The organism is Chryseolinea serpens (genome assembly GCF_900129725.1).
Taxonomy (GTDB): Bacteria; Bacteroidota; Bacteroidia; order Cytophagales; family Cyclobacteriaceae; genus Chryseolinea; species Chryseolinea serpens.
In genome coordinates this window covers 173,015-1,095,760 of the sequence record NZ_FQWQ01000002.1, presented here as the reverse complement: position 1 = coordinate 1,095,760, position 922,746 = coordinate 173,015, and the positions used below count along the sequence as shown (strand labels likewise).

The following is a 922,746-nucleotide window of genomic DNA, read 5'->3' as shown; positions in this document are numbered from 1 at the left end:
AACCGGGCGTTGTCCCAGCAGAGAATGTGATTGCCTTCCGGGTTTCGGTAGGTGTATGTGTCCAGGACTTGCTGGTAGAGCGGGTCCATGGCCCGGACTTGTGCCGGTGTGAAAATTCTGTCGAGTTTGTCGAGCGCCCAGGTGATGGTGCCTTTGGGGATGAACTTGGTGGCGACAACTCCGTAACCTATTTTGTCGCTGATGAACCTGAGTTCGGTATGAGGATGGATCATGATTGCTGGACGTTAGCGTAACATAAACTCAAAGTAAAAAGAAGTTTATGTTACTATCAAGTTATTCGCCAACATATAAAAAAAAGAAGCCGGACATTTCTGCCCGACTTCAAACTACAACCAGACGCCCTGAAAATTTTAAGTATTAGTGTCCGTTCACCGTGGCGTATTCGGGAACCGTTTTGACTGTCTTGATGATGCGCGCCGCCACCTTGTAGGGATCGGCCGCGGAGTTGGGACGGCGGTCTTCCAACCAACCCTTCCAGTTGTTCTCCACCGTGGCGATCGGGATTCGGATGGACGCTCCGCGATCGGAAACCCCGTAGGAGAATCTGTCGATCGACTGGGTCTCGTGTTTCCCGGTGAGACGCAGGTGGTTATCAGCACCGTACACGGCGATGTGTTCCTTCACGTAAGGAGCAAAAGCCTGGCATGCGGTGTCGTATACATCCTTGGAGCCGGCGGTTCTCAGCAGCTCGTTGGAGAAGTTGGCGTGCATGCCCGAGCCGTTCCAGTCGGTGGCGCCCAGCGGCTTGCAGTGCCAGTTGATGGCGATGCCATATTTCTCGGCCGTTCTTTCCAGCAAGTAACGAGCCACCCAAACCTGGTCGCCGGCAGCTTTCGCGCCCTTGGCAAAGATCTGGAACTCCCACTGGCCGGTGGCCACTTCCGAGTTGATACCCTCCACGTTGATGCCCGCGTCGAGGCAAAGGTCAAGATGTTCTTCCACGATCTCGCGGCCGAAAGCATTCTTGGCGCCCACCGAGCAATAGTACGGTCCCTGGGGGCCGGGGTAGCCACTGGCGGGGAAGCCGAGGGGCTTGTCGGTCTCGGGATTCCACAGGAAATATTCCTGCTCGAAGCCAAACCAGAAGTCGTTGTCGTCGTCTTCGATGGTGGCGCGTCCGTTGGAAGAGTGCGGCGTACCATCGGGGCTCAGCACTTCACACATCACGAGGAAGGCATTCTTACGCGCGGGATCGGGAAACAAGGCTACCGGTTGGAGGAGACAGTCGGACGAGTGTCCGTCGGCTTGCTCCGTAGAGCTGCCGTCGAAGGACCATCCGGGACAGCCGTCCAGGGTGCCGTCGAAGTTTCTCACGATCTTGGTTTTGCTACGCAGGCTCTGAGTAGGCTTGTATCCATCGAGCCAGATGTATTCAAGTTTAGTTTTTGACATAAGGTTGCAATTTTTTTGGTTAAGGAATTAGAATTTATAAACTGCTGCGAAGGTGGCGGAGACCATAGAGTCTTTCGCATCGCCATCGCTGTTGACAAAGCTGTTTTCAGATGTCTTGTCGAAGCGGAGTTCAGGGATCAACGTCAGCGGTCCAACCTTGGCGTTTCCGGAAAGGGTGAACTCGATCACGTTGCCTTTGTTGTCGCCGTCCAGCCCGATGGGAGAGGCGAGCGGGTGAGCGCGGTAGCTGGCGAAGTTGCCAACGGTACCACCTTTCACACCGAAGTACTCAGCACGCAAGGCCAGCGCGAAATTGTCTGACACGGTAACTTTCGGATACAAGGCCACACCATAGAAGGAGGTGGATTTGCGCGTGCCGTCGATGACATCGCCAGCGGCGTTATACTCCTGACCTTTTGCAATGGTTTGGTAAGTAGCGTTAGCGCCAAGGAAAAAAGCGTCGCTCAACGTCCATCCGGTCGTGAGGTCGACTTGGAACAGATCGCCGTAAGATGCAGCGGGCTCTCCGGCGAAGTCGGCCTTCTTGAGCTTTCCGTCCTGGTCACCATACAACACGTTGAACCAGATGCCGCCTGCGTCGGTGGTCTTACCGATCTGACCTCCCAGCGTATACGTGTTCACTTTGTTGAATTCCAAAATGTCCGTCGGGTTCATCACAGCCAGTTTGGCTACCAATCCGCCTTCGGTGGCAAAGTCTACGCGCAAGCCTGTGTGATTGAAGGGACCGTTGGAGAACATGTAAGAAGTGGAGTAGTTGGCGTTCAGGGTGGGAGAGATCACTTCATATCCCACGAAAGTGTTGAACTGACCAAGGTTCACCGTTACGACATCCGACAATTTGATGTAGGTATACAATTGGTTCACGATTTGACCGCTACCGGCGGCGGCCACGTTGCGATATCCACCCGAGTTGAATACGGCATCCGAACCACGGGGACCGAATACGAGGTCTGCAACAAACCCTACTTTCTGACCTTGATAGGATGCGATCAGGTTGGCCATGCCGAGTGAAAATCCTTTCAGGTTACCGAAAGAAGTGGTCGGTGCGGCGGTTCCAAACGCGGTGTTCTTCATGCCGAGTGCGGTGTGTGCATAGACGTCGATGGAACCCGATAAGGTGAAGGTTCGCGTCGAATCCTGGCTCATCGCCGAGAAGGCCAATCCTATAAAAGCTAGAGAAAGTAAAAGTCTTCGTCTTTGAAATTTCATAATTTTGTTGTGTGTTTTAGTAAACAATAAGCTAGAGTAATCCCGGGGGAGTATCTCACACTCCCTGGGATGCTTTAGTGAATGACGAGGAGATCAATAGGCTAATAACAATCTCTTCGTTCATCGGCTGCTTTGCATTTCCCAGACAAAGCACTCCTGAAAAATTACAGCCAGTGTTGTTTAGAAATGGTGTGGGTGAGGACTTGTAGACTTCGTCATGGATCGTGGGGGTTTGGGGTTAAGGGAAAAAATTTAGGTTTAGGTTTAGGTTAGGGTAAAGGTTCGGTCAGTATATTTTTTAAGAAGTCCCGGCGCTGGTACTGCCGGGACTTCTTTTTGTATTAGGCCATTTCTTCTTTCAGTGAGCTGAAGTCGGCAGGGTAAAGATTCTCGCCGTGCTGGCTGAAATCGGAACCCAGTTTCTTTTCTTCGGCCGATACTTTCAGCGGAGAGATGAGGTCGGTCAGTTTCAACAGGATCAACGAACCGAGGAAGGTGTAAGCGATCACAATCACCAGGGCGATCATGTGCACTTGGAAGAGGTGGAACTCGCCAAAGAACAGACCGTTGCCGGTGGTGTTCAGGCCGTTCACGGCAGTGTTGGCCAGCAAGCCGGTCATCACCATGCCTACTGCTCCACCCACACCGTGGCAAGGGAACACGTCGAGTGTATCTTCCAGGGAAGTTTTTGCTTTCCAATGTACTACGATGTTACTGATGATGGCAGCGAACGTACCGATGAACAAGCTCGAAGGGATCGTTACGAAACCAGCGGCAGGTGTGATGGCCACCAGACCAACCACGGCACCGATACAGAAGCCAAGGGCAGAAGGTTTTTTGCCGCGGGCAGCATCAAACAAGATCCAGGCAAGACCAGCAGCAGCCGAAGCGGTGTTGGTAGTAGCAAAAGCAGAAGCGGCAAGTGCACCGGCGGTCAATGCGCTACCGGCGTTGAAACCAAACCAGCCGAACCACAGCAAGCCTGTGCCCAACAATACAAAAGGAATGTTGGCAGGAGCGATCGATTTTTTCTCTTCACCCTTTGTTCTCAGGTAAATCGAAGCAGCCAAAGCAGCGAAACCGGCCGACATGTGTACTACGGTTCCACCGGCAAAGTCAAGGACACCCATTTTAAAGAGGAAGCCGTCAGCATGCCATGTCCAGTGCGCCAGGGGAGCATAGATCAACAAGGAGAACAACACCAGGAAGAGGATGTAAGACTTGAAACGGATACGTTCAGCAAAAGTACCGGTAATAAGAGCGGGTGTGATGATGGCAAACTTCAATTGGAAGAAGGCAAACAACACCAGCGGAATGGTACCCCACAGCGGAGCATCCAATACGTTGCCGAACATGAAGTACGTAGACGGGTTGCCTACAAATCCCCCAATATCTTCGCCAAAGGCGAGGCTAAATCCTACAACGATCCACAATACCGAGATCACGCCCATGGCGATGAAGCTCTGGAGCATGGTGGTGATAATGTTTTTGGTGTCAATCATCCCGCCATAGAAATACGCCAGGCCGGGAGTCATGAGCAATACTAAAGCGGAAGCCGCCAGCATCCAGGCCACATCACCCGAATTCATGCCCTCGGTGTTGATGGTCGTAGGAACGGCCGGCATAATGACTGCTAGAATGCTTATCGCAATCAGCAGCACGAGAAAGACGATTGATTTTTTCATTTGTTTGTAGTTTTAGGATATAGGGGTAAAATTTTACTGGTTGTTATTAATAACTGGACGAATATTTTAACAATAGGGTAATAAATGAACCACTTTTGAAAAAAAATTCACGGAAACGTTGTAGGTAGGGTCTGTTTCTAACCGAAAACGGGTAAAAATTATAAAATTTTTAATAGACAGGGTCCGCCAAAACCTTATTGGGAAATGGAGTGAATTTCATCGATTTTATTCTGAGAAAAGGTCTCGGAAGAGTTGAATTAAATGGTCAGTAAGCTCTTGTAAGAGAGGATTTTAGACCCCCGGACCCAGGGATAGCCCGGTCGTTGAGAAAATGTGAACCCACGCGCATGGGCGGCCGGGACCTGCCCGCTAAACCCTCTTTTTGCGCTTTTTGCCCGCAAACACCTTGCGTTCCAGGCCAATTGAAGCCTTACCGGTGCCCTTTAGGATGACCTGTATGTTTTTTCGGGTAATCACCAGTTGCTGCGGGATCAAATCCAGCCGGTCCACAAAAACATTGATCTTTTCGCCCGACTTCCCCTTCTCGATGCCGTTTTCAATGAGATCCGGCACCTGGTCAATCAGCGGTTGAACATCGATTGTGAGCTTTTCCTGGACAAAGCCCAGGGCATTGTCGTGCAGCATCCAGTCGGCCGTAGTGATCAAGGCGTTTTCCGAATCCACATCAAACCGGAAGTCCTTTACCGAGAACACGGCTTTTGTCGTGTCATAATAAGGAGTACCCCGCAGATAGATATTGCCCACCACGTCGCCCTTCACCTGTATTTTCAAGGCCAGGCCTTCGTCGGTGCCATAGGCTGATATATTTTTCACCGTCGCGGAGTAACCTTCGGCGGCAATGGTCTTTCCTTTTAGTTCTTTTTCCAGGATGGCGTTGACCTTTTCAAAGGGCAACGTGGCCAGCACGAAGATCTTCAGACTGTCGGCGGCCGATGTCTTGGGTTTGTAGGCGGGGAGTGTGGTGTTGGAAGGGGGAATGTCTTCGTCTTCCAGGATGGTTTGTATCGTAGCCTCCAGTTCCACTTCCAGCACCATGAACGGACCGCTCTGGGAGAGTTTTGCTTTCAGGTCGTGGGCATAGGGCTTGAGCCACACCGGCATGCTCTTCTTATTGATGCGAATGGGTTTTTGCAGATCGTTCCAGATTTTGACAATGACCTTTCGTGTGTTCAGCTTATCGCGTAACGCGTCGTCCATCTTGCCGACGAGATCCTCCTGGTGGAGGGCGATGGCCTCTTCCACTTTTTTGCGCAGGTTCACTTTCACCATGGCCACCTTCAGCATCGGATCTTTCACCCAGCGAATGTGTTTCAGCTTCGAGTCCAGTGTCAGGTTCCAGTCTTTGCCAATGCTCACCTGCGTGACCAGGTTCAGGACAACCTCCATTTCCACGGGTTCTGAATTTCTGATAGTGATCGCGCCCAGGTGTTTGATGAACTTGCCCGAGACCAGTAAGGGGAACGAGCAGGTAAGTGCATGCTTCTCCCACGCAATGTCGATCCGCCCGGTGCGGGTCATCTCCAGGTAGAGGCTGTCGCCCTTTTCATTCAACACCATCCATTTCTTCAAAAAGGTGCCCTTCACTTTATTATTGATGGTGGCTTCCAGGCTGTCGACGTGATAGTATACCGGTATCACTACCGTGGACATTGGCGGTGTCAGTTCCGTTTCCAGGAGGGTGGGTTTGGGAGGCTCGGGTTTCACGCGCCCGCATTGAAAAAGGAGCGCTGCGGCCGCAAGACTACAAAATGTGACGATAGCTCCTAACTTCATTTTCATTTCCCTTATACTTGTGTAGATTCACTATCAACACTTAAGATATGAAGAAGTTATTACCCGCCCTGCTCATTCTCGTCACGTTTTCCATCTCTGCACAGGATAAAGTCGAAAAGGCACCGCTCGTAAAAGAAGGCGATGGGCCTTACCCTCAACTCATTATCCGTGGTGTGATGCTCATCGATGGCACCGGTGCGCCGCCCATTGGGCCCACCGATATTGTGGTGAAACAAAATAAGATCGTCTCTATCCAGACCGTGGGCTATCCCGGCGTGGCCTTCACCAGCGATCGCCGGCCCAAGTTGGAACCGGGAGGGAAGGAGCTGAACGCCGAGGGCATGTACCTCATGCCCGGTTTCATCGACATGCACGGTCATATCGGTGGCTCACAAGCCCCCAGCGCTGAATATGTTTTCAAACTGTGGATGGGGCATGGCATTACGACCATACGCGAACCTTCGGCGGGCAACGGGCTGGATTGGGTGTTGGAAGAAAAACGACTGAGTGCCGAGAACCGCATCACCGCGCCGCGCATCTGGGCGTATACGGTTTTTGGTCAGGGCAGCAAAGATCCCATCAGCACACCGCAGCAAGCCATCGACTGGGTGATCTTAAATAAGAGCAAGGGCGCCGACGGCATCAAATTTTTTGGTGCCCGTCCCGAGATCATGGATGCTGCCCTTCGAAAGAACAAAGAGCTGGGGCTGCGCTCGGCATGTCACCACGCCCAGGTGGACGTGGCCCGCTGGAACGTGGTGAACTCCGCGAAAGCGGGATTGACGTCGATGGAACATTGGTACGGTTTGCCCGAAGCGCTCTTCACCACGCGCACCATCCAGGACTATCCCCTGGACTACAACTATCAAAATGAACAACACCGTTTCGCCGAAGCCGGCAAACTCTGGAAACAAGCTGCACCACCCTACAGCGAGCATTGGAACGAAGTGATGAACGAATTGCTCTCGCTTGACTTCACCCTCGACCCCACCTTCAACATCTATGAAGCCAGCCGCGACCTGCACCGCGCCCGTCGCGCCGAATGGCACGAGGAGTACACGCTGCCGTCGCTGTGGGCATTTTATCAACCCAGCAAAATTTCGCACGGCTCCTACTGGCACGAATGGGGCACCGAACAAGAAGTGAACTGGCGCGAAAACTATCAGCTCTGGATGACGTTCGTGAACGAATATAAAAACCGCGGAGGACGTGTGACCACCGGATCCGATTCAGGTTTCATTTTTCAACTCTATGGTTTTGCCTACATCCGCGAACTGGAGTTGCTGCGCGAAGCAGGATTCCACCCGCTAGAGATCATTCGCTCCGCTACACTTTATGGAGCCCAAGCCCTTGGAAAAGACAAGGAGGTTGGCTCGGTCGAAGTAGGCAAACTGGCAGACTTTGTTATCGTAGAAGAAAACCCCTTGAAGAATCTGCAAGTGCTCTATGGCACGGGAGCCATAAAGCTCACCGACGATAATAAAGTTGTCCGCGTAGGAGGTGTCAAATACACCATCAAGGACGGTATTATCTACGACGCCAAAAAACTCCTGGCCGATGTACGCAAGATGGTCGCCGACGAAAAGCAGAAGAGCGGGTTTGTCTTGAAACAGCCGGGCACCAACTAGTATTTTCCTTTGCGTTGCCTTTGCGGGCTTGCTTGCCCGCTTTGCCCGCCGAAGCTTTAGCGAAGGAGGGCCCAAGCTTTAGCGAAGGAGGGCCGAAGCTTTAGCGAAGTTTCAAAGTGATTTAAAGCTCACTTACATTTGGTGAGCGCCACTTTGCTATCCGTGAATGTCACTTTCTTCTTGTCGGCATAGAGCGACGTATCGTTCCGCTCAATGTGTTCGCCAATGCCCTCGACCAAAGAATTGTCAACCCATTGAAAGATGACTTCACGCACACTGGTCTTTCCTTCTGACGAGAACGTATAGTAGGCGTCCACCGTATTTCCCTTCACGGTACCCTTGATGGTGCCGGTGTTCTTGTCTTTTTCTGCCAGCGAATAGAGCAGACTGCCGGACACAGCATCGCCCGTCACCTCCAGTTGAAGTTCAATGCTCGACCCCCCTTCATGAAACGCGTAGCACCCCGGTTGCGGCCCGCCTTCGGAGCTGGTTTCGGATGATTGTTCTTTGCCGCCGTGACAGGCTGCGAGCAGAGCGACTACAACGACAAACGATAATTTTGATTTCATGATCCGGGGGTTTGATAGTACTAACAATGCGAACGACCTAAGGTTTAACCCTCATTCATGCGCCAACCTCAATCAACTTATTTTTTTTGGAGCCGATCCCAAACGGCTTAAGATATCCTGGTAATATGCCTCGCCGTCTTTGTTGATCTTTTCAACGTTCACGCCCGTGGCTTCGAGGAGATCCAGCTTATGTTTGGAACCGGCCACGAATTTCTGAGGCGTGTAGTATGTGATCGTGTTGGGCACAAGTTTGGGTTTCTTGATCTTGATGCGGGCGCGGTAGGTCAACAGCCACCAGAGGTCAGTTTCCACAAACCCGAGCGTGAGCCCGATGATGTGGATGTCGGTCGTAAAAAAAAGATCCAGCCACGAGCTGCCATCGAGGAAGCCGGTCTCCAGGCGTTTGATGAGGGGGAGTTGATATTTTTTGGAGGCATACTTTGTTCCCGTAGCCACGTAGTTACGGATGTTCTGCAACTGGCCGCTATAATGTTCAAAACCCAGGTTCACGGAATTGGGATGAAGCCGGTCGCCATGCACGTGCCACACGCGCTTGTTGCCGGCGCGATAGTGCCGGAAAACGCTGTAGAGCATCTCTTTGACAATGCCCTCGTTTTTTTTGGGCTCGAATCCCTCGACAGAGAAATCGTAGTTGGTGGTGATGATGTCGTCCGTTGGCAGGGCGCGGAGAACATCGTAGAGTGGGTGCTTTTTGATTTGCGACACGTTGTCGCAGATCGATTTTTTGAGTTGGGTTTCGGAAACCCCTTTTCGCTTTAGGTTGGCACCGGTGAGAAAGATCTCTTCATACAAGAGTGGGAATTGTTTTTTCTTTTCTTCGTCGATCGTAAACCCGATGTCGGCGGCGAGTCGCTGCAGGAGGTTGTCCCAGCTGTTGTCGGCATCGAGGTTATTGATGCCGTTGCCGAGCAGGATGGAAAATTTTTTCATGGAGAGGGTGCTTTGTTATTTCAAAATTTAGTTAAAACGGTAGCGTGAAGTTAGTGGATTGAACGAAGATCTTATGGGTTGGGGTTTCGCCGGCCGTAAAATGAAAAACGCCAGTTGCGGCACTGGCGTTTTTAAAACCCTGTAAATGTGATTATTGTACTTTCCTGGAAAAATATACCTGAACGCCGAAACTCAGGGCGACGGCGGGGAGTTTGGAATGGACCACCGCGGGATCAACTTCGTGTTCATAGTCAAAAGAATTCCTAACCGATTGATAGTAGACTTTGCCCTCCAGTCCAACGCTTTTGTTGAGAAAATAAACACCACCAACACCGCCATGGAAAATGCGCGTCGTTTCGGTAGTAGAGTAGTAATGGGTTGTGGGAGGGGTATACGGAAAGTCGGTGAAGTCCACATAAGGACCACGACTCCACGTCCATCCATAGCTATAGCTTGCTTCCGGGAAAATGGCCCAGCGACTTCCCAATAGAAAATAATACCGTACAACGGGTCCGATGGAATAGGAATTTGAGTGCTCGTTCGTATCGCCTCGTTTCGTCCGGGTGTAGCTATAGGGTGTGATCAATCCAACGGCCAAACGATCGGCCACGAAGTAGGAGACGTTTGGATCGATGCTGATACTGATTTGCTTGTATTCGTAAGTAGAGGTGGAGTAGGTCGTAGTGGTGGCGCTCGACGTCTTGTTCTTTGTTTTAGAACTGGAAAATTTCAGTGTGCTGCCCAGGAGGAGCGTGCCTTTTTCGGTTTGTCCGTAACTGGCAGTGACCAGGAAACAGAGAAACACGCCGGTCAGAAAAGTATGAGAAGTTTTCATAATGCAAGAGGGTTGTGTAAACGCTATTCGGATCGTGTGAATAAGGAAGAGATTTACTGCGCGCTTCTACCGAGGTAAATCTGTACGCCGGCACTGAAGTTAAGAGACGTGATGTCCGTGCTGCCATTTTCGAGGAAAGATACCTGGCGGGCGCTATAGTCGCTGTGCGAAGCATCGTAGTAGAATTTTCCTTCCAGGCCAATGCTTTTGTTGAGAAAATACACCCCTCCGATGCCGCCCTGGAACTCGTGCGTGTTGCCGTTGGATTTGAAAGTCTGGTTGTTCGAGTCGGTCAGCAGGAGGGGGTTCTTCATCCATCCATACGTGTAGCTGGCCTCCGGGAAAATAGCCCAATGGTTCCCCAATAGAAAATAATACCGTGCGATGGGGCCAACGGCATAGGTGTGACCGGTTGCGTGCTGGTCGTTCGCAGTGATGCGTGTATACGTGTAGGGTGTGATCACGCCAACGGCCAGCCGCTTGATGACAAAATATGAGATGCTGGGACTGAGCCGGATGTTCACTTGTTTTGAATCCGTGGGAAAGGTGGTTCCTCCATTCGCAAAAGTGGTTGTGTTGTCGCTATGCGAAAAGGTCAACGAACCGCCTAGCAGCACGGTGCCTTTTTCGGTTTGTCCATAGCCGGACAGTGCAGCAACGCAAAGCGCTGACACCAGGATAGATTTGAGTTTCATGGTCGAGGGATGGATAGACAATTAATGTTTACAATAGCTGACAGGGGGTAACGAAAAATACGAAATGAAACGACAGCTAGTATAACCGTTAATAAAAAAATGACTGGAAGGCCAACGGTGGTGAGAGTCATAAGGAGGCACAACGGGTAAGTGCCTCCTTATGGCACACTTTACTTTTTATTCCTGGCAAAGTATATCTGTACGCCCAGGCCAAAATTAAAAGAAGGTTCGTCGATACTCTTTATGCCGTAGGAAGCCTCTACGTACCGGGTATGTTGCGCTTGATAGAACGCCCTTCCTTCCACGCCGACACTTTTGGTAAGGAAATAGACCAACCCCACACCACCCTGGAAACTGCTCATCTTTTCCGTCGTTTTGGTATAGACCACCGAATAAGGATTCTGCGAAATGATGTTCGGATACTTGTTCCAGGTCCACCCATAGCTGTAGCTTACTTCCGGGAAAATGGCCCATTGACTTCCCAACGGAAAATAGTAACGCACCGTTGGGCCAACGGAATAGGTTTTGCCGGTCGAGATCATCTCGGTGTTCAAGTCGGATGTGGAATTTGATCTTGTATAGCTGTAGGGCGTGATCAGCCCAACGGCCAGCCGATCGATGATAAAATACGAAATGCTGGGCTGCGCGGCGATCGAGAACCACTTGCTTTCTGAAATGATGTTGGAATTGCTTGTGCCGTAAGTAGTGTTGGCATTGCGGGTGAACCCGATGGAGCCACCCAGCAAGAAGCTCCCTTTGTCGGTTTGGCCATAGCCTGCGATGGCGATGAAACAAAAATATAACAGGAGTTGAAACGTAACGTTGATTTTCATAATGCGAAAAATAAGAATGGCGATTGGAGTGTTGACTATTGTGTATTTCTGGAGAGGTATACTTGCAACCCTATCGTGAAATCAAAGGCGTTGTTATCAGAGTGGTCCAGCCCGACGTCGGTGCGATTGTAGGTATCACGCATGGATTGATAGCGGAATTTTCCTTCCACGCCAATGTTGGGGTTAAGAAAATAGACCAATCCCAGGCCACCTTGCAAATTTCGTGTGTTGCCGCGATACGTAACGGGGACCCTGTCGCCACCACTGAGATAGGAGTAGCCCCTGGTCACTGTCCAGCCGTAGCTATAACTTGCTTCCGGGAAAATGGCCCACTGGCTTCCCAGGGGAAAATAATACCGGATCAGTGGCCCGACAGAATAGGAGGTGTACGTTGTTTTTTGATCGGCGCCATCTAGTTTAGACCACATATACGTCAATGGGGTCACCAGGCCAACGCTCAGGTGGTCGATCACAAAATAGGAAACGTTGGGATCGATGCCGATCGTTGATTGCTTTTCCTTGCGGGAAGTGGCGGAGTAATTATAGGCTGTGTTCGTGTGTCCGCTGGAAAATCCCAGGGCTCCGCCTAATAGAAAAGTGCCTTTTGAAGTTTGAGCGAAACTCGAAGAAACGGCCAGGCAAAGCCATAGCGCCGCCAGGGAAGTAAATAGGTTTTTCATGGTAAAGGAAACTGCTGTTGAATGATGGTTACTTATAACTGTTTGAGAGAGACCGTAAAAATAGGAATCTACATGAGGATTTTCAATACAACGTTGTCGCTGGATAATATTATATCCGCCCGAATAAATTTTTGCTCTACACCTTTCGCGCAAAGTACATTTGTACCCCGACTGTGAAGTTAAGTGACGATTTGCCCTCGCGACTCACGATGGGATCGGTCAGATCGTCGCGCCTAAAGGAATCGTTGTTGGATCATGTTCGGGGGAATAGGTATCTGATAACGGTGAGATGTGGCGATCTGGTGTGAGGGAATAATAATTTATAAATGCCTGGTGATCGACGGATAAGAAGTGGTAAGGAGGCCGGGGAGGTTCCTCCTTACCGCTTCGGTTATTTTGCGTTTCGGGCAAAGTAGATCTGCAAGCCTACGTTAAAATTGAAGGACGTTAGGTCGTTGCCGGTCTGAATGGTGCCCGTGCGTTTGCCACGGTCATAAGAATCCGTTGAGCTCTGATAGTAAACTTTTCCCTCTATGCCAATGCTCGGGTTCAGGAAGTACACCAACCCGACGCCGCCTTGAAAAATGTGGGTGGTCCCGTTTACCTGGAGATTTTCGATACTGCCCGAGGTGGGAATAAAATAGGGACTCTTGGTCCAATTCCATCCGTAGGTGTAGGCCACTTCCGGGAAAACGGCCCACTGATCCCCTAACGGAAAATAGTAGCGTACCACGGGACCGATGGAGTAGGTAGTGCTGGTCGATTGCTGGTCTTCTACTTTTATTTTGGTGTAGCTCAGGGGCGTGATCACGCCAACGGACAGATGGTCGATCACGAAATAAGAAATGCTGGGGCGGAATGAAAACGTGGTGCTTTTGCTTTCATAGTTAAAGGCGCTGCTGGAATAGCTGACCTTGTCCTTGTCGCTGGAGAATCCTAGGGAGCCTCCCAGCAGGAAGCTTCCTTTTGTGGTTTGGGCATGGACTGCAGGGCCGAGAAGACATAGGCATAACGCGGCCAGGGAAATAAATCTGACTTTCATGATTTGAGGGGTTAAGATAAATTACGATTACTGTTGCGATAACCAGTTAGGTAGGACCTTACGAAAATAACGAAAGCGATCGACAATTCCACTCCGTCGAACGGTCGGAACGGGCAGAATAAAAATGTCCACGACCGGTCTAGCGCGCTTTGCGGTAGGTTTAGGATGGTGTTCGACATTTCGTATCTTTATCCCATCAAGAAGTGCTAAGAACCATCCGCCTGTCCAATCCGCTGCGTTTACCGTAGGCTTGGACATGATCACAGCATCCAGGATCACAGGATGCTGAAATTCATTTATCTATTTTATTCTCATCACATGAAGTCAAAACATGTTCTTGCCGTGGGGCTATGCGCATTCGCTTGCCGGGCCACATGTGCACAAACCACAAACGATCACACCATGGAAACTCCTATGTCAAATAAAGAACTCGTACTCGATTTTTGGAAACGCGCCATTGGCCAGGGTAACCTGGAAGTAGCGGAACAACGCATCGCCGAAAACTACATCCAACACAGTGCTTCGGGCAAGCCGGGAAAGGCAGCACTACTGGAGGCCTTGACGATGCTCAAACAAGTGCCAAAACCTGAAAACCCACCGAAGCCGTTCATGCGCGTCATCGCCGATGGCGACTACGTTGTGCTTCACATGCTGATTTCCTTCGGCGGCCAGACCATGATCGTGCTCGACATGGTACGCTTGCAGCAGGCTCAGTTTGTCGAACATTGGGATGCGATCCAGCCCATGACCGAGGCCACAGCCAAAACCGCCATCGAAGGCCCAACCCAGATCGATGATCCCGGGCAAACCGCATCCAACAAGCAGCGGATAGCGGACTTTGCTCAAGTGGTATTGAAGGAAGGGCGATGGGAGCGCGCGGCAGATTTTGTGTCTCCGGCGATCATCGCTCATGACCCTGAGTCCCGGCCCGGGGTGTCCGGCTGGAGAGAGATGCTTCAACGCTACACCCTGGAGAAGACCTATCGCATCGTTGGAGAAGGAAACTTTGTCATGACACAATCCCGTGTCCTTCAAAACGAAACGCCTTACGTCTGCTATGATTTCTATCGCCTGGACAACGCCAGGATTGTCGAGCATTGGCGCGTAAAGCAACCGATACCGGCAACACTTCCTCATAACAATGGTATGTTCTGATCCTTGCCAAATGTTTTTTTTTCGTGGCGACGGGCCGGGACAATGCAGGGTAAATTATTTTATCTTCGTCCCGGTCCAAAGCCCGAAAGATCCCATGAAACAAAACCTGGTTCAGCTCGCCCTGGTGGTTGCCGACTACGATGAGGCCATTGCCTTTTATGTCGATAAACTAAAATTCACCCTGTTAGAAGATACCACGCTTAGCGAAACAAAACGCTGGGTTAGGGTGGCGCCGCCGGGTTCGGAGGGATGTTGCCTGTTGTTGGCCAAGGCGGCCAGCGATGAACAAAAAAGCCGCGTGGGCAATCAAACCGGTGGCAGGGTTTTCTTATTCCTGCATACCGACAACATCCGGAGAGATCACGAAAACCTCAAAGCACAAGGCGTCACCATTGTCAGACCGCCACAGACTGAGTCCTATGGCACGGTGCTGGTGTTTGCCGACTTGTATGGAAACCTGTGGGATCTCATTGAACCGCCGACCGTATAAATACGAAGCACTTTCGTCGTCGCACAAGGGTTATTGTTTTTTCTTTGGCTCCGGAAGCCAGCCGAGGTGTGTGTGCTTGAAATGATCCGGATATTTCAATCCATAACCGAGGATCCTGTCGAGGGCGCTGTGTCCGAACAAAAGCAATCCCGTAAAGGCCACCCAAGGCATTTGAAAATAAACGCCAGCCACGTATAACGCGATGGCTAGTCCCTTGTGATGCGCCAGGTTGTAGCAAGCTGCGCCAATCCGTGTGTTGACCAGATATCCGAGCATGCTCAGGTCGGGCGCAAGAAAAAGAACGGCGTATAGCCATCCCGCCTGGGGAAGGGATTGCAAGAGAAAAATAGCGAGAAAGAATTCCAATGCTTCTTCTAACCGGAGCAGATTTTTCATAGGGATATGGGATGTTCGGGAATGTTTTATCTTTCCTGTAAAGATAATGTTTTGAGCGAGCGAACAACGCCCATACCCGCCTACTGCTCCAACGCCACCCGAATGGCCGAGATGACCGCCGTGGTGCTCACGGGTCTTGGTAAATTCTTGTTGGTAGATTGGCTCCATTTGAAATTCTGGTATGTCACGATAGCATGCCTGTTGTGGATCGCCTACATTTTTTATCGCATCAAAACCAATCCGGGTGCTCCGGCGTATTGGGGTTTCGGGAAGGAAGGCTTCCGAAGCAGCTTGCGCTGGATTGGGCCGGTGTCGCTCACCGCGCTCGGGAGTTCGATCGCCTTTGGCATCGTGCGGGGAACGCTGGTTTTCAATTGGCATATTCTTCCCATCATGATCCTTTACCCATTGTGGGGAACGATCCAGCAATTTCTCATCATCGGGTTGATCGCGCGGAATATGGAGGACTGGGAGGGACGCCGAGCGGGAAAAGCTCTTATCGTTGTGGTTAGTTCATTGGTGTTTTCAATCGTTCATTTCCCATCGATACCTTTGGTGGTGGCCACCGCCCTGTTGGCGATCGGTTATACGATCCTTTACCTGCAGTATAGAAATCTTTGGATACTGGGACTCTTCCATGGATGGCTGGGATGTTTCTTTTATTTCTTTGTTTTGGGAAGAGACCCGTGGCTGGAATTTGTGAGCGCGGTGAAATGACGGGATATTATGACTTCTTTACCGTCATATATTTTCGCCACCACCATTGAAACACGATCAGTCCCCAAATCCGCGCATGCACATCGCCGGGGTTGGATGAAAAAAGTTGACGTTTCAGCGCAGCGATCGCGGCATAATCAAAGATCCCTTGTTCCGACACAAATTTCTCCGACAACAACTCCTCTTCAATGAGCGACCGCATCTCTCCCCTAAACCATTTTAGCAACGGCACTTCAAAGCCTTTCTTTGGCCGGTTATAAAGCTCCTCCGGGAGAACATCGCGAAAGGCATCCTGTACGATGCGTTTCCGCATGCCGGGGTTGATCTTATATTCCACGGGTAGGCTGAACGCAAAATTCACCACCTCATAATCCAGGAAAGGCACGCGTACTTCAAGACCATTCGCCATGCTCATCAGGTCGACCTTCGTGAGCATGTCATCCGGAAGCACGAGGTGCATGTCGGTGAGCAAAATGTCGTTGATGTTTTCTTTTTCGGGAAGATCACGGAGAATGTTCTGTTGGCGCGACGCGAAGTTATCGAGTTCTACGTTGGCGCGTACTTCAGGTTGCAGCATGTTCAGGGCCTCGTCTTTGCCCGCATAACCGGCCCACTGCCAGTAGCGGTCGCGCGACGAGAGCTTCATGCCTTCGCTGAACCGTGCGAGCTGGCGTATTTTATTCGTAAGCGCACCGCTGCGGGATTTGGGCAGGACTTTCCAAAGCGAACCGAGCGCGCCCACCAGATTTTCCTTCCAGCCTTTGTCGGTGATCTGCCGGAACGCAGCGTGCTTATTGTAACCGGCAAACATTTCATCCGCTCCATCGCCGGAGAGCGCTACCGTGGCGTGTTTCCGCGTTTCCTTGCTGAGGATATATACCGCAATGGCCGACGAGTCGGCAAAGGGCTCGTCGATATAGTTTAGGATGGATTGCACATGGGTATACAGGTCATTGTTCGTGAGCGAAAAAACCGTGTGTTCCGTTTTGATCTGCTTGGCGACCAGCCGCGCATAATGGGTTTCGTCAAAGAACTTTTCATCGCGATACCCGATCGAGAAGGTGTGCAGATCGGGTTTGTGTTTGCTGGCCAACGCCGCAACAATAGACGAGTCGATGCCACCACTGAGAAAAGACCCCAACGGCACATCGGCTACTAACCGGCGTTGCACGGAAGCCTCCAGCAAGCGCTTGAATTCTTCTTTGGCGGCATCGTAGGATAGTGGACTGTTTTCGGCTTTCTCGCGATCGTAGGGGATCTCGTAATAACGTGCCATTTCTATTTTCTGGCGGCTGATCTTCAGGTAATGTCCGGGCAACAATTTTTTCACATTGCTGAAGATCGTGTCGGGGGCGGGAATATAGTTGAGCTGCAGGTAGGTGTACAGCGAGGTGTGATCCAGGTTGCGTTCGATGCCAAACTGCAGCACGGATTTCATTTCGGATGCGAAAATGAACTTGTCTTCATCAAAAAGATAAAGCAGGGGCTTGATGCCAAAACGGTCGCGGGCCACAAAAAAGGTTTGGGCCTGTCGGTCGTAGATGCAAAAGGAAAAAAAGCCGTTTAGTTTGGGAAGACAGTTTTCTTTTTGCTGGATGTAGAGCTTGAGCAACACCTCCGTGTCGGATTGCGTGAAGAAGGTCACTCCTTTGGCTTCGAGTTCTGCGCGCAGTTCGCGGTAGTTGAAGATCTCGCCGTTGAACACGATGCAGTAGCGTTTTTCGTCGTCCCACATCGGTTGGTTGGCGACGTCGCGGGTGTCGATGATGGAGAGGCGGCGGTGACCCAAGCCAACCCATTCATCGATGTAGATGTCCTGGAAATCGGGGCCGCGTTTTTCCAGGGCCATGGTGGCATTGGTAATGTGGATCTTGTTGAATTTGCCGACAAGGTTGAAGGCGAAAATACCGGTGATGCCGCACATGCTGGTAGAGCGATTGAATTTGGGGGAAAGTTAGAAAAGTTTGGGGATTGCTTGTGTGGGTTGAGGGTGATCCCCCATAAGGTTTTTAACCGCCCGCCTTCGCTAAAGCTCCGGCGGGCAAGCAAAGAAGTGGCAAAGGGGGGTTAAAACAAATCGGCGTTTTGGGCATTATACAGATAACCGAAAAGACATGAGCCCGATTGATCACATCCGCGTCCAAAGGAAAATGAAGGCACGACAAAAAAAGCGACTTGAATTTAAACAGAACGCCGAGGCGCTTACCCTTGGGGTGGAGCTTGAATTGCAGGTTTTGGATGGGGAAAGCCTCCTGTTGACGCCGCGCGCGGCGGATGTGCTGGAGCGTGGCGAGGACGAGAAGTTGAAGCCCGAATTTTTCCAGAGCACGCTGGAAGTGATCACCGACGTTTGTCATACCCTTCACGCAGTGGAATCCGACCTGAAGCATTCGCTGCAGTTGGTGTCGGCCAAAGCGCACACGCTGAATTTAAAGATCGCCTCCACGGGCACACATCCGTTGGCGGACTATCGCGAGCGGCTCATCACGCCCTCTAAACGCTATGAAGAACTGATCGACCGGAACCAATGGATCATCCGCCGCATGGCGGTGTATGGCATGCATGTGCACATTGGGATGCCTTCCGGCGATGCCTGCATCCGCTACAATTATTTCTTTATGCATTTTCTCCCGCACATCCTGGCGCTGTCGGGCAGTTCACCGTTCTGGCAGGGAAAATATACTGGGTTGTCGTCCTGCCGCCCCACGACTTACGAAGCGTTGCCCACTGCCGGCATGCCCTACCTGGTGCGGAACTGGGATGAGTTTCAGAAGTTGTATCGTTTCCTCATCCGAACCCAAGCTATCGAAAGCATGAAAGACCTTTGGTGGGATTTGCGCCCGAGTCCGCACTATGGCACGCTCGAGTTGCGCTTCTGCGACGAACCGGCCACCCTGTATGAGATCATGGCCATCGTCACGTTCATCCAACTCCTGGCCCACTGGTTTCGCGACCACGAAGAAGAATGGACAAAATCATTTACCTACCTGCATCGCTGGATCTTCCGCGAAAACAAATGGCGCGCCATTCGCCACGGCCTCGACGCCGACGTAGTGCCCACACGCCGCGGAAGCCCCAAACATATGCGCGACGACATCCAAGAATGGATCCTGAAACTGGAACCCTATGCTCGCGCGCTAAACTGCACGGAATATCTGGCCCGCGTCACCGAGATCGCCACCAAAGGCAACAGCTCCCAACGCCAAACCCGCGTCTTCCAAGCCACCAACGACCTCGACGCCGTCATCCGCCACAACGTCGCCGAATTCGACAAGGGCATGCCGATCTGGTGAGTGTTTCTTAGTATTCAATCTTATTTCGGCGGTGCCACCATCATATCCTCCAAGATCTTCTTCATCTCCGCCGTGCTTTTCTTTGCAATCAAATAATGCCGGTTCCCCTTAGAAACCACCCAACTATTCTTCCCATCCTCTGCGATCTGGGGAAATCCTGTCCCCAGCGTCCAATAGTCACGCACCCCTCTCACGGCATACAGCACCGCCGTCTGATCCCAACTATGGCGGTTCTTTTTCGCGTCCACCTGCGGATTGGTCTCAAACGCAAGACGCACCGGACTGTTTTCAGGTGTCTCGGTAATTAATCGCTCCCCCGTCATAATGGCTTTGCCGATCTCAAACCCGGAATACACCACCGGCGTTGGCCAATGCTCTTCCACATACTGCGCCGCATCCGGACAAATGCGAATGTTCCACTCATTGCCCTTCGGATATTCCGTTCCCATCGACACCAATTGCACCACCTTTTTCTTCACCAGCGCGGTGCCGTCCAGGGGGCTGAGCGAATCTCCTTTAGATTGGAGTAGGTCGGCTAATAATCGCTGGGGGCCCACCACCACGATGGTCACGCTGCGATCGGGTTGGGTGGAAAGTATTTTGCGATACAATGCCACAGCGTCCGGTGCATTCTTGCCCGATTGCAAATCGTTGGGCAACGCCGCCAGCTTGCTATTATAGAAATCGTTGTGCTTGCCTTTGTATTCATAGGTGCCTTTATAGGTGCCCACCGGAATGTTGGGCTTCCCGTAGTAGGTATTTTCGGCATCGATGGCCGCAGCGCCCAGGTCGTCGTTCATGGGATAGACCGTGGCCAGAATTTCGGCCTCACCGTTGTAGGCCAGTTGGTGAAGGATCGCCAACGCGGCCGCGTCGTCACAGTCGTTGCCAAAGTCGGTGTCGAGAATGATCTTGACCGTCTTTGTTCTTTGTGCCATGGAGGAGACGCTGATCAGGAGAAGAAAAAGGAAGGTGAGTCTCATAAAAGTTGTGGATTAGCGTGAATGATGAATGCGCGAAATAGATACGAAAAGCCTAAGCCGTTTTGGAGTAAACCAACAATCCAAGTCCAAAGAAAAAGCAGACGAACATCACAAACAGGAGGGTGTTCACGCCTTTGGGTGCGGTCTTGAATTCTTTCCAGATAAAAACACCCCACACGGCTGCCACCAGCACGGCGCCCTGACCCAGTCCATACGAAATGGCCGGTCCCGCCTTGTCGGACGCCAGGATGCTGAACGACATGCCGATGCACCAGATCACACCACCCAAAACACCGGTGATGTGACTTTTGAAATTACCCTTGAAATAATCTTCATAGCTCACGGGCGCACCTTCCACCGGCATACGCATCAACACGGTGTTGAACAAAATGTTGCTGACAAAAATACCCGCCGCAAAAACGACGATCGCCGTATACGGCGTGAGCTTACCCGCCTCGGGGTGCACAAAGTCGTGGGCCATTCCCGATACGACGAAACCATAGAACTGTGCCATCAGCACGCCCGCGATCACAGAAATGATCAACCCTTTTGAAGAGACCTTCTGCGCACTGCCGGATGATTTTTTATACGCGACAGCGTTCACCACAATTCCCACGGCAATAAGCGCTACACCCGTAAAAATTATGACTGGGTTACCAGCAGGCACTTTCAAATAATTATCCAGCACACCCCAGATCAACGCAATGCCGATGCCCACCGGAAATGCCACCGACATGCCGGCAATGGAAATGGCTGCGATGAGCAGGATGTTTGCCAGGTTGAATACAACGCCGCCAATAAACGCCGAACGAAGACTCGCCACGTCCGACTGTGCAAAGTCGGCCCGGAAACTGCGTCCGTCCTCACCCATGCTGCCGAGGGTCGACGCGAAGAGGAGCGACAGCAGGAAGATGCCCAATACATAGTCCCAATAAAACAATTCAAAGCGCCACGATTTTTCCGCCAGCTTCTGCGTGTTGGCCCACGAGCCCCAGCAAAGCATGGTAATAAAACAGAAGAGCACGGCGACGGTATAGCTTTCGAGAATGAACATAGGCCGGGAGTTTGGTTATGGATGAGTGGTGTTCGCAGGCTTGTTGTCGTACACAATGAATTCGCTCAGGTTGACCGGGCTTTTTTCATCGGGGTTCAGAATTTTCAGGCGCACGGTATGCTTTTGACGAGGCAGCTGATATTTCCAGAACAATTCATAACGCCGCGTAGTGAAGCTGCCCGGAAGTTCCACGTTCTCCACGAGCTTGTTGTCGATGTAGAGTTCGGTCTTGGCCACATAAGCAGACGTCGCCTGCCAGCGTGCCGATTCGCCACGCACCACAAAGCCAATGCCTTCAAATTCGAATGTGTATTCGTCCGTGAGCGTTTTGCGGATCTCTATTTTGTCTACGGGGTGATGACCTTCGAAGCTTTGCTCCAGGCGCACAGGTTTAGGTTGCTGTACCTTGATGTACACGGACTGATCATCAGCCGTACCACCGTTGCGGGCGATCATTTTCAGGGCGTGGTTGTAACCGATGGTATACACGTCGTTTAGCGACATGGTGGTGTACTTGAAGTCGAGCGGCTCCGACTCCTGGAGTCCCATCTTCCAATAGGGCGGAATATTTTTGTAACCCAGCACCGTGCCGAGTATGCCTCCAGCCGAAGAGGGATTGCAATCCGAATCCTGACCCGCCCGCGTGGTGATCTCCATCGTCTTTGTGAAGTCACCTTTTCCGTACAACAAGCCCAGCACAACATAGGCCGAGTTCACCGTGGCGTCGATGTTGAAAGGAACAAAAACACCTTCGGGGCAGCCGATGTCTTCCGTGTATTTCTTTTGGATCTCGAACCAGGTGGCTTTCCAGTCGTTGGGATATTGTTGGTGCCATTGAATCACATCCTGGATCACGTGGTGGAAACGGCTTTCGGCGGGAATGGTCTTCAGCGCTTCCTTCACAATAAAAGGAATGTCAGACGAGGTGAAGGCCAGCGTATACATCGCTCCCATATACACACCACCGTACCAGCCGTCGCCATAGTTCATGATGTGACCGATCTTGTCGCTGATCTCCGACGCGGTGTTGGGCATGCCCGGCGACATGAGCCCGGCAAAGTCCGACTCAATTTGATAGTCGATGCAGTCGGCGTGCGGGTTGTTGAGCCAGTGGCCGGATTGGGGTGCGGCAATGCCGTGTAAAATGTTGTAGCGTCCGGCCTGGTTGGCGTGCCATAGTGCGTAGCCTGCATTGGCATAGGCGTTGGCAAATTCGCTCAGGGGTGCATCCAAACCCTTGCGTTCGAACACATCCACGAAGGTGAGGTCCATGTAGATGTCGTCGTACAGCCCGGGGTTGTTCACCATGGTGTTTTTCAAATAGCCGTCATACCATTTGATGGGTTGATAGTCCTGGATGATCGTGCCGCAAAACCTGAACTCGGTCGGGCCACCAAAGGTGACGCCCACGGTCTGGCCGGCCCATCCGCCCATGATCTTGTCTTTCAACACTTCTTTGGAAAGTTTATACGTCCCGTTAGAAGGCGCTGTGATTTTTTTCTCCTGGCACCACGCCGTGGCCGGGAGCAGCAACAATAAACATAGGGTTGATCGTCTTATCATAGTAAGGTTGTTAATTCATGTCGATAGGGCGCCGAAGATTGTGCGCCCATGCGGGTGACGGATAGGGCAGCTGCGCGATTGGCAAACTGAACCGCTTCATCCAGCGATGAACCTTCGGCAAGTGCGACAGCAAGTGCACCATTAAAAACATCTCCTGCCGCTGTTGTGTCCACCGCCTGCACGCGCGGTGCCGCGATGTAGCGGCCGCCGCGTTCGTCGTGGACATAAGCGCCTTCGCTGCCCAGCGTGATCACTACCTTTTGAACACCCTTGTCCCTGAACCACTTTGATACAGCACTGATGGCCGAGGCATCGCGGACGGACAAACCGGTGAGCGTTTCAGCTTCCGACCGGTTTGGGGTGATGAGGTAAAGATCTTTGAAGATCGTCTCCGGCAATGTCGTGGCCGGAGCGGGATTGAGGATGACTTTCTTTCCCGCTTTCGCGGCAAGTTCTGCGGCGCGAACAACGGTGGGGATGGGGATCTCCAGTTGTAAGAGAACTGTGTCGGTGCGCTCAAATTCTTTTTCAGCCTGCGTCAGATCTTCGGCCGTCAGCGTGCCATTGGATCCCTGGGCCACCACGATGGTGTTCTCGCCTTTTGCATCTACCGTGATCAATGCCACGCCGGAAGGATGCTGGGGATCGGTCAATATAAAATCTGTGTGGATGCCTTCTTTCTGGAATTGCTGCAGGGCCTGTTGCCCGAAAATGTCGTTGCCCAATTTGGCGATGAACGTGACGTCGCCACCCAGTCGCGCGGCCGCCACCGCCTGGTTAGCGCCTTTGCCACCGGGGAACATAAAGAATGTGCCACCCAGAAGGGTCTCGCCGGGGTCTGGAAATTTGGCAGACTTGATCACCATATCGGTGTTGGAGCTGCCGACGACGAGAATGGATTTTGCGGGCATGGTCAGGTAGGATAGAAAACGTTTCCGATACTAACCCTTTTTCGGGACACCATCATCCCGGAACGGCGGATTTTACACGAAAAAAATTACTTGAAACTAAAATTGTTAGTTATAGTATACTAATATAATTAGTTTTGTTACCTTTGGATCATCAAACGCAAATCCGCTATGAAAACAGTAAGAACCACCTCCGGAACACGTAAAATCGAAGATTGGAACGCCAACCTCATCCCGCTCCAGCTTCGCGAGATCCTCCAGGACCAGCGCAAGACCCTGATCGACCGCCTCCTGAACGAGAACGGGCTGCAAGTATACGTAGACCACAAAATGGGTTTGAAAATGACCTCCGCCCAAAACGGCAAAGTCCGCGGCGGACTGGGCCGGCTCATGAACGCCGGCATCGACATCGACAACTACCTGCCCATCCTTGAAATGGTCCTGCAAAACGAAAACACCTATATCGACTCCGGCTTCTTTTATAAGGAGATCGACAGCTGCATCCGCCGCTGCATGCAAGAGTCGCAGCTCACCCTTCCCCACATGGAAATGTCGTCCTTCGATGGGATGGGGATGAACCTCATGGATGTATTGAACAGAAGAAACTAGGACTCACAAATGTCCGGGGCCGGGCCAGGAAGGCAAGCTGTGCAACCCCTTTAGACCCGGCCTTTCCAATAAGAAGTGTGTTGTGCGTAACGGATGGTGCAAGTGTAAGGTGCTTGCACCATTATCAAGTCTGGCAAAGTCTGGCGCAAGTGTATAGACTTGTGGCTATTATGTCAGTCTTCAGATTGACGAAATCTCTAAAATATCTTCCCCGGATTCAATATCCCCCTGGGATCAAACACCCGCTTGATCCCCCGCATCACCTCCAAATTCGCCTCCTGCATCGCCAGGTGCATATATGGCCGCTTAGCGATCCCAATACCATGCTCCCCCGAAAGTGTCCCCCCCAGGCTGACCGTTAACTTAAAGATCTCCCCGATACCATCCACGACCTTCGTATTCCAATCTTCTTCGTTGATCGATTCTTTCAAAACATTAATGTGCAGATTGCCGTCACCCAGGTGACCGTAGCAAACCGAGTTGAATCCATATTCCTTTCCGATCTCCTTAATACCCACGATCAGCTTAGGCAAATTAGCCCGCGGAACCACCACATCCTCAGCGCGTGTAAGCGTGTAGGCATTCACAGCAGGAGAGAGGTTCTTGCGGATCTTCCACAGCTCTTCTTTTTGTGCAGCCGTATCAGCAAACAAGATCTCCCCCACCTGGAAATTCTCCACAACCCCCATCACCCGCTCGGCGTCGCGCATGAGCACCTCGTCGTCGTTGCCGTCGAGTTCGCAGAGGAGGTAGGCGTTCATGTTTTCGGGGAAGGGTGTGGTCACTTTGGCGGCGTAGATCTTTTCGCAGTAGTCGATGGTGAGCATAGCCCCTTCGCGTTCAAAGAACTCCATGCCGCTGGGGGTTACGCCCGCGCGGAATATTTCGGCGATGCCTTTGCAGGCTTCCTCGTTTGTGGCAAATGGAATGAGCAGCAACACGTCTTTCTGCGGAAGGCCGCGCAGCTTGAACACGATCTTGGTGATGATCCCCAAAGTGCCTTCGCTGCCGCACATCAATTGGGTGAGGTTATAGCCGGTAGAATTTTTCAATACGTTAGCCCCCGTCCAAATGATCTCGCCCGTGGGCAACACGACCTGGAGGTTCAGCACATAGTCGCGCGTCACGCCGTACTTCACGGCCTTGGGCCCGCCGCTGTTCTCCGACACGTTGCCGCCGATAAAGCAGGTGCCCCGGCTGGCGGGGTCGGGGGGATAGAAAAGACCTTTGGCTTTCACGGCATTCTGGAACACCTCTGTGATCACCCCCGGCTCGACCGTGGCCTGGAGGTTGAGTTCGTCTATACCAAGAATACGATTGAAACGTTCCATAGAAATGACGACGCCTTTTTGTACGGGAAGCGCCCCGCCGCTAAGACCGGTACCGCCCCCGCGCGGGGTGACGGGGATGACATGTTCGTGACAAAGTTTCATGATCTGGCTGATCTCCTCGGGTGTGCCCGGTTTCAGGACCACGTCGGGAAGGAAGGAGTAGTCCTCCGTCTCATCGTGCGAGTAGTTGTAGCGCTGCGCAGGATCTATAACGATGTTCGACTCGCCAACAATGGCGGCAAACTGCCCGATGATGTCGCTGGAAACTTCTGCAAATGCCATGAATCAAGTATATTTGGAGTAATTATTTTTTAACCTTTTGCTGATGCGATTTTTTCAACTCAAAATTAGTCAAAAGCTTGTTCTTCACGGGGTAATCGGAGCAACACTTTTTTTGTGCTCTTGTGCCGCCCACAAAGTGAGACAAGCCGACGCTCGCGAGATCAAGGTCGACAAGGTGATCTCCACAGCACGCACCTTCATCGGTACACCGTACAAGTATGGAGGAACTACCCGGGCCGGCATGGACTGCTCGGGGTTGCTCATCAATTCGTTTCAGGCCGTGAATGTAGCCTTGCCGCGAAGCAGTGAGGCCCAAAGCAAAATAGGCGAAGAGGTGACGATGAAAGAACTGGAGCCGGGCGACCTGGTATTCTTCGCCACGGGCAGGAGAAAAAGAGAAGTAACACACGTGGGACTGGTCACGGACGTGAGGGGCAAGGAAGATGTGAAATTTATCCATTCGTCCAGCTCGCTGGGTGTGGTGGAGACCAACCTCTATGCCGAGTACTATCAGAAACGTTTCCGCGGCGCACGCCGGGTAATCATACCATAAACGCTAGTCCTTTTCACACCATGAAAAAAACACGCAGGGATTTCTTAAAACTATCGGCCTTGGGCGCTGGCATGTTGCCCGTGGCACAAAGTCTGGCCGAAACACCAGAGGCCACCAAACCCATCGTACTCTCCACCTGGAACTTCGGCCTGGCCGCCAATGAAGCTGCCTGGAAAATACTGGCTGCCAACGGCCGCGCCCTCGACGCGGTAGAAGCCGGCGCCCGTGTTCCCGAAGGCGACCCGAAAGAAACCTCCGTTGGTTTAGGAGGGCTGCCCGACCGCGACGGCCGCGTCACTCTCGACGCCTGCATCATGGACGAGCACGGCGGCTGTGGCTCGGTGGCATTCCTCGAACACATCGTCCATCCCATTTCCGTGGCGCGTCTGGTCATGGAGAAAACCCCGCACGTGATGCTGGTCGGCGAAGGCGCATTGCAGTTCGCGTTGGCCAACGGTTTCAAAAAAGAAAAACTGTTGACAAAGGAATCGGAGCAGGCCTGGAAAGAATGGACCAAGAAATCGGAATACAAACCCGTAGCCAACATCGAGAACCATGACACCATCGGCATCATTGCACTGGATGCGAATGGTAATTTATCCGGCGCCTGCACCACCAGTGGGATGGCCTACAAAATGCACGGTCGTGTGGGTGACTCTCCGATCATCGGAGCAGGATTATATGTCGACAATGAAATTGGTGCCGCCACTTCCACGGGTGTGGGCGAAGAAGTGATCCGCATCGTGGGCTGCCACCTCGTGGTGGAATTGATGCGCCAAGGTCACTCGCCGCAAGAAGCTTGTCAACTTGCTGTTGAACGCATCCTAAAGAAAAATCCTGCGAAAGCGAAAGAAGTACAAGTGGGTTTCCTGGCCCTGAACAAGAACGGCGAATATGGAGCCTACTGTTTACAAAAAGGATTTACCTACGCCAAGTACGACCCCACCGGAAACAAACTCTTTGATTCTAAAAGCAACTTCTAAATGACTGTAGAGATCGTAGTATACAACATCGCCTCCGCCCTGAAAGCGCAGGAAGGCGGAGCCGACCGTGTAGAGTTATGCGACAACCCCGGAGAAGGAGGGACCACCCCATCGTTTGGAACGGTGGAAGTAGTGCGCGCCAACCTGGGCATCGATGTCTATGTCATGATCCGTCCCCGCGGCGGCGACTTCTGTTATTCGAGCTATGAATTCCACGCCATGAAACGCGACATCTACCAAGCCCAGAAGCTGAGTGTGGACGGCATCGTGCTCGGCATCCTCAACCCCGATGGCACTATCGACAAAAAACGCTGCAAGGAATTGATCGACAAAGCCCGTCCCTTGAAGGTGACATGCCACCGCGCGTTCGACATGACGCGCGATCCTTTTCAAGCATTAGAAGATTGTATCGAAGTGGGCTTTGACCGCATCCTCACCTCCGGTGGACAGATGCAGGCTGTGCAAGGAGCAGCGCTGATCGGCGAATTGATCAAGCGTGCCAATGGCCGCATTGCCATCATGCCCGGGTCGGGTGTGAATGAAAACACGGTTGAAGAGATCGTAGCCAAAACGGGCACGACCGAAATACATTTCTCCGCCGCCGCCACCACCGACAGCCTCATGCAATATCGCAACCCCGCCATCGCCGGCATGGGCTCTGACGAAGGTTCCGAATTCAAATTAAAAACCGTGGACCCTGAGCGCATCAAAGCGATTCGCGCGCTCGCAGAAAAGAAACTTGAGGAGACCAAGAGGTAGGGCGAAAGCCTCACTAAAGAAAGTAAGACTCCCCTAAACGAAAACGCCCCGGCCTCTTGCGAGACCGGGACGCTTCTTCTATGAACTACCTACTAGTTCTTATTGCGCTTTCGTGGCATTGAGCGGGAAGGTTCCGAATTGACCTACCGTGATGTTGCCGGTCATCTTCGTGTCTTCGACGATGGATTTCACCTGCATGGTCATCGCGCCGTTTGGCGTGTTGAAGTCGTAGTGGAAGGTGAGCTCGTTGCCATTCACTTTCACCTCCGACAATTGGCTGGTGCCACGACGGCTTGTGATGGTGCCGGTGTATTTGTCGCCATCTTTCAGGATCACGATGGTTCCTTCGCCACCTTGGGGTGATTCAACTTTATAATTCCATGTACCGGTAGCGTCAACAGTTTTCGTGGCATCGGCCGGAGGCAATGCAGGAGCTTTTGTTGCCGCTGCGCCCGCTGCTGCACCAGCGCCAGGAGTGAATCCGCCGCTGCGTTGTCCGCCACCGCGTTGTCCACCGCCACCGCCTTGTGCGCCACCGGCGTCTTGTCCACCACCGTTGTCACCACCTTCTTTCAGGTCGTCGTTGTTGATGGACCTTCTGCGTTTGGGTGCATCCACCGACATCTTGCCGATGCGATAGCTGAACGTGATGCGGAAGCTCATCGTGTGCATGATGTTCAGACTCCTCTGATCGATGGTAGGTGATTGGATGGTGTTGTGGATCCGGAAATTCGGAGTGAAGAAGTTCTCTGCACCAAAACCGATGCTTCCTTTCTTCTCGTTGAAATCTTTCTTGAGACCGAGACTGTAGATACCAAAGCCACCTTGCGAACCTTGCAGCTGCACCTGGCGACCGCGATAGAAGCTGAAGAACTGGAAGCCCCAGCCTTTGGTGAGGTTGTAGCTACCGAACAAGCGGCCACTGGCCACCCAACCTTCATTGCGTGTATCGACGTGGTTGTCTAACACAGCATAGTAGATGTCCGAACCACCGTTCAACGACAACTTGCCGACATTTACGTTCGCAAAGATGCTGAGGCCGTAGGCGTCTTCAGAACCGATGTTTTGATAGGTGGTAAGAATCTGCCCAGGTACGTCTGCATTACCCGTCGGTACACGCACAGCCTGAATTGAACCTGTGGTATTCCGCATGAACGACGTAAAGTTGAGTGACGTTCCACCGATATAGGTATTGTATCCCAATTCATAGTTGTTGGTATATTCAGGATTCAACGTTGGGTTACCAGCTGTGATGCTCAGCGGGTTTCCGCCTTGAATGTTGGGATTGAGGTATTGGATGGAGGGTCGCTGAATACGACGGTTGTAGGCAATCTTTACCATGCCTCCATTTTTTAATTTCTTTGAAAGGTTCACGCTCGGCACCAATACACCATAAGAAGGAATGGTGATGTTGTTTTCCTTTGTATGCGCGGTGATGGTAGTGTATTCATAACGCGATCCGGCTTTTAAGCTGTAACCACTCTTGGCGGTATAAGTATAAGAAAGATAGCCCGACGCAATGTTCTGATCGTAGTTGAGGTTGTTGTTCTTCAGAGGATTGGTATCCAACTCGTAGTTGTAGTCGCCGTCAGGATCGTTATAGTAGGTGTAGTTGCTATATACCTTGCGCATAATGTCCTTGGCTCCGGCTTCCAACATCTGTGTGGTACCGATGGGTGTTTGATAGTCACCTTGGAAAGTTACTTCCTGGTTGTAGCTGTCGTTCAAATTGCGCGTGCCACTGGGAGCAGGGAGATCTTTGATATCGTCAATCCGGCGGTCAAAGTTGTTGGTCCGGTTGTTCTTGCTGTACAGGGCCAGGAAACTGAGTTCGCGTTGCGGCTTGTCGAAAAGGTGCGTATAGGTCAGGTTCATGTCGATGGTGTTCGAATGGTCCTGTGTGTAGACCTGGCTCAGCGAACTGGAGTCGGCCTTGTTGGGAACTTGCGAGAGCGTGAGCAAATTGTCCTGGTAGCTGTTGTTGTTGCGGGCACCGAAACGGAGGGATGCGGCGAGTGAATTTTTCTTGTCGATGTCATAATCCCAGCCCAACGTGTAGTTGCCGAACAGACCATGCGAACGCGTATCGGCAGTTTGCTGGTTTGTTGAAATGATGTTGCCTTCTGCGTCTTTGGTGTATTGGGTATTGTCGAAACTTCCCGTCACATTATACATCGCGCGTCCAAAGCCTCCCAGGTTGAATCCCATCTTTCCTTTGCGATAGCTGCCGTTCAATCCCAGGTTCGATCCGCGAAGACCAACGCCGGTATCAACGTTCAGTGTAGCACCTTGCAACGTATTTTTCTTCAACACGATGTTGATGATCCCACCGCTACCCTCTGCATCATATTTAGCCGAAGGCGACGTGATCACTTCCACGGTCTTGATCTGATCGGCTGGAATTTGTTTCAACGCATCGGAGATGCTGCTGGCCATGATCGTGGACGGCTTATTATTGATAAGCACCTTGATGTTGGAGCTTCCGCGCAAGGTCACGTTTCCATCCATGTCCACGGAAAGCATCGGCACGCGCTTCAACACGTCGGTGGCATCACCGCCGCGCGTGGTGGCGTCGTTCTCGGCGTTGTAGATGGTGCGGTCAACACGTTCTTCCACCATTTGCTTCTGGCCTTCTACCACAACTTCGTTCAACACCTTGGCACCCGTGCTCAATTTGATGATGCCCAGGTTGACGTCCGACTTCTTGTCTATTTTAATATTGTTGATGGTCTGTGTTTCGTAACCGATAAAAGACACGGCCACGTTGTACGTTCCTTCTGCTACTTTGTTTATGGAGAATGCACCTTTGTCATCACACACGCTGCCGTCAACTGGCTTGCCGGTGGCGGGGTCGAGCAGCGCCACGTTGGCGAACTCCACGGGGGTGTTGTCGTCGGCATCCATGACCGTGCCGCTGATCTTGGCATTACCGTGGGGCGTTGTCGGGGCCGCGCCGCCAGGGGTTTGGGCCCAGACGCCGGCAGAAAAAATGAGAGATGCAAAAAGAAGTACTGTTTTTTTCATTTTTAAGATATACATATAAGATTCAACTACACAGGTCAGTGACGGGGGAAAGTGCCATGGTATTGTAACTGCAAAAGAAATTCTTTTGTTGGCATGGGACGCAGGAATTATACCATCGGTTTCATTCTCTCGACCGATAGGGCGTTTTATCGACCGGACCCGCAAGGTAGGCGTTTTAGGGGCCAGCCATCGATCAAATTGTGCAAACGGTAGAAAATCCATGAGAATGCCGGTTCGTTTCTTTTGGAAGGACTACATTTAGTCCCGTAAAATTACCGCTCATCATGTCATCGTTTATCAATAGAAATAGGGTGTTGCTGTTGCACTTGTCGTTCTGGTGTGTATACCTGTCGTTCAATGTATACCAGATCAACTTTTTCCAACACGAGCGCGGCCTGGACTGGGGTGAGCTGATCTCGTCACTGCTGGTGCAGTTGGTGTTTACCTTATTCATCGCCTATTTCAACTATTTCATCACCTGGCCCCGGTTCCTGAAAACCAAAAATATCTGGCGCTACCTGCTGGAGTTCCTCATCCCCTTTGCCCTGGTCATCGCGGCGCGGGTGTACCTCCAGCGTTATCTCGTGGAGCATTTTTTTCAAGGGCATGTTGATTTTTTCCATTCCGATTTCTTTATCGTTCAAATCACCGCCGTCACCTTGCTCATCGTCTTCTTCGTAGGATTGCTCCGCTTCGCGGTGGACTGGTTTGAGTTCGAAGCCAAGAAGAAAGCGATCGAAAACGAAAAGCTCACGGCCGAGTTGAACTTCCTCAAGGCCCAGATCAATCCCCACTTTTTGTTCAACACGCTGAACAACTTGTACTACCTGGCCTACACCAAATCGGAGAACACCACCGAAGTGATCGCCAAGCTCTCGCAGATGATGCGCTACATGATCTACGAGTCCAACCACGCGAAAGTGTTGCTCAGCAAAGAGATCGAATACATGCAGAGCTACATCAGCCTGGAGCGGCTGCGGCTGAACAACCAGATCCCCATCAACTTCAACATCGAAGGCAACCCGGAAAACATCTGGATTGCTCCCCTAATTTTCGTTACTTTTCTGGAGAATGCATTCAAACACGGCGTGAACAACAGCGATCCCAAAGCGTGGGTGAACCTGACGATCGACATCGCCGGAAAGGAATGCATCTACACCGTAGAGAACAGCAAACCCAGCATGCCTCAAGGCAATGAGAAGTCGGGCATCGGGTTGCAGAATGTGCAGCGGCGATTAGAGTTGAGCTATCCCGGACAATATTCGCTGGACGTTACGGAAAATGCAGAACACTATCGGGTACAATTAAAACTTACACTGGCGTGAAATACAACTGTGTGATCGTCGAAGATGAGCCCCTGGCCCGCAACCTGATGACGGAATACGTACGCAAAGTGCCCACCCTCCTCCACCTGGTGGAAGCCTGCTCCAGTCCGCTGGCCGCCCTGGAAGTGCTGCGCAGCAACAACGTTGACATCCTCTTCCTGGACGTACAAATGCCCGAGATCACCGGCATCTCTCTATTAAAGGTGCTCCAGAAAAAGCCCCTTGTCGTCCTCACCACCGCCTACTCCGAATACGCCCTCGAAGGCTACGAACTCGACGTGGCCGACTACCTCCTGAAACCCATCACCTTTGAACGGTTCCTCCGGACCGTCGACAAACTCGTCCAACGGCTCGAGTCCAAAACGGCACCCGCGCCGGCACCGGAGCGCGCTCCATCCGAACCCAGCCCCGCCTTCGTCTTCGTCAAAGACGGCACCAAACTCGTCAAGGTCCGCCTCGACGACATCCTCTATGTCGAAGGCCTGAAAGACTACGTCACCATCCACACCCGCACCCAAAAAGTGATCAGCCTCCAACGCCTCAAAGCCCTCGAAGAACAACTCCCCGCCGACAAATTCATCCGCATCCACAACTCCTACATCGTAGCGCTCGACGCCATCGAAATCATCCACAAAGGCGACGTCCAAATCGGTCAAGCCGTGTTACCTATAGGAGAGACCTACAAAAAAGCCTTCAAAGAATTCATCGACAAAAACCAGATGCAGTAAAGGAGCGAAGTTCCTTTGCTTGCCCGCCGAAGCTTTAGCGAAGGAGGGCGGTTCAATATGAAATCCCGCCACGCGCAATCCACCGCCCCACCTTTCTACGTAAATTAAGGCACATTATAAAAGCAAACTCATGGCACTAACACCCGGCCAAAAAGCCCCCGATTTCACCCTCGCCTCCACCACCGGAAAAACCTTCTCCCTCAACACCGACCTAAACCGAAAACCCTGCATCCTCTATTTCTATCCCAAGGATTTCTCCACCGGCTGCACCAACGAAGCCTGCGGCTTCCGCGACACCTTCGACCTCTTCGAAGGCCTCAACATCACCATCCTCGGCATCAGCCGCGACGACATCCCCACGCACCTCCGCTTTAAAGAGGCCCTCAAACTCCCCTTCGATCTCCTCTCAGACCCCGACGGAAAAATCTCCAAACTCTACGACACCACACCCCCCTTCATGGACTTCTTCACCAAACGCACCACCTACCTGCTGGACACCGACCACGTGATACAGGCCGCATATGAAAACGTTTTCTCTGCGCGTAAACATATTAAGGAAATGGCGGCGAAGGCTTCGGGCAGTGCGGTAGTGAAATAGGACTGGTGCCCGAAGAAATGAAGGGAAGATTTAATGGGTGACGCCAGAAATTTGTTGGTGAAGAACACCAACAAAGGCGCGTGGCGATTGCGCGCAAAAAAAATATCAAATATGATTTTGTGGGCAACGCCCGAAAAGATCTAAAACATAACCCCGTAGGGGTTTCCCCATCATAACCCCCAGTGAAACTGGGGGCAGGCAACAAAAGTTGCTTCTCTAGCGCCACAGGAAAGAAAACATCGAACTTCCAACGTTCTGGCGCACATTAGCGCCTTTGATTCTGGTGATGCAACGACACACGTTCAGCGGCGTGCTAATTCATTCGCAAACGTTGTCTCTAAAGATTTGTGATCCTCCAAAACCATCTCCAAAATAAAAAAGCCGGACCAAAAAGTCCGGCTTACATATTTAGTGGAGAATATCGGAGTCGAACCGATGACCTTGACACTGCCAGCGTCACGCTCTAGCCAGCTGAGCTAATCCCCCTAAATAGGACGGCAAAGATAATTGAGTTCTCTTAATTGTCAACATAAATTTAACACAGCTTTCTATCGAAGAAAATAGCCTCCGCCCCATATTATTGCGCCCCCGCCCCCCAAAGCCTCCCGTTTGCGGTGCCGACAGGTTATCTGGTTAAATTAGCGTACCTTTGCCCCTTAATTAATCTTTAATGAAATCTTTTGAATCCTTGGGCCTGTCCAAGGGATTGGTAGAGTCGGTGCTGCAAATCGGCTTTGAAACCCCCACTCCCATACAGGAAAAAGCTATCCCTGTCTTATTAAATGGAAACCGTGATTTTGTAGGTCTCGCACAAACCGGAACCGGCAAGACTGCCGCGTTTGGTCTGCCCCTGCTTGATTTAGTGGACGACGCCCGTCGCGATACACAGGCTTTAGTACTGGCACCCACCCGTGAGTTGGGCTTGCAGATTGCTAACGACCTCGAAAATTTCTCCGAAAAGTTCAAGGCCTTTAATATCGTAGCCGTATACGGTGGCTCCAGCATCAGTGAGCAAATACGCAAAGTGAAAAAAGGAGCCCAGATCATCGTGGCCACCCCCGGCCGCCTCATCGACCTCATCGACCGCAAGGCCATCAACCTCAGCACCATTCAATATGTAGTGCTGGACGAAGCCGACGAAATGCTGAACATGGGCTTTAAGGAAGACCTCGACAAGATCCTTTCCTTCACCCCCGACACCAAGAACACCTGGTTGTTCTCCGCCACCATGCCCCGCGAAGTGAAGTCGATCATGAAGAACTACATGAGCGATCCTTTCGAGCTGACCGTAGGCGAGCAAAACACCGGCAACGTAAACATCGAGCACAACTATGTGATGGTGCAGGAGCGCGACAAATACCCCGCCCTGAAACGCATCCTCGACGACAACCCCGACATTTTCGGCCTCATCTTCTGCCGCACCCGCATCGACACCCAGCGCATCGCCGAAATGTTGATGAAGGACAGCTACAACGCCGACGCCCTGCACGGTGACCTCACCCAACAGCAGCGCGACCGCGTGATGATGAAGTTCCGCTCGCGCACCCTCCAGATCCTGGTGGCCACCGACGTAGCCGCCCGCGGCATCGACGTGGAAGACATCACACACGTGATCCACATGAACATCCCCGATGAAATGGAATTCTATACCCACCGCAGCGGTCGCACAGCCCGCGCCGGCAAGAAGGGTATCAGCATCGCCATGATCACGCGCCGCGAGTTGGGCAAAGTGAAGCAGATCGAAAAAACATTGAAATCACCCTTCAAGCGCATGATGGTGCCCACGGGCGCCAACGTATGCCAGAAACAATTGCTGGCCCTTATGCACAAAGTGCGCGAGGTAAAAGTCAACGAAGAAGAGATCGCCGAATTTTTGCCCGCCGTATACGAAGAGCTGAAAGACCTGACCAAACCCGAGTTGATCAAGCGCTTTGCTTCCATCGAATTTAACCGCTTCCTCGACTACTACCGCAACGCCCCCGACCTGAACCAGGACGACCGTGGCCGCAGCAGCAGCGATGGCGAAGGCGAACGCTACATCACCGGCAGCCGCTTCTTCATCAACCTCGGCAAAATGGACGGCATGGAAAAAGGCGACATGCTCGCCCTGATCGACGAAACCAGCGGCGTGACCAAACAACACATCGGCCGCATTGAATTGAAAGGCGCTTATTCTTTCTTTGAAGTAGAGAAAGAAAAAGTGAACGACATCGTCAATGGCTTCCAAGGCATTGAATATAAAGGACGCCAGGTACGTGTGGAGGTAACGGAACGCAAAGACGGTGGCGGCCGCGAAGGCGGTAGCCGCGATTATAAACGCGGGAAGCCTTCGACGGGGGGTTATGCAAAGAAGAGCAATAATAAATACGCTGACCAAAAGCGGAAGCGATATTGAGTGATGTGAAGCCGAAAAAGTGTTGTTGGCGGAACGCCAACAACAGGGTTGACGTTCTTGGAATATCACTGGAAATAAAAAAAGCCACCTGTTTAACGGGTGGCTTTTTTATTTTTATGCACATCGTGCCTGTTGGCTCACCAACTTGTTAGCGCACGCCAATTCAATGACACACGCCCCGAAATGTTGTTGGTGAAGAACACCAACAACGGCGGTGGCCGCCTGTTTAACGGGTGGCTTTTTATTTTTATGGATATCGTGCCTGTTGGCCCACCAACTTGTTAACGCACGTCAATTCAATGCCACACGCCCGAAATGTTGTTGGTGAAGAACACCAACAACGGCGGTGGGGGATTTGTTGTTGTTTTATTAATACCAATCACCCAATCGCCCTTGTTGGTGTTCTTCACCAACAAGTCAGCTGCCAGACATTGCAATTATTGTAGCGAATTATAATACTGCACCAACTGCAGCATCTCCTTCTCTTTCTTCGGCGAGATCTTCTCCTTCTTCGCAAAAGCCGCTATCTCTTCTTGTTTGTCAGGCAAGCCCGAAACGAACGATTTGATAGTGCCCACTTCCTGCAATTGACCCTCGCCGATCTTAACAAAGAATTCATCCGGTGAAGGTTTGTATTCGGGGGCTTGGTCGCTGCCGTCCAGTGCGCCGCCCTTTCTGCCGGGAAGAAGCGTGATCTTCTTCTTGACATACAACGACATCTTGCCGCTGTCTAACAGCATAAAGTAGCCGAGTTTCTTGTCGAATGCTTGGGGAACGAAGACGGTACTGCCGAGCTGTACTTTTTTGATCGTGAGTTTGGGATCCAGTACCAGCGCTTTTCCATTTTGCTGATACTCGATCAGGTCCTGAAAAGCATTATAGCGAACCGGAACGGTCAAACTCTTATCGCCATAATAAACCACTCCATCCTGGTAAGCTTCATGCAGGTAGGGGGTACCTTTAACGGTAACAGCCGTCGTCGCCTGACCGGTTGCCATCATGACACTGAAGAGGCCGACAACGCTCAAAAGAAATTTGAATTTGCTCATCATACTTTTTTATTTGTGTTAAGTGGATAGTTTGCTTCAAGTGCATAGATTACTCACGTCCCATGAAATGGTTACATGAGCAAAATGTTAATAATCGAACAAAGCGATAGCGTTCAGGTAGGCGAAAGGGCACTAGCGAAAATGCTGCCAATCGATGTAAAGATGTAGAAAGCATAAAGAAGGTTGCAAAAAAGCGCAAAAGAAGTTTTAGAAGGGCACTGTTCGAAATTGTACTGTCCGGAATTCGTGAACACCTGATCAAATTCGTTCAGTCACGTACACCATCATCAATCAAAAAAAGTTTTTTTTACTCACCCACCCTGTAACCTTTTCACATTGCCAAGGTATTGTTCTGTTAACCTCACCCACACCGTTGTATAAAATTATGTAATGACATACCACTATTCGCCCGTCTCGCCCGCCTTGTTGGTGTTCCGCTCGCCCTTGTTGGTGTTCTTCACCAACAAGTTTTTGACCCGACACTCAACGCAACCAAATCCAAAATGCGCCCAATCATTTCACCACCCCACGTCCAATTTTTGCGCCACAAAAAAATGAACCGGCATCCCCATCCCAACCCAAATTCAAACACCCCCAAACATTCCATCACCCCAAAATCAATTTTGAACTCCACACCCTTTTGTTGCTGTCCCACCACCAAAAATTTTGAACCCACCCTCCACCAAACCAAAAGTCAACCAGCACCCCACAATTCCATCCCCCCACATTTTCAACCCACCCCCCATACAAAAACCCACCCCAACCCTTGCCCACCTCCAACTTCCCCACTATATTTTCTACACCAAATCTTCTCCACCCATGACCTCCAAACCTCAGAACCTCCTCCTGGCCCTCATCACCCTTTTCATCACCTTCCAAACCCAAGCCCAAAAAAAATTCACCGTCACCCTCAAACCCGAACCTCTCGCGCTTCCCAACCGCCTGTTCTACATCGACAGCGTGGTAGACGCCCGGGCGGTGAAAGACAATATCGGCATGGCGCAAGTGGGCATGAACAATCGCCAGGTAGATGCCTCCTTCGACAAACCTTTCGACGTCGCCTTGCTCACCTACTTCAAGCAAATGACGCCCAAGCAAACCAGCCAACAACGGATCATCGCCGTGATGAACGAACTCCGCATCGGCGAGCGCACCTACAAAATGAAAGAACGCGGCACCGCCGACGTGGAGATCACCTTCTGCCGCCTCGACAGCGGCAGACTCCGCGCCGTGGGCACCTACAGCGACATGCAGGAATCTGGCGGCATGGACGTGACCGCTGCACACGACAGACGGCTGGCCACAGCATTGAACACCTGCATCACAAAATTCAACGCGTCCGACTGGCCCAACAACCCCGGTACCCTCTACGAAGCCGCTGCCGAATGGAACAGCACCGACAACGCCCACAACATCGTGCGCAGCATGGTACGCAACGCGGGCATCTATGAGAAGTTCACACAGTTGCGCTCCAACAGTCCGGTGAGTCAAAACGCGATACCGATCATTCAGCGGCTGGAAGGCGATTTGTTCCTGATACGCGACAAGGCCACGGAAAAGAAACTGCGTGAGCCCTTTGGCGTGAGTGACGGCACGTCTGTCTTCATTAACACCTTTTTCTATAATGTCAATTCGGGTAAAGGTGTCTTTGCCCGCGTCACGGAGGAAGGCCGGTATATGGCTTGGTTTGATCACTACATGACCGCCACCGAAAAAGGTCTGTGGGCCGGAGGGTTTGGTGCCATTGGAACGGCCGCGGCTTCGGAGGACCTCGATCTTATTGTTTTGGATCTGAAAACAGGAGTGATCCGCCCGGTAAAGTTGTATACGGTGGATGAGTTGTTTAAGGACGATCCCGAGTTGCTGGCGAAATTTCAACAGGACCGGAATAAGCGCGATCCGGCGGTGATGTTGTCGTATGTGAAGATGTATAACGCGAGCCACCCGTTTTGAATGGAGTGTGACGCGTGGAAGTGCTTCAACGCGTTCAACAACGCACGTCATTCCGCAGGCACGCCCTTCCTCTGGCTTCGCCCGAGTTCAAGGAATCCCGTGGATAGCTCGCTTCATCTGTGTGATGTTGTATTTTAAGATCGGGCGACGCCGTCCATCGGGTTCTGCCGGTTTTCGTTTTATCCAGTGCGAAGCCTATCTGATTTCAGTGCTCTCGGAATTCGGGATGTCTTGAACTACTGGCGCATTCTTTTAAAAAACTGGTGCCTGCGACATGACGAAGTACTTCCGCGTCTTCAACAACGCACGTCATTCCGCAGGTACGCCCTTCCTCTGGCTTCGCCCGAGTTCAAGGGACCCCGTGGACAGCTCGCTTCATCTGTGTGATGTTGCATTTAAGATCGGGCGACTCGTCCATCGGGTTTTGCCGGGTTTCGTTTTATTCAGTGCGAAGCCTATCCGATTTCAGTGCTCTCGAAACTCGGGATGTCTTGAACCACGTGCGCATCCTTTAAGAAAACTTGTGCCTGCGACATGACGAAGTACTGCGACGTGAGTCTACTCATCCCGCAAACTCTTCACCGGATTCATCGTAGCCACGCTAAAGACTTTGTAACCAATAGTACCGATAGAGATCACAAACAACAACCCCACCGAAATAACAAACGTCCACACATTCACGCCCTGGTAGTATTTCCAGATCGTGCTCATGATCGTATTGCACCAATTGAAGCCTGCCCACGATCCCACAACGGAAGCCAGCGTCAGAATGATGATAAACTCCCGGTTCACCGTCCGCATAATGCTCGACACCGACGCCCCGACAATTTTGCGGATGCCAATCTCCTTCATGCGCCGGATCATGTTCAGCGACACCAACGTATACAACCCCGTTGCCGAAAACAACATCGCGATCGCGCCCAGGAACGCATAGCCATAAACGATGCTCATGTTCAAGGCAATCGTCTGTTCCAATTCAGCCGACAACATGTAGCCGTTATACAACCGGTTCGGAAAAACCTTACCCCACTGCTCCCGCATATAGGCATTGACCGACGACACCTTCTCCGCCTTCGTGCTCACCACCACCTGGTTGTATTGCGCCGGCAACACATAGCGGATCATCATCGGCTCCATCTCTCGCCACAGCCCCTGCGTATAAACATCCTTCACCACGCCCACGACATACAACTTCAGCGTGTCCTTCCAGATAATTTCCTTTCCCAAAGGCTTATCCCACTTGAAGAGGTTGGCCATCCTTTGGGTGATGATGATGGACTCGCGCTGGTCGGTCTCGGAGTCTTTCATAAAGTCGCGGCCCTCCAGAAGTTTCAGGCCGAGGGTGTTCAGGTAGTTGTCGCCTACTTCGATGATGTCGACTTCAGCTTGCAGCGATTGGTATTTTACCGGTTCGTGTGCGCGATTCGAGAAGATGCCGCTGCGTGCGCCGGCAAGGGAAAGTATTTCAGGATTTTTTTGCAACGCGTCGCGATACGTATCGAACTCGCTTTGATCGTTCACCGTGGCGATCACCGAACCGTGCACGTCAAAACCCAGATCATATTTTTGCTGATAGCGCGCATTTTGCAGAACCCCGAACGCACTCACGATGGTGATGAGCGAAATAGCAAACTGTAACCCCAGCAACGTGCGTGTAAAATAGTTGGTGCCCCCAAACTTGAGCTTGCCTTTCAAAATGGTCACCGGCTTGAAGCGGCTGATATAAAGCGAGGGATAGCTTCCGGCCAGCAGGCCCGTGAAGAACAACACGCCAAAAAGAAAAGCCAGGAAACCGGGGCTACTGAAATAATGCGGTTCAAGATGAATGTGGTTTGCCGTCATGAGGTTCCACCCCGCGATGAGCAAGTCGGCAAAACCCAGACCCACCACCAGCGCCAGGAGACAAATGAACGTGGTCTCGCCGAGAAACTGGAAGACCAGTTGCGCCCGCATCGACCCCATCACTTTCCGGATGCCGATCTCTTTCAGTCTCCTGGAGGAAATGGCAATCGCCGTATTCGTAAGATTAAAGCACGCAATGAGCAAGATCAACACGCTCATGATCATAGAGCCCACAATGGCAGCTTGTGGAGGAGCGGCCCACGTATAGGCCCGCACGTTTTCAGCGCGGTCGCGATGCGCCATCGTGGCGAAAGGATCAAGTGCAAATTCTTTCACCTGGAAATCTTCCCGCACTTTATTATTGTTCGCGATGTAGGCCTGCAGTTGTTGGTGCACCGTGCTCACCCGCGAAGGATTGTTGACCCGCACAAACAACGTGCTCTCACGCCGCCAATCGTCCTCGCGAATCGTGGGAAATTCATCTTTATAGTTGTCGGCATGCATGAAGGCCGAACCTTCGTTTTTGTAGAAGCTCGAGTTCATGGGCTGCTCGCGGAACACGCCGGCAATTTTTACTTCTTTTTCCTCGCGGCCATACACCTGCGTCATGGTCTTGCCCAGCGCATCTTCCGGCGTCCGGAACAAACGGACGGCCATGGTCTCGCTGATAAAGACACTGCTTTTGTCAGACAGATCTGAAGCCTTGCCCGCAATAAAATCGAAGGAGAACATCTGAAAGAAGTCGGGGTCCACGTAGCTGAGGTTGGACGCAAACAGATCATCCCCCCGTTTAAAATTCGACGTCGAAAAAAGATAGCACGACGACTGCTCCACGTCAGGGAAAGTTTTATCGACCACATTCCCCAACGGCAACGCAGCATACCCAAACCGGGTGAGCGAACCTTCAAACTCGCGCACCGCGCTAACCCGGTAGAGGGTCTCCCGGTTCTGATGCACCGCATCAAAGGTCGCATCATAGTCGTAAGCAAAATAACCCACAACACAGCACGCAATAGCCACGCCCATACCAAAGATGTTGATGGCGACGAAGAGACTGTTCTTCATCATGCTGCGGAACGTAATGAGAAAGTAGTTTTTAATCATGCCGTGCCCATTCCAATAAGTATGCCAGGCAACAAACAGCGAAATAAGATGATTTGCAAGCGTTATCCCGGGTTCTTCGCCCGCGGGTGAACGAGGCCGGTCGCAAGCGAACAAAGATAGCACATAAGGAAGTACTTCTGAGCGTTCATCAACGCACGTCATTCCGCAGGCACGCCCTTCCTCTGGCTCCACCCGAGTTCAAGGAATCCCGTGGAGAGCTCACTGAATCCGTGTGATGTTGCATTTAGATGGAGCGACGGGTCTATCGGGTTCTGCTAGGTTTCGTTTTATCAGATGCGAAGCATCGCCGGTCCTCGTGCTCTCGAAATTCGGGATGTCTTGAACTACTGGCGCAGGTTTTTATAACACTTGTGCCTGCGACATGACGAAGTACTGCCCGCGACATGACAAAGGAGCCCGGCCCACGCGAAGTGCTATCAAACAAACCTGCGCAGCCTGCGGCTCCTTGATCGATGTCAAAATCCAAAAGCCTTTGGCAAGACCCACGCCAAACCAAATCCTCACTTTCACTAGCATCAAGCCATGCTCACATGGAAAATCCAACGATATTTCGTTGGCGCGACGATATTTCGTTGGTGAAATGGATTCGTGCCAAAAGTCTTTTTGATCTGTTTACCGGCTCGGTTAAAAGCGGTTGCTGAAGTTGATTTACCTGAGATGTTGTTGCCGTCTTGGCGGTTGCGAATGGCGACAGTGATCTGCAGGTTGGAGACTAAGGGTTGTGCTTGTTGTCTCCAGGGAGCGATCGGGATGAACCGGATTCAAGACTGAATAATTTAATATATTTCGCCTATGAAACGATTAAGTGCTACCAACACGATCAATGGCCTTGTGCCTCCGATCTTGCTGTTATTGGGATTGACTTTTTATGTTGTTAAAGTAGATCATCCGACAACGATCTCCCATTTCGGAGTGGTCTTCTCGGTTTATGTTGTTCTACTGGCGTGGGTTTATAGCGTGTCGAAAAGGGTTTTTGACCTCTACTATGATGCGCAGTTTCTTTATTTAAAAGGGGTTCTGAGAAGCTTTAAAGTGCCTCTGAAAATTGTCAGGAAAATTCAGTTCACCAATACAATGGTCCCCGCATTTGGAATACCGCGGGGATATAGAATAGAATTTGACCCGTCAGCCAATATCGACGACCAGGGCATTTGGCTAATGGCGGGCAGTAAAAAAGTTGAGGAGTTTGCAGAAACGGTGAGGAAAGTGAATGAAAGGGTCGTTGTCAGGCACTCTTCATTATTTGAGCATATTTCATAGTGCCGGTAAGTTACGTCGGCTGCTGCAGAAACTTGAGTGGCCATTTTTCTGGAATGATCGCTCGTGTGCCATAAAAATTAACGAATAACCCCAGGCTTTAGCCTGGGGTTCAATGATCACAACGCGCCCTCGCGCCACGCTCGGGCTATCTGCAAACTGCAAACATACCCAGCGCGAAACTGCTCTAAGCGAATTCCCGAAGGGCACACCCTCAGGGAACGCTCTCTGAGAATCATCACCGGGCCTCACTACTTCCCCTTCACCATCATCAAATAAAAATTATAATCCGTCATCGGCGCATCTGTAAAGCCGAGTTGCCGGCCGATGGTCACCACCTGACCTCTGTGATACGTGCTGTGATTAAGAACCTGATGAATAAACTCGAACCGGGCTTGTGTTCCCTTTACCCAAGGCGAGTCGAAGCTCACGGGTTCTTGCAGCCCGGCATCATCGAGCGTTTGGATAAATGTGGTAAGCGCTTTAGAGTTTTCCATCAGGCCTTCGAACGCTTCTTCGGCTGTGCCTTGAAAAGGTTCGAAGCGGAACGATGTGGGAGGGGTGGTTTTTTGGATCACGCAGAGCCAGAAACGTTGTGTGTCCCAGATGTGCTCTATGGTTGCTTTGAGACCGGGGAAGCTGGAGGCCACTTCCTTGTAGAGGAGTTCCTCTGGCTTTTGACGCAGAAAGTCCACCAGGGTTTGGTTGGCCCATTGGTTGTAGACAGCCATGTCGTGTACGAGTGTTGACAAGATGGTGGTGCTCATTTGGGTGGGGGTTTCGATTTCGATTGTCATATGCGTAAGGGTTAGATTTCGATGTTGTTTTCTTGTTGGTAATACAAAGAAACTAACACCCACTGACAACCCTATGGCAGTGGATTTTGTGATGAATAAAATAATTTACTTTTTTTCATTTTCCCCCGGAAAAAGGGAGGAAACATGTTGTTTTTGGAGTCGTTTTTTGCCCTTCAGTACTGCTTTGCGAACGCAGTCTTTTCAAATGTCTTGAACGGCTTTTATCCTTTTTTTTTCGGCTGTGTTTGTAGTGGCTTCTACGCTCGTTTTTCTCTGGCTTTTGTGTGAGACTTGTGGTGCATCGCGACCTGTTTTGTAGGGACCTGTTTTATAGGAAGGAAAGTATTTGCGGGTGGGAATAACTTGAATGATTGGTGCTTGCTAACGAGGAAAAGCGTAAAGGACTTTACGCTTTTGAGGGACCGTATATGGTCCGGCTGTGATGGATGGGCTACTTCACGAAAATATTTTTATTTGGCGATTTCTATGTGGTGACCCGACTCGGATTCAGCGTAAGGTGAGGGAGACTGCTTTTGGTATGTGAATTCTTCAACTTTTGCTCCTTTGATGATCTTGATGGTGTATACGCCGGGTTTTTCGAAATAAAAGTCGATCAAGGTTTTGCGATGGGCTACCTGGTTGGTGAAGATCAGCGTGTCGGCCGAGTATACTTCGATGGTGGCGCCGGTGAGATCTTCGGGGGTTTTGAAATAGAAGATGTCGCGCTTTATGGAGAGGACCTCGATGCAGGAACACGTTTTATCTTTGGCTTGAACGAGTTGCGAACCGGCGATCAGGGCTACAAGAACAACAAGAGTTTTAAGCGTTTTCATTTGATTTTTGTTACTGGTTTCTGTGTTGCAGTATTGCCAAACCAATGCCAATGGCCAAAATGCCGTATTTAAGCTGTTTTTACAGTTCCATGTTGAGCCAATTTCTTGTTTTGGGAAAAGTGATTGTTGTAACATGTACAGGATATAGTCACTAAGACTCTTATAAAGTTTTGCGCGGGCCCGCAAATGCCGCTGAAAATTGGGATCGGGTTGTTCGGACATCAAAAAACACGCGTTTCTGATGACTCAAATGGTTCCCTCTCAAATCAGGACGGTTGTTATTCTGGATGATCGGCGCATCGATATTATGAATGGATGAATGAGGGAAATGTGTCGACGAATATTTGGGATGGGGGTGGGAATAAAAAAATTCTTGGCTTGTCAGGTCGGAAGGATTGAGTTTGTGAATGGAGATTGTTCAGTATGCTTTGCCAGGCAAGCGGCTTGGGGGATTGGCTTGAAAGTCGGGCCTGCCCGACGAGGGGGGTGTTGCCTTAAAAGATTGTGTGTATCAAAAAAAAGCCCGCCGCATTCCGAAGAGGAACTACGGCGGGCGAAGTCGGGGCGAGAAGATTCGAACTTCCGACCCCCACGTCCCTAACGTGGTGCGCTAACCGGGCTGCGCTACGCCCCGAATTTTCCTGATCCTTAAATCAGGGCTGCAATAATAGGGAATAAGATTTTAACTGCCAAAAAGGTGGGGCAACAGAAAAATTTCGGTCGTGTCATTTTGTATCTTGGTCTACACATCCGTTCCCCTCATCTATTCCTTTTCGTCAGTTACCCTGAAACCCCCAAGTTCGTGATTCAATCTGTATTATGCGGTGGCGAATTTATATTTTCTGTCTCGGTTTGCTGGTCTTTTGCCTGGGGTGCGACCACGATCCGGGTGTGCTCGGCCTGGGTAGTAATTTTAGCAGCGATTATGGATCGATGGTGGTAGACACCACCACGGTGCAGGTGTCGACCGTGTTGTTGGACTCCATTCCCACCTCCTCCACGGGCTCGCTGCTCATGGGCGGCTACTCCGATCCGATGCTGGGCAAGCTCACCGCCAAAGCATACATCCAGGTATCGAACCCCACCTGGACACCCGCCACGATAGCCTTCTTTGACTCCCTGGTCTTGAGGATTGCCCATTCCGGCTACTACTATGGAGACACCACACAGGCGCAGACCATCGAGGTGCACCGCGTGACGAAAGATTTCAAAACCTTTGCATTGCCGTTCTACTGGTACAACGAGGGACAATATTCTGTTTTTTATAAGGCCAACAGTCTGTACAACACCACGAAGACCCCGGTGGAGTCTACCCCCATAGGAAGCCGCCAGGTGATTTTCCGGCCCAATGCAAAAGACACGCTCACCATTCGCCTCAACGATGCCTTGGGCAAAGAATGGCTCGCTGGCGCCCAAGCGCAGGCCCCGGATCTCGTGGAGCCCGGCCGGTTCCTCACCTACTTCAAGGGCGTCTCCATCGAGAACGCGTCGGCTCAGCCCTCGTGCGTCGTGGGACTGAATACCGATGGGATGAAAATCCGCTTGTACTATAAAGAATATGTGGAGGACAAACTCACGCAGAAATACCAGGACTTTGCCTTTGGCTCAACGCTCTTCAACTATTCGAACATAGACGCCGACCGATCGGCCACGGACCTGAAAGACATTGCCACGACAGGTGAAGTGCTTTCGACCGCTTCCGATGATAAAGTATACATACAGGCCGGCACCGGTCTGGTGACGAAGATCCGTTTCCCCCATGTGCACAAAACCATCGACGGCACACAAACCTTGTTGGTGACCCAAGCCCAGCTCCTGATCCAGCCGATCAAAGATTCGTTTGATAAAAACCATCCCTATCCGAAAACGCTGACCATCTATAAAACCGATCGCAGCAACCTGCCGCTGTCGCAACTCTCGGCCGACTACAATCCGAGCGTGGCACAGTCGGCGTCCTACTCCGAAGACAAAGAATACCAGACGTCCAGTGGCTACACGTTCAACATGACACAATACGTGCAAACCCTGGTCGGCACCGAGGGCAATAACGACAACGGGTTGTTGCTCATGCCTCCTGGAACAGAGCTCAACACCAAAGTGAACAAGATCTATCTTGGCGTGAAGAACAGTGGGACGACCTACCGGGTCAAGCTCAAGATCTGGTACATCCGAAAGAGTATACAACAATAACCAAATCCAAATTTTTATATCATGAATCGTAAACGTGTAGAATTTCCAAGAGTGCTGAAGACGGGGGCTACGTTGCTCGTGGTCCTGCGCATCTGTATGTCCCTGACGGGGTGCAGCGGCTCCGGCTCATCCGATACCACTTACCTGGGGGAGTGGTACAAAAAATCTTCCTATGAAGGAGTGGCACGGAGTGGCGCCGTGTCGTTCGTGATCGATGGCAAAGCGTATGTGGGCACAGGCTATGATGGCGACAAATGGTTGAAAGACTTTTATATGTACGATGCCGACAAGAACAACTGGTTCAAGCGCGCTGACTTCCCCGGCGTGGCGCGAAATGCGGCCGTGGCCTTCGCCGCGAATGGCAAGGGCTATGTGGGCACCGGCTCCGATGGCACGACCTTTTTGAAGGATTTTTATGAGTACGATCCCATTGCCGACAGCTGGACACAGATCGCCGATTTCCCCGGATTGCCGCGTTATGAAGCCGCCGCGTTCGCGATCGACAACATGGGCTATGTCACCTCCGGCTATGGCGGTGCCGATGCCGGCACCAGTGGAAACTATTTGAAAGATATGTATGCCTACAATGCCGTTACAGGCGAATGGTCACAGAAGGCCAGCTACAGCGGCGACAAACTGGTGAACGCCTTTGCGTTTGCCATCGACGGCAAGGGCTATGTGGGCGGCGGTATGAACAATGGTGTGTTGAACCAGCAATTCTGGGAATACGATCCCATCAACGACATCTGGAATGTGAAGAACGACTTGCAGGACGACGCGGTTGACACCGATACCAACGACTCGGGCTACACCATCGCCCGCCAGTTGGGGGTCACCTTCGTCATCAACGGTAAGGGCTATGTGCTGCTGGGCACACGCGCTACGCTGGATGCCGGCGTGTGGGAATACAACCCGTCGACCGACACCTGGACGCAAAAGAATTCATTTGAAGGCTCCGTGCGCGACTCGGCCGTAGGATTTGCCTTGGGCAACGATGGCTACGTCGCCACCGGCCGCAGCTCCAGTCTCCGTTTCGACGATCTGTGGATGTTCGATCCCACGGCCGTCGATGTGGACTGAGCAAGCCGCTAAAAAGTAGTATTTTGTGCGAAATGGCAACATGGCAAACGTGAAAAATCAAGTGCTCAATCGCTTGCTCATCATCTCGCTTCACATCGTGGGATGGGTCACGTTTGTTCTGTTGCCGTTTCTTTTTACGGGCGCGCCGCGCGGTAATCGCCTGCGGCATCCGGAACGCATCAGGCTCCATACGCCGGGCAGCGGGGGACCCCTGCCGGGCGAGTTCGATATGCACAGCATGCGGGTGCACACGCTGGTGTTCAACGTGTTTTTGGTGGCCTTCTTCTACCTCAACATGTATGTGCTCATCCCCCGCGTGCTCACGCGCAAGAGTTGGGTGCACTACATGATCTCGATCGTGTTGTGTTTTTTTGCCGTGGTGATGGCCAGCGAATTGGTGAACGACCTGGTCTTGGGCAATGCCTTTCGACCCGGGCGTCCTTTTTATTTTACGTTGTTGAATTTCCTGCTGGTGTTCGGCCTGAGCACCGCCTTGCGGCTGACCAGCGACCGGGTGCAGTTTGAGCGTGAGCGCAAAGAACGCGAGAATGAAACGCTGAAGTCGGAATTGAGCTTGTTGCGTTCGCAGGTGAGCCCGCATTTTATGTTCAATGTGTTGAACAACCTGGCTTCGCTGGCGCGGAAGAAATCGGACCAATTGGAGTCGGTGATCATACAGCTTTCGCATTTGATGCGTTACATGCTCTACGAAAGCAGTGAAAAGCGCGTGACACTCGACAAAGAGATCGAATACCTGGAAAGCTATATCGATTTGCAACGCTTGCGCTTCGGGAAGGATTTTCCCGTGAGCTTCGAGGTGAAGACCACACGCGGCGACCTGCCCGTGGAACCCATGTTGCTGATCCCGTTCGTGGAGAACGCGTTCAAGCACGGCATCGGCATGATGAAAGACCCGATGATCCTGATCACGCTAACCACCGAGGGCGAAACCTTGTTGTTTAGCGTGCGAAATAAATTCAATGGCACGGTGTCGGAAACCAAAGACGCCAGTTCGGGCATCGGCATACAGAACGTGCGCCGCCGGCTGGACCTTTTGTATAAGGATTTGCACGAACTGCACATCTTTGAATCCGATCCCTGGTATGTGGTGGAGTTGAAACTGATCTTACAATGATGCGCTGTATTGCCGTAGATGATGAGCCCCTGGCGCTCGACCTTTTGGAAGACAACATTTCAAAAGTGCCCTTCCTCACCCTGGTGAAGCGTTGCAAAAACGCTTTCGAGGCCCACGAAGTGCTGATGAAGGAAACGGTAGACCTCATTTTCCTGGACGTGCAAATGCCGGGCATCAGCGGCATCCAGTTTTTGCAGACGGTGAAGTCGCCACCCATGGTCATCTTCATCACGGCCTACGAGCATTTTGCGCTGGAAGGCTTCAATCTGGACGTCGTGGACTACCTGCTGAAGCCCGTCTCGTTCGAACGCTTTCTGAAGGCCGCCAACAAGGCGCACGAGCTCTTCACCCTCAAGAATCAACCTCCCGCCGCCGCGGCAGCAGCCGAATACCTGTTTGTGAACGCAGAATACAACCTGGTGAAAATAAACATCCGCGATATCGTCTACATCGAGGGCCTGAAAGACTACATCAAGATCTTTCTCGTCAATGTGTCGCGCCCGATCATCACCCGCATGAGCCTGAAGGCCATCGATGAAAAGCTGCCCGCGGATAAATTCATTCGTGTGCATAAGTCCTTCATCGTGTCGGTCGATAAAATGGTGTCGATCCGGAAGGGAAAGATCAGCATTGGCAGCGTGCAGGTGCCCATCAGTGAGCACTACAAAGAAAATCTTCATCGCTTCATCGATCCCAAAAATCTGATCTGATCGATTTTGGCTGTTTGGGGCGTCCATTCATCTTTTTTGGTCCCGGTTTCATCTCGCAATCTTCCGGCTTTGTCTAACTTTTTTTTAAAACCAGCTTCGAGTACCTACTTTTGGGTCATGGGAGCGGTAACTCCCTATATTTTAAGTTTTGGTATTTGGTTTAACGGACACCGCCGGGCCTGTTTTTCTTTTTTCGGTTACCGCCATCACAACTGAAAGAAGCTAGAACACCCGGTAGTGCTCCGACCATTGCGTTTAAAAAAAATAATGAAGGCAAAAAAAATTCAACAGAAGACGGGCAGATTACGGAATGTGGGGTTGCTCGCCGGTATGATGATAGCATCGCTATCGTTTGTCAAAGCCCAGGCGCAAGGCGCCATAATCGGGCAAATCAGTGATTTTCAATCGGGAAAGCCCGTAAAGGCCTATGTGCTGCTGTACAACGACTCCACGTTGCTGGGCGGCGTGGCCAGCGACAGCGCGGGGCATTTCAAGCTTGACCATGTGCCACAGGGCATGTATTCGGTCCATGTGAAGCTGATTGGCTATCAAACCGAGGTCACACCGATGTTTCAGGTGCACGCCGCGTCGACCAGCCTGGGGCAGCTTAATCTCAACAAGATACCCCGCCGCCTGTTTGGCGCAGCACTCTGGCGCAAGCGCAAAGTGGCCAGCATGTATCTCTGAGACTTATTTCTTTTTCTTCTTCTTATCCTTATTCAGGGAACTGAAGAATTTAGCCCAGTTGAAGGGGTTCAGGAAGGGATTTGAAACGGGTTGAAAGCGGTTGTTGGCCGATCCGGCCCATTGGTCCAGGTAGTAGCGCTGGTTCTGGTAGCCATCCATGGGGGTGGTTTTTAGCATGAGCGCCATCAATTCCTGGTTAAAATTCCTTTTGTCGATGTCGTTGTTGTCCAGCGGCATGTTCATGGCCAGCACGGCTTGTTTGAAGACTTCTTCGGTGGGGAAGGGCATAAAGACCACTTCTGGCAAATACGTCGTGTCCAGGGTCATCGTGATCACGAGGGTCTGATACTCGGGAGAGCCTTCCGGCACGGTGAAGGTGTGTTTTTCAAAACCCACGATACTCACCACGATCTCGTCCTTCTCCAGCACGGGCATCGAGAAAAAGCCCATGTTGTTGGTGGTGGTACCGCGACCGGCTTTGGGCACGTAGACGTGCACACCCGCGAGGGGACGGCTATTGTTAGCGGCTGAGTCTTCTTCCAAAACAACGCCCGAAAGCTGTATCACGCGCCTCTTCTGCGCCTGGGCAAAAGCGGTGTCCAGGGCCCCGAATACGCATGCGATGACAAGGGCAATTCCGGCGGCGTTCTTAATTGTCAACTTCACTAATAATAGATTTAATAGTCACTTTCAAATATAAAGATAAGGCATTTACCAGCCTAATTTCCATACCTTTGGGGCCGACACAAATCGTGCCCGATGCGGCTGAAAAACTTTAATCTAACGCTGGGATCGCAGATTTTCAAGGCTTGCGCCGACGAATCTCGACTGCGCATCCTGAGCCTGATTGTGATGAATGGCGAAATGTGTATCTCCGACCTGGAGAAAATACTGGATTTCACCCAAGCCAAAACCTCGCGCCACCTGATCTACCTGAAAAACTCAGGCATTCTCAACACGCGCCGCTATAATCACTGGGTGTTCTACCAGATCAAAGACGGCGTGGAAGACATCATCAAACAAGTCTTTCAATTCCTCCGCAAGGATCCGCAGTTGCTAACCGACCAGCAAACCTACCAAACGCTGTTCACCAACCGCGAGCTGGCCGTAAACAAATTGCAAATCCAGGAATGGCAAAAAGAAAGACTTAGCGATCCTAAAAGACATTGATGCGATGACGCCGGAAAAAGTTTTACCGAACAAAAAATACAAAGTTATTTTTTTCGACCTCGACCACACGCTGTGGGATTATGAGACCAACAGCAGCGAAACGTTGAAAGAACTCTACACACAATACGACCTCCAGGCCAAGGGTGTGATCAGCCACGAGCATTTCCTGAAAGAATTTCGCGAAGTCAATGCCGCCCTTTGGGTGCTCTACGACCAGGGGCTGATCGACAGCGAAGTCATTCGCAAAGAGCGTTTCAAGAAAGTGCTCACGCCGTTTGGCGCCTACGACGAAAAACTTTGTTACGAGATCTCGCACGAATACCTGAACACCTGTCCGAAAAAAGGAAACCTGATGCCAAACGCCTACGAGGTATTGGCCTATTTGAAAGAACACTATGCCCTCAGCGTGATCACCAACGGTTTTGAAGAGATCCAACACCTGAAACTCGCTTCCGGCAACCTGCAAGGTTTTTTCGATCACATCGTCACCTCGCAAAAGGCGGGACATAAAAAGCCCGCCCGCGAAATATTTCACTATGCACTGGGCCTGAACGGCATCGGCAGCCACGAAGCCATCATGATCGGCGACAACCTGGTGACCGACATCGGCGGGGCACGCAATGCGGCTATCGACGCCGTTTATTATAATCCCGAGCGCATCCGGCACGACCAGACCCTGGACTTCGAGATCGGGGGATTGCACGAATTGTATGATATTCTCTAAACAAAATCCCTTGAAAGAAGCGACGCCGAACCGTTATCTTTGCTTTTTAGTTTAAACCTGGAAACTCATTAACCAACAGCGATATGTCAAATGGATTTTTCGACGTTCCCCACCCGCGCAACGAGCCTGTACTGAGCTATGCCCCTGGCAGTAAAGAGCGCGCTGTCCTGAAGCGTGCCCTCGAAGACGCCCGGAGCAAAGTACTGGATATCCCCATGTACATCGGCGGCGACGAAGTGCGGACCGGCAACACCCGTCCCCTGACACCCCCACACGATCATAAACACCTGCTCGCCAATTTCCACGAAGGCGATGCCACACACGTGGAGCAGGCCATCAACGCCGCCATGGGAGCCAAGGCCCTCTGGTCGGAGTTAGCATGGGAACACCGCGCGAGCATCTTCCTGAAAGCCGCCGACCTGTTGGCCGGACCGTATCGCCCCGTGATCAACGCGGCCACCATGTTGGGTCAATCCAAAAATGCCTACCAGGCCGAGATCGATTCGGCTTGCGAACTGATCGATTTCCTGCGGTTCAATGTCTACTTCATGACGGAGATCTACCGCGAACAACCCGCGTCTTCCCCCGGCGTTTGGAACCGGATGGAGTATCGCGCGCTGGAAGGCTTCACCTTTGCGCTGACGCCGTTCAACTTCACCGCCATTGCCGGCAACCTGCCTACGTGTATGGCCATGATGGGTAACACCGTGGTGTGGAAGCCCGCCTACACGCAGATCTATGCCGCCAACGTGATCATGCAAGTATTGAAAGAAGCCGGCCTCCCCGACGGCGTCATCAACCTGATCTATGCCGATGGCCCCACCGTGGGCAACATCATCTTCAACCACCGCGATTTCGGCGGACTGCATTTCACCGGAAGCACGGCCGTGTTCCAGGGCATGTGGAAAACGATTGGACAGAACATACAGAAATACAGATCGTATCCCCGGATCGTTGGAGAAACCGGCGGCAAAGACTTTATCATGGTCCACAAAAGCGCCAAGGCCAAAGAAGTGTCGACCGCCATTTCACGCGGGGCGTTTGAATTCCAAGGACAGAAATGTTCTGCGGCATCGCGCTGCTATATACCCTCCAATTTGTGGGAGGACGTGAAGAAATATTTGCTTGACGATCTGAAGACCTTCAAAATGGGAGGCACCGAAGATTTCGGCAACTTCATCAATGCCGTGATCGATGAAAAAGCATTCAACTCCATCAGTGGCTACATCGAAAAGGCGCGTCAGAATCCGTTGAACGAGATCATCGCAGGGGGCAAATACGATAAGTCGAAAGGCTACTTTATCGAGCCGACCGTGATCGTTTCAAAAGACCCGCTGTCCATCACCATGTGTGAAGAAATTTTCGGACCGGTGATCACGATCTATGTTTATCACGAAGAGAACTTTGAACAAACCCTGGAGCTGGTAGACAGCACATCGCCCTACGCGCTCACCGGTTCTATTTTCTCCAAAGACCGCTACGCTATCGAACTCGCTACGAAGAAGCTGACGAACTCCGCCGGCAACTTCTACATCAACGACAAACCGACAGGAGCCGTTGTAGGCCAGCAACCCTTTGGTGGCGCCCGCGGCTCCGGAACCAACGACAAGGCCGGTGCAAAAGTGAACCTCCTCCGCTGGACGTCCCTGCGCACCATCAAAGAAACCTTTGTCACTCCGACAGATTATCGCTACCCCTTCCTCGACAAAGAATAGTATTTTCTTTGCCTCAGCGCCTTTAGCGCCTTTGCGGTTTAAAATTTCACCGCAAAGGCGCAGAGACGCAAAGTACTACTCCACTGACTTCTTGTACCAATTCACGTTGCGCGAGAAATACATCAACACACCCACGATACAGAAGAGCCCCAGGCTACCCAACAGCAACGAGAAATCCTGTTGCAAAATGATCACAAAAATAAACGTATAGAAAATCGCCAACACCAGCGCCAGCAACACGCTCAGCTTCCGGCTCTGCAGGAAGGAAGTCGAATAGAGTGTGATCAACACAACCGTGAGCACAGAGGATACCCCATAGGCCATGTTGTACCCAATGTGCTCCGAGAAACTTAACAACAACGTGTAATAGATGATGAGCGCCGACCCGATCAAAATATATTGAAACGGATGGATGCGGATTTTTTGCGTGATCTCCACCAGGAACAAGGCTACGAACGTGAGCAGGATAATGAGTATGCTATATTTCGAAGTGCGCATACTCTTTTGATATTGGTCCACCGGAATCAGCAACTTCACTCCGAAGCTACCACCTGTTAATTGCTGGTCGGAGCCCTTCCATTGTTGGGCGAAGGCGCGGTTGAAGTGTAAGATTTTCCAGTTCGCGGTAAAACCATCTTTCGTGACGGTGCTCGGTTCCGGTAAAAATTCGCCTTCAAAGCTGGGATCTTTCCAGGTACTGCTCAGTTTGACATCGGTAGTTTTTCCAACGGGGAGAAAATCGAGGTGTGAGCTTCCTTTCAGATGAAGCTTGATATCGACATCGCCATTGAACGAATCGGCGGATGTCCAATTCAGCTTTGCGGTGACACCCAAGGTCTTGGAGCCATCATCTTCGTTGTCGGGCACGTAGCGCTCTGTGTCTGCGGATTTGCGTGTGGCGTGATGGTAAACGCCGATGTTGTCTGAGGGCTCGGCGGCCACAGAAACGCCGCCTACTGAAAATACAGGATTGTCGCTGATGCCGCGCAAGTCAGACAGACCGAAAACCAGGTAAGCCTGATCCCACAATACCATGTCGTCGGCAATGGCCAGGCTTTTGAAATCAGGTTTGGCAAAGGTGGAGTTGATCGTCATGTCGGACTTGTAGACGCTCACGTCGAATATGCCGCGGCCCCGGACCTCGGGCGATACGTTGCCGTCGATCTTTAGTTGCTCGGGTAGGAAAAAAGCTTTGTCGACATGCTCCACGATCTCTTTGGCCTCTTTGCCGTCTTTGCCGACATCGATCGTTTCGACCCAGCGATAGGGGATGACCAGCAGCGGCCCGTAGACGGTTTGTGGCCCCGACCATTTGTCCGACACTTCGTCGATCACCTTGTCGGCGCGCTGTTCGCGTTCATAGATCATTTCCTCGATCAAATGCGAGGGGAGGAGCAGGACCAGGATGAGAAAACCAATCGAGAAGAGCTTCACCATGATGGATTCCTGGATCCACCGGTTAATGCGTTCGAAAATGTTAAGGGTCACGGTTGTGGGTAATGTGTCCATGGTATTGTGATTTTTGTTTATGGGATAAGAGGACCTGTTATTTTATTTGACGGAAAGGATTTCAGCAGGGAGGGCTAAGGATGTGGTAACCTCCTTAGTGACGCCCTGCGTTGAGGGGGTTGCTTTCAATTTTTTTTGTATGGCTTCTGGCTCCTGGCTCCTGGATTCTGGCTCCTCGATTCTGGCTTCTGGCTCCTGGCTTATGGCTCCTGAATTTTTCACCTTCGATAAGATGGACTCCAGCAGCGGCAACATGGTGCCCAGGTTTTTTGATTTGATGACAAAATTCCAGAGCGGCTCAAATTTTTTCCAACCCCCGCTATACAAGAAATGTTTCAGCGTGTGCTTGGCCGAGTCGTGTGTCAGGCTGGCCCGCGTAATGTTGGACCAGGTATAGAATTCTTTGTAAGCCCAATGATATCCTTCTTCCAATTCGCCAGCGGATAATTTTTTTGTTTTGTAAACGACATGGCGTGTGTCATACAAATCCCAGTTGCTGGTGGTGATGCGATCTTCCCGTTTCATGTTGGCATAGAGCGCGGTGCCCGGGTAAGGTGTGAGTACGTGATACGTAGAAGTGGTAATTCCATTTTCAACACCCCAGTCCACCGTCCGTTTGAAAACGTCGCGGTCATCGTCGTCGAGCCCAAAAACAAATGAGCCGTTGATCATGATGCCCAACGCATGAAGCCGGTCCACCGCCTTGCGATAATCTTTTTGAAGATTCTGTTTCTTATTGCTTTGCCTCAGATTTTGAGGCGAGAAGGTTTCAAACCCAACAAACAGACTGCGCAACCCAGCATCGGCCGCTTGTTCAATGAGGTCGCCGCGCAAAATGGAATCGACCGTGGCTGCCGATTGAAAGACGCGGTTCATGCCTTTCATTCCCTCGAACAAGGCGGAGGCAAACTTGGCGTTTCCCAGCAAATGATCGTCGAGAAAATACAAGTGACGTCCCGGCAAACGGTCGATCTCTGCCAAGGCATCGTCCACCACTTGTGTGTAGAACGTTTTGCCTCCTTCGAAGAAAGCATCCTTATAACAAAAGTCGCAGTGATGCGGACAACCGCGCGTGACCACGATGGAGTTGGGCACCAGGTAGAGATGGCGCTTGATGAGATCCCTGCGGATCGGTGGAATGTTTACCAGCGACCGGACGGCAGACGCGTATTGTTTCTTTGGCCGCCGTGCTTTGAAGTCTTTGAGGAACTCGGGAAAAGTTTCTTCTCCAGGCCCCAGGAAAATGGTGTCAGCATGCGGTGCGGCTTCTTCGGGTAAGGAAGTAACGTGTAGCCCGCCGAGAACAACATAGATCCCCCGGGCCCGGTAGTGATCGGCAAACGCATAGGCGCGATAGGCGTTGGTGATGTACACTTGGATCACCACCAGGTCGGGCGTGTCGTTGAGATTGACCTTCTCGACGTGTTGATCCTGTAGATCGATCTCGTCGTCGGGCGAGAGATAGGCCGCCAGTGTGGCCAGCCCCAGGGGAGGAAAAAGGGAATATTTTATCGGGCGCCAAAAAGGACTTTCGGCTTCGGTGAGTGCGGGCAAGATCATTTTTACTTTCATCGGGATAGTGATTAAGGATGACGTTTTATTTCAGGACAATCATGCCGAGGATGATTTTAGAATAGGCAATCAGAAAAGGAATGAACGCATTCAGCGTACCGGAAACACTAAAACCATTCACCTGCCGCGCATAGCCGACATAGGCATACAGGAAAGGCGAACAGGTGACGAACAGAGAAAGGATGTAGCCCTGTGTAATTCTTCTCATCCTCAAGAGCACAATTGAGAACACACCGTGCACGGCCGACAAAACGATCACGACCCACTGAAAAATGATCCACCACGAGGAAGAATGTGTCGAATGAACGCTGGCCGGAACGACCAGGGTGCCAAAGTAGATCCAAGCCAGCGCAAGCAACGGAACGGCGTTGATGAGTACCAGATACAAAAAGTATCGGGAGAGGAAGCTTTTAAAAAAATCACGGAGAGAAATGCGCTTGAGTCGCGCAAGAAGCCGGGGGAAGATGGATGACAGATAGGTCTTCAATCCCCGCAGTATGCCGGTGAATTTTATCCACACCAACAGCGCTCTTATCGCGACGACGCTGGCGCTGGGGAGTTTGCTTTTTATCCTGAACAGAAACCGGGTGAAGATAGATGACAGGTAGGTCTTCAATCCCCGCAGCATGCCGGTGAATTTCATCCACATCAGCAGCGCTTTTATCGCGACGACGCTGGCACTGGGGAGTTTACTTTTTATCCTGCCGATAAACCGGGAAGCGATCGCAGCGCCATGATCTTTCAGCTTCTCCAGTTGATCCGTAAACTTTATCCACAGCAACAAGAAGTGTATGGCCAGGAGCCGGATGCTCCAAAACAGCAAAGCCTTCAGGGCATTCAGACGGGTGTTAAATTTCTTTGTCATTTTAAAAGTACTTTCAAATTCAAAGTAACTACCTAAAAAAATTTATTTCTGTTGTTTCACCACGGCCTCCAGGGCATCGAGGTGTTTTTTGAAAGCGGTTCGCCCTCGTTCGGTGATCTTATATTTTGTGTTGGGCTTTTTTTCGACAAAGGATTTGGACACGGTCAGATATTTTTCGCGCTCCAAGGCCTTGATGTGCGATGCCAGGTTGCCGTCGGTGATGTTGAGCACTTCTTTCAGGGCATTGAATTCAAAGCCGTCGTGCGTGACCAGCACCGACATGATCTGCAGGCGGACGCGGTGTTCTAAAGCCTTATCCAGATTTTCGAAAGGGTTCTTCACTTGTCGTACTTGTTATGCATGATGGCGCCATACACGATGTGCAGCACCCCGAAGCCCAGCGACCAGAAAATTAATCCATATCCCGGGAGCATCGCCGAAACGAGGCCGAGGATGATCTGGGAATAGCCCAGGTAACGGATCTCATCGAAGGTGTTGGCGCTGCCCTGGATGAGGGCCAGGCCATAGAAGATGAGGCTGGCCGGGGCGGCCAATCCGAAGTGGTCGGTGGCCAGCATGATGAGTATAAAAATGCCGCCCGAAACGAGCGGGACCGACACATTGATCAACATCCGCTGGCTGGCGGCCGACCAGAGCTTGACACCTTGTTTTTTTGCTTTTTTAGCGCTCAGGAAAAGACCGGTGGTCAGGGAGGCGATGATCACCAGGGTCGCAATGAGGATCAGCCTCAGCAGGGTGTCGGGCTCGCGGACGGAGTAGATGCGGAATTTGAGGGGCGAAATCGGGTAATGTACGGTGAAATAGGCCGCTGTGGCCCCCGCCAGCGCATATAGACCGGCTAAAACACCGGAAAGGCCGGTGAGGGAGATGAATTTGGCCGATCGTTCCATCATGTCGCGGATGGAGGCGATGTCTTTTTCGTATTCCTGAATCTCTTTCATCTAAAAGTACTTTGAGTTACAAAGTTAATGAACGGAACCACTTCTGCAAGGTTTCGCACGCTCCTGAACAAGTATTTCTGCTTTGCGTGAAACCCTGGCAAAATATTTTCACACCGGGGTTGGAAGTTTCCCACACAAGTCCTTAATATTGCACTCCTTTTTAAGCATTCCTCCTTAGCTCAGCTGGTTAGAGCATCTGACTGTTAATCAGAGGGTCCTTGGTTCAAGTCCAAGAGGAGGAGCAAAAGGTCAGCCACCCGCGCAAACAGCAGGTGGCTTTTTTTATGGACTTCCGATTCTTGCAACGGTATGCCTATTGATCGTTTAACGAGCCCCCTTTCTCCCTTCTTTCTCCGCTGAAATCTTCAAGCCTCCATCCGCGTCTCTCCCGGCGCTTTCATTTCCGCCTTTTAAGCACGCATTAAGGATAATTTATGTCATTATGACTTGTTTTTTAGGTCAAAATGCACCTAAAATAGACATAATGACATTAAAAATCGTGAAAAATCGCTCCGGCACACTTTTCCCTAATACCCACTCAGTGATTCAAAAAAGAATGTCAAACAAAAAAATAACAATCCTATGAGTATCGTACGCTATAGCACCGCTAATGATTACACCCCGACATCATTCAGCAATTTGATCGACCGTTTCTTCGGCGATTCTGTGGCCCGCAGTGGTGGCTCTTCTTATTCTTTCGTGCCGAAAGTAGACATCGTGGAAAACGATAAGACCTACGAGGTACAGGTAGCCGTTCCCGGTCTTGCCAAGGAAGACTTCAAGATCGACTTGAACGAGAATTATTTGACCATCAGCGGAGAGCGCAAATTTTCCAAGGAGAGAAAAGAAGCAAACGTTCACGTGGTAGAAACCCAGTATGGTAATTTCCGCCGCTCGTTCGCTTTGCCTGAAAACATCGACGCGGCAAAGATCGAAGCAAAATATAACAACGGCATCCTCGAGATCTCTATCCCCAAGGATGAGAAAAAAGCCGTAAAGACAACCATCAAGGTTAACTAAGGGTAAAGGGTTTAGGTTAGGTGGTTAGGCGCTCCGCAAGGAGCGCCTTTTTTTATTTCCGGACAGTTGTACCCGTTCTTGCAGGGGCGCACACGTACCGCCGGTAACCTGGGTTGAGTGATTAACAGGGGAAAAATTCAGCTCAAAGAAAATCTTTGGGTAAGGATGGACGTTCACGTCGTTTTTGAAAAAGAAACGTTAACTTTCTTACACTCTCCACAGCAGATTTCAGAGACAGAAAAAAGGGCCCGGTATGAAGCGATCTATTCTCATCCTAATCGTCATGTTGACGGCGTGTATCGGGGGCGTCCTCGGCTCCATCTTCACGCTAAAATTTTTCAACCTTGCCGGACCGGCCTATCCGTCCATCGCCGACCGCCAACAATCGGTGCTGGCCGCCTATGCGCCGGACACGTCCTACAAAGTTCCGGAAGGAATGGATTTTCTCAGCACCGCCAAACAAGTTACGTCCGGCGTCGTGCACATCCGGACCTCGTATGGTCCCGGCGATTTCAGTGTCAATCCTTTGGAATTTTATATGGATGCTCCCGCGCGGTCGTCGGGTTCGGGCGTGATCATTTCGGACGACGGCTATATCGTGACCAACAATCACGTGGTGGAAGATGCCAATAACATCGAGGTGGTGATGAACAACAATCAACGCTTCTATGCAAAGCTTGTGGGCACCGATCCCACGACAGACCTGGCGTTGCTGAAGATCCATGCCAGTCATTTGCCCTTTTTGAAATATGGCGACTCCGACCGCATCACCCCCGGCGAGTGGGTGTTGGCGGTGGGCAATCCGTTTGATCTCAACTCTACCGTGACGGCCGGCATTGTGAGTGCGAAGGCCCGCAACATCGGCATCCTGAGAGACCGCAACAATTTGCAAGTCGAAGCTTTTATCCAGACCGACGCTGCTGTCAATCCCGGCAACAGTGGTGGTGCATTGGTGAATTTGCAGGGCGAGCTCATCGGCATCAACTCGGCCATTGCCACATCGTCTGGAAGTTACCAGGGATATTCGTTTGCCATCCCCGTGAGCCTTGTGAAAAAAGTAATGGACGATCTGCTGGAATTCGGACAAGTGCAGCGTGGGTTGCTGGGCATTCAGATCACCGACGTGAACGCCTCCATTGCTGAAGACCTTCATCTGAAAGTGAACCAGGGCGTACTGATCAACCGCGTGAACGTGGGCAGCGCCGCCGAGCAATCCGGTTTGTCTAACGGGGATGTTATTGTGGGCATCGACGACCACTCGGTGAACTCAGTCTCTGAATTGCAGGAATGGGTTGCCCGCAACCGTCCGGGTAAGGAGATCAAGGTAGCTTTTTTGCGCGAGGGCGACCGCCGCGAAGTGAAGGCCCGCCTGCGCAACAACGAGGGCAACGAAACGGTGAAGAAAAAAGAAGTGAAGTTCGACCTCAGCGGTGTTCAGATCGAGGACGTTCCCTATAAAGAATTGGCAGCCCTGCAGTTGGAGGGTGGCGTACGCGTTATCTCCGTCGCCACCGATAAATGGAAAGATACGGGCATCAAAAAAGGTTTTGTCATCGCCTACATCGACAAAATACCTGTCGACAACGTGGAGGACCTCAACCGCATCCTCGATTTCAAACGGGGCGGTATTCTCATCGAGGGCTTCTACCCGGGAGGCCAAAAGGGCACCTACGGCGTAGACTGGTGAGCAGCGCTATAACGTCCTAACATTTTCTTAGCTTTACGCACTTTTGGACTTTGGGCCCTTTCGCAGGGCCTTTAAACGATCTCTTTCGCATGAAAAACTTTGGTATAAAAGAAGCGTTGGCCGAGTTGGGCCTCAAGAAAAGCAATCCCGGTGTTTCCACAGGCTCGAAATGGTACCGCTCCACCGGCGGCCTCATCGATTCTTACTCGCCGGCGGATGGGAAGCTGATCGGCTCGGTTCATGGCGGAGACGAGAAGACTTTTGACAAAGTAGTTAAGCAATCGGAGGAAGCCTTCCAGGTCTGGCGTACGTGGCCCGCGCCAAAGCGCGGCGAGGTGGTGCGCCAGGTGGGTGTGGCTTTGCGAAAATATAAAGAGCCGTTGGGCAAGCTGGTTTCCTACGAGATGGGCAAGTCCCTTCAGGAAGGGCTCGGCGAGGTCCAGGAGATGATCGACATTTGTGATTTTGCCGTGGGTCTTTCCCGCCAGTTGCATGGCCTCACCATGCATTCGGAGCGTCCCAACCACCGCATGTACGAGCAGTGGCACCCCATCGGCACGGTCGGTATTATTTCAGCCTTCAATTTTCCGGTAGCGGTGTGGTCATGGAATTCCATGCTGGCCTGGGTATGCGGGGATGTTTGCGTGTGGAAGCCGTCTGAAAAGACGCCTTTGTGCAGCATTGCCTGTCAATTGATCACGGCGCGAGTTTTTGAGAAGAACGGCGTTCCGGAAGGCGTATCCTGCCTGGTGAACGGCGATGCGACGATCGGTCAGTTGATGGCCCAGGATGAGCGCATACCGCTGGTGTCGGCCACGGGATCCACGCGCATGGGCAAGGCCGTGGCGCGGACGGTGAGCGAGCGGTTGGGGCGCGCGTTGCTGGAGTTGGGGGGCAACAATGCCATCATCATCACCGAGCACGCCAACCTGGACATGGCCATTCGCGGCGCGCTGTTTGGCGCCGTGGGCACGGCAGGCCAGCGTTGTACGACCACCCGAAGGCTCATCATTCACGACAGCATTTTTGACGAAGTGAAGGACCGGTTGAAAAATGCCTACGCGCACCTGAACATCGGCAACCCGTTGGATACCGGAAATCATGTAGGGCCGCTCATCGACAAGACGGCGGTGAAGCTGTACCAGGATGCCCTGCGGAAAGTGAAACAAGCCGGCGGTGAATTTGTTGTAAAGGGTGGCGTGTTGCAAGGGAAAGGGTATGAATCGGAGTGCTATGTGAAACCGGCCGTGGCCGTGGTGGAGAATGAATACGAGATTGTTCAGCACGAGACGTTTGCGCCCATCCTGTACCTGATCCGCTATAACAGCCTGGCCGAAGCGATACAAAAACAAAACGGTGTGAAGCAGGGCCTTTCATCATCGATCATGACCACTAACATGCAAGAGATGGAGCGTTTCTTGTCGGCGGCCGGATCGGACTGCGGCATTGCGAATGTGAACATCGGCACGTCGGGTGCGGAGATTGGCGGTGCGTTTGGCGGCGAGAAGGAGACGGGAGGTGGACGCGAGTCGGGTTCGGATGCTTGGAAGGCATATATGCGGCGCCAGACAAACACCATCAACTTCGGCGACAACCTGCCGTTGGCGCAAGGGATAAAATTTGATATTTAGAGATTTGCAAATAAGGATCAAAGGCTTATTTTTATACAGCATTCATACCAAAATTTAACTATGGCCGCAAGAAAGTACAGAACTGTCATGCTCATTGACGACAATGAAATTGACAACCTTATCAACCAGAAGATGATCGAAGCGGCTGCCGTTACCGACAACATCTACACGCACACCGGCGCAAAAAGCGCGATCGAATTTTTGAAGAACATGGAGAAGCTGGATGTGGCTGATCAGGTATTGCCGGATGTGATCTTCCTCGACATCGACATGCCGTTGATGGATGGCTTTCAATTCCTGGACGAATTCGAAAAGCTCACCAACATCGCCAAGAAAAAATGCAAGATCGTGATGCTCACGTCTTCCATCAATCCCCAGGATTTCAACCGCTCGAAGAAATACGAGAACGTGAGACTTTACCTCAACAAACCGCTTTCGCACGAAAGCATTGTGAAGCTGGAAGTCTGATCCGACAATCGAAACGTGATCTCGTGATTTGAAACTCCTGATCTGTTCTTTCAGATCAGGACGCTGCTAAAAGTCTGTTAGCAGATCGACAAATTTCTCATCCAGTTTAATGAGCATGGTAGGGGCAAAGTACTCCATTTTCATGCCGGACAGGCGTGGGATAACGCTCTGGATCTTTTTAGCCTTTTCTTTCTTGGCTTCGCTGGTAGCGATCTTCAGGATCTTCAGGAAGAGCTGGATGTTCTCGCAGTTGTCTTTCCCCGACAGGCGGATCTGCCGTTGGATGCTATTGGAAAGTTGGTTGAACAATTCGAAGTCGCGCAGCAGCGTGTATTGCAGGGCCAGCAATGATTTTATTTCCAACTGGGCATAGGGATACTTTTTCAGGCTCACGTCGTTCAGCAGGCCGTTGATGAGCTTGGCAGCCTCTTCAAATTTCCCACTGTAGTAGCAGGAGATGGCGCGATAGATAATATACACGATGTGCTTGGGCACGTCCATCATGTCGACTTCATAGTCCAAAAAGATGCTTTCGTTTTCGGCATACAATTCGGCTTCCGTGCCGTTGCGCAGGTGGCGTTCGATCTTGGAGATGAGGAACTGCGTGGGGAAGGTGAAGGTGGAGTAGTTCACCAGCAAATTTGCGCAGGCGTCGTTCACTTCCTCGAAATATTTTTCGGCCTGGCGGTATACTTTGTAATGGTTGTAGTACTCCAGCTTCAGGAACTCGAACACCAGGTTCATGTGATAGTAGATCGAGTCGAGGTGATAGCTTTCGAAGATCTTTTGCACCTTGTCGAAGATGTCTTCGATCGACTCGCCGTCTTGCTGCATGTTGTCGTCCACTTCCACGAACAGACGGTGAAAGATGTACATACAGCTTTGGTATACGTAGAGGCGGTGTGATTCATAGAGTTTGGCAACATTCAGCATCTCCTTCATGAGCAGGCCGAGACCGAGTTTCTCCACTTCGCCGCCGTTGAGGAGGTAGTCGCCGTATTTTTTGAAATAGTCGGCCAGCAGGTCCTCGGCCTTGTCCACGGCCAGCATGTAGGCCACGTGGCGGTTGTAGAGTTGCGAATATTGGAAATAGTCCGGGGAGTTGATATTGAGCTTCTTGAGCGATTTGTAGATGATGGTCAGCTCGTTGGCCAGGTCGTAGTCCAGCAGCTCCTTCTCCAGCTTCTTGAGGGTGGCCACGGAAATTGCTTTCTTTTTGGTAAAAAGTACCTCATTGATGTTGGCCACTTTGCGCAGTACATCGGTGCGGGGGCTCTCCAATTGACCCATCAGGTACTCCTCGATCTTGAGGTTGAGGCGCGACCGGAGGGTGTAGTAAGCGTTGGCGTTGACGTCCAGTTCGGTCATGATCTTATTGTCCGAAAGCTGGCGTTCCCGCAGGGAACGGAGCAGATAAGCGGATTTCTCGGCGTTGCTCTCGATCAGCGAGTCGTAGATAGCCTTGAAATCTTTTTCCGAAAGTTGCTTTATAATGTTCTTAAGCTTTGCCATGTGTACGCTGTTAACAATCTGAAAATTTACAAAATTTATTACATCATCCAACAGGCTTAGCCATAGTTAAGGCTAAATCTTATTGTGAAGTTTGTAGTTTTACATCCACCCAAAGGTAATGCGGTCGATCTACAAATTTTTACCATGCGTCACAGCGCTTCTCATCACCGCCGGGGTTGTGGCACAGGGCGTGGACCAGGCGAAGAGCAATCTCCGAAAGCAAAAGTGGGATAAAGCTTACGGACAGCTGCGGAAGGCGATGACCAAAGACAGTCTCAACACGACCGCAGCCTACGTGATGGCGGAGTACTTTTTCACCCCGGCCAACCCCGCCCACCAACTCGACTCGGCCTACCGGTATGTCCAGCACTCACTCGTTGATTTTCAGAAGACTACCGCCAAGCAACGGGAACGATTGAAACGTTTTCCCCTGGACAGCCTTGTCCTCATCCGGCTGCGACAGCAGATCGACAGCGCCGCCTTCGCGCGGGCCAGGACCGTCCATACCGAACAGGCCTATGTGGAATTCATTGCTCATTTCACCACGGCCCAGCAGCGCGAAGAAGCCTCCGGCCTTCGCGATGAAGTGGCCTACCAGGATGCACTTTTGCAGAATACGCACCCGGCATTTGCCGCCTATCTCGACCGGTATCCCCAGTCGGCCCGGGCTCGCGAGGCCCGCACCCGGTATGACCGGTTGTTCTTCGAAAGTGCCACGCGAGACCAACGGCTGGCCAGCTATGAAATCTTTCTGAAAGATCATCCCGACACGCCCCATCGGAGGGAGGCCGAACAAAATATTTTTCAATTGAGTACGGCCGCCGGATCGATCGAAAGCTATGAAAACTTTCTCCGTAGTTACCCCCAAAGCGCTTATGCCGGAAGGGCCCGGAACATACTTTTTCATCTGTTGCCCGAGGAACAACGCGAGGGAAAATTCAAAGGCGACTCCCTCCGGGCCGTGATCGACCTGGAGCATAACTACCTGGTGCCGTTTTTGCATGCCGGTCAGTTCGGATTCATGGACAAGGATGGCCACGAGATCATCCCGGCAGGAATGGACGAGCTGGCCAACGACTACCGTTGTGGCAACGTGACCGACGACGTGCTGGTGCTTCCGCACAACGTGGTGGCGCTGAATGGCGCGATCATCGCCAACGAACCCGCGCTTTCTGTAGACGACATCGGTGCGGGCTTTTTGTTGATGGAAAAGGAAGGTTGCGCCACGGTGATCCATAAAACCGGTTTTGCCGTGGGCGACGGCTGCATGGACGATGCGAAAATTCTCAATGGAAAGTTACTGGCCCTGAAGAAAGACAACGGGTGGTCAACGTGGACGTTGACAGGTCGGCAGCTGATGCCCAATGCATGGGATGAGATCCACGCCCTGAAAGATGTGATCGTCCTGAAGAAACAATCGGCCTTTACGCTGGTGACGATAGACCACATCGCCGCCTGTGCTGAGCAGCAGCAGCCGGTTAACGGAAGCGAATACCAGGAGGTGAAACCCTGGCCCGGCGACAAGATTGCCGTCGTCACCACGGAGGGGCCGGGGGTCGTGGACCAATCGCTCCATAATTATATACGACCTGCCAGACAGACCTTGACACCGGCCTACTTTGGCGCCACCATCACAAACGAATCCGGTACCCGTACCGTTAACGCTACCGGCGAGACCTCGCCCACCTTTCGCCGGGTGATCGTGCAGGACCCCTGGACGGCCGTACACGACGGGATGGCTTGGCGGTTGTTTGCCCCTGCTACAATGACCCACCAAAGCCCGGCATTTGACTCGGTGACCTTCGCCGGACCCTTTGCCCTGGGCATGAAAAAAGACAGTCTTCGAATTTATTTTTCGCCCCGCCGTTACATCACATTGCCCCAACCCTTGCGCACCGAGTTTGTTCCGGGACAGGACTCTTCCAGCTTTTTGATGGTAGAGCAGGGCGATAAAAAAACGATCTATAACCGTGCAGGTCAAAAGCTTTTCACCACGCCGCTCGAAAAAATCCAATATGCCGGTGAAGGTTTTTTTGTGGTGCACAAACGGGAGAAAAAAGGATTGTTGAGCAGCGATGGCAAGCCCGTGTTGCCGACGGAGTATGATGCCATTGGCTCGGTGAGCCATGGGGTGGTGTCGCTGCTCAAAGCCACGAAGTTTGGGTTGTTCGATTGTCGGCGCAAGAAGCTGATCGCCCCCGGTTACAGCAAAAACCTGGTGCCGTATAACGACAAAGTGGTGGTGGCCTATAAAAACGGAGCCTACGGATTTGTGGCCTGGGATGGCAAACCCCTCGATGCCATCGAGTTTTCGGAAGTGCGCTACTGGAACGACACGGCAGCTTTTGTGAAGAAGGGCGGGCAATGGATGGTCTATGAGATCGCGGGCAAGCAGGTGCTGCTGGACAAGGTCAGTACCTATAAATTGATCCAGGATCGCCCCGGCGAAAAGCTCGCCATCGTGCAGCGCGACCGCCACTATGGGGTGATCAACAGCCGGAAGGGCACCGTGATCCCGATGACGTTCAGTGATATCATCAATGTGGGATCTCCCGGGGAGCCCCTTTATTTTACGGAAAAACACGTAGAAGAGGCCTCTATTTTTGTGGTGATCTATTACACCGCCATGGGTAAAATGCTCCGGAAAGAGGTCTATGAGCAGGACGACTACGACCGGATCTATTGTCCAGATAATTAACATACCGTTCAGCAAGAATTCATTTTCAATTCACCCTAATCCGTAACTTGCGGCCAAACACAGGATTATGCAAGTGCGTCACATCTCCGGAATATTGCTCATCTTCTTTGCCACCCTGCTATCGGCGACGGTAAGCGCGCAATCTGCGGCACCCGACCGGCCTAAACTGGTGGTGGGTATCGTGGTGGACCAGATGCGGCAAGAGTATCTTTACCGATTTTATTCCAAGTTCGGCGACGGAGGATTCAAGCGCCTGATGAACGACGGCTTTATGCTGCGCAATGCGCACTACAATTATGCGCCAACGGTTACAGGCCCCGGACACGCTTCTGTCTATACCGGCTCTACGCCCGCGATACACGGTATCATTGGAAATGACTTTTATGATAAGCAGGCCAAACAGTATGTGAACTGCGTATTGGATCCACGCCAAAAACCGGTTGGCAATGATGCCGGTAACGGCGATGTTTCCCCTTGGCGGTTGCTGTCTTCCACGGTGACGGACGAGTTGAAATTGTTCACGCAAAAACGATCCAAGGTGATCGGTATATCTTTCAAAGATCGTGGTGCCGCGTTGCCTGCGGGACACATGGCCGATGCCGCCTACTGGTATGATGCGCTCTCTGGAAAATTTATAACCAGCACCTACTACATGACCAAGCTCCCGGACTGGTTGGTCAAGTTCAATGCGCAAAATCTTCCCAATCAATACCTGAACCAGGAATGGAAAACGCTTCTTCCGATAGAACAATATACCGAAAGCGGTCCGGACAACAGTCCGTATGAACGCAAGCTTGCCGGTAAGGATCGTCCGGTGTTTCCCTATGCGCTCAGTCAACTGCGCGGCAAGAACAACAACTTTGAATTGCTGCCGGCCACGCCATTTGCCAATGACTATCTCACGGAGATGGCCAAGGCCACGCTCACCAATGAACAGATGGGCAAGCACGACGACACGGATTTCCTCTGCATTTCTTTCTCCACCCCCGACGTGATCGGTCACATGATGGGCCCCAATGCCGTGGAACTCGAAGACATTTATCTCCGCCTGGATCGCGACCTGGAAGATTTGCTGAAACATCTCGATCAGCAAGCCGGTGCCGGAAACTACACGGTGTTTCTCACGGCCGATCATGCGGTGGCCGATGTGCCGCAGTATATGAAAGACAGCAAAATGCCCGCGGGTTATTTTAACGAAGAGTATCTGAAAGCAAAGCTCAACGAATTTTTGGGCACCTACTATCCCGGTCGCGAGTTCATCGAGAACATCAGCAACCAACAAATTTTTCTCAACCAGCAGGCGTTTCAACGCGATCCGAAAACGTCGGGCATCGACATGTTGATCGTTACCGAGTTGATCGGAAAATATTTGATGACGGTCGACGGCGTGGCCAACTACTACACGGAATCCATACTGCGTCAGGCCGCCTATGATGAAGGTGGTCTCCGGGGATTGTACATCCGGGGTTTTCATCCGAAGCGCTCCGGTGATATTCTTATTTCGCTGGAACCCGCCTGGCTGGAGTCCGCCGCGGTGGTGGGAACAACGCACGGGTCACCTTACAAGTATGATACGCATGTTCCGGTTTTGTTTTATGGCTATGGCATCAAAAAAGGATCGTCGATGCGCTATCATCCCATAACCGATATTGCGCCGACGATTTCGGCCTTGTTGAAAATAAAATTCCCCAGCGGTGCCACGGGTCAACCGGTGGTGGAAATCTTCGAGTAAGCCCCCCGGAACCGGGTGTATTGGATTAGGATGGATGCTGAATGCATGCATTCACCGCTTACCCTTGAAAAAACCATTCTAAAAAAATCTTTTGAGCGGCAATCCGGTGTTCAATTCTACATCGTATATTTAATTTTACGGAGCCCATCCCATGAAGTGCTGAGGAATTCCTGACCATCGCACTTCGTCTTAAATTAAGTCAGGTAAGGATACACGATTTTGTAGTGTATTCCGAAATAATAGCTGAATGTCGTTAGGCATCGGTGAATGGTTATAACCATCTGGAAGTGCATGAGAGTATATTTCGAAAGGAGAATACTAGTCGGTTTTATCGTTGCGTTTGCCATCCTGGCCCTGTTGGGAGTGTATACCTATCGTTATGACAGAGAGTCGCGGGTTACCACGATGCTGGTTGCCCACACTAATGAAGTGTTGTACCACATTGAACAACTTAACTCTACGGCGCTGCGGCTCGAAAAAGAGCTGCACGAATTCGCCCTCACCGGCGACACGGCCTTTCATTCCATCTATAGAAACGAATTGCTAACGGCTGCCCACCACGCCAGCATGCTAGCAAAAATGATAGGCGACAACCCGGCACAGCTTTCGGGTCTGGACAGTATACGGCTGTTGGGGCGCCAGAAAGTGGGGATCATCAAAAAAGTGATTGCCGCGGGAACGGTCTCGCCGGCGGCGTTGCGCACGCTACTCCCCTCCGAAGAGAATACCCGTCTGAGTGATCTCCTGGCCGGCGTGATCGCCCGGATGAAAGACCGCGAAAAAATATTACTCCAGCATCGCGCGGAAGCCAGCCGGGAAAGTGAATCCAAAACCATGAACACGTTCATGTTGTTACAATTCGCGTCCGCCATCCTCCTGATCCTGGGTTTCTTTGCCATCAACTTTTCGTTTCGCAAGCGGATGTTGGCTGAGCAGTCATTGCAGGAAGCTTCGGCCGAAGTTCGCGATCTGTACAACAATGCGCCCTGTGGGTATCATTCGCTGGACCACCAGGGCATGATCACGGAAATGAACCACACGGGATTGCAATGGCTGGGGTACACGCGCGACGAGATCGTGAACGTGAAGCATTTTACCGAATTGCTTACGCCGCAAAGCCAGGGGGTGTTTCAAAATACATTTCCGTTATTCAAAGAACAGGGATATGTCAACAACGTGGAGTTTGATATGATCCGGAAAAACGGCGAAACATTTCCCGTTATCGTGAACGCCGCGGCCATGAAAAACGAGAACGGCGAGTTCATCCGGAGCCGAACCACGGTGTTTGATATTACCGAAAGAAAAAAAGCAGAAGAAAAAGTGAAGCTTCTCAACAACGAGATGGAGGCCTTCACGTATTCGGTGTCGCACGATCTGCGGGCGCCGTTGCGTTCGATCGATGGTTATGCCCGCATCCTGAAAGAAGATTTTGGTCCGGGCATGGACAAAGAGGCCAACCGTTTGATGGACGTGGTCATGCGCAATGCGCGCCGCATGGGGAAACTGATCGACGATATGCTGGACTTCTCCCGCGTCGGCCGCAAGGATTTATCGAGCAACCGCATCGACGTGGACGCCATGGTCGACAGCATCCGGCGGGAGTTAGTGGAGCACGAAAAAGGTCGCGACATCCGTTTTGATATCCGCCCCCTGGCCAGTGTGGAGGCCGACAACAATTTGATGCGGCAGGTATGGACGAACCTGATCTCGAACGCTTTAAAATATACCAGCAAAAACCTTTTGACGGAGATCACCATCGATAGCCGCCAGGAAAATGGCCATGTCGTCTACTCCATCCGTGACAATGGTGTAGGGTTTGATATGAAGTATGCCAGCAAACTTTTTGGCGTGTTCCAGCGCCTTCACAAGATCGAGGAGTTTGACGGAACGGGAGTAGGGCTGGCGTTGGTGCATCGTATCATTTCCCGCCACGGTGGCAAGGTTTGGGCGGAATCGGAACTGAATAAAGGGGCAACCTTTTCTTTTTATATACCTTCAGAAACAAATAATGTACGTCATGACAAACAAATCGGCGGTTGAAATCCTTTTAGTAGAAGATAATCCGGATGACGCGGAATTGACCATTCGGGTGTTGAAAAAACACAACCTGGCCAACAACCTCGTTCACCTTCACGATGGGGAAGAGGCCTTGAAGTTCTTGTTTGAAAATGACATGAACATCCCCAAGATCATCTTGCTGGACCTCAAGATGCCGAAAGTGGATGGCATCGAGGTGTTGCGGAAGATCAAGATGGACGAGGCGCGGAAGATCATCCCTGTCATTGTGCTCACGTCGTCAAAGGAAGATCGTGACATTATCGAGTCGTATAAATTGGGTGTGAATGCCTATGTGGTGAAGCCCGTGGAATTTGACAAATTCATGGAAGCCGTGGCACAGCTCGGATTGTTTTGGCTGTTGCTGAACCAGTCGCCAAAGTGAGCCTGACGCGAGCCCGGAAATGGCGAAGTGAGAACCCTAAACTGATGTGAGTATGGACATGAAACCGTTGAGAATCCTTGTGCTGGAGGACGTTGAAGATGACGTGGGATTGATAGCCCGTGTACTGCAAAAGGAAGGCATTTTGTTTGAAACGAATCGCGTCGACACCCGGCAGGAATTTGTCGAGGCGCTGCGAACGTATGAAGCCGATGTGATCCTTTCCGATCACCGCCTGCCGCAGTTCAACTCCTTCGACGCCCTCAAACTTTGCCGGCGCGCCGGGGTGCAGATCCCGTTTATCCTGGTGACCGGCTCGGTCTCCGAAGAATTCGCCGTGAGCTGTCTCAAACAAGGCGCCGATGATTACGTGTTGAAGTCCAATCTCATCCGCCTGCCCACCGCCATCATCAACGCGCTAAAACAAAAAGCGCTGGAACGGGAACGTAAAAAATCCGACAGCGAATTGCGAAAACAAAATGAAGAGCTGGTCAAGATCAACAAAGAACTCGACAGCTTTGTCTACAGCGTGTCGCACAACCTGAGGGCCCCACTCATGTCGGTACTCGGCTTGTTGAACCTGGCGAAGATGAACGACCAGGATAACGAAAATGTGCTGGATCGTTACTTCACCATGATGGAGCACAGCATCCAAAAACTTGACGAAACGCTGAAAGAGATCCTGGACTATTCGCGCAACGCCCGCAACAACCTCAACATAAAACGCGTCAGCCTCCACGAGATCGTCAACGACAGCATCGAACGCTTGCGCTATATGGAGGGATCTGACCAGATCGTCAAAGAGATCCAGATCACCGAGACGGTGCCTTTGTATTCCGATGGCTACAGGCTGTCCGTTATCTTCAACAACCTGCTTTCCAACGCCATCAAATACCGCGACCTGCAGAAGGACGAATCTTTTGTGCGCTTTGCCATCACCGTCGACGAGCGCAAGGCTTCCTTTTATTTTCGCGACAACGGCATCGGCATCGCCGAACATCTTCTTCCCCGGGTATTCGATATGTTCTTCCGGGCCACCGAGCGAAGCGAGGGCGCGGGGTTGGGATTGTATATTGTGAAAGAAACCGTGGAGAAATTAAGAGGCTCCATTGCCGTGGAGTCCACCTTTGGCCAGGGCACTTCCTTCAAATTTGAAATCCCCAACATCCATTTACCGGACGAGTTAGACTAACGCAATTGCGCATAGCCGGCGTCGTGTTGTCTGACCCGAATGGGAGTTTTCGGGGCTTTTTTGAGCCTTTGACGGGCACCTCTTTTCCCGGAATTTTCCATATCTTGAAAACTTATTCGTAATGGAATCGCTGAATGAGTGAGACAAAGTTCAAGCCCGTGCTGGGCTTATGGGACGGCACCATGCTGGTGGCGGGTTCAATGATCGGTTCAGGAATTTTTATCGTAAGCTCCGACATTCTTCGCAATGTGGGAGGGTCGGGATGGCTGGTGGCAGTCTGGCTGATCACCGGATTTATGACCATCACGGCGGCAGTCAGCTATGGTGAGCTGAGCGGCATGTTCCCCAAGGCCGGCGGCCAATACGTTTACTTGAAAGAAGCCTACAATCCCCTTGTCGCTTTTCTATACGGATGGAGTTTTTTTGCCGTCATTCAAACCGGGACGATCGCCGCGGTGGGTGTGGCCTTTTCAAAGTTCATGGCCTACAAAGTTCCGGCCGTAAGCGAAGACATCGTTTTACTGGACCTGGGCTTCCTTCGCATTTCACCCGCGCAACTGGTTTCCATTTTCATCATCGTGCTGCTGACCTACATCAACAGCCGTGGTGTGAAAGGTGGCAAGGCCATCCAGACTACGTTCACCGTGACGAAGTTGCTCAGCCTTTTCGGGCTTATCGTTTTTGGATTTTTCATGATGAATGGCTCGGTGTGGGAAGCCAATTGGAGCGCCGACGCCTGGGACCTGCACAAGCTCAACGCCGATAACAGCATTGAGGCCTACACGACCATCGCCGCCATCGGCGCGATTGCCGCCGCAATGGTGGGCTCGATCTTCAGTAGTGATGCCTGGAACAACGTAACCTTTATCGCCGGCGAAATGAAAAATCCCCAGCGCAACATCGGGCTCAGCTTGTTTCTCGGAACGCTCATTGTCACCATCATTTATGTGAGTGCCAACCTGATGTATACAGCCGTATTGCCGCTGCACGACATCGCGTTTGCGGAAAAGGATAGGGTTGGGGTGGCCGCCTCGCACGCCATCTTTGGCGCCGAGGGCACGACCATCATCGCCCTCATGATCATGGTGTCGACGTTTGGTTGTAACAATGGGTTGATCCTGGCCGGAGCTCGCGTATACTACACGATGGCCAAAGATGGAGTTTTCTTCAAGCAAGCTGGCGAGCTGAATCGCTTTGCCGTTCCTCAACGCGCGTTGTGGGTGCAATGCATTCTCGCCTCGCTGTGGTGTCTCAGTGGAAAGTATGGCGACTTGCTCGATATGGTCTCGTTCGTGGTGGTCTTGTTTTATATGCTCACCATCATCGGCATTTTCATTCTGCGAAAGAAACAACCCGACGCGCCAAGACCCTACAAAGCTTTTGGTTATCCCGTGCTACCCCTCATCTACATCCTGATGGGCACAACCTTTTGCACGCTGCTGATCTATTACAAACCGCTTTACACCTGGCCTGGGCTGATCATTGCCTTGACCGGCGTGCCGCTTTATTATTTCGCCCTGAAGCGGAAAAAAGTATAAGCCTATCTTTTTAACTGACCCGCCACCACGGCCAATCCTTCCTGGAAGGAGTGGGGCTCGTAGCCCAAAATCGTGCGCGCTTTGTCGATGATGAAGCCGGTGCGCTGCGGGCGGCGAGCGGGCTGTGTAAATTGACTCGCATTGGTCTCTTTGATCAGCGAAGCATCCAATTGAAAGAAGTCGACGGTGTGCAGGGCCATCTCGTAGGGTGTGAGACCGTCTTTGCCGGACACATGAAAAATACCCGTAGCTTTCTTTAAGGCAGCGAGATAACAGCCCTGTGCCAGATCTTCTGCCAGCGTGGGGGTGCGCCATTGGTCGTTCACCACCTGGAGAGTTTTGCCCTCCTCCAGATTTTTCTTTACCCAAACGATGATGTTGGAGCGGCTCATGTCGGGCGTGATACCGTAGACGAGCACGGTGCGGATGATGGTCCAGGGCACATTGCTTTCCTGCACCAGTCGCTCGGCGGCTAACTTACTTTCGCCGTAAAAATTCACCGGGTTGGGTTGAGCGGTTTCGTCCAACGGGCCGTGACTGCCATCGAAAATAAAATCGGTGGAGAGGTGGATGAAATGGATGTTGTATTTTTCACAGGCCACCAACAGGTAGCCCACGGCATCCACATTGGCCTTCCAGCATCCATCCTTATCCTGCTCACATTGATCAACCTGGGTCATCGCAGCCGTGTGAATGATCACGTCCGGCCGCACGGCAGCTACCATTTGTAAGACCGCGCTGGCGTCGGTCAACTCAGCCAGGAAGAACCGGTCTGCGGGCAAAGGAACGATCGACGCCCGCCGGGCCGTCGCATATAATTCTATTGACGTATCGCGTTGGAGCAACGACATCAGCTTACTGCCCAGCAACCCATTCGCCCCGGTAACCAGAATTTTCATGAGAGGATCAGAAGTTTTATAAACATGGTCTCGAGACTTGCTACTTATTTTTTCTCTGGATAATGATATCCATACAATTTCTCAATCTTCTTTACTGACAATTCTTCCACGGTCACCGTCATCCGGATATCTTCCGTCGGCCGCTCCTGTTCTGTTGTCACGGCAGCGATCTTGTCCAGCACATCCAGTCCCTGGATGACTTTGCCAAACACGGTGTACCCTCCATCTAATGCCGGCGTGCCGCCCACCGTAGTGTAGACCTTCAAGCGTTCCGGCGAGATTTCTTTGCTCAGATTTACATTCAACTCCTTCTCCACACGGGGTCTCAATGCTACCATCCGCGCCTGCAGCAATTTCACGTCCTGCGCTTGGAACGCCTCGGCCAGCGAGTCGTAGGCACCCTGGTTGGCAGGATTCTGAAAGAATTGTCCTAACACATTATTCAGCTTTTCGAAATCGGTCCTCAATTCACCTTCCGTCATTTTCGTGCCTTGCACCACATAGAACTGGCTGCCGCTGGAAGCCTTGGTCGGATTCTGAGCGTCGGCAAGCCGTGCCGCCGACAATGCACCCCGTTCGTGAAAGAACTTTGGGTTGAACTCTGCATTGACCGTATATCCTGGCCCACCCTGACCCAGCCGCTGCCCGGGTGTAGCTTTTTTCGAATCCGGATCGCCTCCCTGGATCATGAACCCTTGAATGACCCGGTGAAACATCGTGCTGTCATAATAATGTTCTTTTGCCAGCTTGATGAAGTTGGCCTTGTGGAGCGGCGTTTCATCATACAGGATGGCGACCATATTTCCGTAGCGCGTCTTGATGGTGACCACATAATCTTTCTTTTGGGCACAACCGGAAACAATCACTAAAAGAATAAGCGTAACAAGAATGGGAATTCTTTTCATAACTCGTTAAAAAAAGTAAATGGAAAATGATAACTGCTAGACAACAAGATTCTTTATCTCACTCAGCAGCGTGGCGCCACCGTTGATGAGCACCTCGTTGGCCACACGTTCGCCCAGGGCTTTCACGTCCACAGGAGAGGCAGAGTGTTTTGCTTTGATGATGCGTTGCCCGTCCAGGGAGATGATGCCTCCTTTCAACGTGATCATGCCCCCTTCGTGGTGGGCGTAGCCAAACGCCGGGATGCTGCAGCCGCCTTGCAAAGTTTTCAGGAACGAGCGCTCTGCGCGAATGCAATCTTCCGTCTCCGGGTGGTTCACCCAGCGTTCGATGATATCTTTTTTGTCGAAGGGCAATTTCTTGTGACACTCCACGGCAATGCTTCCCTGCCCGACGGCGGGAACAAAATAGCTGGTCTCGATCTTCTCCACGATCAAATGATCAAAGCCCATGCGGTGAACGCCGGCATAGGCGAGCAACAACGCGTCGTAGTCGCCGGCTTCCAGTTTAGCAAAACGCGTCTGCAGGTTGCCACGGATGGTCAACGCTTCCTGGTGGGGATAAAAATGTTTGAGGAACGCTACCCGCCGCGTGGCCGAGGTGCCGATCCGCAGTTTGTCTGATGCGAGGTTGATGTTCTTTTTGTGGCTCACGATCACATCGTTGGCCAGCTCCCGCTCGGTGAAGGCCACCAGCTCCAACTCGTCCGGAATTTCGGAGGCGAGGTCTTTGGCGCTGTGTACGGCAATATCGATGGAGCCGTCCAGGAGTTTGGCTTCGATCTCTTCCGTGAACACGCCCTTGCTGCCGATCTTGGCGATGGACACGTTCAGGATCTTGTCACCCCGGGTTTCGATGGGCACGATCTCGGTTTGATAACCCGACGGTTTGATCAGGCTGGCAACATGTTCGGCCTGCCACAAGGCAAGTTTGCTTCCGCGGGTACCAATGCGAATGACTTTATTCATAGGTTACGGGTTGATGATCTTTGCCAGTTTTAAAGAAAGGTCCAGGAAAATCATCTTGGCGCTTCCATTGCGCTCCAGGTGATAACTGGCGTCGTTGATCAAGGTAAACGATTTTTCTATTTTCTCCACCGTCATCTGCTTGCTGAAACGGCCAATAAATTCAAGTTCCTCGCCCCGCGACCGGTTCATCGCCGTGGCGCCGGAGATGAAAAGGAGGGCTTCGCGCATCACGAGCATGCTGTAGGCCAGTAAATTCTTTTGACTCAATTTGTCCTTGGCGTGAAATTGCTCGGCCGTGGCCACCAATAGACCATATCTTTTTTGCCAGCACTGGCCCATCCAATCCCGGAACTGCTTCGTGTTGTCGTCTTCTTCGTTTTCGGTAAGCTTCAGCGCATAGTTCAGATCACCCTCGGCCAGCGGGGTGATCTTCTTCGCACGGGCAGCTTCCACGTTATGTGTGGTGAGATACGATTCGACCTCGTCATCTTGCAGCAACGGGACAGTGACGATCTGCGTGCGCGAAATGATGGTGGGCAACAATTTGTCGGCGGCATTAGTCACCAGGATAAAGAAGGTATGTGGCGCGGGCTCTTCCAAGATCTTCAAAATGCCGTTCGCTGCCGAAGGGTGCATCAACTCGGGTTGCCAGATGATCATCACTTTGTTGGCACTTTCAAAAGGCTTTAGCGAAAGGGTTTTTATGATCTCGCGGCTTTCCTCGCGCGAGATGAGGGCCTGCTTGTCTTCGCCCCCGTAGTAGTTGGTCCAGTCGTTCAGGTTTCCGTAAGGCTGCTCCAGCAGGAAGGCGCGCCACGATTTCATGATGTCGGCCTTGAAGCGCTCTTCGTCTTTGTCGCCCTTCACGTTGCTGAGGGGGAAAACGAAATGCGTGTCGGGGTGGATGAACTTGCTGTTCTTGGAGCAGGCTGGGCACACGCCGCAGGAGTCGTCGCCGCGGTTTTCGCAGTGCAGGTAGGCGGCGTAGGCCAAGGCCATGGGCAGGTTCAGTGCGCCGGCGCCACCCACAAAAAGCTGGGCGTGGGCAATGTGATTGCTCTTCGCCGCTGCGGTGAGCATCGTTTTTACGTCGTGCAGGCCTGGGATGGATGAAAACTGCATATCATTTTTTTTCCCACGTGCGGCTATGCGCCGTGGCGTTGTACACATGAAGAAGAATCTCTTTGTCGATGTCGCTCAGCGCCTGGTCACGGCGTCCCACCACGCGCGCGGCCGTCTCCAGGGCTTTGTCGACCTGGTAGGTGGTGAGTCCCGCGGCGCCACCCCAGGAAAAGGATGGAACGTAATTGGGGGGAAAGCCTTCGCCAAACACGCTGGCGCTCACATCGACCACGGTGGCCGTGTTGAACATGGTGTTGATGGAACACTTGCTGTGGTCGCCCATCATCAACCCGCAGAAATATAGTTCGGTCTGCACATAGTCTTGTTCTTTATGCCGCCACAGTTTGATGAGATCGTAGTTGTTCTTGAGGTTCGACGTGTTGGAGTCCGCCCCAATGTTGCACCACTCGCCGACCACGGAATTGCCGAGGAACCCGTCGTGGGCCTTGTTGCTGTAGGCGATGATCACCGAGTTGCTGATCTCGCCGCCCACTTTGGAAAAGGGACCCACCGTTACGTCGCCCCGCACCTTGGCGCCCATGTTGATCTGGGAACCCTCGCACAGCGCAAAGGCCCCGCGAATGAGCGCGCCTTCGTGGAGTTGGGTGTTCTTGCCCAGGTAGATGGGGCCGTTTTCGGCATTCAGGGTTGCCGCACGAATGGACACGCCTTCTTCTACAAAAATATTCTCTGCACCATACACGATCGTGTGCCGGTCGGAGATGCCTGCCGACGTTCTGCCGGCTGTGATCTTTTTAAAGTCCGCCCGGATCTGGGCCCCATTCTCGCGAAAGATTTTCCAGGGCTTGTCGATGATCGTGAGGGCTTCGCGGTATTCGATGGTATTCTGCTGGTTCATTTCCTGCACGGGATTCCGCGCGGCCAGCAGCAGGGGGCCTTTCACGAGGAAATAGCCCTCCGGAAGCGATTTTACGGTGGCTGCCAGAAGATCGTCCGGACAAAGGGCGCCGTTCACCAGCAAGTTGTCGGGCGTCGAAATGGTGGGGTATTTTTTTTGGAGGTAGGGTTCGGTCTTGAAAGAAGCGGTGGTCCCCAGGTATTTCTCCCATTTTTCAGCGATGGTCAGGATGCCCACGCGCAGGGCGCCGATGGGGCGTGTGAAGGTGAAGGGGAGGAGTTCTATGCGGATGGAGGGGTCATCGAAGAGGATCAAATTCATGTTCCAAAAATAGTGGCAGATGGCTAATGATAAAGGGTATTGGGTTATTTATGATGCCCGTTCCCAAAAAAAGACAATAAAAAAAGCCTTTGTCTCCAAAGGCTTTTCTCTCCCATTTGAAAAAAAAGAAGTATTAAGCTTTCTTTTGATACTTGTTCTTGAATTTTTCCACGCGGCCTGCGGTGTCGACAAACAGCTTTTTGCCGGTGAAAAATGGATGAGAAGCCGAGCTCACTTCGACCTTGATCACAGGATATTCCTTACCATTTTCCATTTTGATGGTTTCTTTGGTATTGGAAGTCGAGCGGCTTATGAATTTGGTGTCGCTGGAAGTGTCCCAGAAAACAACTTCTCTGTACTCCGGATGAATGCCTTTTTTCATATCAATTATGCGTTTTTTCCTCTAAAAAGGACTGCAAATATACGGGGATAGAACGGATAAGCAAACTTGGGAGGACAAAATTTGGCATAGAAACGAGAACCTGGCCAGGATTTATGTCAGGCAAACAAGGCTAAGGGCGCCTTAAAAAAGCCCCGCAAACGCGTTTGCCCCAAATCCTGTATTTTTACCCCCTTAACTTCCCCAAAGCATGAAAATAAGGCTCCTGGCTCTATTTCTCACCGGTTTACAGTTCTCGGCTTTTGCCCAAAGCAGCTATGCCCCCCTCAACGAAGACTATTATCACAGCATCGACCGCTATGAAGTGAAGGCCGGCAAAATCCTTCCCAGCATTTTCACGGCCGTGAAACCCTACAAGCGGTCCGACATTGTGGCTTTTATCGACACCCTCCATGCGCAGGGCCAGTTTGTTTCCAAAGCCGATGCGTTCAATTACGAATATCTTCAAAACGACAGCTGGGAGTTTTCCCGGGCCGAAAGCAGCAACAGCCGCAAGCCCGTTTTGAAGGGTCTCTACAAGAAGAAGTCGGATTTGTTTTACGTGGACGAGGAGGCGTTCGACCTGCACGTGAACCCCGTGTTATACCTGGGCGCAGGCAGCGATTCACGTCGCGACGAGCGGTTGTTCATCAACACCCGGGGTGCCGAGGTGCGGGGGATGGTGGATAAAAAGGTGGGTTTCTATGCCTATCTCACCGACAACCAAATGGTGCTTCCTTCTTATGTGTGGGACCAGATGTCGCAAAACCCGGTTATTCCCCACGAAGGCTTTTGGAAGGACTATAAGAATGGCAAGGGCGTGGATTTTCTCCAGGCGCGGGGCTATATCACGTTTGAAGCCACCAAGCACATCAACATTGAATTTGGTCACGACCGCATTTTTATCGGCAACGGCTATCGCTCCCTCATTTATTCGGACTTTTCGCCGCCCACCTGGTTCCTCAAAGGCACGGTGAAGGTGTGGAAACTGAATTACATGTTTTTGCTAAACCAAATGACGGCCGATGTGGACGGGTCGCTCAGCGGGCTCAAATCCGCGAAGGGTGGCTATCCCAACAAATTCAATGCGATGCACCACCTGAGCCTGAACATTGGCAAGAAGCTGAACATCGGCGTTTTTGAGTCGGTCATGTTTAGTGTCGACGATTCGCTGGGCACGGCTAATTTCCGACTCGACTATCTCAACCCCATCATCTTCTATCGCGCCATCGAGCAACAAAACGGCAGCAGCGACAACGTGTTGCTGGGGTTCGATTTCAAGTGGAATGCGGTTCGGAAGCTGTCGTTCTATGGCCAGTTTGTGCTGGATGAGTTTGTGCTGGACCACATCAAGTCCGGCGACGGCTGGTGGGCCAACAAGTTTGCCATCCAGGGTGGCGCAAAATATATTGACGCGTTTGGCGTCCCTAACCTTGACCTGCAGGGGGAAGTGAACATTGTGCGGCCCTATACCTATTCGCACAACACCAACTATGCCAACTACACCAGCTACCGGCAGCCCATTGCACACCCGCTGGGGGCGAACTTTAACGAGGTGGTGGGCATCCTGCGCTACCAGCCGCTGCGCCGGTTGAACCTGGTGGGCAAGCTCATCGTGTCGAAGATCGGCCGCGACACCACGGGGGTGAACTGGGGTAGCGATTTGTTGAAGAACAACTCCACGCGCCAGCAGGAATATGGCAACAAGATCGGGCAAGGCATCGCCAACGATCTGGTTTATGGCACCTTCACGGCGACGTGGATGCTGCGGCACAATATATTTATCGATGCCTCGGTGGTGGTGCGCAGAAGTAAGTCGGATGTTGCGTTCTACAATAACAATACGAACGTAACTTCCTTAGCTTTGCGATGGAACATACCGAAACGACTTTACGAGTTTTAACCAGTTAAATGAAAATTTATTTCCGCATACTTCATTATGCGCCGCACCTGGTGCGGCGACTGATTGAATTTTTTCTTTACTCCATACCCGGAAGCATCTTGAACCTGGTGAGTGTGGCGCTGATGGCTCCGCTGTTGAATGCCCTCTTTGGCACAACAGAGAAAGTCACAGCGGCGGCTATGCCTGAATTCTCGCTCACCATCGACTATGCTACGGGTGTGTTCAATTATTATTTTCTGCACATTGTTCATGATGAGGGGCCCACACGGGCACTTCTGTTTGTTTGCGTTGCCATCGTGACGACTCGGTTTCTTGGGAACCTTTTCGTTTATATGGAACGCATGGCCGCGTCGCGCATTAAGGTGGACGTGGTGCGGAACATGCGGATGCACATTTTCAGAAACGCTACGCTGCTGCACATCGGTTACTTCAATGACCAGCGCAAAGGCGATCTGATATCACGTTTTACAAACGACGTGGCAGAGGTGGAGAATTCGGTGGTGAACAGTCTCAAATTCGTTTTGAAAGAACCCATCACGATTATTCTGTCATTCGTTGCCCTTTTTGCCATATCGCCACAGTTAACACTCTTTTCATTGCTGCTGCTGCCCGTCATGGGCGGACTGCTGGCAGAGATTGTAAAGCGCTTAAAACGCAAAGCTGTCCAAAGCCAGGAGTCGCTGGGCAGGATTGTCAATATTTTGGATGAAACGCTGGGGGGAATGCGCGTGGTGCTGGCTTTTAATGCGCGCAATTTTATCTTACGAAAGATCGATAAAGAAACGGCACATCACCGCAAGGTGAACCTCTCTATATCGCGGAAGAATGAATTGGCTTCACCCGTATCGGAGATCCTGGGCGTGTTGATCGTTGCGGCCATTCTTTATTTTGGGGGTTCCCTGGTGTTGTCGGGTGAGTATAATCTTAAGGCTGGTAGTTTTTTAGTGTTCATTGGCATTTTTGCCAACATCATTCAGCCCGCGAAGAATTTTTCCAACGGTATTACGTCGCTGCAAAAAGGAACAGTATCTGCCCAAAGAATTTTTGCCTTGATCGATGAAGAGCCCGCGGTGAAGAACAAGCCCGGCGCGCAAATGCTCTCGTCTTTTGAGCGTGACATCGTGTTCCGCGATGTGACGTTTGCCTATGATCGCGAACCCGTATTAAAAAATATAAACCTCACCATCGCCAAAGGAAAGACCATCGCGTTGGTCGGTTCATCGGGAGGGGGGAAATCGACGCTGGCTGACCTGGTGCCACGCTTTTATGACCCTACCAGTGGGGATATTTTGTTGGATGGGATCTCACTAAGCGACTACGAATTGGAATCGCTTCGTAAACAGATCGGGGTGGTTACGCAGGAGTCCATTCTTTTCAACGACACCATCTTCAACAACATCGCGTTTGGCATGGACGACGCGCGGGAAGAAGATGTGATCAATGCCGCCAAGGTGGCCAACGCCCACGAGTTCATTTCGCAAACGGAGCACGGCTATCAAACCGTGATCGGCGAACGCGGCTCCAAACTTTCCGGCGGACAGCGGCAGCGCCTGAGCATTGCCCGCGCCGTGCTCAAAAATCCGCCCATCCTGATCCTGGACGAAGCCACGTCGGCGCTCGACTCGGAGTCGGAACGCCTGGTGCAGGATGCACTCACCAACCTGATGAAGAACCGTACCTCCATCGTCATCGCCCACCGCCTCAGCACCATCCAGCATGCCGACGAGATTGTGGTGATACAACAGGGACAGATCCTGGAGCGGGGACCGCACGACGTGCTCATCCAGGGTAACGGACTTTACAAGAAACTTATCGAGATACAGAAAGTGAACTAGTGCTCACATCCCGGATTGAACCGTTGAGATATTGCGTTTTATGGAATAACCATGCATGGATTGTCCATTTTAAATTTTTTCATTTACCTTTAATTAACGAACCCGTTTAGCGGCTCGTTTTAACCTGACCCCGCATGAATAAGAAGAGGATTATTTTTTATTTGGTTTTTGGCGCGTTTCATATCGGCGCTTTCATTTTCACCCTCCTTATTCAGGATTTTAGCTTTCTGACCAAGATATTCAGTTATATTGGTTTGTTTAAGTACATTACTTTTTTTGGCATCGTGCTCATTGCAGCCGACGTTATTTGGTCATGGATCCTCAGCCGGGAAAATCAAAAGGAAAAAGACGCGCTCACCCACGAGCTGAACATGTTGAAGGCAAAGCTTTTTGATCTCCAGGAAACCGCCAAAGATTCGAACGCGGCAAAGACCACTCCCAAGAACTAGACAAGCGTTTAGAAGTCGTTAACCCGTTACCTGTATGGTCGCTAAAACATTTGGCGGTGCCGTACACGGTGTGGATGCCCGCACGATCATGATTGAAGTGAACGTGGGTCAGGGTACAAAATTTTTCATGAGCGGCTTGCCCGACAATGCCGTGAAAGAAAGCCAACACCGTGTCGAATCGGCGTTGAAGCACGCGCGCTTCTTCATGCCCCGCAACAAAACCGTTGTAAACCTCGCCCCGGCCGACCTCCGCAAGGAAGGCGCCGCCTATGATCTGTCCATCGCCCTCTGCGTGATGAAGGCATCGGGCCAATTGACCACCGACAAACTGGACCAGTACGTGATCATGGGCGAACTCGCCCTGGACGGAACGTTGCGCCCCATCCGGGGTGTACTGCCCATTGCTATCCAGGCCCGCAAGGAAGGGTTCAAAGGATTCATCCTGCCCACCGACAATGCCGGCGAAGCGGCCATCGTGAACAACCTCGAAGTGTATCCCGTTGCCAACCTGCGCGAGGCGGTCGACTTCCTGGAAGAAAAAATACAGATCCCCTCTGTCCACATCGACGCCCGCGAAGCGTTTGCCGCACAGTTGGATCGGTACGATACCGACTTCCGTGACGTGCAAGGACAGGAGAATATCAAACGCGCCCTGGAAATTGCCGCAGCCGGCGGGCACAACGTGATCATGATCGGTCCACCCGGCGCAGGAAAAACGATGCTGGCCAAACGCCTCCCCACCATTCTTCCACCGCTCACGCTACACGAAGCCCTCGAGACCACCAAGATCCATTCCGTAGCCGGGAGGTTGACCCGGCAAGCCTCGCTGCTGACCACGCGCCCGTTTCGCGCACCGCACCATACCATCTCCGACATCGCGCTGGTTGGTGGAGGTGGCATTCCCCAGCCCGGCGAAATATCGCTGGCGAACAACGGCGTTTTGTTCCTGGATGAATTGCCCGAGTTCAAACGCTCGGTGCTGGAAGTGATGCGCCAACCCATGGAGGAGCGTCGCGTCACGATCTCGCGCGCAAAAGTTTCGATGGAGTATCCCGCGAACTTTATGCTCATTGCGAGTATGAATCCTTGTCCTTGTGGATATTTCAATCACCCGGAAAAAGAATGTGTGTGTGGCCCGGGCGTTGTGCAACGCTACCTCAGCAAGATCAGCGGCCCCCTGCTGGACCGTATCGACCTACACGTGGAAGTGGTGCCCGTGAGCTTTGACGAGATGACGGCCAACCGCCGTTCCGAGACCAGCGAAACCATCCGCGAACGCGTGGTGAAAGCCCGCGAGCGCCAGGCCCTGCGTTTCACCGACCACCCATCGATATATTGTAACGCCATGATGCCCTCCAACATGGTGAAACGGATCTGTGCTATCGACGACGCTGGCAAGACCTTGCTCAAATCGGCCATGGAGCGGATCGGTCTCTCGGCCCGCGCCTACGACCGGATCCTCAAAGTGTCGCGCACCATCGCCGACCTCGCGGCTTCCGACACCATAAAAACAGAACACCTCGCTGAAGCCATTCAATACAGGAGCCTTGACCGTGAGGGGTGGACCGGGTGAATGGCCAAGTACCCTCGAGTTTCCTTTGCGCCTTAGCGCCTTAGCGGTTAGATTTGACCGTGCGTAAAACCATCCTCCTCTATGCCCTGCTCCTTGCGCTCCTGATCTTCCTGCTAAAAGTGCTGGAGTACAAATTCTTTGTCCGCGACCTTTCCCTGGAATTTTACATCGGTGTCGTTGCCCTGCTTTTTACAGGCCTGGGCATTTGGGTTGGATTAAAGCTCACCCGGAAAAAGAATCCCATTCCACCATCACCGGGTGGAAAATTCGTCCCCAATGAATCTGCCTTGCAACAAGCCGGCATCAGTCCCCGCGAGTATGAAGTGCTCGAAGGCATGGCCCAGGGCTTCTCCAACCAGGAGATTGCCGATAAACTTTTCCTGTCCATCAACACGGTAAAGACCCACACCTCCAATCTTTTCATCAAGCTCGACGCCCGCCGCCGCACCCAGGCGATCCAAAAAGCCAAGGCGCTTGGGCTAATTCCCTAGCGAGGGCGGGCAAATACCCTGAGCTGACCATTCTTCGTACTTCTTTCGGGTGATTTTCCTATTTTTCATGAGAATCATACTTTTGGGTGAAGGCATTTTGCCGTTGCAGACCGTCATTTCGAAAAAAATCAAAACACTATGCAAAGAATCATCCTCATCTACGGTCTCATCGCCGGCGCCATTGTTTCGGGCATGCTGGTGATCTCCCAGCCCATGCTGAGCCAGGGTATTATCAATTACGACAACGCCATGATTGTCGGGTACACGTCCATGGTCATTGCCTTGTCGGTTGTATTCTTTGGTATAAAGACCTTTCGCGACCAGGAGGGCAAGGGAAAAATATCATTTGGAACGGCTTTTAAAATTGGTATCCTCATTACGCTGATTGCTTCGCTGATGTATGCGATCAGTTGGGAGATCTATTATAATACGATGGGCACCGATTTTATGGAGCAGTACACCAGTTATCATATCAAGAAACTGCAAGAGGCTGGAGCAACAGTGGAAAAGATCGAGGCTACGCGAAAAGAAATGGCCACTTTTAGCGAGCAATACAGGAATCCCGTGATCCGATTTGGCATGACGCTCCTGGAGATCTTCCCGGTGGGCCTCCTCATCACGTTGATCTGTGCCGCGCTGCTGCGCAGGAAAGAAATCCTTCCCCAAAACGCCTGACGCCGCCGGCTGATTTTCATTCTCCGCACGGAACCAAATTATTTTTTGTCACCTATAAAAAAAGATCGAAATGAAACGAGTCACCGGTATTGGCGGCGTGTTCTTCAAATCTGAAGATCCGAAGCAACTGAAAGCATGGTATCAAAAGCACCTGGAAGTGGGCGAAGTGTTCCAATGGACCGACCTAAACCAGCCCGATGCTAAAGCACCAGCCCAAACCATTTGGAGTCCCTTTAAAAAGGATACTACCTATTTTGCGCCCAGCGAAAAACCGTTCATGCTCAACTACCGCGTGCACGACCTGCGCGCGTTGCTGGCGGTCCTTCGCGAGGAGGGCGTGACCATCGTGGGCGAGGTGGAGGAGCATCCCTATGGAAAGTTCGGGTGGATACTCGACCCCGAAGGAAACAAGATCGAACTCTGGGAACCCATCGACTGAGGGCTGCAATGCCCAGGGGACGTCCGCAACTTTCATCGTGTAGTCCCCTGGAAAAAATTTCTCAACGGTCGCAGGAAGAATGTGCTTTACCATTCATAACCTCCGGAGAAAAATTGCGATGCACAAAATGTTTTTGCGAGCCTGTTAAAACAATCGGGCGTATAGGTTACCGTTGTTTTCACGCCAATGAGGTCAAGCGGTGTGAATATGTTTTTGATGGAGCAAAGAGAAAGCCGAACAGATGTTACGAGGCATTGAAGCGGGTGTCCCAGGAGATGGGCCAACACACGTTAGCACATCACGGTGTGACGCCATTCGTGTAAAAGGATTTAATAAACATGATGTTTGAACTCATTTTTATACCCGGAAATGCTGAACAGACGGTTCTTTGTTTCCGATCCTTGGGGTTCAGCCAGCTTTTTAACTCATAGGTTTAGGTTAAGGTTTCGGTTGAACCCTTTTTTATGCCCTTTCGGGCCGTTAGCAAAATCGATTGATTTTTAGTCCTGGGAACTACCAAACAGAACGGTGAATGCCGTGCCCTCGCCCACCTTGCTTTCCGCATAGATGGATCCACCCAATGCTTCGATCTGGGTTTTGATCAAGAATAACCCCACACCCCGCGCATCTTTGTGATCGTGAAAAGTTTTGTGAAGACCGAATAGTTTATCGCCGAATTTATCCATTTCAATACCCAGTCCGTTATCGCGCACGATCAATTCCACAGAATGGTCGCGCATGCGGGTGAGTACTTTTATTTCCGGCGCCCGATCGGGCGAGCGGTATTTGACGGCGTTGCTGAGCAGGTTTTGAAAAATACTTTCCAGGTAGGTGCGCGAATAATGAATGACGGGCGCGGCTTCAAAGTCATAGGAGATGGAGGCACCGGTCTGGATGAGTTCACCTTGCAACGACTGCACCACTTTGTCGAAGATCTCGTGAAAGCGGATATCCACCCGTTCGATGTCGGTTTCTTTTTTGGCCTTCAGGGTCTCCATCAACTCGTTCATGGTCTCCCCCAGGTTGTGGGCTACGTTCTTCAGCTTTTCGAAGATCTGCTGATACTCCGACACACTGCTGGTGGGGCTCAACAACCCGATGAGGGCTTTGATGTTGCCGATGGGCGAGCGCAGGTTGTGGGAGATGATGTGGGCAAATTCGTCGAGCTGCCGGTTCTGCTCCTGCAATTTGATGGCAAACGACTCCATGCTTTGCTTGGAGCGCAGCAATTCGTCTTCGGATTTTTTTCGTTCGCTGATGTCCACCGCGCTGGCATAGATCAACTGGTTCTTCACATCGCTGGCCGACGTCCACAACAGCCAGCGGTAGGTTCCGTCTTTGTGGCGGTAGCGGTTTTCGAAAGTTGAAATGTGGCGACCGACTTGCAGGTGTCCCACGGCATTTTTGGTGGCGGCAATGTCGTCGGGGTGGACGAATTCGAGAAAGCGATGGTTCATCAACTCCTCTTCCGTCCAGCCTAACAGTTGGGTCCAGTAGGGATTCAGTTTCAGGAAATACCCATCGAAGCTGGCGATGGCAATCAGGTTGAGGGCATTGGCGAAGATGCGATGATTTTCTTCGGCGATCTTTTCGAGTGCTTCTTCCGCCTGTTTTTGGAACGTGATGTCGCTGATGAACCCTTCGATCATGGCGGGTTCGCCCGGTTGCAGGATCACGCTGCCGATTTCTTCCACCCATCGCCACTCGGTGTTCCGGTGTTGCAGGCGATAGCGCAAATGAAATTTTTCGTGTGTTTGCAGGGCCTTTTCCACCACCGCGAAGATGCGTTCGCGGTCTTCGGCATGATAGAGGTCGGTCATGCTCACTTTACCCGAAATAAAATCGGCCGGCTCGTAACCGACGATCTCTTTCACCTGGGGGTTGATGTAGAGCATCTCGTGGCGCGCATCTTTTTTGCAGAGGTAAACGGCCCCGGGGATATTTTCCGTGAGGGCCCTGAATTTTTGTTCGCTCTGCGCCAGCAACAACTCCGCTTTTTTCTTGGCGGTGATGTCGCGCACGAGGATGAGCACCTTGTTGTCGTTGATATATGAGATCTTGCACGAGCTCCATCGCTTTTGATGGGGCACGGGATATTCCAGCGACTCGGAATTTTGCGTGCGCAGCACTTTTTCGATGCCGTCCTGGTATTGTTTGAGCAATTCGCCGCTCAGCACGTCCGTTAATTTTTTGCCCACGTATTGTTCGCGCGGGCTAACGAACAGCATATAATCTTTTCGTGTCCAGATGTTGGTGTACTCACCATCGCGGCTGATCTCGAAAGCGACATCGTCGATGGAGTTGAGGAGGGCCTGCAGGTGAGCTTCGGAGTCGCGGAGCTTTTTTTCGGCCAGCTTGCTTTCGGTGATGTCGGTGGCGATGCTGGCAAAACCGGTGAGGTTGCCCTTATCGTCCCAAAGTCCCGTGAAGGAAACCAGTACGGGGAAGCGGGTGCCGTCTTTGCGGATATAGGTCCATTCTTTGCGGTCGGCGATTTTTCTCAACCGCGTTTTGGCCGAAAGCACTTCGAAATTGGGTTCGATCTCCTGGTGGAGTTCGTTCGATAGTTCGTCGGCGCGTTCAATGAGCTGGATGTTGTCGTGCAAAACCACGGGTGTGGCCTTGCCGATCATTTCGTCGGCCGAGTAGCCGGAAAGTGTTTCGGCGGCTTTGTTAAAGCTGGTGATCAGGCCTTCCGGGGTGGTGGAAATGACGGCCAGTTCGGTGGTGCTGATAATAGACTCCTGGAGCCGATAAGCATCGGCTAACGCGTTTAGGAAGGTGTCGTCGGACGCAGGTTTCTTTTTCAATGGAATTTTTTCCATTTGCACTCTTAGGCTCTGCGGCTAAGTTACGGATTTGCCTTTAGGTTAGGTTGGACGTTTGTAAAAAAATGTGTTCCTCACCGCCGGAAACCACGCTGCCGCACCGCTTCGAACACCACAACTGCCGCCGCCGTAGAAACGTTCATGGAATCAATGGCCCCCTGCATGGGAATAATAATGTTTTGGTCGGCTTGCTTCACCCAAAGGTCTGATAACCCTGTAGATTCTGTGCCCATAACGATGGCAGAGGGTTTCCGAAAATCCACTTCGTAATAGGGGCTGGATGCCTGAAGATAGGTAGCCAGAATGGCGATGTTATTTTTTTTGAGCCATGCGATCGTGTCGGCAGAAGTGGCCGACGCCACGGGGGTGGTAAACACACAGCCTACGCTGGAGCGGATAACATTGGCGTTATAGAAATCGGTTTGCGGATCGCAAATGATCACTGCATCCACCCCGGCGGCGTCCGCCGTTCGCAACACCGCTCCGAGGTTACCCGGTTTTTCAACGCCTTCCAGGATCAGCACCAACGGCGTTGGACGAAGCTGGAGATCGCCCAGAAAATGGGTCTTTTGCCGGGCAATGGCCAATACGCCCCCAGTGCTCTCGCGGTAGGCAATTTTTTCGAATACCGCTTTTTGAACGGGAATGAGAAGGTGCTCGTCGCCGACCAATGACAGGATCTTTTCCGCGTCAATAATGTCCGGACAAAAGAACACGCTGTTGAATACGTACCCACCCGTGATGGCCAGGGAAAGTTCCTTCAACCCCTCAATAATGAAAACATTCTGCTCCCGCCGTTCACGGGCCTTCTCCAGGGCCAGGACGTTTTTTATTTTCGGATTCTGTGGACTTGTGATGAGGGGATGCATGGGGAAAAGAAAGCGTAATGTTAAAGCTTTCCACCGGGAAAGAAAAGATGGGATCAGGAGCCGGAATCCAGGAGCCAGAATCCAGTAGCCAGTAGGGTGTGGGAGTGGGAGTGTGGTGTGGTGAGTGTGGGTTTTGAGTTTGTACGCGATACTTCTGCTTTCTGAAAAATGACAACCAACGATCAGCTGCCATGCCTCTTGAACACTGGCTGCTCACACTCCTCCAATTACTGGCTCCTGGATTCTGGCTTCTGGCTCCTGAATTCTGGCCTCTAAACGATCACCGATAATTTTTAATAGTTTTGGGCCTGCATTAGGCTGCACGACACATAAAAAAGCTCCATGAAACTGCTTCATCCCGCCTCCTGGCACGACTATGAACTCCTCGATTCCGGTAACTTCGAAAAGCTGGAGCGTTTTGGGAAGTATGTGCTCATCCGTCCCGAGCCCCAGGCCCTTTGGAGCCGGTCGTTGTCGGACGAGGTGTGGAAGAAGACAGCCCATGCCAAATTTGTGCGCGAGCAAACCGACAAGTTCAGGTTTACGGACGACGTGAAAGGAGGGTGGTCCAAGGATCCTTCCATGCCGGAAAGTTGGAATGTGCAATACAATTACAACGGCCTGCGCCTCACGCTGCGCCTGGCGTTGACGGGCTTTGGCCACGTGGGCGTTTTCCCGGAACAGGGCAGCAATTGGAATTTTATTTACGATACCCTCACGCAGTGGCAATTGCAGCGGCCCCGCGTGTTGAATTTGTTTGCCTATACCGGTGCCGCTTCGGTGGTGGCGCGTTCGGCCGGTGCCGATGTCACCCACTGCGATGCGTCGCGGCCGGGTTTGAATTGGGCCAGCCAGAACATGCAGATGAATGGCCTCCAGGACATCCGTTGGGTGTATGAAGATGCTTTTAAATTTGTGAAGCGGGAGGTGAAACGAGGCAACAAGTACAATGGTGTGATCATGGACCCGCCACCGTATGGCCGTGGGCCCGAAGGAGAGAAGTGGACGTTGCAAGAGCAACTGGACGAGCTGCTGTCGCTTAGCAGTGCGCTGCTGGAAAAGAAAAATCATTTCCACATTCTGAGTATGTACGCTGCCGGGCTTTCACCGATCGTGGGATTGAATGTGGCGAAATCGCATTTTCCCGAGATGAGAGAGCCCGAATACGGAGAATTTTTTCTGAAATCCGCACAGGGAAAAGATTTGCCGATGGGCACGTTTTTGAGATTCAGATCCTGATCGTTATTCCTGGATTTTCGTTGTATATTTAAGTATGCGATCTATAAGAATACCTTCGCTCACCAAGATGGAGGAGTTTAAAGCGCTCCCGGAAGGTACGTTGGCTGAACTTATCCATGGAAATCTTTTTATGACACCAGGTCCATCCTTTACGCATCAACAACTCTCGCGCAATGTCTTTGCCGCTCTTTTAAAATTTGTTGGGATTAACGAAAACAAAGGAGAGTTGATTTATGCACCCTGCGACATTTACCTGGATGAAGTGGACAACGTTGTGCAGCCGGACATTCTCTATATTTCGCCCGAGAACGGTGGAATCCAGAAACACGATGGCTTTCATGGTGTGCCCGACTTGTTGATCGAAATCCTGTCGCCATCGAATTCAAAACACGATCTCATCTTAAAAAAAGAACTCTACGAACAATTCGGAGTTCGCGAGTATTGGATCGTTTCTCAAAAGAACGGCGAATGCAACGGCTGCAGGCTCCAGGATGGCAAGTATGGAGAACCATTGCGGATGAAGAATAAGCTCAGAATAGCCGTTTTGGACGACCAGGTTTTCGAATTCTGATGCGGTCCTAGAATAATATACCCCGTCCAAAGCCAAAGAAATCATACGTTTTTTCTCAAAGGATGATCGATATATAAAGATCAACGGACGAATTGACAAACTTCATTCTGTTGGTCCGACATCACACGTTTGAATTCACAAAGATTCATCCCCACCACAGAAACCTTTACAATGGGATAACCAATACCCGGCGAAATGTCGTATCTTTGCGGCTCAATTCAGAAAAAAACAGAGGATTTTGAGGATTTATGGAGGTTAACAAGATCAGGAACATCGCTATCATTGCCCACGTCGATCACGGTAAAACTACCCTGGTGGACAAATTACTCATGGCCGGTAAGCTTTTCAAGGACCACGAGACCCCTGGTGAGCTCATCATGGACAGCAATGACCTGGAACGCGAGCGCGGCATCACCATTTTGGCAAAGAACGTATCGGTACGATACAAAGACTATAAGATCAACGTCATCGACACCCCGGGTCACAGCGACTTTGGAGGTGAGGTAGAGCGCGTTTTGAACATGGCCGACGGCTGTTTGCTGCTGGTGGATGCCTTTGAAGGCCCCATGCCCCAAACCCGCTTCGTGCTTCAAAAAGCCCTGCAACTGGGTCTGAAGCCTATCGTGGTGATCAATAAAGTTGACAAAAAGAACTGTACCCCCGACGAAGTACACGAACAGGTCTTCGACCTCATGTTCCAACTCGACGGTACCGAAGAACAATTGGACTTCCCCACCTTCTATGGCTCTGCCAAACAAGGCTGGATGAGCACCGACTGGAAAACGCCCACCGACAGCATCACCCCGCTGCTGGACGGCATCATCCAATACATCCCCGCCCCCGCGGTAGAAGAAGGATCGACCCAAATGCTGATCACCTCCCTGGAATACTCAGCCTACATCGGTCGCGTGGCCATTGGCCGTGTACACAGAGGCTCGATCAAGACGGGTCAACCCATTGCATTGGTGAAACGCGAGTCGCGCGCCATTGTGAAGTCCCGCATCAAAGACCTGTACGTATTCGAAGGTTTCGATAAATTAAAAGTTGAAGAAGTTAAGGCCGGCGAGATCTGCGCGTTGGTAGGTTTGGAAGGCTTCGACATTGGCGACACGGTTGCCGATCAGGAAAAGCCCGAAGGCATGAAGGCGATCTCCATCGACGAGCCGACCATGAGCATGCTCTTCACCATCAACAACTCACCGTTCTATGGTAAGGAAGGCAAGTTTGTGACCTCGCGCCACATCAAAGATCGTTTGGAAAAAGAACTTGAAAAGAACCTTGCCCTGCGCCTGGGAGAAACCGGCTCCGCCGATAGCTTCATGGTGTTTGGCCGTGGTGTACTCCACTTGTCGGTGCTCATCGAGACCATGCGCCGCGAAGGCTATGAACTCCAGATCGGACAACCCCAGGTGATCTTCAAGGAGATCGACGGTGTGAAATCCGAGCCTATGGAAGAGCTCACGATCGACCTTCCGGAAACAGACGCCGGCAAAGCCATCGAGACCGTATCGCAACGCAAAGGTGAAATGTTGAACATGGAGCCGAAAGGCGATCGCATGATCCTGAAGTTCATGATCCCTTCACGCGGTATCATCGGTTTGAGAAATTACCTGTTGAACGTAACGGCCGGTGAAGCCATCGTGACCCACCGCTTCAAAGAATATCAAGCGTTCCGCGGCGAGATCCCCGGACGTATCAACGGTTCGTTGATCGTGATGGAACAAGGCGAGGCCATTGCCTACAGCTTGCATAACCTGCAGGATCGCGGCAAGTTCTTTATCAACGAAGGCGAGGCCGTATACGAAGGACAAGTAATCGGCGAACACAGCCGCAGCGGCGACCTTGTGATCAACGTCACCAAAACCAAAAAGCTCACCAACATGCGGGCTTCCGGTTCCGACGAAAAAATGAGGATTGCACCCCCCATCATCTTCTCGTTGGAAGAAGCATTGGAATACATTCAGTCCGACGAATACGTAGAGGTTACCCCCAAGTCTATCCGCTTGCGGAAGATCTACCTCAACGAAACCGACCGGAAGAGAAACAGCAAATAATCGCGGCGCGATGCCAAAGCATTTTCGCGGATATTCTATAGGGCTCATCGTCATTTTGGCGATGAGTTCTTTTTTTGCTCCAGCCCAACCCAAGGCAGACAAAGGTCCATTGCTCAAGGCGCAGGCCGACACGCTGATGGCCCATGAAGACTATGCCGGGGCCCTGGCGTTGTACGACAAGATCATTGAAACCACAAAATTCAAAGCGCCCGAAGACTACGCGGTGTTCTACAACCGGGCCTACTGCCGGTACGGACTGTCGCAATATGCGGAGGCATTGAAGGACGTGAATCAATACCTCGAAAAAATCCCCGACGAACAGGCGCGGCTCTTGCGGCTTTATATCAACCAGGAACTGGGCGATACCGCTGCCCAGTTGGAAGACCTCAACACCTTCATGGCCGCCAACCCGGCCAGTACCCAATTGTTGCGGTGGCGCGCATCTGTTTTGATGCAAGCCGATCGCTACGCAGACGCCAAGAAAGACATCCGCCAATTGCTGATCTATGAACCCGGTCCGGAAGTGAAATCCTATTTGGGCCTGTGTTATTTTTATGAGGATGACCTCGACAGCGCGTTGGTGATCTTCGACGAGGTGATCGCGTCCGACCCCTCCTTTATACAAACCTATTTGTATGCCGGCTCGCTGTGTTTGGATGAAGACCAATACGATGCCGCCCTATTCTACATCGACAAAGGTTTGAAACAAGACCCCACCAACAAGACCTTGATTTTTTACAAAGGCATCGCCTTCGTGGAAAAAGACAACACCACCGAAGGCTGCCGCTGGCTCACCAAAGCGTTTGAGGCCGGGGAAGACGATGCGGCCGCCTACCTGAAGCAATATTGCTACGGCGACGACTGACCCGAAAACGCCGTCTTTTCCCTATTTTTTGCATAGGTTCCTTTTTTGTATTTGCCGGGGATGACTTAACTTCGGAGTAGGAAGTTCACAGAAGTCAGCAACACATGCGTCGCAGCAAAAAAGGATCCGTGTATGCAAAAAATTCTTGTGCCTTGCGATTTTTCCGATCAAACCGACCAGGCATTGAGCCTGGCACTTGATATTGCTCACCGCTCCGGCGGCAGGGTACATCTCTTGCACGTGGTGGAACCACCCGTGATGCACGACAACCTGATTGCCTCCTCGCTAACTTTCGAGACTACGCTGCTGAGCGACCTGGGCGAACAATCCCGGGAACGCTTTGCTAAATTGACCGCCCGACACGGCGACGACAAACTCATCACGCAAACCGATTTTGGTCCACGGGTGGGAGTGATGATGAACTACATCCCGACGAACGACATCGACCTGGTGGTCGCCGGTACAAAGGGAGCGAGTGGTTTGAAAGAGTTTTTTATCGGATCGAATGCCGAGAAGATCGTGCGCAATGCTTCGTGTCCCGTCATCGCCGTAAAGAAAAAGGAAACCCTGGCGTCGCTTCGCGATATTGTTTTTCCCAACGCCATGGAAGATGGCCAGGAAGATCTGGTCATGCACGTGAAAGCGCTCCAACATTTTCTCGACGCCACGCTACATGTGGTCTGGATCAACACCCCGGAACGTTTCATCAGCGACGATGTGACGCAGGCCCAGCTACAGGATTTTGCCCGTCACCATATGCTAAAGAATTGCTCGCTTCATATCTACAACGACAAGGACGAAGCTTCCGGCGTGATCAATTTTACCCATGGCATTAAGGCAGGCATGATCGCCATGGGCACACACGGACGACACGGACTCCAACACATGCTGAGCGGCAGCATCGCGGAGGACGTCGTAAATCATGTGGACTGCCCTGTTTGGACGTATATCATTAGACGGAAGTAGTCAAATCCAGTAGCCAGTAGTCAGTAGCCAGTAGTTAGTAGTCAGTAGTTAGTAGTTAGTAGTTAGTCCTTAGCCATTAGTAAATACTGGCTACTAACTACTAACTACTAACTACTAACTACTAACTACTGACTACTGGCTACTACTACCTACATATTTCTTCTGTATTGGCCTCCTACTTCGAAGAGCGCTTTGGTGATTTGGCCGAGGGAGCAGGTTTTGCCGGCTTCCATGAGGGCTTCGAAGATGTTTTTGTTTTGGACGGCGGCGTCTTGTACGGTTTGCAAGGCCTGGGATCCTTCTTTTTGCAGGGCGTGCAGGCTGCGGAGCATGTTGATCTGGTATTCTTTTTCTTCCGGGGTGGCGCGGATCACCTCGCGGGGGATGATGGTGGGCGATCCCTTTGAGCTCAGGAACGTGTTTACGCCGATGATGGGATATTCTCCGGTGTGCTTCAGCGTTTCGTAGTATAAACTTTCTTCCTGGATCTTGCCGCGTTGGTACATGGTTTCCATGGCGCCGAGCACGCCGCCGCGTTCGGTGATGCGATCGAATTCGGTGAGCACGGCTTCCTCCACTAAATCTGTAAGTTCTTCGATGACGAAAGATCCCTGGATCGGGTTCTCGTTTTTGGCGAGTCCCAGTTCTTTGTTGATGATCAATTGGATGGCCATGGCACGACGAACCGACTCTTCGGTCGGGGTGGTGATGGCCTCATCGTAGGCATTCGTGTGAAGGGAATTGCAGTTGTCGTAGATCGCATACAGCGCCTGCAGCGTGGTGCGGATATCGTTGAAGTCGATCTCCTGGGCGTGCAGGGAGCGGCCCGAGGTTTGGATGTGGTACTTCAGCATTTGCGCGCGGGCATTGGCGCCGTACTTGTTCTTCATGGCCTTGGCCCAGATGCGCCGGGCCACGCGACCGATGACAGCATATTCCGGGTCGATGCCGTTGCTGAAAAAGAAGGAGAGGTTGGGCGCAAACTCGTTGATGTCCATGCCGCGGCTCAGGTAATATTCCACGTAAGTGAAGCCGTTGGCCAGCGTGAACGCAAGTTGCGTAATGGGATTCGCCCCGGCTTCCGCGATGTGGTATCCGGAAATAGACACCGAATAAAAATTACGCACTTGGTGGTCGATAAAATATTGTTGAACGTCGCCCATCAGGCGCAACGCAAATTCGGTGGAGAAGATGCAAGTGTTTTGGGCCTGATCTTCTTTCAGAATATCGGCTTGCACCGTGCCGCGCACCTGGTTGAGTGTGTAGTCTTTTATTTTTTGATAGACGTCTGCAGGGAGCACCTGGTCGCCGGTGACGCCCAAGAGCATCAATCCTAAACCATCGTTTCCTTTTGGCAGCGGTCCCTGGTAGGCCGGCCGTTGCGACTCGCGCCCTTTGTAGAGGGCGGCGATCTTTTGTGTGACTTCTTCTTCCAGGTTGTTTTTGTGGATATAGAGTTCACATTGCTGGTCGATGGCGGCATTCATGAAATAGGCCAGCAACATCGGGGCAGGACCGTTGATGGTCATGGAGACCGATGTTTTGGGATCGGCGAGGTTGAAGCCGCTGTATAATTTCTTGGCGTCATCCAGGCAACAAATGCTCACGCCCGAGTTGCCGATCTTGCCATAAATGTCCGGGCGATAGTCGGGGTCGTTGCCATAGAGGGTCACCGAATCAAACGCGGTCGACAAGCGTTTGGCGGGCATGGTTTGGCTCACATAGTGGAAGCGGCGGTTGGTGCGCTCCGGTCCGCCTTCGCCGGCGAACATGCGCGTGGGGTCTTCGCCTTCGCGTTTGAAGGGATAGATACCGGCGGTATAGGGAAATTCTCCGGGAACATTTTCCTGCAGGTTCCAGCGCAGCAAATCACCCCAACCCGTGTAGCGCGGCAGCGAAACTTTGGGAACTTGAGTGTGCGAGAGCGATTCGGTGTGTGTTTGAATGGCGATCTCTTTGTCGCGTACCTGGAACTTGAAAAGTGGCGCTTTGTATTGTTGCACTTTTTCCGTCCACGTCTCCAACACTTTCCAGTTGCGCGGATCGAGGTTCAGTTTGATGTGGTCGAATTCGGCAAGTAATATTTTTTTTATGTCATCGTGTTCTTTGCCCAGCGTGTCACGCGTTTTTTGAAGGGCATAAAGTTTTTCGGCGACGTCGGCTTGCTGGGTCACCCAGGCATCATAGGCGCGATTGCTCTCGGAGATCTCGCTCAGATAGCGCGTGCGGTGTGGGGGAATGACAAATATTTTTTCCGACATCTCCGGTGTGATGTGGAAGGAAGATTTGAGGTGGGCGCCTGTTTTTTCGGTGATGGTGTCCATCACTTTCTTGTAGAGCTGGTTCGTGCCGGGGTCGTTGAACTGGGAGGCGATGGTGCCGAACACCGGCATGTCGTCGGCTTTCTTGTCCCAAAGCTGGTGGTTGCGTTGGTATTGTTTCTTCACATCGCGCAGGGCGTCCAATGCACCGCGCTTGTCGAATTTGTTGAGCGCGATGATGTCGGCAAAGTCCAGCATGTCGATCTTTTCGAGCTGTGTGGCGGCGCCGTATTCGGGTGTCATCACGTAGAGCGACACGTTGCTGTGATCCAGGATCTCCGTATCGCTTTGGCCGATGCCGGAGGTTTCCAGGATGATGAGGTCATAGTTTGCGGCCTTCAGAATTTGAATGGCCTCCTTCACATAAACGGAAAGGGCCAGGTTGCTTTGCCGGGTGGCGAGCGAGCGCATGAACACGCGCGGGTTGTTGATGGCATTCATGCGAATGCGGTCGCCCAGCAACGCACCACCGGTTTTGCGCTTTGAGGGATCCACGGAAATGAGGCCGATGGTCTTGTCCTTGAAATCGATGAGGAAGCGACGCACAATTTCATCCACCATGGACGACTTACCCGCGCCGCCGGTGCCGGTGATGCCGAGCACGGGCGCCTGCGATTTCTCGGCCATCTTTTTTATCGTATCCAATACATCTTTATGGCGGTCGTGGAAATTCTCCGCGGCTGAAATAAGCCTGGCGATGGCGACTGGATTTTTTGAATTCAATTGACCGGCCTCATCGGTGAGGGTTTCGCCGGTGGGGAAATCACTTTGTTCCACCAGGTCGTTGATCATGCCTTGCAGGCCCATGGCCCGGCCGTCGTCGGGAGAATAAATGCGGGTGATGCCGTGGTCCATCAGCTCCTTGATCTCTTCGGGGAGAATAACGCCGCCGCCGCCGCCAAAGATCTTGATGTGGCTCGCGCCTTTTTGTTGCAGCAGGTCGTACATGAACTTGAAATATTCCGTATGTCCGCCCTGGTAGCTGGTGAGGGCAATGGCTTGGGCATCTTCCTGTATAGCGGTGTTCACCACTTCTTCTACGCTGCGATCGTGGCCCAGGTGGATCACCTCCACACCCGTGGCTTGAATGATGCGGCGCATGATGTTGATGGCTGCGTCGTGACCGTCGAAAAGACTGGCAGCGGTGACGATCCTCACTTTGTTTTTTGGCTTATAGGGGGGTGGAGCCTGGTGTCCGGCCAAGGTCTGTTTTTTATCCGAGGGAGCTGCCTGCATCGTTTCCGTGCTCATGAATTCATTCGTTTTAAGGCCCAAAAATACGGAGAAGGGCAGGATTTAGCTAACACTTATTAGGATTCGGCCTGGGGTGTCCATTTATTGATAGCCGGTATCGCTTTCGGACACCTGGCCCCTTATCTTGCGCCCCTATGCGACTTAAAAAAGTCTTCCGTTTTGTTGTTGTCTCCCTTCTTGTTTTTTTCGGGGTGATCGTTGTGTTTCTGGCCATCAGCATTGCCCCTGTAGATCGCACCATCGACCGTCATTCACTCTATGAAGCCATGGTCGCCCGCATCGATACCTTGCGCGCTACCGGCAATGAAGATACCCTTACCTTTTTTGTAGGTTACGGCAAAGCGAACATCACGCCGCGACATCGCACAGCCACGGCGGGCTATGGCACGCGGCGCGGAAAGCTGTTCGAATCGGTGCACGACTCGATCTACGTGCGCACCCTCGTGGTGAGCAACGGCAAACGGCGTGTAGCCATTGTGAGCGCCGACCTGTTGATCATGCCGCCCACGGTTACCGGCCTGCTGGAAAAAGAACTTCCGCAAATCGGGTTCACCTTGAACAACACCTACCTGGGTGCCATCCATTCGCACAACAGCATCGGCAACTGGGCCAAGGGCGCCACGGCACTGTTATACGGACCCTACAACGACTCGATCGTGCACTTCCTGGCCGACAAGATCAAAGCCAGCATTCAGGAAGCATCCGAGAACATGCTTCCCGCCAAAATAAAAGCCGGCTTCATTCCCGTGCCGGCTGTAGCCAACCGGTTGATCGACAACGGCCCGGTGGATTCCCTGCTTCGCGTTCTGGAGGTGCAACGCAGCGACAGCAGCAAACTGGTATTGTTGAGCTATACGGCGCATGCCACGTGTCTGCCCGATGAAGACCTTCACTTGTCGCGCGACTACCCGGGACAATTGGTCGATGCCCTGGAAAAAAATAAATACACGTTTGCCATGTTCATGGCCGGCGCCGTCGGAAGCCATTCGGGCAACTCGCCGGAGTCGGGCCAGGGTTGCGTGAACTGGATGGCGGACAAGATCGCGCAAAATTTTTCCGATCATTCGGCGTTGCTTACCCCACTTCGGGGCGGGGCGTTGGTCATGTATCGTGTGCCGCTGTTGTTGAGCGATCCGCAGGTAAAAGTTTTGAAGAACTGGTGTCTCCGGCCCCGGGTGTTCGAGTCGGCCTTCGGAGAGTATCCCGAGTACCTCACCGCCCTCCGCATCGGCGACATGGTGATGCTGGGAACGCCCTGCGATTTTTCAGGACAGTTCGATGCCACGCTGGACTCGGTTGCGCATCACCAGGGCCTGCGCACGATGGTGACCAGCTTCAATGGCGGCTATATCGGTTATGTAACACCGGGAAAATACTACGACACCGATCACTATGAAACCCAGTTGATGAACTGGTATGGAAAAGGCAACGGCGAATACATGACGCAATGTATGGAGCAGTTGATCCTCAAGCTCAGTAAGTAGCGGGATCGTTAACCATAGGCATTTCTTTGCTTGCCCGCCGAAGCTTTAGCGAAGGTGAGGTGGTTAAACCTTCGCTCTCCGCTGCCCGATATAAAGGGCCGTCATCACCAGCACCGTCCCTCCCAACGTATAGAGCGTAAGCGGCTCTCCCAAGAAAACAGACGAATATAAAAAGCCAAAGATCGGGCAAAGGTACAGCCACAGCGAGGCCCGCACCGCATCGGTCTTGAGCAACCTCAACCACAAATTAACCGCCACCACCGACACCGGGATGATCAACCAGGCGAGCGACAGCCAGAACGTGAGATTAAAAGAGTTTTCCGCTTTGTGCATGAACAAGGCCAGGGGCAGGACGAGCAACCCACCGATGAAGACCTGCCAGGCATTGATGGTGATGCGCGACAATTCCCAGCGGACCGCCGCATAGTAGACCGCCCCGAAAGAATAGGTGAGCATGCTCAACGCCAACAACGCCAAGCCGCCGGGTGTGGCGTAGCTCGTTTGCAACAGGGGATAGGCCGCCACAAAAACACCCATAATGCCCAACCCAATGCTGATCCATTCGTTCGCCGGGATCCTGCGCTTCATCCACACGGCGGTCATCACGCTGATGAAAAGTGGATTGAGGGCAATGGCCAGTGTGGTGATGCCCGGCGTGATGTATTGCAGGGCGATGATGAACAAACCCAGGTAAAGGGCCGTGTTGAAGGTGCCGAAGATGGTAATCTGTTTCCACTCCCGCGCACGGGGCAAAGGATTTTTCTGGACACCATAGACATAGGCCAACAGCAGCACACCGGCCAGCAGGAAGCGGACCGTGAACAATACCAGCGGCTCCGCCACACGCAAGCCGAATTTCCCGGCTACCGAAGCCGATGACCAAAGCATGGAGAAGAGCAATCCTATAAAAATGTCGCGGGCTGAGAATTTATGCATACAGAGATGATCGATCCGGAAGGTTTCTGAACACGTTTAACGGGCGTAAATTAAAGAAGGTGTCGTAAACAAAACTTATTTCGCACATCTTTTAGTTTTGAGGGCATGCAATCGACTTCGGAGCTGCATTTCTTTGTCGCTTCTGATTTTGTACCTAGGTTCCTTCTTTCAGGGTCAGAGAGAAGATCAAGCTGACAAGACCTTCTTCCGTTCCCTCCGCTGCCGACGCTTTTTCAAAGATCATCGATGCTGTGACAGCACCTTACATGATGCGCCAAGACAAAATTCGCGAGCCACTTGTTTTGCATTTTTGATCGAACAGTGGCGTGACAAAAAAACAATCGTCGCAAAAATCTTACAGCTGAAAATCATTTGCAGTGTGTGCCGATAGGTTTGCGCCAACAAACCGAAGACGCATTACATGTATTTAAAATTCAAGATCAACGGATGCTTCATCCTAATCCTACTCGCGAGCATCCTCCCCATGAACGACACGCTGGCCCAACAGCGAAGCCTCAGTGACCTGCAGGCGGCGATATTATTAAATGCCATCAAATACATTGATTGGCCGGACAGCCCGGGCAATGAACCCTTTGTCATGACCATCTCCGGCGACGACAATTTGTTCACCGCGCTCGAACAAGCTGTTCAAAGCAAACAAAAAGACGGAAAGAAAATAATCGTCAGCAAAGTCGACGTCCAAAAGCCGGATGCTACCACTTGTGATCTATTCTTCCTGGGCAATGACGCGTTGAAGTCGTTTGAAAAAGCCCGCGACGTGTTCAAGGCGAAGCCCACCTTGTTCGTGACCAGCAAGGAATCTTACGGCAAGAAAGGATCGGCATTGAATTTTGTGATCGTCAATGGCAAGATGGTCATCGAGATCAACGAGCCGGTCATTAAAGAGGGTGGATTCAAAGTGTCGGGCGCATTACTCTCCATGGCCACCATCATCAAGTGAAACCAAACAGAAAAATGAAGACCATATTTTTAATTGTTGCGATCAGCAGTGCCATGCTCCTGCCTTGCTTTCGATCGGATGCCCAGGAGCAAACCCCTGAAAAGGTTATCGACGCGAATAGCGATAGTTTGTACACAATGTCGTTGGAGGAATTGATGAACGTCAAAATTGTCAGCGCATCGAAATTCAGTCAAACGATCAGCGAGGCTCCCAGCACGATCTCGGTCATCACCCGCAAGCAGATCCAGCACTACGGTTGGGTGAGTGCCCAGGATGTTCTTAATCGGCAACCGGGTTTTGCGCCGTCGCAAGACTACGATCGCCCGACGGTGAGTTCCCGCGGTGTATTTGAATCCTGGAACAGCAACCACATGCTGACGTTGATCGATGGTGTGCCCATGAACGTGACGTTCACCGGATCAGCCATGACCTATGAAGCGACGCCGCTGGCTTTTACCAAATCGCTTGAGATCATCCGCGGACCGGGCTCGGCACTGTATGGTTCCAACGCCACGAACGGCGTGATCAGCTTCAACTCTGCTTCTGCCAAAGATCTCGCATCACCCGTGGAAATACGATACCGGAGGGCTAGCTGGAACACGAACATTGCCGATATCACGACCGGGTGGTCGGGTAAAGATGTTTCAGTGGTGTCGTCGGTCAGCCTGTACAACACCAAGGGGTTCACCTACAAGGGCCTCGATGGAAGCAACACGCAGCCTTTCGACATCAAGCAAGGGCAGAACAACTTCTATCTCTTCAACAAGATCGAAGGCCAGGGAAAATTCGCAGGATGGTCGTTGCAGTATCATGAACAACAATGGAGTTTCGACACGGGACACGGTTGGTATATCAATGTTCCCGACAAGCCCGAAAGCATGAACGAACGGAGACGCATCTTCGTGTTGAAGTATAAAACGCCCGACGCGGGAAAACGATTCAACCAGGAGTATGTGCTGAAGTACCAAAATCATGCTGAAGATTATAACATCCGTTTCGTCCGGAACAACGATGCGGCATATCCTTATGGCCTGACCGAGATCTTGAAAACGAGTTTTACCGACTATTTCGGTCGCGCGCAATACAGCTACAACCTGCAGGGCAATTCGAACCTGCTGGGTGGCGTGGAGGTGTCGCGCTTTCATTATAACGGAGACGACAGCCATCTTTCCAATGTCAATTTGCATACGGACTTTACGCCGACCAACAACGAGCTGGTGGATGTCGGCACGTCGCTGCCCTGGCTTCATGGCAATGGATTTGGTTCCGTGGGTGTGTATACGCAGTATAATACACCCACCGTCAACGGATTTACCGCGACGTTGGGAGGGCGTCTCGATCATACGGCATACCAATACAACGACCTCACGGCCGAAGGAACGCCGGTGGTCGGAAAGCATTTCACCAAATTCAATCCCAGGATAAGCCTCGTGTATGCGCTTAACGACCGGGTTACATTCAAGCTTATGGGTGGAACCGCTTTCCGGGCGCCGTCGGCCGTTGAACTGTTCATGGGCAGCACCTACGTGGCGGTCGCGAATCCCGTGCAGTTGCAACCGGAGACCATCCGAACGTACGAGTTTGCCAGCGATGCAAAGCTGCATAAGAACGTAACCTGGCGCTCGAACGTCTTTTATACCGATTTCAGAAACGCGACCGCCTACAATAGTTCAACGGTATTGATCAACCTTTTCTCTGTACAAACAGCGGGTGTCGAGAATGAGGTCCTGCTTTCATTTTCGAAACTCGATGGCTTTGCCAATTATTCCTTCACCAAGCGGATGGGTGAGGAAAGTACTGACGTCGCCATCAGCGTGAGTAAAAAAGAGATGGTCTGGTATCCGCAACATATTGCCAACGCCGGCCTGCGGTTCACCGCTACGGACAAGCTGAAGTTTTCTGCGCAAGCGCACTACCAAGGGATGGTGAAGCGGAGAGAATCCGACCACACCGCGGAGTTCGATCAATTGCGTGGCGCGAATGTTAAAGCCTGGACCACGGCCGACCTGAAAATTTCTTATGCCCTGTCGAGCCATATGGACATTGGGTTGCAAGGGAACAACCTTTTTGGTGCCACCGGAGCGTTGTTCAAGACGTATGCATCGCCCTATGACTACCGCATCAACGGCAGACGCCTCATGGTTGACCTCACCTTCAAACTCTAGGCGCTGAAAAGCAATAAAGTCCGGAAGCATTTAAACTTCCGGACTTTTGTGCTTTCTTTGGATCACCATACCCACAGAAAGAACGGTGTAGGGTGATCTATCATGACAACCGCTTCGCTCAGCGACATAAAAAAAGAACTGGCCCACCTGGAACCCAAGGAGCTGCACGATATTTGTCTCCGCCTGGCGAAATATAAGAAGGAGAACAAAGAGCTGCTTTCCTATCTCTTGTTTGAAGCGCACGATGAAGCGGCCTATGTGTCGCAGGCGAAGACCGAGATGGACGACCAGTTCGAGTCGTTGCCGAAAACCAATCTTTACTTAGCCAAGAAGGTGCTGCGCAAGATCCTGCGCATCGCTAACAAACACATCAAATATTCCGGGATCGCGCAAACGGAGTTGGAGTTGCGCATTTATTTTTGTGCCAGCGTAAAACAGTCTGGCATTAAATTGCAAAACAGCCAGGTGCTGGTGAACCTGTTTGTGGGGCAATTAAAGAAGATCGATGCCGCCCTCAGCAAGCTACCGGAAGACCTGCAATACGACTACGAACACGAGATCGAACCCTTACGGCAATATGGCGGAAGCGCAAAAAAATAATCCCCTTCACGGCAAAACCCTGGAGATGATCCTGAACGAACTGGTGGCGCACTATGGATGGCAGACCTTGGGTGAGGTCATTCCCGTGAACTGCTTCCTGAACAATCCCAGCATCAAGTCGAGTCTCACCTTCTTGCGCAAGACACCGTGGGCCAGGCAAAAGGTGGAAACGTTCTACGTCGAGACCTTCCACGGCTGACACTTTTTTGGGGCGGGCGATGGTAGCCATTATTGATATGGCCGATAAATTGTTATTTTAGGATCGCTTATTTTTTTAACGCTCACAAAAAAAACCTCGCCCATGAATGAAGAAGCGCACTGGAACACGATCGCCAGCAAGTACAACGATGAGATCTTCGATGTGTTTAAAAGTGACAAAGACCAGAAACTCCCCCGCTATTTTGAGAAACACGCCAACCTAAGCCACCGCGCTATCGACTTTGGTTGTGGCACCGGCAAGGCTTTCCCGTATTTGTCACCCGTTTTTAAAGACGTGTTGGCCATGGATATTTCAGGCGAGTGCCTGGCCACCGCGCGGCAGCGACCCTACACCAACATCGCGTTCAAGCGAGCCGACCTCTCCCAGCGCAGCGTAAAATTCCCTGAAGTGGATTTCGTCTTTTGTTGCAATGTGATCATGCTGCCCGAGCGGGAGAAGAATGTGAAGATGTTCCAGAACATCGAGCGGGCATTGAAGCCTGGGGGCACAGCGCTCATCGTGGTGCCCTCTTTGGACTCGGCACTGTTTTCGTCTTTGCGGTTGATCGACTGGTACAAGACCGAAGGCGTCGACGTGGAGGACATCCCGGCTTCCGACATCGACTATTTCAAAAATAACAAACGCGAATTCATTCAAGGCATCGTGTATATCGACAAGGTTCCCACAAAACACTACACCGCACCCGAACTGGAGATGATCTTCCAGCAAACCCGTCTCGACATCACTGCGTTGGAGAAGTTGGAGTATGCATGGGACACGGAATTTACATCGCCTCCCTCGTGGATGAAGGCGCCTTATCCCTGGGACTGGCTTATTGAATTACGGAAAAGATGAGACCCAGACCCGCGCGGCCCGAGCTATTCAACGTGGGTGACATGAGCCAGTTCTTGATGTACTCGCTGAAAAGAAGAAGTGACTTTGGATAGAGCACGGCCAGGAACACAAGGCCAAACAGCGCACCGTATAAGTGAGCATCATGGTTGATGTTATCGTTGGCTTTGCGGCCTTGATAATAAGAGAACGCCAGGTAGAGCGTGCCCAGAATAAAACCGTGAAGGCAAAGTACCGCGTACAGGCAAATGTCGGACAGGGGTCGCAAAAGAATCGAAGCAAAGATCACCGAAGCCACGCCGCCGGAAGCACCCAGGGCATGATAGGAGGGGTTGTTCTTTTGTTTAAAATAAGTAGGAAGATCAGACACGATGATGCCCATCAGGTATAACAAAATAAAATAAAGACTCCCGCGACTGCCAAAAATGATCTTGAACATGATCTCCACGCTCCCGCCAAAAAAATAGAACGAGAACATGTTCAACAACAGGTGGGAGGTACCGTTGTGAATGAAGCCGGAAGAGACGAACCGGAAATATTGTTGGCGCTGCCGGATGAGATAGGGTGTCATCATCAGGTCGGCCATCACTTGGGGCCGGTTGAATGCATAGAAGCTGAGGAGACAGGTAAAGCCGATGATGGCGTAGGTGATGTAGGGCTCGATGGACGTCATAAAGATTTTTAACGATACATGCGCGGCGCTTTTATACCTTTGTGAGGTGCCAGCACCCGAACAAAACACAAGTATACAGGAAATTTTATCTGCCCGCAGAAAATGAAAGACTATAAAAAGTATTATACCCTCACCGCCGCGCCCGAGGAAGTATACCTGGCTCTGACCACGCCCTCGACGATCCACCTGTGGTCGGGTGAGCCGGCGGAAATGTCGGAGGAAGTGGGCAGCGAATTTTCGTTGTGGGATGGCAGTATTGTGGGCAAGAACCTGGAATTTGAGCCCGGGAAGAAGATCGTGCAGCAATGGTATTTTGGCGAACAGGAGGAGCCCTCGATCGTCACCCTAAAGTTGCACCCCCATGCGCAAGGCACCTCGGTGGAGCTGCGGCACACCCACATTCCCGACAACGATTACGAAGACATCGTAGACGGTTGGGATAATGTATATTTTGCTGCCCTGGAGGATTTCTATTCGTAAAGCGCCTACCGCACGAAAATATTTTTTTCCGTTTGTTGAATAATCCGGGTCCCTCCCAAACCGCGACGTTTGCCCCGAAAACCGGCCTTCCGGGTTGAATTAGGGTGGTCTGGGGTCAGGCTCATCCCAGACCAACGACCCAAACGGCATATTCCCTGTTGAAATACTTCCGGAAGTAACCGAACTTTGTGATGGTGAACTCATGCTATGACAGCATTCCGAATCCATCCTGCCCCGATTAACCGGTCGAAGACCATCAGCAAACCTGCCCCGGCGATTGCCCGGCCCAAGGTCGACCCGGAGGTGATGTTGTCGATCGCGCCGGAAACGCTCAACGACTCCTGTGTCTATGTTCATTGCTATTTCCAAAACCAGTGGAGTGATGCGTTGGTCAGGATCTGGAAGACTACCTTCCTGGTAGATCATTCGACCGGTGCCAAAGCCGGGTTACTTCACGTCGAAAATATTTCCATCGCGCCCCTGTGGACGGCCATCCCCGATAATCACATCCATACCTTCCTGTTGATCTTCGCTGGCTTACCCAAATCGTGTACGCTATTCGATCTGATCGAAGAAATTCCCCAGCCCGGTGGATTTCATGTGCAAGACATTCCGCGCAACCAACAGGACGTTTATCATATCGATCTATAAACTGAAATTTTTCTGCCACGCCGCCAACATCGGAGGGTTATGATCCGGTGATGCAGAATGCGTATTTTGCGCCCATGTCGTATCCCGTAGAGGAAATTGTCCCACAACTCAAAGAAGCTTTGCTGAAGCACCCGGTGGTGATCTTGCAAGCACCTCCCGGTGCGGGAAAAAGTACAGTCCTGCCGTTGATGCTATTGGATGAGCCGTGGTTGCAGGGCAGTAAAATGATCATGCTGGAGCCGCGAAGATTGGCGGCCCGTTCGGTAGCCCAGCGCATGGCTTTCTTGCGCGACGAAGAGCCGGGCAACACCATCGGGTATCGCGTGCGTTTTGAAGCGGTGGTGAGCAACCGCACGCGGTGTGAGGTGGTGACCGAAGGAATTCTCACGCGCATGCTGCAAAACGACAATGCACTCGAAGGCGTGAACCTTGTCATCTTCGATGAGTTTCACGAGCGCAGTCTTCATGCGGACCTGGCGTTGGCGTTATGTCTCCAGGCACAACAGGTGCTGCGGGAAGACCTGCGCATTCTCATTATGTCGGCTACCCTGGATGGCGAAAAGATCTCGGGACTGCTGAACAATGCTCCCATCATAACCAGCCTGGGCCGTCAGTATCCGGTGTCGTTGAATTACGCTGCACCGGATAAAGATCTGTACCTGGCGCCGTCTACCGCGCGCGTCATTCGCAAAGCGCTGGTAGAACAACAGGGAGATATACTCACCTTTCTGCCGGGTACGGCGGATATTCATCGCGTCGCCGAATTGTTGGAGACCGATTATATGGAGGCCAGCATTCATCCATTGTATGGTGAGCTTCCTTTCAAGAAACAGCAAGAAGCTATCCTTCCACATCCCCACGGGAAAAGAAAAGTGGTGTTGGCTACGTCCATCGCCGAGACCTCGCTGACCATCGAGGGCATCACGACCGTCGTAGACAGCGGGTATGCACGTGTTCCGAAATTTGATCCACGGAGTGGGCTCACCCGGTTGGAGACCATTCGTGTCACACGCGATGCTGCCGACCAGCGTTCGGGGCGTGCAGGCAGGCTTGGGCCGGGCGTTGCCTATCGCATGTGGGCGGAGAATGTGCATCACCAATTGCAGCCCCATCGTCAACCGGAGATCCTGGAAGCCGACCTGGCGCCATTGCTGCTGGAGTTGATGCACTGGGGTGTTCAAAATATTTATGACCTCACCTGGATCACCCCACCGCCGGTGGGGGCGATCAACCAGGCAAAAGAATTATTAGAACAGTTGGGCGCGATCGAAGGGAATGCGATCACGGCACGGGGAAAAGAAATGCTCCGGTTGCCAACGCATCCCCGCATTGCCCACATGTTGCTGGAGGGAAGAAATTTAACAGCATTGGCCACAGACATCGCGGCGTTGCTGGAAGAACGCGATCCTTTGGCAAAGACCGCGGGCGCCGATCTTTCCCTGCGGGTGGAGGTGTTGCGCAAGTGGAGGGCAGGAGAGAGAGTGAACGCCGAGCGGTCTGCGTTGGAGCGCATTGAGCGTGTGGCCTCCTCGTGGCGGAAGATCTTTAAGATTGGGGTGGACAATGCAGGGCCGATCGACTCGGATGTGGGCAAGCTTTTGGCAGAAGCCTACCCGGAGCGGATTGCACGTCAAATGGAAAAACACAGTGTGCGCTTCAAACTGGCCAACGGCCGTGTGGTGCGACTGCCGGATCACGATCCCCTGATGCGCGAAACCTGGCTCGCCGTGGCGCAACTCGACAGCGGCAGCGGTGAAGGCAAAATATTTCTCGCCGCCCCGTTGGACGAAGAAGATCTCGTGCACCGTGCTGAAGAAAAAGAAGTGGTGACCTGGAACCGCGAAAAAGGAATGATCACCGCCGCGCTGGAAAAACGCGTGGGCAACGTGATGCTGTCCAGCAAGCCCCTGACCAAAGTGCCCGACGACCTGCGCATTGAAATTCTCTGCGACGCCGTGCAGCAGGAAGGCATAAAGATGTTGCCCTGGACCGACGTGCACGACGCCTGGCAAGCCCGCGTGATGAGTTTGCGCACCTGGCGTCCCGATGAAGAATGGCCCGACGTGAGCGAGGCGCATTTGCTGCAGACCACGCACGAATGGCTCGCACCCTATCTGACCGCGGTGACGCGTCAGCAAGACTTTAACAAACTCGACCTCGAGGCTATCCTCGCGGGACTTATTCCCTGGAATCTAAGCAGTCGTCTCGATGTTCTCGCGCCCCCAAAACTTTTGGTGCCTAGCGGGTCGATGATCAAGTTACATTATGGTGCGGATGGAAGACCGCCCTACATCGAAGTGCGTCTCCAGGAAGTATTTGGCCTGACGGAGACACCGGCCGTGAATGAAGGAAGAAACAAAATTATTCTTCACTTGCTCTCACCGGGTTATAAGCCGGTGCAAGTGACGCAAGACCTCAAAAGTTTTTGGCAGACTACCTATCACGAAGTGCGCAAGGAAATGCGCATGCGCTACCCACGTCATCATTGGCCAGAAGATCCCTGGACCGCGGAGGCTGTGAGAGGGGCGAAGCGGAGACAATCCGGGAGCTGAGTACAGAAATGAGTTATTTTTTAGCGGCTTAAGGCCTGCAGGTATTTTTCTACATACTCGTTTACGAGCTTGCGTTTATACTGCATAATAAAACGCGGATGGGCCAAGGGTATGATCTCTTTGAAGATCTTAAGCTCATCGTTCAAGCGGCTTATGTATTTGAAATTCTCACCTTCTCCCAGACAGAACGCTATCCGGGTATTGATCCCGAATGTAAGTTGCTTCTTGAGCGAAGCGATGATGTAGTCGCGCAGGCTGTCCTGAAGTTCGCGGATGTCGTAGTAGTTCAGGTTCTTTCCGTCTTTGACAAATCCCAAGGGGCTTACGGCGCTGAAGAAAAACTTTTTATAAAAGGCAGCGGGACCACCGTAGGCCTGGATCATGGTGTAGATAAAATCCGCCGACAGTTCTGCTTTTTTTGGAAAGGCGTTGGGAATGCCGCAGAGCGTTTCCAACTTGATCGGGTCGGTGAACGGAATGCCCGTGAGCCCTGCACCATTCCGCCCGGGGTTGATGCCGATGATGACGGTCCTTTCTTTTTCGTCGCCGTAATATTTGTGATAGAAGAGGTGGCACAGCGCCATGGTCTCTTTGTTGCGATAGGGATCCAGGATCTCGACGCCTTCGGGTAAGGTGCTTTTGATTTTTAAGGTAGCGTAGAAGCGGAGGATGTTGTCGGCGAACGTCATGAGGATAAAAGAAAAGCGCCCGCGAGTCACGGGCGCTTTTCGTGGTTTATTTTTTGGGCTGACGAAGAGACTTGAATTCGGATGAGGCTTTCCATTGTGGCCAGGCATCTTCAAAGGAAAGACGCTTTCCAACCTGGAACAGGAGTTGTGCATTTTCAACCGCGCCGCTCAAATCCCAGTTGGGATTGAATTCGTCGGTGGGTTGGTGATAGCGGTCCTTGGTATACTCGGCTTCCTGGGCTTTGCCAAATTCTTTTCCTTTCTCGATGTGATCCACGCCATTGCCGACAAACAACGCCGGGATGCCCACCTTGGCAAAGTTGAAGTGATCGGACCGGAAATACATGCCGGCCACCGGATTTGGGTCGGGCGCTAAATACCGGCCTTGTTTGGTGGCTTCGGTCCTGAGGTAGTCGTCGAGTTCCGATTGGCCTAAGCCGATCACGGTCACATCTTTCATTCTTCCGATCACATTGGTGAAGTCGATGTTGATGTTGGCTACCGTCTTGTCGGCGGGATAAATGGGATTGCGCGCATAATAAGCCGAACCCCAAAGACCTTGTTCTTCGGCCGTGACCGCCAGGAAGAGGATGGAGCGCTTGGGGGGGTGCTTCAGGCTCTTAAAACCTTTGGCGATCTCCAGCATGGTGGCCACGCCGCCGGCGTTGTCCACCGCGCCGTTGTAGATGGAGTCACCGGCGGCGTTGGGTTTGGCAATGCCGAAGTGATCCCAATGCGCAGAATAGATGATGAACTCATCCGGCTTCTCACTGCCCGTGATCTTCGCCACGGCGTTGTAGGATTTGTTGTAGGTGGATTTGAATTTGATCCTGGTGCTGATCTTCGACTTCAGACTAAAACCCTTGAAGCCGCGTTGACGGGCTTTGGTTTGCCATTCATTAAAGTCGAATCCAGAGGCCTCGAAAAGTTTCTCCGTGGCTGGCATAGACGTCCAGCCAACCCCTTCGCAGAAATAATCATTTTTGCCACGCGGGTCGAGATACAGGTGTGGTGCATTCCAACTGTTCTGCACCACCCAAAACCCGTACCCGGCGGGCACCGTGTTGTGAATGACGAGACAACCCTTGGCACCCTGTCGCGCAGCCTCTTCAAATTTGTAGGTCCAACGGCCGTAGTAGGTCATCGTGTTGCCTTTGAAGAACGTGGTGTCGTTACCGCCCTTCACATCCAGGTCTTTGTAGTCGTTCCACTGATATTCAGGAGCCACCACCCCAAACCCGGCAAACACAAGCTCCTCATCTTTCCAGTTCAATAAAGTATCCGTACGCTGCGACCACAACACATAATCCTTGAACCCCGAAAGCTTCATATTTTTCTTCGCGCCTTTCACGGTCATCACCGTGTCGGCATCCGGCACGATCTCCACCATAGGCACTTCCTGCAGGTAGCTGGTGCCCATTCCGGGCTCCAAACCAAGCGCCTTGAATTGTCCCTCCAGATAGTCCAGGGTTTTCTTTTCCCCGCTGGTAAACGGTCGCCGCCCCTCCAGTTCATCCGAAGCCAGCGACTTGATGTATTGCGAAATGCCTTCCGCCGTGATGGTGGCTACACCATCATCACCGTTATTTTTACAAGCGCCGACCACCAACAAGGCCAGCAGCGCCATCCATCGAAATGTATTCTTCATGCAAATAGATTTGAACGTTAAAATAATATTTTCCCTGTCGTCCATCCAAACTCCATCAAATTTGCGCCGCGCGGAGCGACTTGCCACGAGAGCAGTCAGGGCTAAAGCCCGATGAGTGGAGGTGGCTTTGTCCCTGGCCTAAGGCCAGGGTTATTCAGCCCAGACCGTCTCGAAAACGCACATCTTGACTTGGCTCCTGGATTCTGACTTCTGACGGCTAAGCTCCTGGCTCCTGGATTCTGGCTCCTGACTCCTGAATTTCTCACCCCATGATCTCGAACGCACTCTTATAAAATCCCCCCTCCTGAACATACTCAATCAAATCCAAATAAAACGGATGCGATCCCAACGTTGCACTATCGCCAATCATGATCAGTTTCTTCCGTGCGCGCGTCATCGCCACATTCGTGCGACGGATGTCTCCCAGAAATCCCACTTCACTTTTGTCGTTGCTGCGTACGAAGCTGATGGCAATGATGTCGCGCTCCTGTCCCTGGAAGGCATCCACGGTGTTGATCGTGATGAGACGGTGCAACGGTTCCAGGATCGCAGAGCTTTCGGCCAGTTTGTGCAGGTAGTCAACTTGCGCGCGATACGGTGTGATAATTCCCAAGGTTAGGCCGCGCTCCATCCATTCATCCTGCCCGATCCCTTCGACCAGCGCCTCCACCTGGGTCATCATCAACCGTCCTTCTTCTTCGTTGAAGCGGCTCAGGGTTTCTTTGTCTTGTTCTTCGGTGAAGCCACAACCGGCGGTGTCGATGAAATCGATGGGGAGCTCGTTGGGCCGCAGCAATTCGTGCTTCACGCTTTCGTCGGCGATCAGTTCGTCCTGGTAGAAATAGGTTGACGAGAATTTCATGATGGCTTCGTGCATGCGGTACTGCACGGTGAGCATGGTGGAGGTTTGTGGCTGGCGGCCCATGCCTTTTTCAAAAAGCGTTTTGGCCAGGCCTTGCTTAGCCGCCTCGTTGGATTTGATGGTGGGCGGAAGCTGTTGATGGTCGCCCGCAAAGATCACGCGACGACTTCGCAGGATGGGGATCCAGCAGGCGGGCTCCAATGCCTGGGCCGCTTCGTCGATGAACACGGTCTTGAACTTCTTGCCGCGCAGCACGGGGTGCGACGAGCCCACCAGCGTGCAGCAGATCACTTGCGTGTTTTGCAGCAGATCGTTCACAATATAGAATTCCAATAAGTCGGCGTCGGCTTTGAGGGCTTTGGATTCCTGGAGCAGCATCTTCCGTTGCTGGCGTTCCTGGTAGCCGAAGTCGCGTTTGTATTTTAAGGCGGAGCTTCGGATCTGTTCCATTTTTTTTCGCAGGGCGCGAAGCTCCTGGTAGTGGGCATGCTCGGAGATGCGCACGTCGAGCGTTTTGCTCAGCGTTTGTTCGGTCACACGGGCAGGGTGGCCGATGCGGAGTACGCTCAGTTGCTGATCGCTCAATTTATCGGTGAGCAAATCGACCGCAGCGTTGCTGGGTGCACAGACCAGCACCTGTTGTTCTTCTTTGACCGTGCGCGCGATGGCCTGCACCAGGGTCGTTGTTTTGCCGGTGCCGGGTGGTCCATGAATGAAGCCAACATCCATGCCGTCGATGCGGTCGAGGGCCGCTTGCTGGCTGGCGTTGAGCCCGGGAACAGGAGTTGGTTTTTCGGGACGTCCTGGTTCGCGTTGCGCCATGGTGGTCCCCAGGAGGATCTCGCGCAATTCGGCTACGCGATCTTCTTCGGCCCTCATCACTTCTTTCAAGGCGAACTCCATTTCGCGATAGGTCATTTCCTCGAACATCACGTCCACGCCCAGCAGCGTGTCACCGATCCAATCGGGCAAGTCCTCGGCGTTGAGGGTGATGACCATGTTGTCGTCGCGCACGTAGTTGATGACGCCGCTGACATGATCGCGGTCCGGTTTGCCGGAGCCGTTGGAGAAAACATTCACCGACTTGCCGCTTTGGAAGGCGTGGGGTTGTTCGCGGTGGCTGGTGCGTTCCACTTCGATGATGAGGCGTTCGCCCGTGCCGATATAGTCACGCTTCAAACGCAGGGGATACCAGGTGGTGCCGTCCTGGGTGCGTTGGTGAAGGGACCGGAGCAACACTTTCTGCCGGTAATATTCCAGGTCGGCCTGGCGTTCGAGCTTGATGAGCTCCAGGGTTTTCTGCAGTTGTTCGCGCGATGACGTCATGAGCGGGCAAAGATAGAGTCATTTATGTTGGCATAACTGCCGGTCATCCCTTATTTTCAATGCGTCTAAAAACCTAAACGTCATGCGATCGTTCTTCCTGTTTCTTTCTGCTTTTGTTCTCTCCGTTGCCCCGCTGGCGGCGCAAACGTATGATCTGCTGCTCACGGGCGGCAAGATCATCGACGGTTCCGGCAACTCCTGGTTCTATGGCGACGTGGCCATTCGCGATGGGAAGATCGTGGCCGTGGGCAAGCTCAGCGCAGGCGAGGCCCGCAAGGTATTGGACGTGAAAGGGCTGGTCGTAGCACCTGGCTTCATCGATGTGCATACCCACATCGAAGGCAACGACCTCACCGTACCCACCGCGGGCAACTTCATCTATGACGGCGTTACTTCGGTGGTGACCGGCAACTGTGGCTCATCCAACACCGAACTGGCCCGCTACTTCGGGCAGCTCGATAGCGTGAAGACGTCTGTGAATGTAGCCACGCTCATCGGCCACAACAGCGTGCGTCGCGCCGTGATGGGTGATACCCAGCGCGACCCTTCACCGGAAGAACAAAAGAAAATGGAGGCGCTGGTGGAGCAGGCGATGAAAGATGGCGCGGTAGGTTTTTCCACGGGGCTCATCTATGTGCCCGGCACCTACTCCAAAACACCCGAAGTGATCGGCCTGGCGAAGGCCGCGTCGTTATACAACGGAGTATATGCGTCGCACATCCGCGATGAAGGCGATCATGTGACACAGGCCATCGAAGAGGCGATCAACATCGGGCGGCAGGCGCACATGCCCGTAGAGATCTCGCACTTCAAAGTTACTTACAAACCTAACTGGGGGCGTTCGGCCAGCACGCTGGCACAAGTAGAGCAAGCACGGCGCGAAGGGGTTGATGTTACAGTGGATCAATATCCGTACGTTGCCAGCAGCACCTCGTTGAACACCGTTTTGCCAACCTGGGCTTTTTCCGGGGGCACCGACTCGCTGCACTATCGATTGAACAATGCTGCCATCCATCAGAAAATAAAAACAGAAATGCTGGCCATCTTAAAAGGCAAACAACTGAAAAGCTATAGCTATGCCGTGGTGGCGCGGTACAGCGCCGACACCTTGATGAATGGCAAAAATATTTCGGAAGTAAACCTCGCGAAAGGGCGCAGGGCCAAGGCTGCAGAAGAAGCGGAGACCATCCTGGAGATGGTGGACAAAGGCGGCGCACAAATGGTGTTCTTCAGCATGAATGAAGACGATTTGAAGAACATTATGAAATACCCCTTCAACATGTTTGCATCCGATGCCGGCATTATCCGTTTTGGTTCCGGTGTGCCTCACCCCCGTGGGTATGGCACCAATGCACGGGTGTTGGGACGTTATGTCCGCGACCAAAAAGTGATCCCGCTGGAAGAAGCCGTCCGCCGCATGACCTCGCTGCCCGCCCAGAAATTTCAACTCCGCGACCGCGGTCTGGTGCGCGAAGGTATGGCTGCCGATCTCGTGGTGTTTGATGAAAAGACCGTGGGCGATGAAAGCACATTCGCGAAGCCTCACGTGTATTCGAACGGCTTTCGTTATGTGATCGTGAACGGTCAATTGGTGGTGGAGGAAGGAAAACATACCGGGACACGAAGCGGTGTGGTGCTGCACGGGCCAGGCTTTGTGGTGGCGCGATAAACAGCGATTTACATTTCACAAATGATAAAAACGTACCGATCAAAAGTTGGATTGATCCTGTCTGCGGCGATCGTCCTCCCCATTCTCCTGCCTTTGGTGATAACGCCGTTCGACCCGAACGGGCTGATCGTGGGATTGATTATCGCCCCGGTCATTGCGATTCCGTTTCTTTTGGGCACGCATTATAGAATTCAAGGTCACGTTCTTGAAATACGATGCGCGTTTATTATTCGGATCGACGTCGACATTTTAAGAATCACCAGCGTGAGCAAAACACGGAATCCGATAAGCGCTCCCGCGTTATCTTTGGACCGGATCGAGATCGTCTATGGGAATGGATTGCGTTACGTCATCGTCTCTCCGAAGGATAAGGTGGGATTTGTCCAATCACTGAAAGCGATCAACCACCAGATCACGGTTTCCGGTGTAAGCAATGAAGCTTCCAGCATCCTCTGAACCACGAATTCGTAGAAGTGAAGTGAGCGTCTCCGTATTTCTTACACCGTCGTGTAAACTCTGGCGGAGCGCGCCGTTGAAACTGCTATATTGCAAAACTCCATGGTAAAGAATTATCTGAAAATAGTGATCCGCTTCATGCTGCGGCATAAAGGATTTTCCCTGATCAACATCGCGGGCCTTACCATCGGGATCACCAGCACACTGCTCATCATCCTTTACATTCGCGACGAACTGCGCTACGACACATTCCATCCCGATGCGGCCGGCATCTACCGGCTGGGATTCTCGGGCGCGTTGGAAGGTCGCTCGTTCAGCTCAACCCAAACCGGCAGTCCGGTGGCGGACGTTTTGCGCAAAGAGATCCCGGGTGTGGACGGCACTTTGCGCATGGCGTGTTGGGCTACCTTTCCGGTCCGCTACAAAGACCGGGCGTTCACCGAACCCAAGCTGCTGCTGGTGGACGAGAATTTTTTCCGGTTCTTTCATTTTAATTTGATCGAAGGCAACCCCGACTCGGTGTTAAGGGGCGAGCGAAAGATCGTCATCACCGAATCGGCGGCCCGTCGTTATTTTGACTACAAGGGCCGAGGCGATAAAACACCAATCGGGAAAATCCTCGCGTTGGCCCAGGGCTACAATGCACACGTGAGCGGTATTGCCGAAGACCCGCCGCTCAATTCGCATTTCCACTTCACGATGCTGCTCTCCCTGTCGTCGTGGGACGAAGCCAACTCCCGCGACTGGCTGACCCGCCGGCTCGTGACCTATTTCAAACTCAAACCCGGCGCCCCGGCCGACGAGGCCATGAGCCGCCTGAACGGTTTGACGGAAAAGAAAGTGGGCCACGAACTGGGCCACCAGAATCATTCGGATTGGGTTGCGTTCTCATCGCGGGGCAACCGCCTGCATTTCTTTGCCCAGCCCCTGCTGGACATTCACCTCCATTCGCAACTCGGCGACGAGATCGAACCCAACAGCGACATTCAATACATCTACATCTTCGGTTCCGTGGCCCTGCTGGTGACGGTGTTGGCCTGCATCAATTTTATGAACCTGTCCACCGCCCGTTCGGCCACGCGTGCCCGCGAGGTGGGGGTGCGCAAGGTGATCGGGGCGCCCTACCGGAACCTGGTCGGTCAGTTCCTGGTGGAATCCTTTAGCTATGTGATCGTGGCGGTGTTCATTTCCCTTTTTATGGTGATGGTCTCCCTGCCGGTGTTCAACTATTTTACCAACAAGGGGCTGACCTTGGATAGCCTTTTTACGCCGGTTTTCCTGGGAGGGCTCCTCATTTTCGTGGCGATGGTGGGCCTGCTGGCGGGGAGCTACCCGGCCTATTACCTGGCGCGATTCAACCCGGTGGAAGTGCTCACGGGGAAAATGCGATCGCCGCGCAAGCCTTTCAGCCTGCGCAACCTCCTGGTGATCTTCCAGTTTTTTATTTCGACCGTGCTCATCGTTTCCACCATCGTGGTCTACCAGCAACTGCGTTTTATTCAGGGCGCCAACATCGGGTTCGACAAGGCCAATGTCATCAATCTCCTACACACCAAGAACCTTCGCGACAACGGGGTGGCTTTTAAACGGGCGCTGATGGAATATCCCGAGATCAGTTCGGCCAGCTATGCCAACCGCCTGCCACCGCAGGTGGACTGGCAATCGGTATTCAAACCGGTGGATTCCGACAACGAATACCTGCTGGCCCTCTACGAAATGGACGCCGACCACCTGGAAACCATGCGCTACACCATGGTCAAGGGCCGATTCTTTTCCGCGCAGATCCCCGGCGACAGCAATGCGATCATCCTAAACCAGACGGCAGCAAAAAAACTGGGGTGGGAAGAATTTAAAGGCAAAAAGCTCGTTACCAACTACGATCACGACGGGCGGCAGCGCGAAGTGATCGGGATCATACAGGATTTTAATTTTCAGTCGCTCAAGGAGCCGCTGCAGCCCCTGGCCGTGGTGCTGGGACCGGAGCCGAACTGGGAAATGGCCATCCGCATCACCAAGGGAAATGCGGAAGAAAAGCTGGCCCTGATCCAGTCGTTCTGGAAAAAATATGCGCCGGATGCCCCGTTTGAGTACGAGTTCCTGGACTGGAACTTCGAAGCCAAGCAACAGGCCGAGAAACGCCTCGGCATGATCTTCACGGTGTTCACCTCGCTGGCGATTTTTATCGCCTGTCTGGGCCTGCTGGGGTTGGCCACCTTCAAAGCCGAGCAGGCCACCAAGGAAATCGGCATCCGCAAAGTGATGGGCGCCACGGTGGGCGACATGGTGTTGATGATCAACAAGGACTTTTTAAAACTGGTCGTCACCGCCAACTTGCTGGCCTGGCCGGTGGCCGGGTGGGCCATGCACCGGTGGCTGGACCAGTTTGCTTTCCGGATCGCCTTTCCCTGGTCGGCCTTCCTCATTGCCGGGGGCATCACATTGGTCATTGCCTTTGTGTCGGTGAGCTTCCAGGCCGTGAAGGCCGCGTCCGGGAATCCGGTAAAATCCTTGAGAAATGAATAGGTTGGTGCAACCTTTCTTTTTCTTTTTTAGTCTACATAGTATCCAGGCCGGCCGGAAAAAAAATCCGGATGGGCAATAGGGGTAAACCAAAGGTGGGGTGTCTAACAGCAAACCCCTTTAAAAAACTGAAACGCATTAATACAAGTTTTATGAAATTTCCGAAAAACCTCCTCTCCCTCGCGTTGTTCGCTGCCGCCGTGCAGGTGGCCTGCGCCCAAGAATCAAAAGAAATTACCAAAGACCTGAAGCCCTTCCGCAAAGTGATCGTCTCCCCCCGCGTGAACCTCATCCTGGAACAAGGCGACCATGAAGGCATCCGCCTGGTCTACAACAACGTGACTGCCGACAAAATCAATATCAAAGTGTCACACCACACCCTCCGCGTCTACCTGGACGACGCCAAGGTGACCGAGCGGAACGAATATGTAAACTCGCACAGCAGACACGGCATCTACCACAATGTGAGCATCACAGCTTATGTGACCTATAAAGAATTGGAACACCTCGAAATCCGCGGCAACCAGGAATTGACCTGCACCAGCCCGCTGCGCGCCGAAAAATTTGTTTTGAAGGCCTATGGCGAGAACGAGATCACCCTCGCCTCGGTGAAAGCCGAATATATGAAGACCAGCCTGTATGGCGAGAACAAGCTCCGGATCAAAGGGGGTAAAGCCGAATACCAGAAATATAAACTCTTTGGAGAGAACAAGATCGATACGCAGGAATTGAAGAGCTACTCCACCACGGCCAACATTTTTGGCGAAAGCAACCTCAAACTGAACACCCGAGACCAACTGAAGGTGAATGCCTTTGGCGAGTCGCAGGTTTCCTATCAAGGCGATGCCAGTGTAAACAGAGGCCTGATCTTTGGCCACGCCGAAATCAACAAGCTGAATAATTAACGACTATATCGTGAGGAGAGTAGCCTTTGTTGCGAATGCAGCAAGGGCTATTTTTTTTGAGATGTATTAGAATCCGAAACCCAACTGCTTGTCGTCGATTTTGCGCACGGCCTTTGGTTTGCCGCGGGGCACGGAGATGGCTTCGCCTTTTCTGATGTAAAGCAAATATCCGGTGATGTCGGTGAAATTCATCTGCCGGAGGATCTCCATGTATTCCGAAACTTGTTGCTGATCGGCCTTGGCCGGCTCGCCCGTTTTGAAATCGATGACCACGGCTTTTTTGTCTTTGATGAGCAACCGGTCGATCCGGTTCTCGGCGCCGCCGGGCATGAGGATGGGGATTTCCGTGCGCACATCCCACGCTTCGCTAAACCACGAGGCGATCTGATCGTTGCGCATCAATTCTTGCAACTGCTCATAGAGCACTTCTTTTTGTTCGAGGGTGATCAGTCCTTCGAGCACAATGCGGTCGAGTGTGTCGGGAATGTCTTGCGCATACGCGATACGGGAAAGGACGGTGTGGAGATAAATGCCGTACGAGATCTTCTCCTGTTGTTCCGTGGGGGTGTCTTCAAAAAACGTTTTTGCCGACTGACGCATCACCAATTTATCGCGCCAGCGAAACGACGTGTAGACCGGGAGACCCAGGGCCGTGTCGTCGTGTTTGGCAGGGGTGGCGGAGGCTGTCCAGGTGCCGGTGTTAAATTCCTGGCGCGCTTCGTTCCATTGCTTTTCGTCTTCTTTGGGAAGGCTGTTGTATAAAAGCTGCGCCACATTTTTCTTGCGCACGTCGGGGTGCGGGGCCATGACGATGAGGCCTGCCTCTGCACGGGTGAGCGCCACATACAAAAGGTTGAGGTTGTCGAGGTAGCTGCGGGTGCGCTCGGTTTCGTAGTAGCCGGCGAAATAAGTTTGTTGCAGGGTGCTCGAATATTTTACGGGCATAAAACCGGCGTCGGCAAAAGGCTGTTCGGGAGCCGTCACCCAGAGGTGCGGCGCGCGCATGCTATCGTGGTCGAGATTCCAGGCACAAAACGGGATGATCACGTACTTGAACTGCAATCCCTTCGACTTGTGGACGGTGAGGATCTGCGCCGCGTCCACATCACCCGAAACCTGCACGGATTTTTTTTGTTTGTTGGCCTCCCACCACTCCAGGAAAGCGCCGAGGTCGTTTTTTTCGCGGGTATAAAATTCCAATACTAAATTCTGGAACGCCAGCAGGTAGGCGATCTCACCGCTGATGTTGCCGATCTGAAAAATGTCCACCAGCGTTTCTGTCAATTCAAAGAGCGGCAGTTTTTTCAACGCCGCCTTTTCTTTCTTGAACGCGTCGGGAAGATTGCCTTCAAAGAACACCTGGTTGGTCACGGCAAACACTTCCGTGAGCGAGCGATCCGGCTCATGCAATTTTGCAAATTCATAACCGAGTTGCGCGCGCGCAATGGCATCGTCGGGGTTGAGCAGGTAGCGCATGGCCCCCAACAACAAGTTCACCGATGCGGCACCATCCAGGCGCAACGACTCGTTCGACACCACGTCATAGGAACATCCCGGCTTGGCGTGGCCGGAGTTTTTGTATTGCAGCAAGTGTGACACGATCTCCTGGCCTTCTTCGTTTTTGCGTACCAGGAAGGCAATGTCTTTTAACGGCACGCCCATTTCCTGGAGCTTCTCCAGGTAGCGCGGCACCTCCTCCAAAGCCTGCTCTTTCCAATTCACGTCGGCGTCTTCCTGCAAGAATTTTACCTGCACAAACCCTTCTTCCGTGCGTGATATTTTTTGGGTGATGTCGTGATAGGCTTCCTTCGGAATGGACTGCCCGGTTTCCAGCGCCACGATAGCCGAGGCTTTTTCAAACACTTTGTTGTTGAAGTCCACCACCACCAGCGCGCTCCTGAAATTGCTGCTCAACTCCTTCACCGACACGCGTGCCGGACCAATGTGTTGTTCGATCTCCTGTTGCAGCAACTTGAGATCGCCCCCACGCCACCGGTAGATCGCTTGCTTCACATCGCCCACGACGAGGCTGGTGTAGCCCTGGTCGAGGCTGTTGACCAGGAGGGGAAGGAAATTTTTCCATTGCATGGCCGACGTGTCCTGGAATTCGTCGATGAGATAGTTCCGGTAGAACGAGCCAACCTTCTCATAAATAAAAGGGGTGTCGCTGTCCTGGATAACGCCGTTGAGAAATTTGGGGGCGTCGGCCAGCAGCATCAGGTTGTTCTCGTCTTTGTATTCGCGCAGTTTGCGTGAAATGTCGGAGAGGAGGCCAAAGACATATAGATTTTGCAATGCCACTTCGGCGCTGAGACTTTTTTTGTAGTGCAGCTCATAGTCTTCCATGAGCTGGCGCAGGATCGGGATGAGCTTTTGGTCGGCCACCGCGATCAGTCCCCGCCGGTCACGACATTTTTTGCTGGGCCAGTTTTCGGCGGTTAAGTACGTGGGCAGGCGGCCGCCGGGAGGGTTGATCTCTTTTAATTTTTTCTCCGAAGCAAATTGCTCCAGGAAGCCGTAGATGCCGGAGCCTTTTCCATAGTGAATGTCAGACGGATCCCATTCGGAGAGAATGGCCACCGCCTCCCGTGCCGGGCCCGTCACTTTGCTGGTGAAGAAGTTTCGCTGTTGCCACAAGGTGGCCCGCAAGGTGTTGAAGAACTTTCGGTCGCCGGTGGTTTTGATCACCTGGTCTTCGATGTCTTTGAACTCCTCGCGAAAGATCTCGTTGCTGAATTCCAGGAGACTTTGCCGCACATCCCAGGCCCGCTCGTTTTCCAGGTTCTCCTTGGCAAACTCGACCACCCAATCCGTGAGTTCTTTGTTGGCACCCAATTCGTCGATGAGGTTGTCGATCACTTCTTCGAGCACGGCATCCTGCTCGATCTCCAGGCGGTAGTCGCCGACCAACCCAGCCTCGCGGGTGAAGGAGCGGATCACTTTCTGAAAAAAGGCGTCGATGGTGCTGATGGAAAACTGGGCGTATTTGTGAAGGATGGCGGCCTGAGCTTCCTGGGCGTATTGCTGAAACGTGTTGTCGTCGAGTTCGAGTTCTTTTTTCAGCTCTTCGGCCAGTTCGTTGGCACGGCCGTTGGCAAAGTCGTCGAGGTAGGCCAGGATACGGTCCTTCATTTCCTGCGTGGCCTTGTTGGTGAAGGTCACCGCCAGGATGTGCTTGAAGTAGTCGGCCCGGTAGCGCAAGGCCAGCAGCAGATACGCTTTGGCTAGCGTACGCGTTTTGCCGGAGCCGGCCGAGGAACGATATATCGAGAAAAGCTTATCCAGAAAATGCGAAATGTTAAGGTGATGACAGGCAAAAAAATGAACCGGAAACTTACGGAACAATCCGCGACAAACGCAACGAACGGGGATGGATATTCCGCGAAAGCAAGCTTTTTATCATCGCAACGCCGCCAACCGGGAGCGTATTACCTCGAGATGCGATACCGTATTAAATGATAGCAAAATTCCATACCTTGAAGCGGTCTATGAGAAAACTGTACTTTTTAGTTCCAAGGCTTGTTTACTCTTTTCCGGCACAGTTGCTCTTGAACAACATCAAACGCAACCACGTGCTGATCCTGTGTTGGATCATCCTGTTTGCCATGGTCACGGGCAGCTTTGGCAAATACCTCGGCATCCCCTACCTTTTCCTGGACCCCGAATACCTCAACCAAGTAAACTTCCGCAGCTTTTTTATCATCGGCATGGTGTCGGCGGGCTTCACCACAGCCTTTCACATCACGTGTTATATCACCGACGGTCATCGCTTTTCGTTTGTGGGCGCATTGAGCCGGCCCTTTTCAAAGTTCGTCCTGAACAACAGCATCATTCCCACCGCCTTCCTCATTGTCTATGTGACGGAGATCATCCAGTTTCAAATCAACAATGAATACAGCCGCGCCGGCGACCTGGCGTGGAACCTGGGTGGACTCATTGCAGGCTACCTGGTGATGTCGGCCATCTTCTTTGTTTATTTCTGGCTGACGAACAAAGACATCTTCCGCTATGTGGTTTGCCGCATCGACGAGAAGATCAAACAAAATGTGAAAGTCACGCGCGCCAGTGCCATGAAGAAGCTGGACATCGCCCGCAAGAAACAGATCCGCGTCGACAACTATTTGGATTTCGATTTGAAAGTGAGGCCCGTGGAGGATTCCGGCTTCTACGACAAGGCCACCATTTTGCAAGTGTTCGACCAAAACCATTTCAACCTCGTCGTCATCGAACTGTTCATCTTTGGCTTCGTGCTGTTGCTGGGCCTGTTCAAGGACTACCCTGCGTTCCAGCTCCCAGCCGCGGCCAGCTTCATCATCTTCCTCACCATTTTCGTGATGATGGCCGGCGCCTTTTCGTATTGGTTTGGCGGATGGTCCGCCACGACAGCCCTCATTCTTTTCCTGGTGCTGAATCACCTGGTAGGAGAGGAGTATCTCACCCGGCGCTATGAAGCGTTTGGGTTGGATTATTTCAGACCCGCCTCCGAATATTCCGTCAACTCGCTCCGCGCGCTCAACGACACCACGCACCTGCAACGCGACTGGCACACAAACTTTCCGATGCTGGAAAACTGGCGCAAGAAATTTCCGGACGACAAGAAACCCAAAATGGTATTCCTCTGCGCCAGTGGCGGCGGCAAGCGCGCAGCACTCTGGACGCTCACGGCCCTGCAAACGGCCGACAGCCTTACCCACGGCGCGCTCATGGAACAAAGCATCCTCATCACCGGTGCATCCGGCGGCCTCATTGGCGCTAGTTATTTCCGCGAGCTCAAACTCCGCGAGAAGCAAGGCCAGAACCCACACCCCTATTCCGAAGTCCACCGCCAACGCATCTCGACCGATAACCTGAACCCACTCATCTTTAGCCTCATGGCCAACGACCTGTTTGTGGGCTTCACCAAGTTCGAATACAACGGCAACTATTACTATCGCGACCGCGGCTACACCTTCGAAGAGCAACTGAACCAGATCACCGAGCGCATGATGGACAAACCCATCAAAGCCTACGACAGCGTGGAACTGCAGGCCATCGTCCCCATGGTGATCCTCGCGCCCACCATCGTGAACGACGGCCGCAAACTCTACATCGCCGCCCGCCCCGTGTCGTTCATGAACTACGACATCATGAGCTTCCCCGACTATGACCTCTCCAAATATGCGGGCATCGATTTTTTCACCTTGTTCAAGGAGCAAAATGCGGGCGACCTCCGTTTCCTTTCCGCGTTGCGCATGAGCGCTACTTTCCCGTACATAACGCCCAACACAACCCTGCCCACGGAACCCGCCATCAAGATCATGGATGCGGGCATTTCCGATAACTTTGGATTGACGGATGCGGTGCGTTTTGTTTATGCCTATAAAGATTGGATTGCTGAAAACACATCGGGTATCGTCTTCGTATCCATACGCGATTCACCGAAGCTCGGTGCTATTGCCCCCAAGGTTGGACAGACCATCATTGACGATATGACGCAACCTATCAGCAGCGTTTATAATAACTTTGAGAATTTTCAGGATATCAACAGCGATATGTTTATCAACCAGGCAAAGTATTGGTTTCATAATAAGATCGATCGCGTTGACATACAGTACCAGTCTGAATCCTATACACCGATTCTTCAGAAGATGGACAGCATCCGTCAAAACAACTCACGCGCCTCGCTGAGCTGGCGGTTGACTACGCGGGAGAAGTATGGGATTATTTCTTCGATTAACTCGGAGGATAATAAGGCGGAGTTGAAGCGGTTGGAGGGGTTGCTGAAGTAGGTGATTAAGAGGTATAAAGTGAAAGAATTCAAACTTTGGTTGGAATTTGAGGCCGTTGATCCAGGAAACGGGGACGTTGAAAATGACTTCGCAAATGTTCTAGTTGAATTGCCTGATGGGCGACGGTATGGAATAAATGTCTGGACCTACAAATTTCTGGAAACCGCTGTAAAGAACGATGAAGCTTCCGGCGCTAATTTGAATGGATTATACCTCGTGCCACCTGATCTTTTTGTGAAAGAGTTAACACGTCCTTGTATTGAGAGCGCTATTGAGAACTTATTGAAAAAGGGTAATATCGAAGATTGCCTGAATCCCAGCGTTATTGCAAAATTAAATGAGTAAGGAGAAAATTAAAGCTTGGGATGGCGAGGAATTCGTACTTGTCATCAGCGAAGACGGCTATTGTTTTTGTCCCGTTTGTGGCGAAAAGTCGAAAGACAAGGATTGGAGACCTTATGATGAAGATGGCAATCCTTCCTATGACATCTGTTCCTGCGGATTTGAATTTGGGTTCGATGACGGAGGCTGCCCACCATACACTAAAAGCTGGGAATCGTATCGAAAAAAATGGCTTAACGGAGAGGTGGAAATTATTTTTGGCAGACGTCTGAGTTTAGCCGAAAAGATCGAACAATTGAAGAATTTGGGGTGATCCTCGTTCTCCGCCCTTGTTAGTGAAGAACACCATTGAGAACTATCTGCTTTGCAACCTACTCACCGTTTGAAAGATCTCCTCAAAGGAGGACTCTACACATGTTATTAATAAACAGGTCAATGGGTCCGTGCAGGTCCACATATCTCCATCACTTCTCATCTCTCCGCTGGTTTCCTTTTTCCATAAAATGTTGGATTTTTTCTTGGAGTACAACGTGGTAGTCAATCGCATAGTGATTTGGTCGCCTTTGTGTACGGAATGAATGTTATCGTACTTCACGACATAGTCTGCTTTAAATTGACCGGAAACCTGGCCGAGATCTTCAGAATGCAGTTCGCGCCGTCTCACTACCTGGAAAATTGAATGGGGCGGATATTCATTAAAGTATAATTGAAGCACTTCGGCCGAGTAGGTTGGGATGAGCTCATAGTATTTAGACTTTTTGATCTCCGGTTCCATGGCCTTGGCAGCTTTCAACTGCTCGACGAGACGTTTCTTGCGTTCCTCGGTATCTTTGTCCCTCTCGTCAGGAGAGTTATAATAATCCAATAGCTTCTCCATTTGTGTTATCGAATGATAATATCTTCGAATGTATGCCGTCTGAACAGTGTCTACGTAATATTCCAATTCATTATGTATTACTGCCGTATCTGGGACGATAATCACCATTTTAAACGGTCGATACGGACTTTTTTGCCCATAGGTGACAGCGCAATTGAGAAGAAAAAATATAAATGGTAATATTTTCATTTGCTGGCGAAAGTGACGGATGTTGCGATCTGGGTGCGCTTTAGGAGTGGCTTCGGGTGGCATGCCGGCAAATATAATTCATCTAAGTCAATGGCCACACAACATGATCCCACCGCCCTCCCGCCCTTGTTGGTGTTCTTCGCCAACAAGAATTTAGGGGACAAATCATTGACGCCCAGAATACATGATCCAAGGGAATACCCATCGCTCTAAATGCTGGTCGCATCAAGCGCGTGTAACTTGAATGACTATTGTTCGATGCTTGTTGGTGAAGAACGCCAACAAGGGCGTGCGCGGAGGGTGACGGCGTGTGGCGATCGGGTGACTACTCTGTCCGTAATGCATCCGCAGGATTGCTAAACGCCGCCTTCAACGCCTGAAAGCTAATCGTCAGCAAAGCAATCATCACCGAAGCAGCGCCCGCCAACGCGAAGATGCCCACGCCAATTTGAATGCTGTATTGAAAATCCTTCAACCATTGTGTCATCACAAAATAGGCCACGCCACTGGCAAGCACAAACGCCACCAGGATCAGCATGATGAACTCGGATGAGAGCTTATAGAATATCGTGGCATTGCTGGCCCCCAGTACTTTTCGGATTCCGATTTCTTTCTTGCGTTGTTCCGCCGTAAAGGCCGACAACGCGAACAATCCCAACCCAGCAATCACCAACGCCAAAACCGTGAAGTGCGTAAACATGTTGGCAAAAGCCTGCTCATTGCGATAGAGGTTTGCGAATTGTTCATCCAGGAAAGCGTACTCGTAAGTCGTGCCCGGATTCACTTTTTTCCAAGTAGCTTCCACATAAGCCAGTGTATTCTGAATGTCGCCGGCTTTGATTTTGATCGACAAAGCGTTGTTGTCTTTGTTGTAGAGCATAAACATAGGCTCCAGCTTATGCCGGATCGTAGCAAAATGAAAATCCTTTACGACACCAACGACGGTGTATTGTGTTTGGTCGGCCACTGTGGCCCCCGATTGCAACCCGATCTTCTTACCCAGGGCATCGTTCCACTTCAAAAGCCGGAGCATTTCCTCATTCACGATGATCGACAGCGAGTCGGCGAACTCGACGGAGAAATTCCGGCCGGCGGCCATTTTCATGTCCATGGTGGGAATGAAGTTTTCGTCGGCCACCATGACGCTGGTGATGATGTTGGTTTCGCTGGTGGAGCCTTCGGGGAAAATGTTGGTGCGCCCCAGTTGTTGTCCGAGACGCGCGGAGGAGGTGCCGGCGGAAACAATGTTTTCGTTGCGCATCAATTCCGTTTTCAGGGCGGTGGCGCGGGTCACGGCGTCGCCGTTTTGTTGGATGGTGATCACCTGGTCGCGGCTATAGCCCAGGTCGGCGCTGTAGATGAAGCGCATTTGCTGGTAGACAATGCCGGTGCCCACCATGAGCGCGATGGAGATGGTGAACTGCAGTACCACCAGGGCCTTGCGCAGCTGAATGCCGCGTGTAGAATTTTTGAACGATCCTTTCAGCACCAGGATCGGTTTGAAAGCCGACAACACAAATGCCGGATAAATTCCGGCCAATACGCCCACCACCAGCACCAAACCACCCAGCATGAGGAGGCTTGAAGGCTGCAACAGGATCATGACGTCGGCAAACCGTTGATACGTGCTGTTCAGCACGGGTACCGCGGCAAATACGATCACCACAGCCAATATGGCGGCCACGGTGGTTACGACAATAGATTCGATCAGGTGTTGTCCGATGAGTTGATATTTCACGGCGCCGATCACTTTGCGCATGCCCACTTCCTTGGCCCGTCCGGCCGATTTTGCCGTGACGAGGTTCATGAAATTCACGGCCGCCAAAATCAGGATGAGGGCGGCGATGGTGGAGAGTACATACACATTGAGGATATCCGATTTGTTTGCGTTGGTTTCGAACAAGATCTCCTTCGACTTCAAATGAACATCGCGTAGCGGCTGCACATCGGGTGTGAAAAATTGGTAGGCGTTATTCTTTTTGGTGATGGCCTGGAGTTTTGCATTGAGGTCGGGGATATTGGCGGGTTTGTCCAGGAGCAGATAAGAGAAAGTGAAAATCCCTTGCCACGTTTCCAATGCCTGGCGCAGCCCGTCGTCATTTTGGCCGGGCACCAGCGAGTGGAGCAGGTCGAATTGCAGGTGCGACGTTTTGGGAAGGTCGGCGATGACGGCCGTCACAAACAAGTCGGTGGTTTGGTTGAGCTTCACGGTCTTGCCCACCGGTTCTTCATTGCCGAATATTTTCTTTGCCAGGGTCTTGGTGATCACGATCGAGCCCGGTTTGTCGAGTGCGCCTTTTTTCTCGCCATCCAGGATGGGAAAATCGAATACGTCGAACACAGAAGGGTCTACGCGAAAGGCGGCTTCGCATTTCAGGATGTTGTCGCCATAGCGTAGGTCGTAGCGGCCGCCACCGGTGAAGCGCACGCTTTCCGTCACTTCGGGCAATTCGGCCTCGGCGGTGGGCGCTAGCATGGGTTGGGTCACGCCCACGTGCTTGCTGCTCACCCCTTCGGCGCTATCGATGGTGAGGAGGCGCACGATGCGGTCGTAGTTGTGGTGGAACGTGTCGTAACTCAGGTCTTCTTCGATGTAGAGATAGATCATCATGCTGGCGGCGAGTCCGAAGGCGAGTCCGATGATCTTGATGAAGGAGTAGGCTTTCTGTTTCGTCAGATTGCGCAGACCGGTGATGAAGTAGCTTTTGAACATAGGGAGCGGATTAGTCGATCACGCCAAGTCAATTCCAATGCCACGCACAAAACGTCGAATGGAAGTGATTTGACGGGTTGGCGCTAAATCAGGTTGGACGAACACGTGCAAAATCGTCCGCCACCGGGCGACAAGGGGTTGAAGGGATCGCTAAAATTCAGTGCCGAAGCCGTTACTTTTCGGTGCGTTATACGTAAATTTAGATAGACACCAGACCGCGTTAGCCGGTAATAAAAAACACATATTTTCCTGCCGTGTTGTTCATCGTCGGCGAACCATGATGAGGAGTGTTTGTATTGCTTTGAATACTGACCAACTCAGAATATGAAAGGTTTAGCTTTTATGGCCATGATCATCATAGTGATGGGCGTGACCTCGTGCGACAAACCCACCGCTGCTCCCCAAAAAGACGAAACGGTTAATGCGACAGAAGTGGGTGAACGGAACAAAGCCATCGTGAATCAATACATCCAGGCCAGCCTGGTCGGCGACGTCGCCACCATGGAAATGTTTATGGCCCCCAATTTCAAAGATCACGGCCCTGTGAAGGGCGATACCACCAGACGTGCCAGCTACCTGGAAAGGACACGCAAGAACTGGGAAACCGTCTACGGTTCCATGAAATACGACCGCATCACTGCGCTGTCACACACCGAAGCGGAGGGCCCGCTCAAAGGTGACTGGGTGCTGGAGTGGGGCTCACTCGGTGTTACGTATAAAAATGGACGTCCACCGGTGTCGATCAAGATCCACGTGGTGTACAAAGTCATCGATGGAAAGATCACTTACGCATCATCGTATTACAATGAAGCCGATGCCCTGAAGCAGCAAGGTTATACGTTTGTGCCGGTGGAAGACAAAGTGAAAGAGCGGGTGATTAATTGAGCACGGTCGCCTCGCCCTTGTTGGTGTTCTTCACCAACAAGCATCGGGTGACAATCAATAGGCCAAAAGCACCTGATGTGAACGGCCTTTAAAAACAATGGGCATTCCCTTGCATTATGTATTCCGATACGTCAATGATTTAGTGCCCTAATTCTTGTTGGTGAAGAAATCAACAAGGGCGGGGTAATTTGAGGAATTCGTGGCAATAGGTGGTGGAATATAAACCTGTTCCAGCCCAACTTTTTGGCGGAGAAAAACATCAACAAGGACGGGCGAAAAACACCAAGCCTGCGCGTGGAAGTTGCGTCTTTGCGCCTTTGCGGTTAAACTTACACCATGAAAAACTTCTTCCTCATCTTCCTTCTCCTCGCATCATTAAGTACCCAAGCCCAATACCAAGCCGAAGAATTCCTAACCGCCAAGCTTAAAGCCCGTTATGGTGTGATGGTGGTCTACAATGGTCACACCAATTCCTTTACTTTTCGCATCGAAGCCGACTCGGTGAAAAACACCGAGGACCCCAACTTCCTCTGGGTCGACGGCAAACTTTTCCAGGCCACGATCATCCCCTTCCTTCAAAATCCAAAGGCCCCCGACGCAGCCGAACAAAAGCGCCTCCTCGAAGCCTACCGGAAGTATGAACAAGCTTATATCGAAAAAGAATTGAACGCAGGGCCCTTGAAAGGCAAAGCCGAATACCTGAACATCAACAACAAACCCATGCTGCTCTGGACGCTGACCATGCCCAAGGACAATCCATCGATCAGCAAGCAATTCTACATTTTCGCCATCTGTTTCGACCAGATGCTCACGTTCAACGCTCCCTTGGAAAAAGGAAAGGATGAAGCGGACATAAAAAAGATGATCGTGCGCTGCGCCGAAACCGTGGAGATCTTTCCCGGTCAACTACAGGACCTGAATAAATTGTATTACGAAGTGAAATAGGAGCGGAGTGTTTCACCTCACCATCGCTGCGCTTATTCGTTTCGCAGCGACTTCACAGGATTGGCCACCGCAGCCTTGACGGCCTGAAAACTTACCGTGGCAACCGCCAGTACAAACGCCAGACCACCGGCACTCGCCACAATCCACCATGGAATGGATATACGGTAGTCATATTCCTGTAGCCATTGGTTCATGGCCCACCAAGCCAACGGCGCCGCCAGCACAAAGGCCAGAATGATCAGCCGGGTAAATTCTTTCGACAGCAAAACGACCACGCTCGACACGGTAGCCCCCAACACTTTCCGAATGCCGATTTCTTTCGTGCGTTGTTCGGCCGTGAAGGCGGCAAGTCCAAAAAGCCCGAGACAAGAAATGAGAATGGCCAGGCCGGCAAAGAGATTGGCCAGGCGGCCGACGCGTTGAATGTTGGTGAATTTGCGGTTGAACTCGTCTTCCGTGAAACGGAAGGTGAACGGATACGAGGGGTTGTATTTCTTGAAGATCGCTTCCACCCCGGCCAATGCCTCCTGTGTATTTTTATTTTCCGGCAGCCGGAGCGTCACGTCGCTCATCCAGTTGGGATCAAAGACGAGTACGGTGGGATCGATCTGCCGCTGTGGCGAATTCATGATCACATTTTCGGTTACGCCGATGACGGTAAACTTGTGGTCGTCTATGGTCAGGGTTTCGCCGATGGGATTTTTGAGACCGATATATTCCACGGCTGTCTGGTTTAGGATGATCGAGGAGGAATCGTTGTAGGCATCCGAATAGTCGCGGCCCTGGAGCATTTTCACACCGAGGGTTTTCGTATAATCATAGTCCGTTCCGATGATGGCAAACGACGATCGTTGATCTTCGCGTTTGCCGGCCCAGCCCACTTCCTTGAAACCATAGATGGCCGTGATGGGACTCGACGATCGCATGACGTTTTCGGCCAGGCCGGAAGCCAGCAGCTCTTGTTTGATGGTGTTATAGTTCTTGGGAATGTCGCCTACAGAACCAATGGTGACCAGGCGTGCGCCGTCGTAGCCGGTGGGACGGTTTCTCAGGTGGTTGAGTTGTTTGTAGATTACCATCGTGGAAAAGATCAGCACGATGGAAAAGAAAAACTGGAGGGTCACCATCATCCGGCGGGGCGTGGTGCCGCTCTTGCCCATCTGCATTTTTCCTTTCAGCACCGCGGCGGGTTGAAACGAGGAAAGGTAGAGCGCGGGATAGCTGCCGGAAATAAAACCGGTCATCGCGATCACGCCAACCGAAACCAGCCACAGCAAAGGGTTTGTGAAGTCGATAAACAGCTTTTTGTCCACCAGGTCGTTGTAGAGCGGCAACAGGCTTTCTACCAATCCCACTGCGAGAATGAACGCGAGGATCGTTATAAAAAAAGTTTCTCCCAGGAATTGCACCACAAGGTCTTTGCGTTTGGAGCCGATGCTCTTGCGGATCCCTACTTCACGGGCGCGTCGTTCGGAGCGGGCCGTGGCCAGGTTCATAAAGTTGATGCAGGCGATCACCAGGATGAAGAGGGCGATGATAGTGAACATACGCACATACACGATGGTGCCCGTAGTGCTCTTGCCGTTTTCAAATTCGCCAAAAAGACGCCAGCGCTCCATGGGCAGGAACGTTACTTCCTGGGTGGAATTCTCCCGGTGTTTTTTGATGATATCTTTTGAACGGCTTTCAATGGCTTGTGCCTCGGCGCCTTTTGCAAATTCTACATAGAGATTGAAGGAGTTGTTGGACCACTGCGTCATCGCTTCTTTTGTCCAGGGTTCGCGGATAGCGTAGGTGCTGAAGGGCAACAGGCATTGGAACTGGAACGTGGAGTTGGTGGGGACATCTTTGGTTACGCCCGTCACGGTGAGTTCTCCCCGGTCGTCTACGCGGATCATTTTTCCGATCGGGTCTTCGTCGCCAAACAACGCTTTCGCCGTGCTTTCGGTGATGACCATGGTGGACGGATCCTTCAATTGGTTTTCGGCTGATCCTTGCACCACAGGGAATGAAAACATCTTCAGGAAGTCGTCGCCGGCATAATAACCGGTCCGGTACAATCGCTTTTCGCCATAGGTCAGCAAAAACTCGCGACCCCAGTCGGTGGGCGCCACGTGCACGATGTCGCGATCATGCTTGAGTTCTTCCCACAGCGGCAAGTTCACCGCCATCTGTGTTTGCACACCGCGGTCGCCAAGCCAGTTGATGTAGACGCGGTTCAGCTCGCTTTTCTTTTCATGAAAATTATCCCACGACCGCTCGTCGGCCACCCACAGAAAAATAAACATGCTGCATGCCAACCCAATGGAAAGGCCCGCGATGTTGATGAAGGAATACACCCTGCTTTTCTGCAGGCTTCTCCAGGCGATGACAAGATAGTTACGCAGCATATCGGTAGGTTTAGGGGTGAACTCAGTCGGGGTTATTCGTTTCGTAGGGCGTTGACCGGGTTGGCGATGGCCGCTCTGATCGACTCAAAACTCACCGTCGTCAACGCGATGACCAGGGCCGCCAGGCCGCTATACACAAAGATGAGTACGTCGATGGTGGTCTTGTATTCAAACCCTTCCAGCCATCGCGACATGGCATACCACGCCAGCGGCACGGCAATGACAAAGGCGATGAGCACCAACTTCACAAACTCCTTCGACATCAGGGCCACGATCTGGCGCACATCGGCACCCAACACTTTGCGCACACCGATCTCTTTGAAGCGGCGCTCGGCCATGAAGGTGGACAAGCCATACAATCCCAAACACGAAATCAGCATCGCCAGTAGCGTGAACGTGGTAATGATGGCCGACACTTTGCGGTCTTGCTCATAGTTCTTGCGGATGTTCTCGTCCAGGAACGTGTATTCAAAAGGGGTGTCGTCGATCATCTGCTTCCAGACTTTTTCCACGTCGGCGATCGTTTCTTTGAAATACCGGGTATCGGTTTTCAGCAGTACATAGTCGGGGCTCCGGGTCTCAAACAGTTGAAACAGCATCGGCCTGATTTTTTCTTTCAGCGTGCTCTGGTGGTAATCTTCGATCACTCCAATAACCTGGAACGTGTATTTAACTCCCTGCCACTCGGTGAACAACTCCTGGCCTACTGCCTTTTCGGGTTCGAAGCCCAGGGTTTTGGCGCCGGTGCGGTTGATCACCAGGTTGCCTTCTTTTTCCTGTGCCGTATCTTCCGAGAAGGTGCGGCCGGCGAGAATTTTCAGGTCGAGGATCTCCGTGAAGCCCGGACCCACGTGAATGTTCAGGTGATCGACCGCGTTGTCCATGTTGCCGCCCTGGGCATACAGCGAGAAATCGCTCCAGACTTGTGAGCCCGGCACATAGGCGGCCGAAGAAACTTGTTTCACATGCGCCACGCGCTGCAATTCAAGTTGCAGGGCCTTGGCATTTTTCAGCGCGTCGCCACTGCGCATCGGCAGCACGATGAGCGCGTCGGAATTGAAACCGAGATTTTTGTTTTCAATATACCGCAGCTGACTTCCGATAATGAGCATGCCACAAACCAACGCAATGGCGATCATGAACTGGAACACGACCAGCGATTGGCGCAAGAGCCCGGAGCCTCCACTCACGATAGCTTTTCCCTTCAACACCTGTGCCGGTTGGAACGAGGAGAGGTAGAACGCGGGATAACTGCCGGCCAACAGACCGGTGACGACCGTAAGCGCGCCCAACGCGCCGATCACATAGGCTGCGTTGCCGGAGTTGAACGAGATGTCTTTTCCCGTCAGGACATTGAAGAACGGAAGGGAAAGCTGCACCATCACCAGGCTGATCAAAATGGAGATGAGCACGATGATCATGGCCTCGCCCAGGATCTGCCCGATCAGCGAACTGCGAACCGCACCCATCGCTTTGCGCAACCCGATCTCGCCCGCGCGCTTGGTAGCTTTGGCGGTGGAGAGATTCATGAAATTGATACAGGCGATCAACAGGATGAACACCGCGATCGAGGCGATGATATAGATGTAGACGATGCGCGGGCTTTGGTGTACCTCCGAATACAAGTAAATGTCCTTCACCAGCTCGAGCGAAAGCGTCTTTGGGATACCCAGTGCTTTCATGTCTTCGGCGCCGTGACGCTGCAGCATTTCATTCAATTTCTTTTCGACGGTCTTCAAATTGTGACCGGGGGCGAGTTTGAGATAGGAAGGCACAAAATTCTGCCCCGCCCATTCGCCTTGCGCCTGATCCGAGCGCATGTATTCGGCCCAACCGGTGCTGGTCATGGAGGTGAAGAAGTGCGGCATCACGTGACTTTTGTGGTTGTCCATGAAGACGCCGGTGACCCTGAAATCGACGGCCGGACCTCCCTGGCTAATACTAATGATCTTGTTCAGGGCTTCGCTGTTCCCAAATAATTTTTTCGCGATCGTTTGGGAGATCACCACGCTGTTGGCGTCCACCAACGCTTTTTTCGGATTGCCTTCCGTGAGCGTGTAGGTCAGCACGTCGAACAGCGTCGAGTCGGCCAGGTAGCCTCCGGCTTCGTAGAAGATATTGTCTTCGTATTTGATCAGGCTTTCGCCCACACCGGGAGGACTGACCAATCGCGCGGCCGACACCACCTCCGGAATTTCGTCGTTCGCCGTCATGGCGATGGGGGGCGAAGCCGTGCCGCTTTCGTCGATGACCATCTCGCTATCGAAATGGGTGACAATGCGATAGAGGTTGTCGCTGTCGGCCAGGTGCTTGTCGACACTGAATTCGTCCTGGATATAGAACGCCAGCAATAAACAACAAGCCACACCCAGCGACAACCCGAAAATGTTGATGGCCGAGTAAGCTTTATTCCGGCTGATGTTGCGCAGCGCGATCGTGATATAATTTTTGAGCATAGCGATGAGATAGATTGGAAACGTTGTACCCAATATCAATGCCAGTCGGCAAGAGTGGCTTTTAGGGCCTTAAAATGCGATTTTGATTAAATATCCGGCCATAACCGAACGAAGGTGTCCGCAATCGGATAATTCTTATTCCGTCTTGCAAAGCCACCATTGATTGCCGAAAGGGTCCTTGAAACCAGCGCTGCGACCATAGTCGCGATCGCCCGGTTCCTGCGAAGACGCGCCGCCATGAGCCAGGCCTTTGGCATAAACTCGTCGACATCGGATGTCACCAGGAACATACCCCCTGGAAAAGCCTTGTATTCTTTTTTTGAATCCGTGAACATGATCACAGCCTTCCCAATACTGAACTCAGCATGCATCACGCTCCCGTCGTCGTGTTTGTGGAGATATTTCTCCTGGGCATCGAAAACTTTCTTGATGTATTCGATGAATGCCATAGCGTTGTCGATGACGAGGTAGGGCATGATCGGAAGATAATAGTCGGGAGTTTTCATGGCATGAGAGGGTTATGGTGATGAAGATCGAAGTAAAAACCCTGGAAAGCAAAAGAGCGCCCTCCTTCGCTAAAGCTACGGCGGGCAAGCAAAGCCTTTGCGTTGACTTTGCTTGCCCGCCGTAGCTTTAGCGAAGGAGGGCGCCTTAGCGGTTTAATATTTCTATACGTCTGTCCGCTCCCGCTTGATCTTCACCTTCGCCATCGGCCCCACCTGGATCGGAACCTTCTCCACCTCTAAGTTAGCCGCCTCAATACCATAAAGCTCTTCTGTCGAAAGACTATGCTCCTTCAACAAACGGTACCCCTGGATGATCACGCGGTCAAAGCTCGAGATCTCACTATCCGACGACGCCCACGAATGCAAGATGATAAACTTAAAGTCCGACATCATGCTATACTTATGCAGCGACGGATACGGACTGGTGAGATCGATCTCCCCAGAGTCGGCCATCTCGTGAATGATCTTGTTGAACAAAAGATTTACCCGGTGGTCGGTCTTGAATCCCAGTTTGATGCGTACAAAGAAACACTTCTTTGGAATGATGGTATCCACCACATATTTGCTGCTGAACGGACTGTCGACGGTCTCCACGTGCAGGAACCAAAATACATCCGCTCGCTTGGGGCGTTTCTTGAAGATGGAGTAAATAATATTCGAGTCGATGTAGCGCTTGCTGTCGGCCATGGCGAGGTACACCAGGTTGGTCGATTCCTTGGGCACCGAAACATCGGCTTGCAGGTCCTGGATCATGCCCACATAGTGTTTCAAATCCACAAACTCCGTATGCCGGTCGCGCAGGCCGCGGGCGTGAAGGAGAATGTACATCATGATAAAGAACAGGAACGCAATGGAGAACGTGAACCAGCCGCCGTGCTGGAATTTGTTGAGGTTGGAGATGAGGAACATGCCCTCCACCGAGAAGAACAGAAACGCCAGCGCGCCCGAACGGAACGTCGATTTTTTGGCGGTCATGAAATAGAACACGAGTAGCGACGTGGTCATCAACATGTTGACGGTGATGGCCAAGCCATAGGCGCCTTCCATGGCCGACGACTCCTGGAAGATGAGCACCACGGCAATGCAACCTGCCAGCAGGATCCAGTTGATGGCCGGCACATAAATTTGTCCCTTCAGTTTGCTAGGGTAGCGCACGCGCGTGCTGGGCCACAGTTTCAGTTTCATGGCTTCGTTCACCAGTGTGAACGTGCCGGAGATCAACGCCTGGCTGGCGATGATGGCCGCCATGGTGGCGATGATGATCCCAAAGATGAGGAAGGGTTCGGGAATGATGGCGTAGAAAGGGATCTGGTCACCCAGCGGGAGGCCTTGGTGTTCCAATAACCACGCGCCCTGTCCGAAATAATTGCAAAGCAGCGACACTTTGATAAAGCCCCATCCAAAGCGGATGTTCTCTTTGCCGCAGTGGCCCAGGTCGGAGTACAACGCTTCTGCCCCCGTGGTGCACAGGAACACTGCGCCCAGCAACCAGAAGCCACCCGGATATTTGGTGATGAGGTTGAAGGCGTAGACCGGGTTTAACGCCTTGAAGATATAGGGATGATCGTAGAATTCACGAATGCCCACGGCGGCGATGACCACGAACCACACCAACATGATCGGTCCAAAGGTTTTGCCCACCACGCTGGTGCCGAACTGCTGAAAGATGAACAACGCCACCATGATGGTGATCACGATGGTGACGGTGGGAATAGATGGATTCAAAATGCGCAACCCTTCGATGGCCGACGACACGCTGATGGCCGGTGTGATAAACCCGTCGGCGATGAGCGTGCAGCAGCCGATCACGGCGGGAAAGATCACCCACTGTGCTTTGTAGCGGCGCACCAACGCATAGAGTGCGAAAATTCCACCTTCACCTTTGTTATCGGCGTTGAGGGCGAGGTAAACGTATTTGAGGGTGGTGATGAGGGTCAGCGTCCACACCACGCAGGAGAGGCCGCCGAGGATCAGTTCCTCGTTGATCACCTGTGTGCCGACGATGGCTTTGAAAACGTACAGCGGCGAGGTGCCGATGTCACCGTAAATGATTCCCAGCGAAACGAGGACACCCCCGAACGACAGTGGGGTCTGATATTTTTCGTTTGATATGGCCATGCTTTTATACCCCGCCTTCCGAGGGGGTTGTCATGTAGAAAGAGTTGCGTTGCTTAAAATGGAAAGCGGAGCTTAATCGCTTTTCGAATTGTGTTGAAGAAGCGTAAGGTATGGGGAGCAGCACGAGAAGGGTTCGGACCAGAAACACGATGAGCGAAAAGCCGGGTGCCAGCGCCAGGCTTAAGGAACTTTCCCCGGTAAGGATATGGGGTTTGCCCGGGTCAGCAATACGCATACGCGTGGTTATTTAGTGGGGGCATGAAATGGCTCTAAGTATCGTTCTTAACGTCGCAAATTTAACTTCCTTTAAATAATACCAAAAGTAAAACAAGATAATGTTGGCCTTGTTCTCGCTCGCCGGGGTGGGTTAACGGCTCAATCCGCACCTTAACCGTTAAAAAAAATAATTTGCCAGACCGCCTCTTTTAGCATCGAAATCAATGGTATTTTTGTTCAATAACCCCAAAACCAATCCTTTATGACTAGAAAGCTTGCTTTTATTATACCTGTAGCTGCCCTTCTTGCTGGCTGTGGAGCCAAAGAAAAGGAACAACTGCAATCGCAGGTAGATTCCCTGAAAATTGAACTGGAAACCAGTCAAAAGATGGCGCAAACGTTGACCGAAGTCGGCGCCATGATGGATTCTATCGACGCCAGCCGTCAACTGCTGAGGGTGAACATGGTCGAAGGAACAACCTACGATGACTACAAGACCCGCATGAAGGACATCAATGGTTATGTGCGCGATACCCAAAAGAAGATCGACGACCTCGAAAAATCGTTGAAGACCTCCAAGTCTAACGCCAACGCCTTCTCCAAGACCATCAAGAAACTGAAAGCCGACCTGGAAGCCAAAACACAGGAAATCGCGGGCTTGCAAGAGCAGGTGGATAAATATCGCAACGAGAACGCGAACCTCATCACCACGGTAGGGATGCAGGAAGCCGAGCTCACCGACAAACAGACCCAGATCGAAACCAAAACACAAGAGCTTGCCCTCATCGAAGCCCGCGTGCAAGAGATCATGATCCAAAGCAAAATGACGGAAGCCGACGCCTACTACGCCCGTGGACAGGCCGTGGAAGAAGCTGCCGCCCGCACCAAACTGGCTCCCCGCAAGAAAAAAGATACGTACAGAGAAGCGATTGAGCTTTATAAGAAAGCCTTGTCGCTTGGTAAAGCCGAAGCCCAGGAGAAGATCACTACCCTGGAGGCGAAACTATAATGACACCCAGAAAATAGAAAAGACCCCTGCGGGTATCCGCAGGGGTCTTTCTATTTTCTGGCCCCTTTATAAAAAATATCGCAATACAACCCTCAGTTTCTTACTACCTTTGCAATTCTCAATCCCTGTATGGCCTTTGATGTTATTGTAACCTTACTCCTCGTTTTACTGAATGGTTTCTTCGTGGCGGCCGAATTCGCCATCGTGAAGGTGCGCTCCTCGCAGATCGCGCTGGAGAAAGGAAACTTGTCCAAGCGGGCCGCACAAAACATCATCAACAACCTCGATGGCTACCTGGCGGCTACGCAGTTGGGTATCACCCTGGCCAGTCTTGGCTTAGGCTGGGTGGGAGAGGATGTGATGTCGCGCATCATTTTGGATACGATGTCATGGTTGGGATTGACGTTCAGCGAAGCGTTGGCCCACCGCATTGCATTGCCCATCGCGTTTGCTATGCTCACGATCCTGCACATCGTGTTCGGGGAGCTGGCACCCAAGTCGCTGGCCATTCGTTACTCCACCTCCACCACGCTGCGGGTATCGGTCCCCCTGCGCATTTTCTATTATGTGTTCCGCCCTTTCATTTGGTTGTTGAACGGCATGGCCAACATCATCCTGAAAGTGTTTGGCGTAAAGCCGATCACGGAACAGGAGATCCACTCCGAAGATGAACTGAAATTGATCATCGCCGAAAGCGAAGAAGGCGGCGCCATCGAACCCAACGAACGCGAACTGATCCAGAATGTGTTCGACTTCGACGACCGTGTGGTGCGTCAGGTGATGGTGCCCCGCGTGAAGATCACCGGCCTGCACGCCAGCCTGACCATTCAGGAGGCGATGGACCACGTGTTGAAAGAAGGCTATTCGCGTTATCCCGTCTACGAAAACTCGCTGGACGAGATCATCGGCATCGTGCACGCGAAAGATATCATTGCCGTGTATGTGCAAAAAGGCAGCAAAGGGCTGAAAGATGTGATGCGTCCTGCTCATTTCATTCCGGAAGCCAAACCCATCGATGTGCTGCTGCGCGAATTCCAACGGCGCAAAACACAGATGGCCATTGTGGTGAGCGAGTTTGGCGGCACCATTGGCATTGTCACGTTGGAGGATATCATTGAAGAATTAGTGGGCGAGATCCAGGACGAACACGACCACGAAGCACAGATCGTGATCCCGCAAGACAAGGGCGTTTATCAGATTGTGGCCCAGTCGTCGCTTCATGATATCAATAAATTTGTGGATGAGCCGTTCCCCGAATCCGAAGAATACGAGACCCTGTCGGGCTTGTTAACCTTTCACAAGCCGTCGCTGAAAGAAGGCGACACGTTTGTGCTGCTGGGCTATAAATTCAAGATCCTCAAACTGAACAAGACCCTGCCCGAGTTGGTGGAAGCCACCTGGGAAGGCGAAAGCCCCGTGGATTAGAACCATTTCTTTTTGCGGAAGTAGATCATCATGGAAATGAAGATCAGCCCCATGATGCCCCACACCACATAGTAGCCATACTTCCAGTCCAGCTCCGGCATAAACTTAAAGTTCATCCCATACACGCCCACGATGAAGGTCAAGGGCATGAAGATGGTGGAGATCACCGTGAGCACTTTCATGACCTCGTTCATCTTGGTGTTCATCGCGTTGATGTGAATATCCATGAGGCTCGAGGTAAGGTCCTTGAAGGTGTCCATGGAATCGATGATGTGGGACACGTGGTCATACACGTCGCTGAAATAGCGGATGTTCTCTTCTTTCACGTATTCCGATTCGCCTTTCACGATCTTGCTCAACGCGTCGCGCAACGGGTAGAGTGCTTTGCGGAGGTAGATCAATTCCTTTTTGAGGGATTGGATCTTGTAGAAGGTTTCGTTGCTGGGATTTTCGTAGACGGTCTCTTCGATCTCGTCGATGATGTCGCCCACGCGGTCGAGCACGTTGTAGTAGTTGTCGACGATGATGTCGATGAGGCGGTAGAGCAGGTAGTCTGCGTGTTTCTTTCTCACCTTGCCCAGGTCCAGCCGGATCCGTTCGCGGAAGCCTTCGAAAAGGTCGCCTTCTTTTTCCTGGAAGGACACGAGGAAGTTGCTGCCCAGCACAAAGCTGATCTGCTCGTAGTCAATGGAGGTGCCTTCGATCTTGTAGAGCATCTTCAGGGTAAAGAACAGGTAGTCGTCGTATTCCTCGGCCTTGGGGCGCTGGTCGGCCAGCACGTCGTCCACCAAAAGGGGGTGGAGGCAGAAGTAGGCCTGGAGCTTTTCGATGATTTCGATGTTGCTCAGACCGTCCAGGTTGACCCAGTTCACCTGGTCGGGTTGGAGGTGGGTGAGCAGCTCATCAGGATCGGCGCTATCGATCTTGTTGTATTTTTCGCGGTTGTAGGAGATCAGTTCGAGGATCACTCCGGGCTTTATTGCGGGAGACATGTCGGTTGCTTTGGTCAGCATGGGTCTTAATCTTTAAAACAGGTATTTATGGGGGTTGTTCTACGGGGGCTGGGGGGTAAAGTTCTTCTAAAATAGTAAATATAGGCACGGGGTGGTATCCTTTGTCTTCTTGTTTCTTTTGGGCTCCCCCAGGCTTAGGTTGGGCGATACTTAATACACTAAAATACTTCAACGCTTTGAAATCAATGCGTATTATTGCGGCGATGCCTTTACGCCTGGATGATATTAAGATTCCCATCGCCCGTGAGATGGAAGAATTCGAACAAAAATTCCGGGCCTCCATGAAAACCCGTGTCCTGTTGCTGGACAAGATCATGGGCTATATCGTAAAGCGCAAGGGCAAGCAGATGCGCCCCATGTTCGTGTTCCTCAGCGCCGGCGTGAGCGGCACCATCAACGACTCCACCTACCGCGGCGCCTCCCTGATCGAACTCCTCCACACGGCCACCCTGGTGCACGACGACGTGGTGGACGAGGCCAACTACCGCCGCGGTTTCTTTTCCGTGAATGCCCTTTGGAAAAACAAGATCGCCGTTTTGGTTGGCGATTTCCTGCTCTCCCGTGGCATGATCCTTTCCCTGGAGAACAAAGATTTCAACCTCCTGAGCATCGTCACGGAAGCCGTTCGCGAGATGAGCGAAGGCGAGCTCCTCCAAATGGAAAAGTCGCGTCGCCTCGACATCAACGAAGCCGTCTACTATGACATCATCCGCCAAAAAACCGCCTCCCTCATTGCCTCCTGCTGTGCCGTGGGCGCCAGCTCCAGCGGCGCCTCCGAAGAGGTGGTGAAAAAGATGCACCGCTTTGGCGAAAACATCGGCATGGCCTTCCAGATCAAAGACGATTTGTTTGACTATGGCGAAGACGAAATCGGCAAACCCCTGGGCATCGACATCAAAGAAAAGAAGATGACCCTGCCCCTCATCCACGCCCTGAGCAAGGCCGACTGGCTCACCAAACGCCGCATCATCGGCATCGTAAAAAACGACGGCGACAAACCTAAAAAAGTTAAAGAGGTCATCGCCTTTGTAAAAAAATCCGGCGGCATCGACTACGCCCAGCAGGTCATGGACCGCTATCACCACGATGCCCTCGCCCTCCTGAAAGACTTCCCCGAATCCCCCTACAAAACGTCCCTCATCCAACTGGTCCAATTCACCATCGACCGAAGCAACTGACCCGCGCCCCACGCCGTTGTTGGTGTTCTTCACCAACAACATTCGGATACAAAACCCCCCAATAGTAGTTGCCCAATTGGGCCAGCCACCAATTCATATACAGCACGCCCAATAGCACTACCCACCCCTTTGTTGGTGTCCCACCAACAAAGATCCGGACACAACCACCCCATAAACAAAACCCCGTGTATCTCGAAAATTTTCGAACACAACGCCCCCCACAACCATCACCACGCCCACCTCGGATATTTCGAATATCTCAATAACTTTACCCCCACCGCAGACCCTCGAACCCATGCCGGAAATCATCAGCCAAAAACAAGTCTTCTCCCTCCTGGAAGTTGCCCAAAGCATCCAGAAGACCTTGGCCGAGCGCTACAAAAGCACCTTCTGGGTGAAGGCCGAAATGAACAAGCTCAACCATTACTCACACTCCGGCCACTGCTACCCGGAGCTCGTGGAAAAGAAAGACGGCAAAGTGATCGCCCAAATGAAATCCATCTTGTGGCGAACGGACTACCTGCGCGTGAATGCCGCTTTTTTAGAGACGCTGAAAGAACCCATCAAAGACGGCATCAAGATCTTGTTTTGTGCCTCCATCATCTTTGATCCTTCGCATGGACTGAGTCTGAACATCCTCGACATCGACCCCGTGTTCTCGCTGGGTGAGTTGGAACGCGAGAAACAAGAGACCATCGAAAAGCTGACCCGCGAAGGCATCTTCCACCAAAACAAGCGGCTCGATTTTCCGCGTCTTCCACAACGCATTGCCGTGATCTCGGTGGAAACCAGCAAGGGGTATTCTGATTATCTCAAGATCATCGATCACAACCCGTGGGGCTATGCGTTTTTCAATCTTCTCTTTCCTTCGTTGTTGCAGGGCGACAAATCGGTGTCGTCCATCATCTATCAATTGAGGAGGATAAAGAAAGTGCTCCATCATTTCGACGTGGTGGCCATCATTCGCGGGGGTGGGGGTGACGTGGGGTTGTCGTCGTTTAACAATTACATGCTGGCTCGTGAGATCGCTTTGTTTCCCATTCCCGTGATCACGGGCATCGGCCATTCCACCAACGAGACGGTGACGGAGATGGTGTCGCACCGGAATGCGATTACCCCGACGGAGCTTGCCGATTTTTTGATCCAGGCCTTTCACAATTTTTCGGTGCCGGTGCGCGAAGCGGAGAAGCTCATCAGCGAGCGTGCCATCCGGATCGTGAAGGATGAAAACCAGCGGTTGCATCACGCCGTGCGCTATTTTCAGTCGGTGACGCACAACCGGTTGCTGCGCAGCCGCCATGACATTGAAGGGCAGACGAAGTCGGTGGTGCAGCAATCGCGATTTCTCATGAAACAAGAAGCCCGCACGCTCAGCGCCACGGCAGGTAAAATGCAAGGCGACGCCCTGAACACCCTGCGCGAAAGTGAGGAAGCCCTGGAACGGGCCGCCGCTAACCTGGTGCGCCAAACCCAGGCCAGCCTGACTAAAAACAAAGTGTCGCTTCAACATCTCGAAGCGCAAGTGCGCATATTGGACCCGATTCATATCTTGCGTCGCGGCTTCACCATTACTTTGAAAGATGGCAAAGCTTTGAAGAGCGCAGCCGACGTAAAACCTGGAGACGTCATCATTACGCAACTGGCGGAGGGCCAAATCACCAGCACGACCAGTTCAACTCAACCCAACGCAAACCCATGAGCAACAACACCAGCTATACCGATGCCTTTGATGAATTGCAAGTCATCGTTACCGAAATTGAAAGCGGCGAAATCTCTGTCGACGAACTGTCGGACAAGGTGAAGCGGGCCACGGAATTGATCCGCATTTGCAAGGCCAAGCTCACCACCACGGAAGAGAACGTGAACAAGATCTTGAAGGACCTGGAGGGAACGGAAGAATAGAACAGCCGTCCCCTATTAAATTAATGCTTCGTCGGGTTGGCCGTGGCGGCATCGAACACGCGACAGAAGTTGTCGCCGCCAACCTTGCCAATTTCGTCTGCCGTAAAACCAATCTTTAACATCGCCTCTACGATGGCATAGTAGAACCCCGACTTCTGGTCCTGCCAGGCCTGGTTTGTGCGCTCCCCGATTCTTTCGCGATTTTGATTGCCGCCCGGGCCACCACTGCCAGCCGGTCTATAGGTTGGGGTTAACTTGGTGTCGGTGCCGATGCACACATGATCAATGCCAACAACGTCCACCAACGCCCGGATATTCTGGGCATATTCCAGCGGCGTGTCCGACAAGTGTGTCCACACGCCAATCACTCCGCCCGTGTCGGCCACGATCTTCGCTTGCGCTTTGCTGATGAGTCGGGGTCGCATCATGTTGGCCATGGAAGCGTTCTGACCCAATTGTGTATCCAGACCGGTGTGAGAGATGATCACGGGATGACTCGTCAATTTGAGCGCGGCCGAAACCGTGTCGGCGTTGGCGTGGCCCAGGTCAACAAGAATGCCCAGCCGGTTGCATTCCTTGATCACCTCGGCTCCAAACGGCGTGAGTCCACCCCAACGTGGCGGATTGGTGAACACGTCGCCCAGGGGCACGGACGCATCATTGTCGTGAAGCAACGTGAGATGTCGCAGGCCCCGGTCATACGCTTCTGCGAGCCGCTCCAGCTGTCCTTCCAGAAAATGACCTCCTTCCAAGGATTGAATGACGGTCGGCTGGTGGTTCTTATGCGCCGTGCGAAGATCGGCCAGGTTTAAGGCGCGCTTCATGTTGTTATTGACGAGTTGCTTGTCCAGCGAAGCCATCGCGTTCTTGAACCGCTCGTAAGCCTCACCGGGGTTTCGCAGCTCGGGGCGGTCGACGGCAAAGGTCATGCAGATCGCCAGGAGTCCTGAGCGTTTCATCTCACCGGCCAGGTCGATGTTTGGACCGGGCACTTCGGCTGTGGCGAAAGGTATATCGATATGATTATGCGTGTCGATGCCCAGGGTTGACGCAACGATCTTGGCCACTTGTGGGTCGACTTCGTCCGCGGCCCATGATGTCGGTGGGTTCAACATCATCGCAGCACTTGTTCCTGCCAGGGCAGCAAAGAAGTCGCGTCGTGACCAATTGGTTTGAGATTTTATCATGATCTGCAATGCTCGTTTTTGAATGATGACAGGATCAGCGTGCGGATTCCCTTGCTGGAATTCCTTTGCGGCTACCTGATCTTGTCAAGATAACGATTGGTCCGATCCGTTGTTCGAAGCACAGGGAATAATAGACCAATGCCATTGATCTATCGACGCGTGTGAAAAACTATTGTGGTAAATTTGAGCGTGAAGGTGTTCACACCTGATGGAAGCTGTACATCATCCTGCTGATCCATTGAAATAGCCAACAACGAGAATGAAATCCGAAAGACCTGAGCTTAGAGAAGCAAAGATGTACACTTGGTATTCCCTGTTCATTATCATTATATCCTTACCCTTTAGCCTGATGTGCTATGTGCTGGAAGATAGCGCCCCGTCAGCGATAGAGCTGATGCCATACGGAATTGCCGGATTCTTTATTGGGCTCTTATCGCTGTTCATCTGGTACAGGAAATGGAAGAGGCTGATAAAAATTTGAAAGGGTACACCCTTTATAAAGTTATGGCATGATATCGTTGTGTGCGATGTGCTTTCGAATATCAGTGTCCGGCCCCTCTGCCATTTGCCACTCAATCCTTACTTCTAACCATGCAGAACAAAATTGCAATGAAGTTTGCCAACAGCTGCTTATATTTTTCGGATAGATTATATTCGTGATATTAGCTTTCGATGCTTAGACTTTACTTCTTCTTACTCTTGGTGTGCGTGTGCGAAACCGTGCACGCCCAGCTAACCTACCAGGTCATGCCTGTTCGTGAAACGATGACCATGGATGGGAAGTGGGACAAGCCCGTCTGGAAAAAAGTAAAGCCGATCCGGATCGAGAACAGGATGGGAGATGCGCCCCGGTTCCGCCCCGTAACAGAGGCAAAGATGCTCTACGATGCGGCCAATGTTTACGTCATTTTCCGCGTGCACGACAAGTTCGTCAAAAGCACGGTGACGGCGTACAATGGAGACGTATCCGGCGACTCGTGTGTTGAATTTTTCTTTTCACCCAACAGCGCTCAGCCGGGCCACTACTTTAATCTCGAAGTGAATGCGGGAGGAACTCCCCTGATTTTTTTTGTCACCAAGCCCCGGAAGGAATTCAAGGAACTGCCCGACGCGGCGATCGATCAGATCGAGATCGCGCACTCGCTTCCCCGCGTGGTCGATCCCGAAAGGGCAGAAGAGACCACCTGGACGATCGAATACCGCATTCCCCTGAGCATCCTCAAGCAGTTTACCGACGTCACCATCCCAAAACCGGGCGTGACCTGGCGAGCCAACTTCTACAAGACCGCGAGCCATACGAGCAACCCACACTATTACACGTGGTCGCCCGTATCGAACCCGGAACCGGATTTTCATTTGCCGGCCTACTTTGGAACACTCACTTTTAACTGATGACATTTCCCAACCGGTAAGCCCGTCGACGACCTCCATGAACGCGAAACAATCCAATCAACCCTATGAACAGAAGAGATTTAATCAAAGGCATTACCCTGTTCCCCCTCGTGGGCGGATCAACGGTATCGCTCGGCCATGCAACGGCCCTGCCACCACCGGAGCGCGATTTTTTTAAAGAGCTCGGCATCCGGGTATTCATAAACGCAGCGGGCACCTACACCTTTATGACCGCCTCGCTGATGCCGCCGGAAGTGGTCGAAGCCATCCGCGTAAGCGCGAAACAATTCGCCATCCTCGATGAGGTTCAGGACAAGGTGGGAGAACAGATCGCCAAACTCTGCAAAGCAGAAGCGGCCATGGTCACTGCCGGATGCTGGTCGGCCCTGGTGCTTGGCATGGCGGGTATTCTCACGGGTATGGACGACAAGAAAGTGGCCATGCTTCCCTTCCTCGAAGGATCGGGGATGAAATCGGAAGTGATCGTCCAGAAATCGCACGCCAACGGATATCACATGGCCTTAACCCACACGGGCGTGAAGATCGTGACCGTGGAGACGAGCGATGAACTGCGCAAGGCCGTGAATGAAAAAACGGCATGCCTCTGGTTTCTCAACCGCGAAGCACCGGTGGGTGCCATCAAGCATGAGGAGTGGTTAAGCCTGGGTAAAGAATTAGGAATTCCTACCATGATCGACATTGCCGCGGACGTGCCGCCGGTTGAAAATTTGTGGCGATACAATGAAATGGGATTTGATCTCGTGTGCATTTCCGGCGGCAAAGCGCTGCAGGGCCCGCAAAGCGCAGGCGTCTTGATGGGTAAAAAACAGTTGATCGCTGCGGCCCGGTTGAGCGCCCCGCCGCGTTCGGGCATCGCCCGGGGTCATAAAGTGAACAAGGAAGAGATCATTGGCATGTATGCCTCCCTCGACCGCTATGTGAAGCTGGACCACACCAAAGAATGGAAGGAGTGGGAACAAAAGATCGCCGTCATCGACACCGCGGTAAAGAAAGTGAAGGGTGTAAAGACCGAGGTGATCGTGCCCCCGGTCGCCAACCACACACCGGCACTGAAGATCACGTGGGACCCCAATGTCACCACGCTCACCAGCGAAGCGCTGGGCAAGCAGCTCCGCACAGGATCACCCTCTGTAGAGATCGTTTCCTGGGAAGAAAAGGACAGCGTGAAGGTGACCGTGTTTATGTTGAAAACAGGAGAGACTGAAATTGTGGCGAGGAGGCTTAAAGAAGAACTTGAAAAAGCGACTAAGGCTTAACGGGCATTTTTTACAAAATGAAAATCCAGATACTTCCAAACCTATTTATGAAGCGATTCTTTTTTCTAAACAGCCGGCGTATAGCCTATGCCGTTGCCGGCATGACCATCCTGCTCTGCAGCCAGTGTAAACAAAATGATGCAGCAACCACTGTTCCAAAAGGCGATCCTGACAATGGGAAACTCACCATGGCCGACGGCTTCGAAGCGGTGGTCGTGGTGGACAGCCTGGGAAGAGCCAGGCACCTGGCGGTCAACGAAAACGGTGATATCTACGTGAAACTCCGGGGCACGACAGAGCGGGGCGGCGCCGTAGCCCTTCGCGACACCACCGGCGACGGCAAAGCCGATATTATAAAATACTTTGGCAACTACAAGGACCGGGGCTCCTACAGCACCGCGATGCGCATTTACAATGGCTATATCTATTTCAGCACGACCGGTGTGGTCTACCGAAGCAAACTCGTTCCCGGACAACTCTTGCCCGACACGGCCGCCGAGGCCATCGTGATCGATGATGCCTACCGTCAAAATCCCCGCGGCACGGAACATATCACCAAACCCATCACCTTCGACGACAAGGGCCATATCTATGTGCCCTTTGGCGCCCCCGGCGATGTGTGCCAGGTCGAAAACCGAACACCCGGATCTCCCGGCATGCTTCCTTGTCCCCAACTCGATATTCACGGCGGTGTCTGGCAGTTCGATGCCAACAAGCCCGGCCAGATCCAGGCGGACGGGAAGCGCTACGCTACGGGTATCCGCAGCCTGGTGGCGATGGCCTGGAATTTTCAGGACGGAAACCTCTTCGCCGTTCAACACGGACGCGATGACTTTTTCCGTACATGGCCTGACCTCTACACCGCCTACCAAAGTGCGTTGCTGCCCGCGGAAGAATTCTTCCGGATCACCGAAGGCACCAATGGCGGCTGGCCCTACTTCTATTACGACCAACTGCAGAACAAGAAAGTCCTGAACCCGGAATACGGCGGCGATGGCAAAAAGAACGAGGGTGCCGATACGGTGACGATGCCCCTCATCGGTTTCCCTGGACACTTCTCGCCCAACGATCTCCTTTTCTATAAGGGCGATCAATTCCCCGCGCGCTATAAGAACGGGGCATTCATAGCCTTTCACGGATCGACCATACGTGCGCCCTACCCGCAAGCCGGATATTTCGTTGGCTTCGTGCCCTTCAAGGATGGGAAACCCTCTGGCCCTTGGGAAGTGTTTGCCGATGGGTTCGCAGAGCAAGACACCATCGTCAACACCTCCGATGCGAAAGCGCGCCCCATGGGGCTCTCGGAGGGACCGGATGGTTCGTTGTACGTCACGGAAAGTGTGAGGGGAAAGATCTGGAGGATCATGTTCAAGGGCAACAAGACGGAGTTCGGCGAGAAACAGCTTGCCGTAATGGACGAACGGAAGAACCGCACCAACGTGAAGACACCCGACGAAAAGAAGGACAACCTGTTCGAGGGTAAACAATCGACCGGATCGATAGCCTATACCCGCTATTGTGCGTCGTGTCACCTTCCGGGCGGCCAAGGCGATGGAAACCGTTATCCCCCGTTGTTCGGTTCGCCCTATGTGAGTGGGCCAAACAAACAACTGATTGAAATTGTGCTGAAAGGCATGTCGGGCCCGATCACGATCAGAGGCAAATCGTTTGATGGCGTGATGCCCTCGCATGCCTTCCTGAGCGATGAGCAGGTGGCGGAAATCCTCTCCTATGTAAGAGTTAGAATGACCCACGGTGGCGCACCGGTTTCTTCGGAAGAAGTGCGGACGGTACGGTCACAACCCTAATGAATCGTTGCATCTGGTAATGTTTAAGAACTGATCCGTAATTTTTTTCTGCGGTCGGATTGCTGACATACGCTGGGTCACGCTGCAAGATTTTCGAATCTTCAGCGTGACCCAATTTGCGGCAAACTTCTCCAATACAGTCCCGATCAGCATCTTGTCGTCTGTTATTCCCGTTTTAAACTGTACTTTACTTTCGTTCGCGGTGGGATCTGCCCTTCGATCAAATCGCGATCTTGTAAATAAGGGAAGACAGTTTTTAAAGGATTAAAACATACGAACATGAAAGGATATTACATTATCAGCCTGGCGATTGTTGCCTTTATTAGTGCTACCAGTTTTACATTCAACGAGCCAACGGGCAATACGATACCCTACCCGGAGGGTTATCGAAGGTGGACGCATATTAAAACAGGGATCGTCGGCCCGGAACATCCCAATGTGAAATACCGCGGCTTCAATCATGTGTATGCCAACGACAAAGCCTTTCAGGGTTTTGAATCCGGAACATTCCCGGAAGGATCGATCATTGTTTTTGACGTGATCGAAGCCTCCACAAGCAATAACTATACTGCCGAGGGAAAGCGGGATCACATGGATGTCATGGTGAAAGATGCTGTTAAGTTTGCGGCCACCGGGGGCTGGGGGTACGCGCAGTTTGAAGGGAACGGTGACCCCAGGGCACTGACAGACGAGACGGTCACGAAATGCTACCAGTGTCACCTCAAGCAAAGTGATCACGTGTTCAGCGAGTTTAGAAAATAAAAATTGTGCTTTTCGTTTTTTGCGCCGGCAAGGATCAGTGTCTGTGTTATTAGCCAGCCTGCTGTTGGCTTATTTCGATTCCTTATAATAAGCACACACTGTTTTCATCACACAATCAGCGTGTTTCGGATTGGTGGGGCGGCAGGTTTCTCTGCCCAGGAAGGAAATGGCCATCCCCACTTCACCCCAGACTTTGGGATCCAACACGTCCATCATTTGTTTTTCTATTTTCTTCGGATCGGTGCCCGTAGCGATCCCCAGGCGCGGAGCCACTCTCACCACGTGTAGATCGACAATGATGCCCTCGGCTTTCAAACCCGACTCGCGCATGATCACGTTGGCCGACTTTCGTCCAATGCCCGGAAGGGCGGTGAGTTCTTCTAAGGTTTGAGGAATGTTTTTATCCTCTTTGATCTGGGCCGCAATGCCCAACAACCACTTGGTCTTATTTCCGAAGTTGCGCACTTTGCCAATGAGGGGATAGAGCGAGGTGTCGTCGGCTTTGGACAGGGCTTTCATATCGGGGAAGGCCTTGAAAAAATCGGGTGCGATTTTATTGATGTGCGCGTCGGAGTCTTGTGCAGACAGCACAACCATCACCAGGAGCTCATACATGTTGTTATACTCCAGCGGATGTTTTTTTCCTTTGTATTTTTTTAACAGGGGTTGGATTTCTTTTTGCCAATCGACAGCAGCCATGGTCTTTTTTATTTTGGTGAATAAAGATAGGGATTTTAGTAAGCGAGCGAAAGGAATCAGGTGTTTCTACAAAAAAGATACTTTTTGTCGCTAGCCCATACCTGATGTTGGAAAACATTCAACTGTCATCAGCGATAAGTTTTCCTGTGCTATAATTTTCTCTGAATGTAAGCAACCCCTTTGTTCTTTGTCCCGTTAACAAGCGAATGGCCATTTTTTAAATCTAAACCAGGAACAACGCATGATGGAACTGACAGAATTAATAGACACGATCACCGCCGACTTTGAAAAAACGCGTGTTCAGGAAAAGGATGGCGATTATTTTTTCTTTTACGCGGCGGAAGAGAAATTTCCTTTTGCGACAATTGTTACCAGTGACAACGAGTATGACCATGTTTCCAACCTGAATAGGGGAGGGCTCTTTCGTCTGAACATTGGTATTGACAAAAGCACATTTGCCGCGATGTTTGGATCGATAGCGGCGAAGGCCGGTATCGGTGGGTATCTCGATTCAGGGATCGACTTTACAGAAAAGAACAAATTATTTCCTCACCCGGTATATGGAAGTATGTACTGGATCAGCATCATCAATCCGGAAAGGGAGACGTATACACGGTTGAACGCCCTGCTTTCCCTTTCCTATAAAAAGGCTGTGGGCCGCCAGCGGGACGTCTAGACGGAAAATTCCTTTTTAAGGCGCTCCTGTTCTTCAATGGTTAAGTGAACTTTCGCCAGTTCGGCTAGCGTCGTTTGCTGGAGATCGACGTCATGCATCAGGAGTGCCAGGTCCGCTTTTACATGAAGTGCCCTGGCAAAATCAATTGATTTTTCGTCCCGAGCCTTGCGCAGGCCATTGCTTATTACTTTGGATGAGGCCGGGTAGTCGAGTTTTAAATCCCGGAGCCGAATCGCCAGCGCCAGGGATTTCTGCAGGGGAGTCAATTCTTTCCGGTCGGCATTCGTATAAACTTCATGGTCCTCGCCGCCGCGTTTGATAAAGATCACGGCGTTATGGGATGGGTCGACGACCGTAAACCGCGTCTGGCCGGGCTTCATCCGTGAAATGCGCGGGACGCCCGCGGAAGACACTTTGCCATAGAATTGCTTTAGGCGTTTCGTAAACTCGGCGTGTATCGATTCTACACCGGTAACGATCATCAGGCATGTAACACCGGTCGCCGAATCTTTTGCGCCATGGAAGTGAATCTCATAGTCGCCTCGTCTCATGACGCCATACTGGTAGGGACTCTTTTGTGAATAGGTTTTTGTAAACCCAAGATTCTCCCAGAATAGAAAGGTTTGTTCCAGGGGCCCACAATTAAGAACTGGAATGGGTAACCATTCTCTTTGCTTCATTTGCATGATCTTTTTTTGCAAACATAGCTCCGGTGAAAATAAATTTCATTTTACATACTTCTTTGTAGGTAAAGCACGACAACGAGAACTTATGAATACATTTAGGGGGATGGCAGACTTTAAATATCAGGGGCGTATCTATTATACTCCAATAGAGTTAACCATGACGTTTATCGGAGGCACTTGGAAAATGCCCATCATATTATCGTTGCGCAAAGGTGCGCTCCGGTATGGTGAGTTAAAAAAAGCGATTCCGCATATCACGGACAAAATGTTATTCTCTCAATTGAGGGCACTGGAGGAAACGGGAATGATTGACCGGAAAATTTATAAAGAGAAGCCTCCGCGCGTCGCCTACAAACTTACCCCACTGGGGAAGCGATCATTAAAAGTAATCGATTCATTGCATAGGTTTGGTAAACACCTGATAAAGCAGAAGTCTATAGCGGTGCCAAAATAATGAGCGTCGGAAAGTAGCCGCAACGAATGTGCTACACTACTATTTTTAGTTAACCTCCAGGATTTGTCTTCAGCGATCGTCCTGCCATATAAAAAAAGCCGCTCTTGTGGAGCGGCTTCTTTACCTAACCTAAACCTAAAACTACTGTAAAACTATTCTTGACCGGCCGGCTTCGAGCACGGCGTAGTCTTTGAGATCCTGATATGTCTTGGGGTCTAGCGCCACCGTGGCGGGACCGGAATTTTCGGGGTTGAAGTTGCCTTCGTTGGCCCACCATTTTTTGGCGTTCTCGCGGGCCGAGCTTTTGTCTACCTGTTCGAAAAGGTTGATGCAGGAATCGGAGATCATCCAGGGTTTTTCGATGCTGCTATATTTTTCGAAGATCATGTTGCGCATTTGGGTGCCGCTGGACTGGTTCTTGAAGTGCGACACGGTGTACGACATGGTCTCGGGTTCGGTCATTACCATATCCCAGTATTTCTTTGAAGTCACTACCTGGGCCGTTGTGAGCATGAAGCCAAAGCCCTCTTCGATGGGTTCTTTGGTGATGGGACACTTCGCCTTTAGTGTCGTCTTTTTCTTTTTGCCAAGAAGTTTATCCAGGAATGCCATAACTTATATTCGTTTAGTTTCGGTTCACGTTTCTTTCCAATAGATACTCACCGAGGGGTGAATAGTTGCATATTAGACTGTTAATTCTTATAAAATGTTACAAAAGGCGCTTTTTGGGCCAATTTCGGCCCTCACGCTTTCCAAAATCAGGCGCACTGTACGATTCTGTACGCAGCGGTGACCGGTTATGACTTTGTGGTGGGTTTCCCCTTTTCGGCCGGTTTGGTCTTGTGGAATTTCTCGTACTGGGTGAGGAATTCGTCCAGTTTTTCGACCGGGATCTTTTTGCCAATGATCATTTTCTTCTCGTCGATCACATACAACGATGGCGTTGTGATAGCATCGTAAAGGTCGCCGTAAGGCCCCACGTACGTACGCGGCCCATTGACGGTGATCCAGGGCATTTTCATCTCTTTGATGTAGTCGCGCATCTTGGCCATCGAGGTGTCGGCGCTGACGGCGTATACTTCAAGGTTGTATTTTTTCTGGTTATAGAAGGTCACCAGCTTGGGAGTCTCTTCGCGGCAATGGCCACAGTCGGGATCGAAAATGAAGAGGATGGTGTATTTGTTCTTGATGTCATACATCGACTTCGGTTTGAAGTTGGTGTCCTGCATGATGAGGTTGGGGGCTTTGCGACCCACGAGGCTTTTGCGCAGGCGGTCGGCGTGTTCTTTCAAGTCCTTCTTGGTCTTGGGGTTGATCCAGAAATCCATTTCGCCCGTGCCAAAATATTTGTCAAACACGTTCACATACACCTCGTCGAGGCCCATGATCTCGGGTTGCTGGTATTTCATGAGGAGGATGAAGGTGATGTATTTGTAGGTCTCCTTGTTGCTCTTGGCTTTGTCTACCATGGGTCCGATGGCCTTGGTGACGGTGTCAGGGTTGGGGGCGTAGAGCTTTTCGAGATATTCAAACACTTTGTCGCGATACAACGGTCGCGACATGCGAAGCAGGGCACTGTCGGCCAGGTCAAAGTTATCGAAGAAGTGTTGACGGTACCAGCGCAGTTGGAAAGTAGAATCTATGGAGCCGTCGGGCTTCTTGGGCGCGTCGGGCACTTTGAGGATTTGGACGGACTTGAGGGTGGCGGCGGTGATGGTGCGGGGATATTTTTTGATGATGTCCTGTTGATAGGCCGTCACCTGGTCGTTCACTTTGTTGTAGGCTTCCCGCGCGGCGGTTTTTTTGTCGGCGGCCAGCGTGCTGTCCTGGAGGACTTTTATGAAGGGTTCGGCTTCGTGGTGGCGCTCCATGTTGAAGAGCATGTTGTCGAAATACAATTTATTGTCGATGTCGCCCGTCACTTTCATGTTCTTTACATAGTCTTCCGTGCTGGTGACCATGCTGAAGTGCTGGTCGTGGCCGACGACCATTTCCATGACCTTCATCTTGTTGAGCACCAGGAAGTAGGCGCCGCGTTCGAGTTTCTTTTTGCCCTCGAACACGAACTCGCCTTTGCTGTTCACCTTGGCGGTGTCTTTCAGGTAGGTGCTTTCCCCAAAATAGTTGCCGAGGTAGATGGTGGTGTCTTTGAGGCCGGTGACCTGGAATTTTATCTGGTAGCCCCCCTGGCCAAAAGCCATGGTGGTGAGGAAAAGAGCGGTAATGAAAACGGTGAGGCGCATAATCGTGTATTTCGGTGCCAAATTTCAATAATTTATAGATACCATTCAATGCATTCATGCCCCCTGACCACCGCAAGTAATCCCTATTAACAACTTTTTAACGAACAGGGCATCTTAACGAACAGGGCATCCCCAGCAAACGGGCAGGGTATCTCCAGCAACAAATGCCCGGAGGGCATCCCGACCATAGCCCCGGGTGAAACCCGGGATCATCGTTTAACGAACAGGGTATCCCCGGCAACAAAATGCCCGTAGGGCATTCCCATCATAACCCCGGGTGAAACCCGGGGTTACAGCGATCGAATGATCAACCCCGGAGGGGTTTCCCCTTCTGTGGGGATATGTGTTGGTTGACCCTTCCGTCCTTTTAGTGTTTCTTCCTCTAAATGTGCTGGACGCCGTGGGTAACCCGCCCAGGCGGGTTGAAATACACCCTATCCCTGACCCCCAGTTTCACTGGGGGTTATGATGGGAAAGCCCTACGGGCTTAGGAGACCATGTGCACCGCACTGGAGTAGGTTTACACTCATGGCAAACACTTTTTTCAATCATAAACCCGATGAGCCTATCATCAAACACTGAGGGTTTCCTTCTGCACCGGCCAGGGATAGTAGTGGAAAGCCCGAAGTGCGCAGGCCCGCGTGCTGACGGACTTGGAACGGATAGCCCGCCCCGAGGAACGAGGGGGGCCGCCAATCCTGTTTGGCCATCGTTTTTCAATCGCGCCCGATTGCTTTTGACGGTAAAATTCAAAGTTTCGGCCGCGATCGTTCGCGTTTCCGGGCGCAATCCTCTAAACTTGAAGTCGGAACCCAAGGCCTCAGCTTAAACGATCTCCATGTCGCTTGTCATACAAAACCTTACGAAAATTTATGGCGAACAAAAAGCCATCAACAACATCTCGTTCACGGTGCAGACGGGCGAGATCGTGGGTTTCCTGGGACCGAACGGCGCGGGAAAGTCGTCGACCATGAAAATCGCCACCTGCTACCTGCCCCCGACGTCGGGACGCGTGCTGGTGGGAGGATTCGACGTGGTGGAACAGCCCATGTTGGTGAAGCAGATCACCGGCTATTTACCGGAACACAACCCACTCTACCTGGATTTGTATGTGCACGAGTACCTGGCCTTTATCGGGGGACTCTACGGGCTGCGCGGCGCACGACTGAAGGACCGCACCCGGGAGATGATCGAACTTTGCGGCCTCACCAATGAGCAAAATAAAAGAATCGAAACCCTGTCGAAAGGCTATCGTCAACGCGTGGGACTGGCCCAGGCGTTGTTGCACGACCCCAAAGTGCTGATCCTGGATGAGCCCACGTCGGGACTGGACCCCAACCAACTGGTGGAGATCCGCAAGCTGATCAAGGACATTAGCCGCAACAAGACCGTGATCTTCTCCACCCACATCATGCAGGAAGTGCAGGCCCTCTGCGACCGCGTGGTGGTGATCAACAAAGGCGAACTGGTGGCCGACGACACCCTGACCAACCTGCTGCGCCGCGACGGCAAGGGCACCACCCTGCTGGCCGAATTTGAAGGGAACGTGACGGCCCAGCAATTGAGCGCACTCAAAGGCGTGCGCCAGGTGACGGTGATAGAAGGTTTCAAATTCCGGATCACCACCGACGGCGAGACCGATCTGCGCCCGGAAATATTCCGTTTTGCGGCAGACAATAATTTATCGCTCATCGGGTTGAAGCAGGAGGAAAGCTCGCTGGAAAACATTTTCCGGGAGCTGACGGCCCAGGATCCCACTATGCCATAAGGAAATAAAATCTATTTTTGCGCCACGACCCCCGCGGTATGCTCCAGGTACTCTCAAAGGAATTTAACAGCTTTCTCAACTCCCTAATCGCCTACGTGGTGATCGGCGTGTTTTTGCTGAGCATGGGGCTGCTGGTGTGGGTGTTCCCCGAAACGTCGGTGCTCGACTATGGCTATGCCGACATGGAGACGCTGTTTAGCGTCGGCCCCTATGTGTTCGTGTTCCTGGTGCCGGCCATTACCATGCGCAGTTTTGCAGAGGAAAAGAAAGCGGGCACGATGGAACTGCTGTTCACCAAGCCCCTGACCGATTGGGATATTCTGTTGGGAAAATATTTTGCCAGCCTGCTGCTGGTATGGTTTGCGTTGATCCCAACGCTGGTCTATTACTATTCTATCTATCGCCTGGGCAACCCCGTGGGCAATATCGACACGGCGGGTGTGATGGGTTCCTATATCGGGCTGGCCTTGCTGGCAGCCGTGTTTTGTGCGGTGGGCATTTTTGCGTCGTGCATTACGCCTAACCAGATCGTTGCGTTTATCGTGGCGGCGTTTCTCAGCTTCCTCGTGTTTTCGGGTTTTGACTCGTTGTCGACCTTGGAGTTTTGGTCGGCCAATGCTTTGCAGGTGAAGCAACTGGGGTTGCTGTTTCATTATGAGTCCATGAGCCGCGGGTTGATCGACGCGCGCGATGTCGTGTATTTTATCAGCGTGATCTTTCTCATGCTGTCCATCACCAAACTAATCCTGGGCAGCAGACAATGGTGAACTGGAAAAGCAGAAAGCTGGGCGATGTGCTGTGGTTTGCCAACGGCGTGGTGGCATTGGTGCTGATCAACCTGCTGGTGTCGCACTATTTTTTCCGGTTGGACCTGACAGAGGAAAAGCGCTACAGCATAAAGCCACAAACGAAGGAGATCTTGAATACACTGGAGGACGAGGTGTATGTAGAGATTTTTTTGTCAGGGGATTTGAATGCGGGCTTTACGCGTTTTCAAAAAGCCATACAGGAAACATTAGAGGAGTTCCGGATCTATTCGCACAATAAAATAAAATACCGCGTCACCGATCCCGGGGTGGCGTTGAGCGACAAGGCCCGGCAAGAATTTATGGCCGACCTGGCCGCGAAAGGGATACAGCCTACGAACGTTATTGACAACAAGAACGGCCAGCGTCTGGAGAAAATCATTTTTCCCGGCGTGGTGATCTCCTATGGTGGACGTGAGAAGGGCGTGATGTTGTTGAAGGGAAACAAGGCGGCCACGCCGGAGGAGGAAATCAACCAGTCCATTGAGGGAATTGAATACGAAGTGGCCAGCGCCATCCACGAACTCACCAATGAGGACAGAAAGAGAATTGGTTTTGTAATCGGTCATGGCGAGCTTGACTCCGTGCACGTGGCCAGCCTGAAGGCTGCGTTGCGTGAAGCCTATGATGTGGGACGCGTGCGACTCGATCAACCACCGTCCTTGCAAAATGTAGACGTGTTGGTGATCGCAAAACCGACATCAACTTTTTCGACGTTAGATAAATTTGCGTTGGACCAATACATCATGCAGGGCGGCAAGGTGATGTTTCTCATCGACCGGCTGAACGCCAGCATGGACAGCGCTTCGAGTGAAAATTATTTTGCTTTGCCCTATGAGTTGGGCCTGGATGATCAGTTGTTCAAATACGGTGTTCGCATCAATCCCGATCTGGTGCTGGACCGCACGTGCGGGCTCTACCCGATCATTACAGGACAAGTAGGAGGGAAGCCGCAGGTGCAATTGATGGAGTGGCCTTTCTTTCCCTTGTTGAACCGCTATGCAACCCATCCCATGACGCGCAACCTCGATGCGGTGGTGACTAAATTTGTGAGCAGCGTGGACACCGTGAAGGCGGCTGGCATCCGGAAGACCCCGTTGATGACCACCTCGCCGTATTCGCGAAAGTTTGCCGCCCCCGTGAAAGTGAGTGTGAACGAACTGCGAAAGAATGTGAGGCCGGAAGATTTTTCACAGGGTGATGTTGCTGTGGGCTATTTGCTGGAAGGGAAATTCACATCCCTTTACAAAAATCGCTTGTTGCCCGATGGCGCCCCCGAACAAGGATTCAAAGCGGATGGCGTGGCCACGAAACTCGTGGTGATTGGCGACGGCGACCTGGCGCGCAACGACATCAACCCACGCACGCGCCAGATCCAGGCACTGGGATTTGATCCGTTCACAAACCAGACCTTTGCCAACCGCGATTTCCTGGTGAACGCCGTGACCTACCTGGCCGAGGACGATGGCCTGATCCAAGCCCGCAACAAGCGGGTGACGATCCGGCCCCTGGATAAAACGAAGGTGACCGCAGAGCGCACAAAGTGGCAAGTGATAAACCTGGTGGTTCCCATTTTGCTTTTGATCGCCTATGGCGTTTTTCGTGCGTATTGGAGGAAGAAAAAATTTGCCAAGTTCTAGCGATGCAGGAAAAAAGAAATAAACGGCTGTTGATCCTGTTGGTGGTGCTCGTGGTGGCCACCGTCGCCACCGCATGGCTGACCCGCGAAGAGCGCACGTTCGAGGTGGACAAGAATCTTTTCAAAGGCTACGACCTGAAAACCATCGAAGCGGTGACGCTAACGTCCAAAACCGGCAGCGTGCAACTAAAATACAACGGCAGCCGCTGGAAAGTGAACGACCGCTACGACGCCGACCGCAACATGATCGAAGTGCTGCTGGCCACCCTGTTGCAAGCAGAACCCAAACGACCCGTGGCAGCAGCTTTGAAAGATTCGGTGAGTGCTTTGGTGAAAGATCGCGGTGTGAAGATCGTGTTGCAGGCCGGGGGAAAACCGGTGGAAACGTTTTATTCCGGGGGGATCCAGGCAAAAAATCAAACGTATTTCAGCAAAGAAAACGGCGAGCCCTATTTGGTGACCATTCCCGGTTATCGCGTTTATGTGGCGGGAATTTTTGAATTGCCCGAAAGCGGCTGGCGCAACAAACTTGTGTTTGGCTTTAACTGGCGCAATTTCCAACGCTTGGAGACGGAGTTTCCTTCGAAGCCTTCCGATAATTTTGCCGTGGCCTTGCAAGACCGCTTTTTTACCGTCCAGGGCCTTTCGCAGGCCGACACCACGAAACTGAACGACTACCTGGATGCCGTTTCACTTTTGACAGTCGACGAGTTTGTGCCCGCCAGCGGCGTTCTGGACAGTCTTTCGCAAACGCCTGCGGTGATGACCGTGCGGGTGAAGGACATTGGCAAGAAAGAATACGTTTTGAGCCTCTATGCGCCACGTGCAGTGCACGGGCCGTTCCAGGGGTTGATCGATGGAGAACAGTGGGCGTTAATCGCTGAGGATAAGGTGATTCCCATTCTGCGGCCCCGCCATTTCTTTGGAAAATAGGACCGGATCAGAAGCACCTTTTTGACCAAAAAGGGCGGTTTTATTTTTCGGTTTTCTTTCTAACTTTACCCCGCTTTAAAAACCAACCACTCTTTCGAATGAAGTTTATTGTAAACTCTGCTTACCTGCTTAAGCAACTCTCCAATATTAACGGCGTGATCACCACCAACCCCGTAGTGCCGATCCTTGAAAATTTCCTTTTCGAGCTGGAGAAAGGCGGCCTGACGGTGACGGCTTCGGACCTGCAGACGTCTATGATCACCGAACTTCAGGTTGAATCCAAAGAAAAAGGCAGCATCGCCGTGCCCGCCCGCATCTTGCTGGATACCCTCAAAAACCTTCCCGAACAGCCCGTTACGTTCTCGATCGACGAATCTACCTACAGCGTAGAGATCATCTCCGACAACGGCCGCTATAAACTTTCCGGCGAAAACGCTACCGACTTCCCCAAAGTGCCGTCGGTATCGAACGACTTCACCGCCGAGATCAGCACCGAAGTGCTGGCCCGCGCCGTGAACAACACCATCTTTGCTACCAGCAACGACGAGCTTCGCCCCGCCATGACCGGCGTGTATGTGAACCTCGGCGATAAGAATACAACCTTCGTTGCCACCGACGGCCACCGCCTGGTGCGCTACAGAAGATCGGATGTGAAATCCGAGAACGGCAACTCCATCATCATTCCCCGTAAAGCACTGAACTTGTTGAAAGCGACCTTGCCTTCGGAGAACACCGAAGTGAGCCTCAACTTCAACATGTCGAACGCCTACTTCAAGTTTGGCAACATCAAAATGATCTGCCGCCTCATCGACGAGCGTTTCCCGGACTACGACAACGTGATCCCTACGGTGAACAACATCAAGATGACCATCGAGCGCAGCGACCTGTTGGGTGCCCTGAAACGTATTTCCATCTACGCCAACAAGACCACGCACCAGGTGCGTTTGAAAATCACTGGCAGCGAATTGCAGATCTCCGCAGAAGATCTGGATTTCTCCAACGAAGCCAACGAGCGCCTCAGCTGCGAGCATGAAGGCGAAGACATCGAGATCGGTTTCAATGCCAAGTTCCTCATCGAAATGCTCACCAATATGGATTCCGACAAGATCAAACTGACCATGTCGGCCCCCAACAAAGCAGGGGTGATCCTTCCGGCCGAAAAAGACGACGCCGAAGACATCCTCATGCTGGTGATGCCGGTGATGCTGAACCAGTACGTATAAGCGCTTAACCAGCTTGTTATAGTTATGAAACGTTGCCTGGCTTTGATTGTCCTGCTCAGCGTATGGGCTACCGGACATGCCCAGTACCGCGCGCTCGGCGCAGCCGGGAGCACAGCGGTAGTGAGTCCCGTGATCCAAAAAAAGACGATGCGCATTGCCTATGAGGCCAGCAAGCCTCCGGGATTGCGCATGCGTGGTGCGGGTACGATCATGACCATTTGCGGCAGCGGCCTGATCATCGCCGGAGCGATCATCGCTTCCACGGCGGATCCTACCTCGGGTCAGACGCATGTGAACACCAACAACGGCTCAACCTACACCGACGGCGAAATGGATCAAGCCATGGGAGTGCTCGGCGTGGTGGCGGGAGTGGGTCTCACGGTTCCCGGCATCATTCTCTGGACCAAAGGAAACAAGAAATACCAACGCTACCTCGAAACGCAGACTGCGTTTAACTTTACCCAGAATGGGGTGGGATTGACGTATCGATTCTAGTACGTCTTGTTGATCTAAGACATTTGATCTCGCTGTAAACGCTCGTCGGAACGCACGACGCGCGTCTCGCTATGCAACGATAGCCCCACGTTTGCCCAACTCGATCACTTCCATATTCTGAACTTTCCCGGCCGTGATCTCAAACCGCACAATGGTCTTCACCAAATGAAACCCATGTTGGCCCGCAGCCCCCGGGTTGACATAAAGCATGTTGTTGTATTTCGGATCGCGCTTGATGCGCAGGATGTGGGAGTGGCCGCAGATAAAAACATCGGGCGGATCGATATTCAGAAATTTCTTGATGCGTGGATTATAATTTGGCGGTGCACCGCCGATGTGCGTCATCCATATCTTGACGCCCTCGATGGTGGTGCGCACATCCTCGGGATAGTCGGTTTGCAGCACTTTGTCGTCGACGTTGCCGAAAACGGCGCGCACGGGTTTGAAGGCTTCCAGTTGCTCGATCACGGAGCGATCGCCGATGTCGCCGGCATGCCACACCTCGTCACAATCCTTGAAATACGAAAAGACCTTGGGGTCGAGATAATTGTGTGTGTCCGACAGCAGACCGATTTTCATGACGCTAAAATAATATTTGCCGGATAAATGCCGCAGTGACGTGCGTGGCCTTTGATGCCCCGACATGATCTTTTTAACAAAGCAACTTGAGCTGATCAACAAAACAACGGGCCTGGCCCCTCCCATACCTTTGTCTCAACAAAAAAAACAACATCATGACAAAAGTTTGGTTTATCACCGGCAGCTCCCGCGGATTGGGACGCAGCCTGACAACAGCCGTATTGGCCCACGGCGACAAAGTGGCCGCCACCGCCAGGGACCCGAAGCAGTTGAGCGACCTGGTAGAAAAATATCCGGGAAAGATCCTCGCCATAAAGCTGGACGTGACCAGCAACGAAGAGATCCGTAACGCAGTATCCGAAACGATCGCCCGCTTTGGAAGGATCGATGTGCTGGTGAACAATGCCGGCGTGGGCATTGTTGGTGCAGCCGAAGCCTTTACCGACGAGCAGGTGCACAGTCAGCTGGATATAAATTTATATGCACCCATCGAAGTATCGCGCGCCGTGCTGCCCTATATGCGGAAGCAACGTTCCGGAAGGATTTTGCAGATCAGTTCGGTTGGCGGACGCGTGGCCGGTTCGGGTCTGAGCATGTACCAGGCCGCCAAGTTTGGTTTAGGAGGATTCAGCGAGGCGCTGGCAAAAGAAGTGGCGCCGCTCGGCATCCGCGTGACCAGCGTGGAGCCCGGTGGCTTCCGGACGGACTGGGCTGGACCCTCCATGACCTTTGCCCCACCACTGGAAGGCTATGAAGACACCGTCGACCGGGCACGTAGCTTTTTGACCAGCGGCAGCTTTGTACCCATGGGCGACCCCGACAAAGCCGCCCAGGCCATGATCGACCTCGTTGATCATCCCGAGCCTCCGGTGCACCTGGTGCTGGGCAGTGAAGCCGCCGGCATTGTAAAAATGGGAGATGATTTACGTAAGGCCGAATTCGAAAAATGGCTGCCCGTAACCGTTTCCACCGATGCCGACGACGCCGTGAACTTCCTGCAAACAGAAGCTGGTAAGACGTTGATGAACTTAAAGGCTATCGATAAACGTTAGAGACTTTAAACCCGCAGAGGCGCCAAGATCGCAAGGAAAACGCAATGAACGTTGCGTCGACTTTTCGCCCTCAGCGCCTTTGCGGTTCAAAACCGATTGAAGACCCATGGCTCAAAAAAATTCAACATCGCTCCCCCACATCCTCTACTCGTGCTACTCCCACAAAAGCAGTGAAGGCGAACAATTTGTACCCGACCACATTTTCGGCTACACTTTGTCGGGAAGCTCGGATCTGCACCAGGAAGGAAAGACGTATCATTTTAACGAAGGCGACTTCAGGTTCCTGAGACGGAACCAACTGGCCAAATACACGAAACGCCCCCCGACCGGTGGCGAATACCGGTCGATCTCGATCGCCATCGACCAGGAGACCCTGCGCGCCATCAGCATGGAACACAACCTGCACGCCAGCAAACCCTACGAAGGCGAGAACGTGCTGAAGCTGGAACCCAGTCTGCTCCTTAAAAACTTTATCGACTCGCTGACGCCGTATCTGAATGCAACAAGCGATCTGAGCAAGAGCATCACCGAATTGAAAGTGAAGGAAGCTGTCATGCTCCTGCTGCAAACGTACCCGGAGTTGAAAGACGCCCTGTTCGACTTTTCTGCGCCGGGCAAAGTGGACCTCGAGGCCTACATGCACCAGCATTATAAATTCAACGTCGACCTCAGTCGCTTTGCCTATCTCACCGGCCGCAGCCTCGCCACCTTTAAGCGCGACTTCGAACGCATTTTCCACACCTCACCCAACCGCTGGCTGCAACAACAGCGCCTTAAGGACGCCTACTACCTCATCAAGGAAAAAGGACACCGCGTGAGCGACGTCTACCTGGACGTGGGCTTCAAAGATCTCTCACACTTTTCGTTCGCCTTCAAGAAAGCTTTCGGCGTGGCACCGTCAAAGGTGGCCAGCGAGCCGAGCCCGGTGGCCGTTAATGCGGCCCTGGCGAATTGAGTTTTGGTTTAGGATGAGTGTTATCCGCGGGATTACCCCGCGTGATTTGTTTCCATTTTATTTTGCGGCATAGTGCATAACGGTTACGCCACAGGCATACCCCTGGCTGCTGACGAGCCGCAAATCGCGACGCTCGTGAAAGATGGGAAGCCCTTCGCCAAGTGTCACAGGATTTACGAAGAGCAGGAACTCGTCGATGAGATTTGCCTGGATGAGTGCGGAAACAAATGACGCTCCGCCATAGACGATCAGATCTTTTCCGGGTGTGTTTTTCAGTTTGTTCACTTCGGTCGCCAGGTCGCCTTTAGCCAACGTGGTGTTGGGCCATGCTGATTTCTTTATGGTTTTTGTGAACACGACCTTGGCGGCATCCGTGATACTTTTTGCAAAAGGGTATTGTGGATCGTCCGGGTTTGACGATACGGTAGCCCAATGGTTGATGAAACCTTCTTCCGCCATGTTTTTGCTGAGGAGCACCGTGTCGATGGATGTATGCAGATTGTTGAAGCGGGTGCGGAGGGCCTCATCCCAGGTCCACTCCGGTCCCCAACCCCAAACCAGCCAGTGGCCCGTATTTTTTGTGGGGGCGATGTAGCCGTCGATTGAAATCTGTACCTGCAGTGTTAATTTTCGCATAAGATCGCTTGGTTGTTTCAGACAAACGTAGGCGACCTCTCGTACTTTTTTGGGGTGTTATTCCGACTTTATGGAGGGGTGATTGAGTCATTGAAAGACCACGTGACACAATTTGGAGGAGGGGAGGTTATTCGGAGTGGATGTTTGAATCGATAAAATATTCTATGATAAAAATAGATGCCGTGGTGAAGGCGATCAGCATCAGAATGATGTATGTAAGCCGGAGCTCGGGAAAGAACATGGCGCAGATCGATGAGGCGGTGAGCACCAAACCCGAATAGAGGCAACAAATGCCAATAAGTTTATTGACCATTTTCCAATCCTCGTCATGGTGCGGCGTTCGATCGGAGCGGTGGCCAAACCAAAATCCGCGGCGAGGCGTGAAGAAGCGAAGCCAGATGCCGATCGGGATGAGGCAGGAGAATAGGATGATGTAGGGTAGCATGGCCGTTGGGTTTGGTGAGGGGCTATAGTTGAATATAATCCTCCCCACTGCAATGGCTTTGCAGTTTGATGAATGCCTGGGAAACAGGACGGTTTTTATGTGGGGTTTTCTATTTTTTAGTAGGTGTGGGCTTGGCGAAAGAAATAATATCGATCACTCCATGTTATTCAAACGCAGGATCAAATTCCCAGAGGTCTCCTTGCATCGTGCTGCCCAAATAAAGACGGCCGTCGATCACAAAGGGGATAGGCCCGGATGGAGCATGCTTGTTATCGGGAATGATTCGCCAGGCGTCGGTCGTTGGGTTGTATTCGTATATGTTTTCCGAACCCCGGATGTAGCCCTTGTCATTTAGCGTGTAGCCAATGGTGTAGGCCGCGGATATGCTCGTCCCGGTTTTCTCGATCCAGGTGTCGTTTGTAGCGTCGTATTGATAGAGCTTCGTGGGTAGTGCTACATATAACTGATCCTGAATGGTGAACGTCCAGCCCAGTGAGCTTGAAGCGGGCAGCTCTGCTTTCTTTGTCCAGGCATCGGTTTGTGGATCGTACTCCAGGAAGTTGTCGTGCGGGGTAAAGGTGGCCACATAACCTTTGCCTCCGGCCGATGCGCCGGCGGGTAGGGGCTGGGCTCCAGGTACTGCGGGGAGTTGGGGGAAGGTTGCGATCGATGTCCAGCTGTCGGTTTGTGGAGAGTAGGCATAAAAATCTTTGTCGCCACCCAAGCCCACATAACCCAGGTTACCCACTGCAAAACTAACCGGCGCTGTTCGGGGTATGCCAGGAATGGCGGCGATTTGAGTCCATGAATTGTTTGCGGCGTCGAACTCAGAAATTTGTTTTTCATTATTCGGATTGCCGAGACCTTGATAGCCTTTTCCATTCAGGGTGAAGCCTGTTACGCCATAGCGGAGGTCGCTTTCGGCCAGGACGCCGATGAGCAGCCAGGCATCTTTCAGTGTGAACGTCTGTTGACTAAACGCGCTTTGTTCGGCCACCTTCAGTTCGACCTTGAACGATCGGTAGCCGAGTTCGCTGGGAATGCGGAACGACAACGTGGTGCGGGTCGCGCTCACCACCTCGACGTCTCGATAGCTCCCCACCGTCTTTTGGGAGAGGACCCTCACCAGGTCGCCCGTCTTGTCGGGATTGAAATTGTCGCCGGTGATCTCGACGATCGCGCCGGTGTAGTCGCTAACCGTCGACAGCGCGGAAATGATAGGCGCCGTGATGGTAAAACTTTCGTTGAACGCAGACTTCTGCACACCGTTGATTACCGTCAGTTTGTTTTCTTTTGTTCGTACGGTGGTGGGAACGATCACCTTCAATGTGGTGGCGGTGCCCTCCACCACGGTGGCCACCTTATCGCCAAAGGTGACGATGTTTTTCGATGGATCCGTATTGAAATTTCCGCCTTGCAAGGTGATCACATCACCAAACGTTCCCACGGTTGGCGAGAAACTGTCGAGGGCAAGGAACCTTAATTTGAAAGGCGTCGGCGACGTTCCGGTTTTGTCCGTTACCGCCACCGTGATCACTGCTGTGGGGTCGGGAATGTCTTTGGGTACAATGCAGACAACGGTATGCTCGTCGCTGCGCACCACCTGGGCATCGAAACTGCCAAACTTCACACGCACGTATTTGGTGACGGTGGTGAAATAGTTTCCTTTGATCACCACGGTGTCGCCCGGCGTTCCTTCGGAAGGAGAAAAGCTTTCGATGTGCGGTGCGTTGCTTCCCTGGCTGCGGAAAGAGACCACTGTGCCATAGGTGGTGTAGGTCTTTGTGGAGACGTACGCTTTCACGTAGTAGGTGGAATCGGCAAACAGTCCGGCCGCGAGATCGAAGCTGAACGGGCCCGCGCCTTCGGTCGCGCCAAGAGAACCTTTGAAGGACGCGATGGTGTTGAAGTCGCTAAAGGACCAGACAAAACCGTGATCGATGATGGGTTCGTCGTTCACGGCCAGGATCGTTCCTTGCAACGTTGCACCGGATGCCGAAATGTTTGTCACGGCGTTTGTGGCCACGGTGGGATAGGGCGGTTTGGGAAATTCATAGCCGTCGCATTGTGCGAGTAGCGACAGGACCAGAACAATGAGGGTGGTACGGGAAAACGTGTTCATCTTTACTTTGTTCTTAGGCCTAGAATGAGTTGCAGATTGGTGACGCTCGACGTTAGGTCGCCGGGGATCCTGATGTCGCCCTCGACAATACTATTGGCTTTTTCGTACCGAAATTCGACAAAGCCATTCAACCGCGGATGGATCGGAAAGACCATGCCCACGCCTCCCCACACGCCGGTCTGATGACTTCGAAGCTGCAGGGAAACCGGCTCCGACATGAGCACCGTATGCTGATATTGCGAATACAACTCGCTTCTTGACGAGCCACTGGAACTTGTGTTGAATATCGTGGAAACCCCTGCGTCGAGAAAGGGTGTCAGTTTTTTTCCGGTGAAGGTGTAGCGTATCGCGATGGGTACGCGCACTTGTGTGAGCGTGATCGAAATGTAGCTCCGCAGTATGCTGGATCCGGACACTATCTCGCTATAGGAATAGTATGATGATTTAACAAACTGAGCTTCCCCCAAAAAACCAAACCGCTCGTTGAGTCGAGGCGACGAGAACAGCAAGGAGATGCCACCCACCGGCGACGTCGCCTTCTGGTAGGAGCTCGTTAAATACGCGTTCCAATCATAGCCTGAGCTCATCTCCACGGTAGACTGGTTGACGCCTCCAAGAATTCCGACCTCCGTTTTGAACCAGGGCTTTCGTTCCTTGTACACCACCGACGTGCCGCCGCCACACAGGTTATAGCTTTCCACCAGGCGGGCCAGTGACCTTTCGTTCAGTTGAAATTTTTCAAGTTTGGGACGGAGTGCTTCACAGTCGCCGAGCATGACTTTGAGAATCCCGATATGACGGGTCGATCGTCCCATGTAGGTGATCCCGTCGCGCTTTCGCTCAATATCTTTGATCACCATTTTACGCAGCACGCCGTCGTTGTCTTTCTCCAGGAAATAAAAGTAGTCGTATTTATAGAGCGTTACTTTTCCTTTCACCAGCACTTCCAGGAAGGCTTGCTCGTAGACGCTATCGCGCACTTCCGCCAGCTTGGAAGTAAAATAGGCATTGTTCTCAAAGCCATATCCCTTCAGTTGTGTGGGGTCATATTTCACTACGTCCTGGTTTGGCGAGGGTTTGTAGCTACACACTTTATGCGCCCGAAGTCCTTCGCGGTAGCTGACGTATCCTTTGAGGGTATCGTTTTGCGGGGTGATGATAAATCCTTTTCTGAAATCCTGGGAGTAGAGCGCAGTGGAGACAAGGCTCAACAGGAGTAGCGACAACAGTTTCATGATGGGCAAAGGGGTAAGGGCCAGTATTCTAAAGATAGTGATTTCAAAAACATTTCAAAAGATCTTTAAATGACACATACCCCTGCCGTACATCCTGATTGTACAGAGCGTTGATTTGCACTCAACCCCCTCGCAATTTTTCCGTTGCCAGCTTTATTTGATTGGCGCAATAGGCGTATGCGGCTGGATAGTCCTTTTCACCTATTTTTGACTTCAGGAATTCGAAACTGCGTTCAAAAGTTTCCTTTGCCATCTTAAAGTTGCCGGCGTTGAAGTAAGCTTCGCCCATGTTATTCATGGCAATAAAAATGTGTTCATGGTTCGTCTCCAGGGCGATCACTTTCTGATAGAAGACGATTGCTTTTTCATAGGCTTTAGACAAGCTATAGAAATAGCCGATGTCGTTATAGAACATGAGGAACTCCTTGTTCTCCTTTCCGTAGTAATAAAAAAACAGGGCGATGGCGCGCCGGTAGTATTTGATCGCTTCCGCATTTTGATTTACCCGGTGATAGGCCAAGCCCAATGCTTTGTAGTCCAAGGCCCGGAACAGGAACGATCCTTTGTTTTGATGCGTCACTTCTTGCCATATTTCTATGGCTTCCGGGTATCGCTTTAGATGCATTAACGTAGTGGCGACGTTCCGCATTTGATCATATGTGGGTTCGCCCAACCCCTGCACGATCTTTAGCGCCTTTTGGTAGTATGCTAATGCTTCCGAATGGTTGTCGCCAGCGCTCTCAAAGTTCCCAAGATTGTTGTAGAGCATGGCGGTGTAGGATTGATAAGCGGGCGTGTTTGTGTTTGACGTTATTTTCAGACCCTCCTGGTAATGGTGTTCAGCTTCCGCGCCGTGACCCAGGTCGAGGTGGCAGTTGCCGATCGCATTGTATAGGTTGACGATTTCCAGGTCAGCCGTTCCGAATAGATCCTTCGCAAGGTCTAAAGCTTTTTCATATTCCTCCAACGATACTTTTGTGGTGATGTCATAATCTTTCTCTTCCAGTTTTTGGAAGAAAGCCTCGTTGCTCCATTTTCGGGCTTTGCTTTTTTGTAGCAGATAGGCTTTTAGCAGTTCTTCTTTGCCGGCATCGATGAGCGCCGTGATGGCTTGTTTGTTAGTTTCAGCGTCGCGCGAGTCGAGCGATTCGAGTTGGAGGATATCCTTTTTGTCTTCGATGTCGAGATACTTTTCTTTTTTTTCGCGGATGTCGCTCTCCTTCCCAAATTGGTCGAGCAGATTTTTTTTTCCGGCGTATTTCAAGTTCACACCTTCGACGATGTCACGGAACGCGCTGTTGATTTTCTCCCGGTAGGCCACCAGGTTGTCGAGATAAGGGACCAGTTGGTCGTAGCTTTCCAGGCTGATCGTTTTGATACCCAGGTTTTCGAACCTGGTTTTGCCGGGGCTCAAAATGAAGTGCCGTGTGCCGGTGAGAAAGATGCCATGGATGTTTCGGAGTATTTGCTGTATTTCGATGTCGGCAATGCTATAGCCGATAAAAAGTATGGTGGCATTTGCACACATTCCTTTCAGCTCGCCGAGGAAACGATGGTTGTATTTGTACAAGCTATCATAATCTTCCTGAAAAAGGACGCAACCTTCGGGACGCGTTATGGTGCCATGGATTTTGAACAGGTACGGCAAATCTTTTAAGGAGGAGAGACCAAACAGGTTGTCGGCCGGTGTGAAGGTGTCGACTTCCGCTTTCAAGTCGTCGGTCATGGCGCCTTCCAGGGCTTGGTCATAGTTGGTAGTGATAACTTTTTGCGAGAGTCTCCAGATTTTTTCCTGGTTTTGCAGGTTGTGTTTTGACAGATCGATGTCGATGGCGCTCTTTAACATGTCCTTGCAAACATCTTTGTATCCCCACCGCGACAAAGCGTTCAGTATTTTCAAAGGATTGGCATCGGCCTCGCGGGCTTCGGCTTGCAGGGCCGCGAGCGAAGGGTCTTTTTCCAGCAAGTCGTCCACAAATTTTTGAGCCAGTTCGAGCCAGGTCGGCAGCGCTATGTTTTTTGAATAGCCGCTGCCGATAAAAGGAATGAGGGCATTGTGCCGGATGGCTTCCTTAATTTCTGCGGGTATTTGTTGTTCATTCATAAGAGATGGAATGGGAAATGATACCGATTCAATTGCTCTTGATAAACGCCATAAGATCCGCCATCTCCTCCATCGAAACGGCGCTCTCCAGACCCCGGGGCATGGCGGAGGTTTCGATGGCTTCGAGTTTGGCGATGTCGTTGCGCGGAACGGTGGTCTCATGCCCGCTGGCAAACCGCACGGTGAGGGTGGCCGATGTCTCGGAAGATATAATTCCGGTCAGGCTCTCACCGTTTGTGCGCTCGATTTTCCAAAGTTCGTATCCGTCGGCGATGGACCGGTTGGGATCGAGAATGTCGGCCATGATAAATTGTTTGTCGCGGTTTCTGATCGTGGCCAGGTCCGGACCGAAGGCCCGGCCGTTTGCGCCGTTGATCTGGTGACATAGGGAACAAACATTTTTAAAGACGATAGCTCCTTTCACGGCGTCGCCTTTTAGTGAAAGCGCGGGCTCGTATTTTTTAAAAATTTCATTTCGGTCGGCTTGCTCATGGGCCAGCAATGCACGCGCGCGTTTTTTGATGTCTGCATCGTCGTTGTTCATCAACTCGACCATACGCGGCCAGCCGATGGTGGCCGGTTGAATTTGTTTGCTCTGAATAGCATCCAACAAAATGGCCGCACTTTGTGAAGAGGAAAGAAAAGCGTCCATGGCTACGTCGCGAATTCCCGGTGTCAACGTCTTCCAGTTGGCCACCAAATACTTTCCTGCGGCGGTGGCATTAAATTTTGCATAGACCCTGACGGCAATCGTCTGGAGATTTTCAGGAGAAGTGGGGGAGATGATGTTTTGATATAAAAGCGGGTCAGCGCTGGCATCGAGGATGAGCATGCTGAGCGCATCTTCACGAAGCGAAATGTCTTTTGTTTCGTCGGGCGCGATGTTGCGGGCCGCCTGGATGATCTTTGTTTCCAGGGTGTGATCATCAATTCCTTTTCTGCACAGCAGTGCAACCTCGGCCTTTCTGCGTTCGGAGGCTACGGGGTTTTTGAACGATGCCAGCAATGAAGTAGCCAACGCTGTCGTAGGAAAAGCAACTTCTTTCCCTACGTTGCCCAGCCCCTGGAGCATGGCGGCTTGCCACCACGGATCGGCAGCGCCTTGGTTTTTGGTGGCCAGCGAAATAATTTTTGTGATGTTGTCTTGATCGTTGGAAAGTGCCACCACCGACGCACACTGCTGGATGAAGGATCTCCTGCCCGGCGTTTCTTTGTCGCCGAGGTCTTTGATGGCATTCGCGAGCATTTCCCATTCATGTCCACGAGTCGCGCTGAGGGCCGCCACTTGCACCCATTCATCTTCGATGTCGCGACGCAAGATCTCTTGGCGTGCGCTGGCCGCTGGGTTGGTGGCCAGGTATCCGAGCGTGCAGAGGAGTTGGAATCTTACTTTGGCATCCGGATCGTCCTGAAGCGCGAGCAGATCATTTTCAAGCGTGGGAATTTCATTCAAATGCAGCTCTGCAATCCGGATAGCATTTTCACGAACACCGGCAACGGAATGCTTCAATGCTTTTTGCAAATAGCCCGCATCCGTCGCAGCAAGACCATCCAAGGTCCACAAGGCATGAACGACAGCCGGAGCAAACGTGGTGGTGTCTATGAGTTGTTTCAGAAAAGGAACAGCCGACGCGTCGTGCCGATCCATCAATAATCGCTGGGCCGTTCTTCGCCACCAGATGTTGTGATTCGCCAGTTGCTTGACCAGTTCCAGGGACGACGCATCTCCCAATTTAATTTGACCGCACCAATTGAGTGGCGACGTTCCGGTCGGCGTCACGCGATAGATCCTTCCTTTATCAGAACCCTCATATAATTTCCCGGACGCGGCCACTTCCTCGCTCATCCATTCGGGATGCTCGATGATCTGCCGGTAGTAGTCGATGATGTAGAGCGCGCCATCGGGCCCTGTATAAAAATTCACGGGCCGGCACCAGGCATCGGTGGAGGTAAGAAATTCTTTCCTTTCATAAACACGGCTTGCCGTGAAGGTGGCGCCTTTGTCGGCAAGCTTGTCGATGTGCACCAGGTTGTGAACCGGCTCAGCAATGAAGGTTATCTCGTCGAACGGTTTGGGAAATAATCCTCCTTCATACCAGGTTACGCCGCACGACGACGTGATCACACCCACATCGGTGAGCAACTGATGTTCAGGATTCAGCGTCGTGGGAAAAACTTCGCAGGCGTCGCCATGATCGGGAAGCATCTGAAGGGAAGTCGCCGGGCGTAAGTTGGGGTTGCGATTTAGATAACGGGCAGCGATCACCTCGTGAAACAAATGATTGGCATTGGCAGTGCCCAGCAGATGTCCCCAAGGATCAAATGCTTGTCCATATTGCGATTCGCCCGACAGCATTTCGATCTCCTTTGCATCGGGTTTGAACCGGATGCTTCTCCCATTGGCGTTCTGTGGCAGTGTGGGTGCGTCAGGAAATTGTGAGAAATGGATGGGCGTTCCCAGGTCGCCAAATTCTTTTATATACACTTTGGGTGTCACCTCCCCCTGGTGAGCGATGTAGATCCAATTGTCGAGACCAAACACCGGTGTGTTGGCGTTGTGTTGTGGGTTGGACAAGGCGAAGCCCGTGAGGAGAATTTGTTTGTGGTCGGCTTTGCCATCGCCGTCGGTATCTTCCAGGTAGATCACGTCGGGCGAATCCACCACGATGATGCCCTTCTTCCAGCACATCACGCCCATGGGCAGCACGAGGCTGTCGGCATACACGGTGCTTTTGTCGGGGAAGCCGTCGCCGTTGGTGTCGGTCAATAGTTTGATGACGCCCGAGCCGTGGGTGTCGAGCGGGTAGCCGTGCATCTCGGCGACATAGAGGTTGCCGTGTTCGTCAACGTCCATAGCCACGGGGTCCGCGACCATGGGTTCGGAGGCGACCAGTTCGATGGTGAAGCCATCGGCCAGGGTGAAGGTTTTGAGTGCGTCTTGGGGGGAGAGGCCTGAATTGGTTTTATCGTTCTGGCAACTGAAGAGGAGAAAAATGAGTGCAGGCAAAACAGGTTTCATAGGGGCGGTGGGTTGAAACTAAGATACCCATAAAGTTTTGCATTTTTAGCTGTCTCTGTTTTGCGACAAAATTCGGCGCACCATAGCGCCACGGAAAACTCCCCAAAAAGAAATCTTGTCATCCCCGAAATAAAACTACCACTACTTGTAAAAAAAACTCAAGCCGCATGCCAAGCCCGTAGGGCTTCCCTATCATAGCGCCCGGTGCAACCGGGCGAATGCGTGTTTATGCATTTCAACCCTGTAAGGGTTACCCTTTTTTGAGGGCTACCCCGAATCGAAACCACATTATATTTTATGATTGAGCCTCCCTTTTAACCCCCCATGGATGCTTTAAAATACTTCAACTCGAATAGGCCCTCAGTTGTAAAATTAAGCCACGACCTAAAGGGGTAACCTCTTCGAGGTTGAAATCATTTCCACTGCTTCCCCCAGCTTCGCTGGGGGCTATGATAGGGAAGCCCTTCGGGCTTGTGGGGGCGGAAAGGACTAGCTTTGCCAGATGAGCAGGTATTTGTAGACTTTCCAACCATCATCTTGCTTTTCGACAAACACAAAAACGCCTTCCGCAGAAGGGCTTTCATAATGATATTCACAATAAACCACCGCTCGGGTTTTGCTGGCATTGAAGAGAGGCTTGGAAAGACTGATCGAGCCCCACACTGGATTCCATTTTGGGGGCGGTGGATCGATTTGAAGAAAATCAATATGAAAGTCGGCGGCGTGAAGGCCGCAGGGAGTAAATAGGGGATCGAGTTTCCAGGTGGCCGGGAAGGTTTGCCGAAACACGGAGTCTGATAGTAGTGCCAGCAGCAGGTCTTTTTTTTCTTCGTCGGGTATGGCGTGTTCTTTATAATAGAGACCCAGGTCGGGATGGAACGTGATCGCATATTTTGGGGCCATGTTCATTCGCTTCTTTTTAACAGCATCCACCAGTCTGAAGAAAGTTGCTTCAGAAACGGCTCTATTCCGATAGGCGGAATCCATTTTCTTCAGGTTCTTGTCTTCATCGAATACGTAGAGACAGTGATAATGCCGGTCGTAAATGATCTGACCAAGGACGGCGTCGTAGAAGGTGGCGGGCTGTTTCTTTGGTTTTTCGGTCTGGCAAGCAGCGAGACATATTAATGCACAAAGACCGATCAAACAATGAGCGGTGATTAGGTTTGGTTTTATGGACATGCTGGGCAAAGGTGTTCCTTACTGTGGAATGCAACACGATGCCGAAAGTCACAGGAAGATCAGTTTAATGCCCCTCGACGCCAAAGCGCTTGGAGTCCGATGCAGACCCCACGTGCGAAGATGTTTCCCTTTTCGATTTGGCGACATTTGAACCTTTTCTTTTCGCAGCTCTTCGCTGAGTAACAGCCACCAGGATGGCCAAGTAGACACACATTGCCGCGTAGATGACGGGAAACAGGAGTAAATAATTAGCGTTCATTTTTTTCCTTCTTGAATTAATTGGCTTGCGATAGTAAAAAGATAACATGCCGTGCTCGCCGAGGCCGTCGTGACTGAAACCGCCCCCCAGAACGTCATGGGTTTTATCACGTGACCCAATTGCTGGTAGTCAAAGTAAGCTGAGGCCCCGACTGCCAAGGCAAAGGTGGTACAAATGTTACCAAGCGTTAGTAAATAGTCTATTTCTTTCTCTTCCATATAACGGGTATTTGTTAAGGTAATGGTGATCTGATATAACGGCAATGCCGTTGGTTAGCCCGACAACGGCGTGCCTGCATGTTTTCGATCAAAAACTAAAATCCAAAAAGCGAGGGAAACGTGTGCCTTTTGGTATTTAGGCGTGGAGATGAATAAATTTAGTAAATTTTCTATTCGTGCCAGTTTTTGAGGTCATTTTTTTAGCGATGTATGCATTGTGCGCGTGGCTTTGGAAAAATGCCGGGTTGTTTTTTTCTCATCGACGAAATTCGGTGAAATAGCTGTCTCCAGGCCGGCAGATATTTCGGATTCGAGCGAGATATTTTCAATATTTTGCGTAACGAAGTTTAAAATAATCATGTTTAGGATGCAAAATCGAGTGCCGCAATCCGTTTTTAAGAACGGACTTTGTATGTATATATTCATTTTAGTTGCGTCGTGCGCTACGGTGCAGAAACCCCAAGGAGTCGAAAGCGGATCAATTCAGATCCGGTCTGTTTTGGATGAAGAAGTCTGCAACCTCATCATAAATGACTCTGTATATTTTTTAAATCGAAAGATCGTTACCGATAGAAGTTTGGGGATTGACCCGAAAAATTGGATCAATCTTCGATCGGTCAAAAGCCAAATCCGAATAAAAGTAACTTTTGAAGGTGACATCATGCATGCAAATGACCGCGCTGAACCTGCCATAAGGAAGATCGAATTAGACACTCTTTTTGATTTAGCCCATGGGAGGTATTTGATTATCGAGGCCGAATTTGATAAAATAACGTTGGGCTACTCGAAAAAACCGATCCGCCTGAATTAAATTGCGCCATTGTATTTATGACACTAACAACCGAATATCTAACCTTCGCAACAAGGCTTCGAAAGATATTCCTCCCAGGCTTCTTGCTGTGGACGGCAATCATACTAGGTAATCATTTCTTAAGACCACAAGCCAACCTTGGAATGGCGGGCTTGGTCATTACCGGCATTGGTGTGCTGTATGGAATCTATGCGGTGGTGAAGGCACGGACGTTTGTTTATGGCGTGCGTTTTTCCGAGGGCACCTTGATGGTGCAGGGATGTCACTTCAATACCCGGTGGGAGAAGCAATTCGATATCAGCAGATCGACCATCCACATTAAAGCAAAAGGTAATCGATCGGGTAGGGAAGACTGCTTTTTTAGGATACTGTCCGATGGCCAAACGGTCGACATCAATTGCTCCTGGAACTGGGACGATGCGACCTTGCTGATCATCTTCAATGAATTCAAAAGGATCAAAGGGGAAAAGATAATCTACGATGAGAAATATTTTCTTGATGTTATGGCGAAATATCCAAAAATAAGGTCATGCATCAAATCATCCAACGCACAGGTGTGAGGCACGCTCCTACTGGGCGATAGCTTTTTTGTCGACTGGATTTCGAGACCATGTGGCGTTGTATTAAAGGTTAGAAACGAAAATCACTTCCTCTCAAACTGATGAAGCATCACCATCGTGCAATTCGACGTTGACTTAAACCTCAAATCAATAAACGCCTGGTACGCGGGGTCATTATAGAAATTATACACAGCATTCTCCGACGGAAATTCAACTATGGCGTTCATGGTTCTCGGCACTCCCTCTAATGCTTTTGGATTGGTCTCCATAGCCAACAGTTTTGCACCATGTTTTTCGAGCAATGGCCCGACTTGAGGTGGATATTTACTGAACATTTCGAAGTCGTTAATATCGTATGCGTTTACAATGTATACTGCCATTTTTTTTAAGTGTTGAAGTATGGTATTTATATGCTTTTTGATAAAGCCGGTATAAATTCAAAACGGCGGAAATGAATGTTTGTTCTTGGTCAACTTGCCTGTTTGAAGGGCGTGACTCGTTTTACCACGCTTTGCGTTAGGTCAGGATCGAGCACGCAGAGCGCCAGGCCAAGTCTCTACTTACGGGTTGACCGGATCAGGTCTCTTCAATTTGCGCTCCAGGTAGCGGTATCCATAAGCCACGGCGCAAAAAATCATTCCCTTAAGGGTCAGCCCCAGCACAATTGCCGGTATCATATCCGAACCCGCAGAGCTTGCCCACCCGCTAGGCACATAGTCCCTGTGGAAGGACGTCACAATAATCACAAATCGCTCGAACGAAAAGATCAACACGAGCGATATAGCGATCCGCGCGAGGATAGAACGTTTTACGCTGTCGATCCGAACGAGTTGTGTGGCGAATAGCCAGAGGATCGGCTGGATCCACAAGGCCCACCAGTAGCGTGCGTCAGACACTTGTGGCGGCGGTGTGAGATTGACCATGATGAAGAAACTGGCCAGATAGATCAGCCCGCATCCGGCGATGACTTTGTTTGCGGCATCGTCTAATTTGCCGATCCATTGGCTTCGTTTGAAAAAGGGAAACACCAGGAGAGAGTACACCCCATATCCTATGAAAAGGTCCAGAACGATGAACTGGTTTACCAGGCAGATAGCGTCTTCCATTCCCGTAAGTTTAGAATAATAATGGGATGTTAAGCTTTCCTTGAAGGGAAATTATCACGCTATTTAGAAATCCTCCCCGGCCTGTAGCCGCGCCTGATCCTTCCGTCTGATCACCACCGTTCCGGCCATAAAATCATGTATCGCCTTTCTTTTCTTGTTGAGCAGTAAGAAGAGGGATTCAAGAAGCCAGATATTTCCCAAGATCAAAAGTTGAAGAGACAGTTTTGGATAGACTGCGGAAAGTGCCTGGGTTCGTTCGAGGTGAGTGAGGGACACAAAAACATCGTCTGGAATTTGTTGCATGGAGAGCAACTTTACAGTCTCGGACACGAAATAGTGGAAGTATATGACGGACGGCCTCCAGAAGACCGCCGGCCAATCCACATCCTCGCCGTTCTCCATCACGATCTTCAGACCTAGCGCCAGCTTTCCCGGCGTTCCTCCCCATTTCTTCACGCAGTAGATGCTCAAAAAGAGGCCACAGATGATGTTCGGTACAAGCAGTGTGTAGTACATCGTTTTGCTCATGCCGTCCATAAATATCAGGGGAGCGAACAGAGGGGTAACGATCAGGGTATCGATGCAGAAGGCACCGAACCTGATCCAGAAACCGGCATAAATTTCTTTGGACAACAAAGAAGCTTGTTCAGTGGCCATGTGTGCTGAATGGTTTTAACGGTTAAATTTTTGGGGAATATTTTAGCCGTCAACTTACGGCAGAATATTGATGACATCTAAAATCTCGAGCGTAACGAACACCGCACCCATCACCCCAAGGGCAGTGAAAATTCGGGGGAGTATTTCGAGTACAAAAGTAGAGTTGATTTGGACATCGGTTGGATTTTCGGGGTCATAGATCACCTGGAGCTTTGTCCCTTCACGTTTTTTGGGGCTAGTCCCTACGCTAAGCTCTTGCGTGATCCATTCTTGTTTGTCGGTGAGGAAACGGACCACGGGATAGTAGACACCGCCACCATTGTGACTGGCCTCGAAATTATTTGAAAAAACGATGGCCTCGGCCTTCTTTCCATTTTTCAGTAAATGATTTCCCTTTTGCCAGAAGTAGACCCCCAGAATAAGAAAACCGGCCGAGATGAAAAGGATTGTCAGTTCAGGTGGCATAACAAAAATCTTTGCTAATCATAGGGAGATTAAACGATCCACGCAAGGTCCATCGTAAAAATATTGACCCGACGCTGCTCAGACACGAGTAAAACTCGTCAGGCTTCTTTAAAACTAAAATCCGTTCGGCTATTAAATTCTTCTCCGGGACTTAAAGTAATGCTCGGAAAATGCGCATGATTCGGTGTATCCGGAAAATGATGCGTCTCCAGGCACACCCCACCACGATGATGGTATCGCTTCTTATTCTTCCCTTCAAACGTCTCTGCCAAAAAATTCCCCGCATAAAAATGAAATCCCGGCTCCGTTGTGTCAACATCCATGCGCATCCGCGAGCGGGGCTCGATGAGGGTCGCGGCGGGTTTCAATGCTTTGGTGTGTTTCTGTTCCAGCACCAGGAAATGATCGTAGCCGCCGGAAGCCCGAAGCTGACTATGGTCGGCGTCAATTTGCTCATCGATAAACCGGGCCTCTCTAAAGTCGAATGGCGTGCCGCGCACGGGCGCGATCTCGCCAGTTGGAACGAGCTTATTCGTTTCGGGCAGATACCAGTCGGCGTGTGTTTGCAATAAATGGCCGCCGATGTTTCCATGATCGTGGCCGCCGAGGTTAAAGTAGCTGTGTTGTGTCAGGTTCACTAAGGTGGCGCGATCCGTCGTGGCGAAGTACTCAACGCTAAGGCGGTTGCCGGGATGTAGCGTGTATTTCACGCGCGTGGTCAGGTTGCCAGGGAAGCCTTCCTCCAAATGGGCGCTGGTGTACAGCAGGCTTATTCCCACAGTCGTGGTCGTTCCAAACGTTTCGGCATCCCACACTTTCTTGCCAAACCCGATGTGGCCCCCATGGATGTGAAACCCTTCCGCTGTCTCGGCCAGTTGACACGTCCTTCCTTCAATAGAAACTTTCCCTGTCTCGATGCGATTGGCCACGCGGCCCACCACGCAACCTATGTAGGATATGTCGTCGATATATTCTTGCAGTGTGTCGTAGCCCAGCACAACGTCCACGGTGGTGCCGTTGGGTCGGGGCACGAGCAGGGATTGGATGATGGCGCCATAGTTTGTCACCCACACCTGGAAGCCGCCGGCGAGCGAAAGTTTGTAGAGCCAGATGGCTTTGCCGCCTACGTCGCCCCAATAACTTTTTTCGATCGTGTGTCGTTGCGTGGGAATGGCTGCGGTGGCGCTCATGAAAGGGTGAAGAGGTTGTTGCGTTTCAGTTCGTCGGCGATGATCTTTTCGAACACGTCGGTTTTTTCTTCGAGGCGTTTCAACAGGATCAGTTGGTTGCTGGCGCGCACAAAGTTGTGGTCTTCATATTTGGCGCCGTAGTAGGCGTCGTTGTTGCAATAGTCGGCCAGGAAACGGATGGCCTGCATGTAGATGAGGAACCAGCCGCTGTAGAGAATGAGGTCGCGTTCTTCGGGCATCAGTTCGTTGCCCATGCTGCTCACATAGCCGTGCACAATGGCGCGGAAGAAGTCGTCGCGCACTTCAATTTTGCTGAAGTCGGTTTCCTCTTCGTTGGCGGGCGAGAGGTAAGTGCGCATCATGTCGCCCACGTCGCTGATGAAATAGCCGGGCATCACCGTGTCGAGGTCGATGATGCAGAGGCCTTTCCCTTTTTCGTCGAACAACACGTTGCTGATCTTGGTGTCGTGGTGCATCACGCGGCGTTTGATGCGCTTGTTCAGGCGCACGGTCTCGAACTGTTCCACGATGTGCAGGTGTTTACGGGCATCTTCGATGATGGCCTTGGCGCGTTTGATGCGTTTGGCGTTGCCATATTTTGACGAGTCGTCAAATTGGTAGTAGCGCAGCGTCAGGTTGTGGAAGTCGGGGATGGTGTCGTGCAGCTTTTCGGCGTCGAAGTTCGACAGCAGGCGCGCAAACGTTCCGAATTGCAACGCGGCCTCATAGGCTTGGTCTGGGCTGGACACCACGTTGATGGTATGCGACCCTTTGATGTAGGGGAACATGCGGAAGTAGCCGTCGTCTTTGTTGTAGACCATGTCCTCGTTGCTGAGCGTCTTCACGGGCGCCACAAACAAATAGTCGGGATGGTGCTGGGCCAGGTATTCGTCTACGAGGCGAATGTTGGTGGCCACTTCATAGGGCTTCTTGAAAACAAAATGATTGATGCGCTGCAGGATATAATCCTGCCCCGCGCTGGTCACCTTCCAGGTCTTGTTGATGAGTCCGCTCACGAGAGGTTCCACCACACTTTGCTCATCGGCAATGCCATAGGCTTTCAGGATGGAATGGATCATGTTGTTTGCTGCCGAAACTTTAACGTGTTCATGTATGTATAAAAAGCCGGGGTTCTAAAATTATCTTGTTGAACTTCTCATGCTGTTTTGCTGTGCGGGGCGCGTTCAGGATGTCGAGGATCATCTCTGTGGCGCGCTGCCCCTGCCGGTAGGGAAACTGTTCCACCGATGCCAGCGGCGGGTTTTCCATATAGCTCCACACGGGCAGGTTGGCAAAGCTCACAAAGCTAATGTCTTTGTTTATTTTAATATTCATTTTTCTTGCATACTGCATCGCGTCGAGTGCCACATAGTCGTTGAAGGCGATCACGGCGCTGGGGCCGGGCTTGAGTGTGAGCAGGTGTTGCATGGCGCGGTAGGTGGCGTCGGGCGACAGGTCGCTGTGCACCACAAACTGGTTGTTCATGGCCACGTGCAAACTCTTGAGTGCGTTTTCATAGCCGCGCAATCGTTCGCGGGTAGCCAGCAGATCTTTGGGACCGTTGATGAAGGCGATGCGGGTGTGGCCGTTCTTGACCAGGAACTCTACAGCTTCCTGCATGGCCGCTTCCATTTTACAGGTCACCGTGTTGGCTTCCTTGCGGTCGGGCACGCGGTCGAAGAACACGACGGGGATGTCGTATTTTTTCAGGTTATCGAAATGCGTAAAGTCTTTTGTGTTCTTGGCGATGGAGACCAGGATGCCGTCTACGCGGTGGTTCTTCATGGCTTCCACGATCTTTTTTTCGCGTTCGGTGTCGTCGTGGCTCTGGCCCATGAGCACGTTGTAGTTGTGCTCGCTGGCAAAGTCTTCGATGCCGCTGATGGCTTCCGAGAAAAAGGCTTCCGACAAGTGGGGGAGGATCACGCCCAGCGTCAGGGTTTTTCCCGATTTCAGGAAGAGGGCTGTTTGGTTGGGCTCATAGCCGAGCTCGTCGGCTACCTCCTTCACGCGTTTGGTGGTGGCCGGACTAATGTCTTCGCTGTTGTGTAAAGCTCGCGACACCGTCGAGATGGATAAGTTTAACATCCGGGCAATTTCCTTGATGGTGGGGGCCTTCTTCATGGACGCGGTTGAATTACGTTGGGGAGTAAGGAAAGGTGTGTGTCGTGTGTGTTTGGCGGTTCCCCTCGTTCCTCGGTCCGCCAACTGGCGGATATCCCTAACCGAATAGAGACACACAAACACGCGTTCTCATCACCTTCGAAACACGCAATAACTTAAAGTTAATAAATCCCCCGCATGGTCAACGCTGCAAATCCCTAATTGAAGAAAAACTGTGGCCCTGTTAGATCACCAAAATCGACTGCCATTTATGGGACAATGTTACGGCAATGCCGAATTATTTTATCAACAAAAATCTGGCGAAACGTTTGCACGATTTTGATTCACAGGCAAAATGCCAGAAATCGAAACGAAATTGAATCGAAATACACCTATCTTACTCCTATGATGACAGTAGACCGCCGAAGATTTATCAAGCAAACGCTCATGGCCGGCGCCGCCCTCACCCTTAGCGCTGCCGACCTCAAAGCCTACGCCGAAGAGAAGAGAACAAAGGTACGCCTCGGCTTCATCGCCGTGGGCCTCCGCGGCCAAACCCACCTCAGCGAAATGCTCAAACGCAACGACGTAGAGATCATCGCCATGGCCGACCCCGACAAACAAATGATGGCCATGGCCCAAGCCCTGGTCGCCAAATACAACAAGAAAGCGCCGGTGGAATACACCAACGGCCCCAACGACTACAAAAATCTCCTCAAACGCGACGACATCGACGCCGTCTTCGTGGCCTCGCCCTGGGACTGGCACTTGCCCCACGGCGTAGATGCCATGAACGCCGGTAAGATCGTGGCCATGGAAGTGTGCGGCGGCATGAAGCTCCAGGACAGCTGGGACTTTGTGAACGCCTATGAAAAAACCAAGGTGCCCCTCATGGCCCTCGAAAATGTTTGCTACCGCCGCGACATCATGGCGGTGTTCAACATGGTGAAGAAGGGCCTCTTTGGCGAAATGCTCCACGTGCAGGGCGGCTATGAACACGACCTGCGCGAGGTGCTCTTCAACGGCGGCGCACCTCACACAGAAGGCGTTGAGTTTGGCGCGAAAGGATTTAGCGAAGCCAAGTGGCGCACACTGCAACATCAGGCCCGCAACGGCGAATTGTATCCCACTCACGGCCTGGGACCTGTGGCGAACATGATCGACATCAACCGCGGCAACCGGCTCACGCGTTTGTCGTCCATTGCCACCAAGTCGCGGGGGCTGCACCGCTTCATCGTCAACAATCCCAAGGGCGGCCCCAACCATCCCAATGCCAAGGCCACCTTCAAGTTGGGCGACATCGTGACCACCCAAATCCAGACCGCCAACGAAGAAACCATCCTGCTCACCCACGACACCTCGAGCCCGCGTCCCTACAACCTCGGCTTCCGCGTGCAGGGCACCAACGGCATCTGGCAAGACTATAGCTCGGGCGAACCCGAATCAGGCTTCATCCACTTCGAAGACAAGAGTCCCCACCACGAATGGGAGAACCCCAAGAAGTACATGGAAGAATACGACCATCCCCTCTGGAAAAAATACGAAACCAACGCCGCCGACAGCGGCCACGGCGGCATGGACTTCTTTGTCGACAACGCCTTCATCGAATGCATCAAACGCGACATTCCTTTTCCTTTAGACGTGTATGATTTGGCGACGTGGTATGCGATCACGCCGTTGAGTGAGAAGTCCATTGCAGAGAAAGGACAGGTGCAGGACATCCCTGACTTTACGAAGGGTGCCTGGAAGACGCGGAAGCCTGTGTTTGGGTTGGAGAGCGAGTATTGACAAATACATTTCACGCCAGGGAGACGCAGAGGAGATTCAACTTCTTTGCGTTTTTTTTTTGCCTGCCCGCCGAAGCTTTAGCGTAGGCGAAGCGGTTTAGCCTTGAAGTATTCCGATCCTTGCAACGTTTAAACTTCCAATTTTTTACAGCCGCGGATTCATGCGCTAGCATCCCTTTTTTTAGTGATGACCACTTAGGCTATTGATGCTTCGCATACAATTTGGTATTTTAGGATTAATTCCCTCTCGCTTACCTGTTCGGTCATTTGTAGTCTGTCATTTTTTTATTTGCCTTCTTCATAGTGGTAAGTGCGCCGGAGTATTCCTCAAAGCGAAGTTTCAAATTTTCTTTTATCACACTATGAGCGAAGATATAAACCTCAAGCACAATCTTTTTGGATACAATAGGATTGAACAGGAATACGACGAAATCGTCGCCCTCAAAGGAGACCTGGTCATGGAGCTTCACAAAGGCATGACGGTTAAACTTGTCGGCGATTCGAGGGGATATGTTCCCGGAAATTTCAAACCCGGCGAAGAGGTGACCATCGTCGGTTTTACCTTGCCGTATTCGAATGGAGAAACCGATCATATTATAGAGGTAAGTAATGGGTCTCACAAGGGTTGGGTCAAACCTTCGAATATCCAGCGACGAGAGTATAGTTCGGAAATCCGGGTGAAGATGGATGCCGTTCTTTGGAAGATGCAGCAACGGGCCAGTGCAGCGTCTGGCGAGTTGTTTGAAGTTGTCTACAAGAGCTTGTCAGATGACGATCGGTGGAATATTCCTACTCAAGGCCTCCTGGAATATTCAAATTTTATGGTAACGCGCGCATTGAGCAACCTCGATGAATTCGGTTATATTTTAATGCAAACAATTGCAAAGCAATACGAAAGAAGTCCAACCGGAGAACGATTTATATTGGATCCTGTTCGCTTCGATAAAGGGACCACGGCCATACTATACTTAGACAAGGAAGGCGAACTGGTTTCCGTGAGCAATCCCATCACCATTAGAACGACGACAGAGCCGAGCGAGATCGAGCTTGATGGGTATGACTATTACATTGTGCTCACAGGCCCATCGGCGGGTAAGAAGCTATATTCTCACACCGGCGGTTTGACAACTCCAGTGTATAAACCGAAACCAGTGGCCCCCGCTCCCAAACCAAAGAGTTCAGCCGGCATAAAGATATTTATTTCATATGCCCGCAAGGACGAAAAGTTCAAGGACGCGCTCGCGGAGCATTTGAGTGGTTTGCGAAACAATAAGATCATTGAAGACTGGACGGACAAGGAATTGTTGGCCGGCGATGTTTGGAATGACGCCATCTGCCAGGTACTGGAGGAATCCAAAATTATTCTTTTCCTGGTGAGCTCTACGTTCATGAATTCCAACTATATAAATGAAGTGGAGATCAAGCGCGCACTGGAGAGGAACAAAGAAGGCGATGCGATCATCATCCCCATTATTATCCGTCCCTGCGATTTCAAAAGCCTGCCCTTGCAGAAATTTGCAGCGCTTCCAAAAAACTTAAAACCCATATCCGATTGGACATCGCGCGACAAGGCCTGGCTCGACGTAGTTGATGGTTTGAAAAAGGTCATTGCTACGCTTTAGCGAAGGATGGCGACTTTTCGGTTTAACATGATTTCGAGCGACAACAAAGACGCTAGAACCCAGCCCTACCTTTCTTACTTTTTTGACGCACCATACCTTTTTTTCATAATTGTTTATATTTTGCGGGCGAGCCCTAACAGCGTTGTGCGGCATTCCATCAATCTCAACATGAACGAATTTCTTAGAAAAATCGGCCTGCTCGATAGTTTTCAAATCGAGCTGTCCATGAATAAATCCGATTTTGCAAAAATCCTGATCGCCAACCTGGACGACCCAGGCCCCGACTTTTTTGAAGAGTTCTCCGCGAACAACAGGGTCTACAAGGGCACGATGAAAAACGATGAATTCAAAATAAGACGGAAACGAAAATACGACCATAAAACAACGTCGCCATCGATCAGCGGAACACTCCAACAGGCCGGGAACAAACTGATCATTGATGTTGAGTTGAATGGCTTTAGCGGATGGATGATCCCGCCCTACATTATTATGACCGTCGTTTATCTTTCTGCTCTGAGCTTCTTTTTGTTCGGAGACATTGCCGAAGACGCGCGTGGTATTGCATTGCTCGTTATATCGATTCATGCCGTCTTCATGTTCGGAGGCTCCTATCGCCGTATGAAGCGGAGCATGCGCGCAACAAAATATGACCTTGAACGCGATCTGCATTTCATGATGAAAGACCATGTAACCCATGAAGAGAAAGTGTGATCTATGGACATGGATTTAGTAGCGTTTTGGGGAATCATTGCCTTCGTGTTCATCCTGGCCGTGGCCGGTCTAATTTTTTTGTGTTATTGGATCCCGAAAAGAAGGGGTAACAAAAAAGCCGCGATCATCCTTTCCTCAACCCTGTTCGGAGGTCTGATCTTGCTGATCGCGTATGGTTTTTTCCATGACCAATTCTACACCAAATCCGATGTCGAAAAGTTCCTCGCCAACCAAAACATCATGCTGTACGACGATTTCCAAATCGTGAAAACCGATGATGATGGTTTTTGGGGAGCCTATCAAATGTTTGAAATAGAAATATCCCAGGCCGACAAAGCGCGCATCATTGAGTCCATAAAAAATTACTACGACTTCGGCGCGAGAATTCCCGCTCGCCGCGAACCCAACACGATCTCAAAAGCAAACTACGAAGACGCCGGGGCCTACATACGGGAACGTGTTCAAAACTTCGCGCCAGGCCAGAGCCCTGTCATTGAAAGGGTCGTCGTTCACGAAGATTCAAATGAAGTCATTTGCTATAAATATTTACCTTGAGAGATGCCCGTCGCGCGATATGACCTTTTTAGGCCTTCACCAGCTTGAACGCATGCGACCACTCATTCCGCAAGAACCCGGGAATGCACCACAGCACACACAACGGTTCAATTGCCCGCGAGCCTTCAATGGCACCCATGTCCACCGTCTCCCAACCAAACAAGTCCAGGATTTCTTTGGCCTCCTTTTTTGCTTTCTCACTATTCCCCGCAATGAACATGGAAGGCTTGCCACCCGGCAACACAGGATTCACCATCAACGTATTGCCCACGGTGTTGAATGCCTTCACGAAATTTGCTGCAGGGGCAAGTCTTTGCAACCGCTCCATCAGGGACTCATCCAACGTAGTGAAGCACTTCAACACGCCATTCACAGGCGGAGCGTCGGCAATGGGATTGGTAGTATCCAACACAGTTTTGCCGCTCAGCGCCTGCGCCACAGATTTCACCAACGCTTCGGCGGCGGTGCCCTTCACGGCCAGCACGATCAACTCGCCAAACTTGGCAGCGTCTTCAAAACTTCCCACGTGAACAGCGGCATGCTCACGCTTAAAATCCGCCAATTTTTTCGCGTCGCGCGTTCCCAGCGTAACCTGAAAGCCGTGTTTTAAAAATCCCTCGCCAAGAGACTGCGCCACTTCGCCAGAGCCAAGGATGCCGATTTTTTTTAGGGTCATGGAGGTAGTGTTTTGTTAAAAAATGAAACATTAAGGTATGAGAACAAACCGTAAACAGAGCGGATAAGTTTTTAAGAAAAGGTTAAAATTAAACTGAAGCCTTAGATTGCGAAAAGTTCAACAAGCCCGTAGGGCTTCCCCATCATAACCCCCAGCGAAGCTGGGGGCAGGACCAGAAATCAATTCAACCCCAGCGGGGTTACCCTTTAGGGGGGAATCTTATACGCAAGCTTAGTCTCTATTTTAGTGAGAGATGCTCAAAAGATATCTGGGTAAGAGAGTTAATTTTTGGAGATTCGGCATGATGGATAGTGACGGCAATTTCACTCCGAATGGTTGCGCGCAACATAATGCGAGTCGATCGATGGGAGAGGATTCCAAATGGGGTAACCCTTACAGGGTTGTACTCCGGAGGGTTCCGCTCGCCCGGTTGCACCGGGCGTTATGATGGGGAAGCCCTACGGGCTTAGGTGCAGTTGATTTGTCTATTAATGTTCGGGTAAGGAAGACGTTATGCCCAGGTGTTTCGTTGTGCTGTGGAGTTCAGAGCAGATATCGTTCGTCATATTTTATTTCATGCTCCTTTAATAGTCGTTTGTATTCTGCTTCCAGGGTTTCGGTATGGTGATGGATTTTTTGATTTTGGACGTAGCGAACCAGGTTGGGCTTTTCTTTGATGGAGTAGGTGAAGGCCGCGTAGCCTTCTTGCCATCCATCGAAGTGCGGGAACTTGCCACTTTGTTTCAGCCAACTGCTGCTGGCGACTTTTATTTCTTTTATGAGATCAGCGAGGGCGATGCTGGGATGTAAGTCGGAGAGGATGTGAATGTGATCGGCAACTCCGTTGATTTCATAGTAGATCGAGTTTCTTTTTTTTATGACCCCACCGATATAGCGATACAGATCATGGCAATAACGGTCCTCAATGCCGGGCGTTCGGTTTTTTGTAAGAAAAACAATGTGATAGATAATTTGACGATAGCTGTTCATAGGTTGCGCTTTTATTGGCGTTACAATAAACCGGGAGAGTAATGCTCCAGATGGACAAACCAGAAACCTATGACGTCTAAAAGTTACAAAAAGATGTTAAAATATGGAGTTCGAACGTGATCCTTGTGTTTCTGTTTTGAAAGCTTATCAGCCTACACCTTAAAAAATATCTTCTTCCTATACAAAAAGTAACACAACCCCCAATCCAAAGCAAACAACACCGCCGACGTGATGAATCCCATCAGCAGCGCTGGCGTGTTCACAAAGCCCAGGAGTCCGTTGGTGATGGCGCCGATGTAGCCGTTGAACCAGCGGCTGGCGACGATTTCCATGAAGAGGTAGATGAAGAGGGAGTTCATGCCCACGATGGTGAAGAACTGTAAGTGGTTGCGATGGCCTTTGATGTCGATCCACCAATAGAACAACGCCAGCGCTAGCAGGCACCAGCCGCCGGAGGCGAGCACGAAAGAACTGGTGGCGATGCGCTTGATGATGGGGGTGATGGTGAAGTCCATGGCAAATCCCAGCACGAGCGCAACAGCGCCTGCGGTAACAAGCCACTTCAATTTTTGTTCATTCGTTTTTTCCGAAAGCAATAATTTTCCTGCGATGGCGCCCCAGATGGTGTGGGCAGCTGTGGGCAAGCAGTTGATGGCTACCCAGCCGCCATCGTTTATTTTGTTCATCAGCAAGAGGTCGACATAGTTGCCGAAGTTGTGTTGGTCAGTGAACGGTTGGTCGAAATTGGGCACGTGGGTATAGCGATAGAGGATCTCCGTGAGCAACAACAATCCGAAACTGAACACCAGTTGTGCCGACATCGACCATCTAAAAATTAAAAACGCCACTAGTGTAGTGAACGACAGTTGCGTGAGCACATCCCAAAGCTCAAACGCCAATCCGTCTCTGCGTACAGCATAGTCCAGGACACCCCAAAAGAAAAGCCATGCTGACCGTTTCAATGCTTTTTTGAACGATTCGCTCCACGCCATGCCTTGTTGCTGCTGACGGTGCAGCGAATAGGCCAATGCTGTGCCGGCCATGAACATGAAACCGGGTTGTATGAGGTCCCAGAAGCGCAGGCCGTTCCAGGGGTGGTGGAAGAATTGTATGAACACGTGCGACAGTACGGTGCCCTCGGTGGCTTCGAACAAATGTTCATAGAGGCCGATGCTTTCCCCCATAAGGAAAATCATGATCAAACCGCGCATGAAGTCGAGCGAAAGCAAGCGGGAAGGTGTCTGGGGCAAGGTCATTTTACGGGATGTTTAGAGTACGATGGTAAGCAGAAGTATAAGCTTCAACAAATCCTGCGCCTGTTGGCGAAACGTTTGCACTGCATTTTGTGGATAAATAGATCGATTGATTTCGATGTTCGCGCTGATCTTTACCTAACTTCAATTGATCGAAAATAAAAGTTCCTCATTTTGAATCACTCTAACCCTCATTTTAATGAAACATTTTACCCCTCAAAAATGGCTTTGGCTATTTTTTATGGTGGTGGCTACCGGTGTGTATGCACAGGAAAAAACCATCACTGGAAAAGTTACCGATGCTGACACGGGAGATGCTCTACCCGGCGTAAACATTGTGATCAAGGGAAGCTCTGTCGGCACGACTGCTGATGCCGACGGAAAGTATTCGCTTGCAGTACCCGGCAATGATGCCGTGCTCGTCTTCAGCTTCATCGGCTTTCAAACTCTTGAAATGCCGGTCGGAACGCAAACCGTTATCAATCCCGCCCTGGGTTCGGACACAAAAGCGCTGGAAGAAGTGGTTGTGGTTGGTTATGGAACCCAACGCAAAGTTGACCTCACCGGTGCGGTGGGATCGTTACGCGCGTCCGACATTGACATTGGATCGAAACCCATCACCAGCCCCGACCAGCTTTTGGCTGGACGTGTAGCGGGGGTGCAAATCACCAACCGCAGCGGTGACCCGGGTGCCCCGATCGATGTGCGCATCCGCGGCGTCGGCACAGCCGGTGTGAACTCACCCCTTTGGGTGATCGACGGCGTACCCATCGTGCAAACGTCTAACATCACCGTAAACACATCCTCCACAACCGAATCCAACCCGCTGGCCGGGATCAACCCCGCCGACATTGAGTCCATCGACGTGTTGAAGGATGCATCCGCCGCCGCCATCTACGGTGCGCGCGCTGCCAACGGTGTGATCATCGTTACTACAAAACGCGGTAAAGACGGCAAGGCCACATTAACGTATGATGGTTATACCGGTGCGGGCACACCTTGGAAAAAACTCGATGTGCTCAACACGAATCAGTACATCGACATGCAAGCGCAGCTGGACCCCGTCAATCGCGACTTTAGCAAATTCAAAGGACAGCCCGATGTGAACTGGCAAGACCAGGTGTTTCGCACCTCGAAGGTGCAGAGCCACAACATCGGCGTGAGCGGCGGCACACCCAACGCCAACTATTTTGTGGGCGTGGGCTACATGAACCAACAAGGTCTTGAATTGGGCCAGGGCTTCAAACGCTACTCTATTAAAGCCAACACCGATGTGAAGGTGGGCGACCGTATTAAAATAGGGGAGTCCTTATTGTTGAGTTCGGTTGATCGCATGATCCAATCCGAAGACGCGATCTATGCAGCCTTCAACTCGGCCCTGAACCAACCGTTCTTTAAAGTATACGATCCCAACGGACCCGGCGGCTACAATGCCGAAACGGTGGAGAATCGCGGCTCGGCAGGGAACAGCAACAACTACGTGATGCGCACCGATCCCAACTACAGCTACACCACGGTGTTGAGCCGCAAGGTGCTGGCCAACGTATACGGTGAACTCGAGATCATCAAAGGACTGAAATACCGCATCAGCGGTGGTGTGGACTATAACGTGGGCGATGGTAACTTCTTCCAGGGCGATGTGGGCTTCAACGGCTTGCCCAAGTCATCGCTGCTCGTGCAGGAGCGGCCCATCGAAATGACCACCAACTTCAACAACACGCTGACGTATATAAAGAATTTTGGTAAACACGATCTCACCGTGCTGGTGGGTCATGAAGAGACCAACTTCCGTTATGACAAATTGCGTTTGCAAGGCAACGACCTCTTTAACACGGCGATCAAGTTTGCATCGACCGGCGTGCAGGTGGCGGGTGCCAACGAAGCAGACCATTGGGCGTTGCGCGGCTATCTGGGACGGATCAACTATGCCTACGCTGATAAATACTTGTTCACTTTCAACATCCGGAAAGATTTCTCTTCCCGTTTTGCAGAAAACAAGCGTTCACAAGCCTTCCCTTCGTTCTCGGCAGGATGGCGCATCAGCCAGGAAAACTTCTTCCCGAAAGGCGGCATATTCGATGATGTGAAGATCCGTGCCGGTTGGGGACAATCCGGTAACCAATTCACCGGAACCAACTTCCCCTATCTCACCACCCTGCAACCCACGATCTTTTATGTAGTGGGAACAGGAAATCAGACCGTCGTGCGCGGCCCGGCCCCGATCAACCTCGCCAACCCCGATGTGAAATGGGAAACCGGTACACAATTCGATATTGGTACCGACATCGCCTTGCTGAGTGGTAAAATAGACTTCACGTTCGACTACTACAATAAAACATCCAACGGCATCTTGCTGGGATTCCCGCTGCCGTATACCTCCGGTTTCTTCCTCCCCACCGACAACAACATCGGCAAGATGGTGAACCGAGGCATCGAAATGGCATTGACCTACAACGGTCAGGTCGGTCAGGTGAAGTATAGCGTGGGTGGTAACATCACGACGGTGCACAACGAAGTGCTCGACCTGGGAACCATCCCCGAGATCATCAGCGGTGTGGGTGGAGCTTCCACGCACCGCACCAAAGTGGGCGACCCCATCGGTAGCTTCTACGGCTACAAGACCGACGGCATTTTCCAAAACCAGGCCGAGATCGATGCAGCGGTTCCCGACAGAATTTCCTCGGGCCGGAAACCTGGCGACATCCGCTTTAAGGACGTGAATGGCGACGGCCAGATCGACGCCAACGACCGCACCAACCTGGGTAGCTACATACCGAAATTCTATTACGGTATCAACGCCTCGGCGCGCTTCCACAACTTCGACTTCTCGTTGTTGCTGGCCGGCGTATCCGGACAAAAAGTATACAACCAGGCAAGATCCCAGGGCGAAGATTTGCGCAGTGCCACCAACTTCTACGCATCGACGTTGGGTCACTGGACGGGAGAAGGCACCAGCAACTCCATGCCACGCCTGACCATCGACGACGACAACCAGAACAACCGGTACTCCGATCGTTGGATCGAAAGCGGAAGCTTTATGCGCATCCGCAACATCCAGCTCGGCTATGCCATTCCGTCCACGCAACTGAAGAACTGGACGGGCGGTTTGATCACGCGTTTCCGCGTCTACGTTGCCGCGCAGAACTTGTATACTTTCACGAAGTACTCGGGCTTCGATCCTGAAGTGACCCGTGGTCAAAGCTTCCAGAAAGGTGAAACACCGTTGGCTACCGGACAAGACGGTGGTAGCTCACCCCAACCTCGCATCATACAATTCGGATGGCAGGTATCGTTCTAACCTCGTAATGAAAAAATTATGAAACCAATTAAAATACTATACCTGGTGGCCGCTTTCCTGATTTGTAACTCCTGTAACAATCTGGACTTGAAGCCCCTCGACAAATTGACGGCCGATGCCTACTACAAGACGGCGGCCGAGTTTGATGGCGCCATGTTTGCTGCCTACTCTTCGATCCAGGACTTCTGGGGAACGAGTACGGAAACCCTCGGTGAGTCGGGCGAATTCTGGAAGATCACCGACGTGGTGACCGACGACGTGTCGGCCCAACCCGGTGCCGACAACATTTCCAAGGATGCCGATCACCTCAACATCCGCGCCAGCGACAAACCCTTCGCCGCGATCTACACGCAGTTGTACGAAGGCATCTATCGCACCAACACGGTGCTGGAACACATCGATATGGAGAACGAGCTGACCGCCGATGAGAAGAAGCTCTATACCAGCGAAGCAAAATTCCTGCGGGCCTTCTTTCACTTTGAAGCGTTGAAACTTTTCGGCACACCGCCGATTGTGACCAAAACGTTCAAGGACCTCACACAACTTTCGGTACCCAACGCCACCAAGGACCAACTGTTTGCACAGATCCTCGGCGATTTCAACGATGCGTTTGCCAACCTTCCCGAAGTATGGGGCGATGAAAACACCGGCCGTGCCACCAAATGGGCGGCGATGGCCTACATCGGCAAAGTGAACATCTGGAAAGGCGACATGCCCGCCGCCATCACCGCTTTTGAAGATGTGATCAACAACGGCGTAGGCCATGCCGGCAAGTATGGATTGATCGACACCGACAATCCTGCGAAAGACCTGGAGGATGTTTTTGCGTTCGACAACGAGAACAACAAGGAATCGATCTTTGAAGTCCAGTTTGGCGGACCCCACTCCGACGACAACGTGTGGGTGTTTGACGACACGCACTCCGAAAGCTTCAAGGCATCGCAAGGAACCGGACGCTCCATGTATTGGGATGCCAGCAACTTCGAAGCCACGGAAACCGCTCCCGGCGGAAAGAACGGATGGTGGGTGCCCACGCAAGACCTGGTGGACCAATTTGAAGCCAACGATGCGCGACTCAATGCATTCATCTACCAGGCTGGCGACACCTACTACATCTGGAACAGCGGCGTAGAATCGCTGCCCTACGATCCGCTGTGGTCGGAAACCGGTTATGTGGTGAAGAAATATGCCGGCCAACGCAACTCCGTGGGCGGCGATTTCTCAGGCAACAACCAGGGTAACTTCAACAACGAGCGCACGTTCCGCTTCTCCGAATTGAAGCTGCTCTACGCGGAAGCCTTGCTGGCTCAAGGTCGTGCCCCGGAAGCTACCACCCAGATCAACGACATCCGCGATCGCGCGGGCCTTGGACCCCTGCCTGGTGTGGCAACCCTGGCAGACCTGCAACACGAGAAACGTGTGGAGCTTTGCTTCGAAGGACATCGCTGGTATGACCTCGTGCGCTGGGGCCTCGGTCCCACGATCTTCCCGACCGACTGGGACGATAAGTTTAACGTCTATCCGTTCCCGCAAAGCGAAATCGACCGCACCAAGGGAACCGCCGGCGAGATCAAGCAAAATCCCAACTACTAGGATACCCGGTGTCTATAGTGAAATAAAAACAGCGAAGGGCCATCACCCTTCGCTGTTTATTTTCAGGGTTATCCATTACCTTGCTCAAAGGCAAAGCGATCGTGACCAGCACAATCCCACGTGACCTGGCCCTGAAAGTAAAATGCCCGCGGATGATGCAGGCATTCATTTTTTTGTTTGTATAGTTTCTGCGATAAACCGAAAGTTCTCATGAAGCGCTGTGATGCGATAGTTGGAGTTTTAGTTTTCATGATCGTTTGCTCCTGCGGACGCAAAGCCGACGCGGTGTTTGAAAGCATGTCGTCGCGTCATACGGGCATCGATTTCAACAATGTGTTGGAGGAGGACGAGCAGGTGAACGTGAACAACTACATGAACATCTACACCGGCGCAGGCGTGGCGGCAGGAGACATCAACAACGATGGGCTCACCGACTTGTTCTTTAGCGGAAACACAACCAGCAGCCGGTTGTACCTGAACAAGGGCGACCTCGTTTTCGAGGACATTACGGAATCGTCGGGCGTGCTCAACCACCGGTGGGCTACCGGTGCGGTGATGGCCGATGTGAACAACGACGGCTGGCTGGATATTTACCAATGCGTCTCCGGTGGTGGACCCGAAACAGACCGGGGAAACCTGCTGTTCATCAACAACCAAAACAACAGCTTCACCGAATCATCCCAGTCCTACGGGCTGGGCGATAAGCGGCAGGCCATGCACGCTTCTTTTTTTGACTATGACGGCGATGGGGATCTCGATGTCTTTATCATCACCAACCCGGCGTCCTACGAGAACATGGTGAACCACATTCAACCCCGCAAGCTCGACGGCACGGGCGTGAGCACGGATGTGCTGTACCGAAACAACGGCGACCACACGTTCACCGATGTTTCCAAAGAAGCGGGCATCCTGGTGGAAGGCTATAGCCTCGGCCTCGCCATCAGCGACATCAACAACGACGGCTGGCCCGACATTTATGTCTCCAACGACTTCATCGGCAGCGACATCCTCTACATCAACAATCAAAACGGCACCTTCACGGATCGTGCCGCCGAATACCTGAAACACACCAGCTTCGCCGGCATGGGCAACGACGTGGCCGATTTGAACAACGACGGCCTGGTGGACATCGTGGAGCTGGACATGCGCCCGGAAGACAACAAACGGTTAAAGCTCATCATTCCACCCACCGGCTACGACAAATACCAACTGTCGCTCCGCCTGGGATATCTCCCGCAGTTCACACGAAACACGTTGCAGCTCAATCGGGGCAACAACACCTTTAGTGAGATCAGTTTCCTCTCGGGTGTGAGCAGCACCGACTGGAGCTGGAGCCCGCTGTTGGCCGACTATGACAACGACGGCGACAAAGACCTTTTTGCCACCAACGGTTTCCTCCGCGACCTGGGCAACATGGACTACATCACCTACCAAAACATTTACAACACGCCACTAGGGACCGTGCAGGCGAAGACCGATAAAAAGCTGGAGGCCATCAAAGCGTTGAAAGGTGCGGCATTAAAAAATTATATCTACTCCAACAACGGCGACCTCACCTTCACCAACCAAACCCAAGCCTGGGGCTTGCAGGAAGAAGGCTTTTCGCACGGCGCGGCCTACGCCGACCTGGACAACGACGGCGACCTCGACCTGATCGTCAATACGATGAACGAAGAAGCGCGTGTGTATCGCAACCACAGTGATGCGCTCTTTCACCGAAACTATCTCCGGATAAAATTCCGCGGCAGCGAAAAAAATAAAGAAGGCATCGGCGCCAAGGTTTGGGTATTTAGCGAAGGGCAGGAACAATACCTGGAAAACTTCCTGAACCGGGGCTATGAGTCCACGGTGGATGGAACCATGCACGTGGGACTGGATACGGCAGAAGTTGTGGATTCGTTGAAGGTGATCTGGCCCGATGGAAAACAAGAAATTTTAACCCATGTAAAAGCCAATCAATTGCTCACGCTGGACTATGTTTCTGCAAAAACACAAACCATAGAGCAATCCCGGGCAAAGAAAGCAACCTTGTTCAATGAAGTGTCGCATGCGCTGGGAATTGATTTTACACACAAGGAGAATGACTTCATCGATTTCAAAGTGCAACCGCTGTTACCTCACATGCATTCGCGAAACGGCCCGGGCGTTGCTGTGGCAGATGTGAATGGCGATGGGCTGGAAGATTTTTATGTAGGAGGAGCCTCCAATCATGCCGGCGCACTTTTCGTGCAAGGGAAAGGTGGAAAATTCAAACGGGAAATTCCGGCCATTGATAGTTTGGGTGAAGAACTGGGGGTTTTGTTTTTTGATGCCGATGGAGACAACGACAACGATCTATACATCGCCACCGGAGGGTCGGAGAAACCAAAAGATTCTCCGGCCTACAAAGACTATTTGTACGTGAACGATGGCAAAGGAAAATTCAATCTCGCGAAAGATGCCTTGCCCGAGCATCTTCAAAGCGGTTCCAGCGTGATCGCCTCCGACTACGACCGCGATGGCGATCTCGACCTGTTTGTGGGTGGACGGATTGTGCCGGGAGAATATCCCACGCCGGCGGCCAGCTATATTTTCCGGAACGATTCAAAACCGGGTGAATGTCGTTTTGCCGATGTCACACAAGCACTGGCCCCCGGCCTGTTAAAAGCCGGCCTGGTCACCTCCGCGCTATGGACTGACGTGGACAATGATGGCTGGCCCGACCTGCTCATCGCCGGGGAGTTCATGCCCATCACGTGCCTGAAGAATAAAGATGGAAAATCGTTCACACCCTATGCCACCGATGCTTTCCAACACACCAGCGGCTGGTGGAACAGCCTGGTGGCCGCCGACTTCGACCAGGACGGCGACATGGATTACATCGCGGGAAATCTCGGCCTCAACTCGCGCTATCACGGAACCCCGCAAGAGCCGCTTTGCATCTATGCCAATGACTACGATAAAAATGGCTCCATCGACCCAGTGATGACCTACTATCTGCAGGGCACGAAATACATCGTGCACACACGCGATGAACTCATCAGCCAGATCCCCGCCATGCGCCACCGGTTCGTCCACTATGCCGAATATTCGGAGGCCACGTTTGATGATTCCTTCTTGAAATCGGAAACAGACAATGCCTATACGGTGTGTGCCGAAAATTTTCAGACCAGCTACATCGAAAACCAAGGCAACGGAAAATTCACCGTCAAGGCCCTTCCCCTGGATGCACAGTTCGCCCCCACCTATGGCATGACCGTCGCCGACATAGATGGCGACGGGTTTTTGGATGTGCTGATGACCGGCAACATGTTTTCCGCTGAAGTCTCCAGCGGCCGCTATGACGCCTCGGTCGGTGTTTTTCTTCGCGGCGATGGGCATGGAAATTTCAACCCCATGAACGCCCGCGAAAGCGGCTTCTATGCTGATGGTGACGCCAAAGGCGCAGCGCTGATCCAGCAACCTTCGGGCAATGCGTTGATGATCGTGGCCAACAATGCCGCGCCGCTAAAAGCCTTCGCCATAAAACAAAACAAACGCTACCAGCCCCGCGCCGACGACGCCTATGCCATCGTCACGTTGAAAGACGGCCGGAAATACAAACACGAGTTTTACTATGGCTCGACCTACCTCTCGCAGTCGTCGCGTGTCCTCTCATACACCGGGAATGCCGAACATATAGAAGTTTATACATTCCGCGGTGAAAAGCGATGAGGTGGGGTGAGGTTTCGGGCTCTGGAGAGTAAATGGCTTGAAAGACATTCATTTATAAAAAAAATCGGATCATGAGAAAACATCCTGCTACGTGGTGCGCCGCGTTCGCTATCGCCCTGGCCATGACAGCCTGCGAAAAAGAATACTACAGCGTCGATGATTTTGCTTCGGTAAAAAAGATCGACACCCACACCCACCTCAATGCCAACAACACCGCCATCAGCGAGCAAGCCAAAGCCGACAATTTCACGTTGCTGGCCGTGAACGTGGATGTGCCCGACTATCCCACCCTGCAAGAGCAACGCAGCTTTGCGCTGCATCAAATCAAATCCGTGCCCAACACGGTGAGCTTTCTTACGGCCTTCACGTTGCAAGGCTGGGATTCGGCATGGACAAAACGCACCATTCCCTGGCTGAAGGAAGGATTCGACCAGGGCGCGCTCGGCATCAAGATCTGGAAGAACATCGGCATGACCTACAAAGACGCGAGCGGTCGTTTCATCATGGTGGACGATCCCAAATTCGATTCCGTTGTTCAATACATCATCGACCAGGACAAGACCATCATGGGCCACCTGGGCGAACCCAAAAACTGCTGGCTCCCCATCGATCAAATGACGGTCAACAACGACCGTCATTACTTCAAAGAACACCCGGAATACCACATGTTCCTCCATCCGGAATATCCCTCATACGAAGATCAGATCAACGCCCGCGACCACTTCATCGAAAAACACCCCGACATGCGTTTTGTCGGCGCTCACCTGGGGAGCCTGGAATGGAGCGTGGATGAACTTGCAAAACGTCTCGACAAATTTCCCAACATGGCCGTCGACATGGCCGAACGCATTTCGCACCTGCAACACCAGTCGCTCACCGACTATGACAAAGTGCGCAACTTTATCATCAAGTATCAGGACCGCCTCATCTACGCCACGGACTCTGAAATAAAAGACAGCTACGATGCAGAGGCCATACGAAAACACGTGCACGAAACCTGGCTGCACGACTGGAAATATTTTGTGACCGACGAAACGATGACCTCGCCCGAAGTGAACGGCGAGTTCAAGGGAATGAAACTGCCCCGCACCGTCGTGAACAAGATCTTCCACGACAATGCTGTGCGGTGGTTTAAGATGCCGGTATAAAATTATGTGTTGAAACCTTAAAACGGAAACAAGCACAGAATATGTGCGACACGAGGACGTGTTGTGGCCGTGGCGGCGTGGGCGATGATTTCTGGATCCGGCGATTTTTGCCTACATTTGATGCCGTAATTTTACTCTCCCCATGCGAACCGTTTTTGTGATAGCTCTTGTCGCTATTCATTCTCTTGCCAGCGCCCAGTATGAAGATCATGGATTTCCTTTCGGCAAGGTCACACATGCTGACCTGGACATGAAGGTCTATGAAAAAGATACCGCCGCTGCTGCGGTAGTGCTGGACGAATTCGGAGAAGCTTTCATGGACAACGAGAATGCGCATAACCTCGTGTTCCGGTATCATGCCAAAATAAAGATCCTGAAAAAAGAAGGATTGGACTACGCCAATTTTGTTATCTACTTATATAAAAACAGCACGGGCAAGGAGACGATGCGAAGCGCGAAAGCCTCCACCTTCAACGTTGAGAATGGATCGATACGGGAGATCAAGCTTCCGCAACGATCGCAGATTAACGAGGAAATCGACCCGACGCACGATGCCCGGAAATTTGCATTGCTCGATGTGCGCGTCGGCAGCGTGATCGAGGTGGACTACAAGATCGAGTCGCCTTTCAAATTCAACTTCCGGTCGTGGCCTTTCCAATCGGAGATCCCGAAAATCGCCAGCGAGTATTGGGCGCTGATTCCCGCAAACTATAAATACCACACGTCGCTTCGTGGTTTTCTGAAGTTGTCAAAAAATGAAAGTGAACTCAAGCGGAATTGGTATTCCCCGGGAGGCGGCCGCCTGGCAGATTGCATCCTGACAAAATTCGGCATGGCCGATATTCCGGCGTTTATCGAGGAGGAATACATGACCGCCAAATCCAATTATGTTTCCTGTCTCAATTTTGAGTTGGCCGAGCTTTTACAATTCGATGGGCGCAAAGACAAGTTCACCAAGGAATGGAAAGATGTGGACGACGAGCTGCGATTGGACAACGGTTTCGGTGTTCAGATCAAAAGAGGAAAAGGCGTACTCGACCGGGAAGTGGACCAGTGTATTGCCGGTGCGACCGACGATTTGACCAAGGCGCAAAAGATCTATGATTTTATAAAGAACTGGTATCGCTGGAACGAGAAGAATAACTTCACCAGCCAGGACGGGATCAAAAAAGCATTTGAAGCAAAGACGGGTGATGCCGCAGACATCAACCTGTCGCTTGTAGCGGCTTTGCAGTATGCCGGGCTCTCGGCCGATCCCATGATCTTGTCCACACGCGAAAATGGACTGGTCACCTCCGTGTATCCAGTACTTTCGGATTTTAACTACGTGATCGCGAAACTCAACGTGGGCGACAAAGTATACCTACTGGATGCCACCGACGATTTGTTGTCGTTTGGATTGATCCCCGACCGGTGCCTCAACGGCAAGGGCCGGGTAATGACCGGAAAGGAATCGTATTGGTACGACACCAAGCCGGCTGAAAAGGACAGACAGGTGAGCATGATCAGCCTGAAACTTACCCAAGAAGGCAAATGGGTGGGCACGGTGGAGAACACTCATTTTGGCTATAGCGCCTACCGGTATCGGAAAATGCTCGCGCAGTCGGGTGAAGAAAAATTCTATGCCGAAAAGATGGCGAACAATCTGCACAATGCTACCCTCGTCAAACAAAGCTTCACGAATGTAGACGACCTGACCAAGCCCTTGATCATGAAATTCGAACTGGAGCTGGAACGCGTGGACGATCTTACGGCAGGTCAATTTTATTTCAATCCGTTTATAACGCTGTATTGGCAGAACAACCCGTTTCGTTCCGCTGTGCGTCTTTATCCTGTTGATTTTGGCGTGCCGATCGAGCAAGTCATTGTTTTTAATCTCGAATGTCCCGCTACGTATGAGCTCGCTGAAATACCGGAACCGCTTGCCCTTGCGTTGCCCACAGAAGGTGGCCGGTATATTTACGATGTGAAAAGCAGCGGCAACACCGTGATGATGAACAGCAACTTCGTGATCAACCGGCCGGTGTACAGCTCAAAAGAATATTTTTTCCTGAAAGAACTCTTCGACCGGGTAGTAGCCGTGCAAAAGACCGACCTCGTTTTTAAAAAGAAGGCATAACGCTTATATCTAATGTATTCCCCCATGCGAACCGTTTTCCTGATCGTCCTGGTTGCCACATCCTTTCTTGCCACGGCCCAATCCAACTCATTTCCTTTCGGCCAGGTTACGTACCGGGAATTGGACATGAAGACCTACGACAAGGACACCTCCGCCGTTGCCGTGGTGCTGCGAGAGGAGGGCGATGCCCACATTGAAGACAGCGATCCGAATTATCTCATCTATCACTATCACGTTAAAATCAAGGTCTTGAAAAAAGCCGGTCAGGAGCTGGCCGATTTTGTGATCCGGTTGGGCAAGGGAGAGGGAATACGAAAAGAGGCGATGCGTTCGGTGACAGCTTCCTCCTTCAATATTGAGAACGGAACGATGAAGGAAACCAAACTCAATCCCAAAGACCAGTTTACCGAAAATGCAAACAAGTTTGCCGACTACCGGAAATTCGCCGTGCCCAATGTGCGCGTGGGAAGCGTGATTGAAGTGGAATACACCTTGGAGTCGCCCTTCAGATTCACTTTTCGTACATGGGAATTTCAGTCGGACATCCCAAAAATTTCCAGCTTCTACCGGGCGACGATACCGGGAAATTATAAATACAACATTTCCCTGCGTGGCTATCTTAAACTGACGGAAAATAAAAGCAAGATCGAACGCGATTGCTTTCGACCGGGTGGCGAATCGGCCGATTGCCTCGTGATGGATTTTCTCATGAAAGATGTTCCCGCTTTTAAGGAAGAAGAGTACATGACCGCGCGCACCAACTTTCTGTCCGCCGTGTACTTTGAACTTTCGGAGCTTCAACAATTCGATGGGCAAAAGACCAAGTATACAAAAGAATGGAAGGACGTGGAGGAGGATATGCGGAAAGAAGCCGATTTCGGTGTGCAGCTCCGGAGAGGAGAGGATATTGTCGACCAGAACGTGAAGCAAATTATTGCCGGAGAAACCGACGAACTCGCCAAGGCACGAAAGATCTACGATTTTATAAAAGGCTGGTACCGCTGGAACAAGATCTACGGCTTCGTGAGCGACCTGGGCATAAAGAAAGCCTTCGATGCCAAAACGGGGAACGTGGGCGACATCAATTTGTCGCTCGTGGCTGCGTTGAAATATGCAGGTCTCAATGCAGATCCCATCCTGCTCTCCACACGGGGCAACGGACTGGTGAACGAACTCTTTCCTGTCATCAGCGAATTTGACTATGTGGCGGTCTACCTGGCGATAAAGGACAAAGTTTATCTGCTGGACGCTACGGATCCCTACTTGTCTTTTGGTCTGCTCCCCGAGCGTTGTCTCAATGGCAAGGGCCGGGTGTTGGGCGAGAAACAATCGTTCTGGTACGACCTCAAGCCTTCAGATAAGGACCGCAAGGTTTCCATTTTCAATTTGAAGCTCAGCCCGGAAGGACTCCTGACGGGCACCGTGCAGGTCACCCACTTTGGCTACAGCGCCTTTGACGAGCGCAAGAGCCTGGCCGATGAAGGGGATGAGAAAAAATATTTGAGCGGTCAATATCCGACTGTGACCCTGGCCCAACAGCGCATTGAGAACCTGGACGATCTTAAAAAGCCATTGAATATAAAATTCGAGGCGGAAACCGAGCTGTTTGATCAAGCCACGGCCGACAATTTCCTGTTCAACCCCTTCTTCATGGATCAATGGAAGAAAAACCCCTTCAAATCGCTGGAGCGGTCTTACCCGGTAGATTTCGGGGCACCCCTGGAAGAAACCATGGTGGTCATCCTGGAGTACCCCGAAGCTTATGAAATCGCAGAAATCCCGGCCAAGGTTGGACTAGTATTGCCGGACGCCGGCGGCCGCTACATGTATACCGTCCAGAACGTGGGCCATACACTGACCATAAACAGTTCGTTCACCATCAACAAGACCGTGTTCACTTCGCTGGAGTATCATTATTTGAGAGAACTCTACGACCGGGTGGTGGCCGTCCAGAAGACTGATCTCGTGTTTAAGAAAAAGACCTAGAGGGTTTTGCCTTTAATCCCCGCAAACGGGCGTTAACCGAATAATTTTGAGATTAATATAGGAATGGTAGACCTTTCCCAAGGGCTTGCCTTACCTTTGATATATTGTTAACTTACGTATAAACGCTCAGCTATGAAAAAGTCATTGGTGTTGTGGGTATGCTTGCTGGCCTCCTCCATAACCTTCGCACAGCAAGCCGCAGAAGCCGTCCAGGGAAACTATACCCTGAGGGATCGCTTCCAACTGATGAAGACCAAATCGCAGTCCTATAATGACTATAAAGTGATCAAGGAGACGGTTTTGGATGGAGTATGGAAAATTATCAATGACTCCCTGAACGCCAAAAATGCCGCGATCCGGGGAGCCCAAGCCAATATCAATGGTCTGAAAGGCCAACTCGCCAAAACCGAGGAAGCCCTGAAAGCCAAGGAAAAGTCCATGACCGACATTCTGTACGCCAGCACCCACATCACCGTGCTGGGCATCAGCTTCACAAAAGGCGTGTTCCTGACCGTGATGGCCTGTTTGCTGGGCGGACTGATCGCCTTCGTGGCGGTTATCTTTGGTCGCATGCAGCTGCAAAGCAAGTCGCTGAGCGAGCGAAACCTGGCCGTGAGTGCCCTCACCAACGAATTCGAGGAGTATAAACACCGCGCCATGGACAAGCAAACCAAGCTTTCGCGCGAATTGCAGGACGAGCGGAACAAGCTCGCGTCCATGCGCCATTCCTGATCTGCCAATACCCAGTCTGAATGCTAGTCTTGTTCTTGTTCCTGGAGCGGGAGCTGGACAATGAATTTGGCGCCTTTGTTTTCCTCACTTTCCACCACAATGCTGCCGTTTAGCGCGAGCACCATTTCTTTTACAATGGACAAGCCCAGCCCCGACGACGTTTCGCCACCGGTGGGACGGGCGCTGAGCCGTTGAAATTTCCCAAACAGTTTTTGTTTGTCGACCGTCGAAAGGCCGGGACCCTGGTCCAGCACTTCAATGCGGATGTGCGTCTCCGTGCGCACCACGTTGATGGCGACCTCCTTGTGGGCCGGCGAAAATTTGATGGCATTCGAGATCAGGTTCTCCAAAATGCGGTTCAACATTTCCGGGTCGGTATGGAAGTGGAAATCGGGCACGTGGTCTTCCAGGATCAAAGAAATATTTTTCTTCTCCGCGGTTTGCTTGAACACGTGATACTGTTTTTTCAGCAGGCTGTTGATGGCGATGTATTCTTTATTAATGCCGTTTTTGCCCTGCTCGATGCGGGTCACATCCAACAGATTTTGGATCAGCATGTGCATGTTCACGCACGAGCCCTCCATGAGGTTGAGGTATTGCAACTGGTCGGTGGTGAGGTTCGTGTGTTGCAGCTTCATCAGGTTGACCAATCCCAGCACACCGTTGAGCGGACTTTTCAGGTCATGGGTGGCGATGCCCAGGAAGTGATTCTTCTCTTCGTTGAGGTGAACGAGTCGCGCATTGACATCGCGCAGTTGTTGCTCCAGCGCTTTTCGCTCGCTGTTGTCGACGACGATGCTGCGGCTTGACACGAATGTTCCCTGCGCGTCATAGATGGCCGTGGAGTTGAGCAACGCGGGAAAGGTGGTGCCGTCTTTGCGTTTCATTTCAAATTCCAGGTTTTGCAATTGGCCCGTCTTTTTAAACAAGGGAAAGTTCTCCGCGAAAATGCCGACACTTTGCGCGCCAATGATGTCGCCGACTTTCAACTTGCCCACCACTTCCTCGCGCGTGTAGCCCAACCAGCGCAGCTCGGTGGAGTTGATGCGGGTGATGGTGGTGTCGGGGGCAACGGAGTGATAACCACACGGTGCATTGTCGTAGAGGTCGCGGATCTCCAGGAGCGCTTCTTCGGCGCTGTTGCTGGTGGTTTGGAGCACGTCGTAGAAAGACTGTAGCTCTTCAAAATTATCTTGCAGGTCCTGATTCAGTTTCTCGGTCTGTTGAGTTTTTCGTTCCAATTCCAGCGTGCGTTCTTGTACTTTTTGTTCGAGGGTTTGGTTGGCGTCCTGCAGGCTGGTCACCAGTTCGTCGTTTCGTTTACTTTGTTGGAGCAATACATACAATGCATAACCCGACACGAGACAGATCAGGAGGAAGCTTATATAGTGGATCGTATCATTGATCATGTAGATGGTTTGCAACCTGCTGTTGCGTTCTTGCAGCAACGTGTCGTGGTATTGACGGAATTGTTCCAGCAGATGGCGCAAGTTCTCCATGCTCAAACGACCGGCGTCTTTTTTGATAAAGGCGATCGCTGCTACCTGGCCTTGGTCGGTGTAGATCTCGAGCGATTGCTTTAATTCCTCCAATTTTTGATTGACTACAGGAGCGATCCTATCCTTCAGTAATGCGCGTTGAGAGGCATTGTCGGACGCCAGCCGCGTGAGCGCATTCAGTTTTTGGCCGACGACGGCAATGGAATTTTGATACGGATGCAAGTAGGCCGAATCGCTGGTAAGGATAAAACCGCGCTGCCCGGTCTCGGCGTCGAGCATGCTGGTGAGCAAAGAATAGGATTCGCGGATGATGTTCTGCTCGTGGGTCAGCAGGTCGGTCGTCTCTTTTTTCTCCGACACATTATAGTACTTGATCGCGCCACTCACCAGGGTGAGCAGGATCGACACCACCAAATAGTTGGCAACACGATGCGGCGTTTTCATACAATGGGCTCTATTTATTAAGTTAAGAAATTTACAGACCCCATACTACAAAACCGTGCCGTTTCCTGAAGGGCTGGTCTGGGATGGGTGGTTTCCTGGTTTTACCCGATAAACCTACATCCCGCAGGTTACGCCCATGTTCTTGGTATTTCTTCGCGCCAACTTTGCTTTGCCCGCCGAAGCTTTAGCGAAGGAGGGCCCGCCGAAGCTTTAGCATAGGGAGGGCGTCCGTCGGAGATTTAGCGAAAAGCGGCGATTTAAAAACTCTCTCCGGGGCACGTCACGCTCAAAAAAGCAGCCAAAACAACCCTTCCCCACAGAATTTCAGGAAACCTTACCTTTATCCTGTAACCATCTCAAAAACCCGAAGTTTCCCATCTTGAAAACTTTACCTCCGGAATTGGAAGCACTGACCGACAACGCCTTGATGCTCAAGGTCAAGGACAACGACCTCGACAAGCTGGGACTGCTTTTTGAGCGCTATAAGAGACCTTTATACGGTTTTTTTTATGGCATGAACAAAGATGCCGACCTCAGCGAGGACCTCGTGCAGAACGTTTTCCTGCGGATTCTCAAGTACCGTTACCTCTTTCGCGGAGAGGGCGACTTCAGAACGTGGATGTATCACATCGCGCGCAATGTGAATCACGACCACTTCCGCAAAAACAAACTGAAGGCAAAGGATTCCCTGGAACAATGGCAGGAACGGCTGGGCAGCGACGAGAACCGGTCGACCGAGTATCAGAAAGATGAAGAATTGCAACTTCTCTCCATGGCCATGGACAGATTGCCGGACGACAAACGGGAGATCTTGCTGCTCAGCAAGTTTCAGGATAAGAAGTACAAAGAGATCGGCGAGATCCTCGGTTGTTCTGAGGGCGCCGTCAAAGTAAAGGTCTTCAGGGCCCTGCAGGATCTGAAGGCGGTCTATAAAGAACTGGAAAAACACATGTGACTATGAGTACGGAAAAAATACAGGAACTGATCGAAAAATACAACGCCCAACAGGCCGACCCCACCGAGATGAAGCTCATCGAAAAGCTCATCGAAGAAGGACTCATCGACATCGCCGAGTTGCAGGGGTTGCAGGAAATGGAAGATCAGCTGGTGCGCATGGACCCTCCCCAGCCCTCCCTGAAACTGGACGACACCTTCTACCACATGCTGGCAGAAGAAAAAAGAAAGGGCCGTGGTTTTTCGTGGAAGGCTTTCTTCGCCTGGCCGGAATTTGCGCCAAGACTTGCCTTTGCATCAGTGACCTTGCTGCTGGGATTGACCGCCGGATTTTTTCTGCGCGCTCCTCAACCACAAAAGGACCAGGAGATCGGAGTGCTGACAAAAGAAGTGAGCGACCTCAAAGAGATGATGATGTTGTCGCTTCTGGAAAAAGAATCGGCCACCGATCGTCTCAAGGCTGTGAGCCTGAGCGAAGACATGGGTCAGGCCAGCCAGAAAGTGACCAGCGCCTTGCTGCAAACGCTTAACCACGACGACAACGTAAACGTCCGTCTCGCCGCCCTCGATGCCTTGAAGCCCTACAGCAAAGACAGCAAGGTGCGCGAAGAATTGATCCGGTCCATCAGCAAACAGGATTCGCCCCTCGTGCAAATCTCGCTGGCTGAACTGATGGTCGAAATGCAGGCGAAGTCATCCGTGAAAGAATTGGAAAAAATCCTTCACAACGAAAACACACCGACCGATGTGAAGAAGAAGATCCGCGAAAGCATAGCGGTGATCATATAGTAATGGCTTTAAAACGTAAACCAGAAAGAAAATGAAAAAATATTTGACCATCGCCTTCCTGTTCGTCGCAGCACAGCTGGTCGCACAGAGTTTCTCGGAAAAGATCGTAAGAGACTTTACGTTCGAAAAGAAAAGTGCCGACAATGCACTGATGATCGCCAACATCAACGGCAACATCTCCGTGCAAGGCTACGACGGCGACAAGATCATGGTGGAAGTGACCAAAACCATAACCGCAAAAACACCGGCCCGACTGGAGAAGGGAAAGACCGACATCCAGCTTGGCGTGATCGACCTGGCCGATTCACTGATCCTCTATGTGAGCGGCGAGTGTGGAAATTTTACAAAACAAGTTTCCCGCAACGGCCACCACAACCGAAAGTACTGGGGCTATAGCTGGAACAACGGCTGCCAGGATTGTCACCAGGAATACAGCTACAAAATGGATTTCACCGTGAAGATCCCCAACGGCGTGAACCTGACGGTGAGCACGGTGAACGATGGCGATGTTCAGGTGGAGAACGTGAACGGCACAGTCATCGCCAACAACGTGAACGGCAGCATCCGCATGAAGAACCTGGTGCGCGGAACCGAAGCCAGCACCATCAACGGTGACGTGGACATCGAGTACGCCAAAAATCCCCCGCAGGATTGCCGCTTCTATACACTGAACGGCGACATCAACGCCTGGTTTCAAAAAGGTCTCGCCGCCAACCTGAGCTTTGAGAGTTTCAATGGCAGCTTCTACACCAACATCGATAAACTGGAGTCGATGCCCGTGACGGTGGAGAAGAAAGATTCCAACAAAGGCATGAAATACAAAGTGAACGACAATCGCTTCAAAGTAGGCGCAGGCGGTGCCCTGCTGGACTTCGAAACGTTTAACGGCAACGTGTACCTGAAGGAAAAAACAAATTGATTGGATCAACGTGTCTCCGTTCATGCTCGCCTTTCGGCGGATGAAAAGACAGGAAGCACACATCAAAAAATATTTTTAAAACAAAAACATGACCTCGCTTGTCTTTCGCCCTTCGGCGGATCAGAGACAAAGAGGACACTGGTAAAGAAACGACAACATTTTTAAGATAGAACGTACTATGAAAAAGCAATTGATAATCGCGATCACCCTCGTAAGTCTTGGCCTCCTGCTCATCACCACATCGATCACGTCGGCCCAAACCGCAGCATCGAACGAGTTCACGGTGCCGCTGGGCGAGCCGGGTAAAAAAGGAAAGCTGAAAGCCCAGATCAACTTTGGCTCCATCTCGGTGAAGGGCACCGCGCGAAAAGACATCCTGGTGAAATACACCGCCCCCAACAACGAGGAGCAGGACAAGAAGACCTCCACGAAAGACGGCATGCGCCGCATCGGTGGCGGGGGCATGGACCTGGAAGTGTCGGTGAGCGGCAACACCGTGAAAGTAGGCTCCGACTCCTGGAACAACAAACTGAACCTCGAGATCGAAATCCCCTCCAACATGGACCTGGAAGTGAAAACCTACAACGACGGCGACCTCATGGTCACCAACGTGCAGGGCGAATTGGAACTCACCAACTACAACGGCGAGATCACCGCCCTGAACATCTCGGGTTCCGTGGTGGCCACCACCTACAACGGCGACGTTAAAGTGACCTTCGACAAAGTGACGGACGGCACGCCGATGTCATACTCCACCTACAATGGTAACATCGACCTGACGTTCCCCGCCACGCTGAAAGCCACCTTGAAAATGAAAACCGAGCAAGGCGACATCTACTCCAACTTCGAAGTGGATTTCAAAAGCACCGGACCGGTCCAGAAGAGTGACACCAAGTCGGGTGTCTACAAAGTGATCGTCGACGAATGGAAACGCGGCGACGTGAATGGCGGCGGCCCCGAGATCACCATGAAAAACTACAACGGCGACATTTACGTCCGCCGGAAATAAAAAACAGTGCCTCAAGCTTTGCGCCTCTGCGTCTCCGCGGTTCAACATCCACCGCAAGCCGCAGAGGCGCAAAGTCGTTTTAATCCCGGGAGATGCCGAATTCAACGCGACGATTCACCTTTCGGTCGTCATCGTCTTTTTCGTTTACAATGGGTTTGGAGCTGCCATAGCCATGTGCCTCGATCCGCGCAGCTTCTATTTTGAATTGATAGATCAGGTAAGCCTTGATCGCATCGGCGCGGGCCTGCGATAGACGGAGGTTGGCCTCTTCTTTTCCCTGGGAGTCGGTGTGCCCCGAAATATCGAGCTTGAATTTAGGATGGTCGATCATGAAGTTTGCCAGCTTATCAAGATCCTGGTGCATGCCAGGCAGAATATCCGCCTTCCCATTCTCAAACTCCAACGACTTGAAGGCGATCCTGCTCTCGATAGGGTCGGCTTCCCGGTTCATCTCCGTGTCGCCATCCATAAAGAACAATTCCTCGATCCGGAAAAAATCATCGCCCTGGATGATGAGCAAATAATTCCGTTTGTTGATCAGGTTAAAATCAAACGACCCGTCTTCGCGCAAAAACTTCGGCGCCACTTCCACACCCTTGTCCAGGTCGATCACCGACACGATGCCCTTGAAAGGCTTCTTGGTCTCCGAGTTGATGAGCGAACCTTTCAAGTGCGCCGTAGCATTTGGCTGTGCTTCCATGGGCACGGGAAAGGAGTGGAGGTCCAGGTTGTTGATGGCCTCTTCAGACGACCGGGCATAGTAGAGATAGTGCGACTGAGAGTCGATCGTGAAATAATATTCGCTGCCGGGTCCGTTCACCAGCGGCCCGATGTTTTTGGGTTCTTCCCACGCGTGCGGCATCTTGCGGGATTTGTAGATGTCGAAGTCACCGAACGTGAGGGGCTGGCCATTAGAGCTGAAGTAGAGCACATTGAAGGCGTGGTGATAGAAGGGGCTCACTTCAAAGCCGCGCGTGTTGACGATCGGCCCGAGATTTTCGGCCTTTTGCCACACCCCCGTTTTTTTATCTTTTACAGAGAAATAAATGTCCGAATAGCCAAAGCCGCCGATGCGGTCGGAGGCAAAATACAGCGTGTCTCCGCTATGTGAAAGCGACGGTTGCGAATCCCAGGCGTTGCTGTTGATGGCGGCCCCGAGATTTCTCACATTGCCCCACGTGCTGTCGGGCCGGAGCACGGCGACAAACAGATCGCAGCTGCCATAGGAATCAGGCGAATTGCAGCGGGCAAAGTAGAGCAGCTTCCCGTCCTGGCTGAGACAAGCGGACCCCTCATTGTAGGGAGTGTTCACACCCGTAAAGGGTTCGGAAAATCCCCAGGTGCTGTCGGCCTTAATGGTGTAGAACAAGTCTTCGTTGTAAGATTTGTTCATCGGGTCGGCGTTTTTGTTGCGCTTGGACGTGAACAGCAACACGTTGTCTACGTTGCCAATGGTGGGCCCGTAATCTTCCTTGTCGGAATTGATCGCTTCACCCATGTTGAGCAGCACACCCTGTGGTGGTCGCAACGTGTCGATCTCTTTGCGATACGCTACAAGCTCATAATATTCTTTGAGTGGTACGTAAAGATCCGTCTCATTTCGCGTGAGCGTGTCAAATTCCCTTTTCACCTCCTTGCCATCGAGGGTTTGGGGGAGGTGTTTGAGCACCAGTTTGTAGAGCAGTACCGATTCGCCGGCAGGACCCAGTTTCTGGGAGAGACGGGCCAGGTCCCAGATCAATTGGGCGTCGCGGGAAAAATTGTCGGGGCCGAAATTCCGGACAAAGGCCTTTAATTCGGCGTACTCTTCTTCATAGGCGCCCACGGCGGCTAATTGCTTGATGCGCTGTAACTTCTCGTCGTTTTTGTAGTATCTGACGGTATTGAGATTGGGGAATAGGAAGATGTCAGATTGGCTGTAGCTTGTCAGGCTATCCTCCAACTGAACAACCCCGCCCTTTTTGAATTTTTTCTTTGGCTTTTGGGCCATTAGGGGGGCGTGCGCCAACAGCCAAAAGGCTGTGACAAAGATCAAAAAGTAGGTTTTCACGTAACCTCGTTTGGTAAAAAATCACGCCAACCGGATAAAGTTGAGACAATTTTGCTTCTTTTACAACTCTGTTGGCACTACTATTGTCCTTTACCCACGCCTGTCAAACACCCGGCAGCCCCGTGTAAGTTGCGTCAGTTTGACATAAGAAGGAGACCATGTTTAAAAGTTTGCCCATACAACTCGTACAAGAAGAATCGGACGACCTTATTCAAATGATCAATCCGGAACAGGAATCGGACCTGAAACCCGAGGACCTGCCCGAAGAACTTTCCATACTGCCCATCAAAAACACCGTATTATTTCCCGGTGTAGTCATTCCCATCACCGTAGGGCGTCAGAAATCCATCAAGCTGGTGAAAAAGGCCTACCAGGGTAGCCGGATCATCGGTGTGGTGGCCCAAAAGAATTCCCAGGCTGAAGAACCGACCGTGGAAGATCTTTACCGCGCCGGCACCGTAGCCCGCATCATCAAAATGCTGGTTCTTCCCGATGGAAATACCACCATCATCATCCAGGGAAAGAACCGTTTTGCCATCAAAGAGTTCGTACAGGAAGAACCGTACCTGACGGCCCACATTCAGCTTCAATCCGAACCTAAGCTCAACGCCAACGGCAAGGAGACCAAAGCGTTGGTGCAGTCGCTGAAGGATGCGGCCACAAAAATATTAAAACTCAATCCCGAAATTCCCATCGAAGCCCAGGTGGCGCTGGACAACATTTCCAGCATGGCCTTCCTGGTCCACTTCCTGGCATCGAACCTCAACGTGGAGGTGGCCGAGAAGCAAAAGATCCTGGAGACACAAAACCTCGTCGATCGCGGCACACTGCTGTTGCAGTACATGCTGAAAGACATTCAGATGCTGGAGATCAAGCACGAGATCCAAAAGAAAGTACACACCGACATCGACCAACAGCAACGCGACTATTTCCTGCGTCAGCAGATCAAAGTGTTGCAAGACGAGTTAGGCTATGACGGTCCCGATAAAGAAGTAGAAAAACTGCGCAAGCGTGCCGAGAACAAAAGCTGGCCGCAACCCGTGGCCGACCACTTCAGCAAAGAGCTCGACAAACTTTTGCGCATCAACCCGATGGCTGCCGAATATCCCGTGGCCATGAACTATGTAGAGTTCATGCTCGACCTGCCGTGGGGTGAGTATACGTTGGATGATTTTGATTTGAAACGCGCCAAGAAAATTCTGGACCAGGATCATTTCGGTTTGGAAAAAGTGAAGACGCGCATCCTGGAATATTTGGCCGTGCTGAAATTGAAACAAGACATGCGCGGCCCCATCTTGTGTCTCTACGGCCCTCCCGGCGTAGGTAAAACTTCTTTGGGACGTTCCATTGCCAAGGCGCTACAGCGCAAATACGTGCGCATGTCGCTGGGCGGCGTGCACGATGAAGCGGAGATCCGCGGTCATCGCAAAACGTATGTGGGTGCCATGCCGGGTAAAATTCTTCAGAACCTGAAGAAAGCACAATCCTCGAATCCCGTATTCATCCTGGACGAGATCGACAAGGTGAAAGCCGATTTCCGCGGCGATCCCTCTTCGGCCATGCTGGAAGTACTGGACCCTGAACAAAACAACACCTTCGGCGACAACTACCTCGAAGTGGAATACGACCTCTCGAAAGTGTTGTTCATCGCCACCGCCAACGCACTCGACACCATCCATTCCGCCTTGCGCGATCGCATGGAAGTGATTGAGGTGTCGGGCTATACGCTGGAAGAAAAAGTAGAGATCGCGGCCAAGCACCTTGTTCCCAAACAACTTAAAGAGCACGGTCTGAAAACTTCCGACGTAAAAATATCGCGTGCCGCCATCGCGAAGGTGGTGAACAGCTACACGCGCGAGTCGGGCGTACGCAACCTCGAACGCAAGATCGGCACCTTGGTGAGAAGCATCGCCAAATCGGTGGCCATGGAAGAGCCGTTCGACAAAATGGTGACGGAAGAGACCGTAACGAAAGTGCTAGGCGTCGAAATTTTTGACGAAGAATTATATCAAGGCAACGACATCGCCGGTGTTGTGACGGGTCTTGCCTGGACGCAAGTGGGCGGCGAGATCCTGTTCGTGGAATCGAGCCTCAGCAAAGGCAAAGGCGGTCTCACCATCTCCGGACAGTTGGGTGATGTGATGAAAGAATCGGCCATGGCGGCGCTTTCCTATCTCAAGTCCAATGCCGACGCCTTGAACATCGATCACCGTGTCTTTCAACAATACGACCTCCACATTCACGTGCCGGCCGGTGCCGTTCCCAAAGACGGACCTTCGGCAGGCATCACCATGTTCACGTCGCTGGCCTCCATCTACACGCAGCGGAAAGTAAAAGCCAAGCTGGCCATGACGGGTGAAATCACACTCCGCGGAAAAGTGCTGCCAGTGGGCGGCATCAAGGAGAAAATACTGGCGGCCAAACGCAGTGGCATAAAAGAATTGGTGCTGAGCTCCAAGAACCGACGCGACATCGACGAAATCGAAAAGCACTATCTGAAGGGATTGGTGTTCCACTACGTCGATTCCGTGGAAGAAGTGATGAAGATCGCGCTGCTGAAAGACCAGGTGGACAAGCCCATGAAGTTTGTTTTTGCCGAGCAAAAGATTCACGCCTGAAATGCCTATTTTTGAAGGTGATAACCCCTCACTCATCGTAAAATCAAGGCATACCCGTGCGGAGAAAACTTTTGCTTTATTTCCTGATGGCCGTTCCCGCAACGGCCTTCGCGCAGAACGGTGTTCGACAATCCTTTGAATTTCTCAACATGCCCGGCCATGCCCGGTTGGGTGGTTTAGGTGGTGTCAATACATCCCTGGCCGATCGCGATGTCAATTTCTTTTTCAGCAACCCAGCCTTGAACAGCGACTCGCTGGCGGGAATGGCTTCGGCTTCCTACCAGTTTTACGTGGCCAGCATTGGACAGGCCTCGGCAGCCTATTCGCACCAATTCAAAAAATGGGGAACGCTGACGTTTGGTCTGCAGCACCTCAGTTACGGCACCATCAAGGGCTATGACGCCACCGGGCAGCCTACACAGGATTTTAAATCGGGCGAGACGGTGTTGGCCGTGAGCAAAAGTCACCAGGTGTCGCATTTCAGAATTGGTGTGAACCTGAAAATGGCGTTCTCCAACATCGCCGGCTATCGCGCCAGCGCGCTGATGGTCGATATCGGTGGATTGTTTGTTCACCCCACGCAGGATCTGCGCGTGGGCATGGTGGTGAAGAATCTTGGCGCCGTGTTGTCGCAATACACGGAAACCAGCCGCGCGAAACTTCCCTTCGATGTGCAGTTGGGTGTAACGTTCAAACCCGAGCACATGCCGTTGCGTTTTTCCATCACCGGCTACAACCTGGCCCGTACAAACGTTGACTACGCCGCTCCTCCCGATCCTGCACCCGGCGCATTTGATAAGGTCATGCGGCGTCTTACCTTTGGGGCCGAGGTGCTGCTGCACCGGAATGTGAATGTGCTCGTGGGATATAATTATCTCGTCCACCAGGAACTGAAGCTGGCCAATGCCGGCGGAGGCGCGGGGATAACGTTCGGCTTTTCCGCCCGCATAAAGTCGTTTGAATTTGTATTTAGCCGTGGCGGCTATGTGGTGGGCAATGCAGGGTACACGTTTACCCTTTCCAAAAATATCGATACACTGATGAAGCGAAGACAGCTATGATGGATCCGAAGTATTTAACACCGAAACAGATCGTAGAGGAACTTGATAAATATATCATCGGCCAATACGAAGCCAAACGGAACGTGGCCATCGCGCTGCGCAACCGCTGGCGCCGCATGAACGTGAAGAGCGACATCCAGGGTGAAATTGTTCCCAATAACATTCTCATGATCGGCGCCACCGGCGTGGGTAAAACCGAAATTGCCCGCCGCCTGGCCAAGATCGCCGATGCACCGTTTGTGAAAGTGGAGGCCTCGAAATTTACAGAAGTGGGCTACGTGGGCCGCGACGTCGAAAGCATGGTGCGCGACCTGGTGGAGCAGTCCGTGAACCTGGTGAAAGCCAAGAAAAAAGAAGAAGTAAAAGAAAAGGCGGCCAGCGCCGTCGAAGAGATCATACTGGATGCACTGATCCCACCGATGCGTTCAACAACGTCGAAGTCGGCCGGATTTGCCACGGGCAATCACGAGGTGACCGACGGCGAGCCGACCAGCGATGTGGAGTTGAACGAGCGCACGCGTCAGCATTTCCGGGAGAAGATCAGGAACGGTGAGTTGGAAGAACGCAAGATCGACATCAACATCAAGGGCGCTTCCGGTCCCAACATCGGCATGGTGGGTGGCGGCATGGTAGACGAAGTGTCGATGATGAACTTGCAGGAGATGATCAACGGCATGATGCCCAAGAAAAGCAAGAAACGGAAAGTGACCGTGGCCGAAGCCCGCCGCATCCTGCTGGAGGAAGAAGCAGCCAAGCTCATCGACATGGACGAAGTGAAAGAGGAAGCCATTCAACGCGCGGAGGATGCCGGCATCATTTTCATCGACGAGATCGACAAGATCGCTTCCGGCAAAAAAGGTGGCGGCGGCGGACCCGATGTGAGCCGCGAAGGCGTGCAACGCGACCTGCTACCCATCGTGGAAGGCAGCACCGTGAACACCAAACACGGCGTCATCAAAACCGACCACGTGCTGTTCATTGCCGCGGGAGCCTTTCACATTTCAAAACCATCGGACCTCATCCCCGAGTTGCAGGGACGTTTCCCCATCCGCGTGGAATTGAGCAACCTGACCAAGGAAGACTTCGTCCGCATCCTGAAAGAACCCCGCAATGCGCTGACCAAACAATACCAGGCGCTCTTTGCCGCCGAAGAGGTGGACATCACCTTCACCGACGACGCCATCGACGAGATTGCGAGCACTGCGTTTGCCATCAACACGGAAATGGAGAACATCGGCGCCCGAAGACTGCACACCGTGATGAGCAAATTGCTGAACGAATTCCTCTTCGATGTGCCGGACAAAATTTCCACCAATGCACACATCAGCGTCAACGCCGAAATGGTGCGCGCCAAGTTGAACGACCTGGTGAAAAATAAAGACCTGAGCCAATATATTCTCTGATGTCATGATTGCCGCTTGTTCCCTTCTGGATGTTCGCTGCAGGAAGCTTTTTTCTATTCTGAACGAAAGCCTGGCCTGCGGATGAAATTTTGGGTGGGAATATGGTTTTGTTGCCTGGCCTACGGCGCCGCTGCGCAGACCGACGCAGAAGTTTCCGTCGTGCCACCCCAGCGCAAATACGATTCCATCCGGGCGATCAACATCAAACCCTATCCCGACCATTTTTTTGTATGGCCCGTGATCAAGCAACGCCGCCTCGATTTCGAGATGGAAGATCTGCCGGCACGCGACCGGAAAATTGCATACCGCTCCAACCGGCCCTACGGGTTTGGGCTGGGCGTTTATCTTTTTGAAGTGGCGGCCGAACTGACCTTCTCCATCCCGGTAGACGAAAAACAAAAAGATCTTTACGGCGAATCAAAAGCCCGCGACCTGCAACTGAACATGCTGGGCAAACAATGGGGATTGGATGTCTACTCCCAGAAATACCAGGGCTTCTACATCGATGATCCTTCGGCGAAAGTACCCGCCGGCAAGCCTTACCCACAACGTCCCGATATCACTACACACAATCTCGGCTTTACGGGGAACTACGTTTTCAACAACAAGAAATTTTCCTTTCGCTCAGCCTACAACTTTGCCGACCGGCAATTGCGCAGTGCGGGATCGTTCCTGTTGTTCACCTCCATCAGTTCGTTCAAAGCGCAAGGCGACTCGGCCATTCTCGGGAAACACTACCAGTCTGAATTTGGCGGCGACTCCGGTATCGAGCAGATCAAGTCCACCACGTTTGCTATCGCACCGGGCTATACCTACAGCCTTATTCAACGCGGTTTCTTTTTGAATGGAACGCTGGCGGTGGGGCCGGCACACAACTGGCTGTACTACCGCCTGGAAAACGGCGGCACATTGAACGACATCAAGTTCTCGGCTTTCATCGTGGGGCGCATCGCCATGGGCTACAGCGGCGATCGGTTCTTTGGAGGCCTTAGCTTTGTGACACAAAACAGCACCGCGCAGTTCGATCACGTGAAGCTGACGAGCTCTACGGGTACGTTCAAAATTCTTTTTGGCTACCGCTTCAAGGAATTCGGCATTTTAAAGAAGCGCGTGCGCGATCTGCCCCGGGCGCTTGGGCTGGGCAGCTAGGAACTAGTCTTCCTTGCTTTTGGGATAATCAAAGAAAAGCATCTTGCCCTTTCCCCAGGCGGCGTCTTTCCAATGTTCCAGGTTGAGTTCAAAGGCCACCACACCACACGTGGGCACGTTGTCGATGTCCATCTCGCCATCCATGAGGGAGTTCACAAAATCGGTGAGGCCCGGGTTGTGACCAAACAGGATCGCCACATCGTGTTTGTCGTTGATGTCTTGCACGGCCGAGAGCATGCCCACCTCGTCGCCATGGTAAAGCGATTTCTCCTTTTTGATCTTTTCCTTTGGATAGCCCAGCACTTCGGCGATGCGCTTGGCGGTGCCGAAAGCGCGTTTAGCGGGGCTGGAGATCATGACGCTGGGTTGGATGGCTTTTTCTTTGAGGCGTTTACCCATGCGGGGCGCATCGCGTTTGCCGCGCTCGTTCAGCGGGCGGTCCAGGTCGCTCATCGTCGGGTTTTCCCAGCTGGACTTGGCATGACGGATTATGTACAGTGTTTTCACCGGGTAAATTTACTTCCAAAAATCTTAATCTTATCTTAGCGGCTTCATGGCGAATGCTAAAGAAATAAGAAGGAAAATCCGGTACGCCGTTGTTTACCGATTTGTTAAGTTTTTGATTTCCCTCTCCCGGGCCATGCCCCGCACCTGGTGGCTGGCATTCTGCGGCGGCCTGGGGAAACTGGCCCGCGTATTCGCCACCAAAACCCGGAACCAGGTACTGGACCACCTGGCGTTCGCCTACGGCTCCGAGATGACCCCGAAAGAGGTAAAGAAGATGTCGTGGAAGGTTTTTAAGATGCTGGGCACCAATACGGGCGAAATGCTCCGCGCTACCCAGGTGAAAGATCTGGCCGGATTGGAAGAATTCTTAAAAACGGATGGTCTGGAGAACTATGAAAAAGCCATCAAAAAAGGAAAAGGCGTCATCTTTCTCACTCTCCACATGGGTGCTTTCGACCTCCAGGTGAGCAACATGGCCCTGCGCGGCCTCAATCCGAACATCATCGGCACACCGCTCAAAGACGAACGACTCAATGCCCTGTTGTGGGACTATCGCAATAAATACGGCGCCATCGCCATTGAAAGAGGACGGGAAACCTTTCGCCTCATCAAAGTTTTAAAGTCCGGTGGTTCTGTGGCCCTGCTGATCGATCAGGACACAAAAGTGAAAAGCCGCTTTGTGAATTTCTTTGGAAAACCGGCAGCCACCCCGGTAGGCGCCACCGTGCTGGCGCTAAAGACAGGGGCGGCCGTGGTGCCCACCTACGTCTACCTGGGCGACGACAAATTACAACACATGCACATCCTCCCGGAAGTCCCCATGGTCATCACCGGCGACGACGAAGTGGACATGGTCTACAACACCCAGGTGCTCACCAACTTTATCGAGGCCACCATACGCAAACATCCCGACCAGTGGGTGTGGATGCACGAGCGGTGGAAAACAAAACCGGGAGAAGAAATTGCCTGATGGATCGGTTGATGCAACCGGTCACTTCTTGAAAATAAAATACACCGCCAGGATCAGGAACACAAACCCGATGAGGTGATTGAGTCGGAAGGTCTCCGTTTTAAACAACAACAACGAAAAGGCTACAAACACCACCAGCGTGATCACCTCCTGGATGATCTTGAGTTGCAACAACGTGAACGGCCCGCCATATTCCTTGAACCCCAGCCGGTTCGCCGGCACCTGCAGCATGTACTCAAAAAACGCGATGCCCCAGCTGATGAGGATCACCGTGATGATCGGCAGATGCTGACTCCATTTCATCTCCTTAAATTTCAGGTGACCATACCAGGCTAACGTCATAAACGTGTTGGAGAGAACGAGGAGGATAATGGTGTAAACACTTCGCATACGAAATCATATTGAACCGCAAAGACGCAAAGAGCGCAAAGAACCTGTACTTAACTTTGCGCTCTTTGCGACTCTGCGGTGAAAAATTACTTTACCAGCTTCTTATACTTAATCCGGTGCGGCTGCTCATCACCAAGCCGCTTCCGCTTATTCTCTTCATACTCACTGAACCCACCCTCAAACCAGAAGACCTGAGAATCGCCCTCGAACGCCAGGATGTGCGTACAAACGCGATCCAAAAACCACCGGTCGTGAGAAATGATCACCGCACAGCCGCCAAAGTTGTCCAACGCTTCTTCCAATGCACGCAGCGTGTTCACGTCGAGGTCGTTGGTGGGCTCATCCAACAACAGCAGGTTGCCGCCTTGCTTCAACGCAATGGCCAGGTGCACGCGGTTGCGCATACCTCCTGAAAGTTCCTTCACCTTCTTCTGCTGATCCGTGCCGTTGAAGTTGAACTTACCCACGTAGGCGCGGGAGTTCGTTTGTTTGCCGCCAAGTTCCATCAACTCGTTGCCGCCGGTGATGGCCTGCCAAACGGTGTCGTCCGGTTTCAAGTCGTCGTGCTCCTGGTCCACATAGGCGATCTTCACGGTTTCGCCCACCGTGAACGAACCGGCATCCGGTTGTTCCTTGCCGATAATCATCTTGAACAAGGTGGTCTTACCCGCACCGTTGGGGCCGATGATACCCACAATGCCGGCCGGGGGAAGCGAGAAGGTGAGGTTTTCGTAGAGCAACTTGTCGCCATAGCCTTTGGCCACTCCGTTGGCTTCGATCACTTTGTTGCCCAGGCGGGGTCCGGGCGGAATGAAGAGTTCGAGTTTCTCTTCTTTCTCGCGGGTTTCCTGGCTCAATAATTTTTCGTAGGCGCTGAGGCGGGCCTTTCCTTTGGCTTGCCGTCCTTTCGGGTTCATGCGCACCCATTCCAACTCGCGTTCCAACGCTTTTTGGCGTTTAGACTCCGATTTTTCTTCCTGGGCGAGGCGCTTCTGTTTTTGCTCGAGCCACGAGGAGTAATTTCCTTTCCAGGGAATGCCTTCGCCGCGGTCCAGTTCAAGGATCCAGCCGGCCACGTTGTCGAGGAAATAGCGGTCGTGGGTCACGGCGATGACGGTGCCTTTGTATTGTTTCAAGTGTTGTTCCAGCCAGTAGACCGATTCGGCGTCCAGGTGGTTGGTGGGTTCGTCGAGGAGGAGCACGTCGGGTTCCTGCAGCAACAGGCGGCACAGGGCTACGCGGCGTTTTTCACCACCTGAAAGAAATTCCACTTTCGAATCCGGCGGCGGGCAACGGAGAGCGTCCATGGCGCGCTCCAGTTTGTTGTCCAGTTCCCAGGCGTTGGCGGCGTCGAGCTTTTCCTGGATCTCGCCTTGTTTGGTGATGAGCTTGTCCATGGCGTCGGGATCGTCCATGACAGCAGGGTCGGCAAATTTTTCGTTGATGGCTTCGAATTCCTTCAGCAACGCCACCACCTCTTTCACGCCTTCTTCCACGATCTCTTTCACGGTCTTGGTCTTGTCGAGCAGTGGCTCCTGTTCGAGCAGCCCCACGCTAAAGCTGAGGTCGGACACCACTTCGCCCTGGAATTCCTTGTCGATACCCGCGATGATCCGCAGCAACGACGACTTACCGGAGCCGTTCAAGCCCAGCACGCCGATCTTGGCGCCATAGAAAAAAGAGAGGTAAATGTTCTTAAGTACTTGTTTACTGGGCGGATAGATCTTGTTGACCCCCGCCATAGAAAAGATAATTTTTTCGTCGGCCATTGTTATCGGGTTGTTGAAAATGATTGCTGGGAGAGCGCAAGGCAATACGTGCACGGTCTCAAACGTTCAACCAGCATACGCCTTGGTGGGCGCAAATATGGCAAAAAAACATTCTCAGGTGTAACAGACCCGGCAGGAAATCCCGTCTTCGCTTAAAGCTCCCACCTTCGCTAAAGCTCCCACCTTCGCTAAAGCTACGGCGGGCAAGACGGCGGGCAAGGCACCGGGTGACATCTGTGCCTCGTTGAAATTTCGGCGCATACCTGTGGCGGGCTTGCCCGCCGTAGCTTTAGCGAAGGCGGGTTACCTATTAAAGAAGAAATCGATTTAAAATTGAACTTTTGGGGCCTGGATAACGATAAGGGAAATAAAGTTTGTTTTGATCAATTAAATTATATTTTTGCGGGAAATTAACGGAGGACTAAAAACTATGTATTGGACGCTTGAACTTGCCTCTTACTTAGAAGATGCGCCTTGGCCGGCTACAAAAGATGAGTTGATAGATTATTCCATCCGCTCCGGCGCGCCACTGGAAGTTGTCGAAAACCTCCAGGAACTCGAAGATGACGGACAGCCCTACGAAAGCATCGAAGAGATCTGGCCCGACTATCCGACGAAAGAAGACTTTTTCTTTAACGAAGACGAATACTGATCTGCTCCTCTGGAGACAACCATAACAGGAAAGCCGGCGATAGCCGGCTTTTGTCTTTTCTAGCCCCGCCCTTTACGGGACCGCAGCAGGGCCTCGGCCACCACCAGGTCTTCGGGCGTGGTGATCTTGATGTTTTCATAGCTCCCCTCGAACAAGGAAATGGCATGTCCCGCCCGTTCGGCCACACTGGCATCGTCGGTGAGGGTGTCGTCTTCTTTCAGGGAATAGGCTTTTTTGATGAGATCGACCTGGAAGGTCTGTGGCGTCTGGATGAGCCGGAACCGCGACCGGTCCATGGCCTTGGTCGTGTCCTGGTCCGTCATCCGGATCGATTCCTTCAGCCTCACCGCCGCCACCGCCGATTTATGGACGGCCGCCAGCCGGAACGAAGCGCCAATAATGTCTTCGTGGATCAACGGCCTCACGCCATCGTGGATCGCCACCAACCCGTCGCCGTCGATTTTATCCAGTCCATTCTTTACGGATTGAAACCGGGAATCACCCCCGCGCTGGAGAATTAAAGGTTTATGGAACTTGTGACGAGTGCACAGCATCTCCCAGGTGGCAAAGTCGTCGGCGGGGAGCACAAGGATGATGTGGATGTTTTCGCTGTAGCGATAGAACGCCTCGAGCGTGTGCAGCAACACCGGCTTGCCATCCAATTCCAGGAACTGCTTTGGCGTGCTACTTTTTATGCGCGTGCCTTTGCCACCGGCGACGATGAGGGCGTATTCTTTCATGATCTCCTAAAAATAAGAAAACAAAAAAGGATCGTGACTGAGCACGATCCCCGAATTATGAACAAACAAACAAAACCGTAGTTAGATGATCAGCATGGCATCGCCATACGTCAGGAATTTATACTTCTCCTTCTTGGCCACCTTGTAAGCCTCCATCGCCAGGTCATATCCCGCGAAAGCGGAAGCCATCATGAGCAATGTCGACTCGGGCATGTGGAAGTTGGTGATCATGGCGTTGCAGATCTTGAAGTCGTAGGGCGGGAAGATGAACTTGTCCGTCCAGCCTTCGCGGGCCTTCAGGCGGTTCGTGGCCGACACGGCCGATTCCAGTGCCCGCATCGTTGTGGTGCCAATGGCGCACACGTGATTTTTATTGTCGAGCGCCTTGTTCACGATATCAACAGCCTCCTGGCCCACGATAAAATTCTCGGAATCCATCTTGTGTTTGGTGAGATCTTCAACATCCACGGGACGGAAGGTTCCCAAGCCGATGTGCAGCGTCACATAGGTCATGTCCACGCCTTTGATCTGCAGGCGCTTCAGCAACTGGCGTGTAAAGTGCATGCCGGCGGTAGGGGCCGAAACCGCGCCTTTGTGTTTGGCGAAGATGGTTTGGAACCGCTCTTTATCTTCGGGTTTGATCTTGCGTTTGATATATTTAGGCAGCGGGGTTTCGCCCAGGGTCTCCACCACTTTGTCGAACGCGGCAGAGTCGCCGTCGAACAGGAAGCGGATCGTGCGGCCGCGGGAAGTGGTGTTGTCGATCACTTCGGCCACCAGGTCGCCATTGCCAAAATAGAGTTTATTGCCTACACGGATCTTGCGGGCAGGGTCTACCAGCACATCCCACAAATGCATTTCGGCGTTGAGCTCGCGAAGCAGGAACACTTCGATCTTGGCGCCGGTCTTTTCCTTGCGTCCATAGAGGCGTGCGGGGAACACCATGGTGTCGTTGCCGACCATCACATCGCCTTCCTTGAAATACTCCACCACGTCTTTGAAGATCTTGTGCTCGATTTTGCCAGTATCCTTATGCACCACCATCAGGCGCGATTCATCCCTGTTTTCGGCAGGGTCGAGGGCGATAAGATTGTTCGGGAGTTCAAACTTGAATTCTGATAACTTCATATTCGTGAAAGCAAAAGGAGCCCAATAAAGGGTAAATTTTTTTATGAGGGGCAAAAATAAGTCAAGAATTGCCCTTTTCGACAAAAGACCCCTCTTTTTTAAAGAGTGTAACAAAAAAGCGGTTTTTAAGTCTATAGGGCGTAATTCGAGCACAAAATTGCCGACAAACCCAAAGTCTACTAACCGCGTTAAAAGTTCCTGAATGAAGACCTTAGCCCAGATCTACGAGAGTTTTCGCTTCGCCTGGAGGGCGCTCAAATCGAACGTGTTGCGCACGATCCTGTCGTTGCTGGGCGTAACCGTCGGCATCTTTGCCATCATTGCCGTGCTCACCATCGTGGACTCGCTGGAGAAAAACATAAAAGACAGCCTCAATTTCCTCGGTACAGGGGTTATTTATGTCGAAAAATGGCCTTTCATAGCCGACGCCGACGGCGAATACCGATGGTGGGATTTCTGGAACCGGCCCAACGCCTCCTATAACGAATTTAAATTTTTGCAGGCCAACCTCAAGCACGAGAGCAGCATGGCCATTTTCGCCATCAAGGGCAACGTCGTCCTGAAATACGGCAACAACAGCATCAGCCAGATCCGCCTGCTGGGGGGCAGCGAGGGCTATGATGCGGTCCAGGACATAAACATCGACAAGGGTAGATATTTTACCCCCGAAGAGATTGGATCGGGACGCAACGTGGTCATCCTCGGCAATGAAGTTGCCGCAGCCTTATTCGTCAACGGCAAGGAACCGATCGGCGAATTGATCAAGATCAAAGACCTGAAATACACCGTGATCGGTGTTCTTCGCAAGGAGGGCCAGAGCTTCCTGGGCACACCCAGCAAGGACTACATGGCCTTCGTTCCATATCAGTCCTTCCGGAGACTCTACCAAACCGGCACCGGCCTCCCACAAGAAATTACCTCGCGCATCGGCTTGAAAGGCTACGAGTCCGATGTGGGCCTGGTGGAACTGGAGAACGAAGCCCGGGGCATTCTCCGCACACGCCGCGGGTTGAAGCCCGATGAGAAAGACAATTTTGCCATGAACCGCCCCGAAGCAATTGCCAGCGTGATCGGCCAACTCTTCGACATCGTGGGCATCGCCGGCTGGATCATCGGGGGCTTCTCGATTTTGGTGGGCGGTTTTGGCATCGCCAACATCATGTTTGTGTCGGTGAAGGAACGCACCAGCATCATTGGACTGCAAAAATCATTGGGTGCAAAAAATTACTTCATTCTCTTCCAGTTTTTGTTCGAGGCCATCTTCCTGAGCTTGATCGGAGGGCTCGCGGGATTGTTCCTCGTCTTCCTCATCACCTTCATTCCCATGGGAACCCTGGTGGTGACGCTCACGATCAAGAATATCGCGCTGGGCCTCGGCGTCTCCTCCGCCATTGGCTTGATATCCGGCATCATACCGGCCGCCCTGGCTGCACGATTGGATCCTGTGTTGGCCATTCGCGCAAACTAGCGCTGTTAAAAATTTAAAAGCATTTGAATCCCGGAATGACCTTCCGGGATTTCTTTTTTTATTGGCTTGCCGGATGCCTGGGCGAACGATCTCCTTGAATCCTCCCCAACCTTTTCTATCTTCAAGCCAGTAACTCATTAACCCTATCCGAATGAAAATATGGTTTACCCTCCTCGTCCTCCTCGGAGGATGTTTGCCGTTATGGGCACAAGACAAAGACAAAAAATGGGACGTGGCCACACCCCCCGCCGCCGCCCACACCAAAGAGATCAAGCTCACCACCGACGAAGGCACCTGGCTGAACGTTGACGTGAGCCCCGACGGAAAAGAGATCGTCTTCGATTTGCTGGGCGACATCTACACGCTCCCCATCCAGGGCGGCAATGCCAAAGCACTGCGCAGTGGCCTGCCTATGGAAGTACAACCCCGCTTTAGCCCCGACGGAAAATTCATCGCCTTCACCAGCGACGCCGGCGGAGGTGACAACATCTGGGTGATGAAACGCGACGGCAGCGATGCGCACCAGGTGACCAAAGAAGATTTTCGCCTGCTCAACAACGTGAGCTGGACACCCGATGGCAACTACCTCGTGGCCCGCAAGCACTTCACCTCGCAACGCTCCCTGGGCGCCGGCGAAATGTGGATGTATCACATCTCCGGTGGCACAGGCCTCCAATTGACAAAACGCAAGAACGACCAGCAGGACGTGAACGAACCTTCCGTTTCTCCCGACGGCCACTACCTGTATTTCAGCGAAGACATGTATCCCGGGGGATTCTTCCAATACAACAAAGACCCCAACAGCCAGATCTATGTCATCAAGCGCTACGATTTTCAAAAAGGCGAAACGGAAGTGCTAACGGGTGGCCCCGGCGGCGCCGCCCGTCCGCAGGTGTCGCGCGACGGATCGAAGCTGGCCTTCGTGAAGCGTGTGCGCGAGAAGTCGGTGCTCTACATCCACGACCTGAAAACAGGAGAGGAGTGGCCTATCTATGACGACCTCAACAAAGATCAACAGGAAGCCTGGGCCATCTATGGCGTATATCCCGGCTTCAGCTGGACACCCAACGATGCCGCGATTGTGATCTGGTCGAAAGGAAAGATCAAAAGTATCGACGTAGCGTCTCAAAAAGTGACCGACATTCCTTTCCATGTGGAGGCCACGCTGAAGATATCAGAAGCCTTGCATTTCAAGAACGCCGCCTTCGCGGATGAATTTACAAGCAAGGCCATCCGCCATGCCGTGACATCGCCCGACGGAAAAACGTTGCTCTTCAATGCCGTGGGATACCTCTGGCGCAAAGAGCTCCCCAACGGCGCGCCCCAACGCCTCACGGCCTCCAAAGATCTTGAGTTTGAACCCGCCTTCTCAGCAAACGGCAACGACATTGCCTACGTGACCTGGGGCGACGAAACATCGGGCGCCATCTACACGCTGAACCTGAAAACAAAAGGTGCAGCGCCAAAAAAAGTTACCACTGAAAAAGGGATCTACCGCACACCCGCCTTTTCGCCCGATGGCAGCAAGCTTGTTTTTGCCAAAGAAGAAGGCAACGATCACCAGGGCTACACCTACACAAAAAATCCAGGCCTCTATTGGATGCCCGTGGCAGGAGGGGAGATGAAACGGATCGTGTCGCAGGGAGAATATCCCCAGTTCAACGCCAACGGTACGCGCATCTTCTACCAGACCGGCGGCTATCTTTTTGGTGACCTCACTAAAACGCTGAAGAGCGTTCGCCTCGATGGAGGCGACGAGCGCACACTGGTCACGTCCAAATATGCCAACCGCCTCGTGCCTAGCCCCGATGAAAAATGGATCGCCTTCACACAACTCCACAAAGCATTCGTAGCCGCCATGCCGGCCGTTGGTCAAACGATCGACCTTGACTCTAAATCAACCGGCTTTCCCGTCACCCAGCTTTCCCGCGACGCCGGCATTAGCCTGCACTGGTCGCGCGACAGCAAAAAAGTTTTCTGGACGCTCGGCGAAGAATACTTTGGCAACGACCTGAACAAGCGCTTCAAATTCCTGGCCGGTGCACCCGACACCTTGCCACCGGTTGACACCACCGGCATCAAGATCGGTCTCAAAATAAAATCGAACACACCCGACGGTCGCGTGGCCTTCACCGGCGCCCGCCTCATCACCATGGAAGGCGACGCTGTGATCGAAGACGGCACCATCATCATCAACAAAAACAAGATCGAAGCCCTCGGCAAGACCGGCGAAGTCACCATACCCGCCGGGACGAAAGTGATCGACGCCAAAGGCAAGACCATCATGCCCGGCATCATCGACGTGCACGCCCACCTGGGCAACTTCCGCTATGGCCTCAGCCCGCAACAGCAATGGGAGTATTTTGCCAACCTGGCCTATGGTGTGACCACGGCGCACGACCCGTCGTCCAACACGGAAATGATCTTCAGCCAAAGCGAAATGATCAAAGCCGGCAACATGATGGGCCCGCGCGTGTTCTCCACGGGTGTGATCCTCTATGGCGCCGATGGCGACTTCAAAGCCGTAGTGAACAGCCTCGACGACGCCCGCAGTGCCATCCGCAGGACAAAAGCTTTTGGTGCATTCTCGGTGAAAAGCTATAACCAACCCCGCCGCGAACAGCGCCAGCAGATCATCCAGGCGTCGCGCGAGCTGGGCATCGAAGTGGTTCCCGAGGGAGGATCTACTTTCTATCACAACATCAGCATGATCATGGACGGCCACACGGGCATCGAACACAACATCCCCGTGGCACCGCTCTACAACGATGTGATCACGCTTTGGAAAAACAGCCAGACCGGCTACACACCCACGCTCATCGTGAACTATGCCGGCCTCACCGGCGAATATTATTTCTACCAAAACAACAACGTGTGGGAAAACACCAAGCTGCTCACCTTCACGCCGCGCGGCATCATCGATGCACGGTCGCGTCACCGCACCATGGTACCTCCCAAGGAATATGAGAATGGCCACATGCTCACGTCGCGCGCCTGCAAGACCCTGAGCGATGCTGGTGTGAAGATCAATCTCGGCGCACACGGCCAGTTGCAAGGCATGGGTGCACATTGGGAATTGTGGATGCTGGTGCAAGGTGGTATGAAACCCCTGGAGGCATTGCATTCCGCCACCATCAACGGCGCCGCCTACCTGGGCATGGACGACCAGATCGGTTCGCTCAAAGCCGGCAAGCTCGCCGACCTTATCGTGTTGGACAAAAATCCCCTCGACGATATCGCGAACTCAAACACACTGGTGTACACCGTCATCAACGGCCGTGTCTACGATGCCAACACCCTGAACGAAACCGGCAACTACACCACGCCGCGCAAAAAATTCTATTGGGAACAAAACAAATACAGCCAGAATTTCCCCTGGCATGAAGAAACGCACAGCTTCCAGTCGTTGCACTGCAGCTGTCAGACCATGCACTAAAATTTAAAGTCAACAAAAAACCTCCAGGTGTTCCCTGGAGGTTTTTTATTTGGGATAGTGTAATAATTAATCCTTTACTTCCTTCAATTCCTTGCTCTCCAAAACCTTCGCGGCTTCAGGACCTGCAAGTTTCTCTTTGATCCTCTTTTCCAAATCCTCCATCAGTTCTGGATTGTCTTCGATCAATTGCTTCACGGCGTCGCGGCCTTGGCCGAGTTTGTTGCCGCTGTAGGAAAACCATGAACCGGATTTCTGGATCACATTCAATTCAACGCCCAGGTCGACGATCTCGCCCGACTTGGAAATGCCGCGGCCATACATAATGTCGAACTCCACCACTTTGAAGGGGGGAGCAACTTTATTCTTCACCACTTTCACCTTTACACGGTTACCGGTGATATCGTCGGCAGCTTCTTTGATCTGACCAATGCGGCGAATGTCGAGGCGCACTGAAGCATAGAATTTCAGGGCATTACCACCGGTGGTGGTTTCGGGGTTTCCGAACATCACGCCGATTTTTTCGCGCAACTGGTTGATGAAAACGCAGGCACAGCCGGTTTTGCTGATGGTGCCGGTGAGCTTGCGCAGGGCTTGCGACATCAGGCGGGCCTGAAGACCCATTTTGCTTTCGCCCATTTCGCCTTCCAATTCACCTTTGGGTACCAAGGCCGCTACGGAGTCGATCACGATAATGTCGATGGCGCCGGAGCGGATCAGGTGGTCGGCGATCTCTAGGGCTTGCTCGCCGTTGTCGGGCTGGGAGATCAATAAATTTTCGGTATCGATGCCTAGCTTTTCGGCGTAGGCTTTATCGAAAGCGTGCTCGGCGTCGATGAAGGCCGCCAAACCGCCGGCTTTTTGGGCTTCGGCGATACAGTGCAGGGTTAGCGTAGTTTTACCCGACGATTCCGGGCCGTAAATCTCCGTCACTCTTCCGCGGGGAATTCCACCGATACCCAGGGCAATGTCCAGCCCCAGCGAACCGGTGGAAATGGCAGCGACGTCGGCAATCTTGTCGTCGCTCAGTTTCATGACCGTTCCTTTGCCGTAGGTCTTATCCAATTTGTCGAGGGTTAATTGAAGCGCCTTCAATTTTTCTTTTGCGTCAGTCATCTCTATCGTTCGTGTTTATAGTTACAAAAATGATTTGGGGTAGCAGGATAAACGTGGAGTTAAACTCAGATAACTCCCTCAGGGTTACGGCCAACTTGCCAAACGTTTACAGACCGGTGAAATTACGACTCTGGCCCTAATTTAAAAACGCGATGCGCAAGTATATCAACAGAAAAAATGCATTGATGTTTGCTTTGCTTTAAGGCGATGTAGCTAAGCAAATTTGTTTCAAGGAGTTGACGTTTTTCAGGAATGCCAGTAATAATTCTCCAAACCGTTTATATTGCAGGGTTGATCCGATAATGACCTTTGAGTTTAAACCCGTTCTACGTCAAAGATGAAGCGATCTTGGACACAAACTCTCCGAATAGATGCGAAAGCGCGTTGGTAAAATAATCAAGTGGACACTCCTGGGTCTGCTGGCCGTGATCACCGTCCTGGTGATAGCCTTCTGGGACCTGGTGCGCTATGGCGCCGAACAAGGCTATGGCCAATGGCACATCGTGTGGAATGCCCGGCCCGTGGAGGAATTCCTGACCGATCCTCAATTCCCGGACTCGCTCAAAGCACAACTCCACCTCATCGAAGAAGTGCGCAAATACGCGATCGATTCGCTCGGTTTGAAAGACACCAGGAACTACAAAACCCTCTACGACCAAAAAGGCGAGGAGGTGATGTGGGTGGTGCTGGCCTGCGAACCGTTCCAACTCAAACCCAAGGAGTGGACGTTTCCCGTGGTGGGCGCGGTGCCCTACAAGGGATTCTTCGACAAGGCCAAGGCCCTGGCCCTGAAAAAGGAACTGGAGGCGGAAGGCTATGACGTCATCATCCGGAATCCGGGTGGATGGTCAACGCTGGGGTGGTTCACCGATCCCATCCTCAGCAAAATGCTGAACCGGTCCGAGGGCGACCTGGCCAACCTCATCATCCACGAAATGTCGCACGCCACCATTTTTGTGAAAGACAGCATCGAGTTCAACGAAAACCTCGCCACCTTCATCGGCGACCGCGGCACGGAAAAATTCCTCATCGACAAATACGGCCTCCAGGGGAAGGAATACCGCACCTACATGGACGAGGACGAAGATTATCTCAAATTCGTCGACCACATGCTGCGCGGCGCCCTGGCGTTGGATAGTCTTTATAGCACCTTTCAAAAATCCGATTCCCTGGCCTATAAGCGGATGATGAAGGAAAACGAGATCCGCCGCATTGTCTTCAACCTCGACACGCTTTCCCTGGCATTGACGTCCCGGCCCAGTCAACGCTACAAGGACCGGTTGCCCAATAATGCCTATTTCATGAATTTCAGACAATACCAGGCCAAGCAGGACATCTTTGGCGATGAATGGCGCACACGTTTCCATGGCGATTTGAAGGCCTACATCAAATTTCTCTCTGAAAAATACCCGTTCCTCTGAAGCTCGGAGAACCTGGCTACGTTACCGCTCACGGAACTTTAAAACCGAAGAGGAGCGTTTGAATGTTACGGAAAAGAGCGACCGGTTAAGGAATTGTTAAGAAAGATGAGCGCGTTTTTAATGCCCTCTTTTATGGCTAATTTTGTACCAAAGAGTGAAAACTATGGGAAACAAGCAAATGCACAAAGTGCTTGTCGTTGATGATGAAGAGCCGATCTTGGAGCTTCTGAAATACAACCTCGAAAAAAGCGGTTACGAAGTAAAGACGGCTCTTGACGGCACCCGGGCAGTGGACATCGCCCGCAAGTTTGTTCCCGACCTCGTGTTGCTCGACATCATGATGCCCAAAATGGACGGTGTCGAAACCTGCCGCCTGCTGCGCGACATTCCCGAACTTCAGAAAACATTCGTGGTCTTCCTCACGGCCCGCTCCGAAGAATATTCCGAAGTGGCCGCCTTCGACGTGGGAGCCGACGACTATATCAACAAGCCCATCAAACCCCGGGCCCTCATGAGCCGCATCAGCGCCCTTTTCCGCCGCGACTCCAAGAAATCATCGCCCACCAGCACCATCACCATCGGCGATCTCACCATCGACCGCACCAGCTATACCATCAACATCCTCGGCCGCGAGATCAATCTCCCCAAAAAGGAATTCGAGTTGCTGTACTTCCTGGCCCAAAACCCCAACAAGGTGTTCAGCCGCGAAGACCTGCTCCAAAACATCTGGGGCTCCGATGTCTATGTGCTGGCCCGTACCGTGGACGTCCACATCCGGAAGGTGCGCGAAAAGATCGGGGAGGATTATATCACCACCGTGAAAGGGGTGGGATATAAGTTTAGCCTGAACTAAGCACCGCATTTCCACACTACCGCAGGGGTTAAGCCAAGGGAAACTAAAAACTATCGACTACCTTACAGCATGGTTTACAGTTCACGGGGAATGGCCCTTTTGCTGGCACTCTGCATCGCCCTGATCACGTCTTTATTCCTGTCGCTTTTCAAAAGCGTTGACCTGAGCGCCCTCTTCGTCGCGTTTGGCATCAGCTTCTCGGTATCTTATATCCTGATTTTTGTGGTCCTCGAGTTCCTCATTTTCCGCGAGCTTGACAAAGTGTACAAGCTGATGGGAAAACTGAAAAAGAAAGAGCTCTCCCGCATCGACAAACAGAAATCGGCCCCCCTCAATCCGCTGCGGACCATCAACGAGGAGATTTACTCGTTTGCCGAACTCAAGCAAAAGGAAATTGACGAACTGAAAAAACTCGAAGCCTTCCGCCGCGAGTTCATCGCCGACGTCTCGCACGAGTTGAAGACCCCAATCTTTGCGGCCCAGGGCTTTGTGCACACGCTGCTCGACGGCGCCGTGAACGACAAAACGGTGCGCACAAAATTTCTCAAGAAAGCCGCCAAAAGTCTCGACGGTCTGGACATGCTCGTACAGGATCTGCTCACCCTCTCGCACATCGAGACCGGTCAGATCAAAATGCATTTCGAGAACATCGACCTCTATAAACTCACGGAAGAAATTTTTGAACAGTTTGAAGAGAAAGCCGACCGCAAAGAGATCAAGCTGTCCATCGAAGGCTCGCCGCGCAAAGTACTGGTGTATGCCGACTGGCAACGCATCAACCAGGTGATGACCAACCTGGTCTCCAACGCCATCAAACACAGTTTCGATGGGGGTGAGGTAAAGGTCAGCTTCGACATCAGCAAAAAAAATATCGTGACCAACATCTCCGATACGGGCGAAGGCATCGCCCCGGAGCACCAGGCCCGCATCTTCGAGCGTTTCTACCGCGTCGACAAAAGCCGCAGTCGCGAAAAAGGAGGTACGGGGTTAGGCCTCGCCATTGTGAAACACATCCTGGACGGCCACAACTCCAAGGCCGAGGTGGAAAGCACACCTGGCAAGGGTTCGACTTTTAGTTTTAAATTGCCGCGTGTTAAGCCGCTGGAAGGTGGCGAGACCGAAGCAGCAAAGAACTGAAACCGAACTCATTAACCTAACTTATGCATCGTATTCAACGCGTTTTTACCCTTTTCCTGTTTGCCGTTGCCGCGGCGGCGCACGCCCAGGAAAAGACGCCCATTGTGGCCTCCGATCTCATGAAAATTGCCACCGCGAGCCAGCTTTCGGCCTCGCCCGACGGAAAGAGTGTGGTGGCGTCCGTCACCCGCAAAGCCACAAAAACCAACACCACCAACGGCAATACGGAATATTACTACACCCAGCACCTCTACCTGCTGGACCCCACCGGCAAGAAAGACCCCGTGCAACTCACCTTTGGCGACCGTCGCGACGGCCAGCCGGCGTGGTCACCCGACAGCAAATCGCTGGCGTTTGTCCGTGCCGATGGCGATGCAGCCCAGATCTGGATCTTGCCCCTCACCGGCGGTGAGGCCTATTCCATCACGAAAGTGAAATACGGCGCGAGCCGCCCCATCTGGTCGCCCGATGGAAAAAGCATCCTGTTCTCATCCGCGATGCCCTTCAGCGCCGTCGATGGCGAGGTGCCCTGGACCTATGAAAGACCGGGCCGCAAGCAACGCGACGAACCCGCCTGGAAACTGATGAAGGACGACGAGAAAAAGAACACCCGGTCAACCCCGGATGGATCCTTGACGGAAGTGCGCGCCTGGCTGGCCAAGAACGCCAGCGAAAAAAATCCCCGCGTGCTGACCCGCCTCGACTTGCAGGACGAACAAGACCTGGAAGCCGAAGAAAAATATACTCACCTGTTTGTGGTCCCAGCCCAGGCCGGCGCCGAAGCCAAACAGATCACCACAGGCTACCAAATCTTTAACAACGCCGACTGGAGCATCGACGGCAAAACCATTATCTGCAACTCCTGGAAACTTACCACGGCCCCAGATTACACCCGCAACAGCAGCCTGTGGACGCTGGATGCCGATGGCAAGAACCTGAAAGAACTTTTGAAAGTAGACGGCCACCCGATCAGCAATCCCGAATACGCTCCCGATGGAAAATCCATTTCCTTCATCATCGGGACCACCGAAGGATTCATGGGAAGGCAGAATGATATCGGGGTTGTTCCCGCCACCGGCGGCGAATACCTCAACCTGACACAGGGTTTTGATCGCGACATACAATCCCTGTCGTGGTCGGACGATGGAAAAACCATCTATTTCAATGCAGAATCCGATGGCGACGTTCCGTTGTACAGCCTTCCGGCGAAGGCCGGCGCCACCCCGGTGCAGGTTATCGGCGACGACAAAGGTGTGATGAACTTTACGGTGAAGGCCGGAAAGATCGTGTATGCTCAAACCGAAACCGGCAGTCCCTGGGAGGTCTATACCCTCAACCTGAAAGACAAAACCACCACCCAGATCACGAAGTTGAACACGGCTTGGATCGGTGGCAAAAAACTCATCTTCCCGAAAGAATACTGGATCACCCGCCCCGATGGCGTGAAGGTGCAGTATTGGGTGCTCGAACCTGTAGGCCGCAAAGACGGCCAGAAATATCCCACCATCCTGAACATTCACGGTGGCCCCACGGCCATGTGGGGACCTTCGGCGTTCAGCATGTGGCACGAATTCCAACTGGAAGCCGCTTGGGGCTATGGCGTCGTGTTTTGCAACCCGCGAGGCAGCGGTGGTTATGGTGACGCCTTCAAACGCGGAAACTTTAAGAACTGGGGAGCAGGCCCTGCCGGCGATATCCTGGCGGCGCTGGAAGATGCCGGGCAACAACATCCCTGGATCGACAAAGATCAGTTGTTTGTGGAGGGCGGAAGCTATGCCGGCTACATGGTGGCCTGGCTCATCGGCCACGACAATCGTTTCAAAGCCGCCAATGCCCAGCGCGGTGTCTATGACCTGACCACCTTTATGGGAGAAGGCAATGCCTGGCGCCTTGTGCCCGACTATTTCGGGGGATATCCTTGGCAACCGGAAACAAAAAAACTACTTGATGCCGAGTCGCCGTTGACCTATGTGGACAAGATCAACACGCCGTTCCTGATCATCCACGGCGACCAGGATTTGCGCACGGGTGTGGTCCAATCGGAAATGCTCTACAAGAGTCTGAAGATCCAGGGCAAACCGGTGGAATACATCCGCTATCCCAAGGAAGGCCACGAGCTCACCCGCAGCGGCAATCCTGGAAGAATGATGGACCACTTGCTGCGTGTGATCGAGTTTTTTGAGCGCTATGCGCACCACCCCGAACCGCCGGCAGCCTCCAGCACCACGAACTGAGATGAAATCATCGAAAATAAAATTTGAAGAGATCATTCTTTTCGAGGATGACGACTTTGTGGTGGTGAACAAACCACCCTTCCTCTCCACACTGGAAGACCGACACGAGAAGGTGAACCTGTTGGGATTGGCTCGCGAACACGTGGAAACAGCACAAGTGGGCCACCGCCTCGACAAGGACACGTCGGGTGTGCTGGCCATTGCCAAAAACCCGGAAGCCTATCGCCACCTGAGCATCCAATTCGAGAAACGCCGGGTGTCGAAGGTGTACCATGCCTTGGTGGACGGCATCCATAACTTTGACCACCTGTTGGTGGATATTCCCATTTTAAAGCAGGACGATGGTGTGGTAAAGCTCAGCCGTCGCGAAGGCAAGCCCGCGCAGACCTATTTCACGTCGTTAAAGCCCTACAAACAGCATACGCTGGTGGAATGTCAGCCCATTACGGGCCGCATGCACCAGATCCGGGTGCACCTGGCCTCGCTGCACGCTTCCATTAGCGGCGACGAGATGTATGGAGGCAAGCCCTTTTTTCTTTCGCAGGTGAAACGCGGTTTTAACCTGAAAAAGGACACCGACGAGGAGCCTTTTATGAAAAGGATGGCCCTCCACGCGTTTTCGCTGACATTCAACGATTTAGCAGAAAAAGAGCACCGGATCGAAGCGCCCTATCCCAAGGACATGCATGCGTTGATCCGGCAACTGGACCTGAATAACTAGTCGGATATTTCGCAGGATCGTCGAAAAACGAGGGTGGTTCGGGGTTTTGGATTTTAAGGGCGGCCAATATTTTCAGAATTTCGGGGGTCTTTTTAAATTTGTACCCCCGCCACCAAAAACCTTCATAAACAGCCCGTTATTGGGCAGAATCCCTGAAAGGAGATGGTAGGAGAGTTCTCAAAAAACTGGGATCGGCTTGCATTTCAGATAATAGCGATTTACCTTTGTGTCCCTTTTTGAAGGGGGTAGTGTATTTAATTTAGTTTATATCAATAAAAATGGATCATAATAGCTATAAAACAGCCTACGCAACCAAAGCCACAGTAGAAAAAGGCTGGGTCGTGGTTGATGCAAACGGTCAGGTTCTCGGTCGCGTAGCGAGCCAGATTGCCCACATCATTCGTGGAAAGCACAAAGCCAGCTACAGCCCGCACGTAGATTGCGGTGACAATGTTATCGTTATCAACGCCGAGAAAGTAAGAATGACCGGCAAGAAATGGACCGACCGCGTCCTGTTCACGCACTCGGGCTATCCCGGTGGACAACGTGAGCATACGCCCACAATGATCCGTTCCAAGCACCCTGAGCGCCTCATCGAACATGCCGTTCGCGGTATGCTTCCGAAGAACAGACTGGGCAGCGAGCTTTACAGAAGCCTCCACGTTTACGCCGGAGCAGAGCACCCTCACACAGCGCAACAACCAAAAGAAATAAAGTTCTGATACATGCAGATTGTTAACACCATCGGTAGAAGAAAGACCTCCATTGCACGGGTTTATGTAAAGCCAGGCAAAGGAGATATCAAAATAAACGACCGCGAGCTGAAGGAATATTTCCTTTCCGAAATTCACCAGACCCTGGTGAAACAAGCTTTGGCAGCATTGAAACTGGAGGCCAGCTACGATGTTACTGTGAATGTAGAAGGCGGTGGCATAACAGGACAGGCCGAAGCCGTGCGCTTAGGCATTGCGCGGGCGCTGGTAGTGATCAGCCCCGAAAACAAACCTACCCTCCGCAAGGAAGGCTTCATGACCCGCGACTCCCGTATGGTAGAACGCAAGAAGCCGGGTAGAAGAAAAGCAAGAAGGAAATTCCAGTTTAGCAAGCGTTAATCGATTAAAGAGAATGGCTGAAAAATTAACATATCAGGAACTGTTGGATGCAGGTGTACACTTTGGTCACCTTACCCGCAAGTGGAACCCGAAGATGTCGGAATACATCTTCATGGAAAACAACGGCATCCACATCATCGACCTGAACAAAACCCTGGCGCGCCTCGATGAGGCAACGTTCGCCCTGAGAAACATCGTTCGCTCCGGTCGCAAGATCATGTTCGTGGCAACGAAGAAACAGGCGAAAGACATCGTGACGGAAGAAGCAAAACGCCTCAACATGCCGTTCGTGACCGAACGCTGGTTGGGTGGTATGCTCACCAACTTCGCCACGATCCGCAAGTCGCTGAAGAAACTTTCTTCGATCGAGAAACTCATGAAAGACGAAGCGTTTACCAACCTGGCAAAACGCGAACGCCTCATGATCACCCGCGAAAAAGCAAAGCTTGAAAAACTGTTGGGCGGTATCGCCGACCTGAACAGACTGCCTGCAGCGCTTTTTGTGATCGACGTAAAACGCGAACACATCGCTGTGACCGAAGCTCAAAAGTTGAACATCCCCGTGTTTGCACTGGTGGATACCAACTCCGATCCTTCCGGCGTGGATTTCCCGATCCCGGCCAACGACGACGCTTTCAAATCGATCTCGATCCTCACCAAACACGTTGGTAAGGTGATCGAAGAATCGCTGCAGGAGCGCAAGAAAGACAAGGAAGATGCTGCGCACAAGAAAGACGAGGATGAAAAAAGACGCGTTGACGAAGCAGTAGAAGAAGCAAAATAATTTCCATTACGATATTAAGCTTTTGGTCGTCCTGCCGCTTTGCAACACAGAAGCTGGTAGGACGATTTGTTTAAAGCCGATCCCATATTCAACCACTCGTAAATCAAAAAATAATTATGTCAGCAATTTCAGCACAAGATGTAAACAAGCTTCGCCAAATGACCGGCGCCGGCATGATGGATTGTAAAAAAGCCCTCACCGAAGCCGACGGCGATTTTGAAAAAGCTATTGAAATCCTGAGAAAGAAAGGACAGAAAGTTTCTGCTTCCCGTTCTGATAGAGACGCCAAAGAAGGTTCGGTATTCATTAAAGTGAGCAACGACAACAAAGAAGCCGTGCTCATCGCCCTGAATTGCGAAACCGACTTCGTTGGTAAAAACGAAGAGTTCCAATCCCTCGGCAAACTGATCGCCGAAACCGCTTTCGCCAACAAGCCCGCCGATAAGGAAGCTTTGTTGACCCTGAAGGCTGGCGACCTCACCATCAACGACAAGATCGTTGAGCTGGTGGGCAAGATCGGCGAGAAGATCGAAGTGAGCGAGTATGTTCACATGAAAGGCGAAGCCATCGTTCCCTATATCCACGCCGGTTCCAAACTGGGCGTGCTCGTTTCGCTGAAAGGCGTGAACGGCAAGGACGTGACCGAAGCCGGCAAAGACGTGGGCATGCAGATCGCCGCCATGAACCCGGTGGGCATCGACGAGAAGTCGGTAGACACCAGCATCATCGAAAAAGAACTGGAGATCGCCAAGGCACAGATCCTCGCCGAAGGCAAGCCCGCCAACATGGTGGACAAGATCGCACAAGGCAAGCTGCAGAAGTTCTTCAAGGACAACACCCTGCTGCACCAGATCTTTGTGAAAGACAATTCCAAAACGGTAGCCCAATACCTCGACAGCGTGACGAAGGGATTGACGGTAGCCGAATTCAAGCGCATAGCCATCGGATAATTTTCCGCTGTTAATCGATAGAGCAAAAGCCAGGTGATGAACCTGGCTTTTCTTTTTGCTGTTAATCTTTTTGAACGCCCATACGTTATTTCACCATGCTACGATCCATCAACCCATTTGATCAATCTGTCGTTGGAGAATTTCAGCCCATGGATGCCTCCACGGTTCAAAAAAAACTTGACACGGCTGGCAAAGCTTATCAAAGCTGGAAGCGCACCACCTTTATCGAGCGCGCAACGCTCATGCAGAAGGCCGCCGTCCTGCTGCGAGCAAACAAAGAAGAATATGCCCGCACCATCACGCTGGAGATGGGCAAAGTGATCGGTGAGGCCCGCGCCGAAATCGAAAAAAGCGCCGGTGCCTGCGAGTTCTTCGCGAACAACGCCGAGAAATTCCTCGCCGATCAGATCATCGCCACCGACGCCCGCCGAAGCCTGGTGTCGCACCACCCAACGGGTGCCATACTGGCCGTGATGCCCTGGAATTTTCCCTTCTGGCAAGTCATCCGGTTTGCCGCCCCCGCGCTGATGGCAGGGAACGTAGGCTTGCTGAAACATGCGTCGACCGTTTCGAAATGTTCATTGCTGCTGGAGAAGGTGTTTCGCGAAGCGGGTTTTCCCGACGGTGTATTTCAGTCGCTGTTGATCGACAACAAGGTCATCGAAAGCGTCCTGGAGTCCGATGTCGTTCAAGGTGTGGCGTTGACGGGAAGCGAGTTTGCGGGCTCGCAAGTGGCGGCGATTGCCGGAAAACATATTAAGCGAACCGTGCTTGAGCTGGGAGGCAGCGATCCTTTTATTGTATTGGCCGATGCCGACCTGGAGAAGACGGCAAAGATCGCCACGCAGTCGCGGATGCAAAATGCGGGGCAATCGTGTATCAGTGCCAAGCGGTTCATTGTCGTGGAGCAGGTGAAGGAAGAGTTCCTGAGCCGCTTCGCGGAAAACATTAAAGCCTTGCGTCAGGGCGATCCTTTTGATGGCAACATTTCCATGGGACCTGTGGCGCGGGTGGACCTGGCGGAGTCGCTGGAGAAGCAATTGAACGCATCGGTGAAACTGGGCGCCCGGTTGGTGACCGGCGGGCAACGCCAGCAGGCGAACGTCCAGCCTATATTATTGGATAATGTGAAACCCGGCATCCCGGCGTTTGATGAAGAGACCTTTGGGCCACTGGCGGCGGTGATCACGGCGCGCACGGAAGAGGAGGCGGTGCAATTGGCGAATGCCAGCCGGTATGGGTTGGGCGCTTCCATCTGGACGAAGGATATTGAGCGCGGCGAGCGTTTGGCGCGGGAGGTCGAGTCGGGGTCGGTGTTTATTAACGCGTTGATGAAATCCGATCAGCGGTTGCCATTTGGGGGGATTAAGAAGTCCGGTTATGGAAGGGAGCTTTCGGAGGCGGGGATCAAGGAATTTGTGAATGTGAAGACGATTTCCATCGCCTGAAAAAATCATTTTGAACCGCCCTCCTTCGCTAAAGCTCCCGTCTTCGCTAAAGCTACGACGGGCAAGTCGGCGAGTAGGGAAGGCGGTTCTGCATTTTTTTTATTCAGCATAGGGGTAATTCCAAACTTGGTTGTCCTAACGAGGAAACCAAATGAACCCCCTTATGCAGAAGTACATCAAAACGCTCTCGGTCTCACTATGTCTCCTCGTTGCCGCGCTCGCCGGCTGCGACCACACGGAAGATCCCGGCCCTCTGCAGGACTCCACGGAAACCTACTCTCTGGTTGACTTCGACCGCCTGGAAATGGGCAGTGCCTTCAATATTCGCGTGGAGCAAGCCAACACCTTTAGCATCGAAATCCGTGGCGACCGCCGCAACCTGAACGATCTCGACGTTTTTAAAAGCGGCAGCACCCTCATCATCAAATTCGATGACAACGCCAACCGCCGTCACGACACCTACATCACCATCACGATGCCCAAGCTAAAAGAAGTGAACTTCTCCGGCGCCACCGAATCCCGCATCATCGGCTTCGAGAGCGACGAGGATCTGAGCATTTATCTTTCGGGCGCGTCGGTATCGCAACTGGACGCAGGCTATCGCAAAGTTAACCTCGTGCTGTCCGGCGCCTCCAGCCTGCATCTTTTTGGGTTGGGCGATGAGTTGAAAGCGGAGGTGTCGGGCGCATCGATTTTGAGCGCTTTCGACTATCCGGTGGGCAAAGCAGATATTAATGTGTCGGGCGCCAGTAGCGGAAAGGTTACGGTTTCGGATGAGCTCAACGTCGTTGCGGGCGGTGCCAGTTCGATTTTGTATCGTGGAAATCCTTCGGTAAACTCCAATGTATCGGGCGCCAGCAGCGTTCAAAAAGACTGATAAAAAGCAACACAACCCGTAAATGAAAGGGCCGTCTTGGGATGGTCTTTTTCTTTTTTATAGAATTTTGAATCGTGGGCGTCACGGTTCGTGCCCCAAGGGATATGAACTTATCTGAAATTGTTCGGGCGAAATCCCAACCTTTCACCGGTCTTTAACGTAAGCCCTAGCAAGCGCAATCATTACGCCTATGAACAGCCTCGCTTTCTCCATGACGGATATGGTCCGTCCCCTTCTCTAAAAAGCCACATTACCGGGGGCTCTCTTCCTTTTTTATTTTTTTTCTCAATCTATTAAAGTCATTTCATGTCATTTTCTATAAAAGTCAATTCCTTTTTTCGACTTTTTAAACAAGCGATAAGAGGAGATCAACAGGATTATACCGTCTTAAGCATCGACAAGGCCATTCTTCTTTTAGCCATTCCGATGGTGTTGGAGATGGCCATGGAGTCGCTGTTTGCTGTGGTCGATGCTTTCTTTGTCGGTCAGTTGCACGATAACAGTGCCATTGCCACCATCGGCTTAACCGAGTCTTTACTCAGCTTGATTTATTCTCTGGCGATGGGCCTGGGCATCGGCGCCACGGCCATGGTCGCGCGCCGTGTGGGCGAGAAAGATATTGAAGCCGCAAAAGAAGCCGGCGCTCAGGCGGTTTTGCTTGGGATAATCTTGTCGCTCGCGATCAGTGTTGTCGGGATCTTGTTTTCGGAAGACTTACTGCGCCTCATGGGGGGCAGTGAATTGCTTATCGAAAAAAACTCTGGCTATACACGGTGGATGATCACCGGAAACATGTCGATCATGTTGCTATTCCTGATCAATGGTGTTTTTCGCGGCGCAGGCGATGCCTCTATCGCGATGAGATCGCTGATCCTGGCAAACCTGGTGAACATGATCCTCGATCCGATTTTCATCTTTGGGTTGGGGCCCATCCCGGCGTTCGGTGTGGAGGGCGCGGCGATTGCGACGACCACGGGCCGGAGCATCGGCGTGCTCTATCAATTGTATCATTTGGTGCGGGGCAAGGGGATCATCATGCTTCACGCAAAACACCTGGTGGCCCAATGGCATATTGTTTGGCGCCTCATTGTGATATCGTCCGGAAGCACGGGCCAGTTTCTGATCGGGTCGGGCAGTTGGATCTTTTTGAATCGCATCATGTCCAGCTTTGGAGAAGCTGCTTTGGGAGGCTATACATTTGCCATTCGGGTGATCGTGTTCGCGATCCTGCCCGCGTGGGGAATGGCCAATGCGGCGGCAACCCTGGTGGGACAAAATTTGGGTGCGGGTCATCCTGATCGCGCGGAGCAATCGGCATGGAGAGCGGCCTTTTTGAATATGATTTTCCTGGGAATCGTTACCGTCGTGTTCTTTCTGCTGGCCCGGCCGATCATTGGGTTGTTCTCGATAGACCCTGCCGCGATCGAACAGGGTGCGGAGTGTTTGCAAATCGTTTCCCTGGGCTACGTCTTCTATGCGTTTAGCATGGTGATCAACCAGTCGTTCAATGGGGCCGGCGATACGCGCACGCCGACGATGATCAGCTTTGTGGGTTTCTGGCTTTTTCAAATTCCATTGGCCTATTTGCTGGCGGAGACCTTCCAGGTGGGTACGAGAGGCGTGTATGCTGCCATCGCCATTGCCGAATCGCTCATGGCGATTGCCGGCATCATCATTTTCCGACAGGGAAAATGGAAGTTGGCGAAAGTATAGAAGGTATGCGTAATAGATCGTTGCGCCTGTACAGGGCGCAACGATTTTTTTTTTAGGGACGTGATTATTTCGGATCTTCCTTTTTCTTGAAGGCTGCTTTGAAAGCATTGCCCAATTCGTCGCCGGCTTTTTTCAGGCTGGCCTCCACTTCGCGCCAGCGCTCTTTGTTTTCGGCATCGTTGCGGAATTTTTCGGCCGACACTTTCAGCTCTTCGTATTTCAAATGGAATTCTTTTTGCAGTCGGTCTCCCGCTTCATTGAGTTCGACCATAAAATCGTCTATTTTTTTGCCGAAATTATTAAAGGTCTTTTCGTTTTTGCCTTGATCGTTCGTTTCCATTACACCTTGTTTTTTTTACAATTTACTAAAGCGAGCTGTCAAAAACATGGGGTATGCAGGTACAAACATCGATTTTTCCATCCCAGGCCAGCCGCCAGGCAGTGTGCGGAAACACGCCGTTGGGGGCTGGATTTTGGCCGAGTGGTCAAAATAAAGTGTCGGAGAGAAAGGTTTGTGGCATCATTTGCCCTATTTTTGGTCCAAACAAAAGCAACACTGTGAAGAGAATTATTCGTTTTTCCCTCCTGATGGTGCTGGTGCTTCTGGTGGAAGCCTGCTCGTCGTCGCATCATGCCAAAAAGCATAAAAAGCTGAAACCTGGAAAACCGATCCCTTGTCCTCAAAAGGATTGCTGATGAACCTTCGTAAAATCGTCATCGCCATCGACGGATATTCGGCTTGCGGAAAGAGCAGTACGGCAAAAGAGGTCTCCAATATTCTCGGCTATCGCTACATCGACACGGGCGCCATGTATCGCGCCGTCACGCTCTATTTTCTGGATCACCATGTGGCCATGACCAACCCCAAGGAGGTGGCCCGCGCGCTACAGGATATTCATATCACCTTTAAGATCAGTTCAAAAAACAAATCGGAGACCTACCTCAACGGTCTCAACGTTGAGAAGCCCATCCGCACCATGCGCGTATCGGAAATGGTGAGCCCCGTGAGCACCATCAAAGAAGTGCGTCTGGCCATGGTAGAGCAACAACGGCGCTTGGGAAAAGAGCGCGGCGTGGTCATGGACGGTCGCGACATCGGCACCGTGGTGTTTCCCCAGGCCGAGCTGAAGGTTTTCATGACGGCCGATCTGTTGACGCGCGCCTTCCGGAGACAACGTGAACTGCTGGAGAAAAACCAGATGGTGGATCTCGACGATGTGGTGGACAATATTTTGCAACGCGACAAGATCGATACCACCCGCAAGGAAAGCCCGCTCCGGCAAGCCGAAGACGCGCTCGTCCTCGATACCACACACGTCACCCTCGAAGAACAAGTGGACGAAGTGGTGCGCCTGGCGCTGGCCAAGATGATCGTGTTGCACTGACCGGTGGATTTTTGAAGGAGTAGGAGAGTAGTGTAAACGTAACCCCCATGGATAGTACTTTCAGGCGTTTTATTCGTTACTTTTTTAGCGGTACGCTTTTTATCGTACCCCTTGTTGCTACGGCCTATTTCATATACTTCTCGTTTCAAAGTCTGGACAAACTGTTGAATCTTCCGTATCCGGGATTGGGATTCCTTATCATCATTGTTACGATCACAGGCTTCGGATACCTGACCACTAATTTTGCATTCAAGACTTTTGCCGATTGGTTCGATCATGGAATGAACAGAATCCCGTTGGTGAAGCTGATCTACTCGGCCGTAAAAGATTTGTTGGGCGCGTTCGTGGGCGACAAAAAGAAATTCAACAAACCCGTGCTGGTGCGCATCAACAAGGATAATAATTTATACCAGATCGGATTCATCACCCAACCCGACCTGACGGAACTGGGGTTGACCGATATGGTGGTGGTTTACTTTCCGCATTCCTATGCCTTTTCGGGCTTTCACTATTTTGTTTCGAAAGAGAATATCAAGCCCTTGAATATTTCCGGGCCTACGGCGATGAAGTTTATTGTGTCGGGTGGAGTGAGTGGATTCAGAGAATCCTAAATCCATGCGAGGGTGATAAACAACGCACAAACGGGCATGAAGCAGAACTGGAACGTCGAATAATTATAGCGTCGTATCAGGAGTATACCGAACGTAATGCCTAAAAGGAATAGCGGTTTCATCAGGCCGAAGGAATAAAAGGTGTCCGGCAGCGAGAGGGTGATCATTTTTTGACCGTCTTTGTATGAGATGGTCCGGGGTATTTTGAAGACGGTCGTTTCGAGGATGAAGAGCGATTGGGGCTCATCAGCGTTGTAATGATATCCGTAGTAAAGGCTGCAGGGCACCCGGATCGTAAAGTGCATCGTCTTTATCATACAGGCAGTGTACCTGTGTCTGCCGCCACCGCGCTGCTCCGACCACTCGCGGATGGACCACTCCTCGTTCATCCGACCCGGTAAGAAGTAGTCGAGCGTCAGCGTGATGGCAAAGGCCAGGATCACAAAATTTACGACCCGCATGATCCGGAAAATGCCCCTTCGCCAGGCCTCATTGGCGCGATGGGCTTTTTCTTTTTCGAGTTGTTTTTTTTGAATGTATTCTCTCCGGTAAACTTCGGCCGGGTCTTCTTCTTCCACTACATATTCAACCGCAGTCTGTTCAGGTGATGACCCGTAAAGTTGCTGATCGTATTGTGCCCGCAGCACGGGGTCGGAAAGTACGGCATAGGCCGCTTTCAGTTGTGCCATAATTTGGGGCGAGTCTTCGGCGGGTTGAGACAAATGTTCATTGACCCGGCGCGCATATGCCGCGTTAACATCGTCGGCTGTAGCCAAGCCGGAAAGACCAAGGATCTCGTAGTGCGTCAACTGAATTTACCAGGGTCTAAAATAGTACCGGGGGACGGATAATCCAAAATGACAAGATTAACCGTGAGCTGAAAATTGGAACATCAGGATGATAAAGAAAAGCAGTTGTCCGAAATTTAACGCCGTTATCTGAGGTGAGTATTTGCGATGGAGTGCGACCATCGCGGAACATATAAAAAGCGGCCAGACCAGGTACGGATTTTTAGGAGTTCCCACCGGGGAAAATTCCTGCCGCCCATGGCCATCGTCGACCACAACACCTTTGAGCCGATGTAGGAGGGGTGACGTTTTGAACATCATCGGCACCTCCGGATCGCCGTCGTAGTCATAGCGGATGTGCATATGCTCCGGCACTTCAAAGGTAGAGGTTGACGTTCGTAGAAATGTCAAGGTGTCTCCCCCAGTGACGCGTACTTGCCAACCTGCGACCACCATGTGGCGTTCGCTGATGGTTGGCGAATAGCGGTCGAGTAAAAGAAAAAAGCTCAGGGCAAGCAGCGGGAAGCTTAACGTCCGCGCCACCACGAAATGGATATGCCGAAAGTCCTTTTTCTTTTCTTCGCTCCGACGCGCCTCCCATTTCGCCTCTTTTTGTTTTCGTCGCACATATTCACGCCGATAGACCTCACGCGGATCTTCTTCGTAGACGGGTTCGGAAAACGCCTGATAAAACCTATTGTCATATTGGGATCTTTTTATGGGATCGGACAATACCTCATAAGCTTCGTTGAGTTGGGCTGTTATTTCCCTCGCCTGTTCGGAGGGATTTCTGTCGGGATGATATTTTTTAACCAGGGTGCGATACGCCAGTTTGATCTCCCGGTCGGAGGCCCTTGCAGAGACATTCAGGATCTGATAATAATCCAACGGATATACGGATTAGCCCCAAAACAGAAAAAGGGAATGACAAAGTTGAACTATGAGATCACACCCGAACCTACCAACTCCTCACCCTCATACCACGCCGCAAATTGCCCCGGCGTAATGCTCTTCTGAGGCTTCTCGAACGTAATGTAAAGTCCTTCCTCTCTTTTATGCAGCGTGCACCCCATCAACGGCTGACGATAACGGATGCGCGTGAGATAATCTTTTGATTCACCCACCGCTAAAGCAAGGTCTTTACGGACCCAATGCTCGTCGCTGTTGGGGATAAACAATGCCTTGCGATAAAGCCCTGGATGATCTTCGCCCATACCGGTATAGATCACATTCTTTTCAGTGTCCGTACCAATCACAAACAACGGCTTTTCAAATCCGCCGAGGTTAAGTCCTTTGCGCTGGCCGATGGTGTAGTAGTGCGCTCCTTTATGTTCGCCGATCACTTCACCTTGTTCGGGGGCCAATTCATAGTGCGCGGAAAGTGCGCGGAGATCATCGGCGGCATAACCATTTTTGAAAACGGATGCCGCTGCATCGATCTCGATCACTTTGCCCGTTTTGGGTTGGAGGCGTTGTTGCAGAAAATCCGGCAAGTGAACTTTGCCCACAAAGCAAAGTCCTTGTGAATCTTTTTTATCGGCCGTCACCAAATCAATCTTCTTGGCGATGGCGCGCACTTCCGGCTTCAATAATTCACCAATAGGGAAGAGGGCCTTTGACAATTGTTCTTGCGTGAGTTGGCAAAGAAAATAGCTTTGATCTTTGTTGGGATCCTTGCCGCTCAGCAACCGGTACACGGTCTTGCCGTCCTTCTCAAATGAGTCTTTGCGCGCATAGTGACCGGTTGCCACATATTCGGCGCCCAGTTTTAAAGCGGCCTGCAGGAAAATATCAAACTTGATCTCGCGGTTGCACAGCACGTCAGGATTGGGTGTGCGGCCGGCTTGGTATTCGGCGAACATGTAGTCGACGATGCGCTCTTTATATTCCTTGCTGAGATCGATGGCCTGGAAAGGAATGCCTAAATGTTGAGCCACGATCATGGCGTCGTTGCTGTCGTCCAGCCAGGGGCATTCGTTGCTGATGGTCACGGTGTCGTCGTGCCAGTTCTTCATGAACATGCCGATCACCTCGTATCCCTGTTCTTTCAACAGATACGCGGTGACACTGGAGTCCACTCCTCCCGACAAACCAACAACAACCCTTTTCTTCATATCACTATAAAATTACAAAACTATGGCGTAATGCTAGAAGTGGCATCCTCCCGTAAAAGTTCATTTACGGTTTCGTTAAAATGCTGTACGAATTGTTCGTAATAAAGTCCTGTGCCCGGTCCGGAAAACCCGGTGTGGATTTTCTTCACTTTGCCGTCTTTGCCAATGAAGATGGTGGTAGGGAACGCTACCACGGCATTCAACATCGGGAGGGTTTCCGAGGCAAGGGCTTTGTCGTTTGTGCCGCCGATCACAAAGTCGTAGGTCACATCCAGTTTCTCTGCCATTTTCTTCACGCGGCTGCTGGCATATTCAAAATCGGGTTTGCGTTCGTAGGCCATGCCGATGATCTCCACGCCCCGCTTTTGATTTTCTTTATACCATGGTGCCAGGAATTTTGTTTCGTCCATACAATTGGGGCACCACGTTCCAAAAAGCTGGAGGATGACCACTTTGTTTTTGTACTTGTCGTCGGTGAGGCTCACTTTTTTGCCGGTCACGTCCGGGAAGGTGAACGCTACGGTTTCGTAGCCTTCTTTCAGGAAGGTGAGTTTGTCGGCGTCGGGTAGCGCAGCGTTGTCATTTTTCTGGCCCACCCAAAACTCCATCCAGGTCTTGCCGGAATAGTATTCGCCCATCAGTTTGCCATCGGGTGTTTTGATGGCAGTGAAAATATAGGCGTGGTTGCCATCGAACGTGCTCAGTTGCAACATGCCGTTGGCGACGTTGCCCTGCAGGTAACGATAGTCGCCCGTGGGCGTGAGGAATGTGCCGGTTACGCTATCGCCGATTTGTTTGAAGATGCCTACGGCTACCGTGGTGTCGGCTTCATGTACGAAGTTTACGGCATACTTGCCGCTGAAGTCGGGAATGCTGTCCTGTGTCAGACCTTTTTCAAAGCGATAGGTTTGTCCGTATACCGCCAGGAAGGGAAGGTTATAATCTTTCTCGTAGTTCTTGATAAATTCACCCTGGAGTGTATCGCCTTTGATACGCGCTTTGATGTCGGCGTCGAATACGTGGAGGACGATGTCGACCGAGTCGCCGGTCACCGTCACTTCGTCCAGGAGCAGGCGTTCTTCGGCGTTGCGCAGGTAGACGTCATAGCCGTCGGCTTTGTCTTTTTCAATATCGATATTGAAGGGCAGGGGCTGGCCTTGGATCTCGATGGTGGCGCGCCAGGTGCCGGTCTTTAATACTTGCTGCGTTTCTTTTTTTGCGAGGCATCCCGCCAGGCTGACAAGGGTAAGAGCAGCAATAACAATTCGCTTCATTTTCACTGTTTTGTAATGGCCAAAACACAAAAATGCGAGAAATGATTTACAATTTGGGCGGAAGTAAGGATTTTGCCTTTAATCGTCTCTTTCAAACGATATAGATACATGTTTGAGCACCTGAGAATATTGGAATTGGCCACCGTATTGGCGGGCCCCAGCGTAGGCCAGTTTTTTGCCGAGCTTGGCGCTGAAGTGATCAAGGTCGAAAACCCCGCATCGGGTGGCGACGTGACCCGCACCTGGAAGGCCGCCGGCGAACAAACCGACGACCGCTCGGCCTATTTCTGCGCGGTGAACTTTGGCAAAAAGTCCGTGGCCCTAAAGCTCGACACCGACGAAGGTCGCCGGATCGTCCATGCCCTGGTCCGCCAATCCGAGATCGTCATTGCCAGCTACAAACCCGGCGACGCCGCCCGGCTTGGGGTGGACTATGACACGCTCAGAACACTCCAACCCAACCTGATCTACGGCCAGATCACCGGCTATGGCTCACACGACGCCCGCGTGGGCTATGACGCTGTGATCCAGGCAGAGTCGGGTTTTATGTATATGAACGGGGCGCCCGGTGGCGAATCGTTGAAGATGCCCGTGGCGCTGATCGATGTGCTGGCCGGGCATCATTTAAAGGAAGGCATTTTAGTGGCCATGCTGCGGCAGCAAAAGACAGGTGGCAGCCAATTCGTGGAGGTGTCGCTCATCCAGGCGGCCGTGGCTTCCCTGGTAAACCAGGCCACCAACTGGCTGGTTGCCGGCCAGGTGCCGGAGAAAAAGGGGTCGGCGCACCCCAACATTGCGCCGTATGGCGATGTGTTCAAAACGGCCGATAACGTCGAATTCCTGTTGTCGGTGGGCAACGATCGCCAGTTTTCGGACCTCTGCGCGGTGCTGGGGATCCCGGAAACGGCAACCGACCAGCACTTTGTGACCAACCCAGCCCGGGTGGCCAACCGGCCGCAGCTCAACACCGTGCTTCGGGAAAAGATTGGCCAGCAGTCATCGGCCAACCTTGTCCAGGCCCTTCGCGACCGCAAGATCCCGGGCGGGCGCATCAGCACAGTGCAAAATGTATTCGAAACTCCGGAGGCACAAGAAATGATTCTCCGTTCGATCGATCGCCAGGGCGTGAAGACCTATGCGGCACAGCCGATGTCTGAAAAATCCGGTCGCCTTCTCCCACCGCCACATTTGGGAGAACATACGGTTGAGATCCTGGCAAAATTGGGTGTGCATTAAACGTAAATAAAAATCTTCCTGCATGAAGCTCATAAAACGCGTATTGATCGGTTTGGTAATTCTTGTGATCCTTCTCGTGGCCGGAGTTTATCTCTACATGAGAACCACGGCACCCGACTACACAAGCACCCTGAAGGTCGCTGGTCTGAAATCCGAAGTGGAGGTGTTGTTCGATGATTATGGTGTCCCGCACATCTATGCACAAAATGAGGAAGACGCCTACTTCGCATTGGGCTACGTGCACGCACAAGACCGACTCTTCCAAATGGAAATGCTTCGCCGGGCTGCAGCCGGAAGGTTGTCGGAAGTGTTAGGCCCGGAGTTGCTGAAAGTAGACAAGTTGTTCCGTACGCTGAGCCTTAACCAGTTTGCCAAACAACATGCGCAGAAATTCTTATCGTCCGACACCGCTGCGTTTCAACGCGCGGCATTGGCGTATCAAAAAGGAATCAATCACTACATCAAAACGGGGAAGACGCCTCTTGAATTCACCCTCATCGGCATTCCGAAAACGGAGTTCACCCCGGAAGACATTTATCTCGCCGTAGGCTTCATGTCGTTTGGTTTTGCCGAGGGATTGCGTGCCGACCCGGTGCTGCAAAAAATCAGGACCGAACGGGGAGACGAATACCTGAAAGATTTTGCTGTTCAGAATCCAGCCGATGCGGTCTTGATAAAAAATTTCGCAGGTCCGGCCAAAACGCATGGGCGCGATTCGTTGATCTCGTTCCTGAACGAAAGTCTTGAACAAATTCCCGTGGCCATGTGGCAAGGCAGCAATGGGTGGGCCGTGTCTGCTGAAAAATCAAAATCGGGGTTTCCTATTTTAGCCAACGACACCCACATCGGCTTTGGGCAACCGGCCGTGTGGTACGAAGCCCACATCGAATACCCGGGCTTCCGGCTTTATGGTCACCATCTGGCCGGTGTCCCCTTTGGCTTGCTGGGCAACAACGACTTTTGCGCCTGGGGACTCACCATGTTTGAAAACGATGACGCCGACTTTTTCACGGAAACGCTGAATCCACAAAATGCAAACCAGGTGAAATTCAAAGATGCCTGGGAGGACATGGACGTGCGAAAGGAGATCATCAAAGTGAAAGGCCAGCCCGACGAGATATTGGAAGTGAAAACCACGCGGCATGGCCCGGTCTTCAACAGCCAGCTCACCGAAAACAAAACCGATGATCCCGTGGCGTTGTGGTGGCTTTTGCTGCACGAAGACAATGAAGCGCTGCAGGCTGCCTATCAGCTCGATCACGCACAGACCTTCGCGGATGCCCGAAAAGCCGCATCGATGTTTTCGGCACCGGGTCTCAACCTGATGTATGCCGATCGCGACAAGAACATTGCCTGGTGGGCAGTGGCGAAGTTACCCATCCGTGCCAAACATGTGGCGTCGAAATTTTTCCTCGACGGCAGCAGCGGCAACGATGAGTATTTGGGCTTTTATGATTTTTCAAAAAATCCGCAAGCTATAAACCCACCGTGGGGCTATGTGTATTCGGCCAACAATCAACCCGACAGCGTCGAGGGTGTGTTGTACCCGGGGTACTATTATCCAAAAGGAAGATCGGGCAGGGTCAAAGCGTTGCTGGAGCAACAACCCACCTGGGAGCCCGCCGATTTCAAAAAAATAAATCTTGACCATGTGTCGATCATGCACCCTGAAGTGGCCAGAGAAATGGCTGCGGTCCTCAAGCAATCATTGAACCCGGCATTTGAACCCCTCATCAGCGCATTGAACGGATGGGACGGCAGCCATAAAGCCACGGACATAGCGCCCTCGGTCTATTACAACATGCTTTCGCAGATCTATTTTCTGGCCATGAAAGACGAATTAGGTGACACGGCATTGCGATCGATATTGGCTACTTCGGTTACCAAAAATTCGTACTACATCCTGATCTCTCACGATGGGTCGGCCTGGTGGGACAACGTGGATACAAAAGACAAAAAAGAAACACGCCAGGACATTTTTGCCCAGGCGGCACAGAACACCATCGCCTTGTTGACCCAGACCAGTGGATCCGACCCCGCGGGATGGACCTGGGGAAAAATTCATTCCCTCAAACACAACCACCCGCTGGGAAAGGTGAAATTGCTCGATCCCCTTTTCAGCGTGGGGCCGTTTGAAGTGGAGGGTGGCATGGAGGTGATCAACAACCTGCATTTTTATTTGGACACCACCGGCTTTTTTCCCGTCACCGGGGGGCCGGCGCTTCGCAAGATCACCGATCTGTCCGACGTCGGATCGGGCGAAACGGTGTCGCCGACCGGCAATTCGGGCAACGTGATGAGCCCTTTTTATGCCGATCAGGCCGAAATGTTTGCCACCGGCAAATTCCGCCAGATGCTTATGGATCGAAAGGAGATCGAGACCCGATCGAAAGGCAAAATGGTGATGAAGCCTTAAATCCTGAAAAGTCCTCCCACTTTCTCCCACCGCCTCGCCAGGGAGAACATACGGTTGAAATCCCGTCAAAACCGGGCGTGAAGCAGGTTTAATCCAGGATTAACCTTCCCACAACGTCCATTTCACTCCAATTTCGAACGTCTAAAAGTGCCTTTTGTGGGCATTTTATGTCTGATTATGCCAAAAAGTGAAAAAAGGTGGCGTAAAGTGGTTGAAAGTGGTATAAAATTACATATGTTTGCTTAGGAGAAAAAGACAACCACTACGTCTATGACCTTCTTCACCAGTGAATTTGAGAGTAAACTCGATACCAAAGGCAGGCTTGTACTGCCTTCGCGGATCAAGGCTCAGCTCCCCGAAGGGGGTGGCAATGAGCTGGTCGTGCGCCGTGGTTTCGAGCCCTGCCTCATTATTTACCCCATGGTGGAGTTCAAGAAGGTCTTCTCGAAAATCTCAGGCTTGAGTGAGTTCAACGAGGAATACCGAAAACTCCAGCGGAATTTCTTTTCGGGGACCGCTACCGTCGAGTTGGATGCCAACGGCCGGTTTGTGATCCCGAAAAACATGCTCACCTACGCCCAGCTCGACAAGGATGTGATCCTCATCGGGATGGGTAACAAAGTCGAGGTTTGGAATCCTTCCATCTACGAGAAGCATTTGATCCAGGATCCGGGTGAGTTGTCTAAGCTGGCTGAAAAGTATTTGAATGAATAGCGGGTGCATCACCGGTTATCAGGATAAAATACGAGTCGCGTGTGAGAGAAAAGTGTCTGCTGGCTGTAACGGCCCGGGGTCGCTTTGGGAAAGATTATTATGGTGAAAACGAAAGCGTGACAGGATCCTTGAAATGTTGAGAAGGAAGAAAGAAATAGTGATCAATCCCTTATCGCCAAATTAAAGAGACGATGAAAGAGAAGATCACACCCAACGAAGGAAGCTATCACCGCCCCGTGATGCTGAAAGAGTGCATCGAGGCGTTGCAGATAGACCCGGAGGGAATTTATGTGGATGTGACCTTTGGCGGCGGTGGCCACAGCATGAAAATCCTGGAGCAGCTGAAAGGTGGACGATTGATCGCCTTCGACCAGGACGAAGATGCCCGGCAGCAGGCCGACCAGATCAAGAGCCGTTCTTTTACATTTTGTCTAACCAACTTCATGTACATGAAGCGGTATCTGAAACTGAATGGTGTCACGCAAGTGAACGGCATTCTGGCCGACCTGGGCATCTCATCGCACCAGATCGACTCGCCGGCGCGGGGATTTTCCACGCGCTTTGACGGACCGCTCGACATGCGCATGGATCAGACGCAGTCGCAGACGGCCGCCGATGTGCTGAACGACTACAGCGAAGACCAGCTCCACAAGCTCTTCGGCATGTATGGCGAGTTGAAGAATGCCAAGACGGCCGCGCGCATGGTGGCGCAGCAACGGGTGAACAAACCCTTTGCGCGCACGGAAGATTTGAAAGCAGCCCTCCAGTCCATCGCCCCGCGGGGAAAGGAGAATAAATATTTCGCCCAGGTGTTTCAGGCGTTACGCATCGAAGTGAATACGGAGATGAAAGCTCTTGAAGATTTTTTGCACCAATGTGGCGAAGTGATGGCGCCGGGCGGCCGGCTGGTGGTGATGTCGTATCACTCGCTGGAAGACCGGATGGTGAAGAACTATATGATCAAAGGGAAAGTGTTTGGCGAAGTGGAGAAGGATTTTTATGGGAACGAGATCAAGCCTTTTCAAACCGTGGGGCGAAAGCCGGTAGAAGCCACGGAAGAGGAGATTGCCGGGAACAGCCGGGCGCGGAGTGCAAAGTTGAGAATAGCAGAAAAGATTTGAACAATATCACGGTAAAGGTGTATGATAGAAAATAAGTTCAAGATCAGAACGGAACCTTCCAAGCGGAACAGCAGCACACAGCCGTCGGCTACGGCCAGCACCGGCAGCAGCATGTTTTCGGGTCTCGAAAAGCGGTTGAAGCTGGAGAGCTATTTCGAAGAGGGCTTCCCCGTTCAATATCTCCCGAAGATCCTGTTCATTATGGCGTTGGGATTGATCTATATCAGCAATACACACTATGCCGAGAAAACGGTGCGGCACATCAACAGCATACAAGCGGAGGTGGAAGACCTTCGCGCGGACTACACGACCTTGAAGGCCGACCTCATGTTTGCCAGCAAGCAATCGGAAGTCGCCCGCAAAGTGCAGCCCCTGGGATTGAAAGAAAGTTTGACACCACCCTATAAGATCGAAGTAGAAGAAGGTGAATATTAAGAAGTCCATATTATTAAGAGTACGGGTCGCATTCCTGTTTGTGGTGCTGTTTGCCATCGCTGTGGTGGTGAAGACAGGCCACATTCAATTTGTGCAGGGCGAGAAGTGGGCCGCCATGGGCGAACGGATTTCTTTTGACTATAAACGCGTAAAGGCCACCCGTGGCAATATCTATTCCGACAACGGAAGCTTGTTGGCCACGTCGCTGCCCTTCTACAAGATCGCCTTCGACGCCACACTGCCGAAGGATGAAGTGTTTGCCAAAGGATTGGATTCTCTGGCCTATCACCTGGCGCGCTTTTTTGGCGATAAGTCGAAGACCGATTATAAGCGCATGCTGAACGACGCACGCGCCACGGGGAAACAATATGTGATCTTAAGCCGCAAGCACATCGATTACCAGGAAAAGAAGGAGATGATGCGCTGGCCCATTTTCCGCGAAGGACGTTTGAGAGGCGGCGCCATCTTTGAAAAGATCGACGTGCGCTATCGCCCGTTCTCCACCCTCAGCGGCCGTACCATTGGCTACATCAACGAAAACGATAAAGGGGTCGGGTTGGAGTACAGCTTCAACCAGCAATTGGGTGGCCAGGATGGTTATGCTTACTATCAAAAAATTGCCGGGGGCATTTGGAAACCGGTGTTCGATGCCAACAATGTGAAAGCTGTAGATGGTCTCGACCTGCAAACCACGCTGGACGTGAACTTGCAGGACGTAGCCGAGACCGCCTTGCAAAAAGCCATGCGCGAACACAATGCCGACGATGGTCTGGTCGCGGTGATGGAGGTGGAGACGGGCAACATAAAGGCCATCTCCAACCTGAGCAGCGACGGCAATGGAAACTTTTTAGAGCGATTCAATTTTGTGACCGGCCAATTGTTTGAGCCGGGCTCGACGTTTAAACTGGTGACGATGATCGCCTTGCTGGAAGACAGCCCGGTGGAACTTACCGATAGCATCGACACCGGAAATGGTGAAGCCACTTTCTATAATAAGACCGTGCGCGATCACGAAGACAATGGTTTGGGAAAAGTTTCGGTGCAAGTGGCCTTCGAGCATTCTTCCAACGTGGCCATGGCCAAGTTGGTGGATAAACATTTTGGATTGCGTCCACAGAAGTTTGTGGATTATGTAGATAAGCTCAAGTTGTCACAGCCCCTCGGCGTGCAGATCGCCGGCGAGCCCACCCCCAAGATCAAACGCCCCGGACAAAAAGGATGGAGCGGTATCAGTCTTCCCTGGATGGCTTATGGTTATGGTTTTGAGATCACTCCATTGCATACGCTGGCGTTGTATAACGCCGTGGCCAATGGCGGTAAGATGATCAAGCCGGTGTTTGTGAAATCCGTCCGCAGAGCCGACGAGGAGGAAGAGTCTTTCGATACAGAAGTGCTCAACAAAAAGATCTGCTCCGACAAGACGCTGGATAAGTTGCAGACTTTGCTGGAAGGGGTGGTGGAAAGAGGAACCGCATCGAACATAAAAGGAACGCACTATCGCATTGCCGGAAAAACCGGAACCGCTCAGATCCTCGACCATGGCCGCTACACGAAAAAGTATATTACCTCTTTCGTGGGTTACTTCCCCGCACATGCGCCGAAGTATAGCGCTATCGTCCTGATCAAAAATCCGCGGGGCTGGTATCAATACGGAAGCAGCGTGGCGGCGCCGGTGTTTAAGGAAATAGCCGACAACATCTACGCCCGCGATTTGAAACTTCACCAGCCCATGGATGTGAAGAAATTCAAAAAGCAAGACGTGCTCCCCGTGATCCGTGCAGGCAACCAACAGGAGCTCACCATGCTGTGCAATGCCCTGGGTGTGTCGAACCATTCGCTGACAGAAGAGGAATGGGTGCGTTCGTCGCGCGTTGGGAGTGGCGTGGATTGGAAGAAGAATATCGTAGGAAAAAATGTGGTGCCCGACGTGATGGGAATGACCTTCCGCGACGCGATCTACTTGCTGGAGAGCTCGGGGTTGAAAGTTTTTTATGAAGGCAAGGGTCGTGTAAAAGAACAATCCCTGGCGCCGGGAGGACGTGTGAGTCATGGCAGCCGGGTATTTATAAAATTAGGATAACAAAAGTATTGCTATAGAAAAAAGATAACACGTGCGCGAACTGAAAGACATATTGTATAAAGTATCCCTCACCTCCAGCTATGGCAACATGAGCGGCGAGGTGAAGGGTATTTGCTTTGACTCGCGCAAGGTGCAGGCAGGTTTTTTATTTATCGCCGTGAGAGGCACGCAGTCCGACGGTCACGCGTATATCGCGAAGGCCATCGACCTGGGCGCTTCCGCCATTGTTTGCGAACAACTGCCGGATAGCATCAACGAGAAGATCACCTACGTCACCGTGAAGAACAGTGCGCAGGCGTTGGGGATTATTGCCTCGAACTACTATGGCAATCCCAGTGAGAAAGTGAAGCTCACCGGTGTGACGGGCACAAACGGCAAGACCACGGTGGCCACGCTGTTGTACAAACTGTTTACGGCGCTGGGACATCCTTCCGGGTTGCTGTCGACAGTGGAGAATAAGGTTGTGAAGGAGGTGGTGCCGTCCACGCATACAACGCCGGATCCTATCCAGTTGAATGAATTGCTGGAGCGCATGGTGAAGGCCGGGTGCACACACGTGTTCATGGAAGTGAGCTCGCACGCGGTGGACCAGGAGCGCATTGCCGGGTTGAAATTTGCGGGAGCGTTGTTTACGAACATCACGCATGACCACCTCGACTATCACAAGACGTTCGAGAACTATATCAAGGCCAAGAAAAAATATTTCGACGACTTAAGCAGCGATGCTTTTGCGTTGGTAAACGCCGACGACAAGCGTGGCATGGTGATGCTGCAAAACACAAAGGCTTCGAAGTATTCCTTTGGATTGAAGAAGATGACGGACTTTAAAGGAAAGATCATCACCAATTCGATCGAAGGGCTGGAGCTGGAGATCGGCGGCAAGAACGTTTGGTTTAGGCTGATCGGTGACTTCAACGCCTACAACTTGCTGGCCGTGTATGGCGCAGCCGTTTTGCTGGGAGAAGAATCCGACGAGGTATTGACAAAGCTGTCGTCGTTGGAAGGCGCTGTGGGCCGCTTTGAGTTGGTGATGCCGGGATCGAAAGTGACCGCCATCGTAGACTATGCACACACTCCGGATGCATTGAAGAACGTGTTGGAGACCATCGCGCAATTCAGGACCGGCGCCGAACAAGTGATCACCGTAGTGGGTTGTGGCGGGAACCGCGACAAGACGAAACGACCACTGATGGCATCGATCGCCTGCCGCCTCAGCGACAAGGTGGTGCTCACCTCGGACAATCCCCGCGACGAAGACGCCATGGAGATCATTCGCGAGATGCAGGCCGGTGTGATGCCCACGGAGGTGCGCAAAACATTGGTGATGGCCGATCGCGAAGAAGCGATCAAGACAGCGTGTATGATGGCCAAGGAACACGACATCATCCTCATCGCGGGCAAGGGACATGAGACGTACCAGGAAATAAAAGGCATAAAATATCCATTCGACGACCGCGAGGTGGTGGAGCGGATGCTGAAACTTTTTGAGAATTAAGGAATGCTGTACTACTTATTCAACTATCTCGATTCACTAGACGTACCCGGAGCCGGTGTATTCCAATACATCTCGTTCCGTGCGGGTATGGCAGCTTTCCTGTCGTTGCTGATCACGATCACGTTTGGCAAGAACCTGATCCATGCCCTGCGCAAGAAACAGGTGGGCGAAGATATTCGCGACCTCGGCCTGGAAGGACAAATGCAAAAGAAGGGTACCCCCACCATGGGCGGGATCATCATCATTGCGGCGATCCTCATTCCTACGCTGTTGTTTGCCAAGTTGGATAACGTGTATGTGGCGCTGCTGATCATCACCACCTGCTGGTTGGGGCTGATCGGATTTTTGGATGACTATATTAAAGTATTCCGCAAGAATAAAGAAGGACTGGCCGGTCGGTTCAAGATCGTGGGTCAGGTGGGCATTGGATTGATCGTCGGGTTCACGCTTTACTTCAACGACAATGTTGTGGTACGCGAGGTGAGTGCATCAACGCGATCCAGTGTACAGGTACAGGATGCGGACGAATCACTTGAAAGCCCCGCAGGCTATCAGGACGTGAAGTCGACGACAACGACCGTGCCGTTTGTGAAGAACAATGAGATGGACTATAGCAAGATCATTCCCTTCTTGCCGGCCGAATATACGTGGATCATTTACGTGTTGGTGGTTATTCTCATCATCACCGCGGTTTCGAATGCAGCGAACATCACCGACGGCATTGACGGTCTTGCAGCAGGGACCTCGGGTATTATAGGGCTGACGTTGGCGATCCTTGCGTATCTCTCGGGGCGTATTGACTTTGCGAGCTACCTCAACATCATGTATATCCCGAACCTCGCGGAGCTGGTAATTTTTTGTACGGCGTTCGTGGGCGCGTGCCTGGGCTTCCTCTGGTACAATGCTTACCCGGCACAGGTTTTCATGGGTGACACGGGAAGTTTGACCTTGGGTGGGATCATTGCCGTGCTGGCCTTGGCGGTGAGAAAGGAATTGTTGATCCCGGTGTTGTGTGGAATATTCTTTGTTGAAATACTCTCCGTGATGCTGCAGGTGTCGTATTTCAAATACACGAAGAAGAAATATGGTGAAGGACGGAGAATATTTTTGATGTCGCCGTTGCATCACCACTATCAAAAGAAAAACATTCACGAAGCCAAGATCGTTGCGCGGTTTTGGATCGCGGGCATATTACTGGCCATACTGGCCTTGGCAACTTTGAAACTGAGATGAGCGAACGCATTGTCATATTGGGAGGAGGCGAAAGCGGAACGGGAGCAGCACTGCTCGCGAAGGCGCAGGGCTTTGATGTTTTTGTTTCGGACATGGGGCCTATCAAAGATAAATACAAGGCCGAGCTGGAGCAGGAGAACATCGCCTACGAAACGGGCGTGCACACCGAAGCAAAGATCCTCAACGCTGCGTATATCATCAAGAGTCCCGGCATTCCCGACAAAGCGCCGGTGATAAAAGCTGCGAAGGCCGCGGGGATTCCGGTGATCGACGAGATTGAATTTGCTTTTCAGTATACAGACGCTAAGATCATTGCCATCACTGGAACGAACGGTAAAACCACCACAACCCTGCTCACCTATCACCTGATGAAAGAAGCCGGCGTTAACGTGGGTCTTGCTGGCAATGTGGGCAAGAGCATGGCGCGCCAGGTGGCCACCGAGTCGTTTGACTGGTACGTGCTCGAAATGAGCAGCTTCCAATTGGATGGCACAAAAACATTTGACCCGGAGATTGCTGTGTTGCTCAACATCACACCCGATCACCTGGATCGCTATGAGTACACCTTGCAGAATTATATCGATTCCAAATTCCAGATCGTTCGCAAGATGAAAGCTTCACAGCATTTCATTTACTATGCCGACGATGCTGTGATTGCTGCAGAGTTGAAGAAGCGTTCGATCGTTCCCCAGCAAACGCCGGTGTCGTTAAAGCGCGACGCGGCCGTGCCGGTATATGCCGATGGGCCGACGATGCATTTCAAACTTAAGGATGCATTCCAGGTCGCGCAGTCGGACACCACCTTGAAGGGGCCTCATAACCTTATCAATACGATGGCTGCAGTGTCGTCGGTGTACCTGGCGGGTGTTGGTTTAGAGAGTATCCGCAAGGGCCTGAAGACGTTCAAAAATGCACCACATCGTTTGGAGAGCGTGGCTGTTATTCGCGGCGTAGAGTTTGTGAACGATTCCAAAGCGACCAATGTCGACTCCGTGGTCTATGGCCTGGGCAGCTATGAAAAGCCACTCATCTGGATCGCCGGTGGAGTAGACAAAGGCAACGACTATTCCCTGATCGAAGAACAAGTAAAGAAGAAAGTAAAAGTGCTGATCTGCCTGGGGAAAGACAACGAGAAGTTGAAACAATTTTTTGGCAAAACAGTAAAGCGCATAGAAGAAACGCAAAGTGTGACGGAGCTGGTGCATAAAGCACTGGCCATGGCAGAAGCCGGCGATGTCGTATTGTTGTCGCCCGCTTGTGCAAGCTTCGATCTCTTCAAGAACTATGAAGACCGGGGAGATCAGTTCAGACAAGCGGTATTGGATTTGAAGAAAGAAACGGAAGGCATAAGCGCCTAAAATATAGGGGAGCAGAACTATGCAGAAAATAAAAACATGGGCCGATAAAAACCTGCAAGGCGACAAGGTCATCTGGGCAGTGGTGTTTGCGCTTTCGCTGATCAGTATCCTCGTGGTGTACAGCTCCATCGGGACCCTGGCCTACAAACGCACACAAAGCCCTGAGAGCTTTTTGCTGAAACATACGTTCACCGTGATGGTGGGTCTGGCCGCGATGTGGTTTGCACACCGGGTAGACTATCGCTATTACTCCAAGCTTTCCAAGATCGGTTTGTTTGTCAGCATTCCGTTGCTGATCTACACTTTTACCAGCGGTACCAGCATCAACGATGCAGCGCGTTGGATCCAGGTTCCCATCGTGGGATCGTTCCAGCCGTCGGACTTCGCCAGCCTTGCATTGATCGTGAACCTGGCGAGCATGCTTTCCAAACGTCAACAAAACATCGACGATATAAAGGAATCGCTGATCCCCATCCTGTTTTGGTGTGGTATCATTTGCGGGCTGATCGCGTTGACAAACTTGTCAACCGCCATGCTGCTGCTGGTGACGTGTATGCTCATCATGTTCATTGGCCGCGTGCCGACGAAATATTTGGCGATGCTCGTTTTTGTGGGAGCGTTAGCCGGATCGCTGGCCATTGCGTTTGGTGTTCGGGGGGAGACGGCGAAACACCGGATTCAGAGTTTTATCGATGGCTCGGAGCTTCCGTTCCAGGCCAAGCATGCGCGCATCGCTGTGGCGACGGGCGGCGTGTTTGGCAAAGGACCAGGCAACAGCGATCAACGCAATATTCTTCCGCACCCGTATTCCGATTTCGTGTATGCGATCGTGATCGAAGAATATGGCCTCGTCGGTGGCATCGTGGTCTTGGGATTGTACTTGCTTTTGTTACACCGGGGAATGAAAGCCTCCTATAACAGCGACCGCGCTTTTGGGGGACTGCTTTCTGCTGGGCTAAGCTTTGACCTGGTATGCCAGGCCATGGTAAATATGGGAGTCGTGGTGGGGTTGGGCCCCATCACCGGGCAGCCGCTTCCCTTGATCTCTATGGGGGGAACGTCGATGGTGTTTACCGGACTTTCGTTGGGGATCATCCTCAGTGTGAGCCGCGGCGAGCAAGACCAGAAATGGGAGCAAAGCACAACCGAGGAGTCGAAGGAAACGAAAAACATGCCAACGGCAAAAGCAGCGTGAGTTCAAGCACACCATATCGTTTGATCATAAGCGGCGGCGGCACGGGAGGTCACATCTTCCCCGCCGTTGCCATCGCCAACGAGTTCCGCGAACGTCATCCGGATGCCGACATTCTTTTTGTGGGCGCCAAGGATAAAATGGAAATGACCCGTGTGCCGGAAGCCGGCTATAAGATCATCGGCTTGTGGATCACCGGTCTCCAACGGAAGCTGACCTGGTCGAACTTGTTATTTCCGGTGAAAGTGGCCGTGAGCTATTGGCGTGCGCGCAAGATCGTGAGCGAATTCAAACCGCATGCTGTGATCGGTACAGGGGGCTTTGCCAGCGGACCCGTGATGATGGCGGCGACACGCGCCGGTATCCCTTCCGTGATCCAGGAACAGAACTCCTTTGCAGGACTTGCCAACAAACAAGTTGCCGGCAAAGTGAGCAAAGTGTGCGTGGCCTATGAGGGCATGGAGAAATATTTCCCCAGCGAAAAACTGGTGCTCACCGGCAACCCCGTTAGAAAGGACATGCTTTCGATCGGTGTCAAGCGAGAACGCGCGCTGAATCATTTTGGATTTGATGCAGGTACGAAAACACTGCTCATCGTTGGCGGTAGCCTTGGCGCCCGCACGATCAACGAAAGCATTATCCAGGGGATCGAGAAATTAGTCGATGCCAAGGTGCAGGTGATCTGGCAAACGGGCAAGGGATATTATGAAGGATACAAAGCACAGTTGGTGAAGTACGACCTGCGCAAGATCCGTGTCCAGGATTTCGTAAAGGAAATGGACCTGGCCTATGCGGCTGCGGATGTTGTGATCTCGCGCGCCGGAGCGTTGGCTGTGTCGGAGATTTGCATCGCGAAGAAGCCGGTCATCCTGGTGCCTTCGCCGAACGTGGCCGAAGATCACCAGACCAAAAATGCTAAGGCACTCGTGGACAAAGACGCCGCCGTGCTGGTGCTCGACAAAGAGGCCGGGGTTAGGTTGGTCGACGAAGCCTTGAAGCTGCTGTTCGACAAACAGCGCACCGACAAACTTACCGAGAACATCGCTAAGCTGGCCAGACCGGATGCCACGGCATCCATCGTGAATGAAATTGAGAAGCTCATCGTGGCGAAGTCGGCCGACAAGGATCAGCCGGAGCACGGCGAACAACTATATTATAAATCAACAGGGAATAACCAGCCGATTGACACCAGTCGGCTGCAACCCGTAATGGTGAAACGATAAACGAACGTGACGTTAGAAAAGTACGATAACATCTATTTCCTCGGTATTGGCGGGATTGGTATGAGCGCCCTGGCACGGTGGTTCATGAAGGAAGGACTACGTGTTTCCGGCTACGACAAAACGTCTACGACACTGACGGACGAGTTGCAGAATGAAGGCATGCGCATTCACTTTGAGGACAAGCTCGAGCTGATCCCGGAAGAAGTGAAGCAGCAAAAAGACAAGACGTTGGTCATCTTCACACCGGCCATTCCCAAAGATCATGTCGAACACAACTACCTGAAACAAAATGGCTATACCATTTTGAAACGCTCGGAAGTGTTGGGCTTGCTCACCAAAGACTACAAGACCGTAGCAGTTGCTGGCACACACGGCAAGACCACGACGTCTTCGATGGTGGCGCATATCCTGAAAAGTGCAGGCAAGAGCATGGTCGGTTTCCTGGGAGGTATCACCACGAACTACGCATCCAACCTCGTGATGGAAGGAGACGTGAAGAAAGACACCCTGGTAGTGGTGGAAGCCGATGAATTCGATCGTTCGTTCCTTCGGCTTTTCCCACAGATCGCCGTGGTAACATCGGCCGATGCCGATCACTTGGATATTTATGGCGATCACGAGAGCCTGATCGTTTCATTCAAAGAATTTATTTCACAGATCAATCGCGGTGGCGACCTGATCATCCACGAATCGATAGCCGAACTTTTGGCCGACAAAGTGGACCATGTGAAGAAGCATATTTATAGCATGAGCCGGGGACAATTTTTTGCCGGGAACATTACCGCAAGGGGCGGATTTTTTCAGTTCGATCTCCATGGATTTGGAAAGGTCGAACACGTGCAGCTCGGTGTCCCTGGTTTTCATAACATTGAAAACGCCATCGCCGCGTCGGTGGCCGCAAACTTGTGTGGCGTGGGCCTTCCCACGATCGCCAAAGCCCTGGAGTCGTTCAGGGGTGTGAAGCGCAGATTTGAGTATGTTTTAAGAGGAAAGAAGGTGGTGTTTGTAGACGACTATGCGCATCACCCGACGGAGATCGAAGCGTTTCTGCGCTCCATGAAGTCGCTCTACCCGGGCAGAAAGCTGACGGCTATTTTTCAGCCTCACCTGTTTACGAGAACGCGCGATTTTGCGGAAGGATTTTCCAAAAGCCTGAGCCTGGCCGACGAGGTGTTGCTCATGGACATTTACCCGGCGCGCGAACTGCCGATCCCGGGCGTGGATTCGGATATGCTCATGAACGACATTACCAGTGCCGTGAAGATCCGATGCAACAAAAAGGACTTGATGGAGAAGCTGGAGAAGATGGATTTGGATGTGGTGGTCACGGTAGGAGCGGGCGACATCGATACGTTTGTAAAACCCATTGGGGAAATGCTGAAGCGGAAGTATGAAGATTAATTTTAACATAAGGAAGCGTGTTAAGATCATCATCGCGGTGTTGATTGTGTGTGGCATTATTGCGTTTGCCGAACGTCATCAGAGCTCAGCGTCGATCCGGGACATCACCATCAAAATGGTGAACGTGAACGAAAACCACTTCCTGGACGAGTCCGATATCGTGAATCTCATGCAGCTGAATAAGGAGACTTTGAAAGGCGCCACGCTGGACAGAGTCAATCTGAAAGACGTAGAGAAGAAAATCAAAAGTGAGCCGTTTATCAAAGACGCACAACTGTATAGCGACCTGAAAGGGAACCTGGTAGTGAAGACCGAGCTTCGCCGCCCCATTGCGCGCCTGGTTCGCAACGACGGCCCCGATGGCTACATCGCCGAAGATGGAACGGTGATGCCGGTGTCGGATAAATTTACGGCACGCGTTGTACTGATGAGTGGATCGTATGTGAACCAGCTCCTCAAACAAAACAACGTGAACGATACAGAGGATGGCAAGAACCTGATCGCTCTCCTGAACGTCATCCGCGAGGATGATTTTTGGGCCGCCCAGATCGCACAGCTCGACATCGATAGCAAAGCGCGCATCACCTTGTTCCCCCAGGTGGGCGACGAGAAGATCGAATTCGGGAAACCGGAAAACATAGAGGGCAAGCTTAAAAAGCTGATGATCTTCTACAAGGAAATTCTCCCGCGGATGGGATGGAACAAGTACGGAAGGGTCAATCTGGAATATGAAGGACAGATTGTTGCAGAATAAAGACAACGAAGCGTGACAAAATAAAAGCATTACAACAACCACTATAAAAGATCTATCATCATGGAACACGAAAAAATTGTAGTCGGGCTCGACATAGGCACAACAAAGATCTGTGCCATTGTAGGACGCAAGAATGAATTCGGCAAGCTGGAGGTGCTGGGTATGGGCAAGGCCGAGTCAGAAGGCGTGGTCAAAGGCATCGTTTTCAATATCGACAAGACCGTGTACGCCATCGAGAAAGCCATTCGCGAAGCCGGCGACCAGGCGGGCATCGACATCGGCGTGGTGAACGTGGGCATTGCCGGTCAGCATATAAAAAGCTTTATCCAGCACGGTGGCATCACCCGTTCTTCGAAAGAGGACGAGATCACCATCGACGACGTGGAGCGTCTCACGCAGGACATGTATCGCATGGTGGTGCCTCCCGGCAGCCAGATCATTCACGTGATGCCGCAAGACTATATGGTGGATTATGAAGAGGGTATCAAGGAACCTGTCGGCATGTCGGGCGTGCGCCTGGAAGCCGACTTCCATGTCATCACCGCCCAGACCAATGCCATCAACAACATCAACAAGTGCATCCGCAGGGGCAACCTGGAGATCGCCGATCTTATTCTTGAACCCCTCGCGTCCAGCCTGGCCGTGTTGAGCGACGAGGAGAAGGAAGCCGGTGTTTGCCTCATCGACATTGGCGGGGGCACGACAGACATCGCGATCTTCTACGACAACATCATCCGTCACACGGCCGTCATTCCTTTCGGAGGAAACATTGTGACCAACGACATCAAGCAGGGCTTGATGGTGTTGCCGCAGCAGGCCGAACAGCTGAAGACACGTTTTGGCAAGGCCATCGCCGAAGAGGCCAGCCCCAACGAGATCGTGTCCATCCCGGGCATCCGCAACCGTGCGGCGAAGGAGATCTCGGTGAAGAACCTGTCGAACATCATCCAGGCGCGGATGGAGGAAGTGATCGAGATGGCACACGCGGAGATCATCAGCTCCGGTTTCGAGAATCGCCTGGCCGGCGGCATCGTGATCACCGGCGGCGGCGCACAATTGAGCAACCTAAAGCAGCTTGTTGAATACATGACCGGTATGGACACCCGTATCGGTTACCCGAACGAACACCTGGGCAAGAGCAAGATCGAATCGGTGAAAAGCCCGATGTATGCTACTGCCGTTGGCCTGGTGCTATCGGGTTTCCGCTCTCTGGACGAAAGAGAGGACCGTTACAAGGAGGCGCGCGAAGTGGTGAAAGCCATTAAAGTGAAGAAGCAACCGGTAACAGCATCCAAGAATTTCTTCAACGACATCTTGAACAAAACCAAGAGTCTGTTGATCGACGACCTGGATGGAAAGAACGAATATTGAGCATTTCGGAACAGTAAAAGCGGGCGTTCGTGAAGCGTTGGCCATCCTGATCCAAAACCAAAAAAGACAACCACTAAAAAAATTCTAATCATGTTTGAAACAGGATCATACAAATTTGAGATCCCCAAAGCCAACAACAACCGGTCCATCATCAAGGTGATCGGCGTTGGCGGTGGCGGGAGCAATGCGGTGAACCACATGTATAAGCAAGGCATTAAAGATGTCGAGTTCATCGTTTGTAATACCGACAACCAGGCGCTGATGAGCAGCCCTGTGCCGAATAAACTTCAGATCGGCACCAACCTCACCGAAGGTTTGGGATGCGGTGCCAACCCTGAAGTGGGCAAGAACGCGGCGCTCGAAAGCAAAGAGCAGATCCGCGAGATGCTCATGGGCACCAAGATGGTGTTCGTCACGGCCGGTATGGGCGGTGGCACCGGAACCGGTGCAGCGCCCGTGATCGCCAAGATCGCCAAAGACATGGACATCCTCACCGTAGGCATCGTCACCGCGCCTTTCTCTTTCGAAGGAAAGAAGAAGATGGCCGCTGCCGACCTGGGGCTAGATACGCTGCGTGAAAACTGCGACACCGTGCTGGTGATCCTCAACGATAAACTGCGCGAGATTTTCGGAAACCTTTCCATCGGCCAGGCGTTCGCGCAAGCCGATAACGTGTTGACCACGGCGGCCAAAGGCATCGCCGAGATCATCACCTTGGCGGGCTACGTCAACGTCGACTTCCAGGATGTGCGCACCGTCATGCTGAACGCCGGCGCCGCCGTCATGGGCTCAGCCGAAACCCGCGGCGACAAACGCGCACCCAAAGCCGCAGAAGGCGCCCTCGCCTCGCCGCTGCTCGACAGCCGCGACATCATGGGCGCGAAACGGATCCTGTTGTCCATCATCTCCGGCGTAGAAGCCGAACTGCAGATGGACGAGCTGACCGAGATCACCGAATACATCCAGGACCAGGCCGGCGAAGAAGCCGAAATGATCTTTGGCCACGGTGTGGATCCGGACCTGGGCGACCGCATCCGTGTCACCGTGATCGCGACCGGGTTTGCGATGGAAACCAGCCACTTGCCGGCGAAGAAAGAAGAAAAGAAAGTTCACAACCTCGATCGTTCCCAGGGCTGGTTGTTCTCGCCGGATCACTCCGTCACCGAAAACAACGACATGGGCTCGCGTCGCACACCCGAGATAAAAACGAGCGCTTCCGAAGAAGAACCCGTTGAACGCGAACAAGTATTCACCGGTCCCTTCAACCGCGTCGATCCCGTCCAACCCGAAAACACCGACGACGATGGCGAAGAAAGCCTCTTCAAAGACGACGACTTCGACGACGTCACCCCCCGCTACGGCGACCAGGTGATCAACGACGAAGGCATGATGGAACTGCGCTCGACTAAACAACGCCTGCAACAGCAAGCAAAAGAGCGCCAGGAAAAAATGAAGCAGGCCCGCAAGCAAGAGATGACCAAAGAAGAGTTCAACGAAAAATGGTCACTCCCCGCATACTTACGCCGCGGCGTAAAAATGCAGGACGTGCCCCACTCGGCCGAACCCTTCATCTCCAAATACAATTTGAACGACGACAACAATCTGTTGGGCAACAATAAATTTTTGCACGACAACGTAGACTAGACTAACTTAATAGAATACAATAAAACACATAGAAAGACATGCAAGACATGGCATTTCCGGCACGACAGGTGATTTACTCCATTCGTAGTGGTTGTTGGTGGTAAATATTTTTTGCCGGTGCCGGAGTGCCAATTTTTAATCGGTTGATGCGCCATTTTTTATTTGCATTTTTGGTTTAAGCAAAGGGCGCAGGAGTTATGTAAATGCCGGACGTGAGAACGTCCGGCGTTTGTTTTTTATAGGGTGCTGGGTGAGGAGAGGGAACGGTCAGGCTAAAAAGTCCTAACGAAAATGGGATCAATACCCATCCGCCAGCTGGCGGACTGACTATGCCAGTGGATGTTTAAGCCCGGCGGATGGCCGATGAAGCGCTGTGTCCGTTACTCATTAATCGGAAAGTCAGGGCTAAAGCCCACGGATATATTCGTCGGGATTCCCCCGGCCTAAAGGCCGGGGTTATTCAGATCTCTTGTATCCTAGCTTCGAAAGATGTGCGCATAGACTAGGCCTAAAGGCTGGGGTTAATCGAGAAGTTTGTTAGGGATCAGATATAATTCTTTTGAATAACCCTGGCCTTTAGGCCAGGGAACAAACGACCGGTCCGTCACCGGGCTTTAGCCCTGACTGCACTCATTGTTTCTGAAAAGCAGATACAGCCCTTCGATACCTGATCACTCAATTTTCCAATTATTTCTTACCTCGTCGAGTTTCGAGATCAAACATGATTTTGATTCATCGTCTCCTGAAACGAATATTTTTACCAGGTCACCCTGCTTTTTACTGTTCAACAGGGAGTAATCATTGGTGAACGATTCCCCAAGAATACTTTGTCCCCGGGTTGTGTCATACCGGTAATGAACGGTTATTCCTTGACCAATGCCGGAAATGGGTAAGCCCCTGGTATGAGTCATAGAAACAATTTCCGCGTCTCTAACTTCGCCGCGTCGGTAAAGATCGATTTCATTTCTGACTCTCAAATACAAGAATATCAACAGCGCAAGTCCAATGACCAGGAGCGGCGTGAGGATGCGCAAGAAAAAGCCAATCGGAAATTCAAAGCGTTCGAGTCCAGGAATTATTGAACTGTCAGACAAGTACTTCACTTCAATGGTGTCGCCGACGTTCAGCGTTCGGATCTTGTCGGGATCCAGTACTCTGTATTGGGTTTCGATGTCCTTATCCCCGTTCGAGTACTTGTAACTTATAATAGAGGGGTGTTGATCGTTGATCGTGACATTTTGTTGTTCGACAATTTTCGTTATTGTCGCGGGTGTTGACTGGCCATTTTTGTTCACCTGTTCATAGTCAACTTTGGGAACATCAGAATCGATCATGGTAAATACCGACAACAAGATCACCCCAGCTCCAAGGGGCATTAAAGTAAATACCACCCCCAGCGTAAGATGAGTTCGTTTTTGTTTTAGTAAATCGAAAATTGTTTTGAATCCTACGCGCCTTGATTCTCTATTCATTATGGTCAATTTTTGGGATCGTGGTCGCTCAATATCCGCGAATTTTCGAGCATCTCAAAATTTGAATATTCCGCCCCAGGAACCGGAATAGCTTGGCCAGATCTTAAAAATTTGATGTACTGCGCCTTCCCAACGTCACCGCAACAGGCCCCCAAATCCTGGCCTCAAACTTGTAATTCTAACGGTAACACCAATGTTCAAAGTTATGAAACGGTCGTTGCCCCATGTTGCCTTGTTTACCATACTGGCCCTGTTTGGTCTTTCCGGATGTGATGTCTACACCGTAGAACCTCGCTACGACGTGCGCGACAACCTGACCGGAAACTACGAGATGGAGGAATATAGTAACACGTATAATGATCTCTCGTATTACCAGATCTACATCCGGAAGTCGGCGTATGCAGGAGAGATCTATATCGATAACTTTTATGCGTCCGACGTTCTGGTGCATGCCTCGGTTTCCTACGACCGCGTCACCATCCCTTACCAGGAAGTGAACGGCTATGCCATTGAAGGCACGGGCACCGTTTATGGCAGCACGCTTTCGCTGACCTATAGCGTGAAGGACCTCTACAATCACACCCCTGCCGACTTTTGTAAATCTACGGCCAACCGGTATTGAGGCGTTGATTTATTCAACGGGATAGCCGTTCTTTCAGGATTGATTTAGCATGAAGCCATTCCTGTACGAACTTGCGGAAACCCTGTATAAGAACTACCGTCCCTTGGACACGTTGACGGTAGTTTTTCCAAACCGCCGGGCCGTACTCTATTTTCGCAAACACCTGAGCGTGTTCCTGGAACGGCCCACGTTTGCGCCAAGGCTCATCACCATCGAAGATTTTATCGCCGACCTCACCGAACTGAAAGTCCCCGACAAACTCGAGCTCATCCATCGCCTGTTCAAGACGTATTATGAGCTATTAAAAAAATCGCCCGAGACGGCCAGCGAACCCTTCGACAAATTTTATTTCTGGGGCGATATGCTGCTGCGCGATTTCGACGAGGTCGACAAATACCTCGTCAACCCAGGCCAACTGTTTCAGGACCTGAGTAACCAAAAAGAGCTCGACTCCAGCTTCGACTATCTCACCGACGAACAACGCGAATTCCTGAAGACCTTCTGGGGCAGCTTTGAAGAACACCTCACCGGGAACAAGCGAAAATTCCTGACGGTATGGAACCAACTCTTCGCCCTCTATACCCGCTTCGGTCAGGCGTTGTTGGCCGAGGGCCTGGCCTATGAAGGCATGTTACACCGCCACGTAGCCGAAAATTTATCCGAAGGCATGGCGCAACGCGTGAAGGGAAAATCGTTGGTGTTTGCGGGCTTCAACGCCCTCACCAAGGCCGAAGAAAAGATCATGTCCTTTTTTGTGGACCGCGGCACGGCCACGATCCATTGGGACCTGGACGAATATTACGTCAACAACAACACCCAGGAAGCCGGCAAGTTTTTTCGTGAATACCAACAACACCCGGTGTTGGGAAAGACCTTTTCAAAAGACATACCGTCGCATTTCACGGCAGTGTTGCAGTCGGGCAAGCGTGCCGGGCAGCAGAAATCTGTCCGGGTGTTTGGCGCCGCGCAGCCGGTGGGACAAGCCAAAGTAATGGCGCAGGTCTTGCGTGAGCAGTTGGCAACGGGTATCGACCCGGAAGATACACTCATCGTGCTGCCCGACGAAAAGCTTTTGCTGCCCGTGTTGCATGGCCTTTCGGCCGATGTCGAAAAGCTCAACATCACCATGGGTTTTCCTGTGAGCAGCACACCCCTCTATAACCTGGTGGAGCTGTTGATCGAGATGCAGATCGGCGCCCGTCACGATCAATTCAATCACCGTCAGGTGCTCGCCTTGCTGGGACATCCCTATGTGGTCGCAGCCGATGCTGCCGTGGCCAACGCAAAGCGCAAGGAGATCCTGAGCAACAACTGGGTACACGTTCACCGGAACTTCCTGGCGTCGTCCGTGCCGCTTCATCGCCTGATCTTCACCACGGCCGGCGCCAACATCATCGGCTATCTAAAAGACATCGTCATGGAGATCGGGCGCATGAGCACCATCACGACCTTCGACAAGGAATATGCATTTCATTTTGTGAAGCTGCTCAACCGGATGGCAGATGTGATGGGCAACGACCTGGAAGAACAGCATTCCCCTTCGACTCCTGCTGACGAGGCTCCGGCACGAAGCCGGACCAAGTCCGTGGTGCTAAAATCTTTTTTGCGTCTTTTCCGGCAACTCATCCAGGCCTACAAGATCCCCTTCACGGGCGAGCCCTTGAAAGGTCTGCAAGTCATGGGTGTATTGGAGACGCGTAACCTGGACTACAAGAACGTGTTCATCCTCTCGCTCAACGAAGGCGCTTTTCCTTCGTCGGCCGGTAAGGGGTCCTACGTTCCGTTCAACATTCGCAGGGCGTATAGCCTGCCCACGGTAGAGCACCAGGACGCCATGTATGCCTACCTTTTTTATCGCGTACTACAACGCGCTGAAAATGTCTTCCTCTTCTACAACGCCGAAACCGATGTGCTGGGACAAGGCGAAATGAGCCGCTATCTTCAACAATTGGTGTATGAAAGCGGCTTGCATCTCGAAAAGAAGATCCTGCACAACCCCGTACAACCCACGCCCATCACGCCCATCACCGTAGAGAAAAACGAAGACGTGATGCAAACCCTGGCGCGCCTGAGCGAAGGCAACAGCATGTTCCGCGGGTTGTCGCCCTCCGCCCTCAACACCTACATGGAATGTCGCCTGCGCTTCTACTTCCGCCAGGTGGCCCGCATCCGCGAACCCGACGCCGTCGAAGAAGACCTGGATGCCCGCGTCCTCGGTAACTTCCTGCACGACGTCATGGAACATTTCTACAAGCGCCTGCGCGAACAAAAGAAAAGCAAGAACATCGAGGCCGCAGATTTTGATCACGCCGGCCTTCTCATCGATCAGCTCATCGATGAAGTATTCATAAATTCATATGGACTGGAACCTGGCAAGGCGGTCGTCTACGAAGGCCAACGCCTTGTGGTACGCGAAGTGGTGAAACGTTTTGCCCACCGCATCATCGAAATGGACAAGGCCTATGCACCCTTCACCATGGAAGCCGTGGAGCAGGAAGGCATGTTGTATCAGGTGCCCATCAGCAAACCTCCGGGCCATGTCTTGCTCAGCGGAAAGATCGACCGCGTCGATCGCAAAGACGACGTCTTGCGCGTGATCGACTACAAAACCGGCAAAGACAAACTGGACTTCGATAGCGTAGAGTCGCTCTTCATCCGCGATGGAAAACGCAACAAAGCCGCCTTCCAAACGCTGCTCTATGCGTTGCTCTATCGCGCCAATGCAAATCACCGCGGCACCCGCATCGTCCCCGGCCTCATCAACCGCATGAACCTGTTCGACGATGATTTTAAGTTTGGGTTAAAAGTCGGAAGGGAATATGTGACGGATGTCGATCCCTTGCTGCCGGAATTTGAACAGCGATTGAAAATAGTATTGGAAGAGCTTTTTGATATCGAGACGCCGTTTGATCAGACCACCGACCCGGAAATTTGCAGGAATTGTCCTTATCAGGGGATTTGTTATCGGTGAGGCGGTCGCCCATGTTGGTGTTCTTCACCAACATGCATTGGAGGTGGCATTTTAAACAATGCCGGCACGACCCAATATCGGCGTGACATATTACGTGCCATTGACAATCTTGCCAGACGCAAATGTTACAGGCGAGTGACTAACCAAGGGCCAGCACCCCCGCATGTTGGTGTCCCACCAACATGCACCATTCAGCTACAAATCATCACCAAATCAGCAGTCACATCCAGAACACACCGTCCCCTCAACCCTTCGTCTCCAAAAGTTTCTGAATCGCCATATACTCATCACGCAACTTCGCCGCCTCCATAAATTCCAATTCCTTCGCCGCCTTCTCCATCGCCTTGCGCGTGCGGTCAGACATTTTCATAAGCTCCTCCTTGCTGAGGTAAGCCACCACCGGGTCAGCAGCCAACGTAGCTTCTTCATCCTCCACATAATATTTGTGCGTCTTCTTGGAGTCGGCCACTTTGGTTTGGCCCAGGATGTTGCCCTTCGATTTTAGGACGGTGCGTGGCGTAATGCCGTTGGCTGTGTTGTATTCCCGCTGGATCGTGCGGCGGCGATCGGTTTCATCGATGGCCAGTTGCATAGATTCCGTGATGTTGTCGGCATACATGATCACCCGGCCTTGATCGTTGCGGGCGGCGCGGCCAATGGTCTGCACCAGCGAGCGTTGGTTTCGGAGGAAGCCTTCCTTGTCGGCGTCCAGGATGGCGACGAGCGAAACTTCGGGTAGGTCAAGTCCTTCGCGCAGCAGGTTCACGCCCACGAGCACGTCGAAGACGCCCAGGCGCAGTTCGCGTAAGATCTCTACGCGATCCAGCGTCGTCACTTCCGAGTGAATGTAGCGGCATTTAACGCCCACCCGGTCCATGTATTTGGTCAACTCTTCGGCCATGCGTTTGGTGAGGGTGGTCACCAGCACGCGTTCGTGTTTCTTCACGCGCTCGTCGATCTCTTCCAGGAGGTCGTCGATCTGGTTTCGGCTGGGGCGTACATCGATCTCGGGATCGAGCAAGCCGGTGGGCCGGATAATTTGCTCCACCACAACCCCCTCCGATTTGCGCAGCTCGTATTCCGAAGGGGTGGCGCTCACATAAACCGTCTGGTTGAGGAGCGCTTCAAATTCATTGAAGGTGAGGGGCCGGTTGTCCAGCGCCGAGGGCAAGCGAAACCCGTAGTCGACCAGGTTCACTTTGCGCGAACGGTCGCCGCCCCACATGGCGCGCACCTGGGGCACGGTGACGTGACTTTCGTCGATCACCATCAGGAAGTCGTCGGGGAAATAATCGATGAGACAGAACGGACGGTCGCCGGGCCGGCGACGGTCGAAATAGCGGCTGTAGTTTTCGATGCCCGAACAGTATCCCAGTTCGCGCATCATCTCGATATCAAACTCTGTGCGTTCCTTCAAGCGCTTGGCTTCCAGGTGGCGGCGATCGGCTTCGAACATGCTCACTTGCGCTACCATGTCGTCCTGGATCTCGCGGATAGCTTGATGCAGCGATTCCTTGCCCGTCACAAACAAGTTGGCGGGGAAGATGGTGACGATGGATTCGTCGGAGATCTTTTTGCCGCTCACGGGATCGATGCGTTGAATGGATTCGATCTCATCGCCCCAGAAATAAATGCGGATGGCGTAGTCGGCATAGGCCAGAAAAACGTCTACGGTATCGCCCTTCACGCGGAAGGTGCCGCGTTTGAATTCCACTTCGGTGCGGTTGTACAAAATGTCTACCAGGGCAAACAAGAGCTTGTTGCGCACAATGGTCTCGCCGGTTTTTAGCTTGATCACATTCTTGCCAAACTCTTCCGGGTTACCGATACCGTAGATACACGACACCGACGCCACCACGATCACATCGCGCCGGCCCGTCAGTAGCGAAGAGGTTGCGCTGAGGCGGAGTTTCTCGATTTCTTCGTTGATGGAGAGATCTTTTTCGATATACAGGCCGGAAGAAGGAATGAACGCTTCCGGTTGGTAGTAGTCGTAATAGGAGATGAAATACTCGACGGCGTTTTCGGGAAAGAACTGTTTGAATTCGCCGTACAACTGGGCGGCCAGGGTTTTGTTGTGGCTCAGGATCAAGGTTGGGCGATTGGTGCGGGCAATCACGTTGGCCATGGTGAAGGTCTTGCCCGAGCCGGTCACGCCCAGCAGGGTCTGGTGTTGCTCACCGGCCTCTACGCCCTTCGTTAGCTGTTCGATGGCCCGGGGTTGGTCGCCGGTCGGTTCGTATTCACTGGTGAGCTTGAAATTCATAGGCTACAGATATTTCGATGATGGATGTTGGAATAACTTCCTTAACGCATACGTCAAGGTCAAGTTAGTGGTTCCTGTCAAACAATAAAAAAATCGCTTCCGTTGCCAGAAGCGATTTCATTTCTTTGACCCGGGAGGTGTCAGTTATTCCAGATCGTCCACGATTTTTCGGCTTGGATGTGCAGCATTTCCAGGCCGTTCTTCACGGTGGCGCCGCGCATCTCTGCTTTTTGCAAAAACATGGTGCGTGCAGGGTTATAGATCAGGTCGTATACGTAATGGTCGGGACCGATGTGCTCGTTGTCGATCGGCGGCATGGTCTCGGTGTTGGGGCTCATGCCCAGGGGCGTGGTGTTGATGATGAGCAGCGACTCGCTGATGAGCTTGGGGTTGGCTTCCAGGTCGGCATAGGTGTAGTTGCCCTTTTTCGCTTCGCGCGAAACCACCGTGTAGTCGATCTTCATTTTTTTCAACGCCTCTTGAACCGCCTTGGAAGAGCCGCCGGTGCCCAGGATGAGGGCTTTAAATGTTTTTCCTTCGGGAATCCATTTTACAATGGTTTCATAAAATGCATCCGAATCCGTGTTAAAGCCTTTCAGCTTGCCGTCTTTGATCTTGATCACGTTCACAGCGCCGATCTTTTTAGCAAACCCGTCCACTTCGTCGAGGTACTTCAGCACCTGTTCTTTGTAGGGGATGGTCACGTTCAGGCCGGTGAGGCCTTTGGTTTCTTTTAACAATGCTTCAATATCCGTGATGTTGGTGAGTGGGAACAATTCGTAGTGATAGTCGCGGAGTCCTTCGCGGAAGAATTTTTCATCGAAATAAGCCTTTGAAAACGAGTGGCTAACGGTGGCACCGATTAGCCCGAATACTTTTTCCATGTTCAGAGTTTTGTTTTAAGTCTTGCTGAAATCTTTTCTACTAATACCATGATGAAAACGCCGATGGCCATCATCAAAATGGCCTGAAAAACCTGTGGGTCCTTACCGGTAACGGCTACATAATGCCAGGGCAAAATGCTCTTATCCCACACGGGCACTTGCTGGCCTCTGTTGTTGGTCACAAATTCCATGACCTGGCGCCACGGCCACAACTTGTTGAGGGTGCCCAGCATCAACCCGGCCAGCAAAGCTACGGTTGCGCCATGATAGTTGTCCACTACCCACCCCAAAATTCTGGAGAACCCCAGTAGCCCCGCAACGCATCCCAGGCTGAATACCAGCAACATAGGTAAGTCAAAGTTGGTGATGGCGTTGATGATATACCGGTATTTCCCGATAATAAGCAGGATAAACCCCCCGGAAATTCCAGGCAACAGCATGCCGCAAGCGCCCACCATTCCTGCGAAAAAGGCGAGCCAGAGGGCGTCGGGGGTATGAAACGCGGGTAAGATCGAGAGGCCATAGGCGATGGCGGTGCCTGCTGCGAGGGCGAGGACGATGCCGCCGTTCCATTTCTTTATTTCCCTGAGCATCAGGGTGACAGAAATGGCGGTCAGGCCAAAAAAGAAGGCTGAAGTGGCCACGGGATGGCGCGTGGAAAGGTAGATCATGCCCTTGGCAGCCGTAAAGATGCTGGTGATGATGCCCAGAAAGATGGTCAATAAAAAGCTGCCGTTGATTTTCTCCCAAAATCCCGAAAAATCACGGTTTTTAAGCATTTGAAGGGCTTTCCAGTCGATGGCCTGCAACGAAGAGATGAGCTCGTTGTAGATGCCCGTGAGCAAGGCCGTAGTGCCCCCGGAAACGCCGGGTATAACGTCGGTGGCTCCCATACTTATGCCTTTCAAGTAAAGGAGAATATAGTCTTTGGGTCTTCTCAAATCGGTAAGCTTAGTCTACCTCGAAGGGCGGCGCCGTGTTGGTGTTCTTCTTTTCTATACCGAGGAAGTGCAAGAAGGTGTCACCTCGTAGACCTAATCGTATGGTTTCCAGGGGAATAACTTCTTCCGGGGAGATATTGCCCAGGTTCACGTTGGCGCCCAGCAGTTTGATGAACCACACTTGTTGCGCCTTTTGGGGAGCTTCCCAAATGATCTTTTCAAAGGGGATTTTCGTGAGAATTTCTTGCACCAGACCGGAACGCACCTCTCCGGTGGACCGGAACAGGCCTACGTTTCCGCCTTCGCGGGCTTCGCCGATCACCTTCCAGGCGCCGGCGTCTAACTCTTTCTGCATCAGCTCGATCCACATGTAGGGCGGGATGATCTTGTCCGCATCCTTTGACCCCACTTCCGAGAGCACGGTTACCTGGTCGGCCAATTTGGTGATGTAATCGCATTTTTTGTCGTGATCGATGTCCATCGACCCATCCGACACCTCTGCGAACGACATCTCATATTTATCCAATAAACGACGGTAGTCTTCGAACTGGTCACGGATCACAAAGGCTTCGAAGAGCGTGCCCCCGAAATAGACCGGCAGGCCGGCTTCTTTGTATACTTTCAGCTTGTCTTTCAGGTTGGGTGTCACAAAGGAGGTGGCCCATCCCAACTTCACGATATCGATATGATCTGCACAAATACTGACAAAATCCTCCGTTTCGCGTATACTCAAGCCCTTATCCATGGCCATAGTAAAGCCATATTGCCTGGGCTTGGTCGTACGCTCAGGCAGGTTTTTAAGTTCGTAGTTCATTAGCTATTTTCTTTTCTAAACTGCTCGATGATCTTGTACAGCGCCTTTTGCGTCTCGATCTTAGGAAAGAAATCGAACAGGGCGGTATGTCCATCGAAGTCCAAAATTAAAGCATTTTCCAAATAATTAAAGGCTTCTTTAAAGCGACCAGCTTCGATGAGGTATACCGTCATGCGGTAGAAAAATTCGGCATCGTCCGGAATTTCGTCAAATCCCGTCAATAAGGTGGCTATGGCCTTGTCGTGATCGCCTTGTTCGTAGTAGATAAACGACCAATTCAGCCATATTTCCTTGTCGCCGGGTTCCAGTTTCGAGGCTTCTTCATAAGCGTCGATGCTGGATACGGTGTTGCCCACTTTGAATTCGGCATGGGCCACCGACTTCCAATATTCCGGATTTTCAGTGTTGATTTTCAGGGCTTTGTTATAGAAATGGAGGGCCTGATACCATTTTTCCTGTTTTTCCAGGCAGGCGCCCGCCCCAAACCAAGCTTCGTCATAAAGCGAGTCGAGTTTGGTGGCCTTCTGGAAATACTTCAAGCCCAGCTCATATTGCTCCAGGCTTTCATAGGCAGCACCCAGGCAGCAGTACACCTCCGGGCTGGGACCCTCGATCTCCACCGTCTTGCGGAAGGCGTCCAGCGCTTTGGTATACTCGCTCATGTTCATGTAGGTGTTACCCGTGTTGAAATAAGCAGAGGCAAACGACTCGTCGATGGTGATGGCGTAGTCGTAGGCGTTGAGGGCTTCCTGGTATTTCTCCAGCTTGTTGTAGACAATGCCGAGATTATACCACGCCGCCGTGGAATAGGGATCTTCGTCGATGAACTTCTGATAATATTCGATGCTGCCTTCCAGTTGGCCGGTCACATCCAGACAGAACGCCAGCTCGTACAGTGAGCCGTCGTGATTGATGTTGATCTCGATGGATTTCTTGTAGGCCTCGATGGCTTTCTCATAGTCTTCCATGCTCTGGTGCGCCAACCCGATGCTGTAGTATACTTCATCTTTATCGTCGGCCAGCAACAAAGCTTGTTCGTAGTTCTCGATGGCCTCGGCATGGTTGCCTTGCAGGGATAGGATGGACCCTTTTGTCAGGAAAATTTCCGGGTCGTTGGGTTGCAGGGCGTGCGCTTGTTCCAACAGCTCCAGCGCCTGGCCGAATTCTTCCAGGTTGGAGAGAATCTGTGCCTTGACGGTAATCAGTTCTGTGGAAAAGGGATATTGACTAATGGCTTGATTAACGGCTTGAAGGGCCTTGCTATGTTTGCTACGCAACATGTAGTGATCAATGATCTGTTCGTAGGCATCTAAATCAAAAAACTCTGCTTTCTTTTTCCGGAGATGGTCTTCAAATCGTTTAATCAGCTCGTTTCCTTCTTCTCTTTTACGATATTCTTTAGACATGGACTAAAAGGTTTTCCTAAAATAAGTAAAACTGGTGTAAAGCTAAGACCTTTCGAATTAATTTTTAGTGTGGATTTTTCTCCATGTAATATTCGCAACACCATTGAAGGGTTTCATCAATCGGTTGAAATTCAAAATTGAGCGTGTTGCGGATTTTGGTGCTCTCATACAAAAATTCGGTGCCTGCCAAACGCGCCCTTTCGCGGGTAACAAGCGGTTCTACACCCGCAACCTTCGCACGCACTGCCTCCACTGCTGCCATCACCGAAAGCAAGCCCTTAGAGACTCTGATGCCCGGTGATTTTTTGTTGAATTTCCTTGCTATGCTGGAAAAAAAATCCGAATACGAAATTTTACCCGCGCTGGCGATAAACCGCTCGCCTTGTACGGGATGGTTTAGCAATCGGTAACTCAAATCGGCAACGTCGCGCACGTCCACATAGTTCAAAAAGCCATCCATGTAGAAAGGCTTCTCGTCCCACACATACTTAAACAACTGCGCACTGCTGCGCGTCCAGTCTGCCGGCGCCAGGATCAGAGAGGGATTGACCACGACCGAGGACAAGCCTTCTTCCTGGCCACGGAAAACTTCCAGCTCTGCCAGGTACTTGGATTGTGCGTAGACGCTGTTTAGGGGACTGTCTACCCACTTGTTATTTTCAGTGATAAGGTTCTGATCTTTTTGTCTGCCCAGCGCGGCCACGGAGCTGACGTGCACCAATCGCTTCACGCCATTCACCAGCGCAGCATTCACCACGTGACGTGTACCCAGTGCATTTACATTCAGCACTTCTTTCGCACGACGTGGATTGAATGACACGGCGGCCGCGGTGTGGAAGACGTGTGTCACATCATGAAAGGCTTCGTCTATCGCCTGGGCATCGAGCACATCGGCATCGCGCCAGGTGATCTTGTCGGCGATATCGTTGAGCAATGAAGTATCGCTGCCTTGTCGTTTGAGCGCCACAAACACTTCGTTCTTCTCCACTAGTTTTCGCACCAGGAAGCTGCCCAACAAGCCATTGGCTCCGGTAACCGCGATCATGATATGGGCTGTTTATGCATACAGGGGCAAGGTAGTGAAAAACGAAAGGTCAGAGTGAATTATTCAGGAGCGGCAAAGATAATGCTTTTTGAAAATGCTTCTGGCTTTGTGCCACGCCCACCAATTGCACATGTTGCTTTGCATGGCAATCGCTTCCCAGCAAATGCACCCAACCTCTGTCGATCAGCTTGTGGGCGGTGCGTTGCGCCTCTTTGGAGTAGTAGCCCGTGATGGAACTGATATTGACCTGCAGCAACACGCCGCGGTCCATCAGGTCTTTTGCTTTCTCGATGTCGTTTTGCAAATAGAGATAGCGCTCGGGATGGGCCAGCACGGGCCGGTAGCCTTTGGTGTTGGCCTTGAAAATAAACTCTTTCAGGTTAAAGGGCTCGTTCAGGAAGTTGGTCTCGAAAAGCAGAAGCTTCTTCCCGAAGGTGAGCAGGGGCGCATCGTTTTCGAGCATGCGAAAAACGTTCTCATCGAGATAGTATTCGGCGGCGGCGTCCACCTCCATGCTGATGTTGCGTTCTTTGAGATGGGCGCGCAGTTTTTGCAGGGCGTCGCCAATGATTTCCGGCGTGTTCCGGTACGCGTCGCTCATCACGTGGGGTGTGGTGATCAGCTTGCGGTAGCCGAGTTGTTCGAAGCGGGTAATGATCTCTTCAGCGTCCTCATAGGTCTGCACGCCATCGTCCAACCCCGGTAGCAGGTGGGAGTGAATGTCGATGCGCAAGCTTGCCGGGTGGGCAGGGGCCGTCTTTTTTTTGAACCAGGAAAACACTAAGTATTAAAAATTTTCTTTAGCCAAGGTCGGGTCCCGGGCTCTTCGTAATAGCCGTAGCCATAACTCTGTTCGCCCGTGGATGGCAACGCATTGAGCAGTGTGGTGATGTTCGAGAATTTATTGATGTTGATGATGCGTTGCAGGTTGAGAACAAAATCCTTCTTGGAATAGTTGGCGCGGAAAATATAAATCGAAATGTCGGCGCGCTTCATGGCCATAATACCGTCGGTGACCAGTCCAACCGGGGGCGTGTCCAGGATGATATAATCATATTGGGTCTTCAAGTCGTTCAGCAGTTCTTCAAACTCGCCGTTCAGCAACAACTCGGAAGGATTAGGAGGGTGCGGTCCGGAAGGAATGTAGTCGAAGTTGGACAGGGCGGTGGTGGATACGCATTCCTGCCAGGTGTTTTTCCGGATCAGCACCGTGCTGATGCCCTTGGAGGGGTCCTCTACCGTGACCGGCAAATTCTGTTTGGGTTTGCGCATGTCGAGGTCGAGGAGCACCACCTTCTTTTTCGACAGCGCCATCACCGCGCCCAGGTTGAGGGCGATAAAAGATTTGCCTTCGCCCGAAACGGTCGACGACACGGCAATCACTTTGCGTTGACCGTTGATATTGAAAAAGTCCAGGTTGGTGCGCAAGGTCCGGATGGCTTCACTGACCATTGATTTAGGATGGTCGAGCACGTGCAAGCCATTCTTGGTGAATTGCCGCGAGGAGGGCACCACGCCCAGCATGGGCACACTGGTCACCCGTTCAATATCCAGCAGGCTGGTGACCTTGTTGTTCAACACATAGAGCAAGCCCACCAGCAGCAACATCGCCACGAAGCTTCCCACAAACCCGATGCCTGTGATCATCAGTTTGTTGGGCGAGATCGGGGTATACGACAAGTTGGCGGGTGAAAGGATCTTATAATCCGGAACACTGCCGGCCTGGGTGATCTCGAACTCGGACTTCGATTGCATGAGCGACAAATAGAATTGCTCATAAAGTTTATAGAAGCGAAGATTCTTGGAGAACTGTGTGCTCTTGTCGGGAATGTTCACAAATTCGTGTTCGAGCCGCGCCTTTTTTTGATTGATCTGGTCCAGGCGCTTGATCCACTCCGCGCGCTGCTCCTCCAACTGCCGGCTCGCTTTTGCGCGAAGGGTCTCGATGTCTTTTTGACGTTGACGATAGGCGAAGGTCGCTTCATTATAGGAGAGCTTCAGTTTTTCCTGGTCCCGGTAGAGGTCTTCCAGTTGCTCCAGGTTCTTGGCCACCGTGGGCGGCAAGGCGTGAAGTTGAGTCAGCGAAATGGACAAGTCACCGGCCTTCATCCCGTCCATCAGCGTGTTCACTTCCACGATCCTATTGGTGAGTTCATACCGTTGGGAGTCGAGGCGGTTGATGGCCGACACGGTTTTCTTCAAGTCCTCGTCCAGGTTGTTGGTCTTGTTCTGCAGGGTGAAGTTCTCGAAGTAATTTTCGAAGTCCTCCATCTTGTGCTCGATGTTGACGAGTTCGTTCGAGACCCAGTCGATCTTCTGCTTGTTGGCGAGGTTCTTTTGTTCGTAGCTGTAATGCAGGTAAATGGAATCGATCTTGTTGAGGATGGCCGTGGCTTTGGTCGGATTATTGTCTTTGAAGGAAATGCGCAGCGTGTGAGCGTTGTAGTTTAGCGGCTCGGCCGTCAGGCTTCGCAGCAGATATCCCAACAACGCATCGCGGGTGTTCAACACAAAGAAATAGCCGATCTCATCACCTTTCCGGAAGGCTTCATTTTTTTCGATGTAGAGGTCGACGCCGTTCAGGCTTACTTTCGAATTGTAGCGGCCCGTTGTTTTCTGGCCCTCGTCGCCTACCTGGAGCGTGAACTCATCGCTCCCGCTATCGTCGAGGTGAATGGGTACGTTGAAGCTGCTTTCATTTTGTGCTTTGTAGCGGACCAGGAACGGTGCGTTTTGGAACAGCTCGTCGTTCAGCACGCGGCCCACACTAAAGTAGCTCACATTCAGATCGGAGGAGTCCAGCACGCGTCCCAAAAACAATCGCGACTCAATGAGTTCGATCTCGCCCGACAGCAAGTTGAAATTCGGATCTTCCACTGTGGGCTTGATGCCAAACTCCGTCGCTTCATTTTTTATATCCAGCTTCAGTTCCGACGATGACTCGTAGAGATTTTTGGTGTAGCGTACCTTGAGATAGGCCACGCTGTTGATGACGAGAAATAGAATGATCAGCCAAAGCCAATTGCGCTTGAGCGTGGTCTTCAGCTTATTGAGGTCAAGGGCTTCGTTGGCCTGTGATTGCTGGGGCTGTATGTTTTTTGGTGTCTCCAACATTTCTTTTTGTTAAAGGCTCAGGAGAACGACCATCAGCGTAGTGAGGCTGGTGACGACGCTGATGACCGCGCCATAATCGCGAAAGCCTTCCGAGATCGGTCTGCGAACGGGTTCTACATAGACCACATCGCCAGGTTCCATAGCAATATTGTTTTTCAAATATCCATCGAAGGTGGTGAGATCGGCTACGAAAACTTCCTTGCCGCGCAATACCCGGATATTTTGAGCCTTGGCATCGTTGGCCAAGCCTTTGGCCAGGGCCAGCACTTCCACCAGGTGCATGTTCTCATTGGCCAACGGAATGACTTGTCCGCCGGGAGCCCCCAGCACCACCACGCGTTTGTTGGTGTACTTCAGTTTCACAAAAGGCTGCTGATAATAAACGGCGTAGGCTTGCTGTAGTATTTCTTCGGCCTGGCCTATGGTGAGTCCCACCACTTTGGTGTTGCCGACCATGGGAAATTTGCTGACGCCATTCACGTCTACCAGGTAAGTGGGTTCCGTTTCTTTTGCAGCGTTCTGATCCACGCCGTCCTGTGTCAGCTTGCGATCGGGGTCGATGAGCCGCTCGCCGTTGTTGGTGTAAACCTCCAGTTGCAATTGATCATTGATCTGGATGACATAGTTCTTTTCCGCGGCTTCGGTCTGCTGTTTCAATACGGTCCCCTCCGGTACTTTGAACATGATGTTCTGCTTGTACGAGGCACAGGACGAGAGGAGGACGCAAAAAAGAAGGAGCGCGCTGTTAGAGGCCCAAAAAAATAGTTGTTTCACGTACAAGGCGTTGGTTCATTACCGTGAAATTACGGATTTTCCTAACAATTCGTCCATCGTGGGCAATACCCTGTCCTTCTCGGAAATGATAGGATCTTGTACGCGCCAGTCAATGTTCAGTTCAGGATCATTCCAGCGAACGCCGGTCTCGGAGGCTTTATCGTAGAGATTGGAGCATTTGTAGAAGAAGACCGAGTCTTCCAGGGCGGCAAACCCGTGGGCAAATCCCTCGGGCACCATCAGCATATTACGGTGTTCTCCGTCCAATACACAGTAGTAAACTTGTCCGAAGGTTTTCGAGCCGGTGCGCAGGTCCACCACCACATCGAGCACTTTTCCCGACAGCACGGTCACCAATTTGGCCTGGGCGTATGGCGGCCGTTGCATGTGCAATCCGCGGATGACGCCTTTTTTTGAAAAGGAGGTGTTTTCCTGGACGAAGCGATAAGTGATGTTATGCTTGCGGTAGGTATCTTCTTTGTAGAACTCGTAAAACCAGCCTCGATCGTCCTTGTAGAGGGTGGGAATAATTTCCACCAGACCTTCTATCCCGGTTGTTTTGACTTCCATGAAAGGTATCGTTGGGTTAGGATGCTTGCCGAAAATCCGACAAGGCCGCAAGATACTTGTTTATGACAAGAGATTCATCATATTCTGCCTCCATCTTTGCCCGTCCGTTCTTACCAAAGGCCTTCAGTTTTTCGTCGGCCAGGCCGGCCATACGCTTCATTTTTTCAGCCAGGTCGTCGGCATCTTTCAGGCGGCAAAGGAATCCGTTGAAGTCGTCTTTTACCACGTGGTTACATCCGGGTACGTCGGTGGCGATGATGGGTTTGGATGAGCTGGCGGCTTCCAGCAGGGTCCGGGGAGTGCCTTCGCGATAGGAGGGCAACACGACGCAGTCGGCGTTGTTTATAAAACCGCGTACGTCATTGGTGGTGCCCAGGTATTCGATGGTGCCGCTGTCGATCCATTCCTGGATAACATCGAGCTGAATACCACGCTTGTGCAGGGGATCTTTTGCGCCCAGCACCTGGAAATGTGCATCGACGCCTTTACCCCTGAGTTTACGGACCGCATCGATGTACTCGATCACGCCTTTGTCGGTGATCAGGCGCGAGATGAGCAGGAAGGTGAACTTTTCATTTCGTTTGAATGGCGTGGGTTGAAAGCGTTTCAGGTCGATGCCCGAACCGGGCAGGATGTCCACAGCTTTGGACGGCACGAGTTTCTTGTCAAGGAAGAGCTTGAGATCGTCGGGGTTCTGGAAGAACACCTTGTTTGCAAACCGGAAACTGATCTTGTAGAGCAACATGGCGATGGCCGACACGATGTTGTCTTTCAAAAAGACCGTGCCCAGACCGCAAACGTTGTTGATGACAGGAATACCCAACATACTGGCCGCGAGGGTGCCATAAACATTGGGTTTGATGGTGTAGTGCAGGATAATGTCGGGCTTAACCCGGCGATAGATAAAGAAAAGCTCGGCGATCAAAGCCGAATCCTTTATGGGGTTGGCACCGCGGCTGTCCATTTTTACCGGGTGGTGAACGCAACCGGCTTCTGCAATCAGGTGCGTATACTCATCTACCGGGGCTATAGTGTGTACTTCGTGGCCTTGCGCTTGCAGGGCGCGTATGAAGTTCATCCTGAAATTAAAAATATTCCAGGATGTGTTTAATACGATCGCGACTCTCATCCTCTCTGGGCTCTGATTGTGAGAATTTTATCCGATCCTAAATCCGACAAAAGGTCGAAAAATCAGGTTTTCTCTAAATATCTCTGGTTTAGATTCATCAAAGGTATGAAAAGTAACAGCCGCCCTAAAACTTACTTTAAAATTTATCCGTTATGTTTGACGCTAAGTAAAAAACGAATGACAGTTAAGGAAAAAACAGCCGTAATGGTAGCCCTGGGAGGGGCACAGGATCAGGAAGTTACGCAGGAACACCTGGACGAACTGGCCTTCCTGGCCGAGACGGCTGGCGTGAAGACCATTAAACAATTTGTGCAAAATCTTCCACACCCCGATTCCCGGACGTTCGTGGGCAAAGGCAAGCTGGCCGAGATCAAGGAATTTGTGACCGTGAAAAAGGTAAACAATATCATTTTTGACGAGGACCTCACCCCATCCCAACTCCGCAACCTGGAAAAGGAATTCAATACCAGCGACGCCGATGAACCCAAAGTGCGCATCTACGATCGCAGCCTTCTGATCCTTGATATTTTTCTGTTTCGCGCACAAACCGCCCAGGCCCGCACCCAGGTGGAGCTGGCCCGAAACCAATATTTATTGCCCCGCCTAACCCGAATGTGGACCCACTTGGAACGGCAACGCGGGGGAACCGGAACACGGGGTGGTGCCGGGGAACGCGAAATCGAGACCGACCGCCGGAACATCCGGAACCAGATCAGCATTCTGAAAGACAAGCTGGAGAAGATCGAAAAGCAAAAGATCACGCAACGCAAATCGCGCGGCAACGTCGTGCGGGTCGCGCTGGTGGGCTATACCAACGTGGGTAAATCAACCCTCATGAACCTGTTGTCGGGCTCCGGGGTGCTGGCCGAAAACAAATTGTTTGCCACCGTCGATGCCACCGTGCGCAAAGTAACGTTCGGCAATGTGCCGTTCCTGCTCTCCGATACGGTCGGATTTATCCGCAAGCTCCCCCATCACCTGATTGAATCCTTCAAATCCACCCTCGACGAAGTGCGCGAGGCCGATTTGTTGCTCCACGTCGTGGACTTTGCGCATCCGTTTCACGACAACCAGATCGAAGTGGTCTCTAAAACACTACAGGAAATTGGCGCAGCGAACATCACCACCATCCTGGTGTTGAACAAGATCGATCTGTATAAGAAACAACATCCCGATGTAGACCTCGAGGAACGGAAAGGCTACTATCGCGAGATGGGGTATGAACACGTCATTTTTGTGTCGGCCACAAAAAACGAAAACATCACGGCGTTGAAGCGCATGATGTTTGAGGAGATCAAGCAAAAGCACGTACAGATCTTCCCTAACTTTTTCAAGGACGGCTATGAGTTCGCGCCTTGGCCGCAGGAGCAGGTATAGACCTGAGAAATGATCTGTAATTTCTGAGTGAAATTTTCACCGCCTCACCTTCGCTAACGCCTCTGCGCTCGCCGAAGCTTAGCGAAGGCGAGGCGGTTCAACCTTTGAGTTCCGCATCGATAACTTGCCAGATCAATCCAGCCCGATCATCATGAAGGCACCCCAATAGATTGGCTCGGGATATTCCACCCTGATTTCTTTCTTGGCATCAATAAAGCTTTGACGCAGGTTGGCGGAGTTGAACCATTTCTGGTAGAACTTCAGCATCAGCTTTTGGGTGGCGTCGTCGTCTACCTTGAACATGCTCATGATAAGGACTTTGGCGCCGGCTACGAGAAAGGCGCGTTGCAAGCCATACACACCTTCGCCCGCTTCGAGATCGCCCAGGCCTGTTTCGCAGGCGCTCAGCACCACCAGGTCAGTTTTGTCCAGGTTCAGGCTCATCGCTTCATAGGCGGTGAGGATGCCGTTTTCCATGTTGTAGTTGTATTCTGTCTTTTCCATCAAGTCACCGGCTCCGCGCAGGAGCAGGCCGGTGCGCATCAGGGGATTTTGATTTAATGTGGCTTCGCTGCCCTGTAACTCATCCTCCAATGTGGCTTGCGCCGTGGGCCGGTAAAATCCGTGCGTGGCAATGTGAAAGATCTTTGGACTGTTCATCTCCTTCACATTCTCTTCCGATGCCGTTTGTTCGATATACTCGGCGGTGATCCATCCTTTTTGTTTCATGATGAATTGCAGTTGGGTCACTTCCTTTTCGGTGCCCGGCAACGATGAAATGGATGGGTCGCTGGTGGCGGCAGCATAGAAGGTTGGATTGCCAAACAAGGAGGCTGTGTTTTCCGTGGCGCTTTGTTTTGATTTTATCTTCCGGATATAAAGATCTTTTGTGTTGCTGACCAACACGATGTTGGCGTTGTCGATCACGTATTTGCCATCGGGGGTGGGAATGGCTTCGAGGTTGATCTGGTTGTAGATGCCATCGGCAGAAAGATAGATCGTGGCCGACTGACCGACCTCATCCTGGATGGGTTTCCAGAACACGCCATAGGAAACTTCGTCAGGCACTTTGCCGGTGATGGCGTTGCGATAGAATTTGAAATAGCGGGTCTCCAGCTTTTTGCCGTCTTTGATCAGGATGGCCTTCGGCCGGGAGAGGTCGGGTTTCAGGTAAAGCGCGGCGTAAATGACCGAGTCAGTGAAGTCGTGATTGAAATAGCGGTAACGCACCATCTCGATGGCCACTTCATTGGGCTTGAGCGCTTTCTTCACATCATCGTAGGTGATGCGCTTGTTCTCGAAGCTCTGGCCGAACAACTCCGAACGCTGGCTGAGATCTTTCTCGAGCCGTTCCACCTCCTGTTGCAGCGCAGCGGGGTCGATGCCGTTCTCCATCAGTTGTGCGGCGCTCATGGACAACGCCAGGGTGAGGAGTTCTTTCTTTTGTACCCAGGTGCTGTATTGCATCTTCAACTGGTCGTCGGTGCTGTTGAGGATGCGCTCGCGTATTTTGATGGACGAGCTGAGCAGCAACGCCTTCGTAAGCAGCTGATAGTTGTATACTTTGCCCGACAGGTCCTTGAAGTCGTCGAGGTTGCTCAGGGCAAGCGTGTTGTAGAATTCGAAGTCGCCTTTGATGGTGTTCCAGTACTTCGCTTTTTCGCGTTCGCTCAGGGCGGGGAAATATTGTTTGATAAAGCTTTCGTAGTTGGTCAGCGACTCCTCAATGAGGCGCTTCGACCGCTTGTAGTCCTTCTGCATGTAGGCCACCTTGCTCAGCTTCGACAGCACCTTGACATACTCGGGGTGGGTAATGCTGAAAAATTTCTCGTACAAGTTCTTCGATTGATTATAGAATTCTTCGGCCTTCTTATAGTTCTTCAGTTGATAATAAACATCGCCCGTCAACGTATAGATGGCTGCGGCGTTGATGTTGTTCTTGGTGCCGGTCTTGGCGCGCCAAATGCTTTCGGCCACGGTGAGCGAGTTGAAGGCGAGGTCGAATTTCTTTTCGGAGATGTAGAGCACGGCAACGTTCTTCAGGATCTCGGCATACTGCGGGTTGTCCTTGCCCAGTTTTGCCGCCATGATGTCGCGCGACTCCAGCATGAGCTTTTCAACTTCCTTCGGCTTGTCGCCTTTGTAGAACTTGATGAGGGCCAGTTGCGAGAGCGACTTGGCCACTTCCACGTGGTTTCTTCCAAATTGTTTTTCCTGGCTGGTGATGGCTTTGATTACATTCTTCTCGGCCTTGTCGTAATCGCCCAACGTGTAGTAGATATCGCTGAGCAATTTTTGTGTAGGGGCGGTCTTGGTCGAGATCTCGCCATAGGATTTTGTGGCGATCTGATTGGCACGCGAGGCGATGCGTTCGGCTTCGGTGTAGTCGCCTTTCGCCAGGGCGAGACGTCCTTTGTTCACCAGGGGCTCGATGAGTCGCAACGAGGTGTTGCCATAGAGTTGTTCGTATTCGGGGATTTGCGTGTTCAATAAACGATCAGCTTCGGAATAGCGTCCCAGTTGAATGAACAAGGCCGTTAACTCTTCGGCCGTGCTCAACTCGCTGCCGACAGCCACTTTTCCTCTTTCAATGAGCTTTCGCGACCGCTCAAGGTTATCTTCGGCTTCATCGAAAAGGCCTTTGATCCCGAACAACTTGGCTTGCGTTTCGATCACGTGCACATAGTCGCCTATGCGCGCATCATCCTTGCGGTATTCTTCCAGGATGGTCAAAGCTTTTGCTATGTTCCCTTCGGCTTTTTCGTACTGTCCGAGCTTGATCTGCAACCCAGCAATGCGGTCGAGTTCCACGCCATAGTCCGGATCTTTGTCATCGAACTTCGAGCGTGCCACATCCGAAGCTTTGTCGAGCGTGGCGGTGGCTTGCGTGTATTTGTCGGCGTATTCATAGAGCGTGGCCAGGTGATTCAGGATGTTGAGGTTGTCCTTGTGCCAGGGGCCGATCTCCTTCGAGACGATCTTGGTGTAGCTTTCTTCATAGATCTTGGAAGCTTCATCGATCTTGTTGGTGTAGTCCAGGTAGAAACCGGCCAACCGGATCCGGGAGAGGTGATATTCCGGTGAGGTTTCGCCATAAAGCTCTTTCTGAATTTCTGAGATCTGTGTCAGGTAGCCTTCGGCATTGGTATAGCGTTTCTCGCGCAGCGTCACTTCATACAAAAAATTCAGTGTGCGCTCGGTGGTGCGGTAATTTTTGGGAAGCGATTTCGATTTGATGAGGGCGATCGCGTCCGATTCCAGGTCCTTGGTTTTGTCGCGTTGAAACTTTGAATCAAACTCTACGGCTTTCAAATTGATGCGCACGAGACTTGTCTTCGGGAAATACTTGTCGATCATCTTCTCGTATTCCAGCTTCACGTTCAGGTAACGCGCGCGATTTTCCTCTTCCAGCAATTGGTGGAGATAGGCGAGATAGATATCGTGACCCAGGGTGTAGGTGGGGTTGGCGCGACGTTTCAGGTCGTTCAGGAGGTTGTCGAATTCGAGATCATTCTCGCGGTGCTCGTTGCCGTTGTCCACCAGCATGCGGGCGTAGAGGAAGTTGTTTTGCACCAGGTACAGGCTGGTCTCGCCCATAAAGCGTTGGTTTTTGCGGATCCACACTTGAGCGGCTTTAAAGGCGGAGTCGGCCGAGAGCAGGTTTCCCTTTTTGGCGTAGGCATTGGCGGTCAGGGTGAGCAGGTGTGCATAGCTGGTGTAGCGCGACAACAATTCTTCGTCGGGTACACGCACCGTTTTGATGGTCGTGCCCTCCACCTTGGTTTCTTTCTCTACTGCGCGGCCCGCGAAATAGCTCTCTACGCTGCGCAGGGTAGCGACGGCGTCGTTACAGAAGCCCTGGCCGGTCATGGCTTCGGCTTCGGCCAACGCCACGCGTCCTTTCAGTGCATCGGAATACTGATTGGTTTTTGTGAGCGATTCCTTGGCTTTTTCCAGGTATTCGCGGCTCACGCGGAAGTTGCCATAGTCATTGTAGATCTCGGCCACGTCGATGAGGTTTCCGGCATAGGTTGCACTGTTGTCGCCATACATGGTCTGGCTGTTGGCCAGGGCGTCGGTCAGGGATTTGTCAAAGTCGGTGAGCATGCCTGAGGCGAGGTTGATGCGGGCTTCGCGCAGCAGCAAGCCGGGCATGTAGGCATTTTGTTGTCCCATCTTTGCCACGATGGATTTCTTCAGTTTTTCGAGCCCGCTGGCAGCTTTCGCAAAACTTCCGGAGGCATAGCTGGCATCGACCTTTTTAAGGCTTTTGTCAAACTTTTTGTTTTGGGAAAACAAGGGCTCAGCGGCAACGACACATATCACCACTAACAGGAGCAACCTGGCAAGTTTCATGGAGCAAGTATTTGAATTGGACTACTAATGTAATGAATTTTCGACAGTGGGGGAAGGCGCTTTGGCGGCTGACCCAAAAGGGTCATGCTACTCCGGCATGAGGCGCTCCAGGATGTCGCGGGCGGCGGTGGTGATCACGGTCCCCGGTCCAAAAACAAATGAGACGCCCGCCTCGTGGAGGAAGGGATGGTCCTGTGCGGGAATCACACCGCCGGCGATGACCATGATGTCGGGTCGTCCGATTTTTTTTAACGCTGTGATGAGCGCCGGGACCAGCGTTTTGTGGCCACCGGCCAGGCTGGAGGCCCCCACGACATGCACGTCGTTTTCGGCGGCTTGCATGGCCACCTCTTCCGGCGTTTGAAACAGCGGGCCGATGTCTACATCAAAGCCGAGGTCTGCAAAACTGGTGGCGATCACCTTGGCCCCGCGATCGTGACCATCCTGACCCATCTTGGCTACCAGGATGCGGGGCCGGCGGCCGTCGCGTTCGGCAAAGCGGTCGGCGAGTTCGCGCACTTCTTCAAAAATCTTTTGATCCTTCATCTCACCCGAATATACACCTGAAATCGAACGGATGGTGGCTTTGTAGCGACCAAACGATTTTTCCATGGCCGTCGATATTTCTCCCAACGTGGCGCGCAGGCGTGCTGCATCCACGGCCAGTGCCAAGAGATTACCCGTGCCGTTGGCTGCGGCGTCAGACAACGCTTGCAGCGCGGTCTCTACGGCGGCGGTGTTGCGTTCTGCCTTCAACTGGACCAACCGTTCAAGTTGTTCCTGGCGCACGGCGGTGTTATCCACCTCGAGAATATCGAAGTCGGGCTTTTCGTCGGTGGCATATTTGTTTACGCCTACAATGACATCTTTCCCCGAATCGATGCGCGCTTGCTTGGCGGCGGCGGCTTGTTCGATCCGCATTTTCGGAACACCGCTCTCGATCGCTTTTGTCATCCCACCAAGTTTTTCCACTTCTTCCATCAACTGCCAGGCATGGGTGGTCAGTTGTGCGGTGAGATTCTCCACATAATACGATCCGGCCATCGGATCGACGAGGTGGGTGATCCCCGTTTCTTTTTCCAGGTACAATTGTGTGTTGCGTGCAATGCGTGCCGAGAAATCGGTGGGCAACGCGATGGCTTCATCCAACGAATTGGTGTGCAGCGATTGTGTGCCCCCCATCACGGCGGCCATTGCTTCGATGCACGTGCGCGTCACGTTGTTGTAAGGATCTTGTTCGGTAAGGCTCCAGCCCGACGTTTGGCAATGCGTGCGCAAGGCCATCGACTTCGGATTTTTGGGATTGAACTGTTGCACCAGCTTCGACCACAACATCCGGGCGGCGCGCATCTTGGCGACTTCCATAAAGAAGTTCATGCCGATGCCCCAGAAGAAAGAAAGACGCGGTGCAAAATCGTCGATCGCAATGCCGGCCGCTAAACCGGCGCGGATATATTCCAATCCATCGGCCAGCGTATACGCCAACTCCACGTCGGCCGGTGCACCGGCCTCGTGCATGTGATAGCCGCTGATGCTGATGGAATTGAACTTCGGCATGTGTTGCGAAGTATACCGGAAGATGTCGGCCACGATGCGCATGGAGTGGGCCGGTGGATAGATGTAGGTGTTGCGCACCATAAACTCTTTCAGGATATCGTTCTGAATGGTGCCACTCAGTTGGGCCGGCTTCACGCCTTGTTCTTCCGCAGCAACGATGTAGAAGGCCATGATCGGAATGACGGCGCCGTTCATGGTCATGGACACCGACATCTTGTCGAGTGGGATCTGATCGAACAGGATCTTCATGTCCAGCACAGAATCAATGGCCACCCCAGCTTTGCCTACGTCGCCCGATACGCGGGGGTGATCGGAATCGTAGCCGCGGTGTGTGGCCAGATCGAACGCCACCGAGAGACCGCGTTGCCCTGCGGCAATGTTGCGCCGGTAAAATGCGTTGGAATCTTTCGCGGTGGAGAAACCGGCGTATTGACGGATGGTCCAAGGCTTGGTGGTATACATGGTGGCATACGGTCCGCGAAGAAAGGGCGGTATGCCCGCGGAGAAATCCAGGCGTGCCGCACCGTTGAGATCAGCTGACGTGTAGCGTGCGGGGATCGCAATTTTTTCAGGGCTGTTCCATGAACCGGTGCGTGTGTTGTCCGGTGCAGGAGGCAGCACGAAGGCGTTGGCGGGGATGCGGGAGAAATCGGGCTTCATGGCTGTTGCAAATTTTGTTGAAGCAAAGCCCACGCAGCGTGCGCCAGGGCGTGTGTCATTTCCTGCACGGCATAGGTGCCGGCCAACGGATCGGCCACTTTATCGAGGTGCGATTCTTCGCGCAAGATGGAAGAGGCGTTGCGAGCCATGCGTGTCATCGTGCTGTTGGTGGCATCTTCGGCGTGGATGGTCAGTGCGTTGCAGCCCCCCATCACGGCTGCCATAGCGGCCGTGGTGGCTTTCAACAGGTTGCCGTGGGGTTGAAATTTCTCGTTGACCCATGGCGTGGAACGCACATGAAGGTGCAGTGCCATGCTGTCGGTGGGAGGAATGCCAAACGCATGCGCCAATTGAAACCACAACAACCGCAACGCTTTCAGTTTTGCAATCGAACAAAAAAAATCGGTGTCGACCGGTAGGGACAATGCGAGGTTGCGCCAGGCCATTTCTTTTTCAACGCCTTCTTCCGTGAGCGCATCCATCACGCGGGCGGCTTTTGTTAAGACGTTCGCAATTTCCTCTACAGGCGACGCAGCGTCGGCCACGATGCCCCAGCGCCTGAAATGGGTGAGGTGGGAGAGCGATGAAAGCTTGGGAATATTTTTTTCAGGGAGATGATTCCACCATACTGTCCCGGAAAGGGAATGCGGCTCATAATTTTTTTTCTGAACATAGGATGCCAACAAGTTTTCCAGGATAGCATCCGTCACGAAAAAAGAGACGTTGCAAAAGCGCCAGTCCACTTGATCCAATAGACCGGCGATATCAACCGTTTGGCGATTTCGCAGATCGAGGATGATGCCGTCGGCACCGTTATTTAATTGATGCAGGAGTGTTGTATTGTCTTTCTTTTCATCGGTAATGACAAGCTGTGGCAGGTTTTCCCAAAAGCGTGCACCAGCGTGTGCGTGCGGCGAAGGCGGTAGTTCAAAATTTTTGAGATACTGCAGTGATGCGGTGTCGGCGCGGTCGTAATACGGAGAAAAAGTTAGGCCGTCAAGCTTCCAGGCCAATATTTCAGCGGGATCTTTTCCGTCGATCTCCGCAGCAGCAGTCCGCAACCAATCGGCTTTATTCGAAATGGGGAAAGACTGCCGTAACAGGCTGTGGATGGCGGATTCAGACATGCGGGTTCTTTATTATAATCCAATTTTAGTCAAGTTTTCCGAACTGGTGGTGTTTAATTTTCAAATTTTTCCAATCACATTTTTTTCTGAAAAATCAAGGTTAGGTCGGCTTGTTTTGTTAATCCATTTTTTTACATCTTTGTCTCCCTTTCTCAAACGGAGTCTGAAATCACACTGAATTTGGAGATCAACCATGGAAGTTAGCTGCGGTACAGTATGGAACGATTGTCTTGAAGTGATTCGGGAAAATGTAGGAGAGGAGAACTTTAATACCTGGTTCAGGCCGATTGCTCCCTTGCGGGTTGACGGCGATGTGCTGACGATACAAGTTCCTTCCCAATTTTTCTACGAATGGCTGGAGGACAACTATGTGCCCGTGCTGAAACGTGCCATACACACCGTGCTGGGGCCTACCGGCCGGCTGGAGTACTCCGTGGTGGTCGACAGTGGCAATCAACAGGCGCCTGCTGTCTCGGTCAATTATCCCGCCAATGGCGCAGGCAACCGCCGCAGTGCCGTGAATGGTTTTGGTTCCGACGACTATTCGCCGTTCTCCATCAAAGCCTTAAATCCGCACACCGTCAACTCGCGACTCAATGCAGCGTATAGCTTCGACAATTTTGTTGAAGGCGATTGTAACCGTCTGGCGCGTTCGGCCGGGGTCGCTGTGGCGAAGAAGCCGGGCATCACATCATTCAACCCGTTGATGCTGTATGGTGGCGTTGGTGTGGGAAAGACACACTTGGTGCAAGCCATCGGAAATGAGATCAAAAACAACATGCCCAACAAAGTAGTGTTGTATGTCGATCAAAGCGATTTCACCAACCAGTTCCTCAACGCCCTGCAAAATCACAAGCTGCAGGACTTCCAGAACTTCTATCAGCAAGTAGACCTCCTCATTCTCGACGACGTGCAATTCCTTGCCGGCCGTGAGAAGACACAGGAGATGTTTTTCCATATTTTCAACCAGTTGCACCAATCGGGCAAGCAGATCATTATGACCAGCGATTGCCCGCCGCGCGACATGAAAGGCTTCCAGGAACGCCTGCTCTCCCGGTTCAAATGGGGATTGACGGCCGACCTCCAGGAACCCGATTTCGAGACCAAGCTCGCCATCATCAACCGCAAGATGCAGGCCGACGGCATTCAAATTCCTACCGAAGTGTCGGAATACCTCGCCTACAGCGTCGACACCAACTTGCGCGACATGGAAGGGGTGCTGAACTCGCTTATTTTCCACGCCACCCTGCTCAAAAAAGAGATCGACCTGGAATTGGCGAAGGAAGTGTTGAAGAACATCATTAAGGAGATCCAATCCGACGTTAGCGTTGATTTTATACAAAAGACTGTTGCTGAGTCATTTAAAGTGGATCTGGATGCCATGAAAGGCAAGGTAAAGAAGCGCGAGATCGTGATCCCCCGCCAGGTGGCCATGTATTTCTGCAAGCGTTACACCCAACTCACGTTGGCCCTTATCGGCGAAAACTTTGGCGGCCGCGACCACAGCACGGTGATCCACGCCCTGGAATCCGTTGAGGATATGATGAAAACCGATCCCAATTTCAAAGCCACCGTCGACGACCTGGGCAAAAAGCTCAAAATGCGCGTCAATTAAGGCCATTCAGCCGCTTTTCAGGCGTTTCCCTACTTTTTACGGTCAAAAAAAATTTTTAAGAATTCTAAAACATTCTGTAACTTAACACCGTTAAGTAAAATATCAGCAATGCAATGACCATATCAAATCGTAAAGAGCGCCAAAAAGAGGAATTGAAAGCCAAGATCCTGCAGACCGCCAAGGCGTTGTTCATGGAACGCGGCTACGAGGAAACCTCCATCCGCAACATTGCCGAGCGCATTGAATATTCCCCCACGACGATCTATCTCTATTTTAAGGATAAGGATGACATTTTCTATGCCCTCCACCGCGAAGGTTTTGTACTGCTCAATCAATACTTCCGCGCCCTGGGGCATGTGGAAGATCCTTTTGAACGCCTGAAGGCCATCGCCAAGGCCTACGTAACGTTTGCCCTGGAAAACGGGGAATTTTATGATCTGATGTTCATCATCCGGTCGCCCATGAATGCCCTGGAAAAAGAAAAGAAGGAGGAGTTGGATTGGGAGGAGGGAGACCGTGCCTTTGGCTTTTTGGTGAATACGATAGAAGAGTGTATTGCAAAGGGTTATTTCAAGGGTATGAATGCCGAGGTGCTGGCCTTCACAACGTGGTCGATGGTGCATGGCATTTGCTCGCTCGAGATCCGGAACCGCTGTTCCGTCGTCAGTGAGTTGAACCAGCCCAATTTGGCTATGAGAGCATGTGAGATGGTCAACGAGATCCTGAACCGTATGCACACCGTTTCGCCGTCTTAAAAAATTTTGCCATAATAATTAACAGTGTAAACTAAATGTTCAATGAAAACTAATCCACCTCTCCAACTGATCCGATACGGCCTTGTGATCGCGCTGACCACGCTTTCGACGGCCTTAACGGCGCAAACCGTTTTGGACGGCTATGTCTCCGAAGGGTTGAAAGACAACCTGGTGTTGCAGCAAAAAGACATCACGCTGCAGCAGGCACAACAATCCCTGCAGATCGCCCGCAGTTACTTTTTTCCTTCTGTAAATCTCCTGGGCGACTATACATCGGGTGAGGGAGGAAGAAGTATTGCCATCCCGGTAGGCGACTTGTTGAACCCTGTGTATGCCTCGCTGAACCAGCTCACGCAAGGCGACAAGTTTCCGCAGATCGAGAACGTGAACCAGAATTTTTTCCCGCACAATTTCTATGATGCGCGGGTGCGCACGTCGCTGCCGTTGGTGAATACCGATTTGTATGTGAACCGGTCCATCCAAAGCCAGCAGGTTGTGCTGAAGCAATATGAAGTGGAGCTATATAAAAGACAGCTGGTGCTGGACATCAAGTCGGCCTACTTCAGTTACCTGGCCGCCGTGGCCGCGGTGAAGATCTATGAGAGCGGGCTTGGGTTGGTCAATAAGAACGTGGAGGTGAATGAATCCCTGCTGCGCAATGGCAAGAGTTTGCCCGCAAACTACCTGCGCAGCAAGAGTGAAGCCGAACGCGTGAAGGCCGACCTGAACAGTGCCGAGAACCGCGTGGTCAACGCCCGCAAGTATTTTAATTTTTTATTGAACAAGCCGTTGGACCGCGAGATTGAGGTCTCCTATGATCTGGCCGGTGCCACCGCCCTGGATTCGGCATCCACCGACATCACTTCCCGCGAGGAACTGAAAATGATCAAAACGTCGCGCGACATCAACGCCGCCTCCATTCGCCTGAACCGACTGACCCGCGTACCGAAAGTGAATGCTTTCCTGGACCTGGGCTCGCAAGCCGCCGACTGGAAGTTCAACGACAAGTCGAAATATTATCTCGTCGGCGTACAACTGTCGCTCCCTTTGTTTCAGGGTTTCCGGAACAACATCAGCATTCGCCAGAACACCTTGGAGATGCGCAAAACAGAGTTGAACCTGACGCGCACTACAGAACAACTTCAGCTCGCGGCCGACGTGGCCAAGAACGATTGGCAAACCACCGTACAAAACTATGCCGCGTCGCGCGAGCAGTTGAAGTCGGCGCAGAGCTATTTCAATTTGGTGGAAAAGGGTTATCAGCAAGGGATCAATACGCTGATCGAATTTCTGGACGCCCGCAACCAGCTGACCTCTTCACTGCTCCAGCAAAACCTGAGATTGTTTGAAATGCTCACGGCCGAAGCCCGGCTGGAGCGCGAGACCGCTTCTTATACTTTTTAAAAAAATATCAATCCGAATCCCTATGAACACTATCCAAAAGAATTTCCTGTTCGCCGGTGCCATCCTTTTGACGGCCGTCGTGCTGCAAGCTTGCACCGACAGCAAAGGCGAACGCAAAGCTATCCCCAATGCTTCCGAGCCCGTACCGGTGAAAGTGATGTCACTGGAAAAATCGACAAACCTCACCGACATCAAAGCCAGCGGACAACTTACTACCGACGACGAGACTACGCTGAGTTTCAAAAGCGGCGGCGTGATCGGGGCCGTGTTGGTGAAAGAAGGTGAAGCCGTAAAGAAAGGACAACTCCTCGCCACGCTCGACCTCACCGAACTGAATGCCCAAGTGGCCCAAGCCCGCTTCAGCTATGAAAAAGCACAACGCGATCTTCAACGCATCACCAATTTGTATCGCGACAGTGTGGCCACCCTGGAGCAGCTGCAAAATGTGCAAACCGGTCTCGACATCGCCAAGCAACAACTGGAAGCCGTAACGTTCAACCGGACCTTTGCCGAGATCCATGCGCCGGCCAACGGCTTTGTGTTGCGCAAGTTTGTGAACGCCGGCCAGGTGGTGAGCACAGGCAACCCGGTGCTGGTGACCAACGGAGCAGCGAAAGGCGACTGGATCCTCAAGGTTGGGGTGAGCGATAAACAGTGGGCGGAAGTAAAGAACGGTGACAAGACCACCGTGCAGATCGACGCCTTCCCGGAAAAGACATTTAAAGGAACCGTGTTGAGAAGGTCGGAGACCTCCGATCCGCAGACCGGTGCCTTTACGCTGGAACTGAAAGTGGAAAACGATGGCGTGAAGCTGGCGGCCGGTATGTTTGGTTCGGCCGTGATCCACTCCGGCGTGTCGGTCACCTCCTGGAGCGTTCCCTATGAAGCCGTGCTGGACGCCAACGGAAACGAAGGCTTTGTTTTTGTGACCGACGATTCGCGTACGGCCCGCAAACAACCCGTTACCATCGCTTCGTTCGATGGCCGCACCATCCGCATCAGCGCGGGTCTCGAAAATGCCAGCGCGCTGGTCATCGCCGGCAGTGCTTATCTCTCCGATCGTTCGCCCATCCAAATCCTTAAATAAACGGTTATGAAAATTTCTGAATACGCCGTAAAAAATTATCAGTTCACGCTCATCATGTTTTTGATGGCCGCCGCCGTGGGCATCACCACGCTGCTCACCATGCCGCGCAGTGAAGACCCGGATGTGGAGTCGCCTCAGTTTGCCATGATCATTGTGTATCCGGGCACAAGTCCCAAGGATATGGAGGAATTAGTAGTCGATCCGATCGAGGATAAAGTGAATGAATTGGAAGACATCAAACGCATCCGCACCACGATCAGCGATGGCCTGGCGGTATTTCGTGTGGAGTTCAAATATGAGAGCGACCCGGATGAAAAATACCAGGAGCTCATTCGTGAATTGAACAGCCTTCGTTCGGAGTTGCCCAAAGACATTTATTCTATTGACGTGAATAAATTCCAGCCTTCGGATGTGAACATCCTGCAGATCGCCCTGATTTCGGAAAATGCTTCGCGCGCTACGTTAAAGAAAACTGCCGAATCGTTGCAAGATGAGTTGGAGAAAATTCCAATGTTGAAGAATGTGGAAATCCAGGGTTTGCCAGAGCAGATCGTTCGCATTGAATTGCGGTTGGAGAAGATCGCGCAGATGCACATTCCCATGGATGCCATCATCAGCAGTTTGCAGAGCGAAATGGCCAACATCCCTGGGGGCAGCGTGGTGGCCGGTTCCAAATCGTTCAACATCAAAACCAGTGGCAATTATACAAACCTGGAGGAGATCCGGAATACCATTGTCTATACCGCAAACGGTAAAAATATTTTGCTGAGCGACGTGGCCGACGCTTCCATCACCTTTGAAGAAGCTACGCACATCACGCGGCTGAACGGTCACCGCTGCGTGTTTGTCGTTGCGGCTCAAAAATCCGGTCTCAACATCACGCAAACGCAAAAGGTGTACAAGCCGGTGTTGAAGCAGTTTGAAGCGACCCTGCCGTCAAACATCGCAATGGTGAACCACTTCGATCAGGCCGATAACGTGAACGGTCGCCTCGCTGGCTTGGGTAAGGATTTTCTCATCGCGATCCTCCTGGTGTCGATCACGCTTTTGCCCCTGGGTGGACGTGCTGCGACGATCGTGATGATTTCCATTCCCTTGTCGCTGGCCATTGGATTGGTGTTGTTGAATTTGCTCGGGATCAGTTTGAATCAGTTGAGCATCGTGGGATTGGTTGTGGCGCTGGGTCTGCTGGTGGACGATAGCATCGTAGTAGTAGAAAATATCGAGCGATGGATGCGCGATGGCCATTCACGGCTGGACGCCACCATCAAGGCGACGCGTCAGATTGGGTTGGCCGTGGTAGGATGTACGGTGACGTTGATCATTGCCTTCATGCCGCTGGTGTTTTTGCCGGAAGGTGCGGGCGACTTTATTCGCGGGTTACCCCTGGCGGTGATCATGGCCGTGCTAGCCTCCATGCTGGTGTCGTTGACGATCATCCCGTTTTTGTCGAGCCGCATTTTGAAAGACAAAGGCGACGATCATGGCAACATTTTCCTCCGCGGTTTGCAACGGTTGATCCACGGTAGCTATTCGCGCTTGCTGGACAAGGCTTTGCAGAAACCCGTGATCACACTGGTGGCTGCCGGTATCATCTTCTTTGCCTCGCTGCAACTTTTTCCCATCATCGGTTTTGGACTTTTTCCGGCATCGGAAAAACCGCAGTTCATCATCAATACCATCACGCCTTTGCAAACCAATTTGGAAAGAACGGATACGGTTTCCCGTTACGTAGAGCGGGTGGTTTCGGCCATCCCGGAAGTGTCCTTCTTTGCGACCAACGTCGGCAAAGGTAATCCACGGATCTACTACAACGTGTCGCAGGAAAATGAGCACACGGATTTTGCGCAGACCTTTGTGCAGTTGGATGAGCATGCTTCGCCAGAGAAAAAGCTGGAGATCATCAATACATTGCGCGATCAATTCAATCAGTATCCTGGGGCAAAGATCGAAGTGAAGAACTTCGAACAAGGTCCTCCGGTAGCTGCACCGATCGAGATCCGCCTGATTGGCGACAACCTGGATACGCTCCGCGCGCTGGCGGGTCGTGTCGAACATATGCTGAAGCAGACGGAAGGCACGCTCTATGTGAACAACCCGGTCAGCAATTTAAAGAGCGACATGCGCGTGGTCATCAACCAGGACAAAGCCCGGATGACGGGGATCAGCACGGTAGACATCGATCGCACGGTGAGACTTGCCGTGGCCGGTCTGGATATGGGAAGTTTTTCCGATGCAGAAGGGGAGGATTACAACATTCACCTGACCACACCGAAGCAGGAACGCGCTACGTTGGCGTCGCTCGAAAATCTTTTCGTGAACAATCGTCAGGGAGCAGCTGTGCCGTTGGCGCAGATCGCCGGGTTGCAATTGGAGACGTCGCCGTTGCGGATCGATCACTATAATAAAAACCGTATGGTGTCGGTGTCGGCCTTTGTGAAGAAGGGTTATCTCAACGATAAAGTGATCCGTGAAGTCGTGAGCAAAATGGAGTCGACAAAACTCCCCGCAGGCTACAGCTTTATGATGGGTGGAGACGTGGAGGCGGGCAATGAATCGTTTGGTGGATTGGGAACGGTGATCATTGTGACGGTATTCATGTTTGTGGCGGTGTTGGTGCTCATGTTCAAGACGTTTAAGAGTACGTTGATCGTGTTGAGTGTTATTCCGCTGGGTGTTGTGGGCGCGGTGATCGCGTTATTCCTGACGGGTAACTCCTTGTCGTTCGTTGCCATCATTGGGTTGATCGCGCTGGCGGGTGTGGAGGTGAAGAACTCGATCCTGTTGGTGGATTTTACAAATCAATTGCGGGCGCAAGGGAAGTCGATCGAGGAGGCGATACGGGAAGCAGGGGAGGTTCGATTCTTGCCGATCGTGCTCACTTCTTTAACGGCGATTGGTGGATTGATGCCGATTGCATTGTCGGTGAATCCTTTGATCTCTCCGTTGGCGATCGTGTTAATCGGTGGGTTAATCAGTTCTACTTTGCTGTCGCGGATTGTGACGCCCGTTGTGTATAAGCTTATTCCGCCGAAGGTGGTGTAGGTTGCCGGGTTTACACCGCAGAGACGCAAAGGACGCAAAGAAATGCATTGCCTTTGCGTTCTTTGCGTCTCTGCGGTTCAAACCTTGAGCATACGCTACCTTTCAAAATCAAACTTCGCTTCCTCGGTCACACCTTTCCAGGTATCGGTCCGGAACGGACCCGCCGGAAATCCTTCCTTATTATAGAGATTATCATCCCCCGCATCATCCGCCCAACCATAGCGCACAGCGACCGGTGCTCTCACATCATCACTAGACACTACCACATGGTCGCCTTCGATGTATGCCTTCGCATAATGAAACACATGATCTTCCCCGGCTACCTCAAAGCCTTTTACATAGCCATACCGGTCTTTCACCATCAACCCGCTGCCCATCGAATTAAACACCAGCTCGACCTTTCCAGTCCCCAAGAGCACGGTCTTGCACACAGGCCCGGTGTACACGATGTTCTTTCCATAGGTGTCGTGCAGCGCGATGGCGGCTAATCGTTTTCCAACGTCTTGCTTGTTCCGCGGGTGAATATCGTGCGACTCGCCGATGTCGGTGGTCACCGCCATGCCGGTGCGGGGCAGGCTTAGGGTGAGCGTCTGTGCTTCACGCAACTCGGCCCAGCCGCTGCCTTTTTGGCTGTTGCCATGGTCGGCGTCATAGCTGGCGAGCTGAACAAAATAGAACGGGAAGTCGCCTTGTCCCCAATGTTTGCGCCAGTCGGTGATCATGAGTGGGAAAGCTTTTCGATATTGATACGAACGCCCCGCATTCGATTCGCCCTGGTACCAAATGGCGCCGGTGATGGCGTATTGAAGAAGCGGGTGGATCATGGCGTTGTATAGCAGCGTGGGGTAACTGTTCGGCCCAACGCCAGCGCCCTTCATCAGGGATTCTACACGATAGGACCACGGACCCGTCAACGGGAACGCGGCGTTGGAGAGGGAGAGGTGCATATCTTCCGGATTTCCATTCACACCGCCTCCACCGCCGGTGTCTTGTACGCGGATGGCGATCACATTTTTTCCTTCCCTTAAAATATTGGGAGCGATGTTGTACACCCGCTTGGCGCTGTAGGAGTTGGTGCTGCCCACCAGCAAGCCGTTCACGTAGGTCTGGTCGGCGTCATCGATCGCGCCTAATGATAATGTAGCGGCTTTGCCGGCTTGGTCCGCCTTGAGGGTAATGGTTTTGCGAAACCATACGTAGCCATCGACGTCGCCGAGCGGTTGTGTTTCCCACATCGTGGGAAGGTTCATGGTGAGCCAGGAGGCATCGTCGAAGTTGACATCTTTCCAGGTGATGAGCACGGCCGTGGAGACATCGAGATCACCCTGGAGTTTCTCGATGCGCGCCTTCGTGGCGATGGCTTTTGCATTGGCGACGCTGTCCAGGTTCAAGTGGGGCATGGATTGGATCATCGAACGAAATTCGTCGCTGCCTTCGAAGGCGCTGCGGCTGGTCCAGGTTTCGGAGTGTGTGCCGCCCCAGGAGGTGTTGATCAAGCCGATGGGAATGTTCAGTTCTTTGTACAAGTCGCGCGCAAAGAAATAGCCCACGGCGGTGAAGTCGCCTACATGCGCGGGATCGCAGAGGTTCCATTCGCCACCGGTCAGGTCGTCGCTGGGCGTTGTGCCGATGGTGAGCGGCACTTTGAAGTGACGGATCTGTGGGAAGTCGGCTTGTGCGATTTCGGCAGCGGCGTTGTTGGTGTTGCGCACGATCCATTCCATGTTCGATTGGCCGGAGCAAATCCAGACGTCGCCTACGAGCACATTGTTGAGGGTGATGATGCTATTCTTTCCTTTCACGGTAAGGTCATAGGGACCACCGGCGGCCTCATTGGCAAGGATCACCTTCCACTGGCCGTCTTTTCCGGCGGTGACGGTCTTGGTTTGGTGATTGAGCTGAACGGTGACTTTCTCTTTGGTTTCGGCCCAACCCCAGACGGTGATGGCGTGGTTGCGTTGCAGCACCATGTTGTTGCTGAAGATGCGGGGAAGTCTCACGTTAGCGAGGGCCGATCCGGCGAGGAAAACGAGCAGGGCGCAAAATTTCAATGTTCTCATAAAGACGGTTTTGGATGGTCGCAGTATGCCGTTTCGGGCGGCAATGATCAAGTTTAGCATAACCCGTCAATTTATCAAGCCCTTCATGGAAATCGGCGCCGGGTTTGTAACGCCGTGTTTCGGTGGGAAGATTATAAATGTTATTTTAGGTGCATCCTTGTGTGATCCTCCCGGTTTGTGCTGACCCTGTTACGTATGGCTTTTGTTTGATCTTTAAACCTGAAGAACATATGACCAGACCTATTCTCTGCATCGCCCTGCTTTTAATGGTTACCCTGATCCAGGCACAGGAAAGCCATCACGACGATCCGCCGACCTTGGCCATCGGCACGATGGCCCCTGATTTTAACCTGAAAGGCATTGACGGAAAATTCCACGCGTTGCAGGAATACGCGGCCGCGAAAGTGTTGGTCATCGTCTTCAATGCCAACCATTGCCCTACCGCCCAGGCCTACGAAGACCGCATCATGGCCATCACACGGGATTATAAAAGCAAGGGTGTGGATGTGGTGGTGATCTCTTCCAACAATCCGCCGGCACTGAATTTGGCCGAGTTGGGATACACCGAGTTTGGAGACACCTATGATGAAATGATCATCCGTGCAAAAGACAAGTCTTTTAATTTCCCCTACCTCTACGACGGCGACGATCAGAAGGTGGCGCTGGCGTATGGACCCGTGGCCACGCCACATGCCTTTGTCTTTGACAAAGATCGCAAGCTTCAATACACCGGCAGACTCGATCAGCATGAAAAGCCCGGCACAGGTAATGGTGAAGATCTTCGCAATGCCGTCGATGCCGTGCTGGCGGGCCGCAAGCCGGAGCCGGCCACCACCAAAGTATTTGGCTGCAGCATGAAGTGGTCGTGGAAAAATGAATATACTGAAAAGCTCCTGAAGGAATGGGCGGCCATGCCGGTTTCGTTAAACGAGATCGACGTCGCGGGTGTGCAGGATCTTCTGAAGAACAAAGGCGACAAGTTGCGTCTCATCAATATTTGGGCAACCTGGTGCGGGCCTTGCACGCAGGAGTTTCCCGATTTCATTACCATCGACCGCATGTACCGCGGGCGTGATTTTGAATTCATCTCCATCAGCGCCGACAAGTTGGCCAGCAAGGAGAAGGCACTCAAATTTTTGAAGCTGAAGCAAGCTGCCAACACCAACTACATTTTCAACAAGGACAACATCTACGATCTCATCGAGGCGGTAGATCCAAAATGGCAAGGTGCGTTGCCGTATACCGTGCTGGTGGAACCGGGGGGTAAGATCATCTATAGCCAGCAGGGGCCCATCGACCCGTTGAAAATGAAAAAACGGATCGTGGAAAACGCGTTGATCGGGCGGTATTACTGAGGCGCCCATCCCAGGCCTGCATTCGGTGTGGTGATTTTGACGTTTTCCACCCTGAACACGTGTTGGGTTCTTACGCCCAACTCCTTACCTTGTTCCTTTTACGTGAAGATCATGAGAGCACTTCTTACCATCGGGTTCTGCCTGATGCTGTTGGCAGCAGGGGCAGAATCGCGGACGGATAGTTTATTGCACGAGCTCAACGCCACCATTGCCAGACGGGAGGCCTATTTGAAAGAAAAGCAGGAGCGCATCGCCCGCTACACGGCGGCGACCCGTGAGGCGAAGGATGCCGTGTTGTTTGATCTTTATCTGAAAATCTATGAAGAATACAAATCCTTCATTTACGACTCAGCCTTTACCTACGCCCGCAAGCTCCAGGACATCGCCTATCGGACAAAAGACCCCATCCGCATCACCCAGGCCAAATTGAAGTCAGGCTTTGTGCTGGTTTCGTCTGGTCTCTTTCTGGAGGCGTTGGATACTTTGCGAAGTATTCGCTCCAGGGGGTTGCCCGATAGTACCCGCCGGGAATACAATTACCTGATGGCCCGCACGTGTTATGATCTGTCGGATTTTGATCGCGATGATTTTTATAGCCGTCAGTACACCGACCGGGGCAACCGGTTCATGGACTCCGCGCTGTTGTTGACACCCCCTAATTCCGCCCACTACAAATTGTTGCAAGGTTTGAAGAGCACGAGGTTGCGCGACATGCGTCAGGCGCAGCAGGCGTTTGAAGAGATGATCAGCCGCTATAAAGTCTCCGACACCGATTTTGCCGTGGCGGCCAGCACCCTCAGCTTTATTTATTTCTACTCCGACCAGCTCCAGAAGTCCAAAGAAATGCTGATCCGGGCAGCCATTGCCGACATCCGGGCCAGCACCAAGGAAACACTGGCCACCCTAAACCTGGCCGACATGTTATATAAGGAAGGTGACATCGAAGGCGCTTATAAATATGTGAAGGTGGCCATGGAAGATGCCAACTTCTACGGCGCCCGACACCGCAAGGTGCAGATCGCTGCCGTGTACCCGATCATCGAGGGCAAGCAACTCAACATCATCGAGTCCCGGCGACGGATGCTTTTTTTGTATTCTACGGTGATCACCGTGCTCACGCTGATGACCATTGTGTTTGCGGTCATTATCTACAAGCAATTCCAGCGCTTGCAGATAGCCAAGAAAACCATCTCCGAAGCCAACGACGTGCTGACGGAAACCAACCATCAACTGGGCGACGCCAACAAGATCAAGGAGGAATATATTTGGTACTATTTCACTACCACGGCTGAATACATTACCAAGATCGATGTGTTGAAGAAATCCCTTGAAATGAAACTGATGACCAAAAAGCTGGAAGACCTCCGCTTTACGGTGGAGAGCATCAACATAAAAAAAGAACGCGAGGAGTTATACCACAACTTCGACATGGTGTTTTTGAAACTGTTCCCCGACTTTGTGACCATCTTCAATTCCTTTTTTAATGAAGAGGACCGCATTCACTTGAAAGAGGATCAATTGCTGAATACCGAGTTGCGGATCTTTGCTCTCATTCGCATGGGCATCCACGACAACGAAAAAATTGCGAAGATCCTGGACTATTCCGTTACCACCATCTATACCTACAAGACCCGCATCCGCAACAAGTCCGTCCTCCCCAACGAAGAATTTGAGAAGAAGATCATGGCGATCCGGGCCATTTAATGATCTTCAATCGTTTGTTAGCGGTTCGAAAAGCTGAGAAACCGTTGAGATTTTCTGACCACCCCAATCCAGCCAATCCGTTGTCATTCAATTTGTTGACGCTGAAACGGCCTTAAGATTTTCTAGATTTTCACGGGACAAATTGATCGTGCCGCCGGCACCTGCTTTCCTTTGTTATGTCCGCAAACGTTTGAAGGAGCCTTCTTTCGAAAACACTGCGGCGGCAGATTTTAACAGCTCAAACCAACAGCATATGATGAAACTCTATTCAATCGCAAGGGGTATGGCCTTGCTCTGTCTCCTGGCCACCACGGCCTGGGCACAAAGCCGGACCATCACGGGATCGGTGAAGTCGGCAGACGACGGAAACTTTCTTCCCGGTGTAAACATTCTGGAAAAGGGTACCAGCAACGGCACGGTGACCGATGCCCAGGGTAACTATTCCATCCTGGTAAAAGAGAACGCGACGCTCGTTTTTTCTTTTGTGGGTTACGCCTCCACGGAGGTGCAGGTCGGCAACCAGACCACGATCGCGGTGACTTTGTCGCCCGACGTTTCCACGCTGGAAGAAGTTGTGGTCGTGGGCTATGGCACGGTGAAGAAGACCGATGCCAGCGGATCGCTTGCCGTGGTGAGCTCCGAGACCTTTAACAAGGGTGTGGTGAACTCACCCCAGGAATTGATCATGGGGAAAACCGCCGGTGTTTCGGTCACCACCAACAGTGGCGCACCCGGCAATACATCGACCATCCGTATCCGGGGCGGCTCGTCGCTGAGCGCCAGCAACGATCCGCTCATCGTGATCGACGGCGTGCCCGTGAGCAATACCAACCTGGGAGGCTCTCCGAATATACTGGCCACCCTAAACCCGAACGATATTGAGAACTTCACCGTGCTGAAAGATGCTTCCGCTACCGCCATCTATGGCTCGCGGGCTTCCAACGGGGTCATCATCATCACCACCAAGCGCGGGGGTAAGGATTTCAAAGTAAACTATAGTGTGACCGGCACTATGTATACCGCCCCGAAGAAAGTGGATGTCTTCTCAGGGGATGAGTATCGCGCCCTGATGAACGAACAATTTCCGGGCAACAACGCCGTCCTGAAACTTTTGGGTACCGCCAACACCGATTGGCAAAAAGAGATCTTCAGCACGGCCTATGGACAGGATCACAACCTGAATCTCTCCGGCACCGCCAAGAAAACACCGTATCGTGTTTCGGTGGGCTACAACAATACCGATGGTATTCTCAACACCTACAACTTCAAACGTACCACCGCTTCCATCGGCCTCGACCCCACTCTGCTCGACGGCAGTCTCAAGATGAACATCAACGTAAAGAGGATGTACAACCAGAACAACTTTGCCGACCAGGCCGCCATTGGCAATGCCATCGCCTATGATCCGACCCAACCGGTTTACAATGGCAACAAACGCTGGCGTGGGTACACTACCTGGACCACGGGTGGTCCCGAAGGCAACAGCATCAATCTGGCGCCCGGCAACCCCGTGGCCCGGCTGGACATGACCGACAACACGTCGACGGTGAAGCGCAGCATTGGCAACGTGAAGTTCGACTATGCGCTTCCGTTCCTGAAAGACCTGCACGCCAACCTAAACCTGGGCTACGACTACTCCGAAACCAAAGGCCACAACAACGTGCGCGACAGCACGCAGTGGATCTATCTGCCCACGGTTGCCGGAGGACAGATCAATCCCTATACGGCGACCGCCAAAAACCAACTCCTGGATTTTTACCTGAACTACTCCAAAGAACTTCCCAACATCAACAGCAAGATCGATGTGATGGGTGGCTATTCGTGGTCACACTTCTACAGCTCCGGCGCCGACTCCACGATGAATCAGAAGAGCGAAGCCGCCACGCGGGTGAACGTCTATGAAACGGAATACTACCTGCTATCTTTCTTCGGGAGATTGAACTATACCTACAAAGGAAAATACATTCTCACCGGCACGCTGCGCGACGACGCCACGTCGCGTTTTGCACCCGAGAACCGCTGGGGATTGTTCCCCGCCTTTGCCCTGGCGTGGAAGATCAACGAAGAGGGCTTCATGAAAGAAAGCAAAACGCTTTCTGATCTGAAGCTGCGATTGGGCTATGGGATCACCGGGCAGCAGGATATTTACGGCAACGACTATCCGTACATCCCGACCTATACGCGAAGCGACAACGCCGCCCGCTATCCGTTTGGCAGCTCCTTCTACAACACGCTGCGTCCTGACGGATACGATCAGAACATCAAGTGGGAAGAAACGACCACCATCAATGCGGGATTGGATTTTGGATTCTTCCAGAACCGCCTTACGGGTTCATTGGATGTGTATGAAAAAAAATCCGACAACCTGATCGCTTATATTCCTATCCCCGTGGGCACGAACTTTACCAGTTCGCTAACCACCAACGTGGGCAGCATGAAGAACCGGGGGATCGAATTGAATTTGAGCGCCGACATCATTTCCACCGATAACCTGCAGTGGACCGTAGGCTACAACGTGACCTATAATAAAAACGAGATCACCCGGCTGAACCTGAGCAACGATCCCAACTTTATCATCCCGCTCGGAAACGTAGGCGGCACGACTTCGGGAACCATCCAAGTGCAGAAGGTGGGTTACTCGCGTGCTTCGTTCTATGCCTATCAACAGATCTACGATACCAATGGTAAGCCTATCGAAGACGCCTATGTCGATCGCAATAATGATGGTGTGATCAATACCAGTGATCTGTATGTGTATAAGAAACCGGATGCTACTGTCTATATGGGTATCAACTCGCGGTTGAATTATAAAAACTGGGACTTTGCCTTCTCCGGGCGCGCCAGCTTTGGCAACTACGTCTACAACAACGTAGCGGCAAACAGCACGTACCGCACGCTCTACAATTCCATGGAGTACCTCAGCAACGTGAGCAAGCTCGCCAATGACACAAAGTTTACCACGGCCTTGAACACACGCTTCAGCGACTACTACATCGAGAACGCCTCGTTCTTCCGCATGGACAACATCAATTTCGGTTACAGCTTCCGGGAATTGTATAAAGAGAAGCTGAACGTGCGCATCGGCGCCGGTGTGCAGAATGTGTTTGTGATCACGAAGTACAAAGGTCTTGACCCTGAGATCTCTGGTGGCCTGGACAACAACTTCTTCCCACGCACGCGTTCCTTCTTCCTTAGCCTGAATGCTACCTTTTAATCTAACGACAACACGATTATGAATCGCTATACAGTATCAACCTTTGCTGCGCTGCTCATGGGAAGTGTGCTGACCTCTTGCTTCAGCGACCTGGACACAGAGCCCTTGAACAAACGCATCACCACTTCGACGTCGGTGTATAAAGACCCCGCGTCCTTCAAACAATTCCTGGCCAAGCTCTACGGCGCGATGACCCTCACGGGGCAGCGCGGCGAGTATGGTCAACCCGAGATCAACGCACCGGATGAAGGCACCACGTCCTTCTTGCGCACGTATTGGAGTGCACAAGAGATCACCACCGATGAGTGCATCAGCGCTTGGGGTGATCCAGGCCTCACGGAATTTCACGGTCAGAACTGGTCGGAACAGAACGGCTATGTGCAACTGCTCTATCAACGCGTGTTCATCAACATCGCCTATTGCAACGAATTCATCCGCGAAGTGACACCCCGCATCGACGGTCTTTCAGAAAGTGAACAGGGCGACGTGAAGATGTTCGTGGCAGAAGCCCGCTTCCTGCGTGCTTTGTACTATTCTTTCGCGCTTGATCTTTGGGGCAACGTGCCGTTTGTAACGGAAGCCGACGCACCGGGTGCATTCTTGCCAAAACAAATTTCCCGCGCCGACCTTTTTGCCTACATTCAGAAAGAGTTGGAGTCCATCGAACCCGAGTTGGCTGCACCGGGTATGAACGAATATGCCCGCGCCGACCAGGCGGCTGCCTGGATGCTACTGGCCAAACTAAACCTGAACGCAGAAGTATACTTGGGCGCAGGTAATACCCGGTACACCGAGTGTCTTACCTATTGCAACAAGATCATCAGCACCGGCAAGTATTCGCTCACCGGACAATACAAAGATTTGTTCCTGGCCGACAATGACAGGCTGCGCAACGAAGTTATTTTTCCGATCGCGGAAGATGGCAACAACGGTCGTGGCTATGGCGGGGTGACGTTCATTATACACGCGGCTGTAGGAGGCTCGATGGATGCCGACGGCGGCTTCGGTATCGCGTCCGGTGGATGGTCCGGCAATCGCATGACCAATGCGTTTGTCGACAAGTTTGCTGACCCTTCCGGAAACACCGATCACCGCGCTATTTTCTACACCAATGGACAAACGCTGGAGATCGACCATCCCACGGTATTCACCGAAGGCTACTTGTGCGCAAAGTTCAAGAACCTGACCTCGACCGGCGTCAAAGGACAGAACCCCACATTCGTGGACACCGACTTCCCGTTGTTCCGCCTGGCCGATGTCTACCTCATGTATGCAGAGGCCGTGAAACGCGGGGGCAGCGGTGGCGATCTGAACACCGCCGTTGACTATATCAATCAGCTGCGGGCCCGCGCCTATGGAAATGCCAACGGCAACATCGTTGCGGCCGACCTAACCCTGCCCTTTATTTTGGATGAACGCGGACGCGAGTTGTATTGGGAGGCGCAACGCCGCACCGACCTGATCCGCTTTGGCGTATTTAGCGGCGACGCGTACTTGTGGGATTGGAAAGGCAACGTGAAAGAGGGTGCCAGCACGCAAACGCATTATGCCATCTTCCCGATACCGGCATCAGATCGCGCCGTGAACACTAACCTGGTACAAAATCCTGGATACTAATGAAGAACAAGATGAAACCCTTATCCATACTGGCCCTCGCATTTCTCCTGGTGATGGGATGCGAGAAAGATGAAACGAAAGCCGTATTGAATCCGAATGCCACCGCGCCACAGATCACAAAAGTGGAGGACGGCTATGTCGGCGTGATCACAGAAGAAACCACGGCCGACACCCTTGTTTTCGAATGGAACAAGGCCGACTACGGCGTGAGCACGGAAGTGAGCTATGTGCTGGAGTTGGATTCGGCTGGTCGCAATTTTTCCGCACCCGTCGTGCTGGCCACTACGTCGCTTGATTCCGTCGGTTTGATTGTCGGTGATATCAACGCCAAGCTGATCGATCAATTGAAAGTAACGCCCAATGTAGCATCGTCGTTGGAGCTGCGTGTTCGGGCGTCGGTGAACAGCAAGTTTCCGGCGGTGTCACCGGTGGTGAAGATCAAGATCACGCCCTGGAAAGCTACCAAACCCGCCACGTTGTGGCTACCCGGCGGTTATCAGGGATGGAACCCTGGGAACGCCCCGGTGATTGTGGCCGTGAGTGACTTCGTGTTTGAAGGCTATGTGTACGTCGGCAGTGGCACGGCATTCAAGTTCACCTCGTCGCCGGATTGGGATCACATTAACTATGGCGACGCGAAGACCCCTGGTAAACTCACCACTGACGGCCTGGCAGACGGCTTGTCGTTGCCCGTGCCCGGTTATTACAAATTCAAAGTCGACACCGACCAGCTGACCTATCAGATCGATCTCATCAAAACGTGGGGTGTCGTCGGTGATGCCACGCCGGGGGCATGGGCCACTTCTACTGCCATGACGTATAACCAGGCGAAAGATACGTGGAGCGTCACCCTAAACCTGAAGAACGGTGCGTTGAAATTCAGGGCCAATGATGGTTGGGATATAAATTACGGTCCGGCCAACAGCAATGATCTCGCGGGAACGTTGATCCAGACGGATGCAGCCATCAGCATACCGGAAGACGGCAACTACACAGTGACCATCGATCTCAGCAAATCGAAGGCGCCTTACGCGTACACTTACACTGTGAAGAAAAATTAATTTCGGGACGGCGATCGCCGTTGTTGCTGACAACACGATCGCCGCCCTTCCATAAACGAAAAAAGAGAGAAGGCTTGCGGAGGGCGAACGTCTGCAGGAGGGCTCATGTACTTTTTGTTCGTTACAATGACTTTATGAAATGCTTAACTTTATTTCTGCTTTTATCATGATGAAGAAACTGTGCGTTATCGCGCTGATGATGTTTTCGTGCAGCACGGACAAAACCGATCCCGCGCCGGTGACACCCCCTGTTGACGATGCGCCGAAACAATACGGCGTTCCCTTCGCCAACGTACCCAACACGCAAAACATAGTGATGTACGAGGTGAACCCGCGCGCTTACAGCACCGCGGGAAATTTCCAAGGCATCATCGATCGCCTCGACAACATCAAGGCGCTTGGCGTGAACACGATCTGGCTCATGCCGATCTACCCCGTGGGACAAGTGCGGTCTGCCGGTGGGTTGGGATCGCTGTATGCGGTGCAAAATTACCTGGAGGTAAATACAGAATTTGGCAACCTCGACAAACTGCGGGAGCTCGTGCAGAAAGCCCACGACCGCAATATCGCCGTGATCCTGGACTGGGTGGCCAATCACACGGCGTGGGACAATGTGTGGATGAAGAACAAGGCGTGGTATACCCAGGATGCTTCCGGCAACATCATTATCCCCCCCGGAACCAACTGGCAGGATGTGGCCGAGTTGAACTACGACAATCGCGACATGCGTAAGGCAATGATCGCCGCCATGAAATACTGGGTGCTCGAAGCCAACGTGGACGGTTTTCGCTGCGACGCCGTGGATTTTGTGCCCACCGATTTTTGGAAGCAGGCTTTGGATGAGTTGAAAGCCATCCCCGGAAGGAACCTGATCCTGCTCGCCGAGGGGGGCAAGGCCGATAATTTTACGGCGGGTTTCCAGATGAACTATGCCTGGGACTTCTACAACAACCTGAAGCAGGTGTATGAAGAGAACAAATCGGCTTCATCCATTTTTGCAACGCACCTTGCCGAATACAACAGCATTCCAGCCGGTGGGCGCAAGCTGCGTTACACGACCAATCACGATCAGTCTGCCTACGACGGCACGCCCGTGGAATTATTTGGTGGAACGGATGGCGCATTGTCAGCTTCCGTGGTGACGATCTTTACCAGCGCGGTGCCCATGCTCTATGGCAGCCAGGAAGTGGGGCAGGCTGAAAAGTTGCCCTTCTTCACTCGCGACCCGATCAACTGGACGATGAACCCCGACATGTTAGCAACCTATGAAAAGCTTTTGGGGATATATAACAATACGACGGCTTTCGCCTCGGGTTCACTTCAATATTATAATGACGACAATATCGCCGCGTTCAGGCGCACAAAGGGCAACGAAGAATATTTTGTGCTCGCCAACGTCCGGGCTGAATCAAAGGAATATATCCTCGACGCCAGTCTTCAGAACTCATCCTGGACCAATGCCTTGGATAACTCTTCCGTTAGCCTTTCGGACAAGGTTACCCTCGATGGTTATGGCTACCTGATTTTAAAGAAGTAGGGCGCGAGTGTTTTTCACCGCAAAGGCGCAAAGAACGCAAAGGAAATACAGGAACAGCCTTTGCGTCCTTTGCGCCTTTGCGGTTTCAGAAACTGCTATCCCTTCGTGAACACACTAAAATTTATCCCGCCGACTTCCCGGCATAGATTCGCCACCTCAATCCAACGCATTCAACGTCACCCAATATCGATAGGCCACCAAAGCCTTATCCAGCTTCGACAGTCTGGTAATATCCCGCTGGCTATACCGGGGAAGGATAACCTTATTGACGCTGGCGAGGAGTTTGAAAAGAGACTTTTTCATCCTGACGAAATTAGTACAGAATATCCAAATAAACACCAGCTTCCCGGGGTGTCGTCTGTAGTCGGTATTTCTTGATGTTGGAAACGCCAGAAATTCCCGGAGCAACGTTTATCTTTGATTGCGACAAAATAAACCCTCTATGGCCTATAATGAAAAACTTGCCGACAAAGTGCGCGAAGCACTCGCCGATCAAAAAAAGATCGAAGAAAAAGTGATGTTCCGCGGCGTGTGTTTTATGGTAAACGGAAAGATGTGCATTTGCGTCAGCGAAGACGAATTGATGTGCCGGGTTGGGCCGGACGCATACGAAGAAGCCCTCGACCAACCCGGATGCCGCCCCATGGTCCACGGCACCCGAACCATGAAAGGATTCGTATTCGTAGGCGACGAAGGAATCCGCACAAAAAAACAATTCGACTACTGGGTGAACCTGGCACTGGCCTTCAACAAAGAAGCAAAAGCGGCCAAGAAGAAAAAGAAGAAACCGTAATGCCGAGAATCAGGAGCCAGAATCCAGAATCCAGGAGCCAGGAGTTTTATCAGGAAATAATTTCAACTCTGATCTACGGTACTACCTACTGACTACTGCCTACTAACTACTAACTACTAACCGATCACAAATCCCAAGATTCTGGCTCCTGGCTCCTGGATTCTGGCTCCTGATTCCAGTATCTTCACCCCAACAACCCCCATTCCATGAAGCCCTCTGACATCGCTCGCTTGCGCCTTCATCATCAACAGATCTCCCAACATTCTTTTACAAAACCAGAAGACGTTGTGCGCTGGCTGGTTGCTGTTCAGGCCCAGGATTATCTCCATTCGCTGTGGGCCGTGGGGCTGCGGTTGAAGAATGCGCGGGAGGAGGACATCGAACAAGCCCTGGTCGACAAGACCATTGTGCGTACCTGGCCCCTGCGAGGAACGATCCATTACACCGCCCCCGAAGACGTGCGCTGGATGTTGAAGTACCTGGCGCCCCGCGTGATCACGCGCTATGGCACCGTGCACCGCCAGGTTGGGTTGGACGCGAAGACGCTCACCAAAGGGATGAAGGTATTTGCCAAGGCGCTGGAAGGATCGGCGCCGCTTACCCGCCCGGAGTTATACGAAGCGTTGGAGCGTGCCAAGATCGATTTGAGTGAGCAACGCGGTCTTCATCTCCTGGTCTATAGTGCGCTAAAGGGTCTTATTTGTGTGGCGCCCCGCCGCGGGAAGCAACCCACCTTTGCGCTATTGGATGAATGGTTGCCCGCCACGAAAATACCCGATCAAGATGAAGCCTTGGCTTCGCTGGCAAAACGGTATTTTGCCAGCCACGGTCCCGCTACCATACAGGACTTCGCCTGGTGGGCAGGCCTCACGGGCACCGATGCGCGGAAATATTTGGACATGGTAAAAAACGAATTCGAAGAAGCCACCGTGGAGGGACAAACCTATTGGTTTAAACCGGTGGAGGGAAAATTGAAACCGGCAACGGGCGATATATTTCTGTTACCGCCCTATGACGAATATACCGTGGCTTACAAAGATCGCAGTGTTGTGCTGGAGGAGGCTCAGGCCGCGTCGACCGGCAATGGAATCTTTCGCCCCATAGTGATCGCCGGCCAGCGCGTGGTGGGCACTTGGAAGCGTACCGAGAAGAAAAACCTGTTGCATGTTCAAACCGAGATCACTCCGCCGTTTGCCAAGGCAAAACAAGATGTCCTGAAGAAGGTCATCAAACGCTACGCGAGGTTTGTTAGCACGGACCTGGAAAGTTAGGCGTTGCCCGGCAGCGGACATTCCTGGTCGGTAATGCGCGGGGGAGCAAGCAAATTTGTCTGAAAAGGCGTTTTCTTATCTTGGCATACTTTTGTGTCCCGTCCATCCTAAACCTGCATGCTATGCTGAAACATTATTTGCTCATCTCCTGGCGGAACATTGTCCGGAACCGGTTTTACTCCGTCATCCTCATCACCGGCCTGGCGGTGGGCATTGCGGCTTCACTGATGTTGGGCATGTATGCATACGACGAGTTGACCTACGACAATTTTCATGAAAAGAACGACCGGATCTTCCTGGTAGGCGTCGACAGCAAGGAGGGGAACGAGGAGGGGAGGTCAGGATGGACCACGCCTCCAACTGGTCCGGCCCTGAAGGAATTCTTCCCCGAAGTGGAAAAGGTTAGCCGGCTTTGTTTTTGGTTTGACGACGTGGTCGTTACCCGCGGCGACCAGAAGCATGCTGAAGATCACATCCTGGGGGCAGACTCTACCGTGTTCGACGTGTTCACCATCCCATTCCTGCAAGGCAATCCGAAGACCGCGCTGCGGGAACCCAATACGGTGGTCATCACCGAGAAAACAGCGAAGAAATATTTTGGCACCGAAAACCCCGTGGGGCAAACCATCCTGTTCGATCAGTTCTTTCACGAATGCAAGGTGACCGGTGTGGTAAAAGATTACCCGGCCAACAGCCACTTCACGTTTGACTTCCTGCTTTCTCTCAGTTCTTTCAAGAACATCGGCTTCGATTTTACCGATAGCTGGACCAACCACACCTTCAGCACCTATGTGGTGTTGAACGGAAACACCAGCCGGCAGCGTGTTGAAAGCCGTATGCCCCAATTTTTAAAAGCGTATTATGAGCCGTACTTCGTGAAGCGCTTTGGCAAAACCTTGTCCGAAATTTATAAAGGCAACGATCACTACACGCTTTTTCTTATGCCGCTGAAGGATGTTCACCTCAGCACAATGATCTTCGAGAACCAGGAAGGAAAGGAGATGCTCACCTATGCGCTGGTCATCATCGCGTTGATCATCCTGGTGCTGGTAAGCATCAACTACACCAACCTGGCCACAGCGCTTTCGCTCCAGCGTTCCAAGGAAGTGGGCATTCGCAAGGTGACGGGAAGCCGCAGTGGCGCATTGTTCGTCCAGTTCCTTTTGGAGTCTGTGCTGGTGGCGTTCATCGGGTTGCTGCTGGGGATCGCGATGCTGGAAGTGACCTTGCCGTTCTTCAATGTGCTGTCGGGGAAAAGCCTGCACGTGAACTACGCCGATCCTTTCATATTGCTGGCCTTGGTTGGGTTCGCGGTGATGCTGGGGGTGTTGTCGGGTTTCTACCCGGCGCTTTCGTTTGCTTCGTTCAACCCGGTTCGCGCCCTGAAGGGACGCGCCATGATCAAGGGGAATCGCGAATGGCTGCGCAGTGGCCTGGTGATCTCTCAGTTCACCATTTGTATCGTCATGATCGTGTGCACCCTCGTGGCCTACAAACAACTGCAATATATGACCACCCGAAACCTGGGATTTGCAAAAGATCACCTGGTGGTGTTGAAGCGTCCCGGCGGTCTGGGTGATAACCGGTCGGCCTTCAAGAACGAATTGTTGAAACAGCCCGGCGTGTTACAAGTCAGTTACGTCAACACAACGCCCGGCCGACATTTCGACGGACACGGTCAGCATTTTGCAGGCACTCCGAAAGATGAGAGCCCGACGGTGTTCCCCCTCGTGGCCGATGCCGACATCCTGGAAACACTTTCCTTGAAGATGGTCCAGGGAAAAACTTTTGCCGCCGGCGAAAAACCACAGGCCATCCTGAACGAAGCCGCCGTAAAAGCATTGGGCATGAAAGACCCGTTGCAAGAAACAATCGACCGCGGAACACTGGGTGATATGGACGTCAACATTGTGGGTGTGGTGAAGGACTTCCATTTTCAATCGTTCCACCACGCCATCGAACCGATGGTGATCTATTTCCGCAACGGCGATCTTCGCAAGACGGAGAATGACGCCAACTATATTTTGGTGAAGGTCAAAGGTGCCGACATGACCGCGACGTTGAAAGGCATTGAGAAAACCTGGAAGCAATTGTCGAACGGTTATCTTTTTGAATATTCCTTCCTCGACGAAGACTTCAATAAATTGTTTGCCCGCGAGCAAACGACCGCCCATATCTATACCGCCTTCTCGGTGATTGCCATCGTTATTGCGTCCATCGGCTTGCTGGGTTTGGCATCCTTTTTCACGGCGCGACGGACAAAGGAGATCGGTGTCCGCAAGGTGGTAGGCGCTTCCATTCTGAATATCGCTACCCTGCTTTCGCGCGACTTCATCCGTTGGTTGATCGTGGCTACTGTGTTGGGATCGGCCGTGTCATTTTATTTGATTCAACAATGGCTCAGCAATTTTGCCTACCACACGCCACTGCCCTGGTGGGTCTTTGTGTTGGCCGGTGTGTTGGCGTTGTTCGTGATGGTCCTGGCGCTGGGCTGGCATATTTTCCAGGCGGCCAGGCGCAATCCCACGGAGGCGTTGCGAACGGAATAGCGCGATTGATTATATTGAGCGCCTAAAACTCACAAATTCGCTCATGAAAATTCGCTCAGCGGTCGCCGGCCTTTCAGTGCTGATCCTGGTTTGCTTTGCTTGTCAGGTAAAACAAAAAGAAACGTCAACGACTACCGCCGATACGCTCGCTACCGACACGGTGGTTACCGCGGCGGATATCGCCAATCTCGTAGAAAATGATTCCGTGGCAAACGACTGCGTCCGCGGCGAGCCTGAGCCTGTATTAAAGAAAGCCGTTTATCCAAACGAGATCTTCCAACGACAGCCCGACGGCACCGCCATCGAAAGCACCGACCTGGAGCACAACGATCGCCTCCTCATTTATCACAAAGGATGTGAATACTACTGGCTCACGTTCCGCTTTGAGACCTCGCGCTTCCAGGCCGACACGACTGACGTTCCATATTGGATGGACAAGGCTGTGGGCTTTATGCGGGATATTCGCAAAGGGCTGGATGCCCCCATTGACACCGACAATGGCACCGACGCCATCGCGCGTCTGTTAAAGGAAAAGAAAACCGCTGAACTGACGGAAGAAATTGTTTTTGAGGAAGGATCGATCCGGAGTGCCGCCACCCTCGATCGTGTCCAGAAAATAGACGATCGCCGCTACGCGATCGAGATCTCGTTCTTTACGGGCCCCTTATGAGCATCCTAAACCAACAACCATGAAACTAAAGCTATACCAAATCGACGCGTTCACCGACAAAGTCTTCGGCGGCAATCCTGCAGCGGTTTGTCCATTGCAACAGTGGCTCCCGGATAGCCTGATGCAAAAGATCGGTATGGAGAATAACCTCGCGGAGACGGCCTTCATCGTGCCGGAAAACGGCCGGTATGCCATACGTTGGTTTACGCCGACGATAGAGGTGGACCTCTGTGGTCATGCCACCCTGGCGTCGGCTTATGTCTTGTTTCATTATGAGGGACACGCTGGCGATGAGATCCTTTTTCATTCTCCGCGCAGTGGGCCGTTGAAAGCCACCCGGAAAGGCGCGTTGTTAACCCTGGATTTCCCAACCGATGTTTACGAACCGGTGGCTTTAACACCCGAGCTGACGGACGGGCTCAGCATCCGGCCACGCGAAGCCTTCAAAGGCAAAACGGATTTCATGCTGGTGTTCGACTCGGAAGAGCAAGTCAGAAACGTGCAGCCGGATTTTCAAAAGATCGCGACGTTGCCCGGAAGGGGAGTGATCGTTACAGCGAAGGGCGACGCCGTGGACTTTGTGTCGCGGTTCTTTGCGCCTCAATCGGGTGTGAATGAAGATCCCGTTACCGGCTCGGCACACACGACCTTAACGCCTTATTGGGCCGCGCAACTTGGGAAGACCACGTTGACCGCCCGCCAACTCTCCGCACGGCAAGGCGAATTGCAATGCCGACTCGTGGGCAATCGCGTGGAGATCGGTGGTTTTGCCAAGCCTTATTTGGTCGGTGAGATCGACGTAGAAGAAAAATAAGCTATCCACAAAAAAGGGGGCGAATCGTTTGCATAACATTGGCGTAACATAACGGTAGCCTATACGCCGCTTACGAGGTGTACCGTAGGGCACCCGAAACGTACCTTTGATGTAAGAAAAGATTCCAATCACGTCCCCGAAATAAGATCGTTGGTATATATTTTTATCGTAATCGTTTTCTAAAGTGCTTCGCTGAGCTATAATTTATGTCGGTGGCGATGTGTTCTACGTTTAACTCCATAATTTTACAACCGAATATGGAAGCGGAACTGGAGCGGACTATAACCACCTTGAGGCCGGACGGCAAGAAGGGGTTCACGATGAAACAACATTACTACGAATCGTTGTCAGCCTACATCCTGGGCAAAATCAAGACGCACGAAAATTTGACCATGCCCCAATTGCTGGAGTATGCACAACACGATCTGCCGTGTGAGTCACAAGACATGAAAAGCTGGTATGTGTTGCAGGTGAAGCTCGACCTCGAAGCGCGCGACCTGATCCGGACCACCCGACTTCCTTACGACAGCCGTTCCTATTTTATGAAGATCACCCGGAAGGGCAAGAAGCAAACGATGGTTGCACTATAAGGAGTGCTCTAGCGAAGTTGACACGCTTTTGTTTTTTCGAATTTCCGATTCCAGTTGCACATCTCCTGCAGGATGGGAAGCAGGGCCATTCCTTTCTCCGTTAACGAGTACTCCACGCGCGGCGGCACTTCGCCAAACGCCTCCCGAATGACCATACCATCTTCCTCCAGTTCTTTTAGTTGTTCAGTCAAAACCTTGCGCGAGATGAGGTCCATTTTGGCCACGAGCTGACCGAACCGCATCTTTTTCTTGCCGAGCGTATAAACGATGACCGGTTTCCATTTTGTGCCGATGGTGGCCATGGTGCGCGTCATGGGGCAGGCGGTGGAGAGGAAAAGCTCGTTGTTCATGATAGTTACCTTTTCGTTACCACTTTATGTACGGGAATCGGTCGTTATTAGTTACAAAAGAGAACTATTAATAGTTACCTATCGTAACTATTGACGCGAATAAAAACCATCGCAGACTTTATGAAACAGACCATATTCATTACCGGCACCAGTACAGGCTTCGGCAAACTGATGACCGAAACGCTTTCGCGCGAAGGCCACACCGTGGTGGCAGGCATGCGCGGCATACAAGGTAAGAATGCAGCGGTGGCCCAGGCACTGGCCGCCCTCCCGAATGTAGACGTCGTGGAACTGGAAGTGACCAGCGATGATTCCGTAAACCAAGCCGTGGCCTATGCCTTGAAAAAGTACGGCAAGATCGACGTGTTGGTGAACAACGCGGCGGTCGCCGGCTTTGGGTTGGTCGAGGGCTACACCATCGACCAGGTCAAGAACATGCTGGAGGTGAATTTGTATGGTGTGTTGCGCACCTATCACGCAGTGTTACCTTCCATGCGGCAGGCCCGGCAGGGGTTGATCATCAACATCACTTCCGGCGCCAGTGGCTTTTCCGTTCCGTTTATGGTGCCCTACCTGATCTCGAAGTTTGGTGTGGAAACCCTTACGGAAGGGATCCAGGATGAATTGAAACCGTTTGGCATCGAGAACGTGACGATTCAACCCGGTGTGTATCCCACGGAAATGAACAACGGCAGCAAGGCGGGCATCCATGCCGACCGGCCCGAGGTGGTGAACGCCTACGGCGAAGAGGCGGTCCAAAAGTTCAATGTCACGGGCACGGCGCTCTTTGGCAAGATGGCGGAATTCAAGATGGACCCGCAGGTTATTGCCGACGGCGTGTTGGCGCTTGTCAACATGAAGAAGGGCACTCGTCCGCTACGCTACCCGTTGGATGCCATTGCCCAGGGCGCCGATGTCGAGTTTATCCAGGCCCGGCAGGACATTAAATCGCGGTGGGTAAAAAATTATGGCTTCCCGCAGTAAACTGCCAAACTTTTTTAGGACAAAACAGGTTGCCATCACCAGGACCGGCAACCTGTTCTGTTTTCGCCGGGCCGTTAACATTTACTTAACCACCTTTTTACATGACCTCCGAACAAATGATCCTCGAGCTGACGCTCAACGCCTGGAAGGCACAATTGAAACGCGCCGATCAACTTTTTCAAAGCTACACCGACGAACAACTCCTGAGCGAGATCGCTCCCGGCAAAAACTCCGGCTTCTACCTGTTGGGCCACCTCACCGCCAGCCACGACCGCCTCTTCGAATTGCTGGGCCTGAGCACCAGGCTCCATCCCGAACTGGACGCCGCCTTCCTCACCAGCCCCGACAAGTCGGGTCTGCCCGTTCCCACCGTAGCCGAACTGAAGCAATACTGGGCCGACGTGAACACAAAATTGAACGATCACCTCGCCAAACTGCTGCCCTCCGACTGGCTGCAACGCCATACGCAAGTGTCGGCCGAAGATTTTGTGAAAGAGCCGCACCGTAATAAATTGAACGTGATCATCAGCCGCACCAGTCACGTGGCGTATCACCTCGGTCAATTGGTTTGGCTGAAAAAATAAGAATTAAAAGAAACTATGAATTCAGACTTACTCGAGCAAAACAAAGCTATTGTACGGCGCTTCAACACCGAGCTCATCGAGCAACTCAACGCCGAAACGTTTAAGGCCATTATGCACCCGGACTTTATCAACCACACGGCCGCACCGGGCGTCGATAAAGGCTCTGCCGGCATTTGGTATACCTTCGAGAAGGTGTTGCATGCCGGGCTCTCAGACATCAAGGTCACCATTTTTGATCAGATCGCCGAGGGCAACAAAGTGACTACGCGCAAAACGATCAGCGGAAAACACACGGGTATCTTCATGGGGGTGCCGGCCACGCAGAGAGAAGTGACCATCAATGTCATTGATATTGTGCACGTGAAAGACGGACAGTATTTTGAACATTGGGGCATCAACACGCTGGGTGCCGTTGCCGCGATGTTGGCGAGCGAAAAATAATCCAAACAGACCAAATTGAAAGACGCAAGATTGGCGCCCTGAGAAGGCGTTGATCTTGCGTCTTTTTTTTCAGGCGGAAATGAAATTTAAAGACGTTGGACGGTAGTGATACCGTTATGAACCGGTGACTCCATCGGGTTCAACTCGTCGATGTACCTAAACCTGCCATCAATCACTATCCCAAGCTAGCCTCCGCTTGCTGTTCGTCTAGCTACACGGAGTTAGTATCATCCCCTCTACAGGGTATTTTTAAATGTTATTTAGAAATATTCCATTTTATCTCAGTTCCCTCAATCATCTTTGAGCCGTTGTCCCAATTGCGTCAGGTTGGGACGGACAGTAGATTTTCCCATAAGGTTAGACTAGGGGCTCCGTTGGTCGCGGAGTCCCTTCTTTTAGTCGCCCGCTGTGGAAAATTTTGAGAATGAAATCAACAGCGTAATCAATCGATATATGAAATCTATTTATCTCTTTCTCTTTTTAATCGTGTGTCATTTACAGGCATCGGCTCAATCCACAGGCACAGTACGCGGTGTGGTGAAAACATCGGATGGCCAGCCGGCAGAGTTCGTGAACATAGGTATCGAAGGCTCCTCCAAGGGAGTCGTCGCCGATTGGGAAGGGAAGTATGAGCTGGTTCATATTGTGCCTGGAAATTATGTGATCGTCGCTTCGTTTGTCGGCCTTCAAACACAGAAACAATCTGTCGTGGTGAAAGCCGGTGAAACGACGCGTGTTGATTTTGTTTTGGAAGAGGACACTAAGCACTTGGAGGAGATCGTGGTTTCGTCGGGAAGATTGAACCAGGAAAGTATTTATGCGGCGAAGATGCCGTTGAAGAACATGGAGAACCCACAGGTTTACAATGCCGTTTCTTCCGATCTTTTAAAAGTGCAGGCCATTACGAGCTATGACGATGCTTTGCGCAACGTGCCCGGCATTCAGCGGCTCTGGGAGAGCACGGGACGTGGTGGTGGTGACGGAACTTCTTATTTCTCCCTGCGTGGTTTCGAAGCGCAAGCCAACATTGTGAACGGTCTTCCCGGTCTCACGAATGGCAGCCTGGATCCGGCCAACATCGAACGGATCGAAGTCATCAAAGGCCCCTCGGGCACATTGTTTGGAAGCAGCCTGATCTCCTATGGCGGTCTGGTCAACACGGTGACGAAACGGCCTTACAATAATTTTGGTGGTGAGGTCTCCTACATGGCGGGCAGCTTCGGACTCAACCGCGTGACGGCCGACATCAACACCCCGTTGGGGAACGAAGAGAAACAAGTCACCTTGCGGGTGAACACGGCCTATCAAACGGAAAACAGTTTTCAGGACGCCGGTTTTAGAAACTCTTTCTTCGTCGCGCCCACGTTGTCCTATAAAGTGAACGACAAACTTTCGTTCCTGATCCTGACGGAGTTCATGCAAGAAGAAAAAACAAACCCCACCATGTTGTTCCTGGGGCGGAGCACACCCCTTCAATTTGCCGACATGAGGGCGCTGAACTACGACCGGAAACTTTCGCTGACCAGCAATGATCTCTCCATAAAAAATCCGCGCTACAACCTGCAAGGACAGACGACCTACCGGATCTCATCGCAGTGGACTTCACAAACGGTGTTGTCGAGGGGTGTGGCGAAGTCGAATGGCTATTATTCTTATCTCTATGACAACGAGAACGGCAAGGGTGAATTCGGTTTGTGGATGAGCAAACAGCAAGCGCAGACCGTGAGCACCGACATTCAGCAAAATTTCAACGGCGATTTCACGCTTGGAAACCTGCGGAACCGCATGGTGGTGGGCCTGGATTATTTCAACCGGAACATCATCGACAACAGCACGGGATATGCCTGGATCTATAATGTTACGCCGCAAGGCGCCGTCAACTACGTTGATCCCTACACCGGCGTGGAGGCGGCACCCGCTTACCTGACGCGTCCTTCGGTCGACAACCTGATCGCCCCCACCGGGGTGAGCAACAGCAATTCGAAAGACAATACGTATAGCGCTTATGTGTCGGACGTGATCAACCTTACCCCAAAGTTGTTGGCCATGGCAAGTCTCCGGTTTGACTATTTTGATAAGAAGGATGCCGACTTTGATCAAACGGCGCTGTCGCCAAAATTCGGATTGTTGTACCAGCCTATTGCCGACAAGCTTTCCGTGTTTGCCAATTATATGAATGGCTTTAAAAACGTGGCCCCGGTTTCGATCGCCGACGCGGACGGATCGAACCCCAGGCTCAAGAATTTTGAAGCAGAACATGCCAACCAGTGGGAACTTGGGGTGAAGTCGAATCTTCTTTCCGACAAATTGCAGGCCACTGTTAGTTACTATGATATCGAGGTAGCAAACCTGGTGACCGGCGATCCTGCAAACCCCAACAATAGTCTGCAAGGTGGGAAGGCGGAAAGCAAGGGACTGGAAATAGACTTGCGCGCAAATCCGATCCCCGGCTTAAGCCTCATCGCCGGATATGCCCACAACGAAAGCAAGGTGCTGGAAGGTGATGACAAGAACGTGTGGCTGGAAACCGGGAAACGACCCATCTACGCCGGACCGAAAGACCTGGTCAATGCCTGGGCGACCTACACGGTGACAACGGGCGGGCTGGAAGGGCTAGGATTTGGAGTGGGAGGGAACCACGCCAGCGACCTGGCCATCCTGGACAGCGACGTCACCGGGAAATTTGTATTGCCGGGCTACACCGTCGTCAATGCCACGGCGTTCTACAGGACAAACAAATTCAGGGTAGCCTTGAATGTGAACAATATCACCGACAAGGAATATTACACAGGCTACTCTACGGTGAACCCTCAAAAACCGAGAAATGCCGTTCTTAGCTTCTCTTACAAGTTCTGATGTCTAACACCACGGCCGTGTTTTCACAGATGTAATTTTACCTAAGAAAAATTCTGTCGCTTTTTTTCGTTCAGGATGGCCAGGTTCATCGCGACCTCGTCTGCGCGTTCTCTTTTCTCGATCTCATCGATTTGTTGCCATAGTTTTGCATTGTGGCGGGCCACCAGCCCGGGGATGCGGAACAAATCGATGAGATACCAGACGCCCACGCCATAGAGGGTGATCCAAAACAAGATCTGGATCCCCCACTTTCCTAAATAGCCATAGTGTGTTCCAAAAACAAAGAGCGTTAATAAGTAAGCCGTTCCGGTAGATTTGAGCTGACGTTGCAGGTGATATTTTTGCTTGTTCATAGTGATGTGAGTTTTAAAGGTGACATTTTAATTTATGCGCTTTTAAACTCCATCACAACTAGCCGTAGCGTTGTTTGGTGCTTCCGGGCAAAAAGCCGATGTAATGTTACACCGTTTTTGAGTAGTTTTTTATTTGGATCTGGCCAGGAGGCTGTGCGCGTCATACTGCAGGTTTCTTGCAGTATGAAGTTTAAAGTGAAAAGCGACTGGCTTTAGGAGCATCGAACGCAGTTGTTTTATTTTGACACTGCTGTCTTTTCCATCTTCAGTGCATTCAATTTTCCACCCAATAAGGTTGTCGGCAAAGAAAGCACAGCGCCGAGTACGCTGTACCAGAGGGGAGCCAGATCCCGCATGGCGAGTCCTCCAGCCAGCCAGATGACAGCGCCTAATATTGCCAAAGTCCATACCGCTGCGTTCGCACTTTCCCTGGCAACGCGCGCAGCCACGTAGCTTCCGATGACCTGGTACACGGCACGGTAGGTCGTGGCCAACAGCAACAGGCCTGTGTCAAACAGCGGTTGTCCATAGGGTGGCAGGATGCCGGCTGATTCTAAGGCGAAGTCAGTGCCGGTAGAAAGAACAGCCGTTACGATGAAACCGGCAACGATGGAGAGGATGAGGCGTACCATGAGTGTTAGGGGTTAGTGGGTTATTGTTGATCCAAAATTGAAGCCTTTCGGCGAACGTGGAAATACATTACCTGCCAACCTTAGGGGCATTCCGGACGAATGCTGATTCCGTTAACCGCCGCGAAAACACATTTTTTGAAAGGGAGAGAATTTTTTTTCTGAAACCCCATGCAACCATTTCGCCATTTCCGCTATCTTTAGACAAAGGTGAAACAAATATGAAAGGAACATACCTCGGCGAGTTCGAAGAACTGGTCTTGCTGGCGGTGGGCATTTTGTTCGACGATGCCTATGGTCTGGCCATTGTGGACGAGCTGGAACACAAAACCGGACGCCCCATCATGATGAGCGCTGTGCACAAGGTGCTGGTGCGCCTGGAGGACAAGGGTTACCTGAAGTCACGGATGGGCGGTGCCACGCAGGTCCGGGGTGGACGCGACAAGCGTTTGTATACGCTCACGGCCGCGGGCAAGAAAGTGCTCAGTCAATCGCGTGAGCTACGCAACAGTATGTGGCGCGAAGTTCCGAAAATCGTGTGGGAGGCCGGGGCACTATGAAAAACAAGACACCTCAAAGGGAAGGTCCACCGCGATGGGCCGTGCGGTTCTTTCGCTGGTATTGCAACGACCATTTGTCGGAGGCAGCGTTGGGCGACTTTATGGAACTCTACGACCGGCGGCGTGCCGCGATTGGCAAACGCAAAGCCGATCTCTTATTTATAGGAAACGTGGTGGCCTTTCTCCAGCCGTTTGCGCTTCGAAGAAAACGACAGTCATACGCTTTAAATGAACTCGCCATGTTTGAAAATTATTTTAAGATCGCCTGGAGGACCATGGCGCGTCAGAAGATGTACACCAGCATTACGATTGGAGGCCTTGCGTTGGGATTGGCCACTTGCCTGGTGATCTTTCTTTACATCCGCCGTGAATTGAGCTTTGATAAAAACTACGCCAACGGCGCACGACTCTATCGGATGTATAACGACTTCCGAGGACCGGATGCGGCGCGGTGGACCTCGCTGCCGCCGATGGTGGCCCAGATCGTGAAGACAGATTACCCGGAAGTGGAGAAGTCCGGTCGCCTCATACCGCAGAAGTGGCAACAAGCGGGCAGCAACCTGTTCCGGCGCGAAGACCAGGTGGAGAACTTGTATGAAGAAGGATTTGTCTATGCCGACAACGAACTGCTCGACATCCTGGAGATCTCGTTCGTGAGCGGCAGCCGCGAGAATGCACTGATCAAACCCAACAGCATCGTGCTTTCTAAACGCATGGCCGATAAATATTTCCCGGGGGAAGAGGCGATCGGGAAGACCGTGATCTTAAACGAACATAAAGATACACCGTATGTCATCGGTGGCGTGATGGCAGACTTTGCTGCCGACTCGCATCTCCATTATGATTTTTTGCTCACGCTCACCGGGGTTGAATTCTGGCCCGGCGAACAAACCAGCTGGTGTTGCTGGAATTATGACACCTACGTGCGGCTCAAACCTGGTGCCGATGCCGTGGCCCTGCAGAAAAAACTAACCGCCATCCGCGACAACTACCTGATGGGTTATCTCGCACAAACCGGCGATCAATCGGCAGCCGAAATCAAGCTGCACCATTTCCTGGGGTTGCAGCCCGTGAAGAACATCCATCTCAATCCTGAAAAAGTGGAGGACGAACTGCGGCATGGCGATGCGCGCTACGTCTGGCTTTTCGGGGGCATCGCCGTGTTCATCCTGTTGTTAGCCTGTATCAATTTTATCAACCTGTCGACGGCCAAATCGGCCAATCGCGCCAAGGAGGTGGGCTTGCGCAAAGTGGTGGGATCGGTGCGCGGGTATTTGATTCGTCAGTTTCTCACGGAGTCGCTGGTGTATAGCGTGGTATCCTTTGTTTTTGGTGTTTTGCTCGTGACGTTGGTCATGCCGTTTTTTAATTCTTTGGCGGGCACGGAATTGTCGGTGCCGTGGCAGACCGTGTGGTTCATTCCGTTGCTCGCGGCGGCGGCTTTGGTTATCGGCGTGTTTGCGGGCTTGTATCCTGCCTTCTACCTCTCGTCGTTCAAACCGGCCGAGGTGTTGAAGGGCACCGTGAGCAAGGGCAGCAAAAGCTCGGGTCTTCGCAGCGCGCTGGTGGTCTTTCAATTTGCCACATCCATCGTGTTGATCATTGGCACATTCATTATCTACAAGCAAATGAATTTCATCCTGCACACGAAGGTCGGTTTCGACAAAGACCAGGTGGTGATGGTCCAGGGTACGAACACGCTTCGCAAGCAACAGGAAACCTTCAAGGAAGAATTATTGCAACTTTCGGAAGTGGAAAGCGCGACCCTTTCGGACTATCTTCCTGTGGCTGGAACGAACCGCGATCAGAATACTTTTTGGAAGGAAGGAAAGCAACGGGAAGATATTGGTGTCTCCGGCCAAATTTGGTTTGTTGACGCCGACTATATCCATACCCTCGGCATGAAAGTTGTCGAAGGTCGCGACTTCGACAAACGTTTGGCTTCCGACTCCCAAGCCGTGGTCATCAACCAGGCCATGGTAAAAAACCTGGGGCTTAAAAAACATCTGGGTGAGCGGATCACTAACGGTAATGGTGTGTTTACCGTGGTCGGTGTGGTAGAGAATTTTAATTTCGAGTCCATGAAAGGAGCGATCCGGCCGCTTTGTTTGAAATACGCCAATGGAGGTTCTATTGCCGCCGTAAAAGTGAAGTCGCACAATTTGACCAGCACCCTGGCATCGTTGGCAAAGGTGTGGAACAAATTCATGCCGCATCAGCCCTTCCGTTATTCTTTTCTCGACGAGAGCTATGCCCGCATGTATGAAGACGTTTCGCGAACCGGGAAGATCCTCACGTGCTTCGCCACGCTGGCCATTATCGTGGCCTGCCTGGGATTGTTTGCACTCTCTTCGTTCATGGTAGAACAACGCGGCAAAGAGATCAGCATCCGCCTGGTGATGGGCGCGACCACCGGCAGCATATTTCAACTGTTGACAAGGAATTTTGTAAAGCTCGTACTCATCGCCCTCGTCATCGCCGCTCCGCTGGCGTGGTACATGACGCAAAAATGGCTGGAGGACTATGCGTATAAGATTGACGTGACCTGGGATGTGTTTGTTTTGGCGGGCGTAGTTTCGGTGATCATCGCGCTTTTCACCGTAAGCTATCAGTCGATCCGCGCGGCAATGGCAAATCCGGCCAATCGTTTGCGGTCCGAATAAACCTTCGGATTTGTTGACACGGGCATCCCATGTTACATTGAAAATTAATCCCGCCATAAAAAGAGAAAATAAAAGTCAGTAATAATTTTTGATACCGACGTCTTAGACTAAATTCGACCCCATCTGACAAACGTCGACATGACTATGAAAAGCAAATTGTTCGTTGCTGTGTGGGTTGTTCTTGCAACGATTGCGCAGGCGCAACCGGGTAAACAAAAGATCGGCCAGGATCAAATCGATGCATTGGTAAAGACCAAGCGTTTGCTGGTTCAAATGGGTTACCTCGAAAATGCAATTAAATCGAATGTCTGGAACGAAATCCAAGCTTATGGGGAATTCGAACTGCCCAATGATCACATCAAACAAGTTGATGACAGCACGGTTGTGATTCGTTTGGCAAATTCCCACAATCAACCGGAGGCCATGATCGAAGGAATCTTCAAGGAGAATAGCCTTCGCAGTATTCGGGTGTATGGCATCCACAAACCTATCGAATCTAAAGCCCTTGAAAGTAAAAAGACCCAGAGCATCCAGGTCTTCCACGATGATGCGGCCAATAAGAGCAAGATCACTTCGCTGCGTATGAGCGACCACACCTCAAACGAAAGCTTTAGACTTGATTTTATCTATGCAGGGGATACCTTAAAACGGGTTGCCTCCATAGAAGAAGAAAAAAACAGGCTTTGGAGGGAATTCACGATTAAAAACGATCTGGTGATGGAGAGTATGGGTTACGTTCTTAAATGGACAGGCCCTAACCAGCAGAAAATGGCAAAGGCCGTTAAGACAACATTTGAATATGATCAAAAAGGACGGCTCACTTTGGTGTTTCGGGAAGACCTCAGCGATGCCAAAATATATGACATTACGCGAATACGCTACCTGGCCGATGGCAAAATGGAAGGCATTGTATATGCAAAACGAGCAGGCGTCACCAAAGGTATTATGCGTCTGTTTACGTACAATGACAAAAATCTCGTACAGCAGGAGACGCGATACGACTTTCCCTTCGAGTTTATAAAACCCGACTTCACGTTCGATCAATTTAAAGCAGACATTAATCCCACCATTACGACCAATACCTATACGAACAACATCACCACACAGCAAAACAGGAAATACGAAAGCAGATGCCTGGATAAATATTCGGTGATCAATTTTACTTTCGGCGAGCTTGGGTTGTTGCAGCAAGTAACTTCTCAGGACGATAATAGGACCAAATGTACCTACTAGGGCTTTACCACGTGTGAGTTCCAGCCCGATAGGTGGCGTGTTCATTGTAGGATGTGCCGCTCTTGTTGGGATCGGGCCCTCTTCAACGAACATTCGATCTCATCGCGTCCCCTCCAACATTGTATTAATTTTCGCGTACGACCGCGCGCCTCCAGCGAACCCGAATGTTCCGGTCTTCATGATCTCTTCCGACCCATTGATAAAAGAACTGTACGCGGCACGAGCCAACGATGACCCGACGCTTACGCGTTTCACTCCCAGCGCCTGAAGTTCATCCACTGAAAAGCGTGCATCGCTCAATCCCATCACCACGTTCACCGGGCGAGGAGCAACGGCCTGTACCACCGCGCTTATTTCTTCGCGCGTTTTCAAGCCCGGCGCAAAGAGCACGTCGGCTCCCGCTTCGGCATAGGCCACTAATCTTTTCAACGTATCTGCCAGGTCGATGCGACCGTGAAGGAAGTTTTCTGCGCGAGCCGTCAAGGTAAAATGGAAGGGGAGGGACCGCGCCGCTTTCACCGCCGCTTTGATGCGCTGCACCGAGAGATCAAAGGTATAAATGGGATCACCAGCCCGACCGGTAGCATCTTCAATAGAACCACCCACGGCTCCCGCTTTGGCCGCGAGCAAAATAGTTTCCGCGCACGCCTGCGGATCATCACCATAACCATTTTCCAAATCTGCCGACACCGGCAGCGACACCGCCTGCGCAATATCCCCCACATTTTTTATCGTCTCCTGCAGCAGCAGCAACCCTTGCCCATCGGGCTTCCCTAACGAAAACGCCAACCCCGCGCTCGTCGTCGCCAACGCCTCAAACCCCAAACTCGCCAACATCTTCGCCGACCCCGCATCCCAAGGGTTCGGCGCCACAAAAATCCCCTCCCGCTCATGCAACCCCCTAAAAGCAATCGCTCTCAATTCCTGATCTTTTGTATTCATAAGTTTGTAGTTTAAACCTCCTCATCAAAAATACCCATCCCCATCATTCCCACAAAATTAACAGCCCCAAGCCAATGTCCTTCAGCTAATGACTTCTGGCTCCTGAAGACCGACTCCTGAATACTGGCTCCCGAAGACCGCCTCCCAGCTCCTGGCTCCCGGCTCCTGGCTCCTGATTTCTCATAGCCCCTTCTCCACCCCACGCTCATCTACCACCGTCAACCGCGGATTGTTCTGCCGATCACAATAAATTTTTATCCGGATCCGCCCCTTGTCATCGCGAATGAACAGCCCCACTTCGCCCTTGTCGTTCTTGCCGGCAAACATCCGTTCCACTCCCAGCAGTCCTTTCTCGCGCAAAGCCTTGAATTGATTGTTCAGTTCATCTTCTTGTTTCAGCCGTTGTAGTGAATCGATGAGTGCCATTTGTTGGGCCAACGTAAAATCTTCGGAGCGATCCCAGAGTCTGAGACCGTAGTGGCGCCGGATGGAGTCGCCTTGGGTGCGCTGTGCATATTGGAGTTGCATGAGTTGATCGTTCCGGAACTGGTCGACCGAGAACGCCAGGCCGGCCTCTTCGCGGGTGCCGTCATAGACAAGACCACCGCACTCGTCGCCCGATGAATTGAAAAAGATAATACCGGCCTCGCGTTCGCGGGCGGTCATGAGTTTGAAATTAGAGAGCCCGGGATGCTGACGTTTTTTGTTGCTGATCACCATTTTCAGGGTGCCGTCTTTTTCCACGACGTTGACGCGCTCCACATCGAGCTCTTCCAACTGCAGGTGGGTTGATTTAGGCTGGAGGGAGTGATACAGCAAGAAAAGAATGGCCACGGTGGAAACGGCGGCATACCATTTTAACAGGCGAAGGTCCCGGGTTGAATTTTGTTCCATGCGATAAAGTTTAGGTTGATGAAAACAACGATAGCTACATGCATAACGTTGTGAGGCCAAAGTAAAAAAAAATATGGGACCGATTTGGGGGAGGGGCGTGGTAACGTGTGGATGATCCCAAGAAAGTCGCAAAACCCCCGCTAAATGACATGCTCACCCCCGTTCGAAATGCAGCCCTGGCTGTAGTTTTACGTTAAGTAAATCGGGAACACAAAATTTTTATGAGCAGGTCAAAACGCATACGGTTCAGTCAGCTTCTCACCATCCTTACGGCATGGTTGCTGATCGGCGTTGTCATCTCGATCTACGATCACCTGGTGTTGTTGACCCACAGCTCGCAAGGCCTTTCCGCCGACTACACCTTTTTTGCCTCCCTGAAACAAAACCTGATCTCGGCGCTGATCGGTGGTGTGTTGGGGGGAAGCTTTTTGGTATTCTATATTAATGTACGTTTTCAAAACAGGCCCTATGCGCACACCATTTTGGCGGTGATCCTTTCCTTTGGGTTGATCATATTGATCATTATCCTGGTGAAGGGCGTCATGTTCTCCCACCACAATCCCACGCAGTCGCTGGTGTATTTTCTCCGGGACACGACCCGGGTGAAGAATATTTTAGTGTGGTTCATCGTCGTGTCGCTCACCCAATTCCTGCTCCAGGTCAGCAGCAAGGTCGGACAGAAGGGGCTGGGTCATATTTTGCGCGGGAAATACCATACTCCCCAGGAAGAAAACCGGATCTTCATGTTCCTCGACCTGAATGCGTCCACGACGCTGGCCGAAAAACTGGGCGACGAATTATACCACCAATTGTTGCGCGATTTTTTTGCCGACATCACCGATCCCATCCTGAACGCAAAAGGAGAGATCTATCAATATGTGGGCGATGAAGTGGTGGTGGCGTGGGACCACGTGGCGGGCGTTGTGAACAACCGGTGTGTGCGTTGCTATTTTGATATCCTTCAAAACATTCAATCCAACAAAGCGAAATACATCCGTCGCTATGGTGTTGTGCCGGAATTCCGCGCCGGGATGCACAGCGGCAAGGTGGTGGCCGGTGAGGTGGGTATTTTGAAACGCGAGATCACCTATTCGGGCGATGTGCTCAACACCGCGTCGCGGATCCTGAGCAAGGCCAAGGAGATCGGGGCGGGCATCGTTTCCTCTTCGGCGCTGTTGGGGGAATTAAATTTTGACAAACACTATACCGTGCGCAGCATTGGCCCCATGAAGCTCAAGGGAAAAGAACAGGAAGTTTGCCTGACGGAGATCTTGTTGTCTTAAACCCTCTTGGGACGGTACACAAAATAAGATCGTCTACGCCCGGGCAGCGTCCAGCATTTCGCGGATGGAAAGTGAGCCCGGCACGTTTTCCAGGCCCCAATCCTGGAGCTGTTCCATCAACGGAAGCAAGGATAATCCCTTTGGCGACAGTTTGTATTCCACGCGTTGAAGCTTGCTGTCGAACAGCACCCGCGTTAACAATCCATCCCGTTCCATTTCATCCAGGTGCAGGGAAAGCATTTTGCGACTGATATTGGGAATGGCTCTATACAGGGCGTTGTAGCGCAGGGGATGTTCGGAGAGGAAACAAATAATGCAAGGTTTCCATTTTGTAGCAAATACTTTCAGGGCGGCGATCACCGAGCACTGCTCGTTCTCGTATACGCTTTTGGACTGGGAAAGCGGTAACCTTTTTGTTACTTCTTGTTTGGTCATGGCCGATCGTTTAGTATTACACGAAAAATAAACCCGAATGTTTATGGAGTATCACCTGGCGCAAGTCAATATAGCAAAAATGCTCGGACCGATCGACACCCCGGTCATGGCCGATTTTGTGGCTAACCTCGACCGCATCAACGTGCTGGCCGAAAGCAGCCCCGGCTTTGTATGGCGTTTAAAAGACGAGGGCAACAATGCCACATCGTTCAAAGTGTATGACGATGCGCTCATCATCATCAACCTGTCGGTGTGGAAAACCATCGATGATTTGGTGGCGTATGTTTACCGGTCGGATCATGCGGCCATTTTCCGGCGGCGGCAAGAGTGGTTTGAGAAAATGACGCGGCCGCATACGACAATGTGGTACGTGCCCGGAGGAACGGTCCCGTCACCGCAAGAAGCTGTCGAACGGCTGGATCATTTGCAGGCTCATGGCGAAACGCCCTACGCTTTCAGTTTCAAAAGAAAGTTCACGGCAGAGGAAGCGCTCGAATTCCAGTCCAGCCGATAGCCCACTGGATATTTTATTTTCATTGCCGGTTTTTGTACCTTTTGTTCTTTGATCCACCAGGAAACCCGGCTATGATCCAGACCTCCGACAGCAGCGCGCTAAAACTTCTTGTCATCACCGTACAGGAATTGTCATTGGCGCGAAACCTTGAAACCGTGATGAAGATCGTGCGCACGGCCGCGCGCCAACTCACGGGGGCGGACGGCGCGACGTTTATCCTGCGCGAGGGTGACCTCTGCTTTTATGCCGACGAAGATGCCATCAGCCCGTTGTGGAAGGGAAGCCGTTTTCCGATGAGCCGGTGCATCAGCGGTTGGGCTATGCTCAACAAGACCGCGCGGTCATCGAAGACATTTACAAGGACGACCGCATTCCCCACGACGCCTACCGGCCCACGTTCGTTAAAAGCCTGGCTATGGTGCCCATCCGAACCCTGGCGCCGATTGGTGCCATCGGTAATTATTGGGCCACGCCTCACCTGCCTACCCAGGAAGAAATGAGCTTGTTGCAATCGCTCGCCGACATCACGGCCGTGACCATTGAGAATGTGAATGTCTACGCCGAACTCGAACAGCGCGTGGCCGACCGCACGGCGCAATTGGAAGCAGCCAATAAAGAGTTGGAGGCATTTTCCTATTCTGTTTCCCACGATCTGCGCGCGCCCTTGCGCTCCATCCTCGGATATTCCGATATCCTGAAAGAAGACAACTACGATCAACTCAACGAGTCGGGAAAACAGATTCTGAACACCGTGCAGCAAAATGCCCGCAAGATGAACACGCTCATCGAGGATCTTTTGCAATTCTCGAAGCTTGGCAAAAAGCCCCTGGCGAAAACCCAGGTGAACAGTCAGAAACTGGTTCAGCACATCATCGAAGAAATGGACCCGGTGTTGACGGCCAAAGCCAGGATCTCCGTTTCGGAAATGTATCCGGTCGAGGCCGACATCTCGTTGCTCAAACAGGTATGGATCAACCTCATCGGCAACGCCATCAAGTACTCTTCAAAAAAGGAACATCCGGTCATCGAGATCGGCTCCTACAAAAGTGGAAATGAGATCACGTTCGTGGTAAAAGACAACGGCGCGGGTTTTGATACCCGGTATGCCGACAAACTCTTTGGCGCATTTCAACGACTACACAAATATGCGGAGTTCCCCGGCACGGGCGTCGGTCTTGCTTTGGTGCAACGCATCATCAACCGCCATGGCGGCAAAGTGTGGGCCGAGGGAAAAGTAGATCAAGGGGCCGCGTTTTATTTTACCTTGCCCGTACAAGCAACCCTGCATTCGTCGTAAAATTCCGTTGGTTGAACTGAAAAAACATCGACGCTAACCGGTGATCAAGCACCATCGCCGATAAATAATTTTGAGATCATACTCATTTCATACACAACGGATAGTTTAGTGTCAAAACAAACCCATCTCCGTTATGAAAAGAAAAGTTACTGTCTTTCTCCTGGTTGTCTTGTGCATTCTGCAGGCCAACCTCATGGCACAGATCGCGTTGCCAACCCTGAACACGCCGTATCAACAAAACTTTGACGGCCTCGCCTCGAGTGGCACGACGAATCCTGCGGAAACTTTTCCACAGGGCTGGACTTTCGTCGAGACCGGCACGAGCGCCAACACCACCTATGCCGCCGGCACAGGAGCATCGAATGCCGGCAACACCTACAGCTTTGGCGCCACCGCGGCGGATCGTGCGGCGGGCAGCCTGCTTTCGGGTTCCGTCACGTCTACCCTAGGCGCAGGTTTTACGAACAACACGGACGGGACCATAACCGATCTACTCATTTCTTATCGCGGCGAACAATGGCGGCTCGGTGCTACCGGCAGGGCAGACCGCATGGATTTTCAATACAGTGTTGACGCGAGTTCACTTTCGGATGGATCTTGGACCGACGTGGACGCGCTTGACTTTTCATCGCCCGTCACCACCGGCACAACGGGCGCCCTTGACGGGAACGCTTCGTTGAACAGCACGACGCTCACCTTCAAGATCGCAGGTCTGAACCTGGCACCGGGAGCAACTTTTTATATCCGGTGGCTCGATTTCAACGCGGCCGGCGCAGACGACGGTTTGGCGATCGATGACTTCGTGCTGACCCCGGGCGGGATTGCAGCGGGCACACCCATCATTGCGCTGGCACCTTCTCAATTAAATTTTGGTGATGTCAACGTGGGGACTTCGGAAACGCAGACGTATGTGGTCACGGGTTCCAATCTCACGGGTCCCATCGCGGTGAGCAGCAGCAATGTTTTCTACACGCTTTCAACAGACGGCAATGCCTTTACCTCATCTGTATCCCTGGCCAACACCGGCGATACGGTCTATGTGAAATTTGCGCCGACAGCAGGCGGACTGAGCCCTGGTGCTATTCTTCATCAAAGTGGAAATGCGTCAAAAAATCTGACGGTGACCGGCAATGGCTTCGACCAGGTGGCTTCGATTATTCCGATCGCCAGTGCACGGGCTCACGCGCTGGGCGACCAGGTTACGATTGCCGGACGGGTGACGGTTGCCAATGAGTTGGGCAACCCGGCGTATGTACAAGACGCGTCAGGAGGGATCCCGGTGTTTGATTTTAATTTTTCGCACGGCGTGACCATTGGCGATTCCGTTATTGTGACGGGGCCCATGGGTGTATTCAACGATCAAAAACAAATCAGCGGAAGCGGCATATTTTTTACCAAAGTAAATGCCACACCGCGCATCCTAACCCCGCAAACCTTCGCCCTCACCGACCTGGCCGCGCACGAAGGCGAATTGGTGAAAGTGACCCACGTGACCCTCGTGAACAGTGATTTTGTTTTTTATCCGCAAAGCACGGAGACGTTGCAAAGTGATGGGGCACAAGTTGACCTGCGCATCGATGGCGACACGGATATTCCGGGTCTTGAAAAACCCGATGGCGATTTCGAAGTGACTGCAGTGGTCGGGCGTTTCCGCACCAGCATCCAGTTGTTGCCCCGCTTCAGCGCCGACATCCCCGGTCTCCTGGAACCCACACCCACGACCGATAGCATCGCCCCGTCCAAGACCTTTGATGTGGTAGACTGGAATCTTGAATTTTTTGGTGCGCGCAAAGAAGACTATAGCAACCAGGAATTCGGACCCGAAGATGAAGCCCTGCAGTTGCAGAACGTCAAGACCGTGATGCAGTCGCTGAAAGCCGACATCATCGCGGTGCAGGAAGTTTCGAACGACACACTGTTCAAGGAACTCGTGTCACAACTCGGGCGTAGCTATATCTGTTCTGAGCGGTATTCGTATTCTTTCGATGGGCCCAGCAATACCTTTCCCCCGCAGAAAGTGTGTTTCATCTATGATACGGCAACGGTCAAAGTAATTTCCTCGCGTGTATTGTTTGTATCGCGCTACGATTCTGCGCGCTTGATCGACCCTTCGTTGTTGCCCAATTATCCTTCTGGTGATCCGTCGAGCTTTTACTCCAGCGGAAGGCTTCCCTTTGCGCTCACGATAAATGCCACCATCAACGGGGCCACGGAGAAGATCACGCTCATCGACATTCACGCCAAATCGGGCGCTACACCCGATGACCGCAACCGCCGGCTCTACGATGCCACGGTGTTGAAGGACAGTCTCGATGCGCACCACACGGGCGAGAAATTTATTATTCTGGGCGACCTGAACGACGACCTCGATCAGTCCATCGTAGTAGGAGAGGCCACGCCCTATGCCGCCATCGTGAGCGACACCGCCCGCTACGTAGCGGTGACAAAAGCGTTGAGCGATGCCGGTGCACGCTCTACGGTGAGCTTCCAGGATGTGATCGATCACCAGATCCTTTCCAAGCCATTGAAGGACGACTATCTGAAAGCTTCTGCCCAAGTGATCGTGCCATTCCGGCAGATCCCTGGCTACGCCACGACGACCTCCGATCACCTTCCCGTGAAGACGCGTTACCTGTTCAAATTGCCGGAAGTGAATTTCGTGCAGCAAAGCATTTCCGCTTCCGAGAAAACGGCAGCGACCTATACCGTTTCCCTGACGTTGAGTGAACCTTTGCAGGCACCCCAAACCATCACGCTTGCCGTTGGCGGCACGGCCGTTTATGGCAAAGATTTCACTACGCAACCGGCAGCATCGCAAGGAAAGCTCACGGTACAGGTACCTGCGCACACGTTGCAGACAACATTCATAGTGACGGTCATCAACGATCGTGAAGACGAATTGGATGAAACGGCTGTGTTCACCCTATTGAATGCCGGAGGCGTAGAAAGAGGCTCGCGGGGAGTGTTTACGCTCACCGTGCAGGACGATGATATTCCGGTGATCTCCTTCGTGGAGCTGGTGCAAAGCGCGCGCGAGGGATCGGGTGACCAGCAAGTCTTTTTAAAACTTTCTACCGCGCCGGTCACTGACCAAAAGGTCACCCTTTTTGTGCCCGATGCTCTGGGTGCGCAGTATACCCTGGATTACGTGACCAATCCGCAGGTGGTTCAAAACAAAATGGTGATAGCGGTGCCGGCCGGAAGCCAGCGCGTGTCCTTTGCGATCACGCCGTTGGCCGACAACAAACGCGAAGTGCTGGAAGCGGTGCCGTTCTACATTTCGGAAGTCACCCCAGGCCTGCAAAGCGGACCACCCCAACTCAGCATTTTCACCATCCTGGATGCCCATCGCCAGATCCAATTCCAGGTCTATCCCAATCCCTCCTCCGGACCGTTGGCGCTGCGATCCGACGATGTGGGCGACGGCGAAGTGATGCAGGCGGAACTGAGAAGCCCCAGAGCAGACGTTGTGTATAAAGGATCGGGTACGCTTTCGGACCTGAACCAAGCCATGGCAACCCGGATGCAGAACGGGCTGCGGGGTGTTTACATCCTAACCCTGCGGATAGACGACGAAGCTTATCAAGTGCGCATTTTGAGGAACTGACCCGGATAAAGTAATAGGCTGGCGGGCTGCGGGAACCTTCCCGGCGGCCCGCTGGTGTTTTTGGTTACATGGAGATAAAATTATTAATAATATCTTAACCCGCCCGGCACCGTTGCCCCGGAGAGAAAATCTCATTTTTGTCTGCACTTTATCAATTTTTCAGGCAAGCAATGCTGAAATTCTTCGAACTCAATTCCATACGCAGTCGTATGGTTTCGGGCTTTCTTTTTTTAACGTTCCTCATTCTCGTTCTCTCCCTGGTCTCGATCTACATCATGGAAAATACGAGTCGGGTGGCCGGCATTCACAGCAAGATCAGTCAGCTGGAGATCTATACGCTGAACCTCATCAAATCGGACAACGATTTTTTTGACCTCGAGGTGACCAACGAGGATTATTTCAAGACCCGCCAAAGTCATTTCCTGAAAGTTCGCGACAGCCTCAATGCCTTTGTCAAGGTCGAGTTGGCGGGCCTGCTGCATGAAATCCGCCGGAACGACTACAGCATCCAAAGCAACCTGCTTTCTCTGGACAGCACGTTGATGCTCTACAACCGGAAGTTCGACCGGTTAGAGGGGCTTGTTTATCAAAAAGGATTTAAGGACTACGGCTTGGAAGGCGAAATGCGACTTCATGCCCACGCGTTGGAGGAGTTGGATATCGATAACCACAACATCGTGAACATCCTAAACCTGCGGCGACACGAGAAGGATTTCTTTCTCCGGCACGACACCGCCTACATCGGCGCGTTTCAGGAGCGGTATGCCGTCTTGCACACCGCCTTGCAAAACAGTAAGAACAATGCCGAAGGGATCAGCCACCTCGATGAATACCGCCGGATCTTCCTCCAGCTTGCGGCCATCCAAAAAGCTATCGGCCTGAGCTCCCACGACGGCGTGCGCAGCGAACTGAACACGCTCACCTCGTCGCTCAGCAACCAGTATTATCGTCTTTCAAATTACTCCTACGACAAATCCCTGAGCGCACAGGATAACGGGAGGATCTTTTATTTCATCACGTTGATCGGTGCCATATTTTTCTCTTTGTTATCGGGGTATTGGATCTCCAAACGCCTCTCCGAACCCATCGCCCGTTTATCGCGACTGGTCGATGACGCGCTCAATTCCCGCAGCGAGAAGCGAACCGATTTCACCATGCGCAACGCGGCCAACGAGATCAACACGCTCACCAGCTCATTCATCCTGCTGATGGACCAGGCCCGCGACCAGATGAAAGACATCCGTGGCAAATCGAAAGAGCTCAAAACAAAAAACAAACAACTGCGCGCACTGAACCGGGAGCTCGATAATTTTTTATACTCCACCGCCCACGACTTGCGTTCACCCCTCTCGTCGTTGCTCGGGCTCATCAACCTGATGCGCTACGAGAACAAGGACGGAAGCCTGAAGGAATACCTGGCCATGATGGAGAAGAGCATTCATCGCTCCGAGTATTTTATCAGCCAGATCGTGAACTTCTCCAAGAACAAGCGGATGAAGATCGCGCCCGAGCCCATCCAGCTGGACGTGCTGATCGAAGAGATCTTTGAACAAAACAGTTTCGTGGAAGGATTCGATCGCATCGAACGACGGGTGAACATCAATCACAACCACGTTTTCTATTCCGATAAGAACCGGGTCACCATCCTTTTCAACAACCTCATCTCGAACGCCATCCGCTATGCCGACGTCACCAAGGAGAATTCCTTCATCGAGATCAACGCGCGCATTTCCCCCACGGAAATTGCCATCGTCTTTGGCGACAACGGCATTGGGATCCAGCCCGAACACCTCGATAAAATATTTGACATGTTCTACCGCGCCGACTACAACTCGAAGGGTACCGGCCTGGGACTTTTTATTTTCAGAGAGACCATCAAGCGCCTCAACGGCGACGTGCGTGTGGAATCACAGCCGGATGTTGGAACAAACTTTTTCCTGAGACTGCCCAACCTTTACCGGCCGATCACCTCGGACGCTGAGGCGGAGCTGTTGTCGAAAATGCCATTGGAAAGTCATTCGAATTGAAGATCGTTTGATGGAGCATATCCACACGAATGAAAATAGAGTGCTAAAACCAAAACCGCTTGCGTGATAAGCGGTTTTGTTTTTTTTATCAGCCCCACACGCCCGTTGCCGCGGCCTTTTTAACATACGTGGCAAAGTCTGTGGGCTTTCTCCCGAGCGCCCGTTGGACGCCGTCGGTGAGCGATGCATTTCGGCCGTCAAGCACTTCCGTGAAGAGATAGACGACCAGGTCTACCTGGTCTTCGGGAACATGATACGACCGGAGCATCGCCGCATAATCGCCAATGGGGATCTGCTCGTAGTTTATGACGCGGCCGATCGCATTGCCGATCTCCTGTGAAGCTTCCTTGAAGGTTAGCATACGCGGACCGGTCAGTTCATAGCGCTGGCCGTTATGACCTTCTTCCGTGAGGGCGGCCACAGCAACATCGGCGATATCGTCTACATCCACAAAAGGCTCCGGAATATCGCCTGCAGGCAACGCGAGGTGGCCGGCTTGAACGGGTTCCAGGAAAACGCTTTCGCTGAAGTTCTGACAAAACCAACTCGCCCGGAGAATGGTCCAGTCCACGCCGGCCTGCATGACGACTTGCTCGCACGCTTCGGCTTCCTTTTCGCCCCGCCCCGAGAGCAAGACCAGTTTTTTCACGCCGGCTTCCAGGGCCGTTTTTGTGAAGAAGCGGATGGCATCCACGGCTCCGGGTACGGCCAGGTCGGGTTGGAAGGTGATGTAGACGGAATGGATTCCTTCTACGCAGGGTTTCCACGTGCGCGTGTCGAGCCAGTCGAATGGCGGGTGCCCCGAACGTGAGCCCACGCGCAGGGGCCAGTCCAAGGCCTGGAGTTGTTTCACCACGCGCTGTCCGGTCTTTCCGGTGCCACCGAGAACAAGAATGGGATTTTTGGCGGGATTCGTCTGGGCGCTATTCGCCGGACGAACCCCCGTTGTCTGTGAGGTTTGCATAATTTTTTTTAGGGAAAATTACGCGCGGTGCAATCCGTAGGATAGAACAAAACCGACAAGGACTCTTCGCTGGAAAAAATGGGAAGATTTTCGGCGAGGGTTGTGAAGCGATTTCAGCGACTGGCATCACACCCCGATGGCACGGTCTGCGCGATGGCATGCTCCATTTTTGTTGTTGCAGAGAAACAGCTTATAAAAAAAAAGACCGCTAGCCAAAAGTTAGCGGTCTTGTTTCCCGGATGGATCAAATTTTCTATTCCTTCAACAACTTCCGGAAAAGAATTTTTCCATTCGCAGTTATTTTCATAAGGTATAAACCAACCGGAGCGTCATGAACGTCGAACACCACGGTTCCGGGCGTGTTTTGTTGCCGGTAGGCTATGCTTCGGCCGGTGCCATCGATCAATTCCAAAGTTGCAGCTTGCTTGAATGCTCCTTCGATCTCAACATTGAACGCGTCGCGAGAAGGATTGGGAGAGATGTTTACCAGGACTTGAGGTTGTTGCTCCGTGCTTGTGGTGACGAAGGCTTTTGGTGCAGATGTGCTCGAGCAGCCCGCAACGGTGACAACAACGGTATATGTGCCTTCGTCGGTTACCGAAATGGTATTCGTGTTGATGCCAGGTAACGGTGTGTCATTGTAATACCACTGATTTCCATTGGGACTGCTGGACTGCAACACAAATTCAGGCCCCAAACCGGAGATGGTGATTTTGGGTTGGGGTGGGTTGATGCAGAAGGACACCTCTACGAGAGGTGCGGGTTGGAAGTCGGTGTCGCCGGGCTGATTGGCTTGAATGGTGACAAGTCCGGGATTCAACGGCGTGACGGTTGAACCCGACAGCGAGATGTTGCCGGACGATGTCGTAAAGCTAACGGGCAGACCCGATGACGCAGTCGCCGTCAGTTGGAATGGGCCGTTGTCCAATGCTCTGCTGCCGGGATAGGCGAACTGAATAGTTTGGGCTCCACCCTTCTTCACGGTGAATGTCTGTTGCACGTTCGCCGCCGGATAGAAATTGACATCGCCAGGCTGCGACGCGGTGATGATCGTAGAACCGAGGCCTTTGATGGTGACGACGTTTCCATCAATGGTGGCCACGGTGGTGTTGGAGCTTTGATAGGTGACCGGCAGACCGGACGAAGCGACGGCTTTCAATTCAAAGGGAGCATCGCTCTTATACAAAGGCGTGAGCGCATCAAACGAAATGGTTTGGTCGCCCCTCACCACCACGAGTTGTCGTTCGATGTCGTCGGCTTTGAAAAAGTTGGTGCTGCCGGGTAGCTTTGCCGTTATGACCGTTGTGCCGATCCCGACCGGTTTTATTCTTCCGCGTTCAATGATGGCCACCGCGGGATTGCTGCTCGAAAATTGAATGGGTGCACCCGAGCTGCTCAGGGCATCGGGAAAAAATGCAGGATCGGATGTTTTCTTTTCAGACAGTGCATCAAAGGTAAACGTCTGCGGAGCTTTCTTGAAGATCAGCGCCGAAGGGGAGTCTCCGTCGGTGTCCTTGAAATCGTGCACTTTGGTTAGGGATGACCCGTCGCCTCTGATCTTATAAATCGTGCCGTTGTCGTAGGACCCGCCATATTGAGCGGCCACGTAAATCCAGCCATCCATCGTCTGGAACATATCGATCGGGGAGATGCCATCATTGTTTTTTGGATCATAGATTTTTGAATAACCCGTTCCATCTTTTTCGACCATGAAGATCGCACCGGCATTGCCTGTGCCGTGGTTGCTTGTAATGATCCCCAGGCTTCCTCCATTCAGTTCGATGATCTTTATGGGTACTTCACCCACTTCCGCGGTGGGGAAGGTGAATACTTTTGTGTAGCCGCCGGTCGCCGTGAACTTAAAGATGAAACTGTTGTAAGTAGTTGCTGCATAAAAGTTGCCGTCCGAAGCTTCGAGGATGTTGCTGGCGTTGATCTCTACGCCGGAAGGCAGATCGAAAAGCTTTGTCACTTCGGTGACATCGCTTTTTGCCCGAAACACCACCGGCAATCCATTGCTGTATCCCATGCCATACAGATAGCCGTTAGAGGCTTGCATCATGGTTTGGGGTGAGATCCCTTTTTGTGTGGCGCCGTCGACCAACGTTATTTTCTGCAATCCAGACCCATCAATTTTGCTTCTGTAAAACCCATAGGCCCCGGTATCCGAGAATCCCAGACACCAGAGATAACCATCGGAAACGTAAATAATTTTTTTCGCCGTGAAGTTACCCGCCAGATCGGCAAGTTTTTGATAGGATGACCCCGAAGCGTCGATACGAAAGAAACTGCCTCTGCCATTGGAGGCGCCGCTGGTAGCGACACCGTAATACGATTGTCCCGTCGCGTCCGATACCAGATCCCAGGGTCTGGATTCTTCGCCGGGAAAGTTTTTGACTACCGCAAAGGTCCCGCTGGAGGTGATGCTAAAGATCGCGCCCGTATTACCCACTCCGCCATTGGTGGTCATGCCAAAGAAAACACCGGTCCCGGATTCCACGAGCGGACCAAATGTTGGCGTTGCAGCACGGCTATCGAAATCTATCAGCTTATGAAAGTTTGAACCATTTTTTTGAATGCTGAAAGCCGTCCCGAAAGAATTCGCACCACCGCTATTGGTCATGCCGTAGAGCAACCCGTCGCTCCCTTCCGTGAGTTCGCCTGGCGGTGAACCACCGGTGGTAGCATTGTCGAAATCAAAAAGGCGTGTAAAATTTGAACCGTCGGCGTTGAGTGAGAAAATGGCTCCTACGCCATTGGCTCCTCCTGCCTGGGCCATCCCATAAATTTTTGAATCCGATGCCCATAGCAATGTGGACGCCGGTGAGGCGCCGTGCGCTGCTCCGTCGAAGTCCACCAGCTTTGCAAAACCAGAGCCGTCGGTTTTGATTTTAAACAACGTTCCCTTGTTGTTTGCGCCGCCCTGCAACAACGTGCCATACAGAAAACCATCGGCACCTTGAATGAGATCGCCACGCGGGTACGTGCCGGACTTGGTGGGTGCGGCTTCCGTCAGACTGAATATCGTGGTGTAGGCGCTGCCATCGGCCTGGATGCTGAAGATGGTTCCGGACCCATAGAAGCCATAGCGGGTCATGCCATAAAGTTTCCCATCGCTGGCTTGCAAAAGTCCGCCGAGCGGACTGCTTCCTTCTGCGGTATAAGAGAAACTGTGCAAGACCGTGAACCCGGTGCCATCGGTTTTTAGTTTGAAAATGGTGCCCCAATCGAAGGTGCCACCTTTGCTGGTCAGGCCATAAAGATCGCCGTTGCTGGCCTGGATCAAATTGCCAAAAGGAGAAGACCCTTCCGCGTCGATCAGATCGTGCAGTACCGTGTAGCCCGTGCCGTCGGCTTCGAGCCGAATGATTTGTCCGTTGCCGTATTTTCCACCCGCATAGAGGTTGCCATAGAGCCTGCCGTCCGTTCCCTTCGTGAGCCCGGCCTCCGGAAGGCCTCCATTTTGGGCGCTGAAAGACTTGATGATGTTGAAGTCGGCGCCTTCGGAATTCATGGCGTACACGGTTCCCGTACCATTAGCGCCACCGTTGGAGGTTGCACCTACGATATCGTAGGTGTTGCCCGCATCGGCGACAAGAAATTGCTGGTGAACCACCGGGGCAGGCAGGTAGTTTTCATTGCCCGGTTGAGAAGCAACAATGTCGGCCGTACCATTGCCGGTGATGGTGACAACATTACCCGAAACTTTGGCCACAGCAGGTTTAGCGCTGGTGAAGGTAACGGGCAGGTTTGCCGAGGACGTAGCGGAAATGAGAAATGGTGCGGCACCGTATTTCGTCGCAGACAATGCCGGGAAGGTGATCGTTTGACTTTTCTTGTTAATGACCAGGGGTTTCGATACTTCTGCAGCGTAATATCCGGGGACCCCGGATTGACTTGCTTTGATGGTAACCGTTCCCGCCCCCAGGATCGTAACCGTCGACCCCGTTACCGATGCGATTTTTGGATCGCTGCTGAAGAATGTCACCGGCATCCCCGAAGAGGCAGTAGCCACCAGGTTGAATGGAGCGTCGCCATAGGTTTTCGCCGGCAGGTTGTCAAAGGTAATGCTCTGGTAGAGGGGATTCACATTGATGGTCTGGCTCGCCGATTGTGCCGGCATGTAGCGACTGTCGCCGGCCTGCGATGCTATGATGGTTACCTGGCCTGCGCCCGTAAAATGAAGGAAATAGTCTTCAATGATGGCCACACTATTGTTCGAACTGGTGTAGGTGATGGGCAGGCCTGCGCTGGATGTCGGGGGTAACGAAATGGGGTCATTGCCAAACGTTGCGTAGGAGTTGAGCGAGAAATAAACGTATTGGTACTGCTTATCCACCTGGAGCACTTTTTTAACCGCTGTCGCCGCCGGGATTTCGCTGGTGCCAGCCTGCGTGGCGGTGATGGTCGTCGACCCGACACCCTTGATGGTGACAAGGTTGCCTGAAACGGTGGCCACCGTGGGATCCGAGGATGTGTAGGATATGGGTAAACCGGAGGATGCCGAAGCCGTGAGATTGAATGGTGGATCCACCATCGTTTTTAACAAGACGTTCGGCCAGGTGATGACGTTATCGGTAGGCGGCGTTTTCGGGGGCGCTATCGTGATCGTGGTGGACACTGATGAGGCGGGATAGTACAGATCGTTCCCCGGCTGGCTTGCTGTGATCTTGGTCGTGCCAACGCCAAGGATGTAGAGGTTGGCGCCCTCCACCACGGCGATGCCCGGAGGATCGCTGGTATAGGTCACCGGCAGACCGCTGGAGCTACTCGAAGATACATAGCCGGGCGGGTCACCGAATTTGAATGGACCATTGAAGATGCTAAACGTCAGAAACTGATTACCCTTCAATACTTCAATGGTAGCACGGGTCTCGGCTGGTTTGTAGTTCGCGTTGCCGGGCTGATAGGCAATGACCTCGGCCGGCCCTACACCAACGGGTTGAACCTGGTATTCACCAATCTGCAGAATTTTCCAGTCCAGGGTTTTGAACGATACGGCGAGTTTGGACGATGCGGTTGCCGACAGCGAAAAAGGCTGACAGCATATTACTGTAGGGGTGGGGTTGAACGCGATGGTTTGCGTAGCCCGGTCAATCACAAGCGTCTGTGTCACATCAGGCGCTGCCGCATACTTGGCATCGCCGGTCTGGTGTGCGACGATCGTCACGGTTCCACCTCCTAGTATGGAAACCACGTCACCGGTGAGCGTAGCAACATTGTTGGAATACATGTTGAAGGTGACGGGCAATCCCGAACTGGATGTGGCCTTGATCGTGAAGGAGGGGTCGCCAAAGGTTTTGGCGGGAATGGGATCGAAGGTGATGGTCTGCAGCGCCCGGTCAACTACTACGTCCTGCGTCGCTGCCTGGGCGAGGTAGGCATGATTGTCGAGCTGAAAGGCCGTGATGGTGGCAACTCCCTGGCCGACAATTTTGATTTGATTGTTTTCGATAACGGCGACGGAATGATTATCCGATACATAGTAAATGGGTAAGACGGTAGTAGACGTGGCCCCGGGTGCAAAAGGGGCACTCAGTGTATTCTTTCGCGCGATCGGAGGGAATGTGATGGCGGGTATTTGCTTTTTCATGAGCAGCGACCCAACCGGGTTGCTGCCCGTTGCTTTGCTAAAGTCATACAGTTTTGTAAACTGATTTCCATTTTCAAGCTTGAACAAAACACCGTCATCATTCGCGCCGCCAGCGTATGCAACACCGTACATCACGGTGCCGCTGGTGGAAACGAGCAGGTCGCCGACAGGAGATTTCCCATTGGTGCCGTCGAAGTCCAAAATTTTTGTGAACACTCCGGAAGGTGTTATACTGAAGATCGTGCCATAACCATAGGCGCCTCCCGATGAGGTCATGCCATAAAGCTTTCCATCGGTAAATTCGGTCAGCGATCCTTTGGGGTTACCGCCGGTAGCTGCGCCGTTGAAATCCATCAGCTTTTTGTAGTCGGTGCCATACCGAGACAAACTAAAGATAACTCCCTTGCCACTGGTTCCGCCAGTGCGTGTCATTCCATACATGCGTCCGTCGGCGGCCAGCACGAGGTTGCCGGTGGGGTTCGATCCATTGGTAGCACCATCGAAGTCCAGGAGCTTTCCGAAAGTATTGCCGGTGCCCACAACGCCGACGGAAAAAATGACCCCCAGGTCATGCGTTCCACCCAATTCGGTCATGCCGAAAGCTTTTCCATCGGGCCCCAGGATCAGGCTTCCCTTTGGAGATTTTCCATTGATCCCATCAAACGAAAATAAAGCATCGCCGCCTGCCGAGCCTACGATGGCCGATGTTGTGAAAACGGCACCGTTTCCGTTGGAACCTTGAGCAGACGTCAAACCAATAAGCTGCATGTCAAAGCCCATCAAAAACCGGCCTCCGGGATTTGTTCCGAGATAGCCGCCAAAATGAAACCCTGGTGGTGGGGCAAAGCCACCTTCTCCCGGAGTGACGTTTACCCGCGCTCCTAAACCTAGGTTCTGATCGCCTGACTGGGTCATACCGGAAAATCCCGCGAAGGCGAAATGTTGTCCCTCCGCGTTCACGATAGGGTAGTAAAATTGTGTGAAGCCTGCGCCATCACCGGGCTTTTCGCCTGTGTTGCCATCGAAATCCTTGAAGGACATAAACCCAGAGCCATCGGTGTTGATCTGGTAGGGAACCCCCTTGTTATAACTTCCGCCATATTGGGTGAAACCGATGAGATATTCCTGGCCATAAGTGACCGTAGAAAATACGATCCATAAGGCACAGACCAGTAGCATCCGGGCACGAACAGGCAAGATCTTGAAGGTCATTTTTCTAACGATTTAGGTGACGGTGGGTAAATGATAGTTTATTGGTAACGAGAGGGATACGCCAACAATTTAAGGGTATGGCATGTATGCGAAAATTATCAAAAAGGGGTATAAAAAGCCAAGAACCCGGGGGAATTCAGAAAATAAATTACGCGCGTTGCAACCCATAGGATAGAACAAAACCCACCAGCGGATCCTCGCTGGAAAAAATGGGAAGATTTTCGGCGAGGGTGTTGAATTGTTTTTGGTATTCGTTGGGCGACATGCCCGAAAATTCGCGGAACGTGCGGATCAGGTGCGACTGGTCGGCATACTCGTTTTCATAGGCAATGTCGGAAAGCTTGTCGTGCTGGAGGGTTCGGATCTGGTTGAGCGAGGATTGAAACTGGCAGATGCGGGCAAACAGTTTTGGTGACAGGCCCACGTATTGTTTGAACTTGCGTTCCACGCTGCGCTCGGAAAGCCCCAAATCTTTATGCAGCGCTTTCAACGACAAGCTTCCACCCGACTGCACGATCTGTGTGATGGCATACTCCATTTTGCTATCGGTGAGGATACTGTTTTTCCGGACGAGAAAAAACAGATAGGCAGAGAGCACCTCGACACGCGCTTCAACGGTCCCGGCGGCGGCCAACTGTTCCGAAAGGCGATAGCCTTGTCTGACGGCCTCGGCATTCAGATCGAGACAAAGGTCCGTGAGCTCGTGCGCATCCAAACCAAAAACAGATTTCAGCGCATGCGGATAAAACAAAATACCGATGGTGGTGAACGTTCCGTTCAGACAAGTCTCCACGTGGGTGGTGGACTGGCCGTATAGAAAAAGCTCGGGAAGCAGTTTGTCGCTCTGGCTGTAGGTGCCGTGCTCGTGTGGTTGAAAGAGCAACCCGGGCCCGCCATCGGCGATGGTGCGGAAGGTATAGCGCGAGGGTTTTTGATCTTTGGTTTCCAGAGCATAGAAATACCGGACATAATTCTTCAGATAGGCGGGTGGCGGTATCTGTTGATATTTCATTCCGGATAAGTCCATAGGGGCGCTGGGGGGTGTTTAACATAAAACGTGCAGGGCGGGTTAAGGTTTTCAGTACTTCGGGCGCTCACAACGTTTATAAAAGCAGCGCGGGCACATCCTCAGATTGTGCCCGCGCGTGTTCGGTTGGCTCGTATACCGGACTGTGTTTTTGTCAGGCGTTGAAGCCGCCGTCGATGGTGAGGAATGAGCCTGTGATGAACTTCCCTTCATCTCCCGCCAAAAAAGAAACCAGACCCGCGATGTCGTCACCCGTGCCATAGTCGGCAAGGGCCAGACGGCTTCTCACAAAGTTGGCGAGTTCCGAATCGGCCGGATTCATGTCGGTATCCACCGGTCCGGGTTGGACTACGTTGACGGTGATCTTTTTTGGTCCGAGGTCTCTGGCCAGGCCGCGTGTGAAACCTTGCAGCGCCGATTTGCTCATCGCGTATAAAGTCGTTTGCGGACCCATGGAGCCGTCGGCCATATTGCTGCCGATGGTGATGATCCGACCGCCAGCGCCCATGTGTTTCACGGCGGCATGCGCGGCAACGTAGACGGCCCGCACATTCACCGACATGATCTCTTCGTATTCTTCCAGCGTGTGGTCTTCAAAGGGTTTGCCGATATAAATGCCCGCGTTGCTGACGAGGATATCTATGCCGCCAAATTCATTTACCGTTTGTTTTACCGCGTCCGTCACATCATCCGGGACGCCGCTGTTCGCACGGATGGCCAGGGCCTTGCCGCCAGCATGGTTTATCGCGGTGGCGATGGCTTGCGCTTTTTCGCCCGAGCGGTTGTATGTGAAGGCTACGTTGGCCCCCTCTTCAGCAAGTCGTTTTGTGATGGCGGCACCAATGCCGCGACTGCCACCGGTGACCAGGACAGTTTTGTTTGCAAATTTTTTCATGTGCTATTCTTTGTTGTTTGATGAACCAAAAGTATGGCAACAGCATTTATATTTGCATGTACTGGGCGCATTGTTAGGTACTAACAAAAAAGTAAAAAATGAGAAAAAACAGTTCTACCAACGCTTTGAATGAAAAGCAATTGAAAGCCAGTTGTGGCATGGCCTACGCATTGAACATCGTGGGCGGCCGGTGGAAGCCCGCCATCCTGTGCCGGTTGATCTATAAGACCATGCGCTATGGTGAATTGAAGAAGTCCATCGAAGGCATCTCCGAACGCATGCTGGTGGCGCAACTGCGGGAACTGGAAAAAGCGCAGATCATCGAACGCGTAGTCTATCCTGAAGTGCCGCCGCGCGTAGAATATAAATTATCCGCACTCGGTCAAAGCATGAGGCCCATGTTGCGGGCGATGTCGGATTGGGGGAATATGCATCGCGAGACGGTGGAGCTTGTTTCGTTAGGATGACTTAGAAACTATAACTTGGATTCGACTCAAGCGAAGGCGCATTAACAAGAATTTCCTTCATCCAAGTGGGACGTGCCGGCGTACTTCCTGAAGTGACCCGGCGTTGCCAGGCTTCGTCGGTGAGCGGGGTGTCGCTGGTGAATTCATAGTAGCTGTACACGGCGCCCTTGGTCAAATAAGGCTTACCATTGATTTCCGCGATGACATAAATTTCGTCTACGGTGCCGACGGCCTCCTCCAGGTACGTGCCGTTATAATTATAAACATCGGCGATCTCGGCCACCAGGCGTTCTTTTTCCGGAAGATGATCGTTACCTGAAAGTCTTATCGTAAGGTATTCGATCTTTCCGCCGAGCCAGGTGAGATAGTCGAAATCCTCTGCGGTCAGATTTTCGTGGGCAAGTTCCTTTTTACTCATGGCGAGCAGTTGCTCAGCGATCTCTTTCAGTTCTTTGCTGGCAGAGCTCACCTCGTCGGTCATCAGATCAAGACGCGTCAGGGTTTCCTCTTGCAGGTTTAGGAGGTCGAGCGCTTTTTGCCAAAAAGCCACGTTCGGTTCAACATAGCTCACATGTTCGGGGGGAGGTGGTCCGCCGCCTTCGCCGGCCTCAGCAGCGGTGGGTTGTTCGGCATACAATAACAGGTCATGTTTCAGTTCGGTATAGGCTGCGAGCGATGTGTTGATGTTCTTTTTTTGCCACAGCGGCGTGTTCATAAACAAGGGATAGTCCGGTCGCTTTTCGGATACGGCTCGGATCGCGTCAAGCGTTTTGGAGTAGACCGAGATGTCCCACGTATTGTAATTTTTGAATTCTGATTTCAACTTCTTCAGGGAGTCGGGATACGGGGTCCAGTGCGTGCCTTCTTTGAGTTCATTCAACAGAATACTTTCCGCGTCGGCGTTTCCCAATACCGCGAAGAAATCCAAGGCTTTTGGGAAAGGACGTTTGGGCTCCGGCCGGAGCACGTGGATGAGGCGACTCAACACTTCAGCATCAAACGTGTAGCGCCCCGCGGTAAAGCGAATGGAAGGTCGTGATAATTCTTTCTGTGTTGCGTCATCGCCTCCCTTGGATTTGATCCTGCCCTGTCCAACGCCCATTAGCTTTCCCCGGAGCATGGACAACCGCTCCGGTTGTGTGATATTTTTCAGTTCCTCATGCGGTGGCAGCAGGCTGATGATGTTGGCGACCGATGCATTGTCTTCCTCACCGACAATAAACAGCAGCGCCTTATTAAACTTTTCAAATGCCTCCCGGGTTTCGGGTGACGACTGGATGGAAGAAGATAAAACGATGGCACTCATCAACCCATTGTCGGTGTCGATCATCACCGGCGCTGTGTTCAACCATTTCACTGCCCTGAAATAGCGCGAGAGTTCTTTGGTTTTTGTATAGTTTCCTCGCGGTGTGAATTGGGAATATTGGAAACCCGGATCGCCCAGGAATTCCGACCCTGTTTCGGAGGCGTCGTTTATTTTTTTTAATTCGGATTGATATGCTCCTGTCATGCCGGGACTTACCGCAAAGGTTTTTTCGGTAAGTGCCGAAAGTGCAATCGCCAGGTAAGTGGTGGCCCACTGGGCAGAACTCTTCAAGGTTGGGGAGCTTTCATCCTTTTCATATTGCAGCGATCGGTCGTAGGCACGTTTCAGTAAGTCACCCATTAGCCCGATAAATTTTTCCTCTTCTATCTTTTGCAACAGTGCACTGAAATGTTTGTGCATAACCTGCAGGTAGATGTCGGTGGTGATAAAATTCGGAATGTATTCGTAGCTGTTGCGATCATAGACGTGAAAGAACTGTTCATGCTTTGCAGGCACCAGGGCAAAATTATTTTTCGCCAGGGCCTGCTTCAATGTTTCGTCGATGGCTTTGAATTGCATCACGTTGTACACATGTTGCAGGTTGACCATGGTGTAGTCGCCTTGTTTTGTATAGCGCGTGGCGTTGAGCGTGTTTTCCAAAGCCAGGACCTTATTCACGAATTGTTGCTCCTGCTGGTCGAGCTGTACTTTGAATTCGGGAACGTCGAAGATTGGTTGATACCACTTGAACTGGTTGAAGTAGCCGCGCAACACCGCATCGTCGAACAGATAGCCGTTGCGGGCAAAGATCTCGTTCCGCAGCAGCCAAAGCTCCACGATGCTCTTGTTGGACAAATCCTGCGCATAATCGAACACCGGGGGCAGTATTCTTTCGGGATACCAATCCTTGATATGATCGAGTTGATAGTAGGTCGCCAGGGAAGATTTATCTTCCACCACTTCGTAGTCTGCGGTGTGGGCTATGGCCTGGGGAGGCGCCGTGGTTTCTGTCGAAGTTTTGGTGCCGCACCCAAACAGAAGTAAGGCGGTGAGAACGATGCAAAGCCGGTCAGGAGCTAAAAAGTTGCAGGGCTTCTTCAAACGATTTTTCATTATGAACATAGTTGATCAGGATCAGTCCAAAGCTTTGCCAGGTGTATCGTCCGATGGCATAGTTGCCGGCCTTTGTTTTCTCCAGGGTCTGCACAATTCCACCTTCCAGGGTTTTAAAGTTCACCAGCTCCTGGCAAACTTTCGAGCCCAGCCAAAGCGGTCGTATTTGCCCGTCGTCGATGCGGAGAATGAAGAGGCGTTTTTTTTTAATGGGGTCGAATGTCGTGGATTTGATGAGGCCCACCAGGATGTCGGTGCGCCCATCATTGTTCACATCGGCGGTGTCGAGTTGGTAGGGGGCATAGGGAAATACGGCTTGGTCGAGTTGGTCGCCGGCGGCATTCAGAAGGGAGAGTTTGAAACCCGTGCGGGAAGTAAGTCGCTGGAACAGGGCCTTGCCCTGGAAATACCGGTCGTTGATCGTGAGGACTTTTCTATCCGACAAAGTTTCTTCGGGCGCGGGTGCACAGGAACTGAGGAGCAGGAGGACGACAAGCCATTTCACGCCTCAAGGTAGCGAAAAACAATCGGTCACGACAAGGGAATTTAAGACCACTTCCAAATGTGTTGATGGAGGCGACAGGTTGCCGCGACGAAGGGAACGCCTGGCCGAAAAGGAGAGAGAGAAATCAACAAAATCTTTGACAGTATGTTAAGAAAAAGGGCCGCGGAACCATGTGTCGCCATTTTAACACTCCGTTAACGCTCCTCAATAGCTTTTGTGATTATTTTTAAACTATTCAACCTTAACCTCCAGCAATGAAGGCATTACTTATCTTTAGCTTGGTCATGATTTCCCAGTGCCAGCTGCATGCACAAAACAGACCCGTGGAGATCTTGAAACAAATGAACGAGGACTGGATCCGGTCCTATCCTACGAAAGATTCGGCCACCCTCGAAAGGATTTTTGCCAAGGATTTTAGTTTGATCTCGCCCAGGGGCAACAAGATGACCCGGCGTGATGTCATTGGCAATTTAAAACGGCAGGAAATACTGTCGGTGAATATCGATAGCGTCGACGTGCGGATGCTCGATGAAAAGATCGGCGTTGTAACAGCCTACATGACCTTTGTGTCTAAAGAGGATAATGCTTTAAAGACCGGGAGAGTTTGCTATCAGGATATTTATATGCAACGAAAGAAAAGATGGTGGGCCGTGGCGGCGCATGTGTCCCTTTTGTCGGTCCACTAGAGTAATAAACATCTCGCCATGCTAGTGGTCGCGTGGCGTCACGGACCGAAAGCAAATTATCGCATCGTATGAGTCCGCCCAAAATAGTAAACGCTTGTCCAGGTCGGTGCGGTCTTTTTCTAACACTTTATGTAAGTTGACTCGCAAAGGACGAAGGTCAAAAATAGTTTGATCGTACCGGGCTTGTTCCGACAAAAAGCGAAAAGCCAGATCATCGTTTCTTTCATCCGCATCAAAGGTATCACCGAGCAATTTGCACTGGCCACCCGCAGCAAAACAGGCCACATTGAAACTTCTTAGCCCTTCCGCAATGGCGAACTCCGATATGAAATTTCCCAGCGTTGAAACGCCACGACCATCCAACCCGCGATGCATGTGATTGCGCCCAAAGCGGAAGAGGATTTTCCGGGAGGCGTTGGTGGAGAGTTGCCTGTATTGCCGCATGAAATAATCTTTCATCATGTTTTCGCGCAGCAGTTGTGCTTTGAACCGGGACTCCGGGAAGGCTCGCGCGCTATCGACTTTCAGAGACAACAAAATGCTTTCATACAGGGAGATCCCGTCGTTTTTCAGATCCGAAGCGGGCTGATAGCCGGCAAGCGTAGTCAATAGCGCAGGCGATAACTTTCGATTGTATCCGGTTTTGATCTTAGCCTCGACGCTTTTTAACGGGGTCGTTTGCCTGTTCTCGCGGGCGAGATCATGGATCAACAAGTCGAGCGAGATTTCTTCCATGTCGCATCCCCAGAGTGTCTGCCGGTTGGAGGCGGTGTGGCAAACAAACCTTGCTTCTTTATTTGTCCATAAGCCTTCTATGGCCAGTGTGTCGTCGCCCTTCCCCGATTGCAGTTTGTCCGCTGTCCAGGGGCTTATTTCGGCTGCGATGTGTTGATAGCCCGAGCGATACATTTCCGTCCATAGCGCAGATAACAATTGTGGCACCTCCTGCTCTCCGTGTAATTCGCCCAGCATAAAAAAGGAGGCGCGTTGAGCTTCCTGGAGCAAGAAGGATCTTCCATCGTCTTGCAAATTATATTGAGTGAATGGAAGGGACTCGCGGCCATTGCCCTGTCCAACGACCGTCGCGGAAGTGATCAGCGCGGCGCAGACCGCCAGGGTTATTTTTTTGCACATCATGAAAGCACGAATGTCAGGTTTCATAAGGCTGGCTTTTATTGTTTGACGCCTTTTCCACTTCGGAGGTTGCGCCGTCAGGTGGAGGAAATTGCATTCCACCTCACGGGAAGAAACCCTGCCTGCCCCCGAACCGAGCATGCCACGATGAGAAATAAAATGAGCACGCCGTGAACAGACGGGTTGGGATGCTCATTGGATTGCAGTATGTGCGCTTTGACTACAGCCTTTTTTTATTAAATTGACTCAAGCACGTTTCGGAGCCACAAGGAAGCGCTAAGATTTGAGGTTTAAACACGGTTGGGAGACAGGAGATAACGAACGGTTCTCGAACGCTTAATGTCCCAGACTAAATCATAACCCATGGATAAGCGTCAATCCCTTTTAAAATCAGTGGCCCTCGCCCGCCATCAATTCATCCAGGCAGCCTCCGGCCTGACCTATGAACAATCACAATTCAAACCCACGCCCGATGTCTGGTCCGTTGTCGACAATGTCGAGCACATGGTGTGGGCGGAAATGGGAGGGATCAATGGCATTTGGAAAACGCTCGACGGCATACGAAATAAGAAACCGATCTGGACCGGCGAAGCGATCCATCACGGCCTTCCCATCGAAAAGATCATCGAAAAGACCTGGAAGGAAAAAGAACAGGTTCCCGAAATTGCCAAACCCCGGTGGGGTGGGTCGGTGGACTACTGGATTGAGGCACTGGCCAATTGTCAGAATATGCTTGAGGCGTTGTGTGATGAAATGGATGGGTATGATCTGGAGCAAATCATTTATCCGCATATTATTTCGGGACCGCTGAATGTGGTTCAGCGGTTGGAGTTTTTGCGATTTCATTTGAACCGGCATCAGCGGCAGATCGAGAATCTTAAGAGTCTCCCGGATTTTCCGTTGGCGAGATAGACTGTTGGTTAGTTTGGGGAACGCATAGTCCCCGAGGCGGGAGACTATGCGTTGACGCGTTGACGACGGGAGACTATGCGCTTGACTACAGTTTCAATTTTACGTACCTGATCTTGGCGCGATCCGCTGTGTAGGTGATGTGGATGTTGCCCTGGTCGTCGTAGATGATCGCAGGGTAGCTGTATTCTCCTTTTTGATGTTCTTCCAGCGTGTAGAGGTCTGTCCATTGCAAGCCGTCGGTGGATGTGGCCAGCCTTAGTGCAGAACGACCTTCCCACCATTCTTTTCCGGCGGTCAGGGGATTGTAGACTAACAGTTGCAGGGAGCGATCCGGTTTGCTTACGGCGTCTATGCCGGAGTTGGGGTTGGGTAGATTTGTCGCCGTGACATGCGACCATGTTTTTCCGTCGTCTTCCGACCAGCTTTGGACGATCACATTCTCTTTGCTGCGGGCCAGCAGTTGCATCTTGTGGCTGGGATAAAAAAGGAGAGAGGGTTGAATGGCGTTGAAGGTGTCGCAGTCTATCGTGATCTTTTTCCAATGACTTAGTGTCGGGTCAGACTGTTCCAGGTGAATGATCCATTTTTTCTCATCAAGGCTTTCTGTGCTGGAAGGATAGAGCAGGTTGCCATCCTTTAGTTGTACGGGTTTATTTTTGATGGGGCCTAGCATGCCCTCGGGCAACGGAGCCGGCTTCGACCAGGTCTTTCCATGATCACCGGAAACTTTGTACATCGCCCACCACTCGCGGGGATTGGGTCCGACTTTGTAATGGAGATAGAGCTTCCCATTTTTGCTTTGAAAAAGTACCGGGTTCCAGCAAGGCGACGGCTTGCCATCGGGCTGAAAGCCTTCTGCGATGCGTGCGGGTTTTGTCCAGCCGGTATTTTCTTTTACCGACATCCAGATACACACATCGGGGCTTCCCTCTTCGGTACCTCCAAACCAGGCGGCCATTATTTTTCCATTGGCCAGTTGCACCAACGTTGAGGCGTGACAGGATTTAAACTCGGCACGATCAAAAATATAACCTTCCTCCAGGATTTGAAGTGTAGGATTTTGCCCAAATGCATGGTTTCCTGCTGATGATAGTACAGCAAGGAGAAACCATACAACTATTTTGAGGGATTGATGGAAACGCGTGATGAAGAACATAGAAACCTGAAATCTTTAAGCTTGATATATTGCCCGGATCAATAGATCCTCCCGAATATCGAACCTTTTCTTGAAGATTTACAAGGTTCCCTGAACGATCGATCTGATCGCTTGAAATTTCGTCGGCTCAACCTAGTTTAAGCGCATAATTGAATCGCTCGGCAGCATTGTCCCAATGGATGATGGGAAACAGGTTGTCGACAAATTCGGCCCTCCTGTTCCGGTATTTCAGGTAGTAGGAGTGTTCCCACACGTCGATCACAAGAATGGGAATGACGCCCCATTGTGTGAGCTTTTCGTGGTTTTCGCATTGGAGTACGGTGAGTTTTTGCGTGTAGGGCTGATAGCCTAAAATTCCCCAGCCATTGCCATCGACGCCCTTGGCGGTTTTGCTAATCAGCACTTTGAATTTATCGTAAGAGCCAAAATCCTTCTCGATCTGCTTCAACAATGCGCCGGATGGGTCGCTTTTTTTGTTGCTGAGGTTTGTCCAGAAAATGGTATGGAGAATATGAGAGGATAAGTGAAAGGACAATTTTTTTGTCCAATAGTCTACCGTATCGAGATTATTCTCGTCGATCGACTTTTTGATCATTTGAAGATCTTTGTTTGCCGCCTTCACGGCATCGCCATGATGGAAAGTATAATGCAAGTGAAGGGTTTCCTGGTCCATGTGTGGTTCGAGGAAATTTTCGTTGTAAGGCAGCGGCTGCAGGGCGAAGTTACCGTCCTTGTCGGTCAGTTTATCCAACCCGCTTTGTTGAAGGCCTTGAGAGAACGCATTGTTTGCGGGCAAGAGACCGGCACCACCCAGGATCGCCGAAGTCTTCATAAAATCTTTTCTGTTCATAGGAATGTTTTTAGAAATATGCCAATAGCGGCAGCGATGACGATAATAACCGGTTCCGGAATTTTCTTATAACGGAACAACACGGCGGCCGTAGCCAATGCAATGAGCCCGGTAGGCAAATCGGTCAGCGTTCTTTTTCCCAACACTAAAACGGCACCCGCAATAGCGCCGATGGCCGCGGCCGTAACACCGTCGACAAAGGCCTTGATGCCGGGATGTTTTCCATACTTCTTGAAATAGGGGGCGGGAATGACCGTAAACAAATAACAGGGAACAAAGGTAGCCAACGCCGCAATGGCCGCCCCGGGAACGCCGGCGATGAGGTAGCCAATGAAACCGACTGTGATCACCACGGGCCCCGGCGTGATCATGGCCACCGCGACGGCGTCAAGAAATTGTTGTTCGTTGAGCCATTGATATTCCTTTACCAATCCGCCATACAAAAATGGAACGATCGCCAGACCACTCCCAAAGACGAAGGCACCCGCTTTTGTAAAGAACCATGCGATCTGCCAGAGCCGCGACTCAACGACCACGGGTTGTAGTTGAAGAAACAGAACAGGCGCCATGACTTGCGGCGAGCCGAGCCACTTCGGTGGTGCCTTTACAAACCAGACGGCAACACCGGCCAACAACATCAGCCATAGAATTTCCTCTTCCATAACGAACGTGATGATCGTCAGGACAATGAATATCACCCAAAGCAATTTATCCTTCCCGATACTTTTCGTGGTGAGTTTGTAACTGCCAATAGCAATGATGCCGATCACGGCAGAACCGACGCCATAAAAGATGGCCTGCATCCAGGGCAATCCGCCAAAGGAAACATATGCATACCCAATGCCGAGCACCATTAAAAACGATGGCAACACAAACGCCAGTCCGGCGAGTGTAGCGCCCAGCAAATGATAATGTACATAGCCCAGGTAAATGGCAAGTTGTGCGGCCAGTGGACCCGGTGCCAGTTGTGAAAGTGCGAGCCCTTCCTTGTAGTCGTCTTCACCGATCCATTTTTTATCTTCCACCAGGTCGCGGTGCATGTAGCCCACTAAGGCCACCGGGCCGCCGAAGCCCCAGGTTCCGAGTTTCAGAAAATAGAGGATCAGATCTTTTAGAGAATATGCAGGTGTCATGAGAGGATGGTCGTTTTACAAAGCTTCTGCGACAAAATACTTGACGCACTACGGTGTAAACCAAAATTTTAAAACAGGATCACACCATGACAATGCTATCCAATATTGGAAAGGAAATATAGCACGAAATTTACTTTTGGGATTATTTTTACTTTTTACCCTGCGATTTTCTATAGGACAGCGGACTTTGTCCGGTTGTTTTCTTAAAAATCCGGGCGAAGTGGCTCTGGTCAGAAAACCCGGTGAGATATGCTATTTCGGCAAGGGAATGTTTCGAGTCGTTGAGAAGGACAATCGCCTTTTCAATGCGCAGCTTTCGGATATAATCGCCGAAGGACAGGTCGTCGAAGTATTTTGAAAACTCACGCGACAAATAGGAGGGATGCACATTCAGGCTATGTGAAATTTCTTTCAGGCTCAGGGCCAGGTTGGTGTCGATCTGATCCTGGATAATTTCCTTCAATTCCTGCGCCCACGCCGGCGCTTTGCCCGACTTCTGTTTCAGGAATTTCTTATACACATCCAGGAGCATGTTCTCGATGGGTCCCTGGGTATGCTTCTCATTTTGTAAATATTTGGCCCAACTATACAACGCATCATAGATCAGCATTCCTTTTTCAAGCAACTGCTGGTCGTCCTTAATGTTGTAAGAAAGCCCGGCCGAGATGGCCCACAAGCCGGAAGCCTGAGAGGCAATGTCATGCCGGTCGGTATCGGCCCCCCGAACAATGACCGCCAACACATTCAAGGCCGGGTCATTGAGCTTATGCTTCTGTATAATAAAATCGAACGTACACTGGTCGCCATAGTGCGTATACTCCACACCCGGCAAATCGAACGGAACAGCATCCAGTTCCGCTGCTTTTTTTATAACCTCTTCAAAGGGAACATAAATGATCTCCGCATCCTCATCCACAAAACGCTTTATCAACCAAGGACAGGCAATGCGATCGATCTTCGGACGCTCACGGGTTATCCATCTCATAAAAGTTACCCCGCGATGCAGCCGGGGGGAGAAAGATACGAGACTTTCTTTGGTTATTGAAATCAGTAGCCAGTAGTCAGTAGTTAGTAGTAAGTAGCCAGTAGGGTGTGCGGGAGCGGGTGTGAATGTGAGTGTGAGTGTGAGTGAGCCGGTAAACGCGTGGCGTTTGACTTTTTAAAACGTTTCCTCCACCTGTCATTTCTAACACTTGACTCTTGCTCCTGGATACTGGCTACTGAATACTGACTACTGGCTGCTAACGACTGGCTCCTGAACAATCATCCCCCTATGCACCATCACCCCCGCATGGTTCCGGTTCTTTTTAAGCGCCTCATTAAAATGCTCCAGTGCCAACGAATCCTTCCCCAACCCTAAATAGCCGAGCCCCATAATATAATGGCAATGAATTTTATTTTGCTGATCAAGGTCCTGATCAAATACGGCCAGATCGGGAAGGGATACGGCGAAGTAATCCAGCTTGATGGTGTCGTTCATGTGCGACGATCCGAAGGTGATCAGGTTGTTGAAGATTTGGTCGGCCTTTGCAGGGTTGCCCAGTTTTTTGTGGGCCAGTCCCTGGTAGAAGATCTTGTCGGGTTGCTGGTCGTTGTAGTAAATGGCTTGGCCGGGTTCGCTCAGCCCCACGGTTGCTTTTTGGAAGGCGTCTTTTGCACGTGTCGAGTCGTTCAAAGCTTCGTAGGCGCAGCCCTTCAGATAGTGGATGTCATTTTCCTGGGTGCCGTAAATTTTTCCTTCTCCAAGAAAGTGTGGATAGTTTGAGGCCGCGTCCAAATGGTGCAAGGCTTTTTCAGGATGGCCGTTGTTCAGGAATTTTTTTGCCAGGGCGATGTTCGAGATGAGATATTGTCCGACCACTTTGCCTTCGCCTCCTTCCCAGGGGTGAAACTGTCGTGCGGCCAAAAGCGCCAACGCTTTCTCGTGATGGTTCAAGAGATTGTATAACGTGATGCGCTCCAGGTAGAGATCATCGCGATCTTCGGTCAGGGCAAGGTGTTCTTCGAGTCGCGAAAGACGGTCCTCGTGGGAATTGTTCAATTTTTTATGGAGCTGATCCAGTTCCATGAAGACCCGGGCATCGCGCGTGTTCAGGATAAATGCCCGTTCTAAATATTGGAGCGCTTTGGCGGGATTGTTTTGTTTGTTATGGTAGGCCAGTGCCAGGTTGCGGTTTACGGTGGCAAAATCAGGATCGAGCGTTACCGAGATTTCCCAGCATTGAATGGCCTCCGCGTATTGCTTGTGCGCGTACCAAAAATTGCCGAGATAATACGGCGCTTTGGAATCGATGGGATTGGCGTGCATCACCTCTTGCAACACCAACACATCTTCCACGCGATTGGGAAAACAATAGTCGGGCTTGCGGCGCGCACCTTGTTGGTAGTACTGATGGGCGAGGGTGGGCTTATTGTTTTTAGAGGCAAAATAACCCTTGTAATAATCCATCATGGGATAAGTGTCGCCTTCGGTCTTGCAAATCTCCAGGAGTTGAATGGCTTCGGCATATTGTCCGGCATGGGCGTAGTCGAAAGCGTATTCCGTGTAGGTATGCGCGTTGTCGCGCGCCAGGTTTTTTAACCGGTCTAGTGGATTTTCGTTTTTGCCGGAAGGTGTCGTCTGAAAAAGGAGGAAGGACTCAAACAAAATCCCAAAGTTGAATTTGTCGAGCGCCAGCGATTGATCGATGAGGTCTTGAGCATCTTTCTGCCGGTTGAGTTTGCGAAGGATGATCACCTTCAGGTGACGGGCGGTTTGACTGGTGTAGTTTCTGTTCAGTGATTTGTTGACGAGCTCCAGCGCATCTTCAAAATTTTCCTTTTGCGTGGCAATTCTCGCGAGATTCAGATAGGCTCCAGCCTGAACCGGCGCATTCCAGGCGGATTTGAAAAAGGCTGCATAGGCATCGTCGTGACGATCCTGGAAGAAAAGACAAAGCCCCAGGTTGAAATACGGTTCGCCGTCATAGGGATTTGCATTTCGCTCGGTGAGGGTGGCGATGGCGCGCCGGAAATGGGATTCAGCTTTGGCAAATTGTCCCCGTTTCATAAACCACATGCCCATCGCCTGGTTGTTGCGCACATCCGTTGGCTCGCGACGCAAGGCCTCCAGGTAATAGTCGGTTGCCAGGAAGGTGGCGTGACGATATTGTTCGATGTGAAGTCCCGTTAGAAAAAGTTCTTCGATGCTGGCAATGCCTTCGGGTTCGGCCGCTGCTTTGGCTGGTTCGGGAACCGGTTTGGAAATTTCTTTTTCGGGCTGATAGTGCACCAACACCTTGCCCGCTTTATCGCGCAACGACGCGATGATGTTTTCGGCAGCGACAGGCTGTGGCAGAAGGATGTTGTGTTGATAGGGTCGCTCCGGCGAGATGTCGATCACTTCGGAATAAAGTTCCTGGGTATCCGTTCGCAACGTCACGGTCGCTTTTTCATGAGCCGCCGTTGTATAGAACTTGAGACTGACATGGGCGCCCTGCACCTCTACATTGACGAGTGCATCCTTGGTAGCATTTTTCACAACCCCCAATTCGCTATAGGGCATGAAATATTGTGTGAAGGTTCGTTCCTCATCGGGCAGGATCCAGGAGAAGTCGGGTTGATTGTCGGTGAAAACACCCGTCATAATTTCGACGTAGGGTCCATCCTCGTCTGTCAGATTTCGATCCCATGCAAAACCGAACTCGCCATTGCCCCAGGTCCATTGTTTTTTTCCAGGGGAAACATGGTGATTGGCTACGTGCAATATTCCTGCACGCGTGTCGTGTTCATATCCTCCCACAAAATCGTACTTGGATTCTTGTGCCATGTAGGATGTGGGCACGGGAATGTTTTTATAACGCGAGATGTCCACCCCGGCGGAGTAGTCTACCTTATAATATTCACCTCTGGCGATCGGGAACTCGGATACATCTCTTCTTCCATGATCAAAGACGGCCCGCACGTCCGGTGGAAACACGGACTGATAATCGTCGTTCACTTTCAAAGCGGGGTTGGCCCACCAGAGGAAGGTTTGTGGGAACGGCGTTCGATTATAGAGCTTCACGTTGATCTCCAGGTAATCTTTATCGGGGTAGAGTCTGAACCCTGCCATCCCTTTGGTGTGAAACATTTTTTCAACTTCGCTCACCCAAATGGTCTTGCTGCCGTCTTCGTGTTCTTCTATGGTGAAGTCGATGGGGTCGAACGTGCTGGGGCGGTGATGTTGCGGCCAGTTGAATTCAATTCCCCCGGAGATCCAGGGTCCCGTTAAACCCACCAGTGCGGGTTTGATGACCTGGTTGTAATAAACGAAATGGCGTTGTCTTATTTTGTCATACGCCATGTGCACCCTTCCCCCGATCTCGGGAAGGATCATAATTTTGATGTATTGATTTTCGAGAAAGACGGCGTGATAAAGTTTGTCCGTTTTCTCGTCGAGGATCTTTTCAATGACAGGGTTGGGATAGACCACACCGCTGCTTGCCTGGTACACGCGCTTTTCGGAGAAAATTGGATTTTTTTCTGGTTTTCCGATCCCATACGTCGGAATCGAGACTTTCTCCTCCCAAACCTCAACAGTGCTTTTGCTTTTCATTTCTAACGAATGTTTTAGCAAAGTTACCCGCCTGCAAATTGTTGGTAATGGATTAATTTTCTCTTTTGATGGATTATTCTATTTTTATGGGCAATATGCAAGCCATACGAAAACGGGAAGGTTTTGAAGGACAACGCGCGATCGTGCTGCCCAAAAAAATATTGGAGATGTGTGGCTATACATTGCCCATCAACAGTCTCTACCTGACCGACATTGGCTTTTACCCCCGCGCCCAGTTTCACTACCGCGAGCGACCTTCAGGCATATCGGCACACATTCTGATCTATTGCCTGGAAGGGAAGGGGTGGGTGGAACTTCCTTCGGGGAATGTGAACATCAATCCCAACGAAGTCCTGATCATTCCCGCCGAGATGCCCCATAAATATGGAGCGGACGATAAAAATCCGTGGACCATCTACTGGGCGCACTTCAAAGGCCTGCAAAGTGCCTACTTTGTGAGCTTGCTGACCAAGCAGTTCAAAAGTTTTGTCAACGACAACATTTTCCTGGAAGAGCGGATCAAGATCTTCGACATGATCTACCGGAGCCTCGAATCCGGCTATAGCCTCGACAACTTATTTTTTGCCAGCACCAGCTTTCAATATTTCCTGACGACGCTGACGTTTTCCGACAAATTCGCATCGGCCCAGCATGCGGTGGAGAAAGATGTGGTGGATCTCTCTATTGAGTATATGCAAGATCACCTCGACACGCCCATCAAGCTGGAAGCGCTGGCGGCGTCCGTGAATCTTTCGCTGTCGCATTACTCCAACATTTTCAAACGCAAGACCGGCTATTCGCCGATCATCTATTTTAATCATCTAAAGATCCAGCATGCTTGCCAATACCTTCAGTTCACGTCGCTGCGCATCAACGAGATCTCGTCTAAATTGGGCATTGAAGATCCTTACTATTTCTCGCGGTTGTTCACGAAGGTGATGGGATTGTCGCCGGTGGAGTATCGTCATAAAAAACGTTGAGGACGAAGTCCCTTTTTCCGAAAACGGAATAGTCCATTCTTTTCAGGCGATTCTCCATTTCTGAATTTTCATTTTGCAGCACCTTTGTTTTTGTATAGATACAGATTTATGGCTCAGAGATCTTATGTTTTTCTTATCAGCTCCGTCGCCGCATTCGGAGGCCTTCTTTTTGGATTTGATATCGCCATTTTTTCGGGCACTATTCCCTTCATACAATCGTATTATCATTTGAGCGAAGCGCAGTTGGGCTGGACGGGCAGTTCGTTGTATGTGGGCTGCATCATCGGAACCTTGTTGACCGGGCCCTTTGCGGAACGCTTCGGCCGCAAGCTTCCGCTCATTATCGCGGCGGGCATCTTTATGATCTCATCCATTTTCATGGGATGGTCGTCTACGCATTCAGCTTTAATCGTTTGGCGGATCATCGCCGGCATTGGCGTGGGCGCTGCCTCGATGCTTTCGCCGGTGTACATCGCCGAAGTAAGTCCCGCGGCCATTCGTGGGCGCATGGTTTCCATCAATCAACTCACCATTGTTTCGGGCATTTTGCTGGCCTATTTCTCTAACTATATCCTCGCCGACGTCGAGAACAACTGGCGGTGGATGTTTGCTTCAGGGGCCATTCCTTCCTTGCTGTTTTTTGTATTTGTTTTCATGGTTCCCGAAAGCCCGCGGTGGCTGGTGAGCAAAGGTCATATCGAAAAAGCAAAGACCATCCTGGCAAAGATCTCCGGTGGAGATGCCGTGCAAGAGGTGACGCTCATTCAATCGCGCATGCAGCGGGAAGTGAAGGGGAAATTATCCGACTTGCTCGCACCGGGTGTGGCGTTCATTGTTTTGCTGGGGATCACGCTCGCCGTCTTTCAACAGATCTCCGGGGCAAACGCCGTCTTCTTTTATGCACCCATCATTTTTGAAAAAGCCGGGATGAATGTGAAAGACCAGTTGTTTCAACAAATCATGATCGGCGCCATCAATTTAATTTTCACCCTGGTGGCCATGATGTTAGTGGACAAGCTGGGCAGAAAAAAACTCATGCTGGCCGGTTCCTTCCTCATGGCGTTGTGGTTATTCCTGGTCGGCATTTGCTTTCACTACAGCCTGTTCGACGGCTACCTGCTTTCGTTCTTTGTATTGGCCTTCATCGCAACCTACGCCGCCACCCTGGCGCCCGTGACGTGGGTGCTGATCTCCGAAATCTTCCCCACCAAAGTCCGGACCCGAGCCGTCTCTATCGCCACTGGCATGCTTTGGGTTGCCTGTTTCTCGCTGGCTTACGGTTTCCCGGTCCTCATCGAACTCCTGGACGCGCCGCAGACGTTCTTCCTTTTCTCCTTTGTTTGTCTTACTTACTTTTTTATCCTCTTGAAATTTGTTCCGGAAACAAAAGGAAAGACGCTGGAGCAATTTGAGATGGAGATGGTGAGGCATTGATGTGAGGAGCCAGAAGCCAGGAGCCAGGAGCCAGTAGAGGGTGCGGGAGTGAGGTGTGGGAGAGAGTGAGAGTGAGAGAGAAAGTGAGCGCGAGCTATAGGTGGACGTGTGGTGGTTTGAATTTGTAAACATGGCCTTCCTGAAAACTAATACCCACCCTATCATATCGCCTTGCCTCTTGGCTCCTGAATACTGACTACGAAGACCGACTCCCAACTCCTGGCTTCTGGCTCCTGGCTCCTGGCTCCTATGCCCTCACCCCAAACTTATAAACAATCCTTTCATCATAAGCCTCCCCCGGCTCAACAACCGTGCTGGGAAAATTATTGTGATTCGGGGCATCCGGATAGTGCTGACATTCCAAGCACAAACCATCAAAGGGGTGGATTTGCTTGAACCGGCTGCTGAGGTGTTTTGAGTCCAGGTAGTCGCCGGTGTAAAGTTGGACGCCGGGATACGTGGTAAAGATCTCGAGACTTCTGCCGGAAGTCCGTTCTGTTAATAGGCCGGCGCGTCGCATACCGGGCTTGTCGTCGTGCTTCAGGATGAAATAGCGGTTCACGCCGGTTTGGGATGGGCCTGAGAATTTTACGCGGTCGCGGATGCGGGTTTGGTGGAAATTATTTCCGGTGGTGCTGCTGATGACACCGGTTGGAATATAACCGCTGTCAGTTTCCAGCATTTCATCGGAAGGGAGCGTGAGCTCATGCTCCAGGATATCGCCATGATCGGGTGCTAAATTGAAGTAGGCGTGATTTGTAAAATTGAGGACCGTCTTTTTGTCGGACACGGCATTGAACCGGATGGTCAGCTCATGATCGTCGCTCCAGGAATAGGTGACCAGGAAATCCACCTGGCCGGGAAAACCTCCCTCACCGTCGGCACTGGTCAATGAAAGCGAAAGGAAATCTGTCCCCACACGAAAGTCAAATACCTTTGCATGAAACCCGCCGGGGCCGCCGTGATTGTTGTTTGGGCCATCATTTTTTTCCAGCGTATACGTTGCGCCGTCGAGCGTGAAGGCAGCGCCGCCGATGCGGTTAGCAAAACGGCCGATCGTGGATCCGATATAACACCGGTCGTTCACGTAGCCCTCGAGCGAGGGAAAGCCGATCACGGTATTCTCCAACTTCCCGTTCCGGTCGGGGACAACCATGGAGACGATGGTGGCACCATAATTTGTTATTTCAACAAACGCGCCGCTGGCAATTTCCAATTTAAAAAGGAAAACGTCTTTGCCTCCGTATGTTCCCCAGGGCTTGTAGGAGATGCGATTTTTTTTCACGCTGCTCGTGGATGGAGGATGCGATGTCATTTTGAGGAGAGTTGAAATACGATGCTTTCAAATTCTTCCGACATGCGGTAGCGCACGCCATAGGTCATCAAAAATGCTCCCGTAAATTTCTTTCCATCCAAACCCGACGCATGCGAAGTCTTGTTGGGCGCCTTGTTCACTTCGGTGAACGTATATTCCTGGTTCGGATCAAGACCCTGCGCGTACAGCACCTGGTCGTTGCCCATGATCTCTTTTTTCATGAGATAAGAAAAAACAAGCGCCTCCTTTTTATCGGGCGTCACATATTGCAAAGCAACGCGGTTGCTTTCGTAAGGGGACAACAGCCGGTACAGATCACCAAACTGGACAATGTGTTTTATCCCCTTGTAGATCTGGATGGCGTTCCTGGAAAACTCTTTTTCTTCCGGGCTCATGTCTTTGGGTTGCAGATCCATGCCAAGTTTTGCCGACATGGCCACGTCGAATCTGAATTTCAGCGGCGTGATGCGTTTTGTGATATGATTGGGGACCACCGACACGTGGCTGGCCAACCCGATGGGAGGGAAGAAGTAGCTCGTTCCCCACTGAATGAAGATACGGTCGAGGGCGTCGGTGTTGTCGCTGATCCAGTATTCGTCAAAGAAGGGTAGCGTGGCATAGTCCATACGGGCGCCCCCGCCGGAACACGCCATGAGCACCACGTCGGGATATTTTTGACGCACGCGTTTCAGAACGTCCAGCAGCCCTTGTGTATACTGAATAAAAAGATGCGACTGCTTCTCCGGCGGCAGATACGAGGACCCGACGTTGGTCATGTAGCGGTTGCAATCCCACTTCATATAGGCCACGTGTGGATTTTCAGTCAGGATTTTATCGACCACGGAAAAGACATGGTCTTGCACTTTCGGGTTGGAAAGGTCGAGCACGAGCTGGTTTCGGCTGGGGTCCAGCGGACGGTGTGGTGCGGTGATCACCCAGTCGGGATGTTTCTCGTACAGTTCACTTTTTGGGTTGACCATTTCGGGTTCGATCCAGATCCCGAATTTGATCTTCTTGGCTTCCGCGGCCGTGACCAATTCGCCAATGCCATGCGGCAATTTCTTGACGTTCACATCCCAGTCACCCAGGCCAGCATCGTCGTTGTTTCGGGGATATTTGTTGGCAAACCATCCATCGTCCAACAAGAACAGGTCGAAGCCCATGTCGGCGCCGTCGGCAATGATTTGTTTCAACACCGTTTCGTTGAAGTCAAAGTAGGTGGCCTCCCAATTGTTCAACAGGGTCATGTGCGGTCGTTCGCTTTTGTAAATGCCATACGTCCGTGCCCACGCGTGAAAGCGTCGCGAGATCTCGCCTTTGCCGGCATCGCTGAAGGAGAACAGCATGCCCGGTGTTTTGAACACTTCCTTCGGTTTCAAAGTATACTGTGAAGCAAAAGGATTGATGCCGGAGAGGATGCGCAGATTTTTTGTGGGATCCACTTCAAACGACAACCGCCAGCTTCCCGGCCACGCCAACGTGCCGCCGATCACGGTTCCCTCGGTTTCGGTTGCTGCGCCGTCGACACCCAATAAAAAACAAGGATGCGTGAACTGGTTGGACCGGACGCCCAGTTTCGATTCGATGACCTTGCGGCCTTCGGAAAGCTTTTCTTCATTCAGGTTCATCTCCGAGGCCCAGCCGCCATAAAAACTGGTGAGCCAATACGACGATGCCTTCACCGAAAGTTGTGACGACGCAAAATCGTTGAGCGTGATGTCTTTCTTTTCACCGTGCGTGATCTCGGTCCACTGCTCCACAACATCTTCGGCGGCGTAGGCTTTCATACAAAGAAAGACGGTGAGGTCATAGAACGCGTCTTTCAGTTGGATTCGGGTGAGCGTGGTGTTTTTATCCACCGTGCTGGTTTCTTTTTTTACATACTTCAATTCCGTGGTGAGGTTGCCGTCGGCATGCACTGCCTGAAAAGCAGGTTCGAAGACAAAGGCTTTGCCATAGGTGGAATAAGCTTCTTGTTGGGTGATCTGGATGTTTTTGATTTGATCCGCGGGCAGTCGTTTTCCAAAATACGACTGCATGAGGTTGCCTTCTTTGCTCACTTGAAAGACCAGGCTGGTGTGTGCCGTTTGAATGACAATGGCTTCCGGTTCGGTTTGGGCCAGGGCCGTTGACGCGACGGCGAGCAGAAAAAATACGAGGCTTAAATTCCTTTTTAGGTTCATGATGGGGGATGCGGTTTCAGCAAAAGTATGCCAATGCCGCAACCGTTTGAATGGAGAATCCGGTCTTTTTCATGGATTTTATTATGATCGGTCAGGGCGTGCATTCTGGTGCAGACGCGGTTGCGGAGGAGATGGCTTCTGCGCGCTCCGAACTGGACAATTTTACTTATTTGAGATTTGAGGCCTAAACGACAAAATTTGAAATAACCCCTTTTTTCTACCGATCAGCCCACTTTGGTGTGTCAACAGACAATTACCAGCAGGAGAATAATCCAGTTTTAACCGTGTATAGTCCATCATTTTTGCAATCGATTCCGTAAAATTTGTGTGATTATAATTTTCACCTAACTCTATGGAAGACAACTACAAGTCACTCACAAAATTACTGGTGGTCTTTTTGGGCATCCTGCTGGCAACGCAGGCCTTTGCGCAAACAAAACTCTCCGGCAAAGTAACGACAACGCAAGGCGACCCCCTTCCTGGCGTAAACGTCTTAGTTAAGGGGACTGCGCAGGGAACGACTACCGATTCACGCGGGGTGTTTCAAATCGAGGTGAATCAGGCGGATGTTGTCCTCACCTTCAGTTTTATCGGTTTCAAAAATCAGGACGTTGTCGTAGGCAACCGTTCGACGATCGATGTAAATCTGGAAGAGGATATTAAGAGCCTGGAAGAAGTGGTGATCGTGGGCTATGGCACTGTGAAGAAGAGCGATCTCACCGGATCGGTTTCTTCCGTGAAGAGCGACGCCTTCAAAGACATGCCCGTCACGTCGGTGGAGCAGGGTCTGCAGGCCCGGGCGGCGGGTGTTCAGGTAACACAAGCCTCATCGGCACCCGGCGGCGGTTTGTCCGTGCGCGTCCGGGGTGCGAACTCACTCATCAGCGGTAGCGAGCCACTCTATGTTATAGACGGCCTCCCGATCTATCCCGACAACGCTGCCTATGGCACGGGCGGCGATCGTCAAGCCAAGAATGCGCTGGCATCGCTTAACCCCAGCGACATCGAGTCGATCGAAGTTTTGAAAGATGCGTCGGCAACCTCCATTTATGGCTCACGCGGAGCCAACGGTGTGGTGCTCGTCACCACCAAACGTGGAAAAGACGGTCAGACCAACGTGAACTTTGAAACGTCGATGACCTCACAAACCATTTCGCACAACATCGACATGATGCCCGCTTCCGACTACGGAAGATATCTCAACACGCTCGATGTGAGCCAAGGCGGAAATCCCCGCTACACCGACGCCCAGATCCAGGGCTTTGGCAACGGCACCAACTGGATGAAAGAGATCACGCGCACCGGAAGCATCTGGAACAACCAGCTCTCGATCTCGGGGGGAAATGCCAACGCGAAATATGCGGTGTCGGGTAATTATATGGACAACGAAGGTCTCATCATCAACACCGATTTCAAACGCTATGGCCTTCGCCTGAACCTGGACAACAACTTGTTCAACGGCAAGGCTACGCTGAGCAACAGCTGGTCGTTTGCCCGCACCACGTCCAACAACGTTCCTACCGATCGCGGCGGTCCCGGTGGTATCATCATCACCGCGCTGGGACTTGATCCCACCGTTCCGGTATACGACGCCAACGGAAACTACAACTACCCGCTCTATGATGGTCGCTTCACCATAAACCCCGTAGCGGAAGCCAAGGAAGGTGTCGACAAGGATGCGACCAATCGTTTCTTTGGTACCACGGCATTGACCTTCAACATCACGAAAGACCTTAAGTTCAGAACCAGCCTGGGGCTTGACGTGCTCAACGCCACGCGCAATACGTTCTACAACAGCAAGACACGTCTCGGACGCCAGAACGGCCGGGAGCTTCAACGCTTTGATCGCAACCTTGTCAACCTGTTGAACGAAAACATCCTCACCTATTCCCGAACGATCGCAGAAGGTCACTCGCTGGAAGTGATGCTGGGCTATACCACGCAGCGGGAAGACAACCAGTCGGCCTCGCAGGCCATTCGCGGTCTAGACTCGGACGATTTCAAGTCGCTGAATTTTCAAAACGGAACCTTGCCGCAGATCGGAAACTCGACGCGCGTAGATTGGGGACTGCGGTCCTACCTGGGAAGGATCAACTATAATTTCCAGAACCGCTTTTTGCTGACGTTGACGGCCCGCCGCGACGGTTCCACCAAGTTCGGTCCCAACAACAAATGGGCAACGTTCCCGTCGGCTGCTTTGGGATGGCGTGTGGTGAACGAAAAGTTTTTTGAAAGCGCCGGCCTGTCGAACATTTTCGACGACCTTAAAGTTAGGGTGAGCTATGGTATTACGGGTAACTCGCAGATCCCCGCCTATCAGTCGACGTCCGACCTAAGCCCGCGTAACTACGTCTTCAACGGCGTGCTGGTCTCCGGCTATGCCGCCACCCGCATGCCCAACGCCGATTTGAAATGGGAACAAACCCGCATGTTCAACTCCGGTATCGACATGAGCTTCCTCGGAAACAGACTGAATGTGACGGTGGACTATTTCAACAACCTCACGACCGACCTGTTGCTCTATGTATCCATTCCGCAAAGCACGGGCTTCAGCACCTTGTTGAAGAACACCGGTTCCCTCAGCAACAAAGGCTTTGAACTTTCCGTCGACACCAAGGTCATCAACGAGGGTGCACTCACCTGGGATGTGGCCGCAAACGTATCGATCCTCCGAAACAGAATTGAGGACCTTGGCGAAAGCGCTCCCTTCTATGCCACCAGCACCAGCGGCCACCTTGGCGTGGACGGAAGCTGGGTGGAAGCAGGCAATGCCATTGGCGTATGGAAAGGCTATAAATTTATCGGCGTCAGCGAAACGGGAAACCCGGTATATGAAGACAAAAACAAAGACGGCAGCTATACGGCCGATGACTATTCCATCATGGGCAATCCCAATCCCAAATACACCTGGGGTTTGAACTCTACGGTGCGCTTTAAAGGATTTGACTTTTCCGTGTTCTTTCGCGGCGTGCAAGGCAACGATGTGCGCAACCTGCAACAATCCGAGATTGGCGACGGCGCGCAAAAGATCAATGAGATCTCCAACATCCTCACCGATTCGTGGACACCGCAGCACACCAACGCGCCGCGTCCGGCCGTGGATGCCAAGCGTGACTTCGCGTCCTACCGCCGGTCTTCTTTCTTTATTGAGGACGGATCTTTCATCCGCCTGCAGAATGTTTCGCTGGGCTACAACCTGCCCGTACCGAAATTCATTCGCAAGGCGCGTGTTTATGTGAGTGCACAAAACCTCTTCATCATCACCAAATACACAGGCTTTGATCCGGAAGTGAACAACCAGGGACAAAACAACCTGAACCGTGGCGATGACTACGATGCTTATCCTCGCTCGCGCCAATTCACCGCGGGTCTTAACATCGGTTTTTAATGGGAGCGCTAGTGAACAACTTTAAAATGAAAATGACCATGAAAAAAATAGTAAGAAAAAAACTCCTGCTCTCGATCATGACCTCCCTGTTGCTGGTGGGGATGAGCTGCTCGGACCTGGATGAGACGCCGGATTATATCAGTCCGGATAGCTTTTACAAGTCGGCCAACGAATTGAAGCTCGGTGTCAATGCCATCTATGATGATTTGACGATGGGCAATTCGGACTGGTTCAACTACTTCTACAACCGCTACGTGTTCGAATGCCTCGTAGGCTTTCAGGTGGGTTGGGAAAAACAACCCCTGCAATACAACCTGGGCAATGTGACGGGACAGGATGATGTGATCGAAGCCTATTGGGGTCAAAGCTACCGGTCGATCAACCGGGCCAACGAAATATTGGCCGTGGCCGAAACCATTGTCGATCCGGCCAACGCCGAACTCATCGCGCGCCTGAAAGGTGAAGCGTACTTCCTGAGAGCGTTCTACTACTATGGCTTGTTGAGTTATTTCGACAACGCACCGCTCACCACGGAAGGCACCAAGGATTTGAGCAACCTGGCGTCCAACAGCGGGGGCACACGCGCCATCATCGATCTGATCTATTCCGATTGTGCAGCGGCTATTGCCGTGCTGCCCAACGCCTACACCGGCGCCGACCTGGGAAGAGCCAACAAGTGGGCTGCGAAAACTTTGCTGATGAAGGCCCAACTGTGGGATAAAAAATGGGCAGAGGCCAAGGTCACGGCCGAGGACATCATCAACAACAGCGGCCTGACCTTGTTCAGCGACTTCAGCTACAATTTCGACACCGATCACGAGAACATGGGTGAACGAATTTTTGAAGGACAGGTTTCGGCAAAGGCAAACGCCAACGAGTACAGCAACCACTCTGCCCACTTCAACCCCGAAGATCTGCCAACCGACGACGGCGGTGCAGGCTGGAGCTGGTTGAGCGCTACGCAGGATTTCAGAGCGGCCTATGACGACGGCGACAAGCGCATCGCGGGCACCTTCGTGGAATCGTATCCCACCGCCCGCACAGCGAAGACCGCCGCGGGTGCTTATCCCATCGTGCGTTGGAGCAAGACGGCGTCTTATAACCTGTCGCGCTTTGGTGGTATTGTCGATCCCAATGCAAATCCTGAAAATCCGACCGAGCTTGTTTTTGGAAAGGCATGGTCGGGCAAGATCACCGAGATGCACGTAGGCGGTTCGTGGACGGCCACGGAAAAGAACACCATCTATCTGCGCCTGGCGGATGTGCTCCTGGGCCACTCTGAAGCGTGCAACGAAAGCCAGACCGGCGATGCCACCACAGGCATCAACGCCGTGCGCGATCGCGCGGGCCTGTCACCGGTCGGAGCCCTGGGTCAAAGTGCGATGCGCGATGCCATCGTAGCCGAACGCATGCAGGAGTTTGTGTTCGAACAAGTGCTCTACCCCGAGCTGCGACGCAAAAGCACCTTTGGCGGAACACCCGACTACCTGGGCGACTACATCACCCATTACTCAAACCTCTATAACGTAGGGCGTACACCCAAGGCAAAAGATTATGTATTGCCGATCCCGTTGAAGGAGATCCTGGGTAACAAGAACGTGACGCAGAATCCGCAGTGGCAATAAGAACAATTGTTTAACCCAAATGAAAGTGGCCAGCCGGTTTAGGCTGGCCCTTTTGTTTTTTATCTTTGTCCATGATAAAAGCCTGGAGATCCTCCATACCGCAGACCTTCTTTTCTCTTGTAGGACTTCTGTCCCTCGCGGCCTGTCACCAACCTAAGCCAAAAACGTTGTTTACCCTCGTGGACCCCGCCGATTCGGGGGTAGAGTTCAACAACGCGATTGCCGAAGACGACACCTTCAACATCGTGGATTTTTATTATGTCTACAATGGCGGGGGCGTGGCGATTGGCGATCTGAACAACGACTCGCTGCCCGATCTCTATTTCACGGGCAACCGCGTGGGCGACAGGCTTTACCTGAACAAAGGCGATTTTAAATTCGAAGACGTCACACCAACTGCCGGCATCCGGAAACAAGGATGGAGCACGGGTGTTACACTGGTGGATCTCAATGCCGACGGGTTGCTGGATATTTATGTTTGCAAGTCCGGCAATTACCCGGCGCTCAAACGCGCCAATCAACTCTACATCAACCAGGGCAACATGACGTTTCGCGAAGAGGCCCAATCGTGGGGACTGGCCGATACGACCTACACCAATCAGGCCGCCTTCTTCGACTATGACAAAGATGGCGACCTCGATGCCTACCTGATGACCAGCACCAACACCGTCCGTAATCCCAACAAGGTCACCCCCGTCATCGACAACGGCAAGGGAGCGTCGGTCGACAGGCTGTTGCAAAATCAAGGGGGTAAATTCGTGGATGTATCGCAGGCAGCGGGGATTCTTCACGATGGGTTTGGGTTGGGACTGGCTATCCATGATCTCAACAGCGATGGATGGGAAGATATATTGGTGTCGAACGATTTTCTGGCCAACGATCACCTGTACATCAACAACCACGACGGCACGTTCACCGAATCGGCGCGGAAATATTTCAGACACCACAGCCAGTTTTCCATGGGCAACGATGTGAGCGATTTCAACAACGATGGTTTGCCCGACGTGATGGTGGTGGACATGCTGCCGGCGGATGCGGTGCAGCGAAAAAAGATGGCCGGTCCAGCCAATCCCAACACCTTTGAGGCCATGACCCGCGCTGGCTATCACCCTCAGTATATGCGCAATATGCTACAGGTGAATCTTGGAAACGACGAGACCCATACGCCGGTCTTCGCAGAGATCGGGCAACAAGCCGGTGTGCATAGCACCGACTGGAGTTGGGCGCCGTTGTTCGCCGACTTCGACCAGGATGGTTTACAAGATCTGTTCGTCACCAATGGCTACCTGCGCGACATCACCGACATGGATTTCATCATCCACAACAATCAAACCGCAACCAAGAGCACACCGTCGGAAACCGACCGCAGCATGCGGGAGGGCGCTAAGAAAATGCCCTCCATTAAAAAGAGTAATTATCTTTTTAAAAATACCGGTGGCAATACGTTTGAAGACAAGTCGGCCCTGTGGCTGGGGCAAAACGAGTCACTTTCCAACGGCGCCGCGTTGGGTGATCTGGATTTGGATGGAGATTTGGACATCGTGGTGAACAACATCAATGCACCGGCCTTCATCCTGCGGAATACCAACCAAGACGGGCATTACCTGAAAATCAAATTGAACGGTTCCCCTGGCAACACCCGGGGGCTGGGCAGCATCGTCACGCTCTATGCAAACGGACAACTGCAACGACAACACATGGGCGTGACGCGGGGCTATCAATCCTCCGTTGACTACATTCTCCATTTTGGACTCGGCGAACATGCGATCATCGACTCCTTGGAGATTATTTGGCCCGACGGTAAAAGCCAGGTGCTGCGGAACGTGAAAACAGACCAGATCCTCACGCTAAAATATTCAGAAGGCGGAACGGAGACATTGAAAAACGGAAACAGGATGCAGCCGTTACTGCAAAGAGTGGATAGCGCCAGTCATCTGGCGCATATCGACCGGGAGAAATTTTACATGGACTATGATGTCGAGCCTTTGCTTCCGCACAAGCTATCGCAGCAAGGCCCTTGCCTGGCCGTGGCCGATGTGAACAAAGATGGCCTGGACGATTTTTTTGTAGGGGGCTCCTATCAATTTGCCGGGAACATTTTTCTTCAGCACGCTGATGGAACGTTCACGGAAAAACCTGTCCTTCAAACAAAAGATAAAAATGAAGAGGACACGGGCGCGGTTTTCTTCGACGCCGACCAGGACGGCGATGAAGACTTATACATCGTGAGCGGTTCAAACGAACACTATGATAACTCACCTTTTCTTCAAGACCGCCTGATGTTCAACGATGGCAAAGGCAACTATCGAGCAGACACCACCCGCTTACCCGCCATGCGTCATAGCGGATCGTGCGTTGTCCCTTTTGACTTTGACAAAGATGGCGACCTCGATATTTTTCGCGCGGGCCGTTTGATATCCCTCGAATTTCCGAAACCGGGCGTGAGCTACCTGCTGCGCAACACCGACGCGAAATTCGCGGATGTCACCAACCAGGTTGCACCAGGTTTGCAAAACATCGGCATGGTGACCGACGCCGCATGGGTAGACCTGGACCGGGATGGCTGGCACGACCTGATCTTGGTTGGGGAGTATATGCCGATCACGGTTTTTAAAAATGAAAAGGGAACGCTAAAGCAACAACAACCCGCCTCGTTGGAATTTTCGAACGGCTTGTGGAACGCCGTCACCGCCCTGGACATCGATCGCGATGGCGACATGGACCTGGTGGCCGGAAACGTCGGACTCAATTCGCGCTACCGGTTCACGAAGGAGAAGCCCTTTTCCATTTATGCCGGCGACTTTGACAACAACAACCGGTGGGATGCCCTGCCGGCGTACTATGCAGGAGGCGTAGAATATCCAACCTCATCCTGGTTCGACGTGATGAGACAGGTGCCGATGTTCAAAAAGCGATATCAAACCTTCGAGGCGTTTGCCAACGCTTCGCTTGGCGACGTCATTGCCCCGGTGAAAGACCAGGTGAAACTAACGGTGCGGGCCTATCAGCAACAAAGCCTGATCCTGGAGAACGTAGGGGACTTTGAATTCAAACTGGCGCCGTTGCCGGCCGTGGTGCAGCAAGCCCCGGTGAGAGATATCCTCGTGAGCGACATCAACGGCGATGGTCAGGAGGATCTTCTGATGGTGGGCAATGATTTCACCATCGAACCCGTGGAAGGTCAACACGACGCCGGCGTGGGTGTGATTTTATTGGGAGACGGAAAAGGCGGGTTTCAACCCCTGTCGCCCCAACACAGCGGGTTTTGGGTGGAGCATGACGCCAGGCATATCCGCAACGTGAAACAGCGAAACGGCGATCTGATCGTCGTCACGCAAAATAGTGGACCCCTTTTGGCTTTCAAAAAAAGTAAGCGATAGTGCCCAGGTTCTCCAACGTGAATCGAAACAGTACACTGCGTGCTAGCTGGTACCGCGGTAATGTATGGGAATCAATCTGGAGAAAGAGGCGATGCAAGGGATGAGCTGGGTCGCGCCGGCATCGGCCACGCCCGATTTTCACATTCCCTCGTCCGTTGGAATTTTTCAATTGGAATAAACAGAGTCCGCTTACTTACATCGCTCGCTCTCGCCCACAAAATACCGGACGCCTTTGATGTAGATCTCTTCGTCTTTTGCTTCCAGCTCGATGTCGACATCCGGAAGTTTTTCGAAGGTAAACGTGATGACGGCTTTTTCGCCGTGACTGGCGACGTGCCATGAACCACGTTTCTTTCCTGTGTATCCCTTTGCTTGTCCCTTGAAAATTCCGGTGCGCGTGATGTCGGAGCGGAACGAACCGTCGGCGCACAAATCCACTTCATCGACGCGCTTGCTGTTGGCCTCATAGCCCATCGCCAGTAATATTTTTCCGTCCAAAAATTTCTTCCAATTAAAGTTTGCAAAGGGCGATTCGTTGGACGGTTGTTGAAAAACGGTGTTGTCGATCAGGGACTGCAGGGCTTTTTTTACGTTGTCGATGTGTTGCGCATCCGAGGTCGCCAGGCACGTGATGCAGAACCCCACGGGGCTGCACTTTGCTTCGGCGTAGATCTTGGTCTGCTGGTTGGCGTTTGCCCCGGTCACTTTGCCCACCACGGTAAGAACATCCGCGCCACGGGGAGTGATCGCGCCTTGCGGTTGCAAAATTAATCCCGGCGATAGTTCCGTGCCGGCCTCCCAGCGTTTTCTCTGTTTCTCTAAATCCATTTTTTCATTCACCACCACATAGATCTCACCCACGGTATTGCTTTCCGGCATGAGCAGAAAGACTTCCGTGTCGCGTGGCAGCACGCCACTCCACCCTTGTGGTATCTGCGTTTGCACCCCCAGTCGCGGTGAGCGCACGGTGTCGCCGGCATGATACAGCGTTGCCGGCTTGATGCGGTTTGAGGGGAGCTGTTGTGCCAGGGCAACAAGGGACATAAAGAGGCATATGCCGGTAAGTACGTGTTTTAGTAATCCGTTCATGGGGGATGATGATCGCTTCACTTTTTATCCATTTCGCCAATGAGGGGGATGTTCTCCATGATGGTGGCCCGGATCTTACTGAGAATGTAGCCTTCCAGTTGATAGAATTGGGCGGCAGCCTTCACGCCGGATCCCTTTTTGATTTTTTTATAGTAGTCAACAATCAACTTGTCGGTCTGCGTTTGGAGCGCGATCGTCTCCTTCACGATCTCATCCGTGCCGGCGTCGTCCAGTGTGCCATAGCTGTTGGCGTACTTGTTCAACAACGCGATCCGCTTTTGGCCGAGGGCCTTGCGTTCGGCTTCGTAGCTGTCGTAGGCAGCCCAGAAGGCATCTTTCTGTGGGCCTTCCAATTTTATAAATTCGGCTACCACGGCTTTTTTCTCCATCCCGAAAACGGATTGAAACAGGTCGACTTCCTCCTTGTTGCTTTGTGCGAAGACAAAACAGCCAAGCATTTCGAACGTGATAATCAACAGCAGCTTTTTCATAGGGTTTATTTTTTTCATGGTAAGTATATCGTCCGTATGTCAAGCATCAGACCTTGAGAAGAAAACATTCCAGTGTTTATTCTTTTGCTCCCACTTTAAATACCAGGCCGCCGCCGAGGCTGAACTGGTAGATGGTGGAATACGTGGAGACCCCTGCGCCGGCTCCACCCGTTCCAAAGTAGAAGCCACCCCCTGCGGACTGCACGGCCGAAAGCAGTTGTGCCTGCAGTTTGATGCCCACGGCTTCAGTGGCCCAGACCGTGGCGCCCAGGCGCAAACCCCAGGCGAATTTTGTAGCGCTGGCGGAGCGACCCGAGTCGGGATCTTTGAGGTCGGCAATGAGCATCCCCAACATCAACCCGCCATAACCCTCCACCTTTTCGTTGCTGGCGAATGCACGACGTGAACCCGCCAACATGATATAGTTCAGCCCTAAATCAAAATCCGTTTCCCGGGTGGTCCCGATGCTGCTGGCATAGGTGGTGGGAGCATGCGTAGTTTGGCGCAGGTATAACACCTCTACACCGTATTCCGGCCGCAAGGAATATTCGATGCCGCCGCCCCATTGAAATCCACCCTTGATTTTGCCCTGATAGTAGCTGGAGCTGCTGTAGTAGGAATCGAATTTGTCATCGAAGACATAGGCGCCGTATAGATTCAACCTTGTTTTTTGCGCATATGCGGCGTGCCCCAGCGCGAGTGCGCAAAAGGCAAGCATGAAGAAGATCGTTTTTTTTGACATAGGAAAATGGTCTATGTGGAGAGGGTCTTTTTGGGTTTATAAACGATCATAAAGCTAGGCTGCTCCCCGACTTCAACCTACAGAATGGAAGGTTAAACGGTTACAAGGGAAACGTTTAACCGTTAAACACTCCCACCGAAATTCCCTAGTCTATGCACACATCTTTTTTAGAAGAGAGAAGGCGTTGGCGAATGAATAATCCTGGCCTTTAGGCCTGGTCTATGCACACATCTTTGAAGGCGAAAGCGTATAGGCGAGTGAGCCTGGCTTTAAGCCTATTGTTCGGAATACAATGTGCCATATAATATCTTGAATAACCCCGGACTTTAGTCCGGGGGGTACAGACACCTGTTTATGACGGTCCGCCAACTGGCGGACTGACTTTCCCTCTGGATGTATCGCTGTCTGCCAAATCATCGGCGTGGTCAGGGCTAAAGCCCGTGATTGGACATGACTTATGTACCCCGGACTAAAGTCCGGGGTTATTCATTTATGCTCTTTCTCTTCGAAAGATGTGCGCATAGACTGGACCAAAATTCCCCAGGCAATTTGTGGAGTCCGGGAAAATCGCCGGTCGCGGGTGTCATGACGGTTGATGAAGATGTGTCGGCATGTTGTTCACCCGACCCGGGAGCTACCGTTGACGCGGCCGGAAAAGCATGGCGAAGACAATGCCTGGCGTGGCTTCGCTTAACCGTTAAGTAACCGTATAACCCTTGCCGTGCCCGAGGGGTCGGTATACCTTTATTTAAAATCAAAAAAGGATTGGCTCAGAAACTAGATTCGATCATTCAACTCTTTCCCGATCGTGAGGACAGGATCCATGCGCTATTCCTGAGTAATGAATCGTTCCGTGAAGTTTGCATTGAACATATCTTATGCACGAGCAAGATCCTGGAGATAAAGAAAGGCAACAAGAATGATGCAGGGTTGGGCGAGTATGAAGACCTGCAACGGGAACTCGAAAAAGAGATTTTAAAATTTTTAGCGTAACAACATGGTCAAAACTAAAAACGAATAAGGAATGAAACCATCCAATACGATCTTGAGCGCGAAGCGGAAAATAGGGCTCTTTCTGTTGGTTTCTGTGTTTGCGGGGTGCAAAGAAAAAGCTGTCGTAACCCTCCCTCCAATCAAAGTGAATGTGGTAAAGGCTGTAGTGGAAGACGTGCCGTTGTATGAGGACTTTGTGGCGCAGACGTATGGACTATCCGATGTCGAGATCCGTGCCCGTGTGGAAGGGTGGGTGACCTCGGTCAATTTCAAGGAAGGATCGGCCGTGAAGAAAGGCGACCTGCTCTATGTGGTCGACGATGTTCAATACAAGACCCGCGTCGACCGCGAAGCCAGCGAGCTCGCGAAGTCGAAAACGGAATTGGTCCGTTCCCAAAATGAACTCAGTCGCGTGAAGCCGCTAACGGAGCTCAACGCCCTCAGCAAGAAGGACCTTGACAACGCCACCGCATCGTTTGAGGCGGCGCAGGCGCAAGTGAGTGCTTCCCAGGCATCGCTGAGCAATGCGAAGATAGAATATGGGTACACACGGATCTATGCGCCCTTTGATGGGATCATCGGTATTTCCAACGCGCGCGTAGGCGACTATGTGAGCCGCGCAGGGTCAACCTCTGTGCTGGCGACCATCTCGAGCGTGGGTTCGGTTCGTGTCCGTTTTCAAATCAGCGAACGTGAATATCTCCGGATTGCCAAAATGTCGAAAGAAGAGTTGGCGGCAGCCCGAAAGAATGTGCAACTCATCCTGGCCGATGGATCGCTTTATCCCCACAAGGGTGAAGTGAATTTTGCCAACCGCGAAATCGATCCGAAAACCGGAACGCTCACCATTGAAGCCATCTTCCCGAATCCCGACGCGCTGCTCCGTCCGGGGTTGTTTGTGAAAACCCGTGTACTCCTGAGCACCTCTCCGCAAGCGGTCCTGGTGCCACAGCGCGCGGTGCTTCAATTGCAGAGTCTTTCGCAGGTGTTTGTGGTGAATGACTCGAGTACATTGAAAACCCGGATCGTCGAAGTCGGGCAAAAGGTTGACGATGCCTACATCATCACGAAAGGGCTAAAGGCAGGCGATAAGGTGGCCGTGGTCGGTACGTTGGGTCTGACGCCCAATTCGAAAATTGAAGAAGTGGAAATGAAGTGGCGGGAGGATACTCCTAAAGAATAGCTGAAAATTAAACTCCTCCCTTTTCTATGAGCGAATTTTTTATCCGAAGGCCGATTGTAGCAATGGTGATCTCCATCCTGATGGTCATCATGGGATTGATCACCCTGGGGAGTATTCCTATCTCCAAGTATCCCGAGATCACACCTCCCATGGTCCAGGTAACCACCACCTTCAACGGCGCCAATGCCGTGAACGTGGAACAGGCCGTGGCCACACCCATCGAGCAACAAGTGAACGGCGTGGAAGAAATGCTGTACATGCGGTCGATCAACGCCACCGATGGCTCGCTCACCCTGCAGGTGTCGTTCGAAGTGGGCACCGACCTGGACAATGCCAATATGCTCACCCAAAACCGGGTATCGCAAGCCAACGCCAAAATGCCCACGGAAGTAAAAGCCTTTGGCGTGACCACAAAAAAATCGTCGGGCTTTCCCATCGTGCTGGTGTCCCTGTCTTCGCCCGACTCGACCTATGATGGATTGTTTCTCAACAATTTTGTCAACATCAACATCTTCGATCAGATCGCGCGCATAAAGGGTGTGGGCAATGTCATGCTCCTGGGTGGTTCGGACTACTCCATGCGCATCTGGCTGCATCCCGATCAACTGACCAAACTTGACCTCACTGTCAACGACGTGGTCAATGCCGTGAAGAAACAAAATGCGATCGCGCCGGGTGGAAAGTTTGGCGCACCACCCACACCCAAGGGCGTTGAGTATACCTATAGCGTGCTGCTCCAGGAGCGGTTGGTGACCGAAGAGGAATTTGGGAACATCATTGTGAAGTCGGACGAGAAAGGTTCGATCATCCGGCTGAAAGACATCGCCCGCATCGAGTTGAGCATGGAGAATTACAATTCCTTCAGCCGGCTCAACCGGAAAACCGCCAGCACGCTGGCTGTCTATCAAATGCCGGGATCCAATGCGCTGGAAGTGGCCGACATGGTGAAGACCACCATGGCGGAATTGGAAAAGCGTTTCCCGGAAGATCTGAAGTACGATATCTCGCTCAATACAACACAAGCCGTGTCGGTGGGTATCGAAGAAATTATACACACACTGTTCGAAGCCGTCGTGCTGGTGATCCTGGTGGTGTTCCTTTTCCTGCAAGACTGGCGCGCCACGCTCATCCCCCTGCTCACGGTTCCCGTGTCGTTGATCGGAACGTTCATCATTTTTCCGTTGCTGGGCTTCTCGGTCAACGTGCTTTCGCTGTTGGGACTGGTGCTGGCCATCGGTCTGGTGGTGGACGATGCCATTGTGGTGGTGGAAGCCGTGATGCACAACATCGAGCATGGCATGAACCCGAAGGAGGCCACACAAAAAGCGATGAAGGAAGTGGGCGGGCCGGTGGTGGCCATCGCGTTGATCCTGGCTGCTGTGTTTGTGCCGGTTGCGTTTGCCGGGGGCATCACGGGAAGGTTGTACCAGCAATTTGCTATCACCATTGCCATCTCCGTATTGTTCTCCGCCTTCAACGCCCTCACCCTCAGTCCCGCCTTGAGTGCGATCCTGTTAAAACATAAAAAGAAATCCACCGGGTGGCTGCAACGTTTCTTCGATGGATTCAATCGCGTTTTCGATCGGTTCACGCTGGGCTACACGGGTGTGGCCGGCATCGTGGCCCGGAAATCGATCCGGTCGATCATCATCATCGGCGTCATTGTTGGCGTCACGGCGCTTTTGGGCAAGCGGATCCCGGGTGGGTTTGTGCCCGAAGAAGATGAAGGCTATTTCATGGTCAACGTGCAACTTCCCGATGCGGCTTCGCTGGAGCGCACCGATGAAGTGGCCCGCAAAGTAGAGCAGATCGTGAGCAAGACGGAAGGTGTTGGCTACACCACGGTTATCATCGGCTACAGCATGCTCACCTCTTCTTTTTCGCCCAACAACGCCTTTGTGTTTGTTTCGCTGGAGCCCTGGGATGAGCGAAAGCTCACGGCGAAAGACATGATCCAACATGTGAACCTCGCGGTCCGCAACACCATTTCGGAAGCGACCGTGTTTGCCTTTGGTCCGCCGGCCATTGAAGGCCTTGGCACTTCATCGGGATTTACCCTCCAGCTCCTGGACCGCTCGGGAAGTACGCCGCAGTATTTGGATGAACAAGCCCGGAACTTCGTTGCCGCGGCGAGGAAGCGTCCCGAGATCGGCAATGTCTATACGTTGTACCGGTCGAACGTACCCCAGAAACAAATCGTCATCGACTACGACAAAGCTGAAAAACTGAATATCGACCTGTCGGAAATCAACGCCACCATCTCCACCTACCTGGGGAGTAGCTACATCAACGACTTCAACCGGTTTGGGCGGCAGTACAAAGTATTTATCCAGGCCGAGGCCCAGGACCGGCTCGTACCCGAGGACATTGCACGCTATTATGTTCGAAGTCGCGGGGGCCAGATCATACCCTTGAATACGCTGGCGAGCGTGAACGACATCACCGGGCCATCCTATACCAACCGGTTCAACATGTTTCGCGCAGCAGAAATTTCAGGCGCGCCGGCGCTAGGCTACAGTTCTGGCGATGCGTTGCACGCCCTGGAGGAAGTAGCGGCGACGTTGCCAAAAGAACTGGGCATTGCGTGGAGCAACATGTCCTACCAGGAAAAAGCAGCCGAGGGAACGGGTGGCACCATGTTCCTGATGGCGCTGGTATTTGTGTTCCTCATCCTGGCTGCACAGTATGAAAGTTGGAAGCTCCCGTTCAGCGTGCTGTTGGGTGTGCCCGCTGCGATTTTCGGAGCCTTCTTTGGCTTGTGGCTTGGCGGGCTTTGGAGTCCGAGTTATGTGAACAATGTTTTTGCCCAGATCGGCTTGGTGATGTTGATCGGGCTGACGGCGAAAAATGCCATCCTCATCGTGGAGTTCGCCAAGATGCTCTACGAACAAGGCAAGCCTTTGTATGAATCGGCCCTGGAGGCAGCCAAGCTCCGGCTCCGCCCGATCCTGATGACCTCCTTTGCGTTTATGTTGGGCACCGTTCCGCTGCTCACTGCTGCCGGTGCCGGTGCCGAAGCCAGGAAAGTGATGGGCATGGCGGTGTTCATGGGCACGTTGCTCGCCACCATCATCGGGGTGATCGTTGTTCCGGCTTTGTTTGTGTTCATCGAAAGCATCGGAGCAAAGAAGAAAAGTACCGAGTCCCCTGTGCCACCAACGGAACCTGCTCATTGATATGAAAAAGAATATTTTCATCGCGATACTCTGGGTGACATTGGCAGCTTGCGCTGTAGGGCCTAAATATGCAAGACCCGATTCGAAAAAAAATGCGGCGTATGTGCAAACCGCCGTACACACCGATTCCATCACCAACCTAAAATGGTGGGACGTGTACCAGGACTCGGCCCTGCAATCGCTCATCAAAACCGCCATCGACCAGAACCTGGATTTAAAGATCGCCGTGGCCCGCATGGAGCAATCAAAGGCCATACTCGGTTTTAACAAAGCCAACCTTTGGCCTTTCCTGGACTATGCTGCGCGGGCGCGCGTCAATGATCTTAGGAATCTGTCGGACCAGGCCGGTGTGATCTTCCCTACCAATTCCTATTCGTTGTTGGGCAATGTTTCGTGGGAGATTGATCTGTGGGGAAAACTCCGTCACGCCAACCGCGCAGCATATGCCGATCTGTTGGCGTCGGATGAAAACCGGAAATCATTTTACATCAGCATGGTGGCGCAGGTTGCTGAACTGTATTTTCAATTGCGCGGACTGGACGAGCGGCTGGTCATCACTCAAAAAACTGTAGAGAGCCGGAGAGCCTATCTCGATATTATCACACTCCGTTTTCAAAATGGAGAAGTGGCCGAGTTGGATAAACTACAGGCCGAACAACTGGCGGCTTCCGCCGAAGCCCAATTGTATGCCATCGAGCGCGCCCTGATTGAAACCGAGAACGCCATCAATGTTTTGATGGGACAACCGTATTCGCCCGTTGCACGCGGCCTGTTGAACGACGCCCAGCAGCTGCCGGCGGAGATCCCCAGCGGACTGCCCTCTCAATTGCTGGAACGAAGACCCGACATCCGGTCGGCCGAGCAACAACTGATCGCCCAAACCGAGAAGGTCGGCGTCGCGGTGGCCTTGCGTTTTCCTTCGTTGAACTTAACTGGGTTCCTGGGTGTGGCCAGCCCGGACCTCTCCAACTTGTTTCAATCCGATGCTGTTATCGGATCCATAGCAGGTCAGTTGACAGGCCCCATATTTCATTTCGGGCAAAACAAACGCCGCGTAGAAGCCGAGCGGGCCGTAGCAAAACAAATGAGCTATGCTTATGAAAAGACGATCCTCAACGCGTTTTCGGAAGTAGAAAATTCGCTGGCGCAGATCCGAACCTATCGCAACGAGTTCAATGCGCGTCTCACGCAAGTGGCCGCTACGGAGAAGTCGTTGATGCTTTCAAAAGCGCTCTATGATAATGGGTACACGTCGTTTTTGCAGGTGTTGGATTCCGAGCGGGAATTGTATAATTCTCAACTTGAAAAATCCATCGCGTTGCAAAATCAATTGATCTCTACTGTGCGTCTGTACAAAGCGTTGGGTGGAGGTTGGTAGCCATGCGGTAATCATTTGAAATTGAATTTATACAAACACCAATTAAACGTAAATGTCATGAAACCAATCTTAGCTATTCTTATCAGCCTCTTCTCTTTTGGCGTGTTTGCACAAACTAAACCAGCTAAGGCAGCTAAGCCTGCTGGGGGTGGTGGCGATTGCTTTAAGGAATGGTACACCCTGTTTAAAGAGCGGGGGGCCAATGATGTTCCCGATGGCACACAAGAAGTGATCATCACCCTTCGAAGCCCCGACTATTCACAGTGTTTTATGGGCAAGGTCGAGGTGGCGGGCGGAAAATTGACAGGCCGGCTGCAGGTCCAGAAAATGGATGGCAGCTATGACGAGTTCGACAAAAAAGTAAGCTCGGCTTATCAGAATTCCGAGGGCGTGTTAAAAGAAGAACTCCGCGACATCAGCAACGGCATGAGCGCATCGGTCACGTTGACCGACGGCGAGATCATCCGGTTGTTTTTCTACAAGTACCTGGCCGATAAACCCAAGGCAAATAAAAAAGCGCCACCCCCGTCTGCGCTGGTGAAGAACTGAGCGCGAGGGCCAACGGGCTCTTCTTCTTTTTCGGAATGAGAACCGGCATAACGATGTGTGGTGAAATTCCGGATGCAGACAAACCGGGGTAGTGCGTGTGTTTTGAGTGGCAGTATATCACAATCTTACGATCGCGAATCTATGGACAATACTTCGGCAAAAAGGGATATTAAATACATCGTCCAGATCCTTCTCGAGTTGGGCGTTCTGGCGTTTATTCTTGGCTGGTGTTTCATCATTTTGTCACCTTTCATTTTTCCGATCATTTGGGGGCTTGTCATATCCATCACGGTCTATCCCATGTTTGCAAAATTGAAAACGAAATTAGGGGGCCGGGGAAAGCTGGCCAGCACGTTGATCACGATTGTTTTCCTGGCCATCCTGCTCGTGCCAACGTTCATGTTGTCGGGGTCGTTGATCGATGGCGTACGGGAGTTGAAGGCCATGATCGATGAGGGACGCAGCCCCATTCCACCACCCGGTGAGCATGCGAAGACGCTGCCGGCTTTCGCGCAGCCGCTGGTTGCCATTTGGCAAGAAGCTTCTCAAAACCTTCAGGCGGCGGTCAGCAAGCATCCGGAAGGGTTTCAAAAGGCCGGCCTCGCGATGCTTTCGTTCGTTGCAAAAACGGGTGCAGGCATTTTGTCTTTTTTGATTTCCATTATACTCGCCGGCGTGTTTCTTGCCTATGCCAAGGAGGGCGGCAACACGTTGAAGAGCGTCTTTGTAAAACTGGCCGGCAAGCAAGGAGAAGAACTGGCGGCCATTTCGGAAGCCACGATCCGTAGCGTGGTGAAAGGCATTTTGGGCGTGGCCATCGTTCAGACCCTGATGTCAGGAATAGGATTTGTGGTTGTCGGCATTCCCGCGGCGGGACTCTGGACATTGTTTTGTCTGATCTTTGCCATCATTCAGGTGGGCGTTGGCCCGGTGATGATCCCCATGATCATCTATGTGTTCAACACGGCCGACTTGACCACGAGCATTTTGTTCCTGATCTGGGGTGGTCTGACGTTGATTTCCGATAATATTTTAAAGCCCCTGCTGCTGGGACGCGGCGCGCCCGTGCCCATGCTGGTCGTGTTCCTCGGTGCCATTGGCGGTTTCATCGCCACGGGATTCCTGGGATTGTTCCTGGGCGCCGTCATCTTGTCGCTGGGCTATAAGCTTTACGAATCCTGGATGAACGAAGGAAAGAGTAGTGAGAAATCAGACCTGGCCGATATCGTCAGGTTTAGCGAAAAGGATTAATGTCATGACTAGACTGGGGTGTGTGATCGACCTTTCATTATTAAATAAATTATAAAACCAACCTAATATGAAAAAGATAATATTTATTCTCCTCCTGGGATCAGCAGCTGTATCCTGCAAGAAGAGCACAGAGACAACAGAGCGCGAGAGCGGGGCCGATACCGCCGCCGCCACTGCCGCCGCCACCGCTACGGCGTTTACCGAGCAGCGAAAACTGTTCTTCAACAACCTGATGGAGCCGGCAGAAGTAGCGGCCCAGGTCCAGTTCACGGCAGCGGAGTTTAACCCGGCGCTGATGAGCGATCCCAAGACCTACGTGCAATACACCGGCAACGAAGTGAAAGCCGCTGCGAACCTGGGCATCTACCTGTCGGATCTGAACTACAGCATTGCCTACAAGCAAGCCAAGACAACAAAGACATACTTCACCGCTGCGCACGAATTGAGCAAAGCGATCGGCGGCGAAAAGGGGATCATGGAATTTTTAATGAAACGCTATAACGACAACATCTCCAAAAACGATTCCGTGAAAAGTGTTGTCACCGATCTGTTAAAAAATTCCACCAGCAAGCTTCAGGGAACGGAAAAAGAAAAACTGGCCGGCATTGCCATGGCGGCTTACCAGATCGAAAACCTTCACCTGGTGTTGGGTACCCTGGAGTCATATCCCAAAGACATGCTTCCCGGCGACGCCCGCACGGTGATCTTGGTTCCCCTGTTCAAAGTAGCCTTGAATCAACGGGGTAACGTGCAGAACATCTATAACTTTCTGAAATCCTACAGCGATCCGAGCGACCCCGATAAGAATCCGAACTATCCTTACTATGCCAACGCGTTTGAGGAATTGATCGCCGTGTATCAGAAATTGAATGTCGAAGAGAAAATAGCGAGCAACAAAGGGCTCGAGATCATGAACGATGCCGTGGTGAAAGAGCTGAGCGAAAAAGTGAATGCTATCCGCAATAAGATCGTAAGTCCTACGTGAGTCGTAGGACTTGCGTGACATACTTTAAAAAGCTTCGGCGAAGTTAAAGTAGAAACCGCTGACGCCGCCAGGGCCAAAGCCCATGTCAAGCCTGAGGTTGGTATTGTTTTTTGTATCCACGCGCACCCGTATGCCTCCGCCAAACGATAGCCTGAAGCCATCGAGCGAGAGGTTGTTATACTGGTCGGCCACACGTCCCGTGCCGATCCAGGTGGTGATGCCAAAGATATTCCACACCGGCATGCGATACTCGATTTGAGCATCGAACAAAACCTTGTCGCGCAGCGCACCTTTGTAGTATCCGCGCATTTTGTCTTCACCACCCAGTTGGGCGAGATCATAAAATGGCACATCGCCCGAAGTGTAGGTAGTGGTGGCCTGAACGGCAATGACGTGTTTGAACCAGGGGTTGTAATATTTGCGGGCATCCAGGGATACGCTTGCAAATTGAAAGGAGCTGCCCAGCCATTCCGGATAAAATAAAACCGTGGCCAGCAAGAGCTCGCCTTTGTAGGCATTGTAGCGGTTGTCGCGGCTGTCCAACGCGAAGGCCGCCCCCAAACCTACATCGGTACCACCGTGAAGACCGGTCACGTTGTCGCGGATCAGAAAGCTATTACTGTCGGCCTCGACCTTAAAATAATCAGCCACATCCAGGGCAATGCCCGCGTAGACGAATTTCTTTACCCGCACCATGGCCGTGGAAAAAAACTTGATCCGGTTGATCGTTACTTGCTCGGCGTTGTCAAGGGACACATCGTTGCCGATCCCGAGCAGGTATTCGGGCTGTTTCTTATAGTTGAAATAACTCAGGATCATGTATTTGTTTTCATGCAGGATCAGGTCGTTCGAAACGGAGACGTTCACCCTTCCCTTGGTGGAGAAGCTCACCACCTCCGAGAGTTTGGAGGGCCTGGAGATCGTGTCTTTTTTTGAAGGGTGAAACAGATTGAACTTCGCCAACCCGAAGATATTACCCGCTTCCGATGAATAGGTGATGATGGGTACGGGAATGATCTTGAAAAGTGCTTCCGCTTTCCGGTTGAACTTGTCAAAACTCGAGACGGTGTCCTGGGGTGGGGTGGTCGTTTGGGCAGCAGCGGTCTGCCACAGCAGGATACCAAAAACAAGCGGGCAGATGTTCTTGACGATCGGATGAAGCTTAATCCGGAGACTAGGCACTCCGCGGAGGATGGGATGTAGTGCTTGCAAAACCTTGAGGATTATACTTAAAGGTATATTCCCGGCATGCGTAGGGCAAGGGTTATACGGTTACTTAACCGTTAAGCGGAATGGCGAAGATCACCGGAGGGCTTCGTGGGCTTCGCGGACGCCATCGAGGATCTCATCGATCAGTGCTTTGTCGAACAGGAAGTTGCTGAGGTGTGCTTTTAGGTGTGAAGCCACGAAAGCATAGTTTTCTTCCAAGGTGTTCAGATAGAATTTGGCTTCCTTGGGCGATCCGGATTTAGTTAACAAAACGATTTTTATCAGGTCTACCAGGTACACATCGGTGACGCCGATCCGGTCGATGACTTCCAGGGCGTCGGCATAGCGGCCGTCCCTAAAATATAGAAGTCCCAACGCCAAATCAAAGCTCCAGGGATAATGCGGATGTTGTTTAATAGATTGTTCCAACAACGGCCCGGCACCTTCATAATGACCAGCCCAAACCAGCAGTGTGGCGAACTTCGCTGCGTCCAATGTGGCGGGCGGATTTTGATTCAGGAGTTGATCGATTTCGTGTTGAATGCTCTCGTTCCCTTTCGCATATAGCGAGGCCCACAAAAAAGAAAAGCCGGCTTGTTTCGAGAGGGGCTCGATATTGCGGGCCTTGTGCGCCAGGCGCAAACTGGTCGACACCGGGTCTTCCACCGTGGGGTACCCTAAAAGGTGACCCCAGAGATAGAGTTCCGCCAACATGCCGAGCGCTAAAGCGAATTGGGGATTGGCCTGCAGGATGACCTCCAACACCTTGCGCGTCTTGGCATAGCTATAAAACGAGAAGTTGGTTTGAAACTGATAATTGTAAAGCGCAGCGTCGAAGGCTATCGCGTCTTCGGAGATCGTCTTTGACGTGAGCGCGCTGTGCCGGACAATAAAACCGAACGGGCCGCCCAACGTCGTATAAACATCCTGGATCGTTTCATCCTGGACCTGCAGGAACCCAACCTTGGTCTCATATTCAAAAACTTTCGACCACAGCTGTGTGCGCAGGTCTGTCTCCAGTAACCCTACCGTGATGCGAAAATGATTTTCGTCTTTCATCACCGTACCGGTAATGATGTATTGTGCATGAAGCTTCAAGCCGATGGTGTGCAGATCGGTGTGCAACTCGGCGTGTTTCAACGTGGAGTGATGACCGATGACCGAAAATTCCTGCGACGTACTAAAGACTCGTGTAAACTCTTCACCCAGTGCATCGGCAAAATACTGGTGATCATGGGTGGGGCACAGGTTGCGAAAAGGCAGAATTGCTACAGAGACTTTTGAAAGCGTGATGTGCCGGATCTCATTCATGGAAGGCGAAAGGATCATGGGAAAATCTTCCCTGGAATGACGCTGGCTGAAAACCGGTACATACGAGCCTTTGACCACCTCGATCACGATCCTGTCCTGGACCCCGGGTCCATTATAGTACTCTGTCAGCAATCGCCGCAGACGACCAGCATGGATGCGCACGATGGCATCGATCTGCGGATTGAAGTCGGCCTTCTTGCCCAGGCCATTCACACCGATGGTATATTCTTTTAAAGACTTGAGATTGCCGGCGAGGGTTTCTTCAACGATATACTTTAGAAAATTGGAAAGCACCGCGGAATTGTTGAACAATTCATGAGAGAGGATGAGTTTCAGCTGGTTGAGAACCTCCAGTGATGAACAACTCGACTCTACTTCCTGCGATAGAGATTTGGGGGACATGAGGGGCTTGTTTGAGGTTACAAATACGACCAGGAGAAAACATTTTTTTTACACTTGCAGCACATCCCTTCGGCACCAAATGAAATTAGAGAAATTGTGTTTTTGAACAAAGCTTTTGGAAGGGCATCGCGGTTTGCAGCGCGCCAAAGGCATATTTAACCGTTAATTAACGTTGTGAAAAACGCAAAAATGGAAGGGATGTAAGTGTATCCGCGACGGCCATGGTTTGCGCATGGCCCGTTCGGGGGTTGCTATTTGCTATCGGAAAATAACGGTTGGCTAGGGCGAATGAACATTCAGGCAGATCCTTTCCCGGCGCGTCTTAAGGCAATTTTCATAGGGAAAGCGGCACCAGGATTGCCACACAGAGCAAGGTTCCCAACACAACCCCCCGGTCGACTGCCCGTTGATTCTTGGTCGTCACCATCGCCCGGTAACCCAACTTGTATTTTTCATCCTGGGCATAGATGTGATTTATATCGGGGACGGGAATATTATCCGGATGCTTCAAAGTCTTGTTCACTTTCGAAACCCCATAGATCGCTCCAGGGAACAACATCAAAGTAGAGCCGGCGAAGGTTGGCCAAAAGAATGCCTTGGGCTTGTAGTACTGCTTCGCATCAAAGACCCCTCTCATGGCAACGAGCGTGTCGGAAGCGGCCAACGGTGTTGCTGACTTTTGAATCTTCCACTCGTGATAGGAATTGATAATGAAGTTGTAGTACATGGGAAATTCTTTGTGCTTCACCAACGTCGATAACAAGGTGTAGTCAGACACCAGATTGCTCAGCCACTTTCTATATTTTTTCATCTGGGCCCCCACGGGATAAGGTATGTAGCGGCCATCTTTAAAGGTAATGAAATCGCCATTTAGCCATTTTATCGGCGCCGAGGTTTGTCGCCCGTAGTTTGGCATTTTAAGATAAAAATAATAGTAAGCCTGAATGCCATCCCGCGCTCCAAAAGCATCCTCGGCAAAGAAGGAGAAATCGTTGTCTATCGTGATGCTGGTAAAACTGATGTAGGCCCGCTGTGCGTTTAGGGAATCAAATAGATCAAGTTTGCTGGCGCGGCTCAGGGAAGAAAATTCCGCCGCAAGAAGTCCCCGCTGCGGTTCATCCTTATACGTCTCCGCCATCGGGTAGTTGGAAAAATCGATGAGTTTAAGATTCGTGTTTTTGTACAGCCCAAAAGCCTTGATGTCCTTTGGGAAGAGTGACTCTATACCGCCCTTTGGAGATTCTACCTTCAATTCTTGCTGCAAGTGAAGAATATCGACATAAAGAATTTTAACTTGTAGCGTGTCGTTGTTCCAGGAGACGACATAACCGTCGGTGGGTTGTGACCAGCAATGCAGGCAGGAGAGCGACAAAATAACGAGGGGAAGGGGGAGGTTTTTCGAGAATCTTAAACCGGATAAAGTCATAAGTAATAAAGAGATTCGTTAGTCAAGGGTGGCCCGGCATTTCAGCCGAGGGCGCAAACCAGTTTGTTCAACCTAAACCAACCTAACATGTTTCGCAGCTATTTGAAGATCGCCTCCCGCCAAATGATGAAAAGCAAATCCTTTGCCCTGATCAATGTGCTGGGGTTAGCGGTCGGGTTAACCGCATTCGTACTGATCATTCAGTATGTTAGTTTTGAGCTGAGCTATGACACGTTTCATAGCAACGCAAACGAAATTTTCCGGGTAGCCTATGCGCAGGAGCAAGCGGGTGAGCGGAAAAATACTTCCGCTCGGAACTTCGTCGGGATGACAAGCCTGGTCAAAGAACACATTCCCGAAGTGAAGGCCGCCACGGCATTCGACAGAACGGCGCCCTACGCGGGCTTTCTCTTCGGGTATCAGGGCAGGCTCTTGTTTGAGCCGGAATCCTTTTATCAAACCGACTCCAGTTTCTTCCAGGTGTTTTCCGACTTGCTGGTCAAGGGGAATCCTTCTTTCGTTTTGAAAGATCCACACGACCTGGTATTGTCGGAGAAAATGGCCAGAAAAATTTTTGGAGACGAAGATCCCATTGGTAAAAAGATTGAGAACCGGTCGCCGTCGTTTGCCGACGCTTCCGATTTTGTGGTCAGGGGGGTGATGAAAGATATGCCGGAAAACGCACACTTCCATGCAAATTTTGTCGCTTTAATTCACCAGGAGGAAGTCACCCCCGATCAGTATTGGAAGGGTCCCAAACTGTATACCTACCTCACCCTGTCGGCAGACGATGCGCCACGTGTCACGGAACGGCTCAATCGCTTGCTTGCAACGCTTGGGAAAGAAGATCCCAGCATGCAGGGTGCCAAGGCATTCCTTCAGCCGATTACGGCCATTCATCTCCACTCCAATCTGAACGAAGAATTGGAAGTCAACGGGAGTGACGTCCTGGTCTACCTGTTGTCCGCGCTGGGCGTCATCATTCTCCTGCTGGCCTGGATCAACTATGTCAACATCGAGACGGCCCGTTTCATCCGAAGGACAAAGGAGGTGGGCGTCAGGCGGATCATCGGCTCTGGAAAAAGCGACCTCGCCTGGCAATTCCTGGTCGAGTATGGTTGCACGGTGGCCCTGGCGGCCGGACTGGCGTGGACGCTGCTGCTGGCCATTCTCCCGCGCTTCACGTACCTGACCGGCATTCCCATCGCTACGTTTCAATGGTCGATGCCCTGGATTTGGCTGGGGGCATTGGGGATCTTCCTGGCAGGATCGGTCATTGCCGGCATTTACCCCGCGATCTTTATCCTGAAACTCAACCCCATCGCCACGCTAAAAGGAAGCTTGGGTGGGACGAACCGCGGGGGCACACTCCGCAAGTCGCTGATCGTTGTTCAGTTCACCTCCTCGCTGGTCCTCCTGGCCTTCATCCTGGTGATCCACCAACAACTCGACTTCATGCGGCTGACCAATAAGAAGATCGATTTGGATAAAGTCGTTTCCCTTCGAAATCCCACCGTCTATGCAAACGCAGACGACTCCATCAATCACTCTGACTATATGGCGTTGAAGCATAAATTGCTGGAGCACCCCATGGTGAAGGACATGACCAGTTCATCGTGCATTCCAGGCACGGTGATCGATGAATATTTTGTGAACCGCATCAAACGGCATCAAACCGATCCGGACGACCCCACCCGGTTCAAGATCCTTTTTGTCGATCATAATTTCATTCCGTTCTATGATCTAAAGCTCGCGGCGGGCCGCAACTATTCTCCCGAGCAAGGTGACGAGGAAAACTGGAACACGGTTGTTTTAAATGCGTCGGCCATCCGCGCGCTGGGGTTCGCTTCTCCGGCGGACGCCGTGGATCAGGAAGTTGATTTTTTACTCTGGGGTGGCAAATTTCAAAAGTATAAGATCGTCGGCGTCGTGGAAGACTATCACCACGAAGCCATAAAGAAAGCAGTTGAGCCCACCATTCTCTCCTTTAACCACGGCCGTTTCCAGGATGTGTATTACTCTGTAAAATTGAGTGCCGGCAGCGATCCCCAGGAGGCGCTTGCGTATATCCACGACCGGTGGAAAGAAGTGTTCCCCGCAAAGTCCTTTGACTATTTCTTTCTCGATGAATATTACGATCGCCAGTTTAAAACGGAGAGACACTTTGCAAGGACCTTCGGATCGTTTGCCGCTGTCGCGGTGTTCATTGCCTGTCTGGGTATTTTGGGGCTCACGCTGTTTGAGATGAACGCACGATTGAGGGAGATCAGCATCCGAAAAGTTCTGGGGGCTACGGCGGCAAACCTGGTGAGGTTGTTGTCGAAAGAATATTTTAAACTGGTCTTGATGGCTACGCTGATCTCGGCGCCGGTGGTCTACTACAGCGCCTCGGAATGGTTGAAGAATTACCCGGTCAGGATAGCGATCAGCGGATGGTTTTTTGTGTGGCCGTTGATCGTCATGGTTGTTGTCGTGGGTGTTGCTTCCGGCTTTCAAACCCTGAAAGCCGCGGGTACCAACCCGGTCGATCATTTGAAGGGTGAATAGAATTGCATAGCGGGTCTATTTTAGTTAATTTATATACATGGTGCAGCAATCCTTTATTTATGAGACCGCCGCAGAGGTGCTGGTAGCGATCCTGATGGTGCTTATGTTGGTTTGTATCTATGTGGGCCGAATGATCGGGTTGAAACGCATCAAGGCGCAACATGAAATTGAAGCGGTTTCCACCGGAACCGCGATCTCGGCCATGTTAGGATTGCTGGCATTTTTACTGGCTTTCACCTTCAGCATGAGCGCAAGCCGGTATGACACCCGGAGAGAAAACATCGTCGAAGAAGCCAACGCCATCGGCACCGCCATCCTGCGGGCCGATCTTTACCCAGACGAAGAACGCACGGCCTTTCGAAGCGACTTTCGTCAATATTTAGAAGCGCGCATACGCTATTTTGAGGCCGGCCATGAAATAGAAGAAGCTTTGAAAGCCAAAGGGGAAGCCGACAACTATGGAACGCAGTTGTGGAACCGTGCCACAAAATTGTCGCAACAATCCGACCACTACGCCGCCACCATGCAGATGATCCCCGCGCTGAACGCCATGCTCGACATCAGTACCACGCGGCTGATGGCGGAACTTGCCCGCGTTCCCGACTCCATCGTGTCGATGTTGTTCGCGCTGTCGTTGGCTACTGCTTTTTACCTGGGCTATTCCTCTGCAGGAAAAGCACGTTTGGATTGGTTTGTGGCGGTTGGTTTTTGCGTGCTCACTTCTGTGGTCGTCTATATCACCCTGGATCTCGACCGCCCCCGGCGCGGTTTCATCCAGTTAACAGGGTCGCACCAGGCGATGGTGGAATTGCGAAAGCTTTTTTAAGGGATTGAATTTTTCTTGTTATTGGATCACCTAATCATTCTCAAATTTATTGTCCATTAAATTTTCTTTGAATGAAGTGCCAAACGTATAGCCAAACGTTATCAGAACAGCCCGCGTATCGATCTTGACGCGGCGGTTTGACTCAAAATTGTAATCGGAAGTGATAAAGCCATATTGCTGTGTGTTGAATACATCCGTGATCACAAGTCCCAGTCTGCCCTTTCCTTTCATGATGCGTTGCTGAAATCCGATGTCCACGAAATAAACCGCGATCGACTTGCCCTGGGGCACAGCAGAAGGTGAGGTGTAGTTTCCGATGACTTGGAGCTTGCTGTTCTTATGGAGTGTGAAATTCTGAATGAGTTTTGAATACCAGCTCACCAGGTTCGTGGATAGCTCGGCGCCGGATTCGGTGTTGTCAATATGCGTCTGGTAGGCAGAAAAACTAAGATTCATACTCCAGAATGAAAATGGGTTGTAGGAGCCGATGGCCTCCAGGCCAAGGGTAGAGGCCGTGCCAAAGTTCATCGGCAAGGAAAGCGCCACTCCGTTCTCATCCAATATCGTGTAGGAAAATATAGCATGCTTTCTCAGTCGATAGAATGCCGCCAGTGATAGCGATGCCTTCGGTAGTGTGTAATTGTAACCGAACTCAAAGGCATGAATAATTTCTGGTTTTAACCTGGAGTTTCCGGAATGCTGATTTAAGGAATCCGTTATGTCCGTAAAAGGATTTAATTGACCCAAGCCAGGTCGCGCAATTCTCCGGGTGTAGCTCAGCTTGAAATAGTTTCGCTTGGGTGTATAGTAAAAAAGATTGGCAGAGGGAAATAGGTTGAAGTAGTCATTTTTAAAGGCCTCGGAGTCGTTGCGCGTCTTCCCATTGTTCCAAACCTTCTCGGCGCGAAGCCCTGCATTATATTTCCACAAGGGAGCCTCTTTTTCCCCCGTCCATCCGGTGTATTGCGTGTAGACAGCGTGGATTTGTTCATTGAAATCGAAGATGTTGCTATTCAAAGGATCGGTGATGTATTCCTCGTTGGTGAGATTTTCTCTTATAAAATCTGAATTCAGATAACGAAAAATACTTTTATACCCCATTTCCATCGTCCCGTTTTTTGCGATGGGTTGGGCGTAGTCGAGGGCGATATTGGCAAGGTTGGTTTTCTGGTAAACGTGTGTTCGTTGCCAGGAAACGTCGCCCGACGTTTGGTCTTGCTCCGTGAGCGGCTGCGTGTCGATGTCCGTATTTTCTTTTTCGATGTTAAACGTGTTGCTGATGTTGACGGACAGCAATTTTGCCGGATTGACAAAATGTCGGGTATAGAGGAGAGAGAGTTCAACGGCATGGCTTCTCCGGATCTCGTTGGAATGCCGCTGGTTTCGGTTGGTAAATTCGTTTTCGGAAGTGGTATACGTGTTCTTTAGCGTTTCATTGTTGTTTTCACCGGGGAAGGCCCAAAGGGCTTCAAAATTAAAACTGTTCTTCTCGTTGGGGGTGAAGTCGACCGTGGTCTTTGCATTCTGATAAAAGATCAGACGCTCGTCAAATCTTCTTTGGGCAAGAAAATGTTCGTCGGACAAATCATAGTTGATGCGATCGCCCGTTACTCGCCGGGTGCGCGTAGTATACCAATTGTCATACGCCGCACCAACATTCCATTTTCGGGTTTTATGATTTAAAAGCATCGAGGCATTGAGTCGGTATCGGCTGCCTCGTCCCGCACCAAAGGCAAAGGCTCCGTTCGTGCCGCGATCTTCATTTTTCTTTAGGACAATATTGATGATACCGCCCTCGGCATCGGCGTCGTACTTGGCCGACGGGTTGTTGACGATCTCAATACGCTCGATGCTGCTGGCGGGAATTCTTTCTAACTGTGCACTGCGGTCGATCCCGGCAATACCGGAAATGCGTCCATTGATGAGCGTCAACGGCGTTTTGCCACGGATAGTCACTTCACCGTCGGAGTTCACCAACACACCCGGCATGTTTTTTAATAGGTCGGCAGCGGAGCCACCGATCTGTGTGATGTTCTCGGAGGCCTTCACCACAAACCCTTCCTCCGTTTTCTGAATGAGATCGCGCATGGCCGTCACCTCCACGGTATTGAGCTGATTGGGATCTGCTTCCATATTGATTTCGTGTAGATCAATGTTCATCGCCCCCGTGTGAATGGCGACGGGAATTCGTTTCGGCTTGAAGCCGATCATCTGAATGTTTAATGTATAATCTTCAGGCGATACTTTGTCCAGGACGAACCTTCCCGTGCTGTCCGTCACGGCGCCGAGGACAATCTTTGTAGTGTCCCGCCGGAGAGTTAAGAATGCATTGGCAAATTCAACGGGGTTGTTGTTTTCTTTGACAACTCCTTTTATCCAGCCCGGGTTTTGGGCTTGTATGGAAGGACAGAAGGTCAGCAGTACAAGCGTGTATAAAATATGGAATAAAAAGGCCTTCACGGGTACAATCTGCAAAGAAAACATGATAAATCAGTTGGGGGTAGTGAGCATCCGTGCTTCCCTTGAAATAGTTTTTGGTTCACCAATGCCGGGGTTAGTGTTTCGCCAGTGAGTCTATAAGTGGAGTGATCCTGGAAATGATATCGTTCCGGAGTTTCTGAAAATCATCGTTCACCGCATTGACCTCCCAATGACTGGTCTTCCCGTTCCCCTGAAGAGTTGGCGGCAGGCTGCAAAAAAGAATGACTTGCCGGGTAGTGTCTACATCGGCTTGGCTCAGCTTTTTTGGGATGAAAGATTTATCCAGGAGATTGTCTTCGGTGAGTAGCTTTTTCGTCTTCGGCGAAATTTCTGCGTCGGGATGGGTGCCTCGCGACACGGCTTGCCAAGGTATATTTTTTTCCTTCGCGAACTTATTAAAATACGTTGCGGCGATGACACTCTTGGCCGATCCGTGTTCACACACAAAGACAATAGTTTGTACTTGGGCATGTGCCGCCGCGAAGAGGAAAAGTCCCAGACAGATGCATCCTACGGTTCTCATAGGTCCTTTATTTAAAACAAACTACGCCTACATTCTGGAGACAAACTGGATTTGGCGGTCAAAGCCTGGTTATTTGTCAAATTTGACAGCCACCCGCTCTTTTGCTTTCAGTTCTTCATTTCCCTTTACGACCAGCGTGTCGCCTTCTTTGAGATTGCCAAAGATCTCGGTTTTGTCCGGCAGGTTTAACCCTTGCGACACATCGATCCAATGCGTCGTGTCCTTCGATACTTTGATCACAAACTTTTTCTCCAGTGTCGTCACCACGGTTGAGAACGGGACCAGGTATGAGTCTTCGCCGCGATAAATATTCAGGATCACGTTGGTGAAGGAACCGGGCTTCAGCAGGTTCTTGTCATTCTTTGCCTCAAACTCCCAGATCTCCGTCCGCGTGGCAGCGTCGATGCTGCCCGCCTTGCGCATCAGCACGGCATCAAAGAGTTGGTTGGGATTGCTTTTCGCCGAGAACTTCACCTGGTTGTCTTTCAACAACACACCCGTCATCGCCTCCGGCACCGCGACGCGCAACCTTAACTTCGAATTATCCTCGATAACCAGAATAGGCTTTTCATTCGGCGAGCCGACATAGGCACCTTCATTCACGTTTCGTTGCGTGATGATGCCGTTGAAAGGTGCGGTGATGGCCAGGTAATTCCCAACCTGCTGGAAGGACGCTGCCGAGTAGCGGGCGGCGCTATAGTCCGCGCTGTCGGTGAGCATTTGATTTCTTGCCTTTTGCAATTCATTGGGCGAAACCACGCCTTCTGTTCTTGCGGCATCTTTTATGCGGTTGTAGGTGTCGAGGCTGGTTTGAAACCTGGCCTTCGATGCCTGAAGTTTCCCGTTGGCCTCTCCCAACCGCGATTGGATCTCGGGCGCATCGATCATGGCCAGGATTTGTCCCTTCCTGACTATCGAGCCGATGTCTACCTTCAGTTGTTTGATATAGCCCGTCACTTTCGGATGGATCTCCACGTGCTCAAAGGCCAGGAGTTCGCCCGGTAAGGAAGTCTGTCGCTCCACTTTTCCCTTTTTCAAAGACAGCACTTTGAGCGTGTCCACTTTTTTTGTTTCGCCTGCCGGGGATGGATTCGCGTGAGGTTTTCCGCAGGACGAGAGCAGTACGGCAAAGGGCAAAAGGATTACAAGAGATTTCATGTATCTGTTCAAGTTGAAGTTAAAACTATTGTCCGAAATTTTTGCTGGCCTCGTCGTCCGGATCCAGCGACGCACTGACGTAGGGTTTATTTCCAGCGACGCGGCTATACACGGCCGGTAAAACAAACAACGTGGTCACCGTGGAGAGGAGCAAGCCACCAATCACGGCAATTCCCAAGGGCGAAGTTTGTTCTGCGCCTTCTCCCAAGCCAACGGCCATAGGGATCATGCCGGCGATCATAGCGATGCTGGTCATCAGGATCGGGCGCAGGCGGTTGCGCGCGGCCTCCAGTCCGATATTCACACCAGGTCTGTTCTCTTTCCGCAAAAATTCAGCGTTGGTAATGAGCAGGATCGCATTGGATACGGCAACACCGATCGCCATGATCGTTCCCATGAACGACTGAATGTTGAGCGTCTTCCCCGTCACGAGCAAGAGCAGGAATGATCCGGCAATCACCGCCGGCACGGTGGACAGTATCGATCCCGAAAGACCGAAGGATTGAAAGTTGGTGGCCAGCAACAAGAAGATGATGCCGACCGCCAGGAGCAATCCGATGCCCAACTCCCGCAGCGTTTGGTCCAGCATTTCGGCCTGCCCACGGAGATAGACCTTCATGCCCTGCGGGATCTCGCCGATATTCTTTATGGCTTTGTTGGCATCCTTCACGGCCGTTCCCAGATCCTTTTGGTTTAGGTTGGCCGTCACGGTAATGTAGCGTTGCTGGTTGAGGCGGTCATATTCGCCGATGGTGTTTGTCTTCTTCCAGTCGGCCACATCGCGCAGGTAAATGTTCTGGTCACCCTTGCCATCGATGGGGATCTGCTCCACCTGGTCGGGACTATTCATTCTGAATTGTGGATATTCTACCTGCACCTGGTAAGCATTGCCGGCGGCTTTGTCGAGCCAGTACATGGGTTGTGTCAAGCGGCTGGAAGACGTTCCCGCCTGCACCGACTTGGCGGCCTGCTCCACCGACACGCCCATCTGACCGGCGCGTACGCGATCGTAGTTGATCTGCAGGCTCGGATAATCCAACGGGAGACCGTATTGAATGTCTCGCAGATACGGAATTTTCTCCAACTCCTTTTTAAGCTTCTCCGCATAGACGCGCCCTTCTGCAAGGTTCTTGCCTTGCACAGCGATTTCAATCGGCGTGTTTGTGCCCAGGCTCATCACCTGGTCCACCAGGTCGGCCGGCTCGAAGGAGATCAGCGCAGCCGGCATTTCTTTTTTCAGACTGTCGCGAAGTTGCTCCTTGAATTTTTCAAGGCGGATGCCCGAGGTACTTTTGAATTTCACTTTCAGGAGTGCTTCATGCGGGCCGCTGGTCCACAGAAAAATCGAGTTGATGGCATAGGTTTGGGGCTGCAACCCGGCAAAGGACGACGTGATCTCGATGTTGTCCTTCCCTGCGATCCGGTCAATGACTGCCAGCACATTTTTGGTGGCCGTCTCGGTGCGCTCGATGCGCGTGCCGGTGGGCAAACGCAGGCGGACTTGAAATTGCCCGGCATCTACTTTGGGAAATATTTCGGTGCCAATGAAGCGATAGCAGACCAGGGCCGTTACCAACGCCGCGATTAAAAACAAAGGCGCCAGAATTTTTGACCGTTCATATTGCGCGCTGGTGAATTGAACGTACCACGTCTTAAATCTTTCAAACCTGGCGTTGTTGGACTGGGTCCCGGTTCTCAATAACCAGTTGGAAACCACGGGGACAAAAGTTTGCGACAGCAGAAAAGAAGCGATCATCGCAAAACCCACGGCCATCGACAGCGGAAGGAACATCGCTTTCGGAACGCCCGCCATAAAGAGGGCCGGCACAAATACGGCCAGGATACAGAGCAAGATTAAAAACTTGGGCCATGCGATCTCTTTGCAGGCGTCGATGATGGCCCGGGCCTTGGACTTTCCATTTTCCTGGTGATGATGAATATTCTCCACCGTCACCGTGGCCTCATCGACGAGTATGCCCACGGCCAGGGCCAGCCCGCCAAGCGTCATGATGTTTATCGACTGTTTAAAAAGATACAGGAACACCACGGCCGAAAGCAACGCCAGCGGTATGGTGAGCACAACAATGATCGCGCTGCGGCGGTCGCCTAAAAATAATAATACCATCAACCCGGTTAATATGGCGCCCAATCCGCCTTCGAACATCAGGCTTCGAAGCGAATTGATGACGTATCCGGATTGATCCAATTCATACGATACTTTTATGTCGTCGGGAACGGCCGCCTGCATTTCGGGCAACGCCTTCTTTATGTTTTGCACGACCTCCCATGTCGACGCGTCTGCTCTTTTAGTGACGGGGATATAGACGGAGCGTTTTCCATTGATGAGCGCATAGCCCGACGTGATGTCCGCCCCGTTATCCACACTAGCCACATCGCGTACATAGATCGACGCGCCCGTTCCCAGCTTGAGCGGTATGGACTCGAGTTCTTTAAAATTGTCGACAACGCTGTTGGATGGAGTGATCAAAGCAAAGTCTCCCACGCGAATATTTCCGGCAGGGGAGACGACATTGTTTTTGGCGATGGCGGTAACGAGGTCATCCGGGCTAAGGCCGTAGCTTCGCATTCTTTCCGGATCGGCTTTTATCAAAACGGTCCGCTGGTTTCCACCCAGTGGCGGTGGCGCAGACACACCGGGCAGGGAGGCAAACATGGGACGCACCTTGAACAGGGCCAGGTCCTGAATTTCATTCAGCGACCTGGTTTCGCTGCTAAACACCAGCTGGCCCACGGGCACCGACCCCGCATCGTAGCGCATGATAAAAGGAGGGAGGGTCCCGGGGGGCATAAACGAACGGGAGCGATTCACATACGACACCGTCTCGGCCATCGCCGTGGCCATATCCGTGCCCTCGTGAAATTGCAATTTGATCAACGCAACCCCTTGAACGGATTTGCTCTCCACATACTTGATGCCGGTGATGTATAAAAAGTGATATTCATAGTATGACGTAATAAAACCCTCCATCTGTTGTGGAGAAAGTCCGCCATAGGTTTGTGCCACATAAATGGTGGGTAGCCCAAGCGTTGGAAATATATCGACCTTCGCGTTCCGGATGGCGACGGTGGAGAAGACGAGGATAGCAACGATCGCTACAACGACGGTGATGGGTTTGCGTAAAGCACCTTGTATTAAGTTCATACGGCTTACTTGACTTGATTTAAAAATATAGCGATGTCACCCTGAACCGCCGCTTTATAGAGGAGTGCCTTCCAGGCTTCCAGGTAAGATTGCTTCAACTCGGTTTCGGCCTTCACCAAACTGTATTGTGCCTGGATCAGGTCGGCATAGTTGGTGAGCCCCGAGTTGTAGCGGGTGGTCAATGCGCGGAAGGAGAATTCGGCGGAGCGGTAAAACACCGGGCTTTCCTTCGCCACTGCCAGCGCGTTCCGAAAGGTGATCTCCGCGACTTTGTTTTGTTTGTTCAATTCGAGTTTCACCTGGTTGAGCCGTTCTTCGTCTGCGCTGATCAACGCACTTTGTTGGCGCAGTTGGGGGCGAACTTCAAGAAAGCGGAGCAAAGGAACGCTCAGTTGAAGTCCCGCGCCATAGTTGTACCGGCTAAAAGACAGGCCGTCGCTTGAATTGACAACACCATCGTAGCGAATGCCAGAACCGCGCGCATACCCTGTGGCCCACATCGAAAGGTTTGGGTTGAGCGTTCGCCGGATAGAGGTTTGCTGGTGACGCCGGGCCAGGAGCCTGCTTTCTGAAAGACTCAGTAAAGGATGGCTGGAGGCAATGCTGTCACCGGAATTTGAAGGGAGCTGGTGAAAGTAACTGCTGTCGGGAGTGTAGGTCGCGGCATCGCTGGCCAGCAATTCCGACAAAGAAGCTTGTTGTGTCTCAAGATATTTCTGGTGATTGAGCAACTCGATCCGGGCGCGCGATACTTCTCCATGAAACAGGGCGGTGTCCACGCCAGGATGCAAGCCGCTCACGGTGAGCGTGCGCACGGCCCGCAAGTTCTCTTTAGAGCGCTCCAGGTTTTTTGAATAGACCTTCAGGAGTTCGTGCGCCATGAGCACATCGAGATAGGTGTTGATAAAGGTTACCTGGTGTTTGAACAGCTCGTTGCGCGCATCGGCTTCATTGTATTTGACACCCGTTTTTGCCAGGTCGATGCGCGCGCTTCGTTGCCCAAACGTGAAGGGCTCCCACTTCAAGAGCAAACTCCCCACGCTTCCAAACACACCACTGGAGGTGTTGTCTGCCGATGGCGGCCCGCTGATCGGCACAAAATATTGTGGCATCGCCATGCCGGTGATGTTGTTATAGGTGGCATAGTTCACCTGGTAGGCCGCGTCCAGGGACGGTAGCGCAGAATTTTTTACCGTGGAGATATTACTTTGTCCCGCCTGCACCTCAAGCGATTTGGCCTTCAACAACGGGTAGTTGGATTCGGCTTGTTTCAATAACTCATGAAGGGTCTGACTGCTTGCCGTAGAGGCCGTCAATAACCCGATGGCGAACCAAAATAGTTTCATTGGTTTTTTTATAAAGTACAAGTCAATTTGGGAGAAAAGTGGTGGGGTCGCTAAGTTAGTTCAATTCTTGTAAAACGTACACGGATGCCAGCCTTTGAAATTTCTTTTTTACGGCTGCGGCCGATATCGTAAAGCAACGGGCCGGCCAATGCCCGTGCCCGGATGGGCAATGCTTTGCACCCGGCGATACCATGCGTCAAAGCCTGTTGCTCCAGGTGTGTTTTTCACCCTGCACATATTTTGCCCAACTATACAACGCGTCATAGATTTTCATCCCGATCACAAGTTGCTCCTGGTCATCTTTGACATTATAAGATAGTCCGGCAGAGATCGCCCAAAGTCCGGCAGCCTGGGGTGCCAGTTCAAAACTATCGGTGTCCGCTGCACGAACGATCCGGGCCAATTGATCGATGGCCGGATCGGCGAGATGATGTTTCTTGACGATGTAATCAAACGTACAGAGGTCGCCCTCGTGCGAATACTCCGCGCCCGGAATGTCATAAGGGATCGCTTCCAGTTCTTTTGCTTTGCTGAACACCTGCTCCTTGGGAACATAAATGAACTCCGCCTCACGGTCCACAAAATTCTTGATCAGCCAGGGACAGGCAATACGATCAATCTTCGGACGTTCGCGTGTGATCCATTTCATGACATTGTTTTTTTTGATCATGTAATGCTACAAAACCGGCACGATGAAGTATAGAATGGAATTTACTTTTGGGATGGAGTTTACCTTTATCCAAACTTTTTCGCAGGGAATAGAGCGTTCAGCTGATCTCAGCCATTGAGTTTCAGATCGACTGACCATCGGCCGCCCCCGTGAATAAGGAGAAAAATTCCTCCCAACAGCATAGCCCAATCCGTGCGGCTGCCGTGCATCATTTCCCAAAAGCCATCCTCGGCAAGTACTTCCGATTTCGTGGTCGCAAGCGCTACCAGCATGATGATCAGAAGAGGAATGGAGGCAAGCCGTGTCAGCAATCCGATGAGCACGAGCGTCCCACAAATGATCTCGAATGAACCAACAAAGGGCCCAAGGAAGTCTGGGTAGGGTAGTCCGATTTTGGCAAAGCGACCTGCACCGAGCTTATCGGGAAACAGAAATTTCTGAATGCCTTCAGAAAGAAAAACAGCACCCACCATCAACCTGATCAATAGGGTAGTTTTAGCAGCTTCAGTCGAAACGATCTGCTTAAATAACATCACAATAAAAAATTTAGAGAATGAAACTGCCCAGGTGGATGGCAATCGATCGGGTCAATTTATGCACATTAAATGACATTTTCATAATACTTTCAGAACAGAATTTGTGAAATGTCAGAGGCTGGTCACATGGAATTGAATACCCCTTCGAATTCTACAGGATAGACGATTTCGTAATTCCAATCTTCTTCTCCCGTCATGATCCGTTTTGTTACCAGGACGTGGTCTAGCAACCCTTCTTCGTTTAGAACTTCTAACACCAGTTCAGTTGCACTGTCCCAGTCGTTGATAAAGAACAGCATATTTCCGCCTGCACCCATATCCCCTGCAAACCATTCTCCGAGATTTCCACGCTTCAGGGCTTCATCAATTTTGTCCTCGACACTTTGTCTCAAATCCACGAACCCGAAAGATTCCAGGTTGCTCATGGCGGAGTCTGGGATGATCTGAATGAACATGACGTCCCGTTCTTTCCCCAGCTTTGCAGTCCATCCTTCCTTTTCAAAGTGCATCGACAGCGAATCTATTGTTTTCGATTCATTTTTGAATGTTGTCACCGCCTCGAATCGCTGATACGTCAAGCCATATTCATCGAGGTAGAGCTGTCCGTTTTGCAACGCGATTTCTGAATTGCTTGCCAGGATCCGCCGGAATTCGATGGTGTCATTCGACTTTTTGTAAAACGTCTTCAGGATCAATTTGTCACTGTTCCTGGACTCGCCCAGCCGCTTCTGCTTGGGCCGGTAGGTACAACCAAAACAAGTGATGATCCCCAGAAAAAGAATAGCATACTGAAGAAGGGATTTCACCCGCTGCATCTTATCGGCCATGGCCTGAACCCTGTTTGATGGAAACCATTTTTTATTGCTCCAACGAATATCGAACTTTTTCCCGAAAGACCCGCCTTCAAAGGAATGCCGCACACCAAGCTTCTGGCTCCTGAATTCTGGCTCCCGGATTCTGGCTCCTGGCTCCTGAATAGAAATGTCTTAATTTAGCTGTATACAACAAGGCATATAAAAACCATCACCACATGAACCACGCTGCAAAATCACTCCGGGCTTTTATTGGCGCCAGGAACTTCGAGGAATCGAGACAATTCTACAAGGAATTGGGATTTGAAGAATCGCCGATCGATGCCTCCATGTCATACTTCAAAGTCACGGACACGCTGGGGTTCTACTTGCAGAACGCTTATGTGGAAGACTGGATAAATAACTTGATGCTGTTCCTGGAAGTGGACGATGTGCATCGCTATTGGAAAGAACTGCAAAGCCTGGGACTGCATCAAAAATATAAGGGCGTGAAGTTGACGCCCATCCGGGAAGAAAGCTGGGGACGAGAATGCTTTATGCACGATCCCTCCGGCGTACTCTGGCATTTTGGACAATTCCACCCCGGGAAATAAGTGGTCTGAATGGGTAGATCACCCGGATAAAATGCTTACCTGATAGAAAAATTCGGCGTGATGTAGGATGTTTACCCTGCAAAATAAATTCTTTTCACTTCGAAAATGATCGATAAACTGTATTTAACACAGATGGAAAGTTATTTTTTGCAACTCATTTGCCGGGGTGTCATCAGGCTTTGCGCGGATGATGCATAATTGCCTGCGATCTGTTAAATTTGCAGATGCTCAAGGTTCTGGTAATCCATATTTTCCTTCCCGTTCTCTCTTTCTTTCCGCCGGTAAAGAATCGGCACCAACACCTCCTGACGTTAGCGACAAACGGTCACTATAAACTTGCCGACACCCTGGGTGCTCCATCGGTGAAGCCCGCTGAAAGCGATATCGCAAAACGCAAGGCGGAAGATCTCATCACGTTTGCACAGACCCTGAAAGGAACACCTTATAAATACGCCTGCTCCGACCCGAAGAAAGGATTTGATTGTTCCGGGTTTGTCCAGTATGTATTCCATCATTTTAATATCCAGGTTCCTCGCAGCTCCATCGCTTTCACGAATGTTGGAAAAACAGTGGACCTCAAAAGCGCCCAGCCCGGCGATCTCATTCTTTTTACAGGCACCAATAAAAAAGTGAGAAAGGTAGGTCACGTCGGCATCGTCATCCAGGCGTCGGACACCATCCGGTTTATACATTCTTCCTCCGGAAAATCGTGGGGTGTGAACGAGACGACGTTGGGCGCCCACTATAAAGCGAGATTCATCAAAGTGGTCCGCCTGCTGGAATGATCACTCCCGGCGACCGGCCGTCGACAATACCCCATTGACCATCCAAGTCCATCTATGATCGTGCTACCGTTTCTCAGTGACAGAGACCGGAAGAAGATCATGCCATGATCATAATCAGACGATTCCGTCCGACGGCGGACAACCCGTGCTGGTTCCGACGGTGTATGTAGACGGCTTTCGACGTTTTATATATCTTGGCATAATTCTTCATGTCATAAAGCGATCGCATACCACCACCAAAAACCTGGATTATGTATAAGAGTTACTTTCGCTACGGATGGAGAAACCTCATCAACGGTAAAGCCTACTCGCTCATCAACGTCACGGGGCTGGCCATCGGCTTGGCCTGCGGTCTGGGCATCGGACTTTTCATCCATGATGAATTCAGTTTTGATAAATTTCACGCGAAGCTCCCCCGGCTCTATCGCGTAGTTGAAAAACAAAAACAAGCCGGTGTGCTCTATGACGTGGCCTGCACCCCCGGCCCGCTCGGCCCGGCCATGAAAACGGATTTCGCAGAAGTGCAACAAAGCTGCCGGCTCGGCAGGACCAATGGCATACTGGAGACCGGACAAAAACACGTGGAGCCCGCCGACATCCGCCTGGTGGACAACAGTTTCTTTTCGATGTTTGATTTTAAATTATTAAAGGGCAACCCCGCCCAGGCCCTGCGCCGGCCAGACGAGATCGTGCTCACCCGGTCCGTCGCATCCCAATTGCTTGGCCCCGACTGGCCAACCAAACCCAACCTCCTGGGGACGACCATCAGCATGACCAGCTACGGCGTGGACTATACGCTGACGCTGACCGGCATTGTCGACGATCCGCCCGTAAATTCCCACATCCGCTACGACGTGTTGCTCTCAATGCTCACCGTGGAGAAGTACGACTATTTCAAGTGGGACAACAACTCGTACTATACCTATGTATTATTGAACCCGTCGGCCGACCCGGTGGCATTCGATCACAAGCTAAGAAACTACATCGACCGCTATTCCGAGATCGGTTCAAAAGACGAAGCCCGCACCCTCTTTCTGCAACCCATGAAGGACATCTACCTGCACTCCCACTTCGATTTCAACAGCGACGATGCCCGGACGAGCGACATTGCCTATGTGCGCATTTTTTTCGCCGTGGCGCTGATGGTGTTGCTGATTGCTATATTCAATTTTGTGAATTTGTCCACCGCGCGGGCCACGCATCGCGCCAAGGAAGTGGGCGTGCGCAAAGTGATCGGCGCGATGTACAAACAACTCGTCGCCCAGTTCCTGGTGGAGTCGTTCTTGCTCACCGCCCTGGCAGTGGTGGTGGCGCTGGCCCTCTTGCAGCTCTTCTTGCCCTTGCTGAACGAGATATCGGGTAAATCACTCTACGTGCCCTTTGAAAAAATAGACTTCCTGGTAGCCGTGGCGTTGGCCACAGTGATGATCAGTCTGCTGGCTGGACTTTACCCCGCGTTCTTCTTGTCAAGCTTTTCGCCGGCTAAAGTGCTCAAGGGATTTTTGAAAGTCCGCTCTGGCATCACCTTCCGGCGCGCGCTTGTGGTCGGGCAATTCATGTTTGCCGTGATGCTTGTCATCGGCTCGATCGTGATCTACAAACAACTCCGTTTCATCCAGGACAAACAGCTCGGATTTGACCGCGAGCAATTGTTATATATGCGGCTCAAAAACAAACTCAACGGCAAGGCGCTGACGTTTAAAAATGAATTGGAAAATCAACCCGGTATTGTCGCAGTGGCACCGGCAACCAGCGACATGGTCGATGTGACGAACTCCACATGGTCGATCGGGTGGGAAGGACAGCCGGCCGATGATAAATTCCTGATCACACAAATCAATACCGACGCCGATTTTCTGCGCACCATGGGCATGACGCTGGCCGCCGGCAGAAACTTCGTGCCGGGTGCATCCGACACGACCGCCTACCTGCTCAACGAGACGGCTGCACGCCGCATGGGATGGACCGCTGAGCAAGCCCTGGGCAAAGCCGTTACGCTCTGGGGTAAGGAAGGCACCGTTGTGGGTGTGGTGAAAGATTTTCATTTCCGCCCCATGACGGCCGTGATCGAGCCTTTTATTTTTCGCTACTGGGCAAAGAGCAGCTATGCCGGTGTTTTTGTGAGAACACAACCCGGGCACACGCGCGAGGCCTTGGCCACCGTCGCGAAGATCTATAAAACACACGAAGACCAGGCCGCCCTGCAATATCAATTCATCGGCGAGGCGCTCGACGCGCAATATCGCACGCAACAAAACAGCGGCACCATCATCCTGTTCTTCTCCGTGCTGGCCGTCATCGTATCGTGCCTGGGGCTTTTCGGTTTGGCCACCTATGCGGCCGAACAGCGGACAAAAGAGATCGGCATCCGCAAAGTGCTCGGCGCCACCATGGCCAACATCGTACAACTCCTTTCCAGCGACTTCATCAAACTGGTCGTGGTGGCCATCGCACTCGCCACACCCATCGCCTGGTGGAGCACCGACCGCTGGCTCCAGGATTTTGCCTACAAGATCGACCTGGAATGGTGGATGTTCGCCGCGGCAGGCGCGGTCACGGTATTGGTCGCGCTGGCCACCGTATCGTACCACTCCATCAAAGCCGCCATCATGAACCCCGTCAAAAGCCTGAGAACGGAATAGCGGATATCAGCCGACCCCGGACTGGTGTGCTTGCTCGCATGCAGGGATAACCGCGCCCTTGAACAAGATCGTTTTGATAGGTTGCCTGGGACGTCAAAAAATCCAAACTTTAGCACGGAAACGGACGACCTTAAACGCACCACAAGTTGACCACACAGGGATTGGACCTCGGCCATACTAGCATTCATTCCCCCACGGACATCTCCGGAATAAAGGCGTGCCTGGAAGCCATCGATCAGAGTTCTGTCTTGGTGAACAAAATCAACTTTAACGAGAGAGTGGAAGCGATCGATTTTATCGAATACCATGTTCTCGGCCAGATTGAATCGATGCTCCAAAAAACAAGTCCGACAGGTCAATTGACTTCACTGAAAGATCACGCCGAAAGCGTAAAGGCTCGCCTCGAGAAAGTCAACGCTACCTTATTTGAAAGCCTTCGCGAAAACATCCGGAATAAAAAGTATACGGGAGATGATCTCAGGAATCTACTGCACGAATACGTCGGGGCTGATTTGAATCCCAGCGGGCAACGCGAAGTGATCGGCTACGACAATCTCGATATCTTTCTCAACGGGCTATCCTCGTTTCTACCGGTGCCTGAAGCGATCAGGAGCCTGGAACCGGAAATGGTGTATTATCAAAAGACACCCGGCAGGATCATTCTCGAACTGGTGGAGAAAGCCCAATTCACACCGGGAGATGTTTTTTTTGATCTGGGTTCTGGCTTGGGCCAGGTAGCCATCCTGGTAAATCTCCTCAGTGGTTTTCGAACCAAGGGTATTGAATTTGAGCCGGCATTTTGTCAATACGCCAGCGCATGCGCGACTCAGCTTAATCTATCGGACGTTTCCTTTATTAACGCCGACGCGCGTGAAGCAAACTATTCTGACGGCACTCTATTTTTTATGTATACACCCTTCGAAGGAAAAATGCTACAAACGGTTTTAGAGATTCTGAAGAACGAATCCCGGTCCAGAAAAATCAGGATCTTCACCTATGGTCCCTGCATGGCCAAGGTGGCCGAACAACGCTGGCTGGATTTTCTAGGAACCGACATCAACGACGTTAACGCGCTGGGAGTTTTTGGCAGCCGGTGACATCAGTACACCGCCCTTGTTGGTGTTCCCCCGCCCTTGTTGGTGTTCTTCACCAACAAGTTGACGCGGGGGAACGTCTTGTTGCAAGGAGGTATTAGCAAAGGGCAAATATAAATAGAGCACACCGCCCGGGATGTTGTTGGTGAAGAGCATCAACAACGGCGGACGCATCGCCCGAAATGTTGTTGGTGAAGAACACCAACAACGGCGGACGATGGACGCGTCGCCCCGGCAACTTGCCGATTATATTGATTACCTTGTTTACTCAACAAGCGTACCATGAAACACATCCACCAACCTCGTCGAAAATTTCTCCGGGTAGGCGTAGTAGGATTTTGTACTGCTTTCTTTGCCCACCTCCCGAACCTCAGTTTTGCAAAGCCAACGTCCGGTGGCGACAAAGGTATTGTCGTACGGGAAGATGAAGGAACGCATATTTTAACGCGGCGGAAAGTGCCGATAACCATAAAAATATCCAAAGCGAAGCAGGGCGTCGAAGGCATTTCATTTTGTGTGGAGGACATGTCACCCGGGCGCAAGATGCGTGTTCATAAACATCTGAATAATGATGAGCTTATTTTTATCCATAAAGGAGAAGGCACGCTGACATTGGATGAAGAGACCATTGCCGTAAAGACTGGCGATGTCGTCTTTGTTCCAAAAGATACATGGCATGGCCTTGACAACACCGGCACAGAAAACCTGCACATGGTTTTTCAATATTCACCCGCTGGATTTGAAGAATATTTTATAGAGAACGGCACACCCGTGGGGATGCCCGCCAAGGAAAGAAGCGACGAGGCGTATGCGTTGACGGAGAAGAAATATGGGATGGTTTATAAGGATAAGCAATGATCGATTCCACCGCCCTTGTTGGTGTTCTTCACCAACAAGCGATGCGGGGGAACGCATTGTTGCTAGGTAGATGTTAACCATGACCGGCATGAAATAAACGACATCGCCCGGAATGTTGTTGGTGAAGAACACCAACAACGGCGGGTGGGTGGAACTAAAATTAGGTGACATTGCCGAAAAATGTTGTTGGTGGGACACCAACAACGGCGATGTAGATATTTTTGACGATGAGCGCAAACAATGGTGATGCGCTCCGATAACGAGCTCCCTATATAAGCAAAAAAAACTGCCTGCGCCGATGTACCGATCGGGCAGGCAGTTCACCCTAAACTGCAAGAGAGGATCTTGCTATTCTTTGTCCCACCAGATCCGGGTGGTCCATAAATCCGGGCCTTGGGAGTCGATGGCGGCCTTGTAGTTTTCTGTGTTGATGCTGGCTTCCGATTGCGGGTAGGGGATGCGGCGGGGAATGGTTCCGCCGGTTTCGTTGCCTGGATAATTGGTCGGGGTCAGCTTGGGGTAGCCCGTGCGTCTCCAGTTGGCGAAGATCTCCATGTTGTTCATGAATTGGGATACCCAGAATTGCGTGTGGATCTGTTCCATTTGCTGTTCGAAGGTGCCGCCCGTGTAGGGATTGTCGGCCAGGTATTGATCGATGTCGGCTTGTGGAATGCTGAACGATCCAGGATAGAGTGGTCCCATTTTCATGGACGCTGTAACGGCTTCTTCATAGTACGTCTTCGGGTCGCCGCCATCCCAGCCCCGGAGGGCAGCCTCGGCGAGATATAGTTTCACCTCGTTGTAGCTCAGGAAAATGCTCGGCGTGGCATCATGTGCGACGGTGTGCAAATTGATCTCCGAGTATTCGGCATAGGAATCGTCGGTCCAATCGGGGATAATGGATTTGATGGAAGAGGCGTCGTAGCCAGAGGGCAGGCCTTTTTGGTCCGCAGGATTGGTGCTGGTTGGCAACAGGGTAGGATCGGCATTTCCCGGCCACAGTGTGATGTAGAACGGAAGCCTGGGGTCTCCTGTATCTTTCAGGTGCGACACAAAAGTTTGTGCCATCTTCCCATAGCCTCTGCCTTCTTCCGAAGGCGGCACACCTTCGCCGCCCTGCAGCTCGCGACCATCCCAATAGTAGTTCAGTTCACCGCCGCTCGAGTGATTCAGTTTGGCGATGTCGGCATTGCTTTGCATGACGCCGCCGGCGATGGCTTTCTTCACCCAAGTTTCCGACAGGGCGAGGTCAACTTTGGTGAGTCGAAGACCGAGGCGAAGCATCATGGAATAAGCAAAGGTCTTCCACTTGCCCACGTCGCCGCCATAGAGATAGTCGGCCGATCCAAAAGAGGGTTTCGAGGGATCGAGGTTCTTGGCGGCCTCGTCGAGTTCTTTCAGCATGTCGGCATAGATGTCTTCCTGTTTGTCGAACTTCGGTTTGTAGATGCCTTCGGTGTAACCCTGGCCCGCTTCAAAATAGGGGACGTCGCCATACATGTCGGTTGCGCGGTGCATGATGTAGACATGCCAGATGCGGGCGATGTTGTAGTAGTTCACCATTTCCGGATCGTCTTTGGTGAGCGTCAGGATCTGTACGTTCTCCTTCAACTCGGTGCCGAACACGGCGTTGAAAAGGCCGTCGGTATAGCCTGCTTTTTTTAAGTACTTGTCGCCCGTCCATTGGTAGGGGTTCAGCGATGCGAAGATCTGCATCATGGCTCCCGCCAGCTTGTCGTTCGGATACAACGTGTTGTCGTCACTCGAGCCTGCGGTCCGGATCAGGTTGTAAGAAAACAAGCTGCCGATCACCGGGTCGGTAAAGGCATTCGGATTCTTGTTCATCTCTTCAAAGCCGCTGTCGCAGGCAGAGGCCAGTAAGATCATGATCAAGCTGCTCTGGATCGTCAGTCGGGTCAATTGCTGTTTTATATTTTTCATGATTCGTTCTCTGATTAAGGTGGTTACTGCCATGCTCTAGAATCTTACCGATAGGTTGAAACCATAGCTCCGGGTGGTCGGTATCCCGAAGTTTTCGAGGCCTTGTCCGTTGCCATTGCTGTAGTTTGACTCCGGATCGATGTTCGGGACCTTGCTGTATAACAACAAGAGATTCCGCGCCACAAAAGAGAGACTCAATGCCTGGAAGGGTGTTTTAGCGAGCAGCGAGCGAGGCACCGAATAACCGAATGTGAGTTGACGCAACTTGATAAAGCTGGCGTCATACACGAACTGGTCCGTGATCGAATAAGCAATGCCCTGGTAGTATTCCTGTGCGGGAACTACGGCATCGTACTCTGCGCCATTCTGATCTACGCCATGAACGGCAACACCGTTTTCACGAATGTGGTTATCGGCCGTGATCTTCGACAAGCCAAAGTATGCGCCATAAGCATTGGCCGAAGAATAGATCTTCGAACCGAATTTGCCGTCGATGAGAAAGCTCAGGTTGAAATTCTTGTAGCTCACGCTGTTGTTCAACCCCATGGTGAGCGGCGGCACACCGCGGCCGAGGGGGGTGATGTCGCTTTGCAGGGGAATGCCATTGGCATTGTTGTAGACGATGTTGCCCTTGTCGTCGCGCATCATTTTGTTGCCGGAGATCATGCCGAACGATTGTCCTTCATAATGATAGATGTAGGCATTCTCCGTGCGCGGGATCGCTCCGGGGATGGCGAGGCTGGTCAAACCGTCGGCGATCTTGATGACCTTGTTGTTGTTGTAGGCCATGTTAAAGCTCACATCCCAGGTGAGTCCGTTGGAGAGGGTCACGGGCGTGCCGGTCAGCAACAATTCAATTCCCTGGTTGCGCATTTCACCGACGTTGAGCAACACACTCTCATAACTTGACGATGTTGCTACGGATGCATTCACGATGTCGTTCGTCGTTGTTCTTCTGTACAACGTGAGGTCTACGCCTACGCGGTTGTTGAACAGCCGCGTCTCGATACCCGCTTCCGCTGTGGTGGACGTGTAGGGCTTGAGATTTTCGTTCGGTATCGTGGTCCCGGTGATGGCCATCAACGGCTGGCCGAGGTGGTTCACCGATTGCGCCGTGTAGCTCAGCCCCAGTCCATAAGGATCGGGCGCGCCGCCACCCACTTGCGCGAGCGATGCCCGTACTTTTCCGAGCGACAGCCACGTGGGCTTGGTGGTCCAGGCGTCGGAGAACACAAAGCTAAGACCTGCGGAAGGATAGAACTTGCTGTTGTTGGCCATCGACAAGGTCGAGAACCAGTCTTTGCGGCCGGTGAGACTCAGATACAGGTAGTGGTTGAACCCGATGTCGACAGAAGCGAAGATGGAGTTGATGGCCGACTCCCTGAACACGGGGGTCTTGAACACCTGGTTGCTTCCGTTGCCAATGAAATATTTGAAGGGGACGATCAGCTGCCCGCTCTCCAGTCCACCGGACGAGACCTCGTTGTGCATTTTGTTTCCGCCGGCGAGCGCCGTGACCGAGAACTTGCCAAAGGTTTTGTCGAAGCCCATCAACACTTCGGCATTGGTTTCGGAAGCCTGGTTCTGTGTCGTTTCATAATCTCCTTTCGGATTCCAGAGCAAGCCCGTGGGGTTGGTGCTGTAGCCATCGATGTTGTAGTAGTCGATCCCCAGTCGTCCGCGCACATACAACCAGTCGGTGATATTATAGCGTGTGCTAAACGAAGAGATCAACCGGTGACGCTGGTCTTGGTTTTTTACTTTGTTGACGGCAAAATATGGATTGGTCACAAACACATAATCATTCCACGGTGTTTCATATCCATCGGCATCATATCCCGGCGCCAGCGTGCGCACATCCAGGCTCGTGGCCATCACTCCAACGGAAGCATTCGGGTTGCTGGTGAAATCGGAGATCGACGTGCGGTTTTTGTTGAGCTCGATGCTGTACTGCACATTGGCCTGAAGTACAACCTTCTTTGCCAGCGTGGAGTTGACACTCAGGTTGAATGTTTTGCGATTGAGGGTGGAGTTCGGGATGATCCCCTTGTTGTCCATGTTGGCGGCCGAGAACCGGAAGCTGGCCACTTCAGTTCCTCCACTCAGCGCAAGCGTGTTGGAGAACGTACTTCCTACATCGTAAAAATTCTTGATGTTATTTCTTTGAGGCGAATACGGACGCGACACCCCATCGGGCTGAATGACCGACGTGCCATCCATCGGTGCTCCCCACGACATTCTTCCATTGGCGATGGCATCGGCCTGCGACGCGGGCTTGAGTCCCCGCGAGCCCGAACCGTAGGCATACTGCCAGTCGGTGGCTTTCAGTGGACTCTCCATCGTATAGGTAGAACTGAAGTCCACGCCAATACCTTCTTGTGCTTTGCCCGACTTGGTCGTGATGATGATCACACCATTTGCAGCGCGCGAACCGTAAAGGGCTGCAGCCGTTCCCCCCTTCAACACGGAGATCGACGCGATGTCGTCGGGGTTGATGCTGTTCAACCCGTCGCCTTTGTCTGTTCCGCCATACGTGCTGACGGTGCTGTAGGTGGTGTTGTTAATGGGAATGCCGTTGACCACATAGAGCGGTTGGTTGTTTCCACCCAGGGAACCGTTGCCGCGGATGATGACACGGCTTGAACCACCCGGGCCCGTGGCCGTGCTCGTGGCATTCACGCCGGCAATGCGACCCGACAGCGCGCTGCCCAGGTTGTTTTCCCTGGCTTTCGTGAGATTCTCGCCGGGCACTTCCGTAACCGCATAAGGCAATGCGGCTTTGTCTCGGGTGAGACCCAGCGCGGTGACGACAACTTCCCCTAACGATTGCGTGTCTTCGTTGAGGATGACATCCACCGTACTTTGATTATTGACGGGTACTTCCCGGGTAGCAAATCCGATAAACGAAAACACCAGCGTGGCATCGCCGTTGATGGCATCGATGGTGTAAGCGCCTTTTGAATCGGTTGTTGTTCCAACCGTGGTTCCCTTGATCATGACGTTGACGCCGGGCAGCACGGCGCCGGCACCATCGGTGACCACCCCGGATACCTTGAAGGCATAGGCGAATTTCCTGGCAGCGTCGTCTTCAACCGAACTGACGGGAGGATGCGGCACTAAAACAATCTGTTTGCCGATGACGCGATAGCGATAGTTGCCACCCAACAAGGCCGACAAGGCGTCGGCCAGCGATACTTCGTTGAGCGCAAGCGTGACCTTTTTTTCTTTCTTGACGATCTGGGGGCTATAGACAAATTTCACTCTCGCCTGTTTCGCCAGGAATAAGAGGACGTCTTGAAACTCGGAGTTCTTTACATCGATCGTCACTTTGCGCTCCAGCGTCTCTTGCCCTGCGCTGCTATGGGCCGTGGCCATGGCAAGGGAAAAGGATGAGATCAATATGGAGAACATTGTTACTTTCATAAGAAAAAGCAATCCATGTTGAATAGGTTTAGGTTTATTCATAAATTGGGATGTTTTTGTTTGTAAAAGGGCAAAGACAAATCCGTTCCGGGATTCCGATCCCGGCGCAGGAAAGGGCTGATGGTGCTCGTAACACCGTCGGCCTCATTTTTTTTGTAGGGGTCTTACTTCATAGGCGATTCTTCGTTTAGGTTCATCATTTATTTACAGCCTTCCGCTTCGATGACGATGGAAGACTCTGACTTTTTATACCGCGCTCCGAGCGCGTTACAGATGATCTCAATTTGTTCATACAATCCCTCCTCCGTCAGGTCGGCGTACGTGATCGTGCAACCCGACAACACACTTGCATCAAATTGGATGGGAATGCCATACCGTTCCTCCAGTGCGCGAAAGATCTCCGGCACCGCCATGTTGGTATAGCTCGTTTTCTGACCGGATTGTGGTGCGATCACCTGCGGATCATTCACCAGCATTTTCACCGTCTGATTTTCATTCCGGTGATAAACGATTTGTTGATTGGGCGTCAGGATGATCTCCTGCCGGCTGTCGGTCTTAGGGCTGGCTTGCTCGGTGTAGACAGAAACCTTGCCGGTCTTCACGGTCACCGTGATGTCTTGTTCCAGCGCATAGGCTTTGATGAGAAAGCTCGTGCCCAACACCCGGGTGGTCACTTCATTGGCATGTACCAGGAAAGGGTGGTTCACATCCCGCGCCACTTCAAAGAGTGCCTCGCCGGAAAGACTCACTTCACGCTGATTGCCAAAGGCCGACGGGAAACGGAGCTCACTTCGCGGCTTTAAGGTCACCACGCTGCCATCGCATAGTTCAACTCTTTTTTCAGTATCGCCGGAGGCAACGACCTCTGTTGCGGAGGCGGCATCCGCTATAGTTTGCTCGGGGGAAATGCTGGGAGTGAACTGACGGTAGATATAAAATGTGCTGACGGCTAGCAAAAGGACCGCCGCGGCCATGCGGGCAAAGTATGCAACGTTATGCCGCTTGGGCTTCGCGACTTTCAAGGACGACCAGAGTCTTTGCTGGATGGCCTGCCGGGTGGCGGGATCGAGTTCTTGTTTTTCTTCGCCTATGGCATCGAACCAGCGCTCCACCAGTTCCTGCTCCTCTGGCGTAGATTCATCGTTCAGATAACGTTGCAAGATCTTATCAATTTCCTGGGGCGACATGGGTTCGTAGGATTTAGGTCACTACGAAGACGCACTACCCCGGTTTTTCCGCAAAGGATTTGAAAGTTTTTTAAAAATATTTTTTTGCTAACGCGTGAACGTGCCCGAAAGGCATCTACTGCAACAGCAGGCTCACGACGACGAGAGGCATATAGTCCTTCAAACGCAGGCGAAGTTCCCGGATGGAAAGGGTAAGATGATGTTCGATGGTCCTGCGGGGCATCTTCAGGGTCTCAGCGATCTCGGCAACGGACCGGCCCAACAGCCGGTTAAGACGAAACACTTGTTGTGATTTTTCAGGCAACTGCTGGAGGGCATTCTCGATGACGAGACTCAGTTCTTCAAAATCAATGGCTTCTTCGGTCGTCCGTGCATAACCCGGAAAGAACTTCAGGTAATAGTCCTGGTATTTTTGGTGAACGAGCCGGCTGCGTATTTTGCTGATCACACCCCGGCGAACAGCAGCAAAAAGATAACTGGGCAAGTCGGCGATCAACACGGTTCGGTGATTCTTCCACAAGCTTGCAAAAATATCCTGCACAATTTCTTCCGCCTCCTCTTCCGAATTTATCCGGGCCCTGGCGACGTGATAAAGACGCTCCCAGAAACGGGAGAAAATTTCTTCAAAAGCTTCAGCATCGCCCAGGTGCAATCGTTTCAGGAGTTCTTCATCACCGTGGTGGACAGTTTTCATGTTAAGAAGCTTTCATAACAAGTTTAAGTTAAATTAATATCAATTTCAAGGGGAGGGCTCGTGTGTGATAACACACATTGATTATACGGGCCCTTGTTGGTGTACCGCCCTTGTTGGTGTTCTTCACCAACAAGCGATGTGGGGGAATGTATTGTTGTTGGCCGAGCACCGGTAAGGATAGATATAAAATAAGACACGTCGCCAGAAAAGTTGTTGGTGAAGAACACCAACAACGACGGTAATGTGTTGACGAAACACCAACAACGCCGGTGGGAGATTTAAAACCCGCCGCCACTCAAACTCTCCTTGTGGAATTGTATAAATTTCAACATATTCGATCGAATGCGGTGTCTTATGGCTTTTCGCACAAACAACAAAACCCGAAGTCATTTCCTATCAATTTTATCTGACTAAAAAAAACATGAAGCACTACATCCTCCTGGCATTTTGGCTGGTCGCTTTTAACTATTCGAATGGCCAGGCGGTCACCGGAAAGATCAAGAGCTTTTTTATAAACGCTAAATCATTGCAGAACACCGGTGGTGAAAATCCAAATCGCAAGGTTTCGGTTTACCTCCCGCCCAACTACGATGGAAACAGCGAGCGTTACCCGGTCATATACTACCTGCACGGATTCATGGGCAAAGACAGTATTTTTTCAAACATGAAAGAGATCCTGGATGAAGGCATTCGCAGCAAAAAGATCCGCCCCTTCATCCTGGTGCAATCCGATCAATACACACTTTTCGAAGGCAGCTTCTATAGCAACTCCACCCTGACTGGCAACTGGGATGAATTCACATCGAAGGAGTTGGTGGCCTATGTCGACAAAAATTTCAGAACGATCGCCCGCCGCGAAAGCCGCGGCATTGGCGGGCACTCCATGGGGGGTTATGGCGCCTTTAAGATCGCCATGCTCCACCCCGAAGTATTCAGCAGTGTTTATGCCATGAGCCCCGGGTTGCTCGCGATGGTAAAAGAGTTTGGTCCGAACAGCAATTCGTATCGCGAGGTTCAGGCCGTCAAGACCCATGATGAATTGAAGAAGACCTACTATCCCAAAGTGCTGGTCGCCGTGGGAAGAGCATGGTCGCCCAACCCCAACAAGCCACCGTTCTATTGCGACTTTCCCTTCAGCTACGAAGGCGACAAAATGATCATCAACCAACCCATCTTCGAAAAGTGGGAAGCCAACATGCCCGTCTACATGGTTGAAAAATATGCCGACAACCTGCGCAAACTCGCCGCCATCAAAATGGACTGGGGCCGGAACGACGCACCCCGCTTCCCCGTCCAAATCGGAATGCTCAGCCAACGCCTCGAAAACCTCGGCATCACCCATTTTGCCGAAGAATACATCGGCGACCACACCAACAAAATCTGGTCCCGCGACGGAAGAGTACTAAACGACCTGTTGCCCTTCTTCAACGACTACCTTGATTTTGATTGACCGGAATGTTAGCCTTTTGCTGGTCGTGAAAAAGAGATTAACGGAGATGATATTGCGTTTAATGTCCACATATTCAATGTGCCCAACGCAACGTCAACTAACTATCGAACCCCACACTCGCCCCGGCTACTTGCGCTCCCAACTCCTGGCTCCTGGCTCCTTTCGAAGATGATCCGACAAAATACCAACACCACGCCGCGACGAAACCCGAGATTTATGTAGATTGGAAGTAGCTTGCGGCCGCCGTAAAAATTTTGAACATGAAGGTTTATCAATTACTAAAGATTGGGGAACATCACACCAACCACTGCGAGGACTTTGCCGTGGTGGAGAGCCTCGGCGGCCAACGGATCATGTGTGCCGTGATGGACGGGTGCACCATGGGGACCGACAGTTATTTTATTGCAACCCTGGTTGGAAAATTGTTGCGGAAGATTGCGATTGAAAAAAGCTACACGGCGTTTTATAATGCGCATGAAACAAAGAGCGAAGAAACCGAACTGAAGGAAATCCTTGAGAAGCTGATGCTCGATCTGAAGCAACAGAAAAATCAACTCCACCTCAACCCCGATGAACTGCTGTGTACGCTAATTCTCCTCGTCGTGGATTTTGACCGGAACGCCGGACATGTTATGGTGATTGGCGATGGCCTTGTTACCATCAACGGTCAATGGGTTGAATACGACCAGGACAACAGACCGGATTACCTGGGGTACCACATCGGTGAAGAATTTGAGTCGTGGTATAAAAATCAAAAACAATACTTGGCCATCGATAAAATTGACGACGTAAGCATCTGTACGGATGGGATCTTTACGTTCACCCGACATGATAAGAACAGCTACACCCTGGAAAAAGACCCGATAGCCTATCTGACCCTTGACCAGGAAGGAAAAGAGAAGGATAACATGTTGAGCCGTAAGTTCTCGGTTTTAGAGAAGGAGTGTGGCATGAGGCCCGCCGATGATCTTGGGATCGTCAGGATCATCAATTCGAAAGAATAGGGGATTGGTCAGGGTATTGGCCATGGCGTGAACGCACGCAATGTGCCGTCAAAACACGGCCAATACTCCCAGACTACCACAGCTTTTCTTTTGTCACAGTGGATCAGCTTATAAATGAAATAACGGCCTTGTTCGTCTCCCCGGCACGTTTGTAAAACGCTTTCATTTCTGCAAAGTATTCCAGGAGATAGTCAAGCCCGTCGGTTTCTTCCCAAATCTCTGGATAGATGCCATGGTCAGTCATTTTCTTTCCGTCATAATTTTGCTGCAATTGTTCGGCGGTCACTTTGTCGAGCTCCTTGTTCAACTGCTTCACCTGCTCTGGGGTGATGTACTGTGCAGGGCCGTAGCCCATGTCCAGGTCTTCGTCCACTACCTTATCGCCAAACACCACCCAGGCCATAGGGGGTTTCACTTTTTCGATCTCGGCCAGGGTGTAGCCGGTCAGGGCATAGAAGATTCCTTCCCAGGCTTTGTCCAGGTCGATCTCGTCGTCCTTGGCTTCGTCGGCATCGGCGCGATCCTCGAGGAGAGAGGGGTTCTTTAAAATGTCTTTCAGGTCTTTTTCTGTTACCTGCATCAGGTTGCCAATCATTCCCATACTACTTTATCGGTTTGTTTGTTTTAGTTTAATTTACTACTCGCCGCTGTGGCTGTGAGCCCCTTTGATCTCGGCTTCAATGATACTTCACTGAATCGTACTAACCATTCGCGCCACTCAATTAATTATGCATAAAAGATCTCCACGCTCCGGTCTCCAAAATCACTGTGGACATACCGCAACCTAAAGCTGCGCGTCGTGATCACAAACCCCTTTTTCTCCATCTCCACACCGTAAACCTGCTCGGTTGATTTCAAATAGCTGCACAGCATCTCCCAATCGCGGTCCAGGATCTCGAATTTTTTGTAGGTGGTGAACATGTGGTAAACACCGCCGCAAATGGTTTTGAGTGCCAGATCCCTTTCTATTTGCCCCATGCCCTTCTTTGTTTTTGAATGAGGCAAAGATAGAATAAGGAAAAACATATGTCTAATATTATTAGACCAAAATACTAAAAATATTAGTTGACTTTATTCACGCCAACACGTTCTTTTACCGCATGAAAATGATGGAGCTCACCCCAGGCCTGTACAAGATCAGGAAGCAGGACTATGCATTGGGTGGCCGGCGGCCGGGCCGCAAAAATTCCAACACGGTCCACATGCTCACCGTGCGGGGTGTGGGCGACAGCCTGCGCTACCACATCGATCACGACCCCTTCGGCTCGCACCCCCGCGACCACGACGACATCGGCGACTACGAGGTCGTGAGCCGCTACGACGGTCCACCCCAGATCGACCACTGCCGCATCACCCTCACCTTCACCGACGCCGCCGGCGACACCTTCAACTTCGAGGTGAAAAGTCTCTGGACCCTGCGCACCTTGCTGGACTCGATGGAGTTTTTGAAGAAGCCGTTTGATTATGTGCCGAGGAGGAGGAAGTGAGGGGTGTGACTGAAAAAAATGTTGGGTAGCTGATTTGTTGGTGAAGAACACCAACAAAGGCGAGGGGCGCGTCTAGCGGGTATCGTCGGCCTTGTCTTTATCCTTAGCTTTGCCTTTATCTTTAGTCTTATCCTTATCGCCAGACTTGTGTTCCTTTTGTTTTTTTACGGTGCCATCGGGCAGGAACACAACTTCAAGTTTTTGCCCTTCTTTCTTCAATTTCATTTTGTACAACACGCCTTCGGGCGACTCGACTTTTTCGGGATCGCCAATATCGTAGCCGGCGAAGTTTTTGGCAAGGGACGACTGAATGGCGGCGGGGATGTCGGTCTTCTTGATATTTGTTTCGGTAGAGAGCCAGGTGCCTTTCTCATCGAAGTTGGCCGATTGCTTGTTGTCGCCTATCGTGAATTTCGCCTCGTAGGCTTGTGCGTCTTCTTTCTCCCAGGCCACTTGCTTTGCTGCGGGAAAACGCTTGATCAAGGCCGCCTTTACAGCGGCGGGCACTTTGTCGTCGGTCAATTTCTGTGCTTGCGCCGTCAGGCCTAGCAGTGCGGCAAGTGTTAAGGTTAAGAGCTGTTTCATGTATCGTTATGGTTATTGTTTACAAAAAAAATCCGTCCTTACTTCCTGCTCGCAAATTCCATTTGCCCCCTCCAATTATCCTTGCTTACATGAATAAGAAAGAACAACGAAATCGAATTGCGCCTTTCATGTATGACTAAATGATGATCGGCCTGCCCGATACGGAACCGTTGGAAGTTGTAGTGAAAGAGCATAGGAAAAAACGGAACAAGCACCATCTTTTGCGGTGAATAAAAATAGCCGTCCTTATATTTTCCACGGATCGTCTTCGAACGCACCAGGCCCTGTTCATCGTACAGGGTAAAGGTAATCTTATCCTCGCCGGAAGGATGGATGTCGATGTATAAACTGTCCCGCGTCACGGTCGGCCGCGTGTTGCCTTTGCGCCATGCACCTTGATAGGGAGCGACGATGTCCCACAGGGAAGGTGCGTAGATGTCGGGCGTTTTAATGGTGTATTGGCCGGTAAAGGATGCGGGGGAATTGCGATCAATGGCTTGTGCCGTGGGTTGACCGATCTCGCGAAGGGGTGTGCAAGCGGACAACAGCGGGAGGGCTAGGAGCCAAATACGCAGGGTAAATCGAGCGAGGGTCATTTGGATGGGGAGATGTCCGGCAGTGAAGATCGTGAAAAAGATAAAGAGTTAAAATGGAGGCTTTAGTATTTCATCTTAGCTTTTACCTTCAACCGCCTTTATGGAGCATCTGGGACTAGTTACCCCACTGCTGGGAGTAAGCTTCTATCTCCAAATGATGGCGGGCACAGCAGTTTACGAATGCAGCGGTTGGTTTTTCCTGACCGGCAAAAGATTCAACGCCTCGATCGCTTTGAAGATCGGAATAAACTCCAACCCCAGTTCCGTTAAATGATACTCCACGTGCAACGGCTTTAATTTTATGACTCTCCGTTCGAGAATATCGCTCTCTTCCAATTCGCGAAGCGCATTGGTCAATCCTTGTCGCGTGGCTTCGGGAAGCAGCTTCACCATTTGTCCGAATCGAACAGGGCCTTGTGTGGCATAGCGAAAAATGCAGGGCTTCCATTTTCCGGTGAGCAATTTTAGCAAATACTCTTTCGGGCATTCGATGAGGATGTCATTTTCTTGAGTAGTCATAATTTTTTGACTTATTGATAAGGATAGAAACCGGCGTTTACTTGCATCGAAGTTAAACTTATTACATGAAACAAATGAAAAAATTAATGCGTGACTTTTTGGTGCAGCGAACTTTTCCGATCATGCTGATCGCGGTAACATTGGTGGTGACTACGGTCCAGGGTCAATCTGTTCAAACGTATGCGGAGCGGTTGGGTTGGAAGAAGAATGACCGGGTAATTATTTTTCACGTCGATGATGTGGGCATGTCCTACGAGTCGAACCAGGGTGCGATCCGGGCGCTGGAGAAGAAGTTGGCAACTTCCATGAGTGTGATGATGCCTTGTCCCTGGGTGCCCGGCATCGTTAACCACATCCGTCAACACCCGGGACTGGATGCGGGGTTACACTTAACCCACACCTCGGAATGGCCGGTGTATCGTTGGGGCCCATTATCCGGAATGAACACAACACCAGGGTTGGTGGATACGGAGGGTGCCTTATGGAACAATGTGGCCGACGTCATGGCGCATGCTTCTGCCGATGAGATTGAGATGGAAATACGATCGCAATTGTCGCGCGCAAGAAGGATGGGATTTGAACCCACGCATTTGGATACACATATGGGAACATTGTGGTCTACACCCGGGTATCTTGAACGTTATATCAAAGTTGGCATCGCGGAGCACATTCCCATTCTATTGCCGGGAGGACACAACACGTTGTTGCTGAAACAGATTCAATCAGGCCCGTTGCAAGGGTTGAAGAAACTGACTACAGTAAATGCTCAGTCGTCTGACCACCGCATTTTTTTAAAGGCGATCCAAAATACCGGCGAAAGACTGTGGCAAGGCGGCCTGGCCGTGGCCGACGATCTATACATCTCGAGCTACGATTGGGAATTCCCCTCAGGTGCTGAGCCTTCTGATGATAATCTATGCAAATTCAAACGCGACAAATACAAGGAATTGCTACAATCCACAAAACCGGGTATCACGGTCATACTCATACATTGCTCCGATGCAAAAGAGGCCTTCAAAAACATAAGTGATTCGGGCAACACGCGACGGGCGGATTTGCTTGCCATGATGGATCCTGAATTGAAGTCGTTTTGTGAAAAAGAAGGATTCATTTTCACTACATGGAAAGAAATGCAGCAACGGAGAGATAAGATTTCCAAGTAGTCTGAAAAAATAGTGTTATGACGGAAAAGAAAAGAATAGGAGTGGTGTTATTTCCCGACTTCAATATGCAGGATATCGTTGGCCCGTACGAAATGTTTGGACGGACCGTCGAATTTGCGATCTGTACAGTTTCCGAGACCACGCGATGTTTGAAGACGTCCGCCGGCCTGTCCGTAAGCGCGGATTTTTCATTTGATGAATGCCCCAGGCTCGATGTCCTTTTTGTGCCCGGTGGAAAGGGTGCTGCTGGCGCGATCAATGCGGGGTTTAAGGCGTTTATTCAAAAGCAATCCAGGCACGCAAAATTTGTGGCGGCGGTTTCCCTTGGCGCATTGCTGTTGGCATCCTCGGGCGTGTTGAAGGGATACAAGGTGACTACGGCCACCGATGCACTTCCGTTGTTAAGGGACATGGATCTTCTGGCGGTGGAAGATCCGATGGCCATAGACGGAAGCCGAATAACCGGAGGCGAAAAAATATCCGGAGCGGACTTAAGCTTAGTGCTGATGACCTTAATGGAAATGGAAGAAAGGATCAGCGTCGACAACTATCGCAAGCGATTGGTTGAGAGGGCCGGCTGGTAGATGATGTCTGCTCACGTGGGCTTCGATACCATGAAAGATGAACAGGGTCATGATCAATCGTATTCGAGTTCACAACATTTTGCATAAACACCACGCTCGTCCGCCTTATAAAAAATGATGGTGCCGCTATTGGCGTTCTTGCTGATGGAGTCGCGTTCCCGAATGTCGTTTTCGCGAAGAAATTTACTGATCTCTAAATTGTACTCAAGGAGTTCCCCCGTCGGGTGTTGCTTAATGGTGACGGACGAACTCCCGCGATGAATATCCTTAACCGCCACCAGCACGCCGCTGAGTTCTCTTTTCATGAAGTCGGCTGTTTTTTCCATCGTTTGGTTTGTGTTGATGATAAGCGAGGTGACGGTGAACACCAACAGCAGGACGGAGGCGATAAACAGGATCTTGATCGGATGTTGAGAGGGTTTCATAGGGGATTAGGATAGTCTTCTAGTCTCTCCTTCCTCTGCCGCCCCGGGGGCCGCGGCCATGCCATTTTTCTTTTGCCTGTTCGTCGAATTTCTCGAGCCGGCTCCATTGCTCTTCGGTGACGATGGGGTGGAGTTGCGTCTTCACGGAGTCCAACACACGTTTGGCTTCGGCGTTTGCCAATTGCTCGATGGAGTCGAGTCGCGCGGCAGCCCAGGACGCCACGGGTTTGAATTTTGCTTCTTGTTCGCTGGTGGGTTGCACAATCCGGTGGAGGGTGTGGACAAACCAGTCGCCCTTTCGTTCGGGCATGGGGCCGCGTTCCATGCCATGCCGCCGGTCGAATTTGTGAAAGAGGCCCGGCACAAGCAGGCCGAGGAAGACGCCGATGATAAGCGTGGCCACCAAAATTCCGATGGATTTAATACGTTCCGTTGTCATTTATAGATTATTTAATGTTTCATAAAAATCAAAGGGCACTTGTTGCTCCACTGGGGTGGTGGCGTCTTCTTCAATGCCCAGCACCGACTTCCAACTGCCTTGTTCCGCGAGCGCCACGTTCAGGATGAGCAACGCCACCACTACACCGACCGCGGCAAGCTGAAATTTTTTGAACATGCCAAAGAGCTGCCGGTCGATGACCACACCGGTGTTCTGAATTTTGTGGATCAGCTTCGCGGTGAAGTACGGCCCGAACGTGGCCGGGCTGCTCGCCCGAAGAAGTTCCCGCGCGGTTTTATGTTGCAGGAGCGACCGGGCCCAGTCGGGGTGTTCTCGAAGGGCGGTCAGCAATCGTTCTTCATCGGCAGGAGCCAGCTTTTGGTCCAGCGATAGAATATAGAGGTCTTCCGTTTCTTGTTTATTCATAACCTTCCTTTCTGGCGATTACTTGTTTCAATTTTTTCTGTGCCCGGTAAAGTCTCGACATCACCGTGCCGACCGGGATCTCCAATACAACTGCCGTTTCCTGGATGGAATAGCCTTCGATCATTCTCAACGTCACCACCGCTTGAAACTCGGGGTCCAGTTGATGAAGCTCGTGATAGAGCATCTCTTTCAAGTCGACCGTGGATTCTTCTGCGCTGGTATTTTCTCCTTCTTTCAAAGGGCCAAACAATTTGAACTTCCGTTTCCGCTTCTTGCTCTCGTTGAGCGACAGGTTGATGGCAATCCGCGTGACATAGGTCGAAAGCGATGCCTCACCTCTGAATTTTCCCAACGATTCAAAAAGCCTGATAAACACTTCCTGCCCCACATCGGCCGCCTCCGGCGTGTCGCCCAGGATGCCTTTCACAACACCGGCCACGCTGGCTTCGTGTCGTTCAACGATCGTTCGAAAAGCCGTCATGTCGCCATTTCTGGCGTCTTCGATCAGTTGAATGTCTCCTTTGTGTTGCTCCATTTTCTGACGGCCCGGATATTTTCCTTCGCGGATTATTTCTTGTGGTGGTCGCTGTTCAAATAGTGATCCTTTAAAATGTCCGAACCAAAGTCATTGTCCTTTTGCCGCAAGATGGCGTGAATATGATTCCCGTCGTTTTGAAAACCCACGTTGTCATACTCGATCAGGAAGTCGGGACCGTTGATGATGTAATAATGCGGCGTGTGTCTTTGCTCGCCGCCGATCCAGGCAAAGTACACTTTGTCGAATCCGGTCTTTACAATTTTATCATACAATCCATGCGCGACGTCGTGTTCAAAATTGTGCAGGTATTCCTGGATCAGGATCTTGAAAACTTCCAGTTGGTCGGCGTTGAATTCCTTTGCTGCGATGCCGGAATATGTCGTGATGCGTTGGCTGCTCTCGGGGTTGGTGATGATATCTTTTGGTGTGGCTTGCGTGAGAATGGCTTTGGCCTTTTGCGCTTTGGAGAGAAAGCCGAGCAACAGAAATCCATAGTCCTCTTCCTTGCTGAGTACACGCCACCCGGCATACTTCGCGGTCTGAATTTGCGCAGGGTCCGTTCCCACAAACATCGGTGTGAAGGAAATGTCTTTGCCCCGCATGGTCAAACTCAATGCCATGTGATGACCTCCTAAGCTGAAACCCCAAGGTTCCTTTTCATTCGGTGTGCCCCAAATGGAGATGAAGTAATTGTCATAACCCCAGCCCAGTTTCTCCAGGATGTTCTTCAACTGGCCGGCGCTCATCTTCCCCTGGTCGAAGGCTTGTTGTGACAGAATGTTGAGAATGTCGTCGAGCTGCATGATGCCCGTCACCTTCAGATAGCCTTGCGAGCTGAGAAAGGTGGAGAGCATGTCGTGAAAGGCCACGCGGCTTTGGTCACCCAGCGTGCCATAGCGGATCCCAGCCCGGGGAACCATGCCCACGGGGAAGTTCGACCATTTGATGCGGAGACTATCGGTGAAAGAAAATTGGGTGGCCTTGAGTTCTTCAGGGTTCAGGGTTTTTAAGAAGTTATTGGTCGCGGCAACGATGGTGGTCAAGCCCTGTCCATAGCAGACTTGAATAGATGACATAGCGGCGATCAGCAGGAGGAAAGGAATGAGTTTTCTGGAGTTTCCTATTTTCATGGTTATGTGGTTTTTCCGCATTTGGAGGCCCCTTTGGACAGGATTTTGAAGTTTGTTTGTCATTAGACAACCCGACCCAGGCAAATATTCCCGGCCCTTGCCAAAACTTTTATCACCGTCTTGTTTAAAGGCTTTATGGAAATTAACGGAACAACGTCGCAATCCCTAGCGGGCTTTATCGGATTGCCATTGGCGAAGGCCAAAGAGGACTCCGGGCATCGATTTGATCATGTAGCTGCTCAGGGGTTTGTCGAGTGGATCGTTCATGATGAATGGCGAAAGCCATTGGAGGTTTGTGATGTATTATGCTAACGGCAGATGTGATGGCGTTCTGCGGTCGCGCCGAGGAAAAGATTCATGTTCCCGGTTTTGTTGCGGGCACATGAATCTTTTGTGACAAGTGTCTATTTTTTAAGCGCACCGATCCGCAGGCACTTTTTTAATTGTGATTTTTATTCAGTTGATCCATCGCCGCCTGAACCGCTTTCTGAGCACTGAGCGATTCGGCTCTTTGTCGCGGTGGATAGTCGGCGAAACTTTTGAGGTGTTCCATCAGGAAGGGTTGCGCGGCCGTGGGAACCCACAATTTCTCGCCCACAAATTTTCTTCCGATGTATCCCCACTCATGACTTTCGGGATCCATTTTTTCCATGGGGTCCATTAACAAGTTAAAGATATAAGGTACGCTGGGATATCGTTTCGTGTTCCACCAAAGGCCATCATATTTCACACCGATGTGCATCTTCCAGCCCTCCACGCGAATCGCCATCAGATCGGTCTCATCATAATAAAAGATCTCCTTTCGTGCAGACTTATCTGATTTGCCGCTCCAATAGTCGAGTTGATTGTAGCCGTCCAGGTGCACCTTATAGGTAGTGTTGCCCAGCTTGACGCCCGTAAGCAAATCTTTTTTCAGATTGGGTAGTCCGGCTATGGCTGCGAGGGTAACGAACAGGTCTTCATGACTTTGGATGCCGTTGAATTCGGAGCCCGGTTTTATCACGCCCGGATACTTGATCAGGCAAGGTACGCGCACGCCGCCTTCCCAGGTTGTTCCTTTTTCGCCCCGGAAAGGAGAGTAGCCACCGTCGGGCCACATGATCAATTCATTTCCATTGTCGGTGGAGTAGATCACGAGCGTATTGTCCTCAATGCCCATCTCCTTGATTTTGTCCAGGATCTTGCCGACGTGCTCGTCGTGTTCGATCATTTTTGCGCGGTACACATCCGATTCGGCGCGGCCTTCATCGACCGCCAACTGAATGTATTTTTGGGGCGAGTGGCTCCAGATGTGCGTCGCCGTAGAATTGAACCACAGGAACATCGGTTTGCCGCCGCCTTTTTGTTTGTCCATCCAGGTCAACGTGTGGCCCAGTACCTCGCTGTCAAAAGTCTCCATGCGCTTGCGGGTGAGCATGCCGGTGTTTTCTATTTTTTGTTTTCCTATTTTGCCCCATTTGGGCTCAACGGTGGCATCGTCGGTGGTGGTAGCCCAGGCGTGCAGCACGCCGCGCGGTCCTACTTTCTTTGTGTAGTCGGGATTTTTTTGACCGGGATAGTCCAATTCTTCCGGTTCTTCTTCGGCGTTGAGGTGATAGAGATTTCCAAACCATTCGTCAAACCCATGCACGGTGGGAAGAAATTCGTTACGGTCGCCCAAATGGTTCTTGCCAAATTGAGCCGTGGCATACCCCTGGGCTTTCAAAACTTCGGCCAGCGTGGGATCTTCTTTTTGAATGCCGAGCGACGACCCCGGTATGCCAATGGTGGTCATCCCCGAGCGTATCGGAAGCTGTCCGGTAATAAAGGCCACGCGACCCGCCGTGCAGCTAGGCTGACCGTAGTGATCGGTGAAGATGGCGCCTTCCCGGGCGATGCGATCAATGTTCGGCGTGCGCCCCATCATGCCGTGGGTGTAGGCACCCACATTCCAAATTCCTATGTCGTCGCCCCAGATCACTACGATGTTGGGTTTCTTCTGAGCATAGGATGCCTGCAGAGTTATGAACGTGACCATGATGGCCAACCACAACGATGCTGAACTTGTTTTTTTTAAAAGGTTCCTTTTCTTGTCCGTCATACGCTTTGGGTTTAAGGTTTTGCCGGATTAAACCCAATGCGAATTAGCATGCTTTCGAATGCCGAAACAGTGAAACACGGTTATACACCGTGAACTCAGTGATGGAAAATTGACGACCCTATCACTGTGATTTGAAAGTTGGCTGTCGACAGACGGTCAAGTAGGAAGGATGGCCCGACGTATGGGGGCTGCGTCTGGAATTGGATCGTTAATGCTTCTTCATCGCATGCACCATGGGCTCCGGAAAAATGATCTCCTTCAACTGATCGATACGTATAGGCTTGGTGAACGACATGATCTTATACTGTTCATATCCTGAAAGCGGAATGGGATCCGCCGAAGTACTCACGAGCACGATCTGAATATTTTCTTTCCCCGGAAAAATCAACGTCCTGAAAGCTTCCAAAAATTCTTTTCCATTCATCCCCGGCATCTCGGAGTCCAGGAGAATGTAGTCGGGAAGATTGCGTTCGCCGGCGATGCAGGCGTGGATGTCCTGGAGGGCTTGGGCGCCGTCTTCGGTCATGCGTATTTCAAAATCCGGTCTCACCGCCAACAATAACCGTTCGTGCATGAACCTAAAAAATGGATCGTCATCGACCAGAAGAATTGTTCTTTTCATTAAGGTGATTGTCTGATAGGACTTTTGAGTAGAGTCGAAAAAATGCATAGGTGCGTAGTCCAACTACAAGGTACAGAGGAATTTCGTTATTTCTGAAGGATTCTGTAAATAAAAGTGCGACACCACCCTAAATCTGCGTGACGGTCTGGCGTTCATCAGGGGCAACGAGGGGCATAAGGGCCCATAGCAAATTTGAAATAAACTCCGGAGGCAGCGCGCTACTCCACGCTGACATACCCCCACTTTCCATTCCGCTTCGCAGGCATCAACCCTTCGGATGCCTCGCCCACTTCTTGTGCGCCGGGGAAGCGTGGGTCGGTTTTGAGTTGGGGTGAGGGCTTGCCGCTGGCAGGGGGAGGGATTACAAATTTTCCGGTCTTGTCGATCGTCTTCGGCGTGCTGCTGCCATCGTAAACGGTCGCATAGCCTCCTTCAAAGGGATTGCCTTGATTGAACTGGTGGGGGATCACCGTCTTGCCGGTCTTGTCGATGTAGCCCCACTTTTTGGTGGTGGCGCTCTGGGCGGCGATGAGTCCTTCGGAGAGATCGAGCAATGAAAAATATTTGAGGGGGATAACATAGGTTCCCGTTTTGTCGATCAGTCCCATCAGGTTCTTTTCAACCACCGTGGCCACGCCCTCCACAAAGTCGTGAGCATAGGCAAACCTGGGTTTTATAGCCAGTTGGCCCGTGAGGTCGAGATAGCCATACTTGGTGTCCGGCATCCGGATGGCGGCGAGGCCGTCGGAAAAGGGGCCGACATCATTCTTGAGATAGCCGCGCAATACTTTGCCGGTCTTGTCGATAAACAACAGGCTATCGCGCAGCGTCACGTGCGCCACGCCGTTGGTGAAGGTGCTGGCGGCGTCGTAGGTCGGTTTGATGGGCCACTTCTTCTGAGCGGCAACCGGGGCGATGGAGACCACAACCAGGAGGAGTGATGCAATCTTGTGCTTCATGCGATAGGAGGGTGTGTTCGGGATACGTTTGAATTAAAGATAAAAAGCCAAACCCATTTCTGATAAGCCTCTGAACAAATTGGCCGGCGTGCGTGCAGGTGCCGGAGGCCTATTGTCCATAAGTTGTTTATTTTCAGTATCTTACAAGGTGTTTTTGCAGGAGGCAGGCACCTGCCGGCGAAGCCCTTGTTTTTTCCGCGTTGGCCATCCGCCTGGATTGGGTTGGTCTCAAAAGGATTTTCGGCCGGACATCAGCCCAAACCTGGCCTTCCAGGAGGATTGTTAAAACGATGTCGTTCAAAATAGCGTAAATTCAACTTCTTAACCTGCGCAGTTAAACAAAATGATAGTCTGCTTGCTTATTGATGATGACCAGGATGATCAGGAAATTTTTTCCATGGCCTTGGAGGATATAAACAGCGACATCCAATGCGTCATGGCGAGCAATGGTATAGCGGCATTAGAGAAATTGAAAGCAAAAAAACCTTTGATCCCCGACTACATCTTCATCGACATGAACATGCCGCGGATGAATGGTATGGAGTGCTTGCAGGAGATCCAAAAATTGGATCACTTGAAGGATGCCGACGTGTTTATGTACTCCACGTCTTCGGACGAAACCATGATCGAGAAAAGTAAAGCCCTTGGCGCAAAAGACTTCATCGTCAAACCCCCCGGTCTGGCGCTGTTGACAGAAAAATTGATGCAAGTTTTTAAAATGCAAGCCGGACGATGAGCAATTCAAAAACGCCTTCTGTGGGGACGGACCTTGAACAGGTGATCGAGCAGTTGAGGAAGAGCGAAGAGCGATATCACAAAATGATCGCCGAAGTAGAAGACTATGCCATCATCCTTTTGGATGCGGATGGCATCATTCAAAATTGGAACCGGGGCGCTGAGAAGATCAAACAATACCGGGAATCGGAGGTCATCGGAAAACATTTTAGCATTTTCTATCTGCCCGAAGACATCCAGGATAATCTTCCCGAAAGGCTGTTGCGCATCGCGCGTGAAAATGGCCGCGCATCGCAGGAGGGGTGGCGGAAGAGAAAAGACGGGACACGATTTTGGGGAAGCATCACCATCACCGCCCTGCACGACGATGACGGCGCCGTGATCGGGTACTCCAAAGTGACGCGCGACCTCACGGAACGAAAGATCGCCGAGGACCAGCAAGACGAAGCCACCGACAGACTGAAGGCGCTCAACGCAGAATTGACCCTTAGCGAGGAACGCTATCACCAGATGATCGCCGAGATCCAGGACTATGCCATCATTCTCCTCGACCCGGAGGGCAACATTGTGAACTGGAATGCCGGCGCCCAGATGATCAAGGGATATTCCAGCGAGATCATCGGATCCAATTTCAATGTATTCTACACCGCCGAGGATCGAAAAAGAAAATTGCCGGAGACCCTCCTGGACTATGCCCGGACACACGGCAGGGCAAACCATGAAGGATGGCGCGTGAGAAAAGACGGCTCCACCTTTTGGGGTTATATCGTGATCACCGCGCTCCACGATAAATCCGGTGCACTGATCGGGTTTTCTAAAGTGACCCGCGATCTGACCGAGAAGAAAATGGCGGAGGACAGGCTGGTTGCCTATGCCAATGAGTTGGAAAACCGGAACCGCGAACTGGAACAGTTTGCCTATGTTACCTCCCACGATTTACAGGAGCCGTTGCGAAAGATCAGGACCTTCACGGAGATCATTCAAAAGAATGAAGGCAACCCGGCGGTGGTGAGTCGCTATTTCGAGAAGATAAACCGTTCGGCCGAGCGGATGACCAACCTCATCAAATCCGTCCTCAACTATAGCCGTTTGTCCAGGGGCAATAGCGGGTTTGTCAATGTGGACCTGAACGAGATCATGACGCAGGTCCAAGCCGACTTTGAATTGCTGATCGCGGAAAAAAATGCTACGGTGCAGGTCGATAAATTGCCGGTCATCCGGGGCGATCACCAACAACTTGAACAATTATTCTCCAACCTGGTGAGCAATGCGCTAAAGTTTACGAATAGTGATCCCGTTGTTCGCATTCAATCCAGGTTTGTAGGCACGGAGCAAATCATCAACCGTCCGGACCATGTCCAGGAACAGCGGTATGTAGAGGTGCTGGTCGCCGACAACGGGATCGGCTTTGAGCCGAAGTATGCGGATTTGATCTTCACGATGTTTCAACGCCTGCAAGACACGCAGGACTATGCCGGCACCGGCATCGGTTTGGCCCTTTGTAAAAAGATCATTGAGAATCACCAGGGGTTCATCACGGCCAACAGTGAACCCGGAAAAGGAGCAAACTTCTATGTTTATTTTCCCGATCGAACGCCATCCCAGTGAGGAGCTTCCGGATATTTTAAATCCTTTTTTTGATGACAGGGAACGCTATTATTTTCCGCAAAAAAACTAATCCAATTTTTACCCGGCACGTTATTAAAATTTTGAATTGTTGAAAGTCGCGGCCGGTCGCGCCCATCCAAAAAGTTGTTAATTCATCGCATGGACAAAGTCATCCTCACCCCATCCCAAGCCCGGAAAATCATTCTTCATGCCACGGGGCTTTCAAAACGCGCGCAGTTTGGCAAAGGCAAGGAGGCGGTCTATAAACTCATCGACCATCTCGGTTTTGTTCAGATCGACACGAACTACGTCGTGGAGCGTGCCCATCATCACAGCATCGTGTCGCGCGTGCCGGACTACAAACCGGAATGGCTCGACCAACTCCAGGCCGACGGAAGGATCTTCGAATTCTGGACGTTTGCCACCGGCTACATTCCCATGCACGACTTTCGCTTCTCGTTGCCCGTGAAGGAGAGTTTTGCGGCCCGGAGAAAAGCCCTGACCACCGCGGAGATCAACCTGATGAAAAAGGTGCTCGACAGAATTTCGCGGGAGGGACCGCTCATGGCGCGGGACTTTGAGAACGACCGCGTCACAAAAAGTTCGGGCTGGTGGGACTGGCGCCCTTCGAAGCTCGCCCTCGAACGGCTTCACCTCGACGGCAGACTGGTGACCACCCGCAAAGAGAATTTCCAGAAAGTATACGACCTGCCCGAAAACATCCTTCCGCCCGACGTGGACATGACCGTGCCCACCGGCGAAGAATATTCCCGACACATCATCCTGCGGGTGTTGAAAGCGTTGGGCATTGCCTATGCCAAAGAGATCGCCTGGAGCGCCCGCTTTGTGAAACATTCCATAAAAACGGAATTGGAGAAACTGGTCGAAGCCGGCGACCTATGCCGGGTGGAGATCACCGGCCTGAAAGGTTCACCCCTCTACATGCTTCCCGAGTATAAAAAGAAGAAGATCAATTTATCCGGCGACGCCTTCATTCTCTCCCCGTTCGATGTGCTGAACGTTTTCCGGCACCGTCTCCGCGATTTTTTTGCGTTCGACTACCAGGTGGAATGCTTCGTGCCCGCCCCCAAGCGCAAGTATGGCTATTTTTCGCTGCCCATTTTGATCGGCGACACGTTTGTGGCCCGCATGGATTCCAAAGCCGACCGGAAGCAGCGTATATTGACCATCCACAACCTGCACTTCGAACCGCTCAAGCTTACCAAGGCCATGGTCACCAAGGTGTGCGATGCCCTGCAGGCGTTTGCAAAATTCAATCAATGCGACACCATCGTCGTCAAAAAATCAAATGACGCGTCGCTTTTGAAAACCATCCGCAAGGCGGTGGCGTGAGTTATGGCTTGAGGGCTTTCTTTTTGTAGTGTGCCGTGCGCTTGTCGTCGATCACGCCCTTCCAGTTGAGACCATACCCAAAGTCATAGGCATTTCCTTCGCTGTCCACGTGCACCTTCATGTCGTGGGGCACGTCTTCGAGTTGTTGTTCCACCGTCTCCATGTTCAGTGGCATTTGGACGGGAAGCAGCCCGGAAGGTTCGGCAGCGCCGGTCAGCAGGTCGAGCACCGCCTGGTTCATCACGCCAAAACCAAAGACAATGGCGTCGACCTGGGGTTCGAATTCCTGGAAGATCATGGGCTTGTTGCCATCCACGATCACGATGACGGGTTTGTTTTTCATGGCCGCCTTGGTGTCCTCGATGGATTTGAGATCGGCGAGGTTAGAGGCGGTGAATGATTTTCCTTTATACGAACGATTGGTGATGGTGGGATCGACCACCGGGTCGCCCGCAGCAATACTTTTTTCCCTGGAGGCCGTCGAGGTGTAAGGACCGTATTGAAGACTGATCGGCACATAGCCCGTGCCGCCGCTCTCGCGATCGGCCTTGCTGTAGCCCACGCCACCGTCGGGGCTCTTTACAAAAACGAGTGCTATGTCGGCTTGGGTTGGATCGTCGGTGATGGTAAAATATTTTTTTGCGATATCCATACTCACCGGGTACTCGATCTTCTCGGGGGTCACGTTTCCAAACCAATCCCTGCCGGCAGGAACCGTGCGTTTGGGAATGTAGGCTGTGAGGTTCTTCTTCAGCGGCAACACGTGTCCTTTGTTCTTTAACAGGATGAGTGACTTCAGTTGCGCTTCATAACCCGCGGTCATGTACTCTGCGTTGCCCACCACGCTTTTTGAAACCTGTGGATCGACATAGGGATTTTCAAAAAGACCCACGTTAAATATGTTCTTCAGCAGTCGCACGGCCGATTCCTCAAAGCGTTTGCGCATAAACGGTTCGCCGTGTTCTTTCACACCCATTTGATACGCTTCGAGTATGGGGCCAGCGGCGTTGTTCCCGCCAAACTGATCCACGCCGGCCATGATCACTTTGTAGTGACGCTGGGCGATGGTGAGTGTCTCTACACCCCAGGACTTCCCGGCAAAAACATCGGGTGTCTTTCCTTCGTCGCCGGTGATCAGCCAGTCGGTGCAGACCACGCCGTCGTAGCCGTATTTCTTTCTTAACAGATCGGTGATCAGGTATTTTGAAAAGCCGTTGCCTACGTTTTCGTTGTAGGTCTTGTCCTGGTCGTAGGAGATGGTGTAGTAGGGCATGACGGCGGAGGCCATCTTTGTTTTGCCGGATAAGCTAAAGGCGCCTTTCACAAAGGGGACCAGGTGCGTGTCAAAATTCTTACCAGGGTAAACGGCAAATTTTCCATAGGCAAAATGGCCATCACGACCCCCTTCTTCCGGTCCGCCACCGGGCCAATGTTTCACCATGGCGTTCACGCTTTGATAGCCCCAGCCCTCTTTGATCTCTGCTTTTCCGGAAGAGGTTTGGAAGCCATCCACGTAAGCCTTTGCCATGTCGGCCGCTAAGATGGGGTCTTCTCCGAAGGTTCCATTGATACGGCTCCAGCGGGGTTCGGTGCCCAGATCGATTTGGGGCGACAAAGCAGTGGTGATGCCCAGCGCGCGATATTCTTTGGCGGCGATGGATCCGAATTTCTGAACGAGCGCCGGATCAAACGTGGCGGCCATGCCCAGCGACACCGGCCACATGGAGATCTTGCCTCCGCTGCCCAGGTTGTATTCTGTGTTGGCCACGGCGCCGTGACGAGGGTCTGAGCTGGTGTTGGCCGGGATGCCCAGCCCGATGCCTTCAATATACGATTGAATGTTGTTGTTCCACTTCGCGGCAACCTCGGGGCTTTCCACCGTCGTGATCAGGATGTGCCGGAGGTTGTCGTCGGTCAGGAATTTTTTTTGCTGGTCGGTGATGTCAGACGATAGTGCTCCGCTTTCGGCGAGGGATTTGCCATTATAGGTTCCGGCGCGGAAGCCCGTGGCCTGTGCGGGGATGGATTGGTGCCCGCTGTAGAGCATCAACCCCGCGATTTGCTCCACCGACATTTTCGCGGCGAGGTCTTTTGCGCGAACATCGACAGGCAATCGCCAGTCTTCGTATTTGTCGAGCACATTGTTTTTATTCAGATCCTTGAACGCTAACCCGTCGACGGTCAGCAGTTTCACACCCGAGCTTAAGGCATAGGCCAGGGTTTGTCCCTTCGGGTTGGTGACGAGGGAAATGCCATCATTCTTTTTTTCGGTCCAGGTTTGACCAACCGAAACCATCGCCCACAAGAGGGCCGGGAGGATAAGAAGTCGTTTCATAGGAGTATAGCGTAAGGTCTGTTTCAATGTGTTGAATTTACACAATATATGGGAGGATGCCCCGGTTTAGGGTTTACATTAGATCGATCCCGGGAAAAAATCGACGATCGGGTATTTTTTTGAAATTTTTCCAGTGCGCTCATCGAGGATGAACGCATCGACGCGTTTTGTCAAGTCAACAGAAAATTTATGTCGGTCACCGGGCGTAAAAGCAAATGGACTTGAAAGGAATTCTTCGGGAACCCGGAATCGAATTTGTTAACGAAAAGTTAACGATCATTGCGCGCTCAAACTTTCAAAACTCTTTGTGTTACATTTACACATTAATAAAATCAATCTATGAAAAAATCTATTATTCTTTTTGCTTCGCTTCTCTCCACAACGTTCATGTTTGCTCAAACGACATGGACCATCGACAACGGCCACTCCAAGATCGGCTTCAGTGTGACCCACATGGCCGTGGCTGAAACGGAGGGAAAATTCAACGAGTACAGCGGAGCCCTGGTGTCGCGGAATGAAAATTTTGATGGCGCCGAAATAACCTTTTCAGCAAAGACCGCTTCGATCGACACGGAAAACGAACGCCGCGATGGTCATTTAAAATCTCCCGACTTTTTTGACGCCGCCAAATATCCAGACATCACTTTCAAAGGCAACCTGGTAAAAAGCGGCACAAAATATAAACTGAAAGGCGACCTGACGATGCACGGCGTGACCAAGCCCGTGGAATTTGAGGTTACCGGCGGCGCCACCGTGAACACGGGCCGCGGCATGAAGTCCGGATTTAAGTTCACTGGAACGATCAGCCGCAAGGACTTCGGTCTGACCTGGTCCAACACCACACCGACCGGCGAGATGGTGGTGAGCGACGAGGTGGAGCTGAACATCAAGATCGAATTGGATAAGAAAGCCTGACAACGACACTACCGTATAGAGAAGCAGCAGGATTTTTTTCCTGCTGCTTTTTTTTATTAGGGTCATTTATCATCCATAGGGCAAACGCGGACCACAATCGATTGTGGAAATCCGGTGACGTCACGCGTTGCATGAACGGAATGACGGATTAACGTACATCCCTCTGTCCAATAGCCCGGGTTGTGATACATTTGTTGGCAACTTGTATAAGTTGTTATACACAAAACGTGATCTTTTTTATGTCAACCCAACATGATATCGAGCGGAAGGCGTCCTTGTTCACCATGAACGGATTGGTGGACCCCCGCTGGATGCCCGACACCGTCGCGCACGAAGCGACAAGCCGCCCCAACGCTTCGCGCCCCGATGCCTTAAGCGTGTGGCGGGCATTTGTTCAGCGCCTCTTCAGCGGTATGAGCAAAGGCAACGCAGGTCTTTGATCGAACAAACATTTCAACGCGACGATTCTACGCGTCCTATTTTGCTTTTACCGGTATAGATTTGCGGAGACACTTTCAAGTGTCAAGGAAGCCGTTTGCCTAAAAACTTCCCGCCGGATCACCAGGTGATATGCGTCAATCGGCCCGAACTTCAGGCCTTGTCGGATCTTCTAAATTATTTTTACCCGCAGGTTTACCCGTGTCCAAATACGACTGGTTTCCGGGGCATTCAGGACGAAATTTTAATACCGGGCAGGAGCGGTGCCCTTTCAGAAAGATTGGTGTGGCGTGGGTCGCAGGGGGTGGTTTTCCGGCAATCCTTGAAAGATGTAGATGCAGAAAACTATTATTTACCGGCAAATAAATAAGTTGTAAATTAAATGGCCAGGAACGATTTGAATCAGACAAGGATGCGTAATGGTTGGGCGAAAAATGGAATTTGAAGTATTGCAGCGAATCACGCGGATAGGAACCCGTCATGTGAGCAACGCAGATGACGAGGAGGACATCATACTCTCAAACAAGGTGAGTATGCTGATGTGTATATTGCCTTTGATCTACATTGTTGCGAATGTCTATGATCAGGGATGGTCCCGGATCACACTCCCCATTCTCGCACAACCGCTCTTATTTTTACTCCCCGTGTTTGTGAACGCATTGGGCTACACCACGGCCAGCCGGGTGCTGCTCAGTTGGAACATGCCTTTGCAAGCGTTGATCTTCTCGGTCTATAACAAATCGTCGGGAATGGACTTCCAGACATCGCACTACATGGGCATCCAATTCTCGATCATGGCCTCTTCGGTGGTGCCTTTTTTATTGTTTCGATTGAAGGATACCTTTCTGATGGTGCTCTCCCTTGCCGGGCCATTCCTCGCCCTCACCTGTTTTGATCTCGTGCACAATTTCTTTGGCGTGGGCTACCATCAAAAGGGGTTAAGCGAAACCGGTTATGCCTTGACGAAGATGCGGGTGTTGATCGGCTTTATCATCATCACCGGCAGTTCGCTTTTTTTGAAACGGTCGGTAGAGAAGAAGGAGCAGGTGAACAAAGGCCTGATCGCAGACCTCGAAGGTAAGAACCGGGAGATCCTCGGCCAATTGGAAGAGATCTCCACGCAAAACGAATACATCTCCGTTCAAAACAGTCAGCTGGAAAAACAGAAGCAGACCATTGAAAATCAGAATCACTTGTTGCAGGTGGCCAAGACGGACCTGGAGAAAAAAGTAAAGGAGAAGACGGCCGACATTCTGCAAGCCAGCGAGGAATTGGAAAAGCAATACCTGCAATTGGAACAATTCGCGTTTATGGCCGCACACAATTTACGCGGCCCGGTGGCGAGGATCCTCGGATTGCTCCAGCTCCTTCAATTTCCCGAGACCGACGTCTTGGAAAAAGAGAAGGTGATGACGCTCATCGGCAGTTCCATCCTGGACTTGGATGAGGTCATTCACGATCTCGTCTCCGTGGTCCAGGTGAAATACCAAAGCGCGGGGAATAACAGGAGGTTAAAGGCGTCCGACATTATCGGGGAAGTATTGAGTCAGCTGAAGCAGGATTTGGATGCTCAGGGAATCGTGATTTCCAACCAGATAAATCCGCAGCATGAGATTGCCGTGAGCGATGCGTTTGCCCATTCCATCCTGCACAACATCATCAGCAACAGCATCAAGTACAAAGATGCGTCGAAGACCCCGCACATATTTTTGCGTTCGGAGGTGAACGAGACGGAGTGTATCCTCGAGATCTCCGACAACGGGATCGGATTTGACTCCGACGCGCACCGCGACAAGTTGTTCAAACCGTTTTCCAGGCTCAACACCCGCTTTTCCGGTAAGGGTCTTGGCCTCTACCTGGCCAAGGTCCAGGTGGAGAGCGCAGGGGGGCACATCTTCGCCAGCAGCAAGGTCAATGAGGGAACGACGATAAAGCTTCAATTCCCGATCGGCGCGGGCATCGGCAGTCCGAATTAATCACTTCATCATGGGTTGTTTTCACTGCGGCAGATAAGAAAGCCACTCCATTCAACGAGTTCAAACGCGCAATCGCATTTACGCTCGCTCAACGACGGGTAAAATATACTGAAGTATAGTGATTGACGATCTTTGTTTCGGTATCTTTACTCTACTGTTCGATAGACGTTGGGGTTGATAGTATCATTTTTTGATGTTCTTGTCCTGCACACCTTATCTTTTTTTCAGCATTCTCGCTTTTCAACTCCCACAGTAATACACAGGTAAACGAGCGTCCAGAGCGCACTGCAGATCTTGTGCCTTCTCCACAATCAAATCGTATGATTTTAATCCCGTATTCTTATGAAAACGATCGTGATCGTTGTGTTCTCTATCATCCTCCTGGCAGGGGCCTTCTTGTTGGGAGGCTACTACTATCTGCGGCACAGGCTTCAGCGGTTGATCACCTTGAAATATGCGGTGGTAGGTCCGCTCATCAAGAAGCTGGCTGCCAGGGAGACCGTTACCCGGACGGAGATCTTGTTCATGGTTCAGGATCCTTCCTTGCGTCATGCAGTGTATCGTGTGCTGGAAGCCTACAACCAGTCAGATCTTTTTCCGCTTGAATTTTTTACGATCGAAAAAGGAGCCGAAAGCTTTTTAGTCACCTGGCTGGAATTTCCCACCGAGTTGGGCCGGGCGCCGCACGAAATAGAGCTCTATACCACGGTAGATCTGAATGAACGGGAAGACCAGACGTACTATGTCTTCAAATACCGCATGACCGGCGATCACTGGGCAGCCGAAAACAACTGGATGCTGGGCGTGGCCGGCCCCTATGACAGCGAAAGCCTGCCCTACGACACCCCACGAAGAATTTTTAGCCGGTTCTACTCCGTCGATCGCATTTCGGCGAGGGGAGAGGTGCAGTGGGTGCATGAAAATATTTAGGAGACAAGACCACGGGCCTTCCATTCCTTCGAGCGAATGTCAATGTCGTAGCCACGAGATTAAAGCCACATTAAATCCACATTAAAATGAAGGTCCGTGGTCTGCGGGCATGCTGAATGGAAGTAATTTACCATCCACAGGAGACGTTGCCCTGGCGCGTGCTGCATCACGAAATTTTTTGACATGATTCAAACCCAAAAAGGAAAAGACACTTTTGAAAACACCAGCGATGCGCTGGCCCTGATTATTTTTCATATCCCTGGCCAAAATGATTAGGAAGCGCGTCATCAACATCATGCTCATCGAGGACGATTCGACGGAGCAGATCGAAGTGAAACGGACGCTGGACAAACGCCACATCCTCTACCGGCTCCAGGTCGCGAAAAATGCCGAAGAGGCCATGCGCCTGCTCGATGGCGAGCCGGCCGGCGGTTCTCCCGGCATCCCGGATTTTATCTTGCTCGATCTGACCACGCCCGAGATGGACGGCTTCGGGTTGCTGCGATGGATCAGGGCCGACGGGCGATGGAAAGATATAAAGGTTTTTATCCTGACGACTTCGGATCGGCCCGCGGATAAAGCGGAGGCCCAGGCACTCGGCGTTTCCGGATTTGTGACCAAACCCTTCAAACTCCACAGCGCGTCTTCGATGGATGCGTTCAACCTGATGATGGACCTGATGAATATGTGATGGGAAAAAAAGACAAGAACCCATGGCCACCCGCCTATGGGTTCTTGAAGGTTTGTCTAGAACCTTATAACCAATCCCGGTTACTCAGTAGGTCAAAAGTAAGTCATGACGCCTCCGGTATCCTATAAAAGCCATTAAAAGGACATTAAAAGTATATTAAAAAAGACAAGCCCATTTTTTGAGGGGAAAGGAAAGAATTGGAGAAACTTTGTGGAATATTTAGGGTCCTGATGACGCTGTCGGGTCTCTGAAAACGGATTAACCTTATGAAAGTCCTGGTCATTGAAGATGAACAGCAAGTATCATCCTTTATCAAACAGGGTTTGGAGGAGCATTCCTTTGCCGTGGACGTTGCGTTTGATGGGAACATGGGTGAGCGGCTTGCCTTGAACCGGGACTATGATGTGATCGTGCTGGATCTGGTCATCCCGGGCATCAACGGATTTGACCTTTGCAAGATCCTGAAAAAAGAAAAGCCCTCGACCCCCGTCATCATGCTCACCACCCTGGGCACCACCGCCGACAAATTATCGGGCTTTGATGCGGGTGCCGACGACTACCTGCTGAAACCTTTTGCATTTGAAGAACTCGTCGCCCGCCTGAGGGCACTCATGCGAAGGCGGTCGGCCACGACAGACTATGGCAATGTGCTGCGGTTTGAAGATCTCAAACTGGATATCGAAAAGAAAGTAGCGCATCGCCACGACAAGGTCATCAAACTCTCGGCAAAAGAATTTGCGTTACTGGAATTCTTTCTGCGGAATCCGGAGCGGGTTATTTCCCGGAGCGAACTAGCCGAAAAAATATGGGACATCAAATTTGAGACGGGCACCAACGTGGTGGAGGTCTACATGAATATGCTGCGCAACAAGATCGACCGGGACTTCGAGCCCAAGCTTTTGCAGACGCGGATCGGGTTAGGGTATGTACTGAGCAAAGAGACATGAATATCCGGGCAAAGCTTACGGTGATCTTCTTCAGCATCGTCATCATTGTGCTCACGATCATTTGCGTCTCCGTCTATTTTCTTTCGGCGAACTACCGCCAGGAAGATTTCTACCGGAGGCTGAAAAACAGGGCGATCAATACGGCAAAGATCCTGACGGAAGTGGAAGAAGTGGACGCGAACCTGCTTCGCCGCATGGAGCGGAACAATCCGGCCAGTCTGCCCAACCAATACATCATTCTCTACAATCAAAAAAATGAAGTGCTGTATAGTTCCGACGGCAGCAACGTCATCGCTGTGGACCAGGCGTTGCTGAACACCATACGCCAGCAACAGGAGGTGCGCTACACCTATAAAAATTTCGAAGCGCTGGGCTTCCTGTTTGCCGACCCGCATGACCGGTTCACGGTGGTGGCCGCCGCCACGGATGTGTATGGCCTGGATGCGTTGCGAAATCTTCGAAATATTCTCATCGTTACCTTTTGCGTAAGCATGGTGTTTGTCTCTATCCTGGGATGGTTTTTTGCGGGAAAGGTCCTTTCACCCATTTCAAAGATCGTTGAACAGGTGAGCAACATCACCGAAGAGAACCTGAACCGGCGGCTGGACGAAGGCGATCGAACGGACGAACTGAGCAAACTGGCGCATACGTTTAACCGGATGCTGGAACGGTTGCAAAGTGCTTTTGCCTCGCAGAAGAACTTTATCGCCAATGCCTCTCATGAGATCAAAACGCCCATCACCGTGATGGCCGGAGAAATAGAGGTAGCGTTGCTGCAGGACCGCGACAACGACTATTATATCAAGATCCTCGGGTCGGTTTTGGGTGGACTGAAGGGGCTCAACCGCCTGTCGACGCAGTTGTTGTTGCTGGCGCAGACGAGCACGGATCAACCCGACAAAAATTTCGCACCGCTTCGCATTGATGATGTTTTGTGGGAAATAAAAGACGAACTGATCAAGGCATTTCCCACATACCGTATCGACATTCATTTCGACCTAGCGCTGAACCATGAGTCCCTGCTCATGGAGGGCGATGAGCAACTGGTGAAGGTGGTTGTCCTTAACCTGATGGATAATGGCTGCAAGTATTCCGATGATCACCAGGTGGTCATTACCCTGGACACAAAGCAACCGGGATTCATTGCCCTTCATTTTCGGAATACGGGCGAGGGCATCGATGCGGAAAATGTTCACCGGATCTTTGATCCCTTTTTCCGGGGCAAACGGCACCGGCAGAACAAGGGATTCGGCATCGGCCTGTCGCTGGTCCGACAGATCGTCAGACTCCACGGCGGCGATATTCGTCTTGAATCCGTGCCGCAACAACAGACTTTATTCAGCGTCTCCTTTCCCGTGGGAATAAAACACGATTAGCCACCAGTAGGGCGTATAGGCCATTTTGCAAAATGTTGTTTGGAAGGTTATTAACTCCTTTGTATTCCCTATTTTTGGACGATGTTTTCCGGCCCCGCCATTGGGAGAATGTAAGGCACTGTGCCTTATAGGGCGGCGGTCATTGAATAGAACTTCAAAACACAACACATGAAACACATTTTACTTATTTCTTTTTTGGTATTGACCGTTAGCAGGGGATTAGCACAAGAGTATATCGAGATCATCACCCGGAAATCCTGTGATTGCGGCGAGCAAGTACCCGACACACTGAAATCGGAACAATTTAATATGCGTCTCGGACTATGCATGATCGACGCTTCGATGCCCTATAAAAAGCAGATAAAAAAAGATTTCGGTATAGATCTTGACAAGATCGATACAGAGGGTGTGAAACTCGGGAGGATGTTAGGTGTGAAAATGGCTTCAGTTTGCCCCAACACGCTCTTGAAGATGACACAGAGAATAAAAGGCCAGACCGCAACCACCAAAGCGCAACAATCGTCAGAGGGGACGGTGACAAAAATTGAAAATGATTTTTTTGTAGTCCTTTCGTTAAAGGACGAATCCGGTAAGATCACCAAATACTACTGGTTGACATTTATTGAGTCAGCGGGCGACTTAACGAGTTCCTATTCAACGCTCGTCGGCAAAACGCTTCACATTGATTATGAGCCCCAGGAATTTTTTGACCCCAAACTGCAGGAGTATCGGCAATTCTTTGTCGTTAAAAGAATCATACCCATGGATTGACATGAACCTAAACGGAACATGCGACAAAATCCGGTGATTTCGATTTAGGTACTTGCCGGATTTTGGACTTTGCTTCTTTCAACGACAAGCGCGCAGTGTATACCCTTGAAGCTGTTTTTTTCGTCTCTATTTCCAAGCCTATTTCACTTCTGTCTGACACACAGCCTTTTAAAATGTTGCCGGCAATTGGATGACTTGTGCTACTTTAAAAATTTTGAGTGTATTTTAGCGCGCGGTTTTTTCCCGGGAGAAGTGGAATGTTATGCTTCACACAGGGAAAACCTTCACAACAAAAACAAAATCAATTTATGGCTAAGGAAAGTATGGCAAAAGAAAATCCCGTTGTTGACGCACTGCGAAAACTGAAAGATGAGGAAGCGGAATTGTTGGTTAAGCTAAAACCCCTTCAAGAGGCAATCGGCGCGCTTGAAAAAATTGTCGACAAGTCTGTGAAAAAAGTGAAGTCGTCTGCGAAAGATAACTCAGGCGACCTTATCGGCGTCGAAGAAAATGGACAGGAATCAAACGACGATTCTCAATAAGCGAACGAATCCGTCGCGTGTTGCAAAGTTGCAGGGTTAAAGACTCTGCAACTTTTTTATTTAAGGCCGTTTTAAGCTGCCGTTGTAGAAAATTATCAACACTGTCTGCCGAATTTTTCTTCACCATGCCCGTGGAGCCTGCCCGTTGAATGGCACGGCGAACGGCGCAGGGTAAGGAAACTCCATTGCACGCAGGTAACTGGCGGGATGTACGCCGTCGTCAGTCGTGGCAGCGAATTTGTCGTCCGCTGCCTATGAATTCTCCTAGAAACCTATCCACCGCCCTTCCCTCCCTCGTTGCGTCGTTAAAAGGATATGATGTGCTGCCACCTTCACCGGTGGTTGTCGCGCTCAACCGGCTAACCTACGGCGCCACATCCGAATTGACAGAACAAGTCACCAAGCGAGGCATAAAAGACTACCTCGAGGAACAACTCCACCCCAAGGGTGAGGACGAGAGGGTGGCCCGGAAACTTTCAGAAGCGACGCTTCCGATTAAGTATAACGACAAAGATGGAAATCCTTTGGTGGATGAAGTGCGCGCTTTGCGACTCATCGATGCGCCGCTCAGCGAGCTCTGGAAACTGAACGACAAAGAGGCCAATCTTCCGTATGCCGAAAAGATCCGGGCGCTGGAAGAAGTTCGCGTAGCATCCTGGTTGCGGGCAACCTACAGTCCATGGCAGTTGCGCGAGGTGATGACGGAGTTCTGGCACAATCACTTTAATGTGAATGCATCCGACCAGAAGATCAGCACCGTGTTCCCGGTGTACGACCGCGACGTGATCCGGAAAAATTGCTTTGGAAATTTCAGAGCCTTTCTGGAAGACGTGTCCAAAAGTGCAGCCATGCTGTATTACCTCGACAACTTCACCAGCAAGGCCAGCCCGGCGAATGAAAATTATGCGCGTGAACTTTTTGAATTGCACACGCTGGGTTCCGATTTTTATTTTAACAACCTCTACAACCGCTGGCGCGATGTGCCCGGAGCCACGGCTGGAAAACCCGTTGGCTATATCGACGAAGATGTTTATGAAGCGGCACGGGCATTCACCGGCTGGACGGTCGCCGACGGCGCCAGCAGTGGCAACGACAAACTTCCCAACACCGGTGAGTTTTATTATTATGATGGCTGGCACGACAACTATCAAAAGCGGATCCTGGGCAACGAGATCGAACCCAACCAGCCTGCGTTGTCGGACGGACACCTGGCGCTGGACCTGGTGGCGCATCACCCGGCCACGGCCAAGCACCTATGCAAGAAACTTTGTATACGATTCATTTCGGATCAGCCGCCACCCTCCGTAGTAGAGGGTGCGGCCAACGTGTGGATGCAGCATCAAAAAAGCCCTGATCAGATCGCGCAGACCTTGCGCTATATCCTAAACACCAAAGCGTTTGCCGCCACGTGGGGACAAAAAGTGAAGCGGCCCTTTCACCTCATGGTCTCGATGTTGCGCGCCACGCAAGCCGAGATCACCCCAAACCAGGGGCTCACCGGGCAGTTGAGCCAGATGGGTTATCTTCATTACAATTGGCAAACCCCCGCCGGCCATCCCGACACGATGGACTATTGGCTAAGCTCCAACAGCATGATCGCGCGCTGGAACGTGGCGTCGTCGCTGTTGTCGGTCAGTCCCAACAACCGGATTGCCGCGCATGATTTTGCACGGTTGGTACCTCCTGGAATGGACAAACCGCAGGACCTTTCGCGCTTCTGGATCGAGCGGGTCTTGCAGAAAAAGAAGACGCCGGATTTTGAGCAGGCCATGATCGATTTTCTGCGCGGCGAGGGCAAAGCGGATCAACCGATCCCACCCGACAAACTGAACAATCGCCTCAGCGGACTCATTGCGTTGCTCACCATGACGCCGGACTTTCAATTGATTTAATGACCAACCTAACCCCACCAGCAACATGAAACGCAGGGAATTTATCATCGGTTGTTCCGCCGCGATCGCGGCCATGGCGGGCAGCCGCATCACCGGGTACTCGTTTTCTCCCGATGGCAGCCCGGGAAATATTCTCATCTATGTTTTCCTTCGCGGGGGATGCGACGGGCTCAACCTTGTGGCACCCGTGAACGACCCCAACTACATCGCCAACCGGACCGCCGACGTTCGCGTGACCGACCATGGCGACACCGAAGGATTGTCGCTCGGCAATGGACTGGCCGGTCTCGACTTTCGTCTTCATAAAAAAACTTCGGCATTGAAAGAGCTCTACGATTCAAATGCATTGGCCATCATCCATGCTGCCGGCCTCACCAACGGCACGCGCAGTCATTTCGATGCCATGGACCTGATCGAGCGGGGTTCGCTTCAAAACAAAAACCTGAACGAGGGGTGGCTCACCCGCTTTTTGAAAAGCGTTCCCGCTGCGCCGGGGGAAAATAGCATCGTGTCGGTGGCGATCGGTACGGTGGTGCCGACATCATTCCTGGGAAGCAACAGCACGCTGGCCATTAGCAACCTCAACGACTATAAGTTGCGCGGCGATAAACGTTATGCTTCGATTCTTCAAAGTCTATACACGGGCAATTCGTTGTTGGATGAGGCTGCTCAGAATGCACTGACCTCTGTGGCGGAGATCAACCAACAGTTGCCCAAAGATGTCACCAACACGCCGATGCCTTATGTGCCCGAAAATAATGTGAAGTATCCCGACAACCCGTTGGCAAGGTCACTCCAAACGCTGGCGCAACTGGTCAAGATGGAAACCGGTCTGCGGGTGGCGTCGGTGGACTATGGCGGTTGGGATACACATGAACACCAGCAAGGCGCCTTTGCCAATCTCGCCGAAGGATTGTCGACCGCGTTGGGTGCGTTCTACAACGACATCAGCAACCACCAGAAGCGTGTCACACTGTTGGTGATGAGTGAGTTTGGGCGGCGTCTGAAATCCAACAAGAGCAACGGCACCGATCACGGTCATGGCAATGTTATGTTGGTCTTGGGTGGAGATGTAAAGGGAGGGAAGATGTATGGCACCTGGCCCGGGCTTGAAAACGAACAACTCGACAACCACGTCGACCTGGCCGTCACGACCGACTATCGTCACGTGCTCAGCGAGATCTTGTTGAAGCGAATGGCCAATCCCAAACTAGGTTATATCTTTCCGGGCTACAAGGATTATAAGCCCCTGAATTTTCTCAACGGCAATGCGCTCCAGATCGATTACAACAATGCGAAATAGGCGCATATGATAAGAAAGAGGAACACGGACAGTGCGCTGCATAAAACGTCGCACGTCCAGGGTGGCTATTTGGTCTTCGCCTTTTTTTGTACTTTAACGGGCAAGAAACGACCTAGCGATGAAGCGCCTTATCTGTGTGTGGTGGATGACCCTCCTTATTTTTACTGCGGGAGCACAAGGCAACCAGGAAAGCCGCGTAAAAAAATATGGGATCAAAGACGGCCTTTCGCAGGCCGTGGTCAACAGCATTTCGCAAGACAACCAGGGGCTCATGTGGTTTGCCACCGAAGACGGGCTCAACCGCTTTGATGGCTATTCCTTCAAGAACTATAAGAACGACCCCGACAATCCGAAAACACTCGCGGATAATTTTATTCAAAATATATTCAGAGACTCCGATGGATCGTTTTGGGTCTCGTCGCGCAAAGGGCTTCACCACTTTGACGAGTCGCGCGAGCAGTTCACACTCTACCAGCACGCTGTCAGCAAGCAGGAGGTCACCTCGCCGCAAAATGACGTGAGCTTTATCACCGAGGGGCGGGCCAACAATTTGTGGGTCGCGTGGTACGGTGCAGGCTTTGCGTCGTTTGATAAGAAAACGAAAGTCTTCACGCCCTACAATCCGCGTAACCTCAAAGGATTGAGCAGCACGCAGACCATTGTCTTGCACGAAGATAAATTCGGCTGGCTCTGGGTTGGAACACAGAATGGCGGGCTCAACGTTTACCGGGTCACCAACGGAAAAGTGGTGGAGCGAAATGAACCACTGTCGAACAACAATGCCATCCCCTCCTCCAACATCCGCTGTTTTGCCGAAGATGCTTCCGGCAACATCTGGATCGGGACCTCCAGCGGCCTTGTGGTGTATAAGCGGCAGGACAATCAATTTCACACCTTCGATTTCAAAACCCTGGCGGGACAGCACGGCAACATTTTCAGTCTGCTGATCGATCACCAGGAGAACCTGTGGGTCGGCATGCAAGGGGTTGGTCTTTTTTTGCTGGATCTGCGGCAGTTTGTCGATCGTCCGCTGGAACAAGCGGCGTTTCGTCACATGGAAGTCTTGCGCGACTACGACATCTCCCGCTGCACCGTGCAGTCGCTGTATGAGGACAAGGATGGCAATCTTTGGCTGGGCACGTTTGGCGAAGGCATCTACATGAAGAGCAGCGCCGAGGAGCGGTTCACCAAAATACAAACCCGGCAATTTTTCAAGACCGCTTCCAACGTGGTGCAATATCACGGCGTGACCTACGACGAAAATGGATTTTTGTGGCTGTGCACCGAAGGCAATGGCATCTACAAATCAAAACTCAACGGCGAAGTCATTCACCACTACACCGCCGACGGCCGCCCGGCAAGCATCGGCGACAACGCTGTGCAATGCGCTTTGCGCGACCGGGCCAATAACCTATGGTTCGGAACCTACTCAAAAGGCATTTTCCGCTATGACGCCCAGCATGATTCCTTTGTAAACTATACCTACAAAGGCCAGCATACCGGCAGCGGCGCCAACGATGTACGCGCCTTGTTTGAAGACGCCAACGGCAGCATCTGGGTGGGCACTAATCGCGGGGGGCTGTGCCAGATCAACAAAGACGCGCAAACGTATGGCAATCCTCCGGGTATCAACTCCACACTGATGGATGGCGACATCCGTGCGATTGAAGAAGGCCGCGACGGAAAACTCTGGATAGGCTTGTACGGCGACGCCCTCTACGAATTCGACGCACGCTCCAAAAAAGCGTCGCAGCTCTTTTATGCTACCGAGAAAACCAGCGGCCTCAACAGCAACGTGGTCTTCGCCCTTCGAAACGATCATCATGGCAAATTGTGGATCGGCACGGGTGGGGGAGGACTGTACGCCTATGATTACAAGACCAAAGCCTTGATGCACTACGACGAGAAGGCAGGCCTTGGCAATAACACGGTTTACGCCATCCTCGTCGACAATTCCAATAACCTTTGGATGGGTACAAACAAAGGCCTCTCCAAATACGAACAAGGCCAGCAGCGGTTCACAAACTTCGATGCAAACGATGGGCTGCAGGAAGGACAGTTCAACGTGGGTGCAGCAGCCTACAACGACATCGCCGGCTACATGTGTTTTGGCGGGACCATGGGCGTCAATGTTTTTTACCCCGAACGCGTCATGCGCGACTTGAAGGAACCCGAAGTGCTGATCTCCGCCTTCGAACTTTTCAACAAGCCGATCGAAGTAAACGAAAAAAACGACAGCGAATTTGTGCTCGACCAGGTGATCAGCCGCACACAACACATTACGCTGAGTCACGATCAATCGGTATTTACGTTCGAGTTTGTAGGCTTGAACTACAGCTACCCCGAGAAGAATCAATATGCCTATATGCTGGACGGTCTGGACGACGATTGGAACTATGTTGGCCACCAGCGCACGGCTACCTACCGGTATTTGCCCGCTGGCAATTATACGTTTAAAGTAAAGGCCTCCAACCAGGACAACACCTGGGGCGACAATTATGCCAGCATCGACATCACGGTGTTGCCACCGTTTTACCGCACGTGGTGGGCCTATAGTTTATATTTTGCCATGTCGCTGGCCATCGGGGGCACGGTGTTTATGATCCGGCGGAAACAAGACCGTTTGAAAAAGCGGTTGAAGATCGAAAAGGCGCAGCGCAAGCGCGAACGGCAGCGCGTGCGGGAGAAGTTGAGTTTCTTCACGGAAGTGTCGCACGAGTTTCGCACACCGCTCACGCTCATCATCGGCCCGTTGGAAGAAATGGTGAACCAGGAAAGCAACCCGACCACGGTGCGGAAGCTAAAGCTGGTGAACCGGAATGCGCACAAGCTGCTTTCGCTGATCAATAAATTGTTGGAGTATCGGAAGATCGAGAGCGGGCACGTTACGCTCAAGGTGAGCGAGGAGAACATCGTTGCGTTTTTGGAAGAGATCCACATCACGTTCAAAGACCTCGCCGTGCAAAAGAACATCGACTTCGTCCTGAATGCCCCTGAACCTTCGGCCCGGGTTTGGTTCGACACCGAGAGGATGGAGATGGCCGTGACCAACATCTTGTCAAACGCTTTCAAATACATCGGCCAGGGAAACCGGATCAGCATCACGCTGCTCGAGGATGCGGAGAGAATGGTGGTGCAGATCAAAGACAATGGCGTGGGCATTCCCGAAAAACACTTGTACAATATTTTCCATTGGTTCTATAAAGGCAACGACGCCGGGCCGATGAGTTCGGGCATCGGGTTGGCGCTGGCGCGCAAGATCCTGCACTTGCATCATGGCGAGATCACCGTCGAAAGCAAGGACGGCCAGGGCTCCACGTTCAGCATCGTGCTGTTGAAAGGCTTTGCCCATTTCAAACCCGAAGAGATCGTATTGGAAAAAGACCGTCAAAAGCTGGTGGCCGAGAGCCTGCAACTTCCTGCGTGGCACGCGCCAGCCCAGGCCGACGAGGATGGGGCGGTGCACAAAGGCGTGCCCGGCGTGTTGATCGTCGAGGACGATGAAGACATCCGCTCTTTCTTAAAAGAGTATTTCGAAAAGCGCTACCGCATCCTCGAGGCGGCCGACGGCAAGGAAGCGTTGGCGATGGCCCTTGAATTTCACCCCGACCTCATCATCAGCGACGTGATGATGCCCGAAATGGACGGCATCACGTTGACGCGTCACCTGAAGACAAACCTGCGCACCAGTCATATTCCCATCATTCTGCTCACCGCCCGCAACACGCACAGTCAGCACAAGGAAGGCATCGAAGGCGGAGCGGATGCTTATATCACCAAGCCTTTTAGCCCGGAGATGTTGTCGGTGACCATCCAAAACCTGCTGCAGTTGCGTGAAAACCTGAAGCGATTCTATCGCAACCTCTTCACGCAACATGCCGACCCGCCGCCCAATGTTCAAACCGGGCTGGAAGAAAAGTTTTTGCACACCATCCACGACACGTTGAAAGCCAACATGGACAACCCCGGCTTTAACGTGAACGAGCTTTGCGATTCGCTCAACATGAGCCGCACCTTAGTATATAAGAAAGTGAAGATGCTCACCGGACTCACACCGGTGGAGTATTTGCGGTCGTTGCGCATGCAGGAAGCCGCCCGCCTGTTAAAGACCAACCAGTACAAGGTGTTTGAAGTGGTTTATATGGTTGGGTTTTCCGACCTGAAGTATTTCCGCCAATGCTTTATAAAGGAGTTCGGCCACCCGCCTTCGGAATATGGGAAAAGCACTTCCCCGTCGGCATAGCCCCTGGCGACTTGTAAACGCGTTTTTTACAAAATGAACAAATGCCCCCTGTCGGCGGGCGAAATATTGCCGTTGCCAGTTTTTTCAAAATTTTATGCTGAATTAGGCCTGAATTCAGGGCTTTTTTGAAGTAAGAACATCTGCCCCCTACGAATTCTCATTTTACCCCTCCTGTCAGGAATCGTTTCCGGTAACCTTTACACAAAGGTTTGCGCCAATCGCAGGCCTGGTTCTCTAACCTTATAAAACCTATGAATCGCTCCAGCCCACCCAACCTCAACTCGGGGTAGAAAAGGCAACGCCTTTTTACGCCCGTATGCTACAAATGAATTCTTGATACCAACTAAAACCTATGAAATTTAAACATCTACTAAACCGTATGCTGTTCCTGGCAGCGATCGTCATGATCACACCGGCTGCAGCATTTGCCGTACCTGGCCGGGTGGACAACACCGTTCAGGGAAAAGTTACTTCGTCGGATGATGGTTCCGCCTTGCCGGGTGTGAACATCATCGTGAAGGGCACGTCCATTGGCACTACCACCGACGCTGATGGTAGTTATTCTATTTCGGTTCCCAGCACAGAATCGGTGTTGGTCTTCACCTTCATCGGCTTCAAGACACAAGAGGTCGCCGTCGGAAATCAGACGTCCATCGACATCACGCTCACCGCCGACATGGAGACCTTGTCGGAAGTGGTCGTGGTGGGTTATGGCGAGCAAAAGAGAGAAACGCTCACCGGATCCATCTCGCAGGTAAAGGGCGAGGACCTGGTGAAGAGCCCGCAACCTAACGTTTCAAACTCGTTGGCAGGACGCTTCTCGGGGATCATTGCCAACAACCGCGGTGGCGAGCCCGGCTATGACGGCAGTACCTACAGCATCCGCGGCCAGGCAACGACCGGCAACAACGACGTGCTCGTGGTGGTCGACGGCATCCCCGGACAACTCGGCGGCTTGGAACGATTGAACCCCAACGACATCGAAAGCATTTCCATTCTGAAAGATGCTTCTGCTGCTGTGTACGGAAGTCGCGCGGCCAACGGTGTGATCCTCGTGACCACCAAGCGTGGAAAAAGTGGTAAGCCCACCATTTCGTATAGTTTCAATCAAGGCTTCTCATCGCCCACACGGTTGCCCAAGATGGCCGACGCACCCACGTATGCGACGATCCAGAATGAGATCGACTACTACAACAACAAAGCTGGCGGAATGAATCAACATTATTCCGATGCAGAGATCCAGAAATTCCGCGATGGTTCCGATCCGCTCGTTTATCCCAACACCAACTGGGCAAAGGAAACGTTGAAGCGGGTAGCGCTTCAGAATCAACACAACTTGTCCATCAAGGGCGGTACCGACGACATTCGTTACTTTGTGTCGCTGGGAAAAACTTTCCAGGATGGTTTGTATAAAAATGGCGCGACCAAATACAACCAATACAATTTCCGGTCGAACATCGACGCCAATGTCACGAAAGATTTCAAAGTAAGCCTTTCACTGTCGGGAAGACAGGAGGACCGGAAATATCCGGTGTATGGCGCCAATGATATTTTCCGTTCTATTTATCGCGCTTACCCCACCGTCATTGCAACCTATCCCAACGGACTTCCCTCTACAGGTATAGAAAATAACAACCCTACGGTGATGGCTACCGACAAGGGGGGTACCAACATGAACCCGATCACTACGTTCAACGGTATCCTGCGGGCAAGCTATGCAATCCCGTATGTAAAAGGTCTTTCGATCGACGGCTTCTATGCCGTGGATAAGATCTGGAATTTCGGAAAGGTGTTTTCAAAACCCTATACCCTGTATCGCTATAACAGCGCCGACGGCACCTATTCGCCGGTGGTGACCGGTGGCTCCTCCGGGTTGGGCAAGCTCGTGGAATCGCAGGAGAACACCAGCATGATCACCGACAACTTGAAGCTTAACTATGAGAAGCAGATGGGCAGTCACTATGTGAGCGCTTTCGTGGCCTATGAACAGAGCAAGACGCACCGCGAAACGTTCAATGCAACCCGCATCAACTATCCGACCATTCAAACCCCTGAGCTTACACAGGGTGGTTCGGCAAGCTCTGACCGCGACAACACGGGCAGCAGCTATAACTACACACGCAAAAGTTATATCGGCAAGGTGGCCTACAACTACAAAGAGAAATATTTATTGGAAGTGCAAATGCGCATCGACGGTTCGTCCACTTTCCCGAAAGGAAAACAATATGGCTACTTCCCTGCTATTTCTGCAGGATGGAGAATATCGGAAGAAGGATGGTTCGAGAACGTATCGTTTGTAAACGATCTGAAGATCCGTGCATCGCATGGTCAGTTGGGTAACGACAACGTGGGGCAGTTCCAATACTTCAACAACTACTCGTTCAACAACACCTACACGGTCGGCAGCGACAAGCACCCGGGTATCGACCTCACCAAGCTGGCCAACCCCAACATCACGTGGGAAGTATCAAAGAAGACCGACGTCGGTTTGAATGCCACGATCTTTAGAAACGTCACCCTGGAATTCATCTACTTCAGACAAGACCGCTCCGACATCCTGGCCGCGCGTAATGCGTCTATCCCCGGTGTGTCGGGCATCGTGAATCCCTACAATGACAACACCGACAAGTATGTGCCGCTGGTGCCGTTCGAGAACATCGGTAAAGTGAAGAGCACGGGTTTCGAAACCACGTTGGGCTATTCGAAACACCAGGGTAATTTCTGGTACGGTGCTTCGGCCAACATGACGCTGGCCAAGAGCCAGATCATCTTTATTGACGAAGCTCCCGGTGTGCTGGACTACCAACGTCAAACCGGCCGGCCGATGAACACCTATCTCTTGTATAATACGATCGGCATCTTCCGCACGCAAGCCGACCTCGATTCGCATCCTCACCTGTCGGGTGCACAACTTGGCGACCTGATCTACGAAGATTACAACAAAGACGGCAAGATCACGGCCGACGACCAGGTGCGCACCAAGTATGGCAACATTCCCCAGGTCACGTATGGCCTCACGCTGAACGGTGGCTGGAAGAATTTCGACATCTCGCTGCTCTTCGCAGGGCAGGCGCGGGTGAGCCAGTATGTGCTGGCCGAGTCGGGAACGGTTGGAAACTTCTACAGCACCTGGGCCGACAATCGCTGGAGCCCGACGAATACCGAAGGAAGCTATCCCCGGGTAGATTCGCGCGCATCGTCGTCGATCAACGGCGGGTTGTACAAGAATAATTTCTGGCTGAACAACTCGGCTTTTGTGCGACTCAAGAACGTTTCCATCGGCTACAACGTGCCGGTGACGTTGCTCTCCAAGTATCGCATCAGCGGGTTGAGATTGTATGCCAATGCGTTCAACTTGTTCACCATCACCAAAGTGAAAGATTATGATCCCGAGGGAAGCAGCGAAAGCGGTCAATTCTATCCGCAGCAGCGCATCATCAATGTTGGTGTAAACATTCAGTTCTAAAAACGAAAGATCATGAAACTAAGATTCAATTACATACTACTGGCAGGCGTGATCACGCTCGGCGGACTGGCCGTGAGTTGCAACAGCGACCTGCTCGACGTGCAACCCACCGACCGCATCTCCGACGACGCCATCGCCTCGGACTCCTCGCTGTTCGAGGACTTTGTGATCAACCGGTACATGGGCGTGCGCCTGATGGACAAGGAAGCCGAAGGCACACCTCCTGGTTTTGGCCGCGGCTTTGAGTATGCCATGTGGGCATCGCTTACCGACGAAGCCATCTACAACAACGACGACAACACCTGGCTGGTCCAGCGTGGACAATTGGCGCCGGAAAACACGGGTATCGCCGGCACCATCTGGTCGCGGAGCTACCGGAGCATCCGCGAATGCAACTATGCGCTGAGCATCATCAACAATGTGACCATGACGGAACAACGCCGTGCACGCCTCACCGCAGAACTGAAATTTATTCGCGCCTACCGCTACCAGGACCTCGTGCGCAATTATGGTGCTGTGGTACTGATGGGTGACAATGTATACGACCTCGATAACGACTTAACGGATGCCGCATTGTTTGTACGGTCCTCCGTGGCCGAAGGCATCCAATACATCACCACCGAATTGACGCAGGCTGCCGCAGGACTTCCCACTGCCAACGACAGCAACTGGAAGTTGGGCCGCGCAACCAAAGGCGCTGCATTGGCTTTGAAGTCGCGGGTCTTGTTGTATGCCGCCAGCCCGCTTTACAATGCCGGCACGTGGCAAGCAGCAGCGGACGCTGCTAAAGAAGTGATGACCCTGGGCTATTCCCTGCATCCCGACTACCGGAACTTGTTCCTCACCTCGTCGAGCAGTGAGATTATTTTCGAGCGGTTGTATAGCGTAGGCGCACGCCACGTATGTTTGGAAATCTCCAATGGCCCCAACGGCTATGGCGGATGGGCCGGCAACTCGCCCCTCCAAAACCTGGTCGATGCCTACGAAGTGAAAGTAGATGCCAACACCGCCGTGCCTTTCGACTGGAACAATGCCACACACGTTCAGAATCCGTATGTCAATCGCGACTCACGTTTTTATGCCAGCATTCTCTACAACGGTGCATCGTACCGTGGCCGGCAGATCGAGACCTTCCTCCCAGGTGGGTTGGACAGCAAGGACGGACGCGACAACTGGAACGCATCGAAGACAGGCTACTACCTCTTGAAGTTCCTCGACGATAAACTTCCGATCGACAATCCCTGGGATGTGGCCGGCGTGCAACCCTGGATCTACTTGCGCTACGCCGAAGTATTGCTCAACTATGCGGAAGCTCAAAACGAAGCCTCCGGTCCGGATGCGTCGGTGTATGATGCCATCAACAAGATCCGCACCCGTGCGGGTATGCCCAATCTGCCTGCGGGCCTGACGCAAGTCACCATGCGCGATGCGATCCGCCACGAGCGACAGGTAGAGCTGGCTTTTGAAGAGCATCGTTTCTATGATGTGCGTCGCTGGAAGATCGCGATCGACACCGAGAACGAACCGGCCTATGGTGTGAACATCACCAAGAGTGGAAACACGCTCACGTTCGAAAAGAAGGTGGCCTTGGATGGACGGAAATTTGAAGAGAAGCACTATTGGCTGCCGATCCCCCGTGCCGAGATCCTTTCGTCCGGGAACAAGCTCGAGCAGAATCCTTCGTATTGAGATAATTCTTAAGTCCTGAGAACAAGGCAGCGCGTTCTCGCAAAACGCGCTGCCTTTTCTTTTATGCCCTGTCAGCATGCATCTACCGATCCGCTTCCCTGGCGCTTTGCTACTCTTGGTTGGAGTAACGTGTTGTCTGCTGTCCTGCAGCGAGCGGAAGGAGACTTTATTCACCGCGATGGACGCTGCCGGTACCGGCGTGACCTTTGTCAACATGGTGGAGGAAGACGATGCGTTCAACATCCTTACCTACGAATATTTATACAATGGGGGAGGCGTGGCTGCGGGCGATTTGAACAATGACGGCAACATCGATTTGCTGTTCACGGGCAATGCCGTGCCCAACAAACTCTATCTGAACAAAGGCGAATGGAAATTTGAAGACATCACCCAGGCGGCAGGCATAGCCGGAAGACCGCGTTGGAAAACGGGCGTCACCCTGGCCGATGTGAATGCCGATGGCTGGCTCGATGTGTACATTTGCTACTCTGGTCCGGGCAAGGCCAGCGATCGTTGCAATGAACTGTATATCAACCAGCGAACAAAAGTGCCCACCTTCACCGAACGCGCCGCCGAATATGGGCTCGACGCATGCGGCACATTTTCTACGCAGGCCTCCTTTTTTGATTATGATCTGGATGGTGACCTCGACATGTTTTTGCTCAACCACGCCAGACTTACCTACAATCCTTTTTTCAATTCTAAAAAACTTCGCGCCATGCGTCACCCGGAATATGGGAACCGACTGTATCAGAACGACGATGGCCATTACAAAGACATTAGCGCCGAAGCCGGCATCCACGGCAGTGGCGTCAACTTCGGCCTGGGGGTATCGGTGGCCGACATGAATGAAGACGGTTGGCCCGATCTATACGTGACCAACGATTATGAAGAGCAGGATTTTTTTTATATCAACAAGGGCGATGGAACATTTCGCGAAACCTTGAAAGAATCTTTTCGACACATTGCCCGCAACGGCATGGGCTGCGACATTGCCGACTACAACAACGACGGCCGGCCGGATGTGGTCGTGGTGGATATGTTGCCGGAAGACAACTACCGTCAGAAGATCTTAAAAGGTCCTGATGATTTCGACCGCTACAACTTGTTGCGCGACAGTGGCTACCACCACCAGAACATGCGCAACGTACTGCAATTGAACATGGGCTTGCGCAACGGCGTGCCCGTGTTTAGCGAAGTCGGGCAACTCGCCGGAATTTCCAATACCGACTGGAGTTGGTGTCCATTGATGGCCGATTTCGATAACGACGGCTATAAGGATCTTTTTATTACCAACGGTTTTTTGCGCGACTTTACCAACCTGGATTTTGTAAAGTATGTGTACCAGGACAAGCAAAAGAATCAACGGCCCTATGAGATCGTCAAGCAACTTCCTTCTACGCGCATCAGCAACTATGCATTCCGAAACCAGGGCGACCTCACTTTTCAAAATGCTGCGATGGATTGGGGATTGTCGGAGGCATCGATTTCAAACGGGGCGGCCTACGCCGACCTGGATAACGATGGTGACCTGGACCTGGTGACCAACAATATTAATCAGCCCGCTTTTCTATATCGAAACAATACCGATCATGGGCAATCGCATTACATCAAAGTCAGGATCAAGGGGTCGGCAAAGAACACGAACGGCATCGGTGCAAAAGTGGGCATCCGTGTGGGCGGTCAACTACAGGTGCAGGAGTTGTATCCCACGCGAGGGTTTCAATCCTGCATGCCGGCGGAAATCATTTTCGGAACGGGCGCAAACACAGAAATCGATTCGCTTTGGGTGCTGTGGCCGGATCGCAAGATCGATGTGAAGCGAAAGGTGAAAGTCGACGCGACATTGGCACTTAGTGAAACCTCCGGCGCAATATATCCGCATACTGCAGATCATAGCAAGCTTCCGTGGTTTGAAGACGCGACCCTTCAATCGGCCGTTGCTTACAGGCATGTGGAGAATGACTTTATCGATTTTAAAATACAGTACCTCCTTCCTTATCAACTTTCGAAGTATGGCCCATGTCTCGCTTCGGGCGACGTGGACGGTGATGGCAATGATGACTTTTTTATAGGAGGTGCCAGTGGTCATCCCGGCCGGTTGTACATCAGTACATCACAAGGCTTTATGCCGGCGCCCAGCCAACCTTGGGTGGCCGATAGTTTGAGCGAAGATACGGGCGCATTGTTTTTTGACGCCGACAACGACGGTGATCGCGATCTTTATTTGGTGCACGGTGGTGTGGAGTTTCCGGCCACGGCGGCGGTGTTGCTCCAGGATAAGTTATTTGAAAATGATGGCAAGGGAAATTTCAGCGCTGTAGCCACGGCATTGCCCCGGGAAGTGTCGAACGGAAGCAGCATCGCTGCCGGCGATTTTGACAAGGACGGTGACCTCGATCTCTTTGTCGGCGCTCGGGCCATTCCGGGTAATTATCCGTTGCCTTCGGTGTCGTTGCTGCTGCGCAACGATTCACGGGCGGGCAAGATGTTGTTCACGATCGTCACACCCGAATTTCTACGCAAACCTGGGATGGTCGCATCCGCCGTCTGGATGGACTACAATCATGATTCGTGGCCAGACCTGTTGCTGGCGGGCGAGTTCATGCCCGTGATGCTTTTTGAAAATCACAACGGCACCTTCGTCGACCGGACGTCTTCCGCAGGGCTGAGTAAAACGTCGGGCCTGTGGTGCAAATTGCTGCCCGCCGATGTCGACAACGATGGCGACCTGGATGTGATCGCGGGAAATGCCGGTTTGAATCTTCCTTTCAGAACATCAGAACAGGAACCCATTGCCCTCACCTATGGCGATTTTAATGGCGATGGCCAGGCGGATCCGTTAATGACCACTTATGTACAAGGAAAACGTTTTCCGTATCCCTCGCGCGATGAATTGCTGGAAGTGATGCCCGCGTTAAAAAAGAAATTCGTAACGTACGCGTCATACGCCGGGGCATCATTGGAAGATGTGTTGTCTGATGAAACGCTGCGCCGCGCGGCCCGCCTGGAAGCCGCGAATACCCGCAGTTGCTTTTTGATGAATGCGGGCAATGGAAAATTTGACGTCGTTGCCCTTCCGGTGGAGGCGCAGTTCAGTATGAACTCGGCCCTGGCGTTTGAGGATTTTAATGCGGACGGTGTAAAGGATATCCTGCTGGCAGGCAACTTTTATCCATACCGTGTGCAGGCAGGCCGTTGTGATGCGTCCAGCGGGTTGATCCTGAAGGGAACGGGCCACGGTAAATATGTGCCCCTGTTTTTTGATACCACGGGCTTTTATGCCGCCGGCGACGTGCGGACGATGGCCGTGTTGAAGACCAATGGAAAGGAAAATCAATTGGTGATCGGAGTGAATGATGCATCGCCTATGGTGTATCGCTATAAAACAAAATAATCATAACCCTAACGAACGGTGAACATTCGATTAAGAAATCTATTTGCGTTGCTGGTCATAGTTTCCGGCAGTTGTTTCAAGCGCGACACAGAGCAGCCGGTAGCGGCCGAAAATGAAACAGTCATAACGATCCATCTCGACGATAAAAAACAGACCATCCGGAATTTCGGAGCGTCCGACGCCTGGGCATGCAATTTCATTGGGGTGTGGCCCGATGAACAGCGCAACCAGGTAGCGGATTGGCTCTTTAGCACGGCCGTGGATGAAGAAGGAAAACCCAAAGGCATCGGACTGTCGTTGTGGCGATTTAACATCGGGGCCGGGAGCGCGGCACAAGACAACATCGCGGATGAGTGGCGCCGCACGGAGGGATTTTTGAAAGACGACCTCACCTACGATTGGAACAAGCAAGCGGGCCAACAATGGTTTCTCGATGCTGCAAAGACAAGGGGCGTCGATCAGTTTGTGGGCTTCACCAACAGCCCGCCGGTGCAACTCACCAAAAACAAAAAAGCGTTTTCAAGCGATGGTCAGCAGGCAAACATTGCCAAGGAAAAGTACGATGCATTCGCCGTATTCCTGGCCACCGTCGCCAGGCATTTTCAGGAGAAGGGAATTGTGTTGAACTACCTCAGTCCGTTCAACGAGCCGCAGTGGGATTGGACCAACGGCAGCCAGGAGGGCACACCCTACACCAACCAGGAGATGTTCGACATCACCCGGAAACTGGATTCGATCATCTCCAAGGAAAATCTTCCCACCAAAATACAAGTGGCGGAAGCCGGCTCCATGGTATACCTCTATGGCACTTCCGGCAAACCTACGCGCAGCAACCAGATCGAAGATTTCTTCTCTCAGGGGTCGACGCGGTTTCTCGGCGGATTTAATTCGGTCGACAAGATGATCTCCGGTCACAGCTACTTCACGTCGGCGCCGGTAAAGGACATGATCTCGGTGCGCCAGTTGGTGAACCAGAAAATAAAATCGGTCTCCGTGCCTCTTGAATTCTGGCAAAGTGAGTATTGTATCCTGGGCGACCAGGAGGAAGTGCCGGGGCCCGGCAAAGACACGGGAATGGTGCCGGCGTTGTATGTGGCGCGCCTCATCCACCACGACCTCACCGTGGCCAACGCCAGCGCCTGGCATTGGTGGACCTCTTTGTCGGTCTATGATTATAAAGACGGACTGGTCTACGCCGACAAAAACAAAACGACCGGCAAGGTGGAGGACACGAAACTCCTCTGGGCGTTTGGGAATTTTAGCCGTTTTATCCGCCCGGGAGCGCAACGTGTGGAGGTGACATCGGCAAAGGTAAATATCAACAACCCGGTAGGACTGATGGCCTCATCCTATGTCAACGCCGCGAACAACGAGGTGGTCACGGTCATTATTAATTACAGCAACATCGATGAAACCCTCCGGCTCGACATGCCGACCGGTACGGCGGGAGCATCACAGCTTTTTATCACGTCGGGTAAGGCAGGGGAAGATCTAAAGCCTTTGAACAAAATTGACGGCACCGAAGCTTTCCAGGTTCCGAAAACATCGATCGTCACGCTGGTGACAAAGCTCCTTTAATTCACATTTTTTTCTGAAAATCAGATGAAACGACTCCATAAACTTGCTTCGATCATTGTTCTGCTTTTGACCTTTTGTTTTGATTTGTCAGCACAACATTCGGGCACCGTCTTATTCAACGCGCAATGGAAGTTTTACAAAGGTGATATCGCCCAAGGCGAAAAGATCGCCACCGACGATTCGTCCTGGAAAACCCTGGACCTCCCACACGACTGGAGCATTGAGGGACCTTTTAGCGATGCCTGGGCAAGTGGCACCGGCTATTTACCCGGTGGCATCGGGTGGTATAGAAAGACGTTCGACGTGCTTCCACCACAACAAGGCAAGACGATCTATCTCTACTTCGACGGTGTGTATAAAAATAGCGAAGTGTGGATCAATGAAAAATATCTGGGCAAACGCCCCAATGGCTATGCTTCGTTTTATTATGACATCACGCCCTATCTGAATGCAAAGGGAAAGAATGTTGTGGCCGTTAAAGTTGATCACGCCGATTTTGCCGACTCGCGTTGGTATAGCGGGTCGGGCATTAACCGTAACGTTTATCTCATGGCCGTTAACCCCACGCACATCGCGGTGTGGGGTACCGTTTTCACGACACCCGAGATCTCTCAGCAGCAGGCCACAGCCTCGCTGAAGGTTTCGCTTGTAAACGTTTCGAAGCTGAAGACGGAGGTGGCATCTGAACTCGTCGACGACCGCGGAACGGTAGTGGCGCAACAAAAACAAACAGTATCTGCGCGCGAAGGAAAAGAGAGCGATGTTACGCTGTCGTTCAACGTGAAAAGCCCGAAGCGCTGGTCGGTAGACACACCCTTTCTATACACCCTGAGAACAACCGTGTTGATCAATGGCAAACCCGTTGACGAGGTGACCGAAAAAGTCGGCTTCCGGGAATTTCATTTCGACGCCGACAAAGGCTTTTTCCTCAATGGCGAAAACATCAAACTAAAAGGAGTGTGTTTCCACGACGATGCCGGTGCGTTGGGTTCGGCTGTTCCCAGAGCGGTGTGGAAGCGAAGGCTCCAGACCTTGAAAGAATTGGGTTGCAATGCCATCCGCATGAGTCACAATCCGCACCAGGATTACCTCTACGACCTTTGTGACGAAATGGGTTTCCTCGTGCAGGACGAGGCATTCGACGAATGGGCCATCGGCAAAAACAAATGGATCAAAGGATGGAACGTAGGGCAACCCGGCAAAGACGGTTACAGCAAATATTTTGCAGAATGGTCGGACCGTGATTTGGGTGACATGATCCGGCGAAACCGGAACCGGGCATGCATCATCATGTGGAGCATTGGCAACGAAATCGACTACCCCAACGATCCCTACACGCACGAAATATTGAACACAGGCCGAAACCCACAGATCTACGGCAAAGGTTATCAGGCGGGCAATCCACCTGCCGAACAAATGGGACCGATTGCCAAACACCTTGTGGAAGTAGTGAAGGCATTGGACAAAACACGACCGGTCACCGCCGCGCTTGCCGGCGTGGTCATGTCGAACCTCACGAGCTATCCCGATGCCCTCGACGTGGTGGGATACAACTACCAGGAGTATCGCTATGAAGACGATCACCGCCAATTTCCAAAGCGCGTCATCTATGGCAGCGAAAACGGAAAGTCCTACGACGCCTGGAAACCCGTAGCAGACCTCGACTACATTTCCGCTCAATACTTGTGGACCGCATTTGACTTTATCGGCGAAGCATCCGTGTGGCCCGTGCGCAGTAGCGGAGCTGGGGTGATCGACCTGGCGGGATTCCCGAAAAGTGAATTTTACTATCGAAAGAGCTTATGGTCCAGCACCCCTACCACATTTCTCTCCGTGGCCCCGGTATCGCGAAAAGACCGTTCACGCGGCTTTGGCGATGCCCATTGGAACTGGACGCCGGGCGACTCCGTGAGTGTCTATTGTTTTACCAACGGCGATGAAGCCGAACTCTTTGTGAACAACGGGTCGCTCGGAAAAAAAACGATCGAGTCAAATGGATACATGCGTTGGCGGGTTGTGTATCAGCCGGGAGAATTGAAAGTAAAGTCATCGAAGGGAGGGAAGCCCTTTGGAGAATTTCAGTTGACGTCCGCCGGCGAAGCGGCAACACTCGGTGCGGTACCCGACCGGAATACGCTTAAGGCAGACAAAGACGACGTGGTTCACCTCACCGTTTCGGTTCTCGACAAAGACAACCGGCTTGTCCCCCTGGCAGACAGGGAAATAACATTTTCCATCGAAGGACCCGGTCGCCTGCTGGGGTTGGAGAGCGGCGACTTGCGCAGTCATGAAGATTACAAGGCGAGCAAACGCAAAGCCTACAAGGGCAAAGTCCTCGCGTACGTTCAAGCAACCGGGCCGGGAACGATTACCGTCACGGTGAGCTCGCCGGGGTTGAGATCACAAACGGTTCAATTGGAGTCGCTGGCCGATAATCCTTGATGTAGCTGGATTTTTGCGGGCAGAACGAAACAATATCTTTCGGAAACCGTGAAATCCGTTTGAAATACTATCTTGGCGCGCATGCCGATGATCCGTATTTGAACACCAATGCAAACTACATGAAAGCATTCTTTGAAGAACTTTTTCAATACGATCATCACTATAATCAAGCACTCATCACGGTCCTAACAGAAAATCCAGAGCGCACATCGGAGAAGAGCGTAAAACTGCTAAGCCATATGTTGAACGCTCATCAAATCTGGAATAACAGGATCGAACCTGGTCTGCCTTCCTTTGGGCGTTGGGAGGCCCATCAAATTCAAGATCTCAGGGAGATCGATAAGAAGAACTTTGAACATTCTATTCGCATCTTGAATACGATGGAGTTAAGCCAGCCGATCCAATATGTCATGGGAACAGGACAGGCTTTTACGCATAGACTTCATGAAATTTTATTCCAGGTGATCAATCACTCTACCTATCACCGAGGTCAAATCGCGACCGAATTCAGGCAAAGCGGTCTTGAGCCCCTTTTGACGGACTATATTTTTTATAAAATGAATAATTCGTAGAGGCAGACCAAAACGGACCAAAGTGGCCATCTAATTGCTCATCCCAATCCATAAAATAGTCCATTTTATTAGTCTAATTCTCCATTCAAACGTTTGCTACAATCCCTGACTTTTGTATCAAACGATCGACATTCATGGGGAGAAGTAAGCACATTTTTCGGATTGACCTGATACAGGGTTTACAGATCACGAAGGTTTTCAAACGCGTGTGCATTTTTTTAGCTGCCCTGTTTTTCATGGCCCCATCGGTACACGCGCAAAAGGTGTATTCGATCGAATTGCCGTCGACCTACAAAAAGATAATAAGAGGTCATCTGGCCTTGGGTGGTATTGACCCGAATGGCGATAGCATCGCCGTGAACAGCTATTACATCGAAGTGAAAGGCAAACCGTTCATTCCTGTTATCGGCGAATTTCACTATTCCCGCTACCCGTCGGAATATTGGGAGGAAAGCATTTTGAAAATGAAAGCTGGCGGTATCAACGTGATCGCCACATACGTTTTCTGGAATTTGCACGAACGAAAGGAGGGAACTTTCGACTGGTCGGGCAACCTTGACCTGAAAAAATTCATCACGCTTTGTCAGAAGCACGCCATGCAGGTCATCGTGCGCCTTGGCCCTTTTGGTCACGGAGAGATACGCAACGGCGCTTTGCCCGATTGGCTATATGGCCGTCCATTCGAAGTACGTTCGAACGACGAGGGTTATCTTCATTATGTAAAGATCTTGTATGGCCAGATTGGTAACCAACTTCAAGGGCTTTTCTATAAGGATGGAGGGAACATTATCGGTGTGCAGCTTGAAAATGAATTTCAGCATACGGCGGCGCCTTGGGAAATTACGTATCCGGGAAGTGCAAGGGAATATACCGTGGCGCGTCGCGACATTGGCGTGACGCATGAAGGTGTGAGCATAAGCCAGGCGAAAAATGAGAACGCCACATACGGCAATGATCACATGGCCACATTAAAGAAGATTGCCAACGCAGCGGGCATTGACGTCCCGATCTACACCGCCACCGGCTGGGGAAATGCGGCCATCCTCCAGAAAGGAAGTGTCCCCGTCACGGCGGGCTATGCCTATCCAACCTGGGCACCGAAGGAACCATCGCCTTTCTATTTGTACAAAGACATTCATCATAACCCCGACTACGCGCCGGTCAGTTACGACCCTGAACTTTACCCGTCAGTGCCCGCCGAACTGGGGAGTGGCATCATGATCACGAACTATCGGCGGCCGACCGTGATCTGGCAAAGCATCGAACCAATGATCGTGCGAACACTGGGCAGCGGATCGAACGGGATTGGCTACTACATGTATCACGGTGGGTCCACGCCAGTGTTCGATCATTTTTATAGCGAGGAGTCCACAGGCTTGCCGAAAATAAGCTACGACTTCCAGGCGCCCATTGGCGAATTTGGTGACATCCGCGAACACTACCGCAGCCTCAAATTGCTCCACATGTTTCTGGATAGCTATGGCGACAAGCTCGCGCCCCTGCAATCGTCGCTGCCCGTCGCGAATCCGGAAAAAGCCGATGATGTAACAACCTTGCGATACGCCGTGCGATCGGGTCCAAACACCGGCTTTGTTTTTATGCACAACTTCCAGGATCACATCGATGTGAAAGACATAGCCGATGTTCAGCTAAAAATAAAAACGGCCACCGAGCCTATCGTTATTCCCGCAAAGGGCGCGTTCACCTTGAAGGCTGGCGCAAGTGCTATACTGCCCTTCAACCTGGACCTGAACGGTCTGCTGCTAAAGTCGGCTACGGTTCAGCCACTCACAAAACTTGAAAGAAATGGCGCTGTTCATTATGTTTTCTTTTCCAATGATGGATTCAAACCGATGCTCGTGTTTGACGGTATCAAAAAAGTCAAGGGCGAAAATTGCGTGATCTCGGCCAGTGGAAATACAACGCTGGTGCAAGGTACGGAGGGCAAAGTGTTTTCATTTAGCATGGACGGAAAGCAGTTCCTGGTGATCCCCCGTTCGCTCGCACGCCAGGCTCTCAAAGTGAACGACGTACTGCTGTTTTCCGAAGCCACGTTGTTACCCCAGGGCGGCAGCATTGAATTGCTGAGCGCCGGACATGATCAAGTGACGCTGAGCATTTATCCAGGCATCTCAAAAGTGATCACGATCACGGGCGCAGAATTGGTAAAGGCGGCACCGCTATCGAAATTATTTTCTTCGTATACGATTAAATTTAAAACCGTGACACCGACGGTGAGGTTCGAGAAATTAAGTGATCAGAAATATGTGCTCAAAGCGGGCGTATCGCTAAAGGGTCTGAACGACCTCACGCTGAGGCTAACCTACAAAGGCGACCGGGCCATGGCTTTTTTCGATGGCCTTTTAGTAGCCGACCATTTTTACTATGGCAAACCCTGGGACATTGGACTGAAACGATTTATCCCCAAACTCCAACAACAAGACATGGTCTTCATCTTTCATCCGCTTAGCAAGGCGGCGCCTTACTTGATTGATTTCGATCCATCCGAAATCCCCGATTTCTCAAAAGAGAACAGTGTGCTTCAGATGGAGAAGATCGATGTTATTCCGGAGTACAAAGCCGTGCTCTCGATCGACTAGAACGGCGGACTAAAAGGATGCACATCTTCACGACTTCATTGACCCGGCAAATACCCTCCAAAATAATATCCCGCCTCCTCCTGGCTAAAAAATCCCGCCACCACACTGAATCCGCCACCAACATATTTCACAGCGAAAGTATCGTTGTCAAAATGATCTAATATTCCAATGAAGTCGCCATACAGCAACCCCGCATTTTGATCCATGCCTTCCATTTTGAATTTTAGTATCCCACCGTCGCGCAATTGATAGGAGTAGGTGTACTGCGCAGAAAAAAGGTTGACTGAACCGTTTTGTCCCGGCTGTGTGAACGTCACCACAAATTGCATGAGGCCTGTGTTTGGTGGAAATACGATGCGAATGTCACGGAGCGTTAAACGATAGGGGCCATTGTAGATCGCTGCGGCGATCTCGTTGTAGAGCGCTGTGAACTCATCCGACTGACCGGGCAAGGGATACGTTCCGGAGCCTTCGGGCAAGGTGGCTGTAATGAGTTTTTTGTCCAGCAAGCTATAGAGCGGCGTGGCCGGCTCGAAAATAAACGTGTCATCCGATGCGGTGAGGGTCGCGCCATCGGCTTTGTTCACGCGATATGAATTCGTGTCGTCGTCCCAGATCAAAGCATGAACGGTGAACCCTTGGATCGTGATCGGAACTTTCAATACTATTCCATCGATAGAAAACGTGTATGACGTTCGTGGAGACTTGATCGTCGTGCCATCGCCATCGATGTATTGAAAAGAAAGGAGCTTTTGCGAAATACTCAACGCCATCGGCACTTCAGTATGGTCTGGCAAGGCGAGCCGGTAGCCTTTGGATGCGGTGAGGTAGGTCGAAGTCTCCTGCAACAAGTGCTGGATGCGGTCGCCGAGGATGGCCGACTGTTCCCCGGCGCTGGCTTTCACAAGGACCAGTTCGGCGGAATGCTGCACACCTTTCATGACCACACTGTCACCCGACGTGCGCAGGACGGCAAATTCAAAATCAGATAACAGTCCGCTGCCTGGCACACCGTTGTTCACGTTGCCGTCGGGATCGGCTGGCAGGTGAATGTAGGAGTATGTCGTGAAGCTAAGGGTTGCGCGTTGGAGCGCTTTCAGGGTCCAGGTGGTTTCCATTGGCTCGCCCGCCGTCTCTTCGTTAAAATCCGACAACATTGTCATGTGCCCTTCGGCATTGAAATCAAAATAATAAAAATAGCCGGCTCCGGTACCGGTGTAGAGCGATGCCTTCCATCCGTTCGGCGCGCCCATCAGTAAGGTGTTGTATTCATTCAACACGGCCTGCGCGCGCTCGTCGGGCGTGTCGGCAAAGATGGCTTCGTAGTTCCGGTCGCATGAAGTGGCCGATAATAATGCGCAAAGGCATGCCAGGAATAATGCTGCGCGGTGATTCAATGTGTTCTGCTTGTTCATCGTAGCGATCCTTATTTTTCCAATACACCAAAACTGAAATTCTCAGGCGAGTCTTGCGGATAAAGTCCGACAAACACGTCGCCGCTGCAGGTTTGCACCCAATTGAACCTGAATTTTCGATTGGCGAAAAATGCGTTCAGCGCGCCGACGCCCAGGTCATTGTTGAGATGCGTCGCGTTGTCGTCGGCGTAGCTGAATAGTAAGTCGATGGTTCCGTCCTCATGGGGGGTGAGGAAATAGTAGAACACGGCCTGCTGGTACACTTTGGCGTCGTCGCTCAGGTCGTAATAATATAACTTCAGGGCAAGCTCATTTTCGGATGTGTAGTAGAGCTTGAAGTTGTAATCGAGCGCAAAGCCGGCATCGTGAATGATCCGGTTGTCTTGCGCAAAGCGCCGTGAAAATTCTGAGGGCTCATTCATCAGCGTGAGGTCAAAACGCAGGGTAGTGTTCTCTTTGTCAAACCCCCATTCATCAGCAAGGGGTGGCAGCTCCTCCGGACCCGGCCCGGGGGGCGCAATGTTGTTGATGGCTTCCTGCACTTTGGTTTGCAGTGCGTAGAAGTCGATGTTAAAGGATTCGCGATAGTATTGCGCGACCAGGGCCTCTTTTTTGCGCAGTAAGGCGAGGCTCGCGCTGTTTGTCTCGCAAGCGAGTATGGCTTCATAGCCTTCCTTCCCTTCGATCAGCATGGTGGCAATCATCTCGACAAAATCTTCGTCGGGCGAGGCCATGGCATAGTTGGTGATGAAACCGGCGGCGCGTGCCTGCGCCACGGAGTTGAACCGCCAGTCGCTGGTGTAGGCGCCCGGTGTCACCTCGCGGAACGACGAGGGATAAGAAACTGTTTGATTGAGAATATGCCCGAACTCGTGTTGCACAATGTGCATCAGTTGCTTTACGGCCGACCGTTGTGTGGGCTCGAAAGAGTTCACCACATACAACATCACCTTGCGGCCGCCTTCTGCCGTGCCCAGGGTGAAGGTTCCATCGGGATTGTACCGCGCACTGCCGATCATCAGGAATTGTTTGGGGCAATATTTTTTGATGAAGGCTGCGCCGGCCAGGTCGCTATAAGGATCGATCCAAACTTTCTTTACCACCTCCATCACCGGTTGAACCTGCGAAACTTTGGGAGGCACCAGGGTTCTGAAAAGATCACCCTCGGAAGCATCCCAATGATACTTCACTTCGATGTTGTAGGGATAAGTAAAATTGGAAAGCAACCATTTGTCGAGCTCCGAATCGGTGTGGTTGTTGTCGTTGGTGACATAGTCTGTTTTTGAAGGGTCGACCTTGTCGTTATAAACATCCTGACATCCCAGCGTGAGCACCACCAGGATGAGGATGGTCAGTAAAGTTCTTTTCTGTGTCTTCATGGTCAGGATCGTTTATGCGTTACCGGGGATTGGGACGAAGACCGCCGACGGAAATCGCCTCGGCCGGGATCTGCAAGATGCGTCGCGGATCGTTTGGCGCGAGCGTTGTGCTTTGGCCATCAAAAGAAGTATGCGTCACGGGAAGTTTGTGCCGCAGAATGTCAAACCAGCGGAGCCCTTCGTGCAGGAACTCTGCCCGCCGCAATTCCAATATTCCCCGCACGATCGCTTTTTTGTTGTCGGTTTCGTGATAGAGGTTATACAGGCGGTTGAACGTCACGTTGTGAACCTCCGGGTCATAGTTGAGCACGCGTGTGCTGATGAACAGATTCATCTCGTCCAACGCTTCATGAAACTGCACCTGCATGGCATAGGCCTCGGCCCGGTTCAACAAAACTTCTTCTGTGCTGAACAAGGGAATGATGGTATACGAATATCCCGTAGTGGCATTCATACCGACGCGCACAAAGTGCTCGCGGAATTTGAAGACAAAATTCACTCCCGTGTTGGTGTAATAGGTGGAGTAGGCATAGTTGCCCTGTGCGGGATTGTTGATAAAGAAGATCTCCGCTCTCCGCGTCGCGCCGGTGGAATAGCGAACCTGGTTAAAGCTCGTGCCCCAGTTGGATTGGGTGTCGCACAACAGCAGGTTCGCTTTTTCGGTCGATCGCGTATAGGTCAGCGTCAGCTCGTTTGAGGTGAGGGTGCGGTAAGTTGTGTTCCAGGGCCGGAGCACGGAGGGGATGTCGTTGCCATCCAGCACGGCGTTGGCATGCTCGATCACTTTTGCATAGTCTTTTTTAAATAGGTAGAACCGCGAAGCAAAAGCATGTGCGGCTGCGCGCGTAAAATGAAAGCGCGCCAGGTTGGCGGCGTTGGTTCCGGATCCGCCATAAGACCGATCGTCGATGAGCGGTAAGCCTACCGTCAAATCTTTTTCAATCATTTCGTAGACATATTCTACGGTCTTGCGCTCGTATGTTTTCAGCGACACGGTTTCCGGGTCGGTCACATAGGGAATGCCAAGGTCGCCGGAAGCGGTTTGGGGATCGTACATGTTTGCAAACAAACTCACCAGCATAAAATGGGAGTAGGCCCTGGCCAAAAGCGCTTCACCTTTTTGTGCATCATAGAAAGCGGGGTCGTCACTTTGTTCGATGGCCCGCAAGGCATGGTTGGCAGCCGCGATGGCGGTGTAGCATCCATTCCAATAAAACTCCGGCGAGTCTTGCCAGGTCGCCGAAGCGTCCCTCCAAAACCAAGGGTCGGCGTTGGTCACATTTTCGGTGCCGCCAAAATTATCTTCCACGTTATCCGACAGCGCTTCACAAAAGGGAATGTAGTTCGCTTCCGGATAGGCCGTCACCAACAATTCCGCGATCTTCTCCTTCGAATCGAGACTCGCCCGGTTGTCGGGGGTTTCCGATAAAAAGTCGTCGCAGCCCGTCATCAGCAGGACGCCGGCTACAAAGAGGATCGATACTTTCTTTTTCATCCGATTACTTTTTAATAATTCGATATCCTATACTTCATTCATCAGAGCACGAGCTTTACTGAGAGCGTGATCTGTCGCGGCACCGGCAATGCCACACCCCCCGAACTAAAGAACTCGGGATCCTGTCCATACAATTTCTTGTCGGCATAGACCAGCCAAAGGTTCGTGCCCGTCAGGCTGATCGAGGCGCTGGTGAACGTGGTGCCGGCCACGATCTTATTGGGAAGCGTGTAGCTGAGCGAGATGGTACGCATGCGCACAAACCCACCGTCGGCTACCCGTGCCGTGGAATAGTTGTACGTGTTGTAGGGATATGTTGAACCCAGGCCGGCCAGTACGTTCAGGTCTGCAATGGCGGGAATGTCAGTGTACTTTTCGTCACCCGGTGTGATCCAGCGGTCGAGGAATTCGCGTGGCATGGCATCGAGATCGGAGTAACCGTTTTTGAAAGCGGGATTGAGCCTGATCTTGTTGCCGCCCTGGTAGGTAAAAAACACATTCAACGAAAGCTGCTTGTAGCGGAATGTATTCGAAAATCCTCCCGTGTAGGTGGGGTCGACGGGGCCTTCGTATTTGAGATATTGCGTGTTCAGACTTTGCAGAAAGACATTGGTGCCCAATTTTCCGTCGTGATCGATAAACGTGGGCACGCCGTTCTCCGGGTTAAGGCCTTTGTAGTCGATCGAAAAAAGACCCCGCACCGGGTAGCCTTGCTGCGCGCCACCATCCTGGAACACCAGGTTGTAGATGCGCGGCAGGTTTTTCAGGTTGGTGATGCGACTCTTGTTTTGACTATACACAAAGTTGGTCGTCCACGTCAATCCTCCTCCGTTTAATACGGTGGCGCCGATGGAAAGATCGATGCCATGCGACTTCATATCGGCATAGTTGATGGCTTTGTAAGGCTCACCGCCAATGCCCGAGGTTTTGATGACGCTGATCAGGTCGAAGTGATTCCGGTTATAATAATCGAACGCCACGGTGAACCGGTTGAAGAAGCCGGTGCTCAACCCTATGTTCAATTCATATTGTTTTTCCCATGTCAGATCCTGGTTCTCGAGCCCGTCGATGATGATCTGCGATTCGGTCTCATCAAAGTGCGGATGAGGCGTTGTGCCACTGCGATACACCACCGATGAGTTTGTGGCATTGCCGACGTTTGCCGTGAGCCCATAGCCCGCCTTGAGCGTGAGGTAATCTACGGCACGAACAGCGTTCATAAAATTTTCGGCGTCCAGGTTCCAGGCGCCGCTCACATTCCAGGTGGGCAGCCAACGCGCCGTGCGCGCTTCGCCAAGTTTGTTGGAGCCATCCATGCGCGTGGTGGCGTTCAACACATATTTGTCGTTGAACGAATAGTTTGCCGATGCATAGAAGCTGGCATACCGCTCTTTGGTATAGCCCATGCCAAAGTAGTTGAAGTTGCCTTCGAGCAGTTGCTTAATGATGAGGTAGTCCGTAAAAGCAATGCCGCCTTTGTTGAACTGGTAGCCATAACCGTTGTTGTATGAATTTTGACGGTCGATCATGCGCAACTCGTGACCCCCGACAAGATTCACATGATGTTTGGTGCCGAACGCGTGTTTCCAGGTGAGTTGATCCTTCACATAATAGCTTCGCATCTGGTCGTCGGAGCGATTATAGAAACCTCCTTCAGGCAAGACCACCACCGGGTCAAGATTCGGAAAGTCGGGGTTGTAGTAAAGGAATTTGTTTCCCTGCCGGATCACCTGCGAACCTGCGGCGCGATAGGCTTCCGCCATATTGGAATCGTCGCCCACCTTGTGTTCCGTGGTGGTGCGCACGTCGCGCACGGCGCCGACGAATTCATACTTGAGATCTTTGGTGATCTGGTAGTTAAAATCACCTTGCAAACGAAGGTCCAGCAAGTTCAGGTCGATGTAGTTTGTTTGCGTCTCCTTGATGATGTTGAACGGTGCATAGTTGCGCGTGAAATATTCCAGGTTGCCCGCTTCATCCTCCGCGGTGAGCACGCGGCTGGTGTTCAGCGCAAAGCTGAAGGGGTTGATGTCGAAGTCGCGGTTGTAGCGGCCTTCCACCACGTCCACTTGTCGCGCCACGGTTCCCGGCACACGCTGCGTACGCGATGAACCATTGGCGGTGAGCCCGAAGCCGACTTTGTCGGAAAGCTTGAAGGTGGCGTTGGCATTGAGGGTGTAGCGGTCCACGTGGTCGGCAATGGTCCAGCCGTTGTCGTCATAATAGCTGGTGGAAAAGTAAAGCTGCGACACTTTTGTTCCCGAAGAAACGCCCAGCGAATGCTCCTGTACAAAAGAGTTTTTGAAAAGCTTGTCAAACCAGTTGGTGTTGGCCAATGCATAGCGTTGCAAAAAGGCACGGCGTTCCTGGGGGGTGTTCAGCAGATCGAACTGGTCGGTTTGTTCATTGTAGGAACTGTTGATGATGTCATACATTTTCTTGTACACCCCACCGTTGGGCTGCGACACCATGTCGGAGTGATTCAGCAACCCCTTGCGTTCCATTTCGGCATAGACCGACATCTGGTCGACGGAGTTCAGAATGTTATAGTTGTCGTAAGAGGGCTTGAGATAGGTTGAGAAGTTGCCGGTGTAGGTAATGACCGGTTTGCCCACGCGTCCTCTTTTTGTTTTGATGACGATCACACCATCCTTGGCGCGCGCTCCATACAAGGCCGTAGCCGATGCATCTTTCAGGATCGTGATGCTCTCGATGTCATCGGAATTCAACCCCGCCACCGACGAGCCGATGAGTGTATTGGGATCACCCGTCGTCAGCTGCTCCGCAGAAATGTTCACCACATCCTCGAGCACGACATTGTCGACTACCCACAACGGTTTGTTGTCACCGGTGATCGACGTCGCGCCACGCACCCTGATCTTGGGTGCTGCCCCAAACGTGCCCGACACGTTTTGCACCGACACCCCGGCGGCGCGCCCCTGCAACATGCGACTCACATCGATGGTGCCGTCGGTCTTGAAATCTTTTGAACCCAGCGTCACCACGGCGCCCGTAAACAAACGCTTGTCCACCTCCTGGTAGCCGGTGGAAACCACGGTGACCTCATTCAACGTTTTGGCCTCCACTTCCAGCTCGATGTCGATCCGGGTTTCGCCGGTCACCTTCACTTCCGTGCTAATGTATCCCACAAAAGAAAACACCAGCGTGGCACCCGGATCCACGTCGATCACATAATCGCCATTGGTATCGGTCACCGTTCCGGTTGACGTGCCTTTCACGGTAACGTTCACGCCGGGCAGGGAAGTTTTTATGTCGACTCCGGTCACTTGACCATGGACCCTGATTTTTTCAGGGGCATCTTTCAGGACGATCACAATCAGTTTCCCCTCCAGGAATTTGTGGGTGAGCAGCGTGTTGCTGAGCACGCGTCCCAGCACGTCGGAGATCGGTTCATTCTTTGCGGTGACAGAGATCTTTTTCTCCAGGTCCCTGAAGGAGTCATTGTAAAAAAAGGAATACCCGCTCTCCCGCTCAATGGCATGCAGCGCCTGGCGGATGGTGACATCCTTTAGCTCCAGGCTCAGGTTTTGAGAGTGCGCTGTACCCGCCAGCGCGACACCTGCGGGGATCAGTAGTAAAAGCCAGATTTTCATAACCAACGCCGTTTTAATTAATACTGGCCATAGGTTTCCTTGGCCGTATCCGTTTTTTTTCATAGAATTCGCTGGGATTAGGTAAAATAATATCGTTCCACTCCGTCACAGGGTTGGTAACTATTTTGTCTGTCCTAAGGGATCAGGAGATGTGTCAGCATCTTTTGATCCTGCTTTTTTTTAGACGATGCGTAGGTTATGTGCTGTGGTATTGTTTTGTCATAGCGTAAGGGTTAAGCATTTCAAATCGTCAGGGTGTGGGTAAGGTTTTGTATTTTGATTTTGTGTTCTTGTTCTCGCGCAGCGTCACGCTTTTTTCGTTGATCACAAAATCGATCGGCGACGTCAGGGCCAGCGCTTTCAACACTTGCTCCAGGCTGAACTGCTGGATGCGCCCGGTATACTTATAAGCCTTCAGACTGTCGTTTTCAAAATGGATGGCCACATTGTAGAGCCTTTCTATTTTTTTCGAAAGCTCGCTTAAAGACTCCCCGCGCGCAGTCAGCCAGCCGTCTTTCCAATCGGCCTCGGCGACGGCGTCGATATTTCTCTGGAGCGTCAACGGATGACCCGATCTTTCTGAGGGTATTCCCTGCAGCGTTATTTTGTCATTTGGACGGAGCAATACTTCTTCCGCCACGCCCGTCGCCTTTATGCGCTTAACCTTCAAGGCGCCACGGACCAACGTTGTGCTCACCGCGTCATCGTTCCGATAGGCCTTCACGTTGAAAGCTGTGCCGAGCACGGCGATATCGATGTCTACGGTGTGGACCTCGAACGGAACGCTGCTCTTCTCTACATCAAAGAAAGCTTCTCCCTCTAGTGTAAGGCTGCGATTGTCCGTTCCAAAATGCTGGTCGAAAGAAATCAATGTGCCGGCATTGAGCCAAACATGTGAGCTGTCGGGCAGGGTCACATATGTACGCGCTCCGGCAGGCGCCTCGATCTTAGTGACAAAAGCTGTCTCCCGTTGCTTCCTGAAATTCCAGCCCACGTAAGCGCTCGTCACAAAAAGAGCTGCCGCCGCTGCGTAGCGGAGCCAGGACGAAAATGCAAATCGCTTCTGCGTTTGTGGCAGGGCCCTGATCTTTGCGCGCACGGCTTCCCAATCTTCGCTAACGTTGATTTGCGCATAGACAGACGACTCCAGCGCATGCCAATGCTTTTCGAGTAAGGCAAAATCATTTTTGAATTTTTCGTTGCGCAGCAAAGCCTCCCATTCCAATGCCTCGGCATCGGAGAGACCTTCGGTTAACCGTTTCGAAGCCAGGTACCAGCTTCTGTCGTCGTCTTTGTTATCTTCCATCGTGTTCTGTAAAAAATGATTTTTCTGTTCGATCAACGCACGTCCCCATCGTTCACCACGATCAACTTGTGGGCCGTGTCGGCGCTTCCGCGCATACGCACGAAATAGGGGCCCGCCGGAAGCGCTGTCACGTCGAGCGTGACGTGTTCATATTTTCCGGCGTTCAAAAAGCCCTCATCCTGAACCTGCACGGTCTGTCCCATGAGATTCGTTACCTCCAATACCACATTAGCGGGACGATGCAGCACCAGGTCTACATGCACCTTTCCGTTGCCGGGGTTGGGATAAAGTTCGGAGAGCTCATAGGAGAACGGACCTTCCACCCCGAGCGGAACTTCAAACGTGAAATCCAGGTTCACCACGCCGCTCGCGGCATTGGGATCCTCCGGGAATCCTCCTTCACCCGTTACGCGGATATACAGTTCCTGCCCTTCGGCAACCGGGAAGTTTGAGATGCGCGATTGCAATACCAGCGCCGATTCATCGATGTCTTTGCTGCACGCCAGTTGGTCGCCCTGCTCATCCTGAATGAGCAACAGCGTGTTGAAACTGCTCGTTGACAGATCGGCGGTGATGAGGCCGGCACTTGGCGCTTTGAAATGCCACCATACAGAATTGCATCCGTCCATAGCCGATTGATAGATCGGCGTGGCACAATAGGCAAGCCTTTCCACGCCGATCTCCCTTTCAACGGTAGCCTTATAGTTGTACGAGCCCAAGCGAATCGTACCTGTCGCAGGGGCGATATCTATAGCATTGGCATAGTTGTCGTTCACGGGCGTATTCGGCACGACCGGATGGGTTGCCGCGGTCGTGCTCAGCGTTGTGGCGTGTTCGACGCCATTCACAACGACGCTCTCAAACGTGGCGTCGACTTCGGGGTAGGGATAGGTGAGCACCGCGTCATCGGCCTCCAGCGTATACATGAGCCAGAAATAGTTGTCGCCACGACCGAGATTTTGAAAACCCTCAATGGTAAATTCATTTCCCGGATCGGTGACGGACCCGAACATGTCGGCATTAACCTCACCGGTGTCGTCATTGGTCGAGAGAAAAGAATCTCCGTAGGTTGTGTAAAGGGTTGCTTCTTTAATTTTAACCTTTGACGAAGATTCCGCCGTGGTGAAGCTGAGCGCAGAGATGTCGGCGCTGCCGTTGTCACCCGCCGTGCGCACGACTACACTGATGATGACCGTCGTGCGCGACTGCACCACGCGGATCACGTTATCGAACGAACCGAATATTTCTCCCGCACTATAATCCAACGGCTGCACCGGCCTCACCCAAACATTGTCGAGGTACCAATTCTCTACCGGCGGATTGGGATTGTCGGGATCCGAGGACTCACCGGTCACGGGATTTTTATGGACAAAGGCGATGTAAATGGGAGTGTCCTGATAGGCGGAAAGATCGAGCAGCAGACGCTCGGAATATAAGTAGCCTGGGAATTCAGGCTCGGTGTAGCTCCTTAATAACTCGGTGAAGTCGGCGCGGTTGTCGGTCTTGGTCGAGATCCAGATCTCGAAGGTCGAGCCCCAATCGTCATTCACAAATTCCTGTCCCGAATCAAAGATCAAAAAGTCGTTTTCCTGGGGCATGATCTGTGGCGTGACAAGCCAGTCTTCATCTATTTTTCCGGGCAGCGCATACTCCACGCCGCTGGTCATCACCTTGGGACCAAAAAAGCCATACACTGACCGCACCCAGTTATTGCCACGGTCGCCATTGAGCGAATACGTCCGCCATCCCTCGGGCACCTCGCCCATGGGCGTGCTGTCGAACGTTTCATAAAAGGTTGGGTCTTGTGCCTGGGCCTGAAACAGTCCACACCACAGGGCCATCACCAGGAACCCCTTCCGGAATTCACCGCCAATCCTAAACCTGAAAACGCGAAAAAGAGAGACCGTAAAAATTCTATCCATAGAAAGCCATTAGGTAAAATTCCGCTTGAATTACCGTACAGACAGAAAATGAAAGGGGACCCCTTAAACGAGGGCCGAATTTTTTTTAATTATTTTAACTAGGCGCAGGAGGTGGCCCGGGTCTTAAAAGGTCGGGTGGGTTCTAGTCGCAAAAAAACATGACGAGGGTGATGATCCATTCCGCCAGCCGTTTCAGGGCTATCGAGATTTGAGCTTCTACCGTTTTCACGGAGAGGTTTAGCTGTGTGGCGATGGCCTGGTGCGAAAGCCGGTTCATGCGGCTCATGACAAAGATCTGGCGGCACTTTTCCGGAAGGTTGTCGATGGCCCGCATCAGGAGCTCTTCCTGCTCGGCGGCCATCATGTGCTCCAGGGCGTTGTCGTTCGAGACCTGGGGATGTTCATACCCCATCATCCGTTTCTTCTCCACTTTGCCGGAGGCAATAAAGTTGAGACAGGCATTCCGGACGCTGCGGTATAAATAGATGCGAAGCGAAAACCTGATTTCGAGCGTGTCGCGTTTTGACCACATGCGTACAAAAAAATCTTGTACGATTTCCTTGGCGTCTTCCACTTCGCGCACATACTTCATGGCGAAGAGGGTGAGGGGACGGTAATAGAGATCGAACACGAGCTTAAAGGCTCGCTCGTCACCATCATTTATCCGACGAATCAGGTCCTCTTCCAGGTTTTCTTTCACAGGCTATTGCTCCATCCTCCCTGGCACTGACGGGGCCGCTATCGCTAGACTGGGATGGTCGCGACAAAGCCGAGGCTCTTCCGGGGGGTCCCTAAAAATAGCAAAAAAGTTTGTTGCCTCACCTCAAACGATTGTTCAGGTGTTCATGACCAGATCACGCCATTGAACGGGTCGACAGACAGAATGATTTCTTTTTGCGGCCACGAGAAGGCGTATGGAAGAAGTTTTCGGGCGCCGTTGTCTCGAATGAAATGAATTGAATCCCTTCTTATACTAATTCCTTCTTTGTTAGACTCCGGTGTTTACTCCCCCAATCACTCAATTGTTTAAAAATAGGCCCCAGCTCCAACGCCATCTCCGTGAGTTCATATTCCACCCGGGGAGGAACTTCCGCATAGACGGTCCGTTTCACCAGGCCGTCCTGCTCCAGGGCCCGCAATTGCAGCGTGAGCATGCGCTCCGTGGTAAACGAAAATTCCTTCTTTAGTTCACTAAACCGGAGTTTTTTGTCCTCCAGCATACTGAGGATCTGAAGTTTCCACCGCCCCTCGATCTTGGAAACCACATAAGTGAGGTCGCATTCAATAATGCATTTTTCGTTCCGGGAATACGTCGAGTTTTTCTTTCTGTCCGCCATGACTTACATATTTGATAGTATCCTACAATCAATTCTACAACGTGTAAAATCAGATGCCGGTCACTACTCTTGTGAAGAAATTTTAAACCCGCAAGAGAAAATTATGGATCTGTATTTAAAAGGAAAAACGGCTTTGGTGACCGGCGCCAGCCAGGGACTTGGCCGGGCCATGGCAAAAGAATTGGCGATCGAAGGCGTGACGGTCTTTGCCGTAGGAAGAAACGAAGGATTGTTAAATAGTTTCAAAGATGAAATCGTTGCTGCGGGCGGTGTGGAACCGATGGTGTTTGTTCAGGATTTCGTTGCGCCCGACGGGCCACAAAAGATCGCGGCTATGGCACTATCCCGCTTGGGTCATGTTGATATTCTGATCAACAACGCCGGCCGCAGCCGCCCACTGGATGTGAACGGACCGGAAGAGGAGTGGAGCGCAGCCATGACGCTGGACTTCGACCGCCACCGGCAACTGACACAACAACTCTTGCCCCACATGATGGAACGCAAGCAAGGCGCGATCCTGAACATCACCAGCACCTATGAGCTTCGGTCGATCAATGCTTCGGCGGTTGCCAAGGCGAGCATCGTGGTGTGGTCCAAGCAACTCGCCGGACAACTGGGGCGCTACGGCATCACCGTCAACTGTCTGCAACCCGGTCTCATCGACACAGCCAATATCCGCCGGGTGTTCTCCACCGACGAACGCACAAAATTCGCCGAACGCGAGATCCCGCTGGGTGATTTTGGTGAACCGCAGGACATCGCCAACATGGCCACGTTCCTGGTGTCGCCTCGCGCACGCTACATCACCGGCACCGTCGCCGTTGTCGATGGTGGCATGCGTCACTACCCGTTCTGATCGGTATCCTGAATGCTTATTTTGATCCGGTCACCCTAATGCTCGGCCCAGCAGAGCCGGTTGCAAAAGTCAATGCGGCCGATTCCCAATTGCGACCGCAGCCGTCCGTTATAGAACATTTTCCATTCGACCATGCCTCAATAACCTTCGTTTGTGCCCCCTTTTGGATGGCATAGTTTTGGAAATCTTCCCCACGTTCCACGCGCCCACCCGACCCGGGAGACATTTTATGGCCATGGGAACATAACGCTATGTAATCACTTCACCCTCTCGATTATGTTACAGCATTATTTTAAATCTACCCTCCGAAACCTGCTCCGGAACAAGATCTATTCGGCGATCAATGTCATTGGACTAAGTCTCGGCCTGGCCTCCGCCATGCTGATCATATTATATACGAACGACGAATTAAGCTACGATCGCTTTCACGCCAATGTCTCCAACATCTATCGCATTGGCCACAACCGTATCAACCCGGATGGCAGTATTGAAAGCAGGGGAGGGAACACCGGTTATTTTCAAGGCCCAAGTTTCCACGCCGCCGTGCCAGAAGTGAAGTCCTTCGTGCGCCTGACGGGCTATGTTACAGAACTGAAACAAGGAAGTGAGATCACCAGCGAACTGGTGTATGCAGCCGACAGCAATTTCTTTTCCGTCTTCGACTTTCCCTTGATCAGCGGAGCCCCCCAAACCGCACTGGGTGATCCGCGCTCCGTCGTGATCTCCGAAGCAATGGCCCTGCGACTCTTTGGAAAGACGGATGTGTTGGGCATGGACCTTTACCTGAAAGCGAACAATGTGTTCGAACCCTATGCCATCACCGGTGTGTCCCGGAATTGTCCTGACAACTCCTCGATAAAATTCAACATCATCGCGCCGCTCAAAGTGGATGCGAACGATGAATCGTGGGCAGATTTTTTCCTGAATACGTTTGTGGAGCTCGAAGCGGGGGCAAATGTTAATGACGTCGAAGCCAAAATGAAACAAGTGTATGAAAAGGAAGCGCGGGAAACCATTTTGAATTCCGCTGTAAAATACAACAACAAGACTTCGATCGTTCACGTGCTGCAGCCCCTCACCGATATACACCTGAGCAAAATATACAAAGCCGATAATGGACTTAAAGATGCCAGCGACCCGATGTACTCCTACATTTTATCGGGTATCGCCCTTTTTATTTTGCTGATTGCCTGCATTAACTTCGTGAACCTGACGATTGCACGCTCCGTGAAGCGGGCGAAAGAGATCGGCATCAGAAAGGTTGTTGGTGGTGATAAGCGACAGTTGATGATCCAGTTCCTGGGCGAATCCTACCTGTTGTGCCTGGCGGCTTTCTTGCTTGCGCTCGTTCTTGTTCAGACGGTCCTGCCCTTCTTCAACCAGCTTTCAAACAAGGTCCTGTTCCTTTCCTATCTTCTAAATGTCAGGATGGTGCTGGCGTATGCAGGGTTGTTCCTCATCACCGGAATGCTGGCCGGATTTTATCCCGCCATGATCCTTTCCGGCTATCACCCGGTGAGATCACTTTACAATGGTCTGAAACTAGGCAAGGTAAATTTGCAAAAAGGACTGATCGTACTGCAATTCGCGCTATCAACATTGCTGGTGATGGCGACGATCATCGTCTATTCACAATTCAACTACCTCATCAACACCGATCTTGGCTATGACCAGGATAATGTCATCATCATCCGGAAACCCGGATTGACCCATCGCGATGCAAATTTGCTGAAAACGGAATTGTTGAAGAATCCCGATATCCTTTATGTCTCTGCCCGCAATGGCGGCAGGGAAGGCACGTCGGCGAAGATCAGTGGCGATATCGAGGCCGAATTTGATTATGAGACTATCGATGAATCCTATTTTCCGCTGTACAAGATCCCGGTCGTTCAGGGTAGAAATTTCTCCTCGAAATTCCCTTCAGACGGAACCCACGCAATCATCGTGAATGAAACGTTTGTAAAGAACGCCGGCTGGAAAGACCCCATCGGCCAGGAGGTGAACTTCTGGTACCGGAACCAGGAAAAATATACGGTCGTAGGCGTCGTAAAAGACTATCACTATCTTCCCTTAAACCAGGAAATTGGCCCGCAAATATTCACCATGAGTCCCGCAAGAGATTATGGACTGGCGCTGGTGCGGATCAATCCCGACCATGTAGCGGACGCCCTCACCTACATTCAGAAGACGTTCAACAAAGTGTTTCCAATGAGTTTGTATCAACATGAATTCAAGACACTCGAATATCAAAAGAACTACAACGCGGAAGCAAAATGGAAAAAGGTCATGATGTTTGGCGCGGGGTTTACGATCTTTATTTCCTGCATTGGATTGTTCGGCATGTCGGTACTGGCCGCTGAAAAGAGAACAAAGGAAATTGGCATACGCAAAGTGTTGGGATCTTCCGTAGCTGCCGCGGTGACGCTGCTCACGAAAGATTTCCTGAAGCTCATTGTTCTTTCCCTGCTCATCGCCATGCCCGCCGCGTGGCAGCTCGCTGCACAATGGTTGCAGTACTATCCTTACCACATTCAACTCAATGCATTCATGTTCGCGTTTGCCGCTGTGTTTGTAGTGGTCGTTTCGCTAGTGACGGTGAGTTTTCAGGCATTTAAAGCCGCTTGGGAAAATCCCGTAAAGGCGTTGAGAAGTGAGTGAATTTGATTTGGTCACGCGTTCTGTGTTGTCCATCGGAACAAGTATACACTGCAGGCAAAAAAGAAAAGCCCGGCACCTAGCGTAATCGAAACGGGCAACACCAATTCATGGAACGTTCCACCGGTCCAAAGCGCGATCTCCATCGCCTTCACGGCCCAGGTCACGGGATTAAAGTTCGTAGCCGTCTTCATCCATGAAGGCATGATCATGACCGGGAACATAATGCCACTGAAACACGCCAGCAGCTGTGCCACCGACCAGCTCAACGCACCCGCCGCGCGCTCCGTGCTCACAAAGTTGGCCAGGAAGGTCATCAGCCCGGCAAAGAACACGGCATTCGAAAAACAAATGAGGATCATGTTCAAAAGCGAAGCGGTCTTGATACCGAAAAGCACAGAAGTAAAAGTCCACGTCACAAAAGAACTGATCAGGATCACGCTGATACAGGCCAGCGCTTTTCCGGCCAATACTTGAAATTTACGCACCGGCGCCAGCTGGATCCGGATGATCGTGCCCGAATGCTTTTCAATGGCAAGCGACGCCACCGAGGAGGCCACGCCACCGAACAATCCCCAGAACATCACTTTCGAAAATGCATAGTCATAGCTGGTGATGCCAGAAGAAGGGGGAAACGAACCGGCGAAGACACTTCCAATCAACGCCACCAGCACGACCGGTAGCGCAAAGGTGACGATGATGCTGGTCTTGTCCAGGAAAAGGAGTTGCAGATCTTTTCGGGTGAGGGTGATGATTTCTTTCATGATCAATCTCTTAAATGTTTTCCGGTAATATTCAAAAACGCTTTCTCCAGGCTCGGGCTCTCCATCTTCAGGGAAATGATCGGCTCTTCGGCATGGATACGGACGATCTCCTGAACGGGCTCATGCGTTTCTATTCTTGACTTGCCCTTGCTGGTCTCCACCGTCAGGATGCTTTGGCCGCCGTGACGCGCAATCAATTCTTCCACCGTTCCCTGGGCCACCAACTTGCCTTCGTCCAGGATGGCAACGGTGTCGCACAGTTGTTGGGCTTCCTCCAGGTAGTGGGAGGTGAGCAAGGTCGTACAACCTTCCGCTCTCAGATTTCTCAGCGTGTCAAAAATGGCATTTCGCGACTGCGGATCTACACCCACCGTTGGCTCATCCAGGATCAGCAATGAAGGACGATGAAGCAGCGCGATGGCAATGTTCAACCGTCGCTTCATTCCACCGGAATAGGTTTTGACCCGGTCCTTCGTGCGGTCGGTGAGGTTGACGAGCTCGAACACGCGTTGAATACTCGAGGTGAGATCGCTTCCCTGCAAGCCATAGAGCCTGCCAAAGAAGTTCAGGTTCTCATATGCCGTCAGGCTCTCATAGACCGCCAGGCTTTGGGGCACGATGCCGATCAGTCTTTTGATATTTGGATCCTGTGGTGATCCCGATCCCTGAAGTGTAATCGACCCTGCGTCGGGAAGCAGGCCGCCGACGATGATGTTGATGGTCGTGGTTTTGCCGGCGCCGTTGGGGCCAAGCAACCCGAACAGCTCGCCGCGGGCGATGGTGAGCGATAGGTCGTTCACCACCGTCTTTGCGCCAAAACGCTTTGTTACATTTTTGAGGTTTACCATGATGCTATAGTTTAGGCCCGGGCCAACCCCGGGTTATCGCCATTGACGGCGAGGGAACGTTTCTTCATTTTCAATCCGAACAATGGCCTTAAAATACTTACGCGACGGATGATCTCGAAGGCGCCAAAACATCCGGCAAAGGTGAGGACGATCACCATAACAAATTTCAATGGCACAGCAAGCGCCATGGGAAAGATCAGCCACGACGCCAGGGCCAGGAAGATCATATGAAGAATATACACCGGATAGGCAGCCTGACTCAAATACGACAACGCTTTGCTGGGGTGATTCAAATATTTGTTCCCAAACGCCAATACCGAAAAGATCCAACAATCCGATTCAACAACCAACAGGTATCCCGGCGTTTTTAACCCCAGCACCAAAAGACGCACCAGAAAGAGTGCAGACGCCAGCACCACGAATAGCCAGCGCCATTTCACGAGCATGCTCCAGAATGAATCGCCGCAGAGCACAAAACAAAATCCAACAAAGAAAGCCAGGAACCCCAGCACAAAGCCGTGCCAGGTCATGGCATACAGTTCGTAGGGGATGGGTTTTATCACCAACACTTCGGCAATGAAAAGGCCAACGACGGGGATCAGGCCGAGCGGGTTGCTCAGCATTTTCTTCATCCCCACAACAAATTTTCCGTTTTGATTTTTTTTCAGGTAGTAGAACAACGGCGACAGCAGAACCACATAGGCCAGAATGTTTCCCAGGAACCACAAGTGCCCCGGGTTCACCGCGTAGGCAAGGTCCCACTGGTAATACCGCTGGAGGATGAACACGCTCACGGGCACAATACAGGTCATCCCAAAAACATAGGGAACGAGGATGCGAAGCGAACGCTCCTGCAGCAGTCCCTTCCAATTCCGGTGTTGCATGGAAAAGTGAACGCCCATGCCCGAAACAAAAAACAGGAAGGGAATGCGCCAGATGTTCAACATCATCATCGGTGTCCACAGCGAAAGCCACGGCTCGCTGTTGGTGATAAAGCCGATCATGATCCCCCACGGTTGAAACGCGATGGCGATGTGGTAGATCAACAACAACCCGATGGCGATCACGCGAAGCCAATCGATATCGTATCTTCTGTTCTGGGTCGACATAGTGCTGGTCTTTTGGTGGTTTGTTATTTCAACATCTCGGCGATCTCGGGACGTGTTTTTTCGATGTAGGCATAGTCGAGCTTCAAGCCCATGGGCTCAAGCGCTTTCCCCATCATATCGTATACATTTTTTGATTCCGCAAACGAACCGGCCACCGTCAGGGCGGGGGTGGCGCCAAATTTATTTTTGATCGTCTTGTCCGCGCCTTTGTCCAGCAGCATGCGGACGATCTCCGGTCTGCAGAAAAATGCAGCCGTGTGGAGCGGTGTAGACCCGTCGTTGTTCTGGAAGTTGATGTCGGCACCCGCGTCGATGAGGATTTTGGCTTCTTCCGTCTTGCCAAACACAGCGGCGCTGATGAGGGGACTCGATCCGCCGAAGAGGTCTTTCTCATTGATGTTGGTGCCCGCGGCAATGTGTTGCTTCAACGCTTCCTGGTTGCCGGTGAGCACGGCGGTGTGGATGTCGACATCCGGGGTTTTTACGCCACTTTCTTTCTTTTGCGAACTGCCTTGAGAGTTGCAGGAAGCCACCAGGGCGATCAAAGCCAACCCGGTCAGGACGATCATCCAGGATGCGGGGTGTGTGCGATTTTCAGTTTTCATATGCATTGGTGTTTAGTTTTTTTTGAATAATTCAATGACCCAAAGAACGGCTCAACGACGGGGCAGGGCTAAACACCTTTGCGGACAAAACCATCAACTTTGCGGGATTCGATATAAATTATGACGCAGGGATGTAAATTTTGATGCAAGTAGGCCTCGAAAAGGGTAAATTGAGGCTGTTTGCGACACCCGAAACATACCGCGCTCCATGGCTGATGCTCTCCTTCCAGAAAGTGATTTTCTAATTGAATTGACTGCCGTCGTAGAGAAAAACATCGCGAATGAGCAGTTTGGCGTGTCCGAGCTGGCCGACGAAATGAGCATGAGCCGGTCGAACCTCCTGCGGAAGGTGAAAAAAGAGACCAAGCTCTCGGTCAGCCAATTGATCAACCAGGTCCGGCTGAAGCGGGGCATGGAGTTGTTGCGGAAAACATCCCAGAATGTCTCCGAAGTCTCGCACCAGGTGGGGTTCAACAGCACATCCTATTTTATAAAGTGCTTCCGCGAATACTATGGCTACCCGCCGGGTGAAGTGGGCAAGCGCGATAATACAACGCCCGCCGAAACGGCGATCGTCCCCGAATCGAACCGGGAATTTCCGGTCACCCACCAGAAGAAGGTAAGGCTGGCGTGGGTTGCCGGGGCTGTTGGAATTTTGGCGCTCGCCGTGGCCGGATACTTTTTCTGGCCCGGAACAAACCACAACGGCAAGGGACCGGAAAAATCCATCGCGGTCCTTCCCTTTAAAAACGACAGCAACGATTCTTCAAACGTCTACCTCGTCAACGGTTTGATGGAAGCCACCCTGAACAATCTGCAAAAGATCCAGGACCTTCGTGTGATCAGCCGCACGTCGGTTGAGAAGTATAGAAATGCTTCGCGGTCCATTCCCGAAATGGCGAAGGAACTGAATGTGAAATACTTTGTCGAAGGCAGTGGCCAGAAGTTGGGTGACCGCATTGTGCTGAACATTCAATTGATCGACGGCGAAACGGACAAGCATTTGTGGAGCAAGCAATATCGCCGCGAGGCAAAGGATATTTTTGAACTGCAGGAGGAAGTGGCCAAGAACATCACACAAGAAATTGAAGTGATCATCACGCCCGAGGAGGCCAGCCGCATCGGGAAGAAACCGACCGAAGATGCCGTGGCCTACGACTACTATCTGAAAGGCAGGGACCTGTTTTACCGCAGCGGTCCCAAAGACCTGGAAGAATCCATCCCGTGGTTCAGAAAGGCCGTCGAAAAAGATCCCAAATTCTCGCTTGCCTATGCCACGGCCACGATGGTGTATTATTATCTCGATATTTTTAACACCCAGAAACGCTACACCGCCGAAGTCGATGACTTCGCCGAGAAAGCGATTTTGTATGATGCCCGGTCGGCCGAAAGCATGATTGCCAAGGCACTGTCGTTCGCGCAGAAGCATCAATATGAGCTCTCCGTTCCTTATCTTGAAAAAGCGCTGGAATACGATCCGCATTCCGGGCTGGTACTTCACTTCCTGACGGAGTTCTATAACATCCACGTGCCCCACCCTCCGAAGTACCTGGAGTATGCGATCCGGAAAGTGAAGGCCGACAAAGGCGCCGACTCCACAACGGTGAGCTTTGGCTATTTCCACCTCAGCAACGCCCTCCTGCAAAACGGATTTCTCGACGAAGCATTGAAATACAACCAGAAGGCACTGCAGTTGGACCCGAAGAATTTTTTTGCCGGCTATGTAAACGATTATATCCACTATGCCCAGGACCGCGATCCGAAAAAAGCCGCGGAGCGCCTGCGCAAGCGATGGAGGAAGGCAACGACGCGATTTGATATTTTGCAGGAGATCGGTAAAATGGACTTCATACAACGCGACTATGCCGGCGCAGCGTCATGTTACGACAGCGCCACGGCTACGATGAAAATGTTCGGCCTCGATATTTTTAAGCATGAATACCTGAGGATTGGAGTGGCTTACGTGCTGGCAGGCCAAAAAGAAAAGGGCGAGGATTATATTCGTCAGTTCAAGGACTACGCCGATCAAAACCACACCATGTACAAAGACCTTCACCTGGCCATGTACTACTCCTATGAGGGCGACACAAACAAAGGGATGGAACTCTTCAAACGCTTCACCAACGAGCAAGACAACTTCCTCTACTGGCTCCTCCTCATCCCCACCGACCCCATCGCCGACAACCTGAAAAAGCACCCCGGCTTCGACGCCGTCATGAAAGAAATCGAACGGAAGTACTGGAAGATGCACGAAGAAATGAAGGAAAAATGGGAAGACGATTTTAAAAATCTCTAGTGAACAACATGAACGTCCGACAACTGACTACTTACTACTAGCTACTGACTACTGACCACTGGCTCCTCGCATGAACGTTCTCCCCCCGGATGCCGTTCAGCTTCAAACAAGGCCCATGAAAAACATTCCCGTAAGACAGATCAAAGCCACCGCGAAAGAAGCACCCATCTTCGATGGGTTCAGCATCCGCGATGTGAGCGTTTTACTGGATGGAAAAGACATGGTCCAGGAACTTCACCGCCACGATTTCTTCTACATCCTGGCCTTAAAAAAAGGAGCAGGCCGTCATGAGATCGACTTCGTACCGTACGACGTTCATGATCACGCTGTTTTCGTGATGCGCCCGGGCCAGGTCCACCAACACACCCTGAAAGCCAGAAGTGCAGGATACCTGATAGAATTCAAGCCCGATTTTTATCATCCCCATGACAAGGTCTCAGCCCAACCCCTGCGCAAAGCAAGCGCGGTAAACTGGCATCCGTTGGATGCGAGTCGATTCAATAAGTTGTTTCCGCTATTGACGTATATTTTTGAGGAGTATACCGAGAAGCAGGAGGGATACGGGGAGGTGATCAAAGCAAATCTCGGTATTTTCTTTATCGAACTGGTTCGCCAGAATAGTAAGCCACCTTCAACCCCTGTGAACTCATATGCGCAGGAACGGCTCGAGGATTTTTTAGAACTTTTGGAAACGCATATTGCCAGTCATAAACAAGTGGCGGACTATGGTGAGATGATGAATCTTTCACCCTACCAGCTCAATGCCATCACAAAGGCAACGCTGGGCAAAACATGTTCTGAGCTGATCAACGAACACATCATCCTGGAATCCAAACGATATCTGCTGGCCACGTCAAACCAGGTAAACCAGGTGGCTTACCACCTGGGATATGAAGATGTTTCTTACTTTATTCGCTTCTTCAAAAAGCACACGGGACATTCGCCCGAGGCATTCCGGCACAATTTCAGATAAGTCCTGTCAAACTACATTTTTGTCCTATCCGGTAGTAGATCATAGAAACTACTTTTGAGGAAACAAATTTCAAAAAGTAATTTCTAGCGTATGAAAACAAAAGCAAAGTTGATGGCATCCTTGAAAATATGGGTCGTCATCTATCCGTCGATCACGTTGTTTCTTTACCTGTTTGGTGAGGCATTGTCTGGCCTGCCCTTGTATCAAAGAACGCTGCTGCTGACCGTGTCGTTAGTTCCCTGGATCGTATTCGTTGGTGTGCCCTTTGTGGATTTGATCATCGGCCTGATCTCACCAAAAAACGAAAAAAGATAAAACGGTGTTCTACACCGCGGGGTTGCCCGGGCAGCCCTCGCTTTCTTATTTCAAATAGCAATTTTCAAAACAGGATCGAATGAAAGAGAACAGACATTTTGACGTGATCATCGTTGGTGGAAGTTATTCAGGACTCGCAGCGGGCATGGCGTTGGGCAGGGCGCTGAGAAAAGTTCTGATCATCGATAGCGGGAAACCCTGTAACCGGCAAACCCCCCACTCGCACAACTTCATTACCCAGGATGGGAAAACGCCCAAAGAAATTGCGACCCTCGCGAAACAGCAGGTGGAGAAGTACGACACCGTGACATTTGTCAGCGACTTGGCAACCACCGGGAAAAAAACGGAGAAAGGATTTGAAATTCAAACCGCATCCGGTGAAACGTTTGGCGCCAGCAAATTGATCTTTGCGACGGGCATCAGCGACATCATGCCCGACCTCGCCGGGTATGCCGAATGCTGGGGCATCTCGGTGCTTCATTGCCCGTACTGTCACGGCTACGAAGTGAAAAATGAACAAACCGGGATCCTGGGCAATGGCGAATACGGCTTTGAATTCTCCGCCCTCATCTCCAACTGGACGAAAGACCTGACCCTCTTCACCAACGGACCGTCAACGCTCACGGCCGAACAGACCGCGAAGGTCAAAGGCCGCAATATTAAAATTGTAGAGTCGGAAATTGAGAAACTGGAACATGCACAGGGGCATCTTCAAAAAGTCATTTTCAAAGACGGCACCGTCGCCCCTTTGAAAGCCCTGTACGCGCGCCCCGCCTTTAAACAGCATTGCACCCTACCCGAAACCCTCGGCTGCGAAATGACAGAGGAGGGGTATGTAAAGGTCGATGCTTTTCAAAAGACGACCATGCCCGGAATTTTTGCTTGTGGAGACAACACCACCCGGATGCGTTCCGTGGCAAACGCGGTGGCCATGGGTACAGCCGCCGGGGCGGTGGTAAATAGGGAACTTGTTTTCGAAGCGTTCTGAACAAGGCTGACTCTATTCGAGCATATTTTTTGAGAGCCTCCTCGTCGCCGCGATGAGGCGTTTGGAGTTGTCCATCGGTAAGGTATTTGAATTTTGATCGGGCAGAGCCGCTCTCGTCCAGTGACGGTATGGACGAGGAGAAAGGCAACCCCATAGATTGAGGCGAACGATCCAGGAAACCTGACATTAATCAATTTCGGACACGAGATTTGTCATCCGGGAATTCCCGTAATGACGCTAGGTTTGGCTACATCAAAAAGTAAAAACCGATGCGACGTCAGAATATTGAAACAGGATCCGGCCTTTCGTCGCTGCGGATGGTGCCATTGGTGGTCTATGCGGGCGTGATCCTTTATTTTGGTAGAGATCTTTTCATCCCCATCAGTTTTGCGCTGCTCATCAGTTTTATCCTCTATCCCATTTGCCGTTGGCTCGAGTTGAAGGGATTTAGCCGGATGTGGGCGATCGCTGTCTCGCTTTCGCTGTTGGTGATGGTGGGTGTGTTACTCGCGGCGTTGCTGGCGAGCCAGTTTATTTCTTTTTTTGACGAATGGCCGTTGCTGCAAGCGAAGGTCGATCGCTCCATAGACGAAGTGAGCAAGACGCTGGCCGACGTGTTTGCCATCTCCAAAGACCAGCAGGAGCATTGGCTGGCCAGGATCGCGGAGCAGTCGGGAAGCAATTTGCTGGCTGTTTTAAGAAACGCCATTTCGGTTTCCGCGTTCTCCACGGTGTTGCTGGTGCTCATCCCCGTCTACGCTGCCCTTTTGCTTTATTACCGGCACTATTGGATCAAGGTATTGGGCAGAATTTTTCCGCACGAGCGGAGCGAAAGCCTGCGCGCCATGATCGCCCTGTCTATCGGGACGTACTATAATTTTGTGAAAGGCATGGTGGTGGTGTACGTGATCGTGGGTACGCTAAACAGCATCGGCCTCTTACTCCTGGGAATTCCGCATGCCATTCTTTTCGGATTCATGGCTTCCATTCTCACCGTTGTGCCCTATGTAGGGATCATCGCCGGATCATTGTTGCCCATGGCCATGGCGTGGATCACCTACGACTCCATCTGGTATCCCATCGGTATCGCAGGGGTTTTTACGTTTGTCCAATACCTGGAGGCGAACGTCATTTTTCCGGTTGCCGTGAGCAGCCGTCTGAACGTGAACACCCTGGTGATGTTGGTGGTGATCTTTGCCGGCGGGATCTTGTGGGGCGTAGCGGGCATGATCCTCTTTGTCCCCTTCCTGGGCATCGCCAAACTTGTGGCGGATCATAACCCGAAATGGAAAACAGTCTCCATGTTGTTGGGAACAGAGGACGACGAACGCAAGCGCACGAAGGTGTAACCGCTCCGGACGTTTAAAATTGTTTGTTGACGGTATATTCTAAGTAATCGCGTAGACCCACTTTCAATAAATATCAAATCATCATGAACACGATCGTCGTCTATTATTCCTTCACCAACAACAACGAGCAGTTGGCGAAGCTCCTCCAGGAAAAACTAAAGTGTGAGATCCTGAAAATCGAGACGGTCCGCAGACGCACGGCCCTGTCCATTTTCCTCGATGTTCTCTTCCAACGGAAGCCCGCTATCCGGCCGCATGAAATGGCGATGGAACGTTATGACCGGTTTATATTCGTGGCCCCAGTGTGGGCCGGTAGAATGGCATCGCCGTTAAGAACATTTCTGTACGAGGAAAAGAATTTCATCGTCCGCTATTCCTTCATTACGCTATGCGGCGGCGGTCAGGATAACCAACGGTGGAGATTGGAGAAGGAACTCACCGCGATCCTTGAAACGCCACCCGAGAATGTGACGGAGCTGTGGATAAAGGAGGTCTTGGAATCAAAGAACATGGACCCCACAAAATTCACTACCGCCTACCGGGTCGAGTCGAAAGACTTTGAACGATTTGCTGACAAGATCAACGCGTTTATCAAGTAGTGTTATAAAGAGCGGGCCTTATAGGTAGACGCGAAATCCATTGTGGAAAGTAATGCCATTTCCGTAGGAAGGGCTGTCCTCCAGCCTTTCGGCATGCGCGGTGCAGTGGGCGTACCCCACGCTAAAAAAATAAGAAAGCAGCAAACGCGAATTCCGGACAATAAAGAATTCTCCCCCCGCGTCGCCGGTGACACCGGTGATCCGCTTCGCGTTGGTGAAACTTTGATTGGGGTCGATAAAGAAAGGCCCGGCTTCAAAGAAGGCCCTGCTGTTTCCCATCATGCGCGTGTTGTAGACCAGGAGCGAGGTGTAAATCGAATACCGCGTCCATTGGTGCCTTTCGACCCGATATACTTCAAACCAGTTCATGTTGCTCTTCAGCCGGATGGACAGTCGTTTGTTCCAGAACGCCGGCGTGCTGGCTTCCAGCCCTACGCCCCAGTCGAGACCTTGCTGGTTGACGCTGGCCCCAAAAGAGAATCGGTTTACACGTGAATGCAAGTCAGGGGTTTCTTCTTGCGCGTAGCCATAACGACAGGTCATGGTGCAGAGTGTAAAGATGAATAGTAATGTCAGTTTCATGAGGTACGGATTTAGGATCGTGCGGTTCACCATGCATACGTTTTTGAAAGGGGCCAGCTTTGCAAGCCACGACTTCCCGGCGTTTTAAAAACCGGTCAACCTTCACGTAGTAAACCTCGATTTTTTTTTCAAAGCGTCGGATGATGGTAGTCAACAAAGGAGAGTGACTTATATCAGGTTCTTTTGTGCCGGTTGAGAATCACCGAGGGGCTTTGTTGGAATGATAAAGATTAGGATACGGTCCTGACGATCGTCAGTGTTTGGCAACGTAGAAATTTCGAAATTGTAAAAAAAAACAACATGACCCCATCCACCTTCGAAACACTGAAACGCAGACCACGCAAGGCTGTGGCCCGGAGAGATGTTGCCCTTTTGGAGCATTCGAGTGAAAATACCTGGCGTTCATTTTACGCTTTGACGGAACATTGGAGATCCGACCTCACCTTTGTTGATAACGAATTAAATTTTTTCAGAAAACTGATGTTCGACTATTTCGCGCGACGGATCGATGGATCGCTTCTCGAACAAACGCGAAGATTGTCGACACAAGAAACCAAGATCGAAAAAAGACGGGTTGCACTGGACGAAAGAATATTGGATCAAAAGGCCAACCTGGCCCGGCTCATGGAGAATCCTTTTACACACGAAGCCCAGACCTGCAGGGATGAACAAGAGGCCCTGGAAAATGATTTTGCGGAACTCATAAAAGATTTTCGACTCTTCAAACACAACCTGTTCGCCGTGACAACCGAAATACTAAAATCCGAAAAAGGCCAGGCTGTTGCTGTTGACTAAGCAGGACGAAGTAGCGTTGCCTGGCGCAGGATTGAATGAGCGAACGGGAAGACCTACACCGGCAATGCCTCCGTGTGCGGCTCGGGTCTCAGCCGGTGAAGATTGTCGATGGCCGCGCGCAGACGGTTGTCTACTTCCGACACCAGGTCATTCAACAGTGCTGTGCGGATTCCTTTGTCCAGCGATTCCAGGGGATTGATCGCCGTGACTTCCACCTCACCATTTTCATGTTCCTGTACCACCACGTTGCACGGCATCATGATGCCAAGATGCGACTCCAAGCTGATGGCCTTGTAAGCAAACTGCGGATTGCACGCGCTAAGGATCTTATAATTTCTAAAATCGATGCTCAACTTTTGTTTGAAAGTATCTTTCACATCGATGATCGTGATCGTACCAAATCCTTGCTGCTGCAAATTTTTTGTGACCTTTTCCATAACGTCCTGAAAGGGAAGGGTCAATTTTCGGGAGTAGTAGGGCATGGCTTTTTTTACCCGAATATAACCCTGAATTCATTGATAATCTCCTGAATAATTGTCACAGTCCGGTCTGATTCTTGTCAGCCATCAAGACCGGTCAACTTTACATTCTCATAGACAAATTGTCGCGCCACGCCCCCATCATCAGGGGTGATCGTCAAATCATTTTGATTAGCACACGCCATCCATCATTCACACTCCCTCACAACTACTCACCACCAACAAACGCCAAATTCTCCCTCCTGAACTTCTATCTCCTGAATTCTGGCTCCTGACTCCTGAACTCCCCAACGGAACATTTACAAAGCGCCCTATGTTTTTTATGAAGTAACCAGAAAGACTGCAACCCTATGTTCTCCCTAAAAGACCCATGGTCTCGCCCCTCATCCGGCCGGGAAGACCACACAACACATCGGTCGGATTTTTCGCAATCCTTGGGCACGATGGTCGTGGTGGGAATTATTTTGGCTGTTCTGTCGGGCTTTGTCTGGGCATTGATTGAATTTATAAAACTGAAAGTACACTGAGCCCCCGTGGCTGGAAGGTAAAAGAAAAGGCCGCTCAAAACACCATGTTGAGCGGCCCTTTCATGTCCGTCGATTTTCGATCAGGCATCAGTTTTTTTTCCTGGCCTCTTTTATTTGCTTTCGACGTATTTCTTGAAGTTGTTCAGAATCGCTTGCCAGCCTCCTCTTTGCATCTCTTCCGAATTTTCGGTCTCCGCATCAAACGTGATGGTCAGTTTGGTTTGATTGCCAACCGTGTCAAAATCAGCCGTGGCCTTTCTGCCATCGCCCATGGTATAGGTGAAGGTCTTTTGGTCGATCACTTCATCGTAGATCGCTTCAAAATCAAATCCGAAACTTCCGTCTTTGGCTGCCATGGTGGCGCTGTACTTGCCACCTACCCGGAGGTCGTTGGCTGCTTTGGGGCAATGCCAGTCGTCGGAAGCGAAATTCCACTTGGTGATGTGCTTCGGGTTAGTATAGTAATCCCAAACTTTTTTGCGGTCTGCTGCGATGTTCGCTTGAACGGTGATTTTTACTGCATTCATGTTTTTTAAGATTTTAGGGTTATAGAGAATTATTTGATCATGGGAAGATAGCGCTGGCGGTTTTCGAGGATCACAAAGAGATTGATGGCCAGCAATGCCAGGGCAATGGGCAAACCCGAGGGTTCCGTAACCGTGTTGGTCAGGAGAATGCCGATGAGCACCGGGAAGATGACCAGGGCTCCCAATGCGCGGGTCTTTGGAATGGTGAAGAGCACGCCCCCCAGAACCTCCGCGAAGCCAACCAGCGGCATCAGCCAACCGATCTTCATAAACGCGCTCCAGGCTACCATCATCTCCGCGGGTATGTTGTCGGGCATGGGCATGTAGTTAAAGAATTTGTTCAGCCCGGCGTTGATGAACATCAATCCGAAAACCAGGCTCACGATAAAAATGATCTTCTGTTTCATGGCGTCTTATTTGGTTAGTGTGAGTAACAAATCATCCAATCGTCCAAGCGTAGAGGTCATGCCTTCTTGCATATTCATTTTGATGACCGATTCCAACTCGTTCAGGGAGTTATAGGTGACGATCGTCTGAACAAGCGCATGTTTTGCAAGGTCTTGAAAGGTCACATCCCAATGGGCGCGGGGCATGTTTGGATTGATGCTGCCGTTGGCATCAGAAAATGCGTCAAGCGCTGTATAGTGATCAATGGGTTGTATTTTGATGTAATCCAGGCGACCCCAATATTCGGTTCCCGAAGCCTCCACCATAGCGTAGTGCCAGTGGCCTCCGTCTCTGAAATCCATGGTTTTTGTTCTTGTCGTAAGCGGTCTGGGTGCAAACCACTGATCCAGCAGCTCGCTTTTGGTGTGCGCATCCCAAACCAGCTGGCGAGGTGCTGCAAATTCGCGGCGAAGGGTAATGGTGTTTTTTTCCTTGTCGACCAGGAAGTCGAATTGTAGGTTAAGCTTCATCTTTTTTTGTTTGAAGGTTTGATAATATGTTGTCTAGTTGATCAAATCGTGATTCCCAGATCTTTCTGAATTGCCCCAGCCACTGATCGATGTCTTTCATTTTGTCAGCTCTCAGTTGATAAAAAATTTCCCGCCCCTGCTGACTCGCTTCGATCAGCTCGCACTCGCTTAATATTTGCATGTGCTTGGAGATGGTGGGGCGCGCGGTCGCAAAGTTGTCGGCAATAGCACCGGCGGTCATGGTCTGCGCGGCAAGCAAAACAAGTATCGCCCTCCGGGTGGGGTCTGCTATGGCCTGAAAAGGATCTCTTCTAAGTTTCATACCCAATTCGTTTTGATTGATTATGTAGCTATTTGGCTACAAATATATACGTAGCCATTTAACTACGGATACATTTTTTTGGATTTTTTTTGAGAAAGAAGGCTAAATTTTCTGCTTCTGATCAAAAAATGGCTCTTTTCATGCTCACAGCCAGCGAATTATGTAAAATCAGGCCCATGTTTGCGATTTTCATTGCGGGCACAAATTCATGATATAAAAGGGCTTGATAATAAGCTATATCCATAGTAGACTACCGAAAGTGCACCTTAGCTGACCCAACCGATGGACCTCTTGTTTACTTTGATTCCCGCCGCCATAAGTCTCCCCAGGTTCGATAGCATTAAACCTGTGCGACCTCACAAATCGGCACCTGGAACCCGTGCGTTATGGTTTGTCTTCGTGGCGGCTGTTGCCATCACCCCGGTGTCTGGGCAAGTGCGCCAGGCTCAGAACCCGATCATTTTTGCCGATGTTCCCGACATGGCGATGATTCGCGTAGGTGACACTTATTATATGAGTAGCACCACCATGCACATGAGTCCGGGGTTGCCCATCATGAAATCCAAAGATCTTGTGAACTGGAAGCTTGTCAACTACGCTTATGATACACTGGCCGACATGGACGAACTAAACCTCAACCATGGGAAAAATTCCTACGGCTGGGGCTCCTGGGCCAGCAGCCTGCGCTTCCACGATGGACTATATTATGTGACCACATTCGCGCAGACCACGGGCAAGACCTACATTTTTACAACGCGCGACATTGAAAAGGGACCGTGGAAAGTTTCGGCATTTTCTCCCGCATATCACGATAATTCACTGTTCTTCGACGACGATGGCCGTGTATACCTGGTGTATGGCGGAGGGAAGATCAAGCTGGTTGAACTGAATGCCGATGTTTCGGGTGTAAAACCGGGCACGGCAGAACAAGTGGTGATCGAGAATGCCAGTTTACCCGCCGGCGAAAATGTCGGTCTTCCTGCCGAAGGTTCTCAATTGTTTAAAGTCAACGGGAAGTACTATCTGTTCAACATCACTTGGCCAAAAGGCGGTATGCGCACCGTTGTGATCCACCGGGCGGATAAAATAACAGGACCCTACGAAGGAAGGCTCGCCCTCCAGGATCTGGGTGTGGCACAAGGTGGTCTTATCGACACCCCCGATGGAAATTGGTACGCCTACCTGTTTCGCGATTTCGGTTCGGTGGGGCGAATACCTTACCTGGTTCCCGTGACCTGGGTAGACGGCTGGCCGGTGTTGGGCGTGGAAGGCAAAGTGCCAACGACGCTCAACCTTCCGCCGGGCATGGGCCTGATTCCAAATATTGTTGCGGCCGACGAGTTTACGCGCAAGAAAGATGAGCCTGCATTGCCATTGGTATGGCAATGGAATCATAACCCAGACCCTGCGCATTGGTCGATAACAAAAAGAAAGGGATACCTGCGTCTTGAAACTGCGCGGCTCGATACCTCCTTTGTGTCGGCCAGAAACACGTTGACACAGCGCACCATCGGCCCGCAATGTTCCGGGACCACCTCGTTGGATGTAGCAAGGATGAAAGATGGAGACTTTGCCGGGATTGCCTTGTTGCAAAAGAGGTACGGTCTGATTGGTGTGAAGAACATGGGCGGGACAAAATCAGTGGTGATGATCAGCGCCGAATCCGGGAGACCGGTGGAGAAGTTCAGCGCCGCGCTTACGCAGCAGACCGTTTACTTCAAAATCGAATGCGACTTTCTCAACCTCAACGACACCGCCACTTTCTTCTACAGCCTCGATGGCAAGTCGTGGACGGCAGTCGATGCAAAACTTAAAATGGCCTACACCTTGCCACACTTCATGGGATACCGCTTCGGCTTATTCAACTATGCCACCAAAATGATCGGCGGATTTGCCGACTTTGATTTTTTCCATATCGAGGATCAGATCGCTACCCGGACGATGCCTGAAAAATGATGTCGCGGGAGATAGGACACGAAGCGCTTCATTCCGCCCGAAGTATCGCGTTCGGCTTTGTGACGGCGACGCGGGCAGATTGATAGGCGACGGTTGCAAAGGCGAGCACGATGGAAACGAGGCCCGCGATGACAAACGGATAAATCGATAGCGCGGTGTGATACGCAAATGTGCCCAGCCATTGCGCCGCAAAATAATAGGCCAATGGACCGGCAATGATCGTCGCGATGAAGACCAGGGTCAAATGATGGATCGTTGAAGAATAAAATAAGGAGGAGGAAGATGCTCCGAACACTTTCCGGATGGAATATTCTTTGTTCTTCATCTCCAGCGTAAAGGATGACACACCAAACAATCCAAGACACGCAATGACGATGCCGAGTCCCGCAAAAAGTTTGAACAGTGTTTCGGTAACTTCCTCCGCGCGATACAACGACGCAAAATCATCGTCCATGAAGCTGTAGAGGAAGGGATCCTCTGCATTGAACTGTTTCCAGATTTTTTCGATGGTGGCGATATTTTGTTGCATGTCGCCCTCGACGCGGATCATGATATTGTTGTAATTGAATTCGTTGTCCCTTCTCTGGATCAGGATGGGTGCCACTTTCTCATGGATCGATTTAAAATGAAAGTCTTGTACGACGCCCACTACCGTTGCACCACCTTTGTTGATCCCCTGAACACGTAGGCCAATCGGATCGCCGATAGCAAACAATCGGGCTGCTTCTTCATTGGCAAGTAACGAGGCCGTGTCGAGGTTTCCGTCGGGGCTGAAATTCCGGCCTTTTACGAGGGAGATCTTCATGGTCTCCACAAAATCCGGATCAACGGCAATCGAATGAACCAGTACCGCACCGGTCGTGGTTCGTCCCGCCCAGTCGATACCCCCTGCACCGAAGACTTGTGTCAGGTTTTGATCGGCAGCACAAACGGATTTGATGCCGGGATGGGTCAGGAGTGCTGCTTTAAGCAATGTATATTTTTTAGACCCCTTGTGAATGCGGATAATGTTTTCACGTTGATAGCCAAGATTTTTGTTTTGGATGTATTGGAGTTGTGAATAGACCACGAGCGTCCCGGAAACGATCATGATGGAAAATGTAAACTGAAGTACGACCAGAGACTTCGACAAGTATCCTCCGCCGATGTTCGCAGACGGGGCGCCTTTCATCAGGGAAGAGGCCTTGACCGACGAGAGCACAAAGGCGGGATAGATCCCCGACAATATGCCGGACAGGATCATCGCTCCAAAAGAAATCAGTAGAGGCACCCCAAAGCTTTGATAGTCAAAAGCGAGGTGCTTTTGCGTAAGTGCGTTGAAGGGCTCAAGCGCCAACGCTGCGATCAGCAACGCGATGCTCATGGCGATGGTGGCAGCGATCAGCGATTCACCCAACAGTTGTGTGACCAACTGAAACCGAACGGCGCCAATGGTTTTTCTAACGCCGATCTCTTTTGCTCGCCTGATGCCGCGCACGGTGGCCAGGTTTGTAAAGTTGATGCAGGCAATGGCCAGAATGAAGACGGCCAGCACGGAAAAAATGATGGCATACTGCTTGTTTCCCTTCCCGGCAGGTTCCATGGAATAGGTGACGTCATCCCAATGGATGGAGGTCAGCGGTTGAAAACGGAGCGCGCCCTTGAACCCGGCGGTATGGGGATCGGCATTCAGGCGACTGATCATGAGCGTTTGCAAACTGCGCTGGACTTCCGGAACGTTGCGGGTGTCTTTAAACTTCACATAGTGATACGATCCGAAATTACCCCAAATGGCCATCCCAGGGGAGTATGGCATAAACCCCGTTACAAACTCAAAACGGATGTGGGAGTTGTTGGGAACATTCTCAATGACCGCCGCGATATGACGTCCGTCTCGGAGCGTGTTGCCGACGACGTCGTGGTATTGTCCAAAAAGTTTTGTCGCCAGATCTTTTGTGATCACGATGGCGCTTAAGTCTGACGGGTCCAGTGCCGTGGCCAGATTCCCCTCGATGCACGTAAAGGAAAAGATGTTGAAGAATGCCTGGTCCGCGGCAAGCCCCTGAGCATAGACTTCACTTTTGTCGGACGTCAGCGGTTGCGACATGCCAAAGAGCGTGGCGCGGGTAACATACTCGATCTGGGGATAGTCCTGTTTGATGGCATCGGAAAGTGCGTTGGGGCTAAAGGACGTGTGGAGGACTTCACCTCCCATGTCGATCTTGCTGACGATTCGGAAGATCTTTTCGGAGTCTTTATAAAATCTGTCGTAGCGATACTCGTCTAATACATAGATCATCATCAGCAATACCGTCGCCAATCCAAGGGCCAGCCCGCTGATGTTGATGAAGGAATATCCCGCGTGCCTTTTCATTCCCCGAAAGAAAAACCGGAAAAAGTGGAACGTCATTGGCACATTGAAGGAGGGCATGCCGTTTCTCGCAATAATGCCCAGCCTGATAAAATCGAGGGCGTGGAGGATGGCTTTGCGTCGTGCACGTGCAGGCCCAAACCGTTGGACATCCGCGTTGAACTGTTCGATCAGGTCACCTTCGATCATCTCGAACAACTCCGCCGGACAAATCCAGCGAAGCATGACAACGATCCATTTGGGCAACTGTGGCTTTTCCATGCGCTTTTATTTCAATTGAGGGATTAACTTCCATAAATGCTGACGATCTTCCTTCATCGATTTCAGAAGGGCAAGCCCTGCCGCCGTGATGGTAAAAAATCGTTTTCTCCGGCCACCCCGCTCGCTGGTAGCACCGCCCACGCGCGACTTGATGTACCCTTTGTCCTCAAGCCGGTAGAGCGTCACGTGAACGCCCCCGAGATTTACCTGCCGGTGGATCTGTTCTTCAATCTCCTTGACGATAGCGTTCCCATACGCCTCCTTGTCCAGGATGGCGACCAACGTTAAAATCAGCTCCTCAAATTCCCCGAGATATTCTTTCGGCATTTCTATTCGATTTGTCTAACAAATATAAACGTATCCGGAAATATTCCAAACTTCGGTCAGGAAATCAGGTTGAGCAATTGGGTGTCAGGGCTAGTGGTCGAGCAGTTGTTTCTACCGTTGATGGACGCGGGGAGGACATCCATAAAGAAAGACGGCGATTATTTCCAAACATTCTCACAAACCGTTATAATCGTAAATTCGACACTTAAAAACACACGAGGAGGGGAACGCCTGTTCCTTAACCCGTTTGTTGATTTTTAATTTTCAAGGACTAGCCAAAACAAAACCCAAGACCGCCTATATGCGTCGCGCTACATTATTAATGATCCTGCTCTTTGGTTTGCGATTTTCTTTTGCACAACAATCACCCGTAGCCATCCACGTAGACGTCTCAAAACCGATAGGAGAGATGACGCCGTTCTGGTCCTTCTTCGGGTACGATGAACCCAACTACACCACCCGGAAAGATGGTCAGAAGTTGTTGACAGAATTAAAGCAACTAAGTCCGGTCACGGTCTATGTAAGAGCACACAATCTTCTGACCTCGAAAGGCAACAGTCCAGGCCCCGATCTCAAATGGGGCTACACGGATGCTTATAAAGAAGACAAGAAGGGCAAACCGGTTTACAACTGGACCGTTGTCGACAGCATCGTGGACACATATATAAAGAGAGGGATGAAGCCGCTCATGGAAATCGGCTTCATGCCCAAAGACCTTTCGTCCAAGCCGGAACCCTATGAACACACCTGGAGCAAGGGTGGCAATCTATGGACCGGCTGGACCTATCCGCCGAAAGATTATAATAAATGGCGGGAATTGGTGTACCAATGGGTAAAGCACTCGATTGACCGTTATGGAAAACAAGAAGTCACCACCTGGCTGTGGGAAGTCTGGAACGAACCGGACATTGGTTATTGGTCGGGCACATTCGAGGAGTATTGTAAGATGTATGACTATGCCGCGGATGGACTAAAGCGCGCTTGCCCGGAGTGCACCATAGGAGGACCACACACCACCAGCCCGCGAAGTGATAAGGCGTATCGCTACCTCACCAACTTCATAGAGCATTGTCTTCACGGCAAGAACTATGCTACAGGAAAAACGGGAACGCCGCTGCAATACATCGGTTTTCATGCCAAGGGCTCACCCGAAATCACAGACGGGCATATCCGCATGAATATGGGAGCGCAGTTGAAGGATATCCAAAGAGCGTTTGAAGCGGTCAATTCGTTTCCGGAATTGAAAGACATCCCGGTCATTGTCGGTGAATGCGACCCCGAGGGGTGCGCGGCCTGCTCGGAAAGGAGAGAGCCCAAATATGGCTACCGCAATGGAACGATGTATTCCAGCTATACCGCCTCATCGTTTGCCAGGATCTATGACCTGATGGATCAATACAAAGTGAATCTGAAAGGCGCCGTTAGCTGGTCGTTTGAGTTTGAAGACCAGGAGTGGTTTGCCGGCTTTCGCGACCTCGCCACGCATGGGGTTGACAAACCCGTGCTGAACGTATTCCGCATGTTTGGTATGATGGAAGGAAGGAGAATTTCGGTGCGATCGGACAACGGCCTTAGTGCCACCGACATCATCGCCAAGGGAGTGACCCAACAAAACGATGTCCACGCGATGGCCAGCGCAAAACAGAATTCGGTGTGGGTACTGGTATGGAACTATCACGACGACAATGTAAGCGGTGCCGCTTCTTCTGTCGAACTTACCGTCGAGGGTATCGCGGCGCGCAAAGTCATGGTGCATCACTATCGCGTAGACCAGCGTTTTAGCAATGCATTTGAAAAATGGAAATCCCTGGGCAGCCCTCAACAGGTGACACCCGACCAATACCAGGCATTGGAAAGCGCCGGGCAGCTGCAACTCTACACGTCGCCCGAATGGAAAGACGTCCCCGATGGGAAGGCGGTCTTGCCGTTTGAGTTGCCCAGGCAGGGTGTGTCGCTGGTGCAGTTGAGTTGGTAGAAGGGAATGATTGTACCCTTTTACAAGGAATGCTCACCGAGACATTGAAATAATTTACTGAAAAGCACGAGCCCAGTTCCGCAGTATTGCGATGATCGGGCCGTAGCCCCATGGAAAGTCATTTTTTGATATTTACTGCAATATGGAATAAAATATTCTGTTATATTTACTGCAATTACGATTAATATCCGTGATCATGAAGAAAACAAAGCTCGGTGAATTTGAAGAACTGGTTTTATTGACCGTGGCCACCCTGCAAGCGAATGCCTATGGCGTTGAGATCAAACGGGAACTTGAATATCGTTTGAAAGAGAAACTCAGTGTGGGATCTATTCAATCGGCCCTGAAGCGCATGGAAGAGAAGGGATTTTTGACTTCTGAATTTGGCGAAACCACGCTGAAAAGAGGAGGGAAGCGCAAGCGCATTTATACCACGACTTCGTATGCGCACAAAGTGTTGGCAGAGATGAAGGAGATCCGTGCCGGCTTGTGGGATTCCATAGCGGCAACGGTAGGGACAGTGGCGCACGAGTTGAAAGTAATATGATGCAACCCACCGAAATCAATCCACCCGAATGGCCCGTCAAATTCCTAAGGTTCTTTTTAAAAAAAGAATACCTGGAAGAGATCGAAGGCGATATGGAAGAACTTTTCTTCGATCATGTCGAGCAATTCTCGCAGGCCAAGGCAAAACGGATGTATGCCTGGGAAATGCTCAAGCTGCTCAGGCCCATCTTGTTGAAAAATGTTAGACATACTCCCACGCTAAATCAATACGCCATGTTCAAAAACTATTTTAAGATCGCCTGGAGAAACCTGGTGAAAAAGAAAGCCTATTCGGTCATCAATATTTTTGGACTTGGGTTGGGGATGGCGTGTTGCTTTCTCATTTTCATGTTTGTGCAGGATGAACTATCCTATGACAACTACCACGAAAAAGGCGACCGGATCTACCGGGTGACCCATGGATACAAATCGGCAAAGGATTCGGAAGAGAGTGCAAAAGCAAATCCATTTTGGGTTTGGGGAAATGCGCCGATTGGACCCGCGCTGCTCCAGAATTTTCCGGAGATTGAGAAAGTAGTTCAATTCTCGGGCAGGGCCGACATTTTGCTGACCTATGAAGACAAGAAATACCAGGAGGATGGTATTTTCTTTATGGACTCCACCGCGTTTGAGATATTCAGCTGGCCATTGGTGCGCGGCAATCCGAAGACGGTATTAGCCGCTCCCTACAGCATCGTTCTTACCGAAAGCACCGCCAGAAAATATTTTGGTGATGCCGATCCCATCGGCAAGTCATTGCAAGGCAGCGAAGCGGCAGGAAGGTCGAACGCTGGCGATTACACCGTGACGGGGATCATGAAAGACGTGCCCTCCAATTCGCACTTCCGGTTCAATGCCCTGCTTTCCATGAGCACGTTTAAGAAGTCAAGACCCGACATATTCGATGAGTGGGGCTATGTGGATTCCTATACTTATTTCCTTGTGAAGGAACAGTTCAATGCGGCTGCCTTCAAACAAAAAATCCCGGCTTTCCTATCCCGGGTGCAGAAGGATCCCAATTATACCATTAGCATTGAACCGCTGAAAGACGTCTACCTGAGAACGTCCGCACAACGACAGCCCGGAGAGACCGGTAGTTTGCCGAACATTTATGTGTTCTCCATTATCGGCATTTTTATCCTGGTCATTGCCATCATCAACTTTATGAATCTCGCGACCGCAAGATCCATGGAGCGCGGAAAAGAAGTGGGCATTCGAAAATCAATTGGAGCTGAGCGGAGTAGTTTGATCTTTCAATTTTTGGGTGAATCCTTCATCATCGTTTTTCTATCCGTGTTGGTGGCAGTCCTTATCATTTTCGCTGCCTTACCCTACATGATTGACTTTACAGGAAAAGAACTTGTCATCCTGCGCTTCGTCAATGGGGAGACCATTCCTTTCCTCATCGGTGGCGTGCTCCTCATTGGACTGGCGGCAGGTTCATATCCCGCTTTGGTCTTGTCCGGTTTCACGCCCGCGTTGGTTTTAAAAGGAATCACCCGATCGGCTGCCGGTGGCGTGAACCTGAGAAGAGGATTGGTGATCTTTCAATTCAGCCTTTCGATTGCGCTGATTGCGGGAACGATCATCGTCTATTCACAATGAATCAACTGCTGGACAAGAATCTTGGATTCGACAAGGAACGCATGTTGGTTTTGGATTACAACTACGATGAAGTGGTCAATAAAAAATCCCAGGTCTTAAAAACGGAAATGGAATCGAATCCAGCGGTTCTATCTTCGGCCTTTTCCAGGAGTGTGCCGGGAAGTTACTTCCCGCATGCAGGCACCGAAATACAAACTGCCGACGGAGAGATGAAGGAAATGGGCCAAGCCATTTTTCAGGTCGGTATAGATTTTATTCCGCATTTTGGTTTGAAACTCGTTGCCGGAAGATCGTATTCCCGGGAGTTTCCATCCGATTCCACCAGTGCGCTTGTGGTGAACGAAGCAGCAGCAAGACAATATGGCTATACCAATCCTGCGGATATCGTTGGCAAAAAATTTGATCAATGGGGAAGAAAAGGCCAGGTGATCGGTGTTGTAAAAGACTTTAACTACATCTCCCTACACGGAGCGATCGAACCGCTAACCCTGCCCTTCGAGGCCTATGCAAGCCGTTACATGACGTTGAAAATAAAAACGGAAAATATTCCGGGGACCATTCAAGAGATAGAAACGGTCTGGAACCGGCTGGTACCCCACAGACCGTTTCTGTACAGTTTTTTGGACGACGACTTCAATCGCCAATACCAATCTGATTTCATTTTCAGAAGACTGTTTACAACCTTCGCTTGCCTGGCCATATTCATTGCGTGTCTGGGGCTCCTCGGTTTGGCTACGTATACCGCCGAACTGCGTACGAAAGAAATAGGGATCCGAAAAGTATTGGGCGCGGATGTGCGCAACATCATTACCTTATTATCAAGTGACTTTATAAAACTGGTGCTAATCGCCATCCTCATTGCCACCCCAATTTCATGGTATGCCATGGATCAATGGCTGGAGGGCTTTGCCTATAAAATGGAAATTCAGTTGTGGATCTTCGGGGTGGCCGGACTCATCGCGCTTTCCATCGCCGCGTTTACCATAAGTTTTCAATCGGTTAAAGCTGCTTTGATGAGCCCGGTAACGTCTTTGAGGAGCGAATAACGGACTTCGGTCGAATGCTCAGCCTTCAGGAAGCGCGGTTCCTTTTCCCTTTCCAGATCAGAAAGCCGGTTATGGGCAAACTTAGTGCGATCAAGCCGGCCAGGAACATGATGATTTTTCCCGGCACGCCGAAAATCCGGCCGGTATGAATTTCATAGTTCGATCCGAAAAACCGCTGCCCAAAAGATTTCTCCTGATACAATTCTGTCTTTAGCAGTTTGCCGGAATACTGATCGAAACTAAAACTGCTTTGCTTTCGGAAACCGAGCGTTTCATACCGTACACTGATGCTAACGACATCACTACTATCCTTGGGAAACGTAACCCGCAGCACATCGATGGGTTCCTGGTGATGCACCTGGCTGGCTACCTGGTCGTAGATATTCCCGGTGGGTGGGTTGGCAGCAAACAACGATTTTAGTTTTTCTTTTTTTTCGCTCCCCCAGGCCATGCTGATCCCTGTGATCGCAATCAAAAACAAAGGAAGCCAGGCATAAAGCCCAAACATCCGGTGCCACTCATAATTTCTGCGCTTGGGCGGAAGGTTTCGCTTCAGGGAGAGATTGTGTTTCCACTGTTTCAGGAGTGGAGGCATCCACAACACAATACCGGAAAGCAACATGGCCAAAAAGATACACACATTACACAGGATGATTGTCTCCCCGGTTTTTCCCAACAGGAGTGTGCGGTGAAAGGACAGGATGACCGAAAGCCAGTCTTTCGAAGTATCGCGCACACCCAGAATTTTCCCGGTGTAGGGATTAACGGCAATGATCTTTTTATCTCGCGTATAGCATTGTGTTGCCATCTCAGGATCACCATAAAACCGGATCTGGTTCAGCTTTAGCTTTGGGTCAAATTCCCGCAAGGCGGCTTGGAGTTGTTCGACATTTAGCGATGGCTTATTTTCTGCTTCCACGTAAAGTAACTCATGTTGCGTGGCATAGCGCAGTTCGTCTTCGAACGCCAGGATGCATCCCGTGAATGCCACGGCAATTAAAAGCGCACCCGAAGTGAAGCCTAACCAAAGATGGATGCGTTGTATTGCCTTGCGAAAAGTCATAGCGTCGTCGTGGAGTGTAGCCTGATTAAAATTTGAACGTTACGTTCGCGGTGACCCGGGTGGGATTCTGTGCGGCGAGCCGGTATGACCAGTACTTCTCGTTGGTCAGGTTGTCTACTTTAAGGCCGAGTCGATACCGGGGCTGATCATAAAATACAGATGCATCGAGTACGGTATAGGAAGGCACGACGAAGGCAAACGTCTCCGTATTGCTCTGATAGGAGTCACTTCCATAAATGCCGCCGAAGCCAATGCCCAATCCCTGTGCGCTTCCATTGACAAAGCGGTAGCTCACCCAAAGGTTGGCCATGCGCGGAGGACCAGCCGTGGTTGGACGAAGACCTTCAACCGACGGATTGCTGCGCGTATAGCGGCTGTCGTTATAAACATAGCCGGCGACAATATTCAATCCGTGGACCGGACTGGCAATTACTTCGGCTTCGAAGCCACGGCTCACCTGGGTGCCATCCTGGATCGAAAAATTAGGATGATCCGGATCGTCCCGTGTTACATTGGTGACGGAGATGTTGTAATAGCTGAGCGTGGCAGCAACAATTGTCCAGTCCAGTTTCACACCGCCTTCGAGTTGATTGGCCCAGTTGGGCTTGAACGTGGTGCCGGAATAATCGGCGCCGCTCACATTGCTAAAGCCATTCATATAATTGCCAAATACCGATACCTTATCTTTTACCAACTGATACACGGCTCCAAACTTTGGCGATAACGCGGTTTGATTGTAGTTGCCTGCCGTGGAGTCCTGGCTGGGGTAGTAGGCTCCTTTATTCATGTAGCGATCGATTCGCAAACTGGCCATGGCCAGCAGGCGGTCCGTGATGTTCAGCACATTCGAAACGTAGGCGCTATACGTGTTTTCGTTCACGCTCACAAAGTTGGTATACTTGGCTTTGGCAAATAAGGGCGCGACATTTTGCAGCGTAAAATTATTATACGCCGCACCCGGCTTTTTGAAATTCAGCGCCGGCATGTTAACGGACGCATCGTTGCGGGTGGCGCGCAGGCTGTAATAATCCACACCGGCGACGATCCGGTTTCGCATGCCCGCAATTTTAAAATCACCGATAAAGTTCTGTTGAATGTCGGTGCCGTAGTAAGGATACTCCTGGTTCGTTACGGTCTGTCTTAAGGTGCTGTCGGTCAATATGGTCAAGCCCACCACATAGCCATCAGACGACGAGCGCGTGCGCGACAGCAGGGTTTGCGACGTCCAGCTGTCGGAAATTTTGTATTTGGCCTGGGCGTAAATATTATACTGTTGGGTGGTGTAGTTAATGGTATTGTTGGCAAAGGATAACTTGTAAGGGATGCCCAACTCGCGCACGTCATGCGCGGTACCTTTGGTATACGGGGCTACACGCATGGGGGAGGTGGCTTTGTAGTAGCTGATCTCGGCATCCAGCATCAGCGTGAGCCGGTCGCTGGCCTTGTACGAAAAACTGGGAGCGATCATAAAATTCCGGCTGAAGCCCGCATCCTGAAAACTGCGTTCGCTGTGAAGCGAGGTGTTGACCCGCAACAAAGCCTTCTTGTCTTCCGTCAACGGTGTGTTCACGTCAACGGTCAAGCGGTTCAGATCCCAGCTGGCAGCCGAATACGAGATCTCACCTTTAAAGATATCGAATGGCTTTTTGGTCACGCGATTAAAGAGTCCGCCGAAAGAAGACAACGTGCTTCCAAAGAGCGTAGCCGAAGGGCCTTTGATCACTTCGATGCGCTCCAGGTTGGCAGGATCAACGGTGGCATAGGTAAAGCTTCCTACTCCGTTGCGCACAAGCTGTGGCGTGGAAAAGCCCCTGGAAATATTGCTTGATCTTCCTTGGTTTCTCACTTCAGAGATGCCCGCACCCGGAACATTTTTGAATGCGCTGTTGTAGTCGGTCACCACTTGCTCTTTCATCAACTCTTTGCTCACCACGGTGTATACCTGTGGGTTCTCCATATTGCCCAGCGGCATTTTGGAAATGTCATCGCTTTCTTTTCGGGCAAACCGGTTTCCCCCGCCCACAACGGTCACCTCATCCAAGGTCATGGAATTCTCCTGGAGTTCTATTTTAACATACGCTGCTCCATCGGGGCCGACGGATACCGCATGCGTTACCTTTTCGAAACCCAGCATGGACACCTCCAGGTGATAGTCGCCGGGGGGAATGTTGTTAAAGCTGAACTCGCCGTTGGTACTGGTAAGCGTACCCTTTTTAAGTTCCTGAATATAGACCGATACCCCCGGCGCTGGCTGTCCATCACTAGTCATAATGATACCCGTCAGGTTGGCTTTTTTCTCCTCCGGGTTTCCGGGCAAAGCAAAGGTTGCGGTGGACAATAACAGGAATGCGATGAAACAAAAGCGTGTAAAAAGGCTGATTTCGCGGTATTTGGACAAGAATTTCATTATTCTTATTTAGATTAATTACAAATAAACAGCCGCGAAGATAGAAAAATATCGTAAAAACCAACCCCGGCCCGATCTTATGATGGACATGGATTTTGACTTGTGGCGGGTTCATACGTTTGCATTAGCCACATACCGCGAATTTATTTGCTGCCGTTTGGGGCTTTTCCCTTACGGATCGCTATCCTGACTGGTGAACAGCACTTATATTTAGCTTTTAGACTATTTCGATTCGGCTACGTCGTATTGATGTTGAACACAGGTCGTCAAAACGTTATAGGCTGATTTTATCCGTTAACGCATGAAAAAAAATCTACTGTTCCTTTTCCTTGTTGCGTCGTCAATAACCATTAGCGCGCAAACCTTAAAAAAAGAATTCAACCCGTTGCTTACGACCGCCGGCGTCGTTGTGAAAGAGGGCGCAGCCTATCCCGATGGAAGGCTTATCATTTGGGCGGGCGATCTGGCTTCCGCCGACGGCGAGCGTGTTCCGGGAATCGTCCGGTTGCTGGCCGATGGAAGTATTGATCACTCCTTTTCTGCGGGAACGGGTTTTCATGCGCAATACTTTCCGGAACTGAACTTCGAGGTGAATGATATCCTCATTCAACCCGATGAACATATTCTGGTAGCCGGAACCTTCGTCTCTTATGACGGCAAGAAAGCTGACAAAGTGGTGCGTCTGAATCCTGACGGTACGATCGATCCTTCTTTTAACGCGCAGGCAACGGGGCCGGGGATTGTCTTCGACTTGGAATTGCAGGCCGATGGAAAAATTCTCGTCAGCGGCGGTACGCACATAAACGAAAAGACTCCCGGAGCGCTGATACGCTTGAATGCCGATGGATCCCTCGATCAATCCTTTGTCTTGGGAGAATCTTTTCAACATGGCAACGTATACAGCACCAAGGTGCAATCCGATGGTAAGATCGTTGCGATATACGATCCAGTGGTGAGTACGGGCTTCAGTTATCTCCAACGATTCAATACCGACGGGTCGGCCGATACACCTTTTAAAAAAGAAATGACCGATCGTGGTGCAACTCAATTCGATTTTCAAATGGTCGATGGCCAACAGTACATTGTCCTTCTCAACACCGGCTGGGAGTTTCTGGGTCGATTCAAACCCGATGGAACGCGCGACGCTGGTTTTCTTAACGGCTTCCAAAGCATGGACCCGCAATCAATCTTTATAATCAACAACGAAATATATTGCTACGGCCAAACCGTCAGCCGCGTCATGGACAACGGATTGAGAGATGACGCATCACCAAAGATTTATCGTGGGCCGAGGTCTTGGATCACGTATGCCGGTAATGGTAACTTTTACCTGAGTAGTGACGGAAGATTGGACACCCACGCCCCGCTCGATTTGTTCAAGATCAATTTGACGGGCGACGATGTTGCTGGATTCGATGCCAATCTCGCGCGGACGGCCACCATCTCAGGCGTGGTACCGGTTGAGGCGCAAAAGGTGATTCTCTTTGGCGATTTCGATAGGGTGAATGATGCGCCAGAAAAGAATATAGTGCTGCTCGACGATCATGGTAGTGTCGACCCGTCCTTCACCGCGGGCAATTTGTTCAACGACGCCGTGCGAACGGTGGTGCGACAACCCGACGGCAACTTGATCGTGGCCGGTGATTTCACATCCTTTGATGGGATGGCCCGGTATTGCATGGTTCGCCTGCATGCCGATGGAACGCTCGACGACAGCTTTCAGGCGCCGGCGTTTCTTGCTGACGGCAAAAAACGAGGCTACACGATTACGTTATTAACCGATGGCAAGATGCTGGTACAGATCAGTGGAAGCCTTTCCATTGGTAATGGTATTGAAGCGTTATTTCGTCTTAATCCCGATGGCTCGCTCGACCGCGCGTTTCCAGTGTCTCACGACATCAACAACCTGCTTACGCTGATCACGGTAGCCCCGGAAGCAGACGGGAAAGTTATGGCGCTGCTCAATGGTAGCGATTCTAAGCAATATCTTAAACGATACGAATCCGATGGGACGTTAACCGACGTCGGGTCATTAGATGTTTACCTTCGCCTGGGTAACGGCGAGAAACCCAATGTAGACGGCACAACCTTTTATGGATTTTCCGGAGTAGCATCTCCGACTGGCGGAGGAGGCGCAACGCAACTGGTACGATTGAAACCGGATGGCAAGAAAGATGAATCGTTCAGCCCATTTTTCTTTAATCTTCCCAATCGACGTTATAACGCTTCCAGATTTCAGGATAAGATCGCAGTGTTTGGTCTGTTCGAACGGGCGGGCGTCAATTTAACGCAGACAGAGACCACGGGTTATCCCATAGCGAAGCTTGCCCTGGTCGATATGCAAGGCAATGTGATGCCTGGATTTTCAGTGCCCATCGACGGAATACCTTCAAATCTTGTCCAGATTAATGATACCGATTTTATGCTTACAGGCCCCATAAAGTCAGTCGATGGTGAGCATTTCTATGGCGCCGCGTGGTTAACAGTCGCCCCAGGTCTGCCAAAGGCGCCAAGCAATGTCCAGGCCGTGATCGAAAATAACAGGATAAAAATGACCTGGTCAGATAACGCCAACAACGAAACGGGATTCGAAATTCAGCGCCTCGACCGTGAGACACAGGTTTACACCGCGATTGCACTCACCGGTGCCGACGTGACGGCCCTGCTGGATACGGCTAATATCGCCAATCAGAATTTCTTTTTACGCATCCGTGCCGTTAACGCTGCCGGCGCTTCAGCATTTGTTGACTTCAATTCGATTATTCTGGACGCTGCACCGGAAACAAAAACGGAAATGATCAGCGTCTACCCTAATCCCGCTCGCAACGTGGTAGCCATCTCCGGCGCATCCGTACGCGAAACCAACGTCACGCTAGTCGATACGATGGGCAAAGAGGTTCAGTTTCGATGGCTGGACGAAAACACGATCGATATCAGCGGTACCCCTCCCGGGGTCTATATCCTATCGGTAGCAACCGAAAATGGGGTCGTTGCGCGCAAGATTGTAAAGGAAAAATAATTTCAACGCCATTGACGAGCGACCAACGGGACGAGTCCTGGTGATTTCATTCCTATTCTGTTTATAATTATTCGTTAAAAATGTGATCTTGCAAGTAGCTTTTACCGAACACCGTCCCTATGACCCAAACACAAAGCGCAGCAAATCCCGTAACACGCATACTGGCCGCCAGCCTCATCGGAACCACCATCGAATTTTTTGACTTTTATATTTATGCTACAGCAGCCGTATTGGTTTTCCCAAAGCTGTTCTTCCCGGCAGGTGATCCTGTTGCGGCTACGTTAGCATCGCTGGCAACATTTGCGTTGGCCTTTTTTGCCAGGCCATTGGGTGCTGCGATCTTCGGACACTTTGGAGACCGGAAGGGACGCAAAGCAACGCTCGTCGCTGCCCTGATGACGATGGGACCCTCAACGGTTGCCATCGGCCTTTTGCCATCCTACCACACCATCGGTATTTTAGCGCCCATCTTGCTGGCGATATTTCGTTTTGGTCAGGGGTTGGGGCTTGGTGGCGAATGGGGAGGCGCGGTGTTGCTGGCCACGGAGAATGCACCGAAGAATAAAAAAGCCTGGTATGGCATGTTCCCCCAGCTCGGTGCGCCGATTGGTTTCTTATTGTCCAGCGCGACATTTTTTATCCTCAGCAAAACCATGAGCGACGAGCAGTTCTTGTCGTATGGCTGGCGCATTCCCTTTATCGCAAGCGCACTGCTGGTTTGGGTCGGACTTTACATACGGCTGAGGATCACGGAGACGCCCGAGTTTCTCAAGGTGATGCATAACCAGGAGCGGGTAAAAGTGCCAGTGGTGGCTGTCTTTGCAAAACACACGAAAGTCATCTTCCTGGGCACCGCTGCGGTGATCACTACTTTCCTTTTGTTTTATATCATGACGGTTTTCACATTGAACTGGGGAACTTCTGCCTTGCATTATTCGCGGGAAAGCTTTTTGATCGCACAAATGATCTCCATGTTGTTTTTTGCGTTGGGCATTCCAGTGTCGGCCGTGCTGGCCGATCGCAAAGGCAGAAATAATATGCTCCTGGTATCGAGCATCGGCATTTTCATCTTTGGTTTGTTCCTGGCGCCGTTCTTCAGCACTGGCAATCTGATCGTTACCGTCGTGTTTCAATCGACCGGCATGTTGTTGATGGGGTTGAACTATGGCCCGGTAGGCACTGCGTTGGCGGAAATTTTTCCCGCGGAAGTTCGCTACACCGGAGCATCCTTGTCGTTTACACTAGCCGGTATCCTGGGCGCATCGCTCACGCCCTATTTGGCCACCACGCTGGCAACGAGTTATGGTCTTCCTTATGTGGGTTATTATTTATCGTTTGGTGCGGCCCTCAGCATCCTGGCGTTGCTGGCAGCGCGCTCGTTGATGAAGCGTGAGCACTAATTTTCACCTCTGGCCACTCCAACCGTCTCACGGTAGAGTTGTGGCGAGATGTCGGCATTGGTTTTGAAGAACCTGCTGAAATAGTGTTCGTCTTCATAGCCCAGCTCGTAGGCAATCTCTTTGATGGTTTTGCTGGTCAGGTACAATTCGCGCTTTGCTTCGATGATAATGCGCTCTGAAATGAGTTCGGTCAACGTTTTATTGAAATAGCTTTTCGTGATCTTTGCCAACGCTTTTGGGGAGATGTTAAGGCTTTCTGCGTATTCGCTGGGCAAATGCTTTTTCTTGAAATCTTTTTCAATGCTGTCTTTTAAGGTCTGGAGGAGAAATGGTTTTTCATTTTCAGCCCCACGTATGCTGGGCTGTTGGCCTGCTTTAAGTCTTGATGCCGTTATCAGGAATATTTTCAGGTACGAAACCAGGATCTCATATTGGGCCAGTGCCGGGTCCTTCATCTCCAGCTTCATTTGTTGGATGAGGAAGTCCAGTGACGACGTTGACGGTTGATCGATGAGCGTATAGGGAGGCTGATAGATGTTATTGAAAAGTACACCGTGGCAGGCCACTTCGGTTTGATGTTTGTGAATACAGAAAAAGTCCGGATGAAAATGAATGGCTACTCCTTTGATCGGGCCCGGGGCGAACATAAACGGTTGGTACGGAGAAAATGAGAATAATGTATTTTCATCGAAGCCGTATTCGGCAAAGTCGGCCGTGACTTTTCCTGTGCCCTCTTTGATCCAGACCAGCGAATAGTAGTTGTTGCGTTGGACATGGTCGAAGTGGCGGCTGTCGTCGAAGCCCAGGACTTTGAATGCCAGGTTTCCGTTTTGGGGATCGATTAACGTGAGGAAGGGCTGGTCGTTCATGGAAAACGTATTTCAGATGCGGATCACGCTATAATTTTCTTTCCGACGCTTCTATGGGCAAATCGTTGATGCTGGCAAAACGCTTTCGCATATAACCGTTTTCATCAAACTCCCACAGTTCATTGCCATAGCTGCGAAACCATTGGCCGGTGTGGTCGTGCCATTCGTATTCGAAACGTACGGCCATTCTGTTTTCGCGAAAGCCCCACAACTCCTTCTTCAACTTGTAGTCCAGTTCTTTCTGCCATTTCCGGGTCAGGAATGCTTTAACTTCTTCACGGCCGTTGATAAATTCCGTACGGTTTCTCCACTCCGTATCCACGGTGTAGGCCAGGCTTACTTTCTCAGGGTCTTTTGAATTCCAGGCATCTTCGGCTGCCTGCACTTTCTGGAGGGCAGTCTCCATTGTGAACGGAGGAAGGGGGTGTCTTTTGGGTTCCATTTTTTTAGAGATTAAAGGAAAGCCAAGGCATGTGCCTGGCTTTCGGTTTGACAAGAGGTCTATTGCAAGAGGTCTATTTTTTTAGCTTTGCCCATTTAACAGGCAGCTGCGTTAATAAGTTCTGCTCATTTTTGTTCCATTCGGGCAAGGTGTTGAACGGCGCGCCATTAAAATCGCCGTTGAAGAAAAGATATAATTTGTTGTCGATCACTTTAAACGTCTCCGGATTGACGGGCACTTTCTTTCCTTTCTCGGCAACCCCCCAGGCGCAATAACCGTCGCATACCGGCAGGTATTTTTCAGGGTCGTTTTTAAAAAGATTTTTGTGCTCTTGCGAAGCAAATTGATATTTCACCCCATTTAGTTCCTGGGTAAATTCTTTTTTGCCCTTCACCGCCGCGTTGTCCGTAAAATAGGCCACCAGGTCATAACCGCCGTTGGCGATTTTGTTTTTGTCGACCGGCTCGACTACCTGGCCAAGGATCGATGCGCTGATGAGGAGGAGCGCCATGACAAACAGATTTTTTGAAATTGTTTTCATTTTGTTGTTGAGTTTTAACTGTTCATTTATTTTGTTCTGTCGTTATTGACGGGACAAAGGTGCGTGAACAGGGAGATCCTTAACATGGAGAATTTTCGCATCGTGGTGGACAATTTTCCCGTCTGGAACGTTCATGAAAACAAACGGCATCGCTCGTTGAACAGCAACCCATGCAAATGAATTTAGAAATAAGACGCCTCCGGAAAGATGGGCGAATCCCCTACGATTTGTTGCTGCTTGCCGATGAAACAATAGAAGCGATCGACAGGTACATCCTCCAATCGGAGGTCTATATTCTTGAACGCGACCATAAAGCAGCCGCCGTTTATGTGCTTTATACGCTCGACGCCGATTGTGTTGAAATCAAGAATATCGCCGTGGACGAAAAACTCCAAGGCCAGGGGATCGGCCGATCGTTGTTGGAAGACGCCACCCGCAGGGCGACGATAGACGGATATAAAACGATTATCATTGGAACGGGAGATGGATCGATACGACAACTCGATTTATATCAAAAAGAAGGCTTTGAGATTTTTGATATCAGAAAGGGGTTCTTTATCGATAATTATCCCGCACCCATTTATGAAAATGGCATTCAGCTCAGGGATATGATAATGCTTAGAAAGCAGCTCACGTAGGCACCGGAACCTACAGGTATCTATGGCGGGCGCCTTGCTTACTCAGGCTATCGATGATGTGTGCTCAATTCTTTTCAGGAGCAGACGTGTAATCTGTTACGAACCAGGTGACAAATACCGCGGCCCCAAAGGTCAAATAGAAATTCCTGGCTAAGCTGCCCTCTACGGTTCCTAAATAAAATGCAAGGCCGATCAACGAAACGGAGACAACCAACTCAATCCATCCATGTATTTTGAGGGGGATGATTTTTACCACGCCCATTTCAAAATTCGTTGTCGCCGTAAGTCCTAAGTGGATCAGGGCAAGCGTGAGCGTAAAAAACGTGGTAAGGCTGGGTAGGCTGAGGGATAGCGGCGCCAAAAGCAAAAATAATACGACTGCATAGTCAATGATACCGTGCCATTTGGAGTTTAGTTTCATAGGATTCTTGGTGGATTATATGATCGTTGAGGATAGGTTGAGTTATGCGATGAACCGGCTTCAGATTCAATCGGCGAGGGGAGTGGGAATGCGGATCGATCCTGGAGAGGAGGCGAATTCACCGCGTCGTTTTTTTAAGAGTATGGACTTTTTAAATTCCGACGGGCTGACGTGGGTATGCTTCTTAAAGAAGCGGCTAAAGTGCGACGCGTCCTCAAATCCCAGATCCGTATAGACCTCTTTAGCCGATTTGTCGGTATAATAGAACAAGCGGCGGGCCTCGAGGGCAATGCGCTCATGAATGATTTGGGAGGGCGACTTCTTGCCATATAAAGCAAAAACGTTGGCGACGGTCTTTGGCGATCGATGCAGCGCCGCCGCATAGAATTGGACGTCGTGTTGATGCTTGTAGTGCATTTCGACCAGTAGATTGAATTGACGGAAGAGATTGAATTTGTTGTCGTCGGCAGGAGGCTCGTTCTTCGTGTATTGCTGTTTGCCCAGCCGGGTCAGGGTGATAATGAGGCGCACCAGGAGTATGCGAAGCATCTCTCCCTGGACGTTGTCGGCTTGTTGAAATTCGTCTTTGAAGACTTCAAACAGGAGTTGGATCTTGCGCTGATGCGTTTCGTCCAGGTCAATGAACAGGGTCTGCGACGACCCGTAGAATAAGAAGCCGACGCAACTCACTTCCTGGTCGTGGGTGACGATGCAATAAAAATCCCGGTTAAACCGCCAGGCGATGACATCTTCGGGACATGAGAAATGATAGGATTGATTCGCCATCAGGGGGAGAATCGTGTGGGGTGGAAAAGCGTATTCCTGTTCATCAACCACAATGTGTTGTAATTTGCCACTGTTCCAGGCAATGGTGAGGAGTTCATCCTTCCGGTCGCTTCGATGAAACGACCTTTCGAATTCCTTTTCGTGGATGATGAGGTGAAACTCCGCATTTTTTTCCTTGTCAAAAAAAGTCAATTTCATTTTTGCCGAAAGACGGATCTTTCCTTTTTCAGTTTTGAATGCCATCAGGTCCCGGGGTTGGCGGGGATGGTGCTGAAAATTAACGGGAAAAGACCGGGGATCGGATAGCATGAATGTCGGCCGGGTGACAAAGCGGGCGATTAAAAATGCCGCAGGTACGAAACGCACGCGGGCCTCCGGCAGAGCGGAGCGATCTCGATCACAGCAGCATGGATTAAAGACCTTCACCGGCTTTATATTTCAACGCCGTGACCTTAGGCCAAAGCTCGTCGGCTTTTTTCAGAAGGCGAGGTTCGCTCTTGTTCCAGGTGTCGAGCGAGTTCACGGTTCTGGCGCCGGATTTTCCGTAATAGAAAAGATAGAGCTTGTCGTTCGTTATTTTAAATACCTCCGGATTGATGGACACTTTTTTTCCATAGCTAACCGCCAATGCGCAGTAGCCATCGTATTGTGGCAGATAGCGTGTGGGATCGGCTTCGAAGGTCTTTTGGTTTTCAGCGTTTATAAATTGATAGGTCACGCCTTGATAGACCGTTGCGTTGGCGGGAAGGCCCTTCATGGCTTTGCCGGCATTGAAATAGGCTACCAGGTCGTAGCCCCCGATGCCGAGATTATTTTTGTCGATGGGGTCTACTTGGGCAAACACTTTCGTGCAAAGGAAGAGGGCAATCCAAAAGATGCGATTTGTTTTCATGACGGTGAGATTTCGATCCAGTTTGGTGTAAGGATTTTAAGCATGCGCAAAGATGGCGCGAACGCGCGTGGCGGCGATTAGCGAATGTTCCCGAAGTGTGGATTAATTTTCCCGCCATCGCGGCGCCGACCCGGCAAATCTCATTGGAAAAATTTCTTTCGGGCACTATATACAACTCTTCGGGCAATACGATCATTCCCATCGCTTTGGCCGTGCGTTACTTTTGGCTGAATTAAAACCCAAAAGAGACTATGACGCAATTAAGAAAACGCAATGCCTGGTACCTCTGCCTGTTGTTACCGCTCGCGATAGCTTGCAACGACGACAACTCCGGTGGGCCGGTAGAGACTTCGACGATAACCGTGGAGAATGTTTTGGACTCGAGGCCTTTAGTGCAATCGGGAACTTTCAAGGGCGATGGAACACCCGGGCTGATTTTTCCGGATCAGTCCGTATCGATTAGTTTTTCGGCTGCAAAAGGTGAGGCCGTGACGTTTGCCACCATGTATGGCTGGTCAAATGACTTGTTCTTCGCGCCGGCCAACCCGGGCATATTGGTTTACGATGCCAATGGCAATCCAATCGAAGGCGATGTTTCGTCGCAGGTGAAGCTGTGGGATAATGGAACCCGCATAAACCAGGCACCCGGAGCCAACGTAGTGCATCCCGGCACGGCCGACAACCAGAACATTGCAGCGGTGGCCGGCATGGATGCACAGGGAAATGACTATCTGCCGGCCTCGTCACTGATGCAAGCGATGTTAGCGTATAACGGCAACTCAACGTTCACCTTGACGCTGAAGAACATTTCAAAAGGAACGGCCAACGAGACACCGTTCAGCCCCGGCGTGTGGGCCATCTCCTATATCGCCGGTGGACAATTGCTGAATGCCGCGCCGTTGTACAGCGCCGGTCAGCCGACAGCAAATGGTCTCACATCGATCGCGGAAGCGGGCAACAACGCACCTCTCTACACCTATGTGCAAACCATCACGGGTATATTCACACCCCTATCGCCGGTTCTGGTGGTGATCTACAATGGGATCGATAACCCGATCTACAAACTGGGTGAAAACGATCGTGGCGAAGGCTTGAAAGACCTCGCTCAAAAAGGCAATGCCGATATCCTGGCTGCCGCGCTGAAAGTCAAAACGGGAGTGAAGGAAGTCTATGTATTGCCTGCCCCGGAGTCGAAAGTTCTTCTTCCGATGATCAACGGTGGCAAAGGAGGCATGGTGACACAGGCCATCACCTATCAGAAAGGAGACCGCATTGCCATTGCCACCATGTATGGATTTTCGAATGACTGGTTTTTTGCCTCCACGGGAGACGGTGTGGACGCGACCACCAAGGGGGACATCTCCACAACCATCGCCCTCTATAACGACGGCACGGCAATCGACCAGTTTCCGGGTGCAGGCATAACACAGTTCAACCTGGCCGGGACACCACTTTCGGAAAGCAAACACATCGAGGCTGTGCCAAATCCGAATCCCTTCACCACCCTGCCTGCCATTGATAAAATCATCAGCGTAAAACTTCAGTAAGACATTACAAAAGCGCTGTGCCCGGAGATTTCTCCGGGCACAGTTTTTTTATGTCTTATAAATTTCAGCTACTAATTCATCGAATTGCGATAGTCGAACGGTGACATACCGACATATTGCTTGAATACCCTGGTGAAGTGCTGCGGATATTTGAACCCTAACTCGTAGGCAATCTGAGTGAGCGACTTGTTGGCATCAAAAATTCTTTCTTTGGCCGTGTCGATCAATTTTAACTGGATGTATTCATGGGCTGATTTGCCGGTGTCCTTTTTAATGAGATCGCCAAAATAATTCGGCGAGAGATTGAGTTCACTGGCGCAATACGCAACGGAGGGAAGGCCTACGGTCTGCGGTTTGTCGGAGGCGAAGAAGTCATTCAGCAAGGTTTCAAATCGCTCGAGAACTCCTTTCACCGCATTCTCGCGGGTAATGAATTGACGATCGTAAAACCTTACACAATAACTGAGGAATAGCTCAATATTGGCGACGATCAATTTCTTGCTATGCTTGTCAACGCCGCGCTCGAGCTCATAGCGGATCTTTGAGATACAGTCGAGGATGATCTGGCGTTCGCGTTCTGATAAATGAAGCGCTTCATTTACAGCATAGGAAAAGAACGTGTAATCATGAATGTGACGTCCCAGTGACGTTCCATGAATAAAGTCAGGGTGGAAGACAAGCGCCAAACCTTGCGGCTGGTAGTACTCTTCGCCTGCGGAGCCAATAACCTGCCCTGGGGCCAGAAAGATCAGTGTGCCCTCATCGTAGTCATAGTTATTGCATCCATATCTCAGGTCACCACATTTAATTTCTTTCAAAAAGACGGTGTAGAAATTATAACTCAGCCGTCTTAGTTTTCTGGGCGCAGCCTTGGACAGATCAACAACCCCCACGAGCGGGTGCAGGGTCTCGTTGTTATTGAAGTCATTGTACTGGCTGACGGTATCAAATTTTAGTATCTCATCCATAAATCCCTCGATCTTACTCCAAAATTAAGCTGTTCCGGGCTTGTTTCCTTCAAGGAACCCCAGGATCAGTGAAAATGGTAAATAAACCAGTAATCTATATAAGCCCATTCCTCCCGGAGGGTAGCACTTTTGTACAAGGAATTTAGCCATAAAAGGCAATTCAAACTATTAACGATGAAACTGATCACCAAAAAGTTCATAATCATTGCACTCCTTCTTTTGTCGTCTTCCTTAAGCCATGCACAAACGAAGCCTATGGTTATTCAAGAACAAGGAAGCTTTGCTGTCGGTGGCTCAGTAAAAACAAATCCGGGCACTTTTGATCCCATCACGCGTACGCCGGAAGGTCAGACCTTTCATGGTGATCATGCTTATGTGTTTTATCAAATCCCTGTAAACGCCCGGAAACTTCCGCTGGTGTTGTGGCATGGCATCGGGCAGTTTTCGAAAACCTGGGAAACCACACCCGATGGACGGGAGGGGTATCAAAATATTTTTCTCCGGCGCGGCTTTGCAGTGTATGTGCTCGACCAACCTCGAAGAGGAAGGGCCAGTCGCAGCATGGATTCAGTCAAAATTGTTCCCACGCCCGACGAGCAAATGTGGTTTGGTACATTTCGCCTCGGCGTCTGGCCTGATTACTTTCCGGGCGTACAGTTTGCAAAAGATCCCGAGACGCTCAATCAGTACTTCCGCCAAATGGCACCTAACATTGGTGGATTTGATCCCGGAGTAATTTCGGATGCGACGTCTAAACTGTTTGACAAGATCGGCCAGGGAATTCTGGTCACGCACTCGCATTCCGGTGGCTTTGGTTGGCTCACGGCAATCAAGAACAGCAACGTGAAAGCCATCGTGTCTTATGAACCGGGCAGCGGTTTTATTTTTCCGGAAGGGGAAGTCCCGACTCCTGTTGCAAGCTCGTCAGGCCCGGTCGCTGCCGTGGGGAGGCCCATGGAAGAGTTTATGAAGTTGACCAGGATTCCGATCATCATCTATTATGGAGACAACATTCCGGCTAAACCCGATCCTAATCCGGGAACAGACGGCTGGCGTGCGCGTCTTGAAATGGCCAGACTTTGGAGAGATGCGGTCAACCGTCATGGCGGTGATGTAACGGTGGTACATCTGCCGGAAGTGGGGTTGAAAGGAAACACGCATTTTCCCTTTTCCGATTTGAACAACGTTGAAGTCGCTGACCTCATGTCAAAATGGTTGAAGGAAAAGAAGTTAGATAAGTTATAACAAAACAATTTACATACGCGATGAAAAAAGCAATACCCGGACTCTGCTTACTCGTAATGACGGTGCTGTCAACCTACGCCCAAACCCCGACTCCAGCAAACTTCACAAAAGAAGAACAGGAAGTCGTCAATCTGTCAAAAGACAAGTGGCAGTGGATGGCGGACAAGAACATAGACAAACTTGCCGCGCTCTTTCACGACAAAGCAAAATTTGTTCACATGAGCGGCACATGGAAAAAGGACGAGGAACTTGAGATCATTAAATCAGGAACGATCTGGTATAAGAAGGCCACCATCCATGATACGGCAGTGGAGATTATTGGAAAAACAGCGATTGTCTGGAACCGCATTACATTGGAATCCGAAGTTCGGGGAAGTGACGCAAAGATTGAATTTACGGTAACCGAAGTGTATCAAAAAGAGGGCAAGAACTGGAAAATGTTAGCCTTGACATTTAGCAGTGTGCGCGACACGCATGTCATCAAACATTAATGAAAGTATTCATCTGAGTAAACTTGGTATGCGTAAACAAACTTCAATTCGAGATCTTTGTTGGATCACTATCGCCCTTGCTTCGCTTTGCATGGCTGGCTGTAGCCCGACCGATAGCCGCGAGAATACCTGGTCTTGCTACAAAGCTGACGCGCATAGTTCCAGCTACTCATCGCTGGACCAAATCAATCTCTCAAATGTAAGTCAACTGGAAAGTGCCTGGACTTTCCAGATGCATGATTTGCCACCGGGACAAGAGCCCGTGTCGAGCCAAAGTAATCCTATCATAGTGGACGGCGTGATGTATGCAAACTCCGGCAAGCAGACCGTTTATGCCATCGATGCCGCTACAGGAAAAGAAATTTGGTCTTGTAAGACCTTGGATGAAGGACAGCCCAGCGCGGCGAGCAGAGGTGTAACGTATTGGGAGAGCGGCGACGATAAAAGGATCTTGTATTCTTCCGGTAATTATTTGATGGCGATCGATGCAAAAACTGGAAAGATCATCCCTTCGTTTGGAACCCATGGCAAAATAAACCTGAACGAAGGCGTAAGGGATGATCCTCAAAAAATCTCCGTTTCGCTTTCAACCCCCGGAAGGATATTCAAGGACTTGATCATTATCGGGCTAAGAACACCCGATCTCTATGGTGCTCCTCCAGGGTATATCAGGGCGTACAACTGCAGCACTGGAAAATTAGAATGGACTTTCCATACTATTCCTCTTCCCGGCGAACCCGGTTATGAAACCTGGCCACCCGATGCCTACAAACATGCCGGTGGGGCTAATTGCTGGGCGGGACTGAGCATCGACATGGCAAGGGGCATGGTGTTCCTGGCCCTCGGATCTCCTTCCTACGATTACTACGCGATAGACCGAAAAGGAGAAAATCTATACGGGAACTGCGTGCTCGCATTAGATGCCGCGACAGGTCATTACAAATGGCACTTTCAAACCGTGCATCATGATCTCTGGGATTATGACTTGCCTGCTCCGCCAAATTTAGTGACGATCAAAAAAGATGGAAAAGACATTGACGCTGTCGCCCAGGTGACCAAACACGGGTTTGTATTTGTGCTTGATCGTGATACGGGCAAGCCACTTTACCCCGTTGAAGAGCGGAAAGTCCCTGCGTCAAATATGCCGGGTGAAGAGGCCTGGCCTACGCAACCTTTTCCTGTAAAGCCAAAGGCATTTGTGAAACAGTCTATGACCGAGGATGATTTAAATCATTATTCCGAGGCCGATCATAAAGCCACCCTGGAGAAATTCAGATCCGTGAGATATGAGGGCTTATTTACCCCACCGGATTTAAAGGGCACACTATCGCTGCCGGCTACGAGAGGAGGAGCCAATTGGGGAGGAGCCGCTTACGATCCTGGCACCTCATTCCTTTACATCAGGGGGAACAATTTGCCCGAGATTCAAACCATTGTAGATCTCGACAAACATTTTGCAGCACGCGACAACTCCATGTTTGAAACAGGCCGGGCCACCTACCTGAAACATTGCTCGTCGTGTCATGGCCCGGAGAAAAAAGGAGTTCCTCCTACATTCCCATCCTTAGTAAATCTCAAAGACAAGATGGGTGAAAAGGAAGGGCTCGAAAAAATACGGATGGGTGGAGGTCAGATGCCAGCCTTCAAAGGGCTGGTAACTGCGGATGAGGAACAAGCGATAATCGCTTTTTTGTATGATAAAAAGGGTGGCCAAGTAACGCAAGCAACAAGCGGGAAAACGGACGGAACAAAACCCGTGCACTACGGGAATATTACCGGCTACAGAACATGGTCTGACCCGAGTGGAAATCCGGCCATGAAAGGTCCGTGGGGAACATTGAACGCGCTGAATCTTTCTACAGGTGAATATGTATGGCAGATCCCCTTAGCGAATGACGAAAAACTACAAGAAAAGGGTGGACCCATTACTGGCTTGTTAGGAAGATCGGGGCCCATGGTAACTGCGGGTGGATTGGTGTTTATCAGTGGAGCGGAGGACAAAAAATTATGGGCATTTGATAAAAGTACCGGCAAACAGGTCTGGGAAACTACTTTACCGGCTGCTAATAATGCCAACGTCTGTTCATTCTTTGTTGCAGGGAAGCAGTTTGTTGCTTTATCGGTGGGCGGAACAAAAGAGAACCCATCCGGATCGATCATGGCTTTCAAACTTCCGTGAGGCGGTAAATTTGGAATTCTTTAAGTAAGCAGAATAAATATGAAGACAAAAAATGAAAGTGGTAATGCATTAGCCGATAAAACGGCAACCCCGACGGTTAGACTCAATAATGGGGTAGACATGCCCGTGCTGGGTTTCGGGGTCTTTCAGGTGCCGGATCCTAATGAATGTGAAAGAAGCGTATACGAAGCGATCCAGGTGGGTTATCGCCTGATCGACACAGCAGCATCGTATATGAACGAAGAAGCTGTGGGGCATGCGCTCAAAAGAAGTGGCGTGCCGCGTGAAGAATTATTCGTGACAACGAAGTTGTGGATACAAGATGCCGGTTACGAGAAAGCCAAAAGAGCATTCGAACGCTCATTGAAGAAACTTCAGCTCGACTATCTTGACCTATATCTCATTCATCAACCTTACAATGACGTACATGGTGCATGGAGGGCAATGGAGGAACTCTACAGGGAAGGTCGCATCAGGGCAATCGGTGTAAGTAATTTTCATCCTGATCGAGTAATGGATCTTATCTCCTTCAACGAGATTGTTCCGGCAGTCAATCAGATTGAAACGCATCCGTTTCATCAACAAATCGAGACACAGAAATTCCTTCAGGAAAATGGCGTGCAGCATGAGTCGTGGGGCCCATTTGCGGAAGGTAAAAATGATCTTTTCAAAAATGAACTGCTCGCTTCGATCGGAAAGAAGTATAACAAGTCCATTGCACAAGTTGTGTTGAGATGGTTGACACAGCGCGGCGTCGTTGCCATTCCAAAATCTGTTCGCAAAGAACGGATGGAGGAGAACTTCAACATTTTTGATTTTCAGCTAAGCGACCAGGACATGCAGTCCATTCAGGCACTCGATCAAAAAGCAAGCGCCTTCTTTGATCATCGTGATCCGGCCATGGTGAAATGGTTAGCAAGCCGGAAACTTGATTTGTGACATAACGAACAATTGCCCTAACAACAATCGAGATGAAAAGACTACCCATTGGAATCGCGCTACTAATTTTGACCTGTAGCTTTTTAAATGCTCAACAAAGCGCTCAAAGCGCGGGACCGGAAGTTAAGACCGCCGCGGGAACCGTGCGGGGTCTAAAAGAAGGTGACATCGTGTCTTTCAAGGGTATTCCTTATGCCGCGCCCCCCGTGGGTGCCAACCGCTGGAGACCACCACAGCCGGTAACGCCCTGGAAGGAAGTTCGTGACGCCAGCAAATACTGCGCGGATTGTCCACAGAGACTTTGGCCTGGTTCCACAGCAAAAACTTCGGAAGATTGTCTCTTTCTTAATTTATGGGCTCCCGCTACAGCAACGGGTAAATCAAAATTGCCAGTGATGGTTTGGATTCACGGAGGTGCTTTCGTAGCGGGCAGCGGTTCCGACCCGGGCTCGGCAGGAGACGCATTTGCCAAACAAGGCGTCATCCTGACGACGATCAATTACAGGCTTAGTCGCCTGGGTCATTTTGCACACCCTGCATTGAGTAAAGAACATCCGGATGAATTTAAAGGTAGTTATGCCTACATGGATCAGATTGCTGCGCTGAAGTGGATCAAGGAAAACATCGCCGCATTCGGAGGCGATCCTAATAACGTAACCATTTTCGGTTTTTCCGCGGGTGGTGTATCCATTCATTCGCTTCTAACGATCCCGGCTGCAAGAGGACTTTTCCACAAAGCTATCGGTGAATCCAGTGGTGGTCGCGATGGTGTGCTTACCGGTAGACCAATCAATAAAGAGAATGCTGATCCTCTTTATCCCGTATCCGCCGAAACAATAGGGATGAACTTTGCTCATAAACACAAGATTGACGGCACAGGTGCCGATGCCCTGACAAAGCTCCGGTCACTTAGCGTTGAGGAAATACTCGATGGAGGTCAGGAAAGCGATAGCTCCGGTGTTAAGATCTACTCCGGCCCAATCCTGGATGGCAAACTGGTTGTTGAGACGGCCGAGAGCGCATACCAAGCAGGGCGACAGGCAAAGGTTCCACTCATCATCGGAAATTGTAGTGGCGAAATTGGTGGGCCGTTCGTCAGCAACGCTGCTTCGAAGGAAGCACTGTTTGCGCTCTTTGGGGACAACGCAGCTGAGGCGAAAGCGGCGTTCGATCCGGATGGCAGCAAGGAATTCGCTGAAGTGATGACGAAGTTTAACACCGATTGGGTATGGGGCGAACCCGCACGGATGACGGCAAGAGCCTATGTAGCGAAAGGCGCACCCGCTTACATCTTTCAATTTGGATATGTCGCTGCGGCGTCGCGTGAGCGCTCCCGTTACGGTGCCGGTCACGGATCGGAAGTCTCCTTTGTGTTTAACACGCTCCATGCACGATGGGGATCCCCTGGTGAGGCAACACCGGAAGAAAAAGAGTTGGCAAAGATCATGAACACCTATTGGGCAAACTTTGCAAAAACAGGTGATCCTAATGGCAATGGCCTTCCCGCTTGGCCGCTGTACAATACCCAGAAAGAAGAAATACTGGATATCGACCTGGATGGAAAAACAGTGGGGAAACCAGACCCCCGGAAAGCAAGACTGAATGTTATTGAGAAAGCTTTCAAGCAGCGCGATCGTATTCAAGTACGTGGAATTTGACGGCTGAGTCAAATCAATGGATCTGTGTGCAAACCGTGCTAAAGAAAAAAGAGCAGGAGGGATGTGATGGTATGGAGACGGTATAGATTATTTTATTCATCTTTTTTTACCCGCCGTCTGACCGCCCGAGCCGGTTGTCCAGGGTAATGAAGGAATTAACAGCAAGATTTTCGTAACTTATAACTATTAAATCTGAACCCCAATGGCAACAATTAACCTCAACATCAACGGGAAACAGCAGGCGGTGGACGTAGATCCCAAAACGCCTCTCCTCTGGGTACTTCGCGATCACCTCGATCTTGTCGGGGCCAAGTATGGATGTGGCATGGCTCAATGCGGAGCCTGTACGGTAATTATGGAGGGCAATGCCGTGCGATCGTGCAGTTTACCGGTTTCGAGCGTAGCAAATAAAAAAATCACGACCATCGAGGGGCTGTCGGCGAATGGAGATCATCCTGTTCAAAAAGCATGGCTGGAACATGATGTTGCGCAATGTGGATATTGTCAGGCGGGTCAGATCATGGCAGCCGTTGCTTTGCTGGGAAAGAAGCCAAACCCCAGCGATGAAGAAATCGAAACGGCCATGAATGGCAACATCTGTCGTTGCGGAACCTATCTCCGTATTAAGGCAGCGATAAACACCGCAGCAAAATCGTAGTCATCATCCTAAAGCAATCAACCCTATGAATACAAAAACAAGTCGTAGAGCATTCTTAAAAGTCTCCGTCCTTGCCAGTGGAGGGATGCTGCTAAGCTTTAACTCGCTGCTCCTGGGCAAGTCCTTCACGAGGGAAGCGATGAGTTTGTCGGCCGAGTCTTTCGAACTAAACAGCTTTATCAAAATTGCCACGGATGGAACAATAACGTTGATGTCGGCCAATCCTGAGTTTGGTTCGAACGTGAAAACGTCAATGCCGATGATCCTCGCCGATGAGTTGGATGTTGACTGGGGTAAGGTGACCGTAGAGCAAGCAGACTTTTATCCAGAACGCTTTCAGCGTCAATTCACCGGTGGCAGCCAGGGAATACGTCTGGGGTGGAAACCGCTGCGCACGGCGGGCGCAACGGCCCGAAGAATGCTCGTTGAGGCAGCGGCAAAAACGTGGAGTGTCCCCGTAGAAGAGATCACCACAGAATCGGGAATGCTATACCATCGCGGTAGCGGAAAGAAAGCCGGCTACGGTGAAATGGCATCGCTCGCGGCAACATTGCCTGTTCCCAAAGATGTGCAGCTGAAGAAGCTCAGTGCGCTGAACATTATCGGAACCTCACAAAAGAATGTCGAAGGAAAAAGTATTGTGACCGGTAAACCCTTGTTTGGGATGGACTACAAACAAGATGGCATGCTGATCGCCATGGTTACACATGCCCCGGCCATTGGTCAGGCGATAAAGTCTGTTGATGACAAAGCCGCAAGGGCCATGCCCGGGATCAAAGATATATTTACGATCAATACGCTGCGCGACGACTACGAACGGAACGCATTTGATACAACGACGTTTACCGAAATGGTAGTCGTTGTTGGGAACACTACCTGGGAAGTAATGAACGCTAAAAAAGCGTTGAAGATAGAATGGCAACTGGCACCTGAGAAAAAAATTATGGTGAAGGGCTGGGGCGGCTCAACACAACCCGTCGTCATCCCGGCTGGATTGGAGAGCACCGTCACGCACAAGGCGAAGATGAAAGAAATGTCAGCCAAGCCTGGTAACGTTCTTCGGAAAGATGGCGACCCGGAGGGGGCATTCAAAACGGCGGCGAAGATCATCGAGCGAACCTACACCGCACCCTACCTGGCGCATAACACGATGGAGCCGGTAAATTGTTTTGCTCACGTCACCGCCGAAAAGGCTGAGATCTTTGGGGCGACACAAGCTCCTGAATTCATCATGCAAACTTTGGTTGCCCGTCTCGGATTGCCAAAAGAAAAAATTCATATACGTCTTGCCCGAATGGGTGGAGGTTTTGGCCTGCGGGCCTATTGCCATCATATCCTGGAGGCTGCTCTGATTTCTCAGAAAGTCAATGCTCCAGTGAAGATGGTCTATACGCGCGAAGACGATATGACCTACGGAATTTACAGACCCACCTATACAGCCACCTATAAAGCCGGACTGGACGAAAAAAATAATCTCATCGCATTTCACGTTCGCGGTGGCGGAGTTCCTGAGCACGCGGTGCATGCCAACCGGTTTCCCGCGGGAGCAGTCGACAATTATCTCGCAGAAGGCTGGGAAATAAACTCCAACATTACCATTGGCGCATTTCGCGCACCACGTTCAAATTTCATCGCAGCCGCAGAACAATCTTTCCTGGATGAGCTGGCAGAACTGGCAGGCAAAGATCCGATCGCGTTCAGGCTTGAATTGTTGGATCGGGCAAAAACAAATCCCGTGGGAAAAAATAATGATTATAATCCGGATCGATATGCCGGCGTCTTAAAACTTGTCAGGGAGAAATCAAACTGGGATCAAACGAAACCCAATATCAGCAGGGGAGTCGCGGCCTATTTCTGTCACAATACCTACGTTGCCGAAGTAGTGGATTTGCGATTAGACGGAAATAAACCCGTAATCGAAAAAGTTGTTGCCGGCGTGGACTGCGGCATTGTTGTCAATCCCGACGCTGCGGCCAACATGGGTGAAGGGGCGATCGTAGATGGCATTGGAAATGTGCTGTTCGGTGAGATGACCTTTAAAGATGGCGTTCCGGAGAAGAACAATTTCCACCAGTATAAGATGGTCCGGCAAAAGGATGCACCGGGTGCGATTGAAGTTCACTTCGTCAAAAATGAAGAAGAACCGACAGGGCTTGGCGAGCCGTTGTTTCCTCCAATTTTTGCGGCAGTTGCAAACGCTTTGTATAGGGCATCAGGCAAACGATATTATGATCAGCCTTTTGAAAAGCAGATTCAGGTGAATCGGTCGCGGATGTAGACGAGGGTGCATTGTAATTTCATTCCAAAAGGTGGCGGCGAAAAATCCAAGCCGTTTGGTTCCCCTATGGCAATGGGAATGAACATTGGTGAGCAGGCATCGTGAAAAAGATCAGCAGGAAGCCTCCCCAGTGACTGCCATGACCCCTATATCGTTTCGGGAACAACTCGACGGCTAAGGCGTATAACAGATAGTTTTAGAACAACAATATCAGAAATAATTATCCAATGGCATATTCATTGTGATTCCACGTTGTTTGTTTGGTACAGGAACCGCTATATTCATGGAATGGAGAAACTTACTGTTCCGTCGCGCTGGTATCGTCTGATCCCTATTGCCTTTATCACTTACAGCCTTGCGTATCTCGACCGCGCCAATTTCAGTTTTGGAACTGCGGGCGGCATGACGGAGGACCTTGGTATCGATCAAGGCACGTCTTCCCTGTTAAGCTCGCTTTTTTTCCTGGGTTATTTTTTCTTCCAGATCCCGGGTACGATCTATGCCGTTCAGCGAAGCGCAAAAAAACTGATCTTTTGGTCTCTCATCCTGTGGGGGTCCCTGGCCACTGCCACGGGTATGATCCGGGATGTGAACGTGCTCATCGTGATCCGGTTTATGCTCGGCATCGTGGAAAGTGCTGTTATGCCGGCGATGATCATTTTGCTGAGTCGCTGGTTTACGAAAGGCGAGCGTTCGCGCGCCAATACCTTCCTGATTCTTGGCAATCCTGCCACGATTCTCTGGATGTCCATACTTTCAGGGTATCTCATTGACGCTGTGGGATGGCGATGGATGTTTATCCTGGAGGGCTTGCCAGCGATCGTCTGGGCGTTTATCTGGTGGCGCATCGTCGACGACACTCCGGAAGGGGCTGCCTGGCTCACGTCCGACGATAAGGCAAAATTGCAGCATGCCCTGGAGCAGGAGCAGCAGAATATCAAGCCAGTAAAAAATTATGCGGACGCCTTTCGCTCGCGCGTAGTCATTCTTTTGTCGCTCCAGTATGCACTCTGGAGCGTGGGAGTTTATGGGTTCGTTATGTGGCTCCCATCGATTATCAAATCAGCACCGTCTATGGACATCGTCAAAACCGGTTGGCTATCCGCAGTGCCTTATGTATTTGCCATCCTGGGTATGCTCGCAGCATCGCATTATTCCGATAAGCTTCAGCGGCGGAAAGAGTTTGTCTGGCCCTGCCTCCTGGTCGGTGCTATTGCATTTTACGGATCTCACCTTGCCGGCAGCAATAATTTCTGGCTCTCGTTTGTATTGCTGACGATCGCAGGGGCTGCTATGTATGCACCCTATGGACCTTTTTTTGCGATGATCACCGAAGCTCTCCCCAAACATGTGGCAGGCGGAGCGGTTGCGCTGATCAACAGCTTTGGCGCACTGGGCTCGTTCGTGGGCGCTTACATGGTAGGATACCTGAACAGTACAACCGGCGGATTCGGCGCTTCTTACAACTTCATGGCTTCAGCGCTGCTCCTCTCCGCCGCGCTGACGATTATGGCCGTGGGCGACAACTCCAGAACAAGGAAAAATGAAGGTAAAGTCTGATTGCCTTAGGGATTTCAGGATTTTTTCTGACAGGCATGCTACGACTTCATTAGCGCTAAGCGAATAACCAAATCCAACGCGCAAAACGGATAATAAATTATGGTAATAGTCCTGCCGGTATTTTTCTATCCACCTTTGGAAATGGGATAGCAAAGAATTTTACCATGATGGGCCTCAATCGCTTCTGTAGTTAATTCAAATATAAAAACTACGAATGTAGTCAACAGCGGGGATCCGAAAGTCTGCTGGAATGACTCCATCAGCATCCTTACTTTTGATACACTTTGAATGTTCTTTGTACTTCCTAAATACGTGAGCAATTCGGGAGCCCGCTTCAAAACGGGGTGCCTCGGTCACCAACGGACGTACTGAAACGTTCCTTGCGCGAAGGCAATTCCACAGTATAAGTTCACGATTATCAGGAGGAAGTACCACAAAGCCATTGTGATATTGGCAAGGGTCTTCGGAAGAAAGGTCGTTAAGAATTTATACATGATCAGTTAATAAAGAACAAGGTTTTATAAACGTCAAGCGCTTTTACTAATTCATAGTCGATGATCACACAACTCAGGCAGAAGTAATTGAATACAAAAACTCTTCCCAGGTTCTTGCTGACCAATGAAGTTGGCGTATCCTTAAAAAGGAACGCCAGATAGATTCCGAAAGCTTGCAACGATCCCCAGATCAAATAAGGTATGGTGATTTCGTGCCATAGCGCGATGACGGTCATCGTGATAATAACCCCTAACATGGGTTTCCTGAAGTAAGAAGCAAGGGGAGTATAAATATAGTCGCGGCAAAATGAGGTAAGCGACATGTGATATTTTGACCAAAACTCCTGCATGTTACTGGCCAGGAACGGAAAATTGAAGTTTTCCATTACGCGAAAACCAAGCAACAGTGAAATACCAATGGCGATGTCAGAGTAGCCAGCAAACTGGAAGTATGCATGCAGTACTACGCTGATGGTCTCCAGGTATACCTTGAGCCAATGTTGACTTTCGTCCAGGTTGGAAATGATGGTAGAAAGTTTTAAGTCGAGGATGTAGCTCCCGATAATCAGGATCTTCGAAAAGCCATATAAAATGCGCTGAAAGCCCAATGAAAAATAGTCACTGTTTACTCGTCTTCTTTGCCAATCCCTTATGAACTCTGGATAACGATGGATTGGACCAATGATCAGCACAGGCAGAAAAAAGTTATAAGCGAGATAGAACAGCAGGCCCTCATTTTGAATCCTGCCATGGTAGCTCTCAATGGTATAATGGATGTTTCGGAAAATGTAATAGGACATCCCAAGGGGGATTATCCAATGGTCATGTATGGTAAATAGAATTTTGGCTGACACAATAAGCAACACCAAAATCCCCAAGCTGATCACAATCTTTATAGACTTTCGCAAAACCGCTTTGTGCCATAAATAGTAATTGCCGAACGTGATCGTGCCCAGAATGGCAAAAGATAAAGGTGATTGATAGGCGATGAAAAGTGCAGTGATAATGATCTGGGAAGGCAATACATACTTTTTTGGCAACGTCCATGCCAATAGGATCATGGGCATTGCGAACAATATGACTTCAATGAGTAGCCTCATAACATTTTTTTGACGCAATTTCAGACACGAACCATTTTTGATATTGCATTCCACCCTTTGAGTTCAAGTGAGCGCCGTCGGTGAAAAATGAATTATCCATAACGTAGGGGAAGGGCCAATAATCAACATGATATTGAGTTTTATAGACTGTCAAGAGCTTGTTGAGCTCAGACGCTGTTTGTTGATCCATGAAATTATGGGGAAACAATTTATTCAAGGGTATGTCCAGGAGAACCACTCTGGTGTTGTTTTTCGCCAACGCATCGAATGCGGTGTTGATAACATTGTTTTGCCACATTTTTCTAACCGAAGACTTTGAATGAAGGAGTTTTTTGAACATCACACTGTCAAACTCGCGCGTGTAGTAGCGATCACCGGGTTGTGGTTTTCCGTCGAAGGTATACCACTTGACGTAGTAATTATCAAGTGCGGGCTTCCCAATGGCATTCCGAATGATATTCCGGACGTTCAGTAGGGCCATATTGATGGGGTCAGGCGTCAGGGCGGTCGTATCGCCGTGAGTCAGATTGAAACTGAAGTTTTCAACGAACAGGTAATTGGGGGGATATTTGACTATATAGTCAAAAAAGTCAATGTGTTGAGCAACCCTGGGGGTAAGATAACTCAACGCCACACGAAGCACTTTCGCTTTTCTGTTGGTTAGCTTGTAAATACTGTCTTCAAGCGCGCGAGGATCTACCAGAGCGTGTTCTGTCAAGGAAGAGCCAAAGATGACGATCGATAACGCGGATGTATCGCGGGTATTTTCCATTAATGCGCTTTCGAGATTCTTATTCGAGAGCGCTACCGTTTTGGCATAAGGTCCGTTATTCGAATAACTGTAATAAAGAAATGAAAGTACAATAGCAAGACTTGCAAGGATAGGGAAGACCCATGTTCGTAACGGAGGTGCATCATCAGTCATCTATTGTAGTTTTTTTTGAATGACATTTCGAATAGCACGTATTGACGTCATCACCATAGCATCAGAAGTTGAAAACTTGACGTCAAATACTTGCTCGAGTCGGGTTATCAGGGCCAGATGATTCAGCGAATCCCACCCGGAAACGGTTCGTGTTGAACTCATTTCGGTGATGTCACTGTGCTTGACCTTGAAAATAGTGGCGGCATTCTTGACTATTGTTTCCAGCACGCCTTCGCTTTTTGCAATAGGCGCGGCGTGTTTTTTAATCACGATCTTTTTTAATTCCTCTATCTGGATCTTGCCGCTGATACCACGCGGAAATGAATCGATGACAAGCATATCCTGAGGTACTTTTTCGGGTTCAAGATTTTCGCGCAAGAACTTATAGATCACCAGTTCATCCACTACGACATTGTCCTTTGGCTTTATACACGCGATCATTTTTTCCGTCAGGATAGGGTCTGTTAGCCCAATAACTTTACATTCATCTACTTCGTTAAGTTTGAGAAGGAGCTCTTCTATTTCTTCGGGTTGAACTCGGAATCCCCCGGAATTGATCATACTCTTTTTTCGGCCAACGATTTTAATAAATCCTCCCTCGTCTTCACGTGCGATATCTCCGGAATAGAGCCACCCGTCGATCAACACCTTGTTCGTAGCCTCGGGGTTATTAAAGTAACCGACCATCACGTGATCGCCTTTCAATAGAAGTTCACCCTTTTCACCTTTCTTGACTTCCTGCCCTTCTTCATTAATGATTTTGATGCTGCAGTCGGCGGGTTTACCTACTGTGCCTATCTTAAAGGTGTCTGCGCTGGGTCCGCAATAGACACTTCCCGTGACCGTTTCGGTGAGACCATAAATGTTTGCGACCTGAATCTTAAATATAGAGGAAACCGAATGCCATAATCGTTCTTCCAACAATGCTGCTACAGAGACAGCGAATTTAAAGTCAGGTGTCTTGAAACTATCCTCAAAACCTTCATGATATTTTTCAAAGAAGGCCAGTAGCGTAGGCACAACGAACAGGTGTGTGACCTCATATTTGTAAATGCCATCGTAGATAAGGTCCAATCTGGAGGTGTCCAGCCTAAACGGACTTATCCATGTACCTCCGCAATAAAATGCTAACAAAGGTCCCTGGTTGATCCCGTCCGTATGATATAAATTCAGGACGTTCAGGATCCTGACTTTGTCATCCATTCCATAAACATTCTTAAGCGTTTCCAGGTGTGAGAACAAATTCTTATGGGATATCACCACACCTTTGGGATCAGAGGTGGATCCGGACGTGTACATCATGTATGCAACACATGACGCGTCAATGAATGGTGGGTATGTTGGCGGTGTGTTTTCGAGGCCTTTCAAACAAGCTGGATAGGTGTGATCAGAGGGAAGATCGCCACCGTTCGTGTTCCGTGAAAAGATGCTTTTGAAAACATTCTTTTTTTCTTCGCGAATATTGTTGATCTCAACGGTATTTGTTCCCTCCATTCTCCACGCCGCAACGAGGTCATGGTCAATGAAGAATGCAACGGGACTAGCCTGGTCCATGATGGAATGTATCCTGTCAGCCTTAGCGTTGGGATCCGTTAATATGACCGTTAGCCCAAACCTGTAGGCAGCAATGGTAATTTCGGCAAGCGCTCTTTTGTCATTTGTCGATAATACGATCTTATCTCCTTGTGTAAGATTTAGTCGCTGAAAAATTACGCTTAGCTTGTCTACCGTAGCAAGTAAATTACCGTAGGTGACTGCCTCCCCATCGTGCAGCACGGCAAACACTTTTTTAGGATAGAGTTTTGCACGGCTCACTAACTCAACGATACTTTTCATTATATCCTTTTTCGAATTATTAAATGCCGGTCAATGCTACCGCAAGGCTGTGCATGCCGGCGTAAAAACTTGGGAGATTTAAGCCACCGGTGTTTCCAGTGGACTGCTCACTCGACCAAAAACCATCTGTCCCCTCTAAACAGAAACCGAATCGCAAAAAATCAAATTGCCAATAGTAGATGCGCTGAATAACAACCTAGTAAATGTAATGAATAAAAATCTTTTTTTAACGTCCTCTGCCACTGCGCTTGGTCTGGAGCTCAGGAGAATAGTATAGTGCCGCTTTAGTTCTGAGGACGTGAGATCCAGGTATTCCTTTAAAGGCACCTGATCAGGGCAGAGTGCTGTGGCCCTTTCTGCAGATTGATCCCAGTGTGTTGGATGGATCTGACGGCCCGTAGAGATCTCGGTACGTTTGCCATCCAGCGTGACGCTTACCCAGATGGGATAGAGGCCATTCCTATTCTTCTTGGAAGAAATAAGATGGAAGAAAATTGAAAGATTCTGCTTGAGGTTCATTGTTAAAAAGTTTAAAGTTCTTAATCAATGTTCTTTTCCAGCTGCGATCCTGGAGTCCCCATTTCGTGGGTTCGAAACCAATTTAAAAGGTCTCCATCGGTCACCGAAATGGGTATCCTTTTTTTAGGTTTTTTTTGATATTTTTTGACATCCCTAAAAAACAAAAACCGCCAAAATCATAGATTTTGAGCGGTTTTGATATTGGTTGATCCTGTCTAAGTAGCCCCGGCAGGAATCGAACCTGCATCTTCAGAATCGGAATCTGAAATTCTATCCATTGAAATACGGAGCCGTGTTTTCAATTGCCTGCAAAAATAAGGAAAGGTTTCGGCCTAAAAAATCCTGGCCCTAAAAAGGGCTTGGTTTGATGTGCTATCTTGGGGGAAACGTTTAAATCACGGGCATTATGGCCATGAATCCCCACCACCAGGAGCTCCTGAAGCTCATTCAAGCCAAGGCGGGCAAGCCTACGCAGCACACTTTTTCAGACAGTTACCTGGGCAACCCGCACCCGCGCTACGCCATCAACGCGCCCACCCTGCGGGCTATCGGCCAGGGATGGATGAAGGCGCACCGGGAGATGCCGGCAAAATTGTTTGTGCCGGTGCTCACCAGCCTCATCGAGGGTGAGTCTGCCACGGAGAAATTTATGGCCGGGGTGTTGCTGGACTACGCCACCCCAGACCAGCGCCAGTTCAAGCCGGCCGTGTTTGGAGCATGGTTGGAACACTTGATAGGGTGGGCCGAAGTGGATGTGGTGTGCACGGGGAAGTATACGCTCACGGAGATCCCCGCGCAATGGCAGGCATGGAAGCCCTTGTTGCTGAAGTTTGCCAAAAGCAAGAATATTCAAACGCGTCGGGCTTCGCTGGTGTTGCTTTGTTCGCCGTTGAGCCGGAAAGTGAACGCCGAACTGGTGACCGTGGCGTTGGAAAACATCGACCGGCTGAAAGGCGAAAAAGACATCCTCATCACCAAGGCCATCTCGTGGCTGCTGCGGACGATGGTGAAGCACTACCGGGAGGCCGTGGAAGAATACCTGGGAGAAAATGCCGAGAGCCTCCCGCGTATCGCGGTGCGTGAGACGATGGTGAAGTTGAAGACAGGGAGGAAGACCTCCAGGAAAGTCGTGTAAGGAAAAAGGAATTTGCGTCTTTCTTTGCTCGCCGAAGCTTTAGCGAAGGTGAGGCGGTTCAAAATGAAATCACCCAGCCCATACGTTAGTAACCCTCTCACTACCGCACGAAAACCCCGAAATGCATAACTTTTTTGATACAATCGTTGTTTCATCCTTATAAGCGTTAAGTTTTATGAGAAGGACCATAATGATTGCCTTGGTGTTGTCTTTTGTCACGATGGCCATGGCGCAAAACAAATTGGAAGTGAAGGTCGGGAAGATCAAAAGCAACAAGGGCAACATCATCGTGGGCCTCTACGACAAGGACGATCATTTTCCGCGCAACGCCATGGAAGGCAAGATCGTAAGGGCGTCCAAAGACGGCGTGATCGTGGTCTTCGACAACGTGAAGCCGGGCCGGTATGCCGTCAGCGTGCTCCACGATGAGAACAAGAACAAGGACCTCGACCAAAACCGGCTGGGCATCCCCAAGGAAGGCTTCGGGTTTTCCAACAACGCCATGGGCGCCATTGGCCCGCCCTCTTTTGAAAAGGCCTCTATCGAATTGCCGGTCAATCAGAAAGACACCAACATTGTGATCGACATGCGCTATATGCTCGGCAAAAATAAGACGGACTAACGCCGTACCCAACGTTGTCGCTGGTTTAGGATGGCGCATTTGCCCCGGAAATCCTGACGGCAATTGATTTTTTTTGAGGTTGCCGGGCCGTGTGTCGGTTTTATTCAATTCTGAAAGCAGGGGTGATCCTATTTTTGATAAAAAAAATAGCGATGACAACACCTTCCAACCTCCTTCTTGTAGTAACGGCCACCACCACCGCGCTGATGGCCGGCCTGTTTTATGCCTGGTCCGTTTCCGTGACTCCCGGCCTTGCCCACGTGACCGACCGCGAATATGTCGCGGCCATGCAAGCCATGAACCGGGCCATTTTAAATCCCATTTTTTTCGCCGCCTTCATGGGCACGCTCTTCCTGTTGCCCGTGAGCACCTACATGCACTATGCTCAACCCCTGTCGGCGCGCTTCTGGTTTTTATTGGCGGCCACGGTCGTGTATGCCGTGGGTGTGTTTGGCGTGACGGCCGCCGGAAATGTCCCCCTGAACAACGCACTCGATGTCTTCCCCCTGGCCACGGCCTCCGACGCCGAAGTGGCTTCCCTGCGGCGCTCTTTCGAAGGACCGTGGAATGGCTTGAACACCATTCGCACCTACGCCGCCGTGCTTGCCATCGTGTTGGTGATCCTGGCGTGTCTCAGTCCGAAGGAATCGGTGGCGTCGGTGTGATGTCGGTTTTGTTCTATCGTCACGACACGTGACATGCTAGGTTTGTTCTATGAAATGCAAAAAAATATGAAAACACATTTTATCAAGGCGCTAATCCTCGTGTCGCTGATGTGTGGCTACGCGGCGACACAGGCAAACGTCCACCCTGATCCGGCGGTCCGCAAGGATGACAGCACGAAAGAGCAGGCGCTCACTGTTTTGCAAAGCAAGTGCAATGTTTGTCATGAGCGCCAAAACCCGGGCAAAGTATTTACCGTCGCCAACATGGAAACCCATGCCCCGAAAATATACAAGCAGGTATTTGTGAAACAGCGAATGCCCCGGGGCAATGCGATCAAACTTTCACAGGAAGAGAAAGACACCTTGTTGCGCTGGCTGGAGACGCAGGGTGTGGTGGTGGATAAGAAATAGTGAGATGGGACCAGGCTTAGGCCTTGGCCCTGGAAGCCTTGTGAATGTTTTTTAGCAACGACTTTTTTCCTTTGCTATCCCCGCGCAGTTCCCAGATCATGATGCCCGAAGCTTTTGTCCGCGCCAGCTGTGTCTTTAGCCGTATGGTGGGGATGCCGTTGTAGTAGAGGATATGGCCATTGGGCATTTTCCATTCGTCCACATTTTCTGATCCGGGGAAAGTGGCTACGATGTCCTTGTAGGTCTTGCTGGTAGCCGGGGAGGTCAGCTCGGGACCATAGCCGTAGCCATAAAAAGGCACGCCCAGGTTCATGCGCTGGGGAGCGATCTTCCTCTCGATACCAAAATAGTCAAGATCTTCCACGGCATGGGCATACGTTGCGTGTGGACCGGGTTTGTCCGGTCGCCACGGTCCCGTGCGGTCGTAGCTCATGACGTTCACAAAATCGTATTGTGCCAGCGCCTTGTCGGTGAATTGATCCTTGTAATAGACCGCGATCGCCGCCGTGATCAGCTTTTGTTTCGCGTGTAACGCCTGCGCCAGTTCCGTCACAAAGTTCTCATAGTTCCCATCGATGTCTGTCCCCTCCAGGTCAACATCCACACCATCGACGTTGTACTTCTCCACTTCCGCCACCAGGTTTTGGATGAGCGCACCCCGCTTGTCGTCCTGCAACAACCGGTGATACTGTGGCTGCCGCGTTCCCCCGCCAATGGCAAACAACACCTTCACGTGTTTTTTATGCGCCTTCTCAACGAACCCCCTCAGCGCACCCAGATCCCGCGTAAAATTCCCAACCGAATCCGGATTCAAAAACCAAAGGTTCACATGCGTCACATATTTAAATGCCACCCCCTCTTCCCCCGCCAAAGCCGACGAAATCGAATAATAGCCCACCACCCGGAAAGGCTCTTCTCCAGGCTGAGCCCGAACCACAGCGGCATTCGCTAACGCCAGCCCTATCACAGCAATGCGAAAAAACAATTTCATATGTTCCCAATTCAAGTAAAAAACATCAACAAAATAATGCAACCCACTCCGGGGTGCTCCCGAACGCCGACAACTGACTACCGGCTACAGAGGGTTGGCTACTGGCGACTTACGACTGGCTACTGATTTATCGTTATGCACAGCAATTCAGTTTCCTGGTACTAAATTAGGGATAAAAACATAAGGCCAAGCCATAAATGAACACAATGGCGTGGAATGAACATTTTAAAATATCAAAGTTTAACTTTAGGAATGCCATGAAAATTTACGTTTTTATTGTGTGTCTTGTTGGCATGATGACGGAGAAGGTTCTCGCTCAGAAGACGTATGGGAATGAACTTCCGGACTTCGATCATTCTTTGCAGCTGGAAACGAAATCTGATACGACCGCGGGTATGAGTTTTGGCGACTTCGATGGCGATGGTCATCTGGACATTCTGTTGGTGAAAGGAAGACATTGGCCGATTGTAGACCGGGTGCTTCTTGGTGATGGATCGGGGAGAATACGAAAGGCTTATGATCTTGGGAAGATCGCAGACCGTTCGTACACCGGCGCTTTGGCCGATTTTAATGGCGATGGTTTTGTCGATGTTGCGGTTAGCAATGATGACCCGGATCGGAAACTGATTTACTTTAATGACGGAAAAGGCAATTTTGAAGTTGGACCGGAATTTGGGCGCCCTGGATGGCCGACCCGCAATTTGGCCGTCGCCGATATCAACAAAGACGGGTTGCCGGATGTCATTTTGGCGAACCGAGGTAATTCATCAACATCAAATTATATTTGCTTAAATAGTGGAAACGGACACTTCGATGGCAACTGCATCCCGTTTGCTCCTTACCCTGCCACGACCATAACCCCTGCGGACTTTAATAAAGATGGCTTTGTTGACCTTGTTGTCCCGCATCGTGACGGTGGTCAAAGTTACGTGTATCCAGGCCGTTCGGATGGGGCTTATTCGGACAGCCAGCGCATTCCATTCGGCCCCCCCGACGCTACCATTCGCATGACAGCCGTAGCCGATTTTAATGGAGATGATTTCCTTGACATTGTAGCGATTGATGAAAACAAAGGTGTCAGTCTTTATTTTGGACAAGCCGATCAAACCTTTTCCGCAGGGATTTCTATAGCGGATTCAAAGATTGTCCCGTATGCCCTGGCAACAGCCGATCTAAACAACGACAAAAAGGTTGACATCCTTGTGGGACACGTAGAAGCCCCTTCAACAGTCTTTATCAACGACGGGACCGGTCGCAACTTTAAATCCATTTCCTTTGGCGATTCAAAAGGTACTGCGTATGGTTTTGCCGTTGGCGATTTCAATGAAGACGGAAAGCCTGACATTGGCACGGCCCGATCTGACGCTCCAAATATGCTATTCTTTGGCAATAACAAATCAAAAATTACAAAATGAATCAACGTACAAAACGATAGAAATATTTGACGGTCGCCATCACTACCAAACTTGGCTGACTCCAGACGCCTAATAATCCGCCTGCCCAATTTCGAGCCGATGAATCTTATTTTGACCGTTCACATGAAATTTAAAATACGTCTTAAAATCTCCCCACTGGTCCGAATGAAACCGTCCATAAACATGTAACCCATCCTGCTCCACCTTATCGATCGCCGTGAATCGCTCATGGCCGATGGCCTTTGTAAAAAAAGGGACGAAGCTCACCTTGTTGCCGTCGTCATACAGCTCGGCATCCGCAGTGAACAACCCAAACCAGCCCTTGGCGTCGCCTTTGTCCAGGGCCGTCAATGCGCTCTTCACAAGGGGATGTGTTAATTTGTCGGTCTGCATAGAATTTTCAAATTTCCCGGTACTAAATTAGGGGTAAAAAATTATCCGTCAGCATACGGGTCTGCCAATCATGTATACGCCCAGTGTTTTTCTGACCACCGACACGGCCGAAATGGTGGCCTTCATGAAGCGCTTCAGCTTTGCCACCATCGTTACGGTGAAAGACAATTACCCAACGGCCACACACCTGCCGTTCCTCGTTCGCGAGGTGGACAACACCATCGTGCTCACGTCGCATTTTGCCAGGGCCAACAAGCAATGGGAGGAGATCGAAGCCAACCCGGTGCTGGTCATTTTCAGTGAGCCCCATGCCTTCATTTCCCCCAAGCATTACGACAAGGTGCAGAACGTGCCCACCTGGAACTATGTGGCCGTGCATGCCTATGGCCGGGGGAAACTCTTGCCGGAGCCACAACAAGCGGTGCCCGTACTGGAACAGATGATCGAAACGTTCGAGGCATCCTATCGCCAGCAATGGGACAGCCTGCCCGCCGACTTCAAAGAAAGGGCGGTCAATGGCATCATGGCCTTCGAGATCGCCGTCACGGAGTTGCAGGGCAAGAATAAGCTCAGCCAGAATAAGAACGAAGCCGAGCGCCATCGCATCATCGAAACGCTTTCCAAAAGCGACCACGAGGGCGAGCGACAGATTGCCGCGTTTATGAAAGCGAAGGAAAAGGGATCGTGAAGAAAAACAGCCTCGCGAAAAATGCGCGGGCGCCTACATCCGTGCGCGGCGAAAACATGTAATATTGTGGTCTAAATAAATTGTCAATGGAAGTTGGTTCACTTCTCCTGCTGGTCGGCGTGGCTGTCGGGATCGTCATTCTGAAAACCTTTTATGACCAGGGGAAGAAAGCGCTTTCCATTTTCCCGGACATTCATTCGGTGAACGTTGTTTACCGCGACAAGACGGCGTTAGGCTATTCCACCCGTTCGTGGAAAACCAAATTCGGTGGCGCCAGCCGGTCGCTCGACATTGTGGTGACGGATAAAGAACTGTGGCTCCGGAGTTTTTTGTTGCTGGCCGGCATCACCAAACAACATGACCTCCTGCACAAGATCCCCCTCGGCCGGATCACCTCCGCCAAAGAAAACAAAGAAGGCATCGTACTGGCGTTTAAAGGCGAAAAGGGCGAGGGCAAACAAGTGGTGATCAACACCCGCGACAAAGCGGCATTTCTAAAAAGCATCCGCAAGGGCTGATGGTTGGGCTTTATCGAACAAAGGCGTTCCGAAACCGAACAAGCACAACCCAAAAATAAAGCTTAAGTTTGCTGACAGTCAAATAGATGTCTTTGGCACTCGCATTGGTAGGGATGCCGTGCACCTAACCCTGAAGCCATGTTGAAAAATTATGTGATCGTCGCCTTCCGTGCCTTCACGCGGAACATCACCTTCTCCATCATTCATATCCTGGGACTCTCCATCGGCATCAGCGCCGCGCTGGTCATCTACCTTCTGGTCCGTTACGAAAACAGCTTCGATACATTTGAAGAAGACGGCGACCGGATCTATCGCGTGGTGTTGGACATGAAGTTCGGCGACATGGTTGGACACTCCCCAGCCGTGCCGGCACCGGCGGCCATGGCCATTCAAAACGAAGTCAGTGGTGTGGAGGCAACGGTGCCCATCATGCAATTCCAGGGCGATGCCACGGCAAAGGTGATGATCGCGCGGGGAGGAGAGCAGGTGGTGTTCAAGAAGCAACCCGGTATCGTGTTCACCAACCCTCTGTATTTTGACTTGATGCCGTTCCAATGGCTGGCAGGAAGCAAGTCGTCGGCCTTGTCGAATCCTTTCTCGGTGGTGCTCACAGAAACCAGGGCTGCTCAATATTTTCCGCATACGGCCGTGAGTGATGTCATCGGCAAAGAGCTCCAGTACAACGACGACCTCACCATGGTGGTGACCGGCATCGTAAAAGACTTTGACAAACCCTCGGACCTCACGTCCCTTGAATTTATTTCTTACGCCACCATTGCCAAGACCCACCTGCAGGACCAGTTCATGATGAACGTCTGGAACGATTGGATGGCCTATTCCAAACTGTATGTCAGGCTGTCGAAAGAAAGCCGGCCTGCGGATGTGCAAGCGCGGATGAACGCGGTGTTTCAAAAATATGGCGCGCATAAGGACGAGCAAAACAAACTGGATTTCGCCCTGCAGCCCTTGAACGATATACATTTCAATTTGCAATATGCCGGGTTTGGTCAACGCACCGCCGACAAGAAAGTGCTGATGGGCCTGCTGGCCATTGCCGCATTTTTATTGTTGCTGGCCTGTATCAACTTCACCAACCTGGCCACGGCGCAGGCGTCGCAGCGGGCGCGTGAGATCGGCATACGCAAAACGTCCGGTGGCTCACGAGGTCAGTTGGTGATTCAATTTTTGAGTGAGACCTTTTTCATCACCTTGCTCGCGATGCTGGTCTCGGCTAGCCTGACACCCGCGTTGCTGCAACTGTTTGGAGAATTTCTCCCCCCGGGATTGCACTTCGACCTCTTGCACGAGCCTGGGGTGATGGCCTTCCTGGCGGTGCTCACGCTGGCGGTGAGTTTTGTGGCGGGGTTGTATCCGGCCATCATCTTGTCGGGCTACAAACCCTCGGCGGTGTTGAAGAACCAGGCCTTTGCCGGTATGCCTACGCGCCGGTCGGGCATCCGGAAGATGCTCACCGTGTCGCAGTTTGTCATTGCCCAGTTCTTTGTCATCGCGGCCTTTATGGTGGGCAAACAAATTCACTTTGCGATGAGCCAGGACCTCGGCTATCGCAAAGAAGCCATTCTGAATTTTGAGCTGCCACGCGACACAACACATTATGACCGGATCAGGAATGAGATCTCTAATCTCCCAGAAGTAGAAAAAGTGAGCACCGGATTTCTTCCCCCCGCGATGGAGGGAAGCGCCTTTGCCAACATCACGTACGACGAGGGCAACACCGGATCAAAAGCCGCGGCCAACGATCGCCTGCGCACGGTCCAGCTGCGCTTTGGCGATCCCAGCTACCTCGATGTGTATCAAATCAAATTGGTGGCCGGCCGCAATGTGCGCGAAGGCAAGAACATCGATGAGACGTTGATCAACGAGAGCTATGCAAAGGCACTGGGTTTCCTTCAGCCGGTCGATGCACTGGGGAAGGAGCTTACGTTTTCCGGAAAAAGGAAAGCGCCCATCGTGGGCGTCATGCAGGATTTTCACGAGGGATCGTTCCACAACCCGATCGGGCCGTTGGTATACGAATCGCGCACACAGGGCGGGTTCTTCCACGTGGCCTTGCGCCCACAGCCCCAAGGCACGCGTCAGTGGCAGGATGCCATCGCCAAGATCGGCAAGACCGTGAACGAAGCCTATCCCGACGCGGATTTCAACTACCGGTTTTTCGACGACACCATCGCGCAACTCTACGTGACGGAACGTAACACGTCGGTGCTGTTGAATTGGGCCACGGGGTTGTCGGTGCTGATCAGTTGTCTTGGGTTGCTCGGGTTGGTGATGTATACTTCGGCGGCGCGTACGAAAGAGATCGGTGTGCGCAAAATTTTGGGCGCTTCCGTTTCGCATATTGTGTCGCTGTTGTCGGCCGAGTTTGTGAAACTGGTGTTGATTGCATTTGTGATTGCCGCTCCTTTGGCCGCGTGGGCGATCGATAAATGGCTGCAAAGCTTTGCTTACCGGACGCCGATCAGTTGGTGGGTATTTGTGGTGTGTGGTGCGTTGCTGATCGTGGTGGCGATGATCACGTTGAGTGTGCAGACGATCAAGACGGCGCGGGCGAACCCGGTGAAAAGTTTGAGGAATGAATGATATCAAAATATTGGTATCGCGCCAATGAGGGCACAATAGTTGTTCCAACGAAATGATAAATAATATGTTGAGACAGAATTTAACGCTCGTGATCAGGGCCCTTTGGAGCAAAAGGATCTACACGTCGATCATATTGTTAAGCCTAACGGTGGGGTTTGTCTGCTCAAACCTGCTGGTCTCCTTCCTGGTTTCAGAAACCAATGCCGATTCCTTTCACAAAAACAAAGCACGGATTTTTCAGGTATTCAGCAATAATCCGTTTGGTGACGAGGGGCAGATTCCCTATATACCCGATTACATGCACGACTATTTCACCACGACGTATGCTGAAGTGGAGAACATGTGTCAGCTGGCTACGATCGATCGAACAACGATATCGACGGAGAAGAACGCGTTGTCGGATTTAATGGTGCTCTCGGTGGATAGCTCCTTCTTTACATTTTTCGATTTCCCCATCGTAGCAGGAGGGGGTAGCAATTGCCTGGCTCCTGGCAACATCGTTTTGTCGCGGGATAAAGCTGTGGCTTTGTTTGGTGGACCGGATGTGGTAGGAAAGGTGGTCACGCTTGAGGCTGCGGATACTACGGTACAATTGGTGGTTTCTGCTGTGGTCGAAAAAGCCCCGGAGCGAAGTCACCTGGTTTTTGATGCCCTGGTGAACCATGCGACGAGCGATTGGAATGGTGGTGCCGCCTATGTCTTGCTGGCCGACGCGAGCATGTCGCAAGGTTTGCAAACCAGGATCAACAAGGACACCCAGCGTCCCGGCCTCTTGGGCCCGGGTACAATAGACTATCATTTCGCCCCGTTAACGGAATCCTATTTCAGTGGCTTCAACAAGATGCGATTTATGCTCACACGAAGTCCTATGTTTATTACCGTTGGGTATATTGTATGTGGATTAATTCTTTTCATCGCCGGCTTCAATTTCATTAACCTGTTTTTACTTTTTTGGCAGAGCCGGAAAAAAGAGATCGGGATCAAAAAGACCTTGGGCGTTTCACCGAAAGGCCTGCTGGAGTTTTCGATGGTCGAGACGGGTGTTTATATTTTTGCGGCCTATGCCTTATCACTGGCCGTCACCTTTCTGATGATCCCCGTTTTTAATACGGTATTGGAAGCCAGCGTATCGACGGATTATTTTCTCAACGTAAAAGTGATGTCCCTGTTGGGGATGATCCTATTTGTAGCGGGCATTTCGGTGGTGATCTTATCCGTAGCGAAGCAATGGCGCATGAAACCCGTAAGCCTGATGACCAAGGATTCGACAACGGTTCGCTTTAATGGATTTCTCTTCACGATGCAATTTATGGTGTCGATCGCCCTGACGGTTTGCACGGTAACCATTATCCGTCAGATGGATTTCCTGGAAAACGCTCCCCTTGGCTTTAACCGAAACATCATACAGTTGGACGCACCAGACAAAGCTGCCGATAAAGACATCCTGGTCCTCAAACAAAAAGTCGGAGCGCTGTCGACCGTAAACCATGTGACCGTTTGTAGTGGAAACCCGATCAACGGAAACAGCATGGTGCGCTATGATCTGGAGAATGGGGAGTTTTATTCACCCAATATATTTTCGGGTGATGACGACTTTCTGAAAACGCTAAACCTGGAGCTGGTGGAGGGTGAGTTGCTAACAGAGCACAGCAAGGGAAAGCTTGTTAACCAAAAACTTATCCGGTTATTCAATTTAAAGAATCCGGTAGGCCAGCGCATACCGGGAACAAAAGACATTATACGGGGCGTGGTAAAAGATTTTACCTGCAGCTCATTCAAGCAGGAAATTCCACCAGTGATCATTTCCTATTATAACGAGGGGAGGGCCCTGCTGGTCGATTTCAAAGGACATGGGCTGGCCGAAGTAATGCCTCAACTTCAACGACAATGGCGGTCGGTTTTCCCGGAAAGCGTGTTTACCTACCGGATCATCCAGGAAGATCTGATGAAAAAATACAAGGAGGATACTTTTTTCTACAGGATCATGATCGCCTTTTCCGGGGTCAGCATCGTTTTGTCGTGCTTCGGGTTGTTCGCACTCTCCTGGGCAGTGACGGAGGCCCGGACAAAAGAAATGGGCATCCGGAAAGTATTGGGAGCAACGTCGTTGGATATATTGAACTTATTGACACTTCTTTTTACCAAACGTATCGCACTTGCCTTTGTATTCGCCGCACCCATAGGCTACTACCTGATGAGCCAATGGCTTACGCGTTTTGCCAACCGGATTGAGATGGATGCCTGGATCTTCGTCTTGTCCGTGATCCTGGTGGCCGTTGTTGCCGTACTAACGCTGAGCCTGCAAACGGTGAAGGCAACGCTGACAAATCCGGTGGATAGTTTGAAAAATGAATGAAGCCCGTGGCGTGAAGGACGTTCTTCAATGGAGTCTTGCAAAAAATAACTTGTCGGGCCACAGAAAACATTGTTTTCCATATCCTTGTGTTGAAGGGTGCGAAGAATATACCGTGAGCGTTTTGTTGGGGCTGATGGCCATAACAATTCCACAGTGGCCATATTCTTTGCCGTTATAGATATTCCAAAATTGTACAAAGTCACCAGGCCTGGCATCCTCGCCCGACTCGATCTTTATCCCCTTGTCCCTATGGGTCAGGGCGGTTTGCACGCCTTTGATGACCGGGGCGTTCGCATCGATGAGTTCACGAAGATCATCGTTTGTTATAATTCTGATGTCGTTCATTTCAGTCTTGGTCAGGGGCGTGAAATGATCGATGACTTTGATCACAAATTCGGTACAGACCACATCTTTATAATTCGGAGCGATTTGCTTTCCATTTGCCTCCAGATAGGCAACGATCGCTTTATTTTTGTCGGGAAGGTCGGTCGTGGCATCTTGGTCGATTTTTGTATCAACAATCCAAATGGGTTGCGTGCTGGCCCAATGACTGATGAACATGATCATCCCGGCCAGAGCGATGGCCACGCCCCCGAACACAATGTTTTTTCTTTTCATTCGGAACGTTGCTATGGGGTGTTTACAAATTGGAAGGTGTCAGTCTTTTTTAGCTTACTGCTAAAAAAGACTGTTAAAGCTCCCGTCACTCACTATTTTGTCTGTAGCCGTTCCCAATTGCTGATAGATGTTGAGGTTCAGAAAAGGTCCCATGCTGATCCGTTTCACGCCGGCCTTTTGCAGACCTTTAAAATCGGGCAGGCCTGGGATACACATGACGTTGATGGGAAGCTTCGAACGTCCCGTAACCTTGGCGATGTCGTCGATGTCTTTAATACAAGGCAGGAACAATCCATGCGCGCCGGTATTTTGATAAGTGTCTATCCGTGTCAAGGCGTCTTCCAATGCATTCGGCAACGCGAGCAAAAAAGAGTCGGAACGTAAATTGATGAACATCTTGACGTTAGCGACGTCCAGCAGCTTGATAATGCGTTTTATTTTTTCGGCAAAAACTCCGGCATCGACGATACTTCTTTTTCCGTTCACCACCACCGAGTCTTCAATGTTGATACCCACCACGCCGAGTTCGCTCAGCCGGGTGATGGCTGCGCTGATCTCCTCCGGGGTCTCGCCATAGCCGGCCTCAAAATCGACCGACAAGGGGAGGGAAACCGATGCGGCGATGCGTTTTATGACAAAGAGATAATCCTCGAGACCCATTCCCTGGCCATCGGAAAACCCCAACGTTTCGGCTACGGCGGCGCTGGACGTGGCCAACGCTTTGAGCTGATGTTGTTCAAATACTTTTGCACTCTGAACGTTCCATGCGTTGCCAATCAGCAGAGGTTCGGACTGGTGATGTAGTTTCAGGAAATCGTCAAATCTATTTTTCATGGGATAAAGGTTGGATTTATTTTTTGAATGTTAGGATCGGTTGGAAAAAGTTTCTATTTCCCGGGTCCGATGCTTCTTTCGGAGAACGTAAAAATCAGGCTTCCGTTGCGCATTGTGAGAATAAATTGAAAATACAAAATGACCGGAACGCGGCCGGTCATTTTGTATTTTCAGTCTCACGATGCCACAACCAGGCCGGCCTCCGCGCCAAACGCGTGATCGACAACGATCTTCCAGGTGCCATCGGGTTGTTGCTTCATCACCTCGATGCCTTTGGCGCTGATCTTCACATCGCTGCCATCGGTGATGTTCCACTCGGAACGGCCCACGGCAATGTTCCCGGTTTGAAGACAATACACGGTCTTGATCTCCATTTTACCTTTGATGGACAAGATGCCCTTTATGGCTTCTTCAAATTTTGCTTGCCCCGACACGGGCTTTCCGGGCTCGGGAACGATAATGCCCGAAACATCATACATGCCCATCACAACGTCTACATTGCCGGTGTTGAAGGCGTTGGCCAACGTAGCGTGAACGTCTTCTGCTTTTCTTGGTGCTTTCATCTTGTTTGATTTTTGTTTGTTTAACGGGTGTAAAATTAGGGTCGATGAATCGCCTCGAATTGTATAAATCGGAACAGTCTAAAGATTGCTTAAAATTTGATTGATCGGCGTGGCCTGTGTGGGAAATGAGGACGGCGTGAGTCCGGTGAATGATTTGAATTCGCGGATAAAGTGCGACTGGTCGAAGTAGCCGGAGTCGTAGCCGACGCTGGTCATTTTTTGATCACCGCCTTGCATGAGCTGCAGGCTGTATTGAAACCGGCTGATCTGGCAAAAGAGCTTGGGTGTGAGGCCCGTGTACTGCGAAAACAGCCGGTGGACGTATCGCGGCGATATTTTGTTGCGTTCAGAAACCATGCCGATGCGCTCACCCTCCGCGTGATTTTTCAAACCGTTGGCGATGGCTTCCACCAACCGGATGCGGGAATGCTTTTTTTTCGATGCGGCCAGCCGGTTCAGTAAATAATTTTCGAGCATGGCAATCCGATCTTTGGGGTCTGTGAAGGTCAGCAACAGTTCGTGCAGGTTATTGAGCGAGGGACCAAAGACGTCGACGGCGTTGGTGATCTCATTGTTGAAGACGGAGATGTCTTCGTCGAAGAAATATGCCGCGGTGTGGGGATGAAACCGCACCCCCAACATAAAATTCTTTCCTACCGATCGCACCGCCAACGGTTTGGTGATCTGGCCCCACAACTCGACGGCAGGGGTTGTGCAAAAGGCTTCATCTTTTTTGGTTTTCCAAAGCCCGTTGCCCAGGTTAAAGATCAGCTCCAGGTTTCCGCTGGGAAACACCAGGTCGTCGAACGCGTGAGCGGATGGTGCATCATAATAATAGAAGCGCTTCACATATGGTTTCAGCGCTTCCTGTGGACGGATCTCGGTGAACATAGCGTCTAGTGTTGAACCCGGTTGCTGCTAAACGAATCGCGAAACATTTTCCAGCCCTCTTCGGTCTTTTTCCAGAGCACGAGAAATTTGCCATCGTCGAAAAGCTTGCCTTGAGCGTCGAACGACTGCCAGAGGCCCTCTTCGGTCACGTATTCTTTTCCATCGCCGTAGACTGCCGTGGTGATGAACTTGCCGTTTTTGAGACCGAATTCGTCACAGGCCGTTTTAAAGAACTGTGCCGCAGCTTCCCGGCCGCACATGGCGGGGGCGTTGGGGGCGAGGATGCAGGCGTCTTTTGCATAGCGGTTCACAAAAATGGAGGGATCGTTCTTGGCAAAAGATTCAAAATAGATGGCGTTGCTGGCGGCAATGGCTTTTTTAGCTTCCTCCAGCGAGGCGTTTTGACTGCTCTTCCCGGACTGAGCATGTGCAAATGAGCATCCCAGGGCTACCAGGGCCAGGATCGCGGTGTTGACTTTTTTCATAGCGTTTGTTTTTTATGTAAAAGTCAGCCAACGGGAGCTGCCAAAAAGTGACGTATGTCACTAATTTCAGATCACCCTTTCTTTGTAAAACGGCTCAGCGTTTCGCGGGACACGCCCAGGTAGGCCGCCAACGTTTTTTTGGACAATCGTTGCATGAGTTTGGGATATTCCTGGAGCAGGAGTTCGAAGCGCTGCTGGGAATCGGAAGTGAGGTAGGTGAGGAGCCTTTTCTGTTGCTTGGTGAAGCTGTCGTTAGCCTTTTTCCGGAAGAAGTGTTCCATTTTGTGAAAGGCGGCACAGAGCTTTTCACGATTTTCGAAAGAGAGGCTCAGCAATTCGCAGTCTTCCACGGCAGCAATGTTGAAGATGGCTTTCGCCTGGTGATAGAAGGCGTTTTGATCCGTGATCCAGCAGGCTTCGTCGGCAAACTGGATGATGTGTTCTTTGCCATCGGGGGCGGTGAAGGTGGAGGTGAGAAGTCCGCTTTTTGTCCAGTAGGTGTGGTGGACGGCATCGCCGGCGCGCACCAGGAGTTGGTGTTTCTTAAGTTTCTTGATGGAAAAATATTCCAGGATCTGCCCGAACTCGGCATCGTTAATTTCTATGAAACGATCCAGGTGCTTTTTGAAATCGATGCAGGATGAGGGTGTCGGCTTCATACAATAAACCTTCCAAGGTACTAAAATAATGTTTGCCTTAGAAAGGGCTATGGGTGTGAAGAGGTACATTTTGGACGGGGCCGTAAACACCTGCTTTCACTTGCGGGTTGCGCTTTAATTTGTATTTTAGTCGCCCGAACATTGTGTCGCGAAAACGCATAACGGCAGATCGCTGACCCCTGCGAACATGGCATTTAAAAGAAATGGACAACTGACTAAAACTCCGAAAAGGGAGAATGTGAAACACCTCGGTGGTTTTCTTTCCAGACTCTTTTGGAAAGGAGAAAGAAGGGCAGAGAAGCAGTTGATCCGGACAGAAGTAATGAACAGAGGCGATGAAGACCGATAGCAGAATAATGTATTGGGAGCGAGCAATAGTTTACGATAGCGAAATCAACCAGCGGCATGAGACTTTTTTTGACAGCAAAGCATTGGCAGATCTTCATAGTTTTATCCATTGGATACCTACTCTGTAACGTTGATCTTGATCTTGGCTGGCCACGAGACATTAGGGTTGCCTTAAATATAACGGGATTTCTGATTTCCCTTGTATGGCACTTAGCCGTCGGCCACGGACTCTATGTTTTTTTACCCGCCAGGGTGGAGATGAAGTACAACCTTTTTGTTATCAACTGGTTTGTGTTGATTGCCACGTATTGTGCTGTACTCATTTTGTCGGAGGGGAGGGGAATGATATTTAGGGGCGTAGGCGCCATACCCCTGTTTTATTTTTTCTATGCATTTGTTCACGTGCTGATCTTCCCCGGACGTCTTTTGAGATCGATCGAGATGGGAAAGCAGGCTCATTTCAGAGATTATATCTTAACCGTTATTTCGATGATGATATGGCCTGTTGGGATCTGGTTTGTTCAGCCCAGGATCAATGAAATCGTCATGGAGCAAGCCGGTGCCGAAAAGTAAAAACAGATAATACAATTCTATGGATAATCAATACCAGGCGCTGATGACCAGCAAATCTGACGAGCAACTGAAAAACTATTTGGTGAACAGCGAAAAATATACCGAAGAAGCGGTGACGGCCGCCATTCAGGAACTGCGAAATCGGGGAAAGGAATTTTCGGAGGAAGAGTTGAGTGAGATCAAGCTGAAGTTAGAGGTGATCAGGAAAAAGGAGAGGGATGAAGAGGTACAAACAGGGACAAGCACATGGAAAAAGAATGTCGTGACCGACCCGGAGGCACCTGCCTTTTACTCGCAGAGAGCTATTTGGGGATTTTCGGTATTTTTTACAGTGGTCTTTGGAGCTGTTTTACTTTCATCAAATTTAAGAGACAAAGGCAATGCTCGTTGGGCGGTGATTGCCTTTGGAGTCCTTTATACGGGACTGGCGATCTTTATCTTGTCATTTGTTAAGGGAAACAGCACGGGCTTAACCGTTGGGATCAACACTGCCGGGGCCTGGATCATGAATCAAGTTTTTTGGAATAAATACGTTGGTGCAGAAACAAAGTATAGAGCGAAACCCATCTGGGTGCCGTTGGTTATCTCCATTTTAATATCGGTCCCTTTGCTATTGGCGGTAATTTATAGTCAACCCTGAATAGCTGCGGGGAACGCACGGATTCCGGAATCACTCAGAACGCAACCGGTTGGCAGGATTAGCCAATGCCGCGCGGATCGTGTGATAGCTGACGGTGAACAAGGCAATCGCCACAGCCACCAGCCCCGCGATGGCAAACGTGCTCCAGGAAATAGAGATTTTATACACATAATCCTCCAGCCAGCGTTGCATCATATACCACGACAGCGGTGTGGCAATGACCAACGCGATGCAGAGCAGCGTCATGAAATTCCGGGTGAGCAATTGAAAAATACTTCCTGCCGTAGCGCCCAAGACCAACCGGATGCTGATCTCCTTGCTTCGCTGTTCGGCTAAAAAAGCGGAGAGCGCAAACAATCCTAAACAAGCCAACAGGATGGCCAGGGCAGCAAAGCCTGTAAATATTTGTTGTGTTCGGTGAACCTCCTCGTACATGGCCGCATAGCGCTGGTCCAGGAACGTGTACCGGATGGCCTGATGAGGCGAAAACTTTTTCCATAATCCGGAGATGGATTCGATTGCGTCTTGAGGATGCTTCGAATCAATCTTTACCATCACGACATTTGAACTCCGGCCGATGACGACGCACAATGGCTCGATCTGCTTTTTCAATGTCTCGAAGTGAAAATCTTCCATGATGCCAATCACATTCCATTTTTGTTTCCAGGGATTGACAATGGCGCGACCCGTGGGATCCTTCAGGTTCAAGGCATTTGCCATCGTTTGATTGATGATGACGGCCTGCGAATCTGAAGCCATTTCGACATTGAAGTTTCTCCCCGCCACAAGGTCGATACCCAGCGTAGGCAAATAGTCGTGATCGACAGACCATATTTGTGCGCCGACACCTTCTTCGGGTTCCTTTTCTCCATCGGCCCAGAAGGGATTGCCATTGCGGTCGGCGCCCTCCAGAGGAAGAAAGCCGCTGATGGTGGCGTGTTTGATGTTGGGCAATTGCAGCAGCTCGTTTTTAAAGGTAACGATGCGGTCGCCGAGGGTGTGTGTATCCTGGAGGATGAGCACCTGGTCTTTGTTGAAGCCTAATTTCTTGTGGAGAATGAAATGCATCTGTTGCTGGATAACGAGCGTGGCAACGATGAGGATGATGGAGATGCTAAACTGGAACACCACCAGCAGGCTTCGGATGGAGCTTCGTGCGCCCAGCGTGGTGTGGCCTTTCAATACGTCCACGGGCTTGAAAGATGAAAGATAAAAGGAGGGGTAGATGCCGGCGACAAAGCCAATCAACACCGCGCCCAAAAAGAGCAGGGGAATGAACCACCAGGCTTCCCACGGAAACGTCAATGGACTGGCCAGGAGGGTGTTGAACGAGGGCAGTGCCGTGCGTGCCAACGCAAGCCCCAGGGCAAACGAAATAAAACTGAACACCAGCGACTCGATCAAAAACTGGTTGACCAACTGGCTCCGCGGCGAACCCACTACTTTACGCAGGCCGACTTCCTTCGCGCGATGAGCAGACCGCGCCGTAGAAAGATTGATGAAGTTGATGCAGGCGATGGTCAGAATAAAAAACGCAATCGCCCCAAAGAGCCAGGCATAACGGACATCGCCATGCGTCAGGTTGTCGCCGACGCTCATGGTGTTGAGGTGGATATCTTGTACGGGTTGTAATTTGAAATGGAGACTTTTCACCCAGGCCATCAGGCTGCGATCGTCCCCACTTTCGGCGGCCGAGGGCACAAAATATTTCCCGATCAGGGCATCCATTTTCTCTTCCAGTGCAGCGACGTCGGTGCCGGGTCTAACACGGATATAGTCCAGGTAATTGCTCGACATCCACGCCGTTTTTTCACCTTTCCAGAATTCTTTCCCGGCAAGTGAAATCAGAAAGTTAAATTGAAAATGTGTGGTGGCAGCCGGATTTTGTACGACGCCCGATATCGAATAGGGTTGTGTTTCGTCATCATTCAGGATCAGGGTTTTGCCAATGGGGTCATCGTTTGCAAAATATTTGTCGGCGATGCGTTTTGTGATCACAAGGGTGTTGGGTTCAAGCAAAGCCTTTTGTGCGTTGCCCCGGAGAAAAGGTAGTTCAAAGATGTCGGCCAGCCCCTGGTCTGCATATACGAAGCCGTCCTCGTGCGTACTTTCAATTTCATCTCCCCGTCTCACCGTGTTGCCGGCGTCCACAGCATTTGCCGAGGGATTATAGTGCCCAGCTAATTCTATTTCGGGATATTCATCCTGGAGTGCCTTGGCAAAAGGCGCTGGAAAATAGATGCCACGCTCCGTCTCCCCATGAAGATTGCTTTCGCGATAAACCCGGTAAACCAGATCACCCTTTTGATAATGCTGATCGTAGGTGAGTTCCCGTCTCACAAACAGCGTGATCAAAATGCAGGTGCCGATGGCAATGGCCAGCCCACCGATCTTGATGCCGGTGTAAAGCCGCTGACGCGACATGGTTCTCCAGGCGATCTTAAAATAATTCTCAAACATAGCGAGTTGATTTACGGGTGTCGATGATCTTTTCTTTATCGCAAAAGGCTGAAGAAACAGCAACACGTTCATCACAAACAGCAGATCCGCCTTCCTTTTTCCAAGGAGCGGGCGCCGGCGGGCATAAAGCTCCTCCAGGTCGCCCAACACGGCTTCCGACAAGTGATCGTTACAAAACCATCGAAAAAAGCGCGTGGCCCATTGTGGCGGCCCGGCTTTTTTGGGGTTGGGTGTGTTCATGTCTTTCTTTTTCAAACGAAAAGGGCGTTTTCCTTAATGTTTGTTTCACCTTTGTCTAAAGTACCGGGGAAAGGGTAAAAGGTTGCAGAATTCTTCTAAATAAATGTAAGCCGGGGTTGGGTTAGGGGATATGTACCCCGGACTAAAGTCCGGGGTTATTCATTAATTGCCAATGATAAAAAGGAGGTGGAGGGTTGGGAATTGCCTTCCTTTTTAAATACTGACCAGCATATTTTGAATTTATTATGCATCAATCTTAAATTGATCCGCTAATATCATTATCTAGAGGCCAAAGAAATACGACATGACAGTTACCATTATTGGATTAATATTATTGGTGATCATTGCGTTCGTCGCCTACCGGTATCTAAAGGTGCGACGACAAAATATTGAATTGAGCAAACAACGATTTGAAAGAATAAAACCGCTGCTTGAGCGAATTCAAGGCGGCCAGGAAATCACAGCGCGGGATGTTGCTTTGTATGCGGAGAATTTTTTGACCCGCGAACCGACCTTTCATTTATTAAGAGAAAATGAGAAGCTGAACCTGTTTCCCAAAGAACTTCTTACTATCGAAAAGGGCGCCGAAAGCAATCTTGCCAACTGGCTTGAATTTCCCACAGAACTGGATGCCTGTCCCGATGAGATGGAACACGTGAAGCAAGTGACGATTCCTTTTGATAAGGAAAATAATGTGCATTTTCATGTTTTCAAATTCAGAGTCAATGAGCCGCATTGGGCAGCCAAAGACGGTTGGATGCTCGGCGTTGCCGGGCCGTACTTTGACGACAGCGCGCCGTACGATCATCCCGGTGCAACGTTCAGTAGGTTGAGTAAGGTAGAAATCACTTCACCGGAGGAGGAAGCGAATTGGGTTTTTAATAATATCGTAAAGAGAGGATGAAATAAGCCGGCAAATTTCTCGACCTAGCGCTTATTTTTTTCTTTTTTTAGCAGGCCTTTTAGTAGGTGCTATATGGGCGTAACAAATATGGGTTATTGTCTCCCGGTATCGCCCTCTGAATTTACTTCCATCAACCTTAAAATTCTTTTGCAGGTAGTTAAAGACCGCTAGCAGCCTGGGGCAGGATAGGTTGGCATTCGCCCATTTGTCCTCCTCTGTAGACTCCAGGTCCAACACGATTAAATAGCTGTAGTTTCTTGACAGGCTGTCGTTATAAAACGATCCGAATTTATTCAAATATTCAAAGGACGCAGCCGTCAACGTAGTGTCTGACGGGTTGAACTCAAAATGATCGATTTCACCGGTGATGACTTCCCGGGCAGTACCCTTAATGTAAATCTTCCCGACTTGTCCCGACGACGGCCACGGTATTGACAAGAGCGACACGAGTATGGCCGCTGATCTCAGTCGTCTATCGATGGCATTCCAACGTGCATCGCTCATGGGTGATTCTGTTGTTGAGTTCAGTCAACTTCCAAAAAACGAGCCAATAATTAGCCAACGTGTTTTTGTTTCGTGAGGTCTACTTGGCCGTAGCCAGCCTCTTGTCGGCCATGGTCAATCCGGCGTCGCAGCTCTCTTTTAATGCTTTGATGTCGCCATCGTTGGATAACGGTATCAGGGATTTTGCCAGTGCCAGGCATTGCTTTGCGGACTTCAGATCGTTCTTTGTGGAGACTTTGTCATTCAATATACTGACGGCATAGTTGTAGGACTCTTTGATCAACTCATTTGGATTGTCCTTGTTGTAACTGTAAGCATGCTTTGCCATTTTAAGCAAACGCTTTTCCGGACTAAGTTTCAATAGGGTTTTAATGGAATCCTGGTAATTCAGATAGGGCATTCTTTTCACCTGGGGGTCGATGCCGTCGGGGCTGTTCGCGAATGCTGCGATCGCAACCGGGCTCGCGTCAAATTGAAAGACGGGATCCGCGGGTAAGTGATGATTTAGAAAGTCGTTGGGAAGGCCCAGAAAGTATTCCGGTTCGAGGCGCTTCACAAAATGCGGGGGCGTGGAGCCTTCTGCATCCAGCGCCGTGGTCGACCAGAATAAGTCACACGCGACCCAGGAGGAATCCAGGTAGACAAAGTTCCACGCGTGATTGGTTTGGCGCAAGGCATCGCCCGGTTGGAAGTCGGGATATCGCACATAGCCGGTCACCCGAAAGCTTTGGACTTTGATCTTCTTACAGAATTCATCGACGATGTTGGAGTACTCGTCACACAGGCCCGTGCGTTTTTGAATGGCTTGTTGCGTGCTCAAGGGAAAACCGCCATTAAAAAAACGCGCGCCATCCGCGCGCATAGCGTGATGGCTCCACAACAAAAGCAATTGCAGTTGCTCTCTCGCGTTCGAGGAAACCGAGAGGATGTTTTTGGTAATGTCGTTCAGGGTTGGAGCATTCAGGTTTTTGATTTTGTCGAACTTTTCAGAAGTCGCCGGATCGATATATTGCATGGTGTCGGCGTATGTGATCTTCTGGTGGAGTTGGTCTCGTAAGAATGTTAATGCCCTTCTGTCGTGAAGGTGAACGCCGCGCTTCAAAAACTTGATCGCCGTCGGTTGATCGCCCAAAGCATAGTTCATGGTGGCAAGATGATACAGTGCATCTTTGTGGTCGGCGTCCAGCTGGACAACTTTTTCAAATTCAGCAATGGCTTTGAAGGTGTCCTTTTGTTCGTAAAGCAGGAGCGCATTCTTGTAGGCGGCATCGATTTGCTGGCGATCTTGTGCGCGCAAAGCATTGCCCATGAGCATCACTATCGAAATGCTTAGAAAGGAAAAAGTTTTCATTAAAATCTGTCGGTTAACGCTTCGTGAATGGTAAGCAGGAAGGATTGGGGCCTCTACCCAATCAGGTGGAAGTAAATGGATATCGGCATCATCGCAAAAATGATCGGCACAATAATCGAGAACGCCGTCCCCACAAATATGATCGCTCCATTATACTTTACATGGTTCAATCCCAAGGACTGAAATGCGCTTTTAAAGCCATGCAGCAAATGGTAGAAAAGTGAAATACATCCAAAAATATAAATGACCACAAAAACCGGGCTCTGGAATTTCCCCAGCATCATGTCGTATAGCGGCAATTCTTCTCCCTGCAGAATTTGATGGGTGCGATTGGGGATCCAGAAACTCGAGGTATGCACCACCAGGAAGAGCAGGATGAGTGTGCCCAGCAAGGTCATGCTGCGGCTTGACCACGTCACCTTTTCAGCAGGCTTCACGGTGTCGTAACCTACCGGCCGGGCTTTCCTGTTTTGTCTCCATAAGATCAGGGCATCGATGATGTGGATCAGGAAGCCGATGATCAACACGATCTCCAGCGTACGGATCACCGGGTTTGTGCCCATGAAATGCGCCCAGTGTGTGAAGGTGACGCCGCCGTCGTTGTAGAAGATCATCGCGTTGATGGTGCAATGGACGACCAGGAAACTGATCAGAAACAAACCCGTTAGCGCCACCAGGAATTTCCTACCGATAGTGCTTCTTGTAAATTTTATAAACCATTCCATGGCGTGTGGGGTGTTAGTTTGAATCGCAACAAAAATACGGCACAACGCCTGATTCCGTATACTAAAAAAAATATTTTATCGACGTTGTCCAGCCGTTAAAATACGATTGTCATCCTGGATTGGGCTGGACCGAAAGGGTAATGCCTTGGAAACGCCCCAGGGAGCCCGAAAAATTCTTAAAAAAAACATTCAGGATTTTGTCCAGATCGGCTAAGCCGGTTGTCTTCCTTTCAAAACAACAAAATTCACAAAAATGGAACCTAGATTAAATGCTTTTGAAAAGGGCCAAAACGGCATCAATACCCTCTTTGGAATCGGTGGTTATTTGAAGAAATCGTCGATCGGCGTCCCCCTCCAGGAACTGATCCATTTCCGGCTCTCGCAGATCAATGGCTGTGCCTATTGCCTGGACATGCACTATAAAGATGCGCGTGCCCATGGCGAGACCGAGCAACGCCTGTACGGCCTGAGCACCTGGCAGGAATCACCGTATTATACCGACCGTGAGCGCGCTGCCTTTGCCTGGGCGGAAGCGGTAAACGCTTGTCACGTTCCCGACGAGGTGTATGCAGAGACACGGAAACATTTCACCGAGGAAGAGATGGTGGACCTGACGCTTTCCGTGGGCGCGATCAACGTCTGGAACCGGATCAACATTTCGTTCCCGAATGCGATCGGGACCTATCAGGTGGGTCAGTTTGGTTGAGCCGCCCGGTAACACATTCACCAAAAAAACTAAACAAAAACAACATGAACGAATTTTTGATATTGATCCACAGAGATCTGAAAAGCAAAGATGCCAGTCCGTCGCCCGAACAAATGAAGGAAGCGATAAAACCTTTCCAGGATTGGGTGGGTGGCATTGCCGCACAAAACAAACTCGTGGGTCCGCCCAAACGCTGGGATTTGGATGGACGCGTGGTAAAGAAAAACGATGTCGTTACCAACGGTCCCTATTCGGAGATCAAGGAGTCGGTGGGTGGCTTGCTCCTGGTGAGGGCCGAAAGCTATGATGAGGCGGTGGAGATCGCGAAGGGATGTCCGATCATTCAATGGGGTGCCACGGTGGAGGTGCGCATGGCCATCCAAGCTGTCTGACATTTTTTTGTAACTTGAATCGAAAAATAAGCACGACCGATGAACGAATTCCTCATAGCGATCCATCGCGATCTGAAAAGCAAGGACGCGAGTCCTTCGCCCGAGCAAATGCAGGCGTCGATCAAACCGTTCCAGGAATGGATCGGCAAGCTCATCGCAGAAGATAGGTTGGTCAGTCCCTACAGGCGTTGGGATGGTGTGGGCAGGGTAGTGAAGAAGAGCGCTGTGACGGATGGCCCCTATGCCGAGATCAAGGAATCACTGGGAGGCTTGTTCGTTGTGCGGGCCAAGGACTATGACGAAGCGGTCGAGATCGCAAAAGGTTGCCCGATCCTGGAATGGGGCGCCACGGTGGAAGTGCGCATGGCCCTCGTCAGCGCCTGACGTAAAGAAGATGCCTCGTAATATTACAGGGCATTTTTATTCGCTCATGGAAGATCAAACGCTTTTACCTCATTTATTCAGGACAGAGTACCGGAACATCGTTTCGGTACTCTGTTATTTATTTGGCATCCAACACATCGAGATCGCCGAAGACCTGGTGAGCGATACTTTTCTTTCCGCGACGGAACTCTGGAGTCTGCAAGGCGTGCCCGACAATCCCAGGGCGTGGCTTTATGCCGTGGCCAAAAACAAAACCAAAAATTATTTAAAACGGAATTCGCTTTTTGAGAACCGGCTTTCAAAAGAGATAACGTATAGTGCCGACAAATCGGAAGAAATGGAGATCGACTTGTCGGAGAAAAATATCGCCGACAGTCAATTGGCCATGATCTTCACCATCTGCAACCCCTGCAATGCCCCGGAAGCTCAGATTGCCCTCGCGTTGAATTTGTTGTGCGGGTTTGGGGGGCAGGAAATCGCAGACGCATTTTTGACCAACAAGGAAGTGATCTATAAGCGCATCAACCGCGCGAAGGAGAAACTGAAGGAAGCCAATATCAAAATCGAGCAACCCACCGTTGCCGAAATAAACGACCGGCTGGAAACGGTCTTAAAGACGTTGTATTTATTATTTTCCGAAGGGTATTACTCTACGTCACAAGATACGCCGCTGCGCAAAGACCTCTGCAGCGAAGCGATGCGGCTCACGATTTTGCTGATCGAAAACAAAGCCACCAACAAACCCGCCGCCAATGCGCTGTTGGCGTTGATGTGTTTTCACGCCTCGCGGTTTGAAGCCCGGACAAACGAAAAAGGGGAAGCTATTTTATACGAGGACCAGGATCAAACTCTTTGGAACAAAGAACTCATCGAAACCGGGAAGGCTTATTTAAATCGCGCGTCTACCGGCGATGAACTCACCAAGTATCACCTGGAGGCGGGCATCGCCTACTGGCACACCCAAAAAGAAGACACGGCCGAAAAATGGGAGAACATTTTATCCCTCTACAACAGTTTGCTCATCCTGGAGTATTCGCCGATCGCCGCATTGAACCGGACGTTTGCGCTTTCGAAAGCCCATGGAAAGAAAGTTGCCATCCTGGAAGCAGAAAAATTGAAGCTCACCGACAATCCGTTTTACTTTTCCCTGTTGGGGAATCTCTATTCGGAGTTGGACAATGAAAAAGCCATTCAACATTTTGAGACGGCGCTGCGCCTGACGAATTCGGCGGGAGATAAGCTAACCCTGACAAAAAATATTCAGCGGTTGAAGGAGGCGAAAGCGGTGAACAACAAACCAGCATAGCGTTGTTCTTCCTGAAATCTTTACTGAAGTTAGAACGTTTCCGACGCAGCCAGGTAAAATCCGGAAGACTTGTCGCCAAAGCCTATATCGACGGCGAGGTTTGTGCGCGTTTTCTTATCCACCATGATCCGGAGGCCCAGACCGTAGCCAGGCTTTACCGACTCCATTAATTTTAGCGATTGTTTCGGGTTGCTGGCTGTGGTGGCATTCACAAACAGCACGCCTCCCCAGATGCCGCCGCAGGGAGAGAGCGGGAAACGGTATTCGGCTTCGCCATACATGAGATTGTTGCCGCGAAAACGTCCCTGCGTGTAGCCGCGTGCGCTCCGGCTCCGTTGGTCGTAGGCGGTGGCGGGCAGGATCATATAGGGAAATTCGCCTTCGGGCGAGAAGTTCCCCATGAACCAGAAGGCCATGAGATGGCGCGGATTGCGGGCCGACAACGGATGGAAACTCCGCCACTCGATGGAGAAAAAATTGGCTGCGTTTTTATTACCCAATAGTTTCATCGAACCTCGCCAGCTGATCATCAGGAAGTGCCCTTTGTAGGGATTGATCATGTTGTCGCGCGTATCGGAGATCAGGTTGATGTTCAAGGCCGACGAATAGTATTTATTCGTATCGAATCCGTACGCTTTGTTGTAGGCATAGTGGCTGGTGATCACCGTGTCGCCGGGATTCAACCGGAGTTTTTTGTCGTCGATTTTAAAGTAGTAGTCGAGGTAGTATCCGACGCCCACATAAAAAGCTTTGCCGATCTTGAAGGATGCCGATTGATAGAAGCGGAGAAAGTTAAAGTTGATGGGCTGTGCAAGCGAATCGTCGGACGTTTCCTGGCCTGCGAGATTGAATTGATAATCCAGCACGCCTCCCTGGGGAGCATTGGTCCCCAGGCCGTACGTGGACTGTGAGAAAATGAGGTAGCGCCAATCGCCTGTAAAAAAGATGTTGTTGTTTTTTGTATAGATATTATTCTTTAGCAGAAACAATTGTTGGTTTTTGGAAGTGAACTGAACGCTGCCCGACAACATGGAATAGCGGGTTTCGACACCCGGCAGTTTGAAGGCATATTGCCCGCCGACGCCCAACATAAAACCGGTTGCCGGGTTGGAGCCGATAATCGGGATGAGCAGAATGGACCCGGCACCGCTGGTATCGATCTTAATAGGTTTGTGCATCGCTTCACGAAGCACACCGGGAAGGTCACGTTGAACACAGGTGGTGTCGGCTGTAGTTTCCGGAGGCGCTTGTGCCTGGAGGTGGGCGTGAATCCACAGGCCTGGCAGGAGCAGGAAAATCAATTTGACAAAAAGCCGCGGGTTGCTGGCAGGCATGGGTTGGAGGTTGGACGTGCTGGGCAAGATCAGATATTCCCGATACGGGTGCCAGGTAGGGGGTCATACCTTGCAGGTGCAGCGGCTTCTTGTGATGTCTTTTTATTTTTTAGCCAGCACCGGATATTTTGCAAAGATCATTTTCACCGCCGTCTTGATGTTGCTTTCTCTCTTTTCGGGAGATGCATTTTCGTTCAGCGTCTTTGTGCCCCGTCCCTGCCACACTAATTTTTCGCTGGCCTTATCGATCACGTTAACGAAGAGGGTGCCGTCGGTGTACGTATTGTAATTGATGTTCGTGGTGGAGAAGCCTCCGCCGTAGCCATACCTGCCGTACATACCACCCGTATTGGTGGCGGTGGCCTCGGTTCTCTCTTTTGCTTTCACTTGCAGGTCGACCAGCGCATCCGGAGTGGTGGACTTCGTCATGCCCCGAGCGGCCATTTCGGCGTCTACCGCCTGCATCATTCTGTCGCGGTTCAGATCACCCACCGGCAATTTCAATGTTTCTTCGGTGTAGGCATAGGTCTTGTACTTATTAAAATCGACAGTCTTATCGTAATCATAGCTTACGGTAATCGAACTGCAGGCTGTGGCTGCAAAAAGAAAAATGGCTAATTTTTTCATATCGTTGTTGTTGGTTTAAATGGAAAATTTGATGGGTTACCCCGATCCTATTTTACAGGCCGCTCGAGCCCTTTCGCGCGACGCATACCCCGCGTTGGGACTTACGACACAGCGCCTGATTTAAAGATAGCCGCCTTTAAACGCCCAGATAAGTTACATGACGTTAATTAACGGTTAAGTGGAGGGGCTTTTTTACCTCTGACGGGAGCGGGTATTGTACCCAGGTTCCCGTGCCAAGGGCTCCATCGGCGTGGTCTGGGTTAAAGCCCTGTCGAAAGATTGTGTTGTACCCTGGCCTAAAGGCCAGGGTTATTCAAATTATATTTAATGGGTTGGTGAACTTGATTTAGATTCTGACAGGTAGGAATCCGTTTGTACGGGCGTGGATTCTAAAGGCACTCTGTTCTGGAGCCCTGAGGTTTGTGGCGAAGCGCGTTAGCAGGATGCTCTGGAACTGAATAACCCTGGCCTTTAGGCCAGGGACAAAATCCCTCACTCATCCGGGCTTTAGCCCTGACTGCATTCGACCTTTTCTAAGAGAGTTAACTCACGATAATGTGCGTTAGACTAGATGATCGTCTATGCTTTCATTTTTTTAGCATGGGAAGCTCTTCATACAACCCCATCCGAACCACGACATTGATCACGTCTTCGATCTGGTAAAACCGGGCAGCAACAGAGGTCGAGATGCTTTTCTTTAACAAAGCATAATATTTTTCACGAAGCATCAATTCGTTTTTCTGAATGGCAGCGCTTTCCTCTACCAACTTATTTGTACTCGCATCATCCAGTTTTTCATAGTTGTCGACATAGGATTCGATCAGTCTTATTCTGCGGAGGGCAAACGGCGAGCGTTCCTTTTCGTACTCCTCATAGACCGGCCAGAATTTGGCAGCGTCATCTTTGGTCATGGTTAGAAATTCGGCGACGATGGATTTTTTCTCGGATTTAAATGCATTTCGAATCAGTTCACCTTCCGAATGCTGGGCATAGCCGGAGACACAGCAGAAAATGAAGGAAAGTAGTGTGATGTTCTTTTTCATGACGTTCGGGTTTAAGTGTTTAGGTTCGTAAGGGTGTGACCAATGTGTTGAAGACTGCCTGACCTGTCAGAACTTTTTTGAAATGGAGAGTAACACAAAGGGGTCTTCAAAACCGATGTTGTATAAGTAAGTAGTAAACTCCCAGTTTTTTACGCCCGCGCCAATCATGAGTCCTCGTTGAAGGTCCAGGGCCGTCTCATACACCCGGATTCGTTGAGCGCTGATGCCAAACCAGAGCCAGTCTGTCGGGGAGTAGGTGAAGTCACTCCAGCTGTACAAGTAGTGGTTTTCGGAGCTTTGGAAATCAAGATAGACCTCTCCCTCGGTGTACAGCGTAAACCGCTTGAAGTTCAAGGTGACCTCGAGGCCGGGGGCCATGCCGTCGGAGCGCCCGACCACGGCGCCTAGCATGGGCGTGATGGTGTACTCCAAGGCATTGCCACCTTTGAAGTTATAGCCGGCCCATGCCGAAAAGGTTTGCCGGTCTTCATAGTTATAGCGGGCTTCCAGGTGCAATTTTTTTTTGTCGGCCTGGAACAAGGGCAGCACAAAGAAATCGTCGGGGATAAAATAAAAGTTAGCGTGGGCATTAAATTCCCAAACCGGGGGATCGGCAGCGGGGGCGCCTTGCGCGAACACAGAGGCGATGCCGAAGCTAAAGAAGGATAAAAGACAACCTCCTCTCATCCTCCTAAAAGTAAAGTGAGCGCGACCATCAACAATCCGATGCCGGCATAGATCACGGCGGTGGGGAAACGGCGAAAGCCGGCATAGCCTGCGAGGATAAAGCCGCCGATGAGCAATAGAAAAACAGCCACACCATTCGACACCCGCAAGGCAAAGGCAGCGTCGTGAAAAAACAAAAAGGGGAGTGCCACGGGAAAGGTGCATAGAAATACAAGCAAAAAGATCTCGACCCCGACGACCAGGTCGTTCCAGGTGAGCAGGTATTCTTTTGAGGGCGGGGATATTTTCTTCAACCGGTCACCCACCCGATCCAACTCCTCGTCGGTCAGCAGGACCGCGACCAGCGGTGGAAGTTCTTCTTTCAGCACGACGCGTGAGGCTGCTTTGCTTTCTGCATGCGTCACTTTTTTCAGGATGGCGAGGCCATGTCCCCGTTCCAGCAGCGCATTCATGACGAACATAATGGCATCCACCAACCCCCAGGCCACATTGCATCCCAGGGCTGCCCAAAGGAGTTCCCGGATCTCCTGCTTGCCGTCGGAGGCCACGCTGATGGCGCCGGTGAAGCTTAACACCATGATCAGTCCGAACAGTACTTCAGAAGTCCTGTCGACTGGGTTTAATACGGCGCCTCTTTTGACGACACCTTTCCAAAAATTCTGATTGTCCGTCATACAGCAGGGATAAAGTAAAGCATGGTGCCCATGATGATATACACGATGATCAACTGGACCCCCTTATACCAATTGGAGCGCCCGTCGCCCGCGACGACGCTTGCCAGGATCACGGCGAGGAACAAGGCCAGGATCAATCCTCTTGAAAAGGAGAGGTTCAATTGTTGGGGGCCGACGAAGGTGCTGAGGATGACCAGCAGCGGTGCAATGAACAGCGCAATTTGGATCGAGCTGCCCAGCGCAATGCCGATGCTGAGATCCATTTTGTTTTTGGAGGCCATGATCACCGCCGAAATACTCTCGGCGGCACCGCCGACGATGGCTAAAAAAATGATCCCGATAAACACACTCGACATGCCCAGCACTTTTCCGGTTTCCTCCGCAGCCCCTACCAATACTTCGCTCATGAAAGCCGCCAAGACCGATGCGACAAGCAAGATCGTCACGGCAAGCGACCCCGACCATCTCTTTTCGTGTTCTTCATCATGGGCTGACGTGGCGTCGCTTCTGAAAAAATCGGGATGTGTCTTGATCATGAAAACGAGATACAATACATAAGCCAACAGGAGCACGATGGACACGTTCAGGTTTAATAAATTTTCAATCGCGACGGGGAACTTGTCTACCGCGTAGCCATGGAAGGCGCTGGGGATGGTGAGGCTGATCACGGCCATCATCATCATGGAACTGTATACCCGTACGCTGGTGGCATTATAATCCTGGTTGCGAAACCTTGTGCCACCCACTAGAAACGACACCCCCATAGCGAGCAGTAAATTGGCAAGTATAGCGCCCCCCAGTGAGGCCAACACCATTTCATGCAATCCTTCTTTCAGCGCAATGGCGGCGATGATCAGTTCCGGAAAATTGCCGAAGGTTGCGTTGAGCAGTCCACCGATGGCATCCCCCGTATACGTGGCGAGTTGCTCGGTAGACGTTCCAATGAGCCGGGCGATGGGGATGATGGAAAGAGCGGCCGAGAAGAAAATCAGTGGCGCACTCGCGTGGCTGGATTCGAGAATGAAGGTTATCGGAATAAAAACAAACAACCAATGGATGCCGGGCTTTAGTAAATTTTTCATGGTGCTGTTTATTTAACCTATGGTTTTATGGATCCGTTTGTACGGGTTTGCTGGGATTCAAATACATTTTATATCGAAGCTGGATCACGTTGTCGTTGCTGATAAAATCCCCGTCGATCTCATTGCGCGACGACTGACGGGTGTAGATCAATTCAAACCGGTGTTTATAGCTCAGTCGGTATCCCAGCCCGATCCTGGCGCGCCGCCGATTGGCATAGCGTTCGTCCACCTGGTCGTCCACCACAATAAATTCTTCGTAGTCCACAATGCCATACCACAGGTTGTTCGTGAAGAGATTGGGCTGGTTGATACAGATGTAGGCTTCGGCTTTGATCCGGGTGCGGTTGCTGATGTCCCAAACATCATTCTCAACCTCTCTGAAGTAGCGCTGCTGATACCGCAAGAGGATCCGGGTGTCGATCCGCTTATTTTGCGTAATGTAAAAGCGGGCACCGACAATAGGTGAGATCTCAAACGAGTTGCTTCCCTCTTTCTGGAGCGTATACCCCAGCGGTACTTCCGCCGTCAGATCCATCCATCGCGAGAACGTGTACTCAAACGTGGGGCTCACACTGAAACTTCGCCATTTGAAATCCTGGGTTAAAACGGTTTGATAGGTTGCCGAAACCTCGAACAGAAACACATTCGCAAAGGGATAGTCCAGCTGATAATCAAACCAGAGTTGCTCGTGACGTTGCGCACGGCCTTGTATTTCCGCCATAAGAAGAAGAGCAGCCATTATGCAGATGCGTTTATACATGCAGCAAGGGTCTTTAGCATATGATTTACTTTTGAAGGATCTACAATAAGGTTAGCTGGATACGCGCTTGAAAGAATTGCGTGACGCCTCTCAAATTGAATCGATCCAGGACCCCGTATCCATAAGCCAACTCGAGCCGCACATCCTTGGAGAGATACCAGTTTACCATGGGCGTAAGTCTCCAGAATTTGCCGCCCTGGATCACCCCGTCGTTCAGGTCGAGATTGGAGAACCTGAGCAAGACTTCCCACGCGCCCGGCCCGCCTTTAAAAACAGGTCGGGCGACGGGTACAAATCCAAAAATACTCGTCGCTGTATTGTAAGGGCGCGTCTCACCAGTAAGGAGACACATGGCCACCAGTTCACCGCCGTAAAATATCTTACTAGCTCCTTCCGGCGAATTGAATTGGTGGAGGTAATATTCGGAACCGAACATCCACGAGCCCTTTCTGAAGTAGATCTCGGCCCCAAAATGATTTGACCCGGTAGACGAGAACTTGTCCGTGTCGAGAAAGTAGGGAGCGGGATTTGCTTCCGGCCGGGACTTCAAGCGGATGGCACCGTCGACGGGTGCTCCATACCGGTAGTTAAATCCAACATGGAAAACAGTTTTGTCGGGCTGGGAATAGAGCGGCAGCCACCCGACGCGTCCGTCCAATTGCCATTTGTAGGTCGAGAACGATTGGCCTTTCGAAAGCCAATCGGTGTACACGCCGAGGTTCCAAAAAATGCGTTGCTTCGGAAGGAAGCCAAGCCATTTCACACCGTCGGCCAGAATGGGAATGACGTCGAGCGCCATTTGTCTCTCCAGGCCCCAACCGGCATAACCGTTCATGACTTTGTTCATGGAGAATCCTTCTTTGGTCCGGCCAATAAAGAAACTGCCCCACAATTCGGGCACATCGATCATGAGGCCGGTCTCGCGCACCAACCAGGAATCGGTAACGCCATCGTACATAAAGCCAACCTTCCAACTGAATGCCCTCTTTGTTTTAAATTGTCCGCTGGCCACCAGTCGGAAATCACGGACTTTAAAGGCCGACTTCACTTCATATCCTGCTGAGTCGGCCTGGCGCTTGCTGTTGCTGTCTTGCGCAAAACCTGCAAACTCATAAAGGAAACCTCCGCCCGCTTTAAAGGTGGTGATCTTTCCCGGAAACAATCGCCACCGCTTGTCTCTCCATTTTTTTGGAACGGTGTCCGCTTTGACAACCTCCAGCATTTCCCCCATGGTTCCGTCTGGAATGTATTGCGTCGTATCCTGGCCATAGGAGGTTAATGCGATCATTGCCATGATGCTCAACAAGTATGCGTTTCTGATGGCATGTGTTCGCCGTTTTTTTTTCCTCATTCCAGGATCGATTTTATAAATGGTTCATAAGAAAACCCACGCGTCGCTATGTCTTGCTGTGAGCTGGCTTCCCGCCACCAATGATTTTCATAGGCGTTAACAACGCGTACGCTCCTAGAGTATACCCAGCGGTGTAATAAATCCAACCGTAAACCTGCCGGTGTTATAATCCGCGACACCAAACCGGGTTTTTGCGTAATCTGAATACTTATATACCCGTCCGACCCAGTTGGCAAAGAACTTGAGATTTAAATTGTCCCACGGATAATACTCCGCGGCCGGGATATAACCCCATGCGGTTCGAATGTGCTGTTCACCGGTTGTGTTTTCAGGATCATTGAAACTGTTTCTCCACTGGGCAATGTCCATCATGCCCACAAAGGTGAGATGTAACTTTGGCGTGATCATGTAGCGAAGATTGATCCAGTGGCCGATGTATCGCGAGTTCGCTAGGGCATAGGGATAAATATTATCCGGAACGGTTTGACTCACCAGGCCGGTCCGGTCCAGTTGCTCGTCGCTCCATTTGAAATCATAGATAAATCTGAATTTATTTAATGTGAACTCATTGCCCAGGGCGATGTAGTTCATGTTGGCATTGCTGGCTTCGTTGAATAAGGAATATGACCAAATGGTTTTGATCTTGCCGTCCAACAGACTTCCACGCCAGTTCACTACGAATGCCAAAGGCGCTTTCGACTCGGTGAAGTTGGGTTGCGTTCCATATAATTCGGTGAAGGTTTTTGTTCTGGAATCCAATACCTGGAAGGTCCATTGGTTCCGTTGACTGGGCGTGTAGGTAGCACCAACCCCTGTCAGGAAGTTGTCGGCATACTCAACAATGTCGGAGTATTCATAGATGTCGATCGGATTCCAATCAAACTCCCAGGCGCCCCAATCGGCGCACATCTTGCCGGCCGAGGCGCTCCACTTTTCCGATATGTCGAAACGCAGGTAGGCCAGGTCGACCGAGCGGCTCAGGTTGTCGACGGACTCCGATGTTTGTGCCCGCGTATACCGGTCGCGAAAACGGAAGAACACTTTGTCGTGAACTTTACCTCGTATTTCCAACCTGAACTGCTCGTTGCGGAACCGGGTTTTCATGTAGTCGCCATCCTGAAATTCGTTTCGCAGTGCGAAATTCATGTTGGCAATCACGCTGACGTCCCGAAGCAATCCTTGTTTTGCTTCCGGGATCAACGTGGGGTAGTAGGTGGTGTCGCCCATCTGGCGCTCCTGTTTCTGCGCCCAAAGCGTAGCGGGGAGCAGGAAGAACAACAAGAGCCATTTTATACGTATGGATGATTTCATAACTTTTGGTTTATAAGATCAAAGGATGATGTAGAGCCGTTCCATTCCGTTACAGTTTCTGTCCCGTCAATGCAACCGGATCCATGAGCTTCTTGATCTGATCTTCGGTCAGCAGTTTCTTTTCGCGGATCAGTTCAAGAATTCCCTTACCGCTTTGAAGCGCTTCTTTTGCCAGCTCCGTTGTTTTTTCATAGCCAAGAACTGGATTCAGCGCCGTCACAATGCCCACGGTCGTTTCTAAGTAATGCTTTAGGACCTTTTCATTCGCGGTGATGCCGTCGATGCAGTTTTTGCGGAACAAGGGCATCAGCTTATAAAAAAGGGCTTGTGACTCCATGATGGAAGTGGCGACCACGGGTTCATAGGCATTGAGTTGCAGGAGCCCATCGCGCGATGCGATCGTCACCGTGGCATCGTTACCCATTGCCTTGTAGCACACCTGGTTCATCACCTCGGGCATGACGGGATTTACTTTTCCGGGCATGATGGACGAACCCGGTTGCAATGCCGGCAGGTTGATCTCAAAAATTCCATTGCGTGGACCTGAGGTGAGAAAGATCAGATCGCTGCTGATTTTAGAAAGCGTGACCGCCAGGTTTTTATACGCAGAAGAAAACATGACAAAAGCTTGCATGCTGCTCGTGGCGGCGATCAGATCTTTTGGTCCAACGATGGGCTTGCCCGTGATCTTTGCCAGTTGTGCCACGCATTTTTCGGAATAACCCGGCGACGCCGTTAGTCCCGTACCAATGGCGGTGGCGCCCATGTTCACTTCGTATAAATAAGCTTCGCTTTTGCGGAGGGCATCGATGGCAGCGTCAAGTTGTGCACCAAAGGCATGAAATTCCTGTCCCAGTGTCATGGGCACAGCGTCCTGGCCTTCGGTGCGGCCCATCTTCACCAGGTTTTTGAATTCTTCTCCTTTTTTGTGAAACGCCTGCGATAACAACTCTGCTTCTTTGATCACTTTGTCGTTGTGTAATATCAAAGCGATGTGAATGGCCGTGGGGTAAACATCGTTGGTCGACTGCCCCATGTTCAGATCGTCGTGAGGCTCGATAAACTGGTACTCGCCTTTTTTATGACCACCCATTTCGAGCGCAATATTGGCCAGCACTTCGTTGGCGTTCATATTGGCCGATGTGCCCGCACCACCCTGGTAAAGGTCGGTCAGAAATTGATCGTGATATTTTCCGTTGATGACTGCCTGGCACGCTTTCTCGATAGCATCCATGCGTTCTTTTTTCATCCGCCCCACTTCGGTGTTGGCGCGGGCAGCAGCCAGCTTCACGATGGCATAGGCCTTGACGTAGTCGGGATAAAAATTGGTTTTCACCCCACTGATCTGGAAATTCTCCAGCGCGCGGAGCGTTTGAACGCCGTAGTAGGCATCTGCCGGAATTTGTTTTTCTCCCAGCAAGTCTTTTTCTGTGCGGGTCTGTTGTGCCTGTGCGTACTGCAAGCTGATCAACATCAACAAGGACAATACGGTTATGGATTTCGTGGCTTTCATTATTTTGGGTTTTGTCTTTAGGATAATCACACTGCCCAGGAAGCATTGCGCCCAGAGGTGAATCTGAGCGCAATGAAATTCAGGGCATCGGGTCGGTGGTTAATATTTAAAGAAAATATCCTGGAGCTGCTTTTTGTCTTTTGTCCTCGTCAGGGCAAGCATTAAGAGTACCCTGGCTTTCTGTGGCGTCAGGTCATCGGAAACAATGGTGCCCAATTCATCATCATTGATCTCATCGTGCAGCACGACCCGGCCGGAAGGCGCCCGGCTTGCGCGACAAATAACCACGCCCGCCTTCACCGCGCGTTTCACGGCGTCCATGTAGGCTTTGTTGAAGTTTCCATTTCCCACACCGGCGATAACGATCCCGTCAACCTTTTTGCCCACCAGCATATCGATCTGGTCGGAGGGTGCGTCTGCATACATGTACACGATATCTACCCGGGGTAACTTTGTGTCGGCGGTCAATACAATAGGCTTTTTGGGATTTACTTCGCGATCGGAAGATGAGTAATATTCCACCCGGCCATCATAAGCCTGTCCAACGGGACCGGTATTGGGAGATCCAAAAGCATTTGTCTTGGTCGTACTCAGCTTCATGACTTCCCGGGCATCGTAGATGCCTTCATTGAAGCTCACCAATACGCCTCTGCCTTTGGTGGCCGGATTGATCGCTACGGTGATGGCATCATATAGATTCTTTGGACCATCTGCACTAATGGCGGTCGCCGGGCGCATGGAGCCGGTGAGGACAACCGGTTTGTCGGAGGGGATGACCAGGTCGAGAAAATAAGCCGTTTCTTCCTGAGTGTCGGTGCCGTGGGTGATGACGATGGCATCGGCTTCATTTTTTGCAAAAATCTCATTGGCGCGAATGGCCAGTTTCTTCCAGATGTCGACGGTCATATCCTGGCTGCCAACCGAGGCCACTTGTTCGCCAGAGATGCTGGCAATTTTCTTTACAGAAGGTATGGTGCCGATCAGATCGTCGATCGGAATTTTTCCAGCGGTATAACCCGCCCGGTCTGCGGAGGCACCCGCACCGGCAATGGTTCCGCCGGTGGCTAAAATGATTACTCTTGGTAATTGTTGGGCCTGTACTTGTGCCATCAAGGTCAGGAAGGCTAGGAGAGTGAGTAGTTTTTTCATGGTATGTTTGTTAGGGTTTTTTGGTCAGAGCAAAATTCCATTCGTGTGGTCTGGAATTTTTATTTTTTAGTAGCGGTACACTCTTACATTACAAAAGGACGGATTGCAACAGCAAACCTGCCAATACCGAAGCGATGGTGGTGACGATGCCCGGTAACATGAAACTGTGATTCAATACATACTTGCCTATACGCGTCGTGCCCGTGCGATCGAATTGGATGGCCGTGAGCAAGGTGGGATAGCCGGGAATAAAGAAGTGGCCGTTGCAAGCCGGGAAGATGCCGATCAGGTAAGCCGGCGATAATCCGAGCGAAAGCCCCAGCGGCATCAGCGCCTTTGTCGTGGAGGCCTGACTGTACAACAACATGCTCAGCAAGAACAAAGCAACCGCGAAGAGCCAGGGGTAAGCCGCCACTACTTCGCCCAACGTATTTTTGATGACCTCAAAATTGTGGTCCATAAACGTGCTGCTCATCCACACCACACCAAACACGGCAATCGTGGCCTGGCCACCCGATGCAAACAAACTTGCCTTGGTCACTTTTGCCGCCGTGGTGTCGGCAAAGAGAATGATGAGCCCGGTGGCCGACAGCATGATCATCATGATCATGGAAGGCATCTGCAGCCGACCCGCTGCATTCACCGCAAAGCCGGGTGTGAACCCTTCTTTGCCGGAGAACTCCGGTAATAGATCGGGGAAAGATCCCAGGAGCACAACCGCCGCGATCGCCAGCGCAAAGATCACGACCGACTTGATGGCGCCGGGCGCTAACGTGGTGGTCGTCTTCTCTACGTTGCCTTCGAGATTTTTCACAAACGCAGGGTCTTTCATGCGCTCCAGGAATTCGGGATCTTCGCTCAGCTCTTTGCCACGTTTCCAAACAAAGAGAATGCCCACCATCACCCCGATCAGCGTCGAGGGTATGGCGACCATCAGAATTTGTGCGAGTCCTGCCCCGGTGCCACTAAGCACGGAGAGCAACGCCGCCGCCGCTGCCGAAACAGGGCTGGCCGTGATGGCCATGTGCGACGCCGTCACACTCATGCTCAAAGCGCGTTCCGGTCGTATTCTATTCTTTATGGCGACTTCGGCAATGATGGGCAAGATGGAATAAGAGATGTGCGCCGTGCCGGCAAAGAGCACAAAGGCGTACGTCACCAGCGGCCCCAGCAGGGTGATCTGTCCGGGATGTTTGCGTAATATTTTTCCGGCGATGTCGACCAGGTAGTCCATACCGCCGGCTGCCTGTAGCGCCGCTGCGGACGTCACCACGCTGAGTATGATCAACATGACTTCCAACGGTGGGTCGGAGGGCTTCATGCCAAAGGCAAAGATGAAGATGAGCAAACCAATCATGCCCATCACCCCCAGGCCAATGCCCGACATGCGAGCACCTATAAAGATGCAGGCCAACAAGATCACCAATTGAGTCGCGAGATACATACCAAACGTTTTGCTAAAGCTGAAGTCAAATTGTGCTCAAAGGAGGATCGCTCTCAATAAAAGGCAAACCCAATGTTGAGCGAGAAGAACGATTGAGCTGACTTCAATTCGTTGCCGGCTTGAAATCCCTGCATGTATTTCAACGACAGGTGAAGGGCCGTCATGTCCGACAGTTCATATTGCACACCGATCTCGGGTTGCAAAGCGAAATTCCAGGCTTCGAGTTCGACCGTATACAAGTTCATGTCGGTGTTGCGTCGCGAATACATGGTGCCGAGGCCGAGGGTGACAAACGGTTTCATGGGTTCTTCCGGACTCAGGAAATAGGTACCGGTGACCAGCAAAGGAATGTTGTTGCTGTAGCGATATTGTTTTCCCGTCAGCGAGATGTTGTCGACGGTGTAGGTATCCTTGGGCTTGGACTCATAGAACGTGTTCATCGAGGCGGAGAATCCGATCGCGATGTTGTCTTTCACCGTATAGCGGTAGTCGAACGAGATCCCGCGAAAACTGGTTTTGCCGATGAAGCTGTTGAGATCTCCCGTGGGCTGGGCGATGGCATAGCTGACGGCAAAATTATTTTGAGCCATTAACATGGTGCAGGCACAAATGCCAAGCAGGGTGAGGATGATTATTTTTTTCATGGCGGATGGCATTAGTTGGTTTTCAAATAAGGCGATTGAGCAAAGGCCTGGTGTATCGCGTCGGTGGCACGCGAGACGTCGTAGTAGCCGGTAAGCAGTCCGTTGCCGGCCGCTGTCCATACCGCTGGCGAGCGTCTGATCGGACTATTGGCCGCCTGACTGGGATCGGAAAGCACCATGATCAAGGTTCCCGTGGTGTAGCTGCTTACGGTGTAATAAGGAGGATAGTACCAGCCCCATCCGTAATACCACCAATCGTACCAATAGCTATAAAAGTACGTGGTCGACGAAATACCCGCCGGTGTGAGCACCACATCCGGATCTTCATCGATGTCCACGCGTTGCCAGCCATATTTTTCCATGTCGCTTTGTATCGCTCCGAGAATGGGGGTGGCAAATGCGGGCAGCATATATTCGTAGGTGGTGTCGCCCCGGTCAATGGAGACGTCCACGACAATCTTGTCGGGCATCGCAAACGTGGACTTTGCTTTAAAGTCATACTTCACATCGTAGCTCGTAGCCACAACGTCGGCATCTTCAACATAGTCGGGGCCTTTGGGATAGCAGGCCCCCAACAGCACCATGATCGGCAGTACAGTAGCTAATTTTGTTTTCATACGTAGAAATTGTTTAGAGTTCATATTGTTGATATATAGACCGGCACACGCCGGTTTGTGATGATGTCTTATGTTCTATAGTCCAAACCGGTATTGAAGACCGGCGATCACCTGCTTGCGCGACCCGAGGAATCCGTATTCACACCGTACCATCCAATGCTTATTGTACTGGAATTGTGAACCGATAATAAAATTCCACATGTCCTTCGGTCGCTTGTCCAGCGAATATTGGACGGTGGCGTGCTTGTCGTCGTTGAGTGCTTCGTCGAGTCCGTTCAGAAATGTGCCGGCGGCATCGAGCGCGCGGTTGGCCGTTTCATACTTGGCCATGTTCACGGGATTCTTTTGCTCCACGGGGGTGAGGCCGCTCCACCAGGTGTCCACTTGTTGCTGGCTGCTCCCCACTTTAGCGATCCCATTGTCGACGCGGGCCTGCAGCCCGGAGATGTCGATCACTTCATTTAATTGGAGTGAGCCCGTAGTGCCCGAGTTGAGGTGAAGTCTGAATCCTCCGACCCATAAGGCAATGTTGCGTTCGGGCTTTTTGAGTTTAAAGCTTTTGCCAAGACGAGGTCCGAACACCGTGGCAAAGGCCGGCTTCTCCAGCTCGGCGATATCGCTCCAGGTGAAATTCACATCGAGCGCCATCCATCCGCCACCTACGCCAATGGTCGGTGTCAAACCGAACCCCAGGGTGGACGCCTGGAAATTGGCTTTGGTATTCATCGACAGCACGTTGCTCCAATTGCCATCGGCATCCGGGACGTAGATTCCGAAATCCACAGCCGTGGAAGGACTGGCTTTGGCCAGGATCCCATAGACGTTCAGAAAAGGGAAAAGCCAAATGTCCGGCCGAATGTTCCAACCCGAGGCGGTAGACGTGGCGTTGTTAAAGCGGATGATCTCATCCACGTTGTGCAGGGGACCGTAGTTAAATCCAACTTGCAGGTTGTTGATCACCAGGTCGGACTGCTGCCACAGGTAGTTGACGCCAATCCCGGCGGAGTACGGCAGGTTGAATCCCAACGCTGCGGCCTTTTTGCCATAAATGGGAAGCGCATAAGGGTAGGGTGCGGCCTTGAGGCTATCGATCACATCCGCGTTCTTCTTCCCGACAACTTTGTCTGAGTACACCTGTCCATAGGTTGCGTTTTGGCCCGTGAGGCACAAGAGCAAGGAGAACAGACAGCATGTTGTAAAGATCTTTAGTTTCATAATGTTGTTTTTAGAGACTGCCTCTTCCCGTTGCAGGGTCGGGTCTGAGGATATATTTTCTTTAGCTTCTCAGGATTTTGTTGGTTAGGTTAATTTTGTAAAAGGTCATTGTTCCACAGCATCAGGTATCGGCATCGTTCATCTCGAGCCCGTGCACATCCATACACGTTGCCGTAACATAATTGTCCATCAGGCCGAGGGTTTGAAAGGAACCTTTGATGACGTGATACTCATTGCTATGCTTGAAATTATTGAGCTCGGCATCCGACGACCACAACATGAATAGATGGTAGAGATTGGTGTTGAAGACATCCAATGCCAGGTGACTCGAGAAGCAACTGTGGGGCAGCAGTTTGAAAACGAACCGGACCGTTTGTTCAAACTCCTTGTGTTTTTCCGTATTGATAGATCCGGAGATCTTAAACAGGCAGGGTTTGCTTTCCATAGCGAATATGGTTCAGGCGTTAGGGAGATGGTCGACTAAAATCGATAACGTGGGGCTATACAATCGCCGTACCAAAACATTCGTCAACGCCATACTGTGGCCTGACGGCTTGCAAATGAACTTTATGCGAAAGGATGGATGTAGTATGCGGGCGTGACTTGATGATATCGCTCACGATATTTCGTGATGCTCACGAAATATCGTGAGCATCCGTTGTAAAAAATGCATTGACGAAGATAGAGACGGTGATGTGCTGTTGAAGGCTGATAAAAAAAATAGCACAAAGGGTCAATGATCTTCGACCGGCAGACGAAGCCTATCATGATCTTTGTGTGTTGAGATTTTGTGGGGAGCGATTATAATGGACCCCGGCGTTGAAGGTCATCCGGAGACGTTTCAATGTCTTCGGACAAACCGGGTCTTTTGATGTCCAGCTTTTTCATTTTCGAACGCAACGTATTGGGATGCATCGCCAGGATTTCGGCAGCACCGTTTTCGCCATTGATCTTCCAATGGCATCGCTCCATCACGGCGATAATATGGTCCCTTTCAACATGGCCAAGCGAGTGGTCCCCGGCCGGTAGTTTGCCCGCGTTTTCCTCCACCCACCAATCCAGCTGCAGCGTCTTGCCCTGGCTGACAATGACGGAGCGTTCGATAACATTTCTCAATTCACGGATGTTGCCCGGCCAGTCATAGGCAAGAAGACGCTCCAGGTTAGCGCGGGAGATCTGCTCCAATTCGCGGTGATAGGTTTTGCAATTCTGATCCATGAAATGACGAATGAGCAACGGGAGGTCTTCCTTGCGATTGCGCAGGGGGGGGATGGTGATGGGGAAGACGTTGAGCCTGTAGTACAGGTCGCTGCGGAAATTGCCCTGCTGTACTTCAAAGGAAAGATTCCGGTTGGTGGCCGCCAAAATGCGAACGTCTACGCGGATGGTCTTTTGCCCGCCGATGCGCTCGAACTCCCCACTCTGAAGCACGCGCAACAACTTGGGCTGCATGTCGAGTGGAAGTTCACCGATCTCGTCGAGGAAGATCGTGCCGCCATCCGCCAATTCAAAGCGCCCCTTGCGCGACTGACTGGCCGAAGTGAAGGCACCTTTCTCGTGACCGAACAACTCGTCTTCAATGAGTTCTTTGGGCAGTGCGCCACAATTCACCTTCACAAAAGGTTTGTCGGAACGCAGACTGTCGTTGTGAATAAGACTGGCAAACAACTCCTTTCCTACACCGGTTTCGCCCTCCAGCAGAACCGGTGCAAGCGTTGTCGCCACCTGTTCTGCTTTCTGAATGGCGTAGCCCAACCCCTTGCTTTCGCCGACGAGCCCATGATTCTCCATCGGCGGCTGACGGCTCAACATGATCTGTTCCTTGAGCAACTCGTTCTTTAGTTTCTCCACCAGCGCGCTTGCCTTTTCTTCTTCCGTGATATCCCTTCCAATACTCATCACGGTTTGAACAACACCTTGTGCATCGGTGATCGGAAAATTCGACCAGGCGATCACCAGCTCCTGTCCATCCTTCGCCTGGATCGGGGTTTTGACGACGGGTAGGGTTCCCGTAGAATGATGGGCTTCCCGGACAAGGTTCCGCATATAGTTGCCGTCGGCCGGAGAAAGAAATTTGTCAAACCAATTTAATTTCAATACATCCGACGCATTCGAATAGCCCAGGAGATTGACACCATAATCATTGACAAAGGTGATCCGGCCTTCGCGGTCTTGCTCCACGATCATGAAGGTGGCATGCTGCATGAACGAATGCCACTTCCCTTCGCTTAGCCGGAGGCTTTGCTCCAGGGCGTACTTTTCCAACAAGCCCGACGCTAACCGTTGCCCCATGATCAACATAAATAAGAGTGCATGAAAATGCATGGGGAAGAACAATTGCAGATTCAATACCGGCGTCAATTGATTTAGAATAACGAGCAAAAACAAGAGGCCATAAATCGTCATGACCACGGCCAGTGGGTAGGCGCGCTTCTTTTGCCCGTTCATAAATTGCCACCGCGCCGCCAGGATCCCCAGGGTCAATGTGCAACCAAAAGCAAGCACGCTCAGGAGCGCCCAGGCGGGCTTCGCCGCGGAATCGGTCGTCAAATACATCACCGCATAGCACGCCAGGGCGATGATCCCGATCGCATAGGCAAGGCCTTTCCGGGGATACTGCGAATACCCCAGGATGAACCAAGGCGTGAGCGCGTAATAGGAAAAGATAAAAATTCTTTTGACAAGGATGTTGGCAGGATAAGGAGGGACGTCGAGCAGGATAAACCCGACCGGTGGCGTCAGGAAGAAGAACACCAGGGCAATGCCCATCAGGCCGAAATACAAATAGGTGCGTTCGCCTTTCTTTATCGCCAGGAAAAGATAAATGGAACCCATGGCCAACGATACGCCGGCAGTAACAAGGCCAAAGGACGTGTAAAAAACTTCCATGTCGCGTTTGTTTAATACTTGAAACCCCGGTTACTCAAAAACAACGCAGCTATCCATGAACAACGTGCGAAAGAAAGCTTGGACTACCATCCATGAAGTAACCCGAAATGCGTGGTCGCCTCCGGAAGCCAACGCATCTCCAAATTCCCCGATTGATCATCGGGACAGAGAGGACGTGTGCTCTTGGGAACAACCCGTTCGAAGGTAGATAAAACGAGGCGCACAATAAAGGTAATACACCACCGGCGGGCCCGTTTTACGGTAACATACGGTAAAACGAAGGACGTAAAATGAAGCATGAAAGAAGCGTTGTCGAGCGCTTTAACAAACGGTTGTCAAATCATTTCAGGATAAATACGGGGTAGTGTGCGGACCCGCTGAGTGAAATGCCGACAGCAGCTAGTTTTTGCTGGGAACGATGAAGTTTTGCGGCCGCTATTTTATTTGGTCGTCCTGCACAAGTCCAGAATGGAATCTTTAAACCGGTCGTCGCTTTTTAGAATTCTAAAAAATTCATCCAGGTAGCCGTGCATGTCTTCCAATTCATTTTTGGTGAAGTGCTTGGCGTGTTCATCGATGATCGCGTGCAACGCGGATTCCTTTTCCAGAAATTCTTTCCGGATCTCTTCCATGGCGGGTTTCGATTTGCAATAACCGCGATAGACGCGCTCGCGCGGATCGCCTGTTCCCAGGCTGGGGGCATTTTCGTGAGCATAGCCCGCATTCACAAACCCCGACATGTCGAAGTCATAGGAGAGCGGAACATATTTGCCGTTGACAAACATCGTGTTGCTGTTGTGCTGGAAAACGGAGGACCAATCGGCGTTGCCGATCATGTATTGAAAGTAATCGTTTCGCACCGACTGCTTCTCATCAAAGGACGCCGGGTTGATCCCTTTGGTCTCGACGATCTTCCCGTGGCTGCGTTTGGCTACCATCGAATTGTCTTCTACAAAAAAAGACAGCAGGTCGTAGCTGCGGGGTTTCTTCCTTGAAATTTCCGTAACGTCAAGGTGAGCAAGGCGGGTCCTGAAATAGTAGGGGGAAAGTACCTGGTAGAATTGATAGCACAAATATTCATTGCGAACAAGCGTGTTCTTGTCCGACGATGTCCGGCAGGGGAACACCAGCTTCAGCGCTTTGTTTCCGGCAAAAAGGGTTGGTTCAACATCCTTTTTGCTGAATTTCAGTTTCAACGGGGGGAAGAAGCAATTCTTTAGCCGGTAGTTTCCCCGCACCCTGGCCTGCACCGGCACGGTGATCCATTGATCAGGACCTTGCTCATACAGAAACTTTCCGGCAACCAGCGTGGAATCATTTGACTTCTTTTTGATAGATTTGATTGAGCCGGTTATGCGAACGTTGATCGCTTCCTTTGATTGAAAGAGTGGAACATCCTGGCCAAAGGAGCAGGTGCAAAGAATGACCAGGGTCATTATTAAACCGTAACGCTTTTTCATGCCATGAAAATTTTGAACTACTTCAATTTACGAACTTTTTTAGCCTTAGCCATCTCGCAGGCGGCGGCTTTTTTGGCGATACACTTTCACGTGAAGTTTCACCTCGATCTCCTGTTGTTCGGTCTCTGCGTGGTCTTTCCCTTGCATTTCTCCATGCAAGCCGCATTCAAGCGCAGGGACAAAGCACTGGAATACTTCAGCTTGTTCAAAGGCGCCGCGATGGCGCTGTATTATTCGTTTCAGATCTCCGAAGACCTGCTGGCCGAAAAGAAAGCAGAGGCCCGCCGGTTGTTGAAAGGCGTGGCGGCGCAGCTTGCCGATCAACTGGAAAATCGAACGTTGGGCTACGGGCCCATACAAAAGAAATTGAACGAAGTATTCGCCTTTATTGAAAGTAACCGTGAAGAGATTTCAAAGCGCAACGTACTTCGAACCATTCGCTACCTGAAGGACGTCACCGAGAGTTCTGTTTTCCTGATCAGCCTCGTCCGTCACCGTACCATGATTGGACTTCGGTTTTATACCATTTTATTTATCATCATCTTCCCCTTAGTGCAGGCGCCCATCCTACTCTTTCGCCTCGATGGCGTTGTCCCCGCATGGGGAATTCATATTTTCCTCGCCCTCACCAGCCTCATCCTGGTAACGCTCAGCAACTTCCAAACACTGATCGAATATCCCTTCGACAAAAAAGGCGCCGACAACATTCACGTCCGGGATTTTACACCGGATATTTGAGCGACGCCTAAGGGTTGTTGCCAATGGTCTTCATCGTCTCTGTGGTCACTTTTTCCTCGAGTCCTCGATTTCATGGCTGACCAGTTTTGCGATAAAGATGGCCGGAAACAATTGCCCCAAAAGTCCTTCGATCATCACCAAAATGCGCGCCACCGAACCCAACGCCGTGATATCGCCATAGCCGATGGTGGTCAGCGTCACGAAACTGAAATACGACAATTGTTTTAAAGCCTCATCGTGTTGGATGGCCGTCCCTCCGTATTGAAATGAATCCGGTTGAATAATGTACAGCGCAAGATACATCGACGCCCAAATGTGACCCAACAAAATATAAGCCGCCACACCACCGCCAATTTGATAGACCGTGATGATCCGGCTGGTAAAGATCTGACGAAAGACCAGGGTTATAATATAGATCATATACCCGGCGACCAGTACGGTGTAAATCAAATTCAATCCCGGCGCTTCTGTCCGGATCATGGCAACGGCCAGCAACAAGATCGCGAAAGCGATGAAGTACCCCAGCAATTTCCCGAAACGCGAGAGGGAGGAAGACCGTATGGCAATAAGCGTGACGAAGAAGAATCCGGTTCGCACAATAAACTTACTCTCCCAAAGGATGCCTTCCGAAAGTTGGCTGCTGATCAAGGTTATTATCGAGATGGCCAACATCCAGATAAACCCCTTGTCATTTTTCCAGAGGTTGTCGAGGGAATTCATGGCAATAGCGTAAGGGCCGTATGGGTTAGGTTCAACGATGAAGATATTCAACAAACATACGCCAGTTGGAAATTAACCCATGCATCCGACATCGTTTAACGGTTAACAGCCCCGTTTAACGTAGACTGGATAGCAAATATGAGTACCTTGATCGACGTCAGCGCAGTAGAAAAACGCGCTGATGATTTCCTGGAAACGCCGGCAGCGCCACGAAAACATTGGAGTGCAAATGCCAGCGGAAGATCGGTGATCAATGACAAACATGTTGCCTGTGCATTTCCAGTGGCAACGTATGGGTATGGATTCTAAACGCTTCAAAATAAAACTCATGAAAACAATACTATCCCTGGTGCTCGCCGCTGTTTGCACAGCAGGAAGCTATGCACAAACCTCCGACGCCGAAGCCGACGCCATCGTCAATTTGCTGCATGTACAGAAGCTGGAGATCATACAGAAATTAGTGCCCGTTTCGGGGAAAGATTCGGTGGCCTTCTGGAAGATCTACAACGAATACCAGGCCGCCGTCAAACCCGAGGCAAAGACGAGAATCAGACTCTATGAACGCACGGCCCAGGTCTACCAGCACATGACCGCCGCTCGCGCCGATTCGCTTGCACAACAATACTTTGCAAACCGGATGAACCAGGAAAAAATGCTGGAAGTATATTACAAGAAAATAAAGACCGCCACCAACGGGGTGATCGCCTTTGAATTTTACCAGGCCGAAATATACCTGCTCACCCAGATCCGGGCATCCATCATGCAGCAAATTCCCACGTACGGCGAACTGCAAAGCCTCGCGAAGCGAAATTAAACCGACCGCTTCACGTATCGTAATTTAACTTTCTCGCCTGGCAGGGTCCTCTTCGCGGGAGGCTAACGGTATTGCTGTCAAGCAAACCAATAATCCACCCTTCTTCCTGTTTTCAGGGATTATATTCTACAATCCCCTTTTGCTATCTTTACCTTTGCCGCAACCTCGGACGCTGTTATGATCGCTGGAATTGTATTTGTCTGCCTCTTCGGGGGTATGGTGATTTGGATGATGTTTTTGACGAAACACAAAAAGGACCCGGCCCAGGAAGAAAACCTCAGCGACGAATTGTTATTCGACCCACTGACCGGAAAAAAGATCACCCTCGAAGAAGCCGAACGTGGCATGGTGGTGGAAAATTACACGGGCCCACGCATCAAACCCGATCAGGAAATCGAAGACAATTATTCCGGCGAACGGAAGGAAATCGAATACATCCTCCGGGACTTCATCAAATCAGGCATTGAAGAAACCTATCACGATGACGATGAAGACTCGGTCTTTGACGATATCCTGGCGCAATCGGAATATGACAAGGGACCTCAAAAAAAAGGAATTCATCACCTCTGGGAACTCAGGCCGGGACTTTTCTTTGGACTGGTTTACGTAGCCTGTTCGTATAGTGAACACGGGCCTTCGCATGAATGCCAACCCATGGCTATTATAGAAGACCAACCTGACATCACTGCGTTTGCGACAATCCCGGATGCCTACGTCGAGTTGATCGAGGACATGGTGCTGATCCGGTTGCCCAAAAGGATTTCGCATGCAGGCTTCAAGGAATTTGTGGAGGACGTAGACAACCGCCTGCGCGGCGGAAGATAACCTTATATTGCACTACCCCGGAACCTGGTATCCATCCATAAAAAACAAAACCCTAAACCCCCCATGACACGACTGTTAACCCTCCTGTTGTTGTGCACAACATTGCTTTCGCAGGCTCAATCCTTCGAAGGAACATTGGTCTACAAAGCAGACTACGAAGTGACCGTATCCGAAAAAATGAAAGCCAGTGGCATCACGGCCGAGAAGATCATCGATCGCATGAAATCCGATGGCTCGTATATCGATACGGTCAAATCGACCTATAAGAAAGGGAATTATCGCAGCGAGATGAACAGCCATCCCAGCACCTGGGTAATCTATCGAAACGACGCCAATAAACTCTACACATTCCAGGATGGCGAGGCCAAAGACATCTGCACCGTTACGGACATGTCGATCGATCTTGAATTCCAACTCACCGGTAAGAAACCCGTTATTACCAAGCTGGATACCACCGTTAACGTCGGCGGCACACCCTGCGAAGTCGTGCGTGTAAAATGGCAGAGCGGCTCGTATGACTATTATTTCAACAAAACAAAAAACGCCATCGACCCGACCCTGTATGCGAAACACGTGTACGATGGCTGGGCCGACTACCTCAGCATCGCGAAGGCGCTCCCGATAAAGATTGTTAAGCGCGTTGGTAAATTATCGGTGATCACGTTGACCTTGGTTGCTCAAAAGACCGGGCCTGTAGACGATGCGCTGTTCAAGATACCGAAGCTGGCGGAAGACAAAGACCTGAACATGATCAAAATGCCCGGCAGTGAAATGATGCGGATTAAATAATTTGCCAGCGGAGAGCCTTTAGTTTCTTACGTATAAAACAGACCCGCTGAACGAATAATCCCGGCCTTTAGGCCGGGGGGTTCAACAATCCGCTAGCCGGGCTTTAGCCCTGACCTCTCCCAAGCTGCCCGCCGCGATCGGTATTCCTTTTCGGGTTTTTAGGGGCTGCTCTCCACAATACCTTTTTTTGTTATATTTACTTTGCCGCAACCCGGACACTGCTGGTCTGCTATGATGATTGTATTGCTCTGTATCCTCGCCTGCATTTTTATTATTGGGATCGTATTCATATCGAAAACAGAAAACAACACCGCCCAGGAAGAACGCCTCAACGACGAATTGTTGTACGACCCCCTGACGGGAAAAAAGATCACACTTGAGGAAGCCGAGCAAGGCATTGTTGTAGAAAATCCTCCGGGCCCGCGCATCAAGCCCGATCGGGAAATCGAAGAGAACTATTCCGACGAACAGAAGGAAATTGAATACATCCTCCGGGACTTCATTGCATCGGGTATTGACGAAATTGATCGGGATAGCGATGAAGAGACGGTCTTTGATCGCATCCTCGCGCAAGCGGAGTATGCCAGGGAACTTGATACAAAGGTTATTCATTACCTCTGGGAATTCACCCCCGGGCTTTTCTTCGGACTAGTTTACGTATCGTATGCATACCTCGGCAAGGGCCAGGGCCCCTTCCATGAATACCAGACGTTTGCTATCATCGACGATCGATCCGATGTGTCCGCCTTTGCGGCAATCCAGGATGCGAAGGTTGAGTTGATCGATCATGCTGTACTGGTCTGGCTACCCAAAAGGACTTCGCATGCGGGCTTCAAGGATTTTGTGGAAGATGTAAACAACGTGTTGGGCGAAAGTTAGATTGTACGAGGCCCTGCGCGCTTAAAAAGCCTCCGCGAAATTCATGATGACGATCGATTGATCTTTGCTGAAGCTGAAATCCAACCGGAGATTGATGTCATGTTCGCGATCGACCTGGAGGCGGATGCCCAGCCCATGCGTCTCGTGGAAGGACCCGATATTGATCTTGCCATAGGTGGGCGCCACCTGACCAAGACCACCGAACACGGTGCCGCCAAATATCCAGAAGATCGGAAACCGGAGTTCGACTTGCCCATCGAGGGCGACGTGGTCGCGGTATCGGCCAAGATAGGTTCCGCGCATGGAGTAATCTCCACCCAGGAGTGCCAGCGACTGAACCGGGACATCACCTTGCTTGGACTCCGTTCGTAGTTGCGTGGCCACCGTAAGCTTTTTCCGAAAGGTGTGGTAATAGCGCACATCAAATTGAAAATAGGAGTAGTTGAATTGGCTCCCCAGTGCAGCGGTATAGCGCGTAAAACCCGCATCTACATACACGCCCTTCTTGGCGTTCAGCCGGTTGTTGCGCCCCTCCATGGAGAGCTTAACGCCCACCCCCGTTTGTCTTCCCTGATATTGCGTTAGCGTCGTGCCGGGTTGATCAGTGGTGGCACCGTGGATCAAATCCACCTGGTAATAGTTGAGATAATCGACCACGGGCCCGAGATACCATTTTTTATAAACCTTGAACAGGTAATAACTGTAGCACTGCAGGTTGGTCGTGTTCAGGGTGCTTTCGTTTTCGAGGTCCGTATCGTTGCCCACACCATAGAACAGGAGGGGATAGTACGAATAAATGATATCCGTTTTCCAGATCGACTTGTTGTGGTGTTGCATGATGTTGGACTCCAACACCATTTTGTATTGCGTATTAAGGGTGTAATATCCCAACGCCGAGATGCTGGACGGCTGCGTCACGGTGTCGACAGTGTTTCGCGGTTTAACGGTGAAGGCATTGTATTTACTGAGTCCAAAAAGCCAGCTGGTTTCCTTGCTGTATGAACCGAACGGCACAGGGAAGTAGATCATGTACCATTGCATAAAGGCGTTTGCCTTGTTCAGCTTCTTCATGGTGTTGGACGTGTCTTTGACGACCGGTGCTGTCGGTGGCGATGGGGTTGCGGATACGCCTTCGTGAGATGCCGTTGGTCTGGTGCGGAGGCTGATTGCCGGGATGTCCGGGGTGGCGTGGGTTTCGGATGGTGTTTTGCTTTCCGTCATCACGAACGTCGTGGTGACGGGCTTCGGTAGGGTACTTTCCCGCTGGGCGAGCGCGACAGCGATCCTAAAAAAGAACAGGCCCAAGGAAAGAAGTCTCATCTGTTTTGTTTTTTTTCAGAGACAACCATGGCGCGGCCGGGCCGGCCATCTTTTTATGCGTGATGGCAATTCAAGCTACTACGAATAAAACCTGTGGTGCTCGCAACACGATGCGTACAGAAAAAGCAAACGTCCGTAAGAATTTGGGAATAGGGCGGGTGAGATACCGTCGGTAGAACAGGCAGATCGGTTAACGTGAAAGCCATACCTGAATCTAAACAAAACCAGTGCCCGGGCAAAGCTGTTTTGATTTTATCTTAGGGATAATACTAATAATAACACGGCACCCTTCGTTGCGTAAGGCCGATGACGGAATGAATTCTTCTCCTGGCCGGTCGATCGTTAGGAAATTCGAAGGACGCTGTATTGCGATATCCACCATCCTTTTGTATTTTACTCTCCATACCGTCCTTCGCCACGTTCGACTCCATTTTGTCATTTAAAAAATCAAGTGCCGGCCCTGGAGTCCAAACTGTCCTTCCGAAGAAAAAGTATGATGTTTCAATACCAGGCATGAATAAAAAAACACATCGGCTCGCGAAGCACAACATAAAGACCTTCGGGATAGCCATCGTCTTTTTGTTCAGCCTCCCGACGACGAATTTTGGTCAGAATAAATACGCGATGGGATTTTTCCGAAGCTTCCCCACCGGCAAGTATAAATCGACCAGCCTAAGCAATTCCGGAAGCTTTGCGAAAAATGGCTGGGGCGCCGAGTTCGAAGACAAAGCGCGGGCGAACGCGTGGCCCATGGGATTCTATATGCTCTTCCACTTGTCGTATCAGCAAAATCAGCTCGACAACGTCGCCTTACAGGATGACTTCACCGCATCGCTTGGCGATCGCACAGAGGTGGCCGAGGCAAACTACAATCCTTTGGTGGTCACCCTGGGCCCGTATTTCGAGATACCGCTCTCGAAAATGACCTACCTGGGCATAAAAACCGGCATCGGGTTTATGTTCGCCAACATCGACTCCTTTGTCATCAGCGTATACGACACGCAAGGGAACAAGGTCTTTAACGAATTGTTGGATTTCAAGACCTCGCCCAACTTTAGCTTCCTGCTTGGATTGCAGTTTGGTCTGAAACTTTCCCACAATATGGAGATGGGATGTTTCGCGGATTACTCCGCGGGTAGGCAGAGGGTGAAAACGACCGTTGGAACCCTGAACAACATACAATCAGAGTTTAATTTGGCCTTTGTTAATACAGGATTGAATTTTACGGTTTCGTTTTGAGTCACAAGTTTGTTAGCGAAAAATATAGTGCGTTGCACGGAACCATTTGAGTCAATAAATTTTAACTTTGAGATGGTATCAAACGCCATAAGGTTTTACGCTACTATCCCAACCAAAGATGAATACTGTTGTAACCAGCTTACGCATAAGCAAACTCAATTCAATTCCATTTATCTTCTTTAGCCTTTTCTTGTTGACATTCATACCGGGCGCGCTAGGCCAAACCGCCGCAACGCTCGACCCCGACTTTAATGCAGCAGATCCCGGCCTTGTCGGAGCCCAACGCGAAATTTATGTCTCCACAGTTCAGGCCGACGGGAAGATCCTGATCGGCGGACGATTTACATATTATCAAAGTGAAGCTTTGGGCGGCATTGCACGCCTCAACGCAGACGGAACCGTAGACCATACATTCAGTACAGGTTCCGGTTTTGGATATGAGCATTTGTACGACCTGGTGGTGGTCGACATTGTCGTTCAGCCCGATGGAAAGATTTTAGTGGCCGGCGACTTTGTTTCCTTTAACGGCAGCGCCGCGCACGGGCTGATAAGACTAAATGCTGATGGTAGTCGAGACAATTCCTTTAGCAGTGAGAATAGTTTCTTTATTGATCCGCTAGGCATGCCCCGTTTCATGCCGGTTGTGCATACCGTGCTGCGACAAGCCGATGGTAAATTAGTGGTGGGAGGAAATTTTACAGCCAAAAACGCAACCTCGTCGAAGAACCTGGTGCGGTTGAATGCTGATGGCAGCGTAGACAATACCTTTTCCATCGGAACCGGTGTCGACATATTGGTCAATGCATTGATGCAGCGCCCCGATGGGGAAATTTTTGTAGGGGGCTTTATTGAACAATTTAATGGTGCTGCGGCGTATGACATGGTGTTGTTGAACCTCAACGGTTCCCGCGATCTTTCATTCGATACCAACCTGGGTTTTAACGGACGCGTAAACGATTTTGAACTGCTTGCCGATGGAAAAATTGTCGTTTGCGGCGACTTCTCAACCTACAACGGCGTAAAGAGGATCGCCGTGGCCCGTCTGAACGGCGACGGCACATTGGATACTGATTTTGATGCCGGCGAATTAAGTGCCACCGCCCTTAGCACCGTGTTGGTGCATCCGGATGGAAGAATATTCGTGGGCGGGTCTTTCAACAGCCTCAAGGGAAAAGAGTATCATTCCCTCGTTGCCCTCACTGCCAACGGTGCAGTCGACCCAAACTTCAAGGACGGGTTGGGCGCCAGCGCGCTCGTGACAAATTTAGCACTGGCACCAGACAATAAAATTCTGGCGACCGGTGGCTTTACCTCCTACAACGGGGTAACACGCGAGCGCATAGCACGGGTCCATGCCGATGGTTCGCTCGACGAATCGTTTAACACAAACGACACCTATCACTTCGACGATCAGGTAACAGCCGTGGCCGTTCAGAGCGATGGTAAGATTATTGCCGGCGGAGATTTTACATCATACCTGGGCAAAGCCCGCAATAAAATTGTGCGGATAAACGAAGACGGCAGCCTGGACGAAACATTTGCTGTCGGCAAAGGCTTTAACTATTCGTTCAACGACCTCATCATTCAACCCGACAACAAGATTTTGGTGGCCGGCCAATTCTGGGCCTATCAAGGTGAGCAACATCAGAGGCTAATCCGGCTCAATCCCGACGGAGGTGTAGACAACACACTGGCTGCAGGTACCGGCTTCGACGGTGGCGTGTTTTCGATGGCCTTGCAAAACGATGGAAAGATTCTTGTCGGTGGATACTTCTCAAACTACAATGGCGTGCCGCGTGAAAAAATAGCCAGGCTTTTGCCTGGTGGGATACTCGACCCTACCTTTGACGCGACCCTCGCCTTCGACCAGGAAATCGAGGTGCTGGCCGTACAGGGCGACGGAAAAATTCTTGCGGGCGGCAGTTTCACAAAGGTAAATGGCAATGGCGCTAACCACATCGTACGGCTAAATGCCGACGGAACAGTTGATAATACTTTTTTAAAGGGAAGCGGTGTAACCGATCGTGTATTTGCTTTGGCCGTCCAACCTGATGGAAAAATATTGGCCGGAGGCACATTTTCGTCCTATAACGGCACGGCGGTCAGCAATATCGTTCGGTTAAATTCTGATGGCACCATCGACAACACGTTCAATAGCGGCAGCGGCTTTGACCTGGGAGTATACAAGATTGTGTTGCAGCCCGACGATAAAATTCTGGTGGGCGGCTATTTCACCAAGTATAACGGCAACACACACAAGAACATCGTGCGACTCAACGCCGACGGCACGGTAGACGCCACGTTTGATGCTGGGACCGGATTTGACGGCGCCGTAAACGCGATCGCCATCCACCCGAATGGCACGCTAGCGATAGGCGGATATTTTTATACTTACAACGGCGCTCCCCGCTCGCATCTGGCCTCTATTTATTCAGGCTTAAAGACCAGCCAAACCATTACGTTCGATCCGCTGCCCGACAAAACGTATGGCGAAGTAGCTTTTGAGATACAGGCAACGGCCACTTCGAATTTGCCTGTATCGTTCTCCAGTTCAAATCTCGCTGTCGCCACCGTTTCTGGAAGTCAAATTACAGTGGTCGGCACAGGGACCACCACGATCATGGCAAGTCAAGCTGGCAACGAGTCGTTCGCAGCTGCAAAAGCTGTGCAGCAGACGTTAACGGTTCAAAAGGCCACCCAGGTAATCACATTTGGTCCACTGGAAGAAAGAGACACTGACAGCCCGCAGTTTGATCTTATGGCCTCAGCTTCCTCCGGATTAGTGGTTACCTTCAGCAGCAGCCATCCCGACGTTGCCTCTGTAGATGGCAATACCGTTACCATTTACAACAGTGGCGAAACGATGATCCGCGCCACACAAGAAGGTAACGCTAACTACATGCCGGCCATGCCGGTAGAACAAGCGCTTGTCGTAAAGCTGATCACGGCAACTGAACAGTTGACTAGTGAACAACCGACTGTATACCCCAATCCCAGTACCGGATATTATTATGTAAAAATTTCACCCACAGGTTGTAGCGTAAACTGTGAACTTTTTAATGCGATGGGGCAACGTCAGTCAGTAACGGCAGAGTACTCCGGGGAAAACTTCGTACTTAATCTAACCGACAAACCCAAAGGAGTCTATACTTTGAAATTGAAGGATTGCAGACAAATCTCGCAGGTGAAGCTTGTGAAAGAATAGTTACGGTTAAGCAAGAATGATATTTCCGCTGGGGAATCGAGATCAAGGATATTAAAGTAATTACATAACACTAACGCAAACTTTATGAAATTTCTTTTCCTGGCCGGAACCGATGTCACAGGGGCTTTTGTGATGCTATTTCTCCTGATCGGATTTGGATTGGGTGTTTTTTTCTTGTGTAAATATCTATTCGCGAGAATATTCAATCAATTTTCACAAAAGCGAATTGTGCTGCTCTCTGTGCTTTCTGCGATGGTCCTGGGGCCGGTAATACTGATAACATTGTTTTGGACATTGATGGGGATTTTTGTCGGGTGACCACGTCATGCGAGCGATGATCGGAGCGATTTCACAAGGGAATTGCTCCGTTGGAATGGGAAGAGCAAAATTTCATATAAAAGAATGATGAAAACCTTGTAAATTTTTCTTTCTTGCAGGGCAATTTTAAAAAATCCACAAGTTAATCCCGTTGTTAAAGCATGTTGTTTTGTGAATTGAAGTTTTCCCCGGGCGTGAATCATCTCTCCGCCGATTTATATATCGAAATGATAAATTTTAAAGGACAGTCGCCCGAACGGAGCAGGCGTTGACCGTTGGCGGAAATGTGAGTTCCTCCTTAATCCATAATGGCACATTTAAAAACAAATAAATAATATGAAAATTTCTGCATCCCTGTTATTGCTAGCCCTCGCGCCGCTTTTACCCTTTGATGCTGCGACGCCCGCTGAAAGCCTCGAGGTCCGGTGGACCACCGACGTTCACACACCCTATCTCGATTTTTCAAACGACGCCACCTCGGACTTTGACGCACGTCTCATGCTTTTGGACGACGATCGTCTTTCGGTTAGTGGGGCGAATTTTGAGCTCGCGAACAGTAATTTTAATATATACAACGGCACGATGCGACTTTACAACGCTTCGCCCGTCTACTATGCTGAATTTGCGCGCTATCAAACCGGTCCCAATGTGAATAACGTGGGTCTCCTGTTCCGTACAGAAAAAGGAGGCACCGCCGGTGCCAGTGTCATGCTCGACGCTATGATGATCAGTCACGACGGAAATGTGGGTATCGGTACGACTGCACCGGATGCCAAACTCGCGGTAAAGGGGATTATCCACGCGCAAGAAGTTAAGGTGGACTTAACGGGCTCAGTAGCGCCGCCGGATTATGTTTTCGAAAATAGCTATAAATTGCTCCCGTTAACCCAACTGGACACCTATGTGCAAAAGAATAAGCACCTCCCGGAAGTGCCTTCTGCTTCGGAGATGGAGAAGAACGGAATAAACCTCAAGGAAATGAACCTGGTGCTTCTCAAAAAGGTAGAAGAACTAACGCTGTATGTTATTCAGCAACAACAGGAAATAGACGCGCTGAAATCCAAAGTGAAATAATTGGCTTGAACCGATGCCATCTTCTTGGAATTGTCCATTGAGAATTGGTTCTTTTTAAAATGCAAAAGCTCAAATCGTGACAGATTTGAGCTTTGTATTTTTTATGGGATAGGGGAAATCAGGGTATTTCGGCTAGTTCAAAAAAGTGATTTTCTTTGTATTCAATCTAATGCGGAACCAATGGAATGGGAAGACTTGCTTAGGCAAATGAGTGTAAAGATTCACAACGAGGTGGAGCAGAATATGATCTACTACGATAAAACCGATGTGAGCGACAACTGGCTGGGCTTTGAGGCAGCGAAACAACAAGCCATAACCGAAAAAGAAAAGGAATTGATGGCAACGCTTCCTCCTTCTTACAAAGATTTTTTATTGACGAGCAATGGATTCAGACAAATATCACTGTTTTCAGGAGGTTTATACCCGGTCGAAGTGATTGATTGGACAAAGAAAAAAGATCCGGAGTTTCTGGCGATATTCGAAAAGCATGACGACATCCCGGTGACGGAGGATGACTATTTTGTATATGGAGAAAATCAGAGAAGTGTAGTTTTTAAGACTGCATTTCTAAAGGAGACCCTGCAAATCTCTGAGTGGGTGGATGGTTCAGTAATTTTGTTAAACCCGATGGTGAAATTTGGAGAGGAGTGGGAGGCGTGGCTCTATGCGAATTGGTTTCCAGGCGCGCATCGATATCGGTCATTCAGGGACCTGATCGAAGGAGAATATTATGATTCGGTTAGGCTAATAGATAATCCCGATAGCTAGTCTGGGGCGGCCCGACCGGCTACTACGCAAAAAGGCTGCGCTGTTAGATGATTCATTTGTTAAAAAAATGAATAACGGGTTTAATTTTAACCAAAGAGCGAAATAGCCAGTTTACGCATGAATTTATTTAGCCTTTTTTCAAAGAACAAGATCACCTTACGAGTGACCCTCCCGAAGGGGCTAAGGATTGATCGTTTAGAGGAGAAGATAACATTCGTTGGAACGATGGATGAGATCTCAAAGTTTGCCCAGGAAATCCGGAAGATATCGAAGCTGAATGACGGCGCGTTAGCAAGCGTAGACCAATACATTTTTAAAGTATCTGGCTACCGGACCGACGATGGCTTCCGAAAAAACTGGATTGAACTTCCAGGACGGGGGTGGGGCGTGATGGCGAGTAAATTCTTAGAGGTTGTTGAGCGATACGAGGAAAACCCATTTTGGTTCAACAGCTGCGGCTACACCGATAAACTCCCCATGGACATCGGCGTCGAAGTTACAGACCTGGAGGGAGGGACGAAAGGCGAACGTCTGCATGAACCACCCGATGCGTTAGATGGGGCACAGGTTCTTAAATGGGCCTGGTCGGGCAATAAACCTTTTGGGGTAATGCCCTTTGTTGACGATGAGCGTGAAATAGAAATATATGGACTGGCAATTTGTCAATACAAGGATTCCTTGCAGATATATCGTTTTAGCTGCTCCAGCGATTGGGAAGTTCAGAATGACGCTCCTTACGATTCAATAGAGGAGGCGTTGAAACAACTCCCTGATCAATACCGCAACGTGGAAGCTGAATGGCGTGATGCATAAATCTGACGAGAGATGGCTTACCTGCAATTTTGTTTGTACTCACCTGGGATATAATACTTTATGATATTCGCAGAAAATCGATAAAAAACTGTTCACCGATACGGTCGCCTGCCAATTTTTTACGTTCATCTGCCTAACCCATTTAAGCTCGAATACATGAAGACAAAACTCGCTTTCTTATTTCTACTATTCTCTATTGAATCAATGGCGCAACGCGACTCGGTCAGCGTTGAAAGGGGGAATCTGTTGATCAAGTTTTTGAAGCCCGGTAAATCAACCTACCTGGTGACCTCTGCCAACGCCAAAACAGGAGCGGTTACGCAAATTTCGGTGTGGAACCGCGAGACGCGATTTGAAAAAAAAGAAGGGCGGGACGTGGTCCTGGTGAAACAGATGAGATATTATGCGGATACGGTCAATAACAAGTTCGTCTATACGCTCTCTGATCGTGGTAACCTGAGGACGATCTACGACTACACAAAGAGGCTAAGATCCGGAACGGAGGCATTCAATTATTTACCTGGCGGGATCGTCGGCGCCGATACGGTTGATCACAACATGAAAACTGGTTTCGCCTTGGGATTTAAGGATTTTCCATTTTGCTTCGAAATGGACTTAGAAACGTTGGCTTTGTTGCCCATTAAGAAAGTCGGGCAGCAACTAGCCATTAACTTCTATCACCCGGGAGGCCAAATCCCACCCCAGTATTATCCGGTAGAGGTTCTCAGTGAAGAGGATTTTTTGGGGCCGAACGGCGTGAAAATAAAGTGTTGGAAGATAAAGCTACAGTACGACACCGACAGCTTTGACTATAGCTGGATCAGTAAAGAAGGCCATGAGCTGTTAAAATTGGAAGGACACTATCCTGGAATAATTTTTACGAAACTCAAAACCATAACGCATTTTCAGTAGTATGCACCGGCAAACTCAACTCTGCTGTCTCTTCCTGGTCCTGCTGGCAGGTTGCTCCGACGCGGGACGCGATGTATCAGGGACGTGGATCCGATCCAAGAACGGGGATGTAAGCGAGATCTTCATTGTCTTGCCCAACGGGGACTTTGTCTCCAATCTGATGAACGAAGCCCACCATGTCGCTACCGTGGAGAAGGGTACCTGGCGAATTCAGAACGATAGCATCACCTTTCAGTTTTTGCAAGTAGTTCAAGTGAACGACAGTGTACGACTGGCAAAATCGCCGGGAGACGAGCCACCGGTGACCTACAAGGTTAGTTTTGATTCTTTTGAAGAACTTAAAATCGGATCAACACTATACAAAAGGCTGTGAATATTTTATTGGCCGGCATTTCCCGTTATAAACGTGACCAAAAAATAATAGCAATCAAGCGGCGGAACATCCGTGAAGATTGAAAGTGATTGCGGGTGAAGAACTCATGCAAGATTTAGAAGACGAGGAAAATGGAGATTTCTAGCGGTGAATAGTGCCGAATAGGTAATTTGGACGAGCAAGAGTTTGCTTTATATATCATACTTTCACCGAAACAACCATGCCGGAAATATTTCTGTTTATGCTGCTAAATGCCTCCGGGTTATTTGATCGGAAGTTGGATGACGGTCGTTGCGCGGATGTATTTTTGATTGAGAACCGATCTTCAACGACGGCCGACAGTAAACCGCCGCCGGATACGACACGTGTCTTTAAGGCGATCCAGGTATTTTATCAAGACACGATAACGAATCCGGGAAAAGCATTGTATCGCGAATTTTTCGGGATCACCGATGAGTATTTCTCCAAACCCGCTGTAATAGATGTGAAAATTTTACTGAACAAGCCTAAGAATGGAGATGTTCAGGTTTTTATTGAGGAATTATTTGAGCCCGACACAACAGCTGCAACCACCGCTGTCTATGGAAAGGATCGGATAAATAGCGAGGCGTGGGTGCTGCATGAGGTAGTGGATCACATACGGATTGAGGACCTTCAGAAACAAAAAATCCTTGTAACGAATAATGTAAAATATAAGACCGGATATTCTTATGGCTCATACCTGTACACCAAGACTGCTTTTCGGGTCGTTGCTTTGTTCAAGCCCCGCGGGGCAGGGAAAATGGAGATCATAAAAAAAGAATTCCGTTTTTCTATGTAATGTTTGAGAATTTCAAAGTTCCCAAACGACTCTCCTCACCATTCGAAAGAAGCATCATTCGCCACGGTCTGGTCTTGATTTCGGCCGGATGATCATAATGTTTGACCGGGCGAAAGGCGTTATCTTGTGTAATTCTTGCACGATGATGCACTTTTCTCAATGCATAATCTTCAACGTCATCACCAGAAGAAAAAGCGAAAGGCCGATTAAAAAGCTGATCATTTTCCTTGTCATTGTTTTTAATTTAGATGAACTATGATTCCTTCGTAAGCATCATTCTCCACGGTCTTGTCTTGATTCCGGCCTGATGATGGTTCTTAATGTCCGATCCCTTGAAAAGTAACCCGTTGCCAGTTATATGAGGTTCGAATGTGATAGTTAATCCGGAACATCAGGTGAACGAATACCCCGTAAACCAGGGAATAAATCTGAATGGAGGGCTGCACCGGTTGAGAATGTCCGTTGCGGAATTTATTATCGGTGTTTGGATTGAAAGCGAGTGCAGATGATTGGGAAAAACTATCAAAAAAGAGAGGTGACAAATGGCTGGGGTAGGTGTAACAGCATGCTTTGAAACGTATCAACCCTTCGATTGATGGGCATCGATAAACTCGGATGGCGACATTTCGAACTGTTTTCTGAACTCCTTACTAAAATACTTGCGGTCGTTAAAGCCAACGGAGAATGCAACGTCAGCCACCGACATGGAGGGCTGCTTCAAAAGTTCGGCAGCCTTTTTCAGCCGCATTTCTTTAATAAGGTCCGCAACCGAATAGTTGGTAAGGGTTTGTACCTTCTTATAAAGGACAGACCGGCTCATGCCTATCTCAATGACCAATGCATCGACATCAAATTCCGGATTGTCCATTTTTGATTCAATGATCGCCATGAGTTTGCCAATAAACTTTTCCTCCGGCGAATTTGAAGTTAAAGAGATCTTGGAGGGCTGAAGAATCAGCTGTTGCGAAAACTTCTCGCGCATGATCTCCTTCGCCATGAGGAGATTTTTTATAGTAAGTTCGAGTATCTTCGTATTGAACGGCTTCGAGATGTAGGCATCGGCGCCCGTAGCCAGGCCTTGTACCTGGTGCCCGATAGACGAGCGCGCCGTCAGCAGGATCACCGGAATATGATTTGTATTCTCCGTTGACTTAACCGACGCGCACAGTGCGAGCCCATCGGCACCCGGCATCATGATGTCGCTGATGATGAGGTCGGGTATGTTGCGCTCCATGGCCAGGAGGGCATGCGATCCGTTGGCGAACTCGCTGATCTCATAGTTTGGTCTTAACGTATCGGCTATAAAGGACCGAACTTCGTCATTGTCTTCCGCGATCAGAATGGTCGGTTTCACCTGCTCCGAAAAGACCGTTTCTGAGACACCGTTCTGCACAGGATCCGGAAACGAATCCATTTCCTGGTAACCATCCGGATAAAATGACTCGGAGACAATCTGGGTCTTGTCAAAATGGTCGGCCCCTTTTTTTAGCGATACCGTAAAGGTGGTACTACCGGCTTTTTCGTCGGTCCAGGTATCGCTTTTAAAATGCAACGAGCCCTTGTGGAGTTCCACGATAGCCTTTGAAAGTGCCAGTCCCACCCCGCTCCCCATGTTCTGCCTGCCAGAGTCATCGACCTGGTAGAAATTCTTAAATAATTGGTCCTGATGATTTTCGGGAATTCCTTTGCCGTTGTCAGAAACATGAATATCCACCCATTTCTCGCGGGATTCGATACGAAGAACAATCTGGCGATGGTCTGGGGTGAATTTAAAGGCATTGGAAAGAAGATTGAAAACCACTTTTTCAAGATGATTTGAATCGAAGTAAAGCTCAATCGATTCTTCACGGCTTAAAAACTCATAGGCAATGCCTTTGTCGTCTGCAAGCCCCTGGAAGTGCTCGAATATCTTTCTGCAAAAAGGGACGATGTCGTGTCGCGATATATAAAGTGACATGTGCCCCTCTTCGGTCTTGCGAAAGTCCATAAGTTCCGTGACGAGCTTCAGGAGGCGTGATGCGTTATTCCGGATCAGGTGGAGTTGCTTACGGGCGGGTTGTTCACCGGAAAAACTATCTATCAATTTCTGTACCGGTCCAAGAATGAGGGTGAGCGGGGTTCGGATCTCGTGCGAAATATTCGTAAAGAAATTCATTTTCATTTGGTACAACTCCTGCCTGCGTTCATTCAGAAGATGTTCCATTTGCAAGTCGGCGCGCATTCGCCGGCGATAGTCCATCAGGCCCAGCACGGCCGTTACAAAACCCATGGCTAGCAAAACGTAAAGGGCATAGGCCCACCAGGTTCTCCACCAGGGTGGCAGCACGATCAACGCCACTTCTCTGATTTCGTTTCCCCAGCGCTTGCCATCGTTCGATGCCTTGATCTGAAGAGTATAGTTTCCCGGCTGGAGGTTCGTGAAATTGACGAGCCGCTGGTTGCCAAGGGGCTGCCACGCGTCTTCACCCCGAAGCCCTCCAAGTTTGATGGCATATTGACTCTTTTCTGAATTGATGTAATTAAGCGCAGCAAACTTAAAACTAACAAGGCCTTCGTCGTAGTTCAACGTTACTTTGTCAACCCGTGTGGGTGCCTTTGCTATGGGAGACTCGCCTCCGATGGGGACGCGTTTGTTGTTGATCAATATTTCCGTCAACACGATCGTTGGTGGACTGGTGTTCGTCAGCAATTTATCGGGAGAAAAAATAGACAATCCGTTCGTCCCGCCAAAGGCCAGCTCATGCGTTTGAAGGGACAGGCCACAAGTGTTGGAAAATTGATTGCCCGACAATCCGTCGGATGATTTATATACCGTAAAATGAAAATCATCCGCATGAAAGGGCGTTCTGAATTTTCGAAACGACAATTTCACAATGCCCAGATCGGTACTAAACCACAGGTTCTGATCCTTGTCTTCCGTAATGGCGTGAATGAATTGATCGGCAAGACCCAACTGGTCGGTGATGGGATAGAATTCTTTTGATTTTAAGTCGAAATAATTTAGCCCGTTTTCGGTACCAATCCACATCCTGTGCTTCGAGTCAACGAAGAAGACGGTGACGTGATTGTGACTGATACGGCTTTGAATGTCGCTGCTCCGTCTATAAAGTTGCGTGAACGCCTTCTTTTGGGTGTCGTAGTATGACAAGCCATTCTGCGTGCCCACCCAAATATTTTCCAGTGAATCTTTTAGGAGCGCGGTAACGAAATTGTCTGCGATCGATCCGGCGCGGCCTTCATTTAAATACGAAAGAATGGTTTGCCCGTTGCGGAAGAATTTCAATCCGCCTCCGTTTGTGCCAACCCATGCGCCGCCGTCATCCGGCAATATCGTATTGACGATCTTCTCACCGAGTCGTCCCTGCCGGATGGGGATATCAAAATGCGTGATTTTTCCCGGCGATTTTTGTAAGACGCTTAATCCTTCCAGGGTGCCTATCCATAGCTGCTTTCCGTCGTCGGCCAGTGACTTGATACCATTGATGATCCTTCCGTTGCGCGGCGACCTGACGGAATAGTGCGTGAAGGCATCCAACTTTCTATTAACATGAGTCACGCCGCCGCCATAGGTACCTACCCAAAGCGAACCATCAGCGTCTTCCACCAGTGCGTTCACCAGCGGATGCAACAACCCCTTTGGACCGACGGCTTCCCCGATATTGTTAAAGTTTGAATTTCCAGGGTAAAAGAAATCAATTCCACCCGAAAAGGTGCCTACCCATACACAAGATGCGCGATCCTTCATCAGGCACCGCGTTGCATTGTCGCTGATCGTATTCGTATTGGTTGGCTCGTGCAGATAGTTGGTGAACTGATGGGTTGTGGTATTCAGCTGACTAATGCCGTTCTGTGTAGCAAACCACAACGTGTTGGTATCATAGATCAGAATATCCTTGATCCAGTCGGACGACAAGCCATTGGCGCAATTTTCTTTGAACGTGTAGGGTTGTATTTCATTTCTGGCAGCGTTGAACCGAAAGATGCCGGAAGTTTCTGTGCCGAACCACAAGTCGCCATCGGCGGTTTGCCGGGTAACCACAACTTTTGTGGACTGGTGTAGCTTGCTCGCCTGAAGGGCAACGGGCAGCGTGAGCATTTTTCTCGCACCGGGGTCAAACCTGTTCAGCCCGCTTTTTGATCCTACCCACAGTTTTTCTTCGCGGTCTATATATAAGGAGTACACGGCCTCATGGGCTATCGAAAGGGTGTCCGTTAGCGAGGCTTCTTCCAACGTTTTAGTGGCTCTATTTAATTTCTTTAGGCCTGCGAACGTACCGATCCACAAGTTTTTCCGGCCGTCTTCGGCGATAGCGGAAATGTAGTTTCTGCCGCCTTTCGCCTTGACGATGTCAATGGACTCGAAGGTCTCAAGATCGCGATCGAAGCGATTTAACCCGTGCGCGGTGGCCACCCAGATGGTTTTTTCGCTGTCCATAAAAACAGCATTAACGCGATCGTTGCTGATGCTGGTCGTATCAGAAACGCTGTGCACGAATGTTTTGAACTCATAGCCGTCATAACGGGTAAGGCCTTTCAGATTGCCGAACCAAATAAAACCCTGATCGTCCTGCAGGAATGCCGAAACCGGACTTTGCACCAGGCCTTCGCGATAAGAAAGGTGTTTAAAATTGACACGACCTGTTTGCGCAACCAGCAAACTGGACTGAAGCCCTGTGATTAATAATACAAGGTAATATTTACGCCTGGCCGTTGTCGTAAAGTTCATAGGCTTTAGGTGCAACTCAAGTTAAGCAAAATTAAAAAAAATGCGCCCCTGTCGGTGGCGATGTATTCGATCAGGACATTTGTACCCCTATTTCCAAACGAATTTCGCCCCTTCCTCGCCGGTCCGCCTACAATCTTTGTGCAGGCAAAAACAAATAATCGATCACACTAAATCTAAATCTTATGACACATCCATCTCACTGGCCTGCTACCGCAAATGTGAATTTGAAGAAGGGCTTCAGAATTCATCTTCTTGTTTTTCTGCTGGCCACACCGGCCCTATGGCTGGTTTGGTACCTCACCGACACAACGTATCCGTGGCCGCTCTGGTCAACACCGGCATGGGCCATCGGCGTACTCTTTCACTACCTCGGCGCATTTGTTTTCAAAAAACCTGTTAACAATTAAATCGCAATCGAATGAACGAACAGCCAAACCTATTCCGGCGCATCGTGACAGGTCATGACGCCGATGGGAAAGCCATTATTATTCCCAACCTGCCACCGATGACGACACAGCTTATCGGCGGGCCCGGTGGTCCTACTTTCTTTGAAGTATGGCACACCGCGGAGACACCTGCTTTGATCACGGCACAGCCCGGTGCTCCAGACGAGGATCGTTTGGTGCTGGCCCCTCCCGGAAACGGCACCCGGATACGGGTTATCGAATTCCCACCGGAAGGAGAGGAGATCCGAAAACTTACCGGGGCAGATGCCCTGGCGAAATTCAAATCCATGGGCAACGAAAGCGCCTCGACTTCGCAGGCTGGCGCTCCCCACCCATTAATGCATCGCACACAAACGGTGGACTACGGCATCGTGCTCGAAGGCGAGATCACGATGGTGCTCGATCGCGGCGAGACCACCCTCAAGGCCGGCGATGTTATTATTCAAAACGGTACAAACCACGCCTGGGCTAACCGCTCAGGAAAGCTCTGCCGCATGGCTTTTGTCCTGATCGATGGCCGGTTCTCACAGGAAATTGCACCGACAAAAAAATAAAAACGATGCGCATCAAACCGTTACCACCCGATACCCTGGGTGTCGAAGTCCGTCACGTGCATGACGAGATCGCCAAACTCATTGGCCGGAGCCAAAGCCAGGTGACCATGATCGACGAGCAAGGAGCATTGCTTGGGCCCTTTCCGCCCATGCTACACTACCCGCAGTTCGGCGTCCCGGCATTAAGCTTCATACGAACCTTGGACATTCACGCGACACTTGAAAAACGGGTACGTGAAGTAGCTATTCTCACGATCGGGGCAGCGTTCGGTGCCCGCTTCGAGCTCTATGCACATGAGATCATGGCGATGACGTTCGGCCTTCCCCCCGATGCTATTGCAACGCTCGCCGCAGGCGGACGGCCTCAAGGATTGAACGAACAGGAAACCGTTGCCCACGACATCGCCAGTGCGCTGGCCGGAGGACGCATTGTTCCTGACGCAACCTATCAATGGGCCGTACACCTGCTAGGGCGTGAGGGCGTGGCCGAGCTTTTCTTTCTGATCGGCGGCTACAGTCTTCTGGCGATGATCTTAAACGGATTCGATATGCCGGCACCCGACAACATCCGATAAACTCGGCTTTGCAAAAACATTCATGAACAATCAAAATTCTAAAATGATGGAAAAGACAATCTTAGCGCTGCTATCGGCAGCATTTACATTATCTGCATTTGCAACCTATACGGGCGATGAGGACAACACTGCCGTCACCAATACCTACGTACTGGTACACGGCGCGTGGCAAGCGCCTTATGTCTGGGACGCCGTGCGCGCCGACCTGGTCAGTAAAGGTAACGAGGTGATTATCGTCCAATTGCCGGGTCATGGCGATGACAACACACCACCGCTGAACCTGACCCTCGATGTTTACAGTAATAAGGTTATCGATGCCGTTTCGCAAGTAAAAGGCAAAGTGATATTGGTGGGGCACAGCATGGGCGGAATGGTGGTGACGAACGTAGCGGAAAAGATTCCCGCCAGGATCAGCAAACTGGTTTATATCGGCGCATTCCTTCCGGCTTCCGGACAGGCGCTGACAGACTTGGCGTATTCGGATCCCAATTCGCAACTAGGCCCCGCGTTGGTTCCCTCGGCCGATAAATTAACGCTTGATGTTTTGAAAGACAAGGTAACCGATTTGTTTATAGGCGATGGCTCTCCGGCCGATAAAAAACGCGTGATTGAAAATTATCGTGCAGAACCCGCGATCCCATTCTCCAACAAAGTCAGCCTGACCGATGATCATTTCGGCACGGTCAGTAAGGTCTACATCAAGACGCTGAATGACGTCGTGATCTCACCAGGCCTTCAAGACCGGATGATTGCGGGCGCAGGCATCAAAACCGTCTATCAGCTCAAAACCAGCCATTCCCCTTTTCTGGCCAAACCGCATGAGGTGTCAGATCTCTTGCTCAAGATCGGGCGATAACGCAGTGACTAGAGTGAGAGGGGGAGCAACCGGTTGATGACACAGCCGGTTGCTCGTAAGAATCAATTTTACGCAACATAGATACAAGCATGCTACGATCATTTTCAAAGAAGCCCATGGCGATTATTTTAACCGTGCTATTGCTGCTGTGTCAGACGAACCCCAAAGCACAACATCCCTACGACGCGGTTGTCAAAGAATCCAACGGGAATCAAGCAAACCACTTCGCAGCGAGGCTAACCCGGTTTGACGTTAAACCGGACCACCAGACCGCATTCCGCAAAGTCGTAAGTGATTATGTGAGCCGTTCCCTGCACCAGGAAAGCAACGTTTTATCGGAAGCCTATTATGAGCAGGAACATCCATCCGTGTTGTGGATCATCGAAAGATGGAACAGTAAAATGGACCTGGAAAAGGCCGGCAAGAGCGCATCCTTCAAAGCGCTGGAATCATTGGCAAAGACCGCGTTGTCAACACAAGCAAAAAGAATCGACATAAAAGACCTGGAACCCATCTCCAAACAGCAGTGGCAAAGTGTCGTCAGAAAAACAGACGATCCGATCACCATCATGCTGTTTGTGGATGCAAAAGCAGGAACGGAACGTGATTTTAAGACGGTCTATCACACGGCCATGCCACAATTCCGCAGTGAGCCAGGAGTCATTACCTATCAGCTTTCACAGTTGGAAACGGACAGCACGCAGTTTGTTACCTATGAAAAATTCAGGAATGAAGATGCCTTTCAATATCACCTGAAATTTCCACCGATACAGCCTGTGATCGACTATCTGAACACGAGCATAAAAAAGCAACCCTTTCAAACCGGTCTTCACAGGCTTATCGAATTTGCGCCCCTTATCCGGGAATAAACAGTATTGTCGCAAAAACATCATTTACCCGCACCAACAAAAACGAACGCTATGAAAACCATAAATCAATTTATTATAACAGGTATTATCATGATGCATGCCGCCGTTAACACGAAGGCCCAGGTAAAAGTAGCCGCTGGCCAAACCAAATCACATGAACTGGAAGTGCTGAACCAATTGACGTCTCCCTCTGCGGTGGTCAACATGCCGGTGTCACAATTGCTGAATGCTCCCGGAAATGAGGCGTTGAGAGCATTCTTTTTTACTCCGGTAACAAACAGAACAGCATTAAAAGGCAAAAAGATAGCCGTGCTCGCCGCCGATGGTTTCGAAGAGATAGAACTCTCTGGCCCCGTGTGGTACTTCAGGGAATTGGGCGCCCAGGTGGAGATCGTTGCGCCTAAATTCAACCCAGCGCCTGAACGATACGGTCTGAGCACACCTGAAATGGCAAAGACACACATTATGGCCATTCAATATTTACAACCTGTGGGTTGGCTCAAGTTTGACCGCACGGCGGACCAGATCAAGGTGAGCGATTACGACGCAATCTTCATCCCGGGTGGCGCCTGGAACCCCGACAACTTGCGATTCGACAAAGACGTGATCCGTTTCATTCAAGACTTCAACAAGGCAGGAAAATTAATCGCCGCGATCTGTCATGCACCTGTTGTGCTGGCCTCCGCCGATATCCTGAAGGGAAAAAGACTTACGGGTTACTGGAACATCCAGGTCGATTTGAAGAATGCAGGCGGCACGGTACTGGAAGAACCTGTAGTGATCGATGGGAACCTCATCACCAGCCGCCACCCCATCGATGTCGCCGATTTTTCGAGGGCGGTTGAAAACTGGCTGACCCGGCACTGACCACAACACAAGACCACACATCGGGTGACGACGAAAGACAGAATGGTTTAAAAAACGTCAAAGCATTTAACGCATCAGACATGAAAGCCTTAGTTATCGGCGCCACCGGTGCAACCGGTAAAGACCTTGTTGATATTTTACTACACGACGCGGACTACACGTCGGTTGTGATCTTTGTTCGCGCAGCCACCCAGCGGAGTCATCCCAAACTCACGGAGATACTCACCGATTTCGACAACCTGGACACGGTATCCCCATTCGTCCATGGAGACGTTTGGTTTTCATGCCTGGGAACAACGTTGAAGACCGCCGGATCCAAGGACAAACAGTGGCACATCGATTTTGAGATACCGTTAAAGTTTGCTGAGCTTGCCAAACGAAACGGCGTCCTTCGTGCCGTGTTATTGTCTGCATATGGAGCGAAAGCCTCCAGTCCACTGTTTTATTCTATGGTTAAGGGTAAATTGGAGGATCAGATCGAAGCCCTTGCATTTCATCAATACATCATATTCAAACCTGCCATGCTGTTGCGCAAGAATACCGACCGTTCGGGCGAACGGGTAAGCGCGCCGCTTCTAAACGTTTTGAGCGGCTTGGGTCTGTTCAGAAAATTCAAGCCGTTGCCTACGTCGGTGCTCGCAGAAAAAATGGCAAAAGCTCCAAAAACGCTTTCTACAGGACTACACATCATCATGCCCGATAAAATCCGCGATTTTAGGTAAGGTCTTGGAGAAAGTGCGTTAGCCTGGCGAGAACACAGGCATACGGACAAACCATCCCGGTGTGTCATGTCAAGGCTCATTTGGGTTGCTGGACGCAAGGTTTAGCCAGTTATAAAATGAGACCCGCCAGATATAAGGTGGAACTGGCCTGCATCGCGACATGACATTACTTTAGTCTGAAAAAGTTCAGGCTATGAAGGCCCGCTATTGTTCCCCGGAATTTTTGCAGGGATGTGCCGTGTAACGCGTCCGTCCTGGCATACGCCAGCGATGAGACGGATTTTATATGCTGTTTTTCCATCAACATAAATATGGATTGCCATATGATCATGGATTTGCGGACAACGCGTGATGAGCGCTTCGCGAGCTTGCGAAAAAAGGAATTCGCCCGACTGGATGAAAGTGGACATACCTACCTGGACTACACCGGTGGCAATATCTATCCCCAATCGCTGGTGGACGCCCATTGCGATTTTTTGCGACGCGGCGTTTATGGGAATCCTCATTCCAGGAATCCGGCTTCGCTTAGGTCGGAGGAATTTGTGAAGGAAGCGCGTGATCGTGTATTGCATTTCTTCCAGGCGCACGACTACTATTGCATCTTTACCGCGAATGCCACCGGCGCCCTGAAGATCGTTGGAGAATGTTACCCGTTCTCTTCGGGTGCTCAATTGTTGCTCACGACGGATAATCATAATTCCGTGAATGGCATCCGGGAGTATTGCAAGAACAGGGGAGGTGCTTATACCTATAGCCCGATGCATCGGAAGTCCCTCACGATAAACGAAACGGAGTTGAGCCGGCATCTGCAAAATCATCCCGATAAGAATGAAAAGCTATTTGCGTTTCCGGCCCAGTCCAATGTTTCAGGCGTTCAACATTCGCTGGAATGGATCAGCAAGGCGCACGAAGAAAACTGGGACGTCCTATTGGATGCCGCGGCTTTTGTTCCAACGTCAGCATTGGATTTAACCCTTCACCGCCCTGATTTTGTTTCCCTTTCGTTCTACAAAATGTTTGGCTATCCAACCGGTATTGGATGCTTGCTCGTTAAAAAAGCAAAATTTCATAAACTAAAGAAAAGCTGGTATGCCGGAGGCACCATTACCTTATCGGCCGTGGGACACTGTGACTTTTTTTTAAAACACGATCATGAGCAATTTGAAGACGGCACCATGAACTATTTGAATATTCCCGCCATTACGAACGGACTGAACTTTATCACTTCCATCGGGATGAAGAATATCCATCGTCGTATAAAGGAGCTGAGTCGTTACCTGCTTTCCGAGCTCAGCACCCTTTATCATGCCAATGGATCGAAGCTGATAAAATTATATGGGCCCAGGCATGTTGAAAACCGGGGCGGCACCTTCGTGATGAACTTTTTTGATGTGAATGAACAGTGCTATTCGCCGCAACGCATCGAGCAACTGGGAAGTCTTGAAAAGATATCTTTTCGGACCGGATGTTTTTGTAATCCGGGCGTTGATGAATTGAATCATGATATTTCGCCGGATACGTTGAGAAATTATTTTGACGGAAGGGATCGCGGCGATTACGATGATTTTGTCGCCTTTACAGGCAAGACCCGGGGCGCCGTTCGGATCTCCATGGGCATCCCGACCACGAAATCTGATATCGATAAGTTTATAGAGTTTGCACGAACCTTCCTTGATAAAACAATTCTCCAACTTGCGCGTCGCTGAGCGAGAGGTGTAATGGGCTCGCGAACCAGGCAAGCATGAGCATCAAAACACTCGAATGACAATGTATTGAAAAGGCTCGCACCAAAAGGCCTTACCACGATCATCTGCTTCAAAATGCCTTTAACCACATAGGCAATTAGGCTAACTCAGGCCCACCTCATCAAAGCGTTTAAACATCTGTCGGGCTGCACCCGCCTTCTACAGGACGACACATCATTATGCCCGATAAAATCCGCGATTTTCGCCAATGTCGCCTCTCGTTACGCATGGTGCGTGATCAATAAAGGCAAAACAAAATCAGTTTGCCGTAATTTCAACCGGGTCGACGGTCTTTAACTATTGAAAATCAAGCTGTTACAATTGATGACATTTGGACTTGTCGCGAAATGATGTCGTTTGAAGGAAATGTGTTAAAATAGAAGCTTCGTCTGCGGCGAGTGGGGTTCATGGAGGTGGTCATTGGCTGTTTGTCGGAGGCACAATTTATCGCTATACTTCCATCGCACAGAAAGAGCCCGCAAGCATAATGAGGACGATAAATCCCGGATTGGTCAAAATTTCTCTACACAACGTCGGTCAGGGGTCATGGATGAAATATGCTCTCGGCATCCTGGCCCTTCTCGTTGCCCCGGTCGCCTATTCGCAAGAATTCCTGGGAGATGTCGACAGTCTTAAAAGGGAATTGGTGTCGGTGCCCATAGACACTAACCGGGTGCTGGGCTTGTGTGATATTTCCAGTAGCTATCATTCCGTGAACGTTGACTCGTCGTTGCATTATGCTCAACAAGCCCTGGCATTGGCGAAGCAACTGCACTATAAAAATGGGATGGCATGGTCCTATCTTTTGATCGGCCAGACGCACTCCAGGAGAAACCAGATTGCGCAAGCCATTTCCTGCTATCAAAAAAGTATTGATATAGCCGACTCGGTTAACAATCCAACCATTTTGTGCCGCGCATTCGCAAATATTGGCTGGTGCATGTTCGATCTGGAAGATTATTACAGAGCTATTGATTATTTCAAAAGGGCACTTGATTTTCAACAAGAATTAGGCAACCAGGACGCCTATTTCATCACCCTGAATATAAATATCGGGCAAACGTATCTCGCCAATAACCGATTGCCCGAAGCGGAGAAGTACTTGAAGATGGCCCTCGCGCATGATCCAAAGGAAATTCCAAACTACGGATACTTGCTCAATATGTTGAGCGCGCTGCGCCTGGAGCAACAACAATACGCCCTGGCCGATTCATTGTTAAACGCCACATGGAATTTTATCAAACCCCTCCCCGATAAAATCGACAAAGCAGACAACCGATACTATTTTGCAAAACTCAAGTTGATAAAAGGTGATGTTCAACGAGCTTTTGATTATGCTGAAAAAGCGTATCACGATTATGTGCAAATAGGCTCTAAATCCGACATGGAGCGCATTTGCATTTTGCTTTCGACCATTGAATCGAAACGGGGAAGAACAGAACAAGCCCTCAGCTACCTTCTCCAAAGCAATGTGCTACGCGATTCGGTTCACAGCAGTCGGGCGAAGTACAGCGAACATTTATTCAACAACCGTGAGCAAATGCGAAAGACGTTGCTTCAGGAAAAAGACAAGGCGTTGCTTCAAGCCGAAAAGAGAAATCAACAACTTTTGGGAATAGGTTTGTTGTTCATTTTCGTGAGTATCATAGCAGGCTTGTTGTTTTTTGTCCGCCAAAGACAACAAACCTACAAGAAGCTTTTAGGGTTGAACGAAAAACTGTCCGTACTAAACGGTGAGTTGGTTAATAAAGAAGCCGCCATTGCCAATCAAAACAGCTTGCTGCTGGAAACGATCCATTCAAAAGACAGGCTCTTCGCCATCATCGGGCATGATCTGCGCAGTCCGATCAATTCGTTGATGGGACTTATGGATTTATTATCCAATTACGATGATGCATTGACGCCGGTTGAACGTCGGAGGTATCTCGGTGATTTGAACAGATCATTGAAAAATCTGAACAACCTCACCGGAAATTTATTGGAATGGAGTTTCTCACAGACCAACACCATAAAATATATACCCGAAGTTTTTGATATGGGTCAGGCGCTCCATGAAAGCGAAGAATTGTTCAGGGATTTGGCGCAGGTCAAAAAGATAACCATCCTCAACGAGAATAAAACGGGCTTGTGGGTTTGGGCTCACCCGCATTCGATCAAAACCGTTATCCGCAATTTGCTTTCAAACGCCATAAAGTTTACCCGCGAAGGCGGAGAAGTTACGCTGCACGCAGAGCCGATAGAGGGTTTCATAAAAATAGCGGTGATCGACAACGGCGTTGGCATTCGGGATACGATTTTGGAGAACCTCTTCAAAATTGGAGACAAACGCTCCACACCGGGAACCGCGAACGAAAAAGGAAGTGGATTGGGATTATTGCTGTGCAAGGAATTCGTAGAAAAAAACGGCGGAACGATCACCGTGGAAACTGCCGTGGGAAAAGGCTCTACATTTTGCTTTACCGTGCCGATCGCTTCGCCCGCACAGATCAAAGAACTTTTGTGACGGGTAGGATCTGCGGAGGGTTATGATTTGGTCTGTTTTGAACAGGTCCAAAAATAAAAGCCCGGATCCATTCACGGACCGGGCTCTTGATTTGTATTGATCTCGATATACTACCGATGCGTTACGGTTCAGGCACAAATTCAAAGAACGGCCGCTGGTAAATAAACCCGGTGGTTGTTCCTTCCCTGGCACCCAAGCCGGCGAAGCCACGGTTGCCGATGTTGAAGCTGGAGGCACCGTGCATGCTCTGCGGCCACTCTGTTTTTATTTTGCGCCACGCGTTGGTTTCGAAGTTGTATACGAAGAAGTACTCGTGCGCATGGATGATGTCGACCTTTCCGTTGAGGTCTTGCGACGATTCCCCTTCTTCCATAAAATAGGCCAGCTTGTTTAAGGTGAACAGATGCTTCAGGCTTTGCGTGCTGCCATCCATCTCGGTAGACACGCTGGTTACCTTGGTGAACGTGTTGGCCGTGCCATCGAAGGCCCACACCTCGGTGGTGTTGCGATTCAATTGCAGGATGCCGATGTAAGTCATACCATTTTGCTCGATCGCGAAGTCGAACTGAAAGTAATTCGGCTGGCCGTTGTCGAGGTACGTAAGCTGTTTCACAATGGACCAGGCTTTTTCTACCGGGTCGTAATGGTGGATCATGATGAGATTCTGGTTGATGTCGGAGATCGCATACACGTTGCCCTGGTTGGAGAAAAGGTGTGTGTCCCAATAGGTGGAGCCCTCGCCCAGGTAGGGCAGGAAACTCAATGGCGACAAGGTATTGTCGGCGATGGAATATTTGGCTCCATCCAGGAAGACGTCATTGCCCACCAGCGCTTCATTGGTTTTTGAAAAGGCTGGAGCTGAGTTTGCCAGTGTCCACGCGTTGTCGGCTGCGTTATACTTGTAAAGTTCGTCGTAACTTTGAAAGCCAGTGCCCAGGTACGCTGCACCGCCGAACAGGTAACCATCGGTGCTGGTGCCGAAGCCCACCATACGACCTCTGCCGTCGGCGGGAAACGGAGCCACCGCCTTCCATGTGCCGTATGCCTTTACAACGGAAACAGGACCCGCATAAACCTCCGATCCGCCGCCCTGGATGGTGAACGTAGCGGTACTTTCGGCAATGGGCGGAACCGTAAAGGAAACTTCGCTGTCAACCACGGTTAACGCCACTTCTTTGCCGTTTACCAGCACCTTCAGGTTCTGTGAGATACACGGCGCCGGTTTGGGAAAGGATAAGATCTCGCCGGTGTATACCGTGCCGCCTTCTAAATTTAAACTTGTCAGTTGTGAGGAGCACCCTCCGCCTGCGGGGGAGTCGTCGTTGGAGCACGAAAATGCCAGTGCGATAGCAAATAGAAAAACAACTTTTTTCATCATCGGGGATAAATATTTTTTCAAAAATACGACAGCCCTGGCGTGTAGAAAGTGGAAAATGGCGTTCAAACTTACAACGTAGTAGATACTGGTCGCGATTGCGGCAGTTGAGGATCAGATAGTTAGCAGGGCGAGGTTTTGAATGCCCATGTAAGACCGAATGTGGCCATTTTTTGCCGCGAATATCTTGTCGCAGATGGTAGTTTCAATTTCTCATATTTAGATACTTGTTGGCATAGTCAAAGGTAACGAGTGCGGCAAATGCGGTTAAGACCGTACTGATAATCCATCCAAGAACCGTGGGGATGCCAAAGCGTTTACGTTGACAGCAATCCCATCCTATTGCTGTGGAGCATTTTGCTTCTTCGGTAATCAGTGCGACAGTCTTTTCCGCAGTTAGTTTTTTATCGATGGCATCCACGGCGGCGGCAACAACCTTATAGTCGTTAAATGATTTGAATAATTGTATGGTGTCGACGTTGAGTGCTGCAACCACGAGCATGCTAAAGGCGAAAACGACGAATTGTATTTTGCGTGCGTACTTGCCCGATGCATGATACATCAGATCTCGAAACCATTTTTTAACCAACTTGGGAAATACACCACTAACTGTGCGGTCGGTTCTGTGGGAGATTTCTTTGGATTCCGCCAGAAGACTTGCAATTCCTTTGATGAACACATTACCCGGATATTTCAACGTTAACGCCTCCATGTTTTCATCGGCATCCAATGAGTTGCTTAGGTTGAGTATGTCCAACATTGCCATGACGAAATACTCATATTTGAGGTATGCGGGGCTATCGCCGAATGGATAAATAATAGGATGCTCGTACAGCCGTTTTACGATTGTGGGTTCCTGTATGATCCTGTTTAGCTCGCTCTTCAGGAACCGGCCTTTTGCCTGGGAAAGTCCGGTGGCTATTTGAGTGAGGGCAATTACCAAGATGCCGAGCAGGATGTAACCCAGCAGGAGCTTTAGCAGTGTTCCGATGAGGATGGCAAACAAGTCGAAGGAGGCCATAAAGGTTGATTGTTATGAGGATTTGGGTCACTTCTGAGGCTTCTGCTGCAGGATCGGGCTTGTTCGAAAAGGCCCAGGGGATGCTTACTATGAAAAGACATCATGCAATTTGTTTTTTTATGACTCACACGATGGACAATATCGAACGGATTTTCGGGGATTCCTGGTGGGCTATGCTGACCAGATTTGATCGGGAGAGTCAAGGAATCCACAAATGAAAATAACGAAATGTTGGCAGACTGTAGCGAGGCATCAGGGACATTTTTTTATGCTCACAACGAACAGCGCCTTGTGCTGTGACCATATCCCTGACTACCGTGATGTTCCATAGTATGGGAGTTAAGAGGCGCCAAAGGCATTCGCTGTTAACGGATACCAGTGGAGCAGGAGAGAATCGAACGCCAATTGTAAATTTTCCGGTAATCAATATTTGGTAATCAGGGCTTTTGGAGCGGGTCAAAAATACTTTAACGAAAAATGGTTATTTTGTAAAAAAAAACATGACCCTGCAAAAATATTCCGCTGTTATCGAGCAGATGCACCCGGATTATGGCGTGCGGGAAGATTTTTTTGAGTCGGCCGCCGCAGATGATAACACCTGCATCTTCCTGGTCTCTTGCCTGAATCAGGAAAGGATAATTTACCTGGAAGACTCGTTCGAAGCACTCACCGGATATCCGCCCGAACTGCTCACCGAGAAAGGCCTTAGCGCGTGGTTCCCCTTGATCCACCCGGACGACATGCCCTTGTTGTCGGAGAGTATCATTAAATCGCACGAGCTACTGGCAACCCCGGGTTTTGCGCGACCTTTTCCGCCTTTGGTTCTTGAGTATCGTTTTAAACTGGCCAACCATGCGTGGGAAAGAATTCGAGAGACGAAATATTTGCTGCTGTTAGCAGGCGAAGTAGCCATCGATAAGGTGCTATGCAAGCTTGAGTTTATAGAACGTCGCGATAGCGAAGAATCGTGCTCACGACTCCTCGACTTCGCGGTAGCCTATAAAGAAAAAAAACCATCGAATGCCAAAGCTGTTCCGGCACTAACCGAACGCGAAATGGAGATATTACGACTTATCGGCCAAGGACTGTCTACTAAACTGATCGCCGATAAGTGCTGCATCAGCATCAACACCGTGGAAACACACCGTCGGCATCTCCTGGAAAAATTACAAGTAAAGAACTCCATGGAGCTTATTAAAGAAGCATCGCGGAGATACTCGCTCGACTAACCCTCGTCTTCGTCATTCCGGTAGGGCAAGATTTCACGGTTTTCCGTGATTGCCATCGGCGGGCGTCATGGGCCATCTTTACAGTCAATAGTCCAATTTGATTTTTTAAAAACAATACCAATGAAACGGAAGAACTTCGTTATGGACACGCTATTGTCTTTACTGGCGGCAGGGCCACTATTCGGATTTGCCAGGGTCAGATCCGGATCCGATACGAGAACCCGCGTGGGCTTCAAGGTAAATTCGGGAGAAGCGCGATTCGGTAAGCATTTCAAAATGAAAGGCGTTACCCTCAACACGCTGGATATCAAAATATCGGGCAAGGATACGGAAAACGATCTGGCGGTTTTTGAGCAGACGGGTCTTACGCCAAAAGGCGGCCCACCCCTACACGTCCATCCCTACCAGGACGAATGGTTTTATGTTATTGAAGGAGAATACGTCTTCCAGGTTGGCGAGGAAAAGTTTCCACTGAAAGCGGGCGACACCATCTTTCTCCCCCGAAATGTTCAGCATGCCTTTGTTCAGTTAACCGAGAACGGACGCATGATTGTATCCTACTTGCCGGCTGGTAAAATGGAAGCATTCTTTGCGATAACCGATCGATGGACCTCACCGCCATCGAAAGAGGAGATAGCAAAACTATTTGCCGATCACGACATGAAGATTGTAGGGCCACCCTTGAAAGCAGATTAAACGATAAACGATGCGTACAGATATAGTAAAAGACAACCGCGATAATCCCGGGGTTTATGTTCCTCCCCCGCTGATCTACGTAGCGGTGTTCGTGGCGGCAGTGTTTCTTCAGCGAACATTTCCGATCGATAATGTTTTCTTCACCATGCCAGGAGCGACCATCATCGGATTCGCCTTCGCTGCGATTGCTTTCGTGTTGGTAGTGATAAGTCTCAGGCAATTCTTCGTCACAAAAAATTCGTTGATCACCATCAAGCCTGCTTACTCCCTTCAAACCGACGGCATCTATAGCATGACACGTAACCCGATGTACCTCGGGCTTGCCAACGTATACCTCGCCGTCACTGGTTTTACCGGAAGCTGGTGGAATATCATATTATTTCCATTGCTGATTATCGTGGTACAGCAATACATTATCAAGCGTGAAGAGCGATACCTGACACGAAGATTTGGCCAGGCCTATCTCGATTACAAAAGCCGCGTTCGCCCTTGGATTTAGGGAAACTAAATCAAGACAGAAAATGAAAAAGCGATTTATCCGATACATGCTATGGGTAGCGGTTGCTGCTTCGTTGATGAAGTGCGACTCCGGCAATACGCCCACGCCTCAACAGCCCCAACCACCTCAACCACCGGCAGGGCAGTGCCGGATCACATCGATAACGATCAACTACTCATCGAGCCCGACCATCACACAGTTTACCTACAACGAAAATGGATTGCTCAGGGAAATTGTCCGCGATAATGGTAAGAGTGTAATTACGTATCGCACAGGTTTGCCTTACGTTCTTGAAGTATTTCCGCTATCGGGTGGGGACTGGTTAGCACATTATGAAGTTACGTTATATTCGAACGGTACCTTGAAAGATATCACTTCGCAGTCCAATTACCCGGGTGCCAAACCCTCATCCACGTCGTTCACAAAGTTTAGTATGACAAACACGGCAATCGTAGGAACCGAAACGGTAATAGAAGCGAATTTGTTTAGCTGGGATATAAACGGCGACATGATGCGATTTGTAGGTGAAGACGAGAGCGCCGATCCCAAAAAAGGAGAGTATTACACGTACTACACCGACCACGAATATGCCCCAAAGAACGTTGACGCCTTTACGCGTTACCTTTCAACCTATCAGGGCTACGACTACATACGTCTTTTTGGTGCACCCGCTTACGATACGCCGCACCTTGTGAAAGAACAAAAGAGCGAAAGCAACACCTCCACCTTCGAGTATGCGTTCGACGACGATGGAAAAATTACGAAGATCACGATCACATCCGAAATAGGCGCGAAGGCTATTGTGACACCGGTGTATGATTGCAAATGATAAAGATATATCATCGCTACGACCATTTTGTCTGTTTTTGAACCACACCGTCAAAGAATTTTCTTTCAAAAGTTAACTTCGTCAACAGGAAAGTGTCGTGAAACTTTCCATACGCCAGTTTGAGGATTAATGTAAAAATATTCATTATAGCTGCGGGTTGAAGCAATGAATTCTAATGCACCTGATGAGAATGTTATCCCTTTTGTAAATTCTCTTCTGGAAAAGTCCCAACCGTCAACAAGTACGCGAGTTGTTCAGCTTCTCTAGGGTTAATCATCAGTTCTGCTACCTTCACAAACCGATCCCTCCAAGCCATTCTCCAGTTTGCTGGTACACCAAGCAAATCTCAGTCATAAATTGTATTCCATTTGGCGGGAGGTTTACGAAACTCAAATACTATTTTTTCTGATTCCCACCAATAGGCTAAAATTCTCAATTTCAAGATGCAAGGATTTACATAAGATTACAAGCAAATATTTCCGTGCGATTACATCATGACCAGCGGCAGTAGTGTGGGTAACAAGACGATCTTGATCGAGTACCAGAACCGTTACCGGCACAGTGCAGAACAATTGACGGTCACCGTTAACCAGCAGAAATTCATTGACTTGGCGATATTGTCACAGTTGTCCAAGCACGACTACTATTTGTGAACCAATTCCTAGACCGCATGGTATGTATGGCAATTTGATCTCGAAAAAAAAACTATCATGGAGATTCTATTTTACAGGAAGGAAGAGTGGTTCCTGTCATTCAAATAGATATGGCTGAGGCAATCACGGTGCTTGGAAAGCCATGGTTCTCCTAGAGGCTCAAATTCTCTAAGCCCTAGGCAACATTTGCTTTAGATTTTCGCGAAAGAGACCTGTTAAGTTCTCCAAATGCGGCAATAGTTTATCGTATGTCGCCACGAGATTCTGACTGTATTCAGCGATAACTAAAGTTTGCTCAAGGACCTGCGTTTTTTCGAGATACGATTTATGTGCTGCCAAATGTCGACCTATCTCCTCCACAATAAAAGGCATTATTACGCTGAGATCTGGCGAATAAATCTGATAGTTTTCATCAAAAAGTTCTAACTGGCTTTGGGCTCTTAGAAATGATTCTTGCAAATCAAGCAGATACTTTGTTCTTTTTTTAAGTTCAAATGAACCGAACCAATCGGTGAAAAGATTGGATATAATTTGAGTTATCCCGTTATGAACGTCAATAATTGCAGTCCGTCTAAGGGACTGAAGTGTAAGCCTATTTTCATTTGCAATATCGAACTCTGCTTCAATCTTTTTTGTAATGGTTGTCAACACTTCAATGTCTTCTTTTGTTGCAAGATTCTTTCCTTTCTCTTGCCAATATGTACCAAGATATGCCGCGTACCCCGTAGAAATCATAAGCACTCCGGCCCCCAAAACCTTTTCAATCGGGTCATTCAACTCTTGTGTGGCTACATAAGAGCCACCAAGGATAATTATGGCGGGAGCAATAATGTGGATGATTTTCATGATGAGTAGTAGTTTATCTCCCCACGATCGGGATGACCGGTGCTTAGTTCCTGAAAACCCTTGTAATGTCGGTTTATATATATCTCCAAGTCACGTGCTCGAAGGACAAGATCTAGGTAGGGACTGAGAAGTATACGCTCGTTAGTTCGACCAAGATGTATTGGCCGACCCATCATATTCCTTATAAACGTAGACTCCTTTATTAAGTACAGTTGCCAAAGTAGCTCCGGGTCGCCAAGATTGAAGCTGGTAAGATTCGCAATGGCGGCGTTGCACGCTTCCAACATACTTGCGCATCTTTTTCCAAATGCCTCATGCCAAGAGTACATCGGGCCATCCATTTTCACGTACTGAATGCCTTCTTTTATTGTTATCGTGCCTTGTCCCAAATCAGACGGAGTTCGAAAATCTATAACATTATTCAATTTTTCGAATGCACCCTTTATCGAATCCACACCAGATGTGTACGCAATCTCATGATGCCGACAGACACCTTCTAAACTTCCGTTAATTCGAATAATCAACGTTTTCACTTCCGATATGATCAATGGTGATACTTGACTTGCCCGCCTATAGTCCTGCAGGCCAAATACTACAATGAAGAATATCCCTGATGTATAGACGGACGTAAGAAAGCCTATCACAAAATTATTTATCCCATCCGCATTGGCTGATTCAAAAGGCAAACGCCATTGAAATACGTCCAAAACGATTACTAGAAATGCACTGCCAACAGTCAACACGAGCATCAATTTAGGCAACAGATGGTAGAACAGTTTAAGATCGAAGAGGAAACGTTTCATGATGCTAATGTTTATTCAAGATAATATTTTCTAATATATTTATTTGGTATAAACGGATGAAATATGCAATGGTGGATTGCCAAAGGGAAAGACAAAAAACGATACGACGAACAGCGCGACGAGTACTACGGTCATCGCGCCAGCTTTCATCGTTTTTATGCATCATCTTCATGGAGGCGTTTGCGGTTTGAGAAACTGGTCAACTGGTGCAATTTGACCATACCTATGACGATATTCGTAAATACCTAAATTTCGAGTTGGACAGGTCTAGTGCATTGCAAGCTGCCATTACTAAAAGTGATTTTAACGCGATTATCGCTGAAATAGGCAGCGATCTTCCAAAGGGCATTGGAGAGACTACGGTTTATGACACTTCTCTGAGAATTGCAATGGGATTGAGGAGAAGAATAAGACCTAAGAGGATCTACCTGCATGCGGGAACAAGAATTGGAGCGAAGAATCTTGGGCTCCCGACAAGCAGAAAAGTCGCACTGTCGAGAGGTGACATTAAGACTCTTTATCCTGAAATCATTCGGCTTCTCAAAGAGCCTAGCGAAATCGAGAATTTTCTCTGTATCTATAAGGATTCATTTCTAAAAAGAAAGTTTGTTTCGCATATGGGTTCTCGCTTGCAGAATAGTACTGTTGGAGGATTTTGACTGTTGCCACAAAGGAATGCCCTCTTAAACTATTCTTTTTTTTGCCTTTTTCACTTGTTTTCGAGCGCGATTGCGCGCTTTTTGAGTTTGAACAGCTACAAAAACAAAAAAGCCTGAACCATCACGGATCCGGGCTTTTGATTTGTTTTGATTTTGATCTAGTGGAGCCGGAGAGAATCGAACTCTCGTCCAGAGAAGATAACGCCGTACCTTCTACATGCTTAGTTGACTTTGATTGTCGGGTGTGGCAAGGCAGGCAACAGCCAAACTACACCTTAGTTACTGTGTCTTAGCCGTGCTTAGCAACATCGCACGGAGCAGTTCTGCATAACGACACCGCTATCCAACGCCTGCAAAACAACAGCGCTGAGCGATGATGGCTTTCCCGATCTTATCGGGACGAGGCTAATTTACCCTATCGGATAAATTAAGCAGCCATGGCGTAGTTAGACTCGCCAAGTATGGTTTGGAACTATCTTTTAAGGCTCTCATCCCATGAGCCTGCATGCTTATATACGTGGTTAAACATCCTGTCAAAACCGGTCGGCCCCAATGTCAATGAACTTGCTCCAGCAGGTCGTTTCCTGCAAAAGGGAGACAAATATAAGGGGAAAATCGTTCAAACCGCGGCCGGCCGCCATCGGCAACCGTAAAATCCGGGTTTTAACGGTCGTGTAAGTTTCTAGGGGCGATTTGGCTCCACCGTGTTGGTCAACTCCTTATCTTGCTTCCCGGATTTTTGTAACCTGATCCGAAAACCTTTTATGCGTTGTATTTTCCTGACCCTGATCGCCCTTGCCCTTGGCATTTCCCGGGTCGCTGCCCAGCAGGTTAAAATCCTGCCCGCGCCGCAATGGGTCACCCTCCAAAACCCAGATTTGAAAGCAAAGCCCCCTGCCGGCCAGTCGGGCGGCTCGTATTATTTGCTGATCGACGAGCAGGACAACCTCGCCCTGAAGGAATCGTACGTGCACTATGCCTACACGCTGCTCACCACGGAGGGTGTACAGGAAATGGCCGACCTGAGCATCGACTTCGATCCGTCGTACCAAACGCTGGCCTTTCACCAACTGGTCATCCATCGCGATGGCAAAGTGATCAACAAGCTGCACGCCCGCGACCTGCGTACCATCCAGCGCGAACAAAGCATGGACCGCTACCTGTACGACGGCTCGCTGTCGGTGGTGTTGAATGTGCAAGACGTGCGCGTGGGTGATGTGTTGGAATATTCCTTTACCCGCAAGGGCTTTAACCCGGTGTTCAACGGGCACTATGGCGATAGAATTTATTTCGACTACAGTGTGCCGTATGCCAGCCTCTATCATCGCCTGGTGGTGCCGTCGGAGAAAAAACTGTTTACCAAATATTACAACGAGGAGGTACCGGCCGCGATCCAGCAAAAAGGCAGGCTCACCGAATACGTCTGGAAACTTGCCAACGTGAAGCGGGTCACCTACGACGACTATGTGCCCGGTTGGTTCGATGCCAGTCGCCATGTGGCCGTCACGGATTTTGAAAGTTGGGCGGAGGTGGCACAATGGGCCGGCGTTCATTTCGAGGTGCCTGCCGCGGAGCAGCGCAAGCTCAGGCAATTTCTGGAAGGCCAGTTCGATGCAGCCGGTAAGCAGGAGATCCTCGAGAAGGCCACCCGGTTTGTGCAGGATGAAGTGCGCTACCTGGGGTTTGAATCCGGGCGCAATTCGCACAAGCCACATTCGCCCCTGAAAGTTTATGAACAGCGCTTTGGCGATTGCAAGGACAAATCACTTTTGCTCTGTTCGATCTTGCGCCAATATGATATTCAGGCCTATCCCATGCTGGTAAACACCAGTACACGCAACACGATGTCGGCGCAATTGCCCGCGGCCAACCTGTTCGATCACTGCGTGGTCGCCGTCCTCCAGGACGACCAGCGGCTTTACATCGACCCGACGATCAGTAATCAAGGCGGCAGCATCACCAGCAATTATTTTCCCAACTATGGCGAGGGATTGATCATCAGCGACACGACCACAGCGTTGGTGAAGTTGCCTCAACCCGTGGTGTCGGAGACGACCGAGGAGCAGACGTTCACGATTGCCGATCGTGTGGGGCCGGTCATCATGGAAGTGAAGACGACCTATACGGGCAGTGAAGCCGATAATCAGCGCGCCGAATTTGCCAGCGGTACCATTTCCGGCGCCCAAAAAGGCTATATCGATTTCTACGCGAGCCAATATCCGGAGATCGAGGTGGTGGATACATTGACCATTGCGGACGATCGCCGTGAAAACAAGTTTGTGGTCTTGGAGAAATACAAAATTTCCAACTTCTGGACGTCAGACGAAGCCGACAAGGGCAAGAAAACCGGCGAGTTCTCAGCACAAACCTTGAGGACCTATGTCAACGTGTCCAAGTCGGCCAGCCGCACAATGCCCTACCGGTTGATCTACCCGCTGAATTATCATCACCGTATCCGCGTGCATTTGCCCGAGGCATGGAACATCGCCAACGACAGCAAGAAGATCACGTCGCCCTATTATGAATATGCCTACGAGGTTCGCTATGAAGGTGGGGCCAAGGAATTGCGGATTGATATCGACTACAAAACACTGGCCGATCATGTGCCGGTAGAGGACGTCAAGAAATTTATAAACGATCACGACACCATGCTGGGGCTCGTGGGCTATTCACTCTTCTGGAACGAGTCGGGCGACAGCACGGCGTCTGTCACGGGCGTGAGCACGACGGCAATTGTGGCAAGCGTGATCTTGTTGCTGGCGTCGATATGGTTTGCCTACAGACTGTATCACGAGTATGATCCCGACCCGCAAACCTACGTCTCCCAGGGCAGGCCTATCGGCGGATGGTTGTACCTGGTGGGGTTTGGGATCACCTTCACGCCTATTCGTATTCTCTACATCTTCTTCGCGCAATCCGATTTCTTTCGAAGTGAACTATACCTCGTGGGGCCCTCGGGCGATGGCCTGAATTACCTGGCCATGATCAAACTCGTATACAACGTGGTCATCCTGGTGTTGTCGGTCTTGCTCATCATGCTGTTCTACACGCGACGCACGTCCGCCCCACGGTTGTTTATGTGGTTCTATGGTTTGAATCTCGCCATCACCGTGCTCGATGCAGCCTCGGGCATTCTCTATGCACAATCGCGCACGGAAGCGCTGCCGTATTACAAAGACGTTTTTGTCATGTTGATCGTCGCCGCCATCTGGATCCCGTATTTCAACTCTTCTACCCGTGTCAAAGAAACCTTTATCGTGCAGTTGAGAGAAAATGACCGGTGGGGGTGAGGTTATTTCTTATCCCCCCGCTCGATCGCCTTCGTGATCGAACTCACGATCTCATCCAGTTTATCTGCGGAGCGTTGTAAATGATCCAGCACATCCTGGCCCTCTTTCGTGGTCGGGATTTTTTTTAACAGGTTGATCAGGCCCAGGATGCTGGCCACGGGACTGCGCAGTTTGTGGGCGTTGATGAAAGCATATTCTTCCAGGGCCTTGTTCTTTTTCTCCAGCTCGGCCGTGCGTTCGCTCACCAAGTTCTCCAGGTTCTCGTTGATGCCGCGGATCTCTTCACCCTGGGCCTGGATCTCCTGGTTCTGGGCTTTGATCTCTTCGTTCTGGGTTTGGATCTCGTCGTTCTGTGCCTGGATCTCCTCGTTGCTTTTTTGCAAGGCCAGACGCGCCTTGATCTCGCGGATGGTGAGCTTGTAGCGCGTTTGGATGAGCATGGTCATGAAGGCGAACGATGAGATGAGGATCAGTCCACCCTTCACAAAGAATGCGTTCAGTTCGAGGGCGGGATTTTGTTGGATGAAATAGGCCGTAGCCACCAGCGAAAGCGTGGTGAGCACCGCGGAATAGGGCCAGTCCCAGGCCACGAACAACGCTGCGCCGATGAGCAGCGCGGTATAGTTCAGGTTGTGTCCCACCAGGTTGGCATCGCCAATGAGGCTATAGGTGTAGGCATTCTGCAAGGAAATGAGCAGGAAGGGCACCACCGCGATGATGTAGGACGGCAAGTAATAGCGTTTGCGCAGGATTAGGGTGGACAGGGTGACGAGGGATACTACGATCCGGATCGAAAACACATATTGCCAGCTCCCGGGAATATTGAAGTAGTCGGTGATGGCAAACAGGGGATCGAAAATGATCGCCGCCCAGGCCGCCACGATGTGATACTTGGTGGATGACTTCTCCAACTCGTACCTCCACGACGCACTCGGCACCTGCGAAATCAGGGCCTCCTCCTGAAGCGGCTTAAACTTTCTCATCCCGGCCGAAGTATAGTGAAATCTAAACTGAGGTAATAGTTTATGTAAGAGATATGATCAGAATGCATGGCAGTCCACGATAACCCGCACACCACACGGCACGGTGGAATGCAAACGCAATGCCACCCATACTTAACGCCTCACTTTGCGCCTTTTGCTGCCCGCCTTAGTTTTAGCGAAGGCAGGGTAGTAAAAATATGAAGACCCGCTCTCCCAAGTTGAATCGAATACCTATATTCGGTATCCTTAAACCGACCCTTGGATCCATGAAAAAGAAATACTTCTTCTTGCTCTTGTCCCTGCTCGCAGTGTGTCTGCCGCCAGCGGTCAGAGCACAAAAAATAACCCCGGCCACCACCCCTGAAGCTGCCGGCTTTTCTTCCGAGCGTCTCAAAAGACTCGACACCAATTTCAACGACTGGGTGACCAAAGGTTGGATGAACGGCGCCGTCGCCCTGGTGATCCGCGATGGAAAGATCGTCTACTACAAAGCCTTTGGCTATAACGACATGGCCACCAAAGCGCCGCTGGCCAAAGACGGGATCTTCCGCATCGCCTCCCAAACCAAGGCCATCACCAGCGTGGCCGTGATGATGCTCCACGAAGAGGGCAAGTTCCTGTTGGACGATCCCGTTTCGAAATACATCCCCACGTTTGCCAAGCCCAAGGTGCTGGCCAAGTATAACGCCAAAGACACAACCTACACCTCCGTGCCCGCCAAGCGTGAGGTGACCATCCGCGACCTGCTCACGCACACGTCGGGCATCGACTATGCGAGCATCGGCAGCGATACGGCCACCGCGATCTACGCAAAAAACAAAGTGACCGCCGGTCTGTATACCGACGACAACCTGGTGGCCGCCATGACACGGCTGGGCACGTTGCCCTTGATGCACCAACCTGGCGAGCGTTGGATCTATGGTCTGAACATCGACTTGTTGGGCGCACTGGTGGAGATCTGGTCGGGCATGACGCTCGACGACTTTTTCCGCACACGCATTTTCGAACCGCTGGGCATGAACGATACCTATTTCAACATTCCTCCCGCCAAGGCCAACCGCCTGGTTAATTTCTTCCGGGAAGATTCTTTGGGTCATATCGTAAAAGAACCGTTTGCGTTCGGTCAGTTGGACATGAGCTATCCCCTGCACAAGAAGACCTACTTCTCCGGCGGTGGCGGCCTGTCGTCGACGATCATGGATTATGGGATCTTTCTCCAGATGTTGTTGAATGGCGGGACCTACAATGGCGTGCGACTGCTGAGTCCCACCGCCGTGCGCCTCATGACCATGAACCAGATCGGCAACCTGCCGTTTGGCGAGGGCAAATTCGGTCTCGGGTTTAGCGTCCTCACCGAAGCCGGCAGCCACCTGACGCCCTCCAAACCCGGAACCTACGGATGGGGCGGCGCCTTTTCCACAGGATACTATGTTGACCCCGCGTCCAAGCTGGTGGTGCTGTTGTACCGGCAAATGTGGGGCTCGCACATGGGCGACATGGCCCGGAAATACGATGTGCTGGTATACCAGGCACTGAGGGAGTAGCCGACGCGATTGGGCGAAAGTTCGGCCGGCCGAATGGCCCTCGCTTGCCGATAATTGCTTACCTTGCAGAGATTTAGACGACGGCAGGCCACCTCAAACCCGGTTTTCGGAGCGGTGGCCGAAAACAACATCAGGTACTTATATTTTTTCCGGCCGGATTGCGTTTGTCCTCCTGACGGCGCCATCACATTTTTTAAGACGGAAACGTATGGACCGGAATTTGTGCAAGCTCCTTGTCACACGGAACAGACACAAACTTATTTTTTAATAGTTTAGCACCAGGGCCTACAAACACAATTTTTAAAACATGAATCTCCTATTCGGTATTTTACTTCAGATCACCACAGAACCCATCGTAACACCCGAAGCAACACCAGAAGAAGGCTTGTCCATTGCCAGTTTGCTGATGAAAGGCGGATTTATCATGATCCCCATCCTGCTGTTGTGGTTTATCGCTACGTATATTTTTATCGAACGCTTTCTGTACCTGCGCACCGCCGCAAAGGTGAGAAAGGATTTTGTTCCCCAGATCGCGCGCCGTCTGCAGGTGGGCGACATCAGCGCCGCACGTGCGTTTGCCGAACAGGATTCGTCCGCCACGGGCACCATCATCAAGAGCGGCCTCGACTATGTGGGCAAGCCCTTGAAAGACATCGAGTCGATGATGGAGTCGGCCGCCAACATCGAGCTGGCCGAAATGGAAAAGAACATGGGCTACCTGGGCATCATCGCCGGCGTGGCCCCCATGCTTGGATTTATCGGGACGATCTCGGGGATCATCAACATCTTCTACAGCATCTCGTTGTCCGACAACATCAGCATCGGGATCATCGCGGGAGGTTTGTATGAAAAGATGATCACCAGCGGCTCGGGACTCATCGTAGGGGTGTTGGCCTATTCGGCCTATCACTTGCTGCAGCAACGCATTGCACGCTATACGCTCCAAATGCAGAAAGACGTTTTTGAATTCATGCGCTCCATCCTAAGCCCGGCGAAATGAAAATAAAAAAGCAAAATCATTTTCAGGCAGAGGTGTCCACGTCGTCGCTGAACGACATCATGTTCTTCCTGCTGTTGTTTTTCCTCATCATCTCCACGGTGGCCAATCCCAACGTGATCAAAGTGCTGTTGCCCAAGTCGAACTCCAGCCAGGCGCTGAGCAAGCAACAGATCTCGCTCACGGTGACGGAGGACAAACATTTTTATATCAACAAAAAAGAAGTGCCACACGCCCAGTTGGAACAAAGCCTCGTGGAAGCGTGCGCTGGCAAAGAGGAACCCACCGTGGTGATCCGGATGCCGCATTCATTGTCCGTTCAGGACCTGGTGGATGTGATGCAGATCGGGGCAAAGCACAAATTCAAAATGGTATTGGCTACGGCAAAGAACTAAATGACGTCTTCTGTTTTTATCATCCCCGGACTAGGCAATTCCGGCGAAGGCCACTGGCAAACCCTCTGGGAAAAACAATTCAACTTCACCCGCATTCAACAACGCGATTGGGAAACACCCCGCCGCGCCGACTGGATCGACGCCATCGACAAAGCCCTCGCGCCACACGATCCCGCCAACGTGATCCTCGTAGGGCATAGTTTGGCCTGCGCCGCCATCGCCTTCTGGAGCGACCAATACAAACGCAAAATAAAAGGCGCCCTGTTGGTGGCACCGAGCGACACGGAAGCCGACACCTATCCTCCAGGAACTTCGGGGTTCACGCCCGTGCCGCTTGCCCCGTTATCGTTTCCATCCATCGTCGTGGCCAGCACCAACGATTACTATGTTCGCTTCGAGCGGGCCCAACAATTTGCCAAGGCCTGGGGCAGCAAGCTGGTGGACATCGGTGACGCAGGCCACATCAACGTGGCCGCTGGATTCGGGGCCTGGGAACAAGGGCTCGGATTTTTGAAAGAACTCGATCGTTAAGAAACTATAACCCCGGGCCGCGGGTTGTCTATCCATATTTCAAAAGACTATGGATTTACAACTCACCCAAAAGACCGCATTCATCAGCGGCTCAACCGCCGGGATCGGATTCGCTACAGCAAAAAAATTGGCCGACGAAGGCGCCATCGTCATCCTCAATGGCCGCACCCAGGCTGGGGTGGACAAAGCCGTGCAGGAATTGAAACGGCAAACCGGCAAAACAAACATCCGCGGCATCGCGGCCGATTTCTCCAAGGCCGCCGACGTGACCAACCTCCTCCAGCAACTTCCCGACGTGGACATCCTCGTCAACAACGCAGGCATCTTCGAGCCCAAGCCCTTCGCGGAAATCCCCGACGAAGATTGGTTTCGGTTTTTTGAAGTCAACGTCATGAGCGGTGTGCGCTTGTCGCGGCATTACTTTCCGTTGATGCTGAAAAAGAATTGGGGTCGCATCATCTTTATCTCCAGCGAATCCGGTGTGTTCATCCCCGAAGAAATGATCCACTACGGCATGACCAAAACCGCTCAACTGGCCGTGAGTCGCGGACTGGCCGAGCTCACCAAGGGTACCGAGGTCACCGTCAATGCCGTGCTGCCCGGACCAACCAGATCCGATGGCGTCAGTGTTTTTCTCAACGACCTGGCCAAGGCCGGCAACTCCACCGCCGAACAAGTCGAAAAGGATTTCTTTAAGAATGCCCGGCCCACATCGTTGCTGCAGCGTTTTGCTTCCGTCGAAGAAGTGGCCAACATGATCGTATACCTGGCCAGTCCCTTGGCCTCGGCAACCAACGGTGCGGCTGTGCGGGTGGAGGGAGGCTTGATCCGCTCGGCGGTGTGATCCGGTTCGTCAGGACTTTTTCCGGAGCACGATCGGTTCGGTTTGCTTGGCGATGATGCGCGTGTAAAATTCCCGCAGGCTTACATATTCATTCGGCAGGAAATAGGTTTCATTGATCTTGAGATTGCTCACCACCGAAAGCCGGTTGCCATCCAGGGAGATGTTGAAAGAACACTTGGCGGCATTGTTCGGCAAGGTGATGTTTTTGTTTTCGGGAAGCGATTCTACTTCATACCCTTCCGGTATGGTGATGTGGCACAATAGAATTTTCTCTTTTTGAAAAGGGAAATCCAAGGGGTATGTGCGAACGGCTTCCGGAAACGGGTTGATATCTTCCCGCAGCGCAACATAAGGATTGATATACAACTTGTTGTCGGAAACAATCACTTGATTTGGGATCGACAGTTCATATTGCTCACGCACCGCGGTGTTCACATCTTCCATTTGCAGTGCCTCTTTTTGGGCCACGGTCCATGATTTTTGAAGGAGCGTGTGCTCAAAGTATTTATCCTTCTCTGCTCCCTGGTACTGGCTCCGGGCCGCAAAGGCATCATAACCAAAACGATCGACGGTTAACTTTCCCTGAAGGTTCTCTTCAGCAGTCAATGCAAACTCGGCGGTAACGATCGTCTTGTCCTTGGCCGGGGAGGTGAGGGGGAGCCATCGGTAGCCCATGTAAAGCATGCTGAAGGCTTTGCCGTTCAGGCATCGTTCGGGCAGTACATCATAGGGCAACAGGGGCTCGGTGGCGTCGAGGAAAAGATCTTTTCTTTTCAAACGGACCGAGTATATCAGGTAATCGAACTGGGTGGCATCCGGGTATTGGTCTATGTAGGTCCCGTGATCACGTGTGCTCAGGAAGGCGGCCACCGGTTTAAACCCCGCGGCCTCGAGCAGGCATCCCAGCAGGAAGTTGATGTCGGCCGCGGTGCCTTTCTTTTGTTTCAAGACATCTAAAGGACTATCCGGTATCCTGTCGCATATGCCATTCCACTTTACCTGGGTTTTGACGTAGGCCGAAAGCGCCCTGATCTTTTCTGTGGAATCGGTTAGCGCTTCCGTGATGGCCAGGGCTTTTTCCCTCAAGGTTTTTGCGCCCTTTGTTTGAGGTATGTATCCGACGAAATCCTGAGCCGCCGCGTGGAGAATACCCCAGGTGAGACCTTCGGGCCAAAACAAAATGCTTGCTTGGCGATCCTGCGCGGAGACCATAAACGGCTCGTCCTTCAAGGCTGGTACATCCTTCAATACCCAACGATGGTAATGCCCGTCGTGTTTGCTTTCGCTCACCGTGGGTTTGATGTTGCCCAACAGCACCGGGGTCTTGATCCAGAGTGAGGCATGGAAGGAATATTCGCTCCACAACGTGGGGATATCCCACTGAAATATCCAGCGGTTCCAACCATTTTTTTCTGTTGCTTTATAACTGTATTCAATGATGGAACCTTCATGAAGATTGGGGAAGGTGAAGCGAATTTGGGTTCGGCGTTTGCCAGACGGTACGCGAAAGATGGCGTTGTCCTCCAATTCGGTTCTCACAATCTGCCCGTTCACAAGGTTATAGGTCGTGCCTTGTATTTTCCCGATGTTCGACTCGTCTTCCATTAAAAAAACCGTACCCCAGGAATTGAAAGCCTCTTTCTTCAGGATCTTTATCCGACGATGGCGCTTAAAGGACATATCCCCCAATAGAATGTGTTCGCCCTTATCAAATAACAAAACGGCCACGGCGCTCGTGTCGCTCGGAAAAGTTTTCATCTGCAGGTCTTCAACGGTCACCTCACGTTCGGTGGGATCGTTCTGAGCAAAGAGTGGGAAAACTAACAGGAGGGAGAAAGGGATAAGAATGAATTTCATGCCAACCGGGGGATTTCGAATCCTTTAAAATAAGGATTAAATACCAGGGAAACCATTCCTCCTGGCCGGAGCATGACAATTCTTGCTATGCATTCTTCGATTTCCATATATTGCCCTCATGGAAACCCTCACCGACAACCAAAAAACAAAACTGCTCAATCACGTGATGTCTACGCCGTGATGCAACCCCTGCTGCTCCGCGAAAATGCCATCCGGAAAAGTAAAGGTCATACCTGGGCCATCGGCATGAACAGCGCGCACCACATGCTCTTTGTCGAACTGATCAGCATGGGGCCTGTCAATCGCATGAGCATCGCGCCAAAGGAGATCTTTCGCATGGCGCTCTATAAAATGGCGGTGAAGATGGTCCTTGTCAACAGTCGCCCGGAAGGAACGATCGAAATTTCGGAAGCCGATAAAACAACGACCGCACTCCTGATCAAAGCGGGGGAGCGGATCAATATCGAAGTGGTGGATCATCTGCTCATCACCGAAAAAGAGTTCGTCAGTTTATCACAGAAGGGAATACTTTCCAGGCTAAAGCGAGCCAAGCTTCCGGTGCTGACCGAGGCCGACCAGGAACAACTCGAAGAGCTTCAGTCGGGAACGGAGACCATGCTGGCACTGGCCATAAAGATGAAGTCAAGAGGTTATGACGTGGACGAGATCAAAGAAATGACGGGCCTGCGAAAGACCGCGATCGCTAAACTTTAAGCCTTCAGGATTGTGGTTTCATCAGGTTGATGTTGTAGGTCACCATCACCTGGATGCCGGTGTTGTTTTCTTGTTGAGCACCGTTGGCTTTGATCAGCATATGATACAGGAACCCGGCTTGGATCGAGAGCGGCGATTTGAACTGGTAACCGAAACCGCCAAAGAGCCGGTTTTGGTCGGGCTCATGGAACGTAACGGGCTTGCCCCAGTTCAGGAAGGCTTCGTCATAGGCGCTCGCAAAGAACGTCTTGGCTTCGATCTTCTTGTGATTCAAAGGAAGCATGGCCTGGAAGCGATAACGTACGCGGTTCATGTACATGTCATACCCGTGGTTGACAATCCCCTCTTGTCCTTCGTTGGTGTGCACTTGCAGGAAGCGCTGCTCCAACCGTGCGCGATGACTGAAGACGAACCGGCCAATGGCGTGTTTATAGGTAACTTGCTCGAATAAACGGTGCTCGTTGTTTTCAAATGCCGCGGGCTGCTTGCCGTACTGGAAATTCCACGTGTAGACATAGCCCAGGGGGATGATGGAGAAGTGCTTATTCAGACCGATTTCTGCCCCCGTGCGAAACTGATACTGCATGGGCTGCATGTTCTGGGCCTGGCGGAACTGGCCTTCGAGGATGAGCGTTGTGCGTTTGGAAACTTTCAGGTTGGTGGTGAATGAAAACCATTCGATGGATTGATTCACTACCTGGCGACCCTTGGGTTGCGCGAAACTTAATGAGGCGGACGCAACCAACATCAGGCTGCAAATCCAACGTGAAGTTAACCTTAACACTGCGCTATACTTTTGTTATGTTTCTACAAAAGAAGCGACTCTAAAATTACCGTAATTTTACCTTTTTAACACAGTCTTAACATTGGCTTAACATTGGCGATTTCCTGCGAATTTGGGCTGGAAACGCTATTTTTTGGCTGATAATTTTTGAGATTTCACCGTCACGGCCTGCCCGTTTCGCAGTTCTTCGCTGGCTTTCAGCACGATGTTTTCACCCTCCTGCAGGGGACCAAACACTTCCACCAGCGAGTCGAGGTTGTTGCCTTTCTGAACGCCCAGCCATTCGGCCACATTCTCCCGGAGGCGGATCACGAACACGCCTTCCGTGGATTGAATGAGCGCCGTGCGGGGCACAAACAAGGTCGACTTGTTGCGTGTCACCGGCAGCTTCACCTGGGCATACATGCCGGCCTTCAGTGCGCCGTCGGCATTGTTCACATCAAACTCGGCCATCATCGTGCGGTTGTTTTCCGACAGGCTGTTGGCGCTGCGGGCGAACCGGGCTTTGTATTCTTTCTGAGGGTCGGCTTGCACGGTAAAGGAAACGGCGCTGTTGTCGGAAATGGAATTGGAAAGATTTTCGGGCACGGCCACCGTCAGCCTGAGTTTGGAGTGATCTTCTAAAACAAACATCGGTTTGGCGTTTCCCTCCGGACCCACCAATTCCCCCGGGCTGATGTTGCGCTCCGTCACGGTGCCGTCGAAGGGTGCGCGCACGGTGAGGTAGCTGACCAGTTGGCCTTGCGAAGCATGCTGCGCCTTCGCCGCCAGCAGGTTGCTCTGCGCCGCCCGGGTCAGCGCGCTGTCGGCCGACATGCGGGAGAGCGCCTGGTCCATTTCGTTGGCTGACACTGCGCCTTTTGTGCGACTGGTCTCCAACATGCGTTGGTAGGTGAGCGTGCTCGCCCGGACTTTGGCACCCTGTTCAATCAGGGTGGCCTCGGCCGACGCTACCTGCGCCTGCGCGTGATTCAATGCCGAAACAATTTCAGGCGCTTCCAGCACGGCCAGCACGTCGCCTTTCTTAACAACGGTACCTCTATCGGCCTTCACGGCGCCCACATAACCTTTCACGCGGGGAAACATCGGTGTTTTGTTCCAAGGTTTTAGCTCCCCTGGCAAAGCCGTCTGCAAAGCAGGTTGCAGATTTTTCACAGCGGTTATTTCTACCTCCGGCACGGCCGCGGTTTTGCTTTCCTGTTTTTTTTCTGAATGGCACGAGGCCAGTACGACGATGCCCAATGCGAGGGGAATGTATGTTATTTTCATAGCGTTCATGATGCTCATTTTGCCTTGTTGTTGAAATATGGACTTTCACTGTCCTCGGGGTCGAGCGACACCGAGACGAGCGATGCTTTTTGTTGTACGAGGGTGAAGACGCCGGGAAGTATCAGCAGGGAGGCCAACGTGGAAGCGATCAGACCGCCGATCACCGCCTGCCCCAACGGTGCCACCTGGTCGCCGCCTTCCCCCAGGCCACTGGCCATCGGGATCATGCCCGCGATCATGGCGATGCTGGTCATCAGGATCGGGCGGATCCGGCTGCCGGCTGCCATCAACCCCGCCTTCTGCGCATCCTTCACTTCCAGCCGCAGGTTCTCGGCGTTGGTGATCATCAGGATGGCATTGGCCACCGAAACCCCCACCGACATGATCATGCCCATGTAGGACTGCAGGTTTAGGGTAGCCCCAAACAGCAACAACATCAGCAGCGACCCCGCCAGCACCGCCGGCACCGACGAAAGAATGGCCAGCGACAATTTGAACGACTGAAAATTTGCCGCCAGCAACAGGAAGATGATCACAATGGCGACCACCAGACCACCTTGCAAACTCGTGAGCGTTTCCGCCAGCAACTTCACCTGCCCTTTGAATTCGATGGCCATACCGCGCGGCGCCTGACCGGCATCGTCGATGGCCTTGCTCACCGCTTTGCTGGCCGAGCCGAGATCTTTTTTGTGAATGTTGGCCGTGATGGTCACCAACCGGTTGGGACCGGAACGATCGTATTGACCGGGTGCGATTTCTTCCGAGAACGTGGCCACGTCGTTCAGGGTAGGGTGGAGGTTGCCGCTTTGCAGCGGGATGTTGGCGATGTCATTGATCGAATTCATTTTATACTCGGGCACCTGTACCTGCACCTGGTAGGCAAGCCCTTTGGTGTTGTCGAGCCAGAGATTTTTATCGGTGAAACGGCTGGAGCTGGTGGCGGCGACCAGCGAGCGTGCCACCTGCGTGGGCGTGACGCCCAGTTGACCTGCGCGCTCGCGATCCATGTCGATCCGCAAGATCGGGTAGGCCATCGGTTGCGCGATCTGCACGTCGCGGAGGTACGGGATCTTTTGCATATTGGCCATGATCTTCAAGGCAAACTTCTCGGCCTCCCGGATGTCTTTGGCGGCCACGTTCACTTCGATGGGTGTGGCGGCGCCCTGGCTCATGATCTTGTCCACCAATTCGATGGGCTCGAATGAAAGACGCAGCCCCGGAATTTTTTGGGCAATGCTTTCGCGAAGCCTCTCCTTCAGGGCATCCATGCGCACAGGAAATTCTTCCGATAGCGAAACCTGCAACACGGCCTCGTGCGGCCCGCTGTTGAACACAAAGATCTGGGAGGTTCCATAACTGGTGGGCACGTTGCCGACGTACGCCGAGGTGATCGCGATATTTTCCGCACCCACTTCCTCCTGAATAATGCCCAATACTTTTAACGTGATTTCCTCCGTGCGCTCCACCCGCGTTCCATCCAAAGCCCGCAACCGCAGTTGGAACTGGTGACTGTTGGCTTTGGGGAGAATATCGGTACCGATAAAAAAGAAGGCGCCGGCGATCAGGACAAACGAGCCGATCAGGTAGACCGTTGTCCAGAATTTTTTACGCGCGATGATCTTTTCCAGTGTGCGGATGTATTTCATCTTGAATTTGTCGAACCCCGTCACTTTATGCGGATGACGACTTTCTTCGATGATGCTCTCAGACTCCGCATGGTCAAGGGCCAATGTTGGTTCTTCCGGGTAATGGGTATGCACTTTCAATAACCAATTGGACAACACCGGCACGAATGTTTGGGATAACAAAAACGACGCCGTCATCGCAAAGCCTACGGCCAGCGACAAGGGGAGAAACATGGATTTGGGTACGCCGCTCATGACAAACGCTGGAGCGAATACGGCCAATATGGAAAGGAGGATAAGCAACTCCGGAAACGCGATCTCTTTGCAGGCGTCCCAGATGGCTTGCGCTTTTGGCTTTTTCATTTCCAGGTGCTGGTGGATGTTCTCAATGGTCACGGTGGCCTGATCCACCAGGATCCCCACCGCCAAGGCCAGCCCGCTCAACGTCATGATGTTGATGGTCTGTCCCACGAGGTGAAGCAGGATCACGGCGCTCAACACCGAGATGGGAATGGTAACGACCACGATGATCACACTCCGCCAGTCGCGAAGAAACAACAACACCATCAATCCCGTGAGCAGCGCTCCAAGCGCACCTTCCGTAACAAGACTCTTCAACGAGTTGGTCACATACGACGACTGGTCGAACTCATACGAGATCTTCACATCTTCAGGGACCGCATTCTGCAATACCGGCAACGCTTCGCGAATGTTGTTCACCACCGAAAGCGTAGAGGCGTCTGATTTTTTTACGACCGGGATATAAACTGCGCGCCGGCCCTGCACGAGGGCAAAGCCCACGGTAATGTCGGCGGCATCTTCCACCGTGCCGATGTCGTGAATGAAGACCGTGGGACCGGAACCGATCCGCACGGGAATGTCCAGAAAATCGGCGGGTTTGTCGATGAGCGAGTTCACCGGGGTCATCAGGGTCTGGTTGCCAATACGGATGTTGCCGGCCGGCGAAGGCTGATTGTTCACGCCGATGGCACGGATCACTTCTTCCGGTGTGAGCTTGTAGCTGGCCAGGCGCTGCGGATCGACCCGGATCACAATGGTGCGCTGGTTCCCGCCAAGCGGCGGCGGGCTGGACACGCCCTCGATCTTGGAGAACATCGGGCGTATCCGTGAAGACGCAAAATCCTGGATCTCATTCAGCGAACGCGTGGCGCTGGAAAAAACCAGTTGGCCTACGGGCACGGAGCTGGCGTCGAAGCGGATCACCTGTGGAGGCACCGTGCCTTCGGGCATGTAGGCCTTGGCGCGCGAAATGTTGTTGGCCACTTCCGCAGCGGCTTGCGCCATGTCGGTGCCGGGATAAAACTGCAGCTTGATGAGCGACATCCCCTGGATGGTCTTCACTTCCACGTCACGGATACCGGAAACATAGAGGAAGTGATCCTGGTAGCGTGTTGTGATGAACCCATCCATTTGGTCGGGGGCCATACCCCCATAAGGCTGCACGACATAGATCGTGGGCAGGTCAAGGTCGGGGAAGATGTCTACGGGGATGCTTCGCATCGACAGGAAAGAAAAGAAAGCGATGGCGATGATGCCCACCATGACCGAGATGGGATTTCGCAAGGCAGCACGAATGAGTTTGTACATAAGCGTTTGGTATGGCGTCGTCGTCCGTTAGCCGGTGAGCTCGCGGTCGATGATTAATTTTGAACCGAGTTTAAGAATAAAGAAATGTCGCCCTGTGCAGCGGCCACCATCAACCACGAGCGCCACGCGTTGCTATAGACGATGGCGACGTCAGCTTCGGCACGGTTTAGGGTGACGATGCTTTGCAGGAGTGTTGGCAGATCGGTGAGGCCGCTGGTGTAGTGCGCGCGGGCCTGGTCGTAGGCCTGGCGTGCGGCATCCAATTGCACCGGTGCCGTGTGGGCTTGCTCCAGGGCCACCTGGTATTGCACGTCCGATTCTTTCCACTGCCGCTGTACACGCAGCGATTGCTCGTTATACAATTCTTCATCGCGACGGGCTTTGAATTGCTCGCTCTTGTAGCGATGCCGCAGCGGTACATAATCTGTCAAGGTCCAGCGCGTAGAGATGCCCACCAGGTAATTGTATACCTGATAGTTTGTGCCCGAGGAAAAGTCGGTGCGATAGGAATCATCGGTGTTGGACACACCCGAGCCGCGGGCCCATCCCGCGGCCACCAGCGAAATGCTGGGAAGGAACGACCGGCCGACGGCCGTGCTGCGGGCTTGGGTGGCTTGCATGCGGGTTTGATAATAGCGCAGGACTGGATTCGACTGGGTATTTACTGTTGGTGTTGGGGCTCCAGGCAAGGCGGTGTAAAAATTCAGACTGTCGATGGTCAATCCGCCGTCGCCAAGAGCGCCGGTCAGTTCCATGAGGCGATACGCCTGTGTCTGCTGGTTGCGCTCGCTTTCCAGCAGCAGGAGTTTGGCTTTGGTATATTCGGCTTGTGCCAGGGCGCTGTCCACCCCAGGCCGAAGCCCAGCATGGACGCCGGCGTTCACCACGTCGCGGAAGCCTTCGGCGCGCTCCAGGTTGGATTGCTGGATGGCCTTCAGTTTTTCGCTGATCAGCAACAGCAGGTAGGCGTCGGCCACGCGGATCTGGTGTTGAAAGATCTCGTTGTCGAGGGCCGCCTGGGCCGTGGCTTCGTTGAGGCGTGCAGCTTTCACGTTGGTGGCTACCTTACCGAAGTTCACCACATTCCATTCCAGCAACGCCGAGGTGAAGCTGCCAAACGTGCCGTCGTAAATATTGGTGGCACGGATTCCCCCGGAAGGGGAGATCACCGTTCCCCCATTGGGATAGAACGAACCCGTCACGCTGTTGTTGGTGGAGTACGTGTATTGATGTTGTACCGACAGCCTTGGGATGTATTCGCTCGTACTGGTTTTCACGTCCTGGTTAGCGCTACTCACTTCGGCTGCCCGCGCTTTGAGCAAGGGATATTGCCGGACACTTTGGTCCAGCAACGAACGCAGATCCTCCCCCTGTGCCGAGACACCAGACCGTCCTACGGCGAGCCAGAGCAGGAGGCTGAGAAAAAAGACGATTAACCGTTTTGATTGCATAGCTGCCACACTTTTAATAAAGATTCGGCAATACTAGGACCCGGATTCTGGAAACATTTAGGAATTCGAAGGCCCCCGGAAAATCACGCGTGAGCGGTTTTGTTATGCGGTTGTTTTTGGTTTTGGGTGGATGCGGACGAACCGAAAAGACGGGTGCTTTCCTAAATTTCTCCAAAATCGGGGATGTATCTTTGAAGAAAAACGCCACTTTGAAAGTTCTGGTAGTAGAAGACGAAATGGGGCTGGCCGAAAGCATCGCGGCGCACCTGACCAAAGACGGTTTCATCACGGAAACGGTTTTCAACTACGAGTCTGCCCTGGAAAAAATAAGCCTCTACACTTACGACTGCGTGGTGGTCGACATCAACCTTCCCGATGGCATCGGTTTCGACATCGTGGAAACATTAAAAAAAATAAAGGCTTCATCCGGCATCATCATCATTTCGGCTCGTCACGCGCTGGAAGACAAGATCAAAAGCCTCGACATCGGCTCGGACGATTACCTGACCAAGCCTTTTCACCTTTCAGAATTAAATGCCCGTGTGAAATCGCTTTTGCGCCGCCGCCATTTTGGAGGCAGCAACGAGATCAGCTTTCAGGAGATCCGTGTCAACTATATTTCACGCAAAGTATTTGTGGGCGAAACCGAAGTGACGCTCTCCAAGAAAGAGTACGACCTGCTGCTGTATTTCATGTCGAACATCGAAGTGGCCCTCACCAAGCCCGCCATGGCCGAACACCTCTGGGGCGACAACATCGATTCGGCCGATTCGTTCGACATGTTGTATTCGCACATCAAAAACCTGCGAAAGAAATTGACGGACAAAGGGAGTAAAGACTATATTCATTCGATCTACGGCATCGGCTATAAATTCGGGAAAAATTGAAACTGTTCGACCGCACCAATTTCTACTACATCGTTTTCTCGGTCATCATCTACGTGCTGGTGGGCGCATCGTTCTATCTGGTGGTGGAACACGTGATCTACCAGGAAGTGGAACAGCGGTTGAAGGTGGAGCGACGCGATTTCGAGAATTTTGTACGGGCGCATGGCGTGTGGGACGAGAGCTGCTATTTTGTGGAGAACAAGATCGAGCTCGCTTCGCTGACGGATACGTTGGCGCCGGTCACAGAATTTAAAGATACGTTGCTCTATAATCGGTACAACAACGAGTACGTTCCATTTCGTGAATACAGTTTCGTTAGCCCGATAGGGGGTGCGCCCTACAAGGTGACCATCCGGAAGTCGCTCATCGAATCGCGCACCTTGCTGAAATCCATCACCGGCATTATGATGGCCGTGCTGAGTCTCGGCTTGCTGGTTTTGTTTTTGTTTCAGCGCCGCATCGCCCGGCGCATCTGGGCACCTTTTTACCAAACGCTTTCCCGCGCCAAATCCTTCGACCTCAACGAGGGCAAGGGCCTGACGCTGACGCCCGAGGAGATCTTTGAATTCAATGAGCTGAACTCCGTCCTGAACAAAGTGACCGATAAGATCGCGCGCGACTACACCAGTCTGAAAGAGTTCACCGAAAATGCATCCCACGAAATTCAAACCCCGCTGGCCCTGATCAACAGCCGCGTGGAGGAATTGATCCAGCAGAAGAATTTTTCCGACGAGCAGATGCGCTGGATCCAGGACATTTACCAGTCGGCCTTGCGGTTATCCAAATTGCACCAGGCCCTGTTGTTGCTTTCCAAGATCGAGCACGGCCAGTTTTTCGAGTGGGAGACGATAAACCTCACGACGGCCATGGCAGAAAAGTTGGACGAGTTCGAAGAGATTTTTACGCACAAAGGGATAACGGTACAGTTCACAAAAACAGGCGTGTACCAAGTGAAAATGCACCCCGTATTGGCGGATGTGCTCATCACGAACTTGCTGAGCAATGCCGTGAAGCACAATCACCCGCAGGGTGTCATCAACATCGTCGGCACCGATCGTGCCTTGCAGGTCAGCAACACCGGTAGTACGCTCACCGCATCGCCTGAGCGTTTGTTCGAGCGTTTCAAAAAACAGAACCAGTCCTCATCTTCTTTGGGGCTGGGGTTGGCCATTGTGAAAAAGATCTGTGACAGCTATCACCTCGCCATTCAGTATTCTTTTGATAAGGGGATGCATACATTGACCATCAGCAGTCCGGTGGCTGGTCAGTAGTAAAACAGCCTACAGCGTCAACGGGGCATTCCCACATTTCGTGGGATTCGTTATCTTTAGACGTTGCCATCATAGACCTAAAACGAAAAAGCCCATGCCCACCGCCCTGAAAATACTCAACGCCATTTTTATACTCTTCGCCCTGTACATGGGCATCAAACAAGGATGGGCCATGTTGTCGGGAAAACCGGAGATGGTCGCGATGTTCAGCAAATGGAATTTCGGCAAGACCGGGCTCACGCTCATGGGGATCGCCACCATCGCCGGTGGCGTGATGCTGCTTCATCCCAGGACATTTGTCTGGGGAAATTATATTACGGCGGCGGGTATCTTACTGATTATTGCTTTTCACCTCAACGACCGGGATTTAAAAGGGGTGGCCATCGAACTGCCGTTCCTATTGCTTTCATTGGTGATACTTTATTTGCAGTATCCCTTTCTAGGTCTTTTTCAACGCGATTAAGAATTCGTTTGCCAGTATCTTAGGGAAAGCCGCATCCCGAACCGTCTTGACTTTGTACCCTTCAACGGGTAGATTCGAAATATTAACCAAACCCAGACATGACCAAAAACATCTGTTGTAAACCCCACCTGCTTTTTGCCGCCATCGTAGCGCTCGCAGTCGGAGCCTGTCAAAAGAAAGGCGAAACAAAAACAGAGACCGAAACCACCCCGAAGAAGGACTCCACCGAACACTTCCCAAAATCCATCGCCGAACCCTTGGTTACCGACATCTACACAGCCGATCCCTCCGCGCACGTGTTCGACAACAAGATCTACATCTACCCCTCACACGACATCGAAGCCGGCATCCCCGAGAACGACAACGGCGACCACTTCGACATGCGCGACTACCACATCCTGTCCATGGACAGCGTGGGTGGCCCGGTGACCGATCATGGTGTGGCGCTGGACATCAAGAACATTCCCTGGGCCGGCCGCCAATTGTGGGCGCCGGATGCCGCCTTCAGCAAGGGTACCTATTATTTGTATTTTCCGGTGAAGGACAAAGAAGACGTGTTCCACATCGGCGTGGCCACCAGCAAATCGCCGGCGGGGCCGTTCACAGCCCAGCCTAAACCAATCGCGGGAAGCTATAGCATCGACCCGGCCGTCTTTCAGGATACCGATGGCAAGTCCTACATGTACTTTGGCGGGATCTGGGGAGGACAGCTGCAGCGTTGGATCACGGGCAAATACGATACGCTGGGCAAAGAACCGGAAGGCGATGTGCCGGCCATCGGCCCCCGCATGGCGCGCCTGAGCAAGGACATGCTCAAATTCGACGAGCCCGTAAAAGAGATCAAGGTCATCGACAAAGACGGCAAACCACTCCTGGCCAAAGACCACGACCGCCGCTTCTTTGAAGCCTCGTGGATGCACAAGTACAACGGCAAATACTACTTCTCCTATTCCACCGGCGACACCCACTTCATCGCCTATGGCATTGGCGACAGCCCCTATGGACCGTTCACCTACCAGGGCGTGATCCTCAAACCGGTCATCGGCTGGACGAACCACCACTCCATCGTGGAATACAAGGGCCAGTGGTATCTGTTCTTCCACGACAGCATTTTGTCGAAAGGAAAAACACATCTGCGGAGCGTTAAAGTGACGCGCCTCCAATACCGTCCCGACGGCACCATCGAAACCATCAACGCCTACAGAGAAGAATAACGTCGATGACCTTGAAATGCTTTCGCGCCTCGGGTTCACGGGAGCGAAAGCATTTTTTTTTGACACCGCCTTCGCGGTATGGCCGTGCCGGTAGCAGCCACGATGTAAGATTATGGCCAACTTCACGCGAATAACATCTCGTTTTTTTCTCACTTTTGACAAAACTTTATACGTGTACCAAGGCCTCAAATTTTTTCTGGGCGTATATATGCTACTGATCTCGGTGTCGCTGCAGGCGCAGCCGGAGAAAGATCCTGACCTCGTGTGGTATGAAAGCTTTTTCGAAGGCAAGAAAGCCCCGGTAGACAAAGCGCTCGTCAAACAGCAAGCTGTGCTGAAAGACGCTGTGTCAAAAAATGACAAAGTAGCCGAGGCCGCGGTGCTGAAGGAGATCGGCATGCTCCACCTCACGGGCACCGAGAACCGCGAGCAGGCCATGGACTACTTCATTCGCGCCCTGGCCATTGAAGACTCCCTCGCACTGAACAGCAAACAAGTTTTTACCTACATGGCCATCGCCCGCGTGTTCAGCGACATTGGCGACTACAACAAAAGCGAGGAGTCCCTGGAGAACGCGCTGGTGATCAATCGTTCCCTGCGCAACACACGCGTCCATGTGACGATCCTGAATCAACTGGGACAGGTCCGCGCCGTGCAGGGCGAACGCGATGCAGCCCTCCGCAACTACGAAGAAGTGTTGGCGTTCAAAGAAGAGATCAATGACCCGCACACCGAAGCCGCGGCGCTTTTCAACATCGCTCACCTGCAAACACAAGAAGGAAAATATACCGAAGCCCTGACCACACACAAACAAGCCCTGGCCCTCAGCCGCTCCGTGCGCGACAAGGCCGCCGAAGCGCTTTCGTTAAATGACATCGGAGAGCTTTACCGCCTCATGAAGAACAACGACAAAGCCATGGCCAATCACGTGGCTTCGCTGGAGGTGCGGCAAGCCTTGAAGGACAGAAAAGGGATCGCCGATTCGTACAACAACATCGGCGCATTGTATTATCAGCAAAAGAACTACCCGCGCGCGATCGCCAATCTGCAACTGGCACTGGACGCCGCCCGCGAAGTGCAGGATCAACCGCAAACTTTGAAGAGTTACGAATACCTCAGTGCTTCTTTCAAAGAGCTCGGCGACTACAAGAAGGCCTGGGAATTCAAAGACCAGCAGCAATTGCTCCAGGAGTTTATGAACAACGACAAGAACGAGCACCAGTTGTTGGAAACCCAGAACCGCTACGAGATTGAAAAAAAGGAATCGCAGATCGGCCACCTGCAGACGCTTCGCCTCCAGCGCGAAAAGGAGTTGCGGACCCAAAAGAAACTGCAGAATTTTTTGTTCCTGCTGGTCGGGTTAACCGTGGTGGTGGCGGCACTCGTGCTGTACTTGTACTTAGTGAAGCGACGGTCCAACAAAATACTGGAAGCGGCCCATGCCACCGTGAACGAACAAAATCTCAAATTGCAGGAACTCAACGCCACGAAAGATAAATTCTTCTCCATCATCAGTCACGATCTGAAGGGACCTTTGAACTCGCTCACGTCGTTCTCCGGCCTTTTGTTGCATCACACCGACAGCCTCAGCAAAGAAGAAATACAAATGCTGGCGAAAGACCTCGACAAGTCGGTGAAGAACTTGTTTGCCCTGTTGGAAAATCTGTTGGAATGGTCTCGGTCGCAAACCGGCAACATCGAATTCAAACCCGAAGTGTTCGACCTGAACGCGGTGGTAGAAGAGAATCGCGCGCTGTTGAAGGCCCAGGCGCAACAGAAAAAGATCACCTTGAACAACGCCGGCGAGGGAGCCTGGATGGTGCGGGCGCATAAGAACTCCATCAACACCGTAGTGCGCAACCTCATTTCCAACGCCATCAAGTTCACGGGCGAAGGCGGGCAGATCACCACACGCCTGCAGCGGCAAAACGGGAGAGTGGTCATTGCCATTGCCGACAACGGCGTGGGCATGAGCCCCGAAGTGATGAAAAAACTTTTCCGCATCGAGGCCAAGCACTCCACCAAAGGAACGGCCGATGAAAAGGGGACCGGCTTGGGGCTGATCCTTTGCCGGGAATTCGTAGAGAAGAATGGCGGCCAGATCTGGGTGGAGAGTGAAGAGGGGAAAGGCTCCGTATTCTCCTTCAGCGTACCCCCCGAAAGCGCACTTTGACGCTTTCCCTAACGAGCATTTGCCTTCTGTGTTTTCACGCGTATTTCCTGAAAAGTCGAAAATCTTCAATAAATTTCGCCCTGTTTGCCGGGGATGAGGCCCTCATGGGCGGATTTCCGCAATCTTTTTCAGATTTCTAACTCAACTCTTCATGACCAGAATTATTTTTTTACTGATCCCTTTGATGACATGCGTAGCGGCTTGGGGTCAGACCACAGCGTTGTCCGGCAAAGTGACCGGCGCAAATGACCAACCCATTCCGGGCGTAACCGTGTATGTCCTCAATACAAACGTAGGGGCTTCCACCGATGCCGACGGGGCCTTCGCCCTGGGTAATCTGCCCGCCGGCACCTATAAGATCCAGGTTTCCGCGATCGGCTATGCCACCCAGGAGCGCACCATCACGGTGGGCGAGGGCAGCAACGAATCGCTGGCCATTGCCCTCCAGGAATCGGCCACCGAACTGGATGCTGTTGTGGTGACCGCCGATAAAAAAGAAGAGAACCTCCAGAAAGTGCCCTTCACCGTCAACGCCATCTCCTCACGCCAAGTGGAACAATACCGGTTGTGGAACAGCAAAGACATCACCGCCATTGTCCCCAACCTGTACTCCGCCAACCCCGGCGACGGCCGTAACGTGACCTCCATCCGGGGCATCACCTCCACATCCTACGACCCGGCTGTGGCCACGTATATCGATGGGGTGAACCAGTTTGGGCTGGACACTTACATCGCGCAGTTGTTCGACGTAGAACGCATTGAAGTATTGAGCGGACCTCAGAGCACACTCTATGGTCGCAACGCCATGGGCGGTGTCATCAACATCATCACCAAAAAACCGACGAACGTCACCAGCGGTTTTGGTGAGATCAACATCGGTAACTACGGGCAGCAGCGCTATGCGGTGGGCTTCCGCACGCCCCTGGTGAAGAACAAACTTTACCTCGGGGCCACCGGCGTTTATGATCGCATGAATGGCTTCTATCAGAATGATTTTTATCAGAACGATTTTGATAAAAAACACAGCCTCACCGGAAATTATTACCTGCGCTACAACGCCTCCCGCGCCTGGGCGCTCACCTTGAATGTGAAACACAACGCGAACCGGAACAACGGCACGTTCCCCCTGGCCTCCAGCAAAGACGAAGCCTTCGCCAATCCGTTCCGCGTCAACCAGAATGCGGTCACCCAGTTGGTGGATAACATCTTCAACAGTTCATTGGTGGCGAGCTATGCCGGTCGTGGCATGAACTTTACATCGCAGACCTCGTATCAAACCAACTACCGCTACTACAAAGACCCCATCGACGGCGACTTTTCGCCCATCGACGGCGTCACCATCATCAACAACTACGGCAGCAAATGGAACAACGTGAAGGTATGGACGCAAGAGTTTAAATTCTCGTCGCCGGCCACAGCTTCCAACTTTAAGTGGACCGCGGGAACCTACATGTTCCATCAGGAAAGCCCCGTGAAGCAAGCCACCCGTTTTGGAGCGGATGCAGGATTGATGGGAGTGCCGGATACAAACTTCTCGACCATCAACACCAGCACCGGTACAGGCAGTGGCATCGCTTTCTACGGACAAGGCACGTACACCTTCCTCGACAAATTCGATGTGACCTTGGGCATTCGCTACGACTACGAGCACAAAAAGCAAAGTGTGAAAGGCGAATACCAGCACGATCCGGATCCCGATCCGATATTTGTGACGCAACCCGACACCACCGCCACGGCCAACTTCCACGCCGTTTCGCCCAAGGCAAGCGTTGCTTACCATGCGTCGGAGTTCAATACGTTGTATGCCACCTACAGCCGTGGCTACCGCGCGGGCGGTCTCACGCAATTGGGGGCAGATCCTTCGCAGCCACCCTTGTACTCCTACAAACCTGAGTACAGCGACAACGTGGAGGTAGGGACGAAGAATGTGTTTTTTGACAACCGTCTGCAAGTCAACCTCTCGTTGTTCTACATTCATGTGACCGATGCACAGGTGCCCACGCTCGTGTTGCCCGAAGCCATCACCATAACAAAGAATGCCGGCACGCTCACCAGCAAGGGTATCGACCTTCACGTGGCCACCATGCCGGTGAAAGGCTTGCAAATCGAATACAACCTGGGCATTAGCCAGGCGAAATACACCAACCTGAAGGTAGCCTCCAATGGCAACGAAGTGGACTGGACAGGCCATAAACAGATCTTCACACCGGCCTATACGTCGATGGCCGCTGTTCAATACGGCTTGGCTGTCGGAGAGGTAAAGCTCCTGGTGCGGGGCGAATGGATGGCGCTGGGCAAACAATACTTTGACCTGGGCAACACCGTGTCGCAATCGTCATACAGTGTGCTGAATGCCCGTGCTGGCGCATCCTACCACTCGTTCGACCTCATGTTCTGGGGAAGAAACCTGGGTGATCAAAAATACATTGCCTATGCCTACGATTTTGGCGCCACCCACCTGGGCGATCCAAGAAACTATGGCGTGACATTGCGTAAAACATTCTAAGGCTGACAGGAGACCGGCCGTTTGCCCGCGAAGGGCCGGCGGCCGGCCATCCTAAACCAACGATTTTCATACACGCGTGTCAACTTTATAGCGACAACAAGTTACCGTGCCGAAATCATTTGTATTTATGTGGTCGTATTGAGTTATGTATAAACGACTTATGAATAAACCCGCTTCCCGCTATGTCGAGCAAGATCGCTAACCTCTGGATCATTGACGATGACCCCATGTCATCGTTTTATATCAAGCGGCTCGCCGAATTGGGGGAACTGGCCCACATCATCACCATCTACAACAGCGCCCAGGGTGCGATCGACTACCTCCTGCATCATAAGAACTCGCAAGAGCACCTGCCCAATGTCATCTTGCTGGACATCTATATGCCCGAGATCGACGGTTGGGAATTTCTGGCAGAACTTAAAAAAATAGAATCGCTGCTGGTGAAGAAGCCCGAGATCTACATCATCAGCTCGTCCAACCACCCCAAAGACCTCAGCCGCGCCGATACCTTCCCCGAGGTGAGAGCCTATTTCCAAAAGCCCGTCACGCTCGACATCCTGAAAAAAGTGGTTACCGCTCTGAATTAGGGTGCGCTATAATCGCAGGCATTTGTCTACTCGATGATTTCAATTTCCGTACGGCGGTTGATCTCGCGGCCCCCGGTCTCGTCGTCGTTGGAAACGATGGGGCGTTCCGAACCATATCCCTTGGCCGACACGCGTTCGGCCGCAATGCCATGACCCACCAGGTAGGTCACCACCGATGACGCCCGCTTCAGCGAAAGCGACTTGTTGCTGGCCGCGTTGCCGCTGTTGTCGGTGTGCCCGTTGATCTGCACTTTCAGGTTCGGGTTGGTGATGAGCAGCTCCTTGATATTTTCCACCTCGGCTACCGACTCCGTTTTCAGGTCGGCCTTACCGATGTCGAAGAAAATGTTTTTCAATACCACTTTCGAACCGACCTCCGCCTTCACCATGATGATGTGTGTGTCGATCTCCTGGTACTCGGCAAATTCCGGCAACGCGAAGTTGATGGAGTTGAACAGGTAGCCTGCTTTCTCGGTAGCCACCCCGTAGTTTCCACCGTGGGGAATGATCAGTTCGAATTCACCCGTCAGCGGGTTGGCGTTGATCTTTGCCATCACCTTGTTGGTCGCGTTGTCCACCAGCGAGATCACCGCACCGAGAGGAGCGGCGTTGCTCTCATCAATAACTCGTCCCTTTAATAACGTCACCACCTTTTGCTCCTTCTTCGCCTGGATGCTGGCGTCGATAAATTCTTCGCTCTTCGGGATCTCGGTTTTTACTTTTTCCTCTGCAGCTTTCTGCACAGCCGCCACCACTTCGGGCTTGGGCTTCACTTTGTATTTGGGCTCAAGGAACGTGATCGAATAAATGTCCGCATCGCCAAGACCACCTTCCTTAGCGGTGGAGAAATATCCTTTTTTCTTATCCGGCGACAGCGTGAAAAAGCCGTCGTATTCCCACGAGTTCAGCGGGTAGCCCATATTCTCGGGTTTCTTCCATTTGTTGTTGACAAATTCAGTAACAAAGATGTCGCTGTTGCCAAGCCGGGGATGTCCGTCGGAGGAAAAATACAGCGTCACGCCGTCGTGGTGGATGTAGGGTGAGTCTTCGTTTTCGGGGGTGTTGATCACGGGACCGAGGTTCACGGCCTTGCCCCATTCGCCCTTGCTGTCGAGCTGGCTCACATACAGATCCAACTCACCGATCCCGCCCGGCCGGTTGCTGGCAAAGAAAAGTTTCTTTCCATCGGCCGTCACACTGGCGCAGGTTTCCCAGAACATCGCCGTGTTGATGTTCTTGTTCAGGGGTTCGGGTTTAGACCATTGGTCGCCCGTGAGCGTGGAGGTGTAGATGTCGCCTTCCCCTTCTTCATAATACAAGAATAAGGTCTTGCCGTCCGGTGAAAGCGATGCCGCCGCGTCGTTGTATTTGATGTTGATGTTGGGACTTATCGGCTTGGGCGCGGACCAGGTATTGCCTTGCTTGGTGGTGAAGTAAATGTCTTCGAAATTTTGATTGGCCTTTACTTTAGCGGGATCGTCGGTGCGGTTGGAGGTGAAGATAAGCGTGTTGCCATCGGCAGAGATGATAGGGGAGTAATCGCTGTAAGGCGTGTTCACAGGACCGAGGTTTTCGATGATCACGTTCAACTCATTTTGCGAAAGAGAGTCGGCGATGTGACACTCGGCGATCTTCTCGTCCACGATGCTCGACAAGTTGGCCTTCTTCTTTTTGAAGTTTTCGAAATGCTCGATGGCCTTCTGGAATTCGTTGGTGTTCTGAAAGGCAATGCCGAGGTGATAGTCGATGTCCGGGTTCACGGCCGGGTTCAGGCGATAGGCCTTGCTGATATAGGAGGCCGCTTTTGACTTGGTCTCTGAATACAAGTAGGTGAGGCCGATCTTGAAATTGACCGCAGCATCATCGGGGTTGAGATCCTGCGCGGCCAGGTATGCGGCCAACGCATTTTTATAATCCTTCTTGCCATAGTATTTGTCGCCGGTAGCCACCAGCGTCTTTTGGTCCTGGGCGTGGGCCACCAGGCTCAGCATGAAGATCGCGAAGAGTAGTAGATATTTATCCATGATGATGGATAGTTTCGGTTAAGTAAAAAATATGATCACTAAAGATAAGCCTATTCACCTCCCAACGGAAGTAGCCCATCCTAAATTAACGTCTGTTCAACTTCCTTAGCCGCGCTTGCTTTTCCACCCGGGGCCCCGCACGACACGGCCGGGCAAGGCGCCGGTGTGTTCGCCCTGGTGGAGCACCTGCACGCCGTTCACAAAAACGTGTTGCATGCCCGTGGCATATTCCTTGGGCGAATCGAACGTGGCGTGGTCGGCAATGGTGCGCGCGTCAAAAAGGGCCAGGTCGGCATAGTAGCCTACCTTCAGGCTGCCTCTTTTTTTGAGCTTCAGGTTGCTGGCCGGCAAGGCCGTGAGACGGCGAATGGCTTCCGGCAGGGAGACCACTTTTTCGTCGCGAACATATTTTCCCAGGAACCGCGCAAACGTCCCATAGGCCCGGGGATGCGTCCCCCAATCGGCAAAGATCTTGGCTTCCGACATCGACGCGGCGTCGGAGCCGAAGCTCACATACGGCAGCGTCAACATGCGTTTCACATTGGCTTCGGAGATGAGGAAATAGACGGCAGCGATTGTGGACTTGTCGCGCACCACCAGGTCGAGCACCGTTTCGTCGGCGTCCTTGCCGTGGAGGCGGGCCACTTCGTCGAGCCGCTTGCCGCGATAGAGCTTGTTGAGCGAGTCCAGGCGAAAGCCCAGCATCATCACGTCTTTCGGATCGGAATTTTTTGTGGGGATCCCCAGTCGCATTTCCTCCAACACTTTCTTTCGCGTGACCGGATTCTTTAACCGCTTGCGCATGGCACTCGCGCCGCCTTCCTGCACCCACGTAGGCAGACGCGCCGTGAGACCGGTAGCGCTGGCGGTGTAGGTGTACATGTTGGCGGTAATTTTCAAACCAGCCTTCCGGGCGCTGTCCAGTTTGGCGATGACCGTTTCCACTTTGCCCCAGTTTCGTTCATGGTTGATCTTGAGGTGATAGATCTCCGCCGCAATGTGCGCCTCTTTCGAAATGCGGAACGTTTCGTTCATGGCCGAAAGAATGTTGTCGCTTTCGCTGCGCATATGCGTGATGTACATGCCGCCGTTTTGTGAGGCAACCTGCGCCAGGGCAATAAGCTCGTCGGTGGAGGCATAGTCGGCGGGGGCATAGATCAGCGACGATCCCAATCCCATGGCGCCGTCGTCCATCGCTTGTTGCACGAGGGCCTTCATGCGCTTCAGTTCCTCTGCCGTGGGCGGCCGGTTGTCGTGACCCAATTCATGGATTCGGATGGACGTTGCCCCGACAAAAGAGGCGACGTTGGGGCTAACCCCTTTTTTCAAAACATAATCAAAATATCCCCCGAGGGTGGTCCACAAACTATCGACGGGTTTGCTGGTAGCTTTTCGCTTCACGGGACCGGGCGACCATCCTTCGCCAAACACTTCGAGCGTAACACCCTGTTTGATGTCGCTCATCGAGCGGCCGTCCATCAGGAGGCTGCGGTCGGCCCAGCTCAGCATGTTGATAAATCCAGGTGCCACCGCGAGGCCGGTCGCATCAATTTCTTTTTTGCCGGCCGCATCACCGAGATCGCCGATGGCGGCAATGGTGTCGGCTTGCAAGGCAACATCGGCGGTGAAGGGTTCGGCGCCCGAGCCATCATAGACGGTGCCGTGCCGGAGAATGACATCAAAGGTCTGCTTGGGCTTGGGCCGGCAGGCCAACAAGATCAAAAGGGCAACACCCAACACAATACAATACCGCATGCTGAAAAAATATGAATGGCATGATAGGCACCTTTATGGAGAAAAGAAAGGCGATGTAAGGTATGAGCCCAGATGGTATAAAACAGTCGCTCGCCCTGCCCGGATAACCTGGGTTGATCGCAAAACGACCGTCGACGAGTTCCGGCTAAGCGATTATGGCCACGCGAGTGAACAGCGGAAACCTTACCGGCCGCGAACCCTTGCCCCAGCGCCCGGCGAGTTGCTGAATGAATTCGGGTACCGGATCATGTCCCTTTTGCTGAATGAATTTTTGAGTGGCCGACCAACTCGATAAATATCCTGACAAATGATCGAGCGTCCATTCCGTTTCGATGGCCAGCGGCGGCGAAGGGATGATGGGAAATGGAAAAGCAATCGTCTTGTACTCGTTCTCTACCAGCCGGCGGGCATTATCCCAATACGGCCCCACGACATTCTCGTAGAAATTCATGAACGCCTCGTCGATGGCGGGTTCAATATACAACAGCCCATAACCCCAAATCGCCAACAATCCTCCGGGTTTTATCACGCGCTTCACCTCGGCATAAAATTTATCGAGATCAAACCAATGGAGGGCCTGACCCACCGTGATCAGATCGAAGTGATGATCCGGAAAGGACGTGCTCTCTGCAGGACTGACAGCGTAGTGGATGTTGCCCGCCGGCGACGCCTGATCCAGTTGTTTCTGGCTGATGTCGGTAGCGTAAACATTTTTGAACCGGCGCGCCAGGCGAACCGCCGCCTGCCCATTGCCGGTGGCACAGTCCCATGCATTTTCATTTCCGTGTACGTGCTGAAAGATGAAATCATACAGCGCCTCGGGATAGGTCGGGCGGAAGGCCGCGTATTGCTTGGCCTGGGTGGAGAAGAGGTCTTTCATTTTTTTTTTATGAGATTATACGGATGCCGCCGGCAAAAGCTTCACCAATAACTCTTTAAAAAATTTGGCCGCCACCATGGCCGTCATGTTGTTGATGTCGCGGGTGGGATTCAATTCGACAATGTCGGCCCCGACGATGGTGGCGTTCAGGCCCTGCAGAATGCCAAGCACCTGGCGCGTGGAAAAGCCGCCAGGTTCATGGTGCGACACACCCGGCACGAATGCGGGATCGAGGGCATCCAGGTCCAGCGAAATATACAGCGGCCCGTCAAAGGACAGGTTGGTACCGTCTTTCCAATCCTTCATTTCGATGGACTCCACACCAAAGCGCCGGGCTTGCTCCCGTTGGTGCGGATTGTAGGTGCGGATACCTACCTGCACCAACCGCGAAGCCAGACCCTCTTCCATGATCCGTGCAAAGGGGCAGGCATGCGAAAATTTGTTTCCTTCAAAATCATCGTACAGGTCGCCATGCGCGTCGAGGTGGAGGATGTTGAGTGGCCGATATTTTTTTGCAAACGCCTTGATGATGGGATACGTGATCGAGTGGTCGCCGCCGAGGCTCAGCACGCGGTGATCTTTGCTGAGCAAATTGAAAACATTTTGTTCGATAGAAGGAAACGCAGCCGGCATGCCAGGAAGCTGCAAATCCCCTTGATCCTTCCACGACTGCGTTTGGCTGAGGTCCGTGCCATTTTCCGCGCAATAGTTGGCAGAGGCAGAGTGATACGCTTCACGGATCTTTTGCGGGGCCGAGGCTGCGCCCGATAGAAAAGAAGAGTTGCTATCCAAAGGAATTCCAAGAACGGAGACCATAAAAACGAGGGGTTAAGAAGTTATCAAAAATAGAAGTTTTGGCCTTATACGGCAGCGCTTTGCGACCCGGAGTTGAGGTCTGTGCATTAATTTTTAGAAATGATTCGCTGCCATTATTATCTTCAAATGCTTTCCTTTTGTATAAATTGACTTACAAAATCTTTTTTTATTTACTGAAAGCCGTAAATTGAAATACACTTTTTTACCCCCTTCCTATGAGCACTTTTAAACGAAGAGACTTCCTGAAGAATAGCATGATGGCCGGCATGGGCGTGTCGGTTGTCGATCCAAGAACATGGTTAGAAGGTGGTCTGAAACCCGACCCGGAAAAAGTGGAGATCACCCCCTCGGCCAGCCCTAAAAAAGTGATTGTTGGGGGTGGGGGATTGGCGGGCCTTTGCACGGCCTATGAACTGACGCGCCGGGGCCACGACGTGGTGGTCATGGAAGCCAGCGGTCGCCATGGCGGCCATGTGTTCACGGTCCATGACGGGCTTTCGGATGGCCTATACGGCGATGGCGGCATGGAACACATTTGCAAACCCGGCTACGATCGCTATTGGGGATATATCCAGGAGTTTGGACTCACCGCCTTGCCCTATCCCCGCCGGAAGAACCTGGTGCGCCGCATCGACGACAAATTCTATACGGAAGAAATGTTGGCCGACCCGGTGGTGCTCAAAAAATTCGGCTTCAACGATCGCGAAGTAAAATTTCTCTCGCAAAACCCGTGGTGGGACCTTGAGTCACTCTATGTGAAACCCTACCTCGATAAATTCAAAGACGAATACCAGCCGTTTGGCGTGGGCTACGACAACATGGACAACACGCCCATGGCCGATTTGTATAAAAAAGACGGAGCCTCTGCCACCGCCCTGAAGTTCCTGGGAGGCAACGACTATTCCGTGCAGTTCGAATTGTGGCGCGCGGCCATTCTCCATCTGCGCGGCGTGCCCCTGGCGCCCCCGGAAGTGTTCCGTTTAAAGGGAGGCAATCAAATGCTGCCCAACGCATTCGCTAAGCGCCTGGGTTCAAAAGTGTGGCTCAACTGCCCGATCCTTTCCATCAAACATGGCGACAGTGGCGTGACGGTCACCTACAAACAATTCAACGAACAAAAAGAAATGCAGGCCGACTACTTCGTGAACTGCATCCCACCGCCGGCCTTCAAGAACATTCCCGTAACGCCGGGCTTCTCACCTGAAAAACAATTCGTGCTCGACAATCTCGTTTACGATTCCTATCAGCGCTTTGTCTTCCAGGCTTCGTCAAAATTCTGGTTGGATGACAAGCTGAGCATCAACATGGAGCTCGACCTTCCCGATCTCTGGTCGGTGTGGCAATCGGCCGACGAAGTGGAAACGCAGCGTGTGGTCATCCTGGGCACAGGTCCTGGAGGTGTATCGCCACAACGGGCGTTGGCGGCTTTCCGCTCGGTGTATCCCGGCAAACGCGACACCATCGAATTTGCCACCAGCCGCGACTGGACCAAGGAGACCTATGCGTCCACCTGCGAGCGGACGCCTTTTGGCATTGGCACGCTGAAGAAATTCTGGCCCGAGGTGATGAAGCCTTTCGGTCGCATCCATTTTGCCGGGGCGTATGCCGACAATTTGAATTGGGGCACGGAGGCCGCTACACGCTCGGCCAACCGCGTGGCCCAGGAAATCGACAAAGCCTGATCGGTGCATGATGCTGCGAAGGAATAAACCCCGCAAGGTCATTGTCGGTGGTGGTGTGATCGCCTTGACGATGGCATCCTGCGCATTGCTTTCTTCTTTCCGCGAAAGCGAATCCGTGGCCGGGAATGCTGCGCCCGTAGTGCGCATTACACTCCCTACCGCGAATGCAAAATTCCAATGGAATACGATGGTCAATTACACGATCAGTGTCAACGATAAAGAAGATGGCAATTCGGAATATGAGGAGATCGCCCCACACGAAGTGTTGTTGCAGGTCTTGTTCCTGTCTGATTCAACACAACTTCAGGCCTACCGGTCAGAACGATCCAGGACAGAACCGGAGCCTGCAGCGCTCCTGGCCATCACCACACTACCCTGCTTCAACTGCCACGTGGCGAATGACAAATTGATTGGCCCGTCGTTTCAAAGCATTGCGGCGAAGTATCCTTACAGTGCCGCTGTGGAGGATGCCTTGTCGAAGAAAATAATCAGCGGCTCGTTGGGCACATGGGGAAACATTCCCATGCCGCCGCACCCGGAAGTGGAGGCAGCGCAGGCAAAGGAGATCGCGCGATGGATCCTGAAAAGCAACAACGATGTTGATCACTTCTACATGGCCGGTCTCAGCGGCGCATTCAAAACAAAAATGAAGCCGGTGAAAGATGCGGGCAAAGGCGTTTACCTGTTGCGTGCCAGCTATGCGGACCACGGGTCGAAGGATGATCCGCAACAACGCAAACGCGGGCAGCACACGCTCGTGTTGAGGAATTAAAAATAAAAATGTCTTCGCGCGTCCCTTGGGGTTTGCGCGAAGACATCGTATGCTTTCTTTTCTGGAATGATTACTTCCTGATCAACAACGCCAATTCCTTCATCTGCTCTTCGGAAATGGTCGAAGGGGTGTCGATCATCACGTCGCGGCCCGCGTTGTTCTTGGGGAACGCGATGAAGTCGCGGATGGAATCGGCACCGCCAAAGATGGAGCACAGCCGGTCGAAGCCAAAGGCGATGCCACCGTGGGGAGGCGCGCCGAATTCGAAGGCCTCCATGAGAAAGCCGAATTGTTTTTTGGCCTCTTCTTCCGAAAAGCCCAGGTGGCTGAACATCATTTGCTGTGTAGGCCGGTCGTGGATCCGGATGGAACCGCCACCCACTTCCGTGCCGTTGATCACCATGTCATACGCATTGGCGCGCACTTTGCCGGGATCGGTATCCAGCAACTTGATGTCTTCCGGTTTTGGCGAGGTGAACGGGTGGTGCATGGCGTGGTAGCGCTTGGTTTCTTCGCTCCACTCCAGCAACGGGAAGTCTACTACCCACAGGGCCGAGAATTTTTGTTTGTCGCGCAGACCCAGTTTGTCGCCCATCAGCAAACGCAGCTCGTTCAATTGCTTGCGGGTGGTGTAGGTTTCGCCCGCCATCAAAAGAATAAGGTCGCCGGGTTTGGCATTGAATTTATCGGCCCACGTCTTCAGTTCTTCCGGTGTATAAAATTTATCCACCGAAGATTTGACAGTGCCATCGGTGCGATATTGTACATACACCAAACCTTTCGCGCCGATCTGCGGACGTTTTACAAATTCTGTCAGTTCGTCGATTTGCTTGCGCGTATATTCGGAACATCCCGTGGCGTTGATGCCGACCACCAATTCGGCGCTTTCAAACACAGGGAAATTTTTGCCTTTCGTCAGTTCGGTGATCTCCACAAACTCCATGGCGAAGCGCGTGTCGGGTTTGTCGGAGCCATAGCGTTTCATGGCCTCGTCATAGTTCATGCGCGGCACCGACGGCATGTCGATCCCTTTCACATGTTTGAAGAGATGACGCACGAGGCCTTCGAACATGTTGAGAATATCTTCCTGCGTGATGAAGGCCATCTCGCAGTCGATCTGCGTGAATTCGGGTTGACGGTCTGCGCGCAAGTCTTCGTCGCGAAAACATTTTACGATTTGATAGTAGCGGTCGAAGCCGGAAACCATCAGCAATTGTTTAAACGTTTGGGGCGATTGGGGCAACGCATAGAATTCGCCGTGATGAACGCGCGAAGGCACCACAAAGTCGCGCGCGCCTTCGGGGGTGGACTTGATGAGCACGGGCGTTTCCACTTCGATGAAGTTCTGACCATCGAGGTAGGTGCGGGTTTGCTGGGCCATCTTGTGGCGCAGTTGCAGGCTTTCGCGCACGGGGTTACGGCGCAAGTCGAGGTAGCGGTATTTCATGCGCAGCTCGTCGCCGCCATCGGTATCGTCTTCAATGGTGAAGGGGGGAAGTTTGGCGGCATTGAGGAGGTTGATGGCCGTCACTTTCACTTCGATTTCGCCGGTGGCGATCTTGTCGTTTTTGGAAAGGCGCTCGGTCACGACGCCCTCTACCTGCACCACAAACTCACGGCCGAGGCTGCGGCCTTTTTGCACCAGGTCGGCGGCGCTTTTGCCTTCTTCAAAGATCAATTGGGTAATACCGTAGCGGTCGCGGAGGTCGATCCACAAAACACTACCCTTATCGCGTACGCGCTGTACCCAGCCCGCCAGGGTAACGTGTTTATTTGCGTCTGATAACCTCAATTCACCGCAAGTATGAGTCCGTAACATCTGAGTTTTAATTAATTTAGCCGCGAATTTAACAATACTTTGTGTCTGCGCCTTATATGCTAAAAATTAAAAGTGCCACCCCCATGGCCCTCTGTCTGCTGGCCCTCCTGTGCCTGGCCGCAGGGAAGCCCAAGATGAAGAAAGTGAAAGTGAACGACGCCATAACGGTTTCGGTACCCCAGGATTGGCATCCTATGGACGATATGGATTTCAACGAACGCTATCCCTCTATCCGGGCGCCCCTGGCCGCCTATACCAACGCCGAGCGGGAAGTGGATTTTAGCGTAAACATTTCCGCTACACAATGGCCGGATGCCGACCTGGCCCTGGCCCAGAAATTTTTCCGCGCCAGCATCATGAACATGTTCGACCGCGTGAACATGATCAATGAAGGCATCCATGAAGTGGGTGGTAAAAAATTGATATTCTTCGAGTTCGATGCGCGCCTCAACGGCAGCAAGAAACAGGAAGGGCTGCAGGAGCCCGTGTTGCGCTATACCTACATTCAATACCTCGTGGAGCCCCGCCAGACGCTGGCCTTTTCGTTCAATTGCCCCAAGCGCCTGCAGCAGGATTGGCAGGAAACAGCCCGGGAGATGATGACGGGCATCAAGATAAAATAGGTCCCGACCGCGGAAAGGAGCAGACCTGCGCTTGTCATTTTGCTCAAGGCGTTTAGCTTTGTGACCCTATGGAGCTTTTTACGGACGAATACTTCATGCGCGAAGCCCTCAAGGAAGCCGACAAGGCGTTAGCGATCAATGAAGTGCCCGTGGGTGCGGTGGTGGTTTGCAAAAACCGGATCATTGCCCGGGCCCACAATCAAACCGAAAAGCTCACGGACGCCACGGCCCACGCCGAGATGTTGGCCACGACCGCGGCGGCAAACTATTTGGGGTCGAAGTACCTCAGTGAATGTACCCTCTACGTCACGTTAGAACCCTGTGTGATGTGCGCCGGAGCCCTGCACTGGGTGCAGTTGCAAAAACTGGTCTACGGCGCCTCCGACGTGCAACGCGGCTACAGCCTGGTGAACACCCCGCTGTTGCATCCGCGCACCACGGTGGTGACAGGCACAAAAGCAGAGGAGTGCAAGAAACTGATCGACACCTTCTTTGCGCGCATACGCAAAGCAGGAGAACGGTGAAATAAATAATAATTATAAACAGCAAAACGATAAATCAATCATGGAAGTAAAAGGAAGAGTAGCACAATTGCTGCCGTTGACAACCGGGATGGGAAAAAAAGGTCCCTGGAAAAAGCAGGAATTCATCTTGGAAACGCCGGGACAATATCCCAAAAAGATCTGCTTGTCCATCTGGGGCGATAAAGTGGATCAATACAACCTTGCCGTAGGCGAACTCATCAGCGTGGCCGTGGACCTCGAAAGCCGCGAATACAACGGTCGCTGGTACACCGAAGCCCGTGCCTGGAAGATCGAGAAGACCAGCGGTGGCGGAACGCCTCCTCCCCCCGACGAAGAGCCGTTCATGGCATCGAACACGGCCACCGACGACCTGCCTTTTTAAGAAAAGAAAGAACAAGTACGGTGTGCTTTTGTTAGAAAAACCACCGGTGATCGATAGATAATCGCGCCCGCATGAAATTTTCTTCAGCAGCGATTGGTTGTATATTTGATTCCCAAAAAAATATTGTTAAACCCTAAAAATCATTTATCATGGCCTTTACCCTTCCCGCTCTGCCCTATGCGTTTAATGCATTGGAGCCGCATATTGACGCTCGTACCATGGAAATTCACCATGGCAAACACCATAACGCTTATGTTACCAACCTGAACGCTGCCGTAGCCGGCAAGCCCGAAGAGAGCCTGAGCATCGAAGAGATCTGCAAAAATATTTCCAAGTACCCCGCAGCGGTCCGCAACAATGGCGGTGGTCACTATAACCACAGCCTGTTCTGGACCGTGCTCGGTCCCGGTGCAGGTGGTGCGCCTACCGGTGCAGTGGCCGAAGCCATCAACGGCGCTTTCGGAACATTCGACGAGTTCAAAACCAAATTCGCCGCTGCCGGCACAGGCCGCTTCGGTTCTGGCTGGGCCTGGCTCGTAAAGGATGCCAGCGGCAAACTCCAAATCACTTCCACCCCCAACCAGGACAACCCCCTGATGGACGTTGCCGAAGTGAAAGGCACACCCGTTCTTGGCCTCGATGTTTGGGAACACGCTTACTACCTGAACTACCAAAACCGCAGACCCGACTACATCACCGCTTTCTGGAATGTGGTAAACTGGAACGAAGTAGCAAAACGCCTCGCTGCTGCGAAATAATTTTTGATCATTGATAAAAAAGAAAGGCTGCCTCAAAAAGGCGGCCTTTTTTTATACTTGAAATTTCAATGCCCTAAACTAGATACCCCAACCGTTGAATGATGACCAACACTTGTCATTCCCTTGCTTGCCCGCCGAAGCTTTAGCGAAGGAGGGCGTCTCCTTTGCGGCCTTTGCGTCTTTGCGGTAGAAAATGAAGCCCGCATCCTTTACCGATGCGGCACCACATACATCACCCCCGCCCGCATCGCGAAGTCACCCTTGAAATAAAAATCCGCCATCGCCTCAAACCGCCACCGATCGCTAAGCACCTGGTTCCACCCCGCACCCAACGCGATATCATTCTCCCCGATAAGCCCCCGGACACGCGTAAAAAAATTATCCATCGGATACCAACGCCCGCCCAACACAAAGCTCACCCCATCGCCCGTCCAAACATCAAACCCCGCCGACGCGGTGATGCTGCGTGTAAAAAAATAATGGCCTTCGGCAGAGAACTGTGCTTTCTTGAGGATGCCCTCATAGTCCGTCTTGGCCAGATCCATGGCCGCACCAAACATGAAGTCCTTCGCATCCTGAGCGTGACTGAAAACCGTAAAACACAACAAACTGACAAACAGAAACGATCGTAAAAACATACACCTGCATTAACGCCCAAATATAACGTTAATGCAGGTGTATTTTATGAATGAACAAATGACCAGATACCAAACCCGGTCAAGGCTATTTATTCGTAGCTCAGGTGAAGTCCTCCACCCCAATCCAAATCGGACTGGCTATCGGACAGGCTTGACCAATCCGATTGATTTGCCTTCGCCGGCTGATCAGCATTCTTTACCTGGCCTGAACGACCCGTGTGAGTAGAATGACCCGGCTGCGAGGGACTCGCATTCCCCGGACGACCAGAAGCGTGACCATTGCCCGAACGACGACCATTGCTGGTGTTGCCATTGCCCGAGCGACCGCCGTTGTTTTTATTGTCAGAACGACCACCCTGATTTCTATTATCAGGGCGACCACCCGCGTGACGGCCATGCTCAGAACGACCTGCGTTGCCTTTATTGTCAGGACGCTGTGTCGGCGTGTCACCTGCAGGTTGGTTCAAATCAGGAAGATCCGTTGACCTGCCTTGGCGACCACCATCCCGGCCGTTACCGGAACGCGCCTGTTGCCCCTGACCACCCGGACGACGCGAACGATTGCCTCCACCCGGACCTTGACGACGTTGCTGATTGCCACTGTTTCCTTGACGCTGTGCAGGTGCTGCGTGCGTCTTGGGCATGCCGGCGTGCAGCAACGGATAGGGATGATCTTCTACAACGGGTATAGTCTTTTTGATCAGCTTGTGAATGTCGCTGAGATATTCCTTTTCTTCTTCATCGCAGAACGAATACGAAACACCACTTGCACCAGCACGACCTGTACGGCCTATGCGGTGAACGTAAGTCTCGGGCACGTTGGGCAACTCGTAGTTGATCACAGTCGACAGGTCTTCCACATCAATGCCGCGGGCGGCGATATCGGTAGCGACAAGCACACGCGTGTGCTGTGATTTAAAATTGCTGAGTGCGCGTTGGCGAGCACCCTGCGATTTGTTTCCGTGAATGGCTTCTGCCCGAACGCCGGCCTGGTTCAGATCTTTGGCAACCCGATCAGCACCATGCTTGGTACGCGCGAACACGAGCGCCGTAGCGATGGACTGGTCTTTCAGGAGATGAAGCAACAATTTCTTTTTGTCGCGCTTCTCCACAAAGAACACCGATTGCTGAATGGTGTTTGCCGTGGACGATACCGGTGTCACCTCCACGCGCTGTGGGTTGGTGAGGATGGTGTCGGCCAGCTTGGCGATTTCGGGAGGCATGGTAGCCGAGAAGAAAAGCGTTTGGCGCTGCGTGGGCACTTTCGCGATCACTTTCTTCACGTCGTGGATAAAGCCCATGTCCAGCATGCGGTCGGCCTCATCCAAAACCAGCACCTTCAGGGTTTGGAGCTTCACAAAGCGCTGGTCCATGAGGTCCAGCAACCTGCCGGGGGTAGCCACCAGGATATCAACACCGGCGCGCAAGGCGTCGGTTTGGGAACGTTGGGGCACGCCACCGAAGATGACGGTGTGGCGGATGCGCAGGTATTTGCCATAGGCGGCAATACTTTCGCCGATCTGGATAGCCAGTTCGCGCGTGGGCGTAAGGATCAATGCTTTAATGCCAGCGGGACCTTTTACAAAAAGTTCGTCCTGGTGAAGCAGTTGAAGAATGGGGAGCGTGAACGCTGCGGTTTTGCCGGTGCCGGTCTGGGCGCAGGCAAGCAGATCGCGTCGTTCCAGTAAGATGGGTATCGATTGCTCCTGAATAGGAGTGGGTGTCGTATAGCCTTCTGTGTTCAAAGCCCTCAAAAGGGGCTCAATGAGATTTAATTTTTCAAATGACATGATTGGATTTTTGTGCTGCGGAGGACTTGAAAGCGTTGTTTAAATGAATGCCTCCTGAAAAAGTGGCGTGAAAAACGCCTTTTTTATATGATTTAATCGGAATGATGTGCAAAGGTACGAAAATAAACCGAGAGAACCGCGCCCGTACGGCCGCCCGACCACTTCCGGGACATTCCAACCGCCCGACACATCCGTCGCGCCTATGAAACCTGTTTTTCTCTAAATTGATTCCCAACACCTAAAACAACCTAACCACCCTTTCTCATGAGAGCTTTCATCCTTCTCCTTTGCCTCCTGGCAACGAGTGCAGTAACCGCCCAGGAACGTCCCGTGGGCATCTTCCAGGATTACACCGACGTGGGCAATCCCAAACTGGCCGGGTCCACCCAATACGACGAGGCCACCCAGACCTATACGCTGAAAGGCTCGGGCTACAACATCTGGTTTGCCCGCGATGAATTTCAATACGCCTACAAAAAACTGAAGGGCGACTTCATCCTCACGGCCAACTTCGAGTTTGTGGGCAACGGCACCGACGCCCATCGCAAGATCGGCTGGATGGTCCGCGAATCGAAAGACGACAACGCCGCGCACGTCACCGCCACCAACCACGGCGACGGCCTCACCGTGCTGCAATGGCGCTTGCTGAAGGGCGCCTTTATGAGGGATCCCGAAGATGAAGCCTTTACGACCAAGAAGAACTACAACATCATCCAACTGGAGCGCGCCGGCAAGAAGCTCACCATGAGGGCCGCTCATCGCGGCGAGCCCCTGCAAGTGATCGGCTCCGTGACGATGGAAAGCATGAAAGACGAAGTGCTCGCCGGCTTGTTCATCTCCTCGCACAACCCGGATGTGGTGGAGGAAGCCCGCGTGTGGAATGTCCGTATCGATCAGCCAGTTCCCGAAACCTATAACCCGGGCAAGGAAGGATGGATCGGCTGTCGCATGGAAGTGATGAACGTGTGGGACGGCAAACGCAAAGTGATCCGCGAATCCACAGGCCGTTTTGAAGCGCCCAACTGGATGCCTGGTGGACAAAACCTTTTGTTCAACGAGAACGGCTCGCTCTACAAAATGCCCATCACGGGGGGCACACCCGAAAAGATCAACACCGAACCCGTCAACCGCAACAACAACGACCACGTGATTTCTTTTGATGGAAAAATGATCGCGCTCAGTTCTCACCGCGAGGGATTGCCGGGTGGAGGCTCGACGGTGTATGTGGTGCCGATTGGAGGGGGCACGCCCAAACAAGTGACAGAGAAAACGCCTTCCTACCTGCACGGCTGGGCACCGAATGGAAAAGAGCTCGTCTTTGTTGGCCAACGCGATGGCAAAGTATATGACATCTACAAGATCTCCGTGAACGGCGGCGAGGAGATCAAACTCACCAACAACGTGGGCACCCACGTGGACGGCCCCGAATATTCGCCTGACGGAAAATACATTTACTACAACGGCAACCAATCGGGCACCATGCAACTCTGGCGCATGAAACCCGATGGCTCGGCCAAAGAACAACTGACCTTCGACGAATACAACAACTGGTTCCCCCACATTTCGCCCGACGGAAAATGGATCGCCTTTATTTCCTTTCCCCCAGACATTCCCGTGAACGACCATCCGTCCTACAAACGCGTGATGCTGCGATTGATGGGCGTGTCGGGTGGCGCACCGCGCGTGATCGCCTATTTGTATGGAGGCCAGGGAACGATCAATGTGCCGTCGTGGTCGCCGGATAGTAATTCGATTGCGTTCGTTAGTAATTCGGGAAAATAGAGAGGGTAGCCCTTTCCTTTTAAAGTAGTGGAGATTGTAGAGAACGGGAGATGATCGAAATAAGGAACGCAGATGTGGTACGGTCGGGCTTGCGCCTGTTCCAGGATTTTAATTGGCAGATCAACGATGGCGAGCACTGGGTGATCACCGGCCCCAACGGCAGCGGCAAGACGGTGTTGTTGGAAATGCTGGCGGGCATGACCCATTTGCCCAAGGGAGAGATCCGCTATGATTTCATTTCCGGAGATTCGTGGGACGAGCGCCATGCGGAACGCAAGCGCAAGATCCACCATATCCCCACGCATGCCTTGCAAGCGTTTCTCAACAACAATCCCAACCTCTTCTATCAGCAGCGCTACTACACGATGGCCGCCGACGACGTGATCACCGTGCGTCAGATCCTGGGCGAAGGCGTGGAGCGGTTGTCGTCGTTGCCCATGCCGGCGAACCTGTCGATTGCACACTTGCTCGACGTGGATGTTACGCGGTTGTCGAACGGACAGTTGAAGAAAGTGTTGTTTCACAAGAGCCTCATCCGAGAGATACCGCGCGTGTTGTTGCTGGACTATCCGTTTGAAGGCCTGGACCCGGGGAGCCGCAAGGACCTTTGTGAGTTGATCGACTTCATGGCCAACGCCTATGACATCCAGATGATCCTGGTGGATCATTATCACCAGCTTCCCACCGTGATCAATCGCCGGCTGGTGTTGGAGGATTTTTCCATCCGTCAAAAAGAAACGATCACGGCGCAGCCTTTTGATGATCTTCAACCTAAACCAACGGTGACGCGCGAGATCGCCGCGGAGAGTGAGCCGGTCATTGCCATCACCGACCTGAAGATCCAGTATGGCGAGAAAGTTATCCTGGAACATTTCCATTGGCAGGTGAATAAGGGTGAGCGCTGGGCGCTGGTGGGGCGCAACGGCGCAGGCAAGACCACATTGTTCAGTATGATCTTTGCCGATCACCCCCTGGCTTATACGCAGAACATTTTTCTGTTTGGAAGACGCCGGGGAAGTGGCGAATCGATCTGGGATATCAAGCGACGCATCGCCTACCTGGGACCGGAACTGATCAACTACCTCGCGCCCAAAACCATTGCCGCCTCAGGGCGTGACTATATTCAGAATATTCACCGGAAAGCTGAAGCGCAAACGCTAAACGCGTTGATCGATTATTTTGAGGCCGGATCTTTTATCGACAAGCCCGTGCGGTTCCTGTCGTCAGGGCAGTTGCAAATGCTGTTAATGATCAGCACATTTCTCACCGAAAAAGAATTGATCCTCCTGGACGAGCCCTTCCAGTTCCTGGACCTCGACCAACGCGCGCGCGTCACGACCTATTTGCAGGCACACCTGCATCCGGAGACCACCCTGATCCTGATCACCCACGACGAACAGGACATTGCCGACTGGACATCGCACACTTTGCGGTTGTGATTTTTTGCGAGGAGGGTAGTTTCGCAATTCTTTTGTGATCCTTTCGGTTCAAGGTCAATAGATTCATCTGAGAAAAAGCGATTGACAAAATTATATGCGCATGATGCGCGATCCACATCTTTTAGCCGCAGGTTTTCGATGATTTTCATCCTATCCGGCCACACGCACCGCACCGCAAGCCCGGAAACTTTTTTAAGGGCCTTTGTGTAATTAGCTCAGATTAATATATTTACATTGATCTATACATGATCATGGCACTGAACTGGAAACAAGTAGAGAAGATCTCGAAGGCTTTGGGCGATTCCAATCGCCTCAAAATCCTGCAACACATCTCTAAAAAAGGTGGTTGCGGTCAATGTTCCGAAATACAGGACGTTATCGACCTCACACAGCCCTCCATTAGCCACCACATCAAGATCCTGGTGGAAGCCGGCCTCATCGAAGCCGAAAAGGAGGGAAGACATCACAAATACAACCTGAACGAGCAATTGGTAAAAGAGTATACCAATGCCGTAAACGCGTTGAAATCAAGCTGATCCTTTTTTTTGGAAAAATAGATCGAAAAATTTAAATGTGTCGATGAACCTTTTTGTTGTCAGGCGCATTTATAGGTCAGAAGCCTCAACGGGCTTTTTTTTGAAATAACACATCGAAACATTTAAATGTATTAAACTAATAAACTATGAGTACATCAACCGCTCTTACACCCTACGCCCTTGGCCCCCATACATTGACCAGCAAAATCGTGATGTCGCCCATGACGCGCTCGCGTGCGATCAATAACGTCCCCAACAACCTGATGGCCGACTATTATGGCCAACGCGCTTCGGCTGGGTTGATCATCACGGAAGGCGTATCGCCGTCGCCTAATGGTTTGGGATATGCGCGCATTCCGGGCATCTTCTCTGACGAGCAAAGGCAAGCCTGGAAGCCTGTAGCAGAAGCGGTGCACAAGAAAGGTGGAAAGATCTTTATGCAACTCATGCACTCCGGCCGCATCGGCCACCCTCACAATCTTCCTGCTGCTGGAAAACTCATCGGGCCGTCGGCCATCGCAGCCAGTGGCAAGATGTGGACCGACAAGAGCGGCGACATGCTGGAACATCCGGCTCCCGAGGCCATGAGTGCCGACCTGATCGCATCGACAAAAGCGGAATATGTTAAGGCTGCACAAAACGCTATCGCCGCAGGTTTCGACGGCGTGGAGTTGCACGGCGCGAACGGATACTTATTGGAACAATTTCTCTCGCCCTTCGCCAACCAACGCACCGATGTTTATGGCGGCAGCATAGAGAACCGCGCACGCTTTGCGTTGGAAGTGGCCGAAGCCGTGAGCAACGCGATCGGTAAAGACCGCACCGGCATCCGCCTGTCGCCTTATGGTGTCTTCAACGACATGCCGCATTACGATGAGATCACAGCGACCTATCATTACCTCGCAGAACAACTGAACACCCTTGGTCTGTTGTACATCCACCTGGTGGATCACAGCGCAGGCGGTGCTCCCGAAGTGCCGCATGCCATCAAGAAAGGAATCCGCGAACGGTTCAACAACACGCTCATTCTTTCCGGTGGCTACACGCTGGCCCGCGCCAACGAAGACCTCAACGCCGGTCATGGCGACCTGGTGGCGTTTGGCAAGCCCTTTATCAACAACCCCGATCTCGTGGATCGCTTCCGTAAAAACTTCCCGCTCAACCTGTTGCTGGATGCCAGCACCTTCTACACACCCGGGGCAAAAGGTCTCATCGACTACCCCGTCTTTGCAGACGAAACGGTGAGCGCCTGAACCTTGTCACATTTTAAATCTGAACACTGAATAATCTAAAATCTAAAAAGTCATGTCAACAAAAATCAAATCCATCGGCGTCGTGAGTGCTCGCATTGTACTCGGGCTGATCTACTTTGTCTTCGGACTGAATTTCTTCCTGCATTTTTTGCCCACACCTCCTTCGGCGGGTGGACCGGCCGATAGCTTTGCGGGGGCTTTGTTTCAATCCGGTTACTTCTTTCCTTTTCTGAAAGGATTGGAAGTGGTTGTCGGCATCTTGCTGCTGGCCGGTGTGTTTGTTCCGCTGGCCTTGGTGGTCCTGGCGCCCATAAGCATCCACATCCTGTTGTTTCATGCGTTCCTTACCGACAACGTGGTGATGGCCGTCGTGATCCTGGCGTTGAACCTGTACCTGGCCTGGTCGTATCGCGACTACTACAAGCCTTTGTTCGCGCCGAAAGCAACGGCAAGTTTATAAGGCCTTCTCTATAGATCGGAAAGCTGCGGCGGGAGTTATCTTGTAGCAGCTTTCTTTTTTGTATGAATTCTTTCGATCTTTCGCGCCATCATGACGGCAACACCTCTTTATGTTTTTTTCCGCGATGCGATCGTGCCACAGGAAAAAGCACTGGTCCATGTGAGCGACCTCGCCATCCAGCGCGGCTATGGCATCTTTGATTTTTTCAAGATCGAAAACGGTCATCCCTTTTTTCTGCCCGACTACCTCGACCGGTTCTATGCATCGGCGGAGGTCATGCGACTGAAGGTTCCTTATGATCGGGCAGCACTGACCGACATCATTTATGCGCTGATCGAAAAAAACAACCTGCCTTCTTCCGGCATAAAGATGTTGCTCACCGGCGGTTATTCCCCGGATGGCTACCAGGTCGTGGCGCCTAATCTCATCTTAACGCAGCAGGCTTTGACCTTGCCGCCACCCTCGCAAATTGAAAAAGGCGTAAAGATCATTACGCATCAGTATGTGCGCGACATCCCCGGTGTGAAGACCATCAACTATTCCATGGGCATCTGGCTCACGGAAAAGATCGCTCAACAAAACGCCACCGATGTGCTCTACCAAAGCGCTGGGCTGGTTTCGGAATTGCCGCGTTCGAATTTTTTTATCGTGAAAAACGATAACAGCGTGTGGACGGCGGCCGGAAATGTTCTGCGTGGTGTTACCCGCAAAAACATCCTGGGGCTCTCATCCCACACCATCCGCGAAGGCGAAGTTTCGTTGCAAGATGCCTACGAGGCCAAAGAAGCCTTCCTCACCAGCACCACAAAACGCATCGTGCCGATCGTACAGATTGACGACCAGGTGATTGGCGACGGCAAACCCGGGGCCGTTTCGCTTGGTTTGTTAAAGGAATTGGTGCGATTGGAGGAGGAAGACGTCCGCAAGACCGCTTTCGCAAAAAAATAATGTAAAATTTTCTTATTCCTGTTGACATAGGGCTGTCAGCCCCCGGTGCGTGATTAGCATAAAAAAAGATCTTTATGCAAGTCAAGGAAGTAAAACCCATCACATTCCTCTTTTTCAGGACCGTCACGCAGCTCAAGGACCTCGTCAACTACTTGCCGGTGGGACAGGAGCTTTTCCGCGAGGCTGTGCAAAACAAGCTCGCCATCACCGGGCCCATCCACTGGCACTATTTCGGGTTCACCGGCGACGAAACAAAACCCTTCACGCTCGAGGTGGCATTGCCTGTCGCCACTGCCCCGCAAGAATACGATGGCACCTTTCATTTCAAACGCACCGAACCGTTCAAGTGTGTTTCCACGGTGCACGAAGGCAGCTGGACCTCGATGCCGGAGGCCTATGAAAAAATGGTTGCTTTCATTTTTGCCAACAAGCTGGAACCGCTCGCCATGAACCGCGAGATCTATACCAATGTAGACTTCACCGATCAAGCTTCCAATGTCACCGAAATTCAAATGGGTATTGTCTAGGGAGACTATGAAAAGAATCGCGCTCATCGTCATTGGCATCCTGGTAGGTGCAGTGGGTATGTGGGTGGCCTTTTCGGCCATGCGTTAGGGTGATGATTTTCGCAGGCGGCAGACGGATTCCCGCAGGCAAATCGTTACCTTGTTTTCGCTATGCCGGGAAACGAACAATGCATCCACCAGTTTTATGCTGCCTTTCAAAACAAGGACTACGTCACCATGCAGGAACTCTATCATCCCGAGGCGACGTTTAGCGACCCCGTGTTTCAAAACCTCAACAGCACGGAGGTGAAGGCCATGTGGGAAATGCTGATCACCTCGGCAAAAGACCTGGAAGTGACCTTCAGCGACATTGCGGCCGATCAATCCAAAGGCACCTGCCGTTGGGATGCGGTCTACACCTTTTCGCGCACGGGCCGCCGTGTGCACAACCGGATTCGTGCGGCCTTTGAATTCAGGGATGGCCGGATCGTGAAGCACCGCGACACCTTCGATTTCTGGAGCTGGTCGCGTCAGGCACTCGGCGCGCCGGGTCTGTTCCTGGGTTGGACGCCGGTGGTGAAAAATGAAGTGCGCGCCACCGCCCGCAAGGCGCTCGACAAATTTATGCGCCGGGCCGATCATCCCTAGGTTTAAGATGCAATTGCTACCTTTGCCCCATGTTGCTAGAAAAAGTGCGTGCGGTTGAAGAAGTGTTCGAAAACCTTGACCGGGAGATCTCCACGTTTCAATCCTGGTCGGGATTGCATTGTGCGTGGGGCTGTGGCAAATGTTGTTTCAAACCGGACATTGAAGCCACCATCCTTGAATTTCTTCCTTTCGCCCATTACCTCTACACCGAGAACCGTGCCTTCGAATGGCTGGACAAGATCAAATCCTCCGACTCGGCGATTTGTCACATTCTCAACCCAACGCAACCGGGAGCCGGCTTGTGCAGCGAATACAAACACCGTGGTTTGATTTGCCGTCTCTTTGGCTACTCGGCGCGCACCAACAAATACGGCACGAAAGAACTCGTGACGTGCCAGATCATCAAGACCGAACAACAACCGCAGTACGAAGCCGCTGCCGCACAAATTGTAGAGGAGAAACCCGTGCCGGTGATGAATCAATTCTACATGCAATTGCATGCGATAGATTTCGAACTGACGCGTGAATTTTTCCCGATCAATGAGGCCATAAAGCGGGCAATAGAGGTTATATTGCATTACTATGCTTACCGGGAGTAAATATGGGTTGTACACATTTTTTTGCGTCTGTTTTCTCAGCGCAAGCAGCGCGTATGCCCAACCTAGTGACTCCGTTGGCACCAACCGTCCGTTCACAGAATTTTGGACCAAACCCCTCATCGTTCCCAAGCTTGGGGTGGGTGTTCAGGACCGGCTGTTTGTCGAAATGGGGGTGCAGTGGCATTCCATCTATCGTCATCCCCTCACGTTGATCTCCAAAGGGCCTTATTGCACGGTGGATCTTTTTATAAAACAAAGCAATGTCCTGGTGGGCCCAAAACTGGGATATGAGTTTACGGCAGGGTTGCTGGGGGCAGCCTTCGACGTGACCTACTTCATCGATCACAACTACAATGCGGAGGGAGCGAACCGCAAAGCCTGGGTGGCCACACCCAAGGTCGGACTTTCGATACTGGGATTTGCCGATCTGTTCTACGGCTATTCCATACCCATCTCGGAAGAGCGCATCACCAGCATTTCCCGCAACCGGTTCTCACTGGTTTTCAACATCAACACGTATTATTTTGATCTGAAGGAGGCGCCGCGCAGGCGCAAGGGCTAGAAAAGCGTGTCCAAAACCACCCTGAGCACAGCCTGGCCAACCGCCGGTTTTTCGGGCAAGGAGAGCCCCATGGCGTGGGCCGGCAGGACGGGCACTGTGAGCACAATGACCACGAGGACGGCCACCAGGATGCCCAGGATAATGGAAAGTTCTTTATAGGTAAATCTTCTGTTCACGTTTTTCTTCTTTGCCAATGCCATGCCAGCCCTGAAAAAGCCATTTAGGGCTTTATTTTTGTGGTAGAGGGCGATATAGCGTTCATATGTGGACATTGGATCTGGTTGTTTCGTACAGTGGATACCGCACGGCGGAACATAGGTTACTCGGCCGATGCCGAAATTATTAAGGTATGCGCCTGACCTCTTTTCTGGCTAGATTTGTTGACGAAGGATAAACCGTATTACAGGTTATGAAGAAAATAATTGTCGTGATTGCCGCAGCCGCCCTGGTGGTGCTGACCACCTCCATGGCCCTGATAACCAGCCGTGTGCCCGAGGAAGGCCCCGTGAAATGGTTGACGCTGGAGGAAGCCATGAAAAAGGCAACCACCGAGAAACGGCCGATTTTTATTGACGTCTACACCGACTGGTGTGGCTGGTGCAAAGTGATGGACCGGGAGACCTTTAATGACCCGCTCGTGGCCAAACTGCTGAACGACAAATTCTACCCGGTGAAGTTCAACGCCGAACAAACGGCCGACGTAACGTTCAAGGGACACGTGTTCAAGTTTGTTCCCAGCGGCGACCGGGGCTATCACCAGTTGGCGGCCGCGTTATTGAACAATCAACTCAGCTATCCGACGGTGGTTTTTCTGAATGAGAATTTTGATATGCTGCAACCACTGCCGGGCTACAGGAAGGCGCCAGAATTTCACATGATGGCCCAGTTCATTGGCGAAGGCCACTACAAAACCGAAAAGTGGGACGAATGGCAAAGCCACTACAAATCGCCCTACGGAAGCCAGCGGAACGAACCCTGAACTGCAACTTGTACCTTAATAAAAAAGCCTTGACATCGTTACTGCCAAGGCTTTTTCTTTGGTATTGTTAGCAGTTGATTCAATCCTTCTTACCTTCTTTTTTGGTCTTCAAAAAGTCGATATAGCCCAAAGCTGTGGCAAATCCGACCAGAACCGCTACGATGGCGATGAAAATGTTTGCGCCGTCCCCGATAAATTGATGAAACATGGAAGTAGTTTGTTTACTCGACAAAGGTATAGGTTGAAGGGAAACCTTGAAAGGATTTTGTATTAATTATTAGCGAAACCGCGCTTGCTCTACAACACCTTCTGCAATCGTTTTAACTGGCGAATTCCCCCCGAAAAGTAGTGACAAACGGTAGCGCGTTGTGAGGAGGATGGCAGCAATGCAGGTGAAATATTTTCCGGTGCTGAAAAGCGCGTGCTTCGCTCATCCCAACCCGGCGATTTCCCGGTAGCGTCTACGCCACGGGTGAGTTTTTCTTGTGGCGTACTTTCTTATTGATGTAGAAAAAGTTGAGGGCGCCAATAATGCCCAACACGGCCAGGATGATGAGCAGAATGAACATGCGGGTGTTGCGCAGTTCCAGCTTGGTGATCTCGCCTTGCTGTTGCAGCATGTCGAATTCCTTCTCCTTTTCCTGGAAGTCGATCACCATTTCCATCTGGGCGATGTTGCGCGTGCTTTCTTCGCCGAAGATCTTTTCACGGGCGTCGTCGTACTTCAGCATCATGTCGTAGGCCAGTTTCCAGTTGTTTTGGTTGGAGGCGTTATCGGCTTGGGCCTTGTAGAGGGGGGGCAGGAAAGAGAAGGCCTGCACGTCCTGGCAGAGCTTCGTGGCTTCGTCGAGGTATTGCGCCGCAGGCTTGGGTTGCTTGGCTTTGGCATAGGTGATGCCCAGGTTGGTGAGCACGTTGAGGATGCCGAGCTTGTTGTCGTTGGCGCGTTCGATGGCCAGGGCTTTTTCGTAGAACTCCACGGCTTGTTCGTAGTTGCCCTGACGGAAATAGATGTTGCCCATGTTATTGAGGGGATCGGCAAACTTGATCCCGATCTTGTCGCTGAGCTGCGAGGCTTCTGAAAAATATTTCATGGCCTTTTCATACAACTGGATCTCCAGGTTGAGGTTGCCCAGGTTGTTCATGGACCCGATGATCTTGCGATCGTCTTTGAGCTCGACAAAAAGGGCATAAGAATCTTCCAGGTACTTCATGGCCTGGCCATATTCTTTTTTGATGGAATAGATGGTGGAGATGTTGTTCTTGGTAGAGGCAATGCCTTCTTTGTTGTCCAGCGTTTCGTAGATCTTCATCGAGGTGATGTAGTAGTCCAACGCCTTGTCGAGGGCACCTTGATTGCGGTAGATGATCCCTAAATTGTTGTAGGACGCGGCCATACCTTTTTTGTCGCCGATCTCGGTGGCCAGGTTCAGCGCCTCGCGGGTATAGCCCAAGGCCTTGACGGGATCGGTGCGCAGGTTGGCGCGGAACAGCTCATTGAGGGTCTTCACTTTATGGTCGTTCTTGGCGGTGTCGAGAACGGCCTGCAGGCTGTCGATCTTTTGACCGAAAGCGGAAAGAGACAAAAAGAAAGCTAAATAGAACGAACCGCAGACGTTTGGCTTCATGGCTTGAAATGGGAGTCTAAAATTAACAACTATTCTCCATATTTAGCATCCCGATGGCAAACCGGGTCGCAAAACCAAGACTTTGGGTTTGATTGCCTTCGAAGCTATGGTAATAAATGTAATCAATATATGATATACCGAAATGCCCTTCTTGCCATTCTGTTTACAGCCTGCAGCTTTTTTGCAGTAGCGCAGCAACCCCCGCCCGATCCGGCCATCACGTCCACCATCCAACAGCTTTTCAAAGGCATGGAAACCGGCGACAGCGCGCTGGTGCACGCCGCCTTTGCGCGCGAAATCACCATGGCCACCGTGCGCCGCGACAAGACCGGCAACCCTGTGTTGCAACGTGAGGCCTCAGCCCAGGGATTTCTGAAAGCCGTGGGGACTCCGCACCCGCAAACCTGGTATGAAGAGATCTGGGATGTGAAGGTGCAACAAGATGGCGACTTCGCCCAGGTGTGGTGTGACTATGCTTTTTACATCGGCAACACCTTTAGCCACTGCGGCGTGGATGCCTTCCAACTGCACAAGCAAAAAGACGGCTGGAAGATCTTCCACCTGGCCGATACGCGCCGCACGGAAAATTGCACGATCCCCAAATCCATACAGCAAAAACATACACCCTAGTGTTTATGAAGAAGATCCTCCCATCCATCCTTTTTCTGATGGTCATGCTCACCCCAGCCCTGGCCCAACAAACGATCACCACGGTGATCCTGATGCGCCACGGCGAAAAGGTGAACGACGGCACGGACGATCCCGCCCTGACATCGCAGGGCCTCGAACGCGCTACCCGCCTGGCGGAACTGTTAAAGAACACCACCGTGGACGCCATCTACTCATCACCTTTCCAGCGCACCCGAAACACGATTGCTCCGTTGGCCCAGGCGAAAGGCCTGACCGTTCAGACCTACGACCCCAAAAAACCAGAGGAGATCGACGCCATTCTGAAAAAACATGCCGGCCATACCGTAGTGGTTTGCGGACATTCCAACACCACACCACGCATGGCCAACCGGCTGCTGGGCAAAGCACAATTCAAGGACTTTGAGGAAACCGAATTCGGGAACCTGCTGGTGATCGACGTGTTGGAATCGGGCGCGGCAAAAGTGACGGTGCTGAACTATTGAATTCCGGATCGATTTTGAAACGCGTGTTTTTAATCTTCAATTTTTAAACGATCCCGATCTTTTAACGGCGCGGGTTGTTTATCCTTCATGAAGCACAAACCATCAGGCATGAATTTACTTGAGTTTACAGCCAAAGGAATTTACTGCCCCGCCGCCGACGTCTATCTCGATCCGTGGCAACCGGTGAAGAAGGCCCTGATCACACACGGTCACTCGGATCATGCGCGTTGGGGTCACGAACAATATTTGTGCACCACCCCTGCGGAACCGATCATCAAACATCGTCTGCAACTAACGGATAATATCCAATCCGTTGCATTTGGCGAGACGGTGATGATCAACGGCGTGCAATTCTCTTTTCACCCGGCGGGTCACATCCCCGGCTCGGCCCAGATCAGGGTGGAACTGAACGGCGAGGTGTGGGTCTTCTCCGGCGACTACAAACTTCAGCACGACGGTCTGTCGGAACCTTTCGAGCCGGTGAGATGCCATGCCTTCATCACCGAATCCACATTTGGATTGCCGGTGTACTCGTGGCCATCACAAGCCGACGTGTTTGATGAGGTGAACCGGTGGTGGCGCAAAAGCCAGGAGGAGGGCAAGGTGGCGGTGTTGGCGGGGTATGCGCTGGGCAAAAGCCAGCGCATTCTAAAGAACGTGGATGCCACGCTGGGTAAAATTATGGTGCACGGTGCGATCGAAACAGTGACCAATATTTTTCGTGAGCAAGGCATGATCCTTCCCCCAACGGTGCGGGTACTGCCTGAAATGAAACGCGCCGACTTTGAAGGTGCCTTGGTGATCTGCCCTCCCTCGGCGATCGGCTCGCCCTGGTTGCGAAAGTTTGAGCCGTTTTCGCTGGGCATTGCCTCCGGGTGGATGGGCTTGCGGGGGACACGCCGGCGCAGGGGTGCCGACAGGGGGTTCGTCCTTTCCGATCACGCCGACTGGCGCGAGCTCAACCAGGCTGTGCGCGAGACCGGAGCTGAAAAAGTGTTTGTCACCCACGGCTACTCCGAGATCTTCGCCCGCTGGCTGACCGAACACGGCCTCGACGCCCGCGAAGTGAAAACGCAATACGAAGGCGAACTGAGCGAAATGGCGGAAGCAACCGAAGATAAAGCCCTGGAAGCATGAAGCGCTTTGCCCAACTGTTTACCGAGCTGGACCAGACCACAAAGACCCTGGACAAGATCAAAGCTCTGGTGTCGTACTTTGAAGTGGCGGCCACGCAAGACCGTATCTGGACCATTGCCATCCTTTCGCACCGCCGGCCCCGGCGCACGGTGAGTGCCGGCTATCTCGGCACATGGGCCACCGAACGGGCGGGGCTGCCGATGTGGTTGTTTGAAGAATCCTATAGCGTGGTGGGCGACCTGGCCGAAACCATTTCGCTGGTGCTCCCGGAACCCGATGAACGATCGGATGAAACCCTGACGTTTTGGATCAACTTCATCAAAAGCCTCGAGCCGATGAGCATCGAAGAAAAAAAGGAGAAGATCAATTGGGCCTGGCACCGGCTGGGCGGCGTCGACCGCTTTGTATTTAACAAACTCATCACGGGCGGTTTTCGCGTGGGCGTGTCGCAGCAATTGATGGTGAAAGCGTTGGCTAAATATGCCAGGGTAAAAGAGAACGTCATCGCCCACCGGCTGATGGGCAACTGGTCGCCCGAGACCACGACCTATGAAACATTGGTTTTGACGGAGGACACCCAGGATATTTCAAGACCCTATCCGTTCTATCTCGCCTACGCGCTGGAAGGAACAGTGGAAGAACTCGGAGACCCAACGGAATGGCAAGCCGAACGAAAATGGGATGGCATCCGTGGCCAGGTGATCGTGCGGAACGGAGAACTGTTTGTGTGGTCGAGAGGAGAGGAGTTGGTCACGGATAAGTATCCGGAATATGCGGCCTTCCTGGAATTACTTCCCAATGGCACAGCGTTGGACGGGGAGATCCTTCCGTTTCGCGATGGCCTGCCGCTTTCGTTCAACCACTTGCAAACGCGCATCGGCCGCAAGTCCATCACCTCAAAATTGTTGCAGGAAGTGCCCGTGGCGTTTGTCGCCTACGATGTGTTGGAATGGGAGGGGGCCGACGTCCGGTCGTGGCCCTTGACGACCCGCCGGGAAAAGCTGGAGGCGCTTGCCGCGACGAAACCCCATCCGGTGTTGCAACTGTCGCCGACGATAAACTTTTCTACATGGGACCAGCTTCGCGAGGCGCGTACGCATTCGCGTGAATATCGCAGCGAGGGGATCATGCTGAAACGCAAAGACTCGATCTATCGCGATGGCCGTCGCCGCGGGGATTGGTGGAAATGGAAGATCGATCCGTTCACCATCGACGCCGTGATGATCTATGCCATGAGCGGCCACGGCCGTCGCGCCAACCTCTATACCGACTATACTTTTGCCGTGTGGAGTGGCGACCAGTTGGTGCCGTTCACAAAAGCCTACAGCGGTCTGACCGACGAAGAGATCCGCGAAGTGGATCGCTGGGTGAAACAAAACACCACCGAACGCTTTGGCCCCGTGCGCAGTGTGAAGCCGGAGTTGGTGTTCGAGATCGCCTTTGAGGGCATTGCCAAATCCACCCGTCACAAATCGGGCATTGCCCTGCGTTTCCCGCGCATCCACCGCTGGCGGAAAGACAAAGCCGTCGCGGAAGCAAATACCCTGCAGGACCTGCAACAATTGCTGAACACCCACGGCTAGTCGTTGCCTTTTAAAAAAATTATAAAAGAACACTTGAACGGGAGCCAGGGATGCACCAACTTTCATTTCCCCCAACACGCATCACGCACCATTGATGACTAAATACTCACCCCTAAATACTCACGACTAAAAACTCACCCCATGGAATATCGCAGACTCGGAAAATCAGGCCTTCAACTTAGTGTTCTCTCCTTTGGCTCGTGGCTCACTTTTGGCAAACAAGTGGGCGACGCAACGGCCGATGAGCTGATGACCGTGGCGTATGACCATGGCGTTAACTTTTTCGACAACGCCGAGATCTATTCACGCGGGCAGTCGGAAATAGTGATGGGCGAGATCCTGAAAAAGAAAAGCTGGCGGCGCGACAGCTATGTGGTGTCGAGCAAAGTGTTTTTTGGATTGGGTGGCAGCGACCTGCGCCCCACGCAAAAAGGACTGAGCCGCAAACACGTGGTGGAGGCCTGCGAGCAGTCGCTCGAACGCCTGCAGGTGGATTATCTCGACCTGTTCTTTTGCCACCGCCACGACAAGCAAACGCCCGTGGAAGAAACGGTGTGGACAATGCATAACCTGATCCAGCAAGGCAAGATCCTCTATTGGGGCACCAGCGAATGGACCGCCGCCGAGATCATGGAAGCCCACCTGGTGGCGCAACGGCATTCGTTGATTGGCCCCACCATGGAGCAACCTCAATACAACATGTTGGAACGCTTCAAAGTGGAGGAAGATTATCAACTTCTGTATACGTCCCTGGGATTGGGCACCACCGTTTGGTCGCCGCTGGCCAGTGGTGTGCTGACGGGAAAGTATAATGAAGGCTTTGTGAAGGAAACGCGATTGGGCATTGAAGGTCTGGAGTGGCTGAAGGACCGCACGCTGGCGCAGGCCAACCTGGAGCGCGCACGGAAGCTTACGGTGTTTGCAAAAGAAATAGGCTTGTCTATGCCCGTGTTGGCCATTGCATGGTGTCTGAAAAACGAGCATGTTAGTTCTGTTATTTTGGGGGCGTCGAAGGCGGCGCAGTTGGTGGAGAATTTTCAGGCGTTGGAGGCACGGAATAAATTGACGCCGGAGATTATGGATAGGATTGAACTTATTTTGTTGAATAAACCGAAGAGAAGTGATTTTTGATGGGGAGTTGTTGGGTGGTGAAAAGGATGGTGGATTGAATGGGCGGTTGAAAGGGAAAGGAATTTGTTGGTGGGACACCAACAAAGGGGTGTGGGGATTTTTTTTGAGAGGGAGTTTGGGAAGAGGGTATTGCTCCATGTTGTGGAGTTTGAATGGGTGTTGGGAAATTGGTGGTGCTTGGATGGCGGTTGGTTGATGGGGTTTTAGACAGATGGGGGGAAGGTATCGACGGGTGGGGGTTTTTCGGCACCGTAATTATTTCATTTGTTAGTGGGGCTTCTGTAAATTTAGTGTATGATGAGAGGGTTGCTTTCGTTGACGTTGCTTCTGATGCTGGCGGGTACGGCCTTCGCCCAGCAGCAGGATGAGATACGCAAAAGCATCTATTTCGGCGGGGGCAGCTACTATGTGGACGACAACCAGGTGGAGGAGCTTTATTACTGGCTCGACTCTATTCCCAACCTGCTCGACAAATACGATATCCAGCTCATCAGCCACACCGACCCCATTGGCGGCAAGGAATACAACGAGTGGCTTTCCAAGATGCGCAGCGAGACCGTGCAGCAGCTTTTGCTGGACAAGGCCATTCCCGAACACAAGATCACCATTAAAGACTGGGGCCTGGACAACCCCGTGTACAGCAACACTTCCTTCCAGGGCATGCAGATGAACCGCCGGGTGGATGTGATCCTCTATCCCATCATTTTTTAGCACAAAAACAGGGTTTGCGCCTTTCGTGGCGTCTTTGGCCCTTTAAAGTTTGCCTTGTCCGAAAAAGGACACCATTTTGCACAAGCGGACGTGCGGAAGCGCAACAAAGGGCATTTTTGACACGTCTAAGGCTTCAACACCCTTGGCATTATTGTTGGCTTCATGCCTGGCCAAGGGGTAAATTCGACGTAAACCAAACCCCATTTTCATGATCAAGCTACAGGACATTGACAAGTACGTGGATTCGCGCTTTCAGCGGACTTTCGTTTTAAAAGGCGTTAACCTCAACGTCGAACAAGGAGAATTTGTGACCATTATGGGCCCCAGCGGCGCCGGAAAGTCCACCCTGATGAACATCGTTGGCATGCTCGACGAGCCCTCGGCGGGCGAATACTATTTCTTCGACGAGCCCGTGCACAAGATGAAGGAAAAGCAGAAGTCGGACATGCACAAAAACTACATCGGCTTTATTTTCCAGGCCTATCACCTCATCGACGAACTGACGGTATACGAAAACATAGAAACGCCCCTGCTCTACAAGGGCGTGCCCGGTGCACAACGCAAGAGCATGGTGGCCGAGCTATTGGACCGCTTCAACATGGTGGCCAAAAAAGATCTGTTTCCTGAACAACTGAGCGGTGGCCAGCAACAGCTGGTAGGCATTGCCCGCGCCATTGTGGGCCAGCCCAAACTGCTGTTGGCCGATGAGCCCACGGGTAATCTCCATTCCGACCAGGGCAAACAGATCATGGAGATCTTCAAAAAATTGAATGACGAGGGCATCACCATCATCCAGGTGACCCACTCGGAAGAGAATGCCCGCTTTGGCAAGCGCATCGTGCGCGTTGGCGACGGTGCGATTGTGGCGGATGAGCAAGTAACGGTTAATGTCTAAAAACACGCATGAAGAAGATTGTATTATTCCTGGTTGCTTCCAGTAGTGTAAGTTTTGGTTGGGCTCAACTCAAGGCCCCCGTGACGAAGTTGTCGTTTAAAGAAGCGGTGAAGATCGGGCTGCAGAACAACGTGACGTTGCAGCAGCAAAAGAATCAACTGGACTACACACAGGTGAACAAAGTTGCGTCCCTCCTACAAATGGGACCGAGTGTGCAGGCGCAGGGTAGCTTGTATCGCAACGACGGTAACTCCTTTAACCAAAACAAAGGTGAGGTAATTAACGGGGTTGTGGACTACATGAATGGTTCAATAAGCGCCAGTGTACCAGTATTTAACGGGTTTAGGATCCTGAATCAATACAAGCAAGCGAACAATGCCAACGAGGCTCAATTGCACATGGTGCACCGCTCGCAACAAGATGTGATCCGCGATGTGTCGAGCCAGTACCTGATGTGCTTGCTGGACCAACAGTTGATCAAAATCGACGAGGAGAACGTGCAAACCCAGACCACCCAATACGGCCAGATCAAGGCGCAATCCGAGCTGGGCAGCAAGGCGGAAGCCGATATGATAAACCAGGAATATCAAATGAAGAATGCGGAGCTCCTGCTGGTGCGCTCGCGCAACAAACTGAAGAACGACCTGGCCACGCTGTCCCTGACGTTGCAGGTCGACCCGAATTTCGAAGTGGAGGATGTGGAGTGGGACGTAAACAACATGGTGGCCGACAGCCTGGAGCTCGATCAAATGTATACCACGGCAATAGACCGCCGCGCGGATTTGAAACAGGCCGTGTATGCCGAAAAAGCTGCGCGCTTTGGTTACACAGCGCTGAAAGGAAACTATTATCCCAGCCTCTATGCCGGCGCTTCGTATGGCTCGCGCTACAACTACATTCATGGTGAGGACAACCGGACGTTTCACGACCAGTTTACACAAGACAACACCATGAAGAGCTATGGCTTTAACCTGACCATTCCGATCTATAACGGATTTTTATATCGCTCGCAGACAGCGTTTCAGAAAGTGAATTATGAGAACGCGAAGGTGCGCCATAGAAATGCTGAAGTGACCGTGAAAACGGATGTGCTGCGGAGTTATCAGAATTTTAGGGATGCCAAAACGAACTACGCGGCAGCGGAGTCTCAATTGCGGGCCGCTAAGCTGTCCTATCAGATGGAGAAGGAGCGTTACGACCTCGGGGTGTCCAACATTGTGCAGTTCACCACGGCCAACCAGGCGTATGTGAAAGCGCAGGGGGATTTTCAGAATGCGAGGTATACGCTGATGTTCCAGCGCTTGCTGATCAGCCATGCGATGGGTACGTTGAAAGAGGAGGATATTCCTTAGGGGATGGATAGACCGATATTGCGCAAAAGCCCTCGTGACCGAGGGCTTTTGCTTTTTGGGGCGGGCCTTCGTTAAGGCTTCGGCGGGTGGGAAAGGACTCTTTTGCGGTTGTTGGAATGGGATAGCGTGGGAACTCCTGAATACGATGGGTATCCGAGAAGATTTGTTGGCGGGATACCAACAAATGTGGTCGGGTTTCGGGAAAAGGTGGGATTGGAGTTGGGCGGATTTGGGATGGACGGGACTTGAATCGGAAAAGGCCCTCCTGAGGCCGTTGACGCGGCTAAACGGCGTTAAAATGGGGGAAATCAGCGGGTTGATGAGGGGTTATGGCTGAAAATTGCTGGATTTTTACTACCTTTGCGACCCCGCTCGAATGAGCTGGACTGGCCTCCCGGTTGGGTGGACAGCATGTATAACCAAAAGTGTCGCGGTTTACCCGGCCGGGACATGTATAGAAAGGGTGAATTTTTATTATGGCTAAAATTTCAAAACCAGGCGAAAGACCCCGTAAGGCGGTGGAAAGCACTGACGCTAAAGGCCCTGTGAAAAAGGCAAAAGGCGAAAAGATCGACATCGACGAAGATGATCCGTTGGCAGAGATCAAATCGGCAGGTAAGGAAGAAATTTCTACCGAGGCTATCCCCGTTTCGGAACTGAAGAAGGCAAAGTACGAAAAACAAATTCCTGGTGAATTTGACTTCGATGCGTTCGACTCCAAAGGTTTCGGCGAAGGCTACAGCAAAGACAAACGTGCGGAAATGGAGAAAATGTACTCCGGCACCGTGACGTCTGTGAACAGTGGTGAAGTGGTGAAAGGCGTTGTGGTGGGCATTAACGACCGCGACGTTATTCTCAATATCGGTTTCAAGTCAGACGGCCTTGTGCCCCTGGCGGAATTCAAAGAAATGACCAACCTGAAGATTGGTGATGCCGTTGACCTGTTCATTGAAGAACGGGAAGATGCCATGGGCCAACTCGTGCTGAGCCGCCGCAAGGCGAAGCTGGTGAAGGGCTGGGAATATGTACAGACTGCGCTGGACAAAGACGAGGTCATCGAAGGCTTCGTGAAACGCAGAACAAAAGGTGGTCTGATCGTGGACGTATTTGGAATCGAGGCGTTCTTGCCCGGTTCGCAAATCGACGTGAAGCCTATCCGCGATTTCGATATCTATGTGAACAAGTCGATCGAGGTGAAAGTGGTGAAGATCAACTACACCAACGACAACGTAGTGGTATCGCACAAAGTGCTGATCGAGAAAGATCTCGAGCAACAAAAAGCGGTGATCCTGACCAACCTGGAAAAAGGACAAGTATTGGAAGGCGTGATCAAGAACATGACCAACTTCGGTGTATTCATCGACTTGGGTGGTGTAGACGGATTGCTGCACATTACCGATATCAGCTGGGGTCGTATCAACCATCCGGAAGAAGTGCTCAAGCTTGACCAAACGGTTAAGGTGGTGGTATTGGATTTCGATGGCGACAAGAAACGGATCTCTTTGGGCATGAAGCAACTCACGCCACACCCTTGGGATGCACTGCCCACCGAGATCCAGGTAGGATCGAAAGTGAAAGGCAAGATCGTGAACGTGGCCGACTACGGTGCGTTCCTCGAACTGCAACCCGGTGTGGAAGGTTTGATCCACGTGAGCGAAATGAGCTGGTCGCAACACCTGCGCAACCCGCAAGATTTCATGAAAGTGGGCGACGAAGTGGAAGCCGTTGTGCTGACCCTGGATCGCGACGAGCGCAAGATGTCGCTCGGCATCAAGCAACTGACCGAAGATCCTTGGACCCGTCAAGACGTATTGAGCAAATACGCTGTGGGCACCAAACACAAAGGCATCGTTCGCAACCTGACCAACTTCGGCTTGTTCATCGAGCTGGAAGAAGGTATCGACGGCCTGGTGCACGTGAGCGATTTGAGCTGGACCAAGAAGATCAAACACCCTTCGGAATTTGTGAAGGTGGGCGAGACGATGGAAGTGCAAGTGCTGGAACTGGATGCGGCCAACCGCAGACTGGCCCTGAGCCACAAACATATGGAAGAAAACCCTTGGGATACGTTCGAAACGATCTTCACGATCGGCAGCGTTCACAAGTGTACCATCATCAGCAAGAACGACAAAGGTGCCGTGCTGGAATTGCCTTATGGCATTGAAGGCTTCTGCGCTGCCAAGAACCTGGCGAAAGAAGACAACTCCAAAACGGAAGTTGGCGAATCGCTGGATTTCAAAGTGCTTGAATTCTCCAAAGACGACCGCCGCATCGTGCTTTCGCACAAGGCTGTTTGGTCGGGCGAGGAAGAAAAACCGAGCGCCACAGCAGGCAAGAAGAAACCGGCTCCCGCAAAGGGCAACACCATCCAGTCGATCAACCAACAGTCGGAGAAATCCACCTTGGGCGACCTGGAAGCGTTGAGCGCTTTGAAAGAGAAAATGAGCGGCGGCAGCGGCGAACCCAAAGCCGAATAAGTAGCTTAAAAGAACGGAAAGGTGGCCGCCTTGGCCACCTTTCTTTTTTTACGGGCGTTGCAATAACCCCCGTTTTTTTTAGTTTTGCACACTGTTTGGACGAACGGGCGGCTATGCCGACCGATAGGAAAAGCGGTTAGTTGGTCTCGTGGCCGAGTGGCTAGGCAGAGCTCTGCAAAAGCTTCTACAGCGGTTCGAATCCGCTCGAGACCTCTGAAACCTCAAAACCGGAGACGGTTTTGAGGTTTTTTTTTGATTCTGCTAGCCGTCAATTTTCAGCCTGTTAGACGTCTGTTCCAGGGTCGTTTTATGTGTCATCTGAAACCCTATTACACAAAATCTTATGAAACGTTATTCAACTATCTTTTTGATCGCCATTATCTTATTGTCGTGCCAGGGCGAAGATGGCCAGCCTGGTCTCAACTCGCTGATCGGTGTTGCCGAGGAAGGCCCGGGAGCGCATTGCGAGAACGGAGGCTTTAAACTTCAAAGCGGATTGGACAAAGATCGGAATGGCGCACTGAATCCGGACGAAGTGGAGACCACGAACTTCGTCTGCAACGGTAAGACTGGATCAGCCGGATCGAACGGAACGAACGGTGCGTCGTCTATTTTCGATATGATTCCTGAACCGGTAAGCGATGCTTGTCCCAACGGTGGCTTGAAGGTAATCACAGGTCTCGACCTGAATGGCGATGGTCAGCTGACTGGCAATGAAGTTGCCACTACACAATACCTCTGCAATGGCACTAACGGCAAGAACGGCAATGGTATGCCGGATCTTGTAACACGCCTAGAAATTCCTTTCGGTTGGGGCACCACATCCTCCGTTACTCCGGTTATTACAGGCAACTTATATAAGTTCAACAAGGCCGATTACGCGACAGATTCGATCGTATTTGCATCAGAGCCTTATAACTACGGTGGAGGAAATTTGGCGGAAGTGGAATTGTATAACATCACGGATAATGTTGCCGTCGAAGGAAGTTTGCTTTCCTCGGGCAACGCATGGCAAAACAGGAAGTTCCAGGTTTCCGACAATGTCTACAAAAACCTGCCCAGTAAAGAAATTACTTTAGGGGTGAGGTTCCGATCGACCGTAGAGGGACAACTTGCAACCAGCGGCTATTACGGATCGTACTTGCTTATTTATAAGAAGTAGCGGTTCGTCCCGATAACTATCGGGACCGCTCGAGACCTCGGAAGGAAAAAGTCATCCGCCTGGCGGATGACTTTTTTGTTTTTATAAAAAGACGCAGAGCTCTTCCGCCAGCTAGAATCAATCGCATTACCTGTAGTTAAAATCAGTTAACGTGCCACGCGTTCGAAGTTCTCATTTTTTGAGGTGGATGGCCATGCCATTTTTTGAAGCTGTGGATAAACGCTGCCGGTTCGGAGTAGCCCAGCACCGAGGCAATGTCGGTGACGGAGAAGCGGTCGTGGAGAATCAGCAGGTTGCAGATGTCGCGTTTCAGGTCGTCGGTGATCTGGCGGAAGGTGGTGTTCTCGGCCACGAGGCGGCGTTGAAAGGTGCGCGCGTTCAGGTTAAAAAATCCAGCCAATGTTTCCAGTGCAGGCAGGCGTGGCTTTGCCATGCGCAGCGCCGTGAGCTTCACCTTGCTGCCAAACGACAGTTGTGCCTCCATGCTTTCGATGAGCGCCAGGTATTCGGGAATGAGCAGGTCAAGTCCCCAACGGGTGTTGTCCTGCACGGCGGCCTTGAGAAGGGTTTGGTTGAATTTCATTTCGAACGTAGTGCCCTTCTTCCATTCAGGCGGATAGGCGCTTGTGTGATGGGGAGATGATAATTTCACGTTGATGTCTTCACCCGAGATGATGGCGACCTCGCGGGCCATCACGGTTAAAATGGTTTCCAGAATATAGCGTGTGATGGTTTCATGGCCCGGGGGCAGACCAACGGAAATAGTGGCCGTGCGTCCGGCGGTGGCGTTGTGGATGGTGATGTTGGGAAATGTTTTTTGGAGATAGGATTGACAATAATGTAGGGCTTCCTGGTTGGTGGTGGCCTTTAGCGAGATGCGATAAATGGCGCCCAGCGTATTCAGGTTGAGACATTGGCCCACGTGAATGCCCAGCAGCGGATCGTTTAGTGTCAGCGACAGGTGTTGCACCACGGCATAGAAATCCGTCACGCTCACCTTGGCATCGGCGTCGGCAAAGTCGGGAGGCGATTTCATGACCTTTTGCAACTCGCGCAGGGGTATGCCGCGCAGTTGGCCGTAGTCAACAAAACAACTGAGGTGTTTGGCGAGAATTTTCATTTTGTCGTAAAATATCAATTGAGGCCGGTGAGGCAAAGATACCTTTGTTGCATCAACAAAAACAAAACGAATGAAAGCGTATCACCTCGAATCGTTCGGCAGCATCGACGGCATCCGTCTGCGCGAACAAGCCATCCCCACCCCGCAAGCGCAGGATGTGTTAGTCAAGATCAAAGCCGCGTCCATCAACCGGCGCGATCAGTATATTCTTCACCAAACCTATCCGTTGCCCGCCAAGGCAGACGTCGTCCCCTTAAGCGATGGTGCGGGAGAAGTGGTGGCCGTAGGAAAAGACGTGACGCGCTTTCGCGTGGGCGATCGCGTGATGGGAAATTATTTCGCCCGCTGGCGTGATGGCCGCATCGGCATGGACATCATGGATCAGTTGGGCTGTACGCTCGATGGCATGCTGGCGGAGTATGCCGTGCTTCACGAAGACTCGGTGGTGCGGATTCCGGCTAATCTCGGCTATGCAGAAGCATCTACCTTGCCCTGTTCGGCCCTCACCGCATGGTCGGCGTTGACCAACGTGGGCGCGGGCGACGCCGTGCTCACCATCGGCAGTGGTGGCGTGTCGGTATTTGTTATTCAATTTGCAAAGATGCGGGGCGCCAAAGTGTTTGTGCTCACCTCGCGCGACGAGAAAATAGAAAAACTGAAAGCCCTTGGTGCCGATCATGTGCTGAACTACAAAACAGACAGCGCGTGGAGCAAAACCATACTGGCGCTAACGCACGGCGCAGGCGTGAACCTGGTGGTGGAAACCGGCGGTATCGACACCCTGGCACAAAGCGTGCAGGCCACGGCCATGGGAGGGGAGATCGCGTTGCTCAGTCCCGCCACCACCCTCGGCAAAGTTGACGTTGTCGACGCGCGGGCCATTCTCACACCGTTGTTTGTTCGTTGCGTCACACTGCAACCGCGGTTTGTGGGCAGTCGTCTTGAATTTGAAGCGATGAACCGCGCCATCGAACAACACAATCTGCAGCCACGCATTGAGAAAACATTTTCATTTGGAGCGGCACTTGATGCGTATCATTATCTGGCAGCCGGAGAAGTGATGGGAAAAATTGTGATCGCGATGGAATAGGATGCTAACGTCTCTAAACAAACAATTTATGAAAACAATATACACCGCTCAAGTAACCGCTACAGGCGGTCGCCATGGACGCATCACTTCGTCCGACAACATTCTTCAACACGACCTTGCCCTGGTAGACGGTCTCGGCAAACCAGACCATAAAGTGGGAACAAATCCCGAGCAGCTCTTTGCCGCTGCCTATGCAGCATGCTTCGAGACATCCCTTCGCGCCGTTGCAGATCACCTGAACATTCGTGTAACCGAAAGCTTCGTAGAAGCCTTTGTGTCGCTACAGAAAGACAACGACGGTTTTCATCTTGGGGTGTCGCTGCATGTTCGCCTGCCCGGTGTTGACCATGCTATAGCTCAGGCCGTGATGAAGAAAGCACACGAGGTGTGCCCCTATTCCCGCGCCATTCGAAACAATGTTGTGGTTGAGATGAAGTTGATCCAGGGGGAATGAGCGTGACGCATGGTGTGCCAATGACCCTGCGGCTGGATCATCCAATGGTGTATGGGATGGGAAATTTGAGCCATCAAAGTCCCCGACAGCTGGCGGATTCTACACCGGTTCGAGTCGTTCGTCGTCCGAAGCGCCACGCGCAGGCGGCCGGGCTCGAGACGTCAGAAATTTGAAGTCAAATGTCCCGCGTTGACTTTTTATTTATGTAAAAAATGAGACCAGGCGCTTCAGACAGTTGGCTAGTTCTACGGCAGTTCGAATCCGTTCTGGGCTCTTAGCCCACTGACAATTAGTGAGTTACCTGATTTTATCGAGGGACCCGATCACGTTGAGGCTTGAATTTAGATTTTTTTCTAAATACCTTTTTGGAGGAATACTAGCAGTATCTTCCTCTTGAAGCACTATCAACGTTTTCGAATACCCCCTGCTGCAATGATACGTTATTGGATATTGGTCAACGTTCTCATACAACTAATAAGTTGCGATGGTTACGCACAACTGAGATACGAAACTTATGCTGATTCGCTGCGACTGGATTCAATCTTTGCACGAACATCCCCTTCGAATGTAATAATTCGAGATGGGAAAATAGAGTTTGATAATTCTGACATTCATGCAAGTTTTAGCGACTCAGTTGAGAACATGTACGTAGCTAATTTTGACAATTTTGACATGATTGAATCTCATGTCAAAAATCTGAGGTTTGTCAGAACCAAAAAAGGCATAGGCTTCTCTGAATGTAAAATCAATTCCTTGTCTATCGTAGAGTCCATTAATTTGCAGGTGAGTTTCGATGAATATTGTATAGTGGATTCAGCACAAATATTTGGTGGTGATATTGCGATGGTCTCTTCAACAGCCCGCTACCTTTATTTTTACGAGAGCACCATTCGACATTTGGATTTTGTTACATTACCGAGAACGTTAACCTTTTCTAACACGGAATTTACGTCCGAAGTGCTACTGTCACGATGGACTACATTGCCTTCCAACGAAGTATGTATTTTAAGAATAAGGTCGGTCGAGGACCTAACTAAGCTGAGGATTGATGACTATCGCAAGTTTTGCTTGGATTTTGATTGGTATGATTTTGAGTATGACGAAAAAGTTGACATATACACAAGATTGCTCAAAAATTTCAAGTCCAGAAATCAAACACTGAATTATGAAAAGCTTGACAAGGAGTTTCAGGCGTTTAAGTTGAAGGAATTGGGAATTTTTGGTCATGTGCTAAACGGCGTGACAAGGTTTTGGTGGGATTATGGTTACAAAAAGCATCAAGTATTGCTCAGAGCATTTCAACTAAATATTTTCTTTTTTCTTGTCAATTTGTTCTTTTATCCGATACTGCTTAGTAGAGGTTATCAACTTCAAAAATTTGTTGAGATTGACTTTGAGCTACAAAAGAAATTTGGTCATAAGAAGCTGCTACTATTCCTTGCGAGAATCCCCTATGTATTCCTTTATACTGGATATATTTTCTGGGGATGGAAGCTTGATCTCCACAGTATTCAAATTAGGAATGTTCTTTTGTTCGGGTTTGTATTATTGCAGTACTTGACAGGCATAGTTTGCCTAGGTTACATATTTAATCTTGTTGTCACAAAATAAACTATAAGGTGTCACGCGGATAACAATTTTTTGGTGCTGCCCCACTTTCCGCGCGACTATACGGACCGTGGTTTTCCCGACAACAAACAAAGGTCTCGTGGCCGAGTGGCTAAGCAGAGCTCTCCAAAAGCTCCTACGGGGGGTCGAATTCGCTCGAAACCTCTGAATGTCTTCGCCTTTGACGGATGACTTTTTTGTTTTAAAAAAGCGGCAGCGCTCTTCTATAGGTTGGCGGATTCTACCGCGGCACCTGATATACTGTCTTAAATTTATTTTCCAGATAATCAGCTGGTTAGGATCAAATTTGAAATAAAATTTGCGTAGCCGTACGCTTATGACAACCATCGCAAGAAGAGATGTATTCCAGGCCATTTGCTGACCCCACAAGAAGGGAAATAATTGGCCTCCTAGCTCAACGATCAATGAACGTAAATGAACTAGCCGATAATTTTAATATGACTCGGACCTCCGTATCTCAGCATGTAAAGATTCTTAAAGAGTGTAATCTGATTATGATAAGACAGCAGGGCAGAGAGAGGATTTGCGAAGCAAAACTGGACCGATTATCGGAAGTATCAAACTGGGTAGATCAGTATAGAAGATTCTGGACTCATCAATTTAAATCTTTGGATAAATACCTTAAAAAAGCCCAGTCAGATAAAAATTCTAAAAAATTCCAGTGAAATCGAATAACGTAATTGATCAACAAGATATGAGGCAGGGCGTTTTGACAGCTGACGGATTCTATCCCCATCCGTCCCGATCGCTATCGGGGCGGATGGGGATAGGGGGTTGGGTCACCCATTTTGTAATAACGAGATCATTTCGTCTTCAGCACATCATACCTCTCCAACAATATTTCTTTATACGCTTCCTTCATCTCCGTTGATAAAAAAGATTTTTCGATCAACGCTACCGCATTCCCTTGGTTTTCCTCCATTCTTTTAAACACGCCTTGAATCTGTCGGTCATTCAAGTCTAACGCTTTGCCCAGGCTTATGAAATTATCGCGTTTCAATTTTTTCTTTTTCCCTTCCAAGGTGAGGGCAAGCTCCTCATCATCTTTGGGGTTGATGATGACGACGTTTAAGAGATCATAGGCCGGAGAGAGTTTCCATTCGTCTCCATTTTTTATCATGGAGAAATTTTTTAAGTGCATGTCATTGTTTCCGGTCAGGAAGCAAAAGATGCTGAGTTCAAAAAAGCTTACCTGCTCCAGGAGCGTATTGGTGGAGTATACGGCAATAGCATCACCGATGCGCTCCATGGAGCTTCTGTATTTATCGAAGGCCTCGGTAATTTGAAACATGTCGATCATGTGGATTTTGCTTCCATCCGGTCGGCGGTCAATGCGCCGGGAGATATAGGCAAGCTCGCCGGACTTTAATCGGATCAGGCTTGAAGGTACGGTTTCTATACCGAAGGCTTCGGCTATGCGCATCGTGACGTGCTCGTCCTCTGGCATCTCTGGGTAATCTGCTGACGGTGGTTTTAGTATGTACGAACCACCCAATGCTCCTACGACGGTAAACCTCTTTCCGACATTGCTTTCGCTGACCATGGAAAGAGAGAGTTTAGGCTGAACGCCTGGAACAGCGATACGGCTCTCGACAACATTCCGGGCCAGTGCAGCCATTTCTCCGAGCGAATAATCCAATGCAGGCGCGGTTTTCGTTCCGAAGAATTTCAGGCTGCATCGCTCATGAAAGTCAGTTTCTTTTTCTAAAAGCTCGTAACAATACAGGCACCGGTTATTCATCTTTTTCAGCAATAGGTTTTACACTCGCTGCTCCAATACAATTCTGGCAACACGCCAGGAGCAACCCCATGCGGTCATTGGGATTGATCTTCCAGCTTTTCGCAGCAATGTCTAGCAACCATCCTTCGGGTATAAGTCCGTCGAAGAATGGAAATAGCCTTTTGTCGCGATAAACCGTTTTGTTTACCGGCATGGAGAAGGTTAAAAACTGACTTGGATATTTTGCGATATAGTCATCGGTATAGGTGAATGTATATTCACCATCGTCGGTTTCCGTCAGGATGCCAGCCAGTGTATCATCATAATAAATTTCTCCGCGTCTCATCGTTATTCATTGGTTAGTTCTCGCTGACTTACCGGGGCCAGCTCGTGACCAAACATTTTCAATACCTGATTTACTTTTTCTAGGTTGAGACGCAGGTCTCCTTGTTCTATTTTCCGGATGACGGTAAGGGCTACACCTGCGCGCGCTGCAAACTCAGATTGCGTGAGTTTAGCGTTCTTTCGTTTCTCTTTTACGAATGTTGCAAGTCGGTGCATTTTATATGCTTTTAAATATAAATTGGTATATAAATCTATAATTATATGTAATTGCATATAATTATGGATTAAATGTTATTTTTATATGTATTTGAATATAAATATACGTAAAATGGTTAAAAGTATATGTAAATACATATACTTTCTTTAGCGAAATGGTCCAAGGGATATGACCGGTAGCCGCTGAATTAATGCTCGCTTTGGGCAATCGAAGTCCCCGAGGCGGGAGACTTGGATTGGGACGCCGTCGCGTTTAGTTCTTCTTGCCTGTAGCTGCCCAGTATATGCCGGCATACAGGTGATTCAAATATGCCGGATCGCTGAAGATGGCGGGGATGTGGCCCAGGGCTGTGTAGAAGGAGCGGCCGCCGTCGTAGTTGTGATACCAGGCAACGGGATGGAGTTTTCCCATGCCCAGACCTTTTTTCTCGCCCCATTGCACTTTGGGATCATAGGAAGTTTCATCGACGGCGAGGACGTATTTGAGGCCTGCGATTTTCTCGGGGCCGAATTCATACCATTCGTCGGTCCAGAGTTTGCCGTCGGCAAATCCCTGCAAACCTGGGAAGGTTCCGTCGACGATGTTGAGTTTGGCGGTTTGGATCACGGGGTGGATATGGAACATGCGTCCCACGAGTTTGGTGTACCAGTCCCAATCATACTCCGTGTCGGACGCGCTGTGAATGCCTACGAATCCTTTGCCCGAGCGGATAAAGCGTTCCATTACTTTTTGCTGGGCAGAGTCGAGGATGTCGCCGGTGGTGTTTAAAAAAATCACCACCTGAAATTGTTCCAGATATTTATCAGTAAAGCCGTTGGGGTTTTCAAACAACGACACGTCGAAGGAGTTCCGAACGCCCAATTGCTGAATGGCCAATACCCCGGAGTGTAACGATTCGTGATGCCATCCCTTGGTGGTGGTTACGAGCAGTGCCTTGAATTGCTTCTGTGCAACGGCAGTGAAACATAGTGATAGCTGCAGGGCGAGCGCGGTGACGACGATCTTTCGGAAGTTCATATTTCTTGGTAAGCTTTTGGTGCATCGGAAATTAAGATAATTTTTTTACAAATCAACCGACGTTCCGGACCAACGGCGCGATGGCTATTCAATCTTTCCTGGTGACCTTCAAATACTTAGTACTTCTATCGGAGGCTTTTAAAACTATTTTCACTGCGCTACCTTCATGGCATTGTGGCGAAAACAAATCCGTATGATTTTCCGGGTCGGCCATCCAAACGGAATCGAGATTTGTCGCAGACTAAAAAATATCAAATTCCCATTCAATCGGAACAAAGACATGAAGAAGACAACGCTTTTCATTTTTCTTGGCTTGCCACTTCTGATCATCCATTGTGAGGTGGAGAAGCGAAAAATCGACTATGGGTCAAACGACGGAGCGTACATCAGCATTCGCGGTAAAAAAATTTACTATGAAGAATATGGAAAGGGTGTGCCGCTTTTATTGCTCTCCGGGGGTGGCCACAGTCGGAGTATCAAAGATTTTGCGCGCTGTATCCCGGGTCTTTCTCAACATTTCAGAATTATCGCGCCAGACACTCCCTCCCAAGGGCGATCAGAACAACCCGATAGCATCAGCTATGAGATCCTGACCGAAACCATGTCACAACTGATCGACAGCTTGAGCGTCGACAGTTTGTATGTTATGGGGTGGAGTGATGGAGGGATTGTTGGCATTCTGCTGGCGGAAAGACGGGCGGACAAGGTGAAGAAAGTAATTGCTGTTGGAGCCAACAACGGTAAACGTGGTTTCAATATTCCCCCGGGAATTCCTTTGGATTCTGTTGTACCGCCTTCGAAGGAGATATTCGAAAAGCTTAACAAGCAGTTGATCGAGGATTATTCAAAGCTACCAGGCAAAGATTGGGTGAAGCTCCTGGAAAGCCTGAACAAGATGGTATACGCTGACGAGTACTTTTCAAGATCTATTTATGACCGCATAAAGATCCCCGTCATGATCGTTGTTGGAGACCGGGACGACATTTCAATCGCGCACGGAGAAGAGATGTACAAATCAATCCCGGGAAGTCAGTTCTGTGTTCTTCCCCATACGTCGCATGAAGTATTCAAAGAGCAACCTGAACTGATCAACCGGGTGGCGATTGGTTTTTTCAATGATACACCTCCTAAAATAAGCGCCCGATAGCCAGCCCGGTTAGTATGACCTGGAAACGCTTCCGTTCGGCCAAAAGGGGCAGAGGGGGGTAAATCAGCACAGGATTAGCTTTAGGTTGTCGTTTTTGTTTCTTAAATTCGTTAGGTGTCGTGGGACAGCCGCGGCGCTATAACCATTCCTTCGTCATTTGACTTCATCTCTTAGGTCCCGCTGTGTGTCGAGCCTATCGTTAGCTGTCTTTTTTGGGCGCTCCTGCGAAATATCAAACGGATGGCAATTGACTCGCGACGTTTATAACGGCTTAATCTTGTGTTATGGGCACGACGATCATTCGGTTTTTAAACATCATCTTAGTCGCCCTGCTGGCAGGTACAAGTTTTGGAATATGGGTAGGTCTAAATCCCAGGGACTATTCGGCAGCAACCTATATTGATCAGCAACAACACCTGGTTCTTTCCCTTCAGACTTTGTTGGTTTCGTTGGTGATCATAGCAACGCTCGTCACCATCACATCCGCTTTTCTTCAGCGAAAAGACAAAAGGACTTTCATGGCCTTGCTGGCCGCGGCAGGCTTTCTTTTGCTGTGCATCGTCATCACGCGGTTTGGTAATCTTCCCATCCAAAAAGAAATGCTGACCTGGAATATACATGCTGTTCCCGAGGATTGGACGGTGTTGCGAGACCAGTGGTGGTCGTTTCATATCCAGCGGACCGTTGCAGAGCTGGTGGCATTGGCCCTTGTTGCATGGACCAGTGTCCAAAGAAGCAACGCATAAAGTAAAAAGGACGACGTGTTCCCGGATACAGGTTTGAACATTGATCAAATGCGAACCTGTAGAGCAAAATCCACTCCGGATGTGGAATTGACGCCCCATCCTTTTATTAGAGAGCGTAACGTTTTGAAATTTCAAACTTTACAGGTGGACATTCCATGGCACGGATTTTACAAAGTCGCTTTCGCTGCAGTACATCATTTTGTACAAGTATAGAGATGAAAAACCTTGGGATCATCGCTTGTCTCCTCCTTTTCTTCATTCAGGCATTTGGTTCAATGGGTCAAGCGGTTGGTCGTGCCCCTGTCATCACGGGCCAAACACCGTCGCCGTTGTCGACCCTTCAGGGTGTGCCGATCACGATAACGCTGGCCAACCTGATCGTGACACCAGGAGATCCGGCATCTGAATATCCCGACGGGTTTACATTGGAGGTAAATTCGGGCAAGCACTATAACGTCAGCGGGACTACCGTTACACCCGACCCGAATTTTATCGGGCTGCTTACCGTGCAGGTTCGGGTGAGTGAGGGTGGACAGGACAGCAAATGGTTCAATTTCAAGATCAACGTCCTGTTGTCGACGGATATTGCCCCCATCATCATCGCGCAAACGCCAATCACCATAAGCCAGGGCGGAGGCGTAACGATAAGCTTCGATCAACTAACGGTTATCGATCCTGACGACATCTACCCATCTGGTTTCACGCTTACCGTATACGGTGGAGCTAACTATACAGTCAATGGAACAACGGTGACGCCTGCACCAAACTTTTTCGGCGATCTGCAAGTCCAGGTATCCGTAAATGACGGTGAAAAGGAAAGCAACAAGTTCAAGCTAAAGATCACCGTGACTAAAAATGTTGCCCCTCTTATCACGGGACAGGTTCCCATTTCCATCAATCAAGGGCAAAGTGTTGCGGTTGATTTCAATCAGTTGACGGTAACGGATCCCGACAACAGCTACCCATCTGGTTTTACGCTTACCGTTTACGATGGAGCTAACTATACCGTCAATGGAACAACGGTAACACCTGCGTCGAACTTTTCGGGGAGTCTAAAAGTCGCGGTGTCGGTAAATGATGGCAAGGCCGAAAGCAACCGCTTCGATCTTAAAATTGAAGTAAAAGTCCAGCCGATTGCACCGACGATCACAGGGCAGCAGCCCTTGACGGTTAACGAGGATCAATCGATCGCCATTAAGCTCACCGACCTTACTGTTGTCGACCGGGACAGTAAATATCCAAAAGACTTTACTTTAGCGATTTCTCCTGGAGCCCATTATACCCTGAATGGAAGTACCGTTATTCCTGAAAAAAATTATGCGGGACCTCTTTCCGTCATGGTAAGCGTCAATGATGGCGCGAATGATAGTCCACCGTTCGATCTCCAGATCTTCGTTGTGGCCGTCAATGACAATCCGGTGATCACGGGTCAAAGGACTTTGAGTGCCGATCAAGGCACTACGTTCACCATTAGTCTTTCGGATCTGACCGTTGCTGATCCCGACAACACATACCCAAACGATTTTACTTTAAAGATCGCCCAAGGTAACAATTACGTAGTGGCAGGAAATACGATAAATCCATCGCCGACTTTTGTTGGAATGCTCAGCGTGACCGTTTCGGTAAACGATGGTACAGTAAGCAGTCCTAATTTCAATGTGCAGGTGGAGATTATCGCAGTGAAAAAGAACGTGGCTCCTACCATTGTGGGTCAAAAGGACATTAGCATAACACAAAATACTTCCATCACCATTCAGCTCTTCCATCTGGAAGTAAGCGATCCTGACAATGAGTACCCCGTAGGATTTTCATTAAAGGTTTTTCCGGGCACGAACTATACGGTTTCGGGGACGACGGTTACTCCCATCGCGGGCGTTGTCAACGGCACGCTTCGGGTTGTCGTGCAGGTGAACGACGGATTGGATGACAGTCCGCTATATGAATTAAAGATCCAGGTTACCCCTGTTTCAGCGACGCCCCAGATAAACGGGCAAAAGGAATTGGTCGTGCTGGAGGATTATGCGATCACGATTTATCTTTCCGATCTCTTCGTGACCGACGCGGATAATCCCAACTATCCGCAGGGCTTTACGCTTTCGGTGCTGAGCAATAGCCAAGGTACTTACAGTGCGAATGGAAATGTTGTTACACCTGCTCCGAATCTTAACGGGTTCATTGAAGTTGGCGTGACGGTCAGTGATGGCGTAAACACGAGTGGTGTATTCCAGTTGGCCATTCTGGTCAGTCCTGTAAACGACGCTCCCGTGATCACGCTAGCGGAAAGTGCACCGATCCCTTTCGAGCCCGGGACTGAACCTATGGAAGTCTTTCGGAATTTGGGGCTCGCCGACGTGGATAATACATACCTGAGCATGGCGGAAATAAGTTTCCGCGAGATAAACCACAGCCCAAAAAATGACGAGTTGGTTTTCGACTATAACAATCCAAAAATAAGAGCCATTCAGGATTCTGCAGGAGGTTTGTTTCTGATCGGCAACGCCAGCGTAGAGGAGTATCAGACGGCGCTGCGCTCGATAAAATATAATTATCGCATTACGGAAGTTAATGGTGCCCCCGAAGCTATATTGTCCGGATCGAGAACGATTTATGTTTACGTGAGCGACGGACAAAGGGTAAGTTTGACGTCGGAGCGCGTGGTTGACATCGAGGGACAGATTGAAATTGACATTCCTAATGCGTTTACTCCAAATGGTGACAACGCGAACGACACGTGGCATGTTCAACTATTGAACAAGGACAAGCTTGATGAAGCTATTATCAAAGTGTACAATAAACGCGGATTGCTCCTGTATGAGGCCAATGGATTTGAGCGGGATTGGGATGCGATATTTCGTGGTGAGCGGTTGCCGGTGGATACGTATTTTTATACGATCGATATTAAGCTTCCGTATGGGAGACAGACATATAAGGGGGTGGTGACGGTGTTGTATTGAGCTGTTGGGGCGAGATCAGAGGCCCGAGGCGGGAGACGCTGGGGTGTATTGAGCAATCAGAGTCCCCGAGGTGGGAGACTCTGATTGGGACGGGCGTTCCTTCGCGATGGATTTGTTATATTTATTTGTGAATTCAGGAGTAGGAACCAACTTGAAAAAAATGAGAATCTCTGTCAAAGACTTTTTATACCTGTCGGCCCTGGCAGTTTTTTTTTCTTGTGGGGGGAACAGGGATGCTGCGCAATTGCGAGGTGAGATAAAGCTGTTGGATCTTGCGCAAGGCGAGATCGCGCTTTGTGGATCAGGAGCTGGCCAGTTTGGGAAGGTTTTGTTTGGTCAGGCTTGCTCTGAAAAAGTGAGGGATGATTTTAATCTTGCTACGGCGTTGTTGCATTCCTTTGAGTATACGGAGGCGGAAAAAGTATTTGCAAAGGTTATTGATGCCGATCCCGAGTGCGCCATGGGATATTGGGGGGCGGCCATGTGTAGTTTTCATCCGTTGTGGGAAAGGCCTGGAGAAGCTGATTTGAAGAAGGGCGCAAAAATTGTTGCCCTGGGCAGATCGGTGATTAAGGATAAGGCTTCGCGGGAGTCCGATTATTTGGAGGCGATCGCCACGATCTATGATCATTGGGATTCGCTGGATCACCAGACCCGTGTTTTAAAATTTGAGAATGCATCGTTGGCACTGTATCAGAAATATCCAAACGAAACCGAGTCGGCCGTATTCTATGCCCTGGCGTTGCGTGCTGCCGCAGATCCGGGCGACAAATCCTTCGTCAAGCAAAAGAAAGCGGGCAATATGCTGGAGGCCATTTTTGTAGATCAACCGGACCATCCCGGAATTGCGCATTACATCATTCATACGTATGACTATCCTGAACTGGCAGAACTCGCCTTACCTGCTGCCCGAAAATATGCCTCGATCGCTGCAGCGTCGGCGCACGCGCAGCATATGCCTTCGCACATTTTTACGCGGCTGGGTCTTTGGAGCGAGTCGGTGGCGTCGAACCTGAATTCCGTGTCGGCGGCGCAATGCTATGGTGAGAAAATGAAAATGAAGGGCCATTGGGATGAGGAACTTCATGGGCTTGATTATTTGATGTATGCCTACCTTCAGCAAGGCAACGACACGAAAGCAAACGAGCAATTCGATTATTTTAAATCCGTGAAGGCGATTGCGCCCGAAGCTGGAAAGGGTGCATTTTCATTGGCGGCAATCCCCGCACGCTACGCCATTGAACGACGCGACTGGAAGGCAGCCGCCGCCCTCGACTTTAGCCCGGCCATTTCCAGCTGGGATCGTTACCCCTGGGAGAAATCCAACATCACTTTTGCGAAGGTATTGGGAGCTGTTCATACGAAAAATATAGCGGCAGCGAAGGACGAATTGAAAGTGTTGCAGAACAGCTATGAGGCGTTGGTGAAAGCGAAGGAAAGCTATAAATCAAATTTTCTCGCCATCCAGATCAAGGCATCCGAAGCCTGGATCAAGTTTGCCGAAGGAGATGCCGCTGCGGCGGTTTCATTCATGACGGCGGCGGCTGAGATGGAAGATAAAACCGAGAAGCACCCCGTTTCGCCTGGCGAGATTGTTCCGGCGAGGGAATTACTCGGTGATCTTTTCATGGCCATGAACGAACCGGCAAAGGCACTGGAAGCGTATGAAGCCGATCTGACGCGGCATCCGCGTCGCTTCCATGGGCTCTACGGCGCTGCGCAGGCCGCGGAAAAACTAAAGGACAGAAAGAAAGCAACCGAATACTATCTGCAGCTGAAGGACGTGACTACCGATTCGAATTGTAGCCGGCCGGAGATTTTGGTCATGAACGCTTTTCTCAAGGGCAACTCCTGAAACAAGGGATCATGAGTTTGTTTTTTTGCTTATTACAATGCTAAGTACTTCCCGAGGCATTTCAAGTTTCGCGCGATGAACATTTTAGGTGACAACCTTCCAGCCTTTTAGATGGGCTTTCCAATAACTTTAGCTTAATTTTAAATGACGGATTTGGAATAAACCCTCAATTTCATTTCTACTCACGTGCGACATGGAATAAAATCGATCTCAAAGGTTCGTGGTATACCGCTGTTGATTTGCATACTATGGGCTCATGCCTTGACCGGCCAGCAAGCCGATCTGCGCCACAGCGAGGCTCGCTCTCCCGCCGAGTCGGAAATCGACAGCTTAAAAACGCTTTTAATACACAGCACAGACGCCACGCGCAAGGTGGAAATCTACGACCAGCTTTGCTTTGCTTATGCCAGCACCTTGGGCGATGTCGGTCTGGCACACCGGTATGCGGACAGCGTGAAATTATTAGCCGATGAATTCAGTGACAAGTCCATATTGGCGGCTTCCCATTATTGTTATGGGGTGGTCTCGCGCTATGAAGGGAAGTATCCGGAAGCGCTCGACCATTTTCAACGACAGATAGAGTATGTCCATGCTTCCGGGGATTCTTCCCGGTTGGCCAACACCTTGTTCCAGGTGGCCGTTGTGCAGGAGGGACTTGGTCGCTATGAACAAAGCCTGGCCACCAGCTACCAGGCCCTGGCGATGCACCAGAGAAACGGGTCCGCTTATGGCATGGCCATCACCTTCATGCATATCGGCAATTTGTTTATCAGGCTAAAAAATTATGACAAGGCGATCGACATATACCATCAATCCCTGCGCTTATTCGACAGCCTGAGCCCAGACCTGAAATGCCGGATGGGCAAACTCAGGGTACTGATGAACCTGGGCAATGCCTGGTCGGAATTGAAGCAATATGAAAAAGCGCGAACGTTCTACAAAGAATCGTTGGTCATCAGCCATGCTCTGGGATCAAAACGAACCGCGGGGACTGCGTTGAGTAGCATAGGAGAAATATTGAACGCCTTGGGACAATACGATAGTGCGCTGGTGTATCATCAGCAGGCATTGTCCATCCGGGAGCAAATGTCACAGCGGGAAAAGACGCTGTTGAGCCTGATCTGTGTCGGCGAGACGTATATGTTTTTGAAAAAATATCCTTTGGCGACCACGCACCTTTTGCGTGCCCTTTCATTGTCGAAGGAGTTCCGTTCCAAACCGGGTTTGCGCGACACGTATCAGAAGCTTTCGGTGCTGTATTCAAATCAGGGTAATTATCAAAAGGCCTATGAATATCACCAGTTGTTCGCCGCCATGAAGGACAGTGTGCTGAATGAAGAGACCGCCAAGCAATTCAGCGAACTTCAGACAAAGTATGAGACCGGTGAAAAGGACAAACGGATCGCGCTGTTAGCCAAGGAGAAAGAGATCCAGCAGAAGGAATCACAGCAACAAGCTACGCTCAACAGAGCTTTTGCCGGTGGATTTGTTTTGATCCTGTTGATTGCTGTTTTGGCCTTTTATATCTATCGCCAGCGGATGCTGCTCACCATAAAGACCAACGAAGCAAAAGAGGCCCACTTTAAACGACAGGTAAGCGAAATGGAAATGAAAGCCCTTCGCGCACAAATCAATCCGCACTTTTTATTCAACTGCATGAATAGCATCAATGTGATGATCGGCAAGGGCGATACGGAAAGTGCCAGTCTCTATTTATCCAAATTCTCAAAACTGGTGCGCTTGATCCTGGAAAATGCGGGCGCCTCGGTGGTGACGCTCGAAAGCGAGATTGAACTCCTGGAATCGTATATCCAGCTGGAGGAATTGCGTTCGCCCGGAAAGATCAGTCATTCTGTCTTGATCAACGCATCGATTGATACACAGGGCACGTATCTTCCCTCGATGGTCTTGCAGCCTTTTGTGGAGAACGCGATATGGCACGGGATCATGCACAAAGAGTGTCAGTCGAAAGGTTCTATTTCCATCGCCATAGAGCCACAGGAGGATGCGTTATGCTGTACCATCGAAGACAATGGCGTGGGGCGCGAGCGGGCGCAACAGCTTCGGGACGCTTCGTTGTTGCAAAACAAATCCATGGGTATGAAGATCACCGAGCAGCGCCTGCAACTCCTGGGCAAACCGGCCAGCCGTCACTATAATTATATCAACGTGGTGGATTTGAAAGACGCCGGCGACAGGCCGCTGGGCACACGCGTGACGGTCACTATCCCCATTTGCAATGATTGACGCCATACTTGTCGACGATGAAACTGCCGGATTGGAGGCCCTTCAATTGGCGATTGAAAAATATTGTCCGGACATAGCCATCAAAGGAATTTACAGCAAACCCGAAGAAGCTCTGGCGGGCATTCAGAGGATCAACCCTAACCTGGTGTTTTTGGATGTGCAGATGCCGCAAATGTCGGGGTTTGATTTATTGCAACAACTATCGCCCATAAATTTTGAAGTGATCTTTGTTTCCGCCCACGACCAGTATGCCATCAAGGCGATCCGGTTCAGTGCGCTCGATTACCTGCTGAAGCCTGTCGATGTGGAGGACCTGATGCATGCGGTGAACCGGGTGAAGGAAAGGCAGAGCAAAACGATGAATCCCTATCAGTTCCAATCGGTGCTCAACAACATTCAGCTGAAATCGGGGAGGGTCGAAAAGCTGGCGGTGCCAACCTTGCAGGGGATCGATTTTTTTAACACGCAGGACATCCTCTATTGTAAAGCAGAGGGAAGCTATACGCAAATCATCTTAAAAAATAATCAGCAAGCGTTGGTCTGTAAAAACCTGAAGGACTTTGAAAGCCTGCTTTCCGAGTCGGGTTTTTTCAGAGTGCACCACTCGTATATCATCAACCTCGCTCATGTAGAAAAATATGTGAGAGGCGAGGGAGGCTATGTGGTGCTCGCAGAAAACCACCACGTAGACGTTTCGCGCAGAAAGAAAGAAGAATTTCTGGGATTGCTGGACAAGCCCTGATCTCGCGAAGCTTGTGCTGTTTAGCGCGATGCTATTTCAACGTACTGTACCGATCTCCCATAATATCTTTGATCATCCTCCTGCTGCCCATCACCGCAGTGCCCTCCACTTGTAAAGTCAAAGCAACCAGTTGTGAAATCAGGTTCATCGACTTTTATCTTTTCCGTTAGTTTAGTTTGATAATCTACTGTAATCAGTTTTCCGTCGTCAGGATGGGCGACATGTTTTCCGGTACGTGCAGATCGACGGCGATGCGCTGAAATCATTGAGGACGATCGATCGGCACGGCTAACGGCGGCGCTTTGTTTGTAGCGTTGATGCGCAAGGGACTGGCGAAGGCTTTTGGATAATGTATGAATGTCAAAAATCACGATGAACATGAACACTAAAAATTGGGAATCGAATACTATACAGAAACATGTTTCTGTCATTTTGCTTTGTGCGCTCCTGGCGTGCGTGAACAGTTGCACGGAAGAAAACAATCCGGAAGCACAGTTACCCACCTTGACCACCCTTACGATCAGCAACATCACATCGGCCTCGGCCACCAGCGGCGGAAACATTACGGATGATGGTGGCGCTGAGGTGACTGCGCGAGGCGTTTGCTGGAGCACAAATGCCAGCCCTACAGTTTCTGATTCTAAAACGATGGACGGAACCGGCACCGGCACTTTTGCAAGCTCGTTAAACGAACTCGCAAAAAACACTACCTACCATGTCCGCGCCTATGCCATCAACAAAGTTGGGACGGCCTATGGAAATGAGCTGTCCTTTATGACCACCGATATTTTGACCGTGCCCATCCTGCTGGCAACAACGCCCGTTTCCGCCATTGGACAAACGTCAGCCGTGAGTGGCGGGATCGTATCCAGCGATGGCGGAGCGGGTGTTACCATGCGCGGCGTATGCTGGAGCGTGAACCACAATCCGACAACCGACGACGCTAAAACGACCGATGGACCCGGTACGGGAAGTTTTACCAGCACCCTCAGCGGACTCATGCTCAACACCAAGTATTATGTGCGCGCCTACGCGACGAATAACATCGGTACGGGATACGGGGAAGAAACCTATTTTACTACCCTGGGCAGTAGCGGAGTTCCAGGAGACGTGGTTGATGCCGATGGTAACGCTTATAAAAGCGTGACGATCGGCTCGCAAATCTGGATGACGGAAAACCTGAAGACCACAACCTATAGTGATGGAACACCCATCGCCTTCATCACCGATAGCCTGGGGTGGCTGGCCGATAATCAGGGCGCCTACACCTGGTATCGCAATGACAGCATTCACTACTCGGGGACTTACGGCGCGCTGTACAATTGGTATGCCGTGAACACAGGGAAACTATGTCCCACCGATTGGCATGTGCCGTCGGAGGATGAATGGATCACCTTGCAAAACTATCTCATTGCCCATGGCTTTAATTATGATGGTACTACCAATGGCGACTGGAAAACCAATAATAAAATCGCGAAAGCCTTGTCCGATATTACCACCTGGGAGTCTTCTGGCGATTTGGGTTCCCCCGGCAACACCGACTTTCCAAGCAACAGAAATGCTACCGGGTTCAACGCGCGGGCAGGTGGCTTTAAAGATTTCTATGGCTCATTTGGTTTTTTTGTCTCGCAGGGTCTTTGGTTCCCGTATGCGGGCCTTGAGGGCTCGTGGTGGACTTCATCTGAAGAAGTTCCGGGCGCTGTTTCCGCCTTTTGGCATCAGATCAGTACGTATCAGTCGGGGGTTCTTCGGAGTCATAATGATAAATACTATGGGCTTTCGATTCGGTGTGTGAAGAATTAAGGTTGGGAAAATCAGAGTCCCCGGGACGGGAGACTTTGACTTGGACGGCGGACCGGTTTGGGTGTTATCCCGCGGACGCTGTCCTCCCTTTTTTAGCGGGTGGTGCGTGCGCGTGTTTTAAACAATTCTTGACTCGGAATAGAGATCGTATGAAGCGACCAGTGATTCCCTGCCGGTCGATGATTTATATGTTTCATACCCGCCTATTTCGTCGCGGCGCTCCACATAAACCGGTAGATATTTGGAGTCGTATTCGTCCCAAATGACCAACAAATAATTGTAGCCAATCTTGCTGAGCCGGCCATTTTCCAGCCAGGCATTAAAAACTTCTTCATCCAGTGATTTTGGGAAATCGGGCCCATCGAACATAGTAGCGGGATATTTTAATCGTGAAAGTTAGGTAAAGTCCGGCGTGGTAGCAAAGTGTCCCGGCTTGGGGACTTTGCGTTTTGAATGATCCATTTTTTTAAGCGGTGGGGGATTTCGAGCAATCAGAGTCCCCGAGACGGGAGACTCTGATTGGGACGGGGCGCTCCTTCGATTGTGCCTGACGGCCACCGCCCATTGTGGTAGCAAAGTCTCCCGCCTCGGGGACTTTGCGTTTTTAAAACAACCCATCACTCTCCTCAGGGGGCCCATCCCCCAACTCCCCAAAATTACCTGCCTTTGCATCCTAGTTACAAGCCTGGGAGGTCTGCCAGAGGTTCCTTTGCAGAAAAAACTAATAAACAACTCAGTTATGAAAAAGACTCTCATGCTTCTCTACGGGATCATTGCCTATGCAATTTTCTTTGGGACATTCCTTTATGCCGTCGGCTTCGTTAGTTCGTGGTTCGTGCCGAAGCATATCGACAGCCCGCCGCAGTCGTCGTTGGGCTTTGCGCTGTTGGTCAATGCGGGGCTTCTTTCCCTGTTTGCCATCCAGCATAGTGTTATGGCGCGGCCTGCCTTCAAGCGTTGGTGGACACAATTTGTTCCGACGCCCATTGAGCGGAGCACCTATGTTTTGTTGGCCAGTTTGTGCCTTATCCTCTTGTTCTGGCAATGGCAGCCGATGGGCGGTGTTATTTGGACCGTTGAATCGGAAGGAGCGGCCACCTTTCTGAAATCGCTTTCCATGCTGGGCTTTGGCATTGTTCTGGTGAGCACATTTCTGATCAATCACTTCGACTTGTTCGGGTTGCGCCAGGTGTGGTTGAATTTCAGAGGCGAAAAATATACGGATCTTCCTTTCCGGACGCCCTTCTTTTATAAGTATGTGCGTCATCCCTTATACCTGGGATTTATGATCGCCTTCTGGGCAACCCCGGTCATGACGGCCGCCCATTTGTTCTTTGCCATCATGACCACACTCTATATGCTGACGGCCATCCAATTCGAGGAACGCGACCTGGTCACACACTTCGGCGTGAGGTACAAAGACTACAAACGTTCTGCCCCGATGCTGATCCCGTTCACCAAAGCTTCAAAAGCTAAAAAGGCAGACCGGGAAACGTCGGAAGTGACGGTTTAAAATTTTCAGGTAAGGATCATCATCTCCTGGTAATTTTCACGACCAACGGGCAGGTCGTGAAACATTATTGGGAGATTATTTTTGGAGTGGATGTCATCATGGAGTATTCCGTGGGGGTGACGCCAAATTGTTTCTTGAAGCACTTGGTGAAATACGACTGGTCATTGAACCCCACGGCATAGCCGATCTGCGTGATGATGTCCACTTTCTGCCGGATCATTTCGGCGGCGCGTTTCAACCGGATGTCCTTGATAAAATCGTTGGGTGAGAGGCCGGTGAGGGCTTTGATTTTCCGGAACAATTGTGTGCGGCTCAGGTTCATTTCTTCGGCCATCTGCTCGACGGTGAAGGTGTAGTCGCCCAGGTAGGCGTCGACGATGGAACGGGCCTTGTCGAGAAACTTGTCGTCGAGCGAGGCTTCGGGCGCGGGCGTGGGGGAGACCAGGATCCTTTCGCGAAACTTCTGGGCCAGTTTTTTTCTTTGACTGATCAGGTTGTCGATGCGCACCAGGAGTTCGTCGGGCGAAAAGGGTTTGGTGAGATAATCGTCGGCCCCGGTTCTCAGGCCATCGATGCGCGCCTGCGGTTCATTTTTAGCGGTGAGCAAAATGACGGGAATGTGACTGGTGCGTTCATCGTCTTTGATTTTTTTGGTGAACGCGATGCCATCCATCCTGGGCATCATCAGATCGCTGAGCACCAGGCTGGGAACATACTTTAAGGCGAGTTGCAGGGCTTCTTCTCCATCGCTGGCCGACAACACGGCGTAGTTATTATTTTGCAATGTGGCCGCCATAAATTCCCTGAGATCGGTGTTGTCTTCGATCACCAATACGGAGTCTTTGTTGTGGAGCAAGGATGGCGAAGTAGTGTGATTGCCGGCGAGGTCAACCGTTTGGTGACCGATGTAAAAAGGAGAGAGCGCATCGCTGTCGTCCACCACCACGCTGGCATCGAAGGCCTCTTTGTGCACCGGGATCCTCGCCGTCAGGGTTGTGCCCTGGCCCGGCTCGCTTTGTAGGGAGATGGTGCCGTGGTATAGCTTGATCAATTCTTTGACGAGCGGAAGACCAAGCCCCGTGCCTTGTTGCTGCGACGCGGCCTGCTTGGTTTGATAGAAAGCCGAAAACACGTGCTCCTGTTCTTCCTTCGGAATCCCCGTGCCGGTGTCGGTCACCACAAGAGAAAGATCCCGGTTGTCGACGAGGTCGGCCGAAATGCTCACCGTCCCACCGGCGGCGGTGTATTTAAAGGCATTCGACACGAGGTTGGTGACAATCTTTTCGGTTTTGTCCTGGTCGAACCAATAGGATTTGTCGTCGAGGTTGATGTTCCGGATGAACTCAATTTGTTTATACTGCGCCAACGATTCAAACGATTCGGTAATGGCCATCAGGAATAGTTTGAGTTCGCCCTGACGGATGTGCAGGTCCATCTTTCCCGACTCGAGCTTGGAGAGGTCGAGGAGTTGGTTGACCAGTTCCAGCAGCCGGTTGGCGTTTCGCCGGATCAAGACCAGGTTCTTTTTTCCGCCCGCAGGCAATTTCTTTTTCAACTCATTTTCCAACGGGGCGAGGATCAACGTGAGCGGCGTGCGGAACTCGTGTGATATGTTGGCAAAGAAATCGGTCTTGAATTTGTCGACCTCCTTCAGCTTGTCGTTGAGCAATTGCTGGATGTCGAGCAGTTGTTTTGTTTTTTGTGTGCGCGACCGTTGCAGGCGATATATCAAAAATGCGATCGCCAGGGCCAGCACCACGCCGCCGATGAGCGCGTTCCTCCAGATCTGGTGGATCCGTTTTTCCTGTTCCAGCAATTGGATGGTCTGGTCTTTTTTTTCGGTTTCGTATTGTGTTTCCAGCGCTGCAATTTGCCGGCTGCTTTCCAAACCATAGAGACTGTCCTTCAGATTGAAATATTTTTGTTGGTAGGCCTGTGCCTCTGCGATGCGACCGGTTTTTGTTTTGATCGCGACGAGCCCGGCGTAGGTTTCCAACAGGGCACTCTTGGTGCCGAGTTCAAGGCTGAGTTGCTCGCAGCGTGTGTATTGTTCGTCCGCCTGGGAAAGGTCGTTTAGATTCGCGTAGTACATGCCCATGCGCGTGCGGGTCAGCAGCTCTGCACTTTTATTTTTGAAGGCCAGCGCGATCTGCAAAGCTTCCTCCAGGTACAGCTTTGTCTTTTCTCTTTCTTCATCGCGGTTGATATAGTACAACGCGACGTTGGAGAGCAAGAGATTTTTGATCGAGATATCCTTCCGGTTGGCGAGGTGGCGAAGGCCCGTTTCATAATAGCAGAGGGCCTCTTTTCCATCGTTCCGTCGCCGGCAGTGATTTCCCAATGCGTTGCACGCCCGGGCGATGCCTTCAACATTTTGTATTTCCAGGGCCAGGGTGAGGCCGCGGCTGGTAAAATCCTCGGCCTTTCTATTGTCCAGTTCCGTGTAGAGCAATCCCAGCAGCATGTTGGCTTCCATCATGCCCTTTTTATAACCCACGGCATCGCCGGTCTTCAAGGCCAGCAGGCCGTACTCAATTCCCTTTTCAGCGGCAGGCTCCAGCCAGGCGAGCAGACCCAGGGCGACGTAGGCGTCGCATTTGCCGATCTCGTAGGCACGATCTTTTGACAGGCGAAGCGCCTCTTGTGCATAGGCCGTCGCCGAATCGGGGAAGGACACCCTGATCTGGTAGGCAAGCCTGTTGAGGGCGTCAATTCGATGCGTGCCCTCGAGTGTTCCCGAGGAAAGTAGCGCCCCCAGGCTATCGGCAGCTGACTGCCCACATACCCCGAGGGGCATGAACAGCATGATGAGGAGCACTTTTTTCATAACCTGTAGTTCGTTAGCTAAAGTTAACCTACCGGACCCTGGCGAAATCGGGCGCGTTTGAAATATACCAGGCGTTGCACCATAGATACCTGATTTCCCTGAGGCGCTTCGCTTGTCCTCCGGACTTTGCGCCTAAAAATTTACGAGGCTTTCGGCAGACAGCCGTTTGAATGGTCCAATTTTTTTTTAACGATGGGGAATTTTGAGCGATCAGAGTCCCCGAGACGGGAGACTCTGATTGGGACGGGGTGCTCCTTCGATTATGTCTGACGGCCGCCGCCCACCGTCGTAGCAAAGTCTCCCGCCTGGGGGACTTTGCTACTTCAACTCCTCCCTGACCTTTTCAAGCAACACCTTCGTAGCTTTTATCCCATCATCGTTCGACAAATAGGACGTGTCGCCACCGAAGTCGCGGAGGAGGCCGCCTTCATATTCAATGCCCACATAGCCACCGGTCCAACCCGATGCTTTGATGATGCCGAAGATCTTGTGGAAGTCGGTTTCGGGATCCTCACCGCCGGCCGCGAATTTATGCGTCTTCGCACTGACGCCTTTGGAATAGGGCATCATCATCTCAACGCCTTTATACTTGTCGTACTCTTTCAAGCATTTGGTAGCCATCAGCGCCTTAAAGTCCATCGACTCGGCCTTTGTTCGCTCCATGCAGAAATTGCCAAAGTCGGGTAACAAGCCTTTATTTTTGGCACCGAGTTGTTTCATGATCCCCACCAGCCATTCGGGATTGGAAGAATGTCCGAAGTGGTTTTCCACGATCACGTTCAATCCCGCTTTGCCGGCATATTCGAGCAGCTTCCCATAACCATCCACGGCTGCCTTCGCCGCATCGGGTGCACTGGCTTCCTCACCTTTGCCGGTCATCGCACTCATGGCGTCGCCGAGGTTGACCCGGATGCTCGTGCATCCCAGAAACTTTGCTGCATCCACCCAGGGATAGTGACTTTCAACAGCATGCTGTCGTTTGGCGGCATCCACCGCGGCAAGATTCTCGCCATCGACCATGATCAGGTGACTCTTGGCACCAAGGTCATCGCACATGCTTTTGAGTTCCTTCATGTAGGCCGTGTCCGTGTGTTTGTTATTGAAGAAACCGGAAACCCATTCCAGCACGCTGATCCCATGATCGTTGACGGCCCGTTGGGGAAAATCGAAGTTGGTCATCTTGTTGGTGTACAACTCCGAAGCGTAAGAGAACTCGGCCAGCGAGATCTCGAAGGTGAACGGCGCCGCGGAAGCGGTGGTTTTTGCCTGGAGCGTCGACGGGATCAAGGTTGCCATACCGAGGCCGGCCGATGCCAGGCCGAGGGTCGAAAGAAAGTCTCTGCGTGTGTAGTTCATGGTGTTGTTTTTTTTATTGCTGGTGGTACTGTTAGGAGCTGTTATTACTCTGCTGAAAAGGTGACGGAAAGCGGAATATACAAGGCACCCGTGGCCTTGTCGTTCTTGAAAACAAAAAAGAGGTCGTTCATGCCGCTGCTGTTCACCGCTACGCGATGGGGAACCGGCATGCTTTTACTCATCATTGCGATCGGCTCGTTCGAGGGTTGAATAAACTCCGTCTGCCCGATCAAAGGACCGTCGGCCGATCCGGTGTGGACCTCGATGATGCCGCCCATCGAATTCAGTTGCTCGACGGGAGCGGTCACGGCGAAGTACAGGTTCTTCACACCGGTCATGTCGATCTTTTTGAAACTTGCATAGGTATTGGGCGCTGTCACGATGAGGAGGTTGCTGTCGCCCATTTTGAAGCGCATGATGTTGGGCGATGCTTCGTCGGCATTTCCGAACAAGATCGTGGGACTCCGGAGGGTGATCGTTTGCTCCGAGGCAATGGCCTTCACCCCGTTAAAGCCTTTGTCTTTATACGATGCCGACATCCTATACACACCTTTGGTCGGGTCAACGCCTTCGGGAATTTTCACCGTGACTTCGCCCTTCACGGGAAGGGTAGGCTCCGGCTTCTTCACGCTCGAAAGACTGAGGATGTATTGAACGATCTGTTTGGCTTCAGGCAAGCCGATGTCGGGATGCGGTGCCATCGCCACGTCGCCCCAAACGCCGGACCCGCCCTTGATAACCTTGCTGGAAAGCAAGTTAATATTGTCGGCGGTCGGTTTGTATTTCGTGGCGACGTCGAAAAAAGCAGGGCCAATCGATTTCTTGTTCTCAAAGTGACAGGCTTTGCAATCGCTCCGGGCCATAAGACTTTTACCAGCCATGAACGTAACGGGTGCTTCCTGGTGCCCGGCAGGTTGTGGGCTGCCCTCGCCGTCCTGGTAGTTCGCGGTGATGCGCACACTCGAGGCCGCTATTCGTTTATCGTCAAGACTTCCGTCTTCTTTATCCGAAACTTTTACTTCGTAGGCGATCTTCTGATTGGGAAAGAAGAAGGATTGATTGCTGCCGGCCAGCGACAACGACACCACGGGCGGTTCATTGCCCGCAGAGATGGCGAACTCCTTTGCCGCCGACAAACCTTTTGTGTCGGTGACTTTGAGTTTTACTTTATAGTTACCCGGGACTTTAAAGGCAAAGGAAGCGTTGGCCTCGGTGAGTGTTGCCACCGGGGCACCCTGGGCGTTTGTTATTTTCCATTCGTAACGAAGCGTATCGTTGTCATAGTCCTTCGTGCCTTCAGAGGAGAACGTTACCTGCAACGGTATGGCTCCTGCCGACGTGCTGGCCGAGGCCACCACAACCGGTTTGCGATTGCCACCATTGTATTCGATGCGTACCAGTTTCGACTCCGGGTTTCCCATGAACCAACCTTGTCCATACTCCAGCAAATACAGATCGCCATTCGGACCAAACGCCATGTCGATGGGGTGGTCGAGTTTCAGGTTCGGGAGAAACCGTTCCATGCGGGAGTAGTTGCCTTTGTCATTCAGCGTGACCACGATGATCCAGTCGCGCATCCACTCATAGATAAACCATTTGTTATCGTAGTAGGCCGGGAAGGCGCGCCTGGCATTTTTAAAATCGCCGGCATGATACATGGGACCCGCCATGGCGCTGCGGCCCCCACTGCCCAGCAATGGGAACCGGTTCGATGAACCGGGAGTGTACCAGATCGTGGCTTTTTGCGCGGGAGGCAATTCTTTCAAACCGGTGTTGTTCGGAGAATTATTGACGGGCTTGTCTGCAACAAACTGCTCACCCGACTTTTTTGTCTCGAAGTCAAAATCCCAGTACGCTTTGTTGTCGCCAACAAAATAGGGCCAGCCAAAATTGCCGGGAGCTTTCGCGATGTTGAATTCGTCTTCTGCCGTGGGCCCAAGGCCAGTGGAATCTTTCCCAGCATCGGGGCCAACATCGCCCCAGAACAAATAACCCGAGTGCTTATCAACCGCGATGCGGTATGGATTCCGGTGACCCATTGTATAGATCTCGGGTTTTGTCAGTTCCGTTCCCTTCGCAAAAAGGTTTCCCTCCGGGATGGTGTAGGTGCCCGCGGGTTCGGGGTGGATCCGCAGCACTTTTCCGCGCAAGTCGTTTGTGTTGGCCGACGATCGTTGTGCATCGAATGGCGTTCTGCCGGCACGTTCATCGATCGGGGCATAACCGTCGGATGCCCGCGGGCTGGTGTTGTCGCCCGTAGATAAATAAAGATTGCCTTGAGCATCCCAGTCCATTGAACCGCCGGTGTGACAGCACTCATCGCGTTGCACGGGAACTTCCAGGATCACCTTCTTCGATGCCAGATCAATTTTATTCCCCGTCATTTTATATCGCGCCACCACGTTCACCGGGGTCTTTCCAGTGGGAGAGTAGTACAGGTAAATCCAACCGTTGGTAGCAAAGGCAGGATCCAGGGTCAATCCCAAGAGTCCATCTTCGGCTTCCGCCTGAACGCCCTTTGCGTCGGGGTTATACTTCGTGCTCACGGGGATGGTCGCGATCACCGAGATCTTTTTTAGTGTGGGTTCATACAACTTGATCAACCCATGTCTTTCGATCAGCAGCACCCGTTCGTCGGGGAGGATGGCCATCTCGAGCGGTTCGTTCAGACCCTGTGTCAACACCACTTTTTCGAACCTGTTTTCGTCGGGCGTCTGAGCCCCTGCCGTGGTGGCCACCAGGAGCACCAAAGCGCTTAATATTTTATGCATAGTCTGAGGTGGTTTGAATTTCACTTTTACTGTCTATTTTTACTGTGCGTAAGGTATACGCAATGTAATTAAATTTAAGTGCGTAAGAAATACGCACTGTAATGAACTGATTTACATGGATTTAAAAGAGTATTTTTCCAATATTTTGCGGGAAGTTTCCATCGATTGCGTCATCTTCGGGTTCACCCAAGGCACGTTGAAAGTGTTGCTGGTCCGCTGGAAGTCCATTGACAAATGGAGTCTGCCGGGTGGGCGCGTATATAAAGATGAAGGTGTGGAGGAGGCAGCCGACCGCATTCTTCTTGACCGGACAGGATTGGAGGGAGTTTTCTTGCAACAGTTCAATACGTTTGGCAAGACCAACCGGTTTGTTCACTATTCCAAGGAGGAAACCCTTGCCTTGGTGGAGGAGTCTCTGGGTGAAACGTTTGAAGGCTTGGATATATCGCCGCGCACCGTTTCGATCGGATATTATGCGCTGGTGAACATCGATAAGGTTGTGCCGAGACCGGATGCCATTTCGGATGCGTGTTCATGGTGGGATATCGATAAGGTTCCCAAGCTCTTGTTCGATCACAATGAAATGATCGACGTCGCCACGCGGACGATCCGCAACGAGATCAGGCATCAACCCATCGGAAAGCTTCTTCCCGACAAGTTCACGCTGAACGAGATCCACAAGTTGTTCCAAACCATCCTCAACGCCGAACTCGATCGAAGAAATTTTCACAAGCTGATCACGGGCTATGATTTCCTCGTCAAGCTGAACGAAAAAAAGACGGGTGTAAAGAACAAATCACCTTACCTCTACCGGTTCGATTTCAAGAAATACGAAAAGGCGCTGCGGGAGGGAATATCTATTTAGTTTTATCCTCCTGTACGATCTTGGGTGTTAGCGGACATCTTCATCGCGCCGACGTTTAGTTTGCAGGATTTTTTGTACATTTTGTTCAAACCCGTTAGATATGGATATAGAACAAAATTCTCTCCCGTATTGGAATCTTCCACAAAGAATTGTCTTCCGATTCCTGTTTGCTTACCTGGTGCTTTACATCTTACCCTTCCCGTTGTATTACATTCCGTTTTCGTGGTATGTATTGGGTCCGCTTCATCAACTGTTCGCGCAACTGGTGGAGGCGACGGGTCCGTTGTTGATCGGCAAATACTACACGCCCTTCCACAACACAGGCGCGGGCGACACGTCGTTTACCTACACCATGATATTCATTTTATTGCTGCTGGCGACCGTCGTCACATTGGTGTGGTCGTTCCTGGACAGGAAGCGATTGGCCTATGGAAAACTGGCAGCCGGATTGAATATTCTTGTGCGCTACTACCTGGGGTATGTGCTGCTGAATTATGGGTTCAGTAAGGTCTTCCCCCTTCAGTTCCCGACCCCGTTTCCGGGGCGATTAAGTGAAACGATCGGAGAGGCGTCTCCGATGGGTTTGCTTTGGACGTTCATGGGAGCGTCGCCCGGCTACGTGATGTTTACAGGGGCGGGAGAAGTGTTGGCCGGGACGTTGTTGCTTTTCAGACGGACGCGGTTGTTGGGCGCCATCGTGGCGGCCTTTATTATGTCGCACGTCTTCGCGCTTAACATATTTTATGATGTCCCCGTAAAACTTGGCTCGCTCCATTTCTTGCTGATGTCACTCTTCCTGATGGCACCCGATGCGAAGCGGCTGGCCAACTTGTTTCTTTTGAACAAACCTGTTGATCCGGAAACACCTGGCCTGACCATCAACGACAGGAGGCTTCGATGGCTTAGAATTGGGCTGAAGGTCGGACTGATCTATTTTATATTTTTCAACACCATGGTCTACGCCTGGGAGCAGAAACAAGAAAACAACAACATTGAACGGGAGGTTGCCAACCGGACCACGGCAGGAGAGTTTGAAGTTTTACACTTCATTGTCAACGGCGACACGCTATCGGGCGTGAATACAGAAACACGGCGGTGGAGGAGTGTGCGGTTGGGCGGCGGTGTAATGGCGATTACGTACATGGATGGCATGATGATCCCGTGGCACTGCTCGATTCAAAATGGCGCGAAGAAAATCAAGGTTTTTTCGAAAGACCTCACCACGTCCGGCGACTTCAGCTTTGAAAAACAGGATGATCAATTATCCTTCCAGGGAATTTTGAATCAGGATTCGATCCGTATCGTTTCCAAACGAGTATCCGAAAATCCTTTTCTTTTGTTAAGTCGCAAGTTTCAGTGGATCAGCGAGGAGCCTTTTAACAGGTGACCCTTTCGCGCCTTGTTTTCTTTCATGATATCACGGCAAAGGAGAAGGAAAAATCTGCGACACATGACGTGCTTTTGAAAGAAAGATCCGTTGGATCACGACAACAGCGCCCTGAGCGTTTCCGCAGCAAAGTCCACTTCCTTTTCCGTGTTGAAGATGTGCAGCGAGAACCGTATGCCGTTGAACCATTGCTTATGAGTTGGTCGGACGCTGAGTTTATATTTCTCCAGGAGCATGTGCGAGAAGGAAGTTCTGTCCAGGTTGTCGGGCAATTGACAGGCCAGCATGGGAGCCGCAAGTGGTCCTGCAACCGGACTCAGGATGGTTAAGCGCTTGATCTCCGAAAGGTGTTTATACAATCGGCTTCTGAGCGCCAGGTTGTGCGCTTCGATCCGCGAGATGCCAACGGATTGGATATACTCGATCGCGCTTCCCAACCCGAATATTGCGGCCTGATTGACCACCCCATTGGAATCGTTATAGGTGTTGTGAGATTCCTCGAACTGCATCGGTCGAATCAGATCCCTTGCTTCTTCTGACAGATAGAGGAGACCGGTGCCTTTCGGTCCCATCAGCCATTTATGACCGCTCGTGGCGTAGGCGTGACATCCCAGTTCTTTAAGATTGACGCTTATGGCACCGGCAGCCTGAGCGCCATCGACGACACATAAAATATTTTTGGATCGGGCCAATGCTGAAATTCTTTCAACCGGCAAACGAAGGCCGGTCGATGATGTGACGTGACTTATGCTGATCAGCCGCGTATCCTTTGTGATAGAATCGCTGATCTTGTTCAAGACTAGCTCCACATCATTTTCGCCGGGTGGAATGCTGATCATGTCGATCACTATGCCGTAATACTTTTGATAATAGTTCCAGCAAAGTATCCCACCGCCATGTTCCTGGTCGGTGGTAATAATACGATCACCCGCTTTTAGCCGCAAGCCTTGGGCGATCGCGTTCATACCCGCGGTTGTGCTGGCGGTGATCATCATTTCGTGCACATCGCAGCCGAGAAATGCCGCCGCCGTTGTCCTTGTTTTTTCCGCCAATGATTCGGCGCCCCATTTTCCATAAAACTTTAATGGCAGGGATTCCAATTCTTCCCAACGTTTCTTTGCTGCTTCCATCGTGTCGCGGCGACAAGGCCCCAGCGTTCCTGTATTCAAATAGACCACTCCCGGCTCGAGGGCGTATTCAAGGTTTGATGCTGTGATGGATGTCAGCGGATTTGTTGCTGCGTGGGCGGGGGCGAGGGGATTAACCAGCAACCCACTCGCTGCCCCTACGGACGCGGCACCCAGGAATTGTCTTCGATTGTAGTTCGATGTACTCATATGAAAATATAGTGATTATCACGGGATGTATAGCTCACTATAAGAAATATGACGTACAGGTTGAGAGAATGGGCGATCAGGTTTTTGCGTTAGGGCCTTCTCCGATGCGGCTGGTTCTTGCGCTTTTGTTATTGATATTCAACTACGTATCGTACGGCTACTTCACCGTATATCCTTTACCTTCCATACAAGCGGTGTAGGCCTTCTTGAAACTGTCGGTCATGGCCGTTTGTTGTTGTGCCGCGGCTTGGTTGTTGGCCTGTTGTTGCTGGGCGTCACCCACTTTTTTTGCGCGTCGTCCGGCAAGACCGCCGGCAACGGCACCGATGGCTGCACCCTTTCCCGCATCGCCGGCGATGGCGCCAATGGCTACCCCTGCGGCAGCACCTCTGGCGGCACCCTTAACGGCCGTTCCATCGGGTGAGGTGTCTACTTTTGCAGCTTCCACTTTGGGAGGATTGAGCGGATCGACGCCCGATTGTTCTACCGCCCACTTGTAACAGTCGGTGTCGTCTTTGTCTTGCGTGGCCTGGCTCTGCTTCTTGGCGGGGAAGATGTAGATGCCAAGACTCTTGGCAAAGGAAGTATGTGTCGCAGCGTCAGGTGTTTGTGCAAGGCTGGCGGATGCGGCGACGAGCACGTAGGTGATCAATATTTTTTTCATGGGGTTTGCATTTTTGTTGACATAATTGTTGAAGGGCGCTATTCCGCTGCCATGAACTCGTAGCCGAGCTGTCGCAGCACATCCGCTTCGTTGTAGAACGTGCGGCTGAGCGTGATCTTTCCATTTTCGATACGGTACACCGCGTTCATGTTGAGGTATACGGGGCCGCGTCCGTCCTTGTAGGTGATCTTGAGGCTCGCCCAATCGGATACATAATCGCCCGGGTGAGGACCGTCAGTGACCTTGGCCGTGATGTTTACGGTTCTTCGGTAGTCGATCTTGTCATAAAGATTCTCGGCCACATTTTTCCAGTTGGCGATGGCTTCCTCCTTGTTGGTGGAATCTGTAAAGGAAGGGCCATACCCAATGTAGTTGTCGGCCAGGAGGTCGCTCATGGTTTTTGTGTCTTTCTCTTCTACTGCCTTGATGTACTTTTCAATCACGGCGATGTTTTCCGTATTGGTTTTGTGCTCGCTGCCGGAGCACGCCGCCATAAAAATGACTATGGCAGAAAGCGCGGGAAGTGTTCTCATGATCTTTTTGTGGTTTAGTATAATCGTTCGACGGTCGGGTGCGAATTCAACTTTGCCGCAACGCCCGGTCATCGCTGCATGCCTAAAACTAAGGGCTCACAGCAAGAAATTTTAAACGGCATCGTCTACCATTTCAGAGCGAAAATTTGTCGGTGGACTGCAGGCGGCGTTCCGTGATCTGGTCGATCAACACCTTGGCATCAGTGACCAGGTCGTGCAGAAAGGCATAGGTGAAGTTTTGAAAACTGACGCGGGTGTAGAACATGTCGCGCACAATATAATAGTAGCGGATGGCGAGGTCGGCGTTGTGGCGGTGCCCTAAAAAATCGTTCCAAAGTTGTTGCACGGCGGCATTGACTTTCAGGTCGACCAGCTCGCTGGTGTTATAAAATGAATAGCGGTCTTTCGTTCGCGTCAGTTGCACCTGGAACATCACCGTGGTGGTGTGCTCGATGAGCAAAAGGAGATAGTCGGGGTCCAGTGTTTTGAGCTGCCGGGCATCCTCCAGGAAGATCTTCACTTTTTGGTGGTGCAGTTTGGTGAGTTCCATACAATAGCCTTCGAGATCACCGAAATAATGATAAAAACCTGATTTATTCAGTTGGAGTATCCGCGCGAGCCGCTCGATCTGGAGACCCTCCAAACCCTCGCGCGCAAAAAGGTGATAACCTTCTTCGGTCCACAACGATAAATTCCTTAGTTTTTCCATAATGCGGTGCTAAAAAAATGATAATCTGTTTTTGAACGATGTTGCCCTGACGTTCCACGGCCTATCCGTCAGCTTCACAAGCGAGATTGCTGTTCACAAATTGTTGCATCAACACTTTTGCTTCGGTCATGAGACCGTGCAAGAAGGGATAACAAAGATTTTGAAAACTCATGCGCGTGTAAAACATGTCGCGCACAAGGTTGAAATACTGCATGGCCAGATCTTCGTTGTCATGAAAACCGAGATAGTCGGTCCATACCTCGCGCACGATCAGGTCTTCCTGCGCGTCGATCTTTGAAGCGAGGTTCACAAAGGCTGGAGTCTTTGTTTGGATCAACTGAACCTGGAACAAAATGGGCACTTTATGACGGACCACGGCATGCAGATATTCCGGGTCGATGGTTTTCACGTGACGGAGGTCTTCCAGGAAAACGTCTGCTTTCTGTTCATGCAGATGGAGAAGCGCCGTGAAGAACCCTTCGAGATCGCCAAAGTAGTGATAGAACCCTGACTTGTTAAGTTGAAGTATGCGTGCGAGTCGTTCGATTTGAATGCCATCAGCGCCCTCTTTCGCAAAGAGGGTGTAGGCTTCTTCCGTCCATGCCGACGCGTTTTTGGACCTATCCATTTTTCAGAGGGTTTTATGAAATATAGGATTTTTCCCGACAGCGTTGAACGGTACCGTTCAGGACGTCTTTACGATGTTGCATGATGTTACGCAACGTTAAACGGGACGAATCGAAGTCATGGGAAGGTCGCCACCCCATACCAAGGGGGAATGACGTTTCGACATTTGATGTATGAAGGGGTATTGGATGAAGCCCAGGTCATTCTTTTACTTCGGCCTTTTTCTTTCCTACGCCAATGGGTATGCCGAGGTTAAAATACACGGCGCGGTTGTACTGATTAGGGGAGGTGTCGTCTACAACGATGTCCACGATGCCATAATAGTAAAGGAGGCTAAGGTTCATGCCGTTGCCGCGCATCATCCGGTAGCCAATGCCGGCCATCACACCGGCATCGAGGGGGTGATAGTTATCTTTGATATTCACTTTGTAGGTGAGGTCGTCTTTCTTTTTGACGGAAGCTACAAATTCGTCCGTAGCCTTGCTCATCAAACTGAACATGGGCCCGGCCTCGACAAAAAGATTGTTTTTCCATTTGTATTTCATCATAAACGGCACCTGGAAGTACCCCACCTTCCGGATCACGCTTCCGCCCGCAAACGCGTTGTCGAGGTCTGGGTTGTTCAGGGAATAGACGGGAATGTCTTCTGCGCCCATGGTCGATTTGACGAGCACGCCGGTATGAAACAGCCAGGAAGGGTTTTTTGTCTTGATGTCGAAATAAAAACCAAGATTCAAGCTGGATTTGTGCGACGATGGGTTCAGGCCGTGGAGGTTGCTCAGCGTGAGACCGCCGTCCAGCCCAAACTCAACCTTGCCGGTGTTGAGTTTATCGCCCAGCAGCAAGGAGATGATGACCTGCCCGCTGGACGTGGCACAGATCAGTGAGAGTATCAGAAGTGTAAAAAGTTTTCTCATGACGATATTTTATAGGCGTCTGGAAGTGTTCGCATCGACTCATCCGGGCCTACCGGTTTAACCGTTAAACAACCGTGATTTAACGGTATTTTACGGTCAGGATTTGTCAATTTTTCCCTTTCGGGTACGACCCTACTCTTTCGTTTCGATGGTCACCTTCGCGACCTTGCCGTTGAACTTCGAAGCGCCTGCATAGTCTGTCACCGGTGTGCCATCGTCGGTGCCAACATCGGCGAGGTCGTCGACCGAAAATATTCCGGGCTGTGTTTTAGCAATATTGTTTTCACCGGCCTTGGTGCCGTCTACAGAGAGCATTCCCGTGCCACCGGCGCCGGGTTTATTTTCAGCGCGTTTAAATTCATAGATCAGTGTGTGCTTGCCGGGTTTCAACACCTGCGGAGCACCGACGGTGTATGATTCTAATCCCAGGTAATTATAGGTGAACGCGGGCTTACCTTTCTTGATATAGAACGAGAAGCCACCAAACCGGCCACCCTGGCAAACGATCACACCATTGCCATTGGCGCCCACTTCAACATCGGCCGTGATGGTATAGGAAGTGTTGCGCGTGTTAATAAAAACATCCACACCCATGCCTTTCATTCCTTCGCCCAGGGTAAGCGTTGTTCGTCCGTCCATCACGGTCGGTCGGTCCACCAGCTTGGCATCGGTGCGTTCTACAAGTCTGTCGTCAATGGGCAGCACATGGTAGTGTTCGGCCTCTTTCATAAACAGGTCTTGCATCGATTTGAGCTTCTCGGCATTTTGACCGGCCACGTTGTCGGCCAGGCTGAAGTCTTCGCTGGTGTTGTACAATTCCCACACGTCTTCCGTCAGGGTGTGATCGGGCTTGAACTGCCATGCGGGGCGGTGAATGGTGCGGGCTACCCAGCCATCGGCATAGACGGCGCGGTTGCCAAACATTTCGAAGTATTGTACGGTGTGTCTTTCTCTTGCGGCTGCGTCGTCGAACGTGCACAGCAGGCTTGTTCCTTCAACCGGGTCTTGTTGAATGCCGTTCACACTTTTTGGTGCGGGAATGTGACACGCCTCAAATACGGTGGGCGCAATGTCGATCACGTGCGCGAACTGCGTGCGGATCTCGCCTTTGGATTTTATACCCGCGGGCCAGTGTGCCACCATGCCGTTGCGCGTGCCGCCGAAGTCGGAAGCCACTTGCTTGGTCCAAGTGAACGGCGCATTCATGGCCACGGCCCAACCGGCGGCATAGTGAGGATACGTGTTTGCGCTTCCCCATTCGTCGTAGTGCTTGAGCATGTCTTGTACCGTTTCGGGCACTTGGTTGAAATAGGTCATCTCGTTGAACAAACCATTCATCGAACCTTCGGCACTCGCACCGTTGTCGCCGACGATATAAAAGATCAGTGTGTTGTCGAGTTCGCCGAGGTCTTCAATGGCCGAGACCAGGCGGCCGATCTCGTAGTCGGTGTGCGCACCAAAGCCGGCGTAGGTTTCCATTTGCCGGGAGAAGATCTTCTTTTCATCGGCCGAAAGCGATGCCCAATCCTTGATGTCTTTGGGCTTGGGGGCAAGCTTGGTGCCGGACGGCACGATGCCGAGTTTCTTCTGGCGTTCCAGCGTTTCTTCTCTCATTTTATCCCATCCCTGGTCAAACTTTCCTTTGTATTTGTCGATCCATTCTTTTGGTACGTGATGGGGCGCGTGTGTGGCGCCGGTAGCGAAATAAACAAAGAATGGTTTCTCGGGTGTAAGGGCTTGTTGAAAACGTACCCAACTGATGGCGTTGTTGGTCATGTCGGTGGTGAAGTGATAGTTTGGATCGTGCGGAAGTTCCACCTGCGCTGTGCCGTCATAGACCAGCGGCGCCCATTGGTTGGTCTCGCCCCCGATAAAGCCATAGAACTTGTCGAAGCCCGAATGCGTGGGCCAACGGTCGAGCGAACCCGACACAGAAATTTCCCACGGTGGTGTTTCGTGATATTTGCCAAACGCTGCCGTGCTGAAACCATTCTGACGAAGCACTTCGGCCATGGGCGTTATGCTTTGCGGCCTCACGCCGTTGTTGCCGGGAAAGGCCGTGGCCGTTTCCATAATGGAGCCGGCGTTGTTGCTGTGGTGGTTGTAGCCGGTGAGCAACGCGACACGCGTGGGTGAGCAAAGCGAGGTGGTGTGAAAGCGATTATAGCTCACGCCGTTGGAGGCCAGCTTGGCGAGTGTGGGCATCTCGATCGGCCCACCAAAACTGCCGGATGCTCCAAATCCCATGTCGTCGATCAGGATCACCACCACGTTGGGCGCGCCGTTCGGAGCTTTCACATCGAAGCGGGCCGGTGCCTTGACCTGGCGCGCATCCAGTTCTTTGTAGAGTGCCCGCGCGGGTTCTTTGATGGGAAGCGTGGTGCGGTCGGGTTCACCCAATGCCACGGGCGCTGTTTCTGGTACTGTCTTTTGCTGCTTTTGTTCGCAACCCAATGCAAGACAGGCAACCGCAACGAGGGGATAGATTTTTTTCATGGGCGGGGTGAGGGATTAATGTGAACTCAATCTAGTCTCCCCGCGAAAACAAATTTAGACGGTAACGTTTAGTAAGAGGATCTCAGTGTACAACGTGATGCGACGGCCGATCGATCATGAGTGGACCAGCTGACGGCGAGTCGGTGTGATCAGTGGGCATCGCGCGACGAAACATGCCGGTTGGTTGGTATTTGCTTTAAGACCTCATTCATTTCGGCGGCGAGGCTGTGGAGAAATTTGTAGTTGATGTTGTCGGGGTCGATGCGTGCGTAAAAGAAATGCCGGATAATATTTAAATAGGCATGGACTACGGTCTCTTCTTCCGGGATGTCACCGATCCGTCTCCACAAAGCGATGAGTTCCTTGGCTATGATCTTGCCGGCTTCATCCATGTCGTGAGCGGCATGGGCATGATTGCTTTTTACGAGGAGCTGCGACTCGACCAGGAAAAATGTCCGGTGCCGTATGATGAGGAGCAACAGGTCGGGATCGATGGTCTCACAACGCGCGATCTCCGCGGCTACCCCATCGGCCATTCGGACGTGATACTGGAGCACATTTTTCAGGAACCCTTCCATCGTTCCGAAATAATAGTAGAAGCCCGATTTGTTGAGGCTGAGGATCCGGGCCAGTCGCTCGATCTTGATGCCACTCAATCCGTCCGTGGCCAGCAGTTCGTAGCCAGCTTTGGTCCATGTTTCGATTTTTAATTCGCTCATAGGGGTGATCAAAGAAAGGCAATAAGAATTAAAGTTCATGGACGAAACCGTTTAGCAAATTGGCGCACGTGCCGCTTATATTCGCGAGCCTGTATCCGGGCCAGGGGCCGGCGTGATCTGGCGTATCTCAACAAATGGTCATGTGCTGGCAGGCATTTTTGGTTGACCAAAACGATGCACTATGAGATCTACCCTCACTTTCCTACGCGTGGCGCTGACGGAACGCAGCGCAGTGGTGAGACGCTGGTTTCTTAAAGTCTTCGTGTTTCTGTGGCTGCCCATGTCACTGCCCGTGGCGGCGCAATCTCCCAACACCCAGTTTTGGGGTGAGTATATGTTGAACTATCCCTTTGCCAATTCCTTTAACCTGGAGAACGCCTTTGTATACAGCACGCTGGCCAACACGCCGCGTTGGCGCGCCATCGAGTATACTCCGACGCTGGAATATTCACTCACACAACACATCGACCTGACGTTGGGATGCACGCTCTCTTATACTGCGCAGACGGAAGATTACAATACGTTCGAAATACGGCCGGTGCTGGGGACCCGTGTAAACTTCACCCCAAACCAGCGTCTGCAAGCCCGGGTCTATCTGCGGCTGGAGCAACGCAACTTTCTAAACCTCGACACCGATGCGTGGGAACGGGTGATGCGGCCTCGTGCGCGCGCTGAATTCCTGTTTCCGATCAACCACAAAGACATTCACGACGACAAGCTCTGGTACGGCATTGCAGACGTAGAATTGCTTTTTACCACCGACGACGTGGAGGAGCGATTTGCCAACCGCTTTCGCGCCCGGTTTGGGGCGGGCTACCGGCTGAGCTATACGTCGCGGTTTGAATTTCTCTACATGATCCAACAATCCAGGAGCGGGATCAATGAAGATTATCAAACCAGTGATAATATCTTCCGCTTCCGGTACAAACATTATCTCCGCAAGAAGAAACCTACCCAATCCTCCGGCACGGGCAACTGAAGCGAGAGGGTGATGGAATTGCCGGTTTTGTCCACGATACAATTTATGCAGGGATAAAGTAGGGGCATTGTCACCTGATTTCATGGACGCTTCCGTTTAGAAACAATGCACCGGGCGGCTTTATATTTATATACCCATCCCTTGGCGAAACGGGTCAATAAGAGACAGTCAAAAAACAACCACGTGTTATGGATATAAAAAAAATCGAGACCCTGGACATGGCGTTGATGCAGGCGTCAAAAAAAATTAAGGTACTGCAAGCCTTGCAATGGCCTTTGGGCGCTGAAGAGAAATTTCTGGAAGGTTGGCGCAAGGGCAATCCGCAGTTGCCGGAGGCAAACCTGGAGCGCCGCGACTACAGTGACAGCATCGCGGCACTCGAAGAAATTTCGGCCCGCTGTGATCACGACGATGTCGTGGAAAAATTTCTATCCGAAACTGCGCAAAGCTATGCCTATTCAGGGCGCATGCTCCAGGCCGTGGGCACGCCCGACTTTACGACCTACTCCACCAAAATTTATGGCCGACCCGACACGTTGTACAAACTTCAGGGCATGAGCGCCGTGGATGGGGCAAAATTTTTTCTCGAGGTAACGGATTCCTTGTTGGGGAACGTTCATCTTCCTCCCACACCCGCCGACATCTCGGCCCAGGATTTTGCGGGGTGGCTAAAAGCTGAAGTCGATGAGTTTTTTTGTCACGATACCGTCGAGGTCGTCATCGACAAGAGTCTGTCGTCGAAAGCACTCGCTGGCGCCACGCGCATCCGCGTTCGTGGCAGTGCCCTGTTCTCGCAGTTGGACAAAGACCAGCTTCTTTTTCACGAAGCCTATGTTCACACCGCCACCATGCTCAACGGGCGAAAGCAAAGCAACCTCAAGTCGCTCAGCCTCGGAGCACCCCGCACGACGCGGACGCAGGAAGGACTTGCCGTGATGGCCGAACTCATCACCAACGCCATGGACATCAACCGTCTGCGCCGTGTGGCCCTTCGCGTGCTGGCCGTCAAGCAGGCCTTGGATGGAGCGGACTTCATCGAGGTGTTTAAATTCTTCCTCGATGCAGGCCAATCCGAAGAAGAATCTGTGCGATCGGCCCAGCGGATCTTCCGTGGAGGGCATGTGAAAGGGGGTATTGTGTTCACCAAGGATGCCGTCTATTTGCAGGGGCTCATCGAGGTCCACACCTTTATGCGCGTTGCCATTCGCGACAACCGCCCCGACCTGATCCGGAATCTTTTCGCCGGAAGGCTCACCCTGGCCGACGCTCTGCGACTGGCACCCCATTTTGAAAGTGGATGGCTCAAACCTCCTACCTACCTGCCCGGTTGGGCATCGGACCTTCGCCGGCTCGCGGCCGTGATGGCGTACTCGGCGTTCGTGTCGTTTATCAAGCTCGAGAAAGTTTACCTGGAGCGGGCGATCGAGTTTGAGGAAGAGCTTAACGCGGTGTAGGAGACCAGCGTCCCAAGTTTGCGCAAGATATCAATGAGACCTGCAACCGAAAGAAGATTTGAAACGAGCCTGGAACAGCGCTTTGCGAATTTCTAAATTCTTAGGGAAAGCCATCCTCGGTTTGGTGCTTGTACTCGTGATCGTAATTGCCCTCTTGCATTTGCCCGCTATCCAACGACAGATCGCCCCTTGGCTTTCCAACTACCTGTCGTCAAAATTCGGAACCCGTGTGGAGATCGGCAGCGTCTATTTCTCCTGGCTTGGTCGTCTGCGCGTGGGCGAACTGGTGGTCTGGGATGCGAAAAACCAAAAAGTTCTTTCGGCACACAAAATCGAAGTCGTATCCAATATCAGGGATATTATCTCGGGAAAATATGTCGTGGATACCCTGCACCTGGCAGACATCGATTGTCATCTGATCGAGAACAAGGATGGCTGGAACATTCAGCCTATACTGGACGCTTTCCGCGGGCCGGGAAAAAAAAATACATCACCCTCTGCACCGGTTACCCTTCAGGCCAACACGATCCTTTTAGAGAACGTATTTTTCGAATATGCTTCCACCGTTAAAGAAATATCCGTTTCCAGTAGTCTCGGTCGGTTCGCTAGTAAAAACTTCATTTTCTCCAGTCATGAAAATTCCATCGGGGCAGATGACGTCTCGTTACGAAATACGGTCGTAAACATTTTGTCAGGCGAACGCACCGGGACAACCGATACAATCCAGGTCTCAAAACCGTCGTCATGGATCCGTCCGGACTTTGGGATGGGCATCAGGATAGCGGTCGGAAAACTTGAACTGATGGACGATGCATTCTCTTTTCATGTGGACCAGGTCGTGCATACACCCAAAATGGACCCTGATCACCTGGAACTACAGCATATTCAAACAAGTCTGTCGGACATCGTGATCCGGGAGGATACGCTTCGCGCAATATTGAATTCTCTTTCCACGGAACTGCCGGGACTTACCATAGTAAATGCCGCCACGAGCTTGCGGGCGAATAAAGATCGGCTAACGCTTTCCGGTCTACATCTCGCTTCGAACGCGAGCAAACTCGAGGCTGAACTTATGGGCTGGTCCGATTCCGGATCAAGGCAAGATCCGGATTGGTTTAACCTGCAGGGGAAAGCCAGCGGTCATGTCGATGTCCACGATCTTGGTTACTTTTTTCAAGACTCGCTGTTGAATCGTTTTGCACACTGGGAGACGATGGCATGGACGCTGAAGGGCAGCTACATCAAAGGAGTCGGTGAACTGGATATGTTGCACCTGAAGACGAAAGCCAGCGACTTCCTGGCACGGGGAAGGGTGTGGCATGTATCGGACTTTGAAAGCTTGCGTTGGAAGGATGTTGTGGTGAACAGCTCGATTGGAGCGGATGTCACGCGAACACTGCATTCCTTTTTCCCAACCCTGCAAATGCCGCCCATCGCTCAACTGCATGTGGCGAGTGCTGGGAATCCGAAGAGGGCAGGGGTGACCGGCGATGTGAATACACCCTGGGGAAATCTGGGTACCACAGGCTCAGCATCCTTCAAAAAAAATAACGTCGGTCTCGATTTTAATCTCGTCGGCAAAAACATTGAGGGTGGAAAATTTTCCGGGGTCGACTGGCTGGGGCCGGCAAGTTTGTCTGTGGATGTAAAAGGAATCGTTGGCCATGATCAGGATCTCGACGTAAAAGGGGTGATCGGCAGGATTGAAATGGTGAATGAGCCGGTGCAGAACATAACGTTTCGAAGCGAGATCAAGAATTCGAGTGCACAAATCGTACTATCCATTGCAGACACCAGCTATCGCGCGCAGGCGACGTCGAAGCTTTCATTTTCCGGACCGCTCGCCATCACCACAGAAATTGAGACTGACCGGTTTAGGATGGGCAACTTCTTACCCGGCGACAGCACGCTGGCGGTTTCAGGGAATTTTACCTCCATCGTAAGATCCGACAAGAAATTTGTTGACGCGCACCTGGCGGGGAACCACATCCTGTTTCAAAATCAATCGACGAAATATTATCAAGACACGCTTGACATCGCTGTGATGACCACGCCGACCGCCAGTCGCTTCGACTTTTTTTCGGATGACGGTAGCGGTCATCTCACTGCAAACATTGACCTGCCATCCCTGGCCCCGTGGATCCAGACCTGGCCAGCCCGCGTGCTACGCCCGGTCCGTAGCTCGCACCAGCCAGCACAAAACAAAACGGTCACGTTCGACTTTCAGCTTCGGAACATCAGCCCCTTTTTATTGCTGGGTGCCAACGTCGAGGATTTTTCGTCGCTACGTGTTTCGGGTGAGGTGGATGAACAAAAACAGGAAGCCGTGATGCGGGCGACCGCTGGAAAGTTTAAGGGATATGGTTTGACACTGGATACGCTGCACACGCACTATACCATACGGAGCGACAGCCTGAAGGCGGACTTGCAGATAAAGAACTTGTACGTTCAATCCATCGCACTGGGCAATCTCGATTTTGCCGTGCATAACAAGCAGGACACGGCCATGACGAATCTCCTCCTGTCAAACGACTCCACGTCACTGCTGGTGTTGCGCACGCGCATCTTGCGGTCGGATAGCGGCACGTACATTTATCCGGACAAGCTACGCGTGCTGGAGAGCGACTACACGCTCGATCGCGGCAACCCGGTGTACATAAAAAGTGGAAATGTCGTGTTGAACAACTTTCAGGTCGCCCGCGATGCCATGCGTATCGGCATGAACGGCGACCTCCATGCGTTCGACCTCACCCTAAGTCATGTGGACTTTGCTCATCTCAATGCGCTTCGTGCATCCGACTCGACGCTAATAAACGGTGGGCAGATGAATGCGAAAGTTTCGTATACGGCGGGTCAGCAACTCGATCTGTCGGCGACGATCGACAGTCTTCGCCTGTACCAGTCCAACCCGTTGAGGATCGTCATCAGGGCTGTGGGCGATACCGCGCGGGTGCCGTTTGAGGTGCAGGTCACCAATGAAGCAAACAAGGTGGACGTCAAAGGGCAGTACTTCCTGAAAAACAACAGCGTGGATGCGTCTATGCGGGTGGACGTCCGTACGCTGGAGATGTTTAGTTTTTTGGTTTCGGGGATCATGGACAAAATGGATGGGAGTGTAAAAGGAGATGTGACCATCCAAGGCCCGGTACAAAAACCGAAGATCAACGGCCAGCTGCGATTTCTGGATGCAAATTTCACCACGGCGAACCCCAGGCTCACGTTTGGCGTGCGCGACGACGTGGTGACGTTGAAAGATTCCCTGATGGCCTTTCAAAATTTCAAGATCTATGACCAGGAACATCATCGCCTTATCGTAAACGGATCGCTGATCTCCCCCGACTACCAGTCGCTTGCCTACGATCTGAAACTCCACACGGATCGTTATTCCCTGCTGACCAAGGCGGACTCGTTGAACCGGCAGCTGAAAGGAGAACTGGTGATCGCCGGCGATGTAGCCTTGACGGGAACCACAAAGAATGCCAGTGTGAAGGCCGACATCACTGTCAAGGACAGCACGTCGCTGGTATTCGAATCGTCGGACAATGAAATTAAACTTTTGACCAGCACGGGCATCGTCGACTTTATCGACCCCACCGTACTGCGGGGTGTTACGACTGGCGGACAATCCGGCTATTTTTATGATTCCCTGATCAGCAGTCTTCCCGAATTCAATTTGAATTCAACGGTGAAGATCGAAGAAGGCGCCACGATGCGGATTGCGATCGATGCACAGTCCGGTGATTTCATTAGAGCTTCCGGTGGTGGGAACCTCGAGTTGGAGTATGACCGCACAGGGAATGTTGGTATTTCGGGGACCTATACCATTAAGAAGGGTACCTACCGGGTATCGTTTTATGAGCTGGCAAAAAAGAACTTCACGCTGGTGCCCGGATCGTCGATCAGTTGGAGTGGACGGCCGGAAAGCGGCGAGCTTAACATCCGGGCGATCTACATCGTTCGCTCGTCGTCGATCGGTCTGATCGGGAATGAAATCGGCGAGAGCGAAAAATCCATCTACAAACGCTCGCTGCCCTATGAAGTGGGCATCACGATAAAGGGTACGATAGAAAAACCGATGGTGTCCTTTTCGCTCGATCTTCCCCGGGAAGACAGGGTCAACTATCCCGTGTTGGCCAACAAGCTGGACCGGCTGCGGCAACCGGAGTTTCAATCGGAGTTGAATAAACAAGTTTTCGGCATCCTGGTGCTGGGCGGTTTCATGCCTGAGTCGACAGGGCTGGATATCAACGAAGGTCAGGTGGCCACTACGGCGCTGTCCAATAGCGTAAACAGTCTGCTCTCGGGCCAGCTCAACCGTTTTGCCAACCGGTATATCAAAGGCGTGGATATCGATGTCGACATCCAATCGTATAGCGACTACTCAGCCCCCGGCGGCAAGACGCAAACGGCGATGGACTTTCGCATGACCAAACGGGTGATGGACGACCGCCTCTCGTTTGAAATTGGCGGCGATTTCAATCTCAACCAGGATCAAAGCGGCGCGAGCACGGGCGACAAAAACTTCAGGGGCGATGTGGCCATCATCTATGACCTCACGGGCAACGGGAACAAGAAGCTGAAGTTATTCAATAACGAAACGTACGACATCGTTTACCAGGAAGTGCGCAACACGGGGATCTCCCTGATCTTCATCCGGGAGTTCGACAAAAAAAAGAAAGATAAATGAGACGGTCGGCGACACACGGGCTCCTTTCATTTCTTGTGCTGGTGTTGACAGGGTGCACCGGGATGAAACACATTTCGTCTGGCGATCCGCTCTACGTTGGACACAAAATTGAATTTGTGCCACCGGCCCGTGAAGCAAAAAATCTGATGCCCTTCATCCAGGACGTGCTGAAGCCCCAACCGAATAATCAATTCTTGTGGATGCGGCCGGCGTTGGCGCGCTACATGATGTTGTCCGACTCGGCCCGGGGCAAGAAGTTCTGGAAGAATAAAATTACGGGACCCGTGTTGATATCTCACACCAAACCAGCCCAGGTGGCCGCCGCGATTCACAACCGGATATTTCACAACGGATATTTCAACAACACCGTGCGCTACGACACGATCCGGATCGGAAAACGGAAAGCGGAGTTTCGCTACACCATCACCCTTCGCGAGCCCTACCGCTATGATTCTGTTTTGTTTCCCGAACCGCTCAACGACCTTTCAAAAAAGATCAAGGCAACACAACCGGAGTCACTCTTGAAACCCGGCGACATCTACCGGCTTGAGGCGGTGAAAGCTGAGCGCGCCCGGATCGACCTGCAGTTAAAAGAAAAGGGATATCTTTATTTCAATCCTGAATTCATTGCCCTGAGAGCCGATTCAGTCACCGGCGACCACCAGTTAAAAGCGGAAGTGACGGTGAAACCCGAAACCCCGCCCGAGTCGAGGATCCCCTACGTGATCCGAAATGTATACATCCACGCCGATCACGTGCGTGAGAATGCATCGACGGACACGGTGGCATCCGGCAATTATTATTTGATCGAACAGAATAAAGACCTCACGTTGAAGGCCATTCAAAATGGAATTTTCCTGAAGCCCGGAGAACTATATGCCACCTCCAACTACCTGCACTCCGTTCGCTACCTGAACGAACTCCCCATTGTTCAAAACGCAACCGTAAAATTTCTGCCCCGCGGCGACAAAGGTGCGCTCGACGCCGTATTCTACCTGTCGCAACGAAAACGGCTGGCCTACAGTGCGGAGTTCAATACAGTGTTCCGGTCCACCAACTACTTTGGTCCGGGAATAATCTTTAGCTATACGGACCGTAACGTGAAGCGCGGCGCCGAAATGTTGAAAATAAATTTGCGCGGAAGAGTCGAGGTGCAGATCTCTCAGGGAAGCGTCAATCCCGCCTACGAGTTGGGGCTCGAGGGCACCTATACCGTGCCCCGGTTCTATCCCGGTTTCCTATTCAACCTGGGAGAAAAACGTTTGCCCAAGACAACCCTTTCCACGGGGTATAATCTCTTTAACCGCCTCGATCTGTATCGCATGAACTCGGTCTTCATCAACTTTGGCTACCACTGGAGCTTGAGAGATCGTGTAACGCATGCATTAAATCCCGTGGAAGTCATCCTGACGACCGTTCCGGAATCGTCCAAGTCGGAAGAGTTTATTCGTTACCTCGAGGAGAACCCCGGCGTGCAACGCAGCTTCGACGAACAATTTATGGTCGGCTCCGGATATGAATTTACCTATTCACCGACCGCCTCGCGGAACAACTTTTTCATCCGCGGAGGTATCGATGGCGCGGGCAATTTGCTGACGGCCCTCTATGGCGCCGTGAAAGCGTCGACCGATTCCCTGGGCAGATACACGTTGTTTGGTGTTCCCGTTTCTCAATACGTTCGCGTGCGCGCCGACGTTCGCTACAGTTTTAACTTCAACCGACGATCGAAATTGGTCACGCGCTTTGTGGTGGGGTTGGGTGTTCCCTTTGGCAATTCGAGTATCCTTCCCTACATCAAACAATTTTATGTGGGTGGAACCAACAGCCTGCGCTCCTTCGTGGCGCGCTCGGTAGGCCCGGGTAGCGAGACCCCGCCCACCGGATACACCGACCTAACGGGAGACATCCGGCTGGAAGGCAACCTCGAATACCGATTCGATCTATCGGGACGGCTGAAGGGCGCCCTGTTCGTCGACGCCGGAAATGTCTGGCTCTTTCACGACGACCCCTCGCGCCCCAACGGAACATTTAAATTCAACAAATTCCTCAAAGAGGTGGCCGTTAGCTCAGGATGGGGACTGCGATGGGATTTCGACTTCATCGTAGCACGCGTCGACTTCGGCTACACCCTCCGCACACCCTACCGCCCCGAAGGAGAACGCTGGGCAACCGACTTTCATTTCTGGGACCCCACCATCAACATTGCCATCGGATACCCGTTCTAAGAAAATTCCCCACCGCATAACTAACCCCAAACACCCTGTTGTTGGCAGGACACCAACAACGATTCGCCGCAAAAGACTTTATGAATGAGAGCTCACAGCAGGGAACGCGCATAACGGTGATGTGCTCCCTTTTTTTCAATGATTGGTCTTTGCTGAAAAATGTTGTTGGCGGAACGCCAACAACGGCTGTCGGTCATAGCGGTGGGTGTTGTACAGTTAACGATGTTCGCCCTGTATTTTTTATCACATCATGAACCGCACGATGCGAGATGGTTTTTTTTACCGGTCGCTCGATTCCTTCAAAACATTTTCAGCATAAAGCCATCCGAACTTCCGGATATGCAGGTAGTTCATTTTTCCGGTCAGTCCAAGCCGTTTGATCAGATCGTTGAGCACTTTTGAGAACACATCGTACGTATCTAATTTTTCAGGATCGAGCGGAAGCTGATTTGTCTTGATGTATTGTTTGTAAAACTCGAGGTGTTGCTCGCTATAAATGGGGAACACATCCGGCCGGTGAAAATTGCAATACACCGAAGCGAAATGGAGCAAGTGATAGGGTTTGCCCTGAAAGTTAGCAGTGGCTATGGCTTCTACCAAAGATAGATCACCTTTTTTCAAACGCTCGTCAATAGCAAGCTTGAGAATGTGCGCCACCATATCGTTTATGATCCCATGGTTACTGACGTCAGGGTCATTGATGGCGCTGATTTTCGTCAGGATGTCCTCGGCCTTTGTGTTCGATGGGATGTTTTGAAACAACTCGAGATTTCGGTTGTCGCTCAGGAAATACATTTCCTGGCGTGAAAATGTATCGAGGTATTTTTTTAGGGTTTCCTGAAAGGGCTGCATATGAATGGCCGTGACGGTAGAACTAAATGTATCAAATTCTCGGGCGCGGATTTTCCTTTGCCAGGGATTTAACGGTAAAAAAAACGCCCATGTAACGGTTAAACTCATGGAGGCTGGCGGCTTAAATTCGGTATTTTAGTATGTCACCGGGCCATCGTCGATCGACGAATGCCGGCGCGTGTCTTAATGCCTAACACCTATGAAAGAAGAAACAACTGCCAAACTGGAGAACCTGAACACCTTGAACAAAAAAGATTTGATCAGGAGCGCCAAAACCTTTTCCAAACAATATCGTGTTGGTGACGGAGAAAAATTCAAGCTGAAGGAATACAGCACAAAACCGAGCATTGATCTTGATGCCAGCGACAAACCCCTGACCAAGCAAGCCCTGCAATTGGGCGTGGATGCCCTCGCCGCTTTGCAAGAGACATTGTACGCGCAGGACAAATGGTCGTTGCTGGTGATCTTTCAAGCTATGGATGCTGCCGGGAAAGACGGCGCGATCAAACATGTGATGTCGGGCGTGAACCCGCAGGGTTGCCAGGTGTCTTCGTTTAAGGCACCCAGCGCCGAAGACCTCGATCACGATTTTCTCTGGCGTTGCCAAAAACATTTGCCGGAGCGGGGACGCATCGGCATTTTCAATCGCTCCTATTATGAAGAAGTTTTGGTGGTGAGGGTTCATGAACAAATCTTAAAATCACAAAAACTTCCCCCGAAGCTGGTGACGGACGACATTTGGAAAAGCCGCTTTAAAGACATTCGTAATTTTGAAAAATACCTGACCCGGAACGGAACCATCATCATCAAGATCTTTCTCAACGTTTCAAAAGACGAACAGAAAAAAAGGTTCATCGAACGGGTGGACGATCCGGACAAGAATTGGAAATTCAGCGCCAGCGATGCACGCGAGCGCAGCTATTGGGATGACTACATGCATGCTTATGAGGAGATGATCCAACACACCTCCACGGAAGATTCGCCCTGGTATGTTGTGCCCGCCGACAACAAAGCCTATGCGCGCATTGCCGTTGCCTCGGCCATCATTCATGCCTTGGACAAAATGAAGCTGGAATATCCGAAGGTGAGCAAAGAAAAAATAGAGGAACTAAACGGGATAAAAAAAGCATTGCTTGCGGAATAGATCGGCCACCGGCACGGTGGAGTCCGGGTTGTTATGGTGCATGGGCGGCACCGGGGAAATTCGTAATTTAGATGAACTGCATGCGAAGCAGTCCCCCATGATCTCACCCCGGCAGTCCATATGCTTTTTTTTATTCTGGATAGCGATCGCCGGCCCATCAACCGTCTGTGGACAGCAAATGAGTGATGCCCAACTGGAACAGAGACTCAGGACGTTGAAAAACGACAGCCTCGATGCATTGCTGCGAAAATTGTATTTGCATGAATTTGGTTTGCCCCCTGACGATGGTATTCTGCAGGCCAGACACGTCGTGGAAATAGCAAAGAAAACAGACAGCAACGAAGCCGTTGCAAAAGCCTACAGCAACGTGGGGCAACTTTGCCTTGATCATGGAAAACTGGCGGAAGCTTTTGGGAATTTTAAGATCTCATATGTTCTTTCGCAATCAGAAAATGCGGCTACGAAGGCCTGGGTTGTTTTGCACATAGCGCATTTTTATTTCAACATCGATTTATTGCCCGAGGCGGAGAAGAAAACAATTGAATCGATAGCCTTGCTCAAGCAATTGAACAAGGACAAGTTGCTGTTCTCGACCACCTATTTTCTTTCCATGATCTATTATCGGGAGAACAAATTTGATTCAGCGATGCAGGTATCAAAGGAAGCGATCGATCTTTTCAAAAATGTCAGCCAGCCCGATCACCAGGACACAACAGAGTTCATCAGCGCCCACAACACCGTGGGGCTTTGCTACTTTTCCAGGGGGGACTATGATGAAGCGTTGGAGTGGTATAAAAAAGTGGTGGACCTCTCGCGGATCTTAAACATGAAAGTGTGGGAAGGAATTGCGAGTGGAAGCCGCGGGAAACTGTATTTGAAACTCGGTTATTTGGAAAAAGCGCTCGAAGAAACCCGCCATGAGCTTTCGATCTCGAAAGAATCGAAGGAGTGGTCGGATGCTTGCAACTCAGCCGTTTCAATGGGAAAGATCCTGACGTTGATGAAGCGATACCGCGAGGCGGAGCTGTACCTGGATTCTGCAAAAAGCTTGTTGCCGCATAGCAAGGAAAACAGGTTCAGATTCACCTACTATGAAGTGAGGGCAGAGCTTTCAAGGGCACAGGGAAAGTTCGAGGATGCGTTTGTGGTCTTGAGGACATTGGCACGGGAGAAGGATTCGGTGGATCATCAAAACGAAATTGCCAACGTCAAGCGGGATGCTGCAAAACAGGAAATTGAAAAACGGGACACGGAGATAGAATTGCTCCAGGCCAGGAATGAAATTTTGGCATTGGAGGCCGGCCGCAGCAGTTTGCTCAGCCAAGTGTTGATCGCCTCCGTCCTTGCCTTTGTTGTCCTGGTGACGATCATCTATACAGCGTACCGGAATAAGCAGTTGTCAAATGCGCAGCTCATGGCGAAGAATGAGGTCATTGAAAAACATGAAAAAGAACTGGTGGGCTCATTGGAGAACCTGAAGGTTGCCCAGGCGCAGCTGGTGCAGTCGGAGAAAATGGCTTCGCTTGGTCAGCTCACGGCCGGCATTGCGCATGAGATCAATAACCCATTGAATTTTATTTTGGGTGGCGTAGAGGCGGTTGGCGATGAGATCCAGGATTTAAAAGTGTTGGCGAAAAATCCGTCCGGACGGGAAACGGATTTGGAAGCGTCTGAAAAAAATATTGGAGATCTTTTGGACACGGTGAAGAATGGTGTTCATCGGATCAATCGAATTATCGACAGCCTCCTGTATTTCTCGGCTCCGCAGCACGACAGCAGGGAAGAAGTTGATATTCACGATACCCTGGAGGCGGCTTTGACGATCATGAACAGCAAGATCAAAGATGCGCAAATCCAAGTCACAAAAGCTTATGGCCACGTGCCCCTGGTTTCTGCGAGCCCCGTTCAACTCAGCCAGGTTTTTCTCAACATCATCGACAACGCTGTTTATGCGTTGCGAAAATCCGAGGGGCAACGGAAGTTGAGGATAACGACCACGTTGCAGGAGGGTAAACTAAAAATAAGTTTTTCCGACAACGGCATCGGGATCCCCGACAAGGTCCTGGGGAATATCATGGACCCATTCTTCACCACGAAGGAAGTGGGTAAGGGCACGGGTCTCGGTTTGTCGATCAGCTTGGGGATCATCAACAATCATGGGGGATCGTTGCAGGTATTTAGCAAGGAGGGAAAGGGTGCGGAGTTCGTTATTTACCTGCCGGTAAACGGGATGGGTAGACCCGATGGACCGAAAGGACATAGGTCTGCTTAACATGATTTTCAATAGCCAAAACCTTACTCATCGTGCACAAAAAAAGAAACGCCAAACCCATGAGTATTCGATTTTAATGCATAACTTCTATACGTATTCCATGCCGATGAATCATTAACAGCAATAGTTATGAAACAAAAAATAATCGAGTCTGCGCTTTTATCGAGTTCGATATTTTTAATGATCGCCTGCGGGCCGAAGAAGGAAGAACCCGCGGCTGCACCTGCCGTTGACAAGGAGCAAATAAAAAAAGAGATCCAAGCCAAGGAAAACCAATTTGCAGAATTGTACAATGCCGGAGAACTGCGTAACATCGGCTACTATGCCGACGATGCAACGTCCTTTTCTCAGAACAAACCACCCCTGGTAGGCAAGCTGGCCATCGTAGAATTTTTGAAAGCCGGCCTTGACGCTTCTTCCAAGGGCAATAAGATTTCATTTGTCACCAACGAGGTTTTTGTGTCATCGGATGGCAACCAGGTGGTTGAGATCGGCTATTACAAATTGTCGGACTCCACGAGTGTCGCGATTAACACGGGGAATTATATGGTTCTGTTTGAAAGAAGAAACGGCGAATATGTAGTTGTGCGCGATATGAGTGCTTCGGATATGCCGCTGGAATAAGACCTTCGCGATGTAACCATCCGCTCAGATCCATCGCACGAAGTTTCAAACGGCAGCGATCGGCTAACGTCTTCTGCCACCACCCCTGGAGCCACCACCCCCCCTGGAACCCCCTCCACCAAAACCTCCACCTCCACCTCCGCTAAAACCACCACTGCTCCGGGAGCCGCTATTATAACGGGATGCCCCGCTTGAACTCGACCTGGACGGAGAAGAAAAGTTGGAGGACTGACGATCAGACACTCCCGCGGATTGCCGGACGGCAGGCGACTGACGCGTCGACGCTCCCGTGGATGGACGGGTGGATGGACGTGTTGATGCTCCGCCGGACGGACGTGTCGACGCCCGGTTCGCTGTACGGTTCGATGCATTGTCACGCCGGTTATAATCGCCGTTTGCCTTGTTGTGGTTCACGGTATTCGACCGGTTCCTGGAATTATTATTGTAATTGTTAAAATTGTTGGTGTTGTGAATGACGGTGGTATTGCCATGATACCCATAACCTCCGTGGTAGTAAGAATGACTGCCGATGTAAATACCGATGGCCATCACGGAAAAGGCCGCAAAATAGGGAGGATAGTATCCATAGTGATACGGCGGATAATACGGAACATAGGCAGGGGAATAAACATATTGTACGATTGGCGCAGATTCGACCACGACAACGGTAGACTTTGCAGGAGCGCTCTTCACAACAACGGTGTCCGGCCCCGTGTAGGCAGGGTTGGCAGTGACGGCCGGGGTTTTGGATTCTTTTAGGTCAACGATATAGTTTTTGCCATACAGGTCTTCATCGCCTACAATCTGCATCGAGATCTTTTTCTTTTCATCCTTCGTTACCAATATCACGGCGACATCCTGTGTTTCTGTTTTACTGACCGCCACCTGGAGAATAAACGTAAAATTATCGCCGTCCTTCTTGGTCTCCACCTTGATGAAATCGACTTTATTGTCCAAATCCAGATCGAGATTATTGATTCCCGTTTTTTCAAGATTCAATGACTTTTCAAAATCTTCGATGGTCTTTGATTTTTGGAAAAGATCCAGCACCGCATAAAGATCCAGGTTGTCGCCCGGCAAGCCCAATAATGTCGAGTCGCGTTCGGTTTGGGCAATGGCGGGTAGCGTGAGCAAACTCAGGGCCACTACCCAGCAGGATAAGATGATCTTTTTCATATAAATGCGGTCGTAAAATGAAATTTCTGTCGGTTTATCGTACGTAGTTTTAAATGCTTCTTGCCATGCGCTTCATTTTAATGATCCTGGTGATGAGATAAATAATCACCGACCATACGCCTGCAATACAGCCATAGGCCATGACCATTAGCCAGAGCGGGGCTTTGTTTCCGGTTGCATAGAGTGATCGATCGTTAAAATTGCTTTCAAACTTACCCGGCGCGCCCCAAGGTACTTTCATCTGCGTTTCAAGCGTGCCCACTTCATCGTTGTCATCCACCAGGGCTACGACGTCGAGGTTTCCAAGCGTGTCGCCCGGGAGATCCGTTCGGTTAAATTCACCTTGAGCGCTGCCGGTAGAATCGGTTGTATAGGATTCTTCTTCACCAATGTTGAGATAGCCCCCCAATCGTTTCACCGCCAGCCGGACATCTACCTCAGCCATGGGCACCCGCGAATTATTTTCGTATTTGAAAAGACGCGCCTTCAAGATCCGTGCACCCCCTTCATTTGCCGTGTCAACCTCCAGAAATGATTTGATCATCGAAAGTTCCTCCTGTGTGGCGTTGAAATCGGCTGAAGAATCGGTATGCGCGAAAAATGTGGGATTGGATTTTTCCTTCCATTTGCCTGCCAACGAGGCCGGCAGCCCAAGGGTGGCGACGCCTTTTTCATTGGTCACCACCTGGCCCATGAGTGACTCGGCGTCAGCATCGTGATTCAGGTAAATTTTCACAGATACGTTTGCCTGCGGCAGGAAAGCCCGGCCAAGTTTATTTTTTGTCTGAACCTGAAGATAGGGCACCCGGTTGTTGATGACATAATAACGGAGATAGATCAGCGATTGACGCTCCTCTTTTTTTGCGGTATTCTCCTGGGCCGCGATCAGGAGTGGACAGCAAATCAATAGTAACACGTTTCTAAGCGCTCTATAGGTTTTCATGGGTCTCACTTCTTTCGGTTACCGTTTCGTAAATGGGTATGATCGGGAACAGCCTGGCAAAAAAAGTGATGATCAGCAAGGCACCGGCCAGCGATCCCATCGTAATGGCCCATTCCTCCCACGAAGGAAAGTAACGCCGATACGACTCGGGAACATCTGTAATGGGAAGGAAAGGATGCAGCAGGGTTGGGGTGACGATGAGGTAACGCTTGAACCACGCACCGACAACGACCATGACACCCGCCACGAAAGCAGGAAACGGCTCCCGGCCTTTCCGGAAGAGCAGCATGATCAATGGAAAGATCATTCCCACCAGGATGGCGAACCAGAAGATCAGCGCATACTTTCCGGCAAACAACTCATGGAGGTGGATTTCTTCCGGCTTCTTCATTTTGAAAGCCGGTACGAGATATTCGTTGACATTAAAATACAGGTAAAGCAAAGCCAGCATGACCACGATCTTTCCCATTTTGTCAAAGAGGTCGGTAGTGATATAATTCTCCAGGTGATACGATCTGCGGAAGAGATACATGGCGACCAACACCGCGCCGCCGCCAACCAGGAATGCGCCCGATATGAAGTAGGCTCCGAAGTTTGTGCTGTCCCAGCCCGGGCGGAACGTGGTGGCGAACAGCCAGGATGTCACGGTGTGAATGGTGAACGCCACGGGAATGATGGTAATGCACAGAATGTAGATCGAGCGGTTGCAGATCCGGAGTTGTTCTTGGGTTCCTCTCCAGAACGAACCCAGCAATCGATAGAGCTTGTTCTGAAAGCCTGAATTTTTTTCCGGGTCGGTGGTTAGGATCTGCAGATCGGGAAGGAGCGGTAAGTACAACAAGAGCAGACTGATCACAAAGTAGGTCGAGATCACCACGACATCCCAAATGATCGGCGATTGAATGCGCAGGTGAAGAAAGATGTTCATGAATCTTTCCGGCCTACCCATATCGACGATGATGATGATGGAAGCAAACACAATCGCAGAGACCGCTATAATTTCTGCAATTCTCGTGAGCGGTGTGCTCCACCGGGCATTGGAGAGTCTCAGGATGGCCGTGATCAGGGAACCGACAAGACTGATGGCGACAAAGAACACAAAATTTGAAATGTAAATACCCCAGGAGGCATAGTCTCTCATGGCGGTTACTTCCAGGCCATAGCGAAGCTGCCGGTAGTAGGCATATGCCCCGATGGCGCAGATGACCAACAATACGAGCGTCCAGATCCGGCCGGCAGTTCCGAATTTCCTGGGATAGAGATCAGCAATGATCTTATCAGCGCTGGTAGTGGATACTTGACTCATCGTGTCGTCCATCAGGTCACCGTGGGTTCTTTGTTTTCGCTCTTGGGTTCAAATGGGAAATTGCGATTCACAGGCGGGAGATAGTAGACACTGGGTTTGGTACCCAGGTCTTCCATGAGCCGGTAGCCGGCCTTATCGCGTACCAATTCGCTAAACCGGAATGTTTCCGCGCCGTTGGTCACACTGTCTTCATTCATATCGCCAAAGAAAAAGACGCCATTGGGGCAAGCGGATACGCAATGCGGCAGCTCGCCTTTTCTGGCCATGTCGGGACAGAAATCACATTTGCCAACCGTTCCAATTTTTTGCGGCGTGCTCGTCTCGCAGGAATACGGCTCACTGGCCAGGGGTTCGGGCACCTGGGGATCTCCCCAATTGAACACTCGCGTGGAATAGGGACAGGCGGCCATACAGAAACGACAACCAATGCAGCGATCGCTATCGATCAACACAATGCCATCTTGCCGTTTGAACGTGGCATCGACGGGACAAACTTTTACACAAGGCGGGTTGTCGCAGTGCATGCACGTGGTGGGTTGCCAGTAGGGTGCACTTTCTTCGGCGTCCTGCATCGCGTCGATCTTGATCCAGTTGTGATCCGGATGCAGGCTGTGTGCATGATTGCAGGCTTCCTTGCACGCACCAACGTTCTTGCACCGGGACAGATCGATGACCATCACAAACTTCTTTCCCTCGATCCCGCGGCGTTCGATGTCGTTGCTGACTTTTGGCAGATCCGGGACCGGTTTCAGAAAAGCGCGATCCACTTCGATCACTTCGCCATCTACCGACAGCAATTTCACTTTCTCCCCGGTCGGCTGGATGTCCTGCGCTTCATGCGTATGACTCTTTCCGCAAGAGCAATTGGCACATCCTGCGGCGGCGGCCAGCCCGGTGGCGAGAAAGTTTCTTCTACTGGTCACGTTGTTTTCCACGGCTCACGTTTTTTTGTTCTTGCAAACACTTATTTTTTGCGCTTGATCCAGGTGTGAAGTTCGTTTGCTTTTATCTTTCGTCCCTTGCTGGTGAAATAGCGGGGATCCACCTCCACCAACTGGCCATCCTCCGTTAGCATTCTGACCGGTTCATTTTCCTTTTTCACCTTTTTGTAAACGCGCCAAAAAACAAGGGTCGACAGCATTCCGGCTGCCCAATAGAACAATCTTCTTCGGCCGTTTTTGATCCTATCCTTTGCGACTTTCATGGCAGGTGTTTCTCGTTCATCTTCAAAAGACGATTACTTCAATGTGCGGATGTAGTTCACCAGGCTCCAAATGTCGTCTGCGTCCGGGATCTTCTTTTTGAAACTCGGCATATCCGTTCTGCCCTCACTGGTTTTGTAGAAGATCGAACCGTCGGATTGCTTTTGAAAATCCGCCGAAGTAAAATCGCCGACAGGGGTCTTTAATTGCGCCGCTTTACTTCCATCACCTTTTCCTTTTTTTCCATGACAGGACTGGCAGTGTGTCACCCACAACGATTTGCCGTTGTCGAGCGACTCGGCGTCGGATTTTACCGGGTTAGCCATTTTGGCAACCTTCTCCGGCGCAACCCAAGGTTGTTGAGCAAGGGATGCAGAGAATCCAAAAATTAAAAGTACGCTGGGTACCAGGTAGGATAGGGTTGAAAGTTTTAATTTCATAGTGGTATGTTTTAATGTGATGCGTTAGTGTTCTAAATTCAGTCGTTTCCTTGGTCCGCAGGAAGCCTGCAGGAGGTCAGAAATTCCAGAGTCTTGTGATGTTGAATCCAATAAGGTATTGCCCTTTCGTATAGTCGTTGGCGTTATACATGTTGTTTTGTTGTGGCGACAGGAAATAGTAGTTGCCAAAGAAGAGTTGGAACGAGTGCGAACTCGTGGTCACATCCAACCCAAAAGAGAGGTTGGGATGTGGATTTCCCGACTTATGCTTTGTGATCGGCTGATCATAATTTGCCAATACGGAAAGTGTCTCGGTCAGTTTATACCTTCCGGAGATCGCCACGGCAAAGTGGTCGTGCTTTCTTTCCGGACTCACGACGCCCGGTTCGCTATAGTAGCCGTTCACCACGTTGGTGTGGGAGAGGCTCGGGGCGATCTGCGCGGAAAATTTCGGGGTGATCTTGCGGGCAATGATGATTTGATTGAAGTAGCTCAGCCGGTCTGAAAAATGAACAAAAAATTCTTCTGAACGTGTGTCGATGGCAGCATTCCCGTAGTAGGTAATACTCACCGGCCATCGTCCGTCGCTCGTTTGTTGAAAAATGGCATATTTGGCATTGACGTCCCATAACATTTTGTATTTCGTCAGCCCGAAGCCGACGTAAAGACGATCAATAGGGCTGTAGTTGAAGCCCAGGCGGATGTTCGAAGAGGCAAACAGACCGAAGAAATCTTCATATCCATTGTTGACCACGCCAAACCGGTGAAGGATGTCAAATTCAAAAGTTCCCTTGATGGGCACCATGGCGCTCTGGTTGTCGATCAACCATATGCCCGAAAACATATTTTTTACAGGCTTTGAAGCCTTGGCCGTCGGGGCGGCGACAGAATCCTCCTGGCTATAAACGGGGTTCCATAACAACAGGATCAGCGCGAGCGAGATCAAACCCGGGACTTTTATTTTTTGGTTTAGGATGGAAGCCTTCATACGTTGCATGTTGCGGGTTCAATACTTAGTTATTGGGTGCTCCATTTCTGACCCAATCCAGGATCAACTGCGCATTGTTGGCCGGTAGCGCTCCCGTAGGAGGCATCGAGCCGGTCTGCACGACCGTGTAAAGCTTGCTGGAGTTTGGCACCGCCGTATTTACATAACCACCGGAGATGATCGCGTTGTATGCTTTTTCCGGGACAAGCGAAGGCGCGTGAGCAGGTCCTGCATCGTGGCAGCCCGTGCTATTGCAATGTGCGTTAAAGAGCGGGATAAGATCTCCGCTGAAACTTACAAATTGCGGAGGGCCGTTGGGGTCGGATCCGGGGCTGATGACATCTTTATAGCATCCTACTGAACACACCCCAACGAAGGCGATGATAAACAGACTGGTGAGTAATGTTCGACGCATCTTGTTTCGATTTTAGATACTGTTCACAATTGTAGTTTGGCGAATGAAAAATGCTGTCGAATGGATCAGTTAGCCACCCGGAATACGGCATTACACTTCACATCAGCATTGTCACCAACATTGCTGGACTCGATCAGGAAATCGGTTTTAGCAAGAAATTGGAATTGAAGACTGAACCCATAGACGTCATTTCCGCCCGACGCGGTCTTGCCATCGTAGTTCATTTTGCAGGTCACTTCTTTCGTGACGCCGTGGAATGTTAGATCCGCCGTAACGTTGTACCCTTTATCGGTCGTGCTCAACTCCACTTTCTTGCTGGTGATGATGGCGAGGTTTTCATCTTCGGTGGTGAGATTCCCGGATGTTCCAAAGGTCTGGAGAAGACATCCGTCGTCGCGGCCGGGTTCGCTGGTGTTTACGGAATTCAGCCATACCCAGGCCGAGAAACTAATTCCCGCGGCATTGGATTCGTCAAAGTTGAACGTGTCAAAACCAAAATTGTCAAAACGACCCGTCAACAAAGAGGTGGCCCCGAGATAGGCGGATGCCCATTGGACGTTGGAGTGTGCTTTGTCGAAGGAAGTATTGGTGCTTTCCAGGGAAACTTTTTCGTCGCCACGTTCGATATTAGGTCCCTGGCTGGTTAACAACTCATCTTCGTGGGTACAGGCGGCAATGTAGCCACAATAGCCGGCCACTAGTAAAATGGCCGTCAGAAGTCTCCGTCTAAGTAAACTCATAAGTTTCTTTTTTGAAGTACTGAATTTTGGTTCACATCAAGTTTTGTCGACAAGGACTGGAGATAATGATCGACAGCTGGCAATGATTTTGACGAGCAAAACATTTTACCCTACAATTCCTCTCCGCGTGAGATCGTTCGAAGAGCAGTTCCCGGAAACTATTTATAACACAACTTTTTTGGATTGGGCGCTTTGCCTTGTGCCGGCATTTTTGCGAGACCGAGACAGGGCATAAAATGGCCCCCATGTGACTCTGTGTAACGATCAATAAATGTATATTTTTTCGAAAGCGGGTCACAACCGTAGTGCCGTTTAACGGTTACATGGTGTGCATTTCACGGTTAAATCAGGGGCAAACAAGATCAGGGTTTGATAATTCTATACATTTAATTTGTTTCGAAGGGCTCGCGGCGTTCGCTCGATTACCGGCTAGTCGCATTTCGTCATTACTGAAATTATCTGCACGTTTCTGAAGCTAAAATAATATGAAGCGGTATTGGGGAAGACGCGATGGACGTCTGCGGAGAGATGAACCAAAAAAAGAAAACGTTTTCGTTGATCGTGTTGTCCCGGCAGTCAGTCAAATCATACGCGCGAATTGAAACGGCTTCTACAACCCTGGTGTGAAGTCGGGATATCCGAAAATCAAACAAAAAAAATGCAACGCTGTAACGTTGAAAAAATGGGCTTGCTGAATCCTCCTTTATAATGTAGCGATCATGATGAACGTCAGCACATCCGGCAGAACCGTAAGCGTTATTCGAAAGAGCGTTTATCTTCTGGGTGTCATGTTACCGGGCGTGATCTTTTGCCTCCGTGCACAAGTACCGGTAGTGACGAATAAACACTTTTCCATCGGAAGCTATGGGAGGGTGGGCATCGCCAGGGGTGACAACATTCAGTACCCCCGGCCGCTCAACCTCAATGGGATGGGGTCCATAGGAGGGCGCATGGAAGAAGTGGACTACTTTGAATTGGCCACGGCACTTCATTTTGCGCCGGTGGGGGCAGCTTCCGACACAACCCACATCACCGTCCAGGCGCGTTTTGCTTTTTATACCACGCAAGGCCAGATCATTGGCAACGTTACCAGCAAATCATACGGTGGCATTACCACGGCATTACCCGAACTTTTTGCCGAAGCAAAAAACATCCGCGGCAGCCCCTGGACGGTTTGGGTTGGCGCGCGTTTTTTTCGGGGCGACGACATTCACATCATCGATCACTTTTATTTTGATGATCATAGCGCGCAAGGGTTTGGCATACAATACAAGCAGACACAATTCTCGGTGATGTTTCCCACCGCCGTGGATACGGCGTCGACACTGCCGCCTTACTTTTACCTGAACATCGTCAACGGCACGCCCGTGCTCGGATTGCGCAATCGGGCCGTTTATATTTTGGAGCACATTCTCCCTGTGAAAAATGGGTATCTCAAGTTCCTGGCCGAGTATCACCGGCTGGCAAACGGTACGCTGTCGGACACCACAACCAGCCTGAATTATCCTGCTGACTATGGATACGTGTTGGGTGCCAAGTACAAGCAGAATCTCTCTACACGTTTGCCGGGTTCTTTTTTCGATATGAGTGTTCGCTTCGGCACGGGCATAGCCAATGGTGGCGATGGTGGTGCCAGCAAAACTTTCCTGACGTATGGCGGTCCCAACCTGGAAACACAACGCTTTCGAAAAGCATGGTCCATGGCGATCACGGAAAGTATTTTGTGGAATGTGAGCCCCCGCTATTCCCTGAATGCCTATGGCATTTTCACAAAGAGCAAGGGCGCCAGCGATAGCCTGAACACAACACTCGATTACCAGGGGCGACCCGTGTTTAACCGAAAAATCGATTTCGCGATTGGGGCCCGGGGCACATGGTACATTAAAGATTGGTTCCATTTGTTACATGAACTGGATTTCTCTTCCCGAAAAGATGGGACCCAGGATCCGGCGCAGATGATTAAATTCAGTATCGCGCCAACGGTTGTTCCGAATGGCAAGCGGGATGTCTGGAGCCGTCCCCATTTCAGGCTGGTCTACAGTGTGGCGCACTACAATAAATTTGCGGCGGATCACCTGTACTCGCCTTACCTCGCGCAAACCGGCAGCAAGCGATGGGGCCATTATTTCGGTGTGAAAACAGAGTGGTGGCTGTGGTGAGACAGGCACATGAAATGAACCGACAGGGGGGGCTTTCCGCAATTTCGCTCACGATATTTCGTCGCCGCTCACGATATTTCGTGAGCAACGCCTGTGCTACGCTGTGCCAGTGGGACGTCGACATCATCTGCAAATCGGTTTTCTGCGAAAATTCCACACTTCGGATTTGGATGGGCGTTGGCACAATTGTTGGCCTTGGGCGAAACCGCGGTTTGATGCTTTACATCGAAACGGCGAGGGTTATCCGATGCTATCCCTCAAAGAAAATACCGAAACAAAAAAATAAACCCTATGAAAACTTTCTACTGCCTCCTGTTCCTGTTGGCGGTCGTCGCCTGTTCGTCGGTGACCACGAGTTTTGACTATGATAAAACGGCCGACTTTTCGAAGTACAAAACCTACACGCTCACCGAACACGCCGCCAAGCTCCCCGAAATCCAACAACTCGATCGCGACCGGATCCTGGCCGCGGTAGAGGCCGAACTGGCCAAGCGCGGTTTCACGAAGTCGGAAACGCCCGACGCACTGGTCGATGTTTTTGTGAAGACCGAGGAAGAAATGACCGCCACGGCCACCAACACCGGCGGCTATGGTCGTTGGGGCTATGGCTACGGTTGGGGAGGCGGCACGACCTACATCGACTACAACACCTTCACGAAAGGCACGCTCTTCATTAACGCGATCGACAAGACCACCGAGAAAATCGTATGGCAGGGTCGAGGCACAAAAACGCTGGACGAGCACGTATCGCCTGAGCGCAAGGAAGCAAACATCAAGTCGGCTGTAGCGGCGATTTTCACAAAGTATCCGAAGGCAGCGGCGAAATAAACGCGACCAACCCAGCCCTACCGTGTCCCTGGATCAAGGTATGACCCAAATGGGTTATTGATTGACAGCCGGATCGTGGTCTCCTTTGTTGAACAATCAACACAAAGAGACCCATGAAAAAAGAATGGCAAAAAAGACGCGCACTACTTTTCGCGGCTTTGAGTCTCACACTCTTATTGGGATGTGAGAAAAGTATCACGCCGTCACCGGTTGGAGTGAATACGCAGTGCGTTATACAAAATGAAACCACGGCACTGTCCGGTAATGCGGCCTCCTGGAAATATGAGTACGATAGCAAAGGCATGCCGTTGAAGATCACGAAATATGGATCAACGGGTATGGAAGTATCCACCCTGAAGGTGAACTACGATAGCGTTGTTAATGGCGCCGGGGTTGCCAAATCGGTTATGCGCTATGATGCCGACCTTTCTTTGAAAACGCTACCCAACGTGGCGCACATTTCGGCCACCGACCCGGAGGGAATTGTCATGGCTGACTACAAGCAGTATTTTTTCTCTTATGACGCTAAATCCCGGATTTCAAAAATACGCGAGAAAACCATGTGGGTGGGCGATGGAGAGTGGGAGCTGACGATTTCTTACAACGACAAAAACAACGTCACGGAGTTGCAATATGTATGGGTGGAGGGTCCAGTGACCGGGACGGCCAGCATCACGGCTACCGCCTATGATGACAAGCCAACCCCATACGCATCGATGCCCATGTGGAAATTTTTAATGAACAATTTCGCCTGGGATAACTACGACCCCGAACCTGTGCTGACCGCATTGAGCAACAACAACCCTCTCGACTACTCCTTTGGCACCGGCGACAACTTCTTTAGCCGGACGATGACCTACACCTACAATGACCAGGGCTTCCCGTTGGTGCGCACCAATACCAACAAAAATAAAAATGGAGAGTATACTTTTAATCAGACGTTTTCATACACCTGTCCGTGAGAAGCGCGCGAAGTGAGACATACCGGCGCTTCAGGCGATCCCCATCGACTTGTAATAAATATCGTTCAAGCCCTTATCGTTTCCGGTCCTGATCATTTTTGAGTGGGCACTGCAAATGTGCATGACGGAATCAACGGCATCCTGGGTAAATCCGCTTTGGGGATAAGCACAGAACAAACAGAAGGCCTGTGATTCGCAGAAGCTGTTCCACAATTGTTCAAGCCGCACCGTAGCCCCAACCTGTTCCCTGGCCCAAAGTATCGCCACCATTTCGCCGAACGCTCTAACCCGGCGATTGTCTTTTTTAGCCTTCGAGATCAAACCGGAAACCAGGTCCAGGAACAGCGTTGCATCGGGCCAGTCATTCACCATAAACTTCGACAGCGCGACTTCTGCGTCTAGCGGCATATACAAATTCTTAGCGGCTAAGTCCTCGAGGCTGAAACCCGATTCATACAGGCGTTCATGTAAAGACTCCAAATGCGGTTTTGTGGCAATGACGATGACACAATCATCGGATCGTATGCCGTCGGTGACAAAGGCAAAGAGCGTGTTTAAGAAAGTGTCATCATGATCGTAAATTTGAACGACATGTTCATAGGGTGCGATTTCAGCCCAAAACACGGTGCCTGATGATTTTGTCCAATCGCTGTCTGTGTGGAGGGATTTCATAGGGTAATTAGGTTTAGTAGTTAGGGTAGATGAATGTGATTTATTTTTAAGCCGGTAAGTAAATATGAAACGTTGCGCCTTTGTCCACTTCGCCTTCGGCGGTCATTTTTCCGCCGTGTCGCTCGACAACCTTTTTGCAGATGGCCAGTCCGATTCCCGTCCCTTCGAAATCCCGCCGGCCATGAAGGCGGTTAAATATTTCGAAGATCTTTTCAGCCTGCTGCGCCTCGAACCCGATCCCGTTGTCGGACACGGAAATGTGGTGGAAATTTTGAGGGCCTTGCATGCCCGGAACAAAATCGGCCGTTGTTAGCTGAGATTGAAAGAGAATATAAGGCGCACAATTTCTTTTTGAAAACTTCAACCCATTGCTGACGAGATTTAAAAACAATTGGTGAAACAGGAAGGGAACAACGCGCAACACAGGAAGTCCCGTGTTCTCAATGACCGCCCCGGTTTCTTCGATCTTTACTTCGAACTCGCGAATGACATCGGTGAGGATCTCATTAAGATCCGTTGGTTCAACCTTATCGTCGGTCTTGTCGGCCTTTGAATACGAGAGAATATCCTGGATAAGATCGCGCATCCGGCTCGCGGAGGTTCGAACCCGGGTCATGAGATCCTGCCCAGTCGAAGAAAGTTTGTCACCGTCGGACTGCATGACTCTGGCGGTGAACGTTTGAATTTTGCGCAAGGGCTCCTGCAAATCGTGGCTGGCTACGTGGGCGAAGGATGACAATTCCCCATTTGTTTTTTCCAGTTCAAGATTCTTTGCCTTAAGGGCTTGCTCGGCGTCTTCCAGTTCAAGATTTTTCTTTCGCAGATCCGCGGTGCGGTCCAGGACCATTCTTTCCAGGGAGGTTTTTATTTGTTCTTGGGTGGTAACGTCCTGAATGATCCCAGTATAGCCAATGAAGGTATGGTTGGAGTCGAACCGGGGAAGCGAATTGGCATAACCCACCACATAGCCGCCCTTGTCGTTGCGCACGCGAAATTTCGCTTCGAAAACCTTGCGTTCTGAAACGGACTTCGTCCACGCGATCTCGATATTCTGGCGGTCGTCGGGATGGATGACGTCAAGCCAAAGATTGCCCAAACCATCTTCAACATTCTCGCCGGTCAGTTCTTTCCATTTGATGTTCAGGAAAGTGCACAAACCATTTTCGTTGGTGGTCCAGATGATCAGGGGCACCAGGTTGGCCATGGTCTTAAAGCGCACTTCACTGTCGAGCGTGGCCTGCGCGGCGAGTTTTTGTGCGGTGATGTCGATGGTGAAACAGCGTGAGTGAATAAACCGGTCACCCTCCCATAACACGCTCGAGTTAATGGCTACATACCGCGTCGATCCATCTTTACAGATCAGTTCAGCTTCATGATGCGAAAGCACTTCCCGGTTTTTCAGGCGCGTCAAAATCTCCTGGACAACCTGCTGGTTTTTATGAAACCTGGCAACGGGTTGGCCCACATATTCATGTTCTTCGTAGCCGAGCATCTTCAGCTCAGCAGGGTTGGCGCGGATGATCACCCCTTCGGCGTTCACCCAATGCAAGCCGATATTGGCATTTTCAAAATAGTCGCGGAGATCGTGCTCGACACTCATCTTTTCGGTGACATCGGTGCCATGAAAAATGAAGCCGCTCACGTGGTGTTGAGCATCAAACTCGGGCGTCAGGATCACATCCATGTAGCGGTACGCGCCCTCGCGGGAAAACGAGATGCTAAAACAAGCATCCCTGCCAGACAAGATCCCGCCCAGGTGTTTCTGTACTTGATCAAACGCTTCTTTTCCAATCGCTGTATGAAAGCTGGTGCAGGAAGGTTCATTCGACCGCGGGAACCATGTGCCAAAGTGCTTGTTGTGATACTCCAGTGTCATGTTGCAGTCGACACGGGCAACCAGGGCTGGGATGGAGTCAATGAGATTTTGCAGCGCACTGATTTCGCGGGAGTGCAACTCAGTATAGGCAGATAATTCAGAACGCATGACATCTGGAAATTTTCAATGTGGACATATGGATAAAAGCGCGAATACCCCGACAATTCTTGCCAACCCTTAAAACCATACCAGGAAATGAGGTTTTGGGGAAGGGGCTGGGGGAGGGGGCAGAGAGCAAGACGGCAACACAACCGTCCGGGTACTGTGGAATTAATTCTACGCTTGTCTGGCGAATTACCCGTTTATGGAGGCTCGTCGAAACACACGCGTCCCTTCTGTCCGGGCAGATTTTCTCCCGCAAAGGGTGGGAGGTTTGGGGCTCGTGGTCATTTGGTTAGCAGACGGCAGGCTTATATCCTTGAAAAGCGTTGCAAAATTGTTTTGTGTTTTCGATATTGGTTGCATATACAACTAATTTGAAAGTGACGCCGCAATCTCTTCAAACGAATATCATTTTTCTCTGTGGCGACTTTGTCCATGGGTTTCACCAGGCCTTGACAAAGGCTTTTAAAACAAACAAGATTCCCGTGACGATCGAACAATTCTCCATCCTGGTGATCTTGTTTTATCAGAACGGGATCAATCAAAAGGAGATCGGAACACTGCTCGGTCGCGATAAGACAACGATCACCCGGATCATTTCCAATATGGTGCGGAACAAACTGATCTCCCGGACGAGCGACCCGCGCGACAACCGCGGGAAACTGATCTACCTGACGGCGAAGGGAGAAGCCATTCAAAAGAAGGCCGTCGGGGTGTCGGGAAAGTTGTATCAGAAAGTTGTTGGGGATCTTCCTGAAAAAGACTTAACACGGGGCATTGCCCTGCTTGAAAAAATGATAAAGAATGTTCACGCCTTACGCTAAAAATGGATGGTCTATGAAAACAGTAAAATTCTTTCTTTTATGGATCGCGATGACCGTGGTCATGGTCATTGCCTGGTCGGTGGGTTCAGTGCTCGGAAATGCCGTCACACAAACGGCACCGCCACCCGTTGAAGACCCTGCTTCGGTCGGGATGTCGGTTTTGTTGGTTTGCCTGATCAACGCTTTGTTGTGGAGTATTTTCTTTTGGTCAACCCGCGCGTTCGTTGGTTTGCCGAAAGGCGTCGCTGTACTCCTGTATTTATTCGGGACGCAATTTTTTCTCATGCAAATGGAAACGTTTTTCTTTGCGTCGAGCCTGGGCATTTCCCCGGGCCAGGTGATCAGCATCCTCGTGGCAGGATTGGTCATGGTGGCGGCCACCGGTGCGTTCGGGCTGTGGCTCACCCGGAAGCTGGCGCCCACGCAAACGCAAATGCGTTTTAAACCGGAAGTGCGCAACTGGCGTGGGATGGTCGCTCCGATGCTGGTGATGAGCGTCCTTGTCTATCCCTTCCTGTATGAGATCTTTGGCTATTACGTTGCCTGGCAAAATGAACACCTGCGTCTTTTCTACTCGCATTCCACCGAGCTGAAATCTTTTTTTACGCAATTGCCAAGCTTTTTTTCCGAGGGGATCTATTTCTTCCAGGTCTTGCGGGGCATGATCTGGGTAGCCATTTCCATACCGGTGGTGTTGCTGCTGGGACAAAACAAATTCTTCCCCTACCTCTTGATGGGATTACTGTCGGCCTTGCCGGCGATACAGCTTTTTATCCCGAACCCGTATATGCCTGCGGACATTGCCATGACCCATTTTGTTGAAACCTTCTCTTCAAATTTTATCTGGGGTCTATTGATCGTTTACGTGACAAACCGATCGGTTGCAGAAAGGAAGATCATGCCCGCAGAGCCCATAGCCCAGACGTAAAAAAAAGACTGTCAGCGCGACATAAACATCCAACGATGCCCTTCGAGATCTTCAGCCCGGTACCGCGTACCAGGCCCACCCGTTTCGAGAGGTGATAGCAGGGTTGCTCCATTTATCTTCGCATGCTGAAAATGCGCCGCCACATCGTCCACTATCACCAACACGCCGTCGATCACATAGGGCACCTCATTCCATTTAGCGGCCTGCTGGCAAACTTCGCGATGGTGATGGGGACTTTGATAGTCGGGTGTGGGCGATGCCAGCATGATCAGGCTGTCGCCCATCGCGATCTCGCCGTGCGAAAGTCGGCCGGCATCATCCAGCCACCGGGCTCTTTCTGTGAATTGAAACACGCGACAAAGCCATTCGATCGCTGCCACGCCGTCTTCGTACGACAACATGGGAGTAATGATTTGAGGAGATTGGGACATAGCACGTCAGTTTGATCTCAAGTTTTTTAGAGAGTCAGTCGGTAGACTTAAAGTTAGCGTAAAAAGTTTTTAGCGAACGCAGACGGGTATCCCACCTTTGACGGGATTTGTGCGGGGAAGTGATAGTTTGAAAACGAGACAGGCAACACGAAAATGAAACGTGTTGCCTGCCCTTGTTTACAACGCATCGGCTCAGTTGCCCGCCTTCGGTGCCGTTTGCAAGGTTTGCAAAACCTGGTCCAGGCTAAAGCTTCCAACCTTCTGGCTGGGGGGGAACTCTTTGAAGGTGGTCAGGAAATTGGCCACATATTTTTGTGCGGGCACCAAAAGAAAAAGTCTGTCCGCTCTCCATTTGTCATACCCCATCGTGTGGTTGTCTGCACTTTCAAAAGGGTCGGAGCGCAGGTTGAATATTTTGGGCAATCGCAGGGGCACAAACGGGTCTTGCCAGACGTCCATGCCATGCGCACGTTGTTCGGCAAAGACTACTTTCCAGTTGTTGTAGCGCAGGGCGACGAGAGAACCGTCGTCGTTGAAGTAAAAAAATTCTTTGCGGGGACTTGGCGCCTTACCGGCCAGGGCGTCGGTAATGTTGTAGCCATCCAGGTGGACCTTGAAAGTTTTGTCGCCCACTTTCATTCCTTTCAGCAACTGCTCCTTCACGTCGGGCACACCGGCCGCGGCCAATAATGTTGGGAGCATGTCTTCATGGGCAAAAATGTCGTTCAGCACCGTGCCCGGTTTGATCACGCCAGGCCAGCGAATGGCGGTGGGCACGCGATAGCCACCTTCCCAGTTCGTGTTCTTTTCACCGCGGAAAGGTGTGGTGCCGCCGTCGGGCCACGTAAAGGCTTCTGCGCCGTTGTCGGTGGAGTACATGACGATGGTGTTTTCTTCCAGGCCAAGTTGTTTGAGCATATTCAGCAATTCTCCCACATGACCATCGTGTTCGACCATACCATCCGGGTAAGTGCCCAACCCAGTCTTGCCGTCACTTTCTTTTTTGAGGTGGGTGAACACGTGCATACGGGTGGAGTTGAACCAGAGAAAAAAAGGCTTGTCGGCCTTCTTCGATTCATCCATAAACCGCAGGGCTTCTTTTGTTACCTCGTCGTCGATGGTTTCCATTCTCTTTTTGGTGAGCGGACCGGTCTTTTCGATCTTTTGGGTGCCATCAGCATTGGCCCACGTGTGAATGACACCGCGTGTACCAAATTCCTTGATCATGGCCGGGTCTTTATAATAGTCGGGATTCTCGGGTTCTTCTTCTGCGTTGAGGTGATAGAGCGATCCAAAGAATTCATCAAATCCATGGGCCGTTGGCAAGTGCTCATCGAGATCGCCCAAATGGTTTTTGCCAAACTGGCCGGTCTTATATCCCTGGGCTTTCAACAAATCGGCGATCGTCACATCTCTGGCCTTTAGCCCTTCCTTGGCACCCGGAAGTCCCACCTTGAGCAAGCCTGTTCTAAAACCTACTTGTCCCGTGATGAAACAGGCCCGTCCGGCGGTGCAACTTTGTTGACCATACCAGTCGGTGAAGAGCGCACCTTCCTTGGCGATGCGATCGATGTTGGGCGTCTTGTAGCCCATCATGCCTTGGTTATAGGCGCTGACATTCCAAAGCCCAATGTCGTCTCCCCAAATGATCAGGATGTTGGGTTTCTTTTGCTGCGCCTGCGCAAAGCATGAAACGGCCAGGAGCAGTACCGTGAGTAGAAAGTTATTTTTTTTCATGGGTTTATATTGAATTAGGAAACTGTAGTGCGAAGGCCTATGGACAACGTTTTGTCAATAGTCAAATCTAATGCATCGCCCTACACGCCTATAGACGTCGACGTCTACGATCGCACCTTCCGGTAATGGTTTGTCAACCGTGTCCGGATTTAAAAAGCGGTTGCGTGGCGCTGTGGATTTCTTAGGTCCTGAACAAAGCTTTTTTTGCGGACATCGTAGATCTGTACATGATCCATATACTGATAATCTGTGAAAGAGAAATCGGTGTTGATGATAACGCCGGTGATGATGACGATGTACTTCGCGTGCTCCAGGCTGACATCTAACACGTGCGCGCTGATTTGCTTCTCAGCGGAAAGCGATGTGATGCGCGTTAGTTCGATGATCGGACTCTCGGCGTTTAGGATTTGGTCTTTATAACGCAACGCCAGTTCTGCAATTTTGCCACCCTGGTAGTCGTCTTCCGAAATTTCGGCTTTGAGCGTCCCGGCCTGCAGTTTACCGAGCGTTCCCATCAGCGCGCCACAACACGAGCTGGCTTCGGGTTGCTCATGCCTGAGCACAAACCCCCAACCTTTTTTCTGGGAATAGCCGATGTGTGGTTCAACCAACAACACCAACGTGCCACTGTCGGGAATGTGATGGGCGAACGCCTCCAGGCCAGACACCCCTGTGAAGGGCAAACCGGCGAGTCCACCCAAATGAAAGGGACCTTTTATTTCGGGATGAAAGTGGAAGTTTTTTGTATAGATAATGTCATCCACACAAGTGGAGGCACCCAGCAGGATCTTGTCGGGTGCGATGCCATAGTTTCTTTGAAGATAGTGGATGAGAGAATCCGAGAATTCATGCCCGGGAATGGCACCCGGAAATTCCTTTCTCAAAACTTGTTCGGTTTCGGCTGGTGCATTCGGGAGGTAGGAGGGCGTCTCGGCGGCGGCGGTTTTAGACTCGATTTTACCGCAGGCATAGAGCGCCAGTGCGATCGGCAGGAGGAAAAGGAGGTGATGGGTGTTCATGGCAAATGGTTTAATGATGTTGCCCGGAAGTCCGGATGTTCGGGAAATCGGTTTACCGTTAAATGATGTTATGTAACGGTTAAAAGACGGTGACGACAAAACTTTAAACGATACCTTAGAAGACTGCGATTCGAAATAAGGCTTTACCGGATGAGTTTCTACCGTTACCGGTTTGCCGAAAAGCAGCTGATAAAATTTACGAAGAAGAAAGCGATCGCTAACCTCTGCTTATGATTATTTTTTTCACGATGCTGAGCTTGTTTGTTGGTGTTGCCACAGCGATGGTTAGACGGAGGCGTCTTACGGCAGCGGAAGAAATTGCGGGGAGTTTAATTTCGATACTATTGGCCGATGCCCTTTTTTTGTGCGCGCATTTTAACGCGCGACTCGATGTTATTTCCTATGTGGAATATCAAGGGGTTCCGAATGTCCTCTTGTTTCCGTTGTTGCCCGTTTTTCTTATGATCTTAGCGTATGAGGTCTCTGTAAAAATGCTGAAGAAGTAGACATAGTCAAATAGTTTGACCCCCCCCGACTTTTTGGGGTTATTTGGTATTGTCAAATATCACGTATGGGATATACGCTGATGATTCGGACCGAAAACGTGGCAAAGTGTCCCATGGTCAGTCCCTCATCCATTGTTGTTTGAGAAAGTTTTTCTATGTTTAAGCCGTATTGGAGATTTGATGATGTTGTGTACAGCCTTTCTTTAACCTAACGATGAGTTCGAAGAGTCAACGCGCGATCTTAGAGAAATACCGCCGGCACGCTTTCATGAATCTGTCTCTGACAAGCATGGAAGGCGAGGAGTGGATGGATATGCCCGAGTTCGATGGGCACTACGCCATTTCAAATTATGGCCGGATCTGGGCGGCGCCAAGACCCATCTTCTCGACGAGTGGCCAACTTTATTTCACCCGCGAGCGCATGCGAAAGCAAAACCTGACGCGCTACTACAACAGCTATGTAAAGGACTACACCGACCAGCTTTCCGTTCACCTGCGGTATGAAGGAAAAAATTATGGCTTCAAAGTAAATCGCCTGGTCTATCATTTCTTTGTGAAGCCGCTTGACACTAGTAACGAGCGATTGCCCGTGATTCATCGCGACGGCGACAATTGCAATAACCACTATGATAACCTGGTGCTGATGACCGGCACCCAATTGTATAAACACATCCTGGACCTGCAGCGCATACCACGGTCTGGCCGAAGGAGCACCAAAGGCAAGCGGACGACATGGTCGCCCGAGAATTCTCCGCGGCCGATCATCAAGTATTCTTTGGAGGGTAAGAAACTCAAGACCTACACCAGCGTGGCGGAAGCAGCTGCCGACAATCAAACGCATCGCGGGAACATACGCGCAGTGGCCAGTGGCAAGCTGATCCAGTCGCATGGTTTCGTGTATCGCTTCCAGGGAGATCACTATCGCGGCGAGCATGCAGATTTTTCGTATGAGAAGCCCGTCACACAGTATGCCTTGAATGGAAAACGGTTGAACGTTTTTCCCAGTGTGAAACAGGCCGGTGTGGTGTCGGGGATCGACAGCAACACGATCAGTAAATGTGCGCTGGGAAAAGCGCGGATTGCCGGTGGGTATGTCTGGCGCTATGGCGACAATCCCTACAAGGGAGAATTTGATGGTCAGATCCGGAATTCGGCCAAGACCATTCAGCAATACAGCCTGGAGGGTAAAGTGGTCGGCCGGTTTTCGAGCGTGAATGAGGCGGCAAAGGAAACGGGCTTTAGCACGGCGACGCTTTTGGACTGCGCCTATAAACGCTCTAAGGTATCGCATGGCTTTGTGTGGCGTTTTGCCGGCGACACTTACCGGGGAGAATTCAAGGACTATCGCGCGGGCCGGCCCGTAACGCAAATGTCGCTGGAGGGAAAAGTACTGAAGACGTATCACACGATCGAGGCCGCGGCCAAAGCATCGGGATTGACCAGCGACAACATCCAGAAGAACGTGACCGGCGCAAACCGGACCGCGGGCGGATTTATCTGGCGCTATGCAAAAGACAGTGAAGTCCGGAAGCTTCCGGCCTACAAGCCCGGGACATACACCAAAAGTTCGCATGGCGAGAAGGAGGTGATCCAATATTCTATCGAAGGCAAAAAGCTGGCCGTCTATAGCAGCATCACGGAAGCATCGCGTGCCATCGGTCTAAGCGGAAGCGGAATAGCTGTGGCGCTCGATAGTGACCATCGGTCATCCGGCGGATTTGTCTGGCGCACGAAGGGCAATCCTTATCGCGGGCTGCTCATCAAAAATCCTCCCGCCAATAAAGCCAAGACAGTGAGTCAATACGATCTCAAAGGGCGCCGGGTGGCCATATATCCGAGTACAAAACAAGCCGAGGCAGCGACCGGAGTTTACGCCACCACGATTTCGCAAGTGGCGCTGGGAAAACTAAAATCAACCGGGGGCTTTATCTGGCAATATGGCAAAGGACCAAAAACACTGGATGTCGAAGCCCACTATGCTTCAACCCGGGAACACGTGAGGCAGATCAGCAAGGCCGTCGCCAAATATACCATTGGCGGTAAGTTCATTTGTGAGTATCCCAGCATACACGCGGCGGCGCGGGAAGAAGGTATTTCGGCAGGCAGCATCTCGTCTGTGATCAATGGACAATCGCAATCGGCGGGTGGGAATTTGTGGAAGTTGCTGGAATAAAAATGCCGGCTGCCTCCGGGAAAAATTCCTGAACGCACGGCGATGATCTGCTGTAGAAACTAATCGTGAAGTTTACGGTTAATTTCCCGGACCACGCCATCCAACTCATGGGCGCAATCCAGCACGTGGGCATTGTAGGCTTGGATCTCCGCCAGCGATGTTTCCCGGGACATGAGTGCGCAAAGTCCCAGTATCCGGGCCAGCGGGCCGCGGACGTTGTGCGCATTGAAATAAGCGTACTCGATGAGTTTTTCGTTCTGTAATTTTATTTCCGCCACGCGCGCCGTGACCTCCATTTCAAGCGACTCGTTCATCCGGTTAACCTCGGCGTTGGCTTGCGTTAATTCTTCGGTCTGTGCCAGGATCTCTTCGTGCTTTTCGAAGATCTCGTTGTTCAGCCGTTTCAGCTCGACAAGGGATTTCTTTTTATCCCGGTATAGTCTGAATACGATGATCACCAATACCGTGATCGCAACAAGCAGCACACCGCCGATCGTGACAGCCATGGTCAATGCCCGGATCTTTTCCTCGCGCATCGCCAGCAGCTGATCCTTTTTTTCCGATTCGTACAAATGCTCGAGGGCGGCGATCTGCTTGGATTTCTCGGCATTGAAAACTTCACCCCGAAGTGTGCTGTATTGGTCGTTGTAATACCAGGCCGAGTCATATTCATGAAACTTGCGGAAGGTGTCGCTCAATTTTTTCCGGGCGTTGATGCCGGAGTTTGCATCGTTCAGCGAATCGGCCATGTGTTTGGCTTTGTGCAGATAGAGGGTAGCGTGCTCCAGGTCACCGAGGTTCGAATAGATGACCCCGATCGTTTGAAGAAGTTCGATGGAAGAAAAGAAGTCGCGGTATTTTGGCAACGACCGTTCGATGGCCAGACCGGTCTCCAGGGCTTGATCGTATTTTCCCTGGGCATTCAAGGCGGTGATCCGTTTGGCTTCCATCCAGAATTTGTAATCGCCCAAGGCAGCCCCGATGCTGGTATCGCGGGCCTTGGTAAACATCAGCAAGGCCTGGTCATAGTCCTGTTTGTTCATGTAGATCTCGCCAATCGCTGCGTAGGTATTCGCAACCGCCTTGGGATCGTCAATTTGCTGCAAGAGCGCCAGCGATTTTTTTGAATATTCAATGGCGCGATCATAATCTTCCTGGTAGATCAGCACCCTCGACATATTGTTGTACACATGCGCCACGCCCTTGGTGTCGTTCAACTCCTCCCGGATCTTGACGGCCTTAATAAAGTACTCCATCCCCTCGGTGTGCCGGCCTTGGATGGACGCGCTGATGCCGAGGTTGTTGAAGCTTGCGGCAATTCCTTTTTGATAGCCATTCTCCTGCGCTAACGCAAGCGCCTGGCGGGCCAACTCTTCGGACCGGCTGAGCGAATATTGTGTGTAGGCATGCGACAAGTTGTCTAAGATATCAACCCGTTCCACAACGGATTTTGCTAAAGGAAGTCGTTGTTGGAGGGAGTCGATAAGCACTTGTGCGTCGAGCCTGAGAATCAGGAGCGTCAGAACTAAGGGTAAAAGTCGTTTCATAGAGGGCGGAGAAGAAACCAAGCGATGATAATCAAATTTAGGGAATATTTTCTAACCCCCTCGGGTCTGGTCGATGCAGACATCTTTGAGTGATCCTGGCTTTAAGCCTATTGTTCGGAACACATGTGCGATATAATATCTTGAATACCCCCGGACTTCAGTCCGGGGGTACGGACACTTATTTATTGAGGTCCGCCAACTGGCGGACTGACTTTTCCCTCTGTGTGTATCGCCGTCTACCCAATCAGCGGCGTCGTCAGTCCGCCAGCTGGCGGACCGTGAGTGGACATGGCTTAGGTACCCCGGACTAAAGTCCGGGGTTATTCATTTATGCTCTTTCTCTTTGAAAGATGTGTGCATAGACTAGCCTCCGGGTACTCAGCTACTCTACAGGCGGACACTTTAGCCCGGTACCCTGACGCCAGAACCTTTCGGGGCAGAAACGGCATTCAGGTTGGTTGATGCCCGACCGGAATCTCATGGTTGATGCTCCTCTGACAAAGGCACAACCATTGAAATAAAGCGACCAAAGACAAAAGGGACGTCCTGCGAGCGTGCAATTTTTTTTAACTTTAACCCAACCTTAGAAGATACATGCAAGCGAGCGCGGTGAGACATATCAAAATAACCAGGGTAACGCAAAAAGGCACGCTGGAGATCGACGACCAACTGGCCGTGGAAGAACCGTTGGAAATACAGTTGGTGTATGGTGCTGCCGGCAACAGGACCACCAAAGTTATTTCAGTCACCATGCGCACGCCCGGAAATGATGACGAACTCGCCGCGGGTTTTTTGTTTACCGAGGGGATCATCAACAACAGAAAAGAGATCACCCACATCCGGGCCGATGGCGAAGATGAAAACAAAATGGTCGTGGAACTTGCCGACACAGCGGTGCCCCATCTTCAAACCGCCGACCGGAATTTCTACACCACCTCAAGCTGTGGGGTATGTGGCAAGGCTGGCATCGATGCGATTAAAACCGTTTCCATGTATGCACAGCAAGACGACTCCCTGCAGGTGAGCGCTGCGGTTTTTCATCGTCTGCCCATCGCCTTAAAAAAGCAACAGGAGTTATTTGCCAGCACGGGAGGGCTGCATGCCTCGTCGTTGTTTGACGCGGAGGGGAACCTGATCATGCTGCGGGAAGACGTGGGCCGGCACAATGCGTTGGACAAAGTGATTGGAGCTTCCTTTTTAAATGACCAATTGCCCTTAGACCACACGATCCTGCTGCTGAGCGGCAGGGCAAGTTTTGAATTGATCCAAAAGGCCAGCATGGCAGGGATAAAAGTAATCGCCGCGATCGGGGCGCCTTCCAGCCTGGCCCTGCAACAGGCGGAAGAATTTGGGATCACCCTCATCGGCTTTTTGGGAAATGAAAAATTCAATATTTATTCCGCCAGCCACCGGGTTGTTTTTGTATAGCATAAAACGAATAAGATGAAAATAAGAATCAGTGCAAATTCCATTCGTGTGCGATTGTCGAAATCGGAAGTGGAGAAGTTGAGTACGAAAGGACTTTTGGAGGACAAAACTTCGTTTGGTACAACCTACTTCAGTTATGCGGTGGAAAGAAAGGCTGGAATAAAAGCGCTTTCGGCAAATTACCGTGAGAATAAAATTACGTTATCTGTTCCCGAAACGCTCGTAACCGGTTGGCCGGAAAATACCGTAGTGGGATTTGATGCACACCAGGCCGTGAGCGAAACCGAAACCTTGTACCTCTTGCTTGAGAAAGATTTTAAATGCCTGGACAACACGTTGGAAGATCAATCGGACAATTTCGAAAACCCTAAAAAGGTCTGTTAGCATGAGCGATGAAGCAACACCCATTCCCCAAGCGGAAAACCCGGAGCAACTCACGGGATTGAAGCGTGGTAAGATCAAAACGGTTGCCGCCGGCATCCCTGCCGTGGTATCGAGCATGGAAAAAGTGATTGAAGAAGCCGGCTTTGCTCGCGGGATGAAAGGACTCTGGCAGCTCAATAAAAAAGGAGGTTTCGATTGCCCCAGCTGTGCCTGGCCCGACCCGGACGACGAACGCTCGGGCATCGCTGAGTACTGTGAAAATGGTGCGCGTGCCATGGCCGAAGAAGCCACCGCAAAAAAACTTACGGCTTCGTTCTTTGCGGAAAATTCGGTTTCTGATTTAGCTGCATTATCCGATCATGAGATCGGCAGCAAAGGACGCCTTGCCGAGCCGATGTTTTTACCAAGGGGCGCCACGCACTATCAACCCATCACCTGGGAAAGCGCTTTTCAGAAAATCGCGGCTTCGTTAAATCAACTCGCATCACCCGATGAAGCCATTTTCTATACTTCGGGCCGCACCAGCAATGAAGCAGCTTTTTTGTACCAACTATTTGTACGCGAATACGGCACCAACAACCTGCCCGATTGCAGCAACATGTGTCACGAGAGCAGTGGCGTGGCGTTGACAGAGTCGCTGGGAATAGGAAAAGGCTCTGTCACCCTCGAAGATTTTTATGACACCGAGGTGATCATGATCCTGGGACAGAACCCCGGGACCAACCATCCCCGCATGCTCACTGCCCTGCAAAAAGGCAAAGCAAAGGGAGCGAAGATCATTGCCGTTAATCCGTTACCCGAAACCGGTCTCATGGGGTTTAGCAACCCACAAACGATGAAAGGCATTCTGGGCATCGACACGGCGCTGTCTGATCTTTTTCTTCCCATAAAGATCAACGGCGACATGGCTTTCTTAAAGGCGGTGCAACGACTGTTGCTCGACGAAGAAGAACAAGCGCCTGGCAAGGTGATCGACCACGACTTTATCGCAAAAAGCACCACGGGCTTTAACGCGTTTTCGAACCATTTAAAAGAACAGAACCTGGACACGTTGTGCAAGGCGTCGGGCCTCACGCTGACACAGATCCGGGAAGTGGCAACGCTCTTAAAACATAAAACAAAAATTATTGTCTGCTGGGCCATGGGTCTCACGCAGCATAAAAATGCAGTCGACACCATTAAGGAAGTGGTCAACTTACTTTTGTTGAAAGGCAGCATCGGGAAACCCGGGGCGGGCACTTGCCCGGTGAGGGGACACAGCAATGTGCAGGGCGATCGCACGATGGGAATTATTGAAACGCCATCACCGTCGTTCTTGCAAAAGTTGCAAGAGAACTTTCATTTCACACCGCCCGCCAAACATGGCTATGACGTGGTGGAGAGCATCAAAGCGATGCATGCGGGCAAGGGCAAAGTCTTTTTTGCCATGGGTGGGAATTTTCTTTCCGCCACGCCCGATACCACATTGACGGCCGAAGCGCTTCGTAAATGTAGCTTAACGGTGCAGGTGTCCACCAAGCTCAACCGCAGTCATCTCGTGCACGGTGAAGAGGCCATCATCCTGCCCTGCCTGGGGCGAAGCGATGAGGACGTGGTGAATGGTGAGGAACAGTTTGTGTCGTGCGAGAACTCGATGGGCGTGGTCCAGTCGTCCAAAGGTGTTTTAAAACCCATCTCCGATCACCTGCTGAGCGAACCGGTCATGGTGTCCCGGCTGGCCAAAGCCACCCTTGGCGCGCGCAGCAAAATTAACTGGGACCGCTACGAACAACACTACGATGCCATCCGCGAAGACATCGAACGAACCATTCCGGGATTTGCAAATTATAACGAACGCGTGCGAAAACCGGGAGGATTTTACTTGCCGAATGGCAACCGCGAGGGAGTCTTTCAAACTGCCTCGGCTAAAGCGCACTTTAACGTGGCCCCGCTTTCCTCGATCGCGATGGAGGATGACGACCTGATGATGATGACCATCCGCAGTCACGACCAGTTCAACACCACCGTCTACGGTTTGAACGATCGCTACCGCGGCATTTACAACGAGCGCCGGGTGGTTTTGATGAATGAGTATGACATGCGCCAACGCGACCTGCAGGATGGTGACCTGGTGGACCTGGTGAATCGCTTTGAGGGTGTGGAGCGTGTGGCCCATAAATTTGTTGTGGTGAAATACCCGATCCCCGAAGGCTGCGCGGCCACCTATTTCCCCGAGACGAATGTGCTGGTGCCCCTGAACAGCGTGGCCGACAAAAGCAACACGCCCACGTCAAAGCAAGTGATCATAAAAATCAAAAAAGCAGCTGCCGTTGCGTGAGACTACGAAAGAATCCGCGACGGGCGCTGGAATAGCAAGTTTTTTAGCCTAACTTATAGTGATCTCGAGGAGATGATTTGAAAGACCCTTTTTACACCCGTAAAAAGATCTCTGCCATGCCGGACGTATTCATGTTAACGCATTCAGAATCTTATGAAAACAATTATTGCCCCCGTTGATTTCTCTGACGCATCGACAAACGCATTGTCATTTGCCGCGGAATTGTCCAAGAGAGCCTCTGCGCGTCTCATCATCGTGAATGTGCAGGCGGACCATGAAGATGAAGCGGGGACAAACAGCAAACTGAAATCAGTGATGTCGGATTTGAAAAATGCGTTCGGCCCCGGTTTGAATTGTGAGTCGTTGGTAACGCAGGGGAGTTTGATCGCCGCGCTAACGGAAATAACGGAAGCTCAGCGGCCCAACCTGATCGTTATGGGCACAAAAGGAGCAAGTGGTTTGAAAAGGATCTTGATCGGCAGCAATACCGTGAACGTGATCGCGAATACGAAGCTCCCCGTGTTGGTCATCCCCGAAGTGGCGCGGTTTGAAGACTTCAACCGAAAGGGAAAAACGAGGGTGATTTTGGCCACCGACCTTGACGCCTTGGAAAATGAGGATCCCCTCGACATTCTGAAGGAAATCGCCTTGTTGATCCTTGAACCGAAAATACGGGTACTAAGTGTCAGGCCGAAAAATACCAACCTCGACTTCCTCAAAAAGCTTGAACGCGACGCCCTTCTTTCGGCATTCAAACCTGAGATTGAAACGGAACGCGTCACGGTCTTCAGCGGCAACGTTATCCGGGGGATCAATTTTTATCTCAACGAACACGACGACACCGGACTGGTCGCGATGATTGCACGCGATTCGGGTGGACTTATCCAAAAGCACTTTACCCGGGAGATGGCTTCGCATACGCACTTGCCGCTATTGGTGATGCACGATGCTAAGATCTTGTCATGATGTTGGAAAGGGAACGCCGGTAGCCTGTTCACACAGGGCAAGAAACCGATCTTGCAAACTAATGTCGCCGGCCTGAGGATGATGACGCGCTTCCCGCTTGTGGTGAAAATACCGGCCAGTTACTTTTGCTTTCTCATCATTGCTCACCGCGAGCCATGCCTGTGTCTCGAAGCCTTTCTCAAGATTGTCCGGGGCGCCTGCGCCACCCATCTTTGTAGGCACCCAGCCTGGGTCAACCGCGTTGGAATAGATCTCCGGCCATTTACGCGCCACGGCCATGGACAACATTAGCACATAGAGTTTGGAATCGGAATAGCTTATGCCGCCCGAGTTGAAATTCAGATTTGGGTGGCCCGACAAATGCATCCCGGAGGTGAGGTAGATCAAGCGCTTTGGCGTTTGAATGAGGGCGGTCAGTATGTACGGGGCGAGTGTGTTCACTGAAAAGATCAGTTTGCCCGACACCTGATAGACACCGGCGTTGTGGATAATGGCATCAAAAGAGCCCAGGGCATTTACATCGGCCGCTAATTGTTTTGTTTCTTCAATATTGGATAAGTCGGCCGTCAAAACATTTTCCGCACCCGGCACGTCAAGCAGCGCTTGCCGCCCGCGCCCGGCATTGCGTGCATGCAGGACTACCTGGTGTCCTTGACTGATGAGTAACGCTGCCGCCATTTGACCAAGCCCATCGGCTGAACCGGTGATGAATATTCTTGCCATCTGAATTAATTTACTTGGAGTTGTCTTGTCATTTTTCTCTCGTTGGCAATTCAATTTATTAGATAGGCAATTCGTTGTGCCATAACATGCCAAAAGCCATCAAATATATGATCTGATGGCTTTTTTTTATGTTGATTCCGCCAGGAAATAATTTCATTTTGCACCTTATGCCGATACGGGCGCATCCTCGACGGCAAGTGAACTTGAAAGTTCACGATTGGATTTTGTTTGGTCCAGCAATTCGTTCGCCTTCCGCTCGCCTTCTGCAAGAGCATCAGCTCCCGCGAACCAGCGCAAGGGTGGCTCTTGCTGATCGGCAACGGTGACGAGTGCCTTCGCAAGCTTTTCAGGATCACCGCCTTGTTTTCCATTCATGCTTTCCCAGAACGGACGAAGTGTGGCATTGCGCTCGCGATAGTCATCAATAGCGCCTTCCGGCCAGAGGGTGGAGCCAGGTTCAAGGAGCCCTGTGCGAAAAAATCCTGGATTGACGATCGTAGTTTTTATGCCGAAGGGTGCCAGCTCGATGCGTAGGGAATCCATCCATCCCTCCACAGCAAATTTTGAAGCGGCATAGGCCGTGCAGTATTCGTATCCCACGAGGCCAGCCGTAGAGGAAATTGCGATGATGTGACCGGATTGTTGCTGGCGCATTTGAGGAAGCACGGCGCGCGCAACGATCATCTGTCCGAAAAGGTTTGTATTGAGTTGAGATTGGATCTGCTCCATGGACAACTCCTCAAAGAACCCGGCATAGAAATTACCGGCGTTGTTCACCAGCACATCTATGGCACCAAAGCGATCAATGGCCGACTTCACGGCCAGTGCGGCATCGGCAGGATTTGTAACATCGAGCTTAACCACGAGCAGGTTTTCAGTCTTTCCAATGGCCTTGGTTGTCTGCTCAGGGTTGCGTCCGGTCGCAACTACTTTATGTCCCGCAGCCAACGCAGCCTTGGCAATGTTCAGACCCATTCCACGGCCAGCGCCGGTGATAAACCAAACCTTTCCCTCCTTATTATGTTTCATGACTTTTTGTGTTGTGCATAAACTGATTCAGTTCGTGCGATTGATGCTACAAAGGTATTCCCGAAGGCGGCGGAGGAATAATGATTATCAAAGTAAAAAGTAAGAATTTCAAAGATTGACCGCTGTTATGCCAACCGGGCTGGACGGCCAAACGTTCATATTGGAAGTTCTGGCCATGCCGTGACTACCCCTATAAGACATGGTTGGATGCCCCTTTGATTTTATTAATTTTATGGTATGAAAAACAATGCTTCTGCGGTTTCAGATTTCAATGCTGAGTTAAAGCTAAAGGGATTTAAGGCCTATGAAGTCGACAGCAAGGCCGCGGGCCACAACTATAGTCGTAAAGACTTTTATAAAATCAGTTTGACTTCCGGAAAGTTTGTCTTTCACTATGCCGACAGAAGTTTTGAAACGGACGAACCCATTCTATTTTTTGGAAACCCGCGTATCCCTTATTCCTGTGAGATCGTCAAGCCGACGCCGGACGGCTACGCCTGCCTTTTTACGGAAGATTTTTTAAAGTTGAGCGAGCGTTCCGAAAGCCTGCTGCAATCACCCTTGTTCAAAATTGGGGGCACACCCATTTTGAAACTGGATAAAAAGCAAAAAGGCACGATCGCGGCCATCTTTCAAAAGATGATCGTCGATCAGGATTCTACCTATGCCTATAAAGACGAGCTGATACGCAACTATATCAACTTGATTATTCACGAGGCCTTGAAAATGCAACCTTCAGAAAATGTTGCTGGCGAAAAAAATGCAGCGCAGCGAATTACCTCCGTGTTTCTCGAACTCCTGGAACGGCAGTTCCCCATCGAAAGCACCGAACGCCCTCTCCAATTAAAAACGGCCCAGGATTTCGCACAAAATTTGGCCGTTCACGTGAACCACTTAAATAGTTCGGTAAAAGAAGTGACCGGCAAACCCACCACGGCCCACATTGCCGATAGAATCATCAGCGAAGCGAAAGCACTCCTGCAACATACCGATTGGAGCGTGACGGAGATCGCTTATGCCCTCGGCTTTGAATACCCCACCTACTTCAATAACTTCTTTAAAAAGAAAACGGGCCAAATCCCCAAAGCGATCCGGGCGATGCATCTTTGATTATTATACTTTTCTGGTTACTGCTGTCCTAATGCTGTGGCGATCTTTGTCTTGCATCTAAGGACAAGCGCGATCGTCTCTTCTTGAAGAGAACTTAATAAAAACAATGCGCAACAGCCTTTACACAAATTTGACTTTATAACGTCCACAGATAGCAGCAACGGTTAGAGGGTCCGGAGGCTCTGTTGAAAGTTTACCAAGCTCTTCGAATATTTTCAAGTCCCGCTGGAAAGATGTCCAAATGAACTTTGGGCATTGCTTGTTCCAACTACTTTCCAGGTATGGGGAATCGTGCGTGGTAAGAAAATCGCGTCGCCGCTTTTCAATATTTTGCAGTAACATTGAACCCAACGCCCATAGGGTATTTCTTCCACCGGGCCTGGCTTGCTTTTCGATAATAGGTTTTATGGTTGGTAAAACCCGCCGAAAATGTCACCCCTGAGCTATGACTCCCTTCTAACCATTGCAATCCAATAAAAACATCTTCGCTCACGGTGACGTTATAAGCGGATAAATCAATGTCGATCTTGCCCGTTCGGTTATTTACCGTTGCGATAATATTGTGTGTCAGAATATTTTCGAAGGGGAGTCCATTTTTTACGTTATAGATGTTTACTCTGAATGTAGCGGTGTCGGCGGTGTTGTAAGATATAGTAAAGCTAAAGTTTTCGAGATACGTTGGTGTGTTTTTGATCTTTATCCGTATGGCAAGCTCACTCCCCAGATCGCCCGATGCAAACTTGCCACCAAAGAATTTAGAGTCGGTTTTGTTGCCCAGTATCCTTGTGACAAGTTTTTTGTCAGTGATTCCGACCTCTTTTAATTCAATTGTTTTTTCTTTCAAATGAACCTTTAACTGTTTTTGTATTTTAAAAACGTCTTTCAGATAGAAGTCTCTGGGTTCATACCCGACCATCGAAATTCTAAGCGTATCGTGAAGGTTGGAATCAACCAGGGGTAGTTGAAATTCTCCTTTGAGATTAGAGGTTGTGCCTTTGTCTTTGTTGAGAATTCCGATGTTTACGTAAGGTAATGGCAAATTAGTAGTTTGATCCCGGATAGTCCCTTTCAGTAGCATTTTGTCTACCGCCCTCGAATCTTTGCCTGCGGGAGGAGGTGAGAAATGTCTGGTCACTTTTTCAGTGGGGATTTTCTCATAAAAAATTTGGCTGCCTTGAAGTTTGTCGAGCATATAATCAACGGTCAAGACTTGGATGACATCATAGGGTGCGAGGATCCGATCTTCCGAAGCCATGACACTTAAGCTGGAAAAATCTTCGTGTTTTGAATGCTTTATCTTCAGATAGATTTTGTCACCTGAAATATGATCGGAGATATTGTAGATCGAATCAGGGGAATCATCGCCTTCGGCGATGTCGCTATCCAGGTAAAGAAAGGAAGAGCGAATGGCTTCCGGTTTAAAGAAGGTCCCTTCGCGTATGCGCGTAAGCTTTTCATCTTCTTCCGGGTTGCCATACATAAATTGCTCAGACCCATCCAGCGAAACAACCGCTTTGATCTTGCCGGGTTCGGTCATCGCCATAATGGCTGAAGCCAGGCCACCCCAACTATATCCGATCAACCCAATTTCGTTGGATAGGGTATGCCTTTTTCTGAGGTGATCTATGACAAAGTTTGCATCGCCTATTTGTTCATAGACGCCCAAAGAATCCATGGTCATGTTACCGGGGTAGGCACCGATTGAACTGATCGATGCCACAACGAAGCCGTTCTTTGCCAGCGCCTCAAACAACAGATAGTTCTCATAGCTCATTCCATTGAATCCGGCCAAATAAAGGATTAACGGGAATGATCGTGCTATCGGTTTTGCATTCCAATAGCTATTGGTTTTTATTTTTTTCAGAGCGTGGTAGTCCTTGCAATTTAAGCCCGCACAAATGTATTGGAGCAGCTCGTCCGTCAATCCGTCATAACGCTTGGTGTCGTCATAAAAATTGCTTCTGATCTCAAATAAGTGTACCAGATCCGAAAAGGACGCGATGGTGTCTGAGGAGACAATCTCGGCGGGATACCACAGGTCGATATCCATTGGCCTGAAATGCAGTTTGTCCGATAACCGGGAATCCGGCTTGTAAAGCCTGCTTGAATCATATGTGCTAATGATTTTAAAACCTGCCTGATAGGGTTGTGCGTGTACCGGTGCGGTGAGTGACTTTAGGAAGATCAACACAGCAGTGGCTACAAATACTCTCATGGTTGGATGTTATACTGTATTTATAATGCAAACGATCACCCAAAGGATGTGTGGAAATGGAAAATAGTTTTGGCGCTGATCTCTAAATTCCGTTAGCGATCGGTCTTGACCCAAAAGGAACTAAATGAAATGGCGAGCCGTTTTCAAGGTTCTACCGCATCAACCCTTTTTTATGGCTGGAAAAAGAACCACCACGCGCATCCCCCTGCTTAAAAGCGATTGCTATCGCAGCGTATACTTCAAGCATCCGCCGGCCCATGAGCCACTGGAGCGTCCGGCGGCGTCGCTACAGCATTTTGAGATCCACAACCGGTGTATTTGGAAGAACAGGGCCGACGCACATCGTCTTGATTTTTACTTAGTGTTCCTCGTAATCGCAGGGGAGGGCACGCACCGGATGGGGCTTCACGAACACGACCTGCGCAAAAATATGCTCTGCTTTGTCGGGCCCAACGTGATCAGCTCCTGGGACTGGACTGGCGACGACCACCGCGGCTACTTCGTTTCTTTTTCGGACGACTTCTTCAACACGGGCCGCAACGACAAACAATTCTTGTCACGACTGCCGTTCTTCCAAATCGACGGCCAGGCCGTGCTTCATCTTTCCGACGAACAGGCAAGCCAATATGCTTCGCTGTTCCGGTTCATGGAAGGTGAGTATGCCCATCGCCGTGCGCATAGCGATGAGGTGTTGCGCAGTTGTCTCCATGCTTTGGTGCACAAAGCCCATGCTGAATATCCATCCGAAACCTCTTCGCAAGCGCCGCGCGACCGCTCCGGGCTCCGGCTGTTGGAGGCGTTCACCGACCTGTACAGCCGCGACTTCGAACCCATCCAGCAAGGGAAGATGATTCGCATCCGGAAAATGTCCGATTATGCTGCGGCGCTCGGCGTATCACAAAATCACCTGAACGACACCGTCCGCGCGTTGACGGGGCATTCGGCGGGGCAACTGGTCCGGATCAGGTTGGTCAAACAAGCCACCATGTGCCTGATGCATTCGGATAAGACCGTGAGTGAGATCGCTTACCTGCTGGGGTATGAAGATCCTTCCTATTTCGCGCGGTTCTATAAAAGCCAGACGGGGAAAGCGCCGTCGGACGTGGTGAAAAGTGCCTGAGTATCCGTAGTCTGTCCTGTGTTTATGGATTGGTTCTGTCTCAATTTTGTGTCGTACACAAAATATATGAACAGATGGAATATCGATTCTTAGGAAAATCAGGACTCCGCGTGCCGGTGCTCAGTTTAGGGACGGCGACGTTTGGGGGAACAACAGAATTTTTTAAACGCTGGGGACAGACCGATGTGCGCGAGGCGTCGCGGCTGATCGATGTCAGCCTGGAGCACGGACTCAATTTTTTTGATACAGCGAATGTGTATTCGCAGGGCGCGTCAGAAGAGATCCTGGGCGCCGCTTTGAAAGGGAGACGTCACCAGGCGATCATCTCCACGAAGGCAACATTCTCTATGGGCGACGGCCCCAATGACGCAGGAGCATCGCGATACCACATTCTCCGCGAAGCCGACGCGAGCCTGAAGCGGCTCGGCACGGACTTTATCGATCTTTATTTTATACACGGCTTCGACCCGCACACGCCGGTGGAAGAAACCCTCCGCGCGCTCGATGACCTGGTGCGTTCGGGAAAGGTGCGCTACATCGGCTGTTCCAATTTCGCAGCGTGGCAGTTGATGAAGGCGCTGTCGGTTTCGGAGAAACACCATCTCCATGCCTATAGCGTTTACCAGGGCTACTACTCGATCATCGGGCGCGACTACGAATGGGAGTTGCAGCCGCTGGCCGAAGACCAGGGGATCGGGTTGATGGTCTGGAGCCCGTTGGGTTGGGGCCGGCTCACGGGAAAAATACGGCGCGGACAACCTTTGCCAGAGGGACGGATCAAATCCGGCGGAACGGCCGGTGGCCCTGGGGTGGACGATGCCCTGCTCTACGACACGACCGATGTGCTGGAAGCGTTGGCGGACGAAACCGGAAAGAGCATTCCTCAACTGGCGCTCAACTGGCTGCTCCAAAAGAAAACCGTTTGCAACATCGTGGTGGGTGCGCGCAATGAGGAGCAATTGTTAGAAAATCTCGGCGCAGTAGGATGGAACCTCACCGGAGAACAGGTGGCACGCATCGATGCGGTGAGCGCTCAGAAACCGATGTACCCGCATTGGGTGGGGATGCGATGAATTCATTTTTAACCGCCCTCCTTCGCTAAAGCTTCGGCGGGCAAGCAAAGAAAGGACACAGAGAAATTCCCTTGACGCCGGCTTTGCGCCTCTCTTTACTCGCCGAAGCTTTAGCGAAGGCGAGGCGGTTAAGAATTTCCTTCGTGGCCCCGGTTCAGATCTAATCTATGCACACATCTTTCAAAGAGACAGTGCATAAATGAATAACCCCGGACTTCAGTCCGGGGTACATAAGCCATGTCCCATCACGGTCCGCCAGCTGGCGGACTGACCACGCCGATGATTGGGCGACAGCGTACATATGGAGGGAAAGTCAGTCCGCCAGTTGGCGGACCGTCATAAATTAGGTGTCTGTACCCCGGACTAAAGTCCGGGGTATTCAAGATATTATATAGCACATTGTGTTTCCGAACATTAGGCTTAAAGCCAGGCTCAGTCACTTATACCCTCTCACCTTCAAAGGTATGTGCATAGACTAGGGTTCACAGGAATGTGCAAATTTTTAATACAATGTGTATCTTGTCTCTTTATGGATTCAGAGCAGGTTGTGTCTTTTGCGCAAACATTTTAATGCATGGGGATGGTCGGTATTATTTCCTGGTTTCGTCAACCCTTCAGACTGCTGGATTCACATCGTGCGCGCTGGCAGCTGGTGATTTTTTGTGGTGTGTTTGGTTGCGCATTTCTCAACGTTTTCCATCCGTTTAACATGAACGAGTGGTTCCACTCGGTGGACACTCCGTTGTTCGCTATCCTCACGTTTTTCTGCGCGGCCGGCATGGCGGCGCTGGCGTTGACGCAATTTGTGATCCGGTCGCTATTCCGGGTCGAACTGACCACCCGCATCGGTTTTTTTGCCTGGCTGCTGGTGGAATTTTTTTTCATTTCCGTGGCGGTGCATACCGTCAACATCATCCTGCTCCAACTGTCATTCTTTAACCTTCACGAGTACCTCGACACCCTGAAGTATACGCTGATGGTCTTAGTCTTGCCCTATTTCCTGGCCATCCTGTTGCTGTTTGTACAGAAACAACTCGTCACCGTCGAGGAGCTCACCATCAAGGTGAATCGATCGCAATCGTCCGAAAGCGTAACGATCAATGATGAAAATGGGAAGATCGTGGTGCGCATGCCGGTGGGGAACATCCTTTACTTTAAATCGGAAGACAACTATATTTTTTTGTACTACAAGAGCGACCATGAGGTGAAAAAGGAATTGATCCGCAACAACCTCAAAAAACTGGAGCAGGATTTGAATCTTCCGAATTTTATTCGGATCCATCGTTCGTATATGATCAACACGCAAAATTTAGTTTCGATCCTCAGAACGTCGCAAGGCTACCGGGTGAAAATGGACGCCACGCCCGACCAGGTTCTGGTCGTATCGGCCACCTATCAGCGGGCGTTCGAAGACCGCGTGGTGCAACCCGGCGTTTAACGTCCCCCCAAGCTCACCCCACAGACGCCGATTTTACCCCAAAATCAAGTATTCATACGCCATAAGCCATAGAAGCGGCCGAGATTTAGTCCTTCACTTTAATCGCGTGTCCGGGTAGCTATGGCAGGAAGGTATTGTTTCTTTTATCTCGTTTTGGTACTGGTATTTTGGGGTTGTTCTTCAAAGGAAAGTCACAAAGACATCCCGCAACAGGCTGTTGCACAACCGCCGCAGGGAGATCCGCAAGTCGGCATGGCGCTATATGCCACCTGCAAAGCCTGCCACGGCGATGCGGCACAGGGCAACAAAAAATTCAAAGCGCCAGCGCTGGTAAACACCGACGGCTGGTACCTCTACAGGCAACTGATAAATTTCCACAACGGCGTTCGCGGTGGTCTGCCCGCCGATACATTGGGTTTTCAAATGGCGGCGATGGCCAAGACCTTGAAAGACTCCGTCGCGGTGACACACGTGGTGGCCTACATCAAAACGTTGCCTCAAGTGGTATTGCCGCCGATCATTGACGGCGAAATCAAAAAAGGAGAGCGCGCCTATCAAAGCGTCTGCGGTGCCTGTCACGGACCCGGCGCCCGTGGCAACGAAAAAATGAACGCGCCCCGCCTCAACGGTCTCGACGATTGGTATCTGAAAAGCCAGATCGCCAAATTCAAAAACGGCACACGCGGTGCACATCCCGCCGATACGTACGGCGCGCAAATGGTGCCCATGGCAGCCTTGCTGGTCGACGACCGGGCCGTGAACGATGTGATTGCCTACATCCGATCAACCACACAACCACAGGAGTGATGCGGATCCAGCTTTTTATCACCGTGGTTTGTGTAGTCGTGACGCTGGAAGTGGTCCTGAGGTCAGCGCCTGCAAATGGCCCGGCCTTGTGTAACACCTGCCCGCCCGGTTTTGAATTGACGGACGCCAACCTTTGCAAACTCAGGAGCCTCTATCAGCAATACGAATCCGGCCAGGGCGACGACCCGGGCGTGGGCGGATTGAAGACGGCATTGCCCGCCGTGCGCGATGGGTTCACGCCCCAGCAAATTGATTTGGGTCGTTATCTTTTCTTCGATCCCGTTTTGTCGGGCGATGGCACCGTGTCGTGCGCCACATGTCATCAACCCGCGAAAGGCTTTAGCGACGGATTGAAAACCAGTGTGGGACTTCACAACACAAAGCTCAAGCGCGCAGCACCGAGTTTGTGGAACGTGGCATTCTATAAAAAATTCTTTTGGGATGCGCGTGCCACCTCGCTGGAGGAACAAATGACCGGCCCACTCTATTCGGCCGACGAAATGGGCACGACGCGTGAACAACTTTTAAAAACGCTGAACGGCATTGCACCTTATCGCGATATGTTTGAAGAGGCATTTCCCGACCGCGCTTCCGGGGCAATACGGCTCGATGAGATTTATACGGCCATCACGGCGTTCGAGTCATCCCTTATCTCGCTCAACAGTCGCTATGATCAATATGCACACGGCTATCCTGAAGCCTTGAACAAAGCAGAGATCGAAGGACTGAATATTTTCAGGTCGTTTGTCGCGCGCTGTGCCGAGTGTCATACACCGCCGTTGTTCACCAATCAACAGGTGGCGGTGATCGGCCTGGCGCCACCCGAGGGCAGCGCGTTCGATCCCGGCGCCCAGGAAACTTTCCACGACGCGTCACTGCGGGGTGCTTTTAAAGTGCCCAGCCTTCGGAACATCGATCGCACGGCGCCCTATACGCATGCGGGCCGGTTCGATTCGCTTCGGGAGATGATGACTTTTTATTCGGCGGGCCGTGGCCATGAAGCGCCCCGCAATGAAAAGCTTCACATCCACTGGCACATCTGGGAGCCCAAACTCACCGACTATGAAATGGACCGGCTCGTTGATTTTGTAAAGACCCTGACCGACGAAAGTTTTATGCCCCGCGCCCCGGAGACCGTTCCGTCGGGTCTCGCGATCGATAAAAACACAGATCAAAAAACACAAGCATCTCTATCTCCGACTACTCATTAACCTAACCTCAAATCATCAAATGAAAACAGCAAAGCGCGTTCTTCTTGTGGTGGCCATCTTCGCGATCGGCATCTACTGTGGGAAACTGTTTTTCGGTCGTGGCTCCGACATTCCGGCGCCCGTGCCAACCTATTTTAGCGAGTCTGCACAACCGGGCGATTCCGTCGGCGTCGGTGCGGGCACCGTCACCGGGAAGATCATCGAGGTGAAAAATGGGAGCTCCATCCAGGAAGCCGTCGGCAAAGCAAACCCGGGCGACCTGATCCGGATCTATCCCGGTGTCTACCACGAAACCGTCTACATCGACAAAGACAACATTTCCCTGCAGGGCGTGATCGTCAATGGCGAGTGGCCGACGCTCGATGGCGAGAAAAAGCAAAACGATGCCATTCTCTATTCGGGCAATGGCGTGTTGGTGGAGAACCTGAAGATCACCAACTACAAAGGCAACGGCATCATGGGACAAGCCGGCAACAACTACGTGATCCGCAACAACTGGATCGTCGACACCGGTGTGTATGGCATCTTTCCGCAGTTTGGCAAAAACGGATTGGTGGAACGAAACATCCTGACCGGCATTGAAGACGCCGCCATCTACATTGGCATGTGCGACAATGTGGACGTCCGGTTCAACGAAGTGTATGGCAACGTGGCCGGCATTGAAATAGAAAACTCCCGGCACGCGCTGGTGGAATACAATTATGCGCACGACAACACGGGAGGGATCCTCGCATTTCTCACCCCCGGTTTGCCGATCAAAACGTGCTACGATGTGATCATCCGCAACAACTATGTGTACCACAACAATACCAAGAACTTTGGTGCCGTGGGTTCAACCGTGTCGCACATTCCAAAAGGCACCGGCATGCTCATCATGGCCGCGGACGATATCACCATCGAAAACAACATCGTGACGGGCAACGACAACGCAGGGATCACCATCACGGACTATGGCTATGCCGGCGTGGATCACGCGAGTGACCCGGAATCGGAACCCAACTCGGACCGCATCACGCTGCTCGACAATTTCATGAGCAACAACGGCGCCGACCCGGTGGCGGATGTGAAAACCATCATGATGACAAAACTCTCAAAACTCGGACCCGACATCATTGCCGTGGGCGGTGGTGTGGGGAGCTGTGTGATCAATCCCGGTCGCTACAGAACCTTTGGCCTCGATGCCTACGCCAACTGCCAGGCGCGCGACACGCGCAGTGTGAAAACCTACCTGCTGAACAAACCCGTGACCCCGCGCATCACGGCGTCGATGGAAAAAGGAAGGATGACCTATTATGGCGTGTGCTCGGGATGTCATGCCTACAGCACACGACTGGTGGGCCCGCCGGTCAATACGATCCAGGCGATGTACAAAAATAACGCGCAAGGAATTGTCGATTTCATCGCCCACCCGGTTCACAAACGCGACGACTACCCGGAGATGCCGCCACAAAACTACCTGACGACGGAAACCCGGAAAGCGGTAGCCGAGTACATGCTGTCCATTACCAAATAGAAATGTTTCAAATCCAATACCTGCCTATGTAGCAACCATCCTAAACCAAACCGAAAACCTAAACCTATGAAGAAATTTTACCACCTGATCCCCCTTTGCCTGTTGCTGCTTTTTGGCGGCGCGGCGCAAGCGCAAACCACCGTGACGGGCACGGTGGTTGACAACGACACCCAGGAGCCGTTGCCCGGCGTGAACGTTGCCGTGAAAGGCCAGACCGAAGGCGATTTTGCCAGCTCCGATGGGAAGTTCGCTGTTACCGTGAGCAAGTATCCCATCACGCTGGTGTTTTCGTTTATCGGATTTGCCACACAGGAAGTGGAAGTAACGGCCGCGCAAGATCTGTTTATAACGCTCATGCCCGCGTCCACACTCATGAACGAAGTGGTGGTGGCCGCCAGCCGCACGAAGCAACGGAAAATTGAATCGCCCGTAACCATCGAGCGCATCGGCACGAAGGACATCATCAACTCGCCCCAGGTAAACTATTATGACATGGTGCAGGGCATCAAAGGTGTTGACGTCACGGTGTCGAGCATCGGGTTCACGTCGGTGACCACCCGTGGCTTCAACACCAGTGGTAACACAAATTTTCTCCAGTTAGTGGACGGCATGGACAATCAGGCGCCGGGGTTGAATTTTCCCCTGGGCAACGTCATTGGCCTGACGCAACTGGATGTTGACAATGTGGAGATCCTTTCCGGCGCGTCGTCCGCACTTTATGGTTCGCGGGGCTTGAACGGGGCCATGGTGATGACGGGTAAAGACCCGTTCCAATACCAGGGACTGAGCGTGTTGCTGAACCAGGGTGTGAACCATGTGAAAAGCAAAACGTCGAACGATCCCGTGGGAGCGTCTCCGTATACTGACATCACGCTGCGCTATGCCAAGCGGGTCGGGGAAAAGCTTGCCTTCAAAGTGAACTTTCAATACACCAAAGCCAACGACTGGGTGGCCAGCGACACCACCAACAAAAACGGACCGGGCACACGCTACACCGACCCGAACTACAACGGCGTGAACCTCTATGGCGGCGCTACCTCGGTCGACATCACTCCCTTCCTGCAGTATGCCGTTTCACAGGATCCCTCCCTGGCGCCGATCATCGATCCGCTTTTGACAAAACAAAACTACGTTGCCCGCACAGGCTACCCGGAGTATGGATACCTGAACAACAACGTAAGGCTGATGAAGTCCAATGCAGAATTGCGCTATAAGCTGACGCCCGGCGTGCAAGCTATTTTCTCCGGCACCTATGGAACGGGCAGCGTCGTCTACACCAACGATACGCGCTACCAGATCAGGGATTTTAAAGTGGGGCAATACCGCGCCGAGCTGCTTTCCAAGAACTGGTTTTTGCGGGCCTACACCACGCAAGAGAATTCAGGCAAGACCCTGTTGGCCGGACCCACGGCGCAATACGTCAACGAAGCCTGGAAACCCAGCTACGATCCGAACACAGGCGATGGCTGGTATCCCCAATACACCGGCGCCCTCATTCAGGCGCTGGCGATGGGCGCCGATCTGAACAGCGCACACCTCGCCGCCCGTTCCTATGCCGACATCGGCAGACCGGCATTGGGCTCAGCCCAATTCAACCATTTGAAGGACAGCGTCTCGCAACGCCCCATCACCGAAGGTGGCACGTTGTTCCTCGACCGCAGCAAACTCTACAACGTGGCCTTTCAATATAATTTTTCGGACGTCGTGAAGTGGGCCGAGATCATTGCCGGCGTGAACTACCGGATGTATGACCTGAATTCGAAGGGCACGCTCTTTCCCGATGAAACCAAACCGATCCATGTGAATGAATACAGCGCCTATGCCCAGGTCATCAAGCGCCTGATCCACGACCGGTTGGCGCTGACAGGTTCTGTGCGGTGGGATAAGAATTCGTTGTTCGCCAATGCGAAGCCGACCACCCGGGTGTCGTCGGTGTTTGAATTGTTTGATCAGAATTATTTGCGCTTCTCGTTCCAGAATGCCTATAGCTTTCCATCCAACATCCAATCGTTGCAAAACACTTTGAATGGCTACCGGTCGTATTCCTCCGGTGGCTCGTCCTATTTGTTGAACGACACGTATCATTTCAATGTCTATGCGCCCTACACCCTGGAAAGTGTGGAGAAGTACCAGCAAACCAATGATACCAACGACTTGAAAAAGTTTGTGGTGAACGACATCAAGCCCCAAACCGCTAACTCATTCGAACTGGGCTATGCGGCCGTGCTCGGTAAGAAAGTGCTGGTCGATGTGTTGGGTTATTTTGCTACGTGGAAGGATTTCATCGGCTACACCAACGTGGCCAATACCCCGGGCACCACCGATCCCACGGCCTTCCTGGATCGCAACACGTATACGGTGTACAACATCGCCTACAATGGCGCGCAGACCGTGAACACCTATGGTTATGCGGCCAGCGTGAGTGTGGATCTGAGCAAGAACTTTATCGCCAAGGTTAACTACTACTCCGATCACCTCAAAAACAAGAACGAAAGCCAGATCAACAACTTCAACACGCCGCACTACCACATCAACATGGAATTTGGCAACACGGGTTTTGGAAAGAAGAAGACATGGTCGTTCAACACCACGCTGCGCTACAAACCCGGATATTTTTACCAGGTGGCCGGTGGTTTAGGAAATGGAACGGTGCCGTCGTCGACGGTGATCGATGCGCAGGTTGGATACAAGATCCTGAGCGCTCGCTCGACGGTTAAACTGGGGGCAACCAATTTAACAAACCGGTATTACTCAACAGGTATTGCGAACCCCACGATAGGCGGGATGTATTATGTATCGTTAGCGTATAACGTATTTTAACTGGGTGAAGCAATAGGTGGCTTGCCGGAAGGCAAGTCACCTTTTTTTTGTGACGAGGCAATGAAAGTCATCGCGTTACCACTTCAGCTGCTTTATCGGAGGCCCCACGCGTTTGAAGCCATGTTCTTCCCTGAATTTATCTTGTTCCGCTTCCGTCAGGTTTTTCCCCAGGCCCTGGCTCATCTTGGTAAAAAATTCTTCCATCTTCCCGGCCGGCTGGAAGAACATCAGGAGTTTGGCTTCACCTTCGCCGACTTTTGCAAAACTGTGCGGGATCATGCGCGGTCCGAACACGCTGTCGCCGGCTTTTGCCTTATAGACGGTTTCTCCCACTTTGATCAAAAATTCTCCTTGCAAAACATACCACCACTCATCCTGGGTAAAATGATAGTGATGGGCGGGGCCGCCTTCTTTTATTCGCTTTGATTCGAAAACATAGATGTCGCCGTTGGTGTCTTTTGTAGCAACCTTGCAATCAAAGGTGTCGCCTTCAAACAGGGAGAGGCTTTTGTCATTCCGGTCCTTTCCGGCACTGACCATGAATCCGGTGTCCAACAGAAATTTTTTGACGGATTTCGCCAGGGCGTTGAACGGTGCTGCCACGATCGCTGTAGCGGCGAGGCAGGTTTGTAAGAAGTTAGTCCTTTTCATAAGCGTGGGATTGGAAATTCATGTCATTGCTAGTATATTTTCGTTCCGTAAATGGAATTTGATGGTATAAGGATAGATTATTTGTCGAGGTTTTGAAATAACCCTTTTGGGTGATGGCCTGCCTCGAACGATTGGTATATGCTTTGATAAGGTATTGCGGCCCGGCGACACGTTGAACGGGTGATTGATTTATAGCCACAATTTTAACTGCTCATCATTACTTCATATCATAGACATTTGAGCGGCAGGATATCAAACTCCAAGAAGAGCTAAAACGTTAACGTACCCTTATTACTTTCTATGTACCTCCATGTCTTCAAAAACCAGTATCGGGATCATGATTTCACTTTGATCTTGGATGTCATAAAGGAATACTTCCCAGTGGGCAAGCCAAGAAGACTTACCTCGAAGACCGTAGCATCATCCCCTGGTTTTAAAAAGGTGAGTAAGCTTGTCAATTCCGAATACCTTGATGAAAACGCGTATCGCGACAAATGGGAAAAGTTGACTTCTCATCTTGAAGGGGTGTTTAAGAAACCCGTTGGTGGCCATCCGGATTTAATGGGGGGAGGGAGCGGGGGCTTCTCTGGATCCGTACTCATAGAGGAAGATAATCAGCCCGACTTCATCAGGCAAAAGCGTCTTCAATTTTATATCAGCATCATTGGACCCTTTTTTTCAATACAGGGCATAGATAGCTCAATAGCACGCCTGCCCATGGAATCCAGGCTACTATGAGGCGACTCACGCGGTCGCCATCTCACCGGAATTTGAATATCAGGATACCTTTAATACGCTCGAGGATGAACTCAGGACCTATTTTCCCGGATACCGGTTTGTGCCTTATGAGATCGGCATGTCGACGATAAAAAATATTTCAGTCACTGATGAACTCCGCGATCTGCGGAGCATGGACACCATCTATGAGGCGATCTTCGGGCAAGCAGCAGTCCACGAATGCTTAACGAGAGGCGACAGGTGGTATGGAATGGATGATTGGTTCAAACCTCTCAGTACAAAAGAGCAAGTATTGATTGATTTGATCTCTCAACATATGATCGATAGCCCGTCCGACATCACCGTTCACAAAGTTTGGAAATTTCAGGAATCGAAACGGCTGGAGACTTTTAAGGTATCCGGTAACTTGACGTTTGGGATGGACCTGTTTGATGTGATCGATTTAACCGATAAGTCAAAGGTTATTATGGTATCACAAAAAAGCGGAACTCCTGGCAGCGCAAAATACAAGATCAAGAATAATGTGATAGAATTTACTCCATATTTTTCCTTTCGAATTGTGGACCTCTCAAAAGAGACGTTAACGTTGCATTGGATCCTTAATATTGAAAACAAGAACGTATCCGTAAAAGGTGAGGTGTTGGAGATGAAGTTTGTTGAGATGAAGTGAAAGGTTGGAGCTCTCAACCTAGGTGCAAATTGAAATGCATTGAACCTCCCCACCTTCGCTAAAGCTTCGGCGGGCGAGCAGGCGAAGTAACGCAAAAAAACGTAGTAGGGGTGTGACGTAGCGGGAAGGGCTTCCTTTGATTGATGATTTATTTTGTCATCAACCAAAGGAAAACAGAGATGGTAGTATTCAAGCGCCAGTGATCTGAAGTCTTGTTATTCACTTCTCAACGTATGAACCGGATTTTCCTGCGCTGCTTTTAAGATGGTCGAGCTGGTCGTGGATATTCCTATGACAAAGATGGTGAGAGCGCAGAGGGTTACCGGGATCCAGCCTACAGATATGTGGTAGGCGTAGAACTGTGTCAGCAGCATGTCGGTGAAGTAGTAGCCACCCACGGAGCCGGCAATGGCCGCCAGTGCAAGGATGATCACGAACTCGCGGTTCAGCAGGCCGAGGATGTTGCCGATCGAAGCGCCCAGTGCTTTCCGGATGCCGATCTCTTTGGTGCGCTTGGCGAGGTTCAGCGATGCCAGCGCAAAAATGCCGGAGGCGGAGAGCAGGGCGCCGAGAACGGTAATGAAAAAGAATATCTTTTGCATGTTGGTATTGGATTGCCGCGCACCCTCCATGACGAGGTCTCCCTGAAAGGAGCTTTCAAAAGGACGGGCCGGGAAGACCTCTTTCCAGGTTTTCTCGAGGTAGGCCTTTATTTCCGGAAGGTCCTGTGGTTCACCTTTGATCTGCATCGCGACGTATTGATTCTTGCCGGCAGGATAAAACACAAAGGGCTCTGCTTTTTTGGACCGGTAGAAATTATCGATATGATTATCGACCACACCCAGAATTACGCAGCGGTCTTCGTGAAGACGGATGATCTTGTTGATCGGATCCTTTAATCCTGTTTGCTCGACAAAGGCGCGGTTCACGACGACGCCCTCCTGGTCGGATGCGTTGTCCAGATCAAACAAGCGTCCCTCGGAAATATGCAGGCCCATGGTCTCTAAAAAATTCTTTCCTACGCCCAGCGCCTGGATATCAAATTGGCTGGTGTCGATTCGTATGGGCGTCGTATAGCTATTCCGTCCCAGGTTGCCGTCGCTTACGCCTATGCTCTGGATCTTCGGGTTTCGTTCCAATGCCGCCTTTATGGTTTCATAGTCGCGCTCGCCCTGAATGGTCAGCGTAACGATCTTATCTTTATCATAACCGAACTGGATCCCTTCCTGGAATTTGCTGTTCAAAACAAATACGACGCCCGCGATCAGCACGATCACAGAAAGTGCAAACTGTGCGGCCACGAGCACGCGGCTCAGCAGACTGGTGCCACTGATTTTAACGCCTCCTTTTAGTAAAGCTACCGGCTTGAATTTGCTGCTGAACAGCGCCGGGTAAATTCCGGCGATCATGGAAGCCAGGAAGATCATGACGATGATCGCGACGAAGAAGTTCAACCCGTCAAGGTCGGCAAGGCCGTAGGGGAGATTCCACATTTCAGTAAATGCCGGAACAATGAACTGTGCCATCATCAGGCCGATGAGAATGGCCATGGTAATGGTGATGACCGTTTCCATAAGGAATTGTGTAACGATCTGCTGCCGTGCTGCACCCACCACCTTGCGGACGCCAATTTCTTTCAGACGTTTACCGGTCATGGCGATCGACGTGTTGGTTAGGTTGAAGCAGGCAATCAGCAGAATTATTGCGGCCATGGATGTAAAGATCAACAGCGCTTTTGGATCGATCCTGGAGTTGACCCAACCGTAGCGAATGTCGTCATCGTTAAATGTATTCTTAAAGGGCTCCAACGTGTAGGCGTCCACTACCACATCGGTACGCAGCTTGTTCCGTTCGGGGATGTAGCGGCTGAATTGTTTGCCGAGCGAGGCGGCGTTCTGTGGCGATTCCAGCTGCAGGAATGTGGTGGGGTTTCTCCAATCCTTCCAATCGTCGATCGCGATCTGGTGGATGTCCATAAAATTTTCGATGCGCATCAGCACATCAAAATAGAACGTGTTGTTTAAAGGAAAGCGCTTCAGTACGCCGCCTACCAACACCTCGATCTCCTTGTCGTTCACGAAGTTCATGACCATGAGTTTCCCGATGGGATCTTCGTCCCCAAAATATTTCTTCGCGATGTTTTCGCTGATGAAAATACTGTTCTTGGCTTTGAAGGAACGATGGCTTCCGGCGGCCAGTGGAAAATCGAACAAGTCAAAGAAAGTGCTGTCGGTGAATGCAATGCCTTCGTTAAAGGTTTTATCGCCATAACGCATAGCGCCACCGTCGCGAAGGAAGCGTGCATATTGTTTGATGCCGGCGATCTCTTCGATGGCGATCGGCGCCATCACGATCGGCGCCTGTGCATCGCGCACGTGCCGTCCGTCTTTCTCGGTCGACTCGGTGACCATGAGAAAAACAGAACTCACTTTGCGATCGTCGTGAAAGTTGTTGAACTCGATGTTATAGGCCAGCAACAGGTAGGCCGTGATGCAACAGGCCAGCGAGATCCCCAGCCCCAGGGTATTGATCGCTACATAGCTTTTATTCCGGTGCAAGGTCCGGAAGGCAACGCGTAGATAATTCCTGAACATAAGCGATGGTCGTTTTTTGGTGTCGTTATACAATATACGACCCAATTTGTAAGTATCATAATATCAATGACTTACTTGTGTGTTGAAGCCGTGGCGTTGTATCGAAACCGGAGAGCGTTTGGGCGAAATCGCACGCTAAGTTTTCAAGATCCAAAGTCGGAGAACAAGACGGCCCCAAGGGTGTTGTAAAATTGAAGTGCCCTGTGCCCGCCATGCTGTTGAGAGGAGCAGGTGGGAAAGCAAAGATCTAGCGAGCGTAAAAAACGTATTTAAAGTAATCTGAATATGAGCGCAAATGTTCGATACATCGTGGCCAACGTAGACGATGCCATTGCCTTCTACAGCCGGACGCTGGGATTTAACGTCGACATGCATCCAGCCCCCGGGTTTGCCGCCCTTTCAAAAGGCGATCTGAAATTATACCTCAATCAGCCCGGGGCCGGTGGTGCCGGGCAGACCATGCCCGACGGGGCCGTGCCGTCGCCGGGTGGCTGGAACCGGATCCAACTTCAGGTGGATGATCTCGAACGCATGGTGGCAAAACTGAAGCGGGAGAATGCCAGTTTTCGAAATGACATTGTGCAAGGTCAGGGAGGTAAACAAATTTTGCTTCAGGATCCGTCGGGAAATCTTATTGAATTATTTGAACCGGCGCGATGAAGTATTGAATGTTCCTTGGGAACATTGCTTTTTGAGAAGCAACGCCTGGAAATCTTATGTCTTACTCAAAGCCTTTTCAAAATTGAAAAACCGTCGAAACTAAACAACAGGGATCCGTCTTTCTTCACGCCTTTAATCGCGTTATTATTTATGGCAGCCACGCCTTGCTTCACCTTGCCCATAAAGCCTGGATCGATGCGCGCTTCATTGTGCGCGGGACAGATGTGCTGAAATTCTTCGCGCAGGTCGTACAGATAGTCTATGGAACGCGTAAACCCGGACCAGTCTGATTCGTCCAGGTGCAACCATAGTGGACCGGGGTACAATAGATCGCCAACGAACAGGATGTTGTACAAATCATCGGATAGCGAGATGGCCCCCGGAGTTTCACCCGGTGTGCTATGTACCGTTAGAACCCTGCCGCCCAAGTCGATCATTTCTTTGTGTTGCAGATACTTGGTGATGCGTACGCCAGGTAAGAAAAATGTGGAGAGATCAACGGCTGCCGGAAGATTGACATAAGCCCCGTCTGTCATGTAGGTCATGCATTCGCTGTGCCTATAACCTCTTTCAATTCTATCATTTTCGAATTGATCTTTAAAACTCCAGATCTCTTCGAATTGATGATTCCCGCCGATGTGATCGAAATGCGAATGACTGTTGACCACCACGATGGGCACCTGCGTAAGGGCCGTCACTTCGGCATGGATGTCACCAATACCCATTCCGGTATCAAAGAGTACTGCCCTTGTTGTGCCGATGATCAGGTATGAAATAACTTCTTCGTAGTGATTTGGTTCGGCCAGGGCATAGGTCATCGGATTGAGTTTGTAGATCTCAAACCAGCCGGACTTACTTTCTATCCGTTCGAGTTTGAGATTGCCTGGGTGAGGTACGACCTGGTATGGTGTTGCGTTGCTTTCCATAATTACAATGAAAGATAATGTTTAGGAGCGACAATGTCATGTTAACGAATTGTTTAACGGTCATGTTAGACAAAAGGATACTGAGGACCTTTGAAGTTGTGCTGAATATGCAACATTGAATTTCTGTGCTTTTGCTGTTTTATGGATATTGCAAAGTCATTGCAGTGTCGCGCAGCAATTTAGTGTCGGGAAAACGCCCTATATCCCCTAATTATGACTATGCTAAATACGACCATTCGAAAATTCACGATCTTCATTCTGCTCATCTTAAGCATGGCGATTTCAATACCTGCAATGTGTCAACCAAATCTCGGATCGATTCTTTTCACGCAGAAAACGTTCCGGGATGATTTGATGTTTTTTGGTTTGTTCCGCGATTTGAGAGGTACCGTTTTTTTGAAAGAGGATTCGTTGGTATTTGTGGTTTCTAAAAAGGAAAACAAGCGATTTGGTTTCGCCGTTCACTATAGCCAGATCAAGTCTGTGAGATGAACCCACTGGACATTGTTTCCAAATCGTATTTGCTTTCGCACGAAAGAGGGCTGGTCCTATAGTTTGCGGACCTACAAACGGAAGCGGATGATCGAGGTCACAAAGGAGAGGATGAAATTGTTTGCGTTGTGATAGGGGCGAGAAAGGGACGGTCGTGCGATCCGCTGTCGCGGAACACCAACCCCTCGGTCAAAAAAAGCCCTGCATTTTATTTGCAGGGCTTTAAATCAAAAGAGAGTTATCAAATCATTTGACGATCACAATCGACCTCGACTGACTCAGCGTCCCCCGCTCGACACGGAGCCAATACAGACCACTGGTCATGTCATCCACATCGAGGGTGAGAGTGTTTGCACCTTCCTGAAGGCCCGAGAAGATCTGCGACTTCACCACCCTGCCGGTGGGGTTCATCAGACTTAATTTTGCTTCGGAGGTATTTCCCGTGGCCACCTCGACGAATAGCTGCCGCGTTGCCGGATTGGGATAGGTAGAGAGACTGAGCTTGTCATTCCCTTGTGTTTCAGCAACGGGTGCCGAAGCCAAGGCGCTCATGGCAGCGGAAGCACTTTGAATGACCAGGTTGTCGACGTTTGGACCACTGCTTCCAATGGCCGTTGTCCGGATGGTGTTCGTGCCTGCATTCAGGTTAGTTGTGATGGTGACAGTTGACCATGTTGCCCACGCCCCAGTGGGCGGGAAAGCCAGCGAGGCGTTTACGACCGTTCCGTTCACGCTCACCGAAAGGGGTCGTGCTCCACTGACCAATGCATAGCGGAACGTCAGCGTGTAGCTGCCCGCAGCAGCAATGGAAGCTGACCATTGGACATAGTCACCCGTGGCGTTCACATAATCCGCAAAGCCCGTACCCGTGTAACCCGCATGAATGTTCGAGACGACAGGGCCGGACAGCGTTGCGTTCTCCGCTTCCAGGGTTTGGATGCCCGGTGCCGTGCCGGCGCGATAGAAGGCACTCGCGGGGATGAGTTGCTTCGCGATGCCCGGTCCCGCATAACTTGCCGTCAGCGTAGCACCCCCAAGGTGTTCAAAAAATGTAATCGTGACGGCGTGCTTGCCACTCCGCAAACCAATCGCTCCGCTGGCTTCCACGGTCGAATGCAAACCATCGTTGTTGACCACCGTGGTGGTCCCAATCTGCAACCGGCTGCCATCGTCGGAGCTGGTGTAGAAGGTATAAGTGCCATCGGTGGGCACATTGATATAACCCGTGAATTGGAATGCATAGTCATCCTCGCGATTGCGCGGACCCAGGTCGACGTTGGTGACGTTGCCCGACTCGACGGGCGTGATTGCGCTAAAGTTTGGCAGCGCTGTGAACACACCTTCGTAATAGGCATAGTTCAAACCATTCACAGTATTTGCAGGGTTCTCCGGGGTGCGGAGTGTGGATAGTCGATACACCGCGGTGTAGGTAACATCGTTAACGGGTGTGGAGATCGTTTGTGTTGCTGCGCCGCCATGCAGCCAGTGGTCAAACGCATACGTCTGCCCCGCCAGGGTCTGTGGCGAAACGACACCGATCGTGCGCTGAATGCCTTCCACGCTCAGGTCAGATAACGGCGTTGTGACCGGCTGCCCATCGAGGGTTACTTGCAGACCAGCGGGTTGTGTTGCCAGGGTGATCGTCGATTTCTGCGGAAGGATGTCGCGGTAGATCGTGTCTCGAAGTCCGCCTGCGTCTGTGACGATTAGGATCAGCCGATACCAAACATTGTCGGCAACTTCGCCACTCGTGGGGATAGTAAAGGATCCCGATTTAACCCCATCGGCAACGGGTGGTCCGTCGTGACGATGCGTATCGTGGTGGAAATCCACGAGCCATGTGAATGCGCTGGCGGGCAGCGTGCCATCTTCCGTGTCGGTGGCATTGCCCGAGAAGTTGATCGTGTCGCCACCGCGATATAACGTGCCCGCTGTCGGCGTGATGATCTGTGCCACGGGTGGGTTGTTGAAAGCGGTAACCGTCAACGTCGCTGCCGTGCTGGTGACACTGCCCGATGCATTCGAGACGATGACACGATAAGCACCCGCGTCGGCAGGTTGCGCGCTGGCGATGGTGTAGGATGCTCCCGTTGCGCCGGATATCGACACGTTGGTCTTTTGCCATTGATAGGCGAGGGGTGCTGTTCCGGTGGCCGTCACGGAGAAGGTTGCCGGTTGTCCGGCCGCTACGGTTTGATTGGAAGGCTGAGTTACGATAGCAGGTGTTGTGTTCACTGTATAAATGACCTTGAACAAAGCGCCGGTGCTGCGTTCGAGGTAATATAAGTTGCCGTCGTTCCCTACGTCGATGCTGAGCGCATCACCACCGAGGCCCGTGGCAAAGGGGAGGCGCGAAGCAGGAGTGGTAGTGAGATCCAGCATGTTGATCCACCGGTTGCAAAGATCCTGGAAGAAATAGCGTCCGCGGTAGGCGGCTGGATAATTGGATGATGCAGGATTGAAAAACACACCGCCGGTGATCGCACAGCCGGCGCCGTCTCCCGAACCATGCGGGTAGGAGAAGATAGGATTTGTGAACGCGGGATTCGTGCTCGTGCCTTCGGCCGTGGGCCAGCCAAAGTTCAAGCCGCCCGCAGTGGCGTCGTCGATCTCTTCCCAGGTGTTTTGGCCCACGTCGTTAATAAAGATCCGTCCGGTTCCCGGCTGAATGCTGAAGGTGTAAGGGTTCCGCAAGCCATAGGCCCACACCCGTCGGCGCTGCTCGGATCCGGTGGTGAAAGGATTTCCGGCGGGGACAGATCCGTCGGGATTGATCCTCAAGATCTTTCCCAGATACGTATCGAGATTCTGCGCGTTGGCCCCATTGGCATTCTCGCCAACGGCAACGTAGAGCAACCCGTTTTTAAAATGCATCGCGCCACCGTTGTGGTTGGTGGCGGTGCTCAGCGGGTCAAGATTCAACAAGACCACTTCGCTGCCCGGCACCACCACATCGCCATTGCCCGTAAAGCGGCTGATGCGGTTTCGCGAGCCATCCGGCAAGGTGTAGTAGAGATAGACAAACTGGTTGGTAGCAAAGTTCGGGTCCAGGGCGATGCCGATCAGACCGCGTTCGCCGCTGGAGTTCACGCTGATCTGAATAAAGGGCGTAGCCAACAGCGCGCCGTTCTTGATCACCCGCAGTGCGCCGTTTTGCTGCGCGACAAAAATTCTTCCATCCGGCGCGAAGGCCATGACCGTGGGGTTACTGATGCCGCTGGCGACCTGTACCCGGCTAAAGCCTGTGGGAAATACCTGAGAAATCGCCGGGAGACTGAGCAGCCCGGCAATAAACAGCAACATGCATCTTTTGCATCCTGCCGATACAGCAACATAGAAACATCTCATTGAAATGGGGGTAAAGTGTTAAAACCATTACGTTTTATATTTTTAGAAAAAGGGAAAATGCACAGAAGATCGCCTTTTCCGCCCCCGACCTATAAGAACATAGTTTACAAATGAATGTTTAACGCATCCGGCAAATAGATTTGATGGGTGATCTAACGGGTTGTTTGACTGCTACATAAAATTATTTTGTCTCCGGCCATCACTCCGGAAAGGCATACGCCTCGGCCACCCACTCATATCCCTCGCCTTGTTTACGCACATGCCCGATGCCGGGCCAGGGGAGGTGATAGCCAAATGTTTTCTGGCGCCCCTGGGTTAGGTTGGCCAATATTTTCTTTCGGGTTGCCATGGCCAGTTCAAAATTCGTGTCACCATTAAAACCCCATTCGGGATGCTGGAACGAGAGCACATCGGAGTGCAGCAGATCGGCCACGTGAACGAGTTCTTCCGAACCGGAGTAGACGTGCACCAGGGTATGTCCCGGCGTGTGCCCTGGCGCCAGTTCCATGCGCAGACAGCCCAACAGTTCTGCGCCGTGCTCGAATAGGTGAACTTTTTCCTGTAGTGTTTTGAAGATGGTTTGTGTGGAGGCCGTGAAGGCGGCGAGCAGTTTTTTGTCCTGGAATTTTGATTTGGAAAAATCCTGCTGTGGCGCCATCCAGAACTCGTGCTCCAGTCGCGCAATGTGCACCTGCGCATGGGGAAATACAGGCGTGCCTTCTTTTGTGAGCAACCCGCCAACGTGGTCGGGGTGGGCATGCGAGATCACAATGTGTGTGATGGTTTCGGGTGAGATGCCGGCGTCGGCCATGGAGGCCAACATCCATCCGGATGCGGGGCCGAAATTGCCGCCGGTGCCGGTGTCCACCAGGATCAGGTCATTTTCTTTTTTGATGATCAGGAGGTTCATGCTCAGGTCTACCGCTTCGGTGGAACGGAAGTGTTTTTGTAGCAGTGCTTTTTCAGCCTGTTCGCTTCCATTGGGGAAAGTCGGTTGCACGGGGCTTAGCGCAATATGACCATCGGTCAGCACCATCAACTCCAACGCACCAACCTTGAATGGGTGAAAGGGACGTTTTAGCGTTTTGATGGTCGCGGCTTCTGCCCGCAATATTTTGAAGGGAACTGCGGCGATGCCGGCGATCAGCGCAAGGCGTTTGAGAAGGGTTCTTCTTTTCATCAGGTATGTATTTGTTGCCAAATACTGGCCTGGCGTAATTAAAATCAAGTAGGCACATTATAGTGACCTACGCACCAAAAGGATACTAATATGATAATCAGCTAAAAAGAAATATTGGAAATGAAAAAAATCAGGCGGCTGTTATTTATACCACACGGATCAAAGGCCCGCCATCCGAAGTTTTGAGATAACCGAATGGCTTGCATAGGTGAGCCGGCAACTTATTTTCTTGCAGGAGCTTTTCAAAATCTTCTACGCGCTCTTCAGCCACCGCCACGAGTAAACCGCCGCTAGTCTGCGGATCGGCCAGGATGTAGCGTTGCGCATCGGTGAGTACACCGATCTTCTGCCCATAGCTGTTCCAGTTTCGTTGTGTGCCACCCGGAAAACATTTTTGATCGAGATAGTGCGGCAACGACGCAATGACCGGTACCTTCTCGTATTCGATCACAGCCGACAAGCCACTGCCTTCACACATTTCGGTTAAATGTCCCAGTAAACCAAAACCGGTTACATCGGTCATCGCTTTCACATACTCCAGCGTGCCGAATAGTTCGCCAAGCTTGTTCAGCGTGGTCATGCTTTGCAGGGCGATGGCTGCATCGTCGGCGAGGAGTAGTCCCCTTTTTTGAGCGGTGGAAAGTATGCCCACGCCGAGCGCCTTGGTGAGGTACAACCGACACCCTGTTGTTGCCGTGGAGTTCTGTTTCACCTGGACCGTATTGACCAGCCCGTTCACGGCCAGACCAAACACGGGTTCAGGGCAATCGATGCTGTGACCACCGGCGAGCGTGATGCCCGCTTCTGCGCAAACCGCTCGTGCGCCTTCCAACACGCGCTGTGCGATCTCCGGCGGCAATTTGTCGATCGGCCAACCCAGAATGGCAATGGCCAGCACAGGTTTGCCACCCATGGCATACACGTCGCTGATGGCATTCGCCGAAGCGATCCGGCCAAAGTCATAGGGATCATCGACGATGGGCATAAAGAAATCGGTCGTGGAAATCAGTGCGGTGCCATTGCCCAGATCCAAAACGGCCGCATCGTCGCGCTTGTCGTTTCCTACCAGGAGGCGGGTGTCGACCGGGGCGGTGATGTTGCTGTGCAATATTTTGTCCAGTATCGCGGGGCTGATCTTGCAGCCGCAGCCGGCGCCGTGCGAATACTGGGTGAGTTTGAATTCCGTCGTCTCTGTCATTTCTTTGGATGATTTAGTGGGCCTGGGGTATGGCCTGAATGGCATTTAAAATTTCCCTGGCGTTCCGGTGATGATCGGTATTTTCAAGATCCACCGGGAGGATGTGGCTGGGGTCCCGCCGGATGAGGCTGGAACGGTAGGACTTGTCATAATAGGTCATCACCACCTGGATGAAGTCGGCCATGCGATCTTCTTCGATGGCGAGCATCGCGTTTTTGGCCCGATCGTGTCCCAGGCGTTTCCGGATGCGCGCCGTACATTCCAGCAGGAAATTTTTATCCAGCGAACCATACTCCTGGATCAGCGCCTCCATGCGTTGTTCTGCAGGAACTTTTATATCGATCAAAAAGGAAGTCACCATCTGATTCCAAAACGGCCGGGGCACCATACATTTCCCAATGGACGAACTTTCATCTTCCACCCAGATCTTGCGTTGTTTATCGTGCTTGCTTAATTCGGCCGCCAGGTTGTTTTCAAATTGCTCCTGCGTCGGCTGCACAAATTTGTTCATGCTGCCATACGCAGAGCCCTGGTGTTGTGCGAGATCTTCCAGATCGATTACCTGCTGACCCAACGCCCGGAGTTCATGGAGGATCCTGGTCTTGCCCGACCCGGTCATGCCGCCCAATAGGAATAGTGGATACGTTGCTTCGAATTGATCGAGGACCCATCGTCGGTAGTGCTTGTAACCCCCCTGCAACAGGAGCACTTCAAACCCATACAGATCCAGAGCCCACGCCATGGCTCCGCTGCGCATGCCCCCACGCCAGCAGTGCAGGGCAATCTTTTTGTGTGGCGCTATTTCCATTGCTTGCCTGATAAACCCGGACCACTTGGGGCCGGTGAGATCAAACCCCAGCAGGATCGCCGCTTCTTTTCCAACTTGCTTGTAGGTAGTCCCCACTAAAACCCGTTCCTCATTGCTGAACAAGGGCAGGTTGCACGCCCCGGGAACATGGCCATGTGCGAACTCTGCGGGAGTGCGCACGTCGGCTAAAGGGAGGGGTTCCTTTAGGCCCATAAGGTCGCTGATCGTGATGGGATGGATCATCTTACTGTCGTCCCGTAAAGGTGAATGGCCAACCCGTAAATATATAACATACCGGCCGCTCTTCCGAGAAGGAAGGCCTGGCCTGATACCCGGTGCCGGATAGGGGAATGGCTCCATGGGTTGAGCATTTTGCCGGGTGTGTTGAAGGAACAGAAAGAGCGGTGGAAATCTGCTAACTTAGCGACGATGTCATTTATGCCCGTCTCCGAAAAAATGCGATTGATGGGGTTGCACTACCTGGTGTGGGCCTCCATCCTGATCATTAGCTTTTTTTCCATGTTGCAGGCCGATGGAGCCACACGATCAGCGCTATCGGCGTGTAGCAGTTGTGGTTTTTATGCCCTCATCGTCTATGGAAATATCTCCTTCCTGTATCCCCGTTTTTATCAGGAGAAAAAATTCGTTCCGTATTTATTGGGCGCCGTAGCCTTGCTGATCCTCGCGGGGCTTGGCCGCGGTTACTTATCCCTGTATATACGCAATGCATCTTTCGCCGCTGCGCCCCACTGGCTTGATCCCTGGACCCATGTCACCTTTTTGCTTTCGGTGACCACGGTCTTTATTCTCAGTTTTATATTCCGGCTGGCGATGGCCTATTTTGAGTTAAAGCAACAGTCAGAAAAGATATTATTGCAACGAAGCCAGTTCGAGTTGAGGCTACTGAAGGCGCAGGTGCAACCACACTTTCTGTTCAACACGCTCAACGCGATTTATTATGAAGCGTATATGGAAGCCCCGCAAACCGCACTCCTCATCGAAAGGCTTTCAGACATCATGCGCTATTTTATAGATCAGAGTACAAAAGAATATGTTCTGTTAACAACCGAGATCCAATTCCTTGATAATTACATTGCCCTTGAAAAAATGCGGATCAAGCCGGAGCCGGAGATCATCTTTCACCGCAGTGTTGACGATCAGCGAAAAATTCCCCCGATGCTGCTGATGACCTTCGTGGAAAATATCTTTAAGCACGGCATAGATAAAATTTCAGGAAATAACAAGATCTTGCTATCGCTATATGAAAAAGATCAGCATCTTGTTTTTCAAACCAGGAACCTCCTGAACAAGCATGCCGATCCGCGGCAGGGACATGGGCTTGGGCTAAACAACCTGCGCCAACGACTGATGATCCTCTATGGAAAGGATTTTGACATGCAGGCCACGGAAGACAATCAATATTTTACCGCCAGTTTAAAATTTCCACTGACATGATGTTGCGTTGTATGATCGTCGATGATGAACCCAAAGCGGTCGACTTGTTGGAAGTACTGATCCGGCAGGCGACCGGCTGGCAGTTGGTTGCAAAATGTTACAACGGCCTGGAGGCGATCTCCTTTTTAAAGCATAACGAGGTTGACCTGGTGTTCATGGATATTAACATGCCCGTGATCAACGGCATCGAACTGGCGGCGTTGCTATCGCCGGAGAAAGGCATTGTGTTCACGACAGCGCATAGCGAATATGCCGCGGAGAGTTATTCGTATCATACGATTGACTATTTGCTCAAGCCCATCACGCTGAAACGTTTCCTGGCAACCGTGCAGAAGGTAGAGCACTTCACCACACACCGGGTGATCCAGAAGGAAGAAAATGGAATGGCAGCCGATGCGTATTTTTTTGTGAAATCAGGCAAAGAGCATCGAAAGATCTTTTTGAACGATATCCTTTTTTTTGAGGGCCAGAAGGAATACGTACGCGTAACCACCACCACTTTCGATATCCTTACGTACAGGCGTCTCAAAGACATTGAGGCCCAGTTGCCAACGCACTTTACAAGGGTTCATCAATCCTTTATCGTGAACATACGCCACATGACCAAAATACAGGACAATCACATACACATCGGTGAAAAAAGGATCCCGATCGGAGAGAAATTCCGGGACAGCCTGATGGAACTCGTCCGCAAGCGAACTTTTTAAAAGGGCATTTCCCGAGTGTGTTGAGACGAAATGCACGTTGGTTGAATATACCTTGACCGTTAAAACGGAATTTGCAGATTTGTTGCGAACTCAACTCATCTTTAAAATCCGGTTTTTATGAAACGAACATTCCAAAAGGGCTTTCTCTGCATCGTGATCGTAATGATTACTGTACCTGCTTTCGCCCAATCGAACCCGCTTATTGGCTCGTGGCGTTTGATCGCTGCAGACAAGATCCTGGCGGATGGCACCCGGGTGACCGACTATGGACAAGACCCTCATGGCATTGCCATCTTCACCCCAACCGGTCACTATGTGGTGGAGATCTTCCGGAATCAACGTAAGAAATTTGCATCGGACGATCGCACCAAGGGTACACCGGAAGAATACAAGGAGGCCATCTTAAGCAGTAGTTGTCATTTCGGCACCTATGCCTTAGATAGTGTTAGAAACACCATCTCCTTTTATATTGACCGCGCGTCCATTCCGAATTTGGATCAGACTTTGCAAGTCCGTTCTTTCATGCTAAAGGGGGATACGCTGAGCTGGCGGGTGCCGCCCCGTCCCGACGGATCCGTCCCTGTATCGGTATTCAAGCGGATACAATAATTCCATTGACATTGTAGATGCCTATTCTGACGTCCGATCCCGGTCAGGCTCGTATAAAACTCGTCATGATCAGCGTGGTGATCACGACACCGGTGATCATGATCACCGCAGCGTGGCGCCCCGCCAGGCGATAAGAAGCATCCGATCCGATCTTAGGCTGCGTGAGCGACAGGATCTTTTGCCGGTGCACACAGGCTACGTGAATAAAAACACAAAGCACCGACAGCGAGTAGTATGGAATAAAAAACTGATCTGCCGGCGAGTTCTTCACGCCCCAGGCGGCGAAGTGAAAATCGGTCTCCGTATTCCAGACGAAACGCCCAAGCATCACGGCGCGGATGTGGTAGAAAAGAAAGAATGAAAGGTAGAGACCGCTGAGCACTTGCAGGATATCGAACGCGTTTTTTTGGAATTGCTTTTTCCAGACCAGTACCGGTCCACTGATCACCTGCACAAGAGCGCTTGAAAGTAGAAGGATTTCCACGGGTGGAAACCTGTACACCATGCGAAACATCTTCATCACGCGGATGTGTGCATCGGCGCCCCACCAAGCGCTCAGGTGGTTGATGACATGAAAAAAGAAAAAGGTTGCCAGCAACAGGCCTGAAACCCGGTGTAGTTTCTTTAAGCGTTCAGCATTCATGGACTTAAGAAATAGTTCGTGTTCGGTTTACCGTGCACTCCGGGTTACTGATGCGTAGTTCCTGGCTCGGCAAACTTAGACATGATGAATAGGTGTCAGTGAGTTTTTGAGGGGTACGCTGGCGTATAACCGGCCCTTCCATTTTTGATGATAAAAATAAGTAAGACCCGGGCCCCTTTCTCTGCGCTGGGATTTTTGGCCAGGGTATGTAAGATGTTTCTTTTTTCATAGAACATCTGGCCCGTCGAAAAGGTAGTGGGCACTTTCGTCACGAGCGCAATCTGAACATCACCTTCCATTACATAGCCAAATAGTTCGCAGTCGTGGCGATGAGAGACCGTGTCGACGGCACCCGGGGCAAGGGTCATGACAACGGATTCCATTTTGTAGTCCGCCAGCTCCGGGTCCGATAAGGCCTGGCGCAACACGAGATCAAACTTTATGGACGATTCGGCTGTCGTATTTTTTTCGGCGTGATCGTGCTGCGCGTACGCTGTCGTGAGCCCGCCGGCAAACAGGAAAGCAACAAGTAATTTATAGGGGGGCATGATGATAGAGGTTTATTAAGCGATGCTAATATTGGTAATGACGGAATTTTTCTGGTAGTCCACTGAGTACAATCCTGGTAGTCCACCGAAATAAACCTATGCGAGAGCTTGGACGGTCTATTAAAATTGACCGGAGTGGGACATTTCGCGTCCGGGTAGACCCATAAAAGTCATTTCGGTTCGAGGTCAATGCCAAAGGCCATCAATTTTGTGATTTAATGGCTTTTGGCTTTGGCCTATCAATCTCCAACCCAAATCAGGGCAAAAACCCGCCACGGCGTCGTTTGCGTGGGTCGATTGGAAGGGAAGATAAAAAAAAATCGAAAAATCTGTTAGTGGGGTAGGGTAGGGTTATTTGTCTTATGGGCAATTAACCGTTAAACCTGTGAAGCCAGACGAGGATTACCTGCGCAAGATTGTTTTGCTCCTGAATGAGCCCGACAACGTTGAATTGTTACACGAGGTGGAGGCGTTGAGAACGCTTTCGCCCGATCACGATACCTTTTACAAAGAAGTAGTCAATCTTTGGGCCGCTTCCGCGGACGTGAAAGACCTGCAACACATCAATGTGGCAGAAGCCACCGAAAGACTTTCCCTGAAATTGAAACAGAGTCCCCGCTATGTCGCCGCGCAACGTGGCGGCATTGGCGTGACCCTGAAATGGTTTATGCGCGCGGCCGCCGTGTTGGTGACGGGCGCTGTGGGTTATTGGATGTATATGTCGCGCCAGGTGGAATTCATCACCAAATCCACCGGCCCAAATGTGCGCGATACATTAGTGCTGGCCGATCGTTCACAGATCTTTATGGACGAAAACACCACCGTGCGCTATCCGTCGCAATGGTCGGGTTCACAACGGCGGGTGTACCTGGAGACGGGCAACGCGTTTTTCTCTGTGTCGCACGACAAAGAGCATCCCTTCGTGGTGCAGATGCAACAATCGACCGTGACGGTGTTGGGCACGACGTTCAACATCCGGCTCCGTCAGAATGAAATTGCAGTGAGTGTGAAAACCGGTACGGTGATGTTCGAACCGGGTGGCACAAAGGAAAATCCCGTGCTGCGCGCCGGCGATGGCATCGTGTTCAACACTCTGGCCCGCACGCTCACCACGGTGGACGTAACCAACGAGAACAGCGACGCGTGGCTCACCCATGAGCTGGTGTTCACCGACGCCTCGCTACGCGAAGTGCTGAGCACGCTCGAAGAATATTACCACGTGCGCTTCGTGGTGGTAGACTCCATCACCAAATTCAAAAAATTCAATGCCACCTTCAAAAACAACAGCCTGAAAGAAGTGCTCGATGTGTTGGCGGCGGCCTATCCTGTAAAAATCGAAACCAAAGACTCGCTGGTGGTCATCCAGGGCAATCCCTGAACAAACCCCGTAAACCAACCACCATCCTAACCCCCAGAAACCCCCATGCACGTGCACCGCTATACGGGAATAACCGGAAGAAAAATCAACTTGTTGCTCATCCTGCTTTGTGCCGGCTTTGCCGCTTTGGCCGAGACCGCGGGCAAGATCGAATCGCTGGATGAATATCTGCGTCGCCTCGAACTGCAACACCATGTGAGCTTCGTCTATGACGCGTCGGAGATCAATCGCGCGTCGAAAATTGAAACGACCGAAGCCACTTCGCTGGAGGCTTGCCTGAACCTGCTCCGCGCCCTCGACATCACCTACAAGATCGTGGGCGACCAGGTGATCCTGCAGAAAGCAAAACAACCTCCCGTCATCATCACGGGCGAGGTGACGGAGATGGTGGATGGAAAAAGTTCGCCCATGGTGGGGGTGTCTATCGTAGAGAAGGGCACCAACAACGGCACCATGACCGACAGCAAGGGAGCCTATCGCGTGCTGGTGAAGGATCACGCTACGCTGGTGTTCTCGATGGTGGGCTACAAAACGCAGGAGATCGTTGTCGGCAATGAGACCACCCTGAACGTGGTGCTCGCCGAAGACGTGAGCGTCTTCAACGAAGTGGTAGTGACGGGCTACCAGGATGTGGACAAGAAATTGTTTACCGGCTCGACCATCAACCTGAAAGGCTCGGACGTGAAACAAGACGGCATCACCGACGTGAGCCGCATGTTGGCAGGGCGCGCCGCCGGTGTTTCCGTGCAAAACGTGTCGGGCACTTTTGGTACGGCGCCCAAGATCAGGATCCGCGGCGCTACGTCCATTACAGGCGACAACAAACCGCTGTGGGTAGTCGATGGTGTGGTGCTGGAAGATGTGGTGAACATTTCCAACGAACAACTTTCCACCGGCGACACCAAGACGCTGATCGGTTCGTCGGTTGCCGGTCTGAACGCCGATGACATCGAGAGCTTCCAGATCCTGAAAGACGCCTCGGCCACGGCGCAATATGGCGCCCGGGCGATGAACGGCGTGATCGTGATCACCACCAAAAAAGGACGCGTGGGCAAGCCGTTGATCTCCTACACGGCCAACTTCTCGACCTACCGCAAGCCGTCCTACAACACCTTCAACATCATGAACTCGGCCGACCAGATGTCGCTCTACGACGAGTTGGATCGCAAGGGATGGGAAACGTTTGGCAACAGCAAGCGCTCGCCCAACGGCGGCGTGTATGTGAAGATGTATGACCTCATCGATCAATATGACAAAACCAACGGCAGCTTTGGACTGCGAAATACCCCGGAAGCGCGGGCCGCATTTTTGCAAGGCTACGCCCGGCGCAACACCGATTGGTTCGATGTGCTTTTCCGTAATTCATTCATGCAGGAACACTCCCTCGGCATTTCGTCAGGGACCGAGAAGTCGCAGCTTTATTTTTCCGGCAGCTATCTGCAAGACGACGGCTGGACCATTGCCGATCGCGTGAAGCGTTTCACGGGCAATGCCCGGGCAAATTTTAACATCACCGACAAGCTTGCCATCGGCCTCATCACCCAAGGCGCCATCCGCGTGCAGCGCGCCCCCGGCACCGTGAGCCGCCGCAGCAATCCGGTGGAAGGAAAATACGATCGCGATTTCGACATCAACCCCTTCAGTTACGCCATCAACACCAGCCGAACCCTGACGCCCTATGACGACCAGGGCAACCTGGAATTCTTTAAACGGAATTTTGCACCCTTCAACATTATTCACGAACTGGAGAACAATACGCTCGACCTCACCATGATCGACCTGAAGCTGCAAGGTGATGTGTCGTACAAGATCCGTCCCAACCTCAAGTATGCCTTCCTCGGTGCGGTGCGCTATGCGAAGACAAACCAGGAGCACAAGGTCTACGAACATTCCAACATGGCTGAAGCCTTCCGCGCGGATGGCGATGCCGTGATCCGCCAGAACAACAAGTTTCTCTATCGCAATCCCGACGACCCGGAAGCCGAGCCGGTGGTGGTGTTGCCCTATGGAGGTTTCTATAACACCACCGACGATTACCTGGTGAGCTACAACCTGCGCAACACGCTGGAATGGAACAAGACCTTTAACGACACGCACATCGTGCGCGTGTTTGGCTCGCAGGAGCTGCGGTATGCCGACCGCCAAAATAAATTCTTTTATGGCTATGGCTACCAGTTCGATAAAGGCGGTGTGCCCTATGTGGATCCCAACATCATCAAGCAGGTGGTGGAGGGCAACTTCGACTTCTATGGCATGGGCATGACCTACGACCGGTTTTTGGCGGGCATGGTGAACGCCACGTATTCCTATCGCACGAAGTACAACCTGAACGGAACGCTTCGCTACGATGGCTCTAACCGCCTGGGCAAGTCGCGCTCGGCGCGGTGGCTGCCCACCTGGAACGTGAGCGGCTCGTGGAATGTGGACGCCGAAAATTTCATGGCCTCGCAAAGCATCATCACCCGCCTCACCCTGCGCGCCACCTATGGGTTAACGGCCAGCATGGGCAATGCCACCAACTCCAGCCTCGTGCTGAGCACCAACAAAGCCACGCGGCCGTATTTGCCCGAGATCGAATCGGTGATCAATATTCAGGACCTGGAGAACCGCGACCTGACCTGGGAGAAACAATACGAAACCAACATCGGGTTCGACGCCGCCTTCTTTCGCGAGCGCGTGACACTGACGGTGGACTGGTACGACCGCGACGGCTTCGACCTCATCAGTCCGCTGCGGACCTCTGCGATCGGGGGACAGTTTGTGAAATCGGCCAACTATGCCGACATGACGTCGCGGGGCATCGAAGTCACTTTAGGAGGGACGTTGTATCATGACGAGCGCAGCAATTGGAAAACGCAACTCACCTTTGCCCACAACCGGAACCGCGTGACCAACCTCAAGAGCACGCCCACCATTTGGGAATTGGTGTCGTCTGACGGGGGGCCGAAAGAAGGGTATCCTTACCGGGGTTTGTTCTCGGTCGACTTCCAGGGATTGAATGCTGAAAATGGTTCGCCATACTTCATCAACGAAAAAGGCGAAACCAGCAACAACGTCTATCTGCAAAGCGACATCACGAAGTATCTGAAATATGAAGGCCCGGTAGATCCCACCATCACCGGGGGGCTCTACAACGCCTTCCGCTATCGCAACATCACGTTGTCGGCGTTGATCACGTTCAGTGCCGGGAACAAGATCCGGTTGACGCCCGCCTTCAGCAGCAGCTATACCGACCTGGATGCCACACCCAAAGAGTTCCTGAACCGGTGGATGACCAGCGGCGACGAGAAACACACCAACGTGCCGTCTATCCTGGATGTGCGCACGCTGGGCAGTCTCGACGGTGTGAATCCGTATGCGGTCTACAACTATTCGGACGTGCGCATCGCCGACGGCGGATTTGTGCGGCTGAAGCAAGTTTCGCTTTCCTATCTCTTGCCCGAAAGCTGGACCAGCCGTCTGGGGGCGACCAACCTGTCGGTGAGCCTCATCGCCAACAACCCGATGCTGCTCTATGCGGATAAAAAATTGAAAGGTCAGGATCCGGAATTTTTCAACTCGGGTGGCGTGGCGACACCCATTCCCCAACAGTATACGCTTTCGCTGAAAGCAGGATTCTAAAAACATGGAACGGACGAAAATGAAAATAAGAATACTCATCGGTTTGACACTGGTACTCCTCACAGCCACACGCTGCAGCGACTACCTCGAACACCTTCCCGACCAACGCGCGGAATTGAATTCGCCCGAGAAGGTCGCCGAGCTCTTGGCTTCTGCCTATCCACGGGCCAACTACATCACCTTCCTGGAAGCGCTTTCCGACAACGCGGAAGACAAAGCGCTCACCACGTCGGAACTCATCAACAGCGCGCCGTGGCAGTTCAACGATGTGCCGAACCGGAATGAAGACACGCCCGACTTCTATTGGCAGGCAGCCTATGCGGCCATCGCGGCTTCGAACCAGGCGCTGGAAACCATTAACAACGCGAGTGATCAAACCCCTTACCGCGCATCGAAAGGGGAGGCGTTGGTGACGCGCGCGTATGCGCATTTTATGCTGGTGACGCTTTTCTCGCGCGTATACCATCCCAGCACCGCCGCCACTGATCCCGGCATTCCCTATGTGACTGAACCCGAAAAAGTGGTGACACAAAAATATGAGCGCAGGACCGTGGCCTATGTGTATGAACAGATCGAAAAAGACCTGGAAGAAGGCATTCCCTTGCTGGACAACGAATCCTACAAAGAAGGCGCCGGCCGCTACCATTTCACAACGACCGCGGCACACGGATTTGCCACGCGGTTCTACCTGTTCAAAATGGATTATGCCAAAGTGGTGGAGCACGCCAACCTGGCGTTTCCCTCGGGCAACATCCTACCCAACTTGCGGCCGATAAATTCGGAAGCTTACCGCGCCATGGAACCCCTGGTGAAATTGGCGGAATACACCAAGGCCGACAAGCCCGCGAACCTGTTGCTGGTGGAAGCCCCATCGCTGTGGGCGCGAAGCCTGCGCGGCTATCGCTACGGGTTCAATTTCAACCTGCTGAGCAAAGTGGTGTGGAATCAAAATGTGACCAGCGGATTGTGGGGGTATATGTTCTATGGCAATGAAGCCTCGCTGTTCACACCCAAGTTCAGAGAGCATTTTGTGAAGATGGATCCGAACGCCGAGATCGGCACGCCCTATAACATGATCCCGCTGCTCACGGCCGAAGAAGTGTTGTTCAACCGTGCAGAAGCCAATGCACGCCTGGGCAACTACGATGCAACGCTGAAAGATCTGAACGACTTTGCCAGCACCCGCATCATCGTGAACGACACCGACGAACCGTACTATGACCCCGCACGCCACACCGTGACCCGCGCCCGCGTGCTGCGGTTTTACAACACCACCGATATTGAGGCCGCCCTCATTTCTACCGTGCTCGACTTCAAGCGAGTGGAGTTCCTCTTTGAAGGACAACGCTGGTTTGATATCATCCGCCATCATCTGCAAGTCGTGCATGTGCCTTACAGTCGCGACAACATCCTGACATTGGGGCCGAACGATCCGCGCCGGGTGTTGCAGATCCCGCAGGAGGCGCAGTCGTCGGGAATAGAATTGAATCCACGCTAATTGAAACGCTATGAACGCTCGTAATACATTTCGCGCCACAATTTTCGGCATCGCCGCCATGCTGCTCGTGTCATCCTGCAGCGACCCCGAAGAAGATCTCGACATCTCTTTCCTGGACGTCGACACGGAGACCAATGCGATCGACCAGTGGATCGTGCAAAACTATACCAATCCCTATAACATCGCCATCAACTATAAATGGGTTCCCTTTGAACTGGCTACCGACAAAACGCTGGTGCCGGTGAAGGAGGAGAAAGTGATCCCCGTGATGACGCTGGTGAAGGAGACCTGGATTGATCCTTATGTGAAAGAAGCGGGCGAAGACTTCATGAAGATCAATGCACCAAAGCAGTTCGTCCTGGTGGGAAGTCCGCAATACAACAACGACGGCACCATGGTGCTGGGCGAGGCGGAGTCGGGTCGCAAGGTGACGCTGTTTGTGATCAATGATTTTCTGAAGACGGATGTGCCTGCCGTGAAACAGATGTTGCACACCATTCACCACGAGTTTGCGCACATCCTGCACCAGTCAAAGCTCTATCCCCGCAACTTCAAACAGATCACTCCCTCTGGCTACACGGCCACATGGTACAACACCGAGGATGAAGAGGCGTGGAACCTCGGCTTCATCACTCCCTATGCCCGTGCCAGCACCGACGAGGATTTTGTGGAGATGATCTCAACGATGTTGGTGGAAGGACACGACGGCTATGAGGCGAAACTGGGAAAGGCATCGGCCAATGGCAAAGCGTTGCTGCGCCAGAAGGAAGCGATCGTGGTGGCCTACTTTAAAGAAACCTGGAACATCGATTTCTATCAACTGCAAGAGACCACGACGGCGGCCATTGTCGCCGCAACAAAATGAAGGACTGAAAGGAAGCACGTGACTATCGGAAAACTATACGTATGAAAAACTTTTTTATCTATATCGCCGCCCTCATCGCCGCATCTTGCAAGCAAGACGACGATCCGTTGCTGATGGGGCGGCCGGAAGAACGGATGGAGCAAATTCTGAAAGACTACCGCCAGCAACTGGTGGACGCGCCTTCGGGATGGAAAGGCTATCTGTTCCCGGGTTCGGGTGGAGGCTATAGCTTCTACATGACCTTCAGCAACGAAGGCCGCGTGACCATGCTGGCCGACATCAACGCCGACTGCCAGGTGAAGCCGTTTGAAAGTTCGTTTCGCATGGAAGCGGTACAACGCCCGTCGCTGTTCTTCGACACGTATTCTTACCTGCACATTCTTTCCGATCCCGACCCCGACACGGTAGGGGGAGCACAAGGGCATGGCATGAACTCCGATTTTGAATTTGCGTTCGAGTCCACACAAGGCGACACCATCCGGCTGAAAGGCAACCAACACGGATCGCCGCTGTTGCTCATCAAGGCCACCGCCGCCGAAAGTGAAGCGCTGAGGCGTGGCGACCTTTACTTGCTGCAAAAAGGTGTCGTGGGCTACAAGGACAAAAATCCGTTCACCTACTTGCAGTCGCGCGACGGCAAACGCATCAACACCGGGTTCAACCTCGACGAGAAAACATTCTCCCTCTCGTTCAAACAAGCCGACTCGCTCAATATTCAGACGACACCCTTTGCCTACACCACGAACGGGATCTTTTTACAAAAGGCAATCACCTACAAGGACGTGACCTTCCGGGAAGTGTTTTATGACGCGAGCCAGAAACTTTATGTGATGGCAGGCGGCGAGCGCATCAACCTGGTGCCGTCGGCCGACCCGATATTGCCGTTGCACCTGGTGTTGGGCATCGATTTCACAACGGTGTCTGTTCCCTTCGACCCTTTGCCGGGGTGGTCGCCTTTGTACACCAACGCACGGTGGACGATACACAATTCGTTGCTGACAAAGGGCGTCGGTCTAAGCAACATCGAGCTGGCCTTCAATCCCCAAAACAAGACCCTGACCCTCGACGTGTTCATGCGCGCCGTAGGCGATGGGGGCTATTACCTCGGGCGGTATCAATATGCCTACACCAAATCGGCAGACGGTGTGTTCAAGTTCACCCGCTACGAGGAGCCTACGGGCAATGCCAAATTTATCGAAGAAGACATGGCCCCGTTTTTATACTACTTCAACAGCTCCCGCTTCCGCATGGAGTATCTGAAAACAGACAACGGCTTTGTGGCGCAGTTGAAATGCGTGGAGAGTCCCTCGTTTTACTTCTCAGGAAATTTTGGTTCAGCCTTTTAAGCTTTGAAAATGAAACGCACGCGAACACGATATCATCACTTTCACCCCCTGGCCATCGTCACGGCGGCCATCCTCTTCCTGGTGGGCTGCAGTCAACAGGACGACCTGGTCATTCCCGTCGAACCATCCTATGCCGACCCGCAGCTGAAGCTGGACGAATTCAAACAGAAATTAGCTTCGGGCACCGACGGCTGGCAAGGGCTGCTCACTCCCAAGAAAGGGAAGATGTTCACACTCTTCTTCACGCTCGACAACGCAGGAGAGGTTTCCATGCTGGCCGACGCCGACACGGTGGCAGCCAAAACGTTTTCGCGAAGCAGGTATCGCGTGGAGCTCACACAACACGTCAACGCCAGTGTGGTGTTTGAAGCAGGATCGAACCTCGAACGGATCCCCTCCATCGTGGACAAAGAGTATGCCTATCAATACAGTTCGGGCGACACGCTGTTCCTGTTGGGAAGCCAGTATGGCGACGTGTTGAAATTGACAAAGACCACTTCCGGCGAGCGACAGGCTTACGAGACGCGCCAGCTGAAAAGCTCTATGCAGCAGATCGCGAAATATCTTGCTGCCGTGCGCTACCTGTCGTTTCAACCCGAGCCGGGCAAGATCATACAGTTTTCGCTGAACCCGTTGGCACGGAGCGTCTACAACACGTACCTGGAACAACGCGCGAAGTTTTTCGGAAGCGACTATTCTTATTCTCCCCGGGGCATCCTGCTGAAAACCAGTCCCAGCATTGGCGGATATGAACCTGCAGAAATTTTGTGGGATGCTGCGAAGGGAAGTTTATCCACCTACTACAAAGGTCAACGCATGGAGTTGCAATCATCGACCCTCCCCGCCATACCGCTGCACTATTTATTGGGCGATGAATATTCTCCCGGCACCGTAGTGCCTTCTCCCTATGCGCAGCGAATGCCCGGCTGGTCGCCAAAGTTTCAGACCCAATGGTTAATAGACGACAACGCGTTGATGCGGCAGGAGAACATCGCCCTGTACTACATGGTGCTCGATTTGCATGTGAAAGAAAACACGATGGACCTCTACATCTACTATGTGACCCCGGAGAGCAAATTTGTGCGGGGCAAGTTTCCCTACACGTTCTCAAAGACCGACGACGGCATCTACACCTTCACACCCCTGCCGATTGAAACGGGCACCGAAGAGGGCGACAACGCATCGCGCGTGAAAGATTTTCTTCCCAACATCCTGGGCGCCGTAAACAAAAACCGGTTCCACATCGAATTCTATGATGCCTACGCCGAATTGGGCGGACTCATCCCGCAGTATCTCAGTGTGGACGACGCCGACATCTATTTTACCGGATTCTTTTATTAACCGATCAAAAGCAGAAACCTAAACCAAAAAATGAATATCAATGAAAACAACATGGCAATTCTTTAGCGGAGCAGTGACGAAGCATGCGCACTGGCTGGGTCTATTGATCATTACGTCGAGTTTGCTGGTGCTGGCACTCGTGTTCACCAGCTGCGGAGGCAGTGACGACGACCCGGAACCCACCAACGTCGATCCAAAAACGCTCATCGTAAAAACCTGGAAGCTCAGCGGCGGCGGCACCATCGTGAAAGATGGAACCGATGTGAGCGCCGACTATGCGGGCCTGGAGCTCACGTTTGTTTCGGCGGGAACCTACACCTCTAAAAATGGTGGACATCTTTTCCGCGCGTCGGGAACGTGGCGCTGGAAGTCAACCGACGCCACGGTGCTGTTGCTGGACGGTGAACTGGAGGTTAATGTGAAGGAGATCACGGCGACAAATTTTCACTCACAGTTCAACCTGAGTGAAGACTATGCCACCGGCGGCCGGAGCCAGGCGGTGGTTGGGCCCTACGAGGTTACCCTGAAAGGCACCAACTGACGCGCGCTATAAAATCATCTTTACCGAACGAAAAAATTATGCTATGAAAACAATTTTACTCCTCAGAAATGTATTGATAGTCGTCTTTGCGACGGCACTCTCCACGGACGCCTGGGCCCAATTTTGGGAGGCGGCCGAGGGACCTTACGGTGGATCGATCACGGCGGCATTGGTCACCACTGATGGCACCTACTTCGGTGGATCAGGAACCGGCTATGTTTACCGGAAGCTTCCGGGAAGCGACAAGTGGGAAATTGTGTTCTCCGTAACGGCCGGATCCATTCTGGATCTGCATGAATATAACGGCACCGTCTATGTGAGCTATGCCGGGGAAGAAGAAGGCACACTCTCCGTGAGCAAAGACGGCGGCACAAAATGGGAGCGCGAAGACAATGGATTGCCCGGCATGGTGCGCGACATGACCGTGAACGACAACGGCGATCTCTTTGCGGCAACCACCGAAGGGATCTACAAAAGAACACCCGGCAAAGGTGGTTCCATCAACTGGGAGCTTCGGACGATCCCTACCGACTATGGCAACTACATTTTTTCAATCTGCAACGACCACAAAGGCACACTCTTCGCGGGTGCGGGCCGCGGCTTGTTTCGCTCCGACGACGATGGTGAAACCTGGACGCTGTCGGCTTTTTATGAAACCGCCAACGCCATCATGAGTCTCGCCGTGAATGCGAACGGCGATGTGTATGCCGGCACCGGCGACACCGGCTTGCAAGTGAACTATGCCGCTGACGGCGAACCCAACACCTGGGTGCCCGTGGCGGCCGACCTGATGGGCACCACACAGATCCGGCAAGTAGACATCCTCAAGGGCAACGAAATTTTTGTGAGCGTAACCTTTTCGGGCAGCTACTATTCCAGCGACGGCGTGAATTTCAATAGCCTCACCACCCGCGACAGCCGCGCCGGCTCTTTCTATGATCCATTCACCGACCAACTGGTGGTGGGCACCGACGAAGGCTTCTGGACAGCGCCCTATGTGAAGGATAATTTCCAGTTTGTCCAGATCGGCGTGCCCCTCAATATCAATCGGCTGTTCTCGTATCAATCGAAACTCATCGCCATGGTCGACAACAACAAGATCTATTCATCGAACGACCAGGGCAAAACCTGGACCTATGATTTTGGAAATGGCGAAGGCGTGGTGACCAGCTATGCCGAAAAAGACAACCTCGACATTTTTGTAGGCTGCAAGGGAGGCCTCGCGGGAACGCCTTGGGTGAATGCAAAGATCTTCATCGAATATCTTGGCGAACGCGATTGGTGGAATATCGGCTTCCCCCGGGAGGTGCGCACCATCTCCGATATACTGGTGACCTCGAAAGATTCCGTTTACATCGGCACGAACGCCGGCCTTTACATGATCGACTCTAAATTTTACGCAAGCTCGCAGCGCTCCGTCATTGGCGAAGGCGTGTCGATCCTGTATCTCAAAGAGGATGCCGGCGGAAATCTTTATGCCGGCACCAACCAGGGTGTTTATATTTCATCCGACGACGGTCTGCATTGGCAAACCCATGTGTTGGAAGACAAGGAGATCACCGACCTGGTGGTTCGCGAAGGACACCTCTACGCCGCCACCCTCGATGGACTGTTCTACCTGGAAACCCCGGATGCCACGCCCCAGCAAATTGCCGTAGGAGGGAAGGGCTCGGAATTCACCGCCGTGGCCACCGACGACCTGGGCCACGTGTATGCCGTGAGCCCTTCGGGCGTGTTCTATGCTGAAAGTGAAGACACGTGGCAATCCGAAATTTCGGGCATCGAAAATCACGAGTACAAAAAACTTGTCGCGATCGACAACCTGGTGTACGTCTCCACCAACCTGGGCATCTACAAACATGCCTATGCAGACTATGCCGCGATCAACCTCTCGAATGTGGGAACCTTCACCTACAACGGCGCACCACACGCCGCCACGGCAACGACTACACCTGCGGGATTGTCGGTGACCCTGCTCTATGATGGAGAAGCAACACCTCCCGTGGAAGGAGGCAGCTACCAGGTGACGGCCATCGTGAACGGCCCCAACTATGCCGGTCGTAAAAAAGCAAGGATCGTGATCGAGAAAGCCGAAGCATCGATAGCGCTGACGGGACTGGGCACGCACTACTATAGCGGCAACCCCTTCCCCGTGACCGCGGTGACAACGCCCGCGGGACTGCCCGTCACCATTACCTACAACGACGGCGCCGAGGTTCCCAAGGAGATCGGTGAATACTATGTGATCGCCACGATCGATCACCGGTCCTACAAAGGGCAGGTTTCGGGTGATCTGCTCGTTCAAGATCCCATCATGAGCGCCGAAGATCCGCTCAACAAATTCCTGTCCGTCTATCCCGTGCCCGCGCGCGAACAGCTGACCATCGAAAGTCAGGGCAGCCCGATCCGCTCCATCCTCGTGACCGACATCATGGGGAAACGACTGAGTGAAATCACTTTCAACACGCCGGTGGTCCGCCACGTACTCGACACCCGCCAGCTCAGCGCCGGACTGTTGGTGTTCAGGATCACGACGGATAAGAATGAAAAAATTATTAAACGCGGGGAAATTATCCGGTAAAGACACCGCTCTACATCGATAACGGTCGCCCTGGAGAAGCGACAATTGTTGTAGCAACAATATTGAAAACAAGACAGTCAGGCTGTATAGTACCCAGCTTGGGTGAAGGTTAAGGCCTGACTTGTCTTTGTTTTCGGTGTGTAAAGATTTCCTGAACATGAATCGTATGAAAAATAATTATGAAGGCCTGTCGAACTGGACCATCCCAGGCCCGTTAAAAAGTTCAACTCTATGAAGCATTGGCGTTTCGGATGATTCGTTAGTGTAAACTTTTTCGGTGCACCATGGGACGGGAGCGGATACTAACGAAATACACGGATGAACAACTGCTGGAAGGCATCCGAAGGGCAGACCATGACGTTTTCACAACGCTCTACTCCAACACGTTTCAGGGGCTGTCGCTCGCCGCGCTGAAGTTTGTGAAAGACACCGCCATTGCCGAAGAAATCGTTCAGGATGTTTTTCTGAAATTATGGGAAGCACCGGAACACATTGAAAATATCACGTTCCTCAAAGCGTATCTCTACCGTTCGGTCATCAACCAGTCCATCAACTACGTGAACCGTCAGAAAAATATTGCCCAACATCACGCGCGCATTGCCGAGGACATCACCGACAAGTATATCGAGAACCTCAGCGAAGATCATGCGCTGTTGGAAATTCTGCACCACGAAATCGAGCGTCTCCCTGAACAGTGTCGCAAGGTTTTTAAGATGAGCCGGTTCCAGAACCTCAAATACCGCGAGATCGCCTCGCAACTTCAGATCGCCGAAAAAACGGTGGAGAACCACATTGTCAACGCCCTGAAAATTCTCCGCGCCAGGCTCCTGGAAAGAGACGAGAATTTTAAAGAATTCCTGGGCCGTTAGCCGGCTCCCTTGCTTTTCATTTTCCGGACGCGTAAGAAATGGCGCCAATGCCTCGCGTGACGCACACGAAACGTGGCTTGTCGTTAACGATGGCGCTCCTCGCCGGTCGGGGCAACGATAACCCTGGAGTAAGAAAATGTGTACAATTGCGGGAAAGATATGCGCTGACTTTCAAAAATAGCAGGCATATTGCAAGCCGGATACATAGGCGTCCTGGCGTTGGTTTTAAGGTCCTTCGCGAAGAACTTTTGGCGCGGAGCCGTTAACGTAATCTACAGAGCTATGCTTGGTTTACTTTTTATTTATTGGATTGGAAAGGCCTTTTATATCCTGGCCGAAAGGAATGGCAAAAATGTTTGGGGCTATGCCGTTCTGGGTGTCGCGATCTATTATGGAGGCCTGCTTTTTACAGCCGTGGTCATCGCCATTATCTTGGCAATATTCTCGGTGTCTTTTGGCACCTTCTCCGATTTTCTCATCACCCTCATGGCATTTCCCTTCGGTCTTCTGGGTGGCTGGATAGCCTATCGATACCTCGAAGGCCGGTGGGAAGGTGTGGCGAAAGACAACGAGGACGAAGTCCGGTAAGGTAACACGGGTTACTTCCTTCGGGGACTACTCACCTTTTTAAAAGCCTTTGATTGATCAGGTTCGTCACGCCGTCGCGATAATTGCGACTGATGGGCAGCGACTTTGTTCCCACCATAAGATCGTTGCCTTCCACGGATTCTATCTTAGACCGGTTCACCAGGAAGGATTGATGGATTTTAATAAAGTCAGCAGGAGGTAACTGATTTTCGAGGCTCTTCATGGTGAGATACGCAATGATCTTTTTGCGGTCCGTATAGATCGTCAAATAATTCCCCAGCACTTCCGCATAGAGGATCTCACTTAGCTCCACCTTCTCGATCCGTTTTTCACTTTTTATAAAAATATAAGACGGCGGCGGCGTTCCGTTAGCGGTCGGGACATTCTTCATCTCATAAAAATCCTTCGCCTTTTGAACAGCCTTCAAAAACCGATGCAAAGCAAAAGGCTTTAAAAGATAATCGATGATATCGAGTTCATACCCATCCAGCGCATACTGGGGAAACGCCGTGGTCAGAATCACCATCGACTCGATATTAACCCGCTTCAGCATTTGCAACCCCGACACTTTCGGCATCTCGATGTCCAGGAAGATAATGTCCGGTTGATGGCTTTTAAGAAACTCCTCCGCCTTCATCGCACTCTCAAATTTCCCCAACAGATCCAGGAACGGAACCTGCTCCGTAAACTCCTGCAGAATTTTCCGGGCCACCGGCTCGTCATCCACGATTATACAACTGAGTTTTCTCATACCATCAGCATTAACTCTACCCGGTAAAGATTATTTTTCTTCTTGATCTCCAACTGATACCGGTCCTTATACAACAACTCCAGCCTCCGCGTAGCATTGGTAAGCCCAATCCCTCCGGTCGAAGATTCCCCTTCATCAAAAGTATTCTCACACACAAAATAAATTCTCCCTACCCCCTGACTTTTACCTCCCGACTCCTGGCTTCCGACCCCTGCCTTCTGGCTACTGGCTCCTGGCTCCTGGCTACTGGTTCCTGGCTCCTGGCTTCTGGCTCCTGGCTCCTGCTTCAACGAAATGACAATCCGATTGATCGCCTTATCCTCCCGCGACACATATTTAAACGCATTCTCCACAAACGCCATAAAGATCAACGGCGCTACCTTCACATTTCCGTCCGAATAATGGATGTCGAGCGTAACCTCCATGTTGTCGTTGCTGCGGGCCTTTTGCAGGGCCACGTAGTTCCGGAGATGTTTGATCTCCTTTTCGATGGCGATCATGTCGACATCCGCTTCATACAAATTGTATCGCAGGAGATCGGAAAATTGAACCAGCATATTCCTGGCCAGGCTGTTGCCCATGTCGATCGAACCGTACACGGTGTTGAGGCCATTGAAAAGGAAGTGGGGATTGATCTGTGAGCGCAGGTATTTTAATTCGGTTTGTAGCTGGTTGATGTGGCTGTTCTTGACTTGTTCCTGCTGCTCCGCCCATTTCTGCGTCACGTATAACATGGAGGTGATGACGGTGCAGCACATCCCGTACACAAAGTTGTCCCAAAACCCGGAGCTGGTCTCTACCATCGCGTCGTGAAAAAGCGTTTGGTGGATAAAGCTATTGTAGTGGCCCATCGAAAAGGTGTACAGGAAGATCAAGCCGATCAACGCCGAGGCATAGGCTCCAAAGAACTTATTCTCCAACAGCTTGGGAATTAAAAAGGAACGGTTGACGACGATGAGGAGCCCAAAAAGGATAAGGTGGATCAGGACGGTGAACAAATAGGAAAAGCAATCGAGCACAGTCTCACCAGCATAAACCGGTTTCTCGAATATGAGCGCGCCGATGTAGGCGCCACAAAACAGTAAATAAGCGGTACGTCTTTTTGCGAACATTTTGTTTTCCTTCTATAAAGATATCCCATTGCATCGATAACCGGAAATCGCCCTTTCGGAGTAACCCCGGATTTCTAGCGATCTGGAATGATTATCATATGAAATACGCTTTCTGTCATAAAAATTTGATTGGCGTTTCCTTGCAAATGCTCCATCCACCCTCGGTATGGCCCAAGAGACCTTGGAAAATCGCCCTTTACGGATGTCACGGGATTTTGGCAGGTTTTGTAGAATATACGTTTATCTATCATAGGATGTTATTAAAAGCCCGCGGGCCCCGTTATTTTTATAAAACAAAACGCGCGTTTCGTTTGAACTCCAAATCCCTTAACCCTTCAAGAAGATGAAAAACATTATACAATTTGGTGAGAACGTCCCCGGATATGATATCCCCGTATTAAACGAGCGCGAGATCAGGGCGGCGGCGGGAATACTGTTCCTGGTCATCTACACCTCGTTGATGCTCATTCTATTCAACGGCGATTTCAGGCTGGCGAAATATGCCATCGCCCTTTTCCTCGTCGACTTTGTGATCAGGGTGTTCATCAATCCGAAGTTCTCGCCTTCGCTCATCATCGGTCGCATGATCGTCAGCAACCAGGTGCCCGAGTATGTGGGAGCGAAACAAAAGAAATTTGCGTGGATCATCGGTGTCCTCTTGTCAGGCTCCATGTTTGCGTTGCTCATCGTCGTCAATGCCTATAGTCCGTTCACCGGCGTCATCTGTTTGCTGTGTCTGATCTTTTTGTTTTTCGAAGCCGTGTTTGGGATTTGTCTGGCCTGCAAAGTGTACAGGGTGATCTATGGAGAGAAGGCACAATATTGTCCGGGCGAGGTTTGCGATGTGAAATCAAGACAGCCCATCCAGCGGGTGTCGCGCGCACAATGGGCGATTGTGTTTGCCTTTGTTGCAGGCATTTTCCTGATGGTGCGCATCCTGGCCCCCGTGATCAATGTGCCGCCTCACAACATGTTTGGCAATAGCGCTGCAAAGACCGCAAAGCAATGACATCCCGCGGTTCATTGGAGAATTATTTTGAACCGTTCAGGGAGAACACCATCGGCCGCGGCCAGAAGTTCTGTTTCCCCTCCGGGCAAAAAGAACTGCTGTACGCCGACTGGACCGCCAGCGGCCGCGGATACCGGCCGATCGAAAGCTGTTTGCAAAATGAAGTGATCCCTTTTTTTGCCAACACCCACACTCAGACCACCCTGACCGGCACGCTGATGACAAAGGCGTATGAGGAAGCCAAGAATATTGTTAAAGAACACGTTCATGCAAACCCGGACGACGTACTGATTTTCTGTGGCAGCGGAATGACCTCCGCCGTCAATAAACTACAACGGCTGCTGGGCATCCGGATGCCGGAGCGATGGAGGGAGTACATGCCCGAGGCCAAATCGTTCGATATAGACGAAGCTATGCGGCCCGTGGTGTTTGTGACCAGCATGGAACATCACAGCAACCAGGTCTCCTGGCTGGAGACGATGGCGACGGTGGAGATCATTGCTCAAACCGAAGAGGGCCATGTTGATCTGGAACATTTCGAAAGACTGCTGTGGGAATACAAATCCAGAAAAAATAAGATCGCCGCGGTAACAGCCTGCTCGAATGTTACCGGCATACGAACTCCCTATCACGAAATTGCCAAGCTGATCCATGCCCATGATGGCTTGTGTTTTGTGGACTTCGCCGCCGCTGCACCGTATGTTCAAATGGACATGCACCCGGAAGAAGCGGATGCCGGTTTGGATGCCATCTATTTTTCAATGCACAAATTTTTGGGTGGCCCCGGCACACCCGGCGTGCTCATCTTCAATCAAAAGATCTATCGGAATGCCGTGCCGGACCACCCCGGCGGCGGCACCGTTCTTTACAGCAATCCCTGGAACGCGCGTGAATATATCACGGATATAGAATCGCGCGAAGACGGTGGAACGCCTCCCGTGCTGCAAGGCATAAAGGCCGCCATGTGCATCCGGCTGAAAGAAGCGATGGGTGTTAAAAATATCCTGCGACGGGAAGAAGAACTGCTCGCCATAGCGTTTGCCCGCCTTTCGGAAATGAAGGATGTTACCATACTACAGGGCAATCTTAGAAAGAGACTGGGCATCATTTCATTTATCGTAAAAGGCGCCCATTATAATCTGATCGTCCGACTGCTCAACGACAAGTTTGGTATACAGACACGGGGTGGATGTTCCTGTGCAGGCACCTATGGCCACCGGCTGCTGAACGTTGACCAGGGGTGGTCGCACAAAATATGGAAGGCCATTCGTGCCGGGGACCTTTCGTCCAAGCCGGGTTGGATCAGGATCTCGCTTCACCCCACCATGACCGACCAGGAGGTTGAATTTATCATGGATGCCCTTGAATCGACCGCTTCCAACTTCCGCGAATGGATGACAGACTATGCCTATGACGCTTCGTCTAACGAGTACACCCTCAAAGGGGAAATGACACACGAGCGACATCGCGTAGAGGGCTGGTTCAAAGGACATCATGCCGATCGCCACGCCAGGTTTGTTCCGACGATGGTGTAGTGGATCGTTGTCGATGACACTGCATCAGGCGCAGGCCACAAACTTGCGCCTGCTATTTCCGCTGCATTTTCACTCCCGTCACCAGCGCGTGTATTTCGTTCAGGCTTTTGCCGCGCAGGCCGTGTATGATGGTGCCGTGTTTTATTTCCACCCCGCGCAGAAGCTGGATGCACAACTTTTTGTCGTCGATGCTCATGCCCCAGAAAATGATCTCGGCCATCCGGGAGAATTTCTCATAGCACTTCATCAGCGCACGCTGGCCTTTGTCGGTCACGCTCATCAGCCGCGAGCGCTTATCCTCGGGGTCGGTGCGTTCCTGGATCAGTTTAACTTTCACCAGCCGGTTCATCAGATCGATGCCGGACGACAGTTCAAGGAAATGCGTGTTGATGATATCCGTTTTGCGTGATTCGCCCAGGTTGCCGAGCGTGTTGAGGACATAGAAATCCTCGGCGCGTTTAATGTCGGGGATCTCCTCGATGGCCGAATCGATGTATACTTTCATATAACTCGAGATGATCCCCAGCAGTTTGGCCAGGTAGGCGTCTACCTGGGGCGGGATCACGCCTTTGAAATTCTGACCGATCTCTTTTTTCTCCCGTTGTGAGATCAGATAATGCCGGCAGAACTCCTCGATGGTCCCCTCTTTGAACTTCTCTTCAAAGCGCGCCCACTCATTCACTAATTCGACGGTCTTGTTCATGGTTTTTAGATTATATCGGATTCGATGTAAATTATTATTAATTATAGCGAAATATATGTAAATAAAAGAGAAACGCCTTTACGTTTGCTACGTCATCAAAAAACAGGCAAATGAAAATCGTCTTCTGTTTTATAATAGTGGTCACGGCTTTTGCGTCGTATAGTCAAACCCGGATCTCCGGATCAGTCTCCTCCAAATCGGGCGAGGTCATACCCGGCGCCAGCATCTACATCTTCAATTCGCTGGACGGAACATCGAGTGATGCTGTGGGAAAATTTTCTTTTACAACGGAGGAGACGGGGGAGAAGACCATCGTTGTTTCGGCCATCGGGTTTGTTAAGCAAGAGGTCGCCGTCACTTTGAACGGATCGCTTCCTTCCTTTGCGTTCCGGCTGGAAGAAGAAACGGCGCAGCTCAATGAAGTGGTGATCACGGCCGGTTCGATGGAAGCGAACAGCGATCGCGAGGTGGCCGTGCTCAAGCCGATGGACATCTACACCAATGCAGGGGCAGCCGGCGACATCGTTGGCGCCATCCAAACCCTGCCCGGCACGCAACGGGTGGCCGAACAAACCGGACTGTTTGTGCGCGGTGGCGATGCCAGCGAAAGCGCCGTGATCATCGATGGCATGACGGTGCAAAACGCATTCTTCAGCAACGTCCCCGGTGTGGCACAGCGCAGTCGCTTCACGCCGTTTCAATTCAAAGGCATGTCCTTCAGCAGCGGTGGCTACGGTGTGCGCTACGGGCAGGCGCTGTCATCAATATTAGAATTGAACACGATGGACCTTCCGGAGAAAACAACGGTGAGCGCCAACCTGAACATGGCAGGGGTTGCGTTGTCCGGGATCAAGCGATGGAAGCACAGCGCCGGCGAGATCACGGCCAACTATAGCAACCTTTCTCCTTTTTATAAGATCGCCAACACCAACTTCAATTTCTATGATGTCCCCACCGGTGGCGGTGCGTCTGCGAAATGGTCGGCGCAAAATGAAAAAGGCGGAATTTTTAAAGCCTTTGTCAAACACGATTACTATCAGAGCGGGACGGAAATTCCCGATCCTTACCGGCCCGGCAGCATGATGCCGTTTGGTCTGAAAAATCAGAACACCTATTCCAATGCTTCATTTCGTCAGTTGGTGAATGGGAAAACACTTTTCTATACGGCCCTGTCGGCAAGCATGAACGAAGACAAAACGCAGTGGGGTGCATTTCCCATGGTGAACAAGGATTGGCGGATGCAATGGCGGGGGGAAGCCACGCAGTTTTTAACCGAGTCGTTCAATGTCACGCTGGGCAGCGAAGTGCAGCGCTATCAATACAAACAGGATTTTGATACGGCGGCCTATCACTTTGACGAAACCCAGGTGGCCGTGTACCTGGAGTCGGAATGGAAGCCTGGAAAACAATGGGCCTTCAAACCCGGCGTACGGGTGGAATACAGCAAGCTGCTGCAAAAAGGAAACATTGCCCCCCGCATCGCCCTGGCGGCGAAGACGGGGAGCTACAGCCAGGTGTCGGTGGCCAGTGGCATCTTCTATCAGCTGGCGGACAAGCGTTATCTCCTTCGCGATTATCAAACCGATTTTCAGCAAGCCGTTCACTACATGGCGAACTACCAATGGATCAACGACTCGCGCTCGTTTCGCATCGAAGGCTACTATAAATCCTATAACCAACTCGTGCGCGAGCTCAACGCCACCTACAATCCCAATCCCTATCGCGTGGTGTATGGCGCGGTGGATAACTCGGGGAACGGTTATGCGCAGGGAGTGGATGTGTTCTGGAGGGATCAGAAGACGATCAAGAACTTTGATTATTGGCTTGCCTATAGCTATGTCGACACGAAACGGCTCTATGCCAATCTCATCCAGAAAGCGACACCGGATTTTGTTTCCAATCACAACGTGAACATCACGACAAAGTATTTTATAGAATCGCTCCAAATGAACCTCGGCGCCACCTACAGCTTTACCTCCGGAAGACCGTATTATAATCCCCTCGACAACACGTTCCTGGGTAGCCGCAGTCCTTCATACCGGAATCTTTCGCTAAACCTGTCTTACCTCACGTCCATCGGGAAATGGTTCACCGTGTTCTACGCCAACGTGGACAATGTATTGAATTATAAAAACGTGTTAGGCTATCGTTACTCGGCAGATGGACAAAGTCGTTATCCGATCGTTCCTCCCTTATATCGCGCGGTATTTGTGGGCGTAAACATTTCCCTGACCTCATTTAAAAAAGATGAATTATAAACACCCATGCATATGAAAAATAAACTATTGATCTTAAGTTTTTTGTTTCTGAACATCGTTGCGTATGCGCAAACTTTTGAAGCCGTATTGAAAGAAACCTATTTGAAATTCGAAAAGACGGAAGCCCCGCAGGAAAAACTCAGTTTGGTGAACCGCCTGGATATGATCGCGGCGCGCTATAGCGACCAATGGAGTGCACATTATTATGCCGCGTATGCAAAAGTGGTGACGTCCTATTTATTGGAAGATGAAAAACAACGGGATGGATTGATCGACCAGGCGGAGCAGGCTTTGAATAAATCAAAAACCTTGACAAAGACCAACGATGAGATCCTGGTCCTGGAGGCCTACATCGCCAATGCGCGTCTGGCGGTGAAGCCCATGAGCCGTTATAAAAAGTATGGAGAAATTTTCGACGCTAAACTCGCGGAAGCTACTGCCCTCAATGCCGCAAACCCACGGATCTATTTTCTGAAAGGGCAAAGTGTTTTTCATACGCCCCGGCCTTTCGGAGGGGGATGCAAGAACGCGATGCCCTTCTTTGAAAAGGCAATCCCGTTGTTTGCAAAAGCATCCAATGGCGATTTGAGCAAGCCGTATTGGGGACAAGATCGAAATCAGTATTACATCAACGAGTGTAACGAATAACAGGAGACCATTGCTGCCCGGTTGTTTTGGCCACGGTTAGCTGACTTTCATTCCCCGGCTCTTTAGCTCCTGGTAGAGTTTGTACCACACCTCGCTCTTGGCGGCGTCGGACTTATAGAAGTCTTCGCACCAGAAGTAGATCTTCAGCGAAACGTTATCGCCTTTGATGGTTTCCAGGAGCACCACGGGTTCGCGTTTTTGGAGCACGAGGTCGGAAGTTTGTATCGTGTCCTTGATGAGTTCGACGAGTTTGTCTTTGTCCTCCGTCGTTTCCACATCGAGCGAAAAATCGATGCGCTTATACGGGTTGGCGTGGGTCCAGTTCACGATGTGTTGGGAGAGCACGTCGCCGTTGGGGATGATCACATCGGCGCCGTCGATGGTGGTGAGTGTGCTCGAGCGGATGCCGATCTCTTTGACACGCCCGGCATGCCCCCCGAGTTCGATGGAGTCGCCAACCTTGAGGGGCCGGTCGAAAATGAGGATGATGCCGGAAACAAAGTTGTTGACAATGTTCTGCAAGCCCAACCCGATGCCTACACCCAGCGCACCCAACACGATCGTGACTTTATCGATGGGCAAACCCGAAGCCGCCACCGCCAGCAGGTAGCCGACGGCCAGCAGCACGAGCCGCGTCACCAGCAATTTTGAACGTTGCGCCAGGCCCTCGCTTTCATCGTCGCCGACGTCGCCAAAAAAGTAGCCCACATAGCGCTGGAAGAAGTGGGCCAGCCAGATGATGATCATGAACAACAGGATGCTGCCAAACGTGAAGGAGGTCTGGCCAATCGTGCGGGGAGTGCTCAGCAAATCGGCCATGCCCTCATAGATGGAATTGTACATGTTCAGGTTGGTGGCGAAGACAATGAACCACATCAGCAGGGCAACCGCCAGCAAGGGTCTTCTGAAATTTTGAACGATCGGCGCACTCTCGAACGTGCTCTCCAGTTTGTTCTTGATCCGGCTGGTATGGATTTGCAACAACACGGCTTCCACCAGCACCCTCACCAATACAGAAAGTCCCAGCACCTGGGTGATGCTGTAGATCGAAGCAGTGCCTAGCATTTGCGAGATGGTGCCCCGTCCATAAACCTGGAAAAGAATGGCCAGTACGTGCATGCCGACCTGCAGTGCCAGCACGGCGCGTATAAACCGCCGCAGCTGCATGCCTTCGGGAAGAAGCTTGCGGAAGCGGAATGCCACCACGGCGCCGGCCGTGTTTAGCAGGAGGATCAAACACCGCTGCCAGAACGCTGGCACGGCAATACGATCGAATAGGGCGAAGCAAAAGAACAACGCAATAAACGCCAGCCAGAAATAAAACAACCGGCGCCGCCATTGCTTGTAAAAAATAAACGTCAGCGAGATCATCAGAAAAACAAGGACCAGTTGCATATAACCTGCGGGTGCATCCAGGTCGAACAACGGGGCGATGCTAAAGATCACGGCAAAAGCAGAAGCGATCGGTTGGGCCACGAGATAGATAACACCATCCCGGGCTACATTGTCTATCCAGCGATGCCTTCTCAGGACGCGCACGTTTCGCAGGACCCACCACAAGAAGGCGATGCCAAAGATCCACCGCAGATAACGAATGCCTGCCGAATGTCTGAAATAAAGATAGAGTGCTTTCTGTTCGCCCTTAAAATTGTCGAGACCGGGTGAGTCCGCTTGGCCTTCGCCGGGTAATTCCCACAGGTAGGGGAGCTCCTTTTGAAGCACTTCTTTTCCGGCCGAGCTTAGCTTGGTGTTGAGACGGCCCATGAGTTGTGTGGAGAGGATCGAGTTTGCCGAGGCTTGTGCCTTGATCGTGTTTACGGTCGAAAGGCTTAACGTCAACAAACTGTCGGTCTGCCGCCTGCCGGATCGGAGCGCGAGCAATTGTGGGCGAAATGCTTTTCGGGCCACCGTGTCGCGGAACAGTTGCCGCAGCGTGGTATCGCGCCGTAACGCCCGGAGTTCGTTGCGCAGGGCGTCGAGGTCTTTGTAGGATTTTTGAAAGAACGCATAGTGTCGCCTCAGATCGCGTTGCGCATCCGAGAGCAAAACCTTGAGCAACTCCAGGCTTCTCAGGTTGAGGCTGTATTTCTGCAAACTTTGATCGACAAAATGCACAATGGAGTCGCTGGCCTTCAGGGCGTCGCGGTTCACGAAGACGTCGGGGCGCAGGCTGCTCTCGTTTTGAATGGAGTCCAGCTTTTGGATCGCCTCTTCGAGATGAAGCATGTATTCGGCCGATGTGGCCGATGCCGAGTCACTAAAAACCGTGTAGTTGCCCCGTTCGCGGTGGGGCCTTTTGCCGGATTGTGCGAGAAGAAGCGTGGTGTTGGTGAGTAGTACAATAAGTAATACCAGGGTCTTGCAACGATGTATTGAGATCATAAATTAGCTTGGCGGGCAAAATACGCTGCGGCGGCTGAATTTATGACGCGGTGTAATTTTTAAGTGAAAACTGCACAAATCAATGCTCGTTGGGTAGTTCGATCTGTCACAACGGAGGGTATCCCGGTTCCGGGGAATCCCTCGCTTTGTTTTCCGGACAAAATTTTCGGCTACCTAAACTTCACGATCTAAAAAATTGACGATGGCTGTATTCACGGCTTCAGATCTTTCTTGCTGGAGCCAATGACCACAACCGGGAAGCACAATCGACCCTCTGAAATTGGGCAACGCTTCTTTCATGAGATCTAACTTTCCATATTTCACGGCCGGTTCTTCACCTCCTCCAATAAACAGGACCGGCTGGTGAATGCCTTTCTTGTAGAGGTCTACCAAAGCAGGATAATCACGCTCCATGTTTCTGTAAAAACCCAGGGCACCCGTGATACCGGTTTTCTGATAAGCAGCCACATAGTAGTCCAGGTCTTCCTGGCGTAGCCATGCCGGCAGGGTTGCCGGTTCCGGAAAACCATCCAGGAGTTTTGCATCCGCAGGAAACTTACCCATAAACAACGTATCGATGGTTCCCGGTGGCGCGTCGCCCGACAATCCATAAAAGAACAGTTTGAAGAAGCGTGCGGGGTCTTCATTAAACTCTGCCTCGGTGACGCCAGGTTCCCGGAATTGATTGAACTTGCCGCTGCCAAAGGACTTGAACTTGGATGGATCTCTGGGTTCGGGATAAAATGGGATGCTCAGTGAAACGACGGCGTTCACCGTTTCGGGATAGAGCATCGGCATGATCCACATAATGTTGGCGCCCCAGTCGTGCCCCACCACCGTGGCGGCCTTCGCCCCGAGGTGATCGATCAGGGCCTTCACATCACGGGCGAGTTGCAAAATGCTATAGTCGCTGACTTGTGGCGTCACTTCCGATTCTCCAAACCCTCTCAAGTCCGGCGCCACCGCGTGGTTTCCGACCTTCGCTAGGGCCGCCACTTGGTGTCGCCAGGAGTACCACAATTCCGGGAAACCATGGATCATGACCACCAGGGGTCCCGTGCCGGCTTCCGCATAGTGATAGCGTATGCCGTTGATCGTGGCATAACGGTGCATGACTTCTACCTGGTCAATAACTTCGGTGTTGTTTTTCATGGAGACTGTTTTCTGATGATGTTGTTGGATTACGTGAATCTGAAAACACTCAAAAACACGATGGTGGAAAAGAGAAAAATCTGGATCGTCAAAAAGCGTTGCATGCGTCGCTGAATGGCCATCGTGAATTCCGTTTCGTTGGGGATGGGTTGTTTCTGCTCGATGATCGTCTTGAGGCCCGTGGCCGACGTCCTGCCCAGGGTGAAGCCGTTTATAAAAATGAGTACGATCAACCCGAGCTTAATTTGAAACCAGAGGAGCGAAGCGAAAGCGCCATGGATGGTCAGCATGCCGATGCCTGCCAGGAACACCGCGAGCATGCCCAACCCTCCGGCGATCTGCAATTTTTGTATAACCTGAAAAGTGGTGATTCCCTGTGTACGGTCGGTGGCATACTGTCGCCAGAATTGCCGGTAGGCAATGAGGTTGGCCATCGTTATGCCGATCGCTGTGATGAAGCCATAAATGTGAAGCACCTTGAGTATCTGATAAACGGTTTGCATGTTCATGGGACGTTAAAAATTTGGGTGATAATTTCATTTTCATATTTATTACTAATACGTAATAATAGTTATAAAGTTATTTCGTAATGGAAATAAAAATGCCTAAATTGGACTAATTTCAAATAAAGATAACTTACTCATGGAAGACGTTATAGAGGTTCTTCAACGCTGGGCAGAATACCAAAAGGGCCATCCCACGGGCGGATTTGAGGACTTTTGCCGGTTCTATCTGGCCCGTCCGAAAGGCAAGCGTCCGAAAGCATCAAATTTTGAGAAGGCACAACCCGCGGACACCGACAGCATGTTTATGATGACGGTGTCGCGAAGCACGTTGGCGTTTTGGGTTTATATGCGGATTGCGTTGCGCGATACGCCGTTGCCGACCGTCGAGGACATCATGCTGTGTGCCGCCCTCTTTAATTTGGGTGAGAGCCGGAAAACGGATATCATAAACTTCGCCATGATGGAAATATCCACCGGCACAGGCAATCTGAATCGCCTGATCGAAAAAGGATTTATAGAAGAGCGAATTGATCCGGACGACAAACGGTCCAAACTGATTGTGCTGAGTTCCTCCGGAGCAAAGGCGTTGAAGCAATGTTTTGCAAAAGCAAAAATGGCCAGAGACATTTTCTTAACCGACCTCACAGAAGATGATAAGAAATTAGTGGCCAATATTCTGAACCCCTTACAAGAAAAACACTCCAAGCTGGCGATCGCACGCAAAGGAAAAAGTATTGAGGAGATTCACAAGGAAGTAATGGGAGACGAGAAAAAGTGAAAGCTTTACTTTGTTTCGGCCCCACTTCACTTCGCTCCTCTTCGCCTTGCTCACTGAAGCGCCATGCGTAGGAGAGCCGAAGACCTTCATGAAAGAGAAAGAGGAAATTTTTGTACACGCCAAGCCCGTTTTTCGATAGAATTGAATATATTTGATTGGAGCCCATCACCATGACAGACGCATGTCATTGTTGATGGGCTTTGGATTTTCTGTTGGGCACCATAGCTGAGGAAATCCGTTGGTGGAAATGAGATGACGTATAACGGAGTCTTTGTATATCTTCAATCGAACCTAAGGCACATAAACATGACGTTGGACAAAAAGATACAAGCAGGATTTATCGGTTGTTCCCTGGTCCTGCTGGTGATTGCCATGATCTCCTTCCGGAACAGCGAAAAATTCGTCGATACCAACCAATGGGTGAATCATACCCACGAGGTGCTTTATGAATTTGACCAGGTCCTGATCAGCTCCGTAAACGCCGAAACGGGCGCCCGGGGGTTTGTCATCGCCAATGATGAGAGTTACCTGGAGCGTTTCAATGCCGCGAAGGCCGCACTGTTCGAGCACATCAAGAAGGTAAGGGAGTTGACGCGCGACAACCCTGGTCAGCAAAAAAATATCGATGACATCGAACGCCTGGCCATTGCCCATGTGAATCACCTGGACAGGAAAATTGAAGCGCGCCGGGAAGATTTTGAAAAGGCAAGGCAAATGGTTGTTGGGGGAGAGGGGAAGCGCATTGAAGATGAAATCAGAAAAGGGATCGAACACGCCAAAGGTGTGGAGCAGGCGTTGCTGGTCGAACGAAAGCAAGCCAGCGAAAATGATGCAAAAAACTTCAATATCATTTTTATCGCGTTGTTGCTGGTCATCGTCGGCGTGTTGGTGGTCGTTTATTTTATTATTTCCACCAACCTGGAGGCGCTCCGAAAAGCGGAGACGGAGACAGCCCATAAAAACTGGAGTTTGACGGGCAGCGCCGACCTGGTAAAAAAGATGCAAGGCAACAAGCGGGTGGATGAATTGTCGGAGGTCATCATCAATCACCTGGCGGTTTATTTGAACGCGCACATCGGCGCATTCTACCTGGTAGAAAACGGCGACACCCATCTCCGGCTGACGGGTTGGCACGCCATCAACAAAACAAAACGAGAACATCCCGTGGTGGAGTTTGGAGAAGGCTTGGTCGGCCAGGCCGCGGCAGAGAGAAGCGTGAAAGAAGTTACCCACATCGCGCCCGGTTATTTTCATATGCACACGGGCTTTGGAGAGACCGCGCCAAAAAATATCATCGCGATGCCTTTTGTCTTCGAGAACGCCGTGGTGGGCGTGATCGAGCTGGGCAGTCTGCATGAATTTGATGATCTCAAAAAACAATACCTCGGGCTCGTAGCCGACAGCATCGCCATAGCCGTCACCTCGTCGCAGGCGCGTGAGAAGACAAAAGAACTGCTGGAAGAGACCCAACGGCAGGCGGAGGAGCTTACCGTGCAACAAGAGGAACTACGACAATCAAACGACGAGCTTCACGCCAAGACGGAGCAGCTGGAGCGATCGGAAGGGGAGTTGAAAAAACAACAGGAAGAGCTGCGACAAGCCAACGAGGAATTAGGCGAGAAGGCGGACTTGCTGGAATACCAAAAGGAAAAGCTGGAAGATGCAAAAACAGAAATTGAGATCAAGGCGCGCGAGATCGAGGTGACCAGCAAATACAAATCCGAATTCCTGGCCAACATGTCGCACGAATTGAGAACGCCCCTGAACAGCATTCTCATCCTGGCCCAACTGCTGGCAGAAAACCGGAGCGACGTGTTGGGCAAAAAGGAAGTTGAGTATGCCAGAAATATTCACAACTCCGGAACGGACCTTCTCAACCTGATCAACGAGATCCTGGATCTTTCGAAGGTGGAAGCCGGCAAGATGGAGCTGGATATTTCGGAGGTGAACCTTCAGGGGATCGCCGGCAACATGTCGGCGCTGTTCTCGGAACTGGCAAAGGAAAAGTCTATCGAGTTTACGATCGATGTCAATGAAGATACGCTCCCCGTCGTCCTAAAAACCGACAAGCAACGCGTGGAGCAGGTGTTGAAAAATTTGTTATCGAATGCGTTCAAGTTCACGCCGGGTGGCGGTAAGGTTGGATTGAGCATCGGGCGAGTGTCTAAAGATGCAGGATCCGGCAGCAGGTTCTTGAGCGGGATCGACCAGATCGCTTTTTCGGTCACCGACACCGGTATCGGTATCACCCGCGACAAGCAGGGCGTCATTTTCGAGGCGTTCCAGCAAGCCGATGGTTCTACCAAGCGAAAGTATGGTGGCACCGGCCTCGGGTTGTCGATCAGTCGCGAGTTGGTGCACGTGCTGGGTGGAAAGATCCAGCTGGAGAGCGAAGAGGGTAGGGGGAGCACCTTCACCATGTATTTGCCTTTGCAGTTCGATCCGGCGCTGATCGTGTCGGACAACAAACAGATCGAGATAAAGGAGAAACGATCGCCCAGGATCGAGAAAGCGGTGAAGCCGGAGGAAATGCCACTGGACGACACGCAGGCCACGGATGACCGCAATCACATCCGCGAAAACGACAAGGTTATTCTCATCATCGAAGATGAAGCGCCGTTTGCAAACGTGCTGCTTGATTTTGTCCGCGAACGGAAATACAAAGGCATCATCGCCCGGCAAGGGAACACGGGCATCAGCTATGCGCGACATTTCAAACCCGATGCCATCCTGCTCGACATGAAGCTGCCGGTCATGGATGGCGACGAGGTGCTGAAACTCATCAAGAACGACCCCGATCTCCGCCACATCCCCATACAGATCATCTCGGCACACGACAAGAAAAAAGAAGGACTGGAGCTTGGTGCGTTCGACTACATCAAAAAACCGGTGACCCCCCAGGAACTTCGGAAGGCGTTTGACCGGATCGAGAACTTTGCCGGGAAAAAGACGAAGAAACTGTTGATCATCGAAGATAACGAGCAACACAACAATGCGATCCGCGAGCTGATCGGGAATGGCGATGTGACCTGCTTCTCGGCCTACGAAGGTGCAAAGGCTTACAAAATGATGGAGGAGGAAGCGTTCGACTGCGTCATCGTCGACCTGGGGCTGCCCGACATGTCGGGTTTTGAATTGCTGGAAAAGATCAAGGGAAACGACAACCTGAACAAGATCCCCGTGGTGGTCTACACCGGGCGGGATTTGAAAAAAGAAGAAAGTGCCCGGCTTGACCGGCTGGCCAATACGGTCGTGCTCAAAACCGCCGACTCGAAGGAACGGTTGCTGGACGAGACCATCCTGTTCCTGCACCGGGTAGAGTCCAGGTTGCCCAAGGAAAAACAAACGATCATCCGGAAACTGCACAAGTCGGACGAGGTCTTAAAAAATAAAAGGATCCTCCTGGTAGACGACGACATCCGGAACATCTACTCGCTGACCAACGCCCTGGAGGAAGAAGGCTTGCTTTGCACGACGGCGGAAAACGGGAGGGTTGCCGTGGAGATGCTCTCCAGCAATGGTTCTTTTGACCTGGTGCTCATGGACATCATGATGCCCGAAATGGACGGCTACGAGGCCACGGCAGCGATCCGGAAGATCCCCAAATTCGACAAACTCCCCATCATCGCGTTGACCGCTAAGGCCATGAAGGGAGATAAAGAAAAGTGCCTGGCCGTCGGCATGTCGGACTACATTTCGAAGCCGGTGAACATCGGGCAACTCCTCTCCCTGATGCGCGTTTGGCTGTACCGTTAAATCTCCGGAAAATGGAAAACGTGATCGACGCGAAAGAATACAACGAGTTTTTGGAGGCCATACGGTTTGTGTACGGGTATGACTTCACGGACTATGCGGAGTCTACCGTGAAGCGAAGGATCTTTCATTTTATGACGGGCCGGAAGATCGAGGACATCAATACCTTGGGGAAGATCCTGTTGCGGGAGGAAGCGGTCTTCGAGGAATTTGTGAAGGAGCTCTCCGTGACGGTCACTGAGATGTTCCGCGACCCGTTGTTTTACAAAAGCATACGCGAGAAAGTGATCAAGCGACTAGCCACGTATCCTTTTATAAGAGTCTGGATTGCGGGTTGTGCCACGGGCGAGGAAGTCTATTCCATCGCCATCCTGTTGAAAGAAGAAGGGCTCCTGGAACGATCGATCATCTATGCAACCGACATCAACCCGGCATCGCTCGAGTCGGCGAAGCAGGGCGTGTATGCACTCAGTGCGATGAAGATCTACACCAGCAACTACCAGCTTGCGGGAGGGAAGCGCGAGTTTTCGGAATACTACCGGGCGAAATACGATTCGGCCCTTTTTGATGCATCGCTCAAACAGAATGTGGTGTTCTCGTCGCATAACCTGGCGATGGACAAATCTTTCAATGAATTTCACCTTATCCTCTGCCGGAACGTGCTGATGTATTTTAATCAACGCCTCCAAGACCGGGTGCTCGAACTTTTTTATGACAGCCTCTGTCCGTTCGGATTCCTGGGATTGGGCGATAAAGAGTCTCTCCTTTTTTCAAACAAGAAAGATCAATTTGAAGAGACCGACCGGAAGCAAAAAATATACATAAAAACAAAGTAGTGATGGACGGGCAGGTAACCATCTTGATCGTCGACGACAAAGCAGAGAACATCTTTGCGCTCGAAAAGCTGTTAGAGAAACCCGGCCGGTCGTTTCTCACGGCAAAAAGCGGGAAAGACGGACTCACCCTCGCATTGAAAAATAGTTTTGACCTGATCATCCTCGATGTTCACATGCCGGAGATGGATGGATTTGAAGTGGCCCAGGTGCTCAAGTCCAACAAGCGAACCAAGGAGATCCCCATTATCTTCACCTCGGCCGAAAAAAAGGAACGCCATTCGATCATGAAAGGCTTTGAGGAAGGCGCCGTGGACTATCTCTCGAAACCCCTCGACCCGGATGTGACACGGGCCAAGGTGTCGGCGCAGCTAAAGATCCAGCAACAGAAAAAAGAACTGGTCGAAAAAAACACTTCGCTTGAAAAGGCAGAGGCGCACATCCACCAACTGAACGTGGAGCTGCAAAAGAACCTGACGGAGTTGGAGATCAGCAAGCAACAGGTGGAACATGCCAGCCGGTTAAAAAGCGAATTCATTTCCACGATGTCGCACGAATTGCGGACGCCGCTAAACGCCATCATCGGGTTCTCGGAATTGTTGGTGGATAAAAAGGTCGGTCAGATCAACCCCAAACAAGAACAGTACCTCGACGATATTTTGAAAAGCGGCAACCACTTGTTGCGACTAATAAACGACATCCTCGACCTGTCGAAAATAGAGGCGGGTAAAATGGAAATACTTTTGGAGCCTTGCGGTGTTAAAGAAGTTATGGAGGAGGTCTGCTCGGTCGTAAAAAGTCTTGCCGATGCCAAGGGCATCATCCTGACGGTTTCGATAGCACCTGAGGTGAGGGAGATTGCAGCAGACCGGATCAAGCTCAAACAGATCTTGTATAACTTGTTGTCGAACGCCATCAAGTTCACAAACCGGAACGGCAAGGTCGACATCGTTGTTGAGCCTGGAATGGAGCGTGGCATCACCCTGAAGATCCAGGACACGGGTATCGGCATCAGCCCGGAAGGAATCCGGAAACTTTTTTCACCGTTTCTCCAGCTCGACGCCGGCCCTGTGGAGAAACAACAAGGAACCGGCCTGGGATTGGTGCTTACCCGGAAATTCATAGAACTTCACGGCGGCAGCATTTCCGTTGACAGTGAAGTCGGCAAAGGAACGCTATTTACGGTCTTACTTCCCCAATCGCATTAGACAGAGACAGAGGTATGGATGAATTAAAAAACGCATTCGAAGATCAACCGGTAAACGGTGAACAGGCCACGATCCTGATCATCGATGACAAACAGGCCAACATTTTTGTGTTGGAGAAATTGTTGGAGCGACCCGACCGGCGGTTTTTGAGTTCAGAAAATGGAAACGACGGCTTGAAGCTGGCGCTGTTGCACGAACCCGACCTGATCATCCTGGATGTGCAAATGCCCGAGATGGATGGGTTTGAAGTGGCGCGGATCCTGAAATCGAACAAACGAACCAAAGACATTCCCATCATCTTTGCTTCGGCCGAAAGAAAGGAACATCACTCCGTCATCAAGGGGTTTGAAGAAGGCGCCGTAGATTATCTCTCCAAGCCCCTCGACCCGGAGGTGACACGGGCCAAGGTCTCTGTGCAACTGAAAATTCAATGGCAGAAGAAGGAACTCATTAAAAAGAATATTTCCCTCGAGAAGGCCGAGGCGCGGATCAACCAGCTGAATTCGGAATTGCAACGAAACCTGGCACAACTCGAAACGGTGAACCGGGAGCTGGAGTCTTTCTCTTATTCCGTCTCGCACGACCTGCGTGCACCCCTCCGGATCGCGAATGGCTACTCTTCGATCCTGCTGGAAGACTATGGCGAAAAATTCGACGCCGACGCAAAACGGATGTTGGGGAGTCTGCAGGGACAAGTCCGAAAGATGAACAGCCTCATCGACAACCTCCTCGAATTCTCCAAGCTGGGCCGGAAGGAACTAAAGAAATCGGAGGTCGATGCCGAAACGCTGGTGTGGAACGTTCTCCATGACCTGCGCCAGGCCGACAAACGCAAAGCGGAAATTGTTTCGCAGCCCCTGCCGCCCATGTATGCCGACCGCGAGCTGATCACGCAAGTCTGGATCAACTTGCTCTCCAACGCCCTTAAATATTCTTCAAAAAAGGAAAACGCACAAATCGAGATCGGATCACGCCACGACGGCAATGAAGTCGTGTATTATGTATCCGACAACGGCTCCGGCTTCGACATGAAATATGCCGATCAATTGTTTGGCGTCTTCCAACGTCTCCACAAATCCGACGAATTTGAAGGCGTCGGCATTGGCCTCTCCATCGTCAAGCGCATCGTCACCAAACACGGCGGCCGCGTCTGGGCCGAAGCCGCCGTCGACAAAGGAGCAACATTCTATTTCTCGCTTCCCACAAAGAATGGCTAAAACCTCTTCTTTGCCTTGCCCGCCGAAGCTTTAGCGAAGGAGGGCCCGCCGAACCTTTGGCGAAGGAGGGCTTGCTCGCCGAAGCTCTAGCGAAGGTGAGGTGATTTCTCCTAATGCGCGCAACCCTCGCACCTCACTCCTTCAAAACAACAATCTCATCCACCCCCTTACCACTTTTATATTCAAACACCAAACCACCCTCCCCATCACTTTTGATTCGCTTCAACAATTTGCCATTGATCAAAACTGAATAATAATGATCAGCACGAAGATCATTGACCTTATACATCAACTTATTTGAAACCACATCCGCAGAAGATTGCGCAAAGGCTATCTCATCCCTTCCCCACTTCTTCACATCCAATGCCAGCGCCCCCTTTGGCGTCGTTGATACTTTCAAAGACGCGCTGCTTACACCCCCGTGAAAATAAAAAAGATCTTTATCGTCACTAAAAAAACCAAAATTCGTTTTCGCTGTGATCTTAAACCGTCCATTCGATACAGCATACCGCCCCATCGCCAGATCGATCGTCAATCGCTGATGACGATAGTTGTATTTGACTTGTGTTCCCGCCAGCGCCTCCGTGATATGAGGATCGAGATAGAACCGGTTGTACAACGGATTGATACCATAGATCGCCTGGTACAGACCAACAGCAGAAAGGCTGTTCCCCGACAAGATATCGTCGCCCAGTCCATCTTGTTTCGCCCGCCCGTAGCGTTGGAAGGCGAGCCCATCTTTGGCATATTGGGCCAGCACATTTTTTACATATTTCAAAGCAAGTTCGGGCTTGTAGGAAGCATAGGCCCTTACCGCCACGGCACCCCACGACAGAAACAGGTCGCCATTCTCATAGTTGGGAAACGGAAACTGCCAGTCATTTCCTTCGCCGGGAGCATAACTGTACAAACAGATGGGCCAAAAGAAGAGGCTCTCCTTTTGCATCTGTAGCTCGATGTCGTCAAGAATGGTTTTTGTTCTGTTGTCGTCGTCACAAATGCCGTAGGCAATGGCCATAAAATTTACGGGCGTGACCATGTTGTTCCCGTGGACCGATCCGTCTTTATCCCGCCAGTGTATGTAGCATTTTTTGTCGGCGTCCCAAAAGCCTCCCGCGGAAACGGGCTTATTAAAATTGTCCTTTAGTTTTCCTGCAAACGCCGTATAGTATTTTTCCTTTGTAGTGTTGCCAAGTTGTTTTTCGATGTCGGCCCATAAGACGAGGGCATAATAGAGTTTGGCGTTGACAAAGGCATTCTCATGCGCCGCCCAGATAATGTCTATCCAGTCGCTTCCTCTTTTTTGTTTATGGCTATCGGTCATCATTTCCACCAGCCCGTTGTCGTTGGTGTCGCGGTTGATGATCCAGTCCAATGCTTTTTCGCAGGAGGCCTGGTGGGTCTTTACCCACGGCAGGTCACCGGTCTGGTTGTACAGTTCAGCAACGTTTGTAACAAAGTCGGGGTTGGAATCTAACAGGTATCCCCACTGTGCTTCATAAAAACCTTTGTCGGTAAATCCCTGTGGCATGGCGTCTTCATTGCTGTAGGCCCATCGTGGCCACACGCGGCCGTCGGGTTTAATGGCATTGTCGCGATAGAAATCGAGACATTGCTGGTAGCCTTTCAGATAATTGTTGTCATTGATGGCGAGTCCCAGTTGCGCGATATATTGTTCATGCAGGCAGATGGGCCCATAGGGTGTATGCCAGCTGTTACCCCCAAAATGCTCCTTGTCGATCACCCCAATCCTGGCGATGGTGTTCAGTACCGCGCTCACCTGCTCTCCATTTATACCGACCAAATTCCCACGACCGAATTTCGCTTCGAAGTCGAAATAGGAGAGCGTGATCCGTTGGTTGCTTTTCCCTGCACTGATCTGAAAGGGCGCCCACACATCCGTCGTGTCGCGAACATAGCGGCGCCGGTTTGTGCCTGCATCGAAACGCGGCTGCATTTCCGAAGGAGAGATCGCCAGGGTATAGGCCAATCGATCATCGGCCGTACGGCTATAGTCCATCGCGATTTGTTTGCCGGGTGCTGTCACGGCGACCGTCAGCCCATTGCCGGTTTTGCTGTTCCAAAAATCAGACGTGCTGCTGTGGACACCATAGGTATCCAATTTTTTATTAAAAAGATAGAACCACGCCAAACCTCCGTAGTCCGGGTAAGCTCCTTCCCAGACATCCATACTCTTGAACATAAAAACAGGGAAGCCTACTTGTTCTGCCACAATCGCTTTTGACAGGGTTCTGTCGATATCGAATTTGATGTCGCTGTTATTTATGGTGAATGTCCAGGTTTCGTCTATGGAAAGAGCATGGTCGCCATAGTGGATGCCCGCGACGCTGATAATGTTGTTGGAAACTTTCACCGTCGGATCCGACGACAGGTGCAGGGTTGAATAAGACGTCTCTTTCGTTCTGATTTTTGAATAGACGCCCGCATCACTTTGTATGACCTGCTGACCGTTTATATGGAGTGAGGAGATGTTCGCCTTTTTGTTGTAGTCTAAAATGATCCTGATCTTATCATTGCCAAAGGCTACCGTCTTTTGTTGAGTGTTGTTTTTGATGTTTGTTGTTTGTGCAGAACATATGTTCCAGGAGCAGATAGAGCAAGCGACACAAAGAAGATAAAAGAGGAAGCGTGTAGTGGTCATGAATTGGTGTGATTGGGGTGAACGATCCGTGTTTGCGACTAACATAGTTAAAATGAACGAAATATGAATCCTGGGCTAGGCCGACGCGTCAGGGAGTTTGCCAGAACTTGGTAAGGGTATAGGATGGAGGTGCAGTCTCCCCAAAGTAAATTAAATGGCTGCAGGAAATCGGTTCGGATACATTCGCACGATCCAAGCTCCGCAAATCGGCGCGTGGATTTCGATGCCGACATGATTTTTATAAACCGGCTTCAGAGGCATCAAATAAGGAAGAATACGCAATTTGTGCCTTCGGCCAGCATCGAATTCATTCGATGGGCGCAATTGCGGTTGCGGATTTGGCCATCTTTGCCCGCGCGAATAGTCCCTAAATAATGGGAGTTTTCTTTGGTATTTATTTGGTCCGCTCGTTGTTTTTTCGGTAATTTCGGTTCGTGTTTGCGCCAACATTATAGTTTTTTTCGGTTTCTTGAAGCCAAAGCGTTAACTATACCGGGGACCGGCAACACGCATTTTACCATCACCTAAATCCATGCACGCATGACTGATTCGAAGAAACAGTACCTGTTACCGATGATCATTATCGGAAGTCTTTTTTTTATTTTCGGATTCGTAACCTGGTTGAATAGTATCCTCATTCCCTTTCTTCGGCAGGCATGTCAGCTCACGGATTTCCAGGCGTATTTAGTCACCTTCGCCTTCTATATCTCTTACTTCTTCATGGCGATCCCTTCCGCGGCCATTCTGAACAAGACAGGTTTTGCCAAGGGGATGTCCATTGGCTTGGCGGCGATGGCCGTCGGAGCGTTTATTTTTATTCCCGCAGCGCTCACCCGGTCGTATCCTTTATTTCTATTCGGTCTGTTCGCCCAGGCTGCCGGGATGACATTGCTGCAGACCGCATCGAATCCTTATGTAACCATTCTGGGTCCCATTGAAAGCGCGGCAAAGCGGATCAGCATCATGGGCGTCTGCAATAAAGTTGCCGGCATGATTGGTATTCTTATACTCGGTCAAATACTTTTCAACGACGCAAAAGCCATTTCGGCAAAGATCAAGACCCTGAGCGGCGTAGAGCTGGAAACAGAACTTGATTTGCTGGCATCGCGCGTGTTGACACCGTATGTGATCATGGGTGTTGTGCTGGGGATACTGGCACTGGTCATTTTGAAAGCGCATCTCCCCGAGATCGATCCAAAGGATGCCGAAGCGCATGACGGTAGTGTTGAAGAAACAAAAGAAAAGAGTTCTGTATTTCAATATCCACACCTGGTGTTGGGCGTGATCTGTATTTTCGTTTACGTGGGTGTGGAAGTGATCGCCATCGATGCACTCGGATTGTATGGACAATACCAGGGATTTGACTTAAGCGTGGCCAGCAAGTTTGGTATCTACAGCCTGATCGGACTCACCATCGGTTATTTTCTCGGCGTAATTTTGATTCCCAAAGTAATAAGCCAAAAAGCAGCCTTGGCATTAAGCGCCGCCGCGTGTTTGGTTTTTATTGTCGCAGCCTTGGTCACGAGCGGATGGGTTTCCATTGCGTTTGTTGTTCTGTTGAGTTTCGCACATTCTTTCATGTGGCCGACCATCTGGCCCTTGACTTTGCATAGCCTCGGACGCTTTACAAAGATCGGATCGGCCCTGCTGATCATGGGGATTGTTGGTGGAGCAATTTTTCCGCTGATCTACGGTGCATTGGCCGATCACTCCAATCGTCAGATCGCCTTCTGGATCACCATACCATGCTACCTTTACATTTTATTTTTTGCCGTGAAGGGCCACAGGGTAGGTGCACCAGCATCCTCCAAACCTGTACCGGCTACGGCAAGTTGATCAATCGATAGGCACATTTAGTGTAAGCGCTTCATAGAAAGGCCGTCAAGTTGCTGACTTGACGGCCTTTTGTTTTGGAAACTATCGTCCACGAGAACCGGCAAATGTGAAGGCATAATAAGGTGGATTTTTTTGTGGCCTGGAACCTGTTGGTAACCGCTCTTAAGCAAAATAAATTGATAATATTCACTAAGCGTTCCAGTGAACATGAGCGGGCGATCGCATAAATTGCGAAAGGAGTATCTAAACCGTCATCGTTATATGAAGATCAATCAATTGTACGGCGCCCTGCTCATAGGCCTGTCGGCGTTGTGCACGGGGTTCACCACCGACCAACCTAAATCTATTGAAGGCACCTGGGTGCGCAAGGGCGACAATTTAAAAATCCAGATCACCAACGATCGCGCTTCCATCATCGAAGAAGGGAACGAAAAATTTCCATGCGAGGTATCCGACCTGTTCATCTACAAGGATATCCGCCAGACGAAAACCAATCTCTGGACGTGCAACTTCCTGGTGGTGACCATGGGGTCGTGCAACACGAATTATGAAACGGGTGAGATCTTCATCGACAAGGACGGCGAGCTGGTCATCATCTGTCCGGGGTTTGCGAGCAAGGTATATGCGAAAGTGAAACCGCGATACAGTTCGTTGCCGGACTGAAGCGACACACGATTTGTTGGGGGTGGGGGAGAGTCATTCGAAAAATCTATAAAAGAAGCCACCGCTCTATCATTTGAATCGCGCCTTTCGATTTTTAAATCCGACCCGGTGGCATGAAAAAACATTTTGCCAAACGGGATAATACGGAATTATGAATCGAAGGAATTTCTTACAACGGAGTGCCCTGGCGACATTGGCCACGGGCGCCTTACCAAATCAAGCAAACACATTTGTCCCCGCCCACAACTGGGACGGCTATGACTTTGGTCGTGGGCCGGCCATCACCGACCGGCTGAACCAGGGACCTTTCCCTTCCTACAAACCCGAAGAAGTCGTTCCCGGCGCCGAAGTGATCATGGCCACAACGCCTTCTAAAAAGCGGGTGTCAAACTACGGCATGGGCATGACCACCTACCTGTGCGACGAACTGGGACCGGGTCGCAGAGAAAATGAACCGCTGGAAAAATCGCTGGAGAAGCTGGTTCGCCTTTCGCTGGGCGATGTCCTCTACCTGCGGGTCGATTGGCGCGACATTCAAAGCAAACCGGGCCGGCTCGATTTCTGTGATCACTGGAGGATCGCGTTTGATTTGGCCAAGCAATACAACAAGCGCATCGGCTTGCGTGTCCAACTCATGAGTCCTGAAATTGAACCCCAGTCGATGCCGGATTTTCTTTTGAACAAAGTTCCCTTATATAAATTTGGAACGACAAACGAGATCGGGCTTCCGGGTAAAGTTCAGTTTGCCCCGCAATTCGATCACCCGGTTTTTATGAATGCCCTGAAGGAGATGGATGGTTTGTTGGCGGCGACGTACAATGGCCATCCCCAGGTGGAATTTATCGATACGTATATGTATGGATTTTGGGGAGAAGGCCACACGTGGCCGTTCCCCGATAAAAATCCTTTCCCGGATTACGCTACAGCCGAGCGCACCTTTGTCGACATCTTTGAAATGCAGTGTGCCCATTGGAAGAATACACCGCTGCTCACCAATACGCAACCCGACTACAGCAACGTGGGCAATTCCGAGATCGTCGACCGAACCATACGATCACACAACTGGCTTCGCACGGATACGATCTTCATCGAGAACATGCAGATCGAAAGCCTGAGCAACCGGCCGGCCTGGACGGGCGCCTTTGTAGAAAACGGAATTTCGGATGGGACTCCCGAGAGCCTGAAAATTTCAGAAGGCGTCACCCGCACCGACAACATCATTGCACATGCAAAAGATGTAGGCCCGAATTATTTTTCTTTGTGGAACTGGCATCACATACAAGCCGAACGTTTGCAACATTACTATGAACAGTATCCCGACGCGATCGACGATTTATCCTTGTCCATCGGATATCGCATCAGGCCCTCGTGGATCTGGTCTTTTGAAAGAGACGGACATCCCGGCCTGGTGCTGGGGTTGGTGAACGATGGTGTGGCGGGAGTGCCGGGTGCGTTGCGTATTTCGATCGTGAGCAGCACCGGGCAAAAGCTCGCCGAAGGAAGCCTGGACCCGGGATATCCCCTTCCCGGAAAAGTGCGACAAGCGCTGTTCCTTTTTCCCAAGGGGACGAACCTGGAAGGTTTGAAAATGTATGCAGCGATAGAGGTGAAGGGAATGCGTTATGGCGTGAAGTGGGCGTGTCAGCAGAAGACAGAAGAAGACGGTGCGCTTGTGGTTCGGAGGAATATATAGCCCCTCAATCAAGACCTGTCCCATTTTCATTTGCCCTCCAGAAACAATTTGGCGTCGCGCCTTGAAAGGTTTAGGGGAACCCGTTTTTTTATTTTTGGGGAAGACCGCGTAAAAACATCATGCGGACTTTTTCGGTTTTCGCATGGGTTCTCATTTTTATTTTGTGGAGGGCTGATTTTTGTCAGGTGTTATAAATCAAGAACACCTGTACTTTGAGCGCAACAACATCGGGACGATGCCTGCGCGCTTACCTTTTATTTTTTTTGTTTTTCTGAACCTGGTGGTGGGGATGACCGCAGGGTTGATGCGTCTGGGATGGAATTTCGACGTAGGCCCGATCGCCGTCCACCACGGTGCGATCATGGTGGGGAGTTTCCTGGGGACGCTCATCCTGCTCGAAAAAGTTATTGCACAGAAAAACAAAATTCTTTTAGCCCTGCCAGCCATCAATGCGCTGGGCATCGTAATGGTCGTCCCTGGACTTTACAGCGTAGGACTGGGGCTCTTATTGGCCGGTGCCCTTGGTTTGTTCATGGTTTTCGTGCTCTATTTTAAGAAGCAACCCAACGACCTGTCGCTTATGCTGATGACGGCCGGTGCCTGCTGCCAGGTGGTAGGGCATATCATGTTGATCTCAAAACAATTCTATCCCATGGCATTCCCCTGGTGGATGGGCTTTATCCTTTTGGTTATTGTTGGGGAACGCGTGGAGCTCAGCAAATTTCTGCCCGTCACAAAACAAAACAAGCAGGTGCTGTTGGGCGTACTGACTTTTTTTGTGATCGGGCTGATGCTCCCCTTTCACAGTGTCGGTAAATACGTTTCCGGTGTAGCCCTTGCCGGTGTTGGACTTTGGTTGCTCCGTTATGACATCATTTCGATAGGCTTGAAAAAAGAGGGTCTCACCCGATTCTCGGCGCGTGCATTGATGACCGGATGTATCGCGCTGGTGCTGGTGGGTGTCTTCCTGGTGGCCCTGCCAGACTTGGTATATGCCGACGCCATTGTGCATACCTTCTTTTTAGGCTTCGCTTTCTCCATGATCTTTGCGCACGGCCCGATGATCCTGCCTGGGGTGTTGGGCCTTCGGGTAACTCCTTATCATGCGATACTCTACATTCCGTTGGCCACGCTACTGATTTCGTTGTTGCTGCGGATATTATCGGATGTGATATTGTTTTCACCAGGGCTACGGCTTTGGAGTGGTTGGCTTTCGGCCTGTAGCATCCTTGGGTATTTCATCATCCTGGCGGGCATCATGATGACAAAAGTTCGACATGCAAAAGCTGTTTAGAATTCCATTCATCTTTCTTTTTGCTGCCGGGTGCGTCGGATTATTACTCCGTTGGTATTTCATTTCCCCGATCCCCTGGCTGCACTATCCGAACGGGTTGCACGGGCATTCACACACCATGTTTCTGGGCTGGGTATTCAACCTGGTCATGCTGGCGTACCTGCAGAACCACGCATTGTGGGCCATGCCCCGCTATCGCATCTTATTTATTTTTGATCAATGCCTCCTGGTGGGCATGTTTTTTTCGTTTCCCTTCCAGGGATATGGGCCGATCTCGATTGTGCTTTCCGCACTTCACACCGTTGCTGCCTGGATTTTTTCTTTTTGGTTTTTTAAAGACGTTCGGAGCGAATGGCATACCCTTGCGGGTTGGTGCGCAAAAATATCCCTGCTGCTGTTTGCAATGGCGTCCCTCGGGCCATTTGCCCTGGGACCTTTAATGGCCAATGGACTTGGCCATTCGAAGTGGTATTATTTTCTGGTTTATTATTACCTGCACTTTCAATACAATGGTGTTTTTATTTTTGCATTGCTGAGTTTATGGTTTCATACGCTTGAAAAAAGAAACATTCCTTTTGACCGGCGGCTTTCCTACCGGTGTGGCATCCTATTGCTGGTGTCCCTTTTTCCTTCTTATGTTCTTTCCGTGCTTTGGGCCAAACCGGGTATGGCTTATAATCTACTCGGAGCTTTGGGTGCAGTGCTGCAACTCTGGGCGCTGGTTCACTTTTGCAGGATCGTGAAGAGCGTGGAGGTTGTGCTTAAACCACAAGTGAGGGTGTTGTGGTTTTTTGCTTTGACCTGCTTTGCGCTGAAATGCCTTCTGCAACTGGTCTCATCTCATCCCTTCATCGCGCAGTTGGCCCTGGAAACAAGACCCTTTGTTATCGCATACCTTCATCTGGTCTTGATCGGGACCGTAACACTTTTCCTGGTGGGGTGGTGCATGGAGCATAACATCATAGCCCCACTGCCTGCAGTCGGGCTCCTCTCGCTTGTTACAGGGTTTGTTGGTTCCGAGCTGCTGATGATTGCCCAAGGGATCTCTTTCTTTTATAATCGGATGAACCTACCGCTCTTGCTTTTCTTTTTTTCGATCCCACTCCCGATATCCTTCGGGATGTTGGCACTTCGATCATTTGCCGGCCGCTCTTCCGGGAAACCGACGGCCCTGGCCGGTCAGTAAGCAAACTCCTGTCTTTCGAAAGTAGCCGAGATGGCGATAAGAACTTATCGCTACGCGGAATCCTGATTTAGATCATGATTCTCATGTGATTTAAATCATAAGGCCATCGCTCACAATAGGCCTACTTTGGTACCCGAAAGAGCAGCTAAACTACAAACCAAATTATAGCTATGAAGAAAATAATTCCATTTCTCGTCCTGGGCATGTTGGCAGCATGCGCGCCCGATAAACCGAAACAAGACACTGAGGAGTACGCTCAGGAAGAAACATCAAAACCAAACGCCGTGGCAGAAAATGCCATGACGGGCAAAGGCCTGGGGCAGGTCACCCATGTAACGCTGAACACTCCGCTGGAAGGTGAGCGCATCGGAAGGGGAAAGGCTGTGTACGAAATGAAGTGCCAGGCCTGTCATAAACTAAACGATCAACGCGTGGTAGGACCGGGTTGGTCTGGCGTCACCAAGCGCCGGACGCCGGAGTGGATCATGAACATGGTGACCAACACCGACATGATGCTCGATAAAGATCCTGAGGCACAAAAGCTGCTCGAGCTTTGCCTGACGCGAATGCCAAACCAGAACGTCTCCATCGGCGACGCACGCGACATCCTCGAGTTCATGCGGCAGAACGACGGAGAGAAATGATTTTTCAATTTCAAACCATAAAAAAATGAAAACAACAATAGATAGGATCACCATCGCGTTACTGGCTACCCTGATGGCAGTCGCTTTTTATCAATGTAAACCAAAGGGCCCGGCCGAAGTGACCATCGGCGACGCAGCGGCGCAAGTATATGTGGCGCCGGGGAAGTACGACGAGTTTTATAACATTGTGTCGGGAGGGTTCAACGGCCAGATCGGTGTTTATGGAATCCCTTCCGGAAGACTGTTCAGGATCATCCCCGTATTCTCGCTCTCGCCCGAAAGTGGCTATGGATTCAGCGAGGAAACCAAACCCATGCTCAATACCTCGAAGGGTGAAGTTCCCTGGGACGATTTGCATCACATTGCGCTGTCGACTACAAAAGGAGAACATGATGGACGGTGGATCTTTGCCAACGGAAACAACACACCCCGCGTCGCACGGGTAAGTTTCAAGTCTTTTCGCACCGAAGAAATTTTGGAGATCCCCAACAGTGGCGGAAATCACTCTTCTCCGTTCATTACCGAGAACACCGAATACCTCGTGGCGGGCACGCGCTTTAGCGTACCTATGGGCAACAAGGATGTTCCCATCAATTCGTACAAGGAAAATTTCAAAGGCTCTATCAGTTTTGTCAAGGTGGACCCACAGACGGGACACATGAGCATCGCCTTTCAATTAAGAACACCGGGATTCAATTTTGACTTGAGCCGTGCCGGGAAAGGTCCTTCGCATGGATGGTTTTTCTTTTCGTGCTACAACACCGAACAAGCGTATACGCTGCTCGAGGTAAATGCTTCGCAGAAGGACAAGGACTTTATCATGGCCGTGAACTGGAAAAAAGCGGAAGAATACCTGGCGCAAGGAAAGGGAAGAATTGAGAAAGTTAAGTATGCCCATAACATTTATAGCGAAAAGACACACTCGGCTACATCTACAATGGAAACTGAGGTTACGGTGCTGGACATTGAGCAGTTGCCGGACATGGTCTATTTCATACCCTGCCCGAAGTCACCACACGGATGTGACGTTGATCCCACGGGTGAATACATTGTGGGCAGCGGAAAATTGGCGGCGATGATGCCGGTGTTCTCTTTTTCAAAGATCCAGAACGCTATTGCGAAAAAAGAATTTGAAGGTGATTTCAACGGTGTTCCCGTCATCAAATATGAATCGGCGCTGCACGGTGAGGTTAAAAAGCCGGGCCTTGGTCCGTTGCATACCGAATTTGATGAGAAAGGAAATGCCTATACATCCTTCTTCGTATCTTCTGAGATCGTGAAATGGAATGTGAAGACCCTGGAGATCCTGGACCGGGTCCCTACCTATTATTCCATAGGACACTTGAGTGTGCCCGGTGGCCCCACGTCGAAACCGCATGGTAAATATGTGATCGCCTACAACAAGATCACAAAGGATCGCTACCTGCCCACGGGTCCGGAACTCACCCAGTCGGCTCAACTTTATGATATTTCCGGAGAGAAAATGAAGTTACTGCTCGATTTTCCTACGACCGGGGAGCCGCACTATGCAGAGGCCATACCGGCGAGCATGATCACGGCGAACTCAACAAAAATTTATAAGATCGAAGAAAACGAAAACCCGTTTGCTGCAAAAGGCGAAGCACAGGCCCGCGTGGAGCGAAAGGGGAACCAGGTGCACGTGTACATGACCGCCATTCGCTCTCACCTCACTCCCGATAACATCGAGGGGGTCAACGTTGGCGACGAGATCTACTTTCACGTGACGAACCTCGAGCAGGATTGGGATGTTCCGCACGGATTTGCCATCAAGGGTGCCACCAATGCGGAAATTCTGATCATGCCGGGTGAAACACAGACCCTCAAATACAAACCGACCGAAGTAGGTGTTGTTCCTTTCTATTGCACGGACTTTTGTTCGGCCTTGCACCAGGAAATGTCAGGCTACCTGAGAGTGTCGGCAGCAGGTGTGAAGACACCTTTGAAATTCTCAACCGGCGTTCCGGATGACGCGACCAGTGGTGCCGGTAAGTAGTAGTATCGCGTTAGTTTACAGGTTGAATACCCCGGCCCGGCATACGGGTCGGGGTTCATATCCAAAACAGTCTCCTATGAAAACACTAAAGCCATCCTCCCGGTGGGCCATTGCCTTGTCGGCATTGTTGATGGTTTCTGCCTATTTCGTTCCGCTCTGGCAAATTCTGATGTGGGCTCCCCAGTATCCGGAGGGCCTGGAGATGAAGATCTGGATCAATACGCTGACCGGTAATGTTAAAATCATCAGCGCATTGAACCACTATATCGGTATGAAACATATCGAAGTGAGCATGTTCCCCGAGTTCAGCTACATGATCTACATCGTTGGATTGATCATCGGAGTCGGTTTGCTGACGGCCCTGGCAAACAAAAAGATACTGCTCTGGATCTATGTCTTCCTCATCCTGGGTGCAGGAGTAGGTGCGCTGGTTGATTTTTATTTGTGGGGATATGACTACGGCCATAACCTCGACCCGACGGCGCCCATTGTCGTTCCGGGAATGTCCTATCAACCGCCGCTCATCGGGACAAAACAATTGCTGAACTTCACTGCGTTTTCCGGACCCGATGTCGGGGGCTGGATATTTATGGTAGCGGGCGTGCTCGCGGTAGGGACGTTGGCAGTTGAATTTTTCTTATCCAGAAAAAAGATCGCGGTGTCGGCCACGCTACACTAACAAGATGCCTACTATGAAATACTTAGCCGTATCCTTTATCGCTCTGGTTTCTCTTTTCTCATGCAGTGTAAAGCCGGAGCCGTTGGTCATGGGCAAGGATGCTTGCTACACCTGTAAGATGACGCTGGTGGATGAGAAGTTTGGAGCGGAGATCCTCACCCGGAAGGGCAAGATCTATAAGTTCGACGATCTGAACTGCATGGTCAACTTCATCCACTCGGGCTATGAGCCAAAAGAAAATGTGGCAAGCTACCTGGTGGCAAATTATGTGGGTACCCCGAAGTTGCTGGATGCAACAAAATCTTTCTATAGTCAGTCGGACCTCATCCGGAGCCCGATGGCGGGGCATGTAGCGGCCTTTGAGCGCAAGGATGAATTCGAAAAATTCAATGCAGAATGGCACGGCACCATGCTGTCGTGGGATGAATTGCTAAACCATTCAGGAAAATGACCCTTGTTCGATAGACCCTGACAACACACCATGAAAAGCATCCTCATTATCTCCGGTATTTTGCTCTTCGCTTCGCTGAACACGATGGCCGCGTCGATTACGATCGGCCCGCATCAACCCATCCGATCCATTCGTGCGGGCATTGCCACGGCTGCGGCCGGCGACACGCTTTGGATCGAGGCAGGGACTTACCGGGAGGGAAATATGGTGCTGGACAAATCGCTGGTCCTGTTGGGAAAGGGGTTCCCGGTCCTGGATGGTGAAAATAAATTCGAGATCCTCACGATAAAAGCAAACGGTGTGGTGATCAAAGGTCTAAAATTCATCAACACGGGCGTTGCCAGCATGAACGACCTGGCCGCCGTGAAGGCGATCGGATGCGCGAATCTTCGGATAACCGACAACCGATTCGAAAATACTTTTTTTGGTATCTACTTCGCCAATACCTCGCAATCGTGGATCGAGGGTAATCAATTGCAGGCCGATGCCGAAGCGGAACACCAGATCGGCAACGGCATCCACATGTGGAAGTGTTCGCACATCACCGTGAACGGCAACACGATCAAAGGACATCGCGATGGGATCTATTTCGAGTTTGTGACCAATTCACTGATCACCCGGAATCACAGCGAAGGAAACCTGCGCTATGGACTCCATTTTATGTTTTCGCACAACGACGAATATCGCAACAACACTTTTGTCAACAACGGCGCGGGCGTTGCGGTCATGTATTCGAAAGGCGTGAAAATGATTGAAAACGTTTTTGAATACAATTGGGGCTCGGCGGCCTATGGCCTGCTGCTAAAAGACATCCGCGACAGTTTTGTCAGCAGCAATACGTTCCGGAAAAACTCCGTCGGCATTTTCATGGAAGGCAGCAGCCGGATCCAATTTCAGGAGAACACCTTTATGAACAACGGCTATGCGGTGCGTCTCCAGGCCAGTTGCGACGATAACGTGTTTGAACGAAACAACTTTCTCGCCAACACTTTCGACGTGGTGACGAACGGGACACTCGTCCTGAATAAGATCAACAGCAACTACTGGGATAAGTACGAGGGATATGATCTGAATAAAGACTCCACGGGCGACATTCCGTATCGGCCGGTAAGCCTGTACGGCATGATGGTGGAACAAATGCCCACCGCCGTGTTGCTTTGGCGAAGTTTCCTGGTCTACCTCATGGACAGAACGGAAAAAGCGATACCGGCGATCACACCCGAAAATTTAAAAGACGAATTACCTTCAATGAGACCGTATGATATCATTTCGCAACGTCAGTAAAAAGTTCGGAAAGCTGCAGGTACTCGACAGCGTAACCCTGGACGTGTACCCCTCAAAAAGTTATGCCCTCATCGGCCCCAACGGGTCGGGAAAAACGACAATGATCAAAAGTCTCCTGGGCCTGGTGGTGCCCACGTCGGGGGACATTGTCTTTGAAGAAAAGAGCATCCTGACCGATTGGCAATACCGTGAAAAGATCGGCTACATGCCGCAGATAGGAAGGTATCCCGAAAACATCACCATCGGGCAGCTCGTCGACATGATGCGGAATATCCGCCCTTCACAGGATAAGATCGATGAGGAATTGATCGACGCATTTAAGTTGTATAAGATCTATGACAAAAAAATGCACTCGCTCTCCGGCGGAACCCGGCAAAAAGTCAGCGCGGCGCTTGCTTTTCTTTTTAACCCACCCGTGCTGATCCTGGACGAACCTACGGCCGGCCTGGACCCGGTGTCGGTAGAGATCTTCAAGGAGAAAATAACCGCTGAGAAATTGAAAGGAAAGCTGATGCTCATCACATCGCATGTCCTCAACGACCTGGACGAGCTCACCACCGACGTGGTGTACATCTTCGAAGGGAGAATTCAATACCATAATTCAATCGAAGCCCTGAAACGGGAAACCAACGAGAAACGCCTGGGCAAGGCCATCGCCACGCTCATTCAGCAAAAGGAATTATTGGACTCTATCACCGAATAGTATGACACGCGTTATCAAATACATTTTCTACGACCTGCTTCGCACGCGCTTTATCTTGTTGTATACGTTGTTCTTGCTGGTCAGCACGTTTGCCATGTTTCAGATCGACAGCGACCCCGGTAAGGTCGTGTTGAGTTTACTGAATGTTGTCCTGATGGTGGTTCCGCTGATCAGCGTTGTGTTTACGACGATACATTTTTTTAATTCCTATGAATTTATTGAATTGATGCTGGCCCAGCCGGTTAACCGCCGCGTCATTTTCTTCAGTGAATACATTTCGGTGGCCACCTCGCTTTGCGGGGCCTATGTTGCCGGGATTGGTATTCCATCGTTACTTTTCGGCGCCGATTCCAGTGTGTTCACACTGCTGTTTACCGGCGTGATGCTCACCCTCGTTTTTGTGGCGCTCGCCTTTCTCTCCTCGGTGTTGACCCGCGACAAAGCCAAAGCGATCGGTATTGCCCTGCTTTTTTGGTTTTATTTTTCGCTGATCTATGATGGATTGTTGCTTTGGGTGGTATACACCTTCTGCGATTACCCGCTGGAAAAGATCACCTTAACACTCATTGCGTTCAATCCCGTGGACCTGGCGCGCATCATCATGTTGTTGCAATTGGACATCTCGGCCTTGATGGGATACACGGGCGCTTTTTACAAATCGTTTTTTGGGAGCCACATGGGGCTGCTCTTTTCGTCGTCCATTCTCCTGGTTTGGATCGCGCTTCCCCTTTGGCTGGCCATGCGGATCTTTTCCCGGAAAGATCTGTAGCGCGTAGACGGCAACAATCATGTTTCGATATGATTGCAATCATATGCCGGATCCCGGTGCTGGTATGATCTTGCCGTATAAAAAATTGAATCTATGAAAACTGTTTATTTCGCCATGTCCATCCTGGTAGCGTGCGCGGCCTGTACGCCGGGTAAGCAAACAGAAACCAAGACCGCTTCAATCGCAGAACCCGCGACCGACAACGGCCAATCGTCCGTGCGGGACGATGAGTCTCAAAGAAACATTGTCCAGGTAGCGACGGCTTCTGCAGAGCATAAAACCCTGGTGGCCGCCTTGAAAGCGGCAGCGTATGTTGATGCGCTCTCCAATGCAGGACCCTTCACCGTCTTTGCACCAACCGATGCGGCATTCGCAAAACTTCCGGCGGGGACCGTTGAAGACCTCGTCAAACCCGAGAACAAAGAAAAGCTCCGCGACATCCTCGAGTATCATGTCTATGTCGGCGTGATCCGCGAGAACATGATCCACGATGGCATGAAGCTGAACCAGGTCAACGGAAGTGATGTGAAACTGGGCAAGACGGGCGACAATGTGACCGTCAACGGCGCGCATGTTCTGGGGGTTGTCCCCACCACGAACGGCGTTATTTATGTCATCGACGAGGTGTTGCTCCCTCCGGCAAAATGAAAAACCAAAACCATATCATGACACAACGCAACGATATTGTTGACAGGAAGGACATTGAAATGCTGGTCGACCGGTTCTACGAAACGGTGCGGGAAGATCCGTTGCTCGCACCACAGTTTGCGCATGTGGAGTGGGCCAGGCATTTGCCGACCATGTATAACTTTTGGTCTTCCATGATGCTGGGGGAACAGAGTTACAGGGGCAATCCCTTCCAGAAGCATGTCGGTCTTCCCCTCGAAAGGCAGCACTTCAACACCTGGATAAAAATTTTTATGGACATCGTCGACGGAAATTTCAGGGGAGAAAAGGCCGAAGAGATAAAAAAACGCGCGCAGCAGATAGCCGGAGTGTTTCAACACAGAATGAACCTGATGAAAGAAACGTCCTGAAATGATCTTTGTCACCCGATCACCGGCGGGTTATTTGTTGCTTGCCTAAAATTGAAAATCATGACTCCCGTACATCAATTTCATATTCCCGTCATGGGCCTGGCCTTCACGATCGATTCTCCCATTAAAGTGGCGCGCTATGGGATTGCTTCCACCATATCCATCATCGAGGATAAATTGGTGGAGCTTATGCGAGCCCACTACTACAAGGAGCGCAGGGAGGTCTATGAGCCCATCACCACCAAGCAAGAAGACTACCGGGCCAGGCGGATCACAGACTATCTGAACCTGGTCCATAGAATTGTGCAGGAGCAAATGGAGAAGCTCAAGGCTTCGGCTTTTGAGAAAGGGTCGGAGATCTCCAAGTATATGGAAATGCTTCCTTCCAAAAGTGCATTGCGGAAGGCCTATGAACAGATGCTCGTGGCCGATGGACCAGCCAGGAAGGCGATGCAAAATTATCTGAGAACACAGATCGTCGCGGGTGCCATCGACGTGAACATCATGACAAAAGTTGACCGCGATAATCCGGGGAGCGGTGGTAAGGTGGTGCAGGATTCTTCCGATGCCGTCACGGCGCTGCGGGGGTATGCGAATAGTGTGTTGACAAATTCGTCCATCGTATTTTCGGCCGGTATGAACCCCCGGCTTTTCAGTTACCTGGAACGATTGCCGGAGTTCGATGCCAAGGGGTTTGGGGTGTTCAACAAGAAAGTTGTCATCAAAGTAAGCGACTATCGTTCTGCGCTGATCCAGGGAAAATTCCTGGCCAAGAAAGGCGTCTGGGTAAGCGAGTTCCGCATCGAATCGGGTCTCAACTGCGGAGGCCATGCGTTCGCTACGGACGGTAGTTTGATGGGCCCCATACTCGAAGAATTCAAAACAAAACGGGAGGAACTTGCGCAGGCCTTGTTCCATTTGTATAAACCCGTGGCCGAAAAAAGGACCGGGCTCACCTTCACACAACCCCATCCATTAAAGATCACGGTCCAGGGCGGAGTGGGGACGCATGAAGAGGCCGAGTTTTTACGGGAGACCTACGACATTGAAAGTGTTGGTTGGGGAACGCCCTTTCTGTTGTGCCCGGAAGCCACAACGGTCGATGCCGACACGCTGCAACAGCTTGCCAAAGCCAAAGCAGACGACGTGATCCTGAGCAAGAATTCCCCCCTGGGTGTGCGCTTTAACTACCTGAAAGGGACGAGCTCAGAAAAAGAAAAAATGTCCCGGATCGCCAACGGGAAACCGGGAAGCCCCTGCACCGAAAAATTCCTGGTGTCCAATACCGAGTTCACCAAAGAGCCCATCTGTACGGCGTCCCATAAGTATCAAAAACTGAAAATCGAACAGTTAAAATCACTGGAGCTTTCGGTGGAGGAATACGAAAAGCAGTATCGCGAGGTGGTCAGCAAGGAATGTCTTTGCATTGGCCTCAGTAACTCGGCGATACGGGAATATCAATTGCCACCCGTTAAAGGGCTCACGGCGGTAACCACATGTCCAGGCCCAAACATTGCCTACTTCGATAAAATCGTAACCCTGCAGGAAATGACCGACCACATCTATGGCAGAACAAACATTCTGGATGGCCAGGAGAGGCCCCACATGTTTATCAAAGAATTGACATTGAACGTCGCCTACATGAAGGAGCAATTGAGCGCATTGAAAAAAGATGAGCCCAGGTCGGCGAAGGATATTCTTGATTTCTCCAGGCAGTTGTTGCTGGGTATAGAATATTATCACGCCCTTGCCGGCGACATCAAAAAAGGAGAGGAATTTAATGATCGCCTGGACGAGATAGAGAAGGAGATCAAGGATATTTCCGTTGCGATCACCGGGCAATACAAGGAGTGAGTGACCTGGCTCCTGATGTTGCCATCTTCCAGTAGAAAAGTAAAAAAGCCTGCCTGTGCAGCGATCGCGAATACGCAGGGCGGGATTCGGGAACTTGCGTATGGATCCCGCTAGAATCTGATCTTATGGCCGTCCAACTGCAGCCTGGCATCGCGTTCCATTTTCTTGATGGAACGAATAACCGTTTCGACCCGCAGCCCCGTCATGTCGGCAAGTTGCTGCCGCGTGAAGGGAATGATGACTTTATCGGTGGCCGTCTTTTTGACGAGCTTGGATTTGAAATACTTCAGCAACGTCATCAAACGGTGTTCCGGGTCGTAGGAGGAAACCTCGGTCAGGATCATCGTTTTATATTGAAGGCGTTTGCAGAGCACCTGGTCCAGCCGGAGGTGAACGTCGAAGTTCTCTTTTAAGAGTTGAAGAAATTCGGGCTTTGGCAATCTCCAGACCTTTCCGGGCTCCATAGCCATGGCGTTGCTGGGATAAGGGAAGTCACCCAACAGCGCCGGCTCTCCAAAACTTTCACCGGCGTGGAAGATGCCCTGCGTGAACTCCTGGCCCTCCGGGTTGATGATGTACATCTTTACCTGACCTTGTTCGACCTGGAAAAAATCCCGGGCGGGGTCACCTTCCTCAAAGAGGACCTGGTTTTTTTTGACATTCACCAGGCGCGCTTTGTACTTCTCGAAGAGTTGAACGGGGATCACCTTTCTTTTCTTTTTTTCTAAAAGATGGGACAAATCGATGGGATAGGTCATGACGAAAATCAGTTTAAAGTAAATAAAAAATAGGCCGGCAGTCACCCGCCAGCCTAACCCTGTAAACCTGAAATTATACTAGGGCACAAGCCCCTCCGGCACACGCCGCCTCGGCTTTGTGATCCGTTTCATCATCGAACTCCGTCACCTGGGAAAGGTCGATGACCCGAAGGCTTTTCTCCCGGAGCATGAATTGTTCCTCGCCGATATCTTCGAAAGGCGCTTGCTTATAGTTCCCGTTGTCAAAGGGAAGTACGCTCAGCCCATTGTACGAAGCTTTGTTCTCCCACATCCAAGCGCCCACGCGCTGCCAGTCTCCCGCAGAAATGGAAACGGTTGCCGACACGTTGTTGCCGTTATTGCCCCTTCGAAAACCGCTGCGGATCCATTCGGTGTGGAATTTTTTGATCCGTCCCAGAATGTCCATGACGTCTTCATTCCGGAGGATGCTTCCTTCGGGTGCCCTCTGCGGGATGCAAAGGATGGCCTGTTGACTGTTGAGCAAGTCGTCTTCCAATAATTCAGGGTGGTGGTGGTGGAGAAAGGAATACAGCGCCTCATTTTTTCCGATGCGCACCCTGCGAAGGTAATAGTCGCTATGCCAGGCGTGGATCCCGGACGATGTCCCGAGTACGAGCGACGTGGTCCCGGAAGGTTTGATGGTGGTGCAACGGGCGGCAAACTCGATGTTGATCTTTGCCGAGGTAATCATGTTCATATGCTTGGAAACGTCGGCCATCTCCGACAAATCAAATTGGTCGATCCGCTGGCTCGCGATGCCGGTCATGCCGACACCGATGAGGGCATCTTGCATCGTCGTGGTCTTCCATTGCTCGCGCAGATAGTGAAAGTCGGTGAACCCGGCTTGCAACGTCCCCAGGAATGCGGCCGCCCGGGCGCGATCATTCAAGTCCTCCTGGCTGCTCACATCGGAGACATTGACCTCGCAGAGATTACAAAATTGAAACGGACGCAACGCGATCTCGCAACAGGGATTGGTGCCCCAGTCCAGGTCGTTGGTGAAATAAAAACCGGGCTCGCCGGATCCCGACAACTCGATCTTTTTCCAGAGGTCGAAGAATTGGGTTCGGGTGGTCGTTTCACGCGACAGGACCGCGGAATTATTGGCGCGGCCCCGCTGCTCATTCAATTCCCACCACGCACCATATTTGCAGGTGAGCATCTCCTCATCGTCGGCGGAAAAGAGGGCGATCATCGCCGACCGCCTGATGCCCCCTGCCAACACCGCGTTGGCCAGGTGACACAGGATGTCGTGACATTCCAAGGGACTGAGTTTTTCGCCGTCCGCTTTTCGATCCAGGATCGCCTGAACATGGGCGATGCAAAGTTTCAACGGTTCGGCCCCGGGCGCCTTTCCGCCGGCGGTTACCAATCTCGCGCCCTTGGGGCGAATGTCTGAATAGTCAAACTCCGGCAAGAACGAACTGAGTCCAAAATATCCTTTGAGCAATACTTTCACCGCATCCGCCCACCCTTCGAGACTGTCGCCAATCAGAAATTTTTTGGTCTTATCAGCTTTTTGGATCGCGGGCAGCTTTTCAACATGATGATATTGCACAGAATATCCAACACCCGTCCCACCCAGGAGCAAAAACAAAGTTTCCGGGAATGCCCGAATATCATCCACCGGGAGGTAGGCGCAGTTATAAATGCGACTGTGATTTCGCGCAATCGCCGCCCCGGCAAATTGCATGGCGCGCATGGAGGGCAACACCTTTCGTTCGTACACATAGGCCATCCAGTGAACGATCTCGGCACGCAAGTGCGGATACTTTTCCACCATCATGTTCTCGTAGCGCTGGCAGATCTCTTCCCACGATTCGCGCCGGTGAAGCTCGGGCAGATAGCGGGCATATTTCATATAAACGATCAGGTTGCTCAGGATTTGTTGATTCAGTTCCAAAGGGTGAAAGGTTTAGAAGTTAACAATCCATTAGCGTGCGCACGCGTTCGCCCCGGTGACCTTGGGAAACAGGATGTTGTTCTCCAGGTGAATGTGTTGCATCAGATCGTTGTCGAATTGCTGCAGCATGATGTAGGTCATTTTAAACGAAGGGCAGGCATAGGCCGGTGGCGTATAGTGATTGGTCAGCGAGCGAATGGATTTGATGAGACGGCCCGCAATTTCATGCTCGTCTTCCATGATCGTAATGGGAGCCATAAGCTGTCTGTTTTTGATGTTGGTTTCGAATGCTGAAGTGCTGTTGGCAAAGAGCATGCGGATGGCGGGGAACAAGACCTCTTCTTCCTTGGGCATATGATGGAGCAGTTCCGCGGCCAGCGTATTGAATTCATCACTGACCGTCAGTAAAAACGGGCTATCATCGCCGTGCGCATGACAAACTTTATCCAGCAGGGCCTGGATCTGGGGAATGGAATCGCGGACGTAATGGTGGTGGTGCTGCACAATGAAATCGATCAGGAGCGGCGCCTCCCAGGTGTCGAAACGCATCCGACTGTCCGGGCCCTGGTTGGCCACACATAATTGTATTTCCTGCCAGATCGATTCCGCGTTCAGCCCGGCTCGTGCGCAGACCTGGACAAAAGATTTTTTTCCGCCACAACAGTAGTCGAGGTTATAGCGGTTCAAAATTTCAAGCGAATTTGGAAAGGTCAGCGCGATGTCGGCGACGGAGGCTGTATGCATGTCGAATTGTTCTTCTACTTGTGTCATATGCTTTTTATTTTGTTTATTCAAATTTCAGGGATACCTGACGACGGTGTTTATGACCTGGGTCATAGGATCACATATTCGGACAGGAACGGACTCGTAAGGGCTAGGCCTAAACGCAGGTTTCGGTCGACCGTAGTACAGGCTTATCCATACGACTTGCCCCGTTCCCCTGCTTTGAAGTTTTTTCTTCAAGGATCCGAGGCGATTCGAATTTCAACCTATCTTGCTGTTCGTTGTATTGCGAATGAAAGATGCCTAGATTCAAAAAATAGAAACTCATGCGGATCCGATACGTCCTCATCCTTGCCGTGTTAGCATGCTCAACAGGCTGTCAGAATAAAAAGACATTTGTCATTCCCAAAACAGACGCCGACAATGGTGGTCTGTTTTTGCCCGAAGGATTCGGAGCATTGGTAGTAGCCGACAGCGTGGGACCTTCCAGGCATCTGGCCATTCGGGACAACGGCGATATTTATGTAAAGCTGAGCATCAGCACAGGCGAGCTTGGCAACATCGCCCTACAGGATACGAACGCCGACGGTCGCGCAGACATTTTTCAACGCTTTGGCGACTACCCCAACGATGGAAGTTTTGCAACCGAAATGCGCATCCACAAAGGCTATCTGTATTATAGTTCGGAGCGCATGGTGTATCGCCAAAAACTGATTCCCAACCAACTGCTCCCCGAAGGCAAACCCGAAGTGCTCTTCATCGACCACTATCCCATCAAATGGCACAACGCTAAATCGCTGGCGTTCGACAACAAAGGCGGCATGTACATCACGCTCAGCGCCCCGACAAACAATTGTGAAGACTGGAACACCGTGGTGAGCCCAGCCGTGGCCAACGTGAAAGGCCAATACCCATGCCGACAACTCATCGACATGGGAGGCATCTGGAAATTTGATGAAGATAAGTTGGAACAGGATCAAGCTTCGGGTCTGCGATTTGCCACGGGGTTGAGAAGTGTGGTGGCGATCTCCTGGAACGAGGAGGATAACAGCTTGTATGCCGTGCAACACGGTCGGGATTATTTGCACGGGCATGCCCCCCAATACTTCAGCGCCTGGCAGAATGCTGTCTTGCCCGCGGAAGAGTTCATGAAAATCCAGGAAGGTGAAAACTACGGGTGGCCCTACAGCTACTACGATCACTTCAAACACAAGCGGATGAAAGCACCGGAATATGGAGGCGACGGTGTGAAGGAAGCCACCGGCTATGCCGATCCGATCATGGGGCTGCCCGCCCATTTTGCTCCAAACGACTTGCTGTTCTACAAAGGCGATCAGTTCCCCGCCCGCTATAAAAAAGGTGCCTTCATCGCCTTCCATGGATCGATCAATCGCGCGCCTTATCCCCAGGCGGGCTATGCGGTGGGATTTGTTCCCTTTGAAAATGGAAAGCCAACCGATAAATGGGAAGTGTTCGCCGATGGCTTTGCCGGGGTGGATACGGTTAAAAATATGATCGACGCCCGCTACCGTCCCGTAGGCCTGGCCGAGGGGCCCGACGGTTCTTTGTATGTGTCGGATTCAAAAAAAGGCAAGATCTGGCGCATCGTGTTCACGGGCGACGCCACAACATTCGGCGACGCCCAACGGGCCGGCATGGAAAAAAGAAAATCAAGGACCTATCTCAAAGTGCCCGAAGCCGCCGATAGCCTGGTCGTGAAATAATGCTTTCGCAACCCGCATTCAGAGCGCATCACACCCCTTGTCCGGTATGTACTATTTCTGTGTTCCCTTCAATTCTACTTTGGTAGACGGACCGAGGTTTACGTTGCTGGTGCGGATGACCGTGACGTCTTTTTTATCAAACACAATATCATTCGTAAAGTAGAAGGGTGTTTCATAAAAATAGGTACGCACCCGCAGTGTATCGGGAGAGATCCAGGCGCCGCTGGATGCCGCGGGGGTGTCTCCACCGGGAGGGGCATAGTACAGACCATTTTTCAGCGCACCATTTCCAAAGGGGATGTTGAAGGTTTTTCCTTTTGTCGTAAACGTCAGCGTAGGGTCACCGGTCTTCAGTTGGAACGCCATGCTGGCAATGCCATCTTGATTGGGTTGAAGCGTGTAGGGCTCGTTGGAAACGGTCTCCATCTTTGGAGAAGTAGACTCTCCTTTGATGGTGGATAGATTCAGGCTCTTTAGTTTTGTTTGCAGGGCGGCATAAGCGTCCTTGTTTTCCGCTACGGGCTTGTCACTCAGTGCGGGCAACAGGTGGTCCCACACCAGGTTCATGATGGCACCCATGTCGGCTGTGCCGGAAGTGATGGCCAACACGGCATCCTGCTTGGGAAACACGATGCAATACTGTCCGAAAGCGCCATCGCCGCGAAAGAGATCGTGACGACACCGCCAGAACTGGTAGCCATAGCCTTGTTCCCAGTCGCTATCGGGATTGCTGCCGTTGGATGTTTGTTTTTTTGTGGCTTCCTCTACCCATTCCGCGGGGATCAGTTGCTTTCCATTCCACATTCCTTTTTGGAGATAGAGTTGTCCCAATTGAGCGATGTCTTTTGTGCGGACCTTTAAGCCCCAACCCCCGATATTGATTCCCGAGGGAGAGCTGTCCCACGTCGCGTGCTCGATGCCCAGGGGTTCGAAGAGTCTGGGGGTGAGGTATTCGAGGAGTGTTTTGTTGCTGGTCTTTTGGATGATGGCGGAAAGCATATACGTTGCCGCGCTGTTGTAAACAAAGTGGGTGCCGGGCTTGTGTTCGACGGGCAGCGATAGAAATCCCCTTACCCAGTTGGCACTGTCTTGCTGCATCCGGCCGGTAGCATCATCGTTGTGTCCGGTGTTCATCGTCAACAGGTCGCGGATGCGCATGGCCTGCAGATTCTTCGAGGGATCCTTGGGTGTTTCGTCGGGGAAAAATGAAGTTACCTTGTCATTGATATTCAGCAAACCTTCGGCCTGGGCCATGCCGATGGCGGTAGAGGTGAAGCTCTTGCTCAGCGAGAAAAGCATGTGCGGACTGTCGGGGTTGAAGGGATTCCACCAGCCTTGTGCGGCGATTTGTCCGTGGCGCAGAAGCACGAAGCTATGCAACTCATCTTTTCGTTCTTTTTCGGCGGCTTCAATGAAATTCAAAATGGCCTGTGACGAAATTCCGAGCGACTCCGGCGTCGCCTCTTCCGTTTTGTGTTCAGGCGTGGTACATCCGGCAAATACGAGAAAGAGGAGAAGGGGCAAGGTGATGTTTTTCATGAGGGTATGGAGTTAAGGTTCGACGGGATATTTAAAGATACGATTCCTAGCCGGTTTAGGCTGGTCGTTTTTACAGACGGATGGCCGGATGCGCCCGCATTTCAGCGGGGAAGTCATCGCCGTGACGAGTGGCGGCAGGGATCGTGGGCTGTCCGTCGGAAGTTCAATATATCTTATTTTCTTTTTTCTTGTTATCTTAGAATAGTCGGGTCGCAGGGAAACATTTTTACGGCCTAACCTTTCTGCATGGGTGTCTTCCCGTACAAGTCTATAGTGTGGAGTGGCCTGATCGCGTTGGGTTGTCTCCTGTATGGTTCCAACACCGCGGTGTACGCCCAGAACGACACGGCCACCCTCTCATTGCCCGATCAACTCCTCTTTAAACACCTTTCGGTGGAGGAAGGATTGTCGCAGACAACGGTGAACGCCATTGTGAGCGATAAACTGGGTTTTGTGTGGATTGCTACCGAAGACGGGCTCAATCGTTATGACGGCAACGAATTCAGGATCTTCCGCCACGATCCCCTGGACAGCACATCGATCAGCCATAGCGTTGTTTACACCCTGGTCGAAGACACAGTGACCGGCAATTTATGGATCGGCACATCGGGTGGTTTGAACTACTACAATCACGCCACGGAGCAATTTGGTCTTGTCCCCTTAAACATCGATCCGGGCACCTATGCCAGTCTCGACGTCGACTATGCCCGGAACCGGATCTGGATCGCTTACGGTTTTGGTGGGATCAGTTACTACGATATCAACACCAGCACCTTGCACACGGTGAACCACCCGGGCTTAAAAGAAATTATGGCATGGTCGATCAAAGTGCACGGCGACAAAGCGTATGTAGGAACGCTGGGTCATGGACTCAAAATCTATGACATTGCGCACGATGCCGTGACCACCTACGACGCCACTACGACACCTGCGGTTGACCAAGAGATCAGAACACTCTACGCGGACAAGGACTGCCTGTGGTTGGGTACGAGAGACGAAGGCTTGCAACGCTTTGGCTATGACGAAACTTCCGTACAGTCCACCACATTCAACCTGGGTACGCGAAACCGGGGCATTTGGGCGCTGGCCGTGGACAAGGATGGCCAGGTGTGGGTGGGCACCGACGGCGCCGGACTGGTGGTGTACTCGCCGCGCACGGGGGCGTTCAGAAATTTTACACGCTCCGAAACCGACAGCCACAGCCTTAACGACAACACACTGCGCGCCGTGTACATTCCGCCGGTGGGCGGTGCCTGGATCGGCACCTACGACGGCGGCGTGAATTATTACGCCGCGCTGCCCCTCCGTTTCAGGTTATTCGAACAGACCACCGGAAATGGTACGCTGCCAAAGCACCCCTCCATCACGGCCTTCGCGGAAGAAAAAACGGGAAGGATATGGATCGGCACAGCCGATGGACTGAGCTACCTGGAGCATGGCCAGGTCCATCCGTTTGGCCGCTTGTTTTCTACGGGATATACCGAAGTCATTCTCGCACTTTGTCCCGACCGTTATGGCGGGGTTTGGGTTGGGCTTTATCGACAGGGGTTGATCTATATCGATAAGAACAGACGTATCACACGCTATCGCAACGATCCTGAGGATACGGAAAGCTTGTCCGAGAATTCGGCCTGGACCATCGCGGAGGACTCCTTGGGCTATGTGTGGGTGGGCACCGACAACGGCCTGAACCGGTTTGATCCGGCAACACGAAAATTTTTGAACTACCACCAAAAGACCGGGGACAATATGGCGCCGTTGTTTGAGATCAACCGGACGGTTCGCGCGATTCAAGTGATGGCCGATGGAACGATCTGGGTCGGCATCTTTGGTGAACTGATGCGGTATAATTACAAAACCGACCAGGTGGCGCGGTTCCCGGTCATCACCGATGGCGACCAGGAAATAAAAGATGTCCGTGTCATCTCGCTCTGTGAGGATCAACATCACCGCCTTTGGATCGGCACCTACGGCGATGGGCTTTGCATGTTCGATGGCACCACACAAAAATTTTCCATCATCAGCGAACACGAGAACCTGCCCAACAATTTCGTTCTGGCCATCCAGCCCGGTGCAGGGGACGACATGTGGATGTCCACCAACGCCGGCCTGAGCCACTACGACACCCGGAAGGGGATCTTTCTCAAGTTCGATGAGAACTATGGTGTGCAGGGAAATACGTTCAAGCGAAATGCTTCCTACCGTCTTCGGAACGGTGACCTGATGTTTGGCGGAACAAAGGGTTTCAATATTTTCACTCCCATTACGTTGACCCCGGACTTCTATGATCTCAACATCGCGTTGACCGATTTCCGGGTCTTCAACAAGTCCATCAAACCCGGCGATCCCCTGCTGCCCAAGAGCATTACTGCGCTGGACAAGATCACCCTTCCGTATAATGACTCCCGGTCGATCAGCTTCCGCTTTTCGGCCCTTCATTTTGTTTCGCCATCGCAGATCAAATATGAATACAAGTTGGAGAATTTGCTGGCCACCTGGCAAAAGGCCGGCAAGGATCACACGGTTTCCTTCACCAGCCTGCAGCCCGGCACGTTCCGGTTTGTGCTGCGCGCATCCTTTAATGAACAGACCTGGGGGCCGGAGAAAGTTATCGAGATCGTGATCCTGCCCCCGTGGTACAAGACCACGACGGCAAGGGTCACGCTGGCGTTGTTCCTCGCCTTGGTGACCGTGATTTTTTTCCGGCTGAGGACCAATGCCCTGATCCGTCAGAAGGGGAGACTGGAGTCGCTGGTGAAGGAGCAAAGCAGGGAAATCAAAGATCAGAACGACGAGCTCGCCGCCCAGAATGAAGAGCTGACCCAGCGCCACGAAGAGATGGCTTCCCAACGCGAAGAGATTACCGCACAAAACGAGATCCTGACGGAAACCCAGCGCCAAATGGCCGAACTGAACCGGGGACTCGAGCGGCTCGTACAGGAACGCACGCAATCGCTGGACAACACCATCCGCCAACTGAACAAGACCATCTACGAACTCGACGCTTTTGTGTACAGTGCCTCCCACGACTTGATCGCCCCGCTCAAATCGGTGATGGGGCTGATCAACCTCTCCCGCCAGGTAAACCCCGGCAACGAAGAACACACGCGCTACCTCGACTACATGGAAGCCAGCATCAAGAAGCTGGACGATGTGATCAAGAGCATGATCCAGTTCTCCCGCAATTCCAAAGCGGAGCTGATCACCGAACCCCTCAACCTCCGCGAGGTGGTGGAAGAGATCGTCAACGACCTGCGCTACATGAAGGAATTCGACACGATCGACTTTGTCATCGTCATCGATCCCGCAGCGACGGTGATGACCGACGCGCAACGCTTGAAGATCATCATCACCAACCTGGTGAGCAATGCCATAAAATATGCCGACCCCACCAAGACACAAAAGGAGGTGAAGCTCCAGTTCGAAAACGGGAACACCAGCTGGAAACTCTACGTATCCGACAACGGTATCGGCATCGACAAAAAATATCTTAGCCGCGTATTCGAAATGTTCTACCGCGCCACCGAACGCTCCCAGGGCTCCGGCCTCGGCCTCTACATCGTGAAAGAAACCGTCGACCGCCTCAGCGGCGAGATCTTTGTCGACTCCGAAAAAGGCAAATGGACCCGCTTCGAACTGATCTTCCCATCCGGCGTCTAACCGCCCTTGTTGGTGTTCTTCACCAACAAGTTTTAGGGGAGCCACATAAAATCACCAACCAGCTTTCGCCACCCCTTCGACACTATCCCCACCCCAAGCCCGCCCCACCTTCGTTGGCATTCTTCACCACCGAACAAAATCGGATTTGATATCTACCTCAACAATCATCCACCCACATCAAACCATACCCCACAACGGTTGTTGGTGTCCCACCAACAACTCCACTCGGTGTGCCCATCCCCCAAAAAAAAGACCCCCACAAAAAGAGAAACTATTCCCACCCAACCCCACATGGAAAGCCGCCCCGTCCTTAGTTTTTGCATTTGATCCTCCGTAAATTGCATCTTGAGGTAGATTCGACGACCATGAAGAGCAGGATCATACTAAGTCTGGCAATTTGGATAGCAGCCGCCGGCATGGCGGTTGCCCAGCCCGGCACGTATAAATTCATGCACCTGGATGTAAACGCCGGCCTGTCGCACAACGAAGTGCTGAGCTTCTACAAGGACCGGAAGGGTTTTCTCTGGATCGGCACTGCCAGCGGTCTCAATCGCTTTGATGGCTACACGCTGAAAGTATTCCTGCAAAACTCACGCGACACCACCTCCCTCGGCAGCAATTCCATCCAACGGATCTTCGAGACACCCGATGGCCGCATGGGCGTTCTCACCGCCGACACGTTCAACATCTATGATCCGGCGTTGGAAAGATTTCAACGCAACACCGCGAATTTTTATAAGACCTATAACATTCCTGCGGGACGATTGTGGGATGTTGTCAAAGATGCCGCCGGAGACTTCTGGTTTCTCCACCTGCAAAACGGCGTGGGATATTACAACGCGTCATCAAAGAAGACGACCTGGTTTCGCCACAAGCGGGGAGACGACACCACGATTGCTTCAGACACCGTGCGCTCTATGGCGCAAGACGCAAAAGGAAATGTATGGCTCTTGCATACCAGCGGTTTGCTGGAGAAGTTATCGCCCGCAAAAGATACCTGGAAGATCACCGAAAGAATACCGACGCTGTACAATCGAAATCACGGCGAACACTACAGCTATCGCATGATCCTGGACAAGGACGACGACCTCTGGATCTGCGCCGAGAACGACGCGCAAGGCGTTTATTTTATGGACACGCGGACGCAGACCCTACAAAATTTCACGTCCGATGGAAAGGGGGCGAGACTCACCACCAACCTGGTTCGCGATCTTGAAGTGGGCAACGATGGATTGATCTGGGTGGCCACCGACCATGGCGGGATCAACATGATTGACAAAAAGAACTTCTCCATCCAATACGTCGAGCATCGCGACGAAGACGAACGCAGCGTGGGGCAGAACACCGTCAACGTGCTTTACAAGGACAGCGAAGGCATTCTGTGGGTGGGAACCTATAAGAAAGGCGTGAGCTACTATCACGAGAACATCATCCGCTTCCCGTTGTACAAACACATACCGGCGGATACCAAAGGGTTGCCCTACGGCGATGTGAACCGGTTCGTAGAAGATGATAAAGGAAATCTCTGGATCGGCACCAACGGCGGTGGGCTGATCTATTTTAACCGGACCAACGGCACATTTACCCGCTATCGCAATATTCCCGGCGACAAGAACAGCCTGAGCAGCGACGTGGTGGTGAGCCTTTGTATAGACCACGAAAAGAAATTATGGGTTGGCACCTACTATGGCGGACTGAACTGTTTCGACGGCAAGAAGTTTGTTCGCTATAACCACGACCCCGCGGACCCGTCGAGCCTGGCGACGATGAGCGTGTGGGAGGTCTTTGAAGACTCGCGCCATCGCCTGTGGATCGGGACGTTGAGTGGGGGACTCGATCTTTTTGACCCACGTACAAAAACCTTTTCCCACTACAAAAGCGGCGACATGAACTCCATACGGTCCGACTACATCGCGGCGATCATGGAAGACAAGCAGGGCAACCTCTGGCTCGGCACCAGCGCGGGCATCGATGTGTTGCGTCGCGACCGCGGGCGGTTCATGCACTATGGCAGCGAGAACAACAACCCCAGCAGCCTCAGCAACGACGGCGTGCTCGACATTCGCGAAGACGCCAAAGGAAGGATCTGGATCGGAACGTTTGGAGGACTGAATCTCTTTAACAAAAAGACCGGCACTTTCCACGCCCTCACCAAAGAAGATGGATTGCCGCACAATACCGTGCTCACCATCCTGGAAAGCAGCCAGGGTGATCTCTGGGTGAGCACGCCCAACGGACTGTCGCAAGTAAAGATCACCGAAGACGCTCGGGGCGAATTGTCATTTCAATTCAAGAACTATGGCGAGCCCGAGGGCTTGCAGGGAAAACAGTTCAACGAGAACGCCGCCTTTAAGACCAGCCGGGGAGAATTGATTTTTGGTGGGGCCAATGGTTTCAACATTTTCAGACCAGAACAATTGGGGTTGAACAAAAATATTCCGCCGGTGGTGTTTACGGATTTTCAGCTCTTTAATAAAAGCTTGAAGGCGGAGGACCTGGTCGATGGAAAAGTATTGCTTCCGCAGGCCATCACCGAGATCTCGTCGCTGGTGTTGCCGCCGGGAAAGAATGTGTTCTCCATTGAATTTGCGGCCCTTAACTTTTTTCACCCCGAGAACAATGCCTACAAATACAGGCTCGAGGGATTTGACGAAGACTGGCTCACGGCCGACAGCAAGTCGCGCAGGGTGACGTTCACCAACCTTGACCCGGGCACCTACACGTTTCGGGTGAAGGCGGCAAACAACGACGGAGCCTGGAATGAAGCTGGGGCCAGCCTGGGCATCACCGTGCTGCCGCCGTTCTGGAAGACACGCACCGCATTGGTGCTCTACATGCTGCTGGTGATCGGAGCGCTGCTGCTGACGCGAAAGATCATTCAGCAACGCGAGCAAACCAAGTTCGCCATCCAGCAAGAACGCCAGGAGGCCATGCGCATGCACGAGCTGGATATGATGAAGATAAAATTCTTCACCAACGTCAGCCACGAGTTCCGGACACCGTTGACGCTGATCCTCACCCCACTCGAGCGCATGCTCAAGCAGGCGAAAGAACCCGATCAGCAAAGTCAGTTTCAACTGATCCAGCGCAACGCCAAGCGGCTACTCAACCTGGTGAATCAGTTGCTCGATTTCAGGAAACTGGAAGTGCAGGAGATAAAGTTCAACCCCTCGGAGGGCGATATCATTGCCTTCATCCGGGAAACGGTCTATTCGTTTTCGGACTTATCCGAAAAGAAAGACATCCGTCTGGACTTCACCAGCACCATCAACACCATGGAAACGATCTTTGACCAGGACAAGCTGGAGAAGATCCTTTTCAATTTATTGTCGAACGCCTTCAAGTTCACACCCGAGCACGGCTCCGTGAGCGTTGAAGTGGAGCTGCAGAACAACGACCCGGAAAAATGGCTGCGCATCCGCGTGCGCGACACGGGCATTGGCATTGCTGCCGATAAATTGGAAAGCATTTTTGAGCGCTTCTTTCAAACCGAGTTGCCTCGCAGCATGGTGAACCAGGGCAGTGGCATCGGGCTGTCCATTACCCGCGAATTTGTAAAGATCCATGGCGGCACCATCGCCGTGGAAAGTGAAGTAGGGAAGGGCAGTTGTTTCAGCGTGCTGCTGCCGTTGCAAGAGGTGACTCACCCGGTGGAAACGGATCAAGTGCCCGTGGCGGAGCCGGAGAATGTGCAAGCCGTGCAATACAAAGGAACCCGCGCCGAACCCGCAAAGGTGCTGTCACACAAGCCGGTGTTGCTGCTGGTGGAGGACAACGAAGACTTCCGTTTTTACCTGAAAGACAATTTGAAACAGGAGTACCAGCTGCTGGAAGCGCGCGATGGCAAAGAGGCCTGGAAGAAAGTGCAGGAGGAGTTGCCCGACCTTATTGTGAGCGACGTGATGATGCCCGAAATGAACGGCATTGAATTGTGCCGCCGGGTAAAAACCGATCAGCGCGTCTCGCACATCCCGGTGATCCTGCTCACCGCCCGCGCCGCAGAAGAACAAAAACTGGAGGGCTTCCAGACCGGCGCCGACGACTACATCACCAAGCCGTTCAACTTCGAGATCCTGGCGTCGCGCATCCAGAACCTGATCCAGCAACGCGAAAAATTCCACCGCGCATTTTCACGGCAAGTGGATGTGAAGGCCAGCGAGTTGCACATCACGCCGCTGGACGAGAAGTTTATCCAGAACGCGATCAAGTGTGTGGAGGACAATGTGTCGAAGCCGGAATTTTCGGTGGAGGACTTGAGCCGTGAGCTCGGCATCAGCCGCGCGCATTTCTATAAAAAGATCGTGGCCCTCACCGGGAAGTCGCCGCTGGAATTCATCCGGACCATTCGTTTGCAACAGGCCGCGCAGTTGCTGGAGAAGAGTCAGCTCACCGTGGCGGAGGTGGCTTACCAGGTTGGATTCAATAACCCGAAATATTTTGCGCGCTATTTCAAGGAGGCCTATCACGTGCTACCTTCTGCCTATGCGGCCGGAAAACGAAACGGCATGGCGTAAAGGGGCAGATGAAACATTTCGATCCTAATGTTCAGCGATTTTATAACCCTTGCCCGCGGGGTTCGTGCGTAGTTTTGTCTTTCCAAAAAAGTTAAATGTCACCTGAGCAAAGATTAAAACGTTCGGCCAGAAGATTGTTGGCCATCGAAATCCTCATCTATGCAGCGATCCTTGCATCGCTGTCTTGTCTCTTCTTTTTCTAAGCGATCTGTTTATTTGACCGTGCGTTGATTATTCCCGGTGTGGAGGCCTGGTTTGGGGTGAGCCATGCTGAAAGAAAAATGCAGAACCGCAAAGACGCAAAGCGCGCAAAGTTAACGCAAAGCCAAACCGCGAAGCGCTTTGCGTCTTCTTTGCGTCCTTTGCGTCTTTCTTGCTCGCCGAAGCTTTAGCGAAGGTGAGGCGGTTTAACCTGACTTTTCCGCCCCCCAAAATCGCTGAAAAGCGATTTGCGCCCCTCTTTTGCAACATTCTGATACCCCCCGAAACCGTTTGAACCTCCACGATCAGACAATTCCATACCCTTCGAAAGCAGCATCGGCCCCTACCTTTATCGCAACCGATTGCGGGAATTATCTCCTGCAAACCGATGGTATGAAAGAATGAACCTGATGAAAAACGTAGTATTAGCAAACATCATTTTAATGGTCGTGGCCTTAACGGCCTGTTCCCAAAAGCCCGCCGTGGAAAAATTAACGGATGGCGTTATCGTCCATCCCGCAAAAGGCGGCACCACCAAGGCGGTCCGCCTTCGCGTGATCGCTCCCTCTATTATACAGGTCACCGCCAGTGCGGCCGACACGTTCTCCACCGCCAAGAGCCTCATCATCCTCCCCGAGGTAACGGGCTCACCGGATTGGAAACTGGAAGAAGCGGATCAGGAACTCACACTAATAACCAAAGCGCTTCGCGCGAACATTTCACTTTCCACGGGCGAGGTATCCTTCTCGGATTCGACCGGACAGGTGATGCTCCAGGAAAAGCAAGGCGGTGGCAAAACGTTCACGCCGCTGATCGTTGACAATGAACGCACCTACAGCCTGAGACAAGAGTTTGAGTCGCCTGCCGACGAGGCCTTCTATGGCCTGGGGCAACACCAGGAGGGACTGATGAACTATAAAGGAAAAGATGTTTCTCTTTTTCAATACAACACCAAGGTGGCGGTTCCCTTCCTGGTGTCGAATAAAAACTATGGCATCCTGTGGGACAACTATTCGCTGACGCGATTTGGCGATCCGCGCGACTATCGCTCGCTGTCACAACTCAAGTTGTATTCCAGGGAAGGCAAAGCAGGCGGTCTTTCCGCAACCTATGGTTCAAAGACCGACGCCTCCAAAATATACTTGTCGCGGCAGGACTCCGTGATCGATTATGAGTTCCTGGGCGATCAGAAGCGATTCCCGAAAGAGTTTCCCATGCGCGATGGCAAGGTGGTGTGGGAGGGAAGCATCGCTTCGGACGAAGGCGGGCTTCATAAATTCTTTTTGTACTACGCGGGCTATGTCAAGGTATGGATCAACAACGAGTTGAAAGCCGACCATTGGCGGCAGGCCTGGAATCCCGGAACCGTAAAATTTGAATGGCATGCAGAAAAAGGAAAACAATATCCTGTTAAGATTGAATGGTTGCCGGATGGCGGCGAGTCATACTTGTCGCTCAAGTGGCAGTCGGCACCGGCGGAGGATCAGGATCGCCTCTCTCTTTTCTCGGAAGCGGGAGACCAGATCGACTACTACTTCATGGCCGGAAGAAACCTGGACGATGTCATTCGTGGCTACCGAACGCTTACGGGCAAAGCGGAGATCTTTCCGAAGTGGGCGATGGGCTTCTGGCAAAGCCGCGAGCGCTACAAAACCCAGCAAGAGATCCTCGACGTCGTAGCCGAGTTCAGAAAACGCAAGATCCCCCTCGACAACATCGTGCTCGACTGGTCCTATTGGGACGAGGACAAATGGGGCAGCCAGGATTTTGACCTCGCCCGCTTCCCCGATGCGGAAGGCATGATCAAACAACTTCATGAAAAGTACAAAACGCATTTCATGATCTCGGTGTGGCCAAAATTCTATGAAGGCATCGACGCCTACAACGACTTTGATAAACAGGGATTCCTCTATAAAGTGAACATCCAAAACCGTCAGCGCGACTGGATTGGCAAGGGCTACGTGTCCACCTTCTATGACGCCTACAACCCCAAGGCACGCGAAGCCTTTTGGAACCTGGTGAACACCAAACTCAACAGCAAGGGTGTAGACGGCTGGTGGCTGGACTCGACAGAGCCCGACATTTTATCCAACGCCTCCATCGCCGATCGCAAAAAGCTCATGAACCCCACCGCGCTGGGTTCGTCTACAAAATATTTCAACGCCTATGCCCTCATGAACGAGAAGGCGATCTATGAAGGCCTGCGCCGGACCGATCCCAACAAACGCGCTTTCATTTTCACGCGCTCGGCGTTTGCAGGCTCACAACGTTATGCGGCCGCCACCTGGAGTGGCGATGTCGCGGCAAACTGGCAGGATTTCAAAACGCAAATTCCCGCAGGCCTGAATTTCTCCTTGTCAGGCATCCCGTATTGGACAACCGACATTGGCGGATTTTCGGTGGAGAAAAAATTCGAAAAAGCACAAGGTGAAGACCTGGAGGAATGGCGCGAGCGCATGACGCGATGGTTCCAGTTTGGCATGTTCAACCCGCTGTTCAGAGTGCACGGTCAGTATCCTTACCGCGAGATGTTCAACGTGGCGCCCGACAATCATCCGGCCTACAAATCCATGTTGTACTATGATAAACTCCGCTACAGCCTGATGCCCTACATCTATTCACTGGCGGCCAAAACGTATTGGGAAGACTACACGATCATGCGGGCGCTCGTGATGGATTTTCCGAGCGATAAGCAAGTGCTGAATATGGGCAATCAATTCCTGTTCGGCCCCTCGTTCCTGGTGGCGCCCGTCACAGATCACAAAGCGCGGACGTGGCCCGTATACTTACCGGCGAATACCGGATGGTACGACTTGTACACCGGCAAACACTTCGACGGCGGACAAACCATTCAAGCCGACGCGCCCCTCGAAAGAATCCCCGTGTTTGTGAAGGCGGGTTCGATCATACCCGTAGGGCCGGAGTTGCAATACACCGCAGAGAAAGTTGCCGATCCGCTTTCCATCTATGTCTACACCGGTGCCAACGGTTCATTTTCCTTGTACGAGGACAATGGGTTAAACAATGATTATATAAAAGGCCAATACGCTACCATTCCATTGACCTACACCGAATCCAGCCAGACATTGACTCTGGGCAAGCGGCAAGGAACTTTCGACGGCATGTTGGAGAAAAAAGCGATACAGATTTTTTGGGTTAGTAGAGATCACCCTGCAGGGATGAGTAGGGATGCTCATCCTGCGCAGGTGGTCGACTATAGCGGTGAGGCTGTAACGATCAAGAAAAACTGAGAATTCATTTCCGGAAGGAAGCTGAAGATAAACTGAACTAACTAAAATAATTACCCTAAACAAAAGCTAAACTATGACGAAGAAAATTTACAGAAGCGTATGGTTTGCTTCCGTATGTTTTTTCCTGCTGGGGTTCGTCCCTGCGCATGCGCAGACGCAACTCATTAAAGGAAAAATAGCGGAGGTGACCGGAAGTCCTGTGCCGGGTGTCAACATCATTCTGAAAGGCACCTCAGTAGGGACAACGTCGGATGCCAACGGCGAATTTTCGCTGCAGGCTTCGACGAGCGATGTACTGGTGATCTCTTTTATCGGTTATCAAACCCAAGAGGTCGAAGTGGGAACGCAAACCCAGATCAACGTTGTGTTGCAGGAAGACGTCTCCACCCTCACCGAAGTGGTGGTGGTTGGATACGGCGAACAAAAGAAAAAACTGGTTACCGGTGCCAATGTTCAAGTAGCGGGTGAGACGCTGCAAAAACAAAACCAGGTAAACCCGTTGCAGGCTTTGCAAGGCCAGGCACCCGGTGTTTCGATCATGTCTACTTCCGGCCAGCCGGGGGCAGATATGAAAGTGGTAGTGCGCGGCTTGGGAACCATTGGCAACTCGGGTCCCCTCTATGTGATCGACGGCGTTCCGAATGGCGACATCTCCATCCTGAACCCCAACGACATCAAGTCGATCGACGTCTTGAAAGACGCCGCATCGGCAGCCATCTATGGAGCACAGGCGGCTAACGGTGTGGTGTTGGTGACCACAAAAACGGGAAGTGCCGGAAAAAGTCAGGTGACCTTCGACGCCTACACCGGTCTGCAGAACGTGAACCGGAAAGCCGACATGCTGAACGCCGACCAGTACAAAACGATCATGAACGAGGCGGCCTTGAACTCGGGTTCGGCGCCGATCGATTTTTCCAGCATGAACGGCCTGGCCGATACGAAATGGATGGACTACATGTTCAAGAAAAATGCAAAGACCAGCAACTATACCTTGGGGATCACCGGGGGTTCAGACAAATCAACCTATGCGATCTCGCTCGGCTACCTCAACCAGGAAGGCATCGTTGGAGGAAAAGCCGTTTCCAACTATGAGCGTTACAGCTTCCGGACAAACTCCGAGCATAAGTTGTATGACGGTATCCTGAAAGTCGGACAACACCTGAACTTCAACTACATCAAGAACAATGGCGTCGACGTTGGCAACCAGTACAGCAACACGGTGAGAGGCGCCTTCAATACATCGCCGTTGTCGCCGGTCTACAGCGATAACAATCTCTACGACAGCCCCTATAACGATACGCGAAACTCGCCCTGGTACAATGGCGACGGCAACCCGTATGGTTTTATGATGACCACCGTGAACAACCGGAACAATGCGCAGAAAATGCTGGCCGACGTGTTCGCGGAACTGGCGCCCATCAAGAATCTGAAATTCAAATCCATACTCAGTCTCAATTATTACTCCACCGACTACCGCAGCTTTAAACCCCTGTACCAGTTCTCGGTCTATTCTTATAATTCGGACCACACCACAACCAGTCAAAACACCAGCAACGGAAATACGATCACGTGGAGCAACACGGCCACCTACGACCTGGATCTCAACGATCACTACTTCAGCGCCATGATCGGTATGGAAACGCAGCGTTTTCAGGGCTCGAAATTGTCGGGCTCGAATTGGAACCTGCTGTCGCAATTCAATGATTTTTCGCATGCCTACCTGAGCAACACGGTGGGACAGGCACACCTGGATTCTGACGGCAATGTGATTGAAACACGCGTCGTTGGCGGTGGACCTGAGAACCTGTATCGCCGGGTGTCTTACTTTGCCCGGTTGAGCTACAACTACAAAGAGAAGTATTTGTTCAACGGCACGATCCGGCGCGATGGTTCGTCGAGATTTGCCCAGGGCAACCGTTGGGGTGTCTTCCCGTCATTCTCGGCCGGTTGGGTGCTGTCCAATGAAAATTTTGCAGCGGGTCTGTCCGACTGGATGAACTTCTTCAAGCTGCGCGCCAGTTGGGGACAAGTCGGCAACCAGGACATCCTGGACTTCCAATATGCCGCGCCGATCAACACATCGACCAACGTGAGCAGCACCAACCTGGCAGCGAACTACACCTTTGGCAACAACAACGTGAACGTGCCGGGCGCATACCCCAGCCGTTTCTCGAATCCGTCGCTGAAGTGGGAAACTTCCGAACAGACCGACATCGGCTTTGACGCGAAGACCCTGGGCAACCGCTTAGACATCGCGTTTGACTACTATATCAAAACCACGAAAGACTGGTTAGTTACCCCGCCCATTTTGGCAACCGCTGGCGCAGCAGCCCCGGTGATCAACGGGGGCAGTGTGAAGAACCGAGGCGTGGAGTTGGGATTGAACTGGAGCGCCAACGTGGGTGAATTGAAATACCAGTTGGGTGTGAACGGTGCCTACAACAAGAATACCGTAGGCGCGATCCCCACCGACGACGGCATCATTCACGGTCTCACCAACATGTTGTACGATAACTCCGAAGAATTCTATCGTGCACAGAACGGCTATGCCATCGGCTACTTCTGGGGTTTTAAAACCGCGGGCCTCTTCCAGAGTCAGGACGATATCGTGGCGTGGAAAGAAGCCGGCAATGGCGTGTTGCAAAATGACGTGCGGCCGGGCGATGTGAAATACGTAGACACCAACCACGACGGCAAGATCGACAGCAACGATAAAACGGACCTGGGTCACGGCATGCCCAATGTCACCTTCGGTTTCAACATCGGGGCGCAGTATAAAGGTTTCGACCTTTCCATCACGGCCTATGGCGCTGCCGGCAACAAGATCGTGCAATCGTATCGCAACCATGCCAACAAGTATGCGAACTATACGACAGAGATCCTGGACCGCTGGACCGGCGAGGGAACGTCCAACCGGATCCCGCGCGTAACGGAAACCAACGTGAACTGGCAGTTCTCCGACCTCTATGTTCACAACGGCGACTACCTGCGCATCAGCAACATCGCGCTGGGCTATGACCTGTCGCGCCTCATCAAGTCGAGTTATCTGAGCAAAATGCGCGTGTATGTGCAGGGACAAAATCTGTTCACCTTCACCAAATACAACGGCATGGATCCGGAGATCGGATACGGTACCGACAAATGGGTTGCAGGCGTCGATCTCGGCTATTACCCACGACCCAAGATCGTGATGATGGGTGTCAATTTTAAATTCTAGCCTTTAACAGAAGACAAACTCATGAAAAAGATATATACCATGGCATTGGGATTGGGCCTGCTGCTCTTCTCTTGCTCTGAAGATTACCTGAACGTGGACCCGATGACCGACGTGCTGGAAAGCAACTTCTACCGCACGGTGGCCGACGCCGAAATGGCATTGGTCGGTTGCTACGACGGCTATCAGCGCACGTCATCGAACGGTAACCTGGCCTTCTATGTCACCTCCGAAGTGCTTTCCGACAACACCTATGGTGGCACGGGCAGCACCGACGGGCGGGGCTACCAGGCGTTGGATCGTTTCGATCCTTCACAGTCACCGGCCGACAACAATTTGTTCAACGGCACATGGAGCGACTACTATGCCGGCATCTTTCGTTGCAACAAGTTGCTGTCCAAACTGGACGGTGTGAATTTCGAATCCAAACCGGAAGCCCGTGTCCGCATCGAAGGCGAGACGCGTTTTCTCCGCGCACTGATGTACTTCGACCTCGTGCGTCTTTTTGAGAAAGTGCCGTTGCTCACCGCGCCCACCACCGACAACGTGCCCCAGGCATCGCCTGCCGAGATCTACAAACAGATCGCCGAAGACCTGAAGTTTGCCGCCGCCAACATACCGGCCGATGCCTATCCCAAGGCAAACGCCGCACAGAACGACGGCCGCGTAACTTCGTATGCCGCCAAGGCATTGCTCGCGCGGGTATACCTGTTCTACACGGGCTACTATGGTGTTGATGATCTCGGAGTGACCAAGGCCGAAGTATTGGCCGGTCTTGAAGATGTGGTCGCCAGCAACGAATTTGGATTGCTCACCGAGTACAAGGCCCTGTGGCCGGCATCGAGCTATGTGCCTGCGGCGAACAATACATTGGATCGCTCCGGTTATGCCGGTGAAGGCAACAAGGAAACCGTCTTTGCGCAGAAGTTCAACAACACGCAAGACTACAATGGCAACGTGGATGGCAACCGTTGGTTGGTGATGATGGGTATGCGCAATACCAACTGGTCGCCCTATGGCAAAGGTTGGGGCGCCTGCACGGTCGAACCGAAACTGGTGGCGGCATTCGACAGCGACGACAAACGGAAGTCGGCCTCCATCATCGACATCGCCGGCGAAAGCATCACCGGCTTTGACGTGAAAGGACAGCGCGAGTACACCGGCTATTCCAACAAGAAATATACACCGACCGCTTTGCCCGATGGCAGCTCCAATACGGGCGGTTCCAACGACTTCCAGATCTCGCAAGACCAGGATTTTGTCGTGATCCGCTATGCCGACGTGTTGTTGATGGCCGCCGAAATGGGTTCACCCAATGCGCAAACGTATTATGACGCCGTGCGCACCCGCGCAGGTTTGTCGAGCCGTGCCGTCACTCAAGCCAACATCCTGGAAGAAAGAAGACTGGAGTTTGCCTTCGAAGGCCTCCGCTATTGGGACCTGCTGCGCCAGGGACTGAGCACCGCAGCGTCTACCCTCGCCGAAACACAAGACGTGCTGAGCGCCGGTGTGGCCGACCAGGTTGTGATCAAGGAAGCCGACATCACGAAGACGCGTGGCTTCATGCAGATCCCCACAACGCAGATCACCTTGTCGAATGGCGTGTTAGTTCAAAACAACGGTTGGAATTAACGATTAACGATGAAATTTATGAACAAGCTTATCAAAATATTTACCCTATGCTTTCTCGGGTTGCTGGCCTATGCCTGCTCCCCGGATGAATACAAGATGGGGAACGTGGATGTGGCATCGACCGACCTGGTGGAAGGCATTGCCTTCAAGATCGAGCACGATGCCGCGAACCCCAACATTGTATACCTGACCAGTTTGATGGACAGCCGCTACACGCCGTTGTGGGATCACCCGCAAGGCAGAAGCCAGGCCAACAAAGTAACGTTGAAGATCCCGTTTGCCGGAACGTATACCGTGAAGTTTGGCGTGCAAACCCGTGGAGGAGCCATCTACGGCGACCCCGCGACGTTCACCGTAAACAGTATGTATGCGCCTTTTATCAGCGACCCCATGTGGACCATGATCTCGGGTGGTGCCGGAAAGGAAAAGACCTGGTACCTCGACCTGGACAAGGATGGCCTCTCCCGTAAATTTTTAGGACCCATGTATTTCTTCCGAAGCTGGTACACCTGGGATGGCTTGCACACCGCCGGTGGCGACAACTATCTCGATGCCGCTACGTGGGATTGGACCAAAGCGATATTGCCCACAGTGGATCGCGAAGGCGACAAGGCATCGGGCGCACCCAAGCCCGGCGTACAGGCTTGGTACTGGACCGCCGATTGGAAAGGCAACCAGTGGATGACGGCCGCGGCCGATTTCGGTACGATGACATTCAATTTGAAAGATGGTGCCGGCGTAGATGTCGATCAGGCAGCGTATGGTCTTGGCCTGCACAACGGTTCTTACCTGCTCGACACCGAGAACAAAATGATCAAGTTTACCGATGCCCGTCCCTTGCACGATTCCAACCGCGACGGCGACAACGTGGATTGGGCCAACGTCAGGATTTTATATCTGAGTGATAATTTCATGCAGTTGGGTGTTGTTCCCAACGCCGACGATGCGGCCATGGTGGTATACAACTACATCTCGAAAGATTACCGCGACAATTGGGTGCCGGGTGAAGTGGTAGAGCCCGAGCCTCCCTACGATGGCGAAGCCAATACCGACCTCACGACATCGACCTCCACGAAGAAAAAATGGACCATGTCGCTGAACACGCCTTACAATTGGACTGGGTTGGGCGGAAACTTTTTGAACAGCTGGACCAAGCCGGCCGACTACACGGCCACCGGTTGGGCGCCGTACGACGCCTCGCTCATCTCGAACATTTCGATGACGCTGGACAAGACCGGCGCCACCACCGGATCATACACATTCACCGACGGAGCAGGCAAGCCGATCTCCGGTACATATTCGGTTGACGACAAGAATAACATCACGTTCGACAAAGCCATATCGTTTGCCGTATCGGGATGGGTATCGCTGGCCACCACGGCCAGCAACCAACTGCGCATCATCAAAGCCGAACAGGATGCTTTCGGCACCATCACCGCCTTGTGGCTCGGTCAACGCTCGGCCGACAAGGATGAGTACATGGTGTATTGCTTCGAACCGGGAGGCGCTGCGGCGGCCGATCCGGCAGCAGCCTGGAAAAATGCGCTGGCCGGCAAAACCTTCAAGCCGGACGTGAACTGGTTCGTAGACTGGATGAACTTCCCGCCCGATTTCACCGGCGGTTGGACCTCGGCCAGCACGTTTGGAAATGACTACACGTCCAACACCTGGGTGTGGGACGCCAACGTGAGGGCTGTAGCCGAAAGCGCTACCTTGAAATTCCGGCTGGAGGGCAGCAATCTGAAAGTAGACCTGGCCCAAACCAAAAATGGATCGGCCTACACGGCCACGGGCGACGTAACGATCGACCCGACCAATAAGATCCTCAATATCAGCATCCCGCTCGTCGATTATGCGGGCACCGCAGCCAGTTGGTTGAACACCACCGATCCCAAGGCATTGACCGGGAATGCAAACGACTGGTATTTTGTTTCGCACGGCGGCTCTTCGCTGGCCACCATCGATACGAACGGACTTTGGCTGGGGGTGATCTCCAACTCTACCGCGGCGGGTGATGCGAAAGATGAAGTGCTGGGATTTCACTACGTGGTAGTGCCTTAAAAATTTAAATTTCATTCGCAGGGAGGAGTGTAAAACTGCTCCCTGCTTTTATTTACTGACTATGAAAAAGATTCACGCTGCCTGGATGTTTATGGTGTGCCTGCTGGCACTGGTGTTGTCTTGTGCATCCAGCGATCCTGACCCTGCTGCCGAACTGGTGATCTCCACCGACCAGTTGGAGCTTTCCAAAGACGGCGAAACGAAATCGTTTCACATCAAGGCCAACACCGACTGGACGCTCTCCAGCGCTGCGGCATGGTGCACAGTCACGCCCACCAGCGGGCAGGCCGGTACGATTAAAATTGATGCCACCGCCGCAAAAAATGAAACCGCGTCGGAGCGAAGCGCTGCCATCACGGTAACGGCAGGTGGACTGTCGAAACAGATCACCATCACACAGAATGCAGCGGGCTTGCTCACCGTGACCCAGCAGGAAGTGTCCGTGGCGGTCGGTGGTCAGCAAATTACCATTCCCGTTCAGAGCTCGGGCACGTATGCGATCGCCATCGATGAAGATTGGATCACCACGGCGGCGGGCAGCACACTGGAAAATCCAAAGTTTGACGTGGCGGCCAACGCAGCGCTGCTCAGTCGCGTGGCTACGGTCACGTTTTCTCTCAATAGCCTGACACAAGTGGTCACCGTCACACAAGCCGGACAGCCCTTGACGATCGACGCCGACAACGCCGGCATGGCCAGTGACGCCATGACACTCGCACAAAAAATGAAAGTGGGGTGGAACCTTGGCAATACCCTGGAATGCACCGGCGTGACCAATGGCGTATACACGGCAAGCGAAACGATGTGGGGAAATCCCAAAACCACGAAGACGCTGATCGACGGTGTGAAAGCGGCGGGGTTCAATGCCGTGCGCCTTCCCTGCGCCTGGAGTGGCTACATCGAGGATGTCACCACCTATCGCATCAAAGATGCCTGGCTGGCCCGCGTGAAAGAGGTGATCGACTATTGTGTCGACAACGACATGTACGTGATCATCAACATCCACTGGGATGGCGGCTGGCTGGAAGAACATCCGCTGTACGCCAATCAAACGGAAGTGAACAAAAAGCAAAAAGCATTGTGGGAACAGATCTCGGTGTACTTCCGTGACTACGACGAACATTTGCTTTTCGCGGGAACCAACGAGGTGCATGCCAACTATAGCACACCCACGACGGAGAACATCACCGTACAACAATCTTTCAATCAGACGTTCGTCGATGCCGTGCGTTCGACAGGCGGAAAAAATGCGTGGCGCAACCTGGTCGTGCAGGCCTATAACACAAACATCACGTTTGCCAGAGACTACATGACGATGCCCACGGATGCTGCGGGCACAAGCAACCGCTTGATGGCCGAAGTGCATTTCTACGATCCCTATGATTTTGCACTCGATGCCAGCAGTTCAAAATATCTGTGGGGCGCCGACTATGCCGGCAACGCCAACACGTCGACCTGGGGACAAGAAGCCTGGGTAGACGAGGCCTTTGGTATTGTGAAAACCAAATTTGTCAACAACGGCATCCCCGTCATCCTCGGCGAGTATGCTGCCATTTTACGCTCGGGTCTTCCCAACGGATTGGCCGACCACATCAAAGCCCGCAACCACTATCTCAACTATGTGACGAAGACCGCCAAGGCCAACGGCATGGTGCCCTTCTACTGGGACGCCGGCGGTACAGGCGATAATAGTACGGGCTTGTTCGATCGATCTACCGGACAGATCGCGCACAGCGATGCGGTGGATGCGATTGTGTCGGGAGCGAATTGACGACGCTGGAAAACTTGATTCAAGATAACGAGGCTGTCCCGGAAGGGCAGTCTCTGTTTTTTGTGGCGCGACCTAGTCTCACCTAGCCGGCCTTTGACGCGACATAGCCTTGTGTGTGGTCAGCGCTAAATCCCACGGCGAGGAGTTACCTTTAACCCTGGCCTAAAGGCCAGGGTTATTCTTTTTGTGAGTTAGCATTTAAGCTGAAGGGTTCAATCGTTTCCCAAGTACACCTATGTACACGTTAAGTATTAGAAGAACGGTTCGGAACTGAATAACCCTGGCCTTTAGGCCAGGGATAAAGACCCCTCATTCAGACGGGCTTTAGCCCTGACCTCTCTCGCACGACCCATCAACCCGCCGCGATAGCACACGATCAGCGCAGCTCAAAAACACTAGATGATCTTCTCCCGTATCGCTTTCGCCACTGCCTCCGGCCCGCACTGAACATGCAACTTCTGATAGATATTTTTTAAATGGCGTTTCACCGTCTCGGGCGAAATGGAAAACTCCAGCCCGATCATGCGATACGAAAACCCACGCGACAAAAGTTGAAGCACTTGTTGCTCGCGGGGTGTGATGTGATATTGTTCGCCGGTTTCTTTTGGTTTATGAAACACCGTCAGCACCTTTCGTGCAATGCCCGGCGACATGGGTGCGCCACCTTCCATGACATCGCGGATGGCGAACATGAGTTGAACATAGGTGTCGCGCTTCAACAGGTAGCCATCGGCGCCGTTGCTGAGGCAGGCGAAGAGTTTGTCGTCGTCGTCAAAGACGGTGTGCATGATCACCTTCACGGTGACATCGATCTCTTTGATCAGCTTCACACCTTCGATGCCGCTGCACCCGGGCATGTCGATATCCATGATGACCACATCGGGGCGCTCGGCCTTTATTTCGGCGCGAACATTTTGACAATCGCCATAGGTCCCCAACACCTTGAAACCGTCGGTGGTGCTGATGAGCATCTCCAGGACGTCCCTGAGTTTTTCGTTGTCCTCATAGATCGATACCGCTATCATAATACAAAGGAAGCTACTGGCCGTTCATTTTCAATACCCCTTTTGGGTCATGCTGTTTCAGGGGGAAGCGCAATACGATGCGCGTGCCTTTCCCGGGTTCCGAATGGATCTCGATGGTTCCCCGCAACTCGGCGGCCCGTTCCTGGAGGTTGTAGATGCCGTTCCGGTCGGGGCGCGCCTTGGGGTCGAAACCCTGGCCGTTGTCCTCGATGGCGAGCAACAGGGTTTTGTGTTCGATCGAGATCGAAACCGTGGCATGGGTGCACTGCGAATATTTCACCAGGTTGTTCACCGACTCCTTGAACACGAGATAAACGTTGCGCCGCTGCTCCATGGTCAGGCTGAGCTGTTCAATATATTCAGGGATGGTGAATTGGTAGTTGATCTGCTTGGCCTCAAAGAGTTCGGACGAGTAGCGCGTCATGCGGGCGATGAGGCTGGCCAGCGCATCGTTCTTGGGGCTGATGTTCCACACAATGTCGTCCAGCGAACCGCTGATGTGTTGCACCTCGTCCACCATGCGCTCCAGGAAGGGTTTGGAAGGATGCTCGCCACCCAGTTTGTTCTGGGCCAGCGCGCCCATGATGCTGATGCTGCTCAGCGACGAACCGAGCTCGTCGTGCAGGTCGGCCGAGATCCGGTTGCGGATGTATTGCAGGCGCAGCAACTGGTTGATGCGATAGCGATACAAGGCATACAAGATGGCGGCAATGGTCAGCACCACCAGCGTCCGGAACCACCACGTTTCATAAAATGCCGGCAACACCGTGAGCTGAAGCTTCACCTCGTGCGGACTCCAGTTGCCAAACGCGTCGCCTGCCTTGAGGTGAAGGGTGTAGCTTCCCGGGTTCAGGTTGGTGTAATACGCCTGGTGGTTGGCATTGGTGTAGTTCCATTCCTTTTCAAATCCCTCGAGGGAATAAGCGTATTGGTTGTCGTGTTGCTTGCGAAAGTTGAGCGCCACAAAGTCGACAGTAAAAGAATTGTCCTCGCGGGCCAGCGTGATGGGCGCGCTAAAATTAATGTACTGCTCTTTTTCATGGATCTTGAAACTGCTGATCGCCAGCGGCGGCGGGTGGATGGGCTCCAGCAGCTGGCGCACGTCGAGGAAGTTGAATCCATTGGTCTGGCCGACAAAGAGCAGATTTTTGTCCGCGCTGGTAAACAGCCGCCCGGCGCTGTTGTTGCTGAACAGGCCATCGTTCACCGTGAACCGCAAGGTGCGTTTCAACGCGGGGAAGATGCAGTACAGTCCTTCGTAGTTGCCCATCCAGATGTGCCCGGACCGGTCTTCGGCCAGGCCCCGGTTTTCGCGATCGTAAAAGCCGTTGGCGGTGGTGTAGATCGCGGCGATCTTGCCCGCGGCATCCAGTTGCGTGAGGCTGCCCCAGCGCGCCACCCACAGGTTACCCGCACGGTCTTCCAGGATGGAATTCACGGCGTGATCGGGAATAGAATCCGGCAATACATTCGCGTCCAGCGCGGCAAACTGATTTGAATTTTCGGTGGTTTGAAACAAACCTCCATACGTGCCCAGCCATATTTTTCCCTGCGGGTTGCTGACGATGCTCATGAGCAGGTTGTTGTTTTTCAAAAGGTCGCGCTGGGTGGCGTCGCTCCACGGTGTCACATCTTTTTGAGTCTTTTCATCCAGGATGTGAAGGCCCTCGTCGGAGTTGCCCAGCCAGAGATGGTCGTGCGGATCGAAGAAGCCGTACATAAAGAACGGCACGGAGAAATAGGTGTTGGCCAGCACGCTGAGCGGCGGCGTAACAAATTTTTCTTTTTCGAGATGGTATACCAGGATGCCGGGTCGTGTGTAGTCGAGGCGGTCCGTCCCAATCCAGAGCGTGCCGTCTGCGCGTTGCGCCATCCACCGCGTTTCGGCCGTGGCTTCGCGGGGGAAGGCGATCAGCGCATAAGTACCCGAGGCCATGTCCCAGCGCAACACCCCCGTGTGCGACAAGCCGAGATAAAAAACATTTTCATATCCTTTGCGCTGGTCGGCCAGGATCACGTTCACATCCACCGGCCAATGCACGAGGTCTTTGGGGAGCGTGTGGCCCTGGAAAAGATTGCTGCGCGGGTGATACTTCACGATGCCCCGCGAGGTGCAGATCCATACAATGTCGTTTTGGGTGTCGCGATAGATGTCGTTCACTTCAAAGGGCTCGTCCATGATGCCGGAAAAGAAGTAGAATTTCTTTTGCCCGGGCCGGAAGATGCCCACAGTTTGTTCGTTGCCGATCCAAAGGACACGGTTCCCGAATTCATCGGTTCCTTCTTCGACGCAACGCACTTCGTTCTTGCGTTGCCCGGTAGCAAACATCTGGCGGGTCCCGGTGCGGGTGTTGTATTGGATCAGGCCGTGGTCATAGGATCCGATCCACAAGAAGCCGTCGCGGTCGGCATAGGCGGTGTTCAGCAGCAGTTGTTCGCGGTTCGAGGGGTCTTTGCAATCCACGCCCCACACGCAGACCATGCTGTCTTTTTGCGCGTCGTAGCGAAACAGCCCGTTGTCGCGGCCAATAGCCCAGAGGGTATGGTCGGCATCTTCCACGAACGACGCTTTGATCCACACAAAGGTGGTTTGTTTAAAATCATAGTGTTTCACCTTCCCGGTCTTCAGGTCGATGCGGTTCACGCCCCGGCGGTCGCTGAACCATCCTAAACCTTTCGAATCAATAAAAAAGTCGCCCGTCTGTTTGTCGGGCATGTGGGGCACCGGCTTCATCGTTTTTCGCAGCGAGTCGATCCGGCAAACGCCGTTGAGGTCCGATGCCAGCCACAGGGTGTTGGCGTCGTCGCTGGCGATGTTGGAAACAAATTTTGTTTCGGGTGTTAAAAAGCTTTTGAACGTCGTGCCGTCATAGCGCACGGGACACAAGCGGGTGCCAAACCACATGAACCCGGAGCGGTCGCGCGTCGCCGACAACACGGTGTTGCTCGGCAATCCGTCGCGCGAGTTGAGGGTTTCAAACCGGAAGGCGGGCAGCTGCGCCCGGCAGGGAAATACCCCTAGCGCAGCGATCCATACGAACAAGCATGACAAAGCAGTCCGTGTCATTCATCAGAGGGGTTTGGAGGACTCTATCAAAGATAGAACTCCTCCCCCTCTGGTCCTAGAAATACTCCCCGGCTGGGAGCAATTTAGGTTGACGCGAGAGAACCCAGCCCGTCATTTTATTTCCACTTTCATGTTTTTTGTGATCAGCGACTGGCCGCCGTCTTTATAGATCGCTTTGACGGCATACTCATACGTTCCTTTCAGCACCTGTGTATCGGCAAATGCATACTTGTCGCCGGCCACCTGCTGATACATTTCCAGCCCGCCGCCGTTGAACGACCGGTAGACCAGGAAGTAATAGTCGCCCTTCGCCGGATACCGCCAGCTCAGGCCCACCGATTTTTTGTCAGTGCCCACCTTTGCCACAAAGCCTTCGATCTTTTGCCGCACGCCCGAATCGTATACGCGCACTTTCAACGGGAATGAACGTTCGGAGAAGTTTCCATCGTCGTCACTGGCGATGAGGCTGTATTCATACCAGGTCTGTTTTTTTACTTTGGTGTCGGTGAACCGCGTGGAGTCCTTGGCGAGGCGGGCCACTTCGGTCCATACACCACCGAGTTCGCGTTTGTAGAGTGTCTGCCCTTTGGCGTCGGCGCTGTTGCTGGGTGCCCACGTGAGTCTCACGGTCGTATCGGAAACCACAAAGTTGAGGAACACCGGCGCCACGGGCCGCACCTTATCGGGTTTCTTCAACTCCAGGATGTCGGAGTAGGGGCTGGGGTTCCGGTTCTTGTCGAAGGCCACGATGCGATAATATATTTTTTCCGTCAGCGTATTCAACGCCAGGCTGTCGGTGAACGTGGAGTCGGCGATGAAGTTTCGTGTGATCGGAATAAACGTGTGATCCTTCGCGTTGGCTTTGTAGACGAGATAACCCATCAGGTCGCGTTCTTTGCCGAGGGTCCACTTCACGTGAACAATGCCGGTGGTGTCGATCCTTCCCAAAAGGCCGGCCGGTTTTAGTGGCGCGATGGTGTCGATCATGGTCACATAGGCGGGAATAGAAATGCCGGCGTTGCGGGCCGTATCGATGGCCGACACCACGTAGTAGTTTGTGCCCCAGGGCACGGCCGTGGTGTCGGTGTAGGTAACGCTCTCTTTACCCAGCGGCTTCATCGTGAGCGGCGCAAACGGTCCGTTCATGGATTCGCCGCGGCCGATCATATACCCGGTGAAGTCGGGTTCACGCGTGGACTTTTGCCAGGTGAGCTTCACTTTTCGTTTGCCCAGGTGTTGGGCCACTACTTGCAGCGGAGGCGCCGGCGCGGTTTTGTCGACACCCATCACGGGCATCGCAGGCGAGGGCTGCCCCAGGTCGCCAAAGGGCGTGATGCCGGTGATGCGATAGAAGTATTTTTTATAGTTCTGTTGAAGAGAATCCGTAAAGACGATCTGGTCGTTCGCCTGGCCCCGGCCCGACATGGGTTGCACGAACGGTTTGTTGTTTCTCCGTTTATAGGTCCTGCCACCATCGTCGGAGCGCTCGATATAATACGCAGAGAAGTAAGCATTGGAAAACGTCCGGCTCCAATGAAAAGTCACCTTGCGGTCTTCCTCTTTGTAGCGGATCTCCGGCATCGGCGCCATCGTCTGCGACTGGTTTGTGTTGATCAGCACCGCGGCCGAATCGGACTTCACCACGCTGGGGTTCGTGAGGGCGTGCACGGAATACAGGTAAGTCTTCCCCCTCTGCGCGGTCTTATCCACAAAACGAAGACCCAGTCCCTGCGCCACAAAAGCGTTGTTGTCGGCGATCAGCAGCGCCATGGAAAACCGGTTCTCCTGGTCATATTTTTGATTGAACGCCGCACCGAGATCCACGTCGTTTGTCTTGCCGCGTTTGTCCGGCTTAAAGGTGGGAATGTTCGACTTGCCGTAGAGCAACGTCGCGGCCACGGCGGCCGTGGTGTCGGAGTGACGCGCCCGCGCTTTCCATTCGGCGAGCGTCCACGGTTTGATCGGTGCAGCATTCAATTTTTCACGCACGGGCCGGGTCGTCATTTTTGGGGTGATCTCCATGCGTTCGATCACGTACCCGGCGTCGTTATACGCTCTCCACAGCAAGGGATCGGAGGGAGCCCAACGCAACACGACGGAGTCGCCGTAATATTTGCCCATCATGTGAACCGATCGTTCATAGCGTACCGAATCGATGGCCTTCTGCTTTTGAGGCGTCGCCGGCTTTTGAGCGTTTGCAAGGTGCTGGGCAGCCAGCAGGATGAGGAGGATGGCAATCGTTCTCATGATCTTATTTTTTTATCAACATGGTTTTCGTGTGAATGGGGGCGCCCGTGTTGGGCTGTGCGAAATCTTCCGGGTCGTGATAATACGGACGCGTCTTGCCGATGTAGTTGAAATTCAATTTCAGCGTGAGGGGCGCATACGTGGAGAGCGGAACAAATTCGTCGTTCGCCAATGACGATAGCGACGGATAGAGCCCGGCCAAAAGCACGTCCCAGAAATGATTGTCGATAATGTCGGCGGCACGGCTGCGAACGTTGATCCATTCGAGCGCGTTCACCGAGGCGATCTGGTAGCTGATGGTGATCGTCTTGTCGTATCGCCGCATCAAGTCGACAATGGGCCTGCCCAGTGACGATGAGCTTTTTTCATAGATCACCGACGACTCACCTTCATAGCTTTTGTTCACGAGCGCTGCCGCGGATTGCATCACCATCGGTTTTGTACCAACGCCTGCGCTGAGTTTCAGTTGAGCCAGGGCAGGTAGGGCAACCAGGGCCATGGCGACAGAGAGAATGATTTGAAAGGTTTTCATAGCGTTTGTTATTTTAACATGATCATTTTAGTAACCACCGACGTGCTGGCCGCCTCGTTGGCATAGGTCTTAATGTATTGCGAGACGACTTGCTCATGGATCTCCGCATTGGTCAGCGCGGGATCGACAGACCCGACGGAGAAGTCGATCGGGCGCGACGCAGGTTCAAAGAAGGCGATCTCCTCGAACGGCGTGCCGAAAGAGCGGATATAGCGCGGACCCAATTCTTCCGTGTAGCCACCGTAGTAAACTTTGGCCCAGGGTTCATAGAAGGCGTGACGCGTGTGTTCTTCCGACCACCGGTTGCGCGGCTTGGCTTCCGACACCACCACGAGCGGACCGATCTTGTAATAGTTGTCGGTTTCAGTGCCGGCAAAAATGTAGGTGAAGCCACGCATGTCGAACACATCGAAACCTTCGCTCATGCCATATTCGGCGGCATACAATTCCAGGATCCCAAAGGCATCCTTGCGCGCTGTCGACGACACTTCAGAGTGCGACAGCTTTTCGGCCAGCGTGTTGTACTTGCTGGTTTTAAAATAATATTTATAGATCGTCACATCCGGTACCTTCTTCATGGAAAGCTGCACACCCGTTAGCGCACTGCTGTGGACGTCCATAAAATTGTAACTGCCCAGGTACTTGTTTTGCGTTTCGTGGGTGAAGTTGCCACTCATCAGCGTCGTGCCCTTCATGCCATCAAGCTTTTGAATACCGGCACCGCCCGCGCCCGCGGCTGCCAACACGGAGGGAGCCTTGACCCGTTTTATCAACTTGAACTCGATCAACTGATCGTTGGGTAAGGTGGGAATGGAAAATGACAAACCATAGGAACCCAAAGACGCCACCGGCACTTCCAACGTTCCGGTCTGGACACCGCCTTTGTACGACGTGAAAGATGCCAACAAGACGTAGTTTGGATTGCTCATCAGGCAACCCACGGGTTTGGTGAGCTCAATATATCCGGAGGTGGATTCCTTTTGCAAGAGATAGCGCTGCCGGTTGATCGGATAGCTGGCCAACACGGCCCCGTTGAGATCTTCCGGACATTTATCGGTGGTGAAGTCGATGGTTCGCTCTTCAATCACCAGGTTGCCTTTGAACGTGCAAGGTTTTTTGGTGGAGCCGATGATCTCAAAGGCTTGCAGCTTTACTTTGATGGTGTAGGAGGTGAGCTCGTCGAACGCTGCCTGCGTATAGATCGTAGCCAGTCTGGCGCCATCCGAAAGCCGGAACGTGCGGTTGATATCCTTGCTGCAAAAAACTTCACCCGTGCTCTTCTTGATCACATCAAATTGCTGCAGATCTATCCGGAACGTTCGGTTCACTTGCACACCTTTGTCGTTGAGCATGGGAATGACGAACTCGGTTTCTACGGGATAATTGAAGGCGGTCTGCGGATCGGCCAGCACCGAGATTTTGTTTCCGACGGGACTTATCTGGCTGATGATCGGTATGCCACCAAACGGACTGTACTCCGGCACACAACGACTACCCACCTCTACGTGGAAGTTCATATGACCCGATATCAGTCCACCCAACACGTTGTATTCGCCATGAAGCCATCCGTCGAACCACGTAGGGTTCGGGATACCCATCGTCATGAGCGCCGCAGCCTTCACTTCGGCGACGGCAACATTGCCGGTAAAGAACCATTCGTCCACAAAGAGGCCGAACGCGAACTCGGCCCACATGTACAGTTGACCGTTGGCATACCAGCCATTGATGCCCGGCTCTTTTGCCGCATCACAACCTTCACTCAACTTTCTCAACGCGATATCGAAACCGATGCCCGCGCCAAGCCGCATATAGAAGATCAGGAAGCGCAAGTCTGCCGGTCCGTAACTCATGCTGGCACCAAAGGCAAGGCCTTCGCCCATACCCATATCGCCCGTGCGGTTTCCGCTATAGCCTTTGATTTGATCAAGCACTTGTTGGGGTGGAGGTGGCACGCCAGGGATGTCGTGGTTGCCCATCATCAGATAGCCGTCGTAGTTCAGGAACTTCACCAGGCTGAGTCGTATCCGGTCCGAAGGCTCGCCCACTTTGAAGAACCATTGACTTTTGCGGGCGTCGATGTTGAGGTGGACAAATCCATGACCGTCGATGACATCGACCAGGTTCACGTTCACACCCACCATCGCGTCGAATATATCATTGGCAAAATCGTAGCGGATCAAGCCTCTGCCTTTTACAAACGCCTTATCCGTTTGCATCAAAGGACAGATCATGGCGGCATCGATGTCGATGCTCATCGACACAGGGGCCATGGTGCTGGTGTTCACAATGGCCTCGAACGTGCCCGACGCCTGGAAAGAAGAGCCATCACTCACGCCCATGATGATGGTGGCTTTGAAACCCGCGCGGTCGGCCGTGGGTACATACGTATTGGCAAGTGGCGGCGGACCTGCGCTGTAAAAATCTTTTGGATTGAGCACGGGCTTTTGACTGAGGTTGTAAAACACCCCACCTCCAAAACCGAAGATGCTGATGGGAATTGGTCCACCCACCGCTATACCGGGTGGCGGCAACTTGAACCGGGCATCGACATACCAATAGTGGAACGATTTGCTGCCAAACAACACTTGCGCATCCGCTTCAAAACCGGAGAACATAACGGCTTTCAAGCCGCCGCGAATGCCGCTGCCGAACTCCTTGTCGCCATCAAAGAAAGCAACGTCGCCTTTCACGTTGACAGGACCGACCGTTCCTTCGAGGCTGATCGCCTTGGGGTCCACTTTGTCGTACTTCCAGTCGGGTCGCTTGCCGTTGAAGTCGAGCTTACCCAGTAAATCGAAGCTGAACGACGCCTTGGGCATCAACGCGATGTTGCAAAGCTCCACGTTCATCGTGAAACCGATACCCGCTTTCGTTCCGGAAAGGACCGGCTTGATTTGCTCTAAGCCTATGTCAAAACCGCCAAGCGACTTGTTCGGACTGGCCAACCCGGCATTGAACGTTTCGATGCTGAGGTAAGGCGCCACCGTCTGAAGCTTCAGCCCCTGAAATTCCATGGCCTTGAAATTGATATTGGGTAGCGGCGACAGGTTGGTAATGATGTCCATACTTCCGTTGAGCGTGGCGGCCGCATAAAAATCTTTTCCTCCACCCGCGGTCACCAGAATGTTCGACGTGTTGGCCAGCGTGAACTGCGAATACCACATGGGCACTTCGAGATCGTTCTTCGGCTTGATCACAAACTGAAATTCCAGCGAACCCGCGGGCTTGCTCAAGGTGGAGGTATAATCCAGTTGACCCTTTGGATTGCCAGCGTTGGAGCCGGAGATGGGAAGCACCAGCTTGCCGTTCATGCCGCCCGATACAAAGGAGTTGTTTAGAAAGTTTACACCGATGTTGTCTACCGAATAGTACCATCCGCCTAAGTCACCATCGCCAATAGCCAACACGTTGGTGGCGTTCACCGCGCCGCTCAGGCCTTGGGTATCGATGATCAGGTCTTTTACGGCGGTGGTTATCGGTGGCCCGCCCGACGCTTTTTTAATGATCGCCGGGAGTTCAACCGTCAGGTTGGGAAGATAGAACCCGTTCCAGTCGGGGGTGGAAATGTTCGGCTTGGCGGCGATGACCGGCATACCCACCGGGTTGGATGAGGATGAGTGATCATAAGTGCCACTGCCCACCAGGCTGAAACCAAAATCGGTGCTGCCGGCCAGGTAGAATGGATCGATGTCCACTTTCGCCATCCAGTTGCTCCAGGTAATGGCACTCGCCGTGAGCGTCGCTTTTACCGGGCTCACCATATCCGATTTTTTCACCAGCATGCCGGCCGGGAAAGCATACTCGGCTTGAATGCGAAGTTTTTTGAATCCGTCCTTATCGAACACCACATAGGTTCCGGAATCCAAGGGATTGACGGGCATCGGAGCGACGCCCTTGAGCTTCATATTGATAGGAGCAATGTTGAAGTCGCTCGAAAGATAGAGTGTGCCTTGGCCGCATAATCCGGCATTGTCCATGCAAACCGATTTTGCACCCAACGCAATTTTTGTGGCGCCGTCGGGAATGTTCACCACCGTAGCGGCCTCGAAGGTAGCTTGCATCGGTGTAAACGTCGCACCGGTGATGGCGATCACCGTGCCGATGCCGCCGATGGTCTTGTCAAGCCCCAAAGGCATTTCAAAGCCCGCGTTGTCGATGGCGGCATTGATGTTCGAAACCAGTTGCTTCACGTTGGCCTTGAAATATTCGTCAAGCTTCTGCGCATCGCTGGAGGTGAATGGGATCGACTGGATGTTTGGCGCAGGGACGGCCGGGATAAAGTCGACATCGCTTTTCACTTTTGCTTTCACCGTGCCGCTGATGGCCTGGTTGGAAGCATTCACCTGCAGGTCGGCGAACTCCACCAGGATCGGGATGAGCTTGCTGTTGATCATCGGGAAGTTGATCTTGCCGCGTCCCTTCAGCATGCCGGCTTGTTCGGTGGCTTCCAGCACCGTCATCTCGAATTTTCCGACGGTCACTTTGCTGCCGACAATCGCTTTGGAATTGTCCACACCACCGCCGGGCACGGCTTCCTGGCAACTACACACCAACGGGCCCATGGCGTCCATCACCTTGAAGGCTGCGAGGTTCGGAAATTTGTTGGCAGGCGCTTCACCAAAAGTGAACGAACTCACTTCGCTTCGACCCTCGTTTCTGAACACCGTGCTCCGGAAGGGATCGATCGCCGTGACCATGAAAGCATATTTTCTTCCGGCGATCAACGTAGGTTGCGCGGGACCGAAAAGAAACGCATTGCCGGTCACCGTCTGTTCAAAAAACGGCGGCGTCGTGGCCGACTGCATGGCGTCGTTGATGTTGCGTCCTTGCGTGAGAATCTCCACGATCTTCAGCTTGAACTGAGTAGACGGCGGTGCACCGGCCGGAAAGCTCCAGGTGAACAACACGTTCTGCGGCGCAACGGAACGCACCACCTCATCGGCATAGGGCCTGATGAGGTAGGGCGGTTCCAGGTTGGTGATACGGAAGGCATTGCTGCAACCCATCGGCTCGTCCACCGACAATGGGACCTCCGGTTGATTGTAATCATACGCTCGCGCGCAAATGCGATAGGTGCCCTCGGGCAAACCATTGCCTTCGCGCAAGGCCGCCACCGACGTGCCGCGAACCTCGACCTTGTCGATGTCGAACAAACTGCGGACCGCCATCGCATCCAGCTGCAAGGTCATCCCCGCGGGAAGATCGATCGGCCGCGGCGAACGGTACTGGCGCGCGGCATGGATCTCGATCCCATTTTCACCGATGATCGACCCGCGCAGTTGCAGCGACACGGCCGACTGACGATGTGACTGCAACGTGATGATGATGCGCTCGGGATGTTTTTCATAATCATCGATCTTGGTTGAATAGGGCGGGGCTACCATCACGGTAACGGTAACATCATTTTGCGCCTGGCAATACGTGGCCAAAGCCACCAGCCAGAGCACGGCGACGATCAAAACGACCGCGCGGGCACGAACCTTCACAGGAATAGACATATGAAAAGGTTGTTTAGATTTTGAATTCATTTTCTTAAAAATTTACAGCGTATGAAACCTCACCCCGGAACTCGCTAAAACGTGTGCTCTCTTTACTGCGCTCGTGGGGAAAGTTGCCGATGTAGTTGATGTTAGTGCTAAACGTGTGTCGTTTGCCGGGCCGGTAGGAACATTGAAGACCGTCGTTCAGCAACAAATTCTTTTGTCCCCCGGAAAAAGATTGAAGAATGGCCACCGACAATCCCACCGAAAGTTTGTTGTCCTTCAGGTTCTTGCTGCCCCCGAGCGTGATGCCCTTGTTCCCCGTTTCATTTCTCGCCATGGTGAGGTGAGCCGAATTGAGGTTGATATAGAGCGTCAGGTTTTTGGGGACGAGCATGATCTGGTAGTTGAAAAACATGTTCACCGAACTCAGGTCGTTGTTCATTCGCGGAGACGCATTCAAGTCCTGCAGGGTCATGCGGTTCCATGAAAGCAGGAAGGTGTGCGTCACGTTCTCCTTCGGGATAATGTACCGCGGCGTGATGCCGATGGTCCCCGTGGTTTGTGTGATGAGCAACGTGTCGGCCACGAACACTCTTCCGGGTTGTTGTTTTGTCGAGAAGTTGGTGTAGGTAAAGTCCACGCCGAGGTTGTCGGTAATGTTGGCCGAAAGGTTGGCCGAGCCGATCACCCGCTTGCTGGTCGATTCTTTCTGGTTTTGAAGATTGTCGCGTTGCAACCCCAGGCTGCCCGCGAAATGAAGCTTCCGCTTGAGCACCGAGAAACTGGGCGCGATGGTGATGTTCTCCAGGTCGTTGTTAAAGAAATAAGACCCCATGGATTTGAAATCGGGATCGACGCGCTTGTATTGAACTTTGATGGTGAGATCATTCCGGCGATACCCAACGGCGAAATTGTAGGCGCTGTAAAATTCCGTGGAGCCATTGATGTGGATGAAATTCCCCAATGTATTTTTCAGAATATCCGGAATGGAATCGATCTTGATATGCGAACCCAAGTTGATGGTGTAGTAACTGAAACCTGCATCGCCTTCTACAAATACGCCTTTGTACGAAAAGGCACCGCTCACACCAAACACCACATTTTCGGCCGGCGACACCCGCGAGGTCACCTTTTCAGAATAATGAACACTGGTGCTGTCGTCTTTCGCTTTCATCATGCTGAAGTCGATAAAGTTGTTTCCCTTCCCAACCCCGATCTTCGCCGCATAACCACGCCGCGTATACTGGAAGGGATCATACGTTCCCGATGTGGTGTCCACCGCCGTAGCGCGGTTAAGCCGCCCATACATAAAACCGATGCGCAGTATCCCTGGAGTTAACTCAACACCTGCACCAAGAATGGTATGACCAGCCAACGTGTAGGGTGAATAGGTAATGTTGCGATACCCGGCGTGAAGCGTGATCCATTTATACCGCGGACTCAACCCGAACTGGTTGAACGGTTGGCGGAATGAGCGCTCTTGTTCGCTGTACACAAAATAGAAAGGGATGGTCACGCCATACAACGTCAGCGTGGGCGAGCCGGAGAGTACGTATGAAAAAGGTTTCCTCCGGTCTTGAATGCCCTTGGCCGAATAGAACAACATGCGCGCACTGGCACTTCCCGAAAAGGTCACGGGCTTTTGCTGCGCGATGTTCTCCAGGTCCTGGGCATCGACCGCGAGGTGGGCCGCCAGCATGCCGACCACCACCAACGAGGCTATTGCGAATTTTTTTATCAGCGTTTTCATGAGGCAGGCGTTACGTCAATTCACATCCACGCGCACCAACTGGTAGTCGGTGCCAGTGTACAAGGCGCCGTCCAGCATGATCAAATAGCCCGTAAAGGGAAAATGGACGTTCTCACCAATGCCTTCGCGCGGTCCATTGGCATCGGCACCACCGGCCAACGCGCTGATGGTGTTGTCGGCGGCAATGGTGAGGATCTTGGTCCGGTCGGTCAGGTAGCTTCCGCTGCCGCGAACATAGGCGCTGCAATACAGGTTGCCCTCGGGGCCGAGCGCGATACCTCCCAGGGAAAGGGGAACATACGGTTCACTGGAACAGCCGTAGCGCGCTTTGGTTTCGTCCAGGAGGGTGCTTACCATATTGTCGCTGTTGGAAATTTTTCTCACCCGGGCAGGTTCGTAGGCTTCGGTCAGAAAAATGTTGCCATCGTCGTCCACGACCAGGTCGCGTACAAAACTAAAAGTGGCTTGCAGGGCAGCACCGTCTTTGCCGCCGTGTTCGCCCGTGCCGGCGAGGGTGGTTACATTTCCAACCTGATCATTCGCATCGGGCGTGATCATGCGCACCCGTACATTGCCTTCATCGCAGACATAAAGATTGTCCTGCTTGTCGATGAAGAGGCCCCGGGGCCGGTCGAAGAATGCGGCGTTGCGCGGACCATCGAGATAGCCGGGCTGGGGTTGGCCGTATTGAAAATTGTCGACACCCGCATACAGGCTCACATATCCATCGGGCGCGATCATGCGGATGCAATTGTTGCCCGTATCAGAAATATATACGTTGCCTTTACTGTCCACCGCCGCATCCGAGGGATAGTTGAACAAGGCAAAGCCGCCCGATCCATTAAAGTAACCGGGCGTGTTGCCGGCCCTTCCGCCACCGGCGACGTAGCTGAGCACACCGGTCGAAGAACGCTTATAGACGCTGTTCAAGGGCGCCCGAACGACGTAAATGTTTTTTTGCGCATCGGCCGCCAGGCCATCCATCTGAAGATCGTTCGAAGCGATGGTCACCAACCCGGTGGGCAGATACGTAAAGCTTGGACCTGTGGCCTTAGCCTTGTCGATCACCACCGACACAGCGCCCGAACCAGCACGTGCCGGCACGATCGCCGTGATGTAGGTGGAAGAGGCCAGCAACACGGCCGCCCGGTTTCCATTGATGAGGACCGTATTCTTCGAAGTGATGTCACTGAAATCTTTTCCGGTGATGGTAAGGGTGTCGCCCATCCGGCCGCACGCCGGCGAGATCTGGGTGATCGAGTGGCGCGGCGGCTCGTCGCTGAATTCATATTCATGTGCGCACTGCTGTGACACAGCCGACACAATGAAGATCATGGAGGATGCTATGAAGGATTTCATTTTTTTGAGGGTCTTGAAGTAGTGTAGTACAGACAATTGATTTCCACGAAGAGAACTTTGGCGTTCTTTTCACAAAATAGATCCCCGGCCCGGGGCACAAGGCCCCGGCGGAAGACTACATTTCGCTTAACAGTGGATCAAAAAATAAACTTACTACGGTTGGCCTATTGGCAGACGAACCCGTTTTGAATGTAAGTGCTTTTCACGGCCGTGTTCTTGATGCTGTACGCACCCGTGATCACCGCATCTTTGGCCCAGGCATTGGGGTCGTTGGGGGTGATCGCCTGCACCGATGCATAAGTGCCATTGGTCGAGATGTCCATCGTGGGACAAAGCACGACGGGATCTACATTATAATAGCCGTTACCGGGACCCCATTCCCACAACAACCAGCCGATGTTGTGCTTGGCAGCTTCGGTGAGGATGGATGCATAATCCACTGCGCCTTCGGCCGAGCAACCGTAGTATTCGGGGACATTGTCGCCGGGATAACCACCAAACGCACAAACTTCACCCAGGATGAGCGGCACACCTGCCGAAGCAGCCGCGTTGAGCTGACCGGCAATGAATTGCGGGGTGGCACCGTCTACCTTCGACCAATAGGGATGCGCCGAGAACAGGATGTTGTGCTTCGGATCGTGACTCACCAGCCCGGCGGCGATGGGCACAATCAGCTCCAGGTTCTTGCCGCAGTCGGGTGCATCGATGATTAACGGTGTGTTGATGCCGGCCGTCCGCAATGTTGTGATGGCTGATTTATAGGCGGTCTCAAACTGGGGTGCGGTCACCGAATAGTCGCCTGCCTCGTTCGCGATGTTCACCAACAGAGCATGCTGATATTTTTGCACCAGCGCAACCACCGGCGCGCTCGACCAGAAATTGACCAGGTCGTTCAGTCCGTTCAGATTGCAGGTGGCTTCATGCATCTCTACAATAGGGATCATTTTTTCCTTGATGCAATTTTTGATGAGCGCTTCCAGGGTCGTCAGGCTCGTGGCCTTGCCTTCGCTGTTCGTCTTTTGCCACACGATGCGCACACTGTTGGCGCCTGTCTTGGCGATCTCTGGAAAATACACCGCGCCCTCCGGATCGTTCTCGTCAAACACGCTCATTTTGTTCAGCCCTTTCAGGATCACCGCGTCGCCGCAAGGATCCAGGAGGCGCGTGCCGTCGACCGTAAATGTTTTGGATGATGTGGGGTCGGGGTCCGGGCCCCCGCCCTCGTCGTCCTTACACGAATACAAAAGGACGACGACCAGAATCAGCGCCAGTATAGCCGCAGCATACAGGGCTTGCCCGCGTACCCGGGAAGACCAATTCGATTTTTTTACTAAAGCCGTTTTCATAGACATGAGAGTTTTTTTTCTTATGTAAATCAACGATGAAATCGGCCGTCAGGCAATGCCCCTTTTGGGGAAGCCAACGACAGGGAGGAGGTTTGGGGTGGTGAATGACACGGTGGGGGGATGAAATGAGGGGAAATACAGGAGTCAGGAGCCAGAATTCAGGAGTCAGTAGCTAGTAGTCAGTAGTGAGTAGCCAGTAGTTTAGGATCACGCGGTGTTCTGGTGGGAATGTCGTGCGATAGCGCCGATATGGGGTGGAGGAGGTCGGGCGTGGTTTTTTTTTGAGGTGGCGGTCGGAAACCGGAATTAACTAGGCTGGAGGCAGGAGTTTGGGAATAAGTGGTTTTTGGAGGGAAGGTTGTTGGGAATATTCAAATGTGGGAAAGTTTAGCGTTCGGTGATATTGGAGGTTGGGGTTGGTTTGTTGGAAAATTTCATTTTACTTTGAAACACAAAGTACTTTTAAACCGTTTAGCTTTCGTATGACAACAGACCAGCAAACCATCGGCGTCAACCCCAGGGTAGGGGTCGACGGCACAACCCTACTACTACAGCGCGATCCTTTTCTCTTGCTTGGATATGTCTTCCTGGCGGCATCCTGTTTTTTTTATTTGCTTTTTGAATTCACACCCCGTGATGGCGACAACTATACCTTCGAGGTGTTTTTCTGTCATTATATTCTAGCGTTGGGCTATGCGGGATTCTTGATCTATAACAAGGCGTATGGCATCCGGGCCAGTTGGCGAAAGGCGAATATTCATAAAACGGTGGTGCTGTTGAATTTGTTTCTCGTCAGCGCCTTTGCCCTGAACCGCGAGTATGCCGTGTTTGAAACATCGGCCAATTGGTGGAGCGTTTACCTGGTAATCTCGTCGATGACGTTGATGAGTTTTCAATATTTCGAGCGGCTGCCGGCGTGGGCAAACAAGATCCAGTTTGTGCTGCTGGGCGCTGCGCTGGTGGTCTATCTGTATGCCATGGTGTTCACCGCCAGCTACTACGCGTTCAGTTGGATAGGTCTTTTGTTTTTCGGGATCGGCGGACTCATGTATGTGCCCGTCTGCTTCGTGGTGTTGGTCATTGCCCTGATCAAACACTATCATAAACAAGTGAACGCTCCGGCGGCTTGGATGATCGCCGGTGTGTTGATGCCCCTCTTGTTCACGGCCGCTTTCATTTCGGAGTGGAGCCGCCGCGTGGATGAGATCGCAAAGGTCACGAACCAATCGGTCATCGCTCCGGAGACCGAACTTCCGCCCTGGGTGAAAGCCGCACAGACCCTGGAAGACGATTGGATGACACGAAGGATCCTCAAATCCGATTTGGTCTACACGACGGCAAAAGACAATTTTTTAGGACTCGACGTGCCGCGCAGAGGGGCGTGGGACGAGCAACGCAAACACGACCCGCTGGTGCTGGTGGCCACCGCCATCAAAGAGTGCACCCTGCCGGCCGAAGAACGCCTCCGCATTCTGCAGGCCATCACCAAGTCCAGACACCAGGCGGAAGAACGCCTCTGGTCCGGCGATAATCTCACGACGTCCTACATCGTCACCGACGTTGACATCTACCCGGATCTGCAACTGGCCTACACTGAAAAATATCTGAACGTGAACAACTCGGGAAAACGAGGTTGGCGCAATATGGAGGAGGCCATCTATACCTTCCAACTTCCTGAGGGTTCCGTGGTCACGTCGCTGTCGCTCTGGATCAACGGTAAAGAAGAGAAAGCGATCCTCACATCAAAGCAAAAAGCAACCGAGGCCTACACCACCATCGTCGGTCACGAGAGCCGCGACCCGTCGGTAGTACATTGGCAGGAAGGAAATAGAGTGTCGGTCCGCGTCTTCCCTTGTACGCCGGACGAAGAGCGCAAATTCAAGATCGGCATCACCTCACCGCTAACACGACAGCAAGGACAAATCGTCTACAAAAGTATTCTCTTCGAAGGCCCCAACGCCGAAGATGCCCGCGAGACCACCCGCGTCACCTTCATCGGCACGCCACCGAAAACAGAGTTGCCAAACCGTTTCAAAAAGAACGACAAAGGCGACTATATCTCCGAAGCCCGCTACAACCCGGAACTGTCCATAGGAATGGAAGCGACCCCGGTAAAGACCGCCAACACCTTCTCGTTCGACGGCTACAGCTATTCCCTGGAGCCTTACACACCCACCTACGACCCCTACAAGGCCGGCGCCATTTACCTCGATATCAACACCAGTTGGACGCCCGACGAAGTGGAGGCTTTCAAAGCCCACCTGGGTGACAATCTTTACGTTTTCTATGACGATGCCTTTGTGAAACTGAACGAGCAAAACTGGCCGATCGCAGAGACGTTGCAGAAGCGTGCCTTCTCCTTGTTCCCATTTCACTTATTGAGAAAAAAGAATACTCCCCTGGTGGTCACCAAAGGAAATGCATTCTCGGTGCACCTCAGCGATTTCAAAGACAGCCCGTTCGCCGTTCGCCTCAGCAAATTTTTCGCATCGGGAAAGCGCGTCCATGTTTACAATTTGGGCGAAACAGTATCGCCCTATGTCGGGTCCCTGCGCGAATTCCGTGCCTTGCAATTTAGCGAAGGATCCCTCGAAGAATTGTTCACCTTGCTGGACAAGCAGCAATTTCCCACACTACACGAAACGGAAAACAGCATCGTGCTCCACGACGCCGATCTCCAGCTCACCCGGACGAAGTCCGGCGACAATCCTCCTCCCAACTCAGCTCCCGATCACCTGGCTCGCCTCTTTGCCTACAACGACATCATGCGACGCGTCGGTCCCGGTTATTTCAAGGAAGATTTTATAAACGAAACCCTGGTCGAAGAGGCGTCTAAGGCATACGTTGTGTCGCCGGTGTCGAGCCTCATCGTACTGGAAACGCAAGCGGACTACGATCGCTTCAATATCCACGGCCTGAAGAATAGCCTGCAAAATGCGGCCAAGGATTCGTCCGGCGCCGTGCCCGAACCACACGAGTGGGTACTGATCATTCTATTTGCTGCTTTTGTCATCTACCTCAAAGTGCGACGCGCATGACACTCGCAGTGCTGGGCACGATGGTACAAAACGCTGGCACCCTGAGCCGTCAACACCTGCTGTTGATCTTGCTTACGGCTTTGGGCCTGTGTGCAGGGTGCGTGGGGCTGCCCTTCACCTACATCACCGTGAGCAACTTTGTGATAGGGCTTGTGTTGCTGCCGTTTGTGATCATCCGCCAAGGACCCGCGCGCATCAACATGTATTATCTCTTTGGCCTGCTTCTTTTTGGTTGGCTGGCCCACCTTTACCTGCTCAAGATCTTTTTCTTTCTCATGGTGGCTAGCTTCCTCTTGCTGGTTTGGGAGGCTGTGACGGGAAGACTGAACACCATCATCCTGTTCCAGGTCGCGTTGATGTCGCCCGTGTTTCTCCAGGTCACCGCCATCCTGGGTTTTCCCATCCGCTTGTGGCTGAGCCAGTGCGCGGGAGCGATTTTACAGCTGGGCTGGAATGTTCAGGTGGAAGGCAACCTCATGATCGCGGATGGTTTTCAGTTTGCTGTAGACGAAGCCTGTATGGGACTGAGCATGCTCAGCTTGTCCATGCTCATGGGCGTGTTCGCCGTTGTGCATCACTACAGGAAAGAGAAAAGAACCTTGTCGCTGGGATGGCTCATCGTGTTCTTTGCCGCCGTCTTTGGATTCAATGTGCTGTCAAACCTTTTTCGGATCGTCATGCTGGTGCTCTTCAGGATCCTTCCCGAAAATCCGCTGCATGAGATCTTTGGAGTTCTTTGTTTACTGCTTTACGTCATGATGCCGTTGTATTACTTGGCCAGAACGTTGGTACAGAAATTCGGGAAGCCATTCGAACAAGCCGCCACACAAACTGATACTCCCGCCCGGTCAAGACTGCTGCTGGCAGCATTGGGCATCCTTGTCTTATCGACAAGCTTCACCATCCGCCCCGAAGGCGCCGAGTCTTCCATTCCCCACGCATTCGTAAAATTCAAAGACGCAAAAGGCGCAGAACTAAATGGCGGCATCACCAAATTGACAACCGACGACCTCCTGGTTTACGTGAAGACCATCCCCGAATTCTTCACCGGCGAACACACACCGCTGCTCTGCTGGCGCGGAAGCGGATACCAATTCAAAAGCATCCGCAAAGCGCGGATCGATCAACACGAAATTTACAAAGGCGTTCTCTCACGCGGCCACGAGAAGCTGTACACAGCCTGGTGGTATACCAACGGAACCCTGGTCACGATCGATCAATGGGAGTGGAGAAGCCGGATGGTGAAAGACCAAGATCGATTTGCCCTGGTAAACGTGACGGCGAAAGACGAGCAGGTGCTGGATCGGAAGCTGAGGGAGATATTCGAGGGCAGTTTGATCGTTCGGCTGTGACGTTGATCAGTAGCTAGTAGCCAGTAGTTGTGTGGGTGTGGGGATAGGGTGTGGGTGAGTGTTTTAAAGTGAGAAGCGCGTGGAATGGGGATCTCCGACTCGGGAAATTTTTACTGAGGTTAAGCACTAGCGTCAAAATTTCAGGAGACTTGAGTATGTGTGGAGTGTGAATGTGGGACCAGGAGAGCAGAACCGCGATTTCTTACTCAAGGAAATTTTCCAAAACACAAATCCCATGCCCACACCCACACAACTACTGACTACTGACTACTCCTCCTGGCTCCTGGCTCCTGGATTCTGGCTCCTCCACTCAACACAACGCATGGCCTAGAGCACAAAACAAAAAAACTCCCCTCCATTAATCGCCCCAATCATCCATTCAACAGAACTTTTACGTAAGTTACCATGTAAGGTTCATCCCCCTCTGACCGCCTCTTCCGGCCTTGCAAAAAATCGTGATCTGAAGTAATCCCGCTTCAACTGATAAATGATTGCCTTTAACGGTGTAAAACTCCTTTCTCTGCTTAAATAATTAGTCGATGCCGTTTGCGGTGTATTCAGGGCATAACCAAATGCCTGCTTATGAAACGATACTTTACAATTTGTCTGATCGGATTGATCAGCGTGTTCGCCACACTGGAGGTGGCGGCACAAAAACAGGGCTCCAGAGATAAGCCCACGCAGAATGGAAAGTCTTCCTATAGTAGTAGTAGCGCTTCTAAGAAGAAGAGCGATACTTCTAAGAAGGACAGTGGCCCTTCTAAGAAGAATGGTAACGATTCTAAGAAGGATGGCCAATCGTCCAAGAACAGCCACGCGTCTAAGGATAATCACACTTCCAAGGATAATCACACTTCCTGTGCTATCCATCCTAAATCTAACTGTGATGGCCATCATACTTGTACGGTCCATACTAACTGTAATGGGCAACATACTTGTCCGATCCACCCCAGCTGCAATGGCCAACATGGCGGCGGCCAAGCGGGTGGTGGTCACCCGGGCGGTGGTCAACCCGGTGGAGGTCATCCCGGCGGCGGTCACCCTGGTGGTGGTCAACCTGGTGGTGGCGGTCACCCTACCTGTGACAACAACAGTTATTCGACGGTGATTGTAAAGCAAGAGCCCATCTCAGAAACGTGCACGGAGTATGAAGTCAAGGTTTCCTATAACGGCACCCGGACGTTTGGTCTTTCGCATTACGTTATGGGCTTTCCCTGTGGAGAATTAAAAGACGTCAGCAATTCGGAACATTGGAAACAGGTTTTTGGAAAAGACCCCACGACCGGTGTCTATGGATTGAAGATCGACAACATCTCCGGTTTTGGAGAAGGACGTCCTGCCGATTTCACGATAAAGTTTACCTGGTGTTCGGACAATACCTGTAACAAGACGTTGGGCACAGTGGCCTACAAATATGGTAATTGTGTGGATTATGACACGCTTTCACATCCCGTACCTCCCGATACCACGCAAACCTGTTCGACACTCCTGGCTACTTTGCAAAAAACAAATGTAACTTGTTCTGCAAGTGCAGACGGACAAGTGAGTGCCACAATCCAGGATGGACAAGCTCCTATTACCTATTCGTGGTCAACGGGCGCCACTACACCTTCCATACAAAATCTTACGGCGGGAATGTACAGCGTCACCATTACAGATGCCAAAGGAAATACCCTTACACTGCATGAGACCGTTTCGGCGCCACCGCCAATCGTCATCACCGAGACCGTGTCAAACCCGTCGTGTAGTGGCGTGGCGAACGGATCGATCACGCTTAACGTGACCGGCGGAACAGGAGCAGGCACCTACACCTATTTCTGGAGCAACGGCGCAACCCAGCAAAACCTGACGAACGTGCCCAGCGGATTATACACGGTGACGGTAACCGATTCAACAAATTGCACGGCGCAAAAATCGTTCATGTTGACAAATTCGTCCCTGCTCAGCGCCACCGCTTCGCTTTTCAATCCTTCCTGTACGCAAGCCAACGGCAGCATCGATATAACGCCTACCGGCGGTGTCACCCCCTACACGTATTCGTGGAGCAACGGGGCAACGACGCAAGACGTAACCGGTCTTGGCGCCGGAAGCTTTACCGTAAAAATAACCGATGCTTTAGGTTGCTCGACGAGCAAAAGCTATACGCTTCGACTCAACAACACTTTACTGTTAACCTATGTCGTGACCCCGACGAGTTGCCTTGGCGATACGTTTGGCGCGATCGATTTGTCGATTGTGGGTGGTACTTCTCCCTATACCATTAAATGGGCAGATGGCCCCACCACGGAAGATCGCACAGGACTTGCCGTCGGCCTTTATACCGTGACGGTAGCCGATGCGGCAGGCTGCAGCACGCAGGCAACGATTAGTGTTTTCCAAAAACCGTTGACGGTTGCCAGCGAAATCAATCAACCGGTTTGTGCCACCGATCTCGGATCGATCACCCTTACTGTGAGCGGCGTTCCTCCTTACACATACACGTGGTCGAATGGTGCAACGGGTAGTGCAGTAACTGGTCTTCCGGCTGGATTCTATACTGTTGTGGTAGCAGATGCCAGCGGATGTACCCGCACGCTCTCCTTCCTTATCCTTTCACCGACAGCCTTGGACGTGAGCGGCGCGGTGAGCAATGCAACATGCGGGGTCGAAGGATCTTATGGTATCGATCTCTCGGTGATGGGAGGTAAACCATCGTACACCTACCTGTGGTCGACGGGTGCAACGACGGAAGATGTTACCGGTCTGAATTCCGGAACCTATTCGGTGACCGTTAAGGATGCAGCAGGTTGTACGGCCACGCGTTCATTCACGGTGGATCCGGTTTCTGTCGGATGGTCTTGTCTCATTACGCCGCCCACCAAACCTGTCGTGTGCGGATCAGCTGGAAATTTATTGTCGACGGCTGTTGCAGGTGCCACCAATTATCTCTGGACGGTAACCAGCACGGACAATAGCTGGGCGATCACGTCGGGAAGTGATTCTACGGCGGTTTATACGGCTGGTGCCCCTGGCAGCTCGGCAACGTTCACGTTGACGCTTACGAAAAATGGTTGCTCACAAACTTGCTCTTATACCACCAGCACGGCGTGTATCCAGAAGGATAATACGGGCGGCGGCGATCCGTCATCCAGCGATCCTTGTTCCACCACTACTACGGTCGCTTCGGTGCAGCAGCAAGCTGCGACGGAGGTACCTGTGGCCAGCGCCACAAGAATACCTTTCGAACTGAACGTGTACCCCAACCCCTTCAGAGACAAGCTGAACTTTGAATGGACGGCCCCGTACGACGACAATGTTAAGGTCGAGATCCTGGACAAATCAGGCCGAAGCCTGACCACGGTCTACGAAGGCAAAGTGACGAAAGGACAGCACTACAATTTTGAATGGTCGGCTGCCGGCCTCACGGATCACTTCTACTTCTATAAGTATACGTCGTCGAGAAATAAAGACTACGGACAATTGGTGAGGAAGCGATAGTTGCTTTTGAAAATCAAAGACCTGTTAGTCCTTAGAAAACTAACAGGTCTTTTTATTTATTGAAACGAAAGGTGAAGGGCATGCGGGTTTACATCCCAAAAACATATTCTCAAGCCACTTCAGCCTCCAGCGATTTTCCCATCTGTATGGCATTCAACGGAAGTTGAACGACAAACTCGGTGTACCGGCCTTGCTCGGATGCTACGGTGATGTTTCCATCCAGTGCCTGTACCGATTTTTGGACGATGTACAGCCCCAGTCCGTTGCCCTTTGAGTCGGGATGGCCTTTGAAGAACATGTCGAACAGGCGAGGTTGAATGCTGGCTTCCACCCCAATGCCATTGTCACGAACGCTGAAATGAAGTTGATCGTCTTTGATGGTGGCCTGGAAGACCACGCTGGCTCCCTCGGCGTGCTGCATGAGACTGTAGATGAGCGCATTTTCCACCAAGTTGGTAATGACCACGTCAACCAGGTTGGGATAGGAGAAGAAAACAAGATCGGCAGGACAGTCGATCGTGAATTTGACACCCTTCTCGTTTATGAGATTCGAGAAACGGTCTTGTACATTCTCCACGAGACTGAGCAGCGTGATGGATGAATAACCAGTGGGTTGGTTGATCTCGCTGATGATGCTCAGTTTTTTCAAAAGCTTATCCATGCCCTCGGTGGTGTGCACGACGCGCTCCACCAGTTCTTTAGGCTCGCCATTGGAGAGGTGAATGGCAATGTTACACAACCCGATGATGGAACAAACCGGCGACCGCAAATCGTGCGAGGCGCGATACAAAAATGTGTCGAGCTCCCGGTTGGCTTCTTCCAACAGTTTGGTGCGGTCCTGGACAATGGCCTCCAGGTTTTCGTTGACGCGACGCACTTCCTCGTTGGCCCGGACAAGATCTTTCTTTTGTCTTCTCAACCGGCCGCTGAACGTGATCAGCAAAACGATGAGGATGGCAAAACCGATTACCACGAGCGATATGGCAAAAATTTGTTTCCGGAAGGCAAGTTGTTCTTCCAGGCGCCGGGCCTCGCTTTCGGAGAGTTGGTTCTCCAGCTTCTGGAAATCGAAATACTTTTCCTTGAGGCCGCTGATGATGAGTCGGTAGTCGCTCACGTTTTTATAGAAGCGGCTCTCGTTGGAGGCGAGCAGTTGTTCGAGGGCGATGAGGTCCGAGAAAAGTGTGGCGCGGGTATTTTCATCGAGGTTCATCAGACCCTTCTGGAGTTTTTGGTCGATGATCCGGATCTTCTCATCAAACTCGTTTTTCTGGGTGGTAAGACCCTGGCCTTCCAAGGTGGCCTTTTTCAAGAGGTTCTTGATATCTTCGCTCACAAAAGATGAATCGGAAATATTCCCCATAAAGACATCCTTTTTATGGCTCGCCGAATCCTGGAGTTGTGTGACCAGCTGATTGAATTTTCCGTCCAGCTTTGCTTTTGTCGCCGCGTCCATGCTTTTTATGGGAACGTTTTTAAAGATGGCATAGAACACAGTGAGGGATTGGATGGAGTCCAGGTTGGCCAGATTGAAATTCTTGAAATATTCTGTGTTGATCTCGGGATTTTGGGCAGCCGCTTTTTCGGACGTCGCGGGCGTCTGCGTTGGCGCTTGGGCCACGACCACCGGCTTAATAGCTTCCACCGTGATCACGACCTCTTTCGCCGTTTGCTGCAGATCCACAACGTCGTAACCCTTTGCGGTAAATTGGTCGGCCGTATTTATTTTCTCATCGAGGGCGAGCGGTATTTCAATTTTGCCCGCCGCATCGGTCGTGACTTGCGCGGTCTTCCGGCCCTTGAAGGTGACCGGTAGGTTGCTCACGGGAGCGTTGTTCCGGTCCTTGAAGGTTACGATGGCCACCTGGTAGTTCTTCTTGCGGACAACAATTTCCAGGATGCTTTTGCTCAGGTTCCAG

General features: G+C 51.4%; 735 protein-coding genes, 5 tRNA genes and 1 other RNA gene (2 of these 741 only partly in view). 425 read left to right on the top strand and 316 right to left on the bottom strand.

All coding sequences use genetic code 11. The annotated features are described in order from the left end of the window. From BUB30_RS18495 to BUB30_RS18475, 5 genes are all read right to left on the bottom strand, one after another. A protein-coding gene (locus BUB30_RS18495) for an SET domain-containing protein (RefSeq protein WP_073136759.1) crosses the window boundary here: on the bottom strand, window positions 1-233 show its start. The gene continues 421 nt to the left of window position 1, outside the view; 233 of the gene's 654 nt are visible here — the first part of the coding sequence; it begins with the start codon at window positions 231-233; its stop codon lies off the left edge, out of view. A gap of 145 nt (window positions 234-378) precedes the next feature. After that, window positions 379-1,413, bottom strand: a complete 1,035-nt coding sequence (locus BUB30_RS18490; protein ID WP_073136757.1) for a glutamine synthetase beta-grasp domain-containing protein — start codon at window positions 1,411-1,413, stop codon at window positions 379-381. Between the two features lie 27 nt (window positions 1,414-1,440). After that, window positions 1,441-2,643, bottom strand: a complete 1,203-nt coding sequence (locus BUB30_RS18485) for an outer membrane beta-barrel protein (RefSeq protein WP_073136755.1) — start codon at window positions 2,641-2,643, stop codon at window positions 1,441-1,443. A 341-nt stretch (window positions 2,644-2,984) separates the two neighbouring features. Then, complete coding sequence (locus BUB30_RS18480) at window positions 2,985-4,328, bottom strand: ammonium transporter (RefSeq protein WP_073136753.1); 1,344 nt, start codon at window positions 4,326-4,328, stop codon at window positions 2,985-2,987. Window positions 4,329-4,697: 369 nt separating this feature from the next. Beyond that, window positions 4,698-6,122 (bottom strand): DUF4403 family protein, encoded by a 1,425-nt coding sequence (locus tag BUB30_RS18475; protein WP_178377145.1) that lies wholly within the window; start codon window positions 6,120-6,122, stop codon window positions 4,698-4,700. 47 nt (window positions 6,123-6,169) lie between these two features. Here BUB30_RS18475 and BUB30_RS18470 point away from each other — a divergent pair, with 47 nt between their 5' ends. Continuing rightward, window positions 6,170-7,750, top strand: a complete 1,581-nt coding sequence (locus BUB30_RS18470) for an amidohydrolase family protein (RefSeq protein ID WP_073136748.1) — start codon at window positions 6,170-6,172, stop codon at window positions 7,748-7,750. A gap of 128 nt (window positions 7,751-7,878) precedes the next feature. Here BUB30_RS18470 and BUB30_RS18465 read toward each other — a convergent pair whose 3' ends face one another. From BUB30_RS18465 to BUB30_RS18435, 7 genes are all read right to left on the bottom strand, one after another. Next, entirely contained in the window at window positions 7,879-8,319 is a 441-nt protein-coding gene (locus BUB30_RS18465; protein WP_073136746.1) for a hypothetical protein, read from the bottom strand. Window positions 8,320-8,391: 72 nt separating this feature from the next. After that, window positions 8,392-9,270 (bottom strand): SIR2 family protein, encoded by an 879-nt coding sequence (locus BUB30_RS18460; protein ID WP_073136744.1) that lies wholly within the window; start codon window positions 9,268-9,270, stop codon window positions 8,392-8,394. Between the two features lie 151 nt (window positions 9,271-9,421). Beyond that, complete coding sequence (locus BUB30_RS18455; protein WP_073136742.1) at window positions 9,422-10,105, bottom strand: porin family protein; 684 nt, start codon at window positions 10,103-10,105, stop codon at window positions 9,422-9,424. A 53-nt stretch (window positions 10,106-10,158) separates the two neighbouring features. Further along, window positions 10,159-10,800, bottom strand: a complete 642-nt coding sequence (locus tag BUB30_RS18450) for a hypothetical protein (RefSeq protein ID WP_073136740.1) — start codon at window positions 10,798-10,800, stop codon at window positions 10,159-10,161. A gap of 170 nt (window positions 10,801-10,970) precedes the next feature. Continuing rightward, window positions 10,971-11,633, bottom strand: coding sequence for a DUF3575 domain-containing protein (locus tag BUB30_RS18445; protein ID WP_073136738.1), 663 nt, complete (start codon window positions 11,631-11,633; stop codon window positions 10,971-10,973). Window positions 11,634-11,668: 35 nt separating this feature from the next. Then, window positions 11,669-12,313 carry an outer membrane beta-barrel protein gene (locus tag BUB30_RS18440; RefSeq protein ID WP_073136736.1) on the bottom strand — a complete coding sequence of 215 codons (645 nt, stop codon included), beginning with the start codon at window positions 12,311-12,313 and terminating at the stop codon, window positions 11,669-11,671. 391 nt (window positions 12,314-12,704) lie between these two features. After that, window positions 12,705-13,355, bottom strand: coding sequence for an outer membrane beta-barrel protein (locus BUB30_RS18435; protein WP_073136734.1), 651 nt, complete (start codon window positions 13,353-13,355; stop codon window positions 12,705-12,707). Window positions 13,356-13,769: 414 nt separating this feature from the next. Here BUB30_RS18435 and BUB30_RS18430 point away from each other — a divergent pair, with 414 nt between their 5' ends. After that, a complete protein-coding gene (locus tag BUB30_RS18430; RefSeq protein WP_143164977.1) occupies window positions 13,770-14,510 on the top strand; it encodes a nuclear transport factor 2 family protein in 741 nt (246 codons plus the stop codon). 94 nt (window positions 14,511-14,604) lie between these two features. Then, window positions 14,605-15,000, top strand: coding sequence for a VOC family protein (locus BUB30_RS18425; RefSeq protein WP_073137404.1), 396 nt, complete (start codon window positions 14,605-14,607; stop codon window positions 14,998-15,000). Between the two features lie 30 nt (window positions 15,001-15,030). Here the strand turns inward: BUB30_RS18425 and BUB30_RS18420 are convergent, their stop codons facing one another. Further along, a complete protein-coding gene (locus tag BUB30_RS18420; RefSeq protein WP_073136732.1) occupies window positions 15,031-15,396 on the bottom strand; it encodes a DUF4260 domain-containing protein in 366 nt (121 codons plus the stop codon). 51 nt (window positions 15,397-15,447) lie between these two features. Between BUB30_RS18420 and BUB30_RS18415 the strand changes: the two genes are divergently transcribed. Further along, window positions 15,448-16,113 (top strand): CPBP family intramembrane glutamic endopeptidase, encoded by a 666-nt coding sequence (locus tag BUB30_RS18415; protein ID WP_143164976.1) that lies wholly within the window; start codon window positions 15,448-15,450, stop codon window positions 16,111-16,113. Window positions 16,114-16,120: 7 nt separating this feature from the next. On the opposite strand, the gene asnB is transcribed toward BUB30_RS18415, so the two are convergent. Then, window positions 16,121-18,037, bottom strand: coding sequence for an asparagine synthase (glutamine-hydrolyzing) (gene asnB / locus BUB30_RS18410; RefSeq protein ID WP_073136730.1), 1,917 nt, complete (start codon window positions 18,035-18,037; stop codon window positions 16,121-16,123). Window positions 18,038-18,227: 190 nt separating this feature from the next. Between asnB and BUB30_RS18405 the strand changes: the two genes are divergently transcribed. Continuing rightward, on the top strand, window positions 18,228-19,406 hold the full coding sequence (locus tag BUB30_RS18405; protein WP_073136728.1) for a carboxylate-amine ligase: 1,179 nt from the start codon (window positions 18,228-18,230) through the stop codon (window positions 19,404-19,406). 20 nt (window positions 19,407-19,426) lie between these two features. Here BUB30_RS18405 and BUB30_RS18400 read toward each other — a convergent pair whose 3' ends face one another. From BUB30_RS18400 to rbsK, 4 genes are read right to left on the bottom strand one after another with little or no spacing between them, the layout of a single operon-like run. Further along, window positions 19,427-20,389 carry a nucleoside hydrolase gene (locus BUB30_RS18400; RefSeq protein WP_073136726.1) on the bottom strand — a complete coding sequence of 321 codons (963 nt, stop codon included), beginning with the start codon at window positions 20,387-20,389 and terminating at the stop codon, window positions 19,427-19,429. Window positions 20,390-20,441: 52 nt separating this feature from the next. Then, complete coding sequence (locus BUB30_RS18395) at window positions 20,442-21,443, bottom strand: GRP family sugar transporter (protein ID WP_073136724.1); 1,002 nt, start codon at window positions 21,441-21,443, stop codon at window positions 20,442-20,444. A 15-nt stretch (window positions 21,444-21,458) separates the two neighbouring features. Further along, window positions 21,459-23,006 (bottom strand): ADP-ribosylglycohydrolase family protein, encoded by a 1,548-nt coding sequence (locus BUB30_RS18390; RefSeq protein WP_084138220.1) that lies wholly within the window; start codon window positions 23,004-23,006, stop codon window positions 21,459-21,461. Beyond that, window positions 23,003-23,917, bottom strand: coding sequence for a ribokinase (gene rbsK / locus BUB30_RS18385; RefSeq protein ID WP_073136722.1), 915 nt, complete (start codon window positions 23,915-23,917; stop codon window positions 23,003-23,005). The genes BUB30_RS18390 and rbsK overlap by 4 nt, the downstream gene beginning before the upstream one ends. Window positions 23,918-24,085: 168 nt before the next feature. Here rbsK and BUB30_RS18380 point away from each other — a divergent pair, with 168 nt between their 5' ends. Further along, window positions 24,086-24,523 carry a hypothetical protein gene (locus BUB30_RS18380; RefSeq protein ID WP_073136720.1) on the top strand — a complete coding sequence of 146 codons (438 nt, stop codon included), beginning with the start codon at window positions 24,086-24,088 and terminating at the stop codon, window positions 24,521-24,523. A 197-nt stretch (window positions 24,524-24,720) separates the two neighbouring features. On the opposite strand, the gene BUB30_RS18375 is transcribed toward BUB30_RS18380, so the two are convergent. Further along, on the bottom strand, window positions 24,721-26,136 hold the full coding sequence (locus tag BUB30_RS18375) for an FAD-binding oxidoreductase (protein WP_073136718.1): 1,416 nt from the start codon (window positions 26,134-26,136) through the stop codon (window positions 24,721-24,723). Between the two features lie 136 nt (window positions 26,137-26,272). Between BUB30_RS18375 and BUB30_RS18370 the strand changes: the two genes are divergently transcribed. From BUB30_RS18370 to BUB30_RS18360, 3 genes are read left to right on the top strand one after another with little or no spacing between them, the layout of a single operon-like run. Beyond that, window positions 26,273-26,689 (top strand): C40 family peptidase, encoded by a 417-nt coding sequence (locus tag BUB30_RS18370; RefSeq protein WP_245804125.1) that lies wholly within the window; start codon window positions 26,273-26,275, stop codon window positions 26,687-26,689. Window positions 26,690-26,709: 20 nt separating this feature from the next. Beyond that, the gene (locus tag BUB30_RS18365; RefSeq protein ID WP_073136714.1) at window positions 26,710-27,672 is read left to right on the top strand and encodes an isoaspartyl peptidase/L-asparaginase family protein; all 963 of its coding nucleotides are present in this window, start codon (window positions 26,710-26,712) and stop codon (window positions 27,670-27,672) included. Further along, entirely contained in the window at window positions 27,673-28,431 is a 759-nt protein-coding gene (locus tag BUB30_RS18360; protein ID WP_073136712.1) for a copper homeostasis protein CutC, read from the top strand. A 99-nt stretch (window positions 28,432-28,530) separates the two neighbouring features. Here the strand turns inward: BUB30_RS18360 and BUB30_RS18355 are convergent, their stop codons facing one another. Continuing rightward, window positions 28,531-31,455: a TonB-dependent receptor gene (locus BUB30_RS18355; protein ID WP_084138262.1), complete on the bottom strand. Its 2,925-nt coding sequence runs from the start codon at window positions 31,453-31,455 to the stop codon at window positions 28,531-28,533. 284 nt (window positions 31,456-31,739) lie between these two features. On the opposite strand from BUB30_RS18355, the gene BUB30_RS18350 reads away from it, so the two are divergent. The 3 genes from BUB30_RS18350 (at window position 31,740) to BUB30_RS18340 (ending at window position 34,106) form a co-directional block, all read left to right on the top strand. Continuing rightward, a complete protein-coding gene (locus BUB30_RS18350) occupies window positions 31,740-32,780 on the top strand; it encodes a sensor histidine kinase (protein WP_073136708.1) in 1,041 nt (346 codons plus the stop codon). Then, the gene (locus tag BUB30_RS18345) at window positions 32,777-33,508 is read left to right on the top strand and encodes a LytR/AlgR family response regulator transcription factor (RefSeq protein WP_143164975.1); all 732 of its coding nucleotides are present in this window, start codon (window positions 32,777-32,779) and stop codon (window positions 33,506-33,508) included. Before BUB30_RS18350 ends, BUB30_RS18345 begins: the two co-directional genes overlap by 4 nt. A 130-nt stretch (window positions 33,509-33,638) precedes the next feature. Continuing rightward, complete coding sequence (locus BUB30_RS18340) at window positions 33,639-34,106, top strand: peroxiredoxin (protein WP_073136705.1); 468 nt, start codon at window positions 33,639-33,641, stop codon at window positions 34,104-34,106. 412 nt (window positions 34,107-34,518) lie between these two features. Here the strand turns inward: BUB30_RS18340 and BUB30_RS18335 are convergent. Next, window positions 34,519-34,592, bottom strand: a tRNA-Ala gene (locus BUB30_RS18335). A 184-nt stretch (window positions 34,593-34,776) separates the two neighbouring features. Here BUB30_RS18335 and BUB30_RS18330 point away from each other — a divergent pair. Then, window positions 34,777-36,501 carry a DEAD/DEAH box helicase gene (locus BUB30_RS18330; RefSeq protein WP_073136703.1) on the top strand — a complete coding sequence of 575 codons (1,725 nt, stop codon included), beginning with the start codon at window positions 34,777-34,779 and terminating at the stop codon, window positions 36,499-36,501. 437 nt (window positions 36,502-36,938) lie between these two features. On the opposite strand, the gene BUB30_RS18325 is transcribed toward BUB30_RS18330, so the two are convergent. Next, window positions 36,939-37,553, bottom strand: a complete 615-nt coding sequence (locus BUB30_RS18325; RefSeq protein WP_073136701.1) for a hypothetical protein — start codon at window positions 37,551-37,553, stop codon at window positions 36,939-36,941. A gap of 816 nt (window positions 37,554-38,369) precedes the next feature. Here BUB30_RS18325 and BUB30_RS18315 point away from each other — a divergent pair. Continuing rightward, on the top strand, window positions 38,370-39,503 hold the full coding sequence (locus BUB30_RS18315) for a DUF6563 family protein (protein WP_073136697.1): 1,134 nt from the start codon (window positions 38,370-38,372) through the stop codon (window positions 39,501-39,503). A 558-nt stretch (window positions 39,504-40,061) separates the two neighbouring features. On the opposite strand, the gene BUB30_RS18310 is transcribed toward BUB30_RS18315, so the two are convergent. Further along, on the bottom strand, window positions 40,062-42,449 hold the full coding sequence (locus tag BUB30_RS18310) for an ABC transporter permease (RefSeq protein ID WP_073136695.1): 2,388 nt from the start codon (window positions 42,447-42,449) through the stop codon (window positions 40,062-40,064). Between the two features lie 813 nt (window positions 42,450-43,262). Here BUB30_RS18310 and BUB30_RS18305 point away from each other — a divergent pair. Continuing rightward, complete coding sequence (locus BUB30_RS18305) at window positions 43,263-43,730, top strand: hypothetical protein (RefSeq protein ID WP_073136693.1); 468 nt, start codon at window positions 43,263-43,265, stop codon at window positions 43,728-43,730. Between the two features lie 248 nt (window positions 43,731-43,978). Here the strand turns inward: BUB30_RS18305 and BUB30_RS18300 are convergent, their stop codons facing one another. From BUB30_RS18300 to BUB30_RS18290, 3 genes are all read right to left on the bottom strand, one after another. Next, window positions 43,979-44,524 carry a DinB family protein gene (locus BUB30_RS18300; protein WP_073136691.1) on the bottom strand — a complete coding sequence of 182 codons (546 nt, stop codon included), beginning with the start codon at window positions 44,522-44,524 and terminating at the stop codon, window positions 43,979-43,981. A gap of 470 nt (window positions 44,525-44,994) precedes the next feature. Next, window positions 44,995-45,357: a hypothetical protein gene (locus BUB30_RS34890; RefSeq protein WP_143164974.1), complete on the bottom strand. Its 363-nt coding sequence runs from the start codon at window positions 45,355-45,357 to the stop codon at window positions 44,995-44,997. 559 nt (window positions 45,358-45,916) lie between these two features. Then, window positions 45,917-45,991 (bottom strand) — tRNA-Pro (locus BUB30_RS18290). A 185-nt stretch (window positions 45,992-46,176) separates the two neighbouring features. On the opposite strand from BUB30_RS18290, the gene BUB30_RS18285 reads away from it, so the two are divergent. From BUB30_RS18285 to BUB30_RS18265, 5 genes are all read left to right on the top strand, one after another. Continuing rightward, on the top strand, window positions 46,177-47,547 hold the full coding sequence (locus tag BUB30_RS18285; RefSeq protein WP_084138218.1) for a DUF4270 family protein: 1,371 nt from the start codon (window positions 46,177-46,179) through the stop codon (window positions 47,545-47,547). A gap of 21 nt (window positions 47,548-47,568) precedes the next feature. Further along, a complete protein-coding gene (locus BUB30_RS18280) occupies window positions 47,569-48,627 on the top strand; it encodes a Kelch repeat-containing protein (RefSeq protein WP_245804124.1) in 1,059 nt (352 codons plus the stop codon). A gap of 40 nt (window positions 48,628-48,667) precedes the next feature. Then, window positions 48,668-49,762, top strand: a complete 1,095-nt coding sequence (locus BUB30_RS18275; RefSeq protein WP_073136685.1) for a sensor histidine kinase — start codon at window positions 48,668-48,670, stop codon at window positions 49,760-49,762. Next, entirely contained in the window at window positions 49,759-50,472 is a 714-nt protein-coding gene (locus BUB30_RS18270) for a LytR/AlgR family response regulator transcription factor (protein WP_317044203.1), read from the top strand. Before BUB30_RS18275 ends, BUB30_RS18270 begins: the two co-directional genes overlap by 4 nt. Before the next feature lie 267 nt (window positions 50,473-50,739). Continuing rightward, on the top strand, window positions 50,740-51,159 hold the full coding sequence (locus BUB30_RS18265; protein WP_073136681.1) for a carboxypeptidase-like regulatory domain-containing protein: 420 nt from the start codon (window positions 50,740-50,742) through the stop codon (window positions 51,157-51,159). 3 nt (window positions 51,160-51,162) lie between these two features. On the opposite strand, the gene BUB30_RS18260 is transcribed toward BUB30_RS18265, so the two are convergent. After that, the gene (locus BUB30_RS18260) at window positions 51,163-51,825 is read right to left on the bottom strand and encodes a carboxypeptidase-like regulatory domain-containing protein (RefSeq protein ID WP_073136679.1); all 663 of its coding nucleotides are present in this window, start codon (window positions 51,823-51,825) and stop codon (window positions 51,163-51,165) included. 93 nt (window positions 51,826-51,918) lie between these two features. Between BUB30_RS18260 and BUB30_RS18255 the strand changes: the two genes are divergently transcribed. The 3 genes from BUB30_RS18255 (at window position 51,919) to pruA (ending at window position 54,768) form a co-directional block, all read left to right on the top strand. Beyond that, complete coding sequence (locus BUB30_RS18255) at window positions 51,919-52,329, top strand: ArsR/SmtB family transcription factor (protein ID WP_073136677.1); 411 nt, start codon at window positions 51,919-51,921, stop codon at window positions 52,327-52,329. A gap of 4 nt (window positions 52,330-52,333) precedes the next feature. Continuing rightward, window positions 52,334-53,053 (top strand): YjjG family noncanonical pyrimidine nucleotidase, encoded by a 720-nt coding sequence (locus BUB30_RS18250; protein ID WP_073136675.1) that lies wholly within the window; start codon window positions 52,334-52,336, stop codon window positions 53,051-53,053. Between the two features lie 83 nt (window positions 53,054-53,136). Further along, window positions 53,137-54,768, top strand: a complete 1,632-nt coding sequence (pruA, locus tag BUB30_RS18245) for an L-glutamate gamma-semialdehyde dehydrogenase (protein WP_073136673.1) — start codon at window positions 53,137-53,139, stop codon at window positions 54,766-54,768. A gap of 75 nt (window positions 54,769-54,843) precedes the next feature. Here the strand turns inward: pruA and creD are convergent, their stop codons facing one another. Genes creD through BUB30_RS18220 form a run of 5 tightly spaced genes read right to left on the bottom strand, consistent with a single transcriptional unit; the run spans window position 54,844 to window position 59,676 of the window. Beyond that, window positions 54,844-56,277 (bottom strand): cell envelope integrity protein CreD, encoded by a 1,434-nt coding sequence (gene creD, locus BUB30_RS18240; RefSeq protein WP_073136671.1) that lies wholly within the window; start codon window positions 56,275-56,277, stop codon window positions 54,844-54,846. A 42-nt stretch (window positions 56,278-56,319) separates the two neighbouring features. Continuing rightward, window positions 56,320-57,849: a B12-binding domain-containing radical SAM protein gene (locus tag BUB30_RS18235; protein ID WP_084138217.1), complete on the bottom strand. Its 1,530-nt coding sequence runs from the start codon at window positions 57,847-57,849 to the stop codon at window positions 56,320-56,322. A 25-nt stretch (window positions 57,850-57,874) separates the two neighbouring features. Then, window positions 57,875-58,714 carry a hypothetical protein gene (locus BUB30_RS18230; protein ID WP_073136669.1) on the bottom strand — a complete coding sequence of 280 codons (840 nt, stop codon included), beginning with the start codon at window positions 58,712-58,714 and terminating at the stop codon, window positions 57,875-57,877. A 42-nt stretch (window positions 58,715-58,756) separates the two neighbouring features. After that, complete coding sequence (locus BUB30_RS18225; RefSeq protein ID WP_073136667.1) at window positions 58,757-59,056, bottom strand: winged helix-turn-helix domain-containing protein; 300 nt, start codon at window positions 59,054-59,056, stop codon at window positions 58,757-58,759. Beyond that, window positions 59,053-59,676 carry a hypothetical protein gene (locus BUB30_RS18220; RefSeq protein WP_073136665.1) on the bottom strand — a complete coding sequence of 208 codons (624 nt, stop codon included), beginning with the start codon at window positions 59,674-59,676 and terminating at the stop codon, window positions 59,053-59,055. Before BUB30_RS18220 ends, BUB30_RS18225 begins: the two co-directional genes overlap by 4 nt. A gap of 168 nt (window positions 59,677-59,844) precedes the next feature. Between BUB30_RS18220 and BUB30_RS18215 the strand changes: the two genes are divergently transcribed. From BUB30_RS18215 to BUB30_RS18195, 5 genes are all read left to right on the top strand, one after another. Next, window positions 59,845-59,918 (top strand) — tRNA-Asn (locus BUB30_RS18215). A gap of 340 nt (window positions 59,919-60,258) precedes the next feature. Next, window positions 60,259-60,696: an Hsp20/alpha crystallin family protein gene (locus tag BUB30_RS18210; protein WP_073136663.1), complete on the top strand. Its 438-nt coding sequence runs from the start codon at window positions 60,259-60,261 to the stop codon at window positions 60,694-60,696. 253 nt (window positions 60,697-60,949) lie between these two features. Continuing rightward, window positions 60,950-62,383: a S1C family serine protease gene (locus BUB30_RS18205; protein ID WP_073136661.1), complete on the top strand. Its 1,434-nt coding sequence runs from the start codon at window positions 60,950-60,952 to the stop codon at window positions 62,381-62,383. 89 nt (window positions 62,384-62,472) lie between these two features. Then, a complete protein-coding gene (amaB, locus tag BUB30_RS18200; RefSeq protein WP_073136659.1) occupies window positions 62,473-64,014 on the top strand; it encodes an L-piperidine-6-carboxylate dehydrogenase in 1,542 nt (513 codons plus the stop codon). Window positions 64,015-64,074: 60 nt separating this feature from the next. Beyond that, on the top strand, window positions 64,075-64,482 hold the full coding sequence (locus BUB30_RS18195; RefSeq protein ID WP_073136657.1) for a response regulator: 408 nt from the start codon (window positions 64,075-64,077) through the stop codon (window positions 64,480-64,482). A gap of 66 nt (window positions 64,483-64,548) precedes the next feature. Here the strand turns inward: BUB30_RS18195 and BUB30_RS18190 are convergent, their stop codons facing one another. Then, window positions 64,549-65,994: a hypothetical protein gene (locus tag BUB30_RS18190; protein ID WP_073136655.1), complete on the bottom strand. Its 1,446-nt coding sequence runs from the start codon at window positions 65,992-65,994 to the stop codon at window positions 64,549-64,551. Window positions 65,995-66,112: 118 nt separating this feature from the next. On the opposite strand from BUB30_RS18190, the gene BUB30_RS18185 reads away from it, so the two are divergent. The 6 genes from BUB30_RS18185 (at window position 66,113) to BUB30_RS18160 (ending at window position 75,591) form a co-directional block, all read left to right on the top strand. After that, window positions 66,113-68,692: an outer membrane protein assembly factor BamD gene (locus BUB30_RS18185; protein ID WP_073136653.1), complete on the top strand. Its 2,580-nt coding sequence runs from the start codon at window positions 66,113-66,115 to the stop codon at window positions 68,690-68,692. Window positions 68,693-68,759: 67 nt separating this feature from the next. Next, window positions 68,760-70,424: an alkaline phosphatase PafA gene (pafA, locus tag BUB30_RS18180; RefSeq protein ID WP_073136651.1), complete on the top strand. Its 1,665-nt coding sequence runs from the start codon at window positions 68,760-68,762 to the stop codon at window positions 70,422-70,424. A 291-nt stretch (window positions 70,425-70,715) separates the two neighbouring features. Then, the gene (locus BUB30_RS18175) at window positions 70,716-72,464 is read left to right on the top strand and encodes a sensor histidine kinase (protein WP_178377144.1); all 1,749 of its coding nucleotides are present in this window, start codon (window positions 70,716-70,718) and stop codon (window positions 72,462-72,464) included. Then, window positions 72,442-72,864, top strand: a complete 423-nt coding sequence (locus BUB30_RS18170; RefSeq protein WP_221408738.1) for a response regulator — start codon at window positions 72,442-72,444, stop codon at window positions 72,862-72,864. The genes BUB30_RS18175 and BUB30_RS18170 overlap by 23 nt, the downstream gene beginning before the upstream one ends. Before the next feature lie 52 nt (window positions 72,865-72,916). Further along, on the top strand, window positions 72,917-74,053 hold the full coding sequence (locus BUB30_RS18165; protein WP_073136645.1) for a sensor histidine kinase: 1,137 nt from the start codon (window positions 72,917-72,919) through the stop codon (window positions 74,051-74,053). Between the two features lie 134 nt (window positions 74,054-74,187). Beyond that, on the top strand, window positions 74,188-75,591 hold the full coding sequence (locus BUB30_RS18160) for an APC family permease (protein WP_073136643.1): 1,404 nt from the start codon (window positions 74,188-74,190) through the stop codon (window positions 75,589-75,591). 2 nt (window positions 75,592-75,593) lie between these two features. On the opposite strand, the gene BUB30_RS18155 is transcribed toward BUB30_RS18160, so the two are convergent. The 6 genes from BUB30_RS18155 to BUB30_RS18130 all read right to left on the bottom strand — a co-directional run bounded on the left by BUB30_RS18155 (window position 75,594) and on the right by BUB30_RS18130 (window position 81,045). Next, window positions 75,594-76,490, bottom strand: coding sequence for an SDR family oxidoreductase (locus BUB30_RS18155; protein ID WP_073136641.1), 897 nt, complete (start codon window positions 76,488-76,490; stop codon window positions 75,594-75,596). Window positions 76,491-76,534: 44 nt separating this feature from the next. Further along, window positions 76,535-77,395, bottom strand: coding sequence for a peptidylprolyl isomerase (locus BUB30_RS18150; RefSeq protein WP_073136639.1), 861 nt, complete (start codon window positions 77,393-77,395; stop codon window positions 76,535-76,537). Window positions 77,396-77,431: 36 nt separating this feature from the next. Beyond that, entirely contained in the window at window positions 77,432-78,361 is a 930-nt protein-coding gene (hemC, locus tag BUB30_RS18145; RefSeq protein WP_073136637.1) for a hydroxymethylbilane synthase, read from the bottom strand. A gap of 3 nt (window positions 78,362-78,364) precedes the next feature. Continuing rightward, a complete protein-coding gene (locus BUB30_RS18140) occupies window positions 78,365-79,483 on the bottom strand; it encodes a DNA polymerase III subunit (protein WP_073136635.1) in 1,119 nt (372 codons plus the stop codon). A gap of 1 nt (window position 79,484) precedes the next feature. Continuing rightward, window positions 79,485-80,663, bottom strand: coding sequence for a GlmU family protein (locus BUB30_RS18135; protein ID WP_073136633.1), 1,179 nt, complete (start codon window positions 80,661-80,663; stop codon window positions 79,485-79,487). A gap of 133 nt (window positions 80,664-80,796) precedes the next feature. Then, window positions 80,797-81,045 (bottom strand): type B 50S ribosomal protein L31, encoded by a 249-nt coding sequence (locus tag BUB30_RS18130; protein WP_073136631.1) that lies wholly within the window; start codon window positions 81,043-81,045, stop codon window positions 80,797-80,799. Between the two features lie 208 nt (window positions 81,046-81,253). On the opposite strand from BUB30_RS18130, the gene BUB30_RS18125 reads away from it, so the two are divergent. The 7 genes from BUB30_RS18125 (at window position 81,254) to BUB30_RS18095 (ending at window position 88,407) form a co-directional block, all read left to right on the top strand. Then, complete coding sequence (locus BUB30_RS18125; protein ID WP_073136629.1) at window positions 81,254-82,945, top strand: hypothetical protein; 1,692 nt, start codon at window positions 81,254-81,256, stop codon at window positions 82,943-82,945. Between the two features lie 8 nt (window positions 82,946-82,953). Beyond that, a complete protein-coding gene (locus BUB30_RS18120; protein WP_073136627.1) occupies window positions 82,954-84,780 on the top strand; it encodes an ABC transporter ATP-binding protein in 1,827 nt (608 codons plus the stop codon). Between the two features lie 134 nt (window positions 84,781-84,914). Continuing rightward, window positions 84,915-85,229, top strand: a complete 315-nt coding sequence (locus BUB30_RS18115; protein ID WP_073136625.1) for a hypothetical protein — start codon at window positions 84,915-84,917, stop codon at window positions 85,227-85,229. 34 nt (window positions 85,230-85,263) lie between these two features. Beyond that, window positions 85,264-86,802 carry a YifB family Mg chelatase-like AAA ATPase gene (locus BUB30_RS18110; protein WP_073136623.1) on the top strand — a complete coding sequence of 513 codons (1,539 nt, stop codon included), beginning with the start codon at window positions 85,264-85,266 and terminating at the stop codon, window positions 86,800-86,802. A 59-nt stretch (window positions 86,803-86,861) separates the two neighbouring features. Next, on the top strand, window positions 86,862-87,293 hold the full coding sequence (locus BUB30_RS18105; protein WP_073137394.1) for a response regulator transcription factor: 432 nt from the start codon (window positions 86,862-86,864) through the stop codon (window positions 87,291-87,293). A 138-nt stretch (window positions 87,294-87,431) separates the two neighbouring features. Beyond that, window positions 87,432-87,968 carry a DUF4199 domain-containing protein gene (locus BUB30_RS18100; protein ID WP_073136621.1) on the top strand — a complete coding sequence of 179 codons (537 nt, stop codon included), beginning with the start codon at window positions 87,432-87,434 and terminating at the stop codon, window positions 87,966-87,968. A 70-nt stretch (window positions 87,969-88,038) separates the two neighbouring features. Continuing rightward, complete coding sequence (locus BUB30_RS18095; RefSeq protein ID WP_073136619.1) at window positions 88,039-88,407, top strand: VOC family protein; 369 nt, start codon at window positions 88,039-88,041, stop codon at window positions 88,405-88,407. A gap of 500 nt (window positions 88,408-88,907) precedes the next feature. On the opposite strand, the gene BUB30_RS18090 is transcribed toward BUB30_RS18095, so the two are convergent. Together BUB30_RS18090 and BUB30_RS18085 are read right to left on the bottom strand one after the other, a co-directional pair. Further along, a complete protein-coding gene (locus BUB30_RS18090; RefSeq protein WP_178377143.1) occupies window positions 88,908-91,217 on the bottom strand; it encodes a PAS domain-containing protein in 2,310 nt (769 codons plus the stop codon). A 92-nt stretch (window positions 91,218-91,309) separates the two neighbouring features. After that, window positions 91,310-92,104 (bottom strand): TrmH family RNA methyltransferase, encoded by a 795-nt coding sequence (locus BUB30_RS18085; RefSeq protein WP_073136615.1) that lies wholly within the window; start codon window positions 92,102-92,104, stop codon window positions 91,310-91,312. A gap of 342 nt (window positions 92,105-92,446) precedes the next feature. On the opposite strand from BUB30_RS18085, the gene BUB30_RS18080 reads away from it, so the two are divergent. The 5 genes from BUB30_RS18080 (at window position 92,447) to BUB30_RS18060 (ending at window position 97,799) form a co-directional block, all read left to right on the top strand. Further along, window positions 92,447-93,343 (top strand): class I SAM-dependent methyltransferase, encoded by an 897-nt coding sequence (locus BUB30_RS18080; RefSeq protein ID WP_073136613.1) that lies wholly within the window; start codon window positions 92,447-92,449, stop codon window positions 93,341-93,343. Window positions 93,344-93,377: 34 nt separating this feature from the next. Next, window positions 93,378-93,914 carry a Uma2 family endonuclease gene (locus BUB30_RS18075; RefSeq protein ID WP_084138215.1) on the top strand — a complete coding sequence of 179 codons (537 nt, stop codon included), beginning with the start codon at window positions 93,378-93,380 and terminating at the stop codon, window positions 93,912-93,914. A 248-nt stretch (window positions 93,915-94,162) separates the two neighbouring features. Further along, window positions 94,163-95,968: a translational GTPase TypA gene (gene typA / locus BUB30_RS18070; protein WP_073136609.1), complete on the top strand. Its 1,806-nt coding sequence runs from the start codon at window positions 94,163-94,165 to the stop codon at window positions 95,966-95,968. Between the two features lie 10 nt (window positions 95,969-95,978). Then, entirely contained in the window at window positions 95,979-96,833 is an 855-nt protein-coding gene (locus BUB30_RS18065) for a tetratricopeptide repeat protein (protein ID WP_084138214.1), read from the top strand. A gap of 132 nt (window positions 96,834-96,965) precedes the next feature. Then, complete coding sequence (locus BUB30_RS18060; RefSeq protein WP_073136606.1) at window positions 96,966-97,799, top strand: universal stress protein; 834 nt, start codon at window positions 96,966-96,968, stop codon at window positions 97,797-97,799. 149 nt (window positions 97,800-97,948) lie between these two features. Here BUB30_RS18060 and BUB30_RS18055 read toward each other — a convergent pair whose 3' ends face one another. Further along, the gene (locus BUB30_RS18055) at window positions 97,949-101,356 is read right to left on the bottom strand and encodes a methylmalonyl-CoA mutase family protein (protein ID WP_073137392.1); all 3,408 of its coding nucleotides are present in this window, start codon (window positions 101,354-101,356) and stop codon (window positions 97,949-97,951) included. 152 nt (window positions 101,357-101,508) lie between these two features. Between BUB30_RS18055 and BUB30_RS18050 the strand changes: the two genes are divergently transcribed. Then, window positions 101,509-102,858, top strand: a complete 1,350-nt coding sequence (locus BUB30_RS18050; RefSeq protein WP_073136603.1) for a neutral/alkaline non-lysosomal ceramidase N-terminal domain-containing protein — start codon at window positions 101,509-101,511, stop codon at window positions 102,856-102,858. Between the two features lie 63 nt (window positions 102,859-102,921). On the opposite strand, the gene BUB30_RS18045 is transcribed toward BUB30_RS18050, so the two are convergent. Beyond that, complete coding sequence (locus BUB30_RS18045; protein WP_073136601.1) at window positions 102,922-103,794, bottom strand: DMT family transporter; 873 nt, start codon at window positions 103,792-103,794, stop codon at window positions 102,922-102,924. A 421-nt stretch (window positions 103,795-104,215) separates the two neighbouring features. Between BUB30_RS18045 and BUB30_RS18040 the strand changes: the two genes are divergently transcribed. The 5 genes from BUB30_RS18040 (at window position 104,216) to BUB30_RS18020 (ending at window position 108,574) form a co-directional block, all read left to right on the top strand. Further along, window positions 104,216-104,755: a YfiR family protein gene (locus BUB30_RS18040; RefSeq protein ID WP_073136599.1), complete on the top strand. Its 540-nt coding sequence runs from the start codon at window positions 104,216-104,218 to the stop codon at window positions 104,753-104,755. A 14-nt stretch (window positions 104,756-104,769) separates the two neighbouring features. After that, on the top strand, window positions 104,770-106,920 hold the full coding sequence (locus tag BUB30_RS18035) for a TonB-dependent receptor plug domain-containing protein (RefSeq protein WP_084138213.1): 2,151 nt from the start codon (window positions 104,770-104,772) through the stop codon (window positions 106,918-106,920). 102 nt (window positions 106,921-107,022) lie between these two features. Continuing rightward, window positions 107,023-107,520 carry a hypothetical protein gene (locus tag BUB30_RS18030; RefSeq protein ID WP_073136597.1) on the top strand — a complete coding sequence of 166 codons (498 nt, stop codon included), beginning with the start codon at window positions 107,023-107,025 and terminating at the stop codon, window positions 107,518-107,520. Further along, the gene (locus BUB30_RS18025; RefSeq protein WP_073136595.1) at window positions 107,498-107,719 is read left to right on the top strand and encodes a VF530 family protein; all 222 of its coding nucleotides are present in this window, start codon (window positions 107,498-107,500) and stop codon (window positions 107,717-107,719) included. Before BUB30_RS18030 ends, BUB30_RS18025 begins: the two co-directional genes overlap by 23 nt. Window positions 107,720-107,821: 102 nt before the next feature. After that, the gene (locus tag BUB30_RS18020) at window positions 107,822-108,574 is read left to right on the top strand and encodes a class I SAM-dependent methyltransferase (protein WP_073136593.1); all 753 of its coding nucleotides are present in this window, start codon (window positions 107,822-107,824) and stop codon (window positions 108,572-108,574) included. Here the strand turns inward: BUB30_RS18020 and BUB30_RS18015 are convergent. Then, entirely contained in the window at window positions 108,552-109,244 is a 693-nt protein-coding gene (locus tag BUB30_RS18015) for a rhomboid family intramembrane serine protease (protein ID WP_073136591.1), read from the bottom strand. The two genes, BUB30_RS18020 and BUB30_RS18015, sit on opposite strands and share 23 nt — an antisense overlap. A 102-nt stretch (window positions 109,245-109,346) precedes the next feature. On the opposite strand from BUB30_RS18015, the gene BUB30_RS18010 reads away from it, so the two are divergent. The 3 genes from BUB30_RS18010 (at window position 109,347) to hrpB (ending at window position 112,927) form a co-directional block, all read left to right on the top strand. Continuing rightward, window positions 109,347-109,724 carry an SRPBCC domain-containing protein gene (locus BUB30_RS18010; RefSeq protein ID WP_073136589.1) on the top strand — a complete coding sequence of 126 codons (378 nt, stop codon included), beginning with the start codon at window positions 109,347-109,349 and terminating at the stop codon, window positions 109,722-109,724. A gap of 207 nt (window positions 109,725-109,931) precedes the next feature. Further along, window positions 109,932-110,375 (top strand): hypothetical protein, encoded by a 444-nt coding sequence (locus tag BUB30_RS18005; RefSeq protein WP_143164973.1) that lies wholly within the window; start codon window positions 109,932-109,934, stop codon window positions 110,373-110,375. A 74-nt stretch (window positions 110,376-110,449) separates the two neighbouring features. Beyond that, window positions 110,450-112,927: an ATP-dependent helicase HrpB gene (hrpB, locus tag BUB30_RS18000; RefSeq protein ID WP_073136587.1), complete on the top strand. Its 2,478-nt coding sequence runs from the start codon at window positions 110,450-110,452 to the stop codon at window positions 112,925-112,927. A gap of 20 nt (window positions 112,928-112,947) precedes the next feature. Here the strand turns inward: hrpB and BUB30_RS17995 are convergent, their stop codons facing one another. From BUB30_RS17995 to BUB30_RS17985, 3 genes are all read right to left on the bottom strand, one after another. Further along, window positions 112,948-113,646: a uracil-DNA glycosylase family protein gene (locus BUB30_RS17995; RefSeq protein WP_221408737.1), complete on the bottom strand. Its 699-nt coding sequence runs from the start codon at window positions 113,644-113,646 to the stop codon at window positions 112,948-112,950. A 16-nt stretch (window positions 113,647-113,662) separates the two neighbouring features. Beyond that, a complete protein-coding gene (locus tag BUB30_RS17990) occupies window positions 113,663-115,264 on the bottom strand; it encodes a M28 family metallopeptidase (protein ID WP_073136583.1) in 1,602 nt (533 codons plus the stop codon). A 262-nt stretch (window positions 115,265-115,526) separates the two neighbouring features. Then, entirely contained in the window at window positions 115,527-117,452 is a 1,926-nt protein-coding gene (locus tag BUB30_RS17985; RefSeq protein ID WP_073136581.1) for an AAA domain-containing protein, read from the bottom strand. A gap of 82 nt (window positions 117,453-117,534) precedes the next feature. Between BUB30_RS17985 and BUB30_RS17980 the strand changes: the two genes are divergently transcribed. The 4 genes from BUB30_RS17980 (at window position 117,535) to BUB30_RS17965 (ending at window position 123,002) form a co-directional block, all read left to right on the top strand. Then, the gene (locus BUB30_RS17980; protein WP_073136579.1) at window positions 117,535-119,121 is read left to right on the top strand and encodes an N-acyl-D-amino-acid deacylase family protein; all 1,587 of its coding nucleotides are present in this window, start codon (window positions 117,535-117,537) and stop codon (window positions 119,119-119,121) included. A 21-nt stretch (window positions 119,122-119,142) separates the two neighbouring features. After that, window positions 119,143-119,577: a PH domain-containing protein gene (locus tag BUB30_RS17975; RefSeq protein WP_073136577.1), complete on the top strand. Its 435-nt coding sequence runs from the start codon at window positions 119,143-119,145 to the stop codon at window positions 119,575-119,577. Between the two features lie 102 nt (window positions 119,578-119,679). Beyond that, window positions 119,680-122,100 carry an ABC transporter permease gene (locus BUB30_RS17970; protein WP_073136575.1) on the top strand — a complete coding sequence of 807 codons (2,421 nt, stop codon included), beginning with the start codon at window positions 119,680-119,682 and terminating at the stop codon, window positions 122,098-122,100. A gap of 149 nt (window positions 122,101-122,249) precedes the next feature. Continuing rightward, window positions 122,250-123,002, top strand: coding sequence for a GIN domain-containing protein (locus BUB30_RS17965; protein WP_073136573.1), 753 nt, complete (start codon window positions 122,250-122,252; stop codon window positions 123,000-123,002). A 66-nt stretch (window positions 123,003-123,068) separates the two neighbouring features. On the opposite strand, the gene BUB30_RS17960 is transcribed toward BUB30_RS17965, so the two are convergent. Beyond that, complete coding sequence (locus BUB30_RS17960; protein ID WP_073136571.1) at window positions 123,069-126,347, bottom strand: UvrD-helicase domain-containing protein; 3,279 nt, start codon at window positions 126,345-126,347, stop codon at window positions 123,069-123,071. Window positions 126,348-126,490: 143 nt separating this feature from the next. Between BUB30_RS17960 and BUB30_RS17955 the strand changes: the two genes are divergently transcribed. The 3 genes from BUB30_RS17955 to BUB30_RS17945 are packed head-to-tail and all read left to right on the top strand — an operon-like array spanning window position 126,491 to window position 129,425. After that, a complete protein-coding gene (locus BUB30_RS17955) occupies window positions 126,491-128,770 on the top strand; it encodes a patatin-like phospholipase family protein (RefSeq protein ID WP_073136569.1) in 2,280 nt (759 codons plus the stop codon). An 18-nt stretch (window positions 128,771-128,788) separates the two neighbouring features. Then, window positions 128,789-129,115, top strand: coding sequence for a hypothetical protein (locus BUB30_RS17950; protein ID WP_073137386.1), 327 nt, complete (start codon window positions 128,789-128,791; stop codon window positions 129,113-129,115). Continuing rightward, entirely contained in the window at window positions 129,108-129,425 is a 318-nt protein-coding gene (locus BUB30_RS17945) for a hypothetical protein (RefSeq protein ID WP_073136567.1), read from the top strand. Before BUB30_RS17950 ends, BUB30_RS17945 begins: the two co-directional genes overlap by 8 nt. A gap of 42 nt (window positions 129,426-129,467) precedes the next feature. Here the strand turns inward: BUB30_RS17945 and BUB30_RS17940 are convergent, their stop codons facing one another. Then, the gene (locus tag BUB30_RS17940; protein ID WP_143164972.1) at window positions 129,468-129,989 is read right to left on the bottom strand and encodes a hypothetical protein; all 522 of its coding nucleotides are present in this window, start codon (window positions 129,987-129,989) and stop codon (window positions 129,468-129,470) included. A 514-nt stretch (window positions 129,990-130,503) separates the two neighbouring features. Next, entirely contained in the window at window positions 130,504-132,891 is a 2,388-nt protein-coding gene (locus BUB30_RS17935; RefSeq protein ID WP_073136563.1) for an ABC transporter permease, read from the bottom strand. A 324-nt stretch (window positions 132,892-133,215) separates the two neighbouring features. Here BUB30_RS17935 and BUB30_RS17930 point away from each other — a divergent pair, with 324 nt between their 5' ends. Next, window positions 133,216-133,776 carry a nuclear transport factor 2 family protein gene (locus BUB30_RS17930; RefSeq protein ID WP_073136561.1) on the top strand — a complete coding sequence of 187 codons (561 nt, stop codon included), beginning with the start codon at window positions 133,216-133,218 and terminating at the stop codon, window positions 133,774-133,776. A 336-nt stretch (window positions 133,777-134,112) separates the two neighbouring features. After that, window positions 134,113-134,721, top strand: coding sequence for a hypothetical protein (locus BUB30_RS17925; RefSeq protein ID WP_073136559.1), 609 nt, complete (start codon window positions 134,113-134,115; stop codon window positions 134,719-134,721). 32 nt (window positions 134,722-134,753) lie between these two features. On the opposite strand, the gene BUB30_RS17920 is transcribed toward BUB30_RS17925, so the two are convergent. The 5 genes from BUB30_RS17920 to BUB30_RS17900 all read right to left on the bottom strand — a co-directional run bounded on the left by BUB30_RS17920 (window position 134,754) and on the right by BUB30_RS17900 (window position 142,426). Next, the gene (locus BUB30_RS17920; RefSeq protein ID WP_073136557.1) at window positions 134,754-137,111 is read right to left on the bottom strand and encodes an ABC transporter permease; all 2,358 of its coding nucleotides are present in this window, start codon (window positions 137,109-137,111) and stop codon (window positions 134,754-134,756) included. A gap of 32 nt (window positions 137,112-137,143) precedes the next feature. Then, on the bottom strand, window positions 137,144-139,567 hold the full coding sequence (locus tag BUB30_RS17915; RefSeq protein WP_073136556.1) for an ABC transporter permease: 2,424 nt from the start codon (window positions 139,565-139,567) through the stop codon (window positions 137,144-137,146). 86 nt (window positions 139,568-139,653) lie between these two features. Beyond that, on the bottom strand, window positions 139,654-140,073 hold the full coding sequence (locus BUB30_RS17910) for a VOC family protein (RefSeq protein ID WP_084138210.1): 420 nt from the start codon (window positions 140,071-140,073) through the stop codon (window positions 139,654-139,656). A 162-nt stretch (window positions 140,074-140,235) separates the two neighbouring features. Continuing rightward, window positions 140,236-142,191 (bottom strand): KUP/HAK/KT family potassium transporter, encoded by a 1,956-nt coding sequence (locus tag BUB30_RS17905; RefSeq protein WP_178377142.1) that lies wholly within the window; start codon window positions 142,189-142,191, stop codon window positions 140,236-140,238. A 4-nt stretch (window positions 142,192-142,195) separates the two neighbouring features. Continuing rightward, window positions 142,196-142,426, bottom strand: a complete 231-nt coding sequence (locus tag BUB30_RS17900; RefSeq protein ID WP_073136553.1) for a hypothetical protein — start codon at window positions 142,424-142,426, stop codon at window positions 142,196-142,198. Window positions 142,427-142,669: 243 nt separating this feature from the next. Between BUB30_RS17900 and BUB30_RS17895 the strand changes: the two genes are divergently transcribed. Together BUB30_RS17895 and BUB30_RS17890 are read left to right on the top strand one after the other, a co-directional pair. Next, entirely contained in the window at window positions 142,670-143,416 is a 747-nt protein-coding gene (locus BUB30_RS17895) for a GumC domain-containing protein (protein ID WP_073136551.1), read from the top strand. Window positions 143,417-143,545: 129 nt separating this feature from the next. Continuing rightward, entirely contained in the window at window positions 143,546-144,841 is a 1,296-nt protein-coding gene (locus BUB30_RS17890) for a hemolysin family protein (protein ID WP_073136550.1), read from the top strand. Here BUB30_RS17890 and corA read toward each other — a convergent pair. Beyond that, a complete protein-coding gene (gene corA / locus BUB30_RS17885) occupies window positions 144,838-145,854 on the bottom strand; it encodes a magnesium/cobalt transporter CorA (protein WP_073136548.1) in 1,017 nt (338 codons plus the stop codon). The genes BUB30_RS17890 and corA overlap by 4 nt on opposite strands. Window positions 145,855-146,057: 203 nt before the next feature. Here corA and BUB30_RS17880 point away from each other — a divergent pair, with 203 nt between their 5' ends. The 3 genes from BUB30_RS17880 to xseB all read left to right on the top strand — a co-directional run bounded on the left by BUB30_RS17880 (window position 146,058) and on the right by xseB (window position 148,934). Beyond that, a complete protein-coding gene (locus tag BUB30_RS17880) occupies window positions 146,058-147,032 on the top strand; it encodes a polyprenyl synthetase family protein (protein WP_073136546.1) in 975 nt (324 codons plus the stop codon). 295 nt (window positions 147,033-147,327) lie between these two features. Then, entirely contained in the window at window positions 147,328-148,731 is a 1,404-nt protein-coding gene (gene xseA, locus BUB30_RS17870) for an exodeoxyribonuclease VII large subunit (protein ID WP_073136542.1), read from the top strand. Beyond that, window positions 148,728-148,934 carry an exodeoxyribonuclease VII small subunit gene (gene xseB / locus BUB30_RS17865; RefSeq protein WP_073136540.1) on the top strand — a complete coding sequence of 69 codons (207 nt, stop codon included), beginning with the start codon at window positions 148,728-148,730 and terminating at the stop codon, window positions 148,932-148,934. The genes xseA and xseB overlap by 4 nt, the downstream gene beginning before the upstream one ends. A gap of 20 nt (window positions 148,935-148,954) precedes the next feature. Here the strand turns inward: xseB and BUB30_RS17860 are convergent, their stop codons facing one another. After that, a complete protein-coding gene (locus tag BUB30_RS17860) occupies window positions 148,955-150,121 on the bottom strand; it encodes a dipeptidase (RefSeq protein WP_073136538.1) in 1,167 nt (388 codons plus the stop codon). 747 nt (window positions 150,122-150,868) lie between these two features. On the opposite strand from BUB30_RS17860, the gene BUB30_RS17850 reads away from it, so the two are divergent. The 4 genes from BUB30_RS17850 (at window position 150,869) to BUB30_RS17835 (ending at window position 155,360) form a co-directional block, all read left to right on the top strand. Beyond that, window positions 150,869-151,513, top strand: coding sequence for a carbohydrate-binding family 9-like protein (locus BUB30_RS17850; RefSeq protein WP_245804123.1), 645 nt, complete (start codon window positions 150,869-150,871; stop codon window positions 151,511-151,513). Between the two features lie 65 nt (window positions 151,514-151,578). Further along, window positions 151,579-152,790 (top strand): aminotransferase class V-fold PLP-dependent enzyme, encoded by a 1,212-nt coding sequence (locus BUB30_RS17845; RefSeq protein WP_073136532.1) that lies wholly within the window; start codon window positions 151,579-151,581, stop codon window positions 152,788-152,790. Between the two features lie 47 nt (window positions 152,791-152,837). After that, the gene (locus BUB30_RS17840; protein WP_073137382.1) at window positions 152,838-154,598 is read left to right on the top strand and encodes a PQQ-dependent sugar dehydrogenase; all 1,761 of its coding nucleotides are present in this window, start codon (window positions 152,838-152,840) and stop codon (window positions 154,596-154,598) included. Window positions 154,599-154,877: 279 nt separating this feature from the next. After that, complete coding sequence (locus BUB30_RS17835) at window positions 154,878-155,360, top strand: cytochrome P460 family protein (RefSeq protein WP_073136530.1); 483 nt, start codon at window positions 154,878-154,880, stop codon at window positions 155,358-155,360. 69 nt (window positions 155,361-155,429) lie between these two features. Here the strand turns inward: BUB30_RS17835 and BUB30_RS17830 are convergent, their stop codons facing one another. Continuing rightward, complete coding sequence (locus BUB30_RS17830) at window positions 155,430-156,059, bottom strand: endonuclease III domain-containing protein (protein WP_073136528.1); 630 nt, start codon at window positions 156,057-156,059, stop codon at window positions 155,430-155,432. A gap of 241 nt (window positions 156,060-156,300) precedes the next feature. On the opposite strand from BUB30_RS17830, the gene BUB30_RS17825 reads away from it, so the two are divergent. Continuing rightward, window positions 156,301-156,735 (top strand): DUF6194 family protein, encoded by a 435-nt coding sequence (locus tag BUB30_RS17825; protein WP_084138209.1) that lies wholly within the window; start codon window positions 156,301-156,303, stop codon window positions 156,733-156,735. Here BUB30_RS17825 and BUB30_RS17820 read toward each other — a convergent pair. Continuing rightward, a complete protein-coding gene (locus BUB30_RS17820) occupies window positions 156,732-157,415 on the bottom strand; it encodes a VOC family protein (RefSeq protein WP_073137379.1) in 684 nt (227 codons plus the stop codon). The two genes, BUB30_RS17825 and BUB30_RS17820, sit on opposite strands and share 4 nt — an antisense overlap. 91 nt (window positions 157,416-157,506) lie before the next feature. Here BUB30_RS17820 and BUB30_RS17815 point away from each other — a divergent pair, with 91 nt between their 5' ends. Continuing rightward, complete coding sequence (locus tag BUB30_RS17815; protein WP_245804122.1) at window positions 157,507-157,875, top strand: winged helix-turn-helix transcriptional regulator; 369 nt, start codon at window positions 157,507-157,509, stop codon at window positions 157,873-157,875. 141 nt (window positions 157,876-158,016) lie between these two features. Here the strand turns inward: BUB30_RS17815 and BUB30_RS17810 are convergent, their stop codons facing one another. Further along, window positions 158,017-158,487 (bottom strand): hypothetical protein, encoded by a 471-nt coding sequence (locus BUB30_RS17810; RefSeq protein ID WP_073136526.1) that lies wholly within the window; start codon window positions 158,485-158,487, stop codon window positions 158,017-158,019. Between the two features lie 185 nt (window positions 158,488-158,672). Then, window positions 158,673-160,118 (bottom strand): redoxin domain-containing protein, encoded by a 1,446-nt coding sequence (locus BUB30_RS17805; RefSeq protein ID WP_073136524.1) that lies wholly within the window; start codon window positions 160,116-160,118, stop codon window positions 158,673-158,675. 838 nt (window positions 160,119-160,956) lie between these two features. Between BUB30_RS17805 and gldA the strand changes: the two genes are divergently transcribed. From gldA to BUB30_RS17775, 6 genes are all read left to right on the top strand, one after another. Beyond that, window positions 160,957-161,886 (top strand): gliding motility-associated ABC transporter ATP-binding subunit GldA, encoded by a 930-nt coding sequence (gene gldA, locus BUB30_RS17800; protein WP_073136522.1) that lies wholly within the window; start codon window positions 160,957-160,959, stop codon window positions 161,884-161,886. Window positions 161,887-161,924: 38 nt separating this feature from the next. Then, the gene (gene gldF / locus BUB30_RS17795; protein ID WP_073136520.1) at window positions 161,925-162,653 is read left to right on the top strand and encodes a gliding motility-associated ABC transporter permease subunit GldF; all 729 of its coding nucleotides are present in this window, start codon (window positions 161,925-161,927) and stop codon (window positions 162,651-162,653) included. Next, entirely contained in the window at window positions 162,647-164,332 is a 1,686-nt protein-coding gene (gene gldG / locus BUB30_RS17790) for a gliding motility-associated ABC transporter substrate-binding protein GldG (RefSeq protein ID WP_073136519.1), read from the top strand. Before gldF ends, gldG begins: the two co-directional genes overlap by 7 nt. Window positions 164,333-164,334: 2 nt before the next feature. Beyond that, window positions 164,335-165,264, top strand: coding sequence for a DUF4340 domain-containing protein (locus tag BUB30_RS17785; RefSeq protein WP_073136517.1), 930 nt, complete (start codon window positions 164,335-164,337; stop codon window positions 165,262-165,264). 98 nt (window positions 165,265-165,362) lie between these two features. Beyond that, entirely contained in the window at window positions 165,363-166,487 is a 1,125-nt protein-coding gene (gene dnaN, locus BUB30_RS17780; RefSeq protein ID WP_073136515.1) for a DNA polymerase III subunit beta, read from the top strand. Window positions 166,488-166,511: 24 nt separating this feature from the next. Further along, window positions 166,512-166,982 (top strand): hypothetical protein, encoded by a 471-nt coding sequence (locus BUB30_RS17775; RefSeq protein WP_073136512.1) that lies wholly within the window; start codon window positions 166,512-166,514, stop codon window positions 166,980-166,982. Between the two features lie 69 nt (window positions 166,983-167,051). Here BUB30_RS17775 and BUB30_RS17770 read toward each other — a convergent pair whose 3' ends face one another. After that, complete coding sequence (locus BUB30_RS17770) at window positions 167,052-167,561, bottom strand: metallophosphoesterase family protein (RefSeq protein WP_073136510.1); 510 nt, start codon at window positions 167,559-167,561, stop codon at window positions 167,052-167,054. Window positions 167,562-167,716: 155 nt separating this feature from the next. On the opposite strand from BUB30_RS17770, the gene BUB30_RS17765 reads away from it, so the two are divergent. Together BUB30_RS17765 and BUB30_RS17760 are read left to right on the top strand one after the other, a co-directional pair. Then, on the top strand, window positions 167,717-168,613 hold the full coding sequence (locus tag BUB30_RS17765) for an oxidoreductase (protein ID WP_073136508.1): 897 nt from the start codon (window positions 167,717-167,719) through the stop codon (window positions 168,611-168,613). Between the two features lie 106 nt (window positions 168,614-168,719). Further along, window positions 168,720-169,568 (top strand): AraC family transcriptional regulator, encoded by an 849-nt coding sequence (locus BUB30_RS17760; protein WP_073136506.1) that lies wholly within the window; start codon window positions 168,720-168,722, stop codon window positions 169,566-169,568. Between the two features lie 57 nt (window positions 169,569-169,625). Here BUB30_RS17760 and BUB30_RS17755 read toward each other — a convergent pair whose 3' ends face one another. The 8 genes from BUB30_RS17755 to BUB30_RS17720 form a co-directional block, all read right to left on the bottom strand. Then, on the bottom strand, window positions 169,626-170,204 hold the full coding sequence (locus BUB30_RS17755) for a dihydrofolate reductase family protein (protein WP_073136504.1): 579 nt from the start codon (window positions 170,202-170,204) through the stop codon (window positions 169,626-169,628). Between the two features lie 127 nt (window positions 170,205-170,331). After that, window positions 170,332-170,649 carry a hypothetical protein gene (locus BUB30_RS17750; RefSeq protein WP_073136502.1) on the bottom strand — a complete coding sequence of 106 codons (318 nt, stop codon included), beginning with the start codon at window positions 170,647-170,649 and terminating at the stop codon, window positions 170,332-170,334. 163 nt (window positions 170,650-170,812) lie between these two features. Next, on the bottom strand, window positions 170,813-172,771 hold the full coding sequence (locus tag BUB30_RS17745; protein WP_073136500.1) for an IPT/TIG domain-containing protein: 1,959 nt from the start codon (window positions 172,769-172,771) through the stop codon (window positions 170,813-170,815). A 2-nt stretch (window positions 172,772-172,773) separates the two neighbouring features. Next, a complete protein-coding gene (locus tag BUB30_RS17740) occupies window positions 172,774-174,006 on the bottom strand; it encodes an outer membrane beta-barrel protein (RefSeq protein ID WP_073136498.1) in 1,233 nt (410 codons plus the stop codon). A gap of 121 nt (window positions 174,007-174,127) precedes the next feature. Next, on the bottom strand, window positions 174,128-176,110 hold the full coding sequence (locus BUB30_RS17735) for an SIR2 family protein (protein WP_073136496.1): 1,983 nt from the start codon (window positions 176,108-176,110) through the stop codon (window positions 174,128-174,130). A gap of 28 nt (window positions 176,111-176,138) precedes the next feature. Then, entirely contained in the window at window positions 176,139-179,129 is a 2,991-nt protein-coding gene (locus tag BUB30_RS17730) for a PVC-type heme-binding CxxCH protein (protein ID WP_084138207.1), read from the bottom strand. Between the two features lie 489 nt (window positions 179,130-179,618). Beyond that, window positions 179,619-180,311 carry a hypothetical protein gene (locus tag BUB30_RS17725; protein ID WP_073136495.1) on the bottom strand — a complete coding sequence of 231 codons (693 nt, stop codon included), beginning with the start codon at window positions 180,309-180,311 and terminating at the stop codon, window positions 179,619-179,621. A 255-nt stretch (window positions 180,312-180,566) separates the two neighbouring features. Beyond that, on the bottom strand, window positions 180,567-180,788 hold the full coding sequence (locus BUB30_RS17720; RefSeq protein ID WP_073136493.1) for a hypothetical protein: 222 nt from the start codon (window positions 180,786-180,788) through the stop codon (window positions 180,567-180,569). Window positions 180,789-181,200: 412 nt separating this feature from the next. On the opposite strand from BUB30_RS17720, the gene BUB30_RS17715 reads away from it, so the two are divergent. Beyond that, window positions 181,201-181,599, top strand: coding sequence for a hypothetical protein (locus BUB30_RS17715; protein WP_143164971.1), 399 nt, complete (start codon window positions 181,201-181,203; stop codon window positions 181,597-181,599). A 143-nt stretch (window positions 181,600-181,742) separates the two neighbouring features. Beyond that, on the top strand, window positions 181,743-182,159 hold the full coding sequence (locus tag BUB30_RS17710) for a hypothetical protein (RefSeq protein WP_073136490.1): 417 nt from the start codon (window positions 181,743-181,745) through the stop codon (window positions 182,157-182,159). 83 nt (window positions 182,160-182,242) lie between these two features. Here BUB30_RS17710 and BUB30_RS17705 read toward each other — a convergent pair whose 3' ends face one another. The 7 genes from BUB30_RS17705 to BUB30_RS17675 all read right to left on the bottom strand — a co-directional run bounded on the left by BUB30_RS17705 (window position 182,243) and on the right by BUB30_RS17675 (window position 187,701). Beyond that, window positions 182,243-182,539, bottom strand: coding sequence for a DUF1330 domain-containing protein (locus tag BUB30_RS17705; protein WP_073136488.1), 297 nt, complete (start codon window positions 182,537-182,539; stop codon window positions 182,243-182,245). Between the two features lie 180 nt (window positions 182,540-182,719). Continuing rightward, window positions 182,720-183,265 (bottom strand): hypothetical protein, encoded by a 546-nt coding sequence (locus BUB30_RS17700; RefSeq protein ID WP_073136486.1) that lies wholly within the window; start codon window positions 183,263-183,265, stop codon window positions 182,720-182,722. Window positions 183,266-183,328: 63 nt separating this feature from the next. Beyond that, window positions 183,329-183,922, bottom strand: coding sequence for an RDD family protein (locus BUB30_RS17695; RefSeq protein ID WP_073136484.1), 594 nt, complete (start codon window positions 183,920-183,922; stop codon window positions 183,329-183,331). Window positions 183,923-183,976: 54 nt separating this feature from the next. Then, entirely contained in the window at window positions 183,977-184,387 is a 411-nt protein-coding gene (locus BUB30_RS17690; RefSeq protein WP_073136482.1) for a DUF3592 domain-containing protein, read from the bottom strand. 98 nt (window positions 184,388-184,485) lie between these two features. Continuing rightward, complete coding sequence (locus BUB30_RS17685; protein ID WP_084138206.1) at window positions 184,486-185,577, bottom strand: aldose epimerase family protein; 1,092 nt, start codon at window positions 185,575-185,577, stop codon at window positions 184,486-184,488. Next, a complete protein-coding gene (locus BUB30_RS17680; protein WP_073136480.1) occupies window positions 185,574-186,656 on the bottom strand; it encodes a phosphotransferase enzyme family protein in 1,083 nt (360 codons plus the stop codon). The genes BUB30_RS17685 and BUB30_RS17680 overlap by 4 nt, the downstream gene beginning before the upstream one ends. A 28-nt stretch (window positions 186,657-186,684) precedes the next feature. Next, a complete protein-coding gene (locus BUB30_RS17675) occupies window positions 186,685-187,701 on the bottom strand; it encodes a LacI family DNA-binding transcriptional regulator (protein ID WP_073136478.1) in 1,017 nt (338 codons plus the stop codon). Between the two features lie 384 nt (window positions 187,702-188,085). Here BUB30_RS17675 and BUB30_RS17670 point away from each other — a divergent pair, with 384 nt between their 5' ends. The 4 genes from BUB30_RS17670 to BUB30_RS17655 all read left to right on the top strand — a co-directional run bounded on the left by BUB30_RS17670 (window position 188,086) and on the right by BUB30_RS17655 (window position 192,355). Continuing rightward, the gene (locus tag BUB30_RS17670; RefSeq protein WP_221408736.1) at window positions 188,086-189,468 is read left to right on the top strand and encodes a Gfo/Idh/MocA family protein; all 1,383 of its coding nucleotides are present in this window, start codon (window positions 188,086-188,088) and stop codon (window positions 189,466-189,468) included. Between the two features lie 361 nt (window positions 189,469-189,829). Continuing rightward, window positions 189,830-191,089 (top strand): toll/interleukin-1 receptor domain-containing protein, encoded by a 1,260-nt coding sequence (locus tag BUB30_RS34665; protein WP_178377141.1) that lies wholly within the window; start codon window positions 189,830-189,832, stop codon window positions 191,087-191,089. Between the two features lie 168 nt (window positions 191,090-191,257). Then, window positions 191,258-191,800 carry a hypothetical protein gene (locus BUB30_RS17660; RefSeq protein ID WP_178377140.1) on the top strand — a complete coding sequence of 181 codons (543 nt, stop codon included), beginning with the start codon at window positions 191,258-191,260 and terminating at the stop codon, window positions 191,798-191,800. 3 nt (window positions 191,801-191,803) lie between these two features. Continuing rightward, window positions 191,804-192,355 (top strand): hypothetical protein, encoded by a 552-nt coding sequence (locus BUB30_RS17655; protein ID WP_073136474.1) that lies wholly within the window; start codon window positions 191,804-191,806, stop codon window positions 192,353-192,355. Window positions 192,356-192,383: 28 nt separating this feature from the next. On the opposite strand, the gene BUB30_RS17650 is transcribed toward BUB30_RS17655, so the two are convergent. The 3 genes from BUB30_RS17650 to BUB30_RS17640 form a co-directional block, all read right to left on the bottom strand. Beyond that, on the bottom strand, window positions 192,384-193,031 hold the full coding sequence (locus BUB30_RS17650) for an NADPH-dependent F420 reductase (protein WP_073136472.1): 648 nt from the start codon (window positions 193,029-193,031) through the stop codon (window positions 192,384-192,386). Window positions 193,032-193,574: 543 nt separating this feature from the next. Next, window positions 193,575-194,021, bottom strand: coding sequence for an IS200/IS605 family transposase (gene tnpA / locus BUB30_RS17645; protein ID WP_073136470.1), 447 nt, complete (start codon window positions 194,019-194,021; stop codon window positions 193,575-193,577). Between the two features lie 152 nt (window positions 194,022-194,173). After that, the gene (locus BUB30_RS17640) at window positions 194,174-195,277 is read right to left on the bottom strand and encodes an acyltransferase family protein (protein WP_073136468.1); all 1,104 of its coding nucleotides are present in this window, start codon (window positions 195,275-195,277) and stop codon (window positions 194,174-194,176) included. Between the two features lie 196 nt (window positions 195,278-195,473). Here BUB30_RS17640 and BUB30_RS17635 point away from each other — a divergent pair, with 196 nt between their 5' ends. From BUB30_RS17635 to BUB30_RS17605, 7 genes are all read left to right on the top strand, one after another. Beyond that, window positions 195,474-198,572, top strand: coding sequence for a SusC/RagA family TonB-linked outer membrane protein (locus tag BUB30_RS17635; RefSeq protein ID WP_073136467.1), 3,099 nt, complete (start codon window positions 195,474-195,476; stop codon window positions 198,570-198,572). Window positions 198,573-198,590: 18 nt separating this feature from the next. Beyond that, on the top strand, window positions 198,591-200,165 hold the full coding sequence (locus BUB30_RS17630; RefSeq protein ID WP_073136465.1) for a RagB/SusD family nutrient uptake outer membrane protein: 1,575 nt from the start codon (window positions 198,591-198,593) through the stop codon (window positions 200,163-200,165). A gap of 210 nt (window positions 200,166-200,375) precedes the next feature. Then, window positions 200,376-203,858 (top strand): VCBS repeat-containing protein, encoded by a 3,483-nt coding sequence (locus tag BUB30_RS17625; RefSeq protein ID WP_073136463.1) that lies wholly within the window; start codon window positions 200,376-200,378, stop codon window positions 203,856-203,858. A gap of 71 nt (window positions 203,859-203,929) precedes the next feature. Next, entirely contained in the window at window positions 203,930-205,006 is a 1,077-nt protein-coding gene (locus tag BUB30_RS17620) for an amidohydrolase family protein (RefSeq protein WP_245804121.1), read from the top strand. Between the two features lie 142 nt (window positions 205,007-205,148). Continuing rightward, entirely contained in the window at window positions 205,149-207,125 is a 1,977-nt protein-coding gene (locus tag BUB30_RS17615) for a transglutaminase family protein (RefSeq protein ID WP_073136461.1), read from the top strand. A gap of 24 nt (window positions 207,126-207,149) precedes the next feature. Next, on the top strand, window positions 207,150-209,111 hold the full coding sequence (locus BUB30_RS17610) for a transglutaminase family protein (RefSeq protein ID WP_073137366.1): 1,962 nt from the start codon (window positions 207,150-207,152) through the stop codon (window positions 209,109-209,111). 132 nt (window positions 209,112-209,243) lie between these two features. Then, window positions 209,244-209,843, top strand: a complete 600-nt coding sequence (locus BUB30_RS17605; RefSeq protein ID WP_073136459.1) for a hypothetical protein — start codon at window positions 209,244-209,246, stop codon at window positions 209,841-209,843. A gap of 23 nt (window positions 209,844-209,866) precedes the next feature. Here the strand turns inward: BUB30_RS17605 and BUB30_RS17600 are convergent, their stop codons facing one another. Continuing rightward, window positions 209,867-211,786, bottom strand: a complete 1,920-nt coding sequence (locus BUB30_RS17600) for a CHASE3 domain-containing protein (protein ID WP_073136457.1) — start codon at window positions 211,784-211,786, stop codon at window positions 209,867-209,869. A gap of 379 nt (window positions 211,787-212,165) precedes the next feature. Between BUB30_RS17600 and BUB30_RS17595 the strand changes: the two genes are divergently transcribed. From BUB30_RS17595 to BUB30_RS17580, 4 genes are all read left to right on the top strand, one after another. Beyond that, the gene (locus BUB30_RS17595) at window positions 212,166-212,741 is read left to right on the top strand and encodes an RNA polymerase sigma factor (protein ID WP_245804120.1); all 576 of its coding nucleotides are present in this window, start codon (window positions 212,166-212,168) and stop codon (window positions 212,739-212,741) included. A gap of 2 nt (window positions 212,742-212,743) precedes the next feature. Next, entirely contained in the window at window positions 212,744-213,529 is a 786-nt protein-coding gene (locus tag BUB30_RS17590; RefSeq protein ID WP_073136455.1) for a HEAT repeat domain-containing protein, read from the top strand. A 31-nt stretch (window positions 213,530-213,560) separates the two neighbouring features. Beyond that, complete coding sequence (locus tag BUB30_RS17585) at window positions 213,561-214,448, top strand: hypothetical protein (RefSeq protein ID WP_073136454.1); 888 nt, start codon at window positions 213,561-213,563, stop codon at window positions 214,446-214,448. Window positions 214,449-214,626: 178 nt separating this feature from the next. Continuing rightward, complete coding sequence (locus tag BUB30_RS17580; protein ID WP_073136452.1) at window positions 214,627-215,457, top strand: DUF4097 family beta strand repeat-containing protein; 831 nt, start codon at window positions 214,627-214,629, stop codon at window positions 215,455-215,457. A gap of 79 nt (window positions 215,458-215,536) precedes the next feature. On the opposite strand, the gene BUB30_RS17575 is transcribed toward BUB30_RS17580, so the two are convergent. Continuing rightward, window positions 215,537-217,507, bottom strand: a complete 1,971-nt coding sequence (locus tag BUB30_RS17575) for an OmpA family protein (protein ID WP_073136450.1) — start codon at window positions 217,505-217,507, stop codon at window positions 215,537-215,539. A gap of 158 nt (window positions 217,508-217,665) precedes the next feature. Here BUB30_RS17575 and lon point away from each other — a divergent pair, with 158 nt between their 5' ends. The 4 genes from lon (at window position 217,666) to BUB30_RS17555 (ending at window position 223,738) form a co-directional block, all read left to right on the top strand. Next, the gene (gene lon / locus BUB30_RS17570; RefSeq protein WP_073136448.1) at window positions 217,666-220,125 is read left to right on the top strand and encodes an endopeptidase La; all 2,460 of its coding nucleotides are present in this window, start codon (window positions 217,666-217,668) and stop codon (window positions 220,123-220,125) included. A 56-nt stretch (window positions 220,126-220,181) separates the two neighbouring features. Then, a complete protein-coding gene (porQ, locus tag BUB30_RS17565) occupies window positions 220,182-221,186 on the top strand; it encodes a type IX secretion system protein PorQ (RefSeq protein WP_143164969.1) in 1,005 nt (334 codons plus the stop codon). Then, a complete protein-coding gene (hslU, locus tag BUB30_RS17560) occupies window positions 221,183-222,589 on the top strand; it encodes an ATP-dependent protease ATPase subunit HslU (RefSeq protein ID WP_073136444.1) in 1,407 nt (468 codons plus the stop codon). Before porQ ends, hslU begins: the two co-directional genes overlap by 4 nt. 81 nt (window positions 222,590-222,670) lie before the next feature. Then, window positions 222,671-223,738: a DUF4421 family protein gene (locus BUB30_RS17555; RefSeq protein WP_073136441.1), complete on the top strand. Its 1,068-nt coding sequence runs from the start codon at window positions 222,671-222,673 to the stop codon at window positions 223,736-223,738. Window positions 223,739-223,741: 3 nt separating this feature from the next. Here the strand turns inward: BUB30_RS17555 and BUB30_RS17550 are convergent, their stop codons facing one another. Beyond that, on the bottom strand, window positions 223,742-224,245 hold the full coding sequence (locus BUB30_RS17550) for a SixA phosphatase family protein (protein ID WP_073136439.1): 504 nt from the start codon (window positions 224,243-224,245) through the stop codon (window positions 223,742-223,744). A gap of 46 nt (window positions 224,246-224,291) precedes the next feature. On the opposite strand from BUB30_RS17550, the gene BUB30_RS17545 reads away from it, so the two are divergent. After that, a complete protein-coding gene (locus BUB30_RS17545) occupies window positions 224,292-225,215 on the top strand; it encodes a lysophospholipid acyltransferase family protein (protein WP_073136437.1) in 924 nt (307 codons plus the stop codon). A 21-nt stretch (window positions 225,216-225,236) separates the two neighbouring features. Here the strand turns inward: BUB30_RS17545 and BUB30_RS17540 are convergent, their stop codons facing one another. Then, on the bottom strand, window positions 225,237-225,605 hold the full coding sequence (locus BUB30_RS17540) for a DMT family protein (RefSeq protein ID WP_073136435.1): 369 nt from the start codon (window positions 225,603-225,605) through the stop codon (window positions 225,237-225,239). Window positions 225,606-225,691: 86 nt separating this feature from the next. After that, window positions 225,692-227,374: an energy-dependent translational throttle protein EttA gene (ettA, locus tag BUB30_RS17535; RefSeq protein WP_073136433.1), complete on the bottom strand. Its 1,683-nt coding sequence runs from the start codon at window positions 227,372-227,374 to the stop codon at window positions 225,692-225,694. Window positions 227,375-227,804: 430 nt separating this feature from the next. On the opposite strand from ettA, the gene BUB30_RS17530 reads away from it, so the two are divergent. Further along, complete coding sequence (locus tag BUB30_RS17530; protein WP_039751840.1) at window positions 227,805-228,026, top strand: DUF2795 domain-containing protein; 222 nt, start codon at window positions 227,805-227,807, stop codon at window positions 228,024-228,026. Between the two features lie 59 nt (window positions 228,027-228,085). Here the strand turns inward: BUB30_RS17530 and BUB30_RS17525 are convergent, their stop codons facing one another. Then, the gene (locus BUB30_RS17525; protein WP_073136431.1) at window positions 228,086-228,766 is read right to left on the bottom strand and encodes a 2-C-methyl-D-erythritol 4-phosphate cytidylyltransferase; all 681 of its coding nucleotides are present in this window, start codon (window positions 228,764-228,766) and stop codon (window positions 228,086-228,088) included. Window positions 228,767-228,847: 81 nt separating this feature from the next. Further along, window positions 228,848-229,894, bottom strand: a complete 1,047-nt coding sequence (queA, locus tag BUB30_RS17520; RefSeq protein WP_073136429.1) for a tRNA preQ1(34) S-adenosylmethionine ribosyltransferase-isomerase QueA — start codon at window positions 229,892-229,894, stop codon at window positions 228,848-228,850. Window positions 229,895-230,096: 202 nt separating this feature from the next. Between queA and BUB30_RS17515 the strand changes: the two genes are divergently transcribed. Continuing rightward, a complete protein-coding gene (locus BUB30_RS17515) occupies window positions 230,097-231,362 on the top strand; it encodes an ABC transporter permease (protein WP_073136427.1) in 1,266 nt (421 codons plus the stop codon). 151 nt (window positions 231,363-231,513) lie between these two features. Next, complete coding sequence (locus tag BUB30_RS17510; RefSeq protein WP_073136425.1) at window positions 231,514-234,798, top strand: amidohydrolase family protein; 3,285 nt, start codon at window positions 231,514-231,516, stop codon at window positions 234,796-234,798. 66 nt (window positions 234,799-234,864) lie between these two features. On the opposite strand, the gene recA is transcribed toward BUB30_RS17510, so the two are convergent. Continuing rightward, entirely contained in the window at window positions 234,865-235,911 is a 1,047-nt protein-coding gene (recA, locus tag BUB30_RS17505) for a recombinase RecA (RefSeq protein WP_073136423.1), read from the bottom strand. Between the two features lie 371 nt (window positions 235,912-236,282). Between recA and BUB30_RS17500 the strand changes: the two genes are divergently transcribed. The 12 genes from BUB30_RS17500 to BUB30_RS17445 all read left to right on the top strand — a co-directional run bounded on the left by BUB30_RS17500 (window position 236,283) and on the right by BUB30_RS17445 (window position 249,161). Continuing rightward, window positions 236,283-237,332, top strand: a complete 1,050-nt coding sequence (locus tag BUB30_RS17500) for an aminopeptidase (protein WP_084138203.1) — start codon at window positions 236,283-236,285, stop codon at window positions 237,330-237,332. A gap of 163 nt (window positions 237,333-237,495) precedes the next feature. After that, window positions 237,496-238,185, top strand: coding sequence for a response regulator (locus BUB30_RS17495; RefSeq protein WP_073136421.1), 690 nt, complete (start codon window positions 237,496-237,498; stop codon window positions 238,183-238,185). Between the two features lie 90 nt (window positions 238,186-238,275). After that, on the top strand, window positions 238,276-239,322 hold the full coding sequence (locus BUB30_RS17490) for a sensor histidine kinase (RefSeq protein ID WP_317044202.1): 1,047 nt from the start codon (window positions 238,276-238,278) through the stop codon (window positions 239,320-239,322). 23 nt (window positions 239,323-239,345) lie between these two features. After that, complete coding sequence (locus BUB30_RS17485; protein WP_073136417.1) at window positions 239,346-241,556, top strand: S9 family peptidase; 2,211 nt, start codon at window positions 239,346-239,348, stop codon at window positions 241,554-241,556. A 1-nt stretch (window position 241,557) separates the two neighbouring features. Then, window positions 241,558-242,277 carry an RluA family pseudouridine synthase gene (locus tag BUB30_RS17480; RefSeq protein ID WP_073136415.1) on the top strand — a complete coding sequence of 240 codons (720 nt, stop codon included), beginning with the start codon at window positions 241,558-241,560 and terminating at the stop codon, window positions 242,275-242,277. 278 nt (window positions 242,278-242,555) lie between these two features. Next, window positions 242,556-242,999, top strand: coding sequence for a 50S ribosomal protein L13 (gene rplM / locus BUB30_RS17475; RefSeq protein WP_073136413.1), 444 nt, complete (start codon window positions 242,556-242,558; stop codon window positions 242,997-242,999). A 3-nt stretch (window positions 243,000-243,002) separates the two neighbouring features. Continuing rightward, complete coding sequence (gene rpsI, locus BUB30_RS17470; RefSeq protein WP_073136412.1) at window positions 243,003-243,389, top strand: 30S ribosomal protein S9; 387 nt, start codon at window positions 243,003-243,005, stop codon at window positions 243,387-243,389. 13 nt (window positions 243,390-243,402) lie between these two features. Next, window positions 243,403-244,173, top strand: coding sequence for a 30S ribosomal protein S2 (rpsB, locus tag BUB30_RS17465; RefSeq protein WP_073136409.1), 771 nt, complete (start codon window positions 243,403-243,405; stop codon window positions 244,171-244,173). 116 nt (window positions 244,174-244,289) lie between these two features. Further along, window positions 244,290-245,123 (top strand): translation elongation factor Ts, encoded by an 834-nt coding sequence (gene tsf, locus BUB30_RS17460; RefSeq protein WP_073136407.1) that lies wholly within the window; start codon window positions 244,290-244,292, stop codon window positions 245,121-245,123. Between the two features lie 95 nt (window positions 245,124-245,218). Further along, window positions 245,219-246,571 carry an NAD-dependent succinate-semialdehyde dehydrogenase gene (locus BUB30_RS17455; RefSeq protein ID WP_073136405.1) on the top strand — a complete coding sequence of 451 codons (1,353 nt, stop codon included), beginning with the start codon at window positions 245,219-245,221 and terminating at the stop codon, window positions 246,569-246,571. Between the two features lie 163 nt (window positions 246,572-246,734). After that, complete coding sequence (locus BUB30_RS17450) at window positions 246,735-247,448, top strand: head GIN domain-containing protein (RefSeq protein ID WP_221408735.1); 714 nt, start codon at window positions 246,735-246,737, stop codon at window positions 247,446-247,448. 306 nt (window positions 247,449-247,754) lie between these two features. After that, complete coding sequence (locus tag BUB30_RS17445; RefSeq protein WP_073136402.1) at window positions 247,755-249,161, top strand: MATE family efflux transporter; 1,407 nt, start codon at window positions 247,755-247,757, stop codon at window positions 249,159-249,161. 64 nt (window positions 249,162-249,225) lie between these two features. Here the strand turns inward: BUB30_RS17445 and BUB30_RS17440 are convergent, their stop codons facing one another. Further along, window positions 249,226-249,501 carry a hypothetical protein gene (locus BUB30_RS17440; protein WP_073136400.1) on the bottom strand — a complete coding sequence of 92 codons (276 nt, stop codon included), beginning with the start codon at window positions 249,499-249,501 and terminating at the stop codon, window positions 249,226-249,228. Window positions 249,502-249,719: 218 nt separating this feature from the next. On the opposite strand from BUB30_RS17440, the gene BUB30_RS35195 reads away from it, so the two are divergent. Genes BUB30_RS35195 through BUB30_RS17425 form a run of 3 tightly spaced genes read left to right on the top strand, consistent with a single transcriptional unit; the run spans window position 249,720 to window position 251,157 of the window. Continuing rightward, window positions 249,720-249,857, top strand: a complete 138-nt coding sequence (locus tag BUB30_RS35195; protein ID WP_160143468.1) for a hypothetical protein — start codon at window positions 249,720-249,722, stop codon at window positions 249,855-249,857. Continuing rightward, entirely contained in the window at window positions 249,857-250,546 is a 690-nt protein-coding gene (gene cmk, locus BUB30_RS17430) for a (d)CMP kinase (RefSeq protein WP_073136396.1), read from the top strand. Before BUB30_RS35195 ends, cmk begins: the two co-directional genes overlap by 1 nt. A gap of 47 nt (window positions 250,547-250,593) precedes the next feature. Then, complete coding sequence (locus BUB30_RS17425; protein WP_073136394.1) at window positions 250,594-251,157, top strand: DUF502 domain-containing protein; 564 nt, start codon at window positions 250,594-250,596, stop codon at window positions 251,155-251,157. Here BUB30_RS17425 and BUB30_RS17420 read toward each other — a convergent pair. Genes BUB30_RS17420 through BUB30_RS17405 form a run of 4 tightly spaced genes read right to left on the bottom strand, consistent with a single transcriptional unit; the run spans window position 251,154 to window position 255,333 of the window. Continuing rightward, window positions 251,154-251,966 (bottom strand): J domain-containing protein, encoded by an 813-nt coding sequence (locus BUB30_RS17420; protein WP_073136393.1) that lies wholly within the window; start codon window positions 251,964-251,966, stop codon window positions 251,154-251,156. The two genes, BUB30_RS17425 and BUB30_RS17420, sit on opposite strands and share 4 nt — an antisense overlap. A 57-nt stretch (window positions 251,967-252,023) precedes the next feature. Beyond that, complete coding sequence (locus BUB30_RS17415; RefSeq protein ID WP_073136391.1) at window positions 252,024-252,833, bottom strand: J domain-containing protein; 810 nt, start codon at window positions 252,831-252,833, stop codon at window positions 252,024-252,026. 50 nt (window positions 252,834-252,883) lie between these two features. Next, entirely contained in the window at window positions 252,884-254,059 is a 1,176-nt protein-coding gene (gene mnmA / locus BUB30_RS17410; RefSeq protein WP_073136389.1) for a tRNA 2-thiouridine(34) synthase MnmA, read from the bottom strand. Between the two features lie 20 nt (window positions 254,060-254,079). Further along, window positions 254,080-255,333 carry a peroxiredoxin family protein gene (locus BUB30_RS17405; protein ID WP_073136387.1) on the bottom strand — a complete coding sequence of 418 codons (1,254 nt, stop codon included), beginning with the start codon at window positions 255,331-255,333 and terminating at the stop codon, window positions 254,080-254,082. Window positions 255,334-255,441: 108 nt separating this feature from the next. Here BUB30_RS17405 and BUB30_RS17400 point away from each other — a divergent pair, with 108 nt between their 5' ends. From BUB30_RS17400 to ftsZ, 15 genes are all read left to right on the top strand, one after another. After that, a complete protein-coding gene (locus tag BUB30_RS17400) occupies window positions 255,442-256,569 on the top strand; it encodes a CaiB/BaiF CoA transferase family protein (RefSeq protein ID WP_073136385.1) in 1,128 nt (375 codons plus the stop codon). 22 nt (window positions 256,570-256,591) lie between these two features. Then, complete coding sequence (locus BUB30_RS17395) at window positions 256,592-258,985, top strand: penicillin acylase family protein (protein ID WP_073136383.1); 2,394 nt, start codon at window positions 256,592-256,594, stop codon at window positions 258,983-258,985. A 270-nt stretch (window positions 258,986-259,255) separates the two neighbouring features. After that, window positions 259,256-259,699 carry a division/cell wall cluster transcriptional repressor MraZ gene (gene mraZ / locus BUB30_RS17390; protein ID WP_073136381.1) on the top strand — a complete coding sequence of 148 codons (444 nt, stop codon included), beginning with the start codon at window positions 259,256-259,258 and terminating at the stop codon, window positions 259,697-259,699. Between the two features lie 191 nt (window positions 259,700-259,890). Further along, window positions 259,891-260,820 (top strand): 16S rRNA (cytosine(1402)-N(4))-methyltransferase RsmH, encoded by a 930-nt coding sequence (gene rsmH, locus BUB30_RS17385; protein ID WP_073136380.1) that lies wholly within the window; start codon window positions 259,891-259,893, stop codon window positions 260,818-260,820. A gap of 21 nt (window positions 260,821-260,841) precedes the next feature. Beyond that, window positions 260,842-261,255: an FtsL-like putative cell division protein gene (locus BUB30_RS17380; RefSeq protein ID WP_073136378.1), complete on the top strand. Its 414-nt coding sequence runs from the start codon at window positions 260,842-260,844 to the stop codon at window positions 261,253-261,255. After that, window positions 261,245-263,335, top strand: a complete 2,091-nt coding sequence (locus BUB30_RS17375) for a penicillin-binding protein (RefSeq protein WP_073136377.1) — start codon at window positions 261,245-261,247, stop codon at window positions 263,333-263,335. Before BUB30_RS17380 ends, BUB30_RS17375 begins: the two co-directional genes overlap by 11 nt. 31 nt (window positions 263,336-263,366) lie before the next feature. Beyond that, window positions 263,367-264,830: a UDP-N-acetylmuramoyl-L-alanyl-D-glutamate--2,6-diaminopimelate ligase gene (locus BUB30_RS17370; protein ID WP_073136375.1), complete on the top strand. Its 1,464-nt coding sequence runs from the start codon at window positions 263,367-263,369 to the stop codon at window positions 264,828-264,830. Between the two features lie 3 nt (window positions 264,831-264,833). Next, complete coding sequence (gene mraY, locus BUB30_RS17365; RefSeq protein WP_073136372.1) at window positions 264,834-266,063, top strand: phospho-N-acetylmuramoyl-pentapeptide-transferase; 1,230 nt, start codon at window positions 264,834-264,836, stop codon at window positions 266,061-266,063. Beyond that, window positions 266,060-267,421 carry a UDP-N-acetylmuramoyl-L-alanine--D-glutamate ligase gene (murD, locus tag BUB30_RS17360; protein ID WP_073136370.1) on the top strand — a complete coding sequence of 454 codons (1,362 nt, stop codon included), beginning with the start codon at window positions 266,060-266,062 and terminating at the stop codon, window positions 267,419-267,421. The genes mraY and murD overlap by 4 nt, the downstream gene beginning before the upstream one ends. Before the next feature lie 19 nt (window positions 267,422-267,440). Further along, window positions 267,441-268,616 (top strand): FtsW/RodA/SpoVE family cell cycle protein, encoded by a 1,176-nt coding sequence (locus BUB30_RS17355; RefSeq protein ID WP_073136368.1) that lies wholly within the window; start codon window positions 267,441-267,443, stop codon window positions 268,614-268,616. Continuing rightward, window positions 268,550-269,836 carry an undecaprenyldiphospho-muramoylpentapeptide beta-N-acetylglucosaminyltransferase gene (murG, locus tag BUB30_RS17350; RefSeq protein WP_084138201.1) on the top strand — a complete coding sequence of 429 codons (1,287 nt, stop codon included), beginning with the start codon at window positions 268,550-268,552 and terminating at the stop codon, window positions 269,834-269,836. Before BUB30_RS17355 ends, murG begins: the two co-directional genes overlap by 67 nt. A gap of 6 nt (window positions 269,837-269,842) precedes the next feature. Continuing rightward, on the top strand, window positions 269,843-271,237 hold the full coding sequence (gene murC / locus BUB30_RS17345) for a UDP-N-acetylmuramate--L-alanine ligase (RefSeq protein ID WP_073136363.1): 1,395 nt from the start codon (window positions 269,843-269,845) through the stop codon (window positions 271,235-271,237). Then, the gene (locus BUB30_RS17340) at window positions 271,227-271,991 is read left to right on the top strand and encodes a cell division protein FtsQ/DivIB (protein ID WP_073136360.1); all 765 of its coding nucleotides are present in this window, start codon (window positions 271,227-271,229) and stop codon (window positions 271,989-271,991) included. Before murC ends, BUB30_RS17340 begins: the two co-directional genes overlap by 11 nt. 60 nt (window positions 271,992-272,051) lie before the next feature. After that, window positions 272,052-273,362, top strand: a complete 1,311-nt coding sequence (ftsA, locus tag BUB30_RS17335; RefSeq protein ID WP_073136357.1) for a cell division protein FtsA — start codon at window positions 272,052-272,054, stop codon at window positions 273,360-273,362. Window positions 273,363-273,452: 90 nt separating this feature from the next. Beyond that, entirely contained in the window at window positions 273,453-275,006 is a 1,554-nt protein-coding gene (ftsZ, locus tag BUB30_RS17330) for a cell division protein FtsZ (RefSeq protein WP_073136354.1), read from the top strand. A 671-nt stretch (window positions 275,007-275,677) separates the two neighbouring features. Here ftsZ and BUB30_RS17325 read toward each other — a convergent pair. After that, on the bottom strand, window positions 275,678-276,478 hold the full coding sequence (locus BUB30_RS17325; protein WP_143164968.1) for a DUF3592 domain-containing protein: 801 nt from the start codon (window positions 276,476-276,478) through the stop codon (window positions 275,678-275,680). 205 nt (window positions 276,479-276,683) lie between these two features. Between BUB30_RS17325 and BUB30_RS17320 the strand changes: the two genes are divergently transcribed. Next, window positions 276,684-277,100 carry a hypothetical protein gene (locus BUB30_RS17320; RefSeq protein ID WP_143164967.1) on the top strand — a complete coding sequence of 139 codons (417 nt, stop codon included), beginning with the start codon at window positions 276,684-276,686 and terminating at the stop codon, window positions 277,098-277,100. 49 nt (window positions 277,101-277,149) lie between these two features. Continuing rightward, window positions 277,150-280,071, top strand: a complete 2,922-nt coding sequence (locus BUB30_RS17315; protein WP_073136341.1) for a PD-(D/E)XK nuclease family protein — start codon at window positions 277,150-277,152, stop codon at window positions 280,069-280,071. A gap of 244 nt (window positions 280,072-280,315) precedes the next feature. On the opposite strand, the gene uvrB is transcribed toward BUB30_RS17315, so the two are convergent. The 11 genes from uvrB to BUB30_RS17260 all read right to left on the bottom strand — a co-directional run bounded on the left by uvrB (window position 280,316) and on the right by BUB30_RS17260 (window position 293,014). Next, entirely contained in the window at window positions 280,316-282,337 is a 2,022-nt protein-coding gene (uvrB, locus tag BUB30_RS17310; protein ID WP_073136339.1) for an excinuclease ABC subunit UvrB, read from the bottom strand. A gap of 140 nt (window positions 282,338-282,477) precedes the next feature. After that, complete coding sequence (locus tag BUB30_RS17305; protein WP_073136336.1) at window positions 282,478-283,221, bottom strand: shikimate dehydrogenase family protein; 744 nt, start codon at window positions 283,219-283,221, stop codon at window positions 282,478-282,480. Between the two features lie 2 nt (window positions 283,222-283,223). Beyond that, window positions 283,224-284,162 (bottom strand): DUF368 domain-containing protein, encoded by a 939-nt coding sequence (locus BUB30_RS17300; RefSeq protein WP_073136332.1) that lies wholly within the window; start codon window positions 284,160-284,162, stop codon window positions 283,224-283,226. Window positions 284,163-284,172: 10 nt separating this feature from the next. Next, window positions 284,173-284,976, bottom strand: a complete 804-nt coding sequence (locus tag BUB30_RS17295) for a phosphosulfolactate synthase (RefSeq protein WP_073136327.1) — start codon at window positions 284,974-284,976, stop codon at window positions 284,173-284,175. After that, window positions 284,976-286,382, bottom strand: a complete 1,407-nt coding sequence (locus tag BUB30_RS17290) for a tetratricopeptide repeat protein (RefSeq protein ID WP_073136324.1) — start codon at window positions 286,380-286,382, stop codon at window positions 284,976-284,978. Before BUB30_RS17290 ends, BUB30_RS17295 begins: the two co-directional genes overlap by 1 nt. A gap of 64 nt (window positions 286,383-286,446) precedes the next feature. Further along, entirely contained in the window at window positions 286,447-287,427 is a 981-nt protein-coding gene (locus BUB30_RS17285; protein ID WP_084138199.1) for an NAD-dependent epimerase/dehydratase family protein, read from the bottom strand. 49 nt (window positions 287,428-287,476) lie between these two features. Then, window positions 287,477-288,208, bottom strand: coding sequence for a tyrosine-protein phosphatase (locus tag BUB30_RS17280; RefSeq protein ID WP_073136320.1), 732 nt, complete (start codon window positions 288,206-288,208; stop codon window positions 287,477-287,479). Continuing rightward, on the bottom strand, window positions 288,208-290,541 hold the full coding sequence (locus BUB30_RS17275; RefSeq protein WP_073136318.1) for a GumC family protein: 2,334 nt from the start codon (window positions 290,539-290,541) through the stop codon (window positions 288,208-288,210). The genes BUB30_RS17280 and BUB30_RS17275 overlap by 1 nt, the downstream gene beginning before the upstream one ends. A 9-nt stretch (window positions 290,542-290,550) precedes the next feature. Next, the gene (locus BUB30_RS17270) at window positions 290,551-291,225 is read right to left on the bottom strand and encodes a polysaccharide biosynthesis/export family protein (RefSeq protein ID WP_143164966.1); all 675 of its coding nucleotides are present in this window, start codon (window positions 291,223-291,225) and stop codon (window positions 290,551-290,553) included. 108 nt (window positions 291,226-291,333) lie between these two features. Beyond that, on the bottom strand, window positions 291,334-291,885 hold the full coding sequence (gene rfbC / locus BUB30_RS17265) for a dTDP-4-dehydrorhamnose 3,5-epimerase (protein WP_073136316.1): 552 nt from the start codon (window positions 291,883-291,885) through the stop codon (window positions 291,334-291,336). A gap of 16 nt (window positions 291,886-291,901) precedes the next feature. Further along, window positions 291,902-293,014 (bottom strand): glycosyltransferase family 4 protein, encoded by a 1,113-nt coding sequence (locus tag BUB30_RS17260; protein WP_073136314.1) that lies wholly within the window; start codon window positions 293,012-293,014, stop codon window positions 291,902-291,904. Between the two features lie 177 nt (window positions 293,015-293,191). On the opposite strand from BUB30_RS17260, the gene hflX reads away from it, so the two are divergent. Continuing rightward, window positions 293,192-294,391, top strand: coding sequence for a GTPase HflX (gene hflX, locus BUB30_RS17255; RefSeq protein ID WP_073136312.1), 1,200 nt, complete (start codon window positions 293,192-293,194; stop codon window positions 294,389-294,391). Window positions 294,392-294,523: 132 nt separating this feature from the next. Here the strand turns inward: hflX and BUB30_RS17250 are convergent, their stop codons facing one another. The 3 genes from BUB30_RS17250 to BUB30_RS17240 all read right to left on the bottom strand — a co-directional run bounded on the left by BUB30_RS17250 (window position 294,524) and on the right by BUB30_RS17240 (window position 302,091). Next, window positions 294,524-298,747, bottom strand: coding sequence for a CHAT domain-containing protein (locus tag BUB30_RS17250; protein WP_073136310.1), 4,224 nt, complete (start codon window positions 298,745-298,747; stop codon window positions 294,524-294,526). An 87-nt stretch (window positions 298,748-298,834) separates the two neighbouring features. Beyond that, window positions 298,835-300,964, bottom strand: a complete 2,130-nt coding sequence (gene scpA / locus BUB30_RS17245; protein ID WP_073136308.1) for a methylmalonyl-CoA mutase — start codon at window positions 300,962-300,964, stop codon at window positions 298,835-298,837. Continuing rightward, complete coding sequence (locus BUB30_RS17240) at window positions 300,961-302,091, bottom strand: methylmalonyl-CoA mutase family protein (RefSeq protein ID WP_073136306.1); 1,131 nt, start codon at window positions 302,089-302,091, stop codon at window positions 300,961-300,963. Before BUB30_RS17240 ends, scpA begins: the two co-directional genes overlap by 4 nt. A gap of 193 nt (window positions 302,092-302,284) precedes the next feature. Between BUB30_RS17240 and dnaA the strand changes: the two genes are divergently transcribed. The 5 genes from dnaA (at window position 302,285) to BUB30_RS17215 (ending at window position 309,997) form a co-directional block, all read left to right on the top strand. Further along, window positions 302,285-303,706 carry a chromosomal replication initiator protein DnaA gene (dnaA, locus tag BUB30_RS17235; RefSeq protein WP_073136304.1) on the top strand — a complete coding sequence of 474 codons (1,422 nt, stop codon included), beginning with the start codon at window positions 302,285-302,287 and terminating at the stop codon, window positions 303,704-303,706. A gap of 113 nt (window positions 303,707-303,819) precedes the next feature. After that, window positions 303,820-304,461: a TetR/AcrR family transcriptional regulator gene (locus tag BUB30_RS17230; protein WP_073136302.1), complete on the top strand. Its 642-nt coding sequence runs from the start codon at window positions 303,820-303,822 to the stop codon at window positions 304,459-304,461. A 42-nt stretch (window positions 304,462-304,503) separates the two neighbouring features. Further along, window positions 304,504-305,865: a TolC family protein gene (locus BUB30_RS17225; protein WP_073136300.1), complete on the top strand. Its 1,362-nt coding sequence runs from the start codon at window positions 304,504-304,506 to the stop codon at window positions 305,863-305,865. Between the two features lie 22 nt (window positions 305,866-305,887). Beyond that, window positions 305,888-306,952 carry an efflux RND transporter periplasmic adaptor subunit gene (locus BUB30_RS17220; RefSeq protein WP_073136298.1) on the top strand — a complete coding sequence of 355 codons (1,065 nt, stop codon included), beginning with the start codon at window positions 305,888-305,890 and terminating at the stop codon, window positions 306,950-306,952. A gap of 6 nt (window positions 306,953-306,958) precedes the next feature. After that, window positions 306,959-309,997: an efflux RND transporter permease subunit gene (locus BUB30_RS17215; protein ID WP_073136296.1), complete on the top strand. Its 3,039-nt coding sequence runs from the start codon at window positions 306,959-306,961 to the stop codon at window positions 309,995-309,997. A 95-nt stretch (window positions 309,998-310,092) separates the two neighbouring features. On the opposite strand, the gene BUB30_RS17210 is transcribed toward BUB30_RS17215, so the two are convergent. After that, window positions 310,093-312,057, bottom strand: coding sequence for a sialate O-acetylesterase (locus BUB30_RS17210; RefSeq protein ID WP_073137358.1), 1,965 nt, complete (start codon window positions 312,055-312,057; stop codon window positions 310,093-310,095). A gap of 230 nt (window positions 312,058-312,287) precedes the next feature. Here BUB30_RS17210 and BUB30_RS17205 point away from each other — a divergent pair, with 230 nt between their 5' ends. The 6 genes from BUB30_RS17205 (at window position 312,288) to BUB30_RS17180 (ending at window position 322,545) form a co-directional block, all read left to right on the top strand. Then, entirely contained in the window at window positions 312,288-313,412 is a 1,125-nt protein-coding gene (locus BUB30_RS17205) for a redoxin family protein (RefSeq protein ID WP_073136294.1), read from the top strand. A gap of 111 nt (window positions 313,413-313,523) precedes the next feature. Next, entirely contained in the window at window positions 313,524-315,116 is a 1,593-nt protein-coding gene (locus tag BUB30_RS17200) for a DUF6377 domain-containing protein (RefSeq protein WP_073136292.1), read from the top strand. 253 nt (window positions 315,117-315,369) lie between these two features. Continuing rightward, the gene (locus tag BUB30_RS17195) at window positions 315,370-318,330 is read left to right on the top strand and encodes a SusC/RagA family TonB-linked outer membrane protein (protein ID WP_143164965.1); all 2,961 of its coding nucleotides are present in this window, start codon (window positions 315,370-315,372) and stop codon (window positions 318,328-318,330) included. An 18-nt stretch (window positions 318,331-318,348) separates the two neighbouring features. Then, window positions 318,349-319,947 carry a RagB/SusD family nutrient uptake outer membrane protein gene (locus BUB30_RS17190; RefSeq protein ID WP_073136290.1) on the top strand — a complete coding sequence of 533 codons (1,599 nt, stop codon included), beginning with the start codon at window positions 318,349-318,351 and terminating at the stop codon, window positions 319,945-319,947. Next, window positions 319,947-321,008 (top strand): SusE domain-containing protein, encoded by a 1,062-nt coding sequence (locus BUB30_RS17185; RefSeq protein WP_073136288.1) that lies wholly within the window; start codon window positions 319,947-319,949, stop codon window positions 321,006-321,008. The genes BUB30_RS17190 and BUB30_RS17185 overlap by 1 nt, the downstream gene beginning before the upstream one ends. Window positions 321,009-321,174: 166 nt before the next feature. Next, window positions 321,175-322,545, top strand: a complete 1,371-nt coding sequence (locus BUB30_RS17180; protein WP_178377139.1) for an alpha-amylase family glycosyl hydrolase — start codon at window positions 321,175-321,177, stop codon at window positions 322,543-322,545. 156 nt (window positions 322,546-322,701) lie between these two features. Here the strand turns inward: BUB30_RS17180 and BUB30_RS35190 are convergent, their stop codons facing one another. Further along, on the bottom strand, window positions 322,702-322,848 hold the full coding sequence (locus tag BUB30_RS35190; protein WP_178377138.1) for a hypothetical protein: 147 nt from the start codon (window positions 322,846-322,848) through the stop codon (window positions 322,702-322,704). A 139-nt stretch (window positions 322,849-322,987) separates the two neighbouring features. Between BUB30_RS35190 and BUB30_RS17175 the strand changes: the two genes are divergently transcribed. From BUB30_RS17175 to BUB30_RS17150, 6 genes are all read left to right on the top strand, one after another. Further along, window positions 322,988-323,338, top strand: a complete 351-nt coding sequence (locus BUB30_RS17175) for a TfoX/Sxy family protein (protein ID WP_073136286.1) — start codon at window positions 322,988-322,990, stop codon at window positions 323,336-323,338. 206 nt (window positions 323,339-323,544) lie between these two features. Then, complete coding sequence (locus tag BUB30_RS17170) at window positions 323,545-324,609, top strand: winged helix DNA-binding domain-containing protein (RefSeq protein WP_073136283.1); 1,065 nt, start codon at window positions 323,545-323,547, stop codon at window positions 324,607-324,609. Window positions 324,610-324,731: 122 nt separating this feature from the next. Then, window positions 324,732-327,158, top strand: a complete 2,427-nt coding sequence (locus tag BUB30_RS17165; RefSeq protein ID WP_073136281.1) for an ABC transporter permease — start codon at window positions 324,732-324,734, stop codon at window positions 327,156-327,158. 43 nt (window positions 327,159-327,201) lie between these two features. After that, window positions 327,202-327,828 carry a hypothetical protein gene (locus BUB30_RS17160; protein ID WP_073136279.1) on the top strand — a complete coding sequence of 209 codons (627 nt, stop codon included), beginning with the start codon at window positions 327,202-327,204 and terminating at the stop codon, window positions 327,826-327,828. A gap of 19 nt (window positions 327,829-327,847) precedes the next feature. Further along, window positions 327,848-328,642: a PhzF family phenazine biosynthesis protein gene (locus tag BUB30_RS17155; protein ID WP_073136277.1), complete on the top strand. Its 795-nt coding sequence runs from the start codon at window positions 327,848-327,850 to the stop codon at window positions 328,640-328,642. Between the two features lie 257 nt (window positions 328,643-328,899). Then, a complete protein-coding gene (locus BUB30_RS17150) occupies window positions 328,900-329,232 on the top strand; it encodes a DUF6958 family protein (RefSeq protein WP_073136275.1) in 333 nt (110 codons plus the stop codon). Window positions 329,233-329,240: 8 nt separating this feature from the next. Here BUB30_RS17150 and BUB30_RS17145 read toward each other — a convergent pair whose 3' ends face one another. Beyond that, the gene (locus BUB30_RS17145) at window positions 329,241-329,582 is read right to left on the bottom strand and encodes a winged helix-turn-helix transcriptional regulator (RefSeq protein ID WP_221408734.1); all 342 of its coding nucleotides are present in this window, start codon (window positions 329,580-329,582) and stop codon (window positions 329,241-329,243) included. A gap of 120 nt (window positions 329,583-329,702) precedes the next feature. Between BUB30_RS17145 and BUB30_RS17140 the strand changes: the two genes are divergently transcribed. The 4 genes from BUB30_RS17140 (at window position 329,703) to BUB30_RS17125 (ending at window position 334,447) form a co-directional block, all read left to right on the top strand. Then, on the top strand, window positions 329,703-330,566 hold the full coding sequence (locus tag BUB30_RS17140; RefSeq protein WP_073136271.1) for an SDR family NAD(P)-dependent oxidoreductase: 864 nt from the start codon (window positions 329,703-329,705) through the stop codon (window positions 330,564-330,566). 101 nt (window positions 330,567-330,667) lie between these two features. Further along, window positions 330,668-331,150 carry a DinB family protein gene (locus tag BUB30_RS17135; protein WP_073136269.1) on the top strand — a complete coding sequence of 161 codons (483 nt, stop codon included), beginning with the start codon at window positions 330,668-330,670 and terminating at the stop codon, window positions 331,148-331,150. Between the two features lie 15 nt (window positions 331,151-331,165). Then, window positions 331,166-331,591, top strand: a complete 426-nt coding sequence (locus BUB30_RS17130; RefSeq protein WP_073136267.1) for an ester cyclase — start codon at window positions 331,166-331,168, stop codon at window positions 331,589-331,591. 453 nt (window positions 331,592-332,044) lie between these two features. After that, window positions 332,045-334,447: a TonB-dependent receptor gene (locus BUB30_RS17125; RefSeq protein ID WP_073136265.1), complete on the top strand. Its 2,403-nt coding sequence runs from the start codon at window positions 332,045-332,047 to the stop codon at window positions 334,445-334,447. A 41-nt stretch (window positions 334,448-334,488) separates the two neighbouring features. On the opposite strand, the gene BUB30_RS17120 is transcribed toward BUB30_RS17125, so the two are convergent. Together BUB30_RS17120 and BUB30_RS17115 are read right to left on the bottom strand one after the other, a co-directional pair. After that, window positions 334,489-334,800 carry a TM2 domain-containing protein gene (locus BUB30_RS17120; RefSeq protein ID WP_073136263.1) on the bottom strand — a complete coding sequence of 104 codons (312 nt, stop codon included), beginning with the start codon at window positions 334,798-334,800 and terminating at the stop codon, window positions 334,489-334,491. 236 nt (window positions 334,801-335,036) lie between these two features. Continuing rightward, complete coding sequence (locus tag BUB30_RS17115) at window positions 335,037-335,432, bottom strand: hypothetical protein (RefSeq protein WP_073136262.1); 396 nt, start codon at window positions 335,430-335,432, stop codon at window positions 335,037-335,039. A 218-nt stretch (window positions 335,433-335,650) separates the two neighbouring features. On the opposite strand from BUB30_RS17115, the gene BUB30_RS17110 reads away from it, so the two are divergent. The 3 genes from BUB30_RS17110 (at window position 335,651) to BUB30_RS17100 (ending at window position 339,885) form a co-directional block, all read left to right on the top strand. After that, on the top strand, window positions 335,651-335,989 hold the full coding sequence (locus tag BUB30_RS17110) for a PadR family transcriptional regulator (RefSeq protein WP_073136260.1): 339 nt from the start codon (window positions 335,651-335,653) through the stop codon (window positions 335,987-335,989). Next, window positions 335,986-338,652: an ABC transporter permease gene (locus BUB30_RS17105; protein WP_084138196.1), complete on the top strand. Its 2,667-nt coding sequence runs from the start codon at window positions 335,986-335,988 to the stop codon at window positions 338,650-338,652. Before BUB30_RS17110 ends, BUB30_RS17105 begins: the two co-directional genes overlap by 4 nt. A 144-nt stretch (window positions 338,653-338,796) precedes the next feature. Continuing rightward, window positions 338,797-339,885, top strand: a complete 1,089-nt coding sequence (locus BUB30_RS17100; RefSeq protein WP_073136258.1) for a hypothetical protein — start codon at window positions 338,797-338,799, stop codon at window positions 339,883-339,885. A gap of 99 nt (window positions 339,886-339,984) precedes the next feature. Here BUB30_RS17100 and BUB30_RS17095 read toward each other — a convergent pair whose 3' ends face one another. Next, on the bottom strand, window positions 339,985-340,827 hold the full coding sequence (locus BUB30_RS17095) for an isocitrate lyase/PEP mutase family protein (protein WP_073136256.1): 843 nt from the start codon (window positions 340,825-340,827) through the stop codon (window positions 339,985-339,987). 180 nt (window positions 340,828-341,007) lie between these two features. Continuing rightward, window positions 341,008-341,721 (bottom strand): hypothetical protein, encoded by a 714-nt coding sequence (locus tag BUB30_RS17090; protein ID WP_073136255.1) that lies wholly within the window; start codon window positions 341,719-341,721, stop codon window positions 341,008-341,010. A gap of 221 nt (window positions 341,722-341,942) precedes the next feature. Between BUB30_RS17090 and BUB30_RS17085 the strand changes: the two genes are divergently transcribed. Further along, complete coding sequence (locus tag BUB30_RS17085; RefSeq protein ID WP_073136253.1) at window positions 341,943-343,004, top strand: adenylate/guanylate cyclase domain-containing protein; 1,062 nt, start codon at window positions 341,943-341,945, stop codon at window positions 343,002-343,004. Window positions 343,005-343,037: 33 nt separating this feature from the next. On the opposite strand, the gene BUB30_RS17080 is transcribed toward BUB30_RS17085, so the two are convergent. Further along, window positions 343,038-343,439 (bottom strand): winged helix-turn-helix transcriptional regulator, encoded by a 402-nt coding sequence (locus BUB30_RS17080; RefSeq protein ID WP_084138195.1) that lies wholly within the window; start codon window positions 343,437-343,439, stop codon window positions 343,038-343,040. Between the two features lie 43 nt (window positions 343,440-343,482). Here BUB30_RS17080 and BUB30_RS17075 point away from each other — a divergent pair, with 43 nt between their 5' ends. The 4 genes from BUB30_RS17075 to BUB30_RS17060 all read left to right on the top strand — a co-directional run bounded on the left by BUB30_RS17075 (window position 343,483) and on the right by BUB30_RS17060 (window position 350,884). After that, on the top strand, window positions 343,483-343,953 hold the full coding sequence (locus BUB30_RS17075; protein WP_084138257.1) for a DUF3291 domain-containing protein: 471 nt from the start codon (window positions 343,483-343,485) through the stop codon (window positions 343,951-343,953). 271 nt (window positions 343,954-344,224) lie between these two features. Next, the gene (locus BUB30_RS17070) at window positions 344,225-345,250 is read left to right on the top strand and encodes a sensor histidine kinase (protein WP_221408733.1); all 1,026 of its coding nucleotides are present in this window, start codon (window positions 344,225-344,227) and stop codon (window positions 345,248-345,250) included. A 133-nt stretch (window positions 345,251-345,383) separates the two neighbouring features. Continuing rightward, entirely contained in the window at window positions 345,384-348,857 is a 3,474-nt protein-coding gene (locus BUB30_RS17065) for a DUF5689 domain-containing protein (protein ID WP_073136251.1), read from the top strand. A gap of 170 nt (window positions 348,858-349,027) precedes the next feature. Beyond that, window positions 349,028-350,884 carry a sensor histidine kinase gene (locus BUB30_RS17060; protein ID WP_073136250.1) on the top strand — a complete coding sequence of 619 codons (1,857 nt, stop codon included), beginning with the start codon at window positions 349,028-349,030 and terminating at the stop codon, window positions 350,882-350,884. A gap of 88 nt (window positions 350,885-350,972) precedes the next feature. On the opposite strand, the gene BUB30_RS17055 is transcribed toward BUB30_RS17060, so the two are convergent. The 4 genes from BUB30_RS17055 to BUB30_RS17040 all read right to left on the bottom strand — a co-directional run bounded on the left by BUB30_RS17055 (window position 350,973) and on the right by BUB30_RS17040 (window position 360,575). Then, window positions 350,973-351,848, bottom strand: a complete 876-nt coding sequence (locus tag BUB30_RS17055; RefSeq protein WP_221408732.1) for an NmrA family NAD(P)-binding protein — start codon at window positions 351,846-351,848, stop codon at window positions 350,973-350,975. Window positions 351,849-352,101: 253 nt separating this feature from the next. Then, window positions 352,102-358,653, bottom strand: a complete 6,552-nt coding sequence (locus BUB30_RS17050) for a choice-of-anchor tandem repeat GloVer-containing protein (RefSeq protein WP_073136248.1) — start codon at window positions 358,651-358,653, stop codon at window positions 352,102-352,104. Window positions 358,654-358,801: 148 nt separating this feature from the next. Then, window positions 358,802-359,680, bottom strand: a complete 879-nt coding sequence (locus BUB30_RS17045; RefSeq protein WP_245804117.1) for a helix-turn-helix transcriptional regulator — start codon at window positions 359,678-359,680, stop codon at window positions 358,802-358,804. Window positions 359,681-359,834: 154 nt separating this feature from the next. After that, window positions 359,835-360,575, bottom strand: a complete 741-nt coding sequence (locus BUB30_RS17040) for an SDR family NAD(P)-dependent oxidoreductase (RefSeq protein ID WP_073136242.1) — start codon at window positions 360,573-360,575, stop codon at window positions 359,835-359,837. Between the two features lie 98 nt (window positions 360,576-360,673). Between BUB30_RS17040 and BUB30_RS17035 the strand changes: the two genes are divergently transcribed. Then, window positions 360,674-361,042 carry a winged helix-turn-helix transcriptional regulator gene (locus BUB30_RS17035; protein WP_073136240.1) on the top strand — a complete coding sequence of 123 codons (369 nt, stop codon included), beginning with the start codon at window positions 360,674-360,676 and terminating at the stop codon, window positions 361,040-361,042. Window position 361,043: 1 nt separating this feature from the next. Here the strand turns inward: BUB30_RS17035 and BUB30_RS17030 are convergent, their stop codons facing one another. Both BUB30_RS17030 and BUB30_RS17025 read right to left on the bottom strand, forming a co-directional pair. Then, on the bottom strand, window positions 361,044-363,461 hold the full coding sequence (locus BUB30_RS17030; protein ID WP_073136238.1) for a DUF3160 domain-containing protein: 2,418 nt from the start codon (window positions 363,459-363,461) through the stop codon (window positions 361,044-361,046). Further along, entirely contained in the window at window positions 363,418-363,966 is a 549-nt protein-coding gene (locus tag BUB30_RS17025; RefSeq protein ID WP_084138193.1) for an FG-GAP repeat protein, read from the bottom strand. Before BUB30_RS17025 ends, BUB30_RS17030 begins: the two co-directional genes overlap by 44 nt. 254 nt (window positions 363,967-364,220) lie before the next feature. Here BUB30_RS17025 and BUB30_RS17020 point away from each other — a divergent pair, with 254 nt between their 5' ends. Continuing rightward, window positions 364,221-364,652 carry a nuclear transport factor 2 family protein gene (locus BUB30_RS17020; protein WP_073136236.1) on the top strand — a complete coding sequence of 144 codons (432 nt, stop codon included), beginning with the start codon at window positions 364,221-364,223 and terminating at the stop codon, window positions 364,650-364,652. Window positions 364,653-364,673: 21 nt separating this feature from the next. Here BUB30_RS17020 and BUB30_RS17015 read toward each other — a convergent pair whose 3' ends face one another. Next, complete coding sequence (locus tag BUB30_RS17015) at window positions 364,674-365,813, bottom strand: hypothetical protein (protein ID WP_143164964.1); 1,140 nt, start codon at window positions 365,811-365,813, stop codon at window positions 364,674-364,676. Between the two features lie 336 nt (window positions 365,814-366,149). Between BUB30_RS17015 and BUB30_RS17010 the strand changes: the two genes are divergently transcribed. Then, window positions 366,150-366,698, top strand: a complete 549-nt coding sequence (locus tag BUB30_RS17010) for a DinB family protein (protein ID WP_073136233.1) — start codon at window positions 366,150-366,152, stop codon at window positions 366,696-366,698. 85 nt (window positions 366,699-366,783) lie between these two features. Here BUB30_RS17010 and BUB30_RS17005 read toward each other — a convergent pair whose 3' ends face one another. From BUB30_RS17005 to BUB30_RS16985, 5 genes are all read right to left on the bottom strand, one after another. Next, complete coding sequence (locus BUB30_RS17005; RefSeq protein ID WP_073136231.1) at window positions 366,784-367,854, bottom strand: sialidase family protein; 1,071 nt, start codon at window positions 367,852-367,854, stop codon at window positions 366,784-366,786. Between the two features lie 127 nt (window positions 367,855-367,981). Then, window positions 367,982-368,704 (bottom strand): superoxide dismutase, encoded by a 723-nt coding sequence (locus BUB30_RS17000; protein ID WP_073136229.1) that lies wholly within the window; start codon window positions 368,702-368,704, stop codon window positions 367,982-367,984. Then, window positions 368,701-369,837 carry a chromate transporter gene (locus BUB30_RS16995; protein WP_073136227.1) on the bottom strand — a complete coding sequence of 379 codons (1,137 nt, stop codon included), beginning with the start codon at window positions 369,835-369,837 and terminating at the stop codon, window positions 368,701-368,703. Before BUB30_RS16995 ends, BUB30_RS17000 begins: the two co-directional genes overlap by 4 nt. Window positions 369,838-369,985: 148 nt before the next feature. Continuing rightward, entirely contained in the window at window positions 369,986-370,822 is an 837-nt protein-coding gene (locus BUB30_RS16990; protein WP_073136225.1) for a chromate resistance protein ChrB domain-containing protein, read from the bottom strand. A gap of 246 nt (window positions 370,823-371,068) precedes the next feature. Continuing rightward, complete coding sequence (locus BUB30_RS16985; protein ID WP_073136223.1) at window positions 371,069-374,413, bottom strand: DUF5107 domain-containing protein; 3,345 nt, start codon at window positions 374,411-374,413, stop codon at window positions 371,069-371,071. Between the two features lie 68 nt (window positions 374,414-374,481). On the opposite strand from BUB30_RS16985, the gene BUB30_RS16980 reads away from it, so the two are divergent. Together BUB30_RS16980 and BUB30_RS16975 are read left to right on the top strand one after the other, a co-directional pair. Further along, a complete protein-coding gene (locus tag BUB30_RS16980; RefSeq protein WP_084138192.1) occupies window positions 374,482-375,393 on the top strand; it encodes an AraC family transcriptional regulator in 912 nt (303 codons plus the stop codon). 108 nt (window positions 375,394-375,501) lie between these two features. Then, the gene (locus tag BUB30_RS16975; RefSeq protein ID WP_073136221.1) at window positions 375,502-376,827 is read left to right on the top strand and encodes a sugar porter family MFS transporter; all 1,326 of its coding nucleotides are present in this window, start codon (window positions 375,502-375,504) and stop codon (window positions 376,825-376,827) included. A gap of 247 nt (window positions 376,828-377,074) precedes the next feature. Here the strand turns inward: BUB30_RS16975 and BUB30_RS16970 are convergent, their stop codons facing one another. Next, on the bottom strand, window positions 377,075-378,142 hold the full coding sequence (locus BUB30_RS16970; protein WP_084138191.1) for an aldose epimerase family protein: 1,068 nt from the start codon (window positions 378,140-378,142) through the stop codon (window positions 377,075-377,077). Further along, the gene (locus BUB30_RS16965; protein WP_073136219.1) at window positions 378,139-380,325 is read right to left on the bottom strand and encodes an alpha-galactosidase; all 2,187 of its coding nucleotides are present in this window, start codon (window positions 380,323-380,325) and stop codon (window positions 378,139-378,141) included. Before BUB30_RS16965 ends, BUB30_RS16970 begins: the two co-directional genes overlap by 4 nt. 352 nt (window positions 380,326-380,677) lie before the next feature. Here BUB30_RS16965 and BUB30_RS16960 point away from each other — a divergent pair, with 352 nt between their 5' ends. From BUB30_RS16960 to BUB30_RS16950, 3 genes are all read left to right on the top strand, one after another. After that, window positions 380,678-383,713, top strand: a complete 3,036-nt coding sequence (locus BUB30_RS16960) for a SusC/RagA family TonB-linked outer membrane protein (protein WP_073136217.1) — start codon at window positions 380,678-380,680, stop codon at window positions 383,711-383,713. A gap of 38 nt (window positions 383,714-383,751) precedes the next feature. Continuing rightward, window positions 383,752-385,338 carry a RagB/SusD family nutrient uptake outer membrane protein gene (locus BUB30_RS16955; RefSeq protein WP_073137338.1) on the top strand — a complete coding sequence of 529 codons (1,587 nt, stop codon included), beginning with the start codon at window positions 383,752-383,754 and terminating at the stop codon, window positions 385,336-385,338. Window positions 385,339-385,409: 71 nt separating this feature from the next. Further along, window positions 385,410-388,718 (top strand): VCBS repeat-containing protein, encoded by a 3,309-nt coding sequence (locus BUB30_RS16950; protein WP_073136215.1) that lies wholly within the window; start codon window positions 385,410-385,412, stop codon window positions 388,716-388,718. Between the two features lie 189 nt (window positions 388,719-388,907). On the opposite strand, the gene BUB30_RS16945 is transcribed toward BUB30_RS16950, so the two are convergent. The 3 genes from BUB30_RS16945 to BUB30_RS16935 form a co-directional block, all read right to left on the bottom strand. Continuing rightward, window positions 388,908-389,762, bottom strand: coding sequence for a hypothetical protein (locus tag BUB30_RS16945; RefSeq protein ID WP_073136213.1), 855 nt, complete (start codon window positions 389,760-389,762; stop codon window positions 388,908-388,910). Between the two features lie 62 nt (window positions 389,763-389,824). After that, the gene (locus BUB30_RS16940; RefSeq protein WP_073136211.1) at window positions 389,825-390,298 is read right to left on the bottom strand and encodes a hypothetical protein; all 474 of its coding nucleotides are present in this window, start codon (window positions 390,296-390,298) and stop codon (window positions 389,825-389,827) included. 76 nt (window positions 390,299-390,374) lie between these two features. Further along, entirely contained in the window at window positions 390,375-391,040 is a 666-nt protein-coding gene (locus BUB30_RS16935) for a hypothetical protein (protein ID WP_073136209.1), read from the bottom strand. 765 nt (window positions 391,041-391,805) lie between these two features. Between BUB30_RS16935 and BUB30_RS16930 the strand changes: the two genes are divergently transcribed. The 7 genes from BUB30_RS16930 (at window position 391,806) to BUB30_RS16900 (ending at window position 400,555) form a co-directional block, all read left to right on the top strand. Then, window positions 391,806-392,033, top strand: a complete 228-nt coding sequence (locus BUB30_RS16930; protein WP_073136207.1) for a hypothetical protein — start codon at window positions 391,806-391,808, stop codon at window positions 392,031-392,033. A 31-nt stretch (window positions 392,034-392,064) separates the two neighbouring features. Next, window positions 392,065-393,216 carry an efflux RND transporter periplasmic adaptor subunit gene (locus BUB30_RS16925; RefSeq protein ID WP_084138190.1) on the top strand — a complete coding sequence of 384 codons (1,152 nt, stop codon included), beginning with the start codon at window positions 392,065-392,067 and terminating at the stop codon, window positions 393,214-393,216. Window positions 393,217-393,242: 26 nt separating this feature from the next. Next, the gene (locus tag BUB30_RS16920) at window positions 393,243-396,392 is read left to right on the top strand and encodes an efflux RND transporter permease subunit (protein WP_073136205.1); all 3,150 of its coding nucleotides are present in this window, start codon (window positions 393,243-393,245) and stop codon (window positions 396,390-396,392) included. A gap of 1 nt (window position 396,393) precedes the next feature. Further along, the gene (locus BUB30_RS16915) at window positions 396,394-397,770 is read left to right on the top strand and encodes an efflux transporter outer membrane subunit (protein WP_073136203.1); all 1,377 of its coding nucleotides are present in this window, start codon (window positions 396,394-396,396) and stop codon (window positions 397,768-397,770) included. A gap of 57 nt (window positions 397,771-397,827) precedes the next feature. After that, window positions 397,828-398,319, top strand: coding sequence for a hypothetical protein (locus BUB30_RS16910; protein ID WP_073136201.1), 492 nt, complete (start codon window positions 397,828-397,830; stop codon window positions 398,317-398,319). 141 nt (window positions 398,320-398,460) lie between these two features. Next, complete coding sequence (locus BUB30_RS16905; protein WP_073136199.1) at window positions 398,461-399,570, top strand: AI-2E family transporter; 1,110 nt, start codon at window positions 398,461-398,463, stop codon at window positions 399,568-399,570. A 67-nt stretch (window positions 399,571-399,637) separates the two neighbouring features. Next, the gene (locus tag BUB30_RS16900) at window positions 399,638-400,555 is read left to right on the top strand and encodes a hypothetical protein (protein ID WP_073136197.1); all 918 of its coding nucleotides are present in this window, start codon (window positions 399,638-399,640) and stop codon (window positions 400,553-400,555) included. 24 nt (window positions 400,556-400,579) lie between these two features. Here BUB30_RS16900 and BUB30_RS16895 read toward each other — a convergent pair whose 3' ends face one another. The 3 genes from BUB30_RS16895 to BUB30_RS16885 form a co-directional block, all read right to left on the bottom strand. Then, window positions 400,580-401,767, bottom strand: a complete 1,188-nt coding sequence (locus tag BUB30_RS16895) for a BamA/TamA family outer membrane protein (protein ID WP_073136194.1) — start codon at window positions 401,765-401,767, stop codon at window positions 400,580-400,582. A 90-nt stretch (window positions 401,768-401,857) separates the two neighbouring features. After that, the gene (locus tag BUB30_RS16890) at window positions 401,858-403,477 is read right to left on the bottom strand and encodes a hypothetical protein (RefSeq protein WP_073136192.1); all 1,620 of its coding nucleotides are present in this window, start codon (window positions 403,475-403,477) and stop codon (window positions 401,858-401,860) included. Between the two features lie 334 nt (window positions 403,478-403,811). Next, a complete protein-coding gene (locus tag BUB30_RS16885; protein ID WP_143164962.1) occupies window positions 403,812-404,903 on the bottom strand; it encodes a hypothetical protein in 1,092 nt (363 codons plus the stop codon). Window positions 404,904-404,990: 87 nt separating this feature from the next. Between BUB30_RS16885 and BUB30_RS16880 the strand changes: the two genes are divergently transcribed. Continuing rightward, window positions 404,991-407,450, top strand: a complete 2,460-nt coding sequence (locus BUB30_RS16880; RefSeq protein ID WP_073136188.1) for an ABC transporter permease — start codon at window positions 404,991-404,993, stop codon at window positions 407,448-407,450. Between the two features lie 37 nt (window positions 407,451-407,487). After that, complete coding sequence (locus tag BUB30_RS16875; protein WP_073136186.1) at window positions 407,488-408,276, top strand: bestrophin-like domain; 789 nt, start codon at window positions 407,488-407,490, stop codon at window positions 408,274-408,276. A gap of 30 nt (window positions 408,277-408,306) precedes the next feature. Here BUB30_RS16875 and BUB30_RS16870 read toward each other — a convergent pair whose 3' ends face one another. From BUB30_RS16870 to BUB30_RS16835, 8 genes are all read right to left on the bottom strand, one after another. Continuing rightward, the gene (locus tag BUB30_RS16870; RefSeq protein ID WP_073137334.1) at window positions 408,307-410,751 is read right to left on the bottom strand and encodes a TonB-dependent receptor; all 2,445 of its coding nucleotides are present in this window, start codon (window positions 410,749-410,751) and stop codon (window positions 408,307-408,309) included. Window positions 410,752-410,830: 79 nt separating this feature from the next. After that, window positions 410,831-411,280: an arsenate-mycothiol transferase ArsC gene (locus BUB30_RS16865; protein ID WP_073136184.1), complete on the bottom strand. Its 450-nt coding sequence runs from the start codon at window positions 411,278-411,280 to the stop codon at window positions 410,831-410,833. Window positions 411,281-411,349: 69 nt separating this feature from the next. Further along, complete coding sequence (locus BUB30_RS16860) at window positions 411,350-412,438, bottom strand: efflux RND transporter periplasmic adaptor subunit (RefSeq protein ID WP_073136182.1); 1,089 nt, start codon at window positions 412,436-412,438, stop codon at window positions 411,350-411,352. Window positions 412,439-412,463: 25 nt separating this feature from the next. After that, a complete protein-coding gene (locus BUB30_RS16855) occupies window positions 412,464-415,601 on the bottom strand; it encodes an efflux RND transporter permease subunit (RefSeq protein ID WP_073136180.1) in 3,138 nt (1,045 codons plus the stop codon). Window positions 415,602-415,606: 5 nt separating this feature from the next. Continuing rightward, window positions 415,607-416,947 carry a TolC family protein gene (locus BUB30_RS16850; RefSeq protein WP_073136178.1) on the bottom strand — a complete coding sequence of 447 codons (1,341 nt, stop codon included), beginning with the start codon at window positions 416,945-416,947 and terminating at the stop codon, window positions 415,607-415,609. 196 nt (window positions 416,948-417,143) lie between these two features. Further along, complete coding sequence (locus BUB30_RS16845) at window positions 417,144-417,596, bottom strand: chromate resistance protein ChrB domain-containing protein (RefSeq protein ID WP_073137333.1); 453 nt, start codon at window positions 417,594-417,596, stop codon at window positions 417,144-417,146. A 128-nt stretch (window positions 417,597-417,724) separates the two neighbouring features. Beyond that, the gene (locus tag BUB30_RS16840) at window positions 417,725-418,150 is read right to left on the bottom strand and encodes a DoxX family protein (protein WP_073136176.1); all 426 of its coding nucleotides are present in this window, start codon (window positions 418,148-418,150) and stop codon (window positions 417,725-417,727) included. Window positions 418,151-418,275: 125 nt separating this feature from the next. Then, entirely contained in the window at window positions 418,276-418,980 is a 705-nt protein-coding gene (locus BUB30_RS16835; protein WP_073136174.1) for a hypothetical protein, read from the bottom strand. Between the two features lie 203 nt (window positions 418,981-419,183). On the opposite strand from BUB30_RS16835, the gene BUB30_RS16830 reads away from it, so the two are divergent. From BUB30_RS16830 to BUB30_RS35810, 6 genes are all read left to right on the top strand, one after another. Then, complete coding sequence (locus BUB30_RS16830; RefSeq protein WP_073136172.1) at window positions 419,184-419,558, top strand: VOC family protein; 375 nt, start codon at window positions 419,184-419,186, stop codon at window positions 419,556-419,558. Between the two features lie 224 nt (window positions 419,559-419,782). Further along, a complete protein-coding gene (locus BUB30_RS16825) occupies window positions 419,783-420,343 on the top strand; it encodes a C40 family peptidase (protein ID WP_073136170.1) in 561 nt (186 codons plus the stop codon). Window positions 420,344-420,594: 251 nt separating this feature from the next. Next, entirely contained in the window at window positions 420,595-422,985 is a 2,391-nt protein-coding gene (locus tag BUB30_RS16820) for an ABC transporter permease (RefSeq protein ID WP_073136168.1), read from the top strand. Window positions 422,986-423,131: 146 nt separating this feature from the next. After that, entirely contained in the window at window positions 423,132-424,082 is a 951-nt protein-coding gene (locus BUB30_RS16815; RefSeq protein ID WP_073136166.1) for a class I SAM-dependent methyltransferase, read from the top strand. 279 nt (window positions 424,083-424,361) lie between these two features. Further along, window positions 424,362-424,937, top strand: a complete 576-nt coding sequence (locus BUB30_RS16810) for a cupin domain-containing protein (RefSeq protein ID WP_084138187.1) — start codon at window positions 424,362-424,364, stop codon at window positions 424,935-424,937. 112 nt (window positions 424,938-425,049) lie between these two features. Continuing rightward, a complete protein-coding gene (locus tag BUB30_RS35810) occupies window positions 425,050-425,184 on the top strand; it encodes a hypothetical protein (protein WP_262485804.1) in 135 nt (44 codons plus the stop codon). Window positions 425,185-425,285: 101 nt separating this feature from the next. On the opposite strand, the gene BUB30_RS16805 is transcribed toward BUB30_RS35810, so the two are convergent. The 4 genes from BUB30_RS16805 to BUB30_RS16790 form a co-directional block, all read right to left on the bottom strand. Next, complete coding sequence (locus BUB30_RS16805; protein ID WP_084138186.1) at window positions 425,286-426,878, bottom strand: SusD/RagB family nutrient-binding outer membrane lipoprotein; 1,593 nt, start codon at window positions 426,876-426,878, stop codon at window positions 425,286-425,288. 36 nt (window positions 426,879-426,914) lie between these two features. Then, window positions 426,915-430,343 (bottom strand): SusC/RagA family TonB-linked outer membrane protein, encoded by a 3,429-nt coding sequence (locus tag BUB30_RS16800; RefSeq protein ID WP_073136162.1) that lies wholly within the window; start codon window positions 430,341-430,343, stop codon window positions 426,915-426,917. A gap of 158 nt (window positions 430,344-430,501) precedes the next feature. Further along, window positions 430,502-431,488 carry a FecR family protein gene (locus BUB30_RS16795; protein WP_073136160.1) on the bottom strand — a complete coding sequence of 329 codons (987 nt, stop codon included), beginning with the start codon at window positions 431,486-431,488 and terminating at the stop codon, window positions 430,502-430,504. A 115-nt stretch (window positions 431,489-431,603) separates the two neighbouring features. Beyond that, window positions 431,604-432,182 carry an RNA polymerase sigma-70 factor gene (locus BUB30_RS16790; RefSeq protein WP_073136158.1) on the bottom strand — a complete coding sequence of 193 codons (579 nt, stop codon included), beginning with the start codon at window positions 432,180-432,182 and terminating at the stop codon, window positions 431,604-431,606. A gap of 421 nt (window positions 432,183-432,603) precedes the next feature. On the opposite strand from BUB30_RS16790, the gene BUB30_RS16785 reads away from it, so the two are divergent. Next, window positions 432,604-433,632, top strand: a complete 1,029-nt coding sequence (locus tag BUB30_RS16785) for an alpha/beta hydrolase (protein WP_073136156.1) — start codon at window positions 432,604-432,606, stop codon at window positions 433,630-433,632. A 260-nt stretch (window positions 433,633-433,892) separates the two neighbouring features. Beyond that, window positions 433,893-434,636, top strand: coding sequence for a protein phosphatase 2C domain-containing protein (locus BUB30_RS16780; RefSeq protein WP_073136154.1), 744 nt, complete (start codon window positions 433,893-433,895; stop codon window positions 434,634-434,636). Between the two features lie 103 nt (window positions 434,637-434,739). On the opposite strand, the gene BUB30_RS16775 is transcribed toward BUB30_RS16780, so the two are convergent. Together BUB30_RS16775 and BUB30_RS16770 are read right to left on the bottom strand one after the other, a co-directional pair. Then, complete coding sequence (locus tag BUB30_RS16775) at window positions 434,740-435,237, bottom strand: YfbM family protein (protein WP_073136152.1); 498 nt, start codon at window positions 435,235-435,237, stop codon at window positions 434,740-434,742. A 125-nt stretch (window positions 435,238-435,362) separates the two neighbouring features. Next, window positions 435,363-435,614, bottom strand: a complete 252-nt coding sequence (locus tag BUB30_RS16770; RefSeq protein WP_073136150.1) for a hypothetical protein — start codon at window positions 435,612-435,614, stop codon at window positions 435,363-435,365. Between the two features lie 122 nt (window positions 435,615-435,736). Here BUB30_RS16770 and BUB30_RS16765 point away from each other — a divergent pair, with 122 nt between their 5' ends. Next, a complete protein-coding gene (locus tag BUB30_RS16765) occupies window positions 435,737-436,123 on the top strand; it encodes a hypothetical protein (RefSeq protein ID WP_073136148.1) in 387 nt (128 codons plus the stop codon). A gap of 72 nt (window positions 436,124-436,195) precedes the next feature. On the opposite strand, the gene BUB30_RS16760 is transcribed toward BUB30_RS16765, so the two are convergent. The 3 genes from BUB30_RS16760 to BUB30_RS16750 form a co-directional block, all read right to left on the bottom strand. Beyond that, window positions 436,196-436,708 (bottom strand): PepSY-like domain-containing protein, encoded by a 513-nt coding sequence (locus tag BUB30_RS16760; protein ID WP_073136146.1) that lies wholly within the window; start codon window positions 436,706-436,708, stop codon window positions 436,196-436,198. A 38-nt stretch (window positions 436,709-436,746) separates the two neighbouring features. Further along, entirely contained in the window at window positions 436,747-437,304 is a 558-nt protein-coding gene (locus BUB30_RS16755) for a hypothetical protein (RefSeq protein WP_073136144.1), read from the bottom strand. Between the two features lie 174 nt (window positions 437,305-437,478). Then, a complete protein-coding gene (locus tag BUB30_RS16750; RefSeq protein WP_073136143.1) occupies window positions 437,479-437,823 on the bottom strand; it encodes a winged helix-turn-helix transcriptional regulator in 345 nt (114 codons plus the stop codon). 65 nt (window positions 437,824-437,888) lie between these two features. On the opposite strand from BUB30_RS16750, the gene BUB30_RS16745 reads away from it, so the two are divergent. Then, complete coding sequence (locus tag BUB30_RS16745; RefSeq protein WP_245804116.1) at window positions 437,889-438,986, top strand: polysaccharide deacetylase family protein; 1,098 nt, start codon at window positions 437,889-437,891, stop codon at window positions 438,984-438,986. 17 nt (window positions 438,987-439,003) lie between these two features. Further along, window positions 439,004-439,570 (top strand): DJ-1/PfpI family protein, encoded by a 567-nt coding sequence (locus tag BUB30_RS16740; RefSeq protein WP_073136141.1) that lies wholly within the window; start codon window positions 439,004-439,006, stop codon window positions 439,568-439,570. A gap of 53 nt (window positions 439,571-439,623) precedes the next feature. Here the strand turns inward: BUB30_RS16740 and BUB30_RS16735 are convergent, their stop codons facing one another. The 8 genes from BUB30_RS16735 to BUB30_RS16700 all read right to left on the bottom strand — a co-directional run bounded on the left by BUB30_RS16735 (window position 439,624) and on the right by BUB30_RS16700 (window position 446,189). Further along, window positions 439,624-439,995, bottom strand: coding sequence for a hypothetical protein (locus BUB30_RS16735; RefSeq protein WP_073136136.1), 372 nt, complete (start codon window positions 439,993-439,995; stop codon window positions 439,624-439,626). Window positions 439,996-440,014: 19 nt separating this feature from the next. After that, the gene (locus tag BUB30_RS16730) at window positions 440,015-440,434 is read right to left on the bottom strand and encodes a hypothetical protein (RefSeq protein WP_073136134.1); all 420 of its coding nucleotides are present in this window, start codon (window positions 440,432-440,434) and stop codon (window positions 440,015-440,017) included. Further along, the gene (locus BUB30_RS16725) at window positions 440,435-440,860 is read right to left on the bottom strand and encodes a helix-turn-helix domain-containing protein (RefSeq protein WP_073136133.1); all 426 of its coding nucleotides are present in this window, start codon (window positions 440,858-440,860) and stop codon (window positions 440,435-440,437) included. Then, window positions 440,853-441,395 (bottom strand): RNA polymerase sigma factor, encoded by a 543-nt coding sequence (locus BUB30_RS16720; protein WP_073136131.1) that lies wholly within the window; start codon window positions 441,393-441,395, stop codon window positions 440,853-440,855. Before BUB30_RS16720 ends, BUB30_RS16725 begins: the two co-directional genes overlap by 8 nt. A gap of 32 nt (window positions 441,396-441,427) precedes the next feature. Next, complete coding sequence (locus BUB30_RS16715) at window positions 441,428-442,528, bottom strand: DUF3500 domain-containing protein (RefSeq protein WP_073137327.1); 1,101 nt, start codon at window positions 442,526-442,528, stop codon at window positions 441,428-441,430. A 439-nt stretch (window positions 442,529-442,967) separates the two neighbouring features. Then, window positions 442,968-444,608, bottom strand: a complete 1,641-nt coding sequence (locus tag BUB30_RS16710) for an arylsulfatase (RefSeq protein ID WP_084138185.1) — start codon at window positions 444,606-444,608, stop codon at window positions 442,968-442,970. Window positions 444,609-444,816: 208 nt separating this feature from the next. Beyond that, entirely contained in the window at window positions 444,817-445,230 is a 414-nt protein-coding gene (locus tag BUB30_RS16705; protein ID WP_178377136.1) for a response regulator, read from the bottom strand. Window positions 445,231-445,448: 218 nt separating this feature from the next. Further along, window positions 445,449-446,189, bottom strand: coding sequence for a WG repeat-containing protein (locus BUB30_RS16700; RefSeq protein ID WP_073136127.1), 741 nt, complete (start codon window positions 446,187-446,189; stop codon window positions 445,449-445,451). Between the two features lie 343 nt (window positions 446,190-446,532). On the opposite strand from BUB30_RS16700, the gene BUB30_RS16695 reads away from it, so the two are divergent. The 3 genes from BUB30_RS16695 (at window position 446,533) to BUB30_RS16685 (ending at window position 449,885) form a co-directional block, all read left to right on the top strand. After that, window positions 446,533-446,925 carry a response regulator gene (locus BUB30_RS16695; protein ID WP_073136125.1) on the top strand — a complete coding sequence of 131 codons (393 nt, stop codon included), beginning with the start codon at window positions 446,533-446,535 and terminating at the stop codon, window positions 446,923-446,925. Continuing rightward, complete coding sequence (locus BUB30_RS16690) at window positions 446,922-448,532, top strand: sensor histidine kinase (protein ID WP_084138184.1); 1,611 nt, start codon at window positions 446,922-446,924, stop codon at window positions 448,530-448,532. The genes BUB30_RS16695 and BUB30_RS16690 overlap by 4 nt, the downstream gene beginning before the upstream one ends. A gap of 159 nt (window positions 448,533-448,691) precedes the next feature. Then, a complete protein-coding gene (locus BUB30_RS16685) occupies window positions 448,692-449,885 on the top strand; it encodes a winged helix-turn-helix domain-containing protein (RefSeq protein WP_073136123.1) in 1,194 nt (397 codons plus the stop codon). 1 nt (window position 449,886) lies between these two features. On the opposite strand, the gene BUB30_RS16680 is transcribed toward BUB30_RS16685, so the two are convergent. Continuing rightward, complete coding sequence (locus BUB30_RS16680) at window positions 449,887-452,220, bottom strand: glycoside hydrolase family 3 protein (RefSeq protein ID WP_073136121.1); 2,334 nt, start codon at window positions 452,218-452,220, stop codon at window positions 449,887-449,889. 339 nt (window positions 452,221-452,559) lie between these two features. Here BUB30_RS16680 and BUB30_RS16675 point away from each other — a divergent pair, with 339 nt between their 5' ends. The 4 genes from BUB30_RS16675 to BUB30_RS16660 all read left to right on the top strand — a co-directional run bounded on the left by BUB30_RS16675 (window position 452,560) and on the right by BUB30_RS16660 (window position 456,479). Beyond that, window positions 452,560-453,135 carry a YceI family protein gene (locus tag BUB30_RS16675; protein WP_073136119.1) on the top strand — a complete coding sequence of 192 codons (576 nt, stop codon included), beginning with the start codon at window positions 452,560-452,562 and terminating at the stop codon, window positions 453,133-453,135. A gap of 239 nt (window positions 453,136-453,374) precedes the next feature. Beyond that, a complete protein-coding gene (locus BUB30_RS16670) occupies window positions 453,375-453,575 on the top strand; it encodes a hypothetical protein (protein ID WP_073136117.1) in 201 nt (66 codons plus the stop codon). A gap of 432 nt (window positions 453,576-454,007) precedes the next feature. After that, window positions 454,008-455,549: a sensor histidine kinase gene (locus BUB30_RS16665; protein ID WP_073136115.1), complete on the top strand. Its 1,542-nt coding sequence runs from the start codon at window positions 454,008-454,010 to the stop codon at window positions 455,547-455,549. A gap of 342 nt (window positions 455,550-455,891) precedes the next feature. Continuing rightward, window positions 455,892-456,479, top strand: coding sequence for a hypothetical protein (locus BUB30_RS16660; RefSeq protein ID WP_073136113.1), 588 nt, complete (start codon window positions 455,892-455,894; stop codon window positions 456,477-456,479). Window positions 456,480-456,560: 81 nt separating this feature from the next. Here BUB30_RS16660 and BUB30_RS35185 read toward each other — a convergent pair whose 3' ends face one another. Beyond that, window positions 456,561-456,734, bottom strand: coding sequence for a hypothetical protein (locus BUB30_RS35185; RefSeq protein ID WP_178377135.1), 174 nt, complete (start codon window positions 456,732-456,734; stop codon window positions 456,561-456,563). 13 nt (window positions 456,735-456,747) lie between these two features. Here BUB30_RS35185 and BUB30_RS16655 point away from each other — a divergent pair, with 13 nt between their 5' ends. The 15 genes from BUB30_RS16655 (at window position 456,748) to BUB30_RS16585 (ending at window position 483,988) form a co-directional block, all read left to right on the top strand. Further along, window positions 456,748-457,170: a response regulator gene (locus BUB30_RS16655; RefSeq protein WP_073136111.1), complete on the top strand. Its 423-nt coding sequence runs from the start codon at window positions 456,748-456,750 to the stop codon at window positions 457,168-457,170. 266 nt (window positions 457,171-457,436) lie between these two features. After that, on the top strand, window positions 457,437-458,117 hold the full coding sequence (locus BUB30_RS16650; protein ID WP_073136109.1) for a response regulator transcription factor: 681 nt from the start codon (window positions 457,437-457,439) through the stop codon (window positions 458,115-458,117). Beyond that, window positions 458,114-459,493: a sensor histidine kinase gene (locus BUB30_RS16645; RefSeq protein WP_073136108.1), complete on the top strand. Its 1,380-nt coding sequence runs from the start codon at window positions 458,114-458,116 to the stop codon at window positions 459,491-459,493. The genes BUB30_RS16650 and BUB30_RS16645 overlap by 4 nt, the downstream gene beginning before the upstream one ends. A 168-nt stretch (window positions 459,494-459,661) precedes the next feature. Beyond that, window positions 459,662-460,264, top strand: coding sequence for a hypothetical protein (locus BUB30_RS16640; protein ID WP_073136106.1), 603 nt, complete (start codon window positions 459,662-459,664; stop codon window positions 460,262-460,264). A 308-nt stretch (window positions 460,265-460,572) separates the two neighbouring features. Continuing rightward, window positions 460,573-460,806, top strand: a complete 234-nt coding sequence (locus BUB30_RS16635; RefSeq protein WP_143164960.1) for a hypothetical protein — start codon at window positions 460,573-460,575, stop codon at window positions 460,804-460,806. A gap of 254 nt (window positions 460,807-461,060) precedes the next feature. Next, the gene (locus tag BUB30_RS16630; protein ID WP_178377134.1) at window positions 461,061-462,698 is read left to right on the top strand and encodes a DUF1800 domain-containing protein; all 1,638 of its coding nucleotides are present in this window, start codon (window positions 461,061-461,063) and stop codon (window positions 462,696-462,698) included. A gap of 25 nt (window positions 462,699-462,723) precedes the next feature. Next, window positions 462,724-464,001 carry a DUF1501 domain-containing protein gene (locus tag BUB30_RS16625; protein ID WP_073136103.1) on the top strand — a complete coding sequence of 426 codons (1,278 nt, stop codon included), beginning with the start codon at window positions 462,724-462,726 and terminating at the stop codon, window positions 463,999-464,001. 118 nt (window positions 464,002-464,119) lie between these two features. Beyond that, window positions 464,120-468,244, top strand: a complete 4,125-nt coding sequence (locus tag BUB30_RS16620) for a hybrid sensor histidine kinase/response regulator transcription factor (protein ID WP_073136101.1) — start codon at window positions 464,120-464,122, stop codon at window positions 468,242-468,244. A 352-nt stretch (window positions 468,245-468,596) separates the two neighbouring features. Next, window positions 468,597-471,710 (top strand): SusC/RagA family TonB-linked outer membrane protein, encoded by a 3,114-nt coding sequence (locus tag BUB30_RS16615; protein WP_084138181.1) that lies wholly within the window; start codon window positions 468,597-468,599, stop codon window positions 471,708-471,710. 12 nt (window positions 471,711-471,722) lie between these two features. Continuing rightward, window positions 471,723-473,399, top strand: a complete 1,677-nt coding sequence (locus BUB30_RS16610) for a RagB/SusD family nutrient uptake outer membrane protein (protein WP_073136098.1) — start codon at window positions 471,723-471,725, stop codon at window positions 473,397-473,399. Window positions 473,400-473,475: 76 nt separating this feature from the next. Further along, complete coding sequence (locus BUB30_RS16605; protein ID WP_073136096.1) at window positions 473,476-476,796, top strand: VCBS repeat-containing protein; 3,321 nt, start codon at window positions 473,476-473,478, stop codon at window positions 476,794-476,796. A gap of 18 nt (window positions 476,797-476,814) precedes the next feature. Continuing rightward, window positions 476,815-478,374: a glycoside hydrolase gene (locus BUB30_RS16600; protein ID WP_084138180.1), complete on the top strand. Its 1,560-nt coding sequence runs from the start codon at window positions 476,815-476,817 to the stop codon at window positions 478,372-478,374. Between the two features lie 24 nt (window positions 478,375-478,398). After that, the gene (locus BUB30_RS16595) at window positions 478,399-480,816 is read left to right on the top strand and encodes a glycoside hydrolase family 2 TIM barrel-domain containing protein (RefSeq protein WP_073136094.1); all 2,418 of its coding nucleotides are present in this window, start codon (window positions 478,399-478,401) and stop codon (window positions 480,814-480,816) included. Between the two features lie 59 nt (window positions 480,817-480,875). Continuing rightward, window positions 480,876-481,388 (top strand): DinB family protein, encoded by a 513-nt coding sequence (locus BUB30_RS16590; protein ID WP_245804115.1) that lies wholly within the window; start codon window positions 480,876-480,878, stop codon window positions 481,386-481,388. A 236-nt stretch (window positions 481,389-481,624) separates the two neighbouring features. Then, window positions 481,625-483,988 (top strand): beta-galactosidase, encoded by a 2,364-nt coding sequence (locus BUB30_RS16585; protein ID WP_073137314.1) that lies wholly within the window; start codon window positions 481,625-481,627, stop codon window positions 483,986-483,988. A gap of 35 nt (window positions 483,989-484,023) precedes the next feature. Here the strand turns inward: BUB30_RS16585 and BUB30_RS16580 are convergent, their stop codons facing one another. The 8 genes from BUB30_RS16580 to BUB30_RS16545 all read right to left on the bottom strand — a co-directional run bounded on the left by BUB30_RS16580 (window position 484,024) and on the right by BUB30_RS16545 (window position 496,456). Further along, entirely contained in the window at window positions 484,024-485,403 is a 1,380-nt protein-coding gene (locus BUB30_RS16580) for a DUF4302 domain-containing protein (protein WP_073136092.1), read from the bottom strand. Window positions 485,404-485,414: 11 nt separating this feature from the next. Continuing rightward, window positions 485,415-486,782, bottom strand: a complete 1,368-nt coding sequence (locus BUB30_RS16575; protein WP_073136090.1) for a zinc-binding metallopeptidase — start codon at window positions 486,780-486,782, stop codon at window positions 485,415-485,417. A gap of 19 nt (window positions 486,783-486,801) precedes the next feature. Next, window positions 486,802-488,277 (bottom strand): RagB/SusD family nutrient uptake outer membrane protein, encoded by a 1,476-nt coding sequence (locus BUB30_RS16570; protein ID WP_073136088.1) that lies wholly within the window; start codon window positions 488,275-488,277, stop codon window positions 486,802-486,804. A gap of 41 nt (window positions 488,278-488,318) precedes the next feature. After that, window positions 488,319-491,891: a SusC/RagA family TonB-linked outer membrane protein gene (locus tag BUB30_RS16565; protein ID WP_221408731.1), complete on the bottom strand. Its 3,573-nt coding sequence runs from the start codon at window positions 491,889-491,891 to the stop codon at window positions 488,319-488,321. 250 nt (window positions 491,892-492,141) lie between these two features. Then, on the bottom strand, window positions 492,142-493,197 hold the full coding sequence (locus BUB30_RS16560) for a FecR family protein (RefSeq protein ID WP_143164959.1): 1,056 nt from the start codon (window positions 493,195-493,197) through the stop codon (window positions 492,142-492,144). Between the two features lie 32 nt (window positions 493,198-493,229). Next, window positions 493,230-495,119, bottom strand: coding sequence for a T9SS-dependent choice-of-anchor J family protein (locus BUB30_RS16555; protein ID WP_073136082.1), 1,890 nt, complete (start codon window positions 495,117-495,119; stop codon window positions 493,230-493,232). A 142-nt stretch (window positions 495,120-495,261) separates the two neighbouring features. Continuing rightward, window positions 495,262-495,819, bottom strand: coding sequence for an RNA polymerase sigma-70 factor (locus BUB30_RS16550; protein ID WP_084138179.1), 558 nt, complete (start codon window positions 495,817-495,819; stop codon window positions 495,262-495,264). 268 nt (window positions 495,820-496,087) lie between these two features. Next, window positions 496,088-496,456, bottom strand: coding sequence for a winged helix-turn-helix transcriptional regulator (locus tag BUB30_RS16545; protein WP_073136080.1), 369 nt, complete (start codon window positions 496,454-496,456; stop codon window positions 496,088-496,090). Between the two features lie 103 nt (window positions 496,457-496,559). Between BUB30_RS16545 and BUB30_RS16540 the strand changes: the two genes are divergently transcribed. Beyond that, window positions 496,560-497,312: an SDR family NAD(P)-dependent oxidoreductase gene (locus BUB30_RS16540; protein WP_073136078.1), complete on the top strand. Its 753-nt coding sequence runs from the start codon at window positions 496,560-496,562 to the stop codon at window positions 497,310-497,312. 276 nt (window positions 497,313-497,588) lie between these two features. Next, complete coding sequence (locus tag BUB30_RS16535; RefSeq protein ID WP_073136076.1) at window positions 497,589-499,970, top strand: ABC transporter permease; 2,382 nt, start codon at window positions 497,589-497,591, stop codon at window positions 499,968-499,970. Window positions 499,971-499,981: 11 nt separating this feature from the next. Here BUB30_RS16535 and BUB30_RS16530 read toward each other — a convergent pair whose 3' ends face one another. From BUB30_RS16530 to BUB30_RS16515, 4 genes are read right to left on the bottom strand one after another with little or no spacing between them, the layout of a single operon-like run. Further along, window positions 499,982-500,731: an ABC transporter permease gene (locus BUB30_RS16530; RefSeq protein ID WP_073136074.1), complete on the bottom strand. Its 750-nt coding sequence runs from the start codon at window positions 500,729-500,731 to the stop codon at window positions 499,982-499,984. Between the two features lie 2 nt (window positions 500,732-500,733). Then, window positions 500,734-501,579 carry an ABC transporter ATP-binding protein gene (locus BUB30_RS16525; RefSeq protein WP_073136072.1) on the bottom strand — a complete coding sequence of 282 codons (846 nt, stop codon included), beginning with the start codon at window positions 501,577-501,579 and terminating at the stop codon, window positions 500,734-500,736. Between the two features lie 11 nt (window positions 501,580-501,590). Continuing rightward, on the bottom strand, window positions 501,591-502,688 hold the full coding sequence (locus BUB30_RS16520; protein ID WP_073136070.1) for an acyltransferase family protein: 1,098 nt from the start codon (window positions 502,686-502,688) through the stop codon (window positions 501,591-501,593). Window positions 502,689-502,711: 23 nt separating this feature from the next. Next, the gene (locus BUB30_RS16515) at window positions 502,712-503,293 is read right to left on the bottom strand and encodes an ankyrin repeat domain-containing protein (protein WP_073136068.1); all 582 of its coding nucleotides are present in this window, start codon (window positions 503,291-503,293) and stop codon (window positions 502,712-502,714) included. A gap of 208 nt (window positions 503,294-503,501) precedes the next feature. On the opposite strand from BUB30_RS16515, the gene BUB30_RS16510 reads away from it, so the two are divergent. The 6 genes from BUB30_RS16510 to BUB30_RS16485 all read left to right on the top strand — a co-directional run bounded on the left by BUB30_RS16510 (window position 503,502) and on the right by BUB30_RS16485 (window position 509,813). Next, window positions 503,502-505,589: a helix-turn-helix domain-containing protein gene (locus BUB30_RS16510; protein WP_073136066.1), complete on the top strand. Its 2,088-nt coding sequence runs from the start codon at window positions 503,502-503,504 to the stop codon at window positions 505,587-505,589. A gap of 115 nt (window positions 505,590-505,704) precedes the next feature. After that, window positions 505,705-506,562: a helix-turn-helix domain-containing protein gene (locus BUB30_RS16505; RefSeq protein WP_073136064.1), complete on the top strand. Its 858-nt coding sequence runs from the start codon at window positions 505,705-505,707 to the stop codon at window positions 506,560-506,562. A 90-nt stretch (window positions 506,563-506,652) separates the two neighbouring features. After that, window positions 506,653-506,877, top strand: a complete 225-nt coding sequence (locus tag BUB30_RS16500; protein ID WP_073136062.1) for a putative antibiotic biosynthesis monooxygenase — start codon at window positions 506,653-506,655, stop codon at window positions 506,875-506,877. A 79-nt stretch (window positions 506,878-506,956) separates the two neighbouring features. Beyond that, complete coding sequence (locus BUB30_RS16495; RefSeq protein WP_073136060.1) at window positions 506,957-507,865, top strand: NAD(P)/FAD-dependent oxidoreductase; 909 nt, start codon at window positions 506,957-506,959, stop codon at window positions 507,863-507,865. A 269-nt stretch (window positions 507,866-508,134) separates the two neighbouring features. Further along, window positions 508,135-509,214, top strand: a complete 1,080-nt coding sequence (locus BUB30_RS16490) for an AI-2E family transporter (RefSeq protein ID WP_073136058.1) — start codon at window positions 508,135-508,137, stop codon at window positions 509,212-509,214. An 83-nt stretch (window positions 509,215-509,297) separates the two neighbouring features. Further along, on the top strand, window positions 509,298-509,813 hold the full coding sequence (locus BUB30_RS16485; protein ID WP_073136056.1) for a flavodoxin family protein: 516 nt from the start codon (window positions 509,298-509,300) through the stop codon (window positions 509,811-509,813). Between the two features lie 18 nt (window positions 509,814-509,831). On the opposite strand, the gene BUB30_RS16480 is transcribed toward BUB30_RS16485, so the two are convergent. Beyond that, window positions 509,832-510,395 (bottom strand): hypothetical protein, encoded by a 564-nt coding sequence (locus BUB30_RS16480; RefSeq protein ID WP_143164958.1) that lies wholly within the window; start codon window positions 510,393-510,395, stop codon window positions 509,832-509,834. A 300-nt stretch (window positions 510,396-510,695) separates the two neighbouring features. Between BUB30_RS16480 and BUB30_RS16475 the strand changes: the two genes are divergently transcribed. Beyond that, on the top strand, window positions 510,696-511,190 hold the full coding sequence (locus BUB30_RS16475) for a hypothetical protein (protein WP_073136052.1): 495 nt from the start codon (window positions 510,696-510,698) through the stop codon (window positions 511,188-511,190). 53 nt (window positions 511,191-511,243) lie between these two features. Here BUB30_RS16475 and BUB30_RS16470 read toward each other — a convergent pair whose 3' ends face one another. From BUB30_RS16470 to BUB30_RS16450, 5 genes are all read right to left on the bottom strand, one after another. Then, window positions 511,244-511,672 carry a DUF302 domain-containing protein gene (locus tag BUB30_RS16470; RefSeq protein WP_073136050.1) on the bottom strand — a complete coding sequence of 143 codons (429 nt, stop codon included), beginning with the start codon at window positions 511,670-511,672 and terminating at the stop codon, window positions 511,244-511,246. Between the two features lie 634 nt (window positions 511,673-512,306). After that, window positions 512,307-512,723 carry an SRPBCC family protein gene (locus BUB30_RS16465; protein WP_073136048.1) on the bottom strand — a complete coding sequence of 139 codons (417 nt, stop codon included), beginning with the start codon at window positions 512,721-512,723 and terminating at the stop codon, window positions 512,307-512,309. A 29-nt stretch (window positions 512,724-512,752) separates the two neighbouring features. Further along, complete coding sequence (locus tag BUB30_RS16460; protein ID WP_073136046.1) at window positions 512,753-513,130, bottom strand: MauE/DoxX family redox-associated membrane protein; 378 nt, start codon at window positions 513,128-513,130, stop codon at window positions 512,753-512,755. A 6-nt stretch (window positions 513,131-513,136) separates the two neighbouring features. Beyond that, complete coding sequence (locus tag BUB30_RS16455) at window positions 513,137-513,640, bottom strand: SRPBCC family protein (RefSeq protein ID WP_073136044.1); 504 nt, start codon at window positions 513,638-513,640, stop codon at window positions 513,137-513,139. Beyond that, complete coding sequence (locus BUB30_RS16450; RefSeq protein WP_073137312.1) at window positions 513,630-513,962, bottom strand: metalloregulator ArsR/SmtB family transcription factor; 333 nt, start codon at window positions 513,960-513,962, stop codon at window positions 513,630-513,632. The genes BUB30_RS16455 and BUB30_RS16450 overlap by 11 nt, the downstream gene beginning before the upstream one ends. Before the next feature lie 399 nt (window positions 513,963-514,361). Here BUB30_RS16450 and BUB30_RS16445 point away from each other — a divergent pair, with 399 nt between their 5' ends. Beyond that, entirely contained in the window at window positions 514,362-515,918 is a 1,557-nt protein-coding gene (locus tag BUB30_RS16445; RefSeq protein ID WP_073137311.1) for a glycoside hydrolase family 43 protein, read from the top strand. A gap of 28 nt (window positions 515,919-515,946) precedes the next feature. On the opposite strand, the gene BUB30_RS16440 is transcribed toward BUB30_RS16445, so the two are convergent. Together BUB30_RS16440 and BUB30_RS16435 are read right to left on the bottom strand one after the other, a co-directional pair. Then, the gene (locus tag BUB30_RS16440) at window positions 515,947-518,529 is read right to left on the bottom strand and encodes an ABC transporter permease (protein ID WP_073136042.1); all 2,583 of its coding nucleotides are present in this window, start codon (window positions 518,527-518,529) and stop codon (window positions 515,947-515,949) included. A 6-nt stretch (window positions 518,530-518,535) separates the two neighbouring features. Then, a complete protein-coding gene (locus tag BUB30_RS16435) occupies window positions 518,536-518,856 on the bottom strand; it encodes a PadR family transcriptional regulator (RefSeq protein WP_073136040.1) in 321 nt (106 codons plus the stop codon). Between the two features lie 301 nt (window positions 518,857-519,157). On the opposite strand from BUB30_RS16435, the gene BUB30_RS16430 reads away from it, so the two are divergent. The 4 genes from BUB30_RS16430 to BUB30_RS35640 all read left to right on the top strand — a co-directional run bounded on the left by BUB30_RS16430 (window position 519,158) and on the right by BUB30_RS35640 (window position 524,028). Further along, complete coding sequence (locus BUB30_RS16430) at window positions 519,158-520,831, top strand: GH39 family glycosyl hydrolase (RefSeq protein WP_073137310.1); 1,674 nt, start codon at window positions 519,158-519,160, stop codon at window positions 520,829-520,831. 196 nt (window positions 520,832-521,027) lie between these two features. Beyond that, complete coding sequence (locus BUB30_RS16425) at window positions 521,028-521,378, top strand: PadR family transcriptional regulator (protein WP_073136038.1); 351 nt, start codon at window positions 521,028-521,030, stop codon at window positions 521,376-521,378. Beyond that, window positions 521,375-522,982, top strand: a complete 1,608-nt coding sequence (locus tag BUB30_RS35645) for an ABC transporter permease (RefSeq protein WP_245804114.1) — start codon at window positions 521,375-521,377, stop codon at window positions 522,980-522,982. The genes BUB30_RS16425 and BUB30_RS35645 overlap by 4 nt, the downstream gene beginning before the upstream one ends. After that, the gene (locus tag BUB30_RS35640; RefSeq protein ID WP_245804113.1) at window positions 522,979-524,028 is read left to right on the top strand and encodes an ABC transporter permease; all 1,050 of its coding nucleotides are present in this window, start codon (window positions 522,979-522,981) and stop codon (window positions 524,026-524,028) included. Before BUB30_RS35645 ends, BUB30_RS35640 begins: the two co-directional genes overlap by 4 nt. A gap of 25 nt (window positions 524,029-524,053) precedes the next feature. Here the strand turns inward: BUB30_RS35640 and BUB30_RS16415 are convergent, their stop codons facing one another. Then, window positions 524,054-525,091, bottom strand: coding sequence for a PepSY-associated TM helix domain-containing protein (locus BUB30_RS16415; RefSeq protein WP_073136036.1), 1,038 nt, complete (start codon window positions 525,089-525,091; stop codon window positions 524,054-524,056). Window positions 525,092-525,116: 25 nt separating this feature from the next. Further along, the gene (locus BUB30_RS16410; protein WP_073136034.1) at window positions 525,117-527,498 is read right to left on the bottom strand and encodes a TonB-dependent receptor; all 2,382 of its coding nucleotides are present in this window, start codon (window positions 527,496-527,498) and stop codon (window positions 525,117-525,119) included. A gap of 409 nt (window positions 527,499-527,907) precedes the next feature. Between BUB30_RS16410 and BUB30_RS16405 the strand changes: the two genes are divergently transcribed. Continuing rightward, window positions 527,908-530,517, top strand: coding sequence for a T9SS type A sorting domain-containing protein (locus BUB30_RS16405; RefSeq protein WP_178377133.1), 2,610 nt, complete (start codon window positions 527,908-527,910; stop codon window positions 530,515-530,517). Between the two features lie 119 nt (window positions 530,518-530,636). After that, complete coding sequence (locus BUB30_RS16400; RefSeq protein ID WP_073136030.1) at window positions 530,637-531,917, top strand: MFS transporter; 1,281 nt, start codon at window positions 530,637-530,639, stop codon at window positions 531,915-531,917. Here BUB30_RS16400 and BUB30_RS16395 read toward each other — a convergent pair. From BUB30_RS16395 to BUB30_RS16385, 3 genes are all read right to left on the bottom strand, one after another. Next, on the bottom strand, window positions 531,914-532,786 hold the full coding sequence (locus tag BUB30_RS16395) for a helix-turn-helix domain-containing protein (RefSeq protein WP_073136028.1): 873 nt from the start codon (window positions 532,784-532,786) through the stop codon (window positions 531,914-531,916). The two genes, BUB30_RS16400 and BUB30_RS16395, sit on opposite strands and share 4 nt — an antisense overlap. Before the next feature lie 28 nt (window positions 532,787-532,814). After that, complete coding sequence (locus tag BUB30_RS16390) at window positions 532,815-533,228, bottom strand: nuclear transport factor 2 family protein (protein ID WP_073136027.1); 414 nt, start codon at window positions 533,226-533,228, stop codon at window positions 532,815-532,817. A gap of 73 nt (window positions 533,229-533,301) precedes the next feature. Continuing rightward, entirely contained in the window at window positions 533,302-533,769 is a 468-nt protein-coding gene (locus BUB30_RS16385; protein ID WP_073136025.1) for a YHS domain-containing (seleno)protein, read from the bottom strand. Between the two features lie 176 nt (window positions 533,770-533,945). On the opposite strand from BUB30_RS16385, the gene BUB30_RS16380 reads away from it, so the two are divergent. Further along, entirely contained in the window at window positions 533,946-534,407 is a 462-nt protein-coding gene (locus tag BUB30_RS16380; protein ID WP_143164957.1) for a GNAT family N-acetyltransferase, read from the top strand. 64 nt (window positions 534,408-534,471) lie between these two features. Here the strand turns inward: BUB30_RS16380 and BUB30_RS16375 are convergent, their stop codons facing one another. The 3 genes from BUB30_RS16375 to BUB30_RS16365 form a co-directional block, all read right to left on the bottom strand. Continuing rightward, complete coding sequence (locus BUB30_RS16375) at window positions 534,472-534,828, bottom strand: hypothetical protein (RefSeq protein WP_073136021.1); 357 nt, start codon at window positions 534,826-534,828, stop codon at window positions 534,472-534,474. 66 nt (window positions 534,829-534,894) lie between these two features. Continuing rightward, complete coding sequence (locus BUB30_RS16370; protein WP_245804112.1) at window positions 534,895-535,857, bottom strand: AraC family transcriptional regulator; 963 nt, start codon at window positions 535,855-535,857, stop codon at window positions 534,895-534,897. Window positions 535,858-536,026: 169 nt separating this feature from the next. Further along, complete coding sequence (locus BUB30_RS16365) at window positions 536,027-536,506, bottom strand: YHS domain-containing (seleno)protein (RefSeq protein ID WP_073136017.1); 480 nt, start codon at window positions 536,504-536,506, stop codon at window positions 536,027-536,029. Window positions 536,507-536,757: 251 nt separating this feature from the next. Between BUB30_RS16365 and BUB30_RS16360 the strand changes: the two genes are divergently transcribed. After that, window positions 536,758-538,053 carry a spondin domain-containing protein gene (locus tag BUB30_RS16360; RefSeq protein WP_073136016.1) on the top strand — a complete coding sequence of 432 codons (1,296 nt, stop codon included), beginning with the start codon at window positions 536,758-536,760 and terminating at the stop codon, window positions 538,051-538,053. A 71-nt stretch (window positions 538,054-538,124) separates the two neighbouring features. Here the strand turns inward: BUB30_RS16360 and BUB30_RS16355 are convergent, their stop codons facing one another. After that, a complete protein-coding gene (locus tag BUB30_RS16355) occupies window positions 538,125-539,021 on the bottom strand; it encodes a helix-turn-helix domain-containing protein (protein WP_073136014.1) in 897 nt (298 codons plus the stop codon). Window positions 539,022-539,195: 174 nt separating this feature from the next. Here BUB30_RS16355 and BUB30_RS16350 point away from each other — a divergent pair, with 174 nt between their 5' ends. The 8 genes from BUB30_RS16350 (at window position 539,196) to BUB30_RS16315 (ending at window position 550,029) form a co-directional block, all read left to right on the top strand. Beyond that, the gene (locus BUB30_RS16350) at window positions 539,196-540,266 is read left to right on the top strand and encodes an alpha/beta hydrolase (protein ID WP_073136012.1); all 1,071 of its coding nucleotides are present in this window, start codon (window positions 539,196-539,198) and stop codon (window positions 540,264-540,266) included. Window positions 540,267-540,286: 20 nt separating this feature from the next. After that, window positions 540,287-540,757: a nuclear transport factor 2 family protein gene (locus BUB30_RS16345; RefSeq protein WP_073136010.1), complete on the top strand. Its 471-nt coding sequence runs from the start codon at window positions 540,287-540,289 to the stop codon at window positions 540,755-540,757. Then, window positions 540,741-542,936, top strand: a complete 2,196-nt coding sequence (locus BUB30_RS16340) for a pyrroloquinoline quinone-dependent dehydrogenase (RefSeq protein WP_245804111.1) — start codon at window positions 540,741-540,743, stop codon at window positions 542,934-542,936. Before BUB30_RS16345 ends, BUB30_RS16340 begins: the two co-directional genes overlap by 17 nt. 39 nt (window positions 542,937-542,975) lie before the next feature. Then, the gene (locus BUB30_RS16335) at window positions 542,976-543,875 is read left to right on the top strand and encodes an aldo/keto reductase (RefSeq protein WP_073136008.1); all 900 of its coding nucleotides are present in this window, start codon (window positions 542,976-542,978) and stop codon (window positions 543,873-543,875) included. Window positions 543,876-543,907: 32 nt separating this feature from the next. Next, complete coding sequence (locus BUB30_RS16330; RefSeq protein ID WP_073136006.1) at window positions 543,908-545,533, top strand: carboxylesterase/lipase family protein; 1,626 nt, start codon at window positions 543,908-543,910, stop codon at window positions 545,531-545,533. A gap of 202 nt (window positions 545,534-545,735) precedes the next feature. Continuing rightward, window positions 545,736-546,191, top strand: coding sequence for a (2Fe-2S)-binding protein (locus BUB30_RS16325; RefSeq protein WP_073136004.1), 456 nt, complete (start codon window positions 545,736-545,738; stop codon window positions 546,189-546,191). Window positions 546,192-546,216: 25 nt separating this feature from the next. Beyond that, on the top strand, window positions 546,217-548,469 hold the full coding sequence (locus tag BUB30_RS16320) for a xanthine dehydrogenase family protein molybdopterin-binding subunit (protein WP_073136002.1): 2,253 nt from the start codon (window positions 546,217-546,219) through the stop codon (window positions 548,467-548,469). Window positions 548,470-548,757: 288 nt separating this feature from the next. Beyond that, the gene (locus tag BUB30_RS16315; RefSeq protein WP_073136000.1) at window positions 548,758-550,029 is read left to right on the top strand and encodes an MFS transporter; all 1,272 of its coding nucleotides are present in this window, start codon (window positions 548,758-548,760) and stop codon (window positions 550,027-550,029) included. Between the two features lie 496 nt (window positions 550,030-550,525). Here BUB30_RS16315 and BUB30_RS16310 read toward each other — a convergent pair whose 3' ends face one another. From BUB30_RS16310 to BUB30_RS16290, 5 genes are all read right to left on the bottom strand, one after another. Then, window positions 550,526-551,323, bottom strand: coding sequence for an MBOAT family O-acyltransferase (locus tag BUB30_RS16310; RefSeq protein WP_178377132.1), 798 nt, complete (start codon window positions 551,321-551,323; stop codon window positions 550,526-550,528). Window positions 551,324-551,606: 283 nt separating this feature from the next. Continuing rightward, on the bottom strand, window positions 551,607-552,548 hold the full coding sequence (locus BUB30_RS16305; protein WP_073135996.1) for a hypothetical protein: 942 nt from the start codon (window positions 552,546-552,548) through the stop codon (window positions 551,607-551,609). Next, complete coding sequence (locus BUB30_RS16300) at window positions 552,549-554,384, bottom strand: AMP-binding protein (protein WP_073135994.1); 1,836 nt, start codon at window positions 554,382-554,384, stop codon at window positions 552,549-552,551. Window positions 554,385-554,519: 135 nt separating this feature from the next. Then, window positions 554,520-554,903 carry an Arm DNA-binding domain-containing protein gene (locus BUB30_RS35975; RefSeq protein ID WP_073135992.1) on the bottom strand — a complete coding sequence of 128 codons (384 nt, stop codon included), beginning with the start codon at window positions 554,901-554,903 and terminating at the stop codon, window positions 554,520-554,522. Window positions 554,904-555,123: 220 nt separating this feature from the next. Further along, window positions 555,124-555,195: transfer RNA gene (locus tag BUB30_RS16290), tRNA-Arg, on the bottom strand. A gap of 114 nt (window positions 555,196-555,309) precedes the next feature. Here BUB30_RS16290 and BUB30_RS16285 point away from each other — a divergent pair. From BUB30_RS16285 to BUB30_RS16270, 4 genes are all read left to right on the top strand, one after another. After that, window positions 555,310-556,038, top strand: coding sequence for a DNA alkylation repair protein (locus BUB30_RS16285; protein WP_073135991.1), 729 nt, complete (start codon window positions 555,310-555,312; stop codon window positions 556,036-556,038). A 175-nt stretch (window positions 556,039-556,213) separates the two neighbouring features. Continuing rightward, window positions 556,214-556,660: a DUF2141 domain-containing protein gene (locus BUB30_RS16280; protein WP_084138176.1), complete on the top strand. Its 447-nt coding sequence runs from the start codon at window positions 556,214-556,216 to the stop codon at window positions 556,658-556,660. 152 nt (window positions 556,661-556,812) lie between these two features. Then, window positions 556,813-557,325: an anthrone oxygenase family protein gene (locus BUB30_RS16275; protein WP_073135989.1), complete on the top strand. Its 513-nt coding sequence runs from the start codon at window positions 556,813-556,815 to the stop codon at window positions 557,323-557,325. 66 nt (window positions 557,326-557,391) lie between these two features. Continuing rightward, window positions 557,392-557,736, top strand: a complete 345-nt coding sequence (locus tag BUB30_RS16270) for a hypothetical protein (protein ID WP_143164956.1) — start codon at window positions 557,392-557,394, stop codon at window positions 557,734-557,736. Window positions 557,737-557,752: 16 nt separating this feature from the next. Here the strand turns inward: BUB30_RS16270 and BUB30_RS16265 are convergent, their stop codons facing one another. After that, the gene (locus BUB30_RS16265) at window positions 557,753-558,727 is read right to left on the bottom strand and encodes a glycosyl hydrolase family 18 protein (protein WP_073135985.1); all 975 of its coding nucleotides are present in this window, start codon (window positions 558,725-558,727) and stop codon (window positions 557,753-557,755) included. Between the two features lie 257 nt (window positions 558,728-558,984). On the opposite strand from BUB30_RS16265, the gene BUB30_RS16260 reads away from it, so the two are divergent. Further along, window positions 558,985-560,142 carry an FG-GAP repeat domain-containing protein gene (locus BUB30_RS16260; RefSeq protein ID WP_178377131.1) on the top strand — a complete coding sequence of 386 codons (1,158 nt, stop codon included), beginning with the start codon at window positions 558,985-558,987 and terminating at the stop codon, window positions 560,140-560,142. A 69-nt stretch (window positions 560,143-560,211) separates the two neighbouring features. Here BUB30_RS16260 and BUB30_RS16255 read toward each other — a convergent pair whose 3' ends face one another. Further along, complete coding sequence (locus BUB30_RS16255; RefSeq protein WP_073135981.1) at window positions 560,212-560,535, bottom strand: hypothetical protein; 324 nt, start codon at window positions 560,533-560,535, stop codon at window positions 560,212-560,214. A 70-nt stretch (window positions 560,536-560,605) separates the two neighbouring features. Here BUB30_RS16255 and BUB30_RS16250 point away from each other — a divergent pair, with 70 nt between their 5' ends. The 4 genes from BUB30_RS16250 to BUB30_RS16235 all read left to right on the top strand — a co-directional run bounded on the left by BUB30_RS16250 (window position 560,606) and on the right by BUB30_RS16235 (window position 566,698). Further along, window positions 560,606-561,223, top strand: coding sequence for an FMN-binding negative transcriptional regulator (locus tag BUB30_RS16250; RefSeq protein WP_073135979.1), 618 nt, complete (start codon window positions 560,606-560,608; stop codon window positions 561,221-561,223). A gap of 86 nt (window positions 561,224-561,309) precedes the next feature. Next, window positions 561,310-561,741 carry a hypothetical protein gene (locus tag BUB30_RS16245; protein ID WP_073135977.1) on the top strand — a complete coding sequence of 144 codons (432 nt, stop codon included), beginning with the start codon at window positions 561,310-561,312 and terminating at the stop codon, window positions 561,739-561,741. Window positions 561,742-561,879: 138 nt separating this feature from the next. After that, window positions 561,880-564,342: an ABC transporter permease gene (locus BUB30_RS16240; protein WP_073135974.1), complete on the top strand. Its 2,463-nt coding sequence runs from the start codon at window positions 561,880-561,882 to the stop codon at window positions 564,340-564,342. 64 nt (window positions 564,343-564,406) lie between these two features. After that, window positions 564,407-566,698, top strand: coding sequence for an ABC transporter permease (locus BUB30_RS16235; RefSeq protein ID WP_073135972.1), 2,292 nt, complete (start codon window positions 564,407-564,409; stop codon window positions 566,696-566,698). Between the two features lie 24 nt (window positions 566,699-566,722). Here the strand turns inward: BUB30_RS16235 and BUB30_RS16230 are convergent, their stop codons facing one another. The 6 genes from BUB30_RS16230 to BUB30_RS16205 form a co-directional block, all read right to left on the bottom strand. Then, entirely contained in the window at window positions 566,723-567,316 is a 594-nt protein-coding gene (locus BUB30_RS16230; RefSeq protein WP_073135970.1) for a hypothetical protein, read from the bottom strand. Between the two features lie 60 nt (window positions 567,317-567,376). Next, window positions 567,377-568,150: an isocitrate lyase/PEP mutase family protein gene (locus BUB30_RS16225; RefSeq protein WP_073135968.1), complete on the bottom strand. Its 774-nt coding sequence runs from the start codon at window positions 568,148-568,150 to the stop codon at window positions 567,377-567,379. A gap of 176 nt (window positions 568,151-568,326) precedes the next feature. Continuing rightward, on the bottom strand, window positions 568,327-568,713 hold the full coding sequence (locus BUB30_RS16220; RefSeq protein ID WP_073135966.1) for a YybH family protein: 387 nt from the start codon (window positions 568,711-568,713) through the stop codon (window positions 568,327-568,329). A gap of 78 nt (window positions 568,714-568,791) precedes the next feature. After that, entirely contained in the window at window positions 568,792-569,604 is an 813-nt protein-coding gene (locus BUB30_RS16215; RefSeq protein WP_073135964.1) for a helix-turn-helix domain-containing protein, read from the bottom strand. 5 nt (window positions 569,605-569,609) lie between these two features. Beyond that, window positions 569,610-570,089 carry a YybH family protein gene (locus tag BUB30_RS16210; protein WP_073135962.1) on the bottom strand — a complete coding sequence of 160 codons (480 nt, stop codon included), beginning with the start codon at window positions 570,087-570,089 and terminating at the stop codon, window positions 569,610-569,612. A 71-nt stretch (window positions 570,090-570,160) separates the two neighbouring features. Beyond that, window positions 570,161-570,748, bottom strand: coding sequence for a Crp/Fnr family transcriptional regulator (locus BUB30_RS16205; RefSeq protein WP_073135960.1), 588 nt, complete (start codon window positions 570,746-570,748; stop codon window positions 570,161-570,163). Window positions 570,749-571,153: 405 nt separating this feature from the next. On the opposite strand from BUB30_RS16205, the gene BUB30_RS16200 reads away from it, so the two are divergent. Beyond that, window positions 571,154-571,669: a hypothetical protein gene (locus BUB30_RS16200; protein WP_073135958.1), complete on the top strand. Its 516-nt coding sequence runs from the start codon at window positions 571,154-571,156 to the stop codon at window positions 571,667-571,669. A 19-nt stretch (window positions 571,670-571,688) separates the two neighbouring features. Then, window positions 571,689-572,309, top strand: a complete 621-nt coding sequence (locus BUB30_RS16195; RefSeq protein WP_073135956.1) for a DUF4383 domain-containing protein — start codon at window positions 571,689-571,691, stop codon at window positions 572,307-572,309. Window positions 572,310-572,339: 30 nt separating this feature from the next. On the opposite strand, the gene BUB30_RS16190 is transcribed toward BUB30_RS16195, so the two are convergent. Further along, complete coding sequence (locus BUB30_RS16190) at window positions 572,340-575,024, bottom strand: ABC transporter permease (RefSeq protein WP_221408730.1); 2,685 nt, start codon at window positions 575,022-575,024, stop codon at window positions 572,340-572,342. A gap of 289 nt (window positions 575,025-575,313) precedes the next feature. Here BUB30_RS16190 and BUB30_RS16185 point away from each other — a divergent pair, with 289 nt between their 5' ends. Beyond that, window positions 575,314-575,913, top strand: a complete 600-nt coding sequence (locus tag BUB30_RS16185; RefSeq protein ID WP_073135954.1) for a hypothetical protein — start codon at window positions 575,314-575,316, stop codon at window positions 575,911-575,913. A gap of 583 nt (window positions 575,914-576,496) precedes the next feature. Here the strand turns inward: BUB30_RS16185 and BUB30_RS16175 are convergent. Next, window positions 576,497-577,768 carry a transglutaminase domain-containing protein gene (locus BUB30_RS16175; RefSeq protein ID WP_084138174.1) on the bottom strand — a complete coding sequence of 424 codons (1,272 nt, stop codon included), beginning with the start codon at window positions 577,766-577,768 and terminating at the stop codon, window positions 576,497-576,499. A gap of 53 nt (window positions 577,769-577,821) precedes the next feature. After that, entirely contained in the window at window positions 577,822-578,493 is a 672-nt protein-coding gene (locus BUB30_RS16170) for a succinate dehydrogenase cytochrome b subunit (protein ID WP_073135948.1), read from the bottom strand. 253 nt (window positions 578,494-578,746) lie between these two features. Between BUB30_RS16170 and BUB30_RS16165 the strand changes: the two genes are divergently transcribed. Genes BUB30_RS16165 through BUB30_RS16150 form a run of 4 tightly spaced genes read left to right on the top strand, consistent with a single transcriptional unit; the run spans window position 578,747 to window position 581,281 of the window. Beyond that, window positions 578,747-579,199, top strand: a complete 453-nt coding sequence (locus BUB30_RS16165; RefSeq protein WP_073135946.1) for a carboxymuconolactone decarboxylase family protein — start codon at window positions 578,747-578,749, stop codon at window positions 579,197-579,199. A gap of 44 nt (window positions 579,200-579,243) precedes the next feature. Beyond that, window positions 579,244-579,591, top strand: coding sequence for a YciI family protein (locus tag BUB30_RS16160; protein WP_073137303.1), 348 nt, complete (start codon window positions 579,244-579,246; stop codon window positions 579,589-579,591). Window positions 579,592-579,630: 39 nt separating this feature from the next. After that, entirely contained in the window at window positions 579,631-579,975 is a 345-nt protein-coding gene (locus tag BUB30_RS16155) for a YciI family protein (RefSeq protein WP_073135944.1), read from the top strand. A gap of 10 nt (window positions 579,976-579,985) precedes the next feature. Beyond that, window positions 579,986-581,281 carry an RNA polymerase sigma factor gene (locus tag BUB30_RS16150; RefSeq protein WP_245804110.1) on the top strand — a complete coding sequence of 432 codons (1,296 nt, stop codon included), beginning with the start codon at window positions 579,986-579,988 and terminating at the stop codon, window positions 581,279-581,281. A 29-nt stretch (window positions 581,282-581,310) separates the two neighbouring features. On the opposite strand, the gene BUB30_RS16145 is transcribed toward BUB30_RS16150, so the two are convergent. From BUB30_RS16145 to BUB30_RS16060, 18 genes are all read right to left on the bottom strand, one after another. Beyond that, the gene (locus BUB30_RS16145) at window positions 581,311-582,615 is read right to left on the bottom strand and encodes a BamA/TamA family outer membrane protein (RefSeq protein WP_143164955.1); all 1,305 of its coding nucleotides are present in this window, start codon (window positions 582,613-582,615) and stop codon (window positions 581,311-581,313) included. A 102-nt stretch (window positions 582,616-582,717) separates the two neighbouring features. Then, the gene (locus BUB30_RS16140; RefSeq protein ID WP_073135940.1) at window positions 582,718-583,242 is read right to left on the bottom strand and encodes a DUF4136 domain-containing protein; all 525 of its coding nucleotides are present in this window, start codon (window positions 583,240-583,242) and stop codon (window positions 582,718-582,720) included. A gap of 587 nt (window positions 583,243-583,829) precedes the next feature. Continuing rightward, a complete protein-coding gene (locus BUB30_RS16135) occupies window positions 583,830-584,285 on the bottom strand; it encodes a hypothetical protein (protein ID WP_073135938.1) in 456 nt (151 codons plus the stop codon). Window positions 584,286-584,351: 66 nt separating this feature from the next. Continuing rightward, window positions 584,352-584,972, bottom strand: a complete 621-nt coding sequence (locus BUB30_RS16130; protein WP_073135936.1) for a hypothetical protein — start codon at window positions 584,970-584,972, stop codon at window positions 584,352-584,354. After that, window positions 584,969-585,646 (bottom strand): hypothetical protein, encoded by a 678-nt coding sequence (locus tag BUB30_RS16125; RefSeq protein ID WP_073135934.1) that lies wholly within the window; start codon window positions 585,644-585,646, stop codon window positions 584,969-584,971. The genes BUB30_RS16130 and BUB30_RS16125 overlap by 4 nt, the downstream gene beginning before the upstream one ends. Further along, window positions 585,643-586,728: a calcium/proton exchanger gene (gene cax / locus BUB30_RS16120; RefSeq protein WP_073135932.1), complete on the bottom strand. Its 1,086-nt coding sequence runs from the start codon at window positions 586,726-586,728 to the stop codon at window positions 585,643-585,645. Before cax ends, BUB30_RS16125 begins: the two co-directional genes overlap by 4 nt. 25 nt (window positions 586,729-586,753) lie before the next feature. Then, window positions 586,754-587,467: a DUF2490 domain-containing protein gene (locus BUB30_RS16115; RefSeq protein WP_178377130.1), complete on the bottom strand. Its 714-nt coding sequence runs from the start codon at window positions 587,465-587,467 to the stop codon at window positions 586,754-586,756. Between the two features lie 61 nt (window positions 587,468-587,528). Further along, window positions 587,529-588,839 (bottom strand): OprO/OprP family phosphate-selective porin, encoded by a 1,311-nt coding sequence (locus BUB30_RS16110; RefSeq protein WP_073135928.1) that lies wholly within the window; start codon window positions 588,837-588,839, stop codon window positions 587,529-587,531. Between the two features lie 114 nt (window positions 588,840-588,953). Continuing rightward, on the bottom strand, window positions 588,954-590,150 hold the full coding sequence (locus BUB30_RS16105; protein ID WP_073135926.1) for a porin: 1,197 nt from the start codon (window positions 590,148-590,150) through the stop codon (window positions 588,954-588,956). Window positions 590,151-590,199: 49 nt separating this feature from the next. After that, window positions 590,200-591,663 carry an aspartate ammonia-lyase gene (locus BUB30_RS16100; RefSeq protein ID WP_143164954.1) on the bottom strand — a complete coding sequence of 488 codons (1,464 nt, stop codon included), beginning with the start codon at window positions 591,661-591,663 and terminating at the stop codon, window positions 590,200-590,202. Window positions 591,664-591,762: 99 nt separating this feature from the next. Next, a complete protein-coding gene (locus BUB30_RS16095) occupies window positions 591,763-592,812 on the bottom strand; it encodes a type II asparaginase (protein WP_073135924.1) in 1,050 nt (349 codons plus the stop codon). 88 nt (window positions 592,813-592,900) lie between these two features. Then, a complete protein-coding gene (locus BUB30_RS16090) occupies window positions 592,901-594,256 on the bottom strand; it encodes an anaerobic C4-dicarboxylate transporter family protein (RefSeq protein ID WP_073135922.1) in 1,356 nt (451 codons plus the stop codon). Window positions 594,257-594,309: 53 nt separating this feature from the next. Further along, window positions 594,310-594,900 (bottom strand): outer membrane beta-barrel protein, encoded by a 591-nt coding sequence (locus tag BUB30_RS16085; RefSeq protein ID WP_073137299.1) that lies wholly within the window; start codon window positions 594,898-594,900, stop codon window positions 594,310-594,312. Window positions 594,901-594,911: 11 nt separating this feature from the next. After that, on the bottom strand, window positions 594,912-595,517 hold the full coding sequence (locus BUB30_RS16080) for a DUF4136 domain-containing protein (RefSeq protein ID WP_245804109.1): 606 nt from the start codon (window positions 595,515-595,517) through the stop codon (window positions 594,912-594,914). A 75-nt stretch (window positions 595,518-595,592) separates the two neighbouring features. Next, window positions 595,593-596,732, bottom strand: coding sequence for a hypothetical protein (locus tag BUB30_RS16075; RefSeq protein WP_073135918.1), 1,140 nt, complete (start codon window positions 596,730-596,732; stop codon window positions 595,593-595,595). Window positions 596,733-596,853: 121 nt separating this feature from the next. Further along, a complete protein-coding gene (locus BUB30_RS16070; RefSeq protein WP_073135916.1) occupies window positions 596,854-597,177 on the bottom strand; it encodes a hypothetical protein in 324 nt (107 codons plus the stop codon). A 356-nt stretch (window positions 597,178-597,533) separates the two neighbouring features. Beyond that, entirely contained in the window at window positions 597,534-599,621 is a 2,088-nt protein-coding gene (locus BUB30_RS16065; protein WP_073135914.1) for a sigma 54-interacting transcriptional regulator, read from the bottom strand. A 440-nt stretch (window positions 599,622-600,061) separates the two neighbouring features. Next, window positions 600,062-601,081, bottom strand: a complete 1,020-nt coding sequence (locus BUB30_RS16060; protein ID WP_073135912.1) for a hypothetical protein — start codon at window positions 601,079-601,081, stop codon at window positions 600,062-600,064. A 3-nt stretch (window positions 601,082-601,084) separates the two neighbouring features. Between BUB30_RS16060 and BUB30_RS16055 the strand changes: the two genes are divergently transcribed. Then, window positions 601,085-601,819, top strand: a complete 735-nt coding sequence (locus BUB30_RS16055) for a hypothetical protein (RefSeq protein ID WP_073135910.1) — start codon at window positions 601,085-601,087, stop codon at window positions 601,817-601,819. Window positions 601,820-601,864: 45 nt separating this feature from the next. Here the strand turns inward: BUB30_RS16055 and BUB30_RS16050 are convergent, their stop codons facing one another. Further along, a complete protein-coding gene (locus tag BUB30_RS16050) occupies window positions 601,865-602,539 on the bottom strand; it encodes a potassium channel family protein (RefSeq protein WP_073135907.1) in 675 nt (224 codons plus the stop codon). A gap of 138 nt (window positions 602,540-602,677) precedes the next feature. On the opposite strand from BUB30_RS16050, the gene BUB30_RS35460 reads away from it, so the two are divergent. The 5 genes from BUB30_RS35460 to BUB30_RS16030 all read left to right on the top strand — a co-directional run bounded on the left by BUB30_RS35460 (window position 602,678) and on the right by BUB30_RS16030 (window position 605,846). Next, window positions 602,678-602,848 carry a hypothetical protein gene (locus tag BUB30_RS35460; protein WP_221408729.1) on the top strand — a complete coding sequence of 57 codons (171 nt, stop codon included), beginning with the start codon at window positions 602,678-602,680 and terminating at the stop codon, window positions 602,846-602,848. A 19-nt stretch (window positions 602,849-602,867) separates the two neighbouring features. After that, entirely contained in the window at window positions 602,868-603,353 is a 486-nt protein-coding gene (locus BUB30_RS16045) for a hypothetical protein (RefSeq protein ID WP_143164953.1), read from the top strand. Between the two features lie 177 nt (window positions 603,354-603,530). Next, window positions 603,531-604,178, top strand: coding sequence for a hypothetical protein (locus BUB30_RS16040; protein ID WP_143164952.1), 648 nt, complete (start codon window positions 603,531-603,533; stop codon window positions 604,176-604,178). Window positions 604,179-604,241: 63 nt separating this feature from the next. Continuing rightward, on the top strand, window positions 604,242-604,967 hold the full coding sequence (locus BUB30_RS16035; protein ID WP_143164951.1) for a hypothetical protein: 726 nt from the start codon (window positions 604,242-604,244) through the stop codon (window positions 604,965-604,967). A gap of 231 nt (window positions 604,968-605,198) precedes the next feature. Continuing rightward, window positions 605,199-605,846, top strand: a complete 648-nt coding sequence (locus tag BUB30_RS16030) for a hypothetical protein (RefSeq protein ID WP_073135896.1) — start codon at window positions 605,199-605,201, stop codon at window positions 605,844-605,846. A gap of 21 nt (window positions 605,847-605,867) precedes the next feature. Here BUB30_RS16030 and BUB30_RS16025 read toward each other — a convergent pair whose 3' ends face one another. Further along, window positions 605,868-607,166 carry a BamA/TamA family outer membrane protein gene (locus tag BUB30_RS16025; protein WP_143164950.1) on the bottom strand — a complete coding sequence of 433 codons (1,299 nt, stop codon included), beginning with the start codon at window positions 607,164-607,166 and terminating at the stop codon, window positions 605,868-605,870. A gap of 513 nt (window positions 607,167-607,679) precedes the next feature. Between BUB30_RS16025 and BUB30_RS16015 the strand changes: the two genes are divergently transcribed. From BUB30_RS16015 to BUB30_RS15970, 9 genes are all read left to right on the top strand, one after another. Then, window positions 607,680-608,405, top strand: a complete 726-nt coding sequence (locus BUB30_RS16015) for a hypothetical protein (protein WP_073135888.1) — start codon at window positions 607,680-607,682, stop codon at window positions 608,403-608,405. Window positions 608,406-608,523: 118 nt separating this feature from the next. Further along, window positions 608,524-611,610: a T9SS type A sorting domain-containing protein gene (locus BUB30_RS16010; protein WP_084138170.1), complete on the top strand. Its 3,087-nt coding sequence runs from the start codon at window positions 608,524-608,526 to the stop codon at window positions 611,608-611,610. 84 nt (window positions 611,611-611,694) lie between these two features. Further along, the gene (locus BUB30_RS35180; RefSeq protein ID WP_073135883.1) at window positions 611,695-611,928 is read left to right on the top strand and encodes a hypothetical protein; all 234 of its coding nucleotides are present in this window, start codon (window positions 611,695-611,697) and stop codon (window positions 611,926-611,928) included. Between the two features lie 336 nt (window positions 611,929-612,264). Continuing rightward, window positions 612,265-613,002: a tail fiber protein gene (locus BUB30_RS15995; RefSeq protein ID WP_073135876.1), complete on the top strand. Its 738-nt coding sequence runs from the start codon at window positions 612,265-612,267 to the stop codon at window positions 613,000-613,002. Window positions 613,003-613,182: 180 nt separating this feature from the next. Next, complete coding sequence (locus tag BUB30_RS15990; RefSeq protein ID WP_073135874.1) at window positions 613,183-613,770, top strand: SMI1/KNR4 family protein; 588 nt, start codon at window positions 613,183-613,185, stop codon at window positions 613,768-613,770. 117 nt (window positions 613,771-613,887) lie between these two features. Beyond that, entirely contained in the window at window positions 613,888-614,583 is a 696-nt protein-coding gene (locus tag BUB30_RS35455) for a hypothetical protein (protein WP_221408728.1), read from the top strand. A 156-nt stretch (window positions 614,584-614,739) separates the two neighbouring features. Further along, window positions 614,740-615,495, top strand: coding sequence for a hypothetical protein (locus tag BUB30_RS15980; RefSeq protein ID WP_073135870.1), 756 nt, complete (start codon window positions 614,740-614,742; stop codon window positions 615,493-615,495). Window position 615,496: 1 nt separating this feature from the next. Further along, window positions 615,497-615,868, top strand: a complete 372-nt coding sequence (locus BUB30_RS15975) for a hypothetical protein (protein ID WP_073135865.1) — start codon at window positions 615,497-615,499, stop codon at window positions 615,866-615,868. A gap of 220 nt (window positions 615,869-616,088) precedes the next feature. Then, window positions 616,089-616,688, top strand: a complete 600-nt coding sequence (locus tag BUB30_RS15970; RefSeq protein WP_073135860.1) for a hypothetical protein — start codon at window positions 616,089-616,091, stop codon at window positions 616,686-616,688. A 580-nt stretch (window positions 616,689-617,268) separates the two neighbouring features. Here BUB30_RS15970 and BUB30_RS15965 read toward each other — a convergent pair. Further along, window positions 617,269-621,414: a hybrid sensor histidine kinase/response regulator transcription factor gene (locus tag BUB30_RS15965; protein ID WP_084138169.1), complete on the bottom strand. Its 4,146-nt coding sequence runs from the start codon at window positions 621,412-621,414 to the stop codon at window positions 617,269-617,271. A gap of 182 nt (window positions 621,415-621,596) precedes the next feature. Between BUB30_RS15965 and BUB30_RS15960 the strand changes: the two genes are divergently transcribed. The 9 genes from BUB30_RS15960 (at window position 621,597) to BUB30_RS15920 (ending at window position 630,551) form a co-directional block, all read left to right on the top strand. Next, window positions 621,597-621,821, top strand: coding sequence for a 2TM domain-containing protein (locus BUB30_RS15960; RefSeq protein WP_073135858.1), 225 nt, complete (start codon window positions 621,597-621,599; stop codon window positions 621,819-621,821). An 11-nt stretch (window positions 621,822-621,832) separates the two neighbouring features. Next, a complete protein-coding gene (locus BUB30_RS15955; RefSeq protein ID WP_073135856.1) occupies window positions 621,833-622,414 on the top strand; it encodes a cupin domain-containing protein in 582 nt (193 codons plus the stop codon). A gap of 5 nt (window positions 622,415-622,419) precedes the next feature. Next, window positions 622,420-622,989 carry a carboxymuconolactone decarboxylase family protein gene (locus tag BUB30_RS15950; protein ID WP_073135854.1) on the top strand — a complete coding sequence of 190 codons (570 nt, stop codon included), beginning with the start codon at window positions 622,420-622,422 and terminating at the stop codon, window positions 622,987-622,989. Window positions 622,990-623,011: 22 nt separating this feature from the next. Next, window positions 623,012-623,845 carry an alpha/beta fold hydrolase gene (locus BUB30_RS15945; protein WP_245804108.1) on the top strand — a complete coding sequence of 278 codons (834 nt, stop codon included), beginning with the start codon at window positions 623,012-623,014 and terminating at the stop codon, window positions 623,843-623,845. 89 nt (window positions 623,846-623,934) lie between these two features. After that, window positions 623,935-624,714, top strand: coding sequence for a putative quinol monooxygenase (locus BUB30_RS15940; RefSeq protein ID WP_084138168.1), 780 nt, complete (start codon window positions 623,935-623,937; stop codon window positions 624,712-624,714). A 51-nt stretch (window positions 624,715-624,765) separates the two neighbouring features. After that, entirely contained in the window at window positions 624,766-625,581 is an 816-nt protein-coding gene (locus BUB30_RS15935) for a DJ-1/PfpI family protein (RefSeq protein WP_084138167.1), read from the top strand. 80 nt (window positions 625,582-625,661) lie between these two features. Beyond that, a complete protein-coding gene (locus BUB30_RS15930; RefSeq protein WP_073135850.1) occupies window positions 625,662-626,303 on the top strand; it encodes an NAD(P)H-binding protein in 642 nt (213 codons plus the stop codon). A gap of 323 nt (window positions 626,304-626,626) precedes the next feature. Further along, entirely contained in the window at window positions 626,627-628,009 is a 1,383-nt protein-coding gene (locus BUB30_RS15925) for an aminotransferase class V-fold PLP-dependent enzyme (RefSeq protein WP_221408727.1), read from the top strand. A gap of 589 nt (window positions 628,010-628,598) precedes the next feature. Further along, window positions 628,599-630,551: a tetratricopeptide repeat-containing sensor histidine kinase gene (locus BUB30_RS15920; RefSeq protein ID WP_073135846.1), complete on the top strand. Its 1,953-nt coding sequence runs from the start codon at window positions 628,599-628,601 to the stop codon at window positions 630,549-630,551. 121 nt (window positions 630,552-630,672) lie between these two features. On the opposite strand, the gene BUB30_RS15915 is transcribed toward BUB30_RS15920, so the two are convergent. Together BUB30_RS15915 and BUB30_RS15910 are read right to left on the bottom strand one after the other, a co-directional pair. Continuing rightward, a complete protein-coding gene (locus BUB30_RS15915; protein ID WP_178377129.1) occupies window positions 630,673-631,926 on the bottom strand; it encodes a Kelch repeat-containing protein in 1,254 nt (417 codons plus the stop codon). Window positions 631,927-632,131: 205 nt separating this feature from the next. Continuing rightward, the gene (locus BUB30_RS15910; RefSeq protein WP_073135842.1) at window positions 632,132-632,947 is read right to left on the bottom strand and encodes a hypothetical protein; all 816 of its coding nucleotides are present in this window, start codon (window positions 632,945-632,947) and stop codon (window positions 632,132-632,134) included. 500 nt (window positions 632,948-633,447) lie between these two features. Here BUB30_RS15910 and BUB30_RS34660 point away from each other — a divergent pair, with 500 nt between their 5' ends. The 5 genes from BUB30_RS34660 (at window position 633,448) to BUB30_RS35175 (ending at window position 636,853) form a co-directional block, all read left to right on the top strand. Continuing rightward, the gene (locus tag BUB30_RS34660) at window positions 633,448-634,176 is read left to right on the top strand and encodes a LuxR C-terminal-related transcriptional regulator (RefSeq protein ID WP_178377128.1); all 729 of its coding nucleotides are present in this window, start codon (window positions 633,448-633,450) and stop codon (window positions 634,174-634,176) included. A gap of 120 nt (window positions 634,177-634,296) precedes the next feature. Further along, window positions 634,297-634,872, top strand: coding sequence for a cupin domain-containing protein (locus tag BUB30_RS15895; protein WP_073135835.1), 576 nt, complete (start codon window positions 634,297-634,299; stop codon window positions 634,870-634,872). A gap of 10 nt (window positions 634,873-634,882) precedes the next feature. Then, the gene (locus BUB30_RS15890) at window positions 634,883-635,371 is read left to right on the top strand and encodes a methyltransferase family protein (protein ID WP_084138165.1); all 489 of its coding nucleotides are present in this window, start codon (window positions 634,883-634,885) and stop codon (window positions 635,369-635,371) included. A 22-nt stretch (window positions 635,372-635,393) separates the two neighbouring features. After that, the gene (locus BUB30_RS34885; RefSeq protein ID WP_143164949.1) at window positions 635,394-636,200 is read left to right on the top strand and encodes a hypothetical protein; all 807 of its coding nucleotides are present in this window, start codon (window positions 635,394-635,396) and stop codon (window positions 636,198-636,200) included. Window positions 636,201-636,694: 494 nt separating this feature from the next. Next, window positions 636,695-636,853, top strand: a complete 159-nt coding sequence (locus BUB30_RS35175) for a hypothetical protein (protein ID WP_178377127.1) — start codon at window positions 636,695-636,697, stop codon at window positions 636,851-636,853. A gap of 168 nt (window positions 636,854-637,021) precedes the next feature. On the opposite strand, the gene BUB30_RS15880 is transcribed toward BUB30_RS35175, so the two are convergent. Further along, window positions 637,022-637,699, bottom strand: a complete 678-nt coding sequence (locus tag BUB30_RS15880) for a hypothetical protein (protein WP_073135831.1) — start codon at window positions 637,697-637,699, stop codon at window positions 637,022-637,024. Further along, window positions 637,696-638,502: a hypothetical protein gene (locus BUB30_RS15875; protein ID WP_073135829.1), complete on the bottom strand. Its 807-nt coding sequence runs from the start codon at window positions 638,500-638,502 to the stop codon at window positions 637,696-637,698. The genes BUB30_RS15880 and BUB30_RS15875 overlap by 4 nt, the downstream gene beginning before the upstream one ends. 206 nt (window positions 638,503-638,708) lie before the next feature. Here BUB30_RS15875 and BUB30_RS15865 point away from each other — a divergent pair, with 206 nt between their 5' ends. Next, window positions 638,709-639,161, top strand: coding sequence for a hypothetical protein (locus BUB30_RS15865; RefSeq protein WP_143164948.1), 453 nt, complete (start codon window positions 638,709-638,711; stop codon window positions 639,159-639,161). Window positions 639,162-639,320: 159 nt separating this feature from the next. On the opposite strand, the gene ssrA is transcribed toward BUB30_RS15865, so the two are convergent. Then, window positions 639,321-639,712, bottom strand: a transfer-messenger RNA (tmRNA) gene (ssrA, locus tag BUB30_RS15860). Window positions 639,713-639,925: 213 nt separating this feature from the next. Between ssrA and BUB30_RS15855 the strand changes: the two genes are divergently transcribed. Beyond that, entirely contained in the window at window positions 639,926-642,451 is a 2,526-nt protein-coding gene (locus BUB30_RS15855; RefSeq protein ID WP_073135822.1) for a DUF3857 domain-containing protein, read from the top strand. 2 nt (window positions 642,452-642,453) lie between these two features. Here BUB30_RS15855 and BUB30_RS15850 read toward each other — a convergent pair whose 3' ends face one another. Beyond that, window positions 642,454-643,434 carry a histidine kinase dimerization/phospho-acceptor domain-containing protein gene (locus BUB30_RS15850; protein ID WP_073135820.1) on the bottom strand — a complete coding sequence of 327 codons (981 nt, stop codon included), beginning with the start codon at window positions 643,432-643,434 and terminating at the stop codon, window positions 642,454-642,456. 266 nt (window positions 643,435-643,700) lie between these two features. Here BUB30_RS15850 and BUB30_RS15845 point away from each other — a divergent pair, with 266 nt between their 5' ends. The 5 genes from BUB30_RS15845 (at window position 643,701) to BUB30_RS15825 (ending at window position 647,745) form a co-directional block, all read left to right on the top strand. Next, entirely contained in the window at window positions 643,701-644,978 is a 1,278-nt protein-coding gene (locus BUB30_RS15845) for a serine hydrolase domain-containing protein (RefSeq protein WP_073135818.1), read from the top strand. A 307-nt stretch (window positions 644,979-645,285) separates the two neighbouring features. Then, window positions 645,286-645,978 carry a MotA/TolQ/ExbB proton channel family protein gene (locus BUB30_RS15840; RefSeq protein ID WP_073135816.1) on the top strand — a complete coding sequence of 231 codons (693 nt, stop codon included), beginning with the start codon at window positions 645,286-645,288 and terminating at the stop codon, window positions 645,976-645,978. Continuing rightward, window positions 645,975-646,370 carry an ExbD/TolR family protein gene (locus BUB30_RS15835; RefSeq protein WP_073135814.1) on the top strand — a complete coding sequence of 132 codons (396 nt, stop codon included), beginning with the start codon at window positions 645,975-645,977 and terminating at the stop codon, window positions 646,368-646,370. Before BUB30_RS15840 ends, BUB30_RS15835 begins: the two co-directional genes overlap by 4 nt. Then, the gene (locus BUB30_RS15830; RefSeq protein ID WP_073135813.1) at window positions 646,371-646,901 is read left to right on the top strand and encodes an RBBP9/YdeN family alpha/beta hydrolase; all 531 of its coding nucleotides are present in this window, start codon (window positions 646,371-646,373) and stop codon (window positions 646,899-646,901) included. Between the two features lie 49 nt (window positions 646,902-646,950). Then, window positions 646,951-647,745 (top strand): SDR family NAD(P)-dependent oxidoreductase, encoded by a 795-nt coding sequence (locus BUB30_RS15825; protein WP_073135811.1) that lies wholly within the window; start codon window positions 646,951-646,953, stop codon window positions 647,743-647,745. 9 nt (window positions 647,746-647,754) lie between these two features. On the opposite strand, the gene BUB30_RS15820 is transcribed toward BUB30_RS15825, so the two are convergent. After that, window positions 647,755-649,602, bottom strand: a complete 1,848-nt coding sequence (locus BUB30_RS15820; RefSeq protein WP_073135810.1) for a DUF3857 domain-containing protein — start codon at window positions 649,600-649,602, stop codon at window positions 647,755-647,757. A gap of 72 nt (window positions 649,603-649,674) precedes the next feature. Between BUB30_RS15820 and BUB30_RS15815 the strand changes: the two genes are divergently transcribed. After that, window positions 649,675-650,316, top strand: a complete 642-nt coding sequence (locus BUB30_RS15815) for a JAB domain-containing protein (RefSeq protein WP_084138164.1) — start codon at window positions 649,675-649,677, stop codon at window positions 650,314-650,316. Between the two features lie 4 nt (window positions 650,317-650,320). Here BUB30_RS15815 and BUB30_RS15810 read toward each other — a convergent pair whose 3' ends face one another. The 4 genes from BUB30_RS15810 to BUB30_RS15795 all read right to left on the bottom strand — a co-directional run bounded on the left by BUB30_RS15810 (window position 650,321) and on the right by BUB30_RS15795 (window position 657,053). Beyond that, window positions 650,321-651,064 carry a DUF2490 domain-containing protein gene (locus BUB30_RS15810; RefSeq protein ID WP_073135808.1) on the bottom strand — a complete coding sequence of 248 codons (744 nt, stop codon included), beginning with the start codon at window positions 651,062-651,064 and terminating at the stop codon, window positions 650,321-650,323. A gap of 162 nt (window positions 651,065-651,226) precedes the next feature. Next, window positions 651,227-652,369, bottom strand: a complete 1,143-nt coding sequence (locus BUB30_RS15805) for an efflux RND transporter periplasmic adaptor subunit (protein ID WP_073137285.1) — start codon at window positions 652,367-652,369, stop codon at window positions 651,227-651,229. A gap of 14 nt (window positions 652,370-652,383) precedes the next feature. Further along, complete coding sequence (locus tag BUB30_RS15800; protein ID WP_073135806.1) at window positions 652,384-655,602, bottom strand: efflux RND transporter permease subunit; 3,219 nt, start codon at window positions 655,600-655,602, stop codon at window positions 652,384-652,386. Between the two features lie 53 nt (window positions 655,603-655,655). Continuing rightward, window positions 655,656-657,053, bottom strand: coding sequence for a TolC family protein (locus BUB30_RS15795; protein WP_084138163.1), 1,398 nt, complete (start codon window positions 657,051-657,053; stop codon window positions 655,656-655,658). A 209-nt stretch (window positions 657,054-657,262) separates the two neighbouring features. Between BUB30_RS15795 and BUB30_RS15790 the strand changes: the two genes are divergently transcribed. The 7 genes from BUB30_RS15790 to BUB30_RS15760 all read left to right on the top strand — a co-directional run bounded on the left by BUB30_RS15790 (window position 657,263) and on the right by BUB30_RS15760 (window position 666,154). Then, window positions 657,263-657,940, top strand: coding sequence for a response regulator transcription factor (locus tag BUB30_RS15790; RefSeq protein WP_073137281.1), 678 nt, complete (start codon window positions 657,263-657,265; stop codon window positions 657,938-657,940). After that, a complete protein-coding gene (locus tag BUB30_RS15785) occupies window positions 657,937-659,211 on the top strand; it encodes a sensor histidine kinase (RefSeq protein ID WP_073135804.1) in 1,275 nt (424 codons plus the stop codon). The genes BUB30_RS15790 and BUB30_RS15785 overlap by 4 nt, the downstream gene beginning before the upstream one ends. A gap of 94 nt (window positions 659,212-659,305) precedes the next feature. Beyond that, window positions 659,306-659,674: a DoxX family protein gene (locus BUB30_RS15780; protein ID WP_073135802.1), complete on the top strand. Its 369-nt coding sequence runs from the start codon at window positions 659,306-659,308 to the stop codon at window positions 659,672-659,674. Between the two features lie 98 nt (window positions 659,675-659,772). After that, window positions 659,773-660,888: a glycoside hydrolase family 43 protein gene (locus BUB30_RS15775; RefSeq protein WP_073135800.1), complete on the top strand. Its 1,116-nt coding sequence runs from the start codon at window positions 659,773-659,775 to the stop codon at window positions 660,886-660,888. Between the two features lie 172 nt (window positions 660,889-661,060). Then, complete coding sequence (locus BUB30_RS15770; protein WP_073135798.1) at window positions 661,061-663,061, top strand: ATP-binding protein; 2,001 nt, start codon at window positions 661,061-661,063, stop codon at window positions 663,059-663,061. A gap of 151 nt (window positions 663,062-663,212) precedes the next feature. Next, entirely contained in the window at window positions 663,213-665,567 is a 2,355-nt protein-coding gene (locus tag BUB30_RS15765) for a TonB-dependent receptor (protein ID WP_073135796.1), read from the top strand. 182 nt (window positions 665,568-665,749) lie between these two features. Further along, on the top strand, window positions 665,750-666,154 hold the full coding sequence (locus BUB30_RS15760) for a response regulator (protein WP_073135794.1): 405 nt from the start codon (window positions 665,750-665,752) through the stop codon (window positions 666,152-666,154). Between the two features lie 26 nt (window positions 666,155-666,180). Here the strand turns inward: BUB30_RS15760 and BUB30_RS15755 are convergent, their stop codons facing one another. The 4 genes from BUB30_RS15755 to speB all read right to left on the bottom strand — a co-directional run bounded on the left by BUB30_RS15755 (window position 666,181) and on the right by speB (window position 671,629). Beyond that, entirely contained in the window at window positions 666,181-668,178 is a 1,998-nt protein-coding gene (locus BUB30_RS15755; protein ID WP_245804107.1) for an OmpA family protein, read from the bottom strand. Window positions 668,179-668,283: 105 nt separating this feature from the next. Further along, window positions 668,284-669,933, bottom strand: coding sequence for an N-acyl-D-amino-acid deacylase family protein (locus tag BUB30_RS15750; RefSeq protein ID WP_073135792.1), 1,650 nt, complete (start codon window positions 669,931-669,933; stop codon window positions 668,284-668,286). Window positions 669,934-670,078: 145 nt separating this feature from the next. Next, entirely contained in the window at window positions 670,079-670,813 is a 735-nt protein-coding gene (locus BUB30_RS15745; protein WP_073135790.1) for a class I SAM-dependent methyltransferase, read from the bottom strand. A gap of 15 nt (window positions 670,814-670,828) precedes the next feature. After that, window positions 670,829-671,629, bottom strand: coding sequence for an agmatinase (speB, locus tag BUB30_RS15740; protein ID WP_073135788.1), 801 nt, complete (start codon window positions 671,627-671,629; stop codon window positions 670,829-670,831). A gap of 215 nt (window positions 671,630-671,844) precedes the next feature. Between speB and BUB30_RS15735 the strand changes: the two genes are divergently transcribed. Continuing rightward, window positions 671,845-673,311, top strand: a complete 1,467-nt coding sequence (locus BUB30_RS15735) for a flavin monoamine oxidase family protein (protein WP_073135786.1) — start codon at window positions 671,845-671,847, stop codon at window positions 673,309-673,311. A 7-nt stretch (window positions 673,312-673,318) separates the two neighbouring features. Beyond that, a complete protein-coding gene (locus BUB30_RS15730; protein ID WP_073135784.1) occupies window positions 673,319-674,083 on the top strand; it encodes a c-type cytochrome in 765 nt (254 codons plus the stop codon). A gap of 70 nt (window positions 674,084-674,153) precedes the next feature. On the opposite strand, the gene aspS is transcribed toward BUB30_RS15730, so the two are convergent. Continuing rightward, window positions 674,154-675,902, bottom strand: a complete 1,749-nt coding sequence (gene aspS, locus BUB30_RS15725; protein ID WP_073135782.1) for an aspartate--tRNA ligase — start codon at window positions 675,900-675,902, stop codon at window positions 674,154-674,156. 83 nt (window positions 675,903-675,985) lie between these two features. Between aspS and BUB30_RS15720 the strand changes: the two genes are divergently transcribed. From BUB30_RS15720 to BUB30_RS15705, 4 genes are all read left to right on the top strand, one after another. Continuing rightward, entirely contained in the window at window positions 675,986-676,525 is a 540-nt protein-coding gene (locus tag BUB30_RS15720) for a hypothetical protein (protein ID WP_143164947.1), read from the top strand. Between the two features lie 68 nt (window positions 676,526-676,593). Next, complete coding sequence (locus BUB30_RS15715) at window positions 676,594-677,049, top strand: nucleoside deaminase (RefSeq protein WP_073135779.1); 456 nt, start codon at window positions 676,594-676,596, stop codon at window positions 677,047-677,049. 40 nt (window positions 677,050-677,089) lie between these two features. Then, window positions 677,090-677,431, top strand: a complete 342-nt coding sequence (locus BUB30_RS15710; RefSeq protein WP_073135777.1) for a DUF3127 domain-containing protein — start codon at window positions 677,090-677,092, stop codon at window positions 677,429-677,431. A 149-nt stretch (window positions 677,432-677,580) separates the two neighbouring features. Then, a complete protein-coding gene (locus tag BUB30_RS15705; RefSeq protein ID WP_073135775.1) occupies window positions 677,581-678,189 on the top strand; it encodes a superoxide dismutase in 609 nt (202 codons plus the stop codon). Between the two features lie 209 nt (window positions 678,190-678,398). Here the strand turns inward: BUB30_RS15705 and BUB30_RS15700 are convergent, their stop codons facing one another. After that, window positions 678,399-678,827, bottom strand: a complete 429-nt coding sequence (locus tag BUB30_RS15700) for a hypothetical protein (RefSeq protein ID WP_073135773.1) — start codon at window positions 678,825-678,827, stop codon at window positions 678,399-678,401. Window positions 678,828-678,916: 89 nt separating this feature from the next. Continuing rightward, window positions 678,917-680,617, bottom strand: coding sequence for a DEAD/DEAH box helicase (locus BUB30_RS15695; RefSeq protein WP_084138161.1), 1,701 nt, complete (start codon window positions 680,615-680,617; stop codon window positions 678,917-678,919). Window positions 680,618-680,881: 264 nt separating this feature from the next. Here BUB30_RS15695 and BUB30_RS15690 point away from each other — a divergent pair, with 264 nt between their 5' ends. From BUB30_RS15690 to BUB30_RS15645, 10 genes are all read left to right on the top strand, one after another. Next, the gene (locus BUB30_RS15690; RefSeq protein ID WP_073135771.1) at window positions 680,882-682,399 is read left to right on the top strand and encodes a TolB family protein; all 1,518 of its coding nucleotides are present in this window, start codon (window positions 680,882-680,884) and stop codon (window positions 682,397-682,399) included. 50 nt (window positions 682,400-682,449) lie between these two features. Further along, a complete protein-coding gene (locus BUB30_RS15685; protein ID WP_073135769.1) occupies window positions 682,450-683,838 on the top strand; it encodes an ATP-binding cassette domain-containing protein in 1,389 nt (462 codons plus the stop codon). A 245-nt stretch (window positions 683,839-684,083) separates the two neighbouring features. Beyond that, entirely contained in the window at window positions 684,084-684,374 is a 291-nt protein-coding gene (locus BUB30_RS15680; protein WP_228450716.1) for an ArsR/SmtB family transcription factor, read from the top strand. 146 nt (window positions 684,375-684,520) lie between these two features. After that, the gene (locus tag BUB30_RS15675; protein ID WP_073135767.1) at window positions 684,521-685,627 is read left to right on the top strand and encodes an alkene reductase; all 1,107 of its coding nucleotides are present in this window, start codon (window positions 684,521-684,523) and stop codon (window positions 685,625-685,627) included. Between the two features lie 52 nt (window positions 685,628-685,679). Next, window positions 685,680-686,087, top strand: coding sequence for a DoxX family membrane protein (locus BUB30_RS15670; RefSeq protein WP_073135765.1), 408 nt, complete (start codon window positions 685,680-685,682; stop codon window positions 686,085-686,087). A gap of 90 nt (window positions 686,088-686,177) precedes the next feature. Then, window positions 686,178-687,035 carry an aminotransferase class IV gene (locus BUB30_RS15665; protein WP_073135764.1) on the top strand — a complete coding sequence of 286 codons (858 nt, stop codon included), beginning with the start codon at window positions 686,178-686,180 and terminating at the stop codon, window positions 687,033-687,035. A 74-nt stretch (window positions 687,036-687,109) separates the two neighbouring features. Further along, window positions 687,110-687,562: a GyrI-like domain-containing protein gene (locus BUB30_RS15660; protein WP_073135762.1), complete on the top strand. Its 453-nt coding sequence runs from the start codon at window positions 687,110-687,112 to the stop codon at window positions 687,560-687,562. A gap of 150 nt (window positions 687,563-687,712) precedes the next feature. Next, entirely contained in the window at window positions 687,713-688,189 is a 477-nt protein-coding gene (locus BUB30_RS15655; RefSeq protein WP_073135760.1) for a nuclear transport factor 2 family protein, read from the top strand. Between the two features lie 29 nt (window positions 688,190-688,218). Further along, window positions 688,219-688,788 carry a YkgJ family cysteine cluster protein gene (locus BUB30_RS15650; RefSeq protein WP_073135759.1) on the top strand — a complete coding sequence of 190 codons (570 nt, stop codon included), beginning with the start codon at window positions 688,219-688,221 and terminating at the stop codon, window positions 688,786-688,788. After that, entirely contained in the window at window positions 688,772-689,350 is a 579-nt protein-coding gene (locus BUB30_RS15645; protein ID WP_073135757.1) for a hypothetical protein, read from the top strand. Before BUB30_RS15650 ends, BUB30_RS15645 begins: the two co-directional genes overlap by 17 nt. On the opposite strand, the gene BUB30_RS15640 is transcribed toward BUB30_RS15645, so the two are convergent. Further along, window positions 689,347-689,622 carry a hypothetical protein gene (locus BUB30_RS15640; RefSeq protein ID WP_073135755.1) on the bottom strand — a complete coding sequence of 92 codons (276 nt, stop codon included), beginning with the start codon at window positions 689,620-689,622 and terminating at the stop codon, window positions 689,347-689,349. The genes BUB30_RS15645 and BUB30_RS15640 overlap by 4 nt on opposite strands. Window positions 689,623-689,759: 137 nt before the next feature. Between BUB30_RS15640 and BUB30_RS15635 the strand changes: the two genes are divergently transcribed. Continuing rightward, entirely contained in the window at window positions 689,760-690,329 is a 570-nt protein-coding gene (locus tag BUB30_RS15635) for a thioredoxin family protein (protein WP_073135753.1), read from the top strand. A gap of 79 nt (window positions 690,330-690,408) precedes the next feature. Here the strand turns inward: BUB30_RS15635 and BUB30_RS35805 are convergent, their stop codons facing one another. Beyond that, complete coding sequence (locus BUB30_RS35805; protein ID WP_257791774.1) at window positions 690,409-690,537, bottom strand: hypothetical protein; 129 nt, start codon at window positions 690,535-690,537, stop codon at window positions 690,409-690,411. A 253-nt stretch (window positions 690,538-690,790) separates the two neighbouring features. Further along, window positions 690,791-691,957: a tetratricopeptide repeat protein gene (locus tag BUB30_RS15630; protein ID WP_073135751.1), complete on the bottom strand. Its 1,167-nt coding sequence runs from the start codon at window positions 691,955-691,957 to the stop codon at window positions 690,791-690,793. A gap of 129 nt (window positions 691,958-692,086) precedes the next feature. On the opposite strand from BUB30_RS15630, the gene BUB30_RS15625 reads away from it, so the two are divergent. From BUB30_RS15625 to BUB30_RS15565, 11 genes are all read left to right on the top strand, one after another. Then, window positions 692,087-692,587, top strand: a complete 501-nt coding sequence (locus BUB30_RS15625; protein WP_073135749.1) for a nuclear transport factor 2 family protein — start codon at window positions 692,087-692,089, stop codon at window positions 692,585-692,587. 5 nt (window positions 692,588-692,592) lie between these two features. Further along, window positions 692,593-693,090 (top strand): SixA phosphatase family protein, encoded by a 498-nt coding sequence (locus BUB30_RS15620; RefSeq protein ID WP_073135747.1) that lies wholly within the window; start codon window positions 692,593-692,595, stop codon window positions 693,088-693,090. 108 nt (window positions 693,091-693,198) lie between these two features. Beyond that, on the top strand, window positions 693,199-694,227 hold the full coding sequence (locus BUB30_RS15615) for a ligase-associated DNA damage response exonuclease (protein ID WP_073137275.1): 1,029 nt from the start codon (window positions 693,199-693,201) through the stop codon (window positions 694,225-694,227). Next, entirely contained in the window at window positions 694,224-695,810 is a 1,587-nt protein-coding gene (locus BUB30_RS15610; RefSeq protein WP_073135745.1) for an ATP-dependent DNA ligase, read from the top strand. The genes BUB30_RS15615 and BUB30_RS15610 overlap by 4 nt, the downstream gene beginning before the upstream one ends. 141 nt (window positions 695,811-695,951) lie before the next feature. Beyond that, entirely contained in the window at window positions 695,952-696,941 is a 990-nt protein-coding gene (locus BUB30_RS15605) for a potassium channel beta subunit family protein (RefSeq protein WP_073135743.1), read from the top strand. A gap of 294 nt (window positions 696,942-697,235) precedes the next feature. Next, the gene (locus BUB30_RS15595; protein ID WP_073135739.1) at window positions 697,236-697,652 is read left to right on the top strand and encodes an OmpA family protein; all 417 of its coding nucleotides are present in this window, start codon (window positions 697,236-697,238) and stop codon (window positions 697,650-697,652) included. A 208-nt stretch (window positions 697,653-697,860) separates the two neighbouring features. Then, a complete protein-coding gene (locus BUB30_RS15590; RefSeq protein ID WP_073135737.1) occupies window positions 697,861-698,547 on the top strand; it encodes an ABC transporter ATP-binding protein in 687 nt (228 codons plus the stop codon). Window positions 698,548-698,555: 8 nt separating this feature from the next. Beyond that, window positions 698,556-699,899: a TolC family protein gene (locus BUB30_RS15585; protein ID WP_084138160.1), complete on the top strand. Its 1,344-nt coding sequence runs from the start codon at window positions 698,556-698,558 to the stop codon at window positions 699,897-699,899. 476 nt (window positions 699,900-700,375) lie between these two features. Then, a complete protein-coding gene (gene rpsA, locus BUB30_RS15575) occupies window positions 700,376-702,376 on the top strand; it encodes a 30S ribosomal protein S1 (protein ID WP_084138159.1) in 2,001 nt (666 codons plus the stop codon). Window positions 702,377-702,518: 142 nt separating this feature from the next. Continuing rightward, a tRNA-Cys gene (locus BUB30_RS15570) sits at window positions 702,519-702,589 on the top strand. A gap of 130 nt (window positions 702,590-702,719) precedes the next feature. Beyond that, window positions 702,720-703,538, top strand: a complete 819-nt coding sequence (locus BUB30_RS15565; protein WP_073135731.1) for a DUF7151 family protein — start codon at window positions 702,720-702,722, stop codon at window positions 703,536-703,538. Window positions 703,539-703,680: 142 nt separating this feature from the next. Here the strand turns inward: BUB30_RS15565 and BUB30_RS15560 are convergent, their stop codons facing one another. Next, a complete protein-coding gene (locus BUB30_RS15560; RefSeq protein ID WP_073135729.1) occupies window positions 703,681-704,658 on the bottom strand; it encodes an AraC family transcriptional regulator in 978 nt (325 codons plus the stop codon). Window positions 704,659-704,728: 70 nt separating this feature from the next. Here BUB30_RS15560 and BUB30_RS15555 point away from each other — a divergent pair, with 70 nt between their 5' ends. From BUB30_RS15555 to BUB30_RS15540, 4 genes are all read left to right on the top strand, one after another. Further along, window positions 704,729-705,748 carry a zinc-dependent alcohol dehydrogenase family protein gene (locus tag BUB30_RS15555; protein WP_073135727.1) on the top strand — a complete coding sequence of 340 codons (1,020 nt, stop codon included), beginning with the start codon at window positions 704,729-704,731 and terminating at the stop codon, window positions 705,746-705,748. Window positions 705,749-705,776: 28 nt separating this feature from the next. Continuing rightward, the gene (locus BUB30_RS15550; protein ID WP_073137271.1) at window positions 705,777-706,202 is read left to right on the top strand and encodes an Ohr family peroxiredoxin; all 426 of its coding nucleotides are present in this window, start codon (window positions 705,777-705,779) and stop codon (window positions 706,200-706,202) included. A gap of 753 nt (window positions 706,203-706,955) precedes the next feature. Next, window positions 706,956-707,813 carry a hypothetical protein gene (locus BUB30_RS15545; protein WP_143164946.1) on the top strand — a complete coding sequence of 286 codons (858 nt, stop codon included), beginning with the start codon at window positions 706,956-706,958 and terminating at the stop codon, window positions 707,811-707,813. A 356-nt stretch (window positions 707,814-708,169) separates the two neighbouring features. Next, the gene (locus BUB30_RS15540) at window positions 708,170-708,496 is read left to right on the top strand and encodes an ArsR/SmtB family transcription factor (protein WP_317044201.1); all 327 of its coding nucleotides are present in this window, start codon (window positions 708,170-708,172) and stop codon (window positions 708,494-708,496) included. A gap of 137 nt (window positions 708,497-708,633) precedes the next feature. Here BUB30_RS15540 and BUB30_RS15535 read toward each other — a convergent pair whose 3' ends face one another. From BUB30_RS15535 to BUB30_RS15520, 4 genes are all read right to left on the bottom strand, one after another. Then, the gene (locus tag BUB30_RS15535) at window positions 708,634-709,584 is read right to left on the bottom strand and encodes a HipA domain-containing protein (protein ID WP_245804105.1); all 951 of its coding nucleotides are present in this window, start codon (window positions 709,582-709,584) and stop codon (window positions 708,634-708,636) included. After that, window positions 709,565-709,897 (bottom strand): HipA N-terminal domain-containing protein, encoded by a 333-nt coding sequence (locus BUB30_RS15530; protein ID WP_073135721.1) that lies wholly within the window; start codon window positions 709,895-709,897, stop codon window positions 709,565-709,567. The genes BUB30_RS15535 and BUB30_RS15530 overlap by 20 nt, the downstream gene beginning before the upstream one ends. A 2-nt stretch (window positions 709,898-709,899) precedes the next feature. Further along, window positions 709,900-710,169: a helix-turn-helix domain-containing protein gene (locus tag BUB30_RS15525; protein WP_317044200.1), complete on the bottom strand. Its 270-nt coding sequence runs from the start codon at window positions 710,167-710,169 to the stop codon at window positions 709,900-709,902. Window positions 710,170-710,365: 196 nt separating this feature from the next. Further along, window positions 710,366-711,130 carry a ThuA domain-containing protein gene (locus BUB30_RS15520; protein ID WP_073135720.1) on the bottom strand — a complete coding sequence of 255 codons (765 nt, stop codon included), beginning with the start codon at window positions 711,128-711,130 and terminating at the stop codon, window positions 710,366-710,368. A gap of 280 nt (window positions 711,131-711,410) precedes the next feature. On the opposite strand from BUB30_RS15520, the gene BUB30_RS15515 reads away from it, so the two are divergent. The 6 genes from BUB30_RS15515 (at window position 711,411) to BUB30_RS15490 (ending at window position 720,821) form a co-directional block, all read left to right on the top strand. Further along, complete coding sequence (locus tag BUB30_RS15515; protein ID WP_178377124.1) at window positions 711,411-712,277, top strand: alpha/beta fold hydrolase; 867 nt, start codon at window positions 711,411-711,413, stop codon at window positions 712,275-712,277. 284 nt (window positions 712,278-712,561) lie between these two features. Continuing rightward, window positions 712,562-713,023, top strand: coding sequence for an anthrone oxygenase family protein (locus tag BUB30_RS15510; protein WP_073135718.1), 462 nt, complete (start codon window positions 712,562-712,564; stop codon window positions 713,021-713,023). Window positions 713,024-713,238: 215 nt separating this feature from the next. After that, window positions 713,239-715,977, top strand: coding sequence for a T9SS type B sorting domain-containing protein (locus BUB30_RS15505; protein ID WP_073135716.1), 2,739 nt, complete (start codon window positions 713,239-713,241; stop codon window positions 715,975-715,977). A 160-nt stretch (window positions 715,978-716,137) separates the two neighbouring features. Beyond that, window positions 716,138-717,832, top strand: coding sequence for a tetratricopeptide repeat protein (locus BUB30_RS15500; RefSeq protein WP_073137265.1), 1,695 nt, complete (start codon window positions 716,138-716,140; stop codon window positions 717,830-717,832). Between the two features lie 234 nt (window positions 717,833-718,066). Then, the gene (locus BUB30_RS15495; RefSeq protein WP_143164945.1) at window positions 718,067-720,079 is read left to right on the top strand and encodes a tetratricopeptide repeat protein; all 2,013 of its coding nucleotides are present in this window, start codon (window positions 718,067-718,069) and stop codon (window positions 720,077-720,079) included. Continuing rightward, complete coding sequence (locus BUB30_RS15490) at window positions 720,072-720,821, top strand: LytR/AlgR family response regulator transcription factor (protein WP_073135712.1); 750 nt, start codon at window positions 720,072-720,074, stop codon at window positions 720,819-720,821. The genes BUB30_RS15495 and BUB30_RS15490 overlap by 8 nt, the downstream gene beginning before the upstream one ends. A gap of 20 nt (window positions 720,822-720,841) precedes the next feature. On the opposite strand, the gene BUB30_RS15485 is transcribed toward BUB30_RS15490, so the two are convergent. Continuing rightward, window positions 720,842-721,201: a hypothetical protein gene (locus tag BUB30_RS15485; protein WP_073135710.1), complete on the bottom strand. Its 360-nt coding sequence runs from the start codon at window positions 721,199-721,201 to the stop codon at window positions 720,842-720,844. Here BUB30_RS15485 and BUB30_RS15480 point away from each other — a divergent pair. Beyond that, a complete protein-coding gene (locus BUB30_RS15480; protein WP_178377123.1) occupies window positions 721,200-722,624 on the top strand; it encodes an FISUMP domain-containing protein in 1,425 nt (474 codons plus the stop codon). The two genes, BUB30_RS15485 and BUB30_RS15480, sit on opposite strands and share 2 nt — an antisense overlap. A 117-nt stretch (window positions 722,625-722,741) precedes the next feature. Here the strand turns inward: BUB30_RS15480 and BUB30_RS15475 are convergent, their stop codons facing one another. Further along, on the bottom strand, window positions 722,742-722,993 hold the full coding sequence (locus tag BUB30_RS15475; RefSeq protein WP_073135706.1) for a hypothetical protein: 252 nt from the start codon (window positions 722,991-722,993) through the stop codon (window positions 722,742-722,744). 370 nt (window positions 722,994-723,363) lie between these two features. On the opposite strand from BUB30_RS15475, the gene mddA reads away from it, so the two are divergent. After that, the gene (mddA, locus tag BUB30_RS15470; protein ID WP_073135704.1) at window positions 723,364-724,137 is read left to right on the top strand and encodes a methanethiol S-methyltransferase; all 774 of its coding nucleotides are present in this window, start codon (window positions 723,364-723,366) and stop codon (window positions 724,135-724,137) included. Window positions 724,138-724,201: 64 nt separating this feature from the next. Here the strand turns inward: mddA and BUB30_RS15465 are convergent, their stop codons facing one another. The 3 genes from BUB30_RS15465 to BUB30_RS15455 form a co-directional block, all read right to left on the bottom strand. Continuing rightward, window positions 724,202-726,964 carry a response regulator gene (locus BUB30_RS15465; RefSeq protein ID WP_073135702.1) on the bottom strand — a complete coding sequence of 921 codons (2,763 nt, stop codon included), beginning with the start codon at window positions 726,962-726,964 and terminating at the stop codon, window positions 724,202-724,204. Between the two features lie 318 nt (window positions 726,965-727,282). Next, entirely contained in the window at window positions 727,283-728,320 is a 1,038-nt protein-coding gene (locus BUB30_RS15460; RefSeq protein WP_073135700.1) for a sugar phosphate isomerase/epimerase family protein, read from the bottom strand. A 44-nt stretch (window positions 728,321-728,364) separates the two neighbouring features. Next, on the bottom strand, window positions 728,365-731,091 hold the full coding sequence (locus BUB30_RS15455) for a PQQ-dependent sugar dehydrogenase (RefSeq protein ID WP_073135698.1): 2,727 nt from the start codon (window positions 731,089-731,091) through the stop codon (window positions 728,365-728,367). A gap of 115 nt (window positions 731,092-731,206) precedes the next feature. Between BUB30_RS15455 and BUB30_RS15450 the strand changes: the two genes are divergently transcribed. Both BUB30_RS15450 and BUB30_RS15445 read left to right on the top strand, forming a co-directional pair. Further along, on the top strand, window positions 731,207-731,956 hold the full coding sequence (locus tag BUB30_RS15450; RefSeq protein WP_073135696.1) for an NUDIX hydrolase: 750 nt from the start codon (window positions 731,207-731,209) through the stop codon (window positions 731,954-731,956). Between the two features lie 100 nt (window positions 731,957-732,056). Beyond that, complete coding sequence (locus BUB30_RS15445) at window positions 732,057-733,343, top strand: hypothetical protein (protein ID WP_073135694.1); 1,287 nt, start codon at window positions 732,057-732,059, stop codon at window positions 733,341-733,343. A gap of 95 nt (window positions 733,344-733,438) precedes the next feature. Here BUB30_RS15445 and BUB30_RS15440 read toward each other — a convergent pair whose 3' ends face one another. The 8 genes from BUB30_RS15440 to BUB30_RS15405 all read right to left on the bottom strand — a co-directional run bounded on the left by BUB30_RS15440 (window position 733,439) and on the right by BUB30_RS15405 (window position 741,345). Continuing rightward, window positions 733,439-734,680 (bottom strand): aminotransferase class V-fold PLP-dependent enzyme, encoded by a 1,242-nt coding sequence (locus BUB30_RS15440; RefSeq protein WP_073135692.1) that lies wholly within the window; start codon window positions 734,678-734,680, stop codon window positions 733,439-733,441. A 157-nt stretch (window positions 734,681-734,837) separates the two neighbouring features. Continuing rightward, entirely contained in the window at window positions 734,838-735,344 is a 507-nt protein-coding gene (locus BUB30_RS15435) for a YMGG-like glycine zipper-containing protein (RefSeq protein ID WP_073135690.1), read from the bottom strand. Window positions 735,345-735,382: 38 nt separating this feature from the next. Continuing rightward, window positions 735,383-735,877 carry a nuclear transport factor 2 family protein gene (locus BUB30_RS15430; RefSeq protein WP_178377122.1) on the bottom strand — a complete coding sequence of 165 codons (495 nt, stop codon included), beginning with the start codon at window positions 735,875-735,877 and terminating at the stop codon, window positions 735,383-735,385. A gap of 133 nt (window positions 735,878-736,010) precedes the next feature. Further along, a complete protein-coding gene (locus BUB30_RS15425) occupies window positions 736,011-736,586 on the bottom strand; it encodes a TetR/AcrR family transcriptional regulator (protein ID WP_073135686.1) in 576 nt (191 codons plus the stop codon). A 61-nt stretch (window positions 736,587-736,647) separates the two neighbouring features. Further along, window positions 736,648-737,214, bottom strand: a complete 567-nt coding sequence (locus tag BUB30_RS15420) for a TetR/AcrR family transcriptional regulator (protein WP_073135680.1) — start codon at window positions 737,212-737,214, stop codon at window positions 736,648-736,650. Window positions 737,215-737,413: 199 nt separating this feature from the next. Then, a complete protein-coding gene (locus BUB30_RS15415) occupies window positions 737,414-738,130 on the bottom strand; it encodes a porin family protein (RefSeq protein ID WP_073135678.1) in 717 nt (238 codons plus the stop codon). Between the two features lie 132 nt (window positions 738,131-738,262). Beyond that, complete coding sequence (locus BUB30_RS15410; RefSeq protein ID WP_084138154.1) at window positions 738,263-740,626, bottom strand: arylsulfatase; 2,364 nt, start codon at window positions 740,624-740,626, stop codon at window positions 738,263-738,265. Between the two features lie 149 nt (window positions 740,627-740,775). After that, a complete protein-coding gene (locus BUB30_RS15405; protein ID WP_073135676.1) occupies window positions 740,776-741,345 on the bottom strand; it encodes a TetR/AcrR family transcriptional regulator in 570 nt (189 codons plus the stop codon). 181 nt (window positions 741,346-741,526) lie between these two features. On the opposite strand from BUB30_RS15405, the gene BUB30_RS15400 reads away from it, so the two are divergent. The 4 genes from BUB30_RS15400 to tamL all read left to right on the top strand — a co-directional run bounded on the left by BUB30_RS15400 (window position 741,527) and on the right by tamL (window position 750,690). Continuing rightward, window positions 741,527-742,324: a DUF2490 domain-containing protein gene (locus BUB30_RS15400; protein ID WP_073135674.1), complete on the top strand. Its 798-nt coding sequence runs from the start codon at window positions 741,527-741,529 to the stop codon at window positions 742,322-742,324. Between the two features lie 188 nt (window positions 742,325-742,512). After that, window positions 742,513-743,778, top strand: a complete 1,266-nt coding sequence (locus BUB30_RS15395) for a peptidase MATCAP family protein (RefSeq protein WP_073135673.1) — start codon at window positions 742,513-742,515, stop codon at window positions 743,776-743,778. A gap of 124 nt (window positions 743,779-743,902) precedes the next feature. Next, the gene (locus BUB30_RS15390; RefSeq protein ID WP_245804132.1) at window positions 743,903-748,465 is read left to right on the top strand and encodes a translocation/assembly module TamB domain-containing protein; all 4,563 of its coding nucleotides are present in this window, start codon (window positions 743,903-743,905) and stop codon (window positions 748,463-748,465) included. After that, window positions 748,462-750,690 (top strand): translocation and assembly module lipoprotein TamL, encoded by a 2,229-nt coding sequence (tamL, locus tag BUB30_RS15385; RefSeq protein WP_084138152.1) that lies wholly within the window; start codon window positions 748,462-748,464, stop codon window positions 750,688-750,690. The genes BUB30_RS15390 and tamL overlap by 4 nt, the downstream gene beginning before the upstream one ends. 279 nt (window positions 750,691-750,969) lie before the next feature. Here tamL and BUB30_RS15380 read toward each other — a convergent pair whose 3' ends face one another. Then, complete coding sequence (locus tag BUB30_RS15380; protein ID WP_073135667.1) at window positions 750,970-751,542, bottom strand: hypothetical protein; 573 nt, start codon at window positions 751,540-751,542, stop codon at window positions 750,970-750,972. Window positions 751,543-751,741: 199 nt separating this feature from the next. On the opposite strand from BUB30_RS15380, the gene BUB30_RS15375 reads away from it, so the two are divergent. From BUB30_RS15375 to BUB30_RS15365, 3 genes are all read left to right on the top strand, one after another. Beyond that, complete coding sequence (locus tag BUB30_RS15375) at window positions 751,742-752,686, top strand: polyphosphate kinase 2 family protein (protein WP_073135665.1); 945 nt, start codon at window positions 751,742-751,744, stop codon at window positions 752,684-752,686. Continuing rightward, window positions 752,676-754,958 (top strand): ATP-binding protein, encoded by a 2,283-nt coding sequence (locus BUB30_RS15370; protein WP_143164943.1) that lies wholly within the window; start codon window positions 752,676-752,678, stop codon window positions 754,956-754,958. The genes BUB30_RS15375 and BUB30_RS15370 overlap by 11 nt, the downstream gene beginning before the upstream one ends. A 129-nt stretch (window positions 754,959-755,087) precedes the next feature. Next, window positions 755,088-755,582, top strand: a complete 495-nt coding sequence (locus tag BUB30_RS15365; RefSeq protein ID WP_073135662.1) for a YybH family protein — start codon at window positions 755,088-755,090, stop codon at window positions 755,580-755,582. A gap of 63 nt (window positions 755,583-755,645) precedes the next feature. On the opposite strand, the gene BUB30_RS15360 is transcribed toward BUB30_RS15365, so the two are convergent. The 9 genes from BUB30_RS15360 to BUB30_RS15325 form a co-directional block, all read right to left on the bottom strand. Beyond that, window positions 755,646-756,758, bottom strand: coding sequence for a hypothetical protein (locus BUB30_RS15360; RefSeq protein ID WP_073135659.1), 1,113 nt, complete (start codon window positions 756,756-756,758; stop codon window positions 755,646-755,648). 49 nt (window positions 756,759-756,807) lie between these two features. Then, on the bottom strand, window positions 756,808-757,701 hold the full coding sequence (locus BUB30_RS15355; RefSeq protein ID WP_073135657.1) for a hypothetical protein: 894 nt from the start codon (window positions 757,699-757,701) through the stop codon (window positions 756,808-756,810). After that, entirely contained in the window at window positions 757,688-759,019 is a 1,332-nt protein-coding gene (gene nrfD, locus BUB30_RS15350; RefSeq protein ID WP_245804104.1) for an NrfD/PsrC family molybdoenzyme membrane anchor subunit, read from the bottom strand. The genes BUB30_RS15355 and nrfD overlap by 14 nt, the downstream gene beginning before the upstream one ends. After that, window positions 759,019-759,942 (bottom strand): 4Fe-4S dicluster domain-containing protein, encoded by a 924-nt coding sequence (locus tag BUB30_RS15345; protein ID WP_073135655.1) that lies wholly within the window; start codon window positions 759,940-759,942, stop codon window positions 759,019-759,021. Before BUB30_RS15345 ends, nrfD begins: the two co-directional genes overlap by 1 nt. Window positions 759,943-759,971: 29 nt before the next feature. After that, window positions 759,972-760,211 (bottom strand): hypothetical protein, encoded by a 240-nt coding sequence (locus BUB30_RS15340; RefSeq protein ID WP_073135653.1) that lies wholly within the window; start codon window positions 760,209-760,211, stop codon window positions 759,972-759,974. Window positions 760,212-760,244: 33 nt separating this feature from the next. Next, window positions 760,245-760,649, bottom strand: a complete 405-nt coding sequence (locus BUB30_RS15335) for a c-type cytochrome (protein ID WP_073135651.1) — start codon at window positions 760,647-760,649, stop codon at window positions 760,245-760,247. Window positions 760,650-760,725: 76 nt separating this feature from the next. Next, window positions 760,726-761,637: a DUF5777 family beta-barrel protein gene (locus BUB30_RS15330; RefSeq protein WP_084138150.1), complete on the bottom strand. Its 912-nt coding sequence runs from the start codon at window positions 761,635-761,637 to the stop codon at window positions 760,726-760,728. Window positions 761,638-761,662: 25 nt separating this feature from the next. Continuing rightward, complete coding sequence (locus BUB30_RS34880) at window positions 761,663-762,052, bottom strand: hypothetical protein (RefSeq protein WP_143164942.1); 390 nt, start codon at window positions 762,050-762,052, stop codon at window positions 761,663-761,665. Between the two features lie 65 nt (window positions 762,053-762,117). After that, a complete protein-coding gene (locus BUB30_RS15325; protein WP_084138149.1) occupies window positions 762,118-762,792 on the bottom strand; it encodes a YceI family protein in 675 nt (224 codons plus the stop codon). Window positions 762,793-763,511: 719 nt separating this feature from the next. Here BUB30_RS15325 and BUB30_RS15320 point away from each other — a divergent pair. From BUB30_RS15320 to BUB30_RS15310, 3 genes are all read left to right on the top strand, one after another. After that, window positions 763,512-764,951 (top strand): carbohydrate porin, encoded by a 1,440-nt coding sequence (locus tag BUB30_RS15320; RefSeq protein WP_221408725.1) that lies wholly within the window; start codon window positions 763,512-763,514, stop codon window positions 764,949-764,951. A 291-nt stretch (window positions 764,952-765,242) separates the two neighbouring features. Beyond that, window positions 765,243-765,779, top strand: coding sequence for a DUF4136 domain-containing protein (locus BUB30_RS15315; protein WP_073135647.1), 537 nt, complete (start codon window positions 765,243-765,245; stop codon window positions 765,777-765,779). A gap of 113 nt (window positions 765,780-765,892) precedes the next feature. Continuing rightward, window positions 765,893-766,741, top strand: coding sequence for a hypothetical protein (locus BUB30_RS15310; protein WP_073135645.1), 849 nt, complete (start codon window positions 765,893-765,895; stop codon window positions 766,739-766,741). 30 nt (window positions 766,742-766,771) lie between these two features. On the opposite strand, the gene BUB30_RS15305 is transcribed toward BUB30_RS15310, so the two are convergent. Then, window positions 766,772-767,413, bottom strand: coding sequence for an MEDS domain-containing protein (locus BUB30_RS15305; protein WP_073135643.1), 642 nt, complete (start codon window positions 767,411-767,413; stop codon window positions 766,772-766,774). Window positions 767,414-767,459: 46 nt separating this feature from the next. Continuing rightward, window positions 767,460-769,397, bottom strand: coding sequence for a PAS domain-containing sensor histidine kinase (locus BUB30_RS15300; RefSeq protein WP_073135641.1), 1,938 nt, complete (start codon window positions 769,395-769,397; stop codon window positions 767,460-767,462). Window positions 769,398-769,771: 374 nt separating this feature from the next. Between BUB30_RS15300 and BUB30_RS15295 the strand changes: the two genes are divergently transcribed. Together BUB30_RS15295 and BUB30_RS15290 are read left to right on the top strand one after the other, a co-directional pair. Beyond that, the gene (locus tag BUB30_RS15295) at window positions 769,772-770,215 is read left to right on the top strand and encodes a MarR family winged helix-turn-helix transcriptional regulator (protein ID WP_178377121.1); all 444 of its coding nucleotides are present in this window, start codon (window positions 769,772-769,774) and stop codon (window positions 770,213-770,215) included. A gap of 13 nt (window positions 770,216-770,228) precedes the next feature. Further along, on the top strand, window positions 770,229-771,143 hold the full coding sequence (locus BUB30_RS15290) for a hypothetical protein (RefSeq protein WP_073135637.1): 915 nt from the start codon (window positions 770,229-770,231) through the stop codon (window positions 771,141-771,143). A gap of 11 nt (window positions 771,144-771,154) precedes the next feature. Here BUB30_RS15290 and BUB30_RS15285 read toward each other — a convergent pair whose 3' ends face one another. The 3 genes from BUB30_RS15285 to BUB30_RS15275 form a co-directional block, all read right to left on the bottom strand. Next, complete coding sequence (locus BUB30_RS15285; protein WP_143164941.1) at window positions 771,155-771,574, bottom strand: VOC family protein; 420 nt, start codon at window positions 771,572-771,574, stop codon at window positions 771,155-771,157. A gap of 192 nt (window positions 771,575-771,766) precedes the next feature. Continuing rightward, window positions 771,767-773,311, bottom strand: coding sequence for an arylsulfatase (locus BUB30_RS15280; protein ID WP_073135633.1), 1,545 nt, complete (start codon window positions 773,309-773,311; stop codon window positions 771,767-771,769). Window positions 773,312-773,460: 149 nt separating this feature from the next. Beyond that, entirely contained in the window at window positions 773,461-774,330 is an 870-nt protein-coding gene (locus BUB30_RS15275) for a hypothetical protein (RefSeq protein ID WP_073135631.1), read from the bottom strand. 230 nt (window positions 774,331-774,560) lie between these two features. On the opposite strand from BUB30_RS15275, the gene BUB30_RS15270 reads away from it, so the two are divergent. Continuing rightward, the gene (locus tag BUB30_RS15270) at window positions 774,561-774,836 is read left to right on the top strand and encodes a hypothetical protein (RefSeq protein ID WP_073135629.1); all 276 of its coding nucleotides are present in this window, start codon (window positions 774,561-774,563) and stop codon (window positions 774,834-774,836) included. 268 nt (window positions 774,837-775,104) lie between these two features. Then, window positions 775,105-777,009: an NUMOD1 domain-containing DNA-binding protein gene (locus BUB30_RS15265; RefSeq protein ID WP_178377120.1), complete on the top strand. Its 1,905-nt coding sequence runs from the start codon at window positions 775,105-775,107 to the stop codon at window positions 777,007-777,009. A gap of 59 nt (window positions 777,010-777,068) precedes the next feature. On the opposite strand, the gene BUB30_RS15260 is transcribed toward BUB30_RS15265, so the two are convergent. Continuing rightward, entirely contained in the window at window positions 777,069-778,556 is a 1,488-nt protein-coding gene (locus BUB30_RS15260) for a tetratricopeptide repeat protein (protein ID WP_073135625.1), read from the bottom strand. Window positions 778,557-779,150: 594 nt separating this feature from the next. Between BUB30_RS15260 and fdhD the strand changes: the two genes are divergently transcribed. The 4 genes from fdhD to BUB30_RS15240 all read left to right on the top strand — a co-directional run bounded on the left by fdhD (window position 779,151) and on the right by BUB30_RS15240 (window position 783,651). Then, window positions 779,151-779,984 carry a formate dehydrogenase accessory sulfurtransferase FdhD gene (fdhD, locus tag BUB30_RS15255; protein WP_073135624.1) on the top strand — a complete coding sequence of 278 codons (834 nt, stop codon included), beginning with the start codon at window positions 779,151-779,153 and terminating at the stop codon, window positions 779,982-779,984. 15 nt (window positions 779,985-779,999) lie between these two features. Beyond that, complete coding sequence (locus BUB30_RS15250; protein WP_073135622.1) at window positions 780,000-780,368, top strand: DUF7009 family protein; 369 nt, start codon at window positions 780,000-780,002, stop codon at window positions 780,366-780,368. Window position 780,369: 1 nt separating this feature from the next. Beyond that, entirely contained in the window at window positions 780,370-782,685 is a 2,316-nt protein-coding gene (locus tag BUB30_RS15245) for an FdhF/YdeP family oxidoreductase (protein WP_073135620.1), read from the top strand. A 153-nt stretch (window positions 782,686-782,838) separates the two neighbouring features. After that, window positions 782,839-783,651, top strand: coding sequence for a universal stress protein (locus BUB30_RS15240; RefSeq protein ID WP_073135618.1), 813 nt, complete (start codon window positions 782,839-782,841; stop codon window positions 783,649-783,651). Here BUB30_RS15240 and BUB30_RS15235 read toward each other — a convergent pair. Together BUB30_RS15235 and BUB30_RS15230 are read right to left on the bottom strand one after the other, a co-directional pair. Next, window positions 783,646-784,374: an SDR family NAD(P)-dependent oxidoreductase gene (locus tag BUB30_RS15235; protein ID WP_073135617.1), complete on the bottom strand. Its 729-nt coding sequence runs from the start codon at window positions 784,372-784,374 to the stop codon at window positions 783,646-783,648. The two genes, BUB30_RS15240 and BUB30_RS15235, sit on opposite strands and share 6 nt — an antisense overlap. A gap of 165 nt (window positions 784,375-784,539) precedes the next feature. After that, window positions 784,540-785,403, bottom strand: a complete 864-nt coding sequence (locus BUB30_RS15230) for an SDR family oxidoreductase (protein WP_073135616.1) — start codon at window positions 785,401-785,403, stop codon at window positions 784,540-784,542. Between the two features lie 237 nt (window positions 785,404-785,640). Between BUB30_RS15230 and BUB30_RS15225 the strand changes: the two genes are divergently transcribed. Continuing rightward, entirely contained in the window at window positions 785,641-786,513 is an 873-nt protein-coding gene (locus BUB30_RS15225; RefSeq protein WP_073135614.1) for a helix-turn-helix domain-containing protein, read from the top strand. A 322-nt stretch (window positions 786,514-786,835) separates the two neighbouring features. On the opposite strand, the gene BUB30_RS15220 is transcribed toward BUB30_RS15225, so the two are convergent. Further along, window positions 786,836-788,728, bottom strand: coding sequence for an alpha/beta fold hydrolase (locus BUB30_RS15220; protein ID WP_084138147.1), 1,893 nt, complete (start codon window positions 788,726-788,728; stop codon window positions 786,836-786,838). Window positions 788,729-788,900: 172 nt separating this feature from the next. On the opposite strand from BUB30_RS15220, the gene BUB30_RS15215 reads away from it, so the two are divergent. The 7 genes from BUB30_RS15215 to BUB30_RS15185 all read left to right on the top strand — a co-directional run bounded on the left by BUB30_RS15215 (window position 788,901) and on the right by BUB30_RS15185 (window position 798,710). Further along, on the top strand, window positions 788,901-789,848 hold the full coding sequence (locus BUB30_RS15215; protein ID WP_073135610.1) for a helix-turn-helix domain-containing protein: 948 nt from the start codon (window positions 788,901-788,903) through the stop codon (window positions 789,846-789,848). A 74-nt stretch (window positions 789,849-789,922) separates the two neighbouring features. Then, complete coding sequence (locus BUB30_RS15210; protein WP_073135609.1) at window positions 789,923-790,921, top strand: aldo/keto reductase; 999 nt, start codon at window positions 789,923-789,925, stop codon at window positions 790,919-790,921. 709 nt (window positions 790,922-791,630) lie between these two features. Continuing rightward, the gene (locus tag BUB30_RS15205) at window positions 791,631-792,359 is read left to right on the top strand and encodes a LytR/AlgR family response regulator transcription factor (RefSeq protein ID WP_178377119.1); all 729 of its coding nucleotides are present in this window, start codon (window positions 791,631-791,633) and stop codon (window positions 792,357-792,359) included. 153 nt (window positions 792,360-792,512) lie between these two features. Then, the gene (locus tag BUB30_RS15200; RefSeq protein WP_221408724.1) at window positions 792,513-793,166 is read left to right on the top strand and encodes a c-type cytochrome; all 654 of its coding nucleotides are present in this window, start codon (window positions 792,513-792,515) and stop codon (window positions 793,164-793,166) included. Then, window positions 793,166-794,377: a cytochrome-c peroxidase gene (locus BUB30_RS15195; RefSeq protein WP_073135605.1), complete on the top strand. Its 1,212-nt coding sequence runs from the start codon at window positions 793,166-793,168 to the stop codon at window positions 794,375-794,377. The genes BUB30_RS15200 and BUB30_RS15195 overlap by 1 nt, the downstream gene beginning before the upstream one ends. Window positions 794,378-794,396: 19 nt before the next feature. Further along, window positions 794,397-795,890 carry a parallel beta-helix domain-containing protein gene (locus BUB30_RS15190; protein WP_073135603.1) on the top strand — a complete coding sequence of 498 codons (1,494 nt, stop codon included), beginning with the start codon at window positions 794,397-794,399 and terminating at the stop codon, window positions 795,888-795,890. Between the two features lie 66 nt (window positions 795,891-795,956). Beyond that, window positions 795,957-798,710, top strand: a complete 2,754-nt coding sequence (locus BUB30_RS15185; protein WP_073135601.1) for a TonB-dependent receptor — start codon at window positions 795,957-795,959, stop codon at window positions 798,708-798,710. A 75-nt stretch (window positions 798,711-798,785) separates the two neighbouring features. Here BUB30_RS15185 and BUB30_RS15180 read toward each other — a convergent pair whose 3' ends face one another. Next, the gene (locus BUB30_RS15180; RefSeq protein WP_073135599.1) at window positions 798,786-799,361 is read right to left on the bottom strand and encodes a cupin domain-containing protein; all 576 of its coding nucleotides are present in this window, start codon (window positions 799,359-799,361) and stop codon (window positions 798,786-798,788) included. A gap of 300 nt (window positions 799,362-799,661) precedes the next feature. Between BUB30_RS15180 and BUB30_RS15175 the strand changes: the two genes are divergently transcribed. Beyond that, a complete protein-coding gene (locus tag BUB30_RS15175) occupies window positions 799,662-800,099 on the top strand; it encodes a hypothetical protein (RefSeq protein WP_073135597.1) in 438 nt (145 codons plus the stop codon). Window positions 800,100-800,271: 172 nt separating this feature from the next. After that, window positions 800,272-800,769, top strand: coding sequence for a hypothetical protein (locus BUB30_RS15170; protein ID WP_143164940.1), 498 nt, complete (start codon window positions 800,272-800,274; stop codon window positions 800,767-800,769). Between the two features lie 215 nt (window positions 800,770-800,984). On the opposite strand, the gene BUB30_RS15165 is transcribed toward BUB30_RS15170, so the two are convergent. After that, window positions 800,985-803,363 carry an ABC transporter permease gene (locus BUB30_RS15165; RefSeq protein WP_073135593.1) on the bottom strand — a complete coding sequence of 793 codons (2,379 nt, stop codon included), beginning with the start codon at window positions 803,361-803,363 and terminating at the stop codon, window positions 800,985-800,987. A 285-nt stretch (window positions 803,364-803,648) separates the two neighbouring features. Here BUB30_RS15165 and BUB30_RS15160 point away from each other — a divergent pair, with 285 nt between their 5' ends. Then, window positions 803,649-804,023, top strand: a complete 375-nt coding sequence (locus tag BUB30_RS15160) for a VOC family protein (RefSeq protein ID WP_073135591.1) — start codon at window positions 803,649-803,651, stop codon at window positions 804,021-804,023. Between the two features lie 65 nt (window positions 804,024-804,088). On the opposite strand, the gene BUB30_RS15155 is transcribed toward BUB30_RS15160, so the two are convergent. The 5 genes from BUB30_RS15155 to mnmH form a co-directional block, all read right to left on the bottom strand. Continuing rightward, window positions 804,089-804,949, bottom strand: coding sequence for an MBL fold metallo-hydrolase (locus BUB30_RS15155; protein WP_073135589.1), 861 nt, complete (start codon window positions 804,947-804,949; stop codon window positions 804,089-804,091). 738 nt (window positions 804,950-805,687) lie between these two features. Beyond that, on the bottom strand, window positions 805,688-808,744 hold the full coding sequence (locus BUB30_RS15145) for a PQQ-dependent sugar dehydrogenase (protein WP_073135585.1): 3,057 nt from the start codon (window positions 808,742-808,744) through the stop codon (window positions 805,688-805,690). A gap of 244 nt (window positions 808,745-808,988) precedes the next feature. Then, a complete protein-coding gene (locus BUB30_RS15140; RefSeq protein WP_073135584.1) occupies window positions 808,989-809,969 on the bottom strand; it encodes an MBL fold metallo-hydrolase in 981 nt (326 codons plus the stop codon). A gap of 145 nt (window positions 809,970-810,114) precedes the next feature. Beyond that, a complete protein-coding gene (gene selD / locus BUB30_RS15135; RefSeq protein ID WP_073135582.1) occupies window positions 810,115-811,167 on the bottom strand; it encodes a selenide, water dikinase SelD in 1,053 nt (350 codons plus the stop codon). Between the two features lie 13 nt (window positions 811,168-811,180). Then, entirely contained in the window at window positions 811,181-812,218 is a 1,038-nt protein-coding gene (gene mnmH, locus BUB30_RS15130; RefSeq protein WP_073135581.1) for a tRNA 2-selenouridine(34) synthase MnmH, read from the bottom strand. A gap of 186 nt (window positions 812,219-812,404) precedes the next feature. Between mnmH and BUB30_RS15125 the strand changes: the two genes are divergently transcribed. The 3 genes from BUB30_RS15125 to BUB30_RS15115 all read left to right on the top strand — a co-directional run bounded on the left by BUB30_RS15125 (window position 812,405) and on the right by BUB30_RS15115 (window position 814,746). After that, window positions 812,405-813,430: a sensor histidine kinase gene (locus tag BUB30_RS15125; protein WP_084138143.1), complete on the top strand. Its 1,026-nt coding sequence runs from the start codon at window positions 812,405-812,407 to the stop codon at window positions 813,428-813,430. Next, the gene (locus BUB30_RS15120; protein ID WP_073135578.1) at window positions 813,427-814,137 is read left to right on the top strand and encodes a LytR/AlgR family response regulator transcription factor; all 711 of its coding nucleotides are present in this window, start codon (window positions 813,427-813,429) and stop codon (window positions 814,135-814,137) included. Before BUB30_RS15125 ends, BUB30_RS15120 begins: the two co-directional genes overlap by 4 nt. A 117-nt stretch (window positions 814,138-814,254) precedes the next feature. Continuing rightward, window positions 814,255-814,746: a lipocalin-like domain-containing protein gene (locus tag BUB30_RS15115; RefSeq protein ID WP_073135576.1), complete on the top strand. Its 492-nt coding sequence runs from the start codon at window positions 814,255-814,257 to the stop codon at window positions 814,744-814,746. Between the two features lie 43 nt (window positions 814,747-814,789). Here BUB30_RS15115 and BUB30_RS15110 read toward each other — a convergent pair whose 3' ends face one another. Beyond that, on the bottom strand, window positions 814,790-815,389 hold the full coding sequence (locus BUB30_RS15110) for a hypothetical protein (protein WP_073135575.1): 600 nt from the start codon (window positions 815,387-815,389) through the stop codon (window positions 814,790-814,792). A 95-nt stretch (window positions 815,390-815,484) separates the two neighbouring features. Then, the gene (locus BUB30_RS15105) at window positions 815,485-815,937 is read right to left on the bottom strand and encodes a cupin domain-containing protein (RefSeq protein WP_073135573.1); all 453 of its coding nucleotides are present in this window, start codon (window positions 815,935-815,937) and stop codon (window positions 815,485-815,487) included. 385 nt (window positions 815,938-816,322) lie between these two features. Between BUB30_RS15105 and BUB30_RS15100 the strand changes: the two genes are divergently transcribed. The 10 genes from BUB30_RS15100 to BUB30_RS15055 all read left to right on the top strand — a co-directional run bounded on the left by BUB30_RS15100 (window position 816,323) and on the right by BUB30_RS15055 (window position 830,565). Beyond that, the gene (locus BUB30_RS15100; protein ID WP_073135571.1) at window positions 816,323-817,315 is read left to right on the top strand and encodes a FecR family protein; all 993 of its coding nucleotides are present in this window, start codon (window positions 816,323-816,325) and stop codon (window positions 817,313-817,315) included. Window positions 817,316-817,360: 45 nt separating this feature from the next. Continuing rightward, window positions 817,361-820,936 (top strand): SusC/RagA family TonB-linked outer membrane protein, encoded by a 3,576-nt coding sequence (locus BUB30_RS15095; RefSeq protein ID WP_073135570.1) that lies wholly within the window; start codon window positions 817,361-817,363, stop codon window positions 820,934-820,936. 19 nt (window positions 820,937-820,955) lie between these two features. Then, window positions 820,956-822,434 (top strand): RagB/SusD family nutrient uptake outer membrane protein, encoded by a 1,479-nt coding sequence (locus BUB30_RS15090; protein WP_073137252.1) that lies wholly within the window; start codon window positions 820,956-820,958, stop codon window positions 822,432-822,434. A 10-nt stretch (window positions 822,435-822,444) separates the two neighbouring features. Then, a complete protein-coding gene (locus BUB30_RS15085) occupies window positions 822,445-823,299 on the top strand; it encodes a zinc-binding metallopeptidase (protein ID WP_073135568.1) in 855 nt (284 codons plus the stop codon). Window positions 823,300-823,340: 41 nt separating this feature from the next. Beyond that, a complete protein-coding gene (locus tag BUB30_RS15080) occupies window positions 823,341-824,645 on the top strand; it encodes a DUF4302 domain-containing protein (RefSeq protein WP_073135566.1) in 1,305 nt (434 codons plus the stop codon). Between the two features lie 9 nt (window positions 824,646-824,654). Beyond that, the gene (locus BUB30_RS15075) at window positions 824,655-825,986 is read left to right on the top strand and encodes a DUF4302 domain-containing protein (protein ID WP_073135564.1); all 1,332 of its coding nucleotides are present in this window, start codon (window positions 824,655-824,657) and stop codon (window positions 825,984-825,986) included. 40 nt (window positions 825,987-826,026) lie between these two features. Further along, window positions 826,027-826,527 carry a hypothetical protein gene (locus BUB30_RS15070; RefSeq protein ID WP_143164939.1) on the top strand — a complete coding sequence of 167 codons (501 nt, stop codon included), beginning with the start codon at window positions 826,027-826,029 and terminating at the stop codon, window positions 826,525-826,527. 43 nt (window positions 826,528-826,570) lie between these two features. Next, on the top strand, window positions 826,571-829,108 hold the full coding sequence (locus BUB30_RS15065; RefSeq protein WP_073135560.1) for an MBG domain-containing protein: 2,538 nt from the start codon (window positions 826,571-826,573) through the stop codon (window positions 829,106-829,108). A 284-nt stretch (window positions 829,109-829,392) separates the two neighbouring features. Then, entirely contained in the window at window positions 829,393-829,977 is a 585-nt protein-coding gene (locus tag BUB30_RS15060; protein WP_073135558.1) for an RNA polymerase sigma-70 factor, read from the top strand. Window positions 829,978-830,259: 282 nt separating this feature from the next. After that, entirely contained in the window at window positions 830,260-830,565 is a 306-nt protein-coding gene (locus BUB30_RS15055; RefSeq protein ID WP_073135556.1) for a hypothetical protein, read from the top strand. 31 nt (window positions 830,566-830,596) lie between these two features. On the opposite strand, the gene BUB30_RS15050 is transcribed toward BUB30_RS15055, so the two are convergent. Then, the gene (locus BUB30_RS15050; protein WP_073135554.1) at window positions 830,597-831,316 is read right to left on the bottom strand and encodes a LytR/AlgR family response regulator transcription factor; all 720 of its coding nucleotides are present in this window, start codon (window positions 831,314-831,316) and stop codon (window positions 830,597-830,599) included. After that, complete coding sequence (locus BUB30_RS15045) at window positions 831,313-832,428, bottom strand: sensor histidine kinase (protein ID WP_073135553.1); 1,116 nt, start codon at window positions 832,426-832,428, stop codon at window positions 831,313-831,315. Before BUB30_RS15045 ends, BUB30_RS15050 begins: the two co-directional genes overlap by 4 nt. Window positions 832,429-832,771: 343 nt before the next feature. Between BUB30_RS15045 and BUB30_RS15040 the strand changes: the two genes are divergently transcribed. Further along, window positions 832,772-833,437 carry a DUF4395 domain-containing protein gene (locus BUB30_RS15040; protein ID WP_073135551.1) on the top strand — a complete coding sequence of 222 codons (666 nt, stop codon included), beginning with the start codon at window positions 832,772-832,774 and terminating at the stop codon, window positions 833,435-833,437. Next, window positions 833,434-834,972 carry an aminotransferase class V-fold PLP-dependent enzyme gene (locus BUB30_RS15035; protein ID WP_073135550.1) on the top strand — a complete coding sequence of 513 codons (1,539 nt, stop codon included), beginning with the start codon at window positions 833,434-833,436 and terminating at the stop codon, window positions 834,970-834,972. Before BUB30_RS15040 ends, BUB30_RS15035 begins: the two co-directional genes overlap by 4 nt. 52 nt (window positions 834,973-835,024) lie before the next feature. Here the strand turns inward: BUB30_RS15035 and BUB30_RS15030 are convergent, their stop codons facing one another. Beyond that, window positions 835,025-835,675, bottom strand: a complete 651-nt coding sequence (locus BUB30_RS15030) for a MarR family winged helix-turn-helix transcriptional regulator (protein WP_073135548.1) — start codon at window positions 835,673-835,675, stop codon at window positions 835,025-835,027. Between the two features lie 110 nt (window positions 835,676-835,785). Between BUB30_RS15030 and BUB30_RS15025 the strand changes: the two genes are divergently transcribed. Both BUB30_RS15025 and BUB30_RS15020 read left to right on the top strand, forming a co-directional pair. Next, window positions 835,786-837,933 carry a TonB-dependent receptor gene (locus BUB30_RS15025; RefSeq protein WP_073135546.1) on the top strand — a complete coding sequence of 716 codons (2,148 nt, stop codon included), beginning with the start codon at window positions 835,786-835,788 and terminating at the stop codon, window positions 837,931-837,933. A 12-nt stretch (window positions 837,934-837,945) separates the two neighbouring features. Beyond that, a complete protein-coding gene (locus BUB30_RS15020) occupies window positions 837,946-838,581 on the top strand; it encodes a hypothetical protein (RefSeq protein ID WP_073135545.1) in 636 nt (211 codons plus the stop codon). A 36-nt stretch (window positions 838,582-838,617) separates the two neighbouring features. On the opposite strand, the gene BUB30_RS15015 is transcribed toward BUB30_RS15020, so the two are convergent. From BUB30_RS15015 to BUB30_RS15005, 3 genes are all read right to left on the bottom strand, one after another. After that, on the bottom strand, window positions 838,618-840,963 hold the full coding sequence (locus tag BUB30_RS15015) for a mechanosensitive ion channel domain-containing protein (protein ID WP_073135543.1): 2,346 nt from the start codon (window positions 840,961-840,963) through the stop codon (window positions 838,618-838,620). A gap of 174 nt (window positions 840,964-841,137) precedes the next feature. Then, a complete protein-coding gene (locus BUB30_RS15010) occupies window positions 841,138-842,115 on the bottom strand; it encodes an alpha/beta fold hydrolase (protein WP_073135541.1) in 978 nt (325 codons plus the stop codon). A 29-nt stretch (window positions 842,116-842,144) separates the two neighbouring features. Beyond that, entirely contained in the window at window positions 842,145-842,618 is a 474-nt protein-coding gene (locus BUB30_RS15005) for a hypothetical protein (protein WP_178377118.1), read from the bottom strand. A gap of 139 nt (window positions 842,619-842,757) precedes the next feature. Between BUB30_RS15005 and BUB30_RS15000 the strand changes: the two genes are divergently transcribed. The 5 genes from BUB30_RS15000 to BUB30_RS14980 all read left to right on the top strand — a co-directional run bounded on the left by BUB30_RS15000 (window position 842,758) and on the right by BUB30_RS14980 (window position 850,410). Next, the gene (locus BUB30_RS15000) at window positions 842,758-843,399 is read left to right on the top strand and encodes a MarR family winged helix-turn-helix transcriptional regulator (protein WP_073135538.1); all 642 of its coding nucleotides are present in this window, start codon (window positions 842,758-842,760) and stop codon (window positions 843,397-843,399) included. A 306-nt stretch (window positions 843,400-843,705) separates the two neighbouring features. Then, entirely contained in the window at window positions 843,706-847,155 is a 3,450-nt protein-coding gene (locus BUB30_RS14995; RefSeq protein ID WP_073135536.1) for a response regulator, read from the top strand. Between the two features lie 11 nt (window positions 847,156-847,166). Continuing rightward, window positions 847,167-847,988 (top strand): CheR family methyltransferase, encoded by an 822-nt coding sequence (locus tag BUB30_RS14990; protein WP_073135534.1) that lies wholly within the window; start codon window positions 847,167-847,169, stop codon window positions 847,986-847,988. Between the two features lie 2 nt (window positions 847,989-847,990). Further along, window positions 847,991-849,193, top strand: coding sequence for an ATP-binding response regulator (locus BUB30_RS14985; protein WP_073135532.1), 1,203 nt, complete (start codon window positions 847,991-847,993; stop codon window positions 849,191-849,193). A gap of 14 nt (window positions 849,194-849,207) precedes the next feature. Continuing rightward, on the top strand, window positions 849,208-850,410 hold the full coding sequence (locus BUB30_RS14980) for a sensor histidine kinase (protein ID WP_073135529.1): 1,203 nt from the start codon (window positions 849,208-849,210) through the stop codon (window positions 850,408-850,410). A 133-nt stretch (window positions 850,411-850,543) separates the two neighbouring features. Here the strand turns inward: BUB30_RS14980 and BUB30_RS14975 are convergent, their stop codons facing one another. Then, on the bottom strand, window positions 850,544-853,072 hold the full coding sequence (locus tag BUB30_RS14975) for an alpha-L-rhamnosidase-related protein (protein WP_073135527.1): 2,529 nt from the start codon (window positions 853,070-853,072) through the stop codon (window positions 850,544-850,546). Window positions 853,073-853,612: 540 nt separating this feature from the next. Here BUB30_RS14975 and BUB30_RS14970 point away from each other — a divergent pair. From BUB30_RS14970 to BUB30_RS14900, 15 genes are all read left to right on the top strand, one after another. After that, window positions 853,613-854,908 (top strand): sugar MFS transporter, encoded by a 1,296-nt coding sequence (locus tag BUB30_RS14970; protein WP_073135525.1) that lies wholly within the window; start codon window positions 853,613-853,615, stop codon window positions 854,906-854,908. A 261-nt stretch (window positions 854,909-855,169) separates the two neighbouring features. Beyond that, complete coding sequence (locus BUB30_RS14960) at window positions 855,170-855,571, top strand: hypothetical protein (RefSeq protein ID WP_073135521.1); 402 nt, start codon at window positions 855,170-855,172, stop codon at window positions 855,569-855,571. Between the two features lie 151 nt (window positions 855,572-855,722). Next, complete coding sequence (locus BUB30_RS14955) at window positions 855,723-857,264, top strand: twin-arginine translocation signal domain-containing protein (protein WP_073135519.1); 1,542 nt, start codon at window positions 855,723-855,725, stop codon at window positions 857,262-857,264. Window positions 857,265-857,499: 235 nt separating this feature from the next. Further along, window positions 857,500-858,558: a hypothetical protein gene (locus BUB30_RS14950; RefSeq protein WP_073135517.1), complete on the top strand. Its 1,059-nt coding sequence runs from the start codon at window positions 857,500-857,502 to the stop codon at window positions 858,556-858,558. Between the two features lie 235 nt (window positions 858,559-858,793). Continuing rightward, window positions 858,794-859,744 carry a hypothetical protein gene (locus BUB30_RS14945; protein ID WP_143164938.1) on the top strand — a complete coding sequence of 317 codons (951 nt, stop codon included), beginning with the start codon at window positions 858,794-858,796 and terminating at the stop codon, window positions 859,742-859,744. A gap of 170 nt (window positions 859,745-859,914) precedes the next feature. Further along, window positions 859,915-860,388, top strand: coding sequence for a c-type cytochrome (locus BUB30_RS14940; protein WP_073135513.1), 474 nt, complete (start codon window positions 859,915-859,917; stop codon window positions 860,386-860,388). A gap of 25 nt (window positions 860,389-860,413) precedes the next feature. Continuing rightward, window positions 860,414-862,402 (top strand): Sec-dependent nitrous-oxide reductase, encoded by a 1,989-nt coding sequence (gene nosZ / locus BUB30_RS14935; protein WP_073135511.1) that lies wholly within the window; start codon window positions 860,414-860,416, stop codon window positions 862,400-862,402. Between the two features lie 76 nt (window positions 862,403-862,478). Then, complete coding sequence (locus tag BUB30_RS34655) at window positions 862,479-863,081, top strand: hypothetical protein (RefSeq protein ID WP_084138142.1); 603 nt, start codon at window positions 862,479-862,481, stop codon at window positions 863,079-863,081. Between the two features lie 13 nt (window positions 863,082-863,094). Then, the gene (locus BUB30_RS34650) at window positions 863,095-863,532 is read left to right on the top strand and encodes a nitrous oxide reductase accessory protein NosL (RefSeq protein ID WP_178377117.1); all 438 of its coding nucleotides are present in this window, start codon (window positions 863,095-863,097) and stop codon (window positions 863,530-863,532) included. Between the two features lie 30 nt (window positions 863,533-863,562). Further along, entirely contained in the window at window positions 863,563-864,816 is a 1,254-nt protein-coding gene (locus BUB30_RS14925; protein ID WP_073135509.1) for a nitrous oxide reductase family maturation protein NosD, read from the top strand. Further along, window positions 864,791-865,519, top strand: a complete 729-nt coding sequence (locus tag BUB30_RS14920; RefSeq protein ID WP_073135508.1) for an ABC transporter ATP-binding protein — start codon at window positions 864,791-864,793, stop codon at window positions 865,517-865,519. Before BUB30_RS14925 ends, BUB30_RS14920 begins: the two co-directional genes overlap by 26 nt. A gap of 1 nt (window position 865,520) precedes the next feature. Next, complete coding sequence (locus BUB30_RS14915; RefSeq protein ID WP_073135507.1) at window positions 865,521-866,288, top strand: ABC transporter permease subunit; 768 nt, start codon at window positions 865,521-865,523, stop codon at window positions 866,286-866,288. A 93-nt stretch (window positions 866,289-866,381) separates the two neighbouring features. Then, entirely contained in the window at window positions 866,382-866,936 is a 555-nt protein-coding gene (locus BUB30_RS14910) for a fasciclin domain-containing protein (protein WP_073135505.1), read from the top strand. Window positions 866,937-866,953: 17 nt separating this feature from the next. Next, the gene (locus tag BUB30_RS14905) at window positions 866,954-867,325 is read left to right on the top strand and encodes a group III truncated hemoglobin (protein WP_073137250.1); all 372 of its coding nucleotides are present in this window, start codon (window positions 866,954-866,956) and stop codon (window positions 867,323-867,325) included. Between the two features lie 60 nt (window positions 867,326-867,385). Continuing rightward, window positions 867,386-869,179, top strand: coding sequence for a hypothetical protein (locus BUB30_RS14900; RefSeq protein WP_073135504.1), 1,794 nt, complete (start codon window positions 867,386-867,388; stop codon window positions 869,177-869,179). 110 nt (window positions 869,180-869,289) lie between these two features. Here BUB30_RS14900 and BUB30_RS14895 read toward each other — a convergent pair whose 3' ends face one another. The 3 genes from BUB30_RS14895 to ric all read right to left on the bottom strand — a co-directional run bounded on the left by BUB30_RS14895 (window position 869,290) and on the right by ric (window position 872,632). After that, a complete protein-coding gene (locus tag BUB30_RS14895; protein WP_084138140.1) occupies window positions 869,290-869,937 on the bottom strand; it encodes a Crp/Fnr family transcriptional regulator in 648 nt (215 codons plus the stop codon). A 73-nt stretch (window positions 869,938-870,010) separates the two neighbouring features. Then, entirely contained in the window at window positions 870,011-871,861 is a 1,851-nt protein-coding gene (locus tag BUB30_RS14890) for a glycyl radical enzyme family protein (RefSeq protein WP_073135502.1), read from the bottom strand. 30 nt (window positions 871,862-871,891) lie between these two features. Beyond that, a complete protein-coding gene (gene ric, locus BUB30_RS14885; protein WP_073135500.1) occupies window positions 871,892-872,632 on the bottom strand; it encodes an iron-sulfur cluster repair di-iron protein in 741 nt (246 codons plus the stop codon). Between the two features lie 278 nt (window positions 872,633-872,910). Between ric and BUB30_RS14880 the strand changes: the two genes are divergently transcribed. After that, window positions 872,911-874,308 (top strand): PQQ-dependent sugar dehydrogenase, encoded by a 1,398-nt coding sequence (locus BUB30_RS14880; protein WP_084138139.1) that lies wholly within the window; start codon window positions 872,911-872,913, stop codon window positions 874,306-874,308. Between the two features lie 51 nt (window positions 874,309-874,359). On the opposite strand, the gene BUB30_RS14875 is transcribed toward BUB30_RS14880, so the two are convergent. Continuing rightward, on the bottom strand, window positions 874,360-875,847 hold the full coding sequence (locus tag BUB30_RS14875) for a serine hydrolase domain-containing protein (protein WP_073135498.1): 1,488 nt from the start codon (window positions 875,845-875,847) through the stop codon (window positions 874,360-874,362). Window positions 875,848-876,093: 246 nt separating this feature from the next. Between BUB30_RS14875 and BUB30_RS14870 the strand changes: the two genes are divergently transcribed. The 7 genes from BUB30_RS14870 to BUB30_RS14835 all read left to right on the top strand — a co-directional run bounded on the left by BUB30_RS14870 (window position 876,094) and on the right by BUB30_RS14835 (window position 896,151). Then, window positions 876,094-879,507 carry a two-component regulator propeller domain-containing protein gene (locus BUB30_RS14870; protein ID WP_073135496.1) on the top strand — a complete coding sequence of 1,138 codons (3,414 nt, stop codon included), beginning with the start codon at window positions 876,094-876,096 and terminating at the stop codon, window positions 879,505-879,507. 365 nt (window positions 879,508-879,872) lie between these two features. Further along, the gene (locus BUB30_RS14865) at window positions 879,873-884,021 is read left to right on the top strand and encodes a hybrid sensor histidine kinase/response regulator transcription factor (RefSeq protein WP_073135494.1); all 4,149 of its coding nucleotides are present in this window, start codon (window positions 879,873-879,875) and stop codon (window positions 884,019-884,021) included. Between the two features lie 602 nt (window positions 884,022-884,623). Beyond that, window positions 884,624-887,473 (top strand): TIM-barrel domain-containing protein, encoded by a 2,850-nt coding sequence (locus BUB30_RS14855; protein ID WP_245804103.1) that lies wholly within the window; start codon window positions 884,624-884,626, stop codon window positions 887,471-887,473. A 73-nt stretch (window positions 887,474-887,546) separates the two neighbouring features. Continuing rightward, complete coding sequence (locus BUB30_RS14850; protein ID WP_073135490.1) at window positions 887,547-890,690, top strand: SusC/RagA family TonB-linked outer membrane protein; 3,144 nt, start codon at window positions 887,547-887,549, stop codon at window positions 890,688-890,690. Between the two features lie 21 nt (window positions 890,691-890,711). Next, entirely contained in the window at window positions 890,712-892,319 is a 1,608-nt protein-coding gene (locus BUB30_RS14845; protein WP_073135488.1) for a RagB/SusD family nutrient uptake outer membrane protein, read from the top strand. Between the two features lie 18 nt (window positions 892,320-892,337). Next, a complete protein-coding gene (locus BUB30_RS14840; protein ID WP_073135486.1) occupies window positions 892,338-894,380 on the top strand; it encodes a hypothetical protein in 2,043 nt (680 codons plus the stop codon). 61 nt (window positions 894,381-894,441) lie between these two features. Further along, the gene (locus tag BUB30_RS14835; RefSeq protein WP_073135484.1) at window positions 894,442-896,151 is read left to right on the top strand and encodes a cellulase family glycosylhydrolase; all 1,710 of its coding nucleotides are present in this window, start codon (window positions 894,442-894,444) and stop codon (window positions 896,149-896,151) included. Between the two features lie 395 nt (window positions 896,152-896,546). Here the strand turns inward: BUB30_RS14835 and BUB30_RS14830 are convergent, their stop codons facing one another. From BUB30_RS14830 to BUB30_RS14795, 8 genes are all read right to left on the bottom strand, one after another. Beyond that, complete coding sequence (locus BUB30_RS14830; protein WP_073135482.1) at window positions 896,547-897,176, bottom strand: response regulator; 630 nt, start codon at window positions 897,174-897,176, stop codon at window positions 896,547-896,549. Between the two features lie 13 nt (window positions 897,177-897,189). After that, a complete protein-coding gene (locus BUB30_RS14825; RefSeq protein WP_084138138.1) occupies window positions 897,190-900,243 on the bottom strand; it encodes a ligand-binding sensor domain-containing protein in 3,054 nt (1,017 codons plus the stop codon). A 111-nt stretch (window positions 900,244-900,354) separates the two neighbouring features. Next, a complete protein-coding gene (locus tag BUB30_RS14820; protein WP_073135478.1) occupies window positions 900,355-902,490 on the bottom strand; it encodes a fibronectin type III domain-containing protein in 2,136 nt (711 codons plus the stop codon). A gap of 4 nt (window positions 902,491-902,494) precedes the next feature. Further along, window positions 902,495-903,022, bottom strand: coding sequence for a hypothetical protein (locus tag BUB30_RS14815; RefSeq protein WP_143164936.1), 528 nt, complete (start codon window positions 903,020-903,022; stop codon window positions 902,495-902,497). Between the two features lie 8 nt (window positions 903,023-903,030). Next, a complete protein-coding gene (locus BUB30_RS14810; RefSeq protein ID WP_073135474.1) occupies window positions 903,031-908,520 on the bottom strand; it encodes a hypothetical protein in 5,490 nt (1,829 codons plus the stop codon). A gap of 34 nt (window positions 908,521-908,554) precedes the next feature. Then, entirely contained in the window at window positions 908,555-910,255 is a 1,701-nt protein-coding gene (locus BUB30_RS14805) for a hypothetical protein (RefSeq protein WP_084138137.1), read from the bottom strand. A gap of 15 nt (window positions 910,256-910,270) precedes the next feature. Next, on the bottom strand, window positions 910,271-911,614 hold the full coding sequence (locus BUB30_RS14800) for an IPT/TIG domain-containing protein (RefSeq protein ID WP_084138136.1): 1,344 nt from the start codon (window positions 911,612-911,614) through the stop codon (window positions 910,271-910,273). Window positions 911,615-911,778: 164 nt separating this feature from the next. Then, complete coding sequence (locus BUB30_RS14795) at window positions 911,779-912,960, bottom strand: cellulase family glycosylhydrolase (RefSeq protein ID WP_073135470.1); 1,182 nt, start codon at window positions 912,958-912,960, stop codon at window positions 911,779-911,781. A 482-nt stretch (window positions 912,961-913,442) separates the two neighbouring features. Between BUB30_RS14795 and BUB30_RS14790 the strand changes: the two genes are divergently transcribed. The 3 genes from BUB30_RS14790 (at window position 913,443) to BUB30_RS14775 (ending at window position 920,827) form a co-directional block, all read left to right on the top strand. After that, complete coding sequence (locus BUB30_RS14790; RefSeq protein ID WP_073135468.1) at window positions 913,443-915,998, top strand: XrtN system VIT domain-containing protein; 2,556 nt, start codon at window positions 913,443-913,445, stop codon at window positions 915,996-915,998. After that, window positions 915,995-917,350, top strand: a complete 1,356-nt coding sequence (xrtN, locus tag BUB30_RS14785) for an exosortase N (RefSeq protein WP_073135466.1) — start codon at window positions 915,995-915,997, stop codon at window positions 917,348-917,350. Before BUB30_RS14790 ends, xrtN begins: the two co-directional genes overlap by 4 nt. Window positions 917,351-917,932: 582 nt before the next feature. Continuing rightward, on the top strand, window positions 917,933-920,827 hold the full coding sequence (locus BUB30_RS14775; RefSeq protein ID WP_084138134.1) for a SprB repeat-containing protein: 2,895 nt from the start codon (window positions 917,933-917,935) through the stop codon (window positions 920,825-920,827). Between the two features lie 109 nt (window positions 920,828-920,936). Here the strand turns inward: BUB30_RS14775 and BUB30_RS14770 are convergent, their stop codons facing one another. Next, window positions 920,937-922,746: the 3' portion of a sensor histidine kinase gene (locus BUB30_RS14770; protein WP_073135460.1), read on the bottom strand. The gene runs 296 nt beyond the window's last position; only the last 1,810 of its 2,106 coding nucleotides appear in the window; the start codon falls outside the window, past its right edge; the stop codon is at window positions 920,937-920,939.

Coding starts and splice junctions, on each gene's coding strand:
- BUB30_RS18490 (WP_073136757.1), bottom strand. CDS start 1,413: ATGTCAAAAACTAAACTTGAATACATCTGGCTCGATGGATACAAGCCT.
- BUB30_RS18485 (WP_073136755.1), bottom strand. CDS start 2,643: ATGAAATTTCAAAGACGAAGACTTTTACTTTCTCTAGCTTTTATAGGA.
- BUB30_RS18480 (WP_073136753.1), bottom strand. CDS start 4,328: ATGAAAAAATCAATCGTCTTTCTCGTGCTGCTGATTGCGATAAGCATT.
- BUB30_RS18475 (WP_178377145.1), bottom strand. CDS start 6,122: ATGAAGTTAGGAGCTATCGTCACATTTTGTAGTCTTGCGGCCGCAGCG.
- BUB30_RS18470 (WP_073136748.1), top strand. CDS start 6,170: ATGAAGAAGTTATTACCCGCCCTGCTCATTCTCGTCACGTTTTCCATC.
- BUB30_RS18465 (WP_073136746.1), bottom strand. CDS start 8,319: ATGAAATCAAAATTATCGTTTGTCGTTGTAGTCGCTCTGCTCGCAGCC.
- BUB30_RS18460 (WP_073136744.1), bottom strand. CDS start 9,270: ATGAAAAAATTTTCCATCCTGCTCGGCAACGGCATCAATAACCTCGAT.
- BUB30_RS18455 (WP_073136742.1), bottom strand. CDS start 10,105: ATGAAAACTTCTCATACTTTTCTGACCGGCGTGTTTCTCTGTTTCCTG.
- BUB30_RS18450 (WP_073136740.1), bottom strand. CDS start 10,800: ATGAAACTCAAATCTATCCTGGTGTCAGCGCTTTGCGTTGCTGCACTG.
- BUB30_RS18445 (WP_073136738.1), bottom strand. CDS start 11,633: ATGAAAATCAACGTTACGTTTCAACTCCTGTTATATTTTTGTTTCATC.
- BUB30_RS18440 (WP_073136736.1), bottom strand. CDS start 12,313: ATGAAAAACCTATTTACTTCCCTGGCGGCGCTATGGCTTTGCCTGGCC.
- BUB30_RS18435 (WP_073136734.1), bottom strand. CDS start 13,355: ATGAAAGTCAGATTTATTTCCCTGGCCGCGTTATGCCTATGTCTTCTC.
- BUB30_RS18430 (WP_143164977.1), top strand. CDS start 13,770: ATGTCAAATAAAGAACTCGTACTCGATTTTTGGAAACGCGCCATTGGC.
- BUB30_RS18425 (WP_073137404.1), top strand. CDS start 14,605: ATGAAACAAAACCTGGTTCAGCTCGCCCTGGTGGTTGCCGACTACGAT.
- BUB30_RS18420 (WP_073136732.1), bottom strand. CDS start 15,396: ATGAAAAATCTGCTCCGGTTAGAAGAAGCATTGGAATTCTTTCTCGCT.
- asnB (WP_073136730.1), bottom strand. CDS start 18,037: ATGTGCGGCATCACCGGTATTTTCGCCTTCAACCTTGTCGGCAAATTC.
- BUB30_RS18405 (WP_073136728.1), top strand. CDS start 18,228: ATGAGCCCGATTGATCACATCCGCGTCCAAAGGAAAATGAAGGCACGA.
- BUB30_RS18400 (WP_073136726.1), bottom strand. CDS start 20,389: ATGAGACTCACCTTCCTTTTTCTTCTCCTGATCAGCGTCTCCTCCATG.
- BUB30_RS18395 (WP_073136724.1), bottom strand. CDS start 21,443: ATGTTCATTCTCGAAAGCTATACCGTCGCCGTGCTCTTCTGTTTTATT.
- BUB30_RS18390 (WP_084138220.1), bottom strand. CDS start 23,006: ATGATAAGACGATCAACCCTATGTTTATTGTTGCTGCTCCCGGCCACG.
- rbsK (WP_073136722.1), bottom strand. CDS start 23,917: ATGCCCGCAAAATCCATTCTCGTCGTCGGCAGCTCCAACACCGATATG.
- BUB30_RS18380 (WP_073136720.1), top strand. CDS start 24,086: ATGAAAACAGTAAGAACCACCTCCGGAACACGTAAAATCGAAGATTGG.
- BUB30_RS18375 (WP_073136718.1), bottom strand. CDS start 26,136: ATGGCATTTGCAGAAGTTTCCAGCGACATCATCGGGCAGTTTGCCGCC.
- BUB30_RS18365 (WP_073136714.1), top strand. CDS start 26,710: ATGAAAAAAACACGCAGGGATTTCTTAAAACTATCGGCCTTGGGCGCT.
- BUB30_RS18360 (WP_073136712.1), top strand. CDS start 27,673: ATGACTGTAGAGATCGTAGTATACAACATCGCCTCCGCCCTGAAAGCG.
- BUB30_RS18355 (WP_084138262.1), bottom strand. CDS start 31,455: ATGAAAAAAACAGTACTTCTTTTTGCATCTCTCATTTTTTCTGCCGGC.
- BUB30_RS18350 (WP_073136708.1), top strand. CDS start 31,740: ATGTCATCGTTTATCAATAGAAATAGGGTGTTGCTGTTGCACTTGTCG.
- BUB30_RS18340 (WP_073136705.1), top strand. CDS start 33,639: ATGGCACTAACACCCGGCCAAAAAGCCCCCGATTTCACCCTCGCCTCC.
- BUB30_RS18330 (WP_073136703.1), top strand. CDS start 34,777: ATGAAATCTTTTGAATCCTTGGGCCTGTCCAAGGGATTGGTAGAGTCG.
- BUB30_RS18325 (WP_073136701.1), bottom strand. CDS start 37,553: ATGATGAGCAAATTCAAATTTCTTTTGAGCGTTGTCGGCCTCTTCAGT.
- BUB30_RS18315 (WP_073136697.1), top strand. CDS start 38,370: ATGACCTCCAAACCTCAGAACCTCCTCCTGGCCCTCATCACCCTTTTC.
- BUB30_RS18310 (WP_073136695.1), bottom strand. CDS start 42,449: ATGATTAAAAACTACTTTCTCATTACGTTCCGCAGCATGATGAAGAAC.
- BUB30_RS18305 (WP_073136693.1), top strand. CDS start 43,263: ATGAAACGATTAAGTGCTACCAACACGATCAATGGCCTTGTGCCTCCG.
- BUB30_RS18300 (WP_073136691.1), bottom strand. CDS start 44,524: ATGACAATCGAAATCGAAACCCCCACCCAAATGAGCACCACCATCTTG.
- BUB30_RS34890 (WP_143164974.1), bottom strand. CDS start 45,357: ATGAAAACGCTTAAAACTCTTGTTGTTCTTGTAGCCCTGATCGCCGGT.
- BUB30_RS18285 (WP_084138218.1), top strand. CDS start 46,177: ATGCGGTGGCGAATTTATATTTTCTGTCTCGGTTTGCTGGTCTTTTGC.
- BUB30_RS18280 (WP_245804124.1), top strand. CDS start 47,569: ATGAATCGTAAACGTGTAGAATTTCCAAGAGTGCTGAAGACGGGGGCT.
- BUB30_RS18275 (WP_073136685.1), top strand. CDS start 48,668: ATGGCAAACGTGAAAAATCAAGTGCTCAATCGCTTGCTCATCATCTCG.
- BUB30_RS18270 (WP_317044203.1), top strand. CDS start 49,759: ATGATGCGCTGTATTGCCGTAGATGATGAGCCCCTGGCGCTCGACCTT.
- BUB30_RS18265 (WP_073136681.1), top strand. CDS start 50,740: ATGAAGGCAAAAAAAATTCAACAGAAGACGGGCAGATTACGGAATGTG.
- BUB30_RS18255 (WP_073136677.1), top strand. CDS start 51,919: ATGCGGCTGAAAAACTTTAATCTAACGCTGGGATCGCAGATTTTCAAG.
- BUB30_RS18250 (WP_073136675.1), top strand. CDS start 52,334: ATGACGCCGGAAAAAGTTTTACCGAACAAAAAATACAAAGTTATTTTT.
- pruA (WP_073136673.1), top strand. CDS start 53,137: ATGTCAAATGGATTTTTCGACGTTCCCCACCCGCGCAACGAGCCTGTA.
- creD (WP_073136671.1), bottom strand. CDS start 56,277: ATGGACACATTACCCACAACCGTGACCCTTAACATTTTCGAACGCATT.
- BUB30_RS18235 (WP_084138217.1), bottom strand. CDS start 57,849: ATGAAAGTAAAAATGATCTTGCCCGCACTCACCGAAGCCGAAAGTCCT.
- BUB30_RS18230 (WP_073136669.1), bottom strand. CDS start 58,714: ATGACAAAGAAATTTAACACCCGTCTGAATGCCCTGAAGGCTTTGCTG.
- BUB30_RS18220 (WP_073136665.1), bottom strand. CDS start 59,676: ATGAAAGAGATTCAGGAATACGAAAAAGACATCGCCTCCATCCGCGAC.
- BUB30_RS18210 (WP_073136663.1), top strand. CDS start 60,259: ATGAGTATCGTACGCTATAGCACCGCTAATGATTACACCCCGACATCA.
- BUB30_RS18205 (WP_073136661.1), top strand. CDS start 60,950: ATGAAGCGATCTATTCTCATCCTAATCGTCATGTTGACGGCGTGTATC.
- amaB (WP_073136659.1), top strand. CDS start 62,473: ATGAAAAACTTTGGTATAAAAGAAGCGTTGGCCGAGTTGGGCCTCAAG.
- BUB30_RS18195 (WP_073136657.1), top strand. CDS start 64,075: ATGGCCGCAAGAAAGTACAGAACTGTCATGCTCATTGACGACAATGAA.
- BUB30_RS18190 (WP_073136655.1), bottom strand. CDS start 65,994: ATGGCAAAGCTTAAGAACATTATAAAGCAACTTTCGGAAAAAGATTTC.
- BUB30_RS18185 (WP_073136653.1), top strand. CDS start 66,113: ATGCGGTCGATCTACAAATTTTTACCATGCGTCACAGCGCTTCTCATC.
- pafA (WP_073136651.1), top strand. CDS start 68,760: ATGCAAGTGCGTCACATCTCCGGAATATTGCTCATCTTCTTTGCCACC.
- BUB30_RS18175 (WP_178377144.1), top strand. CDS start 70,716: ATGAGAGTATATTTCGAAAGGAGAATACTAGTCGGTTTTATCGTTGCG.
- BUB30_RS18170 (WP_221408738.1), top strand. CDS start 72,442: ATGACAAACAAATCGGCGGTTGAAATCCTTTTAGTAGAAGATAATCCG.
- BUB30_RS18165 (WP_073136645.1), top strand. CDS start 72,917: ATGGACATGAAACCGTTGAGAATCCTTGTGCTGGAGGACGTTGAAGAT.
- BUB30_RS18160 (WP_073136643.1), top strand. CDS start 74,188: ATGAGTGAGACAAAGTTCAAGCCCGTGCTGGGCTTATGGGACGGCACC.
- BUB30_RS18155 (WP_073136641.1), bottom strand. CDS start 76,490: ATGAAAATTCTGGTTACCGGGGCGAATGGGTTGCTGGGCAGTAAGCTG.
- BUB30_RS18150 (WP_073136639.1), bottom strand. CDS start 77,395: ATGAAAAGAATTCCCATTCTTGTTACGCTTATTCTTTTAGTGATTGTT.
- hemC (WP_073136637.1), bottom strand. CDS start 78,361: ATGAATAAAGTCATTCGCATTGGTACCCGCGGAAGCAAACTTGCCTTG.
- BUB30_RS18140 (WP_073136635.1), bottom strand. CDS start 79,483: ATGCAGTTTTCATCCATCCCAGGCCTGCACGACGTAAAAACGATGCTC.
- BUB30_RS18135 (WP_073136633.1), bottom strand. CDS start 80,663: ATGAATTTGATCCTCTTCGATGACCCCTCCATCCGCATAGAACTCCTC.
- BUB30_RS18130 (WP_073136631.1), bottom strand. CDS start 81,045: ATGAAAAAAGGCATTCATCCGGAGTACAGAGAAGTTGTTTTCTGGGAC.
- BUB30_RS18125 (WP_073136629.1), top strand. CDS start 81,254: ATGAAAATAAGGCTCCTGGCTCTATTTCTCACCGGTTTACAGTTCTCG.
- BUB30_RS18120 (WP_073136627.1), top strand. CDS start 82,954: ATGAAAATTTATTTCCGCATACTTCATTATGCGCCGCACCTGGTGCGG.
- BUB30_RS18115 (WP_073136625.1), top strand. CDS start 84,915: ATGAATAAGAAGAGGATTATTTTTTATTTGGTTTTTGGCGCGTTTCAT.
- BUB30_RS18110 (WP_073136623.1), top strand. CDS start 85,264: ATGGTCGCTAAAACATTTGGCGGTGCCGTACACGGTGTGGATGCCCGC.
- BUB30_RS18100 (WP_073136621.1), top strand. CDS start 87,432: ATGCAAAGAATCATCCTCATCTACGGTCTCATCGCCGGCGCCATTGTT.
- BUB30_RS18095 (WP_073136619.1), top strand. CDS start 88,039: ATGAAACGAGTCACCGGTATTGGCGGCGTGTTCTTCAAATCTGAAGAT.
- BUB30_RS18085 (WP_073136615.1), bottom strand. CDS start 92,104: ATGCATCCCCTCATCACAAGTCCACAGAATCCGAAAATAAAAAACGTC.
- BUB30_RS18080 (WP_073136613.1), top strand. CDS start 92,447: ATGAAACTGCTTCATCCCGCCTCCTGGCACGACTATGAACTCCTCGAT.
- BUB30_RS18075 (WP_084138215.1), top strand. CDS start 93,378: ATGCGATCTATAAGAATACCTTCGCTCACCAAGATGGAGGAGTTTAAA.
- typA (WP_073136609.1), top strand. CDS start 94,163: ATGGAGGTTAACAAGATCAGGAACATCGCTATCATTGCCCACGTCGAT.
- BUB30_RS18065 (WP_084138214.1), top strand. CDS start 95,979: ATGCCAAAGCATTTTCGCGGATATTCTATAGGGCTCATCGTCATTTTG.
- BUB30_RS18060 (WP_073136606.1), top strand. CDS start 96,966: ATGCAAAAAATTCTTGTGCCTTGCGATTTTTCCGATCAAACCGACCAG.
- BUB30_RS18055 (WP_073137392.1), bottom strand. CDS start 101,356: ATGCAGGCAGCTCCCTCGGATAAAAAACAGACCTTGGCCGGACACCAG.
- BUB30_RS18050 (WP_073136603.1), top strand. CDS start 101,509: ATGCGACTTAAAAAAGTCTTCCGTTTTGTTGTTGTCTCCCTTCTTGTT.
- BUB30_RS18045 (WP_073136601.1), bottom strand. CDS start 103,794: ATGCATAAATTCTCAGCCCGCGACATTTTTATAGGATTGCTCTTCTCC.
- BUB30_RS18040 (WP_073136599.1), top strand. CDS start 104,216: ATGTATTTAAAATTCAAGATCAACGGATGCTTCATCCTAATCCTACTC.
- BUB30_RS18035 (WP_084138213.1), top strand. CDS start 104,770: ATGAAGACCATATTTTTAATTGTTGCGATCAGCAGTGCCATGCTCCTG.
- BUB30_RS18030 (WP_073136597.1), top strand. CDS start 107,023: ATGACAACCGCTTCGCTCAGCGACATAAAAAAAGAACTGGCCCACCTG.
- BUB30_RS18025 (WP_073136595.1), top strand. CDS start 107,498: ATGGCGGAAGCGCAAAAAAATAATCCCCTTCACGGCAAAACCCTGGAG.
- BUB30_RS18020 (WP_073136593.1), top strand. CDS start 107,822: ATGAATGAAGAAGCGCACTGGAACACGATCGCCAGCAAGTACAACGAT.
- BUB30_RS18015 (WP_073136591.1), bottom strand. CDS start 109,244: ATGACGTCCATCGAGCCCTACATCACCTACGCCATCATCGGCTTTACC.
- BUB30_RS18010 (WP_073136589.1), top strand. CDS start 109,347: ATGAAAGACTATAAAAAGTATTATACCCTCACCGCCGCGCCCGAGGAA.
- BUB30_RS18005 (WP_143164973.1), top strand. CDS start 109,932: ATGACAGCATTCCGAATCCATCCTGCCCCGATTAACCGGTCGAAGACC.
- hrpB (WP_073136587.1), top strand. CDS start 110,450: ATGTCGTATCCCGTAGAGGAAATTGTCCCACAACTCAAAGAAGCTTTG.
- BUB30_RS17990 (WP_073136583.1), bottom strand. CDS start 115,264: ATGAAGAATACATTTCGATGGATGGCGCTGCTGGCCTTGTTGGTGGTC.
- BUB30_RS17985 (WP_073136581.1), bottom strand. CDS start 117,452: ATGACGTCATCGCGCGAACAACTGCAGAAAACCCTGGAGCTCATCAAG.
- BUB30_RS17980 (WP_073136579.1), top strand. CDS start 117,535: ATGCGATCGTTCTTCCTGTTTCTTTCTGCTTTTGTTCTCTCCGTTGCC.
- BUB30_RS17975 (WP_073136577.1), top strand. CDS start 119,143: ATGATAAAAACGTACCGATCAAAAGTTGGATTGATCCTGTCTGCGGCG.
- BUB30_RS17970 (WP_073136575.1), top strand. CDS start 119,680: ATGGTAAAGAATTATCTGAAAATAGTGATCCGCTTCATGCTGCGGCAT.
- BUB30_RS17965 (WP_073136573.1), top strand. CDS start 122,250: ATGAAATTTCCGAAAAACCTCCTCTCCCTCGCGTTGTTCGCTGCCGCC.
- BUB30_RS17955 (WP_073136569.1), top strand. CDS start 126,491: ATGAGAAAACTGTACTTTTTAGTTCCAAGGCTTGTTTACTCTTTTCCG.
- BUB30_RS17945 (WP_073136567.1), top strand. CDS start 129,108: ATGAGTAAGGAGAAAATTAAAGCTTGGGATGGCGAGGAATTCGTACTT.
- BUB30_RS17940 (WP_143164972.1), bottom strand. CDS start 129,989: ATGGAGAAGCTATTGGATTATTATAACTCTCCTGACGAGAGGGACAAA.
- BUB30_RS17935 (WP_073136563.1), bottom strand. CDS start 132,891: ATGTTCAAAAGCTACTTCATCACCGGTCTGCGCAATCTGACGAAACAG.
- BUB30_RS17930 (WP_073136561.1), top strand. CDS start 133,216: ATGAAAGGTTTAGCTTTTATGGCCATGATCATCATAGTGATGGGCGTG.
- BUB30_RS17925 (WP_073136559.1), top strand. CDS start 134,113: ATGAAAAACTTCTTCCTCATCTTCCTTCTCCTCGCATCATTAAGTACC.
- BUB30_RS17920 (WP_073136557.1), bottom strand. CDS start 137,111: ATGCTGCGTAACTATCTTGTCATCGCCTGGAGAAGCCTGCAGAAAAGC.
- BUB30_RS17915 (WP_073136556.1), bottom strand. CDS start 139,567: ATGCTCAAAAATTATATCACGATCGCGCTGCGCAACATCAGCCGGAAT.
- BUB30_RS17910 (WP_084138210.1), bottom strand. CDS start 140,073: ATGAAAACTCCCGACTATTATCTTCCGATCATGCCCTACCTCGTCATC.
- BUB30_RS17905 (WP_178377142.1), bottom strand. CDS start 142,191: ATGGCCATATCAAACGAAAAATATCAGACCCCACTGTCGTTCGGGGGT.
- BUB30_RS17900 (WP_073136553.1), bottom strand. CDS start 142,426: ATGCGTATTGCTGACCCGGGCAAACCCCATATCCTTACCGGGGAAAGT.
- BUB30_RS17895 (WP_073136551.1), top strand. CDS start 142,670: ATGACTAGAAAGCTTGCTTTTATTATACCTGTAGCTGCCCTTCTTGCT.
- BUB30_RS17890 (WP_073136550.1), top strand. CDS start 143,546: ATGGCCTTTGATGTTATTGTAACCTTACTCCTCGTTTTACTGAATGGT.
- corA (WP_073136548.1), bottom strand. CDS start 145,854: ATGCTGACCAAAGCAACCGACATGTCTCCCGCAATAAAGCCCGGAGTG.
- BUB30_RS17880 (WP_073136546.1), top strand. CDS start 146,058: ATGCCTTTACGCCTGGATGATATTAAGATTCCCATCGCCCGTGAGATG.
- xseA (WP_073136542.1), top strand. CDS start 147,328: ATGCCGGAAATCATCAGCCAAAAACAAGTCTTCTCCCTCCTGGAAGTT.
- xseB (WP_073136540.1), top strand. CDS start 148,728: ATGAGCAACAACACCAGCTATACCGATGCCTTTGATGAATTGCAAGTC.
- BUB30_RS17860 (WP_073136538.1), bottom strand. CDS start 150,121: ATGATAAAATCTCAAACCAATTGGTCACGACGCGACTTCTTTGCTGCC.
- BUB30_RS17850 (WP_245804123.1), top strand. CDS start 150,869: ATGCCTGTTCGTGAAACGATGACCATGGATGGGAAGTGGGACAAGCCC.
- BUB30_RS17845 (WP_073136532.1), top strand. CDS start 151,579: ATGAACAGAAGAGATTTAATCAAAGGCATTACCCTGTTCCCCCTCGTG.
- BUB30_RS17840 (WP_073137382.1), top strand. CDS start 152,838: ATGAAGCGATTCTTTTTTCTAAACAGCCGGCGTATAGCCTATGCCGTT.
- BUB30_RS17835 (WP_073136530.1), top strand. CDS start 154,878: ATGAAAGGATATTACATTATCAGCCTGGCGATTGTTGCCTTTATTAGT.
- BUB30_RS17830 (WP_073136528.1), bottom strand. CDS start 156,059: ATGGCTGCTGTCGATTGGCAAAAAGAAATCCAACCCCTGTTAAAAAAA.
- BUB30_RS17825 (WP_084138209.1), top strand. CDS start 156,301: ATGATGGAACTGACAGAATTAATAGACACGATCACCGCCGACTTTGAA.
- BUB30_RS17820 (WP_073137379.1), bottom strand. CDS start 157,415: ATGAAGCAAAGAGAATGGTTACCCATTCCAGTTCTTAATTGTGGGCCC.
- BUB30_RS17815 (WP_245804122.1), top strand. CDS start 157,507: ATGAATACATTTAGGGGGATGGCAGACTTTAAATATCAGGGGCGTATC.
- BUB30_RS17810 (WP_073136526.1), bottom strand. CDS start 158,487: ATGGCATTCCTGGATAAACTTCTTGGCAAAAAGAAAAAGACGACACTA.
- BUB30_RS17805 (WP_073136524.1), bottom strand. CDS start 160,118: ATGCGCCTCACCGTTTTCATTACCGCTCTTTTCCTCACCACCATGGCT.
- gldA (WP_073136522.1), top strand. CDS start 160,957: ATGTCGCTTGTCATACAAAACCTTACGAAAATTTATGGCGAACAAAAA.
- gldF (WP_073136520.1), top strand. CDS start 161,925: ATGCTCCAGGTACTCTCAAAGGAATTTAACAGCTTTCTCAACTCCCTA.
- gldG (WP_073136519.1), top strand. CDS start 162,647: ATGGTGAACTGGAAAAGCAGAAAGCTGGGCGATGTGCTGTGGTTTGCC.
- BUB30_RS17785 (WP_073136517.1), top strand. CDS start 164,335: ATGCAGGAAAAAAGAAATAAACGGCTGTTGATCCTGTTGGTGGTGCTC.
- dnaN (WP_073136515.1), top strand. CDS start 165,363: ATGAAGTTTATTGTAAACTCTGCTTACCTGCTTAAGCAACTCTCCAAT.
- BUB30_RS17775 (WP_073136512.1), top strand. CDS start 166,512: ATGAAACGTTGCCTGGCTTTGATTGTCCTGCTCAGCGTATGGGCTACC.
- BUB30_RS17770 (WP_073136510.1), bottom strand. CDS start 167,561: ATGAAAATCGGTCTGCTGTCGGACACACACAATTATCTCGACCCCAAG.
- BUB30_RS17765 (WP_073136508.1), top strand. CDS start 167,717: ATGACAAAAGTTTGGTTTATCACCGGCAGCTCCCGCGGATTGGGACGC.
- BUB30_RS17760 (WP_073136506.1), top strand. CDS start 168,720: ATGGCTCAAAAAAATTCAACATCGCTCCCCCACATCCTCTACTCGTGC.
- BUB30_RS17755 (WP_073136504.1), bottom strand. CDS start 170,204: ATGCGAAAATTAACACTGCAGGTACAGATTTCAATCGACGGCTACATC.
- BUB30_RS17750 (WP_073136502.1), bottom strand. CDS start 170,649: ATGCTACCCTACATCATCCTATTCTCCTGCCTCATCCCGATCGGCATC.
- BUB30_RS17745 (WP_073136500.1), bottom strand. CDS start 172,771: ATGAACACGTTTTCCCGTACCACCCTCATTGTTCTGGTCCTGTCGCTA.
- BUB30_RS17740 (WP_073136498.1), bottom strand. CDS start 174,006: ATGAAACTGTTGTCGCTACTCCTGTTGAGCCTTGTCTCCACTGCGCTC.
- BUB30_RS17735 (WP_073136496.1), bottom strand. CDS start 176,110: ATGAATGAACAACAAATACCCGCAGAAATTAAGGAAGCCATCCGGCAC.
- BUB30_RS17730 (WP_084138207.1), bottom strand. CDS start 179,129: ATGAAACCTGTTTTGCCTGCACTCATTTTTCTCCTCTTCAGTTGCCAG.
- BUB30_RS17725 (WP_073136495.1), bottom strand. CDS start 180,311: ATGTCCATAAAACCAAACCTAATCACCGCTCATTGTTTGATCGGTCTT.
- BUB30_RS17720 (WP_073136493.1), bottom strand. CDS start 180,788: ATGGAAGAGAAAGAAATAGACTATTTACTAACGCTTGGTAACATTTGT.
- BUB30_RS17715 (WP_143164971.1), top strand. CDS start 181,201: ATGTATATATTCATTTTAGTTGCGTCGTGCGCTACGGTGCAGAAACCC.
- BUB30_RS17710 (WP_073136490.1), top strand. CDS start 181,743: ATGGCGGGCTTGGTCATTACCGGCATTGGTGTGCTGTATGGAATCTAT.
- BUB30_RS17705 (WP_073136488.1), bottom strand. CDS start 182,539: ATGGCAGTATACATTGTAAACGCATACGATATTAACGACTTCGAAATG.
- BUB30_RS17700 (WP_073136486.1), bottom strand. CDS start 183,265: ATGGAAGACGCTATCTGCCTGGTAAACCAGTTCATCGTTCTGGACCTT.
- BUB30_RS17695 (WP_073136484.1), bottom strand. CDS start 183,922: ATGGCCACTGAACAAGCTTCTTTGTTGTCCAAAGAAATTTATGCCGGT.
- BUB30_RS17690 (WP_073136482.1), bottom strand. CDS start 184,387: ATGCCACCTGAACTGACAATCCTTTTCATCTCGGCCGGTTTTCTTATT.
- BUB30_RS17685 (WP_084138206.1), bottom strand. CDS start 185,577: ATGAGCGCCACCGCAGCCATTCCCACGCAACGACACACGATCGAAAAA.
- BUB30_RS17680 (WP_073136480.1), bottom strand. CDS start 186,656: ATGATCCATTCCATCCTGAAAGCCTATGGCATTGCCGATGAGCAAAGT.
- BUB30_RS17675 (WP_073136478.1), bottom strand. CDS start 187,701: ATGAAGAAGGCCCCCACCATCAAGGAAATTGCCCGGATGTTAAACTTA.
- BUB30_RS17670 (WP_221408736.1), top strand. CDS start 188,086: ATGATGACAGTAGACCGCCGAAGATTTATCAAGCAAACGCTCATGGCC.
- BUB30_RS34665 (WP_178377141.1), top strand. CDS start 189,830: ATGAGCGAAGATATAAACCTCAAGCACAATCTTTTTGGATACAATAGG.
- BUB30_RS17660 (WP_178377140.1), top strand. CDS start 191,258: ATGAACGAATTTCTTAGAAAAATCGGCCTGCTCGATAGTTTTCAAATC.
- BUB30_RS17655 (WP_073136474.1), top strand. CDS start 191,804: ATGGACATGGATTTAGTAGCGTTTTGGGGAATCATTGCCTTCGTGTTC.
- BUB30_RS17650 (WP_073136472.1), bottom strand. CDS start 193,031: ATGACCCTAAAAAAAATCGGCATCCTTGGCTCTGGCGAAGTGGCGCAG.
- tnpA (WP_073136470.1), bottom strand. CDS start 194,021: ATGAACAGCTATCGTCAAATTATCTATCACATTGTTTTTCTTACAAAA.
- BUB30_RS17640 (WP_073136468.1), bottom strand. CDS start 195,277: ATGACCTTGCCCCAGACACCTTCCCGCTTGCTTTCGCTCGACTTCATG.
- BUB30_RS17635 (WP_073136467.1), top strand. CDS start 195,474: ATGAAACATTTTACCCCTCAAAAATGGCTTTGGCTATTTTTTATGGTG.
- BUB30_RS17630 (WP_073136465.1), top strand. CDS start 198,591: ATGAAACCAATTAAAATACTATACCTGGTGGCCGCTTTCCTGATTTGT.
- BUB30_RS17625 (WP_073136463.1), top strand. CDS start 200,376: ATGAAGCGCTGTGATGCGATAGTTGGAGTTTTAGTTTTCATGATCGTT.
- BUB30_RS17620 (WP_245804121.1), top strand. CDS start 203,930: ATGAGAAAACATCCTGCTACGTGGTGCGCCGCGTTCGCTATCGCCCTG.
- BUB30_RS17615 (WP_073136461.1), top strand. CDS start 205,149: ATGCGAACCGTTTTTGTGATAGCTCTTGTCGCTATTCATTCTCTTGCC.
- BUB30_RS17610 (WP_073137366.1), top strand. CDS start 207,150: ATGCGAACCGTTTTCCTGATCGTCCTGGTTGCCACATCCTTTCTTGCC.
- BUB30_RS17605 (WP_073136459.1), top strand. CDS start 209,244: ATGAAAAAGTCATTGGTGTTGTGGGTATGCTTGCTGGCCTCCTCCATA.
- BUB30_RS17600 (WP_073136457.1), bottom strand. CDS start 211,786: ATGAAAACGCCGCATCGTGTTGCCAACTATTTGGTGGTGTCGATCCTG.
- BUB30_RS17590 (WP_073136455.1), top strand. CDS start 212,744: ATGAGTACGGAAAAAATACAGGAACTGATCGAAAAATACAACGCCCAA.
- BUB30_RS17585 (WP_073136454.1), top strand. CDS start 213,561: ATGAAAAAATATTTGACCATCGCCTTCCTGTTCGTCGCAGCACAGCTG.
- BUB30_RS17580 (WP_073136452.1), top strand. CDS start 214,627: ATGAAAAAGCAATTGATAATCGCGATCACCCTCGTAAGTCTTGGCCTC.
- lon (WP_073136448.1), top strand. CDS start 217,666: ATGTTTAAAAGTTTGCCCATACAACTCGTACAAGAAGAATCGGACGAC.
- hslU (WP_073136444.1), top strand. CDS start 221,183: ATGATGGATCCGAAGTATTTAACACCGAAACAGATCGTAGAGGAACTT.
- BUB30_RS17555 (WP_073136441.1), top strand. CDS start 222,671: ATGAAATTTTGGGTGGGAATATGGTTTTGTTGCCTGGCCTACGGCGCC.
- BUB30_RS17545 (WP_073136437.1), top strand. CDS start 224,292: ATGGCGAATGCTAAAGAAATAAGAAGGAAAATCCGGTACGCCGTTGTT.
- BUB30_RS17540 (WP_073136435.1), bottom strand. CDS start 225,605: ATGCGAAGTGTTTACACCATTATCCTCCTCGTTCTCTCCAACACGTTT.
- ettA (WP_073136433.1), bottom strand. CDS start 227,374: ATGGCCGACGAAAAAATTATCTTTTCTATGGCGGGGGTCAACAAGATC.
- BUB30_RS17530 (WP_039751840.1), top strand. CDS start 227,805: ATGTATTGGACGCTTGAACTTGCCTCTTACTTAGAAGATGCGCCTTGG.
- BUB30_RS17525 (WP_073136431.1), bottom strand. CDS start 228,766: ATGAAAGAATACGCCCTCATCGTCGCCGGTGGCAAAGGCACGCGCATA.
- queA (WP_073136429.1), bottom strand. CDS start 229,894: ATGAAGTTATCAGAATTCAAGTTTGAACTCCCGAACAATCTTATCGCC.
- BUB30_RS17515 (WP_073136427.1), top strand. CDS start 230,097: ATGAAGACCTTAGCCCAGATCTACGAGAGTTTTCGCTTCGCCTGGAGG.
- BUB30_RS17510 (WP_073136425.1), top strand. CDS start 231,514: ATGAAAATATGGTTTACCCTCCTCGTCCTCCTCGGAGGATGTTTGCCG.
- recA (WP_073136423.1), bottom strand. CDS start 235,911: ATGACTGACGCAAAAGAAAAATTGAAGGCGCTTCAATTAACCCTCGAC.
- BUB30_RS17500 (WP_084138203.1), top strand. CDS start 236,283: ATGCGAAAGCGCGTTGGTAAAATAATCAAGTGGACACTCCTGGGTCTG.
- BUB30_RS17495 (WP_073136421.1), top strand. CDS start 237,496: ATGGGAAACAAGCAAATGCACAAAGTGCTTGTCGTTGATGATGAAGAG.
- BUB30_RS17490 (WP_317044202.1), top strand. CDS start 238,276: ATGGCCCTTTTGCTGGCACTCTGCATCGCCCTGATCACGTCTTTATTC.
- BUB30_RS17485 (WP_073136417.1), top strand. CDS start 239,346: ATGCATCGTATTCAACGCGTTTTTACCCTTTTCCTGTTTGCCGTTGCC.
- BUB30_RS17480 (WP_073136415.1), top strand. CDS start 241,558: ATGAAATCATCGAAAATAAAATTTGAAGAGATCATTCTTTTCGAGGAT.
- rplM (WP_073136413.1), top strand. CDS start 242,556: ATGGATCATAATAGCTATAAAACAGCCTACGCAACCAAAGCCACAGTA.
- rpsI (WP_073136412.1), top strand. CDS start 243,003: ATGCAGATTGTTAACACCATCGGTAGAAGAAAGACCTCCATTGCACGG.
- rpsB (WP_073136409.1), top strand. CDS start 243,403: ATGGCTGAAAAATTAACATATCAGGAACTGTTGGATGCAGGTGTACAC.
- tsf (WP_073136407.1), top strand. CDS start 244,290: ATGTCAGCAATTTCAGCACAAGATGTAAACAAGCTTCGCCAAATGACC.
- BUB30_RS17455 (WP_073136405.1), top strand. CDS start 245,219: ATGCTACGATCCATCAACCCATTTGATCAATCTGTCGTTGGAGAATTT.
- BUB30_RS17450 (WP_221408735.1), top strand. CDS start 246,735: ATGCAGAAGTACATCAAAACGCTCTCGGTCTCACTATGTCTCCTCGTT.
- BUB30_RS17445 (WP_073136402.1), top strand. CDS start 247,755: ATGTCATTTTCTATAAAAGTCAATTCCTTTTTTCGACTTTTTAAACAA.
- BUB30_RS17440 (WP_073136400.1), bottom strand. CDS start 249,501: ATGGAAACGAACGATCAAGGCAAAAACGAAAAGACCTTTAATAATTTC.
- cmk (WP_073136396.1), top strand. CDS start 249,857: ATGAACCTTCGTAAAATCGTCATCGCCATCGACGGATATTCGGCTTGC.
- BUB30_RS17425 (WP_073136394.1), top strand. CDS start 250,594: ATGGATAGTACTTTCAGGCGTTTTATTCGTTACTTTTTTAGCGGTACG.
- mnmA (WP_073136389.1), bottom strand. CDS start 254,059: ATGAAGAAAAGGGTTGTTGTTGGTTTGTCGGGAGGAGTGGACTCCAGT.
- BUB30_RS17405 (WP_073136387.1), bottom strand. CDS start 255,333: ATGAAGCGAATTGTTATTGCTGCTCTTACCCTTGTCAGCCTGGCGGGA.
- BUB30_RS17400 (WP_073136385.1), top strand. CDS start 255,442: ATGTTTGAGCACCTGAGAATATTGGAATTGGCCACCGTATTGGCGGGC.
- BUB30_RS17395 (WP_073136383.1), top strand. CDS start 256,592: ATGAAGCTCATAAAACGCGTATTGATCGGTTTGGTAATTCTTGTGATC.
- mraZ (WP_073136381.1), top strand. CDS start 259,256: ATGACCTTCTTCACCAGTGAATTTGAGAGTAAACTCGATACCAAAGGC.
- rsmH (WP_073136380.1), top strand. CDS start 259,891: ATGAAAGAGAAGATCACACCCAACGAAGGAAGCTATCACCGCCCCGTG.
- BUB30_RS17380 (WP_073136378.1), top strand. CDS start 260,842: ATGATAGAAAATAAGTTCAAGATCAGAACGGAACCTTCCAAGCGGAAC.
- mraY (WP_073136372.1), top strand. CDS start 264,834: ATGCTGTACTACTTATTCAACTATCTCGATTCACTAGACGTACCCGGA.
- murD (WP_073136370.1), top strand. CDS start 266,060: ATGAGCGAACGCATTGTCATATTGGGAGGAGGCGAAAGCGGAACGGGA.
- BUB30_RS17355 (WP_073136368.1), top strand. CDS start 267,441: ATGCAGAAAATAAAAACATGGGCCGATAAAAACCTGCAAGGCGACAAG.
- murG (WP_084138201.1), top strand. CDS start 268,550: ATGGGAGCAAAGCACAACCGAGGAGTCGAAGGAAACGAAAAACATGCC.
- BUB30_RS17340 (WP_073136360.1), top strand. CDS start 271,227: ATGAAGATTAATTTTAACATAAGGAAGCGTGTTAAGATCATCATCGCG.
- ftsA (WP_073136357.1), top strand. CDS start 272,052: ATGGAACACGAAAAAATTGTAGTCGGGCTCGACATAGGCACAACAAAG.
- ftsZ (WP_073136354.1), top strand. CDS start 273,453: ATGTTTGAAACAGGATCATACAAATTTGAGATCCCCAAAGCCAACAAC.
- BUB30_RS17325 (WP_143164968.1), bottom strand. CDS start 276,478: ATGAATAGAGAATCAAGGCGCGTAGGATTCAAAACAATTTTCGATTTA.
- BUB30_RS17320 (WP_143164967.1), top strand. CDS start 276,684: ATGAAACGGTCGTTGCCCCATGTTGCCTTGTTTACCATACTGGCCCTG.
- BUB30_RS17315 (WP_073136341.1), top strand. CDS start 277,150: ATGAAGCCATTCCTGTACGAACTTGCGGAAACCCTGTATAAGAACTAC.
- uvrB (WP_073136339.1), bottom strand. CDS start 282,337: ATGAATTTCAAGCTCACCAGTGAATACGAACCGACCGGCGACCAACCC.
- BUB30_RS17305 (WP_073136336.1), bottom strand. CDS start 283,221: ATGGAAAAAGTATTCGGGCTAATCGGTGCCACCGTTAGCCACTCGTTT.
- BUB30_RS17295 (WP_073136327.1), bottom strand. CDS start 284,976: ATGAACTACGAACTTAAAAACCTGCCTGAGCGTACGACCAAGCCCAGG.
- BUB30_RS17290 (WP_073136324.1), bottom strand. CDS start 286,382: ATGTCTAAAGAATATCGTAAAAGAGAAGAAGGAAACGAGCTGATTAAA.
- BUB30_RS17285 (WP_084138199.1), bottom strand. CDS start 287,427: ATGATCGCGGTTACCGGAGCCAATGGCTTGTTGGGCAGCTTCCTGGTG.
- BUB30_RS17275 (WP_073136318.1), bottom strand. CDS start 290,541: ATGTTGGAGACACCAAAAAACATACAGCCCCAGCAATCACAGGCCAAC.
- BUB30_RS17270 (WP_143164966.1), bottom strand. CDS start 291,225: ATGTTCAAAGTACCGGAGGGGACCGTATTGAAACAGCAGACCGAAGCC.
- rfbC (WP_073136316.1), bottom strand. CDS start 291,885: ATGGAAGTCAAAACAACCGGGATAGAAGGTCTGGTGGAAATTATTCCC.
- BUB30_RS17260 (WP_073136314.1), bottom strand. CDS start 293,014: ATGAGAGTCGCGATCGTATTAAACACATCCTGGAATATTTTTAATTTC.
- hflX (WP_073136312.1), top strand. CDS start 293,192: ATGACAGTTAAGGAAAAAACAGCCGTAATGGTAGCCCTGGGAGGGGCA.
- BUB30_RS17250 (WP_073136310.1), bottom strand. CDS start 298,747: ATGAAACTTGCCAGGTTGCTCCTGTTAGTGGTGATATGTGTCGTTGCC.
- scpA (WP_073136308.1), bottom strand. CDS start 300,964: ATGAAGCCCGATTTCTCCCGCATCCCCGCCAACGCCTTCGTGCTGCCT.
- BUB30_RS17240 (WP_073136306.1), bottom strand. CDS start 302,091: ATGTCTGAATCCGCCATCCACAGCCTGTTACGGCAGTCTTTCCCCATT.
- dnaA (WP_073136304.1), top strand. CDS start 302,285: ATGGAAGTTAGCTGCGGTACAGTATGGAACGATTGTCTTGAAGTGATT.
- BUB30_RS17230 (WP_073136302.1), top strand. CDS start 303,820: ATGACCATATCAAATCGTAAAGAGCGCCAAAAAGAGGAATTGAAAGCC.
- BUB30_RS17225 (WP_073136300.1), top strand. CDS start 304,504: ATGAAAACTAATCCACCTCTCCAACTGATCCGATACGGCCTTGTGATC.
- BUB30_RS17220 (WP_073136298.1), top strand. CDS start 305,888: ATGAACACTATCCAAAAGAATTTCCTGTTCGCCGGTGCCATCCTTTTG.
- BUB30_RS17215 (WP_073136296.1), top strand. CDS start 306,959: ATGAAAATTTCTGAATACGCCGTAAAAAATTATCAGTTCACGCTCATC.
- BUB30_RS17210 (WP_073137358.1), bottom strand. CDS start 312,057: ATGAGAACATTGAAATTTTGCGCCCTGCTCGTTTTCCTCGCCGGATCG.
- BUB30_RS17205 (WP_073136294.1), top strand. CDS start 312,288: ATGACCAGACCTATTCTCTGCATCGCCCTGCTTTTAATGGTTACCCTG.
- BUB30_RS17200 (WP_073136292.1), top strand. CDS start 313,524: ATGAGAGCACTTCTTACCATCGGGTTCTGCCTGATGCTGTTGGCAGCA.
- BUB30_RS17195 (WP_143164965.1), top strand. CDS start 315,370: ATGATGAAACTCTATTCAATCGCAAGGGGTATGGCCTTGCTCTGTCTC.
- BUB30_RS17190 (WP_073136290.1), top strand. CDS start 318,349: ATGAATCGCTATACAGTATCAACCTTTGCTGCGCTGCTCATGGGAAGT.
- BUB30_RS17185 (WP_073136288.1), top strand. CDS start 319,947: ATGAAGAACAAGATGAAACCCTTATCCATACTGGCCCTCGCATTTCTC.
- BUB30_RS17180 (WP_178377139.1), top strand. CDS start 321,175: ATGATGAAGAAACTGTGCGTTATCGCGCTGATGATGTTTTCGTGCAGC.
- BUB30_RS35190 (WP_178377138.1), bottom strand. CDS start 322,848: ATGAAAAAGTCTCTTTTCAAACTCCTCGCCAGCGTCAATAAGGTTATC.
- BUB30_RS17175 (WP_073136286.1), top strand. CDS start 322,988: ATGGCCTATAATGAAAAACTTGCCGACAAAGTGCGCGAAGCACTCGCC.
- BUB30_RS17170 (WP_073136283.1), top strand. CDS start 323,545: ATGAAGCCCTCTGACATCGCTCGCTTGCGCCTTCATCATCAACAGATC.
- BUB30_RS17165 (WP_073136281.1), top strand. CDS start 324,732: ATGCTGAAACATTATTTGCTCATCTCCTGGCGGAACATTGTCCGGAAC.
- BUB30_RS17160 (WP_073136279.1), top strand. CDS start 327,202: ATGAAAATTCGCTCAGCGGTCGCCGGCCTTTCAGTGCTGATCCTGGTT.
- BUB30_RS17155 (WP_073136277.1), top strand. CDS start 327,848: ATGAAACTAAAGCTATACCAAATCGACGCGTTCACCGACAAAGTCTTC.
- BUB30_RS17150 (WP_073136275.1), top strand. CDS start 328,900: ATGGAAGCGGAACTGGAGCGGACTATAACCACCTTGAGGCCGGACGGC.
- BUB30_RS17145 (WP_221408734.1), bottom strand. CDS start 329,582: ATGAACAACGAGCTTTTCCTCTCCACCGCCTGCCCCATGACGCGCACC.
- BUB30_RS17140 (WP_073136271.1), top strand. CDS start 329,703: ATGAAACAGACCATATTCATTACCGGCACCAGTACAGGCTTCGGCAAA.
- BUB30_RS17135 (WP_073136269.1), top strand. CDS start 330,668: ATGACCTCCGAACAAATGATCCTCGAGCTGACGCTCAACGCCTGGAAG.
- BUB30_RS17130 (WP_073136267.1), top strand. CDS start 331,166: ATGAATTCAGACTTACTCGAGCAAAACAAAGCTATTGTACGGCGCTTC.
- BUB30_RS17125 (WP_073136265.1), top strand. CDS start 332,045: ATGAAATCTATTTATCTCTTTCTCTTTTTAATCGTGTGTCATTTACAG.
- BUB30_RS17120 (WP_073136263.1), bottom strand. CDS start 334,800: ATGAACAAGCAAAAATATCACCTGCAACGTCAGCTCAAATCTACCGGA.
- BUB30_RS17115 (WP_073136262.1), bottom strand. CDS start 335,432: ATGGTACGCCTCATCCTCTCCATCGTTGCCGGTTTCATCGTAACGGCT.
- BUB30_RS17110 (WP_073136260.1), top strand. CDS start 335,651: ATGAAAGGAACATACCTCGGCGAGTTCGAAGAACTGGTCTTGCTGGCG.
- BUB30_RS17105 (WP_084138196.1), top strand. CDS start 335,986: ATGAAAAACAAGACACCTCAAAGGGAAGGTCCACCGCGATGGGCCGTG.
- BUB30_RS17100 (WP_073136258.1), top strand. CDS start 338,797: ATGAAAAGCAAATTGTTCGTTGCTGTGTGGGTTGTTCTTGCAACGATT.
- BUB30_RS17095 (WP_073136256.1), bottom strand. CDS start 340,827: ATGAATACAAAAGATCAGGAATTGAGAGCGATTGCTTTTAGGGGGTTG.
- BUB30_RS17090 (WP_073136255.1), bottom strand. CDS start 341,721: ATGGAACAAAATTCAACCCGGGACCTTCGCCTGTTAAAATGGTATGCC.
- BUB30_RS17085 (WP_073136253.1), top strand. CDS start 341,943: ATGAGCAGGTCAAAACGCATACGGTTCAGTCAGCTTCTCACCATCCTT.
- BUB30_RS17080 (WP_084138195.1), bottom strand. CDS start 343,439: ATGACCAAACAAGAAGTAACAAAAAGGTTACCGCTTTCCCAGTCCAAA.
- BUB30_RS17075 (WP_084138257.1), top strand. CDS start 343,483: ATGGAGTATCACCTGGCGCAAGTCAATATAGCAAAAATGCTCGGACCG.
- BUB30_RS17065 (WP_073136251.1), top strand. CDS start 345,384: ATGAAAAGAAAAGTTACTGTCTTTCTCCTGGTTGTCTTGTGCATTCTG.
- BUB30_RS17060 (WP_073136250.1), top strand. CDS start 349,028: ATGCTGAAATTCTTCGAACTCAATTCCATACGCAGTCGTATGGTTTCG.
- BUB30_RS17055 (WP_221408732.1), bottom strand. CDS start 351,848: ATGCAAACCTCACAGACAACGGGGGTTCGTCCGGCGAATAGCGCCCAG.
- BUB30_RS17050 (WP_073136248.1), bottom strand. CDS start 358,653: ATGACCTTCAAGATCTTGCCTGTTCGTGCCCGGATGCTACTGGTCTGT.
- BUB30_RS17045 (WP_245804117.1), bottom strand. CDS start 359,680: ATGGACTTATCCGGAATGAAATATCAACAGATACCGCCACCCGCCTAT.
- BUB30_RS17040 (WP_073136242.1), bottom strand. CDS start 360,575: ATGAAAAAATTTGCAAACAAAACTGTCCTGGTCACCGGTGGCAGTCGC.
- BUB30_RS17035 (WP_073136240.1), top strand. CDS start 360,674: ATGAGAAAAAACAGTTCTACCAACGCTTTGAATGAAAAGCAATTGAAA.
- BUB30_RS17030 (WP_073136238.1), bottom strand. CDS start 363,461: ATGAAAAATCGTTTGAAGAAGCCCTGCAACTTTTTAGCTCCTGACCGG.
- BUB30_RS17020 (WP_073136236.1), top strand. CDS start 364,221: ATGAAGGCATTACTTATCTTTAGCTTGGTCATGATTTCCCAGTGCCAG.
- BUB30_RS17015 (WP_143164964.1), bottom strand. CDS start 365,813: ATGAAACCTGACATTCGTGCTTTCATGATGTGCAAAAAAATAACCCTG.
- BUB30_RS17010 (WP_073136233.1), top strand. CDS start 366,150: ATGGATAAGCGTCAATCCCTTTTAAAATCAGTGGCCCTCGCCCGCCAT.
- BUB30_RS17005 (WP_073136231.1), bottom strand. CDS start 367,854: ATGTTCTTCATCACGCGTTTCCATCAATCCCTCAAAATAGTTGTATGG.
- BUB30_RS17000 (WP_073136229.1), bottom strand. CDS start 368,704: ATGAACAGAAAAGATTTTATGAAGACTTCGGCGATCCTGGGTGGTGCC.
- BUB30_RS16995 (WP_073136227.1), bottom strand. CDS start 369,837: ATGACACCTGCATATTCTCTAAAAGATCTGATCCTCTATTTTCTGAAA.
- BUB30_RS16990 (WP_073136225.1), bottom strand. CDS start 370,822: ATGAGATGGATAACCCGTGAGCGTCCGAAGATCGATCGCATTGCCTGT.
- BUB30_RS16985 (WP_073136223.1), bottom strand. CDS start 374,413: ATGAAAAGCAAAAGCACTGTTGAGGTTTGGGAGGAGAAAGTCTCGATT.
- BUB30_RS16980 (WP_084138192.1), top strand. CDS start 374,482: ATGGATTATTCTATTTTTATGGGCAATATGCAAGCCATACGAAAACGG.
- BUB30_RS16975 (WP_073136221.1), top strand. CDS start 375,502: ATGGCTCAGAGATCTTATGTTTTTCTTATCAGCTCCGTCGCCGCATTC.
- BUB30_RS16970 (WP_084138191.1), bottom strand. CDS start 378,142: ATGACATCGCATCCTCCATCCACGAGCAGCGTGAAAAAAAATCGCATC.
- BUB30_RS16965 (WP_073136219.1), bottom strand. CDS start 380,325: ATGAACCTAAAAAGGAATTTAAGCCTCGTATTTTTTCTGCTCGCCGTC.
- BUB30_RS16960 (WP_073136217.1), top strand. CDS start 380,678: ATGGAAGACAACTACAAGTCACTCACAAAATTACTGGTGGTCTTTTTG.
- BUB30_RS16955 (WP_073137338.1), top strand. CDS start 383,752: ATGAAAAAAATAGTAAGAAAAAAACTCCTGCTCTCGATCATGACCTCC.
- BUB30_RS16950 (WP_073136215.1), top strand. CDS start 385,410: ATGATAAAAGCCTGGAGATCCTCCATACCGCAGACCTTCTTTTCTCTT.
- BUB30_RS16945 (WP_073136213.1), bottom strand. CDS start 389,762: ATGTCCCTTGTTGCCCTGGCACAACAGCTCCCCTCAAACCGCATCAAG.
- BUB30_RS16940 (WP_073136211.1), bottom strand. CDS start 390,298: ATGAAAAAGCTGCTGTTGATTATCACGTTCGAAATGCTTGGCTGTTTT.
- BUB30_RS16935 (WP_073136209.1), bottom strand. CDS start 391,040: ATGTCAAAAAAAACGATCTTCTTCATGCTTGCCTTTTGCGCACTCGCG.
- BUB30_RS16925 (WP_084138190.1), top strand. CDS start 392,065: ATGAAACCATCCAATACGATCTTGAGCGCGAAGCGGAAAATAGGGCTC.
- BUB30_RS16920 (WP_073136205.1), top strand. CDS start 393,243: ATGAGCGAATTTTTTATCCGAAGGCCGATTGTAGCAATGGTGATCTCC.
- BUB30_RS16915 (WP_073136203.1), top strand. CDS start 396,394: ATGAAAAAGAATATTTTCATCGCGATACTCTGGGTGACATTGGCAGCT.
- BUB30_RS16910 (WP_073136201.1), top strand. CDS start 397,828: ATGAAACCAATCTTAGCTATTCTTATCAGCCTCTTCTCTTTTGGCGTG.
- BUB30_RS16905 (WP_073136199.1), top strand. CDS start 398,461: ATGGACAATACTTCGGCAAAAAGGGATATTAAATACATCGTCCAGATC.
- BUB30_RS16900 (WP_073136197.1), top strand. CDS start 399,638: ATGAAAAAGATAATATTTATTCTCCTCCTGGGATCAGCAGCTGTATCC.
- BUB30_RS16890 (WP_073136192.1), bottom strand. CDS start 403,477: ATGTCCCCCAAATCTCTATCGCAGGAAGTAGAGTCGAGTTGTTCATCA.
- BUB30_RS16885 (WP_143164962.1), bottom strand. CDS start 404,903: ATGACTTTATCCGGTTTAAGATTCTCGAAAAACCTCCCCCTTCCCCTC.
- BUB30_RS16880 (WP_073136188.1), top strand. CDS start 404,991: ATGTTTCGCAGCTATTTGAAGATCGCCTCCCGCCAAATGATGAAAAGC.
- BUB30_RS16875 (WP_073136186.1), top strand. CDS start 407,488: ATGGTGCAGCAATCCTTTATTTATGAGACCGCCGCAGAGGTGCTGGTA.
- BUB30_RS16865 (WP_073136184.1), bottom strand. CDS start 411,280: ATGAGAACCGTAGGATGCATCTGTCTGGGACTTTTCCTCTTCGCGGCG.
- BUB30_RS16860 (WP_073136182.1), bottom strand. CDS start 412,438: ATGAAATCTCTTGTAATCCTTTTGCCCTTTGCCGTACTGCTCTCGTCC.
- BUB30_RS16855 (WP_073136180.1), bottom strand. CDS start 415,601: ATGAACTTAATACAAGGTGCTTTACGCAAACCCATCACCGTCGTTGTA.
- BUB30_RS16850 (WP_073136178.1), bottom strand. CDS start 416,947: ATGAAACTATTTTGGTTCGCCATCGGGTTATTGACGGCCTCTACGGCA.
- BUB30_RS16845 (WP_073137333.1), bottom strand. CDS start 417,596: ATGAAATGGATCACACGCGAACGTCCGAAGATTGATCGTATTGCCTGT.
- BUB30_RS16840 (WP_073136176.1), bottom strand. CDS start 418,150: ATGTTATTTAAGCAGATCGTTTCGACTGAAGCTGCTAAAACTACCCTA.
- BUB30_RS16835 (WP_073136174.1), bottom strand. CDS start 418,980: ATGGCCGATAAGATGCAGCGGGTGAAATCCCTTCTTCAGTATGCTATT.
- BUB30_RS16830 (WP_073136172.1), top strand. CDS start 419,184: ATGAACCACGCTGCAAAATCACTCCGGGCTTTTATTGGCGCCAGGAAC.
- BUB30_RS16825 (WP_073136170.1), top strand. CDS start 419,783: ATGCTCAAGGTTCTGGTAATCCATATTTTCCTTCCCGTTCTCTCTTTC.
- BUB30_RS16820 (WP_073136168.1), top strand. CDS start 420,595: ATGTATAAGAGTTACTTTCGCTACGGATGGAGAAACCTCATCAACGGT.
- BUB30_RS16810 (WP_084138187.1), top strand. CDS start 424,362: ATGAAACACATCCACCAACCTCGTCGAAAATTTCTCCGGGTAGGCGTA.
- BUB30_RS35810 (WP_262485804.1), top strand. CDS start 425,050: ATGTTGTTGGTGAAGAACACCAACAACGGCGGGTGGGTGGAACTAAAA.
- BUB30_RS16805 (WP_084138186.1), bottom strand. CDS start 426,878: ATGAAAAATATAAAACAGCAATTGACCCGACTGACGATCCAGAGCAGC.
- BUB30_RS16800 (WP_073136162.1), bottom strand. CDS start 430,343: ATGAATAAACCTAAACCTATTCAACATGGATTGCTTTTTCTTATGAAA.
- BUB30_RS16795 (WP_073136160.1), bottom strand. CDS start 431,488: ATGTCGCCCCAGGAAATTGATAAGATCTTGCAACGTTATCTGAACGAT.
- BUB30_RS16790 (WP_073136158.1), bottom strand. CDS start 432,182: ATGAAAACTGTCCACCACGGTGATGAAGAACTCCTGAAACGATTGCAC.
- BUB30_RS16785 (WP_073136156.1), top strand. CDS start 432,604: ATGAAGCACTACATCCTCCTGGCATTTTGGCTGGTCGCTTTTAACTAT.
- BUB30_RS16780 (WP_073136154.1), top strand. CDS start 433,893: ATGAAGGTTTATCAATTACTAAAGATTGGGGAACATCACACCAACCAC.
- BUB30_RS16775 (WP_073136152.1), bottom strand. CDS start 435,237: ATGGGAATGATTGGCAACCTGATGCAGGTAACAGAAAAAGACCTGAAA.
- BUB30_RS16770 (WP_073136150.1), bottom strand. CDS start 435,614: ATGGGGCAAATAGAAAGGGATCTGGCACTCAAAACCATTTGCGGCGGT.
- BUB30_RS16765 (WP_073136148.1), top strand. CDS start 435,737: ATGAAAATGATGGAGCTCACCCCAGGCCTGTACAAGATCAGGAAGCAG.
- BUB30_RS16760 (WP_073136146.1), bottom strand. CDS start 436,708: ATGAAACAGCTCTTAACCTTAACACTTGCCGCACTGCTAGGCCTGACG.
- BUB30_RS16755 (WP_073136144.1), bottom strand. CDS start 437,304: ATGACCCTCGCTCGATTTACCCTGCGTATTTGGCTCCTAGCCCTCCCG.
- BUB30_RS16750 (WP_073136143.1), bottom strand. CDS start 437,823: ATGACTACTCAAGAAAATGACATCCTCATCGAATGCCCGAAAGAGTAT.
- BUB30_RS16745 (WP_245804116.1), top strand. CDS start 437,889: ATGAAACAAATGAAAAAATTAATGCGTGACTTTTTGGTGCAGCGAACT.
- BUB30_RS16740 (WP_073136141.1), top strand. CDS start 439,004: ATGACGGAAAAGAAAAGAATAGGAGTGGTGTTATTTCCCGACTTCAAT.
- BUB30_RS16735 (WP_073136136.1), bottom strand. CDS start 439,995: ATGAAACCCTCTCAACATCCGATCAAGATCCTGTTTATCGCCTCCGTC.
- BUB30_RS16730 (WP_073136134.1), bottom strand. CDS start 440,434: ATGACAACGGAACGTATTAAATCCATCGGAATTTTGGTGGCCACGCTT.
- BUB30_RS16725 (WP_073136133.1), bottom strand. CDS start 440,860: ATGAATAAACAAGAAACGGAAGACCTCTATATTCTATCGCTGGACCAA.
- BUB30_RS16720 (WP_073136131.1), bottom strand. CDS start 441,395: ATGGAGCAACACAAAGGAGACATTCAACTGATCGAAGACGCCAGAAAT.
- BUB30_RS16715 (WP_073137327.1), bottom strand. CDS start 442,528: ATGAAAATAGGAAACTCCAGAAAACTCATTCCTTTCCTCCTGCTGATC.
- BUB30_RS16710 (WP_084138185.1), bottom strand. CDS start 444,608: ATGACGGACAAGAAAAGGAACCTTTTAAAAAAAACAAGTTCAGCATCG.
- BUB30_RS16705 (WP_178377136.1), bottom strand. CDS start 445,230: ATGAAAAGAACAATTCTTCTGGTCGATGACGATCCATTTTTTAGGTTC.
- BUB30_RS16700 (WP_073136127.1), bottom strand. CDS start 446,189: ATGAAGCACAAGATTGCATCACTCCTCCTGGTTGTGGTCTCCATCGCC.
- BUB30_RS16695 (WP_073136125.1), top strand. CDS start 446,533: ATGATAGTCTGCTTGCTTATTGATGATGACCAGGATGATCAGGAAATT.
- BUB30_RS16690 (WP_084138184.1), top strand. CDS start 446,922: ATGAGCAATTCAAAAACGCCTTCTGTGGGGACGGACCTTGAACAGGTG.
- BUB30_RS16685 (WP_073136123.1), top strand. CDS start 448,692: ATGGACAAAGTCATCCTCACCCCATCCCAAGCCCGGAAAATCATTCTT.
- BUB30_RS16680 (WP_073136121.1), bottom strand. CDS start 452,220: ATGAAACGACTTCTTATCCTCCCGGCCCTCTTGTGGGCGATGGTTTCG.
- BUB30_RS16675 (WP_073136119.1), top strand. CDS start 452,560: ATGAAAAAATCTATTATTCTTTTTGCTTCGCTTCTCTCCACAACGTTC.
- BUB30_RS16670 (WP_073136117.1), top strand. CDS start 453,375: ATGTCAACCCAACATGATATCGAGCGGAAGGCGTCCTTGTTCACCATG.
- BUB30_RS16665 (WP_073136115.1), top strand. CDS start 454,008: ATGGAATTTGAAGTATTGCAGCGAATCACGCGGATAGGAACCCGTCAT.
- BUB30_RS16660 (WP_073136113.1), top strand. CDS start 455,892: ATGAAAACGATCGTGATCGTTGTGTTCTCTATCATCCTCCTGGCAGGG.
- BUB30_RS35185 (WP_178377135.1), bottom strand. CDS start 456,734: ATGAAAAATAATCAGGGCCAGCGCATCGCTGGTGTTTTCAAAAGTGTC.
- BUB30_RS16655 (WP_073136111.1), top strand. CDS start 456,748: ATGATTAGGAAGCGCGTCATCAACATCATGCTCATCGAGGACGATTCG.
- BUB30_RS16650 (WP_073136109.1), top strand. CDS start 457,437: ATGAAAGTCCTGGTCATTGAAGATGAACAGCAAGTATCATCCTTTATC.
- BUB30_RS16645 (WP_073136108.1), top strand. CDS start 458,114: ATGAATATCCGGGCAAAGCTTACGGTGATCTTCTTCAGCATCGTCATC.
- BUB30_RS16640 (WP_073136106.1), top strand. CDS start 459,662: ATGAAACACATTTTACTTATTTCTTTTTTGGTATTGACCGTTAGCAGG.
- BUB30_RS16635 (WP_143164960.1), top strand. CDS start 460,573: ATGGCTAAGGAAAGTATGGCAAAAGAAAATCCCGTTGTTGACGCACTG.
- BUB30_RS16630 (WP_178377134.1), top strand. CDS start 461,061: ATGAATTCTCCTAGAAACCTATCCACCGCCCTTCCCTCCCTCGTTGCG.
- BUB30_RS16625 (WP_073136103.1), top strand. CDS start 462,724: ATGAAACGCAGGGAATTTATCATCGGTTGTTCCGCCGCGATCGCGGCC.
- BUB30_RS16620 (WP_073136101.1), top strand. CDS start 464,120: ATGAAGCGCCTTATCTGTGTGTGGTGGATGACCCTCCTTATTTTTACT.
- BUB30_RS16615 (WP_084138181.1), top strand. CDS start 468,597: ATGAAATTTAAACATCTACTAAACCGTATGCTGTTCCTGGCAGCGATC.
- BUB30_RS16610 (WP_073136098.1), top strand. CDS start 471,723: ATGAAACTAAGATTCAATTACATACTACTGGCAGGCGTGATCACGCTC.
- BUB30_RS16605 (WP_073136096.1), top strand. CDS start 473,476: ATGCATCTACCGATCCGCTTCCCTGGCGCTTTGCTACTCTTGGTTGGA.
- BUB30_RS16595 (WP_073136094.1), top strand. CDS start 478,399: ATGAAACGACTCCATAAACTTGCTTCGATCATTGTTCTGCTTTTGACC.
- BUB30_RS16585 (WP_073137314.1), top strand. CDS start 481,625: ATGGCCCCATCGGTACACGCGCAAAAGGTGTATTCGATCGAATTGCCG.
- BUB30_RS16580 (WP_073136092.1), bottom strand. CDS start 485,403: ATGAACAAGCAGAACACATTGAATCACCGCGCAGCATTATTCCTGGCA.
- BUB30_RS16575 (WP_073136090.1), bottom strand. CDS start 486,782: ATGAAGACACAGAAAAGAACTTTACTGACCATCCTCATCCTGGTGGTG.
- BUB30_RS16570 (WP_073136088.1), bottom strand. CDS start 488,277: ATGAAAAAGAAAGTATCGATCCTCTTTGTAGCCGGCGTCCTGCTGATG.
- BUB30_RS16565 (WP_221408731.1), bottom strand. CDS start 491,891: ATGAAAATCTGGCTTTTACTACTGATCCCCGCAGGTGTCGCGCTGGCG.
- BUB30_RS16560 (WP_143164959.1), bottom strand. CDS start 493,197: ATGGAAGATAACAAAGACGACGACAGAAGCTGGTACCTGGCTTCGAAA.
- BUB30_RS16555 (WP_073136082.1), bottom strand. CDS start 495,119: ATGGATAGAATTTTTACGGTCTCTCTTTTTCGCGTTTTCAGGTTTAGG.
- BUB30_RS16545 (WP_073136080.1), bottom strand. CDS start 496,456: ATGGCGGACAGAAAGAAAAACTCGACGTATTCCCGGAACGAAAAATGC.
- BUB30_RS16540 (WP_073136078.1), top strand. CDS start 496,560: ATGGATCTGTATTTAAAAGGAAAAACGGCTTTGGTGACCGGCGCCAGC.
- BUB30_RS16535 (WP_073136076.1), top strand. CDS start 497,589: ATGTTACAGCATTATTTTAAATCTACCCTCCGAAACCTGCTCCGGAAC.
- BUB30_RS16530 (WP_073136074.1), bottom strand. CDS start 500,731: ATGAAAGAAATCATCACCCTCACCCGAAAAGATCTGCAACTCCTTTTC.
- BUB30_RS16525 (WP_073136072.1), bottom strand. CDS start 501,579: ATGGTAAACCTCAAAAATGTAACAAAGCGTTTTGGCGCAAAGACGGTG.
- BUB30_RS16520 (WP_073136070.1), bottom strand. CDS start 502,688: ATGTCGACCCAGAACAGAAGATACGATATCGATTGGCTTCGCGTGATC.
- BUB30_RS16515 (WP_073136068.1), bottom strand. CDS start 503,293: ATGAAAACTGAAAATCGCACACACCCCGCATCCTGGATGATCGTCCTG.
- BUB30_RS16510 (WP_073136066.1), top strand. CDS start 503,502: ATGGCTGATGCTCTCCTTCCAGAAAGTGATTTTCTAATTGAATTGACT.
- BUB30_RS16505 (WP_073136064.1), top strand. CDS start 505,705: ATGAAAAACATTCCCGTAAGACAGATCAAAGCCACCGCGAAAGAAGCA.
- BUB30_RS16500 (WP_073136062.1), top strand. CDS start 506,653: ATGAAAACAAAAGCAAAGTTGATGGCATCCTTGAAAATATGGGTCGTC.
- BUB30_RS16495 (WP_073136060.1), top strand. CDS start 506,957: ATGAAAGAGAACAGACATTTTGACGTGATCATCGTTGGTGGAAGTTAT.
- BUB30_RS16490 (WP_073136058.1), top strand. CDS start 508,135: ATGCGACGTCAGAATATTGAAACAGGATCCGGCCTTTCGTCGCTGCGG.
- BUB30_RS16485 (WP_073136056.1), top strand. CDS start 509,298: ATGAACACGATCGTCGTCTATTATTCCTTCACCAACAACAACGAGCAG.
- BUB30_RS16480 (WP_143164958.1), bottom strand. CDS start 510,395: ATGAAACTGACATTACTATTCATCTTTACACTCTGCACCATGACCTGT.
- BUB30_RS16475 (WP_073136052.1), top strand. CDS start 510,696: ATGACCCCATCCACCTTCGAAACACTGAAACGCAGACCACGCAAGGCT.
- BUB30_RS16470 (WP_073136050.1), bottom strand. CDS start 511,672: ATGCCCTACTACTCCCGAAAATTGACCCTTCCCTTTCAGGACGTTATG.
- BUB30_RS16465 (WP_073136048.1), bottom strand. CDS start 512,723: ATGAATGCAGTAAAAATCACCGTTCAAGCGAACATCGCAGCAGACCGC.
- BUB30_RS16460 (WP_073136046.1), bottom strand. CDS start 513,130: ATGAAACAGAAGATCATTTTTATCGTGAGCCTGGTTTTCGGATTGATG.
- BUB30_RS16455 (WP_073136044.1), bottom strand. CDS start 513,640: ATGAAGCTTAACCTACAATTCGACTTCCTGGTCGACAAGGAAAAAAAC.
- BUB30_RS16450 (WP_073137312.1), bottom strand. CDS start 513,962: ATGAAACTTAGAAGAGATCCTTTTCAGGCCATAGCAGACCCCACCCGG.
- BUB30_RS16440 (WP_073136042.1), bottom strand. CDS start 518,529: ATGGAAAAGCCACAGTTGCCCAAATGGATCGTTGTCATGCTTCGCTGG.
- BUB30_RS16435 (WP_073136040.1), bottom strand. CDS start 518,856: ATGCCGAAAGAATATCTCGGGGAATTTGAGGAGCTGATTTTAACGTTG.
- BUB30_RS16430 (WP_073137310.1), top strand. CDS start 519,158: ATGCGTCGCGCTACATTATTAATGATCCTGCTCTTTGGTTTGCGATTT.
- BUB30_RS16425 (WP_073136038.1), top strand. CDS start 521,028: ATGAAGAAAACAAAGCTCGGTGAATTTGAAGAACTGGTTTTATTGACC.
- BUB30_RS35645 (WP_245804114.1), top strand. CDS start 521,375: ATGATGCAACCCACCGAAATCAATCCACCCGAATGGCCCGTCAAATTC.
- BUB30_RS35640 (WP_245804113.1), top strand. CDS start 522,979: ATGAATCAACTGCTGGACAAGAATCTTGGATTCGACAAGGAACGCATG.
- BUB30_RS16415 (WP_073136036.1), bottom strand. CDS start 525,091: ATGACTTTTCGCAAGGCAATACAACGCATCCATCTTTGGTTAGGCTTC.
- BUB30_RS16410 (WP_073136034.1), bottom strand. CDS start 527,498: ATGAAATTCTTGTCCAAATACCGCGAAATCAGCCTTTTTACACGCTTT.
- BUB30_RS16400 (WP_073136030.1), top strand. CDS start 530,637: ATGACCCAAACACAAAGCGCAGCAAATCCCGTAACACGCATACTGGCC.
- BUB30_RS16395 (WP_073136028.1), bottom strand. CDS start 532,786: ATGAACGACCAGCCCTTCCTCACGTTAATCGATCCCCAAAACGGAAAC.
- BUB30_RS16390 (WP_073136027.1), bottom strand. CDS start 533,228: ATGGAACCCAAAAGACACCCCCTTCCTCCGTTCACAATGGAGACTGCC.
- BUB30_RS16385 (WP_073136025.1), bottom strand. CDS start 533,769: ATGAAAACAATTTCAAAAAATCTGTTTGTCATGGCGCTCCTCCTCATC.
- BUB30_RS16380 (WP_143164957.1), top strand. CDS start 533,946: ATGAATTTAGAAATAAGACGCCTCCGGAAAGATGGGCGAATCCCCTAC.
- BUB30_RS16375 (WP_073136021.1), bottom strand. CDS start 534,828: ATGAAACTAAACTCCAAATGGCACGGTATCATTGACTATGCAGTCGTA.
- BUB30_RS16370 (WP_245804112.1), bottom strand. CDS start 535,857: ATGGCATTCAAAACTGAAAAAGGAAAGATCCGTCTTTCGGCAAAAATG.
- BUB30_RS16365 (WP_073136017.1), bottom strand. CDS start 536,506: ATGAAAACAAATCGCATCTTTTGGATTGCCCTCTTCCTTTGCACGAAA.
- BUB30_RS16360 (WP_073136016.1), top strand. CDS start 536,758: ATGACGCAATTAAGAAAACGCAATGCCTGGTACCTCTGCCTGTTGTTA.
- BUB30_RS16355 (WP_073136014.1), bottom strand. CDS start 539,021: ATGGATGAGATACTAAAATTTGATACCGTCAGCCAGTACAATGACTTC.
- BUB30_RS16350 (WP_073136012.1), top strand. CDS start 539,196: ATGAAACTGATCACCAAAAAGTTCATAATCATTGCACTCCTTCTTTTG.
- BUB30_RS16345 (WP_073136010.1), top strand. CDS start 540,287: ATGAAAAAAGCAATACCCGGACTCTGCTTACTCGTAATGACGGTGCTG.
- BUB30_RS16340 (WP_245804111.1), top strand. CDS start 540,741: ATGTCATCAAACATTAATGAAAGTATTCATCTGAGTAAACTTGGTATG.
- BUB30_RS16335 (WP_073136008.1), top strand. CDS start 542,976: ATGAAGACAAAAAATGAAAGTGGTAATGCATTAGCCGATAAAACGGCA.
- BUB30_RS16330 (WP_073136006.1), top strand. CDS start 543,908: ATGAAAAGACTACCCATTGGAATCGCGCTACTAATTTTGACCTGTAGC.
- BUB30_RS16325 (WP_073136004.1), top strand. CDS start 545,736: ATGGCAACAATTAACCTCAACATCAACGGGAAACAGCAGGCGGTGGAC.
- BUB30_RS16320 (WP_073136002.1), top strand. CDS start 546,217: ATGAATACAAAAACAAGTCGTAGAGCATTCTTAAAAGTCTCCGTCCTT.
- BUB30_RS16315 (WP_073136000.1), top strand. CDS start 548,758: ATGGAGAAACTTACTGTTCCGTCGCGCTGGTATCGTCTGATCCCTATT.
- BUB30_RS16310 (WP_178377132.1), bottom strand. CDS start 551,323: ATGTCCTATTACATTTTCCGAAACATCCATTATACCATTGAGAGCTAC.
- BUB30_RS16305 (WP_073135996.1), bottom strand. CDS start 552,548: ATGACTGATGATGCACCTCCGTTACGAACATGGGTCTTCCCTATCCTT.
- BUB30_RS16300 (WP_073135994.1), bottom strand. CDS start 554,384: ATGAAAAGTATCGTTGAGTTAGTGAGCCGTGCAAAACTCTATCCTAAA.
- BUB30_RS35975 (WP_073135992.1), bottom strand. CDS start 554,903: ATGAACCTCAAGCAGAATCTTTCAATTTTCTTCCATCTTATTTCTTCC.
- BUB30_RS16285 (WP_073135991.1), top strand. CDS start 555,310: ATGGCCATGAATCCCCACCACCAGGAGCTCCTGAAGCTCATTCAAGCC.
- BUB30_RS16280 (WP_084138176.1), top strand. CDS start 556,214: ATGAGAAGGACCATAATGATTGCCTTGGTGTTGTCTTTTGTCACGATG.
- BUB30_RS16275 (WP_073135989.1), top strand. CDS start 556,813: ATGACAACACCTTCCAACCTCCTTCTTGTAGTAACGGCCACCACCACC.
- BUB30_RS16270 (WP_143164956.1), top strand. CDS start 557,392: ATGAAAACACATTTTATCAAGGCGCTAATCCTCGTGTCGCTGATGTGT.
- BUB30_RS16265 (WP_073135985.1), bottom strand. CDS start 558,727: ATGAAATTGTTTTTTCGCATTGCTGTGATAGGGCTGGCGTTAGCGAAT.
- BUB30_RS16260 (WP_178377131.1), top strand. CDS start 558,985: ATGAAAATTTACGTTTTTATTGTGTGTCTTGTTGGCATGATGACGGAG.
- BUB30_RS16255 (WP_073135981.1), bottom strand. CDS start 560,535: ATGCAGACCGACAAATTAACACATCCCCTTGTGAAGAGCGCATTGACG.
- BUB30_RS16250 (WP_073135979.1), top strand. CDS start 560,606: ATGTATACGCCCAGTGTTTTTCTGACCACCGACACGGCCGAAATGGTG.
- BUB30_RS16245 (WP_073135977.1), top strand. CDS start 561,310: ATGGAAGTTGGTTCACTTCTCCTGCTGGTCGGCGTGGCTGTCGGGATC.
- BUB30_RS16240 (WP_073135974.1), top strand. CDS start 561,880: ATGTTGAAAAATTATGTGATCGTCGCCTTCCGTGCCTTCACGCGGAAC.
- BUB30_RS16235 (WP_073135972.1), top strand. CDS start 564,407: ATGTTGAGACAGAATTTAACGCTCGTGATCAGGGCCCTTTGGAGCAAA.
- BUB30_RS16230 (WP_073135970.1), bottom strand. CDS start 567,316: ATGAAAAGAAAAAACATTGTGTTCGGGGGCGTGGCCATCGCTCTGGCC.
- BUB30_RS16225 (WP_073135968.1), bottom strand. CDS start 568,150: ATGAAAAATAGATTTGACGATTTCCTGAAACTACATCACCAGTCCGAA.
- BUB30_RS16220 (WP_073135966.1), bottom strand. CDS start 568,713: ATGAAAGCACCAAGAAAAGCAGAAGACGTTCACGCTACGTTGGCCAAC.
- BUB30_RS16215 (WP_073135964.1), bottom strand. CDS start 569,604: ATGTTCACCGAGATCCGTCCACAGGAAGCGCTGAAACCATATGTGAAG.
- BUB30_RS16210 (WP_073135962.1), bottom strand. CDS start 570,089: ATGAAAAAAGTCAACACCGCGATCCTGGCCCTGGTAGCCCTGGGATGC.
- BUB30_RS16205 (WP_073135960.1), bottom strand. CDS start 570,748: ATGAAGCCGACACCCTCATCCTGCATCGATTTCAAAAAGCACCTGGAT.
- BUB30_RS16200 (WP_073135958.1), top strand. CDS start 571,154: ATGAGACTTTTTTTGACAGCAAAGCATTGGCAGATCTTCATAGTTTTA.
- BUB30_RS16195 (WP_073135956.1), top strand. CDS start 571,689: ATGGATAATCAATACCAGGCGCTGATGACCAGCAAATCTGACGAGCAA.
- BUB30_RS16185 (WP_073135954.1), top strand. CDS start 575,314: ATGACAGTTACCATTATTGGATTAATATTATTGGTGATCATTGCGTTC.
- BUB30_RS16175 (WP_084138174.1), bottom strand. CDS start 577,768: ATGAAAACTTTTTCCTTTCTAAGCATTTCGATAGTGATGCTCATGGGC.
- BUB30_RS16170 (WP_073135948.1), bottom strand. CDS start 578,493: ATGGAATGGTTTATAAAATTTACAAGAAGCACTATCGGTAGGAAATTC.
- BUB30_RS16165 (WP_073135946.1), top strand. CDS start 578,747: ATGGAACCTAGATTAAATGCTTTTGAAAAGGGCCAAAACGGCATCAAT.
- BUB30_RS16160 (WP_073137303.1), top strand. CDS start 579,244: ATGAACGAATTTTTGATATTGATCCACAGAGATCTGAAAAGCAAAGAT.
- BUB30_RS16155 (WP_073135944.1), top strand. CDS start 579,631: ATGAACGAATTCCTCATAGCGATCCATCGCGATCTGAAAAGCAAGGAC.
- BUB30_RS16150 (WP_245804110.1), top strand. CDS start 579,986: ATGCCTCGTAATATTACAGGGCATTTTTATTCGCTCATGGAAGATCAA.
- BUB30_RS16145 (WP_143164955.1), bottom strand. CDS start 582,615: ATGCCTGCCAGCAACCCGCGGCTTTTTGTCAAATTGATTTTCCTGCTC.
- BUB30_RS16140 (WP_073135940.1), bottom strand. CDS start 583,242: ATGAAAAAATTAGCCATTTTTCTTTTTGCAGCCACAGCCTGCAGTTCG.
- BUB30_RS16135 (WP_073135938.1), bottom strand. CDS start 584,285: ATGAAAAAGAACATCACACTACTTTCCTTCATTTTCTGCTGTGTCTCC.
- BUB30_RS16130 (WP_073135936.1), bottom strand. CDS start 584,972: ATGAGAGGAGGTTGTCTTTTATCCTTCTTTAGCTTCGGCATCGCCTCT.
- BUB30_RS16125 (WP_073135934.1), bottom strand. CDS start 585,646: ATGACGGACAATCAGAATTTTTGGAAAGGTGTCGTCAAAAGAGGCGCC.
- cax (WP_073135932.1), bottom strand. CDS start 586,728: ATGAAAAATTTACTAAAGCCCGGCATCCATTGGTTGTTTGTTTTTATT.
- BUB30_RS16115 (WP_178377130.1), bottom strand. CDS start 587,467: ATGGCTGCTCTTCTTCTTATGGCGGAAATACAAGGCCGTGCGCAACGT.
- BUB30_RS16110 (WP_073135928.1), bottom strand. CDS start 588,839: ATGAGGAAAAAAAAACGGCGAACACATGCCATCAGAAACGCATACTTG.
- BUB30_RS16105 (WP_073135926.1), bottom strand. CDS start 590,150: ATGAAATCATCCATACGTATAAAATGGCTCTTGTTGTTCTTCCTGCTC.
- BUB30_RS16100 (WP_143164954.1), bottom strand. CDS start 591,663: ATGAAAGCCACGAAATCCATAACCGTATTGTCCTTGTTGATGTTGATC.
- BUB30_RS16095 (WP_073135924.1), bottom strand. CDS start 592,812: ATGAAAAAACTACTCACTCTCCTAGCCTTCCTGACCTTGATGGCACAA.
- BUB30_RS16090 (WP_073135922.1), bottom strand. CDS start 594,256: ATGTATCTCGCGACTCAATTGGTGATCTTGTTGGCCTGCATCTTTATA.
- BUB30_RS16085 (WP_073137299.1), bottom strand. CDS start 594,900: ATGAAAAAAATAATCATCCTCACCCTGCTTGGCATTTGTGCCTGCACC.
- BUB30_RS16080 (WP_245804109.1), bottom strand. CDS start 595,517: ATGAAAACAAAATTAGCTACTGTACTGCCGATCATGGTGCTGTTGGGG.
- BUB30_RS16075 (WP_073135918.1), bottom strand. CDS start 596,732: ATGAAACTAAAGATCTTTACAACATGCTGTCTGTTCTCCTTGCTCTTG.
- BUB30_RS16070 (WP_073135916.1), bottom strand. CDS start 597,177: ATGGAAAGCAAACCCTGCCTGTTTAAGATCTCCGGATCTATCAATACG.
- BUB30_RS16065 (WP_073135914.1), bottom strand. CDS start 599,621: ATGGAAGTTTTTTACACGTCCTTTGGCCTTGTTACTGCCGGCGTATCG.
- BUB30_RS16060 (WP_073135912.1), bottom strand. CDS start 601,081: ATGAAAAAGCGTTACGGTTTAATAATGACCCTGGTCATTCTTTGCACC.
- BUB30_RS16055 (WP_073135910.1), top strand. CDS start 601,085: ATGAAAATTTTGAACTACTTCAATTTACGAACTTTTTTAGCCTTAGCC.
- BUB30_RS16050 (WP_073135907.1), bottom strand. CDS start 602,539: ATGAATTCCCTCGACAACCTCTGGAAAAATGACAAGGGGTTTATCTGG.
- BUB30_RS35460 (WP_221408729.1), top strand. CDS start 602,678: ATGAGTACCTTGATCGACGTCAGCGCAGTAGAAAAACGCGCTGATGAT.
- BUB30_RS16045 (WP_143164953.1), top strand. CDS start 602,868: ATGAAAACAATACTATCCCTGGTGCTCGCCGCTGTTTGCACAGCAGGA.
- BUB30_RS16040 (WP_143164952.1), top strand. CDS start 603,531: ATGATCGCTGGAATTGTATTTGTCTGCCTCTTCGGGGGTATGGTGATT.
- BUB30_RS16035 (WP_143164951.1), top strand. CDS start 604,242: ATGACACGACTGTTAACCCTCCTGTTGTTGTGCACAACATTGCTTTCG.
- BUB30_RS16030 (WP_073135896.1), top strand. CDS start 605,199: ATGATGATTGTATTGCTCTGTATCCTCGCCTGCATTTTTATTATTGGG.
- BUB30_RS16025 (WP_143164950.1), bottom strand. CDS start 607,166: ATGAGACTTCTTTCCTTGGGCCTGTTCTTTTTTAGGATCGCTGTCGCG.
- BUB30_RS16015 (WP_073135888.1), top strand. CDS start 607,680: ATGAATAAAAAAACACATCGGCTCGCGAAGCACAACATAAAGACCTTC.
- BUB30_RS16010 (WP_084138170.1), top strand. CDS start 608,524: ATGAATACTGTTGTAACCAGCTTACGCATAAGCAAACTCAATTCAATT.
- BUB30_RS35180 (WP_073135883.1), top strand. CDS start 611,695: ATGAAATTTCTTTTCCTGGCCGGAACCGATGTCACAGGGGCTTTTGTG.
- BUB30_RS15995 (WP_073135876.1), top strand. CDS start 612,265: ATGAAAATTTCTGCATCCCTGTTATTGCTAGCCCTCGCGCCGCTTTTA.
- BUB30_RS15990 (WP_073135874.1), top strand. CDS start 613,183: ATGGAATGGGAAGACTTGCTTAGGCAAATGAGTGTAAAGATTCACAAC.
- BUB30_RS35455 (WP_221408728.1), top strand. CDS start 613,888: ATGAATTTATTTAGCCTTTTTTCAAAGAACAAGATCACCTTACGAGTG.
- BUB30_RS15980 (WP_073135870.1), top strand. CDS start 614,740: ATGAAGACAAAACTCGCTTTCTTATTTCTACTATTCTCTATTGAATCA.
- BUB30_RS15975 (WP_073135865.1), top strand. CDS start 615,497: ATGCACCGGCAAACTCAACTCTGCTGTCTCTTCCTGGTCCTGCTGGCA.
- BUB30_RS15970 (WP_073135860.1), top strand. CDS start 616,089: ATGCCGGAAATATTTCTGTTTATGCTGCTAAATGCCTCCGGGTTATTT.
- BUB30_RS15965 (WP_084138169.1), bottom strand. CDS start 621,414: ATGAACTTTACGACAACGGCCAGGCGTAAATATTACCTTGTATTATTA.
- BUB30_RS15960 (WP_073135858.1), top strand. CDS start 621,597: ATGACACATCCATCTCACTGGCCTGCTACCGCAAATGTGAATTTGAAG.
- BUB30_RS15955 (WP_073135856.1), top strand. CDS start 621,833: ATGAACGAACAGCCAAACCTATTCCGGCGCATCGTGACAGGTCATGAC.
- BUB30_RS15950 (WP_073135854.1), top strand. CDS start 622,420: ATGCGCATCAAACCGTTACCACCCGATACCCTGGGTGTCGAAGTCCGT.
- BUB30_RS15945 (WP_245804108.1), top strand. CDS start 623,012: ATGAACAATCAAAATTCTAAAATGATGGAAAAGACAATCTTAGCGCTG.
- BUB30_RS15940 (WP_084138168.1), top strand. CDS start 623,935: ATGCTACGATCATTTTCAAAGAAGCCCATGGCGATTATTTTAACCGTG.
- BUB30_RS15935 (WP_084138167.1), top strand. CDS start 624,766: ATGAAAACCATAAATCAATTTATTATAACAGGTATTATCATGATGCAT.
- BUB30_RS15930 (WP_073135850.1), top strand. CDS start 625,662: ATGAAAGCCTTAGTTATCGGCGCCACCGGTGCAACCGGTAAAGACCTT.
- BUB30_RS15925 (WP_221408727.1), top strand. CDS start 626,627: ATGATCATGGATTTGCGGACAACGCGTGATGAGCGCTTCGCGAGCTTG.
- BUB30_RS15920 (WP_073135846.1), top strand. CDS start 628,599: ATGAAATATGCTCTCGGCATCCTGGCCCTTCTCGTTGCCCCGGTCGCC.
- BUB30_RS15915 (WP_178377129.1), bottom strand. CDS start 631,926: ATGAAAAAAGTTGTTTTTCTATTTGCTATCGCACTGGCATTTTCGTGC.
- BUB30_RS15910 (WP_073135842.1), bottom strand. CDS start 632,947: ATGGCCTCCTTCGACTTGTTTGCCATCCTCATCGGAACACTGCTAAAG.
- BUB30_RS34660 (WP_178377128.1), top strand. CDS start 633,448: ATGACCCTGCAAAAATATTCCGCTGTTATCGAGCAGATGCACCCGGAT.
- BUB30_RS15895 (WP_073135835.1), top strand. CDS start 634,297: ATGAAACGGAAGAACTTCGTTATGGACACGCTATTGTCTTTACTGGCG.
- BUB30_RS15890 (WP_084138165.1), top strand. CDS start 634,883: ATGCGTACAGATATAGTAAAAGACAACCGCGATAATCCCGGGGTTTAT.
- BUB30_RS34885 (WP_143164949.1), top strand. CDS start 635,394: ATGAAAAAGCGATTTATCCGATACATGCTATGGGTAGCGGTTGCTGCT.
- BUB30_RS35175 (WP_178377127.1), top strand. CDS start 636,695: ATGACCAGCGGCAGTAGTGTGGGTAACAAGACGATCTTGATCGAGTAC.
- BUB30_RS15880 (WP_073135831.1), bottom strand. CDS start 637,699: ATGAAAATCATCCACATTATTGCTCCCGCCATAATTATCCTTGGTGGC.
- BUB30_RS15875 (WP_073135829.1), bottom strand. CDS start 638,502: ATGAAACGTTTCCTCTTCGATCTTAAACTGTTCTACCATCTGTTGCCT.
- BUB30_RS15855 (WP_073135822.1), top strand. CDS start 639,926: ATGCGTTGTATTTTCCTGACCCTGATCGCCCTTGCCCTTGGCATTTCC.
- BUB30_RS15850 (WP_073135820.1), bottom strand. CDS start 643,434: ATGAGAAAGTTTAAGCCGCTTCAGGAGGAGGCCCTGATTTCGCAGGTG.
- BUB30_RS15845 (WP_073135818.1), top strand. CDS start 643,701: ATGAAAAAGAAATACTTCTTCTTGCTCTTGTCCCTGCTCGCAGTGTGT.
- BUB30_RS15840 (WP_073135816.1), top strand. CDS start 645,286: ATGAATCTCCTATTCGGTATTTTACTTCAGATCACCACAGAACCCATC.
- BUB30_RS15835 (WP_073135814.1), top strand. CDS start 645,975: ATGAAAATAAAAAAGCAAAATCATTTTCAGGCAGAGGTGTCCACGTCG.
- BUB30_RS15830 (WP_073135813.1), top strand. CDS start 646,371: ATGACGTCTTCTGTTTTTATCATCCCCGGACTAGGCAATTCCGGCGAA.
- BUB30_RS15825 (WP_073135811.1), top strand. CDS start 646,951: ATGGATTTACAACTCACCCAAAAGACCGCATTCATCAGCGGCTCAACC.
- BUB30_RS15820 (WP_073135810.1), bottom strand. CDS start 649,602: ATGAAATTCATTCTTATCCCTTTCTCCCTCCTGTTAGTTTTCCCACTC.
- BUB30_RS15815 (WP_084138164.1), top strand. CDS start 649,675: ATGACAATTCTTGCTATGCATTCTTCGATTTCCATATATTGCCCTCAT.
- BUB30_RS15810 (WP_073135808.1), bottom strand. CDS start 651,064: ATGTTGGTTGCGTCCGCCTCATTAAGTTTCGCGCAACCCAAGGGTCGC.
- BUB30_RS15805 (WP_073137285.1), bottom strand. CDS start 652,369: ATGAAAATAACATACATTCCCCTCGCATTGGGCATCGTCGTACTGGCC.
- BUB30_RS15800 (WP_073135806.1), bottom strand. CDS start 655,602: ATGTACAAACTCATTCGTGCTGCCTTGCGAAATCCCATCTCGGTCATG.
- BUB30_RS15795 (WP_084138163.1), bottom strand. CDS start 657,053: ATGCAATCAAAACGGTTAATCGTCTTTTTTCTCAGCCTCCTGCTCTGG.
- BUB30_RS15780 (WP_073135802.1), top strand. CDS start 659,306: ATGCCCACCGCCCTGAAAATACTCAACGCCATTTTTATACTCTTCGCC.
- BUB30_RS15775 (WP_073135800.1), top strand. CDS start 659,773: ATGACCAAAAACATCTGTTGTAAACCCCACCTGCTTTTTGCCGCCATC.
- BUB30_RS15765 (WP_073135796.1), top strand. CDS start 663,213: ATGACCAGAATTATTTTTTTACTGATCCCTTTGATGACATGCGTAGCG.
- BUB30_RS15760 (WP_073135794.1), top strand. CDS start 665,750: ATGTCGAGCAAGATCGCTAACCTCTGGATCATTGACGATGACCCCATG.
- BUB30_RS15755 (WP_245804107.1), bottom strand. CDS start 668,178: ATGGATAAATATCTACTACTCTTCGCGATCTTCATGCTGAGCCTGGTG.
- BUB30_RS15750 (WP_073135792.1), bottom strand. CDS start 669,933: ATGCGGTATTGTATTGTGTTGGGTGTTGCCCTTTTGATCTTGTTGGCC.
- BUB30_RS15745 (WP_073135790.1), bottom strand. CDS start 670,813: ATGAAAGACCTCTTCTCCACCCAGGCCAAGCAATACGCGGCCTTCCGC.
- speB (WP_073135788.1), bottom strand. CDS start 671,629: ATGGTCTCCGTTCTTGGAATTCCTTTGGATAGCAACTCTTCTTTTCTA.
- BUB30_RS15735 (WP_073135786.1), top strand. CDS start 671,845: ATGAGCACTTTTAAACGAAGAGACTTCCTGAAGAATAGCATGATGGCC.
- BUB30_RS15730 (WP_073135784.1), top strand. CDS start 673,319: ATGATGCTGCGAAGGAATAAACCCCGCAAGGTCATTGTCGGTGGTGGT.
- aspS (WP_073135782.1), bottom strand. CDS start 675,902: ATGTTACGGACTCATACTTGCGGTGAATTGAGGTTATCAGACGCAAAT.
- BUB30_RS15720 (WP_143164947.1), top strand. CDS start 675,986: ATGGCCCTCTGTCTGCTGGCCCTCCTGTGCCTGGCCGCAGGGAAGCCC.
- BUB30_RS15715 (WP_073135779.1), top strand. CDS start 676,594: ATGGAGCTTTTTACGGACGAATACTTCATGCGCGAAGCCCTCAAGGAA.
- BUB30_RS15710 (WP_073135777.1), top strand. CDS start 677,090: ATGGAAGTAAAAGGAAGAGTAGCACAATTGCTGCCGTTGACAACCGGG.
- BUB30_RS15705 (WP_073135775.1), top strand. CDS start 677,581: ATGGCCTTTACCCTTCCCGCTCTGCCCTATGCGTTTAATGCATTGGAG.
- BUB30_RS15700 (WP_073135773.1), bottom strand. CDS start 678,827: ATGTTTTTACGATCGTTTCTGTTTGTCAGTTTGTTGTGTTTTACGGTT.
- BUB30_RS15695 (WP_084138161.1), bottom strand. CDS start 680,617: ATGTCATTTGAAAAATTAAATCTCATTGAGCCCCTTTTGAGGGCTTTG.
- BUB30_RS15690 (WP_073135771.1), top strand. CDS start 680,882: ATGAGAGCTTTCATCCTTCTCCTTTGCCTCCTGGCAACGAGTGCAGTA.
- BUB30_RS15685 (WP_073135769.1), top strand. CDS start 682,450: ATGATCGAAATAAGGAACGCAGATGTGGTACGGTCGGGCTTGCGCCTG.
- BUB30_RS15680 (WP_228450716.1), top strand. CDS start 684,084: ATGATCATGGCACTGAACTGGAAACAAGTAGAGAAGATCTCGAAGGCT.
- BUB30_RS15675 (WP_073135767.1), top strand. CDS start 684,521: ATGAGTACATCAACCGCTCTTACACCCTACGCCCTTGGCCCCCATACA.
- BUB30_RS15670 (WP_073135765.1), top strand. CDS start 685,680: ATGTCAACAAAAATCAAATCCATCGGCGTCGTGAGTGCTCGCATTGTA.
- BUB30_RS15665 (WP_073135764.1), top strand. CDS start 686,178: ATGACGGCAACACCTCTTTATGTTTTTTTCCGCGATGCGATCGTGCCA.
- BUB30_RS15660 (WP_073135762.1), top strand. CDS start 687,110: ATGCAAGTCAAGGAAGTAAAACCCATCACATTCCTCTTTTTCAGGACC.
- BUB30_RS15655 (WP_073135760.1), top strand. CDS start 687,713: ATGCCGGGAAACGAACAATGCATCCACCAGTTTTATGCTGCCTTTCAA.
- BUB30_RS15650 (WP_073135759.1), top strand. CDS start 688,219: ATGTTGCTAGAAAAAGTGCGTGCGGTTGAAGAAGTGTTCGAAAACCTT.
- BUB30_RS15645 (WP_073135757.1), top strand. CDS start 688,772: ATGCTTACCGGGAGTAAATATGGGTTGTACACATTTTTTTGCGTCTGT.
- BUB30_RS15640 (WP_073135755.1), bottom strand. CDS start 689,622: ATGTCCACATATGAACGCTATATCGCCCTCTACCACAAAAATAAAGCC.
- BUB30_RS15635 (WP_073135753.1), top strand. CDS start 689,760: ATGAAGAAAATAATTGTCGTGATTGCCGCAGCCGCCCTGGTGGTGCTG.
- BUB30_RS35805 (WP_257791774.1), bottom strand. CDS start 690,537: ATGTTTCATCAATTTATCGGGGACGGCGCAAACATTTTCATCGCCATC.
- BUB30_RS15630 (WP_073135751.1), bottom strand. CDS start 691,957: ATGAAGCCAAACGTCTGCGGTTCGTTCTATTTAGCTTTCTTTTTGTCT.
- BUB30_RS15625 (WP_073135749.1), top strand. CDS start 692,087: ATGATATACCGAAATGCCCTTCTTGCCATTCTGTTTACAGCCTGCAGC.
- BUB30_RS15620 (WP_073135747.1), top strand. CDS start 692,593: ATGAAGAAGATCCTCCCATCCATCCTTTTTCTGATGGTCATGCTCACC.
- BUB30_RS15615 (WP_073137275.1), top strand. CDS start 693,199: ATGAATTTACTTGAGTTTACAGCCAAAGGAATTTACTGCCCCGCCGCC.
- BUB30_RS15610 (WP_073135745.1), top strand. CDS start 694,224: ATGAAGCGCTTTGCCCAACTGTTTACCGAGCTGGACCAGACCACAAAG.
- BUB30_RS15605 (WP_073135743.1), top strand. CDS start 695,952: ATGGAATATCGCAGACTCGGAAAATCAGGCCTTCAACTTAGTGTTCTC.
- BUB30_RS15595 (WP_073135739.1), top strand. CDS start 697,236: ATGATGAGAGGGTTGCTTTCGTTGACGTTGCTTCTGATGCTGGCGGGT.
- BUB30_RS15590 (WP_073135737.1), top strand. CDS start 697,861: ATGATCAAGCTACAGGACATTGACAAGTACGTGGATTCGCGCTTTCAG.
- BUB30_RS15585 (WP_084138160.1), top strand. CDS start 698,556: ATGAAGAAGATTGTATTATTCCTGGTTGCTTCCAGTAGTGTAAGTTTT.
- rpsA (WP_084138159.1), top strand. CDS start 700,376: ATGGCTAAAATTTCAAAACCAGGCGAAAGACCCCGTAAGGCGGTGGAA.
- BUB30_RS15565 (WP_073135731.1), top strand. CDS start 702,720: ATGAAACGTTATTCAACTATCTTTTTGATCGCCATTATCTTATTGTCG.
- BUB30_RS15560 (WP_073135729.1), bottom strand. CDS start 704,658: ATGAAAATTCTCGCCAAACACCTCAGTTGTTTTGTTGACTACGGCCAA.
- BUB30_RS15555 (WP_073135727.1), top strand. CDS start 704,729: ATGAAAGCGTATCACCTCGAATCGTTCGGCAGCATCGACGGCATCCGT.
- BUB30_RS15550 (WP_073137271.1), top strand. CDS start 705,777: ATGAAAACAATATACACCGCTCAAGTAACCGCTACAGGCGGTCGCCAT.
- BUB30_RS15540 (WP_317044201.1), top strand. CDS start 708,170: ATGTATTCCAGGCCATTTGCTGACCCCACAAGAAGGGAAATAATTGGC.
- BUB30_RS15530 (WP_073135721.1), bottom strand. CDS start 709,897: ATGAGACGCGGAGAAATTTATTATGATGATACACTGGCTGGCATCCTG.
- BUB30_RS15525 (WP_317044200.1), bottom strand. CDS start 710,169: ATGCAATTACATATAATTATAGATTTATATACCAATTTATATTTAAAA.
- BUB30_RS15520 (WP_073135720.1), bottom strand. CDS start 711,130: ATGAACTTCCGAAAGATCGTCGTCACCGCGCTCGCCCTGCAGCTATCA.
- BUB30_RS15515 (WP_178377124.1), top strand. CDS start 711,411: ATGAAGAAGACAACGCTTTTCATTTTTCTTGGCTTGCCACTTCTGATC.
- BUB30_RS15510 (WP_073135718.1), top strand. CDS start 712,562: ATGGGCACGACGATCATTCGGTTTTTAAACATCATCTTAGTCGCCCTG.
- BUB30_RS15505 (WP_073135716.1), top strand. CDS start 713,239: ATGAAAAACCTTGGGATCATCGCTTGTCTCCTCCTTTTCTTCATTCAG.
- BUB30_RS15500 (WP_073137265.1), top strand. CDS start 716,138: ATGAGAATCTCTGTCAAAGACTTTTTATACCTGTCGGCCCTGGCAGTT.
- BUB30_RS15490 (WP_073135712.1), top strand. CDS start 720,072: ATGATTGACGCCATACTTGTCGACGATGAAACTGCCGGATTGGAGGCC.
- BUB30_RS15480 (WP_178377123.1), top strand. CDS start 721,200: ATGAACACTAAAAATTGGGAATCGAATACTATACAGAAACATGTTTCT.
- BUB30_RS15485 (WP_073135710.1), bottom strand. CDS start 721,201: ATGTTCATCGTGATTTTTGACATTCATACATTATCCAAAAGCCTTCGC.
- BUB30_RS15475 (WP_073135706.1), bottom strand. CDS start 722,993: ATGTTCGATGGGCCCGATTTCCCAAAATCACTGGATGAAGAAGTTTTT.
- mddA (WP_073135704.1), top strand. CDS start 723,364: ATGAAAAAGACTCTCATGCTTCTCTACGGGATCATTGCCTATGCAATT.
- BUB30_RS15465 (WP_073135702.1), bottom strand. CDS start 726,964: ATGAAAAAAGTGCTCCTCATCATGCTGTTCATGCCCCTCGGGGTATGT.
- BUB30_RS15460 (WP_073135700.1), bottom strand. CDS start 728,320: ATGAACTACACACGCAGAGACTTTCTTTCGACCCTCGGCCTGGCATCG.
- BUB30_RS15455 (WP_073135698.1), bottom strand. CDS start 731,091: ATGCATAAAATATTAAGCGCTTTGGTGCTCCTGGTGGCCACCACGGCA.
- BUB30_RS15450 (WP_073135696.1), top strand. CDS start 731,207: ATGGATTTAAAAGAGTATTTTTCCAATATTTTGCGGGAAGTTTCCATC.
- BUB30_RS15445 (WP_073135694.1), top strand. CDS start 732,057: ATGGATATAGAACAAAATTCTCTCCCGTATTGGAATCTTCCACAAAGA.
- BUB30_RS15440 (WP_073135692.1), bottom strand. CDS start 734,680: ATGAGTACATCGAACTACAATCGAAGACAATTCCTGGGTGCCGCGTCC.
- BUB30_RS15435 (WP_073135690.1), bottom strand. CDS start 735,344: ATGAAAAAAATATTGATCACCTACGTGCTCGTCGCCGCATCCGCCAGC.
- BUB30_RS15430 (WP_178377122.1), bottom strand. CDS start 735,877: ATGAGAACACTTCCCGCGCTTTCTGCCATAGTCATTTTTATGGCGGCG.
- BUB30_RS15425 (WP_073135686.1), bottom strand. CDS start 736,586: ATGGAAAAACTAAGGAATTTATCGTTGTGGACCGAAGAAGGTTATCAC.
- BUB30_RS15420 (WP_073135680.1), bottom strand. CDS start 737,214: ATGGATAGGTCCAAAAACGCGTCGGCATGGACGGAAGAAGCCTACACC.
- BUB30_RS15415 (WP_073135678.1), bottom strand. CDS start 738,130: ATGAGAAAACTTTTTACACTTCTGATACTCTCACTGATCTGTGCCACG.
- BUB30_RS15410 (WP_084138154.1), bottom strand. CDS start 740,626: ATGAAAAAAATCTATCCCCTCGTTGCGGTTGCCTGTCTTGCATTGGGT.
- BUB30_RS15405 (WP_073135676.1), bottom strand. CDS start 741,345: ATGAGCGAATTAAAAATCGAAACATGGACCAAAGCTGGCTACGAACTG.
- BUB30_RS15400 (WP_073135674.1), top strand. CDS start 741,527: ATGAGATCTACCCTCACTTTCCTACGCGTGGCGCTGACGGAACGCAGC.
- BUB30_RS15395 (WP_073135673.1), top strand. CDS start 742,513: ATGGATATAAAAAAAATCGAGACCCTGGACATGGCGTTGATGCAGGCG.
- tamL (WP_084138152.1), top strand. CDS start 748,462: ATGAGACGGTCGGCGACACACGGGCTCCTTTCATTTCTTGTGCTGGTG.
- BUB30_RS15380 (WP_073135667.1), bottom strand. CDS start 751,542: ATGCAGCCCTTTCAGGAAACCCTAAAAAAATACCTCGATACATTTTCA.
- BUB30_RS15375 (WP_073135665.1), top strand. CDS start 751,742: ATGAAAGAAGAAACAACTGCCAAACTGGAGAACCTGAACACCTTGAAC.
- BUB30_RS15365 (WP_073135662.1), top strand. CDS start 755,088: ATGAAACAAAAAATAATCGAGTCTGCGCTTTTATCGAGTTCGATATTT.
- BUB30_RS15360 (WP_073135659.1), bottom strand. CDS start 756,758: ATGAAAAAGATCATCTTATCCTGCTGGGTAGTGGCCCTGAGTTTGCTC.
- BUB30_RS15355 (WP_073135657.1), bottom strand. CDS start 757,701: ATGAAAACCTATAGAGCGCTTAGAAACGTGTTACTATTGATTTGCTGT.
- nrfD (WP_245804104.1), bottom strand. CDS start 759,019: ATGGACGACACGATGAGTCAAGTATCCACTACCAGCGCTGATAAGATC.
- BUB30_RS15340 (WP_073135653.1), bottom strand. CDS start 760,211: ATGAAAGTCGCAAAGGATAGGATCAAAAACGGCCGAAGAAGATTGTTC.
- BUB30_RS15335 (WP_073135651.1), bottom strand. CDS start 760,649: ATGAAATTAAAACTTTCAACCCTATCCTACCTGGTACCCAGCGTACTT.
- BUB30_RS15330 (WP_084138150.1), bottom strand. CDS start 761,637: ATGAAGGCTTCCATCCTAAACCAAAAAATAAAAGTCCCGGGTTTGATC.
- BUB30_RS34880 (WP_143164942.1), bottom strand. CDS start 762,052: ATGCGTCGAACATTACTCACCAGTCTGTTTATCATCGCCTTCGTTGGG.
- BUB30_RS15325 (WP_084138149.1), bottom strand. CDS start 762,792: ATGAGTTTACTTAGACGGAGACTTCTGACGGCCATTTTACTAGTGGCC.
- BUB30_RS15320 (WP_221408725.1), top strand. CDS start 763,512: ATGATGAACGTCAGCACATCCGGCAGAACCGTAAGCGTTATTCGAAAG.
- BUB30_RS15315 (WP_073135647.1), top strand. CDS start 765,243: ATGAAAACTTTCTACTGCCTCCTGTTCCTGTTGGCGGTCGTCGCCTGT.
- BUB30_RS15310 (WP_073135645.1), top strand. CDS start 765,893: ATGAAAAAAGAATGGCAAAAAAGACGCGCACTACTTTTCGCGGCTTTG.
- BUB30_RS15305 (WP_073135643.1), bottom strand. CDS start 767,413: ATGAAATCCCTCCACACAGACAGCGATTGGACAAAATCATCAGGCACC.
- BUB30_RS15300 (WP_073135641.1), bottom strand. CDS start 769,397: ATGCGTTCTGAATTATCTGCCTATACTGAGTTGCACTCCCGCGAAATC.
- BUB30_RS15290 (WP_073135637.1), top strand. CDS start 770,229: ATGAAAACAGTAAAATTCTTTCTTTTATGGATCGCGATGACCGTGGTC.
- BUB30_RS15285 (WP_143164941.1), bottom strand. CDS start 771,574: ATGTCCCAATCTCCTCAAATCATTACTCCCATGTTGTCGTACGAAGAC.
- BUB30_RS15280 (WP_073135633.1), bottom strand. CDS start 773,311: ATGAAAAAAAATAACTTTCTACTCACGGTACTGCTCCTGGCCGTTTCA.
- BUB30_RS15275 (WP_073135631.1), bottom strand. CDS start 774,330: ATGAACACCCATCACCTCCTTTTCCTCCTGCCGATCGCACTGGCGCTC.
- BUB30_RS15270 (WP_073135629.1), top strand. CDS start 774,561: ATGATTATTTTTTTCACGATGCTGAGCTTGTTTGTTGGTGTTGCCACA.
- BUB30_RS15265 (WP_178377120.1), top strand. CDS start 775,105: ATGAATCTGTCTCTGACAAGCATGGAAGGCGAGGAGTGGATGGATATG.
- BUB30_RS15260 (WP_073135625.1), bottom strand. CDS start 778,556: ATGAAACGACTTTTACCCTTAGTTCTGACGCTCCTGATTCTCAGGCTC.
- fdhD (WP_073135624.1), top strand. CDS start 779,151: ATGCAAGCGAGCGCGGTGAGACATATCAAAATAACCAGGGTAACGCAA.
- BUB30_RS15250 (WP_073135622.1), top strand. CDS start 780,000: ATGAAAATAAGAATCAGTGCAAATTCCATTCGTGTGCGATTGTCGAAA.
- BUB30_RS15245 (WP_073135620.1), top strand. CDS start 780,370: ATGAGCGATGAAGCAACACCCATTCCCCAAGCGGAAAACCCGGAGCAA.
- BUB30_RS15240 (WP_073135618.1), top strand. CDS start 782,839: ATGAAAACAATTATTGCCCCCGTTGATTTCTCTGACGCATCGACAAAC.
- BUB30_RS15235 (WP_073135617.1), bottom strand. CDS start 784,374: ATGGCAAGAATATTCATCACCGGTTCAGCCGATGGGCTTGGTCAAATG.
- BUB30_RS15230 (WP_073135616.1), bottom strand. CDS start 785,403: ATGAAACATAATAAGGAGGGAAAGGTTTGGTTTATCACCGGCGCTGGC.
- BUB30_RS15225 (WP_073135614.1), top strand. CDS start 785,641: ATGAAAAACAATGCTTCTGCGGTTTCAGATTTCAATGCTGAGTTAAAG.
- BUB30_RS15220 (WP_084138147.1), bottom strand. CDS start 788,728: ATGAGAGTATTTGTAGCCACTGCTGTGTTGATCTTCCTAAAGTCACTC.
- BUB30_RS15215 (WP_073135610.1), top strand. CDS start 788,901: ATGGCTGGAAAAAGAACCACCACGCGCATCCCCCTGCTTAAAAGCGAT.
- BUB30_RS15210 (WP_073135609.1), top strand. CDS start 789,923: ATGGAATATCGATTCTTAGGAAAATCAGGACTCCGCGTGCCGGTGCTC.
- BUB30_RS15205 (WP_178377119.1), top strand. CDS start 791,631: ATGAACGAGTGGTTCCACTCGGTGGACACTCCGTTGTTCGCTATCCTC.
- BUB30_RS15195 (WP_073135605.1), top strand. CDS start 793,166: ATGCGGATCCAGCTTTTTATCACCGTGGTTTGTGTAGTCGTGACGCTG.
- BUB30_RS15190 (WP_073135603.1), top strand. CDS start 794,397: ATGAAAACAGCAAAGCGCGTTCTTCTTGTGGTGGCCATCTTCGCGATC.
- BUB30_RS15185 (WP_073135601.1), top strand. CDS start 795,957: ATGAAGAAATTTTACCACCTGATCCCCCTTTGCCTGTTGCTGCTTTTT.
- BUB30_RS15180 (WP_073135599.1), bottom strand. CDS start 799,361: ATGAAAAGGACTAACTTCTTACAAACCTGCCTCGCCGCTACAGCGATC.
- BUB30_RS15175 (WP_073135597.1), top strand. CDS start 799,662: ATGTACCTCCATGTCTTCAAAAACCAGTATCGGGATCATGATTTCACT.
- BUB30_RS15170 (WP_143164940.1), top strand. CDS start 800,272: ATGGACACCATCTATGAGGCGATCTTCGGGCAAGCAGCAGTCCACGAA.
- BUB30_RS15165 (WP_073135593.1), bottom strand. CDS start 803,363: ATGTTCAGGAATTATCTACGCGTTGCCTTCCGGACCTTGCACCGGAAT.
- BUB30_RS15160 (WP_073135591.1), top strand. CDS start 803,649: ATGAGCGCAAATGTTCGATACATCGTGGCCAACGTAGACGATGCCATT.
- BUB30_RS15155 (WP_073135589.1), bottom strand. CDS start 804,949: ATGGAAAGCAACGCAACACCATACCAGGTCGTACCTCACCCAGGCAAT.
- BUB30_RS15145 (WP_073135585.1), bottom strand. CDS start 808,744: ATGTTGCTGTTTATTGCCGGGCTGCTCAGTCTCCCGGCGATTTCTCAG.
- BUB30_RS15140 (WP_073135584.1), bottom strand. CDS start 809,969: ATGAAAAGAAGAACCCTTCTCAAACGCCTTGCGCTGATCGCCGGCATC.
- selD (WP_073135582.1), bottom strand. CDS start 811,167: ATGACAGAGACGACGGAATTCAAACTCACCCAGTATTCGCACGGCGCC.
- mnmH (WP_073135581.1), bottom strand. CDS start 812,218: ATGATCCATCCCATCACGATCAGCGACCTTATGGGCCTAAAGGAACCC.
- BUB30_RS15125 (WP_084138143.1), top strand. CDS start 812,405: ATGTCATTTATGCCCGTCTCCGAAAAAATGCGATTGATGGGGTTGCAC.
- BUB30_RS15120 (WP_073135578.1), top strand. CDS start 813,427: ATGATGTTGCGTTGTATGATCGTCGATGATGAACCCAAAGCGGTCGAC.
- BUB30_RS15115 (WP_073135576.1), top strand. CDS start 814,255: ATGAAACGAACATTCCAAAAGGGCTTTCTCTGCATCGTGATCGTAATG.
- BUB30_RS15110 (WP_073135575.1), bottom strand. CDS start 815,389: ATGAATGCTGAACGCTTAAAGAAACTACACCGGGTTTCAGGCCTGTTG.
- BUB30_RS15105 (WP_073135573.1), bottom strand. CDS start 815,937: ATGCCCCCCTATAAATTACTTGTTGCTTTCCTGTTTGCCGGCGGGCTC.
- BUB30_RS15095 (WP_073135570.1), top strand. CDS start 817,361: ATGCACGTGCACCGCTATACGGGAATAACCGGAAGAAAAATCAACTTG.
- BUB30_RS15090 (WP_073137252.1), top strand. CDS start 820,956: ATGAAAATAAGAATACTCATCGGTTTGACACTGGTACTCCTCACAGCC.
- BUB30_RS15085 (WP_073135568.1), top strand. CDS start 822,445: ATGAACGCTCGTAATACATTTCGCGCCACAATTTTCGGCATCGCCGCC.
- BUB30_RS15080 (WP_073135566.1), top strand. CDS start 823,341: ATGAAAAACTTTTTTATCTATATCGCCGCCCTCATCGCCGCATCTTGC.
- BUB30_RS15075 (WP_073135564.1), top strand. CDS start 824,655: ATGAAACGCACGCGAACACGATATCATCACTTTCACCCCCTGGCCATC.
- BUB30_RS15070 (WP_143164939.1), top strand. CDS start 826,027: ATGAAAACAACATGGCAATTCTTTAGCGGAGCAGTGACGAAGCATGCG.
- BUB30_RS15065 (WP_073135560.1), top strand. CDS start 826,571: ATGAAAACAATTTTACTCCTCAGAAATGTATTGATAGTCGTCTTTGCG.
- BUB30_RS15060 (WP_073135558.1), top strand. CDS start 829,393: ATGGGACGGGAGCGGATACTAACGAAATACACGGATGAACAACTGCTG.
- BUB30_RS15055 (WP_073135556.1), top strand. CDS start 830,260: ATGCTTGGTTTACTTTTTATTTATTGGATTGGAAAGGCCTTTTATATC.
- BUB30_RS15050 (WP_073135554.1), bottom strand. CDS start 831,316: ATGAGAAAACTCAGTTGTATAATCGTGGATGACGAGCCGGTGGCCCGG.
- BUB30_RS15045 (WP_073135553.1), bottom strand. CDS start 832,428: ATGTTCGCAAAAAGACGTACCGCTTATTTACTGTTTTGTGGCGCCTAC.
- BUB30_RS15040 (WP_073135551.1), top strand. CDS start 832,772: ATGAAAAACATTATACAATTTGGTGAGAACGTCCCCGGATATGATATC.
- BUB30_RS15035 (WP_073135550.1), top strand. CDS start 833,434: ATGACATCCCGCGGTTCATTGGAGAATTATTTTGAACCGTTCAGGGAG.
- BUB30_RS15030 (WP_073135548.1), bottom strand. CDS start 835,675: ATGAACAAGACCGTCGAATTAGTGAATGAGTGGGCGCGCTTTGAAGAG.
- BUB30_RS15025 (WP_073135546.1), top strand. CDS start 835,786: ATGAAAATCGTCTTCTGTTTTATAATAGTGGTCACGGCTTTTGCGTCG.
- BUB30_RS15020 (WP_073135545.1), top strand. CDS start 837,946: ATGAAAAATAAACTATTGATCTTAAGTTTTTTGTTTCTGAACATCGTT.
- BUB30_RS15015 (WP_073135543.1), bottom strand. CDS start 840,963: ATGATCTCAATACATCGTTGCAAGACCCTGGTATTACTTATTGTACTA.
- BUB30_RS15010 (WP_073135541.1), bottom strand. CDS start 842,115: ATGAAAAACAACACCGAAGTTATTGACCAGGTAGAAGTCATGCACCGT.
- BUB30_RS15005 (WP_178377118.1), bottom strand. CDS start 842,618: ATGCAAACCGTTTATCAGATACTCAAGGTGCTTCACATTTATGGCTTC.
- BUB30_RS15000 (WP_073135538.1), top strand. CDS start 842,758: ATGGAAGACGTTATAGAGGTTCTTCAACGCTGGGCAGAATACCAAAAG.
- BUB30_RS14995 (WP_073135536.1), top strand. CDS start 843,706: ATGACGTTGGACAAAAAGATACAAGCAGGATTTATCGGTTGTTCCCTG.
- BUB30_RS14990 (WP_073135534.1), top strand. CDS start 847,167: ATGGAAAACGTGATCGACGCGAAAGAATACAACGAGTTTTTGGAGGCC.
- BUB30_RS14985 (WP_073135532.1), top strand. CDS start 847,991: ATGGACGGGCAGGTAACCATCTTGATCGTCGACGACAAAGCAGAGAAC.
- BUB30_RS14980 (WP_073135529.1), top strand. CDS start 849,208: ATGGATGAATTAAAAAACGCATTCGAAGATCAACCGGTAAACGGTGAA.
- BUB30_RS14975 (WP_073135527.1), bottom strand. CDS start 853,072: ATGACCACTACACGCTTCCTCTTTTATCTTCTTTGTGTCGCTTGCTCT.
- BUB30_RS14970 (WP_073135525.1), top strand. CDS start 853,613: ATGACTGATTCGAAGAAACAGTACCTGTTACCGATGATCATTATCGGA.
- BUB30_RS14960 (WP_073135521.1), top strand. CDS start 855,170: ATGAAGATCAATCAATTGTACGGCGCCCTGCTCATAGGCCTGTCGGCG.
- BUB30_RS14955 (WP_073135519.1), top strand. CDS start 855,723: ATGAATCGAAGGAATTTCTTACAACGGAGTGCCCTGGCGACATTGGCC.
- BUB30_RS14950 (WP_073135517.1), top strand. CDS start 857,500: ATGCCTGCGCGCTTACCTTTTATTTTTTTTGTTTTTCTGAACCTGGTG.
- BUB30_RS14945 (WP_143164938.1), top strand. CDS start 858,794: ATGTTTTTTTCGTTTCCCTTCCAGGGATATGGGCCGATCTCGATTGTG.
- BUB30_RS14940 (WP_073135513.1), top strand. CDS start 859,915: ATGAAGAAAATAATTCCATTTCTCGTCCTGGGCATGTTGGCAGCATGC.
- nosZ (WP_073135511.1), top strand. CDS start 860,414: ATGAAAACAACAATAGATAGGATCACCATCGCGTTACTGGCTACCCTG.
- BUB30_RS34655 (WP_084138142.1), top strand. CDS start 862,479: ATGAAAACACTAAAGCCATCCTCCCGGTGGGCCATTGCCTTGTCGGCA.
- BUB30_RS34650 (WP_178377117.1), top strand. CDS start 863,095: ATGAAATACTTAGCCGTATCCTTTATCGCTCTGGTTTCTCTTTTCTCA.
- BUB30_RS14925 (WP_073135509.1), top strand. CDS start 863,563: ATGAAAAGCATCCTCATTATCTCCGGTATTTTGCTCTTCGCTTCGCTG.
- BUB30_RS14920 (WP_073135508.1), top strand. CDS start 864,791: ATGATATCATTTCGCAACGTCAGTAAAAAGTTCGGAAAGCTGCAGGTA.
- BUB30_RS14915 (WP_073135507.1), top strand. CDS start 865,521: ATGACACGCGTTATCAAATACATTTTCTACGACCTGCTTCGCACGCGC.
- BUB30_RS14910 (WP_073135505.1), top strand. CDS start 866,382: ATGAAAACTGTTTATTTCGCCATGTCCATCCTGGTAGCGTGCGCGGCC.
- BUB30_RS14905 (WP_073137250.1), top strand. CDS start 866,954: ATGACACAACGCAACGATATTGTTGACAGGAAGGACATTGAAATGCTG.
- BUB30_RS14900 (WP_073135504.1), top strand. CDS start 867,386: ATGACTCCCGTACATCAATTTCATATTCCCGTCATGGGCCTGGCCTTC.
- BUB30_RS14895 (WP_084138140.1), bottom strand. CDS start 869,937: ATGACCTATCCCATCGATTTGTCCCATCTTTTAGAAAAAAAGAAAAGA.
- ric (WP_073135500.1), bottom strand. CDS start 872,632: ATGACACAAGTAGAAGAACAATTCGACATGCATACAGCCTCCGTCGCC.
- BUB30_RS14880 (WP_084138139.1), top strand. CDS start 872,911: ATGCGGATCCGATACGTCCTCATCCTTGCCGTGTTAGCATGCTCAACA.
- BUB30_RS14875 (WP_073135498.1), bottom strand. CDS start 875,847: ATGAAAAACATCACCTTGCCCCTTCTCCTCTTTCTCGTATTTGCCGGA.
- BUB30_RS14870 (WP_073135496.1), top strand. CDS start 876,094: ATGGGTGTCTTCCCGTACAAGTCTATAGTGTGGAGTGGCCTGATCGCG.
- BUB30_RS14865 (WP_073135494.1), top strand. CDS start 879,873: ATGAAGAGCAGGATCATACTAAGTCTGGCAATTTGGATAGCAGCCGCC.
- BUB30_RS14855 (WP_245804103.1), top strand. CDS start 884,624: ATGAACCTGATGAAAAACGTAGTATTAGCAAACATCATTTTAATGGTC.
- BUB30_RS14850 (WP_073135490.1), top strand. CDS start 887,547: ATGACGAAGAAAATTTACAGAAGCGTATGGTTTGCTTCCGTATGTTTT.
- BUB30_RS14845 (WP_073135488.1), top strand. CDS start 890,712: ATGAAAAAGATATATACCATGGCATTGGGATTGGGCCTGCTGCTCTTC.
- BUB30_RS14840 (WP_073135486.1), top strand. CDS start 892,338: ATGAACAAGCTTATCAAAATATTTACCCTATGCTTTCTCGGGTTGCTG.
- BUB30_RS14835 (WP_073135484.1), top strand. CDS start 894,442: ATGAAAAAGATTCACGCTGCCTGGATGTTTATGGTGTGCCTGCTGGCA.
- BUB30_RS14830 (WP_073135482.1), bottom strand. CDS start 897,176: ATGATAGCGGTATCGATCTATGAGGACAACGAAAAACTCAGGGACGTC.
- BUB30_RS14825 (WP_084138138.1), bottom strand. CDS start 900,243: ATGACACGGACTGCTTTGTCATGCTTGTTCGTATGGATCGCTGCGCTA.
- BUB30_RS14820 (WP_073135478.1), bottom strand. CDS start 902,490: ATGAGAACGATTGCCATCCTCCTCATCCTGCTGGCTGCCCAGCACCTT.
- BUB30_RS14815 (WP_143164936.1), bottom strand. CDS start 903,022: ATGAAAACCTTTCAAATCATTCTCTCTGTCGCCATGGCCCTGGTTGCC.
- BUB30_RS14810 (WP_073135474.1), bottom strand. CDS start 908,520: ATGTCTATTCCTGTGAAGGTTCGTGCCCGCGCGGTCGTTTTGATCGTC.
- BUB30_RS14805 (WP_084138137.1), bottom strand. CDS start 910,255: ATGAAAACGCTGATAAAAAAATTCGCAATAGCCTCGTTGGTGGTGGTC.
- BUB30_RS14800 (WP_084138136.1), bottom strand. CDS start 911,614: ATGAAATCCTTCATAGCATCCTCCATGATCTTCATTGTGTCGGCTGTG.
- BUB30_RS14795 (WP_073135470.1), bottom strand. CDS start 912,960: ATGAAAACGGCTTTAGTAAAAAAATCGAATTGGTCTTCCCGGGTACGC.
- BUB30_RS14790 (WP_073135468.1), top strand. CDS start 913,443: ATGACAACAGACCAGCAAACCATCGGCGTCAACCCCAGGGTAGGGGTC.
- xrtN (WP_073135466.1), top strand. CDS start 915,995: ATGACACTCGCAGTGCTGGGCACGATGGTACAAAACGCTGGCACCCTG.
- BUB30_RS14775 (WP_084138134.1), top strand. CDS start 917,933: ATGAAACGATACTTTACAATTTGTCTGATCGGATTGATCAGCGTGTTC.